This window comes from Brakhagea baltica, assembly GCF_052161605.1.
Lineage (GTDB): Bacteria > Planctomycetota > Planctomycetia > Pirellulales > Pirellulaceae > JBKCUI01.
The window spans coordinates 3,979,332-4,902,077 of record NZ_CP197409.1; the positions used below are offsets into that span (position 1 = coordinate 3,979,332).

Below are 922,746 nucleotides of genomic sequence, written 5' to 3' on the forward strand. Positions count from 1 at the left end.
CTTCCCTCATGGCGCACACGGGCCGCATCCCCAGCCATTTGAATGTTCATGCCATAGTCGATCCAGTTGACCAGTACCTGCACATGCCCTTGAGGTTGCATGTCGCCACCCATGACACCAAACACGAACGCCGGCTTGCCATCTTTGGTAACCATAGAAGGAATGATGGTGTGGAACGGACGCTTGCCCGGCTCCAATCGATTGAGATGGTTGGGATCCAACGAAAACAAGTTGCCTCGGTTCTGAATCGCAAAGCCCAAGTCGTCAGGGACCATCTGACTGCCAAAGCCGTAATAAACGCTTTGAATCAATGAGCAACAGTTGCGATCCTCATCCACCACGCACAGATAGACCGTGTCCCCCTCAACCAGCTTCGGATCACCCGCCTGTAGATTGGTTGAAGCCCGTTGTGGATCGATGCGTGCTGCTTGGAGCTTGCCATATTGCATCGAACTGAGTTGCTTGACCGGAATATCCTCGAATGCCATGTCGGCATAGTAACGAGCTCGATCGGCGAAGGCTAGCTTCTTGGCTTCCAAGAGTAAATGCAAATACTCGGCAGATCCCCATTTCATTTGCTTGACGGGATGCTGGCTCAGTACGTTGAGCATTTGAAGAACCGCGAGACCTTGTCCGTTCGGCGGAATTTGCCAAACGTCATAGCCTCTGTAGTTGGTCGATATTGGTTCAACCCATTCGTTCCGATGATTGAGGAAGTCGTCTTTGGTAAAGTAGCCACCGTTGCGATCGCTGAACTGAACGATTCGGTCCGCAATCGATCCCGTGTAAAAACTACCCAGCCCCTGCTCAGCGAGTTGTTTATACGTTGCGGCCAAATTTGGATTCTTGAAGACCTCGCCCATTTCAGGAGCGCGACCTTGCGGTAGAAACGTAGCCACGGAGTCAGGGTACTTGCTGAGGTTTTCCTCGGCAGCCTTCCAGAAACCTGCGATCACAGGTGAGACGGCAAATCCCTCTTCTGCTAGGCGAATCGCGGGAGCTAATACAGTTTCGATTGGCAATTTGCCGAACTTGCTATGCAGATCTTGCCAACCGGCCACGCAGCCTGGAACACTCCAGGATAGCGGACCATAAAGAGGGATCTCCGAAATGTTTTGCTCGGTGAAGACCGCTCGCGTCAGTTTCTGCGGGCTGCGACCACTCGCGTTAAGCCCGTAGAGTTTCTCCGATTTCGCGTCCCAAACGATCGAGTAAAGATCGCCACCGATACCGCAACTCATTGGTTCGACGACACCTAACACGGCGTTGGCAGCAATGGCTGCGTCAATGGCATTTCCCCCTTGCTGCAGAATGTCTACTGCGGCTTGGGTCGCGCGGGGATCGCTTGTGCAGGCCATACCCTTTTTGGCAGTAACAATAGACCGGCTTTGATGGATTGGTCCAAAGGGTCGGTCATAGGTACCGATCGCCGAATCCTCTGAGGAGTCTGGCTGTGGGGCTTGCCCGAAGCTCATCAACATAGCGCCATCGACCAACCATAAGAGAGCTAGGCAATGAATCGCAGAAATAATCATGCGACGCATTCGTGAAGCGAGAAAGGTTCGTTGTATTCTCATTGGTTCATCCACCTACATCGTCGGCGCGATAATCGTCGAGAGCTTCCTGCCAAAACGTGGTGGCTTCTCCGATCAATCTGGCACCGACCTGAGTAATTACTTTCATGCACAGAAAATTCGCAGCTCGGGCGGCCACTGCTGGAGCGTAGCCATGTGTTATACCGTAAAGGAAGGCGCCAGCGAACATGTCCCCAGCACCGGTTAAATCCTTTGGGTGGCATAGGAACGACGGAACATGGCATTCTGTTCCTTCGTAGTTAACAAAAGCCCCATTGGCACCATCGGTAACAACACAATTCGGTACGATCGATTTCAAGGCGTTAAAGGCAGTCGTGCTGTCCTCGGTTTTGGTGATCGCCATGGCTTCGGGGGCATTGCAGAATAGCAACGTGCAATCTTTTAAGGCTTCGTGAAGAGCATCACCGAAGACTTCTGGAATGAAGCCATCAGAGCAGGTGATGGCAATTTTGGTTCCCGATTGTTTCGCGCAGCGGATGGCTTCACGGATCGCGTGTTGTCCAGTTTCGGGGTTTGCGAAAACGTAGCCTTCGATAAAGAGCCATTCCGACTGAGCGATGCGGTCTGCATCGACGTGCTTGGCGGCCAAGTGACTGGAAACGGCCAAACAAGTCCGCATGGTGCGTTCCGCGTCTGGGGTCACCAGAACGAGGCTGGTTCCGGTGGTTTCGGAGACGATAACCGGGTTGCCAATATTGATCTTGAGATCTGCGAATTCCTCGACGTAGTGGAGACCGTAGCGGTCATCTCCAACGCACCCGATAAAGGCCCCTTTGCCGCCGAGTTGCGACATGCCGATAATAGAGTTTGCGACCGAGCCACCGCTGACTAGCCGCAGTTCGTGTCCTTTGGTGTTTAGCTGCTCCAGTAGGCCCTTTTGTTCAGCAGCATCGACCAAACGCATCGTGCCACGCTCAAAGCCCAGGCCCGCGAACTCCTCGTCTGAGGTTTCCAGAAAGATATCAACAATCGCGTTTCCGAGACCGCAAACGTTGTACGAACGCATTAAAAAACACCTTGGTGAGAGTGACGGGGGATATAGCAAATCGAACGACTTTTCGACACTTCTCGCTGATCGCCACCGTAAACGGGTCCTCACCCTCCCAGCGAAGCGACCGGGAGGGTCGGCAATCGAGCCTTAAGCGAGATTGCCGGGGAGGGCAGGACGCCGACCGATGCGTCGCACCCCTCCCCAGCCACGCTTTCGCGGGCTGACCCTCCCCAAACTCCGTTTGGGGAGGGTGAAGTCGGTGGCGTTCAGCGAAAAGTGTCGACTTTTCAAGTTTTATCCAGTCGCCGTCAACTGTCGATGCAAAACTAACGCTTTCCCCTACTGATTGCGATAATTTTGGGACCTGTCGAGGTCAGGTTACTCTAGGGTTTACACTACGGGGTTACAGTGATGATCGCCCTACGGTATGCACACAGCGACGGCGCACCGTTGTCTTGAACCCGTAAAACAACGTGGATCGTTTCCACTTGTTGGACTGCTGGAGCAGTGAATCCTGTCGTTGGACCATTCTCTGTAATCAGCGGCAGTTCGCCGGAATACGTACCAGCCTCGTCGTATACGAACCACTCGTAAGTAATTGCATTACCGTCCAGATCGTTGGACCCGTGCGCGTTCAACTCGACGGCCCAGCGAGCTAGTGTGTTGTCGCGACTAGTTGTACCACGCCACGTATCGGTCTGGTTGGCACAGTAATACGGCCCAAAGCGAAAACGGTGGTTCGATCTTGGTCGTATGGTCGCCGAATGCATCCGCAGAACTCAGCCGCAATCGGCTCTTGAACTGCGCGTAGCCTTCCTGACCGCGCTCGAGAAGAACACGGTCGAGTGCCCGTTTCAGCGAACTCTCGGCGCTGCCGTGGTCGGTGCCCCAGTTGCTGAACCAAATCGGGCGAGGGGCGTCGCGGTCTACTGCGCTTATGATCAAGTTCACGCCATCCTCGGTGTCTGCATATCCGGCCACGGCCCGAGTTAGCAGTTGCGATGATACCCTCAATATCGAATTCATTGGCGTAGACCAAGAATCGCACTAGCGACTGTTCGTCATCCGGGTCACCACCGGCGTCCGTCTCAATGATCACGCGCAACCGTTGCTCTTCGGCGGCACAAGGTAATGCGATAAGACAAAATAGAACCAGCCAGCGAGTCATAGGATTTCTTTGGTCTCAGTGATAAAGCTTTTGCCTGTCTTCTCTGTGACGATCGAAGCGAACGTGAGCTTCGGCGATCGTTTGGAATCACGACGGAGCGGTCTATTTTACATTGTTTGCGCGTGCGTATGCAAAAATGTAAACTAATGGGTCGGCTGAGATCGTAATCTGCTTTGACAATCCAGTGGTGGGCAATCCATCACGAATTGCCCTCGAATTACGCTCGATCCCTCGAGGATATGTAAGCTAAAAAGTAACACGACGACTGTTATGGATCTAGAATGCCTCCCGCTTGCCGGGTGGATTTTTACGCTTCTCGCTACATTACCACGCAGTCCCAGTCCTCCCCCTTCTCGCTTGGCGGCAAAGCCGCCGAGCAAGGAGGGGGAGGCAGGTGGTGCCACCGAATTAGCGAGAAACATGAAACTCCACTGGACAAGCCAGTGGTATCAAAAGTCGGTCGCTCGCACTGCCAGGGGCATTAGTGGAATGCGCGGTCAGCGGACGGTTTAGTGAGAAACGTAAGCTTCTCCTGGACGAGCCAGGCGCATTCGCGAAAACGTCGAAGGATGTTGAACTATATGGTTGACATTGCTAAAACAGCCGATTGTATCCGTTGAGGGCGGCCACGCGATATGCCTCGGCCATGGTCGGATAGTTAAAGGTTGTGTTGACGAAGTAGTCAAGCGTGTTGTTAGGTGCTGGCTGCTTCATGATCGCTTGTCCAATGTGCACGATCTCGGATGCATTGGCACCGAAGCAATGTACGCCCAAAATTTCCAGCGTCTCGCGGTGAAAAAGGAGCTTGAGCATCCCAATCGCTCGACCCGTGATTTGCGCACGCGCGAGGCTCTTGAATTGCGAATTCCCGACTTCATAAGGAATCTTCGCCTCTGTAAGCTCTCGCTCCGTTTTTCCGATCGAGCTTATTTCAGGAGACGTGTAGATCCCGGCTGGTATGTCAGTCAATCTGACGTTAGCGGAATGGCCTTGGATATGTTGAGCCGCTCCTCTTCCTTGCATGTAAGCGGCACTGGCCAAGGATGGGTGCCCGATCACGTCGCCAACAGCGTAAATGTTGGGGCAAGAGGTTCGAAAATTGTCATCAACCGATATAACACCACGGCTGTTCGCTTGAACTCCGATGGCCTCCAAGTTCAGACCCTCTATGTTGCCGGAACGGCCATTCGCCCAAAGCAATGCGTCCGTCTTGACTTGCTTACCACTCTCGAGCGATAGAATAACTCCGTCGTCTTTTGGTTCGATACTCGCACAAGTCTCGTTGTGCCTAAGAATGACGCCCGAGTCCCGCATCTGGTAGCTCAGAGCATCAATGATTTCATCGTCCAGGAACTCCAATAGTTTGGAGCGAGTATTGACCAAGTTCACCTTTATGCCGAGGTTTCGAAACATGGATGCGTATTCGCAGCCAATAACGCCGGCACCGTAAATCGCGATGGATTGCGGCTTGAACGCCAAATCTAAAATGGTGTCGCTGTCAAAAACTCGCGGGTGGTTAAAGTCGACCCCTGCTGGCCTAAAGGGGCGAGATCCAGTTGCAATGACGACATAATCCCCACGGAGTTTTGTGTCCGCATCGACCTCGACCGTGTGAGGATCGAGGAACCGTGCATGACCATGGAACACGGGAACATTATTGCGTTCGTAAAACGTTTGCCGCATGCTTACTTGCTTGGCAATAATCGAGCGGCTGCTTGAACGAAGCTGTGCGAAAGTCGGATTGAGATGGATGCCCATTTCTCGAACAATCGGGTTGTTCATGGCTTCCATGACACTGTAGATCGAGAACCTCAGAGCCTTGCTAGGGATGGTCCCCCAGTGCGTGCAACCACCACCGATCTTGTCGTAGGCTTCCACAACCGCCACTCGTTTTCCACCCTTGGCGCATTGCATCGCGGCACCCTCGCCTCCAGGCCCGGTTCCGATCACTACTACGTCATATGATTGTTCGGACATCAAGTCTTCCTTTTTCTGATGGTTACGACTTGGGGTTACCAAGGTCGGGATGTAATAACCCCTTCCTCGGGGCTGCTCGCAGTTGCGTATAACCTCTTCGGAATTCGGCCTGCTGTGTAGGCCAACCGTCCGGCAATAGCTGCATGATGCATGGCAGAAGCCATCGCCACTGGATTCCTCGCGTGAGCAATGGCTGTGTTTAACAACACACCATCCGCACCCAGCTCGAATGCAACTGCGACATCGCTTGCGGTCCCTACCCCTGCATCTACGATGACGGGGTAATTCGGATCATCGTTTTTAAGGTATTCCAGAATGATCCGAAGATTGTTGGGATTTAAGATGCCTTGCCCAGACCCAATCGGAGAGCCAGCTGGCATAACGCTAGCCGCGCCCGCATCCTTTAATCGAACCGCCATGATCGGGTCGTCGCTGGTGTAGCACAGAACCTCGAAACCATCAGCAACGAGTTCTCGGCAGGCTTCCAAGGTTGCTAAAGGATCGGGAAGCAATGTCTTGGTATCACCTAAGACCTCGAGCTTTACCCAATTGGCACCAGGGTTTTCTAGCCCCCGCAAAATCTCTCGACCCAAGCGTGCCACTCGAACGGCGTCTTTGGCGGTAAAGCAACCGGCTGTGTTAGGGAGCAAGGTGTAACGTTCCCAATCGATAAAATCGAGGATGTTCTCCCCTTCGCGGGTGTACATCTTCTCTCGGCGGACCGCGACGGTGACACAGTCGCTGCCGCTCGCCACCAAGGAGTCCTTCATCAACACATTGGAGTCGTACTTTCCCGTCCCCACGATGAGACGACTCTTGAGAGTATGGCTCCCGACCCGAAGGCATTGGTCTGACTCGGCCGATGGATTTTGGGGGCTGCCTGAGGTCGCGGGATTATTCATCACCCGCCTCCCACCAGGGTAACAACCTCAATTTTGTCGCCCGATTGAACTTGATGGGTGTCGTAACTCGATTTCGGAACGATCTCCAGGTTGGACTCGACTGCGCAGAATCTGGCCTCGATCTTCGCTTCTCGCAGGAGGTCCGCGATGGTAGTCCCCTCGCGAACGTCCCGCTTGGTACCATTGAACTCAATTTCTAACATGGGTGTCGATGCTCTGTTCTGTCCGCGACTAGTGCTTGGAGATCACCACAAGGAATGCTTTAAATCAATCGGGCTGCATAATGACAAGCCCAATGATCCGTGCTATTCGCAGCCCTTCACAGTATATCGACGCGCCACAAAACGCGTTAGGTCCAACAGGCAGGATAAGTCGCTGACTAACGCGTTATTTCCGTTCTCACTCCAGAACTCGCAAAGCCACAAATCGTTGCTTCGGCGTGACACGACCACGCTACTAGTAGATGCTGCCAGGCAGAACCACATAGCCCCGTCGCCAGATATAGCGAGCTTGGGGAGCGAGTGGGACATTGTAAAAGCCCGAGTTCATTGTGGGTTGGGCAAAATTGTAGCCAATCGCATCGTAATAACGGATAATAGATTCGCTATGCAACCTTCGGTCTCGGGCTTTGTCCGTTCTATACTGCTGTGACGCTGACGGCTCAAATCGAGCCCAGCCGGGCTCGAGTGAACGGGGAGATTGAGTACCACTGGTTAGCGGTTCGTCAGATTGGGCAAAACAGCAAGCGGAGGTCAAAAAAGCAGAAATCGTGACTGCGACACAAAACAGACGCATGAGGATGGACCTTGTATTCAAGTAGACGGACCATCCATGGACATTTCTAGCGATCAGGCGTCGGAACACAATTCTCGACACAACGCGCGGCCGAACTCCATCGACCCAATCATCTGTTGCTATCGGCTCGTTCCATGGAGGCTCCCGACGAAAAAGCCGAGGAGCCTCACAATCGCTACACGTGCTGACCTCAACCACCCTGCTGTGACATCACTGCGACACCATTACTAATGCGATATCGACGTTAGTCGAGGCTGCAAAACTCAAGTCCAAAGGTCTGTGCCACAGCTTCGTTCGTTACCTTGCCAGCATGGACGTTCAACGCTGCTTGAAGCGGCTTGGAAGATGATGCAGCCCATTCGCAACCTCGATCCGCGAGCTGGCACACCCAAGGCAATGTCACATTGCAGAGGGCGTAAGTGCTCGTTCGTCCAACAGCCCCCGGCATGTTGGTAACGCAGTAATGAAGCACATCATCGACCATGTAAGTTGGGTTTTGATGAGTTGTTGGTCGGCTGGTTTCAACACAGCCACCTTGGTCGATGGCAACATCTATGATCACGCTGCCCGGCTTCATCAACTTCAAGTCTTCTCGCTTCACCAGATAAGGGGCCTTGGCACCGGGTATTAGCACCGAACCGACGACCAAGTCGGCCAGCTTGAGCTCCTCACGGATGGTATGCCGATCGCTGAAGAGTACGTTGACGTTGGGAGGCATGACGTCGTCCAGGTATCTAAGTCGATCCAAATTGACGTCTAGAATGGCAACGTCAGCTTGAAAGCCAGCTGCGATTCGAGCGGCATTGGCACCCACAACACCACCACCGAGAATCGTGATATGGGCAGGTGCAACGCCAGGAACTCCGCCTAGCAGAATTCCTCGCCCCATTTGCGGTCGTTCTAGGTACTTCGCTCCTTCTTGGATGCTCATGCGACCGGCTACCTCACTCATGGGCGTGAGCAACGGCAGTCGCCCCTGTGCGTCGCGAAGTGTTTCATACGCAAAGCAGCTAGCCCCCGACTCAAGCATTGCATCGGTCAGCTTTTTATCTGCTGCAAAGTGAAAGTAGGTGAAGAGCATTTGGCCGGGTCGGATCAGACTCCATTCGGAAGGCATCGGCTCCTTTACTTTGACGATCAAATCAGCTTGTCTGAAAACATCTTCACCGCTTGAAACGAGCTCCGCGCCCGCTTGCAAATAAGCATGATCGGCTAGCCCAGAGCCGATACCAGCATTCGCCTGAACGATAACTTTGTGACCTCTCGAGACCAGTTCTTCCACGCCGACCGGGAGCATAGCAACTCGATACTCATCTTCTTTTACTTCTCTTGGAACGCCGATAATCATGAAAACACCTAAACGTGGAAAGTTGCTAACTCAAGCATACAAAGAGGGACAGGCATATTCCCGAATACGCAGCTAGAGTGTAACCGTCGACAATTCCGTCGGCTATGAGTCAGTTTTATAGTTTTTTTAAAACCCGAAGGTGGTTTCGCAGCGGGCGGCCAAAGCCATGCTCTTCCAGCCACCATTGACCGCGATCGTCTGTCCGTTCACGAATTCCGACTTGGGGCTGCACAACCAACAAATCGCGTTGGCAATATCAATAGGATCTCCCCATCGCTGCAGCATCGACTCTCCTGTCGCTCTCGACTCCCAAGCTGGCGAAGCCGCCGCTCCCCACTCGGTTTTGATCCAGCCGGGAGCGACACAATTGACCCGAACCCCTGGGGCTAAGGACATAGCAAAGCTCTTGGAGAAAGCAGCAACAGCTGCTTTGACGGAACAAAACATCTGGCCACTGTCCCCCTCCATGCCGGTTGCGGATTGGTCCCAACCAATATGAATCATGCTTGGCAAGTTCGCTCGCGAGGGTTGCGACAACATTCTCGCAGCGACCGACCGGCTCAGCTGCATCATACCTACAACATCGGTGCGCCAGAGTTGTTCAAGCTTCTCGCTGAACGACAGTGATCTCGCACCTCCCGTTAGCACATCGGCACCAGCAGCATGCACCCAAGCGTCGACGTAACCAAATCTAGCAAACGCAGCTCTGGTCAACTCTCTGAGGGAAGCAGCGATCTGCAAATCAGCCGTGACGGCTAATACCCCAGAGGCACCGGCGGCCAAAACCAGGTCGGCTGTTTGTTGCAAGCCTGTGATATTCCTGTTCCCATGTACGACAACGAAATCTCCACGCCTCGCTAATTCGATGGCAACCGCTCTGCCGATTCCGGAGGAGGAGCCTGTGACGACGGAGACAAACGGAGATGACATCGTTAGTCATCGCCTTCGACAGCAGGCGTTTCGTAATTGAATTCTTGCCACTTAACGGCTTGCTCCATGGGTTCAATGCGAAGAACGAGGGCACCGTTTTGGAAAACGCGAACGGTACCGCTGGATTGACTAACTACGATGGAGATGGCTTTGGTGCGCTGTGAAATCGCCGCCGCCGCCCAGTGACGCGAGCCCAGTCCTTTTGACAATTGCAGATTCTCATGAAGCACCTCGAGAATCTGACGCGAACGCTCCACGATCGCATCGGACGAAACCACAAACGCACCGTCCAATTGTGCGATCTCTTTTATGTCTTCTCTGACGCGGGGATCGTGCAGATTTCGGTTCTTGCGACTGTACCCTTTTAGCGGATCAAAGCCACTGTCTTTACAGTGCTGTAGAACCTTGCGAGTATCTCCCACGATGAACGAGGTTCCAACCTTGTTCCCTTCACGACCTTCGCGTCCAACTTGCACGGCCAAGTCGATCACGAGCTTGAGAGTATTGAGCGGAACCGAGCTTTCTAGTCGTTGCAGGTCACGGCTCGTAAATCGCCGCATTCGCTCATCGAGCCGAATGATTGAGATAGAGTCGACGCGATTCACTTCAAAGCCACAATAGACCGCAATCACATCGCAATGACTCGCTAGCAGCTCGTCCGCAACCGCCTCGATCAGCGCGTGCTGGAGTCGCTCCAGCAGGGGAGAGTCTTCTTTGTTGAGCACCAAGGGGGTCAGGCCGTGCTCCTCGGCCTCCGCCAAATCCTCGGCCCGATCGGCGGCAACGAGAATTCTCTTAATTTCCGGGGGCACCAATTCACGCAATCGCTCCCAATCGGTTCCCGTATCCAGCAAAAACAGGATCGCATCCGCCTTGATCGCTACCGCCAAGTTGCCCGCAGCCTCGGTAACGCTAGCAAATTCTCTTGTAAATTTCTTAAAAGTCATGCGACGAAAGAGGTGTGAGATGCGGTTTGGATGAAAAAAATGGCAAAAAAGAGGGCCGATCGCTCGTAAACGACCACTGACGGTTCCCAGAGGAATAGCTAAGCGGCGAAGAGACTTTTAAACAGTGTAGTTTCCTTGGCTTTTTTGGGCAATTGGTGGGTTCGTCAGTATTTTTGACATTGCGATCATGCAACGGACCGATATACTTCTTGCCCCTCTGAGAGTGCGGAGAGGTAGACTTGTCGACAGGACAAGCCGTCAGACGATAGGGTTCGTTTGAGCCGTAAAGACATCTAGATCATTGCAGTAACTTAATTTTTTGGGGTGTACCATGTCCAAAGCTTGTGAAGTTTGCGGAAAATCGGCTTCGGTTGGCAACCAAGTCGAAACACGCGGAAAAGCAAAGTACTTGGGTGGTGTCGGTACCAAGATCACCGGTATTACAAAGCGACGTTTCACCCCCAACCTTCAGACCATCAAGGCTTCGATGCCTTCAGGCGAGGTAAAAACCCTGCGAGTTTGCGTGCAGTGCATCCGCAGCGGTCGCGTTCGAAAAGCAGTCAAGAACAAGCCTTTCGCGCTGCCTTCTTGATCTGCCCCGAAGCTATTGCTCGACCTCCTAACCTCAGTTCGCTCGCACCGACGAGTGCCCCATGAACCTTAGCGAGAATGACGTTCGGAAAGTCGCACATCTGGCGCGACTTTCGATAATTGAGGAGGAGATTTCCGAGTTTACTCACCAACTGGGTAAGGTGCTGGGGTTGGCAGATCTTCTCGCAGAAGTCCCTACCGATAACGTAGAGCCCCTCGTTCACGCGATCGAGCTTGGTAACGTTCTGCAGCCGGATCTTGTTCAGCCTTCGCTCTCTCGTGGCGAATGCCTCCAAAATTCACCTTCCTCTGATGCGGAATGCTTCCGCGTCCCTGCCGTTCTCGGGTGAAAATGTGTGGGAAATCAGGTCGTATCTCAACACTGACACGCCTGCTCTGTCCAAAATCTGGGCTCAACATCACCAAGCCTGCCTTCTTCCTGCTCCCACAAGCAATCCAGCCCTAGTCCCTTCCGACAAACCCAGCCCATCGCCACCAATCGGCTATCACATTCATAGAGATCCGCTAGCACTCGATCTGCAATCTCGTGGACTGGAATGCAAACCAGCGGTCTGGGACGCGTGCATATTTTCCAAGGCCTATTTTCGAGCCGACGAGCTGCTTTTGGCGGTCTCCGAGACGGGAGAAGCAATCGGCTTTGTTCATTTTGGCATGATTCCGGCCAGGGGCTCTACGGAGCAAACAAGCGTCGGGGCCATCCATAGGTTGTGCGTGAACCCTTCTCCGAGCGAGGATCCCATAGCGGAATCGCTGATTCAGCAAGCGGTCGCTCGGCTAAAAGCTGCGGGGGGCACGGTTTGCCAAGGGCTCGGAGGTGGCGAAGATAGCGTGTTTTATCTCGGCATCGCGGAGGGGGATAACTCCATGGGAGTCCTCGCGCATGACCACCGCTCGCAGAACTGGTTTCATCGAGCGGGATTCGCCCCAACTCAGCCCACGGAATGCTGGGAGTTAGAGCTTGCAAGCTTCAGGCCACCTATGGATCGAATGCAGATCCAGGTAAGGCGCAATTGCACCATCGGCAGAATGCTGGAAGAGGATTACGATGACTGGCTCGAAAGTGCCGTGCTGGGGCATTGCGAGCAAGTTCGATTCCACTTGATGGTAAAGTCCCCTCCGATGCTTGCGGGGATTCTAAAATGCTGGTTCCCTGATCCGGAAGTGGCAGATGTAGATGGTGGCGTAGTAAGGATTAGAATCCCCGAGCTGCCCGATACCGAAACAGAGCGAGAAAGATTTATTTATTTGCTTTCTGAATCGCTAAGGCAATTGCAACAGGATCGGAAACGAGTCGTCAGGGCTGTTGCGTCCGCCCAAAAACAAAAGACCGTCACTGTGCTTCAGAAGTTAGGGTTTCGGTCTATGGTGCACGGCCTGCTCTTTGAAAAGCGTTTAGACTAGTCGCTCGGACATTTGGGCGAGTCGCTGCCAGCACAGATCTTCGCCAGCAACCTCGAGATACGATGCCGCTCGGTCTCGATCGGCAGCGGTCTCTAGCTCAAATCGTAGATTTCTTTCGGAAAGCTCTTCTGGAAGCGGAATCAGCTTGGATTGAAACGCGCTGGGGTTCTGACGAAGAAGCTTTGGTACATCGCATGGTTCGTTCTGAAGATTCATGCTCACCAGCTTATCAATGGCAGCGGCGGAGCACATTTCGCCGACCAAGCCGAGAGACTGCAAGGAAAAATCAGGCCGCTTGGGAGACCAGAACCCGACGAAGTCCACGTCAGGATGTGCCCAACCTCGCGAAATCATTCGGTCAAGCAACGTCGGATCGGTGAATGGACAAAGTGGGCTGGTAAACACAATCCACTCGGCATCGAGTTGCTCGGCCACCTCTCGAGCCCGCAACGTTGGAGTGCCGGCCTCGCTCGGAATCCACTTAGCATCGCACAAACCAGTGCGGCTAATTCGCTCGCGGCATCCCTGGTTCCCGGTAACCGCCACAGTATCAATCAGTGTGGATTCGTTAAGCCGTCGAACACACCACTCCAGCAATGTGAGTCCATCGAGGCGTCTGAGTGAGGCATCGAGTCGAGATTGACCTGCATCTCCCAAGTCAACAGACAGGTCGACTAAAGCAATCGTGTGACGGCCGCGACGAAAGTCTCTGCTACTGCTTCTTTCTTGCTTTGACATGATAATGCTCCATGCGTAGGTGGTTGAGGCACGGTTCGCCGACACATCGCCAAGTTACGTTGTGCGGACATCACGGGCCGACAAGTGATGATTCTTCTTGATGTTCACTCTCGCGCAGATACGCGGCGTCACGTATCAGATGATTGCTTGGGCGGTTGGTAACAACCAAGCTTTAATCTAACGGAAAGCTCCACGCTCAACAACTAGGGGGCAATCGGAAAGCGTAATAACCACAAGCAGCTTTGGCTACCGTTTGATTGCTAGCAAAAGGCTCGCTGTTACTGAATGACAACAGCCCGTTTTGCGAAAACGGGGGTCGGCTGACCGAGGCTTCTGGCCGCTGCCGACAACTCCGCTTTACCGACCTGCTCATGTTTAAGCTGAACGACATAGCTGAAGCTGTCTTGAGTCCTGAAAAATTGAATCGGCGTGAACTCGACGATGCGACCATCTTCGCTCGTGCGGTAGCTCAACGATGGTGCCTTGAGAGAAATAACCTTGGCACCGGAAGGCAAATTCAACTGCAAAGCGACTTTCTGATCAGGTTGCTGCGCGAGATTGGAGACGGTGATTTCGTAAGTTACCACGTCACCACGGCGAAACGACTCGCCGACGGGTTGGATGGTTAGCCCCAAGCGTTGATCGAGCTTGAGCCCGTTGTTATGGGAGACCGGTAACGATAAACGCGAACTTGACCCGTTAGAAGCGTTCGATCCGCCGGGAAGCACGGGCAGAGCGGGCAACCCGGAACCGGGGTTCGATCCGTCGGGAATACCTGGCAAGCTCGGTGGTGCACCTCCTGGAAACATGCCTCTGTCCGGGCTGGGCATCGTGGAACCTCCGCCATTAAGTGGGGGCGACGCCGAGCCGTTGATGATGGCAAAGCGAACATTCTTGGCGTCCACGGCATCACCACTGGACGCATCCATTTCTATAACTGCTTCACCGTTCTCTCTTACCGCTGTAAAGATGGCTTTGAATTCCAATGACTGTTGCGGGACCATATCACGAATCCGCCAGATGATTAATCCTCGATTTGGATCGTATTCGGCTTTTGGATCTAGGTTCTGAACTTGGAAATTAGCATCGTGGGCGAGAGCGAGAACCGGTGTCGGCAAAACGGTCGAACCAGGGTTGGTGACGACGCACCGGAGAGTAACCGTTGATCCAACTCTGAGCTGCCCACTGTCCGGTGTTACGGTCGTTTCGAGGAGAATCTTAGGAGATGCATTTGGGGTGCCTCCAATTGGCCCGCCACCAGCAGATCCTGTGTTGGATAAGCCGCGAATAGAAACAGACTGGCTGGCTAACGTTTGTCCTTGAGTCATCGCGGATGCGCTGATTCGCAAGGTTCCTTCTCGGATCACTCGAAAGGGTACTTCGAATGGTATTCGTTCACTCGGACGTATGGCTGGATAGGTAGTCGTGATTTTGCTTTGACCGTAGCGATCATCTACTAGGCCTGAATCGGCCTCGATTTCGACTCGAACATCGTTAATCGTTTGCGTTCCGTTATTGACCAGCAAACCGTCAAAGATGACTTGTTCGTTGACAGGAATATCGACGATGTTTTGACGAGGTCCGAATTGAATGCCCAACTTTGGTGCTTGGACAATGATCGGAATAGTGCGAGTCGGTATCTGCTGACCGCTGGATGTCCGAACATCGACTTGTATGCGAGCTTGCATCTCAGCGGTTGGCGTCACATTGGCAACGACTTCGAAAACGCTTCTAGGTGCAATAGGGCCGAACTGTCCCCACACAGCGGAACCATCTGTTTCACGAATCGGACGATAGGAATAGTCGACCCTCAGCCCGGGAGGAAACGAAGCGATGACCTCAACATTTTCAGCGGCCAAGTCCCCGGTATTGGAGACGCGAATAACGTACTGGAGACTCTGTCCTGGAGTTGCGATCTCGGGACCAAAGACATCCAACATCAGATTGGGGGCACTCCAGGTCACCGAGGTGGTAGTCCGTGCCAGGGGAACTTCGGGCATGTCACCGATAGCTGGCCGAACGATCTCGACCTCGACCAAGGCGGTTCCGTTGGCTGGAGCCACCACGCTGGTCGCACCGTCGAATGGACCTCGCACCAGCGTTACTCCAGCAATCCCGTTGGAGTCTACCGTCACGTCGGCTTGATCGGAGTATATATAGTTCTGAGGATTATTGCCAACCACGAATCGAGCATACTCAGGATTCAGCGATCGGTAACTGACTGTCCACCCCTCGGCAGCAACGTAGCCGTCACTCTTCATCACCTTGGTCGCCAAGATCGCCGGGGCACCGTTAATTTCGACAACAGGTTGCGGAAAATCCCAACTAGCGTCCACCCAATAAATGGTCGCTGTTTGTCGCCGTTTATCCCAGACATCGCTCGATGGCGCGAGAACGGTTACCTTTGATGTTCCTTCACTCGGGCTGGTTAAGCTAACCCAGGTCTGCCCCTTCCTGAGGGGCAAGTCGTCGGATGGATCAGCCGTCCCTTTGGTAATGACACTGGATTCGCGACTAGTGCGTCCACGCGCGAAATCGACACCTAATTTCTCGACCTTGACGATTTCGCTTTTCTTCCAAAACGAAGGCTTCTGTCCTTTCGCATCATCGCCAACGTCTACAATCTGGCCGACGCTTTCAGGAGATAGCATCCATTCGATTTGCTCGCCAGTCACTAGTAAACCGTCTTTGCCGCACACACCTGCGAGCAAGATGACTTCACCGCCGACCGGAGCAACCAAGCGATTAGGGGTTAGTAACAACTCGCCGCACCGACCTCGCTCGAAATCGGGGGGTGAATTCCCTTTTTTCGTGAAGCAACTCAAACACCCCTGACAGCTCTCACCGTCGATGCATTTGGGAGGCTTTGGCGGATCGCGAAAGGCCGGCGCAGTGCTGGGATAACCGTTCGTGGGTGAGAGTGGATTGATTATAGTCGTCCCTCCAGGTGCAAAGATTCGATTACCGGTAGGATCGATCCTTGGCAGCGTCAGGGTTTGGCATCCCGCGAACAGCAGACCGGCGAAGCCGGCGATCAGCACAATCCAGGTGGGCATAACGCGAAACGAATGCCATGTTGCGTTAAACCTCCCTTTTCGATTGTCGAATCCGATCGTCGTGTTCATTCCATTCGTCCTGTGAACTCGGCCTAGAAGCCTATACGAACGAGAGGCTAGACCTCTCCCGGGGGAACAATACAACACGCTTGCGAGCGACGAGAGAGAATTCCGTAAGCGAATTGGGGTGATATGGTCTTCGCGATACTAGTAGAAGGTATCAGGTAAACCGCAAGGGTTGTGTTGCCTGTGAGCATCGCCTTCGTTTAACCGCACGGTCAACGCCCTGCGCAGACTTCGTTTAACCGCACGGGCAACGCCCTGCGTTAACGTCTCCAGGGGCAGGAGAAGTTTGAATTGAGAAGTGTGAAGTTTGAAAAAATCGTTTAACCGCATGGGCAACGCCCTGCGTTAATGTCTCCAGGGGCAGCCCATAATTAAACTCACAGCGGATAGTTATCTGAACACGCTTTGCCAGACCGAGTTAGAACGCTCACCGCAGGGCGGTGCCCGTGCGGTTAAACGATTGGCATGTCGCCAGCACGACGCTAGGCCGTGCTTTACGCTCACGCAGTTTCTTTGCGCTGTGGAATGCTCTTGAAGTGTCGCACTTGACCGTCGGTGGAATCCACATCGATCGTGTAGACCGTGCCAGCAACTTGGTCAGGCAGTTCGAACATCACATCCAACATGATCTCTTCGACGATTCCTCGTAGCCCGCGAGCCCCAACGCTCTTGGCACGCGCCTTTTCGGCGATCATGCTGAGAGCTGCTTCGGTGAAAACGAGTTCGCAGTCTTCCATTCCAAAGAGTGCTTGGTATTGCTTTACCAAAGCATTCTTGGGCTCGGTGAGGACCTTGATCAAGCCAGGTACATCGAGTGGTGCCAACGCGGTAACGACTGGTAACCGCCCGATCAACTCGGGGATCAAACCGAACTCTAGGATGTCGTCCGACTGCACTTGGGCGAGCAACGAGGCGACATCGCTATCATCGCGGACGCTCGGACCAGATCCGAATCCGAACGACTTGCGGCCCAATCTCTTGCGGATGATTTCATCGACTCCGACGAACGTGCCTCCGCAAATGAAAAGGATGTTGGTGGTGTCGATCTGAATATACTGTTGCTCGGGGTGCTTGCGTCCACCTTGAGGAGGAACGTTCGCAACGGTACCTTCGAGCATCTTGAGCAGGGACTGCTGAACTCCTTCGCCGGAAACGTCTCGGGTGATGGAAACATTTTGGCTCGTCTTGCCGATCTTGTCGATTTCGTCGATGTAGAGAATGCCTCGCTGTGCGGCATCAATGTCGAAATCGGCAGCATGCAGCAACTTCAGGAGCAGGTTCTCGACGTCTTCACCGACGTAGCCGGCTTCGGTCAACGTGGTGGCATCACCGATTGCGAACGGTACGTTGAGCATTTTGGCCAAGCTTCTCGCCAACAACGTTTTCCCGCTGCCGGTAGGACCGACCAGCAAAATGTTGGACTTTTCAATTTCAACGTCGCCCTCACGCTCAAACGTGGAGTTTAGCCGTTTGTAGTGATTGTGAACCGCCACGGCCAGCGATCGCTTGGTAGCGGTTTGGCCGATGACATACTCATCGAGGTGCGTAACGATATCGCGAGGGGTGGGGATATCACTAAACAGCTTTTGCTTTGGCTTTCGCTTGTTTTCTTGATCGAGAATCGATTGGCAAAGCTCGATGCACTCGCCGCAAATGTAGACATCGCCAGGTCCCTCGACGAGTGGACCGACTTCGCGATAGCTCTTGCGGCAGAAAGAACAAAACGCGTTGCGACGATTGCTGCCGCTACCCGTACCACCGACGCTACGACGTCCAGGCACGACATCCTTACCTTGGGCCATTATCGACTCCTTAACTAATCACGCTAACACATTTCGTTAGCGAGATGGGAATTGGGACATAGGATCAATTGTAGCTCGAGCCATCACAAGCGACTGACTGGTGTCATGGGTTTCCTGTGATTTGGGCATCCTTGTCCTCAAAAATTCGAGCCGATATTCTCAAGCAACTTCGAGCAGGTCATCTCCCACTCTGAGGTTGCGTTAGCCTCCCAGGCCAACCAATTGCACTAACTGTTCAAGTTTAACACACGAGACCAACCGAAGCTAAAAAATTCGTATCAATCTTCGCACCGCTTGGCTGAGTCTAACAGCAAGCGAGCTTGGGATTGATCACGAGCATCATTCGCGAACGGTTTTTGGTTCCGTGGTCGAATCGCCAACAAGGGTGTTGGAGTTCACCCCTCCTTTTAGCGACGCACTAATTCTTCGGTATTCCGCTTCGCTGATGTCACCTTCACTACGCATTTCCTCGAAATTCTTTTTGAGTAAGTCGAGGGTTTCGATGTTCTCGATGGATGATCCGCGCAACTTTAACAGCATATAGTACGCCACAATCAAGACGATCAGCAAAATCAGAATTCCCAGAATCGCTTGGACGACCGATTGAGATAGGAAAGCCATTGCACTTTCCAGGAAACTGTTCGTGCTTGTCGTGTTCATCACTGGGAAGAGTTGAGTAGAAGAAGTTCTTCGTTGACCGACATGGCAAGCACACTCAATTCAACCCGAGGGTCCGTCCCCGCTGGTTCGAAATCATAGTACGCGTGTCCAGCAGCCACGGGCTAGATACTATTCCTATTTTTGCCGAGCTTTTTTGTTCCGACCAGTACCTACCCCCGCAAACACTGCGACAATTCTGACGCGAGTTGGCTCGAAGCGGCCGCAATCAACTCTCCGTTCCATACGGAATACTCTCTCTGGCTGATTCCCTCCAAAACACCGCCGGCTTCCGAAAGGATGAGTGCCCCCGCCGCAACATCCCATGGTTTGAGACGATTGGCCCAGTAGCCATCCAGCCTGCCGTTCGCCACATAGCAAAGATTCAAGGCTGCTGAGCCAAGCCGACGGACACTTTGGGCTTGGACGAGAATTTCCACGAATTGCTCAACTTCCTTGGAATCCTTGGTAACTTGGGGAGGAAAACTCGCTGCCACCATGGCTTCGGGAAGCGAGCGGCATCCACTGACTCGGATGGCGTTTCCGTTCAAGGTGGCTCCGCCGCTTCGTTCAGCACAATACAATTCTTCGGCCATCGGATCGTAGACGACCCCGAGCATCAACTGCTTTCCCTTGATTAGGCCAATCGATACAGCGAAGTTGGGAAAGCGATGGACGTAGTTGGTCGTACCGTCGAGTGGATCCACCAGCCAAGTCCACTCGTCGGAGTCGCAGGCGTCCTGCCAATCCCCCGAGCTTTCCTCACCCACGAAAATGTGGTGGGGAAAATGTTTTGTAATGGCCCCTTCAATGATTGACTGGGCTGCCAAATCAGCATCGGTCACCAGGTCTTTGGGGCCTTTTTCCCGGACAGAGGCATGATGCAACATGTCGCGAAGGGTAGCTCCTGCTTCGCGGGCTGCGGAGATGGCGACTTCACGAGCGTCATGTATTAGGGAATCGTTCACGCGTTTTTCAATGGGAATTGAGTTGGGAAAAGGGAGGGCGTTTCTTGTTCTGCCTTACCCTACAAGGTATCGTATTCGCTTCAAGCTGCGTAGATTGACCTGTTTTCCTAGAAATCGAAAGAGGGGATTGTGTCCACCATCAGTAACGAGCGAATGGACGGCGGTTGGAAGAAAGAAGGGAGTGGTGCGACATTCTGTTCTGGTGATTGGCGAGTCAATACGGAGTGCGAGCCAAATCACAATTTGACCGTTTCCCACTCCCACCAAATCCTGACTCGATTGTCAATCTCCCCAAAGTTGGGCAACCACGCCGATTCAGCAAACCAAGCGGCTTCCATCGAGGGATCACTCCCGCTTGGGGAAAGTTACGTGCGGCAGAATGATTTCGTGGCGATCTTCCCCGAGCAACCACCGCTGACGTTTGGTTACCAAGTTTACACCTGCATCAAACCGCCCGCAGGAGATTTGCCCGCAGGAGATATATTGGTGTTGGAGCTTTGGCTCAGCGTCCAGACCTCAACGCTGGAATCCCATCCGCAGTTGCATCTGAAATGGGGAGTTGATGGGGAGGGAACTGAGTCATGTGTGTTGGTGGAAACCGAGTCAGGTATATACCTTTCGGAGGATCGCAAACGAGGTTTGATCATTCATCCTCTCGATGTGGCGGACTGCTCCTTGACAAACAGCCATGGAAATCCGGAGCTTTTAGCCTTTGGCCGCTTTATGGAGAAAGGGGTCATCCGTAGAATGCGGCTCCAACTGATTCATTCCCAGCAAAGCATGGGGGCGGATCAATGGCAACTGCTCGTTGATTCCTTCTCCCGCAGTCCGCTCCCGCTCACCGCCTAATAGTTATTGTTCGATCTTTTTTCCTTCGAGGTTTCCTTTGGCTCGTTCTGTCGCGAATTCTGTGTCGTCTCCATCTTCATCCAAAAAATCCAAGTCCAGCAAAGCAGCCGCAGCCAAACCAGCCAGTGCCACCTCCGCTGTCACCAAGGCAAGAAAAGCCAAGTCGTCGAGCTCTAAGCCAACGGAGACTAAGGCTGCGAAAGCAACGAGCAAGTCGAAAGAGGCTGTAGCAACCAAGGCAGCGGCCCGACCTGCTACCAAGACCTCATCTAAGGCCATCAAGTCCGAGACCGTTCGCTCCTGGTACGACTACCCCGAGCTCTACGAGATGGGGTTTTTGAAGGAGACTCCGCAAGAAGCGGACTTCTTGACCGACGCATTCGAAAAGTACGTTCCGTTTCCGGTCAAGAAAGTATTGGAAGCCGGCTGCGGCTCGGGTCGTTTGATTTGCGAGATGGCCGGTCGAGGCTATTCCATGACCGGGCTCGATCTCAACCCGACCGCACTCAAGTACTGCGAGAAAAAGCTCAAGAAGGCTAAGAACAAGGCCAACTTGGTCGTTGGCGACATGACACAGTTTTCCTTTGACGAGCCGTTTGATGCTGCCGTCAACGCGATCAACACGTTTCGTCACTTGGAGACCGAAGAAGCGGCTCTGGCGCATTTGAATTGCGTCGCGGACCATTTAAAACCGGGCGGGATCTTTGTTTTATCGCTTCACTTATTGCCACGCGGTTCGGATTTGTGGGGGACGGAGCGTTGGAGCGCTAAGTCGGACGATGTATCGGTGCATTATGCGCTGACTGTAGTGGAAACCAGTCTCAAGACGCGGCTCGAGAAGCTTCGAATCTCGATGTTGGTCAAGAAGCCCGAGGAATCATTCCGCTTGGCAGACCACATCACTTTACGAATCTACACGGTGAAGCAGTTAAAAGACCTGCTGGCAAAATGTAATAAGCTCAAGCTCATAGCGGTGCACGATTTCTGGTACGACATCGACAACACGCAAAAGCTGAACGCCGACGCCTGCGATACCGTTCTAATCCTGCAACGCGTGTAGCCAGAACCAGACTAGTTGAGCATCGAATCGGCGATCGCTTGAGGTAATTCTTCACGTACGGGTCTGTGCGGGGGCTGGGAGTAATCCCTGTCCCAACAGTGATCTTCTGGTGGCTGTCCATTTATCTGCAAAGAAATCATGACGAAATCGCTATGATTGCATTGTTAAAGTCGAGTCCTCAGTCTCTCGAGTCTGCTTGGCTATTTTGTCTGTAGACACATGAAACTGTGGCCCGTCAGAAATCGAAACACAGATCAAATCCTTTGCCTTGCAAATCATCCCTCGGCACTCTTCGCTAAGGTGCGTTAGGTGAAGTGTCTTTCCAAGTTGCTGATACTTGGTGGCGATGGAATGAATCGCTTCCATCCCCGAATGGTCGTATACGCGAGTGTAGTAGAAATCGATTACTACGGTATCAGGATCATTCTTGGCATTCTTAAACGCAAAAGCAAGAGACGATACAATCATGCCGATGATAACGGCTGATGCGAGATCGTGCATCACCGCAGTGTAGAGAGTCACAATGACCATGACGAGGAAGTCCGTAAACGCTACCTTACAATACAGCTTTAGTGAAGCCCATTCGAAAGTGCTCAGGATTCGCGTTCGATAAAGCTCGAGTGAACGTAGCACGTGTCTCTTTTTTGTCATGTTTTTTCCCTAAAAACCGTCACTTTCGCCATACTCATGGATCAAAGTTGATAGAAGGCCGATCGTAAGGCGACCACGAAACCGCTTCGAGCCGCAACCAATTCCCTCGCCCATTGTCGAACAGGAATTCCATTTTGAACAACATCATTCGCTGGATGCGAACACTAAAGTACCTCATCCTGATGGTAGCGATTGCGAGTATCGTCTGGTACGTTCGCAGTCAACCCGTATCAGTTGCGATTCACACTGTCACCGCTGGATCGGTAGTTCGCAGTGTGATGGGGACCGGTACGCTAGAAGCCCGCATCCGTACAACTGTCAGTCCAAAGATATCCGGTCGAATCGCTGAGGTCTTGGTCGATCAAGGATCGATCGTAAAGGCCGGCGAGCTCCTTGTTCTGCTCGACGATGAAGATTTGGATCAACAAGTTAGCATGGCCAAGGCGGTTATCGCCACCTCCGAAGCCACACTAGGACGCTTCCGAGCGGAGATAGAACAATCCAAATCGATCTTCGCGAAAGCAGACGCAGATCTCGGACGCACTCAAAAGCTGATCGAAACGAACTCCATTAGCCAGTCGGAATTCGATCAAGCTCAAGAGGCTTACGAGATTGCAAGGTCGGGGCTAATGAAGGCTGAAGCGAATTTGTTTGAAGCCGAACAGCAAGTAGCACTAAGTCGAGCAACGCTAAAGTTTCAAGAAGCCCGCCTGGCTGATTCCAGGCTGCTCGCCCCCTTCGATGGGATGATCATCAAAAGAGAACGTGACGCAGGAGCAATCGTTGTTCCTGGGTCACCGATATTGCAACTGATCTCGCTCGACGAACTTTGGATCTCGGCTTGGGTTGACGAAACGGAAATGGACCAGCTCCAAGCTGAGCAGCCAGCAACGATCGTCTTTCGTTCCCAACCGGGGGCACCTTTCGAAGGTGTTGTCGCACGTCTGGGAAAGCAATCCGATCGTGAGACTCGCGAATTTACGGTCGATGTTCGCGCACTTAGATTGCCGGAAACCTGGGCCATCGGTCAACGCGCAGAGGTCTACATCGAGACATCGCGTGTCGACGAAGTCGTATGGATCCCATCGAACTACCTATCGAAACAGGGAGCAGACGTTGGAGTGTTTACCCTAGACAATGGGGTTGCGAGGTGGAGATCGCTAAAGCTAGGCCTCGACGGGCGCGATTCAACCGAAGTCCGGGAAGGCCTTTCCACTGGTGAAGTAGTCATCAAGCCTGCTCAGCCTAGCGCGAAACTTAGCGATGGTATAAAGGTTCTGGCACAATGAACCTTGCGTTCAAAGATATAAGAAAAAATCTGGGTCGATTTATAATGACGACCATAGGCATCGGTATGCTATTGATGATCGTCATGGGAATGGCTGGGATTTATCGAGGACTGCTCGAGGATGCTACCTACTTGATTCATAAAATCGGGGCCGACTTGTGGATCGTCCAGCACGATACGCGAGGTCCTTTCGCGGAGCTTTCGCGTGTCCCTACTAGTCTGGTGTATCGCGCTAAAGTAGTTCCGGGTGTCGCCTCGGCTCGCGAGTTTGTTTTTCATACCATTCAGCGCGAGCATCGCGGCGCATTGTTACGAATGTCAATCCTCGGCCTGAGTTGGCCTGAGGACAAGGGAGACTGGTTACAACTGGTCGCAGGACGTTCACTCCGTGAAAACCATTTTGAGATCGTTGCAGATAAGTCGCTCGGATTAGAACTCGGTGAGAAGCTTCGACTTGGAAAAGATGAATACACGGTCGTTGGAATCACATCGGGCATGGTCAGCACTGGCGGTGATGGAATGGCCTTCACGACCTTGCTCGACTCTCAAGCCATCCAGTTCGACTCACCCTCGGAAGCGATTCGATTAGAACGGGCGGCTCGCGACAATCGAGGCCAGGTCAGCGAAGTCTTTCTGCAGCAACCACAATTAACGGAACAGCTTGCGTTACCAGCAGCCCAAATACCGGCGATTGCAGCACCGTCCCTAAGTGCAGTCCTGGTGTCTATTGAACCAGGTGCGGATCTGAATAAGATTCAATCGCTCATCGAAAGTTGGCAGGATGTTTCGGTTTACACGACCTCTGGCCAAGAAGACTTGCTCGTGCAAGGTATCGTGGACAAAGCTCGCAAGCAGCTCTTTATGTTCCGTGTTTTGCTCACCATCATCGCAGCCATCATCATGGCGCTGATCATCTACACGCTTACACTGGATAAGATCTATGCTATTGCATTGTTGAAGCTAATCGGAGCGCCCAATCGTGTCATCCTGGGTATGATCTTGCAGCAAGCCCTCCTGCTCGGCGGTCTTGGGTATCTAGTAGCCTATACCGTTGGTATCCAGTTGTTTCCCAAATTTCCTCGAAGAGTTGTACTGACTAACGAAGACCTTATTCAATTAGCGATTGTGGTATTCGCAATCTCGATACTATCGAGCTTGATGGGAATCTGGAAAGCGTTGAAAGTCGAACCCAACGAAGTGTTGATGAGCTAATCAGAACGGGGATGTTCTGTCCGCTTGAAAGGTAATACAGAGGGCAACCTCGGGAATCAAGTAAACAACAATGCATAAAGCTACAGACGAATCGCTAGGATCTAGCGTTATAGCATCTTCGAAACTTGCCATCGAGACTCGCGGTCTTCGCAAAGTCTATGGTGAAGGAAATACAGAAGTCGTAGCGATGCAGGACGCATCAGTTTCGGTTCGCGAAGGAGAAGTCGTAGCGTTGTTAGGTCCGAGCGGCTCGGGGAAGTCGACGTTTCTTACGGCTATCGGACTTATCAATCCGCCAACGAGTGGCCAAATCTGGATTGGCGGCGAATTGGTCATGGATGGACCGGAAGCACAAACCGATGTCCGTGCATTCCGAAGAAAGCATATTGGATTCGTGTTCCAGAAGTCCAACTTGATCGACTTTCTGAATGCTCGCGAGAACGTACAGATAGCAATGGAGCTTAATGGATTGTCGCATCGAGCGGCTGGTAAACGTGCACTGGAGTTGCTTGACTCACTGGGAGTTGGTGATCGAGCAAATCACGAAGTTTCGATGCTATCGGGTGGTCAACAGCAACGTGTGGCTGTGGCACGGGCACTGGCCAATCATCCCAGCGTCTTGCTCGCCGATGAGCCCACGGCAGCCCTCGACAGTTTTCGCGGCCGCCAGGTTATGGAACTGTTCCGCGACGTCGCTAGACAACACGGAGCAGGAGTTATCGTCGTCACTCATGATCATCGGACCCTCGATGTATTCGACACCATTTACGAAATGGAAGACGGAGTCATTCGAGTGGCTACTAAACCATAACACGCGGATAACTGCGAGGTGTGGAATTTCTGTCGTTTGAGAATCTTAGCTACTGCCGCGTCGATCCTGCTGCAGCCAAACACAAGAGAACTGGCGAACTTTGTACCTTAGAATGGATCCTCCTAGAGGAGGAGCTCCTCGCCCAAATTTCTAAGCTCGGCGAGACTCGCTTCCAGTAGCAACGATTTTGATTTCCTGATAGTTGACAGGCATGTTTCCTAATGCGACACTCAAACGATCGTTTTAGCGTAATACCATAGGGCAACAGGAAATGAGAGCCTATTCTATGCAACGAGTCGCGTTTACATTGATAGAATTGCTGGTTGTGATTGCAATCATTGGCGTTTTAGTTGGCCTACTGCTTCCCGCAGTTCAGTCTGCACGCGAAGCCGCCCGGCGCATGCAATGTAGCAACAACCTTAAGCAAATCGGTTTGGCATTACACAGTCACCATGATGCTCATCGAAGGCTACCCCCTGGCTGGATGCCTGCTTCCCAGCCCGATGTCGATGGGGGATTTGGCGAGAGGTGGGCTTGGAAAGTTTTTATTCTCCCCCAACTTGAACAAACCGCCGTATATGACAGCCTGAACGTTAACAATGGGGGGCAACCGATACCGCTTGCCAATGACCCTCGCGCTCAATCGGTGATCAATGTCTATCTGTGCCCATCGGATCCAGGTGGGAATTTGAATGAAAGCTACCCTGACCCTAACGGTAACTTTTATCCGAAATCGAACTATCCGGGAGTCCATGGACGAGGCGAGGAAATCAGTACTGCCGCCAACGGTGGCAATGGGGTGTTTAGCAAAGCAAGTCGTATTCGGTTCGCGGATATCACCGATGGCCTCAGTCAAACATTTGCGGTTGGGGAACGAGATGCGAGATCACGTGGACAAGGTATATTTGGTTCGCTGGGTGATCCGTTTAGACATGCTGCGGTTTGGATCCGCGCGATGCCCCGACCGGGCAGCATCACGCCCACAACGCAACACGGTCGTTCGGTCACTGGTGTCTGTACGGAGCTAGCGGGTTCGACGCGACGCCTAAACGGGCCAAGCTCCCGAGCCTTCGGTAGTGCACATGTTGGTGGAGCGAATTTCTCACTTGCCGATGGTTCTGTACGGTTTGTGTCAGAATCTATCGATCCGGTTATCTATGGTAGGTTGGCTGAGCGAAACGACGGTCAGGTTGTAGGTGACTATTGATCCGAACATAATGCGGTTTCCAGTGAATACTCTGTTTCGATAGACCATACCCACTGATCCTTCGAATCGATCCCGTTGGACGTTCTCGGGATTCAGCGGAGAGCTTCAAAACCGGATACGACGTCGAACAGTTCAGCATCGATGGTGCTTTGACGAAGGCGATGGTAATTGCTGTTTAGATCAGCCAACAGTTCATCGATATTCTTGTCGGCTCGCTGCATGGCGGCTAGGCGACTGGCGTTTTCACTGGCGAGTGATTCAGCACACGCTCGGAACAACGATACGAAAAGGTATTCTCGGATGAGCGCACGTAGGGTCGCTGTCTCAGCACCGATCACTTGGGGCAGGTTCTTGGTAGGCCAGGGCTTTTGTGACAGCTCGTGTTGCCAGGCCGCGTTCAACGGAAGCAGACGCTGGCTGACCGGCGCGTAGACTGCTCCCGAAACGGGCCGATTGTAGATGAGATGAAGTTCGGTACTTGCGCCCAAACCATCAAGCGATTCACTCTCCTGAAGGATTCGTCCAATGAGTGGCGTGATGGCTTTGACCGAAGTTGGTACTGGAAAAACATCGAGCAGAGGTAGCCCCGCGTCCAATAAATGGGATTGAACGCGCTCACCAACGGCCCAGACTTGAAGCTCTCCCGGAAGCAGACGTAGGGTCAGGCTGGCATGCTCAGCGACCGCATCGTTGAAGCGACCCACCAAGCCTTGATCGGTTCCAAATACAACGGCACCGATGACATGCTTCCTCGAGGCTACGACGGGTTCAGCAGCCATCGCGGCAGGCCCCAGTCGCCGGAAACAGACGCTCAATCCCAGTTCCACCGTCCGCGCGTAATCGGAAAGCGCTCGCACTGAGTTCTCGTACTGCGTGATGCTCGACGCTGCGACAGCCTTCATCGTTCGCACAACCGATTGCAGGTCACCTGCCCCTACAATTTTGTGTCGCAGACTTGCAACAGTAACTGTCATGATATCTCTCGACTGCTTGGTTGCACACCGTTGCTGTGTTGATCTTTTGACTCGGAAAGTCGAGCCACCGCGTTTCGAGCCATTTCGATGATCGCGTCTCGATCGTCATCGCTTAACTTGTCGCCACTCTGTAAGCGATCTCGCATTTCCTCTGATGCGTCAGCCGCCTCACGTATGGCGGTCTCGGCAGCGAGCATTTTTTCGAGTGCTACCCCTTCGAATATTCCGGAAGTCAGCGATACCAAGATTGCGATCTGGCCAGCTACAGATACCGGAGCGAACTCAGGCTGCTTGAGACAGGCGCGAATGCGTTGTCCGTGATCGATGGATCTGCGAGTGTCGTCATCCATGCGGGCACCAAAGCGGGCAAAGCTTTCCAGTTCCTCGAATTGAGCGTAGGCCAACTTGAGATCGCCAGCTACCGCGCGATAGGCCGCAAGCTGCGCTTTACCGCCGACGCGAGAAACCGACTTCGCGACGTCTACCGCTGGCAACACGCCCAAGTCGAAAAGCGCAGGTGAGAGGTAGATTTGGCCGTCCGTGATGGAAATGATATTGGTAGGAATGTATGCAGAGATATTCTGCGCTTCGGTTTCGATGATGGGCAGCGCGGTGAGTGAGCCGCCACCTAGTTCCTCGCTCAAGTGAGTTGAGCGTTCCAGAAGTCGCGAATGGATGTAGAAGATATCACCGGGGAATGCTTCGCGACCCGGAGGACGGCGTAGTAACAATGAAAGTTCGCGATAAGCGCGGGCATGATGGGTTAAGTCGTCGTACACGATCAATACATCTCGCCCCTGCTCCATAAAGTGCTCGGCGATACTAGTGGCTGCATAGGGGGCGATGTAGGCCAATCCCGGTGCATCGTTGCCTTCTGTCACGACGACTACGGTGTAGTCCATTGCGTCTTTGGATCTTAGGTTCGCGACCAGTTTCGCAACGGCTGCAGCCCGCTGACCGATCGCACAATAGACGCAGATGACATCCTGGCCACGCTGGTTGAGGATCGTGTCGATGGCGATCGCCGTTTTACCGGTCTGGCGATCTCCCATAATCAACTCGCGTTGCCCACGTCCGATGGGAACCAGCGAATCGATCACTTTGACGCCGGTTTGAAGTGGCTGAGTGACCGGCAAGCGGTCCATGATCGGCGTGGCGGGGCGTTCGATGGGCAAGCGTCGTTCGAATGCAACTGGCCCCAGGTCATCCAGCGGGCGACCGAGCGGATCGATGACTCGACCTAACAACCCGTCACCCACACCGATATCCATGACTCTGCCGGTCCGACGAACTTCATCACCGGCCCGCAACCGCCAGTAATCGCCGAGTAACACCACACCGATTTCGTCTTCGTCGACGTTAAACGCAATGCCGAACACGCCGCCAGGAAATTCAAGTAGCTCTTCATAGCCCACACCAGGCAAGCCGGATACTTTAGCGATTCCGGTTGAAACAGTCGCGATGATCCCGACGTCGCGCGGGATAAGCTGGGGCTTGAACTGGTCTGTGGCCCGATTGATCCTTGCCAAGCTTGACTCCAGCAGCGTCTGAAGATTGTCCGCCGATTCGTTCATGAAACCGGCTCGCTTTCCAGTTCTATTTCCTCTTTTGGAATCTTCGTTTCAGGATTCGTCAGATCAGCAATGCTATTCTGCAACGAGGTCAGATACTCATCGATACTCCAGGCAATCTTTCGTCCGCTGGCAGTCAACTCGATACCGCCGATGCCATCGGGCACGACATCGAAACGAATGCGAATATCGGCCGAAGTGAATTCGTTCAGTGAGTTTTGGATCGCCGCCTGTTGTTCCTTTGGCAACTCGAAAGCGCTACGCACACGGGCAGGTTCGGAAGACTGGGTCAGGGCTGCAACCAGTTCTTGCTTGGCAGTGCCGTTCATCTCGTGCAACTGATGCGTGAACACTTTTGTGATTCGTTCTTCAAGGCTCGTGTCGGCCAGATCGCGCAGGGTCTTTCGCGAGATGGAAAAAACCTGATCCTGTGTTAGGTGAGCGATCTCATTCGCGAAAGTCTGTTGCTCTCGTTGTAATACTTCTAGACGTTTGACGCTGATTGCCTCAGCCGATTGATGAGCATCCTCGAGCAACTTTTGCCGCTGATCCTTGACCTCTTCCTTCATCCGGTGCAATGAATTCTCGCGATCTTCGTTGAACTGTTGGATTTTTCGATCAAATTCGTTGCGTAGCGTTTGTGCTGCATTCTGCGTTTCGGCTGCGTCGGCAATGGTTTTAGCAATCCGCTTCTCGCGCGCATCAATGGCATCGAGGATTGGTTTGTAAAGAAAACGCTTCAGCAACCAGACCAAGATCAGAAAGTTGATCGCCTGCGCAATGACGGTGAACCAGTCGATTAACATGCGCTATTGTCCTGTGGCCTGGGCGATGAAATGATTCCAGAACGGGTTGGAAAAAATCAGAATCATCGAAACCACGAAGCAGTAGATGGCCGTGGATTCGATCATGGCCAGACCGACAAACAGGGTGCGCGTAATCGTTGCCGAGGCATCTGGCTGCTGCGCAAGCGACGTGAGTGCCGACGAAACCGCTTTGCCTTCGCCCAGTGCGGGAGCCATTGTGCCGAAAGCGGTAGTGACCCCCGCAGTGATAATCGAGGCCAGTGCAATAATGGTCATGCTGTCCATAGAAATGCCTTTTTGTTAAGTGTGTGATGTCTGGGAGTGACTGAGCGTAAGAATGTTCAGCTCGCCTCCTCCGGCGGTTTTGATTGATTGGACTGCGTGGCAGCGGCAATGTATACCGCGGCGAGAATCGTGAAGATGTAAGCTTGTACCATTCCCGTCAGCAATCCGAGCAGCGTCATTACGATCGGAAAAACAAACGGCGTAATCGTCAGCAGAATGCCGATAATCATCGCACCACTCATCATGTTGCCGAACAACCGAACAGCCAGTGCGAGCGTACGCGAAACTTCGCTGATCAAGTTGAAAGGCAGCATGATCAACGTCGGTTGAATATAGGTTCGCAAATATCCGCCAAAGCCTTGTTCCGAGATTCCATACAGCGGCACTGCTACCAACACACAGAGCGCTAAAGCCGTGGTGGTTGAGAGCGATCCCGTTGGCGGTTGGTAGCCAGGCAAGACGGTAAACAGACTGGCTGTGGCAACGAACAAGAAAAGTGTACCGAGAAAACCGAGATACTTTCGCGGTTGTCCTAGCCCCACTTCCTCTAGTTGTTTGGCGATTCCAGTAACAAGAATTTCCAGAAGATTTTGCCAACGTGAACGGGTATGGTCCGTTGAGAGCCTGCGAGTGATGATCTTGGAGCCAACGGCTAAGAACAGCATCAGCCCCCACGTAAAGACAATCGTAGCGTTCAGTTTTAAAAAGCCATTTTGCCAGTAAACGATTTCGTCGGGACTAAGTTGCATGTCGGGACTCCTGTTGAAGGAGAACTAACGGTTCAGCGCCGGTCTCTACCACAGTACTCTTGATATGTGCTATGCAGTGTGATGGGCGAGTTAGCCAAACGACGATTGGGCGTGCTACCATGAATCCGATGAAGCAACCCAATACTCGCTGCCATTGACCACCACCGACGAAATAAAAACCAGCCATAACGATTGTCATTCGCACCATCATGCTGCCGAGGAACCACACTCCCGGTTGCTTCGCAGTTACTCCATAGCGAACGGTCCACCAAAGACCGCCGAAGAAGATCCCACCCAGCAAGAGTCCTGCGAAGCCTGCGAATAATAAAGTCCCTATCTCAATCCAGGTCATTTTCTTCGTCCTCGTTTATCGAATGCTGTTCCTTGGAAACCCACAGCCAGGCATTCAAGCAACCAATCGTCAGTCCTGCTACCATTAAAGCGAGCGTCCAGGAACGGTCGCTGAAGTTCTGCCTATCCAGCCATAGGCCGAGCGCTGCGCCCAGCAGGGTTGGAATCGCAATCGACCAACCGACCAAGCCCATCATCCCCAATCCATACCAAACGCCTGGTGTCGGATTGCGATGTGCTTTCAGCTTACGAGCAGCCTTCGTCCCGATCTGGCGACTCAAGGTTGAACGCTGCTTGCTAGAGTATCGGTCCGATTTGTCAGTCATGATGAAAATCCGCTAGTTGACGTATGAAGCCGCTCTCCATTCTCGCCAACACCGCACGTACGCTGGCCTCGTGTTCCCCCAGTGTTAAAAACTCTTGATCAACCGCCTCACGCAATTCACTTAGTCCAGCCCCGCCAATTGCATTGCGGACCGATACCAGGACATCGCCTCCCGACTTAACCAACACTCCTTCGTCAATTGCTAGATAAGTCTCATCTTGATCTTCAGTTTCAATCATCAGGATTCCTGGTACCAGCGCGGCGACGCAGTCGAGCCTGTTGGGCAGCAAGCCAAACGAACCTTCCTGAGTCTCGGCGACAATTCGCGTCACGCTGTCTTTCTCCGCAAAGACTTCAAACGGCAACAGCACTTTAAGCTTCATTTGCGATAGCGGCATCTTTACCTTCCCTGTCCGATTTTTTGGGTCGCTTGGCTTCATCGATGCTACCGATCATATAGAGTGCGCTCTCGGGGTAGTCTTTGAATTCGTCGTTGAGGATCCGCTCACAACCATTGAGCGAGTCTTCGAGACTGACGAGCTTACCTGCGATGCCACTGAACTGTTCTGTGACAACAAAGGGCTGAGTCAGAAAACGCTCCAGGCGTCGAGCGCGTGCGACCACGTTGCGATCCTCTGGCGATAGTTGCTCAAGTCCAAGCATTGCAATGATGTCCTTGAGATCTTCGTACTGGGCGAGCGTTCTGCGAATGTTCTGCGCAAGCCGATAATGTCGCTCTCCGACAATTCCAGGCGTGGCCATTTTGGAACTGGATTGCAACAGATCGACAGCCGGATAAAGCCCTTCACTGGCTCGCTTTCTCGATAGCACGAGCGAAGCGGAAAGGTGTGCGAATGTATGAACCGCAGCCGGGTCGGTCAAATCATCCGCTGGAACATAGACTGCCTGAATCGAAGTGATCGCACCCGTATCGGTGTTAGCAATGCGTTCTTCCAGCGCTGACAATTCCGTTCCCATCGTCGGCTGATAGCCAAGTCGTGAAGGCATTTGGCCCATCAGTCCGGAGACCTCCATGCCGGCCTGAATGAAGCGAAAGATATTGTCGATCAGCAGCAGCACATCGCGTTGCTCGTCATCGCGAAAGTACTCCGCCATCGTCAGAGCGGCATGACCAACTCGGAATCGACTACCCGGCGGCTCGTTCATTTGCCCGAACACCATCACCATATTGGAAAGCACGCCTGCTTCCTTCATCTCGCGGTAGAGTTCTTCCCCCTCGCGTGATCGCTCGCCAATGCCGCAAAAGATGCTGACCCCTTCGTGTTGACCAACCATGTTATGGATCATTTCGGTCAGCAGCACGGTCTTGCCCACTCCAGCACCGCCGAACAAGCCCGCCTTTCCACCTCGCTCCAGCGGCACAAGCACGTCAATGACTTTGATACCAGTTTCGAAGACCTCAGATTGAGTGGATCGTCGCGCTAGTGGCGGCGGTGCTCGATGGACGCTTCGCCACTGAACGTCTGTAGAAGGTGGCCCGCCATCGATCGTATTCCCGAGCACATCAAACATCCGCGACAGCACCCCTGTTCCAACGGGTGCTTGAAGTGTCTCACCCGTATCGATAACTTTCATTCCCCGCGACAACCCTTGAGTGGGAGTCAAAGCAATGGCACGCACCTGTGTCTCATCGATATGAGCTAGTACTTCAAGCACAACTGCGTGATCTTGGCCGGCTCGCAACACCGCGTAGATTTGAGGCAACTGGGCAGCAAAGCGAACATCCACCACACTACCGCGTATCGATATAATCGTACCGATATTCGCAGAAGTGTTGTTGCAATTCACGAATCCTCCGCTTCTGTGGATAGCGGATCGACTTTTGGATTGGATGAATCACCATTTCGCTGAGTATTTGCCCAAATCTCACCACCTTCATTTTCCCATCGGTCGATCGCGTTCGGTTTTATTACCTCATTCTCGCCAGCATCGTTATTGCCCTTCTTATGATGCAAAAACATCGTTAGAAGCAAACTGGAATCTACGATCGCCTTCACAGAGTGCGGTTCGCCAGCTTCCAAGTAAATCAGTTGACCGCCTTGCAACTTAACGGAGTTACCCGCCATGTTGAAAAGGACCGTTCCTTCGAGGCATTGCACAATGACTTCTCCCTTGGCGCTGTGCTCTGCGATTGCTTTACCAGCAAGCATAACCATTCGTATCACCTCGAAATTCTGAGACTTGATCAACACACAAGTTTTTGTGTCCGATAGCAAATCTTCCAGTGGCATCACATCCACAATTTCGCCCGCTTCTGCATGCAATAGAGCCATCAATGCGATTCCTTTTCTGTACTAGGTCTTAAGATCCGAATTAATATCTGAATATAGCCGCAGCACCGCTTGTCGATGGCATTTGTTCCGTCGGGATAACGGTCACGTCGCCACCCATCCTCAATGTCAACTCGGCGAGGTCATCCAACAGGTCCTCAACGTTAGATCCATTAAGATTATTGAATTCAATAGCACCGGTCGCCGTATCGAGCTGTCCGGAAACTTGACGATCGCCTTCGACCAAGAGCGTTCCAACCCGACCAACAATCAGTGCCTGAGCAATGTCCATTAGATCGCTTGCCCCTAACTGCCGAGATTGCGATTCATGGAAACTGTCAACGAGGCTTGCTATCTGCTGTTGATAATGAGGTTCCATCACCAGCCATGCTTCCGTACAAAGTCGTTCCATGGAAATCGACTGAGGGTCCAGTTTGATTCCTTCAGCCACCAGGTAAGGATTGTGGCTTACTTTATGAAACAGGTCGTGATGCTCCGGCAATGCTGCGAGCACTAATGGCAGCTTGGCACCCTGCGAATGATGTTCCAAAATCGATCGGTCAATGGCTCTGAAGAATCGTTCATTGTCATTGTCGACCTCGTCCTTTTTGTGGCCATGACCATGGTGCATCGAGGGTACACCATGCGCTTGGCCACCGCTACCGCCGTAGGAAGCAACCGTTAAGTGGGGTTCGCTCAACTCGCTTCCCAACGCTTCGTCGACCGTAGCAGGGACTCCATCGCCCATTTCGATTTCGTCCAGAGTGTCGCGGTTTCCTTCGTATAGTTTGGCCTCATGCCGATTCAGACCGAGGATCTGATAGCGGTCGGTCGCCTGCAATAAGCGGAGTAGCGGTTTGATATGAAAGCTATCAGCAATAACCAACAATTCCTCAACGGGCCTTTGCAGATCGAACTGCTCGTACACACCGGGAGCAAAGAGAATTCCTAGTCCATCCGTTCGGTGGTTCCAGAAGTTCGCGTCGTGCGATAGCTTGCGCAGTTCAACCAAAACGTCCTCCAGCTTATGATCCGGGTACATCTTTTCGAGGGTGTTATCGAGGGCTTGAAGCAGATTTCGGAAGCGAATGCGATCTTGTTGATTCTCCGGATGCCGTCGGTGAGTCGGCATGTAAAGCGAAACGCAAGGCGATTGCTGTTCGACCAACAACTTCGTTAGTTGGTCTTTTGAAAGTTGGTGTATCATAAAATCCTAAACCTTTTCCTATTCTCGACATTGTTCCGCGTAGACCAACGAGCGCTGCCTGACTCAAGTAGTCGGATCTCCGGCGTATCGTGACCTGAATTTGGACAACCGAACTCCTTTGCTTAATAACGAGCACGAGATGGTTGATTCCGATTCGTCGATGCAAATAGCCTGATATCCAACGCCCGAGTTACATGTCATTCTCACCGCGTTAGACATTCTGAATATCGAACAGTTCATGGAAAGAGGGTGGCGGAAGCCACCAATCACAGCCTGAGAACGCCGTTAGCGTTCGTGCAGGAGATATGCCTCCAATTCAACTTTGTGCAGTTCGCTAAATTGTTGGAGACGATTTTCCATCGATATTTGTTATGCCTCAGCCGACTGAGCATCACCTTTCAGAATCGTACTGAGAATTGACTTAAGGAGGACTTCTGCTGCTCCAGCTTCAATTCGAAGATATCGCGGTACAACGAATTCAGATGGCCGTCAAGACGCTTTGCGATTTGCGGCTCGCCTATCACACGGGGTGCAAACGCATCGATCACGAATTTGGGTGTCAGCTGGTTTACTACTAACCAGAGTTACAGGGAAATCGTCTACTAGCCTTACAGTCGGAAGGCTGTTAATCGCGTTTTGGATCGCCGCATTCTCCAAATCCAAGCTCTTCACGAGCTCGCGTTCCGACAGCAGAACACAACCGATGATGAGCCCTACTAGGTTTTCATGCTTGATCTGATCATAAGCCTAATCCTATAGATACTTGTGGCGTGGTGGCTGATCGGCGGACGAAGCGGCCATAACGGGTCGCGTAAGACCGACGGGTCACTTGCATAACCCTTGCATTTATTTGATGAGTTAATTAGCATTCATTCGATTCAACAGATGGCTTACGCCTTGCATGAAAAATCCCTGCCCCCTTAACGTTCGTTAGAGACACAGCATTTATGACCGATCTCTTCCAATTCTCAATACGATTGAGACGTTCACTACTTTTATTAGTTGCGATCTTCTCGCACATTTTCCTGAGTATACCTGCACTGGAAACAAGTGAACTGACAGACGGCCTTGAGCAAATGACGTTGCGGCAGGATCTTCAAGAGACTTTTTGTCACTATTCGATTTGTGGAGTGTTCGTAAAAAAGGTACTCGAAGAAAATCTGACGGTTTCCGAATTGAACATCCACGGGGATATCGGGTGACAAAACAAGTGGGACGATGGTTGGAGTTTTTTTCCTACTTTCATTGGTTACAATAGCGAAAAAGGTATTCACTTCCGTTTTATACCCGACAACCGGACGTTTGTTGGCCACAGCATCGAGTCCCCTGGTGATGCCCTTTATTTGAAAATTGACCGCCTTACGAAGTATGCATTCGTGCTACCAGAGTCGAAAGATTTCGAGAAATTCACATTTATTAAACCGGTCGAGTATAAACAGAAGTAACGAAATGTTGACGCCGTGTTTTTGACGCTCTAATCGCCTCATTCATCCCTTTTTATTTTGAGCAGCCAATCATGCAATTTTTCTTAACGCGACGACTCTCATGCCATCTCCTATACATTGCCTTAGCCTCGGTGCTCCTGGCATCTGGACTGGGTAGAACGCAAGCTCAGGATAGCGGGACTAAGCCTCCCACTTCCCCAATGGAGAATTTGCCGCCGTATATGCGAGTGCTGATCGAATGGGGGCAGCGTCCCGAGTTCTCGCACGACGGTCAGCACGTTTACTTTGTAGCAAAGGCTTGGAATGAGGTGTTTCGCATTCACGTGTCCAGCGGGAAGATCGAGCCAATGACTTTGCACTTTTGGCACGAGGGCTTCCAGCGGGTTTTGTGTTTGCCATCGGGTGATTTGCTATTGCTTGGGAGCGACGAGTTCGATGCGAAGAACCCTGATTTAAACCGCCATCGACTGGAAATGTCTATCTTGCAGAAACCCTTCGACAAGCCTCCCGTATCCTTAGGCCACTTCTGCGACGAAGGTCCCGCGATCGATCGTAACTCCACGCGAATTGCATGGACAATGCCGGGCCAACGTGTCATCAAGATGGCCAACGTAGTCGACTTGGACTCAGTACCAAAGCTTACGGATATTGAAATCGTTATCGACCAAGATGCACTGAAGCTGCCCAATACACATCGACTAGAAACCCAAGATTTTTGGCCAGGAACCAATAAACTTTTATTCACCTATTATCAGGGTGATACTGATGAGCCTTTCTATAACGCGGAAGTGGCAAGCATTGACCTTGATTCGAAAGAGATAAAGTTCATAACTCAGGTACCCAACGGGTACAACGAGGCCGAAGGAGTCGCTCCAGATGGGTCTTACATCTTGATCGAGTCAGACCGCGAGAATGAACGTCGGCGATGGAAGGTGGATGTTTACATGCAGCCACTTAACTCGAACGAGCCGGCGATTCGAATATGCGAGTGGAACAAGTTTCCTGGCTATCGCAGCGACAACCCGGTCGTGAGCCCAGACGGCAAGCTGATAGCAATCCAGTGTGGATTCATGAAGGGTGCTGGCGAAGGCCGTGGCATAGTGTTGATGGATGTGGAACGCTGGCGAGAGACCGTCAAAATCTCAAGATAACCAGAGTGAGAAACACGATCTAACCCCTCAGGGACAACTGGCATTTCGGGATTGTCAGATATGAACTTCTCTAGTTTCACAAGAAGCTTACGAAATCGTCCCGTCTCGTCGCATTGGCAAGCGCAATGGAGTTTGTGCTAGCACTTTCTTGTCTGGTAAGACATAACGGCTGTTTCGAATGAAGGAGCGGGCAGCCTCCAAGCCTGCGAATTAGGATATTCGTTGTTCATGGAGCTAGCGGTACAGTCCGAAGGAAACCCATAGGCATTCACGTTGACTTTAGGTTTCCTCATTGAGCGTTCGTCGCTGCAATCCAATCATGGTTCGTCAGAAAATTTTTTCATCGAATAATGTCGCCGGGACGTGGCTTATAACCTTGCTTGCTAGCTCCGGGGTTCATGTGGGGTGTAGTTCCACAAAGAATTCTCACTCCTCGAATCTTCACCCCTCCACCCTGCCGCCGACTTACATAGCATCCGCAGCAGGAGCCTTTATAAAACAGGACGCTGCGCCGGATCTAACAGGTCAACAACTCAATACGGAATCTGTACGTCCTGTTTCGTTTGTTGCTGCTGCCGAGAGATATCAAGCGGATGATCGTTCTTTTCTAGTTAGCGAAGCGATCATAGAAGAAACGTTTGATGCTAGCCCAGCGTCCACAAGCCAAAACTATACACTTTCTGATATAGAATCCATTGCACTTGGAAACAATCCTACGCTGCTGGGGGCGGAAATCTTGGTGCAAAAGGCATCGAGCTTGCGTTATCAAGTGGGATTAGCCCCGAACCCGACGTTTGGTTATTTCGGCCAACAAATTGCAGCTCAAGGAACAGACCAGCATGGCGTTTTTGTCGAGCAAGAATTCGTTCGGGGAAATAAACTCGAACTGAACCGCAACATCTTGGCCTCAACGCAGAATGCGCAGCGTTGGGCTGTCATGACCCAGCAATATCGACTCCTGACGGACATTCGGATTGGTTTCTACGAGGCGTTGGCCGCTCAACAACAATTAGAGGTTGCTAAATCTCTGCTAAATGTCGCTGAGAGAGGTGTGCAGATTGCCACGGACCGCTTGAAAGCTGGCGAGGGAAGCCAGATCGATGTGTTACAATCCCAAACTCTGTTGAGCGAAATCTCCCTAACTGTTGAGCAGCTAGAACTGGCGTACCGGGGTGCTTGGAGACATCTAGCCGCCGTCGCGGGATTGGGAGAAGTGAACCCTGTCATGCTCGATGGCGAACTCAAATCTGCCGACGCTGCTCCCGATTGGGATAGCGTTCTCAGTGAGCTGTTGGAAAGTAGTCCTGAGTTAGCTGTGGCGAGCAGTTTGGTTGCCGAGAAAGCTGCTCTGGTGCGTCGAGAGCAGGCGCAAGTGATTCCCAACGTCACGGGGCAAATCGGAGCTGGCTATGATCGCGGGACCGACACGGGGTTGATCAATTTGCAAGTGGCTGCACCGATTCCCGTCTGGAATAAGAACACCGGCAATATTTCAGCAGCCTATGCTGATTATCGTCGAGCCCAAGAAGAGGTCAAACGACTAGAGCAATCGATTCGTTCCCGACTAGCGATCGTGGCCCGTGACTTTGATAGCTCCACCGCTGCCGTAAGACGTTATGAAAAAGAAATACTACCTCAATCAGAAAAAGCCCTCGAGCTCGCCGAATCCGCATATAAGGCCGGCGAGCTAGACTTTTTGCAAGTCCTCGTTCTGCGAAGAGCCTATTTTGAAGCGTTGCTCAAGTCGATTGCCGTGAAGGGCCAGTTCTCCGTATCTGATGCGCAGATTGACGGACTGCTGTTATCTCAGAGCATGGACGCCTCCCTCGATTTCACTTCAGGAGACGGTCTACGCTCCGCATCATTTGGAGGGCAATAACGCGTCTACTTGGGATCCATCTCTAGCCGATACAATACTTCTGGCCGATTGGTATCTCGAGAGTAATAGACCTCCCCCTCTTGATCCTCGCCAAAGGCAAAGACAGGAACGCCGCCGGGGATGAGTTGCTCGTTCCTTGTCGCTTTGCCGGTGGCTGGGTCATAGGACAGAGCCCAAACCGCACCACTAACATAGTCGGCGTAAATGTACTTGTTTTTCAGCTCGGGAACACGACTCGAGTTGTAGACTCGGCCTCCTGTTATCGATTTGCCGGCCATGTGATCATAATCCCATACGGGCTCGACATACGGGCCAACACCGGCGACCGGTGGATTATTGCCAAAGGGAGCGTTTCCTTCGCGATCACTCCAGCCGTAGTTGCCACCCTTTACAACGACGTTGACTTCTTCATAGAGATCTTGCCCGACGTCACCGAGCCAAAGTCGCCCCGAAGCTTTATCGAAGGCAATTCGCCAAGGATTTCTGAATCCGTAGGCATAGGTCTCCGGTTTGATTCCCTCAACGCCCACGAACGGATTGTCGGCGGGAATCCCATAGTTTAAACCTGGTGCTTTGGTATCAACGTCGATTCGCAAGACTGAACCGAGCCATTGATTGCGGTCTTGCCCCGACAGTACAGGGTCATTCCTCAATCCGCCGTCACCGAAAGCAATGTACAAATATCCATCGGGTCCGAATTCGATCGGTCCACCGTTGTGATTCTTGTAAGGTTGTGGCAATTCCAAAAGGATCTCTTCCGAATCCGGATCTCCTTGGAGCGGGTTGTCCTTCTTGACGCGGTACCGTGCGATCACGGAGGTGTCGTCACTCTTGCGAGTGTAAGACACAAAGAACTCACCGTTCTCTTTGAATTTGGGATGAAATGCCAGTCCGAGCAAACCCTGTTCATTGGCACCTGGACCGTTCCAGGGACTAACCTTGGATTCGATATCGAGGAATCGATCTGCACGCTCCACATCGCGTCTGTTCTCGAACGTGAAAATCCAACCCCGTTGGTCCATTGCAAAAAGTCGCTTCGGGAAGCCGGCGGCGTACGTCAGTTCTAGAATGCGAAGTTGCTTGTTAGGGTTGCCGTCCTCATCGGTAGGAGCCCAGCCCTCCCATTTGAGATTAGGAAACGCCGGTTCGCCTCGAACGGGCAGTACTCCATCAATGGGCTGTTTCACAACTCCGCTGTCTGGGATCTCGCGGACCTTGATATTGCGGAAAGAAACCAAATCACCGTGATCTTGCAGGCAAATATGCCCCTTTCCAGCTTTGCCAAAGCCCTCCATATTCGCAAACTTGCTTTTGGCAACTCGTCGGTTCCAATCATTACTGCCCAACTGAAAATTGTAATAGACCGCACCGTTCATCGAGACTTCGCATTGATTGGGAGCGATCTTTAGATAGAGCTGGTTCCACTCTCCCACCGGGCGAGTCTTATCAAGAGATTCAGCGGCGTTGATCCAGGGTGGCGTGGTGGGTTGATACAACTGGTAGAGCCAGCCGCTCTTTTGTGGATCGCGGCCCGCTACGTTATCTTGAATTTGGATTTCGGGGCCACTATGCCATGGGGCGGGGTTGTCCTCCGTCACATGGAACATCAAACCGCTGTTGCCACCCTCAGAGATTTTATATTCGAGGAGCAATTCAAAGTACTTGTACTGTTCTTTTGTAATAATATCGCCAGCACTGCCACCGCTGCGTACTAACTCCCCATCGACCACCCTCCAAGCATCAGAAAGCTTGTCCGATTTGTAGTTCCTCCATTGATCTGCCGAGGCGCCATCAAAGAGGAGTTTCCAGCCGCTTAGTTCTTCTTGGCGAGTCAGTTGGTTGACTCGGTCTTGAGCAACCACGGAAGAATGCGAAGAGATGCAGGCTAGGCCGATCGCAGCAAGAAGGGACGAACGGCATGCAAACTGGCAGAACATAAGAAATACTCCAAGGATGGCTTTTGTGAGGAAAAGTGAGGCAAAATTCCTATGCCTCAAACCGATGCTAAACGGACGCGGATCACGCGTCAATCAGCCTCGGATCACTTGAACCTTCCATTCTGAGGAAAATCCTGGATTTTCGACGAAAACTGAGCTCGGGAACCTGCTTGGTTCGCCTTTGTATTAGCTACTTTAGTTAGCTATTTTGCACAATCCTCTCTGCGATGTGCGATGTTGGTCAAGTAAATCCCCACCGTCAGGCGGTTTGCTAGTTTTTGGTAAATTGGGTAAGATGCAGCAAGTGATAGGTTTCTGCAAAAAACAATAGTACTGCTGGTTGAATTGAGCCGAACTGCACCTGGAGTGCCCAACACCATCGTGTTTGTCTAATTTCCTTTTTGCCCAATTTCCTTCCTTTTGAAGCGACATCATGGCTTCTGATTTTCGACTCAAGGAACAGCTTCCACGCTTAACAGATGCGATTGTTGCGACCTATTCCCGGAGTGATCGCATCAATCATCTCGGACATTGCCCGCTACCAAAATATGAAGTCGTCGTCGACATTCTGGAGGATTTAAAGGATATTCTCTATCCTGGCTTCAGACGACGCGAGGGCTTGCATGCTGGTAACGTTGCTTATCATGTCGGAGATTTAGTTGATCGTTTGCACGATCGCTTGACCACCCAAATTGCTCGTGCTCTCATGCATGCCGACCGCGTCGAGAGCAAAGACGATAAGTCTTCACCGTGCGATGCGAAAATCGACTACGAAGCCAAAGGGCAACAGACCGCTATCGCACTTCTGGGGAGAATTCCCGCACTGCGAGAAACACTCGCTAAAGATGTCGAAGCGGCATACGAGGGGGATCCGAGCGTGCGTAACAGAGACGAGATCATCTTTTGCTTCCCCGGATTGGAGGCTGTCACCATCTACCGCATCGCACACGAACTGGTTCATTTTGGGGTACCATTCATTCCTCGCATGATGGCGGAGTGGGCACATAAGCAGACAGGGATCGATATCCATCCTGGAGCTAGGATCGGTGAGTACTTCTTTATCGACCACGGTACTGGTGTGGTCATTGGCGAAACCTGCGAGATCGGCGACAATGTTAAAATCTATCAAGGGGTGACATTGGGAGCATTGAGTTTTGCTACCGATGCTGACGGCCAATTGGTTCGTGGTACAAAGCGTCACCCGACCATCGAGGATCGGGTTGTGATCTACGCCAATGCGACTATCCTCGGAGGGAGGACGATTGTTGGGCACGACAGCGTAATAGGCTCGAGTGTATGGGTTACCAGCAGTGTTGCACCTCATTCAACTGTCGTCTTAGAGAAACCGAAATTGCGAATTCGCAATGCGACGCCAGAACAAGCTCCTGAACTCAATTTCCAAATCTAATCATCCATATGGCGTCGGAGAGCATTGCCCAAACACCAAGCGATTGGGAAGAAGATATCGTTATCACTGGCTTTGGAACTATTGCTCCGACCGGCCATAGCGTATCTGACCACCTACAAACCCTGCTTGCAGGGAAATCGGCCGTACGATTGCTCGAGCAAACAAAGGGGGAAACGACGTATCAATGGCTGGCAGCTTCCATTGATAACTTTGATCCCAAAGAACACGTTCAGCCGAGAAAATCGATCAAGGTTATGTGCCGTGAGATCCAGCTCGCTTTCGCCGCCTCAATGCAGGCAGCCAAACACGCGGGGATCGCAGCGGGCACCGTTGATCCCGACCGGATTGGTACTGTCTTCTCAGGAGAACTAATCCAAAGTGATTTGGTCGATGTCGAGGATATCGTGAGACGATGCTCCCCGCAGGGCATCATGGATCACTCACAATGGGCTCCGCAGGCGATGGAGAACATGTACCCTCTTTGGATGCTTAGGTCCTTACCTAATATGGCGGCGTGCCATGTTGGAATCGCTCTTGACGCGCGAGGCCCCAATAATACGATCACGACCGAAGGCACTAGTAGCCTGAACTCTATCATCGAAGCAATCAACGTCATTCGACGAGGGCAAGCTGACGTGATGCTCATCGGTTCTAGCGCCTCACGGATTGGTAGTTCTCGAATGATTCAAAGATACGAAGAGGATTACTCCGCAGCAGTCCAAGACGAATCGCTAGCTTGCAAGCCGTTCGACGCGCACAGAGATGGTACCGTGCCTGCTGAGATGAGTTCGGCTCTAGTTGTTGAACGCCGACGTCATGCAATCGCCCGAGGTGCGAATCCTCTGGCTACCATTGTTTCGTGGGCAAGTACCTTTCACCAACCCATCCGCAAACGCTGGAGCGGTATCGCTACAGCCACGCAAGCCACTCTCGAATTGCTTTTGGAACGATCGCGTTTAGAGGCAACACAAATTGATCATATCAACGCCTCTGCTATGGGGACCCGAGAGGGTGACGCAGCCGAGGCCTCCGGGATTGCACGCGTTCTTCCAACAACGCCAGTCGCTGCCTACAAAGGTGCGTTTGGAGACGCGGGAAGTGGCACAGGGCTACTCGAATATATTTCTGCAATTGCGGCCATGCGAGAGAGAGCAATTCCACAGATTACCAATTGCCGTGAGCCAGCAAGTGATTGTCCCATCAATCTCATTCTGAAAGATCCCAAACCCAGATCTCAGAATTACTTTGTGAAACTATCAAATTCGCCGGATGGGCGATGTGCAGGTTTGGTTACCCACGTCGATTAAGCATCCCTCGTCTCCATTGAGTTACCACAGTTTCGTCGTGCAATCCTGAAGCTGTTGATTGTGTCGATTGTTCGGCCTGTGCTGCTGAAAGAGCTTCCTGATCTGAGGTAATCCGTAGATCACAGGAGCCTGTGGGATTTCGTGACCTAGTTTTCACCATGACCTACATTTCGTGAGGTCGAGGTTTATTCTAGGTACATCGCAACAAGGCGATACGATGGCTTTTCTCAATATTAATGGTAGTGCAGCGTCCGAGTTGAATTTGTCCTTATGTTCTGTGCCACCCGCTAACGGTCGCAAGGCATTGTATCAATGCGCGATGTCGCTCGTTCGCGTCGGACAACTCCAACAAGCCGAACGTGTGGGCCGCGACCTACTCGCTCAATCCGTACGTTACATGGACGGTAAAAATTACTATGCTGCCCGTCGCATCCTTTGTACCATCGGTTCGTCCAATCAAGAAAACCTGGGGAGCATGGATGGCAGACCTCGATTCTTGCTAGAAGCGGAATCGCGAATCCAATTCGATCTGTTCTGTGCTAACGAAGAGTTGTGTTCATCTCGATGGGAAAACGCTCGAACGATACTTCAGTCCGTTTGCAGTTCCCTCGAACAAGAAACCGATCTGGATGAATACACGTCCTTCGCGTTTGGCTGGCTGGCGAAATCGATTCGTCAATGCCGAGGGCTCATTCGAAATGTCGAAGAGAATCGAGCCATCGTGCAGGAGCTAAACTCCCAATGGGCGCAGGCCATCCACAACGCAGAAATCGCTGCCACTCAGTTTCCCACCGAACTGCCTGCCTTCTGCCGCGAATCAGCTTGGCAACAGGTCTGGGCACAAGCCTCGATAGACTCCTCATTCGTAGCTACTAGACTCCTAGAAGGTGCCGAGGTTGCTCAAAAAGCTGGTATGATTCGGGAAGAACATGAATGTTTGGCGACCTGGCACGAGATCAGTCAATTCCGCTCAGAATCGCTACCGGAACTACCTGTGGAATGGCAATCCAGATGGAATTGCCTTGCTCGGCAATTCTCCTCCATATATGAAGGAGAACCAAACTTCGATTCCACATCCTACGACGGAATACTCAATGAGCTTGAAGAACTCCAGGCTGCTGCGAAACAAGTCGTCCTGAATAACCAAGCTACGCCCCAGAGAAATTCACATCCTCAAACAGCAACGTTGGTGCTTTAAGCGGACTATATTTCCATGGGTCGTTGCCCACAGCGACCAAGAATTGGAATAGCGTTAGAAAATTGCCGTTAACATTCATCTCGCTCACCCTGGCACCGATTTGTCCGTCTTCGATCAAATGTCCACGCACACCCAGCGAAGAATCCGCAGTGGCTCCATAGGAATTTCCGACGAGCTAATTCTTGATGAGGATGCCCGACGCTGGTAGTCGTCCGATCTGCGCGGCGATTTCTCTAGCCACCATGTCGTCGATGGGCAAGTTGTCGCGGCCAATCGTTGGCAATGCTACCGGCATCTTTTGTCAGTAAATTCGCTGGTCCTGGTTCAAGTACGCTGCATATGCGAAACCAAGGCGGTCTTTCGCCCTGGCCGTGAAGGAACGGACTCGCGGGGTACGAGACATCGGGGATGTCCAATCTTGATCGTTGAACCTGTGGGGGGATTCCGTGGTTCTCCCCCCACAGTGTCTTATACCCTCTTTTGCACGATTGCCGAGATGTTGCGATGAAGCGTCGTAAAGTTAAATCCCAGAATGACTTGCGCCGAGAACTCCGTTCGCGTGGATACCGCAAAGGTGCGGCAGAAACCCTAGAGGCTCGGCGACTCCTGGCCGCAGAAGTATTCTCGGAAATCTCTTTCCCGTTTGCCGAATTCCAAAGTGCTCCCGCTCTCTTCTCAGCCAATCCAATCCATGAATTGCAATCCTTCGCACGCTCAAGTGGTGTGATGAAACCAGAGGGTTCGGCACCCCAAAGTGGGCTTCTGGCCGAGGGTGAACAAGGGGACGCAGCTTCCATCGCGAGTCCTTTCGTTCTCGGTCTACGCCAGACGCTTCATGAAATAGGACGATTGCTCGAAGCCACCGGGCGACTCCCCGAATTGACTCGCCCGGTTCCCTTCTTAGGCGAACTTTCCGCAGTCTCGCTCGGAAATAACTTTGCTTTGAATTCGTTTTCAATGGATGGACTCCTTCAAATCAGCGAACGCTTTCGCATCGATGTTTCCGATCCGCTCACTGCGTTCCTAGATCAGTTCCCACAAGCCACTCCCTCACAGCTCATCTCGCAATTCTCATTCCTCCAGCCTGTATCCAATTTGGCTCCAGGCGAACAAGGAGTGAAGATTGATTTCTCCGCCATTAACAATTTGAGCAGCTCGCTCACAGCTCTGTTGAACTCTGTGGTCGATTCGGCAGCTTCAGGATTTCGTCCTCAAATTGGCAATAGTCTTGCGACGGAGCTTGGGTTCGTTCTGCAAACGAACCAATTGTCTTTCGATGTCGTACTCTCAACGCTTGGCGAACCAGTTCCCGCAGCCATGAGGATTGGGTTACCCTCCTTTTCCATCGATCTTTCGCCCAATACCAGTAGCCCGCTCAGTTCTCTGCCTGTCGATTTCTCCGCATCGTTTGGATTCCTTAGCGGCAATGTTCAACAAGGTAGCCTGTCGCTCGAGAGTTCTCTACAAATTGATCTGGGACAATTGGGGAACCTCGTCGATGCAGGTACCCAACTACCCTCAAATTCGATTTCGCTGATCGATCTCGCGTCTTTGACGTCCAGTTCTATCACCGACACACTCGCCCCCAACTTGACCGGGCGAGGATTGGAGCTGGATCTGCCTTTCGTGTTTTATGTGCCTGGTTTCGATTCCATTCAGCAGTTTCCACGCTTTCAGCTTCTCGATTCCAATCCATGGGACTCGATTTATCCCACACTGGAAATCTTCGTTCCGCATGGCGAGTCATACACGCTTGAGCAACTTTTGGGGTTTACCACGATCACTCCAGCATCGGTGCTTCAATATCTCGATCAAATCGGGGAGGTCCTCGACGCTTGGCAGAGTGGCTCGCTTCTCAATGTCCCCATTCCACTGGCGGGCGGGTTGACGTTGGGAGATGCCGTCGGATTGGCGGAATCGTATCAGACAGCTGTTCTACAGTTCCTGCGCGATGCGCAAACAGGGCTGCCCCGCTTTCAGTCTCTCCAGGAACTCACGACACTCATCCCGGCGTTCCAAGTATATGGGCCTCAGCAACAATCGTTGCGATATGATCCTGAGACCCAACAATTGTTTCTCTCCTTGAACATGCTACGGCAGCCTGACCCCATCGTTGCGCAAGCCAACTTGGACGCATTCGCTGGACGGGAGAATTCGCCGATTGCCACAGTTCAAATGACTCCAGGTGAACTCGGGGTTGATAATCGTCTGACGTTGTCTCGGTCCGCTTCGTTGGGTTTGGAGCTTGCGATCGACTTAGCTCCAAATCAGCGATCCGCACGATCTGCATTGTGGACTCCTATTTCAACCATACTCACTCGCAAAGGGTGGGGCTCTGTGGTGAACTCGGGATTCGCGAACCAAGGATTCGCGAGTTTGCGCGACGGCTCACAGGTCTCGATAGCTCTGGGAACTATCACAGCCTACGATACCGTTCACGATATAGTGCAACGCCTCAGAGTGATTCGTAATGGTGTACTCGTTTTAGATGTGCTTCACGAAAACGATCAGTTCGTTTTTGTGGATCGGACCAATGGACTAGGTACCTTTCAAATACGAACGGAGGCATCCGGTTTGTCGGATGCATTCTTCTTTGCCCTAGGGATTGAGCGTTTCGAGTCGACGGGATTCTTCAATGAGTACGATGGTCCATCGCGGATCGTCAGCCGCCCCTTGTCCGAATTGTTTGAACCCGAAGAACTTCCCATCGTCTCTCTGCCCCGGCTTCGACATTTTCCTCAAGGAATATTGGCAGAGCCGATGCGAGTTCACTTGCGGGATGGTTCCAATGTGCTGATCGAGCCAGGTGTCGTTCCAGGAAACCTATTGCTTTCCGAGCTGTTGGAGCGGCTGCACGTGGTGCGTGACGGTGTTCAAGTTGTGCGTGCAGAATGGGCACGAGAACAAATCTCATTGGTCGATTTGACCAGCGGCTCGAATATCTTTCGAACGGAGTGGGCTGAGGTGTCGAACGGCTCGCCACTACTATCACGTTTCTTGCCTTTGGGGCGCGATGTAGACGGTGACGGGAAGCTACTGGGGCCAAGTCTCGTACCGTTCCTAGACGATGATACGCAATCTCCGATCCGAAGCGAAACGTTACTAGAAACCATTTTGGAGCGGAGACAACTCACCTCGGAGACATCGCTTCGAAACGCATCGAACGTCACACTGCGAGATGGAACCACGGTTCTGATGACGACCGAACCGATTGATCAGGAATCCGCTCTGGGGTCACTCTTGGAACAACTCACCATTCATCGCAATGGGCAAATAGTCGTCGAAGCTGCTTTGTTTGGAGATGCGATTGTTCTCTTAGATAAAACAAAAGGCTCTGGCACATTTCGGGTTCAATCAAGCCTATCAGACAGTACTTACTCGGGTAATCTTTTTGAAAAAATCGGCTTGGTGGGATTAGGGCAAGCGGGTCGAATCGAGAGTCGATCTCTGTCCACACTCGTGTTCGATCCGCAATCACCTATCGGAGAGATTTTAGGCCCCAATCATCCGGGATATAGCAATGAGCTAGAACAACTCGAACTTGAACTCTCTGATAATAGCCGCGCGGTTATATTGAACGTTGGGGCACTTGATGTCAATCGAACACTAACCGACCTAGCAGAAAGTCTCTCGTTTCCCGGCAATACGATCGCTTATGTCGAGGACGGACGAATCATCGTCGAGGATATATTCAGCCCCAAGAACCAGAGGCCGATGCGTTTTCTCGAGTTTCGCAATCCGTTGTTAGCACAACTCTTTGCACCAGGGGTTGATTGGGATCGGGATGGCCGATTGGCAAGTAATCATCTTGGTCCGGCATCGGAGAGTCCGCTAGCTCAGAGTCGAGTGACCCCCGACACGCTGGTTCGAGAGTACTTGTTGACGTTCTTGAACTCCAATGCTCCGATCTCGGGTGTCGCTCGTATGCTGGCGGATTTGCGTGATGGAACTCAAGTGAGTCTCGAGGCTCAGATCACGTCCAGTACAACCATGCACGAGTTAGCTCGCCAATTTACTGTCGAAAGAAACGGTCAAGTCGTTCTGGAATCACAGTTGGTCGCAACACAGACAGCCAATGGAAGCACTGAGTATCGGTTTGTCGTTGTGGACCGAACGAACCCCAACGGGCAAGGGAATTTGTTTCGCATCAAGATGGATCCTACGGGGACGCCGTTCTTTGATTCCCCGATTCCCATGCTTCTAGGAATGATAGGCGTAGACGAGAGCGGGAGTGGAATACTGTTGGGGCATGTGCTAACAAGCCATCTCCCCGAGGATCGCGTTCGATTGATGTTGACGCAACCCCCTGTTTTGTACGCTGAGGTTTCTGCGATTGCGGCGAACGTCCAAGCGGACGCGAGACTTGGTGAACTCGCTTCGGTCGGGATTGTAAACGGACATGGGATGGCCACAGCCGCGGTTCAAATTGAAGTGGTCCGTCCTGAAGGACGCGAGTGGATCACACTTACAGAGATGTTGGATTCCACAGCGCGTCCGCGAGAAGGGTTGCGAGTGTCTGTCGATGCGAATGCCAGCTTCCATGCGGATATAGTTGCCGACTTCGGTACTTTGTTGGTCCCGGTAGACAACCCGAACCAACAACCACGCATCGCATTTCAATGGCAGGATGCAATAACCAATACCCCGAACTTGCGATTAAACTTTGACACACTTCAACCACCGACGATCACCAATTTCAGCCAACTCGTCAAACTCAAAGAACTAACTGTTCGAGACATTACGGATTTGATCCGGCGGTTAGTCGACTTGGTCGAGCGAGTTAGCGGCGAAGAACTCTTGGGTCGACGATTGCCGATCGTGAATACGTCTTTAGGTGAAGTACTCGATACCGTTGATCGCGTCTCCGACCTTGTGGATCGTATCGTGAATGACCCACAATCGACGCTCAAGACGCTCGAACGCGATCTTGAACAGGTGCTGGGATTGGCGGACGAAGAGTTGACACTATCGTTCGATTCGATCCTAGGGGCGATACGAATGGATGTCGATCTCCGTTTGAATCCTGTCCAAGTAAGAAGAGCGCTGGATGTAGACCTTTCTCGAGCCGGGCTTTCAGGTTTAAGTAGTTTGGTTGACTTTCAAGCTGCTGCGGAGCTAACGGTAGCGGCGGGTGCCGAATTGAATCTGCATATTGGATTGGATCTAGCGGCGCTTCAAAGTGGCTCTTTTGATAGTGCGGTGTTGGTTTACGATTCGACAGGCGTTCAGGCCGATATACTCGTCCAAGGGGACCAAATGCAGTTTACCACTGCGATCGGTCCTCTGGGGGTTGGCGTTGGACCTGGCAGCGTCGTGCTGGATCGAGACGGTTTGGCGTTTGGAAGCACGACCAACACCGATGCACCTGCGAGCTTTTCGGTGCGATTACCCGACCGTGCGAATGGTATCTATCGCTGGAATCAATTGACACCGGCTCAGTTCACGTCTTCGTTCGAAGGGGTCGTGGGTGTTGATCTGCCCTTGACTTTTCAGTTAGGCGGAGCGACCACCCAGCCGTTGCAGATCCATTGGCCCCAGCTCAACTCAACCAACTTTGCACAAGTCGCAACGATCAATCCATCCGGTGGAAATCAGATCGTATTGCCGGATTTAAACCAAGCGATCGGTAGCTTTACTCTGCTCGATGGAGTGCATGCCCTGGCAGCGGGTCTCGAAGGGTTGTTCGGGCTCATCGAACGTTATCTGGGTGATGAAGTCTTTGGTATTCCAGTGCCCATGATCGGTCAAGGGCTCTCCGATGCTGTTGATTTCCTCGAGCGTTTGCGACAGGAACTGGGGAGCAGCATCGACGTACCTGGGATAGGAATTGCGGCGGCAAGACAAGCGATTTTCAATGCGTTAGGTCCAGGGAGTTCCATTGGCGGCGGGAATGGAGTCCTGGGAGATCTCAACGGAGATGGTTCGATAACGGTAGAGGATGTGGGATTAGAGCTGAACGGCGACGAAGAAGTTTTGTATCGACTTAAGATCGCTCAAACATCGATCGTTGCATCCTCTGGGATTGCATTGGATGTCGGGGTACCAGGTCTAGGACTGGTGGTCGATGGGAATGCATCGGTGCAGATGGGGTACAGCTTGGACATCGGTTTTGGATTGAGTGCGAGCGACGGTCCGTTTGTGCAGTTTTTTGATGGAGATGAACTGCAATTGGATTTCACCGCTTCGGTTGCAGACCTTGTCGGTGAAGGACGGCTCGGGCCGTTTGTTGTCTCCGTTGCAACCATCCCACCGTCGCGATTTACTGAGGAGCAGCGTCGGGCATCGCGATTGGATCCTTTGGATGCCGCTTCGGAGAAAATCAATGCGATCGGTGGTCGCTATGCTATTGATCTCGGCGATGGGCGTTATTCATTGACGAATCTTGGTTCGATAGGTTCACTCGGCATTCAAACGCAAGCCACATTGGCGGGTAGTTTGCACTTAGAGATTGAAACATCTCTCGGCGGGAATGCGATGTTGCCTTCGATATCAACTGGGCTTCACTTGACGTGGGAGAGCGTCAGTGGCGGTTTGGATGTTGTGGCAGCTTCCTTGGTCCGCCCGTCGATCGAGTTCAGCAATCTGTCACTCGATCTGGGTGGATTTGTCAGCAATGTGATCGCACCAATGCTCGCTCCTGTAAATGACATGCTCAATCCGGTCCGCCCTATACTCAATGCGCTGACAACACCGATTCCCATCCTCAGCGATCTGGCAGGTCGCTCCCTGACCATGACCGACTTGATGGCTCTCACGGGAAGTGGTGGAGAAACCGTGGGTGAGTTTGTCGATGCTGCGTCCGTGATCGTCAACATGTTGAACATTCCGATCGTCGATGGAAGTGTACGATTACCGTTGGGTAACTTTATAGCGGCTTACAACGGCGATTTGCTGGAGACCACTCCTGCAGGAGGTTCCTTTGGCGGCATGGGGAGTTTTAGTTCCTTTTTAAACTCCGTTGAAGATGTTGCCTTGCGAAATTATTTGCAGACCATGCCACGTACTGAGGCAGGAGAAGCCGCTCAGAAATCGCGTTTCGACGTTCCCATTCTGACGAATCCCTCCACGGCCATTGGAATCTTGTTAGGGCAAGACGTTCCATTACTCACATTCGACATGCCGCGGCTAGAAGCTGAGTTTCGTTATAGTCAGTACATACCGATTTGGCCGATCTTTGGCGTTCGCTTCGGAGGGTCGGTGGGAATCACAGCAGACTTTGCTTTTGGATACGACACGGCCGGTTTTCGCGATTACGCTCAATCCCGTCGGGCGAGCGACTTACTCAACGGTTTCTATATCAGCGATACAGAAAATGTGGACGGGACGGGAGAAGACGTTCCCGAAGTGATCTTTGAGGGGCGTTTGACGGCAGCGGGTGAGCTGAATGTGCTGGTCGCGCAAGCGGGAGTTGAGGGAGGGCTGTTCGCTCGTGTGCTCCTCAATTTGAACGATCCCGATGGGGATGGCAAAGTGCGCGGTCGGGAGTTGATGGATAACTTAGCGTTGGGTCGGCATCCGCTGCTAGGTCCTTTGTGGGTTTTCGACGCTTCGGGGCAATTGGGCGTTGGATTTCGAGCGTATGTCAACACACCTATTTGGGATGGAGATATCGATTTGGGCGAGATCATCCTCCTCGACTTCGATATTCCTCGTCCCGATCCGTTCGCAGGAAATCCGACGTTGGCTCATGTAGATGCGGATGGCACACTCATTGTACACGTGGGACCGAACGCACATCGGCGTGAACAAGGGGATCTATCGGATGGCGATGACAACGTACTGATCAAGCTTTCGGCTGACCAAACGCAGATTGTTGTCGCCGCATTTGGATTGGAACAACCTTTCTCGAACGTCGCGTCGATCTTTGTCGATGCTGGGAGAGGCAACGACCGTATCGAGATAGCTTCAAACGTTATCGTACCTGCCACAATACGTGGGGGACAAGGGAGTGATATCTTGATAGCGGGTGGGGGACCGGCAACGATCTTTGGTGGCCCTGGAAACGACACGATTTACGGTTCCTCATCCGATGACTTGATTTATGGTGAAGCGGGAGATGATGTCATCTACGGTTTGGATGGGAACGATACGATCTACGGAGGGGATGGGAACGACATTCTTTACGGTGGCAAAGGTGACGATCGGCTCTTTGGCGAAGCAGGGAATGATACCCTATACGGGAATCAAGGAAACGATTTGCTCGTCGGTGGATTTGGCAGTGACATATTGCATGGCGATCTCGGAGACGATGAACTGTGGGGTGACAATCTGGATGGCACAGGTAATGGCGACGACGTGCTATACGGTGGTGGAGGCAATGACATTCTGCGAGGTGGAGCGGGCAACGATCAATTGTGGGGTGGGCTCGGAAGTGATCAATTGTACGGTGGAGATGGCGATGACATTTTGATCGCAGGAACCGGGATGCAGCCGGGTACATTGGAAAGCCCAGCGGACTCGAACTCCACCCATCTACTCGACGGTGGAACGGGTAACAATCTCATCTATGGAGACTTCGGAGACGATGTGGTTATCACACGTGGCAATGGCACAAACCGCGTTTGGACCTTTGCCGGCAACGATACGATTACCCTGGGAGATGGGGACGACTACATCGATGCAGGACGTGGCGATGACGTTATCAACGCCGGCGGAGGTAACAACACGATCTATACGGGCTCTGGTTACGATATCGTAACGGCTGGAAATGGTAGAGACTTTGTTGACATGCGCCCCGACGCGATAGGTCCGCTATCGGCAGGTGGGATGTTGGGACAGGCAGCTGCGGCATCTCGTGGAAGTCCGATTGCAGGACTGGCCGGATATCAAACTTTAGCTGGGGGGGGAGCTAGCAGTTCGAATCGGGGGGGAGTTGTCACGATCGCTGGGGGAAACAACATCGTTCATGGTGATGATGGGGATCTGAGGATCTTTACGGGAGCAGGGAACGACTGGATCGATGCGGGGCATGGAAACAACATCGTTTTCAGTGGCGATGGTAACGACACCATACGTACCGGTGATGGGCATGATCAGATTGATGCAGGGAATGGCAGTAACGATGTTAGCAGTGGTGCGGGCAACGATACGATTCGCACGGGTTCCGGTAATGATGTTATCGATGCAGGCCCCGGTGATGATTGGATTTCGTCGGGTGCGGGTAACGATTCTATTCGCGGTGGTTCAGGAAACGATTGGATCGATGCAGGCCCCGGTGATGATGTCTTGTTCGGGGGTGAAGGAGACGATGTTCTGATTGGTGGTTTCGGATCGGATACGATCTACGGGGGTTCTGGGCGGAACGTTATCTGGGGAGGGCTCGAACTGCATTCTCGAGACGTGCTTCTCGGGAGTGGTTTGTTACCTCCGGTGGGATACTCCCCGGACTTGGCTTATGCCGGATTTGTACCCCCACTCATTCGACCCGCCATCTTGAACGGTCAATCGTTGGCAGGTGAGACTGATGATGGTGCGGACAGGATTTTCGGAGGCACGGGTGGAGACTGGATCTTTGGAGGAGGTGGCAACGACACGATCCACGCAGGCGGTGGTGACAACTACGTCGATGGTGGGGCTGGTGATGATAGCTTGTTCGGAGGACCTGGCTCCGATGTGATGTTGGGCGGTTCGGGAAATGATGTTTTGCGAGGTGGTGCTGGCATCGATTTTCTATATGGAGGATTGGGAAACGATCGCCTCTACGGTGATGCAGGTGTGACGGTTTCCGGGGTTCATCATCTTTTCGGACAAATGTTGTTTGGTGAGGAGGGGGATGATCAGATATTCGCTTTCGCCCCAACGATGAACTCGGCAGTCGAGTCAGCTCTCCTCGGGGACCGACTCGATGGCGGTCCAGGGCGTGATCAGTTGTTCGGAAATCTGCGGCGTGAAGTATTACTGGGTGGCCCAGGGGATGATCTGCTCGAAGGTGACGGGTTAGCAGGTCCGAATTACGCCGCGAACCCAATGCCGTTTACGACGGGAGGTGGCGATTGGCTCTACGGGGACGAGGGTGACGACATATTGCTGGGAGGGGGTGGGGACGATGTTCTGTTTGGTGGTGCCGGGAGCGATTTGCTAGAAGGACATGCGGGACAAGATCAATTGTATGGAGGGACCGGCATCGACTTTATACGTTTGGATACCGATCCTGCCTATGCATTTGGTGGTGACACAATCCATGGGCACTTCGGCAATCGAGTCGAAGGAGACGTTGCCGATGACCATGCAACCGACATCCTACTCATTAATGGCACCCTCGGGGATGACACCATTCTCATCGGTGAAACCGTACTCGGTTTGCTCGAAGTTCAATACAACCAACGAACCTTGACTTTTCCTTGGAGAGATCGCAACGGGATTGCGACGCTGGAGCAGTTTCAGATCAACGGCCTAGCTGGTGACGATATTCTGGGGTTTGTCCAAGGTTCAGGAGCTGTCCGATTGAGTGATCTCGCTCTGAGAAGCCGTGATTGGGTAGCAGTTATCAACGGCGGTAGCGGCAACGATATTCTATATGGTTCGCCAGGACGGGATCGGCTCAATGGAGGATCGGGCAGCGATATCCTGTATGGATATGACGGAGATGATCGATTGCTCGGAGATGATGGGGATGGTTCATCGCTGGACCTGGATGTGTTGTATGCAGGAACGGGCAATGATGACCTATTGGGGGGAGTCGGTCGGAATCATCTGTTCGCTTGGAGTCGCGATCCGTCACAGGGGACTGCGTTCGGAGTGTTCGTCGATCCCACAACCGGTGAAACCTTTGATAGCCCAGGTGCTGGACGGGTTCTCGAAGATACGGGACTGAATCGTATGTTGGGTCGGGACAGCGATGATCTCTTGTTCGCAGGAACCGGTTTGGACTTTCTCTATGGTGGTGGCGGAAATAACACTCTGCATGGCCCAGATGGGGTGCCTTTAGAATTTGGAATGGGTGTGCCTGCAAGTGAGCAGTGGCTCGAATACGCTCGCGGAACGGACAAGGTCTGGTACTACGCGGGGACCGACTCCAATGATGTCATCACGGTCGACTATGTGACCGAACCTGGTCTTTTGGGAGATCATCACCTAATCACTCGACTGACTGAAAACAATGGCCATTTCACTTTTGATGCTCAAGTTCGACTTGATTTCGAAGCGACTGACGCAGACGGAAATCGCATCTGGGACCCACAGGACATCGTCTATCGAATTGAGGAAGTTGACGATATCGATGATCCCAAGGCTCGGCGTTTGGCTTTTGGACAATTGTTGTTGGACTCGCGCTTTCTGCCTCCTGAGGGAGACTTTATGGCCATTATCATCGATGCCAAAGGGGGAGATGATCAGGTCTTTGTCGGACCGACGGTTCAACGTAGTGTTTGGATCAACGCAGGAGACGGTGATGATCGCGTTGAGATCGCAGGCGGCTCCACCATACTAGCTGACTTGGCCGACGCTGCGCTTCGAAACGACTTGGCAGGACAGCCCTCGAATCCCTCGCGAGCTTTTGAGCTTATCGGAGATGGAATACAGGGAGTCGTGGACCGAAGCACGGTTTGGCGAGACTTAACGTTGGATAGCCCACGCGATGTGGATTGGTATCGGTTTGCCTTAAGTTCCGGAGTGCATGCAGAGAGTTTACTATTAGTCGATTCGCTGAGTGCAGGCGATCAAATCGAGTTGCAACTTTTTAGCCAAAACTTTGACGGAACGATGCAATTGCTTGGAACAGCAACTCCGACGAGTTTGGCACCTTCGTTAGCAATTCATTCTAGCAAACCGGCGCGTTGGGCTTTAGGGATCGGTAGTCTAGGGCTAATGCCTGAAACAACCTACTGGATACGAGTTCGTAGCTTAGGTGGGATTCCTACACTCTATGATCTTGCTGTCGATCGCGTCGAATTGTCGATTGGCGGAGCGTCGATTATTCCATTGGGAACACGAAGTGACGTGATTCGTCGTGATGTCATCGTCGGGGGAGCGGGTCATGATGTGCTTATCGGTGGACCTGGAGAAGACTGGATTATAGGCGGACCTGGGAACGATGTACTGTCGGGCGGTTGGGATCGAGGAGCTAGCGATATTCTGATTGGAGAGGAAGGGGATGATCTCTTTCAGATACTGCTCGACGATCTGCCCGTGGACGCTAGTAGCAACACGTTGCTGCTTACGTTGGCGGATGAAATCGATGGTGGCAGCGGCTACAACCGTATCGTATTTATGGGGGGGGATCGCGATGCTTTCGGGCGTCCCATTCCCGATCATGTTTCGATGTCCTACAACCGACTCTTGGGAAGCTACGAAATTACGGGGCTAGTCTGGGACAGTGCGAATCAGAGCTTTGTGCAGGCGGGCGAATACTACGCCATGCGGTCCGCTCAGTTTTCTACGAGAAATGTCCAATCCATACTGTTCGATCTCGGGGCAGGAGATGACGAATTGCGATTGGATAGTGACTATCAGTTTCCAAAAGTAGATGGGACGCTGGATAAGCGTAGGAGTTTTGGAATCTCGGCTGGAGATCGACAAGCGGGAGGTGGTTCGCTGCAGTTCGAAATTCGAGGAGGAGATGGTAACGACCGTATCTTTGGCAGTCCTTATGATGACATGATAGATGGTGGAGCGGGAATCGACTTCTTGGTTGGAATGGGAGGAGATGATCGAGTCCGAGGAGGTGCCGATGCGGATATTTTAGTCGGTGGTGATCTAGATTCCTCGGGTGTGACTCCGATCGATCGATGGGAGGCCACGGTCAGAACCGGAGCCTATATTCGCAATGATATCGCATTGCACGCAGTACCCATTCCTATGGGAAGCGGTGCACTCAGCGGCTTGACTCTACACGATGGAGACCGTGCGGATTGGTATTTATTACCTCTTCCAAAATCAGGAGGAGCGGTTTCGGTCAACGACTTTGCCGTGCAATTTGACTCAGTGGATGCCCAGAACTTGTTCGACAATCCGTTATGGAATTTCCCACGTTTGTCCGTGGTGCCGGCGCGTCTTGATCCAACCGATGGAACAAGTTACATCCCTACCACTGGCGTGCCTCAAGCGTATCTGATCCAAGTTCGCAATCCACGTTCGCTAAGCGTTGTTGCGGACAAGAAGATGAGTCATAGCGAGCTTCAAGGGGCAACCGAGTTAACGTTGCGAGTTTCCATCGATGGCGGTGTGCCACGATCGCTGGCGATTACCATTGATGGATCGATGACGGGTAGTCAAGTTGCGAGCGCCCTCAACACACGCATTGGGGCGCAGTCACTAAGTGGGGCCTTGTTCGCTGAGTACGACGCATCTTTGGAACGTCTTGTCTTATCGGCAAGAAATGAACAGTCGTTGAGTGTGACGGGTGACTTTGCGTCAGGCATACGTTGGATTGGTTTCACCTCGGGGCAAACCAACCAAGAGCCACCGCCGGGTCTTGGTACGTATACATTGAGTACCAGTCGAGCGTTTCCCGATTCGCCCATGGGTCCGCAACTCGCAACCCGAATCGAGGTTTCTCCTATTGCCCGACCTGATATCGATTTCGTCCCTCCAAGCCCCTTGATGGACATTTCATCGGGGAATCAATCCGTGGCGGCCGCGATGCGCATTGAAGGCGTGGTAGCATTGGATCGATTGAGTAACGCCGCAGCAATTGGCGATGTGAATGGCGATGGCTTAGTCGACACGATCCTTTGGGGCAATCAGCAAGCGGCAATTGTACTGAGTGAGTTCGAACCTCAACGCTCGGTCGTCAATATCAATGACATGGCCAGCTTCATATTGCCACTTGTCGACGGGTGGCGTCCTATTGCAGGAGGTGCAGATCTGGACGGGGACGGACGTGCTGAGACTGCGTTTTGGCGAATTGCAGATCCTCAACGCATCGAGGTTGGGTTGCTACCGGGAAGTGCATTGGCGGAACGCGTCGTGAGCACGGATCGATTGATACGACAAGTGGCCGTCTTGCCCCTGACGGAGGCACTCACGTCAACTGTAACCGCTGATGATGTCGATATTGAGTGGATGCAATGGGACGCGGACGGTATCGCGGATATGTTGATTGTGGCTCGGCAACCTCGAGTACAACGCGGAACGAATCCTGGATATGGTGGAGTCCTCAGCGGTACTTGGATGCGAGATGTTTTGGATGGATCGAATCCACCAGCCGGCGCGTTTCAAATGTCGGTTTGGATCAACGGTACAACGCAGACACACAGTATTGTGCAAGGTTCGTTGCCAACACCATCTGAGTGGCAACGCTCCACAGGAGCTGCTGAAGCCGGCTTTGACCAACAAATACACGCGAGGGTTGGCGACATTGACGGCGACGGAATGGACGAGATCGTTCTCGTTCAACCACAAGGGTGGCGGTTCACTAACAGTCGAACCGGTGAATCGATTGCGGTAGCACGCGTTTACACCATCGACACGCAAGGCAATCCGGCAGCTAATGTAACCCTCGGAGCCGGAGTATCTCGTCCGCGAGTCCAGACGACCGCAACGATTGAATTAAATCAAGCCGGTAACGTTCGGCAAGCGGCATTGAATCAAGATCAGCCGTTGTTGGTTGCGGATTTTGACTTTGACGGCAGGGCTGATCTGGTGTTGGCTCGTGATTTCGACTTAAAGACGGGCGAATCTGATTCTTTGCTCGTGTTTCGAGGACAACAACTGACCGACAGCAAACCGCTGACGGAACTAGACGCGTCAGCAACGTTCGGCGGGATGTTTCGAGAAACCGATAGTTGGATGATTGGGTTGTCCATGGTGGCCGGGGATTTCGATGGAGATCGACAACTGGATCTCGCAATTGGTGCGATCGGGGACTCCAATCTGCAAGGCAGTTTGAACGTTCTCTATAATCCGTTGACCGCAGAAGGAGTTTACGATATCAGAACAGAATCCTGGGGAGATTCCCGAGTGGATTGGGTTCGCGTGACGGGACTTCAACCGGGCGATGGTCTGGGACGTTTGCGTGGCCGCGCGCACGATCTCAACGGAGATGGGATGGCAGATATCCTAGTGGGTGTCCCCGGTTTTGACTCGTCATTTTCAGGAGACAATGCCGGTGCGATCTTCATCGTTCCAGGCATTGGTCGCCGCGTGCAACTCCCACCACCAGGTTCTATCTTGGAACTCGCGAACGAATCTTTACGGGGGCGAGGGGACGTGTTGGTCGACCTCGGGAGCCCGTTGGAGTTTTCTGGTGGATCAAATTTCCTATCGAGTCCTCGGTCCGAAAATTGGTTTCGTTTTACTACGGTGGGAGATGGTAGCCCAGGGGACATACTCCGTTTAAGCCCTTATGCAATCGATGAGCCCTCTGTCCTGTTGGAAGGAATTTCTGGAGACATTGAGTCTGGAACGAGCAACACACGACAAGGTCGTTCGCAATTCGAATCAGGGGGAGAACTACAGCGGACTGCCGTTATGGAATTCGATTTGTCCCCTTTGCTTGAAGCTTATGACCGCCCAAATCAGATTATGGGGGCATCGTTAACTCTGTCGGCGAGCAGCTCTTCGCAAACGGATATGCCCGCGTTAAGGAATCCCTATGGGCTCACGTCGGTCGCCGCAGGAACGAGTACCAATCCACGCGTCTTTTTTTCGACACGCGAATCAGAAGAGTCGCTAAATGATCAAGGTGAATATGTTTATACAGAAAAAACTTATCTTTGGCTTACCGACGGAACATCCGAAGGGACCCGAGTCGTCGCCAATGAATATGGAGTAACCGGTGTCGGAATTGGGCATCGAGCTCTCGTTCAACGCTTTGTCTGTACGAGTGGAGATTGCTACATTGAACCAGATTTCGGATGGGTAGGAGGGCATTATGAACTCGCGATTCATGACGGCCAGTCTGCGATAAAGATTGGTGACTTCGGTTCGTTGGATACATTTATCGAGCGCGAGGGAATTGTTTACTTCATCGGCTCGACAACGGAGGAAAACTCAAAACGTACTTTGAATCGCGTCGTTGTCGACTCAAGCGGCGTGCCGCACTGGAATGTTGCCGCAGAATCCACAGAGGAGTCGATGCCGCATTTTTATTCCATCTATCCGGTCGCATCGGATAGCGGGGTCTTTTTTAGTTACGCCAAAGACGGAGTCTATCGACTTTGGCATTCCAAGGGGACCCTTGGTTCACAGGAACATCTTCTTGATTTTGACACCACCTTAGATTTCTCACAACCGACCTACCGTGCCGTAGCCTTTGATGGTGGAATCGTATTCGCCGCAAGGCGTGGAACGATCAGCGAAGCACTGTGGTATAGCGATGGCAAAAGAGCTGGGACCAGATTGGTCAAGGATGTTAACCCGAACGATAATCCTAGAATCCATGCATTCGGGGCAATGAACGATCGAGTCTACTTTATCGCCGATAGCAACGATCTTTGGGTTACCGACGGAACAACATCAGGCACCAAGAAGGTGCGAACGATTTTTTCGGCACCCGTGACTTCTTCGCGAGTCTCGCAGGCTGTCGTCGTCGATAATCATTACGTTGTGAGCAAAGTCAATCACAATGTGAGTACGATTGGGAACATCACTCTGTTTAGTGTTGACAAGAACGGAAACATCGTCCACCAGGCCCAATGGAATGGTGTTGGAACACCCGGTCTTTATAGCTTGGTTGAGTCCAGAGGGGAGGTTCTGGCGAGTCTGATCCTCCGGCCCGCGGGCGGAACGTTTGCAGACAGCCAATCCCATCTCGTTCGATTCGCTCCTACAACGGGAGATAGCAAAGAGCTTCTAGTAATTCCCGGATTCAACCCTGTGTACGAATTTGGTGGGATCACGGGTGGCCCAACGGTGTTTACTGGGCCAAGCACCGATGTAAACGATGACGAATATGGATTACTCTGGCACACCGATCACACTCCTGATGGCACCTATCCCATTACGGTTCTCGAAGGTGGAAGCGGTGAAGCAGGAGGTTTACAGAATGTGGAAATGACGATCGAGGTGCGACCCGCAAAGCGAGACGGGATGATCGATAAATTTGACCTGGAGGGAGAGGTTTTCTTAAGCCGCACGATTTCGGTCACGACCGATTCGCAAGGCCGATTCACGGTGCCGCTAACAACAAACATCGGTTTGCTTAACGATTTTCGGCGATTATTTGACTTGGGCTATCGGAGCGTCTCGGTATCGATTCGTTCAGGAAGTAGCCATATCTTTTACGATGCACCGAATCCAGGTTTGGGTACAGGTCTGAGAGTGGAGCGATCGCGAGGAGTTGGAGGGACGTTGCTCGATGGTGAGGGGCGATTGATCGCGGATAGCTTCTCGGTTCTGGACCTAAGGAATCGTCCTGCGGGTACCTATTATCTCAAGGTATCGCAACCGGAGCATTCGGAGACACCAACGTTTGTTCCGTTTTCCATTTTCATCGATCCTCCATCACTAGGGGCATCGCATCCACTTACCGACAATGATCTTTTACGTGGGGGAGATGGTGATGATTATCTAGTGGGCGGGGCAGGACGCGACCGAATGTTCGGAGAGAGTGGCCGGGACATTTTCGTAGGCGATTCCTTTGAACCTGTGGACAGATCGTTTACTGGCACCATCGGAGGTAACGGACTTGATGCTATTCTCGAACCTCTTCGCGATGGTGCGTCGGAGCATAGAACTTTTGATAGGATCGATTCCCGCATCACGCTAGATCCGATTGCCGTACTCAGAATCTCATCAAACGATGCTCCAGTAGCAGGACTACACCAATTTGAAATCAACAGCCTCGAACTAGCTCGGCGAATCGCGGGAGAACTCGGCATCGAAGTGATCTCGTTCGGAGATGTACACCGATTCTCGCGCGAGGTCCGAGCTAGTGAATTGGCGACGATCATTCGTTTGGATGCATCCAATGCGGGGATAACGAATCTCGCTGGTTTGGAGCGGTTGATCGGATTGGAGTCGCTCGATTTGTCGGGAAATGAGCTTACTGCTATCGCTTTGTCACGGCTGATCCCTCAGAACAATGGCGAGCTTGGTGCCGCGAAGCTAAGGAGTTTAAACCTAGATGGCAATCGAATTGGAGCCGTTGGTGGTCTCAGCGGATTGAACGAACTGCGGGTCTTGAGTCTGGCAAGCCAACGCGTCCCCTTGTCCAATATCACACCATTGGGACAACTTGCATCGCTCGTCTACTTAGATCTATCTGGTAACGAAGTTAGCAATCCAGCACCTCTCGCTGGTTTAAGTGCTTTGCAAGTACTCGATCTCTCCAATAACGCTCTCGCGAGTCTTGCCTCATTGACGCGAGTGTATGTACGCGATGAATCCGTCGCCGTTGTATCCGATCCCGAGCAGATTCAACATAATCAAACGACGACCGCATCTGCCTATGGCGGTTTCTACTATATGATCCAACCTCGGTCGGAAAATATGGGTGCAACTACAGGTTCTGTACGTTGGACAGTGAGCGGCTTACCTGCTGGAGAATACGATGTACTGGCAACGTGGTTCGGTGATGGGACGCATTCCACGGAGGCGCAGTTCACATTGGGTGGTCAATCCGTACTCGTGAATCAGCAACTCGCTCCCTCGGGTGCACCAATCGATGGTCGCCCGTTTCAGTACATCGGTAATCTCTCACGGACATCGATAGGAAACGAAAGTGTCTTTCTTACCACAGGAAACGACAGTCGTATTGCCATTGCGGACGCTATTTTGGTCCGGAGCCGGCACGACCGACTACCTAGTCTTCAACGAATTGCTCTTGAAGGGAATCCTCTCGACGATGCAACGCACCGGATCATAGTCCCAACGTTGGAAGATCGGGCCATACAAGTCGACTATGATCGCAACCTTGGGCCGATTTGGCATACTACGCTAGGACCGAGAGTTGCCGATGGAGACGGTGTTGTACTTATTTCGAATCTATCCCAGTATGTAAACGATCCAGATGGTGTAGGTCTACAGTGGAGCGGGGTTGCAAACCACAGCGGAGTAGAATTCGATTGGAATGGAGATTGGCTAAAATTGACCGCAACGGGACCGATCGATCGCCCTGTAATCGTTTGGCTGACGGCAACCGATGTCAAAGGACGCAGTTCGTCGGCTCCGCTGAGCATTGCGTTCATGGGTAGCCTTGTCACCGGTCGACTGTTCGAGGACGAGAATACCAACGGCAATTTGGACGCTGGAGAACAGCCGTTGTCAGGTCAAGTTGTCTATCTCGATATGGATGGTGATGGGCAATATAGCTTGGATGATCCTTTTGCGCTCACCGACAAAGAAGGACAGTACGCGATCTGGACGAGCAAAACGGGTTCGATTCCGCTGAGAGTGATCGCATCTCAATCTGTTTCGAGAGTATCCCCCGATTTCCGTACAGTACAGATATCCGAGGCCGGCAACGTTTTAGCGGGCAACGACTTCGGGTTGCAGACGGGAATTCGCATCGATGGTGTTGCCTTCGTGAACGAAGGAGACATCGTAACGCTTGATGCCATTGCGCACGAATCACTAAGTGGCACGGGAACATGGTCCATTTCTGGAGGTCCATTGTTAGACGTGAGCGATCTCACGGGGCCGACGGTTAAGTTTCGACCTATGCAAGACGGCATATACACCGTTCAGTACTCCTACAATACCGGAGCTAATACCTTAGTCGCCTCGTATCAGTTAGCTGTGTTACCCGTCACTCCCTCATTGAACGTGGGGTCAGCTTTGGCGGGAAGCCAGGCGGTTCCTAAGGGGCGATTTCAATTGTCCCGTCCCATGATTGTAGATCCCGGCGCGGATACTTGGCATGTTACAATCGACTACGGCGATGGTTCTCCGGCGGTTAGTTTGCCTCCGCAAATCAATCGCACGATCTCCTTGGATCATGTTTATCGCTTTCCGGGAGTCTACAACGTGAGCATCACCGTTGCCAATGAAGAGGGATCGGTCACAGAAGTACTGCCGATCGAAGTATTGAACCAGGCCCCAATCGTGCAGCTTCATTTAAAGAAGTTCTCCGATCAGGTTGATGCATACGAAGGTCAAGAAGCGCTTGTACTCGTAACGATCGACGATCCAACATTTACCGCGAACGTAGCCGATTGGAGTTACACGATCCAGTGGGGAGATGGAACTGTTGAAACGTTTGCGGGTTGGCTGGAGACACTGGACGGGGCTGATGTTCGCCACCAGGCTGCTACGTTGAGTCATGCCTATGCGGTAGAGGGGAACTACGATATTGTCGTAACGACTGTGGATAGCTCAGGTGCTATCGCGTCTGCAACCAAGACTATTCAGGTTGTCAATGCGCCCCCTGTGCTGGAATGGATCACGTTCTACGAAGAAGTTTTAGAAGATATCGCCGAAGTTTGGTCTGTTCGCGTTTTCGATATCGATCCCGTTACAGTGGTATGGGATTTCGACGAGGGACGTGGGATTGTTGAAGGAACCACCGCGAGTTGGAGCTTTTCAGAACCTGGATTAAAAACAGTCCGAGTTCGTGCCGTAGATTCTGAGGGGGCACTTTCGGAAATCGTGTATCAAGTTCTCGTAGTGAATACGCCTGATCCGCCGGTCTGGATACCGTTCGGAATACAGTCCCTTTTCGAAGAGGTCGCATGGAGCTTGAGTGTTACTGCTGTCGATAGCGACCCCGGCGATGTCATTTCCTATTCGTTAGAGAGTGCACCTGATGGAATGACGATCGACACCGAGTCGGGACTCATTCAATGGACTCCAGGACTTGATCAATCGGGCCAAGTACAATCGGTCACCGTGAAAGCCCAGGATCAGTACGGACTCGCCGCCAACCAAGAGTTGATTCTCCATGTTTTTCGACATGGAGCCGTTTCGGGGGTTGTGTTTGAAGATAGCAACCGCAACGGGCGAATCGAGCTTGGAGAATCGCCTCAATCAGGATTTCAGATTTCCTTGGTAAACGATATGGGCACCGTGTTCCATCGAAACGCGACCACTAACGAGCAAGGTGAGTATCAATTCGATCGGGTCCCCACGGGAACCTATCGGCTAGTGGTCCACGTGCCGAACTACTGGGAAGCGACAACGCCGATCGAGGGAACGGTTGAAATTACTTCTGGTCAGCATGTTCGGTTGCTTCCTATCGGTATGACCAACGATAGTGATGGGGATGGAGTCAGCAATCAAATTGAGCAAAGCTTTGGGGTACTGGATGCCAACGGCGATGGAATACCGGATTGGCTACAGCCAAATATTGTGACGGTTGGATTGGAGAATGGAAATCGAATAACACTGATCGCACCTATCGGTACCGCTCTCAGCGATGTCGTTGTATCTCCGATTCCACCAGGTGCTCCAGGAATTCTGTTGGGGGAGCAGGGGATGCTAAGCTACCGACTCAGTGGCATTCCGATCGGTGGCAGTGCGGTCGTCGAACTGCGACTTATGGATAGTCGAGGTGTTACCTTGCCAACTGTTTCTGCCGTATACAAGTACGATCCATCGATTGTGGCCCCGAACATCCCATGGTATGCATTGCCTGATACACCAACTAGTGAATCTGCTCACGTTGAAATCTTAACTGATCGGGTCATGATCACACTATTCGACGGCAAGCCTGGCGATGCCGATGGAATCGCTAATGGAGTGATCGTCGATCCTATCGCTTTTGTAATTGATGATTTAGCGAACTACCACCGCGGTTGGACCAACCCGGCGAATGCTCTGGATGTGGATGGCGATGGGACTGTGAGCCCCCTGGATGTGCTGACTCTGATCAATCAGCTTAATGCTGGCGGTCTCCATTTAAACCGTGATCGCTTTCCAGATGAAGGATTCTACGACGTTGATAGCGATGGAACGTTGTCGCCATTGGATGTGCTACGGGTCATCAACTATTTGAACGGCGGTCCACCCTAATTATGAGACTCGGAATTAACTTTTAGAGGAAACGTTAATAGCTCTCTAGCACCATTGCCGCGAAGAATTTGGAGTGGATACCATGTGGTTTTGTCCCAGACGATTAGGAAACCACCCGAGTCTAGGTGGGTCAATGTTGCGAAGGTCGGTGAGTCCGCGTGGCTAAACATTCGCATATCGTGAAGTTGAGGGTCCATGAGCTCAAGCGAGCGTAGAACTTCACCGGTTGCAGCATCAAATTGAATAAACGATTCGTTGATAGATATGAGGAGAGACCGATTATCGAATAATGCCAGATGATTCACTCTGGTTCGCTTTTGTAGAGGCCAACGTCTCCGCCATTGAATCGCCCCGTCCGAAGGATTGAGGGACATGATTTCGAGATGATCACCACGGTCACAGGAGACGATCAATCCATCACCCTTTGGATTCCACTCGATTGCTTTGAGGGAACCCGCCGAGAATGGAGGCCAACGCCTCACGGTCGCCATCGATTCCGTTAATAGTATTTCGATTTCTTGACGGTAATTACCAATCGCAATAAGTCCGCTGGGCTCGTGATGCGAAAGAAATCGAGGATTTCGAACCGAGTTCATTCGACGTTTCCAGCTATGGTCGGATCTGTCCCATTGGACGAGGAAACTCGTTTTCGAGTAACGGGAACTCAAGCTGTACAAGAAACCGTTATCGTCACTTCCATTATGCGATGGGACGAGAACTCGTTCGTTCACATCCCACCAGACTGGTGTCGAACTTTCTGTAAATTGAATTGCAAGGTATCGGTCATCGATAACTTGTGCAAAGCCTTCGGGAGGGGCTGGTAACTCGACGAATGTTTGCAGCACTAGTTCTCCCACGAGATTGGATTTCGCGACCAGCCCCTGCTGGTTACAGAGCCAGTAACCATCAGCATCCGCCAAGGCATCTATGATACTACCACCAGTAAACGAGACAATTTTCGCCGTTTGAGTGTCACTAAGTCTATGAATTGCACTATGGGTTCCTATCGCCAGTTCTGAGGAACCTGGGCGTGCTGCGACTTGATACTTGGCGAACGAGGAGTCAGGCACCTGGAATTCTTCGCTGACATTCCATAGCATCGTTCCGGAAAGAGTAGCTAATCTCCATCCACCCTCGAAACCAACGGCAATCGAGGGATTGTCAGATTCAAGGCTCGATACTGAAAGAATATCGTTCCCTCGGGGCAGAATGCGGTTCGATGGCTCGTCGTCAAAAGAATGAACCTCAACACTACGATGGAATGTTGCAATCAAGTTGTTGAACGCATGAGAATAGGCAATATCCACCGGATCTCCAACGGGCGGAACCATCCAGGTTTTCTCCTCGTGAATGGAATGGGCATCGTTCTTATCCCACTCAGCGGCAATTATCTTTCCTTGCTCGATGTCGATAAAGGCGAAACGGGAGCGAGGGTTTGAATCCAAGTTCGCATTGTGAAGCGTTGGCAACCTGCATAAACAACGAGGGCGGTAGCTTGGGAATAGATGTTCGTGAGCGAGCGAATCGTCAATATTAAACCGCAGGCCTTGAGATGTCGCGCATATGATGCCATAAGTTTCCGTCAGCCAATCGACTCCATACAATTGTTCACTTGGCCAAAATCGTTGGATGAGTCTGGTTTGACTCAAAACATCCCATATCTCCAGTCGAATATCGGAACCGATGTTGCCTGCAACTGCAATTTGTTTGCCTGTCGAATCCCACCGAACGTAACACGAATGCTCTAACGGACAATAGAAACTCCAAGCGAGAGTCAAATCTTGATCATTCGATTGGAAAACACGAAGCGCTCCGTCCCCTGAGTATACGGCAAGATAGGTTCCATCCGGAGACCAAGACAATCCAAGAACTGCCCCCAGTGGCGGGTTGCTAGTCCAGTTTTCTAGGGATTGAGAGGCCAATGCGGAAAAAGGAGCATTCTCAAGGCTCGGGATGGGAGTCGGAGTTGTGGACTCACTGAGTGGAAATCGCCCCTCGTTTTCCATGTTGACAATGGGTGGTGAATATTTGCTGGGCGGCGAATAGGTGCTCAGAATGAAAAACCACGCACCCAGCAGAACGCATAACAGCAGTGCAACAGAGCCCCACACAACTGAAAGCTGCCTCTTCGCTGGGGTCGTACTCGACGGGGACTTTCCCATTCTAAGCAAACCTTCAGAGATGGATGCGCCGCCAATATTCTCATCTCGAGTCCCTAAAAGTCTCCAGAGAGCATCGCGATTTGCCCATGGCTCCAAGTCGGCGATAGCAGCATCCAAATCCTGGTAACGATCTTCTGGGTTCTCCGAAAGCATTCGCTGCACGATCTTCCGCAAGTCCGGAGCGATCACCATTTCTTTCGCTGATGCCGAATGAATATCGGGATGGCTGGTAAGAAGAAAACAGAGTGTTGCTCCCAAGCTGAATTGGTCGCATTTGGGAGATTCGAAGGACGGTTTACAAAGAGTGTATCGTTCCGGGGCCATGTAACCTTTCGACCCTCGAACCCAGAGCGGGCTACTTGTATCCGTTGCCGATGGTTGCTCGGTGGAAATGTTTTGAAAATCGGCGATTCCAAGGTCCAGAATTTTGACCGTTCCCTTAGAATCCACCATGATATTCGCGGGTTTGATATCATGGTGAACAAGCCCTAGCTGATGAGCATAATGAAGCCCTCTGCACGCCTGACAAACAATTTCTGCGGCTGCATCACCGGGGATCGGACCGATTTTCTCCACAAGTTGCTGGAGATTGATCCCGTCGATTCGCTCCATCACCAAAAAAGCGACCCCATCGACATACCCCGCGTCCGTCGCTTGGACGATATTCGGATGGTCTAGTTTTCCGTGGGCCAACCACTCGTGGCTTGCCGTTTGCCAGACTCCATGTGAACTTGGTTTCACATCGCCGAGGATTTTCAAGGCAAAGTGCTTTCCTAGATTACGATGTTTGGCATGATAGACCGTTCCCATGCCGCCAGATCCGAGTTCTTCAAGCAGCTCGTATTGCCCGAATATAGACGGAAGTGTCAGCGGTGCGGGGGTTACAGAATTCCCGTGTTCCCTAGTAAGACTCGAGAGCGATTGCAAAAGAGAGTCGTACGGAGAAGAGGATTCTGCGAGTGTTGTAGCCCGCTCTTGGCACAGGCTGCAATGATCAACGTGTTGGAACAGCGACGGAAGTGTCGAGGTGTTGATCTCACCCAGTAAAAGGGCTACTAGTTCTTCGTCGGTTAAGCATCGGTTCGAGGTCATGACACAAAGAACAACGAATCCAATTGGACACTAGGACGCGTCGAAACTTTGTTTAGACCAAAGTTCGCGGTATTTTTGTGGAGAAACGAGCTCCTCCTTGAGCCGAGCGAGCACACGGGTACGGGCTTTGTAGACCGCCCAGACCGAAATTTCTAAATCGTCAGCAATGTCGGTAGCCGAGTCTCCCTGGACAGCGATCCTCCAGAAAGCAATCCAAGTCGAGGATTTGAACTCATGTCGAAGCTCGGCCATTAAACGCAGGAAGAACTCTTCTTCGTCATGGGCGGAATGGGGTGGTGGATGTTCTGGAACCGCAACCATTAGCTGGATGCCTGTGGTTCCTCCACGTCCGTCGGGAGTTTGGTCTGCTCGACGAAAATGATCGTAAACAAGGTTTCGCACCAAAGTCCAAAGCCAACCGCGAAACGTCGCTCCCTCGACCGTAGGATCGAAACGATCGATCGAAGAATTGATGCGTATCAAGACCTCCTGGCATAGGTCATCAGAATCTTCTTGACGGAGCCCAAGACGACGACACCAAGAGTGGATGAGAGGGCTGTAAAGGAAAACGAAGCGTTCCCAGGACTCGTCGCGATGTTGAGAGAGCCCAAAGATGAGAGTTTGCGATGTGGCAATATCGCGAGCAAGCATAAGTCGAACAGGTTCGGTCAAGTGGCGACGGCAGAGACACTCCATTTCCCCTTAAAATTGTAATCGAAACAGAAGTCATAGGGAGCATAAACTGCCAATCGAATAGAATGGAATCCGCCACGGATTCGACACTAAGGCGGAAGCAAGAAAATCATAGACGGAGATTTTCATGGAGAATCTTGTTTCCCCCACAACGGTTACGCGTATGGGTTGGGCCTGTTTGTCTATCCGACTTTTTTCGCATCAAACGCACATTTGATTAGGATTTTATTATGGGTAAGGACGGTTTACGGGTGAACGGAAAGCGTTTGGCGGACTTGCGTAAACAGATTGGCCTCACACAAATCGACCTTGCAAACCGGGCAGGATACTCGGAACGGGTCATCCGGAAGGCCGAATCTGGAGGTCCGCTTCGATTTGATACCATCAGGGACTTGTCAGAATCCCTTTCGACTTCGCGCAGGATTGTTGAACCAGGGCATTTACTTCAGAGTAACCGGGAATTAGCAGTACAATTCGTGCACGCGTACGATCATTTCGGGCGGGATGCGCTACTTCACTGCGAAGGTATGTTCACGGACGATTTCGAACTTTATTGCCCTGGAGATACAGAACAGGTGGCTTTTGCTGGGCTCTGGCGGGGGACGGCTGGTGCCCAGGAATTCCTCAATATATTCTTTTCGCTTTTCACTCGGACTGTCGGTTCACTACAGCCGACTTACCTAGAGGCGGATAACCGAGTTGTGGCGCGATACGAAGATCAGGTCTTTTTTGAATCCCATCCTATGCCCTCATTCTGGGTGAACCTGCACTTTCAGTTCCGAGATGGACTTATTTCTAGAATCGACGACGAATACGATACGCGAGCCGCGTCGGAGTCGTTTTTCGAGCTTCTCAAACGCCTTGGGAGAATCTAGCCGGGGCAGGGTTGCGTGCCGCTATCGTGCCGGTTTTGCATCGCAAAGAGTGCTAAACTCAGCGTACCGGTGGTCGGAGCGAATGCGCCCGAGAAAATTCGAGACACAGGAATTTTTTTCGCTCTGACCACGCTTTATCGATTGTGCCCTACCGGTTGAACTGGGTCCCAAAGGGCTACGATGACTATACCCCCGAGAAATTCACATCCTCAAACACCAACGTCGGTGCTTTGAGTGGACTGTATTTCCATGGGTCGTTGCCGACGGCGACCAAGGCTTGGAAAAGCGTCAGCAAATTGCCGGTAACGTTCATCTCGCTCACCGGGGCACCGATTTGTCCGTCTTCGATCAAATGCCCACGCACTCCCAGAGAAAAATCCCCAGTAGCCCCGTCGGAATTTCCGCCGAGCCAACTCGTGATGAGGATCCCCTCCGGCAAGTCTGAGATGAGACCATCCAAATCCTCCTCTCCTAAACCGAGCACGCGGTTGGATGGGCTACCTGTCGTCGGTGCCAACCCGAGCTTCTTGCCGTAATACGTATCGATGTAATAGTTCCGGAGAACACCCTTTTCGATGATCGGAAGCTCCTTTGCCGAAATGCCTTCGCCATCAAAGGGTCTAGAGCTCAAACCTCTCACGAGCAACGGGTTGTCGACAATCGTCAGCAGCGGCGAGACGACTTCTTTGTCCACCAAATTCGCCCAGAAGGATCGTCCTTGTTGCAAGGAACCACCAGTCAGCGGGCCAAGCAACCGACCTACGATCGAACCTGCAGCTCGCGGATGCAGGACCATGGTGGTCTTTCTAGTGGGTCCCTTGGTGCTTCCCAATCGGTTGCGAGCTAACTCCAATGCCATGTCCGCCGTCTTGGCCGGATCTGGCAACTCCGATCGATGTCGACCCCCACCATAGAATCCTTCCTCCGGCCGCTTGCCACCCTCTTCATCCAGCACGACCCCAGCTCCCATCCACATGCTGGTGGATTCGTAGCTGCCACGAAAACCGTTGCTACTAGCCGCTGCGGAATGCCCGTGCGAAGTCGAAACACTCGAGGTCGCCGACAGCACCTTGTCCTGCCCGTGAATCCGCTCGTTCATCGCCTTGAGCAAATCCATACGCTCCTCACGAGTCACAGATGAAACGCTGTCATCCACCAAGTCGAGGTCGATCTCCGGGCGATTCGCGAAGAGGCTCGCATCGGGAATCACGCGAAAGGGATCTTTTTGAAGCGAGCGAGTGATCGCTACCGCTTCCTTCACGAAGCTCTCCAGCGATGCTGGCCGCAGATCGTTCGTTGAGTGAGCCGAGTAACGACCGTCTACCCAGAGCTGAACGGCAAGCCCCTGGCTGGTGCTTTCCTCGACTCGTTCTAACACGCCGTTACGCATCTCAAAGCTTACACCGTTGTTTCTCGCAATGTTGGCCCAAGCGTCATTCGCACCGAGCCGCTTCGCCAAATCGACCGCTTCGGCCGCACTGTTTAAAAGGGAATTATCCATGGACTCCTCCTACCGTCATCTTGGAAACGAGTACTGTGGGCATGCCTTGGCTAACGGGCACGGATTGCCCATCCTTGCCGCAAGTCCATCCACCCGTGTCGAGCTTGTAATCGTTCGCCACCATGGTGACGTTTCGCAAGGCTTCGGGACCGTTACCGATGATGTTCACATCCTTGATCGGTGCAGTAATCTTGCCATCCTCAATCAACCAGCCGTTCTTGATGTAGAACGTAAAGTCGCCAGCCCCGATTTGAACTTGGCCGTTGGTAAACGTTTCCGCCACGATGCCTCGTTTGACACTTTGAACGATTTCTTCGGGAGTGTGCGGTCCTGACTCCATATAGGTCGAACGCATACGAGGCATGACAACGTGCCTAAAGCTCTCACGACGCCCCGAACCAGTCGGATTAACACCATAGTGCTTAGCGCTGATCTTGTCGTGCAGATAGCTGGCGAGAACGCCATCTTTGACCATATAAGTCTTTTCGGTGACGTTCCCTTCGTCGTCAACATTGAGTGCACCTCGTTCGAAAGGTTGCGTACCATCGTCGATAATATTGACGAACTTCGGTGCAACTTCTTTACCAAGCATCGTAGAGTAGATACTGGTCCCCTTTCGGTTGAAGTCCGCTTCCATGCCGTGCCCGATGGCTTCGTGAAGCAGAATACCCGATGCGCCCGCTGCCAAGACGACTGGGAGCTCTCCAGCAGGAGGTCTTCGCGCTTCAAAGAGAAGCATTGTACGATCGACTGCTTCCTTGGAAACTTGACGAAGCTTATCCTCGGAGTACCAACTTAGCTCGCGTCGACCAGCTAGATTGCTGCTGTGAGCTTGTAACTTTCCATCTTTCTCGGCAGTTACCATCACCCCGAGTCGGCTCATCGGTCGTCGATCGCGTACGACTCGGCCCGTACTATCGGCAATCAATACTCGTTCGTCGGAGTCGGACCAGCTTACTCCTATCTTCTTGACCGCCGGATCAACCTCGCGAGTCAGCGATTCGGCTCGGAACAGTAGAGGCAGCTTGGCATCGATGCCGACTTGATCCCACGGAACATCGGCTTTGTAAAACGATGGCACAGGGTTCAAGGAGAATCTCTGAGGCGCTTGCTGCGTATTGCTTCCCTTAGCGATGGCAGCGGCGGTTCTGGCAGCCCCCAGCATCGACTCGAGCGTTAGATCTTCTGTAAAGGCATAACCGACTTGATCACCGATCACCACTCGCAATCCGACACCTTGATCGATGTTGGTGGAGGCAGAGCTGATCAGTCCATCCTCCATGCGAACGCTATTCGATCGGGTGTGTTGGAAATAAACGTCGGCAAAGTCGGCACCGCCCGACATCAGTTCCGCCATAACTTTGGCGATAACGGACTCATCGATCCCGAACCAATCCAAGAAGGGATCTTCCGGTGCATCGTCTAGTAATGCGGCATAAGCATTCCGACCGGAATGGGCTAAGAATGATGGCAAAGTCAAGGCAGCTGCTCCGGATAGTCCAGCTCCCAACACGTCGCGTCGAGTGAATCGGGACATAAATTGCTCCGAGGTCGATTCCGCTTCTTGCCTCCCAGTCGAGCTACCAAGCACCAAGGTAGAAGGCTATGTTGCGGGTTGGATGGAAATAAAAAACGCTTGGCAGTCCATCCGAGTGTAACGGTCGCGAGTTACCGGGGCAACAAGAGAATTCTCAAAGAACGGAACGAAATGTGGAACAATTGTCCTCAATTGTTTTGGCCCACCAACGATCATTTCAAACGAGATTCACGAACAATTGGGGACAATTGTTCTACGCTGTCGAGGGGATCAATTGGGGACAATTGTTCTACCTTTACCTTTGCCAATACAGATACTCACCTTCTGAGGGCTTGGCTTTTTTTGGATTGTCTTGGGTGCGGCTTTGGCATGGTAAGATTGGCAACGTGTCAATTTGGCGGACTACCCGCTAAATCACACTGTCTGGCGCAAATGTCGTGCCAATTCTGATGCAATTAAATGAAAAATGTACAAGCAAGCCCCGCGACGAACAGTATTGGCCCTGACCCCTTTGATTTTGACAGAGTCACCCGTTCTCGACAGAAGAACGATTTTCCGAAAATGTAGAATTTTTTCTTGACACTCCCCCCCCCCCCCACCCTTACAATTCCAAGCTCAGTTCGAACCCGGTAGCTAAAAGGTTTCACGCATGGCTATTCAATCGTCACACAAGCAACTTCTTGCAGTTTGCTTTTCCGTCGTCCTGCTTTACAACTGCTTCTTCTTGCCCGGAAGGAATGCTGTTGCGGATGATCTGCCGGTAATTGTATTCGCAAAGGGGACCCAGGAGAACATTATCGAACTCAGGGGGCTCGTTGAAGGAATAACAGCTAGCACGGATGTAATTCTCAAAAACGAAACAGGAAAGTCCTTTGATCATCTGCTTGCAGCACCGACATGCGGATGCCTGAATACTCGTAGTATTGATGGCAAATCGCTCGGAGATGGCGAACAAATTGTGGCAACATTAGTTCTCTTGCCAACGGCTAATAATTTTGCGCAAAGTATTTCCATAACGGGTGTGGGTGACAGATCACTACGAGTGGATGTAGGTACCTTCAGCGTGCGTGGGCGGGTAGAACCTCCAGTCAAGCTTTCTAAGTACGTGATTGAGCCAAAAGATATTGAAAATGGCTCGCTTCGCGTTAATTTGACGGCCAATTCGCTCGTCTCAGTAGACTACTCGGGAATCAGGCTGGGAAATGAAACAAAAGGTATTCGGATGGTTGTCGATGAGGCGAAATCCTGTCTGAATTTTTCCTTTGATTCGACCGCAAAAGAACTCCAAGCGTCAATCAAGCAAGTTCATATACCATACACCTGGAACGAAAACTCCTACACATACACGTCGACGCTGAGATATGAATCGCAGCCCTATGATGTTAGCCCAAAAAGCGTAATGCTACGTAAAAGGTCATCCGAATCAGGTGACGAGTTTTGGTTTGGTAAGCTATTGTTACGTTCAAGAATTGCAGAAATTGCGAAAGACGAATTAGCCTTCTTCTACACTGAAGCAGACGCAGTAGATAAGCAGTTAGAGGAATCAACCTACACTGTAAGGGAAGTTAACGGTTCTTCTGTTTTGGTCGATTTTAAAATACCTGTAGACTTGTTTTCCGGCAATCCAGATACGTTGAGAATTCAGATTGGCGAAGACAGAAGTGTTTCTGTTGATGTGTTTTGTAATCTCTAAAATTTGAGGTATGTCATGAGATTTGTAGTTCTTTTCGTTTTGATAGCGGTGTTCATAAGGAATGGAGTGAGTAACGCGGACGAGCTAACACCTCCGATAGCCGTTAATATTTGTGAGGGAATCGTGAATACTGGAGCGATGGATTGCGTGTTGGGAATGGAGGAAGAAAGAGAGACGTGTCCTAATCGCCCTAGTTCCCCGTGCTTCGTGCCGGGAGTTACCTGTGAATACAATCCACTTATTAGCGGAGATCGTCAATGTTGGTTTTCGCAAGATTACACATGGCGGTCTTTTGGGATGAAGACAGTTGCAAATAACCGCCAGGCCTTTAAATATAAACCCGCTGGACCTGGTGAGCTGGGTAAAACAACCAAGTTGTCTACGGCACCAGGAGGATGGCAAAAACAAGTTTGCGAAGAACGGTTTATCTGCTATTGCAAGCAGGAGTTTCTTGATCAATTCTTCACATGTGTAGAGGAAAAGTGTGGGGAGCTTGTGCTCTTGAATGTTGTAAAAACTGGCACTAATTGCTTTGGCCAGCCAGGCAACGGAGGTCCAGGAGCAGGTGGGCCAGGAGGCGGACTGTGAGAAGGCTAATAACTGTTTCAAATTGGATAGTTGGCGGATGGATTTGCTGGATAGGTATCAACACTACCTTAGCTCACTCACAAGACGCGATTTCGCGGCTAAAGGAATATGCTGTCGAAAGTGTTGTGTTCGATTTGCCGCATGTGCTTCACTTCGATATTGTGTGCACAACTGATAGTCCCAAAAGGGGGCGATTTGAATCGATACGACTGATTGGACGCCACGTTCATATCAATAACAAAAGACTAAGGAATGATTTTGTAAAGTACGAGGTATCGACATTAGGCTCGTATCGGGAAGAAAATCTCTTTCTGCAGTTGTCGGAGGACGAAAAGTACTCTGTCTTGCGGGATCGCGAGACTGCTGAAATGAGTGGCATCATGTCGGCTACTCGTGATTCGGGAGACCACGCACCAATTAGATATTGCAATCCCTTTGCATTTTTACTTCATGGCGACGCCGAACTCCGACGCCAAACCTTTCAGCAAGACACAATAGAGAAGTTTCTCTCTGTTATTCGTGACATTGAGCAATCCGAGCAGTTCGTTATGCTCAGCAAGGGGGTAATCGCTATGCAATTTACCTTCGCGGAAGATGATTCGTGGCGAATCCTGACGTCAAAGTTCTTGGCACCGAACATAGTACCGGAAGTTTACATGGAGCAGAAGGAAACGGGTGTGACCGGTTGTTCTGTTAGTTACGACGCCATTGCCAAGAACTGATCGCTATAGTTCACTCGTTTCTTACCGTAGATCGAGAGGTTTACCGTTCGGTGCGTTGTGGCTAAGACATCCCAAAGCTCACTCGCTTCGATGCAGCGAAGGTTCAGCATGGTCTGGGCTCCTTTTTCCTTCCATCTCATCCCACTCTTTTCCATTCGATCCTTGGGCACATGCCGACAGGCTCCTTCAATATACCCAGTGCATATCGGATAGCCTTTTGCCAAATACTCACCGTACTTGATTCGTGAGCGGTTGTTTTCCAAATACTTCACGATCTTGCCAAGCTCTTCGCGTTGTGCTTTTTTTATGCCCTTGCGTCTCATCGCAGTCTTGATTCCTATGATCATTAGACCTTCGGTTCCCTTAAGCAGTAGCAGCAGCTGTTCGCGAACATACGAGCTTTGCGAATCTGGTTGGATGATCTTCGCGGCTGCCCAGATTCGCGGAAGTACATGCATCAGGTCCAGTATTTCAATCGTGTTCCATCCCTCCTGGTACTCATGCGCTAAGTTCCAAAGTGATGGTTGCCCGTCGTGCATAACCAAAATCTCTTGACCCTCTCGGTGGCGTCGGAGCGTATTGGCAGTTAGCCATTGCTGAGCTTGCTCTTCAGCGGACTTACCGATCACGTTTCCGTTAGAATCATGCTTGGTCAACGCCCCAAAGTACCGAGGATTCTTCGGCTTAGCTTCTGATCTACTTGTCTCGCCTGACTCAGGCTCATGGAATAAAGCATCAATGATTTCTGTAGCCGTTCGAACATCGCGATCTACGGTATACACTCCGGCCATGCACGCCATTTGTTTCTGCCCCGGCTTGGGGCCCATGCGTTCGACAGAAGCACCCACAGGTGTTTTTTCCGTTTGCTTGCGTACCATCGGGATGCCTTTGTTGTCACTGGTTTGGACCAAGAGTTCTGCCTCGGTAGCTCGATCGATCGATGGCGGATTATCGAGTACCAAGGCCGCTGATTTTCCCAATCGGCTTCCGATCCGTTCGGCGCTGTCGACTGGGACGTGGAGTGACGTGATTCGTTCCAGTAACCCAACCGCTTTATGGAAGGAAGATTCGGTCGCATGAGTTCCGACCCACGACTCGAAGACCAAGGAATAATCATTCTGCGGGAGCCCTAAATGCTCGTCCAAAGGAATGGCTTGGATCGCTTGATCGGGTGTTGTTCCATAGACGTAGCGTTCGATTCTGAAATCGCCAAAGATGGAGCGATACCTCCGAGTCCGTTTGGGCATTCGATTATAGACTCGCCCTTTCTTCTCGATGGTAGGTCCAACATCTCCCTGGCCTGCTTGCTCGATGATTGTTCCAATCAATGCATGTCCGAGAGCCATTAGTCGCTTGTGTAAATCAAGCTCCGTTTGGTCGATCGCTTGCCCCGTACGAAAAGCTGTGTTAGCCAGCTCTTTAAGCTGTGCGACAATACAATCTACATTCTGGAAATCCAACGATTCGTTCATGATTTGACTCCGTGATTGAGAACCGACGAAAAAGCTCGCCGTTACCCTTATTATCTCTCTCAATACTGAAAACGAAACCAATTGGTTGTCGCCGGAAATGATGCCACAATATCTTGTGCTAGCAAATCGCGACTCACTACCGACTAAGCAACGATGAGCCGGTCACACCCGAAGGAAACTATTAAGAATCTAAAGGATTTGAAGGACTATAAGGTTGTATTTGAGTCTTCAGCTAAGTGGCGAGAGATTGACGGCAAGCATAAGATCCCATTCTTTGTTTCGACTCGCGATTTGACGTCGCCAAATCGCGATCCAGATCGGACGATTGAATTCGAAGGTTTCTTTTTCGGCATAAGCTTAGATGTCTCTCCCTACGAAAAACTGTTCAACAAAGAGAGGCTTAATGACGCGGACTGGCGAAGAGATCACGATCCCGAGCAGATTGAAGCGTTGTCACTTAAAGAACGCAAACTGTATCTGAAGTGAGACCAAAGTTAGAAGATAGGCTTGTCCCATTGATTGCTGGTAGGTCCCGACCCGAGGGACATAGAAAGCGCCGGGATAAGCCGGATTGGAGTTAGGAATGAAAGAGTCCTACAAAGAAGATTTAGCCAATCACTTTGGCTTCGAGTTGTACGCTGATGGCGGTAACGTCATGGGTGTAGCCACAACAGCAACATTTTGGGGACACACACCGTTTCGATGCCGACCACGCCCCCCGGTTTATCCTAGCGCTTTGCTGCGTCCCTATTCTGCCCGCGATAAAGATTTCCACACCGCCAGAGATAAGAGAAACGCAAGAGGATTAATGATCAACGATTTTCCACACAACTCTTGCGTCACTCTCATCTCTCGCGGTGTGATCGGTTTATTTCCGGCTTATTCGTGATCTCATCGGAGGTTCTAATAGCTCGCATTTCTCGCGTGGAAATCTTTGCACCGGATGAAGTAGCTATAGCCCGCACGTCCGCGATTTTCTTTTGGCGTTCCGACAAGAGCGGGGAGTCGGTCTGTTCTCAAAGGCTGCATTTTGGCTATCGCTCGGGATTCAAGCTTCGCATGTGGGCTTGTTTCTGAACGAAGTGGTCCCGTTTGAGCATCGACCGCTTTTTCTCATTTCACAACAGCCGCTACAATTCGACGGTCAAAAAAATGTTGTGTCCCCAAGTATCTTACACGGTATGGTAAATCTCTTTCGTACTTCACCCTCCCGAAGAATTCGGGAGGGTCGAGTGGAGGAACGATCACGAGGGGAGGGGGCTTTATGATCGCTGACCAGTTGGAGCCTTAATGCGACTCAGTACCTTTCACCCTCTCCGAGCTACGCTCGACTCTCCCTCCAAGGGAGAATGAATGCCGACGGCGTCGGGCTCGATAGCTCAGGCGGAGTCACCGTTCCCAAACTGGGCACCGGAGGCACTGGCACCTTTAGCGTCTCCCTCTCCAGCGCCATCGCCAAACTAGCCCAAACCACCGCCAACGGCGGAGCAGGCATCACCTTTAGCGCCACCGCTCCCGGTCGCGTTACCGTCGTCATCAACTCCGAAGACGAAATCAGCTTCTCCATCGCCGATGCGGCTGGCCGCACCGTCATGAGTGACAAACTCAACAATTACCGAGGCTCAGGCTCCACCGCCCTCAATACCCTGGCCACCTGGTCTTGCACCGTCCACGACGCCACCACCAGCCTGAGCGGCTTCGGAACCGTCCTGGTCACCACTAGCGTCGACTCCCTAGGTAAAACCACCTCGACCTGGACCGACGGTGCAGGTCGCACCCTACGCAGCATCGATCAACTGGGCAAAGTCACCACCATGACCTACGACCCTGCCGGAAACCAACTGTCCATCCGGGACCCCAATAATGTCGGAGCCGACATGGTTTACGATGCCCTGGGACGCAACACCGAGCGAACCGACACCGCCAGCGCAGTCACCAAGACTGAATATGACAAAGCGGGCAACGCCATCAAACAAATCGATGCCAAGAACAAAAACACCTTCATCGCTTACGATGCTCGCGGAAGACGCAAATCCACCACCGACCGCATCAGTGCCGCCACAATCTTTACTTACACCGCGCTAGGCCAACTGGCCTCCCTCACCGACGCCGAATCCCAGACCACCAGCTACACCTAACTCCAATACTGTGACCTACACCTATGACCCGATCGGCAGGAAAGCCACCGAATCCCTCGCCATCGCCAGCCGAACCTACACCACCACGAGCGAATACAATTCGCGAGGCGAACTCACCAAAGTCACCTATCCCGACAGCTCGATCTCCGAGCGAACCTACCACGACACTGGAGCCTTGCACCTGTTGAAACTGGACGGTTCCACCATCAGCACCAGAACCTATGACGACGGTCGCAGGCTCACCGGAGAAACCCTCGGAAACGGGGTCACAGAAACCAGAACCTACTCCACCGATAATCTTTTAACGGGAATTTCTTACGGAGGAACCGGTACTTCCATCGGCAACCTGAGTTATACTTGGGACGCGAACAAGAACAAAACTTCCGAGACCATTGGCGGAACAATGAGCGGCTACGGGTTCACTTCAGCAGGCACGAGCTACGACGACGAAGATCGTCTCACAGGCTATTCTCGCGCCAGCGGAACCTTCACCCAAACTTGGAACCTAACTCCAGTCGGCGACTGGAATAGCATCACTACCAACGGCACGGCACAAAACCGCACCCACGGTCCCACGCACGAGCTTCTTACCGCCGCAGGCCAAAACATCACCACTGATGTCAAAGGCAACATCACCGTCCTGCCTGCCAACCTTACACCTCAAAACTCACCGCTTGGCTTGCAATGGGATTTTGACAATAAGCTCAAAGCAGCCGACCTCGGCAACAACAGTAGCGTAGACGTTGAGTTCCAGTATGACGCACTAGGCAGGCGAGTAGCACGGCTGGGGAGCAGTGGCTCGTTCGTCTTCGTGCAGCAGGATCAGCAAACGATTGCAGACTACGGATACGGCGATGCACCAAGCTCACCGCTGTACCGATACGTCTACGCAAGCTACATCGACGAACCTGTCGTCCGCAAGGCAGCAGGAACTGGTGGCACGATCCATTACTACCATCGCAACCAACAGTACTCCATCACCGCTATGACCACGTCGACCGGCGCGGTCGCCGAGCGCTACGCTTACACGGCGTATGGACAACCTACGATTCTTAACTCAAGCGGATCTGTGCTTACGAATTCTGCAGTTGGCAATCGATACACCTATACCGGTAGAGAATGGGACGAGACCTTAGGCCTTCATCACTTCCGAGCCCGATGGATGAGCCCGCTAGTGGGGAGGTTCATGGGGAGGGATCCGATCGGGTATGTCGACGGACAAAATCTGTATCACAGTTATTTTGGTATGAGGGATACAGATCCAACGGGACTAGCTATCTTTTATCGAACTGCAAAAGTTTGCTCTGTCCAAACCAGTGGTCCAAGTTTTGACGGAGAAGAGTGCGTTGTAACTAGAAGAAAGAAATGTCAAGAGTATAAGCAGGAACTAGATACAGGCCCGCCAATCGTTGAGGGCCCCTGGAGAAGAGTGGGACAGCCGACGACCATAGTCCTGCATGCAGTTGTTGATCCGCAATATTGTGGCTCATGTGCACAGGAGTATATAGATGCTAATGGATTGCCGCCAGAACTTAATGAAGAAAACGAGACTAGTGAACCGGGGCCGTGGATACTTGATCCTTGGAAAAACCCAATTCCTTTACCTATCTACAATTTTGCTTAATTCCAGCAGGAGATCTAAGATGAATGGATCTGAACTTCCAATGCCAAACAGAACCGAAGGTGTGTTTTCGGCGTTGTTGCTTTTATGCTTGTCACCCATTCATTTGATTGCACAACAAGCGCCCAATCAAATTCCATTTGAGTACTCAAACGCGATAGTGCTGGGTGATACACGAGATGAATCAGTCTATGTGATTCAGGGTATGTCGGATCCGGTTATGTATTCTTCTAGGGCTCATTTGTCCGTGTGGAAGTTCCAAGCACTCAGTGCATTGTATGATCAACTGGATTCTCAAGGAAAGTCTGGACCACTCGAACCAAGAACAATCGTGGCGAAAGGGCAGTGTCAACATTTTGCATTAAACGCAGTAACGACACCTGAAGTGGATTTTCAACCCCACGGAATGGTGTGGAGCTGGATGGCAGGAAATGAAATTATGGGATGGATCCAACTTCAATCAAATGATGGTTTCAAAGTTTGTTATCTGATGGAGTTAAAAAAAGAGATCCATACAGACTTTTCTAAATTTTTTACCGTAGATACTTTCATCAAGAATGGAACTGACGAGATCGTGAAAAGATCTGGGGTTCACAGAATAAGAGATAGACTTAGTCAGTAAGGTTGCCGCCAATTGCGGACGGGTAGCCAGATGTTCCCTTTGGGTTGATTTGCCGTTTTCCCAATCTTTTCCCTATAGGATTACCAAAGGTGTTTTGGTTTTCCTATCGTTCCGATCGGTGCTCAAGCGAGCCGCTAGAGACCGTTTTCGAGCACTTTGTTGCACCGAATTTGGTCGTTAAAAGAGGGTTTTTGGCTTTCAGCGAATACGATCCACGCGGTCGCAGGTTGAATGCAACTTTCTTGAAGGTTCGGGCATTGTTTCTTGCGATGCAATGCACTTAATTGTCCGGTAACGGTAGTTGGACCATCGACAGTTCAAAGCTACTCACACGAGTGCATGAGCACTCCAGTTGGGAGCAGGTTATTGTTTCGCCAACTTGGAGCTCGCTAATCGACGCGAACTCTTGGCTCTTGAACCACCAGTCCTGCAGCGTAAGTTGCGGGATCCGGAGCTGTCGACTGGCGGCAAGTAATATCTGATGAACCTTGTCATCCATCGTCGTGTAGATCACCGCAAAGAATTGCATCCAATGATAGATCGTCGAGATATCGTTTTTGGTATGCCACGGGCTTCGATACTCCGTGAACTCCATCTCGCGCTGACCACACTGTTTGCACTTCGGTTTACTCAGTGCCTTGATGGCTTCGCTACGCGGCGCTTGATTCTCTCGGATTTGATACTCTGCTTCTGAGATACTCTCTTGAAGGAGGGTTCTTGTGTTTCTTACCCCGTCGGGATCGTCGATCTCACGTTGTTCCCGTTTGGCTTGTTCGATCGCTGCCCGGGCCTTGCCCACCATGGCCGTTCGATCGCGACCACTAAAGAGTCCCGCGTAGCGCATCCGCCGGACTTCCTTGGGGACGATGTGCTTCAGGAATCGTGCGACGAACTCATCCCCCGACATCGTTTCCTTTTTGTAGACTTCTTCTCGGTAGTCCCATTGGCTGATGGTGACGTTCTCTTCGTCGTCTTCTACCATCCGAGTATCGCTAATCGCGGTCCCTTGGACATATTCCGACAGATACACCGAGCACTGTTCTTTGGTGGCTAAACAATCGGGAGTAATCTGCGCATCGGCGATCCAGTTCTTGGCCGCGATAGGTGCTAACCAATCGTCGAAGCTTTCGTCTTCGAGGAGATGGCTCAGGTCGAATCGTCCCGCCTTCTTGAGGAATTTCAGAGACCGAACGAATTTCTTCTTAAAGAGGGCTGCTAATTCTTGCGGATTCAATGCTGGGGAATCTTGCGGGATATCCACCCATTGGCCTGTTTTAAGATCGATGCCTCCGGCGGTCATCATGCAATGGACATGAACATGCATGAGCATCCGTTGGCCCCAGGTGTGAAGCGTGATGAGAACACCTGGCTTGCAGCCGAATTGTTTCTCGCACACTTCCATGAGGACTCTTAAAGCGATTCGGAAGAACAGGTTGTAGCACTCGGCCGCATTGTTCTCAAAGAACTCCGTGAGCTCATGGGGAGCGGTAAAGACGATGTGGTAGTATTTGGTATCCAGTTCCCACGATTGGACCGTATCAAGCCATTTCTTGCGTTTGAGCCACCCGCAATTGGGGCAATGGCGATCCGTGCAAGGAGAGTACAGGATGCGTTTCCCAGAACACGCCTTGCAATCAAAGACGCTGGAGCCGTATTCCCCGGTCCGGCAGCCTAGAATCTTGTCCAGCGATCGTCTAGCGTGGCGTGGAATGCTGGAATCGTAAAGGAAGCCTTGCCCATACCGACGTAGCGTCGCCAGTACATTGCCTTTTGGTTCGGGTGGTAAGCGATGTTCGAGGGATGCAGATAGCGTCGTTCTTGAGAAAACTCGAGAGCTTCGTTCCATGATGCCGGTTGGGTAGGTTATAATCCGTAGCAAGGAGATGAAAGAATGCTTAAATCTGTTCGGGGAATCTATCGTAACGGACAAATTGAACTCGCCGAACCTGCCCCAGAAGAGGCTGGCCAGGTAATAGTTACGTTTTTGTCACCGGAGTCTATTCCACTCGCAGATCGTGGCATATCGCAGGAACAAGCGGCGGATCTTCGTCATCGCTTAGCAGCTTTCGCTGAAGACTGGGAGCGACCAGAAATGGATTCTTATGATGCGATGTAAGAGAGGCGACGTTGTACTAGTCCTGTTCCCAGACTCTAATCTTAGGACGGCGAAGCGTCGTCCAGCGGTCGTAGTCCAAGCGGATAATCTTAACTCCGGCCTTCCTCAGAGCATTGTCGCTATGGTGAGCAGTAACATGGCACGGTCTGGGCCTCCCTTCCGAATTGATGTCATTCACGCCTCACCAGAAGGTAAAAGCACTGGCTTGCATTGCGACTCAGTCATCATGGCTGATAATTTGGCGACGGTACTCGATATGGAAATTGATCGGGCAATCGGACAGTATCCTGCTATGTCCGCCATCGATTATGCTCTGAAATCGGCACTAGGTCTTTGAAGCCGGCTCATGATCCGACAAGGGAAAGGGAAACGAGACCGCGTCGTTCCTTTGGGATTGAGAGCTTTGCAATGGTTAGAGAAGTATCTACTCGAAGTGCGACCGTGATTGTTGGCAGGCAACGGAAGAAAGCGGCTTGGCAAGATGCCGGAGGAGAGCGATCGCATCTTTCTAGGGACCACGGGCAAGCCGATATCACCGGTCCAATTATCGCAGCTAGTGCGTGGTTACTTAGAATCCGCCGAGATCAACAAGACTGGAGCTTGTCACGTGCTGCGACACACGGCAGCGACATTGATGTTAGAGAACGGGGCTGACTTAAGGAGTTTGCAAACATTGCTGGGTCACGCCAGTCTCAACACCACGCAAGTTTACACGCACGTCACCATTGATCGTTTGCGCCAAGTCCACGACGCCACCCACCCCGCCAAACCCGACCAACGCCCCAAGTAGATCCCTAATTGCACCCTCCCGAAAAATTCGGGAGGGTCGAGTGGAGGGACGATCACTCGGGGAGGGTGCTTTAAAATCGCTGACCAGCCGGAGCCTATATGCGATGCTGTGCCTTTCCCCCTCTCCGAGCTACGCTCGACTCTCCCTCGAGGGAGAGTGAATGCCGTCACTTCGCAAAGCCTTGTGACGGCCTTCTTTTTCATCGCTTGGGAAACCAAAAAGATGACATTCCGAGCCATGCCTTTAAAATCCCGGGGGTTTGGGGGCAGGCCCCCAAGTCATGACGGAATCGGACCAAGAAAAATCCCAAAAATCAGCTACCAATCCGCTTCTTTGACCGTTTACAATTCGGGTATGACACATCACCCGACCATCACTTCCGAAGCCCCCTCTTCCGCATCGCTGCCATTCGATGCCTCGTCGGATTCTATCGACTCGCTCACCACCTCTTTCACCGCGTCCGTAGTACCTACATTAGAAACCACGACGGTCACCGAAGTTGCATTAGGCTACCATCGCAACCAACAGTACTCCATCACCGCTATGACCACGTCGACTGGCGCGGTCGCAGAGCGCTACGCTTACACTGCGTATGGGCAACCTACGATCCTAAACGCCAGCGGAACTGTACTTACGAGTTCTGCGGTTAGTAATCGGTATACCTATACAGGTAGAGAATGGGACGAGACGATAGGTCTCTATCACTTCCGAGCCCGATGGATGAGCCCGATGGCGGGGAGGTTCTTGGGAAGAGATCCGATCGGTTTTGAAGGGAGTCCGTGGGAATTGTATGAGTTTGTTTATTCCAAACCGCTTGTTTTTGCTGATCCCGATGGACTCGCGGGATCTATTTGTGGGGGTCCTTATCCTTGGGGGATCTATCCTGTTTCACTTCCGAAGATTCTTCCGGGTGTCGGACGTCCAAACGGTAAGACTTTATTGGGTTTCAACAGAGGTTGTTTCTTGAATTGTCGAGCAAAAGAAGATCGGGTAACGGGTAACGCACCTATACTTCCACCCGGGGTTGCGGCAGAGGTTGGACCAAGTGGAGGAAACAATACGACACAGAATTTCCCTACGAATCCGCCATCCAAAATAGGTGGAGGCGGTTGTGACCCTTGTATTGTTGTCGTGATCAAGTGCGGGACGACTGTCACGGTATTTCACTTTCTCGCAGGCATTGATGACCCAATAGAAACGCTCAGACCTTACGACTGGTCTGGATGCAAGGCAATGGTTTGTGGGGGGAATGATGAAGGGCAGTCAAATTGTACTGCGGATAGTGCAATTGATGCGATTCGAAATAAAGGAATATCTCTAGAACATGTTTCCGGCGCATCTAGTTGCGGAGTTGATGAGAACGGTGACTGGTATGAGAAGTAAAGACGGTTGGAGATGGAAGATTTTTGGTGTTATTTTACTGTCAGTTACGTGCCTTGCCTTTATTATCGAATGGGTAGCAAATAAAAAATTACATGCAATGTGGCTGATTGAAACAGTCGGTGCAATTGATAACCTTAGGCTATACCCTCCCGAAGGTGTAGAAAGGGAAGAGTGGGACAGAATGGTTGGCTGGACAGCCGTCGGAGTTCCGAATTGTTTTTGCGAGACTTCACATATCGTCAGTCCAGACGAATTTAAGAATTTCAAGCGTGAGCTTGCCGTATTGTTGAAGCCTGGTGCTGATAAAAAAGACCTTGAGTGGATTTGGGATCAGATGGCCGAGCATTCCAAGATTGGCAAGGCTGGATATGTAGATCGCTTTCGTCCACAGAATAAGAGATAGACTTAGTCAGTAAGGTCTCCGCCAATTGCGGACGGGGAGCCAGTTGGTCACTTTGGGTTGATTTGCCGTTTTCCCAATTTTTTCCCTATAGGATTACCAACGGTGTTTTGGTTTTCCTATCGTCCCAATCGTGGCTCAAGCGAGCCATGAGATACCGTTTTCGAGCACTTTGTTGCACCGAATTTGGTCATTTGCTCTCCACTGCGTTCATCTCAGTGGAAGCATGACTAACAAGCTAGCCACGATGCACTCACGCCCCCCCTTCCCTTGTGTCTCGCCTACGGCGAGACACAAGGGAAGGGGGGGATATAATGGGGAGATGCGTAGCTAGCTTGTTAGTCATCGCTCCACCGACACGAGGTCGGAATGGAGGCGTTCGTGTTCAGATCAAAGCTACTCACACGAGTGCATGAGCACTCAAGCTGCGAGCAGGTTATTGTTTCACCAACTTCGAGCTCACTGATCGACGCGAACTCTTGGCTCGTGAACCACCAGTCCTGCAGCGTGAGTTGCATTCTTATTCACCCTCCCAAAGAATTCGGGAGGGTCGAGTGGAGGGACGATCGCGAGGGGAGGGGGTTTTAAGATCGCTGGCTAGTCGGGCCGTTATGCATTGCTGTGCCTTTCACCCTCTCCGAGCTACGCTCGACTCTCCCTCGAGGGAGAATGAATGCATTCTTATTCACCCTCCCAAAGAATTTGGGAGGGTCGAGTGGAGGAACGATCACTCGGGGAGGGGGTTTTAAAATCGCCGACCAGCCGGAGCGTTTATGCATTGCTGTGCCTTCCACCCTCTCCGAGCTACGCTCGACTCTCCCTCGAAGGGAGAGTGAATGCTGTAACTGCGAAGAGCCTTGTCACAGCATTGCTCTTTGTCGCCTCGAGGCCTTTGCTGTTTTGATTTCGTTGTTTCGGCACTTCGCTCTGTGGATAACACGAGACTTCGGTATTAGTGTCGATTGGTGTTTCCGTCCCCTTTTCTGTCCCCTTTCCCTAAAGTCCAGCTTCAGGTGAAATGCCGGTGTAATTGTAAGGGGTAATGCTTTTGAGCTGCGACTTGATCTCGTCGCTTACTCCCAGGCCGTCGATAAAGCGATTGAAGGTGTCTTGATCGACGGCATGATTCCCTCGGGTGAGCTCTTTGAGGGCCTCGTAGGGGTTCGGGACTTTTTCGCGTCGCAAGATCGTCTGAATGGCCTCTGCAATGACGATCCAGTTCTTTTGTAGATCTTGCTCCAGTTGGCCTTCGTTAAGGACCAATTTGCCTAGCCCCCGCTTGATGGATCGCAATGAAAGAATTAGGTGCGCAAACGGAACTCCGATGTTGCGAAGAACAGTAGAGTCGGTCAAATCTCGCTGCAATCGGGATATCGGAAGCTTGGCCGCTAGATGTTCCCATAGGGCGTTCGCGATACCGAGATTCCCCTCGGCATTCTCAAAGTCGATCGGATTCACCTTGTGAGGCATCGCGCTCGAGCCGACCTCGCCCGCTTTGATCTTTTGCTTAAAGTAATCCATCGAAACGTAGGTCCAAATGTCTCGACAGAAATCGATGAGAATGGTGCCGATCCGTTTCAGGCAATCCATCTGGGCTGCTAAGTCATCGTAGTGTTCGATCTGGGTGGTGAACTGCTGGCGTTGCAAACCAAGCCGACTTGAAAGAAATTGGTTTCCAAAGTCGATCCAATCGATTTGCGGAAATGCCACGTGATGAGCGTTGAAGTTTCCGGTTGCACCGCCAAACTTGCCCGAGGTCGGCAACGATTCTAGTACCGCAAGCTGCTTGCCTAGTCGCTCGACAAAGACGAGCATTTCTTTGCCCAACCTGGTCGGCGAGGCTGGTTGGCCGTGAGTACGGGCCAACATCGGAATGGATATCCATGCGACTCCCAGCTCTCGGATGGTCGCAACGAGCTCGTGGAGTTGCGGGATCATTTCCTGCTTGAGAGCATGCATCCAAGACATGGGAACCGCAGTGTTGTTGACATCCTGCGAAGTCAACCCAAAGTGAACCCACTCTCGTTGTTCGTGGAGCCCCCAAGCATCCATGCGGTCCTTGATAAAATACTCGACCGCTTTCACGTCGTGATTGGTCACTCGTTCGTGTGCTTTAACGGCCTTGGCATCATCGAGCGAAAAATTGCGGTAGAGGCTGAGCAAATTCTCGCGATCGGCATCCAAAAATTGAACCAAGCCATGATCAGCCAGCATCAACAAGTACTCGACTTCAACCCATACGCGATACTTGATCAGTGCGTACTCGGAGAAGTACTCGTCGAGTCTTGGAAAGTTGTCCCCGAGTTCGGAGCTGCTGAGTTGGGAACGATAGCGACCATCGATGGGAGAAACAGCGGTGAGAGGCTCTAAGTGCATTTTGGCTTACTAGCTAGGATTACCGGGATACAAGACGGCGCGTTGGGCATACTTGGCCAGAATGTCGGTCTCTAAGTGAACTTGATCGCTCGCTCGAAGCCGGCCCAGCGTGGTGACCTCAAGAGTGTGAGGAATTAGAGCGATCGTAAAGGAATCAGCCGTGACATCGACGACCGTCAGGCTTACACCGTCAATGGTTATAGAGCCCTTTGGGACCATCTGAAACAACAAGGCTGTGGGGGCCGATATTCTAAAGTGCGACCAGGGGCCTTCTTCACGACGTTCCTCGAGTCGGCCCAAACCGTCTACGTGTCCGCTGACAAAATGCCCACCGAGCCTGTCACCCACTCGCAACGAGCGTTCGATGTTGATGGGATCCCCAACTTGCTTGTGGCCAAAAAGGGTTTTCGAGAGGGTTTCTGATCCGAGTTCGAAGTCGCATTCCGAGCCACGAATCTCGACAACGGTCAAACAGCAACCAGCGTTGGCAATGCTGTCTCCGATAGCCACTCCCTCTGAGAGGATGCCTAGATCAACCGCCATTCTAAGCCCAGCCCCCTCGCGGGTGAGTTTTCGAACGATCCCCATACCTTCGACAAGACCAGTGAACATGACGTTACGACTCGTTCGTGTTGTTCTTTTGTGAAGCGATCCTAGTCGCCTCGATCAGTTCGATAATTTGCTCGACGGTCAGCTCTTCGGCTCTCATGTTTTCTTTAAGACCGAGCTTTTGAAGGACTTCGTCCACCTGCGGTTTGGTGAGCGAATCTTGCGTCGCGGTGAACACCTGGCTGCGCAAGAATTTTCTGCGATGAAAGAAAAGTGCTCTCAAGGTCACGTGAAAGTATTCCAAATCGTTGATGCGGCTCCGCTTGGCTTCGTTTGGCTTGACACGGATAATGGCAGAGTCGACCCGCGGGCGAGGCCAGAACACTGATGGTGGCAAGGTTCGCAGAATTTCACAGTCGCACAGAGCTTGCATCCATATCGACAGAGCGCTGTAGTCCTTGCAGCTCGGCGGGGCAACGATTCGGTCTGCGAGCTCCTTTTGAATGGTGACTACCATTCGTTCTGGGCGTGGAGATACGGATAGCAAGTTGCTGATGATGGGGGTCGCAACATTGTAAGGGAGGTTCGAGATTAGTTTGAATCGAGAGTTTGGTACCTCTGCGAGCTTCTCCTGGACGGAGTTCATGACCTCGGGGCGGAAATGATTTTTGTTTCTGAGAACATCGAACGAGAGCATGGTCACGTTCGGATTGGCCTGTAGCTCACGAGCCGCTAGCTCTTGCAAGTCGCGGTCGATCTCGACCGTGATGACGTGAGCAACATGCGGGGCCATTTTTTTGGTAAGAGACCCCATACCTGTCCCGATCTCCAGGATGATGTCGTCCGGGCGCAACTGAGCCCCCCGGGTGATAACATCCAAGATATTGAGATCGATCAGAAAATTCTGACCGTATTTGGTTTTGGGTTCGATCCCGGCCGCCTGGAAGGTCTGGCTCAGGTAGCTAAATGTTTGACGTTCTGACATGTTGTGGATTGTCAGGCAGGTAGCCGGGATCTCAAGTCCTAATTGCGCTATTTTCAGGCGCGGATCTCGAAAATCGCTTCAATTTCGACCGCGATACCGCCGGGGAGCGAGTTTGTGCCCAAAGCGCTTCGGACTCCGATTCCGTGGTCATCCCCCCAAAGATCGAGGAATAGTTGGCTGCAACCATTGATTACCGCGGGCGATTGATCGAATTCGTCCGTGCAACGAACGAGCCCGAGCAGTTTCACGACGCGAGAAACCCGATCCAGGGAGCCCAGCGAAGCTTTAAGCGTAGCCAGCATCGCCAGTCCGGTTTGTCGGGCGGCGACTTGGCCTTGTTCGACCGTCATGTCTGCACCGAGCCGCCCCGTTATCAAAGTCTTGTCACTTTTCAGGGGCCCGTGTCCAGACACGTAAGCGAGGCTACCAACGATCAAAACAGGCTTGTACAGCCCAACCGGTTTTGGCGCTGGGGGGAGCTCAAGTCCCAAGGATTGCAATTTCAATTCGACGTCGGTCATTGTGCCAGTCCTCTTAGTTTGATTTAGTTTTGCAGATACGATAAGTAATCAAAGATACCAATCAAATCTTGATTGTAACCCCCACTCTATCTTTATCTTTAAGACATTGCCCTTGATGGGCTGCTAGCTAGTGACGGAAGATGAAGATTCGGCCACCATAAAACTCACCGTTGATGGAGGAGAGGTCAGCGTGGAGCGTATGGCTCGCCAGCTCTCTTCGGGACAACTAAAAATGCAAGCAACATAGCGAACATTAAACAAATACAGGCGAGCGCGAACGGAGCTCCTTGCCAGAAATCGCTCCGCTCGGGAGCTCGCGACCATCGAAACACTAAGGCGTACATCCCCGGGCCGATCAACCCAGCTAACCCCATGATCGAGCTATTGGCACCAGATAGTCTGCCTTGATCCAGTGGTCCAATCTTAGAAGACATAACTCCACTAAGCGAGGATTGGAAGAAACCCATCAACGCGAAAAAGATGGTGGAGTAGAAAAAAGTTGAACCGTCCCGAGCGGCAGAGTATGCGGCAAAACCAAGTATCCCTCCCGTCAATCCTACGAACACGAGAATCCGTTCTCCAAATCGCTTGACCGCAGGACGCACTAGCCCTCCTTGCACGATCATGTTCAATATGCCTACCGTCCCGAGTGCTAAACCTACTTGATAAGGCTTCCATCCAAAGTAGGTGTCGGTATAGATCACAAAAACGTTTTGGAAAGCAAGGTGCGCTAATTGGTAGGAAAGCAAGATTAAGGCCATGGGGAGCAATCCCTTGGCAGACAGAAGCAAACGCAGAGAGCCGAGCGGATTAGCCCTAGCCCAAGAAAAGGGTCTACGTTTTTCTTTAGGTAGGGACTCTGGCAATATAAAGTAGCCGTACATCCAATTGGCGATCGTCAAGGCTGCTGAGACCCAAAAGGGAAGCCGCAGGCTGATCTCGCCGAGAAATCCTCCCATAATCGGTCCTAAAACAAATCCCACACCGAATGCTGCACCGAAGAGCCCGAAGGCTGCCGTGCGTCGCTCGACCGGTGTCACATCAGCCAAATAAGCCTGTGCAGTAGAAAAGCTCGCTGCCGTGATGCCGGTGATGATTCTCCCAACCAAGAGCCACCACAGGTTCGGTGCAATTGCAAGCAATATAAAATCGAGCCCAAGTCCAAAAGCGGATACAAGCAAAATAGGCCGCCTCCCGAACTTGTCCGATAGAGCGCCAATGATGGGAGAGCAAAAAAACTGCATCAACGCCCACAGGGTACCAAATAGACCTATGTAATAAGATGCAACGCGTTCATCACCACCCACCAACTCCTTGATCAACTTTTGAAGCACGGGAATGATCAATCCCAGCGAAAGTACATCGAGAACAACGGTGATCAGAATAAATGCTATCGCCGCGCGACGTGGCCCCTTGGTCGGCGAGTTAGATTCGGACTGTTGAGAATCGGACTGCATTTATTCGGCCTGCTAGCTCGCGTTGAAAAAGTCACCATGCGATGATCTCGCAAAACGACAGAGGCGTGCATTAATGTTAGGCTGCCGCCAACAATTCTCTCGATTCACCGAAAGCCACCGTCGCGGGTGCCATAATATCGCCAATCTGGCAGCACTTCGACGGCTGTTTGGCAACACGGCTCTAGAAAGCTAACCATTCCTTCGCAACCCAACAAAACGGTCTTGGTGAACAATAAGACGTCCTAATATCGCTTGATTTCTGTCCGAAGCCAAGAAATTTTCGAAATCATGAATTGCTTTGGGTACTACTTGGACCCTGGGGGCATTATACTAGATGTGCCCGTCGGATGGATCACGGTACGCGATCTGTCTGTCCTCCCACCTCGACATGGTATGCCTGGACGTCTTTGACCCTACCCTGATTATCAAAGATTGAGCATGTCCTAAATCGCCTGTTACTCGAGTCATTTTTTTCTTACAGAGTCACAATCCATTTCACGGAGAATTATCGTGATGCGATGTCTTGGAAATCCGCTTGGACGCCGTGGTTTTCTTACTGTTGGAGCTCTCGGCGGGCTCGGACTTTCTATGGGCGATCTGTTTCGATTGCAAGCCCGAGCCGACCAAAAGCACTACGACTTTATCGACGCGAAAGCCGATAGTGTCATCCACGTTTTCTTGCCCGGAGGAATCGCTCACCAAGAAACGTTCGACCCCAAGCCCTACAGCCCGCTCGAGTATCGTGGCGAACTGGGAACGATCAAAACCAAGACCGGCGAGGTTTTTAGCGAAACCGTTCCGCGACTGGCTGCTCTGGCGGACAAGTTCAGCGTGATTCGCTCGGTGACTCACGGCGAGGCGGCCCACGAACGTGGCACCCACAATATGTTTACTGGTTACAAACCGTCACCGGCTCTCGTCTTCCCGAGTTTTGGTTCGGTGATTAGCCACGAGTACGGACCTCGCAACAATCTGCCCCCCTACGTCGCGGTCCCCAATGCGGCCAACGAATACGCGGGGACCGGTTATCTGAGTTCTTCTTACGGCCCATTCGCCTTGGGAGCCGACCCGGCTAACAACGGATTCCGCGTTCAAGACTTAAGTCTCCCGTCCGGCGTGGACATGACTCGTTTTGAGCGTCGTCGTTCGGCTCTCGATGCCGTTAATGCCCACTTCAATTCGAAACAGAATGCGGATGCGATCGATGCGATGGACACCTTTTATCAGCGTGCTTACTCCTTAATCAGCAGCGAAAAGGCGCGAGAAGCGTTCAATATCGATGCGGAGGATGCAGCTCTTCGCGATCGATACGGTCGCAACACTGCGGGACAAAGATTGCTTATGGCAAGGCGATTGGTCGAGGCAGGCGTTCGATTTGTCTCGGTGACCTACGGTGGTTGGGACATGCACAATCAGATCTCGGCCGGTATGCGGCGCGATATGCCTGCTCTCGATCAGGGGCTAGCGACGCTCATGGAAGATTTGGAATCCAGAGGCTTGTTGTCTCGAACGCTCATTCTCGTCAGCAGCGAGTTTGGTCGTACTCCGAAAATCAACAATGAAGCAGGGCGGGATCACTGGCCCAAGGTTTTCTCAGTGATGATGGCCGGAGGAGGAGTAAAGGGTGGTCTGATCCATGGGTCCTCTGATGCGACCGCTACGGAGCCAGAGTTCGACCCTGTCACCCCAGAGGATCTTGCGACAACCATGTATCACTTGCTGGGTATCGTGGCGGATAAAGAGCTGATGGCACCAGGGGATCGGCCCGTCGAGATATGCGATGGTGGCGAGTTGATCAAAGATATTCTTGCGTAGATTCTTACCACTCGCATGATCCACTAGGACAGAGAAGTAATTTTATGGCTAGCCTGATCAGGTTTTGTTTCGGTACTGCGCTATGTGCGTTTTTTTCGAGTTTGGTAACCGCTGGTAATCCCGACGTCGTCAATCTTTCTATACCTGGATTGCAGCGGGGGACTACGGGGGAAGTCTTCTTCGCGGGTGCACGGATCGGTGACGCGAATGCTGTCCTATTCTTTACGCCGGGGATCACAGCACGAGACGTGACCAAGATCGACGCGAACCAAATCAAGGCAACGATCGACGTATCTGCTGACGTGAAGCCCGATTTGCACCCCTTTCGCATTGTCACTGACACAGGGATCAGCAACATCCGATTGTTCGGTGTATCGGACTTGCCAATTGTGGCTGAGGTCGAGCCGAACAGTGAATTCGCATCGCCGCAGCCAATCCCTATGAACTGTACGGTGCAAGGAGTGGTTAAAGGCGAGGACGTAGACTACTTTGTAGTGGAACTCAAAAAAGGGGAGACCATGCATGTCGAGCTCGAGGGGCTACGACACTCCTATATGTATAATTTTTTCGACCCCTACATCGCAATCTACGACGAAAAACGTTTCGAAATCGCCGCTAGCGACGATTCCATTTTTCTTCAACAAGACTGCTTGGCTGCGATTACCGCCCCCGAGGATGGGAAGTATATCATCGAAGTTCGCGAGAGCAGTTTTGGAGGCAATGATTCCTGTAAATACCAGCTACATGTCGGCCATTTCCGTAGACCGATTGCGATTTTGCCGTCTGGTGGCCCCCCAGGTCAACCACTGACCGCAAAGTGTATTGATGTTCTCGGCAACGAATGGGAGGAAACGTTTACCGTTTCGGAGACTCCCCAAGAAGCTTATCCAATATGGTCCGAATTGGATGGGTTGCGTTCCCCCTCTCCGAATTGGATCCGTGTGAACGAACTGACCAATATTGTTGAGCAGGAACCGAACGGTGATCACAACAAAATCGAATTGGTTCATACCATACCAGCAGCGTTCAATGGCGTGCTGCAATCAAAGGGTGATCGCGACTTCTTCGTTTTCGAGGCCAAGAAAGATCAGCAAATCGAGGTGAGGGTTCATGCTCGTTCCCCGCTTCGTTCACAAGTTGACCCGGTCTTGCAGATTTGGAAGGTAGGTGGAGGCGTTCTCGCCGGCAACGACGATAGCGGTGGACCTGATAGCTACTTGTCGTTCAAAATTCCGGAGGATGGAAAGTATGCCATCTGCGTCTACGATCACCTGGGTAATTATGGAAAGCATTTCGTCTATCGGGCTGAGGTAACACTCCCCACGCCGGGCGTAGAACCATCCGTCGTAGAACAAGAGCGATACGTGTCGCAGGTTGTTAACGTCCCTCGTGGTGCGCGAATGGCGGTGGAAGTCAACGTAGCCCGTCGCAATATCGGTGGAAACGCCTTGTTGGAAGCAATCGATCTACCACCGGGAATGACTCATGCGGAAACGATTTGCTCGGCAGACCAAGCCAAGGTGACGATGCTTTTCCGTGGGGAAGAGGCCGCGACCAATGCTGGCAAGCTCGTAGACTTTACAGCCACGATCGAACCATCGGCTGAGCAAAAAATTGTCGGACGGTTAAGGCAAAGAACCCAGCTTGTTCGAGGACAAAACAATGTTGATGTCTGGGGGACAACAAGAGATCAGCTCGCTGTCGCCCTCATCGATCCAGCACCATTCGATATCGAGGTTGTGCAACCACAAGTTCCGTTGGTTCGCAATGGATCACTCGCATTGACGGTGAACATTACTCGCAAAGAAGGATTCGACAAACCTGTAACGGTTTCTATGCTAGGGACACCCCCCGGTATCGGTGCGGCCACATTCACCATCCCGGGAGATCAGTCGACCGGTCTGATGCAACTGACGGCCAATGGTGGTGCTCCGATACGAGAATGGCCACTAGTTTTGATGGCTTCTACAGATGTCGGTTACGGTCCCATTCAAGTCGCAAGCGAATTCTTCAAGCTGAGCATCATGGAACCACTCTTTGAATTCCAGTTCGCGAAAACAATGGCCGAACAAGGCAAACCTGTGGATGTTGTCGTCGGCGTCAAACTAAAGAGACAGGTCGAGGGGGAGGTAGAACTGGAGATACTCGGTGTGCCGCCAGGAACCACGGCGACTACTCCCAAGCAGCCCGTCCCCGCCGATGCGGAACGTCTGGCATTTACCATCGATGTTCCAGCCGACACGCGGGCTGGCAACTATAAAACCATCGTCTTTCGCGGGACGGTGACAAGCCCACTCGGAGTGATAACACAAGTCAACGGGAATGCAGAAATGCAAATCGATGTTCCGATCGTCGTCGCAACTCCCGACCCTACGCCAGCAACGGCAGTCGAAACACCTCCCGCCAACACGACCAAGCCACTAACTCGGCTGGAACAACTTAAACAGCAACGAGGCAAATAGACAAATGAAATCTTATATCCTAGCCTGTTGGGTTTGTGTTAACTTACTCGGTCTGAGTGGTGCTCAAGAACCAACGAATTCGGACCCTCGGCCTACAGATCCTGTCAGTGAAGCATCGAGCAATTCGGAATGGATAGAACTGACGGTTTATCCTCCATCCATCAAGCTGTCGTCTAAGACGGATTCTCAGCATGTCATCGCGGTCGCGACTCGCAAGGATGGCGTCACCATGGACGTTACCGATCAGGTCTCTTGGACGTTCGATAACGATTCCCATGTCGAATGGAATGAATTCGTCGTCTCGCCAAAGGCTGACGGATCCAGCCGATTGACCGCTGCCTGGAATGAAATGAGCTCCGGATGCGATATCACTGTAACCGACTCGGAAACGGTGCGTCCGATTCACTTCGAAAAGGATATTATGCCGATCTTGACCAAAGCGGGATGTAACTCCGGTTCGTGCCACGGTGCCGCTCGAGGCAAGGATGGATTTCAGTTGAGTTTGTTCGGTTACGACCCTATGGGGGACTATCATCGAATCACCAGAGAGATTGGAATTCGTCGCATCAATCTGGCAGTCCCCGAGCAAAGTCTGCTTCTGTTGAAGGCGATTGGTGCCGTCCAGCACTCGGGTGGAAAGAAAATTGAACCTGGTAGCAAACATTACGAAACATTGCTTACGTGGCTAAAAGGTGGGGCAGTTCCTGATGCGGCTCGAGCACCGATCGTAACATCTGTTGAGGTCTATCCAACACAAGCGGTTCTCGAGGGCGCCGACAAGTCACAAAGACTAGTAGCCAAAGCCAAGTATGCCGATGGTACCGAACGAGATATATGGGATCTCGCTACTTTTTCTACAAACAACGAGCTCACTGGTGCCGTTTCGGAAGCAGGTGAAGTCACCAGCGGTGTACGTGGTGAAGCATACGTCTTCGCACGCTTTGACACGCACACCGTCGGGAGCCAGATTCTCGCTTTGCCGGAGGGCCTGAGCTACAAAGCTCCTGAACAGGCCGGGAATTACATCGATGCATTGGTCAAGGAAAAGCTTCAGAAGTTAAGGCTTCCTGAGAGCGAATTGTGTAGTGACGAGGATTTCGTACGTCGCACCTCCATCGACATTGTTGGTCTGCTACCGACCGAAGAAGAGACGGTTCAGTTCGTAACGAGTACCGATGCAGATAAACGATCGAAGTGGATCGACACGTTGCTCGATCGCAAGGAATTCAGCGAGATCTGGGCTATGAAGTGGTCCAATCTTTTAATGATAAAGAGCAATAACCAAGTGAGCTATAAGGCCGCTTATCTCTATTACAACTGGCTTACCAATAAAATCGCCGCTGATACACCCATCGACCAAATCGTTCGTGAGCTGGTTAGTGCAACAGGTGGGACATTCGAGAACCCTGCGACTAATTTTTATCAAGTCGAGTTGGACCGACTCAAGCTCTCGGAGAATGTAGCTCAAACCTTTATGGGGATTCGAACGCAATGCGCCCAATGTCATAATCATCCTTTCGATCGCTGGACTATGGGTGATTACTATGGGTTTGTCGCGTTCTTCGCCCAAATCGGTCGCAAACAAGGGGAAGACTATCGACAACTTGTGGTCTTCAACGCTGGCGGTGGAGAAACCAACCATCCTGTTGGAGGAGCGGTGGTTAAGCCCAAGTTTCTTGGTGGAGAAGTTCCAGACGTCGCGGGCAAGGATCGTCGTCAAGTTCTCGCCGATTGGATCACTAGTCAGGATAATCCTTACTTTGCTCAAAGTATAGCGAATCGGATTTGGGCACACTTTACTGGGGTGGGAATCGTCAATCCTGTCGATGATTTCCGGGCGAGCAATCCGCCTAGCAATCCCGAACTTTTAGATGAGTTGGCCAAGCGATTGGTGGAGTACAAGTACGATATCAAGCAGTTAGTTCGCGACATTTGCAATTCGCATACTTATCAGCGGTCTTGTACGCCGGTTCCGGGGAATGAAACGGATACAAGAAACTATTCTCATGCCACAGTTCGTCGTATTCCAGCCGAGAATTTGCTCGACTGTATTTCTCAGGCGACCAATACCAAGGACAAATTCCGTGGACTACCGCAAGGAGCCCGAGCCGTTCAGATTGCGGATGGAGCTACCAGCAACTACTTTTTGACTTCATTCGGACGTAGCCAACGTACAACGGTCTGCGAAGACGAAGCGACTACCGATCCATCCTTGTCGCAAGCTTTACACCTCATCAACGGTGATGCGACCGGTGGCAAAATTAATAGCGGGGGGCTCCTCAAAACCTGGAAGGACCAAGGGCTCAGCCAACATCAGATCATTGAAAGGATCTACATGCGTTGCCTTTCTCGCGCTCCGACTGAGTCGGAAACAGCCAACCTCTTAAAATCAATCGCGGAGTCACCCAACGAAGATCAAGGATTGCAGGACGTGTTCTGGGCTGTTCTTAACAGCCGCGAATTCATCTTCAATCATTAGACTACTGCTTGGAATTGAATCACATGTTTACTAAAAGACTATCGATTCTATGTCTCCTCGGGATGCCCTTTGCGGCCAATGCTGATGAGCCCACTAAAGTGACGTTTGATGACCATATCAAGCCGATCTTTCGCGAGCACTGCACTTCATGTCACAACGTGAATGAAAAGAAGAGCGGCCTGGCTCTCGATACGTATCAGTCGACGATGGAGGGAGGGAGTTCTGGAGAGGTCGTTTACGAGGGAGATCTCGATTCGTCTCGGCTGTACGCATTGACGGCCCACTTGGAGCAGCCGTACATGCCACCTAATCAAGATATGATTCCGCAGGTCAAGGTGGACTTGATCAAACAGTGGATCGAGCAAGGCATGCCCGAGAATAGTGGCTCGGAAATCAAAAAGCCCAAGGCGAACTCGATGGCGTTAGCCGTTGTAGTTGGCAGACCCGAGGGAGCCCCTCCTATGCCCAAGACGATACTAAAGCAAACCCCGTTTGCAACCGAGCGGGCAGCCACCACCTCCGCGATTGCCGCGAGTCCTTGGTCCCCTCTCGTAGCGGTCGCCGGCCAGATGCAAGTGTCACTCTACCACACTGAGACCGGTGAACTGCTGGGCATTATTCCTTTCCCCGAGGGAGAGGTCTATTCCATTACGTTCTCCCGAGATGGGCGTTTGATTTTACTCGGAGGTGGTCGTCATAGTCACAGTGGTTTGGCTGCATTGTATGAAATCGAAACCGGCAATCGAATCGCTAAGGTGGGGGATGAGCTGGATGTTGTTCTCGGGGCTGACATTAGCGATGACAACACCTTGATCGCCATAGCTGGACCACAAAAAATGGTTCGCGTTTATGACACGCTAACCGGCGAATTGAAGTTCGAACAAAAGAAACATACAGATTGGATTTATACAGCTCGGTTTAGTCCGGATGGATTATTGCTTGCGACAGGAGACCGTAGCTCCGGGCTCGTCGTTTGGGAAACTCACACTGGCCGACTATATATGGATCTCCAAGCCCACAAGGGTGAGATTCGATCGATCACTTGGCGTCCGGATTCCGCTGCATTAATTAGCAGTTCCACAGATGGTACTCTCAAGATGTGGGATATGAATAATGGAAACGTTATCAAATCCTGGGATGCTCACCCAGGCGGAGCATTGGCGGTAGCAACATGCAACGACGGCACCATCGCATCAACGGGACGCGATAACAAAGTCAAAGTCTGGGACGCAGGCGGGAATCTCGTCGCCGAAATGCCGGCCTTGGTCGAGGCTGGTCACCAGGTTGCCATATCGGTCGACAGCAAGCAGGTGATCGCGGGAGATTGGGCGGGCAACGTCCGATTATGGCAACGGGCCGATCCTACCAACGAGAAAGCCTTGCGAGCAAACCCCGCACCCTTAGAGGAGATTCTTTCCAAGCTTTCAGCGGAACAAGATAACTTGTCGCAATTGGTGCAAACTCTGATGCAGCGATATCAATCGGAGACGTCCCAGCAAGCAGCATTGCAGCAGCAGTTACAAAGTTTGCAGGCTGAGGTGGCACAACTCCAATCAGATATCCAAGCCTCTACTTCAGAACAAAACGAATTGAAGCCCATCGTAGAACAACTCGATGCAAAGGGAGAGTCGAAGAAAACCGAACTTGCCTCAACTCTCGCTTCTGTAAAAGCGAAGCGTGGCGCGCGCGACTTGGCCGCTCGGAATTTGAAGGAGTTCGAAACTCAGCTTGAGATGTTGATCGCAAAGGGAAAAGCGGAGGGTGAAGCGGAGGAAGCTATCCAATCTAAGACTCTGGAAGTACGAACCCAGTGCGAAATCCAAAGAGTGGCGATGGGCATTTTTGCGTCAGAGCTACAACCTTTGGAGCAATCTGCTGCCAAACAAGAAGAAGAGTTGGCAACGTTGAGTCTGGAACTCGATCCCAAGAAGATCAAGCTCTCGGAATTAGCTGCGAACTTAAAACAATGGACCGAACAACTTGCTGAAAAGGAAAGGCAGATCGAGCCCACCATGGTGGCCTTAACGGCGGCCGTCGATAAAGCTAACGCAACTAAGGCGGAGCTAGAACAAGTTCAAGCGAATCTCGCGGTGGTTCAGGAGAAAGTCCAATCTGTGCAGTCGGATCTTTCTGCATTCGAGAATCGACTAGCCGAGTTAACTGCCACTCAAGAAGCCTATCGAGAATCGATGGAGAGTCTGAATGCGCGGCTTGCACCGGTCGAAACCGATCTCGCATCCAAAATGAAGGAGTCAGAAGAGCTCGCCAAAAGACTTAGCCAACTGGAAACCCAAATTGCCGAGATGCAAAAACAGCTTGCAGAGGAGAAAGCAAAGAAGGAATCGACCTCAGCGACGGTAGCTGCCCACAAGGATACCGCTGCCTCGATGAAAGAGGAGCAACAAAAAATCGAAGCTGATGCAGCATCGCTGCAAGTGCAATTAGACCTTTTCCGGCAAGCATTCCAAAAGTAGCGGTAGAAATAACTATTTCGCGATCTCTTACGTCACACCAATACAGGGGTGGTGTGCAGTTTAAGCACACAGCTCCTGTTGTTCGTCTCAGCTTTTGCATGGTGTGATTTCTAATATCGCTTAATTGTGTCGCAGTTACTCTCTCTCGACACAAATCTTCTGATTTCTCGGGTCTCGGGAACAGTAGTTGCGATTCTGATGTAATCCGTAACAAGAGCTTGCGTTTTACAACCTCTTCGGCATGCCCTGTAAGGATCGAACCGTGAAGGCGCGAACAGCGACAATCGATGGAAATGAAGCGGTAGCCCGAGTGGCTTACGCCTTGAGTGAAGTGATCGCAATCTACCCAATTACTCCCGCGACACCCATGGGGGAGTGGGCGGACGAGTGGTCATCGCGCGGTGTGAAGAATTGCTTTGGCGATGTGCCTCACGTCGTGGAAATGCAAAGCGAGGGAGGAGCGGCGGGCGCTTTGCATGGTGCACTCCAGGGCGGAGCACTCGGGACCACCTTTACCGCCTCCCAGGGATTGTTGCTTATGATCCCGAATATGTTCAAGATCGCTGGCGAACTCACTCCCACCGTTATCCATGTGGCGGCGCGAGCGGTCGCGACTCATGCGCTTTCCATTTTCGGCGATCATAGCGACGTGATGACGGTCCGCAATACTGGCTTTGCCATGCTGGCCTCTGCTTCGGTCCAAGAAGCTCATGACATGGCCTGCGTTGCCCATGCAGCATCACTCAAGGCTCGCATTCCTTTCCTGCATTTCTTCGATGGTTTTCGCACCAGTCACGAGATCAACAAAATCTCCCTCTTGAGCGAAGATGATATTCAGAGCATGATCGATCGTGAGGCTCTGTCGGAGCACCGCGCCCGGTCGCTCGATCCGAATCGTCCCGTGCTCCGAGGTTCCGCACAGAACCCCGATGTCTTCTTCCAATCTAGAGAAGCTGTTAACTCGTTCTATGATGCGTTACCTGCAATCGTTGAAGCCCAATTCGAACAACTGGCTCAACTCACTGGCCGGTCTTACCAACCTTTCGAATACGAAGGGGCATCCAATGCAGAACAAGTGATCGTCATGATGGGATCAGGCTGCGGGGCAGCACGAGAAATGGTGAGGCAACTTAACGCCGATGGTAAGAGTGTAGGTTTGCTCAAGGTTCGCCTCTATCGCCCCTTCGATTCTGTGCGATTCATCAAGGCACTGCCCGAGTCTGTTCAGCAACTTATTGTACTGGATCGGACTAAGGAACCGGGAGCGGTGGGTGAACCACTCCTTCTCGATGTATATGCGTCCCTGGCAAGAAGCTGGAAGGAGATCCATTCAACGCCGGCCCCGACGGTATTGGGGGGGCGCTACGGATTGGCTTCTAAGGAGTTCACACCCGCTATGGCGCGAGCCGTCTTTGAGAATGGATGGAGTCAGCATCCAAAACGTGAGTTCACAGTGGGTATTCGCGATGATGTAACTCATTTGAGTTTGCCATGGGATGAATCCCATCACGACGAGTCCTCTCATGTGAAAAGGGCCGTGTTCTTTGGCTTGGGGAGTGACGGCACGGTAGGAGCTAACAAAAACTCCGTAAAAATTATCGGAGAAGAGACCTCGTTGCATGCGCAAGGTTACTTTGTCTATGACTCTAAGAAGTCGGGTTCGACCACGATATCGCATTTGCGATTTAGTCCTGAGCCAATCGACTCGACCTATCTCATACGGCAAGCCGGCTTCGTAGCATGCCATCAATTCGATTTGCTTTTTCGTATGCAAGTTATGGATGTGGCAGCTTTCGGAGCCACCTTCTTGCTCAATAGTCCCTATCCGGCTGATTCTGTATGGGAACAACTGCCTATCAATGTGCAGCAAGCGATCCGGGAAAAGGAGCTTCGACTTTTCGTCATTGATGCCAATCGGCTTGCAACTCAGTCGGGTCTGGCTGGGCGCATCAATTCGATTATGCAGACCTGCTTCTTTGCTTTAGCGGAGATATTCCAGCGAGAACAAGCTATAGAGCATATCAAGAACGCGGTTCGCAAGACCTACTCCAAGCGAGGTGAGGCGATTGTAGAGCGAAATCTCGCTGCGATCGATGCGTCGCTGGAAGCGTTGTTCCCAGTTACCATTCCTCCACTCAACGACTCAACAGAGCCAATATCACGGGAGGAAGAAGAGTCGACAGAACCGGTCAATCGGATTGCGAAACTGATCATGCAAGGTCATGGCGATTTGCTACCTGTCAGCGCCTTGCCAATCGATGGGACCTTTCCGACCGGCACATCAAAACTCGAGAAAAGAAACATCGCAGCAAAGATTCCCATCTGGGATAGCGACATATGCACCGAGTGTGGTCTATGTTCACTCGTTTGCCCGCACGCTGCGATTCGTTACAAACTCTACGACTCGGGAGCATTGGATTCTGCTCCATCGACGTTCCGATTCCGCGAGAAGAAAACGAGCTCCGGCTCGGTGCAAATTAGTACGATCCAAGTCGCACCGGAGGATTGTACCGGTTGCGGAGTATGCGTTGATGTTTGTCCGGCCCGTAATAAACAGATTACGAAGCGGAAAGCCATCAATATGGAGCCAAAGGGAGATCATCTCGATACGGAAAGGGACAATTTCCAATTCTTCTTGGATTTGCCTGAAGCAGAACGAACCGAGGTAAAGTCCGAAACGGTAAAAGGCTCTCAGCAGTTGCTACCTCTGTTTGAGTTCTCCGGTGCATGTGCTGGTTGTGGAGAAACACCCTATCTCAAGCTGATGAGTCAGCTTTTTGGTGATCGATCGGTTGTAGCGAATGCGACCGGATGCTCCTCTATCTTTGGTGGTAATTTACCTACGACTCCTTGGACGAAGAACGCGGACGGTCGTGGTCCCGCGTGGGCCAACTCTCTTTTTGAAGACAATGCGGAGTTTGGGCTGGGAATTCGATTGGCGATGGATGCCAATCAGAGTCGTGTTCGAGAACTTCTCAACCAAAATCGCGATAGGCTTAATACCGACTTGGTCGACCAAATACTTACTGCTTCGCAATCCTCGGAGGCGGAGATCGCTCACCAACGAGAACGGGTTTCAAAGCTGAAGTGCGCTTTGCAAAATTCGACTTGTTCCGATGCGATCGAGATTGCTCAACTCGCGGATTGCTTGGTGAAGAAGAGCATGTGGATCGTCGGGGGTGATGGTTGGGCATACGATATCGGTTTTGGAGGACTCGATCATGTTTTAGCGACTGGCGCTAACGTCAACATTTTGGTCTTAGATACCGGTGTTTATTCGAACACTGGCGGGCAAGCCTCCAAGGCGACACCTCGAGCTGCTACGGCAAAATTTGCGTCGCAGGGGAGGAATGTGCACAAAAAGGACCTCGCCATGATCGCGGTTTCTTATGGCACAGTGTATGTGGCACAAATTGCGATCGGCGCCAACCCTGCGCAAGCGGTCCGAGCGTTTCACGAAGCAGAATCGTTTGATGGGCCATCGTTAATACTTGCTTATAGCACGTGTATTGCTCACGGTATCGATATGACCAAATCCATGTCCCATCAAAAGGATATTGTCAAATCAGGATTGTGGCCGTTGTTCCGATACGATCCGAGATTAGCCCATTCTGGTTCGCATCCCTTTATGTTGGATAGTCATGAACCGAGCATTCCCTTCCGTGAGATCGCACAAAAAGAGGCTCGATTCGCGATGTTAGCCCAGTCCAATCCTGAGCAATCGAATCGACTTATCAATCTGGCTCAACAGGATATCGACGATACGTGGCATTGGTACTCACAAATGGCCTCTATTGAGAGAGAATACGCGCACGAATGAAACCCAATCTCGAAGTTAAATATTTAGGCTTGAAGCTAGCCAATCCGATTGTTGCATCGTCTTCACCCCTGACGGGCAATCTCGATTCGCTTCAGGAACTCCAATCGGCGGGAGCGTCGGCGGTCGTGCTTCCCTCGTTGTTTGAAGAGCAAGTGGAGCACATCGAAATCGAGCTCGCTAATCTCTACGATTATCAGAGCGACTCACATCTGGAGTCGTCGGGTTACTTTCCTGAGATGGATTCGTATAACACGGGACCGACGCGTTATCTCGAACTTATCCGCACAGCGAAACGTTCCCTCTCCATCCCGGTCATCGCGAGCTTGAACGGCTCCAGTCGTGGGGGTTGGGTGCGATATGCGCAGACGATCGAGGATGCTGGGGCGGATGCGATCGAACTCAATATCTATTCGATCCCCTGCGAGCGTGAGATCAATTCTATGGACCTCGAAACCGACTACTGCAAGCTGGTGGAGGATTTAAGGTCACGGATCAGTCTTCCGATTGCAGTGAAAATCGGCCCTTACTTCACGTCGATCCCATCGTTCGCGGAAGCCTTAGTCGATTCTGGTGCCGATGCATTGGTACTGTTTAATCGATTCCTCGCCCCGGATATCGATTTTGAAACGTATTCCTTTCAGCCAACGTTGGAGTTAAGCGAACCGAGCGAGTTGCGTTTAACTTTACGTTGGCTCGCCATACTATGCGATCAAATCTCTGTTTCATTGGCAGCAACCGGTGGCATTCATTCGGCAGAAGATGCCATAAAAGCACTTTTGGTAGGTGCCGACGTAACAATGATGGCTTCTGCACTGCTCAAAAACGGTGCGACTTACGTACAAAAAGTGCTTCAAGACATGGAGAGTTGGCTGATCAATAACGAATACAGTTCGCTACATCAATTGCGAGGGAGTATGAGTTGGAATCGATGCTCCAATCCAGACGATTTATTACGGGCCAACTATCTGCGGACCTTGACCTCCTATACGCATGTGAAGAGGGGCAAGGCGTGAAGGAACTAGCCGATCAGGTTCACGGCACGATGCTCGAATCCTTTCTAGGAGATCAGTACCTGGGGGACTTCCTGTCTAACGGTGCGATCTTATCCTGCGAAAGCGGGGAATTGCTTTTCAAAGAGGGGGAGCGAAACGAATCCACTTACATCGTCGTGAAGGGACAGGTTGAATTGTTTATGACCATACCAGGGCGAGGCGAGAGTCGCATTCTAAGCTTAGGGCGTGGGGATTTGGTCGCTTGGTCAGCAATCACAGGTGATGCCACGATGACCTGCTCTGCGCGTTGCTTGCAACCAACGACCTTACTGCGATGGAAGAGTCAAGACATTCATGATCGTATGCAAGCGGATAAGGAATTCGGATTCCGATTCATGAGGTTAACGGCTGCTGTCCTGGCAAAGCGTTTGGTCGCAACGCGGCTTCAACTGCTCGACCTATTCTCTGTTCCCGCGATACGGAGATAGCAAGCGTGACTACGATCCCACCATCACACACAGATACTTTCGTTTCCAAACAGTACTGGCCTCATGAGACCTTGGGCAAATTTATCGATCAGCTCCGTCATGATGGCTATACGGTCATCGGTCCAAAGGTCGATCAAGGTGCGATCGTATACGAAGAGATTGAACGTTTGGACGATCTACCGATGGGGGTGACCGATCAGCAAGCTCCTGGATCGTACCGATTAAACCAGACGAATGAGCAGCGTTATTTCGAGTATGCGGTGGGTCCGCACTCTTGGAAAAAGTTTTTGTTTCCACCGCGAGTTCCTTTGATGGAAACCAAGCAGACTCCGGATGGATGGGTTATGCAAGACATACCTCAACAGCCGACTAAGTTTGCTTTCCTCGGTGTTAGAGCGTGTGAGTTGGCTGCCATTGCTATTCAGGACCGAATTTTTCTCTCGCAGTCTTATACAGATCCGACTTATGAAGCTCGCCGACGTGATAACCTGATCGTCGCGTTAAATTGCACCTCCGCAGCAGATACCTGCTTTTGCACTTCGATGGGGACAGGACCTCGGTGCACGAATGGATTCGATATCGCGCTGACAGAGATTGATGGTGGGTTTTTAGTCGAGGTGGGATCGGACCTTGGTAGCCAGATTTTGAATGGTTTACCTAGCGAAAACGCCACCGACGAGCAAATCCGTGAAGCCGAAGTTGCGAGGCAGAAGCCCTTGCACCAAATCACACGGCGAATCGATACGGAGAATCTCAAGGAGAAATTGCTCGAGCGGATCGAGAGTCCCCGCTGGGATGACATCGCGTCTCGTTGCCTGGGCTGCACCAATTGCACATTGGTATGTCCCACTTGTTTTTGCCATTCGGTTGAAGAGGTTACCGATTTGACGCAAGATCGGATCGTGAGAGAGCGGCAATGGGACTCTTGTTTTAATCTCGCTTTCTCGCATGCTGGAGGAGGTTCTGTTCGCAACGATATTCGATCCCGTTATCGACAGTGGATGACACACAAGCTTGCGTACTGGATTGATCAATTCGGTACTTCGGGATGTGTAGGCTGTGGACGCTGTATTACTTGGTGTCCTGTTGGAATCGATCTGACGGCTGAGGTGGCGCAATTGATCGAGGGTGAGGTGACAGCATGAGTACTGTTCCCTCGACATCACGCCAAGTGGGTAATTTTTGGAGCTCGCACGTTGCGGTAATCGACGAGATTCGTCGCGAAACCGACGATGTAGCGACTTATCGGATTCGATTTCAAAATGAAAACCTTGCAGAGAGCTACCGATTCTTGCCAGGTCAATTCAACATGCTTTATGTTCCGGGGTGTGGTGAATCTGCCATCAGTTTCTCCGGTGGGACAGATGGCAGCGACATGCTGCACACGATTCGCTTTGTGGGGCGAGTGACTAATGCGATCGCCAACCTTAAAGTCGGCGATCCAATCGGTGTTCGCGGACCTTTTGGGGTGGGGTGGCCTGTTGAAGCGTGCCGGGCGGGTGATGTTATCCTCCTCTCGGGCGGGCTGGGACTAGCTCCCTTGCGACCGATGATTTATGAGTTGATAGCCAATCGTTCGCAGTATGGATCGGTTACGCTTCTTCATGGTTCTCGTTCGCCAGATCAACTACTTTTTGGTGACGAGATTGCAGAATGGAAACGGAGTGGCATCGATATTCAAATAACCGTCGATCGTGCCGACGACGAGTGGCAGGGATCCGTCGGTGTCGTCACAACATTGCTTGACCGTTTAAACATCGAAGATCCGAGCAATACCGAAGTTCTGATCTGTGGTCCCGAAATCATGATGCACTATTGTGCGATGAATTGTTTAGATCGATCCATAGGCGACCAATCAATCTGGCTGTCTATGGAACGAAATATGCAGTGTGCAGCTGGACTATGTGGTCACTGCCAGTGGGGAGAGACATTCGTTTGTCGCGATGGTCCTGTGTTTCGCTTTGATGCGATTCGTCATCTATTTCGATGCAGGGATCTTTAATCATGCAAGAAGTCATCATGCCGGAAAACACCCACAAGCCGACCCTCGCAGTAATGAAGTTCGCTTCATGCGATGGTTGTCAGTTGACCATCTTGGATATGGAAGATGAGCTATTGGCTATTGGCGAATTGGTTCAAATCTCGCATTTTGCAGAAGCTTCAAGCTGCCTGATGCCAGGTCCTTACGATTTGACTTTGGTGGAGGGATCGATAACGACGCCTGAGGACAAAGAGCGAATTATAAAACTGCGTGAAGTATCGCGTGTTTTGGTAACCATCGGCGCATGTGCTACCTCGGGTGGAATCCAAGCCCTAAGAAACTTCGCCAATCACGACGACTTTATGAAAGCGGTCTACGCAAGGCCCGACTACATCGAGACCTTGAAAACCTCCACTCCGATTTCCGATCACGTGCATGTCGATTTCGAGTTAAGAGGCTGCCCGGTGGACAAACAGCAACTGTTAGAAGTGCTTTTGTCTTTGATTGCAGGACGTGCTCCCCGAACATCGACCGAGAGCGTTTGTCCGTCATGCAAACGTCGTGGAACGGTGTGTGTGGTTGTGGCTCAAAACTTAGCATGTTTGGGGCCGGTGACGCAATCAGGATGCGGTGCCATCTGTCCAGCGTACGATCGCGGTTGCTATGGCTGCTTTGGTCCGAGTGTGCAACCAAACCTAGTAAGCCTCGGCAATCATGCGAAAGATCAACAAGTTGATCAGACCGTAGTGTCCTACCTAAGAAGCTTTAATGCCAATACCGTTCCCTTCTATGAAGAAGCTAACCGGTTGAGTGCAAGCAGTACCCCGAACGTAGAAAGTGAGGCTTCACAATGAACGATTCTGCGAACGATTCTGTAAAGCCTCGCAATATTCACGTTCCCATTCTTACAAGGGTGGAGGGAGAAGGTTCCCTTTACGTCAAGATTCGGGATCGCCAGATCGAAACGGTTCAATTAGCCATCTTTGAACCTCCTAGGTTGTTCGAAGCAATGTTGAAAGGGCGACCATGCGAGGAGGCTCCGGACATCACCGCCCGTATTTGTGGTATCTGCCCGATTGCCTACCAAATGACGGCGGTTCAGGCGCTCGAACAACGGTACGGCATCGAAGTGCGACCGGAAATACGCTCGTTGCGGCGGCTAATGTATTGTGGAGAGTGGATTGAAAGCCACGTACTCCACGTGACTATGTTACAAGCCCCCGATTTCTTTGAGCTAGATAGTGGTTTGGAATTGGCCAAGCTATTTCCGGACGAGGTGAAACGCACGTTGCGAATGAAGAAAATAGGTAATCGACTTCTAGAAGTGCTGGGGGGAAGAGCCATTCATCCCGTGAACCTTGCAGTAGGTGGCTTTTATAGATTGCCCAAACGTGAAGAACTGCGAGAGTTGATCCCTGACATGGAATGGGGACTGCAAGCGGCCATCGACACTGCAAAATGGGTTGCGGGCTTTACCTTTCCGACTTTTACACAACCCTACGAATATGTTGCCTTGTCACGACCGGACGAGTATGCCATCCTCGATGGGAAAATCGTTTCTTCTGCGGGACTAGCATGCAACGTCGACGAGTATGAAGCAAACTTTCGTGAGGAACAAGTTCCCCACTCTACTGCTTTGCACTCCAAACTAATACCGTCAGGCCACTCCTACTTCGTGGGGCCTCTCGCCCGAATCAATCTCAACCGAGAGCAGCTATCACCGATCGCCAAGGGGCTCGCTGAATCGTTATCGTTTCCAAAGAACTGCATCAATCCTTACATGGGGATTGTCGCTCGGGCTATTGAGGTCGTACATGCTTTTGAAGAAGGGTTAGAACGAATCCGCATCTATAAACCCCTTGCTGAGTCTCGCATAATCCCCAAAAACGATTACTCAGGTGAAATCAAATCGCTCGGTACGGCAAAAAGACTATCGGGATGTTCTGCAACCGAAGCTCCTCGAGGAACGATCTATCACCGTTACGAAGTGGATGAGAGCGGCAAGATCTTATTTGCGAAGATTGTGCCTCCAACGTCCCAGAATCAATCGCAGATAGAGTCCGATTTGAGGGGACTGCTGAGTGAGATTATCGATCAAGATGATAACTCGATTGCTATCCAGTGTGAGCGTCTAGTACGAAGCTATGATCCATGCATTAGCTGCTCAACGCACTTTCTCAAACTACACGTGGATCGGAGTTGATTATGGAGAGCTGCAATAAAAATCAGGTCCCCGTCGGACTAGTGTACGGAATCGGCAGTCCAAATGGTGATGATCAAGCTGGCTGGAAGGTAATTGAAAAGCTACAAAGTCGTTTGCCGCGAGGTTGGCAAGCGAAGTCCGGTTTGGTTCCTTTGGATTTACTAAACCATCTAGAGGGTGTCGAGCATTTATATGTTATTGATGCGTGCGAAGCCAGTGATCCCGCCGGCACGTTGCACAACTGGAATTGGCCGACCGAGGAGATCGCCTCGGTACCCCTTTCTACTTCCCACGACTTTTCGCTGAGTATGACCCTCGAACTGTCTTCAACTTTGGGTTTACTTCCCAAAGATGTAAAAGTTTGGGGTGTCGTTGGCAAAAACTTTTGCCCTGGCGACAGCTTTAGTTTGTCAGATCAGGATTTAGTCAACGTAGTCGAATTCATTGAGCAAACGATTAGAGATAGGGTTTAATATTCATGCACGAAACATCTATAGCCACCACAATCTGGGAGCAAATTCGAAACGTCGAAAAGTCTAATCCAGGCTATGAAACGAAGCGAATCAAGATTGAAGTCGGAGCGTTTTCTGGTGTCGAGACCAATATGCTGGCTGATGCACTGGAGGTGATCATCCAGAATGATCATCGTTCCGATGTTGAACTAATCTTAAACGAGGTCAGCTTAGTGGTAAAATGCGAAGGCTGCCGAGTAGAATTTCCCGTCTTAGATTTCCATTTTGAGTGTTCTGTTTGTGGCTGCAAACAGCTTAAAATGATCGACGGGGATGCGATACGACTCATGCATTTGGATCTGCAATCAAAGGAAACTTGTCAGTGATAGATACGAACACAATTGTACATCGACGTGTGACAGTAAGACGAGATGTACAGCTCGAAGCCAGGCAGGATGCGTTAGCGGAGCGGCAGCGAATGGCCAGCCGTGGTACTTTCGTTGTCAATATTGTGTCTTCACCCGGCGCGGGGAAAACCTCGCTCTTGGTCGAAACCGCAAAGTACTGGGCCGGTACCTACTCGGCTGCTGTTTTGGTGGGGGATTTAGAAACTGATCGCGACGCCGAACGACTCGCCCCTTGGATGCCGGCTGCTCAGCTAACGACAGGTGGTGCATGCCATCTTCAACTATCGTTAGTCAAGCGAGGGCTCGAAGCGTTAGGTGATCCGCAAGTGGATTTCCTTTTCATTGAAAATGTTGGCAATCTTGTGTGCCCTGCATCCCATGATTTGGGCGAACATCTTCGCGTTGTCGTACTCAGCGTCACAGAGGGAGACGACAAACCTGGCAAGTATCCAAAGATGTTTCGTTCGTCTCAGTCGCTTGTCATTTCTAAGCTGGATTTGCTGCCATATGTACCGTTTTCGATCGAGTCAGCTATAGAGGATGCCCATTCCATCCAACCTGACATGGAGGTTGTATCGGTGAGCTCTCTGTCTGGCGAAGGAATCGCCGAGTGGTGCAGGTTTTTGGAGACGCGTCGAAAGAACTATCTCGAGACATTAGCCGACAATGCATCCCATTGAGATCCCCTCAAACCTTCGCATTGCCAAGCGTTTTTTAATCAAAGGATCGGTCCAAGGGATAGGCTTTCGGCCTGCTTTGGCGCGGCTTGCATCTTCTCTGAACTTAACAGGCACAATCGCTAATTCCTCTCAAGGAGTAGAGCTCTATTTGGAAGGTGAAGAGTCTGATCTGGAGACCTTTGCCAATCAGTGCATGCAAGAGTGTCCCATACCAGGCCGGGTGCAACAATTTGTTAGTCAGTCGGCAGAGCTTGTTCAGACTCAAGAATTGCGTTTACTTGATTCTCACGAAGCGCTTTCCCTCGGGACTCAGATCCCTGTCGATCGTGTATGCTGTGCAGCGTGTCAGGGCGAGGTATTGAGCCATGAAAATCGTCGCTTCTCTTATATGCTCAATGCATGTAGTGAATGTGGCCCTCGCTATACTATCATTCGACGAATGCCCTTTGAACGCATTAGAACAGCCTACCAGCCCTACGAAATGTGCGAGGCTTGTCGGGCCGAGTATGTTGACCCGTGCGACCGTCGCTATCATTCCCAGGGAATTGCCTGCGCGAACTGCGGTCCCCAGTTTCAACGCTTGGAGCAAGCGATCAAGCTGTTAAGAGATGGTAACATTGTCGCAATCAAAGGTGTCGGTGGATATCAGCTCATCGCTGATGCAACGAATCAGCAAGCCGTTGAGGATCTGCGAGCAAGAAAGGATCGTCTGGAGAAACCCTTTGTGGTTATGGTTGCAGGAATCGATCAGGCGCGTCAATTAGCTCGCTTGACATCGGCGGAGGAAAGCGAATTGGTTTCGATGGCGGGGCCCATTGTTTTGGTGGACATGCCGCCGACGATCGATACAGAGTTTGGCAAAGAGCTCGACGCACTCGACGGATTGCGACCTCTAGCGTATGAGTCCATAACGCGTGGGCTAAAGAGTATCGGGTTGATGCTTCCCACAACACCTCTGCACCACTGGCTAGTAACCTCGGCAGGTCCGCTGGTTGTTACCAGTGCGAACGTAGAGGGAGATCCCATTGTGATCAGCGACCGTGAGATGGCCGAAAGTCATTTGGTTCGTCCCGACCAAATCTTGACCCATAATCGTGAAATCTTACGACAGGCTGATGATAGCGTGGTCCGAGTGTTGGCGGGGCAACCAAGAGCCATTCGACTAGGTCGAGGTATGGCGCCATTGTGTCTCGCTATGGATGGATTCGAGGGTGTCGGTAGCATTCTCGCAGTAGGTGGGCATCAGAAAGTCGCGATCGCCTTTACCAATGGGTATCAGTGCGTACTCGGACCTCATATTGGTGATATGGGAGGTGTCAAGTCGCGAGAGAGGTTCATGGAGCATGTGAAGGATCTGCTAGATTTGTACGGCTGCACTCCAGATCTTATCGTTCACGATCTGCATCCGGACTACTTTACTACACAGTGGGCAACCGAATATGCGAAATCCAAAGGAATCAAGGCACTGGCCGTGCAGCATCACCATGCTCATCTAGCAAGTGGTGCATGGGAAGCGGGCTGGATTGATCGCCCGTTTCTCGGTATTGCTTGGGATGGTTCTGGTTACGGTACTGACCAAACCGTATGGGGTGGTGAAGCCTTTCGCGGTCAGGTTTCTCATTGGGATAGGGTTGCTTCGCTCGTACCATTCGTTTTGCCTGGTGGGGAAGCTGCTATTTACGAACCAGACAGAATCGCAGAGTCACTTCTTTGGCAAACCTATGGTGATACCGTACCGATCGAATCTCTCGGGATCGATCGCGGGATGATCCATAAGATGATCCGTCAACGCGTCCATTCACCAACAACAACTAGCGTCGGTCGTTTATTTGATGGAGTGGCCGCTTTAGTCTTCGGTGGTTCAGCGAAAAGAAAATCTAATCGAGTCGGTTATGAAGGGCATTGGGCTATGCTCTGGGAATCGCTTTGCGATGGTGATACCAAAAAGCAAATCGCCTCCGATGAAGGAGCGGGGAAAAACTACCCGATGCCCTTGATACCGCCCGATATGTCAAACCAATCTATGCAATACCAATGGGATTGGCGTCCAATGATTAAAGATATCGTCGATGATATACGGAGACACGCTTCGCCGTCGAGCATATCGTTCCAATTTCATCGCACGCTAGCACACGCGTTAGTTTCGTTGGTAGATTGCGTTGCAGTGCAACCGTTGTTGCTGTCTGGGGGAGTATTTCAGAATAAAGTTCTAGTGGAAATGGTTGGAGAAATTTGCGACTCTCGAGGTATAGAATGGTTTCTACCTAGCAAGATACCTTTCAACGACGGTGGTTTAGCGGCGGGCCAGCTTTTGATGGGGCTACTGCAGAAAAGGGGGCAGTTATGTGTTTAGCGATACCAGGACAGGTGATCCGTTGGCACCAACGAGAAGCACCATTCTGCGAAGCGGATGTGATGTTTATGGGAATTACCCGACGTTGTAATCTCTCGTTTGTGCCTGAGGCGAAAGAAGGGGATTATGTAATCGTGCATGCTGGGGTTGCTATCAGCCTCATCGATTCCGCACAAGCAGAGCGTACATTATCGGAACTCGAAAAATGGGACGCAATCGATGATTGGTCGGAGGCCGCCTCGTGAAACATGTAGACGAGTATCGTGATAACGAATTGTCCTTGCGACTTTTGGATCAAATTCGCCAGGCCGCGACCAAACGATGGTGTTTGATGGAGGTTTGTGGCGGGCAAACTCACTCGCTCCTTAAGCATGGTATCGATGAAGCGTTAAGGGACATCGTGCAACTATTGCATGGACCGGGATGCCCCGTATGTGTAACGCCAGAGAGCTCGATCGATGGTGTGGTGGCGTTATCTAAGCAACCAGATGTGATTGTGGCTAGCTTTGGAGATATGCTGCGAGTTCCCGGCACAGGAGAGAGTTTGTTACAAGCAAAAAGTGCAGGTGCCGAGGTTCGGATTGTTTATTCTCCGCTAGATGTATTGAGGATCGCTAAGGAGAACCCGCAGAAAGAGGTGGTGTTCTTCGCCGTTGGATTTGAAACTACGGTTCCCGCGACCGCTCTGGCGGTTCAGCAAGCGGCTAGTCTTAGCCTAACAAACTTTAGTTTGTTGGTTTCACACGTGAGGGTTCTGCCTGCGATGGAGTTGATTGTGGGACAAGACGATTGTGGCGTAGACGGTTTTCTAGGTGCAGGACACGTCTGCACTATTACAGGATTCGAAACGTATCATGAGTTCGCAAAACGATATCAAAAGCCAGTTGCCATAACTGGTTTCGAGCCTGTGGATCTCCTCCGAGGGTTACTGGCCTGTATTGAAATGCTCGAGCGAAAGCAGCCCGAGGTCATCAATACTTATGAGAGGAGTGTGCAGCCCGACGGTAATACCGCAGCCATGCGATGCATTCAAGATGTTTATGAAGTGGTCGATAGCCCATGGCGAGGGCTAGGTATGATTCGAGGTGGCGGCTTCGATTTAAAACCGGAATACCAGCGATTCTGTGCGAAGAAAAAATTCTCGTTACCCATTTTGGCTCCAACTAATATCGACTTACAAGATCAACCGCAGTGCATGAGTGGTAGTGTTATGACAGGGCGCATTCGACCCAGTGACTGTCCCCATTTCGGAATAGGATGCACGCCCGAGGGTCCCATGGGAGCTCCCATGGTTTCGAGTGAGGGTGCATGCAGCGCCTACTATCGGTATCGGCTAGAGAGGAATCCCGCCACATCATGAACGAGTCTTTGATAGGTCAGTGCCCTGTTCCGGTAGAAAGCAATGGTGAGGTTGTCACATTGGCCCATGGTGAGGGAGGGAGAGCAACGCGGGAACTACTAGAGAAGCGAATCTTACCTTGGCTCACAGGTTTCTCGGGTGATGCCTTAACAGATTATCGCACCGACGCGGCTTACCTGGATGCCGGCGGTAAGTCTCTGGCGTTTACCACCGATTCGTACGTCGTATCTCCCTTAGTCTTTCCAGGAGGGGATATCGGTACGCTTGCCATCTTCGGTACTTGTAACGATCTGAGCATGATGGGAGCGGAGCCAAAATGGATGAGTGTCTCCTTGATCATTGAAGAGGGGTTGTCGCTCGCGCAGCTGGAGCGAATTGTAACGAGCCTAGCGAAATCGGCATTCGAGGCCGGGGTCAAAGTTGTTACCGGCGATACCAAGGTCGTCCCGAGAGGTTGTGCTGATGGCTTTTTTATCAACACCTCTGGTATAGGGGTACTGCGGGGAGAGCGACTTGGGGGAGGAGAAAAGCTTCAGCCGGGTGATAGAATTCTGGTCACCGGTCCGATTGCTCAGCACGGTTTAGCCATTTTGGCAGCTCGAGAAGGATTCGGAATCGATGGGGAAATCCAAAGCGACTGCGGTTTACTTTGGCCGGCTGTCGAAGCCTTGCTCGCGGCGGGGATCGCGATTCGAGCCATGCGGGACGCAACGCGGGGCGGGGTCGCGGGAGTGCTTCACGAGTGGGCCCGTGACTCTGGGCATAGTCTGGTGATTGATCAATCGAGGATTCCGTTGACGGATTCGGTGCGTGGGATGAGCGAGTTGCTGGGGCTCGATCCTCTGATGATTGCCAACGAGGGAACGATGCTAGTGGCCGTCGCGGAGTCCGAGGCTGCGAGAGCTGTGCAGGTACTTCGCAAGGTGCCTATAGCCCAGCGAACGGAACAGATAGGTGAGGTAAAGTGTAGAGCGTCCGTACCGGTAGCGGTCATTCGTTCGCTAGGTCGGCAGGTCCCACTCGATGAATCGAATCATGCATTGCTGCCGAGAATATGTTAAAAAAAAACCGTGGAGAGCTTCCCCTCTCGGGAAACCTCTCCACGGCAGGCACCTTCTTTATCACCTATTCTCGTTTCATCGTAAACAGCCCGAGATGGAACCCATCATTGGTACGACGCACTAAACAGCCCAGGGGACCCAAGGAGTCAGATAGTGCTTGATAAATGGATTGCCAATCCTTGATTCCTGTCACTGCGCCAATTACGACTGGTCTTGTCTTATCTCCTGCTTCCGCTTGCTTCTTAAAAAATAAGCCTAGATCGACAATGCGGATTGCCACCACGTTGTCTTCATCGCGTAACGTCTTTGACATGCTATTCCGTACCCGATTGTAATAATCCGATTCTACGAGAGGCATGCGTCTAGCATTCTTGTGTTCCACTGCTAGGTCGTCCGCTCGAGAAGAAAAGTATGCCTGGTCTCGTATAACTCCTAGTCCCCCGCCATTCGCCCAAGGAAAGCGATTCAAGACATAGTACTTGCCATTAACACCATGCCGAACTTCGTTTTCAGGAGGCATTTCTATGTTAAGACTCTTTTGAAATGCCAATAGTGCCGAATCAGGCATCAATTCTGCCTTGGGAAGAAGCACTTCATCCAATTGATATTCAAGGCGATCGAGTACGCGTATTGGAAAGTAGCCTTCGAAGCCATCTTGCTCGGTTTCGAAAATACAAAAATGATTCTCTAAAGCGTCTAATCTCCGATTGTATGCTGTGGGCATCCGCCGAATGTGCTTTGGGGTCCGATCGTCGGCATCGGTGGAGTGAAGCATATCAACTTTTGAATCTAGAAATTCTCCGACATGGCAATGTAAACTGGTAAACGCGGTTGATTTCCCTGGGGCTTGCTTGGCTAATCTTTCCATTTGACTCATAGCTTCTCTTCCATTCGAACCAAGAAACCTATTTTGGACATACGTATCATTTGAAACTATCTTTATGGCGAACTCTAAATCACGATCCGGTGAGGTCGTTATGGCTTGGAGTCGAATAGCTTTTACGTGTCTCCGTAAAAACTCTCGGAGGTTTCGATCTGAAAGAAACAGGTCTGTCGAGGATTGAGGTAACCGGTCAAGCAATATATCTGGTCGGAAATAGATATCGGCATACGACTCCTGGCCGGATCGCATACCTTGGCTTGCAAGCTGCCACAATTCGTCTTGAGGTAGCGAAGCTGATATCCCAACACCTTTTTGAATACCCTCTGCGACTCCTTGTAGAGTTAGAAGATCCGTGGAAATGACAACAGTCTCGCCATACACGAACCAACCAATCTCTTCTGATGGAGAAGATCCAACGGCTTGAGTGATCGATATCGATCTGTATTGCAAGGATTCTTGTTTCCCACCGTTAGCAACAACCTCATCAGCGTATGCCTTGGCAAGGTGTTCCCAAACGATCTCATTGTCTTTCGCATCAACCATGATAAGTCCCGCCAAACGATCCTCGACCTGTAGCAACGCAAAAACAAGTCGACCTTGGAACGAATCTAAAACCTCATCTAAACGGAAGACGGTTTGATCGAGTTTCGTGAAAATCTTCGCCAGTCTCCCTAGCGTTCTTTGAGTCTGTTCGCCGGAGGGATCAGCAACAAGTACGGCTTTAGAGATGGCTGTATAGAAGCAGAATTCTTTCAGCTTTTGGACATCGGAAACTGATATCAGCAAACAAGTTTCGCGAGGTAATAAGTGCAGGTATGAACTGGTTGATTTATCAGAGACAAACTGACCAAGTGTCGATTTTGCGAAGACTAACGTCAACACTGTCAGGATGCAAAAGAAGAGAGTATCCATCAAGCATCGATGTAGGAATCTAGATTTACTCATGGGACATAACCTCATCTAGAAAATTTAGAAAGTTAATGACGCGTAAACTTGAAAAAGTGAGCAATGGCGAACGACAAAACGGTTGCTCAAGTCTGAGCAAAAATCAGATTGAATACGGCTTCACCGTGTGGGAATCATAGATTGGCCGCTTCTTTTCCAATTGCCCGTTCTATTTCGAGTCGCAGATAGCACTACAACGACGACACGCACCACTCCGCCAGGGTATTGCAACTCATTCCTGCTGTCAACAATTTTTATGGGGCGTGTTGTTGATGGGTGTGACCGGCTCATCGTTGCTTAGTCGGTAGTGAGTCGCGATTTGCTAGCACAAGATATTGTGGCATCATTTCCGGCGACAACCAATTGGTTTCGTTTTCAGTATTGAGAGAGATAATAAGGGTAACGGCGAGCTTTTTCGTCGGTTCTCAATCACGGAGTCAAATCATGAACGAATCGTTGGATTTCCAGAATGTAGATTGTATTGTCGCACAGCTTAAAGAGCTGGCTAACACAGCTTTTCGTACGGGGCAAGCGATCGACCAAACGGAGCTTGATTTACACAAGCGACTAATGGCTCTCGGACATGCATTGATTGGAACAATCATCGAGCAAGCAGGCCAGGGAGATGTTGGACCTACCATCGAGAAGAAAGGGCGAGTCTATAATCGAATGCCCAAACGGACTCGGAGGTATCGCTCCATCTTTGGCGATTTCAGAATCGAACGCTACGTCTATGGAACAACACCCGATCAAGCGATCCAAGCCATTCCTTTGGACGAGCATTTAGGGCTCCCGCAGAATGATTATTCCTTGGTCTTCGAGTCGTGGGTCGGAACTCATGCGACCGAATCTTCCTTCCATAAAGCGGTTGGGTTACTGGAACGAATCACGTCACTCCACGTCCCAGTCGACAGCGCCGAACGGATCGGAAGCCGATTGGGAAAATCAGCGGCCTTGGTACTCGATAATCCGCCATCGATCGATCGAGCTACCGAGGCAGAACTCTTGGTCCAAACCAGTGACAACAAAGGCATCCCGATGGTACGCAAGCAAACGGAAAAAACACCTGTGGGTGCTTCTGTCGAACGCATGGGCCCCAAGCCGGGGCAGAAACAAATGGCGTGCATGGCCGGAGTGTATACCGTAGATCGCGATGTTCGAACGGCTACAGAAATCATTGATGCTTTATTCCATGAGCCTGAGTCAGGCGAGACAAGTAGATCAGAAGCTAAGCCGAAGAATCCTCGGTACTTTGGGGCGTTGACCAAGCATGATTCTAACGGAAACGTGATCGGTAAGTCCGCTGAAGAGCAAGCTCAGCAATGGCTAACTGCCAATACGCTCCGACGCCACCGAGAGGGTCAAGAGATTTTGGTTATGCACGACGGGCAACCATCACTTTGGAACTTAGCGCATGAGTACCAGGAGGGATGGAACACGATTGAAATACTGGACCTGATGCATGTACTTCCGCGAATCTGGGCAGCCGCGAAGATCATCCAACCAGATTCGCAAAGCTCGTATGTTCGCGAACAGCTGCTGCTACTGCTTAAGGGAACCGAAGGTCTAATGATCATAGGAATCAAGACTGCGATGAGACGCAAGGGCATAAAAAAAGCACAACGCGAAGAGCTTGGCAAGATCGTGAAGTATTTGGAAAACAACCGCTCACGAATCAAGTACGGTGAGTATTTGGCAAAAGGCTATCCGATATGCACTGGGTATATTGAAGGAGCCTGTCGGCATGTGCCCAAGGATCGAATGGAAAAGAGTGGGATGAGATGGAAGGAAAAAGGAGCCCAGACCATGCTGAACCTTCGCTGCATCGAAGCGAGTGAGCTTTGGGATGTCTTAGCCACAACGCACCGAACGGTAAACCTCTCGATCTACGGTAAGAAACGAGTGAACTATAGCGATCAGTTCTTGGCAATGGCGTCGTAACTAACAGAACAACCGGTCACACCCGTTGTTGATAACGTTGAAAATGGAAGAGCTAGTCGAAGAGATACCTAGGAAAGATGAAGAGTCCCTGGTGCTTAATGCGAGAGACAGCCCATCGACGAAAATACCGGTAGCGGTCATTCGTTCGCTAGGTCGGCAGGTCCCACTCGATGAATCGAATCATGCATTGCTGCCGAGAATATGTTAAAAAAAAACCGTGGAGAGCTTCCCCTCTCGGGAAACCTCTCCACGGCAGCCTCTTCCCCTTCTGACCCCACACACACTACCAAAAAGTCAGAAGGAGAAATTCTTAGTGAGCAAAAGGTAACAAGGAACTGTTAGATCTTTGCTCTGACTTTTACTGGGACGATGTCTACGGGAGGATTTGGTTTACGACCTACGGGAAAGATCGCGTCGTTTCCATCATCAACACCATCAGTATCCGATTGTGCATCGTCTATAGCATCTCTTGGTGGAACAACACTCTTACCTTCCAAGTTCAGAGAGCGAACGAATTCCGAGGCATGGATATATTGCTCGGCCGACATCGAATTGATGTTTTCCCGAAGCAATGCTGCCAAGGATTTTGTCAGTTTCGCAATCTCTAACTGCGTTGGACTGCCGTCGCCACTGTTCTCAAATTGTCGTGATCGAAATACTTGTTCGATTTCACTGCAGATTGGTGCGTACTCGGCTTGCCTCAAAATGTGAGGCCAGACAATCTCACCCGTGTCCGAGTTGAACTGAGTTGCCGTCAGCTTCTTGGGAAGATAGTACTCCACCGCCCGCTTTCTGGCTTCACCGACAAAGGGTCTGGACCCGTAGCGCTCACGATATTCGGCTCTCATCGCTTTGATGTCCAAGACCGCCTTTGTATAAGCGACTCGGTTTTCCAGGGCTCGTCGAAACGCTTCTTGGTAATTGATGGCCGAAAGACTTTCCATGTAAGTCAGCTCACCAGCGCCGCGAAGCACGGATGCATAACCTCTCTGGATGCCTTCGCCAAAAGTGCTGGATCGCTCCATGAACTCCCAGTTCATGCCTGGAGTGGCGATGGCTGGCCCCTCGGATTGCGCTTGCAAAGAAGGAGAGAATCCAAACGCTACCGCTAACACGGCGATTCCGGTCCGAATTGAAACTGTCTTCTTCATCATGTCTCTCCCTTCACCTTTCTAACTTTGTCACATCTGTACTTCGTAGTCGGTTCAATAGTGCAAGCTGCGTACCATTCGACTTGAAACCGTCAGATCTTGGAAAAACCGGCATTTATGGGAACTGATCGCTTGGCGATCTGGTTCGTTTGTACCAATAGATGACTACGCTGTCTCAAATTGCGACATCGTTTTGGATACTACTCTGCCTTCGTTTGCAAATCCGCGGACAGTTGGTGCAACCCGTTTGGGTGGGGTGAAGAGGGCTGGGTGGTTCGAAGGTGGGCTCGATGGATGGTTAGGCAGATTTCCACTAGGTCCTTCATGGTCGGCATAAGCGAAGCCCAGTCCGCAACGGCTTTGCGGTCCACCTCGGATTTAAGTTCTTTGACGATCTGTGCGATAACTGGCATATCGATCTTTTTGCTTAGGAGTTCGAGCGACTCGAGTTTCGCCTTAAGAACAATCGAGTTACCTGTTTCGAAGCTATGGATAATGCGTTCAATTTCATAGCCAATCATCAAGGTCTCTCGATTATCGAAACCTACGACTGGACCTGAAACCATCGGCCGCCATCCGTGTGGTTCGTCTGCCAATTTCTCGACTAACACTGGGTCAAATTGTTTACCAGCTTGGGCTCGTAGTTGCTCGATCGCTTGGTCGTGAGTGAGTCGAAGCTCCAAATCTTCGCAAGAAGTCAATACATCGTAAACGCTCGCAATAGCAAGGATTCGGGCCCCGAGTGGGATTCCACCAGGGACTTCAGCCTGGAGTTCAAAGGGGGTAGCTTGGAACTTGATAATCTCGCGTAGGCACTCTGAATCAAAGGCAGAGTTGAGGATCCGTTCAGTAACCTTATTTTGTTGCTGGAATACCTTGTCATCTATCGCAACTTGATGTCGGAGCAAATCGCTTTCCGCATGCGGCATCCCGAGAGCACCGATATCGTGTAATGTCGCGGCAATTTCCAAAGTGTAAATCTGGTCTACTTTCATTTGGTCCCTCGCCAGTTCCACAGCGATTTCAGCCACCCTATTAGAGTGTGCAGCGATGTTTGGAAAGCGAGCAGACAGAGCTGCATTTAGCGATACGACAGCATGGTATGAGATTGGATGTTCCTCAATATTGGTTGCGGCGAGTTTGGCGGCTTTGTTCTTTTCTTCCTCCAAGGCGTCAGCTTCCAGCTGTTGGCTCCATGTTCGGAATGCGTTGCGTCCACCTCGTTTCGCTGCGTAAAGTCCTTGATCGGCTTGCTCAATTTGTGCACCGATTGTCGGAGCATTGAAAATGCTACTTGATACTCCTAAGCTTGCTGTGACGTGATAGGGTTCTGCCAATGATTTTTCAATACCGGCACGAATCTCCTCCGCCATAGATTCTCCTTCCGACACTGTAGCTTTTTGCATGATCACGCAAAACTCTTCCCCACCGTATCGACTTAGGATTGCTCGCCCCTCGACGATCTTCGAAACCACCTTGACGACATCTTTCAACACGGCGTCACCGGCGGTGTGACCATGTTGATCGTTGAGCTTCTTGAAGTGATCGACGTCCATCATAATCGTAATCAGACCGCGATTGCCCTCGTTTCTTTGTTCCCAGATAGCGTCAACCTTCTCGAAAAGTGCTCGGCGATTCAGGGCACCGGTGAGTTGATCGCGTGTAGCCAGTTCGTGTAGAACCTCGTTCTGGCGTCTAATCTGTTCACGAGATACTTCCAAGTCTCGAAGGACGTCCAGCAAGTGACGGCGCTGCTCCTCCATGAGGGTGATGTCCTCAAACGACACCAAAGCTCCCGTTAGTTTTTCAGCACCGTCGAACACGGGAGTAGCGTTCACCATAAAGGTGTATTCGCGGTCCTGAGCTTGGAGCGACAGTTTGACTCCGATCTTCGGCAACTTATTTTGGATAGCCGCCTCCCAAGGCCACCTTTCTCTGTCGTCCTTGGACCAGGAGAAACTAGAAAGTTCTTTCTCTACCAACTCGTCAACAGTGAGATTCGTCCATCGAGCAAACGAATCATTCGCAAGTAGCAATTTTCCCTTTTCATCAAGGATGACCACGCCGCCAACGATCGTATCCAAAGTGTTACGCACGCGTTTGGGAACAGCACTCTTGGGATCTAGGACACTCAGAGCTCGTCCCAGGAACAACGCGAAGCTACCTACGTTAATAAAGAAACCAAAGCCGAGAATCATCGCCCAGCGAACGAAACTGGAACCCCAAAACGAACTAACCGGTTCAAACGCCAACTCGATTTCCGCATACACAGATTCTCCACGGATCAAAGGAATCCGCAGCTGATTCAGGTCAGATGGAGCATCTGGCTCCAAACTCCAGTACCGGTGATGATCGGGTGACGAATAGAGTACCAGGCCGTCGTGGCGTAGGATTCTAAGGCTGCGCAGTTGTTCATTACTTAGCAACGATTCCTTGCAGGCTTTCTGTAGCTTAAAGGGATCGCTTGCTCCGATATGCTTGGAGCAATTCATGGCAACTTTTTGGCTAGCCTCGGTCCGCTCGACTTGTACCCGTTGGAGATCGGGGGTCAGGAGACTTAGTAAATTTCCAGCCATCATCGGTCCGAACGACATCGCCGCTAGGATGATCGCCATTTTGTAGGTGATCTTGATTTTTGGCATTGGGGACCGGGGTAATGATTCACATTAATTGTTGCCTCTGGAGCAGAGAGACACACGTCGACCCATAAATGTTGTACAAGGTTGAAGGAATGCACTCCTTCTCCTGGTAGAAAAGCCGGATTGGTGACCAAATAGCATGACTCTGCGGACTGTAGGGGTTGCGGCGACTGGTTGGAGTCGGCGCAGCTGGGTCGTGGTGGTCTGTGAGGGCTGCGTGGAGTTTGTTGAAGTGGTGGTGTTTGCTGGTTATTAGGACGCAGTAGCGGAACACATTCAACAAGTGATTTGGCGCAACGAATTGTTTTAGCTCCGAATCCAGACTACTCGATACTGCACTGAGACGGAAATCGAGAGCAGACACATTTCAGGGAGGAATCGGTGGCGGCTTGTTCGGTGGGCAGTAATGGTAGACTTTTGCTCAAGCGGGCTATTTTGCTCGCCTGTGTCTTCGTGTCTCCGTCCACCGACTGTTTCTCTTTCGAGGACACCTATTCCGGAGTTTCCAGCGAGCAGTTCGAGGCATTCTTACGGACGAAGGGAGTCGCGGCTCCTACTGTAAAAAGGGACTTAGATGAAAATCCCAGTCGCCAAATAGATTCTGTTGGCCCAGGTATTGAGCAGACGCCGCAAAATCAAATGCAGCTAGAGCCCTCGATTTCGCCAGCTCCCAATATAGCATCGGATCTCTCAAGGCGTTTGGGTGACACGAGTACAACCTCGCCAACCACTTCTCAACCTGGCGTTGAGCTGTATCAGCCCGACGATAACGAAACGCTTCAAGCGTTTGCGTGGGATGGCTGTTGGTGGGAACAACCCCATGCTCTCACCAAACAACTCATTACCCCTGACCCAGTTCGAGTTCAACTGACCGATTTGGAGCAGCTTGTTTGGCTGTCTCTCCAACATTCGCCCGCCATCAAAGCGATCTTAAAAGTTCCCGAAATTCAAAGAGCGGAGATCGATGTTGCAAAAGGTGAATTCGATCCCCGTTTTAACGCGAGAACGAATTTTCGAGATACTTCAGATCCGGTTGGTAATACGTTGGTAACAGGTGGACCTAATCGCCTCAACGAATACTTCTGGGAAAATTCGGTGGGTATCTCCGACAGGAATACCTTTGGTGGACGTACTGAACTGAGGCAGGCGATCGATGCCCGAGACAACAACTCATTGTTCTTTATACCTTCCGACCAGATTGATACGAAACTCTCAATCAACTACACCCAGCCTCTTCGCCGTGGCTACGGAACGTTCTACAACACCTCGCAAATCCAGATTCAACAAACGAAAACCCAACAAGAGATTGCGACCGCAAACGAAGCATTGCAGAATCACGCCATGAAGTTACACAATGCCTACTGGACGCTCGTGGTGGCTCGCTACCAGTTTGTTCAGACTTTGAATACACAGTACCGCCTAGAAGACATTCATAGAATGATGTCCAATCGAAGGGGGATTGATCTGATCGATTCCCAGATGAAGCGGGTCGAGAAAGAAGTCGAGACTCTCAAAGGCGTCATAGCCAATCTTAAAGCGAAAATCAAATCGACTCAGTTCGAGATCGCGCAATTGGTTGCAGCGCCTGAACTACAATCAGACCAATGCGGTGAGATCATTCCTCTTACCATCCCAACGAGTGGCTTGCCACCGACCGATGAGTTGATAGATGAGTACTATAGTGCGATCCTCTATCGAGGCGACTTGGCCCGCACGCGACTTCGAATTGAACAGGTTGCCATTCAGAAAAAAGTTGCCATCCATGAACTACAAAGCAAACTCGACCTGTTTCTGGAAAGCTATGTGCGGGGTCTGGAAGGTAACAGCCAAGTCTTCCGTTCACTGACTCGACAGTTTGACTCTGGTTCCCCCAGCTACGCGGCTGGTCTTGTGTATGAGATTCCTCGGGGAAATCGGGCCGCGCGAGCAAATGTCCTATCCAACACAGAAAGCCTCGCCCAGCAGACGCTCGAATACGATGATTTGCTTCAAAGAGCCTATGCACAAGTCAATAGTGCAATCGAGCGAAGCAAAGGATCCTATCAAGCGATCTTCGCCAAACTGAATGCAGCGGAAGCCGCGAAGGCCGAAGTCGAACTCCATCAATCTCGGTTTGACGATTACTTCTCCGAAAATGCCTCCAGGAGTATCATACTGTCCGAGTGGCTCGATGCGGAAATGCGCCTGTTCAACGCAGAACGAGATTTGGCAGAACAACAGGTCGAACATATGCGTAACCTGACGCAAATCAAGTTCGAATCCGGCACCTTGCTAACCATCCAAGCTGAACGTTAAGATCAAGAGGTAAAACCGCCTCGCTATCTCACGATGGTGAAAGTTTGCGGAAAACTCCAACCGCGAGAACGTAGCAGAACTGGGGACACTGTTTTACTATGCTATCGGAATTTCTCATGGCTCGTTTTCACGGGTGGAGATCTTTGCACCTGGAGAGGTTGCCATAATCCAATTCCAATTGTCGCCGAACAAAGTGCTCACTTCCGAAGCAAAAAGTATTCAAGCTGGAAGCCACTTTTGCTCTTCTTGACGAAACCACCGCTCGGTCCCAGTTGTTCAATGATCTGCGGAAGTAGTTTGTCGAAAATATCAAGCCCATTCATTTTCATCCAGACTCCGACACTGGACTTTTCGAATCCCGGGATGTACGACTCGATAAAACGCCCTGAATCCACGTAATGAATCGCAAAACAATTCCCCTTACTTCTTGCCTTTAAATGCTCGTTCACCATTTTGAATGGGATGGAATCGTGTAGGGTATCCTCTGGCTGCAACTCCAATTCCGTGAAATACCGATCGGAGTTCGATTCGATATAATAGCCTTCTCTTACACCTTTGAACTTTGGCGGAGGAGGCTGATAGATCTCAGCGAGTATGGGTGGTAATTTAAAGCGACTGAATTCATCAACCTTCCAATAATTACCATCAAGTCCCTCACCTTTAACGGCATCGCTCGGAATTCGTGACGATAGAAGACTCATAAAGGTCTCCCTGTTATTGCGAGGCTTGAAGACCAATGCCTCGGTGCCACCTTCGGTCGTGCAACTGTAAGCCTGCGGGAGCAACTCCAATACGTTCTCACTGCTTGCAAGATAGTCATCCACGGACATGCCCTTAGCGTCGGCTAACTCCTTAATTCTCTTCGTGGCAGCCGGGCTCATCTTAAAGCCTTCTTTTCGAGACTCTCCTTGAATCCTCCAGAAATCAGCGGCCACAATCGCATAGCTGGTAGCATCGAATGGGATAAATGGATCTGTTTTGGAAAAACTTGCGTGCCCAGCCTGTTTCACAATCTCAACGCCTTCGCTAAGCCGAAAGTCAACTTGAAGCTCTGCTTCGATTTCGCTTTGCTCAGATGGAAACGAAATCGCAACCAGAATTGACTTGCAGTGGGCTTCGATTATCGGATATATCCTGTACGGAATATTCAAGCGCATCAAGGACCTTGTTACCATGTCTTTCGGGTAATAATATTCGCCCCGTAGGAATAGATGTACACCAACTTTTCTCTCAATATCTATACTTTTCTCAGAGGATACAAAATCTGGATCACTCATTAAACCATCATTTGTTTGGTTGACCCAACGTATCGTCATTTCGGCAATCATGTCCGCTGAATTACAGAATAGAAACTGCGAACCTCGCTCCGCAAATGCGGATCTGCATTCGCCACCCGCGATGAATGAGGTTACGGTCACGTCTCCTGCCTTCCACTCTTTCTTCTCACAGCCATCTGCCACCAATTTCTTTTCAAGATTAAGGCAAAAGATCTGAAGGCCTAAGGCATCTTCGTCGGCGTCGATGAACATGCACCACTTCCGCAAATCCTTTTCGTAGAAGTGACCAAACGCGAATTCCTTTTTCGGTAGCGTGAGCAATTCCGCTACCGATAGATCTGACCAAGGCAAGATTGCAAAACCAACTAGGCCGAGGCTCTGAAACGCTTTAACTCCTTTTGACGTTTCAGGGATTTTCTGCCACGATTTGCCCAGCGTACCGTCTGCAATTCTCGACGCGACTTCGCTCGTGTCGGTCAGATGGAACCAAAGTGTTGTGGAGGAAGGGAATATTCGCGCGGAGTCAAATCCGGCCAGCAGTGTCGCTTCGCTACCGAGAACAAGCATTGCGAAAACAAAACCTCTAACACAGGTCATTTCAATCCTCACTACAGCCAAATTCCAAACAATAAACCTATGATTAATTGCACAACTTCAATTGGAGTACCACATGCTAATAGGCACAATCTCCAAGAGTCATATGCGATGCCCAAAAGGACCATGATTAAATCTCGAACTGCTCGCACCTCTTCCTCAGTTGTTGCCTGGGCCATTAATGCGGACTCCATTTCATTGATCGCGCCAATGGCTTGAAAACTCGCCTGATTGCAAGCTAATTCGCAAGGGCTTAAGTCCGGCAGCGGAGGCAGTGGCGGTTGTCCAGGTCCCTGCGGCGGTGGTGGTGGCGGGAGCCCAGGTAAATGCTGCGGTGGATCAACATCTAACGCAAGCTCGCGAGCGTCCACGGAGCAGGTTTGAAATACGACAGCTGATAGAGCTGCAATCGAAAACAAAAACAAGACGAAAACATACAAAGTCGAGTGCCGAATCACGCTCATCAAAAAGCCTCCTTAAACAATGCGAACTAACAAGTAAGTGTGGTAGTGTAATCTACCCCCCCCCCCCCCCTTGTAAAGGCCCCTCGAACTGAGTATTCACAGAGCAACCATCTGAGAAGTGTAACCAGAAAGAATCGAAATGCTGCTGGGTATACCTGGGCATGGATATCTGGGACCATTCCACTTTTCCATTCTGAATTTAAGTAGGGGAAAAAGTGTCACCAGAAAGAGTGTCATCCCTATAACGACGCCTGATTCCGACGACACAAGGCTCTCGATCGGGATTTAGAAAGCAGCAGAGACATTAGGGCAATTGCGAGGTCTAGGTTGAAGGGAATGGGGCGAACCGTAGTGTCAACAAAATGTGGATGGCACCATATGGACGCTCTGGACAACTGGCTTCCGCAGTTCTATAGTTGGCGCAAGGTGTGGCCTCTGCTGGGTTCGATCTATGCATGGCAGCGTGTGGCCTTATTCCCCCCCCTGATCCGATTGACATCATCGTATGACGCGGTTCAAGGCCAGATCTGCGTCCTAGTTGTCTGCGAAACCATGATTCGCAGGCTCGCGGACAAATGGTCCGTAAAGTGCGTACACAGCTTTAATGGGTAGTACACTTATGCTGAAGCGGCTTCTGATTGTTTGGGGAGTGTCTCTTTCACTCGGATCTAGTTTGCGTGCTGAGACACAATCTGCGGACATTTTCCCCGCCTCGATGGACCTGTGGATTAATATTCCTGATGTCCGCGTGGTTAAGGACAGGCTTTCTGGTGGGAATTTGGACGCGGCGTTCCGAACCATTCTTGATTCTTCGCAGTGGAAAACGGCGGCCAAGAACCTTCGGTTAAATGACTCAACTCCGCTTGAATCAACGGGGCTTTACTTACGAGAGATAATTGACGCGCTGGAAGGCGAACTGGCGTGGGGGATTTTTCAAGACCAAGGTGTTGATAGATGGTGTCTCTTTGTCGATCCGAGGACGGAAATCGTCGCGATTGAAATACTTCGCTCAAATATGGAGAAAAAACTAACTCAACTCGGTTGCGTCCGAATCGAAAAGAGAGTGGACGATTGTGATGTGTATTGTTGGATGAAGCAAGAGAATTGTGTGGTTGCCTACACCATTCGAGATGAGAAATTGCTCGCTTCGAACTCGTCATCGATGGTCGAAAACATGGCAATGAGATGGGTCCGAGGAGTTAAAGACGGGTTGAGTAGTGATCCAGAATTTGGTTCGTCTAGTAGGGCGGTGGGAAAGGCAGACAGCGCGAGTATGAATCTGTTCTTTCGGAATCAAATGTTTGACTTTGCTTCATCGGTAGAAGGTATTCGTAAGAATGAAGATATTCGAAAGAATATGGGAGTGCGAGATGTATGGTTTTACCGGAAGTTGATTTGGAAAGGCCGAATATCAGCGCTAGATCCCTACGGCTTGCTTCCAGTGCTCCAGTCCGATGTGACTTCGACTTATGCCAGCTTGCAATTCCCTGATAGATCTAAAGGCGTTGAGTTTGAGTTAAAGATTCAGATCAACACGCCACACGGTGACAAGTTTATAGAACGGCCGGGTGCGGCCGAATTCCCAAAAACTGGCCCTTATTTCGGATTCGATGTCGTCAGCTATTCGGTTCTAAGCGGAGACTTCTGGAAGATTTCAGACTATCTCAAAGAAAATGTGGAGAATCCATTTGAACCTGAATTTTCAAGAGCGAAGGAGCAGTTCAGAGAACTACTCCGCAAACACGGCTTGCCTGAAGAAAGATTGTCAAGACCAAGTCGCGACAGTCAACATTTTCATCCTGTTGCCTATCGATGTCAGTTGGTTGACGGCTCCAGTGCCGTTATTTTCAAGTTTCGAGATGTTGAAAAGTCTCGTCCGATTTATTCCAAGGGCCGATTTAGTAGTTTGGATAAACTCTCACCAAATCATGGCATCTTTTCCACGTCGACTCACAGAACCAAGGACATTGTTTACTTTGTGGAAACGCCGTCTCTATTTAAACTACCGGCCAATTCGGGCATAGTAATGCCTCCTGTGTCGCCGCGAGTGTATGGAATCCTAGGTGACTATTACGTCGTTGCCAATTCAGAAAAATTCTTCACCGAACACTCGATTCAACCGGAAGAGAGTCTCGATGAGTCAATCTCATTCCGTATGGTCAAAACGCATCTTGGTCAGCATTTCTCTGGCAATGCGTTTGCGGTTGAGTACTGGGACCTTGCTCGCTTGATGGAAGAATCAGGTTTGCGCTTTGAGGAGTCCCTTTTCAGCAGCTATTTGCGTTTGATTGGAGGCAATTCATTCGATGAACTGTTTCGAAAGTTGGCTAATGACTTTGGGCCAGTCGGCGGATCCGTTGGAAAGAATACAACTGGATTTCGTTTGAACTATTTTATGTTAATTCGGAGATAGCCTGGAACGGTCGTGACGATCTGGCGGGGTAAATAGTCGACATCGTGTTTAACACGATAAGGGAGGGGGAGATTCTCTACTTATTTAGCGAGAAGCGTAAGATTTCCCACGTCAAGCGTGGGGCATTTCCACAAAATAAGTCAATTAGCTGAACAGCTTCCCATCGCAATAATTACCCAATAGCCCCTCAAAACGTGCCATCCATTTATTTGAACACTACGTACTACTTAGCCTTGCGTGCGGCTTTCGCCTTCTGGAATGCCTCCAAAAAAATCTCAAACCAGTCTTCATTTGCCTTAGAATTTCCTTCAACCCTCTTCCAATCAACTAATGAGTCAAACGATTTGAAGTTATCTCCAACACAGAATTCGAATTCTAGGTCAGTTGTTAAATTCGTCGAAGGACTACTCGACGATTTCCTCGCTTTTCTCGGGAACCAAAGATCGCCTTCTTGTGCCCACACTGTTTTCGAATGACCTACAACATCTTTTAGTTTCTTACCTTCGCGGTCCACAAGCCAAAAGAAAAACTCGGTTGGCAAACCACCGAATCTATCATCGAAAATGATTTCAGCTCTCGATCTATTGATTTCATCTCTTTTCCATTTGGTCCTCAAGATCGGATCTTTCTTCTCTTCACTCTCAAGCGTATACTTGAGCCATACCTGCACTGGATCGTACCGTCTCGGACTCGTCACTTGAAACGAAAGGCTTGCACCACTTGGACAATCCGGAATGGCACGGAAAAACTCTGCGAGCTTTATCTTGTCATCGTCGGAATCAGAAAGCGTCAACGCAGGTCTTTTTAGGGGTGCTTTCGCCGAATTCCCGTACTCTCGGTAGAGAGTCTCGTTCCCAACCCGAAGGACTTCAGTCCGATAAGGCACACCATCTTCCCGTTGTTTCTGCACCATTGAATACCTGATCTTCTTCGCAGGATTCTCCATCACGAAGCCGCTGGCCTGTTCAACGAATTCAGGTTTATTGTCAACTTCAAGTGCAGTTAGCGAAAAAAACGTCCATGCACTCTCCCTTGAGAGTGCATCAACCTCTAATAGAAAGTTATCCATCCTCGATTCTGCATCCGCGAAATCGACAAGGCTCTTTACTTGTGCATGTACTTTGCAAAAATCGAAAACTAAGCAGATTAGCAGTGCAAGGATGCAGTCTCTCATGACGAGCCACCATTTCATGTTCTAATGATTAATGAGTCACAACAACAGGATCACCAGGACCACCATTGATGTCACACGGGTCGCAGTGATCTACAAACCAGTCGCTGATAAACGACTTGAAGGAGACTATACTACTGACACACACCACTTGATTTGACACAGCATCCCACTCACCCCAACATTCCTGCTGGGTGATGCACGTTACCAAGCTAGAGTAAGTTCCAGTGTAACCAGTTCTGGCGAAAAGCACAATTTGTGGTGGATTGTTGTTGTAGATGATTACTTCGCCACATGGTCCGTGATGACCAGCAGGGGCGGCGTTGTTTCCGCAACTACCGCTGGTGCCACTACAAGGATAGCTCGCGCCTTGAAACTGGAAGCATACAGCCAGAGGATCATTTCCGCCCTGCGGTTCTATAAAAATGTTTTGTCCATTTGGAGTCAAGCCAGAACCAGGTTCGATCACTACAGGAGGAGCCTCATCGCCACTAACGACGTGAGCGCCCGCACAGGCACCCCCTAGAGACGCAAGGACACCAAGTACTAAATTTCTAACTCGCATTTCATACATCGAAAGAGTAAATTTCCAAACTACTTACAAAGAGAAATTTCACCAACAGACAACCATTGCGTAATGTCATCAGTGACTACCTCAATCTCAACGTTTACATTGAGCCTCGATTCCGAATCCAATTCATCTTGCCCAAGACGAAAGGAGTAAACCGCAGATTTGTCTTTCCTTGAAACAAGTTGGCAAATTGTCTCGTTGTCCGGCTTGTCGACGCGGCTGATCTTACATCTTCCGGTTGTGCTAAACGAGTCAAGCGAGGTTATTAAAAATCTCCCGCGTTTTTTCTCATCAACAATAATTCGGGAGGGCATCACGAGTAGTCGTGAGGTTCGGCAGCAGGGAACAATTGACGAATAAGAATTTAGTTCTTCGGTGACGGTGAGATCAATACCTGATAAAAATCCGATATCAGCGTCCGACAGTTCGCCTGAGGCCCGTAGTGCTACTTGACAAACCCCATTCGTGACGCTTTGCTTTACGATTTCGAATCGAGGATCGCCAAAACTAACTACCGGCTTACTGAGCGCAAGCTTAGACGCGTCGATTTCAAGTAGAAATTCCTTTCCAGGCTGGATTTTTAAGCAAGGCGGTCTAGTCTCTATGGCTTTTTCCAGCTTGCCTTCGATTTTAATACTAGTAGAACTGTTGTCGTCGAAGTAAACAATAATTTCTGCCCTAAACGGCCCTAAATCAGCTTTTTTTAACGCAATTTCAAGTTGGGAAAACCCATAAGACGCGCCTGTCATTTTCGCAGCAGAGCAACCGCAAGAACTTTTTGTAGCTACGATTTGACTCTCTTGGTCATGCAGAATGTTGACGAATCGCTTGTTGATCTTTTCAACAAAGCAAGTCCCGAAATCAACCGTGAGATCACCTGCCTCCGCGTATCGCCTGTCGAGGGTAACTACTGAGGCATCACCCTCGTCACTGGATGCAGTGTCCAGTGTGCAGTGTGCAGTAGCGAGCGCAAGAACCAACAGAGAAATAGCGTTCAAATTCTTGTCCCTTCAGATCAAAAGGCGGTTCAAACCCTCGTCTGGTTACCGTATCAGGCATCCAAGCGTCAACGGCTATTCGAAGAATATTTCTTTTTTCTAGCAGCCCCTCAAAACGTGCCATCTATTCATTTGAACACTCGAATACGATGATTTGCTTCAAAGAGCCTATGCACAAGTCAATAGTGCGATCGAGCGAAGCAAAGGATCCTATCAAGCGATCTTCGCAAAACTGAATGCAGCGGAAGCCGCAAAGGCCGAAGTCGAACTCCATCAATCTCGGCTTGACGATTACTTCTCCGAAAATGCCTCCAGGACCATCATACTGTCCGAGTGGCTCGATGCGGAAATGAGGCTCTTCAACGCCGAACGAGATTTGGCAGAACAACAGGTCGAACATATGCGTAACCTGACGCAAATCAAATTCGAATCCGGCACCCTGCTGACAATCCAAGCGGAACGATAGGAACAAGCGGTAAAACCGCCGCGCTATCTCACAAATTGTCGATCTGGGGCCTCATTCGATCGCATAGAGATGCCGCAGGCTTGCCCTGCGCAGCTTCACGTTTCTGGCTAAGCAATAACTCCCCCAACGTTCCCCCTCATCCCGATTCGGCGGCGAAGCCGCCGAACCGGGATGGGGGGGGAGATTCTCCACTTATTTAGCGAGAAGCGTAAGATTCCCCACGTCAAGCGGGGGGCATTTCCACAAAATAGGTCAGTTAGCTGCACAGCTACCCATCGCAATAATTACCCAATCGAATCCATTGCAATGAAGCTCATCGCCAACTAGGTCAAGATGAAAGCCTTTTTCTCTACGGATCGTGCTTTTCGTAGATCGATCGATGGTACAACTCTTCGTACTTGGACAACTGGGTCCGCAAATCGAATTCACTTTGCACTCGGATTCGATTCTCATCTCCCAGCTGCTTTAATTTGGCGGGGTCCTTGGCTAAACCGACAATCAATCTTCGCCATCCGTCCCAATCTCCTGCAGGAACCGATTGCTCTCTACACTGCTCTCCCAGAACCTCTTCAACTCCCTCGACCGACATCGTCGCTACTGGCTTGGCCAAGCTCATGGCCTCCAAAATGACATTGGGCATCCCCTCATATCGGGTCGGAAGAATCAATAATCGACAGCCTCCGATCCAACTGGGGACTTGATCGCTTTGACCTATTACGTGAATTCTTTCGCTAAATGAAGATTCTGATTTAAACTCCTCCAGCCTCGATCGCCACGGTCCATCGCCAACGATTACCAAGTGCATGTCCGGCAGGGCTCGTAGCAATCGCTCCCCACGTGCGATGAGAATATCAATTCCCTTCTGCACATGAAGCCGCCCGACGAAAAGCAAATAATCGAACCCTTGCTCCAAGATCGGATGATCGCGACCCTCGAGTGCTCGTCGTTGCATGGCCTCTATATCAACACCATTTGGAATGACTAGCAACTTCTCTGCCGGCAGCCTCTCTACTTTCTCGCACCAATCGCGAGTCGAACGGCTAACGCAAACAATGCTCTTCATTCTCCGAGCGGCCCAGCGACTAAAAAGAAATCGCCAACGCCTGGGATCGGAAACTCGTACGCCACCAATCAACGGTATTGATGTTGACCGCAGTGCGTACGACGCCATGACATTGGCATGCCACAATAAACTCTGGACCAAATCAGGTGGATCGGAATCGATCAAACGCCGGAATTGTCTGGCAGCCCCGACAAATCCGAACATCGAGCTGCACTCGAGAAATACGCATTCGACCGATGCATCTTGAAGATCTCTTAGCAATCGATCACGATCCGAGGGGGGCTTGGGACCAATTGCAATGACTCTGACGCGGTGTCCACGTGAGTTCAAATACTTAGCTAACTCGACACAAAATGTCTCTGCGCCGCCGACATCCAATTCGGTTATGACAATGTCTAGCCGCAATGTGACTCTGTCTTTCCTCTACTCGGCTGGCTTTGGCTGCTTGCGATCCACCTTGAGCTCTGCAAGTAGTTTTGCAAGATCATTACCGTGCGAATCGGTATTCACTTTGTCAATCACCGCAAGAACCTTGCCATTCTTTCCAATAACAAAGGTCACGCGAGCCGCAGCACTTCGATCTGCATTATACACACCGAACTTTTTGGCATTCTCGCCGGTCGGATCGCAAAGGATCGGATAATCAAGCTCTAAGCTCTTCGCGAAATCCGCATTCTTTTCGACATCATCTGTGCTAGCCGTGAAATAGGCTACGTCGAACTCTTTGAGCATGGCACCGCTCTCCTTGAGCGACTTGCACTCCTTGGTACAGCCACCGGTAAACGCTCGTGGGAACCAAGCAATAATGACAGCTTGTTTGCCAACTAGCTCCTTAGAGCTGTAGGTCTTTCCATCGCTCCCTGTAAAAGAATACTCAGGAGCCGCATCTCCCACCGCAGGCCGCTCGGTTGCAGTGCCTTGAGCGAGCCCAGTACTAACAATCGCAGTACTACCAATCGCGAATAGAGTACAAACGAGGGACAAAGATAAAGCAAATTTTCGCATGATGCATCCTAAGAAAACAAGTTCGAGTTGGGCCGCATTTCGACCTCATTATAGCGAAGTGAATCTGGGCAAAATGATTGCTTGCAGGAAACTTCGCCAAGGATTCACAAACCCAAGGCGACCGGCATACCGGCTCAGCTCATCCACCATGGCATCAATTCGCAACCATTCTGAAAAACGAGCGAACTTTTCCCGGCTGACTCTTCGTCGTAAGTTTCACTCGCGTCCGGTGCGATCCCGGTCCCGCAAGTTGCTGCGGGGACATACCCGTGAGCATGCTTCTTCGTGGAAACTGGCGTAGGATGGTCCGGCATGACCAAGATCCGATGGTCACCGTATTGCTTTAAGGCCTCATGAACGGGACCAACGATCTCGCGATCGATAGACTCCAACGCCTTGATCTTCTCGTCAACTCGCCCTTCGTGGCTAGCTTCATCGGTGGCCTCGATGTGAACGCATACAATGTCATACCGCTCCAGTGCTTCGATTGCCGCAAGCCCCTTGCCCCGATAGTTCGTATCGAGATAGCCTGTCGCTCCCTCAACCTCAATGCGATCCCAACCGATCAGTGCGCCCAGCCCCCGCAGCAAGTCGACCGCAGTGATCATGGCCCCCTTTGCCCCAAATCGGGATTTGAACGAAGGCAACTGTGGAGTTTTGCCAAGCCCCCACAACCATAGGTTTGTGGCTGGTCGTTTGCCAGTTGCGACTCGCTTTTGGTTAACGGGGTGTTCCGCGAATAGTCGCTGGCTCTCATCCATGAATTGGCACAGAAGCTCACAGCCTGGTCCCTTAGGAAAATCTGATGCTACCGAATCATCGGTGAGATCATGCGGTGCCGTGGTCTTGGTGTCCATGGAAAACGGTGCCTCGCTTCCAGACTTGTTCGCAGCATCGCCTCGATAGATCAACAGATTGCGATAGCTGACACCAGGCACGAATTCCCAATTCGGTCCCCCCATCGCTTGCTGTGCTGCGATCAACAACTCGGCTGCTTCCGCGTTACTGATATGGTCGGCGGTAAAGTCGACCATGATCTGATCAACAATCGTGACTAGATTGCACCGGATCGCCCAATCGTTCGGCCCCAGATTTATCCCCTGTGCAGCCGCCTCGATAGGAGCACGCCCGGTAAAGTAAATGTTGGGATCGTATCCAAACAACGCCATATTGGCGACTTCGCTGCCCGGGGTGAAACATCGTGGTACGTTATCGCTGCATGCAACCAACCCTTCCTTGGCAATCCGATTCATGTTGGGGATGTTGGCAACCTGCAATGGCGTCTTACCACCGAGCGACTCCACTGGCAAATCTGCACAACCGTCGGGAATGATGATGACTCGCTTCATGGTCTTATCTTTCAGAGGATTTTTCGAGTTGGTCGTTGTCGGCGACTCGCAAGTAAACCGAATCACCTCGGACGCTGCTGAGTTGGCGGATGGCTTCGTTAGCGGTTGAAGCAGCAGATTCCGATGCGTGGTGGGTCATGATGACTAGTGGGACTGTTGGCTGGGTTGGCTCGACCCGTTCGCTCGCCTTCGTCGGCTCATGTTGAATTATCGAGGAAATGGAGATCCCGTGCTCACCGAGAATGCCTGTGATTTGAGATAGCACGCCAGGCTCATCGGAAACGTTGAACCGCATATAGTATCGACCCAACGTTTCTTCGTAAGGCATGACACCGATCTTGGATTCGCGATCCGACCATAATTCTAGCCGACGAAACGTAATGTCCGTACGACCCGCAGCCGTATCGATCATATCGGCTACCACGGCGCTGGCAGTAGGCATCTGCCCGGCTCCCTGGCCATGATAGAACATGTCCCCAACCGCATCGCCGATCACTGCAATGGCGTTGTAGGCACTGCGAACTTCTGCAAGAGGGCGACCGCACCGAATCAAAGTTGGCGATACGTGCAATTCCAGAGACCGCCGGTCCTCGTGCAACTGAGCTGTCGCCAACAAACGAATGCGATAGCCAAGCTCTTTCGCAAACTGAATGTCAGCCGTCTGAAACGCCTCTAATCCACGACGGTGCAAGCTTCGCCATTTCACACGCACTCCAAATGCCAAGTGTGCGAGAATGGCCAGCTTTTGCGCGGCATCACTGCCATCGATATCCATGGTGGGGTCCGCCTCCGCATAACCGAGCGATTGGGCTCGTTTGATCGCGGTGGCGTAATCGAGCCCACTATCTTCCATCTCGGAAATGATAAAGTTGCTCGTGCCGTTAAGAATTCCTCGCACCGAAAGAATCTGATTTGCGGACAAGCACTGCGTGATGTTGGCGATGATTGGGATCCCTCCTCCGACGCTGGCTTCGAAAGCGATCGTTCTCCCCAGCGCCCGGGCGCGGTCGAACAGTTCTTCCCCGTGTTCTGCTAGCAAAGCTTTGTTGGCGGTGACAACATCTTTGCCCGCCTCTAGCAATTGCAACATAATGGTCCGAGCGGGTTCAATCCCCCCCACTAAGTGTGCCACGACCTGGATCTCAGGATTCGACAGGACAAGATTCAAATCGTCGGTTAAGATGCCTTTGGGCAGATCGATATCACGGGACTTTTGCAAATCGCGAACGACGGCTTTTTCCAGCCATAGAACTCGGCCCGCGTGCCTAGCCAAACGGTCTCCGTGATCCAAAAGTAGCCTAGCCGCCCCCGTTCCGACGGTTCCCATGCCCACAATTGCGACTTTCGTTTTCTCCATCTATATCTATGTCATTCGTCCAAGAGTTAGCGGCAAGGAAAACGCCCAATGTAAACCAACTTGCTCGGTTGGCAAACCGTGTTGGAGGCAATGTTGAAGTTCGACACTGAATCCACTATTTGCTCCATAGCGACCGGCCCCGTGGGTGCCCCGAGGGGTGCGATTCGTATTACGGGACCTGATGCCATCTCGGTCGCCAAGCGTGTTTTTGGAGACTTTAACACCCCTAAATCCCCTCGTCGGATCGTGAGCCGAATCGAACTCGACCGTCTAGGCCCGATCGAAACGGCTCTGTTCGTCTGGCCCGATTCCAAAAGCTACACCGGACAGCCATCTGTCGAGATCCATTGCTTGGGGGCTCCGATTATTCTGCAATCCATTCAGCGACGCTTGCTCGATGCGGGGGCTGCGTTGGCTCAACCTGGGGAGTTTACGCTGCGTGCCTTTCTCTCCGGCAAACTCGATCTTACGCAATGCGAAGCGGTACTCGGTGTCATCCACGCGACTAATGAACGTTCTCTCAATGTCGCACTCAAACAACTGAGCGGCGGACTGGCTACCCCCCTGAAAACGGTTCGCACGATTTTGATCACGTTGTTAGCTGACATCGAAGCCGGCTTGGACTTCGTCGACGAAGATATCTCGTTTATCTCGGATGCCGAGGTTCAAAGTCGCTTGGCAGAAGCTTCTCAGCTCGTCTCGCAGATTTTGGCACAGATCACCTCGCGAGCCGGCCAGCAGCACCATCTCCAGATCGTGATCGCCGGTCCTCCCAACGCTGGCAAAAGCTCTTTGCTCAATGCGCTAGCCCAAGATCAGCTAGCCATCGTGAGCCCAGAACCTGGCACGACTCGAGACTTTGTTCGCTGTCGACTCCAGGCGGATGGTGTTCCCTATGATCTGCTCGACACAGCGGGAATGGAATCGGTCACGGACGAATCCCCGCGAGGCATCGCACAGTTTTTCACGCAAGAACAGATCGACCAGGCCGACTTGATCCTGCTCTGCAGCTCATGCGTTGAGAACTCAATCGACCAAGTTTCACAAGTGGGCCAAGAGCTAGGCAGTGCCAGTGAACCTGTCCATCACGTGCAGGAAACTTCACAACCTGAGACTTGGCGAATTACGACCAAGATCGATTTGTGTGAATCTACCAATTCGCAACACACAGTTGCACCTAGGCACTTCGCGATCAGCACGAAAACCGGCGAAGGGTTAGCTGCCCTTCAAGTCGCAATGCAGCTCTGGGTTTGCGAAAAGAATCAGCAGCTTATCGATGCGCTTCCCATGACGGCTGAGCGTTGCCATGATGCTCTGAAGAATGCGACGGTAGCTTTAGAAGAAGCTTTGCGTGCAAGCCAGACCGGAACCGGAGAAGAGATCGTCGCCGGCGAGATTCGTTTGGCGCTCGATGAGATCGGCCAAGTTGCCGGAGTGGTTTATACCGACGATATTCTCGATGTGCTCTTTAGCCGTTTCTGCATCGGCAAGTAGTTAGGCACACAAAGATGCCGCAGGCTTGCCCTGCGGAGTATCACGTTTCTCGCTAATCCAAGGAGCCGCCAAACTTCAGCCTTTAAGTGCCATCGCTGCCTGAGCTATGCTTGATTGCTCTTCCTCGGTCAGTTCGCCTAGCATGGGTTGCATAGGGCCAGTGGGGGCGACGGCCACCGAAACGGCATGATGCAGAACTCTAATGGGGTTGATGCTGTTGCGCAAGTCCTCGAGTGGAGCAAACATCTGCCGTATCTCCTCCGCCTTGGCGTAGTCCCCTGCCTGAATGGATCGCAACATTTCCAGCGAAAGCTTGGGGTTGATGCATACGCAGCCGCTTGTGAAGCTGGTCATGCCAAAGTCTCGCATATGCACGATGGCTGGCTGTTCGCCGATTCCACTCACCAGGATATTGTTAGGAATGAGGCTTAGAATCTCGTCCAAATAGGTATCCTTAGATGGATCGTTCCGCACGACCGCGTATTTGATCCAGCTTATCATTCCGTCATAAACGAGCCCCTGCACCGTCTTCGGGCTAAGCCACCGATCATGCTTGAGATAGAGAACGATTGGCTTGCCGAACGTTGCTACAAACTTCTTTATTCCCTCGACAATTCCTTTTTCCGCGACGATCTCTGTTTGAGGCAGGATCATAACCGTCGGAAATGGATAGTCCTTCAAAACCTCTGCTTGATCCATCATCATGCCGAAAGAGGGGCCAACCGACGGGATGACCAGCGTGTCGATCATGGTGTTCTCGACCAGGACATTGAGAGCAGTCGCGTACTCGGAGGGTCTGAGATGATAAAAGACCGCGTTGCCGCCGTACAGCAAGGTAGAAATACCCGCAGACTCAAGGTACTGGATAATTCTAGTATTTTGCTGATTGCAGATTTTGCCAGTCGCATCTCTCGCGAGGGGCGGTACTGCGATCACACTTTTTGCTAGAACTTCTGGAGTTACCGTTATCGTGCGCATGGTTCGCTCCTGGCTTGTTGAGCCCAGCAATTTCGAATGATAGATGCTGGGATGAATGGTTTAGGGGAGAACTGCATTCGGTAGGCTGAGGCTTGAATCACCAAGGCTCAATTACGATTGCAGCGTCTCGAAGTCTAAGCTAGCTGCTTTATCCGTGGAAGCAGTTCTCGTTCGATCCACTTTGTATCAATGGTTCCATCGACAAACTCCTGCTGGCGAAGAATGGTTTGCTGGAAGCTCGCTGTCGTTTTGATGCCAGTGATCCGAAGCTCGCTTAGTGATCGAAGCATGCACTCGATCGCTTCATCGCGAGTCGGCCGGTGAACGATGATCTTGGCGATCATGGAATCATAGTAAGGGGGGACGGTGTATCCCGCGTGAGCATGGGAATCGACTCGAACTCCCATTCCACCTGGAATATACATTCGATCGATCTTGCCTGGGCAAGGCTGGAAATTCTTGTCCGGATCTTCGGCATTGATGCGGCATTCGATTGCTGCACCACGAGGTACAATTTCCGCTTGAGTAAACGGCAGCTTCTCGCCCGCCGCGACTCGAATCTGTGATTGAATCAAATCAATCCCTGTTACCATTTCGCTAACGGGATGCTCCACTTGGATCCGGGCATTTACCTCGATGAAGTAGAATCGATCGTTTTGGTCGACAATGAATTCTACCGTCGCGGCATTGTGATAGTTCGCTTGCCTGACCATACGCACCGCAGCTTCGCAGAGCTCTTTTCGAGTGGCTTCTGGCAATCGGCACGAAGGGCTTTCCTCCACCAGCTTTTGGTGTCTTCGTTGGGCCGAACAATCTCGTTCGAACAAGTGACAAACGTTGCCATGCTGGTCGGCAATGACCTGAACCTCAACGTGTCGCGGTCGATCGATATACTTTTCCAGGTAGACGCCAGCGTTTCCAAACGCAGCTTGTGCTTCTGCTTTGGCCTGAGAGAGCGATGTTTGCAGTGCGCCTTCGTCGGCGGCGATTCGCATTCCCTTTCCTCCGCCACCCGCAGTGGCTTTGATGAGGACAGGAAAGCCGATCTTTCTGGCAGCTTCCAGTGCTTCGGTCTCACTTTCTAGCAATCCATCGCTGCCGGGGACCACCGGGACTTTTGCAGCGATCGCCATTTCGCGAGCCGTGTTCTTGTCGCCCAGTTTTTCCATCGCCTCGGGAGATGGGCCGATGAATTCGAAGTTCGAGCTGCGGCAGGCTTCGTTGAATTGAGCATTTTCTGCGAGAAAGCCATAGCCTGGGTGGATGGCGTCGGCACCACTCGCTTCGGCAGCGGCTATGATGCGTTCGAATTTCAGATAGCTATCGATCGACTTGGGCGGGCCAACGCAAAACGCTTGATCTGCGAGATCTAGGTATTGTGAACCGCGGTCCGCCTCGCTGAAGACTGCGACCGTTTCAATTCCCATTTCTTTGCAGGCGCGAATTACGCGCAAGGCGATCTCGCCTCGGTTGGCGATCAATACACGATTAAACATGGAAGAATGTCCTTAGTGCCGAGTTTTTGGTGTGTCGGCCCGCGATTCCCTGGCCTGGACCAACTCTGAACCTGATTAACCCCTAGTATCGACTTTGAAGAGTGGTTTGCCAAAATCGACAGCCTCCTCATTTTTGACCAGAACCTCGACGATTTTCCCGCGAATTTCGGCAGGTATTTCGTTGAAAACCTTCATGGCCTCAATGATGCAGACCACGGTGTCAGGCTGAACTGTGGCACCAACCTCGACGAAGTTCTTAGCGTTAGGGTTAGGTTTTGAGTAAAACGTCCCTACCATCGGCGATTTGATGATAGCGATGTGTGCACCGTCTGCGGCGGGTGCTGAGGGGGGGGGCGAGGCCGCTGGCGCTGCGGAAGGGGGCGGAACCTGCGCCGCTTGTAATGCCATGGGGGCAGCGATCATGGGCTGGCCGTGTCCGGTTCCACAGAGCCGAATTCTTTGATTTTCGTGGCGGAGATCAATTTCTCCTAAATCGTGTTCCTTCATCAATGCGATCAGCTTACGAATACGCTCGATGTCAAACACGTCTTTGGGCTGGTTCGATTCCGTCATATAACAGGCCTTGGGTATCCCCGGAAATTCTCAAGAGTTTCGCTACTCTCGGGCAAGCAAATGGCTTGCCCAGTCAAACCGCAAAACGTATCGCGGACGGTCGCCGCACACTATTCTTTGCAGAACCCTGTTTTATACAGTCGGTCGCTCAGTCCTGGAAGCCCCGACGGCAACCAAAAGAAGCGAGCCTGCCATCCGTCTAATTTAGTAGCATCGATCCTGCGATTGACTCCGCAGTTCGCTGAGGTGATCACCCAAGCAAAAAGCCCTGGGAGTGACTCCAGGGCTTTGTCTTGTCTTTACGCACAGGATTCGCAGGAGCAGATAGCTCGGTTGCTAGCCCGAATTGCGATTTTTAGTACATGTCGTAGTCGCCGCCAGCAGCAGGCTTCTTGCCGTGATCATCCTTTGGCTTTTCGGCGATCAAAGCGTCGCTGGTGAGCAGCAGAGTGGCAACCGATGCCGAGTTGGCCAACGCTGTTCGCGTCACCTTGGTCGGATCGATAACGCCAGCCTTAACCATGTCCTCGTAGACGTCAGTGAGGGCATTGTAGCCTTGGTTGCCCTTGGCTTCCGCAACCTTCGCACACACGATGCCACCGTCTTGACCAGCATTGCTTGCAATCATGGTCAATGGTGCGCGGCAAGCACGTAGAACGATGTTGTAGCCGGTGATCTCGTCTTGGGTGAGGGACTCGCCTGGCTTAACTTGGGTCGAAGCTCGAAGCAACGCAACGCCACCGCCAGGAAGAATTCCTTCTTCGATCGCAGCGCGAGTGGCATGCAATGCATCTTCAACGCGAGCCTTCTTTTCCTTCATCTCGCTTTCGGTCGCTGCCCCAACATTCACCTTGGCGACACCGCCAGCAAGCTTGGCGAGTCGCTCTTCCAGTTTTTCACGATCGTAATCGCTGGTGGTGTTTTCGATTTCGCGGCGGATCTGGTCAATTCTAGCCTTGATGTCGCTAGCCTTGCCTGCTCCCTCGATGATAGTGGTGTTGTCTTTGTCGATGATGACCTTCTTTGCACGGCCGAGATCGGCCAAGGTCAGCATTTCCAGCTTTTTGCCGAGGGCTTCGAAGACAGGAGTTGCGCTGGTGAGGATGCCGATGTCTTCCATCATCGCCTTGCGTCGGTCGCCGTAGCCAGGAGCTTTGACCGCTGCAACATTGAGAGTACCGCGAAGACGGTTGATAACCAGGGTCGCGAGAGCTTCGCCATCAACATCTTCAGCAATGATCAACAATGGCTTGCCTTGCTGAACCACTTGCTCCAACACAGGAACCAAATCCTTGATGCTGGAGACCTTCTTTTCGTAGACCAAGATGTATGGATCTTCTAGAACGACTTCCATGGTGGTTGGTTCGTTCACGAAGTAGGGCGACAAGTAGCCGCGATCGAACTGCATGCCTTCTACGAATTCGAGTTCGTCCTTTAGGCCCTTGCCTTCATCGACAGTGACGACCCCGTCCTTGCCAACCTTGGACATCGCCTCAGCCAACAATTGGCCGATCGAACGATCGTTGTTAGCTGCGATGGATGCGACGTTTGCCATCTCATCGGTGTCCTTGATCTTAATGGACATCTTGTGAAGCTTCTCGGTAATGTCGGCTACTGCCTTTTCAATACCGGCCTTCATTTGGATCGGGTTTACGCCAGCGACTACGGCCTTGAGGCCTTCGTTGAAGATGGCTTCGGCCATGACGGTTGCGGTGGTTGTTCCGTCACCAGCGACGTCGCTGGTCTTGGAGGCCACTTCGCGGACCATACGAGCGCCCATGTTTTCGTAGACGTCCTCTAGGTCGATTTCCTTAGCAACAGTCACACCGTCCTTTGTGACGGTTGGGCTGCCAAAGCTCTTCTGAAGAATGACGTTGCGTCCTCGGGGGCCGAGGGTCACCTTGACCGCGCGGGCCAATTTCGAGACGCCACGGCGAATTGCCTCACGTGCCTCTTGATCAAAAGCGATAATCTTTGCCATCGATGTCTTTCTCCGTACTGGATATTTTAAATTTGATTGGAATGTCTTAGGAAATGGAGCGTTCTCGGGCTGCCGTTAAATTCGCAGTTCTGCGAATTTGGGGGCCTAGCCGATGACTGCGAGAACTTCGCCTTCATTCATGAGCAGATACTCTTCGCCGTCAACCTCAATGTTTTCGCCGGCATAGCTGGTAAATAAAACCAGATCGCCAACCTTGACTTGTAGCGTCGATCGGCTGCCATTTTCGAGCACTCGCCCGTCTCCGATCGCAACAATCTTGCCCCGCGTCGGCTTGTCCTTGGCGCTGTCTGGCAAGAAGATCCCGCCACTGGTTCGCTCTTGTGACTCTTCTCTCTGGACAACAATGCGATCCCCAAGAGGAACTAGCTTTACTTTTGACTTTTCTTTGGTCGCAGCCATGAATGGTGACTCCGTAGAGGTGTATCGGAATGTGTCAAGGATTGGAAAGTTCTGACAGGCTGGTGTCGTCTCTGCCTGCGAGAGCTAAACACGCCAAAACGGCACTTTCGCTCTGGAAGGTCGGTTAATGGTGCAATTTCCGTGCCAGACGCGAGCTTGGAAATCTAATTCCTGGGGAACGATTTCCCATCAAATACGAACTCGGTCATTGTTTCCCAAGGAAACTGTGCCCAAAATACGTAAGTGATTCGTCGATTTCAACTTTGGGGAAAGTCAGCCAACTATGCCGATTCGCGTTACTTGCACTTGTGGCTACGCCACGAACGTTCCAGACGAAATGGCGGGAAAGTCGGGGCGGTGCCCAAAATGTAAGGCTACCCTGAAAATTCCAGCCAAAGCTGGTGCGGCGGCCGGAAAATCTGCTTCAACCACCAAGGGTGCAGTTCCCGCCAAGCCGCAAACCACGGCTCCGAAAGCGGCAGTCGCCGCCAAAGCCGCTCCGCAGCCAACCGGCGGAGCTTTGGATGGTCTCTTCGCAGATGTTGGGCTAACGCAGAACAAAGGTCCCGTCTGTCCTGCATGTTCCGCCCCGGTCGTCCCCAATAGCGTCCTGTGTGTCAAATGCGGATTCCATTTCGCCGAAGGAAAAAAACTAGATGAGCACCGGCTGGAATCATCCAAGGGGTTCGGTAACCCACACCTGAACGAAGCCGCTCAAATGATGGAAAGGGAACGTGTTACCGAGAAGCAGCTCAACTCCGCCGGTTCTCCCTGGTGGATGATGGTAAGCATTCTCGTCGGGTTGGGGGTCATGATCACAGGGCTTGCCATCAAGCAGCACTCGGTGACAACGGAGCAAGTTTCATCGGTGGAGATTTTGAGGCGCATCCAAGAAGCGGGCTACCTGCCAGTCTTGGCGGCTTCGTTCGGGCTCGCCATGCTCCTCACCGCAAACTTCGCCAACTTGGCCATCTTAATTGTCGCATTCCAAGAGTCTGCCAGGCATGGGCTGATGTACTTTTTCGTCCCCTTCTACAACCTCTACTACATTTTCTCAAGACTCAAGGAGAAAAGGCTCATGTCGACCATGCTAATCATGTTTATTACCGGTACGCTGGGGGCTATCGCGTTTGGATACGCACTTCCCAAGATTTGATATAACGGATTCACATATTTTGCCCCAGCTTCCCCGCCCCACCTTTCCCCTCAGCATTATTCAACTCAAAGAGCAGGTCCAACCAATGAGACTGACACTTACCCGGCTCCACAAGACTTTGTATCTGACTGCTTTTACGCTGGCGGCATGTTTGCTGACAACCCTCGGCTCGTTTCAATCGGCGACCGCTCAGGGTTTCACTGTCCAGCTCCCGACTCAGGGGACCTTTTCCATTCAAACGAGCGTTGCTGTTCCGGACGGTGGAGAGATGGGGTTGGGTGGCAATGTGCGGTATGCATCAGGTTCCACTCAACGGGGCGGTGCGCGGGCTTATGGAAGTTCCCTTTCCGCCACTAGTGCTTCGGCCAAGGTTACCATTATCGACTTGCAAGAACTCGATAAACTCATTCGCTCGGAAGCGAACCTAAAGCCAATGGCCGTCGACTGGGGCAAATCGCGTTCCAGCGGCCAAGTTTATGACGCCTCTCTCGATCAGCCGAAACCGGATCGCCCCGCAGCTTACGCTTATATGATGGCGATGAATAGTAAGCCAGCTACTAAACGGTCGTCGATCGAAGACGCTCGCTACTACTTGGGACTGGCTAACGATGCAACTCGACGCGGCCACTGGACCGCAGTAGAGCTCTACTATCAGATGGCTTGGGACGCGTTGCCCGAGAACCGAAAGCAAATTGCGTCTGAGAATCTCATCAGATTTAAAGAGAAGCAAAAAGAGGAAGAATCCGAAAAGAAAAACGCCGCGAGCAAAGGGTTTTAACAGAACACTAGACTGTGGTCTTAGCCCGTACCTGCAACGCTTCTCCGGTGCAGTTCTTTGCTAATTCGTTGGCATGCCTGCCCATCGCCGTAGGGGTTATGTGAATGGGCCATCGTTCCGTATGCGACCAGGTCTTCGATCAACTCTCTGGCTGCATTGACGATCCGCGTCGAATCTGTGCCAACCAGCTTCACCGTGTTTGCTGCGACTGCTTCTGGTCGCTCGGTCGTATCTCTCATTACGAGTACCGGTTTTCCTAGCGAGGGGGCCTCTTCTTGGACACCTCCTGAATCGGTCAAAAGAAAGTAACTCCGCTGCATCAGATACACAAACGATAGATAATCGATTGGAGGAACCAGGAACACGTTTGTGTGACCGGAAAGCAAGCGATGAACAGGATCCGATACGTTCGGATTGAGATGCACCGGGTAGATGATTTGAATCTGTTGGTTTTGAGACAGCTCTGACAAAGCTCGACAAATGTTCTCTAGGCCTATGCCGAAGTTTTCGCGGCGATGGCTGGTCACGAGTACGAGCTTCTTCGAAGCGTCTAGGAAAGAAAACTGCTTTTCTAATCGTGATTGCAAGCCTTGGTCGCCTGCTAGTCGATCCCTAATCAGAAACAGAGCGTCAATCACCGTGTTTCCCGTCACGACAATCTGCCCCTCGGGTATGTTCTCTCGCAATAAATTCGCCTTGGCTGTCTGCGTAGGAGAAAAATGCAGATCGGCGAGTCGGCTAATGATTTGCCGGTTGCCTTCTTCAGGCCAAGGGGAATCGAGTCGATGCGTTCTCAAACCAGCCTCAACATGCCCGACTTTTACTTTATGATAAAAGCCTGCCAGAGACGCCGTCATGGCGGTAGAAGTGTCACCGTGCACGAGAATCCAATTTGGCCGGAACTCCAGTAATACGGATTCGATCTGTGTCAGCAGATCGCAGGTTAGTCCTGTGAGGCTGCGACCGGACGTCATGGTCCTCAGATTAAAGTCGGGGTGGATGTCGAAGATGTCGAGTACTTGATCAAGCATCTCTCGATGCTGCCCCGTTGCACACACCTTGACGTCAAAAGCCGGTTGCTCCCTAAGCACCTTGATCAAAGGTGCTAGCTTGATTGCCTCTGGTCGCGTTCCAAACGTGAGAAGGATTCGCATGCTTCAGATCGCGGGTGGGCTAGGTTTGCCTATTAAACTCTACCGCTGATCCCCCCTGCGGGTGATCACCCCTGCCGCTGGTTGCCCCTACCGTTGATCAATCGGGGTGACTTGGCGAATCGTAGGACCAGTGTACACCTGGCGAGGGCGCCCGATTCTGGTCGTTGACGATTGGTGCATTTCTACCCAATGGGCAATCCAGCCTGGCAATCGGCCGATTGCAAAGAGAACTGTGAACATCTGCACCGGGAAGCCCATGGCACGATAAATTACCCCCGAGTAGAAATCGACGTTGGGGTAAAGTTTTCGCTCGACGAAGTACGGATCTTGCAAAGCGACTGCTTCCAGCTCCTGAGCGACATCGAAGAGCGGGTCGTTCAAATTCAGCTTGTGCAATAGGACATCGCAAGCCGCTTTGATAATCTTGGCTCTCGGGTCATAGTTCTTGTAGACGCGGTGTCCGAAGCCCATCAGACGGAAATTGCTTGACTTATCTTTTGCCATTTCGACGTACTTTTTAACGTTTCCGCCGTCGTCGGCAATTTGCTTCAGCATGTTCACGCAAGCTTCGTTCGCTCCGCCGTGAAGAGGCCCCCACAGGGCACATATCCCCGCCGAGATGGACGCAAACAAGTTGGCATTCGACGATCCCACCAATCGCACAGTTGAAGTGCTACAATTCTGTTCGTGATCAGCATGGACGATGAACAACAAGTTCAAGGCCTTGACGAAGTCGGGGTCCGAAACGTACTGCTCGCTAGGCAACGCGAACATCATCCGTAGGAAGTTGCTGCAATAATCTAGGTTGTTGTCAGGATAGATAAACGGCTGGCCGAACGCTTTCTTGTAAGAATAGGCCGCGATAGTCGGAAGCTTTGCGATAAGCCTCAACAGCGACTCTTCGACTTGTTGAGGATCCCGAGGGTCGAGGGAATCTTGGTAAAAGGTCGAGAGAGCCCCGACAACGCTCGATAGGATTGCCATCGGGTGAGCATCGCGAGGAAAGCCGTTATAAAAAGTTCGCATGTCCTCGTGAAGCATGGTGTGCTTTTCGATCGAGTCCTCAAACTTTTTCAATTGCTCTTTGTTCGGCAGTTCCCCGTAGATCAATAGGTAACTGGTTTCAAGAAAGCTGCAATGTTCAGCCAAATCCTCAATGGGATAGCCGCGATACCGCAAGATACCACGGTCGCCGTCGAGGTAGGTGATGGAACTGGAGGTCGAACCAGTGTTTGCGTACCCCTCGTCGAGTGTGATATGCCCAGTTTCCTTGAGAAGTTTGGAAATATCGATCGCTCGATCGTTTTCAGTTCCCACCAAAACTGGCAAGGAAACCTCTTTATCCCCCACGATGACTCGGGCTGGGGAGTTTTCGACTTTGGGTCCGACTGATGCGCTCATACTGGACTCCGCTGCTAAGGAAACTCCCTAAACAGCTACGGGAAACGAAGTTAATCAGGTTTTGCAAAAGTGTAGCGACTCGACTAGTAACCGACAATCACGTTAATGGCGTAATCAGCGTTGTAAATGTTGCCGTTTCGGAGATTCCCTGCGACTCTTTCACTCCGCATTAGCTTTTGTTGGCTATTTTTCGATTCGCTTGCGAAGCTCCTTCATCTCTACTTTTAGCCGCTCTAATTCTGACCGCAATTCATGAACCAATTCTGAGTCTCCCTCGCCTCGATGATGGGCATGCATCTGCTCGGCGAGTCTTTGCTTTCCTTCTCGAAGCTCTCGCTCCATTCCCTCTGCCTTTTCCATCAGCTGATGTGCGAGTTCGTGAGCTTCGGCGAGCTTGAGGTGCTCCGCTGCGGCGCGTAGATGCTGAATGCGTCGAGCGATCGCCTCAAGCTTCTCGGCCTGAGGTTGTAGCGCAGGTGGGATTGCAGGTTTATCGCCATGATGATCGTGGAGCCTGGCCAACTCGCTCTCCTTGGCGCTTATCAAAGCTCGAATCTCCTGTTGCTCTGCTTCGGAGCCTCCCATTTGCTTGAGCTTCTTTTGTCTGCTCAAGAGGTCACTTAGTTGCTCTTTGAGAATCCGGACACGCATCTCGCGATCTGTCTTCGGGCCATGTCCCTCGTGCAGCTTATTCTCTCTCGCGACTTTTTCAGCCTTAGCCAAAAGCCCCTCTGATTCAGAAAGGAGCCGTTCTGCTTCTTCTTTGTTGCCAGACTTCGTCAGCTCCATTGCCTCTTTTTGCATGGATTTGGCTCGCTGTCGCATTTCATCGACATCCGATGCATGCACCGCTGCGGGAGAAAAAACAAGTGCCAAGCTGAGCAAGGTGGCGGGTAGAGGAAGAATGGCTGGTAGAGGAAGAATGGCTGGTAGAGGAAGAATGGCGGGTAGAGGAAGAATGGCGGGTAGAGGAAGAATGGCGGGTAGAGCTAGGTGCCGCATTTCAATGTCTCCTAGTGGCGTATCGGTGGGAAAGGAAGGGGCGTTGTGCGTGCAGGCTTTCCAGCATACCTAGAAAGCTCGTTCCATGAAAGCACGGGAATGGAGGGCTGGATTCCGTCAAGCCGGGTTCCATCAAAGGGAGCGGAGCTTGCGAGTAGGGGCCCCCAGTATTCCCTCGGCGATCAGTGCTATCAAAGCTAGAATCGCAAACCATCGCCATACTTCCCTCACTAATGAGCTGGTGGACTCTATCGCGTTGATCTTATTCCACCGCAGCTCGCCAAACGTATTTCGAAGTACTTCGTCGCTAACGGTCTTGAGCTCGTCCTCTTGGGGCATTCGATTTTGAGCGATGAGCAATCGATCTAAGCGAAACACTCCCGCTTGCTGCCATTGTTGACTCGATAGCGATACTTGCGCGATCTCTAGAGGCTGGCTGTCTTGGAGTAAAGAGGACTGTTCCATCGATGCTGAAAAAGTTTTTGCGTTACCCACACGCTTCATGCCTGCATCGATCAAGCGTTGAACCATCGCATACATGGCGACTCCATCCTGGGCGAAGGTTGAGTCGCTGGGGGCTGTCGTGGTTGATAAAGCGTACACGTCTCCCTTAGCATCTTCGGCAATAGCATCCGAACGGACGAGAAGCGGCAAGTTACCCTCGATTGTTGCAAGTTCAGTCATGTTGCCCGTTATGCGACATACTCGCGATAAGATGAGTGAGCTTAGTGGAAGGGACGTGCCGCTCATTGTGTTGCCCAGCAAAACGGAATCGTTTCGCCACTGCTCAACTCGAGCGCCCTCCAAACTTTGCCAGGTTGACCACTGCAAACCAAATGCTGTGCCGTCCCCAGGGATTTCGGGGGGTACGAAAAGAACTTGTCCTCCGGAGCCGACGAACCTGTTGAGTGTCTCGAAAGTTTCACCAGCCGGTAGTTGCTCATGCCAGACCACCAAGGCGTACTGATCCCAGTTCACCGTATCCAGTTGATTCAAAGTTGTCAGATCGGAGGCTGTGGTTGCGGAGGGGGTTGGTGGAATGGAGGTCGCAATCGTTAAGGCTTCGATCGGAGCCGCATTGTCGGTAACGAACAGCGTTCGCCTGACGGGCTGGGTCTCAAAGGTGAAGTAGGCAACATTGTCGGCTTCGTTAGTATCAGCAGGAATTCGAACAGCTCCCCAGCCGAGTACGGGTTGCGAGCCTTCTCCGTCGATTTGACCGTTCGAATCGTTGACTAGAAATGCTTTGTCTATTTTGATGGTGAATCGATTGATTTCGCCGTAGCCTCGTTCGAGGGACAGGGGAATGGCGGTGCGGTTGCCGGCGATCTCTAGTTCTACCGATATGGTTTCTTGGGCCGATGCAGCATCTGCCGGTTGAGATTGGACTTGGAAAGAGAGTTGCAATTCCCTCTCCGCATTGCCATCGAGCAATTCGACATCCGTGATTCGGATCGAACGATTAAATGTCTGTGAGGCAAGATCGAGAATTTGGAATTGAACGTCTGCGATCGATTTAGAAAAACCATCTCTTATCGCCGCCCAAGTGGAATCGTTTGTTCGCCAATCGTATTCGCTCAAGTCGGACGCGATCCACACGGTCGCCTTGGCTATACTGTTGCGTTCAATGTACTCGCGAGCTTGCTCAATGAGAGCGGGGATATTAGTGGAGAGAGCTGATGCTTCCAAACGCGGATCGCTAGTCAATCCGTCTGGCGTTATGTCTGTGATCGCACGGTCAAAGCCTGAGGTCAAGCAAACGATGTTTTTGGCACCTGAGTTTGTTAGCCATTCTTGAATTCGCAGAAGACCGGTTTGCTGCTTGGTTTCGTCCGAGGGCCCAACCTTTAGCTGCATACTTGGCGATCGATCTACCACAACGATCGATACTTGCGACTCATCTGCACCGAACCAGCCGCTGATGCCACTAGCTAGCGGGCGCGAAGCGAGCAGGACTAGGGTCGCAATGACGAGGGTTCGCAACGCTAAAATCAGGTACTGTTTTAGTTTGGACAAACCGCTGGCCATCTTTGTCGCGGCCAAAAGAAACCGCATGGCGGCCCATGGTAGGGTTTGGTGGCGTCTTAGGTGCACCAAGTGGATAATGATCGGAATGGCGATCAATGGTAAGGCGAGCAGCATCCATGGTTGCAAAAAAGTCATCGAACGCCTCGTGTGCGAGTTCGTCCGAGGAGAAAGCGAGTCAGTGGTTGCTCGTACGGCTCGTTCGTAATGACACGATGGTAATCGACACCCGTCTCCATCGTGACTTGTTTCATCGCCTCGAGAAATTCACGCAACGCTAAGTGGTAACGATCTGAGATCTCAGTTGGATCGACTAGCATCGCGTTGCCACCCTCCATATCCAGAAACCGAACTGGTCTTTGGAACTCGAAGCCGATTTCTTGCGGATCGAGTAGATGGAATGCAGCGACGTCATGCTTTCGGAAACGAAGATGTTCGAAACACGACCTCCACTCCGTCGGATCGGCAAAGAAATCGGAAATGATGACAACCAATGCACGCTGTCGGGTGACTTCGGCGATCTCGTGTAATATCTCGGGGAGGGCTGTTTCTCCGTGAGGCTTTGCTTGTTCCAAAGTGTCCAAAACCACCTTGAGGTGAGCTGGCGATCGACGGGGGGGGATGTTCTGTGCGACCGAATCGGCAACCAACGATACGCCGACCGCGTCACCTTGTTGGCTAGCTAGATAGGCGGTGGTTCCAGCCAGCGATCTAGCGTACTGAATCTTTGTGGTTTGGCCCTTGCTCCCAAACGCCATCGACCCGCTCGTGTCGACGACTACGCAGCACCGTAAATTGGTGTCCGCCTCGAACTCCTTGACATAGTAGCGATCGGTCCGACCGAAAGCGCGCCAGTCGAGCCGTCGCAAATCATCGCCGGGTACGTACTTGCGGTACTCAGCAAACTCAACGCTCGAGCCACGATGGGGTGACGCGTGGCGACCGGAGATGTTGCCTTGCATAGCAAATCGTGCATGCAGGGGGATGGCGCTGAGTCGCGCCAATATCTGAGGGTCTAAAAAGGACCTGGTGACGGGCAACATGCTTAAGAGTTGTTACTCCATCTCATCTACGAGTCGTTGCACGATCTGCTTGCCGCTGACTCCTTCGGCTTGTGCGGCGAAGGTCGTGATGATTCGGTGAACCAGGACTGGTTTCGCGACCGCTTGGATGTCTTCCAATCGCACCATGTAGCTACCCTGCAAAGCGGCGCGGCTCTTGGCACCAAGGATGAGATTCTGTACTGCTCGTGGGCCAGCTCCCCAGCTCACATAAGGCTTCATCCAGGTCGGTGCGGTTTCGCCTAGGGGGCGGGTTTTGCGAACCAGTTTGGCAGCGTAGGTGTAGATGTGGTCGGGTACGGGAACTCGGCGGACCAGCCTTTGAAAGTCCATGATCTCGGTACCCGTCATGACGGAGGAAAGCGTGACGGCGTCATCGCCAGTAGTCGTTTTAGCGATCTGGATTTCTTCGGCCTCGTTGGGATAGTCCAATTCGATAAGGAACATGAAACGGTCCAGTTGGGCTTCGGGGAGCGGGTACGTTCCTTCTTGTTCGACCGGGTTCTGGGTGGCCAAGACCATAAACGGCGAGGAGAGCTCGAATGTCTTGCCGAGGACAGTAACCCTTTGTTCCTGCATGGCCTCAAGCAGAGCTGCCTGCGTCTTTGGGGGGGCGCGATTGATCTCGTCGGCCAAAATGATGTTGGCGAAGATAGGACCGCGAATGAATTGGAATTCACGGCGTCCATCGGCAGTCTCTTGCAGAATGTCGGTGCCGGTGATGTCCATTGGCATGAGATCGGGCGTGAACTGGATTCGATTGAACGCCAGCGACATCGTTTCGGCGACTTTGCTCACCAGCAAGGTCTTGGCCAGGCCAGGAACCCCCATTAGCAAAGCGTGACGTCGGGCGAAGAGGCATATTGCGAGTTGCTCAACGGTATCTTTTTGACCGACGATGACTTGTCCGAGTTCGCTGGAGAATCGTCGGAACGATTCTCGTAGGCGATCGATAAAGCGAACGTCATCGTCGGAAAGGTTCTGGTTGGAAATTAATGGGGCTGTCGACATTAGAAAACTTATTAAATCCGATGTGAGTAAGCGTGAAGTGTTTCCAACTGGTTTCCAGTTCCGGTTGCAAAAGGCGGAGTTCACTGGGGGGATCGCAGAGAACCCGTGAGTTTAGCTTACTGGCTGTCTTTGGCAGGCTCAACGATAAGCTTGCTAAGCTGACTGGGATTTTGGTGAATTCTGAGACTTATCTGGCAGACAAGACGCAGGAATTCAGGAACCGTCGATGGAAGCGAACGTGAATTACGCCGATTTGTTTAGCGATTAGGCGGAAAATCGGGGACTTGACGATTGAAAGGCGTAGCGCTTAGATTACTGTAGTTACTGTTCGGCCCTGATACGTAGCTCGTCCGGTTAGTCATTTGTGCGGAGACTTGGGAGCGGCTTCTTCTTTTCAGTTGCTGGTTCCCTAGGATCTGCTTTTCGCCCTGCCCCCACCTGTTTTTAGGGCGATTTCGTATCGCCGTTATTTGAATGTCCCAAGTTGCTGCTGAACCATCCCTCAAAAAAGTTCATAATCCGCCACCAATCGCAAAGCTTCCGCAACCTTGGTGGAAACGAACTTTGGACTTTGCGGTCGTTGGTTTGATCTCACCGGTCTTGTTACCAATTCTCGTCTTGGTAGCCGCCTATATACGCTTGGTATCACCAGGCCCCGTTCTTTTCGTACAGTCTAGAGTTGGGCACGGTGGAGAGGACTTTAGAATCTATAAGTTTCGGACCATGAAGGTCTCCAAAGTTAGTCGAGACTCAGTTCATCGTGAGTACGTGGCGAGTCGAGCAGCGACGGCCGCTCCGCTAGTCAAGCCGGATTTTAAAAGTGAGCTAATTCCCGGTGGAGGTTTACTCCGCAAGCTTTCTCTCGACGAGCTCCCTCAAGTGTTTAACGTCTTGCAAGGAAGCATGAGTTTGGTTGGGCCGCGTCCAGATTTGTTGCAACTCGCCGACTATGAAGAAAAGCAGACGCGACGGTTTGAAGTCCTTCCAGGGATGACGGGGTTGTGGCAGGTGAGTGGCAAGAATTCGCTGTCGTTCGAGCAAATGATTGACCTCGATTTGCAATACATCGAAACGATGAGCTTGCGGCAGGATCTGAGAATTCTTGCCAAGACATTTTGGGTTGTGTTGTTCGATCGCAATGAGTAGCGGCTCTCGTCGATGACAGGTAGGCTGCAGAATTTTTTTCCTTGAGTAGGACATCTATGATACGTGTTGGCATTATCGGGCTTGGATATTGGGGCCCCAATTTGGTTCGCTGCTTTTCCGATTTAGAGCATTGTCGGGTCACGGCAGTTTGCGACCAGAGCTATGATCAGTTATTACGGATCAAGGATCGATTTCCGGGTGTATACCCCATCGAGAACTTTGATGCTTTGCTTGATCGAGACTTGGTCGATGCCGTAGTCATCGCGACTCCAACCGCAACTCACTACGAATTGGCCATGAAGGCTCTTGAGCACGACATGCATGTGTTTGTCGAGAAACCGCTCGCTAAGACATCTGCAGAGTGCCGCAAGTTGGTTGAGACGGCTGGTGAACGCAACCGAGTTTTGTTCGTTGGACATGTCTTTTTGCATTCATCCCCGGTTAAAAAGCTGAAAAATCTCATCGAATCCGATGAATTGGGTTCCATCAATTACATCAGTAGCCGCAGGCTTAACCTGGGTCCCGTTCGCAAAGACGTGAGCGCGTTATATGACTTGGCCCCACACGATATCTCGATGATGCTGCATCTGCTGGGACAGAAGCCTTACGCTGTGAGTTGCTTGGGATTTGACCGTTTGAGCCCAGGCATTCATGATGTCTGTAACTTGACGATGCTTTTTGAAGGCAATCGAATGGGAATGATCCATGTGAGTTGGTTAGACCCTCGCAAGGAGAGAGTCCTAACCGTGGTTGGCGACAAACGCATGGCGGTCTACGACGATCTGGAGCAAGAAAAGATCAAGGTCTTCGATAAGGGAATCGATAAGCCAGCGGCTTCGACGGGCGATTTTGCCGACTTCCAGCTGTCCTATCGATATGGTGGTAGCTATAGCCCCTATATAAAGGAGCAGGAACCACTCAAGGCTGAATGTGCAGAATTCATTCGCTGTATTGTGGACGGAGATAGGCCGCTAACGGATGGAGTCAACGGATGGAATGTGGTCGAGGTCCTGGAAGCAGCAGATCGATCGCTTCGGTGCGGAGGTCAGCCCGTTGAGGTTGGGGATGGCCAATCGTTATCATCCATTGAAGACCAGAGGGTTAGAGGCTAACAACATTCTCAGATTGTTGTGGAGACTGCGTGAATGATTCATCCAAAGGCATTGGTTGACGACCCGGATTCCCTAGGTGACCAAACGAATGTTTGGGCGTTTGCCCATGTCATGAAGGGGGCTAAGGTTGGCACGCAGTGCAACATTGGGGATCATGCTTTCATCGAATCTGGGGCTGTCGTTGGAGACAGGGTAACGATCAAAAACGGTGTCTTGATTTGGGATGGAGTTACGATTGAAGACGACGTGTTCGTTGGGCCTGGAGTCGTTTTTACCAACGATCGGTTACCCCGTTCTCCCCGGATGCCACAAGTCAAGGCTCGGTATGCCAACCGTGCGAACTGGCTGGTCGTCACTACCGTTGAAAAGGGGGCCTCCCTGGGGGCGGCGGCGACAATTTGTCCGGGAGTTACGGTGGGGAGCTATTCGATGGTGGGAGCAGGAAGCGTGGTCACCAAAGATGTGGAACCATTCAGTTTGGTGTTTGGCTCGCCCGCCACACATCGTGGTTATGTGTGCACCTGTGGAAACAAGCTACGAGGGCATTTTCAGGTGTCGGAATGTGAATCATGCGGCGAGCGAGGCGTTGATCGCCAGATTCTTGCATAAAATTCACTGATAGCCCCTTCGACAATTTCGTTTGTTGATGAAAATATCAATAGTGGCGAATAAGTCGCCTGGGCTGTTTGGAAGGAACCGAAAGTCTGAGTCTGCGAATAGCAATACGGGTTTTCCCGAGTATTCTAAAGGTTCGAGTTCTATCACTTCATTAAAAAAGCTCCATGAATTTCCAGTCCGATTCGTCACCCATTCCGCTCGTCGACCTCCAGACGCAATCGCAAATGCTCAAAGAAGAGGTTTTGCGGCGTATTGGTGATGTTATAGAAGGAGCTCGATACATTCTCGGTCGCGAAGTCCAGGAGTTTGAGGAAGCTTTTGCAGCGTATTGTGGAGTCGACCATTGCATCGGAATGGCCAATGGTACTGATGCTCTTCACATGGCAATCCGAGCCTTGGATATCGGCCCTGGAGACGAAGTCATCACAGCGGGAAATTCGTTCGCCGCCACAGCTTTTGCCATTGCGCACGCCGGGGCAGATGCAGTTTTTGTGGATATTGATGCAACGGATTTCAACATCGATGTTGGACTGATCGAACAAGCGATCACGAAGCGAACCAAGGCGATCATCCCCGTACACCTATACGGACAACCGGCCCGCATGAGTGAGATCTGCGAGTTGGCTAAGCAGTATCAATTAAAAGTTATAGAGGATTCTGCACAGGGGCATGGTGCTGAAATCGATGGACAGAGATGCGGATCGTTCGGAGATATTGCTTGTTTCAGCTTTTACCCAGGCAAGAATCTTGGAGCTTTCGGCGATGGTGGAGCGACGACCACTAAGTGTCCCGATTTGGCAGAGAAGCTGCGATTGCTGCGAAACTATGGTCAGCGAGTGAAGAATCGTCACGATATGTTGGCCTTTAACAGCAGGCTCGACACTGTTCAGGCATGCGTATTGTTGGCAAAGATGCAACACATTGAAAAATGGACCGAACAGCGTAGGGCCATAGCGGGATGGTATCGCGAGGAGTTAGATGGTCTCGAGGTGACGGTGCCTCAAGCGCATGCCAACATGAGACATGTTTATCATTTGTTTGTGATTAGGACTAAGAATAGGGATTCTTTAATTTCCTCCTTGGCGGAGAAGAATATTGCATGCGGTATCCACTATCCGAATCCGTTGTTTACGGCGCAGCCCTTTCGCAATTCGCCAACGATTCCCTTTGGGTTGCCCGTTTGTAGCCAAGTCGCCGAGGAGATCGTTTCTTTACCGATGTATCCGGAGATGACGCGCGAGCAAGTTGCTCGAGTTGCGAATGCTATCTCAGAGTTTGAATCAAGCCAGGAGCGAGAACGTGCTTTGGTCTGATCCAAACCAGGGCTCCACCGACCACATATTGTTGTCTGGTGCTCGAACCCCATTCGTGCCAAATTCGAGGTCGGGGCAAAATGTATCCAGCTTGGACCGAAATCGTACTGGCTATATAGCTTCCCTTGTAGAAATTCCATTCCTTTATAAGCGAACGCTGTTGGTTTGTTTTTTGGCGGGCGCGTTGCTGGGCTGGCTTGCGATTTTGATTTGGCCTCGCACCTATGAGTCGCAAGCTAAGATTATCGTCCGGATTGGTCGCGAGAGTGTTTCTCTCGATCCATCCGCAACGACGAGCGCAACCCTTACGCTACAGAAGACGCAGGAAGAAGATGTCGTTTCGGCGTTGGAGATTCTAGGCAGTCGGCGGGTTGCTGACACTGTGGTGGAAAAGCTAGGAACCGATGCTATCCTCGCCGGGGTATTAGCGAGCGATGGCGGGAGTGAGGGTCAATCCAGCCAAGGTCTGTTTTCTAAGGTCGCCAGAACGGGTTCTGATTTGTTGTGGACCGTATTGTCGACGACAGGTTTTAAGGATGATATCAGCTCGCATGAACTCGCTGTCATGCGTTTGCAGTCGTCCTTAACCATCCAATCGCCAAAGAAAACTGCGGTGATCGTTATCCATGCGACATCGAAGACACCTGAAATGGCCCAAGCGATCGCGAGGACCGTGACAGAGACTTTTATGGAGGAGCACCTGAAAGCGTCTAGGATCGAGGGCTCGTTTGCCTTCTTTGAAGAGAAAACCCTCGAAGCAGAAACGCGGCTTAACGAGTTGGTGGATAAACGTGCGCAGTTCATGCAGGAACGGAAGCTCGTTTCTATCGAAGCGGGGCGAGAATCGTTGCAGCAGCGTCTTTCGGCGATCGATCGGGATCTGATCGTTGCGAATGGAGATCTCGAACAAGCCAAATCGGAAATCGATGATCTCGGCACAAAGGTAACCGGTACAGACGATGAAGTCGTTGCAACGAAAGCGGCTGGCGTGGATTCTACGTGGAGTGGGATGAGGCAGAAGGTCTATGATTTAGAGCTTCAAGAACAAAACTTGTCTGCGCAACTGACGGCAGGCCACCCAAAGCTTATTCAGATTCGGGAACAATTGGCGGGGGCTAGGGAGATACTCGGGAATCTTAAGAGCGAGCGAGTTGATGAGAACAAAACTCCTAATCCGGTAAAGACTGCCCTTTATCAAGAGTTGCAACGTCAGCAAACCAAGATCGCAGGTTTGAACTCTGTGATCGAAGCGAAGATGATGCAGAAAGAAAAAATGCAGGAGCAAGTTGACAAGCTACTAGAGGACGAGCGTGCCCTTACATCCATCGACCGAGAGATTCGCACGATGGAGGCAAAGCTACGTGTCATGCGAGAAAAGCTTGAAGAGGCTAGAGTCATTGAAGGTCTGCAGGAGCAGAAGATTTCGAATCTTCACGTGTTTCAACAGGCGAGTTTAGTAGAACGAGCGATGAGTCCTAATAAGAAGCTGCTCTTGGCTGGCTTTCTCATGCTCGGGTTGGTCGCTGGGACATCTTTGTGTTTTGTCGGGCAGGCTCTTTCGTCGACATTTCGAACAACGTCCGACGTAGAGATGCGGTTGGCTCACCCGGTGGTTGCAAGTATTCCCAAGGTGAGCCGGAAAGAAGCGACTCGGAATCTAGGACAAGAAAGCGGGCGGCAAGCGTACAAGGATATCGTTAGCGAGATACTGCTATCCAGGCGAAACACGAGATCAGATCTCGGTAGGAGCGTTGGGATCATAGGGGTTGACCTCGATGTGGGAGCAAGCATCTTTGCTGCTAATCTCGCCGTTACGAGTGGGGTGGATTGTCGTTTGAAGACCGTTCTGGTCGATGCCGATTTGCGTCGCCGTGGCATCTCAAGAATGTTTGGATTGAGAGGAGCACCTGGGCTTCTCGAATTGGTGAATGGTAGTGCTTCTCATGATGAGTGTTTGCAGCGATTGAATCGGTTGCCTATCGATTTGGTCGCGTCGACTCAGTACGCTTCCGAGGAGATATGGACTAACGACACGACGGACATGGTTCAGGCTCTCAGGGTATACCAGCAGGAATGTGATATCTTGATCGTGGACTTGCCCGCTGCCAGCGAACCTGATCAAGCGGTCGCATTGGCACAGAGCTTGGACATTGTTTTTATTGTGATCGAAGCAGGCAAAACTGATAGAGTCAGCACCGAACGATTGCTTAAGCGACTGTCGGACAGCGAGGCCCAATTCATTGGGATCGTTCTCAACAAGACCCAGAGCGCTGTTCCACGCTTCATACGTAAGTTTCTTGGGCAAGGTGCGTGGTAATCTATGTCAAGTTACGCTCGCCCTTCGCTAGCGCAACGATCTCATCCGTACGGCCTCGATGCAATGGCTCATTGGTGGAGTTACTTGCTTTTTTGGGGACCGATTGGTTTGGTTGTTGCGATTGTCTTTGCCACAACGGGCGACTTGCAGTACGCAGCTAGTGGTGGAGCTGAAGTCTATGGCGAAGTCATGACGAGCAATATCGTTCGACAGATTTCGTTCTTGACGCTTGGGGGGATGGGGTGCTTTCTTCTACTGACTCCGGTAGCAAACAGGCGGATCAGTTGGTGGCTCGCTTTACCGTGTAGTGTGATGCTCTTGTATCTGTTTGCCTCGACCCTTTGGTCAGACGAGCCCACGACAACTCTGAAGCGGGCGATGCTTTGGGCCTGTATTGTTCTAGCTGGGTTTGGAATGGGAAAAGCGTGGGATTTTCGCAAGCTGTGCAACGCCATTTTTGTCATTACCAGCATCTTTTTGGTAGGTAGCGTGCTAGCAGAAGCACACTATCGAGCGATCCTAAACGGTGGTGAATATCGTTTTAGCGGAATTTTTCATCCTGGTAAGCAAGCGTTCAATTGTGGGCTTCTATTTCTGGCCAGCTTGACACTTTTTCTTCATGAGCGCAAGCGACTTTTTCTATTCATCGGAGCAATTGCTTTTGGTTTTTTAATCATGACAAAGGCCCGGACAGGCGCGGCTGCAACACTTATTGCAGGACTGTTATTGGTATGGCCTCATTTGTCTGTGAGATGGGTTGTTGCGACAGGAATACTAGGAGGTTGGCTAACTGTAGGGGCAGTATTGTTTGCAGGTATCTCGGGTCGTGGGATTGACGTGGGTGCAGTCGCTACTATGGGGCGCGATAACGAAAGTGCAGATCCAACACAACTTACGGGACGATGGCCTATTTGGAAGGAAACACTTTCGCACGTTTATCAACGCCCTCTACTCGGTTATGGATACGGGGCATTTTGGACTCCGCAGCGGTACGAAGTTTATGAGCGACGCATGGGCTGGGCACTAGCGCACTCCCATTCAGCCTACATCGAAGCGTTAATAAACGTAGGGTTGATTGGAATGTGTCTGGGCATGGGTATCGTTGCGACAGGATTCTTTGCGAGCCTATATTGGGGAGGATTTCCCGAGTATGCGCACGCACGGTTAATCTCAGCCATAATTCTACTGGCTCTCGTGAGTAGTTTCACGGAAGTTGCCTTCATTTCTGAGGGTTTTGAGTTCATCGCTTTAGTCACCTCGATCGGGTCGCTTGCATTTACAACTCCTCGGCCTAGGGTTCCAATTGCAAGAGCTCGTGAGGTATTCTCGTGAGTGATCAACGCAGCACACTTCGACGGATCGGACTAAATGCCTTCTCGGTTTTGGGTGGCGATGTATTGAACAAGGCCGGGATCTTTCTGGTTTATGCTTTGCTAGCGCGACAGGCGGGGGTATTGGAGTTTGGCCAATTGTCGCTGGGGTTACTCCTGCTATACACCTTTCACGTCTTTGCCGTAGCAGGTTTGCCGATCGCGATGACGCGCGAGGTCGCTAAACGCCCAAAATCGGCCAAACGACTACTGCATCATGGATACCTAGCGGCTTTGCTCCCAGCCGTTGTCAGCGTGGTTTTCATGATTGGACTAGCGCTTTTAATGCAATATGAACGCAATACTGTCTTGATAATCGTGCTGTTGGCGCTGGCAGTACCCGCCTATGCGCTCACTATGATCACCGAAGCGGTAATCAAAGGGCGTCAACAAATGCATTTGATTCCTTTGGGAAACCTGCCTGGTAATATCTTTTTGGTATTAGCGAGTTTCTCAGTTTTGTACGCCGGTTATTCAGTCTTGGCAGTTGCTGCGGTTGTCGTTGCCTCACGTGTGATTACCTTTGTGTTCATGCACCAGTTGTTTCTGAGAACGACACCCGCCGAGCGAACGCGCTGGAAACTGCGATACTCATGGATGCTACTCCGCAAGTCGATGATCTTCCTGGGATCGGATGGAGTGCAGGCGATCGGTGCTTCTTTGTTCGGATTGTTGTTGAGCAAGTTCGGTGGCGAAGAGGCCGTTGGTTTATTGGGGGCTTCCTTTCAGTTGTTGCAACCAATTCAAATGTTCTATAGAAGTCTTGGGCATAGTTCTTTTCCGCAGTTGGTCGTGGCTGCGCGTTCTGGACACGCCGCAGTGGGTAATTTAAGCCGAAGCATTATTGAGCTGATACTACGATTTTCTTTTCCGGCGACGATTGCTTTAGTTTGGCTAGCCGGGGACATCCTTGGCTTAGTGTACGGAAATGCTAGTTTCCGAGATGGACAGTTAGCCCTTCAGATTCTTGCATTTACGCTGTTGCTTGATCCGATGAATCCGATTCTAGGCCACGGTCTGTGGGCAATGGGACGCGATAAAACCGTGTTTCAGATTGTTGTCATCAATGTGCTCACGAATCTCATTGTTGGATTCGTATTGATAAGTCGTTTTGACCTAGTCGGAGCTGCTTGCAGCGTTCTCGTCTCCGCAACAGTAAACATGGTGCAGCATTGCCTGCAATTCACCTACAAAGTGGACCGATTGGATTTGGGTCGTATCCTGCTACGTCTAGCACCGGCTGTATTGGCATCCGTAGCATGCCTAGTGGCGTTCTCGGCGATTCCATATCTCGCGATTGTTGTCTCACTCGTTGTTTACGCTGTTATTGAGTTGCTTCGTTCAGAATTTGTGATGTCTCGCTCGCCACTCCGTCCAGACACACCCAAGTAGATCCCTGTAGAATCGATAATGCCTTAAAATGTCTTCCGAATTATCCACTCCAAAGTTGACGATTGTAATTATCGGGCGCAACGAAGAGCAGTTCATCGGCGGCTCTTCTCGTTCAGCGGTTTCGGTTCGGGATCATTTGCCCGACACCGAGGTTATTTTTGTTGACTCGGCTTCCACCGACCGAAGTATCGAGATTGCTAAAGACTATCCCATTCGCATCATCCAGTTGCGGCCTGACTGGAGATTGTGCGTTGCTGCGGGGCGTTATACGGGTTATCTGCATTCGCATGGGGAATATATCTTGTTCCTGGATGGAGATGCTGAGCTTAACGCTGAGTGGGTTGCCAAATCCGTTCGTTTTATGGATGAGAATCCGGAGTACGGCGGCGTAGCGGGGGTCTTGGACGAGGAGTATATCGATAGGGAGGGAGTGAACCATGGAGGGGCCAAGAATGTCTTTGGTCAGGATTTAAGAAAGTCTCAACAGGATTGCAAATTGCTGGGAGGAATTGCTATGTATCGGCGACAGGCAATGGAGCTCGCCGGTCCGGTGAATCCTCACCTACCTACCGCTGAGGACCATGAGCTATGCATGCGTATTCGCAACAATGGATTCAAATTGGCAAGACTATCGGGGCGAATGGCAGTCAAGTACACGGAGAAACGAGACACACTTTATGAGGTCATTCGCCGTAGCCGTACCAAGATGTTTGACTATGGCGCAGTGATTCGGTACAGCGCTTTATACGGAAGTGGTATCCAGTTCTGCTTTGACGCAATTCCGTATATCGTTACTTTTTCCATAACTTGTGGATTGCTATTGATCGTATTTCCTGTTGCGATGTATTTGGGATATGGATGGCTTGTGGTTGCGATCATGGCAATTCTTTTTCTTGCGATTGCAGTTAAGAAACGCAGTATACGATTAGCAGTGTTGTCTGTTCTTGTACGCAGTGTCTCGACATGGCGAACGATTCTTTCGTTTGTACGAACAAAGACGCAATCGATCGAATCATACCCTACGAACGTCATTCATATTCGCTGAGTTCAACGAAAGCCGGAAGATATGAATTCATTTTGTAGATGGGGGAGTTGTGGCATTGGTGGATAAAAGCAATGCAATGCACCTAGGTGTTATTGCCTCATTAAAACACGGCTTTGAGCACTTCGTGCATCGAGAGCTTTCGTTTTTGGAACAACGAGGCGCTAAGATAAGCGTCTTCCCGACCAAGAACGCTCCGGGACTTTATGGCCCCAGAGAATCATGGAATATATATCCGTGGACGCTGCTGTCGGTCGTGGTTGCCCAGATTGTAATGCTTCTAGTCAAACCAAAATTATACCTCGGTTTAGCTCGGGAGGCATTTCGGTATCGTGCGTTGGCCGATTTCGCCTTGGGGGTCGCATTTGCTAGACGTATGCAGGAGATCGACCTTGTATATGCCACGTTTGGAGATCGCAAGTTATTCATCGGATACTTCTGCAAACGGATCCTCAATAAACCACTGTATTGCACCATTCATGCTTATGAAATCTATGACAATCCCAATCCTACTTTATTTGTCCATGCCCTAAACAACTGCGACCGAATCACAACAGTGACCGAATATAATCGTGAACAACTGAAACAAAGGTTTGGTGTTTTGCCAGAACGTGTCGAAGTCGTCCGGTTGTCGATCGATCTTGAGCAATACCAGCCAGCCAACAAGTTTGTCGTACTGATCGTTGGCTATTTTGCTCAAAAGAAAGGGCATCGAATACTTCTCGAAGCACTCAAGTACTTGAATCATCCAGATTTCGAGGTTTGGGTCGTTGGACAGGGGCGTCAAAGCCCGGATGTTGTCGATGTTCGAGGCATCGCTAAGGAGCTTGGGATTGAAGATCGGATTGCTTTTTTCGGCGGTTTGTCGGGAACTGCTTTGCGTGCGGTTTATCACGCATGCGACGTGTTTTGTTTACCCAGTCATGTTGATGAGTTTGGAGATTCTGAGGGATTCCCTACCGTAATTGTTGAGGCCATGGCGTGTGGCAAGCCTGTCGTGAGTACAAAACATGTCGAGATTCCAGCAATCGTAGAACGAATCTTGGTCGACGAAAAGGATGTGATAGGCCTTGCTAATGCACTCCTGGAGGTTTATCACTCGCAAACGCTTCGTGCTGAGATGGGAACGCGGAATCGCGAATTGGCTCTAACACATTTTTCTTGCGAGAACGTGGAACGCACCGCTGCAATGATGTGGGAGTTGATCAACCATCAGGCTTCTGTTGAATCCGCAGAGGTGGAATCTTGAAGCCAAAGCGAATCTTAATGCTACTCGAGAACGAGAGTGTTCCCGACGACAATCGTGTGCTATTGGAAGCGGAATCGCTTGTGAACGCTGGGTACTCCGTGACGGTCATCTGTCCGACAGGCGAATCCAGAAAGTGGTCGGAGAAGATTGGTGGCTTTCACGCCTACCGCTATCCCAAGCCCCTCGAGTTGGATGGTATCTTGGGATTTGCCTTGGAGTATGGATACAGCCTGGTCATGATGTTCGTTTATTCATGGTATGTGTTGCTTCGTCGCGGTTTTGACGTGATCCATGTTCATACGCCGCCAGATCTTACATCAGTCATTGCCATCTTTTATCAGTTCTTCGGGAAGAAGTTTGTCTTTGACCTACACGATTTATCGCCAGAGCTTTATCTTGCCAGAAGTGCCAAGGAGAGCCCCAATTTCGTGTATCGCTTGCTTAGGTACTTTGAACGATTAGCATGCTCGAAGGCCGATCGACTGATTGCTACAAACGAGACACAGAGGTCTGTTCAAATCGATCGTTGCGGCGCGAACCCAGCACATTGTTACGTTGTGCGAAATGGTCCCAATGCGTTCTTTTTGAATCCGGTTACACCGGTGCCAGAATTGCGAGCTGATGGAAGACTCGTTCTGGGGTATGTTGGAGTCATTGGGATTCAGGATGGGGTCGACTATTTTATTCGAACACTTTACGAGCTAAAGAACTCTCATGCTCGAGATGACTTTCGTGCCGTCATCGTAGGAAATGGACCTGCTATGACCGATCTAAAGAGACTTGCTAAGAAGCTTGGCGTATTTGATATCATCCACTTCTCGGGAATGATTCCGTTCCCCTCAGTCCCTGCATATATCGCCTCGTTTGATATCTGTTTTACCCCCGATCCCAGCAATCCGTACAACGATAGCTGCACAACCATAAAGACCATGGAATACATGGCTTTGCGTAAACCTACGGTTTGTTTTCGAACGCGAGAGAATGAGTTAACCGCTGGGGATTCAGCAGTCTATGCCGACAACAACGATATCGCTGACTACGCGCGTGCCACTGTGAAGTTGATGGATGATCCGGAGCTCCGACAAAGATTGGGACAGATCGGTCGTGACCGAGTCGACAACGGCCTGACTTGGGAGCATCAATCGGTTCAGTTACTCAAACTTTATTCCGACCTTTTTGGCGACGATAAGCCACGTCATGGATTAGAGTAGCGAGCTGAACCGTGTGCCAGACCGTAATTATTGTAGATCCAAATGGATAGGCTGTTTGCCTGCAACTTTTTGTAATTAGAATCGATACTATGAGTTCGAATTGCCAGTTTTTTGATGGAGCCACACATCACGGTATCGCCGTAATCGGCTTGGCTGGACGTTTTCCGGGAGCCGAGAGTGCCGAGCATTTTTGGCACAACCTGGTCGCTGGGCTGAGTGGCGTGACGGATGTCCCAAAGAGGAATCGACAAAGTTCCTTACCCGGTCAGCCAAACTACGTCAGCAAATCTGCTGTTGTTAAGAATGGGGACTGGTTTGATGCGAAGTTTTTTGGAATTTACCCCAAGCAGGCAATCGATCTGGATCCTCAACATCGTTTGTTTCTAGAGATTTGTTGGCACGCGATGGAGAACGCCGGCTATATTCCGGACGACGCACCGGGACGAGTGGGGGTGTTCGCAGGGTGTCACATGAATACCTACATATTCACGAGGCTTGCGGCGGACCCTGAGTTTCGTCAAGCTCTTGCAGATTGCTTTCCTGGAGGTGGACTGAACGCTGAGATCTCAAATGATAAGGATTACCTTGCTACCAGAGTTGCATACCAACTAAATCTGCGTGGCCCTTCGGTCGCAGTTCAGACGGCGTGCTCGACTTCGTTGGTCGCCATCGCGCAAGCCTGCGAGAGCTTGCATGCAGGATCATGCGATATGGCTCTTGCGGGTGGGGTAACCGTTACGTTTCCTCAAGAGCAAGGATATCTTCACACAGAAGATTCGATCCTATCCCCGGATGGTACATGCCGGACGTTTGATGCTGATGCCAAGGGGACGATTTTTGGCGATGGGGTAGGAGCTGTCGTGCTAAAGCGACTCTCGGACGCAATCGCTGATGGTGATGATATCTACGCATTCATCAAGGGCTGGGGGGTGAATAACGATGGCGGTGATAAGAATGGCTACACAGCACCCAGTGTCTCGGGGCAATCTGGTGCGATTCGATTAGCTCATCAACGAGCAGGAATCACGGCCGATTCGATTAGCTATGTGGAAGCTCACGGCACAGGAACATTGGTTGGTGATCCGATTGAGGTTCAAGCCCTCACAGAAGCTTTTCGCGAGACTACGGAAAAATCCCAATACTGCCGCCTAGGTTCACTTAAGACCAATGTCGGGCATCTGGATGTCGCTGCGGGAGTTGCAAGTTTGATCAAGACCTGCTTTTCCTTAAAGAATCAACTCATTCCACCCATCCTGCATTTCCGTGGCCCCAATCCAAGAATCGATTTTGCGAACAGTCCGTTTATAGTGAATACGGAGTTGACACCATGGCAAACGGATTCTCTCCCTCGCAGAGCAGGGGTTAGTTCCTTTGGTGTGGGTGGCACGAACGCGCATCTTGTGGTGGAGGAAGCACCAGTCTTTAGCAGTCCGATATCAACACGTTCGAGCCATATCATCCGGTTGTCCGCGCAATCACAAAAAGCCGTGGATGAGATGACAGAGGATTTGGCTCGGCATCTAGAAAGTAACCCAAACCTGAATCTGGCGGATGTGAGTTACACGCTCCTTACTGGCCGCAAAACTTTTCGATACAAACGGAGTCTCGTGGCATCGAGTCTCGAAGAAGCCATTTCGTTGTTGCGAGATCGCAATTCGGCTCGGACCGTACAGTCACAGACGAGAGATTCGAATCCGAAAGTCGTGATGATGTTCCCGGGGCAAGGCTCTCAGCACTTGAATATGGCCCGAGAGCTTTATCGGTTAGAGCCTGTGTTCGCTGCTAACATGAATCGTTGCGCAGAAGCACTCCAAAAGCATCTTGGAGTCAACTTGCTTGACGTTGTCTATAGTTCAGAAGCGGGCGGTGAGTGTCTGGATCAAACCGAGATTGCACAGCCAGCATTGTTCATGGTGTCGTACTCTCTCGCGAGTTGGTGGCAATCACTCGGAGTCGAGCCAGACGTATTGATTGGTCATAGTGTAGGCGAGTTCGCGGCCGCGGCCGTCTCTAGGGTTATGTCGTTGGAGGATGCTGCAAAACTAGTTGCCTTGCGAGGTCGGTTGATGCAGTCTCTTCCCTCCGGTTCGATGTTGTCAGTACAATTGAACGAGTCTCAATTGCGCAAGTTTCTTCCCGCATCTCTGGAAATCGCCGCGATCAACGGACCTCAATTCTGCGTTGTCTCAGGACCGACCGAAGGTGTAGATATTTTTGCGAACGATCTAGAAAACGGAAGATACGGGGAGGATATTCCCTCGCGTCGCCTGAGAACATCCCACGCATTTCATTCTCGCATGATGGATCCCGCGATCGATGAGTTTGAGCGGGCCGTGCGAGCAATCAATCTGACTGCTCCTCAGATCCCAATCGTATCTTCCGTAACGGCAAGGGCCATGGACGACTCGACCGCTACCGATCCGGTCTATTGGGCTCGCCAAATTCGTGAACCTGTTCGATTTTCGGATGGAGTTTTTTCAATTTTGGACAACAATAAGGAGGTTCTGATTCTGTTGGAGGTCGGTCCTAATCAGGCGCTCAGCACGCTGGCTCGACAGCAGACGCTCGACGCAGCACGCCACAATATCGTTTCCTCACTCCCCCAAGCCAAGCAAATTGGGTCTGACGAGATGTTCGCTAAAAGTTCGTTAAGTCGACTTTGGCACTTCGGGGTGAAGATAAACTGGCGCGAAGTCTATAGCGGGGAGCAAAGACGACGCGTCCACCTGCCCACGTACCGTTTCCAACGAGAACGCTACACATTCCAGGGTGAACCTGGATTAAGCCAAGAGAGAGAGGCTATTCCAGCAAGTATTCAGAAAACGGAATCGCTAGATATAAATTCCTCTCCACCGATCGAGAGCCAGAAACCGCTTCTAAATACGAGCGGGCCACAGCACTCTCCGGTACAAAGTGGGAATCAAACAAGTTTCCTACCCCCAAATCACTTGATTCAACAGCAGATGGAGTTGATGAGCCGCCAGATCGCTCTCCTGCAAAAAGCTAGATCCCTCCCAAGGGACTAATCCAACTCTCAATTCGAAATATGAACCGGCAGAACCCTATTTACTCAAAAATTGAATCTGAGCTATCCGAACTTCTTCGACAGAGGACGGGGTACGATCTACAAAACCTAGATCGTGACGCAACCTTTCTGGAACTCGGGTTCGATTCGTTGTTCTTGATCCAATTTAGTCAAGAACTTCGGCAACGTTTCGGCGTAAAGGTAACTTTCCGGCAGCTTATCGAGGAAGTAACCAGCGTCGATAAGTTACTTGACCAAATCGTTAGCCTGCTTCCCCCTGCGCCGGTGACTCCGATCGCTTCTACCCCAGTCCCACCAAAGCCACCATCTCCCCCCTCGAACGCAGCGACAACTGAAGCGCAAGAGACTATGGCTAAGCCATCGGTCGCGAGTGTGCCGCCCAGCATCCAGGCAGTTCCGGTGACTGCCCCCGCGACATCCGTCTTATCGTCCCAGCCTGCATCGACTTCCATGCAAAACGTTGCGCCGATGCAGGTCTCGATGCCGGTCGCTATGCCAGTTCCTGTTGTTCCCATGAATGGGACAGTCAGCGGAATCGAGCAAATCATTCTCCAGCAAAACGCCCTGATGATGCAGCATTTGTCACTGCTGAGTAATCAGCCAATGGCCTACGCTGTCCCAACCCTCGCACCTCAGATGGTCCCCGCAGTCCCCGCGACCTGCGACGATGTTTTGTGCCAAGACAAGCATACTCCCTGCCAGCAATCAGCAGCATTTGCGATGACTCAGCCCGCGTCGACAGCCGCGAGTGCTTTGTCAACGCGAGCTCCAACCGCTCCGGCAAGAATCGCCTCGCCAAGTGCTCCCGCTGTTTCTACAGACTCGGCTCCCACAGTCACCAAACACGAGCGCTTCGGTCCCTACAAACCTGTCCGACGCGGCCCTGGTAATAGCCTTACCGATCAGCAAAAGACGCATCTTTCGCACTTCATGGATCGGTACGTCAAACGAACGACCAAGTCACGGGCTCTCGCGGAAGCCAATCGAAGTCACTTTGCAGATCCTCGCGGAGTGGCGGGCTACCGAAGAATCTGGAAATCGATGGTTTATCAGATCGCGGTCGAAAAATCCAAAGGCTCAAAGCTTTGGGATATCGATGGGAATGAATATGTCGACATTGCGATGGGATTCGGATTGAATCTGTTTGGACAATCGCCAGACTTCCTGACAAAGGCGTTTCATGAGCAGCTCGATCGAGGCGTGGAGGTTGGCCCCCAGAGCCCCATCGCTGGCGAGGTAGCCAAGTTGCTGTGCGAGTTCGCTAGAAAGGATCGCGCAACATTTTGCTGCACCGGATCAGAAGCCGTTATGGCAGCTCTGAGATTGTCTCGGACCGTTACCGGAAAGTCCAAGTTTGTCTTCTTCAATAAGGACTATCACGGCAACTTTGACCAAGTACTCGTGCGATCCAATTTAGTTGGCACAAAGAGGGTGACATCTCCAGCTGCCCCCGGTGTGCCTCAGTCGTTCGCCGATAATGCGATCGTACTTGACTATGGAACCCAAGAAGCGCTCGATGTCATCCGAGAGCGAGCGGATGAAATTGCAGCAGTGTTGATCGAACCAGTTCAAAGTGCCAATCCCTTTTTGCAACCCAAAGAATTCTTGCACGAGATCCGGCAAATCACGCGAGATAAAAACATCGCCATGATCATGGATGAAGTGATCACTGGTTTTAGAGCCGCTCAAGGTGGTGCACAGGAATGGTTTGGAGTGTGGGCCGACATGTCGACCTATGGAAAGATCCTCGGTGGCGGGTTGCCTATCGGTGCTTTGGCCGGTACTCGAGAGTATATGGATGCACTCGACGGTGGCATGTGGAAGTATGAGGACGACTCAGAACCCGAGGCTGACATGACTTTCTTTGCAGGAACCTTTGTAAGACATCCTCTTGCGATCGTCGCGGCCCACCAGGTTCTTCTAAAAGTCAAGGAAGAAGGTCCAGAGCTTCAACGCCGATTGACCGACCGAACCACCTATCTGGTAGAAACTCTAAACGCGTTTTTCGAACAAGAGCAGTTCCCCATTCGTGTTGCGCAGTTTGCTTCGCAGTTCCGATTTATGTTTCCAGCAGATCTCGAATACGCCGATATGTTGTACTTCCACATGCTGGATCGTGGTATTTTCACACGTGGATGGGGTGATAATTGCTTCTTGTCGACAGCTCACTCCGATGAAGACGTTGAGAAGGTAATTCGCGGAGTACAAGAGAGTTGCCTGGAGATCCGACGGGGTGGGTTCTTTCCCGATGCTGTCGGGCCAACCGAGGTTATGCTCGCCGAAAAAAAAAACTCACCGACCCACGTTAGTTCGCAACCAAATGCTCCGGTAGCCAATCAATTGATGCATGCGGTGCAGGCCGAGAGCTACACGGTCTCCAACCTAGTGGAGATTCAGCCCGAAGGGTCGAGAACTCCACTTTTTTGTACTCCCGCAGCCGATGGATTAACGCTTGTTTACCACGAGCTGTCAGATCATCTGGGAGAGGACCAGCCAGTATACGGACTGAATTCCCCAGGAGTGCTAGGCCTACCGATTCCGGACACCCTTGAGGAGTTGGCCGCGAATATGATTCGCGAGATGCGCGAGGTGCAACCCAAAGGTCCTTACTTGCTCGCCGGCTATTGCTCAGGAGGAACGACAGCGCTCGAGATCGCCCGTCAGCTGGTTAATGAGGGAGAGCAAGTAGCTATGCTTGCTATGATCGAAACGTACAACTGGCTAACCGCTCCCTCAACGAATCCAAGCTTCCTAACCAAGGTAAGCTATGAGCGGCAACGGATCGAGTTTCACGTTCGGAATTTCCTGTTGCTGGACTGGGCGAACAAGAAGGAGTTTCTGGCTTCCAAATGGAGTACCGCGAGAAGGCGAGTGAAAGTCTGGCGAGATTCCATGTCCAATCTTTTCGCAAAGAACAAGACTCGTAGACCAGCGGCTTTGGTGAACATGGCTGATATCTGGCTAAAGCATGATCAAATCGCCGAGAAGTATGTTCCAAGGTTCTATCCGGGCCGCCTGATTCATTTTCGGCCTCAACGTGACTACAAATGTCACTTGGGAACAGAAGTGGAAGGACGTGAAGTCGAGTACTATCGTATGAAGTCTTATCCAGCTGGGATCATGGTGAAGCCGTTTGTTGCAGAGCTTGCGACATGCATAAGCCGCGAAATAGATCGAGGTTTAGCGGAAGCAGCGTCCAGAACTGCCGTCTCCATCGTGTCGCAACCACGAGAGGCCGTCGAACAAATCGAATATGAACCACAGTACAGTTAGGCGTGCCGAGTCACAGGAATTAGACGAACTTGCCACACGGTTTGCCTTTGACGGTGAACTGGGGCGGATGATGCGAGATTTCTTCTTGCGCGATATGGCCCATGCCAAGCTTTCGGCAAAATTCAAACTCTACTACCGATTGCGTCCCTTTATTCCGGTACCCTTGCGTCAACTACTGCAGAGGGAACGCAATCAAAGAATTGAAGCACCAGATGGGTGGTATTTACCGACTGAATTCGTAGAGGCGTTTCGAGCAACGATCGAAAATGGGAATCAGCGATATGCCATTCATCCTTGGCCAGACGATTATCACTTTGCGGTCGTCCTGACTCATGATGTCGAAACGAAATACGGAGTCGAACTAGTTGATCGGTTGGCTGCGCTCGAAGAGAAGTACGGGATGAGATCGGCGTGGAATTTTGTGCCTTACAAGTATGATATCGATCCAGGACTGATCCGGGATTTGCAAGCTCGCGGGCATGAGATTGGCGTTCATGGTTACAATCACGATGGAAGATTATTTGAGTCGCGTCGAACATTTGATCGTCGGACGAAACCCATCAACGATGCATTGCGACGATTTGAGAGCGTGGGATTTCGAGCACCCATGGTCCATCGCAATCTAAAATGGTTGCAGGCATTAGAGATTGCTTACGACTGTTCTTGCTTCGACATCGATCCCTTTCAGGCGATGCCAGGCGGTGTAGGAAGCGTGTGGCCATTTATAGTCGGCAAGTTCGTTGAGCTACCTTACACCCTGCCACAAGATCACACTTTACTTATCTCGTTAGGTGAGACGACTGCACGCGTTTGGATAGATAAGCTATCTTGTTTGAAATCGCTGTCGGGTATGGCTATGTTGATTACTCACCCCGATTATCTCGATGTCCCAGAACGACTCCGTGTTTATGAATCGTTTCTTCAGCATCTGCAAGAACAAGCAAACTGTTGGCTTGCTTTGCCAAGTGATATCGTTAGATGGTGGCGGACGCGTGATCTTCTTCACCTACGGTATGAAGAAGATCGGCCGGTCATACAGGGTGAGCTATCCGCCAGAGCAAAGTTGCTAGACTTGCGTTCTATACCAAGCATTCCATCTCGCATGCCACCAGATCTTCATAGGTCTCGCGGCGCCGAATCAGACGATGCGATGAGCCAGAGATGAGCACCTCAGCGGCGCGACACCGAGCGTTATAGTTTGATGACATGGTCATACCGTAAGCACCCGCGCTGAAGATTGTCATGAGTTCGCCCGCTTTCATTTCAGGTAGGTTTCTAGCCTTCGCCAAGAAGTCACCTGATTCACAAACTGGTCCAACGACGTCCTGTACCAATGTTCCGGCGATGTCTGCTTCGAAGTCATCGGGGCACTCGGGAACCGAACTAGACGGGGCGACCGGCCAAATCCGATGAAAGGAATCGTAAAGAGTCGGGCGAATCAAATCGTTCATCGCGGCATCTTGAATGATATATCGTTTGCCACCTGTTTCTTTGTTGTACAAAACCTTTGATACTAAAATGCCCGCGTTGCCGACAATGAATCGCCCCGGTTCGAGAACGAGTTGGCATCCCGTTTCCTTTATCGTAGGGATGATAACCTTGGCAAACTCAGCAGCGGCGAGAGCTTCTTGTTTGCGGTAATGTATCCCAAAGCCGCCACCCATGTTGAGGACGGAGACTTTATGTCCTTGGGATCTGAGTTCCGAGATGAGCCGAACAGCTTTCTCGCAGCCTTGTCGGTATGGTTCGGTACTGAGAATTGGCGAACCTAAATGCATGTGCAGACCAGCAACGCACAAATGGTTGTGACCAACGACTCCTTTGGCAACATCCAGGACGGTTTCTATATCCAGTCCGAACTTGACTCCCTTCACCGAGGTGTCTGTTTTGACGTGCGTTTTCGGGGGTAAGTCGGGGTTAACGCGGAGGGCGACATTGGCGACGACTCCGAGTCTTTCTGCAACGCGACCGATCGCATGCAACTCTTCTTCGCTTTCTACATCAAAGAGGTAGACATTGTTCTTGAGGGCAAATTCAATCTCGCGATCGGTTTTACCAACGCCAGCGAATACAATCTTCGATTGTGCATTTCCTGCTTTGATCGCACGGTAGAACTCTCCACCAGAAGTAACGTCAAAACCCGCTCCATGGTCCGCCATCAGCTTGGCGATGCTCAAGTTCCCATTGGCTTTGACGCTGTAACAAATGATGGGGTTAACCTCGGCGAACGCGGTTTGCAGTTCCTTTAAGTGTCGTAGCAGAGTCGCCTCACTGTAGACGTAGACAGGGGTCCCGTAGGTTTCGGCGATCTCAGCAACCGAGACATCTTCACAAAACAGGTTTCGATTCCGATAGGCAAAATGGTCCATGATAATCTTAAAAGCGGGAAGGGAATTTCGGTGTCATTGTAGCACCATTCCAAGATCTGCCATCTTGCATTGGTGCGGTCATCAGTGTTGCTTGACGTTGACGGTGGTTTGTGAAAACTGTCGTTAACAGTATTTCTTTTCCCAGGTGCTAATCTCTTCTGCGAGTTTATCGTCGCTGGGGATGGAGCCCTCGCTACGGCCCTCGTCAAATCGTCGCGAGAGTTTTGAGAGATCATCTTGAAGGGGCCGTTGTCCCTCTTCGGTAAGGCGGTCGATGAACAAGACACCATCGAGGTGGTCGAGTTCGTGTTGTATGATTCTCGCCAAGAAGCCATCGACGACCCCTGCGATTTCGTTTCCCTGGAGATCGTAGGCATTAACCTCGAGGGATTTGCTTCGAATAATGTTGGCATTGATTCCGGGGAGAGACAAGCAGCCCTCTTCGGCCTCGACCGTCCCTTTTGGCTTGTTGACCACGGGGTTGATGAAGACCATTTCTTGCTCTTTTTCCTTGCGATCTCCCGACGGGTTCGCGACAAACAATCGAATAGGCAAGGCAACTTGATTGGCGGCGAGCCCAACGCCTCGAAAATCGTACATGATCTCGAACATTTGGTTGACCAAATCATGCAATTCCGCATCGACTCGGACGATCGGTTTGGATTTATGCCTAAGCACGGGATGAGGAAATGATACGAGCTGCAGTTTTGCCATGGGGAGTATCGAATTACCGGCGAATGGGTTAGTCTAGGGTTTAGGAATGGATGGCAGAATGGGTCAGGATTTTTCGCCAGCGTCCTAGGTGTCGTCACTGTGTCGTATTGTTTTCTAGTTTGGTCGTTGCGTAAACCGAGGATGAGCTTGGTTTCTTCAATCTTTTTTCCGTTGTGGTTCCTGGCCATCTGCCTTGTTTTGGTAGCTTGGACGACCAATCGGGCCGCGTCTCAGGAACAAACACCTGGCAGAGCAATTGCCGACGGGGCAAAAGCACCCGAGGCTACGGCGACCTATCGCAAAGCGTTGGAAACCTTCGGTGGACCGGCGGTCTTTCAATTTGCCACCAGGGAACGGACCGATTTAGGAGTCTGGGCCATTTTTCCAGCCATCGAAGACGAGGGAATTGTTCTCGACTGGAACGACGAGAAAATCACGATACTTCGAGCCAACGCTGACGAACCGACATCGATCATCACAAGGTATGTGTTGCGAATCTCGCACAAGTTTCGCTACCCAGAGGTGGCAGATTTGCAGTCTGATTTTCTGGCGGGGCGGTTCCAGGAGGTGCTGGCTGCGGCTCCAAAAGTGGTCGGCTCGAGGGCCGAAGGGGTAAAGCTAGCCCGGTGGGAGCAGAAGTTGATTCTGGCGATGCTAGTGGAAAGCTGCAAATCGCTGGAGCGATGGGAAACGGCTTGCACTCTCTTTCTTTCGCTAGCTAAAGAGTCGCCACCCGATTTGCTTGCAGCGACCATTCCATTGCCGTGGTTTGACAGTGTGGCGGAGGTACGGGATCGAGATCGAATCAGGACCAACGCAGCCAACTGGCTCGGCGATCAGAATGAACTGGTTCAACTGTTAGGAGCGAGTTGGCTGCTGGACGGAGAGTTGCGTGGAGAGGCAATCGCGGCATTGAGGAGACTGAGTCGAGATTCTAAGCATGCTTTGGTCAAGCAGTATGCTACCGCGCAGCTTTGGCGTACCGTGCCTCCCACTGTATTTGTGGAACGCCAGTTGGAAGAGTCTCGCAGGTTGCGCGACGCCATCTTTTTACCGGCTCAAGCCGGCCCATCCTTGCTCATTGCCGAACGTTGTAGCAAGGGGAACGCATCGGATTTGGCGCTGCAAGAATGGTTACGGGTGGTTACGATTCACTCCGAGCAAAGCTCTTTAGCAAATCGAGCCCGCAAGTCAGCGATCGATCTGCTGCGGAGCAGGAATCAGGAAGACATGGTTCGCCAGATCGAAACGCTTGCACGGAAGACTGTGGAATGAACACCGAAGTAGACTCACAAGTTGAAGCAAGGCCGTTTCGATTTCGTCGACGGACAGATGTTCTGGGGTTGGTACGGCTTGCGGTGATGCTCGTCGTTAGCTTGGGGCTAACGACCATGTTGGTTGCTCAAGGTCCAACGTTGGCCGGTGATGCGGATACGACACAGGCTTCCGAATCCGTTTGGGGAGTCATCTTTAGCGGTGGTGTGTTGGGGCTGCTGATCATGAGTACGTTGATCATTTTGTCGGTCCTGGCGGCATATTTGGTTTTTGATCAGGCTATGGGGCTTCGTAAAGCAGACTTGGTCCCGAGCGATTTGGTCGAGAGCGTTCGAACCCTTCTAGCCCAGGGAAAGCTAAAGGAAGCCGACCAAGTCTGTCGCGAGCGTCCGTGCCCGCTGTCTTTTGTGATTGTCAGTGGAATTGCGGAAGTCGAATTTGGTTGGCCGGCTGTTGAGAAGGCGTTGGAGGATTCGGCGGCCGAACAAGCAGCCCGTTTGTATCGCAAGCTCGAGTATTTATCGGTGATCGGGAATTTGGCACCCATGCTTGGCTTGCTCGGAACGGTTTCGGGGATGATTCTTGCCTTTCGCGAGGTCGCCATTTCGGCAGGTTCGGCTGGCGCAGCCGATTTAGCGTCGGGGATCTATTCCGCGTTGGTCACGACCGTTGCTGGTTTGATAATCGCGATTCCCTCTTTAGGAGCATTCGCAATTTTCCGCAACAAGATTGACGAGCTCATGTCTGAGATTGCCTATTCTGCGCAGCATGCCTTTGGGGCGGTTAGGCGGCGGATACCTGGTGCAGCATCTAGGCCTGCTCAGCCTCCGCGTCAACCGTAAGCGGCCCAGCCAATAACCGAGAAACCTTTCCCCGCCTACCAAACGTATTGTGCTAGGGGGGTATGAGGAACCCTGAAAGATTAGTACTAAGGTTTAACGGTTGCGGAAAATGGCCGTCAAATAAATTGCAAAAATGATTTGACTAGCCAAAGTATTAGGTTTGTGACGATCGTAGGGATTTGGCCCGACAACCTGTTCTCTTTGGTGGAATAAATTGCACCTTTTCCAAACTTCTAGAGTGACCGCGACACGATATCCGATGCTAGGTTTGCGAGTCCGTGAAATAGGTGTGGTCTGCCGCGCCTGTTCCTGCCGCTAAATGATCCCGCACGAAGGCAACCAGGGAGAGGGCGACCAGGCGATCGGATGGAATGGAGATCCGGTTTCAGTTTGATCAGCCTTTGTAGGCGAATTCATTTAGTCCCTGCTCACTCAAAACTCGTGGGCGCAACAAATAAACCAATCTGGAGATTTATATAGATGACGCGAATTAACACCAACGTCAGTTCGTTGACAGCACAAACTCGTCTTCAACGAACAAACAATGACTTGCAAACCTCTCTCACCCGTTTGAGCACCGGTCTACGGATCAATAGCGGTAAAGATGATCCGGCAGGTTTGATCGCCAGCGAATCGCTTCGCAGCGACATCACCAGTATCAACAAGGCGTTGACCAATACGCAACGCGCCTCCCAAATTATCGCTACCGCCGACTCTGCCCTGGGGCAGGTGTCGAACTTGCTTAACGATATACGTGGGTTGGTTACCGAGGCCGCTAACCGTGGTGCTTTGAGCGACAATGAGATCGAAGCGAATCAGATCCAGATCGACAGCTCTTTGGCTGCGATCAACCGAATCGCACAAACCACGACATTCCAAGGCCGAAAGCTTCTTGATGGTAGCCTTGAGTTTGTCACCCAAGCCGGAACCGGGTTCTCGACGGTTAGCGACTTGAAGATCAATCAGGCTAACCTCGGTGCAACGGGTAGTGTCGGCATCCAAGTCGAGGTATCCTCGGCTGCCAGACAAGCTGAGATTCGAAATTCGGATATCGCAGCATCCGTCGCGTCGTCCAAGGCGACGGGTTCTATCAGTTTTGGCACTGCCGGTCCTGCGACTGAGGCTGTCATCGATATCGATCTCGCCAATTCCTTTAATGTCGGTGCGGAAGCATCTCGTAACGTACAACTTGCTAATGCGTTCACACCAAATACACAAGCGAAGGCTTCCATCTCGTTGGCGGGTGGTACAATTACTTTTGATATTGAGGCTATCGCAGGTGAGGCAGCGGATGGATTGAAAGGCAATTCCACGGTTGTCAACGTTGTCCATGGAGCAGGTGCACAGGGTACAGGAGGTGCTGCGTATGATGCAAGTACCAACACACTAACCATCAACATTCGTACCGGTGATGAAACCGCTGACATCGCTGGTTATGTCAATGCATTAGATGAATTTTCGACATCGAACAGTGGTGGTGCCGGAACGGCGACCGCAGCGGATGCTGGGGTCCGAACTGGTTTGTTCACTTTGGGTTCCGATACGCTTTCTGCTGCAACGAATCTATTCAAGCTGACGGCTGTAAATGGAGGTTTGGCGGATGGGGAGATAGGTAATAATACCGTTTTGGAATTCACATCGGGTACAACCACAGGTGCAGTTTTTGATTCGACTGCCAACAGAATTACAGTTACGGTTGCCAACAATGCGACCATTTCTCAAATTGCAGCAGCGATCAATACGGATTTAGCTGGTGACTTCATCGCGTCGGACGTTCAGAACGGGACTTATCGATTCTCTGCGACGGATAATGGTGTTAACACGGCGGGCGGTCCTTTCGCAGGTGGTACGAATGTTACTGCGGCTGGTCGCATTCGCTTGGTTGCAACGGATGGAGGTCCGGCAGATGGTGCACGAGGTAATCTCACCGACGTGAAGTTTGTTACTGGCAGTGCTACTTCCGCTACCTATGATACCAAACTCAATCGTCTTATTGTTACCGTGGCAGAGAACGCTACCGTCAATGACGTTGCAACGGCGATCAACAACGATGGCACTTTCCAAGTAGTGCCCGGGCAAACTCTAAATGGTACAGCTCGCTTCGATCGAGTTGGCGATATTGGTGTGAACACGCCAACGGTAGTCACTCCGGGTAGCGAGTTCGATGGTATTATCAATATCACGTCAAATACCGCATCGGGTGATTTCAACAAGAGCGTATCGTTCGTTACATCAAATGCGCTATCGGCGGGGCAAGTCCAAGCTCGGCTCGATGGAGATGGTAATATCGAAATTGTAACTCGTGAAAACACGGCGGTTACCCTTACCGCAATCCGAGACGCCATCAATACCCTTGACAACTTTACTGCAACGCTCAATACCTCCGGAGCAACCGGAGATCAGGTTTACAATGTTGGGGCTGATAATGCTCCCACGATTGTTGACTTGACTGGTGGACAGGGTGGTGGCGGGTTGAATGAGAATGTGACGTTCCAATTGACTGGACGTCGAGGTTCTCAAGAAGTGCAACTGAACGCTGGTGCTTCGCTTGCTCAAATCGTATCTGCGGTTAACAGCTACAGCGATACAACTGGGGTAGAAGCAGTTAACGACGCGGGCACCTTGGTTCTCCGAAGCACCGATTTCGGTTCCAAATCGTTCGTTGACGTCAAGGTCCTCAACGGTTTGTCAAGTGATTTCACAACAGGCTTGTCCGCGACTCGGTCCAACGGTGCCGATATCGTAGCCACTGTCAATGGATTCGCTGCGACGGGTAACGGAAATACCATTTCTTTGACGACCTCGACGCTTGATATTTCGATGACTGTAGCGGCAGGCTCAGACACCACGGTTAACTTCAACATTACCGGCGGTGGAGCGTTGTTCCAGCTTGGCGGTGATGTCGTGAGCAGCCAGCAAGCTCGGCTTGGAATCGGATCTCTGTCCACCTCGCGGTTGGGCGGAGTTTCGGGCCGACTCTCAGAGCTCGGCAAAGGTCAAGCGAAGAGCTTGGTGAACGATATCACAGGTGCAGCTAACGTCATTGACGAAGTTATCAACCAAGTCACGAGTCTTCGAGGTCGCCTCGGTGCATTCCAAAGAACGACTTTGGAAAGTAACATGACATCGCTCACCGATACTCTGACTAACCTTAGCGAAGCACAAAGTACCATTCGAGATGCGGACTTTGCGAAGGAATCTGCCGCCTTGACACGAGCACAGATCTTGGTTCAGTCCGGTACGAGTGTTCTCGGAATTGCCAACCAAAGTTCGCAGTCGGTTCTATCGCTGCTCCGATAGATTGCAAAGATTGCGTGTTGCTCGCTAAGAGCTTTAGGCACGATATTGAAGGGCGAGTCGTTGACTCGCCCTTCCTCTTTTTCATTGGTTGAGAAGGATTAAGTGCCCGTTTATGCCGATAGAAATAAGTAGGCAGTTTGTCATCGCTCTCGGGCAGTCTCTGATGAACGAAATCTCCTTTTGGGGAGTTTTTCGACTCATTCCTGCGATGGGAGGGCATACTTTCAGGTTAGTGGTTGTGCATCATTCTGTGTCCTTATCCTCGAAGCGTAAATGGGGTTTGGAAATAGACCTTGGGTCGAGTAGGCAATTAAAGGTTTGAGATTTAGGACTTGATGGAATAACGAATATGGGACGAATTCAATCGAATATAGGTCTCACGACTGGGATTGATATCCAGTCGACCATCACGCAATTGATGTCGGTTTCTGCGCGGCCCAGACAGCTTCTAGAGAGTCGGATCCAGGGCCTCCAATCTCAGCAGCTAGCGATCAATGAATTAACGGCGCTGGTTATTGGTATGGAGCTGCAAGCAGCTCGCATCGGGATCGCTTCTAATGTCCAAAGCTCTAATGTTAGCTCGTCGAGGCCGGAAAGTCTGAGCGCTACCGTCTCTGGCACTCCAACGGTCGGCAACTATTCGGTCCAAGTCGTTCAAACTAGCCAGACAGCAACGGCCTCCAGCAGCCCGATTGCTTCTGCCACTGAAAAGTTACAAGCGGGCGATTTTGTGGTTCGCACGGGCGGATTCGTGGACGGTGCCGCTTCCCTTGATGATCTGCGTGGGGGACTCGGAGTGGCTCGCGGCATGATCCGAATCACGGATCGAAGCGGCCAGAGCAAGGAGATCGATTTGCGATTCTCTTCCACCATGGATGATGTTGTACAGGCGATCAATAGCTCTGGTCTGAGGGTAAACGCTCGTACGCAAAATGATCGTATCGTACTTTCCGACGTATCGGGTCAGACGAACTCCAATCTCGTAGTAGAAGAGGTCGGAGGGGGGGCTACCGCAGCAGACCTTGGGCTCAGTGCGGTGAATGTAGCTTCCAACACCGCTACGGGAGAAGTGCTCGCGTCCATCGGCAGTATGACTCGACTACAGTCTCTTCGGGATAATCGTGGTATCGCGTTCGGAACAGGAGCCGATTTGAACCTAACCCTCAGAGATGGAACCAGCATATCCATAGACGCCAACGAAAGCGGTGCGCCCACAACCGTCGGACAACTACTTGCCAGAGTCAATGCCGTCGACCCTGGCAAGTTCGAGCTGAGAATTTCTCAAAATGGACAAGGTTTTCAGCTGATCGATAAAACGACCGGATCAGAGACTTTGACCGCATCTGGGCGACTTGCAGAGCAGCTTGGGCTTAATCAAGAGGTTTCCGATACCGATAATATCCAGGGAAGGCGGGTTCAGAGCTCGTTACAAGGGCCCCTTCTCTCGACACTGCAAGGAGGCCAGGGCATTGGTAATCCCGGCTTAATCTCGATCACGAATCGTGCCGGGACAACAACAGAAGTGGATCTCGCTGGAAGCCAAACGTTGCGAGATGTGATAGACAGGATCAATCAGAGTGGAGGCGGAGTGACCGCAGCACTGAATCGCTCACGTACTGGGATTATCCTCCAGGACGTTACCGGGTCCACGGACGGCAATCTAGTCATCGCGAACGGCGATTCGAATGAATCAGCTACCAGGCTCGGAATCGCCCTCGACGCACCGCAAAACAGTGTCGATAGCGGCTCGCTTCGGATGCAGTATGTAAGTGAAACCACAAGTTTGAGTGCACTTAACCAAGGGCGAGGAATCCGTTTCGGTTCGTTTACATTGACCAACTCCAATGGAGAAACAAAGACGGTCACGCTGTCTGCCGAGACAACAAAGACAGTGGCTGATGTATTGGAAGCCTTGAGCGATACGACGCTGCAAATTACGGCACGCATCAATGCTGACGGCGATGGAATAGAAATCATCGATTCTGCTGGGGGAAGCGAAAGTCTTCAAATCACCGACAATGCGAATGGCAATGCCGCTCTCGACCTTGGGATCCGTTCGGCCGGAACACCCGGAGAAGAGCTAGGAACCTCCAGAATAACGGGTAGCCAGACCTTTCGCCTGTCCGTTACAGGCTCAGAAGATGTTAATGAGCTCGTCAGTAAAATTAATGATTCCAACGGTCCTGTTACCGCTTCACTCCTAACTTCGGCAACAGGTACGGTCAGATTGCTATTTACATCCCGAGCAAGTGGTCTTGCAGGACGCGTCTTCGCGGAAGGTGAATCGATTGGTCTCAACGTGAGCTCGACCGGAACTGGCAGGGATGCGATCATTTCGGTGGGTGGATCCGCGACTTCGGGAGGCACACTTATTTCCTCATCCGATAATTCCATTCAGGATGCGATTCCAGGAGTTTCCCTGGAATTAAAGGAACCGACAACGTCACCGGTTTCGATTTCCATCACGACTGGCAGCAGGTCACTAGTCCAGAATCTTCAGCTCTTTGTCGACCAGTACAACAAGGTCCGAGATAAGATCAAGAAGGATACAGACTACGATGCGAATACGAAGAGCGCAGGCATATTGATCGGCAGCTCGGAGATACTCCGCGTCGAACAAGCACTGTCTCGCTTGGTCAATCAAAGATCCTTTAGCTCCGGAAGCGTTCAATCCTTGCAGCAGCTGGGAGTTTCACTAAACGATCGGGGACAAATGGTTTTCGACGAACAAAAGTTACAGCGCGAGCTCGCTAGGAACCCGCAGGATGTCACAGATTTTTTGACAAAGGCCGAAACAGGTTTTGGCGACAGAGCCAAACGAGTTTTTGATAGTTTGGCTGGAGTTAACGGAAGTACCCTATTGACCCGTTCGAATTCGCTTCAAAGGCAAATTGAACTCAAAAGTGCACGGATTGAAGCAATCGACCTTCGACTGGAGCGTGAGAAAGAACGGCTCGAGAAGATGTTCTTTAATCTGGAGCTGAACATCTCTCGCATTCGTAACAACGGGAGTGGCCTCAATCAGATTCAGAATCTATTTAGCGATTTCAACAGCCAAGGTGGACGCTAGACTCCCTTCAAATCTATCCTAGAATGGTTCTAGCCATCTAGGTGCGACGCAAAGTCCCTGCTTCCTTCAGATCTCGAGCGGCCAAGTTTTCTACACCCAGCAGGCTCCATCCGCTCAGTGAGAGCATGAAAAGTCCGACCGCGACGGGAAGCATGTGTGTGTGGTAGTTCTGCCAAAATTTTGTTTTTGCTTTAACAGCCATGTTACTTGTTGAGCAGATGTTGCAATCTGCCTCGCAGCATACGAATCCTGGGTTTGGCTCCTCAGGCTTCTTGGCCCCAACGTGAGTCGGTGCAGTTTTTTCCTCAGCTTCCACCGCGTGCGCGGTTTCGAGCATTCGAGGAGCCCCCCCACACCAGGATGACAGGATCGCTGAGCCGCCAACGGCACTGAATAGAATTGCTACCAGCAAAAGGTAGGGATTCGACAGCAAATGGAGTATCTTCATCATGGTCGCTCGTCAATGGATGCCAGCTTGTAACTGCTTACCTGCCGCTCAGTTGCATCCGACGTGCCTAGCGTTCATCGTTTCGATTTTCGAAAAGCCAATTAACGCAGATTCATCCCACGAAATCCAACGGTTTTTCAATAATTGCGAACTTTGTACTCTCCTCAGATTTCGATGGACTTTCCAGTGTGTTGCAAAAACACAACATCGCATGTGGCCAGCCAGCCACATGTCTGGGTAGCAATGATGCCATCATTCAACCTATAAAGAACTTGCTCACAGTACGCTTAAAGGTCAGAACTGTAATGATCCCTAATAGTGCACCCTGTATGGGAATGGCGACGACGGAATTGCTAAAGTATTTTTTGTAAGCAAAGAATTCGACGTACGATCCTTGTAGCGTGCCCCAAAGCGGTCGTGATGATGCTTGTTCCTGCCAGTTCTAGGAAATTATGTCTACGGATCTATGCATTGACAAAAAGTGCAACGATCTGACTCATTTATTGGGGTCGGAGTGCTCACTTTTTTGTTCGGCACTACCGCAAACGGAGAGTTTTTTGGTATCCAAGTACCAGGAGCAGTCTCACGTGGCCATCGCCGCAGCCACAGAGGCATCTAGGAATGGCTGTCCCGCTGTACATGAAGCCGGTGCAGATTGCTTTTTTGCCATTCCTCTAGGAGATCAAACCCCCTTGCCATGGTTTGGGATCGGCAAACTTACTGCAATTTCTCTGCCAACCGCGAGAACGCTGGTATCTGTGGCGTGCGAGGCTGTTCAAAGAGCATCCGTTAATCACGGATATGAAAGAGCTCTCGAAAGCGCTGAACGAGAATTGAAGCATGCTCATGCGATGAGTATCTTTCTTAGGAACTTAAATAGCAAACACACGAAAAGGATCACTCACGAGTGTTATAGTGCTCGACAAGCCGTCGATGCAGCTTGCCGGTTTTTACACGCCGAGGTAGTCGCAGCTTACGTAGAATCGGATACGGATCGACAAAAACATCCCTTGCAATCCATCGTTAGCACGGGAAGTGAAATAACGATTGATGATATTTCGTATCTGCTGAAAAAGTATGGCACCCCCAACATTGGAGATGCGCTTCATGTTCAGAATCTGCGAATCCGAATAAACAAAACGAGAATTAGGTCTCTCGATATCATACCGATCTCAGAAAGTGAGGTCCTGGGGTATATGGTCGCCGTGAATGCCCAATTCCGTTCCGATTTCTTGCACGCTAGGACTGAGATTCTGCAGGACGTTAGCGATTTTTTGATAGTGGAGGGACATACCAACGCAGCGATGCACGAGAGTGAGCAACTTGCTTTAGGTATCCTTCATTCGATGTCGATTGCAATTGAAGCTCGAGATCCGTATACCCACGGTCACAGTGAGCGGGTGGCTCAATTTGGTTTGGAAATTTCAAGACGTATGGGATTACCGGAATCCGCTTGTAAAGAGATTTTCATAGCAGGTACGTTACACGACATTGGCAAGATCGGAGTGCCAGACGCCGTGCTCCTAAAACCGGACCGACTGTCACTGGAAGAGTTTGCCGTGATCAAACAGCATCCCGAGATTGGGTACAAGATTGTGGATGGGATTGGCAGTCTCAAATTCGCTTTGCCAGGAATCCTGTACCATCACGAACGCTATGACGGAGAAGGTTATCCACACAAGCTAAAAGGGGACGAAATACCCCTCATGGCGAGGATTCTGGCTGTCGCTGACGCATTCGATGCCATGACTCGCAATCGAGTCTACCGCTCAGCAATGACATCCGCCAATGCAATTCGAATCCTGTCCGAAGGACGAAATACGCAATGGGACGCTCGTGCAGTCGATGCGTGTTTGCAATGGATTCAATCAGTGGAGAAACATGCCGTTCTGGAAACAATCGAGGATTATTCCTTCGGTGAAACAGTTCCAGCGATCAACTCACCCTTCTCAAGAGTCTAACAATCAGCGACGGACCTAAGAGGGATGGAATGCCCCCGGATCCACCAAGGCTTAGCACCTTGTTGGATTCTTCCATCCCTTGTTTCTCTAGAACTGGCGTCGCTTCTCTAGAACCGGCGTCTTTTACAACGTCGGTGGCAACTCACTGAGTTCTAGCACACCATCCTTGTTCTGGTCGAGACGATCAAACACTCGCCTGAGATTCGGTGGTACCTGATCTCTCAAAACCCGGCCATCGCCATCGAGGTCGAGCAGATTAAAGATTTCTCTGGCTGATGGCTGCCCACTTCGCTGTTTAGTTAGTGTCGCTGCTTTGCCTGTGTCAGGATCAATCGGAACTGCGATATGGAAGTAACCGATCATCATCTCTTGATAGGTTTGATCGCCCCACGTCACAGTTGCATTGGGATCCGGGTTATTGAGATTCTTCTCCGAGTTATCGAATGCGGCTTCACAGAAAATACGGCTTCCCGCAGGCATCAGCCTCGGTTCTGCCAGTCGATACTCAGTTTGCCAATTGAAATCGTAGTTCGGAATATCTAGCAAAATTTCGCGATCACCCGACGGCAACACTGCTGTATATCGAAACGACTTGCCACGTAAATGCATATGAGGGCTCATCGAGAGCAGTAAACTCTCAGGCAATGCCTCTGGTAGCATTGCGGATGTTCGATAGTTGTCAGCTCTCGGGGGAATGCGAAACGCGGTTTGTACCGCACTGGTTGTCTGGACCTCATGGGTGATGGTCGCAGGATCTGCATACCAAAAGCCTATCTTGCTCAAGTCCAATTGCTCGGTCCCAATGGGTGTGTAGTGCAGTTGAAACACCAACTGACTCCCTGCCGGTATCCGTTTTGCCATTCCCTCTGGCATGAATTCCATGCGGGCTCCGGGCACATAGCCCGAGAGAAAGCCTCTTTCGGCCTGGATGTTTTGAGACTTGTCATCTTTGTCCCGGACGAAAACCAAAATATGGTGAACGACCGCTCTGTTGCCAGGGACGATTTCCATTCCGTTTACCCAGATGTCCTTTTCCAGTCCAAGATCTACTTGAAAGTACTGGTATCGCACGTCACCCGTAGGTGGAACTTTAAAAGGGCGCTTGGCCATTTCCACCACCAAATCAGGCTCCCTCGGTAATTGCCAACCTTGGACAACTGGCAACGGTTCAGGATCTTCGCTGGCTACTCCCCGAGCTAGCCCCTGGGACACCCATTGATTCAAAGTATCGATCTCGTCCTGGGTCATGCGACGATCGTTAGCGAAATGTCCGTACTCGGGACTAGCATGCCAAGGGGGCATGCGTCCTTCATTGACCACCTCGAGTATCATATCTGCCCATGCTGAAGCATCTTCATAATTCGAAAGATCCATCGGCCCGATTTCATCCTCGCGATGGCAGCTCACACATCGCTGCTGCAGAATACGACTCACTTGTTTTGAATAGGTAACCAATTCACCTTCAGCGATGCCCTCTCCCCCACTTCTTCGACCACGACCGATCAAACAGCCGGGAGCGGAAACGATGGGTGCACCGATCTCCTTGCCTGCCAGAATGCTCTCCAAGGCATCAATCAAATAAGTTTCATTGACCTTTTCTTTTGCATAACCGATTCCATACTGATCATCAATTCGGCCGCGATAGCGCAGGGTGCCGGACTCGTCCAAAACACAAACTTCGGGGGTCCTGGTCGCTCCCAACTCGTCGGCCCATCCTTGGTCGGGATCCTTCAAAAAGGGCATCGTCATCCCGAACTTCTTGGCATGGGCGGCCATCTCCGCCAAACTATCTTGCACGTTGGAATTGACGGCTACAAATCTCACTCCTCGGGATTCGTAAATGTTGGCTAACTCGACCAATCGCAACGAGTAAAGCTTGGCCAGGGGACACTCTGCACCCAAGAACGCAAAGACAACTCCTTTGCTCAACTGAAAGTCGGAGGTGTTCCACACCTTGCCCTGAAAGTCTGTTAAGTTCCGATGCTCTACGGAATGACCAATTCGACCTCGCGATGCCTTAGCTACCTGCGACACATAATCGTCACCAAGTACCGAACTACTGGCCAATAGTCCCCCGATTAACCCAAAAGAACATGACAGTAAGCTTGCAATTAACGTCGGTCGAATGCGAAAGTTCATACAGGAAATTCCCTTAGCCTTTGCTAGGAAGGACACTTTTGTACCGATTGCCGGTTGATGGTTATTTGAGAATAACGTCCACCGCCTACGATATCAACGTCGTTATTCGTAAGAATAGTATGAAGAATTGAAACGTTCGTGCTGTCACTCGAACGGCAAATCCAACTCCTTGAGCATGTAAAGCAACGCCTTGGTCGTGTCCGCGTCGCGGACGCCAAGCTCGGTGTTTATCCGACTATGGGTGGTCTCATGGGCGGCAAAACAAGTTGCCACCCCGCCCGCTTTTAGGAGTGCGTCGCTAAACCGCAACGCTTGGGCGGTCACATCCGGATGCCCCGAGACGTAAAGGATTAAGAAACGAGGAACGGGTTGGCCTTTAGCTAGGTGACTGACAGCGGAAAAATGACGATGTTTTCCAGGATCATTGCCGAACTTCACCCGATGCCCATAGTCGGGCAGGGGCAATCCATGCAGCTTTTGTCGGATCTCCGCCGTGTCTATCATGGCTGGGATGTCATAGGTATCTCCATCGACCGGCACGCAAAGTTTGATCGCGGAAATCGGTACGGAATGAGTTGCGAGATACCGAAAATCGGTGCAGACCAAAGCCGCCAGTTGCGCTCCAGCCGAATGCCCCATGATGAGCAATCTTTCAGGATCCCCACCATAGTTGGTAATGTTCTCGTGGACCCAACCAATGGCCTCCGCGACATCGTTGACGATCGTCTGCATCTCGACTTCTGGCAACAGTCGGTAGTTTGTCGACACGAAAACGTACCCTAATTCCCTGAAGAATTCCGGCTTTCGATGAACTTCGGACTTGTCGCCCACCTGCCACCCACCTCCGTGAATCCAAACCACCACGGGTGACTTATTCGCCTGCCTAGGCGTATAGACATCAAGCTTCTTGCGAGGATGAGCCTCCGACGAGTAAGCAATGTCACGCTTGATCTCTTGACCGCAAACTTCTAGAGCAAAGCAGAAGAGCATGCTCAGTACACAGATCCAGTAATTCACAACCAGTTTCATAATTCACAACTCAGGGAGGGAGGTAGGAGCAGGAAAGCTAGATTGTATTGGATTCGAGGTCGGTTTGGGTGTATCCTTACGAGTATCGGCACGGGCCCCCCGCAACACCTTTCGGCCTAAACCCCCAGGCAACCAACCTCGATGCCAACCGATCCGTACAAAATGAATGTGATTTCGAACAGTCTTACCCGAAGACAATGGGTCGTTATGCTCACGCTGGCATTTGCCTTTAGCCCCCCAAGCATTCGCCTCGCCCGCGAAATACTGGGATTGCCGCAAGCACCCTCCTCGTGCAATTGCGGTGTCCTGTGTCAACCAAGCCAATAATTTCCTCCCCAACTCTGGATACCGATTTTGCTAGTCCAGAACCCACCTAGTTTGGAGTCACTATGACGCTTAGAGTTACGATGGCATATTCTCACTTACTACTCTGTTCTCTCATCCTGCTTACGATCGGATTGGGCCCCTTTCAAGGATCGGCACGAGCTCAGACATTCAAGAAAGTCTCCGAGCAATTCATTTACGAAACCGCTCCGTTCCCCAGTTGCCATGCTTCGACGATCGTCGAGTGCAGCGACGGATCCATCGTCTGCGCGTGGTTTGGCGGAACAGAAGAGAAGGCGGACGATGTTGGTATATGGCTCTCTCATTTTAACGGCTCGTCCTGGAGCGAACCGGTTGAGGTTGCAAACGGTGTTCAGTTCCACTGGAACAATCACTCGTCGGACCATACATCTCTCAAACGTTATCCCACTTGGAACCCTGTCCTGTTTCAACCGAGCCAAGGCCCACTATTGCTATTCTACAAATGTGGACCGAGCCCTCAAACTTGGTGGGGCATGCTGATGGAGTCGCACGATTCCGGTAAAACCTGGAGCACACCAGTTCGGCTTCCCGAAGGAATTTTGGGCCCTATCAAAAACAAACCTGTCGAACTGCCGGATGGCACCATCCTCTGCCCAACCAGCAACGAAACCGACGATACGGACGAGTGGACCGCTCACATGGAATGGTCCCAGGACCTTGGCAAAACCTGGACTCGCACACCGCCGCTCAATGATCCGAAACAATTCGGCGCTATCCAACCCAGTATCCTATTCCTCGGCGGCGACCAACTGCTCGCTCTGGGAAGATCTCGACAAGGAAGCTTGTTTCAAATCGCCTCGGGCGATCTCGGCAAGACCTGGGGCGATATGAGTCTGATCGATTTGCCCAACCCCAACTCAGGTACCGATGCGGTCACCCTCAAAGATGGACGTCATCTACTGATCTACAATCATGTGACCAAGCAATCCGCCGAATGGGGTGGCCGCCGCTCGCCACTCAATCTGGCGATTTCTAGCGATGCGAAAACATGGGCTCCCGTACTGGAACTAGAAAACGAGCCACGGATGGAGTTCAGCTATCCAGCTATCATCCAAACCAGAGATGGTCGAATCCACATCACCTACACCTGGAAACGACTCAAGGTTAAGCATGTGATCTTGGAACCGATCGCATCCGTTCCTTAATCTCTTGAACCAATGCTATCAAGCTAATCTCTTTTGCGAAAAACACTTGCGTGCACCCGAGTTGCCGCAAGTGTTCGGCAATCGTCTCTGATAAGCAAAACCAAGTCTGCTCTTTGGCAAATTCCCCCATCAATCGTGCTGCACTAGCAGCAACGTTCTGGCTCGTGACGACAATGCCGTGAAATCGACCTCCTGCTAGCTCTGTATTCCGTTTGACTGACCAACTCTCGACAGACGCCTGAACGTAGACTTCGACAGAAGTGACTTCTGCTCCCGCCTCGGCTAAGGCTTCCATGCCGAAGAGTTTGCCAGTTGAGGTACGAACGAAAAGTACCTTCTTGCCTCGGCATTCATCCGTCAAGAGCGGAATTAATTGCTCCATCGCTCCCGTTTCCGGAGAGCAATCACTGGCTAGCCCCCAACGCCTCAGGCTCGCCGCTGTGGCATCACCCACGGTTGCAATGCGACAACCTGCGAGGGAGCGAGCATCCTGATTCCTTTCCCACAATCGCTGCATGAACTGGTCCACTCCATTCGAACTGGAGAAGACAACCCAATGAAACTCCGAAATGCGGTTTAATACCTCATCGACTAAGCCCCAAGTCTTGGGCGGTGAAATTCTAATAGAAGGATCCAACGTTACCATCGCCCCCTCCTCTCGCAACAAACCCTCTAGCTTGGACGCCGTGGGCTCGGGACTGGCGACCAAGAAACGAAGACCGTTCAGCGGACGCGAAGCGAACCAATCATTATCGTTTGGAGCGTTGACGACTTCTCCAATAATGGCGATGCTCGGCGAACGAAATTGGCGATGCTGATTCAATGTCTGTACCACAGTACCCAAAGTACACTTGATCAACTGTTGATCTGACCAAGAAACGCGTCTTACTAAAGCAACAGGAGTCGACGCGGGCTTACCATGCTCCACTAGCATTTGACTCCACACGCCCGCCGTGGTCATTCCCATGTAAATCACCAGCGTCCCCGGGAAGCTCGCTAGAGATTGCCAATCCAATGAATCTTCTGGTAGCACATCGCCATCCACCGGTTGCAATTGACCCGTCACCAACGCGACCGAAGATGCCCAATCTCGATGGGTCAGTGGGATCCCTGTGTACGCACTCACTGCTAGAGCTGCCGTGATACCAGGTACGACTTCAAACGGGATGTCTTCTGCGATAAGCCTTTCGATCTCCTCTGCTGTTCTTGCAAAAACCGTGGTGTCCCCACCCTTTAAGCGAACGACTTTCTTGCCCTGCAATGCGTGCCTGACCGTTTCGTTATCGATTTCTTTTTGCTTCCACATGCCCCCGTGACCATGCTTGCCAACACAAATCTGCTCAGCCATCGGACTTGCGTATTGTAACAGCTTAGGATTGATCAAACCGTCATAGAGTACAACATCCGCCTTGGCTAAGCATTCCACTCCACGGACAGTGATCAATCTTTCATCACCAGGTCCTGCCCCGACTAAGTAAACTTTGCCGACTCCGTTTTCTGATGCCATGTATTCGCTCAATTGAAGTCCATCGAATGTTACCTATCGCCTAATGACCAAGGAACGACGTTCGAGATAAAACTTGGCCTCGGGTAGCGTCATATGCACGTGCTTCATCTCACTTGGTTCAATCGCACCCATGGCCAAAATATGCTCCAAGTCACGGCATCTCTCTAACCCATTCCAAAAATCTGCCGACACTGTTGAGCCTTGAACATCAAGTGTAGTCAGATGCTTGAGTTGCTGTAGATGTGGCAACACAGATAAGGGAATCTCTTTGGATCGAATCACCACGATCTGAATCTTGCGCAAATCCTTAGCGGGTGGCGTGAACACACTTGTTTGCTCACATTTTGCCAGATCTTCGTCGTTTACAATCCAGACATTCTCTCGATCGCATGGCGTGCAAATCAGTTCGGAATCGGTCGCAGCACACGTAACCCTATCAGGCGTATTCTCGCGATACCAGACTAATCCAACGGCCAACGTCACAAAACAGCCCAACATCATGAATCGAGCTGTATTCAATAGGGCGAACGCAGTTTGCTCCAGTCGGTTGAGCGCGGGATTGAGAGAAGCGATGACGAACAGGATCGTCGTAATCAGAACACACCACGTAACCCACTTGAGGTGAGTTTTTGTTACTTCGATTTTTCCCATCTTCGTCGCTGCCATAGTCTATTTCCTAAGTCATTATGCCAACCGGATGGCCCAATGCCGCTAATACACTCTCCGCTGCTTTCGTCCCCGAACGCAAGGCACCTTCCATCGTCGCTGGCCAATCGGTCTTGGTCCAATCTCCCGCCACAAACAGATTCTGTGCACCGAACTGCGCCGTACGCCATCGGCACTGATCCGCCTCTGGACTGATGGAAAACACGGCTTGTGGGTCGGTCACAATTTTACCACGCAGGAACGTCGCCTTTGAGCTCTCCGGATAAGCGGTTCGCAATTCTTCAACAATTCGTTGTAAGGTCTTTTCGGGATCCTCGTTTCGCAACTCATGCGACGCACTGATTACGATTTGATAGTAAGCGTTTTTGTCTTGCCCCCCATTCGTTTCCTCTTTGCCAGGAAAAATCCATTGACAAAGCCCCTCGACAAAGATCGCATGCGGTTCATTTAGCCAATCACGATCCCACCAAGTGTGAACTCCGGAAATCGGGGACGATTGGATCTGATGGGGAGAGTGCTCGCCTGTGCATTGCTCGGGCATCAATTTGCTGACTTGATGCCAAGGAATGGCAATAACCACGGCATCGTAACCCGAATACCTTTGACCGTTCGCCACAAGTGACCATTCTCTGGAATCGGTCCTCTCTAAATGATTCACGCTTGCCATATCGTGAACCGTAACGGAATGCTGAGCGAACGTTTGACGCATGGCCGCATCGCTCAGTGCTGCGAGAGGTTTATTGGGTACCAGCAAATGAAAGGCATCTCGCGTTTTGGCAAATCCGTCAATCAATACCTTTCGCATCGCTCCTAAAGTGACTCTCGTTATCTTCTCTCCGAGGGCACTGACCAGAATGGTTTCCCAAAAACGCTCCAAGCAACGATCACTCTGCCGCTTTGACCTGAGCCAATCGATTGCAAGTTGGCTGTCGTGACGCGGATCTGGTTTCAGTCGCATCAATGACACTAGGCAACTGGCGACTCGCATACGATCCGACAGTGCCAAACCTGGCCATTGCAGCAGCAAACCGCCTAAATGGAAAGGGGCAGGCAACGGGAGCGATCGGATGACGATCTTCTTGCCGCTTCGCCCGACGAAATGTAATGAATCATGAATATCCCATGCTCTGGACTGATCGGTTTCGTCAATCCAACGCCGCAATTCCGAACAGCACTTCATCCCAACGTGCTGACAATAATCGACCCACTGATTAGCATTCTTATCGTAAAAGGAACCGACACGCCCACCCAATCGACTGCGGGCTTCAAACAAATCGACGTTCACACCATGTCGAGCCAAATGCAACGCGGCATTGCAACCAGCTAATCCGCCCCCGATAACGGCTACTCGCCGAGCCTGGGCAACTTTCTCATCAACAACCCATCGAGTGTTCTCGGTTAAGTGCGTTTCCGAATCATTCGTTTTGTAAAGCGGGGTAAAGAAATGAGTTGCCACTAACCCTAGTTTTCTGCTTCTGGGCAGTCCAACTCGCTCGCGAAACACCCGACCCGGCTGAGCGGCGATCTCTCGCAAAATGGAATGATAAGTCTTCCACATGAGGGAGAACATGCGTTGCCCTTCAAGGCTGAGATAGGATGCGATTTTTCCCCCGTATAGGAAGTGCCCTTGGGCGCGCTCAACGTTCACGCGAATTACGTCATGGTGAGGCCTTGTCTTTACGAGGTCTGAATCCAGGAGATCACGAGTCCATGTCTCTCGAGTGAATCCGAATCGAACCAGATCCTCATGCGGGATGTAACACCTGTCCCGCGCTGCATCCTCTACGACATCCCGCAGAATATTGGTGAGCTGAAAAGCAGTCCCGCATGCCTCAACATAGGGTAGAGCCTCGCTGGGAATCTCGACCGACACATCTGGCCGCCAAATCGCCAAGCATCCTAGGCCAACACTGGAAGCAACCTGACGGCAGTAGCGTCGCAAGTCCCCCAAGCTATCCACGCGAGAATCCGTATTCAAATCGAACTCGATCCCATCGATCATATCGTGCAATACCGATAGTGGAATTGCAAATTGTTGCACCGAATCGTTAAGTGCCAATCGGATCGGCTCCAGCTCTAAAATCATTGGGTGAGGCCCAGGATTGGTTAAGGTCTCCACCCAATCGTGCCAAATACGCGCCGACCAATTCCGATTCCCCGTAGTCGATTTGATCGCGTTGATCGCACCTGCGACTTTGTCATCGCCGTCGGAGGAATCATCTGCGATGCGAGCGAACGCATAGAGTGCATCCATCGCCATCCGGCGCTTGCCCGACAACAAGTGAAAGGCAATATAAAAGTTAGAGTGACTTTCTTTGGCCACACGTCGGCAATGTTTGTAGGATTGGTCTAACGCATTCATGGTTTCACTTTCAGATTGCGTTTATGGGACCAGAGAGCGTGGTGACCACCATGCCTGGGCTACTAGTCGCAACTTGGCGAACTTGGTGACTTCTATAGAGCAGTTCCAGGAATCGTAGTTGTTGCGAGCTAGCTCGTCCAGGATGCAAAGCCCGCCACGAACGAACAACTGCAAATCTCTCGCTAACCACCTTGGTACCAATCGAACCAAAGGCAGCCCATTCACCAGCATACATCGAGCTTTCGTTCCCCACTCAGCCAATGCGTTTTGGAGCTGCGGCAAGTGATCGCCGCTTAAAATAGATGCTTCGTCCAACTTATGCCGTCGCCAGTACTCCCTGGGTAGATAGATGCGATCCCTCTGCACATCGCGCCGAACGTCTTGGCAGAAGTTGGCAATTTGAAGCCCCGAGCAAATCGAGTCACTGTATCCGACGGTCTTGTCATGGTGCTCTCCAACCATGTAAAGCAGAATCCGCCCCACGGGATCGGCGCTACCGCTACAGTACTCGAGGATTTCGGCATCACTCTCGTAACGAGATTTTTGCTGGTCCAGGCAGAAAGCATCAATCAATTTCTCAAAGGGCTCGCTCGGTATTTGGAACTGCCGAATGGTGTCGCTCAGCGCCACAAACACCGGGTGCTTGCATTCCCCCTCGTAGCACCGCCCAAGTGATTCTCGCCACCACTGAAGCAGTTCCAGAGATTCCGAGCGGGAGTCGATTTCATCAGACAAATCATCCGCCCACCGACAGAACGAATAAATATTCGACAAGTGCTGGCGAAAACCGGAGGGAACCAATCGGCTGGCGACGGAAAAGTTTTCGTAGTGTTTTCGAGTGAGTTCGCGACAATATTGACGAGCCTCGTCCAAGCCCACTGCACGGTTCAACTCAGGCCCAAACTCCTTGAGATCTGTGATAACACACGCTTCCCCTTGTCGATTCCAGGATTTGGGAGTTGGCTTTGAGGACACTAACGTTTTAATCTAGCGAGTGATTGGAGCTTGGGCTGGGGATGACGACCGTATATCATACAAGTATAGCAATTCCGTCAACTTTCGCTGGTCCTGAATTATGAAGATCATATTGGCTGCCCCACGGGGATTTTGTGCTGGTGTAAATATGGCTGTTAAGAGCCTGGAACTGGCCCTCGGATACTTTGGTCCGCCGATCTACGTCTATCACGAAATCGTCCATAACCAATACGTTGTCAAAACCTTTCAATCCAAAGGCGCTGTTTTTGTAGAACAACTGACCGAAATCCCAGAGGATTCCACTGTGCTCTTCTCGGCGCATGGTGTGTCACCTGAGATCCGACGCCTAGCCAAGGAGCGTCGACTCAACGCGATCGATGCCACCTGCCCGCTCGTCACCAAAGTCCATTTGGAAGCGATCAAATTTGCCAAAGAGCATTACACGATCATCTTGATCGGCCACGAGGGACATGATGAGGTTATCGGTACGATGGGAGAAGCTCCCGAGGCGATCATCCTGGTCGAAACCATCGAAGATGTCGATCGATTGCAATTCGAGCCGACCACCAAACTTGCCTACCTCACGCAAACAACTCTCAGCGTCGATGATGCGAACAAGATTATCAACCGCTTGAAGGAGAGATTTTCTTGGATCATCGGACCGGCCAAAGAAGATATTTGTTACGCCACTCAAAATCGACAGGAAGCGGTTCGCATCCTTGGGACGCAAGCCGATGTCGTAGTCGTCTTGGGGAGCCAAAACAGCAGTAACTCACAGCGATTGCGAGAGCTCGCCGAGGAGCGTGGCAAGCGAGCGATTCTTATCGACGGGCCTTCAGAGCTAGACGCCCAGTTTTTCGAAGGAGCCGAAACAGTCCTGATCACCGCAGGTGCCAGCGCTCCCGAAGAAGTCGTTCAGAGCACTGTGGCATGGCTTCAGGAAAGGTTCGATGCCACCGTTGAGGAGATTGCCATTCAAAAGGAGGACGTGTACTTTCCTCTGCCACGGGCCCTTCGTGCGTTAGATTCCGCCTCGACATGACCCCAACCACAGATGACGACGAGGGGGAACAGAAACCACAATCTTTAGACCCCGCTGCGAATCATCCACTTTACGCCCGATCGGTATGCCTGCATTGCAAGCACCACAGAACGATCGTGTCGGGTACGGGCTCGATGTTCATGCTTTGCCAGTCGCCAGCAATATCGCGGGGGTGGCCCAAATACCCACCCCAACCGTTGAATTGTTGCCCACACTTCGAGAAAGAATCCGAACCTGAGTAGGTTCCTAGTATTAGTTTTTCGGAATTGACCCAACGGCTGGGAATTGTAAAGAAACTAGCCCCTCGCAGTGCTGTTTCCGGGTCGAAAGTCCCAATACCATGTTGTCCCTGCCGTTTCTCTGAGCCCTAAGGAGCCACGCTATGTCGAGCAAGGAATAAGCTTCAAGCGATCTTGGAGAGGTTTGCACTGGCGGCGTTGCAGGAGCATTTGGGGCCGGTGCAGTTAGAGCAGTAGTTTGTTTACCCAACTACAGGATCGATTACGTAGTCGAGATGCCTGAACAGCAAGTGAAAGACTTAAACGCGAAATCCAAGTTCTTTGAGCTTCGCCTGGATTATCTCTTTATGATCTCCTTGAATCTCGAGACCCGATTCACTTAAACAACCACCTGCGCCGCAAGCGTTCTTTAACTGAACCAAAACTTCTTTCTGCTGCTCCTCGCTACTGCTAAACCCGGTGATCGACGTCACCATCTTTCCCTTCTTGCGTTTTTCAACCTGCAATCTGAGCTTTTGTTTGCTGGGCGGCACATCTGGCGGCGGACACTGACACACCTTGATATCAGCGTGGCATCGATCACACAAAACGGGCCGCTCCAGCGATGTGCCGTCAAATAGTCCCATGACACTGCTCCGATATCTAACGACTCATCAGACTACACATCGATTTCCTGCGCGTCTTCCGCTCGCTCCATGATGAAATTGAATCGAGCCGATGCATCACGACCCATAAGATCCGCCACGACTCGATCGGTTTCAAGTTGATCGTCAATGTCGACCCGCAGCAATCGTCGTGTCACCGGATTTAAAGTGGTCTCCCACAGAGTCTTGGGCATCATCTCTCCAAGCCCCTTAAACCGCTGGATATCAGGCTTTGAGCGAGCATCAGCCTTGGCTAGAATTCGTTCTCGGGCGGCATCGTCTGCCGCCCAAAACGTCTCCTTGCCAATATCGATTCGATACAAGGGTGGCAATGCAATAAAGATTCGACCACCACTGATCAAACCAGGCATATGACGATAGAAAAACGTAAGTAGCAGCGTGGTAATGTGATGCCCGTCGGAGTCCGCATCTGCCAACAAGATGACTCGTTCGTAGCGAAGCCTGGAGATATCAAAATGATTTCCGATGCCGCATCCTAACGCCGTTACCATGTCCTGGATCTCTTTGTTCTCCATAACCTTCTTCAAGCTCGCACTCTCGGTATTGAGCACTTTGCCTCTCAAGGGCAAAATGGCTTGGTAGTTTCGATCGCGGCCTTGCTTTGCACTACCACCTGCCGAGTCACCTTCGACGATGAATATCTCGGAATTGGCCCTGCCCGATCCTAGACAATCGCTAAGCTTGCCCGGAAGCATCGCTCCCCGAGACGTACTGCTCTTGCGAGATACCGATTCCGAAGCGGCTCGCGATGCCGCCCGAGCTCGCGACGCAGCAATGATTCTGGCAACAATCGATTCGGCAATGGTGCGATTGTTGTTGAGCCATTGCTCGAGGTTCGCTCGGACTGCTCCGTCGACGGATGCTTGGGCTTCGGGATTGTTCAATCGGTCCTTGGTCTGCCCCTGGAATTGCGGATCTCCAACAAAGATGGACACGACGGCGACTAAACCTTCTCTGAGATCTTCTGGACCGATCTTGACACCTCGAGGTGTAAGGTCGTGCGTCTCAATATAGTTTCGTAATGCCTTGCCGAGACCGGATCGAAATCCGTTTTCGTGAGTACCACCACTGGGGGTTGGAATTCCATTGACGTAGCTACGGACGTGTTCGTCGGTAGACTCAGTCCACTTTAGCGCAATCTCAATTCGCTCATCACCGTCCTTGTGCAAGGTAAATGGGACTTCGTGGATCGTGCTAGCTGAGCGTTCTGCGATCACCTTGTCGAGGTAATCGATGATTCCGTTCTCATGATGAAACGTGGTCTTATCGCCACTTTGTTCATCGTGGTAAACCACCTTAACACCGCGATGTAAAAAGCTGGTAATCTCCAATCGCTGCTTGATGGTGTCGCTATTGAAGTCGGTTTTCGGGAAGATGGTTGGGTCGGGGGTGAAGGTGATCGTGGTCCCGGTACCTCGAACGGTTCCTTTCCCTTTGAGTAACCCCGTAATCGGTTTACCTTGAGAAAACTCCATCTTGTACTCAGCGCCATCCCGTTTGACGACAGCGATCAAATGCTTGGAGAGTGCGTTTACCGCCGATGCACCGACACCGTGGAGACCACCCGATGTCTTGTAATTCTTTCCCTCGAATTTGCCTCCTGCGTGCAGAATGGTGAGAACCATTTCCAATGCACTTTTTTTCGTCTTAGGGTGTTTATCGACCGGAATTCCTCGACCGTTATCCGAGACCGTTACCGTCCTACCATCTTTGTGCAAGGTCACCAAGATTTCCGTCGCATGACCATTCATGGCTTCATCGACGGAGTTGTCGAGAATCTCCCACACGAGGTGGTGCAAGCCCGACGATCCAACACCACCGATGTACATACCCGGTCGCTTTCGGACCGGATCGAGCCCTTCGAGTGCGACAATGTCTTCGGCGGTATAAGTGGTTTTTGGAGGAGTTGCCATTTTTGGTTGTCTTGGTTGGATTATGGATGGAGTCGATTGCAATGTACAGTAAGCCTAACGATAGCCGTCAGTCTCACTTTTCCGGGAAGGACTCCGGCGCAACAGGTGGCTCGGTAACAATCCGGGATATTTTGCCATTCTTTTGGAGCTCGATTCCACGCCCTCCACGACCGGTGACATTGTACTTGGCAGTCGAAACCGTCTTTTGAGCACCGCGATTGGTTTCGACGACCAGTAAATCGCGATCACCTGTTGAGGCTTTGAAACCGAGCAGTTTGTCCGTCTTGGCCAATTTGATCAGCATGACCCCTTTACCTGCCCCCGAGAGATAGTTGATTTCCTCGGCGGAGCAAATCATGGCGCGGCAATCTGCAGAGACAGCTAGGATATTCTCTGTCCCGTGCATCGCAATAACTCCGACGATCTCTGCGCCAGTAGCGCATCGAGCATAGCGGCGTCCGCTGCGTGTCGAGGGATCGGCAAAGGAACGTAATCCGAATCGCAACGCATAACCATCGCTCGAGGCGGCAAAGCCATGAACCTCGGGGCATAGATTCGGTTTCTTGGGATTCTCCTCAATGTTGCCGATGACACGTGGGTCGAACGACATGATCGAAACAATGCGCTCGCCATCCTTCAGCTTGAAGAGCTTTTGAATCGGTTCACCGTACCCGGACGAAGGGGGAATATCAATGAATCTAGCCGTGTAGCAAACCCCCAACGACGAAAAGAAGCCGATCGTCGAACGAGTCGAACCCGCGACGCAGCCCAGGACGCTGTCTCCCTCACGCATGCGGCTCTTGGACGGATCAGCAATTTGTTTTTGGCGTTTGACCCAACCATCGGTCGAAAGCATTACGTGGCAATCTTCCTCGACAATGAAATCCTCTTCTGAGAACTCAGCCTCTTCCTCGATAGTGACGATTTGTGTTCGCCGAGCGCTCCCCTTGGACTTGGTAAACGTTTTGATGATCTCTTCGATCTCACCGCGCACGATGCCCCAACGTCCTGAGGAATTGGTGTCGTCAGTATTCTCTTTGAGCAGTTTTTGAATTTGGCGGGCTCGGGCCCGTTTATCTTTGAGCTCTTCCTGGATCAGATTGATTTCCAAGCGAGCCAAGCGATAGAGTTTGAGCTCCAGAATTGCATCGGTCTGTTCGGCATCGAGCCCACCTTTCTCGGCAGGGAATCGCTTCATAATTTTATCCGCAGCATCCGCCTTACCCTCCGACTTGCGAATGATACGAATGATCTCGTCGAGCGCATCAAAGACGCAGACAAAGCCCTCGAGAATATGCATTCGCCGTTCGAGGTTATTGAGCTCATTTTGCAATCGTGCCGTGACGACCTGGAGCCGGAAGTGCAGAAAGTGCCATAGGATTTCTTTCAGTCCTAGGCGTTCAGGTCGTCCCACGAGTGGATTCTCCGTGGGAACCAAACAAGTCATATTGACGTTGAAGTTGGTTTGCAACGGAGTGTGCTTGTACAGATACGCCAACACCTTGGCTTCGTCGGCATCTTTGCGGAGTTGCAAATCGATGCGTATCTCATCGGTGGAAACGTCGCGAACATCTTCGAGGAGGGGCATCTTGCTGCTAACAACAATCTCGGCGATTCGCTCAACTAACGTGGCTTTGTTGACCGCGTACGGGATCGATGTGATGTGCAGAATCTTGCTGCCCGACTTGAGCGTTTCGCCTGAGGTGGTCGTGCCTCGTAGTTTCAAGGTACCTTGACCGATGCGGTAGATCTCGCGGAGCTCTTCTTTTGTGTTGACCAGCATACCGCCGGTGGGAAAGTCGGGACCTTGGACGGCATCGTTGGCAACGAGTTGATAATCTTTGATATCGGGATCGCGAAGAAGTTTTAGAAGAGCTTTGCAAACTTCTTCTAGGTTGTGCGTCGGAATATTGGTAGCCATTCCGACCGCGATACCGGTAGCCCCGTTGACTAACAGGTTAGGAACGCGGCTCGGGAGAACGACAGGTTCTTGGCGAGTGCCGTCATAGTTAGGCCGATAGGGAACGATCTGTTGGCCTAAGTCAGCGATCAGTTCCGCCGCGATGGGGGACATCCGACACTCGGTGTATCGCATGGCAGCCGCGTTGTCGCCGTCGATCGAACCAAAGTTACCGATCCCGTCGACCAAGGTTTCTCGCAAGGCCCAAGGCTGAGCCAATCGGACCAAGGCATCGTAGACAGACGTTTCGCCGTGAGGGTGGTAATTACCCGTGACGTTACCGCAGACGAACGCACACTTACGAGGCTTGGATTCGTAGCGGATGCTTAGCTGGTCCATCGCATAGAGTATGCGCCGCTGCACCGGCTTCAGACCGTCTCGTACGTCGGGGAGAGCTCGGCTGGTGATGACCGAGAGGGAATAGTTGAGGTATCGCTCCTGGGCTGCCGTACGGAGCTGTACGGGGTCGATGTTCTGCGTGGATGGATCTTCGAAGGGGGAGGTGGTTTTGGCCCGACGAGACTTCTTTGCACCCGAGCTTCCGCCAGAGTCCGGTTCGTCGTTTCCTGTTCTTTTCGCCATAAACTATCTCAAATTCTAATCTCGATGGGGGGCAAGCTGATCCGGGCAGAGTGAGGCCTGGGGAGGGAGAAGGTTAAATTATAACGATCGGGAGGTCTACGCTAGAATTCTCGGTACAAGGCAAATTGTCTGCACGTTCAGCATGGGGTTTTTGCAAAAACGCCCCCTTCGAGGTGAAACGCTGGCATTCTTGGAGGTGACGGGCCGATGAAACCGGGCGATAGGGTCATCCAATCGAAGACTAGGTAAAACTCAAGGAGAGGTAAGATGCTACGGAAGGTTTCGACAACACTGGTGATGGCGGCGGGATTAGCCGTAGCGCATGCTGGCAGCGTGAACGCACAATGTCCAGACGGCGGTTGCGGAGGCTACGTCCCCATGGGGATGGCGAGAGGTGGGGATAGTTTCGGAAACATTTACGGCCGAACGACCCAGCCCCTTTTCGACAACTACTTCACCCGCGGCTACGCGAACGAAGCAGAGGCGGGGCTTTACGTGTCGCCGATTGGAGTTCCGGGGTGGGTTGGTCATACGTACAACACGTACCAACCACTCTACCCACACCAATTCCTTTACCCCCATCACGATCGGTACCATTCCTACTATGACAACGGAATGGGATTGAATCGAACGCATGCGCATTACTACTCGCCACCTGTACGAACTGCAGGCAAGCGAATCTACAAAAAGCTCGAGATTCCTCGCTGAGGATAGGTCGAGACGAGTTGGCTGAGTCGGAGACCAGTCGGAAGATTTTCACTTTCCTACTCATCACGGAACGATGGGGATGGAGTTTCACTGGTTTCCAAAAGGGACATTCGTCCATGATTCAACGATTTATTGCCGGGATGGTTTGTTTCGGGCTCATCAGCCTTTGTACACAATCGGCCGAAGCTCAGATGTTTGGTGGGCGGATTGCTGGAGCTCGTACCGTCGGTAGCGGCACCCCAAATGATGCGGGTTCGCGAGCAGCTTGGTTATCGAGATCGACTTGGGGCGACTACTGGGCCTATGAGCAATCGATGCAGAAGCCGTGGCACGGAAATTACTACTATCTGAAAACTGGTCAACCGACCGCTCTCATCGTCCCTCCCACGGTGACGATGCAGTCGAACTACTCATGGGGTGTTTCCCAAAACACCATGACGCCTGTTTGGCATCAGTTCAGCGGACGTGCGTCTAATGGTGGAGGTGGAGGCATGTTCTACGCAACACCATACTGGCCGAGCCACACCGATCAGTTCGGTGTCTACCCCGTTCGCGGCCCTTGGTAATCCGCACCTCGCATCGCGGCGAGACAATCCGAAGCGAAGCTATCTACGCCGGCTGCCATCATGGTGGCCGGTTTTTTATTTACAGATCAAAAAGTGGGATACCAATCTTTCGACCTACATTTTTCGCCAGCCCCGGCTTGTATGGATCGGATCTCCAGCAGATTCATGGAGGCCAGCCGATTGGAAAACAGGTGATAGTGATTCGAAAGCATCGAAAAACCAAGAAGGTCGATCCCCATGAACTTAGTGAGTTTCCGGAATGCGACTAACACCGTGGACGATGGACACCTCGTCCGGTGCAAAGTTTTCCACCCGAGAAATGCGGGCGATAAGAACCTGCCGCTTGCTGCTCAAACGCTTGCGGCGCGCGATCTGGCTGTTCCGAACGCAGAGATGAACCCAAGTGCAAGCCAAAGCAAATCGGTTACCGCAAAGACTTTTTGCACACTTCCAATAAATGAGCCGTCTCCTAGCTCTTCCTTCAGTTCATCCGGTGGGACCCACTGTGGACCGAGGGGTTCGGAATTCCATCCCGGGTGACGGATCTTAGTCTGGGCTACCCGTTCCTCCTGTTGCTCTCCAGTGCTTGCGAGCCAAATTGGGTTCGCGATACTCCTAAGCTCGATCTCATCTCGGCCAAACGCTTCTGTTGCAAGATTTTCGAACAACTTGAAAGCCATTGCGTTCTTCGTGACAAACTCGATACGATTCGTAGCATGCTCCTGCAAGTTAGCAGGAAGGTCACCGTTGGCTAGTAGTTCGTCGACGATTACGACAAAGCTTGTTTCGTCCGGGATGAACGTTGGGTCCAGCGTGACTGCCTCGCGAAGAAGCGCATCCAGCCCTTGCGAATCGCGTTGCTTCCAGATTGCTAACACTAGCTCCCGCAAGGTGTCGGACCTCAGCTTAAACACATCGTCAGGCGTGCTGGTCAGATAGCTGTCCGATGTGTTGACCGATTTCAACAAATAATCCGAAGCAGCTATTTCGTATTCGGCATGCTTCCTGAGTTCACCTTCGAGTTGATCTGGTGCGTTCAAAAGCAGGATCTTAGCGGCCGTCGCATAGGCGGGGTCAAATATCCAGTCTGGATGACGCTGACGGGCGTTGTCAATCCAGAGTTTCTTTTGTTCCACCGTGGCAGCCCCGACGGCGTTACGCACTTCGTTGCGAAAATCCGCCATCTCCCTAGTCCAAGTTTCCGGGTTGGCATTAAAGCCTCCGATCTCTCGGCCGTTGATGACGAGATTTGGGCGGTTCGACTGTTCGAAGTAATCTTTATTAAAAGACTCAGCTATCCGAGTCTTCTCAGCATTATACTGATTGTCCGCTAATTGCTGATCAACGTAAGCGTGTTCGTACTTGTTGGAAATGACGAGGTTTTGAAAGTTCTCGAACGCATTCATTCCCAAGGATGCGATCATGATAAACGCAACCATGATTAGCTTCGAAGCTAATATTGAACAACCAGCGATGCACGCGACCATGAAGCAGTAAATAGCGGACCCATTCTTTGCGATCGAACCAGCAACTAAACCAATTAGTGCACCGATGCCCCATGCCAAAATTCCAAGTTCGACTTGAAAGATTATTATGATCGCCAGCCAAGCGATCGCGCAGACCCCTCCTACAAAGATCGCGGCCATGAGGCCCAGGAGCGAAGCTCCGAAAGAGGATTTAGGAGCTGGCGTGGATTCGAGACTCGCGGGATATTCGTACGCGGTTGCCGGTTCGGCTGCACTAGGCTGCGGTTCACCCCGTGAAAAATCTTGTTCCGATCCTAACTCATTCCGGCCCAATGTTGAAGAAGGGAAGTAGGGTGCGGTTTCCTCGAGATCCACTGAGGGAACATCTACGACAGCACCACAGCCAGGACATTTGGCTTGCTGTCCCGCGTATTGTACGGAGACCGCTAGCTGCGTATTACAAAACGAGCAAAGGAATTCGATTTTGTCCGACATTGTGGAATTCTCGGGCAACAGTGAGAAGAAGTGAATCGGCTACACGCTCACAGTTTAACCGATCCTCATTTCGCTCACAGCGCGTGCCCTGAGAAATTCTTGTTTAACGCATCGGAGGTAATATCTTTAGCGATCCAAGTCCGCCGTCAACTCCTAGAACTTGGCCCGTGATCCAGGAATTTTCCTTGGAGGCGAGGAAGTAAATTGCGGCTGCTATGTCCTCTGGTTCCCCAAAGCGTTGCAAAGGATGGAGAGATAGCGAGGCCTCCGAGCTGCGTTCGTTTTTCCAAATACGTTCGGTTAAGGGAGTCTTTACCAATCCTGGGGCTACGGCATTGATGCGAATCTTTTTGGCAGCATAGGTCGCCGCCGCAGAGAGGACGAGCCCTTCGATCCCCGACTTGGACGCCGCGATGGCTTCATGGTTTTGCATGCCAATCTGAGCGGCAGCAGAGCTTAAGAGAACGACAGAACCACCGTTTGGACCAAATCGGGAAATCGCAGATCTCACTACCCCTGCGGCAGTCGTCAGATTGGTCCTTATCGTATCCTCCCAATCTTTCTGAGAGGTTAAGTGAAGCGGTTTCAGCAGAACTGAACCAGCCAGATTCACAGCACAATCGATTTCTCCGAGTACGCCTTGAGCTGCCGAGAAATGTTGGTCGAGCTGCTGCCAGTCGCTCGCATCGCAAGCGGCGTAGCCCCAGCCGTATTGATCCGCCACGGCCTGCAAGCTTTCAGCATTTCGTCCGATTAAAAACGCCTCGCCACCGCTCTTGGAAATCTTGTCGCACAGTGCCCTGCCAATCCCGCCGGCAGCTCCGATGATAACAGCCTTCATTGATTTCCTTAGCCTTTAAACCGTTTATAGAGCCCAGGCGAATGACATTACGTCTACGTTCTGGAGCGTCGAAACTACTTCGCCAAGCTACAAATTCAACAGCTCAGCATGCGTACAATAGGCTTGTGGCAAGGGTTGAGACTGCTTCAAACTCGTATTTTTGGGGAAAATTGCTGCCCAATCCCTCCAAGTTTCGCAGGATCACTTGACACGGTTTGCTCAACGTGTAAGACTTGAATGCACGTAGTCGACACTCATCATGTTTATGTAAGGTGAGTTCGGCAGCGGTTATCGGGTTGAAATCAGTATGTTTCGCAGTCCCCGATAGCACCTCGCGGTTTCTTCGTGGAAAAGATTACTCCAAAAAGGCTTCTTGTTCCTTTTGGTTGGCTAGCTCCCGGAGTTTGGATCCCTCGCTGGATGTTTGGCTTTGCCAAAAACGTTGTTCGGCGGCCCAAGGGTTCTGCTCGCGAAATGTAGATTTGGACCTACCTAGGATCGAGGGTGGAATCCCTCCAGTGCAGTGACAGCCCGAACATTGCTGGCCTAAGCAGCGTCCCGTTCGATTCGATTTTTTTGTTCTTCCCACGCTGGTAGATTTATAATCCCAGTTCCCTTCTTTTTCGGATTTGGAGTATGCCCAAGAAAAAGCGATTTCGTTCCCGACTTCATGATGATGGTTTAGGAGCTTCTGGCGGTTCTCGCCCCCGCGTACGCAGGCCACGACGACGAAGAGGCCCGGGTTATCAGCAGGCCTTCCAAGGTGAAGATGGTGTTTCCACAGAGGCTGTCGGCGAAGACGGCGAACCACTTCCTGAAGGTGAAGAGGGAGCCGAAGGACAATCCACCGGCCAAGCCACAAAAGCGCCAGAAGAACCCGGCCAAGAGTTTTTCGGCATGCTCGAAATGCATCCGAACGGGTACGGTTTCCTCCGCTCCTCGGAAAACAACTACTCGCGAGAACGCACCGATCCATTTGTGCCGGGCACGATGATCGAAAAGTTTCGTTTGAGACAAGGGCTTAAAATCCGGGCCATCATGCAGCAAACCCGGCGTTCCCAAGGGCCTAGGGTTCGAGAGATCCTCGATATCGAGGGGATGAAACCCGAAGAGTATGTAAACATTAAACCGTTCGACACATTGACCCCCATCAACCCCGAACGATGGCTCAAGCTGGAGATCGGTGCACAACCCATCACCAATCGCGTTATCGATTTGCTAGCTCCGCTCGGACGTGGTCAGCGAGCTTTGATAGTTGCTCCTCCTCGGTCGGGCAAGACCATTATGTTGCAGCACATATCCAAGGGGATCGCTCGCAACTATCCTGAGGTTGAACTGATCGTATTGCTCATCGACGAGCGACCTGAAGAAGTTACCGACATGCGTCGGAATCTGGAACGTGGCGAAGTTATCGCGAGTAGCTTGGACGAAGACGTCGAATCTCACGTCCGTCTTAGTCAGCTAGTGGTAGATCGCTGCCGACGTCTGGCCGAAATGGGTAAAGACGTGTTCCTGCTCATGGACTCGATCACTCGATTGGCGCGTGCGTTTAACAAGTATGTGGGCAATAACGGGCCTACTATGAGCGGTGGTGTTAACATCAAAGCCATGGATATCCCAAAGAAGCTGTTCGCAACAGCACGTGCGTTCGAACACGGCGGCTCGCTGACCATCGTCGGAACGGCTCTAGTGGACACAGGCTCGCGTATGGATGAACTGATTTTCCAAGAGTTTAAGGGGACGGGCAACATGGAACTGGTGCTCGATCGCAAACTTTCGGATCGCCGAGTTTGGCCTGCGATCGATATTTCGCAGTCTGGTACGCGACGTGAAGAGTTGCTGCACGACGCAGACACCTATCATGCTGTGACCATGATCCGCCGAACGCTTAACTCGATGCATCCGGTTGAAGCGATGGAGCAGCTTACCAAGCAGTTGTCTCGCTTTCCAAGCAATGCAGAATTCTTGAAGCTTATCGCGAGCGCCAAGAACGACTAGTGGATCGATTGATGAGCGATCAATCGTTTCCCTCTAAGTTCCGCATCAAGTCTAGGCTCGATTTCGATCGAGTCTTTCGGGAAGGAGTTGTTGTGGCGGACAACGTCTTGGTGCTGCACGCAATTCCGAGACGGATTGACCGTCCCGATCCTCCACGTCTCGAGTTCCCACGTCTTGGGCTGAGTGTTTCCAAGCGGGTTGGCAACGCACCGACTCGCAACAAATGGAAGCGTCTCATTCGCGAAGCGTTCCGCAAGCAACGCATCGAATTCCCACCTTTGGATATCGTCGTTCGCCCCAAAAAGGGAGCAGAACCGGTCTACGAAGCCATCTATGCTTCGCTCCCCACGCTGGTCGCGCGTGCGCAATCCAGAATTGCACGTACCTCAAGCTGAGAGGTAGCTGGCTCGCGAGCGAACCCCGCTGGTTTTGGGGGCTGTCGAAAAATGTGTGTCGAAAGATACAGTATTCATTTTTCGCCACACATCTTTCGACAGTCGGTTGCTTTAGAATCCAGGAGCCGATGTCCTTGGGCCACCGCCGATGCCATGAATGCGGCCTCGTGGTGCGATGCCTTGGACCTTTACTGGGATGTCCATGACATGCTCGGCAACATTGCCAGCAGCATCGAACGCTTTGATCTTGATGTAGATCTCAGGTGGCAAGCTCGGGTCGGCTGGCCAAATGTATCGTCCGCTATTCTTGAGGCCTGTCGCAATTTCTTGCCAGGGGCCATCCACGGTCGACGAATAGTAGAGCGAAATGGGGCGTTCGCCGAAGTTGGGATCGTTTGCCAGGTATTCGATGATCATCGAGCCTGCCTCTGGACCTCGTCCGTAGAGTGCACTCTGAAGTCTTAGGCGGGGCGGCTGTGTGTCGACCTTGACCCATGCATCGGCATCGTCACCGTTTCGCGGACGGTTCTGTGCTAGTCCGTTGTTGCCGACGATGACCATGCGAAAGCCGAACAGGCCGTCGCTCTCCACCTCAATATCAAACGGTGAGGCGCGATCAGGATCGTCGCCCCAATAATCCCAGGTTTTGCCACCATCGACAGTTCCCCAGAGCTCCACGGTTCGAACCGGAACCCCAAGGTCGTTTTCGATGCCGTACTCTAGGCTAAAAGCACGGGAGCCTGAAAACAGTGGCTCGGTCGACGTCGCTACCGGTTCACTTATCATGGGAGGAATCGGCGACATTGAAACTGGTAGGCCAGCGGCCGGCAGGTTTGTTTGGTCCAACGATGACGATCCTAACGTGTTTGGGCCGAGCCAGGGGGTTGGTTGATCACCTCGCGAACGGTTCCCGATTTCCGCAACGCGCGGAGCAATAGGATCGATACCCATTCTTTCGTTTATAGCTCGCAACTCTTCGTCGGACAGAGGTCTTACAGGGGGGCTTTTACTAGGTCCTAACAAGAGTCCCGAAGCAGAGACTCCTCTCGAATCCATCGAGTCAGGCCGTTCGAGCGGGAAGGTTGGTTCCATCGACTTGGCGGTGGATGCTTGACGCTGCTGATTAAGCAGTTGCTCGATTAGTTTTTGCTGGTTGTCGATCAGTTGCTGCTGAGCTCCCAGTGGGTCAACAAGAGGTTGCACCGGTGCGTTGCTCGATTGACCTAGGACCTGAACCTTCGGCAAAGCTTCGTCTGGCCTGGCAGCTCCCGATCCGATAGCTGCGCTCGAGGTCTCGCGTTCGCTCTCGTTGTATCGATTAGGTTTGCTGGCTAGTTGAAAGCCATTTCGTCCGGCGGCGGTCTTGGGGATATTCGGGGTGCGAATCACCTCAAAGGCGTTGCCCGCCTTGTCACGGCCTTTGAGTCGCACGTTGATTTGACGAGTGGTTTGGGGGATGCTCCAAGTGCCGTAGCCTGTCCAATCGCTACTGTTACCCTGTTTCTGAAGATCGAACGGAATTGACTCCCAATCATCGGAGTCTTCGGTTTGAAAGTCGAGGGTAATGGAGGCTTGATCCAGATTTTGATCGGAAATGGATATCCTCGCATTCAGATCGCCGTACGGATCCATCTCAATCGACAGTTTGGCAGTCGGCTTGTCCGTGTCAACGCAAATATGGAGAGGCTCACCAGGATTGCTAAAGGTGCGTCCCGAATCATCCACCATCTTAAGGCGGAAGAGAAAGTCACCATTCTTAGGTGAGCTGAATCGAAACTGCCGAGTTCTCACATCCCCTCGGGACACAATGTACCATGTTCTGCCAAGGTCCTCGGACGCTTCGAGGATCACCTCGCGAGGTGGTACTCCGTTCGGATCAACCTGAAAGGGTATGATGAATTCGGGTCTTGCCCAGTAGACAACATCGTCCTGTGCTTGAGCCTCAGTCGCCGCCCCCAAGGCAAGCGACATGCCGATGACCGCGACAAGCAACCTTCTTGATCGCGATCGCGTCGACAGGCTCGCGGCAGAGATTGTGGTTTGGCACAGCATAGGATCAAGATCGAACATGGGAATCGGTCAGCTTATTTGACTGGTCGGGCGACTCAGTGGTGAAAGTAAGTGAGACTATCGAACTTGTGACGGACCTGGTTTCTCTGCCACGCGTTCTGGCGATTCGCTCCGTTGCAAAATCTCGGAGTAGTAGGCTTCCATCTGTTGAAACTCATCGCAGTTTTGTTGATTCGCGAACAAGAATACTTTGCCCGTGGTTGGCTGAAAGGATCCGAATTCACTTCGACCGTCGATCAGATGTCCGGTCTTAACAAAATGAATCAGGTCATAGTTGCTCAAGGCGGGCGCGAACGAGTCTGGCTCGTCGAGGAACATCTTGCGAGCTTGCTCGGACGAACAAAAGTAGACGCGACCACGATGACGCACAGCGAACTCAGGTCTGCCCTCGACCCAGCAATCCGCAGATTTATTTCTGATTGCCATGACCAAAGTGACAGGACAGAATCCATCCAGGCCGTGTTGAGCGGGAGATATTTTTTGCGATGCTGGAGGGGCCACGCGTGGATCCAGGTTAAAGTCGGAGGCAGGGGTTCGGAGATTGGCAGCGATGGGCTGTGCGGCAACAGGGCGACTTGCCACCGGCACGGATGATCCTGAAGGGGAGGTCTCCATGCTCGGCGTACGTTCTGTAACGGGGTTCGATGGAGATGAATGCGAATCAACTCGTCGAACGGGCTGTTCTGCGACGCTGTTGTGCTGTTGGCTCATTGCATGCGATTGCGCAGGTGGCACCACAACAGGTCCCGAAGCGACGTAAGGATTGTCGATTCGTCTTTGCTTAAGCTCGGATGGCGATTGGTTGGTTGTCGGGGGAAGGCCAGCGATCCGACTCTGGGTAATGACCGGGTGGGGCGCCGGTCCCGTCAACGAGGGAGATATGGGAGACTGTCCCGCTTGGATAGCTTGAGCAGCGGTTCTGTTCGCAAGCCGTTGGTTTTGGGATTGTCTGGCTGCCATCTGCTCGACGTTCCAATCGGCACATTGCAGAGACACTCTATCCACCAGTTGGGCATAAACGGCGGGATCTTGCGGACTCGTGGTCCGATAGAGCTCTTTGCCAGTGGGAGTAAGATAGACATCTGTCGGCCAGCTTCGGACTTGGTATCGGTCGCGAAGCTCTTTCTGGCGGTCTCCATTGATTTTGATCGCGACCATTTGCTTGTTGATTTTGCCAACGAGCTCGGCGTTCTTGTAAGCTCGCTTTTCAAGCATTTTGCAAGGCGGGCAGCTTTCACCATAAAAGTGAAGCATGATTGGAAACTGCTGAGAATTCGCGTACTGTACCCCGGCGTTAAAATCGTCGAACCAACGAATCGATAGATCTTCCGCGAAAACGGAAGGGCTGAGCAAGCACAGGATTCCTGACAGAACAAGAATCGATGGGAATCCAGTCTTCAACATTTCTCTCTCGCGACGTTCTTTCAGGGGCGTTTGTGGGCTGAGCATATACACACATGGTTTCGGATCGGTGTATTGCTGATGAGAAGTTGAATCGAATTTGCCAGATCTGCCGAATTTTCCGGTCGCAATGGTGGATGGCTTTAGCCAGCTTTTTTCGTTGCAGTGAATACTCTCTTGACGTGGCATGCGTCGACGGGTTATTCCACTTCTCATCAGGGAAAGTGACAGACCCAATCACTACTTAGGGAACGGATACCAAAAAAATGAAGAAGCAAATTTGGGCCTCGTTGGCCTTGTCAACCGTGTTTTATGTAGGTTGTGGCGGTGGAGATCAGCCGGTAGCCGAAGCACCTCCGCAGGTTTCCGCTGGCTCCCAGTCTCAACTGGTTTCCACCGGCAATGCCTCAACCTCCGCTATACCTTCTCAAGCCGCAGTGCCAAGCGATCCGAAAGAGATCGTTCGCGTCTTTCTGGAAGCTATGCGTAAAGGTGATGGACAGCAGCTTGCTGCGTTGTTCACCGATGCCGCTCGCCGGGAAATCGAACGTCAAGGGATCGCTATCGAGCCACCAGGATCTGCACAGGCCACGTTCACCATTGGTGATGCGACCATGGAGGACGGTGAAGTCCTCGTGTCCTCGACCTGGCTCGAACCAGAGGTCGAAGGGCAGGCTCCCCAATCAATGGAAGTCGTTTGGGTGCTGCACAAAGACGTGCCAGGTTGGCGGATTGCGGGCATGGTCGTTGCGACCGGGCCTTCAGAAGACGATATTGAAATTGTGAACTTTGAGAACCTCGATGAGCCGACTGTCGAGCAGCCTTTGCCTCCACAAGAGCGTGTTGCCAACTTGCCCGGGGCTCCGAGCGGTGGCAACGTCTCGGGACTGCCGAGCCTCCCACCAGCGGGGGATCTTCCACCTGCCGGCCTACCACCTGCCGGCCTACCACCTGCCGGACTGCCTCCTGCTGGCCTACCACCTGCCGGAGGGTCGGCTCCTTCGGGAGGGCTCCCGCCGTTCAATCTCAAATAGGTAGGGCGTTGATCCGAAGCAATTTAGCGGGCTTCCGCTGTTTGCTCGGCAATATGAGGCCCGAGAGTTAACAAGGAGCCTGCCTGGAATGGCAGGCTTTTTCGCTAGATCGGCGTGAAAACCGAACGGGACGCCTCAAATCGTAGATTCCGCCAAATCGGATTTGTCATCCCAAGGCTGACAGACTCAATTTTTCTTGGGATAAAGCCTTTGGCCTTCATCAGAAGTTCCTTTTTGCTAGAATCCGACACGTTCCAGGGGACATTTAACGGAGTTCCTTGGATGAAAAAACCTTTCTTATCCAATGAATTTTAATTAAGCAGCTGAGGGGAGCACCCTGTTATGGCATCTATTGAGGAACGAGTCATCGATATCGTTGCGGAGCAATTGGGCGTCGAAAAAGACAAAATTACCCGCGATACCCACTTCGTTAACGATCTCGGAGCAGACTCGTTGGACACGGTCGAGTTGGTAATGGAACTCGAAGAAGAGTTCGATATCAGCATCCCAGAAGACGCTGCTGAAAAGATCCAGCGAGTGGGCGAAGCGGTTGCGTACATCGAAAAGCAACAAGCGTAGAGTGGCCCACGATAGATTTATCATGCCAGTAACGAGCCGTTCAACGGTGGACCGCTCAAGTATTGCTGGCTGGTAAAGTATCGCCAGCGGACGAGGTAGAGCGGAAAAGCGATGAGACGACGTGTCGTAGTTACAGGTTTGGGGTGCGTGACCCCACTTTCTTCGGATGTCAACGAACTGTGGGATGCGATCGTTGCTGGAAAGAGCGGGATTCATCCCCTCTCGATCATCGATACCACCAACCAGAAGGTCAAGTTTGGTGGCGACGTTCAGAATTTTGAACCCGGCGCCTCTGTCGATGCGAAAGAAGCCAAACGCCTCGATCGCTTCACCCTGTTCGCCATGTACGCAGGGTACTATGCGGTCAAAGACTCAGGGTTGGACTTTTCAAAAGAAGATCCTTTTCAATGCGGTGCCATCCTAGGCTCAGGCATCGGTGGACTCAACGAAATTGAAGAGCAAATGTTCCGCCTCTTCAGCAAAGGGCCAGACCGCGTCAGCCCTTTCACCATCCCCAAAATGATGTTGAATGCCGCTGGCGGAAACTTGGCTATTCAGTATGGGCTCCAAGGTCCCAACTTTGCCGTTGCCACCGCATGCGCGAGCAGCAATAACGCGATGGGAGACGCACTCAAAGCAATCCAATACGGCGAAGCAGACATTATGCTTACCGGTGGCACCGAAGCCGCCATCACGGCCATGGGTGTCGCTGGCTTTGCTAACATGAAAGCCCTCTCCACTCGTAACGACGCACCCGAAAAAGCTAGCCGTCCATTCGATGCTGACCGAGACGGATTCGTTCTCAGCGAAGGATGCGGAGTGCTCGTTTTCGAAGAATACGAACACGCTCGTCGTCGTGGAGCCAGAATCTACGCCGAAATCTTAGGCTACGGAGGATCCTGCGACGCAGGGCATATCACCGCTCCCGACGAACAAGGACGCGGTGCCAGCCGAGCTATGACAAACGCCCTTCGCGATGCGAAACTTTCGCCCGATCAAGTCTGCTATATCAACGCCCACGGGACCAGCACCCCTCTCGGCGATAAAGCGGAAACCGTAGCGATTAAGAACGTCTTTGGTGAAGCTGCGAGGAAAGTGGCCATATCCAGCACGAAAGGTCACTTGGGCCACGCTCTCGGGGCAAGTGGTGCTATCGAGATGATCATCTCCATTCTGGCCTGCTACAAAGGTGTCGTCCCTCCCACGATCAACCTGGATACCCCTGATCCAACGTGCGATCTGGACTACACTCCCAATGTTGCTCGAACGACCAATGTTAGAGTCGCCATGAACAACAGCTTTGGTTTTGGTGGCCACAACGCGACCATGATCTGTGGGCGAGTCGATTAGAACTGGTCGTCTGAAACCCCTCTGCCAAAACTGCTCTTCATTCGATGACACCGTTTTGCTAACTCATTGCGTGGGTGATTCTACAATGAGGTGGCTGAATGGATTCCGTCTTGAACAGTTTCAATAGCATCAAGAATGCAATCATAACAGGTGACTGGAACGCACTTTGGGAAATCGGAGAAAGCTCCCTGCTCAAGGCGGTCGAAGCCTTGCTGCTGATGGTGCTATGCTACTTCGCTGCGAAGTACATTTCCCGAGCCGTCGCAGGCCCTCTCTCCAATAGAGTTGACCAGACGGTCGGCAAGTTCGTCGAAAAGCTCGTCTATCGAGGCTTGTTAGGGTGCGGCCTGCTCATCGTTCTCGCTTACTTTGGCGTTCAGTCGACAAGCTTCGCCGCATTGATCGCAACGATGGGATTTGCGATTGGCCTCGCCTTTCAAGGAACCCTGTCTAATTTTGCTGCCGGCATTCTGATGCTGGTCTTTAGGCCATTCAAAGTCGGAGACTTAGTTGTCGCTGGTGGAGTAACGGCTCGCGTCCACGAGATCGATCTGTTTCACACCATTGTCGATACGCTCGATAATCGCCGCCTCATCATCCCGAACAACTCCATCTCCACCAACACCATTGAGAATATTACCTACCATCCGTACCGCCGCATCGAAGTTCCACTAAGCATTTCGCTTCAAGCGAACATGGATATCACACGGGCGGTGCTGCACCGAGCTCTGGAATCCATTCCTGAGATCCGAAACACAGATGAAAAGCGGCAACCACAAGTTCTTATAGTGGGTGTTACCAACATATCCGTCGAATGGGTCGCCCGCGGCTGGGCCCCCACAGCCGACTTTGTCGTCGTTCGCGACAAGGTTATCTATCAAATCATGAGCTATCTTAATCAATCCGAAATCGCTATCGCGGCACCGCAAATGGAGGTTAGGCTCAAAGAGAATTCCGAGGCGGCTTTCGTGAACGGGGCAGGCTCCTCGATAGGAAGGGTATTCCCCGTGGGTGCCGAGGCGGATCAAATCGGTGCAAATGATGGTTCGGCTGTTGCGGCGATTCCAAGATTAACACCTCGCCGCACCGAATCCATCACATCTTGAGCTACTTGCCTGACTCTGGATCCAAGAACAGCACCATCACCGGATCCGCAGGCTGGAGATGAAGCCATTCGATCGATTCCGCAGTAAGCCCGATTCTAGCACTGCCCTCCTCTTGAGAAATGTCGACTCGGGTTTGAATCGTGACGAAGGGACGAGCGATGCGAGCCACTAAAGCTTGCTTGGTTCCGAGCGTTTCCGAAGCGAACCAAGCCATGCGGTGGGAGTTGGCGACAGCCAGAATCTCTGCTGTTTCGCATTCCACCACGGGGCCTCCATCAAAGATGTCAATCAAGGCGTTCCTTCGAAATCCTTGAGATTCCAGCATGGCTAAAGCTGGACGCGTTTGTACATGCACCTGGCCGATCGCTTCGAGAGCGTCATGCGGTAGCAATTCCAGATAGATCGGGTACTTGGGCATCAAGTCGCGGATAAACTTTTTGTTGATCATCGATAGAGAATCGGCTCGAGGAAAGTCGACTTTGAAAAAGTGAGCGCCGATGGCCTCCCAGAAGGGGCAAACTCCTTGCTCATCCTGATAGCCACGCATCTCGGCAATCGTCGTGCTTGCAAATCGTTTTGGATGAGCTGCCATATATAGAAAGCGACTCATGCTCAGCAGTCGACCGCAGCCTTTACCTCGGTAATCGGGCAAAAGGAACAAGCTACCGATTTCCGTTGGGCCGTTATGCTCGGTAACCAAGTGCAAGGAATGCACGAGAGTCTCGAGCTGTAACATTTCGCTGACGGCTTTGCTACTTTCAATTTTGTACGCGTAGAACGGCTCGTAACCCCCGGTTTTGGAAAAGATACATGACGTCCCGATAAGCGATCGGGTCGCCATATCTTCGAGCACTAAAACATAAGGGGCCCCCTCGGCTTTCTCGATCGTTCTCGAGAACGCGAAGACAGATTTTTCCAGCCGATCCCTAAGGGTATCCTTGTCGATCTGAAGCGAAGTCATGCCCACGCTAGCTTGTCCAACGAGGCCCCACAGTTCATCTAGATCTTCCAAAGTGGCTTCACGGATTCGAAACACGGCACGTTTTCCCTACTTGGTACGAAGCATCCGATGGATGAGTTACTTGTTTAGATAGCGAAGAGGTTGAAGGAGGATTCGTGTATTCTCTCAAATTTAAAGTCTCTCGCTACGCGCATTTCGTGAAATCCCAGCGTCTGTAACCAAGGGCTGTTTTTGCGGCTGGACGTGAGCTAATCGCTTTTGATAAGCTCCTCTAGCACACCTTCTCAAGCCAACCCTAATCCCCGATCTATTATGGTTCAGCGGCATTGCGCAAAACAAGTCGGCATAGTAATTCGCCTTTGCATGCTGGCGACACTTTTGTCGACCTGCACGGCTTGCGGAGTGCTGCGGCCACATGGGATTCATCGGGTTCGGAACAATCTTCCGACCAGCTTAACCCCGGACAGCGAACCGATCGTGGAACGGGGCAAGTCTCGTCCTGTGATTGATGCCTTTGGGTGGGTTTGGGGAGTTCCTTCAAAGATCATTCTGTGGAATCGTCGCATTGAGAATCACAATATCTCTCCTGAAACGGAGCAGCGGTTGGTCGAGTACATGGAAGAGAATGAGCTGTACGACGTTAAAGCTCGGTTGAACCAGTATCGACCGCTGGACGATTGGCGGCGATTGGTTCGCAACAAATCGGTAGCTTGGCCTTGGCGATACACGTTTGGTGTCGTCGCGACGGCGGGCGAGACGATATTTCCCGGTCGTTTGTTTGGTGGCGATCACTATAATCCTTATACGGCAACCATCCATCTCTACAGCGACGTTCCTGCCATTGCGTTGCATGAAGCCGCGCATGCCAAAGACTTTTCCAATCGTCGTTACCCAGGAACTTATGCTGCGCTCTACACGTTGCCGGTTGTGCCGCTGTATCATGAGCGAGTGGCTACGAATGACGTGTTAGCGTATGCAGAGAGCCGGGGTGATCTCGAGCTTCTACGGGAAAGCCGTCATGTGCTCTACCCAGCCTATGGAACGTATGTTGGCTCTGCGGCGGGAACGGCAATCGGCCAATTCCAAACACCTCTTTATGCGGCAGGCGTGTTAGCTGGCCACGCAGCTGGACGTTATGAAGCCAGTCAAATAGGCCAATCCTTCTCCACCTCCATTCCACCACTCGAAGACCCGAACTCTCCCCCCGGAGTCAACCAACATCCGTAGGCCGCAACAAGGGTTGCTATAACGATATTTGTACAAATAAACTAGTGCAGCGGATCTTGTTAAAGATCCCTGCCCCCCAGGGCTTATTGAAACACTTGTTTCAGATCAAAGCTTAACTCGCAGTTGCCAAGCATGATTGAGATGGATGAGTTACCGAGAATGATGTCGGCATAGTCTAGTCGTAACCTAATTGTTTTCGTCGGCAATTCCTCCGCCCTCATTCAGCTAGTATACGTCGAGGACCTCAGACTCGGCATCTAACAATTGACGAAGGACCTCGCGATCAATGTCTTTCGACATGAAACCGACTGAGCCGTCTAGCCGTCCAAAGTTCGCTCCGCCCGTATGGTAGGATGAAATGACCCCGCGGCTATGCCCTGGTCGCTGTCCGTCCAAATTGACTCCAATCGAATCCTCGGTCACTTCGGCATCTCTCGGTTCGCTCCAGATAATTCGTTGCCCACATGCCTCGACTAGTACGATCTTTCCGTAATAGGACTGCGAAAGACTAGACGAGGGACGATGGAATTCACTGGTAACTGTCCCGCCACCGGTTGCCATGGCGTAGGCGGAATAGACGACTGCCTTCTGCGGATTCTTAAATTGTCGAATCGAATCGGGGTCGCTTGGACAAGTGTAGATGGGAGGAGCAACTCCGTAATACTGTAGAGCTTCGTTCTGAGGGCTGTCCCATGACTGACCTTGATCATACTTTTCGTACAAACGGCTCTGTTCTAGGAATGGCAATAAACTCACTCGCCAGGAGACAGGGTCTCCGTTAGAGCCTATGCCTGCGGGAGTTGGAAACCGTTTAGACGAGCTATCGTAATTATGCATTCCTAAAAGAATATATTTCAAATTGCTCGAACAATGCATCCGACGAGCTGCTTCTCGGGCTGTCGGTACGGTAGGCAATAAAAGACCAATTATAAACAGAAGCAACACTCCTGTCCCCACTATCGCTACCACAGGCGTACTACCCGATTGCTTCTTGAGTCGGACGGTAACGATACCAAATGTCACTGCAATCAATATAGAGAAGTAGAAAAAAGCACCCACAAGAAATGGAGTCTCATAGGATGGAGCTGTTTGACCACGAACAACAATCGCCATAGAGATGGGAAATAATGAAATCATTAAGACCCAAAGCTGAGATTGCTTCGCCTTTCGTTTGGATCGTCGTAGCAGTAACGCAAACGGTAGCGTTGCGATCACCAACAAACTGAGGTGGACGACAACCGTCCACCAAGAAAACTCGGAAACCGTATCAGGAAACGGGTACATATAGCTGTACTCTCTATTGCTGTGATTTGCCTATTGGTGGTTCGCAGCCTTGGGAGCCGCGGCCTGACGCTCGAAAGCCAAGACAATTCGAATGATTTCATAGCCAATCTTCTGTTGCAGATGCTCAAAGATGGGTGTCATCTTTTCTCGGCCCACGATATCCGCAGCGGCGATGACTTGTTTTTGGATTTCGATAGGGACCCATGGTTCGATGCTTTCCATGATTTCGCTTTGAAGCAAATCGCTCAAATGCCCCGACACTGTCCCCACAGTCACTCCCGCCCTGGCGGCGATCTCCTCCAGAGGACGCAGTTGTTTTAACATCGGGATCGTGATCGATTTGGTGCCTGACATCCGCATGGGGCTGGCTAGCGGAGCAGCTGTTGCCGATTTCCAAACCATATCTTTTGATGCGCCCGTCCGTTGGCAGTAGGAGCGTATCGCGGCGAGAAATCGCGATCCGTACGAATCCATCTTGGTTCGTCCGATTCCGCTAATACCCTCCATATGCTGCTCATCTGAGGGGCGGGTCGCACTGAGTTCGAGCAATACGTTGTCGGAAAAGACGATGTAGGGAGGCATGCCAATGGACGCAGCGATTTCCTTTCGCAAACCCCGTAACTCTTCAAATAGCTGCATATCTGCATGAGCACTCGCTTCGAATTGCAGCTCTTGTTTTCGCTGCTTGGTTTTCGTTGCGGTTCGAATCAAACGGGCCTCCCCGTTTCCTTGCAGAACGCTGCGGGCTTGCGTTCCCAGCTTGACAACAGGATATTCGCCGGCGTCAATGACCAGTAAATCTTGGCCGACTAGTTGATAGACCCAGTCTTTCAACTGGTTCTTGGAGTGGTCTTTGAGGATACCGTGCGTACTGAGTTGGTCGTGTTGCCGCTTTAGAATATCCGCTGCTCGCGATCCGGTGAGCACGTCGACCAAATAGTTGACGCCGTAACGTTCACCGATACGGAAAACGCAAGACATGATCTTCTGCGAGATGACCTTTGCATCCGGTACGCAATCGGTGTCACCCAGGCAAACATCGCATGCACCACAATTGTCCGTTTCATAGGTTTGCCCAAAGTACTCCACCAGCGAACGATGGCGGCATTTCGGAGTGCGGCAATAGCTGGCCATTTCTTCGAGCTGCTTCTTGGCCGCAGCAACAATTTCGTCCGACACACCTGCTTCGATCAAGCTCTTTTCAGTCATCCGTCGCAAACCGATAAGATCACTGATGGTAAAGAACAATATGCACTCAGCCGGGAGCCCATCGCGGCCTGCGCGACCTGTCTCTTGTTGGTAGTGCTCGATCGATTTCGGCATAGCAGCGTGTGCAACGAAGCGAACGTTCGGACGATCGATTCCCATCCCAAAGGCAACCGTTGCCACGACGATGTCCACTTGTTCATTGACAAAGGCATCCTGTGCCTTTTTTCTTTCTTCGTTCGACATGCCTGCATGGTATCCCGCCACCGAGAAGCCTTGATGGGCGAGGTAAGCGGCGATTGATTCGACATCGTTGCGGCGCATGCAGTAAACAATTCCACCTGAGCCACGGTGTCTCTCACATACTTCCTTTATTTGGGAGGGGAGATCCACTTGAGGTAGAATGCGATACGTTAGATTGGGGCGATCGAAAGAGCTGACCAGAACGGTTGGCGATTTCAGCTTGAGCTGTGCGACAATGTCGAGTCGCACTTTTTCGGTAGCGGTCGCAGTGAATGCGTGAATGGCTACGTTGGGAAAATGGTTTCTGAGCAAACCTAATTGTCGATACTCGGGCCGAAAGTCATGTCCCCATTGCGATACGCAGTGAGCTTCATCGATAGCGATCGTATGGACACCAGTTCCTTCCAGGAACTTGAGAAACTCCGGTGAAGTCATTCGTTCTGGAGAGACAAACAGCAGGCGTGCATTTCCAGACTTTATCAGTCTCGCAGCTTCCCGTTTTTCCTCAACGTTTAATGTGCTATCAACGCGAACTGCGCACACGCCGACCGCATTGAGCGAGTCGACTTGATCCTTCATAAGGGCCAGCAAGGGGGAGACAACGATCGTCAGACCACCTTGGTGTACGGCGGGTGCTTGGTAGCATAACGATTTTCCGCCGCCGGTTGGCATGACGACCAAGGTGTCTTGCCGGTTGAGGATCGACTCTATGGCAGCGGTTTGAGCGGGCCGGAGGCTTTGAAAGCCCCAAACCCGGTGAAGCATCTCAAAGAACGAAGCGTCTAGTTGACGAGTCATTGCATGTGATGGGAATGTTGAGTGTGGCAATGTCGCAAGCGCAGATGCGGACATGATAGACCTCTCCTAAAAGCAAAAATGGAAAACCGATTACAAAGGTTTTGGGTCCATCAAAAATCAAGCACTTCCAAAGTGCGTTGCGAATTATAGCAAAAGCGATCAGCAATTGGTAAGCTGCCGAGTGAATTTGGGACTATGTCGCGCAGCGACGTCAATAGTAGCGGAAAGGCCGCAAGGCCTCCGGTAGGGCGTCAGCGCGCCCACCGCCCATCAACCTACCCAATCAATGCCTCCTCCCTCGGCAACTCTGTATTTCGTCACCGAACGAGGCCGTTCCTGCAATCTGCGCTAGGTTGCCAACTCCCGAACGCCTCGCTAAACAGCCTAGATAAACGTTGATTTGCAGCCCGCTAGGCGGTACATTGAATGGAAGTTAAGGCTCCTTTCCAGCCGCTCAAGGGTTACTGAAATTGCTCAGCAAACTTTTACAGCGGACTCCCGCAGCGGACCTCCGCAGTGCACTATCGATTAGCCGAACGGCATCGATTAGTAAGGCTGAGAACTGAGAAAGGAGCGATCCCCGGTAGAATCTGTCTCGATTACCAAGGCCAACGCGTGCACAAACCGATTTACTTGCCCCTACTTGCTTGGAGCGTAATGCTCGGACTGTTGCTGTGTTGGCTACCTGACTGCCGGGCTGAAGAAATCGACTTTGCTCATACTGTCGTACCAATTCTCAAAACCCACTGCTCCAAGTGCCACGCTGGGCTGCAACGCGAAGGCGGGTTCAGCCTCAATACTCGCGAGGATCTCCTCGCCGGCGGAGACTCCGGCTCCCCTATCACTGTTGGTCAGCACGCATCGAGCGAGTTTTACCTCCGAGTTACATCCACCGAAGATGGTTACAAGATGCCGCCCGATGGAGAGGGGCTTTCCCCCGCGCAAGCCGCATTGATAGGGAAATGGATCGACCAAGGAGCGAAATGGGAATCTGGATTTACCTTTGCTCCGCGCACCTATGAGCCACCCCTTTTGCCACGTCGCCCAGAGCTCCCAACAACAACCACCGGTCGCGATCACCCATTGGATCGGATTCTTGATTTCGATTTGGCCCAACATGGCGAGCAGATGCCAGCAACCGTCTCAGACGAAGTCTTTCTGCGACGAGTATCTCTGGATTTGATCGGATTGTTGCCGACACCCGAGGAGCGTGCAAAGTTCTTGAGTGACGAGTCACCGAACAAGCGTGCCCACTTGGTCGACCGGTTGCTGTCGGAAAACGTCGCCTATGCTGATCACTGGTTAACCTTTTGGAACGATCTACTGCGGAACGACTATACAGGTACTGGCTTTATCACTGGTGGTCGAACCCAGATTACCACTTGGCTTTACGATGCCTTGTTGCGAAACAAACCTTACGACCAGATGGCTCGTGAGTTGATCGCACCGCCAACCCCAGACAGCGCGGGTTTTATTAACGGGATACGATGGCGTGGTGAGGTTAGTGCTGGCCAAACGGTGGAGATTCAATTTGCACAGAGTGTTGGTCAATCGTTTTTGGGGATCAATCTCAAGTGTGCGTCTTGCCATGATAGCTTTGTGGACCGATGGACCTTGGACGAAGCTTTCGGCTTGGCCGCGATCTACAGCGAGCGACCGTTAGAGATTCACCGTTGCGACAAGCCGCTCGGACAGATGGCTGAGCCGAAGTGGTTGTTTCCCGAACTCGGTTCCATCGATTCCAAGGCAGATAAGAACCAGAGACTCCAGCAGTTAGCTACGCTATTAACTCACCGTGACAATGGACGATTCACCCGAACCATGGTCAATCGGCTCTGGCATCGACTGATGGGCAGAGGTATCGTGCATCCGACCGATGCCATGCAAACCGAACCATGGAACGAAGATCTACTAGATTATCTGGCGATTCATTTGTCAGATAACAATTACGATCTAAAGCAGACACTTCGTCTCATCGTCACTTCGGCAGCCTACCAATCCCGGTCGGAATCCGTCGCTGAAACAGCCGATGCTGCGACTTATACTTATCGAGGGCCTCGAGCCAAACGTTTGACGGCGGAGCAGTTGCTCGATGCGATTTGGCAATTAACGGGAGCGGCACCTAATGCGATGGATGCCCAAGTCCAACGGACCGAGCCTGGAGAGCCATTAAAGCAAAAGCGAGAACTCCAAGCCAAGTGGATATGGAATGCGGTGGATGCGACCAATGCGCCTGCCGGTCAAACGTTGGCATTCCGAAAAGTTTGGAATGCTACACAAGTTCCAGAGCGAGCGATCGCCGTAATCAGTTGCGATAATGAGTATCGGGCTTACCTTAACGGACGTTTCATCGGCGAAGGCAAACAGTGGGATGCGCCGAACACCATCGTCCTGGAATCGTTGAAGGCGGGTGATAACGAATTGCTCATCGTAGGACGTAATGGTGGGGGGACCCCGAACCCGGCCGGACTATGGTGCGAGGTGCTTTATACTTGTCCCGATAGTACAGAAGGCGGCTTTGGGACAGACGGATCTTGGGAATGGACCTCGCAATTGCCAAACGACTCCGGTTCGTTTTCGTCCCCCCCCAACGATTGGCAAACGGCAATTGCGGTGAACCATAGTGGAATTTGGTCCCCTCGAGTAACTCCGCAAGCGGAGACCATGTTAGCCAAGGGAATACACGGCAATATAGCAATGGTTCGCGCGTCGCTCGTCAAGAGCGACTTTCTGATGCGATCGCTTGGAAGACCGAATCGCGATCAGATCGTCTCGGTTCGTCCGACGGAAATGACAACCCTGGAAGCCATTGATCTTTCGATCGGCGAGACGTTGGATAGTTACCTGAAGCGGGGTGCAGAGCGATTGGCAAACAAGTCGTGGGACAATCCCGAAGCTTTTGTGGATTGGCTGTTCCAGCACGCTTTGAGTCGAGAGCCAAGTCTTGAAGAGAAATCTTTATTAGCAAGCGAACTGTCGATGCCATTAGCCCCTTCCGCAGTGGCCGACATTCTTTGGGCGGTCGTTATGCTCCCCGAGTTTCAGATCAATCGTTGAGGAAATCATGCAACATCGAAACAGAATGGAATGGGAGTTCGAAGCACGTCGCGAATTCCTGAAAAAGCTAGCCGCAGCAAGTGTTACAACGCTTGGTTTTGGTGCGCCGCATTTGAGGGCTGCCGCCGATGGTCAGCCCATTCAACATCCTATTGCTACCGCCGATTCGTGTATCGTTCTGTGGATGGGTGGTGGCATGGCCGCTCCGGATACGTTTGATCCGAAGCGATATGTTCCATTCAAGGTCGGGGTGCCTGTCGCAGAAATCGAAAGCACCTTTCCCTCTATCGATACGGTTGTTGATGACATCAAGTTGACCGAAGGTTTAGAACACATTGCTCAAGTCATGGATCGAGCAACCTTGATTCGCTCTCATGTTCTGCCTGACTTGGGGAGCATATTGCACTCGCGACATCAGTACCACTGGCACACAGGGTATGTGCCGCCGCAAACGGTTGCATGTCCGCATATTGGAGCTTGGATGGCAAAGGTTCTGGGCCCATTGAATCCCGTGATGCCAGCCTTTGTTAACATAGGTCAGCGTTTGGAAGGAGTGGGCGAACAAGAAGAGCTGAAAGCATTCACGACGGCGGGTTTCTTTGGGAGTGAGTTTGGTCCTTTGAACTTACCGTTTCCCGAGGAGGCCGCTCAATCAGTCCGGCCGCCAGCTGGAATGGATGCCGGTCGATTTGCGAATCGGCAGAAATTGTTCAAGAAACTAGTCGATCAATCGCCGCAACGTGACTACTTGAGTGACTTTCAATACGAATCCCAGCTACGTTCGATGGAAAATGCGTATCGGCTGTTAAGCTCGAAAGAGCGAGAGGCATTTGATATCTCGCTCGAGCCAGCAGAGAGCTATGCCAAGTACGATACGGGACGATTTGGTCGGGGGTGTTTGCTCGCACGTCGACTGGTTGAAAACGGAGCTCGGTTTGTCGAGGTCACAACGGAGTACGTTCCGTTTTTGCATTGGGATACTCACGCGGACGGACATACGACGCTTCAACGAATGAAGAAGGAAATCGATCAGCCCATCGCTCAGTTAATCTTGGACTTGGAGAGTCGAGGATTGCTGGACCGAACGTTGGTGATTCTAGCCAGTGAATTCAGTCGGGACATGATCATGGAAGGGAAACCGGGCTCGAATGCCGCCGACCAAACGACGGAACCAGTGGAAGAGTTAAAGACGATGAAACACTATGGACAACATCGTCATTTCACAGGTGCATCCTGTGTCGTCATGTGGGGTGGCGGCGTTCAAGGGGGGCAGCTTTACGGAGCATCAGCAGTGGAAAGACCGTTTGTGGCAGTGGACAAGCCCTTAAGCGTGACTGATTTGCACGCGACGATATTCAATGCCATGGGAGTCAGTCCCCAGACAGCGTTTGATGTCGAGCAACGTCCCTTTTACGCGACGGAGGATGGCAAGGGCCTGCCTGCGCGGGACATCTTTCGGCAGATCAACACATAAGGCGCTCGGATAGGTCGCCCCAGTTTTTTCTCAATTAAGGGAGGATTCGGCGACGAAACGGTCCATTTATTGACCCACTGTTCCACATTGGGAATTCGAACGATATACTGGGTAGGAGGAATTCGCAGCTTTGTTGCAAATTCCTGTTAGGGGCACTTTTCAGTAGGGCTGGACAGATACATTTCATCGTTTCCAGACACTTGACCGACTCGTCTTATCAGTCTTATCTCATCGTATTCAACAGCGAAAAACTCCTCATCATTGGATTTCTTGAAAGGTAAAAAATGATCTCTCCCAAGAACAAGAGCCGTCGTAACTTTTTAAAGGCCACGTCAGCGGCAGCTTGTACTGGTTTTTTCGTAGGCACCAGTGGCGTATCCCGTGCACTATACTCACCAAACGAACGACCCGTCTTTGCGACGATTGGATTGCGGAACCAGGGTTGGACGATCACCGACAAATCCACTAAGTACGCTGACTTTGCGGCGTTTGCAGATGTGGATGCCAACGTCTTGGGCTCTATCAATGAGAGGCTAAAGAACAAAACGGGCAAGGCGGCCGATGGGTACAAAGACTACCGAGAGATCCTAGATCGCAAAGATATCGATGCGGTCATGATTGCCACTCCCGATCATTGGCATACCAAGATTACGGTAGAAGCCATGTTGGCGGGCAAGGATGTTTATTGCGAGAAGCCACTGACGCTGACGATCGATGAGGGCAAGCTTATCGAGAAGATGGTCAAGCAAACGGGGCGCATCTGCCAAGTCGGGACCATGCAACGCACCGAGTTCGACAGTCGCTTCCTGAAAGCGATTGCAATCGTTCGTAGCGGTCGGTTAGGTGAAATCAAAAAGGTGACCTGCGGCATTAATGGAGCAACGGGCTCTCCAGAGATACCAGCCATCGATGTACCTGACGGGCTCGATTGGGATACTTGGTTAGGACCTGCTCCGTTTGTACCGTACCGCGCTTTGCCAGAAATTCGCCAAGGCTACGGCGGAGGCGTACCTCTCTTCACCAATTGCCATTATGCATGGCGAAACTGGTATGAGTATTCTGGTGGCCAGATGAACGACTGGGGAGCTCACCACGTGGACATTGCTACCTGGGCGCTGGGAGCTCACGAGACAGGCCCTAATAAGATCACTCCCGTCAGCTTCTCGCTCCCTGTGGATTACGAAAACGGTTATCCCAAGGTAAGCGATCGATATAACTCGCCGACCAAGTTCGAGATTCTTGCCAACATGCCTGGCGACATCCCCATGGTAATCACCAGCGAAGGAGATAACGGTATTCTATTCGAGGGTACGGAAGGACGGATCTTTGTGAATCGAGGCCGACTCACCGGTAAGCCAGTTGAGGAACTCGAGAGCAATCCTCTGCCAGAAGGAGTTATCGAAGAGATTTATGGTGGTCCTGTAAGCGAGAACCACACCGATAATTTCATCGCATCAATGAGATCTCGCAAACAGCCGATCGCTGATGTTTGGACCCACAACAGAATGCTCGAAACTTGCCATTTGGCCAACATCGCCATTCGCCTGGGGCGTGAGTTAACTTGGGATCCCGTGAAGCGAGAAATCGTGGGTGACGAACAAGCGAACTCGTTCCTGCAGCGCGAGAGCCGCAAGGGCTTTGAAATCAATATGTAGTCCGCTGACTATGTTCAGCGGATAGCCGGATTGCCCGTCGCGCAACTCGTTAATATAAGCTGCATCTCGGATAGGCCCCCTATGTCCTATCCGACTTCTTCATCGTGGAGCTTTGGTTTACGCAACTCCGCCGGCAATCTTTCAATTCTTCCCAGCCACCATTGGATTTGGTTTTGACGGAGGTAAATAATGTCGGTCTTTAGAACGGTTTGAACTTGGCGTAGAGTTTGGTGAGCCAACCGCGTGAGTAACCATCTCGTACGTGGCCATCGTCAGCTCGCTTGATTTCGAGATCCAGCAAATTCCGACTTAACAACGTGTTGCTGGCATCAATGTCTTGTACCCGGCAACTGCCGATTAGAAACACCTCCATGACGTTGTCGTTAAAGGTGATTTTCTTGCTGCCCTGCAGGGTGAGTAAACCGTTGGGCTTTATATCGACGACCTGAGTCGCAATGTTAAAAGTCAGACTTTCATTGGTGCGTATCAAGGAGTCACCTCGATAAACCTCATTGCTGAGACCAAACACTCTCGGATCTCCATCCTTCTGAGCGGCTGGTTTCAGGTTGAAGTTCTCGAGCTTCACCCAGTTGCTGAGGACCGCATCCAATTGCGTTGTTTTTCTCGATGTAGCATTTCCTAACATTAACGCCGTACCAGCTTCGTCGACCCTTACCATTACAGCATCATGCATGGCAATGGTTCTCGCTTGGCTTGGTGGAATGTAGGTCAAGCCAGCTTGAATACCGTACGCTGGATCCATATCGTACCCCGGTGGCATGATTGCACCATCATTGGATTGCATCATATCTGGAGCATTTGAATTTGCAAATGTTTGTTGCTGCGCTCGTCCAGTGGGATCCATATTCGGTGCAACATCTTGCGGACGATAGTTAGCCATCTGCACGGTGTTCGCTTGAGCCGGTCGGTGGAATAGGCTGCCACTTTGCCCAAAAGCCGAGCCGAAAGGACACAAGCAGAATCCTAGAACGCCAAACCAAATACTATTTTTCTTCATCTTGGAATCCTTCATGCGTTAGCGTTGAATTCGATTGGTAGAGGTGCGATTTTTTGCGGTGCGTTGTATGGTCGTTCCGTGCGAGGTAACTTGGACCTCGCGCGGGCCGATGACCCGTGCCGTCAATCGGCCTTTGTAGTCGGTGTCCTCCACGGTGATCAGATCATCCTGGCCACCACTACTCAATGCTCGACCATGAGTTTCTACTACGATGCCTGCCGTTTGCACGACGATCTTGATAGCATCACCCGCTTGAACCAAAGTCTGAGTACCAGCTTCCGAGGCCCGAATCACTTGGTTCGTGCTCATCGAACGTTTTAATTCCTTGCCAATCAAATCATCAAAACTTGTAAAGTAATCATCCGAGTCGATCTTCAGATTCCGAGGCATGGGGACATGAACGAGATCTTCCACTCGCAAGATATGCCCCTTGGAAAGTTGCCTGCTACTTGCAACTACCAGATCGGGTAATTGAATGGTCGCGGGAATGGTAATGGTGTATTCCCCTTGCGGATCCTTTAGCAACAGTTCAAAAATCTGTTCGCCATCCCAAGGTGGTTCTCCTCCCGTGACGCCTAGAATTTGACGACGCTGAACAAGGTGAGGTGCTACCTCAGGCGTGATGATAGGAAAAACTTTCCAGGGAACATTCGCGTCAGCCTTAGTTTGTAGATAGTTCGTAATTGCTTGTGTCGCAATTCGCTCCGCCTGTACAACAACAGTAGGGCTGGTGTTGGTGGGAACGAATCGATCGCGATCAGGAACTGTTTTCAATCCGGGGCGGGTGAAAGGGGATGTAGACTGGGGTGGCGTATTGGTCGGGCCGCTAGCTAATCGGTACATACTCGATAATGGATTCTCGACGATGGGTGCTGACTGGGTGGCTACGGATACCGTTTGCGTTACTCGAGAAACTCGGCACGAAGCCCCCCCCTCCCAACGAAATTGAGCAGGGTTGTATCCTCTACGTTGCAATATTTCCTTGATATCGTCGACCGTTAGGGACTGTGTCTTGCCGAGAATAGGTGAAGGCCCTAAGGGCAAGGACTCGAGTTTCGATTGCCATTCAGCGGGGGCTTTGACCTGGACGATATCACCAAGCTTGAGCAGGTTGCTGTCCACATCGACACTCGTCTTCATTTGCAATGTCGCCATCGTCGACAATGAGGAGTTCGTACCATAATTGGATTGAGCAAGGACACCCTGTGAGACGAACGCAATAACCCAGCAGCAAGCGAGGCGCATAGCGACTATCGCGTGGCTCGATGCTCGCAACACAGATCGATTTGTACGATTGCTAAGTAGGTATTCGTTCATGGTATGGGACTAAACCTATCGTCGTAGATTTGCAATCTGTTGCAAGATTTGGTCTCCTGCTTGGATCGCTTGGGAGTTCAGTTCGAATCCACGTTGCGTTGTGATCAAGTCGATAAGCTCCCGGACTGGTTCCACATTGGACTTCTCCAGTGAACCTTGGCGAATGATGCCAAAGCCGTCGAGTCCTGGTTGCCCCTGAATGGCTGGTCCACTGGCATCCGTTAGTTGGTAGAGATTTTCGCCCACTTTGAGCAATCCATCTGGATTGATAAAGTTGGCCATCTGTACATCCCCTACGGGTTGGAGCTGTTGATTGCCCGGTAGTCGAACGGAGACTTGGCCGTTAGAGCTGATAACAATCGCCGTCGCTCCTTGTGGTATTTGAATCGGCGGATCGATCAAGCGGCCTGTCTGGGCCGAACCGATCACTATTTGGCCGTTGGCGTTGAGGTCAAGGTTACCTGAGCGAGTGTATTGCTGGGTTTGCGAAACGGGATCGAAGACTTGAAAGAATCCGGGTCCCTCTATCGCTACATCCAGCTCGCGACCAGTTTGTTCGATCGTACCTTGTCGAAAGTCCTTCTGCGTACTTTGCACCCGAGTTCCTAGGCCCACTTGAACTCCGACCGGGGTTGGGTTCTGCTGAGCATCTAGCATCCCTGGATAAGCTTCGGTGCGATAGAGCAAGTCTTCGAAGTTCGCTCGGTCTCGCTTGAATGCCGTGGTGTTCATGTTGGCGATGTTATTGGCGATCACATCCAGCTTGGTTTGCATGGCATCCATGCCCGAAGCGGCTGTGTATAGGGTTTGAATACTCATGATTCACCTTGCAAAAATTTTCTAAACGTGATGTTTTTAGCTGGCTAGGACTCGTCCGATCAAGTTCCCGTAGGCTTGATCTTGATGCTGAATAAGTCGCAGATTGGATTCGTAGGCGCGTGAAGCTTCGATGAGCTCCATCATGGCGAGCGTTGGATTGACAGAGGATTTCTCTAAGAAGCCACTTACGACTGCTCGTTGATTGGGTGGGACGGGCTGAACCTCTGACAAGCTTTTAAACAGGTTGTCACCAACGCGACTAAGGTCTCCGACGTTATTCGGACGAACGACCATGAGCGATATTCCAGCTCCATCCTGTTGAATGACACCGTCGTCGCTCACTTCGTAGCGTCGGGATGGATCGATTTGTATAGGATTACCGTCTAGTCCAAGCACGGGGTCTCCATCGGTCGTGGTCAACAGCCCAGCGTTATTGAATACAAACCCACCCGCGCGGGTCAGGAATTGCTCGTCGCCACGTCGTACGACGAAGAAGCTGTCCTTGTCGTGGATCGCAAAGTCGGTCTTATTCGCAGTCCGCTCCATGGGGCCGTGTGAAAAACTAGTTTCGGTCGGCTGGATTTTTACACCGCCTCCGATATCGGCCAGGGTGCCGCTGCCGGGAGTTATCCCACCCTCTTCAACCGCTTTATTGTGTCGCGACTGAAGAACCGCGAACGATTGCTTGAATCCAGGCGTATTGATGTTCGCGATGTTGTGACTCAACACCTCGAGCCGATGATTTTGTACGTGCGCTCCCGCAGCTGATAGGTAGATTCCGAATGGCATAGCGTCCTCCTGACGCCTCGGACATTAGCGATTCCATCCAGTCGTGAAAATGGCAGTTCTGCCAACGGAGGCCTAGCTAAATCTACCTGCCTTGACTAGTTCTCCTACATTCACAGGTTGCGCTGGCTCACCGCAGAAAAAATCTGAGGAAAACGGAACTAGTGGCGAATTCAAACACAAGAATCCGATCCTTTACTTCTCCGTTGGGCCGGATTGGTTTGGGCTTGGTTCCTTCGGGACGGGCTGCACGACAACTCCTCTATAAATCTCTGCCAGGGGAATGCGAATCCCTATCGAATTCAACTCTAGGTGGTCGTCGAGTCCCTGACGCTCTTGAAGCAACCAAGAATTGTCGTCTAGTCGCGTATGCCACTCAACATGGAAATCCTCTTGAGAGATCAGCACAAGAGCTTTCAGAGAAGGAATCTGCCTGTAGTGTTGCGATTTTCTTCCTCGATCATACTTTTCCGTCGATTCGGATAGTACCTCGATCAATACGGTTGGGTTAACCAGTGTGTCTCGCTTTTCATCAGCGAATTCCAGTTCGCCGCATACGATTGTCGCATCGGGATAAGTATACAGTCCTGTGGCATCTACCAGTACACGAAGATCGCTGTTAAACACCTGGCAACCTCCTACCTTCAGCAACTGCCTAGCTTCGCCGCTAACATTGGCCGCTATCAAACTATGGGTCGGTGACCCACCGGCCATGGCGAAAGTTTCTCCGTTAAAAAACTCGCTTTTGAACTCGGCTTGCCGTTCGCGGTGCAAGTATTCTGCGACAGTCATTCTCTTTAGTGCAGTCGACATATCTGTAAGACCTGTAAAGGTAGTTAGGAATTCGCAACAATCGCCAAACAAGCCGATCAAATCACGATAGCTTTCGCTCCCTCTAACATCATAGAATATGCCCTGTGTTGAGGAAAGTAAAACTCGCAAGAGTTAAGCCTCCGAGCTTCTACCATTTGACACAACTGGTCCCGGAATGTCTAACAATCATCACTGTATCTCAATTGCTATTATCGTTTTCGTCTGGAGATCGCTATGAAACGAGACATCTTGTTCCTTCTCAAAGAAGACTTTCCTGACGGTCCAGGTCTCCCCTACTACTGCCCCGACTGCGCCCAAGTCACCGGGGTGTTGTCTTATTTCCCTAAGCTACGGCACCACTTGGACATCCGGTACGTCGACTTTCCTCGGCCACGCCAGGACATCGTTGAGATGATTGGGCCGGATCATCAAGGCTGCCCCGTTCTCATCCTCGCGAAAGCACCCCCCATGGACGCTCTCGGTTTTGTAACTGGACAAGTGAACAACCTCAGCTTTATCTCCGGTGCCAAAGCTATTACGCAATATTGGGCCCATGTTTACGGCGTGTCTCGGCCTCACTAGCCATACACGGCGTACATTCGCTCCCTGGGGCTTGGCGATTCACTAAACTTCGTAACCATTCGAATCGTATTTCGCCAACTGGGCCACCTCTATGGATGCGACCTTACTCTACCCTCATCAACTCTTTCAAGGGCATCCTGGCATCCTCCCGGGACGCTCGGTGTTTCTGATCGAGGATCCCCTATTTTTTAGTCAGTATTCGTTTCATCGCCAAAAACTGATGCTCCATCGAGCTTCGATGAAACACTTCGCTGCCCAACTCAATAAAAAGGTCGATACGCACTACATCGATGCCAGTGAGCTCGAATCCACAGCAGACATCGGTCGAGTTCTCAAGAAATCCGGCATCAAACAAGTGCAGTGCGTCGATCCAAGCGACGATTATCTTCATCGCGGTATCTCACAAGCTTGCCAAGACAACAAGATCCGCTTGGAATGGCTGCCAGACCCGAGCTTTCTCACATCCACCGAAACCATTCAAAAGGAATTCTCTGCCAAAAAGAAACTCTTCTTTACGAGCTTTTACATCGAACAACGAAAACGACTTAGTTGCCTCCTCGATCAAGACGGATCGCCTGTGGGGGGGAAATGGAGTTTTGATACGGAGAATCGAAAGAGAGTCCCGAAAGGACTGAAACTTCCTTCCGAACCATCTATAAAGCAAGACTCCTACACAGAAGAAGCCAGACAGTACGTTGCGAAACGATTTCCGAACGCGATCGGTCCCGATGCTCCTTTGCTCTATCCTGTCACTCGGAAAGATTCTCTCAAGTGGCTCCAGCAGTTTGTCCGAGATCGGCTAGCTCTCTTCGGGGACTACGAAGATGCTATCCTCGCGGATCATTCTATTTTGTTCCATTCCTGCCTAACGCCCATGCTTAACATCGGCCTGATTACACCCGATGATGTCATTCAGGAAGCTCTGGCACAATCCGATGTTCCTATCAACTCCCTCGAAGGCTTCATACGCCAAGTGATCGGTTGGAGAGAGTTCATTCGCGGCGTTTATCTCACCAAAGGACGACAGCAGCGGACGACCAACTTCTGGAATCAAAGTCGCCCCATTCCGGAGTCATTCTACGATGGCACGACTGGGATCGAGCCCATTGATGTAGTGATACGCCGTCTCCTTAAAACGGGGTACTGTCACCATATCGAGCGGCTTATGATCCTAGGAAACTTTATGCTCCTGTGCGAGTTTCATCCCGATGAAGTGTACCGCTGGTTCATGGAACTCTTTATTGATTCCTACGATTGGGTGATGGTCCCAAACATTTACGGTATGAGTCAACATGCGGACGGTGGACTCATGACGACCAAGCCCTACATCAGCGGTTCGAGCTATGTTCTCAAGATGAGCGATTTCAAAAAAGGAGACTGGTGCCCGATTTGGGATGCGCTCTACTGGAATTTTGTAGCCAATCAACGCCCCTTCTTCGAGAAAAACCCACGTATGCGAGTCATGACGAGCCAACTCGACAAAATGGGAGCCAAGCTGAGCGATCATCGCATTACCGCTCAGCGATTCCTCGATAGTCTATCCTAGCATTCGCATTAAGAGCGATGCAGCTAGTTGTTCATACCTGCTGCTTGCATCAGTCCCGCTAGGCCGAGATAGCGACTCGCACCAGGTAGAAACTTGTGATCCCGGATGGAGTCAGAGGTGAAATCGTAAGCCAGTCCCCGAGCATTGAAAACGAGTTTGCTTTCCGGACGCAACAATTTGACAGCAGGCACCATCCATACCGTCGATTCGGTTCCCGTCAATTCGAACGATGCACCAGATTGCGCAAGAATGTCGATGGTTCCCAGCAATGATGCCAATCGCCTAACAGCCAACGGAGCATTGTAACCGTAAGTGTACGAAGCTGAGAGCCTGGGATTCTTAACCAAAGACTGCACCGTACCTGAATCCAGCCCATAGATATCTTCGACATCGACACGCACCGCCCCCTGTGGAATCGTACTGGCAGGATCGTCAGATAAGGCTACACATAACGTAACCCTATCAGAGTTCGTCACTGCCTGGCCAAGCTCGCAAACAACGGTCCCCGTCCCATTCGTAAAGTGTGTTTCATCTTTACGGGCAACTTCTTTAGCCAAATGATTGGCAGCGGATAGCGTCCCAAGCCACCCTTCGCGTACCAATGCGGGATTGGCTCGAAGCTGCTTCTCTACATCAGCTTGCCACGCCGCCAAGAAGTCGGCTTCAAAAGCAATGCCTGTTCGCGGTTCGGGATGTTCCTCGTTCCAAACGGTTAGCTCCTCAGGAGTCAAGTAAGTGAAATCTCCTTCCAAGATCGGTTCACTATGCCCTAGTCCGAAAAGTCGATTCATAAATCCGTACATGGCGACTCGGGTGACATGATTATAATTGTGTCCAAAGTGTGTGGCTGCTTGAAAAGACAACCGATCGGTTGCACCATACAGTCCGTACAGTTTTCTAAGTTCCGGAACTCCGTCCGATGCCATGTTTTTGGTCCAATCGTTTGCTGAGTTTAAACCCATTGGTTTAGGAGCAGTCAGCGCCGCGATTTCCACGTTGCCTGTGCCAACCCGCAACCCACTAGCGTTCTCGCATGTGCAGCCACCTTGCATCCCCGTGCTCACCATCACCACAGGGTATGCACCACAGAACCTCGGTTCGATTGCAGAAGCGATAAACGTTTGCGTACCCCCGCCACTCGCCCCCGTTATCGAAAGCTTAGAGGGATCAACATCATCGCGACTCAACAAATACTCAACCAACTGCAATGTGTTGATCGTTTGAATTCCCATAACATTCTGATTCAGCTCTTCAGCACGAGGGCTAAACAAGAGCCATTTATCAGCAGCCACATCCGGATTCGGACCGTGATTCCCAAACCCATGCGCACGATTAAAGTCGATCTGGCGACTGTCGGCATAACCGAGCATATCGTAGTGCAAGACCACGCATCCCATACGAGCTAATTGAACACACCGAGCTTGAAGCGGGCTTCTCGCGGCGGACTCGAATCGCTCGCCTCCATTGGCAATCTCATTCCGAATCTCACCATCACCCGTTTTCAGGAAACGCCCGTTGGACCAGTGACCATGTGGGCACAAAACCGCAGGCAGTTTCTTTCCCTCGGTATCAAGGGGTGTATACAAGCTACCCGTAACGTACAGCCCGGCAAAAGATTCCAAGTAAATCTTTTCAACGGCATATCCATCCATCTCGCGCCGGGAATGAACCGTTGGTTTTAGGGGTGCCAGCGTTGGCATAGGCACCATCCCAAGCGAAACCTTGATTTGCCGTCTCAACTCAGCAGCTCGCTCTTCCCACGTCTCTTTCGAACTAGGAACCTGAAACGGAAAATGACCGTCCAAATCCTTGAGTTGCACTGCATCGACAGACCTCGTCGAATGGCTCGCGACCAACGTCTCTGGCGATTGCCCCAAGCCAATTACTGTACAAGGAAAAGTCGCCAAAAAGGAAGCCGCGAGGGCTCTTCGATTCCACATTTTAGGTAGGTAACTCATAGGTAGGGTTTTCGCAAAGGAGGGATGGCGGGAAGGTATGCGTTGTGCATCAGCACAAAAAGTCAAAAAGTAAATCGCAAACAAAAGGCTGCGCCGGTGTTTGCGATAAAAAGCTATTTGCCTTTTGTTTTAGTAACGATCCGGCAGATGTAGCTGTCCGCCGTTACGAACAGTGTGTTACCATCTTCGCCAAAAGTGCAGTTGCTGGTTCGTTCACCAGTATTGATTCGCCCGAGCAATTTCGCTTGTGCATCGAAGATCCAAACCCCGCCAGGGCCGCTCGCCCAGAGATTTCCGGATCGGTCAACTGCGAGCCCATCGGGCAATCCGGGCATTTTACCGACCGAGCTTGTCGCATCGTAGAATTGTTTGCCCGGTCCTAGTGAGCCATCATCTTTGACTGGAAAGCTCATCCAAATCGCTTTGTTCGGATCGCTTTGGGCAACATACAAGGTCTTTTCGTCGGGCGAGAAAGCGATCCCATTGGGTCGTTGGAGCTCCGTAGTTAGAAGTGTCACCTCGCGCGTCGTGCTGGACACTCGATACACCCCAAAGTGTTCCAATTCTCGTCGCGGATCATTTTCCCTAGCGGGTAGTCCGTACGGTGGATCGGTAAAGTAAATGTCGCCGTTCGACTTAAGAGCTCCATCGTTCGGGCTGTTCAGTCGCTTGCCTTGGTATTGATCTGCCAGCGTTATCTTGCCCCCTCCAGGAGTCAATTTGCTGACGCGGCGATCGCCATGTTCGCACATGACCAAGTTGCCATCTTTGTCGAGCAGCAAACCGTTCGCTCCCGGCTCAAGCCCGTAGTAGGTGACTCCCGTATAGCCAGATGGATTCATGAATAACTGGATACCGCCGGCACGTGTCCATTTGAAAATGGAATTACGTGGAATGTCAGAAAATAGCAAGTGCCCAGACTTTTCATCTCCAATCCAAACGGGGCCTTCGGTCCATGTGAACCCGTCGGAGAGAATCTCTAGCTTGGCATCGGAGGCGAGCAGCGCGTCCAGTGCTGGGTCGAATCGCTCGATAGTGCCGAGTGTTCTTGTTGTTTGTGCGTGGAGTGTCATAAAGTTGCTCAATAACGTCGTGAATAGCAATCCCAGGCTGAGAAGTGGTACGGACCGGTGGACCAAGTGTTTTAGATACTTCATGATGCAGAAAATCAATAAGTCTGGAGTGGAAAGGGATGACGGCGTGGGGAGGCGTGACAAGCAATAATTTGCGTCAAGCGAAAAACGTATCATAACCAATCTAAAGGATCGTATGCGGGCTGTTTGCCTACGGATGGTGAAATTGTCGTCCATTGCCTGCAACATCAGCGAGCAGCAGGGGGCGAAATCTGCCTAGGAAAATGAGGGGAGATGCGGAGTTCTCCGATAGTCTAACGAAATTTTCGCAACGCTTGGGACTCCCCGACGTGCCGCCTCAATACGATTTTCATGGGCAAGGGATGAACTTTCGATTGACGATCGAGGGTCTGGAATGCACACTGCCTATGGGGTGGATGGTTCGGTTTTTCACAACCGGTTTCACCCCGCTGCGTTTCTGCGTAACAAAACTACTTGAGAATAGCTCCATGAATCGATCGTTTCGCTCGTTCCTTTCTCTTAGCTTATTGATCCTGGCAACTAGTTTCTCGCTTGCCGTACACGGTGCCCCACAGGAACCTGATACCTCCAGCGGGGTAAATCCTGGCGAGGCGAAACCGACGGCTGCTTGGGACGATTCGACGCTTACCGAGCTGCTCGGGACATTTAAACACCGAAGCATCGGGCCAGCACTGATGTCGGGACGTATCGCTGATATCGCCATCGACCCGTCGAACCCCAACGTCTGGTTCGTTGCTGTCGGTTCCGGTGGAGTTTGGAAAACCACCAATGCAGGCACGACCTTCACACCGATCTTTGATGGTCAATCGTCGTACTCGATTGGTTGCGTTACCATCGATCCAAACCACACCGACACGATTTGGGTGGGGACTGGCGAAAATGTCGCGGGCCGACACGTCGGGATCGGTGATGGAGTCTATCGCAGCAAGGATGGTGGAAAGTCCTTTCAGAAAATGGGTCTCGAGCAATCGGAGCATATCAGTAAAATCGTCATCGATCCGAGAAACTCAAACGTAATCTATGTAGCAGCTCAAGGTCCCTTGTGGTCCCCCGGTGGGGAGCGTGGTCTATTCAAATCGGTAGACGGTGGGACAACCTGGAGGAATGTTCTCAGCAAAGGGCCTTATACCGGGGTGACTGATATCGTCATGGACCCAGAAAATCCTGACATCCTTATCGCTGCGACGCACCAGCGACACCGCACCGTTTGGGCGCTGCTTGATACAGGGCCCGAATCGGGAATCTTTCGTTCCACAAATGGTGGTGAGTCCTGGCAGGAATTAACCAACGGCATCCCTGGGGGAGATAAAGGGAAAATTGCGTTGGGCATCTCGCCGCAAGACAAGAATGTTGTCTACGCCTCGATCGAACTTACCAATCGCAAGGGTGGCTTCTTCCGCAGTACCAACGGTGGCCAAAGCTTTGAGAAGATGAGCGACTTTGTCTCCGGCGGTACGGGTCCCCACTACTACCAAGAAATCTATCTGGACCCACATCGCTTCGATGTTATCTACCATGCAAATGATACGCTGGTGAGGAGTATCAATGGCGGTAAAACATTCGAGCCTGTCGAGGGGAGATTCAAGCACAGTGACAATCACGTGGTTGTGTTTCTTCCGACCGATAAAGACTTTGTCCTAGTCGGAACGGATGGAGGCATTTATCGCTCTAACGATTTTTGCAAGTCATATACCTACTTTGGCAATCTGCCTCTGACTCAGTTCTACAAAGTAGACGTGGATTACGATCTTCCGTTCTACAATGTCGTCGGCGGCACACAGGACAACAATTCGCAATATGGACCTAGCGCGACCCGTTTTATTCAGGGAATCACGAACGCTGACTGGCAAATCACCATTGGCGGTGATGGTCACGACAATGCAATCGATCCAGAAGATCCCAACATAATCTACTGTGAGTCGCAAGAAGGCTACATTCAACGATTCGATCGACGAACTGGCGAATCTATCGACATTCGTCCGCAACCAGAAGCAGGCGAAGAAGGTTTTCGATTCAATTGGGACTCTCCGATTTTGATTAGCCCTCATAATCACAAGCGTATCTACTTCGGAAGCAAAAAACTGCACCGCAGCGATGATCGCGGAGATTCTTGGAAGACCATCAGCCCCGATCTTTCTAAGAATGTCGATCGCTGGACGTTGCCCGTAATGGGACGCGTTTGGGGGATCGATGCGGGCTTTGACCTGCTCGCCATGAGCGCCTATGGAAACATAACTTCGATCAGCGAATCCCCCCTCCAAGAGGGGCTTATCTACGTTGGCACAGACGATGGCTTGATTCAAGTTACAGAAGACGGTGGCAACACATGGCGGAAAATCGAGCGTTTCTTTGATGTTCCGGAAGGGGCTTTCGTCAACGACATCAAAGCCGATCGCCACAACGTGGATGTGGTCTACGCTTGTTTGGATCACCACAAAACCGGTGATTACAAACCGTACGTGATCAAGAGTACCGACCGTGGAAGAACCTGGAAGAATATTTCCAATAATCTTCGAGAGAAGCATCTCACGTGGCGAATCGAGCAGGACCACATTAAACCAGAATTGCTCTTCCTAGGAACCGAATATGGCCTCTTCTGTTCGTTGGACGCAGGAGACAAATGGCATAAATTGTCAGTTGGGCTGCCAACGATTCCTGTTCGTGATATCGCAATCCAAAAGCGCGAAAACGATTTGGTTTGTGCAACTTTCGGAAGAGGATTTTACGTCCTGGATGATTACTCAGCGTTGCGAGAACTTGATCCAGAACAGTTGAATAAAGACGGGCATCTGTACACTGCTCGACGCGCGTGGTGGTATCGCCCCGCGGACAAACTCGGAGGGGTAAAGGGATTCCAAGGTGACTCGTACTTTACGGCCAATAACCCGACCTTTGGAGCCGTTTTCACAGTTCATTTGAAAGACTCCTTCAAATCTTTAAAAGAGAAGCGACTTGAAGAAGAAGCAAAAGCCAAACGAGAGAACAAGGATGCGCGTGTTGCATCGATCGAAGAGTTGGAAAAAGAACAAGTGGAGGTTTTGCCCGAACGATTCCTTCAAATTACCGATGCGACTGGTGAGTTTGTAGCTAGAGTCGATTTACCTAGCAGCAAGGGGTTGCACCGCGTATCGTGGGATCTGCGGCGAACACCACTTCCTGGCGTTCGCTTCCGACCGTTCGCCTTCCCTGGTACTTATAAAGCACAGGCATTTTTGAGCGACGCTGGGGAGAGCAAGCCGATTTCGGACGCAATCGAGTTTTTGGTCGAACCTCTCGCTGCTCCAAGTATCGAGGCTAATTCAAAGGATGAAATCGTCGCGTTTCAAAAAGCATTGGCGGCCCAGCAAGTTGTAATCGATCGATCAGCGAGACGTCTAGCCAAGGCAGAGGAGGTATTGGACGAAGCACTTAGCCTTGTTAAACCTCGATTGCAAGATCCAGCGGCTATCATGCTCGAGATCACAAACCTAAAGAATGAAGTGAAAGTTAAGCAGAAGTCTCTCTTCGGAAATGAGCTTCAATCGGAACGGTTCATTGAACAAGTGCCTGCGCCTGGAGCTCGGTTGTCGAATATTGCCTATGGCGCATTCGGTTCAACCCACGGCCCGACGGGCACCCATCGAGCGCAGTTGGCGATCGTCGAAAAGGAAATGGTCCAGCTGACTGTGGAGATTGACGAAATTATTGATCTGAAGTTGAAATCGCTCAAAGAGAAGCTCGCGGAACTTGGTTTCGTACTATCTCGCGATCCGTAGGGACTATCGGCCTTGATGGGTCCGGTGGAAAAATGCTTGTGACCATCCTCAGATGTTACTGTAGAACGCCTTTGGAGCTGGGGACACCAGATTGTCTTGGGTCGATTTCCGTTGCAATGCGAATCGAACGGGCAGCGGCCTTGAAAATGCCCTCGGCAATGTGGTGCGTGTTTCGTCCGTGATGTAGCAATACATGAAGATTGCAACCGGCGTTGACGGCGAACGCTTGCCAAAAATCCTCTACCAGCTCACTGTCAAATTCACCGATCTTCTGCGCTGGCATGGGAGCTTGGAAGACAACGAATGGCCTGCCACTAAAATCAAGAGCGACAGTCACCAACGTCTCTTCCATCGGTAACACCATGTGCCCGTACCGACGGATGCCGACTTTTTCACCCAGAGCTTGCTTCATGGCCAACCCCAGGCAAATGCCAACATCCTCTGTCGTGTGGTGAGCATCGACCTCCAAGTCCCCTTTCGCCTCAATCGTCAAGTCCATCATCGAATGCTTGGCCAACAGCACCAGCATGTGGTCGAGGAAGCCAACTCCTGTTCGAATGGAGTTCAGCCCCGAACCGTCTACATTGAGCTCGAGCTCAATGGCGGTTTCGGCGGTTTGACGACTAATCTTGGCGGTGCGGTTCGACATGATTCAGGCTTCCGGTGCTTTTGGTTGAGTTTCAGGTTAAACGTCCAAGTTTCGAACTTCGAGTGCGTGCTTCTCGATAAACTCGCGACGTGGTTCCACTTTGTCACCCATCAATACTCGGAACATCTCGTCGGCAGCCGCAGCGTCGGTCAACTGAACTTTGACCATCGTTCGGCATCCAGGATTCAATGTGGTATCGCGGAGCTCCTCCGCGTTCATTTCACCCAACCCCTTAAAGCGAGTGATCGACAATCCTCGGCGACCTGACTCACGGATGGCTGGCAACAATGCTCGAAGATCCTCGATCCCGGTTTCGTTTTCCTCTCGGAGGACTTTGAAACGCGAATCGGTCGAGCCGGTTCGATCCTTGGGGATCAAGTCTTCGATGGTGAATCCATACTCGGCGAGTTCTTTCAAGCCTGTGTTGATCGTGCGAACCTCGAATAGCTCTGCGACGTGCGCAACGGTCGTCTCTTTGGCTGGAGTTTGGCCACTCGCGGCTGGCTCGGTGCCAGGTACGGTGCCTGGAGTGGTTGAGGCGGGTTGAGTCAGTGCAGGAGCTTCGTCGACCAAAATCTTGCGTTGCGACATGAACTCATCGAGCTTGTCTCGCGTGACGAACCAATGATCCTCGGTCCCTAGATCCAAGTGAAAAACGGGCAACCGCCCGGACTCTGGCTCCATGCGCTCTGCATGCACTCTCAAGGAAATGCCGCGTCGCTCGAGGTTCAGCAACGCATCCTCCATCGCGGACAAGGTTGTGCATAGCTTCCGCATCTCGTCCCCCTCGAATCGTCGGCCGCGATCATCTACGAATTGACTCAGTGCTAGGCCTTTCTCTTGAAGCTGCGCCTTCATCTCTTCTTCTGATTGAACGTAGTACTTTTCCTTTTTGCCTCGAACGACTCGGAACAAAGGTGGCTGGGCCAAATAGACGTGTCCACCAGCTACCAACTGATACATTTGCCTATAGAAGAAACACAGCAGCAATGTTCTGATGTGAGAGCCGTCGATGTCGGCGTCAGTCATGATGATGATTCGATTGTATCGACGCTTGGCGACATCCTGATCGGCTCCGATCCCGCTACCGATCGCTTGGATCATGCTCATGACTTCTTCGTTGGCAAGAACCTTGTCTTCGCGGCTCTTGTAAGCGTTGATGATCTTACCTCGTAACGGCAGGATCGCCTGGGTGTCGCGGAAACGTCCCCCCTCGGCACTTCCACCTGCCGAATCACCTTCGACGAGGTACAGCTCGCACTCTTCCATTTTGTTGCTGATGCAATCGCGGAGCTTGCCAGGCAGCCCTCCACCTCCGAGGACGTCCTTTCGCTTGCGCAAGGCATCTTTGGCTTTTCGAGCGGCCTCGCGTGCTTCGGCTGCGAGTAGGCCTTTTCGGGCGAGCAGTTTTGCGTTCTTTGGATTCTCCTCGAGGTACTTCATGAGAGCTTCACCAACGACGGAGTTGACGATCCCCTCGACATCGCTGTTACCGAGCTTCGTTTTCGTTTGCCCTTCGAATTGCGGGTTGGTAACACGAACGCTGATGACGCAGGTTAGCCCCTCGCGGAAGTCGTCGCCGGTCGGTGTCAGATCTTTGAAGAGATTCTCTTTTTTGCCGTACGAGTTCAACGTTCTCGTCAATGCAGATCGGAAACCTGAAACGTGAGTCCCCCCCTCGCGCGTGTTGATATTGTTGCAGTAAGAGTGCAAATTCTCGGTATATTCTTCAGAGTACTGCAAGGCGATTGAATAGCCGAAATCCTCTTTCTTGCCTTCGATCAAGATCACGTCCTTATGGACCACTTCGCTGGCACGGTTCAAGTGCTCGACGTACTCCTGGATACCTCGTTCGTAGAAAAATTCATCAGCGAGATTGCTACGGTCGTCGCGGACTTTGATTCGAACACCACTGTTCAAAAACGCCAGCTCTTGCAGTCGCTTGACGAGGGTGTCGTAGGAATACTTCGTGTTGGGGAAGATCTGGTTGTCGGGCTTAAAGGTAGTCTTGGTCCCGCGTTTGGTCGTTGTGCCGGATTCACGAACCGGACCCGTGGCAACGCCTCGCTCGTAAGATTGGGTGTGAATGGCCCCGTCTCGATAAACCTCTACCTCGCACCACTGCGACAGAAAGTTGACAACCGTCACACCAACGCCGTGTAGACCACCAGATTGTTGGTAGGCTTTCTTCTCAAACTTGCCACCAAACTTTAGGACCGTCATAACCCCCTCAAGGGTCGAGACATCGCGCTGCAAGATTTCCGAAAGCTGATCGTGGTGTTCGACCGGGATACCTCGACCATCGTCTTCGACCGTTACAGACCCATCCGAATTAATCGCCACCGAAACCGTCTTGGCATGCCCCGCCATGGCTTCGTCGATCGAATTGTCAACCACTTCGTAGACCAAGTGATGCAACCCGCTGAGAGTCGTATCCCCGATGTACATCCCCGGGCGATTCCGTACGTGCTCCAGGTCGCTCAAGTGCTTTAAGTCGTCGCTGTTGTAATCTCCTCCAGGGGCGGGAGCGCCTAAGTTTTCCGTACTAAAGTCTTGGTCGCCAGATGCGTTCATGAAGTATCCGTAATCGATGGAAAAACACTAGGAAAAAGCGGTTGAACCATCGTCAAACGGCGACGGCTCAGTGGGGTCGGATTATAGCCGAATCCCATTTTTTGTCTCCCCTGGTTGCCAGAATCGAAAAAACCAAGCATTGGCGGGCAATGTCGAATAGAATGCGGTTTCAGGTGCTCGACCTCCCCTTTCTGGCGTTTTTCCTTTCCAAAAGCTACCTAAGCAGTCCCCGCTATGAGTTCGAACTCACTCTTTCGTTTCGGCATCTGTATTTTTCTGGTTGCGTGGATGTCATTCCAACAGGTCGCGTCGGCACAGAACGAGCCCGGTGCCGCAGATTGGCTGCCGAAGTCCACGATCGCTTATGTTGAAATTTGCCCTGCCGAGGCCTTTTTGGAGCATCCCATTCGAAAGCAAATTCAACGCTCAACGGCCTTTCGCAAAATTTGGTTTCACCCGAATCTGACCCAAGTCCGGGTTGGTCTAACCGCCGCGGAGTTCGCGATCGGAAGCAAGCTGGAATCGATCCTGAAAAGCGTCAATCATGGCGGGCTGGTGCTCGCGTTCGACCAAGAGACGGGGGGAGCGGTTTTGCTAGCAAAGACCGAGGGGGAAACTTGGCTGGTTGACTATCTGCAAAAGCTAAAAGATCTGGCAAGCTCTGACGCGAAATCCAAAAAGCAACCCAACCCAATCGAGGAAAAGGACTACAGAGATATCTCCGCGACCAAGTTTCAAGAAGCGATCATCGCTCCACTCGGACCTTGGCTTATGGTTACCAATAAACCGGAACTCGCTAAGGGGACCATCGATCGCTTTCTGGATCGTTCGCCTGATTCGTTTTCTGCGAGCGAGTCGTTCCAGAGACTTGTACAGCGAGGGCTCGCAACCAGCGCAGAGAACTTATTACAAGTCACCTCATCAACCGGCGGTAAGTTCGACTTGCCCGTAGGACGCATGTTTGTTGATCTGGATGCCTTGCGAACTGCCGGAGTGGCGAAGGAGTTACTCTCACCGAACCGCAAGGACTTTGGTGCGGAGTTGCTTCTGGGTGGATTGTTGGCTGCATTGCAGAGTTCCTCGGCCGCCAATGTAGACTTAGCGATGACCGGGAGTGGTTTTTCTCTGAATGCTCAACTTGCCAGCACTCCCGAGAGCTTGCAGGAATCGCATGCCTTTTTCATCGGCGTCGATGGCTCAGGCTCTGCTCCCGAGCTACTTCGCGTTTCCGATACCGTGGCCAACATCGGTGCCTACCGAGATATCTCGGAGCTGTGGCTGAGAGCAGGAGATTTGTTCGACCAAACTGTTAACGACCAGTTGGCACAAGCGGACAGCACGCTCACCACTTTATTCTCGGGCAAGGATTTTGCAGAAGACATCCTCGGAGCCATTGAACCTCAATTGCAAATCGTGGTTGCAAAGACGACTCGTAACGATGCACAACCTGTACCAGCGATTCGGCTGCCAGCCTTTGCCATCGTCGGGCAACTTAAGGATGCGACCAAGATGCGACGCGAGCTGAAACGGACCTTCCAAAGCTTGATCGGCTTTCTCAATATTGTTGGTGCGATGGATGGGCAACCGCAGCTTGAATTGATGTCTGATGGTGGTGGCTCGGCGGATTCGCAATTCTTTTGGGCGGAGTATTTGATGGATGCCGATAAGAAGTACGACAATGGTCTGCCGATCCAATTTAACTTCACTCCCTGCATTGCTTTCGCAGGCGAGCGGGTCGCGATATCAAGCACGGTTGAGCTGGCGAAACAAATCTTTGCCAGCGACGATGCCGACGTGCAAACAAGCTCTCCCACCACGGACACGTCCAACACCAACTTGGTCATAGATGTGCCATCGATTGCTAGTTTGCTCCTGGAAAATCGCGAGACACTCATCACCAACAACATTTTGGAGAAAGGGCATTCGCGACAAGACGCGGAGGAAGAGGTCGAACTGTTGTTCACCGTTCTCAGTCTTGCCAAAGAGTTGCGAGCTGCTCTACGTTTCCGAGACGGGACCGAGTTATCCATCGAGCTCGACATGCAACCGGAGGTTGGTCGCAATGAGAAGTGAGATATGGTCAGATCCGATGGCAGCTTGGGAACCGTGGAGTCCTAGCGAAACGGAACCATGGGATCACCAAAGAATCCGTTTGCTCTACCGGCGAGCCGGATTCGGGGCCACCGAGCAACAAATTCGCGAAGCAATGAAACGTTCGCCGCAAGAGATTGTTTCCGAGCTCGTTTCAAACGGCTCACAGATCGACCCGAGTTCCGCCTTCGAAAAGGAGTCTGCGACCCTTGCATCGTCCGTTCGTGCGTCGGGGGATATGAGCAAGCTGGCATCGTGGTGGCTCCATCGAATGTTGAACACCCCCACTCCGATCGTGGAAAAGATGACACTCTTTTGGCATGGTCACTTTGCGACGGGGGCCGAAAAGGTTTTGGACTTGGATCTAATTTACCAGCAAAACCAATTGCTTAGACAACACTGCTTGGGTGACTTTCGAAAGATGGTCCACGAGATCTCAAAAGATCCGGCCATGCTTATTTATTTGGATAGTGTCACCAACCGCAAAGCACACGCCAACGAGAACTACGCTCGCGAATTGATGGAGCTGTTCTGCCTCGGCGAAGGGAACTATAGCGAAACCGATGTGCAGGAGTTATCAAAATGTTTCACCGGTTGGGAGATACGCAGAAAGCAGTTTCGGTTCAACGCTTACCAGCACGATGATTCGGAGAAGACCATCCTCGGGAAGGGACCTGTGAAATCCGGTGAGGAAGCGATCGATGTCGTACTCGCCAGTGATGCGATGCCTCGATTTGTCGCCTACAAGCTTTTCCAATTTCTCCTTTGTGATGAGCCAGCCCCAACGCCAGAACTGATCCAACCGTTAGCCGATAGGTTCGCAGAAAGCCAATTCCAGATCGGCCCCGTTGTGGAAATGATATTGGGTAGTCGACTCATGCTATCGGGCTGGAGTATTGGCAAGCGGATTCGTTCTCCTATTGAATTGGTCATGGATTTGATGCGTTCACTCGGAATGACAACCAATTTGACCAAGCTGCCTGATCGATTAAAGGGGCTCGGACAATCGCTGTTTTACCCGCCCAACGTCAAGGGCTGGCTGGGAGGTAGGACTTGGATCAACTCTTCAACATTGATCGGCCGAGCAAATCTCATCTACGATTTGTTGAACGATGCGAACACGAAAATCGAGGGTAAGTCGATCGACCAGTGGGGGAGTTCGATAGCGTCTGACGATGTCGCTCAGCTCGTTGATCGTTTGGGCAATGGATTATTCGCCTCGCTACCGACTTCGTCAGAGCGACTCTCGATTCTTGGTCGTCTGGAACAAACACCCAAGGGAAGCTTGGCCAAGCAAGCGATCATCGAACTGGCATCTTTACCCAGGATTCACATGTCATGAACTATGCACCGCACAATCGCAGACGTTTTATCGGTGATAATCTCAAGCAGGCCACCGGGCTGGCGATCGGCGTGGGTTGGCCCGGCCTTTGGATGCAAGCGATCGCGGATGAAGCAACTCGAGGTTCAACAAACTCTGATAAGATCTTGGTCGTCATTCAGCTCTCGGGAGGTAACGACGGCCTCAATACAGTCGTACCTTTTCGAGACGACGAGTATCGCAAGTCTCGTCCCAAGTTGTGCCTAGGCAAAGACGACGTGATCAAGTTGTCGGACGACATGGGGTTGCATCCCGCTTTGGAGGGACTTATGCCGGTCATCGACTCGCAGTCTTTTTCCATCGTTCATGGAGTTGGCTATCCCTTGCCGAATCGATCGCACTTTGAATCGATGGATATTTGGCACACGTGCCAGAGAAAAGATAATCGCGCCTCGTCGGGTTGGCTGGGTCGAATCATGGAAAATGGGTTCGATTCCCAAGGGGATTCTGCGGCATACCATTTGGGTGCCGAACCGCTTCCTTTGGCACTCATGGGACGAGGCGTTCAAGTGCCTTCGATTCGCGAAGTCGAGCAGATGAAGTTTAAATCCAAAGCCATAGAAGAACGCATTCCTGCAATGACTTATGAATCCAAGCTTGGAGACGAGTCAGACGATTTGCTCGGCTTTTTATCGGCCAGCACGGATAGCGCCGTGCGGGCCAGTCAGCGAATCACGGGTGTGCTCTCGCGAGCCAGTGATGATTCCGAGTTCCCGGAATCGCAACTCGGAGAAAAGCTCAAGGTGATTTCGCGTCTTATCCTGGCAGGGCTCAAGACCAAAGTGTATTACGTAACACTGGACGGCTTTGATACCCATGCGAATCAATTGGCGGCTCACGCTGGACTTTTGCGTCAGTGGGCAGATGCGTTGGGAGCGTTTCACCAGCGACTAGCCCGAGGGGGCGAATCGGAACGAGTCCTTGTCATGACGTTTAGCGAGTTTGGACGTCGACTCAAAGAGAACGCGAGCGAGGGAACGGATCATGGTGCCGCTGCACCGATGTTCCTATCGGGTCCCAAGCTACCACAGTTAGAAGCTGGCGAGCTCCCATCCTTGTCCGATCTCGACGACGGCGATTTGAAGTACCATACCGATTTCCGACGCGTCTACGCCGCCGTGATCGAGGGTTGGCTCGGTGTGTCCAGCGAACACGCACTAGGAGGACGGTTTGAGCCCCTTCCCAATTTATTCGCCGTGTAAGACGAGGACGCTAAGAATTCCACATTGGTCGCTTTCCACTCGGAGAAAGCCCAGTCTCGTAACCTCGCTTTTCGCGGAAAGTGAGGCGACTATCTTGGAGGCACTCCGAGTAGTGCGAGTTGCGGTACGCGATTAGATTTGCTCTTCGGACAGGCCGAAAGCTTGACGTAGAATCCGGCGTTCGGGTTGAATGAGCTCGACGAACTCCGATTCTTTGCCGCTGGTCAGATAGCGGATGCCGTATCGGAACAGTCGTATTGAGATCTGGAATTCCGGAAGGCTAATCGCACGTTGCTCAACCGCAGCGACATAGCTTGCTAAGACGGTGGGGGTGAATCGTTTGGCGTCGATCTTCGCCAGCGACTTCACCAGGCCGTTGGCCAAATGAGACAACGGATTCACCGCAGGTCGGTAACCATGCTTTTTAGCAGCCTGCTCGTAGAGGTCGACCAGTGTGTTGATCCGCGTTTGCAGTCGAGGTTCGTCTTCACTTAGCTGGAAAATCAGCGAAAACAGGGCAGAGGCATCTCCCAGCACGCAAAGTGGCAATTTTAACAGGGCACAGCGAATGGCTTCAAAACCATCTTCCCATCGGTGCATGGCAAAAAGTTTTTCGCTCTGATGAAATTGTAGAAAAGCATGATTCGGGTCGAGCTCGACTGCTTTATTGTAACTATCCATTGCCCTGACGCGCTCTTTGATAATCTCATCGAAACCGTAGTCCGTCCGCAATTCCTGCATCTCGTCCGGTCGATACCAGACCCGCAAGAATTTTATAAGCATATGGAGCAGGCCTTGCTCTTTCACTTCATACGCCAGTCGCATCAGTGGCTCACTAAGTTCGTAGTAGGTTTCGCGCCCGCGTTTGGTTGACATTAGATAGCCCATCTCTTCCAGGATGCGCACCTGTTTACCGATACTGCGTTGGTCTACTAGCAAGTTGCGAGCGATCTCCTTTGGGTTGACCGTACCGTGTTGGCGACACAATAGCTCGACAATCTGCCGTTGCAGCGGAGATATCCCGCGAAGACGCTCCTGATAATAAGGAGTCAGGTCGTCCGCCATTTTTTGAAAGGGTGTCACCAGTTCATCGATTGACTCTCGAGTCGCAAAACCGCTCAACACGATGTAAACGCGATGGTTACCACCCGCAAGATCGTGAATTGCCCGCACGCGACCTAGTCCGTCGGGCGTATTTAGGAATTGGACCAGCTCCATTTGGCCTTTGGTTTCAGCAATCTTCACCATTAAACTCTGAGCATCCGCAAGTGTCAGTGGTTTAAGGGGAATCTGCTGAAAGAAACCAAAGAAAGGCTCGGTGCGATCTGTCACAGCTTTGAATAAATGCTGACTGGTAGCGATCAGGCAAGCAAACGGGTGTTCGTGCAGCAGCGTCCTCAACTGATGCTGCCCGTCCGTACCTAGGTTTTCGAAAAGCAGATTCAGATTCTCGACCAGAATCACCAGTCTACGTTTTTCGAACCGTGCAACTAGGCGGCGAGTGAGAATGTCGCCGATTTCCGATGTCGGCTGATCTAGCAGTTCATTCAACCACTCCGCCGAATAATCTTGCGGATACCATTTGCACAGTGATCGATAAATCCTAACAAGCAACTGCACCATCGACGTGGTGGTTTCTTCTTCGTTTAGCCATGCGATGTGTACGGAATCGCTCGTGATAGCATCGTTGACCAAACGGTGATGCAACAACGAGACAAAATGTGATTTACCAATTCCTCGCGGACCATGAAGCAGCACATGGTGCGTAGCTTTACTCGTCGCGGTGTCGGCGATTTTTTCTAGGATATTTTGTAGCAACGGCTCGCGACCGACAAAGATGGCTTCTAGCAATTCTGGAGCCGTCTGGTTAGGCGAAAACCGCCAGATGAATTGCTCGTCGTTGAAAGGTAACAGATCGGCCGTCGGGGATTTTTTGTTGTACCGATTCATAGTCCGCGATCCAACCTCCACCAGCGTCGAATCAGCGGGAACCTAAACCGATACCCACCCTTTGTGTCTCGCGACAGATAGTGATCAGCGGACAGTCTCCCAAGAACATGATGCAAACCGATCGACCCAGTGAATATGACTCGGAATTCAACTTGTTCGTGCCGCAGACTACGAATGGTGTCGAGCACTTCTACAGCCGACTTTGAACCTTCGTTGCGTTGAATACTCTGCACCATCCAGGGCATTTCATCCCAGAAAAAGACCAACCGTTCAGGACGTTTTGATGCCATCAGGTCTTCGATCGCAGACGTTAGCAATTTCTTCCAGGTGCGGCCTTTCAGGTTGAGGTGGTCCGTCTCATTGTCCTCCAGGAACTTCTGAATAAAGTTTTTTGCCCTGGTTCCGCTGCCAAGAAAACTCTGTACGTCGTTGTAAACCAGCTCGGCAAATTCCTGTGCCGAATGGACTTGCTCAACGTTCCGATAGATGGGCCTCCAGCCAGGTTTTGGCTGCATTAGCATCTTTCGAAGAATCTGCGTCTTACCGATTCGCCGCTCTGCATCCATCAATATGCTTTGGTTTTCCAAGCGTTCCCAAAGCAAGGCAATGAGGTGATCTCGCCCGTAAACTCCTTCAGGGGCAAGGTTTCCGCCTGGATTTGCTTTCATTTTCCCCTCCCAGAAACTCGGTCAAGTTTTCTTGCCGAGGTATTTTATGTCGATATTGACGTACGTCAATAAAGAAATCTGTTGTTTTTGTGTCATTAATACCAGCTCCGCAGGCGATGCTCGTGCGGAGTGCTGGGTAGTGCAAGAGACTAATAACGAAGCTGCCGAACGAGGCTGTGTTCGCAGTTTGAGTCTATCCTCGCTTTACACTACGCCGCGAATGCGCTGCGAATCATGATGCACCAGATTGCTACTAGGCCAATCTGAAGTGGCACGTCTTCGTCGAGCATAGCTTTACATTCCGATTGTATCGGATCAGATGCAAATGTTCCTACTTGCTTGTTTCCCATAAATGCATCGAGGGTTGAAGACCAAATCCGTCGCTGCCTGATGACAAAGAGTTTGTCACCCACCGTGCTCCTAATGACTACGTTCGGTGAACAGAAGTAAGCATGATCCATATGAAATGCGTACTGCACACCTAATTCCGTTTCCACAGTCGCAAACCCAAACTTCAAAATCGAGTCACGCATCTGAAGTGTTCCTGTCCCCTTCCATCGATCGGCATCACCCTTCGCGATAAAACCGTCTGGACATTCAATTGCGATCCCGACATGGGTTAACGTGCGTCCCTGTACCCGACGTGCTGAGAAGTTGATGGAATGAAGTAGTCTCGCATGGTCAATATTCGCTTTAGATATAAAGTCCCTATTCATCAGTTATCCGAGGCCTAGTCGAGGCGATCTCACGGTTAAATTGGCCGCGGGAACAGATCGATTTGTTTTGCTTAGCTTCGAATCATGCGTATAGTGAGCAGCCCTATTCAGTCGTTATCTCGTTGTCGTCGTGAACCTGAACATCGATCGCCATATCGTCACTACGCACTTCATAGTATCGCTCTGGCTTGCGATAGACATTCACCATTTGGTGTCCGGTAGAGAAAGTGTTCTCCTCAAGGTATTTAGAATTGCCCCATATCATTTCCTCAACGGCATGACTCGCATATTCGTGAAACGCTCCACTCGACTTCACAAAAGCCTCAATCATGGCAATCTTATGGAGATTGTCGACACCCTCAGTTTCATTATCCGGCATGACGATAAAGAGGTAGTCCCGAGCACGGCTGATAGCTACATTTAGGATGTTCTGCTTGTTTAGAAACATCTGCGGACTCCGCGATATCGCGGGTGGTGGATTGAATACGGCAATAATGATGTCGCACTCGTCACCCTGGAAGCCATGAATTGTTCCGACCTGAATGTCGACAGCATCTGGTTTGGTAGCCCACGAGTCATTTAGTCTGCTTAACAGATTCGCCTGAGCGCGATACGGGGCGATCACCCCGATGCTGAATCTGGCCGCACAGTCACGATGTATCTGTCCAGCCAGCCACCGAAGGAACTCGAAACTGAACAGTGCCGAATAAGTTTGATAAGGCGTTCCGCTCTCTAACCGCTTTGCCCGATAGATACTTTCGTATTTGCTGACGGGAAACTTAATCAGGTTGAGAGGCTGAACAGTGCAGCCATTGAACTTCAGTGGAAGCTGTGTTTCAACATCGCGATGATGTTTCAAGATTCCATCGTAGGTAAAGCGGCTAAACACCTCACCAATCGCGGGGATACTCCGATATTGCTTTTCTAGGTTTGTTATCGGATAATTATACGGCTCAGGCGAAGGATTGGCAAAAGAACCCGCTTTGTCAAGTCCAACCAATGTGAAGATGTTCTCATCCTTCCATTGCTCGATGGCGACAATCGGCTCAATCTGGAAAGGGTCTCCGGCAATGATGAACTTCTGGGGGCTCTGCGAGTAAAGTGGGTAGATAATGCTGGCAAGAGAAATCATTGAGGCCTCGTCAAAGACGATAGTATCCCAATTTATTTCATTTAGCCTCTTACCGTTTTCGCCAGCAAAGCCGTCGTAGGAGAAGCGAGCGATGGTCGTGACCAAAACACATCGGTTCAACGCGTTGATATCAAAAGATCTATCTCGCCACACGCCTGCATTCTCTATGTGCTCGTCTGCGGAAGTTCCGAAGCGAACGAGCCATTCCAAATAAGTGGAATCATCGCCCATCTTCTCCATAATACGAGTCGTCAGAACATCTGCAGCCTTGTTGGTCGGGGTCAAGACAAGCACCTTTGACTTCTTCGCATCACGCATCCTCGGAATTAGTACATTCTCAGCGAGGTGGGTAGTTTTACCAGTTCCGGGCGGACCGAACACGAACTCAATGTCCGGCGTCATCCCTGCTTTCATGTCGAACTTTTGGTCAAAGGGCAATTCTCGGAAACGCTCCAGCAATTCACGGAGCAAAAAAGATGGATTCTGAACTTCGATTCGCGCTTCGCAAACCTGCCCCAAATCAATCCCGGATAACTCGTCTGCTGATTCAAGCTTACCAAGCAGTAAAAATTCCTGCGCGGTGAACGATTCAATACGAAGCTTTCCTGTACGGCCATCTCCAAATTCGAGATCCACTCGCACTCCCGAAAACTCTTCGATGGATTGCGGGATACAACGACTAGGCTCCTTCAGCAATACGGTACGGGGCGACTTCGAATCTCGCTCGATCTTTCCAAAGCTTATGGAAATGGTCTTTCCGTCCGCGTTCTTTTCGCCGCTTGCCATTGATTCTAATTCGAGCATAGCAAGGAACCAGCCGAAGCTGTAACGTGGCAATGCATTAGCTTTGTCATTAAGTGCCTGTTCACGCTCTATGCGATCAAGTTCGCTTGCAAAACGATCCTTTACCCGCTCAAGTTTTTTCCCGTAGTCAACCGCTTTTGGAGTGAAGTCGTCTGTATCTTCAATTGTGTCAGTTTGCACTGTTTCCAAAAACGTATTGGCTTTCTGGCGTGGTGAACGAGAATTGGTAACGGATCGGCGTCGTCTTTCAATTTCTTCGATTAGGGGAGAATTTGGTGAAATCTGTTCGCCGCCAGTTTCACCCTCTTCCGTCGTTGCCTGAACGTTCTTTCTTCGCTTAGCGTCTTCAATCGCCGTTCGGATTTCTTCTTCGGACAAGCCTGATTTTTCGATTTCATCCGCAAGTCTGATTTTTCGAGACTCCTCCTCGCTCAAGTGCACTGAGTACTGGGCTTCATCCCGGATTTCCAGAAACTTGATCAACGCTTCCGCACCTATACCAGATATGCCATATGCGTCGGAAAGAGATTGGATCGTGACTGCATCAGCCGAAACTAATTCACCAGCCTTGTTGAGAATCCATTTCGCTGTTAAAAGCCGCCGCTCTTCAGTCGATTTGAAGTACTCATTTTGTTTATGGTAGTAAACCCAAGTGTGCTGACCATTCAAGCTTTGTAGAAGCGCAGCGTTGGAAAGTATTCGCCACAGAAGCACGGAACGAGCAGGAGTCATGCTCGCAATGATCTGCTCGCACCCATCAAGATACTTGTCTTCGTACTTATGCATTTTCCCTTTCGCCGTCAGACACTGGCCGTCAACTTCCGCGCGTGAAATCGCCCGAGAAAATACACTAAGAGACTTTCTAACTCCTAGTTGTTCGAAAAACTTCATCAGGTTCTCGTGGTCACTTGCATCTACCATCTCGCGATACTCGTTCAAAGACAAAAACAGAGTTTCCGGCTTGGTCTCAAACCATGCCTTCAAATCCGTTGACGGAAGATACAATTCTGATGCGATTGCTCGATAAACCGTTGGGTCGTTCGCTTTCTTGCAGCGAAGAAATTTCTTGTCCTTTATCAGTTGAACAAACGATGCAGTTTCTTCATTTCTACACTCTTTGAAGTAACGAAAAAACTTCATGAAATGGGCGGTATTGTCAAACGCCGCGTCGTTGCAATATGCCAGAAGAATTTTGTTGTAAATCTCATCGCGGAGACTCGGTTTCTTTACTCCGACCTTCTCGAAAAACTCACGAGTGGCTTTATTTGACAGCAATTCCTGATTGACAGTTGTGTAGCCGTCAATATCGTCGTCTGGCAAAAAAAGGATGAGCTGATCCTCAATGTCGAAAGCTGGTGTCGGTTGGCCACATTGGTCAAGGAAGATGGGCTTGTACTTAACAGACCTTTGATAGGAAGTTCGTTCGGAAAGGTAGCTGTATAGGTTGTGCAGCCATTTCAAGGGTTGAGAAGAGATGAAATCATGGTTGATTTTCTTGAGCACATCTTCAGGAGTGAGACTCGAGACAATTAGATTTGGCTCTTTGCGATTCCAAGCTCGGGCGTCGCCACCATCGATGTAATCCGCCATTTCTCGATTAGCGCTTTGAACTTCTTTTTTGCCACGACTCCGAAACACCCAACGAGCATCTTTTACACCAGTCAACTGAGCCAGTTGTTCATCGGAGAATAGTTCGATCAATTCGGTATCAGATGCCCAGAATGAACATTGCTTGTATGCGCATATTCCATTTATCGTCGGCAAAAGGGAATCGGTCTGAAACTTACTCTTTATGGCGGTGAATATAGGACTAAACGATAGCTTACGTCTATCGTCCATGCTACTGAATTGTTCCTCGTCGTAAGGAATGATGTCAAGGATACCGTCATCTATTAATCTGTTGTCTCGAAGAATCGGAAGGCTGTCTGCGGCTAGTTGCGCTAACTGTTTGACTAAATCGTGGTTGTGCTTTTCTCCAGCCTTGATTCCTTCTCGGCTATCTGTGAGAAGAAACGGCGCATGAAGAACGAACTTAAGTGTCGTCGCTTCCTTAGTTGGGAAGAAACAAAATGCTGGACGGTCAATTGGTTCCAGCCTTCCGTCTGCCCCAAAACCATAGCCGAGTGAAAATGAATGTCCACTTGCATTTTGTCGATTAAACATGACCAGGCGTTGCGTAGTACTTTTTCCGTTCACTTCAAGTGCCAGCGTAAGCCACTGAACTGTGATGTCACCATACTCTACTTCGCGAGTGATTTCTTTGGTGTATCTTCCAGTAACACTGTCCGATTTAAACGACACGGAACAGAGATTCGAAAGAAACAAGACAGGAAACTCCAGAGCTTGTAGTTTTTCAAGTATCTCATCATGACAATCTTGGGGGCGCTTTATTTTGTGGTCAAAGGGGAAGAAGAATACTGTCTCCTCGGGCTTCCTCCAATCAAGATCGGAATCCAGCATGTGCGGCACGATAAACCGCTCAATCTTGAACTGGATCTGAGGATCGTAAATGTGCGGCGTACGCGTGTATTGAAATACGGCCTTGAACCCGACACCGAACTTGCCGATAGACGATTCTGTCTTGTTGGAATTCGCGATGGATGTAATAGCATTGATATGGCCTAGAGTCCCATTGTTAGTATCCACTTCTTCGTTGTGCGGATTCGATAGAGTGAATCGTACAGGACCGTTGTGTGCAAAAAAAAGACCCTTTACGTCAAGGCGGAAATGCCCCGTTGTCGCTCTGACATCATCTGCGTTCTGTAAAAGCTCGTAAATAAAATGAGCCTGATCGGAATACTTGTCAACGACGCTTCGCTGAACGCCGCGCATTGAGGGCTTCTCCAGCATCCCGGCACTTTCGGAGCGATCTATTGTAAGCGATTCAAACCACGTCTTATTCTGTTCTGTCATCAGTGAAGTTGAGGATATGCCTCTGTTGAAATGAGTCTGAAATAAGTGACGGGGTGTAACCGGCATTCCGACAGATGGCTCGAGAAACTGGGGTAAACCAAAAACGACCAACCTGCGATGATATAGCTTCATTACATCTCTTCACCAAGGCAGGAGGCCGCAGTTATGACGATCGCAAAGTCCAACAGTTCTGACAAGTCCCACACACCGCAAAACCCAAAAGATTTATTAGCAGAACTGACCAATTCTCACTCAAAATTGATTTCCCTGGTTCGCACGGCGGTCGCTGAGGAAAAGTCTTTTGATGAAATCGAACGGAAAACAAAGCAGGCCGTTTTGGAGATTGGCCGTCAAGCCATGGGTCTGTTCGTCTCGCTCCAAGGAGACGGAGATCTCGGTTCCGAGGTCGTATCGACTAATAAAAAGCCACTTTATCGCTCCGAGGCTAAGTCGTTACCCCGAATCCGATCCATCTTTGGTGTTCACAGTTTCTGACAATACACATACGCCCCACAGGCCAAGAAACGCATCGAACTACTGCCAATCAGCGCATGGATGTCACTTCTGGAAAACCAGTGGTCATTTTTCCTTCAAGAGTTCTCGCAAATGCTTGTACCAGTGCTTACACCGTTGACCCACACCAGCGTACTGCCGAGGACGTAACAGATGCATTATTCCGGGAGGAGATCTTGGAGGAACCAATGACCACTCGCCCCGAACCAAAGAACAAAAACACGACAGCTCATCTGCCTCTATCGGAGGACAACGGCGATGGGACAACTGTTGAAATCACGGCCATTACTGTGGGAGTTAGCTGGTTGGCTGAGCAGGTTGCAGCTAGGCGAAAGCCTGGTCAAAAGCTCCCTATTCTCCAAAATGGCCTTCGAGGCGAAAAGAAGAAAGAACTGGACAGGATATGTGGCTACTTGGAGCAGAACACAGATCGAATGCGGTATGATGTTTACTTGGCAGAGGGCTATCCGATAGCTTCGGGCGTGATAGAAGGAGCTTACTGTCACTTGGTAAAGGATCGGATGGAGCGAAGTGGCATGCGTTGGCAACTTAAGGATGCTCAGAGCATGCTTCACGTGCGAACCTTACACCAAAGCGATCACTTAAGATGCTTCTTGGACGATCGCATAAAAACTGAGGTCGCAGCATTTCACCCGAATCGATCGCTACTAACCAACTACGAAACCATGGTACTAGCATGCTAACGCATCGGAATGCCGGTTACACCATTCTGAACCTAAGGTGGAGTATCGGTAGTCAACGCGTACCAAGACTAACGCGATCGACGCCAGAGTCGTAGCCTGAACCCCTTGCAGAACCAATTTCAGATAGGCTTACTTCGACTGAATTTTAGGGAAAAAACTGAAATGAATGCCGTTATGATCAAGAATCGGGCTTGATACGAAAATGGCTGTTAAGGGACAAGTTAGTTAGTATCTGTCCCGAACCGTTTTTTTGGTTGAAAGTATCGTAAATTCAAAAAAAAGCTCCTCGAAGATTGGTAGTTGAAGCGATGTCGCGGTTGTTCGAAGGTCGGCTGGGAACGTTACCTTCAACTGACAATCCTTGGCCGCGACCTGCACACGCCCGGCCGCGTGCTGATCGCTTCAAACTTTGCTAACTAAAACCAAGACCGCACCACCGATTCGCGGAATCAAGTTCTTTGCGGGACAGACGCTCGTTAGATGTTGCAGCTACTGAATCTCGTTCCGGAAAGCTCGAATGAAAGTGGTTTCGCCAATGTTCAAACGCTGGTCTAGGAATCGATTGATGAGGTCGGCAGCGAGACCTGGTAGTTCCATGCTCGTGGAAATTGGTTCGTACCGGCCTTTTTGTAGTCGATAGAATTGCACCGACTTGCCGTCATGTCGCCAAACCTCTCGCACTTTCATGTCTGCGAACAGTTCTAACTTGTCAATTGCGGAGTTGGTCAGCTCTACCTCGACCACCAAGTCCGGTGCCGGATCAACTTCAAAATCAAGTTCCTCCTTCGCCAGCACTTGGTTTAAATTGGTGATGTAGTAAGACTCATCTGCTTCGTGGCCTTTCTTGATATCGCCACGTTTCACGGTGACCGAAGCAACACTAAGTATCTCGATGCCCCTGATCTCTGAATAGGTTTCGATCATGCGACCCATGAGACGGCCAAGGTGTTCATGTTTACGCCTAGGGCTCATCATTTCCAAAATTCCGCCACTGTAGGTCATACGCGGAATGCTGCCTCGACGCTCATCGGCCAGTGCGACAAATGTTTCCCAGCTGACATTCTCTATAACCATTCGCGTCTCGGGGGCTTCGTTGATGACGGCACTCATTGTTGGGAACTCCCTAAAAAATTCTGCTGCTGCTTGCTCTTAATTGTAACATGAGGTTGATGAAATCAACGGAATTCGTTGAGTGCGCCTAACTTTTGACCGTGGGGCGAGCTCCATCGCGAGAATTTCGCGAGGTCTTTAAGGCTCTATACGGGGATTTCGCCTTCTAGTTGCGGGCTTAGCGGCTTTGCGAGCTAGGGGGGAGGCGTTACACTCTAGCCCCGCATAGATCACCTAAATAGTATAGTCTGTCTCCGTTTTTTGACACGTCGTTGCAGATCAGCTCATGAAGTACTCCATCGCACTCATCTCACTTTTGGCCGTCTTTTGGCTGACGTTGTCGGGGTACTTTTATGCATTCCTTTTGCTCTTAGGGGTGTTGTCTTGCCTCTTTGCGTTTTGGATCGCTAGACGGATGGATATCGTGGACAACGAAGGGGTCCCGGTTCAGATCGGGGGCGTGGCACTTATCAAGTACTTTTTTTGGCTGGTGAAGCAAATCGCGATTTCGAACATGAACGTGATCAAGATCGTCATTAGCAAGAAACCAGAGGTTCGCCGTGCAATGTTCCAGGTTCCAGCGTCTCCTAAGTCATCCATCGGGCAAGTTATTATGGCAAACTCCATTACCTTAACTCCGGGGACGGTTACCACTAGTATTCAACCGGACTCGATGCAAATTCATGCTTTGGTCGATCCCGGGACAAATGATCCCACCATTCTTGAGATTGATCGGCGAGTTCGTGAGTTGGAGGGGCTCTAAATGTCCGAATGGCGCGAGTTACTTTGGAGTTCCGGGCTGATTGCAGTCGCACTAAGCGTTCTTGTGACGCTAACGTTCGCCTTTATGCGGTCGCGGTTAGGGCCAACGGTCTTTGATCGGATCGTGGCTTTAAACATGTTCGGTACCAAGACGGTATTGTTGATTTGTGTCATCGCATTTTGGTCGGATCGAACTGACTTTTTGGATCTAGCATTGATCTTCAGTTTGATGAATTTCATCGGAATGGTGGCGGTATTGCGATTCACTACGGTTGGCGATTTTAAGGGAGACCAGCTGCAATGATAATGGAACTTTTGAGCTGGATCGTCGTTATCATCGCCTCGATATGCATCTTGGGCGGAGCGTTCTGTTCTGTTGTCGGCGGACTTGGGATTGTTCGTTTACCCGATTTCTATTCGCGTCTTCACAGTGGTGGGGTCACCGATACGGCGGGCGCGGGGCTCATTCTGTTGGGATTGATGATCTATTCGGGATTCAATCTGGTGACGGTCAAGCTATTGATGATTCTGTTTTTCTTTCTGATCACAAGTCCGAGTGCGTGCCATGCCTTAGCAAAAGCTGCGATGCGACAAGGAGTGGAACCTGAGCTTGACAAGCCGTCTGGGACTGAGACTTAGATGGAAACAACTACAACAATGAAACTCTTCGGCTGCTCGTGGCTTCTTTTGAGATGCGGGCAATTCCATGGTGGTGCTAACTAAAGATGGACATAGTACGTTTCGGAATACTTGGGTTGCTTATGGTGACCGCAGTCATGGTGGCGAGACAGCGCAACCTGTGGGCTGCGATCATGGCGAGCGGAATCTTTAGTTTCCTAGGTGCAAGCTGGATGATGCTGTTGGATGCGCCGGATGTTTCCTTTACGGAAGCTGCCGTGGGAGCAGGGATCTCAACGGTTCTAATGTTGAGCACGCTGGCCCTCGTTGGCAAGCAAGAGGTGGCAGGCAAAGTGAAACCGCTTCCACTTATCACCGTTACGCTCACAGGTTTGGCCTTGATTTACGGTACGCTTGACATGCCGCTGTATGGAGATCCCAATGCACCGATCCATCTGTACCCCAGTCCTGGTTACGTTGAGAAATCCATGCACGATATGCATGGGCTACCCAACGTCGTGACCTCCGTTCTAGGAAGCTACCGAGCGTTTGATACGTTGGGGGAAACCATGGTGGTTTTCACCGCTGGCATTGCAGCTTTGTTGATTTTGCTGAGCGATCCCAAAACACCACCTCCCACTCTGAGCGATGGAGCGGTCCCGGTCGAGCAAGCGCGATTACGGATGAGCGACTTTCTTATCATTCGAGTTGTCAGCAAGATGCTGATACCTTTCATCATCTTGTTCGGACTTTACGTTCAGTTTCATGGCGACTACGGTCCAGGCGGTGGTTTCCAAGCGGGGGTGATTATTGCTGCCGCGTTCATCCTCTACGGATTGGTGTACGGTCTCGACGCGACGCAGCGTGTCGCACCGAAGGGTGTTGTTGAGAAACTGTTAGCTTTGGGGTTGATGATGTATGCGGGGACTGGTTTTCTGACGTTGTTGATGGGAGGAAAGTATCTCGAATACAACGTTCTTGAACATCACTGGCTCGAAAAGTACCACGTCCCTAGTGGGCAACATCTGGGGATTTTTTTAATCGAACTCGGAGTCGGTTTGACGGTTACATCGGTCATGATCACGATTTATTACGCGTTTGCAGGTAGGCGACCCGCTGTATGAGTACCGCTCAACTTTTCGGTTTATTCAACTATTGGGTGTTCGTCTTTCTGATGATGCTGGGCTTTTACATGGTGATCGCGCGCCACAACTTCATCAAGAAGATCATCGGCGTGAACATCTTTCAGATCGCAGTCATCTTGATGTACATCACCATGGGCAAGGTGGATGGCGGAACGGCCCCGATCGTGAAAGCAGAGATCGCAAAACACTTCGAACATCACGATGACCACCATCCGAATGATACGCATGACGATGATGGCGCTAGTGATGAAACCGCCGAAGTAACCACAAAGGAAGTCAAGCCCGCTTTCGTCGACACGACCGTCTATTCGCACCCACTGCCGAGCGTTTTGATGCTGACCGCGATCGTGGTCGGCGTGGGAACAACTGCCGTCGCCTTATCTTTGATTGTTCGAATTCGGGAGGATTATGGAACCATTGAAGAGGATGAAGCGTTAGCCATGGATATGGCCATGGAAAAGGCGATGGATAGGAGTGAAGCGTAATGGAACATTTGCCTATCCTACTCGTTGCGATACCCATGATGGCAGCACCTGCGTGCTTGCTACTAGGGCATCGACGGTTGGTCTATATTTTCACCTTACTCATTACATGGATAACCTTTGCCAACTCCTTGATGTTGCTGAGCAAGGTTCTCGACTCGGGTAAAATCAATTACCAGATCGGTGCTTGGGCCCCTCCTTACGGTATCGAGTTTGTGGCAGATCACCTGAGTGCGTTTGTCGCGATGTTCGTTTCTGGGATGGGGGCGATCGTGCTGGCGTATGCTCCTAGATTGGTTGAGGTGGAGATACCTGCTTCCCGGCAGCATTATTTTTGTAGTTTGTATCTGACTTGCTTAACAGGCTTGTTGGGGATCACACTGACGGGTGACTTGTTCAACGTCTTCGTGTTTTTGGAGATCTCTTCTCTATCGACTTATGCATTGATCAGCTTGGGCAAGGATCGGCGGGCCGTCTTGGCATCGCTGCAATACTTGTTCATTGGAACGATTGGTGCCACGTTCTTTTTGATCGGGGTGGGCTTGCTGTACCAAGTGACAGGTTGCTTGAACATGCATGACCTAGCTGGCCGATTAGTAGAGCTGGAGACGGTCAATGCACAAGGCGTTATTTTACTTCCATCGACTCGCACGCTCCGGGTCGCGTTGGCATTTATGACGGTCGGCTTGGCGGTGAAGATGGCGGTCTTTCCGGTCCACAAGTGGCTTCCGAATGCCTACACTTATGCGCCAAATGTGGTGACCTGCTTTTTGGCTGCTACGGCTAGCAAAGTGGCCGTTTACGCATTGATTCGTTTGATCTTTGGCGTATTCACGATGGAATTTTCGTTCGATCTTTTGCCAATGAGGTACGAGCTGATTCTGCTATCGTTTTTCGGAATTTTTGCGGCATCTCTAACAGCGATTCTACAGAACGATGTCAAGAAGATTCTCGCCTACTCCAGTGTCGCCCAGTTGGGTTACATGGTTTTAGGGGTCAATCTGATCAATGTGATGGGGCTCAGCGGTGCGATTGTGCACATGTTTAATCATGCTGTGATTAAGGCCGCTTTGTTCATGGTCGTTGGCTGCATGGCTTATCGATTAGGATCGGTTCAGCTCGATGATTGGAAGGGAGCGGGTAAAACGTTGCCATGGACTTCCTTTGCCTGGGTGCTTGCGGGATTGGGATTGATCGGAGTTCCACTCACGGCTGGCTTTATCAGCAAATGGGCATTGTTGCTGGCACTCGCACAGGAAGAAAAATGGATACTTTCCGGTGCCATGGTAATCAGCTCCATCCTGGCGGTTATCTATGTTTGGAGGGTTGTCGAAGTGTTGTACTTTAGCGAACCCAGCGAAAAGGCTAGTCAGGCCAAAGAAGCACCGCTGTCAATGCTATTTCCCACGTATGCCTTGATCGTGGTGATGTTCGTCTTCGGATGTTGGACCGATTACTCCTTTGGGATCGCACAGCAAGCCGCAACCCAATTGTTGGAGGTAGCTGCGAAATGACCAATGATCAACTACTGATAGTCTCCCTGGCGTTACCGCTTATCGTTCTGCTGTTCAATTTTCTATTTGGTTTCAAAGCGAATTTGCGAGATGGAACGACAGTCGTATTGGCGTGTGTCTTGTTCGGTATCAATATCAAGCTCGCGACTCAGGTTTTTGGCGGAGAGTTGGTTGCTTGGGAAGGATGGGAGGTGATGCCGGGCTTTCGTATCGCCTTTTCCATTGAACCGCTCGGGATGTTATTCGCACTGGTGGCATCGGGGTTGTGGATTTTGACCACCATCTATGCTGTAGGTTACATGCGTTCCCATCATGAAGCGAACCAAACACGTTTCTTCGGATGCTTTGCGTTAGCAATATTCGCGGCAACAGCTGCGGCGTATTCCAAAAATTTGTTCACACTGTTCATAGCTTACGAGCTGATGACCGTTTCGACCTATCCACTCGTGACCCACCATGGCACGACCGAGGCTCGCAACGGTGGTCGGGTATACATGGGAATCCTTTTCACGACCTCGATTGGTTTTTTGCTGCTAGCTTTGGCCTGGACGCAACAGATCGCCGGTACTTTGGATTTCCGGGTTGGTGGTATTCTTGCGGATGCCTATGAATCGGGACGAGTGTCGGGTACAAAGCTAACGATACTTTTGGCTTTGTACGCGTTCGGAATAGGCAAAGCGGCCTTGATGCCGATCCATAGATGGTTGCCAGCAGCGATGGTTGCGCCGACACCGGTGAGTGCTTTGTTGCATGCGGTCGCGGTGGTGAAGGTTGGTGTGTTTTTCGTTATGAAGGTAGCGGTATTCGTCTTCGGGATGGATCTGCTGCGCCAAACGGAGGTTAGCGTTTGGCTTTGCTATGCTGCGGGAATATCTCTATTGCTGGCCTCGATTGTCGCCATGACCAAGGACAATTTAAAGGCGAGACTCGCTTATTCGACAGTTGGCCAATTGTCCTACATTACTTTGGGGGCTGCGTTAGCGACACCCAACAGTGTGATAGGAGGCGGCATGCACATCGCCATGCACGCGGTAGGCAAGATAACTTTGTTCTTCTGTGCAGGTGCGATCTATGTTGCCACACACAAGAAATATATCAGTGAGATGCGTGGGCTCGGGAGGCAGATGCCATTCACTTTTGGTGCTTTTCTCGTTGCGTCGCTTTGCATCATAGGTTTGCCACCGGGCGGTGGTGCATGGAGCAAATGGTTCTTGGCGACGGGGACGGTGGAGCGAGCCATGGAGAATGGCCAATCGCATTTCTACTTTTTGACCGCTGCCTTAATGATCAGTTCCTTGTTGAACATCGCCTACCTCATCCCGATTCCCATGTTGGCCTTTCTCAACATACCAGAAAAGGATGGCGATTCTGAACAGGACAGCCATAGCGAGAGCAGCGAGGAATCCCACGGTCATGGTCACAGCGATGAACATGGCAATGGACATCACAAAGCATCCGGAGGCGAAGCTCCTCTGGCGTGTGTGATTCCACTTTGCTGCACAGCCTTGATCAGCGTCATTTTATTTTTCACTGCTGGATGGATCTACGATGTCCTACTGCCAATCACTAAAAGCTAGCCGAATTAGTTTCCATGCAAAATAGTCAACCGCACGAGTCATCGCATGATGGTCACAAGCCAACCGATTTGAGTTGGTTCGATCACCCATCCAATGTTCGAAAGATCATTGTGGGCTTGATCGTAGCCTGCGTTGTTTTGGTTCTCGCCGATCTCTTTTACACCAACGATCATCCTCACTTTTCCTGGGAGACCATCTTTGGCTTCCAGGCATGGGTGGGCTTTGTTGCGTTCGTAGTTATCGTGTTTCTTGGCCGATTCTTGAGGCTGTTCGTTCGTCGAGAGGAGAACTACTATGACTGAGATTCTCCCTCCAGGTTGGGTGTTGATGCTGGGGAGCCCGTTGTTGCTGTTGCTTCCCAAGAAGTTTCGCCCCTACGGCGTGCTTGGACTATCGGTGTTGAGTTTGATGCTGTTTCTGGTGTTGCGTCCGACGACGGCATCGTTTTCGTTGTTCGGGCTTGAATTGCAACCGGTTCGGGTCGATTCCCTTTCGTGGCCGTTCGTTTTGGTTTTTCATATCGCAGCCATTCTGTCGAGTATCTATTCGTTGCATTCGAATGATCTCAAGCAGCAGATAGCAGGGTTGGTGTATGGGGGCGCGGGTATTGCGGCCGCTTGTGCAGGGGATCTGGTATCGCTGTTTGTGTTCTGGGAAATAACGGCGATATCCAGTGTGTTTCTGATCTGGGCGAGTGAAACGCGCGCTTCGTATCGGTCCGGGATGCGTTATTTGATTATTCAGGTCGGATCGGGCGTGTTGCTTTTATCTGGTGCCATTGTTCAATTTGTAGAAACCAAGTCGATCGCCTTCATCCCTATGGCAAACGATGGTTCTTCATTGAGTGTGGGAGCGTGGCTGATTCTCGCGGCGTTCGGAATCAAGGCGGCGTTTCCGCTCATGCACAATTGGTTACAGGATTCTTATCCACAAGCTACGGTGACCGGCACCGTTTTTCTAAGTGCGTTCACGACGAAGCTCGCCATTTACGCGTTGGCACGAGGATTCGCGGGCTTTGATTTGTTGATTGGGATCGGATGCGTAATGACGTTATTCCCAATTCTCTTTGCCGTGATAGAAAACGATCTGCGTCGCGTTCTGGCTTACAGTCTGAACAATCAGCTCGGATTCATGGTAGTAGGAATCGGCATTGGTACAGAGCTCGCCATCAATGGAACCGTGGCGCATGCTTTCTGTCATATCATCTATAAAGCACTTCTGTTCATGTCGATGGGGGCGGTTTTGTTGCGGGTCGGAACGTGCAAGGGAACCGAACTAGGTGGATTGCACAAATCGATGCCGTGGACCACGACCTTTTGCATTATCGGGGCAGGTGCCATCTCTGGATTTCCTCTGCTGTCAGGATTTATCAGCAAGTCGATGATTATCTCCGCAGCTGGTGAGGAGCATCTGCTTTGGGTTTGGATCACGCTGTTGATTGCATCCGCAGGGGTTATGGAACATTCTGGGATCAAAATTCCCTTTTTCGCATTCTTTGCTCACGATTCTGGCAAGCGGGTGAAGGAAGCTCCTCTCAACATGCTAATCGCTATGGGAGCGGCCTCTGCGTTGTGTATAGGTTTGGGAGTAGCTTATCCGTTGCTGTACAGAATATTACCTTACAGCTTTGGAGATCATCCTTACCATCCGTATACGATCCCGCACGTTGTGGGGCAGTTGCAGCTATTGGCGTTTGCGGCTTTGGCGTTCGTATTCTTGATCAAGTTTCATTTGTACCCCGCCGAAGAACGAGCCACAGTCCTGGATACCGATTGGTTCTATCGCAAGCTAGCTCCGAAAGTTTTGGGGGTGATAGGTACGGCTTTCCAGTCGTTTGATCAATGGGTGCGAAGCCTCGCTCTTCGAGGGCTCAAGTGGATTCATGAAGGATTTCGAATCAGCTTTAGTGAGCAAGGAGTTATGGGTAAGCCGTGGTCGACTAACGCTATGGCCTTTTGGGCAACGCTGATGTTGGTCGTGGCTTTGCTCATGAACTACTTGAACATGCAGTGATAGGTAATATGGACCAACAGTATGTTCAAAGATGCGAAAGGATCGGATAATGGTACACACCAGATTCCAGCGGGCGTTAAATCGAGTCATCCGAACAGCAAACCGCTTGGGAAGCGTTTGACACACATTCTCAGGCGTGGACATTTGTACCTTGGTTTGTTTTTATTACCCTGGGCTTTGCTTTACGGCGTAACTGGTTTTCTCTTTAATCATCCGACTTGGTTCTCGGATTCTCCGGTCATCTTTTTCAATAGCCAGGATTTGGTGGGAACCGATTTGGAGCAACCACCTGAACTGAATGCTTTTGCAGAGTCGGTCGTCAGTGTTTTGAACGAGCATAACCCATCTGCTGACAAGTGGTCTGTGGAGCCGGGTACAGCGCGATTTACGGGGCGTGATGCTTTTGTTGCAAATGTTCAGTCGGGAACGCGGCAGTTTTTCTTTGTACTCGATTCCAACATGAGAACGGGATTGATACGAGAGAACACGACCAAGCGGCCGAAGCAAACCGTTGCTCCGTTCGCGACATCGGAACTGTTAAAGGGGAGCGATCCAAGTGTTGTGAGCAAACCAGCGGGAACCAGAACGCTCGATGGTTTAACGCAGTTGCATTCCATCGTGGATTATTTACAAAATGCTGCACCGACTATCATGGAACGCAAGGGATTGCCTAGCGGAATCGCCACAGTGAACAGTGTTCCTGACTTAAAGTTTCTAGTCACCTCTGAGGAGGGACGATGGACTGCTTCGTATAATCTGTTGACGAAGCAAGTTAGTGGAGTCGAGGGAGAGCCAGCAATTGATTTGCCTTGGCGCAGTTTCCTGTTGCTTATGCATCTTGGTCACAAGTATCCAGGTGAAGTGAACACCAAGTGGTTTTGGGCACTCGGGGTAGATGCTATGTCACTCACTTTGTGTTTTTGGGGACTTTCGGGGCTCGTAATGTGGTGGCAGATCAAAGCAGTTCGCAGTTTGGGGATTGTTGTTTTGATCGCGAGCGTCATCGTTGCGTCGATTCTGGGCCTGGCAATGTACAGCACATTTCTTGGGTGATGCCCGTGCTTTGCAGTCAAGACTCCGTAGCAGTAGGCCGTAACAGGGCTTTGCGAACCACTTTTTATTAGATCAATATCAGAATTCGGGGGCTTTGGAGCGACTGATCGTCTTAGTACAATATGATTAGGGGCATTGATTCAGCAAGAGTTGGGCCGATCGTTGTCTTGCCTATGTCCCTAGACGGTTTGGGGCTGCAAGCATGGCTTTCTCGTTGTGTAGGTCAACATGGAACGAAGTGGAATCACAAGTGGTGAAGTGAGCGAAACGATCGCAGCTTCCCCATTCGGCAATCAGCGAGATGCGACCCCGCGTTTTCAGTTCCCAATCGCGTTGATGATGGTGCTAATCGTTGTATGCATGGCATGCTTTTCGATTACCTTGATGGCCTTGCGGATTCCAGAGGTGCAAGGTTTGGTCAGAGATCTGTTCGGTGGCAGCAAGGGGGCGAGATCGACTGATTACGGTTCGCATTTGCGTTTCTTGATGGTCTGTTACTCTGCCCCTTTGATGATCACTGGGCTTGCTGGCGTTGTGTACTATGTATCGGTTTGGGTAAGGGGTTCCAAATCGGAAGTAGAAGATGACGAAGACGATTCTCCCTTTTCCTAATGATCTTCGGATTTTTGTAGAGCATTGATTGGTGTAGGTGAATAATGACCGAGCTTCAAAAAGCGATCGAGCGACATTTGGGACTCACCTTTTCTAGCGAAGAGGTTACGTACTATCAACTGCTTGATGTTCCCATCGATTCGGACAACGAGGCAATTCTCAAGGCCTTGAAAGAAGCCGCTGATAAATGGAATCGATCGGATAGGAAATCGAATCCGCAAGGAGCGAAGGCCGTCGCTTCAATGCTCAAGGAGGCGCAGTCGACGTTGATGCATCCAGATAAACGCAAAGAGTATGACTTGCGGATCGGATCAATTGTTGGAAGCAAAGAGAGGGAGGCATGTGCTTGGGATGCACCTTTTGATATTGCGATGAGATTGCCTGATTATGACATCCGTGACTTTGGAACACCAGAATCGCTTTGGTCGGAACTCGTAACCGCAACATCACTGGAACCGTTCCTGAAGGACTCGCGAGTACCAATGGTTAGTGCTTCGGTTCAGCAAGTTGCCTTGGGGGGAGCGGCACGGTCTGTCGGATCGTTAGCTGGCAAGCAGACGGCAGCTAGTCCTGGAACGGACCGAGTTGCATTGCTGAAGAAAAAGAGACAACGTCAACAGCTTATTATGGCATCCGGATTGATCGGAGTCGCGTTCCTGTTCCTAGGCGGTGCTAGTATCTACTACTACAGCAATCAACTGAAGCTCGCGGAAGCGAATGCGAAAAGCGAAGCGGAGAGGCCTCCTGCGGCAGCAAATCCAACGGGAGCCGACGATCCTTTCCTGCCGGGAGTCGCGCCGAACACCAATGAGCCAGGCAAGCAGACGGCTACTAGACCGAGCGACTTTCGATCCAATTTGCCGAGCATATCGAGAGATATGGGAGGGGGTACGACCGATTCTGCGGAGGGAATGTCAATCGAACCGTCAATGCAGAATGGTGACGGCATGCGTGGGGCCGTTGCAGGTATGGGGGCCGACCCTGCTGTCATGCCCGATCCTCAAGGGGGTAACGTGGCTATGGAATCCCAGCCGATGATGGCGGATACGAAGTGGTCGGCGACCATGACCAAAGCCCGAGAGGCGATCGCCAGGGCCGATTTTGAAGTCTTTAAGGAAGAAATCGAACGTGCATTGCTTTTGGGCAAGACGCAGGAACAAGAAGCCAAGTACAAGCGTTTGGACCAGCTGGGGCAACTCTACGAGATTGGTGTTGACGCGATGAAGGAGGCCAGAAAGAGTCTTCGAGGGGCAGAGACATTGTCCGTTGGCAATCGGAAAATCGCCATTGTCGAAGTCAAAGAGGATGCACTGATTGTCCGCCAGAGTGGAGATAACGAGATGTTCGCTTGGAACGCCTTGCCACTTGGAATCGCTCTTGCGGTTTCGAAGTTCACGTTAAGTGAAACGGATCCGACGGATGTCGCTGCACGTGCGGTTTATTTGTCTTTTTTGCCAGACAAAACACCTTTTCACGATAAAGCCATCGAGGGCTTGTGGGAAGCTTGTTTGGGAAAAGGATCGATTCGGGAAGATTTGCCCCAAGCTTTGACAGATATGTACGAATAGTTAGAGTCTCGCAATCGTAATCATCCAGCCAAGAGAGAAAGGCGATGGAAGCGGAGAATGATCGGCTTCGAAATGAAGATGAGGTAGCTGAGGTTGAAGATCCAGCAACCCAGGAGGTTGCTCAACCGCCTGTATTGCCCGTTGCCCCGCCAGTTCTGCCGCGAATGACTCCCAGGTGGAAGAAACGGGCGTTGCTGTTTTCTGCTGGCGTATTGGTTGTCTCGAGTATTGCGTGGGCGACATCACCTAGACCATCGTTGCTAAACAAGGCTGCCCGTGAAGCCACCGCTAAGCTGCAAGATTCTCGCGGTTCGGAGTTTGGTAAGGATTTCTTAGCTAGATTCAATTCGGAGATTTTACGTGGGATTCAAGAAGCGGATTTGGAGGTAGCAGAGCAAGCCGACTGGTACACCATCTGTCGCAGGATTAGTCTGGCCCTCGTCGGGACGGGCATGTCGCTCGAAGAGATCCGGGCTCTTGAGCGGATCGCTGAGCCGGATCGAGTTCGATGGTGGACGGAGTATTTGCTGCGCGACCGTCGCTCAGCAGATTACTTGGCAGAGCGATTGACTCGCGCCACGGTTGGAACGAATCAAGGAGCGTTCCTAGTCTTTCGACGTCGCAAATACGCCAAGTGGATGGCTGACGAGATTTATGCGAACGTGCCCTATGATGTTTTAGTCCGAAAGCTTATCACTGCGCAAGGATCTTGGACTGATGCACCTCAGGTCAATTACTACACGGCAGCTATAAGTGATGGGAGTGATAACAAGCCAGACCTCGTGCAGATCACAGGACGCACGTCGCGAGCTTTTCTAGCTCAGAGAATCGATTGCCTGCAATGTCACCGAGACTATTTAGGAAACGTAAATTTTCTCAGCGGCATGCACGCTGGGGATACTTCGCCAGAAGAATTGTCGTCCGCCGAAAATGGTGAGGGAGCAGAGACTCGCGAAGGAGAGCAAGAGGATTTTCATCGCCTAGCAGCATTCTTTGCTGGACTGGGTATGGATACCCCGTTCGTTGGTTTGCGTACCAAGCCGGAGGACTATCAAGTTCGCTTGCTAGATTCGGCGGAAGACACGGTCATGGAAAAAGGGGTTCCCTACTATGCTGAATTGCTTCCCGAATCGGGCGAGCCGCGGGAGAGACTAGCTCAATGGATAACCCATCCTAAGAACCGAGCCTTTGCCCGAGCTACAGTCAATCGCGTCTGGGCCATGCTGTATGGTCGGCCGTGGATCCAGCCGGTGGACAGCATTCCGCTCGATGGACCATTCCCTCGGGGTTTTGAGCTTTTGGTCGATGATTTTGTAGAGCATCATTTTGATTTAAGGCGTTTGATTCGGCTGATCGTTTTTTCCGATGCCTTTCAGCGTGATTCACGACTGGTTGAAAGCGAACCAACGGAGAAACACGAAGAGCTGCTAGCAGTCTTTCCGTTAACACAACTCCGACCGGAGCAAGTCGCAGGAGCCATTCATCAAGCTTGCCGAGTAAAAGCGATCAATGAATCCAGTTCGATCATCTCGAGGCTCGAGCTGTACGGTGGGATCACCGACTTCACCAAGGCGTACGGCGACCGCGGTGATGACGAATTCGACGAATGCCCGATTACCATTCCGCAACGTCTACTAGTGATGAACGGAGGTTTTATTCAGAGTCGCATTAACGAGAATCCGATCATGAATGCTGCCACTCGAATCGCGAACCTAGCAACCAACGATGAGGCAATGATCAGATCGGTGTATCTGGCTGTTCTAAATCGCTTACCAACCGAGATAGAAACCAAGGCCTTTTTAGAGACAATGTGTTCGGGTGACGAGCAGAATAAAAAGTTACAGGTAGAAGATATTTACTGGACCCTTTTGAATAGCACGGAGTTCTTATGGAACCATTAGTAAGGAATGTCCATGGACATCAATCCGTATCGGGGGGGTGTGCGTCGCTACACCAATGGGAGCGTCGACGATTTTTGGCGCAGAGCGCTGGTATGGCTGCGGGGGCCATGGGCGGTTGGACAGCATTTGCAGAACAGTTAGCTCGTGGTTCTGTAGCCAACATTGCTAGCCCGAAGAGCAAGCGACCTAAAGGACTGATATTTCTCTGGTTGCAGGGTGGCCCAAGTCAACTTGAGACGTTCGATCCGCATCCTGGCAGGAAGATTGGTGGGCTAGTCAAGGGAGTGGATACTTCGATACCAGGAGTTCAAATTTCTGACTTGCTACCTCAAACCGCGGAGATCATGCATCTCGCGACGTTGGTACGTTCGATGACGTCGAAAGAAGGGGATCATGAGCGCGCCACGTACACCATGAAGACTGGCTGGCGCCCCGATCCCACTTTGATTCATCCCGCCATTGGATCAGTCTTGTGTCATCAGACCGAGGGAAATATTGAAATCCCGCGTCATATCTCGATCTTGGCGAGCCAATGGCCTGCACGCGGTGGTTACATGGGCCCGGAACTCGACGCGTTCCAGGTTGGTGATCCCAGTGCTCCGATCGCCAATCTGCGAAGCCCAGTGGATTCCCTTCGGAGGGATCGACGGATAGCTCATTTGCAATCCATTGCCGAAGCGGAGTTCCGAAGAGGTCGTCTAAGAAACATGGATGCCGAACGCACACAACAACTCACTGCAACGCAGCGAGCATTGCGCATGATGGACAGCGAGCAGATCGCTGCATTTGAGATCGATCGCGAACCCGAATCGGTTGTCAAGCGATTCGGTGATAGCTCCTTTGGCCGGGGCTGCTTAGCTGCCATACGATTGATTCAACAAGGAGTTACATGTGTCGAGGTGGAGCTAAACGGTTGGGATACGCATGCAAACAATCATGGATTTCACCAATCGCAGTGCAAGATTCTCGATTCAGCCCTCTATGGCCTAATCACAGAACTCGAGCAGCGGGACATGTTAAAAGATTCGGTCGTCGTTTGTGGAGGCGAGTTTGGTAGGACACCGAGAATCAACGTTGCGGAGGGGCGTGATCATTGGCCAACGGGCTTTAGTACTGTTCTATTCGGAGGACCGTTTCGCCAAGGCTTCGTGCACGGTGAAACCTCTCCAGAAGATCCGGCAACGGGTGAAGACCCTCTGAATAGAATCGTGGATCCAGTGCGGATCGAGGATCTGCACGCCACCATACTCGATTCGTTCGGAATTGATTTTTCGCAAGAGTTGCAGACCCCTGTCGGGCGTCCCTTGGCACTCAGTCAGGGCGTCGTTCAAAGAGATTGGTATCAAGGCTAGTTTTGCAAAATTCTTGGACGACTGGTCTCTCTACTAATCTGGCATTGGTGTGAGGACGGCACTTGAGCAGATGCTGTTGGGCTTGTTCTAATGTCATACCACGATGTTTGACTAGCCAGCAAATGACGACCGTCGCGCTGCGAGCCCGACCTGCTTTGCAGTGCACATAAACCTTGCCGCCACGAGATGCATGCGATTGCAGAAATTCGACTCCGCGAGCTACAGAGTCCAAAGTGGGGGGCTGAAAATCAGTCGTCGGGAGCCAAAGCTGTTCGATGCCTTGTTGCCGATAAAGTTCGACATGCCCCTGAAACTCTTCGCACATATTCACCACGCCGGTCACCTGCAAATCCGTTGCCAAGGTCTGCACATCTTTCCTTAGCGGACGGGCACCTAGAATAACGTGCTCGTCCACATCGTCCCACCAATGACGGATTCGCAAGACTCTACCAAGCAAAAGATTCCAAAGGAATGTGGGCCAAAAAATCAATCTCGCAAACCAAGGCGGCACGATTCTAGTTCCCCAAATCCAATGCGATCCAAGCCGATTCCGATTTCATGATCAGCGTTGAGCCTTCGTATGCGGGAATTGCCCGATAGACTCCCTTTGGCAAAGTTGTTTCCCAAAGTACACGATGCTGCGTCGGATCAGGCGTGATCGCTTTAAGCGAACCATCGACGCCCGCGATGAGGATCTTATCTCCAATAACAATACTGTGAGAAATGGTGAAGCCGGTTTGTTCCCAAGCCACTGTCCAGTCCTTCGTAGCGATACACTTGTAGCTGCCGTTATTAAAATCCTCCCGGCCGTCGCAGCCGTAGATATAATCACCGAGTTGCACCGGAGTCGCATATTGGCTACTCAGGATCTCTCCAAAGTTCATGATGCGTACATTGGTTTCATCCGCTTCGATAACGACATTGCCAACATCGTAAGCAGCGGTCAAAAGGAAACGCCCCTCGGTGAGTCGCAAAGGTGTCGCGGCAACGACAGATTGGGAGCGTCTGCCGAAAGGTAATTTCCACAGCTCTTTCCCTTCCGCCACAGTAAGCCCATACACGGTCGTGCGAGTCGGGACGATAGCCACGTCGGACTTGGTGGCAGATGCTAGGATAGGGGACGCGTAGCTGGCTTCTTCTTTGGTGACACTCCACAGGGTTTCACCATTGGCCAGGGACAAGCACACGATTCCTCCCTTGCGTCCTCCTACAACGACGATAACTCGGTCGTTCACCACTAGCGGCGTTGAGCCAACTCCAAAGAAGCCTTCCTCGGCTTGATACTCTTCCAAAAGCTTTCTGCTCCAACGTGTTTTGCCAGTAGCTCGATCGAGGCAGTGTGCTTCTCCGCCAGAATCATAGAGGACGATTCCATCCTCGGTAATGGTCGGAACACATCTGGGGCCTTTATCAGCATCCATTCCCCCAAAGAACATCGTCGGCAGAGTTTGATTCCAAATCTCTTTACCAGTGAAGAGATCCACGAGCCGAACCCGATTCTCTCTGCCTTTGCGATCGAAAAGGCAAACTTGGTTTCCAGCGATACTAGCCCCCGCGTAGCCTTGTCCTGCTGGCAACTCCCATTGGATCTTAGGAGTGCCCGTTATCTTTTCGCTAAGAGTCGATTTCTCGGACGCTCGACCATCGCGTTGAGAGCCGAGCAAGCCAGGCCAATCGCAGTATCCCTGGGATATTCCCAGAAGGGGCGCGGCTAAAATGGCCAGCCATCGAATGGCTATAGCTCGGTTAGCAAGCAAGCAGGATGATTTCATTTTTTGCTCAGTTGGATAGGCCGTAGAGGACCATGTTGATTGCAATCTTAAATGCGTCGTCACGAACGTAGCCTTTGCATTGCATCGAATGTTTGGATTCCATCGCACAGCTCAAATCGTTGGGAGAGAACAACGCGATAATGCGACCGTTCCATTCTAGCCCTTCGATCTCTGGAGTTCCTTGGCGTTTGGCTCGTCGCAAGTCATTTGCTCCGCTGGAGGGATCGACCAAGGTGACATTGGTTATGTCAAAGCCTTCAAAAGCGTCAGGATCTTCCTTGGTCATAAAGGGGTGGTTCGAATCCAGGACAATCCACTTGGCATCGGGCATTGCTTTTTTAAGTTCCTCGCGAACCGATTTAGAAAATTCACCTGATGCACATATCGAATCGCCGAGAACGAACCCGCCGGTTTCGAAGTGTCGCCTAAGCCCTCGTCGTTCGGCTTCACTGAGAGTAAAAGCGGTGCGTCCATGAATGTAGAGAAGTGGAAATTTTTCGAGCTCCGGATCTGCTAACGAGATGAGGGGCGTTTCAAGGTCGACCAGCGAACGAGTCTTTTCTCGATAGACGCTTAGCATCGTGACAACCGCTCGCGATGCGTCATCAGCACCTCCCGAATGCATGATCTTAGCGATCTTCAACGTACCTCGATTCAGAGACTGGGTGTTGGTAGGAACCTGAACGAGTTCGAGGGAGTCGAGTTTCTCCTTTAGCTCGCGGCCGGTTGCGTAAGCAATCACGTTAACCCCGATTTTTACCGCGTTGTCGATATCCTTTTTGACCCGCCCGGTGATGGCCTGGGATGGTCCCCAAGGACGAGCCAATTCCCAGCGGCATGACAAACTGATGGGAGAATAAATGACACTCGTTCGGCAGCAAGCGTCGAGGCCATACAGCCAAAACCCTTCAGGCATAGCACTGGGATCGATCGTGGCTTCGGCATTCCATACTGCATGCGTCGGAGGTAGTTTGGTCAACGGTCGGTCAAAGATCTTCTCCATCTCCGCGCGGAACGATTTATCAAAGGCTTCTCCATCGCAACCATCTCCGTTGCAGGCTTCTGCGAAAATGATGTTCCCTTGCTCGACGTAGCTCTTGAGTAGCTTTCGCTGTGGCTCGGTAAGCCGGAAAGCTTTTGAGCCACTGATGAAGAGAACAGGTGTTTCAGCAAGGGTCGGGAGCGTTGCACGTTCGATATTGATCGACTGCCAAGCCAGTTCCCGCTTCCAGACTTTCTCAATTTGTCCGGTTAAGTTCTGTACAGAACGACGATGGAGTTGCCAATCTCTACCGTTTCCGTGCTCCAAGTGCCCGATCACAACTTGTCGCTTGCCTTTGGCAAGGAACAAAAGTGCCATGGCTGTGCTGATGTGTTCGAGTTCAATGCCGGATCCACGGATTTTTCCGCTTTCGTCCTGGATCTTTAGCAAGTGCTCGGCTCCGGCGCGATACCAATCAATTCCACCGATGAACCGCTGGCCAGTGAGCCGCCCGACTCTTTCCAGTGCGTAGAGATAATACATGGCCCACGCCCCTTCTCCGCCAGGATTCGATGAGACGGAAAAAGACCTCGCCAACCATTGCATTCCTAGCTCAACCGGATCGACCTCTTGGGCAGAATTACCACAGCACTGTAACTGGTCCCCCGAGATTCGTGCATCCACTCCCTCTGCTGCATCGCGTAGGATTAGCATGGATGCGATTCCTGCACAAGTCATGGAACCTGAAACACCCCGCGTATTGCGATAACCCCAGCCTGAGCCCAGATGGGTGTTTCGCCAATAAGCGAGCCCTTTTCGAACGCTATCAGGAGGGATCTCAACTCCTAATTTGCTAGCCTCCCAAAGTGCAAGTACGGCGAACTGGGCATTAGATTCGTCCGAGGGGATTCGATTCGACGGTCTGTATCCCCACCCGCCATCGCTATTCTGTAGATCCAGTAACAACTTGACATCATTCTCGATGATCCCCATGTCTCGAGCCGGTTCGGCGAGGCAGAACACCATGCAATGAACTGCTATCTCATAGGTATGCTGAGGTGTGGTGCGTCTCAGAAGCCGGAGGGTCTTCTGAATACGAGGATCGGATGGTTTTTCACCGGCATTGAGCAGTGCAAGTGTTACCATCGCCGTTGCGCCCGAGCCATAGTCGTCAAAGCCTGACCAGCTCCCGTTAGCTCGCTGCTCGCGATATAGAAAAGCGATGCACTTACGAATCGCGTTCTCAACTCTAGCGGGAGTAGGACCGCCGGCCCCTTGAGCATGTAAGGAGCCGCCTCCCAGGAAGGAACATGCAACCATGCTCGCCAGCACCAGCAGACTCAATAAGCGTGAGGCTAACATTCCGTTCTCCCTTGGATCTATAGGTTGCCGCTATTTTATCAGGTATCGGACACGATCTTCTGTAACAGGAGCAATGATACCTCGTTCGGTAACGATCGCTGTAATCAATTCGGCTGGGGTCACATCAAACGCTGGATTATACACCGCGATCCCGTCAGGAGCGGTTTGCCGCCCAAAGGCATTCGTGATTTCCTCGCCCTTGCGTTGTTCGATCGGAATCTGGCTTCCCTCTACAATTGACAAATCGAATGTACTCGTTGGAGCAGCGACGTAAAAAGGAATTCCGTGAAACTTCGCCAAAACCGCTAGCCCGTATGTGCCGATTTTGTTGGCTGTATCGCCGCGAGCTGTAATGCGATCGGCCCCAACAATGACCGCTTGCACTCGTCCCTCGCGCATGACTTGGGCGGCCATGGAGTCACATATCAACGTACAAGGAATATCTCTTTGCTGGAGCTCCCAAGCCGTCAAACGAGCACCTTGTAGCAACGGCCGTGTCTCGTCCGCATATACCTGTAACGTTTTTCCGCGATCTTGAGCCGTGAAGATGGCCGATAAAGCGGTCCCATATTCGGAGGTCGCCAGGCCACCGGTATTGCAGTGGGTGAGGACACCGGTAACTCCCTCTAGCAGATCGGCACCATACTCGCCAATCGTATGGCACATGCGACGATCTTCGTCGTGAATCACCAACGCTTCACGCAGAAGTGCTCGAACTAGCTCATCGGAATTGGCAACGTTTGGGTTCCGCTTTAATACCGATCGCATCCGATCGAGAGCCCAAAACAAATTGACTGCGGTTGGCCGACTGGTTGCTAAGGTCTCGCAATCGGCTGCAATCTGAGCGATCGCATCTGGAACCGACAACCCCCTCGCTTTTTGAGCACTGATAACCACCCCGTAAGCGGCCGCGATCCCAATAGCTGGTGCTCCGCGAACTCGCAGTGAGACGATGGCTTCAAAGAGTTGCTCGATGGTCTCAATCGCTAAGACATGGACTTCCAGTGGGAGTCGAGTTTGGTCAAGCAACTCAAGATGCCCGTCGATGTCCCCGGTCCAACAAATCGATTGAACGGGAACTAAACTCATGAGGCAGACTCGTCCTGTGGAGAATCGGGATCGGGAAATGGAGTGTTGAGCAAGGCCTTGGCGCTAGCAACCAATTTGTCCATGGCAAATGGCTTGTGGATGTAGTCATCGGCCCCCAGCATTCTTGCATAAGCTTGATGCCTTTCTCCCTCATTGCCGGTCACCATGATGACTCGAATGCCATCACGTTTGGTTCTGCGCAAATGCTCGAGCACCAAGAAGCCGCTTCTGCCGGGCATCATCATGTCCAGCACCATCAAGTCGGGCTTGATATGGTCGACCGCTTCGACCCCTTGGTCACCATCGGGAACGTGTGTAACCTCGAATCCCAATCCCTCGAGGGCGTATTTTACAGGATCGGCGACCTCGTAATCATCGTCGACGATTAATACGCGGGGCACGCGGTTTTCAGATTGCCAAGCTGGTTCAATCGGCATTTTTGCAGCAGTCGCAAGGGAGCAAATTCGGTGGGTAAAAGAAATCGCACGGCAGGCAAATGCGTGCATTTCTACAACGTTGTTATACCAAGGGGATTAGGAGTACGAAACCTTTCTTCCGAACCCGAACCGTTCTTGCAGGAAAATTTGGGATTTGCTACCAGTTTAGCTAAAAGACGATCAACAATTTTCTGCATAAAACTCACCTTTGGTTCGCCAAAAGATCACCGGAAACTTCGTGGCCCCCAAGCGAATTCGGAAAAAACGATTTCTGCACGAATCGACGCAACGACGGTTGTGCCGAGCCGCTGTTTTCTTGTTCGGAGTTCTCCCCCTTTTCCTAACGCTAGCATTCCTCATCGTTTCCAAAACCTCTTGGTACCAGTGGGAGCGAGCAGCAGCGTGGCGAGAAAGAATACGCAACAACCTGGGGCTCGATGTTGATTTCTCCTCCATTAAGCCCCTGTCGCCTCAACGGTTTGAAATCCACGAGCTGGTTTGCTTTCACCCAGAAACCCGCTCCCCGATCCTGCGATCGGAACGGGTCGAAGGATTGATGACCACAAAGGGCTGGGCCATCACATTGCATGGGGCTGAGCTGGAGCAGAACCAAGCTGACTTGGCAGTCCGAATCATTCACGACTCCTTTTTATGTCGACCGCATAATGCGGTCCGTTTGCTAAAGCTCTCTGTCCCGGAACTGGTGTTGCAAAATACATCATCGCTCTCCCTTTCTTCGGAGCCCCGATACTTGCCGAATCGATTGTACCGAGTCGAAGCCGAATACAGCCCTTCCATGCAAACCTCGGATCTCAAGCTGCGATTCGCACTTACCCCCACCTCCGAAATTGAGCCGATCGCGGTTCATATTCGCAGGCAACATAGCGATCAAATTCCCGTTACAGACTGGGCCGTACATACGGGCAAATCCCCGTTTCCATGTTCTATCCTTTATCCGTTTCTGCCAAACCTCGAGTCACTGGGCGAATTGGCTAGTTTCACAGGCAAAGCCGATTACTCCTCGACCGGTTCTCAATGGAGTCTGTCAGGCGTTTTCGAGAACTTAGATTGGGAACGATTCGGCAAGGATATTGGATCGCCCTTGCTTGGTAAGGGAACGTTGCTCGTCTCTAGCGCCAAGATCAAGAATCAGCGACTCGAGTCCTTCGAGGGAGAGATTCGTGGCGGAAGTCAGGTGAATTTCAACTGGCTTCGATATGCCCCGATCCAATTGCACGCCCCTCACAAGTTCGCGGTTGATGACCGATCGCATCTACCGGTCAACGATCTCAAGCTCCTCGTCCGTATCGACTCGCTGGGTATTCATTGTCGAGGCGGCTTGAGTGAAGAGCAAGATGGATTCCGGCTCACCGGCTTGATAGATCAACGTGAGGTCTACGCTGCGACTCAAACCATTCGCTTTGACAGACTGTTTGATTGGATGGCAAGTCATCGAGTGAACTACGAATCCACGGAACTCGCAATAGCCATGAAGGAGCGATTGCAATCGAGCTTGGCTGGCTATCTGCCAATGCCTCATCAACCACTGCTCAGCGGCCCAAGCAGTCGAGTGGCCGCTCCGCTTTTGGATCAGTCTATGCAGCGTTAGGCCAAAACTGTGGCCATCTAGCCTCGGGAATGATAGCTGAGGCCCTGCGCAGCTGCTAAAGCGTTATACTGATTGGGCGATATCCTGACTTTGAAATTGTAGATCCTCTAGTCTTCCGGTTACCCGAATCCAATCCAGTGAGTACCATTATGAACCTTACGAATCGACGTGGCTTACTCAAGACGTTCGGTCTTGCCATGTGTGCATTCGGTGCACGTCCTTGTTTTTCGGCCGGTCTAGCAGCCAACAAGAAAACGTTGCTTCGGTTGAGCTTGGCCGCATACTCAGTTCGTGATCTGCTCACGGATAGCAAAAGTGGCTGGGATCTATTCCGTTTCGTCGAGTACTGCCGTGAGCTTGGGGTCTCTGGTGCGGAACTGACAAGCTACTACTTTCCCAAGGATATTACCGCAGAGTACCTGATCGATCTCAAGCAGCATTGCCATCGACAAGGTGTTTCCATTTCTGGTGGTGCTATTCGTAACGACTTTTGCACAGCTGATCCAAAGCGACTTCAAAACGACATCGACCACACCAAGCGATGGATCGACCATTACGCAATACTGGGTGCTCCGGTGATTCGTATTTTTGCGGGAGATCAACCGAGTGGCGAATCGTGGGAGGATACGATATCGCGTTGTGCAGCGGCCTGTCGAGAGGTTGCCGAGTATGCTCAAGCCAAGGGGCTTTTTCTTGGGTTGGAGAATCATGGCGGAGTCACAGCCAAGGCGACGGGGTTGCTGGATATTCTCAAGCGGGTTCCGAATAAGAACTTCGGTGTCAACTTTGACTCAGGCAACTTCCGTTCGACCAATGAGCCGTATCAAGAGTTAGCATCGATTGCACCTCATACTGTTAATGCACAAATCAAGGTTTCGATTGCTCCTCTTGGAAAACCTGAGCCAACCGATTTAGAGCGAGTGATTCAGATCCTGCGAGACGCCAACTACTCCGGCTGGGTTGCTCTGGAATACGAAGAAAAAGAACCCGCATTGGAAGCGATCCCACAATGGATCGAGAAGCTCAAACCATTGGTTAATTGAAGCTAAGTCAGCTGAAATTGCACAAGTAAGCAATGAAACGGATGCGCTACTAGTCGCTATACGGGCCTAAAAATCTTACGCCATTGAAGTGAATCAAATGTGATGGCGCGTCTGCAACCCACACCTCGGTCTCCCAGGCGATGTCTCCCAGGTAGCGACTCATTGTCCTGCGATTAGGGAAAGCGGTGACATACACCAAACCTGCTGTCGAATGAACAAATAGCTTGGCAAGTTCCGCGTGCCTCTTTCCATCGACAGGACCGTGACTTGTAACCGATTCGATCAACAGCAGCCAATTCCTTGCCGTGTAGTGAAGTACTACGTCTGGCATCTTTCCATGAGCTCCAATATCAATGCCCAGGCTAGAAAGTGATGGAGCATCAAAGAATCCCCATTTGTTCTCCGTATCTCCAGCATAAATCAATTGGCTTCCAGGCGCGAAGCGCGGTGCAAAATCTTCAATAATTGCGCGAATCAATTCGCTGTGTTCGCCTGGGCTAAGAGAGATCTTCTTGCCGGGCGCGATCTTTACTGGAATACGGTTTTGTTGGCGTTCCTTGGCGTACTTCGCTAGGAGTGTCTCATGCTCGGACTGATAAGTCTTTAACGCATCATGCCATTCGGGAGTTCCAAAGGTGCGCAATAATGTTAAAGCTGTTGTCTCAATCTGGTAAACCGCCTTGGGGCTATTTACAGGTCGATCCGATTGATCTGGGTTATACAGCGCTATGCCTGCGTCGCAAAACTGATGCATCGTTTGCCGCCGAATAGTCTCGCGGGAATTTGGGGCATAATCTTTATCGTAGTTCTCACGAATCCATTCCATGATAGGGGTAATTCCAATCAAAGGATTTTCTGCCTTGGACCAGGATTTACCTGGAGTTAGATTCAAAAGCGCTAAAAGGCAGAGTGCAGAACGTTCGTTTTGTTGAGCACGAGAAAAACCAAGGGAAACGAGAGTTTGTATGGCGGACTTAATATGTCGACTTTTTTTGTTTGCTCTCATTCAACGACTTTCCAGAACTCTGTATCGATCATGTTCTGCGAAAAAGTCGACTGCTTCAAAGCCCACTCGCCAAGCCGCATTAGTACGTCTCGATCTGGATATCTCATGAGCCTAAGGTCGGTTGCATTGACCTGAGTGTGGCCATTAAAGCGGCGAAATGCCTCATCAACGGCAGTTGTATTCAGAAACACTGCTAGCCCGTGGGCTAAAGTTTTTTGTAATCCTTGTCTGCCTACATGAAATACGTTTAGATGATTCTCGAAACCTAGCATTTCTGACTCACCGAGCGCGGTGGGGTCGACTACACTCGCAACAACTCGACGTGTTTCTTCCTTAGATGAGAATCGTCGCACCACACAGTAGTAACCGGTGGGATAAAGCCATTTTTCCGTGTCGCGATTCCGAATGATTGCGTTAGGCTTTTTTATTTTACTGTTTGGCCAGAACATTCGTCCATCGAGGAAGTGGCCTGGGTAAAGCAAAGGAACCGTTTCTGGTCCTGGATTATCGCGAAGGTGATCTTTCATTCGGAAATCAACCACCGGTCCTGTCGAGATCGATACACCAATATCACCGAGCGAAAAGCGGACCGCCGATACTTGGTCAAGAGCGTTCTCCTCAAGCGAAGTTGGCACATGAATAAACCGTGCTGGATCATCGGGTAAAACGATGCGTTCAAAGGGGTGATGATAACAGGAAAGGTCTGAGAAAGTGTCATCCGTTGAAGTCGAGACAATCACTGGCCCTTGTTGACCATCGCGCTCGAGATGCACGATAATATTCTCCTGAAGAACTCCATCATCTTTGAACGCCTTACTCCGAGAATCGAAAAGATGGATTTGCCGAATCGAAGCACGTTTTAGTATGAATTCGCGAAATGGGCGGTAGTAGGGTCCATTGCAAAAGCTTCGGGGAATGATCGCTACAATGTGTCCACCGGGGGTGACCAATGACACAGCGAGCGCCACAAAGGCCGAGTAGAGATTAACGGTCTCAATACCGATGCGACGGAGTGCATGTCGATGCGAAGAATTGCTATTTATCTTCTTGTAGGGCGGGTTAAGAATGGCATGACTGTATCGCGGTAGGGGGTTTGAAAACAGCCCCCCGGAGATCGCATCTGTCGCGGCGTGTATGAAATCATCCCCGTGAATTGCAAACTGGAAAGTTTCGCCTACATATTTCTTTAAGGTGTTCTCAAGCTCCGAATGCAGGCTGCTATCGATTTCAAATGCATCGAGTTCTACCTGTTGAAACCCAAGCATCCCGGAAAGCCACTGCTCGAGGAATGCCGCAGATAGAGAACCGATCCCAGCGCCTGCATCGAGCAAGCGACATACGCCCTCCCCAGGTGGGAAAAGGCTTGCCATAAAAGAAGCCGTCTGTTCAGGTGTCAGAAACTGACCGAACTGAGATTTCTTCTTCGCATCGGTGTTTCGCGATAATCGCAACCGTGCTTGTTCGATTTCTGTCTGCAACCAATTGACTCCGTTGATGGAAATGCGCCTCGGTTTATCGCTCGAAAAGAGAATCCATCTGAATAGCTGATGAGATCCGGTCAAAGAACCTGAGTACAAGATTAACATTCTCTCATTTGCTTGAGAGCCTGTCAAATTGGGGGGACGTTCCTTAGCGATCCATCCGATCCCCAAAACGGTTTTAGGAAGGCTTGTCTAAGAACATTGCCAATCATTCATCTACGAACGACCCGTCTGAAGCAAGAAGGAAACCGTCCGAACAATCTGGCAAGAAGATAGGAAGGAATCCGAATAAGCAGCCCGCTCTACCAGTAGACAAATCGGCCATGACTCGTATGCGTTGCTTTGACCGATCATCCCAAATGATGTTTGTCTCGATGGTATACTCCGTTCCGTCGTCGGTCCTACCGTCAAAAACATCAAGAGTATCTTGATGCTGTCGTGAGTCGAGACGTTTAGCCAATTCGGTGTGGGACATCTTCCGATAAACTCGCAGATGCTCCGCTAATATTTCTGCGAACTGGCTTTGTTCAGTATTCACGATAGCAAAGATGACTATTCCAGTCGCTTGATGATATGCCAACCGTACGGACTGTTGATGGTGTGATACTCGGTCATGCCGATTTCACCTGGTGCAAGCGAGAAGCTGATGTCGCCAAAGGCTCGAACCATTCCTCCTCGAGGGGAAACTTTAGATGCTGACTTTGCGGCAGCCTCAGAGGAATCAGCCGACTCGGATTGCGAGCCACTCTTTGGCGGAGTCACCGTAAAGTTTGACATCGCGTAGATGCCTGGGGATTGGTCATTGGTAAACTCACTTACGAGCGACTCAAAGTCTTCGCCTGCCTGAGCACGCGCGAGCAACTCCTTGGCCAATTTCTCCGACTCCTCCTTGGTCCGCGAAATATCCTTGTCTGGTACGGAACCTTCAAAGCCAACCAAGATGTGTTGAACGGTTACTAACTCGGGGCCAGAAAATCGGGAACCATGGGGAATTTGATCAAAAGTGCCCGGCTCAAAATCTAGAACCGCAGAGTAGACCTGAACGTCGGTTGGCTTCGATTTGTCTTGCTCGAATTGCATAAAGCCGACTGCCACGCGACCTTGCTGGGCATCAATGCCGATATAGTCGCCAAAGAAGGTGTCACGACGACTCTCGAATTCATCGATGTCGATCGGAAAATAGCGGAATGTGTGACCATCTAGACTTCGCGCAAGCGTGAGTCGAGTTCTGGTGCCTGTGGTAGCAGAACGATCATAGTAGACAATGTTCACGGAACCATCCGATGGATCGACGGCCATCCAGGTAAAGAATTGATCCCGCCCTTCGTCGGTCGCAGCATCGTTTACCTGACGAGGAGGTGTCCAGGTTTCTCCACCGTCAGTCGACGAGATCAAGAAAACGTCTTTGTTGCCATTGCGTTCGTCGATCCAGTTGACGTAGATCGTCCCGCGCGACGGTCCACGCGAAGCATCAACAATAGTGACCGGCATGCCGTTATGGCGGGAAATTCCGTCCACATCAGAGGCCCAACCACCAGGGGTCTCTGTGATCACGCGGTCTTTGCCAAAGGTCAAACCACCATCGGCGGATTTATCAAACTCCAAGCCACGCGGTCCGCTCCAAACTACGTAAACCGTTCCGTCTGGTCCGACCGCGGGGACAGCTCCCTCCAAGGTCCCATCGTCATCCAAGCAATCGCCTGGGGCATCGGATATACGAATCGGCGGGGCAAATGTACGGCCTCCATCGGTGCTTCGAGAAAACAGAATGTGCGTGTTGTCGGTCGGTTCAGAGCTGCCGTATACGTCGAATCGGGTCCAGGATGCATACAGATTGTTAGCATGCGGTGAACGCCGATGGCGATCGAATACCAACCAAGGCTTATCCTCGAATGGTGTTTTGGTATTCAGGTGATCAACGATCATGACCCGATCGCTCCAGGTGACACCACCATCATCGCTTGTCGTTAGCCCGATACCATTAGCAGCCACTTTTGGTCGGTCGTTCCATAGCCCATGAAAGGCGATGAACGCATGCACGGCGAGACCCTTAGCATCAAACAGCAGAACATCATCACCTTGCGTGCGATTGTCAGGGTTGGGCACTTCGACGGAGACCCAACTCTTTCCGCCATCCTGCGAGACAAAGGATGAGTTAGACCCCTTTACACCTTGGCCGCGCACCAAGCTACCGGCTATGATGTTGTTGACATTGACAGGATTTATGGCGATGGAAATCTCTGCTGAGGTCCGCACCACTGGTGGCGAAACGCGTGTGACAACCTGCTGTGCAGAAGCCGTATCTGCCGATATCAGCATTGCTGCCACGGAACACGGAAGCAGCATCAATCTGTATCGGGAAGATTTCTTTGAGTCTCTTGTTTTCATATTATAGTGATCGAGTAACGCGAAGGTAGCATTCGTTAGAGGTACCATCGTACTCCAAACACACTCCGATTTCGATACTTATAAGGACCAACATTTTGGGGACACACACCGTTTCGATGCCGACCGCGCCCCCGGTTTATCTAAGCGCTTTCCTGCGTCCCCATTGTGTCCGCGATAAAGATTTCCACACCGCCAGAGATGCGAGAAACGCAAGAGGATTAATGAGCAACGATTTTCCACACAACTCTTATCTCTCGCGGTGTAATCGGTTTATTTCCGGCTTATTCGTGATCTCATCGGAGCTTCTTGTGGCTCGCATTTCTCGCGTGGAAATCCTTGCACCGGATGAAGTGGCTATAGCCCGCAAGTCCGCGATTTTCTTTTGGCGTTCCGACAAGAGCGGGGAATCGGTCTGTTCTCAAAGGCTGTATTTTGGCTATCGCTCTGGATTCAAGCTTCGCATGTGGGCATGTTTCTAAACGAAGTGGTCCCGTTTGAGCGTCGACCGCTTTTTCGTATTTCACAACAGACGCTACAATTTGACGGTCAAAAAAATGTTGTGTCCCCAAGTATCTTACAATCAAAGACGCTGGAGCCGTATTCCCCGGTCCGGCAGCCTAGAATCTTGTCCAGCGATCGTCTGGCGTGGCGTGGAATGCTGGAATCGTAAAGGAAGCCTTGCCCATACCGACGTAGCGTCGCCAGTACATTGCCTTTTGGTTCTGGTGGCAAGCGGTGCTCGAGGGATGCGGATAGCGTCGTTCTTGAGAAAACTCGAGAGCTTCGTTCCATGATGCCGGTTGGGTAGGTTATAATCCGTAGCAAGGAGATGAAAGAATGCTTAAATCGGTTCGTGGAATCTATCGTAATGGACAAATTGAGCTCGTCGAACCTGCCCCAGAAGAGGCTAGTCAGGTAATCGTTACGTTTTTATCACCGGAGTCTATTCCACTCGCAGATCGTGGCATATCGCAGGAACAAGCGGCGGATCTTCGTCATCGCTTAGCAGCTTTCGCTGAAGACTGGGAGCGACCAGAAATGGATTCTTATGATGCGATGTAAGAGAGGCGACGTTGTACTAGTCCTGTTCCCAGACTCTAATCTTAGGACGGCGAAGCGTCGTCCAGCGGTCGTAGTCCAAGCGGATAATCTTAACTCCGGCCTTCCTCAGAGCATTGTCGCTATGGTGAGCAGTAACATGGCACGGTCTGGGCCTCCCTTCCGAATTGATGTCATTCACGCCTCACCAGAAGGTAAAAGCACTGGCTTGCATTGCGACTCAGTCATCATGGCTGATAATTTGGCGACGGTACTCGATATGGAAATTGATCGGGCAATCGGACAGTATCCTGCTATGTCCGCCATCGATTATGCTCTGAAATCGGCACTAGGTCTTTGAAGCCTGCTCATGATCCGACAAGGGAAAGGGAAGCGAGAACGCGTGGTTCCGTTGGGAGTAAGAGCCTTGGAATGGTTAGAGAAGTATTTACTCGAAGTGCGACCTTGGTTGTTGGCAGGCAATGGGAGAAAGCGGCTTGGTAAGATGCCGGAAGAGAGCGATCGCATCTTTCTGGGTACCACGGGCAAGCCGATATCACCGGTCCAGTTATCACAGTTAGTGCGTGGTTACTTAGAATCCGCCGAGATCAACAAGAGTGGAGCTTGTCACGTGTTGCGTCACACGGCTGCGACGTTGATGTTAGAGAACGGGGCTGATTTAAGGAGTTTGCAAACGTTGCTGGGTCACGCCAGTCTCAACACCACGCAGGTTTACACGCACGTCACGATCGATCGTTTGCGCCAAGTCCACGACGCCACCCACCCCGCCAAACCCGACCAACGACCCAAGTAGATCCCTTTTAACCCTCCCGAAGAATTCGGGAGGGTCGAGTGGAGTTTACGATCACTCGGGGAGGGTGCTTGTAGTGGACGACGCAAGGAGTCCCGGCTGTTGTAGTGGATGAGGCAACGAGTCCCTTTGCACTGGAGACCGCCTGTGCTTACACCAATTGGACTCCTGCCGTATTCGTGCCAGGCGGTCGGGCCTCGTTGCCTCGTCCACTACACGCTAAAAAATCCCAAAAATCAGCTACCAATCCGCCTCTTGGACCGTTTACAATTCGGGTATGACACATCACCCGACGACCACTTCCGAAGCCCCCTCTTCCGCATCGCTGCCATTCGATGCCTCGTTTGATTCCATCGACTCGCTCAACACCTCTTTCACCGCGTCTGAAGTACCCACATTAGAAACCACAACGGTCACCGAAGTCGCATTAGGCTACCATCGCAACCAACAGTACTCGATTACCGCTATGACCACGTCGACCGGCGCGGTCGCAGAGCGCTACGCGTACACTGCGTATGGTCAACCGACGATCTGTAATGCGTCCGGAACTGTGCTTACGAGTTCTGCTGTTGGTAATCGATACACCTATACTGGTCGTGAATGGGATGAGACGCTCGGCCTCCATCACTTCCGAGCTAGGTGGATGAGCCCGCTCGCAGGGAGATTCTTGGGAAGAGACCGCTTAGGATATGTGGACGGCTTAAGCTTGTACCGGTCGTATATGTCAATGTCGGATATCGATCCATTCGGAACGGATATAGACAAACGTGTAAGAAACCCAGATAAGATGGGTTTCTGGGGTACAGATGTGTCGAATTTTCAAGCACTTAGGAGGCGAAATAGATTCCCGACTAGATTTACGGGTGTTTGCTGGGTAGACGACTACGATGAGGAACGGTGTCGAGTAAAATGCGAAGTTGAAATTGGGCAAAGTATTCAGCTTGGCCAAGTAAAACAAGATCCAGGAAAATATCCAGACGATTGGGCGATTTCCTTTTGGAGCCCGATTCGATGGGGCGTAGGTAAGGGAGAGCGATATGTTGGCGAGTCTTTCCCTTGTTCTTGTCAATCTGAGTATCTGTATTCACAGACTCCAGAACAGGGATTGCTAGAATCCGAAGGAGTGCCTGAAGAATGGCAATAAACGCTCTTTACGCGACGCAGAAACTTTTGAATGGTATTAGTTTATTGGTGTCTTTTTTCGTAACGGCTTTTGCCTGCGAAGCAAACGACTCTCGCGACACCACCATTTCAATTCGCATTCGAATTATTTTAGATGGGGACATTCCCTCTGTTCCGACCACAGTATTGCCAAAGGATCTGACTATTAAAACCGGCAAGCGACGTGTAGCGCAAGATATGATTGAGGTAAATCGCGAATCATTGGGGATCAAAGACGTTGTCGTTGCCATTCGGATTCCTCAAAGAGAGGGAACAATCGTAAGTGAACCAAGCTCCCATTCAATTGCAGTACGTGACTTTCGCCCCTCCGCCCCCCTTATCATTACCAATGAACTGGATGAGGTGTTTTTTGTAAATTCTTCGAATTTTCAACTAAGAAAGCTGTTAGATTCAAATGGCAAGGAAATTCAAACCAGAGCTGTATATTCAGGTGGAGAAAAAATCGTATCATTTCTTGCCTCGGATATCGCGATTGGTGGAAACAGTATGGCATTTGAAACCAATCCATTTTCGAAGGTATATGTTGTTGTTTGGCCAGATGGTATAGCTGCATGTTCGGACTCAGACGGACTTGTTGAACTTTCTGGGATCCCCAAGGGAGAAACTTTCGAAATGGAGCTTTTTCACCGACTCGCAAAGGGGGAGCGAATTCGAAGATATGATTGTTCAGAACCGCTTTACGTAACACAGGAACGGCGAATCGGCATTAGAGAGCAACATAATCAATTGGAAGAGTTTGAGCTAAAGATTAAGCCAGATCAATTTTCCTTTTATCACATAGGACATCGCTAGGCCACACTGTGCGGAAACAGCAGCAGTTCACAGAATAAGAGATAGACTTAGTCAGTAAGGTCTCCGCCAATCGCGGTCGGGCGGAAGAAGTTTGAAGGGTGAAGTGGGAAGTTTGAAAGAAAGCCAATCTTTTCCTTATAGGATTTCCAAAGGGGTTTTGGTTTTCCTATCGTCCCGATCGGGGCTCAAGCGAGCCATGAGAGACCGTTTTCGAGCACTTTGTTGCACCGAATTCGGTCATTTGCTCTCCACTGAGTTCATCTCAGTGGAAGCACGACTAACAAGCTAGTAACGACGGACTCTTCCCCCCCTTCCCTTCCGTCTCGCCTGCGGCGAGACGGAAGGGAAGGGGGGGAAGAGAATGGGGGTATGCGTTGCTAGCCTGTTAGTCATCGCTCCACCGACACATGGTCGGACTGGAGGCGTTCATGAACAACTCAAAGCTACTCACACGAGTGCATGAGCACTCCAGTTGTGAGCAGGTTATTGTTTCACCAACTTCGAGCTCACTGATCGACGCGAACTCTTGGCTCGTGAACCACCAGTCCTCAAGCGTGAGTTGCGTTCTTATTCACCCTCCCGAAGAATTCGGGAGGGCCAGAGTGGAGGGACGATCACGAGGGGAGGGTGCTTTAGGATCGCGGACTAGTCAGGGCCGTTATGCATTGCTATGCCTCTCACCCTCTCCGAGCTGCGCTCGACTCTCCCTCAAGGGAGAATGAATGCTTAAGTTGAGCAGAGCAGAGCCTTGTTACTGAATGATTCCTATCAGCTATAATGCTTCCATGAAAAACAATCCTAATCAAATCAAGGAAGAGAATTCCGATGTCGACGTAGTCCGGTGCAACCGTCCAATCCCCCTTTGATCGCTTGCTCTCGCGGACACTCATGCAGAAGGAATCTGCACAAGAGTTATTACGATCCCATCTTCCGGCCGAGTTCGTGGCTTATTTAAAGCCCGAAACTCTCGAGCAAGCCGACACGAGTTTCATTGATGCCAATCTCAAGCGACGCTTCATCGACCGCCTCTTCAAAGTCGAGTTGACGGACGACATCGCTCGGGAGCTTGGGACGGAAAGCCCCCATGTTCACGTTCTTGTGCTGGTGGACCACAAGAGTCCTCCCGACAAGTACACCGTCGCATATTACGTTCGTGCTGCAAAAATATGGAAGAGACCCTGGTTTGCCAGAGCTGCTTAAGCCACTGTTCCGAAGCGTTGCCCATAAATTCCAAGGCCAGCGAGCATCAACATTACTCGATACGATTAGGAAGTATGTTATGTCAGTCAATCCAGTTGTTGGCGAAAACGAGATCCAAGGGATATTCTCCGAATTCTGGCCTGTAAAACCTGAGCCAGGCTCCGTGGCAGACCAACTGCTCACCAAAGGTCGTCAGGAAGGACATCAGGAAGGGCGTCAGGAAGGGCGAAAAGAAGGTGAGATTAAGTTGATTCGAACCCTAGAGTCCATCCTTGGAATAAGCGGAGAGGCAACAGATCTTTCCGACAGAAGTTTAGAAGAGTTACAGCGAATCACCGAGTCGCTTCAAGAGCGCATCAATCAGCGAGGCATCTAGAAATGGATCGGAAACCCTTTCCGCAAATGTCTCCCATTTTCTGGACAACCTGTTGATTTTCAAAATGTATAACCTTTAAACTCTAAGCCTACTGAAATTATCACCGCCCCGCCAAGGAGCCCGAAACTTGCTAACTCTCGAACAACGCAAAATGCGACAAGGCTAACGCAAACGCCGTATTCTTTGCTTTCGCCCGATCGGCAGGGAAGCACATTCTAGGGATACAGCATTTCATTGATGGGGAGTCATTTTTTGGCAGCGAAGGTTGGGATGATGGCATGGCCTGATTGCCTGCCTCGATTGATTCCGTCACGATCTTTGACATTGCGTCCCTACGGGACGCGAGCGGTAAGGGGGCATTGGTTGCTACCGACATTAGGTCCCTACGGGACGAACGGTTTGAATGCCCCGTAGGAGCAAAATGTCGGCAGAAACTCCAACCCATTTTATCCCGGCGCTTTCCTGTATCCTGATCCTGCCCGCGATAAATCCCACCTTAAGATATTCACACCGCCAGAGATAAGAGAAACGCAAGGGTATTAATGATCAACGGTTTTCAAGACAACTCTTGCGTCACTCTTATCTCTCGCGGTGTAATCCTCGGAGGTTCTTATGGCTCGCATTTCTCGCGTGGAAATCTTTGCACCGGATGAAGTGGCTATAGCCCGCACGTCCGCGATTTTCTTTTGGCGTTGCCGTTGAATGAGGGTGGAGCTGTCGACATCATGGTCCGTAACTCATTCATCTGAATCACGTCATTCGTTCCTCCGAGCGTGCCATCCGGAGTTGACGCTTGCGAACAGACGACGGTCTCGGAGAAAAACCTCCCGGGCGACCTAAACTCCAACCGTTTCGTCAGGCCAACGTACGATTCAGGCCGTTACGCTCGCTTCATTGTGAAGACCGCGATTTCTGGTCGGCAGTTGAATCGAACCCTCGCTGTGTGACCGACTCCTCGCGAAATGAAAAGGGATCGTCTCGCATCTAGTTTGAAAAGCCCAGATGTGTAACGCCGATTCTCCACCGGAAGTAGTGGCGGTGGCAGAAACGGGGGCTTGCATTGACCACCATGGGTGTGACCAGCCAAAATAATCCCAGTGAAATCTCCCCAGACGTTGGCATCGCAAACATCGGGATTATGGCACAAGCAAATGCTTGGTCGCAAAGGATCCCAATCTCGCAATACTTCGCTTGCCCGAAATCGAGGTGACCACCTGTCCTCAAGACCCACGAAATGAAGTCCATTGCGTTCTTCGCTACTATTGTTAAGCACCTTGATATCGTGTTGTGTCACGACATCGGCAACCCGATCAGCGACATCCGTCTGTCGCCAACCCAAACCATAGTCGTGATTTCCTAAACACGCGAATGCACCGTTGCGGGCTGGTCGATAACTCGATAGGACCTCTTTCAGTTCCTCGATCCCAGCTGTATGATCGATGAAATCGCCTGTAAACACATGAAGATCGGCATCCAACTCATTGATGACGCGAATGGCCCGCTGCAAGTAGCTCGTGGTTACTTTGCCTGAGTGCAAGTCGGTAATATGCACCAGACGCTTTCCAGTCCACCCGTCGGGCAGATTAGGTATGAGCAGTTCGCTTTTCGTAACTTCAAGCCATCGAGGCTCAACAAAGTAGGTCCAGCCAAGCAATGACATGGCTGCACCGCCTAAAAGAAATCTACGGCGACTAAACATTCGTACCAAGCCTGATTTCTTTTCGGAGGTCATGATGTTTATGAAGGCTAGTGATTGAACAAAAATTCACGGGACGTGACGAGACTCCAGACGAAGTCCTCGAGAAAGATGCGGCGGTCGCTGGAATCGATGGTTGAAAACTCCGCCAGAAACGTCTGCTTTTCACTGTCGGTAGGAAAACGAGCCAGGCATCTCAAAAACGTGGACTCAACAATGGCAACTCGATCATCACCATGCTTTTCCATGAGTTGATCGACAATACTGCCCGGAGAAGAAAGCTTTTCGTTGAGTGTTTCCCCGTTATTCAGATTGAGGACTTGGATGATGCTTGGCTCGTCACTTCGCTCGCATTCGCATGTGATGCGCCGTTGGTTACGGCCAAAGGTCTTCAGAAATCCACTTTCGACGCTGGAATCGAACAACTGAATGGCTTTGGTACCCTTGGCGTAGAAATTAGTTGGAGTTCTGTCTCCACCCAGATACGCTACCCGATCGAAAACAGAAGGCACACCGGTCACGTCGACAATCGCATCATGAATAACCTCCGCCATCAGTCGCTTTGGGTAGTAACGAGAGAAGTACTTTTTGTCATCAGCATTCCCCGCATTCGATTCACTGCTTCGTTGGTAGGTGTCCGAGTTCATGATAAGCTGCATGAACTGCTTCAAATCATAATTCATGCGAATGAGCTCTTCACAAAGGTAATCCATCAAGGCTTCATTGCTGGGAGGATTGCTCAGCCGTAGATCATCCACGGGGTTAACGATCCCGATACCAAAGTACGCCGCCCAAACGCGATTCACAATCGCTCGGGTGAAGTAGGGGTTCTCAGACGATACCAACCAATCGGCCAATGCAATTCGTCGATCGTTCGGATCATTGGGATCGAGTGGCTCGCCATCTAGAGGGGCTGGTGGTTGGGGGACGCCACGCAGGGGTTGAATCAAATCCCCTCGATCAGCCACCATCAGAGTTCTGGCAGAGTCGCCATTACGAACTTCGCCACCCCATCCTTTCGCTCTTACGCGAGCGAACATGTTCGCCATGGCATAATACTGGTCATTGGTCCATTTTTCCAACGGATGATTGTGGCACTTCGCACAACCGATTGACAAGCCTAGAAAGGCCTGGCAAACATTCTCTGTCATGCTTTCTGGATCTTGATTGATGGCGTAGAAATTGGTTGCACCATTCTCAAGAGCTTCGCCGCGAGCTGTGATAATTTCCCGAACGAACTGGTCCCAGGGCGTGTTGGCTTCCACGCGGTTACGAATCCACATGTAATAAGCTTTCATGCCGTCGACTCGGAGCAGATTGCTGTTGAGAGTCAGTAGATCGCTCCATCGATAGGTCCAGTAATCGACGTACTCCGGCCCGCTGAGAAGCTTGTCTATCCAACGGCTTCTTTTGTCTGGCGATGTATCCGCTAGAAATGCTCTCACCGCTTCCTCGGAAGGCAGGCAGCCAGTGGCATCAAGTGACGAGCGACGAATAAATTCGCTGTCACTACATATGGGTGACGGTGTTAAGCCAAGTGTCGCTAAATGCTCGGTAACGAGCCGGTCCAAATGGCTGTTGCCCGAACTTTGCAGCGGATCAAGCTGTTGAGCGGACTTTGCCAACTGGCTTGCAAAGGGAACTCGAACGCGAGCCAGTGCAATTTTGCTGGCAAACCAAACAGAAATTGCTCCTTCGCCAGGTCCTACGATCTCAACTTGTCCGTGCTCGTCGACCGAGGCAACAGATTCATCTGTCGAAGTAAACTTGGCCCAGCTTGTGACGTCCGCTTTCCTGCCGTTGGAGTAGATGGCTTGAACAATGAGATTCTGCCTATCGTGCTTGCTCAAGCTCACATCAGCAGGCAGGACTTCAATACGTTCGATCACAGGGTCCGAAGGCTTAGGGCCATAGGCTCCGCTGCCAATCCATGCAGCTAAGAGCTGATAGTCTGAGCTGTCAGGTTCTAAGCGAACGCCTCCTTTATGTGGGACAGCCCCCGTAGGCTTGGTGAGGAGCAGCGATTTGCTCGGATCGTTCAAGTCGACCCGGCGTCCGCGATCTTGACGAGTTATGTTGAAGTGATCGGTCTCTGGATCGTAACCTCGAAGGGACAAGCGAAAGCCCCCTTTGCCGGCTAAAGCACCGTGGCACGCTCCCATGTTGCAACCGTTACGCGATAACACCGACTGAACGTGGTTGTCGAACTCGATTTCGGCTGCAGTGTCCATCAAATCGCATTCGACTGCCAAGCTGGCTGTGCTCGCACCTCCGTCCGAATTATCGCCTTCCTCTGCGTTATCGGCACCAGGCTTTAGTGCGAATGTAACACTTACCTTTCCATCCCGCTTAGCAACAACGAAGAGTCCTGAGTCCCTACTGATCACTTCCGCAATATCAGGATTCGAAACAGTCCAAGTCAGTAGGTCGGCGGAGACTGAGTTGGTTAATCGGCCATCGGAATCACGATGTTGGACAACAACTTGGTGTTGAGAACCAGCATGAGATAACTGGATCTCATCTGGAAAGCAGACGATACTTTGCCCCTGCAGAGCATTTCCATGTAGGCCTACGGTCAGCAGGACGACAAGCAAGCAGCATGAGAGATGTTGAGTATTCATAGGTTCGGCGGGAGAGAATGTTGGCGGGGAGCACCTTGATTAGATCTCGGTTAATCGGCGAATCAAGGAAATTGTAATCGAAACTTCGTTGCGATAGGGCGGTGATCGGAAGCCATTGTTTCTGCTACAACCTCCGTTGCAGTAAACTCCCAGCGTTTTGCAGGGCTTCCGAACAGAAAATCGATCTCAATATTGGGTTTATCCGAAGGGAACGTAAAACGGTTCTCAATGGGTTTGACCGCTTCCACGGCATTTTCGGCGAGCAACTTCAAGGTTCGTGAATCGCGTTGATCGTTGAAATCCCCAATCAGCAAATAGGGGACATCGAGACTCTCGAGAAACGTTTTCAGCTCAGTGGCTTGCGCGAACCGAAATCTGTCATCACGAACCCAGTCGAAGTGAAGGCTCACAATTGCAACTTGTTGCTTGTTCGGAAGTTCGGCCCAGACCACTAAGGCGACACGGGGTTCGTTGCCGCGAGGTAACTCGACCACCATCGTTTTTGCGATTGTGTGCTTACTGAGAATCGCCAGCCCATATTCTCCGCCGTCGTAGTCCATAAACTTGCCGAAAGCATGATTCATCCCAAGGGTTTTGCCTAGAAACGCTGCTTGATCCACCGACTCGCTACGGCGAACCTTGTTATCAACCTCTTGTAGAGCAACAAAATCTGGGGTCAGATTGCGGAGAACGTCAGCCGTTCTTTCTAGGTTCAGCTTGCCATCCATCCCACGTCCATGGCGGATATTATAGCTGACCGCGACTCCGCTCCATTCCTTATCATCATTTGCGTGCAACGAACGACTCGTCGAGATGCAAAGGAGCACGGCAACAACGAGCCAGTACAATGGGTGCACTCGATAAGCGAAATCACTTTGCCGAGCGGTATTGCGATACATATGATGACCTCAAGGAAAACAAAAGGGGCAGCGGGCCGTTCCCCTATTCTAATCGGTCAGCTCTCTGTTCGGTACCTTTTCAACTCGTCTAATTCCTATCGTTTAGTCCTATTAGCCGTTTGGTCCTGTTAGTCTTGGTCGGAACGGAGTACGGAGATGAACGCTTTTTGGGGAATGTTTACGCTTCCGAACTGCTTCATTTTTGCCTTACCCCGTTTTTGCTTTTCAAGCAATTTGTTCTTACGCGTAACGTCACCGCCGTATAGTTTCGCCGTGACATCCTTTCGGAATGGCTGAATCGTAGCCCGGGCAATGATTTCACCACCGATGGCACCTTGGATGGGGATCTTGAATTGATGCCGTGGAATTGCCTCTGCTAATTGCTCGCAGTAATGGAGAGCTCGCGTCCTGGCCTTGTCTCGATGAACTAGGTAGGACAAAGCGTCTACGGGCTCCTTGTTCACCAAGATATCGACTTTCACGATGTTGGTAGTTCGATATTCGATGGGTTCGTAGTCAAAGGATCCATAGCCGCGCGTGATCATTTTTAGCTTGTCGTAGAAATCAAACAGGACTTCTCCCAGGGGCATTTCGCTCCTGATTTCGACTCGGCCTGCGGATAAGTAGTTCATGCTTTGACTATCGGATCGATGCTCCCGGCACAGCTCCATGACAGGGCCGACATATTCCTCCGGAATGATGATGGCTGCCTTTATATAAGGCTCGGTCGTCTTGTCGATCGAGGTTGGGTCGGGCCAATAGCTAGGATTGTCGACATCAATAGTGGTTCCGTCTCGCAACAAGATCTTATACTTCACGCTTGGTGCAGAGATGACCAAGCCGAGATCGAACTCGCGTTGCAGTCGTTCTTGGACAACATCCAGGTGCAGCAGTCCGAGAAAACCGCATCGGAAGCCGAAGCCGAGGGCGGCCGAACTATCCTTTTCAAAGGTCAGTGCTGCGTCGTTGATAGCAAGTTTCTCAAGAGCCTTGGTGAGATCTTGATATTCGTCAGTACTCATTGGGTAAATCGAGGAGAAGACAACTTGCTTTGCCTTCTTGTAGCCTGGGATAGGTGCATCTGCTTGCTTTTCGAGCAGAGTGAGTGTGTCGCCGACCTCGATATCTTGAACGCTCTTTACTCCCGCGACGACGTACCCAACCTCGCCAACGCTGAGTTGCTTTTTGGGAACGAGTTTAATTTGGTTGTAACCGAGTTCGTCCACTTTGTAGTCCCGTCCCCCGTGCATAAAGTGGACCACATCGCCCGTTCGGAGCGTTCCCTCCATAACGCGAATTTGCAAGATCACGCCGCGATAGGTATCGAAGTGCGCATCAAAAACGAGAGCCTTGAGGGGAGCCTCGGGATCGCCTTTCGGGGGAGGTAGATGCTCAACGATTCCTGAAAGAACATTCTCAATGCCGACTCCGGTTTTGGCGGAGACGGGAATCGCAATAAAGGGATCGAGACCCAGGTCGGCATCGATCTCTTCACGAACTTTATCGACGTTGGCAGCGGGCAAGTCGATTTTGTTGATCACAGGCAATAGGGTTAAATCGTACTCCATCGCCAGGTAGAGGTTCGCGACCGTTTGCGCCTCGACTCCCTGCGATGCATCGACCACGATCAACGCCCCATCGCAGGCCATCAACGAGCGTCGAACTTCGTGGGAAAAGTCGACGTGCCCTGGGGTGTCGATCAAGTTCAGTAGGTACTCCTGGCCGTCCGAACCCTTATAAGTCAGCGAAATCGAATTGCTTTTGATCGTGATGCCCCGTTCGCGTTCTATATCCATCGAATCGAGAATCTGGTCGTGAAATTCTCGCTGGGAGATCGCCCCACACGCCTGAATCAACCGATCGGCTAGGGTCGATTTTCCGTGATCGATGTGAGCAATGATACAAAAATTGCGAATATGCTTCATAATGGGGAGTCTGCCGAACAAAACTTGGGCACCAACGCCCAAAAAGGGGATTCTCTCAGATTTCGCTGAGAATGAGTTGCGAAAAACCAACTCAGATACCATGAACTATACGTCAGCTAAGCGTTTTTGCACACCTCTAGAATTGTTAGCGGACTAGTCCGGGGGGGATTTTTGAGGAGCACTTGGAGGAATAAGTCGATAGACTAGCTAGTGTCTGTACCAAAATGAGCTTGATTCTGCGAATCAATGGTCCTAGCTGGGTTTTCGTATGCTTATTGAGCGATCGTGTGCCAGGGGCAGAGATTTTGCTCCAAAACAGGTTCGTAGAGACGATATTCTAGATTCCAGATTATAGATTCCAGGTGTCGGCTTGCACCTTCTTCTTCGCGAGCTACCAGCATGCGGCTGACCGTGTGCTGGTTGTGACCTAGGATGGACAGTTGAAGGTAACGTTCACAGCCGACCTAGAAGCGATCGCGTTTCAATGCTTTGCCGCGTTGTAACGAGCCGATGTCCGATACCCCGGTTGATTCTGCCGAGCCGCCAGAAAATCTTCATTGGCATCAGAGTAAGCGCATACGATGCCATGCCAGAGACAAAAAACAAACAGAATATTCCTAACGTGCGACAATTCATCCCGTGCCTCCCTTTCTGATAATTGATCCCTAGAAATAAGGTTTGTATAAAAACCTGACTGTCAAGGACTCTCCATACACTTTTTACTTCTCTGGGCGTGAGTATCGGACGCTAATGATTACCGATGGTTCTGTCCCAACCTGCACTGGAACGAGGCTGTAGTCTTGCTTTCGCGGCTCTCCTTTGCCGGTCTCTCCAAAATTGCGAGAACGCGGTTGCTCATCCGGCTTATACGCATCCGAGAATCTTGCGGTAATCACACCGATTTCTCCACAAACTTCTAACGCACTTGCTGCTCCCTTCCCTAATTCCATAACAACAAATTCAAAGATGTTGTTGGCACCTGGCTTCACGGTGTTCATCCAGCCTCGTACAACATGTGTACCCGGTCCTGAGCCGGATGCTCTGGGGACAAAATAACCCGGATATCGAACCGATCTACCAGTGGAATCCTTGTCCGAACAAAAAGTTGAGAGGACATCTAGTCCATCAATTTCTAATGTTACAACAGCATCCGCTTGAGTGTCGTAATTGTAGAGAACGACTTCATAAGCGTCTGTAATCTGAATAGGTACAAACGCGAGCCCATTCTCGTCAAGAGGATGGACTGGTACAGAAACATCACTCCCACCTTTTCGACAACGTATTTCGATCGCATATTTGTCATTGCCTGGGGCTTGGATTTTTGTTGACTCGCGAGCAATAAAAGCAGGTGACTTGAAGGCTGCTTCTATTGCGGCTAGCCTTTCGAGATAATCCGTTGAATCTGGCAAACTCTGAGTGATTCCACCAACCCTACCAATGTCAGATGTGTTATTAACTTCACGCGTGCTAGTCCATTTGGCTATACCGCTCTCGAGAAGCTTTGAATGGATCTGGATAACACGATTTCCCCGATTTGTGTTCGACTCACTCACCAGGTATGTCAGTTCGATCTTAAGAAAGAAATTGGACTTTTTATCGATAAAATCTGCCAACGCTTGAGAAAGCGTGAGTTGAATGGCCGAGTCGTAATTTGCGTCGGGCATGCCTGTAGTTGAGATTCGATCTAATCGAATTTTTTTTCCTTTATAGAGACGATCATTAGCGAGGAAATTCTTTACCTCTTCCGCAAGCCCGAATAATTGACCATCGAGTGACTGATTGGTCTGAGCACTGCATTGGCTTCTAAAATTGAAAGCAGACGTAAAAGCCACGAAAAGAATCACCAACGCTAAGCGACGACACTTTTGTATCGCTGGCTTCGTTTTTCCAATTGGATCAATAGCCGAGTACATATCCATATAAAACAACCTCACAGTCAAATTTGAGAACTGAAACGGAAGGAAGCAAATCCACGGACCAAAATATTGTAATGAATCTAGGGGGCGTAGCCGAGCACCTCAGCAGCGAGTTGCATCAGAGAACGACCCTCTATATTGTGCCAAGCCTCACGTTTTATACTAGCGTTGTCTTTTCGGAGGTGACCCAAGCCGATTTTTCTAGCGCGTAGATCGTTTTTAAGAATCACTTTGATGATTTCCGTAGATGGATGATAAAGCTCACTGGCGATTGTTTCGATGTTCATGGGCTGAAACAAATACCAACGGGCAACCTCACCGACTGGTTCCAAAGGAAACCCGTCTCCTGTGGTTCGGTAGTCCTCGTCTATCAAGTAATACTTGAAAATACGATCCGCGCTCTCCTGGAACAGTCGCCCATCTGATTCGACGCTGTTTTGCATAACACTCGGCTCTGGATAGAGTGTTCGAACCTTATCCGCAAAGATACCAAAGACCCCGGCTCCTAAACGAACCTCGTCATCGGGAGGTTCAACCATGCCCTTACGATGACAAACGACACACGATAAACCGTTGACGATGAGCTGATTACCGGACGTTTTCAAAGCATCTCCGACGATTTCGATCGGCCCCGCATCGAGCCGAGCGCCTGCAGCAGTCGACAGCATGTACCCTTGCAAACCATTGGGTAGCGAATAGATAATCTCTCCCCCGTCGTGTTGGAAACTAAACTCGTTCTCCCCGTCATCGTCTGCGATAGCTGGCCCTAGTGGAAACTCGGTTAGAATCGCTTGTGAGTTGCTACCTAAAAAGTCATAAGACTTCCAATAGTAGCCGCGATTGGTCATTGGGTGACGTTCAATCAAACGATTTTGACCCGAAATCCCACTTTCCGTAAACCCAGCTCGGATGGCTCGAGTCGGAGAACCAAAGATGTTCTTGTTGACGTTCACCCCTAGAAATTCTTCTAGATCGCGGTCGGTCATCGATTTTGGGTTGTCCGGCTTATTCGCGTCAGAGTCCCTTTTCTTAAGTTCTGGTAGCGTAAGGTCGTACAGCAGCTTGTGATAAAGCCCCGGCCTCAAGCCTATAGTGATAAACCAATCGGCCCTTATATCCTTAATCTTACGATCGTTTCCTCCTAGACGAATCATGTCTTCTTCAATCCTTCGCAGCTTGATTACAGAATCGCTCCGCCCATCATCCAAAATGCTGTTTGGATCGATCTGGTAAGGATATTGTTTGATGATTTCCAGCCAATGTTCATCGGTCCAACCCAGTTTCGAGATATCGACCGCGAAAATGAGTTTGCGTTCGTCCACCGCTTCGGGGATCGCTAATTCGGCCTGCCAGCTAAGGCTGTTGAGGGCTTTAGCTAGTGCAGCTCTTGTCATGCGGATTTGCCGTTCATCTGTTTCAGGATTGTTCCACAGATTGACCAGGGTGAAGTACTTATAGTGGGAACGTTTTTTTGGATCGATCTTCCCATAATGGTCAAAAATCTTTTCCATCGTATCTAGGAGTGAAACGAACGATCGTCGCGGGATTTCGGGAAAGACAGGTGCTCCAGCGTCGATCCATTCTTTGATGGTTTGCACTTCATCCGGCGTCGGACGCATTAGTCCCGCTTGGTTCCGCGGAGGCATTCGGCCTCGGAACATGGCGTTGTGAAGATCAGAGCTTTCTGAATCCCCTGGCGTGACGATGCCGTCGTCTGTCATGGAGATAACATCTCGAGCGTTGAAAGCATAGCCGCCAGCAGAGGAACCCTGTCCGCGGTGACACCGGAAACAATAGTTGTTCAGGATGACAGCCGCTTTTGCTGCTAGTTCTTCCTCACGATTACTTGGTGGGTCTCGGTCAGATGGGGAGCGGTCCTGGCACATACCGACACTCACCATGCAGAAGGATGCGACAAAAAACACCAGAGGCCCAAAACCTCTAAGAAGGACAGATTTCATGGTAAACTCGGAAAAAATGCGTGTACGAAGGCCTGGCGAAAATTTTGGATTCACGCGAGCTGCGAGTCGCAGCAGGTGAAATTGTAATCCTGGCTACTAACGAGATAACGAATCGAGGGACGGCTTTCTTGCAAAAATTCCGAAAAACTAATAGTTGGCTTATTCCTCGGTCAACTTGTGGCTCATTTCAAACTTTTTCAGCCGAGGTTGAGCCGATCGAATCGAATACCGTAGCCAGCCCGTTAATCAGAGATTTTTGCAAGACAACGGCTTTTGTCCAGTTTTTAAAGGAGAAGCGAGGCTTCCATTCATGCCAAAGCTCCGCGAAAAATCCACCACCCTTACAACGAAGTAGTCCAAATGTATACAGACGTTAAAACGATGTTGTGCCGACAGCAAGTCGCAAAATCATTCTTGGGATTCCTAAAGCCAGCTTTTTTCAAGGTGTGTACCTTTTTTCTCGAAATTCGAGCTTCCCGAACCACTCGAATGCCAGAGACGATTACCACGCAACGATGGGCTCCCCCGGGGAGCATTGTTGTGGCCTATAATTGGAGATACACTGAAACATCGGGCCGTTCGGGTATAGAATGCCCTGAGGACGGGATAGGACGGAAAATCAAATGAACCTGCACAGCTTGAAATTTGCGGATTTACCAATCGAGGGAGACGAGCGTCGTCTTTGGCTTGAAGAGATGATTGTCAGTTCGGCACTCGGGGCTTTCGTTGCAGAACTCGAAATATGGTTAAGCCCGTCGGTTCCTGTCTCCAAACTCGCAATTCTATTGGGAGAAGATTTGGAGAGCGTTTTGGAGAATGGGCTATCCCCGTTGTCCGATGAAAAGTTGTCCCTGCTCCTCAAAAACCCGCGATCTCTTTTCGAGTTGCAAGAGGAGATATTTATACAGGGAGGGGGGTACTGGAGAGAAAAAACGGACATGGTCTCGATGCGAGAATCCGTTGGGGGCCATGTGACAGACAATTCGTCCTTTCTCGCTACGATTATCGAAAAGAGTTTGGCCCAGACTAAGGAGGTCACAGCTTCAGAATTTCCTCAACGCCCTCCCACGGCAAACGATAGTACAATCGTAAACGAGGCTAGACCGCAGGTTCAGAAAAGACATTCAGAGCAAAACTCTCGAAAGTGGATCGGTGTACTGGCATCGCTGGCGGCACTGGTTCTCGTCGTTTTCTCTGTCCGATGGCTACTACAAGAACCAGATGGCTGGGGATTCAATCGGCCAGGTGTTTTCGCTGCCAACGTTAACGGGTCCGACTATCTACGTCGGCTAGCCGACGCGGCAGAAGAATTCAATGCGAAGCAGTCGAACGATATTCCTGGTTTGATTCAACGCATACAGCAATTCGAAAAAGGATGTGATCGATTAATTGCAGAGAAGCATACTCCCCTGGCCGATGCGGATAAAGACTGGCTCGTTGAACGCTGTCAACTCTGGAAGAGCAAGCTTACCGAACAGCGAATGGCTCTCGCCTCAGGCACGCAAACTGTCGAAGAGACACAAACTGCTGTTCAACAAATCGTATCCAACCTTCAAAAAGCTTTAAGGGATCGTGCGAGTTCGATCGGTTGAAACCGGCAGCCCTATCCGTTCAGGCTTCATGTTGGCAAGTGACCATTGCGACCACTTAATTTATTGAGAAAGTAATCGCCGAAATGCAGGATTTCGACCCTACCGACGAGGAGCTAATACGCAGAGCGTGCCTTGAAGCAGATGAGGCCCCCTTCGAGAAGTTAGTCAATCGTTATTCGGATCAATTAGTGACGCATGCCATTGCTAGATGCTCGCCAGCCTCCACTACCCGTGATATTGGATTCGGCAAGGATGTCGCGCAGATGACTTGGATCAAAGTGCATCGCAATCGATGCAAATTTGAGGATGATACCCCTGGTAGCTTTCGTCGTTGGATATTTACTATCAACCGCAATAACGCTCTCGATGCATGCCGTCATCGTGGCAGGCTGCCGGATCTCTCGATTAACGACCCCAACTCTCCTCATCCCGTGAGTAATGATCAACCAGCGATCGACAACCTTGATGAATTGGAGGCATTAAGGCTATGTCGAGAGAGCTACCGAGACGATCCACAAGTCGAGACCTTTATCCAATGTCACTTTGAGGGAGTCACCGTGAAAGCGATCGCCGAGAAAAGAGAGCCCGATATCGTGGCACGCTACGACCAAGCCCGTGCGAAAGCCAAAGAGCAAGTGAGACAAGACGAGACCATATCTAAAGCACTCTTGCGAATTGCACCGGACGTTGTTGCGGAATTTGAAAGAGTCACCTCGAATATTTACTCCGATATTAGTCGAGGAAAGACAACGCTCGTGAATTGCGTCCGAAGAAGACTTGGCTTGGACTCGTGACAATCGCCTCCAACCAGAGGGCACTGATTCAATCGTTCAGCAGGCGATCTTTCAACTCTTCGAGATAATCCTTCAGTCGCTTGTCATTACTCAGCTTGACCGCTTCACGTTGCGTTCGAATCGCTAACGCTATGTCGCCTCCAGCATCATAAAGATGTGCCAACGTATCCAGTGCGTTAGCTCTCATGTCCGTCATTTCTCCGTCAATATCGAGCGATTTTTTGATCCCTTGAATCAAAATCGTCCGCAATTCTTCGTTCGCTTTTACAGCAGCCAAATTGTTTTCGTAAATATCCCAGGCGATATGGTTTGCCATTACAAGACTTGACCCAACTTTCTCCATCTGCGCACGTATTGTCTCAATTGCGTCCGTGTCTCGCGAATCGGTCGTCAACAAAAGTTGAGCTATGATCCGTTCCAAGACGGGACCTCCATAGGTGTCTTGGAGTTGTCCACAAATCCGTATCGCGTCGTCAATCGATACTAACGGAACGGATTGGTCGTCCTTGTTTTGTCGCGTTCGATTCGTTCGTGTCTGGAGCAATTGAAAATAACCATTCGTCAGATTTGTCAAAATTGCATGACGGATCATCCACCGAAACGCCTCATTGGATGATGCCTCCACACCATCACCATTAAGCGACAAGATAGCCGCTTGCATCATCGAGTTTGCATGGCCCAATTCAGCCGCTTCTCGGACTTTTTGGAATCGATAACGCCGCCAACCCTGCGCCTGCGGTAAGTTTTTTTGGACCTTGTCTCCTTCTTCGATGCGTCGAATCAGTTCTGCTAAACAATCCAAATCAGTCTTGGCCCCCTCTGTGAGGATATCAAGCCCTCGAATCGGATCGGGGGTGGTACCAATTCCTTCGAATAAATATTCAGAAAAGCAACGAGCTGAATAAGCGTTGTCTTCGTCAATAAATACACGCTCCATCATTCGAAATGCTTTAGGCAAATCCTGGGTTGTCGCGTTGTTCTCTTCGTAATAATGTGCCATGGTGTGCCCGATCCAGGGATTGCCGCGCTGTTGCGATTCTTCAGCCAACTCCAAAAACCGTCTTTGGTCTTTTCGCGTACCGACTCCCAAGAGATACGCATATGCCAAGGCGCCCGTGGCGTAGGGGTCTCCTTTGCGAGAACCCTCGAAGTAAAGCTGAAATGCTTTTTCTGGATCCGACGACTCGTACATACTGCCCATCTCAACGATCGCGTAAATGTTTCCGCCTCGATAGCTCGACTCCAAATACTGCCTGGCTCTCTCCTCGTTAGGTACAACTCCTAGCCCTTCACGATACGCCATTCCTAAAACAAACATGGCTTCTGCATCCCCACGCTCGGCCAGGGCATGCAGTTGGGAAATACCTCGATTCATCCATTCAATGGCTTGAATCAAGTCCCGTGGTTTCCCACCCCAACCGCCGTGGTAATCAAGAGCGAGATGGCCACACGCCAACGGGTGTCCCTGTTTCGCTGCTCGCTCAAAAAATCGAACTGCTTTGCGTAGATCGATCGTGTCCTCGATCCCTCGATAAAGGGCAATTCCAAACTGGAAATCCTCTTCACCTGGGAACTCAAGCTTCTCCAGTAGCAGATCTACCCTCGCTCCTGTGGACAATAATCGTGGGGTTTGTTTTCCACGAGTTCCCAACCTTTTGGCTCGTACGAGCTGCTCAACGGCTGGCGCGACTTCTTCTGCGAGGCTCCCCATCAACGATTTCCCTTGCCTAAGCTGATCTAGGAGGCATTTTGTAAAGGCCCCGTGCCCCCAGTCATCATGCTCGTAAGCCTGTTCATTCTCTGAACAAGCGAAAAAAACAGCCGCGTTCTTGGGCAACTGATTCGTCTCAAGTAAACTACCGAACGAACGGCCTCGCGCTCGATTCACATCTTCTCGACAACAGTCCGCCACTAGTATGCGGTTGGGGGCTTTGGATTCTCGAAGCGCGATTAGGAAATCATCGATGGGGACCAAACTGGATACGTCGAGAGCCACTCTGGGTCTTTGGTCCTGGTACTGGATATTATTATCCGCATCACGGTCATGGGTCAAAGACGCGTCAAAAGGGCAGAAGTAGGATATATTGGTTCGATCCGATTCGATTCCGTGCCCGAACACTCCCAGAAACACGACTCCTTCGTTCCCACCTCGACCAGCACACTCATTAAGTGCCTGTTTGATGGCGTTCTTGGTGGCCTGTTTCCCTAATAGCAATTTCACTTCGTACCCATGGGTCACGAGAAAATCGGCAAGAGATCGAGCATCAATCTCAGGATAGACCAGGTTCGAAATCTCAGGCTGCTCGTAATCCCGGACTGCAACCAGAATCGCCAGTTTATCTGGACCCTGCGATCGAGCCACAGTAGCAAATAGCCCCTGTGCCAAGGGCCCCAAAATCCCTAGGTAAATACAGAACAGGTTTCGAATCCAATTATTCATCGTGTTTCGACCGAGGGAAAAAACAAACTGCCAGTATTAATACCAAAGCCAGGTTACTCCGAGACATACATCATATCGAAATCAGCGAAGTAATGTTTCTAATAGACCGGGTGTCTGTGTGAGTAACCCGCTCCCATCGATTACTTCCGGAGAGTTCTCGGTCAGTACTTTTAGGTAACGTTGGGCACCGGGTGAGCAGTCAAATCGAAAGTCTTTTGTTGTTGCAATCCATTCCGATCCAGCGTCAAGCAGGTACAGCCTAGCAATCTCGTCGCCATTTTTTGAATCCCACCAACGGATCGACCCATCACGTACGACGCCTACGAGCTTTGCACCATCTTCGGACCACTTCACGTCTCCCGCTCGCTCGTCAGGATGGATAGTAAGTATGCTACGACCGTTGATCGAATCGACTATTTCGATTCGATCCATATCGTCGCCCCAATTGAAATGTGCAAGACAAGATACCGCAATCCGACTTGAGTCCGTCGACGAAAATGACGCTGACACACTGTTAAATTTGTTACTGATGCTTTCGAGTTTAGCTATTTCCCTCCCTTCTTTCATATCGAACAGCGAATAAACGGTATTAAAACTGGGGGCGTCTCCCTTGCTTTGCAACAATGCCTTAGCACCGTCCCTCGAAATTTGAATCACAGATTTTCCGTCGCCAAACTTAAGAACATCACCCGATTCAACATCTAAGACAGAATAATCAAGTTCTCGTTCGTTGGTAACATTCCTAACCACAAGTTTCTTCCCATCACTAGAAGACATGATCGCCTTGCCCTTGACTGCAGTTAGCGTTCTCTTAGCGTCGCCGGTTTGCAGAAAAATCGACGTATCTTTATTCTCGAATAAGATACCACCGTCGTTACTCGCCACACCTGATTTCAGCAGAACCTTCCGCTCTGTAGTATTCCACACCATAGTATCTAGATTCCACCACTCTGCAGTATCACAGTTTATATTTAGGTAATCGCCCTGCTTAGATAAATCAAAAACGAACGGACCATCTTCGAACACGTACTGTCTCTTGCTACTTACAAAGTCGAAGGTAAAGAGTCTGGATGTTTCATTGGGTAAAAATCCGCAAGGGGGACAGATAGAATCTGACGAACCAATAGCAATTGATGTTTTAGACAACGGCTCTATGGAGTACAAGTTGTCACGACTAGGCCTGACGACGGGTGAGAATTTTTCCGATTGAATGGGAGAAAAACCGGGAAGGGAGTACGTGGCTTCCTCGGTTTTTCCGTCCGACTTCCGGATATCAACCGACAGGTGGTTTAAAATTACATTAACGAAGCAGTTTGGAAAACCGAAGGTTGTACGTGTTGATAGCGAACCAAGAATCAGTTCTTTGGATGCGTCAAATACTTCAAAGGAACCATTTCCCTCATGGTCCGATTTGTTGATCACAAGATGATCAGGGTCTTGTAAAACCGCATCGATAAAACCTCGACGGGAAATCGTCCGATCTGGGACAGTGGAGAAAACTATTTGGCCTGTGTCTCTATGGATTATTGGATACCGAAGATGCTGGCTCTCTGTGGTAATCCACAGGTGCTGGCCTTCGGAACTGAAAATAAGATCGGAAACATCATTTTTAAAAAAGACCTTTTCGTCTCCATCGATCGTACGGACAACGCAAGCTTCACGTCCCCCTCGCGATCCACGGTAACCATCCAAAAACTCGGCGTAAAGCGTCAGTGACTTATCGAATACGAGTTTGCCACCGGGATAACTGCGTACGGTCTGCTTTCGTTCCAGGTCAAAAACGATTGATTTTTCGAAGTCTTCCACCAAGAGCCTTCTTCCGTCCGATGAAATAAAGCTCGATGCCCCTGTTTTCGAAAATTCGGAAAAGTGTAGCACTAGCGAGTTTGACGGAACGTCATAAACACTAGCACCTATCGAGACCATCTTGCGATCCGGAGAATAGCTACTTTTTGCTACTCTTTTTCCTGTTCCGATTCCTCTTCCGATCGTATCGATGTGAATTCGAAAATTCTCCTGGAGCTTCGTCCTGGCCTGATACGACTCAAGCATCAGATCGAATGAATCGACTGCAAAAGGGGTTGGGGTTTGTTGCCGTCCCGTAAGCCTCTGTACATTTATTTTCACTGAATCAGCTAGTATCCCAGTGGTAACGGGACCATTCTTACCGAGTCTTTCTATCTCTTCGAGCAAACTTTTGGTAAACGCCCCGTGCTTCCAATCATCCCGCTCGAATGCCTTTTCGCCAGGCTTACATCCAAATAAGACAACAGTGCCGGAGGGCAAATCGGAAGCCTTGAAACTCGCACCTAGTCCAAGATTTCTACTCCTCGCACGATTCGGCATCTCACGACAACAATCGGCGATTACCACTCGGTTCCCGGCCTTTGCGATCTTTAATGCACGCAGAACCTGCTCCATCGTGATGAGTGATTCAGGATTGATGTCGATCATGGGATTCGAACCGTTGTACAGTAGCTTACCGTCTTTATCGCTAGCTTGTCTTACCTCTGTGTCAAAGGGGCAAAAACATCCCACAATCGAGTCAGTACCATCTATCTCAGATTGCTCTACTTCCACACCATGACCAAAGAAACCCACTAAGCAAATACCGTCACTGTTTGCCTTGCGGCGTAGACCATCAAGCTTGGCTTCGATTGCTAACTTAGTGGCTTGTTTTCCCAACAGGTACTCAACCTCGTAGGAAGCCTTTTCAAGAATTTGTCCAAGCGCCAAGGCGTCCTGCTCAGGATACTTAAGGGGGCGTTGCCCGTTCATTTCCGCATGGTCGTATTTGGTAACTGCCACAAGAAGCGCGTACTTGCCTGACACTTCTTGAGCCAGGCTCGTCGAGAGACTTGCGAAGACCAAGATGACAAACGCTATCAGGCATCTCGAGCTAACGAAAATACTCTTCTGAATTCGCATGATTTGAAGTTCTTGTTTCATAAGGCTTGTTCACTAGGTGAAAAGTATGTTTATCGGTTGATCGCCACCGTTGTGATTGGTTAGGGCTTAAGGAAAATGACCCTGGAAAGATGGGCGTGGACGGTATGGGGACAAAGAAGACTCTGATTTTATACAATTTTTCCATCTTGGCGAGCAAAATGAAATCCCGCAGCCTGAGTGACTGCGGGATGGACCAACTGCGGGATAGAGAATCTTTACGATCGTTCCGGCCTCTAGCGGCTTGGGGACTCGGTTGGGGCTGGTAGCAAAGCGTCCACCTCGGCTAATACCGAAGCGATCGATTCCCCCACCTCAGACGCTCCGGCACTCGGCTTGGGGGCTTCGGTCGCACTCGCTTTCGCGACCTTGTGTTCGATCTTTTGGAATTGGCTCTCCAAGCCTGCCACGAATCCAATCGCCTCTCGAATCGCTTGTTCGGTTAAAACCTCGCCTTGTTTCTCACGTCGGGACGCTTGGTCCACTTGCAGGGCGGACACCTTGGCGGCCAATTCTTTTTGTTGGGCCTGCCACTTTGCCAGACGCTCCAAGAGCCTCTTGTGCTCGCTGCGGGCTGCCACCAAGGATTCCAAGGCACCTTTCTCCAGTACCAACAACTCCTCGTAGACTCCGATCTGATGTTCGAGGACTTTCGCAATCTCCTCTTTCTTGATCCGGAAGTTTCCGAGTTGCGTATGGCTGCTGCAACCGTCTAAAAGATTATTCAGGATAACCATCCGGGAAACCGACGTGTCTTGCAAGGCTCGAATCTCCAGGACCTTTAAGGCCGCTGTGTGCAGGGCTTGCTCCGCTTGGGCGGCCTCGAAGTCGCAGAACTCGACATGTTCATTCAAGCGTACCTCGATGGCCACAATCCGCTGCGTGGTAGCGGTATCCACACAGGGGGCTTGTGTGGTGGGCTGAGGTTTAGCAGTGGCGACCACCGAGAGGACGGTAACTTGCCTTGTGGTTTGGGGAGGATCACAAGCCATGCTGTAGTGTGGGGAGGAAAAGACAAAACCGGTGGCGAAGCATCCGAGAGTCGTCAAGAAGCGAACGGTTTTAGGAAGGGACCAAGACATAATTCAATCTCCAGTAGAGAAAAGGGATGGGGCTCTGTGGAACCGGCCCCGAGGCTTTCGTTGAGCGAACACCCTGCGTGTTGGCTACACAGGAGTAACGGACGAGGAGTCGATTTCTTGCAAAAAAGAAAAAAGGATTTTTTTCGGCAAGAAAAACACGGGGTGCTTGGTTTTACATCTCGAAGGCACAGCGTGGGCTGTGTTTTTGATCCCAGTCAGGTCTGGGGAGTTGTCGTTTTTCCTTTTGAGGAGATGGTGGATTATGTTGAAGGCATTCATTGTTGTCGGTACGGTTGGGCTCTTGGGTGTGGTTGGGACGGTGGGCCATGTCACCGGATGGAACGATTACGTCATCATTGGAGGTCGAGGCTTTGTCAACTGGGTCTCTGGCCAGGTTCCCACCTATGTCAAGGTGGAGCAGGTGAAGCTCCTATTGGAGCGGACCAAAGGGGAACTCGAGCAAGCGACTCGAATCCGAGCCCAGCATGAGCTGACGCTCAGCAAGGCTCGGCAAGCTCTGTCGAAGAGCGAAGCAGAGGAGAGGGTTTCTCAGCAGAATCTGGAAAAGGGGCGGATGAAATTGGTTCGCTTTCAAGAAGAGCCCTGTGAAGGTGGCGATTCCTCGGTTCTCACCGCTCAGGTCAAGAAAGAGGTCGCCCGCTACAAGTCTCTTCAAGCTCGCGTAGCGATGGAACGTGAGACGTTAGCCAATTTGCAAGCCGCTTTCCGGAAGCTCGATGATACCATCGCAGCTCGTCACCAAGAGGTTGACTTGTTGGAGAGTCGCTTGGCGATGGTCACGAGCGGTTTGGAATCGGTCTCGTTGTCGAGCAGCGGTGAGATTGTTGTTCCGAGCGAGAGCAACCTCAACCGATCCTCGCAGTTGCTCGGGCAGCTCGAGGATGTGTTAGCGATCGAGCAATCGATTATGAACCAAAGCCGATTGGAAGACGGTTTCGGCACGGGCGAGGATTCGGAGGACTCGCTGGACTTGGTGAGCGAGTTGGACCAGTTGCTGGGTAAGCCCAATCTACGATTGGGACAGAAGTAGTCCTTGATTCCAGATCGCGGAAAGCTAAAAAAGACGGGGGCAGGGATCGCCCCCTTTTTTTATGGATGGTCAGGAACGCTTAGGCAGTGATGATCGAGTCTGCTGAACGAACTCTTACTCCTGTACAATACAAATGGGGCGAAATCCTAAGCTTTCCCTGACCCCGATCAGCGATGGTTCTCCTCGATCTGCGGATCGACAGCGATATGGGGTATCTAAACAGCCACCGCCACGATAGATCGGATATTCGCCCTTTCTCGGAGGTAATGGATCAATCTCTTTGCCCGTTAGATCGGTATTAATTACAGACAACACGCAACCCAAGATACGCTCGTTTAGCATCAGGACTGTCTTTGAATCTAAAGGCTAGCGGGAACGGACCACCGTGCCACCCGTTACCACGGAATACTTTAATTGAGCCCGAGATCGGACCAATCGGATCACGATTCGTTTCCTTGGGATACTTTCCATACCAGTCACTGCACCACTCCGAGACATTCCCGTGCATGTCGTACAAACCCCATAAGTTCGGTTCCTTCTGACCAACAATTTGGGGTGAGCGGGATGGTCCATTCCCGCTATACCAGGCAAAATCACCCATAAACTTATCATCATCTCCAAAACTAAATTTCGTTTTCATTCCCGCTCGGCAAGCATATTCCCATTCTGCTTCGGTGGGTAAACGATAGGTTCTCCCTGCCGCTTGTTCCTCCGGTCGTGACGTTAGGCGTCGGCAAAACTCTACTGCATCGATCCAAGAAATATAGTTTGCGGCATAATCCGCTCCCTCCGTCACGTCTGATTGACCCTTCCAAGGTTCGCTACCCATCACCTCTTTCCACTGCCCTTGTGTCACCTCCGTCGACGCGATCGCAAATGGTCGACTGATGGTCACCTCGTGAACTGGACGCTCTTCTTCTCGTCCTTTCTCATTGCCCATCATAAATCGCCCCGCAGGAATCGTTACCAGACGCTGACCAATACTATTGACCACGCTCGGTAATGACGATGAGCCATCTGGTCTGCCCAACACCACCCGGAACCCCAATGTCGAGGCTTTGAAACCAGGACTGGCCTTGCTCCGCCAACCCGAGCGGCACTGCGATTCTTTCCGATCAAAGGATCCACCCCGGATTACTCGCTCCAGTGAGAGCAGCTCTTCCGGACCGATCGGGTCACTCACGAATCCTTCCGGGTAGCTACCGTAGTAATCAAAACACCACTCCGCTACATTGCCATGCATATCATATAACCCCCAAGCATTCGGTGTCTTCTGCCCCACCAGTTGCGGTTGCCGAACTCCCTGCCAAGCGTAGGTACTCAGCAGGGCACGATCATCTCCAAAACTGTAAGCTGTTGACGTTCCTGCCCGGCAAGCGTGCTCCCATTCTGCTTCGGTGGGTAAGCGGTAATTCCGCCCTTCTTTTTTCTCTTCGGGTAGCTGGCCTAGTCTTCTGCAAAATTCGGCTGCTTGGGACCATGAGATGTTGGTTACTGGCAATCGGCTATCCAGTTTCGGGTTCTTGATCTGTCTTTCTTCTTTTTTAATGAGGCGCTTGGTTTCCGGATCTCGGACCTCTACCAATTCGTTGCTATAGGCATCCTCCATTACCAATGCCCATTGATGCTCTGTCACTTCGGTGATTCCCAGAAAATAAGGCTCAGTCAATTCCACCTTATGCAGCACCTCGTGTTCTTCTGAACCCGGCTCGGAAGCTGGCGAGCCCATCGTAAACCGACCCGCCGGAATCTGCACCAGTGTCATCCCGATACTGTTGGTCAGCGTCGGGAGGGGGGATTCCGATAACGGCTGCTGCGCGCTGACTCCCAGCGGTTGGGACGCTACAAACAACAAGCAGTAAAGCATAAAAAGAGGATATGAAAATGATTTTGAGCCTATCGACATGGTCTTGCTCCTGACGGGATTTTGCTTGAGGGTTGTGGATGTTTCGTGAAATGATTTTGACAATGAGCTAGGTCAAAGTCCAGGCAATTGGAACACGTGCCATGTACGCTGTCTCTCTGCCTCCACTCCGCTCGATTAGCCAACTAACCGGCTTGCTGAATTAATCGTTAATTACGGAAACTGGGCGAAAGCCCAGGTCGTTGCTCCGGTCGCCCGGCGAGTTCCTGAACCGGTAAGCCGAGCGGCAAAACCCCGCCGTGCTGATCCAGCCACCGCCCCGGAGTACCCGGCTCGAGCCCTTCTCTGGGCCGACCGGATCGGTTATCAAACCTTTTGGGTAATCAGCATACCAATCACTACACCACTCCCAAACATTCCCGTGCATGTCGTACAACCCCCATAAGTTCGGTTCCTTCTGACCAACAAGTTGGGGTGAGCTGGACGGTCCATTCTCCGTATACCAGGCAAACTCCCCCAACATCTTTGCATCGTCTCCAAAGCTGTATTCTGCTTTCGAAGTCCCCCTGCAGGCATATTCCCACTCCGCCTCCGTCGGAAGACGATACTCCCGACCCGCCGAGCGTTCCTCCGGCAAGGCTGACAAACGCCGGCAAAACTCCATCGCATCTTCCCAACTGATATAAGTCGCCGGGTAATCCGCTCCCTCCTTCACGTTTGATTGACCCTTCCAAGGTTCGGTACCCATCACCTCTTTCCACTGCCCCTGCGTCACCTCCGTCGAAGCGATCGCAAATGGTCGACTGATAGTCACCTCGTGAACCGGACGTTCGATTCCTTCTCCTTTCTCACTGCCCATCATAAATCGCCCCGCAGGAATCGTTACCAGATGCTGACCAATGCTATTGATCACGCTCGGTAATGACGATGGGCCAACTGGCCTGCCCAACACCACCCGGAACCCCAATGTCGAGGCTTTGAAGCCAGGACTGGCCTTGCTCCGCCAACCCGAGCGGCATTGCGATTCTTTCCGATCAAAGGATCCACCCCGGATTACTCGTTCCACCGACATCATCTGCTCCGGACCGATCGGGTCACTCACCAACCCCTCCGGGTAGGTACCGTAGCAATCAAAACACCACTCCGCCACATTGCCATGCATATCATATAACCCCCAAGCATTCGGCGTCTTCTGTCCCACCGGTTGCGGTCGCCGAACTCCCTGCCAAGCGTAGGTACTCAGCAGGGCACGATCATCTCCAAAACTGTAAGCCGATGACGTTCCTGCCCGGCAAGCGTGCTCCCATTCTGCTTCGGTGGGTAAGCGGTAGTTCCGCCCCTCTTTCTTCTCCTCGGGTAGCTGGCTTAGTCGTTCACAGAACTCAACCGCTTGCCGCCAGGAGATATTGGTGATTGGCAGTTGGCTATCCAGTTTCGGGTTGCGGATTTGAACTTCTTCTTTACGTACCAAGCGGTTTGTCTCTGGGTCGCGAACTTCACGTTCCTCGGTCCGAAATGCATCTTCCATCACCAACGCCCATTGGTGTTCCGTCACTTCGGTGATTCCCAGAAAATAAGGCTCAGTCAATTCCACCTTATGCAGCACCTCGTGTTCTTCTGAACCCGGCTCGGAAGCTGGCGAGCCCATCGAAAACCGACCGGCGGGAATCTGCACCAGTTTCATACCGATACTGTTGGTCAATGTTGGGAGCGAGGATTCGGATAATGTCTCTTGGGCATTGACCGTCAAAGGAAATGCCGTACCAACCAGGGCCAAGCACAACAGAGGTGACCCTATTGGGAAAATCATATTACGTAAAAACATCATGCTATGGTTCCTGTGGTGGGCGTTAATCAAGCTTCTTTTGTCAAAAGTGAAGGCTCAATCTGATGGGGAGTTTATTGTGGACTCATGGCTACTCGAAAACCGAAATCGTTGTCGCGGTAGTACCGATCGAGCCCGAATCGAGAGGCTGACCGGCAGTCCTCCGCTACGTAATCCCAACTCCCTCCTCGACGCACGCGCACCTGACCAAATGCAGGTCCTCGGGGATCGGTGACGAAGTCATCAGGATAGTCCCCACACCACAAGATTGTCCCCACACCAATCGCTGTACCATCCCAAACGTATCATATAAGGAATAGCCTGAGAATAAAATCCTTATTTGAGAATTGAACGAAATCGTTCATGATATCGTCAGCCGCAAGACCGGAGGTAATCATGGATGGATATTCAAAGGCATAAATGGGAGCGATTAAAGCTTTTTCGCCTTATTGAAAGAACATGCCGATCGCAACGCACAATTCGAAAAGATAGCTCAATTCAAAGATGGGCTCCTCCAAGCGTGCGTTGGGCATGGTTTAGTGATTGAAGGTTAGAGTCCTTTACGGGGCCTATCGGAGACAAGCGTGATAGGAGGCAGTCGCAACAACAAGAGTCTGGAAGAGATCGCATACTATGTAAACCATTTTGTACGTGGTTGTCTGAATTACTATGCGACGTTCTATCCTTCGGCATTAACACCCGTCTTGCGCATCCTGGAACGCAGTCTAGCGTACTCGGTGCGACGCAGTTTCAAACGACTTCGTTACCATCAACGACGAGCCGTCCACTGGCTAGGCCGTGTGGCTCACGAGGATCCGGAATTGTTCGTGCTATGGTCCCATGGGATACGTCCTGCGACTAGATAAAAAGAGCTGGATAAGCCGAGAGGTTCCCATCCGGTTCCATGAAGGCCTAAGGGTGTGATTCCCCGGGCTACTCGACTCAGTATCTTCGTGCGAAGCGAGCCCAGACGAAGGTCGACAAAAAAGTACGGGACCTAACTCCCAGAAACCGTGGCGGCACTTTCGGGGGGTACCTGAAGAGAATTCGCATGTTTCTCAACGGCTGGTTCGGTTGCGTCCGTCTTGCGACGACAGGGACCGTTTTCAAGGACTTAGACGCCCACATTCATACGAAATACGCGGCGCATGGGCAGCGTAGCATTAGCCCGGCGTTACACAAGGCCTACCCCAATTCTTGGTTCGCTAAGCGTTTAACGCCACTGTACAATCTTAGGCTGGAACTCCATCTACCCGAGGACTTGGTCATCAAGCAATGTCTGTTGTTAGACTGAGATCAGGTTGACGAGCCCGATGTGTGCTCCACTAGTCCGGTTCTGTGAGAGGTTTGGGGGCAATTCCCCACGACTACTCGACGACAGAGAAGGCGAAGAATTCATTTCCTTTGCCTTTGTTGGTGAATTCCAAGCATGCCACCTGAGGGCTTTAATCTTTACCCATTTGGCAATCGTGTTTTACCGGCATTTTTTGGGGAAAATTCAGGGTGTTAGAAATCGAGGGCGGAAATCGAGTTACCATAGGCTTTGACAGAGAAAGACATCAGCACAAGCTTCTCTATACTAACCGAGCAAAGCCGCACAAAAGCGAAATGGAGTGCAGGTCTGAAGTTTTAAACTAGACTGAAAGATTTTTAGAAGGGAAGTGAGGTACGCAGATCTTGAATACGCCGCAATCAGGAGATGTTCCCCGAAAGCGAAACGCACTAGCTCAAGCTGTGTCTGACCAGCTCAATGCTCGTGGTTTAACGAAGTGTGACCTTATCGATAAGGCGTTTCCCCTCTCAGCCGCAATAGGATCGGTTTTACTGGATAAAGGTTCTCTCACACCGTCTCTTGCCTTCAGATTAACACGTCTCACTGGATTATCTGCCACATTTTGGATCAATTTTAGTAATCAAGAGAAAAACGGAAAGTCGGTAAGCTCTGAGACAGTACAACAACCAGCCACACTAGACTGCCAATACCTGGCAGAAAGTCTAACAAGCGAGGCTCCTACAGCTGAGTGTATCTGCGAGGCGTTATCGGCCTTGGAATGTATGAGTGAGCAACCGGAAGAAATAACTGCGGCGCTCGCCCAGTTAACGATGCGCACCAATGATCCACTACTCTTTAAAGCGGCGTTGCAGTTAACCGTGATGGGTGGGCCGGAAATATGTCGAACATTGGCGCAGGCTCACCTATCGAACTCCAATCTCCTCATCGCGGAGAGTGCGCTCTGGACACTGTATGCGATTGAGCCCGGTCAAGCATTGTGGCACGCTTACGACTGCTACATTCAAACTGGGACACCTAGTGAATATCGGCTCATAGCAGAGGAACTCTTAGCCTTTGACGCAATGTCTATGCAGTTGGGTGGAGCAACTGCAGGTGCTGATCAGAACGATAGAGCAAAAAACGTCGAAAAAACCTGCTGCTATGTACGATCGACTATAGAGTCAAGGGCGGGCGATCCAAGTATCTTCAACGCTCCGGACTATAAACAGCTTCACCTCGTAAGGGCGTTTACCGAATTTTTGGCTAGCAATGATACAACGAAAAGAGTTGAAGCTTTAAAGACGCTCGCACCGCGCGATGTAGCGATTGGAATATGCGCAGCCCTTCTTGGTGTAGTAGACAAGGATCCTACCATCAGAGCGAATTCTCTTGCCCTTTTGCGCATGCGAAACCAGAAACTAGTTGTCGCTCATGCAGAACGTTTACTGGATGATAAAGATGAAGATGTTAAGGCGGTTGCGGCACGCGTGCTGAAGTCCTTGGGACAGCGAGCTTCGAGTTAAGTCGCCGAGGATCTGCAGTTTAGGGAAAGATTGTGTGGGATCCGGTTGGTGCGATACCTGAGTCGTATTGTTGTCTCATTTACTTTTGAAGTAGCTTGGCTGCTTATGTATATCCGGCAGCACTCCTGCACTTACGTTGACGGATGCTATTGACTATGCTTGGAAGTGTCTGGATTATCTGACCCAACACGACCCGGAAACCGGTGGCTGAATTACTAGCACCGGAAGATTCACCACGCCATGCGGAACGACATTCTGATTCCTTGCGGTTGTAAGCAGCAACTGGTGTCACACGAGCCTGCGAAAGTAGCTTTTCTGGTCCTATCGGGTCACTCATTAAATCCTCAGGGTAGGTACCGTAATATTCCAAACACCACTTAGGCACATTGCCATGCATGTCATATAACCCCCAAGCATTCGGCGTCTTCTGCCCCACCAGTTGCGGTTGTCGAACTCCCTGCCAAGCGTAGGTACTCAGCAGTGCACGATCATCTCCAAAACTGTATGCTGTTGACGTTCCCGCCCGGCAAGCGTACTCCCATTCTGCTTCGGTGGGTAATCGATAGTTCCGCCCTTCTTTTTTCTCTTCGGGTAGCTGGCCTAGTCTTCTGCAAAATTCGACTGCTTGGGACCATGAGATGTTGGTTACTGGCAATCGGCTATCCAGTTTCGGGTTCTTGATCTGTCTTTCTTCTTTTTTAATGAAGCGCTTGGTTTCCGGATCTCGGACCTCTACCAATTCGTTGCTATAGGCATCCTCCATTACCAATGCCCATTGGTGCTCCGTCACTTCGGTTGTGCCTACATAAAACGACTGAGTGAGTTCTACTTTATGCAGGACTTCGTCTTCTTGTGACCCCGGCTCGGAAGCTGGCGAGCCCATCGAAAACCGACCGGCGGGAATCTGCACCAGTTTCATACCGATACTGTTGGTCAATGTCGGGAGCGAGGAACCTAGCAATGCTTCTTGGGCTTGGACAACACTTGCCTCAACAGCAGCCAACAAGCACACGCAATTCAATGCGTAACAGACGCGTGGAGAAGTTTTTAACAGAAAGAGCATCGTTTTTTTCTTAGTAGGGGTTTCAGGGTTTAGGGAAAATTGGCAAAAATGGATTGAAAATCAGCCAGCTCCTCGGTAGGCATCACCTCCGCCGATCGGCCTGCGGTCTCCGACAGGTCCGGTCGGCGACCCACGATCCCTTCGTGCGTGCGACCACCGGCTACCCTCACTGGTCTACTCTTGGCTCTGCCGTCTGGGGGATTTCCGGTGAACTCAGGGCAACACGAAAGCCGAGGTCATGTTCGGTGTTCGAAGGTCTATTCTTAGACCGCCACGCCGAGCGCACGAACTGTGGCTTGTCACGCCAGCCGCCACCACGAACAACCCGATGATTTCCATTGGTAGGTCCGGCTGGATCTCGCAGGGAATTGTCTTCGTAAGTGGCATGCCAGTCACTACACCATTCACCGACGTTACCATGCATGTCAAATAGTCCATCTGCTGTTGGGAACTTTAAACCCACTGGCTGCGGGCTCTTAAGATAGCGCGCATTCTCGAGGTGCCAAGCAAAATCATCCAACATCATAACACTGTCCCCAAAATTGAAGGTCATCCTAAATTTATTAGCCGTATTTAATGTCCCTCGACAGGCGTATTCCCACTCTGCCTCTGTTGGTAAACGATACGAACGGCCTGCTGCACGTTCTTCCGGTAGCTCCGATAAGCGACGGCAGAACTCTACTGCGTCTTGCCAACTAACGTACGTCGCAGGGTAGTCGTCTCCCTCAGTCACGTACGTTTTACCCTTCCAAGGCTCGGTTCCCATTACTACTTTCCACTGACCCTGGGTCACTTCCGTCGAAGCAAGTGAAAATGGTCGGCTTATGACCACATCATGCGAAGGATGCATTAAACTTTCAGTACTTGCAAAGCCCCCCGAGTCGCCGATTAGATAACGGCGAAGTCGCAAATTCTCGTCTCGTTCACGCTTCTCACTTGGCGTCAAGAACGGCTGACTTGCGAAATCATCAGATTCACTTTGCTCACTGCCCATCCTGAACCGACCGGGAGGAAACGTTACCAGACGTTGGCCAATACTGTTTAGAAAGCTAGGTAACGCCGCCGGCCCAACTGCCGGCCCCAATACGATGCGGAAACCGATTGTCTTGTCTGCGTTACTTAGGGATTTCCCTCGCCAACCTGAGCGGCATTGGGATTCTTTACCATCAAAGGCCCCCCCGCGAATCACTCGCTCTGGTGTGCTTTTGGCTGCGAGAACCGCTCCATCAAAGGCCCCCCCGCGAATCACTCGTTCTGGTGACAACAATCGCTCCGGACCGTACGGATCAATGACCAAACCCTCAGCGTAATTGCCATAATAGTCAAAGCACCACTCCGCTACATTCCCATGCATATCGTACAGACCCCAGGGATTCGGTTTCTTTTGACCCACTGGCTGAGGTTTCCTAACGCCTTGCCAGCCATAAGTACTCAACTGAGAAGGATCATCCCCAAAACTGTAGGCCGATCCACTCCCCGCACGGCAGGCATGCTCCCACTCCGCCTCCGTCGGCAAGCGGTAATTACGCCCTTCTTTCTTCTCCTCAGGCAACTGACTCAGTCGCTCACAAAACTTCGCCGCCCAATACCAAGAAACCTCGGTGATTGGCAGTTGGCTATCCAGTTTCGGGTTGCGGATTTGAACTTCTTCTTTACGCACCAAGCGGTTTGTCTCTGGGTCGCGAACTTCACGTTCCTCGGTCCGAAATGCATCTTCCATCACCAATGCCCATTGGTGCTCCGTCACTTCGGTGATCCCCAGAAAATAAGGCTCAGTCAATTCCACCTTATGCAGCACCTCGTGTTCTTCTGAACCCGGCTCGGAAGCCGGCGAGCCCATCGAAAACCGACCCGCCGGAATCTGCACCAGTGTCATGCCAATGCTGTTGGTCAGTGTCGGGAGGGAGGATTCCGACAAGGCGTCCTGGCCCTGGGCCGGTAATGCCACACCAATAAGCGATAGCCAGCAGAGGGCAAAACATCCGCGTAAAACAAAGTTCAATGTCGACATCATTCTTTCGGTCTCCGATAAAATTTTGAAATTAACAGTTGGTGAGATTTTAGATCTAGCTGCCAATCGATCAGCGGCCTTCGGAAAGTTCCATCACGACTCGAAAGCCGCAAAAAGCCTTGGCCTCTTTGGCGGGATAGCTTAAGCGAGCGGCCGAACGCATCATTCGAGAATCTTCTCGAAAAGAGCCCCCCCTTACAACTCGTTCGGTCCCGCTCGATGGGCCTTTGGGGTCCTGCCCTGCCTGCCGATCCAGATCAGCGGTGTACCAGTCGCTGCACCACTCGTACACGTTGCCGTACATGTCGTGCAAGCCGAAGGGGTTCGGTTTCTTCGCTCGGACTTCTCTTGGCTTATCCGCGTTGTTTCGATTCCAAGCAAAGTCGTTTAGCAAATTCCCCTGTTGACCAAAATGATAGGTAGTCGGTTGACCGGCCCGCGCCGCATACTCCCATTCGGCCTCGGTGGGGAGCCGGTAAGTTCGACCTGCCGCTTTCTCTTCTAGCCGTTCTGTTAATATCTGGCAGAACTTGACGGCATCGTCCCACGTCACACTTTCCACGGGGTGTTGGGGCCCTCTAACTACGCTTGGATTTCGGCCCACCACCGCCTCGTACTGGCTCTGCGTCACTTCGGTGACACTCATGTAAAAAGGCGAAATCATGACCTGCCGAAGTCTTTCGTCCTTGTAGCGTCCCTCTTCACTTTCAGGAGATCCCATCAGAAACTTTCCTCCTGGTATCGGTACCAATTGCATGTCCACACTATTACGAATCGTGGCCACTTCCGCAGCGGGTTCCATCAGTTTTGGAGCGCCACTAGAAGGTAACATTTCCACTTTCCCTTCACTGTTCGCTGGACGCGTATTGACGATTCCTAAATCAACCAAACCGTTGACCAAGGTCTTGACATTTTGCTTCTTGTTATAAGCCTTCAGTAATTCCGAGACCCCTCGGGGAACATCGGCGGAGAGTCCATTGGCGGTGGGCCGAGCCGATTGGGAAAAGGCGTCCAAGAATGCCCTGGTGAATGCTCCATGCTGTACGGTTTCCAATTCATGCGCTTTCTCGTTCTCGTCGCAAGCGAAAAAGGCAGCCGAGTTGTTCGGTAGATCTGAGAGCTTGGTGCCACTACCGAAAGCTCGCGTCTCCACTCCACCCCGCGCCGCGTTAGGGTTTTCGCGACAACAATCGGCCAACAGCAGTCGACTGCGAACGTTCGCTACAGCCATCGCTGCCAACATCTCTTTCATGGGGACTAAGCTTTCTGGATCGGGCTCCAGTAACGGCCGATTGCCATCAAATTCTTTTTGACCATCCTTGTTGATTACCTGCCGCAGCTTCGTATCGTAGGGGCAAAAATAAGCATCGGCACCGTACTGGACTCCGTGGCCAAAGAACCCCAAGATCAACTGCCCCTCAGGTGTACCGGCGTTGGCAATCGCTTCCAATTCCTGCAAAATCCGATTCTTAGTTGCCTCGACACCGAGCAATAGCGTTACTTCGTAGCCGCTTCCATCGTCACGCACCAGAATGTCTCGAATGGCGATCGCATCGAGTTCGGCGTATCTCAAACTCTTAAGATAATCCGAGCGACTGTAATCGTTCACCGCAACCAACAAAGCATGTTTGGTCTGAGCACTCGCATCGCTGTGCAAGGCTGAGCAAGCCAAGAGGAAAAAGGAAAAGAATAACCTGATCCGTACTCGATAACTAAGCATGACTTTGTTGCCTCCCCTAAAAAGTAGCGAGTGTATTGGATTCGACTGCGGCTCATTAGCCATCGACGGCTGATAACTAACGAATTAGCATTTCCGAACTCGCATCGCGATATCGATCATCACCATCATATTTGAACAGCAGCTTCGTTCCCTTGATGAGCTGACGAGCGGAGGGTTCGGTGAAGCTAATCTTACCCTCCGAATCGGTCGTAAAGGTGCCAAACCTCTGTGCAGGATTATTACCTGACTGCAAGTAAACTTGTATTGTCTGTCCTTTCAAGGGTATTTGACCATCAGCCTCGTTGGCTAATAGCGTTGCCCATGCGTGGGTTACACCTGATCGTTCCGTACGACGATTAGGGGCGAGCGACGTATGGGTTCGTATCAGACATTTTGCTGACGAGTTGAAATCGAAATTTTTCATGAAAGCCTCGAAGTCAGCTGGCACCTTTTCCGGCCGATTACCAACCCGTTCGAGCTCGGAGGATTCACGGCCACCGGCCGTACCTGCGAGTCTTTCCAAAAATGACGCTTCAACATCTTGAATCCGCTGCATCTCATCAAGTGTACAGCCCAGTCTTGAAACATACTTATAGGGAATGGAAAAATGTAGGTCATCTCGATTCGGTCCTCTGTAGATGCCTAGAAATGGACTGTACATCAAGCAGTTCTCGTTTGATCTCTCGAGTGGCACTCCCTCGCTAGCATACAAAGGAATAGTGTCCTGGGAAATTACTTTTCCATCGCTATCGATGCCGTAACCGGCGAGAGAATAGGAAGCCCCCTTAGGTCTCAATAAATCGGGTAGATTTTGTTGAAGGATCTTGCTCAGCCCGTCAGAAAAAATCCAGGACGCGATCCTCAGGTTCACTCGGCCATTCGGCTTCCAGTCAGCGCTAGTTACGATAAAAAAGATTAGCGTCTTTTTATCAACGTCTCTCAGTGGATGTTCTGGACTGTTTCGCGGTTCATTAAAAGCAACAAATCGAGGGGTCTCAATCACAACAGGCAAGAAATCGTCCATCATCGTAGGACGGCGGGGGGAGCCGTACTTTGACCCCAATTTCGCCTCGCAGTCGTATTGGAACTCTCGTCTCGTCCCTATCTTGACATGCGACATCGCTCGATCGAGCCATGCGCCGAATTGAATGACGGGAGTGGGATCATAGTTAATTTTGTGTCGAAGCCAGTATTCGTATGGCTTGGCGTGATTTCTGCCTTCAACTCGCGGAAGCTTCGCGACCTCCATTGGCTGATCGGTTACATCAGCGATATCCACTCCGAGAAAACAATCCGCGTTTGTTGGTGACTTACTTAGCCAAGTAAGCAACAATTGCGCGGCATCCGCGTCCCGCTTGATCTCGCTCATGATTTTTGCGTTCAAATTTCGCCCACTAACCGGTGCACTCTTGGCCTCTTCTGTTCGCGTCCAGATTCGCTGGTCAGTCATGCGTTGCTCCAGACGCTCACGTGCAACTTCTGCTGTAATCAAAACGCGTTTGGTTCCATCCCGTAAATTGCTTAAGCTAGTCTTATCGTACCACGCGATATAGCCATTACTAAGAGTAGCAACCTCTTTAACAAACGATTCGTCCGCCGTCGAAATGGTGGTCTTGGTCTCGATGTAAAGCCCTACTGCCTGCTTTACTGCATTGTCAAACGCAGATTGAAGCGCTTCTTGCTCACTGTGTCCTGTACCCTCTGCTTCTGCAATCCGAATGAGATTGTTATCGGCTGAGGTAACTGCACTTCCCGATTGACTAATCGCGGGCGATACAAAAACCAATGCAATAAATACTGATACCAACAGGCTTCGAAGCCCCAGTTTAAATTCATGAACGCATTTCATTGCTCGATTTTCATCCCATGCAAAACTGAAATATAAGCTTTATCTTCTGATTCCCACTCAGCGAGCGGTGGGAGATGCGGTACCCGTCCTTGCGCTGACATGTCTACAAACTTCTGGAGTCCATCATCGTTCAGTTTCTTTATGACCTGTGCATTCATGCCTTTCAATGCCTCAAGAACTTTGCCGTGAGCAGCGACATCGCACGCTTCTCTTGGAGATCGATTTGACAGCTTCCACTTCCCAACAGCCATGATATACCATTCACCATTGTTCGCTTGGAAAACTTCCGCCTGGGCTTCAGCAGTCCGCCACACTGGTCGGTCTAGAAGCTTCTTAGCAATAGGCTCTGGAAGTTCTCCATTCCAGTACGGTTGTTGAGCTTGTCTGGGATTGGATGCCCGATCAGATTCCCCCTCCAAACTCGAAGGCATCTGACGCGTCTCTGAGGATGTCCCTAACAGATTCGGAGGGTCATTACTCGATCGCATTGATGGCGACGCATTCAGATTGCTGACACCGGGGCGATCTGGATCAAATTTGAGATCGATAACTCCACCGGTTAGAATGCTGTTGACTCTTTGTACTTTTCCCTTCTTTCTCACCAAAGAGTCCACCTGAAAGTAAACCGACTCGGACAGTCCGTTAGCGGTAATGAGTGGTTTGGTTGGAATTACTTCAAGAATAGCCTTAGTAAATGCTCCATGCTCCCATTCCGAGTCCTCATACGCTTGTTCTCCGGCACTGCAAGCAAACATGGCAGCACTATTGCTTGGCAACTGACTCACCTGGAGTTTTTCACCAAAAGCCCTACTGACCAACCCCCTGGCTTTGCTGGGATCATTTCGACAGCAATCGGCGATTAGTAGTTTACTACCAGCGTTGGAAATTCTCATAGCATCCAACATGCGTAACATGGAGACCATGCTATCAGGATCAGGCTCCAATTGAAGTAATCCAGCATTATTTCTTTGTTCTTTGCCGTCATCATCGGTAGCAACACGCATCTTAGTATCGTAAGGACAGTAATACGCCGATTCGTCGTATTGAACTCCATGCCCGAAAAATCCGAGAATTAAAACATCGCTCGTATTACCAAGCTTTTCAATGTCTTTCATCGCTTGATGAATTGAGTCCTTGGTCGCTTTATCTCCAGTCAAAAGCGTGACCTGATAGCCAGCCCCCTCAAGAACGTTTTTGATGGCTTCTGCATCTTTCTCTGAATATCGTAACGCAGGATCATTGAGACGATGGTTATCGTAGACAGAAACCCCCACCAGTAGAGCGAACTTGGCGTAAATCGGAGTCGCAGAAAAAAGAGCGAACATCACGAAGCTGGCGATGCGAATATTCATAATGCCGGAAAAGCGTTCGTTGGATGGATGCCGCTTCACATAATGGATCGGTAGATTAAGCATCGAGAGTCTCTTTACAAAATCGCTCGTCGTTGTCTTAAAACGCATAGGGACTGTTCTCGTCTTGAAAAAGGGTGGCATATAGTTCTGTCGCATACAAGAGCATCAGGGTTTATGGGAAAAACAGATGATGAACCTTCGCGAGGGATGCTGTCGGGGCTGGCATCAATCCTTTCTCTATGTTCGACCAACAAGGAAAGACAGTAAATAAATCGGTCCTATCAAGATACACAACCAGATCAAAATCGCAATCGGAGGCAGAAACACCCATGTTCCGATCGTGGCCCAACCTATGGGGAGTTTGGGGAAATGAAACTCAGGTCGATTGCCAAAAAACCAGCCCGTTCGAGATTGCAAAAAATGGAATCGAATGTTCATGGCATGGAGGCCACCGATGACAAAATCAGCACGATAAACGTATGCGTCTTGATTACAACGAACAACCAAATCTGAAAACTCTTTGACCCGAGCGGACAGTTTTTGGCCGGCTCGCTCCATCTTTTGAGCCAAAGCCGCACCGGCATCGACCATTAGTGATCGATCCTGCAGGATCCTTCCCCCATCCACTATCGGTAATTGATAGTAAAATGCTTCCTCGGCGTTTTCCACCAACTCTGGCAATTGCATGGTTGGGGAAACAATAGTCGGACGCGTTGTGGTCCATTTGGTCACCAAGAATCTCTCGTACTCCAATCGTCCGACACCATTACATCGAGAGCACGTTACGGTGATGTAGCGAGTCCGTTGAACATCGCGTGATCGAGTGACGTAGGAATTGCTTGAGCTGTCCCAATCCGAGTACGTCTCTCTTTCCGTGTATGTTTCTTGACGTTGTTCAGTGGGTGGGCAGTATACCACTGGATTCCATTGTTCGGATAAACGTAGAGAGTCTCGATGGTTGACGAAACCTTTGGGGGCGTGGATTGGAAATAGCGCCTCATTCCAAACAGGTACTTGGGGATCACCGATTGGAGCATAGCTCGGCCAGCAGTTTCCGCACTCCGTATACCGATTTATGGTTAAAAAACGCAGTGAAGCGGTCGTACACCGTTCGGTGGCGACTTTCGCGACACGCATGTAGCGACCAAAAAAACGAGTAACATAAGCATCTCCCTCTTCAATATTTCTTGCACCACGCGTGATTCGGGACGACAAAGATTCCGAGTTGAGATCGGGTAGGCGACATACGTCGTCTTTTTGCACATCCTTGAGAAACGACCCAACCTCTCTCGCGATAGCATTGGACACAGGCGTGAGGAACTGTTTGCGCCGCTTATAATTTTTTGCCCGTCTCAGGTCGGTATGCATACGTGAAAAAACCAGAAAGAGTATCACATAGGTTGCACCATAGACGATATCCAGGTTGTGTCCATCGATTTCACCGAGACTCGCAATGCCTACCCAGAACAGCATGCTCAGCAATAGGGTCATTAATAAGACAGTTGGAAATCGCACCAAAAGATATTGTCGATTGTTGTTGAGAAGTATCCAGAGCATGGCTAAAGAAAAATAGGAGACAACTGCTGCGACCGGTTTTGGTATCGCAAAGTCCCTCACCAGTTGGATAAATCCATGGTATTCGTACCGACAATATTCCGCTGTTCGAACAGCGTACCGAGCTAGCTCGGATTCGACCGGGTTCTTTGATGAGAACTGAAGAGAAATAAAGAGCTGTGTCACGCAACCCAGGATTCCAACGAATCGAATCCACTGCCTCGCTATGATTCCTAGGGAGAAATAAGGGGAGGCTTGGTTCGGAAAACGCTCGGTACCGATTTTGGATGTATCGCCTGCGTCTCGTAATGCGGTAATCGCTCGAACGTTCACGTCCACGATCGGTAAGGTGAACGAGTCGACCGATATAAATCTACGATCAAATTTTAGACGTACCCAACGGGCCAGTACGAACCAAGCAATCGCCAATGCCAAAAAGCTAACTGCGGGAAGCAATGCCGTTTTTCGTTCTGGATCGAATGCAGCGAACAGGCCAATAACGGTGAAAACAACCAGGGCCATCCCCCAACTCTGGATAATCCACAAGATACCGTAGATTACATAAAGCATCCCACGGCCAGGGATCCACTCATAACAACCGTTGGCCAAGAGTTCCTGAAATTGAGCCCCAGCAATTAGCCTTCGCAAGAGGGAAACAAACAGCACTGAGACAAAACCAAGGCAAGAAGTCACTGCTAACAATCCTAACGATTGCCCTGCGAGGTTTAGGTTCAGTGTTCGAACGTAGGAATCCCATTGGTTGACAAGTTCTGGCATGATAAAGGTGTCTCGGTAAAAAATAAAAAATATTATGAACTCATCGCTGCCTGTTGTTCATTAGCTCATTGATGTCTAACTTGCTTAAAGGCACATGCTGTCACCCAAAATAGCCTTTTCGAGGTTTGCACGATTTGAAACTGTCCGAACCACAAAAAATTCTACTGGCACGTTAAGAAACCCTCATACTTGTTTTCCTTTTATGCGCCTCGTCGCTGCGCTCCTCGGTCATTCCACTACATTCCACTACGGCACCTACGGTCGCGGCTCCGCTGCGCTCCCTTCGGGCCTTCGTTACCGATACACACTCCTTGGCTTGACTTGACTACTGGCTGACGGAAACTAGGCGGAAGCCCAGGTTGTTGTACCGGTCATCCGGCGTGAGCCAGTACCGGGACGCCGAGCGGCAAAGCCCGGCCGTGCTGAACCAGCCACCGCCCCGGAGTACCCGGCTCGAGCCCTTCTCTGGGCCGACCGGATCGGTTATCAAACCTTTTGGGTAATTAGCATACCAGTCAATGCACCACTCCCTAACATTCCCGTGCATGTCGTACAACCCCCATACGTTCGGTTCCTTCTGGCCAACAATTTGGGGTGAGCTGGACGGTCCATTCTCCGCATACCAGGCGAATTCACCCAACATCTTTGCATCGTCTCCAAAATTATATTCTGTTTTCATTCCCGCTCGGCAAGCATATTCCCATTCTGCTTCGGTGGGTAAACGATAGGTTCTCCCTGCCGCTTGTTCCTCCGGTCGTAACGTTAGCCGTCGGCAAAACTCTACTGCATCGATCCAAGAAATATAGTTTGCGGCATAATCCGCTCCCTCCTTCACGTTTGATTGACCCTTCCAAGGTTCGGTACCCATCACCTCTTTCCACTGCCCCTGCGTCACCTCCGTCGAAGCGATCGCAAATGGTCGACTGATAGTCACCTCGTGAACCGGACGTTCGATTCCTTCTCCTTTCTCACTGCCCATCATAAATCGCCCCGCAGGAATCGTTACCAGATGCTGACCAATGCTATTGATCACGCTCGGTAATGACGATGGGCCAACTGGCCTGCCCAACACCACCCGGAACCCCAATGTCGAGGCTTTGAAGCCAGGACTGGCCTTGCTCCGCCAACCCGAGCGGCATTGCGATTCTTTCCGATCAAAGGATCCACCCCGGATTACTCGCTCCAGTGAGAGCAGCTCTTCCGGACCGATCGGGTCACTCACCAACCCCTCCGGGTAGGTACCGTAGCAATCAAAACACCACTCCGCTACATTGCCATGCATATCATATAACCCCCAAGCATTCGGTGTCTTCTGCCCCACCAGTTGCGGTTGCCGAACTCCCTGCCAAGCGTAGGTACTCAGCAGGGCACGATCATCTCCAAAACTGTATGCTGTTGACGTTCCCGCCCGGCAAGCGTGCTCCCATTCTGCTTCGGTGGGTAAGCGGTAATTCCGCCCCTCTTTCTTCTCCTCGGGTAGCTGGCTTAGTCGTTCACAGAACTCAACCGCTTGCCGCCAGGAGATATTGGTGATTGGCAGTTGGCTATCCAGTTTCGGGTTGCGGATTTGAACTTCTTCTTTACGTACCAAGCGGTTTGTCTCTGGGTCGCGAACTTCACGTTCCTCGGTCCGAAATGCATCTTCCATCACCAACGCCCATTGGTGTTCCGTCACTTCGGTGATTCCCAGAAAATAAGGCTCAGACAATTCCACCTTATGCAGCAACTCGTGTTCTTCTGAACCCGGCTCGGAAGCTGGCGAGCCCATCGAAAACCGACCGGCCGGAATCTGCACCAGTGTCATCCCGATACTGTTGGTCAGCGTCGGGAGGGAGGATTCCGACAACGGTTGCTGTGCACTGACTCCCAGCGGTTGGGACGCTGCAAACAACAACAAGCAGCAAAGCATAAAACGAGGATACGAAAATGATTTTGAGCTTATCGACATGGTCTAACTCCTGATGGAATTTTGCTTGAGGATTGTGGATGTTTTGTGAATTGATTTTGAAAATGAGCTTGGCCAAAGTACGGGTAACTGGAAGGCGTGCTATGTACACCGTCTCTCCGCCTCCAATCCGCTCGATTAGCCAACTAACCGGCTTGCTGAATTAATCGTTAATTACGGAAACTAGGCGGAAGCCTAGGTTGAGGCCCCGGTTGTCGGTCCTGCTGTCATACCGCTTCGCCGATCGGCAAGACCAGGCTAGGCTGAAGCAACCCCCACCACGGCTCACCGTGAACTCACCCATTGAGGGGCCAACCGGATCGGTGACCGCAGTGTTACGATAAGGACCATACCAATCACGGCACCATTCGGATACATTTCCATGCATGTCGTACAGTCCAAATCCATTCGGACGAAAACTCCCTACAGGAGAGGTCGTCACAAAACCGTCTCGCGTCCGTAAAGTATTCGTCCAGCCAGGAAATTTGGCTTTTGCCGTGCCATCAGCCACGTTTTCGTATTGCGTTAAATCTTCAGCCACATCTCCAAAATGAAACTCGCTCTCGCTGCCGGCTCGGGCTGCGTACTCCCATTCCGCTTCCGTCGGCAAACGATATATCCGACTCTCCTTTCGGCTTAGCCACTCACAAAACGCTACCGCGTCGTTCCACGACACATTCACTACAGGCTCCGAATCCTCCTGCGAAAGTCCAGGGTTACACCAACTGTACTTCGAGGCTAGATTTACATCGCCTGTCGTCATGTCCAAACCCATGCCTCCTTGGCCATCCCTTTCCGCATCGGTGCAGTAGTTGGTGGCCTCCACGAAACGACGGAACTGACCCACCGTCACCTCATGAATTCCCATGTAAATCGGGCGGCTGATCGTCACCCGGTGGCGTGGGTGCTCGTCGGTATAGTTGCTTTCTTCCCCACCGGGGTATTTCTCATGGACCTCCTTGGCGGATAACTTACTTCCCATCATGAACGTACCTGCTGGGATTAATTTCAGCTTCATGCCAAGCGAATTCGTTTGCTCCCAATCTTGACCTAAGTAACGACCCCAGGCTTCCTGGGCTGCTCGCGCCTCCGACGCACTAAACGGCGATATCAGTGGCAGAGGTGCCGAACGTTCTAACAAGAGATCGATCGAGTCCAACGACACGGGGGTCGGATTCTGCTTTTGATCGGTCATCTGCTGCACTCGCCGCTTCACACGATCCCCAAGCGTTCCAGACGTTACCGACTCAAAACTGGCGGTCATGCGTTCTAACTCCTCTATCAACGCTTTGGTAAAGGCTCCATGCTCCCAGTCGTCTCGCTCTAACGCTTGCTCCCCTGGACGGCACCCAAACAACATCACCGTCTGACGGGGCAAGCGATCGGTGCTGAAGTTCGCTCCCAATCCTAGATTCCTGCCCCGTGCGCGATTGGGCATCTCACGACAACAGTCGGCGATCAACATTCGAGAACTTGCTTTCGCGGTTGCCAGAGCACCCACTACCTCCGACATCTTGACCAACGTCTCGGGATTCGGCTCTAACAACGGTTGTTGATTTTTAAACTGTTCTTGTCCATCGGCATCGCGCACTTGTCGAACTGCTGTATCGACCGGACAGAAACAGCCTTGGACCTCCTTTTCTCCGTTGGGGAGGGAAAAGGGCATTTCCACGCCGTGGCCAAACAAGCCGACGACACATACGCCATTCGATCTACCCTTTGTGCTGAGCTGCTTGAGTGCCGATTGAATGGCGCTCTGGGTCGCGTCTGGACCGAGCAGATATTCCACCTCGTAGCCATAGCTTTCCAGCAGCATGCCGAGACGTTTGGCATCTTTTTCGGGGTAAAGTAAGGGGCGGTCCCCATTCATGACGGAGTGTTCGTACTGGGTGATTCCGACCATCAATGCATAGTTAATCGGCGCCGAGGCATGGGAACTGTGCACGAGCAACGCCAAGAGCAAGAGACTCACTAGCCAAGTCATGCCTCGGAATTGCACTGAAAAAAAGGGAGGTTGCAGGTTACACATGGCGAACCCTATGGTGTTTAAGGAAAATGACCCTGGAAAGATGGGCGTGGACGGTATGGGGACAAAGAAGACTCTGATTTTATACAATTTTTCCATCTTGGCGAGCAAAATGAAATCCCGCAGCCTGAGTGACTGCGGGATGGACCAACTGCGGGATAGAGAATCTTTACGATCGTTCCGGCCTCTAGCGGCTTGGGGACTCGGTTGGGGCTGGTAGCAAAGCGTCCACCTCGGCTAATACCGAAGCGATCGATTCCCCCACCTCAGACGCTCCGGCACTCGGCTTGGGGGCTTCGGTCGCACTCGCTTTCGCGACCTTGTGTTCGATCTTTTGGAATTGGCTCTCCAAGCCTGCCACGAATCCAATCGCCTCTCGAATCGCTTGTTCGGTTAAAACCTCGCCTTGTTTCTCACGTCGGGACGCTTGGTCCACTTGCAGGGCGGACACCTTGGCGGCCAATTCTTTTTGTTGGGCCTGCCACTTTGCCAGACGCTCCAAGAGCCTCTTGTGCTCGCTGCGGGCTGCCACCAAGGATTCCAAGGCACCTTTCTCCAGTACCAACAACTCCTCGTAGACTCCGATCTGATGTTCGAGGACTTTCGCAATCTCCTCTTTCTTGATCCGGAAGTTTCCGAGTTGCGTATGGCTGCTGCAACCGTCTAAAAGATTATTCAGGATAACCATCCGGGAAACCGACGTGTCTTGCAAGGCTCGAATCTCCAGGACCTTTAAGGCCGCTGTGTGCAGGGCTTGCTCCGCTTGGGCGGCCTCGAAGTCGCAGAACTCGACATGTTCATTCAAGCGTACCTCGATGGCCACAATCCGCTGCGTGGTAGCGGTATCCACACAGGGGGCTTGTGTGGTGGGCTGAGGTTTAGCAGTGGCGACCACCGAGAGGACGGTAACTTGCCTTGTGGTTTGGGGAGGATCACAAGCCATGCTGTAGTGTGGGGAGGAAAAGACAAAACCGGTGGCGAAGCATCCGAGAGTCGTCAAGAAGCGAACGGTTTTAGGAAGGGACCAAGACATAATTCAATCTCCAGTAGAGAAAAGGGATGGGGCTCTGTGGAACCGGCCCCGAGGCTTTCGTTGAGCGAACACCCTGCGTGTTGGCTACACAGGAGTAACGGACGAGGAGTCGATTTCTTGCAAAAAAGAAAAAAGGATTTTTTTCGGCAAGAAAAACACGGGGTGCTTGGTTTTACATCTCGAAGGCACAGCGTGGGCTGTGTTTTTGATCCCAGTCAGGTCTGGGGAGTTGTCGTTTTTCCTTTTGAGGAGATGGTGGATTATGTTGAAGGCATTCATTGTTGTCGGTACGGTTGGGCTCTTGGGTGTGGTTGGGACGGTGGGCCATGTCACCGGATGGAACGATTACGTCATCATTGGAGGTCGAGGCTTTGTCAACTGGGTCTCTGGCCAGGTTCCCACCTATGTCAAGGTGGAGCAGGTGAAGCTCCTATTGGAGCGGACCAAAGGGGAACTCGAGCAAGCGACTCGAATCCGAGCCCAGCATGAGCTGACGCTCAGCAAGGCTCGGCAAGCTCTGTCGAAGAGCGAAGCAGAGGAGAGGGTTTCTCAGCAGAATCTGGAAAAGGGGCGGATGAAATTGGTTCGCTTTCAAGAAGAGCCCTGTGAAGGTGGCGATTCCTCGGTTCTCACCGCTCAGGTCAAGAAAGAGGTCGCCCGCTACAAGTCTCTTCAAGCTCGCGTAGCGATGGAACGTGAGACGTTAGCCAATTTGCAAGCCGCTTTCCGGAAGCTCGATGATACCATCGCAGCTCGTCACCAAGAGGTTGACTTGTTGGAGAGTCGCTTGGCGATGGTCACGAGCGGTTTGGAATCGGTCTCGTTGTCGAGCAGCGGTGAGATTGTTGTTCCGAGCGAGAGCAACCTCAACCGATCCTCGCAGTTGCTCGGGCAGCTCGAGGATGTGTTAGCGATCGAGCAATCGATTATGAACCAAAGCCGATTGGAAGACGGTTTCGGCACGGGCGAGGATTCGGAGGACTCGCTGGACTTGGTGAGCGAGTTGGACCAGTTGCTGGGTAAGCCCAATCTACGATTGGGACAGAAGTAGTCCCTGATTCCAGATCGCGGAAAGCTAAAAAAGACGGGGGCAGGGATCGCCCCCTTTTTTTATGGATGCTGTGTCTTTGTCTTTGCAAGCTATCAGCATGCGGCCGAACGTAGTTTCAGTCGACAGATGTTGTTGTGAATGGTTCGCACTGGAATTCCGTTTGATCGTAGTCGCCCAGCCCCGTTATGGCGCATGATATCAGCGGCGACCAGACCGAGAACCAGACCGAGAATCACAGCGGTGAGCTACCGGTTACGGGTGTTTCTGCCGCATTGCTCGCAGCACGGGAACGAACGAATCCCTCGACTTCAGATTCGGCTCCACCTGCTCAATCCGAAAGGTTCCCAGCCACAACTGATTTGAGTGTCCTTTACGCAGCCGTGGCTCCTCGAAGATTTTTGAGACGATCCCGTTTTGCCTGTCTTTTCTACGAGTGATACGTTTCAACCATCAATCTTCGCGGAGCTTTTTCTACAAATTCACGATTTTTCCCATAGAAATTGTTACTGGACAGACATGAGCTATCCTTGGCTTTCCTGACGAATGCTGCTGTCTCGGTAGACAGCCGATTTGGATGGACTCACCCGGCCAGTTGTTGGCTGATTGCTCCTGACGACCTTTGGAAATTGGGGGGCACCTCTTAGCAAATCGAAAATTCGTTACAATCGGCCCGTTCCGTCGAATTGGTTTCCGGCAAACTGATTCAGACCTGATTTCGGATCCGCCTAGTCATTGCGAACATCGGCGCCCGCTGCGTCCACCCTTAACGAAAACCTCCCACCAACGCACCTCGCATCATCATGAAGAAAACCAAGGCCCAACAGGTCTATTTGCTCGCAAGCGGAGATTTGAGACTGTCCGCGAATCAGGTTTGCTGGCCTGCCCAGTCGGCCATGGAAGAGGCTTTGTCGGCCGCCTTGAACGCGGAGGGATTTGAAGTCGTTCGAGCCCATCCTTACGACCCGGAGCAGAAGCATGGCTTCATTTCGAGTCAGAAGCAAGGACTCGACGTGTTCCGCGATTTAGATCCGGATCGTCCCTTGATCGTGGCAGAGGCGGTCTGGCAATATTCCCATCATGTCCTCGCCGGACTTACAACCCATCGCGGCCCTATCCTGACCGTGGCCAATTGGAGCGGACAATGGCCTGGGTTGGTCGGCATGTTGAATTTGAATGGGTCACTCACCAAAGCTGGTGTTAAGTATTCTACATTGTGGAGCGAAGACTTCACCGACGAGTTTTTCCGAAAAGGCCTCCGGCAATGGTTGAAAACCGGAAAAGTCAAACACAAGCTGAATCATGTTCAATCGCTAAGCGATGTTACGATTCCCACATCGATTGCCAAGCTCGGACAAACCTTGAGCCGCGAACTAAAGCGTTCCAAGGCCATCATGGGTATCTTTGATGAAGGGTGCATGGGAATGTTCAACGCGATTATTCCCGATCAGCTATTGCACAACGTCGGAGTGTTTAAGGAGCGATTGAGTCAATCTGCTCTCTACTATGAAACGCAGCAGACGACGACATCCGAAGCAGAGGCAGTTTATAAATGGTTCGTTGACCGTGGAATGAAATTCCATACAGGCACGAAGCACGAGACCGATTTGACTAAAGAACAAATCCTAACTCAGTGCAAGATGTATATTGCTGCCGTTCGGATCGCCGATGATTTTGGATGCGATGCTATCGGCATCCAGTATCAACAAGGGCTTAAAGATCTGCTGCCTGCGAGCGATTTGGTCGAGGGGACGCTTAATAATTCGGATCGTCCACCGGTAACATCGCGAGATGGCAAGCGAGTCTTGTGGGACGGCAAGCCGGTCCTGCACTTTAACGAAGTCGATGAGTGTGCAGGTCTCGATGCGCTTTTGACGTATCGCGTACATTCTGCATTAGAGCAACCCGTTGAGAACACCTTGCACGACGTCCGCTGGGGAGATTCGTTTGGGGACGATTATGTGTGGGTCTTCTTGATTAGCGGTGCTGCACCGCCTGAGCATTTCATTGATGGTTGGAAGGGTGCTCATGGATACCGACAACCTGCCATGTATTTTCCGAACGGTGGCAGTACGGTCCATGGGGTATCAAAGCCAGGGCAGATTGTTTGGAGCCGAATTTACGTTCAGAATGAGTCGCTCCATATGGATATTGGTCGCGGGGGTGTCGTATCGCTTCCTGAAGAAGAAACCCAGCGACGATTGCAAGCCACCACACCGCAGTGGCCCATCATGCACGCCGTCACATACGGAGTCAGTCGCGATCAGCTCATGGCCAAGCATCAAGCGAATCACATCCAAGTTGCTTATGCCAACGATGCCAAGTCTGCCGACAAGTGCATGCTCGCAAAAGCGTCGATGGCTGCCGAATTAGGAATCAAGGTCAACGTGTGCGGCACCCGGGAAAAAGGAAAACCCTGGTAGCAACCGATCAGAATGGAATTCGGTTCCTACTAGAACCGGAAGAGCATGCTTTTCGAGTTTAGCAAGACGTGGGCGTAGTTTGACCACACTTCAATCTCGCGTTCTTGGGCATTGGTGATTGCTGAGTTGGTACTTGCTGAAATTGCTCGCTCTTCTGCGAGAAATTCAAGCGATATTTTGAGCTGCTCATCGCTTGGATTCTTACCAGTTACTGCAATCATCATGCGGCTCGCTCGCTCTTGGTCGCTGGCGTCTTTTCGGAGTTCTCGTTCCGCCCAGCCCCTCGCAATCCAGTGCAAAAGCGGGTCGTTAATCATTGTGAGAGCTTGGCCGGGAACGTTGGATGTATTTCGCTTGCCCATTGAACTGAACGGGGTGGGCATATCAAACGCCGTCAGCATGGGATTTAGAAAATTGCGTCGAACCTCCAGATACAAGGAACGTCTGCCATCTCCGTTCATGCTGCCGTTGGCACCTGGTCGCCCGCGACCGGTCAGAAAATCAGTTAAGTAAACCCGCGATGTCCCACCGTTGACCCGCATGTCTAGCTGACCCGCGACGTATAGCAATCCATCGCGAACGGCTTCACCCTCGAGCTTCTTCACGTTGGCAAAGGATAGCAAATCGTTGTTGGCATCTTCGGCAGGAAATTCACCAGGCGCAACCGATTGTTTGTAAGTATGAGATTCGCAGATGAGCTTGATCAAACTTTTGGGGGACCATTGATTCTTGCGGAGCTGGACGCTCAAGTAATCGAGAAGCTCGGGGTGGGTGGGCTCGCGACCTTGGACACCGAAATCATCTGGAGTTGACACAATGCCACGACCCATGAGATGCAACCAAAGTCGATTGACGAATACCCGAGCGACCAGTGGGTTCCGGTCCTCTAGCATTTGCTCGACCAGCTTTAGGCGACCCGAGCCGAGCTGATCGTCCAGCGGCGATTCCTTTCCTCCCAATGCTTCTAAGAAACGACGGGGCACTTTAGATCCCGGTCGATCGGAATTGCCTCGAATCAAAAGGAAATCGTTCTCCCCCGTTCCATCCAGCATCGCCATGGCAACCATCGACTCGGCGGGAACCGCTTGCCGGAGCTCCTGCTCTTCCACATGCCACGACCGTACGAAATCTGTTAGCTCTTCAGATAAGACTGGCTCCGCTGCAATGTGCTTGTTCAGCCAATCCTCGAGCACTAAGCCAATAGCGAAAGGGTTACTGGCGTCTGGCGTGCCTTGTTCGGTTTGCTCCCAAGCGTCTTGTTTCAAAAAGGCAGCCACATCGTTCGCGGCCACGCTTACAGCCTGCGATGCAAACTCTCCGGACGGTACACCGCCGATCACTTGGTAGAGCTCGAAGGCTTGATCATCGAGGGGGGAAATTTCTACGTGGATCCGTTTACCTTTGTAACGAGACAATCCATGGCTTGAGACCCAACGAATCTCGGAAGGATTTTCCGATTTGGAATCCAAGAGCATTTCGCCATGTAGCGGCCCATTCACCAATCGATGGGAGTCGACAACCGTAAACGCCCGAAAATTGCCTCGCACCAAGAAGGACAAACGATCTGAGTCCAGCGTAAAGGTGGGAGTCAGGAAAGTCTTGTGGGCATGATGAACTTGATTGTTTCTATTGCTGGCGTTGGTTGTTTGAAGCTTAGATTTCTGATGCAACCAAAAAGGATCTGCCGCGACCGACGGGCTACTGCTAACGCGAAAAGCAAATTGCTTGGAATCTTGATTGTTATGCAGGATCGCGATCTCGCCGACGCTCGTGGGGGCATCCCCAAAGGCTTGGCCATTGATTCGATGATCGGCGACCGTTAAGATCCGGCTATCGAATTTGACTTGCTCGTGATCAGCAGGTAATGGCTGGGCTGATGTCAACGTGAAGCTGGCGTTGCCATCGGATGGATAAGCTTTGTCCCACGCTGCCTGAATGAGCTTGGTCAGAGGAGCTTGCTTCGCTTGACGCAGGGCCTTTAATTGCTGAGCAATCTTGTCTTCAGCAAGATCGGTTTCAAATCGAACCATGCGGTAGTGGCTAGAACGGAGCACGCCAAACAAGGCATAATAGTCTTCGGTGCTAATCGCATCGAACTTGTGATCATGACAACGTGCGCACGAGACGGTCAAACCTAGAAATGTCTTCGAGAAGACATCAACCATGTTATCAAAACGATCGGTTTCATCCTTTCGCGCGTCGACTGGAGAGTGCACCCATTCTCCTAAATGCCAAAAACCGGTTCCCAAGATAGATTCATTCCACTGGCTAACTGGGTGTCGTCGCGGTGTGGGTAGCAAATCTCCCGCGATGTGCTCGGCAAGGAATTGATCGTAGGAAAGCCCATCATTCCAAGCTCGAACGACATAGTCACGATAATGCTCGGCACCCGGGGTATCTTCGTCGAATTCGTGGCCACGCGATTGCGCATAACGAACAAGGTCTAGCCAGTGCCGTGCGAATCGAACTCCGAATTGAGGATCGGCTAGCAAGGTGTCGAGATATTGCGAATACCAGTCAGGGCCCGATTCTCGACTCCATCGGTCTACTGTTTCAAGCGATGGAGGTAGCCCGAGCAGATCCCAGTGAAGTCGCGTTATGAGCGTGTTGCGATCGGCCAAGGGAGCTGGCTGCAATCCACGTGTCTTTAGTTTGTCTCCGATGAAAGCATCGATCACGTTCGCTTGACCCGGCAACGAAATGACACTTGGGATGGCTGGTTGCACGATAGGCTGCCACACCCAGTGTGAGTTCTTGCGTTCGTGCAAATCAAAGACTTCGAGATTCGTATCCCCTTCTGGGACCGCTTCGTCCGGCCAGTAAGCCCCTTGCCGAACCCATTCGGTGAGAACGTCGATTTCGTTTTGTGGCAGCTTGCCCGACGGGGGCATTTCGTAGCCTTCGTACCGAACCGCCTGTAGCAGGAGACTTTGATCGAGGTTGTCTCGATCGAGCGACGAGCCCGAATCTCCTCCCTGTTCGAGAAGAGAAATGTGATCCAGTCTGAGATTCCCCTCGATTCGCGTTGCAGAAGCACTGTGGCATTCGTAGCAACGTTCGATCAGGATCGGGCGGACCTTGCGCTCAAAGAAATCGCTATCGTCACCCGGCATCGGTGCAGCTGCTTGCGTCGACGTATGCACGGAGCTGGCACTGAGCAGACATCCTATTAAGGTCAAAAAGGCAACCAATTGCACAGGAATTCGCTGTAAGATATTTGCAACTTGTGCTAGCGGCGATCGAGTCCGCCAAAGGGTACTGTTGTGCATCATGGAAAGTTGCTGGGGAGGGGGGCTTGAGGAAGGATCATCTATTCTAGATCGAAACAGTCGATTCGGGAAATAGAAGTTCAGAACTCCTGATCTGGATTATGAAACGCATGTATTTCTCCAGGTATTCATTCCGGAGACAGGAAAATATCATGGAACAATCTTTTACGTGAAGAGTCGGTGGCCCATGTTTTGGTCGTCCCGTTAGGGACGAAATGTTAGTTTGTTGCGGTCATTCAGCGCAAATGACATTATGTCCCTAACGGGACATGTGGGGAGTATCGGGCTACTGTTTACTACCGATATTTCGTCCCTAACGGGACGAATTTTCCGTGGCCTTACCTGAATGGGATAGTCAGTAGACAGAGACCAAACATGCCAACACAATTCCCGCCCAGATCAGCGGTTCTGAAGTTTCGCTTCTTCAGCCTTTTCTGCGTTTTGGATGCCTGCTTCGACGTTGTCTTGTTCCAGCATGAACCCATCCATTGGAACCGTTGCGAAGAGTCATTATATGCCAGGGGAACATTTGGCGGACATAAGATCAGGGCGGGGACGTACCACGGACTTCTAGTCCGTCGCTGAGCAATGCAGCACGATTGCAACAGTTGGGTGACACGTCCCTGAGCCCCGTAACGAAACAACCAGAACGAGAGAATCAAAACTCTCTGCTAGAATCGCTTTGGCCATCATGACGGTTGCCACTGAAACGATGAATGTCTCGATCGAGGTTGTACGGAAGCCATCGGACCGAACCATCGCAATACGCCATCCCAAAACCCACCCAATGGGCCGACCCAAACACTCGCACATGAAACTCTCTCGCGTCACGCATCGGAGCGTCCAGCGTCCAGCGATTCAAATCGAGATCCACACCAGAAAATATACTCTGGTCGTAACCCAGATCCTTGTCGGTGTAATAACCCACCGTAGAAACATACTTTTCGCCGATCGCATAGGTATTCGAAAGACCATCAGTGATATCCCCCGCACGAACTCGACTCCTAAGAAACGAGATTCCCGTCGCTGGGCCGGTGGGAGTCCACGGATAGTCTCTCCGTTCCGCCTCAGCATACGATGGTGGGCCTCCGTCTGTATTGGTGATATAGTCCCCCTCGTTGATCGCATAGTCGGTCTTGGGGACGAAAACTTGATAGGTCGCGTTGACGGGCTTCGCTGAGATCGAGGCTAACGACAAGAGATCTCCGGGGCGGCTCGGACAACGGACGACGGCCAAAGGGGTTCGGCTAATCTCGGTTCGCCAATCGAGCTGGCCAAAGGGATCGTTGGCATCCCCTGATGGCAAATTCACTTCGATAAAACCGGTCAAGTGATAGATCCACCCACCAGGTTGTTTGGGACCGAATCCGCGGGTGGGGTCGGCGATCCATCGATACCCCCATCCGTTGGAGGGGAAGAATTTATGAGACGCTTCGAAGGACTGGGACGCGAGTCCGAGCTGCCGCAGATTGTTCTGGCACTGCGTTCTCCGGGCCGCTTCGCGGGCGCTTTGGACGGCCGGAATGAGCAAACCGACGAGAACACCGATGATCGAGATCACCACCAACAGTTCGATCAGTGTCATCCCGCGATTCGGGATATCTCGCTTCAGAAGATAAGGGCTCATAGCTTTCGTTTTTTGTAAAAGTAGAAAGCCGCAGCCAGTGCTCCCGAAGCGAGAAAGAGCAACCACCAGCCCAAGTTCGATTTCTTGCTCTTTTCGACCTCGGTAGCGATCGTCTTTTGTTTCACTTGCTCGCATCGGTCAATAACCATGACATCTGGGGGAATTGGAATTTGAAGCCGCTCTTCCGGAAAGCGGTCGAGAATTTTAACACCCGAGAGTTTGGTGGTCGTCGAAAGGTAAATTTTTGGAGATGCCAGCGAGCGGCCGTCGAGGGAGTGGTAATCCTTCTTAATAACTCGCAGGATGGTCTTCGGGAGTGTCTTTCCCGAAAAGTCCGCATAGCCGAAGTCCGTTGCCCAACTGTATTTTTCTAGGGCTGGTTCGTCGAAATAGTCATGTTTGTACTCAGAGACCATCGTCGATAATTCTCTCAGAAGTACAAGCTGATTACTGCGGAAACCAAAATACATCGACATCGTTCGCTCGTTAATCCCTTTCCCGATGTTGGTCGAGGATAGGATAACGCAATCGCCAAGTTCTGGATCGGTGACTCTCCCTTTCCATGACATAGTATTGATTCGCTTTTGGAAGCGATCTTTCTCGATGTCCTTAAAGGTATTCAATGCCGTTATCTCGACCAAGCCGCAGAAAGTGAGGGAAAGGAGTCCTGGCTGCTCACACAGTCGTTCCACCTGCAACAGTTTTCGACTCTTGGAGTAGTGATATATCGAACCCGAGATTCCATCAAAGATCTTCACGAATACCTTCTCATCCGGAGCTGTCAGATGTACAAAGTGCTGCTCGTTTGACAGGATTAACTCATGGCGTCGTGTCCCCTCGTAAAGTTTCAGCTTTTGCGAATAACCTGATGAGGCCGAATCTGATAATTCCGGGGCGGAATACGTTTCACCTCCTGTTTCCTGAGCGGAGAACCAAAGAGTTTTCCCCTTAAACTGAGACGAGTAATTCTCCAAACCGGAGACGATGTACGGCACCCTCTCCGCCTCGGGCAATGCCTCAATCGTACCTAGGTCTGGAAACACAAGATGACCAAGGACGAGCGACAAAACAAATCGAACCGCGAACAGCCCATGATAAAAAAATATCACAACACGTCTCCTGATTGTCTGCGTTTAGGTTTACGGTAGCGAAACTCGTGCGAGAGTTTTGAATTCGAGCGAGTTTTCGAAAGTCTTGGCGACTTCCTCTACGGAAGGCCCTAATCCTCAACTCTGACGAGCCGCGGATGGATTTTCCTTGGAACCAGCCCAAGGAACAACGCGGACTTTATTAAGCCCCATATCGTCTAATGAATAAGCGGAGCAGCGCGAGCTGCCCGGTAAATCGCCTCGAAAACGCGGGGAAAACCGGACTGCTCGCGCTTTTTCGCTAAAACAGAGAGCATTCGTTGAACGCTATTGGCATTGAACCCTACCAAAATGCTCCGACTTAAAAAACACGTAGGGCGAATCACGCCTAAGGCAAGGAACTGCAAATCCGAACGGCATCAATCACTCAGGATCAAAACAATAATAATCTGATATTGATCTTGTTCCAATTTGTGCGTAATAATCTCCAGTAAAGGAGGCGATACGCGGATAGCTAGCATTACATGGAGAAGAGCAGGATGTTTCGGGAAATGAGTTAACCTGAACAAGATTCGGCGGGCCCATTATGCCGGTTTGCCCCGCTGTCGTGTAAATGAAATTGGAAACTTTAACGCCGTTGCGATGCAGGCATTCGAATTCAGCCGGCTGCCCGATGCCCGGCTCTAACTCGATCAAACCGGCTTCAATATTTGAATCACAAAGCCATAAGCATCCATCGTTGCTCAAAGCGACGAAACCTAATGGGAATAACAATCCCATCAATCCCGAGACTAACCTAGTCGACATTTTGAAAATCATCATAGCTTACTTTCTCCCTACAAATTCCAAAAAAGCTTTCAATGTACCTCAAAAATGCGGTGATACTCCGCTCACTTCGCCCCTCCTCTCAGTCGTCACCATCACCACCTCCTTTCGATATGACGAAAGACAGGGAATCAGAATAAGTCGTGCTGCCGATAAGGGGATCCGAAACCCGAAGGACCACACGCAATACGCCCGTTGAAGAGTCCTGGTCAGACTCAAAAAAACTCTTTTTGGTCGAAAGGCGAACGACCGACGGATCGCTCTCTTGGATGACCGTCTCCAAATAATCGTTTTCCGCTTCTAACTCGACAAACTCGACTCGCTGAACACCAAAACGTGGCTCGACTTGCAGGAATCGCTCTGTGTTCTTTTGAAACTCGAGTACATAATTTCCTAGGTCGTAGGGCTTTTCAACGACAACCCAAACGGAAAATGCAAGCGAGACGGGAGTGTCGACTCCACGCACTACAAATTCCGCAGACAGCTCTCCTCTATGGATACCTGGAGGCTGATCTACAAAACCAAGAAACGTCAATTGGGAGCCCTCCCGGACGAACTCGAGATTCTCGATGAATTCGGGACTCGACACCAAACGAACATCCTCCACATCGAACGCGACCTCCGCTGCAAAAGCAACTTCGGACCTTTTGTAGGGCTCCACGGAAATCCGCATTCCTTGGGCAGCCGCAGGAAGCAATGTCTCTGCACGCAATCGCACCCACTGTTCCCATGTGCGTTTGTCATCTCGAATCGAAACGGTCAGATCCGTGCTTTCTTGATGTCGACTTGAATCTAGAACCGTCTGCGATTTGGGTCGATATCGCACCTCGATCATTTTCTTGCTGTTCGGTTCGATTTCCCCCATCGAGGGCTCTACCGATGCGCACGAACAATCGGCGGAAATTCGAAATGGAATGGTGTGGTTTGTCCTGTTGGTCAATGAAAATTGTCCATGGACCGTTTCCGTGCAGGGGACAACTCCAAAATCAATCTCCTGATGACTGACGGTGACCACATCATCGAATCCCTTTTCTCGAAAAGGAGAATAGAAGAATAACCCAAGAAGCGCAATTCCCAACGCTCCAAAGAACCATGTCAGGTTTTCGTATCGCGTGGGGAACCGAGGCGAGTGATTCATAGGGATATCTCCAACGTATAAACCATGTTGACCGAGAATCGATGGGTAGTTCCGTCCTGCAGCCCCACATCCACCTGGACCCCGAGGTTCATCGGAGGTTCGTTGATGGCCTGCTTATCGCTTGCCGAAGAAATCCGATATTGCAAAAGGATCGCTCGCGATACACTCCCCCCCGGTGCGCTATACTCAAGCACGCTGGGTTGCAAACAATCGCAGGACGAATGCACGGTATCGATCGCGGCATCGGGTCGTAAACCGACCTGTTCCAGCGGAAAACAAACGTAGCCCTCGCGATCCCGAAATATCACTCCGATGTCCAGCGTCCGCGAACTGGATGCCGATACGCCTTTCCCGTTCTCCGGTAGTGGGGTGGGCACCGGGACAGCCCCGAAACAGCCAGACAAGCTCAGCAACAAATAGCTAACGCCAAGACGCATGGGTGCTTGGCGCTTGGTGCTTGGTGCTTGGTGCTTGGTGCATATTCGGCAACCCTATTTCAAAGCAACAATCGCGACTTGTCTTCCCGCAAGATCGATTAGAGAGGTTTTGAATCGCATTGCAAGAAAAATTTTAGAAAAATGCCAGGAAAATTTTCAGGTCGTTTTTTGGGGTGGGTGACCGTCAGAGTTTCAACCAGCAAATTCTCTAGCTCTGTCGGAAACGCATTGAGGAGGGGTGTGGCGGTTGGCGATTCGATGCTCTAGGCTATAAGCATCGGTTCTAAGTTCTCCTTTCGCTTATTGAGACGCTCGCGAAGTCTTGATGAACAGTGCTCCCTCTTTGATCCAGCTATGCTTCCCAACACTTCCCCTCGCTTTTGGTGGATTGCCATCGCCATCATATCGGTGCAAGCGGTTGTTCTGTGGAGGGGTTCAGATCGGCTCAGCCCCAATCCCGATGAATTCCCACACCTCGTGGCTGGGATTTCTTATTGGCGCACCGGTGATGCGCATTTGTATAATGTGAATCCACCTCTCGTGCGTTTGATTGCATCTCTACCTGCGGTTATCAACGGTGCCCGTGTCCCGGTGAGCGACGAGGAGTTCGGGCGACTGAAACGCTCCGAGTTTGTTTTGGGAAGCCAATATGCGAGAGAACATGGTCAAGCGGCGTTTACCGAATTGATTCGCGCGCGCCGCATGCATCTGATTCTGATTCTGCCTGGGACCCTCGCCGTGATCCTGCTCGGCCACGTGTTGGTTCACCCCAATGTGGGAATCGCGGCTGGACTCTTGTGGGCATTCAATCCCCTGACACTGGGATACTCGCTGCAACTAGGGGTCGATATTCCCGGTGCTACGATGGGGGCATGGGCTTTGCTCGCCAGTTGCCTCGTGATCGAGAAACCATCCTGGAAGAATACGCTCGTCGCCGGTCTAACGTTAGGACTGGCCGTCGCTACCAAAAGCACGTGGATAGTCGCCATGGCCTTTTGGCCAATCGGATTTTTTATGATTTGGGGGCTTTTGAAATGGGAACCTCCCAACCATCGATGGGCTTCCTTTTCCAACAGTGCTTGGTATCGAATCCTGGCTTCGGGGGTGGTGGTTCTCTTAGTGGCGTGGAGCGTGTTGGTGCTCGCCTATCGTGGACAAGGTCTTTTCGTGCAACTCTCCGATTATGCCTTTGTCAGTCGAATGCTCGTGGGGGACTCGACCGTTCACAATCGCTTCTACGGTCATTGGCTAGGACACATACCGGTTCCTCTCCCGAGCGCCTTGGTGGAGGGGCTCGACCAACAATGGAGAGATTTTGACGATCCAAAGATGTGCTATTTTTCAGGTCACTGGCAAGAGGGTGGATGGTGGTGGTACTATCTGGCTGCCCTCGCTATTAAGTTGCCGCTCGGCTGGATCGGGTTGCTCGTTTTATCGTGTCGCTGGGTGATCACCGATGCTCGTATACTGGTGCTGGGTGTCTTTATGCCTCTGATGTTTTTCGCTCTGGTCAGCTCCAAAACCAACATGAATGAACATGTACGGTATCTGTGGATCATTCTGCCTATCCTGGCTGTGGTAGGCGCTATGGGAGTAGCGATGGAGAAAAACCGAATCCTTCGCGCTCTTTGCTGGTGCATGACGCTGTGGGTCATCGGCGCGGGCTGGCTCACGTATCCGTATGGGATTGCGTACGCGAACGAGGCGGTGGGTGGATCTCGGAGGATTTCGAATTATCTCGCGGGAAGTGGTGCGGATTGGTGTCAAGGTTGGGTCGCCGCGAAGGAATGGTTAGAGGAACATCGCGAGGATCCCTATATCTATTTCGTCATCGAGCCTCGATGGTATCCTCTTTCCGTGGTCGGTATCCACCTCAATGATTCCAAAGAGGCGCTCGAACAGAGATTTCGCGAGTATCCAGAACAACCCGTTCGGCTTTTGGTTTCGAGCTATATCCGAATGGAGCGTGAACGCAGCAATCGGATCACGCTGGCGCACGCGCAAAGGGTGGATTGCATTGCCTACTGTATTGATGTGTATGAATTTCCCTATTCGGAGCGGTATAGGACCTCGACATCACTATTTGTGGAGCAGACCGATAGAAGACCAGCATCCTCGAATTAGTTATGCGCTTTGTCTGAAATCGTTGCGAAGTCCGGTCGGCATCGGCGCCCTTAGATTTCTATTGAATGGGTCTCTTCAAAGAAAGGTTGTCCGACGGGGACATTTCATAGCAACGTTCGATCAGGATTGGGCGGAGCTTGCGTTCAAAGAAATCTTCGAATCAATCCATTCGGGAAATAGAAGTTCCGAACTCCTGATCTGGATTATGAAACGCATGTATTTCTCCAGGTATTCATTCCGGAGTTTACTACCGATATTTCGTCCCTAACGGGACGAATTTTCCGTGGCCTTACCTGAATGGGATAGTCAGTAGACAGAGACCAAACATGCCAACACAATTCCCGCCCAGATCAGCGGTTCTGAAGTTTCGCTTCTTCAGCCTTTTCTGCGTTTTGGGTACCTGCTTCGACGTTGTCGTGTCGGTGCACGGCGTTTGCTTCGGGCGGAATCGTGGCTCTCGATGGCGAAGTCCGGTTGTGGGAGGGTGGCCGCGATCTGTTCTGCTAGCTCTAAGGTAAGCTCTGGTCTTCTGCGGGCGATTCCGCGATAGATCGATAGACCTTGATCGCCCGATAGCATTTCCCGTCGAGAACGACCGTGTGGATCCTCGGCCCACGGTTGCTCGATATCGATCCATTCAAAAAGAGCTGACATGGTCTGTCTGATGTAGTTCCAGTAAGCCAATCGGTCGGATTGCAGAAAGACCTCGCCGTCGTCGGTTAACGCTTGGTATAAAAGAAGAAGAAAATCTGGGGTGAGCATCCGTCGCGAGGATTGCTCGGGATCGGCAAAGGGCTGTGGGTGGTAGATATGAATCTCGCGAGCGGATTCGGGCGGTAGGATGGTAGATAAAAAACGCCAGCCATCGGAGACCGCGAAACGCGTATTGGCAAGCCCCCGCTGATTGCCTCGGCGAGTCGCGTAGCGAATCACGGCAGGTAAAATATCGAGTGCGATGTGATTCCAGTCCGGACGCCGCACAGCCGAGGAGATCGTAAACCGTGCATTTCCACACCCGAGCTCGACCGCCAACGGAGCGGTTCGGCCGAAGAGGGTTTCGAGGTCGACATGGCCTGATTCAGGTAGCTTTTTCCAGGCCGTTTGCACCCATCGATCTTTTTCTAAGATTTCTCCCGGGATGGGAATCCCCATTTCGTATTCGATTTCCCCTGGTTGCAATTGAGTGGGGTCGGAGTTGTTTTCGAAACGTTTGCTTTTCATAGAGGTTTCGCTGTTGGTGCTTTCGCTTTTTCGCAGTAGATCGCTTAGAATTATCGGTCGCTTAGAGTACAGTAGACTCCTCAACTCCACGCTGGTCTATCGCCAATGGCTAAATCCCCAGAACCTACCGTATCGGAAGCCGCTCAGATTCTGTCCCCCGACATGATGGGCAAACTGGAACGAATGGAATTGGTCAGCCGAAAGATTTTTCGGGGGCGAATGAAGGGAGAGCGACGAAGCAAACGAAAAGGTCAAAGTGTCGAGTTCGCGGATTTTCGCAACTATTCGCACGGGGACGATCTGCGTTTTATTGACTGGAATCTCTTCGCGAGGTTAGATCGACTCTATCTTAAGTTGTTCTTGGAGGAGGAAGATCTCCATTTTTTCGCGATCATCGATGATTCCCTTTCGATGGATTTCGGGTCGCCTAGCAAGCTCTTCGCGGCCAAGCAGATTGCAGCAAGTTTGGGGTACATAGGTTTGTGCCGCGGCGATCGAGTCTCATTGTCGAGTTTTTCTACGATCGATCGGCCCGCTATCCTGAGGGGAAAATCCAGCGTCTATCGAATGCTTTCCCATGTGCAAGGAATCGAAGCTTCAAGAACGGGCCCTACGATGCAGGACGCTATAAAACGCTACTGTACTCGCACTCGAAGCAAAGGGATCGTCGTCCTCATCACCGATTTGATGTGTAAAGAGGGATATGAAAATGCGCTTCGGCTTTTGGTAACCCGCGAGATGGATATTTTCTTAGTCCACTTGCTCAGTCCAGAAGAACGGGACCCCAATTTGCAAGGGGATTTGAAACTGATCGATATTGAGGATGGCGATGTTCGAGAGATTTCTGTCTCCGCCCATCTAATCGAGAAGTACCAAGAGAACTTGGAACAATTTATTGAGGTGGCCAAAGCCTTTTGTAACAAGCGTTCCATCATGTACGTACCGGCACGCAGTGATCAGGGAGCCGATTTACTTATCGGAGACTATCTAAGAACCAGGGGATTGGTTCGATGAACTTTATCAACGCATTGTCCTGGCCTCAGTGGCTAGTGCTCCTCGCGATTCCACCGGCGGTATTGAGTTTGTACTTTCTCAAGCTCAAACGAAAAACAGTAGAAGTCCCCAGTACCCTTCTGTGGAAAAAGTCCTTGGAGGATTTGTATGTCAACAGCCTCTGGCAGCGACTTCGAAATAGTTTGCTACTCTTCATGCAGTTATTGTTTCTCGGTCTACTCATCTTGGCCTGTTTGCGACCCGGCTGGAGTGGAACGGAGAGAGTCGGTGAAAAGCGAATTTACATGCTGGATCATTCCGCCAGTATGCAAACCAGCGATGCCCAACCAAACCGACTGGAGGAAGCCAAGCTTGGGTTGCGCAGTTTGATTGAGAATTCCGGAAATGACGACGTCGGCATGTTGATCGCTTTCTCCGATCGCGTGGACGTTCGACAAGGATTCACGAAAGACAAAAATAAACTACTAGCTGCCCTGGAGTCCGTCTCCGCAACCAATCGCACAACCAATTTTGCGGAAGCGATAAGGACGGCAGCGGCTCTCGCCATTCCTCCCAAGGAGGTCGAAGCTCCGGAGGAATCCGAAGACGCAGAGAGTTCGGCGGGTTCTTTGAGCTTGCCCGCTACCGTCTACTTGTTCAGTGATGGTGGATTCGAAACGATCGATGAACCAAGTGCGGATAGGTTGTCGATCAACTTCTTTTCCTCTGGGGATAGCAGCACCAGCAACGTGGGCATTCTTAGCTTCGCGGTCCAACGTAAAGAAGGTGCTCCTGACCAAATGGAGGCCTTTGCCCGATTGGCAAGCTACGGTGGCACCGAGGTTTCGTTTACTGCGTCGCTTGAGATCGATGGCGAGCTCGTCGATGCGACGCGTATCAAAATGGCTCCGGATACCGAAACAGGTATCGTCTTTGAGATCAGTTCTTTGTCAGAAGGGAATCTCAAGCTATCGCTCGACGTGGCGGACTCCAATCCTATCGACAATGTTGCCTATGCGGCCGTTCGACCTCCTAGGCGGATTAAAGTTTTGTTGGTAACACCGGGTAACTCAGCGCTGGAGGCTGCGATGAGTACGGATCGTTGCCGCCAAATTTCCGAAACGGAGGTTCGTGCTCCCGGATACTTGAACGAAGCGGAGTATCAAGCTAGGGAGAAGCAAGGTGAGTTTGAGTTGATCGTTTTCGATCGATGCACACCGAAAGCTATGCCGCTAGCGAGTACGCTTTTTATTGGCATCGCACCACCCAGTGCAGAGGAATGGACCATTGGTGAAGCCTCGAGCCCTGTTTTGATTCTTGACGTGGATCGTTCTCATCCGATAACGCAGTTCCTTGAGATGGGCTCGATCATCATCGTTGAGGGAATGACGGTCAAACCGCCGGAGGGAGGCAAGGTGCTAATGACCAGTGATTCCGGACCGGCGCTCGGGCTTGTGCAACGCGGCCCTTTTCAGGATGCGGTGTTGGGTTTTAGTGTGGCAGTCAACGAGAATACCGACTGGGGATTGCGAAGGAGTTTTCCCGTGTTTGTATACGCCGCGATCGAATCCTTGGGAGGTGGTGAAGCCGAATCTTCTGCTACGAGCATTCGTCCTGGGGAACCGATGCGAATTGGGCTCGCTCCTCAAATAGTAGAATGTGTTGTGGAAACACCAGGAGGTGACAAATGGCCACTGGTGCGGTCGTCGGATTCAAGATTCTTGTTCACACGGACCGATGAGCTCGGTATCTACAAGGTCTATGCAAAGGATTCGGGCGAACTGCTCGAGACATTCTGTGTCAATCTCTTTTCCAGTCGAGAGAGCGATGTACGAGCGGTGAATACGATCGAGTTAGGAAGTAACGCAGTTGCAGCGGACAGTTCCCTGGTTCGTTCGCGACAGGAAATCTGGCGGTGGTTGTTGTTAGCGGGACTGGTATTGCTGATCGTCGAGTGGGGATTGTTCAACCGACGCGTTTTTACTTGAAAAGAGCAAGGAACAGCTGTGCATTATTTGGATGTATTTCACCTAAGCTGGATAGAATCGCGACGCACTCTGCTGTCGTTGGGCATGCTGATTGGCTTTAGCCTGATGGGTTGCGAAGCGCAGCGTGATGCTACTATTCGGAACGATAGCGATTCGAGCAATCAGGCTAGCATGCAAAAGAATCTCGATGAGTCGTATGGGATAGATGATTCGTATGGGACAAGCGGGAGAGAGCAGCTGCATACTGGAGAAGGGCCATCAGGTGACGGGGAGCTTACACAAGAAAAGTTGGTCATCGAACTGATTCCGCAAGGGTTCGAGATCGGTGGTGGGCCACTACGCGTTGCCGTCTATGATGGGCCCAAGACGTTCAATAAAGTTGAGATGGCGTTGTGGAAGGATGTATTCGAGGCCGAAGGCATGCCCATTACGATCGAGTTATCTCGAAGCCAATTTGCCGGCAACGATCTGGCGATTGCTATATACCAAGACAGCAACTCCAACGAAAAGCTGGATAAGAATACGTTTGGAATTCCGCAAGAGTTATACGGTTTTTCCAACAATCCCAAGCGAGGCTTTGGACCACCCAAATATGCTGAGGTCGCGGTTCCGCTAGAATCAGAACGCTTAACGCTGACGATCAGCCTGCATTAACCAGAACGATTACGAGATGGCATTAGAGATACTTCCTTCGGTTTGCGCAATCGATTGCCCTGACGCTTGTTCATTGCACATCACAGTTGAAGATGGCAAGGTGACCAAGCTGGCTGGAAATCCGGAGCATCCCATCACTAAAGGTTTCGCATGCGTCAAGATGAGTCGCTATCCGGAGCGTCAGGAGCAATCGGATCGCTTGCTCCATCCCCACCGAAGAGTGGGAAAGAAAGGGGAGGGAAAGTTTGAGCGAATCAGTTGGGACGAAGCCCTCGATGAGATCGCTGATCGAACGCGTGGTATTCTCAATCAGTATGGCGGGCAGTCGATCCTGCCCTATCATTACGGTGGAACGATGGGGCAACTGGAGAGCAATCGGCCGGTAGCTTTCTTTCGGCGAATCGGTGCTCTGGAGTTGGATCAAACCATTTGTGCAACGACAGGGGGTGCGGGTTGGGAAGCCAATTATGGCCCCAACAAAATGAGCACAGATCCAGAGGATGTCGTTCACTCTCGCTATGTGATCCTTTGGGGGATTAATGCCTTGCGTAGTAATTCTCACATGGCACCCATTCTCAAAGAGGCCCGAAAGCGTGGTGCCAAGATTCTGCATATCGATCCCTATCGGAACGAGACCTCGCGATTCGCCGATGAGCATTGGCAGATTCGGGTGGGAACTGACGCTGCGTTGGCTTTATCGTTTGCCAATGAAATCTTGAACCACGGTTGGCATGACCAAGCCTATCTCGATGAATTCGCGTACGGGCTCGATGAGTTCCGAGAGGCTTGCGCCCAATGGCCGCTCGAGCGGGCGGCCGAGTACTGCGATTTGCCACACGAATCATTGAAACGGGGCGTGCGAGAATTTGCGACGAGCGAATCTCCGTATGTGAAGGTGGGCTATGGAATGACCCGAAATGAGAGTGGCGGCAATGCGATGCGGGCGATTTCCCTGTTACCCGCATTGCTGGGAGCATGGAAGAAGCCTGGTGGTGGCGGAGCACTCTCGACTAGCGGTGCGTTTCAGTTAAACAGCGCCGCCATCAATGGAGCCTTGGTCCGAAATCCTGATGCCAGGGCGGTCAACATGAATCTACTCGCATCGGAGCTGGCACCGGAGACCTCGACCATTCATGGGTTGTTCGTATTCAATTCCAACCCTGCTGCCGTAGCTCCCGATTCCAGTCGGGTTCGCGAGGGACTCGGGCGCGACGATTTGTTTTGTGTCGTGCTCGAGCATTTTCAGACTGATACGGCGGATTATGCAGACTACCTTTTGCCGGCGACCACATTTCTAGAGCATCCCGATATTTACACATCATACGGACACTATTATTTGCAATACGCTGCATCGGTGACGGAGCCTCGTGGCGAAGCGAAACCGAATAGTTGGTTTTTTCGCGAGCTAGCAGTTCGATTGGGGCTAACTGATACGACGTTAGATTGGGATGCAGATCAGGCGATGCGTCAGTTGTTGACCTCGAGCAATCCGTGGTTACAGGGGATTGACCTGGAGACGCTCAAGCTTGATGGGTCGATGAAGCTGCGTTTTCCGGAGGGGTATCGTCCCTATGCTCAGGGAAGTCATTTTCCTGATCGCAAGATCCGATTTTCGCCTGTTCCCGAGCAATTGGAGTTTGAAGAGGTTCTTACCGAGGAGTATCCATTGCGGCTGATCTCACCACCAGGCAGCCATATCGTCAATACTACGATGGGGAACGTGCCGAGCATCATGAAGCTAGCAGGCGGAGAGCCTACGGTAATTGTTCACCCAGCGGACGCGGCGAGCCGGAATGTGGACGATGGCGATTACGTGCTAGTCCAATCGAAAACGGGAGAGATCAAAAGACGGGTCCGAGTTTCCGACGAAGCCAAACAGGGGGTGGTTGTAGCGTTGGGGCAATGGTGGCCCAAACTGGCCCCTGATAAAAAGAGCCTTAATGATATAACCAATGAGCGGCTGACCGATTTAGGTGGTGGTAGCACGTTTGGTAACGTAGCCGTCCAAGTGCTAGGTTGCAGGAGCTAAGCTCAGACTATGCAAGCACTTTGCAGGGGATGGTGGTCTGAGTGGCGCTGGTGCGAGCTGGGTCAGAGAGCTCACCGCAGGGCGTTGCCCGTGCGGCTAAACGACGACGCTAGAAGAAGTGTGATTCCCCACTTCAGAGTAAAACGAATCAGCTACCTCCAGCCTACGGATTGATCTCGCCGAAGAGTGGCGTGGAGAGGTACCGCTCGCCCAAGCTGCACATGATCGTTACGATCCGTTTGCCTTGGAATTCGGGTCTTGCGGCCACTTGTGCGGCAGCCCACATATTGGCACCGCTGCTAATCCCGGCCATGATACCTTCGGAGCGAGCCAGCTTGCGCCCCCATTCGAATGCAAGTTCGTCGTCGACTTGGATGACATCATCGATTACCGAGCGGTCCAGGTTTTTTGGTACAAAGCCTGCACCGATTCCTTGGATACGATGTTTCCCCGGTTGACCACCGCTGATGACGGGTGATTGTTTCGGTTCGACCGCGATCGCTTTGAAGTTGGGGTTTAGTTTCTTGATGTAGCGAGCGACGCCGGTGATGGTCCCGCCGGTGCCGACTCCGGCTACGATGGCATCGATGTTGCCTCGAGAGTCAGCCCAAATTTCGGGGCCGGTCGTTCGTTCGTGGATATCGGGGTTAGCTGGGTTTTCGAATTGTTGTGGCATCCAACCGGCTGGATCGCAAGCCACCAGTTCAGCTGCTTTTGAGATCGCTCCGCGCATGCCATCTGCGGCGGGGGTTAGAACGAGGTTTGCACCCAGGGCACGCAGCAGGGCTCGACGTTCGATCGACATCGATTCGGGCATGGTTAGTGTGAGGCGGTAACCCTTGGCGGCACAAGCAAAGGCCAATGCGATACCAGTATTTCCACTGGTTGGTTCGATGATGTGAGTGTCGGTGGTTAGGCGACCGGAACGTTCAGCATCCTCGATCATCGCCAGTCCGATACGATCTTTGACGCTGTTTAGTGGATTGAAGAATTCGCATTTCGCGAAGACGGTAGCATGTTCCTTTGGCACCAATCGATTGATACGAATCATGGGGGTATTGCCAACTGTGCCGAGAACATTATCAAAGGTTGTACCGATTGGCATTGGTATCTTTCAAGATGGTTGGGGTTGGGAGGAAAAGTAATTCACCGAAGAGCGCAGGCCGTTGGCTCAATAAGTTAATAGTGTACGAATAGTATTCGCGATGGCCATCCTAGACCGATGGGGAATCCTGGGTTAGTTCTCGCCTTGGATGTTCCCAAGATACTTTTCGCGGACCTTGGGATGTTTCTTGACTTCTTCTGGAGCACCTTCGCACATGACTTTTCCTTCATTGATCACGTAGCATCGGTCTACGGCGTTGAGAATCTCTAGTGCAGCATGATCTGTGATCAGGATGGAAATACCGTTGTCTCGAAGCTGAAAAATAGTTTCTTGGATGCTCTGAACCGTAACCGGATCGACCCCTGCAAAGGGTTCATCGAGCATAATGATTCGCGGGTTGGAAACCAAGCAGCGAGCGATTTCTAGACGCCGACGCTCCCCACCGGAAAGCTTGGAGGCCCTAGATTTTCGAATCTTGGTAATCTTGAATTGCTCGAGCAACTGTTCCGTCCGTTCCCAGCGTTCTTTCCTGCCAACCCCCAGAAGCTCGAGCATGGCCAAGATATTTTGCTCGACAGTGAGTTTCCGAAACACGCTAGATTCCTGTGCCAGATATCCCATTCCGCCGTCGCGTGCCCGTCTATACATGGGCCAAAACGTGACCTCTTCAGAGCCTAGATAGACTTTGCCGCGATCGGGCATCACTAGTCCGCAGGTCATCCGAAAGCTAGTCGATTTTCCCGCACCGTTAGGGCCTAGCAGGCCCACGATTTCGGATTGACCGACCCGCATGCTGACACCGTCAACAACCTTGCGGCGACCGTACGTTTTTTCTAATCCGTCGACCAGCAGAACATCCATGTTCGCGATTCACTCTTTGTTAGGCTATTGGGGCTAAGGGGTAGAAACAATCGGGTTAACGAATGAGTCCCATTCGTTGGAAGTTGGGAAAAAACGGGACTGGTGCGTTCCAGTAATGGGGCCAAAACAGAACAACCGCTCTCCCAATCATTAAGCGTTGGGGTGTATGGTGGTCGCTCCAAGAACGGGCATCGGAGCTCGCTGCGGAGTTGTCTCCCATGGGGAAAAACTGATCTTCTAACAAAGGGAAGTCATATTTCTTGCGTTTCGTGATCATCTCGCTTTTGATCCATGCGTTCGGAGTACTGGCGAACACGTGGCGTTCCAAATCGATTTTTGGTATTTTGGATGATAGTTCGCGATCCGAGAGTCCATGCAATTTCCTGGCGTATTCCTCTCGCATCTCCGCGGTTATTGATTTGTTGAGAGTCTGCTCGTATGTTTCATAATCTGTGATGGAATTCCTGCCCAGGCCCGGGCGGTAAGCGATGTGATAAATATCCCGAAAGACTTTCACTCGTGAAACAGTCATGCTGCCACCGGCAACACCGATTCCCAATGGGGCTCCGTCGAGAGGGTCCGCAGCGGAGGATACGGGGCCCTGTTCTTCTTGAGGAACGTACGACGAGATGTTTAGCTTGTTGGTTGGGGTCCATGCGACGACTTGATAGTCAACCCAAAGTGTTAGCTGTTCATCGATGTTTGAGAATCGAACCTTATGTTTTCGTCCGGCTCTGATTTTCGTAGAAGCAATAATTTCTTTGATCGGCGATCTCGAATCCCCGAAGACAGGGATCGACTCATCCTCTTTGAAGACCTGTGCCGTGGCTTGGCCTGAAGACAGATCGACGGTGATAATATGCTTGAATCCATATTCTACGATCAAAAAGGAGACTGACTTTGTACCACTGGAAGTGTCAAAGTCTACCTCGAGTGCCAAGTCTCCTGTCCAGTGAGTTCCATCGTTAAATCCTAAGCTACCCACCCTGTACTTGGCCTCCATCTCACTTTCGACTCTTGCATTCCATGCCTCTGGAGAATCAAACTTGTTGGGGTTAATCGATAGTTCCACACCAGTGTTGTAGGCTGTGAAGTCCGTGATGAGCCGCGGTTGGCGCGGATCTAGCGGAACAGCAAGAGCGCCGTTCTCTTCGAGCGTCCGCCATGCATGAACATCGATGACTCGGTGAAAGTACCTTAACCAAGCGGTTTGCTCTGTTGGTTGTTCGCCTTTAGCGGACCATTGCCCGGTGGACCAATCAGACTGCCAAAAGGCCTCGTCTTGTTCTAAGGGTTGCCAAGGTGGCGGGACGTTCCCCTTTACAAACGACTTCGGTACATACTCGGAATCATTAACCGTCTGCATCATGGCCGAAATAATATGTGGCGGCTTTCGTGCGATCTCGAACGAGGCGGTCGCGGATGGACGAACGTAGATATCACCACCAAAAATTCGAACGGTCTCGTTTGGCAATCCAATGCAACGCTTGATGTAGTTCTGTCGCGCTCGCTCTATAAACTTGAAGACGATGACATCCCATCGTTTGGGAATGCTCCAAACGTAGGCTAGCTTGCTAACAAGAATCCGATCACCTGAGAAAGTATTCTCATTCTTGTCGCGCAGGGGGTTGATCACCTGTGGCTTTCGCGAAATGGGACAGATGCCCGCAACGATGAATTTGTCTATCTTTTGCCCCAGATCGTTATCGAACTCCGAGCTGGCACCAACTTGAAAGCGAAATCCAGTTTCTTCGCTTGTAATATCTTTGTGGGCTCCCATGAGCGTCGGTGCCATGGAGCCAGTTGGAATTACAAACGCTTCTGCGACAAAGGCTTTGAATAGCAGCGCAAGAATGAAGGCAACAGCGAGGCTTTCAACCGTTTCCCGCACCACGACTTCGTTCGAGGTTTTTACGGTCGCCCCTGGAGACAGCTTGGGGGCGCTTTTGGCCTGAGAGTCTGTAGGCTGGGAGGCCATTGTAGGGTTGGTGTCGGAACTCATTGGGCTCCAGTTCTGGGGAAGTTAATAGTGTCCCAGAACGCAAATCGACGGTTCCAGGGGATTGTAGTATACCCAAAATCCCCATTTGGTCGCTGCGCTAGATTCCAATTGGCTAGCAAAGGGCTGTTTGCCCCCCAAACTGGCCATCATTGGGCCTTTAGTTGGACTTCGGCAGAGCTGCCAGAAGAGTTGGCAATTTCGACGGGGCGAACGATCCTCACAGAGGGTTTGAAAAGAGTTGGCGGGACTTCTTCGTAATCGTCTAGTACCATTTGAATGCGTGGTTGTAGTTCGCCTAGCAACTCCATGAGTCGTTCGATCACTACGTAGGATTCTGTGCCAACGAGTCGTCCCATTACTTCGACCCTACCCAGGATTCTTCCTTGGGACTGAATCGGGATTTTCAGCGTCCAACGTTCGGACGAGTCGGGCATCTTGGAAATGTGCCAATTAGCGTGAAAACCCTCGTGCAACCAAGGCATATTGAGATCAAGAGCGATTTTTGCTACTCCGTGTTTCTCTGCGAATTCGACGAGCGAGGTCCAAACGATGTCCCACTCACGCGAACCTTGAAGTCGTACCTTTTGAATACGGGCGTTGTTCGCGTGGACTCCTTGACGACCAATAAGGCTCTTCGAGAACCCCAGGCTCCGCTTACAAAGCATTTCCAATTCAGCGAACCCAAAGGCCCTGGTTGCTACGAGCGTCCCCAGGGCGAGCAAAATACTCCCTACAGAAATCCAGTCCGACTGGAGGATGCCCGACGCGACCGCACCCCCGCATGTCAGCACACTAAGCAGTGTTATCGTACCGACTAGCAAGTGGCTTCTTATGCCAAGACGCATAAGACTGTGATGCAAGTGCCCTCTATCGACGGTAAAGATACTTCGTCCAGCTAGAGTTCGGCGAACGATCGCCATGCAAGAATCGAACAACGGAATCGCCATCAATCCGATCGGCACCAGGATGGGTAACGGATCAGTTCCGTGATTTATACACCTAATAGAAAGCACGCCCAGGAAAAGTCCAACAAACATACTTCCCGCGTCACCCAAGAAAACCTTGGCGGGCGGAAGATTAAAGAAAAGGAACCCTAACAGTGCTCCTGCAAGGGCACCTGCTACCATTGCCTCGACATAGTTTCCTGTCACCCACGCTAATCCCGAAATTGCAGCTGACGCGATCCATCCAACCGACGAACAAAGTCCATCGGCTCCGTCGATCAGATTGACCGAGTTAACCGCCAACAATAACCAGCCTAGCGTCACAGGTACCGCGAGTAAGCCCAGCTCAATCGTCCAGCCGAATAGGGACAAAGTAGGCAATTGAAACCCGAAAGCCATCACTGACAAGCAGATCAGAATCTGACCCAAGAGTTTCTGGCGGCCTCTCAGGCCAAATCGATCGTCGGCGACACCGAGAGTGACAATCGCAACTGCACCTAAAGCAAGCGCTGTGACCTGATAAATCTTTGCGAAGGCTACTGCTGCGAAGTCTGCTCTGGTCCCCAACATCAAAGCAGTGGTCGATAGTAGGCTCACCAAAACCACAATTCCGCCGCAGAGAGCAATCGGTTCCTTGTGCAGCTTGCGATGCGTATCAGGATTGTCTACCAATCCGATTCTCATGCAAACTCTTCTGGCTAAAGGCGTCAACAAAGTAGCAATCAGAAAAGCGATCGCAAGCGATACAAGCGGAAATACCATGATGATCTCTACACGATGTGACAAGGTGATTGGGATGCGCCGCGCGGCGTTGCGTGTGCTAACCCGATCTCTCGGAAGTCCTTCCATGATCGTTAGGTTTGATTCATCCGTCCAGAGCTTGCCAGACAAAGATTCACCAAATATCTGTTGATACAACCTGTTTAATCCGAGTTATCGTTAAATTCTCGAATGCTTGTAAATGGACTCAAAAATCGGATTTTTAAATCAAACAAACCGCCAGTTGGCGACATCGTGCCGGTAGATTCGGCTTAAGGGCAAGCTGCCGTCCCTCGCTGGTCTCTTATCACCTCCAGGAACACAATGAACCGACAAAAATACCAAGAACTGCTGGACACCTTTTTTTCCTGGCAGCAACCTGCCATCTCCCAAATCTTTACAGAATTTTTATCTGCCACGGCCGCCGAATCGGCCCTGACTCCGGCCGAAATCATGAGCCAGAACTACGAAACGGCTCAAGCTAACCCGGAAATCCACAATCTTCCTGGCAACCTCAAAGACGCACGTGACGCGGTTTTCCCCTACTTCTGGGGAACTGATAGTTGGAATAATCCGCTCCACCTGGAGAACGTTCGCGGTCCGGCCAACAATGCCTCCCTCATCGGAATGCTCGCGTGCCTGCTCAAAAACCCAAACCTTTGCACCGATCGCTACAGCCAACGCTCCAACGAACTCGAGGTCAAGGCCATCACAACCCTTGCTAACCTGATCTTCTACCATACCCAAGATCCCTGGGGCGTTTTCACCATCGGCGGGACGATCTCCAACCTGTACGGTGGCAAGATCGGACTCGAGAAAGTCCTGCCGGGGGTCATGCAGAATGGGCTTCGAGGCGAACGAGTCGTCGGCATCTGCTCGGAGGCAAGCCACTACTCCAACAAGACCGTTGCTGGCTGGCTCGGGATCGGGACGTCGAATCTCATCGATGTACCTACAGATCAAAACCTCGCCATGCGTACGGATTTGCTGGAATCCACGCTGGACGATCTGTATCGCTCTGGTGCAAGAGTCGCTTACATTTGCTGCACATTTGGTACCACAGACGGATTCGGATTCGATGACATCGACGCCATTTCGGAAATCGCCGAAGCCAAATCAAAAGAGTTTGGTGTGCCGAGACCACAATTGCACGTCGATGCAGCGGTGGGTTGGGCCCTGTCTATGCTTTCTGACTACAACCTGCAATCCAATCCTCTCCAGATGGAGCCTCGCGTTCGTGATATCATCGCTCGTGTGCAGGAAAAGAATCTAGGCCTTCGCAAAGCAGACTCGGTCACCATCGATTTTCATAAGATGGGACGAGGTCACTATCCGTCCAGTGCATTCATTGTGAATCGTCGCGAAGACCTCAAGTACCTCGCCCGTTCCGTATCCGACACTCCTTACTTCTCGGATGCCCAAGCCAGTCGGGACCCAGCCCTGTTCACGCTGGAATGCTCGCGGCCAGCCTTTGGCCCTTACAGTGTCATGGCCTCTCTCAATGGTATCGGCCTGACCGGCTGGCAAATGCTCCTGGCAAGATCACTCGAGTTAGCGGATCGCCTGAAATCAAAACTCGCGTCCCTCGACTATTGCAAAGTCCTCAATCAAGATACTCCCGGTGCATCGGTTAACTGGTGGGTCTTTCCCAAAGGTCGAAATGCGGAAGAAATTTTCCAAAAGCTTGTCAATAACGAACTGTCGATCGAACAACGTCAACGCTACTTGCCAGAGATTCGAAGACTTTTCGATAAGAGAAACAAAATGATGGACCCGAGAATTGATGCGAGACTTGGCTTTACGACTAGCTTTGGGTATTGTCCCCATGGTATCGATATCCCAGCATGGAAAGCGGTCTTCTTTAACCCAAAGACCACTGAAGAGATGGTAGATCGAATCGTCGAGAGTATCGAGGAGTTGTAGCCGTCAAACTAAGCACTTGTTGTCTGTTGCTGCTAAGTTTTAGGTGTCACAAAATCACTACTGGCTATCCTCAGAACTCCTGTTCCTGGTGCTGATCGTCCCGTTAGGGACGATATGTAGGTAGTCCTAATCAGCAAAGACAAGGCGAGCGGCAGATGAAAAGCTACCGATTCAATTCAGGAAACGCATCGCGAAGCGATGCCAATTGTGGCGGTATGGGCGCGAGCCCAATGGCACTTGCTTTGTTGTTGAATCTGGTAGTTCATTGGGTTTTTGTGGCTTTTGGCGTTTCTGGAAGTGTGTCGCTTTAGGACGTCTAGCATAGGCTTCGCGAGGGAAGCTGCGTCCCGGACGCTTGGGAAGCTTTTTTCGTGATGTATAATGTACGGCTGGCTGAAAGCGATCGAGACATTCGCTCGCGTCGCGGACCTCGATGCCTTGGAGCATATGACGGTACACCGACCATACACCGGTAAAACCGAGCTCACGCGGTTCGCAGTCTGCTTCTAACGCTGCCTGGCAACTCAGGGGTGCTTGCTCGCTCTCTTGCCGACGGTGTCCATGGAACCTGATAAGTCTTGGAAGAGGTGGTCGAGCTCAATAGTTCCGCACTTTTCTTAATGCGATTGAAGCGGTCCTTCGACAGACGTAACACGAATTTGTGACCGGAAGACCTAGCGTAATGAGCAACAGAGTAGATCCCATAGCCTGCATCGGCCATCACGATCGATCCGGCTGGCAACTTCCTCATCAATGCTCGCGCAAGGTAGGTCTCCGAGACGGCTTTTGGTCCGTTCACTGCGCCGAACTCAGGAGTTACAGCTGCACCAGAGCTAAGTTCATGTGCTTCAACGACATAGGCGACCGGCCACACTCCTAGGCCGTGTTGGTTGGAGGCGGGTGGGTAGCGGTTCTCTTTTGGCAGTGGCAAGAAAACCAGAACGCAGGGCGCAAATGTCATGCCAATTGCGGCCTTGATTGATGACAAAAAGGTCAGCTTGTCAAAGTAAGTGCCATTTGGCTTGCGCCGTTTCGCTATTAATGGTATCGCTACGCTATGAAGGTCGAATCTGTCTGTTAGGTCTCAACCACTTTGAACTAAGCTTAGCGTCTGTCGCTGCTATTCTGCTCGTTTCCAGGGCCAGGTTTTTGGGGTCCATTCGAAGGATAAAAAGGTTCTCGATAGATCTGGACACCGGTTGGCTGAGGTGGCATCGGCTGCCCAAAACCGCCAGCATTGGGTGGGAAAACATGTACTTGAGGTACTGCCGGACCACTGTAAAACGGTGGTTGGCTAAAGTTAGCAGTGTTCGATACGGGAAGTGAATTCCAGGCGGGGGGAAATGCGAGTCCGTTCGCTTCGTTCTCTAGCAAAGTTAACCGCATCTCGACCATTTTCTCCTTCGAAGCTTTGCGTTTCTCCAACTGCGACTTCAGCTTATCGATCTGCTTTTGCAAATCGCTGATTTGCGTTTCACGCTTGGAGAGATCGTGATCGAATTGGGCTTCGAGATAATTGGCTAGTAGGCTTCGAGCTTCGGTTGCGGCTTCTTCCTCGGTATCAGAGGAACGAAGCTTTTGAACCGCGGTATTCAGCTTTTGCTTGGCATCGGAATCTTCCTTCCAATCGTCTGGACCTGGCTGCTCCATTGTCGTAATGGAGAACTTGCCATCAGCTAATTTCAACAGCTCATTACGAGGTACGTGAGCACCTGGGATATGCGAGACTTCAGGAAAAACGATATTGCCGTATGGTGGTGGGACGTGCGGAACGCCAGGTACTGCAGCTGGGACACTAAAAGCTCTCTGGCCCAGCGGGGTTGCCATCTGGGTCGGCTGTGGGCCATCGGTATAATTGTTGCCGAACGCCTGCGAAGTGCTCGGAACATATCGAGCAGGTTGCGTGTTTTTGGGTTCTTGTGCCATAGCCCAAATTCCACCGACCACAACGAAGGGTGCTATCGCAAACAAAACATAGGATCGTCTCATAAAAACTCATCTCCGTAAAAAGCTAAGCGTGTTAAGTGCATGGGAAAGGGTATTGATACCGCATTGGCATCAGCAGCAAGGCGGAGCCTCGACGACAGTTCATTCCAAGGCGGAGCCTTGGAACGAGTTGTTCTCATCGTGGGGTTCGTTGGGAAGTCTCGAAAATCGAGATTGAAACATTCCCCACGAATCGTCTTGTTCCAATTGGTTGATCTGCTGCTGTAGATCCTGGATTGATCGCGAGAAATCCTGGAGTTCCTGGCTTTGGAATCCGAGGATTTGATCCTGCCGTTGGATCGCATATATTTGCTGCTCGGCTTCCATGAACGTGCTATTCCAATCAGCTTGCCAGTTACTATCTTCCTGAACCATTCCATCGACCCCAATCATGTTCGCGGACTCGGGCTGAAGAGCAGTTCCAGGTCTGAGCCAGCCTGGCAATACAGTCCGGCCAACGCCGAACAGTATCGCAATGATTGCCAACGCTGCCACGATGCGAATCGATCGACGACATGCTACTGACCAAAAACTCACCTTGTGAGGAGCGTTCTCTTTGGGGAGCTTCCTGAAAATTCGTACATTTGCTTTCCGCAACGACAGGCCGCCCGTCTGCAATGCTGTCAACAATGCATCGATCTCTTGTTCCAATTGTGACATGGATGCGAACCGGTTCTCTGGATTCTTGTCCAACAATCGATCCACGATGGCCGCAACTTCCACTGGGATGGATGAGTTAATTTGATCCAGCGGCCGATGAGGATCATGGCAGATTCGATTCAAAACTCCCATCGCATTTTGGGCGCGAAAGGGTGGATGTCCCGAGAGCATAAAGTACACCACGCTGCCCAGGCTGAACAAATCACTGGCAAAGCTCAACGAATCCCCTCTCGCTTGTTCCGGGGACATGTAGTGTGGGGTGCCTGCCACAATGCCTGTGCGCGTTAATGATGCGTCGTCCACCGCGCGAGCTAATCCGAAATCGCTGAGGAGAACGCGATCTACATTTTCCTCAAGCAGAATATTGGCCGGCTTCACGTCGCGATGCACCAAACCCTGTTGATGCGCGGCAGCTAGGCCAGCCGCCGTTTGCTTGGCGATGCGAAGTGCTTCAGCAATGGTCAGCGGCCCGTGTTCATCCACTTTGGCTTGCAGTGACTGACCATTGACGTACTGCATCACCAAAAAAGGATTCTTACTTTCACTTTCTACATTGTAGATGGGAATCACATTGTGGTGCAGAACTGCGGCTGCCGCTTGTGCTTCGCGGGCGAATCGTCGCCTGGCGGATGCGTTGTTGGCCAAATGTCGAGCGAGTACTTTCAATGCAACAACTCGGTGCAACTCCGTGTCATGGGCCTTGAGAACGATTCCCATTCCACCTACACCGATGACTCGTTCAACATCGAAACGACCGAGCTTGCCCAATAGTTCGGGATGAGCTGGTTGATCTAGAAAATCGAGCGAAACCCGTTCCAACTCGAGCGGACTGTCCTCGGGTAGTTCCGTGCCCACCTCGAGGGTAACGACGGCTCTTTGGTCGTTGCGTTCTGTGACAAGGTCTCCTTCGAGCCATGAGTCTTTGGCAACACCCCACCACTCGGGCGAAGATTTTTCAAAGCCTTCCAAAACGTTTCGGCATTCCGAGCATTTTTCTAAATGCTCCTCGATTTCTTTTGATCTTTCGGAGGTGACGCGATCATCGAAGATGGCCAAGATCGGGAATCGACATGCACGTGCCTCCAGCTGGCTATTGAGTCCTGACATGGATTTGATCGCGGGTGAAAATTGTGATTTAAAGGACATCATCATTCTCCCATTGTTCGATAAGCGAACGAATCTTGGCGGTGACACGACTTCTGGCTATGTAGACCGCTCCACGGGATAGCCCTAGTTCATGGGCGACCAACTCAATATCTTCATCGAGAACGGCGGTTCGCCAAAAGGCATCCCAGGTTTCCTTCTGAACCGACTCTCGTACTTGAATGGCAGCGAGCCGAAACATCTCGCGACGGTAATCTTGCAGAGCATCCGCATCGACTGTGGATCGATCCGACAAATCGTAGAGTAGATTCCACTCTGCCGTTCGGCCGGTCGCCTTGTCGCGGCGATGTTTGCTCACATGATTTACCAATTGGTTGCGAGCGATGCGAAAGAGCCAGGATCGGAATTTGCCTTGTTCTGGATTCGGCTGCCATCGCTCGACCGCTTTCGCGACGGCGATGAAGACGTTCTGGGCGACCTCGAGAGCATCGGCTTCTTGCAAGCCTCGTCGCCGAGCGAATCGAAAGACGAGCGGTTCGTAAATTTCGAGAAACTCTTTCCATGCACCAGAGTCTGACATTTTCGGCAGACGCAGAATGAGACTTTCTCGCGTCTCTGGGTTCGCTGGCATCCTCGTTTCCTCTTGGTGCGATAAGGTATCAAGCCATTGGCATAATGCTGCCATTTCAAGAACAGCTCGGTCATCGTGACTATTGTCCGCTGTCCTTACCCTCTTCCACAACCGAGGTAACAGAATCTTTCAGGCAAAACAGCTCGATTTCGAAAATAAGGATCAGAAATGCCAGCAATCACTCGAGACTATGTGGTAGTGATTATGTGGTAGTGGCCGAGGCAACGAGGCCATCAAGCAAGCGGCAGATAGCACCCTGGTCGTAGGGACTTGGAATACCAGGGAATTCGCAAGCATCTCCCGTGATGCAGGAATTCTGGCGAATCCCACTACCCGAAACCCAAAAACCGCCAAGTGCCTTAGCGGACAACCCCGCGAACCAAGAATTAAGCACCCGCTCTCACAAACCGGCGGCGGTATGAGGTTCAAAGGTGGTGCGGGCGGCGTGCTCGGCATCCTTGATGGCTTGGACTGCGTTTTCGTAGAGATGCTTTTGGACTCGAAACTTTGGTTGGCCCGAAGCAGGTTCAATGCGCTGGTATTTTCCGTCGGGCTGCAAGTACCACGCGTTTTGATTGTCCTTAAAGTAGCCCTCGAGCAAGCCAGTCAATCGGAGCTTGGAGGTCTTTTCTTCGATCGGAACAAGCAGCTCAACTCTTCGATCAAAGGACCGACTCATCCAGTCCGCGCTGCTGATAAAGACCTTGTCATCTCCACCGTGATAGAAATAGAGGACGCGAGCGTGCTCCAGGAATCGATCGACAATGCTCACGACGGAAATGTTTTCGCTCAGTCCAGGCACTCCGGGACGCAAACAGCAAATGCCGCGAACGTTCAAGCGAATCACCACTCCTGCTTGGCTAGCTTCATAAAGTGCCTCGATTATTTCAGGGTCGACGAGAGCGTTGATCTTGGCTGCGATGTAAGCTTTCTGTCCCAGTTTGCGATTCGAGGTTTCTGCTCGAATGAGAGAGAGTAATTTCTTTCTTAAACCCAACGGTGCCGAATCGAGTTGTTCGTAGGGCAATGGCTGGCTATACCCGGTGATGGCATTGATAAACGAGCTCGCATCGCGACCGAGTGACTCGTTGCATGTTAGATAGCTCACATCGCTATAAAGCCGTGCCGTTGATTCGTTATAGTTTCCAGTGCCAAAGTGAACATAGCGCACAATACCTGAAGCTTCGCGTCGAACGACGATGCACACCTTGGCATGGGTCTTTAGCCCTCGCACGCCATAGATGACTTGGACACCGGCTTTTTCTAACTCCCGAGCCCATTCGATATTGCGTTGCTCATCGAAGCGAGCTTTCAGTTCAACGATCGCCGTTACATATTTGCCACGCTCGGCTGCATTCTTGAGAGCCCGCACGATAGGACTATTTCGACTCGTGCGATATAAGACCTGTTTGATCGCGAGAACATCAGGATCCGCAGACGCTTCTTCAATAAAGCGAACGACAGGCTCGAAGCTTTCATAAGGATGGCTTAGCAAGATGTCCTTGTCCGCGATCTGCGAAAACATGCTCTTGGTTGGATCGATCGCAGGGGATCGCTGCGATGACCAAGGAGAATCTCTAAGGCCGGGAAAGCCCTCGATGTCGGCGAGATACATCATGCTAGAGAGATCGAGCGGGCCAGGAATCCTGAATACGTCTCGGTCGATTAGCTCAAGATGCTTTTTAAGGAATTCGATCGTAATCTCGGATGCTTGCGCCGAAATTTCTAATCTCACAAAATCAGCAGATCGCCGCCAATCTAGCACCTCCTCCATGCCGTGCATCAAATCGGCTGCACTATCCTCGCGGACAGACATGTCCGCATTTCGGGTGACTCGAAACGCCACGCATTCTTCGATTCGCTTGCCTGGATAATATTGATCCATAAACTCAGAGACAACATCCTCCAGCAAAGCGTAGCTATAGCCTTTGTCGCGAGGCAACGTGATGAATCGTGAAAGGACTCGTCCGAGAGGAACAACGGCAAACCGATGAGGGTGGTCTGAATCACCGCTCGACATTCGAACACTTAGGTGCAACCCTAGGTTCGCTAGGACCGGGAACTCGCCAGCCGGGTCGATATCCATCGGGGAGACGACTGGATAGATGTTTTCGTGAAAGAATCGCGACAGGGTTTCTCGATGCCGGGCGGATGCGGACTTTACGAGAACGTGCTCGATCCCCTCGGCTGAAAGTGTGGGTTCGACTTGTTCTAGAAAGCATGTGTACTGATCTCGAATGATCTGGTTTACACGCTCATAGATGAGTTGTAGCTGCTCGTTCGGAGTTAGGCCGCTGAAATCTTTTTGGTGAAGTCCTTTGGACTCTTGGATTTGCAGTCCCCCGACCCGCACCATGAAGAACTCATCCATATTGCTAGCTGTGATGGCTAGGAATTTGAGTCGCTCCAGAACGGGGATCTTTTGGTACAGAGCCTGATCCAGGACGCGTTGATTAAATTCCAGCCAGCTAAGTTCGCGATTGATGAACGTGGATTTCGTCTGCATTGCTCAACCGATAAAAACATGATTCCATAAAAAAACCCGAGGGAAAAGCCTCGGGTCGCCGTGAACCAGTCGCCCCGAAATCGGGGGATGTGCACAAAATCTACCGCTTGGAGAACTGAACGCCTCGGCGCGCACCGCGTAGACCGTACTTCTTTCGTTCCTTCATTCGGGAATCCCGAGTTAGGAAGCCATTCTCTCTCAAAGGAATAAAGTGTTCCTCGTTGAGGCCAACCAATGCCCGAGCAAGTCCCATTCGAACCGCCCCAGCTTGGCTATTCACGCCGCCACCCGCTACCCGAACGAAAACGTCAACGCTCTCTCGGCTGCCAACGTGGTCGAGAGTCTCAAGCACTTGTCGGCGTTCCGAGTCGTTCAAGAAATACTTCTCGAACTCTCGGTCATTGACGGTGATTTTACCAGTACCTGGTCGAACGCGAACCCGGGCTACTGCGGTCTTACGACGTCCGGTGCCAAGGCAGTCACCACTAACTTTATCTTTTTTGACTGAAACCATTTGATGACTCTAAAATATGTACCAAGTAACGTTATTCGGAGATTGAATCCGCAGGCAATTAGCTGACGTGTTTGCCAAATGGTGCCGGGATAGGATTTTGTGCCTGGTGGGGATGCTCAGGTCCTGCATAAACCTTTAGTTTATCCAGCATGTGTCGGGCCAAAGCGTTCTTTGGAAGCATTCGCTTGACGGCCATCTTCACCAAATCGGTTGGCTTACGTTCGAGTCGCTCGGCATAGCTTTCCATCTTTTGACGATGATATCCGTTATACCACGCATAGTGGCGAACGTGCAGCTTGTTGCCGGTCATTACGACCTTTTCTGCATTGATCACGATGACAAATTCGCCAGTGTCCACATGCGGGGTGTACTCAGGGCGATGTTTTCCCATCAAAACCATTGCTACATCGCTAGCCAAACGGCCAAGGATGCAGTCTGTCGCATCGACGACATACCACTTTTGTGGGACAGAATGAGGCTTTGCGACGTAAGTTTTAGGTTGTGCTACCATTATGCTAAATCCGATAGGTGGAGTATTTCCGCTCTCGCCCGAATCCCAATGCTACAAACAATTTCCAGGAATTAAAGGTGCGAGAGTATATCGGCGGGCTTCATCGTTCACAAGGGCTTTCTCTCGGAGTTTTTCCAACCTTTTGGCATCCTTTTGGATTGCAAAACCCCCAAAACACGGGCAAATAGGGTGTATCGGGTTTTGATTTCCCCGGTATAACCAACTTTTTACGATTTGAAGAAACCTTTGCCCGATCCAGATTGCCTGGTTGTCACAGTCTTCGCTATAGTTACCCACCGCTATAGTTACGCATGTAGTGATCACTACGGGTTTACGAAGCTGTTGTTTTTTTGCGATGTCGCTTTGAGGGTTACCAAGTGCTGGATTTGAAAGAGCTGCAAGCTCCCTACCACCCACCATCCACCAATCTCGTTGACGCTTTGCGGTACTGGGCCAACATCTTTCCGAATAAGGTGGCCTTCTACTATAGCGACGGCGAGACGGACAGTGAGCAGTCCCTTACCTATGCGGAGCTGGACCACGCGGCCCGGGCGATTGCGATCAAGATCCTGGAGAAGCACAAGCCGGGATCGCGCGGTTTGATGATGTATCCGCCGTGCCTCGAATTCGTGACCGGCTTTTTCGGTTGCTTGTATGCGGGTTGCATAGCGGTGCCGGCATTCCCGCCACGACGGAGCCGCAAAGGGGCGCGGATTTTGGGAATTGCCCAGGATTGCCGCGCCGCGTTTGCCCTAACCACCGCGGACACTCTCGAGCAGATTGTCAAGGACGATGCGACCAAGGCCGAGACGGGAGCGATGGATTTGATCGCGTCCGACAGCGTGGAACTTTCTACGGCGATCCAGTTTCAGGAACTGCCGATCAACCCGGATGATTTGGCAGTATTGCAGTACACCTCTGGCTCGACGGGGCAACCTAAGGGGGTGATGCTCACTCACAGCAATTTGGTCCGAAACTGCATGATGATTTCGGCCTTGTTTCGCAACAATCACAACGATCGAGGGGTGAGCTGGTTGCCGACTTACCACGATATGGGGCTCGTCGGCGGGGTTCTGTCCCCTGTTTATATGTCAGCCACCATGACTCTGATGAGTCCCATGGCATTCATGCAACGCCCCGTTCGCTGGCTAAATGCAATTACCAAGTACAATGCGACCGTGAGTGGTGGCCCCAATTTTGCCTACCAATTGTGTGTGGACAAAGTGAAAGAGGAGGAGCTAGAGGCTCTCGATCTATCATCGTGGGCTCTCGCGTTTAACGGTGCTGAACCCGTCCGAGCGAGCACGCTGGAGATGTTCAGCAAGAAGTTTGCTAGATGCGGATTCCGACATGAAAGCCACTTCCCTTGCTATGGCATGGCTGAGACCACCCTTATCGTTACGGGGGGCCCCGCGCCTGAACCACCCGTCATTCGGACCTTTGATAGTCGCAAACTCGACGCCCGATTGGTTGCACCGGTTGCGGCAGATGCTCCTGATGCTCGAGGCATGGTCGGATGCGGCGAGCCAACAGCCGACGAGCGAGTCGTCATCGTGGACACTCAGTCCCGACGCATGCTCGGGCCGGATCATATCGGAGAGATTTGGGTCCAAAGTCATAGCGTCGGCCAAGGTTACTGGGAAAAGCCAGAACAAACCGAGTCGACCTTTAAGGCGGTTACCGTTGATGGGCAAGGCCCCTTTTTACGGACAGGAGATCTCGGGTTCTGGAGTCATGGCCAGCTCTATGTCGCAGGTCGCGTCAAGGATCTTATTATCGTTCGTGGGGTCAATCGCTACCCGCAAGACATCGAGGAGACGGTTGAGCAATGCCATGAGTCGATCTCGTCCTCGGCCGCTGCTGCGTTCGCCGACGACTCTGGGCCGCGCGAGCGACTGATCATCGCGGTCGAGGTGCAACGATCTCTCGAAGCAGACTGGGCACCTGTCGTGCTGGCGATTCGCCGGGCCGTAACGCAAATCCACGAACTCCCTCCCGATGCCGTCGTTCTGGTTCGAGCTGGCTCGCTACCAAAGACCTCATCAGGCAAAATTCAACGACACGCGTGTTTAAAGGGTTTTCGAGAAGGAACCCTCCGCGTTATTCACCAATGGCTTTCTTGGGACGACAAGCTACCTGAGCAGTCGCCGATGATCGCCGCAGCGACCGTGGACGACCTCAAGTCGGGATTCAATAGAGTCGAGTCGAAGAAGACCAAAGATCCCGATCCCGAAGTCGTCGAGCTTGTTCGGCACGCCGTTAAAGCGGTAGCTCAAGAACGAGCCAAGCTGCTCGATCTAGATACGAACATTATTGTCGACCTCGGCTTGGACAGCCTGGAACGATTGCAGATCGCGCATACACTCGAAAATGCAGTCGGCGGTCGATTCCCTGAAGAGGTTTTGCAAGAAATCGAGACGGTTCGCGAAATCGCCGAAGCGATCGAAACCAACTTTGGCAAGGAACGCATCTCGACCAACGCTATCGCTGCCAAGTCCACGGAACCCGAGGAGCGCGAAGTTTCCGCCGAAGACTACCGGTTTGAATTGCTACCCGAATATCGTAGGCTCAAGCAGACGATGACGCAGTTTGAACTAACCGGTGTACCGAACCCTTACTTTAGCGTTCACGAACGAGTTACTCGCGATACCACCATGGTTCAAGGACGCGAGCTGATCAGTTTTGCGAGCTACAACTACCTAGGCATGAGTGGTGATCCAACCGTAACCGAATCGGTGATTCATGCTGTTCAAAAGTATGGTACGAGCGTTTCCGCATCACGTTTGGTAAGTGGCGAGAAAGATATTCACCGAGAGCTCGAATCCGAGCTGGCCAAGTGGATTGGAGTCGAGGACTCGATCGTCTTGGTGGGTGGCCACTCGACCAATGAAACTGTCATTGGGCATTTGGTCGGGCAGAACGATCTAATTCTACACGACGGTCTATCCCACAATAGCATCGTCCAAGGTGCGATGCTCTCGGGAGCCCGCCGAAGAGCCTTTCAGCACAACAGCTACGAAGCCTTAGATGAGGCCCTTCAGGAGCTTCGCAATCGCTATCGTCGCGTGCTTGTTATCGTCGAAGGTGTCTACAGCATGGACGGCGACTACCCCGACTTGCCCAAATTCATCGAAGTTTGCAAACGTCACAAATGCTGGTTGATGGTAGACGAAGCGCACTCGATTGGAACCATGGGGCCACATGGTCGCGGAATCGGCGAACACTACGGAATCAATCCGAAGGATGTTGATATCTGGATGGGAACCCTCAGCAAATCGTTTGGTTCATGTGGCGGTTACATCGCTGGGACCAAAGAGCTCGTCGAATACCTCAAGTACACGACGCCGGGCTTCGTCTTTAGCGTGGGATTGTCACCGACCAATACCGCTGCGGCTTTGGCATCGCTCAAGGTGCTCGCGGACGAACCACATCGGGTGTCGCGACTTCATGAAGCCTCAAATTTGTTCCTGAACGAAGCCAAGAAACGGGGACTCAATACTGGCAAGAGTGGCAACACTCCCGTCGTGCCAGTCATTACAGGAAACTCGCTTCACGCGTTGCTGTTGAGTCGCCGAATGAATGAGTCAGGTGTTAATGTGCAGCCCATTTTGTATCCCGCAGTCGAAGAGTCTGCGGCCCGGTTGCGATTCTTCATCAACACGACCCATTCCAACCAGCAGATTTTGTATACGGTGGAAAAATGCGCTGACCATTTGAGGGCCATCGCTCCCGAATACTTTAACGTTCCTCAGGCGGAGCTTCGTAGCGTCGGTTCCATGTGACAAACTGAAGTTTAACGAGTTGACGTTCCGCCTGTAATCCTCTCCCCCTACTTGGCGAAGGGAACTGTCCTATGAGTCGTGCCTTGTTGGTTATCGATGTACAAATGGAGTACTTTACCGGTGCTCTTCCCATTACTTATCCGCTGCAGCATCTAGAGCACATTCTGGAAGCCTTTGATGCAGCGGCAAAGGCAGACGTGCCGATCGCTGTGATTCAGCATCATCAGCCCGCACCCGATTCCCCGATCTTTCGCAAAGGGGCGCCCGAGTGGGAGCTGCATCCCGAAATTGCGTCTCGAGATTGTGACATACATATTGAAAAGCAGTTGCCTGGATCGTTCACCGATACACCACTCGAGGATTGGCTCCAGTTGCATCGGATCAAAACGATCGCTATCGCAGGTTACATGACGCACATTTGCTGCGACACGACTGCTCGACAAGCCGTGCATCAAGGATACAAGGTCGAGTTTCTATCAGACGCGACCGGTACATTGGATCTCGACAATGCAGCCGGGCAAGTCAACGCGGAGGAGTTGCAGCGAGCTTTTCTTTGTGCTCAGCAGATGATGTTCAGCGAAGTTCTATCTACCAAAGACTGGATCGCCCGAATCTCTGCACAAATAAGCGGTTAGCCATCAAAGGTGAAGCGTTGCGGGGCAGCTCGTGTTGAAGGGGGAATGCTAGGGGTAGGACTGCTCCCCGGCACCTCGAACGAATGCGACGCTTTCGAATTGTTTCCTTTGACTTTGACCGTCTTCATTTGTGAAGCGGGCATAATCTCGCGGATCCTTTGGCTCAGAATGGCAGCATCGTACCATGTGAAAGACAGATCGGGATCCGCTGCGAATCGTCCAAGCATACGCAGCGTATCGGTGCGATTCTCTTCGTCGAACATGAATATGTACTGTTCTTCGCCGCGAACTAACGCAACGACATTGACCTCGCTACTCATCGAGCGATTCCTCCGTGCCCGTGGTTGTGCCGAGTCACAGTGCCTTGTGACTCAGGTCGCAACGGTGCCTGAGGTTGCGACTAACGCACGTATCGGTAGATTGGCCAGCGGACATTCAGACGACTTTTGAGTTGTCCACCGCGACTTCCCAGCGTTTCGACGACGTGCAGATGGCAGCAGAAACGTATAAAGTCTTCGCTGCGTTGGAGATACGTCTGCCAGCCTCCTGTCCGCGCGTCGTCACTAAAGTAATAATAGTCTTCAAGTGCTTGCGTGAAATCTTCGTCATTTCCGTTATAAGCCTTCATATGTGAAATCACAGCATCGTATTGAGGGCGCAACGTGGGACGTTTTGGCTGCGGGCGTGGCGGAATGAACCCATTCGGATCGGGCCAATCCGCCGGTAACTCTTCACCAAACATCCCAGACGTTTCGCTATCGAGTGCACCCACCATGGCGATTTCTGTGGGTATAGGAGCTGGCTCTTCGATTTCCATGCCGGACGATGTCCCTACTTCTATTACAGTAGGTCCCTCAGAATAGCTAGCAGTCTTAACCGTTTCTGATTTCGTTCGAGGCAACAGGATTCTTGATGAGGCAATCTTGCTATCAATTGGTGCAGAATTCGCTGTCTTTTCATCGATTGGATCGGCAGGCACCTGCTCCGGCGCATCATTTTGCTTAGCGGGCGAGGGTAGTTCGGATTCCGACGAGTTATTTGGTGCACGTTCCGAGTGTGGGGACCGGGGACTCGGCTGGGGAGGGGCGATGCCCGAGCCAACCTCTTCCATCAATGGAGTCTGCGTTGTAATCTGGGCACGTGCTAGCTCTCGTTCAGCCTCGAGTTTGACCCAGTTCGGAATATTCTTTTCCTCTTTGGTACCCCAGGGTAGACCGTAGCCGACCGGGATCGGATGGAAACCAGGATTAGCCGCATACCAGTTCACCTTGAGGGTCATCCTCGGAGGATAATACGCGTGGTAGTCGGTGATGGCACCTTGCAACACGGCATCGGCACCTATCATACGAGCGAAGTTCTGGAAGTCTTCGGTGGTGGAAATAGGTCGCTTAATCACATGCATTTCGAAGTAAGCGAGTTGCGTTTCCACCACGCCGACCGGAAGCACCTCGAAGCCCGGTATGGTCTGCAATTCGTTGTAGTATGCTAGCGAAACACGCATCCCACTGAGGCTAGGCTCCTGGCTCTGGTTGCGAAATGGGAGTACGGCGAGAACGCCGAGTTCGGGAAACGGATTGTGGTACTGCGGTTTTGTTTTAATGTCCGGAAAGATGCTGCAGCCCGAAACGCAAAGAATCGGGATGAGAAGCAGAATGACAAGCAGGCGCCATCTCGTCACTCCTGGACACTGCGACGGCAGTGGGGAATCATTCGTTTGATGCTGCGTATTCATGTTCATGGGGAAGCCGAGTTCGCTGGCGGCGCACGCCATCTGTTGGCTAAGCAGGCACGTTGCCCAGCCATACGGCAGTGCGCCATTTCCCCCTTTTGGCACATCGTTGTTATCGGAACAGCATGACTTTTGCGTTGAATCAATCCGCTTGAAATAACCGATTTCACCAAAAAAGTCTGCCTGATCCGAATAAGTTAACTTTCCCCAGGGGAGTTAGTCGATGAAGACAACAGCGCTGCAGCTTTTGCCAAAGTGCGATGGTCAACTCGTTTTGACAGCATTACCTATGAAAAATGACGGCGACATGGGACGTTTGGATGACAACACCTTTATCTTGGTTGGGCGTCGGTATATCGGCGACTCCATTCGCTCTGAAGACCGTGGGGGAAATGAGTCAGTCGCTGACTCAAGCCTTTGGCAGTTTTCTCAAGGGCGACGAATCGAAAGTCAATGGCCCATCGGAGGACGTGATGTCGGCACTGTCCCCCGCAAGCGACCAGCCAGCTAACAACGAGTTTACTCAACTGGCATCTCAACTTTCCGAGTGGTTGAAATCCAAAGGGAAGGAGTTAGGTGTCTCCATTGCCGAACTCGCGATCCGACTCGAGGTTCACCAAGACCAGTCTCTGCACGTGACAGGCCCAGAGCCTTTAAAGTCGGAGCTAGATTCTTACTTAGCGAAAGACCCGGAGTTAGTCCAGAAGCTTCGTAGTGTCGCAATGAGGCACACCTCTCCCTTGGCTTGGCTACCGGGGATTCATGCTGGGGCGATGATGACCATGCAGCTACCCGAAAATAGCTAATCACGATTCGAACCGATCGCAGGCCTGTTCGACAAAAGCTCTATGTCACGAACGCTTTAGGATGTACACGACGTCCTCTGTCATCGAATCAATTTCGATGGGCTCATCTATGTCGTACTGAAAATCGTACGCCTCCTCAATCTGCCACTCAGGCACCTTTTTCAGCATGTTGGCAAATTGACGATAGGTGTAGCTTCTTAGCTCCAAGCAATCGTCGATGCGAGTGACTCCACTCGGCTTGTAGATATCGAACCGCAAGTTGTAGCGTTCCATTCGATTCTTTCGATCCTTGTCACGAGGCCACATCGAAGTGTTGATAACGAGGTTGCCACGGCGAGCACTCCAGTGCTCTTCGTCCGTTTGTGTTCCTTCGAGTGGGGTCAAGTGAAAGCCGAGAGCGTAGATCCCGCCAGGGCGAATGGCTTCTGCCATGGCTCGAAAATGAGCTACGGTTTGCTTTTCGGTTGCCAGATGCCGAAAGGAGTTAATCGTATTGAAGGCGGCGTCGTATTTCTTTTTAACATGAAAGTCGCACATGTCGGCGACGAAGGCCGATTCCTTGAATCCATGCTTGGCGAGTCGCTTGTTACAGAAATCGATTGCTTTCGAATTGAGATCGAGTCCCGCTGCGTCATACCCCGCTTTAGCCATCCGGAAAAGGAGTCGTCCTGTGCCACAGGCGGGTTCGAGAACTCGCCGCGTCTTCTTGGTAACATGCTTTGCAAAAGCGGCTTCGAGAAACTTAAACTCCGCGACCCAATCGCTTGCGAAGATCAAGTCGTAATAACTCGGGTGGTTGTAAATGCTGTCGACGACCGTTTCCATGCTGATTCATCCGCCTGTCGTATTTAGTCTGCTACTTCACTAGTTGCAGAATGAGAGGATACTTCCAGAACTCTCCATTGTTTGCCTTGATCGCTCCGACAATCGGGTACACGACTCCCATTACCATCAGGCCTAGCGCGACAAAGATTCCAATTAAGACAAAGGTCAACACAAAGGCTACAAGACCGTAAATCAGCATCGAGATAAGAAAGTTGAGCACCATTTTTCCGTGCTGATCTAGGTCAGGAAACTCATCCTTTTTCAATTGCCAAATGAGGATTGGGGCAATCAACCCACCAAACGGAATGACGTATCCTAAGAAAACGGATAGGTGCAACAACATCGCCCAGGTACGTGACTCCATGATTGCCTTTCGAGATAAGAGTAAGAGTAGGAAAGAATGAGCAAAGCAAATCGATTTCGAAAACCGCTCCTCATCTTTTTTACCATTCCCGGCCCTTAGTGGGTAGGGTAGGTGTGGGTAGATCGATGCAATCTATTGCGGCAAGCAATTCGGTTCAAAACGAACGTCTTACGGCGATCACGCTCAAATCGTCGGGCTTGCAAGGCGAATCCCCCTGTCCTCTCATGCGGGCGGTGGCCGCATCCGTGAGAATCTGAAGCGAGGTGGCGAGGCGGCCTTTACGCATCATCTCTATGACCTCTTTATCTAAAAGATTGTCGAATAATCCATCGCTCGCAATGATGAGAGTATCGCGGCAGGCCATTTCCAAGCATGGGCCGATCTCCATCCGCATCTCTTGATAGCCGAGGAAATTCGAGATAACGTGGCGGTCGTCGTGCCTGATGGCTTGCTCAGGTGCCAGCAGTCCTGCTTCGACTGCGAATCCAACAGGGGAGTGGCTAACCGATTGATAACGAAGCTTCCCTCGATTGCTGATCAAAAGCAACTGGGAGTCCCCAACGTGATAAGTCCGGACCCAACCCTTCTGGAACTCGGCAACCGCGATGGTGCAGGCTGCACCGATTTTGAGTTCTTGGATCAGACGGTTGGCCTGGTCGATGCCGTCCATGATCGCGAGCCGGAGATTGGATCGATCTGGATCTCTGACAACGGATTCTGCGAGGCATCTAATCGCGAGGGATGCCGCGATTTCCCCTCCGCGCTGACCTCCGCATCCGTCCGCTACGGCAAATACAGCGGTCTCCTCGTCCAGCGGGATCACCACGGTCGCATCTTCGTTCGGGGTTTCTTTTTCGGGGGAGCGTTGAGAGAATACAGATGCTACCCAACACGAGCGAGCCAGAGACGTAACCGCCCCCTGTTCCTGTTGAAATAGAAAATGATTCTCTGTCGCTGAGGACATAAGGCTAACTACACCCAAAATGTGCCGACTCGTTTTTGACTTGCCATAATGTGCCAACCCCAGCCGGTCGATGGCGGAGGTCCTCAAATGTAAGGAAAGTTCAAAACATAACGCTCGAAACTGTGAAAATCCGTAGCAAATAGCCTTGGATACCTGACGGATTTTACCAGATCTTCCGGTTTGGGAGGAGGTTTTCTGAGGAAGGGCCTTGTGTTTACCCCCCTACCAGAGGGGTGTGTGGGATGGAGCTTGCGTTAGCTTTATCGTCTAGTTTGGGTGGCTGGGATTCGGCTTGTGGCGCCACGATCCCTTGCGAAATGCATTCTATCATCGCGTAAACAGCCAGTTCGTCCCAGGTCTTGCCTGCTTCCTTGCATAGGATCGACTCGGCTTTCTCCGACGGCATGCCTTTCCGGTAGGGACGATCGCTGGTCATGGCATCGTACGCATCCGCTACCGCTATGATCCGTCCCGCGAGCGGAATGAGTTCACCGGTTAATCCGTGCGGATAGCCTTTGCCGTTGACCGCTTCGTGGTGGTGCATAACACCGGGCAGGACGTACTCAATCGGTTTCAGGTGCTGCAGGATGTGGTAGCCGATTTCTGGGTGCTTTTTGATTATCTCAAACTCTTCGTCGCTCAATTTGTCCGGTTTGCTCAGGATGGAATCGGGTATTCCGATCTTTCCGACGTCATGCAACAACCCTGTGAGATAGATTTGTTCACACTGCTCAGAGTCAAGCCCCATCTGCTGAGCGATAGCCTTAGAATATGCAGCCACACGATCGCTATGACCGCAGGTGTACTGATCCTTTGCATCGATTGCATTGATGATTGCTCGGATCACCCCCGTAACTAATTGCTCTTGCTCCCGAAACAGTTCCGAGTTCGCAGCGTGCGAAGAGAGTACAGTTCCCAGGCTAGCAAGTAACCCTGCTTCAAAAGTCCCGAACTGAAATCCGTTGGGGTCAATCATCAGAAACTGCTCCGGTGATTGACAAAAAAAGTCGACCTCTTTGTTCAACGCTACGAGGTAACCGTAAACTTTGCTGTTGCTCTCGAGCCGAGTAAAGATGCAATTTCTGAAAGCAGGGAATCCATCGAATATACCAACTGAAGATTGCGTATTGAAAACAGACGTCAGCCCTCGAGCGTAGGTGTTGCAGCGGTTTACGAAAGTAACGAGTTGGTCTATCTGTAAGTCAAGCGTCCCCGATGATGAGATTCTGGCTTGATTCTCGGGACTAGGGTCAACGATGGCTTCTATAGGTATCAAGCCAATGAATTCCGCCTCGATAACTTGCCTTAATTTCGGCAATTGGACCGACACAAGTTCGTCAATACTCTGCTTGAAGGTTGCATTTCCGATCTGCAGTGCAACCGAACGTAGCCATGTCAACTCCTCAAAGTCCTTGGTGACTTGCTTGACAAATTCCATTTGCTGGTTTTTTTGTTTTTGCAGTTCTTCGCGGGAGGATTCGTAATTCCAGGTTGTAGCAGCCAGTCGTGCGAACAAGTCATGAGAGAACTCATTTGAGCTGTTCACATCACAAAGGAAGACACATCCGTAAGTAGGAAGACTGCCAACAAAAATTTGGCAGTAATCTAACGATTGGGCTTCTAGTGGTTTAAGCTGGAAGGGGGGCGTGGAGTCCGGATCATAGTTGTAGTCCGATATATGATTGAGTCTAGCAAGGCATTCTGAGAGCCGCGAGGGAAGCGGATTCGACGGTGCAATGACTTGCCATTTACCAGAGTCGAACCACCTAAAAACCGAAACTTCTATTCCTTCTACTTCCTGTATGCTCTGAGTCCAGCGACGGACGGTCGCTAAATCACGGCTGGAAAGGTTGGCTTGTCGGAGTGGTTTCATAGATAACGATTATTCATTTTTTATTCATTGTTCTCAGGCTGCGAGTTAAAAACTAGCTTGTTCATATCTAGCCTACAAATATCCGTTGCGATTGCCATAAATCCAAAAAACTAATCAAAAATGGATCGGTCAGATTTGCTTCTTCGTAATGTAAGACCTACTGTTGCAGGCCCTTAATTGGCAAACCATCTCTTCCAACTATGTTACCATTCCTGAACATTGAACCATCTTGCTCTTCGAGGCATCACATCCTGGTGGTGGAGGATAGTCTCGTGCTCGGTGAGGTTCTGAGATTTAACTTGGAGCAAGAAGGGTTTGAAGTCACTTGGGCATGCAATGGTAGAGAGGCAGTTGATCTGTTTCTCCAAGGTCCCTTTGACCTGGTCGTGACCGATTACGAAATGCCGATCCTAAACGGTGAGCAACTTTGCGATCACCTTCGAAACGAGTTCTTAAGTGACATACCGATCGTCATGTGCACGGCCAAGGGGATGGAGTTAGATCTCCATAAACTTGCTGCCAAGTATGATGTGAAAGCTCTGCTGCAAAAGCCGTTCAGCGTCTCGGAGCTGGCAGAACTCATTCGAGACCTTCTCGCGACACGAGAGCCCGTTTAGTCGCAATCCTTGATCGACCTGCTAGAATGCTGTGATGTTGAATTCTTCGCACCACTTCTAGGATCGATCTATGCGAGCAAATTTATCGATACGTTTTTCTAAGCTGGGGTTTGTATGGCCCTTGATGAGCATCGCTTGTTGTTTTGCTTTCTTCGTGGGCTGCGATCCAGTCCGACCTGCGTCGGGTGGAAAGAAGCAAGCCTCGCAGAGTCTGAACTCGGATCAAGCTGAAAAGGCAAAAGAGATACTGGGTGGTTCTGGCTCTGCCGGAATGACAAAGGTGAAGCTGTTGCTGAACTGGTACCCAGAGGCCGAACATGGTGGCTTTTATGCTGCCAAGGTGGCTGGCGTCTACGAGAAGTACGGGTTGGATGTTGAAATCGTTCCAGGAGGAAAAACGACCGTCGTCCCTCAGGAACTCGTTCTTGGCCGAGTGCAATTTGGTATCGGAAATGCGGATGATGTCCTGATCGCTAGAAACCAAGACATCGACCTTGTCGCCCTCATGGCCCCCATCCAAGATGGCCCACGCTGCATCATCACGCGAAAGGATTCCGGAATCGATTCGTTTGACAAGCTCAAGAATGTGAAACTCCAGATCGATTCCACTCGGCCCTACGTTCCCTTCCTTAAAAGTAAAGGGCTTATCGGCGAAGGGGTTGAGGTCGTGCCCTATTTTGGGTCTGTGGCACAGGTCGTCTCGGACAAGAACTTTGCTTGCCAGGGGTACAACTTTAGTGAGCCATTTATGGCGAGGCAGCAAGGAGTCGACGTCAATGAATTGATGATGTCTGCCATCGGCTACAATCCTTATGCCAGCTTGCTGATCACCACATCTAAGATTGTCAAATCCGATGAAGAGGTCTGTCGCAGAATGGTCCAAGCGAGTATCGAAGGCTGGAAAATCTATCTCGACTCGCCTGATGAGGCGAACAAAGTGATCCTCAGCCAGAATAAGCAGGGATTGGAGAAAGACGCGTTGGATTACGGAGTCGCTGCACTCAAGGCACTGTGTATACCCGAATCAAAAGAGGAATCGATCATTGGAGACATGACCCCCGATCGCTGGGAGGATCTCTATAACACTTTGTCCGAACTCAAGATTATCAACCCTCAAAAGGTTGACCTGCCCAGCGTTTATTCGCTGCAGTTCTTGACCGTTCAGCCATGAGAGACAACCAGTTGTTCGCTCTGTTAATCGCGATGGCTAATGATATTTGCTAATATAGAGCTGCATTTAAACAAAAAACCCAGCAAATTGCTGGGTTTCTGTTGACTTGATGGGGGGCTGTGATGCCCTACCCAATGCCCCCGCAAGGACTCGAACCTTGGACCCGATGATTAAGAGTCATCTGCTCTACCAACTGAGCTACAAGGGCAATTCAAACGCTAAGAAAATCTCTGATTCCTCCGCATTGAGAGAGGTGACCAGCGGTATTTCCTTGACGCGGGCTATACTTTAGCCACCACGGAACTGCTGACAAGCCCAACTAATGGGTGAGTTTTCGGCAACTTTTTGCAGATCATCTCAATTTTCTTCAATCCGCTGTTGACCAACCTATGGGGAATTGCCGATACTTTAGGCAATCTATAGCGGCGTGGCAATATGGTTACAGCACGCCGGATAGGCCGTGTCGTATGGAAAGTCCGCCCTCCTCACTAAAAGGTTCCGGGGAGCGGATGTGTGTTTTTCTTGATTAGTGAGAGGACTTGGCAATCGAACGCGATCGCATTCAAACGAGAGTAAACAATCAAATCCGTATTTCCCCAATACGAGTGATTGGTCCTGATGGCACGCAATATGGCGTCATCCCCACCGAAGAAGCTCTAAATCGTGCTCGTGATGCGGGACTGGATTTGGTTGAGGTGGCTCCTAACGAGAAACCACCCGTATGCCGAATCATGGATTTCGGCAAATATAAATACGAAAAGAGCAAGAAATCCGGTCAGAAGACTCACCAGACGAAAACAAAGGAAATCCGTCTCAGGCCGAAGACCGGTGACCATGATGTCGAAACCAAGGTTCGACAGGCGATCGGCTTTTTAAAGAACAAAGATAAAGTCCAGGTCTCGGTTATCTTTCGGGGCCGGGAAATGGCTCACGTAGACGAAGGTCGTAAAGTGATGGAGCATGTCTTGCAACTTCTTGCAGAACACTCCAAGCTTGAGCAACCGCCTCTGCAGCAAGGTAAGCGGATGATGGCCACGGTCGGTCCCAAGTAAGAGATAGGTTCACAAGACATGAGGCTTGTTCGTTTTTCGCGGCCAGATGATTCAACCGGTATTGGATTGCAAGTACCCTATGGCATCCAAGACTTGACGCTCGCAGACCCAAGTCTGCCGCAATCGATGGTGGAAATGATCGATCGCTGGAAAACGGTTCAGCCGCGAGTCCTTAGCCTTGCTAAGAAGCTTGGGGCAACCGATCAGGATGTTCGCTTGTTGTGCCCGATCGATACCCCTCGCAAAATTCTATGCATTGGTCTCAACTACCGAGACCATGCCATCGAAACCAAATCGCCGATTCCCGATGAACCGATCGTTTTTTGTAAGATGCCCACAGCGATGATCGGGCCGAACGATCCTATCTTACTACCCAAGGTTAGCATGTCGGTGGACTACGAAGCGGAATTGGTAGTCGTGATCGGCAAATCGATGAAAGATGTTACTCCCGAAGAGGCGGCTGACGGGATATTTGGTTATAGCGTTGGGCATGACGTGTCGGCTCGCGATTGGCAAAAAGACAAACCGGGCAAGCAATGGTTTCTCGGCAAATCCTTTGATACATTCGCTCCTCTGGGACCGTCAATCGTTACTACTGACGAGGTTAACGATGTGTCGAATCTTCGGGTTCAGTGCCGCATCAATGGTGAAACGCTACAAGACTCCACCACGAAAGAACTGATTTTTAGTCCGGTGCAGCTCATATCCTATATTTCGCAAGTCATGACGCTGGAGCCTGGCGATGTTATCTACACCGGTACGCCGCCGGGGGTCGGAGTCGCACGCACACCACCTCGATTCCTAGCTGATGGTGATTTGGTGGAGATCGAAATCGAATCCCTCGGGGTGCTCGTAAACCCAGTCCGCTCCGCCCCAGCGTAGCTGACCATTTTTAATCGTAAGAGAGACAGCTCTGAGGTAGGGTTGCTCTCTCTCAATCGCCTATGCTCCGGCATCGAGCGAGCGACCTTGTTACCGGCCTGTTTCAATGATCCTGGTTTGCACTGGCCAGTGCTGTGGAACGCCAGCCACCAAGTCAAGAGTCTCCGGTTTGGTGGGGTGGCGGAATTGCAGCCTGCGACAATGCAATGCAACCCCGGGGCTAAAACCAAGTCGCGAACCGTACTTGACGTCTCCCGCAATCGGGTTCCCGATCGCTGAGAATTGTGCTCGGATTTGGTGCTTGCGACCGGTGATCAGTTCGATCTCGAGCCAAGTGTTCTGTTGCGTTAATCTCGTCGAAGATTGGTCATTTCTGATCGAACCTAGAACTCGATACTCCAAAATCGCTTGCTGGGCGTGAGCGGTACTCGAGGTGGCAACGCGAGTTACGGTGTCTGCTTCTCGCCGGACTAGCCAATGCTCGAGGCGACCGCACGCTTCAGGGGTGTCTCCCTCGACGATGGCCCAATACGTTTTCCTCATCTCCCTGTTGCGAATCTGTTCACTGAGTCGGCTCGCTGCTTTGCTGGTACGAGCCAGCGGTACCAAGCCCGATACGGGGCCATCAAGTCGACTAACGACTCCGACGTAGACGTTACCTGGCTTGTTGTACTTTTGCTTTAGGTACGTTCTTGCTTTCTCGAGCAAGCTGTCTTGATCGGCTTGAGCCCCTTGGACAATCCAGCCCGTAGGCTTGTTGACTACAAGGAGGTGATTGTCTTCAAAAACGATTTCCATCGAATTGCCTGGCGATTGGTTACCGAAGCGCGACTCGGGGCACGTATCCGATCTCTCGGTGTAGCTCGTGAGCGATGCGAAGCAGCTTAGATTCCTGAAGCGGGGCAGCTTGGAATTGGATGCCGATGGGAAGGCCAGACGAGTGAGGCAGAACCGGAATCGATAGAGCAGGAACGCCTGCTAGATTCGCACTGACGGTGTAGAGGTCTTCTAAATACATTTGAACCGGATCGTTCACCTTTTCTCCCAGCGTAAATGGAGTGGTCGGGGTGGTCGGGCCGAGAATTGCATCCACCTGCTGAAAGGCTTGGTCGTAATCGTTGCGAATCAATCGTCGAACCTGCAATGCCTTAACATAATATTTGTCACTGTAGCCGGCGCTCAAAGCAAAAGTGCCCAGCATGATGCGTCGCTTAACCTCGGGGCCGAATCCGAGCGATCGACTACTCTTATACATCGCGACAAGTGGAGAGTCCTCGCCCGACTTCGGTGCATCGGCACGATAACCGTAGTGGGCACCGTCGTAGCGAGATAGATTGCTGCTCGCTTCACTAGGGGCAACAATGTAATAGGTTGCGACCGCATACTTGTGGTGCGGCATGTCCAGTTCGACAATGGTGTGCCCCATTTTCCGCAGAAGCTCCATCGCATTCAGAATCGCGTTCCTCAGCTCTTCATCCAGCGAGGGATGCTCCAGGTGTTCACGTACGATGCCAACTCTAAAGGTGGTCGGCTCGCCTGTAAGTCCCGCGAGGAAGTCTTCTGCTGGGGTGTTGATGCTCGTAGAGTCTTTAGGATCATGGCCCGCGATGAGATTGAGACTCATGGCAAGATCCACAACCGTTCGGCCAAACGGCCCGATCTGATCGAGGCTACTAGCGTAGGCGACCAATCCGTAGCGACTGACTCGTCCGTAGGTGGGTTTTAATCCACAAACACCGCAGAAGGCGGCGGGCTGCCGGATGGAGCCACCAGTATCGCTACCGAGCGAGATCGGTGACAGCAACGCGGCGACAGCTGCTGCGGAGCCACCGCTACTGCCGCCACAAGTTCTCGACGGATCCCACGGATTTCGACTAACACCGAAGCAGCTCGTTTCGGTCGAGCCTCCCATCGCGAACTCGTCCAAATTCGTTTTTCCTAAAATCACCATCCCAGCACGTCGGATCCGGCTAATGACATCTGCATCAAACGGGGAACGATAATCACTTAGGATTCGAGATCCGCATGTCGTGGGAGTCCCCTTGGTACAGATATTGTCCTTGATCGAGATTGGCATCCCATCCAAAGGGCTCAAACACTCTCCCCTCGATCGTCGAGCATCCGAATCTTGTGCGGCTTCGAGAGCCCCAGAACCATCCACATAAACAAAAGAGTTGATCTGTGGATCGATGCGGTTGATGCGATCCAGATAAAATCGGGTCAACTCGAGGCTCGAAATCTGTTTGGATGCAAGATGTTCAGCAATAACTTGTAGCGATTCAAATTCCATGATTGCCAAAGAATACCACAAGGCTCGTTTCGAACAAAGGCAAGAGTCTGCTAGAATACAGGCCGATTTGGGATACTTCTAAACCGCCACGTGCAACCTTTTGCTGCCCCTTTACCTCGTCCTATTTTACAATGACCACCGCACAGACCCCTCAGTTGCCAACCAACGATCTTCCTGCAGCTACCTATCCATTTTTTTCCCAGTTGGCCAGGGTGATCAACTCCGGGCAATCGAAATCAATCGTGCTGTCGGGGAATATCTATGATCTTTATTTCGATGGTCGCCAGTACGTACCCTTGATTCCCTTTCTCCGGTCCAAAACGAAAGTACCCGGGCTGATCCAAGTTATCTACGAGTTGAATGGTCCGATACGAGTCAGCGACGAGGATCGGGTGCGATTGCGAGAAGCCTGGACCGCTTGGAAGAACGGAGTCGCCATCGATGTGATTGCCATGCGTGAAGTGCTCAACGATGGCAGCAAGTTCGATTTACGACGCCGGGAGTTTGATCAGTATTTGAGAGATGCGATCGGCAACACGACACAAGCTTTAGAGTTCTTGCGACAGTTGACTATCTGTTCCCGGGAGACATTGCGGGAAAGCTTGATCATCCTGATCGAGGGTGCCGACATGATGCTTCCCGCTGGGGATGGTGATGTCGCCAAACTAAACGATGCACAGTTGCGGCGCATCGCGATCGTGACCGATTGGTTCAGCAATCCCGAGTTCTTCGCTGGTAAGGATGCGGTTGTCTTGATCGCAGAATCTCGCAGCATGATTCACCCGCGAGTTTCTCGCTTACCACAGGTTCTCTCGGTCGAGATTCCGAGCCCGAACTTGGAGTCTCGCAAACATTTTGTGACGACTCACGTTATGTCTAACCCCACCTCGAAGAAACACAATGTCGATTTGGTTGCCGATGCGACCGCTGGTCTCAGCCTGCACGCCCTCCGGCAACTCATGCTCTCGGCTGACTACACGCAAAAAGAAATTGATCGCCAGGACACGACCTTGCAAGTCGAAGCATTCATTCAGAGTCAATTGGGAGAGGATGTTATCGAGTTCAAGAAACCATCGCACCGCTTGTCGGATTGTGTGGGATTTAGCAAACTGAAAGAATTCTTGGCTTCGTACCTAATACCTCGAATGAAATTGCCAGACGATCGGGCGTTGCCTGGTGCTGCGATTGCAGGACCAATTGGAGGTGGTAAGACCTTTATCTTCGAAGCGGTTGCTGCGGAACTAGACATGCCCGTTCTGGTTTTGAAGAATATTCGGAGCCAATGGTTTGGGCAAACCGATGTGATTTTTGAAAGGCTCAAACGTGTACTCGAAGCACTGGAAAAAGTTCTCATCTTTGTCGACGAAGCCGATACGCAGTTTGGCAGCGTGGGGGCGGGGGCTCACGAAACCGAGCGTCGATTGACGGGTAAAATCCAAGGCATGATGAGTGATACCAAACTGCGAGGTAAAGTGATCTGGCTCCTCATGACTGCCAGAATTCACCTCTTGTCTCCCGACATTCGGCGACCCGGGCGCGTCGGTGATTTGATCATTCCGGTACTCGACCCCGTTGGCGAAGATCGGAAAGAATTTATTCGCTGGATGCTCAAACCCACGAACCTCGCGAATGACGAGTTGGTCGATTGGCTCGATTCCGAGGGATTGGAGCAAGACTACTCCTCTGCGGGATTTGCGGCCCTGCGGAGTCAGTTTCGAGCGATTCCACCCAAGGACGAAGCCGAGCTCAAAGAAATGATTCGCGATTTTATCCAGCCCGCGATCAAGCAGACCCGTCGCTATCAAACCTTGCAAGCCCTCGTGAATTGCACGCGTCGATCTCTGCTACCGGATCCGAACATCTCCGACGAAGATCGCGAGCTTATGGAACAAGAAATTCGACAATTGGAAGCGATGGGGATCAGCTAACGACGCCAATTATGCTTTTCAAAAACAACCCTGTCCTGCAACGTGAACTGATTGTCAATCTGCGTACACCGCGAGCATTCTTGTTGATGCTCGTGTACCAGGTAGCTTTGGCTGCGGTCGTACTCATCGCCTATCCGAGGGATGAGAAGATCGATTTGAGTCGCGAGTCCGCTTCGGCGCAGAGGCTTGTTGATTTTTTCTTTGTCGGGCAATTTGCGATCGCTTCATTAATGGCCCCTAGCTTTACGGCTGGGTCGATTACAGGGGAAAAGGAACGTAAGACGTATGAGATGTTGCTCGCCAGCCCACTGCGACCGTCGGTGATTGTGTCGGGCAAGCTCATAGCGGCCTTAACTCACCTCGTGGTCTTGGTGTGCGGGTCGCTGCCCATCATTATGTTATGCTTGCCGCTGGGAGGGGTTTCCATCTACGAGCTTTTGGCTGCTTACGTGGGCTTGCTGTTTGCAATCTATCTTTTTGGAGCGATCAGCATGTTTTGCTCCAGCTACTTCAAAAGAACGAGCTCCTCGTTGGTAGTAAGCTATGTGTTGATTTTGCCGATCCTTATTGCGGGAGTCGTGACCTGGTTAACCCTGGCGCAGCAAGCGGATTTGAGATTGGTTATCACGATCACAGTTATTCCGGCGGTTAGTCTCATATTGGGCTCGATGCTTTTGGGGATTACTGGGCATCGACTGTTGTATCCACCGGATATCGGCAGCCAGGGAAGTGATGTGATCGATCTGGAGCATGAACAAAAGAATGCGGTGGGCTTGGTCATTCAACGCGACCAGTTCCCCGATAACTTGTTTGCTCCGCCAAGGCGCAAATCCTTGATGGCTGACAACGCGAATCCGGTCTATGACAAAGAGATGCACGCCGAACTGTTTAGCCAAGGCAGCTTGATGCTGCGGCTAGTCATTCAAATAAGTATGGCGCTCGCGATCCCGTTGATGGCAGTGTTTCTGTTTTTCGATCCCAGCCAAGCGGCCTACTACGCGGGCTTTGTCTTGACGTTTAATTTACTGGTCGCGCCGGTGTTTGTCGCCGGCAGCATTACCAGCGAGCGCGAACGTCAAACGATTGATCTGTTGCTAACAACAACCGTCACATCATGGCAGATTCTGTGGGGTAAACTACTAGCGGGGTATCGGATCTCAGCGGTACTGACGCTCTTTATTATGTTTCCACTCATTCTGGCTTTGGTCCCGATAACGCCGCTTTACGAAAATTGGCCTTCCATGCTGGCCTATTTTGGAATCTGTTTTGTTGCCTCGGTGTTCAACACGGTACTCGCATTGTTTTTATCGACGCTGGTACGCAAAACGAGCACCGCGATGATGCTGACCTATGTTATTTTGCTAGGGCTTTATTGCCTGCCAGTAGCGATTTACTTCCTGTTTTGGGTGTTCCAGCCCGAGCTGGTCGAGAATCCGAATTTTCGGTTCATAGGAATCACAAGCCCATTGATGGCGGTAGATAGTGCTCCGCTGAATTCCATGCCGTCCGTTTACGGCGAGAGGACGGCTAAAGAAGGATCTTGGGCGTTTATGGCGGGGTATACGGTTGTGACTCTCCTGATGACCGGTGTTTTGCTGGGAATCAACGTGTGGTTATTCCAAGCTCGTTGGCGATTAACGGGTCGCGGATAGGCTTCTCTCGCCTTAACCTGCCAGCTGTTCGAGGACTCTATCCGTGATCTCGACCGTGCCTGACGATGGTGTGCCCTTGGCGACTAGATCCGCCGTTCGGTGCCCTGCGGCAAGAACCTTGCGTACCGCGTTCTCAATCAAGACAGCTTCGCTTTCGAGATGCAGCGAGTGACGAAGAAGCATGGCCGCTGCAAGAATCGTAGCTAGCGGATTCGCGATCCCTTTTCCAGCGATATCTGGTGCACTGCCGTGGATAGGTTCGTAAAGACCAGGCCCACTGCTTCCGAGCGATGCACTAGGCAACATGCCCAGTGATCCAGGCAACATCGATGCTTCGTCCGTTAGAATGTCCCCGAACATGTTGCTGGTGACCACCACGTCAAACGATCGTGGACGGCTGAGCAAATGCATGGCCATAGAATCGACGAGCACGACTTCGTATTCGAGATCCGAAAACTCTTCTGCCATGATCTTGGCAGAAACGCGTCGCCACAATCGCGATGCCTCGAGAACGTTAGCTTTGTCGACCATCGTGACTTTCTTGCGTCGACCGCGTGCCGCCGTCGCGGCCATGCGAACAATTCGCTCAATCTCCGAGGTTGTATAAACGGCAGTGCTGAACGATCGCTGTTGCCCATCCGGTAGCGTCTCGGTTCCTGACGGCCCAAAGTACAAGCCACCCGTCAGCTCGCGGAAAAACAGAATGTCCGTTCCTTCGATGATTTCCCGCTTGAGAGGAGACGCATCGAGCAATTCCGGAAACGTTATGATGGGCCGAAGATTCGCGAACAGCCCGAGCTCCTTGCGTATGCGAAGCAAACCTGCCTCAGGCCGAGTTTTTGCATTCGGGTCATCCCACTTGGGCCCGCCAACCGCTCCCAACAAAATCGCATCGCAGCCAATGCATGCATCGACGGTTTCTTGAGGCAATGGATCCCCAGTCTCGTCGATAGCGACCCCGCCAATCTTCTTGGAGGAGAACTGAAAGTCGTGAGACCCAGACTTACCAACGTACTCGAGCACCCGCGTCGCTTGCGCGATCACTTCTGGGCCGATACCATCACCTGGCAACAAAACGATATTTGCCTTCAACGAACTATCCTTTGCGAAACGAAATCTATTGGGAGGGAAACTCTTGACTAAACGGGACCATGCTTTCGGCAAGGGACCTGTTACTTGCGACAACGAGAATGATTCATGGGCAACCATGCACCGTTTTGGGCGCTGCTGGCCACGCATTGTTGAATAAAATACATGCCCTCAACACCATCGTGCACGTTTGGATAAACGGTGTTCACCTTTTCAATCGACTTGCCCGACTCCACTTCGATCATAGCATCGAATGCCGCGCAGTAGATATTGGCAAAGGCTTCAAAGAAAGCCTCTGGGTGACCGCTAGGAAGTCGACATGCAGCACGACCGCATGCGTTCATGAATGGGGCGTTCGGGTCTCGCGTGTAGAGCTTGTGCGGTTGACCGTTTTGGCGAACCACCAAAACGTTGGGTTCTTCTTGACGCCAGGACAGCGATCCCTTGGTGCCATCGATCTCGATGGACAAATCGTTTTCACGGCCGTGACTGATTTGGCTAGCGGTTACCGTTCCGAGCCCACCGTTTTGATACTTGACGATGGCTGTTCCGTAATCGTCCAGCTTGCGACCAGGTTCAAAGATCTTAAGATGGCAGCTGATTTCTGCCGGCAAAAGACCGGTCATAAAGCGTCCCAAATTGTAAGCGTGCGTCGCGATGTCACCAAAGCATCCAGCTGCACCACTGGTCTTAGGATCGGTTCGCCAAGCCGCTTGCTTTTGATCTGATTCTTCCAGTCGAGTTCGCAACCAACCTTGAATATACTGCGATCGTACTGCTTGGATTTCTCCTAGTTCGCCACTGAGAATCATCTCGCGTGCTTGTCGAACCAAAGGGTATCCGGTGTAGTTGTGGGTCAACGCGAAGACCGCTTTGCTTTGATCGACAACATTCGCAAGCTCTTCTGCTTGAGCCAAGTCAAAGGTCATCGGCTTGTCGCACATCACGTGAAAGCCAGCTTCTAAAGCAGCCTTGGCAACGTCAAAGTGCATGTGATTCGGAGTCGTAACAGAAACAAAATCGATTCGCTCTCCTTTGGGCTTCTTGCTTTCTTCAGCAAACATCTCTTGGAACGAACCATACGCTCGGTCAGCAGGTACATCGTAGTCGGGCGCTGAAGCCTTAGATCGTTCTGGATTGCTGCTAAACGCGCCAGCTGCGACGGTAGCTCGATTATCCAAGCAAGCTGCGATAGAGTGCACTTTGCCGATAAACGAGCCTTGTCCTCCACCGACAAGTCCCATTTTGAATTTGCGATTGAGAGGTCCGTTAGTCATGTTCTGTAACTCCTAGGTTGTTACTGGTTTGGGGAGGAACGCAAATACGCGAACACGTTGTCGCAGCAGTCTACCAATTTTGCCTACGATTTCTAGGTTCCATGGCTATGGGATAAGGAACCAAAAAAAGAAATAACCAATTCCCTGATTGACAATCGATCGCTGTTGCCAAAGAATGCATGCCTGAGGGACCAGATCGCGCGGCAGGATGCCGCAATTTATCGCTTCAGATTACGCTTTAAAATTTGATCGCCGAGCCATGGCCAAATGATGCGAATTGCGGCCAACCATTTGACTTTGTTTGGCAAGATCAACTGAGCTTTCCGTTCTAGTGCATTTCGCAAAATCGTTGTGCTTAAGTTTTCCGGATCTAGTAGCCGCAGCTTGGCACCACCACCAGGCGCGTTAGCTCCGCTTTGCTCGATACCTCGGTCGCGAACTAATTCGTCGTATCGATTGTGACTATCATCTCTCTGGATGGGGCCGGGCGAGACAAGCAGCACATGTACGCCGCATTCCTCGAGCTCAAGTCGCAGCTGCGCTGAATAAGCCGCTAATGCAAATTTGGAAATGCAGTAGCCTCCCATCTGCGGCGAAGCGATAATACCGGCAAGCGAACCGATATTTACGACCACCCCCTGTGCCCTGACCAAGCTGGGAAGCAGAACTCTTGTCATGGTCGCTGCTGTCAGGACATTGTCGCGGAACAGCGCCTCGAAGTCCTCTCGGCTCAACTGCTCCAACCGTCCACGATCCGATCGCCCGATAGCATTAATGAGCAAATCCACATTTTGCGTAGCCAGCCATTCTAAGAAATCCGACGATTCCTCAGGACGGATCGCATCCACGGAGAAAGTCTGCACCGGATTTTGCGAAAGAGGTTGGATACCTTGCGCCGCCTCGGTCAACCGTTCCTGAGATCGCCCTAGAATGGTGACCCTCGCTCCTTGTTTCGCTGCCGCTTTGGCAATGTGCAACCCGAGGCCGCTGCTGCCACCACTTACTACAACCGTTTTGTCCAGCCAAGAATCGCGACCCATGTGTCCCTTACGATTCTGTATCACGAATCAAAGAATGCGGTTGCGTGATCGCGTGATAGCTCTCTGGTCGTCGATCAGCCCAGCGATCAATGACATGCTCCTTTGGAACACGAACCAACCGCTTGTTCCGAGCTCGTTCCATGTCGATCTCCGTAGTGATGATGCATTCCTTTTCGTGAGGCGCATCGGCTAATGGCAATCCGTTGGGGTCGCAAATTCTTGATTGACCTATGAACCGGAATCCTCTTTCGAGTCCTATCCGATTAACACTCATAAAATAGACATTGTTCTCCAAGGCCCGGGCGTTTGGTAAGTATTTCGCAAAAGTGTCTGCTCCCGGCGGCCAGTTGGTAGGCAAGATGAGTAGATCGGCACCCTCGAGCGCTAGACAGCGAGACGACTCCGGAAATGATGCGTCGTAACAAATATGGACTCCCACCTTCAATCCATCAGCATCAAACGCTTGATAGGGCTCGGTTCCTGGTAACGTGAATCGATCGATACCGAGGAACGGCAAGTGAATTTTTCGATAACAACCGACCACGCCGTTTGGTCCAACCAATGGACAACTGTTGTAGACACCACCTGTCGGCGAAAGCTCCAGCATTCCGAAAGCGACAAATTTTCCGGTCGACCTGCACCAACGAACGACTTCCTGCACCGAATCTCCATCCAGGGTTTCGGCAATAGCGATTCCTTCCGCGAGGCTTGCAAAGCAATATCCCGAAAGCATGCACTCCGGGAACACGACGAGATGACTAGCTCGCAATTCCTCTTTATTTAGCCATGCAAACATCCGATCCAGGTTCTCTTTGGGCTTGGCGAAAGAGACGTCCGTCTGGACTCCACTGACAATTCGTATGTTACTGCTCATCGACGATTCCAATTCCAGGGAAATTTGTACTGCAAATCTATTTTTCCAATCAGCCAGACCGTGGACGGAGTAATAGTAGCTTGAAAAGAATGACCTGGATAGTAGACAAGATGGGAGGCCACTGACTGGGTGTGCGGCCAGTTAATATAGCCTGTTGGCGAACGATTCCTATTTGCCGTTTTCACTGAGGAGCGGTGTAGCCGCCTCCACCGGGAGTCAACAATCGAATCGAGTCTCCCGCTTTCAGATCTAGCTGTACAGAACTGGGCAAACGCTCTGTATCACCATTGGCTCGAATCAACCAATTCTCTCCTGTCAAACCAGGCTCACCGTTCCCCAGCCCAGGTGGTGGATAATTCCCCCTCCGGCTCGTGACGAGGCTTACCGTCAACGGACTAAGAGCTTGGACTTGCCGAATGATTCCGCAACCTCCACGATACTGCCCCATACCTCCTGAGCCCGTTCTAATTCCGAACTCTACCAGTCGCACTGGATACCTGGATTCGAGTATCTCCACATCCGTAAGGCGAGTGTTGGTCATATGAGTATGGACAGCATCTTCACCGTCGGAACATGCCGTTGCACCTGACCCGCCACCGATCGTTTCGTAGTAACCGAAGCTCCGATCGCCGAAAAGAAAATTGTTCATCGTCCCCTGGCTTGCAGCTGCCAGCCCTAGAGCACGCAACAAACAGTCCACAACCCGCTGGCTTGTCTCGACGTTACCCCCAGCTACAGCCGGCCAGTAGTGCCCCTCTTGAACCTCATTATCCAGCCCTAATTCGATCAATGGTCGATCGCTTCGCTGCGGATTCAAAATGCCATGCGGTATGATCAAATCGATACGTCTCATAACACCAGAATTGAGCGGTAATTCATCTGCGATGGCACACCGAATCACGTATAGTACAGCTGCCCCGACGATAGCAGGATTCGCATTCAAATTGCCAACGGAGGCAGGGCCGGTACCCGTGAAATCGATTTCCAAACGGAACCCCCGACTCTCATCGAATAACTTTTTAATAGCAATTGAGATCTTAGTGTTGTCGTCCATGAAGTCGTCAATCGTGACTGCTTCTAAATCAAGCTGCTCGATCCATCGAGCCGTTTTTTCTTCCGAGGCATCTTCGATTCGCTCCATGTACTCTCGAAGAACCTCTGCTCCATACCTATTGGCTAACTCCTGAAGAGCCCGCACACCAAACTGATTGGCCGCTTGTTGTGCCGTTATGTCGGCCAAATTCTCGTTCAACGCTCGCGTTGGATAAGCCGCCGACAACAACAACCTCCTCAAATCCTCAGTAAGGTCCGCTCCTGATCTCGTTAACAACATCGGCTCGATGAGCACACCCTCCTCGGTCAAGCATCGGGAATTCGGTGCCATGGAGCCCGGCGCGATCCCGCCAATTTCGGCATGGTGGGCTCGGCAGGCGACGAAGAAATCGGGCGTGTCTCCAGAACTAGGTTCAGAACAAAAAACCGGTGTGACTACGGTAACATCTGGCAAGTGCGAGCCACCGCGATAGGGATCGTTGGTTATAAAACAATCCCCTTTGTTCATCTTGGGGAATGCTCGAATCATTTCCTTGACCGTTGCACTCATCGCTCCGAGATGAACCGGAACGTGTGGGGCGTTCGCGATTAGATCACCATTCTGATGAAAGATCGCACAGCTAAAGTCCCTGCGTTCCTTGATGTTGACACTGATCGCAGTTTGTTCGAGTACCGTCCCCATCTGTTCTGCGATAGCTGCAAAACGCTGAGCCAAAACCTCGCGAACAACGACGTCGTATGAAACATCGTATGGATTTGTCTCCAGCGATGACTTGGAACGGTTACTATTCTCCTTTTGGTCCTTTATCGTTTCGTATTTATGTGTTCGTATTAAAAGTGTGCGATCTGCTAGAACTGTCGATTGCCAGCCAGGTTCTAAGTAAGTCGTACTACCAGCCGAACAAATCAGTTTCGGTCCGAAATAAGTCTCGCCGGGAGTTAGTTCGGAGCGATGCAGCAGTTTAGAGTTCGAAGAAACAAGATTCTGCACCTCTGGAATGCTCAACATTGGCAGCCGATTCTTGACCTTGGAGCGAACAATTCCATGCACCGTCGCTATCTCTATAGGGTGATCCGTTCGTTGGTAACCGAAATGGTTTGTATGCAGAGCATGAAAATGCTCGTGAAAAGACCCTACACACCAATCCGCCAATGACCAATCCAGACCTAGGGTACGCTCTGCACCTTGGTAGCGAGCTTCGATCCGGCAAGATAATTCATCCCAGGTCTCCTTTGGGGAAGGAGACTGCTGCAAGATCGCCTCACCAAGCGAACGCTTGACGATGGCGAGCCAGTCCGAATCCAGTTCCGCCGTGCTTTTATAGACCGGCAGAGAAGCGGTATACTGCAATTGGGCCATCCCCATTCCTAATGCGCTGAGCAATCCCGCTTCAGGCGGATCGATAATCTGCTCGACGCCTAGCAATTCCGCAATTTTGCAGATATGCTGCCCTGCGGCTCCGCCGAACGATACCAGCGCATGCTTGCGAGGATCTGCCCCCTGAGCAATGGAGATCGAGCGAACCGCGTTTGCCATCGTTTCGTTGGCTAGTCGTCGAAACCCTTGAGCCAATTGCATGGCTGTCATCGACCGATTCTCTGATCCAGCTGCTTGAAAAGCGTTAAACACTTCCTGTAACGCTTGTTCGGCGGCGTTTCGATCGAGCGGAAAAGGGAATGCATCAGGTTCAATTCGACCGAGAAGCAGATTGAGATCCGTAATCGTAAGCGGACCTCCCCTACCATAGCATGCAGGTCCTGGGTCGGAGCCCGCGCTTTGTGGACCAACTCGTAATTGCACGCCGTCAAACCAACAGATGCTCCCCCCGCCTGCTGCCACTGTGTGGATCTTGAGAGATGGAATCATCATTCGAACTCCCGCCTTGATCGTCTCGAACTCCAATTCCAATTCGCCATCGATACGCGAAACATCGGTACTGGTTCCCCCCATGTCCAGACCAATGAGTGGGCTGATACCAGTAGACTGCGCGATCGCTCCTAGCGAGACGACGCCCCCTGCTGGTCCGGATAGTACGCTGTTTTTCCCCCGATACTGAGAGTGAGGTACTAATCCGCCAGAGCTAGTCATAACCAGCAAACCGTCCTCATCACCCGAAACAGATTGCCCAGCATGAAACTCTTGATGCACACGTTCGAGGTAATTGCTAACGACCGGCGTGAGGTACGCATCGAGAACGCATGTCTCCCCTCGGGAGACGGCACGAATCATGGGAGCCGTTTCCGAGCTCATACAGACTGTCGAGAATCCCAGTTCGATCGCAATCTTCGCGACTTCTCGCTCATGCTCTGGGTTCAAATAGCTATGTAGCAAACATATAGCGATAGATTGGATACCGCGTTCTCGAATTTCAGTTAGCTTCGCTCTCGCGCTAGCTATATCCAGCGGAGTATGAACCGAACCGTCTGCGTTGAGGCGTTCGGTAACTTCGATGACTGTATCGTAAAGGGGTAGCCGTTTCTTGACATTCAGAGCGAACAGATCGGGACGTTCTTGGTAACCGATCTTCAAAAGGTCCGCAAAACCATTGGTAATGACTAAGCCGACCGGTTCACCGCGACGCGTCAGCAGAGCGTTGGTGCCTCGTGTCGTTCCCAATCGAATCGAGAGCGGTGGCAACGGGGCAGCCAATGGGATTCCGAGAGCAAGCCTCGTCGCCAGGACAGGGGCTTCGATGCCAGGAGCAAGTTCCATTAATTTGCTTTGGTTGGGCAACGGAATGTCGAGGTGAAACACGCCTTCACGATACCTCAAACACTTTGCGCGTCCCAAGCATTCACCACTGCTCGAAAGTGCGTTCAGAGAGCAACCATCCCAGAACTGATTCGGTTCTCGTTGTCTTCCCGAAATCGCGATAACAGTCGGGGATTCTTGGGCGATCACTCGTCCTTGGACAACTCCGTGGCTTAGGACTTTGGTAGATATTCTCCGTCCGTCAGGCAACGCGACGATGCAATCGGTAAACGTACCGCCAACGTCGCACCAAACCTGAATCGCTTCTTGCATGGATCCAACAACCCTTCGCCTGGAGAATGTTAAACACTAGATATTCTCTCACAGGTTAGTGTGTTTTCTGGCCTTGTCAAAACAGCAAGGTTTGGCGTCGATCTTAACGCAGGCCTGCGACAAGCTTAGCGGCATTCGACGCGTTTTTTTCCTTTTTCCGCAACGGTAGCTCTGCATCCTTCGAAATTTTTCATTGGGATGGTTCGTTACGGGCTTCGGTTGCTACGAAGCTTTGCGTCTCCTGCGGTGGGGCAGCAGTTAGGAACCGATGCCTGCCAGAAAGAATGTGAACAAGATGACAGAAAACCCGCCCAGCGCGATCCATAACCACAGGAGCAAACGTTTTGGCTCCTGGATTTCGTACTCGCTAGCCAGGCCGTAAACCTTCCGCTCCGCCTGCGAGATCGACATTCCCAGTTCGTCGCGATAGAGCTGCACCGCTTCGGACCACTGACCGTGGCGTAAAAAATGAATTGCTAGCGAATCGATTGTAGTCATATCTTATGCTCGCCTATTCGAGTGCTCGACAGGCCCTGATTCCTTACAGTCCCCTGTTTCTCCCAGCTTCTCCAGGTCGCCTAGGTCGCGACTTCTGTCAAGTTAGGCAGGTTGTTCCAGTCGTTGATTAACAATAAATCTAGATCGGACTCCAACATTCCTCGTCTTTAGCGAAAGCTTCGTCTTGAGTCGAGTTTTTCCCATTTCTATACTCCCCAGGCCGGATTTACGGATTTTGACGGCATCATCGTCCACTTCAATTCCCATCATTCCCCAACAAGGAGCGGAAAGGATTCCCATCCGCGGACTGTTCGTACGAGATCGAGAACGCAAACAAACTGCAATTCTCTGTCTACCTCAATCGTTCTTCGTGGGTGCTTGCACTGAGCGTTCGACTCATGTCCTTTGGATGGCTTGTTCGTTCGCCATTTGTCTTGCGATCAGCTGCTTGGGTACGGTTTCTCTTTACGCTCAAAGTCCATCGGGCCCGCCTGAGGGAACGTCGGCTATCCCCCGCATCGAGATAGGCGTTCCACTAGTCGACCCCAAGTTCTCGATACGAGCCTCTGCGAATGAAGCTGTCCGCCAAAAGGATGGCGGCTACGAGGTTATCACGTTTCGAGGGAATGTACGCATCGCCCAAGGTCCTTTTGTGGCAACCGCCGAAGAGGCAACGATTTGGATTGACCAAACGATCCCAGATTCCGTCCTTCAAGAGCATCCTCGCAAGTACTTGCTCGAGACTCGGGGAGCCTGTGAGGTCGATTTTGGCGAGGGGAGAGTGATTCGCGACGATCAGTGGATGGGCCGATTGTTCAGTCACTTCACACCGGATATGTCACCGCGCGTTTGGGTGGAGCCGATCGGACCTCCTCCAGAGCTTTCATGGACGAAGCATCAGTTCGCCACGCCCACAAAACCGGATTCCCACAACTCCGCAACCCCTGCCATCGCATGGACCAAGGAGGACGATGCACAACACGTCAAGCTAGTCGCACAGCTTCTCGAAGCTCCGAGGAATCAGGAGCCTCGCGTGCTAAGCCCACCTATGCTCGGTCAACCTGGATTGCTTTTGGGGAATCCTGCTTTGGGCGGTACCGTTATTGATGGAGGACTCATGATGCCTTCTGCAGAGTTGCCTGCCCCCAGCAACCTGCCCAATAATCCACCGGAGACCGTTCAATCATTCCAAATTGGTCCTCCGATGGAAACCATCCCCACAATGCCAACGGTCCCTGCGCCGGTCGCGGGTCCCCTCGGCATGCCCGGTACCCCCGCAACGATCCAGCGACGCATTGGAGCTCGCACGTTTGCGATGTCTGGCCGAGGCAGCTTCGAGCCACTGATCACATCCACCAATCGACCTGACCGAGGTGACTCGGTTATCACTATCTCTAGAGGTGTGCGATTGCGGTTTGGTGATGTATCGGTCGCCACAGGCGGTGGAGTAGTCGATCTAGGGGCTGTTCTTATCGAAGCAGATCGCGCTGTGATATGGACCTCTAATCTTACAAAATTGTTGGCCGACGGTGGACGTATTGATGATCTGCCCGTCGAGGTTTACATCGAGGGGAACGTTGTCTTCCAACAAGGCATGCGAACCATCTACGCAGATCGAATGTATTACAACGTCCAAGCCGAGTATGGCATGATACTCGGAGCCGAAGTCTTTACCGATGCTCCTCAATTCGATGGCATTTTGCGACTCAAAGCGGATGTGATCCAGCAGCGATCTCGCGAGAACTTTTTAGCGCATCAAGCCGCGTTGACAACAAGTCGCTTGGGTGTCCCACGCTACTGGCTTCAATCGGACAAGATTGAGCTTACGGACAATAGTAGCCAATCGCCGAATCGGCTTATGGGATTGAAAATGCCTGGTCGCACTGCGGACGAAACCGGCATGAAAGCGAGAGCAAGAAATAACTTTGTCTACGTCGAGGGTGTCCCTGTTTTCTACTGGCCGGTGATGGATACCAATGTCGACACATCTAGCCACTATTTGTCCGCCGTCAAATACCAGAACGACACGATTTTCGGAAATCAAGTTTACCTCGATTGGAACGTGTACCAATTGCTCGGAATAGCACCGATCGATGGAACGCGTTGGCGTTTATCAACAGATTATCTTAGCGAACGTGGCTTTGCGCTCGGCAATACGTTTCAATACAACGTGCCTGAATTTGTTCTAGGTGGTTCAGCGAACGGGTACTTCGATTTCTGGGGGATTCGGGAGGAGGGGCTTGATATTCTAGGGAGTGACCGAGTTCTCCTGACTCCGGAACGCACCAATCGTGGACGCCTGTTACTGCGACATCGACAACTACTCGGCCCAGATAGCGAACTATGGGCCGAAGCGGGCTGGATTAGCGACAGGAACTTCTTAGAACAGTACTTTGAGCAAGAGTGGGATACCTCTAAGGATGCGGCCACAGCCCTGCGTTTCCGTCAGTATTTCGATAATCAAATGTTTGATCTGGCTGGGCAAATACAAATCAACGATTTCCATACGGAGACGAGCTGGTTGCCTCGATTGGATCACTATTGGTTAGGTCAATCTGTCGGCGATATATTCACTTACTACTCGCGAACATCGGTGGGGTATGGTCGCCAACAAGCAGCATCGGTGCCTCTCAATGCTGCCGACGCAGCCAAGTTTCAGCTGCAACCGACCGAGGTCGATGCCAGAGGAATCGTCGCTACAACTCGCCATGAACTGAACATGCCATTCGAGTTGTTGAGAACAAAATATGTGCCGTTTGTTTCTGGCGAAGCAGCCTTTTGGGGAGAGGATGTCAACGGAGACTCGCTTACCAGATTAACCGGTCAAGCGGGTTGGAGATCGTCGACACCAGCCTGGAAAGCGTATCCGAATTTTCATAGCCGCATCTTCAATCTAAACGGCTTGGTTCATAAGATCTCGTATGAATCGGAGTTCCTATACGCTGATACGAATCAAGACTTAAGCCTGTTGCCTCTATACAATCCGATCGACGATAACTCTCAAGAACATTTTCGTCGCAGGCTGGTGTTTAATACGTTCAATGGAGTACTGCCCGCTCAATTCGATGCCACTCAATATGCCGCTCGGCAAAGCATGCAACGTTATGTATCCGCGTCAAGCACCGAAGTTGTGGAGGATCAGCTCCAAAGTCGATTCGGCATTCATCAACGCTTGCAAACCAAACGAGGTCAGCCGGGCCGAGAGAGAATCGCTGACTTTATCGAGTTTGATGTCGATGCCATTCTATTCGGCAAACAAGATCGAGACAATTTCGGCCAAGCACTTGGTGGACTCAACTATAACTTCCGCTATCACCTTGGGGATCGGGTAACACTACTGAGTGACGGATACTACGATTTGTTTGAGGAAGGGCTCAGTTCGACTTCGATCGGGGGAATCATCAATCGACCGGGCCGAGGAGATGCCTACCTGGGAGTAACGAGTATGGACGGCCCCATCAATGCTCTGATTCTTGTGGGGACTTTAAACTATCGAATGAACGAGAAGTGGGCCGTTACAGGTGGCAGCACCATCGATTTAAAGGCAACCGGCAATATTGGCCAATCACTTGCCTTGACGAGAATTGGGGAATCGTTCTTGTTCCGACTCGGGGCGAACATCGATTATGGTCGAGACAATGTTAGCTTCGTTTTCGCTCTAGAGCCTCGATTCTTCCAAAGACTAGGTTTAGGAGGGGCCGGCGGTCAACCGATTGGACAAGTTGGACTTATGGGACTGGAATAGCAGCGATGAATCATCAAGAGATGTTGGAAAAGACTTACGCACATGCGAGACGTGCGAGTTTGGTGTCCACTACGATGGCCATGCTCGAATGGGACCAGCATACGTACATGCCGGAGAAGGCAGGTGAGTATCGATCCGATCAAGTTACCTGGTTGAGCGAAGAGCTGCACCGATTGCAGACGAACCAGCAGTACGGTGAGTGGCTCAAATCTTTGCAAGACTCCGAGCTAGCGAAAGATACCAGCTCTCCAGATGCAGCGAACCTCCGTGGACTATACCGAGACTATAAAAAGAACATACAATTGCCGGAACGATTAGTCTCAGCATTAGCGAGAGCAACATCACGAGGACAGCAAGTTTGGGTGGAAGCACGGGCGCAAAATGATTTTGGGATGTTTCTACCTTTATTGGATGAGATCATTCGGTTGCGAATCGAGGAAGCTACCATCCTGCAGCAAACGGAGCGAACAAAATACGATAGCCTACTGGACCAGTACGAAGAAGGGGCGGACTCGAACGAGATTGCTAAAGTGTTCGCCTGGCTGCGAACTCAGCTTGTGCCAATCGTTCAGCAAGCCAGCGAACGCGAGCGAACCGATAGCAAAAAGATCTCCTTTCCAAATCCCCTCAGTCCCGATCCGCAGCGCAAACTATCGCAGTTTGTTGCAGAACGAATTGGTTTTGATTTCGAACGAGGTCGACTCGATGAAACGGCACATCCGTTTTGTACATCCATCGGTCCGCACGATCATCGCATCCTAACGCGATACTTAGCAGACTCATATTGTAGCGGGATGTACGGTGTCCTTCACGAAGCGGGACACGGCATGTATGAACAAGGACTTCCGGTTGAGTATTTTGGATTACCAGCTGGTTCGGCCGCGTCTTTAGGGGTGCACGAATCTCAGTCCCGACTATGGGAGAACATGGTCGGCAGATCTCGAGGTTTCTGGAAATGGTTACTTCCCCAAGCTAAGAAGCTCATTCCAGAACTCGCGAGCTTTTCGCTCGATCAAGTTGTGGCTGATGTGAATCGTGTTGAGCCAAGCTTGATTCGCGTAGAAGCAGACGAAGCGACCTACAACCTACATATCTTCGTGCGATTCGAATTGGAAAAGGAACTGATTGATGGCGACCTCAACCCTCGCGAACTTCCAGAGCGATGGCGGGATGCGTATACCGAGATGCTGGGTATCGTACCGCCAAACGATGCCAACGGTGTGCTGCAAGACGTCCATTGGTCAGCCGGGTTGATAGGCTACTTTCCAACCTATGCACTAGGCAATTTATATGCCGCGCAACTCTTTCAAACGGCGGAACGCGATCTCGGTAATTTAGAAGAGCAGTTCGAAGCAGGTGAGTTTCAACCACTTTTGGACTGGCTTCGCACCAACATCCATTCCATGGGACGCTGCCATTTGCCCCACATCTTGGTTCAGAGTGTCACGGGGCAAAGGCTGAGTGCTCTGCCGTTCCTGTCGTACTTACGGCAGAAACTGTTGCCGTAGCGGTTTTCGGGGGAGGCTTGGTGCATAGCATGACTAGCATGCAAGCGCTTGGGGAACCTTGCCTTAGACAAGATTTTCAAGGCTCGGGAAGCTGAGATTTCTTCGCGAATCTCGCCGTAAGTTGCTTACAATCGAACGTAGAGCCTGACCGTTAAGTTATAACGGGAGGCTAACTGTTTTTGTGCTCTTGAGAAAGGAAACGCGATGATTCCCCCAATCAAATGGTCAGCAGCTTTAGGGCTAGCAAACGCAGTCAGTCTTGTTTTACTTCTAGGTCAGCCCGGTCTGTGGGCGCAGCAATCCAATTCCGAACTTCAAAGAGAGCCTATGGCTAATCCAACTCAATCGTGGTCCATCGCAATTCATGGCGGTGCAGGCGGCGTTCCATCTCAGTTTAGTCAAGCCGCTCAGGACAAGAAGCTTAGCGGCTTGCGAACGGCTCTGCAGAGAGGTGTCGAGTTACTGGAGGCGGGCGTAGATGCTGTCGATGTCGTAGAGCAAGTTGTGCGGATCCTCGAGGATGATCCCCAGTTCAACGCTGGTCGTGGAGCCGTCTTTAACAGCGATGGAAATGTATCCCTCGACGCGAGTCTGATGAACGGTGCTGATTTGACTTGCGGGGCGGTTGCTAATGTGATGCTACCCAAGAATCCGATTCAGCTTGCACGGGCTGTTATGGACAAAACCCCACATGTCATGCTCACGGGTGACGGAGCAGATGCGTTCGCAAAAGAGCTAGAAATCCCCATTGCAGACCAAGATTACTTCAAGACAGAAAGTCAGACCGAGAGTTGGAAGCGTTGGAAAACCCGACAAGCAGCCCGTTCAAATAAGATTACCAAGGATGACTACGCCAATGGGGACGATCGACTCTTCTATCTTGGTACGGTCGGCTGTGTTGTGCGAGATAGTAAAGGAAATCTTGCTGCCGCGACCAGCACCGGCGGATTGCTGGGGAAAAAGTATGGTCGCGTGGGAGATTCACCGGTCATTGGTGCCGGAACCTACGCCAACAACGCGACGTGCGCGATCAGTTGTACTGGCGAGGGTGAGTTGTTCATTCGACACCATATTGCGTCCGCGATTTCGGCCAGAATGCAGTATTTGAACGAGAGTTTGGAAACCGCTACCAAGGTTGCCATTTTCGAAAACTTACCTAAGAATTCGGGTGGTCTAATCTCTATTGATGCGGCGGGCAACATTGAGTTACCGTTTAATACGCCGATGATGGCTCGTGGGCGCGCGAGTAGCAACGGGCTGTTTCAAGTTGGTCTCGTCGACTGGGCTGAGTAGCAACAACAAGAGTCGTTCATGGCGTTTGGTCGTCGCTTAAAGAAAATCGAGTCGGAAGAATCGGCCATCGAGATTCCGATTGATGAGAGTGCGGTTTCACTTGAGGAGCTCAGTCGTGCCTACGCAGCGGCAATTGGCACCGAGGATTTGGCTGCGACCAATGCAGAGCACGTCAATGCGTCTGACTCGCCTCCACAGGACGAGGAGGAGTTACTCGAGGCTCCCGATGTTGCTGATTCTGATGGTTTGCCCGTCACTACCGAGGGGGCCTTGGAGGCTATCCTGTTCGTTGGCGGAGAATCGAGTCAGCCTGTTGCGGTAGACCGCATCCTCGGGCTCTTTCAAGGGATGGCGATTGAAGAGCTAAACGAGTTGGTGGATCGATTGAACCGAAAGTATCAGTCCCTCGGAAATGTGTTCGAAATCGTGAATGAGAAAGGTGGCTATCGAATGAGACTGCTCCACCACGCTTCGAATTTGCGAGATAGATTTCAGGGTAAGGTGCGTGAGACCACACTGCAACAATCCGCCATTGATTGCTTAGCCATGATCGCTTACACCCCAGGGATTACACGGCAAGAAATCGAGAACTTGTGGGGAGACTCACCTTCGGGTACCCTGAACCTGTTGCTTCGAAAGGGGCTCATACGAGCTGAAAAAGACGGGACTGCAACGAAATACTTCACCACCGAGATGTTCTTGGAGATCGCCGGCTTGTCCTCTTTAGAGGATCTTCCGCGAGAAGAGCTTTAGTCCGAGGTCAAGTTCAAGGTTAGGTTCCGCTAGCATTTGTGCACGTGGCATGGAGGGGGTACTTTGAGCGAGGATTCGCCTCAAACTGAGGATCAAGTTTCCAATCGTAGCGGGAATACCGTTCGAGCGTGGACCGATTTTGATATCTTAAGACACCATCAGGAGGGTGGGCTGGGAATTGTCTACCGTGCACTGGATCGAGCGCTGCATCGCGAGGTTGCGTTGAAAGTGATTCGCGGCAAGGGAGTTGGCGATCCGGAAACGCGTTTGCAGTTCGAGAAAGAGATAGAAATTACCGGGAGACTGGAGCATCCGGGGATTGCACCCGTGTATGCCCGTGGAGAATCTCCCGAAGGCAACCCCTTTTACGTGATGCGATTCGTCGAGGGGCACGATCTGAGCGAGGAAATAGACCATTTCTTCGAAACGCAAAAGCTTGATTTTTCTGGGGTCAATTTTCACCGACTGCTAAACACTCTGATTTCCGTTTGCCAAACCGTTGCTTACGCCCATGGTCGAGGCGTGATCCACCGTGACATCAAGCCATTGAACATTCGCATCGGAAAGTTTAGCGAAACGATCTTGCTCGACTGGGGGCTTGCAACCGTCATCGAACGCTCCGATCAAATGCGAGGGCATGATGAGTCAACGTTAATTCTTTCGAGTCGCGCGAGCTCGTCGGCGAGCGGTGGTACTCCAGCTTACATGAGCCCGGAACAACTCTCGGGGCTAGCGGCTTCTCCTGCAAGCGATATCTATTCGCTCGGAGCGGTGCTGTATCGAATCCTGACCGGCAAATCAACGACAGAAGCCATACCTGGATTTCATATTCGCGAAGCCCTGATGGAAGGCCGCATCGTTCCACCCCGAGATGTCCAGCCCAAGGTTCCTAGACCGCTGGAAGCAATTTGCCTCAAGGCCTTGGCCCTACATCCTAAGTCTCGTTTCGAATCGGCCAACGATATGGCATCCGAACTAGAACGTTATCTCGCTGGCCAACCGCTAGAATGTTATGACGAGTCACTTATCGAACGCTACAATCGTTGGGGACGAAATCATCGTATGATGATTCGATTCTTGGGTGCTTGTTTGGTGATGGCGACCGTGTTTAGTATTCTCATGGCTGTAACGACCATGAGATTAGCCGAAAGCAGAAATAGGCAGCGGATGCAGGCGGAACTAGAGCGTGCGATCGCAGTGCGTTCGAAAACCGAAGCAGATTTCGCGAATCGTCGATCATTGCAACTGGCTGCTCAACTCGGTGCGAGATCGATCGCTACCGAGATTGAACTACGAGTCTCGCAGTTGCGAGAAGAAGCAAACGAGCCGATGCTTCGCGACTGGGTTTCTAGACTCAATGCCGATCCCTCCAATCGTCGAGCAGCGCAAGACTTAAACAATTGGCTGAAAGATCGATTCCTATTCCGCGTATCTGAGAAAATGCCGACGAGTACTTGGATTGTACAAAACGTCGAGGGGCAGCAGGTGGGGCGCGTGGCAACCCGCGAAGCGGATGGAAACTCATCGTCCCTCGGAAAGAATTTTCGGTTTCGGGATTACTTCCATGCGATGGGGGAAGATCTCCTCCCTGAGTCACCAGAGGCAGCACAAACCAGACCACACCATTTTGATGTACACGTCTCGACCGTCTTTGTCAGTTCGAGTTCCTCGCAGCCATCGGTCGCCTTTACGACGCCGATCCGATCGCTGACGGATCGAGATCGTAGTCTTGTTTTCGAGGAGCCTGGTGGCGCAAAGGAAGACTTCGAAGCGTCGGATACCCGCGAGCCGATCGGGATTTTTGGATCGACAGTTCACCTCGGTAAACTCGATCTAATTCGAGGTGCGATGCTCATCGATATTCGGCCCACAAAAATTGATGATCGAGTCGTCGAGGGGATGGTGTTACGACATCCATCCATTCCTTACGATTCCAGTAAAAAGTCCCCTGTCTTCACGCTAGCTCCAGACGATTTGGCAAAAATCAAGCAGATCGAATCGAACGCGATTGCCTCTCGATTGCAAGAGGCAGCTCCCGCGGGAGAACTTGTGAAGATCGTCGACCCTGTAACCAACCAGCCGATCGATGTGGCGGTTGCCGTCGTTTTCCTGGTGAATCAGCCTGAGCATAGCCGAGTCGGTTGGGTCGTTCTCATGTGGCAACAAGAATAGGCTGATCGCTACGAATCAGCCTTGCTGTTGTGAAAGTGAAAGCTCGGTTCCGTTAGTTCGTTGCAAAAGCATCCAGAACAGGTCTTCTGACGGGTAGGGAATCGCGAGTCGATCAGGCACAAGGTTTAGCAGAGTATTGCTAACGCGATTGAGCGGAAAGCTTTCCAGTTTGTAACGCAAAAGCGATTTCGCATGAGCTCCACTGATCCATTTTTGCGGTCGGCCCGTTGCAATGCGTTGAAAGCCATACTGTCGGCACAGTTCTTCCAAATTGCGACGGGAAAACCAACGCAGCACGCTCGGTGGGCTGTACTCGTGCCAGTGCTGCCCGAACCATTTCGCGCTAAGGCTTTCCCGGTCCCACGTTTCTATAAGCCAGTGTCCATTCTCTTTCGTGACACCAGCTGCTTGGCGAAACGCTTCGTGGATATCATAGAAATGGGGCACGACTTGGATCATCGTCACCAAGTCGTATCGTTGCTGCCGGATCTCGACGGGCAAGCTCTCGAGAGCTCCGCACCGAACATTGACGCCTAGCTGATCCCTAGCAAAACAAGCCATTCTCTCATTTGGCTCCGTACCGTCTCCTTGCCACCCACAATCTTGGAATCCAGAAAGAATAAAGCCAGCCGCTGCACCCACGTCAAGCACTCGCCCGACTTTGAGGAATCGGCACAGAATACGCCCGTAGCGTCGTCCATGTGCACGAACTAAATCTCCTCCCGCAACGTAGTCCGGGTACCCTGCTCCACCTCCAACGAAATAATCGTCTCCGTAGACCGAGTCAACATGGCCGCGCTCGACCTGTTCCTCCAAGAACTCGTAGTGGCACTTTGTGCAACCGAGAATCCAGTATCCTTCCTTCTGGAATCGTCTATTGCTGGCCGACTGGCAGATCGGACAACCCATCATTTCAGCCTCGGAAAATCCACACATTAGCAGGACGCACCACTGGTCTATTTCCGCGAGTCGTTTTCAGGAATCCTAACAACCGAGACTTTCTGATGTTCTAGCTGATTCGGCTTCGCAAATGAGACTGCAATTCGGTCGAGATTTGTTGAAGCTCTTCCAGGGTTCGCATCTTCAACTGCGATTCCTCGTTTGGCACTCGTCCGAGCAGCCCCTCCAATGTACGAATCAGTTTGATCTCGCCCTCGATCTTGCCCTCGATCTTGCCCTTACTTTCGCCCTCTGCTCGAGTGGCGTTGATCACCCATTGGCGGTCCCGGCGAGCTTTTTCCGTTGCGTCGTACATTTGTTTATCCTCTGTAATTCGATTGATGGCCGCCAGCGTCTGGGTTGCTAGCTTAAACTCCTCTTCCGGAAAAAGCCTCATCAGCTCTTCTTCGGTATACTCATGCGCATGTAGCAACCAGTAAAGCCAACGCGCCAGGGTATTGGCGGTCGCCAGATCTCTCTCCGTCAAATTATACCGTCCCATTTCCAGAATGTGAAATTCAATCGTATCTTTCAAGATGCGATTGGTTTCTTGGTCCACCAAACGAAACGCATGATGAACTCGGTCAGAATCTAACCACAAAGTCCCTTCGAGCAAGCAAATGGCGAAAACTGGCTTCAAATCAGAATAGTCGTCCCCCGACTTCATTTGCCCCGAGTAGAGTTCGCAACCATAAAAAACAACCCGCTGAATCAACCCGAGATGGACCTCTAGCTGCATCTCAATATCGTAGATATTTCCATCCTGATCGACTGCTTTGATATCGAGCACCGATAGTTTGTCTTCGTAAAAATCCTGGTAGTTGAATGGATTTTGAATCGTAACCGACCTAATCGGTTTAGCAAGTTTCAGAATGGCATTTAGCAAGCTGATTAGGACTAGATCGTTAGCGGGTGAACCAAAGATTTTCTTGTAAGCAAAATCATTCGTTGGAGAAATCCCTATAATCTTAGCTTTCATCGAGACGTACTCCTAACTAGTTATGACAACGGCAACAGGAACTCAGGGGAGCAGTTGAGCACTCCATCATTGATTTTCTCTAAATAAATCGAGGCACACAACTCGGTTGGCTCCTCGCACATAGAGCAAGCCGTGCGAAACAACCGGCGGTGCCCAGCTCGGTGCCATGATGAGAGGTGTGTTGTCCTGCGGTGCTCGCAGGTTCCCCAAATCCATTTCACTTACCACGTCATAACGATCACCGTCGATCTTGGCCAGTTGCAACAAACCATACTCGCCGAGCCAGAGAATATGGCCATCGATTGCAATGCCTGTCATTCTATCTCGGTTCGCAACGGACCAAATCAATTGCGTGCTAGGCTCGTTTGCAGCCGCTTGACTGTCTTTGCCCGCACCCCGAAACTCCACGCATCTGAGGTCGGTGTCGGGTTCGTTGCGTCCGCTGCTGACGAAGACGCGATCTCCTACTACGATCGGGTTGGTCCAATGAGGCCTGAACATTTGCTCACGGCGTCGCAGTTTGTCTTGCCACAAGATGCGATGCCCGGAATCACTGAGTCGAATTAGTGCCCCGCCAATCTCGTACGCTTCACCGATCAGCACATTTCGACCAACCAAAACTGGTGAAGACCCATTGACACTCTCCAGCGAACTAGCCCGCCAAGGAGTGAAACCAGTCTCTGCGCCGGTGGCAGGATCGAACGATAGAAATCCTTCTCGCACCAATGCTAATCCATAGTCTCGCCCATCAATGTTTTTTACAATCGGTGCAGAATAGCTCGCGAGATAGTTACCAACGCGAAACCGTTCTTCACCCGTTAGCTTATCGAACGCGACCATGGCAGTTCCATTCGGTTTGGCGCGTGGCAGGTTGTTGATCGTCATCCCACGTTGATCTTCGGGACTTCCGCCAACCATGGCCCAAATCAGATCAGCGTACACAAGTGGCGATGCCGCAACGCCAAAAAAGTTCTGGATGACGTTGTAGGTTTCGTTAATTTCTTTTTCCCATCGCGTTTGTCCGTCGGCTAGGCCGATGCAAGCCAACCTACCGGCGACTCCGTACACATAGACTCGGTCTCCGTCCACGACGGGGCTGGATCGCGGGCCATTGTTGTAGCCGTAGGCGTCCGCGTACACGACGGGCCACTCCCACTTCCATAGCTCGCGTCCTGTTTCGGCTTCGTAACAAGTTAATCGCTCTTTCGACTGAAATCGGTCGAATTGGAGCCATCGTCCGAGCGCAGCGACACCGTTCCCATAACCTTCGCCCGTTTTCTGTGTCCATACAATGCGGAGCCCTTGTTTGCCCCAATTCGTCTGGATTCCCGTCTCGGAACTTGTCGAATCATATTGGCTCCCCAGCATGCGGGGCCAATCGACACCCGAGTGGCGGGTCCACAAGTTTTTAACAAGAGCATCCGATTGACCGAATGCGGGGCCAAACATGGCACAAAAAAGGATGGAGGAAAAAATAAGCCGTTTTCGTGGCAACATGCTTGAGCTAAATTTGAGGGAGAAAGGTGGACCATGGAAGACTTAATCATAAACGATCAAATCGTGATTCCAGCGGAAGAGCTGGAGTTTACGTTTGCCCGCAGCGGTGGGCCGGGTGGGCAAAACGTGAACAAAGTCAATTCCAAGGCGACGATGTACTGGGATTATCAGCGAACGTCAGCCCCATTATACCCAGTAACGCTTGCTCGCCTAAAGGCGTTAGCTGCAAATCGAATCACCGATAAGGGATTATTGCAGATAACGAGCCAGGTTCATCGCGACCAGCCACAGAACATTCAGGCTTGCAAGGATCGGTTAAGGGCATTGATTTTGGAGGCCATGAACCCGCCTAAACCTCGTCGGCCAACCCAACCGACCCGCGGTTCCCAACGTCGCCGTATGGAAGAAAAAAAACAGCGTGGCGAGAAGAAGCAAGGCCGCAACGCCCGCTGGGATTAACCTCTTGCCAACGTTAGACAAAGCCCATTGGACTAAACTGCAACTCCGCTCGCACAACGAATCCTGCATTAGTGTTAATTAGCGTAGATTAGGTTGCCAGTGGTTTTCTGTGCCCATTGAAGGGGGGCGTTTTGGCGGTCTTTCCTTGGGTTGCCAGTTTTCTTGGTCGTTGTTTGGCCACGAAAAAGGATTCGCAATCCTTCACGCGGAAAGTACAATACGCAGCAAGCAGTACCCACATTTTCGTTGGGTTGGATTACCGGGCGGCTTGGGAATCTGATAGCAAATTTTACAAGGTGGCGGTCAATGGGCGCGATAATCGGCAGGATAAAGACAATGAAGCGATTCGGCTTAGCTTTCATGATCTGTGTTTCGACGTCTCTACCAGCGTTCTCGGCGGATAAGTGGACCAACGCGGCCGGATCAAAGTCGATCGATGGGGACTTTGTAAAACTCGATGGCATCAAGTTGACCATTCGCAAAGAGGATGGCACCGAGTCGACTATACCTCTTTATCTTCTTGATGACGCCAGTCGCTTGAGAGCACGTGCACTAGCCAAGGGAGACAAGACGGGAGCCTTGGCCGCTGGCATGACCAACGCATCTCTCAAGTCGGTCGAAGTCATGAGCTTGAGCGATGTCGAAGCTAAATTCGCCTCGTTGAAAACTGCCGAAGAGTATTTTCAATTTCTATCAGAGGAAGCGGCTAAAGGGAACTATGTGATTGGTTGGGATGCCTTTCCACCGTCCCTCCAGGCGGAGATGGAAAATATATACCGCGCCGCTATCAGTAAACTTGAACAGCCGGCTCTTTCCGATCTTCTTAAGTTGAAGACAACCATCGTTGGCACCCTAAAGAGTAAAAAGTCGTATCTGCTAAATAGCCGCGAGCTCCCGATCCCAGTAGAGGCTAAACCGGTCGTCGAGTTGCTGTACGACCCGGTTGTAGAGTTAGTCGATGCCGCCCTGCCAGAAAGCTTCTTCAAGGCAGAAACACTTCGAAGCACCGAACCACGTGATTTGGCAACAACCCTTGTGCTGAGCATAGCTCCTCGCTTGGATGGGATTGTTAACTATCTTCCCCCAGGAACTAATCCGTTCGATTCGATGACTAGCCTCGGCGAATCGGCAAAGTTCAAGCAGGTCTCATCAACTGAAGCTGAAATGACTACGGTGGGCATAACTGGACAGGATGTCACTCAAACACTAATTCGAGTTGAGAATCGGTGGGTGCCTGCGGAGATGTTAGATGATCTGAAGCCAGGGTTTGCCGAATCACTAGCCAGCCTGCAGCAGGTCGATCCAAAGGAGTTTACACGATCGGTTCGTCAGGGGCTACTGCCTCTTATTGCCCTGCTTGGTTCTTTAGCCAATGCCGAATCCCAGCAAGATGTCGATGATATTTTGAAGCTGCTACTGGGCTCTCTGCCTCCTGCAATGGGTGGAGTCAGCATACCTGGCTTTGGTCCTCCCTAGAGTTCAGTCGGATGTTCTCTTCTGACCATCCCTACTTGCGGTAGCTCAGACGTGTCAGATTGATATAATCAACGGACATTCATCCACGACGTGCGTTTAGCAACTCTTTCATCGAGTCATTCTCTTAGGAATTGTTCTCGACGCTCGTCCCGTTCGGTTTTGGGAATCCATTCCATGTCATCGGCAATCCCCATGCAGCTATCTCGCATCATTATCAGCGAGATCAGTGATAATCAAGTGATCTACCTTAAGGAAATCGATGGCGATAGGCAATTTCCTATCCTTATCGGCATTTTCGAAGCCACCAGTATCGATCGCCGTGTCAAGGCGGCAGCGAAACCGCCACGCCCCTTGACTCACGACTTGGTGGTCAGCGTTGCAGAGGCCCTCGGAGGTGAGCTCGACAGCGTGATCATCTCCAACCTGAAGGATCAGACCTATTTTGCTCAAATTCGAATTCGTCACGGCGAGGAACTGCTGGAAATCGATTCTCGCCCTTCTGATGCCATAGCGGTAGCCGTTACCTTTCAGCCGCCACTACCCATTTTTGTCTCTGAAGAAGTACTCGAGCAAGCCTCCGGAAAGTCTTGATGGAATCCAAAACCGAAGTGACCGATTTACCGAAGCGAATTCCCTTTAAGGTGGATATCGCCGGGATAATCGAGATCATGGGAACGTCCCTATACTCCCATCCCAACACCCCGATTCGAGAACTGCTCCAGAATGCACATGATGCCATCATGCGGCGTCGTGCGCGGGACCTGTCCTACCAAGGCTCCATTCGGGTCGTGCAAAACGCCGAGCAAAGTTCGCTGACATTCGAGGATGATGGCATCGGCTTGTCCCCCAATGAAGCCGAGGAGTATCTCGGGACTTTGGGGGTCGGAATCACGGGGCTGATCAAGAAAGGGTATGCGACCGAAGTCAGCGAGAGCTCCGCCGTGGCTGGTAAAAAGAGTGGCGGTACTCTCATCGGTCAATTTGGAATTGGCTTGTTCTCCGGCTTTATGTTAGCAGACCGAATCGTGGTCGAAAGCTTGCGTTTTGAAGGTGAACAAGCCATTCGTTGGGAAGCAGGTGCGGGCACAGATATCGAACTGTCCCTCTCAGACAGAACACAACCTGGAACAAGTGTCACACTCTACTTAAAGCCTAACTACGCGGTCTTCGCTGACGATGAGGATCTGATTGAAGAAAGCATTAAGCAGTATGCCGAGTTCCTCCCAATCCCGATCTATCTCAACGAATCAAAAGCTCGAGTCAATTTGATTCAAGCAGCGTGGCTAGAGGCAACTCCCGACTTTGAGTCCATGGAAGAGGAGCTGGTCTCATACTTTGGAGAAACGCCACTCGAGATCATTCCCGTCGGAATCGAGACCCCAGTTGCAGTACGTGGCGTTCTATATGTGACTCCCCAGCGAACACCCGGGTTTGCTGATGAGGCGACGATTGCCGTCAGTGTTAGACGGATGGTAATCTCGAGGCACATACGAGAGTTGTTGCCGAGTTGGGCACCTTTTCTTCGTGGCGTACTCGAACTTCCAGACTGCTCTCCTACATCGAATCGCGAGGACTTGGTCCGCGACCACGCGTTCCTAGCCGTGTGCCAATCACTGGAAGATGCAATCTATCGCCACTTCGAAAACTTGGCGATGAGATTTCCCAACCGTTGGCAATCCATCCTGCAATGGCATCGGTATACTTTCGCGGGAATGGCCATCTATGACGCTCGGCTGAGAGATCTGCTCAAACTGACGTATAAGTTCCTAACCTCGCATGGTGAGCTGACTGTTCACGGAATCGTGAACCGCAGCCCTGCCGACGCGATTGTGGAATCTGAAGCGGACTATGTTGTTTGGTACAACGCCGATCGCCGCCAAGAGGTCTGGCTTAACGAGTTCTTTTCGTCAACCGACATTCCGTGTGTCCATACTCTTCGCAGCTTTGAAGAGACGCTCCTCGCAGCGATGGTTAGCAACAGTACCGACACCAAGATCGATCTCAGACCTGCTAGCCCTTCGTCGGTGAACTTCACCGAATCCATCCTAGGGCTCGACGGCAAGAGAGAAGCGAGTTCGGATTGGCAGAACTTTCTAGAAAAGCTACAGGTCAATGTATTCCTAGCAGATTCGCCGACCTGCCCACCTGTTCTGGCATTCGTCAACGAGCGATTCGAACTTTCGAAAACCTTTGATGAGATCAAAGAGAATGGGGATCTGCCGAAGGGGTTTGAGCGAATTATCCAACAACATTTCGACCGCAATCCGATCGGTAAGAATGAGGTTATCCTCAACACCCACCACCGCATTGTAAGTCGAGCCTTGAAGCAAGGGGTCGAGTCCCCCATGGCGAGCGTTCTGCGAGTCTTGGTCGCAGCGTCCTTAACCAAAGCGGGAGCGAAACTCGAAAAGGAGGCCTTGGCCTATCAGGCAACGGACCTATCCAATATAGCCGATGCACTTGGCCAGTAGTATTTGCTTACAAGGTCTTGAGATATTCCAATAAGTCCCGCTTCTCGTCCTCGCTCAAGGTTGCGGGATAATCGTGACCCGCCGCCGACTTGCCGTTGATGCGGGTGTCGAAGTAACGTCGTCGTTCTGCAGGTTGCAATCGCTTTGGCACCTCAGTTAGCTCTTCAATTTGGAATCCCATTCGATCGGTGTCTAATCCTAAGTGCGTTCGTCGCCATACCGTCGGTCGTTCCTCGGGGTGGAGCAAGTGCCACAAAGTGGGAACGCTTCCGTTGTGCAAGTAAGGTGCGCTGGCCCAAATGCCATCAAGAGGCGGTGCCACGTACCCATCGACTTCCGTCAAAGTATCTTGTCCACCCATATCTGCGAACCAACTCGCTCCATAGTGTACTCGGTGCTTAGGAGTTAAAGCATCGAATCGCACGCGATCGGTTTTAATATCCTCAATGTCGATATTCAACTCTGGGTAGTGTGCATTCGCTCCGTAAGCACCATGGCATGATGCACAATTCTTGTTAAAGACCAATTCCCCTCGATCGGCCATGTTCTGATCTACAGGTAGCGGGTACTTGGGAGGACGCAGCTCGCTCAGGAATGCGTATACATCGCGGAAGTCCGATTCCCAGCTTTGAAACTGCTTAGGACCATTCTCTCGGACCAACATGAACTGCATTAAGCCTTTGTGTCCCTTTTCAGCAAAGCCATCAATGTAGATATGATGTTTCTTGTGAAAGTGCCACCAGGGTGGAGCATCCATGTCGTGGTGTGTCATGCTGGCTGGACGCCGCCCCACGTGAACGTTCAACTCTTCGTCTCGATAATTCATGAGAGCCACGCCGAACATCACGGCATTGCTGGTTCCCACCGACGTGCCCAGGGGCATCACTAGAGATCCGAGATCCATGTGGGCCAACGACTTGCCCGACCTAAGTTTGATCCGTCTAACGTTCTCGGTCAATGATTCCAGATCATAGGTCGTGTTTGGGGCCCCTGGGTAAGTTGCTCCGAACAAGTTTCCGCCGTGGCAAGCGAAACAGTTCATGACATAATTACCATCTTTGGTGACAACGTATTGAAGCGGCTTGGTAGGATCATCGACACGGCCAGCAAGACCGAACCGCTCAAAGGTAAGCTGTCTTGTGCCGACAGCGGTTTTAGAATCAGCCCATGGTGAAGTCTTGGACTCCGAATCGATTGCCTGGAGAATCTCTTCGTCAAAGTCGTGTGGCAGGTAGACGTTCGAGACTAAATGAAAATAACCACGTTGGGCCTCAGGAGACATCGTACTCCATAGGCTCTGGAATTGCTCTGCTAAGCTGGATTGGATCAGCTCGAATTCGCGTTCTCTTTGCGCCTCGGAGGCTGCGGGCTGAATATCCTGGGCCTTCGCGAGTCCTCCACTCGATACAGCGACAATTAACGTACACAGTCCCGCGAATACCTTAAGCGAGTTGGGGCTCATTGAGTCTCTCATCTTGCGGCGGATCATTAAAAACACCCAGAACGACAGGGAAATGTCCAAAACAGTTGGGGCGCGATAAAACGACCTCACGGACAATTATAACCGGTCGAAAAGGGATCTCATCACGATCCAATTTGCTTTCCAAGAATTGACTCGCATCCACAAAGAATCTCTAGAATGCCGGAACATGCTTGCTAATAGCGAGTCCCTGGTCCGCTCGCCATCTGGACTGGCTCGCATCCAGCCGGTGACCAGCCGCCGCCTAAAGACAAGAACAATTTTACCAGACTCAACGCAACTTCGGATTGTGCGGCAAGAAGCTCGTCTTCCGCAAGGACAAGCTCGCTTTGAAGAATCAGGACTCGTCCGAAGTCAATGCCCCCTTCAACAAAAGTATCGTACCCAATCCGAGCCGCTTCGTTGGATTCGTACACAGTGCGCTCCACGGCAGCGACTCTGTCGAATCCCCGCAGATACGCGACTTGAGAATCCTCAACCTCTTGGTATGCGCTGAGAACCGACCCGTGATACGCGTATACCAACCGCTCAAACGCCTCTTTCTCCGCGATCCAACGATGCTTGATCCGGCCATAGTTCAACAGGTTCCAACGGAAACCCGGTCCGACCGCACCGATAAGACTTTCGGTCTGGAAAAGTCTCGAAAGGTTTTCTGATTGCAATCCGATTTGGCCAACCAAACTAATCTGCGGATAGAATTCTGCTTCGGAGATTCCGATCTTCGCCGACTGTACTGCTAGCTCTCTCTCCGCAACGAGCACATCCGGTCTCCTGCGTAGCAAGTCCGAGGGGATACCCGAGGCGATACTTTGTGGCGGATGGGGGATCTCCCCGGTTGCTCCTAAAACATCCTCGAGGTCGGCTGGGGTTCGGCCCAACAAAACGCACAACCTGTGCGAAGCTTGCCGCCGGAGTATTTCGAGACCAGGTAGAACCGCCTCGACGTTTGCTAATCGGGAGGCCGACTGATGAACGTCTAGTTTGTTTCCTGCTCCCTCTTCCAATCGGGCTTGTGATAGGTCGAGCAACCTTTGCTGAATGGCGACATGCTTGTGCGCGATCGCAATCCTAGCTTCGAGCGACCGCAATTCGATGTAATTCTTAGCGACTTCGGACAGTACAAGAACTCGGACCGCATGGAGGGCTGCGACCGATTGGTCGACTTGGGCCTCCGCCGCTTCCACGGTTCGACGAAACTTGCCCCAGAAATCAAGCTCCCAAGCGATACCGAAACCCGTTTGCCAATTGTTGAACGTGCGATCCGTGGCAAAGAAGCCTGGCACGACCACAAAGTTCGCGACATTGCCACTGATGCGATTGTCGGTAAAGCTGGCATCGAGCGACTGCTGCTGGGGGTACAAGGAACCAGCGGCTACGTTTCGCAAGGCTCGCGCCTCGAGGATCCGCTTGCCCGCTTCTTTGATCTGCAGATTCTCACAGGCTGCATCATGGATCAAGGCACCGAGAACGGGATCGCCAAAGGAATCCCACCAAGTGCGTAGGTCGACCGGTTCGCCATTAATTCGTGGATCAGCCGAGTCGACCCAGCTCTGGTCCATGTACGGTGCAGATGGTTTGGCATAGTCCGGGCCCACCTTGCAGCCATTTGGAACCTGAGAACAAAGCAACAGCATCAGCAGAATCCGTTTCTTTGCTTGTCGATGCATTTGCTGTCATTCCCGTTACACAAGGTATTGCGAGCACGTTCGCTACGAGAAGATTCATCGTCACCAGTGTCAGCAAAGTCAAATCGCACACCGTTGTGCGACATAATCCGCACGACCGGACCAAGCCCATCGCTCACACTCGACTGAAAATCTTTACTAATCCGAACGGGCCTAATAGTTTCGCAGCAGTGAAGAGCGATGCCATCATGGCTCCATTGACACCAGGGGAGCCGATGTCACTGCCGGCTAGAAAAAGCCCGGGCAAACTCGTCGTGACACGCCAAGCGTCTTTTTCGATTCGATCAGGATCACAGAGCTGGCCGTAGATCATCCCCATAGGATGATTGGAGAAAGTCTCGACGGTAACGGGGGTGGCTAGTTCTTTGTATTCGACCAAATCTCTCAGGCCCGGTTGACAACGTTCCGCGCGATCAATCATATGATTAGCGATCTCCTCCTTGAGTGATTCATAGTCGTCACCTCGTCGTTTCCAACGTTTGGCGGCAAACTCTTTCCAGTAATCGTAGTCGCTGAATCCAATAATCTGGGCGACGTGCGCCGTCGCATTTGGATCGCGCAACGATCCGAAAGAAAGAAAACCGCCTTCGACCATCTTGGGGTCAGATTGCTTGCTAACCTGGTCATGATCCGAGGAGCTGTACAGCCAGTAGTTAGCATCATCGAAACCGTGTTTCCTCGGATCGTCCTTCAAACCTAAGAATAAAATTAGCGCGGACACTCCCGCTTTCAATCTGGATGCTTTGGTTTTTTCTTCAACACAATACCCATCAGGCACAAGCTTTCCAAAAGTCACCTTGGCGTGTGCATTCGAGACGATCACGGGGGCACGATAGGTTACGGTACTCCCTTTATGGGTCGCACGAACACCGACCGCTCTCCCGTTCTCCACCAGGACTTCGTTAACATCACGATTGACCAAGCACTTGCCACCGTGCTTCTCCACAATGGCTTCAACCGAATCGGCAATTCTTTGCGCTCCGCCAATCGGGTAGTAGGAACCGTTCAGAAAATCACTTGCCACAGCACCATGAAAGGCCATGGCACTCTTTTCTGGAGGAGCACCAAAGTCCGGCCACTGACCGGTCAAAATACCCTTCAGATATTGCGACTGAAATCGCTTCATATAGTTTGCAGTAGTGCACATCGCCAAGCGTTTGCCCGGCCAAATCAAAAGCTTGCCTAACCACGCTGGTAGATACTTTGACATGCACCAGCGAGCAAACCACATCTGACAGCGTTTAAGATCTTTGAAGTAACGCTGAATCGCTACGGCCTCTTCAGGGAATGATTCGCACAGGCTCTTTTCAAAGAGTTTCGGATCGCTTGGGACTTCAAAGGTTCCCTCTGGGAAATGATAACGTTCGATGACGGGGCCACCTGTGTGCCAATCGACCGATTTACCGGTGACCATATCCATCACTTTGCGGCTTAGAGCTTTGGGGTACATTTCTCCTATGTAGTGCACCCCGACATCCCATTCGAACTTCCCACGTCGAAACGAATGAGTGAATCCGCCAAGCTTGAAGTGGCGTTCCAGAATGAGAACTCGCTTCTTGCCCAATTGCGCGAGCAGACTCGCGACCGTTAGGCCACCCATACCTGACCCGATGATGATGGCATCGTAATGCTCGGTTGTTGATTGTGTGTTCATATTATGGTAGGGGTGAAAACTTTCCGAATGTTCGACTTAAGGTAACGTAACCACAAGGTAGGAAGAACAATGCTAAGAATGTCGAGCCGACCACTCCGGCAGCAACGCATACTGCTGTAGGCGGCCAGAAATCCCCGCCACTAAGATAAAGCGGGAGGAAACCAGCGACCGTGGTTACGCTGGTGACGACCACGTGGCGAGAGTTCTCGAACATCACTTGGATCATCGCCGCGATCTCTCCTGCACATGCTTTTGCATCGCGTCGAATCGCGGAAATTATAAGTATGGAGTCATTGACTACTACCCCCATCATTCCCACGATTCCAAGTATAGCCATGAAGCCAAAAGGGATTTTCAAAGCCGTCAAAGCAAGCAAGCTAAATCCAACGCTGAGCAAACTAAGAATGCCGACTAAACTTGCTAGCCTAAAAGAATTCAAACTTAACACCAACGTTGCCACCAAGGCTGTTGCGAGAATCGATCCATATACCACTAGGTTCCCTAAGGCTTGTTGCTGTTCCCCTGCTGCACCGAGGTACTTTAGGGAGTAACCTTCTGGTAATTGGAATTCCGATTCTTGAAGCTGACGCTTGAATTGATTGAGAACGGTTGATGGTAATTCACCTGCCGGGATAAAGGCATAAATCTCGTTACTGCGTTGCTTGTTGATTCGCGTAATCGCACTTGCGTCCAGTGACAACGAGACTTGCGATATCGTATCCAAAGTGGTTCGTTTTCCGTTAGCCCGCTCAGAATGGGCCGAGCCCTCGACCTCCATCGAAAGAATTTCATTCAGATTTCCGCGATTCGAAGCGGTGTAGCGAACACGGACTGGAATTTCTTCCGTTCCCTCTAGAATGGTTCCACCTATATCTCCGTCTAGCGAACTATTAAGCTTGGCTGCGACCGAGGTTAGGTTCTGACCTGCTAATCGAGCTGTCACGGGATCGATCGATACGATTCCCTTTGCCGAGACCTCGTCGATTTCAGAGCGAGTATGCGTTACACCGGGAGTTTGGCTCAATACGTAACGTAACTCAGAACCGATCTCACGGAGTCTCTCCACATCAGGACCACTCAATCGTAGTTCAATGGGAGCGGAGAACGGCGGGCCCTGTTCGAGCTGTCTCACGGCACAATGGGCGGCAGGAAATTTCCTGTTCACATCGTTTTGCAATCGCAGCATGGCCGCGCGCGCTTCTTTCGCCGAATGGCAAATCACCATCGCTTGACCATAATTCGGCTGACTCGAACGCACAGTGATCGCGTTATAGTAAAAGGTGGGTGCGCTAGTTCCGAGAAACCAATGGACCTCCTTGATGTCGGGATCGGACAGGGCCAGCGTTCGAATGTCTTCTGCGACCCGCTGGGTTTCGCTCAAACTGGAGTTCACGGGGAGCTCTAGCTCAACATGAAATTGGTCGCGCTCGGCGGGAGGAAAGAACTGATCCTTTAAAGTGAAAAAGCCTCCAAAACCAAGGCATGCAATACTGGCGGTGATTGTTGCTCCCCCCAGTGGGAATCTCAATAGGAGGGAGAGGATCCCTTTGTAGATCTTCTCAGACAGCCTGAACGGATTGGTAATTCGATTGTGCGAACGGCCTTGAGGACGTATCCATAGTTGCGAAACCGCCGGGATGATGGTTAGCGATAAAAATAGGGAACATGCAACTGAAATGATGGCAACCACAGCAATCGAGCCGACAAACTCTCCCGTTGCACCCGGCATCAATGCGATCGGTGCGAACGAAAAGACCGTTGTCAAGGTCGCACCCAACAGCGAAATAAATATAAACCGCGGTGTCTCTCTTACTGCGGTCTGAATCGCGATTCCTTTCGATACGCGGTGTTCAATGTGATCAACAACCACAATAGCGTTATCGACTAATAGTCCCATCGATAAGACCAGTCCACTCAGGGACATTTGGTGCAAGGGAATTCCCAAGAGTAACATCACAGGAAGGATCATGAGACAGGTCAGCGGCAGGATTAAACCGATTAACAATCCGCTACGAAGATCGATCCAAAGAATGGTACACAAAAACACGGAAACTAAACCTAGCACGAAATTGGTCTGGAGCTCATTCAGTCTTGCTTGCACATATGGGTTTTGATCAAAAATGATTTCGAGAGCAATTCCCTCTGGCAACTCCGCTTCAAAGGCTTGCAACTCCTTCCGCACGCGATCCCGCCAAATATCAATGCGAAAGTCATCTTCGAGCTGTGCACCGACCACGATAGCAGGCTTGCCACCCACAAACGCTAAAGCGGATGCCGGGTCAGGAATCATTCTTTCTATATTGGCAACGTCCCTTAATTCAACCGTTCCCCCCCATTCATCCTGCAAGACGGGAATCATGCCTAATCTGGTCTTGGAGTCGAGGCTGCCCGAGACTTCGAGCGACAAATTGTTCCGTAGGCCCAAGACGCGACCAGCAGGAATTTTTGTGTCGTGGGTATTGATACGTTCGGAAATATGCTCTGCGTCAATACCAAGACGTTTGAGCTGGTCTCCCTCCACATGTACCAAGAACTCTTCTTGTGGATCGCCATAGAGATCTGTTTTTTCCGTTCCCTCGATCCGGTCAATGCGATCTTGTAATCGCTTTGCTAATCGTCTTAGCGCAGAGTAGCTAGGTGCATCCTCTTGTTCCCAAGTCAATGAAGCTAACAATGCGTTTGCTTTGGCATCGATCTCCTTCAATCGAGGTCGTCCCACCGAGGGTGGCATATTGACATGGGCTGCGTTGAGTCGTTCGCGAATCACTCCCCAGGCAATGGCAACCCGATCCTTCTTGAGTCGCTCGTCCAGTTCAATGATAGAAATGCAAATTCCATTGCGACTAACGGTTGTGATTTCGTGAATCTCGGCGATATCGCTCAGCTCTTGCTCGATTTTCTTGGCTACGAGTGTTTCGACTCGCTCCGGGGCTGCACCAGGAAACGGAGTTGTGACCATGGCGAAGCGAGCCGTTAAAACGGGATCTTCCATTCTTGGCAGAGCTTGGAACGAAGTAATCCCGGCTACCATAATGATGACGGTGGCCATGATTACCAACCGAGGTTTTTCGATAAACCATCTTGCAATCATCGCTGCACCCTATCGCTTCTGTGTTAGGACTGGGGATTGCTGATTCGACTGGTAGCCCAGGATCGACTCACTCGTGCCAGGGGAATCGGTTGCGTAGACGATTTGACCCGGTGTTAATCGCTGAACTCCTGTCGATACAATTTTGTCGCCTGCTTTCAAGGTTCCCTTGACGTAGACTCGATCCGAATCAACCTGCAACACCTCGAGCTCTCGCTTCCTGAGGATGAATCCTTCGTCGTCTTGGTCTGGTCCGACTCTCTCTAAAGCATACGCTCCCCATAAGCCTTGATCACCCTTGACCAGTGCGGTTTGAGGAAGCCAGAATCCTCGATCTCGTACCTCGCGATAGACCTCCAGGGAGATTGTTTGACCAAATAGTTCGGGTCCATGATCGGTATCCAATTCGAAAATGATGGTTCGAGTTCGGCTCGTTCGCTCCAGCTCGGGAAGTATCGACTTCAGCGTCCCTATGTAGATCTTGTCCTGAACAGAAAACTGATGACTACCGGTTTGCTGAAGCTGTTCCATGTATTCAGGCGACACTCCAATCCAAGCCTCGGGCTTTTGGGATTCTACTAACCGAATGACGGGGGTGCCTGGTGAGCTGATGGCGCCTTTCTCTAGGAAGCGATCCTGTATCACACCGCGAAAGGGAGCAATGATCAGACTTTCGCTGAGCTGAACCTTCAATTCCTGCTCAGCGGCTTGGAGTTCGTTCAAGACCGCTTTCTGTGCAGCGATTTGTTCGGAACGCGTACCCTCCTGCAATTCGCTAAGCGTGTTTCGGGCAACCTGCTGCATCTCCTCCTTTGCCTTTAGATTGGTAATAGCATTCTCTAGCTCTTGCGTTGAGGCACCCCCGATTTTCACCAGTCGACTGATGCGCTGAGCTGTACTATTCGCCAACTCCCATTCGGCGGTAGCCGAGTTGACCTGATTGCTCGCCGACTGAAGTGTCTGTTTTCTGGGGCCAGCGATCATCTCCTGCAATCGCGCTGCTGCGGCTTCTTTCTTTGCCTGGAGAGTTAACAAACTCGCTTCGAGCATTTCCGTATTTAGCATGGCTATAACAGCTCCTTGCTCGACGCTTTGCCCTCGATCTACTAGGATTTCCGATACGATTCCGATTCGATTGAAACCCATCTCGCTTGCGCGTTGCGGTCTCACTGTCCCTGCAAATTTACGAGGTAATTGGGTGGTTTTTAGCTCCTGAATTTCAACGAATTGCACATAGGTCTTGGACGCAGAGGCAAGCTTTAGAGCCGGTTTCGAACGTAACGCCGAATCGATGTTGACGTGGAACAGGTTGCCTCCCAAATCGTTCAACTGGGCTCGAAACAAATATAGACCTGAACCGATCGACATCAGAAGTGCGGCAGCCACGAGCGATCGCCGACCAAAGCGACTCCAAGTTCGATTGGATGGTTCGTCCCACAATTCGTACTCCACCTCTGTGGAATCGGGCTTGGGAGCAGTTTCGCTGTTCGTACGGCTGGGTAGTACATTCGACTCCTGGATCTGCGAATGCATAACCTTGAACACCTGCTGCGGCGTCGCTACTTTTCTGAAAATAGCGATGCCCAATTCATTTTTCGTTCGTTCGAGAAAGCCTTGGTTTGTCAAATAGGTTAGCGATCCATAGAATTCCGGTAACCGCCTTCGTCGTTCGCTGGCACTCATCCCGCCACCGTGAAATTTTTCCATGCAATCAATGGCTGTCGTGGAACGAGATACGATCTTTTTCAATCTATCGATGGATGCCAACATGCTAACTTGAAGTTGCTTGAGGCGATTGTTTAAACCTCGAAAGGGTCGATTGTGGCCCGCTAGGCAGAGCAATTGGTTCGTTGCTAAACGACTAAGAAATTGGCAGCTTCTTAGCCATTCGTCGACGACATCGGCATCTGGCTCGGAATAGGGTACTGTCAAATTCGTAGAAATGGTCGGGAGTACTTGATCGCCCAGAATCACCAAGTCATCTGACCACAATGTGAGATGTTCAGCCGCGTGCCCATTGCCGACGTGAATTGTCCATTTTCGTTTTCCAATCGTCAGAGTTTGGCCTTCCGAAAGAGGGGTGAAACTGCTGGGCAATGGATCGACCAAGCTCGAGTAACGGTTGGATGATTGCCGTTTAAATGCCTCGAGTTCTATGTCTCGCATGCCGGCCATTCGCATAAAACGGACTTCGTCTTCGCTAGGCAGGGCATTGGTTGTCGCGATCAACAAACTAGCCTGCAACCAGCAGGTGCGAGACATCCATAAATCGACCCCTTGACGGGCAAGCCAACCTGCATGCCCAATATGATCGGGATGGTAATGTGTCACGATAACTCTGTTGAGCTTGAACGGGCTCAACGCTTTTGATTCTAATGCTCGGCGCAAGCAAGCCGTGCTCACCTTAGAATTCGTACCAGTATCGACGAGCGTTAGATTATTGCCATCTTGTATCGCATAGACATTAACATATTCGAGGCTGGATTCGACAGGTAACGGTATCCACCAAAGTCCATCACAGACCTGTATGGGGCTGCCATCGATTGAAGCCGGTGGTTCGAATGCGAACTGGATACCGGTTTCTACATCTTCGATTTTCCGACCTTCATCTTGTTTGAATTCGCGTTGGTTCATGATGATTGTCTCGTTGTTTCGATTACATGATCGTTGGTGGGCGTGACGATAACCTTGCCAGTACGACCTTCTTGTTCTGCACGTCGAATCGCGTTGGAAATGTTTTCGATGGAGAATAAGGAATCGACAGCCCCATGCAGTACGCCCTTTTCGAGATAGCCCACCAGCGTCGTTAGTTGTTCGTGTCGTTCCGCAGCCGAAATTTTATTGAGCACCTTCGATAGCCAAAAACCTTGAAGCTTTATCCCGCGAAAGATGATATCGCTCGAGTCTAATTGGCAGGGTGTCATGGAGAGCATGCCGTAGTTGATGATGCTTCCGCCATCCTGCAAACATTGCGTGAGCCGATTCGTCGAAGGCCCAGCAACCGCATCAAATGCTAATTTCGGCATTGATTTTCCGAGCGTCTTTCGTATCTGTTCCGCCGTGTTTTCGTCATCTAATATCGCAATATCACCACCCAAACGCGTGACTGCGTCGATTTGCTCTGATCGCCGAACGAGATTCACTGTTTTCACGTCCATTGCTTTGGAAAGCTGGATGATATAGCGACCGACTGCCGAAAGCGGTGCGTTTTGAATAACACAGGAACCTGGCTTCAGAGATTCGAACTTGGTCAAAAGATGCAATGCCGTCAATCCCGAGACCTTTAACATGCAAAGCTGGTGAGGATCCAGCGTTGAGGGAGCCTTTACCACCAAGGTGGCCGGAACATTCCGATGAGTGCACCAATTGTTATTGGCCAACAGAATAACGCGATCTCCCACACTTACTGAGCTGACTGATTTGCCGATATGAGTCACGGTGCCTACCCCTTCCATACCAACGGTGCACGGAGGTTTGTTCAAGATGCCGTAACGGCCTTGAATCATGGCTAGATCGGCTGGGTTGATCGGGAATGCGTCTACTGCCACCGAAACCTCCCAGGCTGACGGCGGAGCTAGTTCTTTGAGTTCAACACACTTGGCCACAATAGAAGGTGGACCGTATCGATCGTGAACGATTTGTTTCATGATCCTATCTCTCTATCCTTGGATGGTTTAGAAAAGACCCTTTGATTTCGGAGCGCGTTTTAGCTCCTCGGTAATCGTCGTGATCGTAAAGTCCATTTGTTCGTGCGTATGGTTTGTGTTGATGAAGAATCGCAATCGCGTTTTATCGCGAGGTACGATCGGAAACATCATGGGATAGCTGCATATGCCTGCATCCCACAGACGCATAGATAACCAGAGTGCAACCTCCGAGTCTTTCATCATGATAGGGACCACACCGGAATCTTTACTGTTGTAGGTGTCGAGCCCGTTTGATTTGGCCTTTGCAATAAAGTAGGCAGCGTTTTCCTGCAGTCGACGGGCTCTCTCCGGTTCCTTTCGCATGATACGGAGGGCTTCCAAGGCAGCAGCCGAGTTAGCTGGGGTCGGTGAGGCACCATAAAGTAGAACACCAGGAGCATACTGCTTAAGAATGGCGATCAACGGCTTGGGCCCCGCAACATAACCGCCACAAGTTCCAAACGCTTTACTTAGAGATCCGTAATGGATGTCGATATCGCGACCGTCCAAACCAAAGTAGTCAACCGCTCCTAAACCGTTCGGCCCAATGACTCCCATCGAGTGGGCTTCGTCGAGCATGAGGAGAGCTTTGTACTTTTTCTTGATTTCAATGATGCGCGGAATATCAGGAATATCGCCATCCATGCTGTAGACTCCCTCAACCAAGATGAACACGCGCTCAAATTTGTTGCGATGTGTTTCCAGCAACTTAGCCAGTGCATCGTAATCGTTGTGAGGAAAGCTAAAGCGTCGCGCACCGGTCATTTTGCAGCCGGTCAGGGCCGAGTTATGAATTAGTTCATCGTAAAGGATGAGATCTTGGTTTCGGCACAAGTAGCCAATCGTAAATGCATTGGTACTGTAACCACCCACGGAGAGAACAGCATCCTCGGCCCCGAGGACCTCACAAATCTCACGCTCGAATTCCGAGTGCAAGCTGATTTCACCGGTAATCGAACGACCTGAGCCGGTCCCCACTCCATAGGTTTCCACAGCTTCGATGGCTGATTTCTTTACCTGTTCATCAGCACCAAGAGCGAGATAGTTGTAGGTCGAAAAATTGATAAAATCCTTTCCGTGGATGTTCACAGTCGCATCTGACGAACCAAGATGTGGTTGAAAAAGGTTCTTCGGATACTTCTGCGAATCACAATACCAGATCATCGTGGCATATTCTTTATACTCTGGGAAGAGTTCGAATTGATGCCATGCGGCTTGAACTGACTCGGGAACAAATTTGCTACCGGTGTCTGTTGTTGTCAGATCGTTACCAGTAACTGGGGTGGTCCTGGTGGCTTTGTTACTCGTAAGCAGGCTTTCGCGGAGCTTTTCGATACTTGATTTGATATTCATATGGAACTCTTAAGTGTTTCGGGAATCGAATTGGCTATGGTTATTGCGGGGGCAGCGTGTTTAGCTGACGGCCACCGCTTTGCTAATCTGAAGTGATGCGAGCGAACTTCTGGCCAAGCTCATGACAGTGGAATCGCCAAGCAATTCGAGAACAGCGACTTTCAATCCCAGCGTCTGTTCGAGAGTCATTTGAATTTCAGTCGCCATCAAGGAATCAACTCCGAGTTCGTTCAGCGGACGGGCTCGATTGATTTGAGATGCATCTGCTTTAAGCACGCCCGCCAGCACTTCTGTGATCAGTGCGATAAGTACCTCGAGTTGTTCGTCCTCTTGTAGTTGGCTTAACTCCTCGATGAGTTTATTCTTTGCTTCGGAATCGTTGCCGACTTCGTCGCCTGCGATAAGAGTTTGATAGCGAGGTGAATTGCCGGCCCTTACCTCGAATCGTCCCCAGTCAGCCCAGGACTTCATGATGAGAACTCCAATTTGCGTTACGTCCCTCACCATGGCGAGCCGTAAGTAGTCGAGCGCCTCCCAGGAATCCATTCCGCTCAGTCCTACATAACGCAGGAAGTTCTCGAGTTTCTCGTCGCGTGCTACGATTCCTACGTCTCCGATCGCTCCCCAGTTAATACTGGTCGCAGGGAGATTCATTCGGCGACGCAGGAACGCGAGCCCATTGAGAAACCCGTTGGCGGCACTGTAGATGGACTGTCGACTGTTGCCGACCAAGTTGGCTGCGGACGAATACAAGATGAAGTGATCGAGGCTGAGATTCTGGGTTTCTTCGTGGAGAACCCATGCCGCCTCAGCCTTGTTCTGCATGACGCTCGATAAGGATACGAGATCGATTTCTGCAATCGGTTGATCGATGATCTCGGCTGCAGAGTGAATAATACCTTTTAGCGGTGGTAATTCTCGATCGATACGACCAAATAGGTCTCTGATCGCCGAACGGTCTGACGCATCACATGCGACAGCCAGTACCTTCGTTCCTTTTGCCTCGAGTTCCTCGACAAACTTTCGCTTCTCGGGAGTATTCGCACCTGACCTACCCGTCAGGACGAGCGATGTGCAACCGTGTTCCGCTAACCAACGTGCCGTTTGTTGCCCAAAGCCCCCGAGTCCCCCCGTAATGAGATACGTACCGCCAGGAGCAATCGCGAACTGATCGCTCATTATCACCGGCAGTTCCATGTCCCTCTTATCAAAGGACAGTAGCAAGGTCCCCAGGCCATCGTTGAACGCGAAGCGTTGCCATGCCAAGTCGTACAGAGAAACCTCAAAGAAGGTCGAGCGGGTTTCTTTGGAATGTTGGATCGTCTCTACAGACCTGATCAATGCCTTCTTGAGCCGTGATGGTTGACAGGTCAAATTCTCTAATGATGTTCTGATAAAGGCTGCGATGTGTTGCGGCATTGGCAGCGAATAGGGCGTCTCTTGTAGATCCACGACACAGCCCCCTCGAGCAACATGACTCCAGCCAAACTGAGAGTTCCATTTCGCGGCATGCGTAACCAAGATGGCGAATCCATGGCCTCCGGTAAGTTCCGTTTTTAATCGATCCAGTTCCAAGACGTCCCTTGAACAGGTGCGGCGATTGGTTCCAGTATAGGACTCGACTGTATTCGCATCATCAGTAATGAGCACTACGTTGGCCCCGAGCGACTCAAGTGATTCTGCAAATCGGAGTCCCAAGCTATCCGCTTCGACTGCTGCCCATTGGCCAGATTCGACATGAATAGACTCCATCGCCATGTTCAATTTGGCAGTTTCGACGAGTGGTGCAAGGAGCTGCGATGCATCGACGTTCGCAGAGATTTCGATCGCGTGCAAATCCTTAGCCTCGACGGTTAGGTGACTGGCCGTTTCAGCTCGAACAAGGCCACAAACTCGCTGTCCAGGTGTAAAACTGTTTTGGTCTGGTCCACATTCGGTCACAACTCCAACGAATTCCATCCATGGTCTCGTGACGATATCCTCTGGAGATTCCTTGAGGAATACAAATGGAACGGCGGCCTTTTCGATCATGACCCGTACTTGTTGCGGTCCGAGCGTCTCAAGGTCTTGGGCCAGGATCTTCACGGTTCCAACATCGCTTTCGCTTGTGGACGGACGTACCAAGATGGCGGTTTGTTCATCGTAAAAACCCAATCTCGATCTATCTTTGGTCAGATCGTCCGTCAGAGCTAGTTCACTAACAAATCGTTGGCCATCGCGGATCGTCACTTCATCCGCTGCTGCATCGCACATCAATTCTTGGATAAAGGCATCAAAGGATGCTGGGTCGATTGTTGCGGGCAGGTCGATGGTACTGACTTTGCCAACCTCCATTTCGTTGTAAGCCACTCGTGCGAAACCGTTGAACGTCGATTGGGCTGGATTGACATCTTGATCATCGTCGGAGATTTGAAACGCAGCTTGCGTTGCGATATAGACACGCGGATTGTCACTTCGCTTAGCGAGAATGTAGGATTGCAGGCAGGATACGATTCGCCGTAATTGCCACTGTCCTGTCGGATCGTCCGATTGTGCCCAAGCGTCGAGGCTATTGGTAAACAGAATTCCATCGAGTTCCTCGCATCGCGAGAAAACCTCCAACCAATGATCGTTCGATTCGGGATTGACGGTCACTTCGCGACCATCAATCTCTAGCGTTTCGCCTGGCAGAATGTGAGCTGCTACGATGGCACCGAAATTCTCCAGTTGTTGGCATACGAGCCCGCTCAGTTCGTTTTGATCGCCGATAACGAACCAGTTCCCTAATCGTTTCGGCTCGGATAGATTCTCCCCGGCTTGCCAGTTGTACTTGAGGATCTGCAATTTGACGGGATCCCCCCATTTATCGGTACGCTGTTTCTTAGAGGCGGCATTGGCTCGCAATCGTTTGATACTTGCCACCAGGTTGCCATCGACATCGTATAGATCTAGATCGCAGTCGACGAAGCGAGTGTTGATCTCGATAATCTTACCGTGGCAATAAACTGACTCTGGCATGTGACTTGCAAACAGTCGAACCTCATCAATCGATGTGGGTAGATAAGTTGCTGACTGGGTGTCGATCATTGCCATCAACGTTTGGAAGCAACCGTCAAGAACACTGGGATGCATTCGGTATTTTTTGGAAAGCCATTCGGGAGTGCTGGGGAGTGCAAGCATCGCCAGAGTTTGCGTACGATCTTCAGAAACGAATAATTCTTTGACCGTTTGAAAGGCCGGACCATACTGGAGCCCGATGCTCGTTAGTTGTTGGTAGAACTTGGGAGTTGAGATGGCTTTGGTGGTGAACGCTCGAATCTGTGCGAGATCCACAGTCGGTGTGGATTGCGTTTCGAGTTTCGAAATCAGAGCGGAGGCGTGTGTATTGCCTGTTCCCAGTTTCCCGTTGTCGAGACTTCGCGAAGTTGCTAGCCCAGTGGTCGGTTCGTAAGTGGTGGTAAAGTCGATTCCTCGGTCATCCTTTAAGATGAGCGGTGCAAAGATTTCGAAGTTGCGAAGCGTGAGTCCGTTTGCTTCGGGATGGATAATAGCCGCCAATTCCATGAACGATTCGACGTAGCCGGCCGCAGGAAGAATCGGCAGCCCCATAACCTTGTGATCGCGTAGAAAGTTCATGATCTCATGATCAAAGTCGTTGCGATAGGCAAACGTGGCGGGAGCTTCTTGAGTCCCGAGGATTGGATGGACGATCGGATTCATGCGATCCACGGCCGCTCGATCATTTTCGAGCCAGAGGAATTCTCGTTGCCAGGGATAGTTTGGTAACTTAACAAGCTTGCCACGTGACGCGATTCGGTCCCAACGCAGAGAGCCCCCCATAGCGTAACAGTCCATGACGGCTCGTGTGATCGAGGCCATTTCGGTGTTCTTGCGCCGTAGTGTATAAATCTGACGGCAATCCTTACCTGATTGATTCGTGCATTCCTTGATCGATGTCGCCAGTACCGGATGAGGTCCTACCTCTAGAAAGATACAGTACCCATCGTTGAGAAGGCTCTGCATGGCTCGTACAAATTCGACCGGCTGGCGAATATTCTTGGGCCAGTAGTCTGCACCAAAATCGATATCGTCGACCCGCATGCCCGTCACGGTCGAGTAGAGTGGAGTATGCGGAATTCGTGGAGTGACCGATTCCAACGCATCTTGCAGAGGTTGCATCAGCGGATCCATGGCCGGGCCATGGTAAGGGATCTCGACCTCCAGCATTTTGTTGAAGAGGCCAGCGCTGGTAAGTTCCATGGCTACCTGTCGGATCGAATCGGTTTCCCCCGCCAGAGTTAGATTGTTTTCACCGTTTACTGCAGCGATTGAGATGGTACCGTTGTAGCGATCGACAATCTCGTTCGCCTTTTGCAGATTCACACCGATGGCAAGCATGCTTCCCGCACCACGTGCCTTGGCTTGTTGTTGGCTTCGGTGGAAACAAACAGTCATAGCATCATGCAGTGATAGTGCTCCGGAGATGTAAGCAGAGGATAATTCACCAACCGAATGTCCGACGCATGCTGCAGGTTCTACCCCCCGTGCTTTGAGCATGGCGGCGATACCGATTTGGATCAAGAAATTCGCAGGCTGTGCAAACTCCGTTTTGGTGATGTTCGAATCGGACTCCCCTTTTAGCATTTCTGCCAGGACCGAGAATCCCGAGATCGTCTTAAAGACGGCATCAGCCTCCTCTACTGCATTTTTGTAAACCTCATCGTGAGAGTAGAGTTCCTGTCCCATTCCCCACCATTGTGGTCCCATGCCGGTAAAGACAAATACGACTTTATCGCTGCTACTATAGGGTGCTTCGCCAGTGATGACCGTGTCACAAGCCTCTGCGTTAGCGAACGACCGCAAGCTATTCTTGATAGATTCGGTATCCGAACCCGCTACAATCGCACGCTGACCCAAGTGAGCACGTCGTCTTGTGATACTATAGATTAGATCATCAACGTTGCAGCCTGAATCCAGCAGATCCAGGTAGCTGCGAGCGAGATCGCGCGTCGCCTCGGGGCTCTTTGCAGAAATCGGCATCAGCTTCGGACCGTGGGTAACGGAAGAAGTATGGGATAGGTTCACTTGTGCGGGATTCTCAATCGAAGGCTGATATTGCTCCAGAATGGCATGAGCGTTGGAGCCGCCGTAGCCGAACGAGTTCACCGCAACGCGAGCCGGTCCATAGTTTGTGTCGAGTGGATAGCTGTCGTCCGATAATTTGATCCCCAGATCGATGAACGGAATGTTGGGGTTCGGGGTTTGCAGATTAGCAAGTGGTGTGGTTTTGCCGTGATGTAAGGTTAACGCGGCCTTGATAATGCCTGCGACTCCAGCACCAGCCTCCATATGTCCAATGTTGCTTTTAATGGAACCAATGATGACAGGGTTGTCGCTGGTTCTGCCGTGTCCGTAGGTTTCGCCAATGGCTTTGGCTTCGGTCGGATCACCGATAGCGGTACCTGTACCATGGCATTCCACGTATTGAATCGAAGCGGGATCGATTTGATACTTCTCGCATACGTTGAGAATCAGTTCTCTCTGGGATTCGCCATTCGGCATCGAGATTCCAGGAGTATGACCATCTTGATTGGTCCCCGTCGCCAAAACGGTCGCCCAAATATCATCTCCGTCTTCGATGGCTTTATCGAGCGGTTTGATAAGGACGACACCGGCTCCTTCAGCTCGACCATATCCATCACCACGAGCATCAAAGGATTTACACTCCCCATCCCGCGCCAGGAATTGTCCTTTGCACATCCCCATGGGGTACTCAGGTCGCATCATACAATTGACACCACCAACGACAGCCAGTTCGCAGCGATGGGCCCAAACGTCTTGGCAGGCGAAGTGAAATGCCACTAGGGAGGATGAACATGCTGTATCGATCGAGAGACTTGGACCACGAAAGTCATAGGCGTGAGAGACTCGGTTAGAGAGCATCGTCATCATCATGCCCGCTGCGCTGTACTGATTAATCTGCGAGCGGTTCGCAAAGGCCATTTGAGTGATCATGTGGTCGAGCATGAAGCCCCCCACGTAAACACCGACGTTCTTCTTTGCGAAATCGGGAATTTTAAATCCTGCATTCTCAAAGGCTTCCCAGGTCACCTCGAGCATGAGTCTTTGCTGTGGGTCCATGTTCTCGGCATCGCGAGGTGAAATCCCGAAGAACGCCGCATCGAATTCTCTCGGATCGTTCTTCAGAAAACCGCCTCGGCGGACATATGCTTTACCCCGAGAAGCTTCGTTCGTGGAATAATAGCGGTCAGCATCCCATCTCTCCGGTGGGATCTCACGTATAGCGCTATACTTGGAACAGAGACCTTGCCAAAGTTGGTCGATATTGGTCAACTCGCCTGGAAATCGACATGCCATTCCGACAATGGCCAATGCATTGCGTTGCGAATTCGAGCTAATCATCGTTTTCATCATCCTGGACAGGTGTTTTGATTCTGTTGGATCACGGTTGATCGAACTAAATCGGTTTTGAGCAACAGAGAGTAAGTTGCGGTTCGTTTAGTCAGAGAGAAATCTGCATGTACTTTCAGCGAGAGCTTCCCCTAACCAGAGATGCGATGGTTCGGGAGGTGAAAGGGACCGGCTGATCGTTTGATCAGCCGAAAAAAACGAATCGAATGTTGGACACCACCGCAGAATCCAAAATGGCCGGGCAACTGTCAAAGGTGGAACTCAAGATCTTTGCTCCAAGGGCAACCACGGTGGAAAGCAGCCACGATACTGTTTTTGCGTGAAAACCTACTGTATTCAAACCTTGGAACAGTCCTCCCGTGCTTGATTACACTGACTGCTGCTGAGACAATTACAGGAATTGAACTCTCACCTAAGAAGCTTTAGTATGAAAATGACAGAAGGTATTTCATGGCCGGAGCTACCCGATTGCGGGGTCTATTTGGCTTGGCCTCAGGAAGGAACCGATTGGATTCACCCTGATGACGTGGCCGTGGCGGAGGAACTTATCCCAAGCAATCGGATTTTCAGACGAATCTCCTTTGATGGCACGTATTATATGTTGCAGTACGGGGATCGCGCGTTGCGAGTCAAGCCTACCATGTGGTCGCGCGTGCAAGATGAAGGAATTTGGATAGGCGATCAGGTTGAGATCAAAGGAGACTTCCTGACCAACGAGCCGTCTATCGCGTCAGTAGTGGATTCCAGGTTTGACACCGGTACTGGATTAATCGCCTACACGTTGATCCAACGGGACATGATTTTAGATAAGCATTACCACGCTGAGGAACTAGTATGCTTGACCAAGCATCCCGTGAAATTACTCGCGCGTGAAGAGATTAGGTTAGAAGCGGAAAAATCATCGGTCGGTCAGGATCTGCCTCGACTGCAGGAATAGATCGAAGCCCTGCGTTAATACGTTATTGAGGGTAGCAAGTTGATTTCAAACAGGAGCTGATCATAAATGAGAGTCGATTTACTGAGACGGTTCCATGTTGGCTTACCTTTCGCGGTGGTTTTGCTCCTGGCTGGATGTGAATCCGATTCCACAATCGATTCCGTCATGAACTCAAGCAGTGATCAAACAGGTGCCAAGAGTGATAGTCAATGGCAGTCCTCCGACGCGAAAACAGAGGCAGGAATCACAGGCTCGCCAGCCGTAGGCGTTTCAGGTGCGACAGCTGGCGGAGCCGGCATGCAGTCGATGGCAGGCATCCAGTCAGTAACCGGAAACCAGAGTGACATGGCTATCCGAGTTGATCAACCCCGGGTGACTCGTGACAACTTTTCCGTGCGGGTTTCGATTGCAGCGCGAGAACGATTGCTAGAGCAGACTGATCGGCTTGAGAAATCGTTCGTTTTGGTTGGGAGGGTCACGCCTACGGTGGATGATTGGCAGCATATCGAGTTCGTCGACTTCTACGATCAAGATCGACAATTTCAATTCCGCACCAACGGCATCAAGATTTTGGTACCGCGCGAGCTAGTCAATCGGCTTCATAATGCTACGATCGACTGGGACGCTTCCAGCAAGAACTTTTTCGTGAAATTGGCGAACTGACGCTGGTTCTCAGGCTCGAAAAGGCTCGCCCGGTCGGATCACGAACACATACAAACCGTTAATCCATGGAAAACCATCCAACTTACCCCTCAGCCAGATACCCTAATCGGCGGAATTGGTACCTCACGATTTTGATTGTAGGGTCATCAGTACTGGCCGTGGGAGGAGTGCTTCGGGCCCTGTTTTATCCACCAGTCCACGCACGTTGGTTAGTTGCACTGGCAGCCAACGAGTTAGCTGCAGAACGGGTCGATTCGGCGGTTTCCTGGCTCGACAAAGCTTATGGTACCTCTGCGAATATAGCCAGCGATCGAGACTACTGGCGTTTGCGGTTTGAAATTCTGTCCGGTCAAAAGAACATACCTCCCGATGAGCTTGAGCAATTCGTCGATCGAGCGATCGAATCCATCAATCGAGATGCAGATCCTTTTTATAAGATAGAGGTGGCTGCTGGCTTGAGCAGGCTGCTTTTTAACGAAAAGCACTTTACACAAGCGGTGAAGGTACTTGAGAAAGTCTTCCCCCCTTTTGAGCAACGAACACCTTTGCAAAATAATGAGATCGCCTACACCCGTTCGATTGCAAAGCAGGGCCTCAATCTGGCGCTTAAAGAAATAAACCGTGCTCTTGAGGATCGCAAGCTAAGCGGCTATTCCCAGCTCTTCGACACCAAAGCCTGGATCCTGTACAAGATGGGGGACCACGAAAAAGCACTCAAGTTTGCCGATGCCGCCGTTAAGGAATGGTACAAAGAGCTATCCAAGCAGAACCCCAAGGTCGCAGCCTTACTGCTTCCTGACGACAAGTTTTCTCTCAAAAAGAAGGAATCTGCGTCAGCAGAAAAGCCTGAGGGAGAAGATGACGTTCCAGAAGAAATCACCCAGGCCGAGCCAGACAGCTCTTCGTTTAGTTGGAAAGATATTCTTTCCATGTTCACGAATCGCGACTCGTCCGATCAGGCAAGCACAGAAACAGACGAGCCGAAGCCTGTTGCCCCGAACTTGCTGGGGAATAGGAATATTGGACAGGAACGTGGTAGTACTTTGCACACTACAGCCGTGCTACGCTATCATCGCGCGTGCATCCTGGATGAGCTCGGACGAACCGAGGAAGCGTTCAAGGATTACTATTGGCTCGATCTGTATGGTTTCAACGAAACCGAGAACTTGTACTAGGGGAGAGTCATACGCTGAACAATGCTCCTGCTTCACCGCATTCCGCTCGAAGCCGTGCTCACAGGGGTTGGGCGACTTTCCGCCCGCTTAGGGTTATAGACTGTTCCCGTTCTTTTGTCGTACCTATAGTAGCCACCGAACGGAGTGGGCTGTAATCGCTGCTGGGTCAACCCTGAACTATAGAGGTCGATGAGATTGGCGTCGGGTTGCTTGCCAATATTGGTCGCATAGTTTGTGACGAGATCGTTAAGCTTTTCAAGATTTGCATCATCTTTGGCGTATTGGTACCCCTGCCATTGCAGGGTAATCAACCATCCAAACACAACAACCGTTGCCCCCAATGATACAACGGGAGGAATCCGCCCCCTTTTGGAGAACAGTGTTCTGAACCAGCTTGAGGAGACTGAGTAGCTGAGCGACATGATGCGGTGCGACCGAGGAGGAGAAGACGACAAATGGAGACTAGCTCAAATGCGTTCCACTAAGAAATACTTTGTGTGAAGCTCTTCACCTTTGATGAAGGGACTGGACCGATTGTTCCGTTCGTATCAAAGATTGCGAGTCGACTGATAGTTCATGTTATCCTCCCCCGGGAATTAGCATCTCTAACGCGGGGGGCGGATCGGCTGACCTGCCATGCGACGTGGAAGTTACGACGTGGTGGATCTTGTTAATGATCCTCCCGCCGTGGCCTGCCCTGCGACGCGGAATTTGCTATGCTTGTGCTCTCAAAATTAATACAACCGTGTTCCCCTGACTCCCAGCTTCTTATGTCACTAGAAAACCAAATTGTTGTCGTCACCGGCGGTGCTACCGGAATCGGACTCGCCATGGCCCAACTGTTCGCCAAGCGGGGAGCAACCGTGATCATCGGAGCCCGTCGGCAGTCCAAAATCGATGAAGCCATAGGGCAAAGCGAAGGCAAAATCCACGGCAAAACGGTCGACGTGGCGAATCGAGATGATGTGAACGCATTCATGGCCTGGGTCGTGGCCACTCACGGACCGGTCGATGTCTTGATCAACGCTGCCGGCGTAAATATCAAAGACCGAACCATGGCGGCGATGCAACCGCAGCAATGGGACGATGTCATGCAAATCAATGCCACAGGTGCTTACAACTGCATTCACGCCGTTCTTCCCGGTATGAAAGCTCGAAAGTCCGGGTTCATAGTCAATATTTCCAGCGTCACCGGAAAGCGAGCCATCGCCCTCGGTGGTGTCGCCTATGCCGCGAGCAAGTTCGCGATGACAGCCCTCGGTACGTGTGTCGCCAACGAGGTCGGAGGCGAAGGCATTCGGGTAACGAATGTTTACCCGGGCGAGGTTGACACCCCGATCCTTGAACAGAGACCCGTGCCGGTCAGCGAAGAGCACAGACAAAGCATACTCAGACCCGAAGATATCGCACACATCGTTGTATCTCTCGTCGACACACCTGCCCGGGTGCACGTGCCAGAGATCGTCATCAAGCCAGTGCATCAATCCTATTTCTAACAGCTTTCTAACAGCGAATTAGATTTTAATCCAATCAAAGAAACCCAACGTCTCGAGAGCCTGTCTAAGATGCTTAATCTGATTATCTGACATTACAACGTTGGGCAAGCGGGGCTGGCCAACCTCGACCCCCAAAAAGCCCATGACCGCTTTTGCCGCTGCCATGTAGCCACTGCCTGCTAGCAATTCGATCAATTGGACCGATCGAAATTGTTCTAGTCGAGCGGTTGCCATATCCCCTCGCTCAAAGGCATCAAGGAGCCGATGGTAGATCGGAGCAGCAAAATTGTAGCTACTGCCTACTCCGCCAACGGCTCCGCAAGCCAAGGCAGCCAGCAACGCCTCATCAATGCCCCAGGGAATATCGAAACGGCCCCCCTCTACCTGCAAGCACCTTTGATAGGCCATTAAGTCAGGATTCGTGAACTTGATCCCAGCTAAATTGGGAATTCGTTCTGGTGCCCGCTCCAGAAACTCAGGCATGGAAAAGGAAACACCCGTCAGTACCGGTATATCGTAAAAGTAAAAAGGGAGGCTAGGTGCCGCCCCCGCGATTTCCGCCGCACATTCGATCAGTGCATCCAACGACTTCGGCTTGAAGTAGCTCGGAGCAAGTGCCGAGATGGCGGCTGCTCCGACATCTTGCGCATGAGTTGCCATGGTACGAGCGTCAGCTAAGCAATTTGTGCCAACATGGACAATCAAACGCTGATCGGTCGAACGAACTACCTCACTCCAACGTTTTACTAACGCCAACCGCTCCTCGAGCGTGAGTGAGTGACTTTCTCCAGTACTCCCTCCTACAAAAACCGAATTAACCCCGTTTCGTAGGAGGTGTTCTGCCTGCTTCTCAATCACCGCCAGATTCAGCCGACCATCCGATGAAAAGGGGGTATGCGTTGCGGCTACGAGCCCCGTAAGCTTGCTACGTAACGATTGATTGTTCAAGAATGACTCCTAGTTCGATGCTGCATTACTAGACAATTCTGGACGAGGCCGAATCAATAAAACGAGGAAAACAGAAATGATCGCAAGGGTTGCGAAGCCACTGAAGATAATGTGTAGCGGCACATCATTGTCTCGCAATACACCGAACCCCCAATCCGCAAGCCCCCCTGCGCTTATGCTAACGAAGTTCATCATTCCATAGCCAGATGCTCGGAATTGCGGACGTACAATTTGGGAGAGGATAGGCATGTTGTTGCAATCAAAGAATCCCCATCCCAAACCAAACACAATCAAGCAACCGATCGAAGCCAGTAAAGTTCCTGCAAAACCAACACCGAATATCGAGACCACAATCAGCCCCATGCCGATCGCACTGACGTAGATGCGTCCACGAAGGTTAGTTCTCATCCATCGATCCGCTAACCACCCACCAATCATGACTCCGATGATCGCGGCTACTTGCCAGTACAAAGTCGCGGCGACTCCCGCTTGCCCCTGACCGATATTGTACTGTTTCCTCAAAATCGATGGCATCCAATCTCGTACAACCCAGCCCGCCATGGCAGGCAAGGTAAAATAGAGCACCAGCAAAAGGAACGATGGATTAGTTATCAGCCCCTTGAACACGCTCCATGGCGATCGAGATTCATTCATTTGCGGAGTTTGGCTTCCCATCGACATCGATACAGACTTAGGTGCATCTCGCAGTAGAAGAACTAGCGGAATTGCATAGAGCATGCCGATACCACCACAGACCGAAAATGCAAATCGCCATCCGTAGTCGGGGTTGGCGGCCACATAGCCCCCAAAGCCTCCTACGATAACTCCCAGATAGATCGCCAGTTGATGGAGACCGACCGCTCGAGACCGAGTCGATCCCTGATGGTAATCGGTAATCAAGGCCAATGCTGCGGGAATGTAAAACGCCTCGCTAACTCCCATCAACGATCGAGCCCAAAGCAGTTCAGTGTAGGTTGTCACCTGACCAGTCCACCAAGTCACAGCGGACCAAACAAACAAGCTGCCGCAAATGGTAAATCGACGGCTGTATCGATCCGCAATGTAGCCACCTACTAAACTGAATACAGCATAAACCCATTTGAATTGTCCCAACATAAAGCCCCACATGGCTTCCTTGTTTTCGGATTCTCCGAGACTGGGGATGGATTCCATGACCGACGCTTGCATCGAGGCTAACATTTGACGGTCGAGGTAATTCAGCAATGCGACGGGCATCAGCAAAACAACCAATAGCCAAGCCATTCGTGAGAGAGGTTTTTCCGAATTCTGCATCCATTATTCCTTGGTGGTTTCTGTCGTCATAAGCCAAACGCTCGGTGAACGAATACCGGGCTGTTTCTCACCGCTCGGGATCACCCAGCCATGCGTTCCATGTTCGCCGTGGCGCCAGTTTACACAAGGCACGGTGACCCGTGGTGCAGGCAAGGTTCCCAGCGTTTGCCAAGTCGACTTATTTGTGTCAAAATGAAGAATTTGCGAAGAAAACCCATGGTGGATGGCAGCCGGTACGCCTACTTGCGTCCCATCGTCTCCACCAAGTAGATAGATACCTGACTCATCTGCGGGTGCAGGTGAGGGTGCTGCTGTGACAGGACCGGGGAGATCTGGTAGTTGTTTCCAACCAATCCCGGGGCGATAGCAGAACGCATCGCTCAGATAGACTCGTTCGATCATGTCATCCATTGTTTGCTCAAGATCGACTCCCCCCACTAACCAAAATGCACCGTCCAAGCTAGCCGCGACCGATAACATCCTGCCACGACCAGGTAAAGGTTCAATCGCCTGCCATTGCGGACGATCCGATGCCAAATCCAGGCACCAAACGTCAGATAGAGTCGTGCGAGAGTCAGGGCGTTCCTGACCGCCTGCCACGTAGATCGTGTCACCCACTAGAGCGCCGCAAGCATTGGCAATCGTGACAGGTAGAGAGGGGAGTGTTTCAAAAGAGATTCGTAGTTCGCTTGAGGAGTCTGCAATCCATTTCAATCTAAAGGTGTCTGCATAATGCCGATCCGCATCACTTCCCCCGATGCATATAACACACTCGGCATGGGAGATACTGACTCCATAGCCGAGCGGACGAGGTAAGTGACCTACGGTCTCCCAAGCCCCACTGGGATTACGAAGCGCGAAGATTTGGTCATACCAGATTTTTGTTCCTCCTTCCCATGGTTTTTTATCCGGAAAGTTCGCACCACCTGCGACCAAGAGCACATCATGACTTGCACCAGCGAACACTCCGGCAAAGCCTTCAAGGTCGGGAATCGGTGACAGTTCGCGCCAATCGACAAGTGGCTTACCGGTTATTGGGGCTCCGGAGGCAGCCAGCTGAGCATTGCAACTCGAGATTGAGAAATCGCTCACATTGATCGAGCATGACATTAGGCACAGGAAAGCATTGCGGAAAAGTCTTTTAGAAAGCCACATCGCGCTAGATAGGAGTCTTTTGGTCATGAGCCATCCTGTTTGAATGTGCCAAAATTACGACAACGGGTTCAATTAAACGGTAGTAGAGATTGAGACAATATGGTATCGTGAAACCCGGTACCATTTTACCGATTGTCGTTCTGAATTGGTTTGGTAGAGCTTCGTTAAGTCGAGAGGAAAGCACGGACAGAAATCGCTCTGTCTGCAATGTAACCGATCGAGCAAGGCAGGAGTAAAACGAAGCGACTTTCGGATTTGAGAAGGCGAATAGGTATTCACCACCCGATTCAACTTCCTCCAACCCATCTAAACCGCCGTCTCCTAGCCCTCCTCTTCCAATCCACCCAACAATGGCGCATCCGCTTGGTCTCCAACCACCACACTCGGAAACTTTGCCTCGACCGCTAGCTCGGCGTTCGGTTTAGGCTTTACCGTCGCCCTGCAACATACCTTCAGTGCTTCTGGGATCCCGTCTCTCATTGTTGCTCCGTCCGCGCTGGTGGATCGCCCAGCACAACACCGAAGCTAGCAAGCACTTGCCGATGAACATCGAGTATCTACAAGTCCACGGCTCAGCCATCGTCACTGCCGTTGAGGAATGTCCAGAAATCGCCCCCGACGTCGGACGGACTTCCAATTCGTCGTGGGCCGCAATCCGTCGTGAGCCGAAATCAACGGGCTAGAAGTCCGTTGTGCAGAGAATGCTGGTAGACTTCCAACCACCGCTCGCAAAAGAATACGTAGTTTTGCTTGTTGATTTTGCACTTCGCTGAGACATAATGCGCCAACACCGTACGAAGTAGCACCGTACTCATATACAAGCGTCGAACGACGTCACGATTTGTTTCTATCCGGAATCGTTCAATCACCACAGAATTCTAATCAGCCGAGAACTAAATTCATGATCCGAACCCTTCTTACCATTGGAGTGTGGATGGCCCTCGCACACGGCCTTACTCTCCTGGGGCTCGCCCAACCGGGCAATCGCCCAGCCACGCCTAGCGGCCAAGACTCGATCCATCAGAGACTGTCGTCCTATATTCAAGCATTTAATCAGCAAGACGCCTCTGCAGTCGCGACGTTTTGGTCGACCAACTGCATCTCGATCGCTGAAGACTCGGGGCAACGGATCGAAGGTCGCAAGGCACTGCAGCAGCATTTCGCCGACTTTTTTAAACAGCTCCCAGGTGCTCGGCTTGCAGGAGAAATCTCAGATATCCAGTTTGTTCGGCCCGACGTCGCCGTGATTGAAGGGCGGACGACACTGCAGCTCGCGGACGCGGACCCATTGGAAACCGTTTTCGTGGCAACACTCGTCAAGGAAGGAAACGAATGGTTGATCACAAACTCACGGGAACGGGATGTGCTGCCTGTGAGCAGCCCACAGGATGCGCTAAAAGAATTGGAGTGGTTGATTGGGTCGTGGGAGGACCAATCGGAAAACGGGCGTGTGGTCACTACGATCCGCTGGTCACCAAATCGTGCCTTTCTGATCCGATCGTTCACAGCCTTTTTCGATGACACCGAGCAACAAGGAGCCCAGCAACAGGGAACGCAAGTGATCGGATGGGATCCACGCAATAAACAGATCCGTACCTGGATCTTTCACTCGGATGGAACGTTCGGACAAGGAACGATCTCGAGACACGACAATGCTGTTATGTTAAAGATGTCTCAAACTCTCAGCGACGGCCGAACAGCCACCGGGACCCAAGTTGTGACGCGCGTTGATGAGAATACGCTTACCGTCCAAGTGATTGGCGAGACGGTCGAGGGGGAACTGCTTCCGACCTCCGATCCAATTACTGTTGTTAGAATCTCGGATACCAGCGAATCGTCGACGGACAACGCTAAGAAAGAGTAAGTGAAACCATGAAATGCTTATCGATTTGCACGGCACTACTGATTCATGCTTTCTTCACGGCGGACCTCTGCTCGGCACAAGGACGCGGCGGCGGTAACCTTGCTGGTGGCGGCGCTCGCGGCGGTGGAGCGGCGCGTTCCGCAGCAGCCTCCGCCTCCCGCCCGGCCATCTCCCGCCCGAGCACCCCAAATCTTGGTTCCCGACCCAGCACGCCCAACCTAGGAACCAATCGTCCTACCATGAACAGGCCCAATGTCGGTCAGTCTCCAGCTCAGTTGCCTGCAAATCGGCCCGCAGCGTCACTCCCCAATCGCCCGAGCGGCGGGCTTACCCCAGGGAAAACGCCAATAACACCACCGAATATTGCTTCCCGGCCTAACGTGCCCTCTCTACCCTCAAGTCGTCCGGGAGTGGGCGAATCGATTGCCGGAGCACGCCCCGGTTCCCGCCCCAATACGAGCCTGCCCAGTCTTGGCGACCGACCAATTACCGGGAACATTCCTGGGTCCGGCCCTAGGCCAGATATAGGGAATCGGCCCGGAGTTTCGACTCTTCCAGGTACAGCAGACCGTCCAGGTTTATCCACTCGCCCCGGCATTGCAGATCGACCAGGTTTATCCACTCGACCGGGCATTGCAGATCGACCGGGCATTGCAGATCGACCGGGTTTAAGCACCCGCCCTGGACTTACCGACAATCGCCCCGGCGCAGGAGATCGGCCCAGTATCGGCAACCGACCGGGTATCAGCACCCTGCCGGGAGATATCGCCCGCCCGTCCCCCGGTGACTTGGGTGATTTCTTGGGGATGGATAGACCGCTTCGACCTGGAGCGGTTCCCGTTGCTCCGCTGCCGGGTCGCCCCTCTATCGGAGACCGACCCAGTCTAGGAGACCGACCTGGTTTGGGGGATCGCCCTGGCGTCGTCGAGCGGCCTAATCTCGGCGACCGCGATCGCTGGTCCAATAACACCGTCATCAACCAGCGTCCGCAGTGGGCGAACATTGATCGCTCCGTGAACGTGAACATCAACAACCGCTGGAATACGGCTTTCGTCAATCCGGCTGGGCGAGGCTGGTGGGCTCCCCCCGCTGCGCGGCTAGGCTTCTGGGCTGGATGGGCTGGCGGGGTGCGCAGTAGTTGGGGAGTTGCTCATCGGCGCAACATTTGGTTCTCACCCGTCTGGTGGAACCGACATCCATTTCCAGTCGGAGGCTGGCATTTTCATTTTTGGAGACATACCCTTCCGGCGCGCGTTTGGTGGATTGCGCCCACCTGGCCTCAGACCACAACCTGGTTTAATTGGACGGCGCCGGCCCACGTCTGGGCACAACCGGTCTTTTACGACTATGGCAGCCAAGGCAATGTTACCTTCCAGGACAACAGCGTTTACATCGGCGGTGAACGAGTGGCCACTGCGGACGCGTTTGCGATGAGCGCTATGAACCTTGCCACGGTCGAGCCTCCGAAAACGGAAGAGCAAGCGGCAACGACGGAATGGTTGCCCTTGGGTACGTTCGCGGTCTCCACCAACGAGAAAGATGTGGAACCGAGTCATGTAGTGCAGCTCGCTGTCAGCAGAGAAGGTATCATCAGTGGTACGCTCTTTAACATCGACACTGAACAGTGCCAGGCGATTCAGGGACAGGTTGACAAGGACACGCAGCGTGTAGCGTTCCGCATTGGTGAAAGCGAAATCGTCGTTGCCGAAACGGGCCTCTACAATCTGACTCAAGAAGAAGCTCCATTGCTGATGCACTTTGGCATGGAGCGCACGGAGCAATACCTGCTCGTCCGGTTGGAATACTCAGCGGATGACGAACAGGAAGCTGCTGGGAATTGAGCTTAGAATCCGATCTGCAACCGCGAACGCATGAACTAATCTTCATCGCCAGGTAAAAGTCCAAATCTGGCGCTGTTTGCGGGAACTCCATCAATTCTTGATACATCAACCGTGAGTTTTACATCCTGGTTTTATCCCAGCGTTTCCAATTGGTGGACTCGAAGGATAATCTCTTCTTTCGCACGTGATAGAATCGCTTCGTTTCAGGACCTTCTTTGATTGAATGAAATGCTCTATCTCAATCTGTTGGAAGAAAGACCCACAAAGCTGGGCGACCGCAATTGCAGTGTACCGCGCGACCCAAGAGGCCTAGTCCCGCAATACTAAGATAGATTGATGTGCGTGCCGCATCCCAAAATCCGATGACATGATGCGAACGTGGCCCATCCAAGCGGGTTTCGACGCTGGGGACCGGATGGAAAATCGTCTCAACCAAAGTCGGGCGCGTCGGCTCTCCGTCTTGCAATTGATCAAGTCGCTCTGCGTTAGCCCGCATCAACAGTTTAGCGTGCCCAGACTCTTGTACTCGCTCGTCGATTTCAATAACCCCACGCCGACTTAGGGTAGGTAAAGTGAGGAGCCCGAGGAATGACCAAAGACTAAACCAAAGACTCAACTGAATCGTTCCCCAGACAGTCCCGAGATTAGCCGAACCAACGAGTAAGGCTGCAGCCAAAAGTCCAGTAGCAGTAAATAGCAACGCGACCACTCGCCCTCGCCACCAACTACCGGTCTTCACCGCAAACATTCGTCGATTTGCCGCAAGCTGGAAACCATCAGGTCCTAAAACATCTCGCCACTTCATGGGGAGCAATTGAAATCGCGGTCGAATCACCCCCGAAATCCCGCCCGTGAAACCTTCATCCTCGCTTTCGACAAGGATGCTTCCCAACTGACCCTCGTCCGAAGCCTTCGTCATTGCGTCGCGCACTCGTACTATGCGTGACATCATGGATGCGACTTGGACTCGGAGTTGAAGCAATAGAAAACTAATCGCCAAACCTGCGATGACCGTACCAGCAACGCCACCCAGTCTCCCAGCCGTCATAATCGCCATGGCAGAGGTTAGCAAAAGGCTGCAATGAACAAACACTCCACGAAAAAGACGACCTGAGAATGTCTTAAGGTTCGGGTGCTCTCGTCCGAAACGCTTTGGTAACCAGTAGCCTCCCAAAAAATCAAAAGGAAGTTGGACCAATGCGTACATCAGGACGAACAGGCCCAAACCGATGACTTGGGATCCGTAACTCGTGTCGGTGGCCGATCGCACTCCAGACAGCAACCCCCAAACAAGTAACGCTGTCGCCAATGTCACCATCGTGCCGACGGCGGAAATACCCAGCCAAAGTCGTGCACGTCCATAGCCAGGAACTGTTGGATTGTCTGTGGTTGCAATCTTCATGAAAATGTTCTTCTGTAACTGCGTGGCTTCTGCGGTCTTGCGTATACCTTTTAACATCCCGCCAAAGACGATGTTATGTAACGGAACCACCGCGTACCAATAGAGAATCCCGATGAGACCTTTAGGCCGATATCGTGCCGTCATCGTCAATTCGGTTTGATCGCCATTGCTATCCGAATCGAGCTCAAAGTTCAGCATCGCCACTCCAGGAAGCTTCATCTCTGCGAGGAGCGACAGCGATCGATTACGATCGACCCCCACGACTCGCCAAAAGTCCAACGCCTCTCCGAACTCTACCCGTTCGCTGTCTCGTCGACCTCGACGCAATCCAGGCCCGCCGACGAGGGTGTCCATCCAGCCTCGAATACGCCAAAGAATGTCGCCTGCATACCAGCCATTGCCGCCTCCGATACGACATACCGCCGCAAAAACCGAGGCGGCATCTGCGTTGATCAGAACGGAGCGTTGGTCTACAAAAACTTTTCCACCCGCCCAGACCGGATCGCCAGCGATCGGTCCAGCGACGGACCAGCGTGTTTCGACTTCGTTCGAACCGACTTTCTGAAGTGCTCTCTTGATCGCTTCTCGAACTCCCAGCGCCTCATGAGGCATTAGCCGTTGCGTTTTATCGTTGGTGATGACGACGCGATTTCGAAGCCCTTCGGCTAGTGGTCTTGCAATCTTATACGAAACCGGCGTAACGAGACTGATCCAAAGCGAACTAAGCCTAGGGGTAAGAAGAGGAACGGGAACAATCAATCGCTTTGGAATATGCAGTTCTTCCGCCATGATCCGCATCAGCTCTCGGTAGGGCATAACATCGGGCCCTCCGATCTCCAGCGTTTGCCCGGTGGTCTCGGGAACTTCTAAGCAACGCACCAACCAGTGCAATACATCGATGATTGCCACTGGCTGCGATTCCGTCGTCACCCAAGATGGAGTGATCATCACTGGCAGTCGCTCGACGAGGTATCGCAGGATCTCGAATGACGCCGAACCCGATCCGATAATCATTGCAGCCCGAAAGGACGTGACCGGAACACCGGTCGATTCCAACATGTCCTCAACTTCGCGGCGCGATCGAAGATGGCGACTGAGGCCATCGCCTAGCTCCCCCAATCCGCCGAGATAAATGATCCGTTGAACGCCCGCAATCGCGGAAGCCTTAGCAAAGTTCGAAGCTAGCTGCAGGTCTCTTTCCGCATATTTCCCACCCGATGCTTCCATGGAATGGACGAGAAAATACGCAACAGAACACCCCTGTAACTGCTCCACGAGTTGATCGACATCCGACAGGTCTCCGATGACGACATCCACCTTGGGATCTTTACGCCAAGGTCGCTCTTCGAGCTTGCGTGGCTCCCTAGCCAAGCAACGAACCTTGTATCCAGCGCGAAGCAGCGAGGGAACAAGACGACCACCGACGTAGCCCGTGGCACCTGTTACAAATAGGTAATCGTCTCTTAATACTTTATCGTCCAACGGAATTTTCCTTCCTAATTTTCATCCCGAACTGTCCACGGAAGAAATTCCGCAAGCGAAGAGCCCTTCCTCCGCCCATTACGTTCTATTGGTCGATAAGAATCCTCAACTCTTAGCAAGTGAAGCTCGCAACGGTTGCGAATTAGCGACATGTAAGGTTAGCAGGTTTGAGAACGATTTCAATTGAGCATGCACGTTCGGAGCAATTGTCGAAGCTGGATAGGGTTGCTTGCGCCGGTGTCAGTGAGATGTCGGTTTCGTTCAACCTAAGTTCCGTAAAAGAGGAGTGGTTTTTCGTCAGGATAAAGGACGAGAAAACCAAGGTTCTGTGTGAGTATTTGGAGATACAGACGAGGTACGCCAACGGGGCGGGGGCAGGGTATTGGAAAAAGCGACTAAGGAGAGGAGGCAATTTTGGCTGGGCGGCTGTTTTTCGATGCCAGTTAGATTGTAAAAGGGAAACGCTGCTTTTTGTTCTGCGCACCCACTTAAACTGACAACCTAACGTTCACTTTGCTCCACGAGTTTCGCGACGAATCTACCGCTGACCGTCTTTCGCTCTACCAACTCCCGTGCTAGTTGCTCGACCAAGCCCCAGGTTTGGTCATCGGAAAGCAAGTATTCCGTTTTGTCCATCCAGCGGCGTTGCAGCCGTTCGACTTGCTTCTCGGAAGCACCACGATACCGAGCGAGTTGCCTGATTTGAATGAGATCCTGTTGCGCTCCTCCCCAATTAAACTTGCCAGTCAGTTTCGCTTCGCTGATAAGTCCCGCGAATTGGATTAATGCTTGGGTCTCGATCTCATCTTGAATCGGCGCACCTTTTCGTTTGCTCATTTGGCAAACACCGAGCCGGATACTATTTCGTACGACAGAAACCTTTTCCACCGGACGCCCTAATAGAACAGCAATAATGGCATGCCCCGCCTCATGGAAAGCAGTCGCCAGTACGTCTTCCTCGTCGTTCGTCTCGTTGGAGTTATTCGCAAACCACATTTTTCATCTCATTCAGTATCAATTGCGTTTTAGCCAATAATACTGATAACCCTCGATCGGAATCGAGTCGGAAGTGCTCAAAATGCTTCCGGAAACGACATCTTCAAAGAAGCGTCCCATCCCAGCAATCCGCAAGCGATTAGCGGGGATTTGACTGGGCTTTTCGGAAAAGTTTGCGAGAACTATCAATCGATCTCCTTTGTGCTGTCGGACGTAACCAAGGACCGATCCAGTATCCGTTGGAAACAGCTCGAGATCCTGGCCGGCTAATGCTGGCTGAGAACGACGCAGCAAAATGAGTTTACGAATCGATTGGTAAATACGATTTCGGTAGGGATGGGCGGCTTCGCTTTGCTCCAGCCAATCCCAACGCATCTTGGGGCGATGCACCCAACGCGTGTCTCCTGACTTTGCTGGGTCCTTCACGAAGTCGTAGTCGTTAATCGTACCCCATTCCTCGCCAATGTAGAGGAGCGGGATCCCCCCAATACTCAAAATGATCGAGTTCATGAGCAGGATGCGCCGAATCGATCGCTCAATTTCTTCTTCGCACTCCTCTTCTATCGCTTTTTCCAATCCGATCAATGACGCCATCGTACCGCTGATGCGCATGTCTCCCGTTTGCTCATTTTGCTGGAAAGGAATTCCGCGTGCAAAGGATCCAGGAAATTGACCGGTGTAGAACGCATTGAGAAACTGCCTGTGGTCGTACGCTTGGATACCAACCGCAGCGGCGTCGGCATCATCGAACGTCCAACCGATATCATCGTGGCATCGAAGATAGTTGACCCATGCAGTCCCGGCAGGCAGTTTGTGACGGTGGCTCAGCGACTGACGCAACAGCTTCACCTCGCGCGTTGCAAGGGACTCCCAACACAACGCCATCAAAGTTGGATTGTATGAAATCTGGCATTCTTCTGTGCTGACGTACTCGACGACTTGATCCGGGTGAACGATGGCCTCGCTTTTAAACAGAACTCCAGGAGCAGCAATATTGGTCGCCGCCCGAAAGGCCTGGATGAGTAAGTGGGCTTCAGGCAAGTTCTCGCAGGTGGTTCCCAGCCGCTTCCAGATAAATGCGACGGCATCAAATCGCACGACATCGATGCCGTTATTGATAATGAAGAGGAGCTCGCCCAGCATGGCATTAAACACCGCTGGATTGGCGTACTTGAGATCCCATTGAAAGTTGTTAAAGGTGGTCCAGACCCACCGGCGCATGCCATCGTGCCAAGAAAAATTTCCACGTCTGACCGTCGGGAAAATCTCTCTCAATGTGCGGTCGTACTGGTCGGGAATCGTACGGTCTGGGAACAAGTAATAAAAGTCTTGATACTCAGGGTTCCCAGCCTTTGCTTCTTGTGCCCACGAGTGATCATCAGCGGTATGATTGAAAACAAAATCGAGTACTAGCAATATCCCCGCGTCACGTAAACGCTTTGACAACTCACGTAGATCGTCGATCGTGCCAAGCCGTGGGTCGACGCTTCGATAGTTGCTGATCGCATAACCTCCGTCGTTGTCACCTGGTCGGATTGCGAACAAGGGCATTAGGTGCAAGTAGGAAAGCCCTAGTTTTTTGAAATAGGGAATGTGCTCCTTGAGCCGTCCAAGATTTTCACTAAACAAATCGACATACAACGCACCTCCGACTAACTCCTCGCTCTGGAACCAATCGGCGTGATGGATTCGCTGTTCGTCAACTCGGTGCAACTCGTCGCTTCGCTGGAAAAAACCTTCCGAAATCGTGGCTAGGATTTGCTCTAGATGATAAAAAAAATCATAGCGCTCGCCGTAGAGCTTACGAAGCAATTTGAACAGGGCCGGCCAATGCTCTATGAGCCTGGACTCAAAGGCCTCTATGTCGGAATCCTTAGCCTCCTCTCTTTCCCAAATCGACTGCAGTTTCGGGAGCAGTCGTTTCAGCGTTAGCTGTTGTTCATATTCTTGTGAACCAAACGGAGCATCAACCCGGTAATTTCGACCAAGCAACATGGTTTGCTACCTCGTTACGATTCGCTTGGGACTCGGATGTGTCCGAGAAAGTTGTAATGCTCAATCCCTTCTAAGATACCTCGCGCGTGATGAGCCTTAGCGAAATAAATCCGAGGCAGCTTTCTCAGCTTTTCAAGCTCCGGGCTGTAGTTCCCTACCACCACGCCAAGAGTCCTGCCTCGAAGCATTCCCTCGTCGTTCCCGGAGTCGCCTGCGATTAACAGCTGCTCTGGTTCAAACCCCCAGCGATAAGTGATATAGCGAATCGCCAGATCGGAACCGCCTCGAATGGGTAGCACATCCAAAAACATACGTCGCGAAACGATGACCTTAACGCGTAGCCCTGCTTCGCGAAGAGCGCGTCGTATTTTTCCAATAGATGGTGCCATTGCTGTATCGATCAAATAGCTGACTTTAAACTCGGTTTGCTCATGATCGTTCTGTCGAGACAATCCGTCGATCGAGTCGAGGACGCGGTATACCTCGGCTGGCTGCCAGTACATTGCCATTTGCTTTGACCAACCTTTGTCTTTTAGCAACTCCTTTCCGTAGTACAACTCGGTGCCGACGGCGGTTGCTAGCAGATCCGGCCTTGGGAGATCATGCGCCTCGAGATAGGACATGACATCATCGAGTCGCCTGCCTGTAGCGATGCCAAATCCCACCTGCCGCCCACTGTTGTGCAGCATTTCGGAAAACTCCGCTAACGCTTGATCGTCCCCTTCGAGCGTATTATCAAGATCGGTAATAATCATCCGATCGAAATCAGGCAACCGCCGCGGGTATCGTTTGTCGGCGAGTACGGGAACCGCCGAATCTGCCACCAGTTCACACACATCCCGCAAGTACCGATCGGCGTGGGTGTCCCAGCTGTAATGCTTTTTTACATTCTCAATACCGTTGCTAGACCACTGATCCCACGATTGAGGTTCGGTCAAGCAACGAATCAGGGCATGCTCAATCTGGGCTTGATCGAGCGGGTCAATCAATAAACCATTCTGGCAGTTGCTAACAATATCCTGGGGACCGCCATCCTGGGTCGCAACAACAGGTACGCCGCAAGCTGCCGCCTCCAAGAGTGTCAACCCGAAGGGTTCGTTGACAGCCGGATTGACGAAGACCCCACGCGTTAGCGCTGCGTGTCTATATAGCCAAGGAATGTCATCTGGTGCATGCGTCTTGGGGTAGGCAACCTTTCCGTAAAGATCGTAAACATCAATCAGAGTGAGAATGTTCATCAGAACGCGTCTCTGATCTGCTGGTGTCTCTCGCAGATCCGTCCTCCTCCCCATTACCAAAACGAGATTGGCCAGCGACTGTAACTGGCGAGATTTGCCATACGCATGGACCAGTGTCTCGAAGTTCTTTTTCGCGTCCGGTCTAGCCACCGCCAGGATAATCGGCTTATTGGGATCTCGTAAAAACATCGACAACGATTGAATCAACTGGCAATCATCTGGCGGTGTTCCGTCAGAGCGAAAGCGTTCTAAATCGACACCTGGCGGTATGATCTCCATCCGATCCGGTTGATAATGCTCGTAAAGCTCGTATTGCTCGCGAACCTCTTGCGATGTACTAGTGATCACTAAAGACGCTGTCTCAAGCGCAATTTCCTCCGCCTCATTTCGCGATGAAAATTGAAATGTTTGCTCTAAGGAACTGCGATCTTGCTCGCCTTGTTCCAACAATCTCTCTCGCTTCACTCGCCCCAGTGAGTGCCCTGTAAATACATAGGGCACATGAAGCAGTCGCGACAACTGAGCACCTGCGTAGCCTGCATCCGCGTAGTGTCCGTGAATCACATCTGGCATTCCATTCCGCCGAAAATACAGCAAGCACTGATCTACGAAAAAATCGAGATAGGGCCAAAACGCCTCTTTGCGAAGATATCTCTTGGGACCAAACGGCAATCGAACGATCCGAGTCTTCGGCCCCAAAGACTCCTGTACGGTGGCATACGTTGGTCCCACACGATCATCAATAATCTGCCGTGTGATTAAATCCACTTGACCAACCTCGGGACGATTCCCCAGCGCCCTGGCCAGTTCCAACACATACTTGACTTGCCCGCCAGTGTCCGAGTCACGCCCCAACTCGGGATCCACACCTCGCACTAGCCCATGCAAGCTTAGCAGTGCGATTCGCATGGGTTTATTTGTCTGATTTTCAGGATTCATTTCGACTTAGGTTCAGGTCTACGAGTTTCCTATCGCTGGCAGTATAGCACAATAACAACGAATGGTCACCTACGTATTCGCTGTTTTGTCACAACAAGAACTTATTACAAGTCGCTGCACGCGACTCAATGGATAATTCCTAGAAACTCACTATCCTTCATTGATGCCGAGACTCCGCTTACTTAAGCAGCAAGTGGCTGCATACGAAAACCAAACCGTTTCGGTTCGAATATTTTACGAAATAACGAAATAACAAGACGAAGTAAGATGAACACACTAGCGACAGATCTCGATGGTACTTTCATTCCATTCGAATTCACCGACCAACCAAAGACACAATGCGTTTCCGATCGCAGCGAAACAACTAAGGCTGTATCTACATCTCTCGAAGAACAAAAGATTGCGTTGCAGAGATTATCCCTGCTTCATGCACAAGGTGCTTTTCAGCTGATCTATATCACTGGCCGAGATGAGCAGAGCGTGATGCAATGTATGTCAGACGAGCAATTGCCCTCACCCGAATTTATCTTTTGCGATGTAGGAACCACACTTTTGCAAAGGACGAGCGGATTTGACCAAGACTCACAAGCACCAACGATATACGAAAGAGTCACCGCCTATCATAAGGAGTTAGAAGCAATCACCTCAGGACTTCTCGCTCGTGATCTGGGGGGAACATTGCCCGCGATGCCAAAGACACAACTCCAGGAATCTCACAAACAAGGAATCTTTAAACGCAGCTACTACTGCCAGCAACAGGATCTAGACGATGTTACAATGCTGATTCGCCGGCACCTCGCAAAGGGTAACCTACCGTACCAAGTGATTGGCAGCATCGATCCGTTCAATGGTGATGGACTTATTGATTTGCTCCCCGCAGGAACCAACAAGGGATTTGCGCTGAAATGGTGGACATCCAGCTTCAAAATGCCTTGGGATAGCGTTGTGTTTGCCGGAGACTCTGGCAACGATATGGCCGCATTCAAGACGGGCGTGCGTTCGATCGTTGTAGGCAATGCTCCGCAACCCGTGATCAAGGAGATCCGTGACTATCATCAGTCCTGTGGAACAATGAGCAATCTATTCCTGACGCAACGCTTTGCGACCGCAGGAGTATGGGATGGCAGTATCCACTTTGGGCTAATCGAGCCTGACCAAGTGGACCTATAAAAGGACGAAGCCTACTCTTAAGAAGGTATCATTGTTGGGAAAGAGAGTGGAAATGCTGCGGGGACTGCAATCGCCTTGTCCGCTGGCGTTCGGGGATTGGTCTCCATAAAATTGCCAAACCAGTCAAGGATCGCATTCCGAACCAAATCTCGATCGCTTTGCATAGTTGCAAGATGATCAACATCGGGATAGTAGTGAACGGATAGCTGGGGGGTGGGCCGGATCTCCGAAAACATCTCGTAGAATTGACCAGGGTAACTATAGTAATCAATAGAGCCGCCCGTGTAGATCCATTGCATTCTTGCACCTCGTCCAAGCAATGTTCTCACCTGATTCTGGCAAGTATCCCGATCTGCGAATTCTCGAATATCCTGTCCCATGGGCATGGTACGGTAAGCCTGAGAATTACCTCGTAAATGACTGCGGAACAACTCCTGCCACTTTTTGAACCGGACTATCTTTGGCCCATACTTTTTCGCGAACCAATTGAGATAGAAACGTGGTGTTCGGAACCCGCAACCGTCCATCAAAGATAGACCCACGATCCGTTCGTCTTGAAGGGATGCGGAAAGCGCGTCATCGGCTCCAGAACACAACCCAAACAATGCAAATTGTTTCCAACCGTATTGCGATTCCAGCCAGTCCAAGGCCTGCCTAATCTCATTTGCTGCTCGCTCCAAGGAACACCCAACTGCACCGACTGGTAAGCTTTCGCCAATCCCCGAAAGGTCGAATCGAAAGGAGGCGATCCCCATGCGTTCCAACCCGCGTGCCAACTGCACATGCAACCGCATAGGACCGATGTGTGAGAGCATCCCAGGCGTTAGCATCACGACGGCAACATCCGACTTGGGAGCTGATTCAGGACAAGAGTACCAACCGACCAGGTTTCGATGGTCACCGAATACGTTCATGGAATCCATCTTCTATTCCTCGCTACAAAGCAGTTTGATAATTGTTTTCGATGTTGCAGGCGACGCGAATGCGCTATTGGCGTACATGAGACAATTCCAATAGATCTCGTCCTCGTTGGGATAGATATTCCAGCAACTAGTATTCTGAACCGGATGTTGTTGCGATTTTTCCGATACTGTGACAATCCAGCTCTTGTAGGAGGCATCGAAATCTTCAGCTAACGGCCATGACGTTGCCGCCACTTCGGTTCCCAAGGTGAATGGCCATGGATACCCCATGATCTCTTCCCTCCCTAACTCGCGGACACTGAGATAACGAGTTAGCCCCGAGGTTTCCTCGGCATGCATATTGCTTAGTTGATCGAGGTACTTCGGACCATCCAGTACGGGATCCCAAGCGACAAAGTGCTCGATCTGCTCCAAGCGGGACGAAGCGACAACGTTGGCCCCCAATCGCACGCCAACAATCGAGACTCGTTCGACCTGCAATTTGCTTCGTACGGCGTCCACGACGGATCGAACGTCTTCTCGCCATTGTCGCAGGGACAATCGTTCGAGACCTCCATCAGAGTCTCCAGTTCCTGCATAATCGAAGCGAACGACATCAAAGCCGTTTTGGGCCAGCTGTACAGCAAGTTGTTGCATATTGCGGAAGGCCCGTGTCGCTTCGTGTCCATACGTCGGAACCATAACGACAGCATGCTTCCTCGAGGGCTGTTTACCAGCGACGGGCGGATAGTGCACGTTAGCAAGCCTAGCACCTGCACTGCGGATCTCAAGTGAACAGATCTCGGGAAGCTTGGAACGGAGGTTCGCGGTTGAACTTTCGCTCGCAATGTTCCTATTCGAATGAATAGCATCTCGTAAATACTCGAGCTGCCTACCCATCGAAGCGATGGTAGGGTTCGCGAAGAAATCACGAACAGGAATGACCATGTTTAATTCGCTCGACATACGGGCGATGATTTTGGTGACCAACAATGAGCTTCCACCAAGATGGAAAAAATCATCGTGGACTCCCACACTAGGAAGCTGCAGGACGCCCTTCCAAACTTCTGCAAGCTGTCGCTCCAGGTCCGTGCTTGGAAGCGATTCGTCTTGTATGCCTCCCAGCACGACCAAATCCGTGCCACGCGGTAGAGCGGCGCGGTCGATCTTACCGTTGATGGTCTTAGGGAGCGAATCTAGGATCGCTCCGCGTGTTGGCACCATGTAACCAGGAAGCCGATCGCGGAGGAACTGCATATAGGCACATTGGTCAAAGCGAGACACTTCTTGCGGAACAAGGTAGGCGACCAAATACTTTTGGCCGTTGGCTTCTTCACATACAACGAGTGATTCGCGAATATCAGGATGCAGGTTCATCACGGACTCGATCTCGCCCGGTTCGATCCGATACGATCCTATCTTCATCTGATGATCGACGCGGCCAGAGAATTCAATGTCCCCCGATGGCAACCAACGTGCGAGATCACCCGTCCGATAGATTCGCTGAGAGCCGCTCAGTCCCGCCAGTTCAATATTGAGAAACGCTTTGTCCGTCAGATCCGGACGGTCTAGATAACCGCGTGCTACTGCTGGTCCTCCGATGAATAATTGCCCTGTCTCCCCTTCACCCACTGGCCTTAAGGTCTCATCCAAGATATGAGCATCGTAGCCGGGCAGCGGTCGACCGATCGGCATTTGCATGCCATCCCAATTGGGATCAGGAATGAAGGCGGTGCAGGTTACGGTTGTTTCCGTTGGACCATACGCATTGCACCACAGCACTTCCTGTTGGCACAATCCACGCCAGCGCCGATAATGCTCGACCGATATCTTTTCGCCCGTCACGATAACCAACCTGAGGCAATCAGGAACCTGTGCCTCCGAAGCGGCCATGAGGTCGACCCATTCATTCCAGTAGGCCGTGGCGATGTGCAAGGCTGTTATTTGATTTGTTTCAATGAGATGTGATAGCTCGATGCTAGCATCCGCTCTTTCTCGCGGTCGCACCACCACGGCGCTACCGACCAGCAACGGAGGGTAGATTTCCTCGATGGCAACATCAAAGTTAAGAGTCGAGAACTGAAGGGTTCGATCGGATGCCTCCAATCGATATAGTTCGACATCCGCTAAACAGTAAGTAACGAGGCTGCCATGTTCGATTTGAACCCCTTTAGGCTTGCCGGTTGAACCCGAGGTATACATGACGTACGCAAGCAGATTACTGGGTAGTTCGACATCCGGGTTCCGAGTGTCGGATTCGGAAGCAAAATGCTCGGGCTTAACGATTTGCACCGTGCTTGGATCAAGATTTGCATAGAGCGAGGTATATCGGTCGTCGCAGATGATCAATGGAATGCCTGCATGACTAACGATGTACTCCAGTCGATCGGCAGGAAACTCTGGATCGAGCGGAACAAATGCCAAGCCAGCTTTGAGAATACCAAGCATGCTCTGGATCGCTTCGATAGATCGATCTAGACAGATTCCGATTCTCGTTTCCGAAGGCAACGACATTTGGAGAAGCGAGTGCGCGATTCGGTTCACGCATTCGTTCAATTCTAGATAGGTAACCTTTCTACCTTCGAATTCGATCGCAATGGAATCTGGGGTCCGCTCAACTTGCTGTTCGAATAATTTAGTAAACGAAGCGTAATTCAAAGAAGACGCGTGTTCGGATTGTTCCAGGGTATTGTTCAACATGAGTCTTTGCATATCTCGAGCTAGGAAACTGGAACTGAGGTGCTTGGGATCCATGGCATGGCTGGAAGGTTGACCACATTTCTTGCTCGGAGTTCTGCAACGACTGATTCGATGGAGCTTTGCAGGATATCTAGCCCGGTGTTGAGGTCCTCGCTCGAAATAGTCAGGGGAGGTAACAGTTTGATTACTTGATCGTTCGACCCAGAGGTTTCGATCATGAGACCATTTTCGAAGGCCTTTTTGCAAACATCGGATGCCCAAGGATTGTCGCCTGTATCGATTCCCCACACCATGCCTCGCCCTCGAACAGAAACAGCACATGATGGTAAATTTTGGCTGATACTTTCCAGTCGACGAACTATAGTGTTTGCGTGGTGGGCAATTTGTTCGACCAAGGTATCGTCTCGCCAATACTCCAGTACGGCACGAGAGGCAACAAATGCGAGGTTGTTACCGCGAAAGGTTCCCGTATGCTGGCCAGGCTGCCAAATATCGATCTCGGGATTAATCAAAACGAGTGACATGGGGAAGCCACCGCCGATCGCTTTGGAGAGGCAAACCACGTCTGGTTTGATCCCTGAAGGTTCGAATGAGAAAAATGTACCGGTTCGTCCATTCCCAACTTGGATGTCGTCTACGATTAGCAATACATCATGCGCCTTACATATCTCGGCGACGCGCTGCAACCATCTCGTTGATGCAACGCGTATACCACCCTCTCCTTGTACAGTTTCAAGAATAACGGCGGCTGGGAGTGGTAGTCCGCTACTACTATCGATTAGCATACGCTCAAGAATGAGGCTTGTATCAAAATCACCAAGATAGCCATCGAATGGTAAGTGGGTCACATTATTATGGGCCCCGTAGGAGAGATCATGATAATATTGGTTCCCGGTCAAGGCTAATGAGCCGAGAGAGTGACCGTGATATGCATTGGTAAACGCAACGATATGTGAACGTTGTTTGCACTTGCGGGCAAGTTTAATTGCAGCCTCGACTGCATTGGTTCCGGTCGGTCCGGTAAACTGAACTCGATACTTTAATCCTCGCGGTTGAAAGATTATCTCATCTATAGCCTCAAGCAGTTCCGTCTTGGCACGAGTTGCAGTATCCAAACCGTGCATTACTCCGTCACACTGAATGTAATCGAGTATTGCCGATTTAACGCGAGGGTTATTATGTCCGTAGTTTAAGGTCCCAGCACCGGCGAAGAAATCTAGGTACTTGCGTCCATTGACATCCGTGAGCCATGGGCCTTGGGCGGTGTCGAATACTGTGGGGAAAGAGCGAACGTAACCGCGAATATTGGATTCTAAGCGTTGGATGGTGTCTAGGTTCATCTTGGTTCTGGGGCCTTAGGGGACGATAGAAAAAACCACAGAAGGCTAGGTCAACGGGAATTCCAAACGAAAGCTCAGTAGCAGACAACCTAAGAAAACCGGTGAAGTCCGGTATGGATTTTCATCCTTTAACGATTAGTCGGGAGATCTCGATTCTAATTTCGATCGATACTTTTTAATCCACTCGCTGACTTCGGTATCTTTGGTTGCCCACCAATGATCCGCATCACGCTGAGGCCAAGGCTTGCTTTTGGATAGCAGTGCAATGGTGGCGCTCACCGCCAGCATTGTTGCAGGTCGTTTCTCTGGATCAGGACTTGAGCATGCAAAGAGCAACGAGATAAGTTCATCTACAGTATCCATATCCATACCTAAGTCGGGAGACTTGCTAAGAGTGGCTTCTCGAATCGACTGAGGAGTCGCGCTAACACCGGGCACCTTCCCTGTCAGCAGGAACAATCCGAGGACTCCGAATGAGAATGTATCGATCCTTGGGTCTGTAATCCAAGGGCTTTCGATACGTTCTGGTGCTATGAAGCCCGGTGTTCCGATAACGATCCTCGTTGCTGACATATCCCGACGGATAGGATCTGCAATATGCTTGGCCAATCCAAAGTCTACAACTTTCACATAATCTTTTGGACTCGTCGAATTGATCATGACGTTTTGAGGCTTTATGTCGCGATGTACAAGCCCAAATTGGTGCGCCTCCGCCAGTGTCTGTGCCACTTGCTTGAGAAAAGAAAGAGTCCGAGCAATCGGGATGCTACCTTCGAACTCCATGAGTTGGGCTAGCGTAATCCCCTCTACAAGTTGCATGACACAGAAAACATGCCCATCCTTTGAAATACCAAAATCATAGATATGCACCACATGCGGGTTATCAAAACTAGCTGCAAGACGAACTTCTCTCTCAAATCGTTTAATGGTGGCTTGATTCACAACATTTGGCTTGATGAGCTTGATTGCAGCAGGTCGATGAAGCGCTTTATGCACGCCGAGATAGACAACGCCGAGTCCTCCCTCACCCAGTTTTTCGGAAAGCCTATAAGGTCCCAAGGACCTATTGGAGAAGTCGATATTTCTCAAGTGGCGGACGAGCGAAATGCTTAGTAGTAGTGCCATGCAAGTCATAGGAAGTGCGAGCAATACGAAGAACACTGAGTTCACGAATTCGATCCCGCGAAAGGCATCAGCGTAGCGAACCTCCACTATGACACCCCGTTCCAAAGCATCGATCCATCGCCATGCACCTATAACCTGAATGCCTCGATAATCTCGGTAACCTTGTATATTCTCTCCGTCCTTTTGAAGCATCAAGCCCCGCGCGGCCAGAGTTGGCGGCCAGTTTTCCGGACTTTCGAGCTTTGCACGCTTGGGCTGGAGTAGATCTGCGCCCGGATCCAGGCACGGAAAAAAAACTTTGCCTGATCGGGACTTTTGATCCTGCATCTCCGGTAATGATAGCAAGAATTCTTGATCGGCAACTTCTGAAGTAAAGTGCCCGTTGGTGTCAATCATGTAACACTGGGCATCGGGAACCAATGCAACATCTAGAATCGCCTGCAACTCATCGAGGAATCCAGAACTGCGAATCATCATGGCCGCGATAACTGTATCCGCCTCTTCTTCGCTCTGGTCTATAAGCGACTCCCTGGATGCACCAAATATTGGTACGAAGAACATTACAAAGGGTTTATCAGCTTCGAGGGGGTAGTTTTTGCTCATGGTTTCGTTGCTCGGTTTGGGCAACAGAACCTGGGGAGCCCCATCTTCAAAAACTCGACTCAGAATGGACTTGCCAGTCATAGATGCGGCCTGTCCAAATCCTATGGGCATATCTGATTCAAACTGCCAATCGGCGAGCAATTGGAAGTTAGCATTCCAAACTGCATATCTCAGATTCGCTGACTGGGAAGCCTTGTGTACGGATGAATTATCTCTTCTTCCGATGCGACTGTTTCGGCTTGCAAGCCGTGTTAGGGTCGTAGCTATGAGGCGTTGTTGTGGAGCATTGCGTAGATCATCGTTCAGCGTATCTGGCGAGTTGGTGCGACACATTTGGTCCAACTCTGCAATGCACTTCTGGACTGTCGACTGCTTGCCCCAATCGGAAAACCGCAGCTGATTGTATTCCACCCAGGTTAAAATCTGATTTCGCTTTTCAGAAGCGGCGCTTTTGAGTCCATCGAGATACTTACCGCGGGCTCCGCGATTAATCTCATATCGCAGATACAAGCCGAGCGTGCATATGATAACTAACGATATCAAGGCAATCGAAAGTGGTGTGAATCCACCAACTAACCAGTATCTTAACCGGTTGAGTTGACTTGAAACTCTACTCTTAGAGGTGATGCTTTCTCCGCCAAAACGCTGAGTCGATTCCATGATCGTTCGACTACTATTCTTCTCCAAAAGTAACCGCACCTCTTGTGCGATGTCCGGTTCGGTGACCTCTACCTCGGTAAGTCGAGTTGCTTGCACGAGGGGAGGCTGAACCATTAACTCAAAGAAAAGCTCTTTAGCCTTGGCGTATTGCTCAGCATTCACCATCGACTCCGTCGAGTTGTTTGCGCAACCAAGCCCTACACATTCGCCATTCGTTCTCGATCGTCCGCGTTGATAACCCTAGGACTTCGGCAACTTCCGCAACTGTCATACCACCAAAAAACCTCATCTCTACAATCTTCGCCTGTCGAGCGTCCAGGTTCTGAAGAACCTGTAACAGGTCGTCCAAGGCAATAACATCACTGTCGTCGGACGACGACAATTGCAGATCGTCGTCAAATGCAATACGCACAAATTCCCCGCCCCGCTTGATACTTCGTCGCGCTCGGGCATGGTCCACGAGGATTCGGCGCATGATTGTTGCTGCTATGGCAAGGAAATGCCCTCGGCTTTGATATCGGTCTGAGTGTTGCTTTGCAAGCTTCACATAGGCTTCATGCACTAGGACTGTAGGTGACAAGGAAACGGTAGCCGATTCGGTTTGAAGATAGCTTGCAGCTAACCTCTTCATCTCCTCGTAGGTTTCCTGAATCAAATTGTCCGCCGAACGATCTTGGGTCATGGACGTACAGTGTAACGTCCTGACGCGCCTCTCGCACGCTTGTCAAAAGTCTCGTCGCTGATTTTTTTCCCGCTTGGGATCACTTTCCTCGCCCTTTTTAGGTTTATCGCCCTGGAAAAATTGAAATGGCACCTGAAAAAGATCGACCTTCATTTTGGGCAGTTCTTTGGACGACTGTTCTTTGTCCTCATTGCTAACACGAACCGTTATCCGCTCCATGGAAATTCTTCCAACCAAGACCAATCGCTCGGGTAACTGCATCAAGTTCAGTTCACAGCCACGAAACCAAGTGAGCCACGGAGCGCGATAGTCCGGGTTTGGTAAGGCTATTTCAGGATCAAATCCAATCAATCCCGGTGGGGGATTTACCGATGCCGCCCAGGCAGTACTATCCCAAAGCCGCCCCTTTGGTTCAAGATTGTATCGACCACCGAGCGAACATTGGAGTTTCGCATCAAGTAGACTTTCTGCTCCATTAAGTGCATCAACTGGTTCGATATGCAACTGTTGCTGCATGGAATCCAGCAATAACAAATTACCCCGGGTAGCCTGCGCGGCCCGTCGATAGGAAAGGACATTGAAAAACGAGGCCACTTGACTGCTCTTCAAGTCCCCGACCCGAAGCCTCCCCTGAGCAAAGTTTGGCGTAGGCGCTGGCTGCAAAAATCGGATGCAATCCTCAAGAATGGATCGATCAAAAGAGACAACACTAAACCCCGCCGACTGCCATCGCCATAATCCGAGCAACGATTTTGAGAATCCATAAACGTTCGGAGCGCCGCCACCCAGCCCAAACGGCAACCTATCCAAATATCCAGGACTTGGCCACGTTCCGACGTACCCCGGAATCGATTTCAGAACCCGCAGTGTTGCTAGTAATCCCTTGGTCTCTCCAGGGACCGGGGGCAGTAGGTCCTTTATGCCCATGAACAGGACGTGATCCTGCGGCGAAGGTGAAAGGATATTTCCACCCGACAAGTGAACCTGCAATTGCACCATGTCATCCGCCGGAAGAACGATTTCCGTTTGGACCGGTTCGCCTAAAAAGGACGATAACCAACCATACTTTTCACGTCCCAATGGAGCGATATACCCCTCAAGAAGCAATTGCTCCACTTCTGGCTGCTGCTCATCTACATATCTTCTTACCCCAACCATCAACGGGTCGGTCTGCTGCCACTTCGAAGCATAAAAGCTCGCCTGATTCCTGTAGGCATCATGCTCCGCCGAGGAACAATCGGCCAAGTTCACGTCTGGAATGGGAAGAAACGAACCGCGTGCTCCTCGGATTGAGTCGTACCAAGCTCCCTGAAACCGTAGCGTCTGAGAGCCGTCAAAACGATTTTGAAACGATGGTGGCAAATAACCCGATGCAATGAGTTCGTCGATCGAATCTTGAATGTTACTCCCCAAGTATTCCCGTTCCTCGAGTGCTACTCGCGAAGCCATCTCCGCAATCTCAAGAGATGCAATCGCCTTTAATCTTCGCCGCAATTCGATCTGATATTGAGGTGAGACCAAATTGCGAAAAAATTCAGATGACAAATAAGCAAACAGGCTGTAATCGTTGCTGACAGGCATAGTCAGTCGAGCAAAACGAAAGGCTGGCGAATCTGCCAGCGAACCACCCTGCTTGGAGACCTCCAAGAACCGCTCCGCAATTCGTTGGCTGGTTGTAATCAGCAAGTACTTGTCGTGCTCCACCATGAAGGAACGAACCCGGTTGTCAGGCGTGCTTAGCAACGACGCTTTCCCCCCTGCTATATCGATCGTCTCCAGCTTGATGCCAATATCCGCATATTGTCGCAACGCTCCCCTGCGATCGTTATCCATGGACGACTTGAGCAGTGCCAAATTCTTAGCTTCGAACAAAACACCAAGGGCTGGCCCCTCCTGAAGGTAAAGATCGGTTCCTATAATCGCCATGTCGGAAATGATTGAGTCACCGAACAAACGCCCCACCATCGTCGTCTTGGTATTGAGCATTCGCTCCATTCGGTCATTGGTCTGGTAGTTGATCCCTCGAAGCACCGCTAATTGAACCAAGTCCCCCCCTCGCGATTCGCCAAATTGTTTGAACCACATGAAATTGGCAAAGCTACCGAAACGGATGTAGAAACACTCCGCCGGTACGTGAGTCGCAATCGATTCGATAGGCAAATCCGCTGGAGTGTCCGGGGGGGCTAAGGTCTGCCAGTTCGGTGCTTCCGGAATCGGAAATCGGGGCTCTTCTCGCGAAAATGGTTGCTGCAGTGTCTCTCGATGCAGGTCGGCTCGCAGTGTCTCGACACCAGCCACCAACTCTAGCGTTTGCATGGGGTCGGTCTGCTCCGCGTCATCCTTTTTTGGCGTCTTAGTAATTGTTGGGGCTGGCAGTCCAAATCGATTGCCAAGCATGTAAATCAGATAACTCTCGATGATGGCCGGATAATCACTTCGCTCCACCTGCCTTTGGGCTTGGGCTATGTAACCATCCCACCATGAGTCTCGAAGTTCCAAATACTGCTGGTCGACTTGATTGCCCGCAAGCGGTCTCGTCGGTTCAACGTTCACTTTAAGCTGAACGTCTCCATCCAGGTAAACATCAAAAGGTGTGTCACTCTTGAATAAAAACTGAACGCGAACCAATTCCGTCGGATTGATTTGGTCCCTTGCATTGGCCACAGCCGTGCGAATACGTTGTACCAACGCACCAATTCTGGGGCGATTGAAGCGATCGCGGGCTTCCTCCAACGCGATTCGATCTTGAGGCGGCGCTTCGATGATATCAATTGCGGGGAAGAAAATGCGATCTTCGTCGTTGCTCACAACCACTCGAATCGATGCTGTCTCCGACACCTGCCCAACCGGAACGGTGAGCCGTGCGAATCCGTATGGATTGCCCGAGATCGCTTGGACAGAGAGAACAGGAGTATTTTGCTGAGCCATGCCGACTTGATGCAGCAACATCAAACCAACTACAACAACTAAAGACACGAGAGCCTTCCCAGTCGCTCTTAAAGAACTCACCAAAATCCAATCGCGATAACTCTTAGCGTGCCAATGAACTGCCCGGCCAAAAATCGAATGGAGTGACAAAACCAATCTCGCTTTCTCAAATGGGATAAGCACAATAGGATCACAGTCGAATCCATCGCCATCCAACTCTCTCTCAATTATCGCGTATCATGGGTTTGCGGACAATTCTCAATTTTGAATATGCGAACTTGCTTCGCCAACTCTACTGCGGAGTTCTTTGCTGTCTTTCCTGGACGCTTCCGGCGATTGCAACCGATCGGTTCGGAATACAAATCATCGACGAATCCTCGGGAAGAGGTATCCCTTTGGCGAAACTGACGACAACTGATAACGTCGAATACTGGACCGACAACCAGGGCTGGGTCGCTTTTTTGGAACCTGGCATGATGGGAAAAGACATTTACTTTTCCATCGAGTCACCAGGCTATGAGTACCCGAAAGATGGGTTCGGTTTTGAAGGTGTCAGGCTCAGAACCACGCCAGGGAAACGCGAGAAGATTGCTCTCAAACGGATCAACAAAGCAGAACGGATGTATCGCATCACAGGCAATGGACTCTTCCGCGATAGCGAACTACTGGGGGGCTCTTCACCGCAGGATCGAAGCTCGTGGAATGCGGGAGTTATGGGCTCCGACTCCGTGCAAATGCTTCCCTATCGAGGCCAATTATTCTGGATTTGGGGAGATACGAATCTGGCTCATTACCCGCTGGGTAACTTTCACGTTACGGCCGCAACGAGCCCTATTCCTGCTCCTGCCACCGACAGTAACGAATGGGATAGGGTGCAACAAGGGATCAATCTCACCTACTTTACGGACCCAGATACTGACCGGCCCAAAAGAATTTTGCCCGACGATCAGCCGGGAGCGATCTGGTTGTTTGGTGTATTTGCCATAACCGATCCCTCGCGAGAAGAAGAAGTTCTGATTGCCCACTACTCCAGGCATCTATCCTTGGGAAACATGGTCGAGCACGGGATCGCCATTTGGGATAACGACAAAGAGGTTTTCGAAAAGATAAAAACATTTGAACCAACGACCATTTGGCAGCACCCGAGAGGGCAAGCGGTAATGAGTAGCCAGTCAACTGGAGACTACATCTACTTCGTGGAGTCCTTTGCTAATACACGAGTTCGAGCAAACCTTGATCACATTCTGGATCCAGAACGATATGAATCGCTAGCTTGGGATAAGGATTCACAATCCTACCGCTGGCAGTCCTCGCGAGCCCCCACCTCTCAGAACGAAGAGCAAGATTTAATACGAAGTAAGGAAATGCCTCCAGCAGATGCTCGCTACCTATTCAAAACTGGCGACGACACCATCTTCATTCACCGCAGTTCGATCCAGTGGAACCGTTTTCGCAAGCAATGGATCTTGATCGGCAACGAGTACAATAGAAAAAACGAACCATCCCACCTCGGAGAGGTTTGGTACGCGGAATCCGACCTCATTGATGGACCGTGGAGAAACGCCGTAAAGATTGCGACTCATCCTAAACAAACGTTCTACAACCCTCGGCAGCACCCTATCTTTGCATCTCACGACGATCGGGTAATTTACTTTGAGGGAACCTATACCAAAATGTTTTCAGGCAACCCCATCGCGACACCTCGCTACGAATACAATCAACTCCTATACCGATTGGACTTGAACTGGTAGTCCTTCCAATGACTTCATGCCAGTTGTAGTGGAACTCGCCAGAGTTCCCGCTTCTGAAGGGAATTCTGGCGAATCCCACTACGGTAGATTTATTTCTGCCGCTCTTTTAAAGAGCCACGTGGTTTCCGATGCTACTTTTGCCTTACCATCCACTGACACCGGTGTCAGTGGATTTAGATGACGCAAGGTAGAAACTACCTTACTTTACCTTGGTCTTAGCCCGAGTCGCTGACTTGGCCTTGGCATCCTTCGATACCTTGGCCGCTGGAGCGGCTGGTGGGTTCCTCAAGGCAGCCTGTGCTGCTGCCAGTCGAGCGATCGGCACTCGGAACGGACTGCAGCTTACATAATCCAAACCAATCTTGTGGCAGAACTCAACAGACGATGGATCGCCGCCATGCTCGCCGCAAATGCCCATCTTCAAGCCAGGCTTGGTCGCACGGCCCTTCTCGACACCGATTTGCATGAGCTGACCAACACCGGTTTGATCGATCGAAGCAAACGGATTCGCCTTGATAATCTCGAGCCCTTGGTAAGCTGGCAAGAAGGATCCGGAATCGTCCCGGCTCATGCCCAAGCAGGTTTGGGTCAAGTCGTTGGTACCGAACGAGAAGAAATCTGCTGACTCAGCAATCTCATCAGCGGTCAACGCACCTCGAGGAATCTCGATCATCGTGCCAACCGTGTAAGCAAACTTCTTGCCAGTTGCCTTCATGACCTCAGCAGCCACGCGGTGAACGATCTCGACTTGGAGATCGAGCTCTCGCTTAAAGCCGACGAGTGGAACCATGACTTCTGGCTTCACCTTGGTGCCGGACTTCAGAACAGCCGCCGCTGCTTGGAAAATCGCGCGAGCTTGCATCTCGGTGATTTCAGGACGCAAGATACCAAGTCGGCAACCCCGGAAGCCCAACATCGGATTGAACTCGTGCAGTTCTGCAACCAGTCGATCGACTTCGGCAGGGCTGATTCCCAACTGCTTGGCAACCTCAGCTTGACCCTTCTTGTTGTCGTGCTGTGGCAAGAACTCGTGCAATGGCGGATCGAGCAAACGAATGCAAGCTGGCAGACCGTCGAGAGCTTTGAAAATGCCTTCGAAGTCTTTTTGCTGATAAGGCAACAACGTCGCCAAAGCCTTCTTGCGATCCTCTTCGCTCTTTGCCAAGATCATTTGGCGAACAGCGATGATACGATCACCCTCGAAGAACATGTGCTCGGTTCGGCACAATCCAATACCGGCTGCACCGAAAGCGATCGCGTTTTCGACTTGGTCGGGTTGGTCCGCATTGGTTCGCAAGCCGAGTGTTCGGTACTTGTCAGCCAGCTTCATGATGAAGTCGTAGTACTGGAACACCTTGCTCTGTGCAGGCTTGAGCGTCTTGCCAATGAGGACTTGCTTGAGCTCGCTGTCAGCGGTGTCGATCTTGCCATGGAACACTTCACCGGTCGTTCCGTTGATGCTGATCGCGTCACCTTCCTTGAGGGTAACACCTTTGCACTTGAGGGTGCCTTTGTGGTAATCGATTTCGATATCACCGGCACCGGCCACGCACACCTTGCCCATTTGGCGAGCTACGAGAGCCGCGTGGCTGGAAACGCCACCCCGAGCGGTCAAAATACCGTCGGAAGCGATCATGCCTCGCAAATCTTCTGGGCTAGTTTCGATCCGAGCGAGAACAACGTTGTGCCCCTTGGCTGCAAGCTCTTCGGCTTTGTTCGCTGTGAAGACCACAACACCGGATGCAGCGCCAGGACCTGCTGGCAAGCCAACGGCCATCATGCGGCCATCCGACTTGGCCTTCTCGTAAGCCTTGGTATCGAAGATCGGCTGTAGCAATTGGTTGAGAGCTTCTGGGTCACCCGACTTGATCGCATGCTCGGGGGTCATCAACTTTTCCTTGACCATGTCGTGAGCGATCTTCACGTAGGCCAAAGCGGTTCGTTTGCCGTTTCGAGTCTGAAGCATGTACAGCTTCTTCTTCTCGATGGTGAATTCAAAGTCTTGGACATCGCCAAAGTTCTTCTCGAGAGTCTTTCGGACTTCGATAAGCTCCTTGTAGGCTGGACCGATGATCTTGTCCTTAGCCATTTCAGAGATCTTCAGCGGGGTGCGAACGCCGGCCACGACGTCTTCACCTTGGGCATTGACCAGGTACTCGCCGTAGAAAACGTTATCGCCGTTGGCAGGGTCACGGGTGAACGCGACACCTGTGGCACAGTCGTCACCCATGTTGCCGAACACCATGCTCTGAACGTTAACAGCGGTGCCCCATTCGTCTGGAATGCGGTACTTTTGGCGGTAGAGGATCGCTCGCTCGTTCATCCAAGATCCAAACACTGCGAAAACGGCTCCTTCGAGCTGCTTCATCGGATCGTTGGGGAACGCCTTGCCAGTTCGCTCTTTGATTAGTTTCTTGAAGCGGCTAACCAATTCCTTGAGGTGGTCGGAGGTGAGGTCTGTGTCTTCCTCAACTTTGACTTCCTTCTTGAGGTGGTCCATGACCTCTTCAAAAGGCTCGTGCTCGTTTTCGTGTCGCTTTTGGACACCCATGACGACGTCGCCGTACATTTGAAGGAATCGGCGATAAGAATCCCAAGCAAAGCGTGGGTTGTCGGTCGCTGCGGCTAGACCAGCACAAGTCTCGTCGTTCAATCCGAGGTTGAGGATGGTATCCATCATACCGGGCATCGAATCGCGAGCACCGGAGCGAACAGAGACGAGAAGAGGGTTCTTAGGATCCCCGAACTTCTTGCCGGTTTCCTTTTCCATCCATTTAACGGCTTTGACCATATCCCCAACCAATTCGGCTGGAGCTTTTTTGCCATTTTTGTAGTAATGGACGCAAACTTCCGTTGTAATGGTAAAACCGGGAGGGACCGGTAGACCGATCTTGGTCATCTGAGCAAGGTTAGCTCCCTTGCCACCGAGAAGGGCTTTCATCCCTCCATTTCCGTCGGTCTTGGATTTGCCAAAGAAATAGATCAACTTGTTAGCCATGGCCGGATACAACACTCCCGTAATGATACAAAAATCGAATAGTGGGCAATTCCCAGTAATTTTCGGCCAAAAGTCTACGCCCCCCCTGTAAAAACGTCAATTGCAACGAGACTCCGCCAACCCTCCATAAACGATCATCAATGACTAAATCGGACCTACCTTTGCAGCAACTCAAAGCGGCGATTATCGCGCCAGATGTTTCAAAATCCGATGGATTCGGGCGATTTATATGCGGCGATCGCTTTGCTATCACCGCTGGAGAATGGCTGGTATTAATACCCTATCAAAGTTTTACTTTCTGTAAGTCGCATCCAACAAAAGACTGGAAAGCGATCCCGAAAACGACTGAAAGCACTCTCACCGCGACCTCCGGGCTTAGCTTGTTCGACATTCAGTGCGGTGAAACGACCGTTGCTCTCGCAGCTAGGCACCCAGCAAGCCAGCCGCTCGTCGCCCTCCTCAAACGAGGGGGTACACCACCAGAATCTATTCAACGAGACTGGCGCAAACAGCTCGCCAAATTCGGTGCGAATCCTCCGAACATCTGCCGTGTCCTTTGCCAGCCGGACGGTCTGCTGGCGGTGATCCCCGAATGGGAACCCGCAGTCCTAAAATCCTCAAGCAAATCTCCTGGAAAACTCGGACCAGGCGTGGATGCAAAGATAATCGCAGAGAGGTTCGCGAGCTGGACCAACGTCACCTGGCCGTGGCAACAAACAAACAAAAAAATGGAGCAGCCCACTCCCAAAGCCAGTCCCTCTACCCCAGCGAAGCAAGACCGAGAGCAAGGGTCCATGCATAATCCGGTCATCAAACCGGTACTTGATACACGCAAAGGAACGACCAGGCCGCAAACGATAAAACCGGCGGCAGCCGAGACGACCAGTAAATCCCAATCCATTAAACCTCAATCAAAGCGGGATCGCGTCAGCTCAAAGCGGGAGCCCGTCAGCCAGCGTCGGCTTTTGGTCACGGGAGCGATAGCGGGCTCAATCGTACTGGCCTCGGTTATCGCTTGGGCAAGCTGGCCGTCTGGGAAAAACAATCCGCAAGTGTCGTCGAAGCCCGTAGCAGAAGAACCACTCGAACCGGAAAAAGGGGCCGAGTCGGCAGCGGCAGAATCGGATGAGGACTCCATGGAAACTCTCGAAGTCTCGAGCGACTTAGAGCTCGCGGAATTGTCGTCATCGGATTCTTTTGCTTCGCTTGATTCCCTTACCTCGGGCTTGGACTCTTTTGCAGCCTTGGAAGGCAAGCTGGAGAGTGTGGTCAAGCTCGATGAACTAGACACCTCGAACATCATCGCTCGATCGCTTCAGCCAAAACCTGGTGAGGCAGCCCCTAGTGAGGCAGATAGTACACCCATGGCTCAGGCCTCCGAACTAGGACTAGCGATGTCGGATGAACTGGAGGGTGAAACGGCGACCGCAGGGGAGGGAGACAAAACCGATGAGAACATCGTTGACGATGGAATCGCACCGACGGAGTTCCGCCGCAAGGACCGATTAACTGCTGCATCCAAACGAGAGCGAGTCAACTTTGGCTTTAACGTCCCGCCGAAAGAAGCAGGCTGGTCGGTGCAGCTGGATGTTGACGAACCCTTCCCGAAATCGTTTGTGTTCGCCCCAGACGACGTCACGAGTATGGTAGGGCCAGGAAAGGCATCCTGGGTGCTCGGATTGGAGGACGAAGAGCCCGAACTCATTGTGGAAATGACCGTGAAGCCTGGGCGACGATGGGAGTTGCTCTGGCAAGTCGGGTACCGCGAGACACGAGCTGCACCCGCGAGATTGATCGGCCCAGATGACGCGAGGCGAGTCCTATCGCAATTAGTCTCGGCGAAGAGTTTTGTAGGCAGGATGCTTCTACAAAATCAGGCTGCTCGCGATGCCAGGTTGCGTGGCCCAATCGACCTTACAGAGCAACGACGACAACTCGAGAGGCAGGATCGCGAGATCGAGCAAGCGATCAATCGATGGAAAACCATAGATGAGATTAGCGGGATCGTCTTTCGGCAGACGCAGATCTCGTTCGATGCTGTACCAGGTACCAATAGTACCAACTAGGGTTGCTAGAAACATGCCAGGTGCAACTATACTCGGTGCAACTAGTTGATTAGATCTAAAAAGAACCGCCACTTCTCGCCGATCACCACCCCCTTCACCCTCCCCAAACGCCGTTTGGGGAGGGTCAGCCCGCGAAAGCGTGGCTGGGGAGGGGTTGGACGCTGCGGTCATCGAGCCCTACCCTCCCCGGCAATCTCGCTTAGGGCTCGATTGCCGACCCTCCCAGTCGCTTCACTGGGAGGGTGAAGTGGGTGGCAATCAGCGCGAAGTGCCAAAGCACAAGAGCACTTCTGCTACGCGAGCGATGCCTCTCAGCGAGCTGACGCTGCGGTGGAAATAGCCACCTCCCATTCCGAGGCAACGGTCGACCATTGATATCGATTCGCGACCTTGCGAGCTCCGCTAGTAATACGTTGCTCCAACTGCGCATCGCCGTCGAGCTGCTTCAAAAACAGAGACAGCTCGGAAATGTCTTGCATCATAAACCCTGACTCGAGATGCTTTATGCATTCCCCGACGGCGGGACTAAAGTTGGTCACAAAACACGGCAAACCAGCCGTCATAGCCTCAACTAGTGCTTGAGGAAAACCCTCGTATCGACTGGCCATCACGAACGCTCGCGCTTGGCAATATTCACTCCAAACATCTGAGGTCCAGCCACACCACTGAACTCGATCCCCAATCTCCAATTCCTCTGCCAACCGTTTCAACTCTGTTTCCAAAGGCCCTTTCCCAACGATCCGCAAAACCCAATGAGGCAATTGAGCTTGTGCGGCTTTCCATGCGTGCAGGATCCTGTCTATCTGCTTTTCAGGGGCCAAGCGACCAACGAATAGCAATCGGTTCGGCTCAGTGGAAACTGCTGCGCTTTGGTGAGTGTTTCCTTGGTCCAATGCCTCCAAGCTAGGAGACTCAATTGCCGATGGGATCGTGAGAAACGTGGCTGGCGTACTCTTTGGAAAGTATTCCTTTCGCAGGTAATCGCTAACATCTGCGGACTGAGACACTACGACTTTCGCCCGGCAATAGACCCTACGGCGAATTCTCTCCCAGAACTTTGGCAAAGTTTGAAACCGAGGGTCACTTCTTTCCGAGATCAAGACGGGGTACTGCTTTCCGAGAGCGAGCAAGACCAACGCGTTCGTCCGATCGCAAAAACTAACAACGACATCAGGTTGAAATCGGGCTGCGATCTTCTTGAGTCTTCGCACACATTGAACATGGAAAATCAGCTTCGTCAGGATGTTGGCAGTTTCTGGGAGTGGATGCTCGTTGTCAAACAGAGAGAACCGCTCAACTCGCGCGTCCAACGGATAGGCATCGCGTTCCTTTGAAGAAATCGTAACAAGAGCCAGTTCGGGAATTGTGGAATTGCGAGCCAAATGATTGGCCAAGCAAGCCATTTGGCGCTCCGAACCTCCCCCTTCGAGGGCATGAATCACCAATAAAATACGTCGACCGGCCAGGCAATCCGAAAAACGATTAGGTTCAGTCTGGTTACTCAATCGGTCGGCTCGTCTGGCGGTAAAAAAAAGGTAAACTACGTTTGCTTAAGTCGGGATGAGCCTCGGTCGCCCCTTTCCGTCGCCCCTTAATGTAACAACTATTTCTCCTCTCTAACATGATAGATCGATCATCCTTGTATGGAAGCATCCGTGAGCAAGCGTTGGCCCGACAAACCTGACCAGCCCGAAGGGACAGTTCGTATCATTATGGTAGGAGACATTGTCGGGAAACCGGGAATGGAAATCGCTTGCCACGCTTTTCCGAAACTCCGAGCGCGTGCCGGAGTGGATGTTATTATTGCCAACGCGGAGAATGCGGCCGATGGGGCGGGCTTGACTATGGCCCAGTTCAAACGATTAGTAGAAGCCGGTGTCGATGCGATTACGCTCGGCGATCACATATATAAAAAGAAAGAGATTGCAACCGCCCTCAAGGAGCAATCAAACATCGTAAAGCCAGCCAACTTCCCCGCAACAGCCCCCGGTCGAGATCATTGCATCGTGCGGGCCCGCTGCGGCGTGGATATCGCGGTGATCAGCTTGTTGGGACGAGTCTTTATGCGTCCGGTGGATTGCCCCTTTGCGGCGGTCGATCGTGTCCTAGCTCAGATTCCGGATACTTGCAAAATCCGAATCTGCGACCTACACGCCGAGGCGACCAGCGATAAACAGACGATGGGACGCTATCTGGATGGACGCGTCAGTGCGTTGCTTGGGACTCACACCCATGTTCCGACTGCGGATGAATGCATCCTACCCAAAGGAACTGCGTTTCAATGCGATGTGGGAATGACCGGCCCTCACGAGAGCATCATAGGTCGCTCCATCGATCCTGTTCTCAACACCACACTGTCCTTTGATCCCAACTCTTTTCACGTCGCCACCGAGGATGTTCGCCTAAGTGGAACTATAGTGGATATCGATCCCACAACGGGGTTAGCCCTCCAAATCGCACGCCTGCAACTAAAAAAACTAGAACTGGAATCGCTGTAAGGTGAGTGATCGCGAACAAATAAAAGAACCCGAGGCCCGAGACCTATCGCCTTGGATCGGACTCGATATCGGTGGAGCCAACATCAAAGCAGCTCACACCAACGGCTGGTCCAACCACTGCGTATTTCCGATGTGGAAGCAACCAAATTTGCTCGCCGCAGCTCTGGCCGAACTCTTGGAACGCGCACCTCCATTCTCTGGTATTGCGGTGACCATGACGGGCGAGTTAGCCGATTGCTTTCCAACGAGAGCTGTGGGAGTCGCCTCGATTCTCGATCAAGTGACCACGATACTTCCGGCTCAATTAGTCCGTGTTTATTCCGTGCAAGGAACCTGGCTAACCGTAGGAGCTGCAGCTCGATCGCCATGGACCGTAGCGGCATCCAATTGGGTTGCCTTAGCCAATTTTTTAGCAAGCCGATTCGCCGAAGGCAGAAGCTTGCTCGTCGATATAGGCTCCACCACAACCGATATCATCCCGATTTCCGATGGGCGAATCGCGGTTGAAGCCACAACCGATTCGCAGCGTATGCAATGTGGAGCATTGGTTTACACCGGAGTTGAACGATCCAATGTCGCTGCGATCTCCAGGACGGTCCCCTTATTCGGTTCGCCCTGTCCGTTGATGAACGAGTTATTCGCGACCGCTTTAGATGTCCATTTATGGTTGGGGGACATTGCAGATAATCCCTCAGACAACCAAACTGCGGACGGTGCACCCGCTACGCGTGCCCACGCGAGATTTCGATTAGCGAGAGTTGTCGGTGAGGATGGTTCCACTCTGGCCGATGTCGACATAGATGCAATCGCCAATCAAATACGAGCCGACCAAACCGCCTTGATCGCCAGAGGGCTCGAACAAGCGTCCCTCGCCGCTTGGGCCAACGCCGGTTCTACCTCTAAAAGATCCAGAGCAACGAAAGCAAAGCCACCATCGGGAACCATAAGTCCGAGCGGTTGTTTGCCAGAGCGAGTACTTGTTTGCGGGCATGGAGCGTTCTTGGTGGAGGATGCCATGCGGTTGCTGGGTTGGGAAGTTCCCAGAGTCGATTGGTCGAGTTGCTTTGCCCCCGAACTCTCCCGTATCGGCCCCGCATACGCAGTAGCCATGCTGGGCTCTCAGCATGGAATGAGTGCAGCAGCACCTCGCTAGTCGACTCAAGGAACATCGATGACTCGACCGTCGGATCGGTTCCCCAAGAAACGCAATACTTGCGGATCGATGGTGTACGATAGAGTCGTTACACTTCCATCGCACAATACGAAATTTCCTCCGCTCGGATGAGCGGAGCCAAAACTACCCACGGAAATCAAGTTAGTTCGGTCAGATAGGTACGGCCATGCGGGATTCGTGCTTCGGTGATTGTCGTTGTTGAAGCCGCCAAAGAGAATCTCGTTGTCTCCATAGTCACGCCCATTGAGATAGTTGTCTTTCGAGATGTACTTTTCTCCATAGAGGATCGTGTTGCTTGCTCCGTCCGTGATGGCGGCAAGAGTTACATGCCTCCTGAGCCACGATATCCCGCTCCAATCGGCTGGAGCCCTGGGCCATGTGTTGGTGTTCGTAAGATGGTCGGCTTCTGCCAACGTAGCAGGACCAGCAAATCCAGAGGGCCAAAACGCAGGGGTCGGCAAAGACGGGTCGACCGCCCCATCTCCCGCATTGATGGCATAGTCCCCTCGTGCAACGGAATCGATAGGGCCGGCCAGTCCACGTTGGTTCCTGCAATCCGCGCAGGTCGGATCCATGGCGAAGAGCTCTGCACCACGACGGCTTGGACAGTTAAAGGTTGACACCGGGGTTTGCAATCTTAACCTGAGTTCTGCATCACGACTCTCTGGAGTGCTGTAGTACCGCCCCAATTCGTACAATGCAGATTGCTCCATATAAGGAAGTATCGTAAAAGTCCAACTCCCTGGCTGTTCGTTTCGGCCACCGATGTCAGCGAAGCCAGGCCATTGGTATCCCCACCCTCCTGATGGAAAGCGTCGACTAGAGGACTCGAAATTCATGGTCGCCAAGCCAAGCTGCTTCAAGTTGTTCTTGCACTGCAGCCTCCGAGCCGCTTCCCGTGCCGCTTGAACCGCAGGTAGCAACAAATTCACTAGCAGACCAATGATCGCGATCACGACCAAAAGTTCGAGAAGTGTAAAACCTATGCGTTTTGTTTTCATCTTATCCTCGTTTCTGATCGACTCTGAGTGCTGAATACTCCCCTTTCGGGCAAGACTGGCAAGCTACTCATCCGCTCGCTCAACATGTATTGCAAATGTCGCCAACCATCGCGCCAGGGACGCAAATGAGGCGGTCGACTCCTGCCTGCTTTTCGCAATCTCGCGGGTACTTGCCCCACTTTTAATCCCGCAAGAGCGGATTTCGCGATCATCTCGCTGGCAAACTCCATCCCAGTACTTTTACAATTGAGGCTCAATATTGCATCGCGTCGAAAGGCTCGGATGCCACAGTGAAAATCATGAACCGTCGAACGGAACAGCAGGCGACCAACCAGGGAGAGAACGGGGTTGCCTAGATATCTATGGAGCCATGGCATCGCTCCCGGTGCAATGCCACCAGCAAACCGATCTCCGACCACCAGTTCGTATCCAGCATCGAGCTTTGCGATGAAGGTGGGGATCTGGGAAAAATCGTAACTACCGTCTGAGTCTCCCATAACGATGTAGTTGGTGGAAGCGGCTTGAATGGCAGCCCAGATCGCAGCTCCGTATCCGCGAGTGGGAACGTGAATAACCACGGCACCACTGGATGTCGCGATTTGTTGGCTACCGTCGGTGCTACCGTTATCCCCGACCACAATTTCGCCCGCCAGGCCAGCCGATCGAAAGGTCGCCTGGCATTCGGCAATGCAACCACCTATAGTCTCCGCTTCATTCAAACATGGCATTACCACGGTGAGAAACGGTTCGTTGTCCGTGTGCGCGACAACCGCAGATTCAGATTGGATCGGTGTCGACATCATACTATCCTACTTGCGGCCACTTCGTCCGAAAACAATTCCCCACAGCTTGCATCTTGCGTTCTGCCGTTCGGGTGCTGGTCCCCCATGTCAGAGCAATCTCCGCATTGGAATAACCCTGCCATCGCAATGACACCCAATCTTTCAAATCATGGCAAGCGAGCAAATCCATAAGCTCTCGAATCATGCTGAGGGTTTCGAGCTCTCTCATATCGTACCACGGTATTCGACAAGCGTATAAAGCATCGAAGAGTGCAGAGAGATCTTCGCTCAACGATCTTTTCTTTCGTTTGATATACCTGGCCCGATCAATACATCGCTCGACGATCATTCGATGGACGATTGAGTTCAATTGGCTTAAAGTGGACCAGCGTTTGTTGGAAGTACGCAGTGCAAGCCAAAGCGATGCCATGATTTCGTTGGCTATATCGTCTTCGATTTGCAGGCATTGATCTTCCCGGCACAATCGCTTGCGACAGCGTCGACGAACGGAAGCGATAAAATGATCGTAGATCCATTGAAAAGCATCTGAGTCCCCCTCTCGAATGCGCTCGATCGTAGGAACGAGGTTCGTATCATCATCATTCGGCCGCGAATTCATGAATAAACTCCTCCAGTTCGATCACGCGAATATTATCGCAATTGCATGACGTTTCGAATCTCTCAATATCTTGTTGGGAGGCGTTCCCCAGGCTTCGACATAGATTCCTACAGCATGATTTCGATTGGCGAATACGTAGTCACCGTCAAAAGGAAGCTCGGATAGCATCGTTGTTGCAGTCATTCGAAAAGAACATACTGAACTCCACCAGCTATCGCAGCACTAGTGACCTAGATGCATGGTACACTGGTGGCAGAGTTGGAGTCAAGTGATTTTGCTGAGGATTTTTCATCGCGGAATTCCCAATGTGCCCAAATCGTATTACGAACCTTACGGAGCGACAGAAAAGACAGGATGGGACTGTCTCGTTTATTGCAAGCGATCGGGAGTCTTTGTGCTCTATCAAATCCCTAAGTCGATTAGAAAACGCTCACATGAATGTGGTCAAGGAAACTTCCATGCAACAATCCCCTCTTAGGTGGGGTACAAACTTATTGGATCGCTGCAGGGACTAGCGATGGTTTGCCCCAAGGTTCTTAAGCTCCGGGTAACCGCCGTCGATTTTGAGTTCATGGAGCACTCGGTTGGAAAAATACTCTAGAAGCTCTTTGTTTTTGATCGGCCCCAGATCTCTTGCCCACACGATCTTAGAGTGATCGATGTCGGCAGAGTTGTAACACCATTCGTCATGTGGCGAGTGATCCGGTCCATACTCCACCAGAACTAAGTGCATGCCGGCGGTTGCCTGTAAGTCTTGCTCGATGGCTCGTCGTTTGTGCTGCCACACGCGAACTGTAGAAAAGAATTTTCTCGAATGATCGAATTCTTCGGATCGTTCCAGGATAGTAAATCCAATGGTCGTGATGGCAAACAGAAGTCCTATTTCGAACTTAAATAACTTAAGCGATGCCAAGGCTGCCAATGCGATTCCGATCCAGCACCACAAAAACGGAACGAGCGGAGCGAGATAATGAGGATGCATCCAAACCGTTTGGCTATGCATGATAATCACTAATCCGAACGCAGCTAGGGAAACGATTGCCAATTCCCGAACAGTTCGGTCGCGGGATGGAATCATTTTGGCCATCGCGATGATGATGCCTAGGATCGCTAAGACGGAAAGCCCACGGCCCAAAAAGAATTCCCAGAGCGTAGTGAGATAGGTGAGCTTTGTTTGAACATAACCGTCCCACGATTGCTGTTCCCGAAAGATACCAGCTTCCCAATCCGCGTGGAACGCGCGCATGGATTCATTGTGATAAACAGGCTCGTCACGCAATGTTTGAGCCAAAAACATCGGCGTCATGGAGTATCGGTTTTCGTAGCTGAAATACGGCATTCGCAATGCATTGCCGGTAACACGAGCGTTGTAGTAGCCAATCCAACTCATGCCGGTGATGGCAAGCAAGACAGGAACCAGTAAAGGCTTGCACCAACTCGAAAAAGCCCATCCCTTGGTGAATCGCATCCATGCAATTAAAGCACCGAGCGAGAGGGGAATGGCAACCAAGAACCCTTCGAGTGGACGGGAAATGGCAAGTAGCCAGAGGCCAAGAATGAATAACGAATACCACAGCGTAGGCCTAGTCGTCAGCTCGCGATAGAATCGATTTCCAGGTGGCATCATCTCGTGCTGGATGATTGCAGACGTTTCATTGGAGGACCGATTCAGCCGAATCAGCGCACCGATTGCTAAGGCGCCACCCAAGCAAGCCACAGCACCACCCCAATAGCATTGAGCCCAGTAGCCGATCTGCCCTACGTAGGAGGTGCAGTTCATAGTGAACGCGAATAACATCCCACAAGCAGCCGCCCAAGGGCGTCTTGCAAAGGGAGCCATGGCCCAAGCCATCGCGGTCCCGGCCAGAGCGAGGCTAAACCACACGCCAATGATCGGATGCCCCAACAAGATCCCGACGGCTAGAAAGATGCCTTGGCCGGGAGGGTATTTCGATGCATATTTCGGGTGTTGCAAGACGTGCATGGCTTCGAAATGTTCTGCCATGGGATGAGGCGGATTCGCAAGTCTCCCGTTTGCGAACGTGTCACCCGCGAGCAGATAGGAAAACTCATCATGAATCCGAGGATAGGCAGGCGGGAGTAGCAGCGACATCCCGAAATGGATGAGATACGAAGCGATGAACAAGACAAAGTAGAAACGGAGACTTGGCCCCATCGTTCGATCAACAGACATTGTATTGAAAGTTGCTAGGGTGTCGGACGTCGGTAATACCTTGAACAACACTGTGGAGTGAAGCCCATTCTTAACTCCAAGTTTAACCGCACGGGCATCGCCCTGCGCTGAATCGTTTAACCGCATGGGCATCGCCCTGCGCTGCGGCCTCCAGGGGCGGCCCACAAAGACACTCCCAGTATACAGTAACCTGAGCATCCTGTACCCGTCCGAGTTAGAACGCTCAACGCAGCCCGATGGGCGTGCGGTTAAACAACGGGGCATCGCCCCACCGACGCAAGGTCGGCATGGAGGCGGGGGGCAGCACCGAACAGCTTGGTCGTTAGCCTCTCCCGTTCGGCCCACGTTTTGCCTCCTCTTTGGACTTTCTATAAATTTCCCGAGAATCCATGTCGCAAAATCACTCCGTTTGTCGCATCTACTTAGAGGGGCATGGTGACGGACCATTTAGAAACCGTGGCGTTTATGCCTCGCATGGTGCAGGAGGCGACTCCCGTGGTAGGACAACTAGACGGCTTCATGGAAATTGGGATAGCCAATTGCACACTATGCCTGATCACACTCAAGAAATGTAACTGACATGGACCAAACAGGCTTTTCAAGATGGACGATGGGTCTCTTTCTCTTTTGCCTTTGGCCTAGTGCCGTCTTAGGAGACGACTTTGTATCCGAGGTATTCGATCAATGGAGGCAATACGAAGGGCTTTCCATTCGGGGGCGGGTCAAAGGAACGTATGGGACAGATGATAACATCGCTCACGTGGATAGAGAATTCGTCGTTAACATTGCAAAGACACAACCAGGTTCGCCTCCCAAATATGAGGTTTGCTACTACGAAGACAATCCCGGTGAACCACACATCGATGCGAAGAAGATCATTATGGAGGCAGAGGCTTTCATTGATGGGGCACGGGTACTTTTCACACGTCATTTGATCTCTCAGAAACCGCCGGACGCGCTTCTAAGCAACTTCAATATGAATTTCTCAGGGGGTAGTATGGAGACTTTTGTTGTGCTCCAGACTGTTGCCGTAGGATTTGATTCTCTGCTGCCTTTTCAAGCCGTGGGAAAGAGAAAGAGGGCTGACTTCAACCTCCCGATGGAATTTCTTGGTGAGACCGAGTATTTGGGACTCCCCTGTTATCATATTCGTATCAATTGGGCTGGACAAGATGGCTATTACCACGAATTGTACACGACGCGTTATCCGAGCATTCAGCCACTAAAGTTGGTGAAAACGAATCTTCCCAATGATTATCGCAAAATTCTTGAGCGAAGGACCGTTGTTTCCGCTAAAAATTTTGGATCCGTCGTTATACCTACCCACGCAAAATTTATTTTTTCCAATAGGCCTTCTGAAGTGTGGATTCATAGTGTAGAGCCATTACCGGACGATCATGTTGGCATTTACGACTATGACAAGCACACAGGGGTTATTCTTGCAGGCGAATACGCAGATGCGACAGCACGCGGTAGTGGCCGGATTCCAGTCCCAGGGAATGAGAAATTTCTACATCACCCCTACACTGACGAGGAAGCTGAAAAGATTCGAAAATACCTGCTCATGAATCAACCTGGGGTTAAGCCAAAGGCGGATTGGCTCAACTACGTGTTTTGGGCGTTTAATATCGCGGCCGTTGTTGTGATCGGACGCTATGTGTACTTGAAGATAGCGAAGAAAGCATGATTGGGATAAGGGTTTGCGTTTCTAGCTGTTTAGTCATCGCCCCACTGACGCAAGGTCGTAATGGAGGCGGTGGAGTAACACCGAACAGCTTGATGGTTATCCTCTCCCGCTCGGCCCGCGAATCTTTCCTTTTGCGATTTTTTGGAAAGTTATCCGAGAATCCATGTCGCAAAATAACCCCGTTTGTCGCATATCATTATAACGGGTTTGTTTGTTCGATAGATTTGCGAATTGGAGAGAATTATGCGTACGATTTTTGGATGCTTGGCGTTGGCGGTTGCTGGACTCGGATTAAGTCTATCTGATTCCACAAGGTTGCTCGATCCTTCAGAAGAGGCTAATGCCGTCGGTGCAGGGGTGTTTTCTGTTAAGACGTGTATATTAGTTAGTAATAATGGTTGCTATAACGGAAGTCATGCACCTGGAGGCCCATGTGACAGTACCCAAGAAGGTGATGTTGGGACTAATTGTGACCTAAGGAACATTGAAACTTGTCAAACAATGAGTGGATGGTGGTCAAACTGCTCAGGCACCGCTTTGGTAACTTGTCCCGCTGGACATGCCTATCAATGCCAAGCACTCGCGGGAGGCGGTTTTGCGTGGATATCGATCAATGCAAATGCACCTTGCGGCAATTACGAAGTTTGCACAGTATCACCTTAGGCGTTGGACAAGTATTCGCCTTAATGGGTGAATTGTGGGAAGGTTCATTTGAGACGTAGGCGATTCACAGTTTCATGAGTATCACTGATTACCGAACGTGTAGGTGGTTTCCGTGGTCGCAGTAGTGTCAAGTTAAATGGTAATGATCATTTAGCTTAGTGTTAGGCTCGTCGCAGGTCACCCAAGCCTATGGATTTGAGTTTTCGTATTCCCAACCTACACATCAAGACGCTGTGTTAAGAGAAAGAGATTTTATGGAGATAACGCGATTTGCACGATGGATGGTGGGTCTCTGGCTCTTTTGCCTTTGGCCTGCAATCGTTTCCGGTGACGACTTTGTATCCGAGGTGTTCGATCAATGGAGGCAATACGAAGGGCTTTCCATTCGGGGGCGGGTCAAAGGAACCTATGGGACAGATGATAACATCGCTCACGTGGATAGAGAGTTTGTCGTTAACATCGCGAGGACGAAACCAGGCTCGCCTCCCAAATATGATGTTTGCTACTACGAAGACAATCCTGGTGAACCACACATCGACGCCAAGAAGATCATCATGGAGGCAGAGGCTTTCATTGATGGGGCACGGGTACTTTTCACACGTCATTTGATCTCTCAGAAACCGCCGAGTGCGCGACTTAGTGTTCTCAACATGAACTTCTCAGACTGTATGACCGAAACGCATCTAATTTTGCGGACAATTGTCGGAGGCCTTGATACTAGGCCTGTCTATCATGCTGTCGGAAAGGTAAAGAGGGCTGACTTCAACCTCCCGATTGAATTTCTTGGTGAGACCGAGTATCTGGGACTCCCCTGTTACCATATTCGTATCAATTGGGCTGGAAAGGATGGCAATTACCACGAATGGTACACGACGCGATACCCGAGCATTCAGCCGCTAAAGCTGGTGAAAGCGAATCTCCCCGATGATTATCGCAAGATTCTTGAGGGAAGGACCGTTGTTTCCGCTAAAAATTTCGGATCCGTCGTTATGCCTACTCATGCAAAATTTATTTATTCCAACAAGCCTTCTGAAGTGTGGATTCATGGCGTAGAGCCATTGCCGGATGATCATGTTGGCATATACGACTATGACAAGCACACAGGGGTTATCCTCGGAGGCAAATACGCTGACGCGACAGCACGCGGTAGTGGCCGGATTCCTGTCCCAGGGAACGAAAAATTTCTACATCACCCCTACACTGACGAGGAGGCCGAAAAGATTCGCAAGTACCTTCTAATGAACCAACCTGGGGTTAAGCCCAAGGCCGATTGGCTCAACTACGTGTTTTGGGCCTTTAATATCGCGGCCGTTGTTGTGATCGGACGCTATGTGTACTTGAAAGTAGCGAAGAAAGCATGATTGGCATGCGGATTTGCGTTTCTAGCTGTTTAGTCATCCCCCCACCGACGCAAGGCCGTAATGGAGGCGGTGGAGTAACACCGAACAGCTTGGTGGTGATCCTCTCCCGCTCGGCCCGCGATTGTCTTGTTTTCGGACTCTAAAAATTTCCCGATAATCCATGTTGCAAAATCGCTCCGTTTGTCGCATATCATTGTAACGAGTTTGTTTGTTTGATGGATTTCCAAATTGGAGAGAATTATGCGTACGATTTTTGGATGCTTAGCGTTGGCAGTTGCTGGGCTCGGATTAAGTCTATCTGATTCCACAAGGCAGCTCGATATCTCAGAAGAGGCTAATGCCGTCGGTGCAGGAGTGTTTTCTGTTAAGACGTGTATGTTAGTTAGTAATAATGGTTGCTATAACGGAAGTCATGCACCTGGAGGGCCATGTGACAGTACCCAAGAAGGTGATGTTGGGACTAATTGTACCCTAAAGAATATTGAAACTTGTCAAACAATGAGTGGATGGTGGTCAAACTGCTCAGGCACCGCTTTGGTGACTTGCCCCATTGGACAGGCCTATCAATGCAAAGCACTACAAGAAGGTGGTTTTGTGTGGGTGTCAACGGGAAATGCACATTGCGGCAATTACGAAGTTTGTACAGTATCACCTTAGGCGTTGGACAGGTATTCGCCTTAATGGGTGAATTGTGGGAAGTTTCCTTTGAGACGAAGGCAATTAACAGTTTCATGACTATCACTGATTACCGGACGTGTAGTTTGTTTTAGTCGTCACTGTAGTTTCAAGCTAAATGGTAACGGCCATTTAGCTTAGTGTTAGGCTCGTCGCAGGTCACCCAAGCCTATGGATTTGAGTTTTCGTATTCCCAACCTACACATCAAGACGCTGTGTTAAGAGAAAGAGATTTTATGGAGATAACGCGATTTGCACGATGGATGGTGGGTCTCTGGCTCTTTTGCCTTTGGCCTGCAATCGTTTCCGGTGACGACTTTGTATCCGAGGTGTTCGATCAATGGAGGCAATACGAAGGGCTTTCCTTTCGAGGTCGGGTCAGAGGAATCATTGGAGTAGCTGGTACAGAGGAGCATGACACCCACTTGGACAGAGATTTCGTGGTTAATATCGCTCGAACACAACCAGGTTCGCCTCCCAAATATGAGGTTTGCTACTACGAAGACAATCCCGGTGAACCACACATCGATGCGAAGAAGATCATTATGGAGGCAGAGGCTTTCATTGATGGGGCACGGGTACTTTTCACACGTCATTTGATCTCTCAGAAACCGCCGAGTGCGCGACTTAGCGTGCTCAATATGAATTTCTCAGAGTGTCTGACCGAAACGCATCTGATAATGCAGACAATTGTCGGAGGCGTTGGTATTAGGCCTGTCTATCAAGCTGTCGGCAAGGTAAAGAGGGCTGACTTCAACCTGCCGTTTGAAATTCTTGGTGAGACCGAGTATTTGGGACTCCCCTGTTACCATATTGGTATGAATTGGGTTGGAAAGGATGGCTTTTACCACGAATGGTACACGACGCGATACCCGAGCATTCAGCCGCTAAAGCTGGTAAAAGCGAATCTCCCCGATGATTATCGCAAGATTCTTGAGCGACGGACCGTTGTTTCCGCTAAGAATTTCGGTTCGGTCGTTGTGCCTACTCATGCAAAATTTATTTATTCCAACAAGCCTTCTGAAGTGTGGATTCATAGCGTAGTGCCATTGCCGGATGATCATGTTGGCATATTCGACTATGACAAGCACACAGGGGTTATTCTCGGAGGCAAATACGCTGACGCGACAGCACGCGGCAGTGGCCGGATTCCCGTCCCAGGGAATGAGAAATTTCTACATCACCCCTACACTGACGAGGAAGCTGAAAAGATTCGAAAATACCTGCTCATGAATCAACCTGGGGTTAAGCCAAAGGCGGATTGGCTCAACTACGTGTTTTGGGCGTTTAATATCGCGGCCGTGTTTGTTATCGGACGCTATGTGTACTTGAAAGTAGCGAAGAAAGCATGATTGGCATGAAAGAGATTTTCGTTCTGCTGAGCTTATTCGCGCCAATGGTAGTATTACCGTCTCGATCGGATGATGCTGCGTTATCCAATCAAGAGTCGAATGAGATGCCTCAGTGGCAGTTTAAGTACTGTGGTAAGGCTGTTGCCGAGCTGGCGGCATGGCGCATAGCTGGACGCGCCTTGAACGGGGAGCAATACCAGCGGCTCGCGCAGCAACAGTCATCGAGCATGACCGATGTTAGATTAACGCTAGAGGAGAATGGCTTTCAGGTCCGATCGTTTTCGGTATCGCAGCACGATTTCTTGGGCCTGATGTGGGTTGAGAGGTTGGTCAGATTCCAATATGGTCAAGTCGTTGTGCTAGTTCCTGCTCAACAAGGTGCCGAGTCAGAGATCGGACATTTTTGTGTCGTGGATTGGTTGGGAAAGGACGAAGCCAATCTTATTGAGCCGTGTACTGGATCAGAGATCAAGATGAACATTTCTGATTTGGCTGACAAAGAAGGAAGAATCCTTTTGCAGCACGTTTTAGAGCCTTCCCAGCGTTACCTTGCTGCTCCCGTTTCTTTGCAAAAGGTTTGCTGGCTGACGATCCTTCCCCTCGTTGCGTTATCGATTCTTGTTTCTCAACGAAAGAAGACAACTAAGACGTGAACAAGAAGTCTAAAATAATAGTACTCTTGGGGTGCTTATCGCTTTTACTGGGTGGAGTTGCAATACTGTACTTTGCACGAGGGAACGCGATTGCCTGTAGCATCTCTAACGCTACCGTCGAATGGGGGGATGTGCAACGGTACCAGAAGTTATCCACCACTCTCACGGTAACCAATCACACTCGAGAGACAGTGAGTCTTGACACGATGGTGCTTAGCTGCACCTGCTTAACCAGCACGTTTAGCCCTACAGAGTTAGCGCCACAGGCCTCTGTCTCCTTTGACGTGTCGCTCAACCCTCTGGTGCTTGGGATAGGCGAGCAATCATTTAAGATCGAGACCACTCCAAAACAGAAGCACGAAATATCCACTCGATTTTTGTACAATGTCGTCGAGGGGGTGTGTATCAAGCCCGAGTCGACGTGGCTAGGGGTGACACACCATGCGGACAGTTTCCCCAAGACGATTGAAGTTAGTATTTCGGGACTTCCCCAATCGACACTGGTCCAGGAGGTAATCGGCGTGAAAGATGGCAATCCCAAAGTCCCCGCCGCCCTGAGTTACGAAGCCAGCTTGACTAGGTCGTCTTACGCAACCGAAAGAGAGATGCCTGCAATTGGACCGACTTTGAAAATCACGATATCGAATCCTAAAAACCAGATAGGAAATTTCTCCGACAACCTTGTTCTTGTTCTCAAGTCCTCCGCCGGTCAACTTGATCTACCTTTTAGCACACATGGTTGGTTAACTGAGTAACGTAATGCGGGACTCATTTAGTCAGCTAGAATATTTAAGTAATCTTAGTCGGAATCGTTTGATTCTTCCTCTATTCGGTTGGTGTGTTGCCGCTGCTTGTCTTCTTGTCTCCGCAATCTACCAATCACCCGTAAATGATGAGTTTGGTCATTTGTATGCGGGGCTCCTGTATTGGCAACACGCCGATACGGCCATGTTTAACGTGAATCCTCCTCTGCTTCGTAGCATCGCAGCGTTGCCAGGTGTTGTCTCAGGACTTCGGGCCGATGATCAGCAGGAACGGATCTCGGCAGAACCTTTACGATTGCATCGACCTGAATTTCCTTTGGGTAGGGAACTGTTTATTCGCAATCCCACCGATTTTCAATGGGCTCTCACCGTGGGTAGGTTTTCCGTTGTCGCGGTAACCCTCTTAGGGGGCTGGCTCTTGATGTCCTGGGCACGTCAATTGATTGGCCAGAGCCTCGGGGAATCAAGTCCCTGGGTGCGACGCGCAGGGTGGATGGCCGCAGGTTTCTGGTTGGCTCAACCTCAAATCCTATCTCATGGCGCCTTGATCACGGGTGATGTTGTCTGCGCTGTGATGATGCTGGCGACCTTGCGCGTTCTCGGCTGGACTCTGGAAAAGTTCAACGCCATTCGTGCCATCCTGCTAGGGGCTATTTTAGCGATCGCGATTCTATGCAAGTTTACGGCATTGGCACTTGTTCCCTTGATCGTTTTTGCTTTAGCATGGAATGCTCATCGATACTCTCTGGTCCGGCTTTTCAGTCGACTTGTTTTGGTGGGAGTCACGGTGCTGCTGATCGTTCCTATTCCGTACCGATTCCAAGGCTTGGGACAAGATTTCCTCGAATACGAATTCGTCAGTGGCACTTTTCGAGAATGGCAGTCGCAACTCGAAATCGTGTTATCGCGAATTCCAGGAGCAAGCTACTTCGATAACGGACGTGTCCCCCTCCCGGTACCGGTTCCTGCGGAAATGTTGCTCGGGATTGACCGACAGCAATTTGATTTTGAGATAGGCTTGCCCTCGTTTGCCGCCGGGATCCGTAGCGATCATGGCTGGTGGTGGTTCTACCTTTACAGCATGCTGGTCAAGCTCCCGTTGGGGACTTGGTTGGCTATCACAGGTTCGATCGTGATTGGGATAGCCGGGGGCTCCAAGATGCGATCTGGGTTGATACTACCAAGCCTGCTGATCTTGGTATTGCTATTGGTAACGGCCGCTCAAGATGGATTCGCGCAGCAGCACCGCTATATTTTGCCCGTGTATCCTGCTTTGATCTTGATCGTGGCGGTAACTAGTGCTCGGGCGTTGGCAGCACCTGGAATGCTTCGATGGGTGGGTGGTAGCTGCCTAATCGGATTGGGGATGACGGTGATTGGCAGTGCCATGGTGGCACCCCATTGGCTAGGAGCATTTAACGTCCTCGCAGGGGGCAATCAAACCGGTTATCGATGTCTTTTCAACGATGCGTCCGATTGGGGGCAAGATACCTATCGCGTCCAAGATTGGATTGCATCCCATTCACGAGGAGAACCGGTCTATGTCCGTTCGTCCTTCTCGGGCGAACGGGAGTTGGAAGCCGTTGGCGGGGATTTCCTATCGTTCAATGGGAGCTTCGATGAATTAGTAAGCCCTTGTTGGATCGTGGTCAGCAAAAGTGATCTCGCCATGGACCCCAGTTTGCATGAACAGTTTAGGCCACTACCTGCTCAGGACTACATTGGCGGCAGCCACCTCGTGTATCGATTGAATCACTCTCGTTGAGCGAGGGATGATAGACCGGAGGGGGCCGGATAATCGAGACATTGAGTACATCCGCTGGTTAGCAAAATGAGTCTCAAACGCAGGTCTAGCTTGGGAACCTGATTCACCGGACGGGGCAAGCCCGTCGGGGTCTGCACAATATTGGGAGTGTACGCGTGTTTTGGGGTTGTTCTAGCCGCGAACCATTGGCACCGATGGGACAAGCCCATCGGGGGCCCAGACAGGGTGATTGTGTTCCCACCATTAGCCTCGCCCCCGGTCGGCTTGCCCGACCGGAGCGTACGGTTCGTTGGCTAGATCGCGGCAAAGAGATTACAAAGGCTCCCAGACGGGCTAGTCCCGTCTGAAGCCTAAGGTTCATTAGCTAGATCAGCATCAATGTTACGACAAAACTCCCCAGAGACCAACCTGCCTTCGACACACTTTTCCGCTAGTCGCGTTCCCGCAAAGCTAACGATTGGATAGGTAGATTGTCGACATGCCATCTCCAGCCGGAGCAATTTGGGAAAAATCCCATGAATCCATGTCGCAGATTCATTCCATTTGTCGCATCTAATAGAAACGCGAAAGTGTTAGGGGGTTTTTCACCTTGGAGAACATGGGGCGTACGATTTTAGGGATTCGGAGTATGTGCCCTGCAAGCCATTGAAGGGTTCGGCAATCCCAGGGCATGCAGTCTGACACTTATATGAAAATTTGGATGGTCACTTGCGACCTGAACCGAGCAATACTTTGGAGATCTAGCGCTCATGGATAAAACCCGATTTGCAAGATGGATGATGAGTCTCTGTGTTTTTTTCCTTTGGCCTGGTGGCGCCTCAGGAGATGACTTTGTATCCGAGCTGTTCGAACACTGGAGGCAATACGAAGGGCTTTCCATTCGAGGGCGGGTCAAAGGAAGCTATGGGACAGATGATAACACCACCCATGTGGATAGAGAATTCGTAGTTAACATCGCGAGGACAAAACCAGGCTCGCTTCCCAAATATGAGGTTTGCTATTACGAAGACAACCCAGGTGAACCACACATCGATGCGAAGAAGATCATCATGGAGGCAGAGGCTTTCATTGATGGGGCAAGAGTGCTTTTCACACGTCATTTGATCTCTCAGAAACCGCCGGACGCGCGCCTGAGCAACTTCAATATGAATTTCTCAGGCTGTCTCACTGAAACTATTCTTGTGCTCGAGACTATTGCCACAGGATTTGATCCTCTACTTCCCTTTCAAGCCGCCGGACAGTTAAAGAGGGATACCTTCAACCCGCAAATTGAATTTCTTGGTGAGATCGAGTACCTAGGGCTACCCTGCTACCATATTCGTGTCAATTACATTGGGACGGATGGTTATTATAACGAATGGTACACGACGCGCTACCCGAGTATTCAGCCGCTCAAGTTGGTGAAAGCAAATCTTCCTGACAATATGCGAAAGCCACTTGAGCGAAGGACCGTTGTGTCGGCTAAAGATTTCGGTTCGGTCGTTATACCTACTCACGCAAAATTCGATTGGGGACTTGAAGTGTGGATTCATAGTGTAGAGCCTTTACCGGACGATCATGTTGGCATATACGACTATGACAAGCACACAGGGGTTATCCTTGCGGGGAAATACGCAGATGCGACTGCACACGGCAGTGGGCGGATTCCTATCCCAGGAAATGAAAAATTTCTTCATCACCCGTACACGGCCGAGGAGGCCGAAAAGATTCAAAAATACCTTCTCATGAATCAGCCTGGGATTATGCCAAAGTCCGATTGGCTCAACTATGCGTATTGGGCGTTTAATATCGCGGCCGTGTTTGTGATCGGACGCTATGTGTACTTGAAGATAGCGAAGAAAGCATGACTGGGATGAAAACGATATTCGTTCTGCTGAGCTTATTCGCATCTTGGGGACCAATGCTGTCTCTGGCTGTTTACCCGACTGCCGCTTTGCTGCTGTCTTGCATTGCTACGCTCGCATCATCAAGCGAGATTGATCTCGATTTGCTCAACCAAGCTAGAAAGGGATGGGCCGAAATTGAGCAAGAGGCAATGCAGATTGAAGGTAATCTACGAGTGCAGTTCAAGTATCACGCTGGTGGTAAATCACCAGGGGATCAAGTGGTCTCATTCCAGTTGAACGGTAAGCTCGAAAAGCAAATAGAAAAGTCGGAGAAAAATGGTGAGGAGACCGTCAAGCTATGGAATCGATCAGGCGTCTATGTTTTAAGAAAACCGCCAGCCGAAGATTGGACTTTGGGAGCTGTCGGTAAAGATGAACCATGGACAATTGATCGTATGACACTCACTTGTTTGGCAGGTGTTTCGATCCGAAATGCCAGACTACTTTACTTGGTAGATTCCAAAGAGCATCGAGTAACCAAAGTGAAAAAGATTGGTCCAAGCGATGTCGTTCTAGAAATCGAATACATCGGAAAAATTGCTGATCTTGATCCGAAGAAGTATCCGCCAACCCAATCAGACCGTCCACGGTTTGACAAAGCATTAATTCATCTAGACCCAAATAACAAGTTTAGGGTTATGTCTTACCGAGCCGAACGTTCGGTCAAAAACGCGTCTGTGAGCGTGGAGGTTGGCGAGACGAACAGTAGGTATGAGAACATCGATCTGCCGTACATCCCAACTGTGGTTAAGACGTCTTATGTTTCGATCGATGGCAAACAGGTTTTTACCACGATTCATGCGGAGCTGTCTTGTAAACCAGCACTAATCCCGGAGGAAGAATTCACACTCGAATTTTACGGCCTAAAGACTCCCAAACCAGCCTCAGAGATCAACTGGCGCTATGTGTCGATTCTCAGCGCTCTGGGCATCGTATTTTTCTATCTAGGTGTTCGTTTCTTTAAACGAACTAGCCTGTAGTATTGATGTAGCCGTTTGTAGGTGCGATGATGAGCTAGTTGTTAAGCCGTCAGTAAAAATCCCGGCATTCGTCTTGGCACTGTTGTCTGAGTGATTGTCGTAAGCTGGATTTGAATTCGACGTTGTTCATGGAGAGTAAGTGATGCAACTCCGATACTTTTTGTTAATGGTGTTCCTTTTCGGACTATTTCAATCCGTAGCGGTTGTTCAAGCTCAACAACCGGAATTGTCTTCGGTGTTGAAGAAATTAGACGAGCTCGAACAGACGCTTAATTCGCTTGTTTGCTCAGGACATTACAGCTTCGGGAAGCGAGTCGATTTCGAGTTTTGCGTGCGATCGGAGTTGGCAAAGCAAGTCGAGGAGGAGAAGGATGGGACCGTTGTTAGCTTGTGGAACAAGAGTGGCTATTTTGTTATCCGTCGTCCCAAAGGTGATGATTGGTCGCTTGCGGCCATGGAAAAGCCAGGCAGTAAGCAGACCAGAACGATTGCTCCGATTCTATTTGAATCACTGTCGATTGTGGAGAACAAACTGACAGAGTTACTTCGTTCCGACGACTATACCGTCTTGTCTCTCAAGCATGATCAAGGGAATCCGAAGCTAATCGAACTGAGGCTTAAGTACAATCCAGGGATGGACAGTTACGATTGGAACGCAAAGAATTCCGCGACGAAACCACCTGTATTTGACGAGGCGACTATTCTTCTGGACAGTTCATCTGGGTATCGCATCACGGAGTATCGTTTGGATCTAAGCGTCGGAGGTAGAAAGGGAAAGAAACGCGTCCGATTGGAATACGAATCCGAAGGCGATGGTAGCATTCCTATTCCAAAATCCGTGTTGCTAGAATACCTCGACGTAAATGGACATCGCCTAAACAGCGAGAAGGCCATTTGGTCCAATCTCGTTGCCGATGCGCCGCCGAAAGAGGAATTCGAGTTGGAGTTTTATGGAATCAAAACACCCGTCTTCGAAAGCGAAGACCGTATCAATTGGAGTTGGGTGTATTTCTACGCTGTCTGCGCGTTATGCTTCGTGTACGTTGGTGTCCGTTTCTTCAAACGAGCTCGCCAATAGGGCTGCTGGAACCGTGTGCAGGTGCGATGATCGGCAAGTCATTTTTTTCACTCCAAAACACTCGCCGAATCTGCCTCTGGAGCGGTGCATGTGCCATTTTGCTCGGTGGAATTATTAGCTCGATTCCTTGGATTAACTCGCATCGGTTTCAGACGGAGTGGCTACCTAAAAGCGATGATCTGCCGTTGGGTTCGGAGTATTTCTACATTGGCAAGTCTCTGGCCGAAGGACGTGGGTTTTCCTCTCCCTTTCGAGTTGCCTCGGGACCGACCGCATGGATGCCACCCGGCTTGCCCATACTCATCGGTACGCTTTACACGATTACGGGCCGCAGTGAATTCTGGACAGCCATACTATTGCATTCGTGCAGCGTCGGATGCGTCGTAGTGACGTGGCGGTGCATCTTCCGTTTCTCGATCCTAGCAGGAATTAGCCCCTTATTCACAACCATCGGGTTTTTCGTCTGCTTGTACGCCCAGTGGCAGGATGTCTTCCGGTCTACGCATGATTCTCCTTTTCTGATGTTCATGGCAGCCTGGATCCTTTTGAGTTGTTTCAGAAACGGGAACCAATCCGTCTCATCGGCCCCGACCATTCTATCAACATTGCGTTGGGGATGCTTGGGAGGTCTGACCAGCCTGCTAAGTCCCGCATTACTGGTCGCATGGTTGGTGTGCACCGCGATGTTGTATCTTCAGCGACGAAGTCACTTGGTTCTAGCCATGCTTGTGATGTTGATGATTCAGTCGCCGTGGCTCATTCGAAACTACCTATGTTTTGGCCAACTGGTTCCCATTAAATCGAATGCGGCCTTTGAAGCAGCCTTAGCGAGCAGGACGCCGACGGGAGTATTGACGCCGCTTTCTTTTTCGGGACATCCCTACGTTGATGAGCAAGAAGCGATTCGACACGTCGAACTAGGGGAAATCGAGTACATACGAGTTCGAGCTGCCGAGATGCGAGCGTCTGTTGAGGCTCGGCCGGTGTGGCTATATCAGGTGGTTCAGCGTGCTGCAGCATACCTGGCCGTTAGTACATCGTGGATATCGTCCAGCGGCCAAGCCCTCTGTTACGGAGTTCCTTTTTTCTTGTGCATGGTACATCTAGCGATGGGCAAATTTGCTCGATGGCCGATGGCATGTGTTTTGGCTGTTTGGTTTGGTTATGGGGCGGTCTACATCTTGGTATCGTATTACGAACGCTATTCAGCCCCCATGGTTCCCGTCCGTTGTTTGTGTGTCGCACTAGGTCTTCAGTCTTTATGGGACAGCCGTGGTTGCCTCTCAAGACTTGCGAGGTTCACAGCGTGAGTCGGGTGGTGGTCAACAACGGTGATCTGGTTACTTGAAAAGACGAGGCATGGGCATTCATTGTTACCTAGGCCAACGCCAGTCGACTCGGTTGTCGTAAGCCATGGTTTCGTTCACGAGTTCGAACAGATCGTTGTCGTAATTCTCTAGGTGTTCCCGAGTCTCGACCGCACGCCTGGAGTCGGTGGGAGTCGCCGATTGACCAGCGGCATCGAAATAAGCCAATACCCCAGTCACCCAATAACTGGCACGATCCTGTATAGCTGAGGTGCCCCGCCATTTTCCTGCTTCGATGGCTTGCTTGTGCAACACGCCCAATCGCTCATCGAACGTTGTGTCGAGTCGCTTTAATCGCAATTCGTACTGTTGCCAAACGCCTCTCGGTCGATTCTCCCATTCTGGATCCACTGGCCTGAGACCTGCAACCTTGTAAATCGCATCTGCGAAAACTCGAATGAGCTGGCTATCTCCTGTCCCCACTTGATGAGGCGAATTCAATAGGTTCTCTTCGCTCACGACCAGAATACTTACGCGTGGGTCATAAGTCATGTAGCGAGCGAGTAAGTCGACGTCTTTTCGTATCTCTGGCGATTGCAGTTCTGGTAGCGAACCTAAAGACTCGTCCCGGCCGAGCACGACCAGCTTGAGCCTTTGTGCGATCAACGCCTTCAGCAAATCGTGACGATAGGCGAACATCTTGCGAATTCCATCGTTGGCTTTCAAAATCGCTTCGTCACTCGCTCCTCGCCCTACGACCGTGAATTCTCGAGCCCATGTAAATTTGGTGTAATGCGGATCGATGTTGAGAGAAACGGGAGGCGTCTCAACGACGGGAAGAGTGCGTGGAAAGCGGTATCGCCAATCCTGTTCGGGCGAGAGCTGGAATGTGGAACGAACGAGCTCGTAACCCAACGGATCATAAGCCTTTAATTGTTCTCTGGTTCCGACTGGACCATGATTCCAATTATTGACTCGGTTGCAGTCAAAGTAGGCCTGGCAGATTTCGGCCCAGTACTCACCCGCATTGCTACTCGCATAGGCGTTTTGGTACAGCCCCTTATCCATCGCCACTTGATAGGTGCTGCGGAGTCGCGAAGACCAAGTCGGATCGAGTGTACGCAGCGCCCCATCAATGGTATGACAAAACTCATGAACGCCGATACTTTCGTCATCGTAGCGATCCAAAGCGAGGCTCAGCAGATTCTCCTCACCGAAACTCGTTGGCTTACCACCAGTCCCACGTACACGTTCGTTCTGAAACGCCGGGTTGGGATGATTGCGATACTCCGGCATATCCGTGTAGACCTGATCCTTGCCGATGATAATGAGATACATGCCATTCTGCTTCATCTGTGCCAGAATATCACGTCGCCCAGCCAGCATATGAGAGACAATATCGTGGGTTCTCAGCAACGCTGCGTCGTCGACCGATTCTGCTGCCACAACCGGTAATCCCTCAACATCGAGGTACTTGCGATAAAACGCCAACGCTGCGGTTCGATCTCGCTCGCGAACCAACTCAAAAAATGAATCTGGAGGTACCGTTACTGTAAGCTCTTTTGGGGAATCAGCTCTAGCGGTTGGAGGTGAGGTTGTAATGTGAATCGAAATAAAGAAGAAACAGCAACTCAACCTGAGCAATCGAACTAGCATAAAAATCCATCTCCGGATCATTGAGGATCGCACTCGTACAGCGGTCGAGTATAGTTCAAAACGCATTTCTATGCTAATTTGCTATCTTGTGGACGAATATAGGACGCGGAAGTTTAGTGGCTCTAAAGAAAGTGATTCGACTTGGTAACGACTGGTGAACTGGTTCGCAGGGCAATCGTAGCGGAATGCTCTGCTCCAAAATTGGGAAACGTCTATCCCGGTGCTGAGTTCAGCGATTTGAGCTACCCGATGTTCTGCGATGCTGCATTAGCCATGGGCAAGACGATTGACCGCATGGTCAGCATGGCTAGTACAGACGGGATCGACGGAATGGCCATCAGAGATCAGGGTGGGGGTGCTTCGCAGCCCACAGCGGCAGTTTCCACAGCGGCAGTTTGTGGTGTCGGAGACTATTGCCTTGCTATGACCCAGTCGATGATGAAGGCTGCAGGCACGAACACGAGCTTAGGAACGATCTTGTTGCTCGCACCATTGATCGTATCGAAAGAGAGAAAGATCCCTGTGGCTAGCGTTTTGGAGCAGATGACTCCGCGCGATTCTGAGTTGGTTTACCGAGCGATTCAAGAAGCCAATCCCGGTGGCATGGGCCGCACCGAGGAAATGGATGTGGCCGGGCCGGCTCCTCAGTCGTTAATGGAGGCCATGCAGTTGGCGTCACAGTATGACGATATCGCTTTACAATTCGTTACAGATTTCGAGCTAGTTCATCGATACTCGCAACGCTTGTGGGAGTTGACATCGGAAGAGAGCGAACTGCAAGCGTCACGGGTTCCACCACAGCAGCAATCTATATCGACACAGGACCATACCGTCGGGCTAGAGGGAGCCGTTCAGAGGCTGCAAGTCGAGATATTATCAGAACGTTTGGATAGTCTGATCGTCCGAAAAGTTGGGGAGACGATAGCCGAGAAAGTTCGCGAGGAGTGTCGAGAATTGAAAAAGCGAATGGACGCGGGAGAATCCTGGGCCTCGAAGTGGCGAGAAATCGACAGCTGGATGAGAAGTCAGCGAAGCGAGTCGGGTAAACAGTTAGCGAACCCCGGAACGACCGCCGATTTGATTGCTGCCTCTATCTTTATTCTGCTCCAGAATCGCAACGAAAATGCAAGTCATAGCCGGTTAGGCGAGCGGCAGAAATAAATCTACCGTAGTGGGATTCGCCAGAATTCCTTTCAGAAGTGGGAACTCTGGTGAGTTCCACTACAGCAGGTAAAAAATCATTTGCCGCTCGCCTTAGCCAAACGCTTGCCCAAGGAGTCATTGAAACAAATGTTTCAAATCAAGCTCCAACCGGCGGTCGTCCAGAGTAATTGTGAGGGATGAGTTACTGGAAATGATTTCTGGAGACTGGGATTCAGGATCTGAGAATTTATAGCGTTCGACGCAGGAGTCAGCGACATTGACGATCCAGTATTCCTGCACACCGGCTTCCCGGTAGATGCAGGCTTTGGCTCGATCTTTCTCTAACGAGGTGTCAGCGACCTCGATGATCAAACGGCACTCGATGCCACTTGGGTGCCGTGTCCGAAATGCCTCATGAACACCTTGAATGATCGCAATGTCGGGTTCAGGTTCGCTGCGCTCGGTAGTGATCGGGAGCTGGCATCGAAGCTTGAATGACTTTGGCAATTGACATTGAATCAATTCGTTCAGCATTGCGACAATAAAGCCATGAATGGGTTTTTGGTTCATTTTCTCGACGATCCATCCTTCTAGCAGTTCAACCTTGTCTTCAGGGGTTAGAACGCCCATTTCGCCAAGTCGATGATATTGCTCTACCGTAAACTTGTGAATCGGTAGTGGTGATGCGAATTGGGTCGTAAAGATCAGTTGAGTGTCCATCCGTCGTTACCTGAGTTCATGCTGGTGATTGCCACATACATCCCATTATAGCTGCTCAAAATCACGGAGTGAACTTTTACGACAATAGCTGGCAAAGTGCAGACTTTTACGGATCTTGCCCATCTTGCCTCATCTGCCTTGATCCCCAGTGGTTTAGCTTGGTATGAGCTATCCCGTTGAGAAGTGTTGATACTCATCGGCGGAACATCGGATTGCCAGGACCTTGCCCAAAGACCATCAAAAGCTCGAAAAGCCATCGCTCAAACCGTTGGTCTGATGGGTGCATGTTTGTCTGGTGTCTCGTTTTGTTGGCAACGAACTGCGTTGGTTGCGGAATACTGCGGAACCGTACCGAGAACAAACAGCTCGTCCATGCTCGGCAGCTTTCGTTGCGAGGGGCGGATGCGTTGCAGCGTGCCAGGACGCAGGATGCGGAACTACTTTTCTCGGAAGCGATCAGGCAATCCCCCTTGGACGAACGGGCCCACTGGGGATATGCGACAACCCTTTGGGACCGAGGAGATCAGACCAAGGCGATTGAGCATATGCAGACGGCGATCCGGTTGTCCGGAGACAATCCACAGTACTGGGTCCAGTTCGGAGAGATGCTCTTAGAAGTTGGCAACTTTGACGAAGCAGAAGCCGCAGCCAGCGCAGTGCTCGCCAATAACCATAAGAACGCTGCTGCATGGGCCCTGAGAGGTCAAATTCATCAAGCCAAACGCGAATGGGATGACGCGCGCAACTGCTACCATCGAGCCCTCTTAATTCAGAGCGACTACCCGCAGGTTCAATTGCAATTAGCAGAGGTCTATCGAACGCTCGGGCAGCCACAAAGATCGCTACGTGTATTGGATCGTATGGTGGATCTGCATAACACGGCCGCTCACGATCCGAACGCATTGCTTTACCGTGGGCTGGCTTTGGCGGATTTGAATCGAACCAAAGAAGCGTCTGAGACATTGGCCAAGGCCTCGGAACGTTTGCCAGCTGAGGAAGTGCAAAAGCAGTTGCAAATTGTTCACGCTCAGCACCGGATAGGGGAATTGGTCGCAGCCAGACTCACTCTCGGCCGAGTGCGATCTCACAACGCGGAAGCACCAGAAGTCGCCAGATTGCAGTCCATGCTCGACATGTCCTTTGCCCACCTGGCGGATCCGGTCAGGCCGTTGACCGAACCAAACAAGGGGGAATTCTCAACCCCAGCGTTAATGGCAACTCCCATGGACGGTTCTGATAGCTGGCTGCGGCGTTAGACGAACGGCAAAGCTTGGGTTACGATAGACCGTCGCCTGATTCCCCATGCCTGATTCCCCATCTGTGCTCCGCTAATACCAAAAACGTTTGCATCTTGGATATTTCCCACATGTTTAGGCCTGAAGTTGTCTCGATGAGCCCTTATACACCGGGCGAGCAACCGCAGACCGGCAAAGCTATCAAGCTGAACACCAACGAAAACCCTTACCCCCCTTCACCGAGGGTGGCAGAGGCGATTCTTTCCGCCACCGGGCGTCTAGAACGCTATCCCGATCCACTCGGAACTGCGTTTCGGATCGCTGCTGGACAGGTGCTGGGTGTGTCCCCTGAGATGATCCTGTGCGGCAACGGCAGCGATGATTGCTTGACGATATTAACCCGAGCTTTTGTTGGAGCCGGGCAAAAGATTCGCTTCCCCAGTCCGAGCTATGTTTTGTACCGTACGTTAGCAGAATTGCAGGGAGCTAGTTTCGAAGAAGTGCCACTGACTGCCGGTTTTCAACTGAGCTCAGAATTCTTCCGGCAGGACAAGGACTTGCGATTGGTCTACATTCCCAACCCAAATAGCCCGACCGGCACCCTGATCGGACACGACCAGATTCTCGAGCTGGCGGACACCTTGCCTTGCCCGATTGTGGTCGATGAAGCCTATGTTGATTTCGCACCAGAGAGCGCCGTTTCCCTGATTAGCAAGAACCCAAAGATCATCGTCACCAGAACGCTGAGCAAGTCCTATGCTTTGGCTGGCTTGCGATTCGGCTATCTGATTGCGAACCAAGAAATCGTATCCATGCTTCGAAAAGTCAAAGATTCGTATAACACGGATATGCTTTCCCTATCGGGAGCAACCGCAGCCGTGTCGGACCAGGCTTGGCTTCAGGAAAACGTGCAGAAGGTACTAAACACGCGAGCACGAATGAGCAACGAATTGCGCTCGCTTGGGTTTTCTGTGATCGATTCTCACGCGAACTTCGTTTGGTGCACCCACGCGAACCGCGAGGCAAAGCCTATCTATGAAGAGCTCAAGCGACGCGGAGTGTTAGTCCGTTACATGAACTACCCTGCGTGGATGGATGGATTGAGGATCAGCGTAGGGACCGATGAGCAAATTGATGCACTGTTGGTGTTGCTCAGAGATATCGTTTAGGGTGATATCGTTGGGAACTAAAGAACGCAGAGAAAACGTAGAGAACCAGTGGTGGTCGACACCGTGAACCGGTCTTCACCCTCCCAGCGAAGCGACCCGGAGGGTCGGCAATCGAGCCTTAAGCGAGATTGCCGGGGAGGGCAGGCCGCCGTCGATTTCGATCCGACCGATGCATCGCATCCCTCCCCAGCCACGCTTTTGCGGGCTGACCCTCCCCAAACGGCGTTTGGAGAGGGTGAAGTCGGTGGCGATCTCCGAGAATTGTCCGCAGGCACTGGATTATTTATCAGCTCGCTTTACTTGCGGCCGAGCAATCGGTTCATATTCTTCTTGTAGGATTCCACACCTGGCTGCCCGTAAGGATTGATGCCCATCAATCGACCCTCGACAACCGTGGCTAGCATCATCATTTGGAAAAGCTGCCCCATGTGCAACTCGTCCACGCACGGAACGTGGAGATTCGTATAAGGTCGCCCGTCCTCTTGCAAGGCTTGGTTTGTCCCCTCGATGGCTGCTTTCATGACCTCCGGAAGAGTCTTTTCCGCAATCTCATTGAGCGAGTCGGCATCGCTATCACGCGCGCCGATCGCAAGATGATCAAATCGATATTCGTCTACGATCACGTTGTTGAATACTTTGTCGCGGGCACCTTGCTGATGCTGCTGGTGGCGGGAGTGCAAGTCTCGGGTGTTGACCGTTGTTAAAGGTGTGAAGCCGAGAAGGTCTTTGCCTAAACTCTCTGCTGAAAGCTGATCGTACCACAGTCCGAACGACTCCAACGCCTTGCTCCAGACGCTCATCACACGGATGGAAACATTACGCTTCATCTCGAGAAGATGGTTAACCGCGACATGTTGCAGAACGATGTTCTCGTTCGCTGCCGCTTTGGCAAAGTGATCGGTCATGGCCGCCGCACCTTGGAGCAACTCGATCACGTTCACACCTAGGAGTGCCGTTGGTACCAAACCAACTGCGGACAAGATGGAGAATCGTCCCCCCACTCCATCGGGAACCGGGTACATGTCGGTGACACCTAGCTCAGTCGCCATCTTGTGGAGCTTGCCACCATCCCCCGTGACGGGAACCAGCAATTCAAGCAGCTTGTTGCGATCTCCTCCTGTAGACACCTCCAGGGCCGACAAGAATTGACGGAACGCTGCTGCCGTCTCGAGCGTCCCACCACTCTTGCTGATGACAACCAGGGCCCAGCGTTCGTCGATTGTGGTCGCAGGTTTATTCTTGTGTGCCCCGAGCAGATGCAAAAGGGCTTGCGAGGAATCGTTGTCAACGTTGTTCCCTTCGAAGTACATACGCGGCTTGCTGCCCCGATCGGCACGGTTCAGTTCGTTCCAATATGGTTGACAGCACGATTCCAGAATCGCCCGAGCCCCCATGTACGAGCCACCGATCCCGAGCACGACAACCCGATCAACCAGCGAGTGTATTTGGTTAGCTCGCTTAAAGAGTCTACCCAGCTCGCTTCCGGTTCGATCCGATTCGTACTCTTGCAAAAGCCGAGCTGGCATCATGACGAACCCCGCGTCCAGTGGTTCCATCGCTGCCGGGGTCGGGATCTTCTTAGCTAGCATTTCCAGCTCCGTCGACATCATCTCGTCGCGGATGGCAGCCAGCTTGGGCAGCAGTTCGTCGATCTCTTTTTGGTCGATACCATATTGGGGACCGAGAGCTCCGGTGTAGTCGAAGCGGAGTGGCTGAAGCGTGTTTTTTCGGAGTTTCATCGCAGAACCTAAGCTACTGAGAGATTGATGACTGGTTTAGTAGACTGAATTGGTATTCGTAGGATACCAATTGCCAGCAAATTGGAACATCCGTTTTTGATATAGACCGCAGGCTCGCAATATGCCTAGGATCCATCAGATTTCGGTTATAGCAACGCGCACGACACAATTCCGATGGTACCGTTTGTAAGGAGACAAGAGATTTGCCTTCACAGAACCGATCTCGAGGCTCGATACCATGGATAAGGTTTGGGACCAGGATCCAGCCAGATACGTAATGGAGTACTAAGTTAAAAATGCGAACAATGAATCAATGGCTGCGTCGGGCCGTGCTAACTACGGGTGTCGTTGGAATCTTCACCCCCTACGCTGTCTGCCAAGAAAACGGGTCCAAGCTTACCCAACCGGTAATGAGGGTTTCCAAGAACGAGGTGGTTGCTCCCGGCGCCGCTGCTGTTCCACATCCTCTCGACCCAGCGATCAATCTGGCTCATCAATCCATCGAGACGATCCAAACCGGGTTGAACGACTACACCGGAATTCTGGTCAAGCGGGAGCGGATCGGTACGACTCTGGGCGAGAACGAGTTCATGTACTTGAAAGTTCGTAACCGCAAATCGGATAACGGTCAGATCGTTGTACCGTTCAGCGTTTACCTAGCATTCCTCAAACCAGCCGCATCGAAGGGCCGCGAAGTCATCTACGTTGAGAACCGTAACAACGGTAATCTCATCGCTCACGAAGGTGGCATGAAGCGAGTACTAGGGACTCACGAACTGAGCCCAACCGGCACCCTGGCAATGGCCGGGCAACGTTATCCTCTGACCGATATCGGTATCGAAAACTTGGTTGTCAAGTTGATCGAGCGAGGCGAACGTGACAAAAAGAATGGCATGTGCAAAGTGGAATTGATTCCAGGTGCCACGGTCAGCAAGCGAGCTTGCTCGATCATTCAAGTGACCCACCCTGTCAAACAACCACACTTTGATTTCCACATCGCTCAAATCTTCATGGACGATGAGCTCAAGATTCCTGTCCGGTACGCGGCTTACGATTGGCCCAAGCGAGATGGCGATGATCTGGAAGTGATCGAGGAGTACACCTATCAGGATCTCAAGTTCAACGTCGGGCTGACCGATGCCGACTTTGATCCGAACAACAAGGATTACAACTTCCACAAGCGATAAGAATTGATCGCAGTAACAAATTACGAAAAGCGGGAGCAAGGGAGGGACGCAGAATCTCTCCCTTGCTCTTTTTTATTTCGCAATCTTTGTAATCGAACGACTACTTTCCCCAGTTCCAAATCGTGATGGTCCATTGCAATACGCTCGCGATGGAGACCCAAACAAGATAGGGAACTTGTGCAATCGCAATCCATTTCGAATGCGACCAGATTGCGACCATGCTCCAAACAATGGTCACCCAGACGATCACGATATCGATCGATGCCAACGGAAGATTTCTCAAACCGAACTGAATCGGCGTGAAGATCAAATTGGCGACCAAGTTCAGGATGAACGGCAACGCGACCATCCAACTCAGTTTACCCCGTATGGCTTGTACGATCACATAAACAAAGGTGAGCAGAATCACCGGATAGAGAATCTGCCATATCAGGCCGATCGTACTCGGCTGTGGTGTCCAACTCGGCTTGTCTAGCGAGTTATACCAATCGACCCATGGAACTTCCATTTGTGGTGGCTTTCTAAGATGAAGTGCATTTCGCCGCGATTCGTGAAACACGCAGTCCTGTCAACTTAATCTGATGGGACACCCACTGTCGAGGGGAAACGAGATTCGTATGGCTTCACCATGCCCCGGTTGTCTCGGCAGCAAATTTGGCTCCGTCCATTTTGTCTAGCCCGTATTGTCTAGCCCGTATTGTCTGGCCCGTATTGTCTGGCCCGTATTGTCTGGCCCGTATTGTCTGGCCCGTATTGTCTGGCCCGTATTGTCTGGCCCGTAGGGAGCAATACGTGGGGGCACGGAGCAAACTGGTAAGCTTGAAAAGCGATTGGGAAAGCTTTTTTTCGAGAAATGCAAAAATCTCGAAAATTTGTTGTCCACTTCGCCAGGAAAAGTTGCATACAACATTATCGGGATCGGAGTTTGTCCTTTTTTGTTGCCCATTGCCTACTTTTGATCTGCCACACTCGAGATGGCGTGTTTTTTCTAGCCTCACCATGCATGCCTTATATTTCCCTCGAAGCAGAGTCTCGCTACCCAGTCGTGAGCGTATCAATTACGGCTTTACCTTAGTGGAATTGTTGGTGGTCATTGCGATTATCGGCGTTCTCGTTGGCCTATTGCTGCCAGCCGTACAGATGGCGAGGGAAGCTGCCAGGAGGATCTCGTGCGCGAACAATCTAAAGCAAATTGGACTAGCTTTGCACACTTACGAGGGGAGCTTTCGCATGCTACCGATTAGCATTGGCCCCTGGGCAGACGGTCGACCGACTCGCCAGCGCAACGGGAAAGGCTGGATCGTTAGCATATTGCCCCAACTCGAGCAATCTGCCATCTACGAACAGCTCAGTGTAGGATTTAATGGGGACTTCTTCTCCGGTCAGGGGATGTTCGATCCACGTTTGAGAACAACACTTCAGTTAATCCCCAGCTCGTTACGCTGTCCGTCCGATTCCTCGGCCAGCGAGCTTACCACACGACAGCCGGAGTTCTTGGGAATTCCCGTCGGCGTCACCAGCTACCAAGGCGTTCTCGGCGATATCCAACTAGGTGGCACCAGGAGTCGACATATTGGCACGTTGCCAGATGTCCATAACCTGGCGAACTGCAATGGACTGTTTTTTCGATTGAGCTATCAGAATCCGCAACGGTTCGCAGCGGTGACAGACGGGCTTAGTCACACGTTTATGGTAGGAGAAGGGGTCCCTGCTCACAATAGTCGCTCAATGGCTTACTATGCAAACGGAGATTGGGCGTCGTGCCATGCACCCCCCAATTACTTTCCGAAACCGGCGACCCCGGATGTGTGGGAGGATGTACAGGGGTTCAGAAGCCGACACCCAGGCGGAGTACATTTTGTCATGGCAGATGGTTCGGTGAAATTCATATCGGAAAACATCGAGCACCGCATCTATCGCGGTCAGGCGACCAAGGCGGGCCATGAAATTATCATCTCTCAAGACTAAGGGGTCCTTGACGCCCCCCGTCAATATAAGCGTGCCCCCCAGCGCCTCCAGTCCCGAGCTCATGAGCCCCACAACCTTAAGTGTTGTGATTCCATGCTATAACGAAGCGGATTGCATTATTGGTACACTGGAGGAACTCTGGGCGAAGTTACAGGTGGTGCAATCGGTCGTACCATTCCAATATGAAGTGATTCTGGTGGATGACGGTAGCACAGATGAAACATGGCAACTCATTCAACAAGCGTGCGCCATTAGAGTTTGTATCAAGGGAATTCGGCTGCGAGGTAACACGGGGCAACAAGCTGCCCTATTATGCGGCTACACACACGCACTTGGTGATTGGGTTCTAACGCTAGACGCAGACCTCCAGGATCCACCAGAGGTATTAACCGAGATGTTTCGTGCAACACGTGACGGAGCCCAAATCGTCATCGGACGAAGACGATCGCGTAACGTGGATACTTGGTTAAAGCGATTAACAGCATTTGGATTTTATCGGAGCATGCGACTTCTCGGCATCAATGAAGAAACCATGCAAGCTGGAGATTTTCGGCTGATGTCTCGGATGGCTGTGCTGGATTTGGTGAGAACTTCGAACCAGCCCCTCTTTCATCGATTCAAGGTTTTTGAGTTAGGGTATCCCATCGTAGCTGTAGAGTATGATAGGCGAGCTCGCACGGCGGGAGAGACGAAGTACTCCTATCGTAAAATGATCGCTTTGAGTCTTCAAGCTGCCTGGAGTCAGCCACGGACGCGCCGTCGAATGGGGCGTTTATGCCTCCTTTCGCAAACGCTATTCAGCATTTTGTTCGTCGTCACATTTTGCTTAGACTGGGATATCCGCACTTGGGTTGTACTAGGAAGTTTGCAACTTATGACGCTAGCGTTGTTTTTAATCCCGTCGGTTTGCTTTATGTGGGAGCGACTAGAGAATGCGCCGTGCTTTCATGTGGCCGAGCGATGTCAAAGCCCAGATAGGGATCGCAATGAAAAGGAAACGGTGGAGTGAAACTTTCCGAACTTGTGAGTTCCAATCGCTATTACCTAGGTGAGTGGTTGCTCCCCTTTATGGTGTTCGCATGGTCGGGCATGCTCGTTTTTACAGCCATCGATTTTTCGATGTCAGTCGTTACCCTTTGCACCGCGCATCCAGATCACCTCAGTCGAGTCGATCTGCCATCCGCTATGGCTGCTTGGGATGGCCGCTGGCAAGTCGATATCATACGTCATGGGTATCAGAAAAAGATCAACTGGCAAGATTTAAATCCCGCCGCTTTCCCGCCACTCTATCCTTTGATTAGCAGCGTCTTATGCAAGTTTGGGTTGCGAGAAGAGACCGCCCTTTTGTTGGTTTCTAACATTTCTTTCTTAGGATTTTTAGCTGTTTTTTATTGCTACTGTCGAGAGCGTGGCGCCACGAAACGCTGGGCAACGATCGGCATCGCATGTGTGGCATTTTCGCCATTCAGCTACTTCTTTCGCATGGCTTACACCGAGTCTCTGTTTTGTCTCTTGGCCGCGTGCTTGCTCCTAGGGGTACAGCAACGTTGGAATCCATGGGTGTTGACGGCAATTGTTGCATGTGCTGGTGCGACTCGGGTCGTCGGGGTAACGCTGATTCCTTTGTTGGGGATTTCAACGTTTCTTTACTATGCTGGGCATCGTTTCCGGTATTTAACGACGGGTGTCATTAGTTTGATGGGCTGTGTGGGCTTTGTTGCTTTTATGGTGCATTTGCATTTTATGCAAGGCAACGCCTTGGCCATGTTTGAAGCACAAAGAGGATGGACTATACGAACAGAAGATTCTTTCTTAGAGCAGATTATACATGCGGTATCGGGACAGCCGTTATGGGACGCTTATCAGAGCGATTGCCGATGCTACTGGGGGAATAGTCCGCCGAGAGATTTACCGCTGTTCAACATGCAGTTTTGGAATCCCATCGTTCTCGTGTCATGTGGCGGTTTGATGGTGATGGGGTGGCGGTTTGGCGTGCTGAGATGGTTCGAGCTACTGTACTGTTTCGTCGTGATTGGCGTTCCATACTTCACGCAAGGCTATAGGATTTGCTTACATTCTCAGTCACGGTATGCGTTGGCCGCTTTCCCGTTGGCTTTGGTTGTGATCTGGAGTTTAAGACGATTTGACCAGTCGGCGGTTTGGATACTATTGACGTTGAATGCGATATTACTTTTTGGCAACACGGCGATGTTTATCGGTTGGTATTTCAACTACTAAGCCGTAAAAATGCCTCGCCGAGTCGGAAGCTGGGCGACCGTCTATTTCCTCACCGTGGGTAGAGTCATGGCTTTGCTCATCCTTTGCGATTCAGAACGTACGCCCACTAGGGAATGAGACACAATCCTTCCATCAACTTTTCCGCCTGGCTTCCAGCGTCTCCATTTCCAAAGCGTGTGAAGAGCTTTCGGGCCGTGCATTGCTGTCAGTTTTTTGCCCTCTTTTGAGGATCGTGGATGATACTCAATTGGAATCTGCTGAATCTGTATTCCGGACTTCATCAGTTTAGCAGTGATTTCCACGCAACCTTCGAACCCTGTCGATTGCAAATTAAATGATGTCATCAATTGTCTCGGCAGTAGTTTATAACAAGTCGCGTGGTCTCTCACGAATCGGCGATATACGATCCAAAACGCGATGTCGATGAACAATACACCAGACGCAAAAAGCCAGCGGGATGGTTTGTTCCAGTAACTCGGACGTCGTCCATAAACAACCGATGCTGAGTCCTCTGCTGCTGCCAATAGTCGAACGATATCCTCTGGTTCGTATTCCAAATCGGCATCCTGGAACAAAACCCAATTTCCAACTGCCGCGTCCAGCCCACTGCGAACCGCCGCCGTCTTGCCTCCGTTCTGCTCTCGCAGAATGAATTCGAACTTCATCCGGTTCGCTGCATCTTGGAGGATCCCACGAGTTCCATCCGTGGAACCGTCGTCGACCACGATGATCTGCCAATCAGGTTGTCGAACTTGCATGAGTCGTTCAAGGAGCAAGCAAATGGTCCGCTCCTCGTTGAAGGCAGGTACAATGACTGAAAGCTTCATTTTTGTTCTCCGTCTTGCGACTCCAAACTATCAGAATGGGCACGGAACTGACCGTCGATACGCACCGCTATAGATCATCGAAATAAAAAGTTTTCGAAGTGAATGATCGAAACGGCCAATATTCGTCGAATACTTCTTGGAGAACGCTGATAGGCTGAGGCGATTTCTTCGACCGATTCGCCTCGTAGTTTTCGGAGTATCAGATCTCGTGTTTTCGATCTCGAGAGACAATTAAAAGCGACGTAGAATGCATCTTGAACATCGATTTCATCTTGGTCGTGTCCTGTTTGGCGACTGCGAGTTAGCTCGGCGTAGAGAAGCGGTAAAGGTACGCACCTCTGCCTTTTTTGCCTTCCGTTATGCTTGCCTCGATTGATCCCTTGTTCGAATATCAAGCGACAGATAACTGCCTGAATAAGCTCATGACTAATATTTCTCCACCGATTGCACGACTTTGCGAACGAGCAGAGCGTTTGCCACAAGACCAGCATGACCTCTTGAGCAAGATCTTCTTCGTATTGCTCACAACGATCCTGCCGGCCAAGCTGACGTCGGCAGCTTCGCCTCACATCGTCGATGTAAAGATTATAGATCTCGTCGAATCCGCCAGGGTCGTCGAGTCGAATCCGCTCCAATGTAGGGCTCAGGTCTTGATCATGGGTTGGAGAGAGAGCAGACATGGGCTTGTCCTCTTTAGGGCTTAAGGGTCGTGTTTCCAGTCCACGGATCCGTTAGAACGAGTCTCAATCGTTCCAGAAGTTTCAATGGAGTTTAAAACCGCCTTAAACCCCTGTCAACAGGGCTTCGTTTTGTTTTCCGGTGAATACTGTTTAGGAATTTCTACGGATTTTTGACGCACGCGGCCTTTAGCTGCAAAAACAACGCGCGATGCGAGCAACAAAGAGCCATCAAGGCGGAAGCGGAAGGGGGAATGACTCAAGAAATTCTCTGACAAAAAAAATCAGTGATGTGTGAACAGCGTTTTCAAGTACTTCCAGTCCACAGGAAGTTTTGTGTGGCATAACGTCTTAGAAGCGACCGAGTCGGTCTTGGACGAAAACAGTCGCTTTGTCGGAATCTGCACCTTCCACAACTATGCCATTCTCGAGCGAGAATACGGCTGGGCTGCTGAAAAACGGTTCGGCACCGTGCCAGTCGATTCGTTGATCCGAATGATTCCACGACACTTGATCGAACCAGATATGCCACTGCCCATTCTGAGAGACCAACATCGCGATTCTCTCGTTTTTCCGATAGCTTGTAGGATCTGTGAAATAGGTTTGAACCAGTTCACGGCAATGAGCACAATCCTCGCGCACCAGTAAAACAAGCCATCGCCCTTGCTCCAAATCGGCGAACGCCGCATGATGCTGTTTCGTGAGAGGCCATTCCTTTCCTAGCATCGAATCGGCCAATAGAAACTGCAACGGGTCGTCCGTTCGAGCACTGGTCGCACTGAGTGTCAAGCCAACTGATAACACGACTGCCGCAGTCGTCGAATATCCGAGCGCCCTCGGCAACCGATTCTGTGGAGTGCTGGGGCATGGTCTCGGCGGGAATAGTCCACCGAGTAACAGAATTATCAAATCAAGAGGCAGCGTGACATTCGATCCGATCTTGGAACCAAAGCAATTGCAGTCTTGGCCGGTCCACAGCGAATAGCTCGCGAAGCAAGCCAATAGGGCAAAGAAAACCATCGCGACGCGCCACGACCAAAGAGCGGGCCCCACAAGAATAAAGACTCCCGCGAACGTTTCTGTGGCAACGGCAACAACTAGCAGCCACCAGGAGCTAAGCAATCCACCGGATAGTTAAGAGCTGGGGAGCCCATAGAACTTTTGCGATTGCAGCAACGATGAGTAGAGTACCCGGCAGAATACGTACTATTTTCCACATCTAGAAAATTTTCCCGATTGAGTTGTTTGATTCGCTCACGGCTCCTCACGCCTCGATAAGAGTAGAGCCAGCTCCTCAAGCTGACAAGACAAAAGGGTACCACGGATCAGGGGTGTTCCGTTTCTCGTGCGTAGCAGGACTCGCAAGAGTTCTGTTTCTCGGTTTCCAAAGTGCGTAGAGGCGAACATCTAACGTCAGGAGTCTCTGTGCAATCTGTGCCTCTGTGTTTCAAAAAATGTCTAGAAAAATTTCCCGTAAGAAAAGGCATCGCGAAAAGCGGTTTTTCCAACAGAAAAGCAGGGTTTTGGAGCGCAGGCCGCAGAAGAATGGAGGACACAGTGAAAAAATCTTCCCAGATTTCTTGTCGCGATCGAGCAAAAAAGTTGCATTACTACCTCAGAGGGTCTGTTTAACGAAAAACTCGGGGCGAGAAATGGTGCTCAGGTTTTCTGATTTATTGAGAGTCTGAGAATGCTGTGTTAATCGAAGGAACAGGTGTTCGTCACGAAATTCCCCATCAGTTGCTCATTAATTTTACAAAGTGTTTTGCAATGTCACTGTTAGACTTTTCCAAACGAATGAGCTGCTTTGGAATCTGTAGCATTTCGTTGCTTGGTTGTTCGGAATCCCTTTCCATTGGGCATTCGAACTGGAATTCACGCAATTCGTCTGTAGCTACAAACCGCATCGTAGAGCACGATTTCGGTTTCATTGTTGCAGGCAGTAACGTCCATCACACGTTCGAAATCACAAACGATACCAATGAAACTTGGACGATAGTCGAGACTAGGAGTGACTGTACTTGTACGGTTGCCAAGCTTGCAAAAAATGTCATTCCTCCCAACGAGACACTGGAAATTGTTGTTGGTTTCAACGCCCCCGATAGTCCATCCAACGATGTGCGCAAGGTCGGATTTTTCTTGGAAAAGAAGTCCAGCGATCCCATTCTTTTGCTGGTTAAAGCCCGGGTCAGAAAAAAGCTCAACGTATCCTCGGTTGACCTCGGGGTGCATTCGGTTGGCACAGGGGAGCGGCGCCCTGTTTTCTTCGATGTTGAAAATTTCTCAAAGGAAAGCTGGGATGGCATCAATATCGAGTCCGATTGTCGATGGTTTAGCGGTACTGCTACGCAAGCGGATTTGGCTTATCAGGAAGATGGGCCTGTTCAGCGATGGCGTGTGACTTGCCAAATCGATGCTGCCGATGTGGAGCACGGTGACCATCGAGGAAGGGTGATTATCTCGGGAGGCGGTTTGCGAGAAGAGGTACCAATTGTTATGAGGGTTATTTCGCCTGTCGTTGCCATTCCCGCTCAGGTGTTTTTCGGCTCCGTCGATCAGTTGAGCTTACCTGTCTACGCATTTGCTAACGATACAAGATGAGACAGTATCTCCTTTTAGTCCTAACCATTTTCTTGCCCTTCGCTGTACTGGGCGCCCAAGGCAATAAAATGGACGATGAGCCTGGGGGACCTATTCCCTATGCCGATTTTATCTGTGGCCCCCGTTGCGTCCGCGAGGTGTTGACACATTTCGACATTCCATCAGACGTGATCGATTTAGCACGAGAAATGCAATGGCCCAAACTCGAAGCCGGAGCATCACTCGAACGAATCAAGGAAACCCTAGAGTCGCGTGGTCTGTTCACACATGCATTGAATTTGAAGCCGAATCAGTCAATCGAGTGGCCTTATCCGGTAATTTTTCATTTGAATGTTGGTGGTGCCAAAATTGGGCATTTCCAGGTTCTCTGTCCTCGCGACGACGGATGGCTCGAAGTAAAGGACGGACTGCGCGGTAGTTCACGTATGAGCCATTACGATTGGGCTGGATACCGTTCTGGGGCAGTTTTGTTGGTGTCATCGAAACCCATTGAGGAGCCAGACACGGCAATTAAAACGCTACCAAACCGAATGAGTATCATGGGAGTTGCGATCACCTTGGGCGGAACTCTAATGCTTTTTTTCCTTGTACCCAGGGTATGGATAAAAAAATCATGTTGAGAAAAATGGGAATTGTTTCGGGGGCAATGGCAGTGCTGGTTGGGCTAGCGATCTTGAGTTCGCAGTACGGTCAACCACGTATCATCGCTACGGAACTAGAGTTGAGGGAAATTGTAGGTGGTGGTAGTGGATGTAAGGTAGACAGATCAGTCCATGACTATTTGTGTAACCATCAAAACGAGACAGGCTGTAAACAAACTAGCTGTAGTGCAGTGGGCAAGCCGTGTTCGGTAAGGGAGTTAACGATCAAGAATTCCGAGGGATGGAACGACGACTGTGATCTGGCTGATGAGGGTAAAAATTCTTGCTCGAAACAAGACATTTATTGTAAGGTTTTGCAACATTGCAGTTCGTGCGAAGAGTACACAAATGAAAATAATCAAACGTATCTTGGATGTTCGGTTAGGAAATCCTTTGACCTAGGAAAACAATCTCATTACACCGCGACGGGGGCCGATTGCCTGTGATTAGGAAAAAGCGTTGAGATTTTTTCTGAAAGCGACTGGAAGAAGAGGACCTTCTGGTCGCTCGCACTAGATCACCAATTTATTGTTGTTAGAATTGCAATCTGTTTCTGTCATATCGTCAGGTGTGTGCCATCCGTGCCCCAAAATCGTGGTTTGTAAATTGTCATCAATCCTCCCCGAGTAAGTAATGAGCCGTTTTATGAGTAAGAATATTGCGATGTCAATTCTACTGGCTTTTCTAACAACTCACACCCTTCTTGGGGACGAAAAGAGCGTTGCGTTGGCAGGGTGCCGAGACAACTTCGAGCGACTCCGCACAGGTGCCTGTCGGATAGAAGTGACTATCGATAGTGGTAACCCCATTGAGATCAAAACTTGGTTTGATATTGATGTAGGAGCATTTCGCTTTGATCGGTTGGTGCCGGACGAAGACGGAATCGCGCAAGGTGGTCGTATAATTTATACCAAGGACAAAACCTATCAACGCTTGGGAATGCGTGCTGCTGGAAGAGCAGTCGTACGAAACATATCCTCTGCCGCCTCTCATTCGACGATTAGTTTTTTTGACGTGAGGAAGCTCGGTACCTTTTCCATCCCGGGACCGCCATATACCTTCAATGACAGAGTGATAGTGGACTCTATCTCGAACAATAAAGATGTTCAGGTAGAGGTTTTCGGTCACTTGACGAAATTGTCCTGGGAACAAGACGAACGCAGAAAGCAATTATGGCTCGACGAAAGACAGGGGTATGGTTGGGTAAAAAATGTAACGGAATCAGATCTTACGAAATTAGACTTTGAAACCTCGTGGGAAGAGAAAGGTGGAGTCTTTGTTCCGGTTGGTATGAAATTTGTCAATAGGCAGTTGGATGTCACGGAAATCGTTACCGCGTCCGTTTCTTGGGAAATCGTAAACGGTCCGATAGACCCATTTTTGTTCACTCCGGAGGCACTAGCCGGTGACGACCAAATATCACTTTACTCCAATGAACTTGGTGGTAGTCCCGTCTTCGTAGAAGCTCTGGGAAAGCGGTCGTCCGCAAGCCAAAAGGCACCTCCTATCAAAACAAACGGAAGCTTCCGTCTATCGGTCATCGTTCTGCTCGTCATCCTTTCTGTGGTGTCAGCGTTGCTTTGGATGCGAAGGACGAGTAGAGATTGAGATAGGATTGGATTCTGGTAGGATTCGAGGGCGGTTGTCGTCGCCCATCTTACTTCCTTACTCGTTCTATTCCATGACTGCGATCAAAAGCCCGCGTAGAGCGATTGCCATCGTCTCGGTGATCGCGCTCAATCTTTTGTTGGCGTGCGTCCTCGCGAGAGCGGCGTGGGTGGCGTCTCCTACCTTCGATGAAACAGCCCACTTTGCAAGCGGGATCGTCTTGGCCCAATACGCGGATCCTGGCTACTTTCGGGTCAATCCGCCAGCCAACAAATGGTTGATCGCTTTCGTCGAACCCATCATCCCTGTTCTCGAATTACCTCCTGTTGTTCCCTCTACACAACAAAGCAACGCCTCTCGAATGGAGTTCCAATTCGGACAGCAAGTCATGTCCGATAACGAGACGAATTACAGGCGAGGACTGTTGCTTCGCTGGCCAATCCACGCATCGGTCGCTTGCATGACTGCGGAGAGTAGCCTGCTCAATGTCCCTCAGGATTAGCAGCCTATTCTGGAAACGCAGAATCACGGAGGACGCGGAGGGCATGGCTCAGAATATCTCATGTCGCCAATCTCCGTGCTCTCGGTACCTCCGTGTATCAGAAAATTTCTCCCCAAGCCTCCCCTCAAGAAACTCGTGGCGAATAGCGATTTTTCGGGGAAAATAACAGGCTTTTGTAGCGAGAGCCGCATAAGAATGGAGGGCAAAGCGAAAAATTTTTCCAGAATTCCTGTCCGCGTTGAGCAAAAAAGTTGCATTACTACTACAGAGGGTGGTCCTCAACGAGAAATTCCAGGTCGTAAACGTGCTCGGTTTTTTTCCAGAGAAAGAGTCTGAGATGGTCTCTACGTTATAGATGGCACAAAAAGTTATTGTTCTTGTCTGTTGTCGAATTAGGTCACAGTATGCGGGGTAAAATATTAAATTTATTGATGATCGGGGGTTTGTCAGTTTGCGTTGGGGTGTATGTTCTTCCAGCCATTCCTTTGTTCTTTAAAGACGGACCATTGGAGCTTGAAGTCTCAGAAATTCCAACGGCTCTCATCCAAATGTCTGATTCGAAGATTATGCTCACGATACATAATCGTACTAGGGGAAAGGTGGCGGTATTGGATGCTCGCACAACATGCTCTTGCTTAAGTTTTGTTGATGTGCTCGAGGGGATAGAAATTAAGGCGGGTGGAAATCACCAAGTAAATTTGCATGTGAGAACGGGAATGTCGAGAGACGGGCTGTCGTCGACCGTTCTTATAAGATTTGAAAACGAACATGGCGAGTTAATTGCGATCAACAAGCATATTGGGTTGGATGTTGAGCCGATTGTAGACCTTAGTTCAAACTTTCTTGAGTTCGGAAAAGTAACTCGTGATTCAAAAGTGGTCGAAAAACTAGTTTTTTCTTCTCGTCGAAACGCTGAACTTGATGTTTTTCCACTCGCGAGAGAACACACAGGGTTCGTAATTTCAGAGGTGCGTAAAATTTCAGATAACTGCACAGAGGTTAGTATAGAATTCGAACCAGCGCAGGTCGATTCGTCAGTTTCGAATTGGTACGGCAACTTGTCGTTTAGAACCTCGCTTACGGGAAATTACATTCATCATGTTTCTGCTCGAGTTACCATCACAAGGACGCTAACTGCTCATCCTCAAAAGATAGTGTTTACAAGACCAATTCAACGGCGGACGGTTTTTGTTTCTCAAAGTGCTTCGTCTAGTTTGGTTGAGGAGGCTGCGATCCATGTGACGGCAAGCGATCCCAAGTTGATAATCGAGTCGTTTGAGAAGGTCGATGAAAGGTGTTTTCGAATTGACGTGCTGTTGGCAGGAGAGATACCGGCTGAAGCATACCTCGAGGTTTCCACTCAGGATACAAGTCAAAAAATTTCTATACCCGTTTCTCTTTGGAAAGGTTAATAAAAGTGCGAAATTTTATGATTGGTTATTGTATGGTTTTCGTCGCTGTAGGCTGGGCTGTAGCCGAAGTCCTGGATTGCCCCAACAAAGCTCCCTCAAACGGAGTCGGTGCATGCCATGAAGAAGTAACCCTTTGTACGGACAACGTCACCGAATATACTTGTTTATCGCAATTCTTTCTTTCGTATGAGGTTAAACAGGATTTTCCTAGAAAGTGTGTTGAGAAAGAAGGCTTTCGCTGCAATCAACCGCTAAAACCTTGCTACAGAAAGGCTGCTTGCACTTGGCAAAATGGGATTTGCGTAGAAGGAAATCCTAACCCCGCACTTTGGCAGAACAAAAAGAAACGCGTTGGGGAGAAGTGCAACGATGACTGCGAAGAAAGCGAAGAGGCCTGATAGAAACTTGCCTGTGGCAACCTCTTGAAAATGTTTTACACTTTACCATTTTAATTTAGGAGAATTCTAGTGACTATCAAGTCTTCGAAAATCTTTTTCATTGTGGTCGTTATGTTTGTGTGTGTAAAGTCCTTTCGGGTTTGGGGGGAAGGGGAGTGTGACAACGAGAAACCGTCCGGAAATCTGATGGCTTGCGCGGAAGTTTTGACGTGCGGTTCATATGAAGACATGAATGCTTGCCTTAATGATCCGGGTATTTTTCTTTATCCGAAACTCGTCAAACAAGATTTTCCGGCCGAGTGCGAGGAAAATGCAACCGGTTGGAATTGCAACGAGCCGTTGCGTCAGTGTTATAGAAATACACTTTGCCAATGGAGCAATGGTGTTTGTATTCCAACTGGGCTCCTAATGGCCCCATGGACGAGTGTAAAGAAGAAAGAGGGAGTCAAATGTGGTACGGGCGGAGAAGAAGGCGAGATCGAAGAGTGAATACACGTAACAGGAACCTACTAAACGATTTCAACGGTGCATCTAGGATAATTTCAAGAATCTATGGCCATAGTTTTGGTTGTATTTCAGGATTCTATCTACTGCTTCTGCTTTGCTCAGGGCTTTTTGCGGATGAATTTGAGGAATTGCTTGACGGGGTGCGTTCATCCCGGGAGTCGCTTTATTGCTACTCTTTCACTCTGGTTGATGAATTTCACAGAGATGATCAACCTGTGATTCAATCTACTTGGCATGTTGAAATGATTCTGGATGAAGCTCTGTTTCAATTACAATCGACTACGAACCCAAGTTCGTTAGGAAGTGCAACTTCGATCGTCAGGGCTGATGAAGTCTACTATTATGATGGCGATTCTGCGTGCGTTCATGGACTTGGAACAGGATCGGGTGCATTTGCATTTAATCCTAGGTTACTCGGAATAAGTATCGGTCCATTTGAAAACTCGACCCTTGAAAATTCGCTTAGGATTGGAAGAAGAAAGTCCGGTACGGTTGCAGATTCTGAATGGAATGGTATTTCAGTTAAATCTGTTGAAATAGATGATAACGAGGGTGCTAATCTTTCCTTTTTAATCGTTCCCAATCCAGTCTTTCGGGTTTTGAAATACGTGTACGAAGTTCAAGACCTAATTCGAGAAGAATGGCATTCTTTCTATGATGATTCCATTTTCAAGGGTGTTTTGCCATACCGGATTGAAATGCACGGAGAAGTTTTCTCGACTTCCACTAAAATGAAGCGAACCTACCTGATATCAGACGTTAAAGAAATACCCGCTCGAAAGTTTGATTTCATCGATTTGAAAATGCCTTTGAATACGGCCGTAAGTGATATACGGATTCGGCAACGTTTGGGATATTGGGACGGCGAAAAACTAGCAGAAAACATCGTTACTAAGAAAACCTCCAAGGAAAAGGAATCAGACACAAAAACTCGAAGTTTTGGGCTAACGCTACCGTTGCTCATTGCGATTTTGATTGGACTTTTTATCTTTGCCTTTGTGAAGCGAACTCGAAGCTAGGTCAGTCTTACGGGTATGTCTTTTTATGCGAAAATTTATGTTTTACTAAGATGGAGGTGCAATGCAATTTTGCTGCAATTCGAGGATGGTAATCAGCGACCCGCATGTTTCTTAAGTAATCCATTCCATGACTGAGACCAAAAGCCCTCGTAAAGCGATTGCCATCGTCTCGGTGATCGCGCTCAATCTTTTGATGGCGTGCGTCCTCGCGAGAGCGGCGTGGGTGGCGTCTCCTACCTTCGATGAAACAGCCCACTTTGCGAGTGGAATTGTTCTGGCCCAATACGCGGACCCAGGCTACTTTCGGGTCAATCCGCCAGCCAACAAATGGTTGATCGCTTTCGTCGAACCCATCATCCCTGTTCTCGAATTGCCCCCTGTTGTTCCCTCTACACAACAAAGCAACGCCTCTCGAATGGAGTTCCAATTCGGACAGCAAGTCATGTCCGACAACGAGGCGAATTACAGGCGAGGGCTATGGATTGCCCGAATGGCTCGGATTCCCGTGATGCTGCTCGGTTCGTGGTTGTTGTGGCTGGCATGTTGTTCCATGCCAATGCTTTCCAGGGTACTGGTACAAGCGTTCTGGTGTACTTCGCCTCTCATCCTCGGTCACGGATGGATTGTATCGGCGGATGCACCGGCCGGTGTGGCCATGGCAGCGATTCTGTGGACGGGACTGCCGTTGATGCGTCACGCATCGCTAAAGTCTGTTGTATTCTCTGGTGTCGCATGGGGGGTTGCCATCGGGACCAAGTTCACGTTTGCTCCGTTGTATTTGGCTTTTCCATTGGTAATCGAAGGAAGTCGTTGGGCGACGAGACAAGAATTTTCGTGGCGAGGACTGTTGCTTCGCTGGCCAATCCATGCATTGGTGGCTTGCATGACACTCCATGCACTCTATCTGTTTCAAGAGCCGTTGGTTCCGATTGGCAAACATGAGTTTATCAGCATGGAGTTTCGTGACTTTCGATTCGAGCGAGCGAAAACCCAATCGACATTCCAGCAATTGGTCTCGTATGTTCCGTCTCCGTTTCCACGTCTATTCTTAGAAGGAATCGACCAACAGCTTGCCGATATGAATCGGCCCCGTGGTGCCTATCTTTTGGGAAAACGGATCGAGGGTCCTCTGCCTTGGTTCTTTCTGGTTGCGTTTTGGGTCAAAGAACAACCTGCGGTACCGATAGCGCTATGTATTGGAATGGGTGGAGTGATACTAAGTGGCGTACAAACAATACGCCGACCAAGGGGTAACCGCGAGCGCAGCTTAGATGGCTTAGCAGATTCTGTACGTGACGAGCGGTTTCATTTGAATCTGTTTTGTTTTTTGTTTCTGCTGTTTATGGGACTTCTGTTTCAGTCTCAAGAGAATTTGGTTTGGAACATGCGTTATCTCATCCCGGCGTTGCCCGTGTTGTATGTATTGGCTGCCGGGTGTTTGCCCTCAGTACTGAGCAGAGAGGTGGGAGGGAGAACACTTGGGACGGTTATCGGGAGAGGACTGCTTGGTCTGATCGTGGTGTTTATGGTTTGGGACATGAGTTTTAAATGGTCCCATCCGTTCTCGTATACCAATCCGTTCTTTGGGGGAGCGTATCGAACTCCGATGGCGCTCAACGACAGCAATTTTGACTACGGACAAGATGTGTACCATGTTGCCGCTTGGCTCGAACGTGAGAAATCCGAGAGAGCTCTTGATGAACCGATCTATCGCATCGTTTCGGGATTTGGTCGGGAGGCATTGGAGTCGTGGTCCGAGGTGGGGAATCGAGAGCAGATCGAGAGAGCGATTGCCAACGCCAAGAGTCGCACAACAACTCCAAGGTCTACAACTGATTTGTCTCGAACTAGAAAGCTTCGAACGCCGTTGGTGGTATCACGGAGTTTGTATCATGCCGAGCCGTGGGGGATCCGGTACAGCGACTTTGATACTGCGACGCTCGCACGGGAGGATTTGCCGTTACTTCAAGAGTTGCTTCTCATGGAGCCCGCTGCGTGGATCACGCCGACGGTCGCCGTGTACGATTGCGGGGAATAGCTGGACTCGCAAGAATTACGTAGCTGGACTCGCAAGAGTTCTGTATCTTGTTTTCCAAACCGCGTGGAGGCGAATGGCTCACGATGCGAGTCTCAGTGCTCTCTGTGTTTCAAAAAATTTGAAAAAATATTTTCACGCAAGAAAACGCGTTGCGAAAAGCGGTTTTTTCAACAGAAAAACAGGATTTTGGAGCGCGCACCGCAGAAGAATCGAGAGCACAGTGAAAAAATCTTTCCAGAATTCCTGTCCGCATCGAGCAAAAAAGTTGCATTACTACTGCAGAGGGCTTTCCACTACGAGAAGACTCCGGCTTTGACTCAACGGGTACGTGTGAACGCAGTAGTTCCCAAAGCGTACGGATGATGTCTGTTTGCCAAAGCGGAAGTTTTGGGAACGTTACACTACATTTCGCATCTGTGTGATTAGTGGAGTGGTGGAATGCCCATTGGGTGTGACCGGCTCATCGTTGCTTAGTCGGTAGTGAGTCGCGATTTGCTAGCACAAGATATTGTGGCATCATTTCCGGCGACAACCAATTGGTTTCGTTTTCAGTATTGAGAGAGATAATAAGGGTAACGGCGAGCTTTTTCGTCGGTTCTCAATCACGGAGTCAAATCATGAACGAATCGTTGGATTTCCAGAATGTAGATTGTATTGTCGCACAGCTTAAAGAGCTGGCTAACACAGCTTTTCGTACGGGGCAAGCGATCGACCAAACGGAGCTTGATTTACACAAGCGACTAATGGCTCTCGGACATGCATTGATTGGAACAATCATCGAGCAAGCAGGCCAGGGAGATGTTGGACCTACCATCGAGAAGAAAGGGCGAGTCTATAATCGAATGCCCAAACGGACTCGGAGGTATCGCTCCATCTTTGGCGATTTCAGAATCGAACGCTACGTCTATGGAACAACACCCGATCAAGCGATCCAAGCCATTCCTTTGGACGAGCATTTAGGGCTCCCGCAGAATGATTATTCCTTGGTCTTCGAGTCGTGGGTCGGAACTCATGCGACCGAATCTTCCTTCCATAAAGCGGTTGGGTTACTGGAACGAATCACGTCACTCCACGTCCCAGTCGACAGCGCCGAACGGATCGGAAGCCGATTGGGAAAATCAGCGGCCTTGGTACTCGATAATCCGCCATCGATCGATCGAGCTACCGAGGCAGAACTCTTGGTCCAAACCAGTGACAACAAAGGCATCCCGATGGTACGCAAGCAAACGGAAAAAACACCTGTGGGTGCTTCTGTCGAACGCATGGGCCCCAAGCCGGGGCAGAAACAAATGGCGTGCATGGCCGGAGTGTATACCGTAGATCGCGATGTTCGAACGGCTACAGAAATCATTGATGCTTTATTCCATGAGCCTGAGTCAGGCGAGACAAGTAGATCAGAAGCTAAGCCGAAGAATCCTCGGTACTTTGGGGCGTTGACCAAGCATGATTCTAACGGAAACGTGATCGGTAAGTCCGCTGAAGAGCAAGCTCAGCAATGGCTAACTGCCAATACGCTCCGACGCCACCGAGAGGGTCAAGAGATTTTGGTTATGCACGACGGGCAACCATCACTTTGGAACTTAGCGCATGAGTACCAGGAGGGATGGAACACGATTGAAATACTGGACCTGATGCATGTACTTCCGCGAATCTGGGCAGCCGCGAAGATCATCCAACCAGATTCGCAAAGCTCGTATGTTCGCGAACAGCTGCTGCTACTGCTTAAGGGAACCGAAGGTCTAATGATCATAGGAATCAAGACTGCGATGAGACGCAAGGGCATAAAAAAAGCACAACGCGAAGAGCTTGGCAAGATCGTGAAGTATTTGGAAAACAACCGCTCACGAATCAAGTACGGTGAGTATTTGGCAAAAGGCTATCCGATATGCACTGGGTATATTGAAGGAGCCTGTCGGCATGTGCCCAAGGATCGAATGGAAAAGAGTGGGATGAGATGGAAGGAAAAAGGAGCCCAGACCATGCTGAACCTTCGCTGCATCGAAGCGAGTGAGCTTTGGGATGTCTTAGCCACAACGCACCGAACGGTAAACCTCTCGATCTACGGTAAGAAACGAGTGAACTATAGCGATCAGTTCTTGGCAATGGCGTCGTAACTAACAGAACAACCGGTCACACCCATGCCCATTGAATTGTTCGATTGACCGATTCGTACCATGTCAAATTTTTCGTTTCCATTACTAGGAGAATTGTTATGCTGAGACTGAAATTGTTTGCTTTGGCTCTTGCGGGTGCTACTGCGCTTTGGGCACCCGTGAATGGAGCGAATTTGGGTGATTGAGTAGGTGGCAACTTTGGTAATATCGATTGGAAAAAGAAATGCAAAGACAAGAGCTATTGTGTGGGTGCGCTAAACACCTGCCTACCTACCGATCAACCTGTTAGCGTCCCAAATAATGGGAATACGTTCCATGGTTACAAAGCGTCGGCTCGTAAGAAGACCGGAACTTGTCAGGATGTTGACTATGGCATATGGGGTTGCAGAACTTGCTCAGGAACAGTTGTCTGTGCAAAATTGACCTACTTCACCATAATACAGTTGCGGCCAGATGGAACTTACACTTGCGTGGGGATATCCATTACCCGCGACAAATTATCTGGAAACTGCATCTAATCGAAACGAGCGTTGCGTCGAAAAACCATAGGAGTGTTTGAATGGCTGGTCTGGCTTTTCTCACGTTTTTGGTCATCCAGGTCCCCTCGGCTCTCGAGGTTGCGGCTGAGGAGTCTTTGGACAATCTCGCAAAGTGCGATAACTTTTATTGCGAGTTTGAGTTGAAAAAAGTACGCCTTGCGAAGGGGGATTTGCGAGACTTTCCAATCGATGCTTGTACAGATATTGCCACCTGCCGAGTTCAATGGTGGAAGATTGGGGGTGTCATGAAGTACTCTTTGGGTAGTATCAACAATCTTGAGCCCGGAGTAGTGATAGATTCAGGAGAATTCAGTGGAGAATACCTTAATGGCTGGTCCGAACAGCAGATCTTGTCGGATGGAAATTTCACCCTCGTTTTAACCGACGATCGACTTGGTCAGGTTTTCTCGAGGAGCAACGACTTTCCAGGTCCCGAGATAACTCCCCTTAACCTCTTCGGCATATTTGGATCTGATCTCAAAAGTTTTCCGGGTCATGTGATTCGGGGCGCCGGAAAGTTTCTGAAGATCGATCAGGTTGACCTAACGAATGACAAGGTATCATTTCGATCCACATCCATCAGTCGCCCCAAGGACTCGGCAGAAATTCGGTACACGCTCGATTCTTTGAAGGGAATGAGTCCAGTGCACGTCGAGATTAAGTTTACGAATGTCGAGGGAGTTGCTCAGGTTCGTGAGTTCTCGCAAATCAATGGTGCTTGGTTTCCGTCCGTGGTGACTTACGCTCAACAAAATACTTCCTCAAGCGACGCACCAGAAGGGATGATACTCAATGTGATATCTCTTCGTCCCTTCTCTGAGTCGTCCGCTCTAGGGCTCAAACTACAAAAAGGTACGGTCCTCAACGATGATATCGAAGATCACGTTCAGCTAACTCTGGACCGGGAAAGAGATATCAAGTTGTCTGATCTATCGCTGCTGCACAAAGAGTTAAGCCAGCCAGACATCGACGTAGAGATCGGAGCACGCGATCACACCTCGAATTCGCGAATGATTTTTCGAGTTGTGACTGGCTGTTTGTTCGTTGTGATTGCCTACTTACTAGTCAGCATGCGCAATAAGCGACAGTGATTGCCGAGACAATACAAAGTGCGAGCCGCCAGTGATACGTCGTTGAATCAACAACCTTCGTTAATAGCAAGGATGATGTTCGTTTCTCGATTTCCCGGATTGCTGGTGATATTGCTTTTGATCCACACAGGTCTGCTGGTCTGTGCCGCCTCGAGAAACGGCCCCGGCTTTGACGAGATCGGGCACTTACCCGCCGGAATCTGTTACTGGAGAAGTGGAAATACCAGCCTCTATCGCGTCAACCCACCACTAGCTCGGGCAATGGCTGGCTTGACACTCGGTTGCTTGGCCCTAGACGTTGCCGACACAGATGTTCCTGAAGGTAGTCTCGCAAGAACGGAGTTTGATGTCGGAGAGAACTTCTGGTCTACGCATGGCAGCAATGCTTATTGGTATCTGACACTCGCTCGGTGGACGAGCATCACTTGGAGCTTGATGGCAGCGGTAGTAATCTTTCTGTGGTCTCGAGACCTATATGGGCCGGAAGCTGGTTTGATCAGCGCAATGTTATGGTGCTTTTGCCCGTTTGTTCTAACCAACGCACAACTCATTACGCCTGACACCTGCGCTGCGGCAACAGGATTGTTGACTGCCTACAATTTTTGGCATTGGACTCAGCGATCAACTGTAAAGCGGACCTATGAATTCGGCGTTACGCTTGGGATTGCGATGCTCTCGAAATTTGTTTGGATCTTTTTGCCGTTGCTGTTTGTAACGTTGTGGTGTGTCTTGTTGCCACTGAAAGGACGAATTATTAGCTCCCGCGAGACGCTTACGCAAGGATTTCTTTTGATTGCGTCACTTGTTTGTGCGTTGCTCGTGGTCAATGTTGGGTATGGGTTTGTCGGAAGTTTTCGCCAACTGAACTCCTACAGATTCGTATCTGAGCAACTTCGACAACCTGCTCTTCTGGGAAAGAGTGGCAATTGCTTTTCGGATTCGGTGATCGGAAAACTCCCGGTTCCATTGCCCAGCGACTTCGTGCTTGGAATTGATCGACAGAGATTGGATTTCGAGATCAAGTGGCCATCATATCTTAGGGGAGAGTGGCGCGAACATGGTTGGTGGTATTACTATCTGTATGGGTTGCTGGTGAAACTCCCAATAGCCTACTTGGTGATCGGAGGGCTAGCCATCGGACAGTTGGTCTACATATCCCGCAAACAAGTGGCAGATATGCTTACCTTGCTTTCGCCATCCGTTGCGCTATTCGTCTTCGTAAGCACTCATACTGGGTTCAATCATCATGTGCGATATGTGCTACCAGCCCTTCCCATGATTTATGTGTGGCTAGCAGGCGTTTGGAAACCTATGTCGCGTCTGAAGGGGGGGACTGTAGTTATCACAGCACTATTCATATCAGGTGTTGTGAGCGTCCTTTCCATGTATCCACATCATCACGCTTATTTCAATGTCATCGGAGGAGGTGCAAAGCAAGGTCACTTGCATTTGCTCAACAGCAATTTGGATTGGGGACAAGGAATTCTCGAACTCGCTCGATGGAGCAAGGGCAATCTAAACAACAGACTCGATGGCGTCGCTTGTAGTTCGCAGCGCCTAATTCGGATGTCGGACATTGGATTGCCGGATTCCGAGGTTCCCAAGGGATTTTCCGATTTGGTCACGCTATCTAAGGAACAACTTCGGCAGCGTCGGGAAGAAGGACGTGGCCCCAAGGCTGGAAGATACGCCATTTTTGTAAACGAACTTTATGGTCACCATGGAGCATACAAGTACTTTTTAAAACTCGAGCCGATCGAGGTAGTCGCTTACACAGTGTTTGTATTTGAAGTCACTGAGGCTGACGTGAATGATTACTGGGCGTCGGTGTTTGGGGAAGTCGGTGACGAATAAGATCGAAACTGCGGGCCAAGCGTCGCTGGTGGTTTTGTCAGATCACCCCTCGATACTACTTGGTACTAGTAAACAAAGGGGAAACGAAAATCATGTCAATTGGAACGAACCGAGCCCTCTTGATTATCTGCTTAGCTGGGTTACTTGTCATGCTTTTTTGGTACAACGGATCAGACATCCCCGCGCTGAGCAAGCGATCAGAGGTGGTGGTTGTGAATGTTCCGGCAGAATTTTTCTCCAACGAATATGATGTTCAGGAAGTCGAGATAGAAGTTCGGAATGAGAGTTCGATGCCGGTAGGAATTGAACGAATCATCGCCGACTGCTCTTGTACGACTGGTCAAGTTTCGGAGACAAAGATTCTACCAAGGTCAAGCTCAACCGTCCCATTGACGATTCGTTGGGGGGGTAAATGGGGGCAAAAGGAAATGAACGTTACGATGGCGATGTCCGATTCGACAATGAAACGTTACCTGTTGAAAGTCGAAAGGTATCCCAGGCTTTCCTTTGAAAAGCAATCCTACTCATTTCTCTGCGCTGATGACAGTGAGTGCTATCAGGAAGTGAGACTTTTTTCAAACTTCGAGGCGAGCACTCTGGAACGTGTGATACCCGCCCCTGTAGTCGAAAAGATGGGTGAAAACATCGACATTGAGTATCTTGGCGAAGATTTGGAGGCCAACGAAACTGTTGGAAAACGTGTGTATCGCTATCGAGTTTGTGCACGTAGAAATGAGTATTCTGAAACGGCCGTTACATTGTCGGCGACTTCTGGCACGGAGCGATGTGCCTGTCATGTCAAGTTCTATTGGGAAAGCAAAGTGCGAATTGCACCAAGCTCGATATTCCTTGGACATTTGAATCTAATGATAACTTGAGAAAAGAACTTGTCGTCGAAAGCCTGAGCACTACGGGCGAACGTATTGAATACAAGGGAATCGTCGGTGAGTCCAGCGCATTCACGGTAACACCACTCGCAAACGACTCTTCGTCCAAAGTTCCTCTGGTATTGGAAGTTCGAAGTGCAATTCTCTCGCAAGGTCCTTTTGTCGAAACAATCGAAGTGCAGATTTCTGTTAATGGTTCGGTGGTTCTACTTCCAATTCGTGTCTCGGGCTTCGTTCGATAGCTTCTGCTCGTTGGCTACTTCTTCCTAGACGACGAAAAGGGGACGGGGGCAATACTGTTCGGCACAAGAAATGCTGACTGTTGCACCCGATTTTAATTTCATTTTTTATGTAAAATTTACGAGTTTTGGCACAACTATTGCGCATGTGGTCTGACAACTTTTCTTTCTGCCAAGTTGTCATTCACCCTTCGTTCGATCGTGCCAAGTAAGCAGCCAACGCGAAAAAGCCCAATGTCAAGAGCAAGGACATACAAGGGCTGAAGTACTTTGATATGCTGCTTCCACTGCTCGAGCGTCTGCATGACGATCATTGCAAACGGGACAAAGCAAACAATCGCGAATTGCATTTCGACATGTACTGCATGCTTGCCTTGCTTTACATGTTCAACCCCACGGTCACGAGTTCGCGAGCCATTGCCCAGGCGAGCGAACTGGCCAAGGTGCAGAACATACTGCGCAATCATCGCATGCTTGTTGATCAATCTGTGGACGGGGCGAAAGCCGACGAAACGAACCTTCGAGATGATCAGCTACTACTTCATGGGTCTAGCGAGCGAAGCGGAACTGATCGCTCATCTTCAAAAGCTCAAGCGGCACGACGCGGCACGATCAGCGAACCAATAAAGATCGCTCAGGGAGCGTTGCATTCAATGCTCTTCTGCGTTGAGTGCTGCGCGCTCAGCGACTGAAACGCTTCGCAATCTCTCGATCGCCCACAGATCTGCCATCTCAGCCGGGCCCTCCTTCACCCCTCATGCCCCTCTGCCCCTGAGACAAATGGAGCAGCAAATCGAGTGCCGAACAGTATTGGGACGGGGGGATTTTTGTTTAGTCCCAAGAGTTCCTTCAATTAAGGTCCGATGCGTGGATCACGCCGCACGGTCGCCGCGTACGATTGCGGGGAATAGCCCGCCCAATGTCCCTCAGGCTTAGCAACCTATTCTGGAAACGCAGAGTCACGGAGGTCGTAAAGGGCCTGGCTCAGAATATCTCATGTCGCCAATCTCCGTGCTCTCGGTACCTCCGTGTTTCAGAAAATTTCTCCCCAAGCCTACCCTCAAGAAACCCGTGGCGAATGGCGATTTTTCGGGGAAAATAACAGGCTTTCCGGAGGGGAGGGCAAGGAAGAAAGGAGGGCAAAGCGAAAAATCTCTCCAGAATTTCTGTCCGCATCGAGCAAAAAAGTTGCATTACACTGTAGCTGATGAAGACGTATCGAATACGGACTAATTGTGGCTTCGAGCTTAAGCCGGGCCGCTAAAAATGCTAGCCAATTATAGTGGGATTCGAAATATCTCCTGGCTTTGTAACGACCGAAACCCGAATCAAGAAGCTCGAAGGAAACGCATTGAATGCTGCAAAAATCGTCGTCGGCCCGCGTTAAGCTCATTGACCTAATTATTTTGGACGCCTAGGATGACTTCACGCATATGCTCCAACAAGTATGTCCAAGATTCCTTTTGGCTAAACTACTTCGACACCATGCGACCCCTGACAGCGACCTGGGAATCGAACATCAATTCACACCTGTCAGACCCGCCGGTTGTCTAATCACCCCTGTTGTCCCATGCATCGATTCCTAGTCATCTTGCTTGTAAGCTTGTTGGTTGTCGGTGGTGGCGTATTGATGCTACTTACCGAATCAGATTACGTTACGATTCGAATCCCCGACAACATTATTTCAGTCGAAGAAAACTCCCAAACGTCCTTTGTGGTTGAAGTACGCTCAAATTGTAATTCTAATGCTGAAATCGTCATGGCATCGACTTCGTGTTCTTGCATCGCGAAACCTAACTTTCCCGTACGACTTCGGTATGGCAACGTTGAGAAGTTAGAGTTTTCGATTGTTTCGGGACAATGTAATCCTGATGAAATTTCTTCTGCGCGTATCCGTTTTTTCGGTCACTACGATGCAAAGCAATAGTCAATGTGGCGGGCGTCTGCGTAAATTGACTCACGCATTTGGGGCCAGGCTATGAAGGCGCCGTTTCCCCGTAACTATCTGGAGTCAAGAAGGTGTTCTTTTACCTTGATGTGGTTTCAGGAATTCCAACACGACTGGTGCCAACGACACCAGCTCTTATTGCCAGTTTTACAAAGTTAGAACGACGATAAAGCATGGACTATAGAAAGCAAAGTATGGGAGATAGATCAGCCAGTATCGTGGTACTGAAGTACGTTATGTTTTCGTCCGTTGTAATACTACACGGACCGTCGTGGGCGAAAGAGTTTGACATCGAGGCCTACGAACAAGCGCGTAAACACTCGATCTTTCCGCTAGAATATACAATGTCCGCCACCGAACTGACTACTCGTTCCAACGGAATCAAGATCGAGAATGCTGTCACTTATATAAGTAAGCACGGACGTAAGAGACTCAATTTGACGGTAGTTGATTCATCAAACGACCAAAGTCGAGTAGGATATTCTGTATCTGCGATCAAAACGGAATCAACCTATGCTTCGGCTCAGCGTTTCCCAGACAAACCAGACTACTTTTTGGATCGTGTGACGAACAGCGGCGAAGATGCGGAACAGTCGTTTTCCTCCGTCCTACCAATATTTGCCCCCTATTTTATTGACAGAACTGATATACTAAAAATCCTTCAAGACGACCAAACGAGAATCTCCGATGCTCGTGAGGTAGACGTTGATGGAAGACGTCAAATTCAACTTCGTTGGTCAGAAATCCTGAATGACCCAGCAGGACCGGTCACTCGCGTTGGTGAAATGCTCTTGGATATCGAAAACTATATGGCTCTGACGCGGGCTGATTTTTCCATTGGACTCGTCGGGAAACCTCCCGTTCGAACACACTCAATTCGAATTGAATACCAAAAATCCAATGGGTTTTTCGTTCCCGGAATGCTGGAAGAACGAATCGTTTTCCTTTCTGAAAACGCATGGAAGGAAATACGGTTCGACAAGATACAGTTTGATACATCGCCCGTGAGCGATGACGTCTTTGATCTTGCCAACATTGGATACAAGGATCCATCTCGTTCACTAAGTTTTAGACTGTGGATCTACTTTATCGGCTTCGCCTTGGTTTTCTTGCTGTTCGTGCTTCGTAAACGCCAAGCATAGGCTGATCGAGTCTAAAAAGGTAGAAGAAAATGCGGTGTGCCTTGTAACCCTGTCGATGGTCATATCCCGGATTTTGTATCATGCCGAGCCGGACAGGTGGATTACCCCGGATGTGGCTGTGGATGACTGCGAGGAATAGGGCGAGCCTAATCTGTTTGGGCTCCTTCTGTCGAGGGGAAACGAGATTCGTATGGCTCTACCATGACTCGGTTGTCCCGGCGGTAGAGGAAGAAGACTTGATTCTTGAGTTCGTCAGGCAAGGGTGCTGACGTTTCGCCGTTGGTCGGGATCCAGAATCCTGAACCCGTGCCTCCATTCTCAATATCGCCTTCATTCCAAGCATCCAAGAGAAAGGTCTTGCGCAATTCACCATCCAAGTCCATGATCTCCAGAGAATCCGGTGTGATCGCCAACCAACCATCATCAATCGGTTTCACCGCATGACCTTCCATTAGCTTTATTATCCTTTGATTTTGCTTCCAAGCACCTGAGTCAGTATCCATAATGGTTGCGAAGTTGCCACGGGTCATGATACTGATGTAACGCCCAGTCGAATGCCATTCGATTTCAGGGACCTCAGAAAACATTTTCCATTCAACACTTGGCTTGGTCGTAACATTCTCAATCCCGCTACCCGAGACCTGCCCCCAATTCCAGACCCGTATCACAATGGAGTTCTCTCTGAAATTACCACCTGATGAGGTCATTATGCAAAAACGTTCTCCATCGGGTGACATGTTGAGTTTCCCTCTATCGACACGAGTAATAACACTCTGGTCTACGAGGGAATCATCCTCAATTCGGAGTCTCATCAAGTCGGTTTCTATTTTGTCTGAAGTGCTTTTACTAAATAGTAAATAGTCGCCGAGTCCTTCTAAGAGAGTCCAGCCAGTCAGGTCTATATCTCCTTGCTCAATCTTCGTGATCTGTGCCAAAGATGGATCGATTTTGTATAGAGTAGTCGACTCGGAGGAGGCATCGGCAGGCACGGATCGCTTCTGGACACTGATTACGAATCCTCCGTTTACTACAGCTGAGATGACAACATCGCCTTCAGAATAAATGGGCTCTAAAGATTGTGGATCAAAACGAACTTCTCGCTCGGACTCTACATCATACAAGAATACAAAAGGCACCCAAACCACTTGTTGTGTAACTTTTACATCATCCCGATGTTTGGCACCAGTTATCAGTACGTGGCGACTGTCTTTGCCCCACCAAAGAGACAATGGGGACAGGGAAGAGTTTGCACGACCGAATACGGTACTAGGCACAACGGTACGGACTGGCCCTGAGAATATCAAGGTAGTATTTCCAGTGTCACAATTTTTCAACTGAACGGAGTGCAAAGGATTACTGGCGTCGGTTCCCCACAAAAATTGATATAGAAATCGTCCATTAGGGCTCAACCTATCTTTAGGTAACAGGGGCGATAATTGCAGAAATCGAAAGCTGTCATCGGAATTGTTTATCATCCCGTCAATCCTAACCAACGTCGTTCCATTCCATTTTTGTTTCTCAGTTGCGGTTCGAACCGTTTCCGCGAACTCTCGCCGTGCCCTCTGTCTCGGATCTTCAGAAACCTGGGTATACGTATCAAAGGCAAGTTGATTGCCATCCAGAATCCTTAAATTTTTTGGCCATTGCGAGGACATACCATGATCTAAATTCAATGGCGAACTTAGGGATTCATCCCTAGTCAACTTACCGAAAACGTTGGTGTTGGCTGCACGCCATCGATAGCCAATTTTTTCGTTGAAAATCGTTAAACTCCCGTCTCTCTCCCACTTCATGGAACCTGAATCTAAAGGGGAGTCTGTCCCCCAGTCTATAATAGATTCCCTTTGATTTAAAAGTGACCTAATGGAATATTTCTGCACGCTATTCACGAAGGCAATACGTTCGAATGTTGGATCGATCGTTGGATTAACTTTGATGGTTCGCGTTCTGGTTGGCCTGATATCCGGGATGGTCAACTCCGTACGCTGAAGCTCCGTACGCTGAAGCATTACCGGCTCATCCGTTTTCCATATCTCTAACATGTCACTATTGTTGGATACGACTCCGATTGCAGCGTCATCATGTCGCCATTGAACAGGACCTCTCGTTCGAATACTGGATACGAAATCACCGCGGTGAAGATCGTAAAGACTAACATTCTGACTCCCCACCGACCTTACTGCCAAGAATCGCCCGTTTGGTGATATGCTAAAAATTGACATCGGACTTTCTGTATACTTCATGAGCACAGTCGTTTCGCCCGTGTCGATCCGTGAGGCGACCACATTGCCATCATGAATATGAATAATGCGATAGCCATGGTCCCAGACGATAGCGGATGATAATAAGGAAGACGTTGGTAGGGACCGTACCAATTCAGCGCCGTTCACTCCCAGTCTCCATACATGGATTCGAAGTTGATTCGGCGAATTCTCCATTTTCACTTGCATATCTAGCTCTACATCACCCTCCCAGCATACGGTTGCGATCAGGTTGGGATGGCTCGTGTCGAAGCATATTCCACCCTTAATATTGTTGCGAAGTGGACCTTTCGAAGGTAACGCGTACTTCGGGACGCCCTTTGCATCAACAATCCACATGTGCTGATTGACGGCCATGAACAAGGAGCGATCACAATTTGGAATCCATTCGACATTCTGCGGAATACGATCCAATGTCCAAGTCTCAATGTCCGGCAACTTGGTTGGGTTCGTGACATAAGAGGCAAAGGAAAATTTCTCCTTTGGCAAATGCTCCTCCAATGGTAGAGCAGGTAACGCTCCAAGGATCTCTCCAAAGCGATCTCGTACCTCGGGATCGTACGACTTGTCCACTATCTGATCACGTGGGATCGGTTTCAGATTGGGAATGAACGGATGGGATGATGCAACTTGTTGTGTCACCAGTTCCGATTCAGCGATTTGCTGTGAGCTCTCCTGCGTGACAGATTCAGGCTTGGGTTTCCACTGTACGCTAAGAATGGTCTTTTCCCCGCGTCGAACGGCGATCGTCTGCGAGGAGAAGACCAAATCACTCGCCTCTTCGGTCATCTCCAATTGGTACACCCCACTCGGTAACGGACTGCTCCCGACGCGAATCGTATAAGTTCTATCGGTCAACGGGTCTCGGACGCTGACTTGCTCCCCTGCGATCTTGACTTCGATGTCGGGGTCGCTGGCCTCCACGACCAAGGTTCCTTTATCTCCCGATTGCCAAATCGCCAGGACGGCTAAGCACATTGCAAAGCCTCCCACAGCGGTTGCGATAAAACGTCCCCACCGCCGATTGCCGGCTCCACTTGTGGATGGAGTTACCGTTGCTGTTGGCTCCAACCCATTGATGTTTTGCTCCGCCCCTTGTAACAATGTCACCAGCTCGGCGGCGTTCTCAGGGCGTAGATTCGGATCTTTTTGCAACAAACGAAAAACGACCTGTCGCAATGGCTCAGAGATTTTCGCTTCGGGATCGAGTTGTTCAAAGTCGATCTCCTCCGAAGCCACCGACATCAAAGTAGAAAACAGATTGTTCTTTCGAAACGGGGAATCGCCGAGCAACATTTCGACCAGCACAACTCCTACGCTGAACAAGTCACTGCGCCCGTCGAGCGGCTTGCCCGTTACCTGTTCCGGTGACATGTAGCTGGGGGTGCCAAGAACGGTTCCCTCGTGCGTGATCGGGGCCGCTTCCTCGAGCGTTCTAGCTAGGCCAAAATCGATGAGCTTCACATCGTCACTCGGAGAAACCCAAAGGTTGTCCGGTTTGATATCGCGATGTAGTACCCCATTTTGGTGAGCGATATCGAGACCTTGAGCTATTTGGACGGCGATGCGAATCGCGCGCGTCGGCGATAGCGAACCTTCTCTAGATAAGAGGGTTCGCAGGGACTGTCCGTCCAAGAGAGGCATTACGTGATAGGGAAGATCGCGATGCACACCGAGATCCAGGATGGGCATAATCCGATCCGAGCTCATCCTGGCGATCGCCAATGTTTCACGTTCGAATCGGGTTCGAGCTTCTAGATTCTTAGCCCGAGAGGGTTGCAAGAGTTTCAGGCAGACCTCGCGATTAAGTTCCGATTCCGTAGCGCGAAAGACCAGCCCCATCCCACCGCTGGCGAGATACTCTGTGATCAGATACATGCCGATGCGGCCAAGAAATTCGGTTGAGGGTGGTGGATCGAGTAGCGAACGTAGTTCCTCAGCGGACATATCGGGTCTGGGGACCATGCGTGCCAATTGTTCGGTTATGTGGCGGATCGCTTCCTCATCGTCCAGGCTGATCGAACTGGCTTCACGGAGCGAGGCAATGAGGGAGTCATCTGCCGTTTGGGATAGAGAGCCTTTATCCAGAGTCTCGGATTGACTCAGAATGGTCTCTGATTGGCGGGTTTCCTGCTCGTTAGCGGTGCCCTGAAGGAATTTGTCCAATGGTCCGGGGTTCATAGTCATCATTATAGCTGGTGAATCGTAAGGTAGGTTTACTCTAAGATGCAGAAGCCGAAAAAACGAAACTCGGCGCTTCCCACACAAAGAAGACGAAGCTCAACGGCAAAACCTGTCACCAGAAACCCGAATTTTTCTCCTGCCCCTCCCGTAGTGGACGAGGCCACGAGTCCAGGCTGTTGTAGTGGACGAGGCCACGAGTCCAATGCATTCGCAAACAACACGCGATTCTAGAACGCAGCACATCGTTTCGCACTAATGAGATCCAGTCCGGGGGGAATCGCGGGGCGTATGGCCTCGTTGCCTCGGCCACTACCCGTGCAATTGCTGAACACCGTGTTTTCGCAAATGGGCAATGATTTTGTCGAGACTATCTCGAAAGTTCGTGTCAAACGGTCTCAACTCGGGATACCCAGGAATGAGGCAGCTAGTGTATCGGTACTCCCGGTAGCCATTGAATTGCACTAAGTCAGCGCGTTCTGGATTACGTGCGATGTACTCGCAAATTTTTTCAAAAGCCTCCTCGCGGCGCTCCTCTTCCGTCAGCACGTGATCGTACGACTGATCCTGCAACGAAAAACCGATTCGATTCAAGGATTCATCACACCTTCCCCGAAAATACTTCATGCAGTTGAGTTGATCAGATCCATCTGCAAGCCCCATCCAAATCATGTGAATATGATCAGGCATGAGACAAAAGACTGGGCATGCGATACTGTAACGAAACATGGAATGTGTGAGCAGCTCCCGAAATCGATAAAAGAACACCGGTGTCAACCACCCTTGTTTTCGATCCCGGATAGTCAGCGTCCAATGAACGATTGCGTTTCCAAGGTAGAACTCTCGCGGCAGTCGACTCAGATGTTCACGATTCGGCATTCCAACGCTCTCCGTAGTGGACGAGGCCACGAGGCCAGTGGATTTAAGGGGTAAGACTATTCTAAAGCGTTGTGTAATGTTCTGCACTAATGGAATTCGGTTTGGCGTGTATGGCCTCGTTGCCTCGGCCACTACGGAGCCAGGCCTCGTTGCCTCGGCCACTACGGGAGCGCGTTAATCCCAGAGGCCTGAGAGCTCTTCGCGGAGTCGCTTGAGAACGCGACCACGCGCGAGATAGACGGCGTTCACCGTGATACCCAACTCTGTAGCAATATCTGCAGCGGAGCGTTCTGAAACTACGCTCTCCCAGCAAGCTCGCCAGGTGGTCTCAGCAAAGGAATCACGCATCAATTGCAATGCTTGACGGGCGACAAAAGCTCGATATTCCTGATCCGATAGTATCGCTGCTGGATCGTCTATTTCCAGTTCTTGTAGCTCACCCGTACGAGCTTCCGTCGCTCGGCTCAGCTTACGGATGTGATCGCGACATTTATTAAAGGTGACAGTTCGTAGCCAATTGCGAAAGCTCTTGGGGCGATCATGTGCCAACCAAGACGATCGATCGAAAAGCACTAGAAAAATGTTCTGATAAACATCGAACCGTTGATGAGTCTCGATGCCCAGCCGCTTTATCCAATGCAAAAGCAGAGGGGTGTACAACCGAACAAAGCGTTCCCAGGCTTCTGAGTCCTCCGCCGTTCGTAAGCGGACGAGCAAGCTGGATTGAGTGGTAAACATGGTATTGCCCGGATTCGTGTTTCTGGAAGCTAGAATCATAGGCTAGCCAAGTACGCCACACAACAAACCAAACTTTTGGTTCAATACAAGTCGAACCTCTTAGACGAACAAGCTGGTTGAGAACTACCGGTTGTGAAATTGCTAGAATTTCCGAGCTGCCGGGGATTCTGGTGAATTCCTCTACATTCAGAACACCGATCGGTAGATTACACTCTGCGGCTCGTCCTGAAGCACTGTTTGAGCGACTGACTGTACCGTTCCGGCGGTTTTTCACCTGCGATTTGATCGCGCTGCGACAGGGCACGCCCGGGTGTTTGCCCGTTGGGGCTATACCTGCCACTCGATAGGTTCCATAATGAGTCAATCGCTGAATCGAGTTTACAACCACGATTCAGCGATTTGGTAGCCTGAATTGCAATGAGTTCCTTCAAAGTGTCTCCGATGAATACCGGTCATAAACAGCTTTGGTACGCCATCACCAGCATTGCTTTCCTGGTCGTGCTACTAGTAGCGGTTGGCGAGCACGCCAAAGCCGCACTTCCAAACCAAACCAATGATGCCACTGTTAGTCAGTGTGTCATCATCGAAGTCTTTGTCGATCAGTCGCGTCTCCTCGATCAACAACTAGAAAGCCGAATCAGAGAATTTGCTCGCGAACGGGGAGGGATTCTCATTGCGATTCGTAAGTTGCAAGACGGATCGGCTGGTAAAGCTCGATTGGAACAGATCGCAAACCATTTCAAAATTGAGAGGAACGATCAACCTTTACTCTATTGTTTGAACCAGGTGATCCATAGTAAGCAATCGGACGCAGAGTATCAAAAGGCCCTCGAGGAAGCTTTACAAATCGAGGTCTTCGTACGCGTTGGTTGTTCCCGATGCGATACGTTGAAGCAATTCCTTCCCAACTATGCGGCACGTTTCCCTGCACTGAAGCTCGTCCTTAGGGATATCGTCCAAGATCCTTCTGCGATGCAGAAACTCAATCAACTTGTCACCAAATATAAGCGCGCGGCGTCAAGTGTCCCGGTAATCCATTTTTGTAACGAACTGTCAATCGGATTTCTGAGTGAACAATCTTGCAAGAATCAATTGGACGAACTGCTTCGGAAATGGACCAAGGCTTGTCCTGCGCCCAAGAATTCCAATCAGACTCCTGAGCCGCAACAGGATAAAGGCTCAAATGATCCCTCTGACAAAGGCTATCCAGAGCAAGCCCCGGCCGATTGCCTAAGCGGGGCCTCTCGAAATTTACATGGGAATCTAACCTATGGGCTAGGAATCTTGCTGGCTCCAGTCGTTGACACTCGATGGCTGCTCGCGTCGGAGGTTTCGTTTGCCAATGCATCCAGGTTGCAGACACCTGCATTGGATGACGAGCTGGAGCTCGATGATGATGAGCTCATGTTGCCAATCGAAAATTCAGAGACGGCCAATACGGAGGAAAGCGAACTCGGTTCTGATTCAGAATCTAATGAGCGAAGTACGATCGATGTGCCTTGGCTTGGAAGACTCAGTGCAAACAAGTTAGGAATGCCATTGTTCACGATCGCCGTGGGGCTAGTGGACGGTTTCAACCCCTGTGCTATGTGGGTACTAATGTTCCTGCTTTCGATTTTAGTCAATCTTAAAGATCGAGTAAGGATCATCCTTATCGCAGGCATCTTTGTATTGGTCAGCGGGTTAGCGTACTACGCCTTTATGGCAGCTTGGCTGAATGTTTTTCTTTTTGTCGGATTACTGCGTCCTATACAGATCGGTTTAGGGATTCTGGCACTAGTGGTCGGTGGTATTCACATCAAAGATTTCTTTGCATTTAAGAAAGGAGTATCGCTTTCGATTCCGGAGTCGGCCAAGCCGGGCATCTATCAACGAGCGCGTTCCATCGTGACCGCAGAGAACTTGTTCGGTGCTCTGGTTGGTGTGACCGTGTTGGCGATCTTGGTTAACATCGTCGAGCTTCTTTGCACAGCGGGCTTACCGGCTCTTTACACTGGCGTCCTGACCATGCAGAACTTGCCGAGTTGGCAAAACTATGCCTATCTAGCTCTGTACATCATGGCGTATATGTTTGATGACACGTTAATGGTTGTGATTGTTGTCTGGACGATGAAAAAGACCAAGATGCAGGAGTCTCACGGGCAATGGCTCAAACTCGTGAGCGGAGTCGTGATTGTCGCCATTGGCATGGTGATGCTTCTCAAGCCCAGTTGGTTGTATTGAGGTTACCTGTCTGGGCGACTAAGAAGCACCTGCTTTCACGCGGGTGCGAAAAGTCACCAGCCAAGATTCCACTCTGAATTGAGGAATACACTGCTTGGGATGCGATAGAATTGTCTGATAATCACAAAGCCACATATATGGTAGACTAGTGCGTGAAGCACCCCCTGTTTGGAATCAATCCCTGGAGACTCTTTTATGCGATCTTTGCTCAAGTACTCTGCTGTGGCCGTTTCAATCGGCTTGATAGCTCCTTGTTCTCAAGCAGAGGACTGGCCTCAGTGGCGTGGTCCCAATCGCGATGCGATATCAGCCGAAACGGGACTCATCGACAAATGGCCTAGCGAGGGTCCCAAGTTGCTGTGGCAGGCCAAAGATTTAGGTGCGGGATTTTCCACCCCCTCTACCGCTAATGGGATGGCTTATCTCATCACCAACGAAGGTATGGAGACGGAACAGATCGTTTGCCTGAACCTAGAAGACGGGGAAACGAAGTGGAAAACAAAGATCGGTGCGGTCGGAGCCAATCAAGGCCCCCAGTATCCTGGCAGCCGTTCCACACCAACCATTGATGAGGGGCGTATCTACGCACTTGGGTCTGATGGTGATCTGGCATGCGTTGAAGCAACCAGTGGCACAATCGTTTGGAAGAAGAGTTTGCGCAAAGACTTTGATGGTGCACCAGGAATGTGGGCTTATACCGAGTCTCCTTTGATCGACGGCGATACCCTTATCTGCTCCCCGGGCGGCAAGAGCGCGACTGTTGTCGCACTCAACAAAAAGGATGGTTCGGTTATTTGGAAGTCAGCATTGCCTGAGGCTGATGCTGCTAGCTACTCATCTCCCGTCATCGCCGAGATTCATGGCATCAAGCAATACGTATTTTTCCTAGGGAAGGGCGCTGTCGGCATTCAAGCTGACAACGGCGAGTATCTTTGGCGATTTACGAAGACATCTGATGCTCAAGCCAACGTGCAAACCCCTATTGTGAAAGACTCGTTCGTCTACACCGGAGCGAGTCGCGTTGGTGGAGGATTGGCTCAAGTTCTCAAAGGGACTAAGGAAGCCAAAGAAGTGTATTTCGATAAAGCCTTACCCACCGGTATGGGTGGTGCGGTTCTGGTTGGCGATTACCTCTATGGTTCATCAGGTCAAGTATTTATGTGCGTTGAGTTTATGACGGGTAAGGTGATGTGGCAGGACCGAAGCATAGGAACATCCTCTGTTTGCTACGCCGACGGCAAGCTCTTTTTACATGGCGACAACAATGACATCGCTGTGATAGAAGCGACTCCAACCGGATATAAGGAACTAGGGCGAGCAACACCTCCGAACGCTCCTGATCGAGGCAGATCCAAGGCATGGACTTATCCTGCCATCACGGATGGGAAACTACTCATTCACGATTCGGGATGTGTTTGGTGTTACGATCTTCGAGGGTAGAGAGACGGGAGAAACGAATCGGTGAACTGGATGAGCGAACAGAATCGAGCGGTACTTGCCGGGCTGTACCGTACCACCTTGCTCGATGATGTTGTTCCGTTCTGGATGCGACATGGAATAGATCGAGATCAGGGAGGGTATTTGACCGCACTTAATCGCGACGGATCTGTTATCGACACCGATAAATCGATTTGGTTTCAAGGCCGAGGTGCCTGGACATTTGCAACATTATTCAACACTATCGAGCAAAGAGCAGAATGGCTAGATGCCGCACGTAGCGGGATCGACTTTCTGCGACGCCACGGCGCGGCCAGTGATGGAAAACTCTACTTCACAGTAACACGTGATGGGCAGCCATTACGTATGAGACGTTATGTTTACAGCGAATCCTTTGCGTCTATCGCCAACGCAGCATTTGCCCGAGCTACGGGAGACGAACGGGCTGCGGAAGATGCAAAGTCTTTCCTGAAGACCTACCTGAACTATTCCTTTGATGCCGGTCGCATCCCAGCAAAGACCGATTCCAGAACTAGACCGACTCGAGGCATCGGGCCGTACATGATCGCAATCGCTACCGCTCAGGAATTGCGAGCCAACCTAGGTGATGAGATCGTAAGCGAGCGCACATGTACCGAGTGGATCGACTGGGCTATCGATTCGATTGAGCAGTACTTCGTTAAGCCCGAAGCACAAGCCGTCATGGAGATGGTGGGACGCAATGGAGAGATTCTCGACCATTTTGATGGTCGTCAACTCAATCCGGGGCATGCAATCGAGTGCGCCTGGTTTATCATGCACGAGGGTAAGTTGCGAGATGACCAACGACTTATTGGACTGGGATTGACGATGCTCGATTGGATGTGGAAGCGAGGTTGGGATGAGGAACATGGCGGCTTGTTTTACTTCCGCGACTTACATAACCTACCCATCCAAGAGTACTGGCATGACATGAAGTTTTGGTGGCCGCATTGCGAAGCCATAATCGCGACTAGTCTCGCGTGGGTCCTGACGCAGGATGAAAAATATGCCCGCTGGCATGAACTCGTTCACGAATGGAGCTTTAAGCATTTTCCCGATCCGGAGTACGGCGAGTGGTACGGTTATCTGCACCGTGACGGCCGCATTTCAACCCATCTCAAGGGCAACATGTGGAAAGGCCCATTCCATCTGCCACGTATGTTGTGGTATTGCTGGCAGCTCTTAGATTCCGTTAAGGAGGCAGCTAGCTAGTCTTCGATGTACAGTACAACCTTCGTAATTCGTCGAAAGCCGTAACATGGACGAGCTTCATAAACAGATGACTTGGGAAGAGTATTTGACCTTCCCTCGCAAGCTGGGCTGGAAGTACGAGTATTTCGGTGATGCCCTGCATCTTTCACCAGCTTGAACAGCGATCGCCAGCTTTCGAACTCCACTCGACAGCTTGGAGGTTTTGCAGAGTAGGGTAGCAAACGCAAATTGGATGGATACGAGGATTCGCCCGGTCGAGTTGTCCGACCTAGATCCTATGTTGTCACTTTTCTGTGAGTGCTTTTCGAACTCGATTGACTATTGTGGCTGCGATTCCTCCGACCTACTCCGCTATGCACATGAGAGTTTGGCTCATTCCTTTCAACCAACTCTAACGAAGTACTTTAGTGCTTGTCGAGTCGCAGTTAAAGGACAGAGAATCATTGGCTGTTGCATAATTGGGTGTGGTAAACATGGTCCAGTGCTACAACCGATTTTTGTCGCTCCTGAATACCAACGTCGTGGCATCAATTTGTCACCCTACTGACCTGAAAACCAAAGCAAAATCCGAGTGGTTGATACTGTTTGTCTCTCGCTGACACTTCGGGCTGTGATGGGCAAGCGATAAAACGGTGGCGATGCCGTTAGACGCTTGGAGGGATTCGCCTTCGGTGAGTTCACCGAGGGGAACCCAGTCGTTGCAGTCGATTGACCAGATGGGATGGACGGGCGTGCCGGAGATGGTTTCGATGGTTTCGTCGGGACCGATGATCTCGACGCGGACGATCGTGTTGACTTCCCAGGTGATGAAGCGCGCGATGGCGACGCTGGTCCGGTAGGATGGGTTCTCAACCCGCCCTTCATCACGACTAGTCGGGCTGAGAGCCCAACCTACGTCGGGGCCATTTTGGGGCACTCATCAACGGCGGTGACGAAAGCCGAGCCGTGGACTTGCAGCTCCTCGATGTTCATCAGCAAGTGTTTGCCAGCCAAGATGTTGTGCTGAGCGCGATCCAACACCTAGAGAACACAAACACCCCCGTCCCCATCTCGCTTTCCTACGACTCAGCGAACCGGCTGCTCAGCTCACTTTGCGGACTCAGCTACTCCGTGTTTCCCTCAGAGTTCCGTCGAGTTCTTTCTCGATGACAGATCGCTATAAGGAATCTCCAGATGGAGAAGATCGAAGCTCCCGTTTGGTCGCAGTAGTTTACGGGTATGTGCATTTCGTCACCACGAACAGCCGACACTTGGAGAACTCCCCCGCGATCTAGATCCGATTTCTTTCCTTCCCAACTGGGCCAACCCATATCGCTGTAGCAATACCGTGTGACGCGCTCCGACCAGACATCATAGATGGCTTTGTCGGTAAGTATTAAAAACCGCTGGCCATTCTGCTCAGGATTATCTTTCTCCACATGCGGATGATTCGGTAACCAGCCGATCGGCTTTTCGTGATGATGGGCAATCGAATCCAACAAGGGAACTGCTTGCAAAGGCAAATTCGATACGCAATCGCAAAACCGGAAACACTTGTCTCGTCTGAATACACGAAATGCTCTAATCGAGGGTGTAACATCCATTTCTTATTCTACAAATCCTTCATTAAAAAAACCTTGAAGGAATCCTGGTATCCATTCCAACCTTGTTTATGCAAAATACTAATCAATTTGCCAGATCGTTCTTTTATTTCAGCTTCAGCAAAGATTGACTTCGCTCCCATGTTCTTCGCAGAGTCCATTAGTTTTTGAGTGATCTTCAAGAAGCCCACTCCTCCTGATTCAACACCAGCCTGCAGACCTACTCGGTTAATATATGCGTAGGCAACGTCATCGATCACATGAATAGTTCCATCAACAACGTATTTTGCATCGTCTAGTCCGAGCATACTGCATGTAAGATCACTGTTATGTACCAACAGGCCAAGTTCGCCGACTTGGTACACGTGCTCGCCGTGGACTTCGATATTGTAGACGGGGAGCGAGCAGGTGACTAGGGCAAGTGATAAGACGGTGGCGATGCCACCGGCGGCTTGAAGTGTTTCGCCTTCGGTGAGTTCGCCGAGAGGTACCCAATCGTTGCGGTCGACGGACCAGATGGGGTGGATGGGGGGGCCAGAAATCGTTTCGATCGTTCCATCGGGGCCGATGATCTCCGCTCGCGCGATCGTGTTGACTTCGCGAGTGGTGAAGCGGGCGGTGACAACCGAGCCTTCGCCGCTTGCGATTTCGGGGCATTCGTCAACGGCGGTGACGATGGCGGAGCCGTGGACTTGCAGCTCCTCGATGTTCATCGGCAAGTGTTTGCCTGCCACGATGTTGTGCTGAGCAATCCACCAGCGTGGACGAAGTAGTTCGGCATCGACGATGCCACCGTCGTTTCGATGCATCGTGATGGAGACCTTGGCCCAGGTCGCTTGATCGGGCTCAGGCAACGAGTCGTCGTATTCCCAAGGCTTGGGGTTCTTGGTCGGGATGCGAGCCCCGAGGGGGATTTGCTCGATGGGGATGTGGAGGGAAGTTTGAAGGGCAAGGGGTGACGTGGGGTGATGGAGGTGATTCTTAACAGCCAGCCCCTCTACCCGAAGCGGGGCGAGGGGAGTTGAGGTTCTGGTACCCATCCCCTCTTGAAGTAGATCGAGCGGAGTCAGAGTCGAGCCAATCGGTTTCGGACCAGAGAGCGAAGCGACCCGTGCCTGGCACCAAGCGACAGATGATCTCGGCTCGGACGATCGTGTTGACTTCGGGGGTGATGAGGTGAGCGGTGACGACGCTGGCTCTGGCGGTGTGATTGGAAGAATTGGAGGTCCGTCGTACAATGACATCTCTTCTGAGACTCACAAAGCACCACAGGATTCCACGCAACTCTGAGTATTATTACCTGTATCCGAACGCTTGGGAGCCAAATTACAATAAGGTGTTCGTATCGGCCTTTCCGTTTGCTTTTCTTATAGGTGCTTCATGACAACAACCCGTAGACAGTTTGTTCAAACCCTCCCTGCTTTTGCGGTCGCGAGTCAAATGTTGCTGGATGCTAATCCGGCTCTCGCCAATGTGGAAGAGGCTATCGATGGGCATTTCCACCCCTTGGGCAAGGCTCCCTCGGAGTTTACTAAGGAGGTGTTACGCAAGGCCAAAGCAACGCTGCCGTTCGCTGACAAGCGAGATTTTGAGGAACAAAAGCGTGGCTTAATCGCCCCCATGAAGGACCTAAAGATCAAGACCGAGGAAGGCAATATCGTCTGGAACATGGAGCAGTTCCAGTTCATCGATCAGCAGGACGATTACGATTCCATTCATCCGTCGATGCACCGCATCGCCAAGTTGAATATGAATTACGGACTTTACGAAGTGATCCCGGGCATCTATCAGGTGCGTGGATTCGATTTGGCCCAGACCACGTTCATTCGAGGCAAGAAGGGCTGGATCATCTTCGACTGTTTGGTCACGGCCGAAGCCATGCGCGCTGCCTGGGAGCTCTTCCAAGAACACGTTGGTGAAGGTTTGCCCGTCACGGCGGTGGTCTATTCCCACTCCCACGGCGATCACTGGGGAGGTGTCCGCGGCGTGGTAGACGAAGCCGATGTGAATGCAGGGAAGGTCCAGATTATCGCACCTCGCGACTTTATGGATTTCACAATCTCCGAGAACGTCTATGCCGGTAACGCGATGAACCGCCGACTGTTCTACCAGTACGGCGTACTGCTGCCGGTCAATCGCTATGGTTATGTTACCCAGGGTTTGGGCCATGGCATCTCGCGCGGAACTTCGGGACTGATCGCCCCAACGCATGTTGTAGAGGAAGACATCGAGGAGATCGTGGTTGATGGCATCCGGATGATCTTCCAGAACACGCCGAACACCGAAGCTCCCTCGGAGATGAACACCTACATCCCCGACATGAAAGCACTTTGGATGGCAGAGAACGTCAACGCCACGCTGCACAACATCTACACGCTCCGCGGGGCGCTGATCCGGGACTCGCTGAATTGGTCGAAATACATCAACGCTGCTCTCTATTTGTATGGTCAGGAAGCCGAAGTCCTGTTCGGTGCTCACCACTGGCCACGATGGGGTAATGACCGAGTTCAAGACATTCTAAGAGCCCAACGCGATTTGTATGCGAACTTCAATAACCAGGTCCTTCACCTGGCCAACCAGGGCGTCACGATCAACCAGATCCACAACGTTTACAAACTGCCGAAGAGCCTGGAGCAAAAATGGGAGTGCCGCGGTTACCATGGATCTGTGGAGCATAACTGCCGTGGCGTGATCAACCGCTATCTCGGTTTCTGGGACTGCAATCCAGCAACACTCATCCCGCTGTCGCCTACTGAATCTGCTCCTCTGTACGTCGAAATGATGGGGGGAGCCGCAAAGATTCTCGCCCGAGGCCAACAGCTTTACAACGAAGGCAAGTACATGCTTGCCCAAGAAATCCTGAACAAGCTCGTCCACGCCGAACCAGGCAACGAGCAAGCCAAGAACTTGCTGGCAGATATCTTCGAGCAGATCGGCTACCAACAAGAGAATCCAGGATTGCGCAACAGTTTCCTAGCGGGAGCGTATGAGTTGCGCTCAGGTATTCCTCAAGGCGCCTCCCCCAAGTCGAGTGGTCCGGACGTCATCCGCGCGATGTCGACTGAGCTATTCCTAAATTTCCTTGGCATCCGCATGGATAGCCGCAAGGCCGAGGGGATGAAGTTCACTATGAACTTGATCACGCCAGACAACGGCGAGAAGTTTGTAGTCGAACTTAACAATGCGACGCTCACCAATCTGCCTGGGTTCTTGGCCGAGAAGCCTGACTTGAGTCTGACCATCAACCGGGCGGATCTCGAGCAGACGATGATGGGAGTCAAGACGCTGGAAGCTCAGATCAAGGACGGCACAGCCAAGGTTCAAGGGGACATCACAATCCTTGCGAAGTTGGCAGCAACGATGGTCGATTTCGATCCACTCTTCGAAGTCCTACCTGGAACGAAAGCCAAACCTACAGACTTGGATAAGGCCAATGACTATGAAGCTGTCCCAGGAGCGGTCATCCCCGAGTAATGTTGGGGGACCATAACTCCGGAGTACACTGTCTCCGGAGTACACTAACAATGACTTAAGCCAGGGGCATCGCTGGATCTACCTATCCGGCGATGCCTTTTGTCTTTCTAGCTTACTTCTGAACAGTAGATTCATACAACATAAACTAACACCATGAGTAATCCCCCCAGAGGAGACGAAGACGCGACGCATTTGGATGTTTCTCGGCGCAGGATTTTGGGTGCGACTGGTGTCCTGTTGGCAGGTGGAGTAATCGCTAGTAGAGATGAGAAGGTTGCTCGAGGCATGTCGCCGCCCACTCTGCCCCCGACCACTCTCAATCCGCAGGCCGCAGAACGAGAGTCATTGAAGCAGGCTAAGGTCGCAGTGGAGAAAGTAGAAAAGACCATTCTGAAGATCAGCCGCGAGGTTTGGAATAAACCGGCGGTGGGCCTCCAAGAACAAGAGGCCATGGAGGTACACATCCGCGAATTGGAAGGAGCTGGTTTCAAGATTATCAGCCGCCAGTCAGGAGGGCACCCAACCGCATTTATCGCCCAGTGGAGACGTGGTAGCGGAGGGCCGAAGATCGGCTTCCTGCCCGAATACGATGCACTACCGGGACTAGGGAATGCGGCGGAACCGCTGGTGAAACCAGCAGAAAACGGGCGGCCCGACGGACACGGTTGCGGGCACAACTGCCTGGGCGCAGGTTGCACCGGAGCAGCGATCGCGCTGAAGGCAATGATGCTCGAGCGGAATGTAGTTGGTACACTTCGAGTCTACGGTTGCGGCGCTGAGGAAAATGTCGGTCCCAAAATCTTCATGGCCAAGCAGGGACTGTTCGACGACCTGGACTCGGCGCTGGCCTGGCATCCCGCCACTGTGCCGGTGACCGGAACCTTTCTTACCAATGCCAATCATTTTATGCGAGTCTCCTGGAAAGGTAGGACCGCTCATGCGGGCATGGATCCCTGGAACGGCCGCAGTGCCTTGGATGCTGCCGAGTTGTTCGCCCACGGTGTCAACCTGATGCGTGAACACATCGAACCGACCGCTCGCTTGCATTACATCTACGAGATCGCCGGCGTAGCACCGAACGTTGTGCCCGACGAAGCAAGGATTTGGATCCAAGCGCGTGACATCACTACGCTGCGAGTCAACGCGATTACCGAGTGGCTCTCGCAACTCGCCGAAGGAGTTGCCTTGGGGACTCAGACCAAAGCAACTTTTAAAGTCGAACTCGGTATGGCTGAGTTCATACCCAACGAGACATTGGCCAGACGCGTCTTCGAGCATTTGCAAAATGTTCCACTAGACTGGACACCTGAGGAGCAAGCCTTTGCGACAGCCTGCCAAAGAGCGATGGGAACAAAGGAGCTAGGTTTAGCCACTCAGGTCGCACCATTTATCGAAGATGCCAAGCTTGGTGGCTCAACGGATGTGGCCGATGTAAGTTGGATCACACCGGTCGCTGTTTTCGGTTGGCCAACAATTCCCTTGGGGGTGAATCTTCACACATGGGCGGTTACCGCATGCGGTGCCACATCGATAGGAGACAAAGGTAGCTTGGCCTCGGCTGCGATCTTAGCTGCTGTTGGCTACGAACTAATGACCGAACCCGAATTGCTGAAGGCGGCTAAAGAGGAATGGAAGCAGCGTTTGGACGGGCGAAAGTATCAGGCCGTGCAAAATATGGATCTCACAGAATTACAGGAAATTAGCACTCGCTGCCAAAAAGCCATGAACGATGAGTATCTGAGCGGTACTGAATCCCGTTAACTTCAGACTTCGCCATTCGAGCCAGTCATCTCTCCTGCGGAGGTCTAAATCAACTAAGTGCCATTTTTCCTTGAAGGTACTAATCGATGCTTGCGACAGAGCAATGGCTAGGCTGTCCGTTCTGAATCCTCACCTATCTACTCGCCTCAAAAAAATGGATTGCCAGTCGCTTTTCATATCCACGATGGTCCAACCGTTTTTGGAAGCATCGTTTAAAGCTTTGTCCAATCGTCCAAAGTGAGATTGTCGATCGTAGGCGCTTTCGCGTTCGGCATCGGTATGATGCACGATAACACCCAAACGAGGACCGGCACCGGATGTCACGTATTGCAACATCTCATAATCACCGTCGGAATTTCCAAAGGCCATGAGCGGGCGTTGTCCAATAAATTTGTGAATCCCGACCGGTTTACCTTCCTTGTCATTGATTAGGTCGATTTCTCCCAATCGAATCAATGCAGGCTGACCGTCCCGGATTTCATACCTAACTTTGATACTGCTACCAACTACCTGTTCGGGCGGGATTCCATAGACATCCTCGACCCATGGTCGCATGAACTCGACGCCGCCACCGGAGACAATAAACGTCTTGAAATCGTTTTTGCGCAGGTACGCGAGTAGCTCCACCATGGGCTGGTAAACACACTTGGTATATGGTCGCTGGTAGATGGGGTGGCGAGCTGTAGCCAACCAGTCGCGCACGACCGCTGCAAATTCGTCAGTGGTCATTCCTGCATGAGTGGCCATAACCAATTCGAGTAGACCATGTTCTCCGGATTCCGCCAAAGCTTTGCTATCGCCTTCCAAAGCCGCCTTGAACGGTTGCACCTCCCGCCATCCAGGATTCTGTTCGGCCAGAATCTTGATGCGATCCAACACGAAAGCCATCTGCACGTACATCGGCTGTTCCGACCAGAGCGTACCGTCATTGTCGAACACTGCGATCCGCGCGGAGGGTGGAACAAAATCCGGATTGTCGCAATCCGTGACACAAGCCACAAAGTTTAAAATAGCTCTCTTTGATGCACTATCGTTCCACGAGGGGAGTTGCCCGCGAGCTCCGAGCGGGGAGAGCAATAATGTCGCGGCAACCAAGATGCAAAATCGTCGGGCAACTGCTAACCACATAATCATGTTTTCTATCGCGAACTAATTAAGTGTATCGCCACATTTATGGACTGGGATATGCAAGTAACTGCTGCGGTCAGGCATCCCTTTTGATTCCATCGAGACACCGCGATCTCATCAGAGCGAAAATCGCCGCGCCCGCTTTTGGCAAGACGCGGCGTTTTCTCGTGAAAGGCTATTTGCCTCCAACACTTGATCGCAACGTAAGTTGTAGAGATCTGGTGCGCGAAGCTCGACAAACGGCTCTTTCCAGATTTGCAATCGCTCACCGCAGTTTTGTAGGAACACGACTTTCCAGTCTTGATACCACGCTGCCATGACTTGTCCCTCGTCGCCAATGTACCAAGGAATTCACAAAGTGGGTGGCATCTGGAGCAGTACAGAATATACGACCTTGAATCCGTCCGGTTATCAGAACGTCCCCGCCAGTATTAGGAATTTGCCGTCCAACCGAAGTTAATGGTCGCTGTATGGAAATTTTTATCAAGCTTTGTGGCTTGACCCGGCCGACGCAGAACGAACATGGGGTATCTTCGGCGCTGCATGATTATCCGATGGCGATCCCAATCCAATCAAGTACTCGGGAACGATCGGACTGGGGGGCGAGTGATGAAGGGCAATCGGCCGGACGATGCGTTTGGTATCGGCTTGTTCCATTTGGGTCTTTCCGACGAATTCCGCACCCTGGCTGGGGCTGTTTTACCTCAGCGTCATGAAGAAGGTTTGGAATGGTTCTACAATCGGGCTATCGCTAACAACATCCGTGCCACGACCGACTTGCAAGTGGCTCGCACCAGCACCGTTGGCTCAGATACGGCGATTATCACTGTAGTTCGACTGGAAGTGTTTCCAGACATTCCCAGGCAGAGCCTGGGAACGAGAAAAAATTGTGCATGTTGACCAATGACCAACCCCAAAGATAAGCTACTCGGCCAACCGCTTGGACGTATTCCTTGCTCAGAGGGACAAGAACCGAGCCGGCGGTGAAGACTCAACCACCGTCTAGGTGTTGTGGATTAAGTTAGTTTCCGCCCTTGGGCGCGAGGGCTTTCATCGCTTCGTCGATATTGAAATCCAAGCTTTGCATGCGGGGTGGGTATTCCTTCAACGACTTCACGAACTCGCCGACCATGCCGAAGGCCGGGGCGTAGGTCCAAGCTCGGTTCTCTTGCCATTCGTCGAAACCACGGGCCTCGTGGAAACGCTCAAAGGGATCGAGTTTGAGGTTGGTCACGAGCGGGGTGAGGATGTCCTGCTGCACACCGTTGAACCACTTGTCTTGTTTCTTGAACAGGAATTTCCAGTCGCCGTAGCGCACGCCGTGCAGAGTCGTTTCAGTGAAGTAGAAAAACTCTTTGCGTTTGCTCGCGCCCTTGCCAGTGATGACGTCGCTTTGGTCGTAACCATCGAGGTGGATTTTCTCATAAGTTCTGTCACCTGCCTTGTACCTCGTGAGAAGATTTGATTTCAAATCCGGCTGGCCGACTTTAGCCATGATCGTGGGCAACCAGTCTTCCATGGTCATGAATTCGGCCGTCGTCGTGTTTGCCGGAATGACGCCGGGCCATTTCACGACGCAGGGAACTCTAAAACCGCCTTCATAGCCACCGACGCCCTTCTCACCGCGGAACGGCTGGTTGCCACCGTCGGGCCAGCTATTCGATGCGGCGCCATTGTCGGTTGCGAACATGACCATCGTGTTGTCGGCGATGCCGAGGTTATCCAGCGTCTTGAGCAGTTCGCCGACGATGTCGTCGAGTTCCATCATGCCGTCGGCGTAGATACCGTAGCCGCTCTTGCCTTCGTATTCCTTCCGGAGGTTGGTGCGGTAGTGCATCCGCGTGGTATTGTGCCAGACAAAAAACGGTTTGTCTGCCTTCGCCGCATCGGTGATAAAGCGTTTTGATTCTTTGAGAATCTCCTGCTCGATGGTCCGCTGGCGCTCGGTGCCGAAAGGCCCCTTGTCCTCGATCCTCTGCGTGCCATCTGGCTGCGCCCACGAGTGAATGACGCCCCGCTGAGCAAATTTCTTCGCTACCTCCGGGTCTTTAGGGAAATCATACTGCTCCACGTATTCGCCGGCATTGAGGTGGTAGAGAATACCCATGAACTCATCGAAGCCGTTGTTGGTCGGCAGGTGCTCGTCGCGATCGCCAAGATGGTTTTTGCCAAATTGTCCCGTGGCGTAGCCAAGTGGCTTGAGCAGCGACGCGATGGTCGGGTCCTTGGTGCTCATTCCCTGCTCCGCGCCTGGCAGTCCAACCGTGGCGAGACCGACGCGGATTGGATACTGCCCGGTAATGAACGCGGCACGTCCCGCCGTGCATGACGCCTGTGCGTAATGGTCCATGAACAGCATCCCTTGCTTTGCCAGACGGTCAATGTTTGGGGTGCTGCCGCCCATTTGGCCCCTGTGATAGGCGCTGATGTTCCACATGCCCACATCGTCACCCCAGATGATGAGGATGTTTGGCCGCTGCTTGTTGGTCTGCTGCGCATTCGCAGCGCCAGAAAATGTCAGAACGAGGATGACGACAAGGAAGTCGAGAAATCGGTTGTTCATTTTCGTTCCATGTAAAAAGGGAGATTAAAGGGGAAGCAATAGCCGTGTCAGCTACAGCAACTTGTGTACTTTTCGATGAGGTTCGGGGCGACGGCTATTGGATGATTAAATCCTTATTCGCATTCTTTAAAAACTGGATTGCGCCATCTTTTGTCCTGGGCACGTAGATTCGCAGCAGCGCGGTAAACGGCGAGGGTGTTTCAATATTGTTTGGCTTACCCGGAGAATTGAAGTGAATCGTGTAAGAGCCGTCTGCGTTAGGAGTGGCCTCTGAATTGGAAATAGCTGCTTTGTCCCTTGCCAGCCAGCCTTCACTATCGTAAGTGGTGATTGACCAAAACCCGCCTCGCTCGTAATCGATTTCAGGCGGCATGAAAGTGATGCTGGACGGCATCGCTTTGCCGTCCCTGATCTCTGTCCTATTCGCTATCGGAGCGTACGCGGCATGTTCGACCGAGAGGCCACCCCATCCGTAAGCGGTGGCATAGAGATGAGCCTGCGGATCGGTTTCGTATGGTCCACCAATCGACCGACTCGTGTCAGGTAGTTTTCCTGCCTGTACGTCCTTGATCAGTGCCATGCGAATGGCTTCCATCTTTGACTGAGCAATCACACAGTCTGGTGTCGCATAGGCAACAGCGGACTTTGCTTCGATGGTCGCCATTCTCTGAAGTTTGCGAGTCGCCTCAATGCCTCCTTCCGACTCCGGAAGTTTTCGAATCCGCATGTTGAGGTACACGTAGTTGCCGTAAGTCAGATTCGCTGGGGAAACATTGATACTTTCGCCGGGATAGACGACATCGACAATGTAGTTCTGCTGATCAATGACTTCGATGATGTGATAGGTTTTGCTAGATGGCACAGAAATCGTAGCTCCAGCTCGAACATCGACGACCGCACTGGAATAGATGACATCCTGATTCTCTCGGATAACTTGCTGCGTCTTGACGTCACTGACATCATTCTGATGAGCCCACTCGTTGATTCCCGCTTTGGCGAGACTTCGTTTGATGTTGAATTCCGTCTCCGAGACTTTGTAAGCGTAATCCGTGACGCCAAAATCCGCAGGTGATGCAAACGCAGGAATTTCCGTATCCCCGCTTTCGACCGCCTCTGCGTTGGGTATCTTATAAGTCTCATCCAAAACCGATGTTCCGGGTCGATAGACCCTCATTAGGAAGTTCCAGCCCTCCGTTACATCGAGTCGGTTTGGAACGTCGCCACAAAGGTCCTTTGATCCGAAGTAAACGGTGAATGTACCGTCGTTGTTCAGTCTCACGTTCGATGAATTGACGATGCAGTTTTCGCTCTTCATGAAGCCGTCGTTACCATAGACGGTTATCGACCAAAAAGCCTTATTCTCAGGAACGCGGTAGGTGGCTTTGTAGCCACGCGTCGGTTCATGCTGGCCGCTGTAGTTCAGATATACGGCGTCCCATTCAGGAAAAAGTCCCCAGGCGGCGGCTGCAGCAATGTGACGAGTCTTTTCATCCACTTTTCCTCGCGGTCCCTGCATTCCCTTCCAACTATTATATGCCGCCGAGTCTTTCTCATATTCCGTGGTCCATGCCTTTAGCGATTGGGGGTCCCACTTGAACTCAGGTAGTGGCTCAGCGCTGTTCGCCTTGATGACGAATTGGTCTTGCAACTTGTTGATCAAGTTGATTTCGTCAGCATCTTTCGGGTCGAATACCTGGATGCGGATTCCGATCGCCAAGTATCTGGTGTCTCGCGGCAATTCGTGCGTGCCTGCCGAGTAGATCACGAAGGGACAGTAGTGGTCGTTGTCGACGAGATAGACCGAGGCGTAACGATCTTTGGGTAGGTCTGGGACCACAATGGAAGCGCCCTTGGAGGTGTCGACAACGCCCATGGAGTAGAGCGTGTCGCGGTTCATCCGGACGACGTTTTGTTTGTCGAGCGGCGTGGGGGCGCGGAAGTGATAGAAGCGATTGATACCGCCTGCCATTTTCGCGATCTCGCCAAACTGTCGATCCGTTTCTGCACGAATGTACGTTTCTGGAGTCACCTTTACAGGCGATGCTGGCTGAGCCTGTGCGTTAACCATCACGGTGGAAACTGCAATAAACCAGAAAAGAAAAAAAAGAGATATGCGTATTGGCTTCATGAGATTCACGTTCGATAGTGGTTCGATGACACTTAATCGTCTAGTGGCTTTCATAGATGACTTTCCAGTCTGCTTTCATATCGACAACGGTCCAACCATGTTTGTTTGCAGCATCCAGTGCGGTGGTGAGTTTGCCGCTGCTCTTTGGGTTTGCATCGTAGGCATACTCGCGATCGGCGTCCGTGTGATGCACGATGAGACCGAAGCTAGGTCGAGGGTTCCCGATCGTGGTGTATTCGAGCATCGCTTGATCGCCGTCGCTGTTGCCGAAACAGGCAATCGGGCGACGACCAATGAACTGATGGATTCCGACTGGCTTACCCTCCTTGTCATCGACGAATAGATGATCGAGCGTTTTTACTAACACAGGCTTACCTTCGCGAAACTCGAACTTCACTTGGCCTGTCGAGCCGACCACATTTTCGGAAGGTATGCCATACACTTCTTCCGAAAAGACTCGCATGAAATCGGCACCACCACCGGAGACGATGAAGGTCTTAAATCCGTTAGCTTGAAGATAACGCAGCAATTCTTGCATCGGTTGATAGGTCAGCTCGGTATAGGCTTTTCCAAAACGTGGGTGTTTGGCGACCTTGAGCCAATCGTTGACTCGAGAACTAAACTCTTCGGTTGTCATCCCCGTATGAGTGAGGGCAAGAATTCGCATCAGTCCATCGTGATGCTTCCCTTCGAGAAGCTTCCCCAAGTCACCAGCCAAGGCTGCTTGAACCATGGGGTCAGCATTCAATGCCGGTTCAAGCGGTGCACGTCGCTTGAGTTCGTCCAACACAAACGCGACTTGGAATGGGACCGGATTTTCGCACCATAAGGTGCCGTCGTTATCGAATACCGCGACACGATCGGTAGGGGCGACGAACTCCGGAGTGCCCTCTTTAGTAACCTTCTCGACAAAAGCAATGATGGCTCGTTTCGGTGCTGTGTCATGCCATGAAGGAAGCGAGTCTTGTGCGATGGTATACGGGACAGAAACCAGCACGCAGGCAAGTGCAACAGTGAAGATGGAGTAATTCATCGCTCTGACTCATATAGAATGATTACTGGCCGCTCATTTCTGAGCGGCCAGTAAGTTAACGAAACGGATCGCAAGATTTACTTACCGTCGATGGTCATGCCCTTAATCTGTCGTTCGAGCGAATCGAGGCTCCAGTCACCTGGCTGCTGGCTTGGCGGGAACTCCTTCAACGTCATCAGGAACTTGCTCGCTACCGCCTGTAAGGGTACGAGCACGAACGCACGGTCAATCATCCAGTCGTGATAAGTGTTCGAGTTATGTTGAGATTTCTCGAATGGATCACGGCGGAGGTTGAAGAGCAGCGGCAGACGCAAGTGAACGAAAGGCTCACGCCAGACATCTAATTGATGGGCGCGATTTTCCAAGTACGCCGCCTTCCAATCGCCTACACGAATCGCAACCACTTCGGCACCGTCGTTCAGATAGATAAACTCCTGTCGCGGAGACTCGTCGACTTTGCCGCTGAGGTAATCAAGCTGGTTATAACCGTCGATATGATTCTTATAGCTGCGACCATTAAGGCTCACACCTTTCAGTAGCTTTTCCTTGATGTCTGGTGCGCCAGCAACTGCTGCAAACGTTGGCAACCAATCTTCATGAGAAACGATACCATTGAGCGTTACACCAGCGGGGAACTTACCAGGCCATCTGACAAAGCATGGAACACGGAAAGCACCTTCCCAGTTCGAGTTTTTTTCCCCGCGGAACGGCGTGGTGCCAGCATCAGGCCACGTATTGTAGTGCGGTCCGTTGTCGGTTGAGTATTGAACGATGGTATTGTCTGCCAAACCTAATTCGTCGATCAGATCGAGCAACTCACCGACATGCATGTCGTGTTCGACCATGCCATCACCATACTCATCTTGACCGGACAATCCGATATGCTCTGCCTTCACGTGAGTACGGAAGTGCATGCGAGTTGCGTTCCACCAACAGAAAAATGGCTTGCCTTCTTTCACTTGTCGACGAATGAAGTCCTTGGCGGCTGCCATGCTTTCGTCGTCAATTGTCTCCATTCGTTTCTTTGTCAGCGGCCCGAGGTTTTCTATAGTCTGACCACCGTTGCCGTCCGCCTTGCACTTCAGAACACCTCGGGGGCCAAAGGTTTCGAGGAATGTCTTGCCATTGGCCAGCTTCATGTCTCGCGGATAATCCCGTTGCTCAGGTTCTTCCTCGGCGTTCAAGTGATACAGACTACCCAAGAATTCATCAAAGCCATGCATAGTTGGAAGGTGTTCATCGCGGTCACCTTGATGGTTCTTGCCAAACTGGCCTGTCGCATACCCCTGGCTCTTAAGCACTGTGGCCATGGTGACATCGGTCTTCTGCCAACCTTCTTTCGCGCCGGGCATACCAACTTTTGTCATGCCAGATCGCACCGGCGAAGAGCCGCTGATGAAGGCCGCGCGGCCAGCGGTGCAGCTTTGCTGGGCGTAGTAATCAGTAAAGCTGACGCCCTCTCTGGCAATGCGGTCAATGTTGGGCGTCTTGTAGCCCATCATGCCACGGTTGTTGTGACTGATGTTCCAGGTGCCTATGTCATCTCCCCAAATGACGAGAATATTAGGTTTCTTTTGTTGTGCCGACGCGTCGCCGGACCAACAGACCACCAAGCCTGCACAGAGAACTGCGACTACCGTGAGTCGACAACATTTCATTAAAATCATTAGATCACCCCTAGAAAAAATAGCGCGTTTGAAAAGTAGCTCATGGTTATTCAAAATTTCAAAATTATTTAAAAGTTTGACTAAATTTTGGTGTTTGCTCCATAGGATGTGTTCGGTGGCTTGAGATCGAGAGTTGGCGGTATCGATGACAGCAAAGCGTTTTGGCTAGAAATGGCCAAGGGGAAAAAGTATACGCTTCGCGATCAAGCCTCGTTTCTCACTGATGGCTCGCCATACAACGTGTTGACTGGAATCGGACAAAACATCTAGCGTTTGCCCAGCTCACGCACCACATGTAGACTTATGATAACCTACAGCCAAAAACTTACACTCCGGGGCACATTGACATTCCCCATCAACTTCTGTCCGCGGTCAGCAATAGCCCAGACATCTAGCCTGGCGGGCTGCGATTATGTAGGGGAGTAGGCAAACCTGCAATTGTACTAAAGGGCAAAGATCACTGCCCTTTAGGGCAAGAGTCGGCAATTATTCTACCGTAGTGGGATACAAAGGGAATTCTGGTGAATCCCACTACATTCGGGATACGTATTCAGCTGCTGCTCGCCTTCGGGCAATTCGGGTTGCTGTCTGTTGTATTTAAAGTGGTGAGACCTGCGATCGACGATAGTTTCCAATCTCTTCCGTAACCCTACTAGCAAAGGTCTGACTCAATCTCGCCGGCCACACGAACGAGTTCTGCGAGCGAACTGACCTGCATTTTTGCCATGACTTGCGCACGGTGAGCCTTGACCGTACGTTCGGAAATTCCGATCGTGGCAGCAATTTGCTTATTCAGTTTACCTTCGACAACCAGAGCAAAAATTTCGCGTTCTCGTTGCGTCAACGATTCGTAACATTCGCGTACATGCGTGTTGCGATCTTTCAACGTCCGGAGTTTGGCTTGCTGGTCCAATGCGTTTTGTATGGCTGACAACAAATCTTTTCTTTGTACAGGCTTGGTCAGAAAATCGATTGCTCCGGCCTTAATGGCCCGCACACTCATGGGGATGTCACCATGACCGGTGAGAAAGATAATCGGTAAACTATTGGAACGACGCACTAGCGAAGATTGCAATTCTAGCCCGCTAGGGCCTGGCATTCGCACGTCAAGTATTATGCATCCTATCTCGTCCGTGACGTCTGCCATCATGAAATCGCCTGATGATGCGTACGTTTTCACGTTATAGCCAGCCGCTTTTAGTAATCGGCTTACGGCTTTTCGCAAGGAATCGTCATCATCGATAAGGTGTATCGTGGGAATAATCAATGTCATGCGTATTGCTCCCGAGAATCATCTTCGATTGCTTCGCCATTGTTGGCCTGATTCCACTCGAGAGGTATCGAAAATCGAAACGTCGCGCCGTGGCCAAGTTCGCTTTCGACCCATAATCGTCCTCCATGTTCCTCAACTAAGGAACGGGAGATCGCAAGGCCGATCCCCATACCCTCTTTCTTGGTTGAAAAAAAACGATCAAACAATCGAGGCAGGCATTGCGGGGGAATTCCCGGTCCAGTGTCCGACACAGAGACTTCGATGAATCTATCGTTTCGGCTCGTGGAAATTAAAATCAGTTTCGGTCCCAGGGTTTCGGTCATTGCCTCCATCCCATTCATCATCAGATTGATCAAAACCTGTTGCAAATGGACCTTGTCGCCCATTAGTTCAGGCAATCCCGGAGCCAGTCCAGAACGCAGTTCCACTCCGCGCCGCCGCGCTTCGGCCCGCAATATCACCATCACATCAGCAACGATGGAATTGATTTCTATTGGTACTCGCTCAAATTCGCTACGGCGTAGCAGACCACGCAATTTGCGAATCACATTGCTGGCTCGTAAATCATCTTCGCGAATATCGACCAAAATTTGACGCACTTCGTCCAAGGGAGGCGAGGGTAACTCCAGCAACATTTCAGCCGCGTCAGCATTGCTTAAAATGGCCCCCAGCGGTTGATTGATCTCGTGGGCGATGGAGGTGGTAAATTCGCTTAGCATCGCCAATCTCGATGCGTGCACTAGTTCTTGGCGAGCCTCCTCGGCACGCTTGCGCTCCGTAATATCCACAATGGCTACCAGCACAAGCATACCATTGCGAGTCTCCACCGGAGTCAAGCCGATCTCAACTGGAAATTCGCTGCCGTCGGCGCGGCAGGCTAACGATTCGATTCCCGACCCAACCAATCGTGATTGTGGATTCGCAAAAAAAGCTTGACGAGAAGTTGCGTGATTGGCTCGCAAACGCAAGGGCAATAACTCATCAAATGAACGCCCTAACAATTCCTCTTCCCGATAGCCAAAGAGTCGTTGCGTCTGTTTGTTGACTAATACGACTTCTCCCGCCTGGTTAACCATTAACATCGCGTTAGGGGTCGATTCGACGACCAATCGAAATTGCTCCTCCATGCGACGTCGTTCTTCGATTTCGCCGATTAATTGTATGTAGGCACGTCTTCGCTCGTAAACGCTAGCTGCCATGAATAACACCGGAAGCGAGACGGCCAACAAAAACAACTGCATCTGCAATACGTAGTCGTCAGCAGAGCCACCAACAAACGGGCCGCGATGGTTTATGGCGTTCCAAGTCGATTGGTAGGCGATGACAAGTAATGCCCAGCTTGCTCCCGCCACTTCGAATCTCAGGGCTGCCCATAACAAAAGGGGAATAGGGGCGTAAATTAAAGCAGGAAGTGTTCCAGCCCCCGCTGGCGAACTGAATACAAACTGCCCGACAACCAGGAGGCTGACCACGAGCGATGTCGCTTCGATTTTCCTTTGCCAAGAACTCGAACGAATCCAACCTACGCCACTTGTGAGCGCCGTCGTAAACGCCGGCGATGCGATAACCAGTCCCAGCGACGCGCAGAGAAAGGACCTCAGAGCACTGGAAACAAGATTCTCAGCCCCCATCACCCACCGAGCAAATTCGCTTGGCACAGCGGTTGCCAGCGGAACAACTAAGCCAGCTGAGGCAACAAAAACGAGCATTGCCCCTACTGTTCCAAACGGCATTTCTACGACATAACGCCGAATTCCAATGACACCAATGGCGACCGCAGCAAAATGAAATTGTGCCGCAAACAAAGCTGCTGGAGCAGGAATTTGAAAGTCACCATAATACGCAGCCGTCGCCCCCACACATAATCCGATGTAGTACCGCCACCACTGACGTAAGGGAGTGATCAGTAAAACGCTAAAAGTCACTGCGCCAGGAACCCAAATCGTGGTTCGTTCGTAGGGAGGGAATCGCAGATTGAAAGTCAATCGCTGTAGCACAAAGAAAACGAGTGCGAATAAAGCAATTTCGCAGATGATCACAACAAAACCGGCCACAGAAGTCTTCGACGGGTGGTGACAATCGACTGTTGTTTGAGGCCGTTTCCACATTCTAACCCGAATTCTCATAAAAAAAGAGGAAATGATTCGTTCCAATTGGGCAAAACGGGAGTAATCATTGAGTAATGGGGCGTCGTGATTATGATAGTCTCGAGGGGTGTTGTACCTCAATAACCCATGGCCATCCTAGAAAATCTTCGGCAATATGAGCTGTAATCTGCTATCGTGAAAGACTCCAACGTCGTATCGGAAAATTTGGCCCGCTATGTAGCCCAATTCGTCGCCTTTCGAATTGCCGAACAAACCTATGCATTTCGAATAGAGCAAATTCAGGAGATCGTTATCCTGACGCAAATCACGAAAACGCCCCAGGTGCCAGCCTATATCGAGGGTGTAGCAAACCTCAGAGGTTCGATTATCCCGATCGTAAACCTGAGGAAGCTTTTCGGATTGGAACCCAAACCCAGCGACGCCGATACTCGCACCATCGTGGTAAACGTTGGGAGCCGAACAATAGGGTGCACGGTAGATAACGTCACTCAGGTACTACGTATCGATCAAGATACAGTGCAGCCCGCACCCGAAACAGTTACTAGTGGTGGAGCAAGCTATATATCTGGTTTCGCCCGATTACGAGACGAACTAATCGTCCTATTGGATGTCGCGGAGCTTCTCGATCCCCATAAACTTGAGCAAGTTAACAAAGACTTTCCCTCAGCAAACTTCAAATAGATCTACTCTTAATTTCGTATTGGACAGGAACCATACCGCTCATGGCAAAGACTAACTCAACCACCGGTTCTTCGCGCCGCAAATCGACATCATCCCAGCAAACCCCATCTGAACAGCCGAAGCTTGCTGCTGCAAAGCAGGCAATGTTCGACGCGTTTAGCAGGTCCATGGCCATCATCGAATTCTCCGTCGATGGCGTGATCCAATGGGCCAACGAAAACTTTCTTCAAACGGTTGGCTATTCTCTCGATGAGATAAAGGGTCGACATCACAGTTTATTCGTTGACACCGAGTATCGTAATTCGTCTGAATATCGAGATTTCTGGTACGAGCTCGGACAAGGGTCATCGAAGGTTGGTCGATTCAAGCGGATCGGAAAGGGGGGGCGGGAAATTTTCTTGCAAGCTGCTTATAGTCCAGTTCTTGATAAAAGTGGAGCCACTCTAAAAGTCGTTAAACTTGCTGCCGATGTTACAGACGATGCTTTGCGAGAATTGCGAACTCAAGAGCGTGAACAGGCGATTCAAACTCAGCAAGCAGAAGATAAACGACTTCTGGAAGAGAAGGTGAATGAACTATCGACGGTCGTCGAGGCGGCAGCTAGAGGAGATCTGACACAACAAGCCAACGTATCAGGAAATGACGACATTGGGCGATTCAGCCTGCATCTACGAAGAATGATTGGCGATCTACGACTGCTCATTAGTGAAGTTATGGCCGCTGCTCAGCAACAGAACGAAGGTGCCAGAACCATCGCAGAAAGCAGTGCAAACTTGAGCGAAGGCGCGCAGATGCAAGCGGCCTCGGTCGAGGAAATGACCGCTAGCGTCGCTCAAATGATCGATGCCATGGAGGTCATCTCTAAGAATGCCAATGAAGCGAAGAACAAAGCAGTGGAAACATCGAAACTGGCGAAAGGAGGTGGGGTAACCGTTAATGAAGCTGTTAACTCCATGAAGATGATCCAAAAGTCGAGTGAGCAGATCAATGAGATCATTCAGGTCATTAGTGAAATAGCGAGCCAAACCAACCTGCTAGCTCTAAACGCTGCAATCGAAGCAGCCCGAGCAGGAGAACACGGTCTAGGCTTCGCAGTCGTTGCGGACGAAGTTCGAAAACTAGCCGAACGGTCTAGCGAAGCAGCAAAAGAGATTACGAAACTTATCAAGGAATCCTCTCGGCGCGTTGAGGAGGGAGCAAACCTGTCCAAAAAGGTGGGAGATTCGCTCAATCAAATCTTGGAATCGGTTGACGATACGGCAGAAGGTATCGCTCAGATTGCCACCTCCACCGAGGCACAGGCTGCCAGCGCTCAAGAAGTGAAAACAGCCATCCGAAGTGTTTCGGAAACGACCGAATCGAATGCCGCCGCCTCGGAGGAAATGGCTGCCAGTGCCGAACAGCTTGGAGCACAGGCTCAAAGCCTTCGTGACCTAGTTGCCAAGTTCAAGATTTGAGACTACCTGCTACGACCATGAAGGAGCCAGAGCGTCTTACGTTACCGCAGTTCGAGCTTTTTAAAAGATGCATCTATGATCGATGTGGAATCAGGCTTGATATCGCGAAGATTACGTTGATTACCAATCGACTGAAACGAAGATTGCAAGCCACTGATTGCAGGGATTTCTCCGCTTACTACAAACTCATAACATCGAAAGTAGGAGCCGGCGAATTGGTGGAGTTTGTCGATGCTCTCACTACCAATGAAACATCATTCTTCCGCACGGCCAGCCATTTCGAGTGGTTCAAAAACGATTTCTTGAGCGAGATCGTTCGAGAGAAATCGCTTGGAAAAAGAAGACCGACTCTGAGGATCTGGTCGGCCGCGTGTAGCTCTGGTGAAGAGCCTTATTCGCTTGCGATGTGCCTGGCAGAATCCAGCTTAATATTGCGAGGTTGGGAGATTCGTATACTTGGATCGGACATTAGCGAATCCTCACTAAGAAAAGCTCGCGAAGCGATCTACTCAGAGCGAACCATGCAAGAGCTTGGGCAAGACAGAATCCGTCGCCACTTTACCGAAGATTCTGCAGGTAAGTACAAGCTGCGTCCATCGATCGCAAGCAAGGTAGAGTTTCAAACACACAATTTGATGAATCGTATTGCGGAGCAACCGTTCGATTGTATCTGGCTTCGCAATGTACTCATCTATTTTGATAAAGAGTCCAAGGCAAAAGTGATCGAGAATCTTGTAGAGGCCTTGGTCAGCGGAGGCTACCTTGTCGTTGGACCTTCGGAGGGTGTCTACGAAATGCTCGGAATGCTCCAGAGACGATCCACGTTTCTTTACCAAAAGCCATAGAGTCAGGTGGGACGATGAGCGACGAATTCAGTTTTTCAACAGGTATGCCATTCGAAGAGATGGCGGAATACATCCAGATGTTTGTCGATGAGACCTCGGAACAACTGGACGAATTGGTTGAAGTTTTGCTGGTTCTTGAAAAAACCCCCGGGAACGCGACGCAATTGAATGAGTCCTTTCGTCTGATTCATTCGATCAAAGGCGCAGCAGCAATGATGGGGCTTGACAGCATCGCACTGTTAACCCACCACCTAGAGAATCATTTCGATCGACTTCGATCCGGAGTCGGTGCGTTAGATAAATCAATGATGAGTTTGATTTTGAAATGCATTGATTATCTTCGTGAAGCCGTTGAACTGATTCGCCTAGGCCGCCCCCTCGTGAGCGCACCAGAATTGATCGAAGCCCTCTCACAGAGCATCGGCGATAACAGCTTCGTCGAGGGACCGAAAGTTCAGACTCTTCCGGACGATCCTTCCTTAAGCGAGGAGCCTCATGTGAATGTTTCTTCTGCTCCAGCGTTTGATCGTAGTGAATCAAAACAAAAGCGAATCATAGTCTATCTGGACCGCAGCATTGAATTGCCGGAACTGAAAGCGGAGCTCATTATCGCACGTCTCAGCGATCTGGCCGTGATCAATCGCACGAGTCCCGATATTGATCAGCTAAAGGCCCTAACGGAACTCCGAACACTCCAAATTTGGCTATGTACAGCACTAGACGATGAGACGCTCCGGACTGCCACCGACATTGTGGGAGTTGATATGGTGGAAATTGATGATGTCCCGCCACCGGAGTTTGATCCGATCGAGTCCATCAGCGATACAGCCGAACAGGCTTCGATCCCCGATGAGAATTCCGCGTCGGAAGAGTCTCGACCTCTAATTGAATCCATTTTGGTGGAAACGCAGGAGGAGATCAAAAAAGCTAGTCCCGATGCTGGGAAGCATGCATCACCAGATATGGGATCCAAGGTGGTAGAAACTCTTCGCGTGGACATTCAACGCCTGGATCGCCTGATGAATCTAACAGGCGAGTTGGTCGTCAATCGTGCCAGATTCACACAAATAGCATCGCAACTGACCGATACATTCAAAAAAACTGGGTTGATTTCGCACCTTCGCGATCTTTGCGAGTTGTTAAAAGAACCGGTAGCTAACGATTCCTCTTCCGGAACCTCGGATGTAACGACAGAGGCAAATCTTGATCAGGTCGTCAACGATAAGCTATCTCAAATTCGCTCAACAGCTCTAGCGATTGAGGAGCATCTGCAAACGCTCGAACGTGGACGACGCAGTTTTCTTCAGCTCAACGAAGCGATCGACCAATTTTCGCGAGTCTCCGAAGGGCTTCAGCGTGGAGTACTCAACACACGAATGATTCCCGTTGGTCCTCTCTTCAATCGATTCAAAAGGACTGTAAGAGATGTTTCGGAGGAGATGGGAAAGAGCGTTAATCTGATTATCTGTGGAGAGAATACAGAGCTCGATAAGCGAATGATCGATGAGCTCGGGGACCCATTGGTTCACTTGGTTCGCAACGCGATCGATCATGGGATTGAGTCGGAATCGGTACGACGTTCTCGAGGGAAGCCAGATACGGGCACATTAACCTTGGACGCTTCTCATAGTGGCAACCATGTTTTGATCACTATTTCCGATGACGGAGGTGGTATCAATGTCGACAAGGTAAAGCGTCGAGCAATAGAGAGAGGGTTCGTGTCCCACGTTGAAGCAGATAGAATGACTGAGCATGAAATCTGTCAGTTTATCTGGGCTCCAGGCTTTAGCACCGCCGAGGTTGTTTCCGATATCTCGGGGCGCGGTGTCGGAATGGATATCGTCAAGACTCGCATTGGTGAACTAAATGGAACCGTGGAGGTGGAAAGTGTTTTCGGACAGGGGACCAGATTTATAATCCGTCTGCCGTTGACCTTGGCCATTATTCGGAGCCTCCTATTCCGATTAGACCAGGGAACTTTTGCTGCTCCGATTGAAAATGTTCGAGAGATCGTTTCCATAAGTAGGAAAGATGTGATCTCTGTGCATGGGAGAGATTCCATTGAAGTTCGGGGTGAGTTCATTCCTCTCGTTCGTATAAACGATGTGTTCGATTGGCATACGACGGAAGACTCACGCGATGCAGACAAGCTTTTGAAAGTTCCATCAGAGGAAAAGAACCGAGACGTCGTAAGTGTGTTGATTATGGCTTCCGCTACGAAATCGATGGGTTTGGAGGTCTGCGAGCTAAGAGGCTGTCAAGATGTCGTGGTAAAACCGCTCGATGAGAACTTTACCCACATCAGAGGCTTGGGCGGAGCTAGTATTCTCGGTGACGGGTCAGTATGCTTGTTGTTGGATGTTTCCGCTTGCCTGGAGTTAACGAGGCAGCGAATGCAGGTTCGGTCCCTACCCAATGGAATGTCGAGAATATGACAGGATTGTCAGAACGCCAACTAGTGACATTAACATCCATGATTCGCACTGGCATGATGGATGCATCCAAGGCGATGTCGACTTGGCTGGAACGGGCTATCTCGGTTGAGGTAGAACCACTTAGACAACTTTCTCTATCCTGTGCGACGCAACAGTTGGGGGCAGACGAAGAAACGGTCTACGTTTGTTGGATGAGGGTTATAGGAGAAATCCAGGGCCAACTATTGCTCGGGTTTGACAATCAAAACGGTCTTTTGCTTTGCAATTTCCTCCTGAATCAACCAGCACCGTCAGAAAGCTGGGGCGAGCTAGAAACCTCTGCGGTTATGGAAACCACCAACATAGTCGGGTGTGCCTTTCTAAATTCTCTCCATCGCTTTCTTGCGCCCATGGAATCGGAAAATAGCCCTGCTCAGGAACAAAACAGCACATATTGCATTCCCTCACCTCCCGTGTTTCTATGCGATTATGCAGAAGCCATCATGCAGAGTGTATTGGCGGATCAGGCTGGGGTGTTGGACGCAGCGATCGTTGCAAAGACAGAACTGTGGATTTCGCAGATGACTTCGCCATGGCATTTCATGTTCATTCCGGATACTGCTACCATGGAACGTCTAGCGAGGCTCCTCTAATGAGGCAGGTAACCAACTCGAATGAAGTGGTTGTGAAAATGGCAGAAATCGGAGTTGGCTGCCGTCATGGCTCATTAAAAACACTGCTTGGTTCTTGCCTGGGCATATTTCTCTACGAACGCAAACTAAAGATAGCTGGCCTAGCTCACGTGGTTTTGCCGGACTCGGCAGGTCGTGAAGAACCTACGGGCAAGTATGCAGACACGGCCATTCTCGAGACGATCCGACGCATGACCAAGTTGGCGATAGGTGAAAAAATCTCACTCATCGCCAAGATCGCTGGAGGTGCGAACATGTTTCCGAACATAGCAACCAACGGAACCAATGCCATCGGCCAGCAGAACCTAGATGCTGTCGAACGATGGCTGGCGGAGTTACAAATTCCTATTCTGGCTCGACATGTCGGGGGGACGTCCAACGCCGTAGCGGATTTTTTTTCTGGAAAAACTGGGGTTTTCTTGAGAATGCATAAATGAGAAAAGCTGGACCCCCCCATTAATCAATCTGACAACACATCAGCTTGAAAGGAGTCCAGCTATGTCAATTGGTGTTCGAAAATCGTCAGTGGATCGCAGTTCTGCTTCTAACTCGACGGAAGAGGTTGGTCGCAATCAGACCGACCAAGTCAACCTACTTAAGGATAGTCTAGAATGGATTCTTGTACCAGAGATGTTCCAGGGCATGCAACGCCATGGAAATAGCCGCTGGAATCCTGTTCATTTTGTCGGACTGGTAGTGTTAGCTTCTGTATGTGAGGGAAAGCAATTGACCGAAGCATTTAAGAAAGCTAAGTCGGTCGCGTTAGATTTCTTTGGATCTTTGGCCATCCATACGTATCAAGGAATGATGCGAGCTCTTGTCAGTAATCACAAGGAATTAGTTTCAAGATTGTGGAGTCGACTACAGACACTCATGGAACAAACCGCACCAGCATGCTTTCGTATTGGTCGCTGGTGCCCACTGGCGGTAGATGGTTCACGATTCTCGACGCGTCGATCACGTGGCAATGAACACGCCTTTTCTGCCAAGAACTATGGTAAGGGGCGTGCTGCGAAGTCGCGTCAGCATTGGAAGAACAAGAACAAGCGAAGTAAGAAACTTGCCACACTTAAACCGCAAATTTGGCTTACGTTGATTTGGCATATGGGTCTTAAATTACCGTGGTGCTGGAAAAAAGGCGCATCCAATTCCAGTGAAAGACATCACATGATGGACATGCTGAAATCTATGAATTTCCCAGAAAATACACTGTTTTGCTGTGATGCGGGATTTGTTGGGTACGAGTTGTGGAGTGCGATCATCAATTCCGGCAATAGCTTCTTGCTCAGAGTTGGCGGTAATGTCCGACTGCTTAAAAAACTTGCGAAGATCAGTGGTAGAAGGGACATGGTGTGGGTTTGGCCACGCGAGGCGATGAAACGCAATCAGCCAGCTATCGCGTTGCGTTTGATCACCATCCATGATGGTCGAGGTACCATGTACTTGGTGACTAACGTTTTAAACGAACGACAGTTGTCTATGAAAATGATTCGACAGCTATATCCACTTCGTTGGGGGATTGAACTGCACTTCCGAGCCACGAAGCAAACCTTCGAACGGGGAACGCTCCGAAGTCTCAATTCCGACAACTGTCTGGTGGAACTAGACTGGTCACTCATCGCATTAACGATGGTTCAGTTGATTGCCATTCGCGAGCAAGTGAAGCTAGACATTCCTCCGGAACACACAAGTATAGCTCGAGCACTTAAAGCAGTGCGTTTCGCATTGTTCACAAGACACTCGAAATCAGCGAGCCTCACTCCGTTCAACGACGAACTGAGCAACGCCGTATTGGATGGTTACATTCGTAAGGGATCAAAACAGGGACGCTACCGACCCAACAAGAAGAAAAAACCAAGCGCGACGAAACCGGTCCTCACCTACGCAACAACGGAGCAAAAACACAGATATGCAGAGCTCAGCCAAGCAGCCTAAAAATCCGCTACGGCGTTGGGGGACGTCCGGGCGACGCATGGTTGTTAATATAGAATCGGGGGTCGTCGATATTCATGTTGTTGGCAAAAGCGTGGTCCAAATCTGACGTGAGAGTGTGAACGTGACGAACAGACTTATGATTGTTGACGATGCTCTGATCATGCGATTGAGAATTCGCGAGATCGCTCTCCTATCTGGTTGGACCGTCGTGGCTGAAGCAAGCAACGGGAAGCAAGCTCTAGCTTTGTATCAAGAATTGCAACCCGATCTAGTAACGATGGATATCGTCATGCCCGAGATGGATGGTGTTGAGGCCCTGAAAGCGATTCGTGAAATGGATTCGCAAGCTCGTATCTGCATGGTAAGTGCAGTCGATCAACGAGAAAAACTCATGGAATGCATCCGCCTAGGAGCCGTCGATTTTATCGTAAAGCCCTATGAGAAATCTCGCTTGATCAGCTTATTCAAGAAGCAGGGGCATCCAAATGAAGCTTAGAGTGATGATTGTCGATGACTCGGCTTTATATCGACAATTGGTCAAAAACGTTCTCAAGGGACTAGAAGATGTCGAAATTGTAGGGCTTGCCTCGGCAGGAACGGAAGCGATCGAGCGCATACCTGAACTGAAACCCGATCTGCTGACTCTTGATGTCCAAATGCCACATATGAATGGCCTAGAGGTTCTGGACGAGATAAAAAAACGACGTTTACCCGTAAAGGCTATCATGCTTAGCAGCTTGACGTCCCACGGAGCGCAGGTAACGACAGACGCACTACTGGCGGGCGCGTTCGACTTCATCCAGAAACCCAACAGTTCTGACGCAGGTGAGAATCGAGCTCAGTTAGAGGCGTTATTAACCGACAAGATCAAAGCCTTTCAGCAGAGTCGAAAGGTTACGATGCCGAGCCGTCCTGCAACCACGCAAGCCTTATCCTCTGTTAATCCCAGTGACTCAGGGAGACTTCGTACTGAGTCAACCTCAGAGCAAACCGGAGTACCATCGCAAGCAGGCCATTCGAGTAAACCTATTGACGCTGTCGTGATTGGAACGTCAACCGGAGGACCAGTTGCACTGCGCGAGATCATCCCGAAACTTCCAACAACACTTGGAGTACCAGTTTTTGTTGTACAACATATGCCACCGAAGTACACTCAGTCTCTCGCGGAGAGGCTAGGAGAAGCGAGCCAGATTCCTATCCATGAAGCGGCAAATGGTATGGTCGTAGAAGCAGGGCATGTTTACCTCGCTCAAGGTGGTTTGCACATGGGGCTAGGGCTACAAAATCGCAGGCCTGTGATCACAACGACATCCGATCCGCCCGAACACAATTGCCGCCCGGCGGTCGACTATACGCTTAGAGCTGTTGGGCAAATCTATGGTGGTAACGTCTTGGTAGTGATCTTAACCGGCATGGGACGAGACGGTACGGAGGGGTGTCGGCAAATCAAGCGGATGGGTGGAACGGTCCTGGCGCAACATCCGGAGGGATGCACGGTTTTTGGCATGCCCAAGTCAGTAGTCGAAGAGGATCTGGCGGATCGCGTCATTCCGCTGGAAAAGATGGCGGCATGGATTACGCGACTCGTGGACAAAACCAAACGCTCAGAATTTAGTTATAACAACGGAAACGCTTGAATCGTCATCCTCCACAGAATACAGCCTCATGAATCGGTCCAAATCAGTTATCGTCATAGCCGAAGATAGTCGTGTACAAGGAAAGGTTTTGCAACAACGATTGATCACCGCTGGTTACGATGCACACCTAGGCGCCAACGGTGAGCTTGCCCTGGAACTCGTCCGTACACTAAAGCCGGATATTGTCGTCTCCGATATTGAGATGCCCAAGATGGACGGCTATCAACTTTGCAATGCCATCAAACAATCGTCAGATCTGCGACATATCCCTGTAATCCTTCTTTCCACGTTGAGTGAAGCGGAGGATATTATCAAGGGTCTCGCGGCGGGTGCAGACAATTACATTACCAAGCCCTACGAAATCGGATTCTTAATCGCCAGAATTGAAGATCTTAAATCGAGTCCCGTGCTAGATGTAGATGATGTTTCCGATAGTACCACCGTCACGCTCGGGGGACAACATTATCAGGTGCGAGCCAGCCGACAGCAAACACTAAACCTGCTAGTATCCGTTTTCGAGAATGCCGTAGCTAAAAACAAAGAGCTGCACCGCAGCAATGAGCAGTTAGTGCTAGCCAAGGAAAAATTGACTGCCTGGAATATGCAACTGGAGTCTCTCAATCATAAACTGGACGAGCTCAACAATCGAATGAAGCAGGATTTACAAGCAGCAGGTCGCATGCAGAAATCCCTTCTCCCCGACAAACCACTGGATGCGACAGATATTGCGATCGCTTGGGATTATACTCCTTGCAATGAGCTAGCGGGGGATTTCCTGAATTATGCAAAATTAGATGAACATACCGTAGGATTGTATGTCGTAGACGTGTGTGGTCACGGGCCTGCCTCAGCGCTGCTAGCCGTCGCGATCGGACGTGTGCTCAGCCCTGATGTTTCGGCAACATCTCTTTTGGTACGTCTCGATCCCTTCACGGGAAAGCGGGTCGTCACTGCACCTGCCACCGTTGTCGCTGAGCTTAATAAAAGATTTCCGATGGATAGCCAAGGCGGATTGCATTTCACAATTCTTTATGGTGTTCTAGATCTCCGAACAAAAGTTTTTCGCTATGCCTGTGCAGGTCATCCACAACCTGTTCATCTTCCGGGTGGCAGGCCGAGTGAGTTCGCACCAGGCGAAGGCTTTGCGATTGGTTGGGTGGACGACGTCGAATTCGATGAGTACACACTACAATTGTCTTCAGGCGATCGACTCCTGCTGTACTCAGATGGGATCCCAGAGGCGATGGACAGCGATTTGGAACAATTAACCAATGAACGCATGCTTGAGGAACTGGATCATTCTCGTAAACTCCCCATCCCGGAGCAAGTTCGTCATATTTGCGAAGTCGTCAATCAATGGTGCCAACCCAACGGGCCACTGGATGATGTCTCTGTTCTACTCGTTGAAATACTCTAGCTTTGCTTAACTTTATCCATCGATTGGGGAAAACATGAGGAACGCCTCAAATCCGACGGTCCAAAAGTGTTTGGAGAACGCGCACCTGATCTGGGGTATCGGCTTGTTACTCTGGCTAGCCGCACTTTGCTTCTTACCAGACCCGCGCCCGCTCGGTGCTCCCGAATGGTCGGTTCGTGCGATGCAATCGTTGGTCCGCGTCTCGGAACCAACGGCTAGGGCAGCGTCGACGTTCATTCTGCGGAGTATAGGCATCGGGATGATCGGGGTTCTTTTGTCCCTCTCTCTGAAGCCTCTTGACTTACGGTGGTCCGCACCACTCGTTCTTCTATTGGCTCCGCTGCTTGCGATCGGTGCCAAGTGGATCAATTTCGGCTACTTCCCGATCCCACTACAAGTCGCTTTCATTTTGGCCATCGCCATCCTCGGCGCTTTGGCTGGACTGTCGCTTCGTCGTAGCCGCATCGCGGCAGTTTCCCTTTTGGGTTTGAGCGCTGCGTTGGTCCTCTGGGGAGCGTCGACGGGAGTACCAAGCGACGTCGAGAAAGCCGCTCGGTCCACAGGTTTATATTTGCTTTCGGTAGCCGAGGAGATTCCCCAAAACGACGATGCCTTTATCCGGTTGCTGGAAAAAGCTTTTGCATACGCTGAGGACAATTCGCATGGTACCGATCCCGTGCTGCCCAACCGAGCTGCTATTTTAGCTCTGGGTATGATTCTGGGAGATGATCAAGTCGCTCGATTGTCAAACACCGATTTGGACCCGGACAGAAGTGCTGAGCGAGTTGCGATTCGGCGACGCTCTACCCTTCATGGACGCCAAGACCTATCCATGCACTTCTGGGTGAGCGCAGCGCTTACGGTACTGTCGGATGAAAATCGCGCGCTGACGGTCGGGCTAGTCAAGGAGATGAAAGACTCTACGGCGGGTGGTTCGGGTTTTTCCTTTGTGGACATGGCAGCCAATAAAGCAGGAATCCGGTTCGCAGTTCGTGCGACCCAGAACGCTACTGTAGCACGAACCATGCAAATGCGGATTCTCCAAGGGGCATCCCGTTACCAATTCATGCCTGACATTAGCGGTCTCCCAGAAGGTATTTCGGACGACCAGTTTCAAGCTCTATACGGTGGCTTGGGTGGGCAGGAAACACTTAGGCTATTGAGCGAAATCGACCAGCGAATTAACGCCTGCGATGGTCTTCAATAGAATCATGACCTAGAGAACGAAATGAGTTGACATTGCTAGGAAAGTGGGCAGGGCTGACCGTTTGCTGTCCCTTCATGAGGAGGTCGATGTAGGCGTCGACGAGGGGCTGCTCATCGAACACCTGAATTGCGGACCATCCGTCCTCTTTTCCTCAACTAGATCTTTACTTTACCAATTCTACGTCTGTCAGCACCCAGGACTTGTCAAACAACGAGGGCAGGGGGCCGTAGAAGCGAAACAGGATCTCAAAATCGCTGTTTGGATCGGTGGGGGTCCAGTTCGACTCTTTGCCAGCAGGGGCTGTTGGTCCGAAGTAAAGATCCACTGATCCGTCTACGTTGACCTGCAAGCCTGGGCTTTGGGAAGAACGCCCGGCGTGCGACACCTCCCGAATCAGAGCATGGGTGGTCTGATCGTAGAGCGTTGCTGACCAGTACTGGCGTACAGGGGCATTGGCCGGAACGTTCAGTCTATAAGTCTTGCTGCCGTTCAGTGGCAGGCCATCTTTATCGTCGATGGCCATTAGGTAGAACTGACCTTCACCAATCCGTTTGGGAGTGAAGAAGATGAAGGTGAACAACAGGCCACGAGCGTCAACCGGATACATGTTGGGATCCGCAAACTGCGCCTGGGATGCCTGGAAGACCTGCGCAATCGGCTGGGGAAAAGCCCACCGACTCCCCTCGACAAATGAGCCTCTCCGGACCACTTCTTTGTACATCCCGTCCAGGAACGCATGCCCCTTTGCGGCGGCTTGATTGAGCAATTCAGCTCTCTCCGCATCTGGGGCGAACGGCTGGCCCTTTTCAATGCCGATCATGCGGAGCGTATCAATCATGGCGCGGTCGCGCTCGATCCACGGTTCGTACTGTACCAATCGATCCAATGATTCAAAAAAGCGAATGTCGTACTGAATGGTCGCATCGTAAAGGACTCCAGCGGCATCCACGTAAACGGTCGCAGGTGGATTCTGGACTTGCGACAAGGGGTAAATCTTCATCCGTTTGCCGTATTCAATCGCCTTGGCCAGGTCGGCGTCGCTCCCACTCCTTAGGATGGAACGAATCAGTGCGTATCCTTTGTAGGTCAGCGATGGCAAAACGATGTAGCCCTCGGGAACCTGCCCATCGTGGCCCGGTGGCAGGATGAGGTACTTTCCTCCCTTACCTTGGTCCGCACCGGCCGGGCCGATATCTTCCAACGGCATCTGCCAAGCATCCATAATGGTGCCCACGATGGCGCCGTCATCGGCCGGCGGAATCTCCAGCACGATTGGCCCGACTTTCTTCGTATCGAAGTAGGGGGTGAAATAGATAACGTCGGTGTTGGGTGTCAGCGTCTGGGTCTTCCAATCGACCAGGCGCGACCAGTACAGCATCTGGTTTTCCCGGGCCGACGTCTCGCGCAACATCGCCTGGTACATCAGATCCATATTGACCGCCGGCATCCCCCAGATCAGTGCCTCAACGGCGCGATGCTGCATGACTTGTCGCTCGAGTTCAGGAAATTTTTCCTGACGGGATTTCTGGGCATGAGCCTCGGACGCCACTAGCAGTCCGAGAATTGAAGCGAAAGCAATGATGTTTCTAACCCACACAAATGTGACCGTTTTCATATTTAGTTCTATCTCTTATTGGTCCAAGGTTCAATACCTGTTATTCGACAAGTTCAAAGTCACCTGGTTTCCAGGTCTTGTCGAACCACGGTTCGAGAGGCCCATAGAGTCGTATCAGGACTGACCAGCTTTTGCCTGGCATCGTCTGCACCCAGTTACCCTCTTTTCCCAGAGGCGATTTCGGACCGAAGTAGACGGTATACGAACCATCCGCATTTGCTTTTAAATCCGGACTCTTACTATCCAAGCCGGCCGTCCTCTGATCGGTTTCCAGCAATCCCCGGTGTTGTCCGGAGTAAACTACGAAAGACCAAAAATCTTTAGCTGGAATGGGGCCTGGCAGCGTCACCTGGTAGGTCTTGCCACCATCCAGGTAATTGCCCTTTGCATCGTGTGCCGTGAATGCATAGGAGGATCCTTGTCCCACCGCAGATTGAGCCATGGCAGGTGTAATCCCTGTCGCCACATAGTGCATGAACGTCCGGTAATCGAGCATCATCGCACCGTTGCTCATAAACTCATGATTTCCTCCGACAAAAGCCGTGTACCATTGACGATCCTCGTAAAAGTAAGGTCCCCTGCTACGCGGGCGAAAACTCAGGGCCCTCGCTGTCGCATTTCCGACGGCAGCAGCCTCGATCAGGATCTGCTTCATTCTCGCGTCGGGTGCGAAGGGTTCGCCCTTCTTGATGCCGATAGAAGCCCACAATCCGGCCAGTTCGGGGTTAAACGCATCGGCCGGTTCGTACTGCACCACGGCATTCAACTCCTCGTAGAAGGAGAAATCATTAGAGTGCACGGTGTTGTACTGCAACCCGCTCAGGTCTACAAAGTGCGGCTCTCGCGGACTGTTCGCTTCTTTTAGCGGGTACAAACGCCAGTGCTTCTTGACGTGGGCTGCCGTCTTCGCAAGATCATCTTCGATCACGAATGCACGCATCAGGAGCCAGTTTCGATAAGTCTTCGTTTCTGCAACAAAGTAACCTTCCGGAATCTCCCCCTCGTAACCAGGTGGCAGGAAGAGGTATTTGCCTCCTTGGCCTCGGTCGGGGCCCGTAAAACCAACGTCCACGACCCAGCGAAAGTAGGCGTCATCCACAGGTCCCAAAACACCGGGCGGAACCTCTAGCACGGTGGGCCCATCCTTAACGTTGATCTCCGCGATGCAGTAAACAACCGTAGTATTAGGTGTCAACCACAGGGAGCGAGCATCCAAAAGGTCTTCATGGATCCCCATACTGAAGGTGTCCATTCCAGCCTCTTTCATTCCCCTGAGAAAAGCGTAAATCGAGGTCGCTGGACAGCCGGTCAAAAAAGACTCTACCCCCCGAGAGAAGTCGAGTTGCTCATAGACCTTTTTAACCGTATCGGCCGATGGCATTCCATCGAAAAACTCCAGCCTTCCAAGCCGGGAGGTTTCGACAACATCCGGAGTCGTGATCGAATCCGGGACCTTTGCCGCGTACTTCGGTGACTGCTGGCCGACTATGAAGTCCAAGGTTTGCAAGTGACGGTCGCCACTGTTTTTAATATTTTTCGAGGCTACATCATTTTGAGGTAAGGTTAGGTGTCTTCGTCGTAGCCGCTTGTCGATCGCTCACCCCGGCGAAGTGAGTCTTCGAACGGAGCGCATGGCGATCGACAAGCGGCGCAGAGGATGACACCGGGAACTTGCTGATTGGCTTCTTAAGGTCTCGCTTTACTCTTCGCACTTGCTTATTCGTTCAAGGATGGTTGATTAGACGACTATTCGAGGTGTGAATGCCTTGTCACTCTTGTGAAGCCTATCGGCTTGCATCCCCTCAGTTATCCATCACGGTTCCACTCATCGCTTGTTAGCTATGAATTCTCATCGTGGTTGGCTGCAGCTTGCCTGTAGGCTTCTGGATGCTTCGCATCGCTGAGCAGCAAGCTACCTTCCGTTATGGGGTTGGCACATTCTTTAGGGCGACGTGTCTGGTCATCTCGGCGAGTCTCTTACGAGTCCTCGTGTCCTATGTGAGACGACCGCGTCAACTGTGTTTAGTGCTCAACCTCGTGGGTAGGTCTTGTCCTTGGTCAAATTCGTTCGGTGCTCGTTGTAAGGCATTCTCCTGAGAAGGGGTAAAAGGTTCGTAAAGGGCTTGGAGGTCCGATTCGTTACGACGATGTCGTGTGCATCAGCCAGCGATACTGGTTGTCCTCCAAGCCTTGGGGCTATGAGGGCGAACAAGGCTTATTCGTTCGACGATGTGTGTTGCTTAGTGATGGCAACTCATCAGACCGCGGTTTCGAGCTTTCTTGTTCGCCTTGGATTCGTGGTTGGTTTATCTTTTGTTTTTGTCGGCTTTCCTTTAGGTGCTATGGTCTTAGGTTTTCGCTTAGCGGGCCTAGCGACAGAGCTCTGTACCGACGATCGTTTGGGAGTGGATTCGGTTGGTCGTGAAGCGATCTTGGGAGCCTGGGCAGCTGCTTGTTTCGCAGCGCGTTCCTCGCTGATCCTTCGATTCTTTCGCTTGTGACGGCATTCCTTTTTGGGCATTTCGAGTAGCTTCTCTTTGAGGCCTAGAGGGATGCGGCCATAGGACTCGGTCACTTCGATCATACGTTTTGGTTCCCAGTCTTTTTCATCACGAAGTAACGCCCATGCCAGAACAGCGATCTTGCGAGCCAATGCGATAGCCGCTTTCTTTTTGCGAGTTTTTTGCTTGCCGCAGATTCGATCGTAGACATGTTTGGCCCAGGGGTTATAGCGAAGTGAGGACCACGCGCATTCGACAAGGATCGTTCGTGCCAAGGGGTTGCCTCGCTTGGTGATTCGACCATTCCGATCGGTCTCGCCTGATTGGTACTGACGAGGCACTAAACCGAAGTACTGAGAGACTTGTCGACCGTTTTCGAAACGTTTCGCATCGTCGATGCAGGCGACGAGGATCTCGGCGGTTCGTGGCCCGACACCTGGAATGGTTTGTACACGGATAATTCGGGGATCGATCTTACCGATAGACTCAAGCTTCTTGACCACTCCATCAAGGACGGTCGTGAGAGTATCCATCTGAGTGAGTTCGAGATCGAGTTCCCCCTTCCAAAATTCGTGGGGTTCGCACTCTGTAAGCGGTTTGCGAAAGGAGTTGATCCGTTCTCGTCCTGTATTCCATGCCTTCTCGCCGGTGTCGATCGAGATACCGTGATTGACGAACCATGCTCGGATTTTGCACTTCATCTTGTTGATGCGAGAGTCAAGCGTCTTGCGATACTTCACAAGAGAACGGAATTCGCGGTGGGACTCTGATGGCATGTGAACCGCCTTGAGTTCGTTCATGGCGGCCATGCGGGCCAGCTTCAAGGCATCGTCTTTGTCGGTCTTACGTTTTACGTTGCTCCACTTCCAGGCGTCTTCGTTGGTGGAACAGACGAGGGTTTTAAGGCCAAGCGATTGAGCCAGATCATTGATCCAGCCGGAGGGGCCGCACGCTTCCATGACGACGAGGTCGATCTTGTGCTTCTTGAAGACGGTCTCAAGGTAGTTTCGATCGGTGGTAGCGTTCAGGAATTCATGCTTTCGAGTTTTTGAGTCGAAAAAGCAGCACATTGTGTTGCCCGTGTCTACCAAATTTGACAGGTCCGAGGTCAAGTGCGAGAATCTTCATGGTATTGGATCCTTGGTTGTGGTGGGTGGTAATGATTGTGACAGTTGTCGTTCACGCGACACGAGATCACGGGTTTGAGTCGCCAGTTTTACACGAATGGCTCCCACCCGCTACACCTTGGACTTACATGGATTCTTTCGACCATGATTCCTACTTTGACAACGAATCAACAAACCCGTTCGCTCTGTTTTTTAACACCTCACGACCTTAGTTCAAATCGAATCCCCACGGCCAGAGCATCGCGGTAAATCCCAGAGGGTGAAGCAATGTACTGCATGTCAGGTTGGAGGCTAGCTCGCGGTGTCAGCATTGCTCTGTAGAAAATCTCCGTAACCCTTTCTCGATTGGTTCCGCCTTGAAAGAGCTCGGCCAAGGCAATTCCTATTCCCAAAACATCGTCGTCGCGACCCGGTAAGAATCCTGTGTACGTGATGCCGGCAACAGAACTGTCACCGATCGACTTCTCGGTCTTTTGATCTCCGGGAAATCGAGGATAATATCCTCCGAACAGGGCGAGACCCTGCCTACATTCGTTGTCCCATGGGCATTCTCGATAGATTAATTGCTCAAACTGAACGAAATACTCGTGGACCGGCGACACGGATTGACCATCAATAACTCCGGCAGATTCATAGACTGCCCCGATCGCGAAGATTCCGGGAAGCTCATCTCCCGCGAGCCAGTACCTATGTTCCAGTTCTCCTACCAATAAGAACGAGTCGCTTTCAGAAATCCCCCACTTTCCGCCTTTGGCAAATGCGCTCCAAACACCCGATTTAAACTGCGTAGAATCTCCTAGTTTGGCAAGTGCCACTGCTGCCAGCGCCTGATCCGGATAGGTGGGGAACGCAGTGGACGGGCTCAGCCCAAAGGTGGACTGGATAAAATGTTCCGCTCCGTCGATTCGCTGAAACTCAGTATTGAAGTCTTGTTTTCCAAGACGTAGCGTGAGCTGTCGATCCAGCCAAGTGGACTCCCACCAGTATTCACCGACCTGCATTATGTTGTTGAACGAGTCGATGTTACTGAGAACTTGCGTGTCCCCGACAAAGTTCTCGGTCAGGCCGCGGCCATGGGTGTTTTGGGTAAGCATCACAAACTTGCCGGGTACCGCCGACTGCAATCGCTCTAGGTCGATGGTCATAAACAGGTCGAACAATCCCAAATATTGGGTAGCACCATCTGTAGAGATCCCACCGCGAGCATTCGTAAACACCTCGCCATAGTAGGCAGCTTCAATGAAAACACTGCGTTCCTGAGCCCAGAGATTCCCGAAATCCATTCTAGCCGGACTGAGCTCTTGTGCTGTCAAAACTGGCGTCCACGAAATGCTAACCAGCGTTAGTATCCATATCGGAAACCGCATCGGTCAGAGTCTCCGTGAGCTAAGGGGTGTATTGTTCTCGACGCGGCTCGCGTTTTTCGAAGAAGCGCTAGACATATAGCCGCCAAGGTTTTCCAAGGAAATGGCTGACCAGTCATTCGCTATCACTTTTCATTCGCATCTTAGCGATTGAGGGCAATCGCTCATCGGACACAAAAAACGATGCTCTCTCATGAACCGGGGCGAGTCCATCAATTCCATTGATTTGGCACCGATACGTCTCCGCAGGCTCCCCGGCCAAACCGCCAGGTCAAACCAAAGCCCAACCAGTAACTCTGAATATTCGTCGTAGTAAACTGGCCAAGCTGTTGCGTGTCAGGGAGCATACCCCCGGCCATCATGTTAAAGTCGATTCCGGGCAAAACATCTACGATTCCAATACCGCCTGATATCCGATGCTGGCTGGTTACCGCAACCAACCCCTGGGTGTACGCAATCGCAGGTACCGACCCTACCGGTATCCCCCCAATATTGACGCTCGAGGAATTCGGATTAATCGGATTCTGTGCCCATGTGTATCCGAGTCGGAGACGCCATCTCCCCACGCTATACTGGCCACCCGTTTGCACCGCCCACTGATTGTTGTAAACGGCCCCATATAGATCGGTGTCACTCCACAGCTTGTACAGTAGGTCCACACCTAAAAGTAAACGGCCGTCCATCAAAGACTGATTCGCCACCCCAATACCTAAGTTTTCCGGTAGGTCCATGTTGATGTCCCTGGCTGCCTCAAACGGTCCCAATCCGAACTTGAACGCGTTGTCAAATTGGAAAGACTGTTTTGTTTGATAGTAGCCGCCTATGGCTGTTCGCTCGGTAAGCCGGTAATTGGTACCGATCGTTCCTCGCAATGCATAGTCGGGCGTCATCCCACCGACTCCCACGAAAGGGCCGTCAAAAAAGGCGATTCCCATCGATAGGCTGGTCCCCACCGACCAGCGGTCGGTCAAGTCGACACCGAGGGAAACCGGTAAGGAAAATATGGTCAAACCCACATTGGTTCCGTTGCTTTCGGGGACATGACGAAAGTCACCAAAAAGTCCACTCGTGGTGACAAAACCGATGGCAAGCGTCGCTGGGATTCCCAGCTCTTCTAAATCCTGTGAGACTCCAATATTTCCGAGCGGCACGCCCGGAGCCGTTGATTTCGCAGAGAACGGCTCTACCCCTAGAAGTGGCAGTTGTTGGTCTTGGGTGAAGTTAAATGTTGGCTCGGCCCATGCGCCCCCAAACAAAAATTGCGTCCCACGGAATCGGGAGAGAGTTGCCGGATTCGCATTGATCGCCGAGGTAAGGTCCTGCGGGTTCGCGATGCTTACCCCACCCATACCACCTGATGCTGGCATGAGATTGTTGTGCAATTCGACACCAAAAGTTTGGGCGCTTGCCGTGCGAGTAACGGCTAGTGAGACCCAGAAAGCCAAACCCATGAACAACAAACGCATCGTGCCTGACGACATCTCGCACTTCCTTGTGTGATGATCCTATTCAATCCGTCGTATCGCTACACATCGGTCACAAACATTCTCCACGTCAGAATTGCATTAGCAAATGCATCCAATAAGGCATTTTTACTTACCGCATAATCGATACAATCGATATAGACTCTCCATTTAGGGTGTTTTGTTTTTAGGAATCTACGATCGCAGGAGTGACGCTCACTTTGCCCGTTAGCGCGCGACTGCGTGGTTATCCCCGGTATGGTTGTCTCGCTGGTGAGAAAGTTTGGTAGGCTATTGATGAACTTTCGCCAACACGCCTCCCGCCCCAGACAAACGCGGTGTCCGGATTTCTCGGGACAACAACAAAACACATGATCACTCAGCCAATAGCCCATGAAAATAATGCTCTCGGACTCAGTGCTTGTCCTAAGGGGATTCGCACTTTAGGGTGGGTTCTGGCGGCAGCATTGACCGTGTTTGGTCCTGTATCGCTGGCGTATTCAGTCGAGCAGTCCTCCAACGAGCCGGTGCCTCCAAAACGTGTCCTTATTCTCTACAGTCACCGACAAGCCGTGCCCGTCACTCTCCAGTGGGACCGCGGAATCCGCAGCGCCATCGCGGAAAACTATCGAAAACCTCTGGCGATCGATGTCGAATATCTGGATGCGGAGCGATTAGAAGACCCGACGTTAAAGGAGCTTTGGGTGGATCTACTAAGGGGTAAATACGAGCTTCTCCAACCTGACCTAGTGATCCCCGTTCATGACGTATCGGCAGCGATCTATTTAAGAAACTATCAGAAGCTCTTTCCCAACACATCTGTCGTCTTCTGCTCCATAGAAGATCGGCTGCGTGCTGAGTTACCGATAACGACGAAGATGACCGGCGTCAGCTATCGACTGGATTATCATCGAACCATGGAGTGTGCGCTCAGGCTTTTCCCTAGAACTCGCAGGGTGGTGGTTGTCAGTGGCACAGGTATTATGGACCGGGGCCTCTTGGCAGAGTTTCAAATGCTCTTTTCCGCCCAGGAACATCCTGAAATTGAGTATTGGACGGGAGTTCCAGAGGATGTTTTGTACGAGGATACAAAACAATTGTCGAATGACAGCATCGTTTTCTATCTGGCTCAGGACCGAGATCGAAACGGTCGGCCATCAATTACGCCGCTGAATGTGGTGCAGCGGATTTCGTCAGCGGCAAAGGTTCCCGTCTTTGGCTTGTACGACACACTGCTGGATCATGGAATCATGGGCGGTTGTTTGGCACCGGTCGAGGCGCAGGGACGTTTGGCTGGTCAACTGGCTGCGAGGATTCTAAATGGTGAAAGTCCGTCAGATATCCCTCTCGACGGAGTGGAAATGAATCAATTTATGTTCGATCATCGCCAACTGAGTCGGTGGGGTATAAGGGAAAGGGATCTACCTGAGGGTTCGAGAATAATGTTCAAAGAACCAGGGATCTGGCAACAATATGGGGTATATCTGTCTGCGGGAATAGCGATCCTTGGGTTGCAGATGTTGCTGATCGTAACATTGCTCGTTAATCGGAGCAGACGTGTTGTAGCAGAAAACTTCCTTGCAGAGCGGCTCAGATTCGAGTCGCTGCTCTCAGAACTCTCGTCGCGATTTGTAAATGCTCCGCAGGCTAAGTTGTCTAGCGAAATCGAGTTCGCTCTGAATCGAGTGCTCGAATTATCGGGGTTGGAACTGGGAGTCCTCTTCGAATTGGATCAAGACGGTTTGCGACTAAGGAAACTCGTTTCAGTAGTTCGATCGGGTGAGATAACCGAGATAACAAAGTTCGATGAGGTTGCTCTGGATTCCATTCCCTGGTTGTGGTCACAAGTGAAAAGCGGACGAAGCATTACCTTTTCCGATTTATCCACTCTGCCCGACCTAGCTACCTGCGAGAAGGTTTTTTTTGAGCATGTCGGTTTGAAAGCTGCAATGGCGTCATCACTCCATGCTCTTGGTAGTCCCTTTGCTGTCATCGTTTTTGGACAACTGACCGGGGAATATGACTGGAATGAAACAGTCGTGAAGCATTTAGAAGCCCTGACAGAAGTGCTTAAAATCGCCTTGGCCCAAGCCCGATCCGAAGTGGAGCTTGAGACAAGCCGGAAGAACGCGCAGCAACTGGCAGGCAGATTACTGACCGCCATCGAGGACGAACGGCGATATCTAGCGCGCGAGATGCACGACGACTTAACGCAACGATTAGCTCTGGCCGCCTTGGAAGCAAACAAGATCGAGCAGCGGTTGGATCAAGAGACTGCAAGGGTTGAGTTAAAAAAATTGAGGGAAGGTCTGATCGCCATTTCCGACGATGTACATCGGATCTCGCGTCGATTGCATCCTTCTATCCTGAATGACCTGGGCTTACCAGATGCGATTCGATCCGAGTGCAACCGAATTTCGGAACAGGAAGTCATCACAGTCGAATTTCATAGTGTGCGATATCCTCAGCAGGTTCCCAAAGATTTGGAACTGTGTCTGTATCGTGTTGCCCAGGAGGCGATGCGCAATGCGGAAAAGCACTCGCGGACTAAACGAATCCAGGTAACGCTAAATGCCGACGCGGAGTCTCTTTACCTGAGCATACGCGATTTTGGTTGTGGTTTTGCCCCAGGGGCAAGCGGTGGATTGTCAGGTCTGGGAATCGCGAGTATGGAGGAGCGAGTGCGTTTGGTTGATGGCTCCTTGGCCATCAATTCCGTCGTTGGTGAAGGAACCAGTATCTTGGTCGCTATTCCTTTGCTACTATGTTAAGCTCTTGGTGTACGACATTTTAAAAGAGGAAGTGACACATGCTCAGGTCCCGAGTTCTACTAGCAGATGACCATCGCATGGTTGCCGAGGGATTGCGTAGCATGTTAGAACCCGATTCGAATTAATCGAGATCGTCGAAGACGGACGTGCTCTGGTCAATGCGGCCCTGCGATTACAGCCTGATATTATCCTGGCTGACGTGACGATGCCCCAACTGAATGGCTTAGACGCAGTCCAGCAGATTCGCCAGAGCGGGTGTAATGCTAAGGTAATCTTTCTCACCATGCACAAAGATGTTTTGTATGCTGCCAGAGCACTGCATGCCGGGGCAAATGGTTTCGTCTTGAAGCACTCGACGATCAACGAATTATTAACCGCTCTACGATCAGTGCTTGCAGGCAAAACCTATGTGACACCGGAAATCAAAGAAATGCTTACAAACCTTCCGGCAATGCCGCCGGAGGTTACGGATGAAATCACCCTTCTGACTCCTCGACAGCGCGAAGTCCTCCAACTGTTTGCCGAGGGCTATACTGCTAAGGATGTAGCCAAAGTCCTTTTTATCTCGACTCGGACTGCGGAGAACCACAAGGCCCAAATCATGCATGCATTGGGCGTCAATTCCACGGCAGACCTCATCCGTTGCGCTATCCGCCACGGGCTGATAGCAATTTCCTGAACCGATTGTCAACAGGCATTGGCAATTATAGGGTTTTAAACTGGCAAGCGCAAATACCGCCATGCGTGAATCCGAATGCTGATTCTGCTGATCACATGCAACGGCTTGACAGTATCGTTGTAGATGACAGCGACACCTGCGGTGCCCATTTTTAGTTGACTGGCCAGTTGTTGATCTTGCAGATCGAATGAACTAACTCATCAGAACGGCAACAGAAGGTACTGAAAGGCCTTCACCCGGATAACGACTCGACTGATGAACTGTATCGGCTTGCCGGTATCAGTATAGATCGTGGCGACACCCGCAGTCCCCATCTTTAGTTGAGCAGCGAGTTCTTGATCTTCCAACTCGAAATTGACAGCCAGCATTCCGCGTGATCCGACCTGAGCGGCTGAAGGCAAGTTACCTGAAATCATCAACTGCCCTTCACCCGACCAGGGAATAATCCAGCCAACGGTGCCGGCGAGTACCTGTCCAGGCAAGGTCTTAAAGGTCAGCTCAACCGAATCGCCCGGCTTGACATTAACTAGAACATTTTGCGGATAGCTACCGACGATCAACACTTGGCTGGTGTCCACGAAGGTCCCAAGAGGAGCCTGAGGGCTCGGTGTTGCCATCACGCCTTCACGTACCGTCCAATTGGTGACAAAACCGTCCGAAGGCGCAAAAACCTTGCACTGATCCAATTGAAACTGGGCGTTGGCCAACTGGGCCTCTAAACTGCGGGCGGTCTCCTCGGCGGCAAACGAGGCAATTGTAGCTTGGACACCAGTCGCTTTCGCTTGATCGACTCCAGCTTCAGCAGCCATTAGATTTTGTGCCAATTGTTCCAAGCGGAGAGTAGCGATAGCGGAAGGATTGGCCTGGGCGGCATTGGAAGCGACCTGGAATTCGGCGTCGGCAGCACTCTTCAATGCATCGGCACGACGCACAGCCGCCTCGGCGGCGATGGCCGCCGCCTGCAATTGATCAATGTTCCGTTTCGCTGCTGCTAAGGCGGCCGTCAATTGGTCGACCGTATTGCGAAAAATATCTGGCTGAATCTCCAGCAACAAGTCTTGCCCTCCCTTAAGGGGAGTATTTGGCAGGGCGTGAATCTTGATCACCGGCCCATTCACCTGAGGAACGATCGGCACAACGAAACGCGCTACAACCACTCGGTCTGAGAACGGGGCGGAAAAGCTCCAAGCGATAACGATTCCGCCAATGGCAATGGCGCCGATAACAACGACTCCGGCAATACTAATTGCCGTAGGGCGAACCTTGAATACCTTGAAAACGGCTAAGACCACAGCGACATAGGCGATGACAAATACGGCAATCATGATTTTCCTTTCGAGTCGTTAGTCCCAGCCAGAATCTGTTCCAGTTTGGTAATTCTGGACTCTAACTGACTGTAGGTTGCTCCGGTTCCTTCTGCCGTATCGGTTTTATTTGTTGTAAACGGAACGGAATCGTAACGGATAACAGCTTACAACGAGAATCTGCCTATCCGGCAAGCCGCATACCGTATCGAACAGGCTGAAGCGATTCGGCAAATAGCTGTCGGAACACTGTTTCCTCAGGCGCAACAGGGTATCGGTGACTTCCGCCGAGTAGAACTGAGCCGTAACGTTGCGATTCCCCTACCTCTTCAACGCTTCAGCGAGTTCGGAGTCGGAGTACAGGCTGGTTGGGAATTGGATTTTTGGGGGCGGTTTCGACGAGGGGTGGCGGTTGCTGATGCCGCATTGGATGCTTCAATCGCCGACTATGACAACTTGGCAGTTTTGTTTCTTTCCAATGTGGCGGCAACCTACGTTGAAATTCGAATTATCGAAGAACAGTTAGACCTCGTTCGCAACATCCTGCAATTGCAAGAGGGGAGTATGCAATTGGCTGAAACCCTTTTCGCGGCCGGAAAGACAAATGAACTGGATGTCATTCAAGCCAGGAACAACATTGCAATTACGATGTCGGCCATCCCTCAATTCGAAGCAACACTTCGCAATGCTAACAATCGGCTGTGCGTATTGCTGGGTACTCCTCCAACAGACTTGATGGCTCAACTGCCCCCGGGAAAAATCCCCGAAATAGCTCGGGATGTGCAGGTGGGTGTTCCAGCAGATTTACTTCGGAGACGACCAGACATTCGTCGCGCAGAACGATTGTTGCGAGCCCAAAGCGAAAGAATTGGGATTGCAGAAGCAGCGTTGTACCCTCGTTTGTCGCTTTTGGGTTCTTTCGAATGGCGAGCCGAGAGTACAAGCGATTTGTTTAAACCGGACAGTGTTGTTGCTTTAATCAGTCCAGGTTTTGGCTGGAACATTTTAAATTATGGTCGCTTGTCCGGTGCTATCGATCTTGAGGAAGCACGGTTCCGGGAAGCCGTGTTAGGCTATCAACAGACAGTGCTCGTCGCCCAACAAGAGGTTGAGGATTCGATGATTCGCTTCTTGAAGGCTCAGGAGCAGGCTGATCTCTTAGGAATCGCCGTATCGGAGGTCAATTCGTCAGTGGATATCGCGATTGCGTTATATGACGCCGGGGCCATTGACTTCAATCGTGTGTTTCTTCTTCAAAGCCTTCAATTCGCGCAACAGCTTGATTTAGTAGCGAGTCGAGGGGCGACCGTATTGAACTTGATTGCTACCTTCCGAGCCCTTGGTGGAGGTTGGGAAATCCGCTGCCCAAATGGAGGAATGGGGGCGCCTCTGGTTAACAACGTAACGACGCCAACAATTGGGTCGATTCCTAAGATCGAACGCCCGCGTCCAGAGGCATTGCAGTTAGACGATCCACCCACGCAGCCACGTACCGAGGACCTTCCAATACCGTACAGCGATTCGACGGGTCCGGCTGGAAGTGATCGGGAGCGATTGCAACAACTTATAGAACGATTTAAGTTGGACCAGCGAAAGCGCGATGATCGTGGCGTTCAAGGTCAGCTTGATGACCTTTTGAGACCTCTCGACCAACGTTCTCCGCGACCGATAGAGTAACATTGAAGTCTATCCGGAGCCCCCCACGCCACCGGGAACTCCGAGGTTTCAAACGCGTTCTGAATCCTATACGATCTTCTATGGGTTCGACCAATACTTAATTGTCGATGGGCCTGAAAACCAAAGAGGGATCGCTCCAGGTTGGGGAGTCTTTGGTCGGGCTGGACTTGCCGATGACGGTACGGGAAACCCCAGCTTCAACGCCTGGCACCTAAGCGCCGGAATCGGTGGCGACAGTCCGCTTTTATCTCGTAGAAGCACCGGCGATCGATTCAGGGTCGGCTAGGGATATACGGGGACTTCGTCCGAATGTAGGGCGATCCCTCAGGCCCTACTCGGTCCTCGCGACGCCCAGGTTTTGGAAACCTATTACCGATATCACTGGCCCCCTCCTGTCCACTTACGTCGGATGCCCAGTACGTGAAAGGAATCTCTGGAGGCTTGACGAATGGACGCGATGCACTCGTCTTCGGCCTACGAATGAACATGGTTCTCTAGTTGGGCAAAATCTTTGTAGACTTGCATTGTAGGTTGCGCAGATCGCCCATCTTCTTCGATTGCAAAAACGGTATGAGGGTTTTCCCTCGGTTTTGATTTGATAACATTAACACACCATTGCGTTGACAATTGTGCAATTGTTAGATTGCACTCAGTGGAAGCGATGTGAATCCACAAGTATCGGGGAGCTTCGGTGTATGTGGGGTGGCATGGTTTTTGCTGGAGGCAATGGGTTTGCTGCTGAATCGAAAGTATAGGCTTCAAGAAATCGGGCGTACCATCATGCCTCGATTTCCCTGGGTTTTCGGAAATGTGATTCTTGTCGCGTTATCCGCCGCGTTCGGTACTGGCTGGGCTGCTGACCTCGATTCGGAAAAAGATCAAGAACCTTCGCTCCCCCCTATTCAGCGGGTCATGGCTGCTGAATCGCCTAGGGCATCTGATCCCTCCCCCTTTTTCGTCGGATATAACCGTGGTTTTGTGATCGCTCATGACGGTAAAGAGGGGTTTTCTGCATCGGACTATCCTTTTGTGATGCGCATGAGTAGCTGGCTGCAACTACGACACGTGCTGTTCGACAGTGATATTCCCGATCGAGATAAAAACTCTTTCACACTGGAACGAATTCGATTGTCCTTTGGCGGTCATCTTTATTCGCCTGATCTCAAATACTCATTGATGCTTGATGGCAACACCGATCAGTCGGTTCAAGTTACCTTTCTGGACTCCTTTGTAACCTACGATGTAGGGCGAGGCCTATGGGGATACGACGAGGGTAGATTGGAGATTCGCGGCGGTAATTGGAAGGTTCCCTTTAGTCGCTCTCGAGAAGAGTCTGCCCGCCGATTCCAGTTTACAGAACGGTCCGTCGCCAATCTTTTCTTTGACATAGGTCGTTCGGTCGGTGTCAGCGTCCTAGGTGAAAGTGATTCCACCGGAATACCCATTCGATTTGAGACCGCAATGATGAACGGGTTGAACACAGGCCGGGACAGCACCCTGTCAGGTGAAGATCTCGACGCCAATCTGGCTTGGTCTGGTCGATGCAGCGCGGATGTCTTAGGAGATTTTGGCTCTGATGGAGAGCCAGATCTCGATTGGCGTTCCTCACCGGTTTGGAGACTGGGAGCCGGATTGGCCTTAACGTCCGTTGATAGAACCGGTCAAGCAGAGTTTTTAAGACAACGAGTCGTGAGTTCAGGAGATCGCATTTCTAATTTACTACCCGAAAGTGTCAGCCAGTATGACATTCGGCTTTTCACTTTAGATTCGCATTGGAAGTATCGCGGATGGTCGGTAATCCTAGAACACCATTGGCGAACGCTCTCAAGCTTCCGAGGAGGCAACATTCCAAGTTTGATCGATCGAGGTATTGTCGTTCAGACGGGATACTTTATTGTTCCGGAAAAATTTGAGCTTCTCGCGCGTTGGTCTGCCATCTCGGGTGATTCAGGAACGTTGGGTGGTCGAAATGAACACACAAAGGAAATAGCTGGTGGATTTGCATGGTACATTCGAGGACACGATCTCAAGTTCAATTTGGATGTGGCGAGAATCGATGGAGTACCAGTCAACAGTCCACGACTGAATCTGCTACCAGGTGATTACGGCTGGTTGATGCGCACCCAGTTCCAATTCGCGTTTTAGGTGATCGGTACGTCACTTGGAAAATTTAAACATCGCCCAGTAGATGGCCCCAAAGTGGATTTGGAAATGCTACTGGCTCGCACAGGAGATGTTTACGTTTCCGTCCCGTATATCAGGACCGACTCCGCAAGCCTAACGATCCGCTGCGCAAGCCAGCAGGAACTTCGCAAAGCGAGGAGACTGTTTTCTGGGAGAGTTGACGGGCGGTGAGGGGGCTGGAGCATTACCGGAGGTTTAGTACCTTCGCCGCTACTATTGGCAGGGCTGCGCGAAACATCGCAACCGTTTACGGGCTGTTTTAAAACAATCCGATAAAAGCTTAGGCTGAGAGTTCTTCGTCTTTTCTTTGTGGTGGACCAAAGCCTGTTTTCCTTGATCGGTAAATACAATCGCATCAATCCCAACTGCTATCGAGCCAACAGATTGTTACCAAGAAGTCCTACAGTCAAGCTTTTGCGTCGTATGAGTGCTTGCAGCAGAAACTGTTCTGGGTGATACGGACCTTGGCAGTCAGCATACAATGGGTTCGGAGTGTGAGCCAGAGGTCCCATTTCATTGTGTTCTTTTGAATGAGTTTTTGTCGAAACATCTGATACCTTTTGTCTGTTGCTGCCATGAATGTTGTGTGGTTCAAAAAAGATCTGAGGACCACCGATCATGCTCCGCTGTGCGAGGCAGCGAAACTCAGCGATGTTTTCTGTCTCTATGTCTTTGAGCAAGAGCTGCTCGAAGCTGACGACTTTGCACCAATGCACCTTAAGTTTTTAAGGGAAAGCCTGGAAGCGTTGGATGTAAAGCTTAGGCGGTTAGGCACCAAACTGAATGTTCTTTTCGGTGAGCTGCCGACCGTTTTTCAAGATCTTCACACAGAATATGGTATCCGTTCGATTCATGCTCACGAAGAGACGGGGAACTGGATTTCCTACCAACGCGATCGTCGCGTTCGACGTTGGTGCAAAGAGAATGGCGTTCGCCTAGTAGAGTTCCCTTGCAATGGCGTCGTTCGCAGATTGGCAAGCCGGGATGCATGGGCTGCTGGTTGGAACAAGCATGTGAACCGACGAATGGTAGAGGAGCCGAGCGTGATCCCCGTCTCGCAGGACGTATCGGATCGGAACTGCGGCTGGCAAGCGTTAGACCAATGGTTGGAATCGAGTCCGCGTTGGCAATCGAAAGCGCGGTGGTTGGGGCATGCTACGCAGAGGGGAGGGGGGGCAAATGCATGGGAGTTGCTCGAGAGTTTTCTGAATCGTCGAGGAATGAACTATCGCAGCGACATGTCGAGTCCTTTGCTTGGTGAAGAGGGGTGCAGCCGCATCAGTCCCTATTTGGCATTTGGTTGCTTATCGATTCGCGAGGCTTATCAAGCAACCGTAAACAGATCGCAGGGATTGCGCGATGACGAGTCGCTTGATGCTAAGGACCGTGCGGACTGGGGGCGTTCGCTGAGCAGTTTTAAATCCCGATTAGCTTGGCACTGTCACTTTATCCAGAAGCTGGAGGAAGAGCCTCAAATCGAGTTTCAAAATATCAATCGAGCCTATGATGGTTTGCGCGAAGCGGAGTTCAATGAGTCCTACTTTGAAGCATGGCGGAAAGGCGAAACTGGTTACCCGATGATTGACGCTTGCATGAGGTCACTTCATCAAACCGGTTGGATCAATTTTCGCATGCGAGCCATGCTCGTTTCCTTCGCTGCCTATCACTTATGGTTACACTGGGAGCGGCCGGCCAAATTTCTGGCAACACTTTTTCTGGATTATGAACCTGGAATTCACTATCCACAGTTTCAGATGCAGTCAGGGGTAACTGGTATCAACACGATCCGTATTTACTCGCCGCAGAAACAGCTTCTCGATCAAGACCCCGAGGGAGCGTTCGTCAAGCGATACATTCCCGAGCTAAGCGAAGTACCACTGAAGCATTTGGCAGAACCGCATTTGATGACAACGATGGAGCAAATGCTTTTCTCGTGTCGTGTAGGAAGCGATTATCCTGAACCAATCGTCGATCACAAAACCGCTTACAACCGGGCCAAAGAACGCATTCATGAACGAAAGAATGCACCCGAGGTTCGTGAAGTTTCTTCTCAAGTCTACAAGAAGCACGGCAGCCGCAATTCGCCCCGAGAGCGACGATAGAGGAGCAGTATATGCGACGGGCGATCAACGAGACACATAGAATCGGCTTTACGATTCCGGAGGGATCTCTCGACCGTGTGGGTCTTGGGAAGCATTGCCGGTTAATGAGTCCAACGCTCCACGCATAGTCGAATTAGTTACGTGTTCCCATTTCTCTGCATGCGGGTGCACCTTGCTTTCAGCGAGCTTCATTTCCTCGGCCAAAAATCGCTCCCACAATCGGTGTGACCGAATAAGGTTCTGTGCCTTCTTGCTTCCTGATTCCGTGAGAACGTGGTTTCCTTGGACAACCTGGATTTCTGAGCTACGTACTAATTGATGAATCGCTCGACTCACGTTCGCTTTCGATTGCTCTAGCAACCGGGCTATGTTTTCGAGCGTCATACGATAGGACGCCGTGTCGACTTTGCCAGACTGGCTCTCAGCGATCCTGTAAAGCAACGCTAGCACGTCGTCTTGCAAGATTCGAGCCCTGATCCTTCGCGTTCGGATCCATTGAGCCACCACTCCTTGCTGCGGTCCGAAAACAATAGCGAGCGTTAAAAGCACTCCGCCCGTAACAGCCATCATCGCTGATGAATTGAGAGACTTGAGCCCCCAAAACCGCGGGATGGTAATTGCAGAAACGTGTCCCAAAAGAGCAAGCATCAAGGCAACCACGACCGACAGGACTAATACGTTTCGAAGATCTCGACTGAGCAAATACCCGGTAGCAGCGGGTATGATCAGCATCGCAACGACCAGCACCGTACCGACAGCTTCGAAAGCCGTCACGCAAGTGATCGACACCAATGCTGCGAGAAGGTAATGGAACGTGACATCGGAGATACCTTGAGTCTGGGCGAAAGCAGGATCGAAGGTTGTGATTCGCCATTCCTTAAAAAGGCACACAATCAACAGCAGATTTAACGCACACACTATGGAGAGGGAGTAAACCAAATCTGGAACTGGCCCCAACCATGTAGCAGATTTGCTGAGTATGGAAGTTTCCAAACTACCAAAGAGGATGCATGCAGGATCCAGGTCCAAATAGGAATCACTCCGAAACACCATCACCAAGCCGATCGCGAACATGGTTGTAAAGACGATTCCTATGGCTGCCGATTCCTCGACACCCCCCCAACGTTTGATCGCTGACGTCAGCCAGACAGCAAAGATGCCCGCGAACGCAGCGGCAAAGAATATCCACGAGCTCGAACTCGCCTGAAAAACCAGGATGGCGGCGGCAATCCCGGGCAGAACCGAATGGCTTATTGCGTCGCCGATGAGGCTCATGCGTCTGAGCATTAGCAAGCATCCGAGCAACGAAGACGCGAGGGCGGCCAACCCGCCCGAAACGATAATCCAACCATCAATTTCCCAATCCCATTGCATAATCACTAGAAGCTAACAGTGTCTCCCAAAGCAATCCAGCCCCCGTGAGCCGTTTCGGAAATGTCAAAAATTGCGGACTTTATGACCTATAGAGCTAGGCAACTCGAAAAGAACGCAATCCGATCCGCTTAACGGGTGTACTTGTGGTATCGAGTCGATGTAGAACTTACAACCTGAACCAAGCACAAGCAAAAACAGCCCGGCTTATAATAAGAAAAAACACACTCATCTAATCTTTTCGTTGATGCTGAGCAGTTTTGCAACTGTTTCGCATGCGTTGTCTTTAGTACACTACTAGAGCGATTAGGGAGGATTGCTGTGCCGGCTGGGCATAACTTCGAGTGGTAAGAAACCGAACAAGGGGCAGAGTGTGGGGCCGAGCAACCCAAACAAGAAAACGTTCTACGACCGATTTGCATGGCTGATTCTCATCCCAGCCCTATTGTGGGTTCCGTTCGCGTTTATGGGGGCTGGCAATGCCATTCAGAGTAACGTCAACAAAGTTGAGGACTGGCTCCCCAAAAACTACTCGGAAACGGGGGAGTTGAGTTGGTTTCGAAAGAACTTTCCCTCAGATCAATTCATCATCATTAGCTGGGATGGATGCACGCTGACGGAAGATCCAGAGGGGGATCCATCGGGAGATGATCCTCGGATCGCGAGACTCGCCGAGCTAATTTATTCGTCTGATCCGGCCCCTGAAGATCCAGATTCTCTTGAAGCCCGCCAATACTTTAAGGGGGTAACCACGGGGCGAACGCTCGTCAATCAGTTAACGAGTGGCCAATATCCGTTGGCTTATGCCGATGCGATTCAAAGGTTAAAGGGTTCGGTGATTGGTCCAGACGGACGTCAAACGTGCGTAGTGGTCTCATTGGACCCGACCACAACGGCTAAGCTAAAGCCAGTTCTCGGCCATGAGCAAAAACGGATTTTCAGGCCCAACGTGCCTCCCGGTGTGCTGCGACGGCTCATTGAGAAGGCTGGTATTGAGGATCCTGATTTGCATATGGGCGGACCTCCCGTCGACAACATATCCATCGACGAAGAGGGAGAGCGGACTCTCGTAAGACTGGCGGGCTTCTCGGGCTTACTGGGAATCGGGCTTGCTTGGTGGTCACTGCGAAGCTTACTTCTGACGGGAATTGTTTTCTTCTGCGCTGTCGTCAACGCCGCCACGGCCTTGTCCATTATTCACTACACTGGGCAAACGGTTGACGCGATCGTCCTCACTATGCCTTCCTTGGTTTATGTACTGTCCATTTCGGGGGCAGTTCACCTAATCAACTACTATCGCGATGCTGTGCGAGAGGGTGGTTTGTACGGGGCGACGGAACGTGGCGTAATCCATGCCCTCAGGCCTGCGACACTTTGCGGCGTAACCACTGCGTTGGGCTTAGCGTCCCTTTATGCGAGCGAGTTGGTCCCGATTCGCAAGTTTGGAGTGTATTCCGCCGCCGGCGTCATTTGCCTGAACATCGTTCTGTTTCTTCTTTTGCCCTCGATTCTTCACATTCTGAAGTATGCGAGGCGTTGGGAAGGGGAGTACTTGGGGGCGAAACCTAAGGGGCGCAAGGCTTCGGAAGCTATCGAGGTGGACACCAAAGCAGAAAAACTATGGGGAGTCTTTGCACGGTTCATTGTTCGCCACAACGCTGCTGTCGCTATCTCCTTTTTGGTGATTGCCGGAACGATTACGTTCGGTGTAACCAAGGTCCGAACCAGTATCGACTTGCTCGAATTATTCGATTCGCAAGCACGAATCCTTAAAGACTATCGTTGGCTAGAAGATCGCTTGGGGATGCTGGTTCCACTTGAGATCGTTGTCGAATTCGACAAGGACAGCATGGCCAAGTCAGCCGATGTTGCGGAGAGTGATGCCAGAGCTTTAGAAGCTTCGAGAGGGAATGAAACCATTCCTGAAGAGCTTGATATCGAAGAGCTCACCAAGCTCTCTTTCATCGAGCGGATGGAGACCGTTATACGTGTCCAAGAGGTCATCAGCCAGGAGTTTGGGGAAGCCGGGCCGGGCATCGTGGGGCGCAGCATTTCCGCAGCCACCTTTGCATCGAATCTCCCCCCCAAAGGCTCCAGCACTCAGACGTATTTTGTCCGGAAGGCATTGAATAAGATCCTCGAGAGCAAAAAGGACGAGTTCATACAGTCGGGGTTCCTCCGCATCGACCCCGATACGGGAAATGAACTTTGGCGAATCAGCCTGCGGGTCGCAGCGTTCCAAGGTGTTGACTACGGTCAATTCGTAACTGAGTTAAAGGATGCTGTTTCACCGATCATTCTCGCCCAAGAGGACCGAGTTCGGATCCTTCGCCAGATCGTGGCGTGGAGCGGTGATGCGAAACTCACTCGCAAGGACATTCGGCTTTGGTCTCCGGCGGGCAGAAACATGTCTCCCGAAGAGCAGCGAAAAGCAAAAGTTCGAACCGAGGAATTGGTTTCACTCTTGGCTAAAGCCCGAATCAAGGTGACTCGCTTGGACGCGATTCCCACGGATATCGCACTTGTGGAGCTGCAAAAGCTGGCTGATGCAGATGCAGTTGTACTCTCTGGTGGCTTCACGAACGCCGATGTTGGAGCAATTCAAGGAGGAAACCTTCGCAATGTAATCGACTTGCATGCCCACGATGAGAACGCACCAGATCGCTGGATCAATTCCGTGTACACCGGTGTTGTGCCGATCGTCTACAAGGCTCAGAGAGCGTTATTGATCAGTTTGGTCGAAAGTACTGTTTGGGCATTTTTAACGATATCGCCTCTGATGTTTTTTGTCTGTAGGGGAATCAAACCTGGCATGATTGCCATGATCCCCAACGTTGTCCCAGTGGGGGTTATTTTTGGTGCCATGGGTTGGCTGGGAACTGCGGTGGATATTGGCTCGATGATGACGGCCAGCATTGCTTTAGGCGTGGCTGTCGACGATACCATTCACTACCTGGCCTGGTTCAGGCGCGACCTCGACGAAGGCATGGATGTCAAAACGGCGATCGTACATGCTTACAAAAAGTGCGCCACCCCGGCACTGCAAGCAGCTTGCATCAGTGGTATCGGCCTTTCGGTTTTCTCGTTGAGTACCTTTACACCAACGCAACGATTCGGCTGGCTGATGTTAATGATCCTTATAGCAGGAGTTGTCGCTGAACTGGTCCTGCTGCCAGCCATCCTTGCGGGGCCTTTGGGCAAGGTCTTTGACGTGAAGAGTGGCAAACACTCCAAGATCGGCAGGCTTTTTCTGATCTTTCGCTACGAGATCCGCAAAAGGTTTGACCGCACGGGTAAGAGTTCGGAACGCTCTGACTCCGAGTTTCAGAGCGCCGCCTGAATGACTAGACGGCTGTAGAGGTTCGCTTTGAGAATCACTTGCGAACCTTTTTACCGCGCCTCTCTTGCTATGTGCCGTTAGTTTGTACAGACTACTGGTATTCCTGTGCGTCGCTCCAACCGCCGCACAGCCTTAGTTTACCTGCAATTGAAGACCCCACTATGAGCTCGGCCACACTCCAACCCGTTCGCCTGTCGCCTGCTAAAACCATCGATGGCAGAAAGCCAGACCGGGAGGAAATCCCCAAGGACGAGGTTCTGTGCTCTTACTGCACGGCAAAGTGTTGTCGCTATTTCGCCTTGCCGATTGAAACCCCAGACTGCGTCCAAGATCTCGATTTTATTCGCTGGTACTTACTTCATGATCGCGCATCGGTTTTTATCGAGGACGATACGTGGTACCTGTTGGTACACACCGACTGCAAGCACCTGCAATCCAACCACCTATGCGGAATCTATGAAACACGGCCGCAGATTTGCCGCGACTACACGACGGACTCTTGCGAGTACGACGACGACTCGGTTTATGACATGTACTTTGAAACGGCTGAGCAAGTCGCCGAGTACATGGAAGCTCGTTTCGGCTCTTCGGATTTAACCAACATTCGCAGCAAGCTACCCGAATTGCTCCCTATTCTTCGCTAGCTCCCTATCGAGTCGAGCGGTGAACTTTCCACTCTTTTGTTAGATCGACCCTTTCCGATGTCATTGATTCAGCCTCGGACGTTAAAAGGCTTTCGCGATTTTCTTCCTTCCGCCATGATCCCTCGCGAGCGACTCATGGAGGTCGCCCGAACGGTCTATCGTAGATACGGCTTCGTTCCCATCGATACTCCCGCATTGGAGTTGCTCGAGATTTTGACAGGCAAAGGGTCCGAAGAGACCGACCGGCAAATGTACCACTTTGTTGATGCGGGAGGACGCAAGGTCGGCATGCGGTTCGATTTGACGGTCCCCTTCGCGCGATTCGCAGCTCAGCACATCAACGAACTCGGCACCCCTTTCAAACGCTATCACATCGCCCCGGTATGGCGTGGAGAGGCTCCTCAAGCAGGTCGATTTCGTGAGTTCGTTCAATGCGATTTTGATACCATCGGCACGACTGGGGTCGTCTCCGATATCGAGACGGCATTGGTCATTCACGAATTGCTTTTAGCGCTCGGTATTGAGCGATTCGTGATCCGCATCAACAACCGACAAATCCTGACCGCCTTCCTCCGCAAACAGGGGCTCGAACAGCTCGCAGTCCCCGTTCTCCGGGCTCTCGACAAGTTTGAAAAAGTGGGAACTGAAAGCGTGCTAAAGGAGCTCGATCAAAACGGACTTTCGCATGAACAAGCCAGCGGCGTTCTTGGGCTAGCATCAATCACCGGCTCGCACGATCAAGTCTTGAGCCAACTAGACCAAATGCTCGTCGGTGACGAGGCAGGGCAACAAGGTATCGGGCGATTAAGGGACATTGCTGGAGCTATGGTCGCGGCGGGCGTACCCACGGATCGATTCCGGATCGACGTTTCGATTGCAAGAGGATTGGATTACTACACAGGTGTTGTGTTCGAAACCATTTTGAGCGATCTTCCTAATATCGGGAGCGTTTGCAGTGGTGGTCGCTACGATAATCTGGCCGGTCTTTACACCAAGCAGCAGCTGCCAGGAATCGGTGCATCACTTGGTTTAGATCGTTTACTCGCTGCCCTAGAGCAGCTCGGGCATCTGCCTAAGCAACACGCATCCGCCGATGTCTTCATCGCATTATTTGATCCTACTCGACTCAACGATTATTTTGAGCTCGCCAAAATTGTGCGCGAAGCTGGCTTCTCGGCAGAAGTCTACCCAGAGGAGAAAAAGCTCGCCCAACAGCTCAAGTATGCTGACCAACGAGGCTTCCCCATTGCTTTAATCGCAGGCTCCAGAGAGCTCGATGAGGGCAAGGTTCAGATTAAAAATCTTCTAACCAAAGTCTCGACGGAGGTCGCCTGGCGCGATGATGCAGAAGGCTTTGTGGAAGCCTTGAGAAATATCAAGCGACTCGGTGACGAAACTCTGCTTGCTTAGGCATCACTGAGCTGACGTGTGACCTCGCAACCAGATTGAGACATCTCCAAACCGAGGTACTTGGGTCGTAAACGAAAGCAGAGAGAGAAATGCCAGTCTGTCTTGTTGTTCAGCATCTTCCGGGTGCGTAAGTGACGATACGATTGCAAATCGTAAATGTGGAGCAGCCGAATTGTCGTCTGCGATTACCTTCGCAGCGGCTAGGGCTGCCGGAGTACTAAATCTCCACAAATTCTCCGGATGGCTACTGCGTTCGAAAACCTCTGAAATAAAACGATCGAACTGCAGCCCCTCCCCTGATGTAATCTCGAATCTACTTGGAAAGAACATTACAGGGACTTTGCTAGAAGTAATCGATCTGTGGACAGAAAATTAACATGGAACAATCTTTACCTGAAGAATCGATGGTCCTGGGTTCTGGTCGTCCCGTTAGGGACGAAATGTTAGTTTGTCGGGGTTGTTCAGCGGAACTGACATTATGTCCCTAACGGGACATGTGGAGAGTATCGGGCTACTGTTTACTACCAATATTTCGTCCCTAACGGGACGAATTACCCGTGGCCTTACCTGAATTGGATAGCCAGTGGCCAGAGACCAAATATGCCAACACATTTCCCACCCAGATCAAGAGTTCTGAGGATAGATCCTAGTCCGAGATGGCCCCGTTAATGTCCTTTACGCATCGAAAGCCGACGTGGTTGCTTGAGGATTTCACCTCGCCTTTTCCGCGAGTTCCCAGGAGGTAGCGATTGCAATAAAGATCGCTGCAAAGAAAGGAACCACCTCGGTGCACTTTCTTGTTTTGCCCTGGCTCCGCAGGATCAAAAGAACTGCTCGGTCCCTTGGGGTTTTTAGCCAGCTGATTTTGCGATTTGAGCGTCCGGTAATAATCTGGACGATACCAATCGCTCGTCCACTCCCAGACGTTACCACTCATGTCATAGAGTCCATAGCGATTCGGGGAATACTGCTTTACTGGAGCAATACCAGCGAAACCATCCGCAGCGGAATCGCCAGATGCGATTGGGAAGGCGCCTTGGTAGTAATTCGCTTGATAGGTATTGTTGACAAGCAACTGATTCCCCCACGGGTAAAGCTCGCCCGCCATTCCGCCTCGCGCGGCGAACTCCCATTCCGCCTCCGTCGGTAAGCGTTTTCCGGCCCATTTGCAATAGGCTAAAGCGTCGTCGTAGGCGATGTGGACAACCGGCTCATCATCTTTGCCATCAAGGTTCGATTCTGGGCCGGTCGGGTGCTTCCAGTTGGCTCCTGGGACGTATTCCCACCATTGCATATAGTCGTCGAGCGAGACAGCGAGCCTAGTGGGACGGAATACGACAGATCCCGCCACCAATTTCTCTAGATTAGCACCCGGCACATCTTGAAGAGTAGGCTTGGTTTCTGCCACGGTGATGTAGCCAGTCTCTTCGACAAATTGCTTGAACTGTGCGTTGGTAACCTCGGTTTCGTCCATCCAGAAGGGATCCACATAAACCCTATGGATGGGCCCTGCGTCGTAGGTAACTCCCGGTGTGCTGCAAAGGGATTCGTTCTTGGATTCGCAGCCCATGGAGAATTCTCCTCCGGGAATAAATACCATTCCTTCCGGACGATCTTTAGGAGGCGCCACCGTGTTTTCGATTGTAGGACCAAAGGTGGCGAGGGAAATATAATCCGATGTCTTTGTGGTAGATGAACTCGTTGATCCCGAACGATCGGCATAGCTCCCAGACTCCGCATCGCGAGGGTTTTGGCGTGTCCAAATACTCCATGCGATAATGCCAGCGACAGACAATACAACTCCATACGAAACCCATAGAGCGAGCGAATTTTTAGGCTGCATTGCAGAACGCTGCTTGCTTTTCGGGTGAGGTCGGTTCGATTGCATGGTGACAGCGATACCCTCCGCCATTAGCAACGAATCAAATTCGTTGCTGCGATAGTTGGTTGGAAATTTCGAATGCGATCTCAAGCGCCTGCTCGTAGTTCAAGCGAGGGTCGAGTTGTGTTTGGTAGGCTGATTCGAGATCCGATTCGGTCAAGCCACCAGAGCCTCCGACGCACTCCGTTACGTCTTCACCTGTTAATTCTAGGTGAGCCCCTCCCAGCATGGATCCACAGGCGCGATGGATAGCAAACGAGAGTTTTAGCTCATCTACAATGTCGTCGAATCGCCTCGTCTTGCGTCCTCCGGTTGTGGAAACCGTATTTCCATGCATCGGATCGCACACCCATAGCACCGTTCGATTGGCCTTGGCAACGGCCTCGATCAAAGGTGGCAACAGCGTTTCTACTTTGTTGCGACCAACGCGATGGATAAGGGTCAAACGCCCAGGCCTATTGTCTGGGTTGAGGCGTTCAATCAAGTCGAGCAATTCGTCCTTCTGGATTGATCCACTCACTTTTACAGCGATCGGATTGCGTATCCCGCGAAAGTATTCGACGTGAGCTCCGTTGACTTGTCGCGTCCGCTCCCCCATCCACGGAAAGTGCGTTCCGAGGTTGTAGTAGCCAATCCCTCGAATACTGGGTCTGGTGAAGGCCGACTCGTAGTCCAGATGCAAAGCTTCGTGCGAAGTGAAAAAGTCAACCCGCTTCAACTCAGGAGCCGAATCCCGAAGGATCGTTTCTAGAAAACTGATCGAATTCCCGAGCGACTTCAGTAGATCTTTGTACCGCTCCGCCACCTCCCCTTTGGCTTGACTTACAAAAAGGAGGTTCCAGTTCTCCGGATGGTGAAGATCTGCAAACCCGCCCTCGCTCAAGGCTCGGATAAAGTTCAACGTCAACGCGGCCCGTTCGTAACCCCGCAGTAGAAGCACAGGGTCGGGGCGGCGAGAGTTTTCCTGGAACTCGTAGCGGTTGACGATGTCTCCCCGGTAGCAAGGCAGAGTAGTCCCCCCCTTCGTTTCGACCTCGCTCGACCGAGGTTTTGCGTACTGGCCGGCCATTCGGCCGACGCGAATGATCCGTTTCCGCGAGCCGAACACGATAGCTAAACTCATTTGCAGCAACAGCTTAAGCTTGCTCGCGATCGGCTCGGTTTGGCATTGCTCGAACGTTTCGGCACAATCGCCACCTTGCAAAAGCCAGCTTTCTCCTCGCTGGGCCTCGGCGATCGAATTGGTCAAGCTGTCCACTTCCCAGCTCGTAACGAGCGGCGGCAGCAGTCTGAGTTGCTTGAGAACCTCTTCGAGCGTGTGGGGCTCAGGGTAGGTAGGTTGTTGAGACGCAGGAAAGTTCTTCCAAGACGTGGGAGACCAAGGTTGCGACATGAGTACGGTGCAAAGGGAGGCGAGGGCGAAACGAATTTTATCTAAGATACGTCGAGTACCTCAATTTCGAGAGTCCAAATCTATGCGGAGCCCTAGAATTTCCACGTTTCCTCATCCTGCGGGACCATCGCCGCGCCAGGATACAAGCTTGACAAATCACAGCCCCTGCCATAGATTCGCCCGAGGCCAAACGTCGCCGTATCTCTTTACGGCAAATCAAGATAACGTCAATCTGACAAAACTTAGTCATATGAAAAACCTCCAAGAGATCGCGCGCCGCGTGCGCCGTCCGGAAGACCAACTTCGTTTCCCGTGCGAATTGATTCAGCAAGGCTACGAGCCCAACTATCTGGCGAATTATCGCCCCGATGAGTTGGGCGGCCTGGATGAGCTAACGCTTTCAACGATCAAGCGAGCCGTCAAGCAGATCGAATCGATCGACGAATACAAAGCGAAAGTTCTTGCCTCCTTGGAGAAAGATCCTAACGCCCCAGCTACCGCCAAGGGAGTGGTTGAAGCCTCCTCATCGATCGCTCAAATCGATACGACTTTGCGACATATTCGGTCCCGAAAGAACGCCAAGAGCATCGCGGAGCAGAACCCTGCGGCAGCGGCAATCGGGCAAGCTATACTGACCATGCAAGGCGAAGCACCCAGCGACCTTCTCGCCTGGGTTGCGGAAACAGCATCGGTTCCCGCCGACCAAGCCGAAGAACTCCTGTCGCAAACGAAGAACTGGCTGACCCATCTGCTGGGCGAAGACCTACGGCTCATGGTTGACTTACAGCAGTATGTTCTCTCCCGAGGCTCCGTCTCCGTCAAAGTATTGCCCGAACCTCCCAAGGGAAGCCAAGCCGAGAAGGAACTCGAAGCACACGAAGACAGAGCGGAACCAGGAGCAGCACCCCAAGCCGATCCGACAACGGCTAGCGTTGATGCTAATCCCGTCGCCGACGTGGTTGCTGACGGTGCGATGCCTGCTGATGAAGCAACTCCACTTTCCGAAGCAAGTGCCCCACATGAGCCCAGCGATCTCGTCGATGCTGAACACGTCGATGCCGAGATCACCGCTGTCGAGACCACCGCTGTCGAACACGTCGCAACAGACACTGATGCGACCAACACTGATGCGACCACTCCCCCAACCTCCAGCGTTAGCAGCGACGACCTAAGCCCCTCGGCTGCAGAGGACAGCGTTGCTCCGCTGATCGCTGAGTTTAATCAAGGCAAGAAATCAACCAAGCCTCTCAAGACCAAGAGCCTTTCAGATAAGCAGCTCTCGCCTCGTCAGCGACGCCGACGCTGGATTCGAAATATTCTCGAATCCTACGCAAAGCTGAAGAAGCAAGTTGGCAATTTGACTCCTTACCAGATTCTGATGATCACTCGCGGATTGCGATCGCAGATCATTCAGTTGAATTTCCAATACGATCGCAAGCCGCTCATCCAGAAGTGCCGCGAAGCACTTTGCCCAGGCCGACATCCTATGCACGGATTCCTGCTTCAATTAGCAGAATCGGCACTGGACACGTTCTTGCTCCCTCGGGTGCACCAAGATGTTATGGCGATCCTTGAGGAGTTTGCCAATGAGGAGCTGACCGAGTCTGCCATCGGGCACTTGCAAGGAATCATGCTACAGCGTCCGATCCATGGTCATCGCATCATGATCGTTGACGCACTCGGGCCCAAGATGGCAGCTGTCGCGGTCGTCGATGCAAACGGCGAAGTATTGTTCACCGGTGAGATCCCTTGCAACAGCAATCGAGCCGATATAGTCGCCCAAAGCGTAGTGACCTTGGGTAGCTGGGTCCACGAGCATAAAGTGACGTTAATTACTTTATCCAACGGTCCTGCTCGTCGCTATCTGACACAGCCTATTGCGGAACTGCTCAAGCAATCCAACGAGGGATCGCTTTATTGGACCATGGTCGATCGTGCGGGTGCGGATGCCTATTGCAGCTCGCGCATTTGCTTGGTCGAGTTGCCGCACATCTCGCGGCGGCACCGTGCGGCCGTATGGCTGGCTCGTCGTCTCCAGGATCCGCTCCGACAAATCCTCAAGGTAGAACCAACGCGATTGCGGCTTGGTTCTTATCATCGCGAAATTCCTCAAGCAGAATTAGAACTCGCTCTGCGCGATGCCGTGTCATCGGCAATTTCCAAGTCGGGATTGGATATTTTCCACACCGAGCCAGAGGTATTGCAACGCGCACCAGGGATGACACTTCAGGCAGCCAAGGCTGTCGCACAGGCTTGCCAGGAAGAGCGTATCACCAACCGTGAATCGCTGATGACCGTCCTTAAGGAGAATTTGTCGGAGTCTCAAGCTCGCCAAGCAATCGGCTTTCTGCGAGTCTTTGGCAGCGAAGTGACCTACGATGCCACAACTATTCACCCAGACGATTATCGATTGGCCCAAAGGTTGGTTGAACATGCTAGTTTGCCTGTTCCGCCAAGCCATCCTGAAGGCTGGGTAAAGCCAGACTTCAGCAAGATTGAGGAGGCAAACGCCGCAGCCGATCAGAAGCTGCGGGACCAACAAGCGGCATTTGGAGTGATGCCAGAAGCAGATGCCCACGAGGCAGAAGGATCGGAATCCGACGCAGAGTCTTCTACCGAGACCAACCTCGAAGCAGCGACCGATAGCACGGTTGCCGCAGAAATGGAATCAAGTGTAGAGGAGGCGGCATCTCCGGTCGAAGCCGCTGCAACTGATAGTTCCGAAGCTGACGGTTCCTCGGTCGACGACTCAGCAACGGCTAGTTCAACAGCCGATAGCTCTGCCGCTGACGAGGCAATCGAATCAACCGAGGCAATTGCTGATGTGACCGGTGAAAGCCAAGCAGCCGAGACGAGCACTCCAGTCGCGACCACGACAGCTGGCGAGGTCGCGTCTCACATGCCGCCAATCGTTCGCGAACCAATGCAGCGCACCCCTCTTTCGATCGACGCAGAACGACTAGCCAGAAGCTGGCAGGTAGGGCGTGAGAAGCTACGTCGAGTGGCCAACGCACTCCAGTTCCCGTTCGCGGATGATCGAGACTTCCGATACCCAGTGCCTTTGATCAGCAAGATGCCGAGGCTTGATTCGCTGAGTCCTGGCGACATGCTTCAAGCGTTGGTGCTGAGCGTCACCGATTTTGGTGTGTTCGTCGAGCTTGGACCGGAATGCAACGGGCTGATTCATATCAGCCGGCTTTCCGATCGATACCTCGAGGATCCGCATCAATATGTTCAAGCGGGTGATTTGCTGAACGTCTGGGTCGTCAACATCGACGAGAAGAAGAAGCGAGTCGCACTCAGCGCGATTCCACCTGGTAGCAAATCAACGCGAGAGCCACGCGACGACCGAGACAGCGAATCCCGTGGCTCGAGGCCGTCGGGAGAGCGGGGAGCCGGTGGTCGCGGTACAGCCGATCGCGGTGCATCTGGACATGGAGCAACTGGACGTAGTGCTCAGGGAGCTGGCACTGGCGGACGCACCGGTTCATCGGGTGGACGCGACGGCAACCGAGAAGGGGGTGATCGATCGGGTGGTGGAAACCGAGGTTCATTCGGTGGTCGAAACGACCGTTCACGAAACGATCGAGGCAGATCAGGACGCGGTCGCAACGACAGATCGAACGATTCCGGAAATGATCGTCGAGACAGCAGGCGGCCTGCACGTGTCGAGCCACCAAAGCCGGTTGTGCCGATCACGGAAGCCATGCAACAGGGCAAGGAGCCATTGCGATCCTTCTCCGATTTGATGCAGTTCATCAAGAAATCCACGCCTGAGACAGAGATCGTGCCAGAAACCAAACCAGCGCCGGTTGTGGAACCTCAGCAGGTGGCACCTCAGAACGCAGACGATACTTCCAACGGACCTGTTGCGTAAATCTCGATGAGTGAATTCGAAGAACGCCTACGTCAAGCGGCCGCCAGAGGTCGCAGCCAAGCTTCCCAATTCCAATCCGAGGCGGATCGCAAACGGATGGAAGCTGAGGAATTCAAACGGCTGCATGGTAAGTATCGACTGGTTCTCTCCGAACAGATTGAACACGTCATTAAGAAGCTGATCGATCTGTTCCCCGGCTTCCGGTATCAATCGGTCTTCGGAGACGCCGGTTGGGGTGGCGCGTGCGTGCGAGATGATCTCGTGCTCGACAAAGGGCGTCGCTCCACGATGTATAGTCGCTTTGAGATGTCCGTTCGCCCGCACAATGAGTTCAATGTTTTGGATCTGCAAGCGAAAGGTACCATCGCCAATCGCGAGCTGTTAAGCCGGAGCTTCTACCAGCCGATCGGAGAAGCCGATTTAGAGCGATTCAAAGAACTCATCGAGCAATGGGCCTTAGCCTACGCTGAGCTTTTCGCCGCGAATCGCTGATCATACAACTAGGTATACGCAAAAGAAGATACTCGTAGTTGTAACGAGCATCTCAAAGCACCCGCAATTAGTAGCGTAATGGTGCGAGCCATACGGTGACGGGCGATGCGAGCCCGAGAGTCGCCTTTGGCGACGAACCCCAAAACTATTTAGTGAGTAAGGTAGCTGGGTACAATAATGGGCTTTGATGGCGTTAGAGCCCTAACGCAGGGCTCGCGCCCGCTCCGCGATAATTAGCATCGCTTCGCGATGTGTTTGCTAAAAACGATGTAGAAGTTTTTTATTTGCCGCTTGCCCAATACCTCTTTTTACATGCGCTCCGTGTGGAAGCTGCCATATGGTCTGACTGAACAATATGTTAAGAATATGTTAAGAAAGCGACAGTGTTAAGAACGTGTTAATTCTCAACGAGCACTGATAGTAAACTCTCTTTCTTTAACTACAATCCGCTGACACTGTGTGCGGGGGAGGTGTACCACCGGGTAGCTCTCGCCACTTTTCCTATTGTTGAGGTAGGGTTGGTTTTGTTCAGGTTTGTACACGTTGGCACACTTTGTATATCATGCGCCCTAGCAGCTTGTGTAGGCTACGGCATGGAGAATTCCCCGGGTTCTAACACAAAACCCGGTCAACTTATGGTCGTTGTTGAACAGACAGCGATTCGAGTAGGAACTGAGGAGCTTGAAACCCTTCCACGTGGTTTTCCTTTCATTGCCACAAAAGTCGAGGGCGAATGGGTAGCAGCTGCGAACCGCCGATCGGGCTGGGTTTCTCTCAAGCACGTTCTGCCACTTTCCGAAGCGATTGATCACTTCACCGAACTACTTAAACGCAATCCAAAGGACGAGACCCTGCATATAATTCGCGGTGTTCTGTGGCAGAAAGCTGGAGATGTCGATAACGCGATTGTGGACTTTACAGAGTCATTGAAAATCAATCCGCGAAATCGATTTTCGTATAGTAACCGAGCGATAGCGTTTAAACACAAGGGCGAGTTGGAGCTGGCTCTAGGAGACTACAACGAAGCCTTGCGATTGGATCCGCAATCTGCAATGACCTGGCATAATCGAGGATCTGTATGGGCTGCCCAAGGAAACTTTAAACGGGCGGTTGCAGACTTCCGAGAAGCCATTCGATTGGATCCAAAACTTCCCGATGGCTACAACGCGCTAGCTTGGGTTCAAGCAACTTGCCCGGACGACACGATACGCGATGGCGTTGCTGCTTTGGAAAATGCACGACGAGCGTGTGAATTGTGTAATTACAGCCGCTGGATATGCCTGGGAACCATGGCAGCTGCGCACGCGGAGCTTGGGAATATCGACGAAGCGGTCGAATGGAACCAGAAGAGCCTAGCCATTGCTCCAGCTGACCAACGCAGAGAAGTAGATCAAAGACTTGCTCAATATCGCTCCAAGCTGCCGAAACGCGGCGAATCAATAGAGCAGCCAGTGACTGCCTTGGCTCGTCAGTAATTAATCTGAAGCTGCGTTCGCCAGATCTGCCCTACGAATTGATCATAGGACTGCCGCCCTCCGCTCAACGCCTGCAGGTTGGTGCGATCTGTAAAGGTATACATCATGTTTAGACGCATATCTTTCCTAGGCTCCCATTCGAGACCAACCTCGAATTCTGATATATAGCTCTGCGGTGCGTTGATAGCAGATTTATACCCGCCATCAAAAAAGGAATAGCGACCAAATGGGGTCCATGTTCCATGAAAGTCGTTGAGCTGATACATCACCATCGCGTATCCACCACTGAGACTCTGAATTTCAACAGCGTTCTGTGCGGCATTCAAAGCTGGTCCGCGGCCAACCGTCCATTCCACCTGAAAACCTAAGGGCTGCGGATAGTACACCGCAGTCCACCCCAGTCGCTGATCGGTCAGACCCTGCCTACCACCGGCATCCCGTGTTCCTAATGGCACTGCCGATGGCCCGAAGCCCAACGGATGAATGGGAGCACCGAGCACGACGTAATCTCCCGTGTATCCCTGAATCCCAAGCTCCAGAATCTGACCCGATGCGAATTTGAACGGCCATGTAAAGCGACTAACCAAGTGGACACCGTCATTCTGTTCGCGAAAGGAGCCACCCTGCCCATTGTAGATACCGATCCCGAAAGCCCCATAGTTTCCCGAGCCCTTAAGACCTTTTTCCTGAATCTCCAAAAACGTTTCCTGAACGTAACGGGGGGTCCAGTAATAGAGAATCCCCAGATCGCGTTCGTTCCGCACGGCGCTATTGAAAGCATCGTTTCGATCTAGCGGCAATCGTCTCGAACTGGACTGCATGTTTTCCCATCCGTAAGGAATCTTGGATTGCCCAACACGAATTCGATTGACACGATCTTTGTCTAAATAGATATCACCGTACCAGTCACGAATTTGCGCAAACTGGTTGGAGTCTTGGCTGCCGGGCGGAGTGCTAGCAAAATCTGGCTGCAAGTAGACGAATAGATGGTCGGAAACGTTGGATGCGAGAATCAATCGTGCGCGACGAATCAGAAAGCTCTGATTTTCGCCGATTGAGCTATCTCCAGCGTGTGTCGCAGGTGCTGAGCCGTCGGCTAAATACGTCGTATGGTTGTAACGGAATTGTGCGTAGCCGGTGATGGAAAGCTTGTCGAACCAATGCTTCTTCTTACTTTCCTTATCATCTCCTTTGGGGCGATCTGGGAGCAAACCCAAGTCGAGCTCCGGCCCCATCCTGAGCAGCGGCAGTTCCGGCATCTCCTCAATCTGGAAGAAGTAAGCAGGCACAACGGGAGGCAGCCCATCCGTCGCCTGGCGTGCAAACTCATCCGCCAAAATGGATTGACTGAGACTCAATACCGTCAATCCACAGGCGACCACGGTCGCAAGATGCTGAGGCGTCATCCCGCCACACCTAGCCCCCAGGCTGAGCCTAGCAGCCCCGGCCCCCATGAGCTTCCGCTCCAGACGCGCAGCCACCAATAGCCAATTGACTATCAACTTGAAAAGCGAATTTTGCGAGATTCTCGAATGCATGGGTGGGCAGATTAGCTATCACCGATGTAGGCCGTCAATACAGATCCAGATAGCGTTCCTGAGGCCTAGATCGCCAGTACTCTCAATCGCCCCCCCCAGAGCTGGTCTACTACCGCTCTTACTCCTGGGAATCTCACACCGAAGCAACACAGTAGCTATAATGACGGGACGTGCAGATGGAAATTTACCTGTCTGCCACGGCCCTCCTTTGTTTTTCCTACCTAAACCTCTGCTCCATGACCTACCTCCCAGGTTCCCTTCGGGCTGCTTGCCTGACATTGTTTTTTTATGGATTGCTTGTGCATGCACTCCCCGTTCGATTATTCGGGCAACCGCAAGCGATCTCAGTCGATTACCTTTACCCACCAATTCTTCAGGCGGGCACCTCGCGAGAGGTACAAGTAATCGGGCTCAACGTGCAAGATGTCGAACAGCTTCAGATCAACCACCCAGGCATCCAAGCGGAACTGATCTCGGATCCACCTCTTCCGTTTGATGACATTCCTCAAAAACGTTTCGGACACTTTCGAATCCAAGCGGCGGATGACGTTCCCCCGGGAATCTACCAAGCGATAGCGATCGGACGATATGGTGCCGCAAACCCAAGACCGATTGTAATTACCAAGGAACAAGTCGACTTATTACCCACAACACCGACAGAGAAAGCCACACTTCGAAAAGGTATCATCTATCTCGGACAAACAACACCTCTCAAGAAAAACGAACTTCAGGTTGCCCCCGAGACGATTCCCCCAAACTCTTCCTCCATGCAACTCATAGCCGCAACCCGCGGAATCGACTCTCCTGCACTCCTCAAGTTGGGTTTAAAGATCTCCGAGCAACGAACGATCGCCTCTGCGCGAACGCTCGGGTCGCTGCCTGCAAGGGTTTTGCTCGAAGAAGTTCCTGCTGCAACTCACTCCGCTGAAAGCAGTCTCAAGCTTGAAATCCATGACGAGCTTTACCGAGGTGGACAGGCTTTTCCATTCTTAATAACTCTGAGCGAATCACCGGCTCCTACGATTTGGAGTCCCAGCGTGGCGAAGCCCGCATCGGCCGTGCTCGCATCGGATTTGCCAGAACTGCCGATCAATGACGCCACCAAAACACTTGCCTCCAATGAAGAAATTATCGAGGTTTCCGCAGGATCCGAGATCCAGTTCCCCGCAGGAAAGTCATTCGTGGTCAAAGTGACAGCTTCTGTTAACGAACTCCTAGAATGCCAACTTATATCCAACTCCATCGGCCAGCCAACCGATTATCGTATCATTGCCTATCACACACTAAGGGATGGGGAACTAGACGGGCAGTTTCAAGTCCTAGAGGACTCACCAGCATTTGGCTCAAAAGGTATCAATACGGGAAACTTGGATCCACATGCCATCATTCAAGTCCCCGAGGTGAGCGGTGGCACGGTGTATTTGCTTGTTCAGAATCTGCAAACACGAGTCAATCTGCTAGATGAACTAGCTAAGTTACGAATCGCTGCACCGAACTCGCGATTGCAATGCTTGGCACATTTTGGGCCGTGGAGCAATAATCCACCCCAGACCCGAGTAGCGGGAGCTTATCTCCAGCGATCAGGCACTTTTCCAGTGCACGTAGTAGCGACGCGGCACGGTGGATTTAGTGGCCCGATAACCCTTCGCTTTGAGGGCTTACCAGATGGAGTAACAGCCCCCGAAACCATCATTCAACCGTCGCAAAACGAGATCACCATTTTGCTAACAGCTTCCGAAGAGGCCGCAGCGTGGAACGGACCTATGCGGATTACGGCAACTGGCCAGCACAATGACATCAGCCTCGAGCAACGTGTCGCAATGGCGACGATCTGGCAAAACCCATCAGCCGAACGCGGTCCGGTGCAGTCAAGGCTTTGCGAGGAACTATGGCTAAGTGTCAACGAGGAAACGGCCCCGATTACCATCCAGCCCGCACAAGAGAAAACCCTGCGGGTTAAAGCAGGAGAAAAGACAGTTCTTCCGCTAAGTGTTGTTCGTAGAGCTGGGGGAGAAGCCAAAGCAATCTTGCGTGCGCAAAACCTCCCCCCCAAAGTGACTATTGCCGAATGGGAGGTGGCTCCGGATGCGACCTCGACTGAGCGAGAGATTGTAACCGCAGCAGACACGCCGCCCGGCATTTACTCGATTTGCTTCCTAGCAGAAATGGTTTGGAAAATGCCCGTACATCCAGAGCTCCTTGCCCGGCATGTCGAGTACCGGGACAGACTTACCGCGAAATTGCCTGCGTACGAATCCAGTCCCGAGAAACCAGCTCTGGAAGCGGCCCTTGCCGCTGCCAATGAGAGGGTTGAAGCTTTGACAAAAGAAACAGCCCCCAAGGACTACAGCACCCATTTTTATACAGGGGCGTTCACACTAATCATCGAATAGACAACGTAAAATCGACTATGATATCAAGAACTGGCATGGAATGTGTCAGCCCCTCCCCTCTCCATCTCCCTTTAAACGGCTTAATCTATAGATCATGTTATCCTTCATCGGAAAAGGCTCAGCACATACGTGCAACGGAGTTGTTCGGCGTGACTTTCTGCAAGTGGGCACCCTCGGTGCTATAGGACTAGGATTGCCGCAGTTGTTAGCAGCCAGCGATGCGGGCAAAGTTCCTGCGAACAAAAGCAATCGCTCGGTCATCATGATTTTCAATTTGGGAGCCCCGAGTCAACTGGACACGTTCGATATGAAGCCAGAGGCTCCCGTCGAGATTCGCGGGCCGTTTCAGCCGATCGCAACCAATGCACCTGGTATTCAGATCTCGGAGCTCTTTCCTGAGCATGCCAAGATTGCGGACAAGTTTTCGTTGGTGCGGTCTTGCTTTCATCGCGGGGCAGCCGTTCATGATGCCGGATGGCAAATCATGCAGACCGGTCGTCAATTCTCGGGTGGAGTCAACACGCCACACGTTGGATCTGCGGCTAGTTACCTGCTGGGGCGACGCAACGATTTGCCACCACATATCGTTTTACCTGAAATCATGGGGCGAGGCGGAGGGAACCTACCGAATGGACAGGCTGGGGGTTTTTTAGGCAAGTCGCACGATCCTTTCGCCCTGATGGCGGACCCGTCGAAACCAGACTTCAAGGTACCAGATTTGATTCCGCCAGACACGATCGGCGTAGCAAGAATCGATCGTCGTCGCCGCATGCGAGAAGCCGTAGAGAGCACGATGAAGAAGTTCGAGGCGAGTGAGTCGGCCCGCATCATGGATGAGAATTTCCAGTCGGCCTATCGATTGATGACCAGCACACAAGCCCGCGATGCATTCGATCTCTCCAAGGAGCCGATCGAGGTGAGAGAGCGATACGGTATGAATCGATTTGGCCAATGCTGTTTGCTGTCACGCCGTCTCATTGAAGCGGGAGTTCGCTTTGTTACCATCAATACCTTTCTCACAGTCTTTGATGACGTAAGCTGGGACATCCACGGCAGCAAGCCGTTTACGTCGATCGAAGGCATGAAGCAGCAGGTTGCGCCGATGTACGACCAAGGGTATTCGGCATTGATACAGGATTTGTCGCAACGAGGTTTGTTGGAAGACACGCTTGTTTGCAATTTGGCAGAGTTTGGTCGGACCCCCAAGGTGAATCCAGCAGGAGGACGAGATCATTGGCCGCAATGTTTTACCGTTTATTTTGCTGGCGGTGGCGTACAAGGAGGCCGTGTGGTAGGAGCGAGCGATCCGATTGCTGCGGTACCTGCTGACCGGCCCACCGAGCCCCCTGAAATCGTGGCTACGATTCTCCATTCGCTGGGCTTAGATCTCGAGTCTCATCTGCCTGGACCGGCTGGTAGACCGTTCCCCTTAGTCGACTTCGGCTACCGCGAAATCCGCGAATTGTTTTAGATCGCGAGGTATAGATCCCGAGGTAAGCCCCCCCTCGTGCGACGAATGTTACGCTCAATTCGCTAATGAACCAAATTCCAACCATGGCCAGAAAGCATTCGGCCAGTTATCATGTTTAGATCAGTTTTCGCAAGCTTTTCAACATGTTTGGTTTCGGTGGTCCGCTTATGATGCGTTTCGTCTACTCCCTTCTCTTCGCTATGGTTGTCCTGCCATGCCAGAGTCTGCCTCTATCAGCCGGTGAGCCTATGACACTGGAAAACTTGTTCCAGCTCGATCGACTGGCCGATCCACAAATCAGTCCGGATGGGACGCGGATCGTTTATCAAGTAACCAAGATTCACGACGTCGCCAAGAACGAAAGGTCAACCAATCTTTGGTTGGTCCACCGAGACGGGAGCAATCGTCGCCAGCTCACCTACTCGAGCAAATCCGACAGCCATCCACGATGGTCTCCTGATGGCACGACAATCTTGTTTGAGTCAACTCGCGATGGAACCTCGCAGTTGTACCTCCTGGATTTGAGTCGGGGCGGGGAGCCGAAAAAGATCACTGACATCTCGACCGGAGCGTCGCAAGCAATTTGGTCTCCCGATGGAAACCACATTCTGTTTCAATCGACAGTGCGACCGGAATTTAGCATTCTGCCCTTTTCGGAGTCCAATCTCAAGAATCGGGAATATGACGAGGGGGTTGCGTCCAACATCGTTAAGGCAAGAACGTTCACCAAGTTGTTTTATCGCCACTGGGACTCGTATGTTGAAGACAAGCGGATTCACTTGTTCTTAATCGAGTCCGATGGCAAGAATTGCAGAGATATAACTCCGGGAGATCGAGATGCATTCCCAACGAGCAGCACTTTCGTCGGCGGACAAGAATATACCTTTAGCCCAGATGGCTCGCATGTCTTGTTCACAGCGGTACCTGCCGAGGGTGAGGCCTGGTCCACCAACCACGACATTTGCCGAGTCGGCATTCGCAATACATCTCGCCAATGGCCAACCGTAGTCGCAGCTCCCGCAGCGGACGGAACGCTCAAATTTAGTCCTGACGGAAAGCTGGCTGCGTTTCGATCACAATCGAAGCCAGGCTATGAGGCAGACAAATGGCAGTTGATGGTCCAGGCTTGTGAGCCAGACGGCACCTTGGTGGGTAGCCCGAGGTCGTTAACAGCCGAGCTCGACCTATCGGTTAGCGATTACAGTTGGATGAGCCCGACCGATCTGGTTTTTCTGAGTGAATCAAACGCCCAGTCCGTTGCGTACCACGCATCGCTCAGTGGTCCCCCACGCAAGATTGATGGGCTTTTTAGCGATGGACGCCAAGGTCAGATCACGGGACATTCGCTGGGAGGAGACAGCTTTGTGTTGTCGAGAGCAACCATGAATGAGCCCTCGGAGTTGTTTGCCGGTTCCTTGGCTGCTGGAAACGCAAGCCAAATCACTTTTCACAATCAATCGCTTCTAGAAAAGTTGGATAGACCCCAGCCTGAGAGCGTGACGTTACCGGTCGAGGGTGGTTACGAAATGCAAATGTGGATCCTCAAGCCGCCCGGTTTCGACCCGAACAAGAAGTGGCCGGTGGTGTATCTCGTCCACGGCGGACCTCAGGGGGCCTGGGAAGATGGCTGGAGTTTTCGCTGGAATCCTCAATTGTGGGCGGCACGAGGTTACGTCGCAGTGATGCCCAACCCTCGTGGGTCCACCTCATTTGGCCAAGCGTTTTGCGATGAGATCAGTGGTGACTGGGGCGGAAAGTGCTATCGCGACTTGTTGGCTGGCTTAGAGTTTGTGAAGGCACTGCCTTATGTCGATTCCTCACGCTTGGCATCTGCGGGGGCAAGCTTTGGCGGCTACATGCAAAATTGGTTCGCCGTCAACGAAATCTCTAAGGAGTTCCGATGCTTGGTGACTCATTGCAGCGTTTATAATTTTGAAAGTATGTGGGGTACCACTGAGGAGCTCTGGTTTGACGAATATGAGCACGGTGGCTTGCCATGGCAGTATCCAGAAAAGTACCGGGAGTTCAGCCCACATCGGCTAGCTGGTAATCTAAGCAAGTACAAGACACCGATGCTAGTCATCCACAACGATTACGATTTCCGATGTCCGATTGGCCAAGGGCATGAGCTATTTCAAGCTCTTCAGCGGCAGGGAGTTCCAAGCCGATTTGTCAATTTTCCTGACGAAGGGCACTGGGTCAACAAACCTGCCAACAGCATGCATTGGCACAAAGAGATCTTCGCTTGGATTCAGCAATACTGCCCACCGGGTGGGCGATAAAGGGAATAGGACATTCTTGTGGCTGATCACGAAAGGGATGGGGGCAGGCGCTCACGCGTGTTTGCCGTTATCCCAACTTTGCTAACGCTCGGAAACGCCGTATGCGGTTTTGGAGCAATCACGTTTGCAGCTATGGTCGGTCCCGAGGAGTTAAATCCCGACGGCCCCGTTTCCAGAGTCGCAAACCAATTGCTCTTCAACGCGGCAGGCCTCATCTTTTTAGCAATGGTCTTTGATGCATTGGACGGTAGCGTTGCACGACTGACGAAACAAACCAGCGACTTCGGAGCCCAGCTTGATAGCTTGTGCGACGTCGTGAGCTTCGGAGTTGCGCCTGCATTTATAATGCTCAAACTAATGCATCCAGATCACAGATTAATGGAATCAATCGCAAAGCTCCCCTTTCAGTATTCGCCAAGACTTCTTTGGGCCATTGCGGTTTTATTTATGGTTTGTGCCATCCTGCGACTGGCCAGATTCACTGCTGAAACAGACGAGTCCGATTCACATGATTATTTTAGTGGGCTTCCCTCACCAGCGGCGGCTGGGGTTATCGCTTCTTTTCCTATCGGACTGCAAGAGATTCGGGCCGTAGCCATGGAGCCGGTCCTGCCCAAGCAAACACCAATGGCGTTTGGCAGATCCTTTGGTGATATTTCGATTTCTATACTGGCGTTACTACTACCCATTATCACGGTATGTGTTTCGCTGCTTATGGTATCTCGCTTTCGTTACCCGCACGTGGTGAATCAGTTCTTGCGAGGTTCTGGCAATCGAACCAAACTACTGAAAATCGTTTTCTCACTGTTGCTGGTTTTCGTCATTCGAGAAATGGCACTACCTGTTCTCTTCTGTTATTTTGCATTCGCTGCTCCGATCAGGATGGCATGGCAAAAGGGCTGGCGATGGATACACGATCGTCGACAAGAGAGAACGGCTTCTCCGAAGAACCTTTAATTTACTACCAAATGCGAACGAAATTCTTACGCAATTACGTATCAAAACCCAACCAAGTCGGCGCGATTACCCCCAGTTCCCGTTATCTATGCCGGATGATCGTAGAAGGAATCGACTGGAAGACGACTAGATATGCAGTGGAGTATGGTCCCGGAACCGGACCTGCCACACCAATGATACTTGAGTCCCTGCAGCCTGGCGCGAAGTTCTTTGCAATCGAAAGAAACCCAGAGTTCTGTTCTGTGCTCCGAAAGAAATTCCCTTCTCTCGACCTAGCCGAGGATTCGGCTGTGAATGTGGCGGAACTGTGCAAGCAGCGAGACATTCCGCACCTGGATGCTGTCGTCAGCGGGCTACCGTGGGCATCATTTCCTGAATCGTTGCAAGTGGACATCTTGGATTCCATGACGCAGATGCTACGTCCGGGCGGCCAGTTCGCGACGTTCGCATATCTTCAGGGACTTTTGCTGCCAGCAGCCAAAAGGTTTCGAAAGCAGTTGGACAAATACTTCTCAAGCGTAGAGATTAGCCCAACGGTCTGGCGAAACCTCCCCCCTGCATTCGTTTATCGATGTAGAAAATAAAAAGCCGATTTTAGTCCTTAACAAGTCTCGAAAGAAACGCAGTTATTGCAAAGCATGCCGTAGATGCGTCGTAATTGTCGCATTCTGCCCGAACCAGAGAAACTCGCTCCTTACGTGCCTAACGCCTTGTGCCATTGGCAGGCAAGGCGAAATAGTGCCGTTGCAAAGTAGTGGCAGGGGCAATAAAAGTTGCGATTACCCTGAAATTTAGCCGGGGCAAGTAGTGCCGCCAAAAAATGGGGGCAAAGATAGTAGAGTCGCTCTCCGCAGTCAGAAAACCAACAACTAAAGCAAGATCGACTTCATTAGTGCGGCCGAGAGGACTTGAACCTCCAAGGGATTGCTCCCACTAGCACCTCAAGCTAGCGCGTCTGCCAATTTCGCCACGGCCGCATGGTTCCCCATAGGTCTCCCCAGGGACCGAAAAGTGTATTGCTTTACCCGAACTCGTCAAGATGTCTTGTCAAGCTCCCGGATGATCCGGACCGCCCCCTCAATGTCCTTTTTGCCCACATCCAAGTGGGTCACCAATCTCACATTCCTCAAACTGATAGGGAAGCATCGGAGCCCCTTTTCTAATGCCAATTCGCTGAAACGACTGGCATTACCCCATGCCTCCCCGATCGAGAATATCACGATATTCGTTTCCGGTTCCCCGGAAAGCAGCCGAAAATTCTCCGTCTCTACGATTCCAGCGGCCAGAATTTTGGCGTGCTCGTGATCTTCGGCCAAACGCTCAATATTGTGATCTAACGCGAAAAGAGCTGCGGCCGCCAAAAAACCAGCTTGACGCATTCCGCCCCCAAATAACTTTCTGGCTCGTCTCGCTTTTCGCACAAACTCTGCGCTGCCCACCAAACAAGAACCCACCGGTGCCCCTAGCCCCTTGCTAAAACACACGCTGACGGAATCAAAAGGGGCACTAAACTCCTCGGCAGAGACTCCCGTTGCGACTTGCGCATTAAACAATCTGGCTCCGTCCAAATGGGTCGCGAGCCCCTGCTCCCGCGCGATTCGACAGAGCTCTCGGGTCAGTGCGAGCGGATAAATACTTCCCCCCCCTCGATTATGAGTGTTTTCTAGACAAAGCAACCGGCTCCGCACGGAATGATCATCTTCTTTACGTACGATTCCATTGATTTGATGGGGCTCTAGAAGCCCACTCTTGCCCTCAATCGTTCTGGCGACCAAGCCACTCAGTTGAGCAAAACCGCCTTGTTCGTATTGATACACATGGCATTGTGCCTCACAAAGGAACTCGTCCCCGGGAAAGCAGTGGCAGCGCAAAGCGATTTGATTAGTCATCGTCCCGCTAGGCATAAAAATAGCGGCTTCTTTTCCCAGCAGCTCGGCAGTCCGCTCCTGTAATGCGACGACTGTCGGGTCGATATCAATCACATCGTCGCCGACATCGGCCCGCATCATGGCCTCGAGCATGCCCGAACATGGTTTTGTTACCGTATCACTGCGTAAGTCGATCATGCTAGCAATCTTCGCTCATGTTGAGGAGTTATACAAGGCTTCGAGAAAACGGCGAAGCTGGGGAGTATAGTAAAGATCCGAGCTTGAGTTCGCCACCCATTTTGACCTATATTCGACTCCCGTAAAGAAGCGATGGAAGCGACGAAAAGAAAGGGAGAAGAGTAGATGGACCATCCTGATATCGACGGGGAAGCTGGCTCGATTCGACGAGTTGATCTTCCTGCAGGAATGAATCACCAGTCTCGAATTCTTGTTATCGGTGCTGGCATGTCAGGCATGCTCACAGCCATGCGATTGATGCAGAGTGGCTACACCAACATCACCATCTACGAGAAAGCGGGAGAGGTCGGGGGGACTTGGCGGGACAACACCTACCCTGGCTTGCGTTGCGATGTCCCGTCGCACATGTTTACTTATTCGTTCGAGCCAAATCCCGACTACAGCCATCGTTTTCCGGCTGGCAGGGAGATTCAAGACTACCTACTCCGCGTAGCGAAAAAGCATGAGCTCTATCGATTGATTCGATTTCAACACGAGGTCGAATCAGCTCGCTTCGAGGCCAATCAATGGACGGTGACTACAACACGCGGTAGCACCGAAGTCTTCGATGCTGTTATCTGTGCGACCGGTATCTTGCATCATCCCAAATATCCGGACATTCCGGGACGGGAAAGCTATCAAGGCGATTCATTTCACACAGCTGCCTGGAATCATGATATAGAATTAAAAGGAAAACGGATTGCAGTCATCGGGACAGGTGCCACGGCCGTTCAGGTCGTACCGGAGTTGCAACGTATCGCTGGCCATTTGGTCGTCTTTCAGCGTACGCCGCACTGGATATTCCCTATGCCGAACAAGAGTTATACGGCAGCGGACAAAGATCGCATTCGCAAAACCCCCGGTTTGGCCAAGCGACTCCGAGATCGATATAGTCTGATCTTTCGCTGGACCTTTACTCGGGCCGTGGTTGGCAACAAACTGCTCGTGGCCATGTTGAAAGCCTTTTGCAAGAGCCATCTAAAGCGGAAAGTGGCAGATCCCGAGCTTCGCAAAAAACTCACTCCCGACTATGAGTGCGGTTGCAAGCGTTTGGTGTTCGGCAAGGGCTTTTACCAAGCTCTCCAGAAACCCAATGTCTCGTTTGTTACCGAGGGAATTCAAAAGATGGAGCCGCATGAGATTGTGGCTTCGACCGGAGAAAGATTTCCTGTCGATGTGATCGTTTATGCCACAGGCTTTCATGGTCATCAATACATGCGCCCGATGCAGGTAATGGGTCGCGATGGCAGGACACTTGATGAAGCCTGGGCCGATGGAGCTGTGGCTCATCGCTCGACCTCGGTGCCCGGCTTTCCGAATTTCTTTTTGATCTTCGGACCTTACAGCCCGATCGGAAACTATTCTGCCATCTCGGTTGCCGAGGTGCAAGTTGGGTTCATTCTGCAACAGTTAGAGCTGTTGCGGGAGCAAAGAGCACAGACGATCGAGGCCAAGGCTGAGGTATGCGAGCAGCTCGTGAATCGAATGACAACAGCCATGAAGAAAACGGTTTGGCTGGCCGGTTGCAACAGCTGGTATCTCGATGATCATGGCAAGCCCACCATGTGGCCGTGGACCTTTGAGCGATACGCTAGTGAGATGGCTCGCCCGGAACCGAGCGAGTTTCATATTTCTAAAGTTTCGAAGACCGCTGTTCCATCGGCACTAGAGCTTGCCGTCCAAAGCTAGTTGATGAAAAAAGTGTGGTACGGTTTCCTGATTCTTGAGTAGCCAATCGATGGAGGGCTCGTTCTTCATCGCTTTGGTGATCGCCTTCGCTGTTGCTTCGCGATTGGTTTGGAATAGCAATTTCGGATCGTAATCCACATCCACGATCGACGGATCGAGCCAGACGGAGACGATTATCCCCAGATCGTTGGCCTTTTCTTTCGGAATCGCACCTGAGCGTACAGCATCGAGTACGCCGTGTGCAATTGCTGCTTGCACGGTTCCCATCAGAATGTTGGTGTACTTTTCGCTGTTCACAGTTACTTTGCTAACCATGATGGTCGCCGGTTTGACTTGCACGTCGCTGTTCAGAATCGCAAAGACTTTCGTATGTCCCTTGATTTGGTTACCGAGAAGATTTGCGAACGCGAATCCGACCGGCCCATCAAACTCACCGATGATGACCTCGGGTTCGGCCGCCGACCAAGCTGGTTCGGCTTCGACTAACGCTTCGCCGGTGCGAAGGATGATTTTCTCCAGGGGTTTCTTCTTTGACTTTGTGGGTTTAGCCGCCTTTGCGCTTGCTTTCTTTTTTGCCATGATGACCTTTTCGAGGATGGATAGGAAATTGCGTCGGATATTGCATCGGTCATTCTAGGTCAGTTTCTGTAACTTTCCACACCCCAGGTTTGTCGTCAACCAATCAGAGGATGCTTGCTTGTTAACTGCTGTAGGATTTAGTACTCGCGCACTGGTTCAGTGTGCATGGCGCGAGGGTTTGGCGATACGCTCCTTGGATTGTTGCGGTGATAGGGATACCCGGGCGATGGCTTGTTCTGCCGAAGTAATAGATCTTAGCGATACGAGCTGGATCAAAGCTTTGGGGCCATCGGCTCGAGTGATCCTAGCTGGCGGTTTGGAGGATAGCGTCGAATCGTTGGAGCTATTATCTGAAATTGATCCTACTATCATTCCCGAGCAGTATCGGCAAATGAGGGACTGGAGGAACTGGCGTGAATGGGCTTTGGGAAGCGGCTTGCAGTTCCCAGCGACCTACACGCTGGACGACTGGCAGAATGCACACACCTTAGACATGATTAGGCATTCCACGAACGAATCCCGAACCAGTCAACGATGGCTCTGGAAGAATCTACGGAGCGGGGGAGGTCTGGGGATAAGTTTTTTGGATTCGAAAGACATGGCAGATCTGGATCGTTTAAAGACACGACACGTGTCTAAGCCTGGCATCTTGCAAGAGTATGTATCTGGCAAGCCACTGGGTATCAGCTTCCTGAGTTCTAATCACGGAACATTGATCTTAGGGATAGCTGAGTCGGTACCTCACGAGCCCCATATCTGGAGCGACTTTATTTATCGTGGCTCGATTGCCCCCGTGCCGATGCCCGATTGGTTTCGCGTGCCTATCAGGAACTTTGCGAGTGCAGTCGCTCGCGACACCAACTGGCGCGGCATATGGCAAGCTGATTTTCTGCTTGCGGGTAACAAACTCTACTTGCTCGAGATCAACCCACGCTGGACAGCAAGCATGGAACTGATTTCTTACGGTTACGATTTGTCTTTAGTTACATGGCATATAAGTTGTGCGCAACTTGAAAAATCGGAGTGGCACCGCATTCATACAAGCATGGAGAGAGCACAAAAAGAACAGTTTTCTAAATTTCGAAAAGACATTCTCTATGCAACCGAAGACAGGAGCATGACCGCAAAGGAGGCCGAAGAGTGGTGGGGCCGGCGGTGGTTCGCCCGAGAGAACGAAAAAATGAACTCGTGGTATGCAGACATACCACAAGTTCATGAAAAGTTACATGAGGGTGCACCGATCCACAGTCTAATCGAGCGGCTCGTTTAGCACCTACGGAACCTCAAGAGCGCCTGCTCAGGAGTGTGCTGCTACTTGGTCGTAACCGCAATCGGGGGAAGTTCCTTTAGGCCGGAAGTAACTTCGGCGCTAAGCCCAGACGACTCCTTTTTGATAAATTTCCCCTTCAGCAAATCAGGACCAGGCTCGTCAGCAGCTTGTGATAGGAGGCTACCAGCTTGCTGTTTGTGGTTCGGGTCCGGCCATGTAAGTGTTATCTGGTATTTTCCTGGAGTTACGCCCATTTCCGCGTCGGTTACAAGTTGGTACTTGCCCTCGGCGTCGGCCACTCCCGTTGCCATCTTACCATCCCCTTGAGGATGGTAAATCACCAAGGCACCAACGGCGGGAGCACCATCAACGGTTACTGTGCCAGTAAGCTTGTTTAAAGAGGTTCCTCCGCAGCCCAAAACGGCACAGCCCATCAACAGATAGGCAATTTGCAATGTCTTTTTCCAAGATCGAAGCGTTAAAAATTCGTTGTACATAATCATCCAAAGTAGAGGTTCGACTTACTACGATAAAAAAGAAACGGCCAGGGCAACAACCCTGGCCATGAATATACACAAACGGAACCAAATTGACTCTAGTTCTCTTGAACGACTTCGCCGCCGTCCCGAGTCATCAAGGCGATGAACACGCGAGTATCCGTATTTTGAGAGACAAAGGAAACCGAACCATCTCCGCGACAAGCATTGATACCTCCCGTGTGGAAGGAATAAGGATTGTCTTGATTGGAGATATTGATTAGGCTGCATCCGAACTGCGTGAGATCACCAGGCACTGTGATCACTGGAGGCGCAACCCCACTCAGCCCTCGCATTTGGCGAGAGATGTTCCAATCGCCGTAGAACGAGTTCAAGTGAACAAAATTTGGTTCTCGAGTCCATTTGCGATTGCGAAAATAGACATCTTGTTTTCCAGCTATTTCGACGAAGCACAGTGTGTTCGATAGGCCGTCGGACACTTGCCCCATCCTAATCCTTCGCTCCGTGATCATGTTGTTCGTGCCGAGCATTGCGTTGTTCATAGTCTGGTTCGGCAAGCCCAAGCAGTTAGCCAACAAGTCTCCACGCATTCCTCGGAACGGAGCATAGTCTGTTCTTGGAAGAATGTAGGGAGTATTTGCCGGAAAGCCGAGTGGTGCGAAATAAGGCCCGTAATTACTCGGGGCCTCGGGAGTCGAGGGACATATGAAAACCTGTAGAGGTGTGAAAAGTGCAGGGCTATTCATCCCCATGGGAAAGGGAGGGGGAAGATTCACAGGGTCGACCAGCGGACGACGTGGATCGATTAGATTGGCCACGTTGGTTTGTTCTAAGTAGGGCAAAAGCTGCCCTAGTGCTCCGAACGGCTTTCTTGCGTCCGCCGTTAGGTTAAACCATGGATTCGAGGGGCTCGGTGGGGCCTCTGCCAAGGTAAACTCAGTTCCCCACGGAGGCATGAATTTGAGTGCCGATTCGTGGTTGTGCAGTGCCAGCCCAAGTTGCTTCAGGTTGTTGCTGCATTGCATACGGCGAGCTGCCTCGCGGGCTGCCTGGACAGCTGGTAGAAGCAAACCAACCAGGATGCCAATAATGGCGATGACTACCAGGAGTTCCACCAGGGTGAAACCACTACGGACCTTTAACCGCTTCATAAAAACAAATCTCCAAAAAAGCCGAACGGGTGAAGAGAGCGATGCAATTTTTCTGTCGGGCTTGAATACCCCTGGAAAGCGAATGCAAGCCAGGTTCTGGAGCAGCGCCCGTCTGCTCTAGGCAGCGAATCGAGCCATGTCTCCTTAAGGTTAACTAAAAGCTCGCACACAATCAAGCGTGCGAGAAAAAGCGCCACTACGGAATTCTTGGAGTCGTAGCCTTTTTAACCCCACGTTAGAGGCCCGACTACGATTTCGCTAGAACTTTGACGAAAACACACTGGCTCTCGTTCCGTACCATTTCATTATTTAGTTGGGGAGGAGGACTCCAATTCTCGCTCGTAGCGAATCGTTTTGGGTTCCATATCAGCAAAAGGCAGCACATCCGGCGTTACCCTCACAGCTGTCGTGACCTTCAGCGGGTACTGCCCCTCGACCCCAAACCAAAGCTCGACATAGGTTGCAGTCCAGCCCTTTTGCTCGGGAGCTGCGGGGGCAACATAGCTGCCGTCCTCTTGCTTGGTCAGTTCGGTCGACTGAAAAGCCGGGCCAATTGCTTGCAATCGAAAGTCTCGGGCATTTGGATTGTTCGCCTGCCACAGCAGAACCTTGACCGGCGTCTCCGATGCATTCACTCGAATGCTACCATCGGCCTCGAATGACCAGCTGTATTCCGGCAGTGGCTTGCTGTTCGATATCAGGTAATGGAATGTCGCGATACTCTGCGCCGCATCCGAATTCTTTAGACTGTGATCGGCGTTCGGAACGTAACGTATGAGTTTCTTACCTTGCAACTCGTCCCAATAGAATTTGGACGAGTCAGGCAAGAAGAACTGGTCACCGCTCCCGTTGACGATGTACTTTGGCATCGTTAGCCGATCTTTGTAAGAAAGTGGGTCAACTAACGTGTACAGGTCCTTCATTCGGGGATGGTCGAATCGCTGCAAAATTCGATGCTGGTAGTAGTTACCAATAGCCTCAGCCCAGAATCCGTATGCCCGCCCGTGATGGGTCAATGAGGGCTCAACATTTAACACATCAATGACGATCGGAACGATTGCCTCAACTCGCTTATCAACCGCTCCAGTGATCCAAGTTGTCCAACCACGTTTCGACCCACCACCTACAACGAATTTCTCGATTTTGTGATTGCCACCTTGTTCCGTAGCACAAAACTCCGTGATGCAATCCATCGCTCGCACTGCACTCTTGGCCATCGGGAATCGCGGCAGCCAAGTCGCATCGCCCGTTTCAAGAAACTGCGCCCAAGCATACCCAATCAAATCATCTTCAGTACGAGGCTGTCCGTCGTTATGGAATACGAGTGGTTGATTAGGGACATTCTTAAGTTCGGCGACTATGCTTCCTGTCGCTTGGGCAATTCCGGCCACAATCGGATCCGGGCCCTTGGGAGGTTTGCTGTTATGGCTGCCACCGCCGATAAGCAGAAACGCCTTATCGCTTTTAACCACTGGGGGAATGGTGACTACCAAGAGGTGCTCCCAGATCGGTCGATCAACATCCTTTTCCGTTCGCCATTTCTGCGTCGTCAGCTTGATAACCCGAAACTGGTAATTCTGAATTTCGGAGCTTTCCAACAACTCCCACTTATAATGATCGTCTTTTTTAGCAATGTACTGATCCAGCTCGTTGCCGGCCGCTCCATCTGGCGAGTCAGCAGAGGCACTCGATACCAGAAACAACCCGATCAATGCAGGATATGCAAAACACCGTTGTAAGACTCTTGACAACTTGACACCTAAAATTTGAGAGGCAGTAATAAAACGAAACCAAAAAACACTAGTCGCGGCCGAAGCTACTTTTTGACGCAGTCCACGTTGTAGCAATTATACACCTAATTCGCCTCAGGGAGTTGATTCCACCCCCTTGCGGTTCGATTTTAGACACGCCAAGTCTACTTTCCAGACCAAGCCTATTAAAACTAGGTTAAGTTAAATGCGGGCAGAACAAATGAGAATTTCCGAAGCAACCTTCCGAGGCAACTCTGGGAAGTATTAAGACCGGAGAACCGGAGGGCAAAACCTTGCCGCATGCATCACGCCCGCTTATACGTCCACGACGATATCCCCGTCGGGCACGCAAACACAGGGAAGGATCTCGTTCTGTTTGAGGGGGAATTGCGGTCGACTGGTGTATCTCACTCTTCCCTCGATCAGCTTGACTAGGCAACTCCCGCATGCACCTGTTCTGCATCCGCTGTCGATAGGAATATCCGATTTCATGGCAAATCCCAAGAGATTGGGGTAGGTAGCCGCAAAGGTTTCGAGCTTGTTGGATTGGCGAAAGTGAACAGAACAGGGCTGCCGTTTTTTTGCTGGGTTGTGCTGGATCGGCTTTTCCGCTTCCTTGAACAACTCGAAATGGATTTGTGATTCCGGAACCCCTGCTTCCTTAAGGGCCTCAATCAAGTCGGACTGCCACGCTTCCGGACCACATAGGTAGCAGTCGGCTTGGGACAGTTCTGATAGGTTTTCCAATATATCGGTAGCGGAAAACTTGCCCCGCTGAATCACGGCCTCTTTACCACCGGTGACACCTCGGGGAAATCTGCTGAGATAGAGCCGCATGCGTACCATGGGGAACTGGTGAGCGATATTAAGCAGCGACTCCGCGAATGGCATGTGATCCACGTCTCGAAACTGGGCGAACATCGATACCGAGGCGTGAGGACGTCGCAACGTTTCTCTCAGCATGGGTAGCATGGGGGTGATGCCAATCCCTGCGCTGAGCAGTACGACATGTCGATTCGTGGTCGATTGCAAATGGAACGATCCAGAGGGCCCTTTGACTCGGACCGGATCTCCCTGGGCAACATCATCATGGAGCCAACGGCTGACACTATCTGCCGAGCTGGAGTTCTTCTTCACTGAGATACGCCAATATCCCTTATCACAGCAGTCTGACAATGTATAGCAACGACACTGCTTCGACCCGCCATTCGTCGCTGGCATCTCGACCAACAAGTGCTGCCCGGGTAGTGCGGGGGGCAAGCTCTCGCCGTCCGGTCGAATCAGGTAGAACGATTTGACGTCTTCAGACTCTTGATCGACGCGAACAACCGTCGCTTCGTACCATCGCGATGGCCGTTTCCCAATGGCCAGGTCAGCGTGGGTCTGTTCCAGTGTTGAATGGAGCAGGTGGAGTTTCAGTTTTTCCTGCGCAGAATTGGCGCGACATAATTGCCGATTTTGTTTGATCCATGCGTGCAAGGCGAGAGTAACTTGGGCTGCGGTCGCGCAAGCCGCCATGGCCGCTATGCTGAGGATTATTAACCCGACTGATTCCACTTGCGACTCCCGTCAGAGCGTGACCCAATCTCCTGTTGGGCTCGACTGAGGAACGGTTCCGTCTTGAGTAGATAATTGCTAAAAAGTAAAGTTTTCTACCGCTGCGCCATCTTTACCGGCGCATGCAGCCTAGACAGAATGGGTGAGGCACGAGGGCACTTGAGTAAGTGTCCAAGGAAAAGTCAACAAGTTATGCCAGGAAGGTGCCGTGTTCGCGTCGCACGACCACTCCCTCGCATTTCCCATTGTTTAACTTGCTTGACAGAAGCCACTTGGTTAACGAATAGCCCGGGACAGTGTGGAAATTGATTGTGCAAAAGCGAGACGGTGATAGTTCAGCTTGGGATGAAACAGCTCCGGCTGATGCTAAGCTGGAACGGTGCCAACAGATCATTGGATACCAGTTCCAGGATATCAATTTATTGCTATCCGCACTAACCCATTCCAGCGTCGCATCAACTCGTACGCAATCCAATGAGCGAATGGAGTTTCTGGGTGATTCGATTCTTGGCATGGTGGTTTGTGAAAGTTTGTTCCGCAAATATCCCGACTATCTCGAAGGCGAGCTCACCAAGATCAAGTCCATCGTAGTCTCGCGTCGTGTCTGTGCGAAAATATCGAGGCAGTTGGCTCTGGATGAGTGCCTGATAGTCGGACGCGGCATGATGAAATCGGCCATGCCGAGATCGTTGATGAGCGATGTTTTCGAGGCTATCGTTGCCGCAATTTATCTAGATGGCGGAATAGAGTCGGCAAGTCGTTTCATCATGGAACATCTCGATGCTGAGATTCGCTTGGCAGCAGACGGTCATCACGGCGGGAATTATAAATCTTCCCTGCAACAGATTGCTCAGAGAGAACTAAAAGGGACTCCCCTTTATCGACTGGTGAACGAGTTTGGCCCAGATCACAGCAAACAATTCTGCGTAGCCGCAGAAATCGGGGGAAAGCGGTACACGCCCGCTTGGGGGCGAAACAAAAAAGAAGCCGAACAACGCGCTGCCGGAAATGCGTTGGCTGAGCTGCGGGGAGAGGATCCACCTTATTCGACGCTGTAATGTAGGGAGCGTAATACCACGAAAGCGAAAGTCCGTTGACTGCAAAGCTTGAAATGGGCTGTTTTCGCTCAAAATTCGGGTCTCTGGAGGACCTCGACAGGTCGCTACTCTAGTGTGCACCCTGCAATGATCTGGCGGACGTCAGGTGGCGATTCTTGGCTTTGTCGCTACAATTCAGGACCCTAAGACACTGTTCCCGAACGAAAACGATATGACAAACCCCAGTAAAGACGAGAAAAAGCCATCTGCCACCCCAGCAGGCGCCCCTAGGCGAGGCCAAGGTCCCTTGATCATTGCCCTGGTGCTACTGACTGCATTCGGGCTGATGTTTTACATCAGTGCCTCGCAGGTCTCTCGCATCGATTACAGCTTTTTAGAGGAGCAGCTGGAGAGAAATAACGTCCAGGAAATCACCCTCTACGATTCCTACGCACAAGGGCGTTTCCGCGTTCCCCCTGACAAACCTCCGACTTACAACGCCGAGGGAGCCCTGGTTCCTCCCAAGCCAGGTGAAGTCCTGAAACGGGAATTCGATGTTCTCATCCCCTCCGATAGCAGTTCCCGATCGGCGTTGCTTGAACGGCTTAACAAACTTCGTCAAGAAACCAAATTGGAGCGGGACGTTGACAATCCAGAATCGCTCACCATGGCCCCCTTGGAATACAAAGTTGTTCCAGGCAATGCACTCAACACCATTATCACCTTTCTTTGGCTCGGTATTCTGGTCGCTACGGTAATCGGGATTTACATCTTTTTCCGCCGCAGCCGCGAGGGCATGATGGGCGGAGGTGGATTCTTGTCCAGCTTCACCAGATCAACCGCAAAACGATACGAGCCATCCGACCAACTCGTCACGTTTAAAGATGTCGCAGGCTTGGAAGGGGTCAAAGCGGATTTACAGGAAATCGTTGACTTCCTCAAGGCTCCTGAAAAGTTCCAAAAGCTCGGTGGTCGAGTCCCAAAGGGTGTTCTGTTGAATGGCCCCCCAGGGACAGGTAAGACCTTGTTGGCTCGTGCGGTCGCTGGCGAAGCAGGCGTCTCCTTTTTCTCGGTCAACGGGAGCGAATTCATCCAAATGTTCGTCGGGGTGGGGGCCTCTCGGGTCCGCGATCTGTTCGCCACTGCAAAAGAACACTCTCCTGCCATAATTTTCGTCGACGAAATCGATGCCGTGGGGCGACAGCGTGGTGCTGGCTTAGGTGGCGGTCACGACGAACGAGAGCAAACTCTAAATCAGATCCTGGGCGAAATGGATGGTTTCTCTCCGAACGATTCGGTTATCATCATGGCAGCCACAAACCGTCCTGACGTTTTGGATCCTGCTCTGTTGCGACCAGGTCGATTCGATCGACATATCACGGTTGGTCGTCCGACGCTCAAGGGGCGAGAGGAAATCTTCAAAGTTCACGTCCGAGATGTGCCACTGGACGATGACGTCAGCCTACACACCCTAGCCGAGGCAACCGTTGGGCTCACGGGGGCCGACATTCGGAATTTGGTTAACGAAGCTGCACTTTGGGCAGCCAGACAAAATAAAAACCGCGTGTCCATGGAGGACTTTGACTACGCTCGCGACAAAGTGCTTATGGGCGCGAAACGAGAAGAAGTCATGCAGCTAGCAGAAAAGGAAAAGACCGCCTACCACGAGGCTGGTCACACCCTAGCCGCTTGGTTTCTACCAGGAGCTCAGCGTGTTCATAAGGTGACCATCATTCCGCGAGGCATGTCGCTGGGTAGCACACAAATACTGCCTTCTGAAGATCGAATGAACATGGCCGAGAGCGAGATCAAAGATAACTTGGTTGTCCTGCTGGCAGGCCGAGCTGCTGAAAAAATCATCTACGACCAAACCTCGGTCGGAGCAGAAAACGACCTCGAGCGGGCAACGTCGCTAGCTAGACGGATGATCGCTCACTGGGGTATGAGCCCTAAACTTGGTCCCGTTTCGTACAAGCTTTCCGATAGCGACCCGTTCTTAGGGCGGGAAATGCATCAACAGCGTCAGTATAGCGAGCGCACACAGGAGACCATCGACGCGGAAATCGGCGATACACTGCGAGCCGCCGATCGACGGGCCACGGAGGTGCTACATCATAGACGCGAAGAGTTAGAGCGTCTCAAAGATGCGTTGCTTGATCGAGAAGAACTGGACGAGAAAGAACTTACAGAATTGATCGGCCCAAGCGTGCATGTCAAACCAAGCGCGGAGCCTGCTACTGCAACGGTAGAATAGCGGCAGGGAAGAAGCGGGGGGGAGTAACTACCCACCATTTGGCGAAGCGGTTTTTGCAACGTCATTGATTTTAAAACGTCACTCTTCTCAGAGCTCTGCTCGATTGACGGCACATATGGTCCGAAAGAAAAGCAATAAAATCCGGATCGAGTTTCGCAAGAAACACCAATCGCAAACAAGGGATCTGGATCTAACCAAGGAGTACGAGGTCGACCGCGAAGACATCGATACACTCTCTCAAGAACGAGTCAGTGGCAAGGGGGATTTGACCCGTCACCGAACGGTCAAGGGTAATCGTGATGAAGCGGGTGAGGCCCTCGGCCAAGTTGAACTAGACATCGATCGCTCAAGCATGGCCGGCCTGGTTTTAAAGGTACACGGCCTGGAATCGATTGTTCGGGGTGCGGATGGCAAGCAATATCGGTGTTCACTACGCAGAGTCCTTAAGAACGTAGCGACAGACCAGCGACATGTTCTCGTGGCCGGAGATCTCGTGCGACTCGAAATGGCAGGCAACCAGCAGGCCTGGATCGTTCGAATCGAACCGAGACGGAGCACCCTCAGTCGTACCAGCAAGCAGCGTCGACACATCATTGCTGCTAACGTCGACCAACTGTTAATCGTGACCAGCGCGGCTCAACCCACTATCAAACCAAATTTGATTGATCGGCTTTTAGCAACCGCCGAGCAAAATAACTTGGATGCGGTGATTTGTATCAACAAGTGCGACCTGATCGACCCTGCTAGCTTGCAGCCACTGATCGGAAGCTATGCGCAGATGGGATATCGAGTCCTCATGCTGAGTGCCGCAAAGTCTTGGGGGATTGATAGCCTAAGAGCCGCGACTTACCGCAAATGTAGCGTCGTGGTCGGGCAAAGCGGGGTCGGCAAATCCTCAATTTTGAATGTGCTTGATCCGAAACTCAATCAGCGTGTACAAGCTGTAAGCTTAGATAATAACAAAGGAAAGCACACGACAACCACTTCAGAGGTATTCCCTCTCACCCATGGCGGTTCAATAATCGACACTCCTGGAGTACGCCAGTTTCAGTTGTGGGATATTGTTCCATCGGAGCTGTCAGGGCTATTTCGTGACATAAGACCCTTCGCTTCAAGGTGCCGTTACCCTGATTGCTCTCATGTTCACGAAAACGAGTGCGCCGTAAAAGATGCGGTGGCGGATGGCAGACTTGATCCACGGCGCTACGACAGCTACTGTCAAATCCTAGAAAGCCCCTACGATGCAAGCCGCGACGAATCAGAAGAGTTTTGAGCTTGCACCGCTCAACTTGCACCGCTCAATAGGAGCGTTAGCTATTACTCATCTTTCTAAGTGGCTATCGCTTATCCACTCGTAATATTTTGTCTCTGGTTCGTTTCCTGATTCGTCGAAAGCCCGCTCCATGATGTACACCTGATCGACGGGAAGATCTTTTAGCATGTTTGTTGCTCGCCCCCATCCTAGTACTGCAATAGCGGTTGCTCCTGCATCAGCATCAATCGCTCGCTTGGCAACGACGGTCACACTGCAGCGTCGTGAGATGGGAGCCCCGATAACCGGATCGACTAAATGACTGTATCGAACGCCATCGATCTCGGTGTACTGATTGAGATCGCCACTGGTAGTCACAGCTTGATTGCGGATCGTTATTCGCTTTTGAACCACATCCCCGGAATCGAGACTTGCAATATCGATGGTCCAACCCTCGCTCCCGGGAGGAGGTTCACTGACGATGATATCCCCACCAATATCAATCAATGCAGACTCAATCCCTTGCTCCTTAAGAGTTTTCATCGCAATATCCACAAGATAACCAGTCGCAATTCCCGATACGTTGACCACGATTCCCTCAGAAAGAAAACGGAGCGTTTCGTATTTGTTCGAACCGGATGTCAGTGCAATATTCTTCCAACCTGAGCGGTCCTTTGCTGTAGTGAGTTCCTGTTGCGCTGGCACTCGTAACTTTTTGCGAGATTGACTCCAAAGAGCCAGGATCGATCCCGAGGTAACATCGAATACACCGTCGGTTAAATCGTACCATCGCTTGGATTCGTAGAGTAATTCCCCAAGCTGTCGACTGAGCACAATGTCAGTCTCAATCGCCATATTAGCAAGCTTGCTGACCTCGCTGGTCTGAGCGTAGTTGTTGATCGGCTTGGCCTGCTCCTCTAGTTCTTCGAGCAGGGCATTTACCGCCAGCGCAACGCTCGTTTCCTCCCTCGCGTAGAGGATGATTTTGAGCTCGGTTCCCATGATTGGTTGGCTATATTCAAAACGCCGCAGCTCTTTTGCAAGCTCCTGAGCATGCGAGAGATTTTGAATGCTCAGAAATAGAACCACCAAAATCGAAAACACAAACGACACCATTGAACAGCTCGTTCCAAGGCTCTGCCTTGGAACGAGCTGCCTTGGAGGCTCTGCCTCGTTTGTGATGCCGTTAAGGCATCTATGAATCGCCCGAAAAATCAGGCAGAGCCTGCAAGACATTGGGTTTCCAGGCGGAGCCTGGTAACCAGTCGGTGGCGTTAAGCGAAAAGACTGATTACTTTTCATCGATCGGCTCTGGCTTTGAGTCATCCTTGCCAAAGAACATGACGTGTTGCCAAGGCAGCTTGTCGTATTCCCTTACCAGCTTGAACCCATTGGCTTTGAATTCCTTCTTGGCCTGGGCTTTGGTCATCTTGTGCTCTGGCTTGATCGGCACGGTTGGGTCCTCCGCCCGAAATTCGACCAAGGCGATGAGCCCATCCTCTTTCAAACTCTTGCGAATGGCCTTGAGCATCTGTACCGGATAGCCGAACTCGTGGTAAACATCGACCATCAACAATAGATCGATCGAATCCTCAGGCAACTTGGGATCCCAAAGCTCTCCCAGAATCGTTTCGATGTTATGAATTTCTGTCTGCCTCATTTTGCGTGACAACTCTTGAAGCATCTCTGGCTGGATATCGACTGCTATGATTTTTCCTGACGGACCGACCATGGGCGCCATCTGAAAAGCATGATAGCCGTCGCCGCAGCCCATATCACATACGACCATGCCATCTTTGAGATTCAGTTGCTCCAACAATTCAGCGGGGCGTTCTTCATCAATACGTTCCGATCGGTTCAGCCAAGGAATACCGTGGTAACTCATCGGCAGCGCGACCCGGCGTCCCATGTAAGTCGTGAGCGGCTTGGGCGGTACATCATTCTTCGTTTTTGCTTCACGTTGCCCCAATGCGGCAGATCCGCTCGGAAACGCAATCAATAAGAAACTAATTAGTGCGCCGAACATCAAACATGCCTGTATTGCCAGGGCAAATTGGCGTTTGTCTATCAATTGGCTATTCATATTAATCCTCGAGAGGAAGTGGCTGAAAGTAGGGGTGCTTGGCCGAATCCAGATACGCTTCCAAGATGAGGTGCGCAGCGATTTTGTCGACCTGTTTTTTTCGCTTCTTGTGAGTCAACTCGGCATCGCGGAGCATATGATTGGCCAGAGCTGTAGTGAATCGCTCGTCGACGAATCGGACGGGTAACTCGGTTTCGTCGCTGATCCATTTGGCAAACTGGCGAGCTTCTTTGGATTTCGCACTCTCTCTGCCGTCGCAATGGATGGGCAGCCCTATAATCCAGCCACCAATATGGTTCTCTTTCGCTACTTTCAAAAAGTACTTAGCATCCTCTTCGAGAGAACGGCGAGTGTAGGTCTCATAGGGGCTGGTCCACGTACGGCTGGGGTCACAAGTCGCGATTCCAATGCGGACCGTTCCAAAATCGATCCCCGCCAGCCGACCGGAAACAGGCCAGCCGTCGTAGGTGTTCTTGGTTTCGTTTTTCACTGCGGATTTTTCTTCGTTCATCATAGCTTTAGACTCTGCATTCTACCTAAACTCTCTTGCATTCGCTAATCGGTAGCCGCTACCGTCCCTCCAAACATGTTGGATTCTCCGCAAAAGGGTAGCGATTATGAAGAAATCCTCGCTAAATCACACGATCGTTGAGCAACCGACCCGAGATGGGGCCCACCAGAGACTTGATTCGCTGGTGGCTCGTTGCTTTGCTAGCTTTCTCGCTCCAACCCTGATTGCGATGGGATTGCTGGCCGGCGGCGGTTCGATTCACGCTCAGGATGCGTTCGACTTCAACGAAGCCGAACGGATGATGTCCATGGACCTCGTCGATTTGAAGTCCCAATTGGTCTTCGGCTTGCGGACCAATTTGCCTGGCCAAGCTCAATTTATCGATTTAGTAGTGGCCAAAGTGGAATCGAAAGAAATTCCACGCGCGATGGTTAACGTCGTCTTTGTTTGGTCGCGTAAGCGTAACCCCAAGATACCCTACCCGTATTTTGAGGTAGCACTGAGATTGCTGGCCGAAAAACGGGGCGTGACGTTCCCGGCGACAAACTCGATCGTAGTGGCTCAATAGCCTTCTCGAACGGCTTAGCCTACCAAGCTCTTGAGAGCGGCGATGGCCGGCTCGTAGTTTGGCTCTTGAGCTACCTCAGGTACAACCTCGCTGTAAACCAACGTGCCTTCAGCATCGAGAACCATGACGGCTCGTGCAAGCAGCTTGAGCTCGTCGATCATTAGCCCGAGCTTGTTTCCAAACTCACCTGCTTGGTAGTCGCTCCCCACCTTCATCGACTTGATCTCTTCCGCCCCGCAGAATCGATTCATGGCGAACGGCAAGTCGCGGCTCACCGTAACCGCATTGATCTTGTCTCCCATGCCAGCCAGTTCGCTATTGAACTTTTTGGTTTGGATCTGACACACACCTGTATCAAGTGAGGGAACGACGCTAATAATGGTTGGTTTGCCGAGCAAGTCGGCTGGAGTGATGGTCTTGAGACCACCCTCGAAGTAATGCAAGGTGAAATCAGGCAGCTTGGAGCCAACCTTGAGTTCGTCGCCTACCAAGGTCATCGGTGCCCCTTTAAACGTTACCGCTCCCGTTCTTGCCATAATATAAAGCCTTTCAAAAAAGACGCTGATTTTATTGTCCGAAACAGGACTGCGAGCCTAACGGAAATCCCGCTCTCGTCAATCCTCCTTTCCCCCCTGGCCGGTGGCCTACGCACACCAACAGGATAGGGTTCGCCCTACCAGCCTGAAAACCACAAGGCGATTCGCTTTTGTCGTGCACGAATCCTTGGAGGGTGAATAAGACTACAACTCTCGTTGCTAGATTTACGTTATGCGAAGCCAGAACTTTAGTACGACGTTGCCGCTTAATCTTACGCTCGCCTTACGTGGTTTCGTCAGCCTTCATACCCAACTGCTTCATCTTGCGGTACAGATTCGTTCGTTGCAAACCCATGCGCGTGGCGGCCATGGATATATTGCGATTGCACGCTTTGATTTGCTCTTCAATATACTTGGTCTGGAAATCAGCCGTTGCATCAGCCAAACTCTTATTCAGATCCAAACCGCTCGCATCACTGGTTTCTTGCGAACGAGGAGATCGTACAAAGTCGATGTGGCTGTCCTCAATGACATCACCCGTGCTGAGGTAGGCGATTCGCTCGATAATGTTACGCAACTCTCGTACGTTTCCCGGCCAATTATGACCGAGCAGTCGCTTTTGGGCATCCTCGCTCCAAGTCGGTTTACGCCGCCCGATCTTATCGCAAAACATGGTTAAGAAGAAATCCGCCAATTCCATCACATCGTGGCCACGATTCCTTAACGACGGTAAGTTGATGGTCACAACCGTCAATCGAAAGTACAGATCCTCCCGAAAGAGTTTCCGTTCTACCAAGTCGACCAAATTTTGATTGGTGGCCGCAATCACTCGCACGTTGACCGGAATGGGTGTGGAACCTCCAACTCGAACGACAACTTTCTCTTCCAGGACCCGCAGCAACTTCGCTTGTCCGGCCAAACTCATGTCACCGATCTCATCGAGAAAGAGTGTGCCACCCGACGCTAGTTCAAACTTTCCGGAGCGGGTTTCATGAGCATCCGTAAAGGCCCCCTTCTCATGGCCAAAGAGTTCGCTCTCCAGCAGTGTCTCGGTGATCGCAGCGCAGTTAACCGCGATAAATGGCTCGAACTTGCGGGGGCTTTGATAATGAATCTGACGGGATACAACTTCTTTGCCGGTTCCGTTTTCTCCTAGAATCAAGACGGCCAGATCGGTGTTTCCAACTCGCTCAATGGTGCTCGCTAACTGTTTCATCTCGGGGGACTCCCCGATCAATTGCACTTGCTGTACCGCATCGCGAGTTAAGCGATCGCGAGCGGCGACCAGTTGCTGCCTTTGTTGAGTGTTGGAGAGGGCCGCCGCTGCATGCCGTGCTAGCTCGATCAGATCATCTTGATCGTTCAAGTCGAATTTGCCATCCGCGTGATTAATGACTTCGAAGACACCGATGGCTTTCCCTCTTTGATCCAGTAATGGCACTGCGAGCAAGGAGTCTGTGCGGTAGCCACTGCTGGTGTCCACCCGTCGATCGACCTCGTCTCTCGGATCCGAACGATCCCAACGTCGTGGCTCCAAGGATTTCAAGACGGCTCCTGCCACCCCCTTGTCGTCAGCGATCCGCAGCGGTTTGTTCTCGATCCCCAAGGCTGGATGACCTACCAGTTCCTTAGTCGCTCGATCCCACAAAAAGATGCTAGCCCGATCGCATTTGAGTAATCTCGTTGCCGCTTGGGCAATATCCTGAAGCAATCGGTCCAAATCCTGATGGGCATGCCAATCGGCGGAAACGTTTAAAATTTGATTGAGTCGAATGACGTCGCGAGAGCGTTGCTGGAGGCGTTGCCATAGGTCGATCGCGTAGGCAATTTCTCCTATGCCAGGCTCGAGAGAATTTCCAGAGCCATCGCTCCCTACCCGCGAATCGGTCGACGTGCAGAGGACCAAATCGACGTGTGATTGGCTAGGAATGTGAAAGTAATTCCAGATAGATTTTTCTAACGGTCGTTGCGAATCCAAGCATTCCGTCGCGCAGTTCCAATCCGGCGGCTCGGGGCGCGCATCACCCGCATGGAGGACCTTTTTCCAAGCCCCTTTGGCACCTTGCAGCAAAACGAGGCTCGATATTCCTAACTCTTGACGCCACAGTTGCATCGGAGCGTCAAGGAGTTGATCGAGTGAACGGGACGTCTCCAGCTTTCGAAAAAGACCTTCGACAAGTACGCTCATACTGGCTTCAACTTTCTTGCAACGTTGACGTGACGAATAATGCGATGCATGTACTGCGATGCATGCTGGGGCCGATTTGTAGGAAAGCGACGCAGCCGGGGTGTGCAAATCTGGCAATGGTGTTCAAATCTGGCAATACTTTACACATCGCTTGGGAAACCGCGAACCACGCTCCCTTCGTTTTTGCTCGTTCGTATGGTAAATCTGTGTCGAAAATCATCCTGGTTACTGGTTATGGCGGCTTTTTGGGAAGTGCTATTTGTCGCAAGCTGCTTGAGCGCGGGTATGAGGTGCGAGGAATCGCTCGCGGTTCCTATCCTGATTTGCAATCGCTCGGAGTAGAGTGTTTTCAAGGTTCGGTCGCTGATGCTGCCGTTTGCCATTCGGCTTGCCAAGGTGTTTCGGGAATTGTGCACACCGCAGCCCTCGCGGGTGTCTGGGGCAAGCGGACGGATTTTGAGCGAATCAACGTCAATGCAACAGACTATTTGCTGCGTGAAGCCAAGTCGCAAGCCATTCCCGCGTTTGTTTACACCAGCTCGCCATCGGTTACCTTTGATGGATCGCCGCAAATCAACGTCGATGAAGCGGCCCCGTATCCCAAGGCTTGGCTTTGCGATTACCCTCGCACCAAGGCGATTGCTGAGCAGCGGGTCTTGGACTCCAACTCCGGCCAGCTCGCCACCTGCGCCCTTCGCCCCCATCTCATCTGGGGAGTGGGGGATCCACACCTCATCCCACGAGTGATTTCGCGTTGCCGAAAAGGGCGATTGATGAGAGTCGGTGATGGCAAGAACTTGATCGACACCGTCCATGTCGATGTAGCCGCCGAAGCACATGTATTGGCCCTGAACCGGATGCTTGATCGAGATCGGGATGCAGCCGGACGGCCGTACTTTATTACGGATGGGGAACCGATCGAGTGTTGGAAATGGATCACCGATATTCTATCGTTTGCGAATCTGCTCCCGCCTAATCGCTCGATTTCTTTGGCAAATGCGTATCGTGTAGGGGCCGCCTTGGAGCTGATCTTCAAGCTGGCCCGCCTCCGCTCAGAGCCCCCCATGACCCGATTTGTGGCCAAGCAACTCGGGGTTGCACATTACTTTAATATCGATTCCGCCAGAAAAAGACTGGGCTTTCATCCCCCTACAAATCGGCAAGAAATCGTCGAAAACATGCGTGGCACCCTGACGGCCCCTGATTGAAACCGGCACAAAACTGGGATTTAGAAAAACCCGAGACTAGGATTTTAAGCCGATTCGCCTAAAATTCGCCCCCATCATGGCAAGAGATCTAAAATCGATACGAAACATTGGAATTATCGCCCACATCGATGCGGGCAAGACCACCGTCACGGAGCAGATGCTCTATATGAGCGGCACCAAGCATAAGGCCGGCGCAGTTGATTCAGGCACGACGGAAACAGACGATGACCCCGAGGAACAGCAACGGGGCATCACGATCTTTTCCGCGTGCGTGACGTTTCGCTGGAAAGATTGCTCCGTCAATTTGCTCGACACACCTGGTCACGTCGACTTTACCGCCGAGGTGGAACGCTGTTTGCGAGTGCTCGACGGAGCGGTGGTGGTCTTCTCAGCTCGTGAAGGGGTCGAGGCCCAAAGCGAAACGGTCTGGCGACAAGCCAACAAGTACGGTGTGCCTCGCATTGTTTTTATCAACAAGCTGGACCGCGAAGGGGCCGACTTCTACCGCGTTTTGGAAGAAATTGGCCCTAGGCTCGCAGCCGACCCGGTCGCGATACAAATCCCGGTCGGTCAAGGCCCCGCTCACACGAACGAACCTTTCCGCGGTGTGATCGATTTGATCGACATGAAGCTGCTAACCTTTAGCAAGGAAGATTCCGGTCGCACTGCGACCGCAACTGAGATCCCAGAAGAGTTGGTCGAGGATGCACTCGGGTGGCGAAATGAACTTCTCGAGAAACTCTACACGCACAGCAGCGAGATGATGGAGCTGGCGATGGAGGAGAAAGAGATTCCTGCCGCCATGATCCGCGAGACTCTGCGTCAAGCATGTATCGAAATGAAGCTCCAACCCGTGCTTTGCGGCTCCGCTCTGCATGGAGCAGGAGTCCAACCGTTGCTTGACGGGGTGGCCCATTATTTGCCATGCCCGCTCGATCGGCCTCCAGTGAGCGGCTGCGATCCTAAGAAGCGTGATAAAGAGTTGCAACGCAACCCCGACCCCAAAGAACCCTTCTGCGGTTTGGTCTTCAAAATCCTGCCCGCCAAAACCGGCGACATGTTCTGGATTCGAGTTTACTCTGGCCGGCTCGAATCGAACTCGCGGGTCTACAACCCAAATCGCGACAAGAAAGAAAACGTCGCGCAACTTTGGCAAATTCATGCTTCCAAAAAAGATCGCCAAGGACAAATTGATGCACTGGAGTGTGGAGACATCGCTTGTGCAATCGGTCCAAAGGATTCCATAACCGGTGACACCCTTTGCGATACGCGGGATATGATCGAGCTCCCATCGATCCAGTTCGCGCAATCGGTTATCTCGATGGCGATCGAGCCAGAAAACACGACGGAACGCAAAAAGCTTGGCGAAGTGCTCGACATGCTCAAGCGGCAAGATCCGACCTTCCATGCGAGCGATAGTGCTGAGTCTGGACAAACTCTTATCAGCGGAATGGGAGAGCTCCATCTCGAGGTCATCAAGAATCGACTTGTTCGGGACTTCAAACTCGCGGTGAAGTTTTACAAGCCACGTGTCAGCTACCGGGAAACCATCAGCGACACGACCGAGGTTGTTGGCCAGTGCAATCGTATGGTGAACGGGCAACAACTCTTCGCACGGCTCAAAGTTCGATTCGAACCGCTCGAAGATCGGTCCGCAAAAGTTATCGTGCTCGACCGTACTCCAGTAGATCAGATGCTACCTGAGAACTTGCGACAAGCGGCTCTCGATGAGTTGCGCAATCGATCCGAGGGTGGCGGCGTCATTGGCTCCTTCCCGCTCACTGGCATTCGTATCAGTATTTTGGGTGGCGAGATTGCTGAAGTGGGCTCCGATGAAGTCGCCTTCAAAATCGCTGCGAATGATGCGTTCGACGAAGGACTCAAAGAAGGCAATCCGACCTTGCTCGAACCAGTTATGAAGATGGATATCACCACACCACCTGACTACCTCGGAGAGATCGTTGGCGATATTCAGCAGCGACGCGGCCTCATCGAAAGAACCGAAGCACGCGGAGCGGTCACGACGGTATGGGCACTCGCCCCACTCAAGGAGCTATTCGGCTATTCGAGTGCAATACGTTCTCTCAGTCAGGGGCGTGCCGGTTGTTCTATGGAACCGCACGGCTACCAAGTTGCACCGAAAGAAGACGCAGAAGCGTTCGCCATGTAAGCCGATCTCAATGCAACCTTCTCGCAGCACGAAACCATCTCGGGCTCATGCTCCACAAGCTACATCGCACCGAGATTGCTCGAATCACGATATACATTAACCATTTACAAGATTAGCTTAACAACCACGAATGAACGTTTTAGTCATTGGAAGCGGCGGACGCGAACACGCTTTGGCCTGGAAAATTAGTCAAAGCCCGCGAATCAAGCGATTATGGGTGGCACCCGGTAACGCCGGTACTGCACTCGAAGCGGAAAATGTGCCTATCGCCGCTGATGACATCAAGGGCTTGGTCGCGTTTGCTAAGAAAGAAAAAGTTGACTTAGTAGTCGTTGGTCCTGAGGTGCCTCTCACACTCGGAATTGTGGATGCCATGGCGGCGGAAAAGATCCGTGCTTTCGGCCCATCCCGAGCAGCGGCTCAACTGGAAGGAAGCAAAGCGTTTTGCAAACTCACGTTGCGGCAAGCTGACGTTCCAACAGCCGACTATCAAGTCTTTCGCGATGCCGACAGCGCCATGCGATATATCAAGGCCCGCTATCCCAACGAGAACGACAAAGCTCCGGTCGTTGTCAAAGCTGATGGGTTGGCAAGTGGCAAAGGAGTGATCGTTTGTTCTCGCAGGAACGACGCGCTCGAGGCCATCGATCGCGTGGCTCGAAAGAATGAGTTCGGCAAAGCGGGTTCACAATTGATTATTGAGGATCGACTGGAGGGCCCCGAGGCCAGCGTGTTGGTCATTACCGATGGCAAGACACTCCTCACCCTGCCGAGTGCTCAAGATCACAAGGCAGCATACGATGGCGATAAAGGGCCCAACACCGGTGGCATGGGAGCCTACTCGCCAACTCCGGTCGTGACGGATGAAATCATGGAAACCATCGAGGATAAAATCCTGGTTCCGACCATTCACACCATGAAACGAAATCGCAAACCATTCAAAGGTGTGCTCTACGCCGGCTTGATGCTGACCCAGGTCGGTCCCAAGGTGCTTGAGTACAACGTTCGATTTGGGGATCCCGAATGCCAGCCGATTCTGATGCGACTTAAGAGCGATCTGCTGGACATTCTCGAAGCGACCGTAGATGGTCGACTCGATGAGATCGATCCACCGGTATGGGATCCTAGACCGGCTATTTGCGTCGTCATGGCCAGTCAAGGCTACCCGGGTGACTACGAAAACGGGAAAGAGATCACCGGACTCGACGAAGCTGCGGGCGTAACGGACGTAAAGGTATTTCACGCGGGAACAAAGCTGGTCAATGGCAAAGTGCACACGAACGGTGGGCGCGTATTGGGAGTGACGGCCTTGGGAGACAGTCTCGCGACGGCCAAGCTCAATGCTTATACCGCCGTCAAGGCGATTCGTTGGCCAGGGGCGTGGTGCCGCAAAGACATCAGCGACAAGGCCTCCGCATCAAGCTAGAAATAGATCCAGTAAACGATTCCCATGCCGCTCACCATCGATTTTATCTCGGTGGCAGCGTGACTCATCAGCTAATCGTCTCCCTGATTGCCATCAACTCCCCCCTGCCATCTCCCATTTATCGTCCTGTTGTATACTCCGGACGACCTTGCCCCCTTGCCCCCTTCACCCTTCCTACAATCTATCCAAAGGGCTTTCCACCCCGCTCGCGCCTAGCCGACTGACGTGCGTATAAATCATGGTTGTCGAGACATCCGCATGTCCCAGCAGTTGCTGGATCGTTCGAATATCTTTGCCAGATTCCAGCAGATGGGTCGCAAAGCTATGGCGCAACGTGTGACAAGAAACCTTTTTGTGGATCTCCGCTTTTTTTACAGCCGTTTTTAATGCCGCTTGGACCGAGTTCTCATTCACATGATGTCGTCTTAGTTGAGATCGATCCCCATCGATTACATGCTCGTCCGGGACCCCTTCGACCGCTTCACGTGGGTGCGAGTCATACGAGAGATTCTTGGCCGGGAACAGATACTGCCAGGCAAGCTCACGTCCAGCTTCCGGGTATTTCACCGCCAGAGCATAGGGCAACCAGACCCAGCCAGCACCGACGAGCAAATCGTGTTCGTGAAGCTTTTTGACCAAATCCATTTGGTGTTTAAGGTCAGCGACCAGCTTTTGGGGGAGCGGAACCGCACGATCCTTTTCCCCTTTTGCTTCCCGGATGATGATCTGCTTGCGTTCGAAATCGATGTCCTTGAACCGCAATCGACAAGCTTCCATGAGCCTCAAGCCACATCCATAGAGCAAGCTGCAAATAAGCTTCTTAGGCTTAGGCTGGACGAGTTCCAGGATGCGAGCCACCTCGGGTGCAGATAGCACGACAGGCAGTTTAGAAGGCTTCTTTGCCCGTACGGCATCGAGTTGAAAATCAACCTTGAGAACCTTCGAGTACAGGAACAGCAGTGCCGAGAGGGCCTGGTTTTGGGTACTGGCAGCCACTTTTCGTTCGACCGCCAGATGCGTGAGAAACTCGTTAATCTCTGGGGTCCCCAATTGGAGGGGGTGAACCCAATCCCCTCGCTGATCGCGGTGGTAGATGAAGTATCGATTGATCCATCCGACGTAGGCTTCTTCGGTGCGTTTTGCGACGTGAAGCGTACGAGCCATTCGGCGGACCTGGGTGATTAAGCTAGCGTTTTTCGTCTGAGGATTTGGTTCTGCTTCGTGCAAAATGGAGTTCCGTATATGCTGGAAAAGGCAAATTCATTATAATCTTGAAAAATCAAAACCATCATATCCGAGCAATGTCATTTGCGACAGTAGGGTGGTGGGGTGAATGAAAGTCAGAAAATCCTCCCGTTTTTGCGAGAGCCAAGTTGCCAACGCTGGTTGGATTATGGTAAACTGCGACCCAGCGGAATTATGGGAAATTCCGTATACAATATGTTAGCTAAGAAGTAACGCGACCAGCAGAAAAGACGGTCGCTTGCACCTTTGTCCCTGCTGAATGTTGACTCCCTCTGTGGTACGATAGAGCGATGTCAGAGACTGGCTCTGACTGAGGATGACGTGTGAGCAGTGCGGACGACGGCACTCGATCCTCCGGACAAGAACGCGTGTTCCGCTAACCAGCGGATGCATTCAACGTCTCGATTCCGGGGTCTTGGGCGGTCCACGATCCTCGCTCGACGTGAATGATCCTTATTCGTTAGCTAGGAAGTAACGCGACGGCAGAAAAGTGTGTCGCTTGCACTCTCAACCCTGCTGAATGTTGACTCCCCCTGTGGTACGATAGAGCGATGTCAGAGACTGTCTCTGACTGAGGATGACACGCGAGCAGTGCGGACGACGGCACTCGATCCTCCGGGCAAGAACGCGTGTTCCGCTAACCAGCGGATGCATTCAACGTCTCGATTCCGGGGTCTTGGGCGGTCCATGATCCCCGCTCGACGTGAATGATCCTTTTACGTTCTGTCTTAAGGTAAGGTTGTGCTCAATGGACGTGAATGACGAGTCACCCGACTGGATCGCCATCGCAGAGCGTTCAAGCTTTACGTCCGGTCGAGCGAGATTAATTGTTTGGGCAGTCGCACAACTGATGTTACTTTTTTGCATTCCGCTTTGCGCAGCCGGAAAAGGAATCGAAGCGCTGGTACTGGGACTCCTTTGGATTCTTGGCACTTGTTGGTTCTGCGGTGCGCAGAAGGCCGTTTTCGTGGATGTTAGTGCGAGAATAGTTCGCTACTGTCGTCACGTCTTTGGCTTTCCTGTTTTCTGGCGATTTTTCGCAATCGGTGATGGTGATGGCTTATATTTGATCTTCCGATTGGATAGTGATGCCGATAAAGGAATTCACAGGCTGTATTTGAAACACGCAAACAATGATTTTTACTTACTCGATTTACCGTCGGATTCCCCAGGAAAATCGTCGGAAATAATCTCTCTAGTACAGTCTGTTGCCGACCGATTAAGCATTTACAATTATGGGTATAGATAGACAGAACCAAGCGATGCAGACGAAGCCCTCGATCAGACGTTTTGACTTGCCTTGAGTCAATCGCTCGGGCTCGCTGATCGCCCCCGTTCTGTCTTAAGGTAAGGTTGTGCTCAATGGACGTGAATGACGAGTCACCCGACTGGATCGCCATCGCAGAGCGTTCAAGCTTTACGTCCGGTCGAGCGAGATTAATTGTTTGGGCAGTCGCACAACTGATGTTACTTTTTTGCATTCCGCTTTGCGCAGCCGGAAAAGGAATCGAAGCGCTGGTACTGGGACTCCTTTGGATTCTTGGCACTTGTTGGTTCTGCGGTGCGCAGAAGGCCGTTTTCGTGGATGTTAGTGCGAGAATAGTTCGCTACTGTCGTCACGTCTTTGGCTTTCCTGTTTTCTGGCGATTTTTCGCAATCGGTGATGGTGATGGCTTATATTTGATCTTCCGATTGGATAGTGATGCCGATAAAGGAATTCACAGGCTGTATTTGAAACACGCAAACAATGATTTTTACTTACTCGATTTACCGTCGGATTCCCCAGGAAAATCGTCGGAAATAATCTCTCTAGTACAGTCTGTTGCCGACCGATTAAGCATTTACAATTATGGGTATAGATAGACAGAACCAAGCGATGCAGACGAAGCCCTCGATCAGACGTTTTGACTTGCCTTGAGTCAATCGCTCGGGCTCGCTGATCGCCCCCGTTCGTCCAAATAGACACTGATGGCAATCTACTACATCGAGACGACAATACCCAGCTTCTACTTCGAAGTGCGAACCGAGCCAGACATGGTTGCGAGACGTGACTGGACTCGCCGTTGGTATGACGCAACGATCAACACGGACCGAGTCGTTTCAAGTGCCGCCGTACTAGCAGAACTAGAAAACGGGGATTTTCCGGGTCGCGATGACTCACTCAGACTGCTTGACGATCTGGAACTACTGTCGATTGACTCCGCAGTTTCCGAGATTGTGGAGGCGTACACACATCACAAGTTGATGCCTGTTGATCCATTTGGTGATGCTTTACATTTAGCGCTTGCATCGTACCACCGGTGTGATTTTCTCGTCACCTGGAACTGCCAACATCTCGCTAACGCGAGGAAATTTGGGCACATCCGCCGTATAAATGGTATACTTGGGCTATTCGTGCCAGAACTTGTGACACCAATGGAACTCCTGGGAGAGGCCTGGACAATATGACAACACCGCCAATTCTCGAAGAACTTCGACGGGTACGGCACGCCATGTCTGCTGACATTGGGCATGATCCTGCAAAGATTGTTGACTACTTTGCGACGATGCAGAAACGGTATGCGCACAGGACGGTCAATCTCGCAGATCAGGGACCGTATGGACGAACAAAGCATTGCATCGAAGTCGCCGAACAGCCGATTCCTGATGGTGGCTCTACTCCGGCGACTCGATGAATGCCGCCGTTCGATTGCCTAGAGATGGTTAGGTTTTGCTACTGTTCGTCGTCTATCGAATTCAACGAGATCTTATGAGCGAAGCTGAACCTGAAAGCACTAGATCGAGCTACTGCCCCGCATGCAATGCGGTAAACTATTCGCCGCTGTCGTTCCCTATCTGCCAGAATTGTCGTCACCAGTACTGGGCCTTCATCAACAAGAGTTCCCGATCTGCGTCGTTTGAAAGTATCGTTGTCAATCAATGTCCATTCTGTGGTGATGATAAAGATCCCTCGCTAGCCTCAGGTCGATTCCGCTGCCGTAAATGCTCGCGGACATTTGCGAACGTATCAAATCGTCGCGTGTATCGATACCTTCACCCTTTCAGCTTGATTTACTTGGCACCGGTTTACCTCATCGCAATTCCCTATTTAATGATCCAGATATGGTCGCGATTTCAGTATCATATGTACTACGATACAATACCGGCGTTCACGCTACTATTGGCTTGGTTTGTGTTTCGCCGAGTCTATCGCGTGGCTTAAATCTGTGCTTTCAACAATTATGCGAATCGCAATCGAACCATCGGATGCACCGAAGTCGGCGAGCGGTGCGTTTTGCCAGTGGAGAGATCATCGCGCCGACTCGGTGATCCGTACCGTTCGATTGCCTAGAGATGGTTAGGTTTTGCTACTGTTCGTCGTCTATCGAATTCAACGAGATCTTATGAGCGAAGCTGAACCTGAAAGCACTAGATCGAGCTACTGCCCCGCATGCAATGCGGTAAACTATTCGCCGCTGTCGTTCCCTATCTGCCAGAATTGTCGTCACCAGTACTGGGCCTTCATCAACAAGAGTTCCCGATCTGCGTCGTTTGAAAGTATCGTTGTCAATCAATGTCCATTCTGTGGTGATGATAAAGATCCCTCGCTAGCCTCAGGTCGATTCCGCTGCCGTAAATGCTCGCGGACATTTGCGAACGTATCAAATCGTCGCGTGTATCGATACCTTCACCCTTTCAGCTTGATTTACTTGGCACCGGTTTACCTCATCGCAATTCCCTATTTAATGATCCAGATATGGTCGCGATTTCAGTATCATATGTACTACGATACAATACCGGCGTTCACGCTACTATTGGCTTGGTTTGTGTTTCGCCGAGTCTATCGCGTGGCTTAAATCTGTGCTTTCAACAATTATGCGAATCGCAATCGAACCATCGGATGCACCGAAGTCGGCGAGCGGTGCGTTTTGCCAGTGGAGAGATCATCGCGCCGACTCGGTGATCCGTACCGTTAGCTAGGAAGTAACGCGACGGCAGAAAAGTGTGTCGCTTGCACTCTCAACCCTGCTGAATGTTGACTCCCCCTGTGGTACGATAGAGCGATGTCAGAGACTGTCTCTGACTGAGGATGACACGCGAGCAGTGCGGACGACGGCACTCGATCCTCCGGGCAAGAACGCGTGTTCCGCTAACCAGCGGATGCATTCAACGTCTCGATTCCGGGGTCTTGGGCGGTCCATGATCCCCGCTCGACGTGAATGATCCTTTTACGTTAGCTAAGAAGTAACGCGACCAGCAGAAAAGACGGTCGCTTGCACCTTTGTCCCTGCTGAATGTTGACTCCCTCTGTGGTACGATAGAGCGATGTCAGAGACTGGCTCTGACTGAGGATGACGTGTGAGCAGTGCGGACGACGGCACTCGATCCTCCGGACAAGAACGCGTGTTCCGCTAACCAGCGGATGCATTCAACGTCTCGATTCCGGGGTCTTGGGCGGTCCACGATCCTCGCTCGACGTGAATGATCCTTATTCGTTATCCGACTGAAGTTCGCGTATGACTGAACCGCTTTCTTTCGCTCGTCGGTACCAGCTCGCGATTGGGGGATGCGTGCTTATCGCCCTCGCCATTGCGATTCCGTTTATTACTTACTTCCAATCCGGCCTCACGGATTCCTCGATTGCGCTCGGCGCGGTCGTCTGCTCCTGGTTCGCCCTGTCGCGATCTGCGTCGCCGTTGATATTACCCATCAACTCCTATCGCTTAACGCTCGCCGACCTACTTACGCTGCTTACTATCTGTGGAATACTATATGGGTTGTCGATCCCATCCGGGGCGTCAATACCTCGTGGCCGACTACAACCGAACGCTCCCGTTCCGATCCCAACGCAACCGGCAGACGGCGGATAACCAACGGTTGCACCGCAGATCGCGATTTGGCGCTCTTGAAGTGGTAAATCACTCGCGCGATCGCGGTGAACCGAATCGTTAGCTAAGAAGGAACTCGACCGCAGAAAAGTGTGTCGCTTGCACCTTTGTCCCTGATGAATGTTGACGTCCCCTGTGGTACGATAGAGCGATGTCAGAAATTGTCTCTGACTGAGAATGACACGTGAGCAGCGCGGACGACGGTACTCGATCCTCCGGGCAAGAACGCGTGCTCCGCTAACCAGCGGATGCATTCAACGTCTCGATTCCGGGGTCTTGGGCGGTCCACGATCCCCGCTCGACGTGACTGATCCTTTTCGTTAGCTAAGAAGGAATGCGACGAGCGTCATGGCTCTGGAATGCCTCCCGCTTGCCGGGTGGATTGTTACGTTTCTCGCTACATAACCGCTCAGCCCCCGCCCCCCCACTTTGCTCGGCGGCCTTGCCGCCGAGCAAAGTGGGGGGGGCAGGTGGTGCCAGCGTATTAGCGAGAAACATGAAACTCCACTGGTCAAGCCAGTGGTATCTAAAGTCGGTCGCTTGCACTCCTGTTCCTGCTGAATGTTGACATCCCCTGTGGTACGATAGAGCGATGTCAGAGACAGTCTCTGACTGAGGATGACACGTCAGCAGTGCGGACGACGGTACTCGATCCTCCGGGCAAGAACGCGTGTTCCGCTAACCAGCGGATGCATTCAACGTCTCGATTCCTGGGGCTTGGGCGGTCCACGATCCCCGCTCGACGTGAATGATCCTTTTTCGTTCTGTTTTCCAGAAAGACTTCGATGGACGATAAAATTGTATTTGCGTTCGACGCTAAAGGTAGCGATGGTCTTATGTATCGCATCGTTAGCGTCCATTCGTTCCTAGAGGAAACAAACGATTACGAATCGCACGGTACACTACAGACTGAAAACGGTGATTTAGTCTTGGGCAGCGATTCACTGGGATGGGAAATAGACGTAATTCCCCGCATCAAACTGACGCGACTTCCTTGACGTACCGCCATTGGGGTTGATAACCTAAATTCAACTTCCACGTACCGTTCGTAGTCCAGTAAGCATTGCTCTCTGTCCCGTAGTAAGTCCCGATATCTACACGACCATCACGCGAACGAATCTCGATATTCTTTGCGTTAGGGTCAGTATTCTGCGGTACTGGTAGTTCGAGTTCCCCGTCTACCCAATCTGAATTAGCCATAATTTACTCCAAAATTGAAAAAGAAAACAGAACAAACCGATGGACACGAAGTGCTCGCCGTATGATGAATCGAGATGGAGCGGTTTACCGCTCGCACTCGGTCATCGGTGGCGACTATGAAGTCCAAGGTTTGCAAGTGACGGTCGCCACTGTTTTTAATATTTTTCGAGGCTACATCATTTTGAGGTAAGGTTAGGTGTCTTCGTCGTAGCCGCTTGTCGATCGCTCACCCCGGCGAAGTGAGTCTTCGAACGGAGCGCATGGCGATCGACAAGCGGCGCAGAGGATGACACCGGGAACTTGCTGATTTGCTTCTTAAGGTCTCGCTTTACTCTTCGCACTTGCTTATTCGTTCAAGGATGGTTGATTAGACGACTATTCGAGGTGTGAATGCCTTGTCACTCTTGTGAAGCCTATCGGCTTGCATCCCCTCAGTTATCCATGCACGGTTCCACTCATCGCTTGTTAGCTATGAATTCTCATCGTGGTTGGCTGCAGCTTGCCTGTAGGCTTCTGGATGCTTCGCATCGCTGAGCAGCAAGCTACCTTCCGTTATGGGGTTGGCACATTCTTTAGGGCGACGTGTCTGGTCATCTCGGCGAGTCTCTTACGAGTCCTCGTGTCCTATGTGAGACGACCGCGTCAACTGTGTTTAGTGCTCAACCTCGTGGGTAGGTCTTGTCCTTGGTCAAATTCGTTCGGTGCTCGTTGTAAGGCATTCTCCTGAGAAGGGGTAAAAGGTTCGTAAAGGGCTTGGAGGTCCGATTCGTTACGACGATGTCGTGTGCATCAGCCAGCGATACTGGTTGTCCTCCAAGCCTTGGGGCTATGAGGGCGAACAAGGCTTATTCGTTCGACGATGTGTGTTGCTTAGTGATGGCAACTCATCAGACCGCGGTTTCGAGCTTTCTTGTTCGCCTTGGATTCGTGGTTGGTTTATCTTTTGTTTTTGTCGGCTTTCCTTTAGGTGCTATGGTCTTAGGTTTTCGCTTAGCGGGCCTAGCGACAGAGCTCTGTACCGACGATCGTTTGGGAGTGGATTCGGTTGGTCGTGAAGCGATCTTGGGAGCCTGGGCAGCTGCTTGTTTCGCAGCGCGTTCCTCGCTGATCCTTCGATTCTTTCGCTTGTGACGGCATTCCTTTTTGGGCATTTCGAGTAGTTTCTCTTTTAGGCCTAGAGGGATGCGGCCATAGGACTCGGTCACTTCGATCATACGTTTTGGTTCCCAGTCTTTTTCATCACGAAGTAACGCCCATGCCAGAACAGCGATCTTGCGAGCCAATGCGATAGCAGCCTTCTTTTTACGAGTCTTTTGTTTGCCGCAGATTCGGTCGTAGACATGTTTGGCCCAGGGGTTATAGCGAAGTGAGGACCACGCGCATTCGACAAGGATCGTTCGTGCCAAGGGGTTGCCTCGCTTGGTGATTCGACCATTCCGATCGGTCTCGCCTGATTGGTACTGACGAGGCACTAAACCGAAGTACTGAGAGACTTGTCGACCGTTTTCGAAACGTTTCGCATCGTCGATGCAGGCGACGAGGATCTCGGCGGTTCGTGGCCCGACACCTGGAATGGTTTGCACACGGATAATTCGGGGATCGATCTTACCGATAGACTCAAGCTTCTTGACCACTCCATCAAGGACGGTCGTGAGAGTATCCATCTGAGTGAGTTCGAGATCGAGTTCCCCCTTCCAAAATTCGTGGGGTTCGCACTCTGTAAGCGGTTTGCGAAAGGAGTTGATCCGTTCTCGTCCTGTATTCCATGCCTTCTCGCCGGTGTCGATCGAGATACCGTGATTGACGAACCATGCTCGGATTTTGCACTTCATCTTGTTGATGCGAGAGTCAAGCGTTTTCCGATACTTCACAAGAGAACGGAATTCGCGGTGGGACTCTGATGGCATGTGAACCGCCTTGAGTTCGTTCATGGCGGCCATGCGGGCCAGCTTCAAGGCATCGTCTTTGTCGGTCTTGCGTTTTACGTTGCTCCACTTCCATGCATCTTCGTTGGTAGAGCAAACGAGGGTTTTGAGACCGAGCGATTGTGCCAGATCGTTGATCCAGCCGGAGGGGCCGCACGCTTCCATGACGACGAGGTCGATCTTGTGCTTCTTGAAGACGGTCTCAAGGTAGTTTCGATCGGTGGTAGCGTTCAGGAATTCATGCTTTCTGGTTTTTGAGTCGAAAAAGCAGCACATTGTGTTGAATTTTCCGAGGTCAAGTGCGAGAATCTTCATGGTATTGGATCCTTGGTTGTGGTGGGTGGTAATGATTGTGACAGTTGTCGTTCACGCGACACGAGATCACGGGTTTGAGTCGCCAGTTTTACACGAATGGCTCCCACCCGCTACACCTTGGACTTACATGGATTCTTTCGCCAATAGAGGATCTTCCTTCATGACTACATTTGGTCGATTTATGCTAACTAGCATTCCTATCGTTTACCTAGGCGCAGTTTTAGCTGGGCACTCCGACGCTTCTGATGCTTCACCTAGTCCTGTAATCAAAGCCGTCGCAGAACTGGACGCACTTGGTGGAACTTACGGCGTAAAGCAACCCAAGGGTGCCGAGAAGGAGGCAATCGAGGTGCTTGGTTACGACATCCGTATGTATTGGGATGTCATGCGTGTTTCACTTGGGCCAGGTAACGCTCCCTATGATCCGAAAACTCCTATTACCGATGAACGATTAGCCGCATTGCGAAACACCTTCTTGACCCTTCAAAACATCGAAGTATTGGATCTGCGTTACACTGAAATATCTGACGAGGGACTGCGGTCCCTTCCGCCAATGTTAAAGCTAAAAATCTTGCGCCTCGATGGAACAAAAATTGGCGACGGAATTCAGGAAATACTTGTCAGATTCCCGAATCTTGAGTCCTTATCAATAATTGAAGCAAAGCTAACGGAACAGGGAATTACGAAAATACAAGAAAAGTACCCAAAACTGAAAGTTGTCCTAACCTCGGAAAACTAGAGGAAAATGGCGAACCAACGATTGCAGCCAAGCCCTCGATCAGGCGGTTTGATTATTGTAGAGTCTACCGCTCGGGCTGGCTGAATCGAAACGTTAGCTAAGAAGGAATGCGACGAGCGTCATGGCTCTGGAATGCCTCCCGCTTGCCGGGTGGATTGTTACGTTTCTCGCTACATAACCGCTCAGCCCCCGCCCCCCCCACTTTGCTCGGCGGCCTTGCCGCCGAGCAAAGTGGGGGGGGCAGGTGGTGCCAGCGTATTAGCGAGAAACATGAAACTCCACTGGTCAAGCCAGTGGTATCTAAAGTCGGTCGCTTGCACTCCTGTTCCTGCTGAATGTTGACATCCCCTGTGGTACGATAGAGCGATGTCAGAGACAGTCTCTGACTGAGGATGACACGTCAGCAGTGCGGACGACGGTACTCGATCCTCCGGGCAAGAACGCGTGTTCCGCTAACCAGCGGATGCATTCAACGTCTCGATTCCGGGGTCTTGGGCGGTCCACGATACCCGCTCGACGTGAATGATCCTTATTCGTTAGCTAAGAAGGAATGCGACGAGCGTCATGGCTCTGGAATGCCTCCCGCTTGCCGGGTGGATTGTTACGTTTCTCGCTACATAACCGCTCAGCCCCCGCCCCCCCACTTTGCTCGGCGGCCTTGCCGCCGAGCAAAGTGGGGGGGGCAGGTGGTGCCAGCGTATTAGCGAGAAACATGAAACTCCACTGGTCAAGCCAGTGGTATCTAAAGTCGGTCGCTTGCACTCCTGTTCCTGCTGAATGTTGACATCCCCTGTGGTACGATAGAGCGATGTCAGAGACAGTCTCTGACTGAGGATGACACGTCAGCAGTGCGGACGACGGTACTCGATCCTCCGGGCAAGAACGCGTGTTCCGCTAACCAGCGGATGCATTCAACGTCTCGATTCCTGGGGCTTGGGCGGTCCACGATCCCCGCTCGACGTGAATGATCCTTTTTCGTTATCCCGCTAATCCTATGACATTCCACGCCACAGAGTCCTTTCCGTTTGGTGACGTTGCATTGTCGTGCGTTTCTTCGCCCCTGCTGGGCAAGGCATTGGAAGTGCAACGGGTTGCGTTTGCTCCGACTCTCCCGGATGGTATGTTCGTCGATCTTGTTACGGCTTACCGAGTTTCTTTCTGCAAACCATTTGCTGTTCACAATTTCTCATTCGACCTCACACTTACCCGATGTGAAATTAAAGGGGACCGGAATTCCGGTGAGTGTCTCGATGCTCAATCGTGGCCAATCGGCGATGGACTATTGATGTTTGGTACTGAAGATGGCGACGCATTGAAGGCGAGAATGCCATGGCTCGAAATCGACGGGGATGACTATCCAGTTGAATACCTGCGTCACGGATTCCGTATTGTGATTCCGTATGTTGCCCCCAACACGCCTGTTGGATTCCACTTCGTTGTGGCATACAATCAAGTAAACGCGGGGACCGATTCCGAATGGTTCGCGGTTGATGTCCGACACCGCAAATTGGCGGAGTTTTCGGTTGTCAAACATATCTCCGGGGCAAATGCGGGATAACCAAGCGATGCACGCAAGTCGCCGGTCGGCCTCGCTTTTGAATCTTTGTTTTTCTGCGGCGACTGCGTGATCGCCAACGTTAGCTAAGAAGTAACGCGACGGCAGAAAAGTTGGTCGCTTGCATCTTGCCCCTGCTGAATGTTGACATCCCCTGTGGTACGATAGAGCGATGTCAGAGATGGTCTCTGACTGAGGATGAAGCGTCAGCAGTGCGGACGACGGTACTCGATCCTCCGGGCAAGAACGCGAGTTCCGCTAACCAGCGGATGCATTCAACGTCTCGATTCCGGGGTCTTGGGCGGTCCACGATCCCCGCTCGACGTGAATGATCCTTTTTCGTTAGCTAAGAAGTAACGCGACCGCAGAAAAGTGTGTCGCTTGCACTCTTGTCCCTGCTGAATGTTGAAGTCCCCTGTGGTACGATAGTCCGATGTCAGAGACTGGCTCTGACTGAGAATGACGCGTGAGCAGTGCGGACGACGGCACTCGATCCTCCGGGCAAGAACGCGAGTCCCGCTAACCAGCGGATGCATTCAATGTCTCGATTCCGGGGTCTTGGGCGGTCCACGATCCCCGCTCGACGTGAATGATCCTTTTTCGTTCGTCGTATCAGGCCGCTGACTCTGCGGCCCACTCGCCAATCATCGGATGTACGCACCCGACGCTTTCCAGCATCGAAATCACTTGACCCGCGATGTACTCAATCCGCATCATGGGAGATGCCGTTCCGGCTTTAAACTCGGGTGCCCCGACGTGTTGCCCCGAAACGAAACCGATCGCCCGCAACGACTCCGCGACAATCGCCCCGCGACGATCCACGCCAACGTCATCCGAAAGCGGAACCCACTTGGCAATCCACGCCGCCGCGTCATCTTTCGTCGCTGGGAAATTCATCATCAACAAATCAAGCTGCGATTGCCTTTCGGCAATTTCTGCCGCTCGCTTCGCTTTCGCCGCCCTTCCGGCGGGAGAGTTTTGGTAACGCAACTGCCTTGCGTCTAGCATGTGCTGCCACGTTCCGACGACATGCTTGACGCTCAATCTCTTGTTGACCGTCAACGCTATGTCGTTGAATCGCATTCGCACCTTACGGTTATATTTTGCTGCCAACGCAATGGCGTTCTTTGCCGACATCGAAACGTGTTCGCCCGGCAATCCTTCGTAAATCATCAACATCAAACTAACTCCACTGAACGACGAACAAACCGTTGCACCCGAGCCCCCGGCAACGGTCTTTTGAAATGGTAAGGTTCATCGCGGGGGCCGGATGAACGGTAGCGTTCGTCATACCTAGTCAGCCGCCCTCTTGCACCGCTCGCACCTCGGCCTGCGAAACCGAAAGTCATCGTCTTGCCCTTTTGGCAACGGCCAATACCGAGGATCAAAACCGCAGAAGGCCGCGACTCGATCAAACAGCCAATCCATTGCGTGGACCACTCCGAGAGGGGCAGCAATTCCAAGATAGATCAAAACCATCAACGGGAAACCAAGAACTCGAAACGGCAAAGCAAACCATCGCGGGGCTGTCCACGGTTGCGATGACTCTGGCGGCTCATACGGGTTCATAATGCAAACTCCAATGTGCGGACGACGAACAACCCAATGCACCCCAGCCGCCGATAGGGTCTTTCGAAGTGGTAAATCACCTCGCGGCGGCGGGGTGATTGGGAGCGTTCTGTTTTCCAGAAAGACTTCGATGGACGATAAAATTGTATTTGCGTTCGACGCTAAAGGTAGCGATGGTCTTATGTACCGCATCATTAGCGTCCATTCGTTCCTAGAGGAAACAAACGATTACGAATCACAAGGTACACTACAGACTGAAGACGGTGATTTAGTGCTAGGTAGTGATTCACTGGGATGGGAAATAGACGTAATTCCCCGCATCAAGCTGACGCGACTTCCTTGACGTACCGCCATTGGGGTTGATAACCTAAATTCAACTTCCACGTACCGTTCGTAGTCCAGTAAGCATTGCTCTCTGTCCCGTAGTAAGTCCCGATATCTACACGACCATCACGCGAACGAATCTCGATATTCTTTGCGTTAGGGTCAGTATTCTGCGGTACTGGTAGTTCGAGTTCCCCGTCTACCCAATCTGAATTAGCCATAATTTACTCCAAAATTAAAAAAGAAAACAGAACAAACCGATTGACACGAAGTGCTCGCCGTATGATGAATCGAGATGGAGCGGTTTACCGCTCGCACTCGGTCATCGGTGGCGTTCTGAGAATGCAGACAGCAACGAGGAAATGACCAACGGAAATCTTCTTCCTGAAATACCTGGAATCCGCATTACTAACTCGCGAAACATCGGACTGGCGATTCGATTCGAGTTTTTTATCGAGCGAGACGCAATCGATGTCGCCATTATTGGTTTACTCGAAGCGCTCGAACGTTTCGATGAATTCGCGTTGGCCGATCACCGCAAGGGTGACTATGAAGCATGCTCGATATTTCGAGCAACCTCTGCCGGGTTCGAAATGATGACTGGTGGACATGGTTGGTCCAGCGAATGGCACAATTTGGATCATACCGCCGCGCTGATTGAAATGAACAGACTCGCAGAATACAATCACGGTCCACATTGGAGCAATTGTGGCCACTTGATTGCACGTGGGGCATGAACTTACAACACAATTCTCAGAACAAAATGTTGGACCGAAGCCCCCGTCGGTCCTTTTCGAACTTTAGAGACCGCGTTGACGGGGACTCGGTCAACATGGCCGTTGAACTAAATGGCTTTGCTCTCTTCAATACCACCATCGGATTCAAGCTCTTATATCCGATGATAGCTTCGGTGCAGTAGACTGTTCCTCGCCTTCTGCTTGCGTGCTCGGAAGAACGGATGACTGCGTCGCTTTCTTGCTTGCAAGCAGACAAAGCCTTTTCTTTTCTCTTGTCTCATTCACACCACTACCGGCCGCGCTATGCCTTACCCCATCCGCAAACTCACCCAACACCACTTCCGGTTGTAACGATTACCAATCACAAATACTTTTCAACCCGTAACGAAGATTCCGATTAAATCACTTGCGCTATTTGTAACGCTAATCATCCTGATTTGTAGAGCCAGCTCTTTCGTTCTAGCTGGCCATTTTCACTTTCTGTTTCAGGATTAGGAACCGAGTTATGACTCCCTATCACAAACGTGTTACGGCCTTTACCAAACGCATGGCCGAAGACATGCAACTACGCAATCTCTCACCCCGAACCATCGATGCCTACACCTATCACGTCGATCGATTCGCCCTACGGTTCGGAAAACACCCCGAAGAATTAGGACCTGACGAGATCCGAGAGTTCCAACTCTGGATGATCAATGAATTGAAATCCTCTTGGAGTCAATTCAATCAAGCCGTCTGTGCCCTACGATTCTTCTACACCGTGACTGCGAAGCGAGATTGGGTCGTCAAACAAATCCCTTACGGACAACGTCCCAAAAAGCTACCAGTTGTCCTCTCTGGGGACGAAGTCGCACGAATCATCGCATGTATCACCAATATCAAGCACCGTACGGTCCTGCTGACACTCTATTCTGCTGGGCTGAGAATCGCCGAGGGGCTCCAATTGAAGGTGTCGGATATAGACTCCCAGCGAATGATGCTCAAAGTCACGCAGGGCAAGGGAGCCAAGGATCGATATGTGCCCATCTCGCCACGATTACTGACAGCTTTGCGACTCTACTGGAAGGAATGTCGCCCGTCCGATTACCTCTTCCCGGGCAGGACCGACGATACACCTCTCAACAAAGCAGTGGTTCAGAAAGCTTGCTCGCTGGCAACAGCCCAAGCCAAGATCAACAAACACGTCACACCCCACACGATGAGGCATTCCTATGCGACCGGGTTACTCGAAGCGGGTGTCGATCTCATGGCCATCAGCAAGCTACTGGGGCACAGCAGCTTCTTAACCACGATGGTCTACTTACACTGTCGTCGCCAACACTTCGAAAACTCCCCCAGCCCGATCGATTGGCTTCCGGTTCGGCAGTGTCCGAAGTGGATCGATCCCACGTTCCGAAGCGATGCTCCCCCCGAAACCGGTACCAGACCGTAAGGAAAGCGTACAATGAGTCCGATTGGCCCGATCCCGCTCCGTCGGTCCATAGCCTGATCCTCAAGCATACCAATCGCACGCTACGCAAGCATGGGCGAGGGATTCCACAGCATGTAGAGAATACGCTTCTCCGCATGCATTACTGCCGAACCCCGGTACTCGGTACCAGGCAGTATCGCTGCGTTCCATGCAACTATGAGAAAACGGTCTACAACTCCTGCGGTGATCGAAACTGCCCCAACTGCTCGGGAGCCAAGCGACGAGATTGGCTCGATAAGACCCGGGAGCTTGTCGCTCCCGGAGTCACCTACTTCCAAGTCATCTTTACGCTTCCCGAGGAATTGTCTTCGCTAGCACTTGGTAACCGCAAAGAGATGTACGATCTCTTGTTTCAAGTCGCTTGGCGATGCCTGAGTCGCAAGATCGAGAAGGAGCTAGGGATTCGGAGTGCCGGGCAAGCCGTCTTGCACACGTGGAATCAAAGACTGGGGCATCATCCGCACGTGCACTTGGCTGTTCCCGGCAACGGCCCCAGCTTAGACGGCACGCGATGGGTGGCTTGCAAAACGACCAAGGACGGACAACCCTTCCTAGTCGACAACAAGGAACTCAGTGCCGAGTTCCGCAAGGAGTTCCTGAGCGAACTCGAGATCTTAATCAGCAAGAACAAGATCCGGATCGAAGAGCCAGGTTATATCGCAGAAGTCTTAAACGACTTAGCAGAACGGAACTGGAATGTCTTTATAGAACGTCCTCCGAAACCGGACATGCCAGCCGAGCGGATGTTCAAGTACTTGGCTCGCTACATGACCGGAGGTCCCATCTCAGATCTCAGGATCTTGGGAGAAAAGGATGGCCGGATCTGGTTCTTGGCCCGTAGCCTTAGGAAAGGAGAAGGCCAAATCGCAACATCGCTGGAGAGCGTCGAGTTCGTCAGGAGTTGGTGCATGCATGTTCTTCCCAAGGAATATACCAAGGTCAGGACCTATGGAGCGTGGAGTTGCTCGAAACGGACCAAGTACCGGCAAGACTGCGAGCGATTGCATCCTGCGACCGTTGAGGAGTCGGAATCGACAAGAGAAAAGACGGAATTGGAAAAACCAAAAACCAAGACCGCCCCGAATTGCCCGCACTGCGGGCAGTGCATGGAGGTGCTTCGGTGCGATGATCGCCCGAGTTGGAGAGAAGTCATTCTAAAGAACGACCACCCTGGTTGGTACAAGCCAACGGATGTCGAGTGCGAGTTCCCGCCAGAACCGAAACCGTCTTGGGAGCATGCTTACGGATCGCAGACTAAGAAAGCGAGCGAAGAGCCCGACCTCTTCGACGAGATCATTGCCATGCGAGAGAGCTTAGCCGAGTTGAATACGGCCTGACAGGCTCAAAGCATAGCAGACACAAACAACAAGACTATTACAACAGCCGTTTAACGAGCAAGCCGCTCGAGCACGTCCACACCTAGGAAACACTCACAAAGCCAGCAGTACCAAGACCAAGTCCAAAGTCCGCCATCTCAACGCAAGCGGGTTAAAGGGCGATAGAGCAGGTCACGTAGGAGTCTAAACAGAGCTCGGGGAGGAGCGAAAAGGAAAAGAATCCGCAGTTAGGTTGCAAACCGAGTCCGGTCAAGCGATAATCTCTCGGGATACGGAGCAAAGCCACACAGTTCAACGCACAATCTATCCCACCGCTCCGTTACACTCCGGTAGGGATAGATTGCAATTCGTTAGGCGAAGATGATGCAAAGTAATCGCGTTACCCGGGAGCAAGCAATTGCAGCCGCGATGGCGATAATGGCCAAACATGCATTCGCTCATGGGACTTGCCTTGCCGCGAGAGAGATTGCAGATTGTACCATTCCAACTTGGGAAATCGAGTTTGCATACGACGGCTTGACTGGACCATCGTCGACGACTGATCCGCCAACGATTGAATTGCAGATCTCGATCAATGACGAAGATGTTCGGTTTCTTGATCCCTGGTACAATCGAAAACTAGAAGAGTAGACTGTGTGGATCAGTGTGGAGACTTCGCCTAACAATGCGGTCAACCCAAGTCGCAGATACCGTTATTCTTTACATCAACATCAAATGCGGCGACTGGGTTACCGCAGTCGTTGAACTAAATGGCTTTGCTCTCTTCAATACCACCATCGGATTCAAGCTCTTATATCCGATGATAGCTTCGGTGCAGTAGACTGTTCCTCGCCTTCTGCTTGCGTGCTCGGAAGAACGGATGACTGCGTCGCTTTCTTGCTTGCAAGCAGACAAAGCCTTTTCTTTTCTCTTGTCTCATTCACACCACTACCGGCCGCGCTATGCCTTACCCCATCCGCAAACTCACCCAACACCACTTCCGGTTGTAACGATTACCAATCACAAATACTTTTCAACCCGTAACGAAGATTCCGATTAAATCACTTGCGCTATTTGTAACGCTAATCATCCTGATTTGTAGAGCCAGCTCTTTCGTTCTAGCTGGCCATTTTCACTTTCTGTTTCAGGATTAGGAACCGAGTTATGACTCCCTATCACAAACGTGTTACGGCCTTTACCAAACGCATGGCCGAAGACATGCAACTACGCAATCTCTCACCCCGAACCATCGATGCCTACACCTATCACGTCGATCGATTCGCCCTACGGTTCGGAAAACACCCCGAAGAATTAGGACCAGATGAGATCCGAGAGTTCCAACTCTGGATGATCAATGAGTTGAAATCCTCTTGGAGCCAATTCAATCAAGCCGTCTGTGCCCTGCGATTCTTCTACACCGTGACTGCGAAGCGAGATTGGGTCGTCAAACAAATCCCTTACGGACAACGTCCCAAAAAGCTACCCGTTGTCCTCTCCGGGGACGAAGTCTCAAGAATCATCGCATGTATCACCAATATCAAGCACCGTACGGTCCTGCTGACACTCTATTCTGCTGGGCTGAGAATCGCCGAGGGGCTCCAATTGAAGGTGTCGGATATAGACTCCCAGCGAATGATGCTCAAAGTCACGCAGGGCAAGGGAGCCAAGGATCGATATGTGCCCATCTCGCCACGATTACTGACAGCCTTGCGACTCTACTGGAAGGAATGTCGCCCGTCCGATTACCTCTTCCCGGGCAGGACCGACGATACACCTCTCAACAAAGCAGTGGTTCAGAAAGCTTGCTCGCTGGCAACAGCCCAAGCCAAGATCAACAAGCACGTCACGCCTCACACGATGAGGCATTCCTATGCGACGGGGTTACTCGAAGCGGGTGTCGATCTCATGGCCATCAGCAAGCTACTGGGACACAGCAGCTTCTTGACCACGATGGTCTACTTACACTGTCGTCGCCAACACTTCGAAAACTCCCCCAGCCCGATCGATTGGCTTCCGGTTCGGCAGTGTCCGAAGTGGATCGATCCCACGTTCCGAAGCGATGCTCCCCCCGAAACCGGTACCAGACCGTAAGGAAAGCGTACAATGAGTCCGATTGGCCCGATCCCGCTCCGTCGGTCCATAGCCTGATCCTCAAGCATACCAATCGCACGCTACGCAAGCATGGGCGAGGGATTCCACAGCATGTAGAGAATACGCTTCTCCGCATGCATTACTGCCGAACCCCGGTACTCGGTACCAGGCAGTATCGCTGCGTTCCATGCAACTATGAGAAAACGGTCTACAACTCCTGCGGTGATCGAAACTGCCCCAACTGCTCGGGAGCCAAGCGACGAGATTGGCTCGATAAGACCCGGGAGCTTGTCGCTCCCGGAGTCACCTACTTCCAAGTCATCTTTACGCTTCCCGAGGAATTGTCTTCGCTAGCACTTGGTAACCGCAAAGAGATGTACGATCTCTTGTTTCAAGTCGCTTGGCGATGCCTGAGTCGCAAGATCGAGAAGGAGCTAGGGATTCGGAGTGCCGGGCAAGCCGTCTTGCACACGTGGAATCAAAGACTGGGGCATCATCCGCACGTGCACTTGGCTGTTCCCGGCAACGGCCCCAGCTTAGACGGCACGCGATGGGTGGCTTGCAAAACGACCAAGGACGGACAACCCTTCCTAGTCGACAACAAGGAACTCAGTGCCGAGTTCCGCAAGGAGTTCCTGAGCGAACTCGAGATCTTAATCAGCAAGAACAAGATCCGGATCGAAGAGCCAGGTTATATCGCAGAAGTCTTAAACGACTTAGCAGAACGGAACTGGAATGTCTTTATAGAACGTCCTCCGAAACCGGACATGCCAGCCGAGCGGATGTTCAAGTACTTGGCTCGCTACATGACCGGAGGTCCCATCTCAGATCTCAGGATCTTGGGAGAAAAGGATGGCCGGATCTGGTTCTTGGCCCGTAGCCTTAGGAAAGGAGAAGGCCAAATCGCAACATCGCTGGAGAGCGTCGAGTTCGTCAGGAGTTGGTGCATGCATGTTCTTCCCAAGGAATATACCAAGGTCAGGACCTATGGAGCGTGGAGTTGCTCGAAACGGACCAAGTACCGGCAAGACTGCGAGCGATTGCATCCTGCGACCGTTGAGGAGTCGGAATCGACAAGAGAAAAGACGGAATTGGAAAAACCAAAAACCAAGACCGCCCCGAATTGCCCGCACTGCGGGCAGTGCATGGAGGTGCTTCGGTGCGATGATCGCCCGAGTTGGAGAGAAGTCATTCTAAAGAACGACCACCCTGGTTGGTACAAGCCAACGGATGTCGAGTGCGAGTTCCCGCCAGAACCGAAACCGTCTTGGGAGCATGCTTACGGATCGCAGACTAAGAAAGCGAGCGAAGAGCCCGACCTCTTCGACGAGATCATTGCCATGCGAGAGAGCTTAGCCGAGTTGAATACGGCCTGACAGGCTCAAAGCATAGCAGACACAAACAACAAGACTATTACAACAGCCGTTTAACGAGCAAGCCGCTCGAGCACGTCCACACCTAGGAAACACTCACAAAGCCAGCAGTACCAAGACCAAGTCCAAAGTCCGCCATCTCAACGCAAGCGGGTTAAAGGGCGATAGAGCAGGTCACGTAGGAGTCTAAACAGAGCTCGGGGAGGAGCGAAAAGGAAAAGAATCCGCAGTTAGGTTGCAAACCGAGTCCGGTCAAGCGATAATCTTTCGGGATGCGGAGCAAAGCCATACAGTTCAACGCACAATCTATCCCACCGCTCCGTTACACTCCGGTAGGGATAGATTGCATTTCGTTCCCCTACTGAACTGATCGCATCATTAAGACAATGACCATAGCCGAATACACAGCGGAATGTGCAAGATGCCAACGCCGCCTCGGGTGGCGGATGGCGGGCGCGATCGCCGTTATGTTCCTTGTTCTCGGCATAGCCAATCTCGTGCGTTTGTTCGATCCCAACCTGGCTGACATTGTTGCCCCTGTCGTCATGTTCCTTGTTGGGTTTCCCTTGATGCTGCTCGGTTTCTACTACGCGGATAGAACGTACCTCAAATACCCGAAATTGATGTGCCTGCACTGTCATGGCAATCTTTCGCGAGCAAGATGTGTTATTATTGCGACTGGAAACTGTCCCTCCTGTGGCCGCCGTGTTTTGTCTGATGACACGATTGGAAACTGACCGGCGGCTCAGATTCACGTCGAAAAAGCGGGGAACAATCGCGTGCACCGGAGTACGCGAGTCGGGCGGTTCTGAAATTGAAAATCTTTCGCGCGTACCCGGTGACGCGTCCCGTTAGCTAGGAAGTAACGCGACCAGCAGAAAAGTGTGTCGATTGCATCTTGCCCCTGCTGAATGTTGACATCCCCTGTGGTACGATAGAGTGAAGTCAGGGACGGTCTCTGACTGAGGATGACACGTGAGCAGTGCGGACGACGGCACTCGATCCTCCGGGCAAGAACGCGTGTTCCGCTAACCAGCGGATGCATTCAACGTCTCGATTCCGGGGTCTTGGGCGGTCCACGATCCCCGCTCGACGTGAATGATCCTTATTCGTTAGCTAAGAAGTAACGCGACTAGCAGAAAAGTGTGTCGCTTGCACTCCTGCCCCTGCTGAATGTTGATCTCCCCTGTGGTACGATAGAGCGAAGTCAGAGACGGTCTCTGACTGAGGTTGACGCGTCAGCAGTGCAGATGACGGCGCTCGATCCTCCGGGCAAAAACGCGTGAATTCGCTAACCAGCGGATGCACTCAACGTCTCGATCCTCCGGCCTCGCGCGGTCCATCATCCCTCGCTCGACGTGAGTGATCCTTGTCGTTCTGTCTTAAGGTAAGGTTGTGCTCAATGGACGTGAATGACGAGTCACCCGACTGGATCGCCATCGCAGAGCGTTCAAGCTTTACGTCCGGTCGAGCGAGATTAATTGTTTGGGCAGTCGCACAACTGATGTTACTTTTTTGCATTCCGCTTTGCGCAGCCGGAAAAGGAATCGAAGCGCTGGTACTGGGACTCCTTTGGATTCTTGGCACTTGTTGGTTCTGCGGTGCGCAGAAGGCCGTTTTCGTGGATGTTAGTGCGAGAATAGTTCGCTACTGTCGTCACGTCTTTGGCTTTCCTGTTTTCTGGCGATTTTTCGCAATCGGTGATGGTGATGGCTTATATTTGATCTTCCGATTGGATAGTGATGCCGATAAAGGAATTCACAGGCTGTATTTGAAACACGCAAACAATGATTTTTACTTACTCGATTTACCGTCGGATTCCCCAGGAAAATCGTCGGAAATAATCTCTCTAGTACAGTCTGTTGCCGACCGATTAAGCATTTACAATTATGGGTATAGATAGACAGAACCAAGCGATGCAGACGAAGCCCTCGATCAGACGTTTTGACTTGCCTTGAGTCAATCGCTCGGGCTCGCTGATCGCCCCCGTTCGTGCTTAAACCTTTGACGCCTGACGCACTCACATCCCGAATGAACCCTTACCACTCGCCGAGTGAACTGAGCAAGGACCGAACGGTATCGAACCCGTGGCCTATGCGAAAATCCATCGGTTCGGCGATAGGATACGGCGTTTGGGCGTTCGGAACGTTTCTCTTCACACTAATCGTTTTGTTCGATTATCTTATCGGGGCAAAACTACCCGGCGGTGTGATCTACGTTGTATTCGTTTTGGGGCCAATTCTCGCCGTCTGTGGTGCGGTCGCGACTAATCACAGAATCCCTGGAAAAATCTACTTGATCCTTGCTACGCTCTGTTTTCTACCGATCCAATTCATTATCATCGGAATAGTGCTACTTGCGACAACGGGGCTTGAAGGAATTCAATAACGCTCGGACTCGGCGAATACGCACGAACAAACCGTTGCACCCAAGCCCGCGATCGGGTGCTTTTGAAATGGAGACCTTCATCGCGCGGGCTGGGTGAACGGAGTCGTTCTGCCTATGAACCTGATGATGAATCGATGGACACTCTTGCTCACAGCGGTCGTCATGTTGGGCTGCAATCAATGGCCACCCCAATCGATGTACGCACCATCAAATGTTCCGGCTGATCGCGAAGAGATCGATCCATGGACTTCTGCTTTGCTGGACGTCGATGTTCCGACAGCAACCCGACTTCTTGGCGAGCGTCTGAAATCCGACGATCCTAAACTTTCGCCTCTCGTCAAACGGATGGCAGAATTTATACCGGTTCAGGTTGCTTTCGCTTCCGGGCGTGGGCATGTTAGATGCGTTCGACAGTACGTGGATGCTAAATCGAACAATCCTCAGTACGATGCAATCTACATCGCGCGGCCGCCTGCTAAGGAACTCGTAATGACACGCATCGAATTCTTTGACGATTCATTGCGAACAACGATGTCTGAGTTTCTAGAACGATTTGCGGGTTCGGGCGAAGAAATCGAGATGGCTGGACAATTCGCGTACGACCATTGGCCAACCGCCGAGGAATTCGGTTATGCTGAAGAAAGCTCGTTGGGAGACTGGAAAGAGGCTACGCTTCTATACCACGCAATGAATGGTGACGCCGTCTTCATCAAACCAAATGGCGCGACGGCTTGGCGGGTACTAGAAACTGACGAGACCATTCCACTCGCAACGACATTTACGGAGTTTATCGAACTGTATGCGGACTTCCGTGGTACGCACGAAGTCTTTGATTCTTGGGCCTATCGAGAATTCAAAGAAGGCAGAACCAAGCGGTGAACCCAAGTCGCCGATAGTGTCGTCACTTACATCAACATCAAACGCGGCGACTGGGTTACCGCCACCGTTCGTCAGACTTCCAGATACGGTTCCAGAAGCTCTCGCCACCTTCGATTGCAGTGTGCAATCGCTGTTTCGCGAGTGTCGCAATCGTGCCAATGGTATGACTTGTCGCCATCACTCCACGTTGCCCACCTCCATGTTTTGCCGTCAGCCTTCGGTCCAACGAGGAACACAAAACCAAGAGCCTCTGCCCTTTGAATCTGGTGGCTGTTCCCTGTAAACGAAAGCTGACGAACAATATCATGCACGCAAGTTGCGGGCATGCCGTTTTCTGATGTCATAGTTTTTCTCCCGCAACCGCGTGATGATTAGCGTTAGCTAGGAAGTAACGCGACCAGCAGAAAAGTGTGTCGCTTGCACTCCTGCCCCTACTGAATGTTGAAGTCCCCTGTGGTACGATAGTCCGATGTCAGAGACTGTGTCTGACTGAGGATGACACGTCAGCAGTGCGGACGACGGTACTCGACCTCCGGGCAAGAACGCGTGTTCCGCTAACCAGCGGATGCATTCAACGTCTCGATTCCGGGGGCTTGGGCGGTCCACGATCCCCACTCGACGTGAATGATCCTTTTTCGTTCGTCCAGTCAAGTTAGCTCCACTGTTTTCGATTGATAGCTAATTGCCAGGTTGCGTTTTGCCAGTAGGCCAGTTCCCACTAGCGGAAACCGCCCCTCGTTCTCAATGACTTGGACCGGCACCTTCTCGCCGAACCATTCAATGACACAAAAATAGGAATCGAGTGAGACTTTCGATCCATCTGCGAGGATTGCCTCCGTTTCAACTAATGCCTCAAGCTTGAGGCTGTTGATTAGCTCTCGGGAGAAAACTAGATGTCCGTCGAATGCCGTGTCGATCCATGCTACAACATCGGTCAACTCGCCTCGAAGCTTACTGGCGACTCGAATTGGGATTAGCGCTCGATCGCGATCGTCTACAAAGCCCTTCACGAAGTAAAACCTCCAATGTGGAACGCCGCTTCATGGCCAACTCTAATCACGAACGACTTTCGATGTGGGTATGCCTCCTTGGCTGCCAATGCGACTTCCAGGAAGGTCTTTCCCACAAAGTAACGACGTGAACTTGGCTCGATTGCTACAAAGTCATCCTTGTGCTCTCGTTCCAAACGAAAACGCAAATCTTCTTCGTAAACCTGCTTGGCGGCTTCTGCTACTGACATCATTGATCCTCCGGAACGCACTTTTGATGGGATCGCTATTGTACCCTTCCACCTTCTAGCCGAGAATAACAGAAAAGCTGGACGAACAACGCCATGCACGCCGAGCACGCGATCGGCCGTTTTTGACTTGGTGGCTTTACTCGCGCGTGCCGGGTGAATGCCGTCGCTCGTTGCGGTAGAATACTGGCATGGATACCGTATACATAGAAACCTCGATTGTTAGTCACGCGACTGCTTGGCCGAGCAAAAATCCCGCAATCGCGGCCTTGCAGGATCAGGCAAAGCAATGGCTCGAATTCGAGGCTCCGAAATTCCGCCTGGTTACGTCTCAGTTCGTGATCGACGAAGCGTCGCGTGGTGATCCTGACGCTGCCAAGCGTCGGCTGGCCGCCCTGGAAAACGTCGGGCTTCTACTACCCGACCCGGAAGTGGAATCACTCGCAGATAAAATCGTAACCGGCTGCATGATGCCTCAGAAAGCTCGGGTGGACGCTTTGCATGTTGCCTCTGCCGTGCTTGCAGGGGTAGAATACCTATTGACGCAAAATTGTCGCCATATCGCGAACGCAACCGAGCTTCCTCGACTCTATCGTTTACTGGAAGATCTGCAACTGCCGCGGATTTTGGTCTGCACACCAATTCAGTTTTTGGGAGACCCTGATAATGACATCTAATCCAATTTTGGACGAGATTCACGCTACACGCGAAAAGCTGCTGGCCGAACACGGTGGTGATCTGCATGCATATGTTGAGGCGGCCCGGAAACGTGCCCTTGAATCGGGGCGTCCTATCTACCAACCGAAGCAACGAACAAAGCATTGCATCGAAGTCGCCGATCAGCCCCTTCCTGATGGTGGCTCTACCCCGGCGACTCGATGAATGCAACCGTTAGCTAAGAAGGAATGCGACGAGCGTCATGGCTCTGGAATGCCTCCCGCTTGCCGGGTGGATTGTTACGTTTCTCGCTACATAACCGCTCAGCCCCCGCCCCCCCACTTTGCTCGGCGGCCTTGCCGCCGAGCAAAGTGGGGGGGGGCAGGTGGTGCCAGCGTATTAGCGAGAAACATGAAACTCCACTGGTCAAGCCAGTGGTATCTAAAGTCGGTCGCTTGCACTCCTGTTCCTGCTGAATGTTGACATCCCCTGTGGTACGATAGAGCGATGTCAGAGACAGTCTCTGACTGAGGATGACACGTCAGCAGTGCGGACGACGGTACTCGATCCTCCGGGCAAGAACGCGTGTTCCGCTAACCAGCGGATGCATTCAACGTCTCGATTCCGGGGTCTTGGGCGGTCCACGATACCCGCTCGACGTGAATGATCCTTATTCGTTCGCCTCTAACCTCGTGGTGCCCATGAATCCTTACGAAGCACCATCAACGCCACTTTTGACGACAGTTCCCCCAACGCGACCGATCGGTGCAATCTTGGTCGCTCTCGTGCTGGTAGTGGCCGCAGTTGTCGGTATTACTTCAACGCACATTCCTTCCGTTCGGGCTGTCACGATGCCGCGGTTCGGCTGGGGCGGTTTGATTTCGTGCCTCAATCCATTGATTTTCCTCCTGACATGGTTATGCCAACCAAAATGGACAACATTGCTTGGGGCCGCATTCATGTCATTCACAATGGGAGTGATCAATGCTGTAGAACTCAGTTCCGTGACGACCGTGTCGACCGTAGTTAATGAGTATCATGATCGTTTGCATTCATCATGGCTCTGGTCCGTCTTGCCATTTTTCTTAATCGGCATTTATCTATCATGGATTTCCATATCGACGCTGTGGAATTCTGGTGTAGCGATCAAGGGCGAACAATAAGATGCAGCCGAGTTGGCGTCGGCGGTTCCTCACATGGCAAGTCAACCGCGCCAACCGGCTGATCTTTGTCGTTAGCTAAGAAGGAATGCGACGAGCGTCATGGCTCTGGAATGCCTCCCGCTTGCCGGGTGGATTGTTACGTTTCTCGCTACATAACCGCTCAGCCCCCGCCCCCCCACTTTGCTCGGCGGCCTTGCCGCCGAGCAAAGAGGGGGGGGGCAGGTGGTGCCAGCGTATTAGCGAGAAACATGAAACTCCACTGGTCAAGCCAGTGGTATCTAAAGTCGGTCGCTTGCACTCCTGCCCCTGCTGAATGTTGAAGGCCCGTGTGGTACGATAGAGCGATGTCAGAGACTGTCTCTGACTGAGGATGAAGCGTCAGCAGTGCGGACGACGGTACTCGATCCTCCGGGCAAGAACGCGAGTTCCGCTAACCAGCGGATGCATTCAACGTCTCGATTCCGGGGTCTTGGGCGGTCCACGATCCCCGCTCGACGTGAATGATCCTTTTTCGTTATCGGGCAAACACAGCGAACCATCATGGCACATCAATTGTCATTGCGACATGGAGAATCACACTTCGAAACCACTTCTGATTCTTGATCTCGACGAGACGCTGATTTTTGGCTCGGAGCGCCCGCTTCAGCGAGACGCTGATTTTCGGGTTGGGCCGTTCTATCTTTACAAGAGACCATTTCTCGATCAATTTCTCGCATCTGCGTCGAAGCTGTACGATGTTGCAATCTGGTCGTCTGCGTCGGAGGACTATGTTGATGGAATTGGTCGGTATCTTTTGCCTATCGTTGGCGAATGGAAGTTTGTATGGTCGCGAGGGCGATGTATTCAACGACTGAATCCCGAGATATTTGAGACCGACTTCATTAAGGACCTGCGGAAGGTTCGCCGGATTGGCTTCGATCTGGATCGCACTCTAATTGTTGATGACACATCTAGAAAGGTTTGCCGCAACTATGGGAACGCCATTTAGGTGTCTCCGTTTGAGGGCTCAATAGACGACACCGAACTGATCGTCCTCGAGTGTTTTCTACATTCATTGCACTCGTCTCCAAATTTCCGTATAGTAGAAAAACGCGGTTGGCGATCGCGCCATCGAGGCAACTCCGGAACTGAAGCCCGATAACCATCCGATGCAATGGAGTCCGCGAGCTAGCGTTTTTGAAGTGGAAAATCAAACCCGCGGACCCGCTGATCGGAACCGTTCTGGCAATGAGACTATGGATCGAAACGAGTTCTTAAGTCGATTCGCTGATCTCGCTGACGATCAGCTGCATACGCTACGCAGGTCTGCCAGGCTTGACGAGTGGCCTAAGGACCAATCCTTTTATGTTGAAATCAGCAAGTTGTTTTTCGTTGATGACCCTTTCGACATTGATGAACGGCAACGATTCGTTCAAATCCTACGAGAGATGATCTACACTGACGGACGGACCCTTGCCGCATTGCTGTGGATCGCAGACAGAGCTTTATCAGAGCCCCGACTCTACGGAGGAAACGGTTTGAATTCGCTTGCAGGGATTTGGTGCTTTCTGCAATGGGCCGAACTCAACGAAGACGGGAAAGAAAATCTGCGTGGATGGATGACTCGCTTCCTAGAAGAGAAAGAGTATCTGGCATACAATGCCAAACAGTGTCTTGAGTTGCTTGATTCCGCTGAGAATTAAGAGAGAATTGCCAGAACATAAATAGGCTTAGATGTTGCATCGGATAGTCGGGGGTGGACATACCTCGAGCCTGATAGTTTCTCTTTGCTTCTTTGCGAGCCAGTAGCTAGCCAACATTTAAGTCCGTGTTCACGAAACCCCGCGGCAGGATCGGTGAATCGGGGGACGTACTCCTAAGGGGGGGCTGACCTTCGCTCGTTTAAGCAACTCTGGTGCGGCGAGGCGTGGCAGGAATCGGGATGGCAAAATGATGTGAGGCAAAATGATGACAGGGGCGGTAAATGTGCAGGATGACACTCCTAACATCGGTTTGGTCGACCCGTCCCAAAACACGAGCAGGTCTATCATTCTGCTTGACTCGTCGTGACGGCAAGAAGGAAAAGGATCCGCAGGCAGGTTGCGGACCGTGCCCAGTCAAGCGATAATTGAACGAGACGCGGAGCAAAGCCATACGGTTCGGGCGCACAATCTATCCCACCGCTCCGCTAGGAATAGATTGCGTTTCGCTCGAATATAAAGGACCATGAATAAACCGACTGTATACATCGAAACTACGATAATCGGCCACATCGCGGCATGGGACCAGACAGACGTGCTCGTGTATGCTAGACAGATCCAGTCGCGTAGGTGGTGGGCAACTCGAAACCGCTTTGACCTGTCTGTCTCGCAGGTGGTGCTCGACGAATGTGCCGCAGGAGACTCGAATGCTGCTTCAGAACGACTCGCACTCATCGCAGGTATTCGTGTACTCACAGTTTCATGCGACGTGCAATCGCTAGCCGACGAATTGATTGCTCGCCATGGAATCCCGGAAACAGAACCACGCGATGCTCTTCATATTTCCCTCGCCGCGGTAAATGGATTACAATATCTCATGACGCTGAATTTCACCCATATCGGAAACGCTGAAACCAGACTGCTAATCGAGCAAATATGTAAGGATAATGGGTATACGCCGCCTTTGATCTGCTCGCCAGACGAACTATTGGGGATTTGACATGACCAACGATACCATAAATGACGAGATCCTGCGCATCAAACGCGAACTTGCATCGAAATTTGATAACGACCTGGCAAGAATTGTCGAAGACATAAGATCACGAGAGACGAATACCGTATCCCTGCCTAGGAGGCCATGGAAGCCCGAACAATCGGATGCACCAAAGTCCGCATCGACCCAGCCTTGATTTTAGTGACGTTTTCCTCGCGGACTCGGCGAAGTGTTGTCTTTTGGGACAACGGACAAACCCGCCGTTTACGCTTACCTTCGCAGGCTTCCTCTCCACGGTTTGTAGCCTCCCCGCAGTTGCCTTCGTCTAGTACTTAGATTGTTTGGTACCATTTGGTATACTGTCCTCCAAGCAATTCCCATTTTCGTACAGGGGACTTGCACCCCATTAGTTCACGCCCGTGCCGGGCGTACGATGCATTCAACGTCTCGATCCCGGGGTGTTGGGCGGTCCACGCCCCTCGCTCGACGTGAATGATCCTTTTACGTTCGTCGTGCTAGGATGTAGTGATGGACACTGTTTATATTGAAACATCAATCGTCAGCTACTTGCGGCAGAAGCCAAGCTCGCAAGTGGTTGCCGCAGCGCGGCAAATCCTCACGCATCAGTGGTGGAATGATCATCGACTCAACTACGAGTTGGTTGCGTCGCAGTACGTTATTGACGAAGCATCTGCTGGAGACGTTTTGCTCGCCAAAGAGCGACTCGAATCGCTCGACGGTATTCCATTGCTTCCGATCACCCCAGAGGTTCCCAAGATAGCTCAACGCATCATGGCCTTAGGGGTACTGCCCCCAAAATCTCAAGTGGACGCACTTCACATTTCCCTTGCCGCGCATCATAGGATACAATACCTGTTGACATGGAATTGCAAGCACATTGCGAACGCGAAAATCCTACCAAGAATTCATGGCATTCTGACGGATATGGGGATACCAATTCCGATCATTTGCACCCCCGAGGAGATGCTAGGAGATGAAATCGACGAAAGCTGATAATACGATCGATGAAATCCATGAAATACGGTTCGAGATTTCGGATCGGTTTGGAGGTGACGTATTTGCCATCGCTCAGGATGCGGCTCGCCGACAATCGGCTTCGAATCGACCTTTGTGGCATCCGAAGACCACGAACCAACCGTTGCAGCCAAGCGGCGGGTCAGGCGTTTCTGAATTGGACACTTCTTCTCCCGCCGCTGGCTGAACGGTGGCGTTCGTCCAAATAGATAAGCATGTCCATTTACTACATTGAGACGACAATTCTGAGTTTTTATCATTAGGTCCGATCTGAACCTTCGATGGTCGCACGACGGGACTGGACGCGTAGATGGTTCGACGTTGCTGTTACCTCAGATAGGATTGTATCTAGTGTTGCTGTGTTGGATGAATTGCGCCGCGGTGACTTTCCTGGCCGCGACGATTGCTTGGCAATGCTGGACACGATTGAGATGTTGGATTTGGATGATCCTGTTTTTGAAATCGTCGAGGCCTATTTGGCAAACGCGAACAAATTTGGGCAAATTCGACGGATCAATGGTATACTTGGGCTGTACACTCCAGAACTCGTTACTCCAATGGAATTGGTCGGGGGAAATGTAGCACCATGACAACACCGCCAATAGTAGAAGAAGTTCGAAGGGTGCGGCACGAAATCTCGGCCGAAATCGGGCATGATCCGAAACGCCTAAGGGAACACTACGCGACAATTCAGAATTCGGTGCGTTCGCGGACGATCAACCTCGCAGATCAGGGACCGTATGGACGAACAAAGCATTGCATCGAAGTCGCCGATCAACCACTCCCTGAGGGTGGTTCCTCTGCGGCGACGCGATGATCGCCAGCGTTACGGCAGAAAGATGATGGAATTGAATGAAACGATCTGCCTATCTTGAGACAACCATCATTGGTTACTTAGCAATGCGGAACAGCCGAGATGTTCGTGTGGCGGCAAACCAATTGTCGACGCGTGAGTGGTGGGATGACCATCGACCAGATTTCGACATATTTGTTTCTCAATTCGTACTTGACGAATGTGATCAGGGGGAGCCAACTGCAGCAGACGAGAGGCGGATTTACTTGAAAAACATCCCCGTACTCGACATGAATCAAGCGGTCGAGCAACTCGCGGAAGCTATTGCGATGGAGCTTCAGATACCGCCCAAGGCCCGTATCGACGCATTTCACATTTCCATGGCAGCGGTTCATGGGGTACAATTTCTGTTGACGTGGAACTGCAAGCATATCGCAAATCCCGAACATCGTCCAAGAATCGAGCGGGCTTGTCGAGATCGAGGAATTGAAGTGCCATTGATTTGCACCCCGTTTGACATGCTGGAGATCTAAAATGACCGACCCAATTATTGACGAAGTTCGATCGACACGAGAACGGCTTGCGATGGCTTCTGGTGGAGATATTCATTCAATCGCTGAAGCGGCACGAAAGCGACAAGAGGCTTCAGGAACGAAGACCATTTCACGACCAACGCGCAAGGCAGAAATCAGCCGTAACAATCCGATGCACCCAAGCGGCGGTTCGGCCGTTTCCGGCAAGGATACCTCTACCCCCTCCGCTGGGTGATCGGTGGCGTTCGTTCGTGCTAACGATATTTCGTTCTTAAGGAACGAAGAGGTTTGCAGAATCGGATTGGCGAAGAAGTCAAAAAACATACATGGGAAGAAGCTTGGTCAAATGGTGAAAATCTTAATGGGGAGAATTGGGCGAAAGGCCGAACACGCCATTTCTAGTCGGAGGTGCAAGCCGACGCCAGTAAAAATGCTGTATCCCCAGGTGACCTGGCACCGTAATCGGAGCGTAACGGCGGCATTTCCTCATCGCGATTTTATTAATTATTGCTGATTGGCGGCAGCCGCTACCAACTGGGCAATTTCGGCATCGGTCATTCTCTGTCGTGTCGCTTTTAGCATGTTCGCAAAATGTTTCTGACCGCTTGCTTCCCTAGGGAAGCCAATGTTGTCGCCGGATTCAGGCTCATTTGAAGTCGAAAGGACGTTGCCGGAGGAATCGAGAATGGCGAACCAAGGAATCCCGCCCGAAGCTCCGTCTCGCAGCTTTGCCATGATCTCGCGAGCTCCCGTCCAACGATGATCCATCTTGACCCAGATGTAGTCCTGTTCCCATTGCTTGTTCGCCATCAGAAGCCGTGACAACTGGTGGCAAGGCCCGCACCAAGTCGCCGTCTCTTGAACGAGAATTCGTTTGTTTTCAGCAGCAGCCTTCTTTAGTGCTTCGTCCAGCAAAGTTTGGGCATCGAGAGGTTGCGTTCGATGTTGATCCAGTAACACGAACAACGCATCTTTCGAGAACTCCTCACCGTCACAGAGCTGCTTTATGCCGGCACTCGCTATCAACTCTGCTGACTTGTTGAATACTAGAAGGTGGAAAGCTTCGCGTCCGTCGACCAAATTGAGATTTGATTGCTCTGCCAACTCTTGGGCGGCAAGCAGTCGGTCGCCATCGGTTGGAACCGCCATGATGCGAAAATCGTCGGAGTAAGGTCTAAACGAATCATCTTCATAGCGGACTTGCATCATCCGATGCACTCGTGGATCATCCGGTTTACCGAAAAGGATAATCAGGTTTTGATTCACCAACTCAATTTGCTTAACCGCCCTTTCAAATCGTTCCGACGGCGTGCCATTGACATTGAAGGCTTCCTGGATTTGCTCTTCCAGAGTAGGCGGGACATAAGGCTTTGGTGTCGTTGGAATATTCCGATCGCCTAGGTCCACAATTTGACCTGTTTGTACCATCACTTTTGCAACGTTAACAACACGACCACCAGGATAGTCAGCCAATACGCACTGATACTCCCAACCGGGGACTAGATCGGTCATACTGAAATAGCCATCTTCATCGGTAGTGATCAACTTGCCAAATCGATTGGATGACATTCGATGTTGATCTGTTATGAGAACACCATAGTGTAATTTGACGAGCGATGCTGGTTCGCTGCCATCCTCGGTCAATAATCGCCCTTTTGCTGAACCTAAGCGAGTTAGTCGAAGTTCGACCGACTCGTCATTTGCAGAAATATCTTGGATAGCTCCCATCGTCCGCTCCGCATTGATTGCATGAATGGTCGTTGCTTCCAAAGTTTTGAGTACCTTGAAGGAACCGTCATCGTCGGTAACAGCTTTCCATTCCTCATACTTCATGAAGTTTCGTGCAATGCCATTGACCATAACATCCGCCAGCGGTTCATCGGTTTCATTTGATACGACACGCCCCACGAGCTCATGCTTCTCCATCCCTTCTACATAAAGATTCGTTTGTTTTTCTGGTTCACCTTTGATCACAATTGTTTCCGCTTGCATTCCCTGAATAAAGAGTTTGTACTCACCGTCGCCAACGAAAAATTCGAACTTGCCATCTTGTTGGGTCATCTGATTTGACTGATTGATGGGAGCGACCCATAGGTTGGAGCCCTCTGGATTGGGAAGAATGTCCTTGCCGAGGCTATTTAAATCAATTCCGTACTCAGAGAAGTAGACGAGCTGATTAGCAAGCGGTTGATTGGTGGTCTTGCTCAGAACTTGACCGTAAACCCGCGTGGCCGGACGTAGCTGAAAATCATGCTCGTCTACGGTCTGATTTGGCAGGACCGCAAAACTCGATTGAGATGGTGCAGACCATTTATTGTCGCGGATGGCTAACAAGTAAATTTGATTAGGCGAAACTAGAATTTCATAACAACCATTTTCATCGGTTGGTACGCTAGAATAAAAGTTATCGTATGAATACCCGGCGCCGACGGAAAGCACCGATATGCCCGCAGCAGGTGATCCGTCCGGAAAGCTCACTTTTCCTCGAAGTGGAATTGAACGATTGAGCATGATGTTGAGGTTGCCTTGTTGAACGATGGGGTCGTATTCCCCTCGCGCTCGTTCGTAACCTTTAGCACTTGGCCAAACGGTTATCTGTTGCGTTTGCCAACTTGGAAGCCAATCAAAGGAGGCTTCTCCGTTGGAATCGGTTTTCGTTGTGAAGTAGTCGTTAAAGTAGCTCAAATTCAACTGTTCAGTTTCCGTCTCCTTTTGTAGTAGCCATAGATGTAGTGGGACATCTCTAAGAATCGTGCCAGCATCATCAGTCACCTTGACCTTGAGAGAAGTAGCGCCGTCCAGTCTGAGTGTTAACGTACGATCGAATGGAAACTCGGGAGCTTTGGCGTTTAGATCCGCGTCGCGACCGCGGCCAAGCTCATAAGATCGATAGTCCAAGCCTTTAAAGTCTTTCCACCCTACTACGCTGAGAATTCGTTCGGAAATGGGCAATTTGATATTCGCTTGCCCCGCAGAATCAGTCTGAAAGGGCCCCATTGTGTTCGGATAGCTCAACTGCAACGCAACATTCGCCGATTCGATGGGCAGCCCGGCATCATCGACCACTTGAATCGACGCAACCCTGATAGGTTCGACGCGAATCTCCATGTCTTTTACAGAGGAAGAGTTTTCATTTTCATCACGGGCGTATTGCTGAAACCGATAGAAGCCCATCTTCTCGCCATCTGATGCTTCCGCCCATAGCTTTACATCAGATTTCAGTTCGGGCCCAAGATGGAAATCCAATTGGAAGCTGCCATCATCATTGGTCGCCACAGACATGTCGATCTCGAGGTATTCGAACTGCACATAAACAGTAGCGTTCGAGACAGCAGTGTTATCGGTGTCAATCACACGACCGGAGAATTGGATCAGTGGCAAATCTGGTTTGCCCCGCTTTTTGATTGTTTGTTGCTTAGGATCGCTCTTGTTGTCTCGATAGAACAGCGGTGTAGATTCTTCGGTAGTATTGGCCGACTGAGTTGCTGGAATTTGGGCGAATAAGAGACCGGTGATCAATAATGCTGAAATCGCAGTTAATCCGACGGCAAAACCTCTGGTTATTCGCAGGTCCGCCCGGGAGTTGCTTGCATCTAAAATCCGACGGATGCGACTCTCCAACTCACCCATTGGGGATAGACCGATCCCTAATGAACTGACAAGCACCGGATTCTTCGCAGTTTGTTCGGCTATCTGAAGTATCGAGCGAGCATACTCAACCGGCCGATCGGTCATCGACATCACGACATCATCGCAGATCATCTCACGTAATATGCTCAGTCGCCGCGAAGCCCAGTACAACAGCGGATTCCACCAGTACAGAATGGAAGAAGCCGCTTGCAAAAAGACAACCTGATGGTCGTTTCGCTGAATATGTGTCAACTCATGAGCCAGGACGCTGTGAAGTTGGTCAGAGGTAAGACTGAATGAAATATCCGAGGGTAAAACAATGGTGGGGATTCTCCAGGTGACGACAATCGGAGTTGTCAAAGAATCCGACTCAAGGAAATCGATTGCTCCATCGAGTTTCAAATCTTGTTTGATCTGACCCAGCATTTGTCGCTGCTGGGCTCCTTCGATCGGTCGGCAAGAACGTAAAAACCGTCTGCATAGAAATAGCCTCCACATTTGCCTGATAAGCAACACGACCGTTCCGGCTGCCCAAATGGAAATCAAAATCGCTCCTATCGACGGATACCAAGCGATGCGAGTCGCCTTTGTTAATTCAGGCTGCTGTGCGATAATTGATGTAACGGGTGCATATTCTTGCTTTGCCTGTCTTAGATGCTCACTATCGTTGATTGCTAGGTGGCTCTCTGAGGGAACTTGCCCGATGTTAGGCTGTGACCGCCATTCGTCTTTCGGGGTGTTACTCGCAACATCTACCTGTTGCGGCGTCGTTGGCGCTGGGTCGCTTGTACTTACGGAAAATGGGTGCAATTCCGACGGAAGCTTGCCCAGTGAAAAATGCATGCCAACCCCCACCGCGATCGGGCATAACAAACACCCAATGAGGCTTGCCAGCAGGATTGATGTTCGTTTTGGAAGCGAACGAAAGAGGTAGGACAGACCTAATCCAACGCTAATGCAGATCGTGGTAGCTACCGCGATATTCAGCGCGAACAACTGCGTCGATTGTGAAACGAACATGGACGATACCTTTAACGACCTTTCTTCTTCGAATCGGTTTGATTAGGCATATCGAGCAACGCTTTCAGTCGTTGCAATTCCGATTTAGAGATCTGTTTGGTGCCTAACAGGCTAAGCACAAAACTGGAGGGAGAACCATTAAAGAAGTCTCCAACAAATTCTTTCGCCAACTGGCCTTCGGTCTCTTTCCGATCGACAGCGGCAGTATAGTGAAACACACCGTCGACTTTCTCTCGAATCAACCAGCCTCGTTTCTCGAGCCGATCAACCAAGTTCAAGACAGTCGTTCGACTGACTTCACGATCTTTGCAAATTTGTTCCCAGATTTCTGCGACCGGAAGCCCATCATCAGCACTCCACAGTAACTGCATGATCTCAAATTGGGCGGGCGTTAACGAACCTTCGGGATTTGACATCCACAGATCTCGACTTTCGAATGAATACGACCATTTGGAAAAACGGAAAGCGAACGACAGGCGTCGTCAATGTGGAGTTTCTAACAGAGACGACATGTGTCGTCAACGAATTTTGAGGAATTTTCTGCAAATTGATGTCCGAGTATTTTTCGGGAGCATCAATGCGAAAGTCAGGGCACATTAAGAGATAACGGAGTGCTCATCGCTCACTTGGAGCCAAGTCATGCAGCACAATGCATTGTTTCGGCACTTATTTTCGATCGAAAAGGCCAGGGGGGGGCGCAAAGCGAGGGGAGTGTTATGCGGCGAAGCTGATGGGCGGTGAGGGCGCTGGAGCCTTACCGGAGGGCTAGTGCCCTTTCCGCTGCTATTGGTTCCGCTGCCCGAAGTTAAGTTGGCGGTTTCTTAACTGCCGATTGGCTGTTTTGAGTTCCATAGCCGACTTACAAGCAGGTTAGCTGTTCCAGAGCAAATTGAGATGGCTTATGACTTCACCACTAACCGTCCCAGGACGAACCGTCCCAGGCGATAATTCGCTTTAGCCAACTTGCGACATCCTGGCCGAATGTCTCTAACATGGCTAGACCTTTCTCTTTGCTGGCCAATTGCGGGTGCCCAATATGACCCGGTTCGGTGCGATCTTTTGTTATCCAAGCTCTCGAGCCGGGTCGAAAGGGATTGCCGGGCTCAACTGGCTGTAGATGAGCGAACTCTTTTACCAAACCTGGGTTGATCGCCAACATCATCGATGTCTCCCACTCGCACGCGTGTCCCATATCGCGCTGCACCAATGATTCACAACGTTTCCATGGCTCACTATCCAACGACCAGTAAGTGGTCATCAGCAAAAGCAAATCACTCCGATGTCGGTATCGTTGCCGAAGCTCAAACGTAGCTTGTTTGGCAGGTACATCATTGCCACCATGACCATTGAGAAAGACGATACGTTTGAAACCTGCCGAGATCATATTCTCGGTAATACCGATGAGCATGTCCAAGTAAACGCGAGGAGGTGCAGAGAGTGTTCCACCGAAATCCAGATGATGATCCGAATTACCAAACCACTGCACCGGTGCGACTAGGATTGCGTCACCCAGGATCGCGTGAACTCGACTCACAATCTCCGTTAGCAAAATCGTGTCAGTTGCCACTGGCATGTGGTGGCCATGTTGTTCGATAGCCGCGATCGGAATGACGACCGGTATCTCACGGGATAAGTTTGCAAGGGTCGGCCAAGTTTGTTCAGCAAAGTACATAGTGAATTCGAGTACTACTCAAAAGGAAGGGGACGGGAGAGGTTTGCAGATTCGTGGGACTTGGGTTGCCAATCTAGTTTCGAAACGTCCAGACCCAGTTACGATTAAATCCGTTGTTAATTTGAAATTGGATGATTGAAGAGATAGTCCCACACGGGTTCGTATAGAAAATTTCCGTTTGGGTCTTTGGGGGACGCTTTGCCTGGCTGCACTGCGGAATGGGCTCTACCCGCATCGTTGTTCACGTCAGCAGCCGAAGTTAGACATCGCGAGTTGTTGTACGGAGGTGGGATCGTGCCTACATCCACGATCTCGCCCGATTCGAAAAGACCCAGCAATTCCCAGGAACGGTCGTAGTGATTTCCTGTCCAGCCACCATCTAACACATGGCTGAACCCAAAGTAACGGTTTGCCGCTGTGGCCGAAGGAAGAGATTGCCAATCTTGATCTTGGTCGCGGGGGCCGCATAACATGACAACGCGATCGACGGCCTGATGCTTGGCAAATCGGGCTGCCGTGGTCGAACCGTGCGAGGCCCCCGCTAAAGTCACCTTATCCCAACGAACTTGAGTCTGATCATCATTCAGAAACTGCTCCCACTTACCCTCAGGATTTTCTTTGGCTAGATGAATGAGAAACTGACGAGTTCGCTCCATGACCGAATCCGGTTTGGGAATGTCGATCTCATCGCTAACGTCCTCGCCAATGGCGGCTTCTAAACGCACGTTTCCGCGAGCATAAGGCGTTTTCGGTTGCGGACGACAGAGAATGTTAAACCACTTGTTGGCATAGTGAACTTGAATGGCATGAAGTCCATAGCCATTGAGTCTCGAAAAAAGCTCCTCGTTGTGTGGCATCAACCAAAGTACCAATCGGCCTTGAGTTGGTACACGGGTATCGACTGCCGCGTGCTGAACATCTTGAGGTTTCCCGTCCTTCAAAAAGACAAAGTCGATCTCGGGATGCTCTTTAGTTTGCGGGTCGATTTCGCTGGCTCGCGCCGTAATTTTGAATCGCTGAGGGTGGGAATCCGGATCGGCTCCCGCCGCCTCGCAAACGAAAAGAGCCGTTACCAGCATGAATAAACAAATCAAGCGACAATCGGAGGTCATAATTGGCAACCCGAAAGAACAGGGGGTTTACTTCTGGAGTAATAGCACAGCAACCAAACCTAGAATTAAACAGAAGCAGACGGATATCAGCAGAGTGATGACAATCCATTGATTCCGCTTTTGCTTCTGCCGAGAGCGTATGGGTTTGCCAACACTTTCGATAGAAGCCGTGCCGACCAGTTGTCCCGCGCTCACCATATTGCTCGCGACGGGAGTTAAAGTTGTGTTGCTAGCTGAACCAGCGACCTGTGCTGTTGTTAATCCGGATTCATTAAATAACTCGGCCAGTACCGACCCCGCCGCTGTCCATTGCGTTAATCCATCGAACCAGATTAACGAGTCGGCGGTAACTCGATTCTCCGATATCCACTGGGCGAGCAGTTTTGAATCGGCAGGTCCATACTGCCCGCCGCTCGGGGGTCGAACGTACCATTGCGCTAGAGGATTGGCATCGAAAGCAGCGACCGCCTTGTCCCTTGGCGACGTTTCCTCAATCTTAACGGATTCGACCGGAGACTCTGGCTGAATTGGTTCTTGCGATAGCTTGTCGTCGACCTCTGAAGCGGGTTCTGGTGAGACCGATGCGGTAGTCGCTGTTAACGGGCGATTCTTAACGACAATTTTTTGTTTTGGTTTCGTACTTAGTTCGGATTTCTTAGTCGCAGTCTTGGTTAGGGAGCTCACCATGGCCGAGCGGGCTATGGCCGACTTGGCTTTGGTTTCGATCACTGCGGGGGCCGAGGTGGCTTGCGCGGCGTTGGCCTCCTCGAGGGGAATGGAGAAGTCACAGCTTTCGCGTGGAATCCTAAAAGACCTAGAGCACGCAGGGCACTTGCCTCGTTTGCCTGCTTGAAAGTCCTTCAAATTCAACGGATGATTGCAGTGATGGCACGCGAATCGAATTCCCATGGTTCCCCCGACTTATCGATACGACTCGTGACATTTATTGCAAGACTGATCGATCTTGCCAACAGCGACCCGCGCGCTTTCGGCATCTCCCGCGATGGTCGCAGTCACGACCATACTGGCTGCTTCGGTCATAGATTGAGAAAGCTCAATGTAGGTTTCATCATCGGAGTCACTCATCCCCTGTTGCTGTAGGACCAGACCATAAGCTGCGACTAGCTCGGCGTACTTTTTGACCTCTTCTTTGGACTGCTGGAACTCTTTCTCGCTCGCTGTAAGTTTGGAGAGGTTCTCACGAAGAGCCCATTCCAAGATCTTCATAGCAGGTGTTCGATCTGATGTTTCATCCCAACTGATCGCCTCCGCTTGTCCGGATAGTTTGCTCCCTTTGAGAAGTTCGTTCAGATCTTGAGTTCGCAACTTGGCTTCGTTGAATACTGGTTGGGTACCAACTTTGCAGTTGGATGCCATGCGAGCGAAGATCATTCGGCCGTAGGGAGCTGAGTGTTTCCAGCGTATGTCTTCCGGGTACTCTTGGATGATAGCCATCAACGTGGCCAGCAACGTGAACTCCTTTCTCGCTTCGATTACTCCCCCCGCAGCGAATTTGGCCGGTGTCGTGACCAAGCCGTCGATTCGAAGCCTGGCTTCCTTGATCAAATCCTCGATCGAAGAACCCGATATGAGGGACTTCCATGAACTATTTGACGACTCAGGGGCATTCTCAACGTCTGACTTGGCAGTTGCGGAGTTGGCCATGGCGTTCGAACCGAGCTTTCCAGATGCTTGGCTCCCAGGAGTGGGGCGATCTCCTTGGAGTTGCGCCAAAGCGTCGGCGAAGAAGACCCCGTCATAATCGGCAGGCTTGAATTTTGGGGGGGCCGCCCGATTGGGGCGTTTGATCGGTTTCTGAGAATAGCCGAACTCAGCCCATGTGACTGTGCTAAAGAGAGCGACTGAGCTAAGTATCGGGACCAAGCTAGCGAGGTAAATACGTTTCATAGGATGCCCAGTAGTGACGTTCGACTGCTTCTGATTTTAGTCACATTTGTGTCGAACGTCACCCTGTTTGACTGGCCAGCAGGGTAAAACCGCGGACCATACGCCCTATTTTGCAAGCTATTCGGTCGCAATCAGGATTTGAGGATTTCTTGGACTGCCTCGATTAGCCTGGTCGTCTGCGAAGAGGTTGCGACGGAAATACGGAGGCAATTTGGTCGATCCCAACGCATTCCTGAAGCAATGAGTATCCCACGCTGGGCCAATTGCTCGACCAGCGACGTGAGCTCCGTCTTGCTTTCGGCCCAAATGCATGCAGCATCGCATCGGGCAACGTTAAATCCAAACTCTTTCAGACACTCTGTGATTCTGGTGCGAGATTCGCGAGCCATTTTGCGAGATTGTTCTTGAAAGTCTTCGTCATCCAGCGAGGCGATAGCAGCTGCTAGGCCGCATTGATTCATGCTGAACGAACCGACTCGAAAGTTCTGCATTTGTTCGATGGTTGCCTGAGGGCCGACAGCATAGCCGATTCGCAAGCCTGCAAGTCCATGGATTTTTGAGAAGGTTCGCAGCACAATGATGTTATCGCGCTCGAGGGCCAAAGGAATGGCTGACTCTGACTCAGGCTTATCGAGAAAGTCAATGTAGGCTTCGTCGACCACAGCCAGTATGTTATCTGGAACGCGTTTGAGAAAATCGTACAAGTCGCTTTTACGAGACGCTGTGCCGGTGGGGTTATTGGGATTGTTGATGACGACTACTTTAGTAGTATTGTCGATCGCTTGGTACAAGCCTTCTAAATCGTTGCCGCCGTCGGACAAGAGGGGAACGCGTTTGATAAAGGCTTGCGAGTTTGGCCGCTTGAGGGCAAAGGCTCCTAAAGCTTGATAGCTCGGGTCAGCTTCGACTATCGATCCACCGTCTTGAGTGAACGCGTGAGCGATGGCGAAGAGCAACTCGGTCGATCCTCCAGCGAGCGTCACCCCATGTGACTCTTGGATGGGGATCACCCGAGACGACAGACCAGAAGATTCGGTCATCAGTGGCATGTTGTGCTTAAGTCGCAATCGGTTGGCAAGTTTCGTTGCCACATCGAATGGATAGTACTGCGCGCGCGAAACGGCATCGATGGCAGCAGCGCGAGCTTTGGGGGAGCAGCCCAACGGGTTCTCGTTTAGAAGGATACGAATGGGTAGAGATTCCGATGCTGCATCAGAAATGCCCGTCTCCGCTGAGCCCTCAGCCGACGAGTGGGGAATGCATTCCGCTTCCCAACCAGCGAACGAGTGGTTGTTTAGTGCGCGTGCTGTGACAAAAGTCGAAACAGCACCACCCGCAAAGGCACCGAGCATGCGTCGCCGACTGACGCGAGGATCGTTCATCATTTGAGCTCCTTAAGACTGGATTTGTAGACGCTTCCGATTCATCCCTCTACCTACGGATATTCTTGCAGTCTTGGAGGCTCCTGTCGACAAAAACCTGAAAAATATTACAAGTCGCCAGCCTCTTTCCCATTTTCTCGGGGTGGCCTGGTGAAAAGGTGGCAACCCATTGGGGCTGAGTGGAGGTGGCACATCCTAAAGAACGAAGGGTGTGGAGCGCCAACACGCCTTTCGTTCCTCAGAGCGTGCCACCCAGCCCGCTAGTTTTGCGTCAACTACAGAACTAAGAACGAAAACGTCGGAATCCATACCAGGTACCAAGTCCCAATAGGACGGTCGGAATACTTAAAAGTAGGCTTAGGAAAATGTTTCGTTTGAAGATCTGACGGCGTTCGAAAACGGTTGGGACGGATTCATCGGAAAGACTTGGTGCGGAACGGGAAGTATACCCCTCCCAGAAGTTTGGGGCCGTATCGGGATGAAGCCCAGTTTCCAATCGCCTTATCATGAACTCGGTGCGCTCCCTTTGCCAAAGGTCCGCTTCGGCTCGCAGTCTTTGATACTCTGGGTCGAGCAAAAATTCAGCACCGACAAAGTCCGGTCTATACAGCAAATCTTTTAGTTGCCTACCCGCTGGTGCTCCTGGCACCAGGGAACCACGACCCATTTCGATCAATTCGCTGCACCTAAGCCAGGCAAAGTAAGCCAACGAATTCCTACCACCAGTACGATTTGGAGCGAAGCCTTTCGAGTGAACTTGTAAAACCAGGTTGAGGGCATAGAACACGTCGACACTTTCCCAGGCATTTCCCAGCACAACAAGCCCCATTAGTCCATTCATTGCTTCATCTACGTCTTCTGGATCCGGAAAACTTGTATCGTATATACCTGGAGGCCAATCAACGAAGCTCGGTAAAGTGTTGTAAGGTTCCATCTGCGGTGGATCCAAAATCCATCTCATGGCCCGGAGTTGATATTTTTCTCGTCCAAAGTGAGCATCTGGGTTTAGCTCGATAGCCTTCTCTATCTCGAGACATGCTCTCTCCACAGGTCCCATGCTCGAGCGGTCTGCCCCATTGGATATCCATTGGTGGATTATGAATGTCCCAAGATTGGCGTGATAGCGATAGTCGTGGTCCGCAATATCCAATTGCATCGCTCGCATTCGGTCTAGCCTCAAACGCTTTCGAGCCATCCATTCTATTGCCGCATCGTGTTGACCAAGCCGATCACAAGCAACAGCGGCATCATCATATGCATTTAGGTCATCCGACTCGCTATCGATTTGGGACTGAATGCGGGTAAGACGCATTTCGTAGTAAAGTGCTGGGTTCCGTTCGAATCGGCCCGTCAAAATTGCAACCAACTCTGGTAACCCGCGTGCTTCAGTCGCTAGCGTATCCCTGTCCCAAAGGCATGCAATAACACTCAACGGCATTCCAAAAACCAGAAAGAAAGCGATCAAGTTGCGAAGCATTAGTTGATTCCTCCCGGCAAACGGTGTGTTGACTGGCTACGAATTCTACCCGACAATTGAGGACTAAGTGGTGGTAGGGGTAATCTCGGTCAAGAATCCGATTAACGAAAACTTTACCATTCTCGCATTCATAATTGGGATAAGATTGGTAACTATCGCACAGACCATTCGGTCCTTCCCTGATTGTTTCTCAGACGATTCTTCAACACGTTAAAATACCTTGGTGGATTGAAATGCTTTCTAGATACTTTGGCGGCTTGGCTCTCAGTCTATCTTTCGGTTCTGCATTGTTGGCTGAGGATTGGCCTCAATGGATGGGACCTAATCGGGATGGCCAGTGGACAGAGACTGGGATCATCGACGCTATTCCCGAGTCTGGCCTGCCGGTTCTGTGGCGCACTCCTGTTGGTGGGGGCTATTCCGGGCCTGCTGTCTCGCAAGGTCGAGTTCTTGTTACTGATTACCAAGCGGTTAAGCCTGAAGTGAATAATGATCCTAGCACTCGGGATTCTCGTGAAGGCAAGGAACGAATCTTATGCCTCGATTTCAAAACAGGTGCAGAGCTTTGGAAGGTTGAGTACCAACGACCTTATAGCGTGTCCTACGCGGCTGGTCCTCGTGCAACACCGACCGTCGACGGGGATTTGGTCTTCTGCTTGGGCGCGGAAGGAGACTTGCTCTGCCTGAAACTAGAGTCCGGCGAAGAAGTCTGGAAAATGAATCTTAACGAAGTCTATCAAGCTCAGACTCCGATATGGGGGCATTCGGCGCACCCATTGGTTCATGGTGATTTGTTGTATTGCTTGGCCGGTGGCAAGGATAGCTTGGTCGTAGCACTGGATAAACGCACGGGCAAAGAAATTTGGGGGGCTTTGAACGCCAGCGAAATCGGTTATTGCCCTCCCTCGGTCGCGACGATTAACGGGGTTGAGCAACTCGTTGTCTGGACTCCAGATGCTGTCGTAGGTTTGGATTTGAAGTCGGGAAAGTCTAACTGGACTTATCCTCTTTCGCCCAAGTATGCGATGTCGATTGCTGCCCCTAGATTCCAAGGTAGAAAGTTCTTCGCGAGTGGAATTGGTGAGGTCGCAGCGATGGTCGAATTTACCGAAACGGGCAAACCGGAGAAGACACTTTGGTCAGGCGGTGATATCAAGAAGGGGCTTTACAGTGGCAACGCGACGCCCCTGTGGCTCGGGGATGTTATCTACGGGGCTGATTGCGGAAGCGGTCAATTCATTGCAGTCGATGCAAAGACCGGCAAACGCCTTTGGGAAACCTACAAGCTGACGGCGGGCGGGGAACGACGGGCCTCGCACGGTACTGCGTTTCTGGTGCAGAACGATTGGCGTTCGTTTATCTTTGCGGAAACGGGCGATCTGATTCTTGCCAAGCTTTCCAAAGATGGTTTCGAAGAGAAAGGACGCATGAAAGTTCTCGAGCCCACCGGTGAATGCTTTGGACGGGATGTGGTTTGGTCTCATCCCGCATTCGCTAATCGTTGTGTCGTAGTTCGAAACGATAAGGAAATCGTGTGTGTGAGTCTGGCTGCGGAATAGAGAACGGGATTAGCTAAAACGAGTGGCAGATGAAAAACTTTACGCAAATTCAGGACACCAACTGTCGAAAGATGTGTGTCGAAAAATACATGCAGTATCTTTCGACATACATTTTTCGACAGTCTCCAAGCCAGGTGCATTTGTTTTCAATCGGTCAATCAAAGTGATCGTCGGCCGTCGTATCGAGATGGCCCGATTTGTTGATCGCCAGCAGAATTCGAACGGCTACGAGCAAAGAGGTTAGGAACCCCGCCAACCCCAGGATCGATAAATCTTGCAACCCAAACGGTCCACCTTTCGTAAATAGAAGAGGTGGAACTTTAGATGCCATTAATATGGACGATCCGAGCAACAGCGAGCTGGTCAATAGCCCCAGTACAAGTCGGTTGATTGACGGGCTCAATCCACGATGCGAGAGGTGCACGTCCAAACGCCCCTCTTGGATGAGTTCCATGAGTGAACTGATTTGCGATGGCATCCGCTCGACTAACCCCTCTAGCTCAACATATAACCGGCGGATGCGCCGAAGCTGACGGCGAGGTGAAAATCGACCTCGTCTCAATTGCATAACAGCCGGTTGGACAGCTTCTAGAATACTGAATCCGGGGGATAGCTCTCTAATGGTTCCCTGTAGTGTAACCAAAGTCTTGATGAGCAGCCCCATCTGGCTTGGAAGTGTGATACGATGCCGGTGGAGAATATCGGTGGCATCATTGAGTGCCATCGCTAGATCGATCGATTCAATCGGCTGGCTGGAATAAGTCGCAATCAAATCTGCAACATCGTTGGAAAGCATGGCTTCGTCGATAGCTGGTGGAATCTTGCCCGCACGCTTGATCAGCGATGTTAACAGTGCGGAATCCTGGCAATAGACGGCGAAAAGCATTTCCTCGATGGCTTGTCGCAGCGTATCATCGATCCGGCCCACCATGCCAAAGTCTAACAAGCCTATCGAGCCATCTTTCTGGATGAGAATATTACCGGGATGGGGGTCGGCATGATACAGCCCGCGAACGAAGATCATGTCCACATAAAGCGATGCGATGCGCTTCGCCACGTCTCGGCGCTCTTCGTCCGAGTGCTCTGCATGCAAACTAAGCGAATGTATGGAATCTCCCTCGAGCTTTTCCATGGTCAGCATGCGCGAAGTAGAAAATGCAGGATAGGTGATTGGAATGCGAAGCTTTTCGGATTCCATCAATAGTCGATGAAAGACCTGCAGATTGGAAATTTCTCGGGAGAAGCTCAGTTCGCGGCGTAACGTTCTCGAAAGTTGCTCGATCAACGACTTGGGCTGCCAGGCCGCTAGCTCGGGAATTCGATCGGCCATGACCGCCAAGCCGTGCAGCACCTCCAGGTCCTCGTTTACCTTGGCCTGAATATTGACGTGCTGTACCTTGACGACTACCTGGGTGCCATCCAACAGGGTGGCATCGTGGACTTGACCTATCGAAGCTGACGCGACCGGTATCTCGGCAAAGTGAGTGAAGACTTCGCGCATGGGGCGTTTGAGTTCACGCTCCACGACCTCTAGAACCTCGGCGTAAGTATCGGGAGGAACCTGTGTTTGTAGACTTTGCAGCTCCTTTGCCAGTTCCGAACCGACTAGGTCGGGCCTCAGCGACAGCACTTGACCGAGCTTGATAAACGTCGGGCCAAGATCGGTTAGAGCCATGCGAATGCGAGCTTCGCGACTATAACTGGAGAGTGGCGTGCCGGCGTCGTCCTTGATCCAATCTCTAATAAAGTCCACGCGCAAACGGCTAAGCCAATCCGCTAAACCGTATCGCCGGAGTATTACGATAATTTCCTGCCAACGTCTTAGGTTGCGATAGTAACGCGGCAAAGAACTGATTCGCATAGTTATTTAAAAGCCCGCGGTGGAGGCGGAAGGATAGCAGGATTTAAGTTCGCATCGGTGCGCATCGCATCGAACTTTTCCTTGATACGGTTTCGATATTCTTCTGGATTGAGGGTTCCTACCGCGATAGGCTGATCCCGAACAGCCTCTTCATCGGTCCAGCGCAGACTGAATTGTGTGGCTGCGAACTCGATCAGCATTCTCGATTCATTTGCAAAGATAGTTTGGGTAAACGTGGAGGTGCGAGCGCATTCGTTGTCGTGTGACATATGCAGTAAATCGCCGGTCCGCAAATCGAGGATCGCCAACGAAGCCATAGACGCGAACGAGTTGTTATTGATTCTGGGCAAATCGATCCGCCGTGTGAATACGAGCGCAGGACTTTCGTCTCGACTCTGCAGGAGTGGAAAAGAGTAGTTCACCACCGGAACTGGTTTCTTCCAGGCCAAGGATCCGTCAGTTGCCGATATGGCGAAGACAGGTCCACTGACGGGTGCGAACGAATCTTCTAGCAAGCTTGGGAAGATCTGTAGCTCCGGGATCTTGATGTTGGAGTTGTAGGGGAGCACGATGACTTTGTCTCGGAATCGAGCGATTGCAAGCCGCTTCTCGACACGATCGGTTTGGGTCGGCTCCAATGCGGAACGGTCGTACTCTATCCTGCCAGAATACTCTTTCTGGTCTGACACATTCCAATAGTAGTACTGCCCTGCGTTATCCAATGCGATTAGCCCTACTGCCGCGTCGGCCCCTATAGTCACGTCCGCAGAAAAGGTTCTCTCGAGAAGCACCTTGGTTTCCGACAAGTCAACCATCCGCGCTAAGCCACTTTGCGAATCACCAAAGAATGCATAGCGACCCAGTGGGAAAAATTCGTTAGTCGATTGTTTAAAGGGTGTGGATCGGAGCTCTCGTCCATCTCGCAGATCATACTCTTTGATTTCGCGGCCTGGACGAACCGCATAAACGATGTTTCCGTGAACAGAGAAGAAATTCCCCGCCATACCGGTTCTGCTCCAGAGCACTTTCTTGCTGTTGAGATCGAGCAATTCTAGTTTCTCATTTTCGAAGACCAACACGCCTCGGCGACTAACCGAAAGAACTCCAAAACCTCGTTCGGAAACGCGGGCTCCCCAAAAGGAAAGGAAATCCCCACGCGTCGTTCTACCACCCCTTACTTGCGGAGGTGGAGTGTAGGACGTGTGCCATAACTCCGATAGCTCGGAGAAAGAGGCGTTTTCGTCAAGCCCGTTGAGTACAACCAAGGTGCGATTGCTTTCGAGAATCAGGCGTCCATCGACTGCGTAAACGGTCGGAGAGGTCCGATCCCAATCGATGCTGGAAACTTTCATCTTCCAACCTAGGCGTGAATCGGGATTAAACATCGAGAGATCTTTGGAGGCATCGCCCCATCGCAAGTCCCAGCCTCTCAAAGCATCCCCGATGACTCTCGCCACGTTGGCTTGTGACGGGCTAGGTCTGAACAAGGTGTTTTGGTAGGTCACCTGTTCACTTCGCAGAGTCTCAACGACGACTTTCCCCTTGGGCCATTTGGGTTGCTCGGTAGCAGTAGCGAAAATGCCATCTGCGTTAAACTCTGAAAACCCACGAGGTATGAATCGCTGCGACTGAAGCATGGTCTCTTTCCAGGTTATCAGCTCCTTGCGGGCATCATCCCCTTGAGATTCGATCAACTGAAAAGCCAATCGTTCACGAGAAGTGGCGACATAGATCTTGGCCAGCAACATTCGTCCAACGGTATCGTCCACAAGACAGTCCGATAGCGAATCGGCGGTTTCTCTTTCGAGAAGCAAAGTCTCGGCATCCAAATATCGACGTTCAACGATCAGCTCTTCAGCAAAGCGATGACGCATAGGTACCGTGCCTGGAACACCACGAAGCAACGCGAGCCGCTTTCGCAAAGAAATGGGAGACAAATACTCAAGACTTTCGAGCTGCTTTGTAATTGCCGACTCAAGATTAGGGTATTGGGAAAGATCACCCAACTGCTCCACCGTTTTTTCGATCTTGGTCGCCAGCCATTGTTCTGGCTGCAACGAAACACCGGGCTGGCTCCGAACCAATTCCGAATCACCCAGCAGGTCGGTTTGTCGATTGGACAACAGCTCGACCATCTCTAATGCTTTTAATAGGACCTCGTCGTAACGGCCTCTGGCTTCCAGGGACTCGATCAACCGACTGATATAGTTTATGTCGTCACTCATGGCGATCGAGAACTGGGAAACCCGCCCAATGAATTTGTCAAAATCCATTTCCAAGGCTAACGACGAAGCCTTTTTCAATTGCAACCAACTGGTGGGATCCGTTGGGTCAACGTTGTATGCCTTCTCCAGTATGTCGAGTGCATCCTCAACTCGGTTATCCGAAAGAGCCATCTCTCCTTGCTTGACCAAAGATTCGATGGAGACCGATTCCATGGCTAGTTCCGTCTTTAGTGACTCGCTTACAATCGATTTAATCGGGTAAGCGGTTAGCTGAAACGGGGACATCGAAAGAATACGATCTGTAGCAAATAGAAGATTGCCGAGCGGTTCGTCGTGAGTTGTCGTGTTCGTGATGCGACCATTCGTTACATCAATTTCGAGGATCTGCTGCTTTGAGGTGGGTAGGTAATAGAACTGATCTCGCCTTAGTCCACGCCCCACGACCTGTGCATCATTCCCTAACTGGGAGATGTTCCAAAGCATCTTGCCACTTCGCAGATCGAGCCCGACGACAGAGTTTTGACAAACACAGAGAATTGTCTCGCCCGAAATACCACCAACGTAGCGGAAGGTGCCAAGCTCAGATTGAGCGATTTGCCAGAGGACTTTGCCGTTTATCACCGAAACCGCGAAAAGCTCGGAGCTATCGACTGGCGCGTATACTGCGACTCCTTTGGAGATGACTGGAGCCAGATCGGCAGATCGAGAATCAAATGCGGAATAGTCTCCCAATTGCGTGACGCCAAACGCGCTCGCTTGTGCAAGGGAATAGGAATCGCGCACGTCGTATTTGAACGCCCAGGCTAACGTCTTGCTTTGTCGATCAAACGCGACCAGATGGCCAGAAATGGTAGGGCATAGAACTATGTTGCCCTCTATAGACGGCATAGCTCCAATGCTGCGAAGCAACGCGTCATCCGTGATCGGGCCTGACAGGTTGGCTACCAATGGTTGACTCCATGCTAATTTCCCAGAAGCAGGATTCAGTGCGAAAAGAAACACCTCACCATTCTGTTCCCCCAGGATAAACAACTCGCGATCCGAAGGCTGCGGAGCTCCCAAAAAGTAAGTGTTCGCTAACTGCGGTTCGATCGGGCTCACCGAACCACCGACTTCCCAGAGAATTTTTCCTTGCTCGGCCACACTCCAGCATTGCAGCACATTGTTGGGCTGCTCCATTCCAGGTCGCATGATTCGGTTTGTTTGACCAATGGCGAATCGCTCGGCGACGTCAATGCTAGGGCGTTCGCAAAGTCCGAACACACGCTTGCCGTCGCTGGACAACTGTCCGTAAACGGATTCACCCCAGACGCGTTTGATTAGATAATCTGGTGCCGCCGATTCTTCCATATTCCTCCCTCGCGAAGTCAGGAAGCGATCGGGTGAGAAACTGATCGGCATTCCCGTATACGCGCACTCCCACAAGAACATTCCAGTGGGTATGTCGAAAGCGAGGATGCGATGGTCGTAAGTTGGAAAGATAACCACCCGTCCGACATGGATGGGAACGCGAGATGGGATGAGGAATGCATCGCGATCGTTTCGATCCAATTGTGCCTTAACCGTCGATCCCAACGCTCGAATACGGAATGTTGATTCATGAACCTCGGCATGCCAAGATCGGGTGGTTAACACCTTGCCAGCTAGCGTGTTCGCATTGCGTCGACTGTTGCCCCCAAAGGTAAGGGGCTGACTGATGATGCGATCTTGATAAGCAGGCTGCCCCTCGGTGAGTTGATCTAGCAGTGTACTGGTGTCAGTGCTGCTGTTCCATTCCAGCTCTTTACCGTTCCATGAGACCTTTGTTGATGGAGTGCTTCCCCGAAGTAATTCTAACACCTCGACCGCATTGGTCCGATCCCCTATCGAAGCTAGGTTCGTAGCCGCAGCAAAGGCGACTCGTGGCCCTAAACTTTCCACTGCTTTGGATTGCGAAAAGAGTCGCAGATATAGCGTCGCCGCACGACTCGCGTCACCGAGTCGTACCGCCCGTTCAGCGAGCAGCAACGCCGCGTCACGACCTACGGGGAGGAAACTGAACTTGGTCGCTAATTCGGACAGCGTGGCCCAATCGGAGCTTTCGGTTGCTTCTTTAAAGCGAGCTTCGGCCTCCAAGCCATACTTGATTTCGAGAAGCTTAAACGCATCCTGAGGTAGCCGATCGATCAAGCTGTAGACTCGCTGGAACAGAGAACCTTTGACCATACTTCCACTACCCCGCTTGTTCGGAGACAAGAAGAAGTCGTAGCCGAGATCGTCTGAGTTCTCCGTTTCGAGGCCCAGAAGGCTTCCGAGTGCCACGATGGCTGCGTTCCACTGTTCATTCTCGATCGCATTCTCGGCATCTTGCAGAATGGACATGACTTCGCGGGCCGGTCGAGTCAAATCGGATTCTCGCTTCGTGCGTTGCCTACCCATCAATTGGGCGTGGCATATCTCTGGCAGAATCGAGAACACAATCAGAATGATAGCGATTCCCTTAAAGACTCCGAGCCTGGTTGCCCGGTGTTGCGGAGTGCAGTGCACGGAATCGAGCGAAGTCGGAATTGGGTTGTGTGTCATCGCATCCATTGCTCATTGAGGACTCAAAACTAACGCGGTAGGCTTCGAACCAAACTCGAGACCTATCATCAGTGTATCTTGAACTCCCAGGAAACTAAACACGCTCCGGTCGCCAAAACGCGGGGAATTGCAACGGTAATCGACGGAGGCCTGACAGGATAGCTTCTCCAGAATTCGCAACAAATCAGTCAAGCTCCGAAAAACAAGCCGAAATCTCTACAGTCTCAGTTCGGTCAAAACGGCGACGACAAACCCGCCCGCCACAAAAATGGCAGACGTCTTTTTGGAATAGGAGCCGGCGGTCTCCAGGGCAAAGGGCCTCGTTGCCTCGTCCACTACAACAGCCGGGCCTCGTTGCCTCGTCCACTACAACAGCCGGGCCTCGTGGCCTTGTCCACTACCGAGCCTACCCGAACTAATCGGGAGGTAGAATGGGATTGCCACTCGCCTTAGGACGTCTGAAACGATGGCAAGCAGAACCAACAAAACCATCAGACCAAAATTCAACACCAGATAGGACCTCAAATTGCTTTGATTTCGGTACTCCTGGTTTTGACAGGCCTCAATATCGTGGGGGCTGGTTGTGGTGCTCATTGTGCTTTTTTCCTCGGGGGCAGTTAGCTGGAGCGATCGTGCTTGGTTTTCCAAGCTCCAACGATTGCGAGACAGAGAGTCAAAATCAAGAACGTCCCGAATGCCAGGATATCTTTGTTGGGCAAGTAACCTGCTAGACCACTCCCCCTCGCCTCGAACCATTGGGTAATGGCTGGACTAAAATTCATCAACGAAATCAGAACCGCAGCGATCGCCCCGCCAGCGATATAACCGGAACTGAGTAGAACAGCCGGGCTGGAATCGTCTTCTCCTTGTGATCTTCCTTTCCATTTGTCGGCCAAGTACCTCACCATGCCTCCCACGAAAATAGGAGTCGATGCTGAGAGTGGTAGATAGACACCGACCGCAAACGGTAAACTCGCGACACCACTTAGCTCGAGTGTCACTGCGATTAGAACCCCCAGCATTACCAAGCCCCACGGCAGTCGTCGGTCCAAAATCCCGTCGATGATCAGTTGCATGAGCACGGTCTTTGGTGCCTCATATCGAGTGGTTGGGTTGCCTGCATCATCACTCTTCAATACTCCGTTTATCGCGGGATCAACCAGGTAGACAGGTTTGCCATCGGCATCGATGAGATATTTCCCAGGCGGCAGCTCCCGATCGGTTTCCGCTCGGCCCAAGATCAAAACGGAGTAATCGTTGGTATCATCCGAGTAAGGCCCCGAATTGACGCGTCCCTTGGGAAGCCCGTCGGTATCGACCACTACGGAGGCATAGGGTGATACCGCGTTCTTACTATAGGTAGTATTGGCTTCGTTCATCGCTAGAAGGACTAGGCCGACAAAAAATGCGCATGTGAGTGCACCGATAAGAATGGCGATCTGCTGTGAACGAGGCGTTGCACCGACCAGATGCCCAACCTTGAGGGCTTGAGCTGTACTACCTCCGTTCGAGCACGCGATACAGACGACACCCGCCACCGTCAATGCTGTGAGTTTGATCTCTTTGTTGATGGTCACGAGCCCAAAGGAATCGAGTAGCAGCAATATCAAGCATGTGAGCAAAAGGGTCGCAACCGTCATGCCTGAGATAGGGCTGGAGGTTGAGCCGATTTCTCCGGTGATCCGTGCCGCAACAGTTACGAAAAGAAAGGCAAAGACCATAATCATCAGGGCTGCAACGAAGCCTGTGAATCCGAACCCCAATCCGAGTTGAGGAACGGCCATAAGACTGAGTACCAGCACGATGCTGCCGCCGAAGACGATCGGTAACGGTATATCCTTTTCTGTACGTAACCCGGTTGTGCCAGCGACTTTGGCCCGGTTCAAGTCACGCAGGCTCGAGAACAATGCGGCCAAGATTACCGGCATGGCTTGTATCATGCTGATGATTCCCCCGGCGGCTACCGCACCTGCACCGATGTAGAGTATGTAGTTGTTCCTAATGTCATCGTCATCCATGTCGCTTATGAGCATGGTCGCAGGCTCGAGAGGTTGCGCGAGCCCCTCGCCAAAGTAGACGATCATCGGTGCTATGACGAGGTACGCCAGAACACCGCCCGCAACCATGATGGATGAGATCTTGGGACCAATAATGTAGCCGACGCCGAGAAGAGTGGGGCTAGCCTCTAGCCCGAGGCTAGCACCTTTTAGCCCGACCGCTTTACCGGCTGCGTTTACCGTATGGAGAGCGAGAGAGACTGCGTCAGACCAAAGCTTGAGGCCACCCATGAGCAGTTGGTAAGCGAAGCTGAGTGCGAACCCAGCAAAGATCATGATGGCATTGCCGCCACCTTTCTCGCCAGCCACCAATACTTCGGCGCAAGCCTTACCTTCTGGGAAGATGAGCTTGCCATGTTGCTTGACCATGAACGCTTGTCGGAGAGGGATCATGAGAAGAATCCCGAGCAACCCGCCAAAGACACTAATGGTCATGACTCGGACAACATCGATTTCGAAGCCCAGCAGCAACAAGGCGGGCATGATCATCCCGACGGCAAACGCCAGCGATTCACCAGCGGAGCCCGCTGTTTGGACGATATTGTGTTCGAGAATGGTAGATTTTCGTCCTCCCGTCAGCCTGCTCAAGATTCGGAAGAACGTGAGTGCTAAGACCGCGACCGGGATCGAGGCGGAGACGGTTAGCCCCACCTTGATGACCAAATACATCGACGAAGCCCCAAAGATAATCCCTAAGAGAGAGCCCATGACCAGCGGCCCCCATGTAAACTCGGGAACGTTCGAATCCTCGGGAATAAACGGCTGAAAGTCGTTCTTGGTAGTATCGGCCATCAGTACCTTGAAGTGGCTAATGAGGAAAAATCAGAATAGAACCCAAAGGGTTGCCGGGGGTGAGAAAGCTGGAGAGAGGAAAGCTTTCGCAAGAGTGCAACTCCGCGGAATTATACAACTTGGTGCGAGCGGTTGGGAGCAGGTTAGTTAGAATAGCGATCGCCGGATGGCGGAATCGGATAATTTCCCAACGGGAATGATACCGGGAGGGTTGCGACTGGCTGCAAAATAAACTAGACAAATCCAAGTTCGAGTTGGCGATCGCTGATGAACAGTGGTCGCGAAGTATTTTTCCTATTGTGATGAAAGAGGTTGTGCGTGGAGTCTTCAACCGTGTCAACGCCAGGAAACCCTGCCAGCAGTGCGGGCACTGGTCACCCCGTGGGTTTTTGGTTTTTCTTTTGGGGTGAGTTTGCTGAACGATGTTCGTACTATGGTATGCGAGCGATCTTGGCGATGTACATGATCGACAAACTCGGTGTCGATAAGGGGAACGCGGGGACTTATATGTCTCTGTTCATTGCTGCCTGCTACTTTTTCCCTCTAATCGGAGGTTGGGTTGCGGATAACTTTTTGGGCAAGTACTGGACGATCGTGTTGTTTAGTGTCCCGTACGTTGTAGCTCAGTTTATTGTGGGGATCGAGAATCCGATCATCGTGATGGGCGCTCTGGTTTTGCTTGCCATGGGATCGGGGGTAATCAAACCAAACATCTCTACGCTGATGGGATTAACCTACGATCAGCAGCGGCCAGGGCAATCCCAGTTACGCAGTTCCGCGTTTTCGTGGTTCTATATGGCCATCAATATTGGTGCGTTTCTATCGCAGTCAACCATGCCATGGTTGCGAGATAAATATGACTACCAGATTGCGTTCATGTTCCCGGCTGGCTTGATGGCTTTGGCCCTGGTAATCTTTGCTCTGGGCAAGAGATTCTATGGTCAGGAGACGATCGTCCAATTGGTAACCACTCCTCCAGCCGATGGTGAGACTGGCTACAAGACCATTACGGGCGTACCCATTGTCAAGCAATACGTAACACCTGAAGAAAAGCAGAACCGTCGCGCTTTGAGACTACAAACGCTCCAGCGTATCGGTCTGCTCTTCTTAACGGTCATGTTCTTCTGGGCGATCTTTGACCAATCAGCTAGTACTTGGATTTTCTTTGCTAATACCTATATGGACTGCACGTTGTTCGGTGTGCCTGTTCCGCCGGATGCTATCCAGGCCTTCAATGCTCTGTTTATCATCGCTATGGTGCCGCTGAGCGTCGTGATATTTAAAGCGTTTCCGATCAAGGCGACCAATAAGATCGCACTCGGATTCGGTTTTACGGCTCTTAGCATGGCGATCATGAGTTTTTCGGGATTCATGGCTGGTGCATCGCAGAAAGGGACCAAGCTAACGTTCTCCGATGGTTATGTCGTACTGCCAGCTTCCACAGAAGCGCTCGACAAGGTTACGGATACATTAACCATGGGGGGGGCCTCCCTTTCAGGTGTTACCTCCAATTACGATAACGCGAAAAAGAAACTCACCATCAAAGCAGGAGAGTTGGCGATAGCGGACAAACCGACCATGCCACTCGCCAATAGTGTCGCAAGTCTCACTGACTTAGTGGACGGGACAAATGTTTTGGAAGTCGTTAAGTCAGGTGAAGCTAAAGCTGGGGAGATCGCCATCGTTGCTGACGTGGTGGATTGGGTAAAGCCTGCGGAGCGAGTCACCGTTTGGTGGCAGGTTCTGGCTTACTTAATTCTTACAGCAGGCGAGGTTCTCGTGTCGATTACCGGTCTCGAGCTGGCGTTCGTGGCAGCTCCCGCGTCCATGAAGAGTTTCGTGACTGCCTGTTGGTTAGCCGTCGTGTTCCTAGCTAACCTACTAATCAACGCACCGATTACTCAGCTCTACCCGTTGATGCCTCCCACCTTCTACTTCGGACTGTTAGGAGTCGCAATGGCAGCTATTCTGTTGGTTTACTTCCCCATTGCGGCACGTTTCAACGCAGGGCTTGAGGCGGGAGCGAACGCGTAAGTTACGACTGTAGGCAACAATAATGGTATTCGATTCGCATTCGATCTTAGAGAAGGCTAAAGCGGGCGATGATGACGCCAAGGGTGAGCTCCTGGAGAGATTTCGTCCTTATTTAAATGTCATTGCCCAGCGTCATCTCGACGATCGACTGCGAGGTCGGCTCGATTTTACGGACGTCGTTCAAACGACGTTTCTCGAGGCGGCTCGCGATTTCAGTGCGTTTCGCGGTGATTCGATCGATTCGTTGCTGGCATGGCTTCGCAACATCTTGCGCAACAATATTCACACCGCTCACCAGCAACATCTGGGGACACAAAAGCGGTCGGCCCGGATGGAGACTAAACTATCCATCCCCTCCGATTCCGGTGGAAGTTCGCTCGGTATGGAGCATATCATTCCCGCTGAGACCTCCACGCCGAGTCAGCGTGTGATGAAGAATGAGACCGCCGCCTTGCTCGCCGTTCATCTGGAACGCATACCGGAAACCCAGCAGGAAGCCATTCGTTTGCGGTATGTCGAGGGGCTGTCTTTGAAGGATATCTCCGAGCGAATGGGGAAATCGGAGATGGCAGTCGCCGGACTTCTCAAACGGGGATTGCGATCGTTGCGAGAATACCTTGGTGACAGTCGAAGCGGTTGACTTTTCGCCGACCCGGAATTGGACGGTACTTTGCAAAGGAAGAACTAAACGAGCGATTCGCCCCTGCCAAAGCGGTAGCTTCGGGACTCGTAGATGGAGTTGGCCGTAGGGAGCCTTGCTGCTAGCTCAGCAGCTCGGCGTTGATCGCTTGGGTGGGTCGAGGCCCATTCCGGAGTGCCACTCGATCCGTTATCAGCAAATCGTCCCCAGAAGAGCGGGGCTTCTGAGGGGTCGTAGCCAGCCTTGGACATCAGCATGAGACCAATCTCATCCGCCTCCGTTTCGTGCTTGCGACTATAGGGAAGAAGCAGGCCGTAGCGTGCTCCTGTCCCGAAGGCTTGCATCGCTAGCTGACGAGTGGCCGGAGTGACATCATTCATCATCCATCCCATCATGGTGCTGATACCCGAGACGCCTGCTTGCTGGCTCATGCGTTCGGCTCCGTGATGGGCGATGGCATGCGCAACCTCGTGGCTCATAACGACCGCGAGACCTGCTTCGTTCTGGCAGATTGGCATGATCCCCTCATAGATTGCGACTTTGCCACCAGGGAGACAGAAGGCGTTTTGTGTTGGGTCAGCCAGCAGGCGAAACTCCCATTGAAACCGAGGTTGATTCGCTTCGGCTGCGATTCGCTGCCCCACGCGGCTGACGATTTGCTGCCAATGGGCGTTCTGCGAAGCAGGGACGGATTGCACGATTTCGTTGAAACTCTGTTGTCCGAGCTGCATCTCCATGGATGTTGGAATTAGTTTTAGTTGTGGACGCCCGGTAACCGGTGCGCTCCTACATCCGCAGCAACCAAAGAGTGTTGCCGTTCCGGCCATCAAGATTTCACGTCGATTCGGCATCGTTTCAACCAGAAAAACCGCGTTAATTCCCGCAAAAACTACTATCTATCGAATTTCCTGTCCCCCCGGCAAGTTCAATATCGCAACCACAAACAGGTCCCGACCAGGTGTCCTGCGCCACGAACAGGTACTGCCGAGGGGATTTTTCCAATGCATAGCTCAAAGAACCAAGGAATCAATCAATGCAGATTAGTAGGGCTTATTAAGAGAGCCATTTTTTTCTTGCCGGTGGGGGCTGGAGCGCAAGAATCAAGCTGCTCGGAAACGCGGGGAGTAGGTTTTGGTCCAAAGCTCGAGGTCAAAACACCTACATCCCCCCCCAAATGGTGTGGCAGCTCGAATTTTCGGGATTCGAATTGCCGACCAAATGGTTTCCAAGCAGACTGGATAGGGCAGGGATGCGAGTGCAAAAGCTACCGAAAGGAGGATCGGCATTCATTTCCCTCGTAGAAACGTCCCCGGTTCATGGCAAACGTAGATCGTGCATACAATCATATTCGAAACGAACTGGCTCAAGTCGGCTTGCTCGCGGACGGTGTGTACCTCGATGCTGTCGAGCTGTGCATATCCCATGCAAAAAGCGGCTGTGGCGGTGAGAGAGGCTACGTCTTTGAGTACGTTGGCCACTATGCGAAGTGGGGTTACAAGCCCGGAGTAATTTACCTCCCCCGCGATCTGCCTTATATTTCCCACAAGCCTGGTCATACATTGATGGATACCATCCGTCATGAGTACGCGCATGCCTGGTACTACATCGACCCAGGCTTTTTCCGGCAGGACTGGTTCGTGCACACGTTTGGTGCCGCATACAGCAACGAAACCCCGGAGCCTTACCGTGCCTGGCGTAAGGAGCTCAAGCGAGATCCTGCCTATCAAAAGGGAAAGCAGCGACGAAAGACGGATGCAGCTCGACTCAAGTACTACTACGGGCACTTGCTTCAGAACTTTATTACGGACTACGCCACGACCAATGCGTCTGAGGACTTTGCAGAGACGTTTATGTTCTTCCTCAAGTATCGGAGGTCGCTTGATCGCTTTGCCAGCCGGCCGGCGGTTTATAGGAAGCTTCGTATGGTCGAGCGAGCAGTCGCCATGGGAGCGCGTCGCGCCAAGCAGTTCACCGATCGAACCCTTCGTCGCCGAACCGCTTAGACGGAGATTTTAAGCGCTCGCACCGCTTATCCAGTTGCGTAGCAGCGTGGCGGCAGCATCAGGATTTTCGCGGACCATCGTGGTTAGATCGGTTTTCAAATCGCCGCCGGTGGTTTTAAAGCGTGGAGGAGCATTGGGGTCACCTGAATCCTCGTCCATTTGTCCCTCAACGGCTGCTAGCTCGTCACCTGCAAGTCCCGAGAGATCGATATCCGCAGCTTCGTCGATCGGCAGATTAAAGCCTCGTTCGAATTCAGAGTCGTCTGACTTGTTACCTGCCGCCACAAACCCCTTTAACGAGAAGATCGCCGCTAATGCGATCGCACCCAGCATGAGTGTCTGCCACGAATCCTGTAGCCAGGTCATGACCAGAAAGGCCATGGATGGCCCCGTGATCTCCTCGACGGGAAAGTCGATATACTCGTCGACCGTAACGCGGGGTAGTTTATCTTCTCCTGGAGCGGAGGTTTGCAGTAGTGTTCCAAGCAGTTTTTTGATGCTGGTTTCGACCCGGAGACGCAGGCTTTCAATGTCCTTCTCCGTCGGGGCAGCTTTGGTCGGATCAAAATTAGGATCGATCTTCTTTTGTTCGACTAAGTAAGCTCGTCGATAATACGACGAAGGAATTGAGACGGCAATCGAAGCGTACTTGACCTGTAAGCCAGCCTTTTTGGTGTTGGTCACGGTATTGCCGGCGACCTGCTTCACATTTTCCGATACCTCTTTTGATTTCGACGACTGATCGGGTGTTGTAAGGGATGCACTGCGATTCGAAATGGCGTTCGGCTCGGTTCCCGGTCTACCTTGGGTGCTGATCTTTTGAGAATCTTCATCCCGCTTCATCGTGCTGGATTGGATCGTAGTCGGTTTAGGGTCAAAGCTCATTTTGCTGGTTTCTTCCATGAGCGTTGGGTCCAGCTCGACGTTCACGTCCAGTCGCACGTCGCCGTAATCTTTCAGAAGCTCCAAGCTGCGCCGTCGCAGATCTTCTTCCTGTTGCTTCTTCACAACGTAGAAACGCTCTTGCTCGAGGATGAGTGGGTCGTCTTCTCCGAGAGTGGTTTGACTGGTGGCTAGGTCAAGCAGTGCGATGTCGGCGGCTCTCAGTCCTGCCATCGACTTCTGGACAAAGTTCATGATGCTACGTTTCTGCTCGAGGCTCAGGGGCACGCCTCCTTTAGCAAGTACAGCGATGCTAGCCGTCTTGGGACGGGTAGCGTTGAACCCTTCACGACGTTCATCGTAGGTCACGAACGCTTGCTGAATACGCGGCATGGCTTCGATGGCTGCTGCGATGCTTTTCAGTTTAGCCGTCAAGTGTTTGACCTCGGTAACCCGGTTCGGTTCCAGCAGAGAATTGCTCTTAAGAACTTCGTCCATCGGACCAAACATAGTATCCGGCATGACGTTCGAGTCGGAAATCGCTTTGTAGTACTCACCCCGGCTACCCTCAGGGATCTTGATTCGATCTCCTACTCGGTCCCAGTTCTTAAGACCAGCCGTACTAAACGCGACACTAAATCGGGCGAGTTCCTGCTCATTAAAGCTACGTCCATCGAATAAGTATTCCGTCTTGGCGGTGCTTGCCGATGCACCGTTCATCAAGAATGCCGCGCTGATAAGAATGGCCCCGGACAGCAAGCCAGTCAGCAGCCGGGCTTGCGGTGTCATGCCCGCAAACAGGGTCTTCGCGTCTTGAAGCAGCTTGTTGATGATGTTCATATTACGTAAGGTGGACTACACGCGAATGGAGTTAAGTTCTTCGTAGGCCTGCATCAATTTGTTTCGAATCTGGACCAGCATGCGAAAGGACATGTCGGCTTTCTGCACGCTTGTAAAGACTTCCGCTTGGTTAACATCCTCTCCCGAGAGGAGCTGTTCGATCATCTCTTGAGATTCATGCTGCATGGCATTGACCCGCCCGATCCCGGATGTGAGCAGATCGGCAAACGGGCTCTTCGGCTCGTTTTGCGAGGTCGAGCGATTGCGATCTGCGAGCTGGTCCATCATCTGATAGACTCGCTCTTGATGCCGCGAGAATAGATCGTTCGAGTGAAGTTGCATGCTTATGCCAAGATGCTCAGATTTTGTCTTGTGATACCTTTGGTCATCTCAATCATGCCTACGTTGGCCTCGTAGGCCCGAGAGGCCTCGAGAGCATCCACGAATTGCTCGTTCATGTCGATGTTAGGGTAGGCGACGTACCCTTTCCATTTTCCTTCGGTAATCGCTAGTGGGTGGTCAGGTTGGTAGCGATACTTTGGCTCCGATTGATCGATCTCAACCTTTTCCACCTTGACACCGGCCGCTCCACCTTGCCCCATCTCTTCGTCGGTCTTAAAGATAACGAAGCGAGGTTGATAGGGCTTATTCTCCCCATCCTCATTTTTGAGAGTGGACATATTGGCGATATTACCGGAGATGGTATTGAGCCGAGTTCTCTGCGCGACCAACGCACTCGTGCTAATATCGAGTGATGAGATCATATCCAGCCTCTGTTGTCATCTTCCTTGATCATCCAACCCTCCCGCGATTAGACCGCGAGAATCGAGACACACTCGAGCTTTAACAAATCCGCAGAAAATTTCCAAGATCCCTTTCACTACAACTGTGAAGCTGCGCAAAATGGGTTGCAAACCTGCCTTGGGAGTTCCTCTCTTTCGCTATTTGGAGAATGCTGTCTATGTCCTACCAAACTTTGTCTCCGCTCTTGTCTCGACATGCTGCCGAGGCGCTCCGTAGCATACCGGGATCATGCCAGGGCTCGTGCATCTTGGTACGAAACAGGATCCTTGAGATGACTAACAAGCTCATTGTTCTTATAGTCCTCGCTGGGCTAGCGACTGCTTGTTGGTCGTTGATGGCCAAGCCTACTTTCGCTCAGGTTACGAGTGACGAGCCCCGTACCATTGTTTTCGAGGCGGGAATGAACGGTTTTGCATCGATCCGTATTCCCTCGGTGATTCTCACAAAGCAGAGCACGCTGCTGGCCTTTGCGGAGGGGCGAGCGGCAGATCGCGATCAAGCGTTCAACAAAATCCTACTTAGACGGAGTCGTGATCTTGGTAAGACGTGGGGGGAGCTCGCGATCATAGCAGAAGATCAAAACGCGGCGCTTAACAATCCGTGCGCTGTCGTCGAACAAGAGTCTGGAACGATTTTTCTAACGTACCAATCCTATCCAGGTACACTTTCCGAGCAAAGTGGGCAAATTGAAACAGGTTACATTGGTGACAGTATCGTTCGATGTTGGTTGATCAGTAGCACGGATGATGGCGCGACATGGACAGCCCCACGCGAAATCACGCGGAGCGCAAAACGAGAGACGATTGTTACAACCATTGCGAGTGGTCCTGGAGTTGGGATTCAATTGACCAACGGGGGGTACCGAGGGCGGCTGGTATTTCCGTTCAACGAAGGTCCGTATGGATTATGGAATATCTACGTCGTCTACAGTGATGATCACGGGACCACTTGGCAGATGGGAGATATTGTCCCTGGGGGAATCGTCGAGTCGTCTGGCAAGCGAACCAGCCAAGTCAACGAATGTCAAGTCGTTGAGCTTGCTGATGGAAGGCTTCTAATGAATGCACGTCGATGGGCGGGAGCACCAGTCAGAAAAGGGGCGATCAGCGACGATGGTGGCGAGTCATGGTCGCCGGTTTTCGATGTGCAGGAACAGCGTGACCCAAGTTGCATGGGATCGATCATCCGCGTCGCCCATCCCGATCCTGACGCTCTCCCAGTCTTGCTTTACTCTGGTCCGAATAGTGACAAACGGGAAAAGGGAACCATAACCATTAGCACCGACCAAGGTCAATCGTGGACAAAATCCAATCTGATAGAGCCGGGTTTGTTTGCGTATTCCTGCCTCGTCGCTTTGCCAGAAGGCATGGTCGGTTGCCTTTATGAAGGGGATGACATGGCAAAGATCATTTGGAAAGAGATCTCTCTCGATGTCTTGTTGAGAGAGTAGGTAGCATCACGATACCAGCCCGTTGGCTATAACTAGGCACTAAGTGCTCGCAAGAGACTCGATATCATCAGCAAAGAAATCGGTGTTCTGGGACACGATTTCTCGAAAACGTGACAAGGCGCGATAGTATCGCTTCTTGATCGTATCTTGATTGAGATCTAACAATTCTGAGATCTCTCGTATAGAGTAATCTTCGAGATGTCGCATTTCGAGTACTTCGCGATCAATATCGCTTAACTGATTGAGAAGTGCTCTGATTCGTTCCGAAAAATCTCGACGTTCCGCTTCGGTTCGGACGGACACGCCTGTGTCCATTATCTTTCCGATGAAACTCTCGTTGATGTCCGTTTGTTCCTGGTAGGGTGAGCGTACTTGCCGAAATTGCTTGCGGTGAGCTTCGCTAAGAATTTGTTTGCTCAGTTTGCGCAACCACACCATGGGAGGTATTTCAGGTGATTCAAGATAGGTATCGAGACTACGGTAGGCGCGAATATAAACCTCTTGGATGATGTCGGATGCATCGAGTCGCGATGTGACCTTTTGGTTGATGCGACACTCGATGAATCTACGAAGGTGCTGTCGTTGCAATTGCATCAGCTGCGACAAATCCGATTGTCTATCTTCGTTTATCCTACCTGCGAGTAAATCGGTCATCAAAGTTACCTATTTGGGGCGTAATTATTGGTTGATTTGTAGGAAACTATCGAGAATTTGGTTCAATTCGTCGTGGACCTTAACAGGGTTTTTGTCTGCCTCCTTAAATCGATCTTGAAAGGTTTGTTCTACTAGAACCAGCCAGGAGCCAAAGGCTTGTTCAGGAACCTGAATGTCGATCATTTGCTCAATCCTTGGAATATTTCCCAGGAAGAGTCCCGACAACATCCGATCTGCTTCTTCGTTTGTAATCTTTTTGGATATAACGGTATTCGCGAACTTGGCAAGTGTTTCTCTTCCTCTCGCTTTTTGTTCTTCTGACAAATTGGAATTTGTGAGTGGCAAGGCGAGGGCAGCAATCTTATCGGCCGTGTTTAACGATGATTTTCTATATCCGTTTATGATGGCATCAAGTTCACCGGGCTTAAGGCCTTCTTTTGTGACGTGACTTACGATCTTATCGATCTTTTCCTCAATTTTCTTTGCTGTGGGATTGTCTGATCCATTAACGACCGATTGCTTGATCGCCTCCCCGACGACCTCTACAAAACCGACATCGTTGGACTGAATCTTTGACGCGAGGTTTTTAAAGCTTTCCGTTGCGACTAGTTTGGGAGGGGCTGGTTCAACATGGGAGGTCGAAGCCGTCTCCGACTTTGAAGATCGAAATGCGAAAACTCCTGCGAACGTCAGTGTAAAGACGCCGATCGAGACTGCGGCCATCAACCGATGCCGTCGCCGCAATACGGACTTAAACTCACTTTCTGACATGCGTTTGCCCGTTCGGCGGCGATCGCAGGGAGACTTGCCTTCGAGGAAGCGTTGAAAGACAACTGCTAGCTCGTTCGCGGTTTGAAATCTCTTCTCGGCAACTTGATCGCAGGCCCTGTCGATGACTCCACCAAGTTCTTCTGGGATGCTAGGATTGATCTTGCATATCGGCGCCAAATCGACTTGGTCGTGGCAATTGTAGGATTCATCCGCTCCCAGGCATGCGATCTAGTACAGCGTCCGACCCAATGCATAGATATCGCTACGTTGATCGACAACACCACGCATCTGTTCCGGGGCCATATAACGTGGAGTACCAACCACCATGCCGCTACGGCTGACTCCTAGCCCTTCGTTACGGATCTTGGCTAAACCAAAGTCGGTGATAAAGCATTTGCCATCCCGCTCAAGGAGAATATTGGCAGGCTTCAAGTCACGGTGAAAGATGTTTTGGGTGTGAATGTAATCCAGTGCATCTGCGATCTCTTGTCCCCAAATGGCGAGGCGGCTCCAATCATTCTTTAACTCGGAAATCCAATAGCTGGCGAGCAGCGATGGCGTCTTGCTGAATAGGTCAGACATACAGCAGCCGTCGACCAAATTCATAACGATGAATACGTGATCCATTATCGCCCCTTGATCAATGATTGAAACCACATTGGGATGGTTTAAGCGGCTGAGGCTCTCGATCTCGCGCGTTAGACGCAGAGCGCTCTCAGGATTGCGAGAGAGCTTCATCAGCTTCAGGGCGACATTTCGGTTGGTTGAACGATCCTTTGTCCGATATACGATACCAGAGGCACCTCGACCAATCTCACCTAGAATCTCGTAATTGGTAGAAGCGAAATCGTCTAGAATCTTTAATGATCGTTCTGGCTTTAACGATTTCTCCAGCAACGCCATATGTGGCAGTTCGTTCAGAATCCGATCGGAATACTGAGGAAATTTCTTAGCCAAAGCGCGAATGCTGACCTTATTTCCAGCTCGATACTCTTGAAGGTAGACTTCGCAAATATCGGAGAAACTCAACTCATTGATACTTGGCATGCTTTGACGACTCGATAAGCTAACTGAAACCATGGAGAGGGCTTTATATGCCCCCATCCTCGAGTCAACGTAGCTCACCCCATTACGAGGATGACGCTCGACCTGAGGTCGAATGGGCTAATTTGTTTAATTATTAGCCTCACAGCCCTACAATCGATAAGACCATTGAGATTAGCATTTGCACCGTAGTTGGATACCGCACGCTTGCCCTTAGGGGCTTCCGATTCTTCGCAAAATGGATGGCCTCTCGCCATTTTTGATGGTTCTAGTGCTTTACCGCCGAGCCAATAAGGGGGAAGCGTTGATGTAGCTAAAGGCGGAATAATCCCCACTAGAAGTATGCGGAGCTTCGGTGCTTTCTGCTTTGAAGAAAAAGGTGAGTTCAGTTGGTTTCTGACTACCTGTTGGGTATGAAAGTTCGGTTCACCGATTGGTTCAAAGGCGTGGCACCAGAAACAGCCGGGGATGTTGCAGGTATAGTAGTCGTGCTTGTCGACGGTACCGAAGCATTTGCATCGACTAAGCTCCATCGCTTGCCATTGAGCCCCATGGACGCTGTCCACTTGAGATCGGGTATGAACAGCATCGAAAGAATCGCTGAACCATTGATCTTGGCTTGCCCCCACTCAGTATCTACCGACACGCTCTTCAGATCTGTCGCGACCGTGATCGAATCACCATTGGTCATGATGATTGTTGTGGTTGGGTCATCATTGGTCGCAAACTTAACGCCAGCGACTTCAGGAATTGGGATCTCTGCCGGCCCCCAGGAGGCTCGAACAGGAATGGCTCCTAAATCCGTCAACGCCCCTGTGATTCGCTGGCCATTGATCAAATCAACACTAACCGTAACCGGTCCTGACTTTACCGGTTTGACGGAAGCCGTTGGTGGTGCCATAGGTGCACTCAGTTTGGTTCCATCAGGTGCGGAAATGGTGACTGGGGAGGCGGTTGCCTCCGCCTCTTGAGAACGAGCTTGATTGATAAGGATCAAGGTTGCAATAGCGATTGCTGGTATCATCAGTTTCATGACAGTTCTCGAAAAAATGGGAGTCAGCTAGAGGTGGATTTGTGGATCTTCCCTTTCGATTCTAATTGGAGCCCAACCTACTGCTACAACGAGTCCTTTTTTTGATGCCAGCATCTCAAGGTTCTGAGTACAAAAGCTAAGATATTCGGAGTATTCGTTACGATCCGATAGTCGTGGGAGCAGAAATTTTATGTTTCGTCACCCAAGAAATGCCATGGTATTTCGAAGTTTTCATTGGCGGACTTAAGGGAACGATGGTAAAGAGACGACTTTTCCTTGCTCGGTTAATGGATTCCCTTAAAAAGTATCACACACACACGGTTTTGGAGCTGGATATGAATAAGTCGAAAGAGACCATTGTTGCAGTTTTCGTTTGTGCCATCGTGTTCGGGATCGCGGCTAGCTACGCGTCTAGTTTTTGGGAGCAGTGGCGATTGAGTCAAGAGGGGTTAAGCAGTTTCGGCTACGAAAGAAATCCAGAGCAAGCTACACCACCCAAGGTGCAAGTGTATGAGCCCGCAGTTCTTAACGCACCTCCCAGACCAATTCTGGAGGTTAGTTTTTCCATTTAAGCAAATCCTCTTTGGGGTAGCTATAAACTTTGGGGCGATGCGCAAGGGACTCCTGGGGTTTGCAGTGCAAGGAGATATGATATGATCTGCGCGGTCTCGACGGGATAACTCGTTAAACATTACCGTCTCATCTTTCTTATCAAAGCAAAAAAATGAATCTTGGAAAGCGATGTGTTGCCGAAGGTATAGGTACCTTTTGGCTGGTTTTTGGTGGCTGTGGTAGTGCGGTTTTATCTGCCATGTTTGCAGCCTCAATAGAAAGCTCCAGTGTCAATCTGGGCATTGGCTTCGTAGGAGTCTCATTAGCATTCGGCCTGACCGTACTCACCATGGCCTACGCGATTGGACATATCTCGGGGTGCCATCTCAACCCTGCCGTCTCAGCCGGGTTGGTCGCGGGCGGTCGATTTCCGATGAAGGAATTTGTTCCGTACGTAATTGCTCAAGTCGCAGGAGGGATTGCAGGGGCTGGCGTGCTATATCTCATTGCTTCTGGCAAGGATGGTTTCTCTCTGGCCGCTGGATTCGCCAGTAACGGATACGGAGAGCACTCGCCCGGACAGTATTCTATGTTCGCCTGCCTCGTCGCGGAGGTCGTTCTTACCTTCATGTTCCTGCTGATCATTTTGGGCTCGACCGATCGCCGAGCTCCCGCAGGATTCGCGCCAATCGCCATCGGTTTGGGGCTTACGTTGATTCACTTGATAGGAATTCCAGTCACAAACCTGTCGGTCAATCCGGCTAGATCCACTGGCCCTGCCGTCTTTGTCCAAGGTTGGGCTTTGGCACAATTATGGCTCTTCTGGGTTGCTCCGATTGTTGGTGCGATAATCGCAGGGGCTGTCTATAAAGTTTGCTTCGATTCTGCGGAAGATAAGCGCGGATAAGGCGAGGGGGACGGAAATTTCCGGAAAGGCTTGCGCCTAGAGTCTCTAGATATTGAGCCAGATCATCTGGGTGATAAAGTCAGACGATCCTAGTTCTCTAACGAAATGAGACCGCTATGCCAAGTTCACCGTTAATTCCCGCTAACTGGAGCGATTTCCCGGACGAATTTCGCGAAAGACTAGGGACTTCGGTGGGGCGACAAAGATGTATGATCGCTTCGAATCAACTCTTAATCGTTTGCCATCACGTTCCTGAACACGACGAGGCCGCTAGACGCGGCCTTTTGTTTTGGATGAATGCCCAAGGGGAATGGCGGGCCAGCAATGGCGACCCCGGAAAAGCAGCTCTATCAATGCACCTCGAACGATACGCAAAACGGATCGATGCATATGAAGCAGCCGAGACACAAGCGAATACCGCAGATGACTACCTTGAAATTCTCGATGGCTTAGTGCCTATCATTCGATCGGCAAGAAATTTACTGGCGACCTTGGAAGAAGCTCGCAAGGCGTTTCCCAAAGAACGCTCCTTGATCGATCATCGCGACAAAGCTTACGACATCTCCAGACAAGTCGATCTTCTGTATGAAGATGCTAAGAATGCCATGCAAGTAACTTTGATTCGCCGAGCAGACGAGCAAACCGCAGTGACTCATAGCATGGCGGTGGCGGCGCACAGGCTTAACTTATTGGCGGCAGTGTTTTTACCCGTAGCAACTTTGGGTTCCATCTTCGGTACAACACTGACTGACAACTGGAGTTGGTCGGAAACACCGATAGGGTTCGTTTGCTTTCTGAGCGGCGGAATCGCACTTGGATTATTCCTCGTGCGATTTGTATCATTATCGAAAAGCAAACTGGATTAGTGGACCTACAGCTTTTCTAAACAATACAACGCTTCGAACGTTCGAAAGTAAATTCGTCCATTCACGAATACGGGTGTTGCTACGGTTTGACCCTCTAAAGAATTTTCAGCAACCAACTTCGGCGCATCTCCGCTAAGATCGAGCACCGAGGTCACGCCATCCTCGCGGCTGCAATACAGATGATTACCCGCTAAGATCGGAGAGCTGCTATAAGTGTTTCGGTTGCGAGGCAGTTGCTCTTGCCACAAGACTTTACCGGTGGGTGCATCCAAGCAAGTAACCAGCCCTTTGTCTCCTAAGTTAATGACTTTGCCGTCGTGGTAAATCGGCGTAGGAACATCGCTTCCCAACTGAGCGGTCCAGGCAACTCGTTTGGCATCAGGCACCTCCCTCGCAATGTTGACCGCGGTCAGGGTATTACCCCGAGCATAAGGACATATCACCAAGTCACCGGCCACGACCGGCGAGGAAATAGATCGGAAAAAGGGATTGTTTTCTGGATTCAGGCCGCCGACCTTCCATAGAGCTTTCCCATTGGTCGCGTCATGGCTGGTGACATGATCGGCTCCAACTGTAATGATCTGATCATCGTGATAGACCGGAGTCGTATACGCTTGGTTCGACTCTTGATTCACATCCAGCCAGCGATCGGCTTTCCAGACCTCGTTCCCATTAGACTTATCAATGGCGAGCAAGAAACTGGGGCCAGAGTGCATGACGGCGATAACCAAATGATCCTTGGTGAGAATGGGAGAAGTCCCCAGATCCCACCACAACGTATCTTGACCGTACTTTTCCTGGATATTGAACGTCCAGACCACTTCACCCTTCAAATCCAGCGCAGCCACTTCGCCATTTTTAAAGTAAACAAAGACGTGCTTGCCATCGGTGATCGGTGACGAGTTCGCACCGCTGGCTTTGGCATTTTTGCCCGGGGCAGATGAGCTGAGTTGTTTTTCCCAAACCTTATTTCCACTCTCGTCGATGGCCCACACCGTATTCTTGTCATTATGCGATAACGTAAAAATCAACTTGTCATCAACGACGATAGGTGTGGAAGCCCCTCGACCAGGTAAGTCGAGTTTCCATTTAACATTTGCATCTTCGGACCATTTTGTTGGGTAACTAACGCCGTCAGCTACCCCCGAACCATGGGGACCTCTCCAGTTGTTCCAGGGTATATCGGCAATCGCTAGGTTTCCGAAACCACAGACCAACGAGAACAGAACTAGTCGTTGCACCTTTTTGAGTCGTAGTGAATTCGTTGATTTCATAACTAGTAATCCTGCATACAAGTGGTTAGTTGGGATATTAGCGTCCTGAATAGTCTGCCATCTTAGGTCATTATGCCAGGAACGAGATTGCCATGCACGTCGGTGAGACGATAATCGCGGCCTTGGAAGCGAAACGTTAGCTTCAGATGGTCCAGTCCTAGCAAGTGCAGAAGCGTGGCATTGAGATCGTGAACATGCACCGGATCCTCGGCCACATTAAAGCCTAGTTCGTCCGTGGTACCATGAGTATGCCCAGGTTTCACGCCTCCACCCGCCATCCAAACGCTAAAACTCCGATTGTGGTGGTCCCGTCCATCATCTCCACCTTGAACCATCGGCGTACGCCCGAATTCTCCACCCCAAACGACCAGCGTATCATCCAAGAGACCGCGTTGCTTGAGATCTTTCACCAGAGCTGCACTGGCTCTATCGGTGTCTATTGCGTTCTGCTGCACGCCTCCCTTGAGGTTGCCGTGCTGATCCCATACCTCGTGAAATAATTGTACAAAGCGAACCCCGCGCTCGATCAATCTTCGTGCGAGCAAACAGTTTCTGGCGTAGTTGGCTTCGTTGGGATTTTTGATCCCGTACATGGCGAGCGTTTCGGCAGATTCTTGCCCTAAGTCCATCAGCTCCGGTGCACTCGTTTGTAACTTAAAGGCCATTTCGTAGCTTTGAATTCTGGCCAACGCGGCAGGGTCGCCGATACTGTTCATCGATAGTTCGTTGAGTCGTTGGATGGCATCGAGAGAATCTCGCTGAGCACCGGGATCGATTCCTGGCGGATTGGAAAGATACAATACGGGATCTCCCGTGCTTCGAAAGGGCACACCACCATAGACGGTTGGGAGAAAACCTGCTCCGTAGTTGCTGGCACCACCGCTTGTTCCTTTGGCGCTGGTCAGAACAACAAAGCCGGGCAGGTCCGAGGATTCGCTACCCAAACCATACAAAGCCCACGAGCCGAAGCTCGGGCGGCCGAACTGCTGGGAACCGGTGTTCATCAAGATTTGTCCAGGCGCATGATTCACGGCATCGGTTTGCATGGACCGGATCAAGCAAATATCGTCGGCAATGCTACCGATTTCCGGTAGAACTTCGCTGAGCTCCATCCCGCAGTTGCCATACTTCTTGAACTTAAATTTGCCTCCCAACAATGCTGATTTGGGATCGATAAAGGCGGCTCGATAACCGTCCAAAAGACTTTTCGGTGGGAGCTGACCATTCCGTTTTTCCAGCTCGGGCTTGTGGTCGAATAGTTCTAGCTGACTCGGTGCTCCCGCTTGGAACATGTAGATGACCCGTTTGGCTTTTGGCTCAAAATGGGGAGCCCGAGGAGCCAAGGCATCAGCGTCAGGAAGAGACGCGGAAAAACCGTCCTTTTGCATGAGAGTGCCGGCCGCGATTCCGGCCAAACCGAGTCCGCACTCTTTGAAGAACCAACGACGTCGCAAAGCACTTGCTGCCAGTTCACGGATTTCGTTGTGGATGGGAGTATTCATAGTTGCTTTTGGTTTCGATGGAAGGATTGCGTAAAATTAGTTCTTGGAAATGGTTTCGTCCAAGTTTAAATAGACGCGAGCAGCCAGTACCCATACGGCTGCGTCTTGTGGGGTTACCCCCGTTGGCAGGTTTGGCAATTGGTCTGCTTTACCGGTCGCTATCTCTCGAGGGTTTAACCAACCCTCAGCAACGCGAGAACGCTGTTGTTGTAAAAACTCGAGCAGTGCCTTTTTCTCTTCGTCCGTGGGAAGTCTCGACAAACAGACCAACGACAAATGATCGATCCGCTCGGAATCAGTCGTTGGTGCCTCTCGAAGGATCCGCATCGCCAAAGCTTGGGCTGACTCGACAAAGATGGGTTCATTGAGTCCAGTCAAAGCTGCGAGCGGAGTGTTGGACCGAATGCGACGAACGCAGGAGAAGTCGCCATTCGGTGCATCCAAGGTCGACAGTGCTGGATCAGGCATCGAGCGTTTGCGGAAATTGTAAACCGTGCGACGATATCGCTGGGGTCCCTCGGCGGGTTTCCAATAACCGGGATACACATAGTTGTAGTCCAAGACGTTTTGCGGTACCGGCGGTATCACGCCAGGACCACCAACCTCGTGATGCATCAAGCCTGCCGTGGCCATCGCAATATCTCTTATGACTTCTGCATCGCATCGGAAGCGTGCCCCTCGCGCGAGCAGCGTATTGCTCGGATCGAGATCCAGCAAAGCAGATGTTGCTTTCGAGGACTGCTTGTATGTTTGGCTCAATACGATCTGACGAATCATTTCCTTTTGACTCCAACCTCGCTCCATAAAGTCAACAGCGAGATAGTCGAGGATGTCTCGATACTCTGGAACGGCGGTCCGTGTGCCGAAGTCCTCAGCCGTTTCGACAATGCCGGTTCCAAAGATGGATTGCCAAATGCGATTGATGGCTACCCGTGCAGTCAGTGGCGACTGCGGATCAACCAGCCATTTTGCAAAGGCCAATCGTGCGGGTTCGGGTTGCTCGACGGTTTGCGAAATCAAATGAAAAGCCGCCGGAGTCTTGGGAGGGATGGGTTCCGTAGGTTGATCCCACTCTCCTCGATTTAACAATCGAGTCTCTCTCGCTGCGGCAGGCTCGCGTTCTACAAGATGTAGCACCGATGTAAGTGCCGTCGGATATTGCTTCCACAACGCCTCGATCTGGTCGTGTATAGGTGCTAGCTCGGGCACGGATTTGATCCAAGCGGCAACAATTGCATCGTTTTGGTCTGCGGTCCTTTGGTCGCTCGGCACCAACATGGCTTGGACAGCATCGAAGTCAATGGGCGGTGCCGCTGGATTCGGTGAGTTGGTTAGAGAGACACGGCAGCAGCCCACCATGTCCGTCATTCGCATGACGAATTTGAATCGAGTCCCCTTTTCGAACGTCAACGGTGTTTCGAAGGTCACGACCGCTTGCGAGGAACTATTTCGCCGCCCGAGGCCACGATCGGCTCTCCACCAAGTGTTGTTGTCTCCATCGATCATCAGTGCCACGGGCCCGGTGGCTTGTTTATCCTTTTCATTGCGATTTTCCGGCTCGGAGAAATCAGCGGTCGCACTAACGAGCTTTTGTTTTTCCCAAGTCTCAGTTCCAGGTTTTTGAATAAACACTTCGAGTTCGCGAATCCCCCATGTGCCAACACTGCTGCGCCCGGGGCCCCCGAAAGGTATATCGAGGTGCCTGAGCAACTCCAGTCGGAGGCCTGTAATACCATTGAGCTCCGGTTCGCCGATCATGTAGACATCTTCGCTGGTGTGACCTTGCATGAGTACAGACAAATCATACTCTTGAGTTGGATGGTTCAGACCGCTGACGCTATTGAGATCATCGAACACGACGGGAGTCCAATCCCCCAGTTGCTTGGTGACGGAATCGATCCAGGCTTGTTGTTCGTCCTGCCATTGTGGTCGATCTTTCTTAGCTTGAGCGAATTGTAATTGAATGGCGGATAGGACTTCGTCTCTCTTGGCTTGCTGTTCCGGAGTGTAGACCCACGATTGTGCTTCGTAGCAGTTGTTCAGAAATGCAAACATGCCGAAGTATTCGTCGTGCGTCAACGGGTCGAATTTATGAGTGTGGCATTGGGCGCACTGAGTTGTTAATCCCAGAACCGCTTTGCCTACGCAGTCCACCCGATCGAACATTTCGACCATTCGGAATTGTTCGGGGATGATAGCCCCCTCTTCGTTGATCATGCTGTTACGCAGGAAACCAGTGGCAATCATTTGTGATTGCGTTGCGTTAGGAAGCAAGTCTCCAGCGATCTGCTCGATGATGAACTGATCGTAGGGCATATCCTTGTTCAAGGCTTCGATCACCCAATCTCGCCAGATCCATTGCTCCCGCTTGAGGTCTTTTTCGTAGCCGTTGGTATCGGAGTAGCGAGCCGCATCCAGCCATATGCGCCCCCACTTTTCGCCGAAGCGTGGGCTGGCCAGAAGCTTATCCACCGTGGCTTCGTAACCTTCCTTTGCAAAATCTTCTAGTTCCTGCGGTGATGGTGGTAGCCCGATAAGGTCCAGATAAAGGCGGCGGCAAAGAACGTTGCTCGCTTCTTCGGGAGAAAACGTCAGACCATGCGATTCGAGTTTGCGACGCACAAAGAAATCGATCGGGCTTTCTCCGTCACTTAGTGAGATCGCCTCTTTCTGTGGTGGTGAAAAGGCCCAGTGCTCCACGTACTCAGCACCCTGTGTGATCCATTTTTTCAGAATCTCGATCTGCTCAGGTTTTAGCTTTTCCGCGTGGTGCGAAGGTGGCATCACCTCGTCGGGATCGGTTGAGGTAATGCGACGGATCAATTCGCTCTCGTCGGGATTGCCTGGGACGATCGCATGCAGTTCGGAATCTCCACCAGCCAGGGCAGCGTCTCGCAAGTCAAGTCGTAGTCCACCGTAACGAGTTTCCGCATCCGCCCCGTGACAAGCCAAACAGTTGTCGACCAAGATCGGTCGTACGTCTTTCTCGTAGTCGACGGCAAAAGTCGGAGTAACGTTAGCCGAGGAGTTCGACGGTTCGTCCTCAGCGTCTCCGTACGACTTCGATTCAGAAATCGCAAACAATGTTAGAACGGCGACCCCGATCATGCATTGCAATAGGTGACTCTCGCAATGATTTCTGCGGCTCGAGTAAGCGGAGCATAAGGACAGCAGTGTTGCAAACATAGCTTAAAAGTCTGGCGGGATTGAGTGGTGGGGCCCGGACCACACCGGGTTCTTACATCTTAAGCCGCAGGGGGCAGAAAAGCTACCTGGAAGCTCCAGTAACGGCCCTGAATTGGCTATTGCTCGAATTGGCTATTGAAGGAAGGCTTCTCCCTGGCGAGAACACGTTCCGCGATCCTACAAATACATTTCGGGATCTTCGGCGTCAGAAAAGTCGTCGAACGCACCTAGATAACGATTTTTGTCCAGCATCTTGCTGGCCCCATTGATGAAGACGAAACGAAATCCAAAGATGCGAGTCATAAAAATAGCAAGCAAGTAACCAAGGAGCGGCGAGGGTAACAACGTGAGAAGTGCGAAAAGAATGACGACGCTCGAATTTTGAACATAGATGGCCCGCAGAAACGAAAAATGCGCCAATGGATACATCGCAACTAGAGCTAGACACCAAACGGACAGGCAACCCAAAGCCAAAATGCCAATCCCAAGTACACGGCGATTTCGAGGCCCGTTGAGGGTGAACAACCAGCCGATAAAGCTTAGCCCCAGGAGCCACCTCAACGTGAGGGGAGCGATCAATATGCAAAAGACTATCCACAGCCAAAGTATGAAGTCCGAACTGCTGTATCCATAGATCGCGAACAAACCAACCGCTAACAGTAGTAAGCAGGCTGAATATGCCAGCCCAATCCGTATGGCGACGCGTGCTTTTCGGCGAAGCTTCTCTTGAATTTCTCGTGTATCAATGAAACCGTTCGACACATAGGACCGCGGGATTAGAGCGAACTTAAACCAAGCCGATGCACAAGCAATTCCCACGTACATCCAGTACCAATTGCAAAGGTCACAAAGGGCGAAAGTCAATCCGTTAATCCAACTAGATATAAAGAAAGCGTTGGAAAAAAATTCCCAATACTGCACCACAATCAATCCGAAGACGCATGCTATAAGACTAAGGTGGGCCGCGATGTTGGACCTATTCGAACGCGTGGCTAACCAGAGAAGGATTCCCGTGACCACCAACTCTCGTACAGCCCTTGCGAAAATCCAACTTATATCTGGAAAATTGGAACCCGCGTTGATTGGTCTAAACGCTTGGTTGTCGCCTCTAATGAAAAACCAAACAACGACTCCCAGCGAAACCAATATCGTCAACACATATAGAATACTAAGCGAATAGCTACCACTCGCCTCTAGTTCGCTTTTTCTGCCGCCATCCCACTCTGGGGCTTCCTTCTCGTCAAGATTAAGCGACGCCATTACGATTCGCTTTTATCATCCCGATTCTGGAACTCGTCCTCAGAGACCGACTCTTCCAGTGAAACCATTTCCCCTTCGGATGACTCTGTTGAAAGATTGGCTTCAAAGGCCGCAATTTTATCCCGGAGGATGCTGGCTCGCTCATACTCTTCCTTTTTGATAGCTGCCTTCATCTCTTCGCGGAGTTCTGCCAATTGCCGTTGGCGTTCGGGCGAGCCTCGGCGATTTTTCGGTATCTTTCCTTTGTGTTCTAGGGCCCCATGAATGCTAATCAGTAGCGGCTCCAAATCGTCTTCAAAGGCTACGTAATCATAGGCACAGCCGAGCCGGCCCCCTTTGCGGAATTCGGCAAAGGTGATGCCACAAACTGGACAAGTCTTCTGGTCGGTGGCTGCCAAATCCTTCGTCGTGATATCCATCTTTAGTTGCTGGGCCAGCATATTCGACAGCGCCGTGGCGGGAGAGGCCCCATTGCCGTTGAGATACTCGCGAGCATGATCCTCGCAAAGGTGCAGCACCTTGGGGCCGTCCGAACCGGTAAGCTCGGTAATGTGAAACGTGGCTGGCTTTTCGCAATGCTGACACTTCATACGGGATTTCTCTGGCTAGCAGTTCGCGTTCTTTCTTAACAGTGGTAGTATAGACATCTTGCAACAATTGGGCGATGCTACCGAACCCTTCATTTTTCGCGTTTTGAGAGCAATTACCAGGAGATGAGCGTTTTTCCAACTAGGCAAGAATTTTTGGCTTCCGCTGCGAAGTTCGATATGGTTCCGGTCTTCAGGCGACTACTGAGCGATCACTTGACTCCTGTAACGGCTTTTGAACAACTCGACGACGGCGAAAGCTCGGCGTGTTTATTTGAAAGCGTGGTCGGGGGCGAGCGTATTGGTCGCTATAGCTTTATCGCCATCGGTCCGAGCTCTCGGATGGTTGCGCGCCGAAATGAGGTGGAATGGCACCACAACGGTCAAGTGGAGCATTTTCAAGTAGATGACCCGCTCGACTTTCTGCAAGGGAAACTGACCGGCATCAGTGTAGCCGATTTCGCTGAGCTTCCACCGTTTGTCGGGGGCGCTATCGGGTTTGCTGGCTACGATGTGATTCGTTATGTGGAATCACTCCCCAACGCGCCGCTCGACGATCGCCAGCTTCCTGATTTGGACTTCGGCTTTTACGACGAACTCCTCGTTTTCGACAACGTCAACAAAACCGTTATGGTGGTCCGCCTTGTCAAGATCCCGAGCAGCCGCTCCGAACAGGAATCCCTCGCTGCCTACGAGCAAGCGTGTTCCGACATCGAGAACACAGTCAACAAACTGCGTCAACCGATCGATTCGGTTGCAGTGGACGATATTCAGCTTGGTACGCCGGTCACCCTGGCCCCCAAATCAAACTTCACTCGTGAGGAGTTTGTAGCTGCCGTCGAATCCTGCCGAGAATACATTTTGGCAGGAGACATTTTTCAAGTAGTCTTAAGCCAACGTTTCGAGGTGGAGTGTAGCAGCGATCCGCTCGAAATTTATCGAACGTTGCGAGTGGTGAACCCCAGCCCATTTATGTTTCTCGTGCGGACCCCCGCTTGTACCTTGATTGGCAGCAGCCCCGAAGTGATGGCCAGGGTCTTTGAGCGAACCGTCACGGTGCGACCGCTGGCCGGTACGCGACCTCGCGGAAAATCGCACGACGAGGATCGACGGCTCGCAGAGGAGCTGCTGGCCGATCCCAAAGAACGTGCCGAACATGTCATGCTGGTCGATCTTGGGCGAAACGACGTCGGCCGGGTCGCAGCCTTCGGCACGGTCAAACTGACCGATCTTATGGTGGTCGAACATTACTCTCACGTCATGCATATCTCGTCGAACGTATGCGGCACCTTGAGAGATGACCTTACCGCTATGGATGCGTTCAAATCCTGCTTGCCAGCGGGAACCGTAAGCGGTGCTCCCAAAGTTCGCGCGATGGAAATCATCGATGAGCTCGAACCAACTCGGCGTGGTCCTTATGCCGGTGCCGTCGGTTACTTTGATTATCGCGGGAACATGGACACTTGTATTACCCTGCGAACCATGGTGATTTGCGGTGGAAAAATCTATATCCAAGCGGGTGCGGGGCTCGTAGCTGACAGCGATCCAGCCAGCGAATACGCGGAAACGGTGAACAAAGCCAAAGCCCTTTTAAACGCTGTCGAGATTACGCAAAAACGTCACGACAGCCAGCATTCAGAACAAGTGTAGTCAAACCTACCAAGCGATACGGTGTGACTATGCGATGCGATTTTCAGTCCCAAGCAACTCTTGAAGCATTGCACCAGCGAGCTCAGGTGCTACGGTTTGTTCGAGCTTTCTTCGATCAACGAGGTTTCATAGAAGTTCAGACGCCAGTCCTTTGTCGCGAGGCCGTGATCGATCGACATTTAGATCCGATTCCGGTGACGATGCGATTGCCAGGCGCGGACGCAGAGACGTGGTATTTGCAAACGTCTCCGGAGCAATCCATGAAGCGATTGTTGGCCTCGGGGCTCTCCAACATATATCAAATTGGACCTGTTTTTCGAGATGGAGAACTGGGAAGACATCACAATCCAGAGTTTACGATGCTGGAGTGGTATGATGTCGGTGCCGGATACGAGGCCGGGCAACGCTTGCTCTGCGATTTAGTCGAGCAAACACTAAACACGGCCAACACATCGACGATGACTTTTGAGCAAGCATTCCAGCAAGCAACTGGCCTGAACCTATTCGAGTCCAAGGTATCGGATTTCGCTCGATATGTAGTAGAACGAGAACTCGTTTCTTCCGTCAATTGGTCGGAGGACTGGGACGATTGGGTGAATCTTCTCTTTTCGGAATGCGTACAATCCAAGCTCGGGGCTGATGGACCGACTTTGATTACCAACTTTCCAGCTTCCCAGGCAGCACTGGCTCGCGTCAGCTCGGAAGATCCGCGAACGGCGGAACGCTACGAACTTTTTTATCGCGGAATTGAACTCGCTAACGGATACCACGAACTGCTAGATGTAAACATCCTGAGAGAACGCGACCGCATTGCTAACGCGGGTAGAGTCCAAGACGGAAAGCAGCCGCTGCCCGAGTGTTCCAAGCTTTTAGCGGCGATGGAGTCTGGAATCCCGGCCTGCTCGGGATGCGCTCTAGGATTCGATCGATTGGTCATGCTCGCATGTCAAGCCGCAGAGATCAAAGAGGTCGTTTCCTTTACAGCAGAACGGGCTTGATCTCAGCAGTCTTAGGACTGCCATTTCTTCCAGGCTTTTTCGAAGACATCACCGTATTTTAGCTCTCCCCCTTGGTGACCTACGATAGCAACCAGCAGTGCCAACAACATGGTTCCCACCAACCATGCATGCCGCATTTTCCTCGATTCGCGTCGCATGGCGAGAAGCGAAAGAAAGAGCACAACTACGCTTACGGGGGCGACCGAGGTCCCGAGCCAGCGATGCCCAAAAAAGGTCGTCTGATCGTGGGTGGGATTTTCAGGCAGTGGCTTATTCCAGCTCGGGTAACCTTGAAGATCGGCAAAGCCCCAGCCCATGACAACACTCAGAACCGATGATAGAACGCCGATCCACAGCAGGTGAAATGCCATGCTTTCGCATCGCTTTCCGAGAAAATAGGAAAAGAAGGAACAGAACCCTGCCACGGCAAATAGAGCAATGGGGAAGTGCACGACCGCAGGGTGAAAATAGCCAAGGGCGAGGTAGAGCCGGCTGGTTGCGTTTGGCCTCTCTCCGTCGGTAGCAGTTGGTTTATCTTGATCTTCAGATGCAGGTGTCTTGCTGACCTTGGAATCCTCCGGCCAATCGGCACCTTCGTCGATCCAAGTTTTCAGGATCGCTAGCTCTGCTGCGGGCAATGGCCCGTCGGGAGGCATGACCAGACTCGAGTCCGAGACCTGCTTGCTGGGCTGAAGCAGGTAATCCGTCCAGAGTGAACTACCTTCTGAATCTCCCGGGCTTATGAAACCGAGAACGCTATCCTTATCATCGATGAGGAAACCGTTTTTTGCCGCATCCCCTTCGTGGCAACTCAAACACTTAGCAACAAAAATCGGAGCGACATCGCGGTCGAAGTCGACCACCTTGTCCATCTGGGCCGCTTGCGAAAAACCCACCAGAAGAATCGCTGTTACGAGGCCATAGAGCGAGTTTCGCAACGAGCCTCGGTCGGTATTACGGAGGGTGTCGGCAAAGATGTTGAGATTCATTTTGAAGGGTATAGGTGGGATGTGGGCTGGAATTACTCTATGGTTTTAGACTTTTTTTGAATGAAAATCCATGAATAAAACTCAGGATTTGCATAGGTGGCAGTCCAGCTATCATGTTCCGCGTCAGGATATTCTGTGTAGCGAATTTGTGCTCCTGTTCGCTTGATCGCTTCTACCATCTCACGAGAACGATTGACTTTTACAACCGAATCCTTTGCGCCGTGAAAGCACCATATCGGCAGGCCTGCAAATCGATCGACCTTGCTCGGATCTCCACCACCACAAATGGGAGCTGCCGCGGCAAAGAAATCTGGATAGCGAGCGATAGCGTCCCATGTACCGTAACCGCCCATGGATAGGCCTGTTAACAAGATCCGATCGCTATCCACCCCAGCATTCTCCACCATGTCATCGATCAGTTCTTTCAAGCTTTGCATCGAATCGCTGGCTCTTTCGGGGAGCTCGCTCGAATCCTTGCTCCAATCGGTGTCGGACCACTTCGCATTGGTCGGGCACTGGGGAATGAGAATGTAAGCGGGGTATTGCTTCCGGCGTTCCTCTTTCGCAAATTCACGAGCCCCGTGCTTGAGCGTGCTGAGATTGTCATCCCCCCGCTCTCCTGCTCCGTGTAAAAAGACTAGCAAGGGGTATTTCTTGCCGAATTCGTAGCCAAACGGTTTGAGTAACCGGTACTTGAGCAGCTTTTTATTCGAGCCAATGTACTCCCTGGGTTCAAACAACTGTGATAATTGATCCATAGTCAAAGATTCGGAATCATCACCGAAGGCATGTACTGTAGACAAACTTAGCAACGCTCCAATCGAGAGTGCGATGAATAGCAATCGGTAAGCCATGGTGGGGGACCTGCAAGGTTTTTGAGATAATCGAGGCTCACGTCATTGTAGACCAACCAAGTTGCAACACAAACGAGGCGTTGCGTACTTCACATACTTAGCCCAAAACAAATCAAATTATGGGTAAATTATGGGCGAGAATAGAGAAGCCCAATCGATTTCGCAATCAAACTGTGTCTGATTGTGTCCCAGTCCCACGATCGGAATTTGACGCCAAGCACAGGAAAGTTTCCTGGTGTCGCATTGTTCGGGGGGCTGCAAAGCGAATTCGGATTCGTTGGTCGACTCGCATCGATTCTGCAAGAAATCGACCAAAAGGCTCCGATGCGTGGGGTGCGGGTTTTCATCGACTGCAGCACTGAGTACGATCGCAGCAACGGGAAGATTGAACGACTCCGCAGCCAGCATGGTTGCGAGGATTTGGTGGACGACTCCGAGTCTCCAATTCGCAACGATCACGACGGGAGTGTGCAATGCCACTGCGAGGTCGGCGTTGGTTAATGCGGGAGAGATCGGGGACAAAAGTCCTCCCGCTCCTTCGATGAGAAGCAGATCGCATGTGTTTGCGATGCGTCTGGCTCCGTCAAAGATTTGCTGCTCGTCGACCGCTCTGCCCTCCATCGTGGCCGCAACGGAGGGGGCGAATGGAGCATCAAATCTTTGAGGAGATACCAAATCAGGAGAGGCTGTTCGGCCTGTTGCATCCCATAGACGTTGACCATCGGATCCTGCCCAAGAGGGGAAGCCGCTAGCCACCGGCTTGTACGCCCCGACCCGGCAGCCTGACCGAACCAAGTGCTCAGCAATGAGGCATCCCACGTGCGTCTTACCGACATCCGTATCGGTCCCGGTAAGAATTAATCCACGACACCCCATTATTGACTAGCTACCAACCCTCTCTTGGCGATTAGGCTACCTAGCGTGTGTAGTGCAAGGTTGCGGTGATCTCGACTTCATCGTTGATGTTGGGGCGACCAAAGTTCATGCCCCACTTGGTTCTGTCCAGCTTAAAGGAGGCTGTAACCACGAGTTGAGATTCTTGCATCTCAACCTTGACTGGTACCTTGACCTCGACGGTTTTGTCGAGCATGGTCATTTTGCCAGTCAATGTTCCCTCGTTCTCACCCACATCGACCGATGTCGTTTCGAACTTGATCTTGGGGAACTTTTCGACGTTGAAGAAGTCCGGATTCTTGAGGTGTGCCGTCAGCTTGTCGCTATCGGACCACAGGCTAGCTGTCTTGATGTCAATCGTGAGGGTGCTTTTCTCGGGGGAGTCGAAATCGACTTTGATATCAGCCGAGAACTCTTTGAATCCACCTTTGTGGCTCTCGCCAGCAGGCTTGCTACCTACAAAATCAATTTTGGACTTTTCGCGATCCAGTTTCAGTTCTTGGGCAGAAGTGAATCCGCAAAATGAAACGACCAAACCCAGCATCAATGACAAACGGACTAGCATAGGAATTTCCTCAAAGTAATGGTTAGGGGCCAAAGCAAACTCTGCCCTACTACGAACGTAACGGGTCTGAAGCAAAGCGTCAAACCTGGAGATTGGCTAGTACGTATGGAATTAACTTTCGGTTTGCCGGGGATTTCCATAGTTTTCGAATGTCCGCGGCAAACGTTTTTGCGGAATTCTTCCGGAAGCAAGCGGCTATTGGCGGAAAGCAGGGGTCATGGGGGCGCAAAATGACTTTGCGACACATTTTGCGATATTTTAACTTTCCTTGGGCGGCTCAGGTTATTGCCAAAACATCCAGGAAGTGTTACTATAAGAGGGGCTGGTGAAAAATCAGCCACTAAACGGCTCCTTGGGCGAACTGCTTCCCGCGAAGACTTCGCTCGTTCTGTGAGCTAGAATGATCCCACCAGTGCTTCACGTAAACCTGACAAGCCCTTATTACCTCTTCAACTCCTTATGCGAACGTTCCTCACGTTCGCCAGGCTTGCGTGGAGTACTTTTATTTCCCCTTGTACTGTGGCGGGCGATATCCCCCTCGTTTCATGGGGCATATTGATTTCATTACTCGTAAGACAGAATTTCCAAAGGGAGAAGATACAGAATGAGCCAACCACAAGAGTCGCAGCCCGCTCCTAGTCGTCGAGGCTTCCTCCAAGCCAGCTCTGCCGCAGTTGCCGGAGCTGCCACGCTGGGAACCCTTCCCATCAGTCGCGCCGCTCACACATTCAGCAGCGACGAAATCAAAATCGGACTGATTGGCTGCGGTGGACGCGGTACTGGAGCTGCACAACAGGCTCTCGACACGTTCAGCGAGACGAATCGGGTCAAGCTGACCGCTATGGCTGATCCATTCGACTTTCGGATCGAACAAGCCTTGAAGGGGATGGGCAAGTACGAAGGCAAAGTGGACGTTGCAGATTCAACCTTTGTGGGAGTCAATGCTTACAAGCAACTTCTGGACTCCGACGTGGACATGGTCATTTTGACCAGCCCTCCAGGCTTTCGCCCCATGCACTTCGAAGCCGCCGTCAACGCGGGCAAGCACGTTTTCATGGAGAAGCCTGTCGCTGTGGATGCTCCAGGCGTCAGGCGAGTGCTGGCGGCGAACAAGATCGCTAAGGAAAAGAATTTGGCAGTCGCTGTCGGACTCCAACGTCGCCACGAATCGGGGTATCAAGCAACGATTCAACAGCTCCAGGATGGTGCGATCGGAGACATCATTTTGACGCGAGCTTACTGGAACGGCGACGGAGTTTGGAACCGTGAACGAACTCCTGAACAATCGGAACTCGAGTACCAAATCAACAATTGGTACTACTTTAACTGGCTGAGCGGTGACCATATCACCGAGCAACACATCCATAATCTTGATGTGATCAATTGGTTGATGGACGGGCCACCAGAAACCGCTCAAGGCCAAGGTGGACGACAAGTGCGAACCGGTAAAGGTACGGGGCAAATCTACGATCATCACATGGTAGAGTTCACCTACAAGAACGGCGTTCGCATGATCAGCCAATGCCGCCACATTCCAGGCTGTTGGTCCACAGTGGACGAGTATGCCCACGGTAGCAAGGGCTGGTGCCACATAGGTGCAGGTAAGATCTACGACCGAGATAACAAAGTTATCTGGCAAGCCCCTCGTAACGAGAACGGTTGGGCCAAGGAGCACTTTGACCTCTTCGCCGCCATCCGAAAGGGAGAAATTCCCAATGAAGGTGACTACGGGGCTTACAGCACCATGACTTCCGTTATGGGTCGTATTGCAACGTATACCGGAAAAGTGGTAACGTGGGACCAGTGCTTGAACAGCGAGATTTCCTTGGCGGATACAGATGCCATCGAATCCTTCGCGAGCGAGGCTCCGCTTCAACCAGACGAAAAAGGCCTGTATTGGGTTCCGACTCCTGGACGAGATACCGATTTGGTCGTGTAACTAGACCGACAGACGACTTTCAGAATCGTCTGGATTTTTTGCGGTCCGTTTGGCAGCCTCTCTATCGCCCTCGATGGCGAACTGCCAAACGGACCGCTTTTTTTATTGGGACGAATTCGTACGATTTCGGTCGTTCTCTCGGGGAGCTGTTGCATCACGCTCGCACGCGTCCTGCGGAGTAGGAAGGGACGCAAAGCCTCTCGCAATTGCTCGAGGTTCTTATATCCCACGACTCGCCCATCTTCGTTAACGGTACGATAACTGTGGAAGAATTGATGCGTTGGCCTTCATCCAGGATGATTAAATCCCAGTGAATCGACTGAACGACCGCTTCATCTCGCAGCACTTGCTCATAATTGGCGATCTTAAAGAAAGACGCATCGCGGTATTGTTCTGCGCGGTCCGACGCAGACCACAACGCGATATTGCAAGACCGACCGGAGAAGCGTTGAACCTCGGAGGCCCATTGACGCTTTAACGACGCAGGGCACACCACCAATACATTCTTGATCCCTGCCAATCTAGCAAACAGTTCAGCAGTCCCGATTCCTTGGATCGTTTTTCCGAGTCCCATAGGCTTCACCTGACTCAAGCCCTCTGAGGGATACGCGGTAGGAGCGACCTGACTCCTGACTCGTAACGTTGTAGTCTGCCCAGGGAGTCGAAGCATCACCGGAGCGAATCTGCATTCTTTCTTTTGCCTATCGTACTCGACGTTCTTCAACGGCTCGAATTAGCAGTCCCTTGCGGGTCAGATTCTCAATAGGCTCTGTGGGGTCTGGAATATCTGCCATTCCGAGGACTAGCTTCGACTCCAATATCGTATGCAAAGTCGCCGCGATGTGTTTGCATACCCTGTCGCATTTATCGCAATGAAGTAGAACACCATCCCGTTTGGCCGTTTTCTCCACCAAGGTGACGAGTGCCACGCCGCCATCAACCTCTGCATCTTGCACGCTACAGAAAAGAGAATCTCCCGACATCCGGATGTCTTCACTGGGGTTGATTTCGAGCTTGGCTCCTTCGATCAGTTTGCGGGAGCCGTTTTCTCCAAGCCATTGTTCTGCCTGATAAACGGTAAGAAATCCCAACCTATCCTTGATATTGCGACGTTTAGTCACTCGGGGAGAGCGTGTTTTAGATTTGACTGTTTCCGTGCGAGCCATTTACTGTCGCCTCCCTATTGCGTCTTGAATTCTTAGAGTTGCCGCATCTGGTCACTCCGGTCATTCGAACGCAGAGCCCACCCGTGTTAGCGGCCAAGGACTCTAATATAAGTGATCTGCCAAATATGAGAAATCACAGCCTCGGCTTTTTCGCAGAGAGTGGAATGACTCGCGGTTTTCCCGCCACCGAACCAGCAATTGTGGGAATCGTGGGTGGCTTGTTCCCTTAGCGAGAAACGAGGATTTCTACAGGCTAGCCCTGATTCTCGATACATCGACGAGCCACACACTCGCACGCCAGTTCGCAATATTTTTTGAAATGGAAGGAAACGGTTCGACTCGAAGCACTGCGTTAAGGTTTGTTGTCGTCGTCGTTCTCAGTGCGAGCTGGAACGGCACCGAATTCTTCCAGAATGGCATCGATCCCTCTAAGCGTCATGCGTTGAATCTTAGTTTCGATTGATACACGAATATTTTCATCTCTTGGATCAAGAGAGCTTATCTGCGCTCTCAGAGCTTTGATGCGAGCATCGAGTAGTCTCTCAGAAAACTTTATTAGTGTTTGATTGTAGGAATCTCTCTCGGCCTGGCCTTCTTTCGAAACGTAGATGTCGATAGCTCGACGTAGCTGAGCTTCGCGATCTTGGATTCGCGTCAGATGCGTATTTCCCGAGAACTGTCCCATCCATTGCGCCACTACTGTCTCCGATCGAATCTATGAACGCTTCCGCTCGACGAACGCCACCGATAAATCGGTCCGAGCTGTTGTGAAACCACTACTCAAACGGCCGATCGAGGGCTCGGTGTTCAAAACTGTTGGAAACACCAAATCGACGTGGTTAAGTTCACGCTTACTAACGAGATAGGCTATTGCTGGCTCTGGAACAATAGGATACTCCGTGATCAACATCCCGCCTTGTAACGTAGTATGCGACGGAGACTCGCCCCGCATGATCGACGTGAAATCCTTCAGAATTTGCCAATTACGAGCGACCGTCTGGGTATCCGATACCTTGTAAAAGTGCCATTTGATTGAGCAAATCGCGCCGATAAGCACACCAAGGAAAACTAAAATCGCAGATCGGAGCTTCATGGCAAGTAAAGCGAAATGCAATCTATCCCTAGCGGAGCGGTGGGATAGATTGCGCGCCCGAACTGGATGGCTTTGCTCCGCGTCTCGTTAGATTATCGCTTGACCGGGCTCGGTTCGCAACCTACGTGCGGATCCTTTTCCTTCTTGCCGTCACGACGAGTCAAGCAGAATGATAGACATGATCGAGTTTTGGGACGGGTCGACCAAACCGATGTTAGGAGTGTCATCCTGCACCTTTACCGCCCCTGTCATCATTTTGCCTCACATCATTCTGCATCCCGATTCCTGCCATGCCTCGCCGCACCAGAGTTGCTTAAACGAGCGAAGGGCAGCCCCTTTAGGAGTACTTCCCCCGATTCACCGATCCTGCCGCGGGGCTTCATGAACACGGGCATAAATGTTGGTTATCTACTGGCCCGCAAAGAAGTGAAGAGAAACCATCAGGCTCGACGTATGTCCACTCCCCGACTTTCCGACGCAACATCTAAGCGTATTTATGTTATCAGCCATTGCCTGGAAAATCTTTGTATCGCCGTGAAATCTCGTTCTCCGTTTCCCAATCTTCAAAGACGAGTTCTTCGTGAATATCTTCGATTACTGCTAAGGAACTTGCATCATCGTCGACCGCAACCACGCGAAAATCCTTGAATGCAACCTCAGGGCTGGGGTAGATTCCAGAGCCGTCAAGTATACAGCATAGATTCGACAAGAACTGTCGCTGCATTAGTCTCGTGAACTTGGCTAGATCGTCTGGGTCGGCACCGGACTCCACGAGGCGAGCAACTACTTCATCGCCGACGGCCTCCGAATCGCTATCGGATATCCACGATGAATCGTGTATAGGTGCTCGCAAAGATTCAGCAAGAGCATGAAACGAATGCTTTTCGAGTACGGGCTCACCGTCATCAGCACTTTGGATAGAGGTTGACGGATAGCTGCCTTCGCTCCATCCGAAATTAACCAGAAGTTGTGTTGTCAGATTGATTAATGGGGGAGTCCTGCTTTTTTTATTTAAGCATTCTCAGGAAAACCCCAGTTTTTCCAGGAGAAAAATCCGCTACGGCATTGGGCAACGCCCATGCGGTTGATCGAAGGCGCAGAGATGCCCGGGCGGGTTAGTGTTTCAGGCCACAAGCGGATTTCGCACGGTCTAACACGGCTCGCGCTTTGACCCGAGCCTTTTCGGCCCCCGCTTTGAGTATGTCTCGTACCTTGTCGGGATTCCCCTCGAGCTCAAGTCGCTTGGCTCGCGCTCCCTCCATGTAGGCATCAGCCGCATCGGCTAATCGCTTTTTGATCTCGCCGTATCCGAACCCACCCTTGAGATACATGGCTTGCACCTCGGACACCTGCTCTTCGGTTGCGAACAAGCGATACAACAAAAAGAGATGATCGGTCTCGGGATCCTTTGGATCTTCCATCGGCCGCGAATCCGTACTGATCCGCATGATCTTCTTCCGCATCTCTTTCGGTGGCTCAAAGAGTCCAATCGTATTGTTGTAACTCTTGCTCATCTTGTCCCCATCCGTGCCGGGTACCTTGGCAGCTCCCTTGACGATTCGGGCTTCGGGCAAAATAAAGACTTCACCATAGTGAGCGTTGAAGCTTCTAGCTAGATCGCGACAGACTTCGATATGTTGCACTTGATCTTCCCCGACCGGCACCCAATTCGCATCGTACGCCAAGATATCAGCAGCCATCAGCACAGGATAAGTGAACAAGCCTGCATCCACTTTGATCCCCCGCTGCTCTTTGTCCTTATAGGCGTGACAGCGCTCGAGAAGCCCGAGCGGAGTCCCGGTCATCAGCAACCAACATAGCTCCGATACCTCGGGTACATCGGATTGAATGAACAAGGTCGCTTTGTCTGGATCGAGTCCCAGGGCCAGCAAGTCGAGAGCCGCGTCATAAACATAGTTTCTAAGCGTGGCGGCATCTCGCACGGTCGTGAGTGCGTGCAAGTCGGCAATAAAATAAAATCCATCATGCTCTTGTTGCAGCTCGATATACTGCTTGATGGCCCCAAAGTAGTTACCCCAGTGAAATCGCCCCGTTGGTTGAATACCGCTCAGAACTCGCATGGATTTCGCTTCAATGTCTAAGAATCGTTAAATGAGAAATACAAACTAGATGGGACAGGACACGTCTTACGGGCGACTGGTTCTCAAGGAACCGACAATTTGTTGCACCGATGTGGCGTTCAAAGCACGCACGGCGTCGGGAAGAGCGTCCAGCATTCGGATGCTTGCTAGCGGATCATAGTAGTTGGCCGTACCAATTTGAATTGCCGAAGCACCTGTTACCAGAAACTCCATCATGTCATCAATGGTGGCTATGCCCCCCACTCCGATCACGGGAATGTCAACTTGCGAAGCCACTTGGTAAACACAACGCAATGCAATCGGCTTGATGGCCGGGCCGCTTAATCCGCCGACAATATTGCCTAACAAAGCTCGCTGCTTTCGCCAGTCAACCGCCATCCCTAAAACGGTGTTGATGCAGGAAACCGCATCGGCGCCTCCATCCTTTGCCGCTTTGGCGATGTCCACGATCTTTGTAACGTTGGGCGTTAGCTTAGTAATGATTGGGCAGCCTAGAACCCGACGAACTCCCGACACCACCTCTAAGCATAACTGCGGGTTAGTTCCGAAATCGACACCGCCAGAGACATTCGGGCATGAGACGTTTAGCTCGACTGCGGTTAAGCCGCTGGCTTCATTGAGTCGATCTGCTAACGCAATGAAATCTTCTTGGCTCTTGCCCGCAATGCTGACGATGATGTCCGCTCCCGTCTGCTGCAGGTACGGCCAATGATGTGTCAAAAAGTAGTCGATGCCGTCGTTGTCCAGACCAATCGCATTGAGCAGCCCTGCGCTAGTCTCCACCGTCCGCCACGGTGCATTGCCCGGTCGAGGATTCTGCGTGATCGTCTTGGGGAGTACGCCACCGAGCCGTTTGAGATCGACAATGGTCTCCATCTCTTTGGCATAGCCGAACGTACCCGATGCGACTAACACCGGGTTCTTGAGACGCAATCTCCCTAATTGCACGCCCAAGTCAACCGCTGGAAGCCCTGCCGCTGACGAATCAGCAGCCAGCAAATCGACCGCCGTTTGTTGGCCGTGTTGTGCGGTTTCGCGCTCGGCCTGGTCGGCTCGTGTCGGAACACTACTCATCTAGAAGTGGCCTTTTCCGAGCCTCTTCGCAATGGCCTCGGTCGGCAGCGCAATCACAGTCGCATTGGCCATTTGGTCCGTTGCCAACACATCGAGTGAATGGGTTTCGGTTTCTTCTGATTCCTCTGCTTCGTATTTGACGAGATACGCTCCAACTTGCAGATAGTTCTCATGGAATGTGGGTGGCCAGAAGTCTTCGGCACGGTGTGCCAAGGTTCTCGCTAGCAGACGGGTGGCTCGTCCAGAGAAACCACTCAACACCATCTCAAGCCTACCGAGGGACTCTCGGAAGATGTAAAAGACCAACGCTGCGTCACGACCTGCGGTTGCCCCACCAGCGAACTCCCAGGTCCCGTCTGCTGTCTCGTAGTAGAGGCCTGGCTCGTCGGATTTCTCCGTCTTGCTGAGCTGAATCCCTGCCGAGCAAGCTGGTGGATGAGGGTCCCGGTCTCGATATCTCAAGAAGAACGGGCAGGATCGCTGCGATGCCTTCTCAACGTTGTCTTGGGAAACGAATGGATCGCAACCGAATGCGTTGGCCAGAACCAATTCCACAGTGGGATTGCTCTTCACCGAGCCGAGGCAAATCATTGCCTTATCGCCATTCATCTCCGAGAACTCGTCGTAAACAGTCTGAGACCGTTCGTGTACTTGTTCACTCGACATCGTGCCCGGACTCCAAACCAGAGTCTGTCGCAGATGCTCGATGTGAGGCAGTTCGCGACCGGCCGCTCGTTTGCTCGATGCCTTGACCGTGCCTCCCAAGGTGGAAACACCGTTCAGAACTTCCCCAGCAAGGACGCTGTCCGAGGCGACGATCCAAGCCGTATCGGGAGAATCGTCATCTGGTGGCTTGCGAACACCGACGCACATTTCAAGCCGATTACGACGGGCGATCATCTCCCAGAAGTTTTCGGGAGTTACTGCAAACAACGCACCCGGCAGCTCTTCCGGTCTCGCGTAGCCGTGCTCGATCAAGTAATCACAAAGCCTGGAGAGAGCTTCGATGGGTATGTATTTGGCTTCGTTTTTAAGTAGTGCAGCCACTTGGTGCCGGTCTAGTCCCGTGTATTCCACGATCGCTTTGATCGTGCCCGGCCGCTTGCGCCGGTCAGGGGTGTGGCCTAGTAATTCAGCTAATCGAAAGGCGTAACGCATGAGATACGTGTCAACTTTCTAGTGCAAACCTGCACCAAGGTTACAGAAAAGGTTGGAGGCAAGCGATCGATCGCTTTGGTTGGCGATTCGACCGCTGAAAGCCCACAAGGTAACATGGAGTACCGCACATTCTAGCACCGTCACACACCGCGAGAACTAGGGGTCCTGGGACACTTTCATCCCAGAGTGGTGGCATTGGTGCCATTCTCCACCCGATCCTCTTATCTCTAGTTTCGACGGCAAGCCATACCATTTGCGAGCCTTCCAAAGCCAAAGGATAACATATCCCCCTTAAATGGGAAGTTGATTCGCACTATTGCAGCACGAAGATTTTGCCAGGCAGGGCGTGGCAAAAACGAAAAGCATGCCAGAAGCCGAGTCTGCAAACGAAAAAACCCTGGGGATCAATTCATCTCCAGGGTTCTCAATGGGCGAAGAGGGACTCGAACCCCCGACATCCACTTTGTAAGAGTGGCGCTCTAACCAACTGAGCTATTCGCCCGCATTTTTTACACGGGTGGATAAACGAATTCGCCTATCCCAAAATGAAGCATAAACGGCAGCGGCGACAGCCACTGCGAAATTTACATGCCTAGCAGACGCATGCGGCGCGATCGGCGCTCGGCTCGTTGCTTGCTACGACGCTTGATTTCGCTCGGCTTTTCGTAGAATTCGCGGCGTCGCATTTCCTTTTTCAGTCCGCTTCTCTCGACTAGTTTTCGGAAACGCCTCACTGCTTCTTGAATCGTTTCACGGTCGCGGACCAACAACTTTACCATGCACTCTCTCCGACTATTTCGTTTCTTGCCATTAAAGTTATACGTTTTCTAATCGCTTCTCGCGGTTCCAAGACCAAAAATAGTAACGCCTGAAAATTGCTTGGTCTAGGTGAATTCGGTAGGTGAAGACGAATTTCCTACCATTTTCGTGCTAATCTGTTTCGGCACGGCTCGCCCATACCTTTTAGAAAAGTTTGCCAAATCGCCCCAGTCCAACACCTTTTCCGCAGCGACGGCCCTGCCAACCCGCCGGACCAATCCTCCCCAGTCAATCAAACTGCCTTCAAAATATCTTGGAATCGCTTGGAATCTTCTACCGGTTGCTCGGATCGCCACAACGCTTGCCCCACCGCCACTCGGCGGATTCCCGCCTCCACAACTCGTGAAACATTAGCCAAATCGATACCGCCAATTGCGAAAGCAGGCAGCTGCGATTCTGCTAGCCGCCCGGCCGCAGCCTCTAGAAACTCCAGTCCCGCAAACTGGTCAAAGGCTTTTGTCCGCGACGGGAATGTCGGTCCGCAGCCAACATAATCCGCACCACACTTGAGGGCCTGTTCGATCTGCGATAGATCATGGGTCGATAAACCGACCAGCATCGAGTTTGGAATCAGTCGCCTCGCCTCGGCCACGTGAAGATCGCTTTGCCCGACGTGAACTCCGTAAGCTCCGGTTACGACCGCCAAATCAACGCGATCGTTCATGACGATTCGTGTCTTTGACTCGTCGACGGCTCGCTGGGCAGCCAGTGCATACTCGATCTGCTGGCGAGGTTCAGCCGATTTGTCTCGTATCTGAATCAGTTCGACACCTCCGCGCGACAAATCCTCGACCCGTTTCACAAAATCGGCCAAGTCCAGTTGGCAATCTGCGAGCACATACAGATTGGCAGACTTCAAGAAGGACACATCCCGTCTAAGCTTTAAAAGAAGCGCGGCGTTCAAGTCGTAAACTTGATAGCGAACGGCTTCGATCGCGGGGCTGGAGTTCGGAAACAGAAACTTGCTGATCTCCTCGAGAGACCTAAGCGATTCTTGAATGCGTCCAGCGGCCGCCGCTGCGATGTCTACAAGCCCACCAGAGCGCTGCGACTCCGAAGCGAGCTTAAAATTTTTGCCAACATCTCCGTCTGCGTATCGCGAGGTCAGCATGGCCGCTGCATCCCATGTGTTCGACGCAATCCGAATCGCATGGCGTATCTCTTTGAAGCGGTGTTGCAGGTGCTGAAAATCGGAGAATCTTGCAATATCTTCGAGTGTCCGCAACGCTTCCAGGGAGCGGTTAAGGTTGGCATCCAGGATTCGAAACGCGGAGTCTTGATTTTGAAAATGATTAGACATAATGACGGCACGATCAGAAGCGGCCGAGGTAATGAGTGCTCTACAGTAAAACGCTACATCATAGCCAAGAATCCAAAATTGGCGTTGGCCACCTCGACTGGTGCAAAGATTTCCGTTTGAGAAATGCGAGCCACAAGAACCTCCCGTGAGGTTACAACCAAGCCGAAAGATCTTCACAGGCTGTGTTTTTGGTTCAACCCCAAAATCCTACAAACGTTCTGTGTTCTCTGATGTCTCACCCCTGATGTCTCGAAACTCGGTTGTTAGGTTTACACCGCAAGAGATGGGAGTGACGAAAGAGTTGTCTTAAGAATGGTTGATCATCGCTCCTCTTGCGTTTCTCTAATCTCTAGCGGTGTGAATATCTTAAAGGAGGCGGCCGCATAGAGACACACTGCGGGATTTTACGTGAGTGGCACTGTATGTTTCATCAACCGTGTCAACTCGCCCAATAACGCCAAGTTCTCGAACGGATCTTTCAAAGATGTCCTGCCGCGCCGGAGGAATTCATTCATTTCATATTATCTTTATTCCAAGTAATTAGGCGGAAAACGCCCAAGTAAGTGTAGTTCTTTGCGAATCGAAACAATGGCAGGCCGATTCATTCCCATGGCTACAATGGTGGCCCGGCCGGTTGGGGACAGCCCCTCGAACTCAAACTCATCATTCAGCCGAAAGTGCTCGGACCAAGTCTCTTCACGAGGATGAAACAACCTGACGGTCCATTGACTTTGCGGATCAATGGCAAACATCCTCGCTCCCTTGCGAAGGGAACAGGTCACACAAGCAAACGCAAGATTCACAACATCCGTCTCTCCGCCTTCGCGTCTTGGAACGATATGATCGATGTGAAATGTCGCTTCTTGCGACCTCTGAGGCAGCAGGCAGTACTCACAGGCATCATGGGCTCTGTCACGTGCTTCCTGAATCAGACGCAATGGGATATGTGGGCTCTCACTCGCTATTTCCTCGTCGCACGCTCAGCGCGTAGCTTTAGCAACGTGAGCATGTCGACGAGATTACACAGCGTTTCAGCCTCGCGCTGCTCGGTCTCACCCAGCCCCCCTGTTCGATCTTGCTGGTCTAGCAACGCCGTGAGGCGAGCGTCCAACGCGGGGGGGAGGCCAAAATGTGCCCAGTCTTCGGGCAAATCCACTTCGATAGTAACCGTACTCATGTTTCACTTCCCTTTCGTGCCTATTTGGCTGGTCTATCTCGCGTCATGCTTTCCTTTTCGAAAAAGGGCTAAAGCATCCTGGTACTTTGTCTCTATTTCATTGGTCGCGCGTTCCATCGAGTCGTTTTTCGCACATTCCAAGAAACGCCCTGCATCCCCTCCAAGCGCTGTGGCCAGTTCAACGACCAGTTCAACGCTTGGAATCTCCCCTCGAACCTCAATCCGGGATATGTAGCCAGGTGATTTTCCAATTGCAACCGCCAAAGCGCGAACGGTTAGCCCATGGTTTTCGCGAGATTTCTTTATCAGAATGCCGAAGCTGCTCATGCTTGTTTACCTTAACTGGTAAACATAGTAACGCAGGTTCACTAGATGTCAACGCGGTGTCGATAACTCGCTTCGGCAATCGGCGCTAAACGGCCTCCCCTGACCGATACTGCTATCGAATCTTCTTTGAAAGGTCGGTTTCGCAGGTGCTCTAAGAATCGTGACCTAGGGAGTTTGAGACCGGATCGATCGGGTAAGCGCATCTATCCACCGAAGCCGCGCGTCGGTTTGCGAGCCACGAAACCGAACGAGTATTGGCATGTTGACACGACGATAATACGCTTGCTCGATGGAAGTCGCGTTTACGTTCATGCAGTTCTCGATAACTTCTCACGCCGAATTCTCGCGTGGAGACTGAATGACTCTTTCGAAACAGGTACGACAGCCGATCTCCTCAAGGAAGCAGCGAAGGGACTTCCCGAAGGCACCGTACCCTCGACGGTAATGGATTCTGGCGTTGAAAACGTGAATGGCAAGGTAAACGAGCCACAGCGTGAGCTGCGAGATTAGCGCACAATCGCGCTCTGTCGTGCGATCGATGCAAAGAGAGAGCCAGCGAATCAGCACTTGTATCAATCCAAAACAACACGAGCTAAGCCATGTGCACATGTGCCATGTACCAAGAAAAGAGTGTCACCAAGCGAGCAGCAAGCTCGATGGATGTCTGATTGATCGTCTCATGCCGGAAAATCGAGGTAGAACCAACTCACAAAACTATAGAAACACCCCAACAGATCGCCCAATTGCACCGAAGTGAGCCTAGGTTCATCGACTGTACAAGATGCGCCTCAGGGAAACTCTCGCCGCACCATCAACTTGACAAATAGCGTCATGTTCTCGAACGCATTTTTCCAGAATGTCCTGCAGCGCCGTTGGTCGGCATAGCTCGCTTGGTTTTAGTTTCCCTGGGTCTGTTGGAATTGAATCGATCTTCCCCTTTCATGGGTAACTAAGATATAATTGTAGCGTAATTGTTGGTTTTTACCGGAGGTGAATATGTCTACCGTCGAAGAACGTCTCGCGAAAGTTGAACGTGATTTGGAAGCAATTAAGCGTGAAAAACTCGCTGAAAACTCCAAGCTTGGTTGGCTTGAACGAGTACGAGGTACGTTCAAAGGCGATCCAGATTTCGAGGAGATTGTTCGACTTGGTAAGGAGCTCCGTGAGAAGGAAACCGCTGAGGGGAACCAGTAGTGTATCTTTTTGATACCAACCACATAAGCGTATGGCAGCGCGGAGAGGGTGCGGACTATGAGAGACTTTGCACTCATCTGGAAGCTCACACCGGTGATCAGATATTTGTGTGTATTGTGTCTTTTCATGAGATGGTCAACGGTTGGAATGCCTACTCCCTCAAAAAGGGTAACAGCGAATCATTGGTGCGCACCTATTTTGAGTTTGAGAATATTCTTAAAGACTTTTCTGCAATGCAACTGCTGTCGTTTGATCGCAAGGCAGCAGGAGTGCTTGACGAATTAAATCAACAAAGACTGAGGGTTGGCTCAATGGACTTGAGAATCGCATCCATTGCGATCGCTAACCAAATGACGTTGTTAACTCAAAACACTGTTGACTTTGAGCGAGTCCCTGGGCTGTCGATTGAAGATTGGCTTCTATAGTCACTCGCTATCTCCTCGGATCAACCCTGATAAGGAAACTTATCTGAGGGGTCGGTTTCGCAAGTGCTCTAAGATTCCTGACTTATGAAGTTCGAGACCGGATCGCTCGGTCACTCTACGTGTGCCGCGTAACGGAAAATCTGCTTAACAGTCGGATGAGTTCGAGACCGGTTCGGTCGTGATTCGATGCAGGTCACGAACTACCTAACTCCGACCTTGCTCGATGCTCGAAGTTTCGAGCCGGTCTAAAGGTTGAATGGCTAGGAGATTCAACTGCCGCCGAGTTCTCGAACGCATTTTTCCAGAATGTCCTGCGGCGCCGGAGGGCTTGTTGGCGCTAGGACCTTTGGTTCCTACGCAACGAAGAGAGCCCTAGTGATGGATAGCGATAGTCATATTGACTTCAACAGTAGCGGTGCTAGGGACGGGGTTACCAAGAACTAACCACCAATCGTATTATGCGTCTCGACTTCGTAATCGATCCTGCAGTTGGGTAACCAAACTACTGAGACCCGATAGCTCCAGCGACATAAGCTCCTGATCGCTCAAAACCGGCTCGCCTAACAACTCTTGTAACATTTGGGCTTTGCCAGCCAGTATGCCCTCCTGACGTCCTTCTTGACGTCCTTCTTGACGTCCTTCTTGACGTCCTTCTTGACGTCCTTCCTCGCGGCCCTGGATCAGCAGTCGATCTGCCAGAGAACCCGGCTCGAACTGAGTAGGAAAAACACTCGCCAACGTCTGCTTGTAGTATTGACCATCCATCCCTTTATTGACCGCCATCATGTAACTCCCAATCGCTTCAAGCCACTGTTCCAACTGCCTCTGCCCTAAGCTCTCTCGCAAAGCCGCCATCGCAAAGCCCTTCAAGATTCCTTGCAGCTTGTCTCGCAACTGCACGCTCCGACTATATTTTAGCAGCCCCAACGTACTTTGCAAAATCGGCTCTCCCCGGATTTCCTCGTCCTTTAACTGATTCAAATCCAGCAATTTAAAACGAAAATCGACCTGATATGCCAACAAAGGTGCCGGAACGTTCAGTAAATCTCGGAAACTTCGTGCCGCTGTCCAAGCACCTTCTCCATGATAAATCACCAGTGGATAGACCGGACATAAATCTAGTCCTTCTCGCAACCGTCGCTCCCCAATCCGCACAATGTACGATAGCAATTGAAAGGCGGTCAGTGGGTCGGTCTGGCTCTTGTGTTCGAACAAGACGTAGACATGGGCCGACCGAACGCGAGGCCTGAGGTGACGAGCCAAATCGACCGAGAATAGTAGATCCGAGAACTTCTCCCGCAGGTCGGCATCTACAAAGCTGACCGTTTCAGGGCGCAAGGTCTCTAGGTTCAGTTCTTGCAGTACCTGGGGTTCAAACTGCGTTGCGATCAGGCTACGAGCACTGGGCAAATGCGACAGGGCGAACTGAAAGAAGTTGTTGTGTGGGGTGGGTAGAAATTCCTTACCCGACATAGCTTGGCTCCTGGGTACTCAGTAGGAACGATTGGCTCAAAACGGGTTCGCACTCAGGATTCCGTCATGATATTTCCAAATCAGGTACTGAAAAGTATACACGCAGTTGGGGCGAGAGTGTTCCCACCGAAAACCAAACGATCTTGATACCTGAGAGCTATGGCTAAAAAGTCCAGATCTGTTTCTGAACTTGATCGCTCAATCACCCCAAGAGATAACTTCGAGAAGATAAATGAATCGCATCACCCAACGAGCGTAATTTTGTGGATGGTACTACGCGAGCAGTCCGAAAAACTCAAGCCGCACCATCAACTCGACAAATAGCACCGAGTACTCGAACGCATTGCTCCAGAATGTCCTGCCGCGCCGGAGGGCACAGTGCGAAGCGATCCGCGAAACTCGGTTGATAGGATTACACCGCGAGAGATGGGAGTAACGCAAGAGTTGTCTTGAGAATAGTTGATCATCGATCCCTCTTGCGTTTCTCTTATCTCTTGCGGTGTGAATATCTTAAGGGAGGGAGGCGCATGGGGACGCAGTGCGGGAGTTTACATGGGTGGCACTGATTGTTTTTCTATAGAAACACCCCAACAGTTCGCCCATTTGCACCGAAGTGATCCTAGGTTCATCGATTGCACAAGATGCGCCTCAGGGAAACTCTCGCCGCACCATCAACTCGACTAATAGCGCCGAGTTCTCGAACGCATTTTTCCAGAATGTACTGCAGCGCCGGAGTGCGGTAGATATAACCGTGCTGGATGCCAGGCCCCGAACTAGGGTTAGCCAATCGTTAATCGTTGTTCAATCGTTATGCGATTGCGACCACAATTCGGACCATAACAGTTTCAGCTATCGAAGTGGCAGTGCACGAACTAGACCGATGCAGACCACCGTTCAACAAACGTTTCAAATATCTTCGTCAAAGATCGATTCTTGACCAACCTTCGAAACAAATTATTCGCGACAAGTAAGGGCGTTAGCTCTTCGCCGGATGCGAATCCCGTGATTACAGGCATTCGTCCGGTCGCGTATTCTGGATTGCCAGTACACCACGCAAGTTTTGTAAACTCGCGAACGAAGCAATTGCCAAGCATGTATGCCGCTCCAATAATGAGCCGCTTCGAATCTTCGGTGAACTCGAATAAACCTTCCTTGTAATCGTCCGTATTTCGAATGAACTCCGGAACGCTTGGATCTGCTGCAACTGGAATTGTTGTTAGTCTCAGTCCGATTTCTAGTAGTTTGTCCGGAAGTTCCGATAGCGAAACGGTGTTATACTCGATTTGCTCCGCTTTCAGTATCTCAGCACCGCGATGTAAGAATTCATCAAGTACGTTAGTCGCCTCATCAATCGACATTGCTTCAAAAAGATCGAATCGCATTAATGCACCGTAAACCTTATTCCGTTTGCCGTAAGTGTCTCGAGGAGTTCTTTCGTAGCTCCTTGCCAGAAGTGCCAATGAGCTCCTTCGATAACACCTTTCTCAATCAACTCTTTATCCTTGAGAATCTGTCGCCAAATTGAGTTGGTCAGCTTTACGTCTTTGCCCGCTTTGGATTCATGGGCAATACCGTTCAACAGACGATCGATATATCGCGGTCCATCGCTGGTCATAAATGCCTTAGCTGGTTTCGTACCAGTGCCACCTAGCAATACTTCCAGACGATCTTCGCCCCACTGGCCTAATGGCTTGGCTCCAGTTGGGACAAGCCCCGTCGGTTCCTTACCTGGCTTCTTCCCAAAAATGCGGTCCCAGGCATTGCGGAACCAACTTGAGTTTAACTTCGCGGGGCCTTGAGTGGTAGCCTTGATTCCGTCGGTCACCTTGTTGAGCTTGTTGCCGTTCTTCACGATCGAAGCGACATCCAAACTCTTTTCCGCTATCTCCGCACCAGTCTTACCGGCTCGGACTACCTTGCTGCCACTGCTTACCGCGTTCGAAGCGGTACTCCCCATGGGCGTAAACCCGGTGATTCCAGCAAGGAATTTACTGCCACGTCCCCAGATACTGAGCTTCTCGCCCGTGATCAAATTCTCACCAGCATAGGCATCGGCAAGATTCTTCATCCCTCCTACCACAGGCATCGCCTCAAGGAATGTATCCTGCATACCCAACGCACCGTCGTGGGCAAGCTGAATTCGCTCTTGATACTTCTCATCCTGCGGTAAGAATCGATTGGCAGACAGAACACTTAGCGGTCGATTATCGTCCTCACGCTGTTGTTGCTTGAGTGCCCCCTGCCGGGCGGCTTCCTCTTCTTGGCGACGGAGTTGGTCTTCTTCGTCAAGCTCGACCCCTTTCGGTTTACGTTCCGCTCCGCTGTAAAGACTCGAACGCTTGACGGTATCTTGAACCGTTGCGAAATCCGTTCCTACCGTGGGAAAAAGTTCTTTGGCCTCAGTGAAGTGTTCGTTCCAGCCGCCGTTGAAGATAAACGGTGCGTTCGGTTGACGAAGCGCGTTCCAGTTGGCTTCTACTTTCTGCTAGAATGCATCAGGCATGGCGGTCGGACTCGTGGCAGGCTCGTGCTGTACCCGAAGTCGATGTTTTTTATGACTTTGTATTAGGTGAGGACTGCTTCGTGCGTATCTTACATGATCAGATTTTCAAAAGCCTCATTCGGGAGTTTTTCGCAGAGTTCATGACCATCGTTAGTGGTGACTCACAGTACGACCGCGTTTCCGAATTCGTAACGGTATATGAACGTAACGGTATTAAGAAGGGTATCAAGAAAGGTATCAAGAAAGGTTTAAAAAAGGGGATCGAGAAGGGTAGCGCACGTGCGAGGCAGGAGATGCTTCGCAAACTACTTGAGCAGAAATTTGGTGAGATTCCCGCCACGGCTTTGGAACGGATTGAAGGGGAGACATCGGGGGATCGGCTGGAGCAATGGATACTAGCCGTGATGGGTAGCTCGAATTTGGATCAAGTCTTCGCATAAGTTCTTGCATTCCCCACAGTTGGGGCTTGTGGAGCGAAATGCGTTCCGATGTAGCTTCAACACAATTACCGCCCATCATCTTAGTGCGCAGAACGTACGCGGACACAGTACTTCTGAGTGCGGCCCGTGTACCGGAATAAGGAATCCATCGCAGATGGACTCAAGCCCGCGCCGTTGAGACTACTGGCTGGCTGAGCGGTTGATGGTGTGGCCCGAATCAGCTCGCCGGTTTACACCGCAAGAGATGGGAGTGACGAAAGAGTTGTCTTAAGAATGGTTGATCATCGCTCCTCTTGCGTTTCTCTAATCTCTAGCGGTGTGAATATCTTAAAGGAGGCGGCCGCATAGAGACACACTGCGGGATGTTACGTGGGTGGCACTGTATGTTCTGATTGTTTCTCCCAGATATGGCCGATACTGAGCCCCGCTAAGAAAAATAGATGTGAATACAGAGGAACCAGGAACCGCCCCCCCGTTTCATATAATCCCATGACAACAACAGTGCTTAGTATAGGCAAGCCAATCAGCCACCAACGTAGACTCGTTTCATTGCGAATGACCCAAGCGATCCCGAGCACAATCAGCACCTTCCAGATTGCTGATTTGCCACTGTAAGGATTCCAATGAGTCATGGCACGCATTATCGCCAAGCTCGGTAGCTTTTCGATATTGCCTGCGATCCATTTCTTCAGCTCCAGAGAGGCCGCTTCAGCCACCGCCACCTCTCGCTCGGTATCGTTTTTCAAAGCTGCCAAACTCTCTTTCATGGACGCTCGCAAATCGAGTTCTGGCTGGTAGCTCCAGTTTCCCATGTCACGGTAGGCCTCATCGCTGTACCCACCCAGCGTAGCCACGGTCCCTTGCGTTCCTAGTGGCATGAAGCGACCAAGTACGACGCAATTGTGAATCCACCATGGTAAACAGGTAAGCGTGCAGACTAAACCAACCATCACTACGAAACGAAATCGCTGTCGATTGCCTCCTGGCTCCACCAGATGCATCAAGCCGAGCAATCCCGGAATCCACATCACAAACATCGATCGAGTCAGTACCATCAAACCAATGCATAGCCCGATCGGAATAGCCCAGATCAATCCACCACGACCGCTTGTCAGTCGCAGGACCACCAAAGTGATCAAGATCTGCGTCCAGAGTAAGGCTATGGGCTCGGTAAGAAAATCGGTCGTATACTCTTTGAGCGTGTGCTGACTAGCTGCTAGTGCAATCGTCAACCCCGCCCCCAAGGCGCTTGCTAGGCATCTATCAGTTCGACGATAAAGCAACAAAGCGGTTAATCCGGCGGCCATTCCTCCCGACACCACTAGACAACCGGCCAGAAATATTCGAACCAATGCAAAGGCCTCCGCCGTGCGATCCGCTACTCCATAAACCATCGAGATCATCACTGGAAAAACGGGAGGCCGTCCCGTTGCCGGAACAACTCGCTGCTCCGACCTTAGCAGGATATCTGCATAGTCGGGATCGTCCTGATAGAGAGTTCTCCATTCGGGCGAAAGATAGTCCTCGAAGAATCCGTTGCCGGAATAAAGACTAAAACCAATGCTCTCATAGCAAAGCCCATCCCCGATCGGTTTCGGTGGCTTGTTCAACCAGTCGCTTTGAACCAAAAACCAAGCATAGACAGGAGCTAGGATCAAACAGGCAACGCAAAACCACACCCCAAACGGGTGGTGAGCAAGAAAAACGGCACTTCGCTCAACAGAAAATCCTGATCCTTTTGCCGAGGAATGGTCGGAACCTCCAGGATTCTTTTTCATTTTTGCGTTGCTCAGGCCGAGGAATGATCAAGCGGATAGAATTATGATCGTGTACAATGATGGCAGTACTGTAACCTACCACGTTTCCTTCCCACCCCCCAGATCGGCCGAATTTTACTCGACCGTCTGTTTAATTCACCCACCTGTCGACTTACCCTCCCCACCCAATGACAATTATGGCTACCCGCTTTCAAGCCATACTTTTTTTAAAATTGTCGAGCACGAGCCTGCCTCGCAGCTTCTGCCTAATGGTTTTGGCGTGGGTTGTTATCTTGTTCCCTGGCTATGAAACAGCATTCGCCAACGAGCCCAATGACAACGAGCCCAATAACTCACTCCCCAAGTTCGAACTGGACATTCAACCAATCCTCACTGCTCGCGGTTGCAATTCCGGCCCCTGCCATGGCAAATCGAGAGGCCAAAACGGATTCGCTTTGTCCTTGTTCGGCTTCGACTCGGACATGGACTTTGACTCGCTGGTCAAGAACGCTCGTGGTCGCCGAATCTCCCTCTCTAATCCCCATGAAAGTCTGCTTCTTAAGAAAGCGACCGGCGAAGAACCACACGGTGGTGGAATTCGATTGCAACCCGACGACGATGATTACAAGACGCTGAGCCGATGGATAGAAACCGGCTTGCATCGCACTTCCTCCGAAGATCCTGTGCTGGTCGGCCTCAAAATGCAACCCGACCCAAGACAACTCAGCCCAAAGGAATCAATTCAAGTCGGCGTGATAGCGACCTACTCCGATGGCACGCAACGTGACGTCACCCAAGTCACCGCCTTTCAGTCAAGCGATGCGGGAATCATCTCCCCAAAGCAACCCGGATTACTAGTCGCGGGCGAGTATGTAGGCGAAGCGTCGATCATGGCACGCTACATGGGGCATATCGCAACGTGGAACTCCGCTGTCGTCGCTTCTCGTTTGCACAAACCTGAAGACTACAAACAATTGCCACAAAACAATTGGATCGACGATCTCGTCTACCAAAAGCTAGAGCAATTGGATTTCTGGCCGAGCGATCTTTGCGACGACAATACGTTTCTGCGCAGACTATTCCTTGATTCGATCGGTAGATTGCCACGTCCTGACGAAGTCGAGTCTTTCATGGAAGATCGCTCTCCTGACAAACGAGAACGATGGATCGAGTACGCATTGAATCAACCGGAATACGGGAACTTCTGGGCAAACAAATGGGCGGACTTGCTCAGACCAAACCCTTACCGAGTTGGTATCAAGGCGACCTATGCTCTAGACGTTTGGCTGCGTGAAGTCTTCCGAGCCAACCTACCTCACGATCAATTTGTTCGCGACCTTCTCACTGCGCAAGGAAGCACTTGGCGGAACGGTGCCACGACGTTCTTCCGCGATCGTCGAGAACCCGAAGAGATCACGTCCGTGGTTAGCCAATTGTTTCTTGGAGTGAGGCTGGAATGCGCCAAATGCCACCAACATCCGTTTGAGGTTTATGGCCAATCCGATTTCTACGGGATCGCCTCCTACTTTTCCAGAATTGGCCACAAAGGAGTTGGTTTATCCCCCCCCATCTCCGGTAGTGAAGAGATCTTTTTTGCAAAGACCTCGGGCAATGTAAAGCACCCCATCACGCAACAGGCTGTTGCACCGAAGCCTCTTCGCGAGGAGGGTATTGCGATCGACAAAGAGACCGATCCTCGAGAGGTTTTCGCGGATTGGTTGCTCAAACCGGAGAACCCTTACTTCGCCAGAGCGGGAGCGAATCGCCTTTGGGCTGAGGTCATGGGTATAGGAATCGTCGATGCTGTGGATGATTTTCGGGCGACCAACCCTCCTAGCAATGCGCCTTTGCTCGATCGGCTTGCTGAACACTTCGTTCAATCGGGGTTTGACAACAAAGCTCTTCTGAAAACCATTTTTTCGAGTCGAATCTATCAGCTAGCATCCATGCCTAACGATTCGAACAAGCTCGATTATCGCAACTTCTCTCGGCACTATCGAAAGCGGATGCGGGCGGAGGTTTTGGCTGATGCGCTAAGCGAGGTCACAGGAATTCCGACCAGCTTTGACGGAGTTCCAGCGGGAACGAGTGCACTGGAACTCTGGACGTTTCGTGTCCCATCGGAGCTGCTCGATGCATTCAGCAGGCCGGACGCTAACCAAGACCCTCCTTGCGAACGCTTGGCGGACACCACCATGTCTCAGTCGCTACACTTGATGAACTCCAACCAAATCCAATCAAGGCTCACCAGCGACGAAGGCCTATGCGCCAAATGGGCCGCCAAGGACGCTGAACCTCGAGAGCTTGTTCGCGAGATCTATCTGCGAATCTATTCGCGGCTTCCATCGCCTGACGAATATCGGCAAGTTAGCAGCGTCATCGAATCGGCAACTAACAAAAGACACGCCGTGGAAGATATCGTTTGGTCGATGATCAATTCGCCAGAGTTTTCCTTTATTGATTAAGGATGCAGCATTATGCAACGACGAACTTACCTGAAATTGGGCTTAGCGGGTCTGGCTGGCGGTAGCTTTACCGAGCTCATGGCCCTCCGTGCCGCCAACGGAGCGTTTGGCGATTCTACGAACAAGCCGATCACAAAGCCGTGCAGTTGCATTCTGATCTGGATGGATGGCGGGCCCACTCACTTCGAAACGTTTGATCCCAAGCCCGAGGCCCCCGCAGAAATTCGTGGGGACTTTCGGCCGATCAAGACGAGCGTTAGTGGCATTGAGATTTGCGAACATCTCCCCAAGCTGGCCAAAATTGCGGATAAGTATTCGATCATCCGGTCTGTTTGTCACAACCAGGGCAATCATGGAGCCGGGAATCACTACATGATGACCGGTGCTCCGCCGCGTATCCCCGTCGGTTGCGGGGCATTCGTTAGTTTCCATCCGAGTATCGGTTCGGTGGCGGCCTATGAACGCTCAGCCCCGCACGGATTGCCACCCTATTTCACCATGCCGAGTATGTCGCGATCGGGAGGTCCCAATTTCCTCGGTGCCAAGTATGCACCCTTTATCGTCGGCAACGATCCGAACAACAAAAACTTTCGAGTCCGCGATGTAGAACTACCTCGCGGTTTAGCAGCGGATCGGTTTCAAGCTCGTCGCGACTTGCGAAACCTCGTCGACACGATGCCCCGGTTCACAGCGAGCGAATCCTTTGATCCAGTCTCCGCTTATGACGATAACTATGAACAAGGTTATGAGTTGGTTTTAACTCCTGATGCACAGAAGGCTTTTGATATCGCCAGCGAACCAGATTCTGTGCGAGACAGCTACGGCCGCAATTCCTTTGGTCAAAGGGCGTTGTTAGCGCGTCGATTAGTCGAATCTGGCGTTCCGTTCGTAACCCTTTACGATGGTGGCTGGGATCATCATTCAGATCTATTCGGAGCTCTCGAGACTCGGTTGCCAACTTGGGACCAGACCGTCGCTACATTGATATCGGATTTGGATCAACGAGGTTTGCTGGAAACGACCATGGTGATCGCGTTAGGAGAGTTCGGGCGAACACCCAAGATCAGCACATTGCCAGGACAGACCAAGCCTGGCCGGGACCACTGGGCGAACGCCATGTCGATTCTTTTTGCCGGTGGGGGCAGCCGAGGCGGCCAAGTCATCGGTGCAACCGATCGTCAGGGTTATGCACCGATCGAAAGAGTCCTATCACCGGAAAACTACATTTCGACGGTCTATCGAAAGCTGGGAATTGATCCCAACAAGATCTATTACACCCCGGCAGGTCGCCCGACCCACTTAGTAAGTGACCCGACACCGATTTCGGAATTGATGTGATTCGCCGTTTGGGATTCTCACAATTGCTTGGCGTCACAGCATTTTCCTCGACCGTCGAATTGTGGCTGCCGAGATGAAATACAAAGGCAGGTAAAGATACTGCGTCCCCAGACACGGTGTCGTGTTCCAGACACTGTGTCCCAGAATGTCCCGCAACGCCGGAGGGTTGGCAGGATTACACCGCGAGAGATGAGACTGACGCAAGAGTTGTCTTGAAAACAGTCGATCATTGTTCCTCTTGCGTTTCTCTTATTCTCTTGCGGTGTGAATATCCTAAGTGTGTAAACACCTCCAGACACTGCATTTTTGCAGCCCCTCAAATTTAACGTGCTGCGATGCAAACATGCTGTGTCCCTCCAAACTCTACTTTGATTTGCCTGAAGGTAACATAATTCACCTTTGGCGATTACTCGGATTCAAGCAGCTTGAGCCACTCAACTTTGCCCTTTGAAATCTCTTCGTTCTTCGGGAATTCAAGTTGAGCGACGTTAAACTGATTCCATCGGAACACGATCTCACCGCGTCCTACCATGAACCGGGACTTTTCCGACTTCCCCCTCTCTGGACCCGATATCAGTCTGCTGACTTGAACAATCATCCTTGTTGGTCGGAAGATCCCATTTACTTCCTCGTACTCGGTGGTTTGCAGGTCAGAGGGAGTGGAGATTGAACCCGATGCCAAATAGACGGGAAGCATGTGCTTGGTATGAAAGTGGGTGACAGTCGAAGATTTGGCTGGATCTCCAACAAGTCGAACCCAAGTACCGTCCGGAAGTCTTCGAATGCTCCCCATTAACGACGATTTGGCTTTATTGATAGACTTATCGAACGGAATATCCACAAAGGACGCGGGAAACTGACACAAGGGTGCCATTTCTATTTTGGGAAGCTCAACCTGTTTGATAAACCCCCTGAAATCGATCGTCTGTTGCTTGGGAAGGTGGAGAAACTTGGCGTTCCGTCGTATCCCTTGCCCGCCGTCAAAGTGATCAAGCAACAATTCCTCGTTCTCTATCCTTTCGTCCTCGATATTCTCAATAACAAATCTTCGTAACATCACGAAGCGTTCAGATTGCCAATCAATCCACAGAGCATAACGCGTCCTCTCTTCAATAGGTGCTGCTACCACCACGTATTTGTCCTTGGTTTCGTCTTTGGAATCCAAGAACGAGATCGTTTGGTCAATCCGAACCTCGTAGTTTTGGTAAGATATTGCATTTTCGAGGCAGATGTCCAAAAGTTCAGACATTTGCTCTTTGAAAGCCTCACCTTCGAGCACTTGGGCGACAGCTCGCCGGGACGAACAATCCCAATGAACCAAAAAGACCGCCAATACTAATAGATAACGCAACGGATAGCCTTTCACAAATTTCCTGTCACTTCCACTATAAGAACAGGCCCAGGTGGATTTGTGGGTGGAGGGGGGGCGGGCGGAGGGCAATTTCCGGATAGGTTCGGCAAATTATGTTTCCATGGCGCACCCGCTGGATCCGCAGGTTCCGCGCAGCGGACCCGGCGTACGCCATTCTCCCCAACTCCTGCTGATACATATCTACAAATGATAGTGTGTCCGCAGACCACCTCCGTTGGAGTCCCTCCGGGGAAAGAAAAGGGGACGGGGGTAGTTTCAGGGAGGCGGGAAAGAAAAGGGGACGGGGGTAGTTTCAGGGAGGCGTCGGCTTCTTTTTCTTGCGTGGACGCCCGATAGGACGCAGTGTAAACCAAGCTCCGTGCTTTTCTGCCATCTCTTCGGTCCATTCGTCGTCGCCAAACGGTCGGCCTCGATCAACACTTGTCCGGACTGCCTTAAGCTCTTTTTCAGACAAAGGTTCATTCACTCGCTGAATCCATTTAGGTAGCCTTGGAATCGGCCACGGTGACAAAATTGGGGGACTGGGTTCCACATACTGATTCCAACGATACAACGAGCCATACTGCCAGCTCTCCGCACGTTCGACCAAGTTGGCGCGAACAGGGTTCCGTTCTACGTATCGACAGAGAACGTAGAAGTGGCTGTCGTCTTGCACAGGAAAACTCTTGTAACGAGACTGATAAATATGACCTTCGCCGAGAGTATGGTAATGAGCATGATAACGCAACGAGTGCGTTGCCGTCACCCAGCGTAGAAACTTGCCCATTTGTCCATCTTGGGTCGGTCGCAAAACGAGATGCCAATGATTTGGCATAAGTGTGAACGAGAAAAGCTGAACCGAGTATTTCTCCAAACCATCAGCGAGCACGCGAATGAACGCTTCGTAATCTTCATGCTTGTGGAAAATCGTTTGTCTCGCGTTACCGCGATTGAGCGCATGATAGATGGTACCTGCCTCATCGATCCGTTTTTGTCGTGGCATCACCCCGCTCCTATAATGCGAAAGCGCCAATTCTAGCACCCGTTTTCACGCAAAACTACCCCCGTCCCCTTTTCTTCCGCGTCCCCTTTTCTTCCGCCGGCATCGACGATTCCGCCATCGTTGCGATGCATCGTGATCGAGACCTTGGCCCAACTCGCTTGATCAGGCTCAGGCAGCGAATCGTCGTATTCCCAAGGCTTGGGGTTCTTGGTCGGTGTATAGCGAACCGGTGTCTAGCACTCTGCCGTAAAGATGCAGTGCCCCCAAGTGTCTTACGACCCGCAAAACCTGCAAAGTAGCTGTGTCCCCTAAGTTCTGACAAGCTTTACAATGTTGCCTCTCCAGCGAATATTCCGAAGCACTGGTTGATCATAAATAATTCGATGTGTGAAATCCGATCGTTGGAAATCGAAAAAAATCCACGGCGATTGGTGATCTCCATAGCATAGTGAGATACTACCTCCGCCATTGACCTCGAATTGTGGTATTCCAAAATTGTCTCGAATTTCGGAATCGACCCATTTTTTTTTGAAAAACTTTGAATTGAGTTTCTTCTTCAAGCTCTTCATAAACTCGTTGAGAGGTGGTGCAACAAAATCCACTATGTCGAGTTTTGAGCCAATCTCTACAAAACTACTTGCTATTTCAGTGATCAGACAACTCGGAAGCAAACACTGGGTTCGAAGATGTACCTCAATCGACTCTCTTTGACCGGCCATCTCTCGATACAATCGATCAAGTCGTTCATTCATTTTGGATTCGAGTGACCAAATGCGAAGCTGTGTTAACAACGAAGCTTCACACCATGTCGTCGAATGATAGTAGAAATTAGGTCTCCCAAGCGAGTTGGAAAAGTTCTCCTTTAATTTAAAAAGGAGACCGGTCTGTTCATCCATAAAATGCCTACTTTACAACACGGAAAATAATATTATCAAGAATCTCACTAACCTTCATTCCATTTTCTGCCGCATATTTCCCTAGCCATTGTTCAACTTGAATTCCCTTTCGAAACGCCTCATCTCTGAGAATCCCATTTTGAAGATGAAAATAGTGAGACGGCCAACCTTGTGGTCCGTACCCCGGTAGAACACCGATAGCGCCGTGAATACCCTTCATCTCAACGATCACACCATCTGGGCGCCTTCTAAGTACAGTTTTCGCGTAATCGAGGCAATCATTATGCACCAGCAGCCCAAGCTCGCCGACCTCGTACACGTGCTCGCCGTGGACTTCGATATTGTAGACGGGGAGCGAGCAGGTGACGAGGGCAAGTGATAAAACGGTGGCGATGCCACCGGCGGCTTGGAGTGTTTCGCCTTCGGTGAGTTCGCCAAGAGGCACCCAGTCGTTGCGGTCGACGGACCAGATGGGGTGGATGGGCGTGCCTTCGATGAGTTCGATCGTTCCGTCAGGGCCGATGATCTCGGCACGAGCGATCGTGTTGACTTCGCGGGTGGTGAAGCGGGCGGTGACAACCGAGCCTTCGCCGCTTGCGATTTCGGGGCAATCGTCAACAGCGGTGACGATTGCCGCGCCGTGGACTTGTAGCTCTACGATGTTCATCGGCAAGCGTTTGCCAGCCACGATGTTGTGCTGCGCGATCCACCAGCGGGGGCGGAGTAGCTCGGCATCGACGATGCCACCGTCGTTGCGATGCATCGTGATCGAGACCTTGGCCCAAGTCGCTTGATCGGGCTCAGGGAGCGAGTCGTCGTATTCCCAAGGCTTGGGATTCTTGGTCGGGATGCGAGCACCGAGGGGGATTTGATCGATCGGGAGGTGGAGGGAAGTTTGAAGTGGGAAGGGTGAAGTTTGAAGGGCAAGGGGTGACTTGGAATGAAGGAGGTGATTCTTAACAGCCAGCCCCTCACCCCCAACCCCTCTCCCCGAAGCGGGGCGAAGGGAGTATGAGTGGTTATAGGAGTCAAGCCAATCGGTTTCTTTCCAGAGGGAAGATTCCCGTTCGGCAGAATAGGGTAGTGAGGATACGGTGACCGGTGTTCCTGCGACAAAACAGCCGCCGTGGACCAATTTGGTAAACGTGTTGGCACATACGCCTAGGTCGTCGAATTTGTTATACGCCTTCCAGAGCCATGTTCCTGGCTTGGCTATCGCCGTGGGACCTGGCATAAAGTTGCTGGCAATGTCTCCCCCAAAGTACATCCAGGTGTCTTTGTCGACGTAGTCCATTCCGTGAAGCTCACGCATCTTGGCCGTTAGCCCCAAGGTGACGCCGTCACCGAATCCGGAGACAAAGTTGACCCCTTGATCGAATGCGTCTCCCTTGCGACCGGCAAACAGCTCAATTCCCCACTCACTCCAGCTTTTCGTTCTCGGGGCAGGAATCACAACCACCGGTGGCATGGGCTCAGTGCTCGGAGGATTCGGATCTGGACTGCCGTCCAATAGGTGCTCGTAGCTAGTGCGTGGGTCCCAATCCGGAGTCTGATACATGCCATTGAGGGTGCTGCTGGACGTGCCACCTTCGCCATCGTCGGTTTCGATTCCTATGTTGGACTGAATCGTGACGATTCCCGTGGCAAGATCTAGCGTCGAGGTCACCAGCCCACCAATCGGTCCCGACTGAGAGTAGTAGGTCCCCGTGACAATAACTCGATCATCTCCACCGATGACGGGTTCGGAAACTTCATTGCCGTTGATGGTTGTCTCGGCATGAATGGAATACTTGGCATGCCGCTGATTGTTCAACCACTGTTGATGGGGCGGTATCCCCGGCTGACCGGTGGTGATCGATTGTTTCTGAAAGGAATCGTCTGAAACATACAGAAAGGTCTCTCGAGATTGGCCGGTTGCGTTCCCCTCGAGCCCGACTCCTTGTTCCGCGTCTTCGTCTGGGAACGCCGTGAAGGCGCCCAGGGCTCCCGAATTAAAGGACCAGGATTCGGTAAGCTTGGTCTCGTGTTTCGTGAAGGCTGGCGAGCCGTTGAGTGCTGTTCGTGTCGGGTCAATCGTGTGAACGAAGTTGCGACCGAAGTAGAATTCCGATTCGTGACGGGAATGGTTTTCTCGGAATGTGGCTTGATCGGGACTGCCCTCGGGATCGATCTCCCCGGTCGAGATCGCCGCCCCTACTTGTATCGACTTAGAGGATAGCGAGGCGTTTGCCGAACGGCCTATGGCATTCCATTGAGAGAAGGTGTTTCCAGATTGGGTTTCTCCCTCTCCAGCAGTGACGATAAATTCGAAATTGGCATCCCCAGAACCTGCTCCTCCATTGATCTTGGTTTCCGAATCAGCGGGAGTCGCGGTCAGTTTTCCTTCGGAGTCGAGGCCCACTTGTAAGGCGTTGTCGGCAGAGGCCGAGATCAAAGCTTGCCAAGTGGTGTTTTTGCCCGAAACCATACCGGCCATAAAATTTCCGGTCTCGTCGGAGTCAGCGATGCGCAGGGAAATGACTCCATGATCGTTTCCGGAGTTATCCCAAGCGTCTTGCATCCTCGACCGGATATCGCCGGTGATCCCCGATAACTTGCCATCGCTTTTGAGTTTTCCACGGAACGAGAACTCGGAGCCGGATTGTGTGCCCAGGTTGGCTGCCGATGCGGAGGAGCTAGCTGCGGCGTGCCCGATTCCCTCTTCTGGCATGGGGACGGGCGATTGATCAAGTCCCGTCGCGATTCCCGACGATTGATCCCACCCTTGGCTGTTGGTGGAGCCTGATGAGCCCCCCGATGCTGAGAATTGGGTTGGATTGAGGAATATCCCTGCAGTCGGAACTCCACTTGTTAGGTTGCCTGATGAGGAGGAGCTTCCAGCTGCGGCGGAAGTGAAAAACTGAAAGGAATTGTTCTCCGTAGCCGCGTAAACGAAATCCGTTTCTGTGTCGTACGTCCCGTCCGGAGTTGGTGGACTAATGAGAGCCGGGATACCAGACGCACTGATGGTGTGTTGCAGGACGACGTTAAAGCCTAAGCCCAACGCGGAGCTAGCGGTCGAGGTAAAGTTTCCGAGTGTAGTCGTTGGAGACCAAGCGGATGAGCCAGTGCCGGGAGGATTAGGAGACGGGGGATTAGGAGACGGGGGATTAGATGGGTTGGAGGGGGTGGGATCGGGGGGCATGTCAGGCATGACACCGAAAGAAGCCGAAGCGTTCATATGGAATGAGAGGCGATCAGAGGTGGTAACATCCATGCTCCATGCGACACCTGCATCCGGATGAGAAATCACACCTCGGGATGCTCGCAGAACAATCGCGATCGAAACAAAACGGGAGGCTGAAATCGTGGCCGAGGCGCTGCCATGCGGTGTGAAGGTCGGTGTTCCGTCAGGAGCAATGTCTCCGCTGGGATCCGCGACTAATTCCTCGGAAAGCAGATCGAGAGAGGAATGCCCAAACGAGAAGATAATCGTTTCTGTCATGCTCCATAGGTTGGGACTTATCCAGTTGTAGATGATGCTATGGAACGAGGAAGTACCGATTGACGTGAGGTCAGCGGACTCAACTGTGGTAGTGCTATCAAACGTGCCAGTAAAGCTGAGGTGGTTGACTGGATTTGGGGCTGGGTGAAATTGATCAATCGTGACCTCGTTGGTGACGAGGATGCTCGTCGGTACACTACCACTCGGAATACGAAATGGACTATTGGGATCGAGTGAGGGGGGATCGTCGCCGTTCCCGTCTCCTTCCCCCTAGGCCTGTAGAGTCTCCATCGCTACATCGGAATTGGCACCGACAAAGGTAATCGTTCCATCCATTTGGCAAACCCAACCCATCATAGATGAGCTCACTGATAGACCGGATGGTCTAGCGATCGCTGGAGTGCCATGAAGATTGATGGACGTCGGAGTTGCGAGTAGATCCTGATGTTGTAGCGAGACGGGTGTGAATCCTGTCGGTAGTGGATCACGTTGTGCGCGTTGCTGATGGTGCACGAGGGATTGTGTGGACGCATCTTGAATAGCAGAGATAGCCGAGGCAACCGATGGACTACTGGCCAGTCCAAGTGGATCTGATTGGATGGCGGTTTGGAAATCGCTCCACGCGAATTGAAACGCTTGCTGGAAATTCATACCTCCATCCACCGTGGCGCGTTGTGAGAACTCGGCGAGCTGATTGGGGAGTTGCTTATCAGAAGAGTTGGTGGCTAGGAGTTGATCTCGCAGATTAACGATGGAGGACTTTGCATCCAGCAGTCGATTCTCACTAGGTGGGATTCGTGACTCATGCCCGAGAAGATGTTGCGGCGTTGCGAGATCGTAGGGCTGAGAGAAGAGGGACAGGTCGGTGGCAAAGAGAGTTCTGCTGTCGAGTGTTTCGAGCAGAAGGGACCGGAATTTACGTGTTAGCTTGGTGCTTGGTGCTTGGTGCTTGGTGCTTGGTGCTTGGTGCTTGGTGCGCGGTGCTTGGTGCGCGGTGCAGGCATTTTGGGAACTCGCTAAGAAGGGGGTGATAAATTTTGTCGAGAGACTTGATTGATAGGATTTTGAGGGGCGGAGAAAATCAAATCAAGCAGGGGAGGCGTTAATCAAGAAGAAAATTTGGAAAAGTTTTTCGTGCTTAGCAGACGGACCTTAACGAACGGGGAGTTAGCTTAGTGATTGTTGAAGCGGGGTGGTGATTACATACTTGCCTAATCAACTCTGAAAGTCGCTTCGTTGAAAGGTATCCGTTCAAAGAGTTGTTCGAGCGGTCGGACCAAGGTCTGGTGTCAGCGAGGTTTTTCCACTTTGCCGTTTGGGATTCTGAATAGATGACTGTCAGGTTGGGATGGGAAGAAGCCGACTCAACGGGGGGCGAAAAGCAACTCGATCTGACGCCCGGCCCGACGTGAAGTGCTGTTGCGCACGCCGCCATGCACCGAGCTAGAATGGGAGCAGCAGGATCACAAATAACTGGCAAGTGGCTCTATAAGCGTCTACAATTACAGTGTTGGATATTTGCCGAGAACCCCCGGAGATGAAGTGGTCATGGTCACTTCGATTGAACTGTCAGAACAAGAATTAGTCGAGCTACGCGAACTGACTGAGCAAAGTGATTCAACGGAGGCGATTCGAGTTGCGATGCGCGAATACATTCGCTACGCCCGTCGAATGCGACTCAAGCAACTTTCTGGTCAAGTCGAAATGATCGATAATTGGCGTCAATTAGAAAAATCTGAGATCGGCGATCACAATGACGATTTCTCCAGGTGATCTAGTTCTAATAGATACTTGGGCTTCGATCTTAACGCGGGCCGGCGACAAACTTCATTGTAATGGATTCGATTGGGTAGTTATTGCGATGGGTAGCTATTCAGCTAATAGACCTATTTTGTGGAAATGCTCCACGCTTGATGTGGGGAATGTTACGTTTCTCGCTAAATAGGTGGAGACTCTCTCCTCTCATTCAGATTCGGCGGCTTCGCCGCCAAATCTGAATGAGAGGGGGCGTTGGGCGAGTCAACTTAGCGAGAAACGTGAAGCTCCGCAGGGCAAGCCTGCGGCATCTTTCCTCTATGCCACGGACCGAGTTAAGATCAAAGCCCTTTAACATTCCTTTATTATCGGATTCGCAGAAAATGCGGCTTTTCTTGTTGCGATGACTTAGAGATCACTCACTTCTTTCCAGCCATTTTTCCCCAAACGCGCCAACGGTGGTTTGACGATGTTGATGGGGGGGATCGCGTTCCTCAGAGCGTGCCACCCACAATGCGGCTGTTGGCGATGAAAACCAAAAGCCACCGGCGTTCGAAGATTGCTGGGTAGGCTAATGGGCGGTGAGGGTGCAGGAGCCCTCAACGCAGGGCGATGCCCATGCGGTTAAACAAAATCCGACGCAGGGCGATGCCCATGCGGTTAAACGAAATTGACGCAGGGCGATGCCCGTGCGGTGAAACGAAAAGTTTAGCTCGCCGCCAGATTGATCGATCAAGTCGCTTTTCGTCTAGCCATCATCTTAGCTAACGCGCTGCTCAACTTCGCTAACGACATCGTCGATTTTGACTCGCCATTGTTCTAGCGAGTCACGATCACGAATGGTAACGGTTTTATCTACTAACGTTTGAGAATCCACGGTGATGCAATACGGAGTTCCGATTTCATCTTGTCGGCGATATCGACGACCGACCGCGGCTTTTTCATCGTAGAAGACGTTGCATTTCTTTTTCAGCTCGCCGTAAATTTCTTTCGCAATCTCTGGCATGCCATCTTTCTTCACCAACGGGAAGACGGCGGCTTTGTACGGAGCAATGCGAGGGTTTAATCGCATGACCACGCGAGATTGCATCTGCCCCGAATCATCGGGAGCTTCGTCTTCGTGATACGCTTCGCACAGGAACGCCAATGTCGCTCGATCCGCACCGGCGGATGGTTCGATCACATGCGGAATGTATCGTTCGTTGGTCAAGTCGTCGCGATAGGTCAGGTCTTTGCCACTTCCTCGATGGCGAGGTTGGCCGTGCTCATTGAGCTCTAGCTTGAGCGGTCGCTCCTTGGGATCCAATTTGCCTTCCATATGAGAACGCAAATCGAAATCACCTCGGTGCGCAATACCTTCGAGCTCACCATATTCACCCTCGGGCAAAAACGGAAACGCGTACTCGATGTCCGCCGTACCGCAAGAATAGTGACTTAGTTCATCTTGTTCGTGCTCCCTCAATCGCAATCGTTCGCCGGCTAATCCCAAATCGGTATACCAACGAAGCCTGCGATTTCGCCAGTACTGATACCATTGTGGAGACTCATTGGGATGGCAGAAAAATTCGATCTCCATCTGCTCGAACTCTCGAGATCGGAACGTGAAGTTGCGAGGAGTGATCTCATTTCTGAAACTCTTGCCAACCTGCGCCACACCGAATGGCACGCGAATCCGTGTGCTATCCAGAACGTTCTTGAAGTTCACGAAGATTCCTTGAGCTGTCTCGGGACGAAGGAACGCTGCCCCTTCTTCGCCACTCAATGCACCGACGTAAGTTTTAAACATCAAGTTGAATTCGCGGGGATCGGTTAACGAGTTGAGCTCCTTGGAATCCGGTGCGAGGACCATCGCTCGCTCAGGCGCTGTAAGTTTGTCTAGGGACAAAAAGCCTGGATCAAAGCTCAATCGCTCAGCATCTTTGTTCCGCAGATTGAAGAATTTGAGAGCTCGTTGCTTTACCTCATCGTCTTCGTTCTCGGGATCGCACATGACGGTCACAAAGATTCTTTGACCGTTGTACTCTACCCACTTGCCTCGCACTTGATCGAATCGATATCGTTTCTTGCTGACGCGACAATCGACCATAAAGTCGTGGAAAAGGTCGTAGTGCCCCGAGCACTTCCAGACCTGAGGGTGCATGAGAATGGTGCAATCCAAACCGACCATCTCGTAAGGCGAGGGGGCCTCGGCTGGCTGAATTAGCTCATTGTGCCCCTTGCACATGTCCTGCCACCAAGCGTCCTTGATGTTCCGCTTGAGTTCGACTCCCAGCGGTCCATAATCCCAAAAGCCGTTTAGCCCGCCATAAATCTCGCTGGATTGAAACATGAACCCACGCCGCTTGCAGAGCGACACTAGTTTTTCCATTTGCATGCTGGCTGATTTTCTACGCTAAGGGGAACGGGAATAAGACGAGCCCAAAAATGTGGGTAGCAAACTCCACACTTTACCAACTTCCTCAGTTTTCCCAATAGAGATATGAGCCGGACGGGCTAGGAGAGAAGAAATCTCAACTGCATGGCGGCTTCTTCAAGGTTTTTCCGTTCTATCAGTTCCAAAGCCTTCCGAATCTTCTCGACATGCAACTGGCGAAAAGGGACCGCTTGACCCGGGCTAGGTGCCTGAGGAACAAGTACGCTCGCTACTGTCGTTAACAAATGAGAAATGGAATCGGCATCATGAACGCTCGTTGAGACGCGAGGAAAGGGACTTGTTGGAGCAATATCCACCGAGCCAATGTCGGCTTTGGTCTCCGCAACCAGAACTCTCTTGCCGTTAAAAGCCTTCATAATGGAATCATGTTCAGGCTGCCAACCGGAATCGGGTGATACCAACAGCAACAAACAATCCGCGGAACTCACGGCATCTAGACTCGCAGCAATTCCAGCTCCCTCCACGAAATCGCTGGTCTGTCGAACTCCAGCACTGTCCACAATCAACACCGGCCAACCCTCTAGACTCGTCTGCTCGGCCAGCAAATCCCGCGTCGTGCCAGCTTGTTCATGTACGATCGCCCTCTGATAGCCCAGGATTGCGTTGAGCAGGCTACTCTTGCCAGAATTGGGTGGGCCCGCCAAAACCACTTTCCATGGTCGCACTAAATGTAGACCAAACTCTCCCCAGGAAACCAACTCGCTCAGGCGGTTCTTGGCCTCTAGTGAGTCCATGGCTTCCAGGCATTCCACGATTCCCCGCAACGCCGTGCTAAGGCAGCCACGGCTTTGATCCACCAACACGGAAGCGGTCTCTAGCGAGATGGCTTGCTGGAGATCATGTAAAGCTTGTTGCTCAATGGTGCCGTCCGATAGATGTCCCAAATCCGATGCAAACGATCCCTTTGCAAAACCAGCTTGTTCCAGCGAATGGGTGATGCTCTTGGCAGCTGCAGAACCGCCGTGGCAATGCAATTCGAATTTGTCGGCACCCGTTCGGCAGAGAACGATCGACTCCCCGGACTCTGGCCCGTCATGGTTCTGCAAGACAGCGTCGATGCCCGCACTGAAGAACGTGCCGTAGCGGATGCTATCCACCTTGATCGACTCTGCCACAGCACGAATCGAGCTTTGTTTAGAGCTTCGTTCGAGGGTGCTGGATGCAGGTGCCCGCGAGCCTTCGGGAACGGAAGTCTCTTGCTCCCCGCTAAGTTCTCTCGATAGCTGCTTTAGTATCGATACCGGAACCCAGTGCTTATCAAGCCAGCCACACGAACCGGGCCCACTGATCTCGACGACTGCGATCGCAGCTGGAACACCAGATGTCAACAGGCAATAGCGATCGCTGTTCAAAGTAAACCTTTATCGAGACCGAAGAAATTCGATCCGCTAAATGGGATCAGTCCCCTCGTAGCTTGAGTCCCATGATGGTCAGCTTCTCACGAACTTCGGTCAGACTGGTAACCCCAAAGTTCTTGCATTCGAGCAGATCGTCACCGGTCTTTCGAATAAGTTCACCGATCGTGTTCAGTTGAAGCCGAACCATACACTTGCGAGCCCGAACCGATAGATTGAGCTCGGAGATAGGCCGATCCAACATTTGTTGCTGGTCGGGAGTCATGCCGGTCAGATCCAATGGTGGCTCTGCCTCTCGCTTCTCGTGAGAGAACTGACCGAGGGAAAGTCCTCGGGCGGTCAGCATTTCCTTGATTTCATGAAGCGATGTCTCACCAAAGTTCTTGCTGGACAAAAGGGCTTGCTCCGACACGCGAGTCAAATCGCCAAGCGTTCGGATACCCATCTTCTGCAAACAATTTCGGGAGCGAACCGACAACTCGAAGTCCGATACCGGGACATTGAGGAGTTGCGACATTCGCTCGTTCTTCTTCTGCGAATCTTCGTCGTAGAGAACGTTTCCGCCAGCCGCTGCATCCTTGAGGAACAGACGAGCTTGAGGATGATCGGGAGCGGTTTCGAGAATTCGCTTGTAGCACGCTTGAGCACGAGCAAAGTCGTTGCGATCTTCGTACATCAACCCTAGATTGAGCAGGGTACCTATATGGGAAGGAATAACACCCGCTCCTCGCTGGTAATACTCAAAGGCTTGGTGATCGTTACCGAGTCGATCGTTTTCGACTGCCAATCCGAATAGCGAACCCGCATGCTTAGGGTTAACCTGCAACGCGCGTTGATAGAGAGCCATGACCTCAGGAAGATTGCCACCGATTGCAGCCAGAGTTGCTGCTCGCTGATAAGGGTACTCAGGGTGCTGCTCGACTGGTCCAAAGATGTTGTCGAGGATCTTGAGGGCTTCTTCCTTCTTGCCTTGATATCGCAAAACTTCAGCTCGGCACAATTGGCACCATTCGGCTGTGTAGCCTGCTTTTTCGGCGGCGTCATAATAGCTTAGCGCCTTCTCGTAGTCCTCCATCTCAAAGTAGGTTCTACCGAGATAGTACTGGGACAACGCACCACCATCCGACTGTTTCAGTGCTGACTCTGCCTCGCGGAACTTGCCGATGAGGTACAGGCAAACACCTAGCCGGGTCATGCCTGCTGGGGACAACGATGGCGATTGCTGGAGCTCTTGGACGGCATCGCGAAGCAATGCAGCTTGGGTAAAATCCTCTTGAATGGCTCCCGTCAACTTATCAATGTCCTGAGGACCAAAAGTTTGATTGGAGAGAACGATTTCCCGAATGTCGATTGTGACCATTTGAACCATGAGTTCCTATTTTCCTTAGTTGTCAGCCCAGGTAACCAACCCCTGTGATCAACCCAAACTAAACGAGCCTACAACCCAATGAGAATTGCGGCCCAAAGCGACTTGTTCCGAAGATCATCAAAAAAAGATCCTCAGACCTATTAAACCATTAAGCCGGCAGTGGGAGTCGAACCCACAACCCCCGCATTACGAATGCGGTGCTCTGCCAATTGAAGCTATGCCGGCAAAACTCTACTAACTCGGCCCGTTTGAACACCATTCAATCACCGTGCAAAAGTGAGGCCAAATTCGTTCGACCCGACCGAGAATTGCTAAGGATAATTTTTAGACCTTGGAAACGTCAAGGGCTAACCGGCTCGTATTGCCAGCGCAATGCAGGTCGATTTTGCCAGCTCGCCCCTCCCGACTTCCCCCACTCCCTCGCCAGTCTTGCCCTTAATGCGAATTCGATCCGGCTCAATTCCCAGAATTTCCGCAATCCGAGCCACCACCCCCCCCTTGTGAGGGGATAGCTTGGGGCGTTCCATTTCCACAACGCAGTCGAGCTGGACCAGCGACCAGCCTTTTTCTCGAAAAAGGCCCATGGCAGCCTTCAAAAAGTCTGCGGAATCGCGACCTCGGTTTTCCTCTAAATGATTGGGAAAAAGCTCGCCAATGTCAGGCAAATTGGCAGCGCTTAGGATCGCATCCGTAATGGCGTGGAGCAAAACATCTGCATCGGAATGCCCAACAAAATGGTAGGGATAATCGAGCTTGAGCCCCCCCAGGACCAAGGGCCCGCCCGCTTCGATCCGGTGCGAATCCGTTCCAAGCCCAATTCTGAGGTCCTTCATCGGATCCATGTCGGTGCTCCCAAGCGAAAACGAAATGCTCTATACGCCTAGCTTATGCCAGCTGCATCGAAATACTCAGGCTCGGCACCTGGTTTCCATTTGATATTGCAGCCGATGCTCGGCTTTTGATCCTCAGAAACCGGCTTGCCCTCGAGAATCCTGTCAAGAGCCTGCCGCAGATCGGCACCGGTTAAGGGCAGATCGTTCTTTGGCCGGGAGTCATCCAGCTGGCCGCGATAGACAAGCTTCATTTCGGAATCGAAAACAAATATGTCGGGGGTGCAAGCGGCCTTGTAAGCCTGTGCAGCCGATTGGTCCTCGTCAAAGAGATACGGGAATAAGTACCCCTGACGCTTTGCCTCTACGGCCATCAACCCCGGGGCATCGTCGGGATGCTTTTCGATGTCATTTGAACTAATTCCAACAAATCCGATTCCCTTGGCCATGTATTCGGCGGATACGCGAGCCAACTCGGGGGCGACGTGCTTGACGTAAGGGCAGTGATTGCAAATGAACATCACCACCAAACCCTTGTGCTCCCGGAATTGATCACGGGAAACCATCTCGCCACTGGGGGTGGGCAACGAGAAGTTGGGAGCTGTGGTGCCGAGGGGCAGCATGGTGCTAGCAGTTCTAACCATGGTTTGTTCCTAGTGATGAAGCTGGTGGGAAAAGAAAAAGGGATGATTAAAAAATTCGATGCTGCCGGAATGCCTTGTTTTATGCCTGAGATCGCCCTCGCCCATCGTACACAGCGTCTTCCGTTACAACCTTGTCCATATAGATGTCGTGGCTTTCGGCTGGGATTTCCTCAAACATTTGGCATTCAAAAGCTAACGCGATTAGAGGAGTGGTCAACTTGGCATGCTGCAGCAATTTGTCGTAATAGCCTTTACCGTGCCCAGTCCGACCTCCATTGCGATCAAAGGCGACTCCGGGAACCATAATCAGGTCGAGATCGGTCGGCTGTAGCCTTTTGGCCTCTACAGCTCGGAGGTCTTCGCGTGGCTCTAGAATTCGATACATGCCAAGCTCGAGCTCGTCCATATTCTCTAGCCAAAAGAGCTCGAGTTCCCCGTCCACGCAGTAAGGAACCACGATTCGTTTGCCGCTGGCCAACGCTGCTGGCAATGCCTGACGTGTGCGCACTTCATCGCGAACATCAACATAGAACATCACCGTTTTGGCATCGGCATATTCAGGCAAGTCCATAAATCGTTGCACGATCCGCTCCGATACGGCATCCTTGTCCAATTGATTTTTGCGATTCTCGTGGGCTTGTTTTCTGATCGCGGTTTTCTTTTCAAAAAGATCGTTAGGAGCTGGCGAGTTCATAGTCGGGAAATTATAGGCAAGGAATCGAGGGGACAGGGTGAGCAACGAGTCATACTGGATCCGATGGAGCGGAACCACATTCCACTATCCTATCGATGCAACCGGAAGAATGTAGCCGAAATCGAGGATTCGCCTTTTATGCTCGTTTTGCGATTGAGATCGACTTCGGTAGAATGCGGTTTCACAGGAGTGAGGTGCCGTTACCTTTTGGCGGCCCTCTGACCTCTTTTTCGATTGGAGAACTTAAGTGATAACCAAATCTGGTTCAACGCAATATACGGCTGCTGTCGCTGGCGAAATCACTCCCGAGATGGAGTACGTCGCCAAGCGAGAAAATCTTTCCCCCGAAACGATTCGCTCGGAAGTCGCTGCTGGTCGAATGGTGATTCCCGCCAATAAAGTCCACTTGGCAGGCAGACTGGAGCCCATGTGCATCGGCATCGCAGCCAAGTGCAAGATCAACGCCAACATCGGCAACTCGGCGGTCACCAGCAACGTCGCGGAAGAGCTTGAAAAGCTCCATGTTTCTGTCCATTACGGTGCTGATACGGTGATGGATCTGTCGACCGGCAAAGACATCGACAACATTCGCAAGCAAATCATCGAGGCTTCGCCGGTACCGATTGGAACAGTTCCTATCTACCAAATGCTCGAGGAACTCGGTGGCAATATTGAGGACATGCGAGCCCAGCATTTCCTCGACATGGTCGAGCACCAAGCCAAACAGGGGGTCGACTACATGACGATCCACTGTGGCGTTCTTTTGGAACACTTGCACATGACGACGAAGCGAGTCACCGGCATCGTTAGCCGTGGTGGTTCGTTGATTGCCAAGTGGATGATGGCTCACCGCAAACAGAATCCACTCTACGAAGCTTTTGACGATCTATGCGACATCATGCGTCAGTACGATGTGACTTGGAGTCTCGGGGACGGGCTTCGCCCCGGCTCGATTGCCGATGCAAGTGACGAAGCCCAATTCGCCGAACTCGATGTGCTTGGCAAACTGTGCACGCGAGGCTGGGCAAAAGGAACACAGGTTATGGTCGAGGGACCTGGTCATATCCCCATGGATCAGATTGACATGAACATCAAGCGACAGATTGAAGTCTGCCATGGTGCTCCATTCTATGTTCTCGGGCCATTGGTTACCGACGTGGCACCGGGCTACGATCATATCACCTCAGCCATTGGAGCCGCCATGGCAGGCTGGAGCGGAGCGGCAATGCTTTGCTATGTAACTCCCAAGGAACATCTGGGCTTGCCAAACCGTGAGGACGTCAAGCAAGGTGTTATCGCCTACAAGATCGCGGCTCATGCTGCTGACGTAGCTCGCAAGCGACCAGGTTCTCAAGAGCGCGATGATGCACTCTCGCGAGCACGATTCGGTTTCGATTGGAACGAGCAGTTCCGCTTGTCGCTCGACCCCGAGACCGCCAAGGCTTATCACGATGAGACCTTGCCACAAGATACTTTCAAGAGTGCACACTTCTGCAGCATGTGCGGTCCAAAGTATTGCTCCATGCGAATCACGGAAGACATTCGCAAGATGGCATCGGAATCGCCAACCGGGGAAATCACGGCGACCAGCGAGCTGGTAGAACTCAAGAAGTAAACAAAATGTTGCACCTAAAGAGCGAGTCTCAAAAGCGGTGGATCAAGCAAGTTGACAGCAATCTCGAAGAGATTCTCATCGATCATGCGCACTGCGAACACAAAGCAGCCGCCACCGCTATGAGCTTGCTAGGGTCTTACATTGAGAAAGAAGAGCTTACTCGCGAGATGACTCGCATCATTGAAGAGGAACTCGAGCACTTTCACATGGTGCTCGCGTTGCTCGCCAAGCGCGGGATTCGCTTTCGGTTGCAGAGGCCAGGGCATTACGGCAAGTCGCTCAACGAATTGGTCAGTCAAAACGAACCTCAGCGAGCCGTAGACCGGTTGCTCATTGCGGGTTTGATTGAGGCCCGTTCGTGTGAGCGATTCGATTTGCTGAGGAATCACGTCAAAGATGTGGAGCTAGCGGAGTTTTACGGGTCGCTCTTTGAGTCCGAAGCTCGGCATCATACGACATACATCAAGATGGCCAAGCTCTTCGATACCGATGCCAACGTCCGACGAAGACTCGAAGAGCTTTCCGAGGCGGAGACCAACATCATCGCCATCGGCAGCCCTCTCGCCAGGATGCATAGCTAGACGCAGAAATATCAATGGAAGCGGAATGGGTACCAAGCCTACCGGTAGGGCTCCCACACGCTCGGCGCCCTTCAATCCACCCGTTGAATCCGCTCACTTGGTAATTTGTATCTCGTCGCCGCAGGCGACTCCCGGGCTCGCTTCGCATTGCCCGACTCACCGTACGGCTTGCGCCGTTACGCTTTTAATTTTTTAGGTCGAGGGGGCTTAGCGCTCTACGTTCGATATCCCTTCGCGAAGGCGTCACACATGCAATCCGGCGGCATGACCTGTGCTCCAAGCGGCCTGAAAGTTGAAGCCGCCAATTGGTCCATCCAAGTCGAGGATCTCGCCAGCAAAATACAAGCCCGGATGCTTGCGGCTTTGCATGTCTTGAAAGTTCACCTCGCTCAGCGTTACACCACCCGCGGTGACCTCCGCTTTGGCATAACCTCTCGTACCATGAACGGGGATCGTTAGATTCTTGAGTGACTCGAGCAGTTGGTTCTTGCTTTTGTTGGAAAACTCCGCGCCATGCAGATCTTCTTTTAGCTGCAATTGCTTCATAAGGGATTGCGAGAGTCTGCGAGGAATGAGTTGCGAAAGAATATTGGTAATCGACTTTTGGGAGGTACGAATCTCCTTGGAGAGCCATGCATCGCATTCTTCGCGTGATTGATTCGGCAGTAGATCCACCAGGACCGAGCTCTGCTGTTCAGTCGGCAGATCGGATACACAGCGAGATACATTCATGGCCGTCGGTCCGCTCAATCCAAAATGGGTCCACAACAATCCACCGCGCGAGCTGGCCCGTTCCAGTTTTTTAGGAGCTTCGGGGCCGATTAGCTTGGTGGTCACGTTGACATCATCGAGGGTCAAACCACTTAGCTCGTGAACCCAGTTCGTGTGAGACAAAAGGGGTGTAAGCGCGGGACGTAGTGGAGTGACGGTATGCCCGAACGATTGAGCCCATGGGTATCCGTCCCCCGTGGTTCCGCATCCGCTAAAGCTTAAACCACCGGAGGTGATCAAAACCGATTGGCATGTCAGTTCCGCAGTCGTGGATCCGAACGTGGCAGTGACTCCAAATCGAGGGTTCGATCCCATCTCAGAGCTTGCATCTACTCGGGATTCTGGAAGAGGGCGCACATGCGTAACTGGCGAACCGGTCCAGAGCTGTGCTCCCGCTTGTTGCAGGCGTTTCACGATGGCATCGCGAACATCGATGGCCCGATCGCTGGCGGGAAAGATTTTTCCCGTCTCTTCCACTTTGGTCTCGACCCCCAATTGATTGAGCTCTTTTATCACATCCATCGGGCCGAGGCGACTGAGAGGGGAGAGGAGTACTTTGCCCTGCTTGCCAAAGGCTTCGGCAATTTTTCGAGTTTCGCAATTGTGGGTAATATTGCAACGGGTTCCGCCCGACATCAGGATCTTAACACCCGCTTTATTGTTTTTTTCCAGAACCAGTACACGGCGACCACGCTGTGCGGCGGTTCCGGCGGCCCACAAGCCGGCTGCACCACCACCGATAATGATCACATCCCAGGAAGATTGCATTTTTGAAAAGCTCATTGGAAGTCGAGACGATTTCGGGCGACTGGGTTAAGATAGAGAGACGTTTAGAAATACGCTACCCGATAAAGATGGTCCGTTATGTCTACCGAAGCAACGAAAACCGAGGTTGGAAGCTACTTTATTTCCAACTATCCACCTTATTCCCAGTGGACCAGCGGGTCGGTGCCCCTCATTGAAGAGGCCCTTGGCAAGCCGCCTCGCGATGTTCCTCTGGGGCTGTATCTACACATCCCTTTTTGTCGCAAGCGTTGTAAGTTCTGTTACTTCAAGGTTTTGACCAACGTCAATGCGGAGGAAATTGAACGCTATGTGTCGGCACTGTCTCGGGAGATCGAGTTGGTGTCGCAGCAAAAAGCGATGGGGGGGCGTCCCATCCGATTTGTTTATTTCGGAGGGGGCACACCGAGTTTCCTTAGCGTTCGGCAGCTTCATTCCCTCTTCGAACGCTTGCACAAGAGTATTACTTGGGAGAAGGCGGAGGAAGTCACGTTTGAATGCGAGCCGGGGACACTGAGCGAGCAAAAAGTCAACACCCTGAGAGAGCTCGGGGTAACGCGATTGAGCCTGGGGGTCGAGAATTTTTCCGACGCTATCCTAGAAGAGAACGGTCGGGCCCACTTGTCCAAAGAGATTCATCGAGCTTGGGAATGGATCGCTAACGCAGGTTTCCCGAATGTGAATATTGATTTGATATCAGGCATGGTCGGCGAGACTTGGGACAATTGGCGAGAGAACGTTCGTCGCACACTCGAATTATCACCTGAGAGTGTGACCATCTATCAGATGGAGCTACCGTTCAATACCGTGATATCCAAAGGCTTGCTGGAAAGCAAAACCGAATCCCCTGTTGCAACTTGGGAGACGAAGCGAGATTGGGTTCGTTATGCATTTGAAGAGTTCCAAGCAGCTGGTTACAAAATCAGCAGCGCCTACACCGTCGTGAAAGATTCGAGCAAGGTCAACTTCTCTTATCGAGACAACTTATGGCAAGGAGCCGATCTTTTGGCCACGGGCATCGCAAGCTTTGGACACTTGTCCGGGATCCATTATCAGAATGTGCCAGAGTGGGGGCAGTACCTGGGGGCTTTGCTTGATGAGGGAAGATTGCCGCTAGGACGCGCTTATCAGCCGACACCATTGCAATCCCTCATACGCGAGATGATCTTGCAACTTAAGAAGGGGTATCTAGATGTTCCGTATTTCCAAGCCAAGTATGCTGAGAATATAGTCGACCATTGGCAATCGGAATGGGAAGAGTTAGTGGGTGATGGGTTTGTTGAACTCGATCGGGATGAGAATGGTGACGTTCATCAGATTCGATTGACGATGGATGGACTATTGCGAGTCGATGGATTGCTGCCTCGATTCTTTGAAGAGCAATTGCGAGGAGTGCGGTATACATGAGTTCGCCACTCACCTTTATGATGGGTGAATTTCGTGCCGAGTTTCCTTGCGATCGACGGTACATCAAGAATCACATGTGGGCGATACCAAAATCTGACGGGACAATTCGATTTGGGTTTTCGGCCTACGCGGTTCGTTTACTACAAGACGTGTACTTTATCGATTTCGATGTGGTTGTTGGAGCCACGCTATCCCATCGACAAGAGTTTGGCAGCATCGAAAGCAAGAAAGCGGAGAGCGGCATGTACGCTCCAATCGCAGGTGAGATCACCGCTATCAACGAGGAGTTGCTCGATGATCCCTCGCTGATTAACGTCGACAAGTACGGTGCAGGCTGGTTGCTTGAGATGGCGGGATCTGACGACGATGGGCTCCTGTCACCCGAAAAGTATCTTGAGCATTTAATCTCGGCGTGGGACGTTGCCCAGCGAACGATCAAAGGTCAAGCTAATACCGATGAGTAGAGTTGGTTCCAAGTCGGTGATCATTGCGGCCAATCCCAAGTCGGGATCCAAGAGCCGTTTGGAACTAGTGCATCAGTTGGCTAGTCATCTCGAGAGTAAAGGTTTTGATGTTCATGTGGAATTCGAACTAGGGGAATTAGAGGCGAGAATCTCAGACCGTTGGGGAAGCGGTTCGTTAGCAACCGTCATTGCGGCAGGAGGCGATGGTACGGTAAATGCGGTCGCGGCACGTGCCCCGTCAGGGGTTCCGATCACTGTGCTACCGTTAGGTTCGGAGAATTTGTTGGCCAAGTATTACGGCTGGAATCTTTCGGTCGAAGCGTGTGCTGCACGCGTGGAACGAGCTGAGTCTATAGTGCTCGATGCTATGGAAATCAATGGTCGATTGGGGTTGATCATGGTATCGGTCGGTTTCGATTCCGAAGTCGTTCGGTTGGTTCATACCAATCGCAAATCGCATATCACTCGCTGGGCCTATCGCACCCAGGCTATCCGAGCCTGGTTTACTTATCGATGGCCCGTTCATCAGATCAAGTTTCGTAGCGACGAAACTGATCGTGAAGAGATCGTTCAAGGCCAATGGGTCTTTGTTTTTAATTTACCTAAGTACGCGACGGAACTCCACATACTTGACGAAGCAGACCCTAGCGATGGATTGCTCGATCTAGGAGTATTTACTGAGAGCGGGCCGATCAGAGGTCTATTTCAGTACCTCGATGTGTTACGTGGTCGGCACCGCAAGCGATCCGATTGGGTTGAGAGACGCATTACGGAATTGCATTGTGAGAATCTATCGGCGGGCGAGAACGCCAACCGTTACGTGTCCAGCTATCAATTCGATGGAGATAGTGGCGGTGAGATGCCTATGCGAATCCGAGTCCTTCCCAAACGCGTTACGTTGCTTAGTTAGTCTGGGAGGTCTTTGATCCGAGACAGACGTTTAGTTCGAGGGTATCAGTTCTGGGTGGTATCGGTACCGAACAAATGCCTGCTAAGTCGAAAGATATGTTTTTAAAGGAGTTCTCGGTATCGATGGTAGCCTACAATTTGGCAACTCAGTTGCGTCGCTAGGCAGCGTTAGAAGCAGACTGCGAACCGCGTGAGCTCAGTTTTACCGGTGTATGGTCGGTGTACCGTCATATGCTCCAAGGCATCGAGGTACGCGACGCGAGCGAATGGCTCGATCGCTTTCCGCGAGCCGTACATTATGCATCACGAAAAAAGCTTCCCAAGCGTCCGGGACGCAGCTTTCCTTGCGAAGCCTATGCTAGACGTCCTAAAGCGACACACTTCCGGAAACGCCAAAAACCACAAAAACCCAATGAATTACCAGATTCAACAACAAAGTAAGTGCCATTGGGCGCTAGCCCACCGGTAGGGCAGCAGAACATTGAAGTGAGAAGGGTAAAGTTTGAAATTTTGTGCTGCAAGTAGGCCGTAATAAGACTTCGCGCGTTACGGCATGCCTCGCTTTGAGTCAGGCCTTGTCCGACCAATCTAAGCTGTCCCGACGTGCTGCGCCGTAACCGCATCGTGAGGTGATTTGTTGCGGTCTACAAGGCAACGCCGGACTCGCTTCGCGATGCGACTGTCTTTGCGGTCCGCATTAATCGATCAGGGGTGCTTTTGTTCTTCCTCCTTAGGAATTTCCAGTAACTTGTCGATCTCCGCTTCCTTTGCGGCTAGAAGCTTGTCGTGACTTGGGAACACGATAGGTTGATTGATCGATTTCCATTCCAAATCCACCCATTCATCAGAATGTCGGACCGGTGGGCTATTCGGTGCCCTCGGATCCTTTTGGTCAGTTGAAAGCCTAAGGTGGACTGGTGCCGGAATATCGTTTACATCTTGGCGTCGGATGGAACAGACCTGAGTCCAAAAATCGCCGATCTTCATCGACACCTTCGACGGCGCTAGGGTTGTCTTGTCAAAGACCATGCTCTTTAACGCCTCTACTCCCTCAACCTCAACCCTATAAACGATTGTCGCGGTACCATCCGGGGATCGTTTGACGGATGCATTTTCTACTTGAAGCAATTGGTCTAAAAACTGATCTTTTGTCTCCGACAAGCCAGTTGGCACGGTGCCAAAACCGAGGAGCTCCGGATAGGGTAAGCGACTTGTTGTTCGAAAAGAATCGAAACTCATCTTTTGCGCATTGGAAACATTTGGCCTCGTATTCGTTCGCAATACTCCGTCAGCAAATACAAAAACACTATTCTGAAGCAAGAACTTTTTCTCGCCATCAGAAATATCCTCTCTCTGGATAGCAACCATCTCGGGTTTCCGCAAATCGCACCAAATCTTTGTATGGGTAACAACGTCTCGAGTAGCCTCTGTGGGCATCAACGTGATCTCAGTTGACTTGCGGTGAATCACTACCTCGTAAGACTCGATGGCTCGAGCGATATCTACAGCAGGCTGGATCACATCAGTAGCCGTCTCATCCGACGCAAAACCAACCGTACACGTGGCGAGGCTTGCAGGCGTCAAACACATGGCGAAGATGCGGAATACTTTTAACATGTCGACTCCTCCAAAATACTGCTGAGACTAGGGAAAAAGCCCGAGGTAAGCGAAAGCAAAGGCAATGAGCGTTCTCATAAAGATCTCCGAGAAGAATTCGCACGTCTGGAACCTGACCATCTGAAAAGTATAAGAGGAAGGGCATACAGCCAACAAGATTTTTTATCAATTTTCGGCCTAGATCCTAAGGCGGCCCAGCTAATGAGCTTTGGGCTTCGATCTTAATTCGGGCCGCAGATAGAGAGAAGATGCCGCAGGCTTGCCCTGCGGAGCTTCACGTTTCTCGCTAAGTTCCCCACGTCAAGCGTGGGGCATTTCCACAAAATAGGTCAATTAGCAGAACAGCTACCCATCGCAATAATTACCCGATAGGATCAATTATAATGAAGCTTGTCGCCGGCCCGTGTTAAGATCGAAGCCGAGCTTTACTCAACCTCGCGTTAGGAATCCGGAATTAGCGAAGATTAGTCTTCTTGAAATACAACAGGCGTGAATCTGGAACGGGATCAAAGTCTTTGGGAACACTAATTCACGCTGATCTTCACTAAGCCAGGGAGGAGGGCTGAGTTGGAGAGATCAACGCGGCCCGCTGGGCACGCGGTTAAACGAAGGGCTGCGCCTAGGTTTTTAGGCGAATATGAGTTACTAGCCTAAGTGATTCATCCAGGATTGGACGAAATGTCGATTACCCTTGAGAATCGTTCTAGCTGAGTATGATCGTGCGTCACTACCAATAGTGTCGCACCAGTCTCCTTAGATTGAGCCAGCAGCAGATCCAGAATGACTCGCGTCGTGTGCGGGTCCAAGCTACCTGTGGGTTCATCGGCAAGTATCAGCTTGGGCGAAGTCACTAAGGCCCGACAAAGAGCGACTCTTTGTTTCTCTCCCGTCGAAAGCTGCTTAGGTCGGCGATTGAGTTTGTCCGACAAACCGACTTGCGTTGCGAGAGTTTCACATTTGGCGTTGTAATCTCCTGCCGCGTGAGCCGAACGATTGATCAACAGCGGCAGCAAAATGTTCTCGCGTATAGTCAAGTGTTCGATCAGCTCTAACTCTTGAAACACAAAGCCAATGTCCCGAACTCGAAAGCGTCGCTTGGCTGAGTCGGTTAGCCGATCGACGCGAACTTCATTAACCTCGATCTCGCCTTGCTGACAAGCAATCGTACCGGCGATAAGATTGAGCAAAGTGCTTTTACCGGAACCGCTCGGACCAATCAGTGCGACCGAGTCGCCATCAGGGATGGTAAGCGTCGGGATCGAAAGCACGAATCCACCCTCGCTATATTGATGCTTCAGATTACGTACGCTGATCATTTCCACGAATGCTTGTTTCGAATTGGATCTTCTTTTCGTCTAGTAATTGAAATGCACTCAATTTCCACAATCCGTTTTCTTGAGACAGAGATAGCTTGGCCCGGAAACTGGTTGTTTGTTTGTGTATATGCCCCCAGTGCTCGGATACGCTGGTGACTTGCCACGAAACCTCCATGTCAGCGTTCTTTCTCCCGGATTGCTTCAACTCCGTAACTTGAACTCGCTCGGCGTGCGCCAGCGTGCCCCCCTGTTCGGCCATAATGAGCGACCGTTTCACTCGAAGATAAACCTCTCGCAAAAGTGGACCGGTCACGGCACTTTCTAACGCTGCATAAACGTCTTCATCTTCTCGAAAATCAAACGATCGATAGACATTGGTCAGAATGCTTTCGACAATCTGCTTTCGTTCCGATTCAGACGGATTCGACACGGTCACCGGAACGGACGCATTGCTGGCTCCGACCAGATCACCCTTCCACTCGAATTCAGGCTCCAGCGAATGGAACATATGCCGCACAGGTGCATCGTTTCCGACAAGCACTATGGAATTGAGATAAGGGGCGAACTCCGAGTAAGCCTGCCACTTGAGGCTTATCTCTTTAGGGGTCTGTTTACTCGGGTAAGTCCAAATGATTCCCACTCTTGCTTGATGTGCGCTAACGCGTCTCGGATCAGCGTTCAACGCAAAGTCCGCAATATCCAGACTGAAAAAATTCAAGCGAGTCAGCGTCCCCTTAACACTCTGACCATCAATGGTGGCTTGACTGCTGGAGGCAAAGAACTTCTCGATAAGTTCTTTCGCATTCGATTGCTCGTCTACCTCTAAGAAGTCTGGGTTCTCGCGAGGAATTTTCACCCACTGTTCTAATGTCAGCAGTGGAATGAGCAACTCATGCCTTACCTCAAAGCGATTGATGTACAAAAACGAATACAAACCTGTGTAGCTCGAGATTCCCAACGACTCTTCGAATTGCTCTTTGCGTTTCTTGCGAAGCTCCGCAAAGCTGGGGCGTTTGTTCTCGTAGACACGCTCCCAGTCAAACTTAAATGACTGCGGCTTTCCAAAAGCCAATTGCGTCGCATGCTCCATGCGATCTCGATGCCATAGACTCAAATCCATGATGGCGGGCAAAGCCGAATTCTTTCCCCCAAAGTTTTGCAGAAAAGTCAGATACTGGGGCTTGGTCTCCTTTAGTTCATATCGAACACGGTAGAGCACGACTTTGCTCATCAATTCACTCTGGTGAACTCCGTTCTCGGGAATCTGCTCCGTGTTCTCGGAGGCCGAATCCTCCTTGAGTCGCCGTCCATTCACGTCCAGAATAGAAAAGTACTCGAGTAAGAAGTCCCGATGCTTGATAGCGGCGGCTTGAAGTTGTTCAGCCGAATATCGCATTTCCCCGTCGGCGACCAAGGATTGATAGAGCACCAAATCCTCGAGCATGATCTCTAGATCAACGATCAACTCATCCTCTCGCACTTCAACAATCGCGCTGCTCAACGAAACCGGATGAATAGCGACCGATGCTTCGGAACGCTGTACCAGCAGTTGTCCCGCTAAGAACAGGAGCGAGACGACGATTAGTAGGCCTCGCCGTGGAACGAGTACAGGGCTAACCACTGGCTGAAACATTTTCGATCCGCGGGAAAAATGGGGGGAAATAAACTGCTGGAAAGCTTTGGGGGCAGAGAATTTGCTCTACCCCCAACTTCACAGTTTATTCTAGCTGACAATCAGACCAGGTCCAAAAAACTAGCAACTTCTAGTACTCATTGCTAGTCGCTTCTTCCTGGGCTGGCTGCGAGTCAGGTATTTTCCGCTCTGCCACATGCCGAATTCGGCGTTCCTGGACTTCTGATTGCAAGAATTCCAGAACCTCGGCAACGGTTTTCGTGCCGAGCTCACCGGCTAGCCGATCTCGCAACGCGATCGAGCGGGTCTCTGCCTCTCGCGGTCCTACCACAGCCATGTACGGAATCAATTCCAGTTGAGCATCCCGAATCTTGGCCTGAACCTTGGCTCCACGCAAATCGGTGGTGACTCGAAAGCCCGCCTCAGTGAACTCCTTTTCCAATTCCAAAGCATAGTCGTTCGACTTCTCGCTAAGAGGACAAATTCGAACTTGTTCGGGAGCCAGCCACATGGGGAATGCTCCGGCAAAGTGCTCGGTAAGCATGCCGACAAAACGCTCCATCGACCCAAATGGTGCTCGGTGAATCATCACCGGTCTGTGAGTCTTGTTGTCAGCTCCTACGTACTCCAATTGGAATCGCTCTGGCAAGTTGTAATCCAACTGAACTGTTCCCAACTGCCATTGCCGACCAATGCAGTCACGAACCATAAAGTCTGCCTTAGGTCCATAAAACGCAGCCTCACCCTCAGCAGCCGAGAAGTTGAGTCCTGACTCGTTTAAAACCTTTCGCAGCGCAGCTTCAGCTTTGGTCCAGTTCTCTTCCGAGCCGACGTACTTGTCGCTCTTGGGGTCTCGGAGCGACAACTGAACGCGGTAATCGTTGAGCCCTACCGATTCCAGCACGAGGCGGGTCAACTCGATGGTGCTGCGGAACTCCTGTTCGACTTGTTCCTGAGTGCAGAAAATGTGAGCATCGTCTTGGGTTAGCCCCCGGACTCGAAGCATCCCGTTCAGCTCACCCGTTTGTTCAAAGCGATAGACCGTTCCGAACTCAAACAGCCGCAGAGGCAACTGCTTGTAAGAACGTGGCATGGCCTTGAAGATCTGTGCGTGGTGCGGGCAGTTCATCGGCTTGACGAGATATCGCTCATGCCCGCGTTGCCAAGTTTGCAAAATGGCCACGCGTTCCGCGACGGGCAACTGAACGCTGTAACCTTTGAGTTCACAACCTAGCACCTCTGCCGATTGCAAGAACGCGGTTTCTTGAAGCTGCGAGAGTCCCTCTGGTTCCTGCAAGCGGCGAATCCAAGCATCGACCAACGCCCCTGCATCGTTGACGAACAGAGGGGGGAATTGACTGTCCCGATAGTAGGGAAAGTGCCCACTGGTTTCGTAGAGCTCGACGCGACCTAGGTGGGGGCTGTAGACTGGCTCGTAACCTCGCTTGAGCATTTCCTTTCGCAAGAACTCTTCCAGCAGTCCGCGAATGCGTGCTCCTTTAGGGAGCCATAAGCACATGCCTTGGCCGACCTCTGAGCTGATTTGGAATAACCCTAGTTTCTTGCCGATGACGCGATGGTCACGCTTCTTGGCTTCTTCCAATTGGTCGAGATAAGCCTGCTGATCCTTGGCGCTGAACCAAGCGGTGCCGTAAACTCGCTGAAGCTGCTTGCCGGAAGCGTCCCCTTTCCAATACGACCCAGCAACGCTCATCACCTTGAACGCCTTAATCCGCCCCGCATCGGGAATGTGAGGACCTCGGCAAAGGTCGACGAACTCACCTTGGCGGTAGAAGCCGAGGGTTTCGTGCGAGCCCAAGCCGGTTTGAATATGCTCGACTTTGAGGGCTTGTTTCATATCCGAGCAAAGTTCGACGGCCCCGTTTCGGTCCAGCGAGAACTGCTCGAACGGTTCGGCTTTTTCTACAATTTTTGCCATCTCGGCTTCGATGGCGACAAAGTCCCCTTCGTTAAGCTTGTGAGGCAGGTCGAAATCGTAGTAGAAGCCGTTGTTGATGGTCGGCCCGAATGCTAGCGAAACGTCTGGAAAGAGTCTCATGATGGCGCGGGCCATGATGTGGGCGCAGGAGTGCCTCAGGACCCCGAGTGCCTCAGGATCCTTGTCCGTGAGTAGCTTGAGCGGGATGGGACCGTTGCCTGCAAAGGCTTTGAGAGAGCGGGTGGCATCCACGATTTGGTCGCCGATTTTGGCAGCGATGACAGCTTTGGCGAGCCGAGAGCCGATCGATTCGGCAACACTTAGGGGGCTCGCATCGTCGGAGTGTTGAACTACGGTCCCATCAGGGAGTTGGATTTCCAGCATTTTTTACCTTTCCTGGCCCCAGCACGGTTGGGCGTAGCTGCGGGTGGACTATGAAAATTGGACTGACGAACAAATGACAGTCACCTGCTGAAGATGTTCGCGTGACGTGCGACACTTTGCAATAGGGGTTTCGCTCGAACACCCAAGCCGATTAATCTAAGATTATGTTATGCTAGGGTGTGCTCGGTATTCGAGCATCCCAAAATCTATTCTGGTTATATGCAAAATAAATGAGTGTATTAGTCTTTGGCCATCGCAATCCCGACACCGATGCGATTTGCTCTGCGATTGCCTATGCGGATTTACTCCAAAAAACCACTCGGCCCGAGGCCATAGCAGCCTGCTGCGGCCCCCCCAACAAGCGAACCGAATACGTACTAAAACAAGCCAAACTGCCTCCACCTCGCATGGTGATGGACGTTCGGCCAGAGGTGATGGATGTCTGCCAGAAAAATGTGGTAACCGCACGCTACGGTGACGTTTTCTACAACGTCTACCAGCAGATGCACGCCAAAGAACTGCGCGCGATTCCGATCGTTGACGATGGGCAGAAAGTAGTCGGCCTGCTTTCGTTGATCAAGCTGATGGAGATCATCCTCAACTTTGACCAGGATCCTCAAGCCACCCGTACGGTTTCCAGCAATCTACAACAAATCTGCGATGTGGTTGGGGGCGAATTTCAACACGGCATCGATCCGCTTCAACAAGACGAATTGCTCGTCATGGTGGGAGCCATGAGCGCTGGTGGATTCATCGAGCGAATGGAGCAGTTCCGCGCCGCGAACTTGATCGTGGTCAGTGGCGATAGGCCAACGATTCAATTGCCCGCGATCGAGCACGGCGTCCGGGCGCTCGTCGTCACGGGAGGATACACACTCTCCTCGGGGCTGGTGGAGTTGGCTAAGGCTCGCAAGGTTTCTGTAATCAAGAGCCCCTTTGATACCGCGACCACTACCATGCGGATCAAATCAGCTCAGTTCATCGACTCTGCGGTGGATACGAACTTTACATCGTTGCCCGCCAAGATGCCGATTGAAGATGCGCGACGCATCGTCGAAGATTCTTCGCAAACCATCTTTCCCGTCGTCAACGACAAGGGTGAATTGGTCGGAGTGCTTTCCAAATCGGACTTGGTCAATCCTCCCAAGCCGCGTCTGATTCTGGTCGATCACAACGAGCTCGGACAAGCGGTCAATGGAGCGGAAGAGGCTGACATTCTTGAGGTGCTGGATCACCACAGACTGGGTGGCGGGCTCAAGTCGACGCAGCCCATTCGTTTCATCAATGAACCGGTCGGGTCGACTTGCACACTCGTTGCCAGACAATTCCGAGCAGCCGGTTTGACTCCCGATCCTGGGATTTCATTGTGCATGGCCTCGGGGATCATCTCCGATACTCTCTATTTGCGAAGCCCCACAACGACCGATGTGGATCGCGAAGTCCTAAACTGGCTTTCCACGCTAGTCGAGGTTGATCTCAAGCAATACGCCAACGATTTCTTTGCGATCGGTTCAGCGTTGCGAACCTGCTGCGCGGATGAGGTCGTAACCGAGGACTGCAAAGAATTCGTCGAGCACGGCCAACGGTTTTCTATCTCGCAGATCGAAGAGATCGGTTTCGATTTGTTTTGGGATCGGCGAGACGATTTGCTTGCCGCCTTGGAGAAGATGGCTCGCAAGAATCACTTAGAGTTTTCAGCTCTACTCGTAACGGACGTGGTGAGCAACGGTTCGTTGCTACTGTTGTCGCACGTATCAGAGGTATGGGACGAGATCAATTATCCAAGGTTGGATCGGAATCTATACCAACTCGATAGCATCGTAAGTCGCAAAAAGCAGCTCCTGCCGCTAATCGCGCAGCTCATCGAAACATCGTTGGAAGCATAGATCTAGTCGTAGAATGGCGGTGCAGTTCGATTCATCGATGCGATTGGCGGCTTAGATCTTAACACGGGTCAGCGACGAGCTTCATTGCCATGGATTCGACTGGGTAATTATTGCAATGGGTAGCTGTTCAGCTAATTGACCTACTATGTGTAAATGCCCCATGCTTGACGTGGGGAATGTTACGTTTCTTGCTAAATAGGTGGAGTCTCTCCCCCTCATCCAGGGTCGTTGGGCGAGTCATAGTTAGCGAGAAACGTGAAGCTCCGCAGGGCAAGCCTGCGGCATCTTTCCTCTATCCAATCGCCCGAATTAAGATCAAAGCCCAATTGCCTTTTGGGCTCAATCGTTTCGCCGCACTCAGTCTAGTCGTTGTCATGATTACAAAGTCTGTCTTTTCCGCAGCATTGTACATTGTATTCGACTGAACTTATGATTATCCCAGCCCTCCTACCATTGGTGACATTATTGTGGGGAGCTATCCTAGGAGGTAAACAATTTTGGTTTTCGCTCCGCCCGAAATCCCGAAATGGAGAATCAGGTGATAGTGGTTAGAAAGAATCGAGTAACCGAGCAGATCGATTCCCATGGATTTCGCCAGATTCCGGAGTTCGACCTCCCTCCATGCTTTGCGATGGTCGAAGTTCTTACCAGTAACCGGATCGTTTCCCAGGAGGAAGCATCTTCTGACCGTTCTATGTATGCAATGGACGCCAGCAACCTCGTCAGGTTCAAAGATTTCCACGCGAGAAATGCGAGCCACAAGAACCTCCGAGGATTACACCGCGAGAGATGAGAGTGACGCAAGAGTTGTGTGGAAAATCGTTGCTCATTAATCCTCTTGCGTTTCTCTTATCTCTGGCGGTGTGGAAATCTTTATCGCGGACAGAATGGGGACGCAGGAAAGCGCTAAGATAAACCGGGGGGCGAGGTCGGCATCGAAACGGTGTGTGTCCCCGAAATGTTGCTCGCAGCTATATATATGCTGTAACAAGGCTTTGCGAAGTTACAGCATTCATTCTCCCTCCGAGGGAGAGTCGAGCGTAGCTCGGAGAGGGTGAGAGGCACAGCATCGCATAAAGGCTCCGACTGGTCAGCAATCATAAAGCCCCCTCCCCTCGTGATCGTTCCTCCACTCGACCCTCCCGAATTCTTCGGGAGGGTGAAGTACGAAAGAGATTTACCATACCGTGTAAGATACTTGGGGACACAACATTTTTTTGACCGTCGAATTGTAGCGTCTGTTGTGAAATACGAAAAAGCGGTCGACGCTCAAACGGGACCACTTCGTTCAGAAACAAGCCCACAAGCAAAGCCCGATTCCAGAGGAATACAGAAATCATGGCCTTTGAGAACAGACCGACTCCCCGCTCTTGTCGGAACGCCAAAAGAAAATCGCGGACGTGCGGGCTATAGCTACTTCATCCGGTGCAAAGATTTCCACGCGAGAAATGCGAGCCATAAGAGCCTCCGATGAGCTCACGAATAAGCCGGAAATAAACCGATTACACCGCGAGAGATAAGAGTGACGCAGGAGTTGTGTGGAAAATCGTTGCTCATTAATCCTCTTGCGTATCTCTTATCTCTAGCGGTGTGGAAATCTTTATCGCGGAGAGAATGGGGACGCAGGAAATCGCTAGGATAAACCGGGGGGCGTGGTCGGCATCGAAACTGGGTGTGTCCCCGAAATGTTAAATGTTACTGCGTTACGTAGATGTGGCTGGGACACACACAGAATCGTTCGGCTCTGGAATCGTTGGGTCGGACTACGACTGCAATTCAGCCAACAAGCACTGGTCCCACGAGAGTCGACTCGGCCCGCGACATCGTATTGGTCCGCTCCAAAATTCGCAACAATTCGGCCAACACCCCGAAAAGCGGTCTAAAACTCTACCGTCTCAATTCGGCCCGTAACAGCGACCGCACTACTTCGACGGAAGTTGTTCTCCGGCGGTGTCAGGATCGAATTGAGTTTTCTCCCGCTCATGCTCATGTAAACCTTCGCAAGACCAAGCAATTTCGATTGAAGCGAACCATGGTTTTACTGAATCATATGTTCGATGTACAGAAAAATTGTAGATCATTGAACCGTTCATCTTATTCATCCTGAAAAGATCGTGGTGGTCACCTGTGTCCCATCTTGCGAACTGCTCAATCTGCTCTTGAGCATCGAACGAATCGCAGAAATCCAGATGCAATTGTTTTAATTGCAGTTGCGTTAATGCGGACGAGTAGACTGTCAGAAAGCGAACTGATTGCGCATCGCTGCAAGGCGTAACGAAACACTCTTTGCATGCGATACGAAGTCGTTTGCTCTTGTTTAGAATCTCAACGGAAGAATCACTCCAAGTATCGACTTTTGTCGCCGTAGATTTTTCAAACAGCTTCAAGGGAACGGTACGTAAAGGAACCACAGTTGTGATATCGATCACAACTGTTCTCCGCTTCCAAACGAATATCACAGCTCCAATACTCAACAGAACAGAGAATAAAGCGGTTCGCCTTAGTGTTTTCATGGCCATGAAACTGGCGGTGAATTGACCGCTCCAAGCTGCTTCTTGACCCAATCGTCTCTTTCCTGCCGAGTCATTGAGTTCCATCGCTTTAATACATGGTCCCGAATGTAAATCCATCTTGCATTCTTGTCAGGGCCTCGAGTGTCAGTAAACCATCCATTGCTCACTTGGCTAAATGTTGGGCAGTTGTCCAATCCGGACTTCGCTTCCCAACTCATCGGGATACCGATACCAGACATAGGAATCAGGCCATTGATTTTCCCATATCCTGGGTTCAACACTGTAGTCTGTTCACGTTGAGTCAATCCTTCGCTACCTCCAGCATAGTCGCCTGAGTCAATCTGTTCCCAAGGCCCTCGAATACTTCCAGGCATTCCCCCAGCTATCAAGCCGTCAATTCCAGCCAATCCACCAGAGTCGTAAGCTTCGAATTGCTTGCCAATATCAGACTCAATATCCTTAGCCATTTGGAGGATGATTCTTTGCATATCGATCATCAATTGTGCTTCTATCCGTGCGATACGAATATTTTCTTGTGCAATGAAGCTGCCAGAGGCATTCATTCGCAAGCAAACTGCGTGATCAAGAGCGGCAAGTTTCTTCCTTTCTAAACGATCGTATATCTCAGTAATGACCTGACTTCCCGCATGGGTCGCTAGTCCAGCCCAAAGATACTTATCAGGATTGCGGCCGTATAGCTCGGCGTATCGACGATAAATTCGTTGCAATTCCTCTCGTCCTGCGGCGTACTCCGGATCGACGTGTTTCTCCAATCCACTAGGATCAGTTGCATTGGTAGGCCCATTCCCCACGTACCGATACAGATTGGCATCGCCTGCATTAAACCCGATGGGGTCTTGGCTGAGCCAACGGCCCGTTTGTGGGTCGTACCAACGAGCGCGGTTGTATTGGAGCTCGACGTCGCTGTCCCACTGACGTCCCGTATACCCAAAAATCGTATCCACTGCACCAGGATCGAGCGGGCTTATCGGCTGACCTGATGCGTTGTAACTCTGCTCGTGCAGACGACCACCGAAGCTGTCGTAGACCACGTGGCGACGTACCACCCCCGCATTGTCCACTAGGTCACGCACGCTCCCCAGATGGTCGGTCAACGTCCACAGCGTCTGACCTTGGGCGGCTTCTCGGGTCGTCGTGGTCGGGCGATAGCCCACGCCGTCTTCATACCGCTCGTCGGCCAGTACCATGTCCACAGCAGGTCCGTACTGGTAACGGTTGACGATCCGGTAGGGCTGTGAGCTGCCAACCCCGTCGGCGTCCCGCAATTGGATCGCAATCTCCTGACCATCCCAGATCCACGACTCGTAACGGTTGTAGCCCGACTCCCCATTGTCATTGATCCGCTTGGCTACCAGCCGATCGAAGGCGTCGTAGTAGTACAGGGTGTCTTTGGTTAGAGTTCCGCCGAGTGTCATGTAATCGATCACCCGGGCCAAACGATTGCGATGGTCCCAAGTAAAAGTCCGCACTTGGCCGGTAGCGATCTCGGTGCGCCGCCTGACGTTACCCTCGTTGTCATACAGATAGCTATAAGTCCCATCGGACTGCAAGCGGTTGTGGGTACCGGTGGCCGATTGAGATTGACCGCTCGAACCCAGGCGATTGCCGGTGGCATCCCAAGCATAGCCTTCGTTCAGCGGTAGATAGTCCGGTGTCCCCATGCCAGCGATGGCCGTGGAGGTGGTCGAGGTCAGTTGATGGCGATTATCGTAGCCATAAGAGGTTTCAAAGCGATCACGCTGCGAAGCTAGGCTGGTAAGCCGATTGGCTGTGTCGTAAGTAAAGTAATAGCCAGCCAGCATGTGAGTGCTGCCCAACGACGAAGGGAGAGTGGACGAGCCGTTCCAGTGCTCGCCTGCAGCGATCTCGACCTTGCCATGAGTGATGCTCTGCAATCTCCCGGCCCCGTCATAACCCATTCTTGAGTGCACTTTCAACTGACTAGCATCGACCCCGGTGGAAGCGTACCGTCGCATGTCGGTGAGCTGCGAAGCCGCGTCGTACTGGAAGCTGGCCGTCTTGGGAGCCACTCCGTTGCTGGCTGGCAGCAGGTTGCCTTGCGCATCCAAGTTACCACGTTGAGTAACGCTCACCAAACGATCCAGACCATCGAACTGGTAGCTATTGATCAAGTCGGTGACTCCACCGCTGACGGTCTGTCCCGAGAGGGTGCCTCGGAAGTTGACCAACGTCTGCACGCGATTTCCCACCGCATCGTAGTCGCGAACCAGGTTGACGTACGCGGTTGAGCTGACCTCCCGGCGTTGCTGGCGTTCGACTACCGGCTGATTGCGAGCGTCATAGACGAACTCGAAATTGGTTGCCCAAGTTCCACTATCGGTCAAGCCAGTCAGATTGCCGATGGAATCGAAGCTGTAGTCCAGCGTACGGCTAGGGGTGGGATTCGACGTGGTCGCCCATTGCTCACTGGTCATCCGGTAAAGATTGTCATAGCTGTACTGGGTCACGCGATTGTTGCGGTCTGTCAGAGTACGTATGTTTCCGACTGCGTCATAGGAGTAAGTCCGATTGCGAGCCGCTCCACTGGCGATCGGTTTATTTTCGACAACCAATTGGTTCAGCTTGTTGTAAGTATACAGCGTCTGGTTCCCCAGTCCATCAATCACGCTGGTCAAATTACCGAAGACGTCACGACCGAAGCTGGTGGTGGTGTTACCAGGATCAGTCGATGTCAACGGCCGGAACCAGGCGTCGTAGGTATTGACGGTCCAGTGTCCGGTGGCTTCGTTCATGCTGTCGGTATGTTGAAGGACATTTCCGACGGAGTCGCGGATGAAGCGTTGGTAAGCGGCGGTTTGTGGACCGGCACCATCGGGGTCTGGCGATACGACTCGGCTGACTCGACCGCCGTTGTCATATTCATAGCTGGTCACCCGTCCCATCGGATCGATGGTCGAGGTAAGCAAGCTGTCGATCGCTCCTCCCGTAAAGTGGGTGGTACCGTTTTTCGGTTTTTCGTTCCTGTAAAGTGGGTGGTACCGCTATTCTGCCCCATTTTTGATTTTCACTCCGCAAAGCTTCTCAGTTTCTACTCAAACCTGTTTTACGAATAAAACCACAAAGCTTCTCGATCAAAACGTCTTCGCATCCGAAATATATTCCTTCGAGTTCTTCAAGCCGTTGGCATTTCTGCGGTTCCAACTCCCATTCTATTTTATGCCCATCCGAAACCCTACAGATATCGACTGCCTCACGCAACGCTTGAAAGCATCCATCGGCGTTGATCGTACTAAGCGCGCTCAACGTCTTGACGTAAAACGAATCGCCAGGGATATCTACTTCCAAGGTATGTGCGAGTCCCATGTTACCGATTAGACCATTAACGTGCCAAACCAGCACTACTACTAACTCGTTCGTCGTCAATTTTGCCACGTCAATTCGACCGCTCGTCGATTCAAGCAACCGAACAAAAAGATCGTTACAAACTTTTGCCATATCATTGATGTTCTCCGATCTACTCATTTGGATACTCCGACCAAATGTCATCGATCCATGTTTGATCTTCATCAGTTAAAGTGAAATTGTCTTGCCCGTTGTAATCAACGAAAGGTTCTTCCTCATCTGGTAAATCGGGGATAAAGTCGCCAGTGAAAAGTTCGATAACAATCTTGCCACCTCCAACGAACGGGATTGCATCTATCCCAGAGTTCAGCGTTCCATACCCCGGCCCTTTGCAATAGCCATCAACGCCCCAACCTGCAACTGCAAAGAGTATTCCAACACCGGGAATAGCCTTGGCAATTTTCCCTCCCTTGAGCCCGAGTTTTCCAGCCTTTGCCAAAGCACCACTCTCTTTCGCTGCCTTAGCAGCAAGCTTGCCTGCTTTGGCAGCCGCATCGGCAGCAGATTGAACGCCCTTGTTGAAGCGACGAATTACGTGGCTCGCCGGCAGATCGTCAAGATGTTTAACAAAATCCCGGGCCTGGTCGGCTGTCATCTTCTTTGGATTGATACCTTTTTCCTTTAAATATGACTTGAACTCGCTTTCAACTGCACAATTGTAATCATAATGCGAGATGTTCCCGTAGGTCCCAAAATGATGATCTCGATACCAGTTGTTAGTTATCCGTGCAGACAGCTCATTGAATGCCGCTTTCGCATCAGGTGAAACCGCATTGCGAACGCGTGAATTTACTTTGTGGTGTCCCCAATGCAAACCCGAGGGATCCGTCCAATTCGTCGGCCCGTTGCCCACATAACGATAAAGATTCGCATCGCCAGCGGCGAAGCCGATGGGGTCTTGGCTGAGCCAACGACCTGTTTGTGGGTCGTACCAACGGGCTCGGTTGTATTGCAAATTCACATCCGTATCCCAGAATCGGCCTGTGTACCCGAATACCGTGTCCACCGCTGCCGGATCGTTGCTCGCAATCACTTGTCCCGATGCATTATAGTCCACTTCATGGACCAACCGACCATAACTGTCGAACACTTGATGCTCACGGATCACGCCGTTGTTATCCAGCAAATCGCGAATGCTTCCCAAATGGTCTCCCAACGCCCAAAGGGTGTTGCCCGATACGGTCGATTTGGTCGATGCGTTGATCGCCATCCCGGTGTTGTTTCCATATTGCTCGTCGGAGAGCAATTGATCGACCGCGTCAGCCCAAAGATAGCGGTTCGCTAATCGTAACGTTTGCCCCGAACCCGCTCCGTCCGAATCGACCCAACGCATGACCTCTTGGCCCTCGGTCCAGATCGTGACTTCGTAGCGATCCCAAGTCCCATTGCCATCAACATCTACGCGCTTTGCGACACGGTTGTCGAACGCATCGTACGTGAACTGGGTTTGTTTCGTGATCGCACCAGAGACGGAGACTCGTTCGACAACCGTGGCTAAACGATTCCGATGGTCCCAGGTGTAATTGGTTACGGCACCGGTAGCGATGTGGGTTCGCCGGGTCGTGTTCCCCTCGTTGTCGTACAGATAGTTATAAGTCCCATCGGTTTGCAACCGATTATGGCTCCCATTGCTCGATTGGCTGGTTCCCGTCGACGACAGACGATTGCCTGTGGCATCGTACGAATACGTTTCGTCTGTAGGAATATAGGGAGCTACCATGCCGGTGATAATGCTGGTACTGGTACCGGTGAGTTGATCGACACGATCATAAGTATAATTCGTTCTCAGATTATCCGCAAAGGAAGAAAACTGGGTCAGCCGATTATCGGAATCGTAATCGAACCGGTACGCCGCGACGATTCCCACCGAGGAGGTGTTCGACAATCCATTCCAAACCACGCCGCTGGCCAATTCTTGTTTGGCGTGGGTGATTCCGGCTAACCGGCCTGCGCCATCAAAATCATTTCTCGTGTGAACTTGCAAGGAATTAGCGAACGGAGAGACCGCGTTGTAGCGGCGAAGATCAGTGAGTTGCGAGGCGGCGTTGTACTGGAACGTAGCTGTTTTAGCAGCCACGGCGTTGCCCGTTGCGGTTCCCGATTGCGTAGTCTGAACACGTCGATTCATGCCATCATACGTATGCGTATTAATAAAATCGTCGATACCACCGGTGACGGTTTGTCCGAAAATCGTCCCGTTGATGTTAGCTCGCAATTGGGTTAAGTTTCCGACGGAATCGTAGCTGCGGTCAAAGAGAATTGATCGGCTTAGGAGGTAGCTGCTACCGTATTGTCGCTCGGCTTGCAATTGTCCGCGCGTATCGTAGGCAAATTGAAAATCGAGCGACAGAGCATCAGAATCGAGAATTCCTACCAATCGATCTCCTACGTCATAGGAATAATCAAGGGTCCGTGTGCTCCCCCAGGCTTCGCTCGTGAGCCGATTTCGGAAGTCGTATTGGAATGTGGTGGTTCGATTGTTCCGATCGGTGTAGCTGCGAAGATTGCCGTTCGCATCGTAGGAGTAAGTGCGATTGGTTCCCTTTTTCTCGGTTACGAGCTGGTTTAGTTTGTTATAGGTGTAATCGGTGATATTGCTTTTGGCATCGGTAATTCGCGTGACATTACCGAAGACATCGTAAACTTTGGTGGTGACGGCGTTCACCGGATCAGTCGATGTCAACGGCCGAAACCAAGCGTCGTAGGTATTGACGGTCCAGTGTCCGGTGGCTTCGTTGATGCTGTCAGTATGCTGCAGGACGTTGCCGACCGAGTCTCGGATGAAGCGTTGGTATGCGGCGGTTTGTGGACCGGCACCATCGGGGTCTGGTGATACGACTCGGCTGACTCGACCACCGTTGTCATAATCGTAGCTGGTCACCCGTCCCATCGGGTCGATGGTCGAGGTAAGCAAGCTGTCGATGGAGTAGGTAAACGAGGTAGTGGGGCGACTCGCCCCCACGGTCGGAGCGGGAGCCTGGTAGGAGAGCAATCTGCCTCGTTCGTCGTACAGAAAATCGGTGGTGCGACCGAGTTCGTCGGTCGTGGACTTGAGTCGACCGTCCATCCAGTAGTCCCAGGTTTGCGTGCTGGTCGCAGTACCGGAAACGCGGGTTGTTCGCCCCAGCATATCACTCTCTGCGAGGATCGTGTTTCCGAGCGGGTTAGTGCTCAGGGTGGACCAGCCTTGCAGAACCGTCGAATTGTACCAGCCATGATGATATGCAAGAAGGTGGTCGGCGGTTAATCGGGACTACTTCTTTCAGTAACAAATGCCCTTGCGAAGCTCGATAACGGAGGAATACAGGAATCGCGGACCTTGAGAACAGACCCCTTCCCCACTATTGTCGAAATGCCAGAAGAAAATCACGGAAGTATGGGCATTATGCGATCCACTTACGTTGCCGCAACGCGGCAAGCTAGCTCAGTATCCATGCCTTGCGATGGTCGAAGTTCTTACCAGTAATCGGATCGTCTCCCAGTAGGAAGTGTCTTCTGACGGTTCGATTGATGCAATATGCGATCGCGACCTCGTCAGGCGCAAAGATCTCCGCCCGTGAAATGCGAGCCACAAGAACCTCCGATGAGATCGCGAATAAGCCGGAAACAAACCAAATAGCTTTTGTAGCAAGCAATCCTAAGTAAATCCGGAAATCCTGTAAATATTCTGTGTCCCGCGAGATCTCCTGAGCAAAGAGATTAAGAAGCCTCGCATTGTGATGCTCTTAATTGAACTCGCCGCGGTGCGTTCATGTTCAGCAACCTGACAGTCGCCCGGCCTTTGGGAGTCTTGCCAAGCACTGTACAATGTATAATTTCGAAGTGATCGTCCCAGTTGTCACGACGAGGATGAAACAAAGTGACGATGGAGATAGAGAAAGGATCAATACTCGAAAGATTCGGTCCCTTGTACGCGTTGCAGCGATCGCATGCTAGTGCCAAGTTGTCCAGAGAGTCGTCAGAGTAATGCTGCCTTGCAACGATATGTTCGGCGTGAAAGGGAATAAAGGGGGTCGCCAACTCGGAGAGGTGACAGTATTCACACCGACTCCCCGCATGTTGCCTAACTTGATTTCGCGTCGCAGTGTCCATTTCGGCTATTGGTTAGCTGAAAGAACAGACTTAGCCTTGGCCTGAAGTAGCGAAATAATATCGATAGCTTCAACGATCTCGCGGTATTCTTGGTCCTCCGACTCGGTTAATTGGCCTGCATTCGCTTTGCTGCGTAACTCGTCGATGCGGACAATAAATTCTTCATCTGCTCGCAGTTCAAGTAACTTGCGAGCGAAATCGGGTGGCATTTGATCAGTTACCGTTTGAAGCATCTTGTCGAGGATTGTAGTAACCATGCTCTCAGTATACTCCATGCTATTGAGCGGATCCAGTTACTCCCTATTAATCTCACGGATCGGCTCCGTCCTGTAATGGATCGCATAACTCCGCGATCTCTGCACGTCCGCGTTTCTATCAGTTTTTCCCGCGAGAGATGAGAGTGACGCAAGAGTTGTGTGGAAAATCGTTGCTCATTAATACTCTTGCGTTTCTCTTATCTCTGGCGGTGTGGAAATCTTTATCGCGGACAGAATGGGGACGCAGGAAAGCGCTAGGATAAACCGGAGGCGTGGTCGGCATCGAAACTGTGTGTGTCCCCAAAATGTTGCGTCCAGGTTCGGCGGCGAAGCCGCAGAACCTGAATGAGGGGGGCGTTGGGCGAGTCATTAATTAGCGAGAAACGTGACGCTCCGCAGGGCAAGCCTGCGGCATCTTTCCTCTCTCCCACGACCGGAATTAAGATCAAAGCCTTAAATTGTAAAGGCCGGTTCGGTAATCGACGGACGCAATGACGAAATCTCGGGGTGGTGTCAATCGGTGTTCAAGCATCCGGCTTCACGGAACTTTTCCTCATCCACAAGTTCATGAAGCTTCTTGAAGTCATCGAGAACCTTTGGGTCAAAGAGCGAGCCATTCAAAGGCTCGTTAACTGACCTCCAAAGAATCGACCAAGTGCTCATTTTTGTCTTCTGAGTCTCGACGTTCAATTTCTCCAGAACGATCCGACTCGGCAAAAAAATCCCATCCTTTTCGATCCAACTAATCGATTGATCGAATGGAATAACACCATCTTTTGTTCGGGCGTACATTCGCTTCATCAATAATGTGGAGGAGTCAAAAACACGAACCAGAGTAGAAGACGGCTGAAGTGTACTGATTTGAATACCGTCACTCAACCTTACAACCTTTGCGTTATCAGAAGAACGCCGCGTCGCCACCTCAAGTACCTTCCCGAACTCCTCGAAGTTCATTTCAAATCCTAAAGGAAAAGGTTGTATACCACAGAATCGAATGTCGGGTACAAAGGATTTGGAATGGGCAAGTACCATTTTAAGATCGATGGCAAGCAACGGTTGGCTTCGGCCAGGTATCTTCGCTACCCTAGCGACATCCTTAGATTTCGCGATTAACTCCAGTTGGGAGCCAGCGTCAGGCTTCTCGGAACTTTCTTTCTTCACAAGCAAAAAGATTTGCTTTTCATCCCAGTCCACTGCAAACCGAATCGTGTTATCAACAGCTTCAACTGACTGTCCATCATCGGCAGGAACAAATGACGACTCCTTGATTAAAACGTCATACTTCCTCCAAGCGCTACTGTTGGCATGTGCGATCTCTGCCTGCTCTTGCGGGAACAGTGAATCATCGTTAGGAAGTGTACTGGGCTCGGAGAGCGGTATGCAGCACGCTGCGGTACTGACCTCGCCGATTCCTCCATCCCAGGCAATCTGCCATTGGAGATCATCTGACAAAGCGAACTTAGGCTTTCCTTGGTTAAACAAATCGGATTCTTTTACAGTCAAGCTAACTCTCGCTACCCCCCTACCTATCGTTTCAACCGTTGTCGCAACAGGGAGTTCGTTCCATTTGCAAGCAACAGACAAATTCGGCATCACCGGATCTGAGGATAGGGATTCCTTGTCTACTCGAACCATCGCTGTCGCTTTCCAGTCGTTCCCCTCTTTTGAAAACTGGACAAGACTTGGTATCACGGCAACTTTCTGTACCCTTCCGACGCGGACGACAATTTCGTCCGTCCCCTCGTTGGCAGTGTTTTTGATCCGAAACTGACCATTAAGCGACGTCCCGTTCATGAGCGATAAATCAATCTTCGTACTCATGAACGGTTTGCCGTCTTTGACTTTGACACTCACCTTTGCATCAGCAAAGTCACCTAACCCTACAACTGATACAGATCGAACGTCCACTGGAGCGGTAACGATAACAGGAACATCAAGATCTATTTCACTTTGCCCCTCACGAACTGACTTGACAACGAATTGCTCTTCAAAGCAACATAACCCCCCAAGCTTGTATGCGATGTCGATTGGAAACATATCCCCATTCTCACCCACGAGCACAATCTGCTGACCATGTGTTTCACGACGGTTTACCAGAGGAACATTTAATGTTGCCATCAAATCGATACTTTGATTAGCGCCAATGTTCTTTTCTGTTGTGCGAATATCTACACAATTACAACTTGCCCTTGCATCCTTGATAACGAAATCCTTATCCGTGGAATTTTGAACCTCAACAACAAACTCCGCCTTGGTTCCGACGGTCAGTTCACCTAAGTCAATTGGCATGCGTACCGTAGGCAGATTCCCCGAGAAAATCGCGACACCAGCAACCGGTAGCACTCTTGGGTTCTTATCATCGGGTGAAGCACTTTGAGCCAAACAATTGCTGATCAAAAGGCAGACGAGAAATTGAGCAACGATGGCTAGCTTGTAGACGCGCTTACGCATCACGACAGCTAAGGACACCGATGAGATAGCGAGAGACATAGCGTTGAGCCTAGCATTCCTAAAAGGCACTCTCGATTTTGTAGATGACACTTCAAGCATTGGGGCATCCTCAGGCAGTGGTAGCGTGTTCTGATCACTTGCAGTGTACGGGGGGGGGGGGGCTGTGTCAAGATACTGAATTGAAGAAACCCCAAATGATCTCCTTGACGCTGGATAGGAGTTTCAAGGTCATCTTTCCAATGCCATCCAATGGTAATCGAGACTGTCACGAGATCATGAAAGTGTTAGCGATTAATGAACGTAGTTTGGAGGCTATTTCCATTGTATAGACCAAGAAATCAGAAACCGCCGCGTTACAAGGTTCTACATGGATTTGTATGCCAGACTGTACTTCACTTCGCACTACGTTATCAGTGGTTCCAGGGGCTCTTTGGCCTCCTGGGGCAGGCTGTCCTTCCTCTTTTGCGGCCATAGGGCGACTACGTTGGCGACGCAGACTAGAAAGCCACCCAGGATCAACTCCATGGTAATCGATTCGTTGCCGTATTGCATTAACACCATCGTCGCTAGCCAACCAGGAATAAACATGGCCCAAAGGGATGCGAACAACGGCTCGGTGCTGTAAATCACCGAAGCCTGTGAGGCGGAAACAAATGGCTGGTAAGTGTTCATTCCTAAAAAAGATATGAGCGAGCAAAACACTGCCAGAAAAAATACAATGCCTAGAAACATAGGACTGACAAAGAGTCCCGTCCAGTTGGGTGCTGCCCCCTCGGGTGTCAACTCTTTGCTAGGGAAGAACGCCTGAATAACCGTAAATGTACCTAAAGCAATCACGACCGTGGTCAAGAACATCCCAGGGGTGAAGTAGGCCGAGCGATGCTTCTTGCCATACCAATCGACGAGCAAAACCTGAACACTAAAAAACAATGATCCTAACGTAGTCCATACATCACCCCAATTCAATGGGACTCGCTCTTGACCTGACGGTGCACCATTTTGTTCCGGAGCCGGCGAGTGAAAGACTCCCGATAAGATCAGCACACCTAGCAAGGCGAGAATGGCACCGATCCAAACATTCCGCCCCGGAGCTTGCCTCAAGATCAGGCTCGCCAAGATGGGGGTGTAGACTGCGGTTAGGCTGGTGAGAAATCCGCTTCGAGACGCTGGGATCGACGCCAAGCCGATCACTTGGAGGATGAGCCCAGCGCAAAAGAAAACACCGATCCAGATACCTGCCGTCCATTCCGTGCGAGTTGCTTTGATGGCTAGACGGGACAGAAGCGTGAGAAGCAAGAGCGAAGCGAATAAGAATCGGATACCGATCATCAGGGACGATGACGACAACTGCATGGAGACCGACCACGAACGAGGCTCGACTCCGGGCAATACCACCTGGGATATGACTTCGTTTAACGCCTTCATAATGGGGAACGACATTCCCCACAGTGCGTTCACGCCCACCAAAGCTGCTACCGCAATGAGCACTTCCCGATTCTTGTTCAAAATACCCTGCCGCTTCCTACACTCGCCCTATTGTTGTAATGAACGTAGTGTAGCGAGGTTTCCCCATATGGCGAGCCAACTCAATTCAGAAAGAACGGGACCGGGGGAAGAACAGTGTGCTGCAATAGAAATACATAGCCCCCCTCCCAAGATGTAAACTTGGCAAAGTACAATATCCCAATGTACGCGAGTAGAATTGCGAGTTGAGGCCCCCAGGCAATATAACGCCAGAACCAATGCGTTCGCTTAACCGATCGTTGAGATCGCCCCCACGCCCAACCAATCGCTAGATGGGCCGGAAACAGAAAGAACACAAAAAAGAAGGTCAGGATCCAAGTCAGATCTTTTGGAAGGGGTTCGATCCTCAATAAATAGAGCGGGGTCGCAAACAAGAACAGGATTAGTATGCCCACAAGCATCGACCAGGGAACTCGCTTATAAGCCTCGCGAACCCGTCTGTATTGGAACAAAGAGCGGATGCTTCGATCCGTTGTGAATTGCACTTGGAGAAACGGCACCATGGCCAAAACCCAAGTCATGAGGAGCACACCGATGATTCCCAGCAGTGCCGTGCCATCTCCCGGGCGATTCAACGCTACCAGGATCATTCCCGATGGAACTGCCAGCCAAACGATTGCTCCGATAGAAGCCAACAGGCCGGTCCACATCAATCGAGGCAAGTGCAGAGAGGCAACTAGATTCCATAATCGATCTTCCGCCTGACGCCATGTCTCAGGCCGCCAAATCGTTTTCACAAATCGAACGGGGGCAGGCCATGCGAAATCTCGGAATCGACCGCCACGAAATAAAGCCCAGCCGACCCATATGACCCAAGCATAGGACAACAGGAAACTCGCGAAGCGTATTCGCCGCCCGTTCGGGTTGCCTGGCTCAATAAGCTCTGCGGTGTAGGCCAAATCGGTAACATACCAAACGGCCAACCAACTCGACCCAACACAAATCGCAGCAACCAAAACTCGACGCGCGGTCTGTTGTCCAGGGATGCACTCACTCCAGCTAAGCTTCCGCGACATGCGTGACGAACATTCCAGCAGATAGCCAAACGCGGCGAACTGCAAAACAGGAATTGCCGCGATGGCGCTGATCAGAATCACCAGGCAACCGTAAGACCACAGCCCCCTCAGCCCTCGGTATGCCCCATGAATCAACCACATATCAAACCCAAAAAATCTGGCTAGCCAAGAACTATCACCTGTTTCGCCATCGCGTTATATTTGGCGCTGCTTCCCCTATTCGTATTGGACAAACAAATATTGGAAAAATAACAACACTTCTCGCTGTAGGCATCCGACTTCACCCTCCCCAAACTTCGTTTAGGGGAGGGTCAGCCCACGTCAAGCGTGGCTGGGGAGGGGCATTCGCATGGTTGGAAGGCTCGATTGCCGACCCTCCCGGTCGCTTCGCTGGGAGGGTGAGGAGCGAAGTACATTCTGCGGCGGCTACTTGGGAATGCGAATTTCAAAGAGGTGCGGCCAGTTCTTGCCCGTGACAAAGATCCGCTTGGTATCAGGATCGTAAGCAATACCGTTCATCACGGATTCCCTGTGCCGTCTGTTCTGGGGATAGATGTGCTGGAGATCCACCCAGCCCAGCACTGCTCCCGTGTCAGGTGAGATCCTCGCGATTCGGTCTTCATACCAAATATTAGCCCATATCTCGCCATCGATCCATTCGAGCTCGTTTAGTGATTTGAGACGTTGGCGACGATCGGTGACATCCAACTTCTTGGTAACTTTAAACGTTTCCGGATCGATAAATCGAATCGTCGGTGTGCCATCGCTAAGAATCAATTCGTTGCCGTCGGTGGTCAGACCCCACCCCTCAAACTCGTAGACGAAATGCCCGAGAAGCTCGAGCGTGTTCACATCGTACACCAAGCAATAGTTATCCTGCCAAGTCAACTGATAGATCTTGTCGTTCAAGATCGTGATGCCCTCGCCGAAATAATCAGGGCTTAGCGGTACGGGAGGCACGACATCTTTACCGTCTTCGAGTTTCACCTTCCGGAGTAAAGACCGCCCCTTTTGGCCGGTTCCCTCATATAAATAGCCGTTGTAGAAAACCAACCCCTGTGTAAACGCCGTGGGATCGTGAGGGTACTTGTTGACGACCTCGCCTTTCTTGGTTTCGAGCGGCTTAATGACCTGAGCACAACCGAGGACGGCCAAAAGCAGAACGAGCGAGCACGCAAAACCGAATCCATAAGCAAGGATTCGATCAGGCGAGAACTGGTGTTGAATTCCAACTCGGTTTTGTAATCCAGCCTTCATTGTTGGTCATTTAGAAAAGCGGCATACTGAAAGGTAGGAGCCGTCGCATCTCAGGTTGTTGCGGCCCTCGCATTACCCAGCAGTTTAATCCATTTCCCGACCAGGGCCTATCCGAAAAGGATAGATCCCCGCTGGGCTGTAATCCCGTTTGACGGAGAGTCTTTGCCCCTACCAACGCCGAATCGACTGCAAATTATTGAGTATTTCACTCGCTTCCTGGCTAAGCCCCATATGTGAGTCCGCCTGATTGAGCTCGAGAAAAACGATAAACTTGGAGTGGTCTGCTCCCGAATAAACGATCGGAGCAGGCGATAAATGCAGAACGCAGTTGACCTGATTGTTCCAGCGTGACGTGTACAACTGTCCCCCCAGCGATTGCTCAGGCTTGAGCCCGTAAAATTGGACCATGAGATTCGCTAAAAGGGACGGATCACCGGTCAGTCCATGTACGTTTATTCTCCGAACCGACTGGCGACTGTCGAAATAGTAAGTGAGCGTCCCAGCTAGGTCGGTAGGTTGCGTGCCGGTAATCAAGGGAACCCGCATTCCATCGAGCTGGACATTCGCCAGGACCGTTGTGACTCGAGAGAAGCGTTGTGTTAGCCAAAGTGGTGTCACGTCGAATCGCAAGACCTCTCGCAAGTCCTGGACGTTCCCTCCCCCCACCGTAGTGGGCTGTCGTTGCAATTGCTGCAAGCTCGGCACACCAATCGTGTAGTCCCAAAGTTGACTCGTACCACCCGGAACCAAGTTCGCAGGCCCTTGCCGCGTCTCTAAGTTGGCGTAACCACTATTGGGTGTATTGGGTGAATGGTTAGGTGCTTGATTGGGGACTTGGTTGGGGGCTTGGTACGGCTGAGGGTACCCCATTACTTGGCCATTGGGACCGATCGGTGTAATGGTAGCCGGTCCGTAGACAACTTGCGGTTGCTGTGGGTAACCGGTCTGAGGTGGCTGCTGCTGATACTGTTGTGGATGCTGAGGGAAAGATTGTTGAGCGTAAGACTGCTGCTGACCGCCGTAGCCATAAGAGTTTGGAGCTACCGCACCTTGCTGAGCGCTTGGCATGCTCTGCAAACTACCCAGTGCACCGACGTAGGGTGCCGTTACACCTTGATCAAGCTGTTGATTTAGAAAGCTGAGTGAGGCGGGGTCTTCTTGAGCCGTATTAGGCGGGCTCTGACTGGCCCCCGTGATCACCCGTCGCACAACTGCCCCTGCATCGGTCTCAAAGGCAGCATAAGGACCTCCGATGGCTGCGGCTAACACTGCGACCGCACCGACAGGCTTCTGCAGAACATTTGTAAACATGGAACGAATCTTTCGGAGATAAGGATGGTCACCTAATGGACCCACGCGGAATAGACTCTCCGAGCCTTATAGATCATCGATCGGGATAATCACCCGTGGTCACGCGTATCCGTTCGCATCTCTGTAAGTCGTCCATGGCAACACAGAATCTTGAATGATACGTTGGCTAATTTCTTAAGGTAACTTTGATTCGGTAGGGTTTGATCGATTGTAGGAATGGGATCGACTAAGACGGATTCACAAACCGCTCCACAAACTCCGCTTCGGTGAGGATTGCGACACCGAGGCCTTTGGCTTTCTCGAGCTTGCTACCTGCATCCTCACCTGCCACGAGAAAGTCAGTCTTTTTGGACACGCTACTCGAAGCACGTCCGCCGAGCCGTTCGATTAACCTCTCAATTTCATCGCGAGAGTACTTTCTCAATGTCCCAGTAACGACTAGCGTCTTTCCAGCCAGCGTTCCCGAGCTGTCCACCTTGTCCTCTTCGGATGCCATGAGCGAAACACCAGAAGCCCGTAGCTGCGAGACGATCTCTTGACCTTCGCTGCTTTGAAAAAAATCAAAGACACTCTTGGCAATAATAGGGCCGATCTCGTCAACGCTACTTAACGTTTCCAAGTCTGCTGCCATCAACGAATCGATGTCGTTGAATCGTCGGGCCAATATCTGCGCCACACGTTGCCCTACGTGCCGAATGGAAATGGCGTTTAAGACTCGACTCAATCCGCGACTCTTGCTGGCGTCGATACCAGAGAGTAGATTCTCAGCCGACTTCTTGCCCATACGTTCTAGTGTCATCAGCTTATCGAGACCGAGCGCGTACAAGTCGCCAAAATTCTGTACCATGTTGGCATCGACGAGCTGATTCACCAGCTTTTCTCCAAGCCCCTCGATATCCATGCAATCTCGTGTGGCGAAGTAACGCAAACGTTGCCGCCACAGTGCGGGACACTCTTTAGAAACACAGCGAATGTAAACCCCTTGAGCATCCTTGACCAAATCGGAATCGCAGGCGGGGCACTTCGTTGGAAACTGAAACACTGGCAAATCCGATTCGCGACGATGGCGTTCCACTCTCACGATATGCGGTATGATCTTGCCCGCTTTTTCGACCACGACCCAATCCCCAACTCGAACATCTTTCCGTTCGATCTCTTCCGCATTATGCAACGATGCTCGCGATACGGTGGTGCCTGCTAATTGAACTGGCTCGAGTTCGGCCACCGGCGTAACCGTTCCTGTCTTGCCAATCTGAGTACGGATCTCGAGGAGCTTGGTAACCGCTTCGTACTTTTCGATTTTGTAAGCGATCACCCAACGAGGCGACTTGGAGGTGGAACCAAGTGTTTCTCGCTGATCGAACGAGTTCACCTTGATAACAATTCCGTCTACCTCGAAGTCCAAACTGTGCAAGTTCTCGACGATAGAATTGCAATGAACAATCAACTCCTCTTTGTTCGTAAAGCTCTTAACCCCCGGCGTGAGTGGAATCCCGAGTTGGCGAACTCGATTCAAAAAACCAGTATGGGTTCGTTCCTTAACTCCTTCGCAAAATCCCATGCCATGACAAAGGAATCGCAATCGCCGTTGCGCACATATGCGAGAATCGAGTAGCCGAACGGCACCGGCTGTTACATTGCGAGTGTTCTTGAATTCGGCTTCTCCGTTTCGGACGCGTTCCTCATTGAGCAAAACCAGATCGGAGTTGTTCATGTAAATTTCCCCCCGCAATTCCAAAACCCTCGGAATGTCCTCTCCGAAAAGTTTGTGAGGAAGGCCACGCAAGGTCCGTACGTTGTGTGTGATATCATCACCGACCTCGCCGTTTCCGCGCGTCACGGCTTGAACGAGACGCCCCTCTTCGTAGCGAATCGATGCTGCAACACCGTCCACCTTGAGCTCTACCACCCATTCGATGGCTTCTCCGGGTAGCAGTTTCTCGGTGCGATGAAAATAATCCCGCAGTTCCCCTTCGGTGTAGGTGTTGTCGATCGACAACATAGGGACGCGATGCGTCACCTGGGTTAAACCCTCGAGCGGTGCATCGCCGAGTCGCCGAGTCGGGCTATCATCGCTGATCAAGCTCGGAAAGCGGGCTTCAAGGTCCTGCAACTCCTTCATCAACACGTCGTATTCAAGATCCGAAATCGTTGGCTCGGCAAGAATATAATACTTGTAATCGTGCTGCCGAATCGACTCGGCCAATTGAGCAATCCGCTGTATCGCCTGTTGTTCAGTAAGTTGTGACATTCGAGTGATGAGAGAATGGGTAGATTATGATGCAGAACCTTGCGAGAAGACGGTATGTTAATGGAACAAGAGGACGTTGATGGATCAAGCGGGATCGGCCACAAAGCGATACCCTGCATCGCGAACCGTTAAAAAGTGCTTTGGCTTACCGGAGTCGATTTCAAAGATCTTTCTCAGTCGCAGCATGAATTGGTCAACACTTCGGGTCTGCATTTCGCCGCTCATGTCCCATACCTCGGCCAGCAACTCTTGACGGCTGATAACTCGGCCTTCGTTTTCGATAAAGTATCGGAGCAGCTGCAACTCTTTGTGTGTCATCTTGTACTCTTTGTCATCCACGAAAACTTCGTAGCGTTCAAAGTTGATCTTTGCTCGTCCGAATTCTACATCAACCACTTTTGTTGGGGCCGGCTTGCTGGGAGTTTGAGCTTGTGCAGGATGCAAGCGAAGTAGATTCTTGACCCGCGAAAAAAGTTCGTCGAGATCGAAAGGCTTGGTTAAATACTGATTGGCTCCACAATCGAAACCGCGAGTACGATCTTCTGCTAGGCTTCGGGCACTGAGGATTAAAACTGGCACGAGAATGCCATCACCGCGAATCTCTTCGCACACCGCATATCCACTCATACCTGGGAGCATGAGATCGAGAATTATCAAATCGTACACCCCTGGGCTTCCTTTGATCAACTTTAGAGCGGTGGGGCCATCGTCGACGAGCGTAACCTTGTACCCTTCCTGTTCCAAGTTGTATTTGACGATCGTGGCCAAGTGCTTTTCGTCCTCGACCACGAGGATGTTATGTTTATGTTTCGTAGTCATGTTGTCACAGTTGTTTGCATATCGTTGTGCATAAGCAGCTCCCTCTCAGATTCCCTTGAACAAAATTCGCTGCCTAAGGAGCGAGATTCAAACGTGGTTTACGGGAACGAATCAATTCGCTTTCGTACGCTTCTCTAACAACCGTCTTTTGAGCAGGCGAACTGGTACCAAAGATATGCAATTCGACCGTAATCTCATCTTCGCCCGTCACTTTTAAGTAGGAAGAAAGGGCCTTGCGATCGGAATCGGTCAAATGGGTCTTGAGCCTCTTTTTAAGATTGGAAGCTTGGCCGATATACAAATAACCAGTCCTGTCTCGGAAGATGTAAACTCCTGGGCCATCAGAAACGTCGTTAAGCTTTGTTCGAAGATCTGCTAATGCATGCATCTCGATTGTCACGTCCCAATCGGTCACTCGCTGCAAAAGCTCTGGCCTGAGGGCTCTCGATTTGCGAAGCCTCAGCGCCGCCTTTCGCAGCAGATAGGATTCTCCTACTTTTAGGACCGACTCTTTTAGGACAGATTGAGCCATTTTATCGAACTCCTGAACGAGTTCCGGATCGACAAGCCACTGATCGGGGGATACACCGTGAGCATCGTGCATAGAGCGACTGGCGATCTCAGCGGCCACTAAGTAATCGCTGACGTCGCTGCGTTCGCTTCGAGTTGTTTCTACATCCAGCTTCTTGGATTTACGAAGCCGCACTAATTGTTCCAGAAGCTCGCGATCTGTGATGTTCTCAAGCTCTGTGGTCCGATCAAGTCGACATGCGGCAAGAAAACTCTGTCGCAGCGTGTCTTGCAACAGAACTTCGTCAACGCTCCAACCATCATGAGTTTCGCGGAACGATTGCTGAACAATCTGCACCAAGTCTGCGTATCTTGCTGAATATTCCATGCCAGCCGGAGCAGCGGCCAGCCTGTTGGAAGAACTTAGCAACATTAACCCAACACACATGATTAACAACATTGCCTTCACGGCTGCGGCTATTGTTTCTGCCGTGGTCCTTGCCAAGCGAATGCACTGCGGAATGCCAACTCCGTCGAATGCGTTTCCGATGACGTGAAGATTAGGTGTTTCGTTTAGCAACTCTCGAATTCGTTTGACTCGTTCCAAATGGCCCGTCAAATACTGTGGCATGGCTTGATCCCAGCGAACCAGCTTTTGCCAACTGGGATCGGTTGAAACTCCGAGCAGTTCTTTGACTTCACGCGTTGCGATCTCGAGTAACTCCGAATCGGATTTGAGTACCAGCTCAGGTCGCACTGCACCGCCTATGAAGACTCGAGCCAGTACAGTATCGGCTGGACATCTGCCTGGATACTTTTCGCTGGTCAAGCTAATAGCGAGCGTATTTCGATTCTCCGTTTTGGGGATCACAATGCCAAAGCACATAGCTCGAGGATCGATCTCCGATTTGCGAATAGCGAGCACTGCGACCGCCGAGGATGCGTATGGTATTCGATCGAGATGTTCCGCTGCGAGAGGGTTAGTGCTTCGAATCAGGGATGAAGCGACCCAACTCGGAGTGGTTATGCAGACCGCGTCATAAGCTGTGGCATTGATGTCTGCGTCATTGCACTGAAGCACCCACTTTTCCTTTTCGTCGCGAGTTAACGATTCTACTTTGACACCATGCCGAACGGGGGAACGCAATTGAGAAGCGATTTGCTGCATCCACCATGACATACCTTGCTTCGGTGCAAGAAACTGATCATATCTAGCACCGCTCGCTTTTCGGGCTGAATTGTCAGATTTCGATTCGCTTTTCCTTTTTGCAATCGCCCCACGGATCAGTCCGCCGCTTTGCTGTTCCATTTCGACGAATTGAGGCATGGAGGCTCGCATACTTAGCGTTTCCGCACGGGCGGTGAATATTCCACCGACGATTGGTTCTACTAAACGATCAAAGCATTCGCGGCCCAGGCGGCGAACAGCAAAGGACTCCACACTTTCGTCCGAAGGGTCATTACGTTTGGGCACAAAAAACTCCCCTAGGACTCGAAGCTTTCCTGAAAGCGATAAAATAGGGGATGCCAGAATCGCTCCCATCTTGGTTGGCTGCATGAGAGAGAAGCCATTGGGGATAGGATAGATCCTGCCTGATCGAACCACTTGAGCAAAGCGATACTCGGGGTTCGGGGACACGAACTCTTCTCGCAACCCCATGTCGCGAATCAAGTTAACCCCGTCGGGGATCAGCGAAGCCAAGTTATCGGCCCCCATCTCGACCAACATGGATGACTCGTAATGCGTTTGGATCACTCCCCCTACTCGTTGCGAGGACTCCAGAACATCGATTTGAGCATCAGGTAGCAGCTTTCCCAAGTGCCACGCGCAGGACAGCCCGCTGATTCCTGCTCCAACGACTGCAATTTTTTCCACAAACCAGCTCTCAGCCAACGGGAAACGAACAATACAACTCGAGCAGATTCTATCAGGAATCCCCGGCAATCGTATGCCAGATCCCTTTCTTGACGAGCATCATCTGGGGTTAGTAGTGAGGGGGGCGGTCATCCTCAAGGCTACGAGGAGTACGATCCGATTCTTGCAGGCTCTGAAGGCTGGAATTCAGCTTCGAGAACGCCTGACGCAAGAGATCGATCTCCTTTTGCTGACTGAACACCACCAAATTCAGCTCGTCGTAAGCCTTTTGCAAGTGCGTCAGAGCGAACTCCATGTTCTCGAGACGTTTCGATTCATCGGTCGACATAGGGAATACTGGTTTCGAGAGAGTGAGCTTTTCGGGGGCGACGCGAGACTCTCAACTTAACGAAAGGAAGCCTAGCGAGCAATTCCCGCTGCGACTGGGTTTAGACCGTTTACGCCATGCCAGTCTTGAGAGCTGCCAGTCTTGAGAGCCGGATGCGTTACTCGCCGACTGGTTGAATTTGGTCGAAAGCCTGTTATCCTTAGCAGCTAGTAGCACGCGGCCGGTAGAATGAGTGGAATCACTTGACTTTTAGCTCGCTGCTGTTTTCTCGTGAATGGTTCAGGATCAAGGAGGGTGTCCATGGGGTCGCGCGGAAAGAATCGGTCTGGGAAGAAGAAAAATCTTCCTAAATCTGGCTCCTCTGGAATTGCTCTCGCTCCCGCCGCTAGAACCGATGAAGCACCGGAACTCGAGCTTCTTAACAACAAGCCGACTCCTCGCCCAGGGGAGCGGATTGAGGATGTTGCTATATTTGCTTCTCTGGCGAGACAACAGCTAAGCGATGAATTGCGGGCAGAAGCCGCATCGGTTGCAGAAGCCCTCGACAAAGTTCACCGAGGAGCTTTGGAGCAGGCGTTTGCCGACGTAAAGGGCATCGCGGTTAGTAGTCCGTACGCTGACTGGAAACTTTTCATTCGTGGTTACGTGGCATTTTGTAATCGGGACTTCGCTGCGGCTGAACGAAATTGGGAACGCCTTGATCCCGAACGCCGCGCCTGCCGAGTCGCTAAGACTTTGCTGAATGCAATTCCCAGGAGTCAGTCTGAATCAGCTCCAGGCAGCGATGCAGCTTCCCCCGACCGGGCTCCTCGTCTCGAAACGTCAAACGCTACGCAACAAATCAGCAACACCGACGAACCGCTCTGTCGTTTTTTATCCGGCGAGGGCTTATTGGCTGCGGCACGACAAATTGCGAGTTCGCGCGACATGCAAAGTGGTGCGACTTGGTCTATGAAACAGTTCAAGACGCTAGAAGGCTTCGCGAGTACTTATCGACGTGCCTATCCTGACTTTGTCGTCCCATTCCTGCAAAATGTTGTTCACTTGGCCTCCCGGCAACCAGAAGAAAGCAGCTTCAAGATCTTTCTGCCGCTTGCGACGGGGCCAGATTTCGACCCCCGCTGGAATCTTCTTCGTGCGGTTAGTTGTAAAGGAGATCTTAAAGGTGGGGCGGAATATTCGCAATTCCTTGATGCCTACCTCGAGGCAGACCTCGGGTCGATACGCGGACTTACGGATGAGGCGAAATGTGTGCTGAAAAGTTTAGGATTCGCAGATCTGGCGCGTTTGCATCTGGTGCTAGGGACGAAAAAGGTGATGTCCAACGGGTTGAGCCCATTTACCTTTATAAAAGAGCTCAAGTCGGGACGATCGCACGAGCTACTAGTTAAGGCTATCCAGGCTTATCCTAAAAATCGTGAAGCTCACCTGGACTTGATTCGTTTGTTCGAGATCGTTGAAAGCATGGAGGAGCAGCTCGGAGTAGAGTCGGACGGTAGAGGTCTATTCCAAGCCAAACTCGGTTTTGTTGAGCACTTTCCGAATGAGATAGAAACGAAACTCTGGCTCGTCGATTGGTACTTTGATCACGACGAAATCGACGAAGCCAAGAGCTTGGTGAACACCATCGATTTTAACATGACCGACTCGCCAATCGCCAAGGTTGCGAAATGGAAACTTCTGCTAAGCGAAGCTTTCTACAGCGCAAAACGCAAGTCGAGTTTGTTAAGGGCAACTCAGGTGTTCCAAGAAGCCGGTGAGTACTGGCCAGCGTGGGTACCACGTTACTATTTCGACTATTTTCAAACCGCGTTGGATCTACGTCTCGGGCGAACGGAGCTCTTTGAAGAGAAGTCTCGTGAGTTAATGTTCGCCCATGGCCTCTCGGAACATACGCATAAATTGCTGCTGCTAGTTTCCTGTACGCTGATGAATGTCCCCTCAAAGGAAACTAAGTCGGTAAGGGAGGGCTTTGCGACAGTTGATGTTGGCAAGCTTCCTTTCGATTCAAAATTGGACTTGGCCGGGGTCTTTTGGGATCTGCATCGTACAGGGATCAGCCGTAAGATTTGTGTTACACATGCCCGCAAGATCGCCAAGGAGATTCAAAGATCCTTGTACATGCAGAAATCTCTTCCTCGGGACAGACCTAGGACTGCGGCATTGGAATGGGTGTTGCTGAAAGATCCCGCTAATGGGGCGTTGCTCGGTTTCGATCGATTGGTCAAGACGAATCTTAACGACCCACATCTCGTGTATATATTCACCCAATTTGCCGAGGAACGCCATTTTTACATCGAGGATGATGAGTTAGTAGCCATGCGAGTCACGCTCGAGGAGGCAATTCCATCCGAATCCGACCCTTTCTGGTACTACCACTATAAACAAGCACTCCAAGAGCTGACCTCAGTCATCCATGCACGGGAAAACAGAAGCCGCTTCACTGGCGGTGAAGAAGCAGAGTGGGACGAAGATTGGGAAGATGAAGAGGATGAGGATTGGGAGGACGTAGACTGGGAAGAAGACGATGATGACGACGACAGTCCATTTGGTCACTCCAGTCATAGATCCCGCATGGACTATGGCAGCGATGACGAGGGCGATGAGCTAACGCCAGAGCAAGCGCGACTGATGGGCGTTATCCACTGGGTTACTGGGCAGATAGGCGAGGAAGCTGCCGCGGGACTCCTGGAAAAGCTTGTGTCTCTTACGAGCGTACCACCGACCCCCAAATCTGCTAAAAGGTTTTGCGATGGTATTGTTCACTATTTGGAAGCCGAGGGACAATCCGTTGCCTTTGCAGGTGTTGTTGTCAAAAAACTTTCCGATGCTGTTCAGATTCCATTGATATACGAGTACTTTGAGGCGACCTATGGTAACCCCAACGATGACTTGCAGGGGCCCCCAACACCCGTCAACGTTGGCCCATCCCCTGAGGAGTTAGCCGAACTCCGTCGGACAAGACATAAACAACTAGCAGCCAAGAACAAGAAAAAGCGATAAATGAAAAATCCTATCATTCAAGCTCGCGAAACCCTCGGTGTCTCAGAAGATGCGTCCCCAGAAACGATCCGAAGCAAATATCTTGAACTGGTTCGGCAGTTTCCACCGGAATCAGCAACAGAGCGTTTTCAAGAAATCTATATGGCGAACGAACTGTTGAGCGATCCAGTAAAACAAGCCGAAGCGATTTGGAACTACTACGATAGACCTTCTGTGGAACTACAGGCGTTTTTGGAATCGAACTCTGCTCCCAGCATGCCCAGGCTTCCAAAACTTGCTCTTCTCGCGCTAGGAAACTAACGAGTGAGCAATCCCTTGGAATTCAACGAGACCAACACGGAGTATTCGGAACCGCAGCGGAGCGAAGAAGCTTCTCTGACGGAAGTCTATTCGACGATTCGAAATGGAATGAAGCAGCAACTCAAGACGCTTCGTGAGATTCACAATCTGTTCGATTCGCGATCCATAGAGATATTGGAACGCGTCGGTAATATACGAGCACAAGACTTGTCGATCGGCGACCAGGAGGCTCGACAAATGGCCATCTCTATAGCTGAGATTGAGGAAAGCCTTCATAGAGCTCTCATTGCCATTCCCAATCAGATTGCCGCGCACGAACAGAGCCTCCGCGAGATCGTGGCAGAGTCGGAGAGCTTGGCGACGGCGGTGGAATCGACCCTGTCACAACCGACTGGCTGGAAGGGCTGGTTCAGCCAATCGCTTACAAAATCACTGACCAGTCTCTGCAGTCAATCAAAATCCGCTCAACGAGATCGAATCGAAAAGGTCTTGGAATCAAATCCCATGCACAATATCGCTCGTGGACTTGAGCTTCTTCTAGAACGAGTTCGCCGACTTGCCAGTGAGCATGGAATCGAGCGAGTTGACGTTCTTCGCACTCCGTTCGACCCGGATCGTATGAGAGCTACGGATGCTGTATCCTCGGCTGATATTCCAAGCGGCCATGTGGTCGAGCAAATTAGGCCCTTGTATTTATGGAAGAATCAAGTGCTCAGCATCGCCGAAGTTCGCATCGCCCGATAAACAACCACGCTATCATTATACATCCTTAATCATCTTTGCAGTTAACACCTTTTGCCATGAGTAATAGCGAATCACCCATCGTCGGAATTGACTTAGGAACCACAAATAGCTTGGTTGCGGTATATCGCGACGGCCGTGTTCAAATTCTCGAGGAGAATGGCGAAGCCTTGCTGCCATCGGTTGTTGGCTTGACCGTGGACAATAAGCTGATCGTAGGCAAGACAGCTCGCAACCAATTAGCTGCCTTTCCTGACAAGACGATTGCGTCGATTAAGCGTAGAATGGGGCAAGCGGTCCAGGTCCAGCTAGGGGACCAATCCATGACCCCGCAGGAGATAAGTGCCATTATTCTGCGGCGACTCAAACAACGAGCGGAATCAGCCCTCGGGATGGAAGTCTCACGGGCGGTGATTACCGTACCCGCCTTCTTCGATGAAAACCAACGGCAAGCCACCCGCGAGGCTGGTGCGCTCGCCGGTTTGACTGTTGAACGGATCATCAACGAGCCGACCGCAGCGAGCTTAGTTTACCAATCCTCCACCCCAGACCGACGACATCTTATGGTCTACGATCTCGGGGGTGGAACCTTTGACGTTTCCGTTGTCCGCGTCGAGGCTGGCATCGTAGAGGTACTTAGTAGCAAGGGGGATACGCAACTCGGAGGGGACGACTTTGATGAACTACTCACAAAACACGTTGCCAAGAAATTTTTGAATGATCACGGGATCGATCTCTTTGCAGAAGGTGGCACGCGATGGCGATTAAATCGCGCCTGTGAAGATGCCAAGTGTCGGCTATCATTCGAGAGCGAGGTGCGAATTAGCGAAGAGTACATCACGCAAAAAGATGGCCAGCCACTACACTTGGACATCACCATAGATCGGCAAGAGTACGAACAACTCATTTTTCCTTTGTTGGAACGAACGATCGATTGCGTAGGAACTGCGCTGCGCGATTCGGGTGTCCTTCAAACGCAACTGGATGACATCGTTCTAGTCGGCGGTAGCACTCGCACTCCTTTGGTCCAGCGGTTGTTGCGAGAGCGATTGCACCGAGAGCCAAAATGGTCCGTGAATCCCGATCTCGCCGTTGCACTGGGTGCTGCCATGCAAGGTGCAATGCTCCAGGGGGCCAACGTTGGTCCCGTTCTGGTCGACGTCACAACGCACACGCTGGGCATTGCAGCTGTCGATATGCGAAATGGGTACCCGGAGCTCAACTTTTCACCAATCCTAAGACGGAACACGCCCCTGCCAGCTCGGTATGAAGAGGTGTATTACAAGACAAGTAGCCATCAGCAGAAGATTGAGGTCGAGGTATACCAAGGGGAGAGTGAGGTCCTTTCGGAGAACCGCAGGATTGGTAGCTTCTTTCTCGAGGATCTAAATACAAGCGATATACAAAGCAGAGAAATTTTGGTTCGCTTTCAGTTGACGCTCGATGGCGTACTGCAAGTGACCGCGACAGAGAAGGGATCGAAGAAGTCGAAATCGCTAACCATTGACAATGCACTGACACGGTTGGCACAGACGAGCGAGCCCGGTCGTTCCGAAGCAGGATTTCTGGAACCCCTTTCCTTTGACGAGTCCGACTTTGGTGAGGTGCTCGGCTCGACCGAAGAGGGGGGCTTTGTCGATGGGTTTGTGGCCGACGACGAGTTAGAGTTTGAACAGATCGACGATTCGCGTCGCGTCGATCCAGCCGCCCCCGGGGCCAAGCGATCGAAGCTTTTAGATCAGGCTAGATCACTGCTTACCAAACTGGATGAGGAGTCAGCGAAAGATCTGAGCAACCTCATGGAAAAGATGCAGATCGCACAAGAAGCCAACGACACGACAGCCCTAGAACGACTGGAGTTCGAACTCGATGACTTGATCTTTTATCTCAACGATTAACGTCTGATCTCGGAAGGATCGCAGCCAATAGCTGGCTGCTTGATCCCTCGAACACCAGCGGTGACTCGAATGAGCGTCAAGAGACCTTGACCAAGCCCTCAGATTCAGGCTCAGGTGCTTTGTCGAGTAATGGTTCAAAATCCTCGTTTCGAGGATCTATCTCCATGAGCACAGGCGTGGATACCGGCGCGACACCAATGCAATGAGTTTGCTCGGCGACTTTTGGCGCGGTCTGTCGCCAGAAAGCCAGCAGGTTTAAGCCGGCTAGCAATGCCAAGGTGACCGCGATGAACCAGAACAATCCACGGGGCCCCACTATTTGGAGCGCGGCCGCGCCTCCGACAGGACCTATCACCGTTCCTAATCCAAACGCCAATAGCAAGGTGGCGCTGGCCGGCACGATCTGGGCATGATCCAGGACATCATGCGTGAGGGCCAAACTGAGCGCGTACAGGCAGGAGGCCAAGCCGAAGAACAACGCCGAACAAGTGAACAGCCAGGCTAGCGATGGCTGACTGTAGATACCCGCCATTACCGCCGCCGCGAGACTCGCCAAGGTAACACCCAAGATGACTAATCGACGAGGAAGGTAGTCGGATAACCAACCAATCGGCCACTGAAACAGCATGGCCGCCAGCACCGCAACGCCCATGTAAGTGGAAACTTGTTGTATCTCCAAACCTGATTGAACCGCGTAAATGGGTCCCACCGCCGAGAAGGCACTCATGACTACTCCGCTCAGCAGGGCCGCTAGTAATCCAATTGAGGATAACCGCATCAATTCACCGATGCCCAAACGGTTTCCCTCATGCAACTCTGGAGCTGGCGAATGGGTCAACGACAAGGGCACCAAGGATAGAGCGATTAAAACTGCTGCCAGTACGAACAATTGAAACTGGCTTGGATCTCCCACTCCCAGCAGAAATTGACCGCTTGAAGCCGCCAGATAAAACACGATCATATAGACGGCCAGGAGCGTGCCTCGAGTCGCCTCGGTAGCCCGTGCGTTCACCCAACTCTCGGTTACTAGCATCAAACCCGCTACGCATGCTCCCACTATCACGCGCAAGGCCATCCATCCCGCAACCGATAGGTGCAGACTGTGCAAGAGGACGGCGGCGGTAGCCACGGCGCCAAAAGTGGCAAAGGCTCGGATGTGCCCAACTCGCTTGACAATACGTATCCCGAAAATACTTCCCAGCACAAATCCCAGTGAATAACCTGCCAAGACCAATCCCGCCAGGGAAGAACTGTAAGCTTCCAATTCAAGGCGAACCGCAAGCAATGTCCCTAACATGCTGTTGCCTAGGATTAACAAGGCTAGACTCAAAAACAAGGCGATGATACATAGCAGCACATCGCGGGTACGTTGTGTCAGCTCCATAGCTCCAACTCCCTTTAGCGATAATTAAAGTGAAATCCAAGACCCTAAAGATACCCTGCCCCAAAATTCGCGCCGCAAACTCGCTAGTTGGGCTGGCCGTTCACAAACCCGGCAAACGTGTGTGGGGAAAGCGTGGCTTGCTACGCACATCTCGACAATCGCGTAAGGAATCGATATGGCCCGCCACAAAGTGGATAACTTTTCCGACAATATAGTATATGCCCGCGCAGCCTATCTTCCAACCGCAAGTTAGCTGCTGTCGAAGCGACGCCATCGTCCAGGCGTTCATCAACAAAACATCTTCTGTGCAACAGTTCGTTCTGGCGTTTGACATGGCTACAGTTGAGGAACGTTTGGCAGCAAGGTTAAGGGGCAGCATACGATAGACATTTGCACTCACCTGGAGAGTCGCAGACTGGTTATCAAATTTATGTCTGCGTTGGGACCTCTTTTGAAGTGGGGAGCGGTTGGAATGCCTACCAGCCACCTCTTGGCCATGCTCCGTGCTCATTCGGTATGGGGGCTTCGAACAGACGATGAAATTATTATGCGATGATTTCTGCCCAGAATTATTTCTGCCCGGAATGGAACGCTGAGATTTTTCTCTCTCAGTCTGGAATAGAGGGGATTACTATCCCCCAGCGGGGTTTTGAGTTAGAATGAAGTTCCCACTGGACGCCTTTCCTCACCTCAATCCCCTCGAGACTCTCTCCGTAATGAAAGCCAAATCGATCCTGCTCAGTGCGATGGCTCTGCTACAAGCTGCCACCGCGAACACGTTCGGCCAAGATTCTTGGCACTGGACTTCCACGAAATTAAGTCCCCTGTTCTGGGCCGAAGGCGGAACGGCCGCAGACCTCGACGGCGATGGACATATGGACATCATCGCTGGTCCCAAAGTTTTCTTCGGTCCCGATTATAAAGTCGAGAAAGATCTGGTCCCCTGCCAGCCCTACTCGATCGTGGGCTATTCGCAATTCTTTCTTGCCTACGATTACGATGTCGATAAAGACTCTCACGTCGATGTGGTGATCATCGGCTTCCCCGGCCAAGAAGCCTATTGGTGCAAGAATCCCGGTGGAGCTAAGGCTCGGACGGAAACCTGGTCTCGCCATACCATCCTGGCTGAGGTAGACAACGAGTCACCCATGCTCGCCGATGTGACCGGGGACGGTATCCCAGAACTGCTTTGCTGCAACGGCGGATGCTTTGGCTACGCAGAGATTCCCGCCAACCCACAAGACCCTTGGCTCTTTACTCCCGTTAGCACCAACAACGGCTACCAACGCTTCACTCACGGCATCGGTGTGGGGGATGTGAACGACGATGGCCGACTCGATGTCCTCTCCAAGGATGGTTGGTGGGAGCATCCTGAAACCAGAACGGGCGAGCCGTGGACCTTTCATCCCTACCAATTCTCCGAGGCAGGTGGCGCGCAGATGTACGCCATCGATCTCGACGGGGATGGCAAAACCGAAGTCATCACCTCGCTGGCCGCACACGGATACGGACTAGCAGTCTACCAAAAAAGTAAAACGACACCGGGCGATTGGGTTCGAATCGACATCATGACCGATAAGGTAGAGACCTCGCCAACCGGTCTGGCGATCTCGCAACTACACGCCATCGACATGGCCGATATGGATGGGGATGGCAAGCTGGATATCATCACCGGCAAGCGATTCTGGGCTCACAACGGGAGCGATCGCGGTGAAAACGAGCCATGCATGTTGGTATGGTTCAAAGCCGTCGCCTCACCCAGCGGTCTACGTTTCATACCCAACATCGTAGACACCGACTCGGGCGTCGGGACTCAGATCACAGCGAAAGACATCAATGGAGACGGTCGAAACGATATCGTCTCGGTCAGCAAGCGTGGGGTGCATATACTTGTTCAAAAACCAGGTGATGCACCGGTAGAGCCAGATTTAGGTGTCGCAGAGTCAACCGTTGCTATCAGCGATCCTCTCGGCGGATTCCGGCCTGCTTGGGGTGATGACAAGCCGATGAATGTCGACTTCGAAGCGGGTGACTTGCGACACTGGGAAGCGACCGGTGCAGCTTTCTTTAATCAGCCCATCAAGGGGGACGCGGTGGCTGCTCGCCGCAACGATATGGCCAGCGGTCATCAAGGTGACTACTGGATCGGTTCCTATGAAGTCACCGGCGATGTCGCGCTCGGTACCTTGACCAGTCTCCCGTTTAAGCTTTCGCACCCATGGGTTTCGTTTTTGCAAGGTGGCGGCTCCAGCTCATCCACCAAGGTAGACATCATCGACTCCGAATCTGGCGATGTGATCGCAACATCGCGGGGTGCGAACGTGGAGGAGATGAAGCGAGCCGTCCTGAACCTGGAACGTGCCAAAGGCAAAACCGTTCGAATTCGGCTCACAGACAATAACAAGGATGGCTGGGGGCATATCAACTTTGATGATTTCCGGATGCATTCCCAGGAACCCGCAATTCCGGAGAAAGAGAGATTGCCCGTTTTTGATCAACTCAGTTTTCGCTCCTTGCCACCCGATCGAGCCGCCGAGGAAATGACCCTTCCCGATGGCTTCACAGCTCAAGTAATCGCGGCCGAGCCAGCAGTTCGCCAGCCCATCGCCATGACCATCGATCACAAAGGTAGAGTCTGGGTCGCAGAAGCGTACCAATACCCCCTCAGGGCTGAGGGGGATTTCGGAAAAGATCGCGTTTTGATTTTCGAAGACACCACCGGTGACGGGTACTTGGATTCCTCCAAGGTCTTTGTCGACAATTTGAATTTGGTCAGCGGCATCGAGGTTGGATTCGGTGGCCTGTGGGTGGGAGCTGCTCCTTATCTGCTATTCATTCCCGATGAGAATGGAGATGATGTGCCGGACGGACCTGCTAAAAAAGTTCTCGATGGCTGGGGATGGCAAGATACTCACGAAACGCTCAACAGTTTTATCTGGGGGCCGGATGGTTGGCTATATGGTTGCCACGGGGTCTTTACCCATTCCAACGTCCGCGTCCTAAAAAAGGATGGGACCGCTTCGAAGGGGACACCCATCAATGCAGGCATTTGGCGATATCACCCGCAAAGCGAAACCTTTGAGGTCTTCGCCCATGGTACGAGCAACCCCTGGGGAGTTGACTTCAATGATACGGGCGACGTGTTCTTGACCGCATGCGTCATTCCACACTTGTACCACGTTATCCCCATGGCGCGCTACCAAAGACAAGCGGGCCAGCACTTTAATCCTTACACGTACGCCGACATCGGCACGATTGCCAAGCACCGCCACTGGCTAGGCGACAATCCTCACGCGGGCAACAATCGAAGCGATAGTGCAGGTGGTGGACATGCTCACAGCGGTGCGATGATTTACTTGGGTGGCAGCTGGCCCGAGAAGTATCGCAATCAGATCTTCATGAACAATATTCACGGCGCTCGGCTGAACCAAGACCAATTGGCTCGCCATGGCAGCGGTTACGTTGGAGACCGTGCGCCCGACTTTCTCTTAGCAAACGACCAGAGCAGTCAGATTCTGTATTTCCGTTCGGGACCGGACGGGCAAGTGATCGCAATCGATTGGTACGACGCTCATCAATGCCACACCAATGATCCAGCCAATCACGATCAGAGCAATGGCCGTATCTATCGAATTTCTTACAACAACACAAAGCCGGTCAAGGTAGACTTAGCCCAGGCCACTGACTCGCAATTGGTTGCGTACCAGCTCGATAAGAATGATTGGTACGTGAGAACAGCTCGTCGGCTTCTCATGGAACGAGCCTACTCGGGCAAGCTGGCATCGTCTACCACTAGCGAGCTGCGCAAACTCCTCGATCATCAAGAAGGCCGCATCAACCTGCGAGGTCTCTGGGCATTAGCCGCTTGCCAAAAGCTAACGGCAGCCGATCTAGAAAAGGCCATGCGTGATACCGACGAGCACGTCCGAGGCTGGGGTGTTCGGTTTTTGGTGCAACCCAATTCAGCAGCCAATGCTGACGATTACGCCAAGCTTTTAGCCACTGGTGTCCTAACAAAGCTATCCGCTAACGAAACCTCGCCGTTGGTACGCCTGGAATTGGCGTCCGCTGCACAGCGACTAGAGCCAAAGCAGGCTTTAGGCATCGTATCCTCACTGATCACCCACGGAGAAGATAGCAGCGATCATAATTTGCCCTTGATGGTTTGGTACGCCGTCTCTCGACTACTAGAAACTTCGCCAGCTGAAATGATCGCGCAACTCGATCGCAACCAGATTCCACTCGTAGGTGAGTTCGCGGCGCGGCAAATCGCACAAGTCTGGTTGGCCGAAGCTACCGACGCCAGAAGTGCGAGCTTGGTCCAGTTTATGAGCACCGCCGCATCCACCAAAGACATCGCTCAGTCAACACGCATGCTCGATTCGATCCTCCGTTCCCTCGAAGGCAAACGAACAGCCGACGCCCCGAAAGGTTGGGACGCGGTTTCCAAGAAACTCATCAACCACGCGGACAGCAATGTTCGCATTCGAGGTGCCCAGCTTGCTAGCAAGTTTAACGACGTGGCCGCGTTGGAAACATTGCGCACCATGGTTCGAAATACCAAGATGGATACCACGGAACGAGTTTCCGCTTTGAACATCCTCAAGCAGGTCCAAGCGGCAGGCTTGCAAGACTTGGGTTTTGATTTGCTCCCTGAAACAGAACTGCGATCTGCTGCGGTGTCAGCGATTGCCGAATCATTGGATGAGAAAAGTGCTGGGCAGCTCATTGATGTAGCTACCAAGTGGGAGTCTGCCTCGGACCGAAGAGCCGTAATGTTCGCCTTGCTCAGGCGAAGCGGTACGACCAGTTCGTTGCTAGGTGCTATTGAGTCCAAGGCGTTCAGTCCCTCAGAGCTTACGGCGGACATGGTGGCTCAGATCCAGCGATTGGGAGACGCGGGCTTGATGGATAAAGTCGCACAGGTCTGGGGTACGGTTCGCACGTTGGACCAGGACAAACAAAAAGCGATTCTCGAAATTCGAAAGATAGTCGAGAGCGACAAGCCGGACGTCGATTTGCAGATGGGTAAGACCGTGTTCACAAAGATTTGTGGGCAGTGTCATGTGTTGTTTGGAGAGGGGGGCAAGATCGGTCCAGAGCTCACTGGATCCAATCGACGAGATCTCAACTACTTGCTCGAGAACATCATGGATCCATCGGCCGTGATGGCGAAAGAGTATCAGCCATGGATCGTGCGAACCGTCGACGATCAAGTCTTCACGGGGCTTCTTAGGGAAGCCACCGAATCCTCGATCCGGTTGCAAACTGCTACGGAGGAAGTGGTGATCTATACCGCCGACATCGATGAAAAGAAGCAAAGCGAGCAGTCCATGATGCCAGCAGACTTGTTAAGCCCGTTGTCCGAAGCGGAGATAGAGGCTTTGTTCGGCTATTTGAGATCGAGTGGCGGTAAGTAAGGCGAGCGAAAGATATAAAGATTGTCTAGTTGTCTCGACCACGGGAAAAACACACGAATACTTGTATCCCGACAGTTGGATAACCAAGCAGGAATTGCACGACCGGGAGGGGGGGGGGACCGACTAAGCCGATGGGCGATTGGTGCGTTAGAGCTTGGCGAGTCCGGTGGCGTTGATAGTCAGGGTGTTGAGCTCGGAGTCAAAGATGCCGCTTCCTCGGACGACAATGTGCATGCCTCGCTTCAACTGAAAGAGTTGCTCAGCGCTGCCAGGGAAAGGCTTGCCGTTACCATCGAGCATTCGGACAACAACCGTTGGAGCACTTTCGGCTCTCTTGCGACAAAATGGACAGGTCGACGGATCATGCCCAGGATCGCTGGCTTCCTCCCCCTCAGGAATCGCCGATACTAAAAACTCCGCCGACTTGGCATCAAACGTGTCACCCTTGCCTGCACCTACCATAACACTGACTAGGAACGTTTCCAATTCGCCGCATTGCAGCATCGCTTCGTCTAGCGTTAGCGGTCTTTCATCGCCAACCGTCAACTTAGTCAACTCAGGGACGGAGTTCGCTGTCTGACGATCGGACGAACAACCAGACAGGAGGAGAGTGAGGCACACGCCAGCAATACCGAGCGGTTGCGACCAATGAGATAACATGGAAGAAATCCTATTTAAAAAAACACTGGGCGGGTATTCATCCCGCCCAGGTGAGTCTGATCCGGGTAAAGCCTGGACTCGTTGCCTCGTCCACTACCTTTATAGCTTTTCCCAAAGTGCTTTCAGTGCTGCAAGCTCGGCTTCAAAAGCTTCCTTGATGTCATCAAATTTGACTTCTTTGTTATCGTGAAGCCCCTCGTCGATCTTTCCAATTGTCGCAAAGAGTGCGTCGGCAGCAGCCTTGATGGCGGCTTGCTCTTCGTCGCTCTTCGACTCGGCCTTAGCCTTGGCGGCTAGGTCTTCGAGCAAGTGACCAATGTCGTGGATCTCATCATGAGCGGAGTCGAAATCTCCCTTCTCGCCAGCTTCCTTGATCTTACCGGCTAGCTCAACAACTTTGGTCACCGAGTCCTTTAGGCCGATCTTCGCACCGGCTTCATCGCCGTGTGAATGCCCGTCGTGAGAGTGCCCCTCATGGCTGTGGCCATCGTGGCTATGAGGCGCACCGTCGTGGCTGTGGCTGGAGGACGAGCCATCCGTCGGCTTGCCGGGGTCACACCCAATGAAAAGGCAAGGAACAACGAGGGCTAGACCGAGTACGAGGCTGCGACGCATAATAAAACCTATCTTTAAGTGAGTAAAGGAAGGGTGTGACCGGTTGTTCTGTTAGTTACGACGCCATTGCCAAGAACTGATCGCTATAGTTCACTCGTTTCTTACCGTAGATCGAGAGGTTTACCGTTCGGTGCGTTGTGGCTAAGACATCCCAAAGCTCACTCGCTTCGATGCAGCGAAGGTTCAGCATGGTCTGGGCTCCTTTTTCCTTCCATCTCATCCCACTCTTTTCCATTCGATCCTTGGGCACATGCCGACAGGCTCCTTCAATATACCCAGTGCATATCGGATAGCCTTTTGCCAAATACTCACCGTACTTGATTCGTGAGCGGTTGTTTTCCAAATACTTCACGATCTTGCCAAGCTCTTCGCGTTGTGCTTTTTTTATGCCCTTGCGTCTCATCGCAGTCTTGATTCCTATGATCATTAGACCTTCGGTTCCCTTAAGCAGTAGCAGCAGCTGTTCGCGAACATACGAGCTTTGCGAATCTGGTTGGATGATCTTCGCGGCTGCCCAGATTCGCGGAAGTACATGCATCAGGTCCAGTATTTCAATCGTGTTCCATCCCTCCTGGTACTCATGCGCTAAGTTCCAAAGTGATGGTTGCCCGTCGTGCATAACCAAAATCTCTTGACCCTCTCGGTGGCGTCGGAGCGTATTGGCAGTTAGCCATTGCTGAGCTTGCTCTTCAGCGGACTTACCGATCACGTTTCCGTTAGAATCATGCTTGGTCAACGCCCCAAAGTACCGAGGATTCTTCGGCTTAGCTTCTGATCTACTTGTCTCGCCTGACTCAGGCTCATGGAATAAAGCATCAATGATTTCTGTAGCCGTTCGAACATCGCGATCTACGGTATACACTCCGGCCATGCACGCCATTTGTTTCTGCCCCGGCTTGGGGCCCATGCGTTCGACAGAAGCACCCACAGGTGTTTTTTCCGTTTGCTTGCGTACCATCGGGATGCCTTTGTTGTCACTGGTTTGGACCAAGAGTTCTGCCTCGGTAGCTCGATCGATCGATGGCGGATTATCGAGTACCAAGGCCGCTGATTTTCCCAATCGGCTTCCGATCCGTTCGGCGCTGTCGACTGGGACGTGGAGTGACGTGATTCGTTCCAGTAACCCAACCGCTTTATGGAAGGAAGATTCGGTCGCATGAGTTCCGACCCACGACTCGAAGACCAAGGAATAATCATTCTGCGGGAGCCCTAAATGCTCGTCCAAAGGAATGGCTTGGATCGCTTGATCGGGTGTTGTTCCATAGACGTAGCGTTCGATTCTGAAATCGCCAAAGATGGAGCGATACCTCCGAGTCCGTTTGGGCATTCGATTATAGACTCGCCCTTTCTTCTCGATGGTAGGTCCAACATCTCCCTGGCCTGCTTGCTCGATGATTGTTCCAATCAATGCATGTCCGAGAGCCATTAGTCGCTTGTGTAAATCAAGCTCCGTTTGGTCGATCGCTTGCCCCGTACGAAAAGCTGTGTTAGCCAGCTCTTTAAGCTGTGCGACAATACAATCTACATTCTGGAAATCCAACGATTCGTTCATGATTTGACTCCGTGATTGAGAACCGACGAAAAAGCTCGCCGTTACCCTTATTATCTCTCTCAATACTGAAAACGAAACCAATTGGTTGTCGCCGGAAATGATGCCACAATATCTTGTGCTAGCAAATCGCGACTCACTACCGACTAAGCAACGATGAGCCGGTCACACCCGTAAAGGAACGACTCTGTGGTCGAAACCACAGAGTTTAAGTTCATGTTTTCTTAAGATCCAATATACGCTACGCAATCGATTGCGGAGGGTTCGATAGAAGATTTTCCTTCGGTTGCTTACTCTCGACCTTCTGTAATGCCCGGCCAAGTATCGGTGCGGAACGGTGTCAGAGGCAAACCGGCGAAGCTGTACATGTTACAAACCGGATTGTCAGCCCAGGCGTATCGAACGGCAACCGGGACAGGCACATTCGGCGACGAAACCTCGATGGTTCCATCCTTGCGAATGGCCGCAGTCGCCTTGTGAAATTTCTTGTCCTCGCCGGCGATTGTGAATCCAACTGGTTGATTTACGTCAAAGGGCCGCCATCCTCGCGCCGCGTGATCGAACGACAAAACCGCTTTGTTCCCCTCGACCGTCATGGATTTGTACCGTGGGCTTTGATAATCGATCGAAAAGCCGTATTCCCTAGCCAAAGCCCAGCGTGCTAGGCGGCGCCCGACATCGACTTTGTTCATCGGGTGAATATCTTTCCCCTCACCAATATCGATGATAACGGCCTGTCCCGAGTTAGGAACGGCATCCATGGCCATGGTCTGCGCCTCGCGCAGTTCTGCCCAGTCACTATCGGTGGGCTCGGTTTCCTCGGCTCGAAAATCCGCCAATTGAACCCAATAAAATGGGAAATCACCTTGCCCCCAAGCGTCTCGCCAATTCTTGATCATGGCAGGGAAAAGTTTGCGATACTGATACGCCCGTCCTGCATTCGATTCCCCCTGGTACCAAATCGCGCCTCGGATTCCGTATCCCAAATGAGAGACGAGAACACCGTTATAGATGTTGGATGGTCGCGAGTTACCCGTCAGATTACCAAGAGCTCGTTTTTCGTCATCTGTCAGAGTCTCTTTTTTCTTGAGTTCGGCCAATGAGTTTTCCAGTGCAACCCATCGCTCGTTGAGTTGTGGAAATTCCGAAGCGATGACCGACCGATCGATCCAAGCTTCACACGACGAACCACCCCAAGCGTTATTGATCATCCCAATAGGTACGTCAGTCGATTGATGAATTTGCCTTGCAAAGAAATAGCCAACGGCTGAAAAATCATTGATCGTTTCTGGCGATGCGACTTTCCATTTTCGATCGTCGTGGCTCCAAATCGGCTCCTGGGTTCCGACTTGAGGAAAGTTGATCATGCGAATTTGTGGATACTTTGCCGTTAGCCGCTCGAGATCAGCATCGTTCGAGCTTCTGACGCCCCATTGCATATTGGATTGTCCGGAACAAATCCAAACCTCACCCACTAACACATCTTGAATCTCGATCGTGTTTTCACCAGCGATCTTTAGCACATACGGCCCCCCCACTGCTAACACGGGTAGCTTGGCACTCCAATTGCCTTGCTCATCGGTGACCGTTTCTACTTTTTTGTCTTCGACGGTGATCGTAACTTTCTCACCCGCCTTGCCCTTGCCCCAGATTTTGTTTTCCTGCCCCTGCTGCAAGACCATGTGGTCGGTAAAGATATTGGGAAGTTTAATCTCTGCAAAGCAAATATTGCTGGTTGTCGAGCTTGCAGCGACGATAGCGAGCATCCAAGTCAATTTCTTCATGGTGAGCACCGTGTAGGAGAGGGAGGTAAAAACGATCGAGCGGCTCCAGATTGACAAAAACCGAAGCCTTTTTTCAGCGATCAACGAGAGGTTTAATGATACTGTCGATTTGTCTCCAATACATATGGTGAACAAGAATTGTGGAGACAAGAATCCCAAAAAAGAGCTGCGAACGGTATTTCGATCTCAGTGAAGCCAATAGGGAACTCATCCAGCTCAATGCTAAAACGCCCACTCCTGTTACAAAAACCGCCTGCCAGCCGAGCACGATTCCAACCAGCAAGTAGGCTTGCTGGTAATGCGTTCGGGACTTTTTTTGCACATAAATTGGAAGCAATCTGGACGTGGCAACGCCGAACAACCAGCCGACCACACCACCCACCACGAGGGTCACGACTACATGTACGATTGCTCCCAAGGCTGGCGGTGCGATAGGCAACCAAGCAAACCATTGCACGAAGCTCAATGGAAGATACAGCAGTTTCGCGACCGCAAAGCAAATGCCGAAAACGCCAATGGCTCGCCATGGGAATTTGGACTTTTCCAGATCGGCCATCGCCAGCATCACCAACGATGCAAAGAACATGGCGTGAAAAACAAATGCTCCGATGAGATACCATTTGGGATAGAACACTGTCCAAATAATCCCGGCATACATCAGAACATTGAAATTGGGCAAATTGGCACCTCCTGAGAACAGTTCGCGAGCCGCGATGAGAATAAACAATGCTCCTACTAAGACCTCGACCAGCAGATACCTAGGCGCAATCGGTAGTTTGCAAGTGCTGCAACGCCCTTGACATGCTAACCATCCAAGTATCGGAATGTTATCACGGAAACTCAGCCGTGTTTGACAGAACGGGCATTTAGAACCACCGAAGACCACCCCTCGGCCTTCAGGCAATCTACCGGCAAGAACGTTGAAGAAGCTCCCGATACTCGCTCCCAGATAGAAGAACCAGATAACTGCCAGATACTCGCAAGTGTGATACAGTTCTCGGACTGGGGATTCGAGACCTTGCTCAAATTTGGCGCGGTTAGGTTGCAAATAGATTCGTATGGACTGCTGCACCGGTGGCCACGCGAATGTGTAGAGAGCCCAACCGAGAACTAAGACAATTGCAACAGTCAGCAAATACCAATTCGTTCGCTGCTTTCTTCGTCGCCTGCGACGCACTGTTTTGCTTATAGTTGGTTCTTCAACATTATTACTGAATTCAACAGTCGGGCTTTGGTCTCCTTGGGAAACTTCTTCTAGGCTCAAGGTTTCATTCTTTCCGATCGTGTGGCTTAAAACGCAGCCCGTTGTTTTTGAAATTGTTGCAAAATGGCTCGTAGTGGATCTTGGTCACCACTTGCATCGCCTTGTTTCAAGTCGCCAGGTGAGAGTCGACGAACTGCTCCTGGGTTCCGTGCGTTGGTAGCCACTTTGTAGACATCGAGTACAGAGTCTTCGCGAAGCGTATCGCCTGGAGGAACGAGAAAGTATCCGATGCTACGAGGCTGCATATTGATATCCTCGATGGGATTCGGACTCTTGCCGGTTCGATCGATCGCGATCGATTGCAAGAAAATCTCGTACACGCTGATATCGTACAAAACCGCAGCGGGAATAGGGATGTTGTACTGTTGTTGCGACCAATTGCCAAAGGCATCCATGATTTCTACCGATTCCACAATCGTGGCCCCAGCATCTCGCTGAATTGAGATCGTTTCCTTTTTGCCAGCGGGTATCCGAATCTTTTGCGGGTTGTCCGGCATACGGCGATCGGCGAAGAGAAGCAGGACCTCGTCTCTATGAGCGTTGAGCAGCGTTAGGTTGATGGGGGGCAGATCGGGATTCGGGATGACTTGCTGCTGGACTGTTCGGAACTGAGGAGGTGGCAGCGTAATGATGGGCTGTTGGGGGTACCAAATCTGCCATGGATCGTAGACGATCGGTTGCAGGAAGAGACCCGAGGAGTTCACCCATGTTAATCCCATACCAGGAAAATGGACGCTTTCGAAGCAATAGCCACTTTGAAACGAATTGATGCGCCAGAGTTGCCCGATATTGTTGCTGATAGGAAATAACCCAACGGGGTGCCGAGCCCCAGCCGCGATACGCAGCCTCCCATCGACTCCAACCGCCATCCACTGGCTTCCAACTTGTTGTTGAATTCGAAAGAGCCCGTTGCCAATCGAAGCGATATACCAAGCGGAAGCGATGTCGGTCGCACGCGACACGAGCCCGAACTGATTGCTGCCCCGAAGTGACAGAAATTGCCGCGTCGATGCGGAACCGACCCCAAAGTGCATCGGCAAGATTGAGTCGCCATCAAAACCCGTGACCGAGGATTGCTGCGAGGTGGTCTGAGGAACTTGGCTCGGAGTGGGCAAGTCGAGATTCATGCCTGGAGGTTCGATTCCGGTGTCTGGCAAGATAGGTTTGATCGAACCAGAGCCACGATTCGAGCCACCGTCCCCCTTAGGAGAGGAGCCATCTGTGCGCACTAGCTCATCGACTTTCATCCGGCTCGTTGTGAATTGAATGCTCCCGTCTCGCAGTATTCCGATTTGCATAGGACCAGTTCCGCTGGTCGGCCATCGGATCACCCGCTTGGCTTCTCGGGAACTGTAGCTGATCCAATTGCCATCCTGCGTATCATAACGAGTCAATCGCTTGTACGAGGTCTGGGTTCCTGCTGGATCGATTATGGTTAATTCGTCATCGTTCAATCTTGCAATCGAAGGCTTATCCAGTCCTGGAGCAGATAACTCAAACAATCGATCAGGGCCGCTCTGCGCGAAAAGCACGGAGCACTTCACGGAGCACATCACGAACCAACAAGCCAGGAATGCTGTGAGAAGTTTTTTGCCCAAAGCTGGTAAGGGATGCCAGCTTCTCTGCGCTACAGATTGGAGTTGTGACTTAAAATGCAGTTGCAGCTTAAGCAGTACCCTGGAGAGAGATGAACAATTTGACATGCGATTCGCTTCCCCGCCGATAAATGCCGCGAGCTGCTAGTTGGTACAGATCTAGCTAGCGTCGTCATTATAGCATCTCTGTTGGGGGTTGTCGCATTGGCGGTCTACGATTCCGCTACATGGTTGGCTCGAGACGGGTGCTCCGCTTGCTCATCACCATTTGACGGTACTTGATCCGGGCATTGGACATCCAGAAGAATTGGTAGATGTTGAAGCCAAGCAGCACTAGAGCGGCCAACGCCCAATTAAATCCTATGCTCGGTTTTTCAATGACTGGCGGAGTAACATCCTTTTGAGGTGTAGTGTCTGTGTTGGAGTTAGCTACGAGAGGGACTGCAGGGGGAACGCTGCCCGCGAATTGCGGATTGGAAACTTGCGTGAAGGGGTTACCCCCAGGGCCTTGCTGAAAGGCGCTGGTTGGAACGTTGCTGAATCCAGCGTTACCGTTAGCTGGAAACAGATTGCTGGCCATTTGTGCGTAGGCGGGATTCATAGTGTTTACATAATCAGGCTGCATAGCAGGAGGCAGCATTGGTTGAGTTTGCGTCGGCATGACGCCTCGGTCTGATCCCTGACCGGCCCAGCCGCGGGGGTCTGGCGTGTCTTGGCGCCCTAGCATGTTGTTCAGCATGGGGTTGTTGTTCCGCGAACCAACGCCCATATCCCGATCGCGATTGTTGTTGACTAAGTCATTCGTGGTTGCCCTCGGAGGATTCGACATGGAAGGATTTGTCATCGAGGGATTCGTCATCGACGAAGAATCGTTTCGGAGATTGTTGTTGAAATTGGGAGTTACAGGGCTGGTTGGGAGCACGGCTCCTTGGCCGCCGCGCGGTTGCCCAAAATCGGACTGGGTTGCGATGGGGGTAGGGTCAATAAAAGCTGGTACGCCGCCCAGGCTGCTTCCCCCCAAGTTTTGGATATTGTCATCTCCCAGAGCGTCATACCGTGCAAGAACAGATTGCGGAATCGCGCCTTTAGGTAGCGTTCCATTGCCGATCCGAATTGTGACCTGTTCGACGTAATCTTTTACCGTCGGGTGGATCGGGATGATCATTTCGTTGCCGGTCGGCCCCGACATAAACTGTTGGAGATTGTTGACTGGAATTTGAACCAAATAGGTGTAGCGACCGGATTGATTATCGAGCTGCCAGCCGACATTGTTTTCCCATTGCCCAATATTAGTCGGCGCCTGAGGGGCATATCGCATCAGGGCTAGGTTCTGAATCGTGGGCTCAATGCTGGCTTGGGAGCGAGAGTTGAGCATGGGTGGATCGACGCGTGGCAATTCTTTGTTGTCGATACGAATTGCGAGTTGCTCGATTCTTCCTACCAATCGATCGGGAATGCGAACCGGCAATTCGCTTCCGCTGGGACCTTGGGCAAAGGACTCGATCTGATTAGGGGGAATCTGAATTATGAAAGTAAACTTCTGGGAGCGTTGATCAAGCTCCCATCCACTGGTCGGTTCTATCGACTGCGAGTTTTGCAATCCAGGCAAGAGTCCCACTTGCGGGAGCAGCATCGTCAATAGAATTGAGAGTAGACCTGTCATTGCTTTTGCCCTGAGCGATTAATCATTCCATGGAATCGGAAGGCTGTACCTAGTGTGTGCGCATCCTGCGTGACTTGGAGATCATAGAGGATTTGGTTTGGTCGCGTAAAGAGAAATCATTGTAGGAAAAGAGGTTAGTTCCGCAAATTAGCGAAACTGCGATCCCGAATGCTAGCATTCAATTAGTCTTTCGATTTTGCGATTGGCTCAGTGAGGTTAGAATCAGGCCCGCTTTAGGCTTAAACAATTGTTCGCGATGCGATTCGCTCTATGCTATTTGAAAGGGTTACCACAACAATGCAATTCAGACTTCGCGAAGGAAGAATCGGATATGGTCAAGCTTGGTGCTTGGGGCTGATGGCGTTCATAGGGGGAGGATTGTGCGGAGCGGCCTGGATCAGCGGGGTTAGGGCGGGCGATGACGAGCCCGTACCGACTCAGATCAGTGGGCAGACGGATCCCACAAATTCAACCAACAGCCCAATCCCAGTAGACATTGCTTCGGACCCCGTATTCCGAGAGCTATCGAAGGCCTTCTTGCGATCGAACCAAGCGGAAAACGAGATCCGCTATAGCCCCAGTAGCACCAGCGACACCGTCTGGCACGCCATAGAAAGCGCTCTGAGTACCGCCAAACTGCTCGAAGCGGAGGAAGCTCGCTTGAAAGCCCAAGGCGAACTGGAAAAGGCGAGCCAGATTCGGGATGCGATTAACGGGATCAGGATGCAAGGGGTCAAATTACTGGCAGCCGAGATGCAAATCACGCTCTCGTAGCTCGTTCATGGAAAAAGTAAGGTTCTAAGACTGGCGAAATACAGCCTTTCCTGGTAGCGTTTTCGTCAATTCATATTCCTAAGTCATTCGCCCCTAAGCCATCCGGCGTCGTCTCGAGCCACCAGCATTTATGTCAACTTCTCCGCAACATATTGAACAAGAGCGATTGCGACGACGTACTTTCGCGATCATCTCTCACCCTGACGCCGGCAAAACGACGTTGACGGAGAAATTGCTGTTGTTTGGTGGCTCGATCGAAATCGCGGGTGCGGTTCGAGGTCGAAAGTCCCAAAGGGCTGCTAAATCCGACTGGATGGAATTGGAAAAGCAGCGGGGAATTTCGGTCAGCTCGACGGTCCTTACCTTTGAGTATCTCGGCAAGCAGATCAATCTGCTGGACACTCCTGGCCACCATGACTTTAGCGAGGACACCTATCGCACGCTGATGGCTGCGGATGCTGCGGTCATGGTGATCGATGCCGCGAAGGGGATCGAAACGCAAACCGAGAAACTGTTCCGGGTCTGCGCCGCCAGAAAGATTCCGGTGATCACATTTGTGAACAAGATCGATCGACCGGGAACGTCACCGCTAGAGATTCTGTCTGAGATCGAGAAGGAATTTTCGATTCAGGCTGTACCGGTGAATTGGCCGGTTGGTTGCTCGAAAGAGTTTTTGGGGATCGTCGATATTGCGAGCGATCAACTGCACGTCTTCCTGGATAAAACGGGGGACCGTCGCGGTAGCACTCTGCAACTCAATTGGAACGATTTGTCAAACGGCAATATCGCTCTCGATTCATTGCGAGAAGAATCGGAGCGAGGTCGAGGGATCGATGTATTCGACGAAAAAGTAATCGGAATCGCCAAGGAGGAGTTGGAACTCATTCAACTAGCGGGACACGAGTATCAGCCGGAATTGTTTTTAGCTGGTGAGCAGACTCCTGTCTTCTTCGGGAGTGCGTTGACCAATTATGGGATGGAGCTCTTCTTAAAAGGTTTCATCGAGCGTTGCCCACCGCCGGGTGTGGGAGCAGCTAGCATCGAAGCAGCGACTTCGGAACACACTGAAGCACCGAAGAGTGAATTCTCTGGCTTTATATTTAAGATCCAAGCGAATTTGGACCCGATGCATCGGGATCGTGTCGCCTTCGTTCGTATCGGGTCTGGTCGATTTGAGCGGGATATGGATGTCGTCGTAGAACGAACTGGGAATCGCGTTCGATTGCCGAGAGCTTTGAAGATATTCGGCCGTGAACGCCATACCATGGACGAAGCCTATCCGGGGGACATTATAGGAGTCGTATGCCCAGGAGAATTGCGTTTAGGTGATACATTATTCCAAGGAGATCCGATTCGCTATCCGGGGGTTCCGCAGTTCTCTCCCGAAGTTTTTGCGAGTGTTACGTGTCCTGACACCTCGCGTCGCAAGCAGTTTGACCGAGGAATTCAACAATTGGTCGAGGAGGGGGCTATCCAGCTTTTCTACTCGAGGGGACGTCAAAAAGATGCGATTCTAGCAGCGGTCGGAGAACTGCAATTCGATGTCGTACAGTTCAGGCTGGAATCCGAATACAACGCACCTTCGCGGGTGCAGTGGCTGCCATACAAGCATGCTCGTTGGTATCGAGGAAAAGAGGATATCGAAGCGGACGATCTTAAAACTCCGTATGGAGCGAAGCTGGTTCTCGATTCCTTTGGCAGCCCTGCGATTCTATTGCAATCCGAATGGGATCTAAGAAACTTGGAACGAGAAAACCCAGGTGTTACGTTCGAATCGATCCACGAATCGAGAACGTCAGTCGCCGACCTAACCGCCGAGCGGTAACCCCTCACGTAGTGGACGAGGCAACGAGGCCCGACTGCTTGGGACGAATATGGCACGAATCGCTTGAGGGCTTTGGCAGGCGGTCTCCCGTGCCAATGGACTCATCGCTTCGTCCACTACGAAATCAGGACTCATCGCTTCGTCCACTACGAAATCAGGACTCAACGAGGCAATAAGGGGACGGAGGTGATTTTTGCGAGCCCCCCAAGCTAGGAGTATTCACGAGTAACTCACTTCCCTTCGCTTATCACCGTGTAGCATGCAAAAGGTGGCTACCAATCGCATGGTGATGTTACGGCTGTCCATTTTTCATCCCAGAATGGCCTTGGCGGTTGGCATACAATGGGACTGGATCGCGATCGTAGCGTCCCTTTCCATTGTGTTTTTTCGCAAGAACCATTGTCGAGACACCTGATTGATGGTTGGCTCCTGGAGTCTTCGATCGAAAAGGCAAAATGATGACAGGGGCGGTGGCGAGATAGCCTAAATCGTCCCTAACGGGACAGATAGAGGTAGGCAGGTGTCGCTGGTACCACAGCATTGGGTTCCTCAGTGTTTGGACGGTGGGTGGTACTGTTATTACGGGAAGTTTCCTGCGAGGTTGATGGGTGGTTTGAGTGCTGAACCTCTACCGTCGAGCTGACGCTCTTGCACAAATGTTGCCATCACTCTGGATGCTTCAATTTGGATTTTATTACTTCCAATCTCGAAGCCAGCTCTGTCTCAAAGCCTCGGTGCACTGGAGCGTAATAGGTTCGATCGACACCGAGGTAGTCCTGAGCCGCGACACCGTCAGCATGGTTGTGCGAATACTGATACTCTACCGCATTCCCAAGCTTGGCTGCACCGGGATAATGCCCATCTCGCAGATGCCTGGGAACGGGAATGACACTCCCTTCACGCACATCCTTCCTCGCATTTCCGATTGCGGCGGTGGCAGAATTACTTTTCGGTGCCAAGGCGAGATAAATGGTCGCTTGCGACAGCGTTAGTTGGCACTCGGGTAAACCAATAAACTCGCATGCTTGCATGGTTGCAACGGCTAAAGTCAGAGCCTGCGGGTCGGCATTGCCGATATCCTCGCTTGCCAATATGACTAGGCGTCTACAAAGAAAACGAATGTCCTCACCTGATTCCAAAGCGCGAGCAAGCCAATAGAGAGCCGCATCTACATCGCTGCCACGAATGCTCTTAATCAGGGCGCTCGCGATATCATAGTGCTGCTGTCCGGTGGGATCGAATTGCAAGACCTTTTTCTGCATGCTCTCTCGCATGTCGTCGACGTCCACTCGGATCGGACGGTTAGCAGACGACAGCACCGCGAGCTCGAGGGCTCCGAGCGCTCGTCGTGCGTCCCCCTCGGCCATTTTCGCGCAAAAGGTCAATGCGTCGTCCGTGACTGTGGCAGCATAAACTCCCAGGCCACGCGATTTGTCGACCAAAGCACGTTCTAGTAGCAATCGGATGTCCGACTCGCTGAGTAGCTCGAGCTCGAAAATCTGCGAGCGACTCAGCAGGGCTCCATTCACTGAGAAGAAGGGATTGCTCGTGGTGGCACCCACCAAGGTAACGATTCCCTGCTCAACATCGGGCAGCAAGGCGTCTTGTTGAGCCTTGTTAAATCGATGAATCTCATCAATGAATAGGATGGGGCGAATCCCTGTTACAGCCACTTCATCCTTGGCCCATTCCAACGCCTCGCGGAGCTCCTTGACGCCGCTGGTTACTGCGTTCAGTTGCTTGAACTTGGCGTTGGTTTCTTTGGCGAGCAAGTAGGCTAACGTCGTTTTCCCGGTGCCGGGAGGTCCGAAAAGGAGGATCGATTGCAATCGTTTGGCGTCAATTAAGCGTCGCAGCAGTTTTCCTGGAGCCAGAATGTGGCTTTGGCCAGCGAACTCCGACAGGGTCGCTGGACGCATGCGAGCCGCGAGAGGTAACGTTTTTTGTTGATTTTCTTTTTCGACGTGAGTGAATAAATCCATGCTAACTCCTGTGGGTTCAAGCCCGTTAGTCACTGTTCCACCGAGCAAACTCGGTGGTGAGCCGCTTTACGGCTTCTCCAGGACAGTTTTGAGACGGTCGGTGATGCCGAGCCGGGCGGCCCAGAGTTGCATGTACGATTCGTCTAGTTGTCCCTGGATGAATAGCAAGTCGGTTACGTCAACCAAGTCCCTGGGCCGATTGGCTATGAGTTTAAGCAAGACCAGATCTTCGGGGGAAACGACCCAGAGAGTCTACGATCTCCCACAGGGCTTTTACGACTGGGTTCTCCACCGTTTTTATCGAGTCCTTGCAATTGCTTGTAACATATTCTCGTTTCGCAAATCGTTCTCACGGTGCAACAATTCAAACTTGCGAAACACTTGCTCTGCACTTCCCGATAGGAGAGCTTGATCACAACCCTGCATGAGCTGGAATGTAATTCTTAATCGCTCGCCTGGAGTCATTTGGCGGTAGGTCTCGAGGGTTTCAGGAGAGAGCATCTGGAATCGATTTACTATGTGACATTGTTTGTTGGCTCCGTTTTTCGGAGCTAAGCACGATCTTTAAGGTAGCTGGACGAGGAGATTTGCTCAACTGATTGCCGGAATTTTGCTCGATGGATTTCCGCGATTGATGCACAATCCTCGGGTCGTTTAAGGTGAACAACGGGACGAACTCGGTTATGGGCAGCCGGAACATGGTTCCTCGCGACTTTCTGCTCAGGGCTAGTGAAAAAGCCTCCCCTGGCTTATCATTCTCGCAGGCTTAACGAATAATTTCTGCTCGTGCCTCAGTTGTACCCCGTATCGCGGAGCGCGAGCAAAACCTCCAGCAATAAGGGTTCTCCATTTTGATCCGTCAGCGAACGCCAGGATTTTTGGCCCTGGAAGACGGCACTGTTTTCGAGGGTTATTCCATCGGAGCCGAGGGAGAGCGAGATGGCGAGGTCGTTTTTAATACCTCGCTCACAGGCTATCAAGAGATCCTGACCGACCCCAGTTATCGAGGTCAGATCGTAACCATGACCTACCCCATGATTGGCAACGTGGGGGTCAATCTGGAAGATTTGGAATCTGCCGCTCCAAAAATTGCCGGGTTTATCGTTCGCGAGAATAGCCGAATTTATAGTAATTATCGAGCAAAGGATTCGTTGTCGGATTATCTCAAGCGAAACAATATCGTCGCTATCGCCGGGATCGACACGCGAGCCTTGGTTCGCCGCATTCGGGACCGAGGGGCTCAAAAAGGAATCATCTCGACAGTCGATCACAACCGTGAATCGCTTGTTGCCAAGGCAAAATCGAGCCTAGGATTAGTCGGACGAGACTTGGTCCGAGAAGTCATGCCATCACAGGCTATCGAGTGGAGCGAAGCACTTCACGAATTCTCGACCAAGGGAGATGAAGCGTCGGCATCTGGGGCCAAGCCTCATGTGGTTTGCCTCGATTTCGGGATGAAGTGGAACATACCACGACATCTCGCCTTCCGTGGCAACCGCGTCACGATCTTGCCAGGCAGTTCGACAGTAGAAGAAATTCTTTCGCACAACCCAGACGGTGTCTTCCTGAGCAATGGACCTGGCGATCCGGAGCCGTTGACTTATGCTATCGAGACGATCCGAAATCTGCTTGGAAAGAAACCGGTTTTCGGTATTTGCCTGGGCCATCAACTACTTTCCCTCGCGGCGGGGGCGAAGACTTTCAAGCTGAAGTTCGGACATCGCGGAGCCAACCAACCTGTGCTGAACTGCGTATCAGGCCAAGTTGAGATCACCTCTCAGAATCATGGGTTCGCTGTTGACGAAGAGAGTTTACCAGATTGCTTGGAGATTACGCACCGCAATTTAAACGACAATACGATCGCTGGTGTTCGCCACAAACAGCACGATGCATTCAGCGTTCAATACCACCCCGAAGCCTCTGCGGGGCCGCACGACAGTAGCTACCTGTTTGACCAATTCCAAAAGTCGCTGAACTCATCCGCAAACGGTTAAAACTGCCCATGCTCGCCAAAAGAGTGATTCCATGCCTGGATGTTCATCAGGGGCGCGTCGTCAAGGGAACCAATTTCCTGAATCTTCGGGACGCGGGTGATCCAGTGCAGATCGCCCAGCGGTACGAATCCGAGGGGGCGGATGAGCTCGTTTTTCTAGACATCACGGCCAGTCATGAGGACCGGGGGATCATGCTGGATGTCGTCAGCAGAACCGCCGAACAAGTCTTCATGCCTCTGACTGTCGGGGGTGGGATTCGGACACTTGACGATATCCGAGCGTTACTTCAGGCCGGTTGTGACAAAGTGTCCATCAACTCGACCGCATGCCGAAACCCCGAATTTGTACGGCAAGCCGCAGAGCGATTTGGCTCCCAGTGCATTGTCGTAAACATCGATCCCAAGCGCGTTTTGAGGAACGGCAAAGAGTTTTGGGAGGTCCATATCAACGGCGGCCGGCTACCAACTGGACTCGAAGCCGTCGAATGGGCGAGGCGTGTTGAGGAGTTGGGAGCGGGAGAAATCGTTCTGACCAGCATGGATCGAGATGGCACAAAAGACGGCTACGACCTGCCAATTACCTCAGCTGTGAGCGATGCCGTGGAGATACCAGTGGTCGCCAGCGGTGGGGCTGGTGCCCCCATTCACCTCGTCGATGCCATTAGAGTCGGTAAAGCTGATGCAGTCCTCGCTGCCAGCATATTCCACTTCGGGGAATACACGATCGCTGAGACCAAGAAGCTGATGGCGGAGCACGGCGTCCCGGTTCGTCTGTAGAAAGTCGCCGGTAGAAAGTCACAACTGCCCCGGATTGTTAGTGGGGAAATTCACCGTTGTAGACTAAAATATGTCGGTGGTTGATTTTGTAACCCTCTATTTTAATTTGAGTCGACATGGCAATCGCGGAAGCTCGTAATCATTCTCAAACCAGTGCACCCCCTTCAACCTCGGATGACTTGGTTGCATCCTTGCTCGTCAAAAAAGAGGAGCTAGAGGTCGACAAGTTGTTCAAGGCTTGCGTGAAACTCGAAGGTAGCGATTTGCACTTGAAAGTGGGTACTCCTCCGATCGTGCGGGTCAAGGGTGACCTGAAACCTTTGAATCGCCCACCGATTGAAGTGGAGGAAATGGTCCGTTTGCTAATCCCGATGTTGGACGACCGAAACCGTCGCATCTTCGAAGAAGAAGGCGGAGCTGACTTTTCCTACACGGTCAACCTCGACGGAGAAAACTGGCGGTTCCGGGTGAACATGCTCAAGCAGTTGGGTAGACCGGGCTTGGTCGCGCGGCGAATTAACAACTTCATCCCCAACTTCGAAGGCCTCTTCTTGCCGCCGATCTTGGAGGATCTCTGCAAGTTCGACCAAGGGATGATCTTGCTGGCGGGAGTGACAGGGTCTGGTAAAAGTACCACCATCGCATCCATGTTAAACTGGATCAATCGGAACTACCGCAAGCACATTCTTACGCTCGAGGATCCGATCGAATTCGTATACACCGAAGACAAATGTCTGATCAACCAACGCGAGGTAGGGACCGACGTTAAGAATTTTGAAATCGCAATGAAGCACGCGGTTCGGGAAGATCCAGACATCATCCTCGTCGGAGAAATGCGGGATCAAGAAACGTTTATGACGGCCATCCATGCGGCGGAAACGGGGCACTTGGTGTTCGGAACGATCCACGCTTCGACCGCTCCGTCGACGATTGGTCGTATTTTGGACTTGTTTCCAGAAGAGCTCCACGGCGCGATTCGAAATGCGATGGCCTTTAACATGAAAGGCATCGTTGCTCAAAAATTGCTACCATCGATTCGGCAAGGAGTAAGCCGAGTACCGACCTGTGAAATCATGACCTTTACCCCGATGATTCGTAAATTGATTCTCGAGGGCAAGGATCAAAAGCTAGGGGATGCTATTCGCATCGGTGCAGCCGAGGGTATGCAAGACTTTACCATGTCGCTCAAACAATTGATCGATGACAATCTGATCGATCGCCCCACTGCGTTCGAAGTCGCACCGAACCCAGATGCCTTGAAGATGGCCTTGAAGGGCATCAACGTCAGCCAGCCTGGCATCATCTAATCCCCTCCGCTGTATTTTCTTATCAAACAAAGCAACCAGACCAACATGATCTTCGGACGAAAAAAATCGAAAGCGAAAAAAGAAGCGGGCGAGGCGGCGGGCGATGGCCAACTCGTAGCTCCACCGATCGAAATCAAGCAGATGGGAATCTCTCGGGATGAAGCCCAGGGGCTTACGATCGCGGCCAGGCAATTGCCTGGCTACCCTCTAGCGATGATCGTCATAGTGAATGCCATCAGCGGCAGGGCCGATCGAATCCTTATGGATTTCTCAGCTCAGGGAGCCGTGGTGCGTTATCGCATCGACGGGGTTTGGGAAACGCTGCCTCCGATGGATAGGCCAACAGCCGATGCTGCTTTGGTCGCCATGAAGAAACTGCTCGGCCTAAATCCCGCCGAACGCCGCGCAAAACAAGAGGCCAAGTTCGGGACCAATTTCCTGAAGACCGACTGGGTTGTATCCTTCACCAGCGTTGGCGTTCCAAATGGAGAACGAGTTCTGATCTCGATCGATACGAAAAAACCTGTTCTCAAGACCCTTGAAGAACTCGGTATGCGTGATTCGATGATCAAAGACTTTTTGTCTTATATGAAGGGTAACCAAGGATTGGTGATCATTAGCTCGCCACCCACTCATGGTTTACCAACTTTGTGGCGTGTTGCCTTGGAAAACACCGATAAATTCGTTCGGGACTTCGTTTCCCTGGAAGACAAGAACGATCCGGAACCCGAGATTATTAACGTCACTCCCTTTTCGTACGACTCAGTAACTGAACCTCCGCTTGCGACTCTATCAAAACTGTTACTCAAACAACCAGACGTGCTCGTCATGCCGTCTCTGATAGATGAGGATGTCGTTGAGGCTATTTACGATCAAGTAACGGTACAATCGCGGCACTCCATCACCCGGATCGTGGGGACGGACTGCATCGATGCTTTGCTCCAGGTCTTGCGACTCTACCCCAAGCAAGCCAAGAACATCCTAAAGATGACGACCGCAGTGCTTTGCGGGCGTCTGGTTCGTCGTTTGTGTGATAGGTGCAAGCAGCCGTACCAACCCAATCCACAATTGCTACAAAGGCTAGGGGTGCCAGCGGGACGCATTGCAAAGCTCTACAACCCAACGATCCCACCACCACCAGAGCAGCGGGTGGATGCGAATGGCAAGCCGATTGAAATCGAGATTTGCAAGAAGTGTAATGGGCGAGGGTACTACGGCCGGATGGCAATCTTTGAACTACTTAAGCTCGATGACGAAATGAAAAAAGCGGTCATCAAGTACGTCAACGAGCCAGATAAGATCCGTGCATTTGCCAAGCAGCGAAATCATCTTGGCTTCCAGGAAGAGGGGATTGCCGCTTGTGCTCTCGGGCACACGTCACTTCAAGAAATCCAGAAGATGCTGTCCGGCAAATAGTCGGGCAAGTCGCCACGCTTGTGATTATGCCAAGCGTATTTCGGCGAACGAATCAACGCGTTCACCTGCGTAATCACTCGGCAGTGGTTTGTTGGAAGGGCGGACACTTGCAACAACCTTCATGCCAATAGAACTTGCAGCGATTAGCTCTTCAGCGATATCCGATACGAATAGGATTCGCTCCGGGCTTGCACCAATTTGTTGCGATATTCGTTGATAGCTGCCAGGCTCCTGCTTCTTACCCACGGTCGTGTCGAAATGTCCCGACAATAGATTGCTCAAATCCCCTTCAGTTGTGAAACGAAAGAACAGCTGCTGAGCCAGCACACTTCCCGACGAGTAGATATGGACTCGTATGCCACGTGACACCCAACTATTTAATGCCGGGACGACATCGGGAAACAACTCTGCCCGCAATTCCCCTGACTCGAACCCCGACTTCCAAACCAACCCTTGCAGAGCCTTGAGCCCCGTCGACTTGCTGTCTGCGGCCATCAGATTTTGCAAGTGCTCGTCGAGTCGATCGATATCTATGCCGCTATGTGTGTTGCTCGGGCCGGTTCGCTGATTCAAGTGGTTCGGCTCGGACCCTGCATCCGTAGCGACCTGAAGTATTGCCGCCCGAACCTCGGCAGAGTCAACGTTGCAGGCTAAGAACGACTTCATGTTTTGTTTCGCGAAAGGAAACATCACATCGTAAACAAAGCGAACGTCTGATACCGTGCCTTCAATGTCGAGGAGAACGATGTCGACACTTTTAAGCTCTACCATCAAATCGGACTCAATTACGTGTAAGAGCGGTTGCTAGAATAAGTGGCCGATTGCAGCAAGGGGACCGCTCAGGGAATGATTACGTCTTCTGGCTTCGGGAGGTCAGGCCTCCCCATGGTATTGATCGCTTCCCAGGGTTTTGGATAGTAGTACAACGGAACGCATCGGCCAGCATGGTTTCGGTAGTGGCCCGCGTTCACGCTCGATCTCCATGCCATAGCTTCTTGGCTACTTGGCTCGATGACGCTCGCTATGTGTCCACCAACGTATCGAGGCCGGTTGTAGGTGTAACGATATTCCGGCCACGCTTTGATAATGGGATATCGAAGGATATCCTCGCGTTGCAGGGCCGGATCCAGGTAGGTGCCTGAGAGAAAACCGTCTGCATTTGCTGTATTTAATGAAGCCGAATAAGAGGCCCCGATTGCCAACAATAAAGCGATAACACGTTTCATAGATTCCCTTCTCCTGTGCAAAGTGCTTTGCGAAATCTATCGCCCAGATCGCTGCTGTCAGAACCGTTTTTGTAGGCTTTTTCGCGATCCTCCCGTTTGCTATCTTTCGGCATTTGCGGGTTGCAACGATGGTGCGGACCCGTGCTCGATAGCCGCAACCAGCCCCGCTGCTTTTGTCCACGTTTCTTCTTCTTCGCTTAATGGCTGGCTGTCAGCCACGATGCCCCCTCCTACTTGGAATTGCCACCATCCACGCGAGGCGGTCAGAGTTCGGATGAGAATATTCCAATCCATGCTCCCGTCCGTTCCAACGTAACCGAGCGAGCCGCAATAAGGTCCGCGCACCGTTGGCTCGAGCTCGGCGATGATCTCCATCGCTCGCACCTTGGGAGCGCCCGTGATGCTTCCTCCGGGAAAGACGGCTTGCATGACATCAGCCCATTGCACATCCCTGCGTAGTCGTGCTCCGATTACGCTGACTAGATGTAGGACGAAGGGATATTCTTCGATTTGGCAAAGTTGCTCGACTCGCATCGAATCAGGATCGCAGACTCGGGAAAGATCGTTACGCAAGAGATCTACAATCATCACATTCTCCGAGCGATCCTTTTCGCTATTGAGCAACTCATTGGCCGTTACTGCATCTTCCTCGGCGCATCCGGTTCGTCGACGAGTTCCTTTGATCGGTCTTGTTTCAATCCATCTGTCGCGAACGTGAAAGAAACGCTCGGGAGAAGCACTGATGATCTGCCCGCTGCCAAAATCAAAGTAGCCCGCAAAGGGAGCCGCATTGACCTGACGGAGCTTAGTGTAAAGTTCAGTCGATTCGCACCTCGCCGGGCACAACAAACGTTGCGATAGGTTGACCTGAAAAATGTCGCCAGCAAAGATGTAGTCACGGGCCTTCTGGACAGCAGTTTGGTAGCCTTGGCTATCAAAGTTTCCGAGCCAACCTCCCCCCAACCGCGTTTCGAATTGTTCGGCGGTCAAGCCGTGAGCCATGGCATGCCAATTGGGTCGCGTTTGCTCCGGTTCAGGCGATATTCTGGTGTCGACCCAGCTCATGAACTGCTCTAGTCTACCGGCGGCTCGCTCCTGCCAAGCCCCCTCACCTAAATCAGATTTGCCTTGCTCCCTCGTGAACCCGTGCGAAAAAACCCAACCCGTATCCTGTTCGTGATCCCAAGCAAAAACGACATCGTAAAGACCGAGAACAGCCAGCGGTGTCGAAAATTCGTCATGCTCAGCCGAAGGGATGCGTTCTATGCAACGCCCAAACTCGTAGCCCAAATAGCCTGCTACGCCTCCTTGAAAGGGTGGGCATCCCTCGACCGTTAGAGCTGGAAAAAGGTCGAGCCAACCTTGAACTTTGGAAAGCGGATCCGCGACGGGGTGATTTAGCTCAAAAACCTCCACCGGATCCGCACATACGAACGAGTAGCGACCCCGCCCGCCCCCCTTGAGGGCCGAGTCCAACCAGCAGCAGTACGGTCTTCCTTTTAGCCCGTGAAAAACAGCCTCGGGGGTGATGGCTGGGTCAAGCTGCTGGAACAATGGCTTACGTAGGGTATCTGTCATGGTTGTTATTGTAGGTGCACGCCCTTGCCTTCCAAGCTCCTCTGGTTATGTTTCCTGCCTGCTTATCGGTTAAGTCGTATTGGAATGGAAGAATCGCGAGGAATTCCTACAGGATATACCACCTACATCTGGTACCGGCGAAAATCATGGTGACAACGAGCACGAATACGAGTAGCCTACCTGTTTCGGTCTCCCCGACGTGGGGCGAGCTATCAACCTCCTCGAAAAGCAAGATCGCACCGTTGTCACAGTCGAGCCAATTCGTTCGCATCGGGGCGGTTTCCTATCTGAACTCCAAACCGCTCATCCACGGTTTAGCACAGGATTTGGAAGGAATTGGTGCATTGACGACCGACTTGCCCAGCCGTTTGGCGGACCAGATCAAGGCCGGGGATATCGATGTTGGTCTCATTCCAGCTTTTGAATATTTGAAGACTCCGGGGTTGAAACTCGTTTCTCAATCCGCCATTGTATCCCGAGGCCCTGTTTGGTCCGTTCGCTTGTTCTTTCGTACCGAGCCGTCTCAAGTGAAGCGAGTGGCTCTAGACGAGGGCTCTCGTACTAGCGTGGCGCTCTCGAAATTGCTCATGCATGAGATGTTGGGGCTTCGTCCCGAAACATGTATGCTTCACATGGCGGATGATCCCGAGCTGATCGATGCGGATGCGGTTCTGCTAATCGGTGACCGTGCGATGCACCCCGAGAACTACGAGAGTTCCTTTAAAACCTCGTGGGATCTTGGAGAGAAATGGTTTCAATGGACTGGATTGCCGTTCGTTTTCGCGGGTTGGGTCACTAGGGAATCCAGCATCGACGAGGTCCGGTTGGGACGCATGCTGGACGAAGCGAAAGAGCGGGGAAGAGGAGCAGTTCTGGATATTTGCGAGCAATGCTGCAACACTTATGGATTGACTGTTGCCAAGTGCTTAGACTATCTGACCAATTACATATTTTTTGATTTGGACCAAGATGCTCTCCGAGGTTTGGAGGAATTCCGGTTTCGTTGCCAACGTGCTGGATTGATCGACGAGCTGGTCGCTCGGCCCCAAATCGCGGATTGATCGCAAAACCACATCGAGAGAATTTCGTCTTGGAAACGCATCGAGACATTACGCTGAGGAAACCATGACAATAAGCCAATCAGTTGACCATATCCTGGAACGGGTTCTCGGCGGAGAACGGCTTTCTGATGAGGATGCACTGTGCCTCTTGGAGAGTAACCAGCTGGCCAAGATCGGTCAGGCGGCCGACACGATCTGCAGACGCAAGCATCCCGAGGGCTATAGAACCTACAACATCGATCGCAACATCAACTACACCAACATCTGCACAGCTGTCTGCGATTTCTGTGCCTTTTACCGAACCCCCAAAAGCGACGAGGGCTATGTTCTTCCCCGGGCGGAACTGCTTGAAAAGGTTCGTGAAACCGTTGAGCTGGGGGGTAATCAAATTTTGATGCAAGGTGGTTTGCACCCCAAGTTCACCCTCGATTGGTATGAGGAGTTGCTCCGAGATATCAAGAGTCACTTTCCAGCCGTCAACATTCACGGCTTCAGCCCCCCAGAGCTGCATCATTTTACCAAGGTGAACAAACTGTCGATAGAAACGGTTTTGGAGCGCCTCAAAGCGGCCGGGCTTGGAAGCATTCCAGGTGGGGGGGCGGAGATTCTCGTCGACCGGGTTCGTTCGGAAATCACCCGGGGCAAAGTGATGTCGGACGACTGGCTCAATGTCATGCGGGTATGGCACAAGCTCGGTGGAAACAGCACTGCAACCATGATGTTCGGTCACGTGGAAACGTTAGCAGAAAGAGTCGAGCATTTGCGGCGTGTGCGCGAGTTGCAGGATGAGACCGGTGGGTTTACAGCTTTTATTTGCTGGACTTTTCAACCTGACAATACAGCCATGTCGCACATTCCTCCCACCGGTGCTCATGAATACCTCAAGACGCAAGCGGTCGCTAGAATTTATTTGGACAATGTTCCCAGCATCCAAAGCTCATGGGTAACGCAAGGGCTCAAAATTGGCCAGTTAGCCTTGAGTTACGGAGCCAACGACATGGGGTCTCTGATGCTTGAGGAGAACGTGGTTGCCGAAGCCGGCACCGTGCATTTCTTGACGCTTGATCAAATGCGGGGTGCGATCGAAGAGTACGGTTTCGAGGCAAAACAGCGGGACGTTTTCTATCGGCTCGTAGGAGATGAACTCGAACAAAAGGCCATCCTGGCGAACCGTCGTAAGGATCAAGCTCTTCCGGTCCTAGCTTAGCGAATGGCGAGCGATCTAGCTTCACTCCAAGGTCACCAGCGACAGGGGATGTTCAGCAGTAGTTTTTCTTTTAGTTTCTTAGGGCCATGAAAAAACCCTAGGAAACGCTGGGAATCCTAGGGTTTTTGGAGGGGTGGAAGACGGGGCTCGAACCCGCGACCTTCGGAACCACAATCCGACGCTCTAACCAACTGAGCTACATCCACCGTACAACATTCTCAGAAATCTAGCGATTGTCAGTCTCGCCGTCAACCGTTTCTGAAATCCTGGTTCAGGATTTGTTTTTTTGCCGTGGGCGATTTTGCCCGACTCTTATCCCAGCTCGGGAAAAGCCTCCCGATTGGCGAGCCGGCTGAGCAAGGTTTTAGTGCGGATTAGAAAATCTGACTTGTAGTTGGCGACCTGCTGTTCTGTCAGTTTTAGGCGATCTGCAATGACTTTATTGCTTGCGCCGGAAACGAACAGCAATTCTATACACATAAGCTTGGTGAAGTCCCCTTTGGATTTCCACTTTTCGATCTGTTCTTGCAGCGCCTCTGCCAACGCGATTTCTTCTGCGTCTCTCCGCTCGCCGCTCCGGAGGATACTGCTCACAGCGCGAAAAGGAGCGGGGGCCTGCTGAGCTCCGTCGCTTGACTCATCGGGAGCGGAGAATGCTTGCGTTTGCCTACGACCCTGTTTGCGCAAATGGTCGGTCAGCTTGTATGCTGCGATCGAAAAAAGATAGCTTTCTAGTGGCCGTTCGCAGTCAAAATTGGGCAAGCTATTTAAGAACCCAATAAAGGTGTCTTGGACGATATCCTCTGCGTGGGAGCGATCAACCAGTCTAGCGCCGACAAAGGCCAATAGACGACCTTCGTATTTGTCGATAAGCATTTGCCATGCGTCTGCCTCGCCTGATCGAATCTGATCGACAAGCATCTTTTCTGGGGTGGGAGTTTTTTCGCCTCTGCTTATCCTCATGCCATCCCTTTTGATTTTTCGCGTCGCGACAACAATCCCAACAGCCCAGACATGGCACCAACCATACTTATCAATACCGCCGTTCCTGCTCCGATACGCACGGATCGCTCTCCCGAAACGATGTCACGCTCGTAGTTAAGGATCTTCGTAACGTGCGAAGCCGGAATCGTCACTTGTCTATAGATTTGATACATCTCCCCGCCGGGCCGTACGAGGGTCTTGGTAAAAGTGCGGTCCGAATTCACGTTCAAAATCTCACGTTGAATGTAGTCTGCGCTCAAGAATGGGATGCTTTCTACGCTGGTGTGACGCAGGATTTTTTTGTGGATATAGGTTAGCACTTCGGAAGGTAGCTTGTCTGCTAAATCATCCGTGCAGGAGGCAACGTCTGTGTGAGGGATCGTAACAACTAAAAAAGTATGATCTCCCTTTGAGGTCACTCCTCCCTCGGCTTCCGAAACCCAAGAGGGAAAATCTTGCTCGCCGACACTTTTCGTGCCAACGTCTTGACTCGCGGTTTCAACCAGCGGTCTCTCAGTCGACGAAGCTCCCTCGCTCATGCCATCCGAATCTCCAGATGTTTCTGACGCTTGTACCATTTCGGCCTTGGTCTTGATGAGTTCAATCGCTTTGGTTAGCACGGTCTCGAGACTATTCATAAAAGCGGTAGCATCGATCTCAGCTTTCCACTCCACCGTTTTATCCGTTGGGACGCCAGTGTTTGGGACGCCAGTGTCGTCTTGCAGGTTTTCGGTTGGTTGCTGAGCAGAATGGGAACTGGCTTCGTCTTGCCGGTCAGCAAAAGACTCTACATGGGATGCTCCACTGGTCAAAACTACGATTAACTTGATCGCAATGAGGGATTTCATAGTTGGTACTCCGTTATGCAACATTGGTGTTAGGTTCGTAGGCAATCCAGGGAGACGCCATTTGTACGGCGACCGATGTTAGACCAGCAAACAGCAAACACCAAGGGGTCGGGAAGTAGAAAAGCCCCTGGACCAATGCGGCCAGTGCCACGGTCCAAGCTATCGTAAAGACGCTAAACCGACTTTTTCTCAGCGAATCCGACTGGCGCCACCAGCGTACGATCCACATAAGGGACGCAAAGTATGCGATATGTGCGGCTAGCAAGGGCGTTTCGCCTTCATAGAAGCCCTTCCATGAACGATTCCAATCACCCGAGGTCGCAAAACTGCCGCTCATGTTAAGCTGCTCCCAGCCTGTTCGGGTCAGTTCTCCCCAAGGGATCATGAGATAATTGCTGAGTACATAACTGAACGCGCCTAATGCACCTCCAACGGTCATCATCACGAATCGAAACACGATGGAGTCTTCTGGTTGCCCTTCCCAGCGGCGACCGAAAAAGATAACGGCCCAGCTCGCGAGCAGCGACATCATTCCAGCCCAGGTGATTCCACTCACCAAGCTCATGGCATTTTCATCCACGCGTGCATGGGCGAGTATCGAAGCGGCCAAACAGACGACCCCGATAATAGTACCAGACACAACCCATGATCGAGTATGTGCATGGAGAAAGCTCCAAATCCTCCGCCGTTGCAGCAGTCCTCGCTGTTCGTCTTGCCACTTGCGATAAGCTTCCTTGTAGGAAATCGGTTTTGGAGGACGAACGTTCGCTGCTGGTTGAACTACCCCGTGGGCATAAGCAGGGCGTGGCGTGACAGGTTGGGCCTGCTGTCTAGCGACTGGGCTGACTCTCGCTGCAACAGGAATGCTGGCAGCATGGGCAGCAGCAAGCTTTCGAGCATGCTCTGGTCCTCCACCGACATACCATATCACATAGTAGACGGCGTAAACACTTAACAAAACGACAGCAAATGGGACCGCTACATTGCCTACGACAATCGCCGTCACCACCAGGATGGCAATCGCGATACCTCGTGTTGAAGAAGGCAAGTTGCGAAACCAATGTTGCAGTTCCATTAGTTTTGCGTTCACCGCCCTGGCAATGGGCTCTTGGAAAGTCATTGCGGATCCTGTTCCAGCCATGCTCGCCGCGTACATTGGCGACGGCCCGGCCATGGTGGGATCGTTGTTTCCCGGAACTCGTTTTTGTTTTTTAGTCTGTGGGGTGCTATGGCTGATTGGTCCTAGCGCCACCGCCTGGGGAATAGCGTTGGTCTTTCGGATAGCCAAGCCGCTCGCGTCGAGATCCCAGCCAATAGCCCACAGCATTTCTCGACAATCACTAAACCGCAGAGATGCATTCTTGGCCAGTGCTCGCCGAATGGTCGATGCAAATGGCTCCGGCAACATGCTCACATCGGGATCAGCAGTTAGGTGCTTTAAAATGATTTCTTGAGAACTCTCGCCATCAAAAGGAACATAACCGGTCAGCATTTCGTACAGAATGATCCCGAGCGAATAGATATCAATCTCTTTACCATACTCTCCGCGGCCAATCTCAGGAGCCATGTAATGAAAGGTCCCGACGCTCTCGGTCTGACCGCCCCGTCGCGATGCACTGATATACTTGCTCAAACCATAATCGCCAATTTTGACCAACCCATTGTCGATAAAAACGTTGGCCGGCTTCAGGTCCCTGTGGACAATCCCCTGGTCGTGCAGGTAAGCGACCCCAGCCGCGAGTTGTGCAAACAAGGTTATGGCGTCTTCCGTGTCGGCTTGCTGGCTATAACGATCAATGCGATCTCGAAGAGACTCTCCTCCGATGAACTCCATCACAATCCAGCCTTGTTCGTCTCGGTCAAAGCGGATGTCGTAGATTCCGACCAAGTTTGGGTGGCGAAGATTGAGGCAGTGCCGTACACCTCGCACTTCGACTTCAAGATTTTTTTGAATTCTTTTTAGGGCAACTTCTTTGCCGGAATCGCTCTCGGCAAAGTATACCTCACCGAACCCACCCGAACCGACCCCTCGCTTGATGACGTATCCATCGAGGGGTTTATCGCCATTTCCGTACTGAAATTTCATCGATGCACCAAAAGAGGCCTGTTGATACTTAGGACTGTGGTTGCAGCTTCCCATCACGCTGCCAGCCTTTTCCCGATCGCCTTGGGGCTTTGCGTCCGCCGCGTTGGGATGCATTCTATCTTGTCGATTGCTCATTTTCGCCGATTTTCGTGGAAGCAATGAAACAAACATGAAGAATCCCTACGTTGCCAAACCCATTGAAACCAAGACGTTCGCTGTCGTTCAAGCCTCTCCGATCACCAGCCTAAAATCCAGCCCGTCTTACGTGGCAGGTAACCGCTGATCGAGTCGAGAGACCCAGACATTTCGCCTGTCGAGTTAGAATCTTGGTCCAATTATTCAAGGATCATTGAGAAATCGTCGCTACAAACCTTCTGGCCCGCAATCAACGGAAACGGGGCGCTCTGATCTTTGCCTCCCGCTTGAAGCGGTTGGCCACTCGGCGGCCTGCAGAACCAAACCTCCGCTTGTCGGAACAAAACCAACCGCGAATTCCAGTTTGGGCAGATGATATGACAGTCCTCGAACGGCCCCAAAACACAGGAGCTACCAAGCAAAAGTGCCGAATTGAATAGTGGTTGCCACCGGTTTCCGCTGAGGATATCCAGCCTAGCAGAGCAGCTCAACTTGCTCGGCCTCAAGTATCGCAGGCGTACCTTTTTGCCGAGGGTGATGATCGACTCTTCAGGCAGCAATACTGGCCTTTCCAGCAGCTTACCATCGAGATAAGTCTCCTGGAGCGGATTTAGGACGTGTTCCTCCCCGACCCTGCGAATGGAGGCCGCCCGACGACTCAGTTCTCCTCGAATAGCGAGATCGGCAACTCCATCCGGGGTGGCTTGCCCAAGCAGTATTTCCTCGGAATCGTGGAGCGAGTAACTGCCTTGCCCATCTATCCACAAAATATTCTTCATAATCCGACTTGGCTACTTTCGGCTAGTTGCGAGTGGCGACCAATTGCTGCGGTTTACGCCGTGTTAGGCTAGGATTCGTTGGAAACGAAGCGATCTGACCTAAATTCTATTCGGAATGATGAATTTTTGGGACTTATGTCAACACGCGCCCGCAACCATAGAGAACCAATCACTACTTGGGCTTGTTAGGGCGGGGCTTTCGGTTGCCAGGTTTCGGACGTTTGCCCGGGGGATTGCTATCCCGGCCGCCGATGCGATCAGACGGTCCCTTTGATTCCGTTTTTGCTTCGTCCTTTTTTCCAAACCACTTCGGAAACATTTCTGCCAAGGTCTCGGGTGGCTTAGTCATTTTCTCCTTCGGTTTGTTCGAGGCTGGTGCAGATCGCTGCGCTGCTGTGCCAGTTCCCATTTTGTTCACCGTGGCGATGATGTCGGTGGCTGTGGATTCGGGAAGTTCAACGTTAGTTCCCTTGGGGGTGAATCGCTTGATCAACGCTCGTTCGACCAACGACCAAGTCGACGAGGTGATAAAGTAGATACACAAACCTGCTGGGACTCGGAAGAAGAACACTCCCATCATGATGGTCATGAACATCATCATTTTTTGAGCGATCGCGGTTTGTTCGTCTGCCGCCTTTGGCATGAGGACCTTTTGCTGGACGATAAACAGCACTACTGTAACGATAGGCAGAATGTTGAAGTACGGACCGAAGTAGCCCGTCCCCCGACCTGCGATAATATCCCATGCCCACGAGTGCCACTCGAAAAGCATGTCAGGACCAGCTAGGTTCGAACACCATTCCAAGCCTGGAATGAGAGGCTGTTGTCGAAGCTTGATATCAACCGACACGCAACGGTAAAGTCCGATGATGATTGGCAACTGAATCAATGCGGGGAGGCAACCCGCGAACTGATTGATACCTGCTTTTTTGAACAGCATTTGCTGTGCTGTCATCATCTTGCGAGGGTCTTCCTTGAATGCTTCTTTGAGCTTGGCTGTATGAGGTTGCAATGACTGCATCCTTTGCGCGTTGACCGCCATCTTGCGACTGATGGGGAACATAAAAGATCGCACCAACACGGTTAGCAATACAATCGCGAGCCCGAAGTTTCCTACGACTGCATAAAAGCCGTGGAGAATCCAACCCAGTCGTTTGGCAAAAAAACCGAAGAGATCCCAACCGTAGTAGAGGACTTGGTCCATATCGTAGGCGGCTAGCAATTCAGGATCTTTTGGACCGGTGAACACTTGATAAGCCCATGAATGTTCGGAATTCGCAGCGAGCGTAATGGGCTCGGTCTCAATCCAGAAGCCCACATTGGTAGCTTGGTGTTTGGCGTATGGTAGTTTGGTCGAGTCCGTATAAACAGAGTTGAGAACGCGTGCGTGTCCTCTGCTTAACAACTTCATAGAATCGGGTGCTTCCGGGCTCGGAAGGAGAGCAGCCGTAAAAGACTGAGCATCGATACCAATGTAGCGAATGGTTCGCGCTGTCTCGGAGTGAGCGGATCCGAACAGAACCGTATCGGGCAACATCGGTTGTTTCACTGCGTGATCGACAATCACCCTATTGGTGAACAATGTCTGCTTGTCCGCGGCGTCATCTAGGACGACATCTCGGGCTCCCGCAGCGCTAAAGAAGTAAGGGGAAATCTTGGTGGGGTACCACCATCCCTCGAGCGACACGCCGTTGATTCCATCTTGTCGTATCGCGACCTTAACGTCCGTGTCGCCACGGTTGCGGATGGTCGTCACCAGCTCGACGTGATATTGCCATGCCTCGATGTTCTCAAGACTCTGGCCTCTGGTTGGCTTCTTCAAGCGATACTGCTTGATCAACTCTAGATCTGCTTCCTCGCCAGCTAACTTTAGAAAAGCTCCGAGAGGCTTTGCAAACTCGACCGCCATGCCTCCTTCGTATTCGACATAACGCCCTTGCCAGGTACCGTTCAAAGTCGCTTCGAGACCGGGTATCGTTTGATCTCCCTCTTCGATGGATAGGTTCCCGATGGAGGCCAACGTTGTTAGACAAGATAGATAAGGATCGTTGCCGGGGACTTGCTCTAAACGAAAGTCATCTTTGGCGCGCACGAGATCCAGCGGCATCTCCCCGAGTTTGAGTTTGAATCGCAGTTGGGCTTCGTCACGCTTGACGGTCAGTTCAATTTCCTGGTCAACTTTCCAGGAATCAGACCATTCGTCCCATTTACGGCGCGTGATATCACCCTCGAGCCCTGCCCAGCCGACAATCTCATCGAGTGCCTTGATACCGATTAGCGAAGGATCATCAGCGCAGACCGCTTCATCGGCGGGACTCCCCTTGGGGACAGTCCTGATAATAAGCTCCTTTGGTTCCAAGCCGAGGTAGCCTGCGTACCCACGAATCTGTTTGGTTTGAAGGGACCGGTAAACTAGCTTGCCTTTTTTGTCGCGATCGACGATCTCAACCCGCTCGATCCCTGCACCTTGGTTGTCTAGGAAAACCAGCAATGAGTAGCCATCCTCGGCAGACATGCTTCCTAGGATAAAGTGCTCGCGAGGTGCTTCGTCCGGAAAGGAGTAAGACGGATCGGCCTTGGCCTGGGCAATTTTCTCTTCGAGCTGTTGAGCTCGCTCCAATTTGGTCGCTTCGACCTCGGCTTGTCGCTTTTCGGCTTGTTGTTGGCTCAGCTCCTTTTGTCGGTTCATGCTGTTAAGCAGCAAGAAAATGGAGATACCCAAGAGCAAAAAGGTAAAGAATCTTCGATTGTCCACTGTCTAGATCTCATTGGTCGGCGAGGGCGACCGTTGGGGGTTGTTGGCGATAAGTCCAGGATTTTCAGCTATTGAATGGTGTTGCCTAGTGCAATTTTGTCATCCCAAGCCCAGAAACGGAGCTAAAAAACGCAAACTTAGCTCGTAGATCGCGCACAGTCCGCTGAGCAGCCCCTAATCCCGGCCTTAAAACTCCGGATTCAAGGCGTTTCGGAACCGGATGGTTAAACCATAGTCGACAAATGCGTTACATCTGGCACAAAGGGAGGGGATTTGCCCCGAGATCCCCCGCCGATGACTCGATTTACTTTTTGAGCCTAGTAGGCTAGCAATCCGGTGTTCGTGGGCAACTCCACCACGCCCCAGACCAAACGCCTCGTCCGCTACAGGAAACGACCAAGCACGAATATGAAGGTTCTAGTCACCGGCTCGAGCGGCTTGATCGGATCAGCCGCAGTTCGCTACTACGATAGCCAAGGGGCTGACGTCGTAGGAATCGACAACAATATGCGGCAGGATTTCTTTGGCCCCATGGGCAGCACCGAGTGGAATCTGTCCCTCCTTCTCAAGGAGACGAAGCGGTTTGACCATTTCAGCGTCGACATTCGGAATCGTGAACAAGTCTTCGATCGCCTTAAAGGCGACATGCCCGATCTCGTGATCCATTGTGCCGCACAGCCATCGCACGATAAGGCCAAAGAGATTCCGCTTCTCGACTTTGATGTAAATGCCGTCGGGACGATCAACATGCTCGAAGCGACTCGGCTCCATGCTCCCGATGCCGTGTTCTGTCACATGAGCACCAATAAAGTCTACGGCGATGCGCCCAACGAACGTCCCCTCGTGGAGCTCGAGAGACGCTGGGATTATGCGAAACCAGAAGACTACGACGGAATAGACGAGACATGCCGAATCGATCAATCGCTACATTCGCTATTTGGAGCTTCCAAGACGGCAGCTGACATCGTCGCTCAAGAATACGGACGCTATTTTGGGATGAAGGTTGGTGTTTTTCGAGGCGGATGCCTCACCGGTGCCTCTCACTCGGGAGTTGAGTTGCACGGATTTCTTTCTTACTTAGTCCATGTCGCGGTTCATCAGAAACCGTACACTATATTTGGCTATAAAGGAAAGCAGGTTCGAGATCAAATCGAAAACGCAGACGTCATCGCGGCATTTGAAGTGTTTCGCAAGAACCCACGACCTGGCGAGGTTTATAATCTGGGCGGTGGGCGGGAGAACAGCGCATCGGTACTAGAATGTATCGATTTGATTGAAAAGATTAGTCCCTATCGCGTGAACTACACCATGGCCGAAACCAATCGTACCGGTGATCATATTTGCTATATCTCAAATCTTTCCAAACTCAAAAGCCACTATCCGGAATGGTCGATCCGTACCTCCTTGGAAGATATTCTAGGCAGGATGATCGAGATGGAAGAGTTCAAAGCCAAGTCTGCAAATCGTTGATACCCATATAAGACACGTAATCACTATGCATATTCGCAAAGCACTGATCACTGCGGCAGGGCCTGGACAAGGCGCCTTACCACTACAACGCTTAGTCGATCGAGACGGAACAGAGAAAACGGCCCTCGAAATGATTATCGAAGAAATTGACGCTGCGGGAATCGAGTCGATTGGAATTGTTATCAGCCCAGGGAACGAAGATGCTTACTGCAAAGCCGCTGGACCTTATCTGGAGCGATTGACCTTTATTCCTCAAAAGAATCCAACCGGCTATGGCCAAGCCTTGTTGTGCGGAAAGGAGTTCATTGGCGACAGTCCTTTTCTGCACTTGGTGGGAGACCATTTGTATCTCAGCAAATCGGGCAAACGATGTGCCCAACAACTCATCGAGGTCGCCCAGCAAGAAGAATGCTCCGTTTCGGCAGTCTACCCCACCAAAGAAAAAATGCTTCCTTACTTCGGTGCCATTGGAGGACAACGGTTACCGCAAACCGACCATCTTTACGCCGTCAAGAAAGTCATCGAAAAACCCACTCCCACATTGGCGGAGCAAGAACTCACCATCGCCGGCTTTCGGAGCGGCGTCTATCTCTGCTTCTTCGGAATCCATGTGCTTACCCCTATGGTCCTTCAGATTATGGAAGAAATCGTTTCCAAAGCCGATAGGCCCGTTCCGCTGGCCGAGGCTCTACAAGAACTAACAAGCCGGGAACGATATTTGGGCTGTGAGATCCAGGGGCAACGCTACAACATCGGTATTAAGTATGGCTTGCTGAATACACAATTAGCCCTGTCGCTTTCTGGAATCGATCGGGACCAAGTTCTCAGCGATATGATTGAATTACTGGCCGTTCGCTAGGAGCAGAGAACATGAAGACACAACAGTCGGACAGCGTGCAGTGCAATCGGTGGATCGATACCATCACATCTCTCGACGAAGGGACACGCCATCGTGCACTTGAGTCCCTTTGCGATGGGCTAGGTTCAGTGGAACTGCTCCAAGCAACGAGCGAGCTCGATCGGTTCCGCAGGCAGACCGCCAATCTCTATCACCGCGTGCGGGCTCACTTTTTCCTTGCAGCCATTTATCGCTACTATTTGCCCAAAACGTTTTCGGAGGAGCGGGCGGGTTTGCTTCCCTACGAAGCTTACCAGCATATTCTCGAGCGGCGATTTCCAGAAGCTATCGATCAATTGTTGGCGGTTCAACGTTCTGAGGGACCGACGACGGCAATCTCAAGTGCACTCGCGCGAGCCTACCATCAGCTAGGGATCCAAACCCTAGCGGATCAAGTACGGCGGAGTGTGAAGACGGTCCGAGGAAATCAATGGATGTTCCGGATCGGTCACCCGACCGAACATCCACTGCGACTAGATAAATCACTGTTGCGATGGGACTTGGAGAGTGAGACCTATCCGATACTTTGCGAAAAAACCAGCGTGCGAATGGATTTCTCTCACTCAGGTTGGTCAGACATTTTCTTCTTAGGGATGGATTATCCCGAGGGGGCTCGCGTTCTGAACGCTTCGGTGAATCTAGGTGTTTACGGCCGTGATGCCGATCCCAAGCCTCCGGTGGAGGCATACTTGAGGGTGATTGATCGCCCCGTGTTGCGATTGGTGAGTATCGATTTGGGAGCAGAGGCCGAGATCACAGAAATCGATGAGATCTTCGATTTTGCGAAAGACTATCTTGGATTGCTCAAGGGGGCATTGATTGCATCAGGCGTTATTCCGCCTGCTATGGAAGGCTGCCACCGAAAAATGAGCGAACTACTCGCCACGATCACCGGCAAAGAGGGGTGCGGCCTCGAGTTAGTAAGCAAAGTTAACGACATCCCCAAAGGCTCCCGACTAGCCGTATCCACCAATCTGCTCGGCTGTCTCATCTCGGTTCTGATGCGAGCGACCGGGCAGGTACAGTCACTCGAAGGAGGCTTATCCGTCGGTGACCAAAGACTCATCACCGCCCGAGCGATCCTCGGAGAGTGGCTAGGTGGGTCGGGGGGCGGTTGGCAGGACTCAGGAGGGATTTGGCAAGGAATAAAACGAATCGAAGGGGTCATGGCTTCGGAAGAGGATCCCGAGTTCGGTGTGAGCCGCGGTCGATTGCTACCTTACCATACGATCTTGGACGAAAGCCATATCCCTCAAAAAGCCAGAGAAGCTCTTCAAAAGAGTCTTGTACTGATCTATGGGGGGATGGCTCAAAATGTCGGTCCCATTCTGGAGATGGTGACGGAGAAGTATCTGGTTCGGGCAAGCAACGAATGGAAAGCCCGATTAAAGGCGATAGAGATATTCGAAGGAATTGTGGAATCGCTCAAGCAAGGTGACATCAAGAGAGTTGCCGAGCTCACAACCGAGAATTTTACTGGACCGCTACAAACCATCATTCCTTGGTGCACCAACCGCTTCACCGATGCCATGATCGAACAGTGTCGTGCACGATGGGGCTCTCAATTTTGGGGCTTTTTGATGCTGGGTGGCATGTCGGGTGGTGGAATGGGATTCTTCTTTGATCCGAGCGTGCAGCCCCAGGCCAAGATATGGTTATTGGACACGCTAGTCGCTACCAAGCGTGCCATGCAAACGCGTCTCCCCTTTGCCATGGACCCGGTCGTCTATGAGTTCACGATCAACGATTGGGGCTCTTGGGCAGAATTGCTTTCTGGCGATCAAGCAGTCATGCCGGATGGCTATTATGCGATACTTGCACCGAAGCTGATCCGCAAAGACTTGAGAGAGCTAAGTCCACAATCGCAGCGCGAACTGATGTGGCTTAATCGCTCGTGCCGAAGCGGTGAAGCTCGGGCTAGATGGCTACTCGATCGTATTTTGCCACAACCGGCAGACACCAACAACCATGTTGAAGTGCTCAGAAACCTCTTGCGAGAAAATGGTTTTGATCGAGATCAACACGAACAGATTCGAACCGACTTGCTCAATGGGCGAATCGGCCTTGCGGAGAATCGATTGCCTCGACAGTCGGTGATCGAGGATGTTTCGCGGGATGATGTCATCGATCTTCGAGATCGCTCCAAACGACAAGACGGGAGTAGCGATGCTGCGGTGGGACGAGAAGCAATTGCAGCCAATCAAGTTGCCGTCGTGACACTCGCGGCGGGAGTAGGATCGCGATGGACAGGAGGAGCAGGGGTTGTTAAAGGTCTCCATCCTTTCTGCAAATTCACCGGTAAACACCGCAGCTTTATGGAGGTCCACCTCGCCAAGAGTAGACAAACTAGCAGGTTGCACGGAGCTAATATTCCCCATGTCTTTACGACGGGCTATCTGACGCACAGCCCCATGGAGAATCATCTGGAGCAAGTTGAGAACTATGCCTATCCTGGCAACGTGTTTCTGTCACGAGGTATGTCGGTCGGATTGCGTATGATTCCTACTGTAAAGGACCTAAGATTCTTTTGGCAGGAGATGCCGCATCAAGTTCTCGACGAACAGCAGCAAAAAGTTCGGGAAAGTGCGCAAGCCGCCATCATGGGATGGGCACGTAATGCAGGGGAAGCTGCTGACTACACGGACAACATCCCTTACCAATGCATGCATCCGGTTGGCCATTGGTACGAGATACCCAATATGATGCGCAACGGCTTGTTGCACAAAATGCTGGAGACGCAGCCGTCTCTCAAGTATTTGTTGTTACACAATATTGACACGCTCGGTGCTAATGTGGATCCATTGATATTGTCTCGACATATCGACTCTCGAGCATGTATGAGTTTCGAGGTTATCAGTCGCCGAATCGATGATCGCGGAGGAGGCCTAGCACTTGTGGATGGAAAGAGGCGACTGGTCGAGGGGATGGCGATGCCAAACGATCGCGACGAGTTCAAGCTAACCTACTATTCCTCAATGACGACATGGATCGATATCGATAAGCTCTTGGCGGTATTTCAGCTCACCCGAGAGGAGTTGGCGTCGAGCGAGACGGTCGACCAAGCAGTCCGGGCTTTTGCGAACAAGTTACCAACCTATATTACGATCAAGGATGTTAAGAAACGTTGGGGATTGGGACAAGAAGACGTCTTTCCCGTCACTCAATTTGAAAAACTTTGGGGCGATATGAGTACGCTAAGCGCGGTCGATTGCGAGTACATCGCCGTGGAAATCATGCGAGGCCAGCAACTTAAAGAGCCCGGACAATTGGATAGCTGGGTTCGAGATGGCTCAGCCGCCTACGTAGAAAATTTATGCGACTTTGTGTAAAGGGCCAGATCAATGAGGACACTTCTCGCTGATCACCATCGTAAACGGGTCCTCACCCTCCCAGCGAAGCGACCGGGAGGGTCGGCAATCGAGCCTTAAGCGAGATTGCCGGGGAGGGTAGGATGCCGTCGATCTCGATCCGATCGATGCCTATCGCGAAACTAAGCTTGGGTCGGTGCCGATGGTTCCGACCAACTCCTCCAGATAGCTCGGCTGTTGACACCGCTGCAACGACGATTTCGCACGCTCAAGCCGCTGTTGCAATTCCAATCGCTTGATTACGGTCGCATAGTTGGGACGAGCACAATACTGCTCCAAATAGTCGACGTGCCGATTCCAAAGCATGACGTCTACCTTTTGCTTGGCTACCAATCGCTCGCGATACCAATCACTCGCGAGTAAATAATCTTTGGAGAACATGCGACGCACCTCGGGCGAGTCGGCCTTGTGTCCGTTCCAATGTCCCTCTGCCATGATACGCAAAATAGCTTGCAACGGTGGACAGGCTAACTCGTAACTTCCATCCTCAAGATAGACTTGAGCCACTTTTTTCTGAGATTCAGCAATGAACAAAACGCCATCGACAAATGCCTCCATATCCTGCGTTTCCGGTTTCAAGATCTTTTCTTCGAACACGCGCCGGGGGTTATCGAACACGCGTCCAAAGTAACGTCTCACAAATCGATCTGTGATCCGATAACCGAGCCGACTGGCTGGGACCTCGAAGCCATTGTGCACAAAGTCTTCGATCTTCTGTAACATACCCCCATTTATCATGGCGATGGGGTCCCGCTCCTCCGGTTGTAGACGACACCAAATCTCTGGCACAAACATGCTGATGTCGTGACCAACCTCGATATCAGGTCCGATATGCCCGGCAGCAGTGCTGAATCCACCGAGGCCGGTAAGAATCATGCTGACGATCGTCGCGTTCAAATCATAAACCATGTTGAGAGCATTAAAGGGACCTTTCGTTAGAGCCCCCTCACTGCCTGCACCGGTCGTACTCGGCGATTTACCTGTAAACGAACATACATAATCCATCAACAACTCCGGTAACTCTTGGTAGTGGATGGGATTATAGACTGCGAGAGGTCGTATCCCCCCCGCTTTGTCTGGCGGATTATTTCTTCGTCCCGACAAAACGGCGTTTACGGGAATGGCCACTGGCGTCGATGCGGGAGCAGCTCGATAAAGCTGCAAACCTCGGTAAGCAACATACCTCTGGAACGGATGTGTTAGATCAGGGCGATCCTGAAGATAGCGAGGATTCTTGGTAGGCTTTCCATCGACCAACCTAGGATGCGCCGAGGAAATAACGAAGCTGGAATCGCCACTCACAAAATCAGTAAGCCTCTTTTGCATAGGTGCAGTATACTGCTCAAATTCTATAAGATGGGCCATCTCGGCTCGAATCTGATCTTTGGTTAACGGCTCGTAATTGCAAAAGAAATTCCCTGGTTGAGCCATGTCCGCTTCAGTTTGTTTATCCAATCCGCGATGAATCGCGTCGTCGGGACGTTGAAATAAACGGTATTCGCAATTGGCGATAAATTTAAAGCTATCCTCGGTTCGATTGCCATCCGAAGGGTTGAGCCCGCTCAGGAATCGATGAGGTACCACGGTGCTAGCGGTGATGTCATCCTCCAACTGAATCTTAGCCGCCGCAGCGAAATCCTGACGGAGCTTGTACATCCGCCATCTACCTTGCTTGTCCAAACCAACTCTTAAATACATTCCCACCAGTTTGCGATTGTTGTATTTGAGCTCGTGGCCATTGTCACCGTTGACGACATCCACGGAAAAATGCTCTTGCCAATGGCCGTTCCATTCGGGCTTACAGAATCGCTTGATGATGAACGCCATGGCGTATAGGTGCGATGGTATCGATTGGAGCCACTCGTTGTACTCGTCCGTATAGTCGTCCGAGGGAGTTAATAGCTTGATCACACTCCCCAGCGAGCGGTTGGGGTCGAGAACTTTGCGACTGGATCGTTGCGAGTAATCTGATTTTTCTTTTGCATCTGGTCGCCAACGACCGGAGTAGTCTTTATCGAAGATAGCTTGCAATTGCGCAAAGTCTGACTCAATATCTGCCACAAAGATCGGGCCTCCCTTCATATAATCGCGAAGGGATTTACTGATCTCGCTCTTGCCTCCACCGCTCACCGTACAAGGCTTGTGGCAAACCGTTCCTTCGCCCGACAAACCAATCAGTCTCCATGAGGGAGCACACGGATGTTTGTCCATCATCACCTTGTAACCACTGGGAGCGATGTAAACCTTTTGCTGCTCGAGTGGAATGCAATGCTCGATACTATCCTTGAGCCATCGAACAGAACGATCGTGCAGAGATGCTCGCGCGTTCTCAGGCACGTACACCAAATTGGGTTCGGCACGATCAAGTCCGTACCCCTCTGGCTGGATATCGATAAAGCTAGAATAGTCTCGAGCCAGATCATCAAAGGTGCGACCATTATAGCGGCGCGAGTTCCACTGAAACTCTTCCCCCAAATGATGTGCGATAAAGGCCAGAGTACCGCCCGCATGCTCCTCCTCCGCGTTACCGAGCAAGTTAGCTGCGTAACTGATCTGTGTCTTGACCTCCTTCTTGCAGTAACCGAAGTAGTTATCGGCGATAATCGTCACGATTACACCCGCCTCATTTCGGCAGGTTATCTTGAAGGCACTGCCGTCGTTGTACTTCTCGTTAGGATCCTTCCAGCACATGGCGTCGCGACGTTGACGCTCGGTCGCTTGGTCGTAGTGAGGTAACCCTAATTCCTTCTTCGTGCAATGAACCAAATGCGGTGCCAGGATCACACATCCTGTATGACCGGTCCAATGATCACAATCGAGAGCCGCGTCGTTCTCCGGAATAAGCGGGTCACCAGCGTTGCCAAAAATCGATTCGACAAAATCAAGATTGCTTACCAATCCACCAGGTGCAAAAAATCGGATCTCCATAGATTTCTTTTCGCAGTATCCTGGAACCGGTGGCACAACCAGCGGTCTTATCAGCAAAGACACAAAAGTACAGGCTGGTTGCGAAGCGGTCTGCGTAAAGGGTAACGCGAGAATGCTATCTGGCGGAGCGATCGCTCGACGAAAGAGATTAGCAAATACATTCTTCGGGACCGCTCGCTTATCACCCGCAATAGGCAGCCCCCCCTCGGTGACGTGAAACGTCCCTGAAGTTGTGCGGCGATCGGCACGCGGATTGTGTAGTACACCGTTGGCGACGCGAATGGAAGTCAACAGTTCATTCTCAAATCGATCACCTCCGTCGGGCAAGCTCAATTGTCTCGCCATCCCGTGATGATCCAAGACCAACGTATGCTTGGGCAACTCCAAAGGCGTCTCGAGATTCAGATCGGCGAAGTGATCGGCCAGAAACGTCTCAATACGCTCATCGATGGGAGCCCTCAGTTGTGTGAGGAGACGATTCTTTTCCTCAAGGTTTGCTAACAGGCCCTCAGGGAGTTCTACCTTTTGCTTCGCCTCCTCGTCGAGCACTAAATCGGTGGCTGCCATCTGCATGTAAATGTACTGGCGGAGAAGCATGGCGGCGTGAGAATCGCGATCAGCGTCGCGTTCCCAGGAAAGCATTCGACCTGGTGCGTCCAAGTACCAACCGTTATCAATCGCTCCTGTTACCTTGTCCATGTTTGTATCCGCGTTCATGAGTGATCAGCAAAAGAGACTTCCGTAAGGACTGTCCCCAAGAGCTTAACGGAAAGTTCGGCCATGTACACATCTTGTCCTGTGCAGATAGCCAGTATCCCACCATTCAGGTCTCTTGGTATTAGTGACCTTGATAAATGAGGCTTTGTTTCGATTTCGGAGTCATTTGGGAGAAACTGATCTTGATTTCATCGCGAGAATTTGAGATCGGAAAGGTTTTGGCTAATACGTAGTTCGCGCCTCTGCGTAAAACACCGTGTGTCGCATAGGATTCCATCGATTTGAAGTTTGGGTGAAGCAGAATGCCTCTATCTCGCAACCATCGAATCGATCGGCGTCGGCGCGTGATGCTCGATGCCGTTATCAACGATCCTGAACTCGCGGCGGAACACGCGCGTGTCAGTCGTCGCAATCGAGCCAGGGCTAGAGAGAACGACGAAGGCTACGAGGAATCGTCTGCCTATCGCGATCCGGGCTACAGCCAAGCCGTTCGCAAGTCGTGCCAACAGAGAATTGTTCAGCTGATTCCCGTACGTCGCGGAACGGTCGCCATAGCTCTCACGGTATTTTGGCTCGCGTACATAGGTCTCGTTTGTTGTCATTATTTGTTTCATCACGCACCGCTCAAACCAAAGAGTTGGAACTTTGCGACGTTGCCACTCGCGAGCTTGTTCGACCTAACCGCCTGGAACAGCATCAGCCATTGGTTATCGTGTCAGTTGTGGTTGCTAACCGCTATCGCGTGCTGGATGACGTTTAATCTGAGACGACATAAATTGGATGACTATCGGGCTCGCTATCGCGTGTGGGCCATCATGGGATTCGTTGCGTTATTCTTGCACTTCGATGCAGGTACTTCAGCATTGCTATTATTGGGACAAAGCATCGATCCCTGGGCACGCGCGGAGATCGGATACGGAGGTTGGCCGCTGGTCTTAGCAACTACGGCGTCGTTAGTCGGCGTGATGGGGATTCGTTTGTGTAGCGAACTGAAGACGGTGCCGACATCCGTATTGAGCTGGATCATGGGTTTGATCGCGGTCGCTGCGTCGGCCTTGATCGGTACCGGATTGCTCAAGACATCCTGGACACCAGAAACGCTTCGCTTGATGTCTGGCTCTTTGTGGCTGGCAGGTGCATTAGCGGTCTTCCAAGCGGTCGCGATCTATCTGCGGCACACTTACATACAAGCACAGAAGCGGTTCCTGTGCCGAAATGGGGTCAATCTAAAGCCGATTCATGTCGGTTTGCCCAAGTGGAATCTTCGAGGCAATCGCGAGGACTCGCAACAATCTACATCGCCTAAAACTGCCCAAGGTTCAAAGCCGCGAGGATGGAAGGATCGACTGCCCTGGGTGGGTGCTCGGGACGAAGGGGATCTGCAAGAGGACGATTGGTCAGAGGAAGAAACCGTTACCCAAAGAACGAAACGCCCAGAGGAAAAACCACCGCAAGCCAAAAGACTCTTCGGTCTACTGCCCAACCGTGAGCTCGCCAACGAAGAACTAGAATACGAGGCCGTTGCCGTCGACGAAGGTGAAGCCGTCGACGAGGGCTTGACCAAAAAACCGGGCTGGTTCGGTATTGGTGGTAATGCTGCGGTCAAGGAAGAACGAAAGCGAGCACGGGAGGAAGCCAACGTCGCGAGAAGGCTTGAGCGAGAGGAAAAGAAGGCTAAGGCAGATACCAATACAACAACCGAGCCAAAGAGAAAGTGGCTGCCAAGTATGAAGCCAAACCTTGCAGGGGCAGCGAAGGTGTTGAGTCCTGCGAAAGTCCTGAGCAAAATGAAACGCAAAGCCAAGAGCGTTGCGGACGGTAGCGAACCGCTGGCTAAACCAAAGCCGGTTAAACCTCCTAAGGAGAAGAAGGAGAAACGAAGCTGGCTGGGAATGTTGGACGGTCTCAAGCTCAAGCCACCATCTACATCTGATGCAGGGGGAGCGACAAGCACGCAAAAGCCTGCCGTTGCACCTAAGCCTGTCGAGTCACAAACGTCCTCGCCATCGTTACGACAGACAGCAGGCCAAAACACAGCCCGACCATCGACACAGGCATTTCAAGAAGAGTTTGGAATGGAACGACCACTTTCGAAAGCCGAACGCAAAAAACTGAGGCAGCAGGGTAACGATCGTCGAGCTGCTTAGCGCAGCCATGCCCATAGAAAGCAGAAAGGACGCCAACCATCCGGTAGTGTGGTCTGACGAATCAGTCTTCGTGATTAGTGTCGATTAGTGAAAATGTGCGTAGCCCTCCTCCTGCTGGTTCGGTAGCCAATAGAATCGAATGAGATCTGCGTTTTAGGGTGCTGCTGCGGGGCGTTTTTTAAAAACAATCACGAGGGGAGGGGGCTTTAGGAAGGGCTGGCTAGTCGGAGCCTTCATGCATTGCGGTGCCTTGCACCCTCTCCGAGCTGCGCTCGACTCTCCCTCGGAGGGAGAATGAATGCCGTAACTTCGCGGAGCCTTGCTACGGCATTGCTATTCGTCGTCTTCTGCTATCCTGGTATCGCTAATCGCGGTCCCTTGGACGCAATCCGATAGATACACCGAGGGAAAGGAAAGCAGTGTACCCACGTGCCAGTGGTGATCGGAAAATGAAAACCACTACGTGCAGGCAAGCGCGACTGCATAGCAGCGGCCAAGATGGCAAGTCGTTTCATGATCAATCCTTGATCATGTTCTCATAGAACTCCGATTTTTATCCTAAAGTGCAGTATATTAGAAGGGGCCGGGCACCGGTTGAGTTTGAGCAAGTTGGCAAAGTCTGGGATGAAAAGAAGTTGTTATGAAAAGTTGGAAGAGCGAAAGAACAGGAACTCCATGGTGGTCGATTACGCTGGGACTTTGTTATTATCTTCTGGTTGGAGCCACACTAGCTCGGTCCAGTGACGATTGGCATCAGACTATCGATCAGTTCCGCAGCCAACTTCGATCCGACGTGCAGGCCGATGACGTGGGTGGTATCACTGCGGCGGTGGTGGTAGGAAATCAGATTGTGTGGGCGGAGGGATTTGGCTGGGCGGATCGTGAAAAACAAGTCCCCGCTGGAGTCGAGACCGTTTACCGCATTGGCTCGATAAGCAAATCCTTTGCAACCATAGCGATGGTCCAGTTGGTCCAGTCGGGCAAAATCAACTTGGACGATCCCATTTCACATATTGTTCCCGAGGTCGATCAGATCCGCGATCGCCCAGCGGGTAGCCCTGACATTACCTGGCGGCACTTGGTGACGCACACCTCGGGCTTGGTTCGCGAACCGGCCTTGCTCGGCCATTCCGTTGGGCCGCTCGATCAGTGGGAAGAAAAGACGCTCTCGGCGATTCCTACGACCCGTTACAACCGATCGGCTGGTGAGAGCTATTTGTATTCCAATATTGGGTTCGCCACTTTGGGAGTGGGGTTGGGGCGGCTATCGGAGAAACCGTTCATCGATTTGATTGAAACCGATGTCATCCAACGATTGGGACTGAAGCAAACCGGATTTCGCGTGGATCCTGCATGGGAGGCTTGGTTGGCAACAGGTTATGCCAATCTCCGAGATGAGGAGGGGCAACAACAAATCAGTACTCGCCAACCCGCGCGAGAGCACACGGGACGCGGCTACCGTGTTCCCAACGGTGGACTCTACTCCAATGTCGGCGATTTGGCCAAATGGATGGCAGCCATGTACGGCGAATATGACGAGTTGTTGCTGGAACGCGAATGGGTCAAAGAGATGCTCCGTTTGCAAACGCCGGGCGATTCGGAACGTGGGTACGGATTAGGCTTTCAGATTCGCCACTACCCAGACGGTTCGCGGCATGTTGGCCATGGCGGTTCTGTCTCGGGCTATCGCGCCCAGGTCAGCTTTGATCCCGATGCTCGGGTGGGAGTGATCCTGCTCCGCAACTACGACAACGGTCAAACCAACTTGGAGCGAACTGCTCATGAATTCCTGACTCGTTTAGTAGCTCAGCGACCGAGTCGGCAACTGCCAGTCGGCAAAGCCGATTTTCGCTTTATCGATTGGCAAGGGAATTCGGATCGACCGCTACATGTTTGGACGTATCGGCCGCAGAAGTTCCAAGTGGATTCCCCGATCGTCTTCGTGATGCACGGAACTTTGCGAAATGCCGAGACCTATCGACAACCGTGGATTTCGCTGGCTGATGAGTTAGGTTGCTTGGTAGTCTGTCCGGAGTTTTCAACGGAACATTATGGTGGCTCTTATTCCTATCATTTCGGAAATGTTGTGTCGCGGCGGGGCGAGGCCAACCCGGAGGAAAAATGGACCTTTAACGCCATCGAGCACCTATTCGATCATATTCGTGAACGAGTGAATGGCTCTGGCAACAAATACTATATTTTTGGACATTCGGCGGGTGGTCAATTTGTCCATCGCATGGTCATGATGAAACCGGATGCTCGACTGGCCTTGGCGATTGCGGCCAATGCAGGCAGCTACACATTACCGGATTTTGCAACATCGTTCCCCTATGGACTGGGTGGTATGGATTACCAGGAGACCCGTTTGGCGGACGCGTTGGCTGCTCCTTTGGTGATCATGTTGGGGGAAGAAGACACAGATCCGAACGATCGATATTTGCCGCGCGGCGAATCAGCGATGGCTCAGGGCCCCCACCGATTCGCGCGGGGGCAACGGTTCATGGAATTGGCCGAACAAGCGGCCGAACGCTTAGGGATTTCTACAGAATGGCAGATCACGACAGTTCCCGGGGTCGGGCATGACAACGCCAAACTAGCGCGGCCTGCTGCCGATCTCATCTCTGAACACCATCGCCGCGTGCAAGCGTCGCGTTAGTGATTGCTGCCGAGCGTCCAATCCCTCAACTTTAAGGGTAAATCACAAACCCACTCCGAGAAGACTAGCTCTATCCGACTAGAATTTTTGCTGCGTGATCCGTTCGTAGGCTTCGATATAACGGTCTCGCGTACTGGAAACGATGTGGTCGGGTAGCTGTGGTGGGGGGCTGTTGCGATCCCAATCTGTACTCATCAGGTACTCTCGCACGAATTGCTTGTCGAACGAGGCTTGTGAATGCCCCGGCTGCCATGTTGCAGCGGGCCAAAAACGAGAACTGTCCGGTGTGAGAACTTCATCGATCAAGATAATCTCGTTCTCGTACCATCCCCACTCTAGCTTTGTGTCTGCGATTATCACTCCGCGATCCCGGGCTATCGATGTGCCGCGAGTGTAAACGTCGAGGGTCATCTGTCTCAATTGTTCAGCCACCTCGTATCCAATCGCGTCGCTCATAACTTCAAAGGATACGTTTTCGTCGTGCCCCTCCTCTGCTTTAGTGGCAGGTGTGAAGAGCGGCTCCGGCAATCGATCGCATTGTTTTAAGCCGCTCGGCAATTGCACGCCGCAAATCGAGCCATTTGCTTGGTAGTCCTTCCAACCACTCCCCTCTAAGTACCCACGAACAACGCACTCGAATGGAATAACCTGGGCCTTTTTCACGACCATGCTTCGCCCCTCGAGAAGCCCCTGAGGATCGTGAGGTCTTATCTCATCAGGGATCTGGTCGCTGATCAGGTGATGCTTTACCCCAAGCACCTGGAACCAGAACAAGCTCAACTGTGTTAGTATCTTGCCTTTGTCAGGAATCCCATTGGGCATGACCCAATCGAACGCACTGATTCGGTCGGTGCTAACAACGAGTAATTTGTCTCCCAAGTCATAAACGTCTCGAACTTTTCCCTGCCGCCTCGGGAAAGGCAGTTGGGTTTGCAGAACAACAGAACTCATTTCACCTCTTCCGCAACCATCTTGTATATCGCGTAATGCTCTTCCGAATCAGGATACAGGAACGACTCGGTATCAATTTCCAACACCCCTTTGACCGTGACAATCCGGGTGGAAAAGTTGATCGACTTGCCGGGCGCCATCGTCACCATGATGCAATCGTAGAGAGCAGCCCCAGGACCAAAACAACACTCCTGATTGTCGCGAACCAGGACAAACTCCCGAATGTTGGATTTGCTGAACAGCGTTGTTGGCAGGATAAAGCCCCGAATCTTCCACGTCTTCTTGTGCAGGTCTTTGTTGTCATCCGTCAGCATCTCAGGCTCGAACGGGGCTCCTTTTTCGATGTCGAATTTGAGATCGTCAAAGGTGATTTCGCCTCGTTTTTTGGCAGCTTCACGGGCCTTTCGCTCCTTTGCTGCTTCCAGGGGATCGGCAGTTTGCCCCGCTTTCGCATCATCGGTCGTCTTCCCGGCGACAGAATCATCTGCTTTCGCAGCCAGTCCCCCAACGGCGACCAACAGAATTCCAAGCGACAATCCACGAGCAACCGACCAAGTCCAGGACTTTGAGCTGAAATTCGTGATTCGCATAAGTTCCCCTTAATTTTCAGTTCGTGAACGTCTGAGATTCTAATATCAGGATTCGCGTCGAGTCACTTGGGACGGGAGGTTGGGAAATCGGTTTTCCCAGTCGAGCAACCTGTTGTACTATACAAGGAACAGTGGGGCGATGGAATTGAACAAACCGCGCAGATTCGGACGAATCCCCCGAGATCCACGATAATTTGAAATCATTTAAGTGTTTGGAAAGCGAAACATGGCAATAACTGGGCATGAAACAAAAAGAACCCAACCCCGATTCCTGGCTTGGGCAGGGCTTTTCGCATTGTTTATCGGGCTGTCTGGCATCGTTTTCGTGGGATGCAATCCAAGTGATGTTCCATCCGACAATGCCACTGCGTCCAGTATTTCTGCTCCCGCCGACATGGCCACGGTCAGCGAGGTGGGAGTTCGCATCGACACGATGATGTGCGTGGAAGGTTGCTTTAATAGCGTTAAGGAATTGCTGGAAAAGCGTACTGGCATCGAAGAGGTACGGCTCGCGCCTCAAAAGGAAGAGGGCTCGATCGATAACTCCATGGTCTACATCAAGCACCGCGGCGAACTGGATCGCACAGAGATGGAGCGATTGATCTTGGGAGCCGGATTCGAAAAAGTGGAATTCGTTGAGTAGTCAGCCGATCAAAACGGACCGCGACTGAAACTTTGCCCCTTGAGTTTCTAATTGCCCAACTCTTATTGCTCTTTGCTCGACGGAATCTGATCTGAATGGATACGAAAGAAACCAAGCCCTCCTCACCTCGCCCGTTCGTTCACTTGCACTGCCATAGCCATTACAGTTTGCTAGATGGTGCGAGCCCGCTCGATAAGCTTTTAAAACGAGCCAAAGAGCATCAGATGACTTCTCTGGCGCTCACCGATCACGGCAACTTGCACGGTGCACTCGAGTTCTACCGTAAGGCAAAGGGGCATGGTATCAATCCGATTATCGGCTACGAAGCGTACATCGCTCCCAACAGTCGCTTCGAACGAGATGCCTCCTCTTCAAAAGAAGCTTCCTTTCACTTGACTTTGCTCGCCCAAAACCGAACGGGCTTCAAGAATCTAGTACGCTTGGCCTCCGCTGCTAGTCTGGAGGGGTTTTACTTCAAACCGCGAATCGACAAAGACATTCTGGCTGCGCACAGCGAAGGAATCATTTGTCTCAGTGGATGTGTTTCCAGCGAGTTCTCACGGGCCATTTTAAAGGGTTATGACACCGAGGCCGCATTGCAGGAAGCTATCGAAGTAACTCAGTGGTTTCAATCGGTTTTCAAGGATCGCTACTTTATCGAGATCATGAACAACAATCTCGAAATCCAACGTCAACAAATGGCCGGTGCAATCGAGGTTGCCAATCGAGTCGGCATTCCGCTAGTCGCGACGAGTGATGCTCATTATGTCGACCGAAACGATGCCGAGGTCCAAGACGTATTACTTTGTATTTCTACTGGGAAATTCCGGACCGATCGCAATCGCATGCAAATGGAAGGGACAGAGTTTTATCTCCGTTCCCCGGAGGAAATGTATGAGCACTTTGTGGGCCTGGAAAGTGCAGTGGCTCGCTCGCAAGAGATCGCCAACACCGTCGATATCGATTTAGAATTGGGCAAGCGACACTTCCCCAACTATACGCTACCTAGCCCAGAGCTCACTGCCGACGACTACTTACGACAGATTTGTACCGAGGGGCTTAAGCAGCGATACGCTAAGTCACCCGACATGCTTGTTGACGGAGAACTATCGCAGGTAGCCCAAGATCGATTGGATCGAGAGTTGGGAGTGATCAGGAAGCTCGGCTTTTCGAACTACTTTTTGATCGTCTGGGACTTTGTTCGCCACTCACGTGAGATCAATGTACCTGCAACCGCACGGGGCTCCGGTGTCGGTGCATTGGTTTGTTACGCTTTGTATTTATCGCACGTATGTCCGATCAAGTACGACTTGCTTTTCGAACGATTCCTGGACGAAAGCCGGATCGAGGCACCAGATATCGACATCGACTTTTGCCAAGAGCGACGCGTCGAAATCATTCGCTACGTCAAGGAGAAGTATGGCGAGGCAAACGTCGCGCAGATTGGAACCTTTGGTACGCTCAAAGCGCGAGGAGCCATTAAGGATGTTGGGCGAACGTTGGGGATTCCGCTGAGTCGCGTGGCTCAAGTCAGCGAAATGGTCCCAGACGATCTAAAAATCACCATCAAGGATGCATTAGGAGAGGGGGACAAAGATCTCAAGAGCGAAGAGTTGATAAATCTCTACAAGAGCGATCAGGATGTAAGGGAATTGCTCGATTTTGCTCGACGAATTGAGGGTCTAGCGCGAAACATTGGCACCCATGCTGCAGCCGTGGTGATTGCTGACAAGCCGTTGACGGAGTATGTACCGTTGATGCGAGTGACCGGGAAAGAGGACATTATCACGCAATGGTCGATGGGTGATGTAGAGTCCGCTGGCTTGCTCAAAATGGACTTTCTTGGCCTGAGAAACTTGACCATCCTTTCCAAGTCTGTTGATATCATCGAGCAGACGACCGGCGTTCGTATAGATCCATTGGACTTTCCGCTCGATGATCGCGAGACATTCGAGTTGCTTAGGCGAGGAGAAACCAAAGGGGTTTTCCAATTGGAGTCTGGCGGAATTCGCGATTTGCTCCAACGGATGAAGCCAGACCGATTCCACGATATTATCGCGACCAATGCGCTGTATCGGCCTGGGCCACTCGAAGGCGGGATGGTTGACGAGTACATTGCCGTCAAGCTGAAGAAAAAGGAAGCGACTTACCTCCATCCGATACTTCGCGAGATCTTGGAAGAAACCAACGGTGTGATGGTTTACCAGGAGCAGGTCATGCGAATCCTAAATCGACTCGGAGGTATCGAGCTCGCCAAAGCCTACACCTGTATTAAAGCGATCAGCAAGAAGAAAGAGGAGTTGATCGCGGCCAACGCAGAAAAGTTTTTTAGCGGCTGCGTAGAAAAGGGCTTGAGTAAAAAGGAAGCCGAAGACTTTTGGAACATGATCCTGAAGTTCGCGGGCTATGGCTTTAACAAGAGTCACTCAACTGCGTACGCGTTGATTGCGTATCAAACAGCCTACCTCAAAACCCACTACAAAGTGGAGTTTATGGCAGCGTTGTTGACGGGCGATATTCCTAACCGGAATTTTAAGCGAAAAGATGGCTTGGTCGAGCATATTGAAGACTGCCAGCGTATGGGCATCTCGGTTGAACCACCGAACGTGAACACGTGCACGAGTGATTTTAGCGTCGCAGATGGCAAGATTTTCTTCGGGTTGTCAGCCATTAAAGGTTGTGGGGCTGGGCCAGCTCTGGCCATTGCAGCGGAACGAAAAAAGAATGGTCCGTTCAAGAACCTTTTTGAGTTCTGTGAACGAGTCGATGCCTCGGCGTGTGGTCGTGCAACGATCGAATGCTTGATCAAAGCCGGTGCAATGGATTGTTTTGGGGCGAAGCGGTCTCAGTTGTTGGCCGTGGTAGAAAAGGCATTGTTGGGCGGTGCTTCGAAGCTTAAAGACAAGAAGAGTGGCCAGATGAATTTGTTTGACGACGTGGCCGAAGTCGTCGAGGTTAGCACGCCTATAACCTTGCCCGACATCCCAGAATTTCCGGATCGGGAAAAATCTATGCTCGAGAAAGAAGTGCTTGGTTTTTATTTAACTGCACACCCTCTTTCCGAGTTCGCAACGGCGTTACAAGCGTTTTGCTCCCACACATCGGCTACAGCGAAACTTGCCAAGAACGGGGATGAAGTACTCATGGGAGGAATGATCTCATCGGTCAAAATTGCGCATATTCGCAACCCGAGAGCAAATCAACCCACCAAATACGCGAACTTCGATCTGGAAGACATGGATGGGTATGTACGGTCGATATGCTGGCCAAATGATTTTGATCAGCATGGCGAACTCATACAACCGGATGCTGTCGTTCTAGCGAGGGGATTCATCGATAAACGTGGTGATGGAGATGAGCTTAATTTCAAGGTGAGCGAAATCATCCCGATTGCGGAGGCAGACACTAAGTTCACGACAGGCATTCACATCATCTTTGACCAGAATAAGCACGATTTCGAGTTACTGGACAAGATTAAGGAAATCTTGCGAGGTTATCCTGGGAAGCGTGACGTCATGTTCGCCGTCAAGTTGCATGGTGGAGAGACTGTCCATATAAAGTCGACCAATCAGACGGTCGAAATCGCTCCGGAGTTGCGGACACGACTGGACGATCTCCTCGGCACCCCCAGCCATAAGTTGTTGATGACTAAGCCTAAGATGAAAAGCGGTGGCAACCAAGATCGATTCCGACGGCAACCGTCCTAGCATGATTGAAACCGCCAGGGCTTCATGCGATACTGGAGCCCGCTTTTACGACCGTCGGGATATTTCGCCAGCAGCTCACGCATCCTTAGGATTTCTATGATCATCATTTGGGGTAGCCGACCTTATTTTAGGAAGAACAAGGCATATCAGAAAGGTTTCTGCGCACATTGCGGCCGTTTCGCAGGCTTTACTAGCTTTGACGCAATGACTTTTTTCTACCTCTACTACATTCCGTTGATTCCCATTTCCAGGCGCCAGCGGTTTCACAAGATGTGTAGTAACTGTAGCGTTGCACAGCAAATGGACCTAGAATCTTTTGGGAGTATCATTCAAAGCCTCAAAGCGAATTCTGCGGAAGCTGTTTTGGCAATCCTGGATGGCGAACCAACGTTCGAGCTTGCGGAGGGGGATTCCGAGCCAATCAACGCGACAGATTACTTACTCGGGGCCGCAGATTGGTTGTATGCGTCGGGAAATAAAGACTTTTGCGTGAGCTTGGTTGGACAATTGACCGACGAAAGTGCTCGCTACCCTCAAACAATGCTGCTAGCAACCATGCGAACCATGGATGGCAAGTTGCAAGAAGCGATCGATCACTACCAAGCTGCAACAAAGCTAGACAGCAATCGCTACGAACCTTACCAGTATAAAGGTTACTTAGAGGCGGAAACCAGACAACCCGAAGCGGCTATCGCATCTTTTCAGCAAGTCATGAAGAAGGCTGCGGAAGGCACCGTGCAACTTTCCGTTGGTCTTCAGCTGGTCGAGTTGCAGAAACAATGCAAACAATTCGCTGAGGCCGTCGCCACTTACGATCGCTTGATTGCATTACACCCACCTTTCGCGAATGACAAAGCGTTCATGAAGGGTGTTGCTAAATTGAAAAAGAAAATTGGTGCGGCTTGATGTATTCGGATGGTCGTTCCCTAAGCTGATAGGAAATATGTGTCTAGTCTCGATATTCATTCGATCCTCGGTCCCGACGGTCGTATCGCTAAGCGAATAAAAAATTACGAACATCGTCGCGAACAGCTTGCGATGGCTTCGGCGGTGGAGGCTGCGTTTCGTGAAAAGCATCACCTAGTCGTCGAGGCAGGGACCGGTGTAGGTAAGAGTTTCGGGTACTTGGTTCCGGCGATCCTCTTTGCCACGGAAGCCGAAGGCAAAATGGAACGACACGAAGACAATGATGACACCGATGGCCCATCACTGCGTCGAGTCGTCATCAGCACTCATACTATAAGTCTTCAAGAGCAATTAATCGCCAAGGATATCCCGCTGCTTAACTCCGTCATCCCTCGTGAGTTCTCGAGCGTGCTGGTAAAAGGGCGAAGCAACTATCTGTCGAAGCGAAGACTCGAGTTGGCTGTCCAAAGGTCCGTAAGCCTTTTTAGTCGGGAAGAAGAGCATGAGCAGCTAGAGAGTATCATGAATTGGAGTCGTGGTGATAGTGATGGCTCTCTCAGTATGCTACCGTTTAAGCCATCGATGGCGATTTGGGATGAAGTGGCGAGCGATTCTGGGAATTGCATGGGCCGCAAATGCAAACAACACAACCAATGCTTTTACTTTGCTGCGCGAAGACGAATCAAGAATTCACAGATTCTTATCGTGAACCATGCACTGTTCTTTAGCGACCTCGCATTGCGTGCACAGGGAGCCGGATTGCTGCCCGAGTACGATGCTGTCGTTTTCGATGAATGTCATACGGTCGAATCCGTGGCCGCCGATCATATGGGATTGCAAGTTAGCAATTCTCAGGTTGACTACACGCTTCGCAAACTGTTTAACCCGAGAACTGACAAGGGGATCTTAACTGCTCTCGGTCTGAAGCAATTGGTGCAGGATTCGTATAACTGTATGGAGTCGTTGGACCATCTAACCGAGGATCTTTTGTCCTGGTTGGCCAGTAAGCCCAATAGCAATGGCCGAGTATACGAACCGCTTCAAATTGAGACATCATTGCCCAAACGACTGGCCGACCTTTCCGAGCAACTCGAGCGGTTCGGCAAAGACCTTAAGAACGCCAACGACCGTATGGAATTGATGTCAGCCAGCCAGAGGCTCGCCTCGTTGACGGCCAGCTTGAATCAATGGCTCAAACAGGCCGAAGAGGATTCGGTGTACTGGGTGGAAAAGGTTCAGACCAAAGCTATGTTGAGCAGGGGGCAAGTTCGACTAACGATGCGGAGCAGTCCCATCGATATATCGTCTCACTTGAAACGAGAACTCTTTGGCAAGGTTAAGACGGTCATTATGACCAGCGCAACTCTCTCCACGGGCAAACAAAAGGGCTTTGAGTTTTTCCAAAAGCGAGTGGGAGCTGACAAGGCTAAGCCGCTGCAGGTTGGAAGCCCATTTGATTACGAGCGGCTCGCACGATTGGAGATTGTGGCGGATTTGCCCGACCCATCCGTCGAGAAGCAAGCCTATGAGCAGAAGATTTTGCCTACGCTAAAACATTACATTTCCAGTAACGATGGTCATGCCTTTATTTTGTTTACCAGCTATGACATGCTTCGTAAGGTTTGCGATAGCTTAACCCCTTGGATGGAATCCAGAGGACTAAAAATCTACTCGCAAGCCTCGGGGGTTCCTCGCAATCAGCTACTAGAGGAATTTAAAAGCAATCCCAAGGGGGTACTCTTTGGAGCGGAGAGTTTCTGGCAAGGAGTTGACGTTCCTGGCGATGCTCTCAAGCTGGTCGTGATCAGCAAATTGCCTTTTAGTGTGCCCGACCATCCCTTGCTCGAGGCTAAGCTGGAAGACATTCGAAAAAAAGGTGGGAATCCATTCCGCGACTACCAATTGCCAGAAGCTGTCATAAAGTTTAAGCAAGGTTTTGGGAGGCTGATTCGAACTGCTACCGATAAAGGGGTGGTGTTAGTGACAGATCCGCGTCTCTTGTCCAAGTCTTATGGCAAGCTTTTCATCGAATCGTTACCGAAGTGCCCTGTGGTTAGCGTACGAGCTAAGACAGAGTAGGCCGCGATATCGAAAAGGAAAGCGAAGTCAAGACGATGAGAAAACTCCATTGGGAAGATGAGTCCGATCTTTATCGATTCTCTGCAGAGGTCGTTCGGACCTTGCAATCAAACGGCTTCATCGCATATTTCGCAGGTGGTTGCGTTCGTGATGCGCTCATGGGAAATATGCCATCAGATTATGATGTCGCCACAAACGCGACCTTGGATCAGGTGCAGGCCATTTTTGGTTCTAAGTATACCAAGCTTATTGGTGCCGCTTTTGGGGTGGCATGCGTATGGGGCCGCATCGAAAAGAAGCGATTCGAGGTCGAGGTGGCGACCTTTCGGTGTGATGGCTCGTATTCCGATGGCCGACGGCCTGATTGGGTCAGGTTCTCCAGTCCTGAAGAAGATGCTCAGCGTCGAGATTTTTCCATCAACGGAATCTTTTACGATCCCGTTGCAGAGGCACTGCATGATTTCGTCGGTGGTGAGGAGGATCTTCGGCGCGGAATCATTAGAGCCATCGGAGATCCCGAGAAGCGTATTGAGGAAGACAAGCTGCGGATGCTTCGCGCAGTCCGATTCGCAGCTCGCTTTGGCTTCGAGATAGATTCCGCTACCTTCGCAGCTGTCCGAGCTCACGCCAACGAAATAGCGATCGTAAGCGGTGAACGCATCGCGGCGGAGTTTCGAAAACTCGTCCAAGCCTCCCACTTGGTTTACGGCTTGCAGAAGATATTCGATACAGGATTGATGCAGTACTTGCTCCCCGAGGTTCATCATGCATGGAACGATCCATCCGTGATGAACCGAGCTTTAAAAGTTGTCTCGGCCTTTGGCTCGAGCGTTTCGTTCGAATCATTGCTAGCGAGTCTTTATTGGACCGCAGGTTGTAAGCATGAAAGCGGCGTTGCATCCGTTGGTGCATGCAAGGAACGTTGGAAACTTTCCAACGCCGAACATGACGCTGTCCTGTTTGCAATCCATGCTTTGGAGACCATCGTAGGTGCGGACCAGTACCCTTGGTCGGTCGTTCAACCGTGGTTGGTAAGCTCACATACTGAGGTGGCGGTTGCTCTCGCCGAAGCTTGGGTCGTGCATGATAGACTGTCGACACTGGGGCTCGAGAGGTGCTTGGCAGCATTGAAACTACCACGCGAGGAATTGGACCCACCTCCGTTATTGACCGGTAATGATTTGCAAAAATTAGGGCTGTCGCCTGGGCCGGCGTTTGCGAGGATTCTTAAGCTACTCCGGGCCAAGCAGCTCGACCTGGAAATTGTTAACTCCGACGATGCAAAGCGTTGGATTCAAACCGGTGGCTATAAGGAACATCTAGTTCCGTAGCATTTCCTGACTGAGTTCTGCAAAGTAAGTGGATTACTTGTACTATTAGCTCAAGTGTTTTGCCGGTCCGGGTTTAGTCTGGGGCTGACTCGATTCTTGGTTCGGATAGAATGTGGGGTCTAAACCCTTATACAACCGCAAAAATCCTGTTGCTGAACCATTTATGAAGACGGACGAACTACGCGAAAAGTACCTCACTTTCTTCCAGTCCAAGGGGCATCACCGCCAAGCCAGCGATGTTCTCGTTCCGACCTGGGATCCCTCCGTCCTGTTTACCCCGGCGGGGATGAATCAATTCAAGGATCACTTTCTCGGCAAAGTGAAACTGGACTTCACACGGGCCACCACCTGCCAAAAATGTTTGCGAACGGGTGATATCGATAACGTCGGCCGCACCGCGTATCACCATACCTTCTTTGAGATGCTAGGCAATTTTAGCTTTGGTGACTACTTCAAGGACGAAGCGATTTCGTGGGCCTGGGAGTTCCTGACCGACAAGAAATGGTTGGGGATCGACCCGAATCGCTTGTCGGTTACCGTCTACAAAGACGACGACGAGGCGGCCAAGATTTGGAACGAAAAGATCGGAATCCCCACCAGCCGCATCAGTCGCCTCGAAGAAGACGAGAACTTCTGGCCAGCTTCGGCCCCGAGCCAAGGCCCCGATGGAGTTTGTGGGCCGTGCAGTGAGATTTACTATCAGCTCGAGTCGGGCAAGTCTGTGGAAATCTGGAACTTGGTCTTTACGCAATTCAACCGAGTTGGTGATCCACCGGACAACTTAAGACCACTTCCGAGCAAGAACATCGATACCGGGATGGGGATGGAACGAACCGCTAGCGTCTTGCAAAACGTTCCTACGAATTTCCACATCGACATTTTGTATCCCATCGTTCAGGCCGCCGCTGAAGTTGTCGGAAAGCAATACAAGTACGAAGACGACGATGGACGGCGGCTGCGTCGCATCACCGACCATGTTCGGGCTTGCACATTTGCGATCCACGAAAACGTTTACCCCGGTCCGAAGAAAGCTCGCTACGTCATCAAGCGATTGCTCCGTCGAGCCGTCCTCGATGGCCATCAAATGGGGATGCGGGAACCCTTTCTGCATCAGTTGGTGCCCGTCGTTGCCGACATGATGAAAGCGGTCTATCCAGAGCTTTCCACAACCACTGAGCGAGTTGCTCAGGTGATGAAACGCGAAGAAGCGGACTTCTTCGCGACCATTGATTCTGGTTTGGATCGGATCCAGCGAACGTTTAACGATATGAAGTCGAGCGGCAAGGTGATGGTCGACGGCTCCGAGGCTGCTAGCCTGTATCAGACTTATGGTGTACCGCCCGAAATGTTCCAGCAGATTGCTGCCGAATACAACTATACGTTCGACTGGGATGGCTATCGCAAGGCCATGGAACAGCACGGTTTGATCAGCGGTGGGGAGCAAATCGAGGTCTTCGAAACAGGTCCGATAGAAACTCTCAAGGAAGCGTTGCAGCACTGCGAGTTCCTCGGCTACGAAAACACGGAAGCGAATGCTCAGGTCAAGGGAATCATCGTCGGCAAACCCAAAGCCGATAAATTGCAGTCCTCTGTAACTACGCAGACCACTGATTTGGTGCGAATCGTTCTCGATCGTTCACCGTTTTACGGAGAGAGTGGTGGCCAAGTTGGAGATACAGGGACCATCGCCTCGAGCACTGGCGAGTTCGAGGTCACCGATACGCAGCGAAGCGGCGATCTAATCATTCACTATGGCAAGATGACATCGGGAGAAATCAAAGAGGGAGATGCCGTTGTTGCTCGCGTTGATACCACGCGACGAGATGCCATCAAGCGAGCTCACTCTGCGACCCATATCTTGCACCACGCCTTGCAAACCCATCTTGGTAAGCACGCGCAACAACAAGGCAGCAAAGTCGACGCGGATTGGTTGCGTTTCGATTTCAGCAACCAAGAATCGGTGACGGACGATATTCTGCAACAAGTCGAAGATCTCTCCAATGCACGAATTGAAGAGAAAGCGGCGGTTGCCTGGCAGCTTGTTCCGCTTGCAACAGCGCGCGAAGCTGGAGCCATGATGCTTTTCGGCGAAAAGTATCCTGATCCTGTCCGGATGGTGAGCATGGGAGAGTTTTCTAAAGAGCTTTGTGGTGGAACTCACGTCACCAACACCGATGCAATCGCCACCTTGGAAATTCTTTCCGAAGAGAGTGTCTCTTCAGGAACGCGTCGAATCACAGCTCTCACGGGAGTCAAAGCCGATGAACATCGAGAGAAGCTCAAATCGCTGGCACAGGAGACCGCAAAGCTGCTTGGTTGTTCGATCGACAATATTGGCACTGTGACCCACGATCTGGTCGCTGCCGTCCGAAAGCTCAAAAAGATGGCGACCGGAGTTGGGAACGAAGAATCGCCCGCCATGATTGGCGGCACTTCGGTGGCAGTTGGGGGGAGCGTATCCTACTCTGAGTTACGAACCGCGTTCCGGCAGACAGCCCGATTGTTAAACGTCTCTTTCGACGAGGTATCTACGCGGATCGCGACCCTCATTGCCGAGCAGAAACAATTGCACGAGCAGATCAAGCAGTTGGCCACGGGGGGAACGCTGTCAGTCGACGATTTGTTTGGCATGGCGACGGAGGTAGCGGGCACAAAATTGATTGTTGCCGAAACCCCGAATGCGAACGCAGGCATGATGCGTCAGTGGATCGATCAATTGCGACGCAAGTCGAGTGAACCGGTCGCGGTTCTACTCGCTAATCGAGAAACGGACAAGGTAACACTCATTGCGGGTATCAGCAGTTCTCTCGTGGAGCGAGGACTCAGTGCAGGCGCTTGGATCACCCCAGTAGCAAGAACCGTAGGTGGTGGCGGAGGTGGAAAAGCCGACTTGGCCCAAGCGGGGGGGAAGATCCCAGACAAGCTGCCTGAGGCTTTGCAAGTTGCTAAAGACACTTGGTCCTCGTTACTAGCATAGTGCCATGTCGAATTCCTTTTCTTCAGCGATTACTGTTTGCTTGGTGGAACAAGCTGCTCAGGGGCCCTTTGTTTTACATGGGGATCCTGACGTTTCATTCGAGATTGCCAAGCGAACGGGTTTCGATGCCGTCGAGTTGTTTTTGCCTAATGCAGAAATTTTGCCTGCGGCCAAAGTTTCCGAGATGTTACAACGCTATGAGTTGCGACTAGCAGCCGTAGGGACTGGGGCAGGTTGGTTGCTCCATCAATATTCGTTAACATCTGGAAGCACCGAAGTCAGAGAGCGTGCATTCCAATTTATAAAACCCTTGATCCATCTAGCAGGAGCGCAGGGTGTACCGGCGATTATCGGTTCCATGCAGGGACGCCATGAATCGGGTGAGCGAGCGATTGCCTTGGAACGGTTAAGCAAAGGCTTAAGAGAGCTTAGTTGCTATGCCCACGATAACTGGGGGACAAAGTTACTGTATGAGCCACTCAATCGCTATGAGACCAATCTCTTTAATCGTGTCGGTGATACGCGAGATTGGTTGGAATCCGAGGATTTAGAGCACGTCGACATCTTGGCTGATCTGTTCCATATGAACATTGAAGAAGCGTCGATCGTAACAGCTTTGCAGGACAATTTTAGCCGCATTGGTCATATACATTGGGCCGACTCGAATCGTAGAGCGATGAGCATGGGGCACACCGATTATGTGGAGATTCTCCGTGTGCTTAACGATTTGCATTACAACGGTTATGTGTCAGCGGAAGTGTTTCCCGAGCCGAATGGGCTAGCCGCAGCAGAGCGAACCATTAGTTCTTTAAATCATCCTCACAGCACGACCGCCACCGGTTAGCAAAATCGAGTTTGGGTGTTAATTATCATGAATCGAATCCTCAAGTTGTTACGAGTCGTTTTTGATGGATTACACCCTTTCGGAGTCGCTTTAGGATCGCTGTTCTTCGCAGCGTCGTTAACCCCGTCGCTTCTGCCGAGACCGTCGGCTATTCAGGGGCTGCTATCCGGCATCGCACTCGTTGGTGGTTATGGGATAGGGGTGACATTGCTTTTGGTGTGGGATTATTTGCATCTTCCCGTCTTACCGGAACGGAAGCGAAGACTGCTTCTCCGGGCCGCATTGCTGATCTGCGGTATTCTTATCATTGCGTCGTTATGGCGGGCAGCACAGTGGCAGAACTCGATTCGCGTTCTGATGGGCATGGAGCCTCTGGCATCTGCTCAACCATTGACATTGGGCGTTATAGCTCTTGCAATCTTCGGCGTGACCCTAATTCTGGCGAGGCTTTTTTTAAGATTTAAGTTGGCTGTTGCTGCGAAGCTGCAGCGATTTCTAAAGCCGCGAGCCTCTAAGTTGGTTGGATTCGGCATCAGTTTGTGGATCTGCTGGATGATCGCCAATGGGTTTCTCATCAGGATCACCATGAGAACGATAGATCGCTCGTTTCAGCAGCTCGATGCGATGATAGACGATCAGTTGCCTGTTCCGAGCGAATCGTTACAAACGGGAAGTACGGCTTCCCTTGTCGCTTGGACTGATTTAGGGAATCAGGGGCGTCGGTTCGTTTCCACTGGACCGAGTGCAGCCGATCTCAAAGCGTTTTTCGGTGAGGACTGTCCAGCGCCCATACGAGTTTACGTAGGTTTGAATTGCGCCGAGACAGCCGAACTAAGAGCTCAGATGGCGCTCGATGAATTGATCCGCGTTGGCGGTTTTGAGCGTTCTTTGTTGATTATCGCTACGCCGACAGGGACTGGGTGGGTCGATCCGGGTTCACAGGATACAGTCGAGTTTCTTCATCGCGGGGATGTGGCTACGGTATCCGTACAGTACTCATACCTCAATAGCCCGCTGACGTTGCTCACTAACGCAGAGTACGGGGCTCAGATGGCTGAGAAGCTGTTTGAAAAAATCTATGGCCATTGGCGTACATTGCCCAAGGGGAATCGGCCTCGATTCTTTTTGAGCGGATTGAGTTTAGGCTCCCTTAACTCCGATCGTTCCTTTCAGCTTTTCGATATTATCGACGATCCCATTGACGGAGCTCTATGGATTGGTCCACCGTTCATGCACAATACATGGCGTCAGGCGACAGACTATCGTGAAGACAGCTCACCAGCTTGGTTGCCGCGATTCCGACAAGGCAATGTGGTTCGCTTTATGAATCAGCAAGGTGATTTCGCCGCAAATCTCCGGGGCTGGGGTTCGTTTCGAATTGGTTTTTTGCAGCATGCAAGCGATCCGATTGTGTTTTTTGAGCCAGGTTCCGCATGGCGTGAGCCGTCCTGGATGAAGCAACCTCGCGGCCCCGACGTTTCGCCCGAGCTGCGATGGTTTCCAGTGGTGACCATGTTGCAATTAGCGGCAGACATGATCGTTGGAACGGCTCCGACAGGCTTTGGGCATAACTACTCGGCCAACGAGTATATGATTGCATGGTTTGGTTTAACCGAACCTCAAGGCTGGAGTGCTGAGGAGCTAGAGCGGCTCCAGGATTACTTTCGATCGTCCACATCGGAGCGAACGAGCGCTCCGTGATGTTGACGTTATCAGGACGAGTAGAACCTATCATGTAGCAGCGGTTGCATTCAATGCTTAGCCAATAGTTCCACAATTCTGCTTAGATTTTAACCTTAGCGTTCTTCGTCTTGTCTGTACGGAATCGGCTGACAAGAGAGGACATTTCCAAAGCGAGTTGGTTGAGCTGCGTACCTGCTTCTTTGGATTCGTTAGCTCCGACTGCGGATTGCACCAAAACCGCATCTACCTTGGCAAAATTCTCTGTGATTTCTCGGCTTGCGAGAGCGGTTTCCGAGATTCCTCTCGCTACGGTATCCGCGGCTGACGCTGTCTGGGAGACATTATCAGAAATTTGGCGAGTCGTAATGCTCTGCTCTTCGACTGCTGCCGCGATGCTTCGTGAGACCTCATTGACATTATTGATAACGTCGCTGATTGCTCGTATTGAACCAACTGCGTTTGTTGTCGTTCCTTGGATCGCTTCAATTCTAGCGCGGATATCATCGGTCGCAGCAGCGGTTTGTTTGGCTAGTTCTTTGACCTCGGTAGCTACGACAGCGAAGCCTTTACCTGCTTCGCCTGCTCTTGCCGCTTCGATTGTTGCGTTCAAAGCTAGCAAGTTCGTTTGCTCTGCGATTTCTTGTATCACCTCAATTACCTTGCCAATCTCATGAGCGGACTGACCAAGAGCGGAGATTCGCTCATTGCTTTCCTCTACTAGAGTCGCAGCCCGCCCGGCTACGGTCGCACTCATCTCTGCGTTTCCAGCGATTTCACGAATAGTAGCGTTCATTTCTTCAACACTGGCCGCAACCGCTCGTATGGAGTGGCTCATCGTATCGGTATTCTCAGACACGTTGATCATACTGACCGACATCTGTTCCGCAGCGGCACTTACGCTTGCCGATTGTTGCTTGCTGGAGGACACCTGAGAGGACAAAGACTCCGCAGTCGACCTTAGCTGTACAGAGTTGGCGCTCAAAAGTTGAACGTTTTGGCTCACGACGCATACGAGATCGTGAATGCGATCAGCAAACGCGTTGAACCAATGAGAAAGTTGTCCGAGTTCATCGGTTCTTGATTCGTCCAGTCGACGTGTCAGATCCCCTTCACCCTCGGCAATGTCCTGGAGAGTTGCAATGGTCGCGTCGATGGGCTTCATGAATCCACGAATGATCCAGAGCGAAAGCGGTACTATGATGGCGATCACCCCTGCGAGCAGAGCGAAAGTCCAGTAGACGAGGGACGATTGTGCACGGCTGTTGGTCAGGCTTATAACCTCGATACCAGCCAGCGCTACATCGATCGGTTGGTCGATCACGACAGCCCACTTTAGTCCAAGTGCGTTGAGCGGAGCGTAACTGCTGATAGTCTTATCACCAAGATAATTCTCTGTCTGGTGGACGCCAGATTCTCCTCGCAAAGCTTTCTCAACGGACTTAGTCCTAATCTGTCCGAGTTGAGGATTTCGGAATGCATTCTCAATCGTTCGGTGTTTTAGATCAAGTTTACTGTCCGACCGTGGCAAAAAGTCTGCTCCTACAATGTATGCCTCGGTATTTTCGCCGAGGGTTGATCCGAGATCCATGACGTTGTTGATCGTATCGATCGACATCTGTAAAGCGACGACTCCAATACGCTTATCTCCGTCGAATACGGGGGCTGCGATAAAGCTGGCGGGAGCTTCGCATGACGGAAGATACTTGGCGAAATCGAGCAGGACAGGCGGGTCAGTCGGTGACAAGCTGTTCGCCTTTTGGAATGCACGCCCGAGTGAGGAGTTGGCAAACGGACCATTGTACAGGTTGGTTGCAAAATCGGTTTCTTTGTACACGGAGTATACTAGGTCACCGCTTACACCGTCGATCAAAAACAGATCGTAGTACCCAAACTCGGTGACGTAGTTCATCAAGTACTTATGAACAAACTTGTGCGCTGCATCGTACTTTGTTTTGAACGGGGATTCCAAGAGATTGACTTTACTGCCAACTGCATTTGGATTCGATGCGATATAGGCGTTTTGAAGCGCACGTCCCTCAGACGAAATTCTGTCCAGAATTCCATCAACGTCTGGGGTTACGCCCTCATTCTGTTGCTTGTACAGGTTCGTAAAATCGGACCTGTAAAAGCTCCTCAAGCTAGAGAGATCATCGATATCCTTATCAGAAACAACTCCGCGATCTTCGACAAATGTTCGAAATCCATTGGTGAGCGATTGCAGGCTCGCGATTATCTGAGGGTCACGCGTGACGGTGGCAACCTGTTTGGAAGCTGTCTCAAAATACTCTGAAACTCTCGCAGTCTTGATTTTGCAAATCGCTTTTGCTATGTTCTCTGCAGACTCCGTTAGCGCATCAGCAGCGTGCTGTGCGACATCGGTAGATGCGGAACGGGCATTTAAATAACTGGTAACTCCCACTCCTGCCATCGGCAGAGTCCCGAATATCAAAAAGGACGCAAGGAGTTTCGTTCGAATTTTCATAATTTATTAGTGTTTAATAAGTTTGGAAGCGGGGGCGGCTTTCATTCAAACCATTCAGCGATACTTACATGGCATATCACGCCGCAGATCTAATCGCGGTTAATGAAGCATTTAGAATTTCTCGCGGATCGATCAACATGATCAGTTTGGATTCAGATTGGTACACTCCTTTAATCAGTTTCGACTCATTGATTGAAAGATTGGAGGGAGGAGCGGTGATGGCGTCCGCCTCGATAGAGAGGATATCAGCAACGCCATCAACACAAACACCGAATATATCTCCATCACACTTAAGAATTAAATTTCGATTCATCTCACTATTTGCGACTGGCAAGCCCAAAAGGGTTCGTAGATCGAGCATGGTGACGACCTCACCTCGGAGATTCATTACCCCTCGAACACAATTAGTAGCTAATGGTACTCGTGTCAGGCCGCTTGTACGATTGATCTCTTGTACGAAGCCGATGTCAAGCCCGAAGAGCGATCCGCCACAGTAAAAGGTTGAGTATTGCGCCATTTGAAATCCTTCACACGAAACGAGAGGTCTTTAGGGTAAATGCGCCTGATCGGCGTTGTTATACCTGTTCGGCAGGTTACCTATGCTCGTGAGGTTACTTTTTGAAGCATAGGTTAAAAAATGTATAGTAGTCGGGGCGTTCAAGAAATTTTTTTCATTGAACGCCCCTTGTGTGGCCAAAGAATACCTTTAGTTGGCTGCGGAAGCGAATCGCCGCACCGAATCCACTAGTCTTGCAGGATCCATCTTGATTTGATAATCATCGATTCCTACTTCTGCCCCTCTCTCTCGATCTTGATCACCCGCGAGGCTGGTCAATGCGATGATCGGTAGGTTGGCGAGATTGGGAGCTGACCTAACCGCCTTGGCAAACTCGAGTCCATTCATGCGAGGCATCTCGATGTCTGTGATGATGACGTCAATTTCATCGAAAACGACTTGCAAATGATCCCATGCATCACGGCCATCGACAGCACCAATGACTTTGAAGCCTTCACTCTCCAGCGTTCTTGTTACGTGATTGCGGAAGAAATCGGAATCTTCTGCTAGTAGGATCGTCGTTGGTGTATCGGCAACGTCTCCGGCTACCGTAAACTCTTCCTCGAACCATTCGCTGTATTTGATGCGAACTAGTTCAAGTGGATCGAGAATTCGAGTTGTAGTGCCATCAACCACGGTCGTGCCGAGCACCCCAGGTTCTCGGAGCGTCTTATCGTCGATCTTCATCTGGATATCACGGATGTCACGAAGTGCTGGTGCAACAAGACCAATCTCGCGATCTTGGACACGGAACACGATGACGAATAACTTTTCTTGGTCTTCATCCGGGCATCGGGCCGAGATATTTTGCTCCAACCGTAAAATTGGTAGGGATTGACCACGGTAAATCAGTAGGTTTTGCGAACCAACGACCGAGATATCTCGTGACGCAACGCGTTCGATCCTGGCCACCATGGCCATTGGAACTGCGAATAGTTCTGTCTCGTGGTTAGTGAACAATAAGAGACGATGAACTTCTTCGCCATGCTCCACTACGTTATCTTCCTTGTTGCTTTGCACCTCGATACTTCTCAAATTGCATTGCATCGCAATACCCATCACGTCCAAAATGAGAGCTACATACCCATCACCTAGGATGGTTGCTCCTGCTAAGTATCCCAGGTCTCTTACATGCTTCCCTAACGGTTTGACGACGATTTCCTCATTGTCAAATAGTGAATCGACCAGCAACCCATAACGAATTTGACCGGTTTCTAGAACAAGAATATTCGCGCTGGTCGGTTTCTCGCTTTGGCTATCAACCCTTCGCAACCCGAGTGTTTTATCTAGTCGAACCAATGGGAGCAATGCCCCTCTAAGTCTTAGAACTTCCGCTCCCTGCACATCGCCAATTCTTTGCTGCATCTCATTCTCTGGAACGCGAACAAGCTCAACAATGTTTGCCTGCGGGACGGCATATCTTTCGCCCGCACACCCAATGATCATGGATGGCACGATGGCAAGAGTCAGGGGAAGAGTAATATGGACAGCGGAGCCTTTGCCTACCTCGCTTTCAATGTCAACGGTTCCACCTAATTGCTCGATGTTCGTCTTTACGACGTCCATACCAACGCCCCGTCCAGAAACGTCGGTGACCTGCGATGCAGTTGAGAATCCAGGAGCGAATATCAAACGGAAAGCTTCGCTCTCCGTCATCAAAGCAGCTTGCTCTACCGAAATAATTCCCTTTTCAATAGCCTTTGTCTTGAGCTTTACCGGGTCCATACCCGCGCCGTCGTCTTCTATGCGGATGCAGACCTTTCCTGCTTGGTGGAATGCCCTCAGCCTCACCGTTCCTGTTTCCGCCTTGCCAGCTGCCCGCCGTAGATCGGGTGTCTCAATACCATGATCCACGCTATTTCGGACGAGGTGAGTCAGGGGGTCACCCATCGCTTCAACGATGGTCTTGTCCACCTCGACCTCATCTCCTTCAATCTCTAGCGAACACTCCTTGCCGAGCTTTGCGCTCAAATCCCGTACGACTCGTGGAAATCGTCCGAACACAGAACCGATCGGTTGCATTCTTGTCTGCATGATCGTCTCTTGCAGCTCGCTCGTTACTTGATCAACACGAGCTGCGATGGCATCAAAACCTTCCTTCATACCTTGGGACACGGCAGAGATGAGCTGGTTTCTGCTCAATACCAACTCTCCAGCCAAATTCATCAGGCGATCTAAAATGGCAACATTAACTCGAACGATGGAGTCAGCTGGCTTGGGGCGGGATGCTCCAGACTCGCTACTAGCCTTTGTCGCTGATTTATCCATAGGATTCTTTTCCCTCTTTGTAGCTTTTTGAGATGTTTGGTTAGGTGCACTTACCGAAGGTAAAACGCCATCAGATACAAGGTTCGTTTCTTCTGATAGGCAGTCGCTTTCTGCCTGGTTACCAGTAGTGTTCTCAACTCCCCCCTCCGGAGGTGGCTCGAAGTCGTTAGGATCGTCAGTCGCTGGGACTCCTATGTCCAATGCAGAAGATAGCTGATCGTGAATTGCCTCGAACTTTTGTTCATCGTCGACAGCAAGCGAGTCCTCAAAAGGCTGCCCTGTGGCAATAGCTTCTAACTCTTCGACGAATTGTTCTACGCTAACCTCATTGCTATTCTCTACATCATTCACGAGAGAAACGAGTTGATCGGCTGCCCGAAGCAATGCGTTAACAATATTCGAGGTGGGGACTAGCTCCCGATTTCTAATTAGATTGAGGACATTTTCAAGGCTGTGCGACAGAGAGTTAATTACCGTCAATCCCAGAAAACCAGCTGCTCCTTTCACGGAGTGAACTGCTCTAAAGACTGTATTAACAAGATCTGGATCACAGTCTGCTCCCGCAGCCTCAATCGCTAGCAACTGGCCTTCTACTTCAGCGAGGTGTGCAGCGCTTTCGACCACGAACTCCTGTACTAATTCATCATCCTGAAACATGAGGCTTCTTCAAATCTAAGTGAAAGACATATCGATTAGTTGACACAGTTCAGCACGGATCCATCAGACCATACTGCTATCCATGGGAATCCACTCAGGTAGAGTAGCTTACCTACTCCGTAAGCTCGTTTTTTTCCATGCCGTTTCACTAGAATACAAAGTAGGGAGTTCCACAGGCATGTTTGGTAGAGTTAAAATGGGATGGAACGGTTTTTACGACTAGGTAAGCTTATAGAAACTTTAAAGAATTCCGATTTTATTTCGTTTGACGCGATGAAATATCTGACCAACAGTAATCGCAGCACGAGTGGAAACCGAAAACGGTGCGGACTCCATTCGATGTATCGTTTTAGAACCACACAATCGAGGGAAATTGGATTTATGAAAGTACTGGTAGCAGATGACTCAGGTATCATGCGGAAGATCATCATTCGCTCACTCAACTCTGTTGGTGTGACAGATATTGTCGAGGCAGCAGACGGGCAGGAAGCGATCAACGCTTTCACTGATGAGATTGATTTAATCTTGACCGACTGGAACATGCCAAACAAATCAGGACTGGATGTTGTAACCGAGATACGAGCAAAAGGTTCAGCCGTTCCCATAATCATGGTCACGACAGAAGCTCAGAAGGGTCAAGTTATCGCTGCGATCCAAGCGGGGGTAAGCGACTATCTGACCAAGCCTTTTGAGGCAGACGATCTTCGTGCCAAACTTGATAAATTTGTAACCGCTTAGCCTCTGTCTCCAACTGAGCAAAACCGATCCATAGAAAGGAACGTATGTCCACAACCCTGCCCAATCAACTCAATACGCAAGAACTCACTGAGAAACAGAAGCGGTTTTTGGCCCCTTTTGTAAAGTGCACCAAAGATGTTTTCTCTATGATGCTGAACTGGGATATTTCCCTGGAGGGGGTTGTCACAAACGATCTCAATGCAGTCCGTCATCATCTGAGCGGGATTATTGGCCTATCAGGGGCCATGCGAGGATCGCTCGTTTTGAGCGTAGAGAAGGAAGTTGGCATTGCTGCCACGGCAGCATTCCTCGGTGCACCACCCGACTCTATCAACGCCGATGTGATTGATACGGTTGGGGAACTCACCAACATGATTGGCGGCTCGAGCAAGGATCGGCTAGGGCTCGACGGAGTCAGCATCGGCCTCCCCACAGTCGTATGTGGCGAAGGGCATACCGTCAATTTCGATCCAGGGGCTCACATTGAAATGTTACAGTTTCAATCGCCGCATGGACCGTTCACAGTCGAAATCGCACTGACAGGCATTGGCTAGTCGCTACGGCTGCCCCATCCCATTCCAGTTAGATCAACCCGGGTATCGGTTCCCCTCAACCGCTGCCTGGGTTGGTCTATTTTCGTATTATGCTATTTGTGATCTAGCCTGATTTTCTCGGAAAAACATCGGTTCTGCTCTAGGAATGCATGCCCGTTTTCTCCTATTATCCTAAATCGCACGGGCGGCTTCATGCACTGATCGGCCTCACGTCAGATTGCCGGAGAAGGGCTGCTACCCTGGTTGCGATTTGGATTTGGGCAGGCCTGCATAGAATGAGTTAAGGTTGTTTTGTAATGCTGCAGTCTCGGCGAAGCAAAAAACGCAAAAGGTTTCTTTGGCCCGAGATCGGTCTGCTTATCCTAGGCTTACTTGGCTTCAATCCCTCTTTGCTACTCAATGCGATCGGAATCGATACAGAATACGCTTCGAGAACACTTACGCAGCAGTCCGCCACATCACCCCGCCAAGGAACACAGTCCAGTCCATCCCTATCTTACCAACCGAGTGGTTGGGGAACGCCCGCAGTACCACAGCAGACGGCTCACTCTCTTGGGAATTGGCCTTCTTCGGCCCAACAGCTTCAGACGTCTCACTACCTTTACCAGCCTCCGCAAACTAGTTACCCCCACGGCTACCCGAATACCACTCAGCAACAGTTTGGGGTCAGTCCGCAGGAATACGCTAGGATGCAGCAGGCTATAGCGGCCCAACAACAAGCTTACTATTCCTCTCCCCCGCAGTACTGGGTAACTTCAAACCAGAATAGCTACAACATGGCCGGGTTCGCGAATCCGGCTTCAGGACAGGGGACTTCAAACCGAGTTCCTCCCGTCGATTATCAGAGCAATTGGGTCCCCCAGGGATCACAACTGCGGACGGCCACTCCTTTTCCGTCAACCGCTCTTCCCTCCGAGAATTCTTACGGAGCAAACGTTCGAAAGGAAGGTACACAACTGGATCCCTCCCGTACACATTTAGCCGGAAATCCGTATGCACAAGCCCCTCACGTTTCCACTCAACAGTGGGCTACGCCAACGCAACAGCAAAGTCCAACCTCTAGTACTCCCAATTACGATCGATATATTTGGGGGGCGGTCGACCCTCGTGCAAGCAACAACCAGCGTCCAGCGACGCAGGGCAGTTGGGCTTCTGGAGTTTCTCCCCCCTCGCCTGCCAACACATCTCGCTTAGGGAGATACTAGGCATTAGCAGTTAGGGCGGTTCCCTGTTAGGGCGGTCGCCTCTAAGACCGCCACTGGTTGGTCAACGCGAGGCGATCAGGCAATCAGTGACCAACCCGACCTGTTACGACTGCCTTTATCGTTCTCAAAATGAGTGCTGCGTCGTAAAGTGGGCTACGCTTCTTCAAATATTTCAGATCCAGACGCATCCATTCGTCGAATGACATGTGTCGACTTTTGCTGATTTGCCACAGGCAAGTGATGCCAGGTTTGGTATCGAGCCGACGTCGTTGCCACGGTAGGCACTCATGCTCCTCTCCCATTGGAAGCGGACGTGGCCCTACGATCGCCATGTCCCCTTTCAACACGTTGATCAACTGAGGAAGCTCATCAATCCCGGTCGCTCGCAGGAACCGCCCCACGAACGTAACCCGAGGATCGTTTTTTATTTTGAACGCTGGCCCGTCTCGCTCGTTACGCTCATGCAATAAATGCTTGGTTCGCTCTGCATCAACCGACATAGTTCGCAGTTTATATATCACGAAAGGCTTTCCATACTGACCGCCTCGCTCCTGCGCGAACAGTATCGGGCCTCGCGAAGTCAGCTTGATTGCTAGCCCGGCGATCGCCAATATCGGCAACCCTGCAACCAAACCAACTGTTGCGCCGACAATGTCGACTTGGCGTTTCCAAATCGGATAAGCACCACTGCACAACTTCAATAGCTTGCTCGAATCCTTGATAGAGCTATGTGTCGTAGAATCAATTCGCAGGGTAGGTTGACTCTCCATCAGCGACGTGCTTGCAGCGTCCCAGTGAGATCGGAACGCTTGTACCTGATCTTCAGGTTGCTCATTTTCTGCAGAACCATTCGATGCTGTATGGTAAACCCCAGCAAGCTCTAGTTCGTCTTGCGAGTCACCGCTTGCCCAATCCTGATTCTGCGAATCTTTTCTGCCGTGGTACGAGAAGACATCCGCCTCGATGCTGAGTCCATGCTCCTCGGCACAGGTAAGAATCTTTCCCAGTACAACATGGCCACCCGGGGCATCCGTCATAGGAAGCAGAACACCAAGCCCGCCATCGCGCAAGTAGCCAATATCGTCTATCACACGCAATTTCCCAGCGAGCACGCGTACCAATGTTTGCTCTTGGGTTGCAAGCGAAATCTCCGGCGCGTGGTTGAAGTGAATGATTACAAGGGAGAAAAACTGCTGGTACCGATCGGAGCGCACTCGCTCTTTAACTAACAGACGTTCCATCTCCCTTTCGGAAAGAACGTTCCCCGCGCAAAAAGAATGGGACGAACGAAGCAATTTCAAGATGCCAAACATTAAGAAAATCCAAGTGGTGGTATCGCGTGTCGATTCGCGGCCAGTCTCCGAGGCCGAAATGTTCACCACTCCATAATGGCTAGCAAACGTGAATTTACGAGACTGGCGTCTGCGGATTTAGCAAATTATTATCTCAGAAGACCTTGGGGGTGTATGGACAGCGGAATTTCCTAGAGTTTTGCCGGGCGTACTTGCCCCTAGTCCACTCCGCCTGCTCCTTGGTTTGCAAGGAATGTTTATTAACCAAACAAACCCAACCAGCTCCGCTTCTGAGTACGCTAATCCCCCTAAAATCGATCGCAAAGGAAACCTCACCCCCCAAATTGCCCACCAAAGTCGTACAATAATGACGAGATGCCCTCCGGGAACTCGCAAAACGGTTCCTAAACCTCACTCCTGTGCTCCCTGCACGCCGCAACTTACCGCATCCCACGCCAGAGGAACTTTGATCATGAAAAAGTCTGAGCAAAACCGAAATCTGCTAGCCCGTCGCCAGTTTCTAGCGACCACTTCCGCAGTCGCTGCATCATCGCTGGTGACTTCGGGACGAGCTGTATTTGGCTCCGATAACAAACGACATGCGGAAACGGTCGTCGGCGAACTCTTTCAGTCGCTTTCACCGATACAGCGAGACGTGGTCTGCAAGTCCTTTACCGATCCGCTCCGCCAACAAGTCTCTGCGAACTGGCACGTCGTGAAACCACTTATCGGGTCAGACTTTTTCTCCAAGCCGCAGCAGAGCATGGCGATCGAAATCGTCCGCCAACTGACTTCGCCTGAAGGGTTCGAACTTATCAAGGAGCAAACCGACTACGATGACGGTGGGATCGAAGCCTACAGCATGGCTTGGTTCGGCCAACCTGGCGATGATAAGTTCGAATGGATGCTCACAGGTAGACACCTAACACTCCGAGCCGATGGAAATACCCAGGAAAAGGTAGTCTTCGGCGGGCCAATTACTTACGGTCACGGCGAAGAATCCGCTCCTGAAGACAATCTGTTTTACTTCCAGACGAAGAAGTTCAACGAGGTCTTCGGTGCACTCAATGAATCACAGCGAAAGGTAGCCTTGCTACAAAAGAGCATTCCGAGCGAGAGCCAACATAGAGTCCAACACGTTAAGCCGTTTGTCGGATTGTCGGCCAAGGAGCTGTCTGACGACCAGCTTGATCTACTCAACGATACACTTACATCGATTCTTGGCGTGTATCGAGAAGAAGATTGCAAAGAAGCTCGTGAACTTCTCGAGGGGGCAGGTGGGCTCAAGTCTCTTTATCTTCAATACTATGCCAACGATGATATGAAATCAGATGGTGTTTGGGATATGTGGCGGATCGTCGGAGAGAATATTTGCATTCACTTCCGAGGAGCACCTCACGTGCATGCCTTTATCCACATCCAGAATTTGACTTAAGCGGAGCCTAGCTCTCGTTATACACGTAGAATCCCGAGCCGGTCTTCACCCCAAGATGACCGGCCTCGATGTAGGGATCGAGCAATTCCATCAACGGGCTCCAGACTTCGTCTCCGTCGACAAATCGACCTGCTGACATGGTTTGGTAGACGAGGTCCAAGCCGATTTGATCCATCATACCAAAAGGACCGATTGGCATTCCAGTCACACTCTTCCAGGCCATGTCGACATTCTCTGGTGTTGTCACGCCGCGCTGCACCAACTGCAACGAGGATTGGATCAACCCCTTGAGCATCCAGTTGAAAACGTATCCAGGATTTTCGATGAGCTGAACCAGTGGCTTCTGTTCGATTCGATTCGATAACTCCTCTAGCCTGACGATGGTGTGGGCATCGGTCTCCGGACAAGCTGCTATATCGACAAGCCGCGTTTTCCACACAGGCACATGAAAATGAAAATGAGCGAAACGGTTGGGCCGCTCTACAAACCGTTGCAGCACCGACGGAGTAAAGTACGAGCTGTTCGAAGCGATAATCGCTTGAGGAAACTGCTTCGATACCGTGCTCAACACTTTTCGCTTGGCCGAGCTCTGTTCCGTAACACTCTCAATCACCAATGCAATGTTACTAGATACCTTGGTTAAATCGTCGACTATTTCCACGTGGGAAAGAATCTCGTTGATGTCTGACCTCCAGCCGCATTCGGATGGAATGGTCGCTCCGTTTCCCCTTAGCCAATCCAATCCGTTGTTCAACGCGGCTGGAAATTGATCGAACCAGTAAACCTGTACTCCAAACGCCGCCAACTGAAGCACAATCTGGCGTCCTACCCAGCCCGCGCCGATTACGAGAACGGTTTGGATTTGGTCGGTAGGAGTTAGCTGCGAACGCGCCGATTCGAGGGCTGATGGTTCAACCATTGTTGTTGATGCTGATCGATGATGTCGAGGTACTGTTCGGCTCTCAAACGAGCCAACTCCCTGGCATCATACCATTCTTGTTGCCTTTCCAGGAGTCGAACTAGCCTGTCCCGCTTTTCTGATTCGGACGGCGTGGCAGTCGGAATAATAGGCAACGCTGGGGCAGAGCGAATCGGTCTGCAAATCCCGTATAATGAATATTCCGCAGTGGAAGCATTATCGCATTCGATCGGAATGTCGATGCGATATCGTCGATCCGAATTCTGATCGCTTATCCACTGCTGAAATTCCCTCGGTTCTGCTTCAAACGCCGAAGCAGAGCGGTGCTCTTTCGGGCTGGCAGAATCGATGGATCGGGAAGCTACTTCCATTTGTCTTTCGGTGGTATAAACGATTCAATGGCTATCAACTCGTCGCCTCGTACGGTCGCACCAAACTTAACCCCTAGCTCGTGAATGGCCGCGGTAGCCACCTCGAGCGATTCCTTGTTGTTGAGTTTCAGTTTGACTTCGCTGGCAATGCTGATGATATCTTGCAGGATTGGTAGTTGTAGCTTTTCTTGCGCCGACTTGAGCCGCTCGAGAGCACGCTGAGCTCGCTGAGCCGAGGTGACCCCGAAGGTGGCTTTTTGGGTCGCCTTCGCGGTGGCTCTCATGCTGAACTCGAGATCTGCAATCATGCCAGCCACGAATAGTTGACGCAATCGGCCTGGCGTTTCTTCGGCATTCGTCTGACCATCCGTTCGAACGAAATTGTGTCTTACGGTCCCTTGCGACCAACTGACGAGCTCAAAATCGAGACTACCTGCATTATGCCCACCCACGTTAACGAGAGTCTCGTCGGGTACGGTATGGCAACGGTAGCAGCTTTGGGCCAAGAGATAGACATTGACGGGATTTCTCATTCCGAGCTGAATGCTCTGATGAAAGCGGGCCGCACGATGTTCGCGAGTTTCCTGAGCTTTGGTCACATTCGGACCGCCATAATCGTTATGAACGGCAATCCAATCTTTGGAGGCCCCGTGGCACGACTCACACGAGACGCCAGCAATCGCTTCGAGCGGGCTGCTCCCCTGGTGCGTGCTCATCGTGTAGTGACACTGTATGCAGTTCGAATCGTTCTTAAAGTTTTCGATTCCCAGCTTGGCCGCGATTTGCTGTGCCGCCGGCTTGCGATGCAGGGTCAGGAATGTCTCGTTATGCGGTGTCTTTTTCCAAGTCTGAATTTCCGCCGTGTGGCACTTCTCGCAACTCTGGACACCCATCACTTTGTGCGGATCGACGGCCACCTCCCATTTCTGGTTGCGTGGATCCGTAGAGGGCACAGAGCCTCCCATGCCTAAGCACAAGCTGAGCAAAACAGCAAAGGTCGCGATTTTTGCGTTGGAAATCTTCATGAGCGGTGGAATTCAAAAGGCTTGAGGCTTTAAGGGACGCCTGAAACCGTATGTCAAGATGAGAGGAATGCTTTACAATATTGCAGGGGATATCGCTAAATCGTATCTCCCAAATGGATTGATCGTTACGACCTGACTATTCGGAAAACTCCCTTGAGAAACAAGCCAAAGGCACCTAGCAAGGCTCCCTGCGCAGGAGGATCATCCATCAGCAAAGTCGTCTCTGGCGGCCAGACTGGTGTCGATCGAGCCGCTCTCGATGTGGCTATCGAACTCGGAATACCTCATGGGGGATGGTGTCCACGTGGTCGGCTCTCCGAAGATGGAGTGATTCCAAATCGATACGAACTAGACGAAATGGAGTCGGAACTCTACGCGGACCGAACACGACGGAACATTGTCGATTCCGATGGCACACTCGTTCTTTATCACGATCGATTGCAGGGAGGAACGTTGCTTACGTGCAAGTTCGCTGAGCAACAAGGAAAGCCATGCCTCAAGCTGCGACTCGCTCGTTTAACACCAACCGCAGAGAAGCGACTCTTGAACTCGAAGGCCAAGGCAGTACGCACCTGGCTCGACGAAAACAGAATCCGAACGCTCAACATTGCTGGACCTCGAGGAAGTAAAGACCCGGAGATCTATTCACGAGCGAGCGAGTTTTTACGAATCCTGTTTTCAGAGCCCCCGAAACTACCACTCGAATAAACCAAAATTTCATCCTCTCAATTCGATTTTGTAGCCATGCTTCGAACAGTTAGAACTCTGGTACTGCTCACGCTAGGGGCAATCGTCTTCATTGGCGAGTGTCTCGCCCAACCAAATCGCCCCAACATTCTCTGGATTACTTCAGAGGATAACGGAAACGAGCTCGGTTGTTACGGCGACCAGTTTGCGACAAGCCCCAATATCGATGCCTTAGCCGCTCGCGGAATTCGGTTTCGACATTGCTGGTCGAACGCACCAGTATGCGCACCCGCGCGCACGACCATCATCTCCGGCATGTATGCAACCAGCCTGGGGGCCTCTAATATGCGCAGCCGAGCCACTAGGCCTCATGGGACCATGCTGCTTCCCGAATTGCTGCGAGCTCATGATTACTACTGCTCCAACAACAGCAAAGAAGATTACAACTTCGTAAGTGCTGGCAAGCCATGGGATGATTCCAGCACCAAGGGTCACTGGCGAAACCGACCGGAGGGAAAGCCGTTTTTCTCGGTCTTCAACTTCACGATTTCCCATGAAAGCCAAATCCGCACGCGACCGCACACCCCAAAACACGATCCAGCATTAGTCCCATTGCCACCCTATCACCCAGATTTGCCTGAAATAAGACAAGATTGGGCTCAGTACTATGACAAGGTTGAGGCTATGGATTCGCAGGTCGGTGCGATACTCCAACAACTGAGAGAGGACAATCTCGAGGATTCGACCATCATCTTCTATTTCGGTGATCATGGAAGTGGAATGCCCCGAAGCAAACGTTGGCTCTATCAAGGCGGCCTACAAGTACCCATGTTGGTAGTCATACCCGAAGCGTTCAAGCATCTGCGAAACGACGACTACGAAGCAGGTGGTGTCAATGATCGCCTTATCTCATTCGTGGACCTAGTTCCAACAATCCTAAAGCTTACCGATGCACCGATACCAAGCTACCTCCAAGGTACACCTTTTTTGGGTAGCGGAGAACTCACCCCTAGCACTCATCTTTTTGGATTTCGTGATCGGATGGATGAACGCATCGATATGTCGAGAGCCATTCGAAACGAACGCTACCTCTACATACGCAACTTCATGCCTTATCGACCGCAGGGTGTCTATCTGAACTACATGTTTCAAACACCGACCACTCGCGTTTGGCGTGAAGCGTATCGAAGCGGCAGTTTGCCCTCTGAGCAATCGGCCTTTTGGGAACCCAAACCAATCGAAGAGTTGTACGATCTCGAAAGCGATCCCTACAACATTCGAAACTTAGCTGCCGACCCGCAACTAGCGTCGATGAAGGAGAAGCTTCGCCGGGAGCTACAACGCGTCATGATCGACACCAAGGACCTCGGTGTGATCCCAGAGAGTATTGTGAAAGCGGAGCGAGTCGAACCGGATTGGGATTGGACCGAAATGGTGAATGCGGCCTTCTTTGATTTGTCAAAACCGCTCGACGACGATCAGCTTAGACACACGAATCCCGTTTTGAGGTACTGGCTGGCACAGTCACTGTTAGCGGCCGTTCTGGATCCTGCTATTCCAGTGAACAAGAACGTTCTATCGCCTGCGAGTAAACTACAGAATGATACAGAAACTTCAGTGCAGATTGTTGCTCAGGAGGTTATTGCCTCTGCTGGGAATGAGTCGCAACGAGAGGCCGCCATTGCCGGGCTCAAGCGAATCGCCAACTTAGAGACGCACGGTTTGCTCAACGCGGTTGCCGCATTGAACTCGCTCGCGAACCTCGAGGTCGAGTTCCCCGAAGTCGTGTCGCTGCCCTCGAAAGACGAGACTCTCGAACCTGTCTATCATGATTACATGGACAGACTAAAAGATTACATCAGCCGCAAAGAGCACTAAGGCGATCGGCAGAGGAAATTCAACAGCAACCCGCAGGAATTGCCTTCGTCCATCGGCCTTTTCACAGTCCCACGAATGCACCTGCGGGATTTTCCGAAAGCGAGGAGACTAATTACTGGCGAAATTGACGGGCGGTGAGGGTGCTGACACCCTACCGGAGGGCTTTCGCCCGTTCCGCTGCTATTGGTATCGCTGCGCGAATCAGCCCGACATTAATCCTGCAGTTTTTCATCTGCCGATTGGCTAACAGCTTTTGGTCGCGCTTTGCCTCAACCTACTCCAGCGCCTCGGGTCGTTCGCCTATGGTTACGTCAATCGTTTCTTGCTGGCCATCGCGAAGAATGGTGAACTTGACGGAATTGCCTGGAGAGTGATTGCCGATCCAAAAAATGGCTTCTTCAACGCTTTTGACGGGCTCACCTCCGATAGCGATGACAACATCGCCGAATTGCAAGCCAGCATGGGCGGCTGGCGAATTCTCGAGCACTTGATGAATCAATACCCCCAATCTTTGGCGTTGAATCTCACCAAGATCGGTCACAACCCGATCGAAACCTTGGTCCCAATCCAACGAGGAACGGAAATAAACCCCGAGCCAGCCTCGCCGCATTTTGCCAGTGGCAATAATCTCGTTGGCAATTCTTTTCGCGACATTGCTGGGAATGGCAAAGCTCACGCCGCGATAAGACTCGCCAATGATGGCTGTATTAATACCGACCACTTCGCCACGATCGTTGACCAATGGTCCACCGCTGTTGCCAGGATTGACTGCCACATCGGTTTGCATCAAATCACTGTACCGAGCCGTCGCGCCTCGCTTCTTACCGTTTCTTAGTAGCCGCGAATCGCCGTATTGGGTGCCCGTGAGATCCAACCTGTGCTTGCTACTGACGATGCCAAAGGTGATAGAACCTGTTAAGCCAAACGGGCTACCTACGGCCCACACCGGAGCTCCGACAGCAATCTTGTCACTATCTCCCCAGTCTGCTGCCATCAATTCGGAGGCATTGATTTTTAAAACAGCCAAATCGGTTAACGGGTCACGTCCCAACAGATCCGCAACAAACTGGCGTTCGTCCGCTAACAGCACATGAATGGTAGGCCCATCGTCTAAAACATGGCTGTTGGTAAGAATCAAACCAGACGAATCGATGATAACTCCGCTGCCGTGTCCAGACGATGGTCCGCTGGCGCCGCCAGTCAACTCCCATTCGTTGGAAACCGTAGAGATGTGCACAACACTGGGGACCATCCTACGAGCCACAGTCTGCGATAGCCGCGAAATGTCGGATAGCGGGGACTCGGAAACCTGCTTCAGAATCTCTCGCGAGGTCTCGTACTCGGCTTTCAACTGGCCGCGATGCCACGAGTAACGCGATTGCTCGAGAGTCGCAGGCAGCAAAAATCGAAGAACGACCAGCAGGACCAAAACGACCGTCAGACTGAGTATGGTAGATAGCACCAGCGAGACCGCTGTCGGCATTCGGGATTCGGCCCGAATGGAACTAACCGATTCCACAGGTTGGTCCGTTGTTGCATCTTCGAAAGACGTGACTACGGAACAGCTCTCGGCTTGCAGCTCTCCTGTAGGGAAAGGCCCGCCGGGAGATCCAACGGGAGACCCATCGGGAGCCTTTTCGAAATTGGTGTCTGGAGCGATCATGGGGTTTCCCGTCTGTTGGTTAATACCGAACCCCTGAATTGTAACCTTATGGTCAAGCAAAGTGCAACTTTTTAGGGCTGGGATTGACACCTTAGAGCCCCTTCGGTTATTCCTTTCTAGGATCATGAAGATTGCAGCGATTTTGCCTAACTGGGTGGGGGACACGTGCATGGCCACCCCGACCCTGCGAGCGATTTACGAACATCCCGACGTATCAGAGCTTACTCTGATTGGCCGCCGTGCTCCTCTGGAATTGCTAAATGGGGCCTCCTACGCCGAAAAACTCTGGAAATTCAAACCCCAATCGAGGACACCTGGCACCCTAGGCCGCCGGCAGTTGGTTCGCGCACTTCGCGATTACCAGCCCGATGCAATCGTATTGTTCCCGAACTCGCTTTCTTCCGCGATCATCGCATATTTGGCGAGAGTGCCACGACGAATTGGATTCGCCCGGGATGGGCGAGGTTGGTTGCTGACCGATCCGCTTCCACTTTTGCAATCATTACCTGCGACCGCTACAGAGCCCGCAAGAATCGTAAACTGGCGAGAAAAGCCACTGGTCGACTACTACGCCCAATTGGCGAGTCCGCTAGGTTGCGAGCCGCGAGAACTCCGAATGGAAATAGGCGGCACCTCGGAAGATGATTCACTTGCCATAAGATGCTACCAACAACTGGGCCTAGATCCTTCGCTCCCGACCGTCGTTCTGAATAACAGCGCGGCTACCTCCCCGTCGCGGTTGTGGTCTAACGAGTACTGTGCCATAGTCGCTCACGAGCTAGCCAATCAAAACGTACAAGTCATCGTTCATTCTGGACCGAACGATCGTTTGGGGGCAAATGAGATTGCTGCCTCGGCGGATCATCCGTTGGTTCAGAGCATGGGGCACATTGACCCACTACCGATCGCGTTGTCTCGTGGTGTGCTTAAATCGGCAGACTTGGTGATTACAACTGACAGTGGGATTAGGCACATGTCGAGCGCCCTGGGACGTCGAACCATTGTTCTATATGGTTCCACATCACAGGCCCTTACGAGAACCTATCATAACCAGGAGCTGGCTGTTTCGGCGGGATTTCCATGCCAGCCTTGCATCAAGAGCGTTTGTCCGCTCAAGCACAATCGCTGCATGTCGGACATCAAACCCGAGCGAGTCCTACAGCTTGCGATGAAACAATTACAAGAAGGACGATTGCATCAACCACCGACCGTGGCCGCCTGACAAGCCTCTCAGGTTTTCGCGGGTTTGCGAACGGAGCATCCGCTGCTCAACGAGCAAGACGAACACCCAGACGACGTGCCGCAGCTCGACTTCGCGGCGGTCCCGCACCCCGGCCCACATCCTGTCTCCAGTCGGTTGGCAAACTCGGAGCTAGCGACTTTTTTGCGATACACTTCTGCTAATTGCTCTACTTGAGCCTCGGTACTTTCGGTTGGCTCTCCGAGAAAATGAAAGAAGATGGTTTTGCCGTCCAGTAGCGGCTCCACTTCAATAAGAACGTCACGCGAACCTGTTTGCTCCAGAAAATCCTGACATGCTTGACCGGCAGTTTGACTGAGCTTCTGCAATTGCGTCCAGAGCAACCTGTCTTCTGGTTGGCTGCGACGCACATAAGTCGCCTTGAACAATTCGCTGCACTGAAGCGAGTTCGCAGCGTTTAGAACAGTTCCCAACTCCAGTCCGCGATCTGTTCGAACGATGACCTCAGAACCTCGCCGAAGCGATTTTAGGTTCGTCTCTAGTTGGTAGATGTTGGCATTAACTCCACACTGGAGCAGCCACACTTGAACGGTGGCTTGTTGCGTAACAACATTTGCATTTGGGACCACATCGGGAGCGCTAGTACGCATACAAACCCTCTCCAATAGCAGGTTATTTCGCTAGGATCTCGCCGCGGCGGCTAAAGCGTTCCTGAAGGCGTTGCATGGTTGCTAGAGCCTCCGAAAAATGGGGATTCTCCGGGTCAAGAGACTTTAGATCGGCATCCAACTTATCGACAAACCCGATCAGAGAATCGTCTAGCTCGAGAACCTGAGCGAGTTTCTTTTCATCCACCCGGTTCGATTCGAACCATGACGAATACCCCTCGACAGCCGCTCGCATTCTAGACTGAAGTTTGTCGATTTGCTGTCTCAGATCCTCGGACTCCCGAATCGCTCCAAATGCGGCTTTGTCCACCAACCGCACCGCAACGGACTGAAGCGTTTTCTTCGATTCTTGTAATCGATCGACCAGATAACGCCGAACCGCCAGATCGTCGTCACGACGTTTTTGTTCTGAAGCGTAACCGCCAAAGCCAGGAATCACTTTGGAAAGGACCGACGCTTCAGATGAGCTCATATTCGGGTTCCGAAGGAAAACAAAATCGAGGGATACACTAAGCCGCGACGATGTCCCGCATCTTGGGTTCAAGATACGTTACTGTGCTGGCCATGCTGGCCAAGTTACCGTATTCGTCCTCGGGAATCTGCACTCGGTGTCGTTTCCGTAGCTCCATTACGATGTCGAGAAAATCCATACTATCCAGCTCGAGTTGCTCACGGAAGGATTTGCTATCGTCTAGATTCGTGAGATCCTCGTCGGGTGAGATCTCGCTCAGGATATCTAGAATTTCATCACGGATTTCCGCTGGTGTCATGGAGACCAATACTCCTAATTCAATCGATGTAGTAAATGCCGAAAACGATTCGTGTGCTAACTAAAGCGTCGCACGATCAAAACCGAATTGATCCCCAACATTCCAAAGGAGTTGTTGAGAATATAATCCACTCGCCCCAACTCCTTGGGTTGGTTGATGACCAAGCCCGGGATGGCGCAAGATTCGTCTAGATTGTCCACATTTATGGTGGCATGGCAAACCCCATCTTGGAACGATGGTAGGTTTCCAGCCAATTCGAGAGCCCCCGCCGCCCCCATCGTGTGCCCGATGAAGCTCTTGGTGTTGTTGAAGTGGACCCCGTCGACTCCCCCAAAAACTGTGCGTAAAGCCTGAACTTCTTGGGAATCTCCACTGCTGGTCCCCGTCGCATGGGTGCTGACAATCTGAATCTGCTCCGGATTGAGCCCCCCCCGGTCGAGCGCCATTTTGACGCACTGTGCTTGTCGCTCAGGATTCGGAAGGACAAAGTCGGTCGCATCGGTATTGATCGCGTAGGAGACAATCTCTGCCAGAATATTGGCTCCCCGGGCTTTAGCATCAGAAAGACGCTCGAGCAGGTAGATACAAGAACCCTCGGAAACCACGATCCCATTGCGATCCACGTCAAAGGGTCGTGAAGCCTTGGTCGGATCTGGGTGGCTAGCCAGTGCTCCTTGGGACTTAAATGATGCGAAAATACCAAACGTATGAATGCTCTCGGAAACCCCTCCGACAATTGCCAGGTCGCACTCCCCGAGTCGCAGCATTTGGACTCCTTGAATGATCCCAGCATTGCCAGCCGCACAAGCGGCACCGATAGTATAGTGCGGGCCTGTTATGCCAAAGTTTAGGGCAATTTCCCCGGCCGGATTGTTGGCCACGGTCCGAGGATTGTGGTGGTGGGACCAGAAACTGACATCGTAATCGTAACCTTTTATCGAGTGGATCTCGTTCTCGGTTTCGACATTTCCGTGCTCGGTGACACCGATATAGATCCCCACTCGCGAACGGTCCACCTTTTCCCAGTCGATACCGCTTCGTTTGATAGCTTCGGCTGTTCCCCAAATGCCAACCGTTCCAGCCCGCGTCCCCCGTCGGATGTCTCGTTTGCTCTGGTATTTGGTCGCTTCGAACTGGCAAACTCCGGCAAAAGTATCCCCGACATACCGAATGTTGTAATTTTGCACGCCGCTCCGACCGTTCAGCAACGCCTCACGGTAGGACTCCAGGTCATTGCCATTAGGGGAGGTTAACCCGACGGAAGTCATCACGACCCTTTGCTCGTCGGGCAGTTGGCTTGTGCGATCCTTGAAGCTCATTCAAACACGTTTCCGATGGTGGTAGCCGACGCAATCAACACGACATTCCCAGGATACCCCCTGGCAGGAATCGGCTGAGGGTGAACCTAACCGTATTCTCCCCCTTTTTCAAGTAGCTTTTCCAGGACTCCCGTAGCATATGGGAAGGGACTACTGAAAAGACAGTGTCAGAATCCGGCGAAGCCGCCATCTACCCAGCGTGCCAACTACCCCCTTCCCGCTCCCCCTTCCCGTAGTGGCCGAGGCAACGAGGCCTGCCCCCTTCCCGTAGTGGCCGAGGCAACGAGGCCTGCCCCCTTCCCGTAGTGGCCGAGGCAACGAGGCCCGCCCCCTGGCACGAAACCGTCTGGGGCCCACCAATACACTTAAAAACTCTGTTGATAGGATTACACCGCGAGAGATTAGAGAAACGCAAGAGATGTCTGATAAACCGTTGATCATCAATCCTCTGGCGTTTCTCTCATCTCTAGCGGTGTGAAAGATGGGCAATTAGGGACACAGCTTGTCTTTAAGATCCAGAAATCCTATCAGATGCCCATCTGCGTTCTAAGCGGAACGCCAGGGGCACTGCCCGTCAATAAAATGCTGTGTCCCTAGAATGTTCCGCTACCGAAACGCTTGTTGAGCTTCAGCCGTTCATCGTCGAGCACAAAACCCTTGATGATGAACTCCCGAACCGTTTGGGTTGCCCATATACGGAACTAAGTCGCTTGGGAGCTGTTGACCCGGTAGCCGACGGAGATTATCGCATCGAGATTATAGAACTCGATCTCTCTGCTAACTTCGCGATTTCCCTACATTTGAACTCTTCAAATTTTTCGAAGAGTTGCGTCCTGGGAGAGTTCTCCAGAGGCATAAATCTCCTTAAGATGGTTACTTATGGTTTGTAGCTCGACCCCGAAAAGCTCTGCGATCCGCTTCTGGTTAAGCCAAAACGTCTCCATCTCATAGAGCACTTCGACACGGACGTTGCCCTCTGGATTTTGGTAGAAGATCAGTTCTCCCTCTGACGGCTGTTCTCGCGAACTACTCATTCTCAGCCTCCGTAGAAAGCATCTCCCTGCGTTCCTCCAATGCTGATTCAATGAGCTTTCGTTCCCGCTGGAGTTCGAGCTTTAGCTCCTCCTCGGTTGGAAGAAATTGCACATACTTGGATGCAAATACTTGTTTCGCCTCACTCAGGATCGAATACTTAGCTACCGCCTCGGATTTGTCCGAGCATAGGATTAAGCCGATGGTGGGATTATCGCCTAGGACCTTGTATCGATCCTCGAATGCACGCACGTATCCGTCCATCTGGCCGATATCACGGTGAGTGAGCTTTCCGATTTTCAGATCAATTAACAGGAAGCACTTTAGGAGATAGTTGTAAAAGACGAGATCGATGTAGAAATCATCATCGTCAAAGCGAATGTGCTTTTGGCGAGCAACAAAGCAGAACCCTTTGCCAAGTTCTAGAAGGAACGATTGCAGGTTGTCGATAACCGCCTGCTCTAAATCACTTTCGTGAAGCTTTGGAGAATCAGGCAAACCTAAAAACTCCAGCACATAGGGAGTCTTCAAAACCGCTTCAATCGGAGCAGGATCACCTGGTAGTCGCTCACGGTCAGTTGCAATGAGTGCTTCCTTGCCACGGTTAGCTATGATTCTCTGATAGTAAGATGATTGAATTTGTCGTTCGAGTTGAGCTTTGGTCCAGCCGCATTCAGCGGCTTCACGTTCGTAGAAATCTCGTGCCTCTGTTTCTTGAACCCGCATCAACGCTCTATAGTGCGACCAGGAGAGCTGAGGCGAAAAGCTGTGTGGGAATTCAACACCAGCTTGATTGTGAACGAGGTTATTGGTCAATTCTCTACCCGCCGGGTAGAATTTGTCGACCTCAGCAGATTCTCTACCTGCTGGGTAGAGAAAATCGACCCGTGTCCCAAAAGCCTGATAAAACTGCCTAAAAAGCCAAAGATTCACCGAAGAGAAGCCCTTTCCGTACCTTTGGGTCAATCGGGAGGACAAGTTCTGAACCACTTGTCTCCCATACTCTGCTCGTTCGTCACCCCCTTGCGCTCTTGGACGATTTCACGACCAATGAGCCAATTAGCCAGGACCATATTGGTATTAACCGACCGGACAACATTACCACGAGCCCGATCCAAAATGGCCGCAACGCGCTCGAAGAGATCCGCCCCAGAGGGCTGGCTCACCCACTTTGTATCCTTCATCGTTCCCCCTTCGCTCTTACTTTTCATATACCCTTCACCACTGTCGGGTTTTCAACAACATACTGGACCTAGGGTAGTCATGAAACGCACCATAATGAGCGGATACCTTCAAATAACTACACCAGATTACTGAGTCAGTCCCCCATTGTTGTATCCAAGGCCTTATAGGGTCGAAAGATGTAACAGTTTAGTCCGCAGGGGAAAGAAAAGGTAACAGTTTAGTTCCCCGATAGTAGTTCTTGAATTTGCGAATGAGTGCGACCGACGCGGCGATATCTTGCTGAGTTGTGCACGACCATCGCGAAGTGCGTCTGCTTGGTCTACGACAACGGCTCGCGACGCGGCTGATTTTGATATCCGCGCAGCGGCAAACATGCGATGATCGGCTCATCGCATCGCGCAGATTGGTCGGTCACACAAGGCATCAGGCGGCGTGTCATGATTGGCGATACCTTACTGCCAATACGCTTGCCCGAAACGCGAATGCGGCCAACGTTGGCTCATGCATTCGCGTATAACTCGCGCATCACCTTGTCAGGCGGGCGAGTGTAGAGTCCCAGAAAGATATCGCTTGGCTTGTGACCGTGACGCTTGGCGGTTTCGGCAATCGTCATGATCTTCGCCATCCGCTGGGCACTGGACTTCGACCGCGAACCGAAGCTCGTTTTGCGAAGCACCACCAACGGACGCAGCGCACGTTCGGCTAAGTTGTTTGTTGGGGGAACGCGTGGATCATCCACGAACACCAACCATTCACTCAAGTGACGCAGGATGCGACCTTGCAAAGTCACTGCTTTTTCGTGCCTCACGTCGCAACTCGCCAAGCGTTCAAGCTCTGTTTTTAGCCAGACAATCTCGGCTTTTTTCGCTCGTTCGTTGAGCTTGTTGGCGTTGTCGTCGACTACGGGCGTGGCACGATCGCCGAGCACGTTCTCAAAAGAAAGCAACGCAGCAGGCGTGAACGCGATGCCAAAAAACTCTTCAATCGCTCGCGGTACTTTGCGATAGCTGATGCCAATCACATTGCGTAGATAAATCGCCTTGCTGCGCAGGTGCGGCCCAATGCGGCTGCCCAGAATCTCGTCTTTGCCTGCTTGCTCGACAAATTGGCCACAACCACTGCAACGCCCCACTTCGTGACGATACAACACCACGCTTTTTCGCTTCCTGCTTACTCTGGTCCGCAGCGATGGCGACCGGTGGCGATTCCGATTGCTGTTGTTTATTGGTGGCGAATTTGTTTTGACGTTCAAGCTTTAGTTCGAGTTTGGCTTGTGCCAATTGATCCTGGAGTTGGACGACTTCAGTGCGCAGTCTAGAGTTTTCAGCTTCCAGTACACGGATTTCCCACAACCGATCGGCCTGATTCTGCTGGCTATGATTCGCGAGCTGGACAACCGTGGCGATCGACGCACCGCCCAAATGCGGACAGCACCCAAGATTTGGGCAAGCATATTCATGTTTAGGGGGGAAGCTCGCGTGGGGACAGAGCTTGTCTTCAGATCTAGCAATTCTATCAGATGCCAATCGATCAAGTGCTGTGTCCCTAGAATGTCACAGTCCGAGCAGGCGGTCTCCAGGGCAAATGGCCTCGTTGCCTCGTCCACTACGAAGATGCAGAACCTCCCAACCTCCGATGCCCCAAAAAATCGCTGCTCATCAATAATTTACTGTGTCACCAGAATATTCTTCTAAAACCATGATTCCGTGCCTGCCTAAGCAAAGTGAGCCCTCCCACTACCAGCCTATTTGACATATTCTGAAGATTTTAAAGATCGGGGCAAGATGAAGATTTGGATTGATGCCGATGCAGCACCTCGCGAAGCCAAAGAGTTGGTCTTTAAGTCTTCTCAAAGGTTGAGTCTGAACGTGATTCTCGTGGCCAATCAATCCATTTGGGTTCCCCCCTCAGGCGGTCGCATTCAGTGCGTTACCGTTCGCGATGGAGCTAATGTTGCAGATCAATACATCGTTGAACACTCCTCGGCAGGAGATGTCGTCCTCACAGCAGATATCCCACTGGCAGCACAACTGGTCGAGAAGTCAGTATTCGTGTTGAGTCCTCGTGGAGAGGTTTTCGAAGACCGCAACATCGGTTCCCGGCTTGCTTCGCGAGATTGGATGGATATCGCACGCGGGGCTGGCATGGAGACCGCGGGACCTCGCCCGTATAGCCAACGTGATCGCGTCCAATTCGCGTCAGCCCTCGATCGAATTTTAACAAAAGCAATGAAACTTCAGGAAAGCTCTAAGAAATCACCCTCGAGTGAGCAGAGCGATCGTTGACCGGAGAGTTCAAAAAAGGTTGATGGCACCCTGTGGGGCTCCAGGGCAAATGGCCTCGTTGCCTCGTCCACTACTAAGGTGCGGAGCGTCCCGTAGTGGCCGAGGCGACGAGGCCTGCCCTACTGGCACGAATCTGTCGGGGTTTGTGGTTCAGACAGAACAGCTGGTCTCCAATGCAAATGGTCTCGTTGCCTCGCCCACTACCAGAGCGAGCGATCTAGCGGAAAAAACGGTTCGGCTTGCGATTTTTGCGGGAACTGGGGTTGTTTCCCGAAACTTTGCAACCTAGGATTCGATCATGGTAAGAATCGTGTCTGTACTGATTTTGATTCAGATTTCGCTGCCGGGGTTTTGTTGCATAACCAATCGGTTCGCTAGCTCTACTGCTTCACTTTTCGGCTTTTCAACGTTAGCGGATGGCCGCGCGGGGGACTCCTGCTGCGGTACCCGATGCTGCCCTCCCGGTTCCGCCAGCAGTGAATCCAAATCCGAGAATACTCGCAAGATTGCTAGCTGCTGCGTTTCCAAATCGCCCTCCTCAGAGTCGACTCCTTGCCAGGACGAGCCCGCTCCAGCCGAAGAACCTTGTCACCATGGCCTCTGCGCTTGTTTGGACTGGGATCCCATGATCCCTCCCACCGAGTCGTCGTTCGATTTGGATTTGGAGGCCGCATCACTGGGGCCTGTCGTTTGGTTTCTAGCCCCACCCATGGATACTGCGATAAGCGATTATCGCTATCATCCGCCCCCTCTTCGTAGGCACCTCTTGCTATGCGTCATTCGCTGTTGATCCGTTAGGCACGCTTCGTGCATTCCGTGATTTTTCAATTCAGTCGAAGTTAATGACCATTTCAAAAATTGAGGTTTATCTATGTTTAAGTTAACAATGCTTACCGTTGCTACATTTTTGGTCGGGACCGTTGCGACAATGGCAATGAGAACGGACGCGAACAAAAACAATTGCTTCCTAGGTGCATGTCCCTCTACTTGGTTCTCCCAGAAAGCGAACTCTACCGTTGGTGGCTGTGATCCATCGGAGTCGTGCTTGTGCACAGATTGTGGTTGCCCAGAATGCCCTACACCAAGCGTGGAGATGACTGTTTGCTGCTCAGCTGCTAAGCCAGTCCACAGCGGGGCGTGCTGCGTTGCAGACTCGTGCTGCACTCCATCAGCTGCACCATGCACGACTGCTGCAAACGGTCCTGTTGCATCGAAAGCTGGTTGTGATTGCACCGAGTGTGCATGCTCGGCTTGCGATTGTGAAGTATGTGCTTGCGAGACTTGTGGAGCAGACTGTACGTGCGATGCGTGCAACTGTTCTGCTTGCAAGTGCGACGCTTGCGACTGCTGCAATGGCAGTTCCTGCTGCACCAAAGAGTAGGTTCATTTAACTTTGGGGCCTTTGCTCATGCTCGGTTGCAAGTTTCGATTTGCAGCCGAGCTTTTTTTACGCAACTAACCCCTTGGTAACAAGCATAAAGACATCCTCCAAGGTCGGGTCCTTATCTTGAAAGGATTTCATCTTCACACCTGAGTGAACCAGTCGTTCCATCAATGCTGACAGGCCTGCGTCATCGGTTTCAAACTCAGCCGTCGCGCGATCTCCGTCGATATCAATTCCTCGCATGGTCGGATCGCTTCTTAGGATCGAAAGACCCAACTCTTGATTCTCGATGAATCGGACCTCGACGATTCGATTGCGACGAATCTTTCTGTAAACCGACTCGATCGGTCCGTGCATAAGCAACTGCCCACGTTCGATAATGCCGATCGATGAACAGCAATCCGCCAGCTCGCTTAGAATGTGACTGCTGATGAGAATGGTCTTTCCCATCCGCTTGAGTTCTTTGAGCAAAGCCTTGACGTCGATTCGAGCACGCGGGTCCAGTCCGCTGGTTGGTTCGTCCAGAATGAGAACCGGTGGATCATGCACGAGGGTTTTTGCCAGACAAAGTCGCTGCTTCATGCCTCGGGATAAGCCGTTAACGTAGTCATCTCGTTTGTGAGTAAGATCGAGCAGCTCGAGCACGTCGCCGATCACCTGTTTGCGCTGCGTTCTACCGATCTTGTAGGCTACGGCAAAGAAGTCCAAAAACTCCCAAACCTTCATGCCGTCGTAGACCCCAAAGTCATCGGGCATGTAACCTATGCTGCGACGAACATCCATGGGGTTTTTGTTCACGCTAAAGCCATTGACGGAGCCATCCCCTCGCGTGGATTTGAGAAGAGTCGCCAAGAAACGTATCGACGTGCTCTTGCCCGCTCCGTTGGGGCCAATGAAGCCAAACAGCTCACCTGCTTCGATTTTCATGGTGATCGAATCTACCGCGGTGAAGTCACCGTAGTCTTTCCCGAACTCGTTTAATTCAATCATATTCCGATGCACTTCTCCGGATGGTTAGCTAGCCCTCGGCAAAGTATAGCAAAGTAAACGAGACATTGAGATCCATTCGATTCGTAATTGTGGCCTCAAGTTTAGGTTCACCCCATTCGTTGGAAATTTTGAACTGAATCGAGGCTTGGGCAGTTCCACCCGAGCATATTTCTAGATACTATGAGTGCAGGTATGACGTGTCTTGGGTTGTTGCTCGAGAGCAAAACGCAGGGCTAATGCTATCGCCGTTCGCCTGATTCGACCTTCAATTGTCGCAACTATGCATTCATTTCCCTTCCAAATCGTTTTACTGCTCGCAGTAGCGTATAGCCAGATATTTGGTGGGATTTCGTGTTGCTGCCTGTCTCGATTTATCGTTGCAGGTTTATGTTCTTCCCCAACTACCGAAGCCTCAGACGGAGCGCAGTCGGATACGGACACTGAGACGAGTGCCCCAAAGTGCCCGCGTTGCGCGGCATCTGTAAATACCTGCAAACAGGCCACTGAGGAAAGCGACAGCGATCCCGTTTGCAGTATATCCGGGGACCGGGAGTGCAATTGCTCGAAGGTATCCCTAAAGTCTCTCGCTCAGGATGAACCTCATGCACCACGGGTTTACTGTCAGTTCTTGAATCCACCGGTTGCGTTGGGAACGAGCTTCTGCAGAGGTCTCGACAGTATCTCTCGCAAACACGAAATTCCGATCCGCCTTGGCGGACATTCTTGGCAAGCAGTTGCTTGCATCTGGCGGAATTGATCCGCCCACACTCTTCGTTTCCCAGGCTAGTTTCCTAGTTTGAGAAATTGTCCGTAGGCGTTGATGGCATCGTCTGCGCTGGTAGTTGATCTGTCCTGTCTGTCAGGAAGATCTTTCTCCGGCTCACAACGTCGCCACTCAAGACCCTATCGAATTTGTCTTGTAAAGATCCATGAAAAAGAGTGTGCAATGAATGATGAATAGAGTTATACGACGATTGATTTCCCCACGCCAAACCATGCAGAGCTGTCTTAGCGTAATTGAAGACTGTTACTTTGATTATCGATTTCGACTGGAGACGCGTGAAGAGTTGCAGGTGCAAGACCTGGACATCTCTCCGATAGACAAGCAGCACGCGGAAAAGTACAAACCGACGCGATCGCGGTACTTTCAGCAACTGATGAAACGCCTCAAGCCGGACCGAGACCAAGTCTTCGTGGATGTTGGATGCGGCAAAGGAAGAATTCTTTTGTTGGCGGCTCTTTACGGCTTCAAAAAAATCCGAGGAATCGAGATATCGTCATGCTTGTCCGAGATTGCCATTAGAAACATAAAGGCGTTTCAAACCAAGCGACCGGAGGCGAAAGATATCGAGGTTCATTGCGAAAGCATCTTGGACTACCAATTCCGGCATGACGAAACCTTCCTCTTCCTGTACTCCCCGTTCGACGCTTTTGTCACGGAGCGTTTTCTGGAGCAGGTGCAGGAATCGCTGCACAATAATCCGAGGGATCTAACTCTTGTGTTTAACGAATTCCGGTTTCCAGCTCTGATAGCGAAAACCCCTTTTCCATTGCACTCGACGCTGCGATATGGGGCAGCTGATTTTCGCATCTATCGTCATACCCAACAACGTACGTCCTTTACAGGCTCCTAGAGCCCATGTTTTCAAATTGTTTCGTTCCCTATTAACGAGGAAGACCATGATGATCGTTCAAAGAAACTTTTTTGTATTGTTACTCGTCTCCGCCGTAGCTGCTTTCGGTTACGCACAGTCCAATGAGAAAGAAACCCCTGAACAGCGACGCGAGAGACTGCGGATTGCTGTTCAAGCTATCTGCCCGGTCTCGGGTGAATCCCTCACGGATCACGGAAAACCGGTCAAGATGACCAACCAGGAAACAAAAGAAGTCCTGTATGTCTGTTGCGAAGCTTGTTTGAAATCGAAGCCCGAAGAGAAGTATCTTGAAAAGATTCGCAGTAACTTTGCCAAGGCTCAGGGGCATTGCCTGGTAATGACCGACAACGAAGTGTCCGGTGAATCCAAGTTTGGAATTGTCGATGGTCATTCGATTTATGTTTGCTGCCCACCATGCGTGAAAAAGATGACCGCGGCGCCCGCAAAATTTCTGGCGATGCTCGACGATCTTTACGAAGCTTCCCTCAAGAAGTAATCCATCCATCACTTGTTATCTAACGGAGGTTTTAATCATGACCAAACGGAATTTGGTTTACCGGTTCGTACTACCAACAACGGCTCTCTCATTCATTCTGGTTTCCGGTTGCGGTCCCGAAAGCGACAAGCAAACAGCAAATCCGAATTCGATGTCAGCGGAATCAGCGACACCGGAGGGCAAGTTGTCAGTCGACGTAGCGACCATGGATACGGACGAGGAGCACGGGCACATACCTGGTGCTCACGGAGGCATCATGGTCTCGCTCGGTCGAGACAGCTATCATGTTGAGGCAGTCGTCGATTCCGAAGGATCCATCAGACTCTACACTCTCGGACAAGACGAGAGTCGCGTTATCGAGGTCGAAAGCCAAACACTCAATGGATTCGTCAAAGCGGAGGGTGATGCGGATTCCAAAGCGATCGCTTTTACCCCCTCTCCCCAAGACGGTGATAGCGAGGGAAAGACATCGCTCTTTGTGGGACGGCTTCCTGCGGATCTCGTCGGTCGCAAACTCGATGTAACGATTCCGAATATTCGCATCAACGGCGAACGGTTTCGGCTTGGATTTGTATCGGGTCAAGATGGGCACGACGACGAGCCAGTAATGCCGACCAAAGTGGCCGACGGTGCGGAACAGGAGTTATATCTTACAGCAGGTGGACGATACACCGCCGCAGATATTGCTGCGAATGGCAATGTGACCGCGTCCCAAAAGTTCAAAGGGATTAAATCTGCGCACGACATGAAGCCTAAGGTCGGTGATATGCTCTGCCCCATTTCCGGCACGAAAGCCAATCCAAAGTTTACTTGGATTATCGATGGCAAACCGTATGAGTTCTGTTGTCCACCGTGCATCGACGAATTCCTCGCGTCGGCCAAGGAGTCTAACGAACCCATTCCCAATCCGGAAAGCTTTATCAAGCAGTAGCACCATGACTCGAACGATGTGTCATCTAGGGATGATCGTGGCTTTTCTCACGATCATCCCAGTAGCGGTCCCCTCAGCGACTTATGCTCATGAGGGACATCAACCGCTACCATCCCAGGGGGTACTCGTCGATACGCGACGAGGACATGTTACCCTGTCGGCTCAAGCTCGCTATACAATCGGGCTGCAATCAAGGGAAGTTGTCGTGGGGCCGGTCGCGTCGACTCTCAATGTTTATGCGGAGGCGTTAGCTCCTTGGCAATCCAAAGCGTTCGGGTCCGCGCAGATCCCTGGTCGCATCACCAAACTGCTGGTTCGTCCAGGAGACTTTGTGGAAAAAGATCAGGTTGTCGCAGAGTTAAGCAGTCGTGAACTGGAGGCGATCAAGCTGGATTACCTAACGGCCGCCAGCGATCTGGCGATCAATCAACGCATGTTGACCATGACACAGCCTTCGGCGCAGGCCGGCGCCATACCGATGCAGCGGTTGTTCGATATTGAGAATGCGGTCGAGCAGAGTCAAAATCGACTCGAGGTGGCTCGCATTCGAGCGTCGACGCTGGGTATTCCAATCGACCAATTCTCGTCGGAAAAACTAAGCGACTTACTTTATCAAGTGCGTTCGCCGATCTCAGGACAAATACTCCATTCCGATTTAGCGGAAGGTATGTTTGTTGAAGCGTTTGAGCATCTTTTCGAGATCGTCAACTCGGATCAAGTTTGGGTGCGCCTGCAAATCTTAGAAAAGGATATTACTAAGATCCAAGTCGGCAATCGCGTTCGCGTCGAGTTCTCCTACTCAAAGGCCGAGGTCGAAGGAACCATTGAGCAAATCGATGCGGGTTTGGATCCTCAAACTCAAGTTTGTTGGGCGTGGATGTCTACTTCTCACCCCGCGATTGTTCCAGGCTTGGTTGGTAATGCGACCATCTTTACTTCGGAGCAAACCGAGAGACTGGCGATACCACAACGCGCCCTACATAGCGATGGATTGCAGAGTTACGTGTTTGTCGAGGAGGCATCAACTCGGACCTCGGGTGAGTATCGAAAGAAAAATGTTCGTGTTGGGGAACGGTTTTTAATAGCGGATCAACAATCTGGACCTTCTGAACCTATGATCGAACTCCTTCAAGGTGATATCTATCCGGGCGATCAAGTTGTAGTTCGAGGTGGGCATCAACTCTCGAGTTTGTTTTTTCTCGGCGTTCTGAAACTTACTGAGGCCGATCAGCAACGGCTAGGTATTCAGTTTGCCCCGGCATTGATTCGGGATTTAACATCGACGCTTCAGCTCCCAGCCTTGGTAACCTTGCCTCCTGAAAATCGCGGCGTTCTTTCGTCCCAACTCAACGGTACCGTTTATTCTCACACCTTGAGTCCGGGGCGAATCGTCCAAGCGGGTGAAACCTTGATCGAGATCGCGTCCCCTGATTTCTACCAGCTTCAGCTCGACTTAATAAGTACTTCTCTTGATGCCGATCTCTCTCGACGACGAGCCGAACGGCTGGAGAAGGTCCAGGGTGATGCGATAGCAATCCGTATCGTATTGGAAACTCGCATGCAGGCAGAGCAATTAGAGATTCAGGCTCAAAGCCTGAGAAGACAGCTCGCCACGTTGGGTTTAAGGGAAACGGAAATCGATTCAATCGTTCGCGAACGAAAGATTCTTAACCATCTACCCATCCGATCCAACATTGCTGGACGCGTTGCTTCCTCCACTGTAACACTCGGAGAAACCGTCGCGGCAAATCAACCGCTCGTTGAGGTTCATAATCTCGACAGAGTGTGGATCGAGGCGCATGTTCCAGCGAGAGATATCGGTCGCCTCGCGCCTAACACGCGAGGGATAGCCTTCCTGCTCTCAACCCCGCAGGTTAGCTTCCCAGCGGTTCTGTCTCGCATCAGTCCCGTTGTCAATGAATCGACACGGACCCAACGCATATGGCTAACTCCAAAACAGACAGATGCTCTGTCAGGGAATATTCCTCAATTGCGTGCTGGAACATTGACCTCCGTAGATCTGCGGTTGGGAGAAACCACAACAGCCTTAACCGTTCCCGTCTCTGCGGTGCTACGAGATGGGTTGCATCATTTCCTTTTTGTTCAAAAGGAAGATGGCTACATTGAGCGGCGCCGAGTAGCGGTGGGAGTGTCTGATGGCGAGTTAACCGAAATTCTACACGGAATTGCTGTCGATGAACTTGTTGTAACAACAGGTGGTCGCGAGCTGCAAACCGCTTTTGCATCCTTGAGGTAACCGACCTTGTTTGACAATATCATTCGTTTTTCGTTGCAAAACCGGCCTGTTGTTGCCATTGCATCGCTTCTTGTAGTCTTGTTCGGGGCTGCGCTGCTGCGCAC

Annotated in this window: 709 protein-coding genes, 5 tRNA genes and 4 pseudogenes (2 of these 718 running past the window's edge); 344 read left to right on the top strand and 374 right to left on the bottom strand. The window is 51.4% G+C overall.

What is annotated here, in order from left to right:
- The 12 genes and pseudogenes from ggt to SH449x_RS15310 all read right to left on the bottom strand — a co-directional run.
- Window positions 1-1,577 carry the 5' portion of a gamma-glutamyltransferase gene (ggt, locus tag SH449x_RS15255; protein ID WP_482376934.1) on the bottom strand. 226 nt of this gene lie to the left of the window's left edge, so 1,577 of the gene's 1,803 nt are visible here — the first part of the coding sequence; its start codon is at window positions 1,575-1,577; its stop codon lies off the left edge, out of view.
- A gap of 4 nt (window positions 1,578-1,581) precedes the next feature.
- Window positions 1,582-2,601 carry an adenosine kinase gene (locus SH449x_RS15260; protein ID WP_482376935.1) on the bottom strand — a complete coding sequence of 340 codons (1,020 nt, stop codon included), beginning with the start codon at window positions 2,599-2,601 and terminating at the stop codon, window positions 1,582-1,584.
- A 380-nt stretch (window positions 2,602-2,981) separates the two neighbouring features.
- Window positions 2,982-3,356, bottom strand: a complete 375-nt coding sequence (locus SH449x_RS15265) for a hypothetical protein (RefSeq protein WP_482376936.1) — start codon at window positions 3,354-3,356, stop codon at window positions 2,982-2,984.
- On the bottom strand, window positions 3,259-3,612 hold the full coding sequence (locus SH449x_RS15270; protein ID WP_482376937.1) for a nucleoside hydrolase-like domain-containing protein: 354 nt from the start codon (window positions 3,610-3,612) through the stop codon (window positions 3,259-3,261). The genes SH449x_RS15265 and SH449x_RS15270 overlap by 98 nt, the downstream gene beginning before the upstream one ends.
- A 13-nt stretch (window positions 3,613-3,625) precedes the next feature.
- Window positions 3,626-3,754 (bottom strand): annotated as a pseudogene (locus tag SH449x_RS15275) (hypothetical protein); the annotation flags it as partial.
- A gap of 594 nt (window positions 3,755-4,348) precedes the next feature.
- The gene (sthA, locus tag SH449x_RS15280; protein ID WP_482376938.1) at window positions 4,349-5,731 is read right to left on the bottom strand and encodes a Si-specific NAD(P)(+) transhydrogenase; all 1,383 of its coding nucleotides are present in this window, start codon (window positions 5,729-5,731) and stop codon (window positions 4,349-4,351) included.
- A gap of 35 nt (window positions 5,732-5,766) precedes the next feature.
- Window positions 5,767-6,633 carry a thiazole synthase gene (locus SH449x_RS15285; protein WP_482376939.1) on the bottom strand — a complete coding sequence of 289 codons (867 nt, stop codon included), beginning with the start codon at window positions 6,631-6,633 and terminating at the stop codon, window positions 5,767-5,769.
- Window positions 6,633-6,836 carry a sulfur carrier protein ThiS gene (gene thiS / locus SH449x_RS15290; RefSeq protein WP_482376940.1) on the bottom strand — a complete coding sequence of 68 codons (204 nt, stop codon included), beginning with the start codon at window positions 6,834-6,836 and terminating at the stop codon, window positions 6,633-6,635. Before thiS ends, SH449x_RS15285 begins: the two co-directional genes overlap by 1 nt.
- 253 nt (window positions 6,837-7,089) lie before the next feature.
- Complete coding sequence (locus SH449x_RS15295) at window positions 7,090-7,428, bottom strand: hypothetical protein (protein ID WP_482376941.1); 339 nt, start codon at window positions 7,426-7,428, stop codon at window positions 7,090-7,092.
- A gap of 244 nt (window positions 7,429-7,672) precedes the next feature.
- On the bottom strand, window positions 7,673-8,776 hold the full coding sequence (ald, locus tag SH449x_RS15300; protein ID WP_482376942.1) for an alanine dehydrogenase: 1,104 nt from the start codon (window positions 8,774-8,776) through the stop codon (window positions 7,673-7,675).
- Window positions 8,777-8,902: 126 nt separating this feature from the next.
- Window positions 8,903-9,706, bottom strand: coding sequence for an SDR family NAD(P)-dependent oxidoreductase (locus tag SH449x_RS15305; RefSeq protein ID WP_482376943.1), 804 nt, complete (start codon window positions 9,704-9,706; stop codon window positions 8,903-8,905).
- A 2-nt stretch (window positions 9,707-9,708) separates the two neighbouring features.
- Window positions 9,709-10,653: a DNA integrity scanning protein DisA nucleotide-binding domain protein gene (locus SH449x_RS15310; protein WP_482376944.1), complete on the bottom strand. Its 945-nt coding sequence runs from the start codon at window positions 10,651-10,653 to the stop codon at window positions 9,709-9,711.
- Window positions 10,654-10,984: 331 nt separating this feature from the next.
- Here SH449x_RS15310 and rpmB point away from each other — a divergent pair, with 331 nt between their 5' ends.
- The 3 genes from rpmB to SH449x_RS15325 all read left to right on the top strand — a co-directional run bounded on the left by rpmB (window position 10,985) and on the right by SH449x_RS15325 (window position 12,666).
- On the top strand, window positions 10,985-11,245 hold the full coding sequence (gene rpmB, locus SH449x_RS15315; RefSeq protein ID WP_482376945.1) for a 50S ribosomal protein L28: 261 nt from the start codon (window positions 10,985-10,987) through the stop codon (window positions 11,243-11,245).
- A gap of 61 nt (window positions 11,246-11,306) precedes the next feature.
- The gene (gene gatC / locus SH449x_RS15320) at window positions 11,307-11,594 is read left to right on the top strand and encodes an Asp-tRNA(Asn)/Glu-tRNA(Gln) amidotransferase subunit GatC (protein ID WP_482376946.1); all 288 of its coding nucleotides are present in this window, start codon (window positions 11,307-11,309) and stop codon (window positions 11,592-11,594) included.
- Window positions 11,557-12,666, top strand: coding sequence for a hypothetical protein (locus tag SH449x_RS15325; RefSeq protein ID WP_482376947.1), 1,110 nt, complete (start codon window positions 11,557-11,559; stop codon window positions 12,664-12,666). Before gatC ends, SH449x_RS15325 begins: the two co-directional genes overlap by 38 nt.
- Here SH449x_RS15325 and SH449x_RS15330 read toward each other — a convergent pair.
- From SH449x_RS15330 to SH449x_RS15350, 5 genes are all read right to left on the bottom strand, one after another.
- Window positions 12,658-13,404 carry a hypothetical protein gene (locus SH449x_RS15330; protein WP_482376948.1) on the bottom strand — a complete coding sequence of 249 codons (747 nt, stop codon included), beginning with the start codon at window positions 13,402-13,404 and terminating at the stop codon, window positions 12,658-12,660. The genes SH449x_RS15325 and SH449x_RS15330 overlap by 9 nt on opposite strands.
- Before the next feature lie 278 nt (window positions 13,405-13,682).
- The gene (locus SH449x_RS15335) at window positions 13,683-16,529 is read right to left on the bottom strand and encodes a hypothetical protein (protein WP_482376949.1); all 2,847 of its coding nucleotides are present in this window, start codon (window positions 16,527-16,529) and stop codon (window positions 13,683-13,685) included.
- A gap of 497 nt (window positions 16,530-17,026) precedes the next feature.
- Window positions 17,027-18,328 carry an ATP-dependent Clp protease ATP-binding subunit ClpX gene (gene clpX, locus SH449x_RS15340; RefSeq protein WP_482376950.1) on the bottom strand — a complete coding sequence of 434 codons (1,302 nt, stop codon included), beginning with the start codon at window positions 18,326-18,328 and terminating at the stop codon, window positions 17,027-17,029.
- A 339-nt stretch (window positions 18,329-18,667) separates the two neighbouring features.
- Window positions 18,668-18,949, bottom strand: a complete 282-nt coding sequence (locus SH449x_RS15345) for a hypothetical protein (RefSeq protein ID WP_482376951.1) — start codon at window positions 18,947-18,949, stop codon at window positions 18,668-18,670.
- Window positions 18,950-19,158: 209 nt separating this feature from the next.
- The gene (locus SH449x_RS15350) at window positions 19,159-19,953 is read right to left on the bottom strand and encodes an inositol monophosphatase family protein (protein WP_482376952.1); all 795 of its coding nucleotides are present in this window, start codon (window positions 19,951-19,953) and stop codon (window positions 19,159-19,161) included.
- A gap of 129 nt (window positions 19,954-20,082) precedes the next feature.
- Between SH449x_RS15350 and SH449x_RS15355 the strand changes: the two genes are divergently transcribed.
- Entirely contained in the window at window positions 20,083-20,802 is a 720-nt protein-coding gene (locus SH449x_RS15355; RefSeq protein ID WP_482376953.1) for a hypothetical protein, read from the top strand.
- Between the two features lie 3 nt (window positions 20,803-20,805).
- On the opposite strand, the gene SH449x_RS15360 is transcribed toward SH449x_RS15355, so the two are convergent.
- Window positions 20,806-21,081: a hypothetical protein gene (locus tag SH449x_RS15360; protein ID WP_482376954.1), complete on the bottom strand. Its 276-nt coding sequence runs from the start codon at window positions 21,079-21,081 to the stop codon at window positions 20,806-20,808.
- A gap of 49 nt (window positions 21,082-21,130) precedes the next feature.
- On the opposite strand from SH449x_RS15360, the gene SH449x_RS15365 reads away from it, so the two are divergent.
- Window positions 21,131-21,862 carry a class I SAM-dependent methyltransferase gene (locus SH449x_RS15365; protein ID WP_482376955.1) on the top strand — a complete coding sequence of 244 codons (732 nt, stop codon included), beginning with the start codon at window positions 21,131-21,133 and terminating at the stop codon, window positions 21,860-21,862.
- Window positions 21,863-22,012: 150 nt separating this feature from the next.
- Here the strand turns inward: SH449x_RS15365 and SH449x_RS15370 are convergent, their stop codons facing one another.
- Window positions 22,013-22,513, bottom strand: coding sequence for a hypothetical protein (locus SH449x_RS15370; RefSeq protein WP_482376956.1), 501 nt, complete (start codon window positions 22,511-22,513; stop codon window positions 22,013-22,015).
- A gap of 134 nt (window positions 22,514-22,647) precedes the next feature.
- On the opposite strand from SH449x_RS15370, the gene SH449x_RS15375 reads away from it, so the two are divergent.
- The 4 genes from SH449x_RS15375 to SH449x_RS15390 all read left to right on the top strand — a co-directional run bounded on the left by SH449x_RS15375 (window position 22,648) and on the right by SH449x_RS15390 (window position 27,031).
- The gene (locus SH449x_RS15375; protein ID WP_482376957.1) at window positions 22,648-23,802 is read left to right on the top strand and encodes an efflux RND transporter periplasmic adaptor subunit; all 1,155 of its coding nucleotides are present in this window, start codon (window positions 22,648-22,650) and stop codon (window positions 23,800-23,802) included.
- Between the two features lie 44 nt (window positions 23,803-23,846).
- The gene (locus tag SH449x_RS15380) at window positions 23,847-25,013 is read left to right on the top strand and encodes an ABC transporter permease (protein WP_482376958.1); all 1,167 of its coding nucleotides are present in this window, start codon (window positions 23,847-23,849) and stop codon (window positions 25,011-25,013) included.
- A gap of 70 nt (window positions 25,014-25,083) precedes the next feature.
- Window positions 25,084-25,824 carry an ABC transporter ATP-binding protein gene (locus SH449x_RS15385; RefSeq protein ID WP_482376959.1) on the top strand — a complete coding sequence of 247 codons (741 nt, stop codon included), beginning with the start codon at window positions 25,084-25,086 and terminating at the stop codon, window positions 25,822-25,824.
- Between the two features lie 271 nt (window positions 25,825-26,095).
- Complete coding sequence (locus tag SH449x_RS15390) at window positions 26,096-27,031, top strand: DUF1559 family PulG-like putative transporter (RefSeq protein WP_482376960.1); 936 nt, start codon at window positions 26,096-26,098, stop codon at window positions 27,029-27,031.
- Between the two features lie 92 nt (window positions 27,032-27,123).
- Here the strand turns inward: SH449x_RS15390 and SH449x_RS15395 are convergent, their stop codons facing one another.
- From SH449x_RS15395 to SH449x_RS15445, 11 genes are read right to left on the bottom strand one after another with little or no spacing between them, the layout of a single operon-like run.
- Window positions 27,124-28,005 carry a F0F1 ATP synthase subunit gamma gene (locus SH449x_RS15395; protein ID WP_482376961.1) on the bottom strand — a complete coding sequence of 294 codons (882 nt, stop codon included), beginning with the start codon at window positions 28,003-28,005 and terminating at the stop codon, window positions 27,124-27,126.
- On the bottom strand, window positions 28,002-29,579 hold the full coding sequence (locus tag SH449x_RS15400) for an alternate F1F0 ATPase, F1 subunit alpha (RefSeq protein WP_482376962.1): 1,578 nt from the start codon (window positions 29,577-29,579) through the stop codon (window positions 28,002-28,004). The genes SH449x_RS15395 and SH449x_RS15400 overlap by 4 nt, the downstream gene beginning before the upstream one ends.
- Window positions 29,576-30,382 (bottom strand): F0F1 ATP synthase subunit delta, encoded by an 807-nt coding sequence (locus SH449x_RS15405; protein ID WP_482376963.1) that lies wholly within the window; start codon window positions 30,380-30,382, stop codon window positions 29,576-29,578. Before SH449x_RS15405 ends, SH449x_RS15400 begins: the two co-directional genes overlap by 4 nt.
- Window positions 30,383-30,385: 3 nt before the next feature.
- A complete protein-coding gene (locus tag SH449x_RS15410; RefSeq protein ID WP_482376964.1) occupies window positions 30,386-30,667 on the bottom strand; it encodes a F0F1 ATP synthase subunit C in 282 nt (93 codons plus the stop codon).
- Between the two features lie 56 nt (window positions 30,668-30,723).
- Complete coding sequence (locus SH449x_RS15415) at window positions 30,724-31,416, bottom strand: F0F1 ATP synthase subunit A (protein WP_482376965.1); 693 nt, start codon at window positions 31,414-31,416, stop codon at window positions 30,724-30,726.
- Window positions 31,406-31,768, bottom strand: coding sequence for an N-ATPase subunit AtpR (locus tag SH449x_RS15420; RefSeq protein WP_482376966.1), 363 nt, complete (start codon window positions 31,766-31,768; stop codon window positions 31,406-31,408). Before SH449x_RS15420 ends, SH449x_RS15415 begins: the two co-directional genes overlap by 11 nt.
- Window positions 31,755-32,093 (bottom strand): AtpZ/AtpI family protein, encoded by a 339-nt coding sequence (locus SH449x_RS15425; protein ID WP_482376967.1) that lies wholly within the window; start codon window positions 32,091-32,093, stop codon window positions 31,755-31,757. The genes SH449x_RS15420 and SH449x_RS15425 overlap by 14 nt, the downstream gene beginning before the upstream one ends.
- A complete protein-coding gene (locus SH449x_RS15430) occupies window positions 32,086-32,490 on the bottom strand; it encodes a F0F1 ATP synthase subunit epsilon (protein ID WP_482376968.1) in 405 nt (134 codons plus the stop codon). Before SH449x_RS15430 ends, SH449x_RS15425 begins: the two co-directional genes overlap by 8 nt.
- Window positions 32,465-33,901 carry a F0F1 ATP synthase subunit beta gene (atpD, locus tag SH449x_RS15435; protein ID WP_482376969.1) on the bottom strand — a complete coding sequence of 479 codons (1,437 nt, stop codon included), beginning with the start codon at window positions 33,899-33,901 and terminating at the stop codon, window positions 32,465-32,467. The genes SH449x_RS15430 and atpD overlap by 26 nt, the downstream gene beginning before the upstream one ends.
- Entirely contained in the window at window positions 33,898-34,386 is a 489-nt protein-coding gene (locus tag SH449x_RS15440) for a cupin domain-containing protein (protein WP_482376970.1), read from the bottom strand. The genes atpD and SH449x_RS15440 overlap by 4 nt, the downstream gene beginning before the upstream one ends.
- 40 nt (window positions 34,387-34,426) lie before the next feature.
- Window positions 34,427-35,590, bottom strand: coding sequence for a baeRF3 domain-containing protein (locus tag SH449x_RS15445; RefSeq protein WP_482376971.1), 1,164 nt, complete (start codon window positions 35,588-35,590; stop codon window positions 34,427-34,429).
- A 947-nt stretch (window positions 35,591-36,537) separates the two neighbouring features.
- Here SH449x_RS15445 and SH449x_RS15450 point away from each other — a divergent pair.
- The 4 genes and pseudogenes from SH449x_RS15450 (at window position 36,538) to SH449x_RS15465 (ending at window position 40,065) form a co-directional block, all read left to right on the top strand.
- The gene (locus SH449x_RS15450; RefSeq protein WP_482376972.1) at window positions 36,538-36,792 is read left to right on the top strand and encodes a hypothetical protein; all 255 of its coding nucleotides are present in this window, start codon (window positions 36,538-36,540) and stop codon (window positions 36,790-36,792) included.
- A 39-nt stretch (window positions 36,793-36,831) separates the two neighbouring features.
- Window positions 36,832-37,035 (top strand): annotated as a pseudogene (locus SH449x_RS15455) (acetolactate decarboxylase); the annotation flags it as partial.
- Window positions 37,036-37,106: 71 nt separating this feature from the next.
- Window positions 37,107-38,186, top strand: a complete 1,080-nt coding sequence (locus SH449x_RS15460) for a TolB family protein (protein WP_482376973.1) — start codon at window positions 37,107-37,109, stop codon at window positions 38,184-38,186.
- Window positions 38,187-38,505: 319 nt separating this feature from the next.
- Window positions 38,506-40,065, top strand: coding sequence for a TolC family protein (locus SH449x_RS15465; RefSeq protein WP_482376974.1), 1,560 nt, complete (start codon window positions 38,506-38,508; stop codon window positions 40,063-40,065).
- A 5-nt stretch (window positions 40,066-40,070) separates the two neighbouring features.
- Here the strand turns inward: SH449x_RS15465 and SH449x_RS15470 are convergent, their stop codons facing one another.
- On the bottom strand, window positions 40,071-42,002 hold the full coding sequence (locus tag SH449x_RS15470; protein ID WP_482376975.1) for a 3-keto-alpha-glucoside-1,2-lyase-like domain-containing protein: 1,932 nt from the start codon (window positions 42,000-42,002) through the stop codon (window positions 40,071-40,073).
- Between the two features lie 433 nt (window positions 42,003-42,435).
- Here SH449x_RS15470 and epsC point away from each other — a divergent pair, with 433 nt between their 5' ends.
- The 3 genes from epsC to SH449x_RS15485 all read left to right on the top strand — a co-directional run bounded on the left by epsC (window position 42,436) and on the right by SH449x_RS15485 (window position 45,915).
- Entirely contained in the window at window positions 42,436-43,410 is a 975-nt protein-coding gene (epsC, locus tag SH449x_RS15475; protein ID WP_482376976.1) for a serine O-acetyltransferase EpsC, read from the top strand.
- 8 nt (window positions 43,411-43,418) lie between these two features.
- Complete coding sequence (locus SH449x_RS15480) at window positions 43,419-44,717, top strand: beta-ketoacyl-[acyl-carrier-protein] synthase family protein (protein WP_482376977.1); 1,299 nt, start codon at window positions 43,419-43,421, stop codon at window positions 44,715-44,717.
- 217 nt (window positions 44,718-44,934) lie between these two features.
- Window positions 44,935-45,915, top strand: a complete 981-nt coding sequence (locus SH449x_RS15485; RefSeq protein WP_482376978.1) for a hypothetical protein — start codon at window positions 44,935-44,937, stop codon at window positions 45,913-45,915.
- Here SH449x_RS15485 and SH449x_RS15490 read toward each other — a convergent pair.
- Window positions 45,866-46,045 carry a metallopeptidase TldD-related protein gene (locus tag SH449x_RS15490; protein ID WP_482376979.1) on the bottom strand — a complete coding sequence of 60 codons (180 nt, stop codon included), beginning with the start codon at window positions 46,043-46,045 and terminating at the stop codon, window positions 45,866-45,868. The two genes, SH449x_RS15485 and SH449x_RS15490, sit on opposite strands and share 50 nt — an antisense overlap.
- A 374-nt stretch (window positions 46,046-46,419) precedes the next feature.
- Here SH449x_RS15490 and SH449x_RS15495 point away from each other — a divergent pair, with 374 nt between their 5' ends.
- On the top strand, window positions 46,420-67,743 hold the full coding sequence (locus tag SH449x_RS15495) for an SdrD B-like domain-containing protein (protein WP_482376980.1): 21,324 nt from the start codon (window positions 46,420-46,422) through the stop codon (window positions 67,741-67,743).
- On the opposite strand, the gene SH449x_RS15500 is transcribed toward SH449x_RS15495, so the two are convergent.
- Window positions 67,740-70,997: a serine/threonine protein kinase gene (locus tag SH449x_RS15500; protein WP_482376981.1), complete on the bottom strand. Its 3,258-nt coding sequence runs from the start codon at window positions 70,995-70,997 to the stop codon at window positions 67,740-67,742. The two genes, SH449x_RS15495 and SH449x_RS15500, sit on opposite strands and share 4 nt — an antisense overlap.
- A gap of 30 nt (window positions 70,998-71,027) precedes the next feature.
- Window positions 71,028-71,693, bottom strand: coding sequence for a sigma-70 family RNA polymerase sigma factor (locus SH449x_RS15505; protein WP_482376982.1), 666 nt, complete (start codon window positions 71,691-71,693; stop codon window positions 71,028-71,030).
- Between the two features lie 227 nt (window positions 71,694-71,920).
- On the opposite strand from SH449x_RS15505, the gene SH449x_RS15510 reads away from it, so the two are divergent.
- Window positions 71,921-72,565, top strand: coding sequence for a helix-turn-helix domain-containing protein (locus tag SH449x_RS15510; RefSeq protein WP_482376983.1), 645 nt, complete (start codon window positions 71,921-71,923; stop codon window positions 72,563-72,565).
- A gap of 184 nt (window positions 72,566-72,749) precedes the next feature.
- On the opposite strand, the gene SH449x_RS15515 is transcribed toward SH449x_RS15510, so the two are convergent.
- Both SH449x_RS15515 and SH449x_RS15520 read right to left on the bottom strand, forming a co-directional pair.
- Window positions 72,750-74,066: a TldD/PmbA family protein gene (locus SH449x_RS15515; RefSeq protein WP_482376984.1), complete on the bottom strand. Its 1,317-nt coding sequence runs from the start codon at window positions 74,064-74,066 to the stop codon at window positions 72,750-72,752.
- Window positions 74,059-75,603 carry a TldD/PmbA family protein gene (locus SH449x_RS15520; protein ID WP_482376985.1) on the bottom strand — a complete coding sequence of 515 codons (1,545 nt, stop codon included), beginning with the start codon at window positions 75,601-75,603 and terminating at the stop codon, window positions 74,059-74,061. Before SH449x_RS15520 ends, SH449x_RS15515 begins: the two co-directional genes overlap by 8 nt.
- A 649-nt stretch (window positions 75,604-76,252) precedes the next feature.
- Here SH449x_RS15520 and SH449x_RS15525 point away from each other — a divergent pair.
- Genes SH449x_RS15525 through SH449x_RS15535 form a run of 3 tightly spaced genes read left to right on the top strand, consistent with a single transcriptional unit; the run spans window position 76,253 to window position 78,606 of the window.
- Window positions 76,253-77,296, top strand: a complete 1,044-nt coding sequence (locus tag SH449x_RS15525) for a hypothetical protein (protein ID WP_482376986.1) — start codon at window positions 76,253-76,255, stop codon at window positions 77,294-77,296.
- 15 nt (window positions 77,297-77,311) lie between these two features.
- Window positions 77,312-77,884, top strand: coding sequence for a hypothetical protein (locus SH449x_RS15530; protein ID WP_482376987.1), 573 nt, complete (start codon window positions 77,312-77,314; stop codon window positions 77,882-77,884).
- The gene (locus SH449x_RS15535) at window positions 77,881-78,606 is read left to right on the top strand and encodes a hypothetical protein (RefSeq protein ID WP_482376988.1); all 726 of its coding nucleotides are present in this window, start codon (window positions 77,881-77,883) and stop codon (window positions 78,604-78,606) included. The genes SH449x_RS15530 and SH449x_RS15535 overlap by 4 nt, the downstream gene beginning before the upstream one ends.
- Here SH449x_RS15535 and SH449x_RS15540 read toward each other — a convergent pair.
- Window positions 78,582-80,078, bottom strand: a complete 1,497-nt coding sequence (locus SH449x_RS15540; RefSeq protein ID WP_482376812.1) for an ISKra4 family transposase — start codon at window positions 80,076-80,078, stop codon at window positions 78,582-78,584. The genes SH449x_RS15535 and SH449x_RS15540 overlap by 25 nt on opposite strands.
- Before the next feature lie 153 nt (window positions 80,079-80,231).
- Here SH449x_RS15540 and SH449x_RS15545 point away from each other — a divergent pair, with 153 nt between their 5' ends.
- The 5 genes from SH449x_RS15545 (at window position 80,232) to SH449x_RS15565 (ending at window position 84,459) form a co-directional block, all read left to right on the top strand.
- Window positions 80,232-80,564: a hypothetical protein gene (locus SH449x_RS15545; protein WP_482376989.1), complete on the top strand. Its 333-nt coding sequence runs from the start codon at window positions 80,232-80,234 to the stop codon at window positions 80,562-80,564.
- A 97-nt stretch (window positions 80,565-80,661) separates the two neighbouring features.
- A complete protein-coding gene (locus tag SH449x_RS15550; RefSeq protein ID WP_482376990.1) occupies window positions 80,662-80,967 on the top strand; it encodes a hypothetical protein in 306 nt (101 codons plus the stop codon).
- A gap of 460 nt (window positions 80,968-81,427) precedes the next feature.
- A complete protein-coding gene (locus tag SH449x_RS15555; protein WP_482376991.1) occupies window positions 81,428-82,216 on the top strand; it encodes a hypothetical protein in 789 nt (262 codons plus the stop codon).
- A 10-nt stretch (window positions 82,217-82,226) separates the two neighbouring features.
- On the top strand, window positions 82,227-83,840 hold the full coding sequence (locus SH449x_RS15560; RefSeq protein WP_482376992.1) for an RHS repeat-associated core domain-containing protein: 1,614 nt from the start codon (window positions 82,227-82,229) through the stop codon (window positions 83,838-83,840).
- Between the two features lie 19 nt (window positions 83,841-83,859).
- Window positions 83,860-84,459 carry a hypothetical protein gene (locus SH449x_RS15565; protein WP_482376993.1) on the top strand — a complete coding sequence of 200 codons (600 nt, stop codon included), beginning with the start codon at window positions 83,860-83,862 and terminating at the stop codon, window positions 84,457-84,459.
- Window positions 84,460-84,739: 280 nt separating this feature from the next.
- On the opposite strand, the gene SH449x_RS15570 is transcribed toward SH449x_RS15565, so the two are convergent.
- A complete protein-coding gene (locus SH449x_RS15570) occupies window positions 84,740-86,305 on the bottom strand; it encodes an IS91 family transposase (protein ID WP_482376994.1) in 1,566 nt (521 codons plus the stop codon).
- 45 nt (window positions 86,306-86,350) lie between these two features.
- Here SH449x_RS15570 and SH449x_RS15575 point away from each other — a divergent pair, with 45 nt between their 5' ends.
- The 5 genes from SH449x_RS15575 (at window position 86,351) to SH449x_RS15595 (ending at window position 89,151) form a co-directional block, all read left to right on the top strand.
- The gene (locus tag SH449x_RS15575; RefSeq protein WP_482376995.1) at window positions 86,351-86,575 is read left to right on the top strand and encodes a hypothetical protein; all 225 of its coding nucleotides are present in this window, start codon (window positions 86,351-86,353) and stop codon (window positions 86,573-86,575) included.
- Window positions 86,562-86,912 (top strand): type II toxin-antitoxin system PemK/MazF family toxin, encoded by a 351-nt coding sequence (locus SH449x_RS15580; protein ID WP_482376996.1) that lies wholly within the window; start codon window positions 86,562-86,564, stop codon window positions 86,910-86,912. The genes SH449x_RS15575 and SH449x_RS15580 overlap by 14 nt, the downstream gene beginning before the upstream one ends.
- Window positions 86,913-87,020: 108 nt before the next feature.
- Window positions 87,021-87,365, top strand: coding sequence for a tyrosine-type recombinase/integrase (locus SH449x_RS15585; RefSeq protein WP_482376997.1), 345 nt, complete (start codon window positions 87,021-87,023; stop codon window positions 87,363-87,365).
- A 354-nt stretch (window positions 87,366-87,719) separates the two neighbouring features.
- Entirely contained in the window at window positions 87,720-88,748 is a 1,029-nt protein-coding gene (locus SH449x_RS15590; protein ID WP_482376998.1) for an RHS repeat domain-containing protein, read from the top strand.
- Window positions 88,738-89,151, top strand: coding sequence for a hypothetical protein (locus SH449x_RS15595; protein ID WP_482376999.1), 414 nt, complete (start codon window positions 88,738-88,740; stop codon window positions 89,149-89,151). Before SH449x_RS15590 ends, SH449x_RS15595 begins: the two co-directional genes overlap by 11 nt.
- A 993-nt stretch (window positions 89,152-90,144) precedes the next feature.
- Here SH449x_RS15595 and purB read toward each other — a convergent pair.
- The 5 genes from purB to SH449x_RS15620 form a co-directional block, all read right to left on the bottom strand.
- Window positions 90,145-91,524, bottom strand: a complete 1,380-nt coding sequence (purB, locus tag SH449x_RS15600; RefSeq protein WP_482377000.1) for an adenylosuccinate lyase — start codon at window positions 91,522-91,524, stop codon at window positions 90,145-90,147.
- A gap of 9 nt (window positions 91,525-91,533) precedes the next feature.
- Window positions 91,534-92,136: a riboflavin synthase gene (locus tag SH449x_RS15605; protein WP_482377001.1), complete on the bottom strand. Its 603-nt coding sequence runs from the start codon at window positions 92,134-92,136 to the stop codon at window positions 91,534-91,536.
- Between the two features lie 4 nt (window positions 92,137-92,140).
- Complete coding sequence (rsmA, locus tag SH449x_RS15610) at window positions 92,141-93,058, bottom strand: 16S rRNA (adenine(1518)-N(6)/adenine(1519)-N(6))-dimethyltransferase RsmA (protein WP_482377002.1); 918 nt, start codon at window positions 93,056-93,058, stop codon at window positions 92,141-92,143.
- A gap of 53 nt (window positions 93,059-93,111) precedes the next feature.
- Window positions 93,112-93,579 (bottom strand): RidA family protein, encoded by a 468-nt coding sequence (locus SH449x_RS15615; protein WP_482377003.1) that lies wholly within the window; start codon window positions 93,577-93,579, stop codon window positions 93,112-93,114.
- Between the two features lie 185 nt (window positions 93,580-93,764).
- Window positions 93,765-95,036, bottom strand: coding sequence for a TCR/Tet family MFS transporter (locus SH449x_RS15620; RefSeq protein ID WP_482377004.1), 1,272 nt, complete (start codon window positions 95,034-95,036; stop codon window positions 93,765-93,767).
- A 513-nt stretch (window positions 95,037-95,549) separates the two neighbouring features.
- On the opposite strand from SH449x_RS15620, the gene SH449x_RS15625 reads away from it, so the two are divergent.
- The 18 genes from SH449x_RS15625 (at window position 95,550) to hypE (ending at window position 120,063) form a co-directional block, all read left to right on the top strand.
- Complete coding sequence (locus SH449x_RS15625; RefSeq protein WP_482381832.1) at window positions 95,550-96,851, top strand: DUF1501 domain-containing protein; 1,302 nt, start codon at window positions 95,550-95,552, stop codon at window positions 96,849-96,851.
- Window positions 96,852-96,895: 44 nt separating this feature from the next.
- Complete coding sequence (locus SH449x_RS15630) at window positions 96,896-99,313, top strand: PPC domain-containing protein (protein ID WP_482377005.1); 2,418 nt, start codon at window positions 96,896-96,898, stop codon at window positions 99,311-99,313.
- A gap of 4 nt (window positions 99,314-99,317) precedes the next feature.
- Window positions 99,318-101,792 carry a DUF1549 and DUF1553 domain-containing protein gene (locus tag SH449x_RS15635; protein ID WP_482377006.1) on the top strand — a complete coding sequence of 825 codons (2,475 nt, stop codon included), beginning with the start codon at window positions 99,318-99,320 and terminating at the stop codon, window positions 101,790-101,792.
- Between the two features lie 23 nt (window positions 101,793-101,815).
- The gene (locus tag SH449x_RS15640; RefSeq protein WP_482377007.1) at window positions 101,816-104,266 is read left to right on the top strand and encodes a c-type cytochrome domain-containing protein; all 2,451 of its coding nucleotides are present in this window, start codon (window positions 101,816-101,818) and stop codon (window positions 104,264-104,266) included.
- Window positions 104,267-104,528: 262 nt separating this feature from the next.
- Complete coding sequence (gene nifJ / locus SH449x_RS15645; protein ID WP_482377008.1) at window positions 104,529-108,086, top strand: pyruvate:ferredoxin (flavodoxin) oxidoreductase; 3,558 nt, start codon at window positions 104,529-104,531, stop codon at window positions 108,084-108,086.
- Entirely contained in the window at window positions 108,083-109,099 is a 1,017-nt protein-coding gene (locus SH449x_RS15650; RefSeq protein ID WP_482377009.1) for a dihydroorotate dehydrogenase-like protein, read from the top strand. Before nifJ ends, SH449x_RS15650 begins: the two co-directional genes overlap by 4 nt.
- Window positions 109,096-109,566 (top strand): Crp/Fnr family transcriptional regulator, encoded by a 471-nt coding sequence (locus tag SH449x_RS15655; RefSeq protein ID WP_482377010.1) that lies wholly within the window; start codon window positions 109,096-109,098, stop codon window positions 109,564-109,566. Before SH449x_RS15650 ends, SH449x_RS15655 begins: the two co-directional genes overlap by 4 nt.
- Window positions 109,567-109,571: 5 nt before the next feature.
- On the top strand, window positions 109,572-110,711 hold the full coding sequence (locus SH449x_RS15660) for a 4Fe-4S dicluster domain-containing protein (RefSeq protein ID WP_482377011.1): 1,140 nt from the start codon (window positions 109,572-109,574) through the stop codon (window positions 110,709-110,711).
- Window positions 110,708-111,568 carry an FAD/NAD(P)-binding protein gene (locus SH449x_RS15665; protein WP_482377012.1) on the top strand — a complete coding sequence of 287 codons (861 nt, stop codon included), beginning with the start codon at window positions 110,708-110,710 and terminating at the stop codon, window positions 111,566-111,568. The genes SH449x_RS15660 and SH449x_RS15665 overlap by 4 nt, the downstream gene beginning before the upstream one ends.
- Before the next feature lie 2 nt (window positions 111,569-111,570).
- Entirely contained in the window at window positions 111,571-112,401 is an 831-nt protein-coding gene (locus tag SH449x_RS15670) for an NADH-quinone oxidoreductase subunit B family protein (protein ID WP_482377013.1), read from the top strand.
- Window positions 112,398-113,750, top strand: coding sequence for a Ni/Fe hydrogenase subunit alpha (locus SH449x_RS15675; protein ID WP_482377014.1), 1,353 nt, complete (start codon window positions 112,398-112,400; stop codon window positions 113,748-113,750). Before SH449x_RS15670 ends, SH449x_RS15675 begins: the two co-directional genes overlap by 4 nt.
- A gap of 2 nt (window positions 113,751-113,752) precedes the next feature.
- Window positions 113,753-114,223, top strand: coding sequence for a hydrogenase maturation protease (locus SH449x_RS15680; RefSeq protein WP_482377015.1), 471 nt, complete (start codon window positions 113,753-113,755; stop codon window positions 114,221-114,223).
- A 5-nt stretch (window positions 114,224-114,228) separates the two neighbouring features.
- The gene (locus tag SH449x_RS15685; RefSeq protein WP_482377016.1) at window positions 114,229-114,588 is read left to right on the top strand and encodes a hydrogenase maturation nickel metallochaperone HypA/HybF; all 360 of its coding nucleotides are present in this window, start codon (window positions 114,229-114,231) and stop codon (window positions 114,586-114,588) included.
- Window positions 114,585-115,289, top strand: a complete 705-nt coding sequence (gene hypB, locus SH449x_RS15690; RefSeq protein ID WP_482377017.1) for a hydrogenase nickel incorporation protein HypB — start codon at window positions 114,585-114,587, stop codon at window positions 115,287-115,289. Before SH449x_RS15685 ends, hypB begins: the two co-directional genes overlap by 4 nt.
- The gene (hypF, locus tag SH449x_RS15695) at window positions 115,276-117,642 is read left to right on the top strand and encodes a carbamoyltransferase HypF (protein ID WP_482377018.1); all 2,367 of its coding nucleotides are present in this window, start codon (window positions 115,276-115,278) and stop codon (window positions 117,640-117,642) included. Before hypB ends, hypF begins: the two co-directional genes overlap by 14 nt.
- Window positions 117,633-117,887 (top strand): HypC/HybG/HupF family hydrogenase formation chaperone, encoded by a 255-nt coding sequence (locus SH449x_RS15700; protein ID WP_482377019.1) that lies wholly within the window; start codon window positions 117,633-117,635, stop codon window positions 117,885-117,887. Before hypF ends, SH449x_RS15700 begins: the two co-directional genes overlap by 10 nt.
- The gene (hypD, locus tag SH449x_RS15705) at window positions 117,884-119,002 is read left to right on the top strand and encodes a hydrogenase formation protein HypD (protein WP_482377020.1); all 1,119 of its coding nucleotides are present in this window, start codon (window positions 117,884-117,886) and stop codon (window positions 119,000-119,002) included. The genes SH449x_RS15700 and hypD overlap by 4 nt, the downstream gene beginning before the upstream one ends.
- Window positions 118,999-120,063 (top strand): hydrogenase expression/formation protein HypE, encoded by a 1,065-nt coding sequence (gene hypE / locus SH449x_RS15710; RefSeq protein WP_482377021.1) that lies wholly within the window; start codon window positions 118,999-119,001, stop codon window positions 120,061-120,063. The genes hypD and hypE overlap by 4 nt, the downstream gene beginning before the upstream one ends.
- Before the next feature lie 64 nt (window positions 120,064-120,127).
- Here hypE and SH449x_RS15715 read toward each other — a convergent pair whose 3' ends face one another.
- A complete protein-coding gene (locus tag SH449x_RS15715; protein WP_482377022.1) occupies window positions 120,128-121,891 on the bottom strand; it encodes a hypothetical protein in 1,764 nt (587 codons plus the stop codon).
- Window positions 121,892-122,335: 444 nt separating this feature from the next.
- Here SH449x_RS15715 and SH449x_RS15720 point away from each other — a divergent pair, with 444 nt between their 5' ends.
- A complete protein-coding gene (locus SH449x_RS15720) occupies window positions 122,336-123,832 on the top strand; it encodes an ISKra4 family transposase (RefSeq protein ID WP_482376812.1) in 1,497 nt (498 codons plus the stop codon).
- 338 nt (window positions 123,833-124,170) lie between these two features.
- On the opposite strand, the gene SH449x_RS15725 is transcribed toward SH449x_RS15720, so the two are convergent.
- Both SH449x_RS15725 and SH449x_RS15730 read right to left on the bottom strand, forming a co-directional pair.
- Window positions 124,171-124,986, bottom strand: coding sequence for a hypothetical protein (locus SH449x_RS15725; protein ID WP_482377023.1), 816 nt, complete (start codon window positions 124,984-124,986; stop codon window positions 124,171-124,173).
- Between the two features lie 197 nt (window positions 124,987-125,183).
- Window positions 125,184-127,625 (bottom strand): bifunctional diguanylate cyclase/phosphohydrolase, encoded by a 2,442-nt coding sequence (locus tag SH449x_RS15730; RefSeq protein WP_482377024.1) that lies wholly within the window; start codon window positions 127,623-127,625, stop codon window positions 125,184-125,186.
- A gap of 378 nt (window positions 127,626-128,003) precedes the next feature.
- Between SH449x_RS15730 and SH449x_RS15735 the strand changes: the two genes are divergently transcribed.
- Window positions 128,004-129,917, top strand: coding sequence for a TolC family protein (locus tag SH449x_RS15735; protein ID WP_482377025.1), 1,914 nt, complete (start codon window positions 128,004-128,006; stop codon window positions 129,915-129,917).
- A gap of 197 nt (window positions 129,918-130,114) precedes the next feature.
- Here SH449x_RS15735 and SH449x_RS15740 read toward each other — a convergent pair whose 3' ends face one another.
- Window positions 130,115-131,791: a hypothetical protein gene (locus tag SH449x_RS15740; protein WP_482377026.1), complete on the bottom strand. Its 1,677-nt coding sequence runs from the start codon at window positions 131,789-131,791 to the stop codon at window positions 130,115-130,117.
- A gap of 11 nt (window positions 131,792-131,802) precedes the next feature.
- Entirely contained in the window at window positions 131,803-132,252 is a 450-nt protein-coding gene (locus SH449x_RS15745; protein WP_482377027.1) for a hypothetical protein, read from the bottom strand.
- A 619-nt stretch (window positions 132,253-132,871) separates the two neighbouring features.
- Between SH449x_RS15745 and SH449x_RS15750 the strand changes: the two genes are divergently transcribed.
- Window positions 132,872-134,665: a hypothetical protein gene (locus tag SH449x_RS15750; protein WP_482377028.1), complete on the top strand. Its 1,794-nt coding sequence runs from the start codon at window positions 132,872-132,874 to the stop codon at window positions 134,663-134,665.
- A 223-nt stretch (window positions 134,666-134,888) separates the two neighbouring features.
- Here SH449x_RS15750 and SH449x_RS15755 read toward each other — a convergent pair whose 3' ends face one another.
- From SH449x_RS15755 to SH449x_RS15765, 3 genes are read right to left on the bottom strand one after another with little or no spacing between them, the layout of a single operon-like run.
- The gene (locus tag SH449x_RS15755; RefSeq protein ID WP_482377029.1) at window positions 134,889-135,857 is read right to left on the bottom strand and encodes a hypothetical protein; all 969 of its coding nucleotides are present in this window, start codon (window positions 135,855-135,857) and stop codon (window positions 134,889-134,891) included.
- A 10-nt stretch (window positions 135,858-135,867) separates the two neighbouring features.
- On the bottom strand, window positions 135,868-136,401 hold the full coding sequence (locus SH449x_RS15760) for a hypothetical protein (RefSeq protein ID WP_482377030.1): 534 nt from the start codon (window positions 136,399-136,401) through the stop codon (window positions 135,868-135,870).
- 29 nt (window positions 136,402-136,430) lie between these two features.
- Window positions 136,431-137,405 carry a hypothetical protein gene (locus tag SH449x_RS15765; RefSeq protein WP_482377031.1) on the bottom strand — a complete coding sequence of 325 codons (975 nt, stop codon included), beginning with the start codon at window positions 137,403-137,405 and terminating at the stop codon, window positions 136,431-136,433.
- Window positions 137,406-137,559: 154 nt separating this feature from the next.
- Here SH449x_RS15765 and SH449x_RS15770 point away from each other — a divergent pair, with 154 nt between their 5' ends.
- A complete protein-coding gene (locus SH449x_RS15770) occupies window positions 137,560-137,871 on the top strand; it encodes a hypothetical protein (protein ID WP_482377032.1) in 312 nt (103 codons plus the stop codon).
- Window positions 137,872-138,220: 349 nt separating this feature from the next.
- On the opposite strand, the gene SH449x_RS15775 is transcribed toward SH449x_RS15770, so the two are convergent.
- The 4 genes from SH449x_RS15775 to SH449x_RS15790 form a co-directional block, all read right to left on the bottom strand.
- Window positions 138,221-139,339 (bottom strand): glycosyltransferase family 4 protein, encoded by a 1,119-nt coding sequence (locus SH449x_RS15775; protein WP_482377033.1) that lies wholly within the window; start codon window positions 139,337-139,339, stop codon window positions 138,221-138,223.
- Between the two features lie 18 nt (window positions 139,340-139,357).
- On the bottom strand, window positions 139,358-139,939 hold the full coding sequence (locus SH449x_RS15780; protein ID WP_482377034.1) for a peroxiredoxin: 582 nt from the start codon (window positions 139,937-139,939) through the stop codon (window positions 139,358-139,360).
- A gap of 134 nt (window positions 139,940-140,073) precedes the next feature.
- Window positions 140,074-141,288, bottom strand: coding sequence for a cofactor-independent phosphoglycerate mutase (locus tag SH449x_RS15785; protein WP_482377035.1), 1,215 nt, complete (start codon window positions 141,286-141,288; stop codon window positions 140,074-140,076).
- A 4-nt stretch (window positions 141,289-141,292) separates the two neighbouring features.
- Window positions 141,293-142,645, bottom strand: coding sequence for a homoserine dehydrogenase (locus SH449x_RS15790; RefSeq protein ID WP_482377036.1), 1,353 nt, complete (start codon window positions 142,643-142,645; stop codon window positions 141,293-141,295).
- Between the two features lie 90 nt (window positions 142,646-142,735).
- Here SH449x_RS15790 and SH449x_RS15795 point away from each other — a divergent pair, with 90 nt between their 5' ends.
- Window positions 142,736-144,139, top strand: coding sequence for a tRNA modification GTPase (locus SH449x_RS15795; protein WP_482377037.1), 1,404 nt, complete (start codon window positions 142,736-142,738; stop codon window positions 144,137-144,139).
- Window positions 144,140-144,214: 75 nt separating this feature from the next.
- Here SH449x_RS15795 and SH449x_RS15800 read toward each other — a convergent pair whose 3' ends face one another.
- From SH449x_RS15800 to groES, 5 genes are all read right to left on the bottom strand, one after another.
- Window positions 144,215-145,117, bottom strand: coding sequence for a dihydrodipicolinate synthase family protein (locus tag SH449x_RS15800; protein ID WP_482377038.1), 903 nt, complete (start codon window positions 145,115-145,117; stop codon window positions 144,215-144,217).
- A gap of 134 nt (window positions 145,118-145,251) precedes the next feature.
- The gene (gene accC, locus SH449x_RS15805; protein ID WP_482377039.1) at window positions 145,252-146,613 is read right to left on the bottom strand and encodes an acetyl-CoA carboxylase biotin carboxylase subunit; all 1,362 of its coding nucleotides are present in this window, start codon (window positions 146,611-146,613) and stop codon (window positions 145,252-145,254) included.
- A 75-nt stretch (window positions 146,614-146,688) separates the two neighbouring features.
- Window positions 146,689-147,186, bottom strand: coding sequence for an acetyl-CoA carboxylase biotin carboxyl carrier protein (gene accB / locus SH449x_RS15810; RefSeq protein ID WP_482377040.1), 498 nt, complete (start codon window positions 147,184-147,186; stop codon window positions 146,689-146,691).
- Window positions 147,187-147,541: 355 nt separating this feature from the next.
- Window positions 147,542-149,167: a chaperonin GroEL gene (groL, locus tag SH449x_RS15815; RefSeq protein WP_482377041.1), complete on the bottom strand. Its 1,626-nt coding sequence runs from the start codon at window positions 149,165-149,167 to the stop codon at window positions 147,542-147,544.
- Window positions 149,168-149,272: 105 nt separating this feature from the next.
- A complete protein-coding gene (gene groES, locus SH449x_RS15820; protein WP_482377042.1) occupies window positions 149,273-149,587 on the bottom strand; it encodes a co-chaperone GroES in 315 nt (104 codons plus the stop codon).
- A gap of 283 nt (window positions 149,588-149,870) precedes the next feature.
- On the opposite strand from groES, the gene SH449x_RS15825 reads away from it, so the two are divergent.
- Complete coding sequence (locus SH449x_RS15825) at window positions 149,871-150,743, top strand: hypothetical protein (protein ID WP_482377043.1); 873 nt, start codon at window positions 149,871-149,873, stop codon at window positions 150,741-150,743.
- An 85-nt stretch (window positions 150,744-150,828) separates the two neighbouring features.
- Entirely contained in the window at window positions 150,829-151,521 is a 693-nt protein-coding gene (locus SH449x_RS15830; RefSeq protein ID WP_482377044.1) for a hypothetical protein, read from the top strand.
- A gap of 20 nt (window positions 151,522-151,541) precedes the next feature.
- Here SH449x_RS15830 and wecB read toward each other — a convergent pair whose 3' ends face one another.
- From wecB to SH449x_RS15860, 6 genes are all read right to left on the bottom strand, one after another.
- The gene (gene wecB, locus SH449x_RS15835; protein WP_482377045.1) at window positions 151,542-152,675 is read right to left on the bottom strand and encodes a non-hydrolyzing UDP-N-acetylglucosamine 2-epimerase; all 1,134 of its coding nucleotides are present in this window, start codon (window positions 152,673-152,675) and stop codon (window positions 151,542-151,544) included.
- Between the two features lie 87 nt (window positions 152,676-152,762).
- Window positions 152,763-154,076, bottom strand: coding sequence for a citrate synthase (locus tag SH449x_RS15840; RefSeq protein WP_482377046.1), 1,314 nt, complete (start codon window positions 154,074-154,076; stop codon window positions 152,763-152,765).
- Window positions 154,077-154,259: 183 nt separating this feature from the next.
- Window positions 154,260-155,078, bottom strand: a complete 819-nt coding sequence (locus tag SH449x_RS15845; protein WP_482377047.1) for a hypothetical protein — start codon at window positions 155,076-155,078, stop codon at window positions 154,260-154,262.
- A 132-nt stretch (window positions 155,079-155,210) separates the two neighbouring features.
- Entirely contained in the window at window positions 155,211-157,241 is a 2,031-nt protein-coding gene (locus SH449x_RS15850) for a BatA domain-containing protein (protein ID WP_482377048.1), read from the bottom strand.
- Window positions 157,238-158,065, bottom strand: a complete 828-nt coding sequence (locus tag SH449x_RS15855) for a DUF58 domain-containing protein (protein ID WP_482377049.1) — start codon at window positions 158,063-158,065, stop codon at window positions 157,238-157,240. Before SH449x_RS15855 ends, SH449x_RS15850 begins: the two co-directional genes overlap by 4 nt.
- 93 nt (window positions 158,066-158,158) lie before the next feature.
- The gene (locus SH449x_RS15860; protein ID WP_482377050.1) at window positions 158,159-159,175 is read right to left on the bottom strand and encodes an AAA family ATPase; all 1,017 of its coding nucleotides are present in this window, start codon (window positions 159,173-159,175) and stop codon (window positions 158,159-158,161) included.
- 474 nt (window positions 159,176-159,649) lie between these two features.
- Between SH449x_RS15860 and SH449x_RS15865 the strand changes: the two genes are divergently transcribed.
- From SH449x_RS15865 to SH449x_RS15925, 13 genes are all read left to right on the top strand, one after another.
- On the top strand, window positions 159,650-160,321 hold the full coding sequence (locus SH449x_RS15865; protein ID WP_482377051.1) for a sugar transferase: 672 nt from the start codon (window positions 159,650-159,652) through the stop codon (window positions 160,319-160,321).
- A gap of 56 nt (window positions 160,322-160,377) precedes the next feature.
- Window positions 160,378-161,433 (top strand): Gfo/Idh/MocA family protein, encoded by a 1,056-nt coding sequence (locus SH449x_RS15870; protein WP_482377052.1) that lies wholly within the window; start codon window positions 160,378-160,380, stop codon window positions 161,431-161,433.
- A 33-nt stretch (window positions 161,434-161,466) separates the two neighbouring features.
- Window positions 161,467-162,042: an acyltransferase gene (locus SH449x_RS15875; RefSeq protein ID WP_482377053.1), complete on the top strand. Its 576-nt coding sequence runs from the start codon at window positions 161,467-161,469 to the stop codon at window positions 162,040-162,042.
- Between the two features lie 173 nt (window positions 162,043-162,215).
- Window positions 162,216-163,364 (top strand): DegT/DnrJ/EryC1/StrS family aminotransferase, encoded by a 1,149-nt coding sequence (locus SH449x_RS15880; protein ID WP_482377054.1) that lies wholly within the window; start codon window positions 162,216-162,218, stop codon window positions 163,362-163,364.
- Window positions 163,312-165,681, top strand: coding sequence for a GumC family protein (locus SH449x_RS15885; RefSeq protein WP_482377055.1), 2,370 nt, complete (start codon window positions 163,312-163,314; stop codon window positions 165,679-165,681). Before SH449x_RS15880 ends, SH449x_RS15885 begins: the two co-directional genes overlap by 53 nt.
- 3 nt (window positions 165,682-165,684) lie before the next feature.
- Entirely contained in the window at window positions 165,685-167,013 is a 1,329-nt protein-coding gene (locus SH449x_RS15890; protein WP_482377056.1) for an O-antigen ligase family protein, read from the top strand.
- Window positions 167,010-168,443, top strand: coding sequence for an oligosaccharide flippase family protein (locus SH449x_RS15895; RefSeq protein ID WP_482377057.1), 1,434 nt, complete (start codon window positions 167,010-167,012; stop codon window positions 168,441-168,443). Before SH449x_RS15890 ends, SH449x_RS15895 begins: the two co-directional genes overlap by 4 nt.
- Window positions 168,444-168,471: 28 nt before the next feature.
- Window positions 168,472-169,488, top strand: coding sequence for a glycosyltransferase family 2 protein (locus tag SH449x_RS15900; RefSeq protein WP_482377058.1), 1,017 nt, complete (start codon window positions 168,472-168,474; stop codon window positions 169,486-169,488).
- Between the two features lie 58 nt (window positions 169,489-169,546).
- A complete protein-coding gene (locus tag SH449x_RS15905) occupies window positions 169,547-170,734 on the top strand; it encodes a glycosyltransferase family 4 protein (protein ID WP_482377059.1) in 1,188 nt (395 codons plus the stop codon).
- A gap of 17 nt (window positions 170,735-170,751) precedes the next feature.
- The gene (locus tag SH449x_RS15910) at window positions 170,752-171,945 is read left to right on the top strand and encodes a glycosyltransferase family 4 protein (RefSeq protein ID WP_482377060.1); all 1,194 of its coding nucleotides are present in this window, start codon (window positions 170,752-170,754) and stop codon (window positions 171,943-171,945) included.
- 89 nt (window positions 171,946-172,034) lie between these two features.
- A complete protein-coding gene (locus tag SH449x_RS15915; RefSeq protein WP_482377061.1) occupies window positions 172,035-174,971 on the top strand; it encodes a type I polyketide synthase in 2,937 nt (978 codons plus the stop codon).
- Window positions 174,972-174,991: 20 nt separating this feature from the next.
- The gene (locus SH449x_RS15920; RefSeq protein WP_482377062.1) at window positions 174,992-178,264 is read left to right on the top strand and encodes an aminotransferase class III-fold pyridoxal phosphate-dependent enzyme; all 3,273 of its coding nucleotides are present in this window, start codon (window positions 174,992-174,994) and stop codon (window positions 178,262-178,264) included.
- Window positions 178,245-179,429 (top strand): polysaccharide deacetylase family protein, encoded by a 1,185-nt coding sequence (locus SH449x_RS15925; protein WP_482377063.1) that lies wholly within the window; start codon window positions 178,245-178,247, stop codon window positions 179,427-179,429. Before SH449x_RS15920 ends, SH449x_RS15925 begins: the two co-directional genes overlap by 20 nt.
- On the opposite strand, the gene lysA is transcribed toward SH449x_RS15925, so the two are convergent.
- Window positions 179,344-180,633, bottom strand: coding sequence for a diaminopimelate decarboxylase (gene lysA / locus SH449x_RS15930; protein WP_482377064.1), 1,290 nt, complete (start codon window positions 180,631-180,633; stop codon window positions 179,344-179,346). The two genes, SH449x_RS15925 and lysA, sit on opposite strands and share 86 nt — an antisense overlap.
- Before the next feature lie 123 nt (window positions 180,634-180,756).
- On the bottom strand, window positions 180,757-181,347 hold the full coding sequence (gene def / locus SH449x_RS15935; protein WP_482377065.1) for a peptide deformylase: 591 nt from the start codon (window positions 181,345-181,347) through the stop codon (window positions 180,757-180,759).
- 147 nt (window positions 181,348-181,494) lie between these two features.
- Between def and SH449x_RS15940 the strand changes: the two genes are divergently transcribed.
- From SH449x_RS15940 to fliD, 4 genes are all read left to right on the top strand, one after another.
- On the top strand, window positions 181,495-182,622 hold the full coding sequence (locus SH449x_RS15940; RefSeq protein ID WP_482377066.1) for a hypothetical protein: 1,128 nt from the start codon (window positions 181,495-181,497) through the stop codon (window positions 182,620-182,622).
- On the top strand, window positions 182,619-183,464 hold the full coding sequence (locus SH449x_RS15945) for a MotA/TolQ/ExbB proton channel family protein (protein WP_482377067.1): 846 nt from the start codon (window positions 182,619-182,621) through the stop codon (window positions 183,462-183,464). The genes SH449x_RS15940 and SH449x_RS15945 overlap by 4 nt, the downstream gene beginning before the upstream one ends.
- Window positions 183,465-183,944: 480 nt before the next feature.
- Window positions 183,945-186,764, top strand: coding sequence for a flagellin N-terminal helical domain-containing protein (locus SH449x_RS15950; protein WP_482377068.1), 2,820 nt, complete (start codon window positions 183,945-183,947; stop codon window positions 186,762-186,764).
- A 349-nt stretch (window positions 186,765-187,113) separates the two neighbouring features.
- Window positions 187,114-189,834 (top strand): flagellar filament capping protein FliD, encoded by a 2,721-nt coding sequence (fliD, locus tag SH449x_RS15955; protein WP_482377069.1) that lies wholly within the window; start codon window positions 187,114-187,116, stop codon window positions 189,832-189,834.
- 37 nt (window positions 189,835-189,871) lie between these two features.
- On the opposite strand, the gene SH449x_RS15960 is transcribed toward fliD, so the two are convergent.
- On the bottom strand, window positions 189,872-190,285 hold the full coding sequence (locus SH449x_RS15960; protein WP_482377070.1) for a hypothetical protein: 414 nt from the start codon (window positions 190,283-190,285) through the stop codon (window positions 189,872-189,874).
- Between the two features lie 554 nt (window positions 190,286-190,839).
- Here SH449x_RS15960 and SH449x_RS15965 point away from each other — a divergent pair.
- Window positions 190,840-192,243, top strand: coding sequence for an HD-GYP domain-containing protein (locus tag SH449x_RS15965; RefSeq protein ID WP_482377071.1), 1,404 nt, complete (start codon window positions 190,840-190,842; stop codon window positions 192,241-192,243).
- A 123-nt stretch (window positions 192,244-192,366) separates the two neighbouring features.
- On the opposite strand, the gene SH449x_RS15970 is transcribed toward SH449x_RS15965, so the two are convergent.
- Together SH449x_RS15970 and SH449x_RS15975 are read right to left on the bottom strand one after the other, a co-directional pair.
- On the bottom strand, window positions 192,367-194,382 hold the full coding sequence (locus tag SH449x_RS15970) for a redoxin family protein (RefSeq protein WP_482377072.1): 2,016 nt from the start codon (window positions 194,380-194,382) through the stop codon (window positions 192,367-192,369).
- Window positions 194,383-194,526: 144 nt separating this feature from the next.
- Window positions 194,527-195,411 carry an alpha/beta hydrolase gene (locus SH449x_RS15975; RefSeq protein WP_482377073.1) on the bottom strand — a complete coding sequence of 295 codons (885 nt, stop codon included), beginning with the start codon at window positions 195,409-195,411 and terminating at the stop codon, window positions 194,527-194,529.
- Window positions 195,412-195,800: 389 nt separating this feature from the next.
- Here SH449x_RS15975 and SH449x_RS15980 point away from each other — a divergent pair, with 389 nt between their 5' ends.
- Window positions 195,801-196,922: a sialidase family protein gene (locus tag SH449x_RS15980; RefSeq protein WP_482377074.1), complete on the top strand. Its 1,122-nt coding sequence runs from the start codon at window positions 195,801-195,803 to the stop codon at window positions 196,920-196,922.
- On the opposite strand, the gene cobA is transcribed toward SH449x_RS15980, so the two are convergent.
- From cobA to hpnC, 4 genes are read right to left on the bottom strand one after another with little or no spacing between them, the layout of a single operon-like run.
- Window positions 196,882-198,429 carry a uroporphyrinogen-III C-methyltransferase gene (gene cobA / locus SH449x_RS15985; protein ID WP_482377075.1) on the bottom strand — a complete coding sequence of 516 codons (1,548 nt, stop codon included), beginning with the start codon at window positions 198,427-198,429 and terminating at the stop codon, window positions 196,882-196,884. The two genes, SH449x_RS15980 and cobA, sit on opposite strands and share 41 nt — an antisense overlap.
- Before the next feature lie 33 nt (window positions 198,430-198,462).
- On the bottom strand, window positions 198,463-199,095 hold the full coding sequence (locus SH449x_RS15990; RefSeq protein ID WP_482377076.1) for a hypothetical protein: 633 nt from the start codon (window positions 199,093-199,095) through the stop codon (window positions 198,463-198,465).
- 10 nt (window positions 199,096-199,105) lie between these two features.
- Window positions 199,106-201,457, bottom strand: coding sequence for a hydroxysqualene dehydroxylase HpnE (gene hpnE / locus SH449x_RS15995; RefSeq protein WP_482377077.1), 2,352 nt, complete (start codon window positions 201,455-201,457; stop codon window positions 199,106-199,108).
- A 21-nt stretch (window positions 201,458-201,478) separates the two neighbouring features.
- Window positions 201,479-202,432: a squalene synthase HpnC gene (hpnC, locus tag SH449x_RS16000; RefSeq protein ID WP_482377078.1), complete on the bottom strand. Its 954-nt coding sequence runs from the start codon at window positions 202,430-202,432 to the stop codon at window positions 201,479-201,481.
- A 100-nt stretch (window positions 202,433-202,532) separates the two neighbouring features.
- Between hpnC and ispH the strand changes: the two genes are divergently transcribed.
- Window positions 202,533-203,474 carry a 4-hydroxy-3-methylbut-2-enyl diphosphate reductase gene (gene ispH, locus SH449x_RS16005; protein WP_482377079.1) on the top strand — a complete coding sequence of 314 codons (942 nt, stop codon included), beginning with the start codon at window positions 202,533-202,535 and terminating at the stop codon, window positions 203,472-203,474.
- 538 nt (window positions 203,475-204,012) lie between these two features.
- Here the strand turns inward: ispH and SH449x_RS16010 are convergent.
- The 3 genes from SH449x_RS16010 to SH449x_RS16020 form a co-directional block, all read right to left on the bottom strand.
- The gene (locus tag SH449x_RS16010) at window positions 204,013-204,339 is read right to left on the bottom strand and encodes an SUI1 family translation initiation factor (RefSeq protein ID WP_482377080.1); all 327 of its coding nucleotides are present in this window, start codon (window positions 204,337-204,339) and stop codon (window positions 204,013-204,015) included.
- 32 nt (window positions 204,340-204,371) lie between these two features.
- Window positions 204,372-206,291 carry a DNA gyrase/topoisomerase IV subunit B gene (locus tag SH449x_RS16015; RefSeq protein ID WP_482377081.1) on the bottom strand — a complete coding sequence of 640 codons (1,920 nt, stop codon included), beginning with the start codon at window positions 206,289-206,291 and terminating at the stop codon, window positions 204,372-204,374.
- A 73-nt stretch (window positions 206,292-206,364) separates the two neighbouring features.
- Complete coding sequence (locus SH449x_RS16020; RefSeq protein ID WP_482377082.1) at window positions 206,365-208,833, bottom strand: DNA gyrase/topoisomerase IV subunit A; 2,469 nt, start codon at window positions 208,831-208,833, stop codon at window positions 206,365-206,367.
- A gap of 267 nt (window positions 208,834-209,100) precedes the next feature.
- On the opposite strand from SH449x_RS16020, the gene SH449x_RS16025 reads away from it, so the two are divergent.
- Both SH449x_RS16025 and SH449x_RS16030 read left to right on the top strand, forming a co-directional pair.
- Window positions 209,101-209,541, top strand: a complete 441-nt coding sequence (locus SH449x_RS16025; RefSeq protein WP_482377083.1) for a hypothetical protein — start codon at window positions 209,101-209,103, stop codon at window positions 209,539-209,541.
- A gap of 116 nt (window positions 209,542-209,657) precedes the next feature.
- Window positions 209,658-210,107, top strand: coding sequence for a hypothetical protein (locus tag SH449x_RS16030; protein WP_482377084.1), 450 nt, complete (start codon window positions 209,658-209,660; stop codon window positions 210,105-210,107).
- Window positions 210,108-210,457: 350 nt separating this feature from the next.
- Here SH449x_RS16030 and SH449x_RS16035 read toward each other — a convergent pair whose 3' ends face one another.
- Window positions 210,458-212,068 (bottom strand): hypothetical protein, encoded by a 1,611-nt coding sequence (locus SH449x_RS16035; RefSeq protein WP_482377085.1) that lies wholly within the window; start codon window positions 212,066-212,068, stop codon window positions 210,458-210,460.
- Between the two features lie 103 nt (window positions 212,069-212,171).
- Window positions 212,172-212,909 carry an SDR family NAD(P)-dependent oxidoreductase gene (locus tag SH449x_RS16040; RefSeq protein ID WP_482377086.1) on the bottom strand — a complete coding sequence of 246 codons (738 nt, stop codon included), beginning with the start codon at window positions 212,907-212,909 and terminating at the stop codon, window positions 212,172-212,174.
- Between the two features lie 636 nt (window positions 212,910-213,545).
- Between SH449x_RS16040 and rho the strand changes: the two genes are divergently transcribed.
- Together rho and rnpA are read left to right on the top strand one after the other, a co-directional pair.
- Entirely contained in the window at window positions 213,546-214,907 is a 1,362-nt protein-coding gene (gene rho, locus SH449x_RS16045) for a transcription termination factor Rho (RefSeq protein WP_482377087.1), read from the top strand.
- Window positions 214,908-214,918: 11 nt separating this feature from the next.
- Entirely contained in the window at window positions 214,919-215,302 is a 384-nt protein-coding gene (rnpA, locus tag SH449x_RS16050) for a ribonuclease P protein component (protein ID WP_482377088.1), read from the top strand.
- A 111-nt stretch (window positions 215,303-215,413) separates the two neighbouring features.
- On the opposite strand, the gene SH449x_RS16055 is transcribed toward rnpA, so the two are convergent.
- Both SH449x_RS16055 and SH449x_RS16060 read right to left on the bottom strand, forming a co-directional pair.
- Entirely contained in the window at window positions 215,414-217,372 is a 1,959-nt protein-coding gene (locus tag SH449x_RS16055; protein WP_482377089.1) for a hypothetical protein, read from the bottom strand.
- Between the two features lie 57 nt (window positions 217,373-217,429).
- Window positions 217,430-218,962: a thioredoxin family protein gene (locus SH449x_RS16060; RefSeq protein WP_482377090.1), complete on the bottom strand. Its 1,533-nt coding sequence runs from the start codon at window positions 218,960-218,962 to the stop codon at window positions 217,430-217,432.
- 77 nt (window positions 218,963-219,039) lie between these two features.
- Here SH449x_RS16060 and SH449x_RS16065 point away from each other — a divergent pair, with 77 nt between their 5' ends.
- The 4 genes from SH449x_RS16065 to SH449x_RS16080 all read left to right on the top strand — a co-directional run bounded on the left by SH449x_RS16065 (window position 219,040) and on the right by SH449x_RS16080 (window position 222,842).
- Window positions 219,040-219,807: a Cif family virulence factor gene (locus tag SH449x_RS16065; RefSeq protein ID WP_482377091.1), complete on the top strand. Its 768-nt coding sequence runs from the start codon at window positions 219,040-219,042 to the stop codon at window positions 219,805-219,807.
- A gap of 342 nt (window positions 219,808-220,149) precedes the next feature.
- The gene (gene acpP, locus SH449x_RS16070) at window positions 220,150-220,386 is read left to right on the top strand and encodes an acyl carrier protein (RefSeq protein ID WP_482377092.1); all 237 of its coding nucleotides are present in this window, start codon (window positions 220,150-220,152) and stop codon (window positions 220,384-220,386) included.
- A 111-nt stretch (window positions 220,387-220,497) separates the two neighbouring features.
- Window positions 220,498-221,736 (top strand): beta-ketoacyl-ACP synthase II, encoded by a 1,239-nt coding sequence (gene fabF / locus SH449x_RS16075; RefSeq protein WP_482377093.1) that lies wholly within the window; start codon window positions 220,498-220,500, stop codon window positions 221,734-221,736.
- Between the two features lie 98 nt (window positions 221,737-221,834).
- Complete coding sequence (locus tag SH449x_RS16080) at window positions 221,835-222,842, top strand: mechanosensitive ion channel family protein (RefSeq protein ID WP_482377094.1); 1,008 nt, start codon at window positions 221,835-221,837, stop codon at window positions 222,840-222,842.
- Window position 222,843: 1 nt separating this feature from the next.
- Here SH449x_RS16080 and SH449x_RS16085 read toward each other — a convergent pair whose 3' ends face one another.
- Complete coding sequence (locus SH449x_RS16085; RefSeq protein ID WP_482377095.1) at window positions 222,844-223,878, bottom strand: arginine N-succinyltransferase; 1,035 nt, start codon at window positions 223,876-223,878, stop codon at window positions 222,844-222,846.
- A gap of 288 nt (window positions 223,879-224,166) precedes the next feature.
- On the opposite strand from SH449x_RS16085, the gene SH449x_RS16090 reads away from it, so the two are divergent.
- On the top strand, window positions 224,167-225,030 hold the full coding sequence (locus SH449x_RS16090) for a hypothetical protein (protein WP_482377096.1): 864 nt from the start codon (window positions 224,167-224,169) through the stop codon (window positions 225,028-225,030).
- A gap of 225 nt (window positions 225,031-225,255) precedes the next feature.
- Here SH449x_RS16090 and SH449x_RS16095 read toward each other — a convergent pair whose 3' ends face one another.
- Window positions 225,256-226,314: a DUF1559 domain-containing protein gene (locus SH449x_RS16095; protein ID WP_482377097.1), complete on the bottom strand. Its 1,059-nt coding sequence runs from the start codon at window positions 226,312-226,314 to the stop codon at window positions 225,256-225,258.
- Window positions 226,315-226,344: 30 nt separating this feature from the next.
- On the bottom strand, window positions 226,345-228,615 hold the full coding sequence (gene recQ / locus SH449x_RS16100) for a DNA helicase RecQ (RefSeq protein ID WP_482377098.1): 2,271 nt from the start codon (window positions 228,613-228,615) through the stop codon (window positions 226,345-226,347).
- Window positions 228,616-229,176: 561 nt separating this feature from the next.
- Here recQ and SH449x_RS16105 point away from each other — a divergent pair.
- From SH449x_RS16105 to SH449x_RS16115, 3 genes are all read left to right on the top strand, one after another.
- Complete coding sequence (locus SH449x_RS16105; RefSeq protein ID WP_482377099.1) at window positions 229,177-231,618, top strand: DUF1549 domain-containing protein; 2,442 nt, start codon at window positions 229,177-229,179, stop codon at window positions 231,616-231,618.
- A gap of 7 nt (window positions 231,619-231,625) precedes the next feature.
- A complete protein-coding gene (locus SH449x_RS16110) occupies window positions 231,626-233,092 on the top strand; it encodes a DUF1501 domain-containing protein (protein ID WP_482377100.1) in 1,467 nt (488 codons plus the stop codon).
- 284 nt (window positions 233,093-233,376) lie between these two features.
- A complete protein-coding gene (locus tag SH449x_RS16115) occupies window positions 233,377-234,747 on the top strand; it encodes a Gfo/Idh/MocA family oxidoreductase (RefSeq protein ID WP_482377101.1) in 1,371 nt (456 codons plus the stop codon).
- A gap of 199 nt (window positions 234,748-234,946) precedes the next feature.
- Here SH449x_RS16115 and SH449x_RS16120 read toward each other — a convergent pair whose 3' ends face one another.
- The 5 genes from SH449x_RS16120 to SH449x_RS16140 all read right to left on the bottom strand — a co-directional run bounded on the left by SH449x_RS16120 (window position 234,947) and on the right by SH449x_RS16140 (window position 239,500).
- Window positions 234,947-235,765, bottom strand: coding sequence for a flagellar basal body L-ring protein FlgH (locus SH449x_RS16120; protein ID WP_482377102.1), 819 nt, complete (start codon window positions 235,763-235,765; stop codon window positions 234,947-234,949).
- An 18-nt stretch (window positions 235,766-235,783) separates the two neighbouring features.
- Window positions 235,784-237,082, bottom strand: a complete 1,299-nt coding sequence (flgA, locus tag SH449x_RS16125) for a flagellar basal body P-ring formation chaperone FlgA (RefSeq protein ID WP_482377103.1) — start codon at window positions 237,080-237,082, stop codon at window positions 235,784-235,786.
- Between the two features lie 15 nt (window positions 237,083-237,097).
- Complete coding sequence (gene flgG / locus SH449x_RS16130) at window positions 237,098-237,901, bottom strand: flagellar basal-body rod protein FlgG (RefSeq protein WP_482377104.1); 804 nt, start codon at window positions 237,899-237,901, stop codon at window positions 237,098-237,100.
- Window positions 237,902-237,937: 36 nt separating this feature from the next.
- Complete coding sequence (locus SH449x_RS16135; RefSeq protein WP_482377105.1) at window positions 237,938-238,690, bottom strand: flagellar hook-basal body protein; 753 nt, start codon at window positions 238,688-238,690, stop codon at window positions 237,938-237,940.
- 192 nt (window positions 238,691-238,882) lie between these two features.
- Window positions 238,883-239,500 (bottom strand): Uma2 family endonuclease, encoded by a 618-nt coding sequence (locus tag SH449x_RS16140; RefSeq protein WP_482377106.1) that lies wholly within the window; start codon window positions 239,498-239,500, stop codon window positions 238,883-238,885.
- Between the two features lie 234 nt (window positions 239,501-239,734).
- On the opposite strand from SH449x_RS16140, the gene SH449x_RS16145 reads away from it, so the two are divergent.
- Window positions 239,735-240,082, top strand: coding sequence for a DUF3088 family protein (locus SH449x_RS16145; protein ID WP_482377107.1), 348 nt, complete (start codon window positions 239,735-239,737; stop codon window positions 240,080-240,082).
- 91 nt (window positions 240,083-240,173) lie between these two features.
- The gene (locus tag SH449x_RS16150) at window positions 240,174-241,628 is read left to right on the top strand and encodes a cryptochrome/photolyase family protein (RefSeq protein WP_482377108.1); all 1,455 of its coding nucleotides are present in this window, start codon (window positions 240,174-240,176) and stop codon (window positions 241,626-241,628) included.
- Between the two features lie 23 nt (window positions 241,629-241,651).
- On the opposite strand, the gene SH449x_RS16155 is transcribed toward SH449x_RS16150, so the two are convergent.
- Together SH449x_RS16155 and SH449x_RS16160 are read right to left on the bottom strand one after the other, a co-directional pair.
- Window positions 241,652-243,586, bottom strand: coding sequence for an alpha/beta hydrolase family protein (locus tag SH449x_RS16155; RefSeq protein WP_482377109.1), 1,935 nt, complete (start codon window positions 243,584-243,586; stop codon window positions 241,652-241,654).
- A 113-nt stretch (window positions 243,587-243,699) separates the two neighbouring features.
- Window positions 243,700-244,743, bottom strand: a complete 1,044-nt coding sequence (locus SH449x_RS16160; protein WP_482377110.1) for an SMP-30/gluconolactonase/LRE family protein — start codon at window positions 244,741-244,743, stop codon at window positions 243,700-243,702.
- Between the two features lie 425 nt (window positions 244,744-245,168).
- Between SH449x_RS16160 and SH449x_RS16165 the strand changes: the two genes are divergently transcribed.
- Complete coding sequence (locus SH449x_RS16165; protein WP_482377111.1) at window positions 245,169-248,456, top strand: VPS10 domain-containing protein; 3,288 nt, start codon at window positions 245,169-245,171, stop codon at window positions 248,454-248,456.
- A 55-nt stretch (window positions 248,457-248,511) separates the two neighbouring features.
- On the opposite strand, the gene hisB is transcribed toward SH449x_RS16165, so the two are convergent.
- Window positions 248,512-249,105, bottom strand: a complete 594-nt coding sequence (gene hisB / locus SH449x_RS16170; protein WP_482377112.1) for an imidazoleglycerol-phosphate dehydratase HisB — start codon at window positions 249,103-249,105, stop codon at window positions 248,512-248,514.
- 36 nt (window positions 249,106-249,141) lie between these two features.
- On the bottom strand, window positions 249,142-251,679 hold the full coding sequence (locus SH449x_RS16175) for a DNA gyrase subunit B (protein ID WP_482377113.1): 2,538 nt from the start codon (window positions 251,677-251,679) through the stop codon (window positions 249,142-249,144).
- Between the two features lie 234 nt (window positions 251,680-251,913).
- On the opposite strand from SH449x_RS16175, the gene SH449x_RS16180 reads away from it, so the two are divergent.
- Genes SH449x_RS16180 through SH449x_RS16190 form a run of 3 tightly spaced genes read left to right on the top strand, consistent with a single transcriptional unit; the run spans window position 251,914 to window position 256,353 of the window.
- Complete coding sequence (locus tag SH449x_RS16180) at window positions 251,914-253,752, top strand: hypothetical protein (protein ID WP_482377114.1); 1,839 nt, start codon at window positions 251,914-251,916, stop codon at window positions 253,750-253,752.
- Complete coding sequence (locus tag SH449x_RS16185) at window positions 253,742-255,112, top strand: DUF1800 domain-containing protein (protein WP_482377115.1); 1,371 nt, start codon at window positions 253,742-253,744, stop codon at window positions 255,110-255,112. The genes SH449x_RS16180 and SH449x_RS16185 overlap by 11 nt, the downstream gene beginning before the upstream one ends.
- Complete coding sequence (locus SH449x_RS16190) at window positions 255,109-256,353, top strand: DUF1501 domain-containing protein (protein ID WP_482377116.1); 1,245 nt, start codon at window positions 255,109-255,111, stop codon at window positions 256,351-256,353. The genes SH449x_RS16185 and SH449x_RS16190 overlap by 4 nt, the downstream gene beginning before the upstream one ends.
- A 132-nt stretch (window positions 256,354-256,485) precedes the next feature.
- Here the strand turns inward: SH449x_RS16190 and SH449x_RS16195 are convergent, their stop codons facing one another.
- The 4 genes from SH449x_RS16195 to SH449x_RS16210 form a co-directional block, all read right to left on the bottom strand.
- A complete protein-coding gene (locus tag SH449x_RS16195) occupies window positions 256,486-258,303 on the bottom strand; it encodes an AAA family ATPase (RefSeq protein ID WP_482377117.1) in 1,818 nt (605 codons plus the stop codon).
- Window positions 258,300-258,971, bottom strand: coding sequence for a hypothetical protein (locus tag SH449x_RS16200; RefSeq protein ID WP_482377118.1), 672 nt, complete (start codon window positions 258,969-258,971; stop codon window positions 258,300-258,302). Before SH449x_RS16200 ends, SH449x_RS16195 begins: the two co-directional genes overlap by 4 nt.
- Before the next feature lie 209 nt (window positions 258,972-259,180).
- The gene (locus SH449x_RS16205; protein ID WP_482377119.1) at window positions 259,181-259,687 is read right to left on the bottom strand and encodes a hypothetical protein; all 507 of its coding nucleotides are present in this window, start codon (window positions 259,685-259,687) and stop codon (window positions 259,181-259,183) included.
- A 103-nt stretch (window positions 259,688-259,790) separates the two neighbouring features.
- Window positions 259,791-264,536, bottom strand: coding sequence for a DEAD/DEAH box helicase (locus SH449x_RS16210; protein WP_482377120.1), 4,746 nt, complete (start codon window positions 264,534-264,536; stop codon window positions 259,791-259,793).
- Window positions 264,537-264,701: 165 nt separating this feature from the next.
- Between SH449x_RS16210 and SH449x_RS16215 the strand changes: the two genes are divergently transcribed.
- Both SH449x_RS16215 and SH449x_RS16220 read left to right on the top strand, forming a co-directional pair.
- Window positions 264,702-265,031, top strand: a complete 330-nt coding sequence (locus SH449x_RS16215) for a hypothetical protein (RefSeq protein ID WP_482377121.1) — start codon at window positions 264,702-264,704, stop codon at window positions 265,029-265,031.
- Between the two features lie 56 nt (window positions 265,032-265,087).
- A complete protein-coding gene (locus tag SH449x_RS16220; RefSeq protein WP_482381873.1) occupies window positions 265,088-265,753 on the top strand; it encodes a hypothetical protein in 666 nt (221 codons plus the stop codon).
- 489 nt (window positions 265,754-266,242) lie between these two features.
- Here the strand turns inward: SH449x_RS16220 and SH449x_RS16225 are convergent, their stop codons facing one another.
- Window positions 266,243-266,863 carry a Uma2 family endonuclease gene (locus SH449x_RS16225; protein WP_482377122.1) on the bottom strand — a complete coding sequence of 207 codons (621 nt, stop codon included), beginning with the start codon at window positions 266,861-266,863 and terminating at the stop codon, window positions 266,243-266,245.
- Window positions 266,864-267,149: 286 nt separating this feature from the next.
- On the opposite strand from SH449x_RS16225, the gene SH449x_RS16230 reads away from it, so the two are divergent.
- The 14 genes from SH449x_RS16230 to SH449x_RS16295 all read left to right on the top strand — a co-directional run bounded on the left by SH449x_RS16230 (window position 267,150) and on the right by SH449x_RS16295 (window position 281,460).
- Window positions 267,150-267,626: a Na+/H+ antiporter subunit E gene (locus SH449x_RS16230; RefSeq protein WP_482377123.1), complete on the top strand. Its 477-nt coding sequence runs from the start codon at window positions 267,150-267,152 to the stop codon at window positions 267,624-267,626.
- Window positions 267,627-267,929 carry an MrpF/PhaF family protein gene (locus SH449x_RS16235; protein WP_482377124.1) on the top strand — a complete coding sequence of 101 codons (303 nt, stop codon included), beginning with the start codon at window positions 267,627-267,629 and terminating at the stop codon, window positions 267,927-267,929.
- The gene (gene mnhG / locus SH449x_RS16240; RefSeq protein WP_482377125.1) at window positions 267,926-268,264 is read left to right on the top strand and encodes a monovalent cation/H(+) antiporter subunit G; all 339 of its coding nucleotides are present in this window, start codon (window positions 267,926-267,928) and stop codon (window positions 268,262-268,264) included. Before SH449x_RS16235 ends, mnhG begins: the two co-directional genes overlap by 4 nt.
- An 86-nt stretch (window positions 268,265-268,350) precedes the next feature.
- Entirely contained in the window at window positions 268,351-269,367 is a 1,017-nt protein-coding gene (locus tag SH449x_RS16245; RefSeq protein ID WP_482377126.1) for a Na(+)/H(+) antiporter subunit B, read from the top strand.
- Complete coding sequence (locus SH449x_RS16250) at window positions 269,364-269,873, top strand: sodium:proton antiporter (protein ID WP_482377127.1); 510 nt, start codon at window positions 269,364-269,366, stop codon at window positions 269,871-269,873. The genes SH449x_RS16245 and SH449x_RS16250 overlap by 4 nt, the downstream gene beginning before the upstream one ends.
- Window positions 269,873-271,384: a monovalent cation/H+ antiporter subunit D family protein gene (locus SH449x_RS16255; protein ID WP_482377128.1), complete on the top strand. Its 1,512-nt coding sequence runs from the start codon at window positions 269,873-269,875 to the stop codon at window positions 271,382-271,384. Before SH449x_RS16250 ends, SH449x_RS16255 begins: the two co-directional genes overlap by 1 nt.
- Entirely contained in the window at window positions 271,381-272,961 is a 1,581-nt protein-coding gene (locus SH449x_RS16260) for a proton-conducting transporter transmembrane domain-containing protein (protein ID WP_482377129.1), read from the top strand. The genes SH449x_RS16255 and SH449x_RS16260 overlap by 4 nt, the downstream gene beginning before the upstream one ends.
- A 14-nt stretch (window positions 272,962-272,975) precedes the next feature.
- Window positions 272,976-273,263, top strand: coding sequence for a hypothetical protein (locus SH449x_RS16265; protein ID WP_482377130.1), 288 nt, complete (start codon window positions 272,976-272,978; stop codon window positions 273,261-273,263).
- Window positions 273,256-274,974 carry a Na(+)/H(+) antiporter subunit D gene (locus SH449x_RS16270; RefSeq protein ID WP_482377131.1) on the top strand — a complete coding sequence of 573 codons (1,719 nt, stop codon included), beginning with the start codon at window positions 273,256-273,258 and terminating at the stop codon, window positions 274,972-274,974. Before SH449x_RS16265 ends, SH449x_RS16270 begins: the two co-directional genes overlap by 8 nt.
- 21 nt (window positions 274,975-274,995) lie before the next feature.
- Window positions 274,996-276,027, top strand: coding sequence for a hypothetical protein (locus SH449x_RS16275; RefSeq protein WP_482377132.1), 1,032 nt, complete (start codon window positions 274,996-274,998; stop codon window positions 276,025-276,027).
- Window positions 276,028-276,255: 228 nt separating this feature from the next.
- The gene (locus SH449x_RS16280) at window positions 276,256-276,639 is read left to right on the top strand and encodes a hypothetical protein (RefSeq protein ID WP_482377133.1); all 384 of its coding nucleotides are present in this window, start codon (window positions 276,256-276,258) and stop codon (window positions 276,637-276,639) included.
- A gap of 44 nt (window positions 276,640-276,683) precedes the next feature.
- Window positions 276,684-278,207: a J domain-containing protein gene (locus SH449x_RS16285; RefSeq protein ID WP_482377134.1), complete on the top strand. Its 1,524-nt coding sequence runs from the start codon at window positions 276,684-276,686 to the stop codon at window positions 278,205-278,207.
- 44 nt (window positions 278,208-278,251) lie between these two features.
- Window positions 278,252-280,108, top strand: a complete 1,857-nt coding sequence (locus tag SH449x_RS16290) for a DUF1553 domain-containing protein (RefSeq protein WP_482377135.1) — start codon at window positions 278,252-278,254, stop codon at window positions 280,106-280,108.
- Window positions 280,096-281,460, top strand: coding sequence for a DUF1501 domain-containing protein (locus tag SH449x_RS16295; protein WP_482377136.1), 1,365 nt, complete (start codon window positions 280,096-280,098; stop codon window positions 281,458-281,460). The genes SH449x_RS16290 and SH449x_RS16295 overlap by 13 nt, the downstream gene beginning before the upstream one ends.
- Here the strand turns inward: SH449x_RS16295 and SH449x_RS16300 are convergent.
- The 5 genes from SH449x_RS16300 to SH449x_RS16320 are packed head-to-tail and all read right to left on the bottom strand — an operon-like array spanning window position 281,420 to window position 287,102.
- A complete protein-coding gene (locus tag SH449x_RS16300; protein WP_482377137.1) occupies window positions 281,420-281,971 on the bottom strand; it encodes a phosphatidylglycerophosphatase and protein-tyrosine phosphatase 1 family protein in 552 nt (183 codons plus the stop codon). The genes SH449x_RS16295 and SH449x_RS16300 overlap by 41 nt on opposite strands.
- Before the next feature lie 4 nt (window positions 281,972-281,975).
- On the bottom strand, window positions 281,976-283,232 hold the full coding sequence (locus tag SH449x_RS16305) for an outer membrane protein assembly factor BamB family protein (RefSeq protein ID WP_482377138.1): 1,257 nt from the start codon (window positions 283,230-283,232) through the stop codon (window positions 281,976-281,978).
- Between the two features lie 7 nt (window positions 283,233-283,239).
- The gene (locus tag SH449x_RS16310) at window positions 283,240-285,576 is read right to left on the bottom strand and encodes a DUF4159 domain-containing protein (protein WP_482377139.1); all 2,337 of its coding nucleotides are present in this window, start codon (window positions 285,574-285,576) and stop codon (window positions 283,240-283,242) included.
- Between the two features lie 30 nt (window positions 285,577-285,606).
- Entirely contained in the window at window positions 285,607-286,665 is a 1,059-nt protein-coding gene (mtnA, locus tag SH449x_RS16315; protein ID WP_482377140.1) for an S-methyl-5-thioribose-1-phosphate isomerase, read from the bottom strand.
- Window positions 286,662-287,102: a response regulator transcription factor gene (locus tag SH449x_RS16320; RefSeq protein ID WP_482377141.1), complete on the bottom strand. Its 441-nt coding sequence runs from the start codon at window positions 287,100-287,102 to the stop codon at window positions 286,662-286,664. Before SH449x_RS16320 ends, mtnA begins: the two co-directional genes overlap by 4 nt.
- Window positions 287,103-287,340: 238 nt before the next feature.
- Between SH449x_RS16320 and SH449x_RS16325 the strand changes: the two genes are divergently transcribed.
- Both SH449x_RS16325 and SH449x_RS16330 read left to right on the top strand, forming a co-directional pair.
- Window positions 287,341-288,711: a hypothetical protein gene (locus tag SH449x_RS16325; RefSeq protein WP_482377142.1), complete on the top strand. Its 1,371-nt coding sequence runs from the start codon at window positions 287,341-287,343 to the stop codon at window positions 288,709-288,711.
- Between the two features lie 149 nt (window positions 288,712-288,860).
- Entirely contained in the window at window positions 288,861-289,754 is an 894-nt protein-coding gene (locus tag SH449x_RS16330) for a sugar phosphate isomerase/epimerase family protein (RefSeq protein WP_482377143.1), read from the top strand.
- A 49-nt stretch (window positions 289,755-289,803) separates the two neighbouring features.
- Here the strand turns inward: SH449x_RS16330 and SH449x_RS16335 are convergent, their stop codons facing one another.
- The 4 genes from SH449x_RS16335 to SH449x_RS16350 all read right to left on the bottom strand — a co-directional run bounded on the left by SH449x_RS16335 (window position 289,804) and on the right by SH449x_RS16350 (window position 294,629).
- Window positions 289,804-290,760: a BsuBI/PstI family type II restriction endonuclease gene (locus tag SH449x_RS16335; RefSeq protein WP_482377144.1), complete on the bottom strand. Its 957-nt coding sequence runs from the start codon at window positions 290,758-290,760 to the stop codon at window positions 289,804-289,806.
- Complete coding sequence (locus SH449x_RS16340) at window positions 290,757-292,346, bottom strand: Eco57I restriction-modification methylase domain-containing protein (protein ID WP_482377145.1); 1,590 nt, start codon at window positions 292,344-292,346, stop codon at window positions 290,757-290,759. The genes SH449x_RS16335 and SH449x_RS16340 overlap by 4 nt, the downstream gene beginning before the upstream one ends.
- A gap of 103 nt (window positions 292,347-292,449) precedes the next feature.
- The gene (locus tag SH449x_RS16345; RefSeq protein ID WP_482377146.1) at window positions 292,450-292,779 is read right to left on the bottom strand and encodes a hypothetical protein; all 330 of its coding nucleotides are present in this window, start codon (window positions 292,777-292,779) and stop codon (window positions 292,450-292,452) included.
- A 14-nt stretch (window positions 292,780-292,793) separates the two neighbouring features.
- Entirely contained in the window at window positions 292,794-294,629 is a 1,836-nt protein-coding gene (locus tag SH449x_RS16350; protein ID WP_482377147.1) for a peptidylprolyl isomerase, read from the bottom strand.
- A gap of 221 nt (window positions 294,630-294,850) precedes the next feature.
- On the opposite strand from SH449x_RS16350, the gene SH449x_RS16355 reads away from it, so the two are divergent.
- Complete coding sequence (locus tag SH449x_RS16355) at window positions 294,851-295,108, top strand: hypothetical protein (protein ID WP_482377148.1); 258 nt, start codon at window positions 294,851-294,853, stop codon at window positions 295,106-295,108.
- 67 nt (window positions 295,109-295,175) lie between these two features.
- Here the strand turns inward: SH449x_RS16355 and SH449x_RS16360 are convergent, their stop codons facing one another.
- The gene (locus SH449x_RS16360; protein ID WP_482377149.1) at window positions 295,176-295,421 is read right to left on the bottom strand and encodes a hypothetical protein; all 246 of its coding nucleotides are present in this window, start codon (window positions 295,419-295,421) and stop codon (window positions 295,176-295,178) included.
- A 45-nt stretch (window positions 295,422-295,466) separates the two neighbouring features.
- On the opposite strand from SH449x_RS16360, the gene SH449x_RS16365 reads away from it, so the two are divergent.
- From SH449x_RS16365 to SH449x_RS16395, 7 genes are all read left to right on the top strand, one after another.
- A complete protein-coding gene (locus SH449x_RS16365) occupies window positions 295,467-295,691 on the top strand; it encodes a hypothetical protein (protein WP_482377150.1) in 225 nt (74 codons plus the stop codon).
- Window positions 295,678-296,028 (top strand): type II toxin-antitoxin system PemK/MazF family toxin, encoded by a 351-nt coding sequence (locus SH449x_RS16370; RefSeq protein WP_482376996.1) that lies wholly within the window; start codon window positions 295,678-295,680, stop codon window positions 296,026-296,028. The genes SH449x_RS16365 and SH449x_RS16370 overlap by 14 nt, the downstream gene beginning before the upstream one ends.
- A gap of 9 nt (window positions 296,029-296,037) precedes the next feature.
- Entirely contained in the window at window positions 296,038-296,481 is a 444-nt protein-coding gene (locus tag SH449x_RS16375; RefSeq protein ID WP_482377151.1) for a tyrosine-type recombinase/integrase, read from the top strand.
- Window positions 296,482-296,755: 274 nt separating this feature from the next.
- The gene (locus SH449x_RS16380) at window positions 296,756-297,622 is read left to right on the top strand and encodes an RHS repeat domain-containing protein (protein ID WP_482377152.1); all 867 of its coding nucleotides are present in this window, start codon (window positions 296,756-296,758) and stop codon (window positions 297,620-297,622) included.
- Window positions 297,613-298,452 (top strand): hypothetical protein, encoded by an 840-nt coding sequence (locus tag SH449x_RS16385; RefSeq protein ID WP_482377153.1) that lies wholly within the window; start codon window positions 297,613-297,615, stop codon window positions 298,450-298,452. The genes SH449x_RS16380 and SH449x_RS16385 overlap by 10 nt, the downstream gene beginning before the upstream one ends.
- Window positions 298,453-299,340: 888 nt before the next feature.
- Entirely contained in the window at window positions 299,341-299,652 is a 312-nt protein-coding gene (locus SH449x_RS16390; RefSeq protein ID WP_482377154.1) for an Rpn family recombination-promoting nuclease/putative transposase, read from the top strand.
- Between the two features lie 79 nt (window positions 299,653-299,731).
- On the top strand, window positions 299,732-300,028 hold the full coding sequence (locus tag SH449x_RS16395) for a hypothetical protein (protein ID WP_482377155.1): 297 nt from the start codon (window positions 299,732-299,734) through the stop codon (window positions 300,026-300,028).
- Between the two features lie 880 nt (window positions 300,029-300,908).
- Here the strand turns inward: SH449x_RS16395 and SH449x_RS16400 are convergent.
- The 6 genes from SH449x_RS16400 to SH449x_RS16425 form a co-directional block, all read right to left on the bottom strand.
- Window positions 300,909-301,760 (bottom strand): metallophosphoesterase, encoded by an 852-nt coding sequence (locus tag SH449x_RS16400; RefSeq protein ID WP_482377156.1) that lies wholly within the window; start codon window positions 301,758-301,760, stop codon window positions 300,909-300,911.
- A gap of 14 nt (window positions 301,761-301,774) precedes the next feature.
- Window positions 301,775-304,345, bottom strand: coding sequence for a DUF1553 domain-containing protein (locus SH449x_RS16405; protein WP_482377157.1), 2,571 nt, complete (start codon window positions 304,343-304,345; stop codon window positions 301,775-301,777).
- 62 nt (window positions 304,346-304,407) lie between these two features.
- Entirely contained in the window at window positions 304,408-305,244 is an 837-nt protein-coding gene (locus SH449x_RS16410; RefSeq protein WP_482377158.1) for an endonuclease/exonuclease/phosphatase family protein, read from the bottom strand.
- A gap of 128 nt (window positions 305,245-305,372) precedes the next feature.
- Window positions 305,373-307,169 carry a translation elongation factor 4 gene (gene lepA, locus SH449x_RS16415; protein WP_482377159.1) on the bottom strand — a complete coding sequence of 599 codons (1,797 nt, stop codon included), beginning with the start codon at window positions 307,167-307,169 and terminating at the stop codon, window positions 305,373-305,375.
- A gap of 719 nt (window positions 307,170-307,888) precedes the next feature.
- A complete protein-coding gene (locus SH449x_RS16420) occupies window positions 307,889-309,088 on the bottom strand; it encodes a hypothetical protein (protein ID WP_482377160.1) in 1,200 nt (399 codons plus the stop codon).
- 77 nt (window positions 309,089-309,165) lie between these two features.
- Window positions 309,166-311,046 (bottom strand): hypothetical protein, encoded by a 1,881-nt coding sequence (locus SH449x_RS16425; RefSeq protein WP_482377161.1) that lies wholly within the window; start codon window positions 311,044-311,046, stop codon window positions 309,166-309,168.
- Window positions 311,047-311,669: 623 nt separating this feature from the next.
- Here SH449x_RS16425 and SH449x_RS16430 point away from each other — a divergent pair.
- Entirely contained in the window at window positions 311,670-312,638 is a 969-nt protein-coding gene (locus SH449x_RS16430) for a hypothetical protein (RefSeq protein ID WP_482377162.1), read from the top strand.
- 83 nt (window positions 312,639-312,721) lie between these two features.
- Window positions 312,722-313,432 carry an RNA polymerase sigma factor gene (locus tag SH449x_RS16435; RefSeq protein ID WP_482377163.1) on the top strand — a complete coding sequence of 237 codons (711 nt, stop codon included), beginning with the start codon at window positions 312,722-312,724 and terminating at the stop codon, window positions 313,430-313,432.
- 28 nt (window positions 313,433-313,460) lie between these two features.
- Here the strand turns inward: SH449x_RS16435 and SH449x_RS16440 are convergent, their stop codons facing one another.
- The 3 genes from SH449x_RS16440 to SH449x_RS16450 all read right to left on the bottom strand — a co-directional run bounded on the left by SH449x_RS16440 (window position 313,461) and on the right by SH449x_RS16450 (window position 319,900).
- On the bottom strand, window positions 313,461-315,872 hold the full coding sequence (locus SH449x_RS16440) for a caspase family protein (RefSeq protein ID WP_482377164.1): 2,412 nt from the start codon (window positions 315,870-315,872) through the stop codon (window positions 313,461-313,463).
- 81 nt (window positions 315,873-315,953) lie between these two features.
- On the bottom strand, window positions 315,954-318,821 hold the full coding sequence (locus tag SH449x_RS16445; protein WP_482377165.1) for a caspase family protein: 2,868 nt from the start codon (window positions 318,819-318,821) through the stop codon (window positions 315,954-315,956).
- A 233-nt stretch (window positions 318,822-319,054) separates the two neighbouring features.
- Window positions 319,055-319,900 (bottom strand): hypothetical protein, encoded by an 846-nt coding sequence (locus tag SH449x_RS16450; RefSeq protein ID WP_482377166.1) that lies wholly within the window; start codon window positions 319,898-319,900, stop codon window positions 319,055-319,057.
- A 262-nt stretch (window positions 319,901-320,162) separates the two neighbouring features.
- On the opposite strand from SH449x_RS16450, the gene SH449x_RS16455 reads away from it, so the two are divergent.
- Window positions 320,163-320,951 carry a hypothetical protein gene (locus tag SH449x_RS16455; RefSeq protein ID WP_482377167.1) on the top strand — a complete coding sequence of 263 codons (789 nt, stop codon included), beginning with the start codon at window positions 320,163-320,165 and terminating at the stop codon, window positions 320,949-320,951.
- A 298-nt stretch (window positions 320,952-321,249) separates the two neighbouring features.
- Here the strand turns inward: SH449x_RS16455 and SH449x_RS16460 are convergent, their stop codons facing one another.
- Together SH449x_RS16460 and SH449x_RS16465 are read right to left on the bottom strand one after the other, a co-directional pair.
- The gene (locus SH449x_RS16460; RefSeq protein WP_482377168.1) at window positions 321,250-322,857 is read right to left on the bottom strand and encodes a formylglycine-generating enzyme family protein; all 1,608 of its coding nucleotides are present in this window, start codon (window positions 322,855-322,857) and stop codon (window positions 321,250-321,252) included.
- A gap of 160 nt (window positions 322,858-323,017) precedes the next feature.
- Entirely contained in the window at window positions 323,018-324,643 is a 1,626-nt protein-coding gene (locus tag SH449x_RS16465) for a formylglycine-generating enzyme family protein (protein ID WP_482377169.1), read from the bottom strand.
- Between SH449x_RS16465 and SH449x_RS16470 the strand changes: the two genes are divergently transcribed.
- The 4 genes and pseudogenes from SH449x_RS16470 to SH449x_RS16485 all read left to right on the top strand — a co-directional run bounded on the left by SH449x_RS16470 (window position 324,642) and on the right by SH449x_RS16485 (window position 327,436).
- Window positions 324,642-324,875: a hypothetical protein gene (locus tag SH449x_RS16470; RefSeq protein ID WP_482377170.1), complete on the top strand. Its 234-nt coding sequence runs from the start codon at window positions 324,642-324,644 to the stop codon at window positions 324,873-324,875. The genes SH449x_RS16465 and SH449x_RS16470 overlap by 2 nt on opposite strands.
- A gap of 349 nt (window positions 324,876-325,224) precedes the next feature.
- A complete protein-coding gene (locus tag SH449x_RS16475) occupies window positions 325,225-325,506 on the top strand; it encodes a group II intron maturase-specific domain-containing protein (RefSeq protein ID WP_482377171.1) in 282 nt (93 codons plus the stop codon).
- Window positions 325,507-325,625: 119 nt separating this feature from the next.
- A pseudogene (locus SH449x_RS16480) lies at window positions 325,626-325,934 on the top strand (hypothetical protein); the annotation flags it as partial.
- A gap of 383 nt (window positions 325,935-326,317) precedes the next feature.
- Entirely contained in the window at window positions 326,318-327,436 is a 1,119-nt protein-coding gene (locus SH449x_RS16485) for a HEAT repeat domain-containing protein (protein ID WP_482377172.1), read from the top strand.
- A gap of 103 nt (window positions 327,437-327,539) precedes the next feature.
- Here the strand turns inward: SH449x_RS16485 and SH449x_RS16490 are convergent, their stop codons facing one another.
- The 9 genes from SH449x_RS16490 to SH449x_RS16530 all read right to left on the bottom strand — a co-directional run bounded on the left by SH449x_RS16490 (window position 327,540) and on the right by SH449x_RS16530 (window position 342,766).
- On the bottom strand, window positions 327,540-328,499 hold the full coding sequence (locus tag SH449x_RS16490; RefSeq protein ID WP_482377173.1) for a formylglycine-generating enzyme family protein: 960 nt from the start codon (window positions 328,497-328,499) through the stop codon (window positions 327,540-327,542).
- Window positions 328,500-328,665: 166 nt separating this feature from the next.
- On the bottom strand, window positions 328,666-330,513 hold the full coding sequence (locus SH449x_RS16495) for a formylglycine-generating enzyme family protein (protein ID WP_482377174.1): 1,848 nt from the start codon (window positions 330,511-330,513) through the stop codon (window positions 328,666-328,668).
- Between the two features lie 67 nt (window positions 330,514-330,580).
- Window positions 330,581-332,230, bottom strand: coding sequence for an SUMF1/EgtB/PvdO family nonheme iron enzyme (locus SH449x_RS16500; RefSeq protein WP_482377175.1), 1,650 nt, complete (start codon window positions 332,228-332,230; stop codon window positions 330,581-330,583).
- 76 nt (window positions 332,231-332,306) lie between these two features.
- Window positions 332,307-334,079 carry a hypothetical protein gene (locus SH449x_RS16505; RefSeq protein WP_482377176.1) on the bottom strand — a complete coding sequence of 591 codons (1,773 nt, stop codon included), beginning with the start codon at window positions 334,077-334,079 and terminating at the stop codon, window positions 332,307-332,309.
- Window positions 334,076-335,539 carry a caspase family protein gene (locus SH449x_RS16510; protein ID WP_482377177.1) on the bottom strand — a complete coding sequence of 488 codons (1,464 nt, stop codon included), beginning with the start codon at window positions 335,537-335,539 and terminating at the stop codon, window positions 334,076-334,078. Before SH449x_RS16510 ends, SH449x_RS16505 begins: the two co-directional genes overlap by 4 nt.
- A 129-nt stretch (window positions 335,540-335,668) precedes the next feature.
- Window positions 335,669-337,762: a hypothetical protein gene (locus SH449x_RS16515; RefSeq protein ID WP_482377178.1), complete on the bottom strand. Its 2,094-nt coding sequence runs from the start codon at window positions 337,760-337,762 to the stop codon at window positions 335,669-335,671.
- Between the two features lie 325 nt (window positions 337,763-338,087).
- Window positions 338,088-339,710: a formylglycine-generating enzyme family protein gene (locus tag SH449x_RS16520; protein WP_482377179.1), complete on the bottom strand. Its 1,623-nt coding sequence runs from the start codon at window positions 339,708-339,710 to the stop codon at window positions 338,088-338,090.
- A 160-nt stretch (window positions 339,711-339,870) separates the two neighbouring features.
- A complete protein-coding gene (locus SH449x_RS16525) occupies window positions 339,871-341,736 on the bottom strand; it encodes an SUMF1/EgtB/PvdO family nonheme iron enzyme (protein ID WP_482377180.1) in 1,866 nt (621 codons plus the stop codon).
- 184 nt (window positions 341,737-341,920) lie between these two features.
- Complete coding sequence (locus SH449x_RS16530) at window positions 341,921-342,766, bottom strand: hypothetical protein (RefSeq protein WP_482377166.1); 846 nt, start codon at window positions 342,764-342,766, stop codon at window positions 341,921-341,923.
- 262 nt (window positions 342,767-343,028) lie between these two features.
- Between SH449x_RS16530 and SH449x_RS16535 the strand changes: the two genes are divergently transcribed.
- From SH449x_RS16535 to SH449x_RS16545, 3 genes are all read left to right on the top strand, one after another.
- Entirely contained in the window at window positions 343,029-343,817 is a 789-nt protein-coding gene (locus SH449x_RS16535; RefSeq protein WP_482377167.1) for a hypothetical protein, read from the top strand.
- 185 nt (window positions 343,818-344,002) lie between these two features.
- Window positions 344,003-344,254, top strand: a complete 252-nt coding sequence (locus SH449x_RS16540; RefSeq protein ID WP_482377181.1) for a hypothetical protein — start codon at window positions 344,003-344,005, stop codon at window positions 344,252-344,254.
- Between the two features lie 363 nt (window positions 344,255-344,617).
- Window positions 344,618-346,237: an L-fucose/L-arabinose isomerase family protein gene (locus SH449x_RS16545; RefSeq protein ID WP_482377182.1), complete on the top strand. Its 1,620-nt coding sequence runs from the start codon at window positions 344,618-344,620 to the stop codon at window positions 346,235-346,237.
- A 29-nt stretch (window positions 346,238-346,266) separates the two neighbouring features.
- On the opposite strand, the gene SH449x_RS16550 is transcribed toward SH449x_RS16545, so the two are convergent.
- The 6 genes from SH449x_RS16550 to SH449x_RS16575 form a co-directional block, all read right to left on the bottom strand.
- Window positions 346,267-349,509 carry a PSD1 and planctomycete cytochrome C domain-containing protein gene (locus SH449x_RS16550; protein WP_482377183.1) on the bottom strand — a complete coding sequence of 1,081 codons (3,243 nt, stop codon included), beginning with the start codon at window positions 349,507-349,509 and terminating at the stop codon, window positions 346,267-346,269.
- A gap of 655 nt (window positions 349,510-350,164) precedes the next feature.
- Window positions 350,165-351,133, bottom strand: coding sequence for a DUF1559 family PulG-like putative transporter (locus SH449x_RS16555; protein WP_482377184.1), 969 nt, complete (start codon window positions 351,131-351,133; stop codon window positions 350,165-350,167).
- Complete coding sequence (locus SH449x_RS16560) at window positions 351,130-352,242, bottom strand: hypothetical protein (RefSeq protein WP_482377185.1); 1,113 nt, start codon at window positions 352,240-352,242, stop codon at window positions 351,130-351,132. Before SH449x_RS16560 ends, SH449x_RS16555 begins: the two co-directional genes overlap by 4 nt.
- A gap of 402 nt (window positions 352,243-352,644) precedes the next feature.
- Entirely contained in the window at window positions 352,645-353,043 is a 399-nt protein-coding gene (locus tag SH449x_RS16565) for a hypothetical protein (protein ID WP_482377186.1), read from the bottom strand.
- A gap of 85 nt (window positions 353,044-353,128) precedes the next feature.
- On the bottom strand, window positions 353,129-354,184 hold the full coding sequence (locus tag SH449x_RS16570) for an Ig-like domain-containing protein (RefSeq protein ID WP_482377187.1): 1,056 nt from the start codon (window positions 354,182-354,184) through the stop codon (window positions 353,129-353,131).
- Window positions 354,181-354,621, bottom strand: coding sequence for a hypothetical protein (locus SH449x_RS16575; protein WP_482377188.1), 441 nt, complete (start codon window positions 354,619-354,621; stop codon window positions 354,181-354,183). Before SH449x_RS16575 ends, SH449x_RS16570 begins: the two co-directional genes overlap by 4 nt.
- 354 nt (window positions 354,622-354,975) lie before the next feature.
- On the opposite strand from SH449x_RS16575, the gene SH449x_RS16580 reads away from it, so the two are divergent.
- Window positions 354,976-356,745, top strand: a complete 1,770-nt coding sequence (locus SH449x_RS16580) for an ArnT family glycosyltransferase (RefSeq protein WP_482377189.1) — start codon at window positions 354,976-354,978, stop codon at window positions 356,743-356,745.
- 375 nt (window positions 356,746-357,120) lie between these two features.
- Here the strand turns inward: SH449x_RS16580 and trmB are convergent, their stop codons facing one another.
- Window positions 357,121-357,966 carry a tRNA (guanine(46)-N(7))-methyltransferase TrmB gene (trmB, locus tag SH449x_RS16585; protein ID WP_482377190.1) on the bottom strand — a complete coding sequence of 282 codons (846 nt, stop codon included), beginning with the start codon at window positions 357,964-357,966 and terminating at the stop codon, window positions 357,121-357,123.
- A gap of 105 nt (window positions 357,967-358,071) precedes the next feature.
- On the opposite strand from trmB, the gene SH449x_RS16590 reads away from it, so the two are divergent.
- Genes SH449x_RS16590 through SH449x_RS16605 form a run of 4 tightly spaced genes read left to right on the top strand, consistent with a single transcriptional unit; the run spans window position 358,072 to window position 363,630 of the window.
- Window positions 358,072-358,980, top strand: coding sequence for a DUF58 domain-containing protein (locus SH449x_RS16590; RefSeq protein WP_482377191.1), 909 nt, complete (start codon window positions 358,072-358,074; stop codon window positions 358,978-358,980).
- A complete protein-coding gene (locus tag SH449x_RS16595; protein ID WP_482377192.1) occupies window positions 358,977-360,947 on the top strand; it encodes a VWA domain-containing protein in 1,971 nt (656 codons plus the stop codon). The genes SH449x_RS16590 and SH449x_RS16595 overlap by 4 nt, the downstream gene beginning before the upstream one ends.
- Before the next feature lie 18 nt (window positions 360,948-360,965).
- Window positions 360,966-361,601, top strand: coding sequence for a DUF2141 domain-containing protein (locus tag SH449x_RS16600; protein ID WP_482377193.1), 636 nt, complete (start codon window positions 360,966-360,968; stop codon window positions 361,599-361,601).
- Window positions 361,602-361,617: 16 nt separating this feature from the next.
- A complete protein-coding gene (locus SH449x_RS16605) occupies window positions 361,618-363,630 on the top strand; it encodes a molybdopterin-containing oxidoreductase family protein (protein ID WP_482377194.1) in 2,013 nt (670 codons plus the stop codon).
- A 163-nt stretch (window positions 363,631-363,793) separates the two neighbouring features.
- On the opposite strand, the gene cysK is transcribed toward SH449x_RS16605, so the two are convergent.
- The 4 genes from cysK to SH449x_RS16625 all read right to left on the bottom strand — a co-directional run bounded on the left by cysK (window position 363,794) and on the right by SH449x_RS16625 (window position 369,460).
- On the bottom strand, window positions 363,794-364,735 hold the full coding sequence (gene cysK / locus SH449x_RS16610) for a cysteine synthase A (protein ID WP_482377195.1): 942 nt from the start codon (window positions 364,733-364,735) through the stop codon (window positions 363,794-363,796).
- 132 nt (window positions 364,736-364,867) lie between these two features.
- Window positions 364,868-365,596 (bottom strand): LPS export ABC transporter ATP-binding protein, encoded by a 729-nt coding sequence (gene lptB, locus SH449x_RS16615; protein ID WP_482377196.1) that lies wholly within the window; start codon window positions 365,594-365,596, stop codon window positions 364,868-364,870.
- A 55-nt stretch (window positions 365,597-365,651) separates the two neighbouring features.
- Window positions 365,652-367,574 carry a signal peptidase I gene (gene lepB / locus SH449x_RS16620; RefSeq protein ID WP_482377197.1) on the bottom strand — a complete coding sequence of 641 codons (1,923 nt, stop codon included), beginning with the start codon at window positions 367,572-367,574 and terminating at the stop codon, window positions 365,652-365,654.
- Between the two features lie 170 nt (window positions 367,575-367,744).
- Entirely contained in the window at window positions 367,745-369,460 is a 1,716-nt protein-coding gene (locus tag SH449x_RS16625) for an MraY family glycosyltransferase (protein WP_482377198.1), read from the bottom strand.
- Between the two features lie 165 nt (window positions 369,461-369,625).
- Between SH449x_RS16625 and SH449x_RS16630 the strand changes: the two genes are divergently transcribed.
- Window positions 369,626-371,224 carry a pyridoxal phosphate-dependent decarboxylase family protein gene (locus SH449x_RS16630; RefSeq protein ID WP_482377199.1) on the top strand — a complete coding sequence of 533 codons (1,599 nt, stop codon included), beginning with the start codon at window positions 369,626-369,628 and terminating at the stop codon, window positions 371,222-371,224.
- A 484-nt stretch (window positions 371,225-371,708) separates the two neighbouring features.
- On the opposite strand, the gene SH449x_RS16635 is transcribed toward SH449x_RS16630, so the two are convergent.
- The 7 genes from SH449x_RS16635 to rplM all read right to left on the bottom strand — a co-directional run bounded on the left by SH449x_RS16635 (window position 371,709) and on the right by rplM (window position 379,136).
- Window positions 371,709-372,185: a transposase gene (locus tag SH449x_RS16635; protein ID WP_482377200.1), complete on the bottom strand. Its 477-nt coding sequence runs from the start codon at window positions 372,183-372,185 to the stop codon at window positions 371,709-371,711.
- Window positions 372,186-372,328: 143 nt separating this feature from the next.
- On the bottom strand, window positions 372,329-373,213 hold the full coding sequence (locus tag SH449x_RS16640; RefSeq protein ID WP_482377201.1) for a hypothetical protein: 885 nt from the start codon (window positions 373,211-373,213) through the stop codon (window positions 372,329-372,331).
- A gap of 99 nt (window positions 373,214-373,312) precedes the next feature.
- Window positions 373,313-374,977, bottom strand: coding sequence for a serine/threonine-protein kinase (locus SH449x_RS16645; protein ID WP_482377202.1), 1,665 nt, complete (start codon window positions 374,975-374,977; stop codon window positions 373,313-373,315).
- A gap of 28 nt (window positions 374,978-375,005) precedes the next feature.
- Entirely contained in the window at window positions 375,006-375,605 is a 600-nt protein-coding gene (locus SH449x_RS16650) for an RNA polymerase sigma factor (protein WP_482377203.1), read from the bottom strand.
- Window positions 375,606-376,005: 400 nt separating this feature from the next.
- Entirely contained in the window at window positions 376,006-378,111 is a 2,106-nt protein-coding gene (ppk1, locus tag SH449x_RS16655) for a polyphosphate kinase 1 (RefSeq protein WP_482377204.1), read from the bottom strand.
- A 100-nt stretch (window positions 378,112-378,211) separates the two neighbouring features.
- Window positions 378,212-378,625 carry a 30S ribosomal protein S9 gene (gene rpsI / locus SH449x_RS16660; RefSeq protein WP_482377205.1) on the bottom strand — a complete coding sequence of 138 codons (414 nt, stop codon included), beginning with the start codon at window positions 378,623-378,625 and terminating at the stop codon, window positions 378,212-378,214.
- Window positions 378,626-378,683: 58 nt separating this feature from the next.
- Window positions 378,684-379,136 (bottom strand): 50S ribosomal protein L13, encoded by a 453-nt coding sequence (rplM, locus tag SH449x_RS16665; RefSeq protein WP_482377206.1) that lies wholly within the window; start codon window positions 379,134-379,136, stop codon window positions 378,684-378,686.
- Between the two features lie 377 nt (window positions 379,137-379,513).
- Here rplM and SH449x_RS16670 point away from each other — a divergent pair, with 377 nt between their 5' ends.
- Window positions 379,514-382,918 carry an aminotransferase class I/II-fold pyridoxal phosphate-dependent enzyme gene (locus SH449x_RS16670; protein WP_482377207.1) on the top strand — a complete coding sequence of 1,135 codons (3,405 nt, stop codon included), beginning with the start codon at window positions 379,514-379,516 and terminating at the stop codon, window positions 382,916-382,918.
- 71 nt (window positions 382,919-382,989) lie between these two features.
- Window positions 382,990-383,553, top strand: coding sequence for a cysteine hydrolase family protein (locus SH449x_RS16675; RefSeq protein ID WP_482377208.1), 564 nt, complete (start codon window positions 382,990-382,992; stop codon window positions 383,551-383,553).
- Here SH449x_RS16675 and SH449x_RS16680 read toward each other — a convergent pair.
- Both SH449x_RS16680 and SH449x_RS16685 read right to left on the bottom strand, forming a co-directional pair.
- Entirely contained in the window at window positions 383,550-383,873 is a 324-nt protein-coding gene (locus SH449x_RS16680; RefSeq protein WP_482377209.1) for a hypothetical protein, read from the bottom strand. The two genes, SH449x_RS16675 and SH449x_RS16680, sit on opposite strands and share 4 nt — an antisense overlap.
- An 80-nt stretch (window positions 383,874-383,953) precedes the next feature.
- Complete coding sequence (locus SH449x_RS16685) at window positions 383,954-385,231, bottom strand: hypothetical protein (protein ID WP_482377210.1); 1,278 nt, start codon at window positions 385,229-385,231, stop codon at window positions 383,954-383,956.
- A 274-nt stretch (window positions 385,232-385,505) separates the two neighbouring features.
- On the opposite strand from SH449x_RS16685, the gene SH449x_RS16690 reads away from it, so the two are divergent.
- A complete protein-coding gene (locus tag SH449x_RS16690; protein WP_482377211.1) occupies window positions 385,506-385,793 on the top strand; it encodes a hypothetical protein in 288 nt (95 codons plus the stop codon).
- Window positions 385,756-386,088, top strand: a complete 333-nt coding sequence (locus SH449x_RS16695; protein WP_482377212.1) for a hypothetical protein — start codon at window positions 385,756-385,758, stop codon at window positions 386,086-386,088. Before SH449x_RS16690 ends, SH449x_RS16695 begins: the two co-directional genes overlap by 38 nt.
- 45 nt (window positions 386,089-386,133) lie before the next feature.
- Here the strand turns inward: SH449x_RS16695 and SH449x_RS16700 are convergent, their stop codons facing one another.
- The 4 genes from SH449x_RS16700 to SH449x_RS16715 form a co-directional block, all read right to left on the bottom strand.
- The gene (locus tag SH449x_RS16700) at window positions 386,134-386,913 is read right to left on the bottom strand and encodes a class I SAM-dependent methyltransferase (RefSeq protein WP_482377213.1); all 780 of its coding nucleotides are present in this window, start codon (window positions 386,911-386,913) and stop codon (window positions 386,134-386,136) included.
- Window positions 386,914-386,944: 31 nt separating this feature from the next.
- Window positions 386,945-387,277, bottom strand: coding sequence for a DUF4870 domain-containing protein (locus SH449x_RS16705; protein WP_482377214.1), 333 nt, complete (start codon window positions 387,275-387,277; stop codon window positions 386,945-386,947).
- 154 nt (window positions 387,278-387,431) lie between these two features.
- The gene (locus SH449x_RS16710) at window positions 387,432-388,241 is read right to left on the bottom strand and encodes a PP2C family protein-serine/threonine phosphatase (RefSeq protein WP_482377215.1); all 810 of its coding nucleotides are present in this window, start codon (window positions 388,239-388,241) and stop codon (window positions 387,432-387,434) included.
- A gap of 214 nt (window positions 388,242-388,455) precedes the next feature.
- On the bottom strand, window positions 388,456-390,114 hold the full coding sequence (locus tag SH449x_RS16715; RefSeq protein WP_482377216.1) for an HD-GYP domain-containing protein: 1,659 nt from the start codon (window positions 390,112-390,114) through the stop codon (window positions 388,456-388,458).
- A 200-nt stretch (window positions 390,115-390,314) separates the two neighbouring features.
- Between SH449x_RS16715 and SH449x_RS16720 the strand changes: the two genes are divergently transcribed.
- The gene (locus SH449x_RS16720; RefSeq protein WP_482377217.1) at window positions 390,315-390,731 is read left to right on the top strand and encodes a response regulator; all 417 of its coding nucleotides are present in this window, start codon (window positions 390,315-390,317) and stop codon (window positions 390,729-390,731) included.
- Window positions 390,732-390,801: 70 nt separating this feature from the next.
- Window positions 390,802-391,902 carry an ABC transporter substrate-binding protein gene (locus SH449x_RS16725; RefSeq protein ID WP_482377218.1) on the top strand — a complete coding sequence of 367 codons (1,101 nt, stop codon included), beginning with the start codon at window positions 390,802-390,804 and terminating at the stop codon, window positions 391,900-391,902.
- 135 nt (window positions 391,903-392,037) lie between these two features.
- Here the strand turns inward: SH449x_RS16725 and SH449x_RS16730 are convergent.
- Window positions 392,038-392,110 (bottom strand) — tRNA-Lys (locus tag SH449x_RS16730).
- Window positions 392,111-392,441: 331 nt separating this feature from the next.
- Here SH449x_RS16730 and infC point away from each other — a divergent pair.
- Complete coding sequence (gene infC, locus SH449x_RS16735; RefSeq protein WP_482377219.1) at window positions 392,442-392,954, top strand: translation initiation factor IF-3; 513 nt, start codon at window positions 392,442-392,444, stop codon at window positions 392,952-392,954.
- Window positions 392,955-392,972: 18 nt separating this feature from the next.
- Window positions 392,973-393,836: a fumarylacetoacetate hydrolase family protein gene (locus tag SH449x_RS16740; protein WP_482377220.1), complete on the top strand. Its 864-nt coding sequence runs from the start codon at window positions 392,973-392,975 to the stop codon at window positions 393,834-393,836.
- Between the two features lie 90 nt (window positions 393,837-393,926).
- Here SH449x_RS16740 and SH449x_RS16745 read toward each other — a convergent pair whose 3' ends face one another.
- Together SH449x_RS16745 and gatA are read right to left on the bottom strand one after the other, a co-directional pair.
- The gene (locus SH449x_RS16745) at window positions 393,927-394,634 is read right to left on the bottom strand and encodes an RluA family pseudouridine synthase (RefSeq protein ID WP_482377221.1); all 708 of its coding nucleotides are present in this window, start codon (window positions 394,632-394,634) and stop codon (window positions 393,927-393,929) included.
- 19 nt (window positions 394,635-394,653) lie between these two features.
- Window positions 394,654-396,126, bottom strand: coding sequence for an Asp-tRNA(Asn)/Glu-tRNA(Gln) amidotransferase subunit GatA (gatA, locus tag SH449x_RS16750; RefSeq protein ID WP_482377222.1), 1,473 nt, complete (start codon window positions 396,124-396,126; stop codon window positions 394,654-394,656).
- Window positions 396,127-396,257: 131 nt separating this feature from the next.
- On the opposite strand from gatA, the gene SH449x_RS16755 reads away from it, so the two are divergent.
- A complete protein-coding gene (locus SH449x_RS16755; RefSeq protein ID WP_482377223.1) occupies window positions 396,258-398,054 on the top strand; it encodes an AAA family ATPase in 1,797 nt (598 codons plus the stop codon).
- 11 nt (window positions 398,055-398,065) lie between these two features.
- Window positions 398,066-399,706 carry an ABC transporter permease gene (locus SH449x_RS16760; protein WP_482377224.1) on the top strand — a complete coding sequence of 547 codons (1,641 nt, stop codon included), beginning with the start codon at window positions 398,066-398,068 and terminating at the stop codon, window positions 399,704-399,706.
- 12 nt (window positions 399,707-399,718) lie between these two features.
- Here SH449x_RS16760 and leuB read toward each other — a convergent pair whose 3' ends face one another.
- From leuB to SH449x_RS16790, 6 genes are all read right to left on the bottom strand, one after another.
- The gene (gene leuB, locus SH449x_RS16765) at window positions 399,719-400,798 is read right to left on the bottom strand and encodes a 3-isopropylmalate dehydrogenase (RefSeq protein ID WP_482377225.1); all 1,080 of its coding nucleotides are present in this window, start codon (window positions 400,796-400,798) and stop codon (window positions 399,719-399,721) included.
- An 80-nt stretch (window positions 400,799-400,878) separates the two neighbouring features.
- Window positions 400,879-402,072 carry a Gfo/Idh/MocA family protein gene (locus SH449x_RS16770; RefSeq protein WP_482377226.1) on the bottom strand — a complete coding sequence of 398 codons (1,194 nt, stop codon included), beginning with the start codon at window positions 402,070-402,072 and terminating at the stop codon, window positions 400,879-400,881.
- 218 nt (window positions 402,073-402,290) lie between these two features.
- A complete protein-coding gene (locus SH449x_RS16775) occupies window positions 402,291-403,112 on the bottom strand; it encodes an SDR family NAD(P)-dependent oxidoreductase (RefSeq protein ID WP_482377227.1) in 822 nt (273 codons plus the stop codon).
- 7 nt (window positions 403,113-403,119) lie between these two features.
- Complete coding sequence (locus tag SH449x_RS16780) at window positions 403,120-403,986, bottom strand: carbon-nitrogen hydrolase family protein (RefSeq protein ID WP_482377228.1); 867 nt, start codon at window positions 403,984-403,986, stop codon at window positions 403,120-403,122.
- Window positions 403,987-404,167: 181 nt separating this feature from the next.
- Window positions 404,168-408,064, bottom strand: a complete 3,897-nt coding sequence (locus SH449x_RS16785; RefSeq protein WP_482377229.1) for a hydantoinase B/oxoprolinase family protein — start codon at window positions 408,062-408,064, stop codon at window positions 404,168-404,170.
- A 258-nt stretch (window positions 408,065-408,322) separates the two neighbouring features.
- A complete protein-coding gene (locus SH449x_RS16790; protein WP_482377230.1) occupies window positions 408,323-408,562 on the bottom strand; it encodes a hypothetical protein in 240 nt (79 codons plus the stop codon).
- A gap of 448 nt (window positions 408,563-409,010) precedes the next feature.
- On the opposite strand from SH449x_RS16790, the gene SH449x_RS16795 reads away from it, so the two are divergent.
- The 5 genes from SH449x_RS16795 to SH449x_RS16815 all read left to right on the top strand — a co-directional run bounded on the left by SH449x_RS16795 (window position 409,011) and on the right by SH449x_RS16815 (window position 418,033).
- The gene (locus SH449x_RS16795; RefSeq protein WP_482377231.1) at window positions 409,011-412,307 is read left to right on the top strand and encodes an LPS-assembly protein LptD; all 3,297 of its coding nucleotides are present in this window, start codon (window positions 409,011-409,013) and stop codon (window positions 412,305-412,307) included.
- Between the two features lie 5 nt (window positions 412,308-412,312).
- Window positions 412,313-413,815, top strand: a complete 1,503-nt coding sequence (locus SH449x_RS16800) for a carboxypeptidase M32 (protein ID WP_482377232.1) — start codon at window positions 412,313-412,315, stop codon at window positions 413,813-413,815.
- Window positions 413,816-414,019: 204 nt separating this feature from the next.
- Entirely contained in the window at window positions 414,020-415,108 is a 1,089-nt protein-coding gene (locus SH449x_RS16805; protein WP_482377233.1) for an isoaspartyl peptidase/L-asparaginase family protein, read from the top strand.
- A gap of 18 nt (window positions 415,109-415,126) precedes the next feature.
- Window positions 415,127-415,861, top strand: a complete 735-nt coding sequence (gene scpB, locus SH449x_RS16810; protein ID WP_482377234.1) for an SMC-Scp complex subunit ScpB — start codon at window positions 415,127-415,129, stop codon at window positions 415,859-415,861.
- A gap of 63 nt (window positions 415,862-415,924) precedes the next feature.
- On the top strand, window positions 415,925-418,033 hold the full coding sequence (locus SH449x_RS16815) for a serine/threonine-protein kinase (protein ID WP_482377235.1): 2,109 nt from the start codon (window positions 415,925-415,927) through the stop codon (window positions 418,031-418,033).
- A 15-nt stretch (window positions 418,034-418,048) separates the two neighbouring features.
- On the opposite strand, the gene SH449x_RS16820 is transcribed toward SH449x_RS16815, so the two are convergent.
- From SH449x_RS16820 to SH449x_RS16830, 3 genes are all read right to left on the bottom strand, one after another.
- Window positions 418,049-418,969 (bottom strand): class I SAM-dependent methyltransferase, encoded by a 921-nt coding sequence (locus SH449x_RS16820; protein WP_482377236.1) that lies wholly within the window; start codon window positions 418,967-418,969, stop codon window positions 418,049-418,051.
- Between the two features lie 73 nt (window positions 418,970-419,042).
- A complete protein-coding gene (locus SH449x_RS16825; protein ID WP_482377237.1) occupies window positions 419,043-419,951 on the bottom strand; it encodes an Rpn family recombination-promoting nuclease/putative transposase in 909 nt (302 codons plus the stop codon).
- 66 nt (window positions 419,952-420,017) lie between these two features.
- Window positions 420,018-421,448 (bottom strand): outer membrane protein assembly factor BamB family protein, encoded by a 1,431-nt coding sequence (locus SH449x_RS16830; RefSeq protein ID WP_482377238.1) that lies wholly within the window; start codon window positions 421,446-421,448, stop codon window positions 420,018-420,020.
- A gap of 33 nt (window positions 421,449-421,481) precedes the next feature.
- Between SH449x_RS16830 and arfB the strand changes: the two genes are divergently transcribed.
- The 4 genes from arfB to SH449x_RS16850 all read left to right on the top strand — a co-directional run bounded on the left by arfB (window position 421,482) and on the right by SH449x_RS16850 (window position 425,854).
- Window positions 421,482-421,907 (top strand): alternative ribosome rescue aminoacyl-tRNA hydrolase ArfB, encoded by a 426-nt coding sequence (arfB, locus tag SH449x_RS16835; protein ID WP_482377239.1) that lies wholly within the window; start codon window positions 421,482-421,484, stop codon window positions 421,905-421,907.
- A gap of 336 nt (window positions 421,908-422,243) precedes the next feature.
- Window positions 422,244-423,383 carry a hypothetical protein gene (locus tag SH449x_RS16840; protein ID WP_482377240.1) on the top strand — a complete coding sequence of 380 codons (1,140 nt, stop codon included), beginning with the start codon at window positions 422,244-422,246 and terminating at the stop codon, window positions 423,381-423,383.
- Window positions 423,384-423,557: 174 nt separating this feature from the next.
- Window positions 423,558-423,974, top strand: a complete 417-nt coding sequence (locus SH449x_RS16845; RefSeq protein ID WP_482377241.1) for a bifunctional nuclease family protein — start codon at window positions 423,558-423,560, stop codon at window positions 423,972-423,974.
- Window positions 423,974-425,854 (top strand): ATP-binding protein, encoded by a 1,881-nt coding sequence (locus tag SH449x_RS16850; protein WP_482377242.1) that lies wholly within the window; start codon window positions 423,974-423,976, stop codon window positions 425,852-425,854. Before SH449x_RS16845 ends, SH449x_RS16850 begins: the two co-directional genes overlap by 1 nt.
- 7 nt (window positions 425,855-425,861) lie before the next feature.
- Here SH449x_RS16850 and SH449x_RS16855 read toward each other — a convergent pair whose 3' ends face one another.
- The 8 genes from SH449x_RS16855 to SH449x_RS16890 form a co-directional block, all read right to left on the bottom strand.
- Complete coding sequence (locus tag SH449x_RS16855; protein WP_482377243.1) at window positions 425,862-427,316, bottom strand: c-type cytochrome; 1,455 nt, start codon at window positions 427,314-427,316, stop codon at window positions 425,862-425,864.
- A 194-nt stretch (window positions 427,317-427,510) separates the two neighbouring features.
- Window positions 427,511-429,001, bottom strand: coding sequence for an efflux transporter outer membrane subunit (locus SH449x_RS16860; RefSeq protein ID WP_482377244.1), 1,491 nt, complete (start codon window positions 428,999-429,001; stop codon window positions 427,511-427,513).
- Between the two features lie 133 nt (window positions 429,002-429,134).
- Window positions 429,135-430,673 (bottom strand): phytoene desaturase family protein, encoded by a 1,539-nt coding sequence (locus SH449x_RS16865; RefSeq protein WP_482377245.1) that lies wholly within the window; start codon window positions 430,671-430,673, stop codon window positions 429,135-429,137.
- Between the two features lies 1 nt (window position 430,674).
- Window positions 430,675-433,764, bottom strand: a complete 3,090-nt coding sequence (locus tag SH449x_RS16870; RefSeq protein ID WP_482377246.1) for an efflux RND transporter permease subunit — start codon at window positions 433,762-433,764, stop codon at window positions 430,675-430,677.
- 9 nt (window positions 433,765-433,773) lie between these two features.
- Complete coding sequence (locus SH449x_RS16875; protein ID WP_482377247.1) at window positions 433,774-436,395, bottom strand: efflux RND transporter periplasmic adaptor subunit; 2,622 nt, start codon at window positions 436,393-436,395, stop codon at window positions 433,774-433,776.
- Window positions 436,392-437,408: a zinc-dependent alcohol dehydrogenase family protein gene (locus tag SH449x_RS16880; RefSeq protein WP_482377248.1), complete on the bottom strand. Its 1,017-nt coding sequence runs from the start codon at window positions 437,406-437,408 to the stop codon at window positions 436,392-436,394. The genes SH449x_RS16875 and SH449x_RS16880 overlap by 4 nt, the downstream gene beginning before the upstream one ends.
- Before the next feature lie 27 nt (window positions 437,409-437,435).
- The gene (locus SH449x_RS16885; protein WP_482377249.1) at window positions 437,436-438,800 is read right to left on the bottom strand and encodes an aminotransferase class I/II-fold pyridoxal phosphate-dependent enzyme; all 1,365 of its coding nucleotides are present in this window, start codon (window positions 438,798-438,800) and stop codon (window positions 437,436-437,438) included.
- A 60-nt stretch (window positions 438,801-438,860) separates the two neighbouring features.
- Window positions 438,861-445,202 (bottom strand): SDR family NAD(P)-dependent oxidoreductase, encoded by a 6,342-nt coding sequence (locus SH449x_RS16890; protein ID WP_482377250.1) that lies wholly within the window; start codon window positions 445,200-445,202, stop codon window positions 438,861-438,863.
- A 436-nt stretch (window positions 445,203-445,638) separates the two neighbouring features.
- Between SH449x_RS16890 and SH449x_RS16895 the strand changes: the two genes are divergently transcribed.
- The 3 genes from SH449x_RS16895 to SH449x_RS16905 all read left to right on the top strand — a co-directional run bounded on the left by SH449x_RS16895 (window position 445,639) and on the right by SH449x_RS16905 (window position 447,986).
- Window positions 445,639-446,148, top strand: coding sequence for a DUF6960 family protein (locus SH449x_RS16895; RefSeq protein ID WP_482377251.1), 510 nt, complete (start codon window positions 445,639-445,641; stop codon window positions 446,146-446,148).
- A gap of 66 nt (window positions 446,149-446,214) precedes the next feature.
- A complete protein-coding gene (locus SH449x_RS16900; protein WP_482377252.1) occupies window positions 446,215-446,811 on the top strand; it encodes a hypothetical protein in 597 nt (198 codons plus the stop codon).
- A 65-nt stretch (window positions 446,812-446,876) separates the two neighbouring features.
- Window positions 446,877-447,986, top strand: coding sequence for a hypothetical protein (locus SH449x_RS16905; protein ID WP_482377253.1), 1,110 nt, complete (start codon window positions 446,877-446,879; stop codon window positions 447,984-447,986).
- 32 nt (window positions 447,987-448,018) lie between these two features.
- On the opposite strand, the gene SH449x_RS16910 is transcribed toward SH449x_RS16905, so the two are convergent.
- Window positions 448,019-448,408, bottom strand: a complete 390-nt coding sequence (locus SH449x_RS16910; RefSeq protein WP_482377254.1) for a hypothetical protein — start codon at window positions 448,406-448,408, stop codon at window positions 448,019-448,021.
- Window positions 448,409-448,756: 348 nt separating this feature from the next.
- Between SH449x_RS16910 and SH449x_RS16915 the strand changes: the two genes are divergently transcribed.
- Window positions 448,757-449,482, top strand: a complete 726-nt coding sequence (locus SH449x_RS16915) for an SDR family oxidoreductase (protein ID WP_482377255.1) — start codon at window positions 448,757-448,759, stop codon at window positions 449,480-449,482.
- Window positions 449,483-449,500: 18 nt separating this feature from the next.
- Here SH449x_RS16915 and SH449x_RS16920 read toward each other — a convergent pair whose 3' ends face one another.
- The 4 genes from SH449x_RS16920 to SH449x_RS16935 all read right to left on the bottom strand — a co-directional run bounded on the left by SH449x_RS16920 (window position 449,501) and on the right by SH449x_RS16935 (window position 453,358).
- Window positions 449,501-450,430, bottom strand: a complete 930-nt coding sequence (locus SH449x_RS16920) for a dihydrodipicolinate synthase family protein (protein WP_482377256.1) — start codon at window positions 450,428-450,430, stop codon at window positions 449,501-449,503.
- A 9-nt stretch (window positions 450,431-450,439) separates the two neighbouring features.
- The gene (locus tag SH449x_RS16925; RefSeq protein WP_482377257.1) at window positions 450,440-451,723 is read right to left on the bottom strand and encodes an MFS transporter; all 1,284 of its coding nucleotides are present in this window, start codon (window positions 451,721-451,723) and stop codon (window positions 450,440-450,442) included.
- Window positions 451,724-451,726: 3 nt separating this feature from the next.
- On the bottom strand, window positions 451,727-452,905 hold the full coding sequence (locus tag SH449x_RS16930; RefSeq protein ID WP_482377258.1) for a hypothetical protein: 1,179 nt from the start codon (window positions 452,903-452,905) through the stop codon (window positions 451,727-451,729).
- A gap of 294 nt (window positions 452,906-453,199) precedes the next feature.
- Window positions 453,200-453,358, bottom strand: a complete 159-nt coding sequence (locus tag SH449x_RS16935) for a hypothetical protein (RefSeq protein WP_482377259.1) — start codon at window positions 453,356-453,358, stop codon at window positions 453,200-453,202.
- Between SH449x_RS16935 and SH449x_RS16940 the strand changes: the two genes are divergently transcribed.
- The 3 genes from SH449x_RS16940 (at window position 453,358) to SH449x_RS16950 (ending at window position 456,583) form a co-directional block, all read left to right on the top strand.
- The gene (locus SH449x_RS16940) at window positions 453,358-453,561 is read left to right on the top strand and encodes a hypothetical protein (protein WP_482377260.1); all 204 of its coding nucleotides are present in this window, start codon (window positions 453,358-453,360) and stop codon (window positions 453,559-453,561) included. The two genes, SH449x_RS16935 and SH449x_RS16940, sit on opposite strands and share 1 nt — an antisense overlap.
- 218 nt (window positions 453,562-453,779) lie before the next feature.
- Complete coding sequence (locus SH449x_RS16945) at window positions 453,780-454,742, top strand: SgcJ/EcaC family oxidoreductase (RefSeq protein ID WP_482377261.1); 963 nt, start codon at window positions 453,780-453,782, stop codon at window positions 454,740-454,742.
- Between the two features lie 8 nt (window positions 454,743-454,750).
- Window positions 454,751-456,583 carry a mu-protocadherin- cell-suface protein gene (locus tag SH449x_RS16950; protein ID WP_482377262.1) on the top strand — a complete coding sequence of 611 codons (1,833 nt, stop codon included), beginning with the start codon at window positions 454,751-454,753 and terminating at the stop codon, window positions 456,581-456,583.
- Window positions 456,584-456,821: 238 nt separating this feature from the next.
- Here SH449x_RS16950 and SH449x_RS16955 read toward each other — a convergent pair whose 3' ends face one another.
- The 4 genes from SH449x_RS16955 to SH449x_RS16970 form a co-directional block, all read right to left on the bottom strand.
- Window positions 456,822-459,467, bottom strand: a complete 2,646-nt coding sequence (locus tag SH449x_RS16955; RefSeq protein WP_482377263.1) for an SDR family oxidoreductase — start codon at window positions 459,465-459,467, stop codon at window positions 456,822-456,824.
- 501 nt (window positions 459,468-459,968) lie between these two features.
- Entirely contained in the window at window positions 459,969-460,463 is a 495-nt protein-coding gene (locus SH449x_RS16960) for a M50 family metallopeptidase (RefSeq protein WP_482377264.1), read from the bottom strand.
- Window positions 460,464-460,481: 18 nt separating this feature from the next.
- Complete coding sequence (locus SH449x_RS16965; protein WP_482377265.1) at window positions 460,482-462,458, bottom strand: alpha-amylase family glycosyl hydrolase; 1,977 nt, start codon at window positions 462,456-462,458, stop codon at window positions 460,482-460,484.
- Between the two features lie 14 nt (window positions 462,459-462,472).
- Complete coding sequence (locus tag SH449x_RS16970) at window positions 462,473-464,635, bottom strand: HAD-IIB family hydrolase (protein WP_482377266.1); 2,163 nt, start codon at window positions 464,633-464,635, stop codon at window positions 462,473-462,475.
- 267 nt (window positions 464,636-464,902) lie between these two features.
- On the opposite strand from SH449x_RS16970, the gene SH449x_RS16975 reads away from it, so the two are divergent.
- On the top strand, window positions 464,903-465,805 hold the full coding sequence (locus SH449x_RS16975) for an HAD-IIB family hydrolase (protein ID WP_482377267.1): 903 nt from the start codon (window positions 464,903-464,905) through the stop codon (window positions 465,803-465,805).
- 17 nt (window positions 465,806-465,822) lie between these two features.
- Here the strand turns inward: SH449x_RS16975 and SH449x_RS16980 are convergent, their stop codons facing one another.
- The 6 genes from SH449x_RS16980 to SH449x_RS17005 form a co-directional block, all read right to left on the bottom strand.
- The gene (locus SH449x_RS16980) at window positions 465,823-466,728 is read right to left on the bottom strand and encodes an alpha/beta hydrolase (protein ID WP_482377268.1); all 906 of its coding nucleotides are present in this window, start codon (window positions 466,726-466,728) and stop codon (window positions 465,823-465,825) included.
- A 3-nt stretch (window positions 466,729-466,731) separates the two neighbouring features.
- Entirely contained in the window at window positions 466,732-469,461 is a 2,730-nt protein-coding gene (locus tag SH449x_RS16985) for a non-ribosomal peptide synthetase (RefSeq protein WP_482377269.1), read from the bottom strand.
- The gene (gene ectB, locus SH449x_RS16990) at window positions 469,428-470,747 is read right to left on the bottom strand and encodes a diaminobutyrate--2-oxoglutarate transaminase (RefSeq protein WP_482377270.1); all 1,320 of its coding nucleotides are present in this window, start codon (window positions 470,745-470,747) and stop codon (window positions 469,428-469,430) included. Before ectB ends, SH449x_RS16985 begins: the two co-directional genes overlap by 34 nt.
- Before the next feature lie 135 nt (window positions 470,748-470,882).
- Complete coding sequence (locus SH449x_RS16995; protein ID WP_482377271.1) at window positions 470,883-473,300, bottom strand: serine/threonine-protein kinase; 2,418 nt, start codon at window positions 473,298-473,300, stop codon at window positions 470,883-470,885.
- Complete coding sequence (locus SH449x_RS17000; RefSeq protein ID WP_482377272.1) at window positions 473,287-473,817, bottom strand: ECF-type sigma factor; 531 nt, start codon at window positions 473,815-473,817, stop codon at window positions 473,287-473,289. The genes SH449x_RS16995 and SH449x_RS17000 overlap by 14 nt, the downstream gene beginning before the upstream one ends.
- Window positions 473,818-473,859: 42 nt before the next feature.
- Entirely contained in the window at window positions 473,860-476,793 is a 2,934-nt protein-coding gene (locus SH449x_RS17005) for a hypothetical protein (protein ID WP_482377273.1), read from the bottom strand.
- A gap of 191 nt (window positions 476,794-476,984) precedes the next feature.
- Here SH449x_RS17005 and SH449x_RS17010 point away from each other — a divergent pair, with 191 nt between their 5' ends.
- Window positions 476,985-478,496, top strand: a complete 1,512-nt coding sequence (locus SH449x_RS17010; RefSeq protein WP_482377274.1) for a hypothetical protein — start codon at window positions 476,985-476,987, stop codon at window positions 478,494-478,496.
- A gap of 199 nt (window positions 478,497-478,695) precedes the next feature.
- On the opposite strand, the gene ppdK is transcribed toward SH449x_RS17010, so the two are convergent.
- Window positions 478,696-481,494 carry a pyruvate, phosphate dikinase gene (ppdK, locus tag SH449x_RS17015; RefSeq protein ID WP_482377275.1) on the bottom strand — a complete coding sequence of 933 codons (2,799 nt, stop codon included), beginning with the start codon at window positions 481,492-481,494 and terminating at the stop codon, window positions 478,696-478,698.
- A gap of 140 nt (window positions 481,495-481,634) precedes the next feature.
- Here ppdK and SH449x_RS17020 point away from each other — a divergent pair, with 140 nt between their 5' ends.
- The gene (locus tag SH449x_RS17020) at window positions 481,635-483,560 is read left to right on the top strand and encodes a prolipoprotein diacylglyceryl transferase (protein WP_482377276.1); all 1,926 of its coding nucleotides are present in this window, start codon (window positions 481,635-481,637) and stop codon (window positions 483,558-483,560) included.
- 311 nt (window positions 483,561-483,871) lie between these two features.
- Here the strand turns inward: SH449x_RS17020 and SH449x_RS17025 are convergent, their stop codons facing one another.
- A complete protein-coding gene (locus SH449x_RS17025; RefSeq protein ID WP_482377277.1) occupies window positions 483,872-485,065 on the bottom strand; it encodes a glycosyltransferase in 1,194 nt (397 codons plus the stop codon).
- Between the two features lie 150 nt (window positions 485,066-485,215).
- Between SH449x_RS17025 and SH449x_RS17030 the strand changes: the two genes are divergently transcribed.
- Both SH449x_RS17030 and SH449x_RS17035 read left to right on the top strand, forming a co-directional pair.
- Window positions 485,216-486,058: a TIGR00282 family metallophosphoesterase gene (locus tag SH449x_RS17030; RefSeq protein ID WP_482377278.1), complete on the top strand. Its 843-nt coding sequence runs from the start codon at window positions 485,216-485,218 to the stop codon at window positions 486,056-486,058.
- A gap of 1 nt (window position 486,059) precedes the next feature.
- Window positions 486,060-487,211 carry a hydantoinase/oxoprolinase family protein gene (locus tag SH449x_RS17035; protein ID WP_482377279.1) on the top strand — a complete coding sequence of 384 codons (1,152 nt, stop codon included), beginning with the start codon at window positions 486,060-486,062 and terminating at the stop codon, window positions 487,209-487,211.
- Between the two features lie 5 nt (window positions 487,212-487,216).
- On the opposite strand, the gene SH449x_RS17040 is transcribed toward SH449x_RS17035, so the two are convergent.
- The 5 genes from SH449x_RS17040 to SH449x_RS17060 all read right to left on the bottom strand — a co-directional run bounded on the left by SH449x_RS17040 (window position 487,217) and on the right by SH449x_RS17060 (window position 491,828).
- Window positions 487,217-488,233: a DUF1559 family PulG-like putative transporter gene (locus SH449x_RS17040; RefSeq protein WP_482377280.1), complete on the bottom strand. Its 1,017-nt coding sequence runs from the start codon at window positions 488,231-488,233 to the stop codon at window positions 487,217-487,219.
- Window positions 488,230-489,036: a glycosyltransferase family 2 protein gene (locus tag SH449x_RS17045; protein ID WP_482377281.1), complete on the bottom strand. Its 807-nt coding sequence runs from the start codon at window positions 489,034-489,036 to the stop codon at window positions 488,230-488,232. Before SH449x_RS17045 ends, SH449x_RS17040 begins: the two co-directional genes overlap by 4 nt.
- A 1-nt stretch (window position 489,037) precedes the next feature.
- Window positions 489,038-489,634 carry an RNA polymerase sigma factor gene (locus SH449x_RS17050; protein WP_482377282.1) on the bottom strand — a complete coding sequence of 199 codons (597 nt, stop codon included), beginning with the start codon at window positions 489,632-489,634 and terminating at the stop codon, window positions 489,038-489,040.
- Window positions 489,635-489,655: 21 nt separating this feature from the next.
- Window positions 489,656-489,817, bottom strand: a complete 162-nt coding sequence (locus SH449x_RS17055) for a hypothetical protein (RefSeq protein ID WP_482377283.1) — start codon at window positions 489,815-489,817, stop codon at window positions 489,656-489,658.
- Window positions 489,818-490,145: 328 nt separating this feature from the next.
- Entirely contained in the window at window positions 490,146-491,828 is a 1,683-nt protein-coding gene (locus tag SH449x_RS17060; protein ID WP_482377284.1) for a hypothetical protein, read from the bottom strand.
- A 580-nt stretch (window positions 491,829-492,408) separates the two neighbouring features.
- Between SH449x_RS17060 and SH449x_RS17065 the strand changes: the two genes are divergently transcribed.
- The 10 genes from SH449x_RS17065 to SH449x_RS17110 all read left to right on the top strand — a co-directional run bounded on the left by SH449x_RS17065 (window position 492,409) and on the right by SH449x_RS17110 (window position 506,002).
- Window positions 492,409-493,515 (top strand): hypothetical protein, encoded by a 1,107-nt coding sequence (locus tag SH449x_RS17065; protein WP_482377285.1) that lies wholly within the window; start codon window positions 492,409-492,411, stop codon window positions 493,513-493,515.
- Between the two features lie 917 nt (window positions 493,516-494,432).
- Window positions 494,433-495,539: a hypothetical protein gene (locus SH449x_RS17070; RefSeq protein WP_482377286.1), complete on the top strand. Its 1,107-nt coding sequence runs from the start codon at window positions 494,433-494,435 to the stop codon at window positions 495,537-495,539.
- Window positions 495,540-496,450: 911 nt separating this feature from the next.
- Entirely contained in the window at window positions 496,451-497,566 is a 1,116-nt protein-coding gene (locus tag SH449x_RS17075; protein WP_482377287.1) for a hypothetical protein, read from the top strand.
- Between the two features lie 5 nt (window positions 497,567-497,571).
- Window positions 497,572-498,219: a hypothetical protein gene (locus SH449x_RS17080; protein ID WP_482377288.1), complete on the top strand. Its 648-nt coding sequence runs from the start codon at window positions 497,572-497,574 to the stop codon at window positions 498,217-498,219.
- Window positions 498,216-498,974 (top strand): Ig-like domain-containing protein, encoded by a 759-nt coding sequence (locus tag SH449x_RS17085; protein ID WP_482377289.1) that lies wholly within the window; start codon window positions 498,216-498,218, stop codon window positions 498,972-498,974. Before SH449x_RS17080 ends, SH449x_RS17085 begins: the two co-directional genes overlap by 4 nt.
- Window positions 498,975-499,032: 58 nt before the next feature.
- Window positions 499,033-500,748, top strand: a complete 1,716-nt coding sequence (locus SH449x_RS17090; RefSeq protein ID WP_482377290.1) for a hypothetical protein — start codon at window positions 499,033-499,035, stop codon at window positions 500,746-500,748.
- 749 nt (window positions 500,749-501,497) lie between these two features.
- On the top strand, window positions 501,498-502,595 hold the full coding sequence (locus SH449x_RS17095) for a hypothetical protein (RefSeq protein WP_482377291.1): 1,098 nt from the start codon (window positions 501,498-501,500) through the stop codon (window positions 502,593-502,595).
- Window positions 502,596-502,600: 5 nt separating this feature from the next.
- Window positions 502,601-503,614, top strand: a complete 1,014-nt coding sequence (locus tag SH449x_RS17100; protein WP_482377292.1) for a hypothetical protein — start codon at window positions 502,601-502,603, stop codon at window positions 503,612-503,614.
- A gap of 142 nt (window positions 503,615-503,756) precedes the next feature.
- Window positions 503,757-504,692, top strand: a complete 936-nt coding sequence (locus SH449x_RS17105; RefSeq protein ID WP_482377293.1) for a hypothetical protein — start codon at window positions 503,757-503,759, stop codon at window positions 504,690-504,692.
- 26 nt (window positions 504,693-504,718) lie between these two features.
- A complete protein-coding gene (locus tag SH449x_RS17110) occupies window positions 504,719-506,002 on the top strand; it encodes a hypothetical protein (protein WP_482377294.1) in 1,284 nt (427 codons plus the stop codon).
- A 63-nt stretch (window positions 506,003-506,065) separates the two neighbouring features.
- Here SH449x_RS17110 and SH449x_RS17115 read toward each other — a convergent pair whose 3' ends face one another.
- Window positions 506,066-507,655, bottom strand: coding sequence for a hypothetical protein (locus SH449x_RS17115; protein ID WP_482377295.1), 1,590 nt, complete (start codon window positions 507,653-507,655; stop codon window positions 506,066-506,068).
- A gap of 141 nt (window positions 507,656-507,796) precedes the next feature.
- Here SH449x_RS17115 and SH449x_RS17120 point away from each other — a divergent pair, with 141 nt between their 5' ends.
- Window positions 507,797-508,816: a triphosphoribosyl-dephospho-CoA synthase gene (locus tag SH449x_RS17120; protein ID WP_482377296.1), complete on the top strand. Its 1,020-nt coding sequence runs from the start codon at window positions 507,797-507,799 to the stop codon at window positions 508,814-508,816.
- A 117-nt stretch (window positions 508,817-508,933) separates the two neighbouring features.
- Here SH449x_RS17120 and SH449x_RS17125 read toward each other — a convergent pair whose 3' ends face one another.
- Both SH449x_RS17125 and SH449x_RS17130 read right to left on the bottom strand, forming a co-directional pair.
- Window positions 508,934-509,518, bottom strand: a complete 585-nt coding sequence (locus SH449x_RS17125; protein ID WP_482377297.1) for a Uma2 family endonuclease — start codon at window positions 509,516-509,518, stop codon at window positions 508,934-508,936.
- On the bottom strand, window positions 509,503-509,775 hold the full coding sequence (locus SH449x_RS17130; protein WP_482377298.1) for a hypothetical protein: 273 nt from the start codon (window positions 509,773-509,775) through the stop codon (window positions 509,503-509,505). The genes SH449x_RS17125 and SH449x_RS17130 overlap by 16 nt, the downstream gene beginning before the upstream one ends.
- 48 nt (window positions 509,776-509,823) lie before the next feature.
- Here SH449x_RS17130 and SH449x_RS17135 point away from each other — a divergent pair, with 48 nt between their 5' ends.
- The gene (locus SH449x_RS17135) at window positions 509,824-510,774 is read left to right on the top strand and encodes a tetratricopeptide repeat protein (protein WP_482377299.1); all 951 of its coding nucleotides are present in this window, start codon (window positions 509,824-509,826) and stop codon (window positions 510,772-510,774) included.
- Between the two features lie 110 nt (window positions 510,775-510,884).
- Window positions 510,885-511,922 (top strand): histidinol-phosphate transaminase, encoded by a 1,038-nt coding sequence (gene hisC / locus SH449x_RS17140; RefSeq protein WP_482377300.1) that lies wholly within the window; start codon window positions 510,885-510,887, stop codon window positions 511,920-511,922.
- Window positions 511,923-512,218: 296 nt separating this feature from the next.
- Here the strand turns inward: hisC and SH449x_RS17145 are convergent, their stop codons facing one another.
- The gene (locus SH449x_RS17145) at window positions 512,219-513,661 is read right to left on the bottom strand and encodes a glucose-6-phosphate isomerase (protein ID WP_482377301.1); all 1,443 of its coding nucleotides are present in this window, start codon (window positions 513,659-513,661) and stop codon (window positions 512,219-512,221) included.
- Between the two features lie 305 nt (window positions 513,662-513,966).
- Between SH449x_RS17145 and SH449x_RS17150 the strand changes: the two genes are divergently transcribed.
- On the top strand, window positions 513,967-514,848 hold the full coding sequence (locus tag SH449x_RS17150; protein ID WP_482377302.1) for a DUF1571 domain-containing protein: 882 nt from the start codon (window positions 513,967-513,969) through the stop codon (window positions 514,846-514,848).
- Window positions 514,849-514,948: 100 nt separating this feature from the next.
- Here SH449x_RS17150 and SH449x_RS17155 read toward each other — a convergent pair whose 3' ends face one another.
- Entirely contained in the window at window positions 514,949-515,356 is a 408-nt protein-coding gene (locus tag SH449x_RS17155; protein ID WP_482377303.1) for a TspO/MBR family protein, read from the bottom strand.
- A gap of 491 nt (window positions 515,357-515,847) precedes the next feature.
- On the opposite strand from SH449x_RS17155, the gene SH449x_RS17160 reads away from it, so the two are divergent.
- Genes SH449x_RS17160 through SH449x_RS17170 form a run of 3 tightly spaced genes read left to right on the top strand, consistent with a single transcriptional unit; the run spans window position 515,848 to window position 519,054 of the window.
- A complete protein-coding gene (locus tag SH449x_RS17160) occupies window positions 515,848-516,816 on the top strand; it encodes a DUF1559 family PulG-like putative transporter (RefSeq protein ID WP_482377304.1) in 969 nt (322 codons plus the stop codon).
- Window positions 516,791-517,825: a glycosyltransferase family 2 protein gene (locus SH449x_RS17165; RefSeq protein WP_482377305.1), complete on the top strand. Its 1,035-nt coding sequence runs from the start codon at window positions 516,791-516,793 to the stop codon at window positions 517,823-517,825. The genes SH449x_RS17160 and SH449x_RS17165 overlap by 26 nt, the downstream gene beginning before the upstream one ends.
- The gene (locus SH449x_RS17170; protein WP_482377306.1) at window positions 517,822-519,054 is read left to right on the top strand and encodes a hypothetical protein; all 1,233 of its coding nucleotides are present in this window, start codon (window positions 517,822-517,824) and stop codon (window positions 519,052-519,054) included. The genes SH449x_RS17165 and SH449x_RS17170 overlap by 4 nt, the downstream gene beginning before the upstream one ends.
- A 41-nt stretch (window positions 519,055-519,095) precedes the next feature.
- Here SH449x_RS17170 and SH449x_RS17175 read toward each other — a convergent pair whose 3' ends face one another.
- The 3 genes from SH449x_RS17175 to SH449x_RS17185 form a co-directional block, all read right to left on the bottom strand.
- A complete protein-coding gene (locus SH449x_RS17175; RefSeq protein ID WP_482377307.1) occupies window positions 519,096-519,881 on the bottom strand; it encodes a glycosyltransferase family 2 protein in 786 nt (261 codons plus the stop codon).
- 74 nt (window positions 519,882-519,955) lie between these two features.
- The gene (locus SH449x_RS17180; protein WP_482377308.1) at window positions 519,956-520,561 is read right to left on the bottom strand and encodes an RNA polymerase sigma factor; all 606 of its coding nucleotides are present in this window, start codon (window positions 520,559-520,561) and stop codon (window positions 519,956-519,958) included.
- Between the two features lie 348 nt (window positions 520,562-520,909).
- Window positions 520,910-521,680 carry a hypothetical protein gene (locus SH449x_RS17185; RefSeq protein ID WP_482377309.1) on the bottom strand — a complete coding sequence of 257 codons (771 nt, stop codon included), beginning with the start codon at window positions 521,678-521,680 and terminating at the stop codon, window positions 520,910-520,912.
- A 648-nt stretch (window positions 521,681-522,328) separates the two neighbouring features.
- Here SH449x_RS17185 and SH449x_RS17190 point away from each other — a divergent pair.
- From SH449x_RS17190 to SH449x_RS17270, 17 genes are all read left to right on the top strand, one after another.
- Window positions 522,329-523,159 (top strand): DUF1573 domain-containing protein, encoded by an 831-nt coding sequence (locus SH449x_RS17190; protein WP_482377310.1) that lies wholly within the window; start codon window positions 522,329-522,331, stop codon window positions 523,157-523,159.
- 68 nt (window positions 523,160-523,227) lie between these two features.
- Window positions 523,228-523,779 carry a cysteine peptidase family C39 domain-containing protein gene (locus tag SH449x_RS17195; protein ID WP_482377311.1) on the top strand — a complete coding sequence of 184 codons (552 nt, stop codon included), beginning with the start codon at window positions 523,228-523,230 and terminating at the stop codon, window positions 523,777-523,779.
- A 666-nt stretch (window positions 523,780-524,445) separates the two neighbouring features.
- Window positions 524,446-525,408: a hypothetical protein gene (locus SH449x_RS17200; protein WP_482377312.1), complete on the top strand. Its 963-nt coding sequence runs from the start codon at window positions 524,446-524,448 to the stop codon at window positions 525,406-525,408.
- 73 nt (window positions 525,409-525,481) lie between these two features.
- The gene (locus SH449x_RS17205) at window positions 525,482-525,910 is read left to right on the top strand and encodes a hypothetical protein (RefSeq protein WP_482377313.1); all 429 of its coding nucleotides are present in this window, start codon (window positions 525,482-525,484) and stop codon (window positions 525,908-525,910) included.
- Window positions 525,911-526,287: 377 nt separating this feature from the next.
- Window positions 526,288-527,322, top strand: a complete 1,035-nt coding sequence (locus SH449x_RS17210; protein ID WP_482377314.1) for a hypothetical protein — start codon at window positions 526,288-526,290, stop codon at window positions 527,320-527,322.
- A 5-nt stretch (window positions 527,323-527,327) separates the two neighbouring features.
- A complete protein-coding gene (locus SH449x_RS17215; RefSeq protein WP_482377315.1) occupies window positions 527,328-527,720 on the top strand; it encodes a hypothetical protein in 393 nt (130 codons plus the stop codon).
- A 69-nt stretch (window positions 527,721-527,789) separates the two neighbouring features.
- The gene (locus SH449x_RS17220) at window positions 527,790-528,209 is read left to right on the top strand and encodes a hypothetical protein (RefSeq protein WP_482377316.1); all 420 of its coding nucleotides are present in this window, start codon (window positions 527,790-527,792) and stop codon (window positions 528,207-528,209) included.
- A complete protein-coding gene (locus SH449x_RS17225; protein ID WP_482377317.1) occupies window positions 528,206-529,246 on the top strand; it encodes a hypothetical protein in 1,041 nt (346 codons plus the stop codon). Before SH449x_RS17220 ends, SH449x_RS17225 begins: the two co-directional genes overlap by 4 nt.
- Before the next feature lie 127 nt (window positions 529,247-529,373).
- Window positions 529,374-531,284: a hypothetical protein gene (locus SH449x_RS17230; RefSeq protein WP_482377318.1), complete on the top strand. Its 1,911-nt coding sequence runs from the start codon at window positions 529,374-529,376 to the stop codon at window positions 531,282-531,284.
- Between the two features lie 617 nt (window positions 531,285-531,901).
- Entirely contained in the window at window positions 531,902-533,398 is a 1,497-nt protein-coding gene (locus SH449x_RS17235) for an ISKra4 family transposase (RefSeq protein ID WP_482376812.1), read from the top strand.
- 559 nt (window positions 533,399-533,957) lie between these two features.
- Window positions 533,958-535,028, top strand: a complete 1,071-nt coding sequence (locus SH449x_RS17240) for a hypothetical protein (protein ID WP_482377319.1) — start codon at window positions 533,958-533,960, stop codon at window positions 535,026-535,028.
- Window positions 535,029-535,100: 72 nt separating this feature from the next.
- Window positions 535,101-536,882, top strand: coding sequence for an ArnT family glycosyltransferase (locus SH449x_RS17245; protein WP_482377320.1), 1,782 nt, complete (start codon window positions 535,101-535,103; stop codon window positions 536,880-536,882).
- 92 nt (window positions 536,883-536,974) lie between these two features.
- Window positions 536,975-537,760, top strand: coding sequence for a DUF1573 domain-containing protein (locus SH449x_RS17250; RefSeq protein WP_482377321.1), 786 nt, complete (start codon window positions 536,975-536,977; stop codon window positions 537,758-537,760).
- Window positions 537,757-538,011 (top strand): hypothetical protein, encoded by a 255-nt coding sequence (locus SH449x_RS17255; RefSeq protein ID WP_482377322.1) that lies wholly within the window; start codon window positions 537,757-537,759, stop codon window positions 538,009-538,011. The genes SH449x_RS17250 and SH449x_RS17255 overlap by 4 nt, the downstream gene beginning before the upstream one ends.
- 272 nt (window positions 538,012-538,283) lie before the next feature.
- The gene (locus SH449x_RS17260; protein WP_482377323.1) at window positions 538,284-538,700 is read left to right on the top strand and encodes a hypothetical protein; all 417 of its coding nucleotides are present in this window, start codon (window positions 538,284-538,286) and stop codon (window positions 538,698-538,700) included.
- 878 nt (window positions 538,701-539,578) lie between these two features.
- The gene (locus tag SH449x_RS17265) at window positions 539,579-539,935 is read left to right on the top strand and encodes a hypothetical protein (RefSeq protein ID WP_482377324.1); all 357 of its coding nucleotides are present in this window, start codon (window positions 539,579-539,581) and stop codon (window positions 539,933-539,935) included.
- Between the two features lie 194 nt (window positions 539,936-540,129).
- Window positions 540,130-541,098: a hypothetical protein gene (locus tag SH449x_RS17270; protein WP_482377325.1), complete on the top strand. Its 969-nt coding sequence runs from the start codon at window positions 540,130-540,132 to the stop codon at window positions 541,096-541,098.
- A 146-nt stretch (window positions 541,099-541,244) separates the two neighbouring features.
- Here SH449x_RS17270 and SH449x_RS17275 read toward each other — a convergent pair whose 3' ends face one another.
- The 3 genes from SH449x_RS17275 to SH449x_RS17285 all read right to left on the bottom strand — a co-directional run bounded on the left by SH449x_RS17275 (window position 541,245) and on the right by SH449x_RS17285 (window position 547,157).
- A complete protein-coding gene (locus tag SH449x_RS17275) occupies window positions 541,245-545,540 on the bottom strand; it encodes a serine/threonine protein kinase (RefSeq protein WP_482377326.1) in 4,296 nt (1,431 codons plus the stop codon).
- A 312-nt stretch (window positions 545,541-545,852) separates the two neighbouring features.
- Window positions 545,853-546,419 (bottom strand): transposase, encoded by a 567-nt coding sequence (locus tag SH449x_RS17280; RefSeq protein WP_482377327.1) that lies wholly within the window; start codon window positions 546,417-546,419, stop codon window positions 545,853-545,855.
- A gap of 174 nt (window positions 546,420-546,593) precedes the next feature.
- Window positions 546,594-547,157 carry an RNA polymerase sigma factor gene (locus SH449x_RS17285; protein WP_482377328.1) on the bottom strand — a complete coding sequence of 188 codons (564 nt, stop codon included), beginning with the start codon at window positions 547,155-547,157 and terminating at the stop codon, window positions 546,594-546,596.
- Between the two features lie 417 nt (window positions 547,158-547,574).
- Here SH449x_RS17285 and SH449x_RS17290 point away from each other — a divergent pair, with 417 nt between their 5' ends.
- From SH449x_RS17290 to SH449x_RS17305, 4 genes are all read left to right on the top strand, one after another.
- On the top strand, window positions 547,575-549,380 hold the full coding sequence (locus tag SH449x_RS17290; protein ID WP_482377329.1) for a hypothetical protein: 1,806 nt from the start codon (window positions 547,575-547,577) through the stop codon (window positions 549,378-549,380).
- A 195-nt stretch (window positions 549,381-549,575) separates the two neighbouring features.
- The gene (locus SH449x_RS17295) at window positions 549,576-550,820 is read left to right on the top strand and encodes a PQQ-binding-like beta-propeller repeat protein (RefSeq protein ID WP_482377330.1); all 1,245 of its coding nucleotides are present in this window, start codon (window positions 549,576-549,578) and stop codon (window positions 550,818-550,820) included.
- 30 nt (window positions 550,821-550,850) lie between these two features.
- Window positions 550,851-552,050, top strand: coding sequence for an AGE family epimerase/isomerase (locus SH449x_RS17300; protein ID WP_482377331.1), 1,200 nt, complete (start codon window positions 550,851-550,853; stop codon window positions 552,048-552,050).
- Window positions 552,051-552,771: 721 nt separating this feature from the next.
- Window positions 552,772-553,056 (top strand): hypothetical protein, encoded by a 285-nt coding sequence (locus SH449x_RS17305; protein ID WP_482377332.1) that lies wholly within the window; start codon window positions 552,772-552,774, stop codon window positions 553,054-553,056.
- Window positions 553,057-553,153: 97 nt separating this feature from the next.
- Here the strand turns inward: SH449x_RS17305 and SH449x_RS17310 are convergent, their stop codons facing one another.
- Together SH449x_RS17310 and SH449x_RS17315 are read right to left on the bottom strand one after the other, a co-directional pair.
- Window positions 553,154-553,546: a hypothetical protein gene (locus tag SH449x_RS17310; RefSeq protein WP_482377333.1), complete on the bottom strand. Its 393-nt coding sequence runs from the start codon at window positions 553,544-553,546 to the stop codon at window positions 553,154-553,156.
- Window positions 553,547-553,641: 95 nt separating this feature from the next.
- Window positions 553,642-554,874 (bottom strand): polymorphic toxin-type HINT domain-containing protein, encoded by a 1,233-nt coding sequence (locus SH449x_RS17315; protein WP_482377334.1) that lies wholly within the window; start codon window positions 554,872-554,874, stop codon window positions 553,642-553,644.
- Window positions 554,875-555,070: 196 nt separating this feature from the next.
- On the opposite strand from SH449x_RS17315, the gene SH449x_RS17320 reads away from it, so the two are divergent.
- Both SH449x_RS17320 and SH449x_RS17325 read left to right on the top strand, forming a co-directional pair.
- Window positions 555,071-557,104 carry an alkyl/aryl-sulfatase gene (locus tag SH449x_RS17320; RefSeq protein WP_482377335.1) on the top strand — a complete coding sequence of 678 codons (2,034 nt, stop codon included), beginning with the start codon at window positions 555,071-555,073 and terminating at the stop codon, window positions 557,102-557,104.
- Between the two features lie 153 nt (window positions 557,105-557,257).
- Entirely contained in the window at window positions 557,258-558,865 is a 1,608-nt protein-coding gene (locus SH449x_RS17325; RefSeq protein ID WP_482377336.1) for an amidohydrolase, read from the top strand.
- Window positions 558,866-558,994: 129 nt separating this feature from the next.
- Here the strand turns inward: SH449x_RS17325 and SH449x_RS17330 are convergent, their stop codons facing one another.
- Window positions 558,995-559,999, bottom strand: a complete 1,005-nt coding sequence (locus SH449x_RS17330; protein ID WP_482377337.1) for an HAD family hydrolase — start codon at window positions 559,997-559,999, stop codon at window positions 558,995-558,997.
- Window positions 560,000-560,110: 111 nt separating this feature from the next.
- Entirely contained in the window at window positions 560,111-560,311 is a 201-nt protein-coding gene (locus tag SH449x_RS17335; protein ID WP_482377338.1) for a hypothetical protein, read from the bottom strand.
- 204 nt (window positions 560,312-560,515) lie between these two features.
- Here SH449x_RS17335 and SH449x_RS17340 point away from each other — a divergent pair, with 204 nt between their 5' ends.
- The gene (locus tag SH449x_RS17340; protein ID WP_482377339.1) at window positions 560,516-560,893 is read left to right on the top strand and encodes a carbohydrate porin; all 378 of its coding nucleotides are present in this window, start codon (window positions 560,516-560,518) and stop codon (window positions 560,891-560,893) included.
- Between the two features lie 121 nt (window positions 560,894-561,014).
- Here SH449x_RS17340 and SH449x_RS17345 read toward each other — a convergent pair whose 3' ends face one another.
- The 4 genes from SH449x_RS17345 to SH449x_RS17360 form a co-directional block, all read right to left on the bottom strand.
- Entirely contained in the window at window positions 561,015-562,556 is a 1,542-nt protein-coding gene (locus SH449x_RS17345) for an arylsulfatase (RefSeq protein ID WP_482377340.1), read from the bottom strand.
- A 94-nt stretch (window positions 562,557-562,650) separates the two neighbouring features.
- The gene (locus tag SH449x_RS17350) at window positions 562,651-564,738 is read right to left on the bottom strand and encodes a DUF1254 domain-containing protein (RefSeq protein WP_482377341.1); all 2,088 of its coding nucleotides are present in this window, start codon (window positions 564,736-564,738) and stop codon (window positions 562,651-562,653) included.
- Entirely contained in the window at window positions 564,725-565,717 is a 993-nt protein-coding gene (locus SH449x_RS17355) for an HAD family hydrolase (RefSeq protein WP_482377342.1), read from the bottom strand. The genes SH449x_RS17350 and SH449x_RS17355 overlap by 14 nt, the downstream gene beginning before the upstream one ends.
- Window positions 565,718-565,794: 77 nt before the next feature.
- Window positions 565,795-567,384 (bottom strand): arylsulfatase, encoded by a 1,590-nt coding sequence (locus SH449x_RS17360; protein ID WP_482377343.1) that lies wholly within the window; start codon window positions 567,382-567,384, stop codon window positions 565,795-565,797.
- A gap of 120 nt (window positions 567,385-567,504) precedes the next feature.
- Between SH449x_RS17360 and SH449x_RS17365 the strand changes: the two genes are divergently transcribed.
- A complete protein-coding gene (locus SH449x_RS17365; protein ID WP_482377344.1) occupies window positions 567,505-567,654 on the top strand; it encodes a hypothetical protein in 150 nt (49 codons plus the stop codon).
- 382 nt (window positions 567,655-568,036) lie between these two features.
- Here SH449x_RS17365 and SH449x_RS17370 read toward each other — a convergent pair whose 3' ends face one another.
- The gene (locus tag SH449x_RS17370) at window positions 568,037-568,657 is read right to left on the bottom strand and encodes a response regulator transcription factor (protein WP_482377345.1); all 621 of its coding nucleotides are present in this window, start codon (window positions 568,655-568,657) and stop codon (window positions 568,037-568,039) included.
- On the bottom strand, window positions 568,654-570,711 hold the full coding sequence (locus SH449x_RS17375; RefSeq protein ID WP_482377346.1) for an ATP-binding protein: 2,058 nt from the start codon (window positions 570,709-570,711) through the stop codon (window positions 568,654-568,656). The genes SH449x_RS17370 and SH449x_RS17375 overlap by 4 nt, the downstream gene beginning before the upstream one ends.
- Window positions 570,712-570,939: 228 nt before the next feature.
- Here SH449x_RS17375 and SH449x_RS17380 point away from each other — a divergent pair, with 228 nt between their 5' ends.
- From SH449x_RS17380 to SH449x_RS17430, 11 genes are all read left to right on the top strand, one after another.
- Window positions 570,940-571,446, top strand: coding sequence for a chemotaxis protein CheW (locus SH449x_RS17380; protein ID WP_482377347.1), 507 nt, complete (start codon window positions 570,940-570,942; stop codon window positions 571,444-571,446).
- A gap of 41 nt (window positions 571,447-571,487) precedes the next feature.
- Window positions 571,488-572,903, top strand: coding sequence for a methyl-accepting chemotaxis protein (locus SH449x_RS17385; protein WP_482377348.1), 1,416 nt, complete (start codon window positions 571,488-571,490; stop codon window positions 572,901-572,903).
- A gap of 17 nt (window positions 572,904-572,920) precedes the next feature.
- Complete coding sequence (locus SH449x_RS17390) at window positions 572,921-573,748, top strand: CheR family methyltransferase (protein ID WP_482377349.1); 828 nt, start codon at window positions 572,921-572,923, stop codon at window positions 573,746-573,748.
- Window positions 573,749-573,762: 14 nt separating this feature from the next.
- The gene (locus SH449x_RS17395) at window positions 573,763-576,183 is read left to right on the top strand and encodes a chemotaxis protein CheA (RefSeq protein WP_482377350.1); all 2,421 of its coding nucleotides are present in this window, start codon (window positions 573,763-573,765) and stop codon (window positions 576,181-576,183) included.
- On the top strand, window positions 576,180-576,815 hold the full coding sequence (locus SH449x_RS17400; protein WP_482377351.1) for a hypothetical protein: 636 nt from the start codon (window positions 576,180-576,182) through the stop codon (window positions 576,813-576,815). The genes SH449x_RS17395 and SH449x_RS17400 overlap by 4 nt, the downstream gene beginning before the upstream one ends.
- Window positions 576,816-576,853: 38 nt before the next feature.
- Window positions 576,854-577,291, top strand: coding sequence for a chemotaxis protein CheD (locus SH449x_RS17405; RefSeq protein ID WP_482377352.1), 438 nt, complete (start codon window positions 576,854-576,856; stop codon window positions 577,289-577,291).
- Between the two features lie 61 nt (window positions 577,292-577,352).
- Window positions 577,353-578,789, top strand: coding sequence for a transposase (locus SH449x_RS17410; protein ID WP_482377353.1), 1,437 nt, complete (start codon window positions 577,353-577,355; stop codon window positions 578,787-578,789).
- Between the two features lie 121 nt (window positions 578,790-578,910).
- Window positions 578,911-579,285, top strand: a complete 375-nt coding sequence (locus SH449x_RS17415; protein WP_482377354.1) for a response regulator — start codon at window positions 578,911-578,913, stop codon at window positions 579,283-579,285.
- The gene (locus SH449x_RS17420; RefSeq protein ID WP_482377355.1) at window positions 579,275-580,426 is read left to right on the top strand and encodes a protein-glutamate methylesterase/protein-glutamine glutaminase; all 1,152 of its coding nucleotides are present in this window, start codon (window positions 579,275-579,277) and stop codon (window positions 580,424-580,426) included. Before SH449x_RS17415 ends, SH449x_RS17420 begins: the two co-directional genes overlap by 11 nt.
- Before the next feature lie 28 nt (window positions 580,427-580,454).
- Entirely contained in the window at window positions 580,455-581,843 is a 1,389-nt protein-coding gene (locus SH449x_RS17425; RefSeq protein ID WP_482377356.1) for a SpoIIE family protein phosphatase, read from the top strand.
- 34 nt (window positions 581,844-581,877) lie between these two features.
- Window positions 581,878-583,050, top strand: coding sequence for a YfiM family lipoprotein (locus SH449x_RS17430; protein ID WP_482377357.1), 1,173 nt, complete (start codon window positions 581,878-581,880; stop codon window positions 583,048-583,050).
- A gap of 163 nt (window positions 583,051-583,213) precedes the next feature.
- Here the strand turns inward: SH449x_RS17430 and SH449x_RS17435 are convergent, their stop codons facing one another.
- From SH449x_RS17435 to SH449x_RS17455, 5 genes are all read right to left on the bottom strand, one after another.
- Window positions 583,214-584,665 (bottom strand): DUF1254 domain-containing protein, encoded by a 1,452-nt coding sequence (locus tag SH449x_RS17435; RefSeq protein WP_482377358.1) that lies wholly within the window; start codon window positions 584,663-584,665, stop codon window positions 583,214-583,216.
- 40 nt (window positions 584,666-584,705) lie between these two features.
- Entirely contained in the window at window positions 584,706-586,172 is a 1,467-nt protein-coding gene (locus SH449x_RS17440) for a DUF1254 domain-containing protein (protein WP_482377359.1), read from the bottom strand.
- 750 nt (window positions 586,173-586,922) lie between these two features.
- On the bottom strand, window positions 586,923-588,236 hold the full coding sequence (locus tag SH449x_RS17445; protein WP_482377360.1) for an IS110 family RNA-guided transposase: 1,314 nt from the start codon (window positions 588,234-588,236) through the stop codon (window positions 586,923-586,925).
- A gap of 257 nt (window positions 588,237-588,493) precedes the next feature.
- Complete coding sequence (locus SH449x_RS17450) at window positions 588,494-589,660, bottom strand: carbohydrate porin (protein WP_482377361.1); 1,167 nt, start codon at window positions 589,658-589,660, stop codon at window positions 588,494-588,496.
- A gap of 209 nt (window positions 589,661-589,869) precedes the next feature.
- Window positions 589,870-591,138: an OmpP1/FadL family transporter gene (locus tag SH449x_RS17455; protein WP_482377362.1), complete on the bottom strand. Its 1,269-nt coding sequence runs from the start codon at window positions 591,136-591,138 to the stop codon at window positions 589,870-589,872.
- A 353-nt stretch (window positions 591,139-591,491) separates the two neighbouring features.
- Between SH449x_RS17455 and SH449x_RS17460 the strand changes: the two genes are divergently transcribed.
- Both SH449x_RS17460 and SH449x_RS17465 read left to right on the top strand, forming a co-directional pair.
- Window positions 591,492-593,891 (top strand): ATP-binding protein, encoded by a 2,400-nt coding sequence (locus SH449x_RS17460; protein WP_482377363.1) that lies wholly within the window; start codon window positions 591,492-591,494, stop codon window positions 593,889-593,891.
- Between the two features lie 130 nt (window positions 593,892-594,021).
- Entirely contained in the window at window positions 594,022-594,570 is a 549-nt protein-coding gene (locus SH449x_RS17465; RefSeq protein ID WP_482381833.1) for a response regulator, read from the top strand.
- A gap of 200 nt (window positions 594,571-594,770) precedes the next feature.
- Here SH449x_RS17465 and SH449x_RS17470 read toward each other — a convergent pair whose 3' ends face one another.
- Entirely contained in the window at window positions 594,771-595,895 is a 1,125-nt protein-coding gene (locus SH449x_RS17470; RefSeq protein ID WP_482377364.1) for an HlyD family secretion protein, read from the bottom strand.
- Between the two features lie 138 nt (window positions 595,896-596,033).
- Here SH449x_RS17470 and SH449x_RS17475 point away from each other — a divergent pair, with 138 nt between their 5' ends.
- The 3 genes from SH449x_RS17475 to SH449x_RS17485 all read left to right on the top strand — a co-directional run bounded on the left by SH449x_RS17475 (window position 596,034) and on the right by SH449x_RS17485 (window position 601,837).
- Window positions 596,034-597,551, top strand: a complete 1,518-nt coding sequence (locus SH449x_RS17475) for a TolC family protein (protein WP_482381834.1) — start codon at window positions 596,034-596,036, stop codon at window positions 597,549-597,551.
- A gap of 663 nt (window positions 597,552-598,214) precedes the next feature.
- A complete protein-coding gene (locus SH449x_RS17480; RefSeq protein WP_482377365.1) occupies window positions 598,215-599,696 on the top strand; it encodes a porin in 1,482 nt (493 codons plus the stop codon).
- A gap of 614 nt (window positions 599,697-600,310) precedes the next feature.
- Complete coding sequence (locus SH449x_RS17485) at window positions 600,311-601,837, top strand: FAD-binding domain-containing protein (protein ID WP_482377366.1); 1,527 nt, start codon at window positions 600,311-600,313, stop codon at window positions 601,835-601,837.
- A gap of 48 nt (window positions 601,838-601,885) precedes the next feature.
- Here the strand turns inward: SH449x_RS17485 and SH449x_RS17490 are convergent, their stop codons facing one another.
- Window positions 601,886-603,211, bottom strand: a complete 1,326-nt coding sequence (locus SH449x_RS17490) for a metal ABC transporter permease (RefSeq protein ID WP_482377367.1) — start codon at window positions 603,209-603,211, stop codon at window positions 601,886-601,888.
- Between the two features lie 370 nt (window positions 603,212-603,581).
- Here SH449x_RS17490 and SH449x_RS17495 point away from each other — a divergent pair, with 370 nt between their 5' ends.
- The 3 genes from SH449x_RS17495 (at window position 603,582) to hisS (ending at window position 608,602) form a co-directional block, all read left to right on the top strand.
- A complete protein-coding gene (locus tag SH449x_RS17495) occupies window positions 603,582-606,548 on the top strand; it encodes an efflux RND transporter permease subunit (RefSeq protein ID WP_482377368.1) in 2,967 nt (988 codons plus the stop codon).
- A gap of 161 nt (window positions 606,549-606,709) precedes the next feature.
- The gene (locus SH449x_RS17500; RefSeq protein WP_482377369.1) at window positions 606,710-607,192 is read left to right on the top strand and encodes a YkgJ family cysteine cluster protein; all 483 of its coding nucleotides are present in this window, start codon (window positions 606,710-606,712) and stop codon (window positions 607,190-607,192) included.
- A 63-nt stretch (window positions 607,193-607,255) separates the two neighbouring features.
- The gene (hisS, locus tag SH449x_RS17505) at window positions 607,256-608,602 is read left to right on the top strand and encodes a histidine--tRNA ligase (RefSeq protein ID WP_482381835.1); all 1,347 of its coding nucleotides are present in this window, start codon (window positions 607,256-607,258) and stop codon (window positions 608,600-608,602) included.
- Between the two features lie 3 nt (window positions 608,603-608,605).
- Here the strand turns inward: hisS and SH449x_RS17510 are convergent, their stop codons facing one another.
- The 3 genes from SH449x_RS17510 to SH449x_RS17520 form a co-directional block, all read right to left on the bottom strand.
- On the bottom strand, window positions 608,606-608,932 hold the full coding sequence (locus tag SH449x_RS17510) for a hypothetical protein (RefSeq protein ID WP_482377370.1): 327 nt from the start codon (window positions 608,930-608,932) through the stop codon (window positions 608,606-608,608).
- Between the two features lie 316 nt (window positions 608,933-609,248).
- Entirely contained in the window at window positions 609,249-610,490 is a 1,242-nt protein-coding gene (locus tag SH449x_RS17515) for a formylglycine-generating enzyme family protein (RefSeq protein WP_482377371.1), read from the bottom strand.
- Window positions 610,491-610,524: 34 nt separating this feature from the next.
- Entirely contained in the window at window positions 610,525-611,877 is a 1,353-nt protein-coding gene (locus SH449x_RS17520; RefSeq protein WP_482377372.1) for a 3-deoxy-7-phosphoheptulonate synthase class II, read from the bottom strand.
- Between the two features lie 250 nt (window positions 611,878-612,127).
- Here SH449x_RS17520 and SH449x_RS17525 point away from each other — a divergent pair, with 250 nt between their 5' ends.
- The 3 genes from SH449x_RS17525 (at window position 612,128) to SH449x_RS17535 (ending at window position 617,721) form a co-directional block, all read left to right on the top strand.
- Window positions 612,128-615,754: a S1 RNA-binding domain-containing protein gene (locus tag SH449x_RS17525; protein ID WP_482377373.1), complete on the top strand. Its 3,627-nt coding sequence runs from the start codon at window positions 612,128-612,130 to the stop codon at window positions 615,752-615,754.
- A gap of 6 nt (window positions 615,755-615,760) precedes the next feature.
- The gene (locus SH449x_RS17530; protein WP_482377374.1) at window positions 615,761-616,246 is read left to right on the top strand and encodes a hypothetical protein; all 486 of its coding nucleotides are present in this window, start codon (window positions 615,761-615,763) and stop codon (window positions 616,244-616,246) included.
- A 635-nt stretch (window positions 616,247-616,881) separates the two neighbouring features.
- Window positions 616,882-617,721, top strand: coding sequence for a tetratricopeptide repeat protein (locus SH449x_RS17535; RefSeq protein ID WP_482377375.1), 840 nt, complete (start codon window positions 616,882-616,884; stop codon window positions 617,719-617,721).
- Here the strand turns inward: SH449x_RS17535 and SH449x_RS17540 are convergent.
- On the bottom strand, window positions 617,715-619,259 hold the full coding sequence (locus SH449x_RS17540; protein ID WP_482377376.1) for a porin: 1,545 nt from the start codon (window positions 619,257-619,259) through the stop codon (window positions 617,715-617,717). The two genes, SH449x_RS17535 and SH449x_RS17540, sit on opposite strands and share 7 nt — an antisense overlap.
- A 236-nt stretch (window positions 619,260-619,495) precedes the next feature.
- Between SH449x_RS17540 and SH449x_RS17545 the strand changes: the two genes are divergently transcribed.
- The 5 genes from SH449x_RS17545 (at window position 619,496) to SH449x_RS17565 (ending at window position 626,946) form a co-directional block, all read left to right on the top strand.
- Window positions 619,496-621,652 (top strand): hypothetical protein, encoded by a 2,157-nt coding sequence (locus SH449x_RS17545; RefSeq protein WP_482377377.1) that lies wholly within the window; start codon window positions 619,496-619,498, stop codon window positions 621,650-621,652.
- A 94-nt stretch (window positions 621,653-621,746) separates the two neighbouring features.
- Window positions 621,747-623,123: a DUF1501 domain-containing protein gene (locus SH449x_RS17550; protein ID WP_482377378.1), complete on the top strand. Its 1,377-nt coding sequence runs from the start codon at window positions 621,747-621,749 to the stop codon at window positions 623,121-623,123.
- Between the two features lie 167 nt (window positions 623,124-623,290).
- Window positions 623,291-625,405, top strand: coding sequence for a S9 family peptidase (locus tag SH449x_RS17555; protein ID WP_482377379.1), 2,115 nt, complete (start codon window positions 623,291-623,293; stop codon window positions 625,403-625,405).
- Between the two features lie 18 nt (window positions 625,406-625,423).
- On the top strand, window positions 625,424-626,362 hold the full coding sequence (locus SH449x_RS17560; RefSeq protein WP_482377380.1) for a CDP-alcohol phosphatidyltransferase family protein: 939 nt from the start codon (window positions 625,424-625,426) through the stop codon (window positions 626,360-626,362).
- Window positions 626,363-626,373: 11 nt separating this feature from the next.
- Window positions 626,374-626,946, top strand: coding sequence for a class I SAM-dependent methyltransferase (locus SH449x_RS17565; RefSeq protein ID WP_482377381.1), 573 nt, complete (start codon window positions 626,374-626,376; stop codon window positions 626,944-626,946).
- A gap of 309 nt (window positions 626,947-627,255) precedes the next feature.
- Here the strand turns inward: SH449x_RS17565 and SH449x_RS17570 are convergent.
- Together SH449x_RS17570 and SH449x_RS17575 are read right to left on the bottom strand one after the other, a co-directional pair.
- Window positions 627,256-627,339: transfer RNA gene (locus SH449x_RS17570), tRNA-Leu, on the bottom strand.
- Between the two features lie 57 nt (window positions 627,340-627,396).
- Window positions 627,397-628,428, bottom strand: coding sequence for a threonine aldolase family protein (locus tag SH449x_RS17575; RefSeq protein ID WP_482377382.1), 1,032 nt, complete (start codon window positions 628,426-628,428; stop codon window positions 627,397-627,399).
- Window positions 628,429-628,593: 165 nt separating this feature from the next.
- Between SH449x_RS17575 and SH449x_RS17580 the strand changes: the two genes are divergently transcribed.
- Window positions 628,594-630,156: a flavin-containing monooxygenase gene (locus SH449x_RS17580; RefSeq protein WP_482377383.1), complete on the top strand. Its 1,563-nt coding sequence runs from the start codon at window positions 628,594-628,596 to the stop codon at window positions 630,154-630,156.
- Here the strand turns inward: SH449x_RS17580 and fae are convergent.
- Entirely contained in the window at window positions 630,133-630,735 is a 603-nt protein-coding gene (gene fae / locus SH449x_RS17585; protein ID WP_482377384.1) for a formaldehyde-activating enzyme, read from the bottom strand. The two genes, SH449x_RS17580 and fae, sit on opposite strands and share 24 nt — an antisense overlap.
- Before the next feature lie 226 nt (window positions 630,736-630,961).
- On the opposite strand from fae, the gene SH449x_RS17590 reads away from it, so the two are divergent.
- Window positions 630,962-632,005: an ATP-grasp domain-containing protein gene (locus SH449x_RS17590; protein WP_482377385.1), complete on the top strand. Its 1,044-nt coding sequence runs from the start codon at window positions 630,962-630,964 to the stop codon at window positions 632,003-632,005.
- Between the two features lie 41 nt (window positions 632,006-632,046).
- Here the strand turns inward: SH449x_RS17590 and SH449x_RS17595 are convergent, their stop codons facing one another.
- The 4 genes from SH449x_RS17595 to SH449x_RS17610 form a co-directional block, all read right to left on the bottom strand.
- Window positions 632,047-632,502 carry a carboxypeptidase-like regulatory domain-containing protein gene (locus SH449x_RS17595; protein WP_482377386.1) on the bottom strand — a complete coding sequence of 152 codons (456 nt, stop codon included), beginning with the start codon at window positions 632,500-632,502 and terminating at the stop codon, window positions 632,047-632,049.
- A 98-nt stretch (window positions 632,503-632,600) separates the two neighbouring features.
- Window positions 632,601-633,653 (bottom strand): DUF1559 family PulG-like putative transporter, encoded by a 1,053-nt coding sequence (locus tag SH449x_RS17600; protein WP_482377387.1) that lies wholly within the window; start codon window positions 633,651-633,653, stop codon window positions 632,601-632,603.
- A 305-nt stretch (window positions 633,654-633,958) separates the two neighbouring features.
- The gene (locus tag SH449x_RS17605) at window positions 633,959-635,404 is read right to left on the bottom strand and encodes a PhoPQ-activated pathogenicity-related family protein (protein WP_482377388.1); all 1,446 of its coding nucleotides are present in this window, start codon (window positions 635,402-635,404) and stop codon (window positions 633,959-633,961) included.
- Window positions 635,405-635,719: 315 nt separating this feature from the next.
- A complete protein-coding gene (locus tag SH449x_RS17610; protein ID WP_482377389.1) occupies window positions 635,720-636,961 on the bottom strand; it encodes a 2Fe-2S iron-sulfur cluster-binding protein in 1,242 nt (413 codons plus the stop codon).
- 311 nt (window positions 636,962-637,272) lie between these two features.
- Between SH449x_RS17610 and rnc the strand changes: the two genes are divergently transcribed.
- The 3 genes from rnc (at window position 637,273) to rsgA (ending at window position 641,525) form a co-directional block, all read left to right on the top strand.
- Window positions 637,273-638,019, top strand: coding sequence for a ribonuclease III (rnc, locus tag SH449x_RS17615; protein ID WP_482377390.1), 747 nt, complete (start codon window positions 637,273-637,275; stop codon window positions 638,017-638,019).
- Between the two features lie 211 nt (window positions 638,020-638,230).
- Window positions 638,231-640,252 carry an ATP-dependent zinc metalloprotease FtsH gene (ftsH, locus tag SH449x_RS17620; RefSeq protein ID WP_482377391.1) on the top strand — a complete coding sequence of 674 codons (2,022 nt, stop codon included), beginning with the start codon at window positions 638,231-638,233 and terminating at the stop codon, window positions 640,250-640,252.
- A gap of 115 nt (window positions 640,253-640,367) precedes the next feature.
- Window positions 640,368-641,525, top strand: a complete 1,158-nt coding sequence (gene rsgA, locus SH449x_RS17625) for a ribosome small subunit-dependent GTPase A (RefSeq protein WP_482377392.1) — start codon at window positions 640,368-640,370, stop codon at window positions 641,523-641,525.
- 48 nt (window positions 641,526-641,573) lie between these two features.
- On the opposite strand, the gene SH449x_RS17630 is transcribed toward rsgA, so the two are convergent.
- From SH449x_RS17630 to ruvX, 3 genes are all read right to left on the bottom strand, one after another.
- Complete coding sequence (locus tag SH449x_RS17630; RefSeq protein ID WP_482377393.1) at window positions 641,574-642,620, bottom strand: FAD:protein FMN transferase; 1,047 nt, start codon at window positions 642,618-642,620, stop codon at window positions 641,574-641,576.
- A 175-nt stretch (window positions 642,621-642,795) separates the two neighbouring features.
- The gene (locus tag SH449x_RS17635) at window positions 642,796-643,587 is read right to left on the bottom strand and encodes a class I SAM-dependent methyltransferase (RefSeq protein ID WP_482377394.1); all 792 of its coding nucleotides are present in this window, start codon (window positions 643,585-643,587) and stop codon (window positions 642,796-642,798) included.
- 1 nt (window position 643,588) lies between these two features.
- On the bottom strand, window positions 643,589-644,101 hold the full coding sequence (gene ruvX, locus SH449x_RS17640) for a Holliday junction resolvase RuvX (protein WP_482377395.1): 513 nt from the start codon (window positions 644,099-644,101) through the stop codon (window positions 643,589-643,591).
- A gap of 103 nt (window positions 644,102-644,204) precedes the next feature.
- On the opposite strand from ruvX, the gene SH449x_RS17645 reads away from it, so the two are divergent.
- A complete protein-coding gene (locus tag SH449x_RS17645) occupies window positions 644,205-644,666 on the top strand; it encodes a hypothetical protein (RefSeq protein WP_482377396.1) in 462 nt (153 codons plus the stop codon).
- A gap of 14 nt (window positions 644,667-644,680) precedes the next feature.
- Here the strand turns inward: SH449x_RS17645 and tpx are convergent, their stop codons facing one another.
- Together tpx and SH449x_RS17655 are read right to left on the bottom strand one after the other, a co-directional pair.
- Window positions 644,681-645,202 carry a thiol peroxidase gene (tpx, locus tag SH449x_RS17650; RefSeq protein WP_482377397.1) on the bottom strand — a complete coding sequence of 174 codons (522 nt, stop codon included), beginning with the start codon at window positions 645,200-645,202 and terminating at the stop codon, window positions 644,681-644,683.
- A 283-nt stretch (window positions 645,203-645,485) separates the two neighbouring features.
- Window positions 645,486-647,390: a sigma-54 interaction domain-containing protein gene (locus SH449x_RS17655; RefSeq protein ID WP_482377398.1), complete on the bottom strand. Its 1,905-nt coding sequence runs from the start codon at window positions 647,388-647,390 to the stop codon at window positions 645,486-645,488.
- Between the two features lie 206 nt (window positions 647,391-647,596).
- Here SH449x_RS17655 and SH449x_RS17660 point away from each other — a divergent pair, with 206 nt between their 5' ends.
- The 3 genes from SH449x_RS17660 to purD all read left to right on the top strand — a co-directional run bounded on the left by SH449x_RS17660 (window position 647,597) and on the right by purD (window position 652,194).
- Complete coding sequence (locus tag SH449x_RS17660; RefSeq protein ID WP_482377399.1) at window positions 647,597-648,598, top strand: NAD-dependent epimerase/dehydratase family protein; 1,002 nt, start codon at window positions 647,597-647,599, stop codon at window positions 648,596-648,598.
- A 76-nt stretch (window positions 648,599-648,674) separates the two neighbouring features.
- Window positions 648,675-650,768: an elongation factor G gene (gene fusA / locus SH449x_RS17665; RefSeq protein ID WP_482377400.1), complete on the top strand. Its 2,094-nt coding sequence runs from the start codon at window positions 648,675-648,677 to the stop codon at window positions 650,766-650,768.
- Between the two features lie 130 nt (window positions 650,769-650,898).
- Window positions 650,899-652,194, top strand: coding sequence for a phosphoribosylamine--glycine ligase (gene purD, locus SH449x_RS17670; protein WP_482377401.1), 1,296 nt, complete (start codon window positions 650,899-650,901; stop codon window positions 652,192-652,194).
- Between the two features lie 174 nt (window positions 652,195-652,368).
- Here the strand turns inward: purD and SH449x_RS17675 are convergent, their stop codons facing one another.
- Window positions 652,369-653,421 (bottom strand): integron integrase, encoded by a 1,053-nt coding sequence (locus SH449x_RS17675; RefSeq protein ID WP_482377402.1) that lies wholly within the window; start codon window positions 653,419-653,421, stop codon window positions 652,369-652,371.
- 766 nt (window positions 653,422-654,187) lie between these two features.
- Here SH449x_RS17675 and SH449x_RS17680 point away from each other — a divergent pair.
- The 8 genes from SH449x_RS17680 to SH449x_RS17715 all read left to right on the top strand — a co-directional run bounded on the left by SH449x_RS17680 (window position 654,188) and on the right by SH449x_RS17715 (window position 658,289).
- Entirely contained in the window at window positions 654,188-654,688 is a 501-nt protein-coding gene (locus tag SH449x_RS17680; RefSeq protein ID WP_482377403.1) for a hypothetical protein, read from the top strand.
- Between the two features lie 113 nt (window positions 654,689-654,801).
- Complete coding sequence (locus SH449x_RS17685; RefSeq protein ID WP_482377403.1) at window positions 654,802-655,302, top strand: hypothetical protein; 501 nt, start codon at window positions 654,802-654,804, stop codon at window positions 655,300-655,302.
- A gap of 105 nt (window positions 655,303-655,407) precedes the next feature.
- Complete coding sequence (locus SH449x_RS17690; protein ID WP_482377404.1) at window positions 655,408-655,887, top strand: PIN domain-containing protein; 480 nt, start codon at window positions 655,408-655,410, stop codon at window positions 655,885-655,887.
- Window positions 655,884-656,114 carry a hypothetical protein gene (locus tag SH449x_RS17695; protein WP_482377405.1) on the top strand — a complete coding sequence of 77 codons (231 nt, stop codon included), beginning with the start codon at window positions 655,884-655,886 and terminating at the stop codon, window positions 656,112-656,114. The genes SH449x_RS17690 and SH449x_RS17695 overlap by 4 nt, the downstream gene beginning before the upstream one ends.
- Window positions 656,115-656,188: 74 nt before the next feature.
- Window positions 656,189-656,641, top strand: coding sequence for an RING finger protein (locus SH449x_RS17700; RefSeq protein WP_482377406.1), 453 nt, complete (start codon window positions 656,189-656,191; stop codon window positions 656,639-656,641).
- A gap of 4 nt (window positions 656,642-656,645) precedes the next feature.
- The gene (locus SH449x_RS17705; RefSeq protein ID WP_482377407.1) at window positions 656,646-656,780 is read left to right on the top strand and encodes a hypothetical protein; all 135 of its coding nucleotides are present in this window, start codon (window positions 656,646-656,648) and stop codon (window positions 656,778-656,780) included.
- Window positions 656,781-656,822: 42 nt separating this feature from the next.
- Window positions 656,823-657,275: an RING finger protein gene (locus tag SH449x_RS17710; RefSeq protein WP_482377406.1), complete on the top strand. Its 453-nt coding sequence runs from the start codon at window positions 656,823-656,825 to the stop codon at window positions 657,273-657,275.
- A 660-nt stretch (window positions 657,276-657,935) separates the two neighbouring features.
- Window positions 657,936-658,289, top strand: coding sequence for a hypothetical protein (locus SH449x_RS17715; RefSeq protein WP_482377408.1), 354 nt, complete (start codon window positions 657,936-657,938; stop codon window positions 658,287-658,289).
- 342 nt (window positions 658,290-658,631) lie between these two features.
- On the opposite strand, the gene SH449x_RS17720 is transcribed toward SH449x_RS17715, so the two are convergent.
- A complete protein-coding gene (locus SH449x_RS17720) occupies window positions 658,632-658,853 on the bottom strand; it encodes a hypothetical protein (RefSeq protein ID WP_482377409.1) in 222 nt (73 codons plus the stop codon).
- Between the two features lie 239 nt (window positions 658,854-659,092).
- On the opposite strand from SH449x_RS17720, the gene SH449x_RS17725 reads away from it, so the two are divergent.
- Window positions 659,093-659,305 (top strand): hypothetical protein, encoded by a 213-nt coding sequence (locus SH449x_RS17725; protein WP_482377410.1) that lies wholly within the window; start codon window positions 659,093-659,095, stop codon window positions 659,303-659,305.
- On the opposite strand, the gene SH449x_RS17730 is transcribed toward SH449x_RS17725, so the two are convergent.
- On the bottom strand, window positions 659,283-659,507 hold the full coding sequence (locus SH449x_RS17730) for a hypothetical protein (RefSeq protein ID WP_482377411.1): 225 nt from the start codon (window positions 659,505-659,507) through the stop codon (window positions 659,283-659,285). The two genes, SH449x_RS17725 and SH449x_RS17730, sit on opposite strands and share 23 nt — an antisense overlap.
- Before the next feature lie 61 nt (window positions 659,508-659,568).
- Between SH449x_RS17730 and SH449x_RS17735 the strand changes: the two genes are divergently transcribed.
- Window positions 659,569-659,697 carry a hypothetical protein gene (locus SH449x_RS17735; RefSeq protein ID WP_482377412.1) on the top strand — a complete coding sequence of 43 codons (129 nt, stop codon included), beginning with the start codon at window positions 659,569-659,571 and terminating at the stop codon, window positions 659,695-659,697.
- 697 nt (window positions 659,698-660,394) lie between these two features.
- Here SH449x_RS17735 and SH449x_RS17740 read toward each other — a convergent pair.
- Window positions 660,395-661,747, bottom strand: coding sequence for an IS110 family RNA-guided transposase (locus tag SH449x_RS17740; protein WP_482377413.1), 1,353 nt, complete (start codon window positions 661,745-661,747; stop codon window positions 660,395-660,397).
- Window positions 661,748-661,907: 160 nt separating this feature from the next.
- On the opposite strand from SH449x_RS17740, the gene SH449x_RS17745 reads away from it, so the two are divergent.
- Entirely contained in the window at window positions 661,908-662,486 is a 579-nt protein-coding gene (locus SH449x_RS17745; RefSeq protein ID WP_482377414.1) for a hypothetical protein, read from the top strand.
- 182 nt (window positions 662,487-662,668) lie between these two features.
- Here SH449x_RS17745 and SH449x_RS17750 read toward each other — a convergent pair whose 3' ends face one another.
- Entirely contained in the window at window positions 662,669-662,806 is a 138-nt protein-coding gene (locus tag SH449x_RS17750) for a hypothetical protein (protein WP_482377415.1), read from the bottom strand.
- Between the two features lie 220 nt (window positions 662,807-663,026).
- A complete protein-coding gene (locus SH449x_RS17755; RefSeq protein WP_482377409.1) occupies window positions 663,027-663,248 on the bottom strand; it encodes a hypothetical protein in 222 nt (73 codons plus the stop codon).
- Window positions 663,249-663,480: 232 nt separating this feature from the next.
- Between SH449x_RS17755 and SH449x_RS17760 the strand changes: the two genes are divergently transcribed.
- Window positions 663,481-664,044, top strand: coding sequence for a hypothetical protein (locus tag SH449x_RS17760; protein WP_482377416.1), 564 nt, complete (start codon window positions 663,481-663,483; stop codon window positions 664,042-664,044).
- A gap of 609 nt (window positions 664,045-664,653) precedes the next feature.
- On the opposite strand, the gene SH449x_RS17765 is transcribed toward SH449x_RS17760, so the two are convergent.
- Both SH449x_RS17765 and SH449x_RS17770 read right to left on the bottom strand, forming a co-directional pair.
- The gene (locus SH449x_RS17765; RefSeq protein ID WP_482377417.1) at window positions 664,654-665,220 is read right to left on the bottom strand and encodes a hypothetical protein; all 567 of its coding nucleotides are present in this window, start codon (window positions 665,218-665,220) and stop codon (window positions 664,654-664,656) included.
- Between the two features lie 114 nt (window positions 665,221-665,334).
- Window positions 665,335-665,610 carry a hypothetical protein gene (locus tag SH449x_RS17770; RefSeq protein ID WP_482377418.1) on the bottom strand — a complete coding sequence of 92 codons (276 nt, stop codon included), beginning with the start codon at window positions 665,608-665,610 and terminating at the stop codon, window positions 665,335-665,337.
- Window positions 665,611-665,740: 130 nt separating this feature from the next.
- Here SH449x_RS17770 and SH449x_RS17775 point away from each other — a divergent pair, with 130 nt between their 5' ends.
- Window positions 665,741-665,953 (top strand): hypothetical protein, encoded by a 213-nt coding sequence (locus SH449x_RS17775; protein ID WP_482377419.1) that lies wholly within the window; start codon window positions 665,741-665,743, stop codon window positions 665,951-665,953.
- Here the strand turns inward: SH449x_RS17775 and SH449x_RS17780 are convergent.
- Window positions 665,931-666,155, bottom strand: a complete 225-nt coding sequence (locus SH449x_RS17780; protein WP_482377420.1) for a hypothetical protein — start codon at window positions 666,153-666,155, stop codon at window positions 665,931-665,933. The two genes, SH449x_RS17775 and SH449x_RS17780, sit on opposite strands and share 23 nt — an antisense overlap.
- Before the next feature lie 141 nt (window positions 666,156-666,296).
- On the opposite strand from SH449x_RS17780, the gene SH449x_RS17785 reads away from it, so the two are divergent.
- The 7 genes from SH449x_RS17785 (at window position 666,297) to SH449x_RS17815 (ending at window position 672,925) form a co-directional block, all read left to right on the top strand.
- Window positions 666,297-666,671: a hypothetical protein gene (locus tag SH449x_RS17785; RefSeq protein WP_482377421.1), complete on the top strand. Its 375-nt coding sequence runs from the start codon at window positions 666,297-666,299 to the stop codon at window positions 666,669-666,671.
- 505 nt (window positions 666,672-667,176) lie between these two features.
- Entirely contained in the window at window positions 667,177-668,103 is a 927-nt protein-coding gene (locus SH449x_RS17790) for a tyrosine-type recombinase/integrase (protein ID WP_482377422.1), read from the top strand.
- Window positions 668,046-669,479: an IS91 family transposase gene (locus SH449x_RS17795; RefSeq protein WP_482377423.1), complete on the top strand. Its 1,434-nt coding sequence runs from the start codon at window positions 668,046-668,048 to the stop codon at window positions 669,477-669,479. Before SH449x_RS17790 ends, SH449x_RS17795 begins: the two co-directional genes overlap by 58 nt.
- A gap of 360 nt (window positions 669,480-669,839) precedes the next feature.
- Window positions 669,840-670,109, top strand: a complete 270-nt coding sequence (locus SH449x_RS17800; protein ID WP_482377424.1) for a hypothetical protein — start codon at window positions 669,840-669,842, stop codon at window positions 670,107-670,109.
- A gap of 34 nt (window positions 670,110-670,143) precedes the next feature.
- Window positions 670,144-670,299 (top strand): hypothetical protein, encoded by a 156-nt coding sequence (locus SH449x_RS17805; protein WP_482377425.1) that lies wholly within the window; start codon window positions 670,144-670,146, stop codon window positions 670,297-670,299.
- Window positions 670,300-670,622: 323 nt separating this feature from the next.
- Window positions 670,623-671,549, top strand: coding sequence for a tyrosine-type recombinase/integrase (locus SH449x_RS17810; protein WP_482377426.1), 927 nt, complete (start codon window positions 670,623-670,625; stop codon window positions 671,547-671,549).
- Window positions 671,492-672,925 (top strand): IS91 family transposase, encoded by a 1,434-nt coding sequence (locus SH449x_RS17815; RefSeq protein ID WP_482377423.1) that lies wholly within the window; start codon window positions 671,492-671,494, stop codon window positions 672,923-672,925. Before SH449x_RS17810 ends, SH449x_RS17815 begins: the two co-directional genes overlap by 58 nt.
- A gap of 227 nt (window positions 672,926-673,152) precedes the next feature.
- Here SH449x_RS17815 and SH449x_RS17820 read toward each other — a convergent pair whose 3' ends face one another.
- Window positions 673,153-673,563, bottom strand: a complete 411-nt coding sequence (locus SH449x_RS17820; RefSeq protein ID WP_482377427.1) for a hypothetical protein — start codon at window positions 673,561-673,563, stop codon at window positions 673,153-673,155.
- A gap of 761 nt (window positions 673,564-674,324) precedes the next feature.
- Here SH449x_RS17820 and SH449x_RS17825 point away from each other — a divergent pair.
- The 3 genes from SH449x_RS17825 to SH449x_RS17835 all read left to right on the top strand — a co-directional run bounded on the left by SH449x_RS17825 (window position 674,325) and on the right by SH449x_RS17835 (window position 676,189).
- On the top strand, window positions 674,325-674,825 hold the full coding sequence (locus SH449x_RS17825; RefSeq protein ID WP_482377403.1) for a hypothetical protein: 501 nt from the start codon (window positions 674,325-674,327) through the stop codon (window positions 674,823-674,825).
- A gap of 191 nt (window positions 674,826-675,016) precedes the next feature.
- Complete coding sequence (locus SH449x_RS17830; protein WP_482377428.1) at window positions 675,017-675,310, top strand: hypothetical protein; 294 nt, start codon at window positions 675,017-675,019, stop codon at window positions 675,308-675,310.
- Window positions 675,311-675,424: 114 nt separating this feature from the next.
- On the top strand, window positions 675,425-676,189 hold the full coding sequence (locus tag SH449x_RS17835) for a hypothetical protein (RefSeq protein ID WP_482377429.1): 765 nt from the start codon (window positions 675,425-675,427) through the stop codon (window positions 676,187-676,189).
- Window positions 676,190-676,260: 71 nt separating this feature from the next.
- Here the strand turns inward: SH449x_RS17835 and SH449x_RS17840 are convergent, their stop codons facing one another.
- The 3 genes from SH449x_RS17840 to SH449x_RS17850 all read right to left on the bottom strand — a co-directional run bounded on the left by SH449x_RS17840 (window position 676,261) and on the right by SH449x_RS17850 (window position 677,432).
- Window positions 676,261-676,533 carry a hypothetical protein gene (locus SH449x_RS17840; RefSeq protein WP_482377430.1) on the bottom strand — a complete coding sequence of 91 codons (273 nt, stop codon included), beginning with the start codon at window positions 676,531-676,533 and terminating at the stop codon, window positions 676,261-676,263.
- Between the two features lie 303 nt (window positions 676,534-676,836).
- The gene (locus SH449x_RS17845) at window positions 676,837-677,199 is read right to left on the bottom strand and encodes a hypothetical protein (RefSeq protein WP_482377431.1); all 363 of its coding nucleotides are present in this window, start codon (window positions 677,197-677,199) and stop codon (window positions 676,837-676,839) included.
- A complete protein-coding gene (locus tag SH449x_RS17850) occupies window positions 677,196-677,432 on the bottom strand; it encodes a hypothetical protein (protein ID WP_482377432.1) in 237 nt (78 codons plus the stop codon). Before SH449x_RS17850 ends, SH449x_RS17845 begins: the two co-directional genes overlap by 4 nt.
- Before the next feature lie 185 nt (window positions 677,433-677,617).
- On the opposite strand from SH449x_RS17850, the gene SH449x_RS17855 reads away from it, so the two are divergent.
- The 13 genes from SH449x_RS17855 to SH449x_RS17915 all read left to right on the top strand — a co-directional run bounded on the left by SH449x_RS17855 (window position 677,618) and on the right by SH449x_RS17915 (window position 684,515).
- A complete protein-coding gene (locus SH449x_RS17855; RefSeq protein WP_482377433.1) occupies window positions 677,618-678,103 on the top strand; it encodes a type II toxin-antitoxin system VapC family toxin in 486 nt (161 codons plus the stop codon).
- Window positions 678,093-678,308, top strand: a complete 216-nt coding sequence (locus tag SH449x_RS17860; protein ID WP_482377434.1) for a hypothetical protein — start codon at window positions 678,093-678,095, stop codon at window positions 678,306-678,308. The genes SH449x_RS17855 and SH449x_RS17860 overlap by 11 nt, the downstream gene beginning before the upstream one ends.
- Window positions 678,309-678,616: 308 nt before the next feature.
- Window positions 678,617-679,246: a hypothetical protein gene (locus SH449x_RS17865; protein ID WP_482377435.1), complete on the top strand. Its 630-nt coding sequence runs from the start codon at window positions 678,617-678,619 to the stop codon at window positions 679,244-679,246.
- Window positions 679,247-679,616: 370 nt separating this feature from the next.
- The gene (locus SH449x_RS17870) at window positions 679,617-680,234 is read left to right on the top strand and encodes an NIF family HAD-type phosphatase (RefSeq protein WP_482377436.1); all 618 of its coding nucleotides are present in this window, start codon (window positions 679,617-679,619) and stop codon (window positions 680,232-680,234) included.
- 247 nt (window positions 680,235-680,481) lie between these two features.
- A complete protein-coding gene (locus tag SH449x_RS17875; RefSeq protein WP_482377437.1) occupies window positions 680,482-680,928 on the top strand; it encodes a hypothetical protein in 447 nt (148 codons plus the stop codon).
- 523 nt (window positions 680,929-681,451) lie between these two features.
- On the top strand, window positions 681,452-681,925 hold the full coding sequence (locus SH449x_RS17880) for a type II toxin-antitoxin system VapC family toxin (RefSeq protein WP_482377438.1): 474 nt from the start codon (window positions 681,452-681,454) through the stop codon (window positions 681,923-681,925).
- A 1-nt stretch (window position 681,926) separates the two neighbouring features.
- Window positions 681,927-682,115 (top strand): hypothetical protein, encoded by a 189-nt coding sequence (locus SH449x_RS17885; protein ID WP_482377439.1) that lies wholly within the window; start codon window positions 681,927-681,929, stop codon window positions 682,113-682,115.
- Window positions 682,116-682,447: 332 nt separating this feature from the next.
- A complete protein-coding gene (locus SH449x_RS17890) occupies window positions 682,448-682,933 on the top strand; it encodes a type II toxin-antitoxin system VapC family toxin (protein ID WP_482377440.1) in 486 nt (161 codons plus the stop codon).
- The gene (locus SH449x_RS17895; RefSeq protein ID WP_482377441.1) at window positions 682,914-683,141 is read left to right on the top strand and encodes a hypothetical protein; all 228 of its coding nucleotides are present in this window, start codon (window positions 682,914-682,916) and stop codon (window positions 683,139-683,141) included. Before SH449x_RS17890 ends, SH449x_RS17895 begins: the two co-directional genes overlap by 20 nt.
- A 94-nt stretch (window positions 683,142-683,235) precedes the next feature.
- Window positions 683,236-683,544: a PIN domain-containing protein gene (locus tag SH449x_RS17900; protein ID WP_482377442.1), complete on the top strand. Its 309-nt coding sequence runs from the start codon at window positions 683,236-683,238 to the stop codon at window positions 683,542-683,544.
- Window positions 683,541-683,771: a hypothetical protein gene (locus SH449x_RS17905; RefSeq protein WP_482377443.1), complete on the top strand. Its 231-nt coding sequence runs from the start codon at window positions 683,541-683,543 to the stop codon at window positions 683,769-683,771. Before SH449x_RS17900 ends, SH449x_RS17905 begins: the two co-directional genes overlap by 4 nt.
- Window positions 683,772-683,806: 35 nt before the next feature.
- Window positions 683,807-684,280 carry a type II toxin-antitoxin system VapC family toxin gene (locus tag SH449x_RS17910; protein WP_482377444.1) on the top strand — a complete coding sequence of 158 codons (474 nt, stop codon included), beginning with the start codon at window positions 683,807-683,809 and terminating at the stop codon, window positions 684,278-684,280.
- 1 nt (window position 684,281) lies between these two features.
- Window positions 684,282-684,515: a hypothetical protein gene (locus tag SH449x_RS17915; RefSeq protein ID WP_482377445.1), complete on the top strand. Its 234-nt coding sequence runs from the start codon at window positions 684,282-684,284 to the stop codon at window positions 684,513-684,515.
- A 269-nt stretch (window positions 684,516-684,784) separates the two neighbouring features.
- On the opposite strand, the gene SH449x_RS17920 is transcribed toward SH449x_RS17915, so the two are convergent.
- The 8 genes from SH449x_RS17920 to SH449x_RS17955 all read right to left on the bottom strand — a co-directional run bounded on the left by SH449x_RS17920 (window position 684,785) and on the right by SH449x_RS17955 (window position 696,481).
- Window positions 684,785-688,930, bottom strand: a complete 4,146-nt coding sequence (locus SH449x_RS17920; protein WP_482377446.1) for a M56 family metallopeptidase — start codon at window positions 688,928-688,930, stop codon at window positions 684,785-684,787.
- 11 nt (window positions 688,931-688,941) lie between these two features.
- Window positions 688,942-689,346 (bottom strand): BlaI/MecI/CopY family transcriptional regulator, encoded by a 405-nt coding sequence (locus SH449x_RS17925; RefSeq protein WP_482377447.1) that lies wholly within the window; start codon window positions 689,344-689,346, stop codon window positions 688,942-688,944.
- Between the two features lie 497 nt (window positions 689,347-689,843).
- Entirely contained in the window at window positions 689,844-690,602 is a 759-nt protein-coding gene (locus tag SH449x_RS17930; protein ID WP_482377448.1) for a creatininase family protein, read from the bottom strand.
- 116 nt (window positions 690,603-690,718) lie between these two features.
- A complete protein-coding gene (locus tag SH449x_RS17935) occupies window positions 690,719-691,714 on the bottom strand; it encodes a BPSS1187 family protein (RefSeq protein WP_482377449.1) in 996 nt (331 codons plus the stop codon).
- Between the two features lie 27 nt (window positions 691,715-691,741).
- On the bottom strand, window positions 691,742-692,623 hold the full coding sequence (locus SH449x_RS17940; RefSeq protein ID WP_482377450.1) for a DUF4339 domain-containing protein: 882 nt from the start codon (window positions 692,621-692,623) through the stop codon (window positions 691,742-691,744).
- Window positions 692,624-692,635: 12 nt separating this feature from the next.
- The gene (locus SH449x_RS17945; RefSeq protein WP_482377451.1) at window positions 692,636-693,622 is read right to left on the bottom strand and encodes a cytochrome c; all 987 of its coding nucleotides are present in this window, start codon (window positions 693,620-693,622) and stop codon (window positions 692,636-692,638) included.
- 131 nt (window positions 693,623-693,753) lie between these two features.
- A complete protein-coding gene (locus SH449x_RS17950; RefSeq protein WP_482377452.1) occupies window positions 693,754-695,007 on the bottom strand; it encodes a pyridoxal phosphate-dependent aminotransferase in 1,254 nt (417 codons plus the stop codon).
- A gap of 280 nt (window positions 695,008-695,287) precedes the next feature.
- Window positions 695,288-696,481, bottom strand: a complete 1,194-nt coding sequence (locus tag SH449x_RS17955) for a hypothetical protein (RefSeq protein ID WP_482377453.1) — start codon at window positions 696,479-696,481, stop codon at window positions 695,288-695,290.
- Between the two features lie 233 nt (window positions 696,482-696,714).
- Between SH449x_RS17955 and SH449x_RS17960 the strand changes: the two genes are divergently transcribed.
- Window positions 696,715-698,040, top strand: coding sequence for a PQQ-binding-like beta-propeller repeat protein (locus tag SH449x_RS17960; protein ID WP_482377454.1), 1,326 nt, complete (start codon window positions 696,715-696,717; stop codon window positions 698,038-698,040).
- 154 nt (window positions 698,041-698,194) lie between these two features.
- Here the strand turns inward: SH449x_RS17960 and SH449x_RS17965 are convergent, their stop codons facing one another.
- From SH449x_RS17965 to SH449x_RS17975, 3 genes are all read right to left on the bottom strand, one after another.
- The gene (locus SH449x_RS17965; protein ID WP_482377455.1) at window positions 698,195-699,901 is read right to left on the bottom strand and encodes an ABC1 kinase family protein; all 1,707 of its coding nucleotides are present in this window, start codon (window positions 699,899-699,901) and stop codon (window positions 698,195-698,197) included.
- Window positions 699,902-699,903: 2 nt separating this feature from the next.
- Window positions 699,904-704,688, bottom strand: a complete 4,785-nt coding sequence (locus SH449x_RS17970) for an outer membrane protein assembly factor BamB family protein (RefSeq protein ID WP_482377456.1) — start codon at window positions 704,686-704,688, stop codon at window positions 699,904-699,906.
- A 617-nt stretch (window positions 704,689-705,305) separates the two neighbouring features.
- On the bottom strand, window positions 705,306-707,537 hold the full coding sequence (locus tag SH449x_RS17975) for an OPT family oligopeptide transporter (RefSeq protein WP_482377457.1): 2,232 nt from the start codon (window positions 707,535-707,537) through the stop codon (window positions 705,306-705,308).
- Between the two features lie 318 nt (window positions 707,538-707,855).
- Here SH449x_RS17975 and SH449x_RS17980 point away from each other — a divergent pair, with 318 nt between their 5' ends.
- The gene (locus SH449x_RS17980) at window positions 707,856-709,571 is read left to right on the top strand and encodes a POT-type proton-dependent oligopeptide transporter (RefSeq protein ID WP_482377458.1); all 1,716 of its coding nucleotides are present in this window, start codon (window positions 707,856-707,858) and stop codon (window positions 709,569-709,571) included.
- Window positions 709,572-709,593: 22 nt separating this feature from the next.
- Window positions 709,594-710,211, top strand: a complete 618-nt coding sequence (locus SH449x_RS17985) for a sigma-70 family RNA polymerase sigma factor (RefSeq protein WP_482377459.1) — start codon at window positions 709,594-709,596, stop codon at window positions 710,209-710,211.
- Window positions 710,212-710,255: 44 nt separating this feature from the next.
- On the opposite strand, the gene SH449x_RS17990 is transcribed toward SH449x_RS17985, so the two are convergent.
- Window positions 710,256-711,062: a M48 family metallopeptidase gene (locus SH449x_RS17990; protein ID WP_482377460.1), complete on the bottom strand. Its 807-nt coding sequence runs from the start codon at window positions 711,060-711,062 to the stop codon at window positions 710,256-710,258.
- 465 nt (window positions 711,063-711,527) lie between these two features.
- Here SH449x_RS17990 and SH449x_RS17995 point away from each other — a divergent pair, with 465 nt between their 5' ends.
- Entirely contained in the window at window positions 711,528-712,214 is a 687-nt protein-coding gene (locus SH449x_RS17995; RefSeq protein WP_482377461.1) for a hypothetical protein, read from the top strand.
- Window positions 712,215-712,223: 9 nt separating this feature from the next.
- Here the strand turns inward: SH449x_RS17995 and SH449x_RS18000 are convergent, their stop codons facing one another.
- From SH449x_RS18000 to flgC, 3 genes are read right to left on the bottom strand one after another with little or no spacing between them, the layout of a single operon-like run.
- Window positions 712,224-713,936 carry a flagellar M-ring protein FliF C-terminal domain-containing protein gene (locus tag SH449x_RS18000; RefSeq protein WP_482377462.1) on the bottom strand — a complete coding sequence of 571 codons (1,713 nt, stop codon included), beginning with the start codon at window positions 713,934-713,936 and terminating at the stop codon, window positions 712,224-712,226.
- Window positions 713,937-713,951: 15 nt separating this feature from the next.
- A complete protein-coding gene (gene fliE, locus SH449x_RS18005; RefSeq protein WP_482377463.1) occupies window positions 713,952-714,278 on the bottom strand; it encodes a flagellar hook-basal body complex protein FliE in 327 nt (108 codons plus the stop codon).
- A 2-nt stretch (window positions 714,279-714,280) separates the two neighbouring features.
- Window positions 714,281-714,700 (bottom strand): flagellar basal body rod protein FlgC, encoded by a 420-nt coding sequence (gene flgC, locus SH449x_RS18010; protein WP_482377464.1) that lies wholly within the window; start codon window positions 714,698-714,700, stop codon window positions 714,281-714,283.
- A 311-nt stretch (window positions 714,701-715,011) separates the two neighbouring features.
- Here flgC and SH449x_RS18015 point away from each other — a divergent pair, with 311 nt between their 5' ends.
- Window positions 715,012-716,190 carry a sialidase family protein gene (locus SH449x_RS18015; RefSeq protein WP_482377465.1) on the top strand — a complete coding sequence of 393 codons (1,179 nt, stop codon included), beginning with the start codon at window positions 715,012-715,014 and terminating at the stop codon, window positions 716,188-716,190.
- 39 nt (window positions 716,191-716,229) lie between these two features.
- On the opposite strand, the gene SH449x_RS18020 is transcribed toward SH449x_RS18015, so the two are convergent.
- From SH449x_RS18020 to SH449x_RS18035, 4 genes are all read right to left on the bottom strand, one after another.
- Window positions 716,230-716,844 (bottom strand): sigma-70 family RNA polymerase sigma factor, encoded by a 615-nt coding sequence (locus tag SH449x_RS18020; RefSeq protein WP_482377466.1) that lies wholly within the window; start codon window positions 716,842-716,844, stop codon window positions 716,230-716,232.
- A gap of 24 nt (window positions 716,845-716,868) precedes the next feature.
- Window positions 716,869-717,792 carry a hypothetical protein gene (locus tag SH449x_RS18025; protein WP_482377467.1) on the bottom strand — a complete coding sequence of 308 codons (924 nt, stop codon included), beginning with the start codon at window positions 717,790-717,792 and terminating at the stop codon, window positions 716,869-716,871.
- Between the two features lie 51 nt (window positions 717,793-717,843).
- On the bottom strand, window positions 717,844-718,662 hold the full coding sequence (locus tag SH449x_RS18030; RefSeq protein WP_482377468.1) for a serine/threonine protein kinase: 819 nt from the start codon (window positions 718,660-718,662) through the stop codon (window positions 717,844-717,846).
- A 397-nt stretch (window positions 718,663-719,059) separates the two neighbouring features.
- Window positions 719,060-719,692 (bottom strand): hypothetical protein, encoded by a 633-nt coding sequence (locus tag SH449x_RS18035; RefSeq protein WP_482377469.1) that lies wholly within the window; start codon window positions 719,690-719,692, stop codon window positions 719,060-719,062.
- Between the two features lie 335 nt (window positions 719,693-720,027).
- Here SH449x_RS18035 and SH449x_RS18040 point away from each other — a divergent pair, with 335 nt between their 5' ends.
- From SH449x_RS18040 to SH449x_RS18050, 3 genes are all read left to right on the top strand, one after another.
- Window positions 720,028-720,264: a hypothetical protein gene (locus SH449x_RS18040; RefSeq protein WP_482377470.1), complete on the top strand. Its 237-nt coding sequence runs from the start codon at window positions 720,028-720,030 to the stop codon at window positions 720,262-720,264.
- A 152-nt stretch (window positions 720,265-720,416) separates the two neighbouring features.
- Window positions 720,417-721,151 (top strand): aquaporin Z, encoded by a 735-nt coding sequence (aqpZ, locus tag SH449x_RS18045; protein WP_482377471.1) that lies wholly within the window; start codon window positions 720,417-720,419, stop codon window positions 721,149-721,151.
- 116 nt (window positions 721,152-721,267) lie between these two features.
- Window positions 721,268-722,017 (top strand): hypothetical protein, encoded by a 750-nt coding sequence (locus SH449x_RS18050; protein ID WP_482377472.1) that lies wholly within the window; start codon window positions 721,268-721,270, stop codon window positions 722,015-722,017.
- A gap of 5 nt (window positions 722,018-722,022) precedes the next feature.
- On the opposite strand, the gene SH449x_RS18055 is transcribed toward SH449x_RS18050, so the two are convergent.
- The 5 genes from SH449x_RS18055 to SH449x_RS18075 form a co-directional block, all read right to left on the bottom strand.
- Window positions 722,023-723,291: a PQQ-binding-like beta-propeller repeat protein gene (locus tag SH449x_RS18055; protein WP_482377473.1), complete on the bottom strand. Its 1,269-nt coding sequence runs from the start codon at window positions 723,289-723,291 to the stop codon at window positions 722,023-722,025.
- Between the two features lie 62 nt (window positions 723,292-723,353).
- The gene (locus SH449x_RS18060; RefSeq protein ID WP_482377474.1) at window positions 723,354-724,793 is read right to left on the bottom strand and encodes a DUF1501 domain-containing protein; all 1,440 of its coding nucleotides are present in this window, start codon (window positions 724,791-724,793) and stop codon (window positions 723,354-723,356) included.
- A 36-nt stretch (window positions 724,794-724,829) separates the two neighbouring features.
- The gene (locus SH449x_RS18065) at window positions 724,830-727,901 is read right to left on the bottom strand and encodes a PSD1 and planctomycete cytochrome C domain-containing protein (RefSeq protein ID WP_482381836.1); all 3,072 of its coding nucleotides are present in this window, start codon (window positions 727,899-727,901) and stop codon (window positions 724,830-724,832) included.
- 255 nt (window positions 727,902-728,156) lie between these two features.
- Window positions 728,157-729,239, bottom strand: a complete 1,083-nt coding sequence (locus SH449x_RS18070) for a hypothetical protein (protein WP_482377475.1) — start codon at window positions 729,237-729,239, stop codon at window positions 728,157-728,159.
- Window positions 729,239-729,829: a UvrB/UvrC motif-containing protein gene (locus tag SH449x_RS18075; RefSeq protein WP_482377476.1), complete on the bottom strand. Its 591-nt coding sequence runs from the start codon at window positions 729,827-729,829 to the stop codon at window positions 729,239-729,241. Before SH449x_RS18075 ends, SH449x_RS18070 begins: the two co-directional genes overlap by 1 nt.
- A gap of 123 nt (window positions 729,830-729,952) precedes the next feature.
- Here SH449x_RS18075 and trpE point away from each other — a divergent pair, with 123 nt between their 5' ends.
- Together trpE and epmA are read left to right on the top strand one after the other, a co-directional pair.
- Window positions 729,953-731,476 (top strand): anthranilate synthase component I, encoded by a 1,524-nt coding sequence (gene trpE / locus SH449x_RS18080; RefSeq protein ID WP_482377477.1) that lies wholly within the window; start codon window positions 729,953-729,955, stop codon window positions 731,474-731,476.
- A gap of 29 nt (window positions 731,477-731,505) precedes the next feature.
- Window positions 731,506-732,474, top strand: a complete 969-nt coding sequence (epmA, locus tag SH449x_RS18085; RefSeq protein WP_482377478.1) for an EF-P lysine aminoacylase EpmA — start codon at window positions 731,506-731,508, stop codon at window positions 732,472-732,474.
- A gap of 11 nt (window positions 732,475-732,485) precedes the next feature.
- Here the strand turns inward: epmA and SH449x_RS18090 are convergent, their stop codons facing one another.
- The 4 genes from SH449x_RS18090 to SH449x_RS18105 all read right to left on the bottom strand — a co-directional run bounded on the left by SH449x_RS18090 (window position 732,486) and on the right by SH449x_RS18105 (window position 735,776).
- Complete coding sequence (locus SH449x_RS18090; RefSeq protein ID WP_482377479.1) at window positions 732,486-733,463, bottom strand: DUF2231 domain-containing protein; 978 nt, start codon at window positions 733,461-733,463, stop codon at window positions 732,486-732,488.
- A gap of 32 nt (window positions 733,464-733,495) precedes the next feature.
- Complete coding sequence (locus SH449x_RS18095) at window positions 733,496-734,317, bottom strand: carboxylesterase family protein (protein ID WP_482377480.1); 822 nt, start codon at window positions 734,315-734,317, stop codon at window positions 733,496-733,498.
- 117 nt (window positions 734,318-734,434) lie between these two features.
- The gene (gene bioD / locus SH449x_RS18100; RefSeq protein ID WP_482377481.1) at window positions 734,435-735,193 is read right to left on the bottom strand and encodes a dethiobiotin synthase; all 759 of its coding nucleotides are present in this window, start codon (window positions 735,191-735,193) and stop codon (window positions 734,435-734,437) included.
- Window positions 735,194-735,233: 40 nt separating this feature from the next.
- On the bottom strand, window positions 735,234-735,776 hold the full coding sequence (locus SH449x_RS18105; RefSeq protein ID WP_482377482.1) for a YceI family protein: 543 nt from the start codon (window positions 735,774-735,776) through the stop codon (window positions 735,234-735,236).
- A gap of 604 nt (window positions 735,777-736,380) precedes the next feature.
- Here SH449x_RS18105 and SH449x_RS18110 point away from each other — a divergent pair.
- Window positions 736,381-737,715, top strand: a complete 1,335-nt coding sequence (locus SH449x_RS18110; protein ID WP_482377483.1) for a Gfo/Idh/MocA family protein — start codon at window positions 736,381-736,383, stop codon at window positions 737,713-737,715.
- Here SH449x_RS18110 and SH449x_RS18115 read toward each other — a convergent pair.
- From SH449x_RS18115 to SH449x_RS18185, 15 genes are all read right to left on the bottom strand, one after another.
- The gene (locus SH449x_RS18115; protein WP_482377484.1) at window positions 737,649-737,945 is read right to left on the bottom strand and encodes an SNF2-related protein; all 297 of its coding nucleotides are present in this window, start codon (window positions 737,943-737,945) and stop codon (window positions 737,649-737,651) included. The genes SH449x_RS18110 and SH449x_RS18115 overlap by 67 nt on opposite strands.
- Window positions 737,870-738,385, bottom strand: a complete 516-nt coding sequence (locus tag SH449x_RS18120) for an SNF2-related protein (RefSeq protein ID WP_482377485.1) — start codon at window positions 738,383-738,385, stop codon at window positions 737,870-737,872. The genes SH449x_RS18115 and SH449x_RS18120 overlap by 76 nt, the downstream gene beginning before the upstream one ends.
- Window positions 738,386-738,416: 31 nt before the next feature.
- The gene (locus SH449x_RS18125) at window positions 738,417-738,881 is read right to left on the bottom strand and encodes a hypothetical protein (protein ID WP_482377486.1); all 465 of its coding nucleotides are present in this window, start codon (window positions 738,879-738,881) and stop codon (window positions 738,417-738,419) included.
- 352 nt (window positions 738,882-739,233) lie between these two features.
- Window positions 739,234-739,578: a hypothetical protein gene (locus tag SH449x_RS18130; protein ID WP_482377487.1), complete on the bottom strand. Its 345-nt coding sequence runs from the start codon at window positions 739,576-739,578 to the stop codon at window positions 739,234-739,236.
- Between the two features lie 18 nt (window positions 739,579-739,596).
- The gene (locus SH449x_RS18135) at window positions 739,597-739,974 is read right to left on the bottom strand and encodes a hypothetical protein (RefSeq protein WP_482377488.1); all 378 of its coding nucleotides are present in this window, start codon (window positions 739,972-739,974) and stop codon (window positions 739,597-739,599) included.
- Window positions 739,975-740,476: 502 nt separating this feature from the next.
- The gene (locus tag SH449x_RS18140) at window positions 740,477-740,827 is read right to left on the bottom strand and encodes a hypothetical protein (RefSeq protein ID WP_482377489.1); all 351 of its coding nucleotides are present in this window, start codon (window positions 740,825-740,827) and stop codon (window positions 740,477-740,479) included.
- A 262-nt stretch (window positions 740,828-741,089) separates the two neighbouring features.
- Entirely contained in the window at window positions 741,090-742,055 is a 966-nt protein-coding gene (gene trpS, locus SH449x_RS18145; protein ID WP_482377490.1) for a tryptophan--tRNA ligase, read from the bottom strand.
- 66 nt (window positions 742,056-742,121) lie between these two features.
- Window positions 742,122-743,150 carry a dihydroorotate dehydrogenase gene (locus SH449x_RS18150; protein WP_482377491.1) on the bottom strand — a complete coding sequence of 343 codons (1,029 nt, stop codon included), beginning with the start codon at window positions 743,148-743,150 and terminating at the stop codon, window positions 742,122-742,124.
- A complete protein-coding gene (locus SH449x_RS18155) occupies window positions 743,151-744,308 on the bottom strand; it encodes a helix-turn-helix domain-containing protein (protein WP_482377492.1) in 1,158 nt (385 codons plus the stop codon).
- Between the two features lie 428 nt (window positions 744,309-744,736).
- Window positions 744,737-744,810: transfer RNA gene (locus tag SH449x_RS18160), tRNA-Val, on the bottom strand.
- A gap of 82 nt (window positions 744,811-744,892) precedes the next feature.
- Entirely contained in the window at window positions 744,893-745,087 is a 195-nt protein-coding gene (rpsU, locus tag SH449x_RS18165) for a 30S ribosomal protein S21 (protein WP_482377493.1), read from the bottom strand.
- Between the two features lie 272 nt (window positions 745,088-745,359).
- Window positions 745,360-746,427: a thiamine phosphate synthase gene (gene thiE, locus SH449x_RS18170; RefSeq protein ID WP_482377494.1), complete on the bottom strand. Its 1,068-nt coding sequence runs from the start codon at window positions 746,425-746,427 to the stop codon at window positions 745,360-745,362.
- A 527-nt stretch (window positions 746,428-746,954) separates the two neighbouring features.
- Complete coding sequence (locus tag SH449x_RS18175; RefSeq protein WP_482377495.1) at window positions 746,955-747,365, bottom strand: HNH endonuclease; 411 nt, start codon at window positions 747,363-747,365, stop codon at window positions 746,955-746,957.
- Between the two features lie 23 nt (window positions 747,366-747,388).
- Window positions 747,389-747,604, bottom strand: coding sequence for a hypothetical protein (locus SH449x_RS18180; RefSeq protein WP_482377496.1), 216 nt, complete (start codon window positions 747,602-747,604; stop codon window positions 747,389-747,391).
- A 33-nt stretch (window positions 747,605-747,637) separates the two neighbouring features.
- The gene (locus SH449x_RS18185) at window positions 747,638-747,931 is read right to left on the bottom strand and encodes a helix-turn-helix domain-containing protein (protein WP_482377497.1); all 294 of its coding nucleotides are present in this window, start codon (window positions 747,929-747,931) and stop codon (window positions 747,638-747,640) included.
- Between the two features lie 174 nt (window positions 747,932-748,105).
- On the opposite strand from SH449x_RS18185, the gene SH449x_RS18190 reads away from it, so the two are divergent.
- The 3 genes from SH449x_RS18190 (at window position 748,106) to SH449x_RS18200 (ending at window position 749,550) form a co-directional block, all read left to right on the top strand.
- Window positions 748,106-748,441 carry a DDE-type integrase/transposase/recombinase gene (locus tag SH449x_RS18190; RefSeq protein WP_482377498.1) on the top strand — a complete coding sequence of 112 codons (336 nt, stop codon included), beginning with the start codon at window positions 748,106-748,108 and terminating at the stop codon, window positions 748,439-748,441.
- Between the two features lie 486 nt (window positions 748,442-748,927).
- Window positions 748,928-749,125 carry a hypothetical protein gene (locus SH449x_RS18195; RefSeq protein WP_482377499.1) on the top strand — a complete coding sequence of 66 codons (198 nt, stop codon included), beginning with the start codon at window positions 748,928-748,930 and terminating at the stop codon, window positions 749,123-749,125.
- Window positions 749,125-749,550, top strand: coding sequence for a type II toxin-antitoxin system VapC family toxin (locus SH449x_RS18200; RefSeq protein ID WP_482377500.1), 426 nt, complete (start codon window positions 749,125-749,127; stop codon window positions 749,548-749,550). Before SH449x_RS18195 ends, SH449x_RS18200 begins: the two co-directional genes overlap by 1 nt.
- Window positions 749,551-750,006: 456 nt before the next feature.
- On the opposite strand, the gene SH449x_RS18205 is transcribed toward SH449x_RS18200, so the two are convergent.
- From SH449x_RS18205 to SH449x_RS18215, 3 genes are all read right to left on the bottom strand, one after another.
- On the bottom strand, window positions 750,007-751,023 hold the full coding sequence (locus tag SH449x_RS18205) for an Rpn family recombination-promoting nuclease/putative transposase (RefSeq protein ID WP_482377501.1): 1,017 nt from the start codon (window positions 751,021-751,023) through the stop codon (window positions 750,007-750,009).
- Between the two features lie 872 nt (window positions 751,024-751,895).
- Window positions 751,896-752,405 (bottom strand): hypothetical protein, encoded by a 510-nt coding sequence (locus SH449x_RS18210; RefSeq protein ID WP_482377502.1) that lies wholly within the window; start codon window positions 752,403-752,405, stop codon window positions 751,896-751,898.
- Window positions 752,405-753,133: a pre-toxin TG domain-containing protein gene (locus tag SH449x_RS18215; protein WP_482377503.1), complete on the bottom strand. Its 729-nt coding sequence runs from the start codon at window positions 753,131-753,133 to the stop codon at window positions 752,405-752,407. Before SH449x_RS18215 ends, SH449x_RS18210 begins: the two co-directional genes overlap by 1 nt.
- Before the next feature lie 473 nt (window positions 753,134-753,606).
- On the opposite strand from SH449x_RS18215, the gene SH449x_RS18220 reads away from it, so the two are divergent.
- A complete protein-coding gene (locus tag SH449x_RS18220) occupies window positions 753,607-753,966 on the top strand; it encodes a hypothetical protein (RefSeq protein ID WP_482377504.1) in 360 nt (119 codons plus the stop codon).
- 365 nt (window positions 753,967-754,331) lie between these two features.
- Here the strand turns inward: SH449x_RS18220 and SH449x_RS18225 are convergent, their stop codons facing one another.
- Window positions 754,332-755,744, bottom strand: coding sequence for a hypothetical protein (locus tag SH449x_RS18225; RefSeq protein WP_482377505.1), 1,413 nt, complete (start codon window positions 755,742-755,744; stop codon window positions 754,332-754,334).
- A 176-nt stretch (window positions 755,745-755,920) separates the two neighbouring features.
- On the opposite strand from SH449x_RS18225, the gene SH449x_RS18230 reads away from it, so the two are divergent.
- Together SH449x_RS18230 and SH449x_RS18235 are read left to right on the top strand one after the other, a co-directional pair.
- On the top strand, window positions 755,921-758,188 hold the full coding sequence (locus tag SH449x_RS18230) for a DUF1549 and DUF1553 domain-containing protein (protein ID WP_482377506.1): 2,268 nt from the start codon (window positions 755,921-755,923) through the stop codon (window positions 758,186-758,188).
- Between the two features lie 12 nt (window positions 758,189-758,200).
- Entirely contained in the window at window positions 758,201-759,526 is a 1,326-nt protein-coding gene (locus tag SH449x_RS18235; protein WP_482377507.1) for a DUF1501 domain-containing protein, read from the top strand.
- A 406-nt stretch (window positions 759,527-759,932) separates the two neighbouring features.
- On the opposite strand, the gene SH449x_RS18240 is transcribed toward SH449x_RS18235, so the two are convergent.
- From SH449x_RS18240 to SH449x_RS18260, 5 genes are all read right to left on the bottom strand, one after another.
- Complete coding sequence (locus SH449x_RS18240) at window positions 759,933-760,892, bottom strand: hypothetical protein (protein ID WP_482377508.1); 960 nt, start codon at window positions 760,890-760,892, stop codon at window positions 759,933-759,935.
- Window positions 760,893-761,190: 298 nt separating this feature from the next.
- Window positions 761,191-761,880 (bottom strand): transposase, encoded by a 690-nt coding sequence (locus tag SH449x_RS18245; RefSeq protein WP_482377509.1) that lies wholly within the window; start codon window positions 761,878-761,880, stop codon window positions 761,191-761,193.
- 308 nt (window positions 761,881-762,188) lie between these two features.
- Window positions 762,189-762,632, bottom strand: coding sequence for a hypothetical protein (locus tag SH449x_RS18250; RefSeq protein ID WP_482377510.1), 444 nt, complete (start codon window positions 762,630-762,632; stop codon window positions 762,189-762,191).
- A gap of 151 nt (window positions 762,633-762,783) precedes the next feature.
- A complete protein-coding gene (locus tag SH449x_RS18255; RefSeq protein WP_482377511.1) occupies window positions 762,784-766,260 on the bottom strand; it encodes a hypothetical protein in 3,477 nt (1,158 codons plus the stop codon).
- Window positions 766,261-766,530: 270 nt separating this feature from the next.
- Entirely contained in the window at window positions 766,531-766,911 is a 381-nt protein-coding gene (locus tag SH449x_RS18260; protein WP_482377512.1) for a hypothetical protein, read from the bottom strand.
- Window positions 766,912-767,808: 897 nt separating this feature from the next.
- Between SH449x_RS18260 and SH449x_RS18265 the strand changes: the two genes are divergently transcribed.
- Window positions 767,809-768,033: a hypothetical protein gene (locus tag SH449x_RS18265; protein ID WP_482377513.1), complete on the top strand. Its 225-nt coding sequence runs from the start codon at window positions 767,809-767,811 to the stop codon at window positions 768,031-768,033.
- A gap of 742 nt (window positions 768,034-768,775) precedes the next feature.
- Here the strand turns inward: SH449x_RS18265 and SH449x_RS18270 are convergent.
- From SH449x_RS18270 to SH449x_RS18300, 7 genes are all read right to left on the bottom strand, one after another.
- Window positions 768,776-770,383, bottom strand: a complete 1,608-nt coding sequence (locus SH449x_RS18270; RefSeq protein WP_482381837.1) for a glycine--tRNA ligase — start codon at window positions 770,381-770,383, stop codon at window positions 768,776-768,778.
- Window positions 770,384-770,508: 125 nt separating this feature from the next.
- Window positions 770,509-771,801, bottom strand: coding sequence for a GTPase (locus SH449x_RS18275; protein ID WP_482377514.1), 1,293 nt, complete (start codon window positions 771,799-771,801; stop codon window positions 770,509-770,511).
- Between the two features lie 46 nt (window positions 771,802-771,847).
- Entirely contained in the window at window positions 771,848-773,173 is a 1,326-nt protein-coding gene (locus tag SH449x_RS18280) for a tetratricopeptide repeat protein (RefSeq protein ID WP_482377515.1), read from the bottom strand.
- Between the two features lie 151 nt (window positions 773,174-773,324).
- Window positions 773,325-773,398, bottom strand: a tRNA-Thr gene (locus SH449x_RS18285).
- Between the two features lie 122 nt (window positions 773,399-773,520).
- Window positions 773,521-774,015 (bottom strand): 2-C-methyl-D-erythritol 2,4-cyclodiphosphate synthase, encoded by a 495-nt coding sequence (gene ispF / locus SH449x_RS18290; RefSeq protein WP_482377516.1) that lies wholly within the window; start codon window positions 774,013-774,015, stop codon window positions 773,521-773,523.
- Between the two features lie 38 nt (window positions 774,016-774,053).
- Window positions 774,054-774,647 (bottom strand): thioredoxin family protein, encoded by a 594-nt coding sequence (locus SH449x_RS18295; RefSeq protein ID WP_482377517.1) that lies wholly within the window; start codon window positions 774,645-774,647, stop codon window positions 774,054-774,056.
- Window positions 774,648-774,726: 79 nt separating this feature from the next.
- Window positions 774,727-775,341: a 5-formyltetrahydrofolate cyclo-ligase gene (locus tag SH449x_RS18300; RefSeq protein ID WP_482377518.1), complete on the bottom strand. Its 615-nt coding sequence runs from the start codon at window positions 775,339-775,341 to the stop codon at window positions 774,727-774,729.
- A gap of 247 nt (window positions 775,342-775,588) precedes the next feature.
- On the opposite strand from SH449x_RS18300, the gene thiC reads away from it, so the two are divergent.
- Together thiC and SH449x_RS18310 are read left to right on the top strand one after the other, a co-directional pair.
- Window positions 775,589-776,956 carry a phosphomethylpyrimidine synthase ThiC gene (gene thiC / locus SH449x_RS18305; protein ID WP_482377519.1) on the top strand — a complete coding sequence of 456 codons (1,368 nt, stop codon included), beginning with the start codon at window positions 775,589-775,591 and terminating at the stop codon, window positions 776,954-776,956.
- 5 nt (window positions 776,957-776,961) lie between these two features.
- Window positions 776,962-777,537: a MiaE family protein gene (locus SH449x_RS18310; RefSeq protein ID WP_482377520.1), complete on the top strand. Its 576-nt coding sequence runs from the start codon at window positions 776,962-776,964 to the stop codon at window positions 777,535-777,537.
- A 243-nt stretch (window positions 777,538-777,780) separates the two neighbouring features.
- Here SH449x_RS18310 and SH449x_RS18315 read toward each other — a convergent pair whose 3' ends face one another.
- On the bottom strand, window positions 777,781-779,076 hold the full coding sequence (locus SH449x_RS18315; RefSeq protein WP_482377521.1) for a BaiN/RdsA family NAD(P)/FAD-dependent oxidoreductase: 1,296 nt from the start codon (window positions 779,074-779,076) through the stop codon (window positions 777,781-777,783).
- Window positions 779,077-779,172: 96 nt separating this feature from the next.
- Here SH449x_RS18315 and SH449x_RS18320 point away from each other — a divergent pair, with 96 nt between their 5' ends.
- The 3 genes from SH449x_RS18320 to SH449x_RS18330 are packed head-to-tail and all read left to right on the top strand — an operon-like array spanning window position 779,173 to window position 781,872.
- Window positions 779,173-780,498 (top strand): coproporphyrinogen-III oxidase family protein, encoded by a 1,326-nt coding sequence (locus SH449x_RS18320; RefSeq protein ID WP_482377522.1) that lies wholly within the window; start codon window positions 779,173-779,175, stop codon window positions 780,496-780,498.
- The gene (locus SH449x_RS18325; RefSeq protein WP_482377523.1) at window positions 780,495-780,962 is read left to right on the top strand and encodes a glycine cleavage system protein H; all 468 of its coding nucleotides are present in this window, start codon (window positions 780,495-780,497) and stop codon (window positions 780,960-780,962) included. The genes SH449x_RS18320 and SH449x_RS18325 overlap by 4 nt, the downstream gene beginning before the upstream one ends.
- The gene (locus tag SH449x_RS18330; protein WP_482377524.1) at window positions 780,955-781,872 is read left to right on the top strand and encodes a diacylglycerol/lipid kinase family protein; all 918 of its coding nucleotides are present in this window, start codon (window positions 780,955-780,957) and stop codon (window positions 781,870-781,872) included. The genes SH449x_RS18325 and SH449x_RS18330 overlap by 8 nt, the downstream gene beginning before the upstream one ends.
- 704 nt (window positions 781,873-782,576) lie before the next feature.
- On the opposite strand, the gene SH449x_RS18335 is transcribed toward SH449x_RS18330, so the two are convergent.
- The 4 genes from SH449x_RS18335 to thrS all read right to left on the bottom strand — a co-directional run bounded on the left by SH449x_RS18335 (window position 782,577) and on the right by thrS (window position 788,760).
- Window positions 782,577-783,488, bottom strand: a complete 912-nt coding sequence (locus tag SH449x_RS18335) for a hypothetical protein (RefSeq protein WP_482377525.1) — start codon at window positions 783,486-783,488, stop codon at window positions 782,577-782,579.
- A gap of 659 nt (window positions 783,489-784,147) precedes the next feature.
- Complete coding sequence (locus SH449x_RS18340) at window positions 784,148-784,804, bottom strand: ABC transporter ATP-binding protein (RefSeq protein ID WP_482377526.1); 657 nt, start codon at window positions 784,802-784,804, stop codon at window positions 784,148-784,150.
- Window positions 784,788-786,437 carry a hypothetical protein gene (locus SH449x_RS18345; protein WP_482377527.1) on the bottom strand — a complete coding sequence of 550 codons (1,650 nt, stop codon included), beginning with the start codon at window positions 786,435-786,437 and terminating at the stop codon, window positions 784,788-784,790. The genes SH449x_RS18340 and SH449x_RS18345 overlap by 17 nt, the downstream gene beginning before the upstream one ends.
- Before the next feature lie 130 nt (window positions 786,438-786,567).
- Window positions 786,568-788,760: a threonine--tRNA ligase gene (gene thrS / locus SH449x_RS18350; RefSeq protein ID WP_482377528.1), complete on the bottom strand. Its 2,193-nt coding sequence runs from the start codon at window positions 788,758-788,760 to the stop codon at window positions 786,568-786,570.
- 230 nt (window positions 788,761-788,990) lie between these two features.
- Between thrS and SH449x_RS18355 the strand changes: the two genes are divergently transcribed.
- On the top strand, window positions 788,991-790,646 hold the full coding sequence (locus SH449x_RS18355) for a putative manganese-dependent inorganic diphosphatase (protein ID WP_482377529.1): 1,656 nt from the start codon (window positions 788,991-788,993) through the stop codon (window positions 790,644-790,646).
- A 1,922-nt stretch (window positions 790,647-792,568) separates the two neighbouring features.
- On the opposite strand, the gene SH449x_RS18360 is transcribed toward SH449x_RS18355, so the two are convergent.
- The 16 genes from SH449x_RS18360 to SH449x_RS18435 all read right to left on the bottom strand — a co-directional run bounded on the left by SH449x_RS18360 (window position 792,569) and on the right by SH449x_RS18435 (window position 814,235).
- Window positions 792,569-793,075, bottom strand: a complete 507-nt coding sequence (locus SH449x_RS18360) for a hypothetical protein (protein WP_482377530.1) — start codon at window positions 793,073-793,075, stop codon at window positions 792,569-792,571.
- A gap of 80 nt (window positions 793,076-793,155) precedes the next feature.
- Window positions 793,156-796,107 (bottom strand): RHS repeat-associated core domain-containing protein, encoded by a 2,952-nt coding sequence (locus SH449x_RS18365; RefSeq protein ID WP_482377531.1) that lies wholly within the window; start codon window positions 796,105-796,107, stop codon window positions 793,156-793,158.
- A 115-nt stretch (window positions 796,108-796,222) separates the two neighbouring features.
- A complete protein-coding gene (locus SH449x_RS18370; protein WP_482377532.1) occupies window positions 796,223-796,663 on the bottom strand; it encodes a DMP19 family protein in 441 nt (146 codons plus the stop codon).
- Window positions 796,656-799,673, bottom strand: coding sequence for an RHS repeat-associated core domain-containing protein (locus tag SH449x_RS18375; RefSeq protein WP_482377533.1), 3,018 nt, complete (start codon window positions 799,671-799,673; stop codon window positions 796,656-796,658). The genes SH449x_RS18370 and SH449x_RS18375 overlap by 8 nt, the downstream gene beginning before the upstream one ends.
- 289 nt (window positions 799,674-799,962) lie before the next feature.
- Entirely contained in the window at window positions 799,963-800,115 is a 153-nt protein-coding gene (locus SH449x_RS18380; protein ID WP_482377534.1) for a hypothetical protein, read from the bottom strand.
- 127 nt (window positions 800,116-800,242) lie between these two features.
- Window positions 800,243-800,635, bottom strand: coding sequence for an HNH endonuclease (locus SH449x_RS18385; RefSeq protein WP_482377535.1), 393 nt, complete (start codon window positions 800,633-800,635; stop codon window positions 800,243-800,245).
- A 5-nt stretch (window positions 800,636-800,640) separates the two neighbouring features.
- On the bottom strand, window positions 800,641-800,892 hold the full coding sequence (locus SH449x_RS18390; RefSeq protein ID WP_482377536.1) for a hypothetical protein: 252 nt from the start codon (window positions 800,890-800,892) through the stop codon (window positions 800,641-800,643).
- Between the two features lie 513 nt (window positions 800,893-801,405).
- Window positions 801,406-803,382, bottom strand: coding sequence for a DUF1573 domain-containing protein (locus SH449x_RS18395; RefSeq protein ID WP_482377537.1), 1,977 nt, complete (start codon window positions 803,380-803,382; stop codon window positions 801,406-801,408).
- Window positions 803,383-803,745: 363 nt separating this feature from the next.
- Window positions 803,746-804,849: a DMT family transporter gene (locus tag SH449x_RS18400; protein ID WP_482377538.1), complete on the bottom strand. Its 1,104-nt coding sequence runs from the start codon at window positions 804,847-804,849 to the stop codon at window positions 803,746-803,748.
- A gap of 80 nt (window positions 804,850-804,929) precedes the next feature.
- Window positions 804,930-806,024 carry a hypothetical protein gene (locus SH449x_RS18405; protein ID WP_482377539.1) on the bottom strand — a complete coding sequence of 365 codons (1,095 nt, stop codon included), beginning with the start codon at window positions 806,022-806,024 and terminating at the stop codon, window positions 804,930-804,932.
- A gap of 285 nt (window positions 806,025-806,309) precedes the next feature.
- Window positions 806,310-807,140: a glutaminyl-peptide cyclotransferase gene (locus SH449x_RS18410; RefSeq protein WP_482377540.1), complete on the bottom strand. Its 831-nt coding sequence runs from the start codon at window positions 807,138-807,140 to the stop codon at window positions 806,310-806,312.
- Between the two features lie 168 nt (window positions 807,141-807,308).
- On the bottom strand, window positions 807,309-808,451 hold the full coding sequence (locus SH449x_RS18415) for a DUF6690 family protein (RefSeq protein ID WP_482377541.1): 1,143 nt from the start codon (window positions 808,449-808,451) through the stop codon (window positions 807,309-807,311).
- Between the two features lie 226 nt (window positions 808,452-808,677).
- A complete protein-coding gene (gene ligA, locus SH449x_RS18420) occupies window positions 808,678-810,702 on the bottom strand; it encodes an NAD-dependent DNA ligase LigA (RefSeq protein ID WP_482377542.1) in 2,025 nt (674 codons plus the stop codon).
- An 84-nt stretch (window positions 810,703-810,786) separates the two neighbouring features.
- Window positions 810,787-811,521 (bottom strand): response regulator transcription factor, encoded by a 735-nt coding sequence (locus SH449x_RS18425; RefSeq protein ID WP_482377543.1) that lies wholly within the window; start codon window positions 811,519-811,521, stop codon window positions 810,787-810,789.
- Window positions 811,522-811,594: 73 nt separating this feature from the next.
- Entirely contained in the window at window positions 811,595-813,907 is a 2,313-nt protein-coding gene (gene hemG / locus SH449x_RS18430; protein ID WP_482377544.1) for a protoporphyrinogen oxidase, read from the bottom strand.
- 109 nt (window positions 813,908-814,016) lie between these two features.
- Window positions 814,017-814,235, bottom strand: coding sequence for a SlyX family protein (locus tag SH449x_RS18435; RefSeq protein WP_482377545.1), 219 nt, complete (start codon window positions 814,233-814,235; stop codon window positions 814,017-814,019).
- Between the two features lie 300 nt (window positions 814,236-814,535).
- Between SH449x_RS18435 and SH449x_RS18440 the strand changes: the two genes are divergently transcribed.
- The 4 genes from SH449x_RS18440 to SH449x_RS18455 are packed head-to-tail and all read left to right on the top strand — an operon-like array spanning window position 814,536 to window position 820,177.
- A complete protein-coding gene (locus SH449x_RS18440; protein ID WP_482377546.1) occupies window positions 814,536-817,238 on the top strand; it encodes a hypothetical protein in 2,703 nt (900 codons plus the stop codon).
- On the top strand, window positions 817,239-817,538 hold the full coding sequence (locus tag SH449x_RS18445; RefSeq protein WP_482377547.1) for a J domain-containing protein: 300 nt from the start codon (window positions 817,239-817,241) through the stop codon (window positions 817,536-817,538). It abuts the gene before it with no gap.
- A gap of 3 nt (window positions 817,539-817,541) precedes the next feature.
- On the top strand, window positions 817,542-818,282 hold the full coding sequence (locus tag SH449x_RS18450) for a nucleotide exchange factor GrpE (RefSeq protein WP_482377548.1): 741 nt from the start codon (window positions 817,542-817,544) through the stop codon (window positions 818,280-818,282).
- A 56-nt stretch (window positions 818,283-818,338) separates the two neighbouring features.
- Complete coding sequence (locus tag SH449x_RS18455; RefSeq protein WP_482377549.1) at window positions 818,339-820,177, top strand: Hsp70 family protein; 1,839 nt, start codon at window positions 818,339-818,341, stop codon at window positions 820,175-820,177.
- Window positions 820,178-820,253: 76 nt separating this feature from the next.
- Here the strand turns inward: SH449x_RS18455 and SH449x_RS18460 are convergent, their stop codons facing one another.
- Window positions 820,254-821,561, bottom strand: coding sequence for an MFS transporter (locus tag SH449x_RS18460; RefSeq protein WP_482377550.1), 1,308 nt, complete (start codon window positions 821,559-821,561; stop codon window positions 820,254-820,256).
- Window positions 821,562-822,220: 659 nt separating this feature from the next.
- Here SH449x_RS18460 and SH449x_RS18465 point away from each other — a divergent pair.
- Complete coding sequence (locus SH449x_RS18465; RefSeq protein WP_482377551.1) at window positions 822,221-826,981, top strand: PVC-type heme-binding CxxCH protein; 4,761 nt, start codon at window positions 822,221-822,223, stop codon at window positions 826,979-826,981.
- A 147-nt stretch (window positions 826,982-827,128) separates the two neighbouring features.
- On the opposite strand, the gene SH449x_RS18470 is transcribed toward SH449x_RS18465, so the two are convergent.
- The 7 genes from SH449x_RS18470 to SH449x_RS18500 all read right to left on the bottom strand — a co-directional run bounded on the left by SH449x_RS18470 (window position 827,129) and on the right by SH449x_RS18500 (window position 836,081).
- Complete coding sequence (locus tag SH449x_RS18470) at window positions 827,129-827,641, bottom strand: hypothetical protein (protein WP_482377552.1); 513 nt, start codon at window positions 827,639-827,641, stop codon at window positions 827,129-827,131.
- Between the two features lie 99 nt (window positions 827,642-827,740).
- A complete protein-coding gene (locus SH449x_RS18475; protein ID WP_482377553.1) occupies window positions 827,741-828,256 on the bottom strand; it encodes a hypothetical protein in 516 nt (171 codons plus the stop codon).
- A gap of 55 nt (window positions 828,257-828,311) precedes the next feature.
- Window positions 828,312-829,808 (bottom strand): ISKra4 family transposase, encoded by a 1,497-nt coding sequence (locus SH449x_RS18480; RefSeq protein WP_482376812.1) that lies wholly within the window; start codon window positions 829,806-829,808, stop codon window positions 828,312-828,314.
- A 287-nt stretch (window positions 829,809-830,095) separates the two neighbouring features.
- Complete coding sequence (locus SH449x_RS18485; protein WP_482377554.1) at window positions 830,096-831,589, bottom strand: sialate O-acetylesterase; 1,494 nt, start codon at window positions 831,587-831,589, stop codon at window positions 830,096-830,098.
- 73 nt (window positions 831,590-831,662) lie between these two features.
- A complete protein-coding gene (locus SH449x_RS18490; RefSeq protein WP_482377555.1) occupies window positions 831,663-832,853 on the bottom strand; it encodes a prepilin peptidase in 1,191 nt (396 codons plus the stop codon).
- Window positions 832,854-832,879: 26 nt separating this feature from the next.
- Window positions 832,880-834,385 (bottom strand): hypothetical protein, encoded by a 1,506-nt coding sequence (locus SH449x_RS18495; RefSeq protein ID WP_482377556.1) that lies wholly within the window; start codon window positions 834,383-834,385, stop codon window positions 832,880-832,882.
- 286 nt (window positions 834,386-834,671) lie between these two features.
- Window positions 834,672-836,081 (bottom strand): hypothetical protein, encoded by a 1,410-nt coding sequence (locus SH449x_RS18500; protein ID WP_482377557.1) that lies wholly within the window; start codon window positions 836,079-836,081, stop codon window positions 834,672-834,674.
- Between the two features lie 327 nt (window positions 836,082-836,408).
- On the opposite strand from SH449x_RS18500, the gene SH449x_RS18505 reads away from it, so the two are divergent.
- Window positions 836,409-836,885 carry a hypothetical protein gene (locus tag SH449x_RS18505; protein WP_482377558.1) on the top strand — a complete coding sequence of 159 codons (477 nt, stop codon included), beginning with the start codon at window positions 836,409-836,411 and terminating at the stop codon, window positions 836,883-836,885.
- A gap of 130 nt (window positions 836,886-837,015) precedes the next feature.
- On the top strand, window positions 837,016-838,710 hold the full coding sequence (locus tag SH449x_RS18510; RefSeq protein WP_482377559.1) for a peptide chain release factor 3: 1,695 nt from the start codon (window positions 837,016-837,018) through the stop codon (window positions 838,708-838,710).
- 665 nt (window positions 838,711-839,375) lie between these two features.
- Here SH449x_RS18510 and SH449x_RS18515 read toward each other — a convergent pair.
- The 3 genes from SH449x_RS18515 to SH449x_RS18525 all read right to left on the bottom strand — a co-directional run bounded on the left by SH449x_RS18515 (window position 839,376) and on the right by SH449x_RS18525 (window position 841,193).
- Window positions 839,376-840,692, bottom strand: coding sequence for a replication-associated recombination protein A (locus SH449x_RS18515; RefSeq protein WP_482377560.1), 1,317 nt, complete (start codon window positions 840,690-840,692; stop codon window positions 839,376-839,378).
- 66 nt (window positions 840,693-840,758) lie between these two features.
- The gene (locus SH449x_RS18520; RefSeq protein ID WP_482377561.1) at window positions 840,759-840,911 is read right to left on the bottom strand and encodes a hypothetical protein; all 153 of its coding nucleotides are present in this window, start codon (window positions 840,909-840,911) and stop codon (window positions 840,759-840,761) included.
- Window positions 840,912-840,989: 78 nt separating this feature from the next.
- Entirely contained in the window at window positions 840,990-841,193 is a 204-nt protein-coding gene (locus SH449x_RS18525; RefSeq protein ID WP_482377562.1) for a hypothetical protein, read from the bottom strand.
- 350 nt (window positions 841,194-841,543) lie between these two features.
- Here SH449x_RS18525 and carA point away from each other — a divergent pair, with 350 nt between their 5' ends.
- From carA to SH449x_RS18545, 4 genes are all read left to right on the top strand, one after another.
- Window positions 841,544-842,686 (top strand): glutamine-hydrolyzing carbamoyl-phosphate synthase small subunit, encoded by a 1,143-nt coding sequence (carA, locus tag SH449x_RS18530; protein ID WP_482377563.1) that lies wholly within the window; start codon window positions 841,544-841,546, stop codon window positions 842,684-842,686.
- Between the two features lie 8 nt (window positions 842,687-842,694).
- Window positions 842,695-843,462 (top strand): imidazole glycerol phosphate synthase subunit HisF, encoded by a 768-nt coding sequence (gene hisF / locus SH449x_RS18535; RefSeq protein WP_482377564.1) that lies wholly within the window; start codon window positions 842,695-842,697, stop codon window positions 843,460-843,462.
- A 116-nt stretch (window positions 843,463-843,578) separates the two neighbouring features.
- On the top strand, window positions 843,579-844,769 hold the full coding sequence (locus SH449x_RS18540; RefSeq protein WP_482377565.1) for a type IV pilus twitching motility protein PilT: 1,191 nt from the start codon (window positions 843,579-843,581) through the stop codon (window positions 844,767-844,769).
- Window positions 844,770-844,814: 45 nt separating this feature from the next.
- Window positions 844,815-846,185, top strand: coding sequence for an ATPase, T2SS/T4P/T4SS family (locus tag SH449x_RS18545; RefSeq protein ID WP_482377566.1), 1,371 nt, complete (start codon window positions 844,815-844,817; stop codon window positions 846,183-846,185).
- A 24-nt stretch (window positions 846,186-846,209) separates the two neighbouring features.
- Here SH449x_RS18545 and mtnC read toward each other — a convergent pair whose 3' ends face one another.
- The 3 genes from mtnC to pabB form a co-directional block, all read right to left on the bottom strand.
- Window positions 846,210-846,956, bottom strand: a complete 747-nt coding sequence (gene mtnC / locus SH449x_RS18550) for an acireductone synthase (RefSeq protein WP_482377567.1) — start codon at window positions 846,954-846,956, stop codon at window positions 846,210-846,212.
- Between the two features lie 68 nt (window positions 846,957-847,024).
- Window positions 847,025-847,411, bottom strand: coding sequence for a hypothetical protein (locus tag SH449x_RS18555; protein ID WP_482377568.1), 387 nt, complete (start codon window positions 847,409-847,411; stop codon window positions 847,025-847,027).
- Window positions 847,412-847,510: 99 nt separating this feature from the next.
- Entirely contained in the window at window positions 847,511-848,989 is a 1,479-nt protein-coding gene (gene pabB / locus SH449x_RS18560; protein ID WP_482377569.1) for an aminodeoxychorismate synthase component I, read from the bottom strand.
- A gap of 146 nt (window positions 848,990-849,135) precedes the next feature.
- Between pabB and SH449x_RS18565 the strand changes: the two genes are divergently transcribed.
- Together SH449x_RS18565 and mqnC are read left to right on the top strand one after the other, a co-directional pair.
- The gene (locus SH449x_RS18565; protein ID WP_482377570.1) at window positions 849,136-850,050 is read left to right on the top strand and encodes a menaquinone biosynthetic enzyme MqnA/MqnD family protein; all 915 of its coding nucleotides are present in this window, start codon (window positions 849,136-849,138) and stop codon (window positions 850,048-850,050) included.
- Window positions 850,051-850,114: 64 nt separating this feature from the next.
- Entirely contained in the window at window positions 850,115-851,257 is a 1,143-nt protein-coding gene (mqnC, locus tag SH449x_RS18570) for a cyclic dehypoxanthinyl futalosine synthase (protein WP_482377571.1), read from the top strand.
- 131 nt (window positions 851,258-851,388) lie between these two features.
- Here mqnC and SH449x_RS18575 read toward each other — a convergent pair.
- From SH449x_RS18575 to SH449x_RS18600, 6 genes are all read right to left on the bottom strand, one after another.
- Window positions 851,389-851,464: transfer RNA gene (locus tag SH449x_RS18575), tRNA-His, on the bottom strand.
- A gap of 105 nt (window positions 851,465-851,569) precedes the next feature.
- Window positions 851,570-852,220, bottom strand: coding sequence for an RNA polymerase sigma factor (locus tag SH449x_RS18580; protein ID WP_482377572.1), 651 nt, complete (start codon window positions 852,218-852,220; stop codon window positions 851,570-851,572).
- Window positions 852,217-853,089: a hypothetical protein gene (locus SH449x_RS18585; RefSeq protein WP_482377573.1), complete on the bottom strand. Its 873-nt coding sequence runs from the start codon at window positions 853,087-853,089 to the stop codon at window positions 852,217-852,219. Before SH449x_RS18585 ends, SH449x_RS18580 begins: the two co-directional genes overlap by 4 nt.
- Before the next feature lie 13 nt (window positions 853,090-853,102).
- Window positions 853,103-855,310, bottom strand: a complete 2,208-nt coding sequence (locus SH449x_RS18590; RefSeq protein WP_482377574.1) for a serine/threonine protein kinase — start codon at window positions 855,308-855,310, stop codon at window positions 853,103-853,105.
- A gap of 200 nt (window positions 855,311-855,510) precedes the next feature.
- Window positions 855,511-856,089 carry an FHA domain-containing protein gene (locus tag SH449x_RS18595; RefSeq protein WP_482377575.1) on the bottom strand — a complete coding sequence of 193 codons (579 nt, stop codon included), beginning with the start codon at window positions 856,087-856,089 and terminating at the stop codon, window positions 855,511-855,513.
- 172 nt (window positions 856,090-856,261) lie between these two features.
- Window positions 856,262-858,844 carry a YidC/Oxa1 family membrane protein insertase gene (locus SH449x_RS18600; protein WP_482377576.1) on the bottom strand — a complete coding sequence of 861 codons (2,583 nt, stop codon included), beginning with the start codon at window positions 858,842-858,844 and terminating at the stop codon, window positions 856,262-856,264.
- 408 nt (window positions 858,845-859,252) lie between these two features.
- Here SH449x_RS18600 and SH449x_RS18605 point away from each other — a divergent pair, with 408 nt between their 5' ends.
- From SH449x_RS18605 to SH449x_RS18615, 3 genes are read left to right on the top strand one after another with little or no spacing between them, the layout of a single operon-like run.
- Window positions 859,253-860,314 carry an NAD-dependent epimerase/dehydratase family protein gene (locus SH449x_RS18605; RefSeq protein WP_482377577.1) on the top strand — a complete coding sequence of 354 codons (1,062 nt, stop codon included), beginning with the start codon at window positions 859,253-859,255 and terminating at the stop codon, window positions 860,312-860,314.
- 25 nt (window positions 860,315-860,339) lie between these two features.
- Window positions 860,340-861,173 (top strand): sugar phosphate nucleotidyltransferase, encoded by an 834-nt coding sequence (locus tag SH449x_RS18610; RefSeq protein ID WP_482377578.1) that lies wholly within the window; start codon window positions 860,340-860,342, stop codon window positions 861,171-861,173.
- A gap of 11 nt (window positions 861,174-861,184) precedes the next feature.
- Window positions 861,185-864,541, top strand: a complete 3,357-nt coding sequence (locus tag SH449x_RS18615) for a UTP--glucose-1-phosphate uridylyltransferase (protein WP_482377579.1) — start codon at window positions 861,185-861,187, stop codon at window positions 864,539-864,541.
- 150 nt (window positions 864,542-864,691) lie between these two features.
- On the opposite strand, the gene SH449x_RS18620 is transcribed toward SH449x_RS18615, so the two are convergent.
- Entirely contained in the window at window positions 864,692-868,207 is a 3,516-nt protein-coding gene (locus SH449x_RS18620; RefSeq protein WP_482381838.1) for a PPi-type phosphoenolpyruvate carboxykinase family protein, read from the bottom strand.
- A 320-nt stretch (window positions 868,208-868,527) separates the two neighbouring features.
- Between SH449x_RS18620 and SH449x_RS18625 the strand changes: the two genes are divergently transcribed.
- Window positions 868,528-870,372 carry a hypothetical protein gene (locus tag SH449x_RS18625; protein WP_482377580.1) on the top strand — a complete coding sequence of 615 codons (1,845 nt, stop codon included), beginning with the start codon at window positions 868,528-868,530 and terminating at the stop codon, window positions 870,370-870,372.
- Window positions 870,373-871,012: 640 nt separating this feature from the next.
- The gene (locus tag SH449x_RS18630; RefSeq protein WP_482377581.1) at window positions 871,013-873,028 is read left to right on the top strand and encodes a serine hydrolase; all 2,016 of its coding nucleotides are present in this window, start codon (window positions 871,013-871,015) and stop codon (window positions 873,026-873,028) included.
- A gap of 78 nt (window positions 873,029-873,106) precedes the next feature.
- On the opposite strand, the gene SH449x_RS18635 is transcribed toward SH449x_RS18630, so the two are convergent.
- Both SH449x_RS18635 and SH449x_RS18640 read right to left on the bottom strand, forming a co-directional pair.
- Window positions 873,107-873,979 carry a phosphoribosylaminoimidazolesuccinocarboxamide synthase gene (locus tag SH449x_RS18635; protein WP_482377582.1) on the bottom strand — a complete coding sequence of 291 codons (873 nt, stop codon included), beginning with the start codon at window positions 873,977-873,979 and terminating at the stop codon, window positions 873,107-873,109.
- Window positions 873,976-874,569: a DUF3299 domain-containing protein gene (locus SH449x_RS18640; protein WP_482377583.1), complete on the bottom strand. Its 594-nt coding sequence runs from the start codon at window positions 874,567-874,569 to the stop codon at window positions 873,976-873,978. Before SH449x_RS18640 ends, SH449x_RS18635 begins: the two co-directional genes overlap by 4 nt.
- Before the next feature lie 226 nt (window positions 874,570-874,795).
- Here SH449x_RS18640 and SH449x_RS18645 point away from each other — a divergent pair, with 226 nt between their 5' ends.
- From SH449x_RS18645 to SH449x_RS18680, 8 genes are all read left to right on the top strand, one after another.
- Window positions 874,796-875,212, top strand: a complete 417-nt coding sequence (locus SH449x_RS18645; protein ID WP_482377584.1) for a heavy-metal-associated domain-containing protein — start codon at window positions 874,796-874,798, stop codon at window positions 875,210-875,212.
- A gap of 95 nt (window positions 875,213-875,307) precedes the next feature.
- The gene (gene dnaE, locus SH449x_RS18650; RefSeq protein WP_482377585.1) at window positions 875,308-878,919 is read left to right on the top strand and encodes a DNA polymerase III subunit alpha; all 3,612 of its coding nucleotides are present in this window, start codon (window positions 875,308-875,310) and stop codon (window positions 878,917-878,919) included.
- 300 nt (window positions 878,920-879,219) lie between these two features.
- Entirely contained in the window at window positions 879,220-879,825 is a 606-nt protein-coding gene (locus tag SH449x_RS18655; protein ID WP_482377586.1) for a hypothetical protein, read from the top strand.
- A gap of 39 nt (window positions 879,826-879,864) precedes the next feature.
- A complete protein-coding gene (locus tag SH449x_RS18660) occupies window positions 879,865-881,904 on the top strand; it encodes an ATP-dependent DNA helicase (RefSeq protein WP_482377587.1) in 2,040 nt (679 codons plus the stop codon).
- A gap of 35 nt (window positions 881,905-881,939) precedes the next feature.
- Window positions 881,940-883,235 carry a CCA tRNA nucleotidyltransferase gene (locus SH449x_RS18665; protein WP_482377588.1) on the top strand — a complete coding sequence of 432 codons (1,296 nt, stop codon included), beginning with the start codon at window positions 881,940-881,942 and terminating at the stop codon, window positions 883,233-883,235.
- Window positions 883,236-883,398: 163 nt separating this feature from the next.
- Entirely contained in the window at window positions 883,399-886,212 is a 2,814-nt protein-coding gene (gene alaS / locus SH449x_RS18670; RefSeq protein ID WP_482377589.1) for an alanine--tRNA ligase, read from the top strand.
- Between the two features lie 4 nt (window positions 886,213-886,216).
- Window positions 886,217-887,056 (top strand): TIM barrel protein, encoded by an 840-nt coding sequence (locus SH449x_RS18675; protein WP_482377590.1) that lies wholly within the window; start codon window positions 886,217-886,219, stop codon window positions 887,054-887,056.
- Window positions 887,057-887,083: 27 nt separating this feature from the next.
- Window positions 887,084-888,757, top strand: coding sequence for an alpha/beta hydrolase (locus tag SH449x_RS18680; RefSeq protein ID WP_482377591.1), 1,674 nt, complete (start codon window positions 887,084-887,086; stop codon window positions 888,755-888,757).
- An 82-nt stretch (window positions 888,758-888,839) separates the two neighbouring features.
- On the opposite strand, the gene SH449x_RS18685 is transcribed toward SH449x_RS18680, so the two are convergent.
- The 3 genes from SH449x_RS18685 to SH449x_RS18695 all read right to left on the bottom strand — a co-directional run bounded on the left by SH449x_RS18685 (window position 888,840) and on the right by SH449x_RS18695 (window position 894,702).
- The gene (locus SH449x_RS18685) at window positions 888,840-891,221 is read right to left on the bottom strand and encodes a methyl-accepting chemotaxis protein (protein ID WP_482377592.1); all 2,382 of its coding nucleotides are present in this window, start codon (window positions 891,219-891,221) and stop codon (window positions 888,840-888,842) included.
- 76 nt (window positions 891,222-891,297) lie between these two features.
- Entirely contained in the window at window positions 891,298-891,738 is a 441-nt protein-coding gene (locus SH449x_RS18690) for a chemotaxis protein CheW (RefSeq protein WP_482377593.1), read from the bottom strand.
- Between the two features lie 189 nt (window positions 891,739-891,927).
- The gene (locus tag SH449x_RS18695; RefSeq protein ID WP_482377594.1) at window positions 891,928-894,702 is read right to left on the bottom strand and encodes a hybrid sensor histidine kinase/response regulator; all 2,775 of its coding nucleotides are present in this window, start codon (window positions 894,700-894,702) and stop codon (window positions 891,928-891,930) included.
- Between the two features lie 381 nt (window positions 894,703-895,083).
- On the opposite strand from SH449x_RS18695, the gene SH449x_RS18700 reads away from it, so the two are divergent.
- The 3 genes from SH449x_RS18700 (at window position 895,084) to SH449x_RS18710 (ending at window position 897,199) form a co-directional block, all read left to right on the top strand.
- Window positions 895,084-895,440, top strand: a complete 357-nt coding sequence (locus SH449x_RS18700; protein ID WP_482377595.1) for a response regulator — start codon at window positions 895,084-895,086, stop codon at window positions 895,438-895,440.
- Between the two features lie 44 nt (window positions 895,441-895,484).
- On the top strand, window positions 895,485-895,994 hold the full coding sequence (locus tag SH449x_RS18705) for a chemotaxis protein CheX (RefSeq protein WP_482377596.1): 510 nt from the start codon (window positions 895,485-895,487) through the stop codon (window positions 895,992-895,994).
- 296 nt (window positions 895,995-896,290) lie between these two features.
- The gene (locus SH449x_RS18710) at window positions 896,291-897,199 is read left to right on the top strand and encodes a hypothetical protein (RefSeq protein ID WP_482377597.1); all 909 of its coding nucleotides are present in this window, start codon (window positions 896,291-896,293) and stop codon (window positions 897,197-897,199) included.
- Between the two features lie 83 nt (window positions 897,200-897,282).
- Here the strand turns inward: SH449x_RS18710 and SH449x_RS18715 are convergent, their stop codons facing one another.
- A complete protein-coding gene (locus SH449x_RS18715) occupies window positions 897,283-898,440 on the bottom strand; it encodes a sugar transferase (RefSeq protein WP_482377598.1) in 1,158 nt (385 codons plus the stop codon).
- A 523-nt stretch (window positions 898,441-898,963) separates the two neighbouring features.
- Between SH449x_RS18715 and SH449x_RS18720 the strand changes: the two genes are divergently transcribed.
- Entirely contained in the window at window positions 898,964-899,926 is a 963-nt protein-coding gene (locus tag SH449x_RS18720) for a DUF3500 domain-containing protein (RefSeq protein WP_482377599.1), read from the top strand.
- Window positions 899,927-899,933: 7 nt separating this feature from the next.
- Here SH449x_RS18720 and SH449x_RS18725 read toward each other — a convergent pair whose 3' ends face one another.
- The 3 genes from SH449x_RS18725 to SH449x_RS18735 are packed head-to-tail and all read right to left on the bottom strand — an operon-like array spanning window position 899,934 to window position 902,241.
- On the bottom strand, window positions 899,934-900,845 hold the full coding sequence (locus SH449x_RS18725; RefSeq protein WP_482377600.1) for a 3-hydroxyacyl-CoA dehydrogenase NAD-binding domain-containing protein: 912 nt from the start codon (window positions 900,843-900,845) through the stop codon (window positions 899,934-899,936).
- Window positions 900,803-901,216, bottom strand: coding sequence for a hypothetical protein (locus SH449x_RS18730; protein ID WP_482377601.1), 414 nt, complete (start codon window positions 901,214-901,216; stop codon window positions 900,803-900,805). Before SH449x_RS18730 ends, SH449x_RS18725 begins: the two co-directional genes overlap by 43 nt.
- On the bottom strand, window positions 901,207-902,241 hold the full coding sequence (locus tag SH449x_RS18735; protein ID WP_482377602.1) for a cytochrome c family protein: 1,035 nt from the start codon (window positions 902,239-902,241) through the stop codon (window positions 901,207-901,209). Before SH449x_RS18735 ends, SH449x_RS18730 begins: the two co-directional genes overlap by 10 nt.
- 153 nt (window positions 902,242-902,394) lie before the next feature.
- On the opposite strand from SH449x_RS18735, the gene SH449x_RS18740 reads away from it, so the two are divergent.
- Both SH449x_RS18740 and SH449x_RS18745 read left to right on the top strand, forming a co-directional pair.
- Window positions 902,395-902,949 (top strand): putative molybdenum carrier protein, encoded by a 555-nt coding sequence (locus SH449x_RS18740; protein WP_482377603.1) that lies wholly within the window; start codon window positions 902,395-902,397, stop codon window positions 902,947-902,949.
- Window positions 902,950-902,985: 36 nt separating this feature from the next.
- Window positions 902,986-904,806 carry a sulfatase family protein gene (locus tag SH449x_RS18745; protein ID WP_482377604.1) on the top strand — a complete coding sequence of 607 codons (1,821 nt, stop codon included), beginning with the start codon at window positions 902,986-902,988 and terminating at the stop codon, window positions 904,804-904,806.
- A 274-nt stretch (window positions 904,807-905,080) separates the two neighbouring features.
- Here SH449x_RS18745 and SH449x_RS18750 read toward each other — a convergent pair whose 3' ends face one another.
- On the bottom strand, window positions 905,081-906,469 hold the full coding sequence (locus SH449x_RS18750) for a S1C family serine protease (RefSeq protein WP_482377605.1): 1,389 nt from the start codon (window positions 906,467-906,469) through the stop codon (window positions 905,081-905,083).
- 124 nt (window positions 906,470-906,593) lie between these two features.
- Here SH449x_RS18750 and SH449x_RS18755 point away from each other — a divergent pair, with 124 nt between their 5' ends.
- Window positions 906,594-907,691, top strand: coding sequence for a glycosyltransferase family 9 protein (locus SH449x_RS18755; protein ID WP_482377606.1), 1,098 nt, complete (start codon window positions 906,594-906,596; stop codon window positions 907,689-907,691).
- 8 nt (window positions 907,692-907,699) lie between these two features.
- On the opposite strand, the gene SH449x_RS18760 is transcribed toward SH449x_RS18755, so the two are convergent.
- The 9 genes and pseudogenes from SH449x_RS18760 to SH449x_RS18800 form a co-directional block, all read right to left on the bottom strand.
- Window positions 907,700-908,320, bottom strand: a complete 621-nt coding sequence (locus SH449x_RS18760) for a hypothetical protein (RefSeq protein WP_482377607.1) — start codon at window positions 908,318-908,320, stop codon at window positions 907,700-907,702.
- Between the two features lie 22 nt (window positions 908,321-908,342).
- Window positions 908,343-908,810, bottom strand: coding sequence for a hypothetical protein (locus tag SH449x_RS18765; protein ID WP_482377608.1), 468 nt, complete (start codon window positions 908,808-908,810; stop codon window positions 908,343-908,345).
- A 37-nt stretch (window positions 908,811-908,847) separates the two neighbouring features.
- Window positions 908,848-909,108, bottom strand: coding sequence for an acyl carrier protein (locus SH449x_RS18770; protein ID WP_482377609.1), 261 nt, complete (start codon window positions 909,106-909,108; stop codon window positions 908,848-908,850).
- A 56-nt stretch (window positions 909,109-909,164) separates the two neighbouring features.
- Window positions 909,165-910,427, bottom strand: coding sequence for a beta-ketoacyl-[acyl-carrier-protein] synthase family protein (locus tag SH449x_RS18775; RefSeq protein WP_482377610.1), 1,263 nt, complete (start codon window positions 910,425-910,427; stop codon window positions 909,165-909,167).
- A 593-nt stretch (window positions 910,428-911,020) separates the two neighbouring features.
- Window positions 911,021-911,209 (bottom strand): annotated as a pseudogene (gene rhuM, locus SH449x_RS18780) (RhuM family protein); the annotation flags it as partial.
- Window positions 911,210-911,236: 27 nt separating this feature from the next.
- Complete coding sequence (locus SH449x_RS18785) at window positions 911,237-911,461, bottom strand: virulence RhuM family protein (protein ID WP_482377611.1); 225 nt, start codon at window positions 911,459-911,461, stop codon at window positions 911,237-911,239.
- Window positions 911,454-912,449: a PDDEXK nuclease domain-containing protein gene (locus SH449x_RS18790; RefSeq protein WP_482377612.1), complete on the bottom strand. Its 996-nt coding sequence runs from the start codon at window positions 912,447-912,449 to the stop codon at window positions 911,454-911,456. The genes SH449x_RS18785 and SH449x_RS18790 overlap by 8 nt, the downstream gene beginning before the upstream one ends.
- Entirely contained in the window at window positions 912,422-912,643 is a 222-nt protein-coding gene (locus SH449x_RS18795) for a hypothetical protein (RefSeq protein ID WP_482377613.1), read from the bottom strand. The genes SH449x_RS18790 and SH449x_RS18795 overlap by 28 nt, the downstream gene beginning before the upstream one ends.
- A 500-nt stretch (window positions 912,644-913,143) precedes the next feature.
- Window positions 913,144-913,794, bottom strand: a complete 651-nt coding sequence (locus SH449x_RS18800; protein WP_482377614.1) for an IS66 family transposase — start codon at window positions 913,792-913,794, stop codon at window positions 913,144-913,146.
- 634 nt (window positions 913,795-914,428) lie between these two features.
- On the opposite strand from SH449x_RS18800, the gene SH449x_RS18805 reads away from it, so the two are divergent.
- A complete protein-coding gene (locus SH449x_RS18805; protein ID WP_482377615.1) occupies window positions 914,429-914,929 on the top strand; it encodes a YaiI/YqxD family protein in 501 nt (166 codons plus the stop codon).
- 738 nt (window positions 914,930-915,667) lie between these two features.
- Here the strand turns inward: SH449x_RS18805 and SH449x_RS18810 are convergent.
- Window positions 915,668-916,300, bottom strand: a complete 633-nt coding sequence (locus SH449x_RS18810) for a hypothetical protein (protein WP_482377616.1) — start codon at window positions 916,298-916,300, stop codon at window positions 915,668-915,670.
- A 76-nt stretch (window positions 916,301-916,376) separates the two neighbouring features.
- A complete protein-coding gene (locus SH449x_RS18815; RefSeq protein WP_482377617.1) occupies window positions 916,377-917,303 on the bottom strand; it encodes an ABC transporter ATP-binding protein in 927 nt (308 codons plus the stop codon).
- 950 nt (window positions 917,304-918,253) lie between these two features.
- On the opposite strand from SH449x_RS18815, the gene SH449x_RS18820 reads away from it, so the two are divergent.
- The 5 genes in view from SH449x_RS18820 to SH449x_RS18840 are tightly spaced (at most 46 nt apart) and all read left to right on the top strand, a layout consistent with a single transcriptional unit that may run on beyond the window.
- Window positions 918,254-918,937, top strand: a complete 684-nt coding sequence (locus SH449x_RS18820; protein WP_482377618.1) for a class I SAM-dependent methyltransferase — start codon at window positions 918,254-918,256, stop codon at window positions 918,935-918,937.
- A 46-nt stretch (window positions 918,938-918,983) separates the two neighbouring features.
- Complete coding sequence (locus SH449x_RS18825; RefSeq protein ID WP_482377619.1) at window positions 918,984-919,454, top strand: hypothetical protein; 471 nt, start codon at window positions 918,984-918,986, stop codon at window positions 919,452-919,454.
- Window positions 919,455-919,491: 37 nt separating this feature from the next.
- Window positions 919,492-920,385 (top strand): hypothetical protein, encoded by an 894-nt coding sequence (locus tag SH449x_RS18830; RefSeq protein ID WP_482377620.1) that lies wholly within the window; start codon window positions 919,492-919,494, stop codon window positions 920,383-920,385.
- A 4-nt stretch (window positions 920,386-920,389) separates the two neighbouring features.
- Window positions 920,390-922,642, top strand: a complete 2,253-nt coding sequence (locus SH449x_RS18835) for an efflux RND transporter periplasmic adaptor subunit (RefSeq protein WP_482377621.1) — start codon at window positions 920,390-920,392, stop codon at window positions 922,640-922,642.
- A gap of 6 nt (window positions 922,643-922,648) precedes the next feature.
- Window positions 922,649-922,746 carry the start of an efflux RND transporter permease subunit gene (locus SH449x_RS18840; RefSeq protein WP_482377622.1) on the top strand. The gene runs 3,343 nt beyond the window's last position, so the window shows 98 of its 3,441 coding nt (coding positions 1-98); the start codon lies at window positions 922,649-922,651; its stop codon lies off the right edge, out of view.

Coding starts and splice junctions, on each gene's coding strand:
- SH449x_RS15260 (WP_482376935.1), bottom strand. CDS start 2,601: ATGCGTTCGTACAACGTTTGCGGTCTCGGAAACGCGATTGTTGATATC.
- SH449x_RS15265 (WP_482376936.1), bottom strand. CDS start 3,356: ATGCATTCGGCGACCATACGACCAAGATCGAACCACCGTTTTCGCTTT.
- SH449x_RS15270 (WP_482376937.1), bottom strand. CDS start 3,612: ATGAATTCGATATTGAGGGTATCATCGCAACTGCTAACTCGGGCCGTG.
- sthA (WP_482376938.1), bottom strand. CDS start 5,731: ATGTCCGAACAATCATATGACGTAGTAGTGATCGGAACCGGGCCTGGA.
- SH449x_RS15285 (WP_482376939.1), bottom strand. CDS start 6,633: ATGAATAATCCCGCGACCTCAGGCAGCCCCCAAAATCCATCGGCCGAG.
- thiS (WP_482376940.1), bottom strand. CDS start 6,836: ATGTTAGAAATTGAGTTCAATGGTACCAAGCGGGACGTTCGCGAGGGG.
- SH449x_RS15295 (WP_482376941.1), bottom strand. CDS start 7,428: ATGCGTCTGTTTTGTGTCGCAGTCACGATTTCTGCTTTTTTGACCTCC.
- ald (WP_482376942.1), bottom strand. CDS start 8,776: ATGATTATCGGCGTTCCAAGAGAAGTAAAAGAAGATGAGTATCGAGTT.
- SH449x_RS15305 (WP_482376943.1), bottom strand. CDS start 9,706: ATGTCATCTCCGTTTGTCTCCGTCGTCACAGGCTCCTCCTCCGGAATC.
- SH449x_RS15310 (WP_482376944.1), bottom strand. CDS start 10,653: ATGACTTTTAAGAAATTTACAAGAGAATTTGCTAGCGTTACCGAGGCT.
- rpmB (WP_482376945.1), top strand. CDS start 10,985: ATGTCCAAAGCTTGTGAAGTTTGCGGAAAATCGGCTTCGGTTGGCAAC.
- gatC (WP_482376946.1), top strand. CDS start 11,307: ATGAACCTTAGCGAGAATGACGTTCGGAAAGTCGCACATCTGGCGCGA.
- SH449x_RS15325 (WP_482376947.1), top strand. CDS start 11,557: ATGCGGAATGCTTCCGCGTCCCTGCCGTTCTCGGGTGAAAATGTGTGG.
- SH449x_RS15330 (WP_482376948.1), bottom strand. CDS start 13,404: ATGTCAAAGCAAGAAAGAAGCAGTAGCAGAGACTTTCGTCGCGGCCGT.
- SH449x_RS15335 (WP_482376949.1), bottom strand. CDS start 16,529: ATGAACACGACGATCGGATTCGACAATCGAAAAGGGAGGTTTAACGCA.
- clpX (WP_482376950.1), bottom strand. CDS start 18,328: ATGGCCCAAGGTAAGGATGTCGTGCCTGGACGTCGTAGCGTCGGTGGT.
- SH449x_RS15345 (WP_482376951.1), bottom strand. CDS start 18,949: ATGGCTTTCCTATCTCAATCGGTCGTCCAAGCGATTCTGGGAATTCTG.
- SH449x_RS15360 (WP_482376954.1), bottom strand. CDS start 21,081: ATGGCCTTAGATGAGGTCTTGGTAGCAGGTCGGGCCGCTGCCTTGGTT.
- SH449x_RS15365 (WP_482376955.1), top strand. CDS start 21,131: ATGGGGTTTTTGAAGGAGACTCCGCAAGAAGCGGACTTCTTGACCGAC.
- SH449x_RS15370 (WP_482376956.1), bottom strand. CDS start 22,513: ATGACAAAAAAGAGACACGTGCTACGTTCACTCGAGCTTTATCGAACG.
- SH449x_RS15380 (WP_482376958.1), top strand. CDS start 23,847: ATGACGACCATAGGCATCGGTATGCTATTGATGATCGTCATGGGAATG.
- SH449x_RS15385 (WP_482376959.1), top strand. CDS start 25,084: ATGCATAAAGCTACAGACGAATCGCTAGGATCTAGCGTTATAGCATCT.
- SH449x_RS15390 (WP_482376960.1), top strand. CDS start 26,096: ATGAGAGCCTATTCTATGCAACGAGTCGCGTTTACATTGATAGAATTG.
- SH449x_RS15395 (WP_482376961.1), bottom strand. CDS start 28,005: ATGACAGTTACTGTTGCAAGTCTGCGACACAAAATTGTAGGGGCAGGT.
- SH449x_RS15400 (WP_482376962.1), bottom strand. CDS start 29,579: ATGAACGAATCGGCGGACAATCTTCAGACGCTGCTGGAGTCAAGCTTG.
- SH449x_RS15405 (WP_482376963.1), bottom strand. CDS start 30,382: ATGTTAATCGACTGGTTCACCGTCATTGCGCAGGCGATCAACTTTCTG.
- SH449x_RS15410 (WP_482376964.1), bottom strand. CDS start 30,667: ATGGACAGCATGACCATTATTGCACTGGCCTCGATTATCACTGCGGGG.
- SH449x_RS15415 (WP_482376965.1), bottom strand. CDS start 31,416: ATGCAACTTAGTCCCGACGAAATCGTTTACTGGCAAAATGGCTTTTTA.
- SH449x_RS15420 (WP_482376966.1), bottom strand. CDS start 31,768: ATGACCTGGATTGAGATAGGGACTTTATTATTCGCAGGCTTCGCAGGA.
- SH449x_RS15425 (WP_482376967.1), bottom strand. CDS start 32,093: ATGACTGACAAATCGGACCGATACTCTAGCAAGCAGCGTTCAACCTTG.
- SH449x_RS15430 (WP_482376968.1), bottom strand. CDS start 32,490: ATGCCGCTATCGCAAATGAAGCTTAAAGTGCTGTTGCCGTTTGAAGTC.
- SH449x_RS15440 (WP_482376970.1), bottom strand. CDS start 34,386: ATGGCTCTATTGCATGCAGAAGCGGGCGAAATTGTGGATGTGATGCCA.
- SH449x_RS15445 (WP_482376971.1), bottom strand. CDS start 35,590: ATGATACACCAACTTTCAAAAGACCAACTAACGAAGTTGTTGGTCGAA.
- SH449x_RS15450 (WP_482376972.1), top strand. CDS start 36,538: ATGACCGATCTCTTCCAATTCTCAATACGATTGAGACGTTCACTACTT.
- SH449x_RS15460 (WP_482376973.1), top strand. CDS start 37,107: ATGCAATTTTTCTTAACGCGACGACTCTCATGCCATCTCCTATACATT.
- SH449x_RS15465 (WP_482376974.1), top strand. CDS start 38,506: ATGGTTCGTCAGAAAATTTTTTCATCGAATAATGTCGCCGGGACGTGG.
- SH449x_RS15470 (WP_482376975.1), bottom strand. CDS start 42,002: ATGTTCTGCCAGTTTGCATGCCGTTCGTCCCTTCTTGCTGCGATCGGC.
- epsC (WP_482376976.1), top strand. CDS start 42,436: ATGGCTTCTGATTTTCGACTCAAGGAACAGCTTCCACGCTTAACAGAT.
- SH449x_RS15480 (WP_482376977.1), top strand. CDS start 43,419: ATGGCGTCGGAGAGCATTGCCCAAACACCAAGCGATTGGGAAGAAGAT.
- SH449x_RS15485 (WP_482376978.1), top strand. CDS start 44,935: ATGGCTTTTCTCAATATTAATGGTAGTGCAGCGTCCGAGTTGAATTTG.
- SH449x_RS15495 (WP_482376980.1), top strand. CDS start 46,420: ATGAAGCGTCGTAAAGTTAAATCCCAGAATGACTTGCGCCGAGAACTC.
- SH449x_RS15500 (WP_482376981.1), bottom strand. CDS start 70,997: ATGACCTCGAACCGATGCTTAACCGACGAAGAACTAGTAGCCCTTTTA.
- SH449x_RS15505 (WP_482376982.1), bottom strand. CDS start 71,693: ATGGAGTGTCTCTGCCGTCGCCACTTGACCGAACCTGTTCGACTTATG.
- SH449x_RS15510 (WP_482376983.1), top strand. CDS start 71,921: ATGGGTAAGGACGGTTTACGGGTGAACGGAAAGCGTTTGGCGGACTTG.
- SH449x_RS15515 (WP_482376984.1), bottom strand. CDS start 74,066: ATGGATAATTCCCTTTTAAACAGTGCGGCCGAAGCGGTCGATTTGGCG.
- SH449x_RS15520 (WP_482376985.1), bottom strand. CDS start 75,603: ATGTCCCGATTCACTCGACGCGACGTGTTGGGAGCTGGACTATCCGGA.
- SH449x_RS15525 (WP_482376986.1), top strand. CDS start 76,253: ATGGCTATTCAATCGTCACACAAGCAACTTCTTGCAGTTTGCTTTTCC.
- SH449x_RS15530 (WP_482376987.1), top strand. CDS start 77,312: ATGAGATTTGTAGTTCTTTTCGTTTTGATAGCGGTGTTCATAAGGAAT.
- SH449x_RS15540 (WP_482376812.1), bottom strand. CDS start 80,078: ATGAACGAATCGTTGGATTTCCAGAATGTAGATTGTATTGTCGCACAG.
- SH449x_RS15545 (WP_482376989.1), top strand. CDS start 80,232: ATGAGCCGGTCACACCCGAAGGAAACTATTAAGAATCTAAAGGATTTG.
- SH449x_RS15550 (WP_482376990.1), top strand. CDS start 80,662: ATGAAAGAGTCCTACAAAGAAGATTTAGCCAATCACTTTGGCTTCGAG.
- SH449x_RS15555 (WP_482376991.1), top strand. CDS start 81,428: ATGAATGCCGACGGCGTCGGGCTCGATAGCTCAGGCGGAGTCACCGTT.
- SH449x_RS15565 (WP_482376993.1), top strand. CDS start 83,860: ATGAATGGATCTGAACTTCCAATGCCAAACAGAACCGAAGGTGTGTTT.
- SH449x_RS15570 (WP_482376994.1), bottom strand. CDS start 86,305: ATGGAACGAAGCTCTCGAGTTTTCTCAAGAACGACGCTATCTGCATCC.
- SH449x_RS15575 (WP_482376995.1), top strand. CDS start 86,351: ATGCTTAAATCTGTTCGGGGAATCTATCGTAACGGACAAATTGAACTC.
- SH449x_RS15580 (WP_482376996.1), top strand. CDS start 86,562: ATGATGCGATGTAAGAGAGGCGACGTTGTACTAGTCCTGTTCCCAGAC.
- SH449x_RS15590 (WP_482376998.1), top strand. CDS start 87,720: ATGACACATCACCCGACCATCACTTCCGAAGCCCCCTCTTCCGCATCG.
- SH449x_RS15595 (WP_482376999.1), top strand. CDS start 88,738: ATGAGAAGTAAAGACGGTTGGAGATGGAAGATTTTTGGTGTTATTTTA.
- purB (WP_482377000.1), bottom strand. CDS start 91,524: ATGCACTTAGAGCCTCTCACCGCTGTTTCTCCCATCGATGGTCGCTAT.
- SH449x_RS15605 (WP_482377001.1), bottom strand. CDS start 92,136: ATGTTCACTGGTCTTGTCGAAGGTATGGGGATCGTTCGAAAACTCACC.
- rsmA (WP_482377002.1), bottom strand. CDS start 93,058: ATGTCAGAACGTCAAACATTTAGCTACCTGAGCCAGACCTTCCAGGCG.
- SH449x_RS15615 (WP_482377003.1), bottom strand. CDS start 93,579: ATGACCGACGTCGAATTGAAATTGCAATCCTTGGGACTTGAGCTCCCC.
- SH449x_RS15620 (WP_482377004.1), bottom strand. CDS start 95,036: ATGCAGTCCGATTCTCAACAGTCCGAATCTAACTCGCCGACCAAGGGG.
- SH449x_RS15625 (WP_482381832.1), top strand. CDS start 95,550: ATGCGATGTCTTGGAAATCCGCTTGGACGCCGTGGTTTTCTTACTGTT.
- SH449x_RS15630 (WP_482377005.1), top strand. CDS start 96,896: ATGGCTAGCCTGATCAGGTTTTGTTTCGGTACTGCGCTATGTGCGTTT.
- SH449x_RS15635 (WP_482377006.1), top strand. CDS start 99,318: ATGAAATCTTATATCCTAGCCTGTTGGGTTTGTGTTAACTTACTCGGT.
- SH449x_RS15640 (WP_482377007.1), top strand. CDS start 101,816: ATGTTTACTAAAAGACTATCGATTCTATGTCTCCTCGGGATGCCCTTT.
- SH449x_RS15650 (WP_482377009.1), top strand. CDS start 108,083: ATGAAACCCAATCTCGAAGTTAAATATTTAGGCTTGAAGCTAGCCAAT.
- SH449x_RS15665 (WP_482377012.1), top strand. CDS start 110,708: ATGAGTACTGTTCCCTCGACATCACGCCAAGTGGGTAATTTTTGGAGC.
- SH449x_RS15670 (WP_482377013.1), top strand. CDS start 111,571: ATGCAAGAAGTCATCATGCCGGAAAACACCCACAAGCCGACCCTCGCA.
- SH449x_RS15675 (WP_482377014.1), top strand. CDS start 112,398: ATGAACGATTCTGCGAACGATTCTGTAAAGCCTCGCAATATTCACGTT.
- SH449x_RS15680 (WP_482377015.1), top strand. CDS start 113,753: ATGGAGAGCTGCAATAAAAATCAGGTCCCCGTCGGACTAGTGTACGGA.
- SH449x_RS15685 (WP_482377016.1), top strand. CDS start 114,229: ATGCACGAAACATCTATAGCCACCACAATCTGGGAGCAAATTCGAAAC.
- hypF (WP_482377018.1), top strand. CDS start 115,276: ATGCATCCCATTGAGATCCCCTCAAACCTTCGCATTGCCAAGCGTTTT.
- SH449x_RS15700 (WP_482377019.1), top strand. CDS start 117,633: ATGTGTTTAGCGATACCAGGACAGGTGATCCGTTGGCACCAACGAGAA.
- hypE (WP_482377021.1), top strand. CDS start 118,999: ATGAACGAGTCTTTGATAGGTCAGTGCCCTGTTCCGGTAGAAAGCAAT.
- SH449x_RS15715 (WP_482377022.1), bottom strand. CDS start 121,891: ATGAGTAAATCTAGATTCCTACATCGATGCTTGATGGATACTCTCTTC.
- SH449x_RS15720 (WP_482376812.1), top strand. CDS start 122,336: ATGAACGAATCGTTGGATTTCCAGAATGTAGATTGTATTGTCGCACAG.
- SH449x_RS15725 (WP_482377023.1), bottom strand. CDS start 124,986: ATGATGAAGAAGACAGTTTCAATTCGGACCGGAATCGCCGTGTTAGCG.
- SH449x_RS15730 (WP_482377024.1), bottom strand. CDS start 127,625: ATGCCAAAAATCAAGATCACCTACAAAATGGCGATCATCCTAGCGGCG.
- SH449x_RS15740 (WP_482377026.1), bottom strand. CDS start 131,791: ATGACCTGTGTTAGAGGTTTTGTTTTCGCAATGCTTGTTCTCGGTAGC.
- SH449x_RS15745 (WP_482377027.1), bottom strand. CDS start 132,252: ATGAGCGTGATTCGGCACTCGACTTTGTATGTTTTCGTCTTGTTTTTG.
- SH449x_RS15750 (WP_482377028.1), top strand. CDS start 132,872: ATGCTGAAGCGGCTTCTGATTGTTTGGGGAGTGTCTCTTTCACTCGGA.
- SH449x_RS15755 (WP_482377029.1), bottom strand. CDS start 135,857: ATGAAATGGTGGCTCGTCATGAGAGACTGCATCCTTGCACTGCTAATC.
- SH449x_RS15760 (WP_482377030.1), bottom strand. CDS start 136,401: ATGCGAGTTAGAAATTTAGTACTTGGTGTCCTTGCGTCTCTAGGGGGT.
- SH449x_RS15780 (WP_482377034.1), bottom strand. CDS start 139,939: ATGCGAAAATTTGCTTTATCTTTGTCCCTCGTTTGTACTCTATTCGCG.
- SH449x_RS15785 (WP_482377035.1), bottom strand. CDS start 141,288: ATGAAGCGAGTCATCATCATTCCCGACGGTTGTGCAGATTTGCCAGTG.
- SH449x_RS15790 (WP_482377036.1), bottom strand. CDS start 142,645: ATGGAGAAAACGAAAGTCGCAATTGTGGGCATGGGAACCGTCGGAACG.
- SH449x_RS15795 (WP_482377037.1), top strand. CDS start 142,736: ATGTTGAAGTTCGACACTGAATCCACTATTTGCTCCATAGCGACCGGC.
- SH449x_RS15800 (WP_482377038.1), bottom strand. CDS start 145,117: ATGCGCACGATAACGGTAACTCCAGAAGTTCTAGCAAAAAGTGTGATC.
- accC (WP_482377039.1), bottom strand. CDS start 146,613: ATGTTTAATCGTGTATTGATCGCCAACCGAGGCGAGATCGCCTTGCGC.
- accB (WP_482377040.1), bottom strand. CDS start 147,186: ATGACGGAATCGAACCAGCCCAAAGACGTGTTTGACATCGAGCGTATT.
- groL (WP_482377041.1), bottom strand. CDS start 149,167: ATGGCAAAGATTATCGCTTTTGATCAAGAGGCACGTGAGGCAATTCGC.
- groES (WP_482377042.1), bottom strand. CDS start 149,587: ATGGCTGCGACCAAAGAAAAGTCAAAAGTAAAGCTAGTTCCTCTTGGG.
- SH449x_RS15825 (WP_482377043.1), top strand. CDS start 149,871: ATGCCGATTCGCGTTACTTGCACTTGTGGCTACGCCACGAACGTTCCA.
- SH449x_RS15830 (WP_482377044.1), top strand. CDS start 150,829: ATGAGACTGACACTTACCCGGCTCCACAAGACTTTGTATCTGACTGCT.
- wecB (WP_482377045.1), bottom strand. CDS start 152,675: ATGCGAATCCTTCTCACGTTTGGAACGCGACCAGAGGCAATCAAGCTA.
- SH449x_RS15840 (WP_482377046.1), bottom strand. CDS start 154,076: ATGAGCGCATCAGTCGGACCCAAAGTCGAAAACTCCCCAGCCCGAGTC.
- SH449x_RS15845 (WP_482377047.1), bottom strand. CDS start 155,078: ATGCGGCACCTAGCTCTACCCGCCATTCTTCCTCTACCCGCCATTCTT.
- SH449x_RS15850 (WP_482377048.1), bottom strand. CDS start 157,241: ATGACTTTTTTGCAACCATGGATGCTGCTCGCCTTACCATTGATCGCC.
- SH449x_RS15855 (WP_482377049.1), bottom strand. CDS start 158,065: ATGCAAGGCAACATCTCCGGTCGCCACGCGTCACCCCATCGTGGCTCG.
- SH449x_RS15860 (WP_482377050.1), bottom strand. CDS start 159,175: ATGTCGACAGCCCCATTAATTTCCAACCAGAACCTTTCCGACGATGAC.
- SH449x_RS15865 (WP_482377051.1), top strand. CDS start 159,650: ATGTCCCAAGTTGCTGCTGAACCATCCCTCAAAAAAGTTCATAATCCG.
- SH449x_RS15870 (WP_482377052.1), top strand. CDS start 160,378: ATGATACGTGTTGGCATTATCGGGCTTGGATATTGGGGCCCCAATTTG.
- SH449x_RS15875 (WP_482377053.1), top strand. CDS start 161,467: ATGATTCATCCAAAGGCATTGGTTGACGACCCGGATTCCCTAGGTGAC.
- SH449x_RS15880 (WP_482377054.1), top strand. CDS start 162,216: ATGAATTTCCAGTCCGATTCGTCACCCATTCCGCTCGTCGACCTCCAG.
- SH449x_RS15885 (WP_482377055.1), top strand. CDS start 163,312: ATGCTATCTCAGAGTTTGAATCAAGCCAGGAGCGAGAACGTGCTTTGG.
- SH449x_RS15890 (WP_482377056.1), top strand. CDS start 165,685: ATGTCAAGTTACGCTCGCCCTTCGCTAGCGCAACGATCTCATCCGTAC.
- SH449x_RS15900 (WP_482377058.1), top strand. CDS start 168,472: ATGTCTTCCGAATTATCCACTCCAAAGTTGACGATTGTAATTATCGGG.
- SH449x_RS15910 (WP_482377060.1), top strand. CDS start 170,752: ATGCTACTCGAGAACGAGAGTGTTCCCGACGACAATCGTGTGCTATTG.
- SH449x_RS15915 (WP_482377061.1), top strand. CDS start 172,035: ATGAGTTCGAATTGCCAGTTTTTTGATGGAGCCACACATCACGGTATC.
- SH449x_RS15920 (WP_482377062.1), top strand. CDS start 174,992: ATGAACCGGCAGAACCCTATTTACTCAAAAATTGAATCTGAGCTATCC.
- SH449x_RS15925 (WP_482377063.1), top strand. CDS start 178,245: ATGAACCACAGTACAGTTAGGCGTGCCGAGTCACAGGAATTAGACGAA.
- lysA (WP_482377064.1), bottom strand. CDS start 180,633: ATGGACCATTTTGCCTATCGGAATCGAAACCTGTTTTGTGAAGATGTC.
- def (WP_482377065.1), bottom strand. CDS start 181,347: ATGGCAAAACTGCAGCTCGTATCATTTCCTCATCCCGTGCTTAGGCAT.
- SH449x_RS15945 (WP_482377067.1), top strand. CDS start 182,619: ATGAACACCGAAGTAGACTCACAAGTTGAAGCAAGGCCGTTTCGATTT.
- SH449x_RS15950 (WP_482377068.1), top strand. CDS start 183,945: ATGACGCGAATTAACACCAACGTCAGTTCGTTGACAGCACAAACTCGT.
- fliD (WP_482377069.1), top strand. CDS start 187,114: ATGGGACGAATTCAATCGAATATAGGTCTCACGACTGGGATTGATATC.
- SH449x_RS15960 (WP_482377070.1), bottom strand. CDS start 190,285: ATGATGAAGATACTCCATTTGCTGTCGAATCCCTACCTTTTGCTGGTA.
- SH449x_RS15970 (WP_482377072.1), bottom strand. CDS start 194,382: ATGAACTTTCGCATTCGACCGACGTTAATTGCAAGCTTACTGTCATGT.
- SH449x_RS15975 (WP_482377073.1), bottom strand. CDS start 195,411: ATGAAACTGGTTGTGAATTACTGGATCTGTGTACTGAGCATGCTCTTC.
- SH449x_RS15980 (WP_482377074.1), top strand. CDS start 195,801: ATGACGCTTAGAGTTACGATGGCATATTCTCACTTACTACTCTGTTCT.
- cobA (WP_482377075.1), bottom strand. CDS start 198,429: ATGGCATCAGAAAACGGAGTCGGCAAAGTTTACTTAGTCGGGGCAGGA.
- SH449x_RS15990 (WP_482377076.1), bottom strand. CDS start 199,095: ATGGCAGCGACGAAGATGGGAAAAATCGAAGTAACAAAAACTCACCTC.
- hpnE (WP_482377077.1), bottom strand. CDS start 201,457: ATGAATGCGTTAGACCAATCCTACAAACATTGCCGACGTGTGGCCAAA.
- ispH (WP_482377079.1), top strand. CDS start 202,533: ATGAAGATCATATTGGCTGCCCCACGGGGATTTTGTGCTGGTGTAAAT.
- SH449x_RS16010 (WP_482377080.1), bottom strand. CDS start 204,339: ATGGGACTATTTGACGGCACATCGCTGGAGCGGCCCGTTTTGTGTGAT.
- SH449x_RS16015 (WP_482377081.1), bottom strand. CDS start 206,291: ATGGCAACTCCTCCAAAAACCACTTATACCGCCGAAGACATTGTCGCA.
- SH449x_RS16020 (WP_482377082.1), bottom strand. CDS start 208,833: ATGGCGAAAAGAACAGGAAACGACGAACCGGACTCTGGCGGAAGCTCG.
- SH449x_RS16025 (WP_482377083.1), top strand. CDS start 209,101: ATGCTACGGAAGGTTTCGACAACACTGGTGATGGCGGCGGGATTAGCC.
- SH449x_RS16030 (WP_482377084.1), top strand. CDS start 209,658: ATGATTCAACGATTTATTGCCGGGATGGTTTGTTTCGGGCTCATCAGC.
- SH449x_RS16035 (WP_482377085.1), bottom strand. CDS start 212,068: ATGTCGGACAAAATCGAATTCCTTTGCTCGTTTTGTAATACGCAGCTA.
- SH449x_RS16040 (WP_482377086.1), bottom strand. CDS start 212,909: ATGAAGGCTGTTATCATCGGAGCTGCCGGCGGGATTGGCAGGGCACTG.
- rho (WP_482377087.1), top strand. CDS start 213,546: ATGCCCAAGAAAAAGCGATTTCGTTCCCGACTTCATGATGATGGTTTA.
- rnpA (WP_482377088.1), top strand. CDS start 214,919: ATGAGCGATCAATCGTTTCCCTCTAAGTTCCGCATCAAGTCTAGGCTC.
- SH449x_RS16055 (WP_482377089.1), bottom strand. CDS start 217,372: ATGTTCGATCTTGATCCTATGCTGTGCCAAACCACAATCTCTGCCGCG.
- SH449x_RS16060 (WP_482377090.1), bottom strand. CDS start 218,962: ATGCCACGTCAAGAGAGTATTCACTGCAACGAAAAAAGCTGGCTAAAG.
- SH449x_RS16065 (WP_482377091.1), top strand. CDS start 219,040: ATGAAGAAGCAAATTTGGGCCTCGTTGGCCTTGTCAACCGTGTTTTAT.
- acpP (WP_482377092.1), top strand. CDS start 220,150: ATGGCATCTATTGAGGAACGAGTCATCGATATCGTTGCGGAGCAATTG.
- fabF (WP_482377093.1), top strand. CDS start 220,498: ATGAGACGACGTGTCGTAGTTACAGGTTTGGGGTGCGTGACCCCACTT.
- SH449x_RS16080 (WP_482377094.1), top strand. CDS start 221,835: ATGGATTCCGTCTTGAACAGTTTCAATAGCATCAAGAATGCAATCATA.
- SH449x_RS16090 (WP_482377096.1), top strand. CDS start 224,167: ATGCTGGCGACACTTTTGTCGACCTGCACGGCTTGCGGAGTGCTGCGG.
- SH449x_RS16095 (WP_482377097.1), bottom strand. CDS start 226,314: ATGTACCCGTTTCCTGATACGGTTTCCGAGTTTTCTTGGTGGACGGTT.
- recQ (WP_482377098.1), bottom strand. CDS start 228,615: ATGTCCGCATCTGCGCTTGCGACATTGCCACACTCAACATTCCCATCA.
- SH449x_RS16110 (WP_482377100.1), top strand. CDS start 231,626: ATGCAACATCGAAACAGAATGGAATGGGAGTTCGAAGCACGTCGCGAA.
- SH449x_RS16115 (WP_482377101.1), top strand. CDS start 233,377: ATGATCTCTCCCAAGAACAAGAGCCGTCGTAACTTTTTAAAGGCCACG.
- SH449x_RS16120 (WP_482377102.1), bottom strand. CDS start 235,765: ATGAAGAAAAATAGTATTTGGTTTGGCGTTCTAGGATTCTGCTTGTGT.
- flgA (WP_482377103.1), bottom strand. CDS start 237,082: ATGAACGAATACCTACTTAGCAATCGTACAAATCGATCTGTGTTGCGA.
- flgG (WP_482377104.1), bottom strand. CDS start 237,901: ATGAGTATTCAAACCCTATACACAGCCGCTTCGGGCATGGATGCCATG.
- SH449x_RS16135 (WP_482377105.1), bottom strand. CDS start 238,690: ATGCCATTCGGAATCTACCTATCAGCTGCGGGAGCGCACGTACAAAAT.
- SH449x_RS16140 (WP_482377106.1), bottom strand. CDS start 239,500: ATGTCGACTGCACTAAAGAGAATGACTGTCGCAGAATACTTGCACCGC.
- SH449x_RS16145 (WP_482377107.1), top strand. CDS start 239,735: ATGAAACGAGACATCTTGTTCCTTCTCAAAGAAGACTTTCCTGACGGT.
- SH449x_RS16150 (WP_482377108.1), top strand. CDS start 240,174: ATGGATGCGACCTTACTCTACCCTCATCAACTCTTTCAAGGGCATCCT.
- SH449x_RS16155 (WP_482377109.1), bottom strand. CDS start 243,586: ATGAGTTACCTACCTAAAATGTGGAATCGAAGAGCCCTCGCGGCTTCC.
- SH449x_RS16160 (WP_482377110.1), bottom strand. CDS start 244,743: ATGAAGTATCTAAAACACTTGGTCCACCGGTCCGTACCACTTCTCAGC.
- SH449x_RS16165 (WP_482377111.1), top strand. CDS start 245,169: ATGAATCGATCGTTTCGCTCGTTCCTTTCTCTTAGCTTATTGATCCTG.
- hisB (WP_482377112.1), bottom strand. CDS start 249,105: ATGTCGAACCGCACCGCCAAGATTAGTCGTCAAACCGCCGAAACCGCC.
- SH449x_RS16175 (WP_482377113.1), bottom strand. CDS start 251,679: ATGAACGCATCTGGCGACCAAGACTTTAGTACGGAAAACTTAGGCGCT.
- SH449x_RS16180 (WP_482377114.1), top strand. CDS start 251,914: ATGAGTTCGAACTCACTCTTTCGTTTCGGCATCTGTATTTTTCTGGTT.
- SH449x_RS16185 (WP_482377115.1), top strand. CDS start 253,742: ATGAGAAGTGAGATATGGTCAGATCCGATGGCAGCTTGGGAACCGTGG.
- SH449x_RS16190 (WP_482377116.1), top strand. CDS start 255,109: ATGAACTATGCACCGCACAATCGCAGACGTTTTATCGGTGATAATCTC.
- SH449x_RS16195 (WP_482377117.1), bottom strand. CDS start 258,303: ATGAATCGGTACAACAAAAAATCCCCGACGGCCGATCTGTTACCTTTC.
- SH449x_RS16200 (WP_482377118.1), bottom strand. CDS start 258,971: ATGAAAGCAAATCCAGGCGGAAACCTTGCCCCTGAAGGAGTTTACGGG.
- SH449x_RS16205 (WP_482377119.1), bottom strand. CDS start 259,687: ATGAATAGGGACTTTATATCTAAAGCGAATATTGACCATGCGAGACTA.
- SH449x_RS16210 (WP_482377120.1), bottom strand. CDS start 264,536: ATGACAGAACAGAATAAGACGTGGTTTGAATCGCTTACAATAGATCGC.
- SH449x_RS16215 (WP_482377121.1), top strand. CDS start 264,702: ATGACGATCGCAAAGTCCAACAGTTCTGACAAGTCCCACACACCGCAA.
- SH449x_RS16220 (WP_482381873.1), top strand. CDS start 265,088: ATGGATGTCACTTCTGGAAAACCAGTGGTCATTTTTCCTTCAAGAGTT.
- SH449x_RS16225 (WP_482377122.1), bottom strand. CDS start 266,863: ATGAGTGCCGTCATCAACGAAGCCCCCGAGACGCGAATGGTTATAGAG.
- SH449x_RS16230 (WP_482377123.1), top strand. CDS start 267,150: ATGAAGTACTCCATCGCACTCATCTCACTTTTGGCCGTCTTTTGGCTG.
- SH449x_RS16235 (WP_482377124.1), top strand. CDS start 267,627: ATGTCCGAATGGCGCGAGTTACTTTGGAGTTCCGGGCTGATTGCAGTC.
- mnhG (WP_482377125.1), top strand. CDS start 267,926: ATGATAATGGAACTTTTGAGCTGGATCGTCGTTATCATCGCCTCGATA.
- SH449x_RS16245 (WP_482377126.1), top strand. CDS start 268,351: ATGGACATAGTACGTTTCGGAATACTTGGGTTGCTTATGGTGACCGCA.
- SH449x_RS16250 (WP_482377127.1), top strand. CDS start 269,364: ATGAGTACCGCTCAACTTTTCGGTTTATTCAACTATTGGGTGTTCGTC.
- SH449x_RS16255 (WP_482377128.1), top strand. CDS start 269,873: ATGGAACATTTGCCTATCCTACTCGTTGCGATACCCATGATGGCAGCA.
- SH449x_RS16260 (WP_482377129.1), top strand. CDS start 271,381: ATGACCAATGATCAACTACTGATAGTCTCCCTGGCGTTACCGCTTATC.
- SH449x_RS16265 (WP_482377130.1), top strand. CDS start 272,976: ATGCAAAATAGTCAACCGCACGAGTCATCGCATGATGGTCACAAGCCA.
- SH449x_RS16270 (WP_482377131.1), top strand. CDS start 273,256: ATGACTGAGATTCTCCCTCCAGGTTGGGTGTTGATGCTGGGGAGCCCG.
- SH449x_RS16275 (WP_482377132.1), top strand. CDS start 274,996: ATGTTCAAAGATGCGAAAGGATCGGATAATGGTACACACCAGATTCCA.
- SH449x_RS16280 (WP_482377133.1), top strand. CDS start 276,256: ATGGAACGAAGTGGAATCACAAGTGGTGAAGTGAGCGAAACGATCGCA.
- SH449x_RS16285 (WP_482377134.1), top strand. CDS start 276,684: ATGACCGAGCTTCAAAAAGCGATCGAGCGACATTTGGGACTCACCTTT.
- SH449x_RS16290 (WP_482377135.1), top strand. CDS start 278,252: ATGGAAGCGGAGAATGATCGGCTTCGAAATGAAGATGAGGTAGCTGAG.
- SH449x_RS16295 (WP_482377136.1), top strand. CDS start 280,096: ATGGAACCATTAGTAAGGAATGTCCATGGACATCAATCCGTATCGGGG.
- SH449x_RS16305 (WP_482377138.1), bottom strand. CDS start 283,232: ATGAAATCATCCTGCTTGCTTGCTAACCGAGCTATAGCCATTCGATGG.
- SH449x_RS16310 (WP_482377139.1), bottom strand. CDS start 285,576: ATGTTAGCCTCACGCTTATTGAGTCTGCTGGTGCTGGCGAGCATGGTT.
- mtnA (WP_482377140.1), bottom strand. CDS start 286,665: ATGAGTTTAGTTCCCGTTCAATCGATTTGTTGGACCGGGGACATCGAC.
- SH449x_RS16320 (WP_482377141.1), bottom strand. CDS start 287,102: ATGCCGATTGAACCAGCTTGGCAATCTGAAAACCGCGTGCCCCGCGTA.
- SH449x_RS16330 (WP_482377143.1), top strand. CDS start 288,861: ATGAACCTTACGAATCGACGTGGCTTACTCAAGACGTTCGGTCTTGCC.
- SH449x_RS16335 (WP_482377144.1), bottom strand. CDS start 290,760: ATGAGAGCAAACAAAAAAAGTCGACATATTAAGTCCGCCATACAAACT.
- SH449x_RS16340 (WP_482377145.1), bottom strand. CDS start 292,346: ATGTTAATCTTGTACTCAGGTTCTTTGACCGGATCTCATCAGCTATTC.
- SH449x_RS16350 (WP_482377147.1), bottom strand. CDS start 294,629: ATGAAAACAAGAGACTCAAAGAAATCTTCCCGATACAGATTGATGCTG.
- SH449x_RS16355 (WP_482377148.1), top strand. CDS start 294,851: ATGAGCAACGATTTTCCACACAACTCTTATCTCTCGCGGTGTAATCGG.
- SH449x_RS16360 (WP_482377149.1), bottom strand. CDS start 295,421: ATGGAACGAAGCTCTCGAGTTTTCTCAAGAACGACGCTATCCGCATCC.
- SH449x_RS16365 (WP_482377150.1), top strand. CDS start 295,467: ATGCTTAAATCGGTTCGTGGAATCTATCGTAATGGACAAATTGAGCTC.
- SH449x_RS16370 (WP_482376996.1), top strand. CDS start 295,678: ATGATGCGATGTAAGAGAGGCGACGTTGTACTAGTCCTGTTCCCAGAC.
- SH449x_RS16375 (WP_482377151.1), top strand. CDS start 296,038: ATGATCCGACAAGGGAAAGGGAAGCGAGAACGCGTGGTTCCGTTGGGA.
- SH449x_RS16380 (WP_482377152.1), top strand. CDS start 296,756: ATGACACATCACCCGACGACCACTTCCGAAGCCCCCTCTTCCGCATCG.
- SH449x_RS16385 (WP_482377153.1), top strand. CDS start 297,613: ATGGCAATAAACGCTCTTTACGCGACGCAGAAACTTTTGAATGGTATT.
- SH449x_RS16390 (WP_482377154.1), top strand. CDS start 299,341: ATGCAGAAGGAATCTGCACAAGAGTTATTACGATCCCATCTTCCGGCC.
- SH449x_RS16395 (WP_482377155.1), top strand. CDS start 299,732: ATGTCAGTCAATCCAGTTGTTGGCGAAAACGAGATCCAAGGGATATTC.
- SH449x_RS16400 (WP_482377156.1), bottom strand. CDS start 301,760: ATGACCTCCGAAAAGAAATCAGGCTTGGTACGAATGTTTAGTCGCCGT.
- SH449x_RS16405 (WP_482377157.1), bottom strand. CDS start 304,345: ATGAATACTCAACATCTCTCATGCTGCTTGCTTGTCGTCCTGCTGACC.
- SH449x_RS16410 (WP_482377158.1), bottom strand. CDS start 305,244: ATGTATCGCAATACCGCTCGGCAAAGTGATTTCGCTTATCGAGTGCAC.
- lepA (WP_482377159.1), bottom strand. CDS start 307,169: ATGAAGCATATTCGCAATTTTTGTATCATTGCTCACATCGATCACGGA.
- SH449x_RS16420 (WP_482377160.1), bottom strand. CDS start 309,088: ATGGATATGTACTCGGCTATTGATCCAATTGGAAAAACGAAGCCAGCG.
- SH449x_RS16425 (WP_482377161.1), bottom strand. CDS start 311,046: ATGAAATCTGTCCTTCTTAGAGGTTTTGGGCCTCTGGTGTTTTTTGTC.
- SH449x_RS16430 (WP_482377162.1), top strand. CDS start 311,670: ATGAACCTGCACAGCTTGAAATTTGCGGATTTACCAATCGAGGGAGAC.
- SH449x_RS16435 (WP_482377163.1), top strand. CDS start 312,722: ATGCAGGATTTCGACCCTACCGACGAGGAGCTAATACGCAGAGCGTGC.
- SH449x_RS16440 (WP_482377164.1), bottom strand. CDS start 315,872: ATGAATAATTGGATTCGAAACCTGTTCTGTATTTACCTAGGGATTTTG.
- SH449x_RS16445 (WP_482377165.1), bottom strand. CDS start 318,821: ATGAAACAAGAACTTCAAATCATGCGAATTCAGAAGAGTATTTTCGTT.
- SH449x_RS16450 (WP_482377166.1), bottom strand. CDS start 319,900: ATGTCTTGGTCCCTTCCTAAAACCGTTCGCTTCTTGACGACTCTCGGA.
- SH449x_RS16455 (WP_482377167.1), top strand. CDS start 320,163: ATGTTGAAGGCATTCATTGTTGTCGGTACGGTTGGGCTCTTGGGTGTG.
- SH449x_RS16460 (WP_482377168.1), bottom strand. CDS start 322,857: ATGTCGATAGGCTCAAAATCATTTTCATATCCTCTTTTTATGCTTTAC.
- SH449x_RS16470 (WP_482377170.1), top strand. CDS start 324,642: ATGCTATGGTTCCTGTGGTGGGCGTTAATCAAGCTTCTTTTGTCAAAA.
- SH449x_RS16465 (WP_482377169.1), bottom strand. CDS start 324,643: ATGATGTTTTTACGTAATATGATTTTCCCAATAGGGTCACCTCTGTTG.
- SH449x_RS16490 (WP_482377173.1), bottom strand. CDS start 328,499: ATGCTCTTTCTGTTAAAAACTTCTCCACGCGTCTGTTACGCATTGAAT.
- SH449x_RS16495 (WP_482377174.1), bottom strand. CDS start 330,513: ATGATGTCGACATTGAACTTTGTTTTACGCGGATGTTTTGCCCTCTGC.
- SH449x_RS16500 (WP_482377175.1), bottom strand. CDS start 332,230: ATGCTTAGTTATCGAGTACGGATCAGGTTATTCTTTTCCTTTTTCCTC.
- SH449x_RS16505 (WP_482377176.1), bottom strand. CDS start 334,079: ATGAAATGCGTTCATGAATTTAAACTGGGGCTTCGAAGCCTGTTGGTA.
- SH449x_RS16510 (WP_482377177.1), bottom strand. CDS start 335,539: ATGCGTTTTAAGACAACGACGAGCGATTTTGTAAAGAGACTCTCGATG.
- SH449x_RS16515 (WP_482377178.1), bottom strand. CDS start 337,762: ATGCCAGAACTTGTCAACCAATGGGATTCCTACGTTCGAACACTGAAC.
- SH449x_RS16520 (WP_482377179.1), bottom strand. CDS start 339,710: ATGTCGATAAGCTCAAAATCATTTTCGTATCCTCGTTTTATGCTTTGC.
- SH449x_RS16525 (WP_482377180.1), bottom strand. CDS start 341,736: ATGTGTAACCTGCAACCTCCCTTTTTTTCAGTGCAATTCCGAGGCATG.
- SH449x_RS16530 (WP_482377166.1), bottom strand. CDS start 342,766: ATGTCTTGGTCCCTTCCTAAAACCGTTCGCTTCTTGACGACTCTCGGA.
- SH449x_RS16535 (WP_482377167.1), top strand. CDS start 343,029: ATGTTGAAGGCATTCATTGTTGTCGGTACGGTTGGGCTCTTGGGTGTG.
- SH449x_RS16540 (WP_482377181.1), top strand. CDS start 344,003: ATGGCGCATGATATCAGCGGCGACCAGACCGAGAACCAGACCGAGAAT.
- SH449x_RS16545 (WP_482377182.1), top strand. CDS start 344,618: ATGAAGAAAACCAAGGCCCAACAGGTCTATTTGCTCGCAAGCGGAGAT.
- SH449x_RS16550 (WP_482377183.1), bottom strand. CDS start 349,509: ATGATGCACAACAGTACCCTTTGGCGGACTCGATCGCCGCTAGCACAA.
- SH449x_RS16555 (WP_482377184.1), bottom strand. CDS start 351,133: ATGAGCCCTTATCTTCTGAAGCGAGATATCCCGAATCGCGGGATGACA.
- SH449x_RS16565 (WP_482377186.1), bottom strand. CDS start 353,043: ATGATGATTTTCAAAATGTCGACTAGGTTAGTCTCGGGATTGATGGGA.
- SH449x_RS16570 (WP_482377187.1), bottom strand. CDS start 354,184: ATGAATCACTCGCCTCGGTTCCCCACGCGATACGAAAACCTGACATGG.
- SH449x_RS16575 (WP_482377188.1), bottom strand. CDS start 354,621: ATGCGTCTTGGCGTTAGCTATTTGTTGCTGAGCTTGTCTGGCTGTTTC.
- SH449x_RS16580 (WP_482377189.1), top strand. CDS start 354,976: ATGCTTCCCAACACTTCCCCTCGCTTTTGGTGGATTGCCATCGCCATC.
- trmB (WP_482377190.1), bottom strand. CDS start 357,966: ATGAAAAGCAAACGTTTCGAAAACAACTCCGACCCCACTCAATTGCAA.
- SH449x_RS16590 (WP_482377191.1), top strand. CDS start 358,072: ATGGCTAAATCCCCAGAACCTACCGTATCGGAAGCCGCTCAGATTCTG.
- SH449x_RS16595 (WP_482377192.1), top strand. CDS start 358,977: ATGAACTTTATCAACGCATTGTCCTGGCCTCAGTGGCTAGTGCTCCTC.
- SH449x_RS16605 (WP_482377194.1), top strand. CDS start 361,618: ATGGCATTAGAGATACTTCCTTCGGTTTGCGCAATCGATTGCCCTGAC.
- cysK (WP_482377195.1), bottom strand. CDS start 364,735: ATGCCAATCGGTACAACCTTTGATAATGTTCTCGGCACAGTTGGCAAT.
- lptB (WP_482377196.1), bottom strand. CDS start 365,596: ATGGATGTTCTGCTGGTCGACGGATTAGAAAAAACGTACGGTCGCCGC.
- lepB (WP_482377197.1), bottom strand. CDS start 367,574: ATGGCCTCCCAGCCTACAGACTCTCAGGCCAAAAGCGCCCCCAAGCTG.
- SH449x_RS16630 (WP_482377199.1), top strand. CDS start 369,626: ATGAACCGACAAAAATACCAAGAACTGCTGGACACCTTTTTTTCCTGG.
- SH449x_RS16635 (WP_482377200.1), bottom strand. CDS start 372,185: ATGACATTTGCGCCCTGCGTTCTGGTTTTCTTGCCACTGCCAAAAGAG.
- SH449x_RS16640 (WP_482377201.1), bottom strand. CDS start 373,213: ATGAGACGATCCTATGTTTTGTTTGCGATAGCACCCTTCGTTGTGGTC.
- SH449x_RS16645 (WP_482377202.1), bottom strand. CDS start 374,977: ATGTCAGGACTCAATAGCCAGCTGGAGGCACGTGCATGTCGATTCCCG.
- SH449x_RS16650 (WP_482377203.1), bottom strand. CDS start 375,605: ATGCCAGCGAACCCAGAGACGCGAGAAAGTCTCATTCTGCGTCTGCCG.
- ppk1 (WP_482377204.1), bottom strand. CDS start 378,111: ATGCAGACGAAATCCACGTTCATCAATCGCGAACTTAGCTGGCTGGAA.
- rpsI (WP_482377205.1), bottom strand. CDS start 378,625: ATGGTTTCAGTCAAAAAAGATAAAGTTAGTGGTGACTGCCTTGGCACC.
- rplM (WP_482377206.1), bottom strand. CDS start 379,136: ATGGTAGCACAACCTAAAACTTACGTCGCAAAGCCTCATTCTGTCCCA.
- SH449x_RS16675 (WP_482377208.1), top strand. CDS start 382,990: ATGAGTCGTGCCTTGTTGGTTATCGATGTACAAATGGAGTACTTTACC.
- SH449x_RS16680 (WP_482377209.1), bottom strand. CDS start 383,873: ATGAGTAGCGAGGTCAATGTCGTTGCGTTAGTTCGCGGCGAAGAACAG.
- SH449x_RS16690 (WP_482377211.1), top strand. CDS start 385,506: ATGAAGACAACAGCGCTGCAGCTTTTGCCAAAGTGCGATGGTCAACTC.
- SH449x_RS16695 (WP_482377212.1), top strand. CDS start 385,756: ATGTCGGCACTGTCCCCCGCAAGCGACCAGCCAGCTAACAACGAGTTT.
- SH449x_RS16700 (WP_482377213.1), bottom strand. CDS start 386,913: ATGGAAACGGTCGTCGACAGCATTTACAACCACCCGAGTTATTACGAC.
- SH449x_RS16705 (WP_482377214.1), bottom strand. CDS start 387,277: ATGGAGTCACGTACCTGGGCGATGTTGTTGCACCTATCCGTTTTCTTA.
- SH449x_RS16710 (WP_482377215.1), bottom strand. CDS start 388,241: ATGTCCTCAGCGACAGAGAATCATTTTCTATTTCAACAGGAACAGGGG.
- SH449x_RS16715 (WP_482377216.1), bottom strand. CDS start 390,114: ATGAAACCACTCCGACAAGCCAACCTTTCCAGCCGTGATTTAGCGACC.
- SH449x_RS16720 (WP_482377217.1), top strand. CDS start 390,315: ATGTTACCATTCCTGAACATTGAACCATCTTGCTCTTCGAGGCATCAC.
- SH449x_RS16725 (WP_482377218.1), top strand. CDS start 390,802: ATGCGAGCAAATTTATCGATACGTTTTTCTAAGCTGGGGTTTGTATGG.
- SH449x_RS16740 (WP_482377220.1), top strand. CDS start 392,973: ATGAGGCTTGTTCGTTTTTCGCGGCCAGATGATTCAACCGGTATTGGA.
- SH449x_RS16745 (WP_482377221.1), bottom strand. CDS start 394,634: ATGGAAATCGTTTTTGAAGACAATCACCTCCTTGTAGTCAACAAGCCT.
- gatA (WP_482377222.1), bottom strand. CDS start 396,126: ATGGAATTTGAATCGCTACAAGTTATTGCTGAACATCTTGCATCCAAA.
- SH449x_RS16755 (WP_482377223.1), top strand. CDS start 396,258: ATGACCACCGCACAGACCCCTCAGTTGCCAACCAACGATCTTCCTGCA.
- SH449x_RS16760 (WP_482377224.1), top strand. CDS start 398,066: ATGCTTTTCAAAAACAACCCTGTCCTGCAACGTGAACTGATTGTCAAT.
- SH449x_RS16770 (WP_482377226.1), bottom strand. CDS start 402,072: ATGACTAACGGACCTCTCAATCGCAAATTCAAAATGGGACTTGTCGGT.
- SH449x_RS16775 (WP_482377227.1), bottom strand. CDS start 403,112: ATGGGTCGCGATTCTTGGCTGGACAAAACGGTTGTAGTAAGTGGTGGC.
- SH449x_RS16780 (WP_482377228.1), bottom strand. CDS start 403,986: ATGAGCAGTAACATACGAATTGTCAGTGGAGTCCAGACGGACGTCTCT.
- SH449x_RS16785 (WP_482377229.1), bottom strand. CDS start 408,064: ATGCAAGAAGCGATTCAGGTTTGGTGCGACGTTGGCGGTACGTTTACC.
- SH449x_RS16790 (WP_482377230.1), bottom strand. CDS start 408,562: ATGACTACAATCGATTCGCTAGCAATTCATTTTTTACGCCACGGTCAG.
- SH449x_RS16800 (WP_482377232.1), top strand. CDS start 412,313: ATGAATCATCAAGAGATGTTGGAAAAGACTTACGCACATGCGAGACGT.
- SH449x_RS16805 (WP_482377233.1), top strand. CDS start 414,020: ATGATTCCCCCAATCAAATGGTCAGCAGCTTTAGGGCTAGCAAACGCA.
- scpB (WP_482377234.1), top strand. CDS start 415,127: ATGGCGTTTGGTCGTCGCTTAAAGAAAATCGAGTCGGAAGAATCGGCC.
- SH449x_RS16820 (WP_482377236.1), bottom strand. CDS start 418,969: ATGTGTGGATTTTCCGAGGCTGAAATGATGGGTTGTCCGATCTGCCAG.
- SH449x_RS16825 (WP_482377237.1), bottom strand. CDS start 419,951: ATGAAAGCTAAGATTATAGGGATTTCTCCAACGAATGATTTTGCTTAC.
- SH449x_RS16830 (WP_482377238.1), bottom strand. CDS start 421,448: ATGTTGCCACGAAAACGGCTTATTTTTTCCTCCATCCTTTTTTGTGCC.
- arfB (WP_482377239.1), top strand. CDS start 421,482: ATGGAAGACTTAATCATAAACGATCAAATCGTGATTCCAGCGGAAGAG.
- SH449x_RS16840 (WP_482377240.1), top strand. CDS start 422,244: ATGAAGCGATTCGGCTTAGCTTTCATGATCTGTGTTTCGACGTCTCTA.
- SH449x_RS16845 (WP_482377241.1), top strand. CDS start 423,558: ATGTCATCGGCAATCCCCATGCAGCTATCTCGCATCATTATCAGCGAG.
- SH449x_RS16850 (WP_482377242.1), top strand. CDS start 423,974: ATGGAATCCAAAACCGAAGTGACCGATTTACCGAAGCGAATTCCCTTT.
- SH449x_RS16855 (WP_482377243.1), bottom strand. CDS start 427,316: ATGAGCCCCAACTCGCTTAAGGTATTCGCGGGACTGTGTACGTTAATT.
- SH449x_RS16860 (WP_482377244.1), bottom strand. CDS start 429,001: ATGCATCGACAAGCAAAGAAACGGATTCTGCTGATGCTGTTGCTTTGT.
- SH449x_RS16865 (WP_482377245.1), bottom strand. CDS start 430,673: ATGAACACACAATCAACAACCGAGCATTACGATGCCATCATCATCGGG.
- SH449x_RS16870 (WP_482377246.1), bottom strand. CDS start 433,764: ATGATTGCAAGATGGTTTATCGAAAAACCTCGGTTGGTAATCATGGCC.
- SH449x_RS16875 (WP_482377247.1), bottom strand. CDS start 436,395: ATGAACCAACGCGAATTCAAACAAGATGAAGGTCGGAAAATCGAAGAT.
- SH449x_RS16880 (WP_482377248.1), bottom strand. CDS start 437,408: ATGAAACAAATCGTTCACGATCGATACGGTCCACCTTCTATTGTGGCC.
- SH449x_RS16885 (WP_482377249.1), bottom strand. CDS start 438,800: ATGAATATCAAATCAAGTATCGAAAAGCTCCGCGAAAGCCTGCTTACG.
- SH449x_RS16890 (WP_482377250.1), bottom strand. CDS start 445,202: ATGATTAGCTCGAATTCGCAACGCAATGCATTGGCCATTGTCGGAATG.
- SH449x_RS16895 (WP_482377251.1), top strand. CDS start 445,639: ATGAAAATGACAGAAGGTATTTCATGGCCGGAGCTACCCGATTGCGGG.
- SH449x_RS16900 (WP_482377252.1), top strand. CDS start 446,215: ATGAGAGTCGATTTACTGAGACGGTTCCATGTTGGCTTACCTTTCGCG.
- SH449x_RS16905 (WP_482377253.1), top strand. CDS start 446,877: ATGGAAAACCATCCAACTTACCCCTCAGCCAGATACCCTAATCGGCGG.
- SH449x_RS16910 (WP_482377254.1), bottom strand. CDS start 448,408: ATGTCGCTCAGCTACTCAGTCTCCTCAAGCTGGTTCAGAACACTGTTC.
- SH449x_RS16915 (WP_482377255.1), top strand. CDS start 448,757: ATGTCACTAGAAAACCAAATTGTTGTCGTCACCGGCGGTGCTACCGGA.
- SH449x_RS16925 (WP_482377257.1), bottom strand. CDS start 451,723: ATGCAGAATTCGGAAAAACCTCTCTCACGAATGGCTTGGCTATTGGTT.
- SH449x_RS16930 (WP_482377258.1), bottom strand. CDS start 452,905: ATGACCAAAAGACTCCTATCTAGCGCGATGTGGCTTTCTAAAAGACTT.
- SH449x_RS16935 (WP_482377259.1), bottom strand. CDS start 453,358: ATGAGAGACGGGATCCCAGAAGCACTGAAGGTATGTTGCAGGGCGACG.
- SH449x_RS16945 (WP_482377261.1), top strand. CDS start 453,780: ATGATCCGAACCCTTCTTACCATTGGAGTGTGGATGGCCCTCGCACAC.
- SH449x_RS16950 (WP_482377262.1), top strand. CDS start 454,751: ATGAAATGCTTATCGATTTGCACGGCACTACTGATTCATGCTTTCTTC.
- SH449x_RS16960 (WP_482377264.1), bottom strand. CDS start 460,463: ATGTGGTTTGCGAATAACTCCAACGAGACGAACGACGAGGAAGACGTA.
- SH449x_RS16965 (WP_482377265.1), bottom strand. CDS start 462,458: ATGTTGCTTGGTCGAAATTACCGGGTTGATGCTCCGTTTGGTTCACAA.
- SH449x_RS16970 (WP_482377266.1), bottom strand. CDS start 464,635: ATGAATCCTGAAAATCAGACAAATAAACCCATGCGAATCGCACTGCTA.
- SH449x_RS16975 (WP_482377267.1), top strand. CDS start 464,903: ATGAACACACTAGCGACAGATCTCGATGGTACTTTCATTCCATTCGAA.
- SH449x_RS16980 (WP_482377268.1), bottom strand. CDS start 466,728: ATGGATTCCATGAACGTATTCGGTGACCATCGAAACCTGGTCGGTTGG.
- SH449x_RS16985 (WP_482377269.1), bottom strand. CDS start 469,461: ATGGATCCCAAGCACCTCAGTTCCAGTTTCCTAGCTCGAGATATGCAA.
- ectB (WP_482377270.1), bottom strand. CDS start 470,747: ATGAACCTAGACACCATCCAACGCTTAGAATCCAATATTCGCGGTTAC.
- SH449x_RS16995 (WP_482377271.1), bottom strand. CDS start 473,300: ATGGTGAATGCTGAGCAATACGCCAAGGCTAAAGAGCTTTTCTTTGAG.
- SH449x_RS17000 (WP_482377272.1), bottom strand. CDS start 473,817: ATGACCCAAGATCGTTCGGCGGACAATTTGATTCAGGAAACCTACGAG.
- SH449x_RS17010 (WP_482377274.1), top strand. CDS start 476,985: ATGGGTTTGCGGACAATTCTCAATTTTGAATATGCGAACTTGCTTCGC.
- ppdK (WP_482377275.1), bottom strand. CDS start 481,494: ATGGCTAACAAGTTGATCTATTTCTTTGGCAAATCCAAGACCGACGGA.
- SH449x_RS17020 (WP_482377276.1), top strand. CDS start 481,635: ATGACTAAATCGGACCTACCTTTGCAGCAACTCAAAGCGGCGATTATC.
- SH449x_RS17040 (WP_482377280.1), bottom strand. CDS start 488,233: ATGAAAACAAAACGCATAGGTTTTACACTTCTCGAACTTTTGGTCGTG.
- SH449x_RS17045 (WP_482377281.1), bottom strand. CDS start 489,036: ATGATGTCGACACCGATCCAATCTGAATCTGCGGTTGTCGCGCACACG.
- SH449x_RS17050 (WP_482377282.1), bottom strand. CDS start 489,634: ATGAATTCGCGGCCGAATGATGATGATACGAACCTCGTTCCTACGATC.
- SH449x_RS17055 (WP_482377283.1), bottom strand. CDS start 489,817: ATGACTGCAACAACGATGCTATCCGAGCTTCCTTTTGACGGTGACTAC.
- SH449x_RS17060 (WP_482377284.1), bottom strand. CDS start 491,828: ATGTCTGTTGATCGAACGATGGGGCCAAGTCTCCGTTTCTACTTTGTC.
- SH449x_RS17065 (WP_482377285.1), top strand. CDS start 492,409: ATGGACCAAACAGGCTTTTCAAGATGGACGATGGGTCTCTTTCTCTTT.
- SH449x_RS17070 (WP_482377286.1), top strand. CDS start 494,433: ATGGAGATAACGCGATTTGCACGATGGATGGTGGGTCTCTGGCTCTTT.
- SH449x_RS17075 (WP_482377287.1), top strand. CDS start 496,451: ATGGAGATAACGCGATTTGCACGATGGATGGTGGGTCTCTGGCTCTTT.
- SH449x_RS17080 (WP_482377288.1), top strand. CDS start 497,572: ATGAAAGAGATTTTCGTTCTGCTGAGCTTATTCGCGCCAATGGTAGTA.
- SH449x_RS17095 (WP_482377291.1), top strand. CDS start 501,498: ATGGATAAAACCCGATTTGCAAGATGGATGATGAGTCTCTGTGTTTTT.
- SH449x_RS17100 (WP_482377292.1), top strand. CDS start 502,601: ATGAAAACGATATTCGTTCTGCTGAGCTTATTCGCATCTTGGGGACCA.
- SH449x_RS17105 (WP_482377293.1), top strand. CDS start 503,757: ATGCAACTCCGATACTTTTTGTTAATGGTGTTCCTTTTCGGACTATTT.
- SH449x_RS17110 (WP_482377294.1), top strand. CDS start 504,719: ATGATCGGCAAGTCATTTTTTTCACTCCAAAACACTCGCCGAATCTGC.
- SH449x_RS17115 (WP_482377295.1), bottom strand. CDS start 507,655: ATGCTAGTTCGATTGCTCAGGTTGAGTTGCTGTTTCTTCTTTATTTCG.
- SH449x_RS17125 (WP_482377297.1), bottom strand. CDS start 509,518: ATGGACACTCAACTGATCTTTACGACCCAATTCGCATCACCACTACCG.
- SH449x_RS17130 (WP_482377298.1), bottom strand. CDS start 509,775: ATGGCTTTTCGAGCTTTTGATGGTCTTTGGGCAAGGTCCTGGCAATCC.
- hisC (WP_482377300.1), top strand. CDS start 510,885: ATGTTTAGGCCTGAAGTTGTCTCGATGAGCCCTTATACACCGGGCGAG.
- SH449x_RS17145 (WP_482377301.1), bottom strand. CDS start 513,661: ATGAAACTCCGAAAAAACACGCTTCAGCCACTCCGCTTCGACTACACC.
- SH449x_RS17150 (WP_482377302.1), top strand. CDS start 513,967: ATGAATCAATGGCTGCGTCGGGCCGTGCTAACTACGGGTGTCGTTGGA.
- SH449x_RS17155 (WP_482377303.1), bottom strand. CDS start 515,356: ATGGAAGTTCCATGGGTCGATTGGTATAACTCGCTAGACAAGCCGAGT.
- SH449x_RS17160 (WP_482377304.1), top strand. CDS start 515,848: ATGCATGCCTTATATTTCCCTCGAAGCAGAGTCTCGCTACCCAGTCGT.
- SH449x_RS17165 (WP_482377305.1), top strand. CDS start 516,791: ATGAAATTATCATCTCTCAAGACTAAGGGGTCCTTGACGCCCCCCGTC.
- SH449x_RS17175 (WP_482377307.1), bottom strand. CDS start 519,881: ATGAAGCTTTCAGTCATTGTACCTGCCTTCAACGAGGAGCGGACCATT.
- SH449x_RS17180 (WP_482377308.1), bottom strand. CDS start 520,561: ATGTCTGCTCTCTCTCCAACCCATGATCAAGACCTGAGCCCTACATTG.
- SH449x_RS17190 (WP_482377310.1), top strand. CDS start 522,329: ATGTCACTGTTAGACTTTTCCAAACGAATGAGCTGCTTTGGAATCTGT.
- SH449x_RS17195 (WP_482377311.1), top strand. CDS start 523,228: ATGGACGATGAGCCTGGGGGACCTATTCCCTATGCCGATTTTATCTGT.
- SH449x_RS17200 (WP_482377312.1), top strand. CDS start 524,446: ATGAGTAAGAATATTGCGATGTCAATTCTACTGGCTTTTCTAACAACT.
- SH449x_RS17205 (WP_482377313.1), top strand. CDS start 525,482: ATGACTGCGATCAAAAGCCCGCGTAGAGCGATTGCCATCGTCTCGGTG.
- SH449x_RS17230 (WP_482377318.1), top strand. CDS start 529,374: ATGACTGAGACCAAAAGCCCTCGTAAAGCGATTGCCATCGTCTCGGTG.
- SH449x_RS17235 (WP_482376812.1), top strand. CDS start 531,902: ATGAACGAATCGTTGGATTTCCAGAATGTAGATTGTATTGTCGCACAG.
- SH449x_RS17240 (WP_482377319.1), top strand. CDS start 533,958: ATGGCTGGTCTGGCTTTTCTCACGTTTTTGGTCATCCAGGTCCCCTCG.
- SH449x_RS17245 (WP_482377320.1), top strand. CDS start 535,101: ATGATGTTCGTTTCTCGATTTCCCGGATTGCTGGTGATATTGCTTTTG.
- SH449x_RS17250 (WP_482377321.1), top strand. CDS start 536,975: ATGTCAATTGGAACGAACCGAGCCCTCTTGATTATCTGCTTAGCTGGG.
- SH449x_RS17260 (WP_482377323.1), top strand. CDS start 538,284: ATGCTGCTTCCACTGCTCGAGCGTCTGCATGACGATCATTGCAAACGG.
- SH449x_RS17265 (WP_482377324.1), top strand. CDS start 539,579: ATGCATCGATTCCTAGTCATCTTGCTTGTAAGCTTGTTGGTTGTCGGT.
- SH449x_RS17270 (WP_482377325.1), top strand. CDS start 540,130: ATGGACTATAGAAAGCAAAGTATGGGAGATAGATCAGCCAGTATCGTG.
- SH449x_RS17275 (WP_482377326.1), bottom strand. CDS start 545,540: ATGAACCCCGGACCATTGGACAAATTCCTTCAGGGCACCGCTAACGAG.
- SH449x_RS17280 (WP_482377327.1), bottom strand. CDS start 546,419: ATGCCGAATCGTGAACATCTGAGTCGACTGCCGCGAGAGTTCTACCTT.
- SH449x_RS17285 (WP_482377328.1), bottom strand. CDS start 547,157: ATGTTTACCACTCAATCCAGCTTGCTCGTCCGCTTACGAACGGCGGAG.
- SH449x_RS17290 (WP_482377329.1), top strand. CDS start 547,575: ATGAGTTCCTTCAAAGTGTCTCCGATGAATACCGGTCATAAACAGCTT.
- SH449x_RS17295 (WP_482377330.1), top strand. CDS start 549,576: ATGCGATCTTTGCTCAAGTACTCTGCTGTGGCCGTTTCAATCGGCTTG.
- SH449x_RS17300 (WP_482377331.1), top strand. CDS start 550,851: ATGAGCGAACAGAATCGAGCGGTACTTGCCGGGCTGTACCGTACCACC.
- SH449x_RS17305 (WP_482377332.1), top strand. CDS start 552,772: ATGGACGGGCGTGCCGGAGATGGTTTCGATGGTTTCGTCGGGACCGAT.
- SH449x_RS17315 (WP_482377334.1), bottom strand. CDS start 554,874: ATGTCATTGTACGACGGACCTCCAATTCTTCCAATCACACCGCCAGAG.
- SH449x_RS17320 (WP_482377335.1), top strand. CDS start 555,071: ATGTTGCTGGATGCTAATCCGGCTCTCGCCAATGTGGAAGAGGCTATC.
- SH449x_RS17325 (WP_482377336.1), top strand. CDS start 557,258: ATGAGTAATCCCCCCAGAGGAGACGAAGACGCGACGCATTTGGATGTT.
- SH449x_RS17330 (WP_482377337.1), bottom strand. CDS start 559,999: ATGATTATGTGGTTAGCAGTTGCCCGACGATTTTGCATCTTGGTTGCC.
- SH449x_RS17335 (WP_482377338.1), bottom strand. CDS start 560,311: ATGGCAGCGTGGTATCAAGACTGGAAAGTCGTGTTCCTACAAAACTGC.
- SH449x_RS17340 (WP_482377339.1), top strand. CDS start 560,516: ATGGGGTATCTTCGGCGCTGCATGATTATCCGATGGCGATCCCAATCC.
- SH449x_RS17345 (WP_482377340.1), bottom strand. CDS start 562,556: ATGAACAACCGATTTCTCGACTTCCTTGTCGTCATCCTCGTTCTGACA.
- SH449x_RS17350 (WP_482377341.1), bottom strand. CDS start 564,738: ATGAAAGCCACTAGACGATTAAGTGTCATCGAACCACTATCGAACGTG.
- SH449x_RS17355 (WP_482377342.1), bottom strand. CDS start 565,717: ATGAATTACTCCATCTTCACTGTTGCACTTGCCTGCGTGCTGGTTTCT.
- SH449x_RS17360 (WP_482377343.1), bottom strand. CDS start 567,384: ATGATTTTAATGAAATGTTGTCGACTCACGGTAGTCGCAGTTCTCTGT.
- SH449x_RS17370 (WP_482377345.1), bottom strand. CDS start 568,657: ATGACATTGATTATTCCCACGATACACCTTATCGATGATGACGATTCC.
- SH449x_RS17385 (WP_482377348.1), top strand. CDS start 571,488: ATGGCAAAGACTAACTCAACCACCGGTTCTTCGCGCCGCAAATCGACA.
- SH449x_RS17390 (WP_482377349.1), top strand. CDS start 572,921: ATGAAGGAGCCAGAGCGTCTTACGTTACCGCAGTTCGAGCTTTTTAAA.
- SH449x_RS17395 (WP_482377350.1), top strand. CDS start 573,763: ATGAGCGACGAATTCAGTTTTTCAACAGGTATGCCATTCGAAGAGATG.
- SH449x_RS17400 (WP_482377351.1), top strand. CDS start 576,180: ATGACAGGATTGTCAGAACGCCAACTAGTGACATTAACATCCATGATT.
- SH449x_RS17405 (WP_482377352.1), top strand. CDS start 576,854: ATGGCAGAAATCGGAGTTGGCTGCCGTCATGGCTCATTAAAAACACTG.
- SH449x_RS17410 (WP_482377353.1), top strand. CDS start 577,353: ATGTCAATTGGTGTTCGAAAATCGTCAGTGGATCGCAGTTCTGCTTCT.
- SH449x_RS17420 (WP_482377355.1), top strand. CDS start 579,275: ATGAAGCTTAGAGTGATGATTGTCGATGACTCGGCTTTATATCGACAA.
- SH449x_RS17425 (WP_482377356.1), top strand. CDS start 580,455: ATGAATCGGTCCAAATCAGTTATCGTCATAGCCGAAGATAGTCGTGTA.
- SH449x_RS17430 (WP_482377357.1), top strand. CDS start 581,878: ATGAGGAACGCCTCAAATCCGACGGTCCAAAAGTGTTTGGAGAACGCG.
- SH449x_RS17435 (WP_482377358.1), bottom strand. CDS start 584,665: ATGAAAACGGTCACATTTGTGTGGGTTAGAAACATCATTGCTTTCGCT.
- SH449x_RS17445 (WP_482377360.1), bottom strand. CDS start 588,236: ATGTGCTGCTTTTTCGACTCAAAAACTCGAAAGCATGAATTCCTGAAC.
- SH449x_RS17450 (WP_482377361.1), bottom strand. CDS start 589,660: ATGCGGTTTCCGATATGGATACTAACGCTGGTTAGCATTTCGTGGACG.
- SH449x_RS17455 (WP_482377362.1), bottom strand. CDS start 591,138: ATGTCGTCAGGCACGATGCGTTTGTTGTTCATGGGTTTGGCTTTCTGG.
- SH449x_RS17460 (WP_482377363.1), top strand. CDS start 591,492: ATGATCACTCAGCCAATAGCCCATGAAAATAATGCTCTCGGACTCAGT.
- SH449x_RS17470 (WP_482377364.1), bottom strand. CDS start 595,895: ATGATTGCCGTATTTGTCATCGCCTATGTCGCTGTGGTCTTAGCCGTT.
- SH449x_RS17485 (WP_482377366.1), top strand. CDS start 600,311: ATGAATGTTGTGTGGTTCAAAAAAGATCTGAGGACCACCGATCATGCT.
- SH449x_RS17490 (WP_482377367.1), bottom strand. CDS start 603,211: ATGCAATGGGATTGGGAAATTGATGGTTGGATTATCGTTTCGGGCGGG.
- SH449x_RS17500 (WP_482377369.1), top strand. CDS start 606,710: ATGAGCTCGGCCACACTCCAACCCGTTCGCCTGTCGCCTGCTAAAACC.
- SH449x_RS17510 (WP_482377370.1), bottom strand. CDS start 608,932: ATGTTCTTTCCAAGTAGATTCGAGATTACATCAGGGGAGGGGCTGCAG.
- SH449x_RS17515 (WP_482377371.1), bottom strand. CDS start 610,490: ATGCAATCGAACCGACCTCACCCGAAAAGCAAGCAGCGTTCTGCAATG.
- SH449x_RS17520 (WP_482377372.1), bottom strand. CDS start 611,877: ATGTCGCAACCTTGGTCTCCCACGTCTTGGAAGAACTTTCCTGCGTCT.
- SH449x_RS17525 (WP_482377373.1), top strand. CDS start 612,128: ATGAAAAACCTCCAAGAGATCGCGCGCCGCGTGCGCCGTCCGGAAGAC.
- SH449x_RS17530 (WP_482377374.1), top strand. CDS start 615,761: ATGAGTGAATTCGAAGAACGCCTACGTCAAGCGGCCGCCAGAGGTCGC.
- SH449x_RS17535 (WP_482377375.1), top strand. CDS start 616,882: ATGGTCGTTGTTGAACAGACAGCGATTCGAGTAGGAACTGAGGAGCTT.
- SH449x_RS17540 (WP_482377376.1), bottom strand. CDS start 619,259: ATGCATTCGAGAATCTCGCAAAATTCGCTTTTCAAGTTGATAGTCAAT.
- SH449x_RS17545 (WP_482377377.1), top strand. CDS start 619,496: ATGACCTACCTCCCAGGTTCCCTTCGGGCTGCTTGCCTGACATTGTTT.
- SH449x_RS17550 (WP_482377378.1), top strand. CDS start 621,747: ATGTTATCCTTCATCGGAAAAGGCTCAGCACATACGTGCAACGGAGTT.
- SH449x_RS17555 (WP_482377379.1), top strand. CDS start 623,291: ATGATGCGTTTCGTCTACTCCCTTCTCTTCGCTATGGTTGTCCTGCCA.
- SH449x_RS17565 (WP_482377381.1), top strand. CDS start 626,374: ATGCGAACGAAATTCTTACGCAATTACGTATCAAAACCCAACCAAGTC.
- SH449x_RS17575 (WP_482377382.1), bottom strand. CDS start 628,428: ATGATCGACTTACGCAGTGATACGGTAACAAAACCATGTTCGGGCATG.
- SH449x_RS17580 (WP_482377383.1), top strand. CDS start 628,594: ATGGACCATCCTGATATCGACGGGGAAGCTGGCTCGATTCGACGAGTT.
- fae (WP_482377384.1), bottom strand. CDS start 630,735: ATGGCAAAAAAGAAAGCAAGCGCAAAGGCGGCTAAACCCACAAAGTCA.
- SH449x_RS17590 (WP_482377385.1), top strand. CDS start 630,962: ATGGCTTGTTCTGCCGAAGTAATAGATCTTAGCGATACGAGCTGGATC.
- SH449x_RS17595 (WP_482377386.1), bottom strand. CDS start 632,502: ATGTACAACGAATTTTTAACGCTTCGATCTTGGAAAAAGACATTGCAA.
- SH449x_RS17600 (WP_482377387.1), bottom strand. CDS start 633,653: ATGAAGCGGTTAAAGGTCCGTAGTGGTTTCACCCTGGTGGAACTCCTG.
- ftsH (WP_482377391.1), top strand. CDS start 638,231: ATGACAAACCCCAGTAAAGACGAGAAAAAGCCATCTGCCACCCCAGCA.
- rsgA (WP_482377392.1), top strand. CDS start 640,368: ATGGTCCGAAAGAAAAGCAATAAAATCCGGATCGAGTTTCGCAAGAAA.
- SH449x_RS17630 (WP_482377393.1), bottom strand. CDS start 642,620: ATGGTGTCGTTTGTGTTTTCGATTTTGGTGGTTCTATTTCTGAGCATT.
- SH449x_RS17635 (WP_482377394.1), bottom strand. CDS start 643,587: ATGAATAGCCAATTGATAGACAAACGCCAATTTGCCCTGGCAATACAG.
- ruvX (WP_482377395.1), bottom strand. CDS start 644,101: ATGATGAACGAAGAAAAATCCGCAGTGAAAAACGAAACCAAGAACACC.
- SH449x_RS17645 (WP_482377396.1), top strand. CDS start 644,205: ATGAAGAAATCCTCGCTAAATCACACGATCGTTGAGCAACCGACCCGA.
- tpx (WP_482377397.1), bottom strand. CDS start 645,202: ATGGCAAGAACGGGAGCGGTAACGTTTAAAGGGGCACCGATGACCTTG.
- SH449x_RS17655 (WP_482377398.1), bottom strand. CDS start 647,390: ATGAGCGTACTTGTCGAAGGTCTTTTTCGAAAGCTGGAGACGTCCCGT.
- fusA (WP_482377400.1), top strand. CDS start 648,675: ATGGCAAGAGATCTAAAATCGATACGAAACATTGGAATTATCGCCCAC.
- purD (WP_482377401.1), top strand. CDS start 650,899: ATGAACGTTTTAGTCATTGGAAGCGGCGGACGCGAACACGCTTTGGCC.
- SH449x_RS17680 (WP_482377403.1), top strand. CDS start 654,188: ATGGACGTGAATGACGAGTCACCCGACTGGATCGCCATCGCAGAGCGT.
- SH449x_RS17685 (WP_482377403.1), top strand. CDS start 654,802: ATGGACGTGAATGACGAGTCACCCGACTGGATCGCCATCGCAGAGCGT.
- SH449x_RS17690 (WP_482377404.1), top strand. CDS start 655,408: ATGGCAATCTACTACATCGAGACGACAATACCCAGCTTCTACTTCGAA.
- SH449x_RS17695 (WP_482377405.1), top strand. CDS start 655,884: ATGACAACACCGCCAATTCTCGAAGAACTTCGACGGGTACGGCACGCC.
- SH449x_RS17700 (WP_482377406.1), top strand. CDS start 656,189: ATGAGCGAAGCTGAACCTGAAAGCACTAGATCGAGCTACTGCCCCGCA.
- SH449x_RS17710 (WP_482377406.1), top strand. CDS start 656,823: ATGAGCGAAGCTGAACCTGAAAGCACTAGATCGAGCTACTGCCCCGCA.
- SH449x_RS17715 (WP_482377408.1), top strand. CDS start 657,936: ATGACTGAACCGCTTTCTTTCGCTCGTCGGTACCAGCTCGCGATTGGG.
- SH449x_RS17725 (WP_482377410.1), top strand. CDS start 659,093: ATGGACGATAAAATTGTATTTGCGTTCGACGCTAAAGGTAGCGATGGT.
- SH449x_RS17730 (WP_482377411.1), bottom strand. CDS start 659,507: ATGGCTAATTCAGATTGGGTAGACGGGGAACTCGAACTACCAGTACCG.
- SH449x_RS17735 (WP_482377412.1), top strand. CDS start 659,569: ATGATGAATCGAGATGGAGCGGTTTACCGCTCGCACTCGGTCATCGGT.
- SH449x_RS17740 (WP_482377413.1), bottom strand. CDS start 661,747: ATGAAGATTCTCGCACTTGACCTCGGAAAATTCAACACAATGTGCTGC.
- SH449x_RS17745 (WP_482377414.1), top strand. CDS start 661,908: ATGACTACATTTGGTCGATTTATGCTAACTAGCATTCCTATCGTTTAC.
- SH449x_RS17760 (WP_482377416.1), top strand. CDS start 663,481: ATGACATTCCACGCCACAGAGTCCTTTCCGTTTGGTGACGTTGCATTG.
- SH449x_RS17765 (WP_482377417.1), bottom strand. CDS start 665,220: ATGTTGATGATTTACGAAGGATTGCCGGGCGAACACGTTTCGATGTCG.
- SH449x_RS17770 (WP_482377418.1), bottom strand. CDS start 665,610: ATGAACCCGTATGAGCCGCCAGAGTCATCGCAACCGTGGACAGCCCCG.
- SH449x_RS17775 (WP_482377419.1), top strand. CDS start 665,741: ATGGACGATAAAATTGTATTTGCGTTCGACGCTAAAGGTAGCGATGGT.
- SH449x_RS17780 (WP_482377420.1), bottom strand. CDS start 666,155: ATGGCTAATTCAGATTGGGTAGACGGGGAACTCGAACTACCAGTACCG.
- SH449x_RS17785 (WP_482377421.1), top strand. CDS start 666,297: ATGACCAACGGAAATCTTCTTCCTGAAATACCTGGAATCCGCATTACT.
- SH449x_RS17790 (WP_482377422.1), top strand. CDS start 667,177: ATGACTCCCTATCACAAACGTGTTACGGCCTTTACCAAACGCATGGCC.
- SH449x_RS17800 (WP_482377424.1), top strand. CDS start 669,840: ATGATGCAAAGTAATCGCGTTACCCGGGAGCAAGCAATTGCAGCCGCG.
- SH449x_RS17805 (WP_482377425.1), top strand. CDS start 670,144: ATGCGGTCAACCCAAGTCGCAGATACCGTTATTCTTTACATCAACATC.
- SH449x_RS17810 (WP_482377426.1), top strand. CDS start 670,623: ATGACTCCCTATCACAAACGTGTTACGGCCTTTACCAAACGCATGGCC.
- SH449x_RS17820 (WP_482377427.1), bottom strand. CDS start 673,563: ATGACAGTGCAGGCACATCAATTTCGGGTATTTGAGGTACGTTCTATC.
- SH449x_RS17825 (WP_482377403.1), top strand. CDS start 674,325: ATGGACGTGAATGACGAGTCACCCGACTGGATCGCCATCGCAGAGCGT.
- SH449x_RS17830 (WP_482377428.1), top strand. CDS start 675,017: ATGCGAAAATCCATCGGTTCGGCGATAGGATACGGCGTTTGGGCGTTC.
- SH449x_RS17835 (WP_482377429.1), top strand. CDS start 675,425: ATGAACCTGATGATGAATCGATGGACACTCTTGCTCACAGCGGTCGTC.
- SH449x_RS17840 (WP_482377430.1), bottom strand. CDS start 676,533: ATGACATCAGAAAACGGCATGCCCGCAACTTGCGTGCATGATATTGTT.
- SH449x_RS17850 (WP_482377432.1), bottom strand. CDS start 677,432: ATGATGTCAGTAGCAGAAGCCGCCAAGCAGGTTTACGAAGAAGATTTG.
- SH449x_RS17855 (WP_482377433.1), top strand. CDS start 677,618: ATGGATACCGTATACATAGAAACCTCGATTGTTAGTCACGCGACTGCT.
- SH449x_RS17860 (WP_482377434.1), top strand. CDS start 678,093: ATGACATCTAATCCAATTTTGGACGAGATTCACGCTACACGCGAAAAG.
- SH449x_RS17865 (WP_482377435.1), top strand. CDS start 678,617: ATGACACGTCAGCAGTGCGGACGACGGTACTCGATCCTCCGGGCAAGA.
- SH449x_RS17870 (WP_482377436.1), top strand. CDS start 679,617: ATGAAGCGTCAGCAGTGCGGACGACGGTACTCGATCCTCCGGGCAAGA.
- SH449x_RS17875 (WP_482377437.1), top strand. CDS start 680,482: ATGGATCGAAACGAGTTCTTAAGTCGATTCGCTGATCTCGCTGACGAT.
- SH449x_RS17880 (WP_482377438.1), top strand. CDS start 681,452: ATGAATAAACCGACTGTATACATCGAAACTACGATAATCGGCCACATC.
- SH449x_RS17885 (WP_482377439.1), top strand. CDS start 681,927: ATGACCAACGATACCATAAATGACGAGATCCTGCGCATCAAACGCGAA.
- SH449x_RS17890 (WP_482377440.1), top strand. CDS start 682,448: ATGGACACTGTTTATATTGAAACATCAATCGTCAGCTACTTGCGGCAG.
- SH449x_RS17895 (WP_482377441.1), top strand. CDS start 682,914: ATGAAATCGACGAAAGCTGATAATACGATCGATGAAATCCATGAAATA.
- SH449x_RS17900 (WP_482377442.1), top strand. CDS start 683,236: ATGGTCGCACGACGGGACTGGACGCGTAGATGGTTCGACGTTGCTGTT.
- SH449x_RS17905 (WP_482377443.1), top strand. CDS start 683,541: ATGACAACACCGCCAATAGTAGAAGAAGTTCGAAGGGTGCGGCACGAA.
- SH449x_RS17910 (WP_482377444.1), top strand. CDS start 683,807: ATGAAACGATCTGCCTATCTTGAGACAACCATCATTGGTTACTTAGCA.
- SH449x_RS17915 (WP_482377445.1), top strand. CDS start 684,282: ATGACCGACCCAATTATTGACGAAGTTCGATCGACACGAGAACGGCTT.
- SH449x_RS17920 (WP_482377446.1), bottom strand. CDS start 688,930: ATGTTCGTTTCACAATCGACGCAGTTGTTCGCGCTGAATATCGCGGTA.
- SH449x_RS17925 (WP_482377447.1), bottom strand. CDS start 689,346: ATGTCAAATCCCGAAGGTTCGTTAACGCCCGCCCAATTTGAGATCATG.
- SH449x_RS17930 (WP_482377448.1), bottom strand. CDS start 690,602: ATGTACTTTGCTGAACAAACTTGGCCGACCCTTGCAAACTTATCCCGT.
- SH449x_RS17935 (WP_482377449.1), bottom strand. CDS start 691,714: ATGACCTCCGATTGTCGCTTGATTTGTTTATTCATGCTGGTAACGGCT.
- SH449x_RS17940 (WP_482377450.1), bottom strand. CDS start 692,623: ATGGGAATTCGATTCGCGTGCCATCACTGCAATCATCCGTTGAATTTG.
- SH449x_RS17945 (WP_482377451.1), bottom strand. CDS start 693,622: ATGAAACGTATTTACCTCGCTAGCTTGGTCCCGATACTTAGCTCAGTC.
- SH449x_RS17950 (WP_482377452.1), bottom strand. CDS start 695,007: ATGATGAACGATCCTCGCGTCAGTCGGCGACGCATGCTCGGTGCCTTT.
- SH449x_RS17955 (WP_482377453.1), bottom strand. CDS start 696,481: ATGCTTCGCAACTTGATCGCTTTCTTTCTGGTTTTTGGAATGCCGTTG.
- SH449x_RS17960 (WP_482377454.1), top strand. CDS start 696,715: ATGCTTTCTAGATACTTTGGCGGCTTGGCTCTCAGTCTATCTTTCGGT.
- SH449x_RS17965 (WP_482377455.1), bottom strand. CDS start 699,901: ATGCGAATCAGTTCTTTGCCGCGTTACTATCGCAACCTAAGACGTTGG.
- SH449x_RS17970 (WP_482377456.1), bottom strand. CDS start 704,688: ATGACACACAACCCAATTCCGACTTCGCTCGATTCCGTGCACTGCACT.
- SH449x_RS17975 (WP_482377457.1), bottom strand. CDS start 707,537: ATGGCCGATACTACCAAGAACGACTTTCAGCCGTTTATTCCCGAGGAT.
- SH449x_RS17985 (WP_482377459.1), top strand. CDS start 709,594: ATGGTATTCGATTCGCATTCGATCTTAGAGAAGGCTAAAGCGGGCGAT.
- SH449x_RS17990 (WP_482377460.1), bottom strand. CDS start 711,062: ATGCCGAATCGACGTGAAATCTTGATGGCCGGAACGGCAACACTCTTT.
- SH449x_RS17995 (WP_482377461.1), top strand. CDS start 711,528: ATGGCAAACGTAGATCGTGCATACAATCATATTCGAAACGAACTGGCT.
- SH449x_RS18000 (WP_482377462.1), bottom strand. CDS start 713,936: ATGAACATCATCAACAAGCTGCTTCAAGACGCGAAGACCCTGTTTGCG.
- fliE (WP_482377463.1), bottom strand. CDS start 714,278: ATGCAACTTCACTCGAACGATCTATTCTCGCGGCATCAAGAGCGAGTC.
- flgC (WP_482377464.1), bottom strand. CDS start 714,700: ATGATCTCATCACTCGATATTAGCACGAGTGCGTTGGTCGCGCAGAGA.
- SH449x_RS18015 (WP_482377465.1), top strand. CDS start 715,012: ATGACTAACAAGCTCATTGTTCTTATAGTCCTCGCTGGGCTAGCGACT.
- SH449x_RS18020 (WP_482377466.1), bottom strand. CDS start 716,844: ATGACCGATTTACTCGCAGGTAGGATAAACGAAGATAGACAATCGGAT.
- SH449x_RS18030 (WP_482377468.1), bottom strand. CDS start 718,662: ATGCCAAGTATCAATGAGTTGAGTTTCTCCGATATTTGCGAAGTCTAC.
- SH449x_RS18035 (WP_482377469.1), bottom strand. CDS start 719,692: ATGAAACTGATGATACCAGCAATCGCTATTGCAACCTTGATCCTTATC.
- SH449x_RS18040 (WP_482377470.1), top strand. CDS start 720,028: ATGAATAAGTCGAAAGAGACCATTGTTGCAGTTTTCGTTTGTGCCATC.
- aqpZ (WP_482377471.1), top strand. CDS start 720,417: ATGAATCTTGGAAAGCGATGTGTTGCCGAAGGTATAGGTACCTTTTGG.
- SH449x_RS18050 (WP_482377472.1), top strand. CDS start 721,268: ATGCCAAGTTCACCGTTAATTCCCGCTAACTGGAGCGATTTCCCGGAC.
- SH449x_RS18055 (WP_482377473.1), bottom strand. CDS start 723,291: ATGAAATCAACGAATTCACTACGACTCAAAAAGGTGCAACGACTAGTT.
- SH449x_RS18060 (WP_482377474.1), bottom strand. CDS start 724,793: ATGAATACTCCCATCCACAACGAAATCCGTGAACTGGCAGCAAGTGCT.
- SH449x_RS18065 (WP_482381836.1), bottom strand. CDS start 727,901: ATGATCGGGGTCGCCGTTCTAACATTGTTTGCGATTTCTGAATCGAAG.
- SH449x_RS18070 (WP_482377475.1), bottom strand. CDS start 729,239: ATGGCGTCGCTTAATCTTGACGAGAAGGAAGCCCCAGAGTGGGATGGC.
- SH449x_RS18075 (WP_482377476.1), bottom strand. CDS start 729,829: ATGAAGTGTCAGCATTGCGAAAAGCCAGCCACGTTTCACATTACCGAG.
- trpE (WP_482377477.1), top strand. CDS start 729,953: ATGAGCGTTTTTCCAACTAGGCAAGAATTTTTGGCTTCCGCTGCGAAG.
- epmA (WP_482377478.1), top strand. CDS start 731,506: ATGCGATGCGATTTTCAGTCCCAAGCAACTCTTGAAGCATTGCACCAG.
- SH449x_RS18090 (WP_482377479.1), bottom strand. CDS start 733,463: ATGAATCTCAACATCTTTGCCGACACCCTCCGTAATACCGACCGAGGC.
- SH449x_RS18095 (WP_482377480.1), bottom strand. CDS start 734,317: ATGGCTTACCGATTGCTATTCATCGCACTCTCGATTGGAGCGTTGCTA.
- bioD (WP_482377481.1), bottom strand. CDS start 735,193: ATGGGGTGTCGTGGATTAATTCTTACCGGGACCGATACGGATGTCGGT.
- SH449x_RS18105 (WP_482377482.1), bottom strand. CDS start 735,776: ATGCTAGTCCGTTTGTCATTGATGCTGGGTTTGGTCGTTTCATTTTGC.
- SH449x_RS18110 (WP_482377483.1), top strand. CDS start 736,381: ATGAGCCAACCACAAGAGTCGCAGCCCGCTCCTAGTCGTCGAGGCTTC.
- SH449x_RS18120 (WP_482377485.1), bottom strand. CDS start 738,385: ATGCTTCGACTCCCTGGGCAGACTACAACGTTACGAGTCAGGAGTCAG.
- SH449x_RS18125 (WP_482377486.1), bottom strand. CDS start 738,881: ATGGCTCGCACGGAAACAGTCAAATCTAAAACACGCTCTCCCCGAGTG.
- SH449x_RS18135 (WP_482377488.1), bottom strand. CDS start 739,974: ATGAAGCTCCGATCTGCGATTTTAGTTTTCCTTGGTGTGCTTATCGGC.
- trpS (WP_482377490.1), bottom strand. CDS start 742,055: ATGCGAGTTCTGAGCGGTATTCAACCAACGGGGCGATTTCACTGGGGT.
- SH449x_RS18150 (WP_482377491.1), bottom strand. CDS start 743,150: ATGAGTAGTGTTCCGACACGAGCCGACCAGGCCGAGCGCGAAACCGCA.
- SH449x_RS18155 (WP_482377492.1), bottom strand. CDS start 744,308: ATGCGTTACGCCTTTCGATTAGCTGAATTACTAGGCCACACCCCTGAC.
- rpsU (WP_482377493.1), bottom strand. CDS start 745,087: ATGGTAAAGTTGTTGGTCCGCGACCGTGAAACGATTCAAGAAGCAGTG.
- thiE (WP_482377494.1), bottom strand. CDS start 746,427: ATGTCTAATCATTTTCAAAATCAAGACTCCGCGTTTCGAATCCTGGAT.
- SH449x_RS18180 (WP_482377496.1), bottom strand. CDS start 747,604: ATGAGTACGGTTACTATCGAAGTGGATTTGCCCGAAGACTGGGCACAT.
- SH449x_RS18185 (WP_482377497.1), bottom strand. CDS start 747,931: ATGAGCAGCTTCGGCATTCTGATAAAGAAATCTCGCGAAAACCATGGG.
- SH449x_RS18195 (WP_482377499.1), top strand. CDS start 748,928: ATGTCTACCGTCGAAGAACGTCTCGCGAAAGTTGAACGTGATTTGGAA.
- SH449x_RS18205 (WP_482377501.1), bottom strand. CDS start 751,023: ATGTCGGGTAAGGAATTTCTACCCACCCCACACAACAACTTCTTTCAG.
- SH449x_RS18210 (WP_482377502.1), bottom strand. CDS start 752,405: ATGCGATTCGATCTTTTTGAAGCAATGTCGATTGATGAGGCGACTAAC.
- SH449x_RS18215 (WP_482377503.1), bottom strand. CDS start 753,133: ATGCAGGATACATTCCTTGAGGCGATGCCTGTGGTAGGAGGGATGAAG.
- SH449x_RS18225 (WP_482377505.1), bottom strand. CDS start 755,744: ATGAAAAAGAATCCTGGAGGTTCCGACCATTCCTCGGCAAAAGGATCA.
- SH449x_RS18230 (WP_482377506.1), top strand. CDS start 755,921: ATGGCTACCCGCTTTCAAGCCATACTTTTTTTAAAATTGTCGAGCACG.
- SH449x_RS18235 (WP_482377507.1), top strand. CDS start 758,201: ATGCAACGACGAACTTACCTGAAATTGGGCTTAGCGGGTCTGGCTGGC.
- SH449x_RS18245 (WP_482377509.1), bottom strand. CDS start 761,880: ATGCCACGACAAAAACGGATCGATGAGGCAGGTACCATCTATCATGCG.
- SH449x_RS18250 (WP_482377510.1), bottom strand. CDS start 762,632: ATGAATGAACGACTTGATCGATTGTATCGAGAGATGGCCGGTCAAAGA.
- SH449x_RS18255 (WP_482377511.1), bottom strand. CDS start 766,260: ATGACAGAAACGATTATCTTCTCGTTTGGGCATTCCTCTCTCGATCTG.
- SH449x_RS18260 (WP_482377512.1), bottom strand. CDS start 766,911: ATGAATTTCCAGCAAGCGTTTCAATTCGCGTGGAGCGATTTCCAAACC.
- SH449x_RS18265 (WP_482377513.1), top strand. CDS start 767,809: ATGGTCACTTCGATTGAACTGTCAGAACAAGAATTAGTCGAGCTACGC.
- SH449x_RS18270 (WP_482381837.1), bottom strand. CDS start 770,383: ATGGAAAAACTAGTGTCGCTCTGCAAGCGGCGTGGGTTCATGTTTCAA.
- SH449x_RS18280 (WP_482377515.1), bottom strand. CDS start 773,173: ATGGTTCAAATGGTCACAATCGACATTCGGGAAATCGTTCTCTCCAAT.
- ispF (WP_482377516.1), bottom strand. CDS start 774,015: ATGGATCCGATGAAGGACCTCAGAATTGGGCTTGGAACGGATTCGCAC.
- SH449x_RS18295 (WP_482377517.1), bottom strand. CDS start 774,647: ATGGTTAGAACTGCTAGCACCATGCTGCCCCTCGGCACCACAGCTCCC.
- SH449x_RS18300 (WP_482377518.1), bottom strand. CDS start 775,341: ATGAACTCGCCAGCTCCTAACGATCTTTTTGAAAAGAAAACCGCGATC.
- SH449x_RS18310 (WP_482377520.1), top strand. CDS start 776,962: ATGTTGCACCTAAAGAGCGAGTCTCAAAAGCGGTGGATCAAGCAAGTT.
- SH449x_RS18315 (WP_482377521.1), bottom strand. CDS start 779,076: ATGCAATCTTCCTGGGATGTGATCATTATCGGTGGTGGTGCAGCCGGC.
- SH449x_RS18320 (WP_482377522.1), top strand. CDS start 779,173: ATGTCTACCGAAGCAACGAAAACCGAGGTTGGAAGCTACTTTATTTCC.
- SH449x_RS18325 (WP_482377523.1), top strand. CDS start 780,495: ATGAGTTCGCCACTCACCTTTATGATGGGTGAATTTCGTGCCGAGTTT.
- SH449x_RS18330 (WP_482377524.1), top strand. CDS start 780,955: ATGAGTAGAGTTGGTTCCAAGTCGGTGATCATTGCGGCCAATCCCAAG.
- SH449x_RS18335 (WP_482377525.1), bottom strand. CDS start 783,488: ATGTTAAAAGTATTCCGCATCTTCGCCATGTGTTTGACGCCTGCAAGC.
- SH449x_RS18340 (WP_482377526.1), bottom strand. CDS start 784,804: ATGATCAGCGTACGTAATCTGAAGCATCAATATAGCGAGGGTGGATTC.
- SH449x_RS18345 (WP_482377527.1), bottom strand. CDS start 786,437: ATGTTTCAGCCAGTGGTTAGCCCTGTACTCGTTCCACGGCGAGGCCTA.
- thrS (WP_482377528.1), bottom strand. CDS start 788,760: ATGCTGGAAATCCAACTCCCTGATGGGACCGTAGTTCAACACTCCGAC.
- SH449x_RS18355 (WP_482377529.1), top strand. CDS start 788,991: ATGAGTGTATTAGTCTTTGGCCATCGCAATCCCGACACCGATGCGATT.
- SH449x_RS18370 (WP_482377532.1), bottom strand. CDS start 796,663: ATGAGTAGATCGGAGAACATCAATGATATGGCAAAAGTTTGTAACGAT.
- SH449x_RS18375 (WP_482377533.1), bottom strand. CDS start 799,673: ATGCTGGGGCGAACAACCCGCGTTTCCGGTACTGCGACCAGCACGCAA.
- SH449x_RS18385 (WP_482377535.1), bottom strand. CDS start 800,635: ATGGACACTGCGACGCGAAATCAAGTTAGGCAACATGCGGGGAGTCGG.
- SH449x_RS18390 (WP_482377536.1), bottom strand. CDS start 800,892: ATGGTTACTACAATCCTCGACAAGATGCTTCAAACGGTAACTGATCAA.
- SH449x_RS18395 (WP_482377537.1), bottom strand. CDS start 803,382: ATGTCTCTCGCTATCTCATCGGTGTCCTTAGCTGTCGTGATGCGTAAG.
- SH449x_RS18405 (WP_482377539.1), bottom strand. CDS start 806,024: ATGTGGTTGATTCATGGGGCATACCGAGGGCTGAGGGGGCTGTGGTCT.
- SH449x_RS18410 (WP_482377540.1), bottom strand. CDS start 807,140: ATGAAGGCTGGATTACAAAACCGAGTTGGAATTCAACACCAGTTCTCG.
- SH449x_RS18415 (WP_482377541.1), bottom strand. CDS start 808,451: ATGTTTACAAATGTTCTGCAGAAGCCTGTCGGTGCGGTCGCAGTGTTA.
- ligA (WP_482377542.1), bottom strand. CDS start 810,702: ATGTCACAACTTACTGAACAACAGGCGATACAGCGGATTGCTCAATTG.
- SH449x_RS18425 (WP_482377543.1), bottom strand. CDS start 811,521: ATGACTACGAAACATAAACATAACATCCTCGTGGTCGAGGACGAAAAG.
- SH449x_RS18435 (WP_482377545.1), bottom strand. CDS start 814,235: ATGTCGACCGATGAATCGAAACGTCTCGAGAACATGGAGTTCGCTCTG.
- SH449x_RS18440 (WP_482377546.1), top strand. CDS start 814,536: ATGGGGTCGCGCGGAAAGAATCGGTCTGGGAAGAAGAAAAATCTTCCT.
- SH449x_RS18445 (WP_482377547.1), top strand. CDS start 817,239: ATGAAAAATCCTATCATTCAAGCTCGCGAAACCCTCGGTGTCTCAGAA.
- SH449x_RS18455 (WP_482377549.1), top strand. CDS start 818,339: ATGAGTAATAGCGAATCACCCATCGTCGGAATTGACTTAGGAACCACA.
- SH449x_RS18460 (WP_482377550.1), bottom strand. CDS start 821,561: ATGGAGCTGACACAACGTACCCGCGATGTGCTGCTATGTATCATCGCC.
- SH449x_RS18465 (WP_482377551.1), top strand. CDS start 822,221: ATGAAGTTCCCACTGGACGCCTTTCCTCACCTCAATCCCCTCGAGACT.
- SH449x_RS18470 (WP_482377552.1), bottom strand. CDS start 827,641: ATGTTATCTCATTGGTCGCAACCGCTCGGTATTGCTGGCGTGTGCCTC.
- SH449x_RS18475 (WP_482377553.1), bottom strand. CDS start 828,256: ATGCGTCGCAGCCTCGTACTCGGTCTAGCCCTCGTTGTTCCTTGCCTT.
- SH449x_RS18480 (WP_482376812.1), bottom strand. CDS start 829,808: ATGAACGAATCGTTGGATTTCCAGAATGTAGATTGTATTGTCGCACAG.
- SH449x_RS18485 (WP_482377554.1), bottom strand. CDS start 831,589: ATGAAGAAATTGACTTGGATGCTCGCTATCGTCGCTGCAAGCTCGACA.
- SH449x_RS18500 (WP_482377557.1), bottom strand. CDS start 836,081: ATGCTGCTCCCGCAAGTGGGACTCTTGCCTGGATTGCAAAACTCGCAG.
- SH449x_RS18505 (WP_482377558.1), top strand. CDS start 836,409: ATGCAATTCAGACTTCGCGAAGGAAGAATCGGATATGGTCAAGCTTGG.
- SH449x_RS18510 (WP_482377559.1), top strand. CDS start 837,016: ATGTCAACTTCTCCGCAACATATTGAACAAGAGCGATTGCGACGACGT.
- SH449x_RS18515 (WP_482377560.1), bottom strand. CDS start 840,692: ATGGATTTATTCACTCACGTCGAAAAAGAAAATCAACAAAAAACGTTA.
- SH449x_RS18525 (WP_482377562.1), bottom strand. CDS start 841,193: ATGCTCTCTCCTGAAACCCTCGAGACCTACCGCCAAATGACTCCAGGC.
- hisF (WP_482377564.1), top strand. CDS start 842,695: ATGCTCGCCAAAAGAGTGATTCCATGCCTGGATGTTCATCAGGGGCGC.
- SH449x_RS18540 (WP_482377565.1), top strand. CDS start 843,579: ATGGCAATCGCGGAAGCTCGTAATCATTCTCAAACCAGTGCACCCCCT.
- SH449x_RS18545 (WP_482377566.1), top strand. CDS start 844,815: ATGATCTTCGGACGAAAAAAATCGAAAGCGAAAAAAGAAGCGGGCGAG.
- mtnC (WP_482377567.1), bottom strand. CDS start 846,956: ATGGTAGAGCTTAAAAGTGTCGACATCGTTCTCCTCGACATTGAAGGC.
- SH449x_RS18555 (WP_482377568.1), bottom strand. CDS start 847,411: ATGAAACGTGTTATCGCTTTATTGTTGGCAATCGGGGCCTCTTATTCG.
- pabB (WP_482377569.1), bottom strand. CDS start 848,989: ATGACAGATACCCTACGTAAGCCATTGTTCCAGCAGCTTGACCCAGCC.
- SH449x_RS18565 (WP_482377570.1), top strand. CDS start 849,136: ATGGTGACAACGAGCACGAATACGAGTAGCCTACCTGTTTCGGTCTCC.
- mqnC (WP_482377571.1), top strand. CDS start 850,115: ATGACAATAAGCCAATCAGTTGACCATATCCTGGAACGGGTTCTCGGC.
- SH449x_RS18580 (WP_482377572.1), bottom strand. CDS start 852,220: ATGAGGATAAGCAGAGGCGAAAAAACTCCCACCCCAGAAAAGATGCTT.
- SH449x_RS18585 (WP_482377573.1), bottom strand. CDS start 853,089: ATGAAATCCCTCATTGCGATCAAGTTAATCGTAGTTTTGACCAGTGGA.
- SH449x_RS18590 (WP_482377574.1), bottom strand. CDS start 855,310: ATGAGCAATCGACAAGATAGAATGCATCCCAACGCGGCGGACGCAAAG.
- SH449x_RS18595 (WP_482377575.1), bottom strand. CDS start 856,089: ATGAAGAATATTTTGTGGATAGATGGGCAAGGCAGTTACTCGCTCCAC.
- SH449x_RS18605 (WP_482377577.1), top strand. CDS start 859,253: ATGAAGGTTCTAGTCACCGGCTCGAGCGGCTTGATCGGATCAGCCGCA.
- SH449x_RS18610 (WP_482377578.1), top strand. CDS start 860,340: ATGCATATTCGCAAAGCACTGATCACTGCGGCAGGGCCTGGACAAGGC.
- SH449x_RS18615 (WP_482377579.1), top strand. CDS start 861,185: ATGAAGACACAACAGTCGGACAGCGTGCAGTGCAATCGGTGGATCGAT.
- SH449x_RS18620 (WP_482381838.1), bottom strand. CDS start 868,207: ATGGACAAGGTAACAGGAGCGATTGATAACGGTTGGTACTTGGACGCA.
- SH449x_RS18625 (WP_482377580.1), top strand. CDS start 868,528: ATGCCTCTATCTCGCAACCATCGAATCGATCGGCGTCGGCGCGTGATG.
- SH449x_RS18630 (WP_482377581.1), top strand. CDS start 871,013: ATGAAAAGTTGGAAGAGCGAAAGAACAGGAACTCCATGGTGGTCGATT.
- SH449x_RS18635 (WP_482377582.1), bottom strand. CDS start 873,979: ATGAGTTCTGTTGTTCTGCAAACCCAACTGCCTTTCCCGAGGCGGCAG.
- SH449x_RS18640 (WP_482377583.1), bottom strand. CDS start 874,569: ATGCGAATCACGAATTTCAGCTCAAAGTCCTGGACTTGGTCGGTTGCT.
- SH449x_RS18645 (WP_482377584.1), top strand. CDS start 874,796: ATGGCAATAACTGGGCATGAAACAAAAAGAACCCAACCCCGATTCCTG.
- dnaE (WP_482377585.1), top strand. CDS start 875,308: ATGGATACGAAAGAAACCAAGCCCTCCTCACCTCGCCCGTTCGTTCAC.
- SH449x_RS18655 (WP_482377586.1), top strand. CDS start 879,220: ATGGACCTAGAATCTTTTGGGAGTATCATTCAAAGCCTCAAAGCGAAT.
- SH449x_RS18665 (WP_482377588.1), top strand. CDS start 881,940: ATGAGAAAACTCCATTGGGAAGATGAGTCCGATCTTTATCGATTCTCT.
- alaS (WP_482377589.1), top strand. CDS start 883,399: ATGAAGACGGACGAACTACGCGAAAAGTACCTCACTTTCTTCCAGTCC.
- SH449x_RS18675 (WP_482377590.1), top strand. CDS start 886,217: ATGTCGAATTCCTTTTCTTCAGCGATTACTGTTTGCTTGGTGGAACAA.
- SH449x_RS18680 (WP_482377591.1), top strand. CDS start 887,084: ATGAATCGAATCCTCAAGTTGTTACGAGTCGTTTTTGATGGATTACAC.
- SH449x_RS18685 (WP_482377592.1), bottom strand. CDS start 891,221: ATGAAAATTCGAACGAAACTCCTTGCGTCCTTTTTGATATTCGGGACT.
- SH449x_RS18690 (WP_482377593.1), bottom strand. CDS start 891,738: ATGGCGCAATACTCAACCTTTTACTGTGGCGGATCGCTCTTCGGGCTT.
- SH449x_RS18695 (WP_482377594.1), bottom strand. CDS start 894,702: ATGTTTCAGGATGATGAATTAGTACAGGAGTTCGTGGTCGAAAGCGCT.
- SH449x_RS18700 (WP_482377595.1), top strand. CDS start 895,084: ATGAAAGTACTGGTAGCAGATGACTCAGGTATCATGCGGAAGATCATC.
- SH449x_RS18705 (WP_482377596.1), top strand. CDS start 895,485: ATGTCCACAACCCTGCCCAATCAACTCAATACGCAAGAACTCACTGAG.
- SH449x_RS18710 (WP_482377597.1), top strand. CDS start 896,291: ATGCTGCAGTCTCGGCGAAGCAAAAAACGCAAAAGGTTTCTTTGGCCC.
- SH449x_RS18715 (WP_482377598.1), bottom strand. CDS start 898,440: ATGGAACGTCTGTTAGTTAAAGAGCGAGTGCGCTCCGATCGGTACCAG.
- SH449x_RS18720 (WP_482377599.1), top strand. CDS start 898,964: ATGAAAAAGTCTGAGCAAAACCGAAATCTGCTAGCCCGTCGCCAGTTT.
- SH449x_RS18725 (WP_482377600.1), bottom strand. CDS start 900,845: ATGGTTGAACCATCAGCCCTCGAATCGGCGCGTTCGCAGCTAACTCCT.
- SH449x_RS18730 (WP_482377601.1), bottom strand. CDS start 901,216: ATGGAAGTAGCTTCCCGATCCATCGATTCTGCCAGCCCGAAAGAGCAC.
- SH449x_RS18735 (WP_482377602.1), bottom strand. CDS start 902,241: ATGAAGATTTCCAACGCAAAAATCGCGACCTTTGCTGTTTTGCTCAGC.
- SH449x_RS18745 (WP_482377604.1), top strand. CDS start 902,986: ATGCTTCGAACAGTTAGAACTCTGGTACTGCTCACGCTAGGGGCAATC.
- SH449x_RS18750 (WP_482377605.1), bottom strand. CDS start 906,469: ATGATCGCTCCAGACACCAATTTCGAAAAGGCTCCCGATGGGTCTCCC.
- SH449x_RS18755 (WP_482377606.1), top strand. CDS start 906,594: ATGAAGATTGCAGCGATTTTGCCTAACTGGGTGGGGGACACGTGCATG.
- SH449x_RS18760 (WP_482377607.1), bottom strand. CDS start 908,320: ATGCGTACTAGCGCTCCCGATGTGGTCCCAAATGCAAATGTTGTTACG.
- SH449x_RS18765 (WP_482377608.1), bottom strand. CDS start 908,810: ATGAGCTCATCTGAAGCGTCGGTCCTTTCCAAAGTGATTCCTGGCTTT.
- SH449x_RS18770 (WP_482377609.1), bottom strand. CDS start 909,108: ATGACACCAGCGGAAATCCGTGATGAAATTCTAGATATCCTGAGCGAG.
- SH449x_RS18775 (WP_482377610.1), bottom strand. CDS start 910,427: ATGAGCTTCAAGGATCGCACAAGCCAACTGCCCGACGAGCAAAGGGTC.
- SH449x_RS18785 (WP_482377611.1), bottom strand. CDS start 911,461: ATGAGTAGTTCGCGAGAACAGCCGTCAGAGGGAGAACTGATCTTCTAC.
- SH449x_RS18795 (WP_482377613.1), bottom strand. CDS start 912,643: ATGAAGGATACAAAGTGGGTGAGCCAGCCCTCTGGGGCGGATCTCTTC.
- SH449x_RS18805 (WP_482377615.1), top strand. CDS start 914,429: ATGAAGATTTGGATTGATGCCGATGCAGCACCTCGCGAAGCCAAAGAG.
- SH449x_RS18815 (WP_482377617.1), bottom strand. CDS start 917,303: ATGATTGAATTAAACGAGTTCGGGAAAGACTACGGTGACTTCACCGCG.
- SH449x_RS18820 (WP_482377618.1), top strand. CDS start 918,254: ATGATGAATAGAGTTATACGACGATTGATTTCCCCACGCCAAACCATG.
- SH449x_RS18825 (WP_482377619.1), top strand. CDS start 918,984: ATGATGATCGTTCAAAGAAACTTTTTTGTATTGTTACTCGTCTCCGCC.
- SH449x_RS18830 (WP_482377620.1), top strand. CDS start 919,492: ATGACCAAACGGAATTTGGTTTACCGGTTCGTACTACCAACAACGGCT.
- SH449x_RS18835 (WP_482377621.1), top strand. CDS start 920,390: ATGACTCGAACGATGTGTCATCTAGGGATGATCGTGGCTTTTCTCACG.